Here is a 922746-nt window from a genome sequence, read left to right on the forward strand (position 1 = left end):
GCTTATAGTAAAATACTAAAAATATCTAGAACCATAGCTGACTTAAATAACTGTGATCGAATAAAAGAATTCCACATAAAAGAAGCCCTATACTATAGAAAATTTATGGATAAGGATTTTCTATAAGTAAAATTTATTGTAGCCTATAAAAATTTCTAAAAAAATCTTTATTTTGTTTTACAATAATTGTATAATATACGTAATAAAAGTTATTTAATACAATATTTATAAAAGCAGGGTGATTTTATGTGTTTTATATTTGTCATACTAGGACTAATACTGGGAATTGTATTATTTCTAATTGGAATAAAAACTAATAATGTTGATATTATTAGCATCGGAAGCGTACTTTCTATATTTTTTTTATTAATTTGTATAAATATATACATACCTAATTTAATACATACTTTAAATTCTAGTGTAATTAGAATAAATAATAGACTACCCCATTAAAAATTCACTGAATAAAAATAATGGGGGAATAATGCAAATTTTTATTACAAATGATATAATAATAAAAAAGTTTGGAAATGAAAGGGGAAAATTTATGCATTCTTTTAACAAGGATATAGGTTCCCTGGGCGAAGATATTGCTAAAAATTATTTGAATCAAATTGGATATACCGTACTTGAAAGAAACTTTCGATGTAAAGTAGGTGAAATAGACATTATAGGAAAAGATGGTGATTATATTTGCTTTATAGAAGTCAAGTCTCGCTATGGAAAATTATATGGAAATCCCTGCGAATCGGTAAATTATTCTAAACGTCTCAAAATCTATAAAGCAGCTAATATATATATAATGAGAAAGAAATTATTTAAATTTAATTTTAGATTTGATGTAATAGAAATTATATTTAATACTTATAATGATGTTCCATCTATAAAACTTATTAAAGATGCTTTTCAAATATAACTTTATCTGCTTTATTTTAAACTATGTTTTTTAAAAAACTTAGTCTATGTATTTTACAGGTGCCGTACTTCCTTATGGCACCAATATGTTCCTTGGTTCCATAACCCGAATTACTTTCAAAATTATATTCAGTATAAACTTTTGAATATTCTCTCATAAGTTCATCTCTATAGACTTTAGCTATAATGGAAGCTGATGCTATACTTACACTTTTTGAATCACCTTTTATTATAAATTCATTACGAATAGGTAAATTTTTAACGGCATATCCATCAGATAAAACCAACTCTACAGGTAACTTCAAACCCAGTACAGCTTTTCTTAAAACTTCATTATTACACCATGAAATTCCTCTCTTATCTATTTCTCTGTTATTTATAACCGCAATACTATAGCTTAAAGCTTTTTCTTTTATGGTCTGTGACAATTCACGTCTAGCCTTTGGAGTGAGTTTCTTAGAATCTTTTACACCTAGAATTAACTTTTTATCTTCCATATAATCTAAGTTTAGTATAACCGCAGCTGCAACTATAGGACCTGCTAAAGGCCCTCTTCCTACTTCATCTGTTCCAGCTACATATACATAATTTCCAAAATATTTATCAAAATTATACATTTGTTTTACTCTTTCAATTTCTTTTTTTTGATTTAAAAGAAATTTATAAAGACTAAAATATAAGCCATTCACATTTTTTCTCTTATCTGCCTTTAGTTTTTGTAAGATATTTATAAATATATGATAATCTTTAAAATTAAAATACTCTTTTTTTAAATTAGTAACTTCTGTTTTTATTTTTTCAAAATTAAATTCTTCTAAATTATCCCACAATGAACTCTCTATTTCTTTAGTAAATTTATTCATATTTTCACTACTTTCATACATTATCCTTACACCTTTCAATAATTATGGTTTCTCTAAAGAAATAGGCCCCAATTTTCCTCCTCTGAATTCATCTAAAAGCATAATAGACACTCTATTATAATTTATCTCCCCCCCAGATAATATAGCTCCCCTTTTTCTCGCTATATTATCCATATTTTCTAGAGGCTCCTCACTTAACCCATCCAATTTATACCTATTTATTACTCTGTTGGGATAATCTCTACATAGAATCTTCAAAAGCATTAATGCTAAATTTTCTATGTCCATAATTTCATCTTTTATAGCCCCAGTAAAAGCTAAATTTAATTGTGTCTCCTCACTTTCTAGTTTAGGCCACAATATACCTGGTGTGTCCATAAGTTCTACTCCTAATTTAGTCTTAATCCACTGCCTACTTTTTGTAACTCCAGGTCTATCCCCTGTTTTAGCTATGCTACTTCTTGCCATTTTGTTGATAAAGGAGGATTTACCTACATTTGGTATTCCTACTACCATAGCTCTATCAACTATTTTTGAAACACCTTTCTTTTTCATTCTGTTATGTTTTTCTTCTAATAATTCATTTAACATAGGTCTTATACCTTTAAGGCCCTGACCTGTATTACAATTTACTGCTAAAATCCTCACATTATCTTCAGAAAGGTAACTTATCCACTGCTTGGTTGTACCTTCTTCACTTAAATCACTTTTATTTAACAGTATTATTCTAGGCTTGCTGCCACAGATACTCTCTATATCAGGATTTTTACTAGCTTTTATTATTCTGGCATCCCTTATTTCTATAACAGCATCTACTAATTTTAAGCTCTCCTTTATTTCTCTTTTAGTCCTAGCCATATGTCCAGGAAACCAATTTATAGCCATATATTTCTTCTCCTCTAATTTACAACTGAACTTAAGCTGCCCATCCTATTAAAAGGATATATTCTAAGGGCTGCTCTTCCCACTACCATTTTATAATCTACAAATCCCACATCGGAAAATCTACTGTCTCTGCTGTTATTTCTATTATCTCCCATTACAAATACCGTGTTTTCCGGTACCGTAACTTCGTCAAAATCACCTAACATAGGTTCTAATATATAAGATTCTTTTTTCAGTACATCATTTACATAAAGATTACCATTTTCAATTTTTATCCTGTCTCCACCTACTCCAATTACTCTTTTAATGAATTTTTCTTTAGGATTTGCTGGATATTTTATTACCACTATATCTCCAGGCTTTGGTGCTCTAAAATAATAACTTACTTTTTCCACAATCAGACGATCCTTATTATTTAAAGTAGGATCCATGGAATGCCCATCTACACTTACAGTTTCAAACACAAAGGTTATAATCAAAAATGCAGCTATAATAGCTATCACTACTGATTTACCAAGTTCTATCAATTCCTTTAACAAACTTCCACACCACCTTAACATACAAAAGAGGGACTTTATAAAGCCCCTCTTTTATTTTAATATTTCTTTTACTTTAGCCGCTTTACCTACTCTATCTCTTAAATAATATAATTTGGCTCTCCTTACCTTACCTCTTCTTACTACTTGTATTTTTTCTATTATAGGAGCATTAACAGGAAATGTTCTTTCAACACCTACACCATAAGCAACTCTTCTAACTGTGAAAGTTTCCCTTACGCCACCATTTTGTCTTTTCAAAACTATACCTTCAAAAACCTGTATTCTCTGTCTACTTCCCTCTTTAATTTTTACATGAACCCTTACTGTATCCCCTATGTTAAAATTAGGCAGATCAGTTCTTATATATTCTGATTCTATTTGCTTTATTATATCTAACATTGTGCATAACCTCCTAAACAATTATTAAACGTTCTTATCTTGTAACATTTATAGACAGAGGAACGCCCGTATGACACAAAAAGAATTTTATCACAACCATATTTTTTTTTCAATATATAATTTAAATCTATATTTATAACTGGAATAATAATAGAAACTATTTAATCAGTATATCCATTTTCATATGATTTTATTAGTTCTTTATCTTCTTTGGATAGCTCTATCCTTTCAAATAAATCCGGACGTTTACTTTTAGTTAATATAAGTGACTTTGCCCTTCTCCATTTCCTTATATTTTCATGATGACCAGACATGAGAACTTCCGGTACCCTATCCCCTCTAAAAAACTCTGGTCTTGTATATTGTGGATATTCAAGTACTCCATTATAAAAAGATTCTTCAGTATAACTTTCAGTACTTGAAAGTACACCAGGTATCATTCTGCATATACTGTCCACAACAGGGATACAAGCCATTTCTCCTCCAGTCACTACAAAATCTCCAATGGATATTTCTAAGTCTATATACCTATAAACTCTTTCATCTATTCCTTCATAATGTCCGCATAAAAATATTAATTCCCTTTCTTTTGAAAGTTTTTCTGCCATAGATTGGTTGAAAATCTTACCTTTAGGTCCTAAATATATCACATTTCCCCTATTTTGAGTTTTTACATTATTTATACAATCTACAATAGGCTGGGCAGTCATTATCATTCCAGATCCACCCCCATAGGGATAGTCATCTACTTTCCTATGCTTATTTTCAGTAAAATTTCTTATATCAAAAGTATTTATACTTAAAATATTTTTTTCAATGGCCCTTCCAATTATACTATAGTTAAACACTTGAAACATCTCTGGAAAAAGAGTCAATATATCTATTTTTACATCCATGTTTCCACCGGCTTTATAATTATTTCTTGTTTTTCCACATCTACTTTTAAAACTATGTCCTCTATAGCTGGAATTAAAAGTTCCTTATCACCTTTTATCCAATAAACATCATTATGGTATGTATTTATTACCTCTGATATTTTTCCATAAAAAACTCCTTTTTCATCTATTACTCTACATCCTATTATATCAACAATAAAATATCTTCCTTCTTCCAATTTAACTGCATCTTCTCTAGCTACTTCCAAATATTTGCCCTTATACTCCAGAGCTTTTTCTATGGAATCTATACCTCCAATTTTAAGAATGACCTTTTTTGATTGTAATTTACATCCAGTTATATTTTTTAATATACCTTCTATATATACAGATTTTAGTTCTTTAAATCTCTTAATATCATCAGTTAAAGGGTATACTTTCAATTCTCCTTTTAATCCATGAGTATTTATTATTTGTCCTACAGTTATAAAATCTTTCATAGAACATACTGTCCTGCATTAGTCAAAAATATTTTATAAATAAAACAGGACAATTTCACCCCTTTTTCATTAAATATTAGAAGTCTATAAAATATTTTTCAGATTAATATAAGAGTTAGATAATCTAACTCTTATATTATCTCTACAACAACTCTCTTATTTTCCTTTATAGCTGCAGCTTTTACTACAGTTCTTATAGCCTTTGCTATTCTCCCCTGCTTTCCTATTACTTTTCCCATATCCTCCGGTGCAACTTTCAATTCAAGAATTATAGATTGCTCACCTGCAATTTCATTTACTTGAACCATATCTGGGTTATCCACTAGCGATTTAGCAATAATTTCCACTAATTCTTTCATTTAATACACCCCCAGTTAATTACTTACCAAGCTTATCTTTCAGTCCTGCCTTATCAAAAAGCTTTTTTACAATATCTGTTGGTTGAGCACCATTTTTTATCCATTTCACAGCTTTTTCTTCATCAAACTTAATAGTAGTAGGCTCAGTTGTAGGATTATAATATCCTATTTCTTCTACGAATCTACCATCCCTTGGGGATCTTGAATCTGCTACAACAATTCTATAAAACGGAGCTTTCTTAGCACCCATTCTTCTTAATCTTATTTTTACTGCCATTAATATCACCTCCTTAATAGTATCAAACAATTGTTAGGCTCAGCTGAAGTTTATTATCAGTCAAATACTCCTCCTTGGAACCTTTATTGTATTTAAAAAGGAAATTTCCCAAACAATCCCTTTTTAAATCCCTTTTTCATACCATTAAATTGTTTCATTGCTTTTTTTATCTTTTCAAAATCCTTAAGAAGTTTATTTACTGACTGTATGTTAGTACCAGACCCCATTGCTATTCTTTTTTTTCGTGAGGAAGAACCACTTACAATAGAAGGTTTTCTTCTTTCTTTTAAGGTCATAGAATTAATTATGGCTTCAACCTTTACCATTTCCTTTTCTCCCTGGGAAAAATCTACTCCTTTTAATTCTTTCGTATTTATCCCCGGAAACATCTCTATAAGTTTACTTATAGGTCCCAGTTTTTTAGTTTGATCCATTATAGCTAAAAAGTCTTCAAAATTGAACTCCTTATTCAGCATTCTGTCCCCTAACTTTTTTGCCTCTTCCTCATCAATTGATTGTTGTGCCTTTTCTATAAGTGAAAGTACATCTCCCATACCTAATATTCTGGAGGCCATTCTATCTGGATAAAATACTTCAAAATCATTCATTTTCTCTCCCATACCTATAAATTTTATAGGCTTACCCGTAATGGCTCTTATGGAAAGAGCTGCTCCTCCTCTTGTATCTCCATCTAATTTAGTAAGTACAACTCCATTTATATTAAGCTGTTCATTAAAACTAGATGCCACATTAACAGCATCCTGCCCAGTCATAGAATCCACTACCAGAAGTATTTCCTGTGGATTTATATTTTCTTTAATCTGTTTTAGCTCATCCATTAATTCTTCATCTATTTGAAGTCTACCTGCAGTATCTATTATAATTACATTTAAATTGTTATTCTTAGCGTAAGCTACTGCACCTTTACATATATCTACAGCCTCTATTTTATCCCCCATGGAGAATACAGGTATATCAATTTGCTTTCCAACTACCTGTAGTTGTTTTATTGCTGCAGGTCTATATATATCACAAGCTACTAGAAGGGGTTTTTTATTCTTTTTTCTAAGCTGCAACGCCAATTTTCCGCACATAGTGGTTTTTCCTGAACCCTGAAGTCCTACTAGCATTATTATAGTTAATCCATCAGGAGAATATTCAATAGAACTTTGACTATTACCCATTAAAGACGTAAGTTCATCATTTACTATTTTTATAACTTGCTGTGCAGGAGTAAGGCTCTTTAACACCTCTTCCCCTAAACATTTTTCACTAACACTTTTAACAAAATTCCTTACTACTTTATAGTTAACATCTGCCTCTAAAAGTGCTAGTTTTACTTCCCTCATAGCATCTTTTATATCTTTTTCAGAAAGTTTACCTTTACCTCTAAGCTTTTTTAAAGTTTCCTGAAGCTTAGATGCTAATCCTTCAAAAGCCATGCTAATCCTCCTAAACTCAAATATTATTTATTATATAATTCTTTATTTTATCTAACACTTCAGCATTTTTATCAGAGTACAGTGAATCTATAAAGTCAATAATACATTTCTTACTCTCTTCTATATTTTTTTTCTCTCTCATCAAATTCAATTTATCCTCATATTGCAATAAAAGCATATGACATCTTTTTATAATATCATGCACTGCCTGCCTGCTGGTACTAGTATGTTCAGCTATTTCTGCCAGGGACAGATCTTGATTATAATAAAGATCCATAACATTTCTCTGTTTTTCTGTTAAGAGCCTCCCATATATATCAAGTAATATGGACAGCTGTACTCTCTCTTCCATAATACCCTCTCAATTTAAAGATAATTTAAAATTTCTTAACGAGTCTTATAATATCAAAATTTTTAAAGTATGTCAAGTATTTTTACTTAACACCTAAAACAGTGCCTCTACAAATTCTCTACTTTTAAATTCCTGCAAATCATATATACCTTCTCCCACTCCTATTAATTTTACTGGTATATTTAACATATGCTTTATGGATATAACTATGCCTCCTTTAGCAGTTCCATCTAATTTAGTAAGTATTATACCATCTACAGGGCAAACTTCCATAAACTGCTTAGCCTGCTGCACTGCATTTTGTCCTGTTGTAGCATCCAGTACAAGAAAAGTTTGCCTATACGCTTCTTTATATTCTCTATCTATTACCCTATTTATTTTTGCAAGTTCTTCCATTAAATTTTTCTTGTTATGTAATCTGCCAGCTGTATCACAAACTAAAACATCTGCCTTTCTTGCTTTTGATGCCTGAATAGCATCAAAAATAACTGCAGCAGGATCCGAACCTGCCTGATGTTTTATTATATCTACTCCTGCCCTTTTACTCCATATTTCCAGTTGTTCTATTGCTGCTGCCCTGAAAGTATCTGCTGCAGCCATAATCACCTTATATCCCTCATCCTTTAATCTATAACACATCTTCCCTATGGAAGTAGTCTTTCCCACCCCATTTACACCTATTACGAGAATTATTTCCGGAGTATTCCTAGGTCTTATACTATTTTCTTCATTTCCCAATATATCCAGTATCACTTCTTTTAAACAATTACTTAAAAGAGATGGCTCCTTTATCTTTTCTTCTTTTATTTTTTTCTTTAAATTTTCTATAATGTATAATGTAGTTTCCACTCCTATATCACAGGTTATAAGTATTTCTTCTAATTCCTCATAAAGTTCTTCGTCTATGTTAACTGCCTTACTTAAAAGATCAGTTATCTTTTCCGTTAAATTATTTTTAGTTTTTTCAAGTCCACTTTTTAATTTATCAAAAAATCCTTTAAACATAATATATCTGTCCTTTCCTTATACTATAATTTTAGAGAAATTATTTTTGAAACTCCTTTTTCTTCCATAGTAACTCCATATAAGATGTCACTTACCTCCATAGTTCCTTTCCTGTGAGTTATTACAATAAATTGAGTATCTCTAGAAAACTTCCTAAGAAATTCTGCATACCGTAATACATTGGCATCATCTAATGAGGCCTCTATCTCATCCAATATGCAAAAAGGAGTAGGCTTAATTTTGAGCATAGCAAATAAAAGAGCTATGGCAGATAATCCCTTCTCTCCACCAGACATAAGATTTATATTTTGTAGTTTTTTACCGGGAGGTTGTACTGTTATATCTATGTTTCCAGTAAGTTCATCTCCTTTGGTAAGTATCAAATCTGCACTTCCCCCTTTAAATAATTCTCTAAAAGTGTCATTAAAATTTCTTCTTAACTTAATAAAATTTTCTTTAAACACTCCTTTCATTTTTTCTGTCATTGCATCTATTACTTTTTTTAATTCCCCTTTTGATTTTATTAGGTCTTCTCTTTGAAAATTTAAAAAAGTTACCTTTTCCTGCAAATTTTTATACTCTTCTATTGCACTTAAATTCACCACCCCAAGTTTAGAAATACTGTTTTTTAAATGTACTATTTTACTCTTATATTCTTCTAAATTTTCTATTTGTCCATCGTACTCCACGGTTTCATCACGAGTAATATTCATATCTTGTTTTAATTTTAAATATATATTCTCTTTTTGAGAATTTAACCTTGTAAGTTCAAGCTGCGTTTTATGAAAGGAGGCCTCTCTTTTATTTATTATAAGTGTTAAACTATCTATTTTATCATTGCTATCACTTATCTTCTGTTTTAATTCAATAATTTTTACATCGCTTTTTTCTATGTTTTTTTGCATTTCTTCCACATGTTGCTTAAAATCTTTTGATTCTTTTTCATTTGCATGTATTTCAAGTTCATTCTTATGTATAAGTGCCTTGGAAATTTTAATTTCTTCATTTATAGGCTCATTTTTAGCCTCTATAGTTTTTATTTCTTCATTTAACCTTAATAACTCTCTTTCTATACTTAAAATATTTTCACTAATCTGAGCTCTTTTAACTTTTAAATTCATAAGACTTTCTTTTAAATTTGCAATATACTCTCTACTGTCTTTTAATCCTTCTTCTACTTTTAAAATATAGTCATCATTTTTAATTTCCTCCTGGGAATAATCTTTTAATTTTTTTTCTTCTTCCTGTAATTTATTTAAGTTAATTTCTTTATTTTTATAAAGTGCCTTGATTCCTCTATTAGCTATTTCTCTACTTTCTATCAATTTTTTAGTTTCCCTATCTATAGTATCACTTTGCTGCTGTAATTTAGTTAACTCTATATTCTCTAAATATATTTTTTCCTTCAAATCTTCATTTTGCTGGTAAATTTTCTGTCTATCAGCTTTAAGTTTCTTTATATCTTCACTTAAAACCTCTAGAGTTTTTTTTGTATTTTTTATTTTAACTAAGGTTTCTTCTATTTCTCTTTTTCTGCCTATAATACTATTACTTCTCTTTTGAAAGCTCCCTCCTGTAATAGCCCCTCCTGAATTTACCACATCACCAGATAAAGTAACTATTTTAAACCTGTATTCTCCCAATCTAGCTATTTCAAAAGCATTATCTATATTTTCACATATTATTGTTCTCCCCAATATATATTCTAAAATATCTTTAAATTCCTGACTGTAACTTACTAATTCACTGGCAATTCCAATAAAACCTTTTATATTTTTAAATTTATGTAAATTTAAAATTTTTCTCCCTCTAATTGTAGAAATGGGTAAAAAAGTAGCTCTACCCATTTTATTATCTTTAAGATATTTTATAATGGTTTTAGCTATAATTTCATTTTTAGTTATTATACTGGATATACTGTTCCCCAAAGAAGTTTCTATACAGGTTTCAAATTTTTTCTCCAAACTTATTACTTCTCCTACTAAAAAACAACTCTGTGTAGGCACATCCAACTTATGATTTTTTATATTTTCCATAAGTACTTTTACAGTTCTATTATACCCTTCATACTGTTTATGAAAATTTACAAGCATTGTATAATTTGCTTCCAATGTACTAAGTATACCATTTAGTTTTTGTAAATTATCTTCTTTATCATTAAATATACTGGTTAATTTTAAATTTTCTTTATTATTTTCATCAATTTCACTTTGGTAAACTGATATATTTTCTTTAATGTCAGCAATTTTACCAAATAATTTATTTTTTTCTTCAGAATTTGTTTTAATGACTTTACTATAATTTTTACAAGAATTTTTTAATTTATCAATTTTTTCTATAATATTTTCCCTATCTTTTTTAATTGAAACAATATTATTCTTTAACTTTGAAATATTACTAAAATATTGTATTTTATCATCTTTTAACTTTTTACATATATTTTCCCTACCACAAATATGGTCTTCATTTTTTTTTATGTTATTTTCATAATCCAATATGCTAACATTAATTTCTTTCTCTTGATTTTTTAATTTTAAAATATTATGATTTTGTAAAGTTATTTCCTCAGATTTTTTAATTTTATCATTTTCCATCTGTTTTAATTCTAAATGATTTCTTTTTATATTACTTTCTAAATCCTCTATTTTTTGTTTTAAAAGTTTTATTTTATTCTCTCTCTGATGAATTAACTCTCTCCTATTATAATAATCTTTTTTACAGTCAGCAATTTCAGCTATAATATTTTCCATTTTTAAATTGTATTCATTTATGTTATTCTTTAATCCCATAAGCTCTAAATCTGATTGTTTATTACTATTAGTTATCTGCTCTATAGAGCTTTCCATTTTGTCTATTCTATGCTGTATTTTTTTCAAGGAATATATTAATATTGTTATTTCCTTATCCTTTAGCTCCTCGGATAGCCTTAAAAATTCATCAGCTTTTTTATTTTCCAGTTCAAGGGGCTTTAATCTCTCTTCATAAGTCTGCAGGATATCTTCTATCCTTATTAAATTCACTTCAGTATTTTCCAGCTTTTTCTCTGCCTCTGATCTTCTCCATCTGAATTTAACGATACCTGCAGCCTCTTCTAAAAGAAGTCTTCTATCCTCCTGTTTACCACTCAGCAGGGCATCTATCCTTCCCTGGCCTATTATGGAATACCCCTCTTTTCCTATACCTGTATCCATAAAAAGTTCATGTATATTCTTTAGCCTGCACTGCACATTATTTATATAATATTCACTTTCTCCAGACCTATAAAGCCTTCTAGAAACAGTTATATTAGAATAATCAAGAGAAAGCTTTTTATCTTCATTATCCAGAGTAAGGGAAACCTGACATAAACCTAGTGGTTTTCTAAATTGTGTACCTGCAAAAATAACATCTTCCATCTTGCCTCCCCTTAAAGTTTTTACACTCTGTTCTCCCAATACCCATCTAACTGCATCTGAAATATTACTCTTTCCACTTCCATTTGGCCCTACTATAGCTGTAATTCCTCCTGTAAATATTAGCTCTGTCTTATCAGCAAAAGACTTAAATCCTTTCATCTCAATAGTTTTCAAAAACATAGACAAGTCACCTCTTATCTATTAAAAAAGTATTGGAAGCAATCCAACTACAAACATAAATACCACTAAAACTATTATTACTTTTAACATCTTATCCCTAGTATTTTTCTTCATGATACTTATCTCCTTTTAAAAATTTTTATAATTATTTATTATATAGTCATCCAGCTCTATGTACTCGTTAAAATTTCCCCCAATTATATTCAAAGTCTCCCTGTTCATTAAAAAATCTTGTACCACTTTTATAGAACAATGAATAAATTTTTCCTTCATATGATTAAAATATTCTTTTTTATTTGCATAAAGTTTGGAAAGGTCTCTGTTATTTATTCCAATAGTTATTTCTCCTTTATAAGATAAAGGTATATTTTCTTCTATGATGTGATTATAAATTCTACCTTCCACCAGTTCTCTAAAGGCGGGGTGAAAAGGACCTGCTATAACATCTTTGCCTAAATTTATATTTTCTGTAGGCTGAAGCCCAATCCTTATTACCTTTATTTTATTAGCCCTTAAAATACAATATAGAATCTTACATATATCTACTGCTTCAGAAAGTTCATATGGTTTATATTGCTTCCTTTTATACATATCTTCCATGACAGTTCCCTTTATTACTAAAGCCGGGTATATCCTGTATATATCTGGCTTCATACTTATTGAATTCTTTACTGTTTCTATATCCTTTTCAAAAGTATCACAAGGTAATCCTACCATAATTTGATGTCCCAGTACAAATCCGTATTTTTTTATAAGATAAGATGCACGTTTTACATCTTCTTTAGAATGTCCTCTTCCTGACTTAAAAAGTACTTCCCTATCTAAAGATTGTATGCCAAGTTCTATTATATCCACAGAATACTCCTTTAAATTGTCAAGTATACAGCTATCAATATAATCTGGTCTTGTAGACAGACGAATATAATCTATATCTCTCTTATCTTTATATTCTTTAGCTACCTTTAATAACTCCCTCTGCTTATCTATGGGTATAGCAGTAAAAGTTCCTCCAAAAAAAGATACCTCCACTTTAGAAGTACTTCTTTTTATAGTTTTTAAATGATTCTCTATAGTTCTTCTTACAAAATTCACATCAACCTCTTGTTTATTTCCAGTAATTATAGTTTGATCACAAAAAATACAATTATGAGGACATCCTTCATGAGAAACAAATATAGGTATTATATAGTGCTTATTTTCCATCTATATCTATCTCCTTTTTATCACATCCATGTTCAATCTTCAATTTCTTCAAGGCATTGTGGGCTGCATTCTGTTCAGATTCTTTTTTAGTATATCCTACACCGCTTCCCAGTATATTATTATCTACACATACCTTGGTATAAAATTTTCGTCTATGGGGAGGACCTTCATACTTTATAAGTATATACTGTATATGTATATCTCCATTTTGCTGCACAATTTCCTGAAGATTAGTCTTATAGTCCAATACTATTTCATTTTTTATAGCTTTTTCTATAATATCTTTAAAATTGTCTATTATAAATCGTTTTGTTTTTTCATACCCAGAATCTATATAAATAGCCGCAATAATAGCTTCAACACAATTTGCTAATATTGAAATTCTCTCCCGTCCCCCTGTAATTTCTTCTCCTTTACTCATCTTTATATATTTACCAATATTCCATTTTTTAGCTACTTCATGTAGAGAATTTTCACAGACTATTAATGCCCTTTTTTTAGTAAGCTCTCCTTCTGACTTATTCTTATATATTAAAAACAAATATTCAGATATACAAAGCTGCAATACAGAATCTCCTAAAAACTCCATCCTTTCATTGAATTTTACTCCTTTTTTTCCATTAGCATAGGAACTATGGGTTAATGCTGTATTTATTAACTCTTTATCATTAATGGATATATTTAATGCTTTTTCTAATTCTTCCAAAAAATTTATTTTTTTCTCCATTTTATATTTCTCCCTTGAAATATATTCTTCAGTTTGTTAGAAATCCAAATATTGAATTTAATAAACAAATTCAAGAATAAATTTACTTTTATTTTAAAAAATCTAAATTTAAAGTCCCGTATGAAACGGGACCTATCTTCTGATGTTATTCTTCAGTATGAGCTTTTATGTAATCAACCACATCTCCTACTACTTTCACCTTTTCCGCTTCTTCATCTGGTATTTCTAAATCAAACTCTGTTTCTACAGCCATTATTAATTCAACTATATCAAGTGAATCTGCACCTAAATCGTCAATAAAAGATGATTCCAAGCTTATCTCCTCTGAATCTATACCTAGCTGCTCAGATATTATTTTCTGTATCTTTTCAAAAATCATAATTTTACCTCCAAAAAATTTTTATACATAAATAATATTATATAACTTATATACCGTCAACAACAACTATGTAATAAATAAACCTACTAATTATTTATTACAATATATTTTATTATATTTATAATTATTCTTGCTATAATACTACTCTTTTTCCCTATCATATATTTTTTCTATTTCAAATTTTATTTTATCTATAACTTTATTATCATAACATATTACTGCTTGCTTTATTGCATTTTTAAAAGCCTTCCCATTAGAATTCCCGTGTGCTTTTACACATATTCCTCTACAACCTAAAAAAGCAGATCCTCCATATTCTGAATAGTCTAACTTACTTTTTATCTTTTTAAAAACAGGCTTTAAAAAAATGCCTGCCAGCTTACTTGTAGTTGACTTCATAATTTCCTCTTTCACCATATGAATTAAATTTAAAGATACTCCTTCATAGGTTTTTAAAATTGTGTTCCCTACAAATCCATCACAAACTAATATATTTACATCTCCATTTGTAGCCTCTCTAGGTTCTACATTACCCACAAAATTAAAATCCATATCTTTCAAAAGTTTATAGGTGTTTTTGGTCAATTCATTGCCTTTTTCTTCTTCTGCTCCTATATTTATCAGGCCTATGGAAGGTTCTTTTATTTTAAGTACATTTTCAAAATATATTTTTCCCATAAGCGAAAACTGTAAAAGATAATGGGGCTTACAATCCACATTAGCTCCTGTATCTATAATCATAAAAGCTCCATTTTTACCTGGTATCATAGGCGCCAGTGCTACTCTTTCTATTCCTTTAATTCTTCCTATAATCAAAGTTGCACCAGCCATAAGAGCCCCGGTACTTCCTGCAGATATAGCTGCATCTGCCTTTCCCTCTTTCACAAGTTGAAGAGCCTTGACTAAACTAGAATCTTTTTTTCTCCTTACTGCCATTACTGGAGGTTCTAAAGTAGTTACAACTTCTCTAGTATCTAAAATGCGTATTTTTTCTTTTTCATATTCATATTTTTTTAATTCTGCTTCAATAAGTTCTTTTTTTCCCGTTATAATTATATTTATATCCCGTTCTTTAACTGCCTCAACTACACCTTCTACTACTGCATAAGGTGCAAAGTCTCCTCCCATGCCATCCACAGCAATTATCATAATTTTATTTCACATCCTTAAATGTTAGTAGTATAAATAATTTAATTTTCAGATATTATTTGGAACTAAAATTAAATATTAACATTATACCATAAGATAATTTTACTTGGAACATGTTAAATTATAAAAAGCCCATCAAATTGTTTTATCACAGTAAATTATAAATAAAATAAAACAACAGGATGGGATTCTTATGTAAGATTTATTAGCAGTTTTACTAATTTTCAGTTAAAACAACTTCTTTACCTTTATAATATCCGCAAATCTTGCACACTCTATGGGCAAGCTTCATTTCATGACACTGAGGGCACTCTACTAGTTGTGGCGCACTTAACTTAAAAGTTTGTGCTCTTCTTGAGTCCCTTCTTGCTCTTGAGAATTTTCTGGCTGGATTTCCCACAGTAAACACCTCCTTAATCAGTGAAGAACATATCCTCTAGCTTTGCTAATCTTGGATCAATATCATGGCTTTTACATTGGCATTTGAACTTATTTAAATTAGTGCCGCACTGTTGACATAACCCTTTACAATTCTGTTTGCAAAGCTTTTTTATTGGTAAACTCAATATAATGTTATTTTGTATTATTTGTGTAATATCTATAACATTATCCTCTATAAATATGATTTCATCATCTTCATCTTCTTTGTAAACATTTGTAAGTTTTTCAACAATTGTAATATTCAATTCATAGGGGAATTTTTCAATACACCTTGAGCAGCTAAGCTCTAATATTCCTTGGATTTCTCCCTTTAATGTAAAATCATTTTCTACTTTACTTAAAATCCCAACAAAACTTATGGGCTGTAATAATTCAATATATTCTATACCATCATAAAGCCCATTTTCTTGTATTATAAGATTGAGTTTTTTTTCAGCTTTTTTTTCTTTCAATAATTCTGATATATTTAGTTCCACAATACTCACCTCTATACATTAGCCACAACTAATTATATAAAGGTAACCTTAAAAAGTCAAGTTATTATTCTAATATTAGATAATAACAGAATAAACTAAGATTTACCCTGTTAATATCTTCATTAACTTGTTTTATTTGAACGCTGCCATTAACTGCAATTTTCTTCAAAGTGGAAGATAAGTATTGCTACACACATTTTTATAAGTTCTTCCAAGGTTCAGATGGAGAAAAGAATTCCTCATGAACAAACTCCATCCGAACCCCTGAATCACTAGATTGCCTTAAAAACCTATTATTTGGATTTTGGTGAGATTTTCTTCTCAACTAAGGATTTTGTATCTCTAGCTATTACAAGCTCTTCATTAGTAGGAATTACAAATACTTTTGTTTTTGAATCTGCAGTAGTTATTTCTGTGGCCTTTCCTCTTATATTGTTCTTCTCTTCATCTATGGTAATTCCAAGATAGGTAAGCCCTGAACATATTGCAGTTCTACCAATAGATGAATTTTCTCCTACACCTGCTGTAAATACTATGGCATCCACTCCATCTAAAACAGCTACATAAGAACCTATAAAAGATTTTACCCTGTAATAAAATACGTCTAATGCAAGCTGTGCTCTTCTATCGTGTTTAAAGCTTGCAATTTCCTCTACATCTCTAAAATCACTGCTTATCCCCGACATTCCAAGTATACCGGACTCATTGTTCATTATATTGCTTATTTCATCTATGGACATACCTATTTCGTTTATTAGAAATGGTATTATAGCTGGATCTATATCGCCACACCTAGTTCCCATGGCTAAACCTGCAAGTGGAGTAAATCCCATATTTGTATCTATTGACTTTCCTCTATCCACAGCACAAATACTAGCTCCATTTCCTAAGTGACAAGTTATTATCTTAAGTTCAGATATATCTTTTCCCATAAGCCTAGCTGCTTCCTCTGATACAAATCTGTGAGAAGTTCCATGAAATCCATATTTTCTAATTCCATATCTTTCATATAGTTCATAAGGCAATGGATAAATATATGCATATTTGGGCATGGTATGATGAAAAGCCGTATCAAATACTGCCACCATAGGGGCCTTAGGCATTAATGCCTTGCAAGCATTTATTCCTATTATATTTGGCGGATTATGCAACGGTGCCAATTTACTGCACTCCTTTAAAGATTCCATAACTTTGTCATCTATAATAACTGCATCTGAATATTGTTCACCTCCATGAACAACTCTATGTCCTACAGCAGATATTTCAGACATATCCTTTATTACACCATGTTCTTTATCTACAAGAGCCTCCAGCACTAATTTAACAGCTACTTTATGATCTTTTATAGGTTCGGTTACCACATGTTTTTTACCATTAACTTTGTGAGTTAACATGGAGCCATCTATTCCTATCCTTTCCACAAGCCCCTTAGCCAAAACTTTTTCATCTTCCATGTTTATTAGCTGATACTTTAAAGATGAGCTTCCACAATTTACTACCAATATTTTCATATACATTTTCCTCCTAATAAAATTAATCTTTATGTTTTGTTATAATAACCCTATATTAAGTTTATAGTTATTTAATAATTAGTGTTTTAATATACTTTTAAATCTCATTAAAAATATTCTAAATAATGCTTGTTTAAAAACTCAAGTTTATTCAAAATTTTATACCATAATACCTCTGTAAAATATAGTTAAAACAAACATTTTTATATTAGTAAATAAATATTATTAATAATATTTATTTACCAGTCATACACTAATATTAAAATAAAATTTTATTTATTAAAGAAACTCATAATATTTTTAATTCACTTTATCTAAATATAAAGTCTATAACATTTATTATTATAAAATCATTAACTTACGTATATACTCTTAAGTTTTTGCTATGTTTTTTAAATTCACCAAAATTATTAGTCATAGGAACATTAAATTATTACTGGACTTATAGAATTTTAAGTAAAGTGAAAGCGATACCAATATTAATAATTTAGTAAAGCAATTAATTTATCCCATAACACATAAAAATCACAACTAATTTAAAACACCAAGTATTAATATGTAAAATATATACTAATATTATTTTAACCATAAATGATAAATTATACAACTATTTATTATTTATATAATTTTAGCATATAAACCTTACTTTCATTATCTAATATTTTAACAAAATTTATCAAATCTATACAATATATAAATACAAACTATTTAAAAGTTTTTGACTTTAAATACCCTGTATTTTAATTTTCATAAAAATAAAATATGTAATTTAATTTTTTATATAACGATGTCTTGCTTCCATCATTTTTGTATAAGCTATCCTTTGTTGGATTTTAAAATATTAAACCACAAAGTGACAGCTTATTCCTATTTAAGTAATTAATCTTCTATAAAAGTTTATAACAAATTCTAACTCTGTGCTTGAACTGCAGTTACAGCCACTACCTTTACTATATCATCAACACTGCAACCTCTTGATAAATCGTTTATAGGCTTTGCAAATCCCTGGCATATAGGTCCTATAGCTTCAGCTTTCGCAAATCTTTGAACTAACTTATATCCTATATTTCCTGCTTGTATGTCAGGGAATATAAGTACATTAGCTTTTCCTGCTACTTTACTGTTAGGAGCTTTTAAGTCCGCAACTTTTTTTACTATGGCAGCATCTAATTGAAGTTCTCCATCTATATCTAAATCAGGTCTAGCTTCTTTAGCAAGCTTTGTTGCCTTTGTAACTTTATCTACCAATTCATGACTAGCACTTCCCATAGTAGAAAATGAAAGCATAGCAACTCTTGGTTCTATTTTACACAAACTTTTTGCAGTTTCCGCTGTAGTTATTGCAATTGAAGCTAACTCTTCAGCAGTAGGGTATACATTTACAGCACAATCAGCAAATAACAGGAATCCATCTTCTCCATATTCACAATCTGGTACACTCATTAAAAATATACTGGAAACTACAGAAGCACCTGGAACTGTCTTTACTATTTGAAGCCCAGGTCTTAAGAGATCTCCTGTTGTATGTATTGCACCTGAAACTAAGCCATCTGCATCTCCAAGTTTTACTATCATTGTTGCAAAGTATATAGGATCTCTAACTATTTTATCTGCCTTTTCTAGTGTAACTCCCTTATTCTTTCTGATTTCATAAAAAGCATTGGCATAGCCTGCTGTCTTACTTGAAGTCTCAGGATCTACTATCTCAGCTCCAGCTAAATTCACTCCCAATTTAGATGCATTTTCTTTTATTACATTTTCGCTTCCTACCAGAATTATGTCTGCAATACCATTTTTTATTATTTCTTCGCAAGCTTTAATGTTCCTTTGTTCTTCTCCCTCCGCCAAAACAATTTTTTTCTTATTTGACTTAGCCAAGTCAAAAATTTTTTCCATTAATTTCATGTTTTATTCTCCTTTCAAATTTTAAATTTAGATAATTAAGATTATACACTTATACTATAATCCTTTTTACCTATATTTTTCAATGGAAAATTATTTGATTTTAATATTTTATTAAAATTTTTTCTCTCTAGATACAAATATTTTATAATCATTTTTTAATATTTCATGTTTTAATATTTCATGAAAAAATAATTATAATAAACGAAATTTTACTGGTATAATATTTGTATAAATATAAATGCCAAGGAAAGGAATTTTAGTATATGAAAATAACTGGTATAATAGTCGAGTATAATCCTTTTCACAATGGTCATAAATATCATATTGAAAAAACAAAATCCATAACAAACTGTGATAGTATAATTGCAGTAATAAGTGGAAACTTTGTACAAAGAGGGGCCCCCTCTATGGTAGACAAATGGAACAAAACTAAAATGGCTCTTTTAAACGGAGTTGATTTAGTGTTAGAACTTCCAGTTCTCTATAGTTTATCTTCTGCAGAATTTTTTGCCTACGGAGCTGTAAGCCTTTTAGAAAATTTAGGAGTAGTAGAAAATTTGTGCTTTGGAAGTGAGTGTGAAGATATTAAACTATTAACTCTTATAGGAAAAATTCTATGTGAAGAACCAGAAGAATTGAGATTAACTTTAAAAGAAAAACTATACCAGGGTATGTCTTATGCTTCTGCACGAGGGTATGCCTTAAAAGAATTTTTTTGCCGTAAATATCCTCTTAAAAATAACAGTATAACAGAAATACTTCATTTACCTAACAATATACTGGCAATAGAATACTGTAAGAGCCTAGCAAGACTTAAAAGTACTATTAATCCTGTGTCCATAAAAAGAATCGGAAATTCATATAACAGTACACATATAAATCATGGTTTTTCAAGTGCTACCTCCATTCGCAATTTTTTAAAAGAAAATAATTCTCTACAGGAACTAGAAAAAGCTTTGCCTTATAATATATTATGTATTTTAAGGAATTTAAGTCACTCCAATTATAAATTTACTTTTGAAGATTCTCTAGTGCCTTACTTAAAATATAAAAATTTATTTTATGGAAAGAATATAAAATATTTACCTGACGTATCAGAGGGACTTGAAAATAGAATAGAAAAAGCTTTAAAAAATGCTTCTTCCTATGACCAAATTATAAATTATGCTAAAACCAAACGATATACCTACAGCCGCATAAGTAGAATTCTATGCCAATTTTTCTTAGGATTTGAAAATTTAGATACAAAAGCTTTAAGGAAAAATAAATGTCCTTATGGAAGAGTTTTAGGATTTAACAGTAAAGGTATGGAAATATTGAAAGAAATAAAACAAAATTCCTCTATACCTATATATACAAAACTTCCTAAAAATATAAATGATACATTAAAATTAGATATTATGGCCACAAAAGGCTATAGTCTTTTAAATAAAAATATAGCCTTCAATCAAGATTATATTTCAAGTCCACTTATAATGGATAAAATTTAGAATAAGTAGCCTGCTTAATAAATATACTTTACTAAATCATATATTATATTTATTAAAATTTTTATCTGAGCGCGGTAATTGGCTAATACTCCCATCTTCTTTAAAGTGAGAGATAAGCACGACTAACGCGCCTGAATAAGTTCTTCTAAGGTTCAGATGGAGATAAGCATTTCTCTATAGCAAACTCCACCTGAACCTTAGAATCACTTGATATTAGAAAGTAGGCGATTGACTTTGGAATTTTTACTTTATTTTTTAATATGTGCAATAATAATTCTTTTATATATTTTATTTAAGAACACAAATTTAATTGTAACCATAATCTGTTCAATTTTAATAGTACAAATTATAATGGCTCCAAAAATATGTATAGATGGAGTAATTATGGGAAGTTTTTTATTCTTTTATAAAGTGTTTCCATCCCTATTTTCATTTTTAGTTGTATGTAATATAATTCTCTGTTATGATGGAATAAATATATATTCTAAATTAATAGGAAAAATCTTGTGCAAACCACTTAAACTTCCTATAAGTTGCAGCTTTGTAGTAATAATAAGTATACTCTGTGGCTATCCTTTAGGTGCCAAATACGCCTGTGAACTATATGAAAAAAACATAATAGATTCTTTTACCTGCGAAAGACTTTTAAATATAGCGTCTAATGCAAGTCCCATATTTATATTAGGTTCTGTAGGAATATCTATGCTTAAAAACTCCTTTATAGGTTATATATTATTATTGTCCAATTTTTTATCCTGTATTGTCATGGGACTTTTACTTCCTGCCAAAAAATCCTACAAAAATTATAACTTTGAGAAAACCCATACTTATGTTTATGAAAATATAGGAATATCAATAAAAAGAAGCATAGAAAATTCTCTAACAACTTGCATATCTATAGGAGGATTTATAATTATATTTTCTGTAGTTAATAATATTTTAAAACACAATTTTTTATTTGATTCCCTCGTATATAGAATTTCAAATATAATAGGGATTTCCAAAGATATAGTAGAAGGTACTTTACTTGGAATAATAGAAATGACAAATGGGTGCAATCTTATATCATCTTCTACTGCTTCCACTACTTTAAAACTTATAATTATAAGTTTTTTATTTACTTTTAGCGGTATTTGTATTATATTTCAGGTTTACTCTTTTACCTATAAATTTAAAATATCCATAAAAAAATATATAATCAGAAAAATGTTTCAGGGAATTATATGTTCTATAATAAGTTTTTTACTTTATAATTTATCTTTTCACAAATTATCTACACAAACTTTTTTACCTAACTATAAAATTACAGGAGATTTAAGTAATGTATTTATACTTACTTTAATTTTACTCATAGTACCCTGGTTATTATTTAAATTAAAACACTTATTTCATATCTCTTAACTGCTTTATATTATCTTTTATAGATTCAGTATTTAAATTTATACTACCTTCTAAATTATCTAAAAACTCTTGAAGTTCTAACTTTAAACTTGACAACATTTCATTGCTTTTACGTAATATTTCACTATCCAATTGACTTAACATTTCATCTGCATAGTCCCTTGCACCTACTCTTATTGCTTTGGCATTTTTTTGTGCAGATGAAATAATCTCTTCAGCTCTTATATTGGCCTCTTTTGTAATATCATGATTTTCTATCTGACGTCTTAATAAATTTAAATTTTGTTTTTTTATATCATCTGCTTCTTGTACAGCTTCAGTTAAAATTCTCTCTTTTTCTTCTATTATCCACTGTGCTTTTTTTAATTCACTTGGAAGACAATTAATTATTCTGTCCAATATCTCTGATATTTCATTTTTATTCACCATAACTTTTTTACTTAAAGGAACTTTGGCAGAAGTATCTACAATCTCTTGAAGATATTCCAGTAGTTTGATAACATCCATACTCTTTCCCCCTAAGGTGTATCAACAATTTTTATAAGCTTTATCAAATTTTTTAATAATATCAATAATCACTTCTTTAGGAACCAATTCTTCTATACATCCCCCAAACATAGCTACTTGTTTTACAGAAGATGAACTTAAAAACGAATTCATAGCACTGGCCATCATAAAAACCGTATCTATATTAGGATCAAGTTTTTTATTCATAAGAGACATCTGACATTCATATTCAAAATCCGATACAGCTCTTAATCCTTTTACTATAACTTGACTTTGTTTTTCCTTCATAAAATCTATTAAAAGTCCACTAAAACTTTCAACCTTTACATTTGGCATATCTTTTACCACTCTTTTTATCAATTCTACTCTTTCTTCAACAGTAAATAATCCCTTCTTGTCAGGATTGACTAGTACTCCAACTATTAATTCATCAAATACTTTAGATGCCCTATCTATTATATCTAAATGTCCATTGGTTATAGGATCAAAACTTCCAGGATATATTGCCCTACTCATAATAATTAGTCCTCCTTGTATTTATAAAAACACACTGTAGTATTTCCGTACTTTCTATGATCTGCTAAAATTATGTTATTACTCCCTTTATATATCTCCTCACCTGTATCAATCTTAGTAACTATAATTCCACTTTTACACAATAATTTTTTACTTTCTACTATTTCTATAACCGGTGGAATCATATTTTTTTTATAGGGTGGATCAACAAATATTATATCGAATATTTCTGTTTTTCTTTTTATTTGTCTAAGAAATTCATAAGAATCCTTATTTATGGTTTCACAAATTTCACCAAAACCCAAACTTTCCACATTTTGTTTTAAAAAAGAAAATGTATCTTTATCCCTATCAACCAATAAACATTTTTTAGCCCCTCTGCTTATAGCCTCAAGGCCCAAACTTCCCGTACCTGCAAATACATCTAACACGCAAGAACCATAGATTCTATTTTGTATTATGTTAAACATAGCTTCCTTTACCCTGTCTAAAGTAGGTCTTGTAGTATCATATCCTTTAGGAGACATTAATCTTCTTCCTTTTGCAAGACCTCCAATTACTCTCATAATTTTTTCCCTACCTTCTATATTTCATATACTGCATTTTTCTATAATATTTTAACATATATGTTTCTATTATTCAAAACCATTTCAATAGGTGCTATATAAATCCTCTACATTAAATTTTTAAACTAATTAAAACTTATGATTTTAGAAGTTTTCTCTAATTTATCCATAAGTTCCTTTTTAATTTTTTCGTCCTCACTTTGTTTACTTTCTAGAAACTTCTTTGCTTCTAAATTGGCCAATCTAAATATATGTATATCTTCTGATAAATTTGAAAAAATCAATCCATTTTCACCATGCTGTTTAAATCCAAAAATTTCTCCTGTACCTCTTATTTTTAAATCTTCTTCTGCAATAAAAAATCCATCATTGCTACTTCTCATTATTTCCATTCTTCTCCTTGTGAAATCATTTTTAATGTCTGCAATTAAAATACAATAAGATTTATATTCTCCCCTTCCAACTCTTCCCCTCAACTGATGAAGCTGTGCCAGTCCAAATCTCTCTGCATTTTCTATTATCATAACTGTAGCATTTGGCACATTAACACCCACTTCTATAACTGTTGTAGATATAATAGCTTTTATATCTCCATTTTTAAATTTATTCATAGTCTCTTCTTTGGAACCAGATGGCATCTTACCATACAATATACCTATCTCTAGGTCTTTGAAATATTTTTCTTTCAATTTATTATAGATTTCTTTTACAGAACTTAAATGTAAATTATTATTTTCTTCCACTAAAGGACATACTACATATACTTGCCTACCTTTCTTTATCTCTTCTACTGCAAATTTATATACCTTATCTTTTGAATTTTTATCTGTATAATAAGTATGTATTTTTTTTCTTCCGGGAGGAAGTTCATCTATAGTAGATATATTTAAATCTCCATACAAGCATAAACTTAAAGTTCTTGGAATAGGTGTAGCTGTCATAACTAAAGTATCTACATGTTTACCTTTATTTATAAGTTTGCTCCTTTGAACCACTCCAAATCTATGTTGTTCATCTGTAACTACCATTCCTATATTTTTAAATTCGACATCATCTTCTATGAGGGCATGAGTTCCTATTATAATATCTATCTTTCCAGCTTTTAAATCTCCCTTTATTATCTTTTTATTTTTTTCAGTAATACTCCCGCAAAGTAATTGTACATTTACTCCTGTATCTTTTAAAAACTTTTTACATTCTTCATAATGCTGGTTTGCAAGTATTTCTGTAGGAGCCATAAAAACTGCCTGATATCCATTTTTTACTACATTAAAAATAGCTATAATAGCCACTATAGTTTTTCCGCTGCCTACATCTCCCTGTAACAATCTATTCATAGGTAACTCTATTTTTTCATCTAATAATATTTCTCTTATAACCTTATTTTGAGATTTAGTAAGCTCATAAGGTATTTTTTTCTTTAATTCTTTCAATTCTGGAACTATTTTAAAAGCTATACCTTCTCTATTTTTACTATGATAATTTTTTAACATTAAAATTTTCAAGGAATAGGAAAACAATTCTTGAAATTTAAGTCTTCTTTTCGCTTCTTCCAATTCTTCTATACTACTGGGTTTATGTATTGCCTTTATAGCTTTATTTAAATTACAAAATTTGTATTTTTTAATTATCCAAATGGGTAAATTTTCTTCTATATCTACTTCATTAATTACCTTAGATATAAGTTTTATAAAAATATTATTTGTAATACCCGATTTTAAAGGATAAATCGGTATTATTTTATTCTCTTTTTTATTATTTACCTCATTGTTAACCAAGGTAGGATTCATAATAGAAATACTTCCATTAAATCTTTCAATTTTACCCATTATCCTATAAACTTTATTTATCTTAAATTTGTTTTTCATATAAGGCTGGTTGAACCATTTACCTTGAAAAGTTCCACTTTCATTCTCAAATACAACTGTAGAAAGTATCTTCTTATTCTTAGTTCTTATATCTTTTTCTATAGACTTTACTCTACAGTCTATTATGACCTTTTCAGTTTCAATTTTATTTAAATTATTCAAGCTAGAGATAACTTCATAATCCCGTGGAAAATATAAAAGCAAGTCTAATATGTTAAATATACAACATCTATTTAAATTTTGAGCAGTTACATCACCTACTCCCTTTATAGATTTAACATCATCATATACATTCATATATCTCACCTACCCTTAATATATCCTATAATAAAATTCTTTTCTTCTTCAATCAAAAAATAAATAATTTGCATGAATAAAAAAGCCACAGTAGGCTTTTTTATTCAACAGAAACTATAAAATAATATAAGGGCTGTTCCCCACTATAACACTGTATATCTATATCATCATAGCTGCCTTCAAGCTTCCCTACAAAAGAATTTACTCCATCCTCATTGCAATCCTTACCATAATATATACTTATAAGTTCACTGTTTTCTTTTACCATATGACTTATAATTTTATCACATACTTGGAATATATCTTTTCCAACTTTCTCTATTTTGCCTTCTACAAGTCCCAATATATCTCCTGCCTTTATATCTTTTCCATCTATTTGAGTATCTCTTACTGCATAGGTGACAGAGCCTGTAGTCACAGTACTTATAGCCTCTTCCATAACACTTATATTTTTCTGTAGTTCCTCTTCAGGATTGAAAGCTGTTATAGCAGTAATTCCCTGGGGTACCGTTTTAGTAGGTATTACTTTCACAACTTTATCTGAAAGTTCTGCAGCCTGATTGGCGGCCATAATTATATTTTTATTATTAGGCAGTACAAATATATTTTCTGCATTTAATTTATTTATACAATTTAATATATCTTCTGTACTAGGATTCATGGTCTGACCACCTTCTATTACATAATTCACTCCTAAATCCTGAAATATTCTTTTAATACCCTCTCCTGCAGCTACTGTAATAAAAGCATATTCTTTTCCCTCAACACTTCCTTCAGAAATATATGCTTCCTCTTCACTATCATTATTTATATCCTCAAGTGGAGTTTTTTCACCATTCACATTTAAAATATTTCTATGCTGTTCTCTCATATTATCAATTTTTATCTTTGACAACTCTCCAAGTTTAATTGCCTGAGACAGTACTTCACCTGGGTCATTACTGTGAATATGAACTTTTAGAACATCTCCATCCTTTACTACTACTATGGAATCTCCTATAGTTTGTATCTTATCTTTAAAACTACTTATATCCGAATTTTTAAGATGAATAAAAAATTCAGTACAATATCCATATTTTATTTCTTCTGATTCCACACTTTTAGCCGAAGATTGAGTTACTACATCTTCAGCTTTCTTTAAATACACTTCCTCTATATCCTCTTTTAAAGCCTCATACATTCCTTGAAATATAATCAAAAGTCCCATGCCACCTGCATCTACTACTCCTGCTTTTCTAAGTACAGGGAGCATTTCAGGAGTTTTATCCAATATTTTTTTACTATAATCACACACTTCCTGTAAAAGTCCAGTTATATTTTCCTTTTTAGATTTTAAGGCACTATCCCCTGCAGCCCTTATAATAGTTAATATAGTACCTTCTGTTGGACGCATAACAGCCTTATATGCAGCCTTTGTACCTTCTTCTAAAGCTACTGCAAATTCTGATGAATTCACCTGATTTTTTCCCTGGAGTCCATTAGATATGCCTCTAAATATCTGAGAAAGTATTACTCCTGAATTTCCTCTTGCCCCCATAAGGGCTCCTTTAGCTAATTCTTTAGATACATTATCTATAGATTTACCTTTTGTATTAGATATTTCTATTACCGCATTTTTAAGAGTCATAGACATATTGGTCCCTGTATCTCCATCTGGTACAGGAAATACATTTAGAGAATTCACAAAATCTTTTTGCTCTTCTAGTTTGTTACTAGCGTTTACAACCATATTGTAAAAACGCTGTCCATCTATACTTAAGTATTCCATTTTTACGAATTACCTCCCTAGACTCTAACACCCTGAACATTTACAGTAATAGTTGAAACCTTCAGTCCTGTGTAGTTTTCTACATTATATTTTATCCTCTGTATTATATTATTTGCAATTACAGATATTTTTGTTCCATATTCTAATATTATATAAAGTTCTATCATTAATTCATTATCTTTAGAACGAATTTTTACTCCTCTGCTTAAATTTTCGCCCTTTATTAATTCCCAAAAACCATCCTTTGCATTCTTGGAAGCCATACCCACTACTCCATAGCATTCCATAGTTGATAATCCAACTATATTAGCAACTACTTCCTCTGAATAATCGATATAGCCATTTTCTCCAACAATACTACCTATCATATAAAAACCTCCTTACATTCCTATAATACCATAAACATATTTTATATTAAACAAAGTATTTATTCAACCTACAATAGTTTTAAGTAAAATTCTAGAAAAAAACCATTAATTAGAGTATACTTCTAATTAATGGTTAAAATCAATTAAATATTTAAATGTTCTATTATTTTTTTTAATATTTGTGCAGAATTTTCAAGAGCTTTAGATTCATTTTCATCTAAAGGAATTTGCAGTATGCTCTTTACTCCCGAAGAGCCAATAATACAAGGAACTCCCATAAAAACTCCTTTAATTCCATATTCTCCATTTAACAGAGTGGATGTTGTTAATATAGAATTTTCATCTCTAAATAGTGCTTCTACAATTCTCTTTACTGAAAGTGCAATAGCATAATAGGTAGAACCTTTTCTATTTATTACCTCATAGGCAGCTTTTCTCACACAGTTTAATATTTTTTCTTGATATTCTTTACTAAAATCCTTATGGATAAGCCTGTAATACTCTTCTAAAGGTATACCATTAATTGAAGTCAAACTCCATGCAGCTATTTCTGAATCTCCATGTTCACCCATTACATAACTATGGACATCTCTAATATCCACATCAAGTTCATCACTCACCATATACCTTAATCGTGAGGTATCCAGAACTGTTCCTGAGCCTATTATTCTATTTTCAGGAAATCCTGACAGTTTATAAGTTATATATGTAAGTATATCTACGGGATTTGAAACAACTAAAAGTATAGAATTAGAACTATATTTTACAATCTCAGTTATTATGGATTTAAATATAATATAGTTTTTATCAATTAATTCAAGTCTAGTTTGGCCGGATTTTTGTGCAGTTCCTGCTGTTATTATGACTATGTTGGAATCCTTAGTATCTTTATAATCCCTTGCTCTTACAGATACAGGCTTCACAAAAGACTGACCCTGTGCTAAATCCATAGCTTCACCTTCAGCTTTAGCTTTGTTTACATCCACAATTACAATCTCAGAGGCCAATCCAGACATCATAATGGCAAAGGCCGTACTTGAGCCCACAAAGCCAGCGCCAACTATTGATATCTTATTACTATTTATTCTCATTATAAACTGCACCTCCAAATTATTAATTAGTTGTGATTATATAACTAATAATTACAATTATCCACATATAAATATTAAAATTTTACTTTTAATAGTATGCCTAATACTGAAGAAAATTATATATTTACTTGCACATATTATACATTCTGTGGTAAAATAATGTGTGTTTAAGTTCAGAGACTGTTAAGGAGGTGTTTTCAAATGTCCAAGAAATGTGATATATGCGGAAAAGGCGTTGTATTTGGTGTACAGTATAGTCATTCACATCGTCAATCTAAAAGAACCTGGTCTCCAAATATAAGAAAGATTAAAGCTATAGTGAAGGGAACACCAAAAACTATACATGTTTGTACAAGATGCCTTCGTTCAGGAAAGGTTCAACGTGCTATATAAAAAACAAAAATGCAGTTGTTATGCACAATTGCATTTTTGTTTTAACTAATACTACTTTTTTTTAGTAAAAAATTTTATAATTGCAGATAGAGCACTGGGAAGCTTAAATGCAATAATTTTCATTAAACTACCTCCTTATTTATGACATTCTATCAAGTACCATCCACAATAAATTAATCCAGCTCCTGCAGCTATTATCCAACCCCATATAGGGATAATAATTGTCATTAAAAACCCAGCACCTATACACACAGCTGCCAATCCTATTTTCTTTTTAGTTCTTCTTCTAAAACTTCTTTTTTTCACGTTATTATCCCCACGAATTGCTTTATACTATTATATGCTGTTCCTCCTTATATGTTACCAATATTTTTTAATACAGGAGCTATTATATTTAAATTAAAACTACTCTCTGGACCTTATTAAAAGTAATTTTCCATCATCAAATATTATATTTACATCCTTATCTAAGAATTCATTAGATACTGTCCTCCCATCTCCTATATACAAATTATAATGATCTAGCTTATATTTTGCCCCTATTATGCTTAAATTTTTAACACAGTCACAATATGCATGAAGGGAAAAAGTTTGTCCTCGACATCCTTTTATTACCTTAGAATTATCTAATAATTCCATAATATTATTTTTATCCTTTATACATGCCTTAATATTTAAATGATTACACTTTAAAAGCATTCCTAAATTAGCAAAAACATGATCTAATCTACTTCCTGTACATCCAGTAAATATTATTTCATCTGCTCTTAAATCTACAGCCTTATTTAAGGCAATTTCAGTATCTGTAAAATTTTTGTCCCTGGGATATTTCTCTATTTTACAATTATTGCTTTTAAAAAACATCAATGCCTCTCCATCTATAGAATCAAAATCTCCTACAAGATATTCTGGTATAATTTTATAATTATAAAGACAATTTCCTCCCCCATCTGCACAAATTATCAGTGGATTATCCTTAATTTGTTCCTGAACAAGTTCTCTGGAGGGTGCAGTTCCCCCAGATACTATAAGTACTTTCATATTAAATTTCCTCTCTTAACAACTTTATATTCTCTTCTATAGTTCCTCCCTTAAATACAGATGAGCCTGCCACTATTACATTAGCCCCGCTATGCACCACTTCAGCTATATTATCTTTAGTAATACCTCCATCTACTTCTATCATTAAATTTTTATTATATTTATCTGCCAACTCTTTAACATGACCAATCTTACTGTTACAATACTCTATATATTTTTGACCTCCAAAACCAGGATTTACAGACATAATAAGTACCATATCCAATTTAGGTATTAAATACTTTATATTATCCACTAAAGTAGCGGGATTCAATGCCACTGCGGCTTTAACTCCCAGGCTTTTTATATAATCTATAGTCCTATCCAAATGTCTATCCGCTTCAAAATGTACTGTTATAATATCTGCTCCTTCATCTACAAAATCCTTTACATACCTTACAGGTTCTTCTATCATTAAATGTACATCAAAGGGGATTTTTGTAAGATGTTTTATACTTTTAATAACAGGTATTCCAAAACTTATATTTGGCACAAAACTTCCATCCATCACATCTACATGTACCAAATCTGCCCCATATTTATCTAAAGATTTTATTTCTTCTCCTAATTTTGAAAAATCTGCAGATAATATCGAAGGTGCTATTTTTATCATAGGTAATTTCTCTCCTTCTTTATACCAGTATACTTAATAATTTAGTATTTCTTTCTACTACTAATCTCATTTAAAGTTTTAACATAAAAATCATATCTTCTTTTATTTATTTTCCCATTATCAAGGGCTAACTTGATAGCACAGTCAGGTTCTTTGTAATGAACACATCCCTTAAATCTACACATGCCTATAAATTCTATAAATTCTGGAAAGCAATATTGAAGCTCCTCTTTAGTTATATGACCTATATCTAATGAAGAAAAACCTGGTGTATCCACCATAAATCCATCTTTCAATTCTATTATCTCACTATGCCTTGTGGTATGTTTTCCTCTATTTAACTTATGGCTTATTTGTCCGGTCTCCATAAGCTCCTTTCCATAGATGGCATTTAAAATAGTAGATTTCCCTACTCCTGAAGGTCCACATAAAACCGTGATATTATCTTTTAATTTTCCCTTAACCTTATCAATTCCATATCCTTCTTTAGCTTTTAAAAATATTACCTCATATCCTATATTGTTTACCATATCTATAGCATGTAATTTCTTTTTCTCATCAGCTAAATCTAATTTGTTAAAACACACCACAGGTTTTAAATTATTAAATTCACAGCTTATAAGAAATTTATTCAATAGATCTTCATTTATCTCTGGATAATTAAATGCAAATACTACCAGTGCCTGGGTTATATTAGCTACAGCAGGTCTTTTCAACTGACTTACTCTAGGATAAATTTCATCAATAACTCCTTGATTTTTTTCCAGTTCTATTTCCACTTCATCTCCTACCATAGGGGATAATCCATTATATCTGAATTTTCCCCTTGCCTTACATTCAATTATGCCATTATCAGTTCTTACATAATAGAATCCTCCTATTCCTTTCATTATAGTTCCCCGCATAATTCCTCCTAATATTTAATATATTATTCTATTCCTTTTGTGATGTACCAGAGCCACCGCCATTATTGGAACCTCCGCTGTTATTTGAGCCATCTCCGTTATTTGAGCCATCTCCATTGTTTGAGCCTCCACCGTTATTTGAGTCATCTCCATTGTTTGAGCTTTCTCCATTATTTGAGTCACTGCCGCTGCTTGAACCACTGCCACTACTTGAACCTCCTCCATTATTTGAAATTTCACCTTCAGTTTTTGGTTCAGTATACTTATAGTAGTTCAAGGTAACCGTAGTACCCTCTTTAACTTGCTGTGATGCACCTATACTTTGGCTAGTTACAATTCCATCTTGAGATTTATCCGAAGTATCTATAGGATTTCTTGCAACTTTAAGTCCTGCATTTGCCATTATAGAAGCTGCATCTTCTATACTTTTTCCATAAACATTAGGTACTGTTACATATTTAACTTCTGGTCCCTTGCTTATTACAAGATTCACTTTTGTATTATTTTCTGCTTTTGAATCCGCTTCAGGATTCTGACTTATAACTTGATTCCATGCCACTGTATTACTATATCTAGAAGATATAGTTCCTACACTAAATCCGCTGTTTGTTATGATATCTTTTGCTGTATCTAGATCTAAACCAACTACACTTGGAACCACCTGAGTAGCAGGTCCCTCACTTACAATCACCCTTACCTCTGAGTTTACTTTTACTTTTGTTCCCGGTTTAGGAAAACATTGAATTACTGTACCTTGTGGTTTATCACTTTTTTCAGTTGCACTTACCACAAAGCTTAATTTCTTACTCTGTACAAGTTTTTTGGCTTCATCCTGCTTCATACCTACTATACTTGGCACTGCAACTTCACTTGAACTGCTAGATATCTTATTATAAAAATATCCTGAAACTCCACCTATAACTATTACAAGCATAAATAAAGCTATTATAAGTATAATTTTCTTTTTCTTGGGATCCAATGCTATCTTATTTTTAAATCTATCTATTGCTCCTTCTTCATAATCATAGTAATCATCCTCATTTTTATACTCATCATTTACGTCCACAGGATCCATTATACGGGTCATATCTTTATTAAAATCATCATTTAATAAATTTAATTTTTGATTATTTTCTATCTTCTGCAAATCCAAAAGCATATCTTCCATAGTCTGATATCTTCTTATAGGTTCTTTCTCTACAGCCTTTAAAATCAATTTATTTAAACTTTCAGGTATATTGTCATTTAACTGATTAGGTGGAACTACAGGTTCCTGTATATGTTTTAACGCTATAGATACTGGACTTTCTGCATCATAGGGTACCCGACCTGTAACCATTTCGTACATAACTATGCCAAGAGAATATATATCTGTTCTAAAATCCAAAAAACTTCCTTTTGCCTGCTCAGGAGAAAAATAATGTGCAGAGCCCATTATTTTATTTGAATTAGTTATTGTAACAGAATTTGAAGCCTTTGCGATTCCAAAATCAGTTACTTTTACTATTCCATCTTCTGTTACAAGAATATTATGTGGTTTTATATCTCTATGTATAATATTGTTTTTATGAGCACATTTTAAAGCTTTAGTTATTTGAATAGCTATTTCTACAGCTCTATCTGGAAGTATCTTTCCTTCTTCTCTTATTATCTGCTTTAAAGTTCTTCCTGTAACACATTCCATAACAATATAGTTTATATCCCCCTGAGAGCCTACATCATATATATTTACTATATTATTATCTGAAAGACTGGCAGCTGCTGTAGCTTCTCTTTTAAATTTTTCCACAAATTCTCCATCACTTGAAAACTGCTCTTTAAGAATTTTCACTGCTACATTTCTATTGAGAAGATTGTCTTTAGCTTTATATACAACAGCCATACCTCCTTCTCCTATTTTTTTCAATAGCTCATATCTATTTCCCAGCACAGTCCCTATCATCTTTACACTCTCCTTCAAATACAATAACTGATATATTATCTCTCCCGCCCCTAAGGTTACTTAGCTCTATTAGCTGTCTACAGCTATTTTCATTATCATTTTTTACTATTATATCATACATCTCATTCATGCTTACCCCGTTGGATAATCCATCAGTACATAGTATTACTTTTCTTACCTCTTGAAGATTTACCTTAAAAATATCTACTTCTACAGATATATTAGTTCCAATAGCCCTTGTTATTATATTTTTATTGGGATGTATAGCTGCTTCTTCTTCAGTTATACTACCCTCATCTACCAGCTGTTGTACAAGGGAGTGATCTTTAGTTATTTTTGTAATTCCACTATAACTTATTGTATAACATCCACTATCACCTACATTAGCCACTACCATTTCACCACTTTTAACTAAACAAGCTGTGATAGTTGTCCCCATTCCACCAAATTTTTTATTAGTCCTAGACAGCTTATAAATTTTGTCATTTGCTAGATTTATGGCATTTAGCAAATCACCTTTCATATCTATTTCCTCTTTAGACTTTATATAAGAGATAGTTGTTTCTACCGCAATTTTACTTGCTACTTCTCCTGCATTATGACCTCCCATCCCATCTGCTATTACATATATCCCCAAACCTTCACTTTTATAGAAATCTGCAAAGTCTTCGTTTAATTTTCTTACTCTACCTACGTCTGACAAGAGCCCCACCATTTTCTACACCCTTTCTATAACTTTTTGATTCTAAATATCTTCTCCTTAATTGTCCGCAAGCGGCATCTATGTCTGAACCCATTTCTCTTCTTATAGTAGTTTCTATTTTATTTTCAACTAGCTTGCTGTAAAATTTCTTTATATTATTTTGAGAAGACTTTTTAAAATCATTTTCTTTAATTTCATTTACAGGTATTAAGTTAACATGACATAACAGCCCTCTTAATAATCGAATCAAACTTTCTGCAAATTCTAAACTGTCATTTACACCTTTAACTAGAGCATATTCAAAAGAAACTCTTCTCCCTGTTTTATTTATATAATATTTACAGGCATCTACTATTTCTTCTATAGAATATTTATTCGCAATAGGCATTATATCTCTTCTATTCAAATCATCTGGAGAATGAAGGGATATAGCTAGTGTTATCTGTAAATTCTCATCCGCTAACTGTATTATCTTAGGTACTATACCACAGGTGGAAAGAGTTATATGCCTCTGTCCTATATTTAAACTGTATTTGGAATTTACCATATTTAAAAATTTTAAAACATTATCATAGTTATCCAATGGCTCTCCACTACCCATTAGAACTATATTGGAAATTCTTTCATTTATTTCAATCTGAGATTTTAAAATTTGTGCTAACATTTCTCCACTGGTTAAATTTCTTACCATTCCATTTACTGTAGATGCACAAAATTTGCATCCCATCCTGCAGCCTACTTGAGTAGAAACACATATTGAATTTCCATGTTTATACTTCATAACTACCGTTTCTATAATATTTTTATCCTGAAACTTATATAAAAATTTAAAAGTATCTTGCGATTTTGATTTTTGTTTTTCTATTAATTCCGGTATACCCATATAAAAATTTTTTTTTAATTTTCCTATAACATCTTTAGAAATATTGGTCATATAATTAAAGTCATATTGATTTTTTTTATATATCCAATCCATTATTTGTGACGCTCTAAATTTACTCTCAGCATTGTTTTTCATCCAATTCTCTAATTCTTCTATATTAAAATCAAGAATATTATACATATATTGCACCTACCTCTGCTTTATAAATCTTGCAATAAAAAATCCATCCATATGGTTATCAGGCAATATAGTCATATATCCTTCCTTATGATAAATTATATTATGAAAATTTCCACAATATAATTTATCCAATTTATACCAGGGGTTTTTGGAAATAAACCAATTCATATTTTCCTCATTTTCCTTCTTATTTAAGGTACAGGTAGAATACACAAGCTTCCCACCTATTTTCACATATTCTGCAGCATTTAAAATAATCTTTCTCTGTATTTCTATTAGACTTTTCAATGAATCTTCTTTTTTATTCCACTTAATTTCAGGCTTTTTCCTTATTATTCCAAGTCCTGAACAGGGAACATCAATAAGAACTCTATCCGCTGTATCTTTAAGTTTTTCTAAATACTTTGTAGCATCTAGCTTTTTGCAAGTTATATTTTTAATACCTAGTCTTTCTGCATTATGCTTAACAAGTGATAACTTGCTTTCATATAGATCATAGCAATATACATTTCCTGTATTTTTCATTAATTCTCCTATATGACAGGACTTTCCTCCCGGGGCACTGCACAAATCTAAAACTGTCATATTTTCTTTAACATCCATAAAATAAGATACAAGCATTGAACTTTCATCCTGTACTGTAATATATCCTTTTTTAAAAAGAGGATTTAATTCTATATTACTACCTTTATTTATTATGAGGGCTTCCTTATATACATTTCCCCTTTTTACATCATATCCATTAATACTCAATTCATTCCATGCATGCTTGTAATCAGTCTTTAAAGTATTTATCCTTACTGTAACTTTTGGGACAACATTTAGTGAACTCATTATATTTTTTGTTGAATCCTCTCCATACTGATTAATAAAAAGTTTAGTCATCCATCTGGGAAAAGAATATTGAAAACATATTTTATCTACCTTATCCCCTGTATTTCCACAAGATAAATTACTCTTATTTCTCAAATAATTTCTAAGTACTCCATTTACCAATTTAGAAAGCTTAAAAGAAATGCTTTTGGAAAATTCTACAGCTTCATTTACCACTGCAAACTCAGGAATTTTATCCAGATATCTTAACTGATATATGGAAATTCTAAGCATATTTAATATATCTTTATTCATTTTCTCTAAATTGCTTTTTATAAAGTTCTTTAATATACAGTCAATAGTATATTTATACTTTAAAGTACCATATACCAACTCTGTGACTAAAGCCCTATCCTTTTTATTTAAATCAATTTTATTTAAATACTTATTTAAAACTATACTGGAATATGCATTATCACAGAGTACTTTTTTAACAATTTCCACAGCCATACTTCTAGTACTATTCATATTTTACCTCTATTTTAAAATATATATTTATTCCACAATAGACAAATTCCATAAAAATTTTAAAATGTCCTTATTAATTTCTATCTCTGCTTATATATATAAGTCTAAGTAAATTAGCCACAGCAGTTAATACTGCAGCTACATATGTCATAGCAGCAGCCCTTAAAACTGATCTTGCTCCTTCTAACTCCTGAGAATAAAGTATAGCCTTTCCTTCCAATATCTTTAGTGCTCTACTAGAAGCATTTAATTCTACTGGAAGAGTTACTATCTGAAACAAAACAACTAAAGTAAATAAAAATATTCCTATGGTAACAAGACTTCTAATTCCTAAAATAAATCCTGCTATAAGCAATATCCAGGAAGCATTAGAACCAAAATTAACTGCCGGTACAATGGAGTTTCTAATAACAAGAGGTAAATATCTATTTTTATGTTGAATGGCATGACCGGTTTCATGAGCTGCCACACCTATTGATGCTACAGAATTTCCATGATATACTTCCTGGGATAATCTCATAACTCGCTTTCCCGGATCGTAGTGATCACTTAGTTTTCCCGGTATCAATTCCACAGGCACATCATAAAGACCACTGCTGTCTAATAACATTCTAGCTACTTGTGAGCCTGTATATCCATTAAGACTTTTATATTTTGAATATTTGTTAAAAGTAGAGGATACCCTGTATTGAGCCCATGCTGCTACTAAAAGTGCAGGTATTAATATAATAAAACTGCTATCCCAATAAAGCATAGTTTACACCTCCCATGAACTATTTTTCTAGCATAATATCTTTTTCTATAGAATGACCTTTTATATATTCCTTAACTTCCATAGGTTTTCCACCTGGAAATTGTATTTTTTTTATTAACACAATTCCCTCTCCACAGGCCACTTTAATTCCTTCTTTACAAACATCTAATATATATCCAGCTTCTTTTTTTGAGGTTTCATCTAATATATCTACCTCATATATTTTCATATTTTTTTGTTTATATGGAGTATATGCAATAGGCCATGGATTTAAACCTCTTACAAAACATTTTATTTTTTTACTGCTCAAATTCCAATTTATTTTTGCCATATCTTTGCTCAGCATTTTTGCATATGCTGTAGAAGACTCTCCTTGCTTTTTTCTCTTAACTGTGCCTTCTTTTAATCCTTTTAATGTGTCTACTAGAAGGTCTGCTCCATCTTCCATCAGTATATCGTGAAGCTCTCCTGCAGTCATATTTTCTCCAATTTGAAAAGTACTACTCAGGAGAATATCTCCTGTATCCAATCCTGTATCCATAAACATAGTAGTATTCCCACTTTTTTCTTCTCCTTCTATAATACACCAGTTTATAGGTGCTGCCCCTCTATATTTAGGTAAAAGGGATGCATGTAAATTAATACATCCTATTTTAGGTATATCTAATATTTCCTTTGTAAGTAGTTGTCCATAGGCAATCACAACTATAAATTCTGGTTTTATTTTTTTTAAAGTATCTATTACCTCTCTATCATCTTTCAATTTTATAGGCTGATACACTGGTATATTATATTTTAGAGCCTCTTCTTTAACTGGAGAAAAGGCCATTTTCCTGCCTCTGCCTTTTGGTCTATCCGGTTGTGTAACTACAGCCCTAACCTGAAATTCTTCTACTAATCTCTTCAAAGAGGGTACTGAAAAATCAGGAGTGCCCATGAAAACTATATCCATATACTGATTTCCTCCCTACTTTTTTATCATTTTATCTACAAACAGTATTCCATCTAAATGATCTATCTCATGACAAAATGCCCTAGCTAGCAAATCTTCTCCTTCTATTATTACTTCTTCTCCTTTTTCATTTAAAGCTTTTACTTTTACTTTTTTGGGCCTTTTTACCTCTCCCTGGATTTCTGGTATGCTCAAGCATCCTTCCACATCCACATAACTTCCTTCAGAATATATAATTTCAGGGTTTATAAGTTTAAATATACCCTCACCTATATCTACTACTACAGCTCTTTTCAAAACCCCTACCTGTGGTGCTGCAAGCCCCACTCCACACTCTTTGTATAAAGTTTCTTCCATATCATCAAGTAGTGTAAGTATCCTATCATTTATAACATCTATTTTTCTGCTTTTTTTTCTAAGAAGCTCATCTCCATATTTTATAATATTTCTCAAAGCCATATATCTTTACCGCACAAAAATCTTTACAAAACTTTAAAAATATTCTGCGGTTTATTCAACTCCTTTCTTTTATGAATTTTTACTATATTTAATAAACCTACCCTCATAACATATTGTTTGGATTTATATCTATACTGACTCTTATATCATTATAAACATGTTTCAACAAATGATAAACTGTTTTTCTAACATTTGTTGCATCATCTCTTCCTATTTGTCCTTTTAATATTATCTGCCATCTATAAAATTCTTTTATCTTTGATATCTGGCAGGGACAAGGACCTAGTAGTGTAATTTTATCATTCTTTTCCCACATATTTTTTAAAAATATACCAACATTTTGTATATTTTTTATTAATAAATTTTCATTTTTACTACTCATATTTATAAGAAGCAAATCTACAAAAGGTGGATATTTCATATTTTTTCTTATGTTGATTTCTTCTTTGTAAAAACTCTTATAATCATTACTAGCTGCATATTTTATGCTATAATTTTCAGGATTGTAAGTTTGAACAATTACTTTCCCCAACTTTTCTCCTCTTCCAGCTCTTCCCGAAACTTGAGTTATAAGCTCATAAGTCCTCTCTGCTGCTCTAAAGTCTGGTAGATTAATAGACACATCCGCTGCTATAACACCCACAAGAGTCACATCTTTAAAGTCCAAACCCTTCGCTACCATTTGAGTACCTATTAATATATCTGCTTCTTTATTTTTAAACTTGTTGTAAATATCCTCATAAGAATTTTTACTTCTAGTGGTATCAAAATCCATTCTAAGTATACTGGCTTCTGGAAACAATTTTTTTATTTCCTGTTCTACTTTTTCCGTTCCCAGTCCAAAATACTTTACATATCTACTAAAACATTTAGGACACATTTTGGGTATATCACTTACACTTCCACAATAGTGGCACATAAGCTTTTTTTTATCATAATGATAGGTAAAGGATATATCACAATTATTACATTTAAAAACATAGCCACATTTTCTGCAGGATACAAAGGTAGAATATCCTCTTCTATTTAAAAATAATATTATCTGTTCTTTTTTTATCAGTCTATCACAAATAGCTTCATATAGAGCTCTGCTGAACATAGATCTATTATTATTTAAAAGTTCCCCTCTCATGTCTACAATTTCTACTTCAGGCATTTTTATTCCATTTACTCTATTTTCTATAGTTATAAGTTCAATTTCTCCTATTTTGCATCTATAATAAGTTTCTATGGAAGGGGTAGCTGAGCCTAATATCATTTTACATCCATATTGACTACATTTCATTTCTCCTATTTCTCTAACATTATATTTAGGATTGCTGTCTGATTTATAGCTTCCTTCATGTTCCTCATCTATTATTATAAAGCCTAAATTTTCAAAAGGGAGAAAAATTGCAGATCTTGCACCTATAGCAACCTTCACCTTTCCCTGTTTTACTCTTACCCATTCATCATACCTTTCCCCTTCTGAAAGCTTGCTGTGGACCACACTAATATCTTTTCCAAATCTACCTTTAAATCTTTCAACCATTTGAGGAGTAAGCACAATTTCAGGAACCAATACCAAAGATTCCTTATTTTCTTCCAAAGCTTTTTCCACTATATGCATGTAAATTTCAGTTTTTCCACTTCCTGTAACTCCATGAATTAAGAATAGCTTTTTATTGGAATTTATTATTTTATCTACTGCACTTTGCTGTTCTTTATTTAGTCTTTTTTTTGAATAGTTTGCATATTGAACTGTATTATATCTATTTATAATTTTTTCATCTGATAGAAGAAAACCATGTTTTATCATAGTACTTAGTGAAGACTTAGATATATTATAATTTTTACTTATAAAATTTTTAGTATATAGTCCATTATTATTTTTTATTAATTCATAAATACTTTTATAAGGCTCTTTATTAAATTTTTTTTCTAGTTCCTTCCCTACAAAAATTAAATTTTCCCTCTTATTCTTTACACCTTTAAATATCCCTGGTGGTATAAATACCTTTATACACTCCAGATAAGTACATAAATATTTTTCCCTCATATTTTCTATAAGTTCTAAATCCTTTTTAGTGAAAAGGGGAAAATCATCACAAATATCAATAATATCTTTAACTTCTATTTGTTCTTGCTCTTTACCATAAAGCCTAACTATAAATCCATCTAATCTCTTATTTCCCCGGCCAAAAGGAACTTTTACTCTAAAACCTATTTCTACTCTATCCCTTAATTTTTCTGGTATTTTATAGGTAAAAATTTTATCTAATTTTATAAAATTGTTATTTACAATCACACCTGCATATATATACACTTAACCACCCTTTTATCCTGTAATTCTCAGTTTGGATAAATAAACATCAAATAAGAGAGGTATGTTAAATCCCAATCCCTCTCAAACAATAAGTTCTATATTTTAAAATACCTAAAAAATTAAATTACCTGGACATTATTATATCAAATATTTTTCTGGCAACTTGCCTTTTATTCATTTTATTTAAATTTACTTTGTCTCCATTACTAAATAATATAGTTACTCTATTATCATCTGAAGAAAATCCAATATCAGAACCTGTTATATCATTTGCAATTATATAATCTAAATTTTTAGCTTTTAATTTCTTCTCTGCATTTTGAATCAAATCATTGCTTTCAGCTGCAAATCCTACTAAAATCTGTTTATCTTTCAACTGACCTAATTTTTTCAATATATCTATATCCTTTACTAGAGGCAATAAGAGTTCATTTTCATTCTTTTTTATCTTTTTATCTGAATAAGTTTTAGGTTTATAATCACACACAGCAGCAGCTTTTACTATTATGTGCTGTTTATCAAAATCCTTAAGCACTGCATTTAACATTTCTTCATTTGTATTTACATCTATAAAGTTAACTCCAAAAGGAACTTTTATATTCGTAGGTCCTGAAATAAGAGTTACTTCTGCACCTCTATCTCTGGCTTCCTCTGCTATGGCATATCCCATTTTTCCAGAAGATCTATTAGTTATATATCTTACAGGATCTAAATCTTCTCTTGTAGGACCTGCAGTTACCACAACCTTTTTTCCTTTCAGATCTTTTATATCATAGAGCATACTTTCAATTACTTGTACTATAGAATCTGTATTTTCAAGTTTACCTGTCCCTATATCACCGCAGGCAAGCTTTCCTGTAGAAGGTTTTATAAACTTATATCCTAATTTCATAAGTTTATTTATATTGTCCTGTACAATAGGGTTATTATACATATTAGTATTCATTGCAGGGGCAAAAACTACAGGAGCCTTAGTAGCCATAATAGTTGTCGTTAAAAGATCATCTGCTATACCATTTGAAACCTTGCCTATTATATTTGCAGTAGCTGGAATTATTGCTATCAAATCCGCTTCTTTAGCAAGAGATATATGCTGAATATCCCAAGCTTCAGGTTCTTGAAACATATCAACATTTACCAAGTTCCGACTCAAGGTTTGAAAACTGAGAGGAGTTACAAACTTTGTAGCAGCTTCTGTCATTACTACTTTTACTTGAAAATCTTTTTTCTTCAATTTACTAATAACATCTAGAGATTTATATACTGCTATTCCACCTGTTACACCTATAACTATGCTTTTTTTCTTACTTACCATCACTTAATACCTTCTTTTACAGTTTCATAAGTAATAGCTCTTTCACTTATTTCTTTAATAGCTATGGTTACAGGTTTAGTTGAGTCTATATCTACTAAAGCCTCAGAGCCTTCAATTAGCTGCCTTGCCCTTTTAGCAGTCATGGTAACTAAAGTATATCTATTCTCTACTTTTTTCAATAAATCCACAATAGATGGATTTATCATCGAGTTGTTCATAAGTAATGCCCTCCTTGGAACTTAATATTTCATCTTTAATTCTATCTACTCTGCACCTTTCAGCAGTAATTATGTTTTCTATCTTTTTAACTGCACATTCTATAGTATCGTTTATAACTGCATAATTGTATTTTGATACATAATTGATTTCCTTATAAGCTGATTTAAATCTAGTCATAAGAGACTCTGGGGTTTCACTGCCTCTTTTTATAATTCTATTTTTAAGTTCTTCCATTGAAGGTGGAAGTATAAATATAAATACTCCTTTAGGATAAGCTTCCTTTACTTTTAAGGCTCCTTGAATATCTATTTCAAGAACCACATCTTTCCCTTCATCTATAGCCTTTAAAACTTCAGATTTAGGAGTTCCATAATAATTTCCATATACTTTTGCATATTCTAAAAAATCTTTCTTCTTTACTTTAGCTTTAAAAGTTTCTTCAGTAAAAAAATGATAGTTCACCCCATCTACTTCCCCCTTTCTTGGGGATCTTGTAGTAGCTGAAACTGACATCCAAAGCTTATTTTTGCTGATCAATTCCCTGCATATTGTCCCCTTACCGGTTCCAGAAGGTCCTGATATAACAATTAAAAGCCCTTTTTTCATTGTACTTCAACCTCACTAATCTCATCCTCTTCACCTTTAGTGGACAATCTATGAGCTACTGTTTCAGGCTGAACTGCTGAAAGTATTACATGATCGCTATCTGTTATTATAACAGCTCTTGTTCTTCTGCCATAAGTAGCATCTATAAGCATTCCTCTATCTCGTGCTTCTTGAATTATTCTCTTTATAGGTGCAGATTCAGGACTAACTATAGCTATTAATCTATTGGCTGAGACAATATTCCCAAAGCCTATATTTATCAACTTTATACCCATATATTTCCTCCTAGTTCATTCCACATTTTGTATTTGTTCTCTTATTTTTTCTATTTCGTTTTTTATGTCTAATATGTTTCTAGTTATATTCAAATTTGTAGATTTTGAAGCAATAGTATTTGCTTCTCTATTCATTTCCTGTAATATAAAATCAAGTTTCCTTCCTACAGGTTCATCTGCAGCTAAAGTTTTCTGAAATTGAACCATATGGCTGTTTAATCTTACAATTTCTTCATCAACACTGGATTTATCTGCAAATAAGGCCACTTCCATTGCAACTCTATTTTCATCCACCGGATATTCTTCTAATAAATTCTTTAACCTTTGGGAAAGTTTATTTCTATAATCTTTTACCACTTCCTGAGAATTATTTTCTACTTCAAGCAGTAAATTTCCAATGTAATTACATTTTTGACATAAATCTTTTTTAAGCTTTTCTCCCTCTTTCTCTCTCATATCTACAAGCATGGAAAGCGCATCATTTAAAGCATGTGATAAATACTTCCAAGTATGCTCCATATCTTCTTCTTCTTTTTTTAGTGTTATTACTTCAGGAAATTTAGCCACAAGGCTTAGGGGTATATTTTCTTTTATGTCATATTTTTCCTTAATCCTATTAAAACATTCTATATAGCTATCCACTAAACCTTCATCTAATACAGCCTTTATACCATAACTATTATAACTCCTTTGAGTTACAATTATATCCACCTTACCCCTATTTATTCTTTGTAATATAACTTTTCTCATTTTATCTTCTAAAAGCATAAGACTTTTAGGCATCTTAATATTTAAATCACAGTATCTGTGATTTACACTTTTCATTTCTACCGTAAAACTTTGATTTTCATCTTCTAAAGTACCTCTTCCAAATCCAGTCATACTTTTCATTATAATTTCATCCTTCCACATGTATAGCCTTATAAATCCATATTAATTATACATAAATACTAATAATAATTTCAAGGTAATTCACAGTAGAAGATTTAAAAATGCCTAAATTCATATATAAATGAGATAAATTTAAAACTTTAAGACGATTATAACACAAAATACTCATAATAAAAGGATAAATTAAAAATTTATTTCTATTTTCAATAATGATCTATACCACGTGTAAAAATTTAGAACTTCAGATAATTAAACCTAAAATTATCCAAAGTCCCCAAATGAATACTGCCATAGATACTTCAAGAAATTATAGTATAATACATATTAAACCGCCATTGCCTTCATTTATAATTTTTTGAAGAGTTTTTTGTATCTTTACTTGAATATCTTCCGGCATCTTATATAATTTATTTTGAAGTCCTTCCTTTACTAAAATTTCTAAGGATTTTCCAAACATATTGCTTTGCCATATTTTAGAGGGATCGCTTTCAAATTGCTCCAGCAGAGATTTTACCATTTCCTCACTTTCCCTTTCTGTACCCATAATAGGTGAAACTTCCGTTTGAATATCTGCCCTTATAAAATGAAGGGAAGGAGCACTGGCTTTTAATTTTACTCCAAATCTATTCCCTTGTTTCACTATTTCAGGTTCTTCCAGCTTCATCTCAGAAAGCTGTGGTGCTACTAGACCATATCCTGTTTCCTTAACTTCCTTTAAAGCTCCTGATATTTTATCATATTCAACTTTAGCTGTATGCATCTTCTCAATTATACTAATTAAATCACTTTCCCCCTGAATTTCTTCTTCACAAACTTCACTAAGTACTCTATAATAAAGGCTTTTTTTAGACTTTAAGTTAATTCTGGCAGTTCCTTCTCCCATATTAATCTCCTTTATTACAGGTTCATCTATAAATTCTATGTCACGAACACCTTGAAGTGACCTATCTATATCTCTAACTTTATATATAGTGTCACACATTTCTTTTACTAAATTTATAAAATTCACCTTCAACCAATGCACAGGATCCATTTTTTCTATCCATTCTGGCATGTCAATATTTATCTCTTTAACTGGAAACTCTTTAAGTACTCTTTGAAATACACTGGTCACATCTTCTTCTTTCATATTCAATACATCCATGGTCTGCACAGGCACATCATATTTACCTTCCAATTCTTTCTTTAAGGCTATAGTATCAGGATCATAAGGATGCTGTGAATTTAGAACCGTTATAAAAGGCTTATTTATGGACTTTAATTCATTTACTACCCTTTCTTCTGCTTCCACATAATCTTCTCTATTTATATCCGTTATAGAACCATCCGTAGTAATCAAAAGTCCTATAGTAGAGTGCTCATTTATTACCTTTTTTGTTCCAATTTCTGCAGCTTCCTCAAAAGGTATCTCATAGTCATACCAAGGGGTAGTCACCATTTTTGCCTCTTCCCCATCCATATATCCCGATGCACTTTTAACTATATAGCCCACACAATCTACCATTCTTATTTTAAATTTAGCACCTCCTTCTAAATTTATCTCTATAGCTTCATTAGGTACAAATTTAGGCTCTGTAGTATGAATAGATTTTCCTGAAGAACTTTGAGGTAATTCATCTTTAGCCCGTTGTTTTTTATAGGCATTATTTATGTTAGGCAATACCATTATTTCCATAAATCTTTTTATAAAAGTTGATTTTCCTGTTCTAACAGGCCCTACTACTCCTACATATATATCTCCCTGAGTTCTTTCAGCAATATCTTTGTATATATCAAAATTTTCCAAAATATGCCCTCCAATAATCTAATATTAACAGTATATATATATTTTTATATATAACATTTTATTACTAGATCTTTTATCAGATTATTGATAATTAAAGCTGATAATCTATCTACCATAAGATTGAACTTTTGAATCCACTTCTTTATAGCTTACAATATCATCTACTATATATATGGGCCTATCTTTCACTTCATCAAAAATTCTCCCAATATACTGTCCCATTATACCCATACTTATAAATAGCAAACTTATCATAAATGAATTAATGGAAAGTACTAGTCCTATACTTAAAATATCCACTTTATTAACTATATTTTTAATAATTATAATAATTGCTGAAAGCAGGCTTGTTATTAATAAAAAAACTCCTATATAATTTATAAAAGATAAGGGCCTGTAGGATAGAGAAGTTATGCCATCTAAAGCTAACTTCACCATTTTACTTAATGGGTACTTTGTTTCTCCTGCAAATCTTTTCTGCCTTACAAATTCCACATAAGTCTGTTTAAACCCTACCCAGCTAACAAGTCCCCTTACATATCTATTTTTTTCCGGCAGTGAAGACAGAGCATCACACACTTTCTTGTCAATAAGTCTAAAATCTCCCACATCTATAGGTATATCAATATTGGTCATGGATTTTAACACCTTATAATACATTGAAGCTGTAAATTTTTTAAAAAAGCTTTCCCCCTCTCTTTTTACTCTCTTACCGTAAACTACTTCATAACCCTCTCTCCATTTTTCTATCATCTTTAGAATAACTTCTGGTGGATCCTGTAGATCTGCATCAATTACAACAATAGCATCTCCCATAGCTATATTCATCCCTGCTGTTATTGCCGCTTGATGGCCAAAGTTTCTTGAAAAATTAACTAATTTTATTCTAAAGTCCTTTTTACAAATCAGTTGTACTTTATTTTTTGTAGTATCTTTACTGCCATCATTTACAAATACAATCTCATACTCTTCTCCTGTGGAATCCATAACTTCCTTAAGTCTTTTATAACTTTCTAAAATTACAAGCTCTTCATTATATAAAGGCACTACAACACTATAGATAACTTTATCTTTAAACATTTTTACACCCCATTTAACTTGATCTTTATAAAGATTATAAATAATAATTATAGTTACAATATGTAATAGTTGTGTGAAATTTATGTGATCATAAAAAAGCAACCATCTTTATCAACGATTGCTTTTAAGTATCTGAATATAAATAACAAGTCAAAAATAGCCTACCATACTGACTAGTTATTTATTTAAAGATGCCTTAGTAGGGTACTTAATTATAAAACTTACACCTTTTTCTCTATTTACAGCTTTTATATCTCCACTATAAAAATCTATTATTTTTTTTGAAATAGCAAGACCCAGTCCGAAATTTCCTGTTTTGTCTTTATACATATTATCAAATATACGTTCTATATCTTCATTTTTAATACTATTTCCATCATTATAAATTTCAAGTATGGAAAAGCCCCCTTCATTTTTTAAACTTATTTTTATGGTAGTTCTGGCATACCTTAGTGCATTATCTAATATATTTTCTACAGAAACCTGTATTTTTTCCCTATCCCCCCAAACCAGGCTTTTATGAATATCCAATTCCCAATGAATATTATTTTTAAGTACCTTAAATCTCTCCAGCATATTATCGATAATTTGCTGCAAATCAACGCTTTCATTTTTACCATTATTTTCTAGTATATATTCCAAGGTATTAAAATATAATATTTCCTTAATTCTTTTTTCCAAGTTTACAGCTTCCTCTTTTATTATCTCAGCGGTTTTTTCCACAGAATCTATATATATTCCATCTATAATCGCCTCAGCGTGACCCATAATAACCATAACCGGTGTTTTTAAATCATGGGATATACTTTGTAGAAATAGTCTTTCATTTTCATCGGCATATTTTAACTTTTTTTGCATAACATTCATAGAATTTGCCAGGCTTCCAATTTCATCATTACTTTTAACCTTAATAGGTTCTCCCCATTGTTTATTAGATATTCTTTTAGTATAATTCTCCAATTCTTTAAGGGGCCTTGAAATATAGGAAGCCACAAGTTTTGAAGTAAAAAAGGCTATAACAATAAATATAATTCCTATGATAGCTACATTATATAGTATACTATTGTCTGCAAAATAAGGCATGTAAGTAATAAGATAAGATTTTCCGGGTTGCTGGATTTTTATTGAACTTATAATAAAAAAGAATTTCTTGTTATTATAATATTCTTTAAACTGTTTTTGCCCATTTTCTGCGTATTTAGTAAAACTAATCATCCACTCCTTCTGGCCATTTTCCTCTGGTCTGGATTTTTCTGGAGGTTTATTTATATCTATTACTTCAGCTTCATTATTATTTATGGTAACAACTAAATTTTGTATTTCTCTAAGATTTCTCAATTTATCAAACCTTAAAGGATCATTAAAATTATCACTTTTTAATAACATATTATGCGCTGCCTTTAAATCTTCAATTTTAGCCTTTTCATCAAAAGCTCTAAATACAAATACATACAAAAGGGAGATACAACATATTATCACAAGAATCATAATGGTAAATGTAATCCATATTCTTAACATTAAAGATTTTATTTTGAACTTTTTCATACTCTCACGACCAATTTATATCCATAACCATATACTGTTTCTATGGTTAACTTATCTGCTTTTTTCCTAAGCCTTCTTATAGTATCATCTACCACCCTGTCTGAACCAAAATAATCATTTCCCCATACATTCATTAAAATTTGTTCTCTGGATATTAAATTGTTTTTATTATCCGTAAGATAACTTAACAATTCAAACTCCTTGTTGGTAAGTTGCAGTTCCTCTCCTTTAAATGAAACCATTCTTTGACTTTTACTAATTAAATATTCTCCAATATTTATATCTATATTTTCAGTATTGTGCTCATTTCCATATATTCTTTCCATAAGCTTATTAGTCCTTATGACCAATTCCCTGGGTAAAAACGGCTTAGACAAATAATCATCACTTCCAAGTTCTAGTCCCACTACCCTATCCAATTCTTCATTTCTTGCAGACATAAATATAACAGGAGTATTTTTATTATTTTGTTTTATATATTTTATTAGCTCATATCCATCTATATCAGGAAGCATTATATCCAGTATCCAAAGATCTGGCATATCCTTTATTCTTTTTTTTGCACAACTGCCGTCAAAAAAAGTGGTAACATCATATCCTTCATTTTTAAGATATTTTTCAAGCAAAACATTTAGACTTCTTTCATCCTCTACCAAATATATTTTTTTAGCCAATATTATCACCTCAAATTAAATTAACTAGTGATTTTAAATACTTTAACGCCCCTATTTTATCATATCCTTAAAAAGCTGTCCATGAAGCATGAATATTTTAAACAAATAGTATAAAATATAAAAGATTCAGGTAAAAAAGCACTCCGTATAACAGAATTCCACCTGAACCTTATAAAAACTTTTATATCTACTTAAATTGTTGTTTTCTCTATAAACTATCTGTATATTCTTTTAAATCATATAGTTGTTTTTGAGAATCTCTGCCTCCCATTCCCTGTGGATTTTTCGAATTTGTGCTACTTTCTATACTATTCTCTGTATTATCTGATGATTTACTGGTAGATTCAGTGGAATTACCATATTCACTTGAAGAAACAACTTTTCCATTTTCCTTAACCCAGTTCATAATTTCACTACTGGAATTACTTCCACCTGAACCTCCTACCATTACATATCTAACTTCTCCATTTTTCACTAATTCTTTAAACTCATCCAGGGTAATTGCCTTATTGTTTCCCATAAATCCTCCAAGAGACATTACAGCTTCTCCTGTATTTAGTATTATATCAGAAGCATCATTAGAGGATGAAACTACAAGCAAATATTTTTCATTTGTCTTATTTTTAAGTAAAAATTCTATAAGTTTTGAATTGCTATTATTCATATTATCCTGTGGACTACCGCCTGAGTTTCCCTGCTGACCAGGACCTGATTGTTGGTTTGAAGATAGAAGTTCCAATCCTGCTGCTGGAAAAGAACCATTGAGCTTATTAAATAATACCTGTGAAGATCCTGTAAGCGGTGTTATCAAAAGTCCTATAATTGATACTCCTACCAGAATTTTTTTCATTCCGAGTATTTTATTTTGTTCATATGTTTTTTTGCCTTTTAAAATATTTAGTGCACCCAATATTATTGAAGGTATTATACATAAAACTGCTATTAATACCATCAATACCTTAACAATACCTGAATAGCTGCTAAAGTAACTGGCTACCAATAATTGAATACCTCCATTAACTAATAATGCCCCAGGTAAAAGCCAGCTCTTCCAACCTCTTTCTTTGTAAAATTCCCACATTGAAGTAATTCCTATTCCCGTAAGTGCGGCAACTGGCGGTGCAAGCATGGTTAAATAATAGGAATGGAATGTACCTGTATTGAAGCTGAAATATATAAAGACAGGTAAAAACCACATAAACCATAAAGCTAACCCTTGTTTTCTATTATTATCTAATCTGAATCTCAACTTTTCTTTAATTGCTGAAGCTATGAATCCAAATATGGCAAGAGGTATAAACCAGCATATTTGATCTGAAAGTGTATTTTTTGAAAATAGTCTTGTAATTCCCTGAGCAGCCTGACCTCCAAAGGTGCTGGACTGTACTCCTCCTTGAGTATTTCCACCTCCAAGGCCTTGTCCTCCTGCACCACCCTCCATATTTTTGCCATTATTAGAGTTAGATGGACTTCCACTGCCATTACCACCCGGATTTCCAGGAAATTGCCCTGAAAACTCTGTAGAATTATAATCGGATGTTTTTGAATAAGATGATGTACCTTCATCAGCTTTTGAGTTTTCTTTAAACTGCGGAGGAGTTTGTCTATTTCCTCCCAGTGCACCTCCCCCCATACCTTTACTAGATGAACTAAGGGATAATCTCTCCGTTCCATTATGACCTACTATAAGTTCCATAACCGTATTATTAGTACTGCTGTCTACATAAGGTCTATTGGCAGCAGATATGGAGTCCACAGCTAATGCCCAGGACAATGATACTGCCACAAGTACAAAGGTACTTACTACAAGATGGATTATTCTCTTTTTAACCGAAACATTTGTAGCAAGGAGATATGTTATATATAGTGCGGGAACTACCATATAGGCCTGAAGCATCTTTACATTAAATCCTAGTCCTACAAGTACCATACTTATTATGAGGTATTTAAATTTTCCCTTTTCCGCCGCTATGGAAAGTGCAAGGCATGCAAATAATAGAACCATCACAAGCACATTATCTATTGTATTGTTTCTGCTTGCAGCTACAAATACCGGGGTTACTGCAAGACATAATGCAGAAATGAGTCCTGCCATGCTGCCAAAAGCTCTCTTCACAATAACATAAATTAATATAACGGAAATTACTCCTGCCAGGGCCTGAGGCAAAATTATACTAACACCGCTAAATCCAAATATTTTAGCAAATATAGCCTGAATCCAAAAACCCAGAGGCGGTTTATCAATAGATACAAATCCTGCCGGATCAAAAGATACAAAGAAGAAATTTTTAAAACTCATAGTCATACTTTTTACAGCTGCAGCATAATAAGAATTTCCATAACCTTCTATACTTAAATTTGCAAAATTTAATATAGAAGAGAGTAGTATAATTAATATTAGTGCAATATTTTCTTTTGTAAACTTTATTTTATTCACTAATTTTACTCTGTTCATTAAATTCACTCCCTTTTTATCTACATTCACAATGTAAGATTATACTATGTAAAAAATTATAACCTTTGTTTGTTGTGTAAATATCAAAAATTTATGTGAAATTTATGTGATTGCAAATAATTTAGGAAGAGCATCTATTAATATATTTCACTTTTTTTATCTCTACTCATTAATTCATATACAATATATTTAGGATCTTTTTCCTGAAATAATATTTTATAGAGAGCATCTGTTATAGGCATCTGTACTTGTAATTTTTCTTTTAATCCATAAAAGGCATTACATGCCTTTATACCCTCTACTACCATACCTATTTGTTCCACTGCTTCTTTTACAGGCATTCCTTGACCTATAAGTATACCTGCTCTTCTATTTCTACTGTGCATACTTGTACAGGTAACTATAAGATCCCCTATACCTGTAAGCCCTGTAAAGGTTTCTCTCTTTCCCCCCAATTTTTCTCCAACTCTCATTATTTCCGCAATACCCCTTGTCATAAGTGCAGCTTTAGAATTATCTCCATATCCTATTCCATCAGAAATTCCTGCAGCTAGGGCAATTATATTCTTAACTGCTCCTCCAATTTCTACTCCTATAATATCCTCATTGGTATAGACTCTAAATTTTTTTGTCATAAACACATCTTGAATTTTTTTTGCATACTCCATATGTTTTGAAGATACCACTACTGTAGTTGGTATATCCCGTGCCACTTCTTCTGCATGACTTGGCCCTGAAAGCACTACTATTTTATTATCAGGCAGCTCTTCCTCAATAACCTGTGAAAGTCTTTTTCTACTTTCCTCTTCTATGCCTTTTGCTATATTTACAATTATTTGATCTTTTCTTATAAACTTTTTAAAATTTTTACAGACCTCCCTGATAGCCTGAGAAGGCACTGACAAAACTAAAACATCGCCTTCTTTTATAACTTGTTTTACATTATTAGATGCCTTTACTCCTTCTGGAATTACTACGCCGTGAAGATATTGTATATTTTCCCTTTTTACATTTATATCTTCCACTATGTGTGATTTTCTATCCCACAAATTTACCTTTACTCCTTTTTTTCCAAGCATTACTGAAAGGGCCGTTCCAAAACTTCCCCCTCCTAAAAAAGATACAGATAAACACATAAGTTATTCCTTCCTTTCTCTAAATTCTAATTTTATACCAGTTCCAGTAAAATCAAAACTATCCCTTAATTGATTTTCAATATATCTTCTGTAGGAAAAGTGAATACACTTGGGGTCATTTACAAAAAACACAAAAGTAGGTGGCTTTATGCCTATTTGTGTCACATAATAAATTTTCAGTCTTTTGTTGCCTATGACAGGAGGTTCTTTCATCATTACTATTTTACCTACTATATCATTTAAAATTCCCGTTTTTATCTGTTTGCAATAGTTATCATAACATTGCCTTACTACCTTGAAGATTCTATTGACCCGTTGACCCGTTTTTGCAGATATAAACAAATAAGGGGCATATGACATAAATGAAAGACTATTTCCTATACTGGTTCTATACCTATCTGCGGTTTTTGTATCCTTATCTATCAAATCCCATTTATTAATCACAACTATTATGGCTTTATTTAATTCATGGGCATACCCTATTATTTTTTCATCCTGTTCGCTTATATCATGGGCAGCATCTAACATCAGCATGCATACATCTGCCCTCTCCACTGCAGTATAAGTCCTTATAACGCTGTATTTTTCTATTTCTTCTTTAACTTTACTTTTTCTTCTAACTCCTGCAGTATCTATTAATAAAAATTTTCCTTCATCTGTTTCCAAATAACTGTCTATGGCATCTCTCGTAGTTCCAGGAATATCACTTACTATTACCCTTTCTTCTCCTATAAGTTTATTTATAAGAGAAGACTTTCCTACATTAGGTTTTCCTATAAATGCTATTTTTATATATTCGCTATCTTCATCTTCATTACCTTCATTTTTAAAATTTTCCACCAATTTATCCAGCATGTCTCCAAGTCCTAATCCTTGAGATGCAGAAATAGATATGGGTTCTCCTATCCCCAAGTTATAAAATTCATATATATAATTTTCTTGATTTGTATTATCTATTTTATTTACTACAAGCACTATAGGCTTTTTACTTTTTCTAAGCATTTGAGCCACTTCTTTATCCGCTGCAGTAAGTCCTTCTCTACCATCTACTATAAATATTATTACACTGGCAGTTTCTATGGCTACCTGTGCCTGCCTTCTCATTTTAGAAATTATTACATCATTATTTTCAGGCTCAATTCCTCCTGTATCAATTATGGTAAAATTATAATTTAGCCACTCTGCCTGGGCATATACCCTATCTCTGGTAACTCCTGGAGTATCCTCTACTATGGATATCCTCTTTCCTGCCAATTTATTAAATAACGTAGACTTTCCTACATTAGGTCTTCCTACTATAGCCACTATTGGTTTTCCCATTAGTTATTCCACCTCACTGTTTTCATTTATAGTTTGTATTAAATCTTTTCCTGTATAATCACATACCAATATTTTTCTATTTAAAGAATTTTCTAATTCTTCCAAAGTTACATCATCCAAAAATACTCTTTTATTTGATTGTGAAAGTTCATATCCTTTTCGCAGCATACACTCCGGTATGATCAAATAATCGCCTAAAGTTTCACATTCTAATTGTTTTAATATATCTTTCGAAGTAACAAGTCCTGCTATAGTTATAGTGTTGCCAAAGAAATTATTTATTATTTTTTTTACATCGATTATTATATGGGGATTTGTTTTCATTATTTTTTCAGCCGCATTTTTTATTTCCTCATAGGCTAAATCTCCGGTTATAAAGGTAAATGAACCTTTTGCTTTTAAATTTAAATTTTTAAGGCCATCTTTTATATTATCCCTAAAAATTCTTATCATTCCTACTCCATCTTCTAGTTGCTTATAATTCTCATAAAATTCAGCAGGGGGAATTTCCTTCTTTGAAACAATATAAAATTCATCAGAAAATCTTACAAAGGGAGCTCCTACTTCTTTTATATACTTTTTCTGAAGTTCTTCTGCTATTTTTAATTGCTCTCTAGCAGAATTTTTATCATATTGTTTTAAATTAAAAAGTCCCTGTCTATATTTTGTAATTCCTACAGGTACTACTGCCACATTTTCCACTCCCGGATATAATTTATAAAGATCTTCTATAGTTCTTCTCAATTCCTCACCATCATTTATGTCAGGACACAATACTATCTGACAATTTATTTTTATACGATTTCTTGTGAGTCTCTTTAGCAACTTATATATATTCCCTGCAAATCTGTTATTTATCATTTTTATTCTCAATTTGGGATTAGTAGTATGCACCGATACATTTATAGGACTTATTTTGTATTTAATTATCCTATCTATATCCTCTTCACGCATATTGGTAAGAGTAACAAAATTGCCCTGTAAAAATGCCAATCTTGAATCATCATCCTTAAAATAGAGAGTTTTTCTCATTCCTTCTGGCATTTGATCTATAAAACAAAAAATACAATTATTATGGCAACTTCTTGGTTTATCTAAAATTGCATCTTCAAATTCCACTCCTAAATCCTCATCATATTCTTTTTCTATTTCTAGGCTCCATATTTCTCCATTTTTCTTTTGGATTTCTACTTCCACATAATCATCACTTATGAGAAATTTATAGTCTATGATATCTTTAACTTCCATATTATTAATGGATATAAGATAATCTCCTACTTCCATTTCCATTTCTTGGGCAATACTTCCAGGTTTAATTGCCTTAATTCTATTTCTCATGCATATAACTCCCAGTTAAAATTTTGATTTTTTGGAAACTTCAAAATAAAATATATGTAAAAAAGACCATTTACACACTTAGAATATACTCTAATATGCCTATTTAGTCAATTATTAAAGTTTTTAAGTATATACACCAAAAAAATAAAAAATCTCTCTAAAATTTATTTATAGAAGAGATTTTTCTAAAATTAAATTAATTCTATTAAAAATATTAAAATTCCCGAAATAAAAGCACAGCCAGGTATTGTAACTATCCAGGTAAAAACTATATCTTTTACCACAGTCCACCTTACCGCTGAAAATCTTTTAGATGCACCAACTCCCATTATAGCCGTAGTTATTATATGAGTTGTACTAACCGGTGCATTAAACATAGTAGCTGTAAATATCACCGCAGAAGCTCCCATTTCTGCTGAAAAACCATTTACAGGCGCCATTTTAGCCATTTTACATCCCATAGTTTTTATTATCTTTTTTCCTCCAAGGCTTGTACCTAAAGCCATAGACAATGCACAACAAAATTTTACCCACAATGGAACAGAAAACACTTGAAGAAAACCTGCACTCACCAATGTCATAGTTATAATTCCCATGGTTTTCTGGGCATCATTTCCTCCATGATTAAGAGCTATTAGCATGGCAGAAAATATCTGGGCTTTTGAAAAAATTTTAGTTACCGTACTGGGTTTTGTATTTTTTAAAATCATATTCATAATAGTCATGAATGCAAATCCTATTATAAATCCCATTATAGGTGATAGTATAAGCCAAAGTATAACTTCAAAAAAAAGACTCCCCCAATTGATTATCAGAAAAGAACTTTTATATACAATTGCAGAACCAACTAATCCTCCTATTAATGCATGAGAAGAACTGCTTGGTATGCCAAAATACCAGGTTATTAAATTCCAGATTATAGCACCTAAAAGTGCTGCTATAATTACACTCTGAGTAATATCATTGGGGTTTACTATACCTTTTCCTACTGTTTGTGCTACCTTTACACTCATAAATGCCCCTGCAAAATTAAAAAAAGCTGACATTATTACTGCCTCTTTAAGTGTCATCACCCTAGTGGATACACAACAAGCTATAGCATTGGCGCTATCATGAAAACCATTTATTGTATCAAATATTAGGGCAATTATTACTATCACTATTGTTAAAATTAAAGTACTGCTAAGCATTTTTCATTACTACTCCTTCAATAACATTAGCTAGATCTTCACAAGCATCCAGTGTATTTTCTAGATATTGATATATTTCTCTCCACTTTATAACATCTATAACTTTCATATCTTTTCTAAATATATCTCCAATAGCTTTCCTTGAAAGAATATCTCCTTGTTCTTCTATTCTATTTACTTCTATTATTCTTTTAGCTAAATGTTTACTTGTCTTCATATTCTTCAATTCTTCCATTATGGAAATCAATTCCTTACAACAATCAACTATCATCTTGCTTAAAACACGAGCTTCCTCAGTACACTCACTTACATTAAACATAACAAACCTACTAGCTGTAGATTCTATTAGGTCAATAATATCATCTGTATCTTTTGCTATAACATATATATCCTCCCTATCAAATGGAGTAATGAATGTGCTATTTAACTGTTCTAATAATTCATGTTGTTTTTTGTCTCCTTCGTGTTCCACCTCTTTTAACTTTTTTAAATTTTCTTCTGAATTTTCAAGGTCATCCAAAAAATCTAATAAAATTTTTGAAGCTTTATAAGCAATATTTGCGGTTTGCACAAAAAACTCATAAAACTTGTCTTCCTTTGGAGTAAAAGTAAACATCATATCCCTCCCGGCATTGAAAGTATACATTTTCGACCTTATAAGTATACCATAAATTTGATAAAAATTAAATAAAAGATTTCATAACTTAACATAATATGTTTACATATAATTATTACATAAATTTCAATTATATTGTAAAATCCTGAGTTTTCATAATAATTATGTTTTATGTTTTGAAATTACATAAAAAAGGGGCTGTCACATAATTAAATTTCATATGCAACAACTTATTTTTTACTCAAATATAAATGTTTTTTAAAATTCAAGCCTTTATTGACAAAATCAACAAGTTTTGTAAAACAAATTTCAGAGAGGAATGTTAAAACTGAATTCATGCTCCTATGTTTAAAGTACGCTAAAAATTCAGCTAATATAAATTTTTTAAGCAAAAAATTTATATTACTGATTTTTTCAATATATAAAAATGGAGCACTGTAAAACTACTTTAAAAAAGTAGTTTTGCAACACCCCTAGCATCCACATAATTATTCATTTAAATCCTTCTGTTCTCCCGTAACTAAATATATAGTTCCTTCACATATATTAGTCACATGATCTGCTATTCTCTCTAAATATTTACATACAAATAGCATTTGAGTCATCTGATCTACTTTACTATTATCCGTTCTCATAACTTCTATTAATTCTTTAAATACATTCTTATACAATCTATCGATATCGTCATCCATTTCGCAGGCACTATAGGCTCCATCAACATCTCTATCTACATAAGCATCTAGAGCCTTTTTTATCATATCGTTAACTATTTTAGCTATTTCAGATATATTTATCAATTTCTTTATATATTTTTCCCCTTTTAGTTTTATAGTTATTTTGGCTATATCTACAGCATGATCTGCCATTCTTTCAAGATCTGTTATTATTCTAGCTGTTGTAAATATTGTCCTTAGATCTATGGCCAGAGGCTGTTCTTTTGCAGTGAGTTTTATACATTTATCTTCTATCTCTCTATATAGATCATCTACTAAGTCATCATTTTTTATGGTCTCTTTTGCCAAATTCTCATCCTGTTTAACTAGTGCCTCTATACACTGATGAATTTGTTTTTCTACCATACTTCCCATTCTCAATACATCATTATGCATTTCTTCCAATGCATAGTCAAATGCCTTTCTGGTCATAATAACCACCTCTTTTCAATTATTAATTATATTATGACATATATTACAATATTTAAAAAGTATTTTCAATAAAATTAGCCAAATCTTCCTGTGATATAATCCTCTGTTCTCTTATCTTTAGGTTTATAAAAAATATCTTCTGTTTTTTCGGCTTCAATAATTTCCCCATTTAAGAAAAAGGCCGTATAATCGGATATTCTCCCTGCCTGCTGCATATTATGAGTCACTATTATTATGGTATATTTCTTCTTTAACACATCCATAAGTTCTTCTATTCTTAATGTAGATATGGGATCCAGTGCTGAAGTAGGTTCATCCATTAAAAGTACATCTGGTTGTACCGCAAGAGTTCTTGCTATGCACAACCTTTGCTGTTGTCCTCCAGATAGGCCAAGTGCATTTCTGTCTAATCTGTCTTTCACCTCATCCCAAATGGCTGCGTCTCTTAAGCTATTTTCTACTAATTCGTCTAATACGCTTTTTTTCTTCATACCGTGTATTCTTGGTCCATAGGCTACATTATCATATATAGACATGGGAAATGGGTTAGGACTTTGGAATACCATTCCAACTCTTTTCCTTAAATCTATAACGTCATAATCTCTGTATATATTCTTACCTTCAAAAAATACTTCTCCTTCAATTTTAACCGAATCTATTAAATCATTCATCCTGTTTAAAGTTCTTAAAAAAGTTGATTTTCCACATCCTGAAGGTCCTATTAAAGCTGTAACAGAATTTTTTTCCACGCCTAGATTTATCTTTTTAAGAGCTTGATTAGAACCATAATATAAATCAAGGTTTTCTGTCTGTATTATATTCATCAACTCTCCCCCTTATTTCTTCCCTGTATATGATTCATATATTTTTCTGCCTAATATCCTAGCTATAAGATTAAAAAGCAGTACCATAATTACTAAAACTGCAGAAGCCTTATTTGCTATCTGGGTTGCATCAGGCACCATTCCCTCAGAATTTAATTTCCATATATATACCGCTAAAGTTTCTGCAGGTCTCATTATACTAAAAGAAGACCCCTTATCAATCAAACTCATGTAGGAAAAATTCAATTTAGGTGCACTCATACCTGCCGTATATAAAAGAGCCGCAGCTTCTCCAAATATTCTGCCTGCAGCAAGTATTATACCTGTAGATATCTGTGGTATAGCCGATGGGAGAATCACTTTGCTTATGGTCTGCCATTTGGTGGCTCCAAGACCTAAACTGGCTTCCCTTACAGGTGCAGCAGCTGCAGTTATGGCATTTTCACTTACTCTGGTTAAAGCAGGTAAATTTAATACAGATATGGCAAAGGCTCCTGATAAAAGAGTAAAACCCCAATTTGTCATGTTTACAAATATTAAAAGGCCAAACAATCCAACTACAATAGAAGGTAATGATGCCATGGTTTCTATACACAATCTTACTATATTTAAAAATATTCCTTCTTTTGCATATTGGGATAAATATATACCCGCCCCTACACCAAAAGGAACACTTATAAGCAGTGCCACTATTAACATATAAAAAGAATTAAATAACTGAGGCCCTATACCACCTCCGGATTCCCCAAATCTGGCTTCTCCAAATAAAAAAGACGGTTCTAAAAATCCCATGCCTTTAACTAGTATATATCCTATTAGAAGCACCAAAATGAGTACTATAAAAACAGTTAATCCATAAAAAACTCCAGTCCATAACCTATCTCTCATTTTAGCATTCATCTTTTAACCTCACTCCCTTTTCCAATGGCCTTTATTATTAAAATAAATACAAAAGAAATTATTAAAAGAAACAATGCCAGAGACCATAGTGCATCATTCCATGCAGTACCAGATACTGTATTTCCCATATCCATAGTTAAAATACTAGTCATAGTAGATGTAGGACTTAAGAGTCCACTCGGAAATTTTATGGTATTTCCTATTACCATTTGTACTGCCAGAGCTTCTCCAAAGGCTCTAGCGAGTCCTAATACCACTCCTGTAAGTATGCCATTTTTAGCAGAGGGAACTATTACTTTACTTATGGTCTGCCATCTGGTTGCCCCTAATCCATAAGATGCCTCCATGTAACTTCTTGGAATAGTTTTTACTGCATCTGCAGATATGCTGGATATGGTAGGTAGTATCATTACACTTAGAACCAATATACCTGCTATTAAACTAAAGCCAATTCCATGAAAGCTGTTCTTTAAAAATGGTATAAGTACGCTAAATCCTATCCATCCATATACTACAGAGGGTATGCCTATAAATAATTCCAGCGAAGGCTGCAATATTTTAGAACCTATCTTAGGAGATATGTAATGCATAAATACAGCAAGGGCTATACTTATGGGAGCACTTATTATAACCGCCCCTAAAGAAACGAAGGTAGACCCTGCAAAAAATATAAGTGCTCCAAGCTTTGGAGCATTGCCATCTGGCGCCCATTTAGAACTAAATAAAAATTCCCATAGCGGATATCCTCTTTTTACAAAAGTGGCCATACCTTTTGAAGCTATAAAAAATATTATACTTAAAGTAAGAACTATAATCATGGCTCCACAAAATGTAGCAAAAAATCTGCCTATATATTCTGTTTTTAGTTTATGCCACAATGACTTTTTTTCTATATTTGTCATCTTTGATAACCCAACTGATTTTTTTTCCATATTTACCGACCTCAAAATTTTATTTTATCAAATAATTTTTAGGCTCAGGTGAAGTTTGCTATAAAAAAATACTTATCTCCATATGAACCTTAGAAGAACCTATCCAGGCGCGTAGACCTGCTTATCTCCCATTTAAAGACTATGGGAGTATTAGCTTAATTACAGCCTTGGGATAAATAACTGGCTGTCTAAACAGCCAGCTAAAATAATTTCTATTTCATATCACTCATAGGAATATATCCAAGCTTCTTTATGGTTTCTTTATTTTCATCACTTAATACATAATCTATATATGCTTTTGTCACACCTTCAGCTTCTCCCTTTGTATACATATGTTCATGAGACCAAAATGGATATTTACCTGAAATTATATTTTCTGAAGTAGCTTCAACATCTTCTATTTTTAAAGCTTTAACATTGTCCTTAACTGAATCCGTTAAATAGGATAGTGCTAAATAGCTTATAGCTCCTTCCGTGGTCTTAATTGCATTTTCAACATTTCCATTGGAGTCCTGTGTTGTTCCAAGTCCCTCTTTTTCCTCTTTTCCACCCATTACAGTATCTTTAAATGTAGCTCTGGTGCCTGATGACTTAGTTCTATTTATAACATTTATTTTCATATCACTTCCGCCTACATCTTTCCAATTTGTAATTTCTCCCGTAAATATTTTTTGTATTTGTTCTTTAGTCAGAGAATCAACATTTACATTAGGATTTACTACTACTGCAAAACCTATAGCACAAACTTTATGATCTACCAGCTGCTTTGCTTGATCTGCATCCAGCTTAGATTCTGCAGTTACATCAGAATTTCCTATATTTGCCGTACCTTGCAATGCCAGATTTAATCCTGTACCACTTCCCCCTCCCTGGACATTAACAGTTACCTTTGGATTTTTTTCTGAAAATGTTTTACCTATTTGTTCTGCCAGTGGCTGAAGTGCAGTGGAACCTGCCAAAGTTATTGAACCGGATAATTCCTGATTATTGGCCTTATCTCCATCTTCCGTACTATTATTTCCTCCACAGCCTGTAAATATTCCCACAGTTAGTGCAATAACCATAGTTGCTGCAAAGCTTCTTAATATTCTTCTATTCATAATAATATAGACCTCCTTAAGATTTAACCTTATGTAAAAAATAACTTCAATTTCTACAGTATTTATAATATTCTACCAAGGTTAATCCTTTATTATAGCTATGTTAATTAAAATTAACATCCAATATTTTGAATGGTATCCATATTATTATTAAATCATTATATATCTCTTCTATTGTTAATATCTATGGGTATTTTAACTGTGAACTTACTACCCTTTCCAATTTCACTATTTAATTCTATAGTTCCACTAAATTTCAAAATAATATGCTTTACTATGGCAAGACCCAACCCAGTACCCCCTTGACTTCTGGATCTGGCCTTATCAACTCTATAAAATCTCTCAAATAGTCTTTCTTGGTGTTCTTCGGAGATACCCACTCCATTATCTTCCACCCATATTAAACAGTTATTGTCCTCAAGCGCTGTTCCCACCTTAACCTGTCCTCCATTATTGGTATATTTTATTGCATTATCTACTAAATTTATAATCATCTGTTTGAATCTATCTGCATCTCCCCATATGTCAGGCATTTCACAACTCATTTTCTTGATTTTTATGTGCTTTTTATCTGCAAAAGGTTCCATCATATAACATACATTATCTATTATTCCATTTATATTTATAAGTTCTATTTTATCCATTTCATTACTTTCTATATGAGAAAGTATAAGTATATCATTTATCAGTCGAGTAAGACGATCTGCTTCATCATTTATTATGTTTAAAAATTTATTTTTATTTTCTATGTCTTCCACATATTTTAAAGTTTCTGCAAATCCCTTTATAGATGTAAGAGGAGTTTTTAGTTCATGAGAAACATTAGCTACAAATTGAGACCTCATATTTTCCAATCTTTTTATATCCGTTATATCCTGAACTACCGCCACTATACCTATCTTTTCATTACCATTTATGATATAATCTGTTTTTATTCTTAAATCTCTCTCTTTAGGTCTTAATATTTTTATCTCTTTATATTCCTTCTTCACACTTTTAAATATATCTTCCAATTCAAAATCCCTTATGCTATTCATCAAATTTTCTCCTATTACATCTTTTGAAATTCCAAATATTTTTTTTGCATAGGGATTTATCATTATAATTTTATAACTGGTGTCTACTGCTATTACTCCATTATCCATACTTTTTAGTATAGCTTCTAATTTATTTCTTTTATCTATAGAATCTTTTAATGTATTTTGAAGTTCATCTGCCATATGATTAAATGTTTTACTAAGCTCTCCTATTTCATCTTTAGAATTAATTATAACCCTTTTATTTAAGTTGCCACTGGCTATGCTAAAAGTGGTACATTGAAGTTTTTTCAAAGGCTTTACTATAGATCTTGAAAGTCTTGAAGCAAAAATCAAAGACATTAATATTGAAAAAAACATTATAAATATATAATATTTGAGATAATTATTCTCAAACCCTTTAATTGTGTGCATAGTCAATGAACTACGTATTACATATCCATTTTCAAGAGCAGTAGCAAAATACAATGTTTTTTTATTTGTGGTATCACTTATTCTGATATCATATCCTGTCCCTTTTTTTCTAGCTTCTTGTACCTCTTTTCTCCAATTATGATTATTCATGGTGTACTCTACTGCTGTAGAATCTCCAAGAACCTTTCCATTTTTGTCTATAAGAGTTTCCCTCATAATTTCATTTGAAAAATTTTTTTTAAGAAAACTGCTTTTATCCTCTATTTTTTCATTTTTTATTATATTTATTATAATTTCATTATTTAATCTTAAAGTATCTTTCATATTTTTTATATATTCACGATTTTCAATCACTATAAATAATAAAGTAGTTATTATCATGCTAAATATAAGTGTAGATACCATAGATAACATCAATTTTTTTTTCATTTTATCACCGGTTACTCTTTCCAATTAAATCTATATCCAATTCCACGTATGGTTTCAATATATTTAGGTTTTTTATCGCAGCTTTCTATCTTCTGTCTTATATGCCTTATATGAACATCTACAGTTCTAGTTTCTCCTACATATTCATATCCCCATATTTTATCCAGTAGAAAATCTCTGGTCATAACTCTACCTTTATTTTTTATAAGCATCTGCAGAAGTTCAAATTCCTTAAGTGTCAATTCTACTTTTTCTCCATTTTTAAGCACTTCATGTCTGTCAAAATCTATACTTATGTCTCCAAACACATAATATTTATCTAAAGTTTTTATAGTAGTTCTTCTTAATATAGCCTTTACCCTAGCTAATAATTCTCTTACGGAAAAAGGTTTTGTAATATAATCATCTGCCCCTAGTTCCAATCCTAGAACCTTGTCAAATTCTTCTCCTCTGGCAGTTATCATTATTATGGGAGTAGAAGCTATTAACTCATCTTTCCTTATTTCTTTACATACATCATATCCATCCATTCCTGGAAGCATAACATCCAGCAAAATAAGTTTAGGTCTTTCCTCCTTTGCAATTTTTAGCGCTTCTACTCCTTCTAAGGCTACAATAGTCTTATATCCATTATTTTCAAGATTAAATTTAATAAGTTCACATATATGTTCTTCATCATCTACTATTAATATCTTTTCCTTCGACATAATCACACCCCTTTTGTATAGTTCACAATTCACAGTTTTCAATTCACAATTTATAGTTCACAATTTACAGGAGGGTTAAGATAAATAAAAGAAAAAAGTCTTCCCTGATATCTATTTTTTCTGTAAGAATATAGCTCATATTCTGTATTACAAGAAGTACAAATATCCAGAGAACTTATATTCTCATCCCGTACTCCCCTATCTTTTAGCTGGTATAAAATGCATTCTTTTAAACTCAGATTTCTTCCTTTAAATATATGTTTATCTTTATAAAAAGCTGAATTTTCAAATTCATTTATTACCTCTTCTCCCACCTCATAACAAGAGCTGCATATGTGTGGCCCTATACATGCTGATATATTCAAAGTATGACTTTTAAAATACTTTTGAAGCTTTTCTATGGTCTTTAAAACAATACAAGATAAAGTACCTCTCCATCCACTATGAACTGCCGCTACAACTTTTTCTTTCCTATCATACAAAAGCACAGGAACACAATCTGCATTAAATACTCCTACAGCTTCATAAGGTACATTTGTAATTATTCCATCTGCATCTTCTAGATTTCCCTTATAAATTATACTAGTACATCCATGAACTTGATTTAAATATCCAATATTTTTTAGATTGAACCACCCTTTTAAATTTTCAATATTTTTTTTGCCGTTGTATTCTAGTCTGTTAAAATTCAAATTATTTTTAGCCGTTGAAAATACTGCTGTTGCTCCTTGAAAATTTATCTTTATAAATTCATATCCCTCAATTAAAACTCTCTCCATATTATCCTCCATATTTTTAACTTTATAATAAAAACTCTTTAAATATATTTTAACATTGTTTATCAAACAATAGCAGTATATATATTCTTTTAACTTTTTTTAACTTTAATTTAACAAATCAAATCATTCTTAAATTGTTATAGCCTTGGGGTAAAAAAAATAAGTGGTAAACATTTATTAACCACTTTATCTATTAGAAATCAAATTTTTTATCTCTTCCATAAAAGTATTTATATCTTTAAATTGCCTATAAACAGATGCAAATCTCACATAAGATACCTCATCTACTTTTTTTAAGCTTTCCATAATCATTTCTCCTATGTCGGAAGAATTTATTTCTGTGAGAACACTGTTACTTATCTTCTTCTCTACCTCATCTGCTATTTCTTCAATCTGCTTTCTAGAAACAGGTCTCTTTTGACAGGCTTTCATAAGTCCATTTAATATTTTTGTCCTATCAAAATACTCTCTACTCATATTTTTCTTTATAACAAGCAAAGGAACATTTTCAATTTTCTCATAGGTTGTATACCTTTTATTACAGCTTAAACACTCTCTTCTTCTCCTTATAGCCATTTTATCGTCTGTAGATCTGGAATCCACCACCTTACTTTCTCCATATCCACAATAAGGGCATTTCAATTTTATTCACGTCCTTTTATAATATAGTATATATTATAATATAGTATATAAATAATTATACACTTTTTTGTTGAAAATTCCACTACCTATTCCTCTATGTGAACATTACTTTTCACTTACTATATTTTCTCCATCTATTAAAATTACATCCACCCCTATTTTTCTCACATTATCCCAGGGCACTTCCAAATCTTCATTTTTCCCAAAAAAAGATACTTTAGCTGTTTGAGAAGGTAGAATAATAGATATTATCCTATGTTCCTTGCAATTTACTTTTAAATCCTTTATAAATCCCAACTTTATTCCTGTATTTATATCTATAACCTCCATATCTCTTAAATTGGTTAAAGAAAATAAATCTTTTTGTAATTCCATATATGTAATCCCTCCATATTTTATTAATATAAACTAAACAATAAATTTAAATTCTTATACATACTTTCTCATATGCCTTAGTGCAGTTTTTTCTAATCTGGAAACTTGTGCCTGTGATATTCCTATTTCATGTGCTACTTCCATTTGAGTTCTCCCATCGAAAAATCTTAAGTTAAGTATTAATTTTTCTCTATCATTTAATTTTTTCATGGCCTCTTTTATAGATATATTTTCAAGCCAATTTTCATCAACATTTTTGGTATCACTTATTTGATCCATCACATAAATTGCATCTCCTCCATCATGGTATATAGGCTCAAATAAAGATACCGGATCCTGAATCGCATCCAGTGCAAATACTACTTCTTCCCTGGGTAATTCTAATTCTTTGGCTATTTGTGATATAGTAGGCTCTTTGTTATTTTCCCTTATTAATTTATCCCTAACCTGCAGTGCTCTATACGCAATATCTCTAAGAGAACGACTTACTCTTATTGAATTGTTATCCCTTAAGTATCTTCTTATTTCTCCTATAATCATAGGTACTGCATAAGTGGAAAATTTAACATTTTGACTCAAATCAAAATTGTCAATAGCCTTTATAAGCCCTATACATCCTACTTGAAATAGATCATCTACATTTTCTCCTCTGTTATTGAATCTCTGTATTACACTTAACACCAATCTTAAATTGCCTTTTATAAATTTTTCTCTAGCATCATTATCTCCCTGCTGCATTTTTATTAAAAGTTCTTTCATTTCTTTTTCTTTTAGAACTGGCAATTTTGATGTATTTACGCCACAAATTTCAACCTTATTAATTATCATGTAATCAGCCCCTTTAGAATATATAGCATTTTAAGTATTTACTAAGACGCTGAATTTTATACTAAAGACAAACTTATAACATTTTATTTATTTCTTTTCTTAATCTTTTTATTATTCTCTTTTCAAGTCTGGAAATATAGGATTGGGATATACCAAGTAAGTCCGCAACCTCTTTTTGAGTTTTTTCCTTTTTGCCATTTAATCCAAATCTTAAATTAACTATTTCTTTTTCTCTTTCACTTAATTTTTTCATGGCAATCATTAAAAGCTGTTTATCTACTTCATCTTCTATAAAACTATATACCACATCATTATCCGTTCCTAAAATATCAGAAAGCAATAATTCATTTCCATCCCAGTCTACATTTAAAGGCTCATAAAAAGAAATCTCTGCCTTTACTTTACTGTTCCTTCTTAAATACATTAATATTTCATTTTCTATACATCTAGAAGCATATGTAGCTAATTTTATCTTTTTTTCAGGATTAAAAGTATTTACTGCTTTTATAAGCCCTATAGTACCTACAGATACTAAATCTTCTACATTTACTCCTGTATTTTCAAATTTTCTGGCTATATAAACTACTAAACGCAAATTTCTTTCTATAAGGGTTGACCTTACTTTTTCATTTCCTGAAACTAATTTAGATACTAAATCTTCTTCCTCTTTTTTACTAAGTGGTGGAGGAAGTACATCATTTCCCCCTATATAGTATATATTTTTTATTGCAAATTTAAATTTTGTTAGTATTCTGTTTAATAATATTTTTAACCTAAGCATAATTATCCCCCACTATCAATTGTTTTTAATTATATTACCCCTCTAGATAAAAGAGCATGATAATCGCCAACCTGGCTTAGTTTATCCTGACAAAGAGCAATTATAACTTCTCTATACTTTACCTCTTTTCCAAAATTTATCTTTATTACATCCGGCTTAAATCCTAAAAGTTTTCCACTAGAACCATTTATAACTCTATAAGGTATATGAAACTTACTAAACTCCTCTAAATTCACATTCCCAAATACAGATTTTTCAACTATTACTACAGGTAAATTGGTAGCAGGTTCTCTTAGTTCATTTCCCGTATCTAAAAAAGCTTTTACTTTTTTTTCTTTATCTTTAAATATAATATCCACTTCATAAACCAAGCTAAACAAATCTCTTCTATCTTTAATATAAATTACTAATCTATCAATAGTTATATAAAATATCATAAGTGAGATAAAAAGCCACTGATATGGGAAATTAATTATCGTAGTACCATTTATATAGGAAGATCTATTATATTGAATAAATATACATATCCCTGCTAAAAGCATAGAGTATAGTATAAATATACATAAGATTTTAAAGTTAGTTATAATACCCTTATTACCAAAAGAAATATAAACCAGTGCCAGTGCCACTATCAATTTAAAATAGAAAGCAGAAAAAATGCTTAAACAAGGATAAATTAATGTAATTGTATATATACTTCCTATAAAAGCCCCTAAAAACATGCGCTTAAGATTTATCATCAATTTCAAAGTCCTACCGGTAATATATAATAGAAAAAAGTTCACTATTAAATTTACTAAAATTACTAAATCCAAAAATACAACCAATTATATGCTCACCTCCACCCATAGTTTATTAATATATATATTCTATTATATACTTATGAATTTCAAAATTTTGTCATTTTAAAATTGTGTATAATATTTTTATTTTCTATATTATGCCAAGAATTTTCCTTTTATTCTCAATAACTTCTTCCAATTTAATGATTTTTTAGTAATTGTAGATTATTATTGATTTTTATGTTTTTAAAAAATAATTTTATTTTAATTTATATAAAATGTTTAACATTTAAAGCAAATAGTAAAGCATAGAGAAAAAATAAAAAATCCACATATGGCATTTAATTGCCATATGTGGATTTTTTATTTTTTCTGCCTTCTTAAAAAAGCAGGTATTTCTAAATTATTTTCATCAAACTTTTCATATTCCATGGAAGCAGCAGCTTCACTTCTACTATTATTTATGTTATGGGATTGAGATTTTTTAACATCCTTTTTAGTTAAATCTTCTTTAATTTCATCTTTTTCAGCTTCAAAACCTGTAGCTATAACTGTAATTCTTATTTCATCTTTTATATTCTCATCTATAACAGCCCCAAATATTATATTTGCATCAGGATCTGCAGCTTCTTGAACTATTTCTGCGGCTTCATTTATTTCTAGTAACCCAAGATCTTGTCCACCAGTTATATTAAGAAGCACTCCAGTAGCCCCTACTATAGAAGTTTCAAGCAACGGGCTGGATATACCCTGTTTGGCAGCATCTTGTGCTCTATTATCTCCATTTCCTTTGCCTACACCCATATGTGCAAGACCTTTGTCTATCATAATTGTCCTTACATCTGCAAAATCTAAATTTACAAGGCCAGGTATGGTTATTAAATCTGATATGCCCTGTACACCTTGTCTTAATATATCATCTGCAAATCTAAAAGAGTCCATTAAAGTTGTTTTTTTATCCACTACAGAAAGAAGTCTTTCATTGGGTATTGTAACCAAAGTATCTACCTTATCCTTCAAATTTTTTATACCCATTTCTGCATGCAGCATCCTTTTCCTACCCTCAAAAGGGAAAGGCTTTGTAACTACTCCTACTGTAAGTATTCCCATAGATTTAGCAATTTCTGCAATTATAGGTGCTGCTCCAGTTCCAGTTCCTCCTCCCATTCCTGCTGTAATAAATACCATATCTGCCCCTTTTATAGCTTGTGTTATTTCGTCCTTATTCTCCTCAGCAGCTTTTTGTCCTATTTCAGGATTTGCTCCTGCTCCAAGTCCCTTAGTAAGTTTATCTCCTATTTGTATTTTTTGTGACGCCTGTGAAAGCATTAATGCCTGCTTGTCTGTGTTTATAGCTATAAATTCAACATTTTTTAATCCTTCTTTTATCATTCTATTTACTGCGTTATTTCCCCCGCCGCCACATCCTATTACTTTTATCTGTGCAAATTGTTGAACATCTACATCAAAATCTAACACAATACCTAAACCTCCCTTATTAAAAAAAGTCCGTAAAAAATTCTTTTATTTTTGTTACAAACCCCATATGTTTATCCTTATCATTCTTCTTTCCTGACCCCACAGTTATTTCTTCATAACTAACTGCATCTTCATTTTTATTTGCCTTAATATCTATATCTTTATATTCCATTGAATTAGAAACATCTTTTACTATGCCAACTGCCGTAACATACAGCGGACTTGAGGCTCCTATATATTTTGTAGTTCCAATTCTTACAAATTTTTCTAATTGATTTTTACTAAAATCTTCTATGCCTTTTATTGTAGCTATACCTCCTCCTACCAGAACTATACCTGAAAGCTTATCATAGTATTCAGAAATTCTTATTTCCTTATCTATTATAGAAAATAACTCTTCAACCCTAGCTTCTATAATCTGAGCTAAAATATCATAATCAACTTTAACCTTATTGTTATAGTCTGCATTAACTTCTATCTTTAAACTTTTTTTCCCGGGATCTACGCCAACACTCCCGTATTTTATTTTAAGTTTTTCTGCCTCTGAAAAAGGAAGCTTAAGGCATACTGCAATATCATTTGTTATAATGCTTCCACCTAAAGCTACAGTACTTATACTTCTTAAAATTCCCCCTTCATATATATAAATATTTATAGATTCTGAGCCTACGTCTACAAGAGCTACTCCCCTTTGAATTTCTTCTTCTTTTAATACTACTTGGGATATAGCTATAGGCTGAAATACTATTCCAAGTACCTTTATTCCTGCCTTATTTACACTTTTAAAAATATTATTTATTATAGTTGAACGAGCCAGTATTATCTGGGCATCCACTTCCAGCCTAAGTCCATTCATACCAATAGGGTCCTTTATATTATCATAACCGTCAATTATGTACTGCTCAGGTATTACTCCTATAACTTCTTTGTCGTTTGGAACAGTGATAATTTTAGCTGCTTTTAGAACTCTTCTCACGTCATTATACTTTATTTCACGATCTTCTGATGATACAGCAATTACCCCTTTATTCCAGACAAGTTCACTTATTCCTCCAGGTAAAGATATATATGCTTCAGTTATCTTAATATCTATCATTCTCTCCAGTGAACTTATGCAATTTTTTATGGATTCACAGGTATTATCTATATCTACAACTATTCCTTTTTTCACACCATTACAGCTTGAAGAAGTTATTCCTAATATTTGCATTTTCCCATCTCTGTCCACTTTTCCAGCTGCAGCACAAATATTGGATGAACCTATATCTATTCCAATTATATATCCACTCATAAAGTATGTCCCCCCCCTTTTCATAAACAGACTTTTCAGATTCAAGTGGAATTTTTACCACTTATTATTAATTTATCCGGAGACCTCTATTGTTTAATCTACAGCTTTTAAAAGTGGAGAATAAGCACTGCTACGCCTCTAGATAAGTTCTTCTAATATCCACATAGAGAAAAGTATTCCGCATAACAAACTCCATCCAAATATTAAAATTACTTGATATATCAAGAACAATAATTAATTCAAATCTGGGGATAATTTAATTTCCATATAAATTATTACCAAAAATTATTATCAGAAATTCAATTTATTGTATTTCTAATAATAAAATTATATATTATTAACTATAACTAAATTAACCACAGTGTTAAATTATCAGCTATAAAATAAAGGAAACCGTCAAAAATATATATTCAACAAAAAAACTAAATTTCCTCTTATATTTTATCACATTTTAATAAAATCTCAAATACAGTTAAATAATATAGATTGGAATTAAATTCATATTTATCCAGAATAAAGTGTTTTTTCCCCTTCAAACTTTATTTCATTTACAATTCATTAATTTTTTTAAATATAATTTCATAGTAATTTCATATAAAATATTAAATTTATTCATAGTAATGTTATTTTATTGGAATATATTTATAACATCGAACTAATTATATTATGATATATCCCAAATTAACTCCAATATACATTAAGGGAAAAAGCCTAAAGTTTTTTCCCTTCAAAATTGTATTTATAATTTTAATTAACTTTCTCTAAATCTTTTATTTTTATGCTTCGACTATGGGTAGTATGAATCCATTCTTTATCATTTTTATTCATAATACCCTGTAATGAAATAGGAAACCATGTAATTGCATAAATAGGATAGAGTATGTAGTAAAAAAATATTTTAAAATCTAATTTTTTTTCTAAAACCAGCATAAATGGAGTATATATAAATTGTAATATTGAAAATAATACGGCTGATATTGTAAGTAAATTAAAATTCACTGAATATATCACCGTATTAAAATTAGATATTAGATTGTATGTTTTCATAAAATACTGAACTCCTCCACTTATAACAGACAATCCTATAAGTACAGTTATTATAGGCTGAATGCTGTACAGTGCACAGTCAAAGAGAACAAAATTAAAAGTTTTTATTGATTTTTTTATAAGTTTAAAAAAATATCTACTTGATACATCTGCAAATCCTTGCATCCATCTCTTCCGCTGTTTCCAAGATTGAAAAAGTGTAAGAGGTTTTTCATCATATATTATGGCATTATGAGCCCACCCTATTTTATATCCATATAAAATTAATTTACAGGTAAATTCTAAATCTTCTGTAAGACAAGTTGCACCCCATCCCAATTCTTTTAAGATATCTGTATTTATACAAAAACCAGTTCCACCTAATTGAGTCGATAAACCCAAATTACTTCTAGCTAGTTGAAACATTCTATTACAGGTCCAAAATGCTATGGAATAACTTCCGGTTATCCATGTATCATAAGGATTTTTACTATCTAAATATCCTTGAACAACTTTATATCCTCTGCAAAGTTCTTTATTCATCTCTTTTAAAAAATTTTTATGTACAAGGTTATCTGCATCAAATATAGCAATTGCATCATATTTCTTTTTCATATCAAAAATTTTACGAAACATCCATTCCAGTGCATATCCTTTACCTCTTCTACTCCTGTCAACTCTTTCATATACAATAGCACCATTTTCTCTAGCTTTTATTGCCGTCTTATCCGTACAATTATCCGCAATAACAAAAATATCATATAATTCTTTAGGATATTCAAGCCTATTTAAGCTTTCTAAGATATCCTTAATTACAATTTCTTCATTATGAGCAGCCACGATTAATGCAAAACTATTCTTAGGTTCTACCTCTTGTTTATCCTTTCTCTTCCATATTCCAAAAAATGATATACACAAATAATATATTGATATTATATAAACCATGTAAGTTAAAACACGAGAGACATTAAGAATTATTTCTTTAAATATGCTCAATTTAATCCCCCCTAATTCAAGGTTATTTTAGCATAAATAAGAATTAATTACTATAGCAATGATAATAATTATGTGAATTATTTTACATAATTAAAAGAAGGGCAAAATAGCTTTATATAAAAATAGAACTTTTCAGTTCTATTTTTTGTCATAAGGTCATAGAGATATCATTCGAGTAAGTATATTGCGATCAATAGAATGGGCAAGAGCAGATTCATAAGATATATATCCTTTTCTGTAAAGTTCTGACAAAGACATATCCATTGTTTTCATTCCATATTTTATACCCGTTTGCATAGAAGATTCTATTTGATGAGTCTTGCCTTCCCTTATCATATTTTTAATAGCCTCTGTGGCAATCATAATTTCAAGTGCAGCTATTCTTCCCTTTCCATCTAACTTTGACAAAAGTTGTTGAGATACTATCCCCTTTATTACCGCTGATAATTGTATCTTTATTTGCTGCTGTTGATAAGGTGGAAATACATCTATAATTCTATCTATAGTTTGAGCTGCACCTATAGTATGTAAAGTAGAAAGTACCAAATGGCCAGTTTCAGCAGCAGTAAGTGCAATAGAAATCGTCTCTAAATCTCTCATTTCTCCAACTAAAATTACATCAGGATCTTCTCTTAATACTGCTTTTAAAGCATTAGCATAACTTAAAGAATCTTTACCTATTTCTCTTTGACTTATTAAAGACTTATTATGCTTATGCAAATACTCTATGGGATCTTCAAGGGTTATTATATGAGCTGCCCTGTTAGAATTTATTTCATTTATCATAGCTGCTAAAGTTGTACTTTTCCCACAGCCAGTGGGACCTGTTACTAAATTTAATCCTCTTTTATGACTTAATAATTCTTTTATCACTGGAGGAAAATTAAGTTCATTTAAAGTAGGTACCTTCAATCCTACAACTCTTACTGCAATAGCACTACTTCCTCTTTGTTTAAACACATTTACTCTGAATCTTCCAAGTCCTGATATAGAAAAGGATATATCAATTTCACCAATTCTCATATACTTTTCATAATCTTCTTCTAATATTTCTCTGCTAAATCTATCTGTATCCGATGGCTGTAATTTTTCCTTTCCCAATTTTTTAAGCTTTCCATTTATTCTCATAACAGGAGTCGCTCCCACTGTGAGATGTAAATCTGATGCATTTTCTTCTACAGTTTTTTCCAATAAACTTTTTAGCGATACCACTTTAGGTTCCCCTTTCACAAACATTTGCTATTTATATTTATATTATTACTATATACAATAAACTCATATCAGCTATTTTTACACTATCGAATTGATTACTTATTTAAACTATCCCTTATCTATAATCGTCCTTTATAACTAAATTTTTATATATATTTTTAATTTAAATAAAATTATTTTTTGTAAAAACTAAACAAGTATATAAATGGCAATATAAATTCCACGTATATGTTTTATTACTTTTATTATAATTTTCTAATATATAACTTAACATATACCATGGAATTTATTAAAAATATTAATTCTATTTTCATTATTTCTGCTAATATTACTTTGCACCATAATTTAGTTCTTTATATAACTTTTTTAAAGCTTTTTTTTCAATTCTGGATACATAAGATCTTGATATTCCAAGAATTTTAGCTATTTCCCTCTGAGTTTTTGGCTTACCTTCTAAAAGTCCATACCTCATTTCCACTACACTTTTTTCCCTTTGTGATAAACAGGTATTTATTTTAGAATATAATTTTTTTACTTGTATTTTTTGTTCTACTATTTCAATTATAGAATCTTCGTCGCTACTCAGTACATCCATGAGAGATATTTCATTACCTTCCTTATCTACACCTATTGGATCCTGCAAATACACTTCATTTTTAATTTTTTTATTATTCCTTATAAGCATTAATATTTCATTCTCTATGCATTTTGCCGCATATGTTGCCAGCCTGGTACCCTTACATGAATCAAAAGAATCTATTGCTTTAATTAATCCTACAGTTCCAATAGAAATCAGATCATCCACATCTTTACCAGGATATGAATATTTTTTTACAATATGTGCTACTAGCCTCAAATTTCTCTCTACTAAAATACTTTTAGCAAGTAAATCTCCTTCTTTTAATTTCTTTAAATAATACCTTTCTTCTTCATCATTTAAAGGTTGAGGAAATGAACTATTATTTGTAACATAAGCTGTCATAAACACTACATTTCCTAGAATGTCTAATAAGCAATTTGTTAAAAACACTGGCTGCTCCTCCTAATAGTGCTTATTAATATACTATGAACAGCCTTTTTAAAAAGTGCATATATAAAAAAATTTATTTGATTTTTTATATTTTATTTTAAATAAGGTTTTATCTTTAAAACTATATTTTTAAAAATTGGAGCTGCCGTATTTCCTCCACTTTCACTATCCTTATCTATATCTTGAACAAATACAACCATAGAATAATATTTCCCATAGACTTTAAAAAATCCTACAAACCATCCATCGGAATGTTCTTCTGCATTTTTATTTTGTCCTGTTAATTCTATCCTTTGAGTACTTCCAGTTTTTCCACCTACTTCCATACCATCTATATATGCAGATTTTCCAGTACCATTTTTTACTACATTTATCATTTGATTTTTCATCTCTTCTGCTGTAGATTTTTTTATTACAGAGGTACTTTCTGTACTTAATGCCTCTATAGTATTATTTTTGTCATTTACATAGGCATCCAATAGATAGGGTTTAACGTATGTTCCACCATTTATAACTGTATTTGGTATACTTATAGCCTCTATTGGCGTTATTCTGATATTCTGGCCTATAGCTGCAAGTCCTACACTACCATCACTGGAGTCAGGATTTTTTACTTCAAATAACCCTTCCTTTTCTCCGTCCAAATTTAATACTTTTTCAAATAATCCCTGAGATTTTGCATTATCATAAAAATTATTAAATCCAACCTTATTTCCTATCTGTGCAAATACATCATTAGAGGATAATGCTAAAGCTTCTCCTGATGTTAAAACATTATACTTTTTATTTTCTTCCCCATATAATCCTGTACTGGTAAATTTATCATTTGTTTTTATTATATTTTTATCAAGGCCAGCTTCTTCTACAATAACTTTAAATGTAGATCCTGGAAAAAAGCCATGATTAGTGGAAATACCTAAATTCACATTAGGTTTTGTATCATCCTTTTGTACTAAAGCTTTTATTCTACCAGTGCCAGCTTCCATTAAAATAACCCCAATTTGACCAAAATTTTTATTTTCACTACTATTTAATATTTCTTTTATGCTATTTTGTATATTTTTATCTAAAGTTAATCTTACATTCACATTATTCTCTGGCAAACTAGTTTTTTCATTTATTATTTTACCATTTGCATCTCTTTCAAATACAATTTGGAGCTTTTCATTATCTCTAGTTTTTTCATATATCTTCATCTCTAAAGAATCTTTAGATTTCATTGTATTATCTGCAGTTCTCTTGGGATTTAAAAGTAAATTTTCTATGCTCCATACTCCGGTTCTATTTAAAGGAGAATATTCATATATATAAAATCCATTTACATCATGTATATTTTTTAATTTATTATAAGTACTCAAATCAATCTGATAGTATAATTTTTGACTGGTATTCAATATTCCAACCTTAGCTAAATCATAATCCTCATTATAATTTCTAAGAGTATATATTAATGTCAACATACTTTCTGAATTTACATCTGGATTATCTTTTAAAAATATATCTGGGGATATTACAACATAATACTCTTTATTATAATTCATAATCTGTTGTCCATTACAATCATATAGTATATACTTGGCATCTGTCAAAGATTCTTTATAGGAATATTGAGAATTAGCCATTACGCTAAGCTCATCTTCTTTTAAATATTGCAGACTTATTATTTTAAAATATAGTATTAGAAATATAATATTAAAAATCAAAAATAAACTGCATTGTCTCTTTTTTATTAAATTTCTATTTATTTTTAACATAAAAAACACCTCATCTAGACTAAATTTTTGTCCAAAATAAGGTATTTTATTCATTGCTAAATAATTATTCAAATATATTTAAAATTTTTTTAATTTTATAAGCATATCTCCTTTTTCAAGCTTTTTATTTACCTTAGCTGTAAATATCATTTGGGCCACCGGTGCAGATTCTATTCCTTCACCCTCTTCATCTTTCAAATCATCTAAATTTACACAAAAACTATCTCCCTCTGGCCTTAGTACCTCTACATTATCTCTGTTAAAAACTTTATTTCTCTGCTCTATAACTGCTATACCCTTACAGTTATCATAACTTTTGACTATACCTACTATATCGTAATCTCTTATGTAAGAAGAGGTTTCATGAATCTGACTAGAAGTATCTCCAAAATAGAAGCCTGTGAAATAAACTCTATGGCTTGCTTTCATTAAATCTTCCATCCATTTATCTTGAAATACATAATTTTTAGGATCTTGAAAATAGGCATCAATAGCCCTCCTATAGGCCTTTACTACAGTAGCTACATAATAAGAACTTTTCATTCTGCCTTCTATTTTAAATGAATCTATACCACTTTTTACCAGTTCGGGAATATATTCTATCATACAGAGATCCTTTGAATTTAATATATAAGCTCCTCTATCATCTTCAAATACAGGGAAATATTCCCCAGGTCTTTTTTCTTCCATTAAATAATATTTATATCTACAGGGTTGGGCACACTGCCCTCTATTTGAATCTCTTCCTGTCATATAATTTGAAAGCACACACCTGCCTGAATAAGATATACACATGGAACCATGAACAAATGCCTCTATTTCACAGCTTTCTGGTAGATATTCTCTTATCTCTTTTATCTCTTTAAAGGACAACTCTCTTGCAAGTACTATTCTCTTCATACCCTGACTATGCCAGAAGCTGGCGGATTTCCAATTTACATTATTAGCTTGAGTGCTTAAATGCAATTCCAAGTCAGGTACAACTTCTTTTGCAGTAATTATTATTCCTGGATCTGATACAAGTATTGCATCTGCTTTTAATTCATATAAATTTTTTAAATAATCTTCCAATCCTTTTAAATCTTCATTGTGAGGAAATACATTTACAGTTATAAATACCTTTTTATTTCTACTATGGGCATACTCTATTCCTTCTTTTAGTTCTTCATCTGTAAAGTTATCTGCAAACGCCCTTAAATTCAGCCTGCTTCCTCCAAGATAAACCGCATCAGCCCCAAAATTTATGGCTGTTTTTAGTTTTTCTAAGTTTCCAGCTGGGGCTAAAAGCTCTGGTTTTTTCACATTAATTCCTCCTCACTGTAACAGCTATACCATCTCCCATAGGTATAATTGATGTAATAAATTTATTATTGTCAGATATATTATTTAAGTACTCTCTCATTCTTTTAACTATAGTTATTTTTCTTTTTATAACTAATTTATCCCATGCAACCATTCCCCTGAAAAGTACATTATCAGCCACTATTATTCCATCTTTACCTAATAATTTCAAACAATAGGGTAAAAATTGATTATAGTGTCCTTTTCCTGCATCCATAAATATAAAATCGTATTTTTCTTCTATATTTTTAAGCACTTCCAAACAATCTCCCTCAATAACCTGAATACAATCCGTAAATTTATACTTTTCTATATTTGTTCTGGCAATTTTAACCATATTCTTATCTCTTTCCACTGTAGTTATCAAACTTTTTTTTCCAGAACTTATACTCATTAAAATTGCAGAATAACCAATGGCTGTTCCAAGTTCCAAAATCTTCAAAGGTTTTTTTATATTTATCATGAGCTCTAAAAATCTCGCTACTTCTTTTTGAACTATGGGCACGGAATTCTCCTTTGCATAGTCCTCCAATTCTTTTAATGAATCATTATGTTCTTCTATTAATGACCTTATATAACACTCTATATAATCATGTGCAACATTACTCATTTTTCCCTCCCAAAAATCAATCTCCCTGGGTAGCCTTTTTTACCTGTAAAAACTTTTCGTTATCATCCGTAAAAAAATGTGTGCCATCATTATTGGAAACAAAATAAAGATAGTTTGTATTAGAAGGTTTTATAGCTGCCAGAATACATCCTTTTCCAGGATTGCATATAGGCCCCTCTGGAAGTCCCTGTACTTTATAGGTATTATACACAGAATCAACTTCCAAATCTTTATAATATAATTTATCCTTATGCACTCCCAGGGCATATAATACTGTGGCACAAGATTGAAGCTTCATTCCTTTTTGTAATCTGTTATAAAACACAGAAGCTGCTTTTCCTCTTTCTTCTGGAATTTCTACTTCTTTTTCCACTATGGAAGCCATGGTTATTATATCATCAAGATTATTACCTTTTAACTGTACACCGGTATCCTGCTCTATTTCTTCTATAACTGAAGTAAACCTATCCAGCATAATATCAATTATAGCTTTTCCGTTACTTCCCTTCAAAAGCTCATAAGTATCTGGAAACAGATATCCCTCTAAATTATATCTTTTTTTAGAATCTCCTTTTATAAAATCAGGTAATTTATAATTTTTACAGCTTTTTAAAAAATCTGTACTTGATATTATATCTTTTTTCTCTAAAATACTTCCTATATGTTCTATATCATATCCCTCAGGTATTAAAACTTTCACAGGTTCATCATCCCTAATTCCCATTTTTAAGTAGGTTTGAAATTTATCTATAGATATATTTTTTGAAAAAGAATATTTTCCCTGTTTTACTTCAATATTTCCAAAATGTCTATTTATATACCATTTTAATATGAGTGCATTTTTTACCAATTTTTCTTCCTCTAATTTATCTACAACCTGTGATAAATTTTTTTCACCATTTATATTAATACTAACTTTTTTTTCATTAGATTTAAGTGGATATTTTATATTTTCTGCTACAAAATATAAAATTCCCACTACTATAATTAAAGCCAAACTACAAAGCAAAAAAATACTTTTTAAGTTTTTTTTCACCATTAACAACCCTTCCTATTTTTTTCTCATGGCTTTCCTTCTCTGTTCTGAATTTAATATCTTCTTTCTCATTCTTATACTTTTAGGAGTTACTTCCACCAGTTCATCTGATGCTATAAACTCCAGTGACTTTTCCAGAGTCATTTCATTTAAAGGCACTAATTTTAAGGCTTCATCAGCTCCTGAAGATCTGGTATTTGACAGATGCTTTTTCTTGCATACATTTACCTCTATATCCTCCGCTCTAGAACACTCTCCAGCTATCATTCCTTCATATACTTCTACTCCTGGTCCTATAAACAATGTTCCTCTTTCCTGGGCATTATAGAGTCCATAGGTTATAGATGTTCCCGTTTCAAATACCACAAGCGATCCCCTTGTTCTTTCGGGTATGTCCCCTTTATATTCTTCATAATCATCCAATAGGTGGTTCATTATGCCATTTCCTTTAGTATCCGTCATAAATTCATTTCTAAATCCAATAAGTCCCCTTGCAGGTATTTTAAACTCCAATCTAACATAGCCATTTACTGCAGAAGTCATATTTACCATATTAGCCTTTCTAGGCCCTAATTTCTCCATAACTACTCCCATAAATTCTTCTGGCACGTCTATAATAAGATGTTCAATAGGCTCTAACTTTTTTCCATTTTTTTCTTTAAATATAACTGTAGGTTTTGAAACCTGAAACTCATAACCTTCTCTTCTCATAGTTTCTATTAATATTGAAAGATGAAGTTCTCCTCTTCCGCTTACCTTAAAGCAGTCAGGTGAATCAGTCTCTTCCACTCTAAGGGATACATTAGTTTCCAGTTCTCTCATAAGTCTGTCCCTTAGATGTCTAGAAGTTACAAAATTTCCTTCTCTCCCAGCAAAAGGAGAATCATTTACCATAAAGTTCATACTCAATGTAGGCTCATCTATGCTAACAAAAGCAATAGCTTCAGGTTTTGATATATCTGCAATAGTTTCTCCTATATTTATATCCTGAATGCCAGAAACTGCAACTATATCCCCAAGTTTAGCCTCATTTACCTCTTCCTTCTTAAGTCCGTTATAAGTATATAAATTAGATACCTTTACATTTTCTATTTTGTTTCCTTTTCTTATCAGTGCAACCTGCTGATTTTTCTTTATAGTTCCCCTAGTTATTTTCCCCACACCTATCCTGCCTACATACTCATTATGATCTATTGTGGTCACGAGCATTTGCAGGGGCATATCTATATATCCTTCAGGTGCAGGAACATTTTTTATTATAGTATCAAACAAAGGCTCCATGGTAGTTGAATCATCTTCTATTTCATACTTTGCAAAACCTGCCTTTGCAGAACAGTATACTACCTGAAAGTCAAGCTGGGAATCACTAGCACCTAATTCTACAAATAAATCAAATATTTCATCCAAAACCTCAGAAGCTCTTGCATCGGGTCTATCTATTTTATTTATCACAACTATTGGTTCTAATTTTAATTCCAGTGCCTTTTTTAAAACAAATTTTGTTTGGGGCATAGGTCCTTCATAGGCATCCACTACTAATAAAACACTATCTACCATCTCCAGTACACGCTCAACCTCTCCTCCAAAATCAGCATGTCCCGGGGTGTCTACAATATTTATTTTAACTCCTTTATGTATTACAGAAGTATTTTTTGAAAGTATAGTAATTCCTCTTTCTCTTTCAAGGTCATTGGAATCCATAACCCTTTCTTCTATCTTTTCATTTTCTCTAAATATATTACTCTGTCTTAAAAGTGCATCTACCAATGTGGTTTTACCATGGTCAACATGGGCAATTATTGCCACATTTCTTATGTCATTTCTTGTAAATAAATCCATTATTATTCCTCCAATTTGAAATTAGGTATATGTATATGAGAATAAATATATCAAAATATACACGCATACTGAAAAAATTGGATACTTTCCTGTATCCAATTAAAATTATAATACTCATTTTAATATTATAGTATTAAAATGTCAACTTTACAAATATTCTTGATAAATTAATACTATACTTCCATAATTATAGGTAATATCATGGGTTTTCTCTTTGTCTTTTCATACAAAAATAACCTAAGTACTTCTTTTACATTAGACTTTATATTTGCCCATTCAGTGATGTGTTTTTTTTCACATTCATTCAAAGCATTTCTTACCAATTCCTTTGCTTCTTCCATTAAATCCTCAGACTCTCTAACATAAACAAAACCTCTAGATATTATATCAGGTCCTGCAATAACAGTTCCACTTTCTTTCTCCATAGTAATCACTACTGTAAGTATTCCATCCTGAGACAGATGTTTTCTATCTCTTAAAACTATATTTCCTACATCTCCTACCCCAAGTCCATCTACAAATACCTGTCCAGATACTACTGTACCATTTTTTCTTATAGAATCTTTGGAAACTTCTATAACATCACCATTATCTGCTATAACTACATTATTGGGAGAAAGTCCAAGACTTACAGCTAAATCTGCATGTTGTTTTAAATGCCTGTATTCTCCATGTATCGGTATGAAAAATTTGGGTTTTACAATAGTGTGTATTAATTTCAATTCTTCCTGACAAGCATGACCGGATACATGAACATCTGCCAGAGCCTCATATATTACCTCTGCTCCTTTTTTAAACAATTGATTTATAACTCTGGAAATTAATTTTTCATTTCCAGGTATGGAATTAGCTGAAATTATTATAGTATCTCCTGGAATAATATTTACTTTTTTGTGTTCGGAAGCTGCCATTCTCGAAAGAGCTGACATAGGTTCCCCTTGACTTCCCGTAGTTATTATAGCTATTTTATTGCCATCATATTTATTTATATTATCTATACTTATAATTGTATTTTTTTTAATATCTAAATATCCCAGTTCTGTAGCCACTTCTACTATATTTTCCATGCTTCTCCCAGAAACTGCTACCTTTCTGTCATACTTTTCTGCTGCAGTAATAACCTGTTGTATTCTGTGAATATTGGAAGCAAAAGTTGCTACTATTATCCTACTTTTTGCAGAAGCAAAAAATTTTTCAAAAGCCTCTCCCACAGTTCTTTCAGACATGGTATAACCTGGTCTTTCTACATTGGTACTATCACACAGCATAACAGTTACACCTTTTTTACCAAGTTCTGCAAATCTGGCTAAATCAATTACACTTCCATCAATAGGTGTATAATCAACTTTAAAATCTCCTGTATGAAGTATAATACCTACCGAGGTGTGTATAGCAATAGCCGTTGAATCCGCTATACTGTGACTGGTTCTTATAAATTCTACCCACATACTTTCTAGCTTAATTACATCTTTCGCTTTTACATATTTAAGATCTACCGAATTAATTAAATTGTGTTCTTTTAATTTGGTTTGAACAATGCCAAGGGTTAATTTGGTACCGTACACTGGCACATTAATTTCTTTAAGAACATAAGGTAATGCCCCTATATGATCTTCATGTCCATGGGTTAAAAATATTCCTTTTACCCTGTCAACATTTTTTTTCAGGTAAGTAATATCAGGTATAACCACGTCTATACCCAACATTTCTTCATCAGGAAATTTCAAACCACAATCAATTAATATTATATCATTTTTAAATTCTATTACCGTAAGATTTTTCCCGATTTCACCTAATCCACCTAGTGGAATAATTTTTACTTTTTCTTTTTCTTTACGCAAAAAAATCTTCCCTCCTTCTCTTTGTATTTATTTATATTTATTTTGATTTTTTTGTACATTCACTGCATATACCATAAAATTTCAGACTATGATTTAGGATTTTAAAATTATATTTTTCTTCTATTTTTTTCTCCAAAGACTCCAAAAGATCATCAGTTACTTCAATTATTTTAGAACATTTGGTACATATTAGATGATGATGATGATGATTTTCTTCTCTATGAACTATTTCATATCTATTGCATCCATCATTTAAATCCAATTTGCATATGACTCCTATTTCCTCTAAAAGCTGTACAGTCCTATAAACCGTAGCCAGGCCAATTTCAGGACAGTCAATTTTTACCTGATCATATATCTGCTCTGTAGTAAGATGTTTTCCTTCATTCTTTATTATAATATCCACTACAGCCCGTCTTTGTGGTGTAAGTTTATATCCCTTTTCTTTCAAACTATTTTTTAATCTCTCTATTTCTGAAGTAGAAAGCCTCGACATTACTATACCCCGTTTCACCTTAAATTTTAAAATATTCCTAAAATAAACTATCACAGTATAAGTCTAATATAGCTTAATATGGTTGTCAATTGAAAATCAGTTAATATCAAAACTAAAAGCTATAGACCTGATTATAGCCTTTAGTTTTAACATTAACGACCTATTTTAATCATTAAACAAAGCTTCATAAACTTCTGAAACTTGGTTGAATTCATCCTCATCTTCCACTGTTACAAGCATTTCACTTCCATTTCCCTCTTCAACTATTTTTAGTACTATTGCCTCCTTGGAATCTTTATTTTCCTCTGGCACTACAATTATATACTCTTTATCTTCTATATCAAATTTAGTTACCACTTGAAATTTAACCTTATCCCCATTTTCATCTTCCAGCATTAAACTACTAATATCATTTTCCATATTAAAATTACCTCTCTTATAAAAAATTAATCTGAAAGCTACTTTTATTTTGAAATTCTATCTAAATATCCTTGTAATATATAAGTAGCTGCCATTTTATCCACTATTTTTTTTCTCTTTGCCCTAGATAAATCTGCTTCCAGCATAGCTCTATTAGCAGCCACTGTAGTAAGTCTCTCATCCCACATTTTTATAGGCAAATTTATAACTTTCTCTATGATATTGCAAAATTTTAATACCTTTTCACTTTGAGATCCCAAAGTTCCATTCATATTTTTAGGTAAGCCACAAACAATTATTTCCACCTTATATTTATCACATATGGCTTTTAGTTCCTCAATATCCTTATCTTCCCCTTTTCTCCTAATAGTAGTAATGCCCTGAGCAGTTATCCCCAAGGGATCACTTAAAGCTACTCCTATAGTTTTATTTCCTATATCTAATCCAAGTATTCTCAAATTTTTACTCTCCTAATTTTTATTATTGTTATATTTAAAATAAAAATGTCCAAAAAGGACATTTTTATTTTATACCTAAATATACTTTTAAAACTTCCTCAAGTATTTCATCTCTCTCAAGCTTCCTAACTAATGACCTTGCTCCATTATAATTTGTTATATAAGTCGGATCACCTGAAATCAAATATCCTACTAATTGATTTACAGGATTATATCCTTTTTTAATTAGCGAATCATAAACTTCAGTTAATATTTCTCTAGTCAAAGCCTTTTTACTTTCAGAAATATCAAACTGAATGGTATTGTCCTTGCTCATATATATCACCCCGCTAACAATTCTAATTAAATATATTATAAAACATATTTTATAAAATGTATACTACTTAACTATTTTTCCCATAATCATACTGCATTTTCCTATTGCTTCTTCTAATTTATTTGGAAGTTTTCCACCAGCTTGAGCCATATCAGGTCTACCGCCTCCACCTCCTCCAGTGATAGCTGCCACTTCTTTTATAATTTTACCACAATGAACTCCTTTTTCCACTGCATCTTTAGTTGCCATAGCTACTAAGTTCACTTTCCCTTCTATGCTACTCCCTAGTAAAACCATGGAATTTTGTGACTTGCTTCTAATTTTATCTGCCAATTCTCTAAGTGCATTTCCATCTACATCCTTTAATACTCCTGTAAACAGATTTATACCTTTCACAATCTTAACACTATTTAAAATACTATCTTCTGCACTACCCGCTAATTTTATTTTCAACTCTTCCAGTTCTTTTTTCACTTCTCTCAACTCATTAAATTGTAAATCTAATTTATGAACAATTTCTTTTTCAGAGCATTTAAATTTATTTGTTATTTCTTTTAGCATATCACTTTTTGAATATAAATATTCAACTGCTTCTCTTCCAGTAACAGCTTCTATTCTCCTTATGCCTGCAGCTATTCCCGATTCTGAGACTATTTTAAACATACCTATTTCTCCAGAATTACTTACATGAGTACCTCCGCAAAGTTCCCTGCTGAAATCTCCTATTGAAACAACTCTTACCTCATCTGAGTATTTACTATCGAAAATTGCTATTGCTCCACTTTTTTTTGCTTCTTCTAAACACATCAAAGTAGTATTCACGGCCTTTGCCTCTCTTATATTTTCATTTACTAAATCTTCAATTTTTCTTAGTTGTTTATCATTTAAGGCCTCAAAATGGTTAAAATCAAATCTTAATCTATGTTCATTCACATAGGAACCGGATTGATGTACATGTTCTCCCAAAACCCTTCTTAAAGATTCTCCCAAAAGATGGGTGGAAGTATGATTTCTTCTTATATCATCTCTTCTATTTTTATCTACTTTTAATAAAACAGTATCTTCTAAACTTACACTTCCTGAAAATACTTCAACAAAATGAAGTATTTTTCCTGCCACATTATTTTTGCAGTCTACTACTTTACCTTCAAAATTTTCATTGTATATAATGCCTTTATCTCCTACCTGTCCTCCCATTTCTGCATAAAACGGCGTGTTCTCCACTAATATAACACCTTTTTCTCCCTGACCTAAAAGAGAAACAAACTCTCCTTCTTTTATCATAAGTTTAACCTTTGAAGTGGACTGCAGGCTATCATAACCTTGGAATACAGTATTTATGTGTAGAGGAATCTTATTTAACACAGTATCTTCGGCTCCCATGTAATTGGTTTCTGCTCTAGCAGATCTTGCCATTTCTCTTTGATTCTGCATTTTTTTATTGAATTCTTTTAAATCTACATTCATATTTTTTTCCTGCAGTATTTCTTCAGTAAGTTCAATAGGAAAACCATATGTATCATATAATTTAAAGGCCTTTTCTCCTTCAAGCAGCAAACTATTGCTATTTTCCAATTCTTCTATAAATTCATTTAGAATCTTTATTCCACTATCTATTGTTTCATCAAATCTCTCTTCTTCCAATCTTATAATTTTTTTTATGTACTCTTCTCTCTCTTTCAATTTAGGGTAGCTCTCATAGGAATTATCTATAACAACACTGGAAAGTTTATATAAGAATCTATCATTTATACCCAGGGATTTACCATGTTTTGCGGCTCTTCTTAAGAGCCTTCTAAGCACATATCCCCGTCCTTCATTGGATGGAAGTATACCGTCACTTATCATAAAAGTAATACTTCTTATATGATCTGTTATTACTCTTATAGATATATCGTTATTTTTGTCTTCATTGTATTTTATTCCAAATATATTACATACTTCTTTTAGTATAGCATTTATAGTATCTACTTCAAATATACTATTTTCTCCCTGCATTATAGTTGCCATTCTCTCAAGTCCCATGCCTGTATCTATATTAGGATTTGAAAGTCTATTATAATTCCCATGTTCATCTTTGTCAAATTGAGTAAAAACCAAATTCCAGAATTCAACTATTTTATCATTATCAGCTGCTTCTACAAATTCCTCTACATTATTTATTTTTTCCTGTACTCTATCATAATAAATCTCCGAACAAGGACCACAAGGACCTACTCCATGCTCCCAGAAATTATCTTCTTTCCCCAGTCTAAAAATCTTTGAAGGATCCACATCTGTACTTTTTACCCATATATCATAAGCTTCATCATCATCTAAATATATTGTAACATATAATCTATCTTTAGGAAGTTTCAAAACTTCCGTAATAAATTCCCAAGCCCATGGAATTGCTTCTTCTTTAAAATAATCTCCAAAGGAAAAATTTCCCAGCATCTCAAAAAAAGTACCGTGTCTTGAAGTCTTCCCCACATTTTCAATATCCCCAGTCCTTATACACTTTTGACAGGTAGCTACTCTTTTACTAGGTGGAACCTTAAGTCCTGTAAAATAAGGCTTAAGTGGAGCCATACCTGCATTTATCAAAAGCAAACTTTTATCATTTTGAGGAACTAGAGAAAAGCTGGGTAATCTTAAATGTGCTTTTTTTTCAAAAAAGTTTAAATATATTTCTCTAATTTGATTTAATCCTAATTTTTCCACATATATCTCTCCTTTTTTCACTAATATTATATATTTAATTAATAAATGATTTTTTAAAAATAAAAAGCTCCCATCCATAAAAGGGACGAAAGTTTTTTCGCGGTACCACCCTAATTATATAGATTTAAACCTATAAAATCCATATCTCTCAAACACCATAATAGGCTCCTAGACAGCCTTCAATAAACCTTATATCAGAAGCTTCACACCACCTGCTTCCTCTCTTTCATATAAGAGTATATTTACTTCTTCTATTCACTGCCACATATCCATTTATGGTACAAATTATAATTTAAATACACTTTTATGTCAACATCAGACTCTATATTAACCATAATAAATATATAAAAATTTACAACTATAAACTATATAAGTAAGATATATTCATTCCAGGTAAATTTCACCGGAACGCTCCACAAGCTGCCGGGTGGTCTGTGCATAGCTGGAGATTACCACCAGTGGCATCTTCAGTTCGTGTGAAACGTTACCAAGAAATTCGATTTTCATACGGTTGAGACTTGCAAGTGCTTCCTTTTCCGTAGTTACTTTTTGCTCAATTTCCTTTGCTTCGGCTATCAGGAGGTTGTCCGTCAGAAACAGCGAAACTGCGCTAGCACAAAAACCATCATGGGAGCTTTCGGATACAAGTCCCCAAAAACATTGTTGTACATCAGAATATCGCTCACTGCTGCAAGGTAAAACACCGTAATTCCTTACAAAGCGGTGGCCTGCTCTTTGGTAGGGCAACGCATCTTCCAGAAAAGACCCGCAACGGCACAGACTATGCAAACCACAAACAACGTCTGATAGAAGATTAGTACTGATGTGTAAAAAATCGAATCGCCAAAAAGCAAACACGCACCACACACCATACTCAGGTATTCCAGCATAAAAGACAAGTTCCCCGCCATAAAGGAAAAATGCATCCACACCTGACTTGGAATGCACACGTGCAGCGCCGTGGCAAGGCGGACTAGATATCTTCGTCTGCAATTGCAACAGATAGATGTAGAATAGCAGCACCGCTACAATTAGAATCATAGCCAATTTATGCTTTTGGAGTATATTCTGAAAGCAACATAAATTTGAATCCCTCTACATGACCCAGTACCAGCAAACGTGCAGCTAGGGGCAAAGTAAATTATTAATAGTCATTCTGAGTGTTTTCAATGTTACACAACTGACTTTTGTAACATTAACGTTCTTTATTTAGCAGTGATTTTATCTATTTTATATGAAAAGCTTAATTTGAATGCTACTTAATATTAAGAAATTATTTTATTATGTAACATAATTTCTACTTTGACCCTGGTTACAGAGCTGCTGGTATCACCCCTGGTTATATTGTTTTTTAACCCTACTCATTTACATTTCAATACAATCATTTCCTTTATATTCCGACAATGGTATCTGTCATAAGTGCTGCTCTTTTATATCTGTTTACAATTGTCGCAATAACCTGGGCAGCACGTTTTAATTCATCCTTGTTGTGAGTTGACATCAAGGCTACACGAAGCCTTGCACACCCTTTCTTAACAGTTGGATAACGAATTGCCGAAATATAATAACCTTGTTCGAATAATTCCTTGGATATCTCCATTGCAATTTTTTCATCACCTATAAGAATAGGAATAATAGCAGTCTTAGAATCAGCCTCAATTCCCGCTTCTCTTAAACGGCTGCAGAAATATTGAATATTTTCCTGTAATGCCTGTACTCTCTGTGGCTCATCCATGATTAATTCGATGGATTTTATTGAAGCTGCCATAACAGCTGGAGACAACGACGTTGAAAATATAAAGCTGCGAGATTTATTTTTTAGATATTCAATCAATTTTTGTTTTCCACAAACAAATCCCCCCTCGCTACCAATGGCCTTACTTAAGGTACCCATTATAATGTCGGGTTTTCGTGTCATATGAAAATATTCCATTGTTCCATGGCCACTCTCTCCAATTACTCCTGTGGCATGCGCTTCATCAATCATAGAAAATAGCCCATACTTATCTGCAATTTCTACCAATTGTGGCAAATTGACAATATCTCCATCCATGCTAAATACGGCATCGCTTACTATTAAACCTTTACCACATAGATTTTGTTTGATTTTATTCTCTAAGTCATTCATATCATTATGACGATACACTACAATTTTTGCCTTACTTAAACGACATCCATCAATTATACTTGCATGATTCAACTCATCACTAAAAATAACATCATCTTTTGAATATAATGCAGAAATAATTCCTATATTTGCTGTATACCCAGTATTATAAACTAAAGCTGCCTCAGTTCCTTTAAATATTGCAATAAGCTTCTCTAATTGATTGTGTAAGTTTATCGTCCCCGTAGTTAGCCTGGAACCACCAGAACCAACCCCATATTTCTCCATAGCTTTTAGTGCATAATTTTTTACCTGCGGATCATTAGACATATCCAAATAGTTGTTAGAGGCTAGCATAATCATGTCTTTTCCTTCAAAAGTGATATGCGCACTTTGTGCCGACTTAATTTCATTCATAATTCGGTACAGATGATTATATTTTAAATTCTCCAATGTCTTATCTATAAAATGCCATTTATTTTTTGTACTTTCTTCTGTTTTATCTGGCTTATTTAATATAGAAGGTATATTTTTAACCAATACCTTCTGTTTCTCTATATAATCGATGCAATCTTGAACTTGGGAATGATCTCCTCTATAAAGAAAAATCCGTCCTCCGTCCTGACTTGCCATTCCCTTCAATTTGCTAATGCGCATGTATCCATTTTCCTTTGACGTCACATAACCTGTTACATAATCAGGATCATCAGAAATGCAGATTTCACCAATAATATTAGGGGCATGTGCCACCTTGGTAGCCAATATGATTGCTTCATTATAGTGATTCTTTATATCCTTTTTTTCTTGCATTGTAAAATTATATTCATCCATATAGGTAGCTCGAATCCCTCTATCTTTATTAGGTTCCAATCTTTCTAATGTATCTACATTCAATAGCATGGCACCACTCATAGTATAAGTGTCCTTTAATTTCTCTAAAACAGCCGAAGCATTGGTAATACCCATTTTTTCTAATATAGTTAATAACTTTTGAATACCCTCTTGGTAACTATCTACATTCACTGTAGTAACAGGTAATGCATCAAGAAATAAAATATCTTCTTGATTTACTTTTTCAATTTTTATATTTATAAAATCTGCTTTGCTTTTTGAGTGATATAATGCTCTAGTTAATAAAGCTTCAGAATATATAGAAAGGCTGTCTTCTCTTGTTATTTTTTCTGCACCTGAAATATGTTTTTCTATTCCATCTTCACTTTTACTTGCTCTCATTTTTAAACTATATAAATCCATTCAATTCACCTGATTTCTTAGCATTTAGACTTAAATATTTGATACTACAGTGGTAAACAACTATTTTTTAAGAATATAATTAGTATATATATGACCCGCTTATTTGTCAACATTTTAATACATATTAGTTTACAATCCAATCAGGAGTATGAAAGAAAATAGCAAATTCAATGTGCGCCAAGTAAATGTGTTAATGGAGCAAATTTCAAAAATATTCAAATTGGGGTCTTACGCATAGAGTCCCTTATAGTAAAGTATTTTATCATGTAATAGTAGACAAACCCCTCTCTAAAAATTTTAGAGAGGAGCGTTAACTTGTTTAGTGACCATCTCTTTAAAGAGATTTATGTCCATTTTTACCATGCAGCTATAGCATTAGCATTATTACCATATTTGTTTATTAACCAAGCACCAGTACCAGCTATAGATGTAGCTGTAAATCCAAAAGTACCTGTAAAATCAAATTAATCATAAAAATCCTCCTTTCAATTTATTTAATTAATATTGAAAAACTTACATAATTAGTTTCGAAACTCACCATTAGATATTAGTACCTATACATAATATTACATAAAAGTTAATACCAAAATATTTAATATTTTATGTTATTTATACAAGCCTACAATATTAAAAATATCACATATTTTATTCATATTCAACTATTACCATGTTATAAGTAATATTACAATACTTGAAATAATTACATATTTCTGCACGGAATTACAAAATAGAAGATTTTAGAAAGTTACTGGTTAGATTTGTAAAGTAAGATTCTTTCTATCTAGGGCTTATTAAGTTCGCGTGTGATTCTATTGCTTTTACAAAGATTAACGTTATTTAAGGATAAGCTCTTAGTAACAAACAATAAAAAAACTGAAAGTAGATTTAGAGTAGTTGAAGTTACTAATTACCATTGTAAATGAAATAGCATCACGAGTGTTGATTATCCAAAATACGTAAATAAAAAGGTATGAAAATGAGGTCATCCTATGGTAATATTAATTTGCTGAGAAAAAATACTACTGTTTAGGAGAGTGACCTCATGAGAAATAATACCACTATATTTGATATATTTCAAACACTTTTAAAAAAAGAAGAAGTAATTACAGTATGTGCGGTTTTAGGCTATAAGGATACATCAAGAAAATTCACAGTATATGATTTGTTTCAATTTTTTATAGCGACAGCAACTAATGAATACAAAAGTTTTAGAGCTGGTTCAGATTTTATGAATGAAGCTGGATTAAGAGCAGTTGATTATTCCACAATTTCGAAGAAAGCAGCAAATGTAGATTATAAAATAGCTAAGAAATTATTTGAGATTCTTATAACTAAATGCAATCGTTCAACTCGAAGAATACTTAAATTACCAAAAGATTTATTAGCAGTAGATTCCACTACTATAACTGTTGGTGAAGGCAGATTGAAATAGGCAAAGTTCAAAGGTAATAAGTCAGGAATAAAGCTGCATGTGGCTCTTAATGTAAATACTTTAATGCCTCAAAAAGTCATTGAAACTACTGCAAACAAACATGATGGTCCAATAGGTGAAAAACTTATTAATACAGATTGTATCTTGGTAGAAGATAGAGCTTATGGGAAACATAAGAGATATGATATGTTTAAATCTATAAAACAAGCATTTGTCATAAGAATCAAAGACAATATAACTCTAAGTTATCCAAAAAACATAAAAAGTTTAAGAACTGAAAATTCTAATATAATCAAGGATGTTACTTGTTATCTTGGAGAAGGCTCTTCTAAAACTGAAAATAGATTTAGAGTTGTTCAATTTAGTGACTTCTATGGAAAATCCATAAGGGTATGTACTAACTTAATGGCCATTACACCTGAAAAAATTGCAGATATCTATAAAGAAAGATGGAAAGTTGAAAGCTTTTTTAGATTTATAAAGCAAAATTTGAATGTTAAAAGATTGTTTGGAACAAGTGAAAATGCAGTTTACAATCAACTTTTTATAGCTTTAATTGCGTATGTATTACTTCATTTTTCTTATGTTAATGTGTCTCAAAATTTGAAATTTGTTAAGTTATCATTTTGTGAGTTTGTTAGAAAACTTCTTAATTCTACACTTCAAGACGAAGTTCAAGTATGCATTGACTTATTATTTAAAAATATCAATAATTATCAAATTTGTTTATGGTGAAAAATGGTTAATCAACATGTGTGAAATAGCATATTAATCCCCCATCTGAGATGGGGTGAACGAAATAAGCAGTAGCTTTGCATAGAGTAGAAAACCTCCAATAATATAATAATACTGGTTTCACAGACCGGGATTCTAAGCCTAAACCCTCGAAGTTTTGATTTGTAAATATATGTATTTTTATTTTGTTCATCTTGGGGTAGGGAGGAGACTGAGATACGTGTAAAAACCGGCAACTTAATGGAATATGCTTACATAGTTACCGGTTTTATATTTATTAACTTGATTCATATTTTTTAACTCTTCTATAGAAAGTATTACTTTTCATAGAAAAAAGCTTCATAGCTTTTACTGCTGTTATTTTACCTTCTTTCCACTGAGTATAAGTAATTTTAAAATTTTCATCGATTAGTATCTTTGTTTCTGCGAAATTTGATACTTTTTTAGTAGCAACTTTGCTACCTTCTTCTTGCCTTTCTTTTATCCTTTTATGTTCATCTTCCGCCATATAACTTAACAATTAAAGTATTAGATTAGAAATTAAATTTTCTAAACCGTTCAAGCAGTAGATCTTATAATTATCTACCTCTTTTAAATGGAAAAATTGTAAAATCAATTAAATAAAGAGTTCCTATACATTTTCAGTTTTTAAATCATCAGCACTTTTTTATTTATAATAAGTTTATGACATTATTTATATAGTTTAAGATAATAGAAGTCATTTTACTGTTATATTTTTATATAGAGGTAGCGCCAACAGTTCCGACAAAACCCACTCTAAGAAATAAATTGGATGACTATTTTATAATTCACTCCCATTAAGCCTGACGTATGGACATATATATGGTTATAACAAGTTAATCTTCTAAAAATTTCAATAAATACTTTCATAAAGTGCTGCTTAGTTCTAATTTTCATAGTATTTTCATCCTGATAATATACTGCATTAACCTTATATAGTTATATATTAATATAATTCAATATTATGGACATATAAAGGTATAGACTATTACCCTGGATTAACCGACACTATAAATATCCAAATTATTACTATAATGTTTGGTTATAATTACTTCTCATGTAGAATAAAATCAAAATTAAGCCTGTACTTTTTTCTATAATCATTGTAGCATCTCTTAAACCATTTCAAACCCGCCCTAAACAGACTGTATACCCTTATTGTCTTTTTATTCTTGTTAATCCTTACAGCTCCCAGCTCTTTATTTTTCTTATTCTTTGTGCAGATTTTTCCTAATATTATAAGCCAAGTATAGGCTATGGAAAGACATAAATATAAGTTCTTAAAATAAGTTATTCCTTTTGACCAGCTATCCTCCATATTAAATCCATTGCTCTTTAAATCTCTGAATGCTTCCTCAATATCAAATCTTTTTTGATATTCATTTATAGCTTTTTGGGGCTTCATGTTTGTTGCAATATACCATACATCATTATCTTCTGCTAAGGCAACTCCCAGATTGCATTCATATTTTTCCTCTGTTAACAGCACTTTCTCAAAGGATTTTCGCTTATTTGCTTTTATCTTTATGTCACTCAATTTTTTGATTCCAGGCTTGTTTGAAATTCTAACATTTGTAGTTGATATACATCTTATTGCATATTTCCATTTTAATTCTTCATCAATAAACTTAAACAATTCAACACTTCTAAAGCCTCTATCAGCTAAAAGAATTACATCAAAATTATAAGGGGATAAGAGTTCATGAACCACTTTTAATCCTTCATAGACATGCTCAAATTCTTTGTTTTTCTTATCTTGATACTCAAATATTTTATGCCACAATGGAATCACTCTGTTATCAACCCTTAGTGAAAATTGAAGAATAGTAAATACATCCTCTTTTGTGGTATGGTCAAAAATTATATGAACCTTTCCTGAATGATTCTTATATTTCTTCAGAAGAGTCCTTGCAAAATGGTATTGAACTATATCAGTATTTATTTTATCATTTGTTAAGAATCTGAAAATCCTTTTTACTTTACTTGCTTCAGTTGCCTCACTGAAGTCGCTCTTTAATTCTTGTGCAATTTTTGATAGCACAACTGATCCTGAGTCTATAATTCCTATTATAATTGCTACTAAAATTCTTAATCTAGGTGCTGTCAAAAAAATCATAGATTCTAGGCTTTTTTTCAGTTCTGTGATAATATATTCTTGAGTATTTAACATACTTGTTAACCGCCTTCCTATTTATATTGGTTGCAACTATATTTTATAGGGTTTTAAGGCGGTTTTCTATATAATTTTATCCTGCAAATGTTTTATACATTAATTTACATTAAACTGTCCATACGTCAGCCCATTAAGCTATAGCTAACAGTTTCATATGATATTATGATTTTAATGTTGCTAATTCCAAGCGTCTACCGACAGGATACTATAAAATCGAGGTCGTAAATATAATCCGCTCATTCTTCTTGGATCTATGGCGGACTTCATTATTAGACGCAAGCATCAGAAAAAATCATCCTGGATTTTTGCCCTGGATGATTTTTTCTGCTTTTTTGTATAGCAAATACCATGAGACATCCTTACACCAGTAGCAAAGTAAACAAGAAGCATTAATATATAAAGGTTTGTTTAACCTGTCAGCCGGACATTTACTAAAAAGCTTGATATATCAGGGCTTTAATCTAAAATAGAAAATCAGCTAAAATATGTTTAAAATATATAATACTTTAATTCGTAAGAGTAATTAAATGTGAACCCAAAGGGAGAATTTTCTCCCTTAGTTTAATTATAACATATAGAAAATAGTAAATATAGACTGTTAATTTTTGTATCCTACAGTTAAAATAGAATTATTGGTTATATCAATCAAGTTAGGAGGAATGATCATGGACGCTATAAGACCCAAAGAATGCTATAATGCCCCGTTAGCAAATAAGCTAATCGAAGAATTTGAAAAACGCAATATAGAAGGATTTTACTGTAAAACAAAAGAGGACTCAATGTAATAATAGTCGCAGGGTTAAATAAAGTAGTTCCAAATTCAGATGTGGCTATACTTCGAGTAAAAGACTATGCTGCGAAAGTGGGTGCGTCGGTATATAAACAGGACTGCTCTTCGTTTGAGGAACTTTTTAAAGCCGCCGAAAGCGGATGCAGTCAGCTTGTCATTACCAGTAAGTCGATGTTTAAAGATCGCATTAAGGTGATACTTGTGGGAGAGAGCTTAGGAATTTAATATATCAAAAAGAAATTCTTCTGAATTATTTATTATAGGGTGATTATATTATGAATAGGAGCGACTTTGGATAAAGGAGGTAGACTAATAAAAATTTTTATTTAGGAGGGCAATATGATTCCAGAGAACAAGCAATCCGATGTAAAAAATGCATTGCAAACAGCTTTTGGAGTAAACAGTTATGACGATATAAAGGCGATTACTGTAGGTCTTTCAAATGCATTCACCTTTCGTATTGTCGTAAAAAATAAACCTTATTTAATGAAAATTGCACGTACTGACCAACTAAGCAACCCTGCAAATTATTATTCATATATGAAAGTTGCTTCAAATGCAGGAATAGCACCTCATGTTTGGTATTTAAGTACGCAGGACAAAATTTCTATAACCGATTTTATAGAAGCTAAGCCGTTTCCGATAGATAAAGCAAAGGAAATGATGCCAAAGCTTATAAGTAAACTGCATAGACTTTCTCCATTTCACAAAGTAATTAATGATGCAATGGATAGAATTGTACAAAGAGTTCTAGCAGCAAAATTTCTTCCAGGTAACTTGACTGATGAAATATTAAAGAATTATACTCGTATTAAAAATATTTATCAATTTCGTTCTGAAGATTTAGTTTCAAGTCATAATGACCTAAAACCAGAAAATTATATATTTGATGGGGAACGTGCCTGGCTTGTTGATTGGGAAGCGGCCTTTTTAAATGACCGTTATTTAGATTTGGCGGTAGTGGCAAATTTTGTTGTTAATAATGATGAGGATGAGTTTAAATATCTTCAAGGTTACTTTGGTGAATCTCCTGACCAATATATACAAGCTCGCTTTTTTCTTATGCAACAGTTACTTCACATACAGTACATGTGTATTTTTATTTTCTATGCATCTAAAAGTGTACCTATTAAAATAGATAATATAAAAATGAACTTTAGAGATTTTCATAAATGCATGTGGGAAGGTAAAATTGATTTGTCTAATGATGAAAATAAACTGCAATATGCATTAGTGCACATGAGTCAATTTTTATCCAATATTAATACTAAACGTTTTGAAGATTCTTTGAATATTGTTTCTAATAATTAACTTCCTTGATATTTCGTACTTTTTTACACACTAACTAAATAAGCGTAATGATAAAACGACCATGTTAAGAACTAGTTCACACTATTCTATTTTTATTTTAGAGGAAGATTTAAAACGAATAATAAAGAAGTATTTTGAGCAAAGCAAATAAACTATGACCTTACTTCAATTTGATGTACACTAAGAATCCCTATATAATAAGAATAATGATAAGAAACTGGAGGGATTCAAAATAGAACAGAGAAAGAAATTTGATAAAGCATTTAAGGAACAAACAGTTGTAAGAATATTAGCTAATAATTATAATTTCAAGACCAGAGAAGATGCTAAAAATTTATATTCTGTTCAAACCATAAAAAATTCAAAACATATAATAATTCAAATCCTCATACATCACTTTAATTATGACCCCTAGAGGAACTGCAAGTACCATTCCAATAAAACCTGCTATTTCTCCGCCGATTATTAGGAGAAGTATTACTACCAATGGATGCATACTTATACTATCTGCAGTGACTTTGGGAGACAATATATTCCCTTCTATTTGTTGAATGGCATAAAGGCATAATGCCGTCCATAAGGCTTTCTCAGGAGATTTTATTAAAGCCATGGCTATGGCTGGAATAGCCCCAAATATAGGCCCAAAATACGGAATTATATTAAAAAATGCATTTAAAACAGAAAGTATTATAGGAAAATCTATTTTTAAAATTAAGAGTATAAAAAATGTGACTATTCCAATAAGTCCACTTAACATAAGTTGACTTATTATATATCTACCCAATATCTTATCTGCATGACAGCTTATATTTTTAATTATACTTCTACTCTTTACAGGGAATATAGAAAGTACTTTTTCATTTATGCATTCACCTTCTGATAGAAAATAATAAGTTATTACAGGAATAACTACTATGTATAGAATATTTTGTCCTATGTTCATAAAAGAATCAAATATTTTAGTAAACACAGCAGTTACTCCCCTGTCAATCTTCCCATTAAAATTATTAATTAGAGCATGCATGGTTTTATTTCCTTGAATTAATTTTAATTTTGCATAAAGATTATCTACTAGACTTTGGATATTATATATTGCATTGTTTAAACTTAAACTTTCCTTAAAAAGAGATGGAATAAGAATTGCAAATATACTTACAATCAATAATCCCAATACACCTATTAGAATAAAAGCACTAATTTTTTTACTGACTCCCTTATTCACCATGATTTGTTGTATAGGTTTCAAAGTATAGGCTATTAAAAAAGATATAACCATTAAATATATTATTTCCCTTAATACGGAAACTTTTAAAATAATTATTATTAATATTATAAAAATAATTGCAAGTATTGCATATTTAATTTTTCTCTTTTTTTCAACGGCCATATTATCATCTTCCATAATTCATATTTTATACTTTTTCCCTCTCTTTTAAGTCCAATAACTTATAAGGTGAATTAGAAAATCTTAAATTTTCACTTTCCCCTCTATATAATAAATTTTTTTCCCCTAAAATCAGATCATCTATAAGTAATATTTTTTTTCCGTCTATAAAATTATTTATAAATCCTATAGACAATATAATTGCTTTTATTGAAAAAGTACTCTTATCAAATAATATATCCTCTACTATACCAATTAAATATCCATTTCTATTTACAACATTCATACCTTTTATATCGCTAAATTGCAGTAGTTTCTTTCTATTCGTATCAGTAACAACTACTATAGATGCAAAACTTACCACATCTTCTAAAAATACATTTAAACTCTTCTTAAATAAGTTATTAGGGGTAACAACAAACCCCTGAACTATTTTATCACTAAAATTTAGTATTATATCACTTATAAATCCTAATAGACTCCCTGAAAGATTAACTACATCTTTAAGTATAAAATCCCTTGTTCTGTACAAAAATATCACCCTAATTTAAAAATATATATTCGTAGTTTGCGTAAAAAAATAAAAAATATAACTCAAAGAGTCATATTTTTTATATTAACATCTATTGTCCATGAACATGCTCATGAATGGTTTCTGAATGAGTCTGAATCTTCCAAGGTTCTAATCCCTGAGACTCCCTATAATCATTTATTGCTTTATGAATAGCTTCTTCAGCTAATACTGAACAATGCATCTTAACTGGTGGAAGTCCATCTAATGCATCTGCCACTGCCTTATTAGTAAGACTCCATGCCTCTTCTAGTGTTTTTCCCTTTATAATTTCCGTTGCCATACTAGAAGATGCTATGGCAGATCCACATCCAAAAGTTTTAAATTTTATATCTTTTATTATATTGTCTTCAACTTTTATGTACATCTTCATTATATCTCCACACTTTGGATTTCCAACTTCTCCAATTCCATTTGCATCAGAAATTTCTCCTACATTTCTTGGATTCCTAAAATGATCCATAACTTTTTCACTATACATCATAATTGTTCTACCTTCTCCCCTTTATTTTGCGATTTTATAAAGTCTTCCCAAAGTGGTGACATCGCCCTCCTTCTTGCTACTATTTCCGGAATAACCTTTAGTGCATAGTCTACATCTTCCTCTGTAGTTCCAAAGCCTAATGTAAGCCTAAGAGAGCCATGTGCCACTTCATGAGGTAATCCCAAAGATAAAAGCACATGAGAAGGATCTAAAGATCCGGATGCACAAGCACTCCCTGTAGACGCATATATACCTGCATCATTTAAATCCAAAAGTATAGTTTCTCCTTCTATTCCAATGAAGCTTAAATTAACATTCCCCGGCAATCTTTTATCACCTTTAGGTCCATTTAACTTAGTATGAGGTATATTTTTCATCAGTCCAGTTATTAGTTTATCTCTCAAATAACTTAATCTTTTAGCTTCATCCCTTAAATCATTAACAGCCAATTCTATTGCCTTTCCCATACCAACTATTCCAGGTACATTCTCCGTAGAAGCTCTTTTTCCTCTTTCCTGTCCTCCGCCATGTATCAAGTTTTCAATTTTTACTCCCTTTTTTAAATACATTGCCCCTATTCCTTTAGGGCCATAAAATTTATGTGCTGCCATAGAAAGGGCATCTATGTTCATTTTTTTTACATCAATATCAACATGGCCTATGGCCTGAACTGCATCTGTATGAAAATATATTTTTCTCCTTTTGCAAATCTCTCCTATTTCCTTTATAGGCTGTATTGTACCCACTTCATTATTGGCAAACATCACGGATACCAATATTGTAGTATCTTTAATAGCTTTTTCAAGTTCTTCCAGACTTATAAATCCATATTCATCTACATTTAAATAGGTGACTTCAAAACCATTTTGTTCTAAAAAATTACAGGCATGTATTACAGCATGATGTTCTATACCCGTAGTTATTATATGATTCCCTTTATTTTTATTTCCAAAGGCTATACCCTTTAATATCCAGTTATCACTTTCTGAACCTCCTGCAGTAAAAAATACTTCATTCTTTTCTGCATTTATGGCCTTAGCCACTTTCCCTCTAGCTTCATCCACAGCTTTTCTTGGAATATCTGACATAGAATACAAGGAAGATGGATTACCAAAATTTTCTGTAAAATAAGGTATCATCTTTTCTAGCACTTCTGGTTTAGTATAAGTAGTAGCTGCATAATCCATGTACACCTTTTTATCCATTTATTTATCCCCTTTCAGTTTGTTTTGTTTCATACTATTATAGTCATCCACCATATCTTGTAAAGTTGTGGACTTCATAATTTCATCTATTCCATCCTTTATCCTACTCCACAAAAGCCTAGTAGCACAACAATCTATATTATTACAAGAGCTTTCATTATTATCATCTACACAATCTGATATTTCTATAGGACCTTCTAGAACCCCCATTATATCCCATACAGTTATATTCCTGGGTTCTCTATTTAAAATGTATCCTCCCTGGGATCCTCTTATACTCCTAATTAAATTAGATTTTCTAAGATTAGAGAATAATTGTTCTAAATAATATTCAGATATACCCTGTCTCTCTGATATAGTTTTTATAGATAAAGGTTCATCTCCATAGTGAACGGCCAGATCTACCATAGCTTTCACTCCATATCTTCCCTTCGTGGATAGCTTCAATTAATCACTTCCTTTTAAATCACAATGCTTCCCCATCATATTATCAAATCAGAGTAAACTTGTCAACAATAAATGTATTCCCTTTCTCAAATTATATATTTAATATTCCTATAAATTATTTTTTCCTTATAATTATATATTTATATGCCGTAATACTTACTATTTACAATAAAAATGACTAAATATTACTTATATTATTTAAAACTATTATTTTTACAGTATAATAATATCAAGTGACTCTTGGTTCCAGATTTTGAATTTGTTTGTGAGGGGTGTTTTTCTCCATCTAACTCTTAAAATAACTTATCCGGGCACATAACAATGTTTATCCCCCACTTTAGAAAAACTAAAAATGTTAATGATTGTATATTTTATATAAACTAATTTAAAAAGGATAGTGAGCTTATGGATTTATTTGATATGGCTAATGAAAGAAATCATAAAGAATTAAAACCTCTGGCTGAAAGAATGAGACCAGAGACTTTAGAAGAATTTATAGGACAGGAACATATTTTAGGTAAAGATAAGATGTTATATAGAGCAATAGTTACAGATAATATTTCTTCAGTAATTTTTTATGGACCACCCGGTGTAGGCAAAACCACATTGGCAAGAATTATAGCCAATACAACAAAAGCGAATTTTTATGAATTGAGTGCTGTAAATTCCGGCACAGCAGATGTAAAAAAGATTATAAAGGAAGCAGAAAACAACTTAAAATTTTATTCTAAAAAGACAATATTATTTATTGATGAAATACACAGATTTAACAAAGCTCAACAGGATAGTGTTTTAAATGCAGTTGAAAAAGGTATAATCATATTGATAGGGGTTACCACAGAAAATCCCTATTTTGAGGTTAACAATGCACTCCTTTCTCGTTCTATGGTTTTTCAATTAGAAAACCTTTCTGAAGATAACGTAAAAAAAGCATTGAGAAATGCCATTGAAAGTCCAAAAGGTTTTGGCCATCTTAAAATAGAAGTAGACCCCGAGGTATTTGATTACTTTGCCCTACACAGCGGCGGTGATATAAGAAAGGCCTTAAATGCTTTGGATATGGCAGTTAGAACTTCATCAAAAAAAGAAGATAAAATTTTTATAACCACAAAAGATGCAAAAGAATGCATCCAGAGGAAAATTACCTTATATGATAAAGAGGGTACATCCCACTATGATACCATCAGCGCTTTTATAAAGTCACTTCGAGGCAGTTCTCCTGATGCAGCAGTATACTATCTTGGAAAAATGCTAGATGCTGGTGAAGACCCCATGTTTATAGCAAGAAGAATTGTTATTCAGGCCTCAGAAGATGTTGGAAATGCTGACCCTATAGCTTTAATAGTAGCCACAAATGCCATGAATGCAGTACATATGATAGGCATGCCAGAATGTAGATACGCATTGTCTCAAGCAGCAATATACGTAGCATCAGCACCAAAATCAAATGCTTCCTGCATTGCAATTGATTCTGCGCTGAAAGATGTTAGAAGTCGCAGAGATTCTGGAATACCCCCTTATTTAAGAGATGCCCATTATAAGGGTGCAGAAAAATCAGGATATGGCACTGATTATCTATATCCACACTCTTACGGTGGATTTGTAAACCAGCAGTATTTACCTGATTCCCATAAAAATACTGTGTATTATAAGCCAACATCCAATGGATTTGAATCTAAAATTAAAGATAGATTAACTAAGCTCTGGGGTAAAAAATAATTTAATCAAATTTGTCAATTTAGAAATTTATATATTAATTTGATGATCCAGCCTTTACAACAAACTACAATTTATCTGGGAGAAATGCAGTCATAGTTGATGCAAAATTGAAGGCTATGAAAAATGAGAACAGCCACTACACAATCTTGTTATCACATAAATCAGAATTGTTTCACATATATGCAGATAATAGAATTGATTTGGTTTTAAGTGGTCATTCTCATGGAGGACAGATACGTTTACCACTTATCGATGGTGATCAGCCGAGGCCTTGGAAACAGCCTCTTCCCTGTCCGAATCAATAATCGGCCCCAATTAGTTGTTATTACACTAATATCACAGCAGAACTTGTAAAGTTGTGTTTTAATCTCCCTTAGCTTAAATATTTTTACAATATTATGATTATTATAAATTTTAAAAAATATAAAAAAATTTGTTTTTCTATTGACAAACAGTATATATATCTGTTATCATTTTTTCAATTGAATACGGAACTTCTTATCCAGAGTGGCGAAGGGACTGGTCCTATGATGCCCAGCAACCTGAATGATTTTTCATCATTCAACGGTGCTAATTCCAGCAGGTATAAAGCCTGAAAGATGAGAAGCATGAAGGAACTCTTCTTGTAACTTATCTTACAGGAAGAGTTTTTATTTTTACTTTTTCTTAAACTATTTGGAATAAACCACAGCCTCGAAATAGGAAAGAAGTTTATACATAGTCTTAATTTATATATTATAAAGAGGAGAGATTTTTATGAATATTTTAATTGTAGGAGGGGACAGACTTGATAATATTAAAAATAAGCTGGACAAATGTGGAATTAATAAAGTTAATCACATTACAGGTAGAAAAAAAGGAGATAAGAAAATAGAAATTCCTAAAAATACGGATGTAGTATTGGTACTTACAGATTTTATAGGGCATAATATGACTGAAATAATAAAAAAACAATCTAAAAAAAATCATACTTTAATTATGTTCTCAAAACGTTCATGGGTATGTATTGAAGAAAATATAAAAAACATATTTATTGATTAAAGGTTAAGTAAAACTGAAAGAATATTCCTAGAGCTTTTTTAATCTAAAACTCGTAGATTAACATCTTATAATAAGGAGTGAATCTAAAGTGTATGAACGGATGCTTAACAAACAAATAATTCCATCATTAAATGATATATATGAAACTATTGGAAAGGAAAGTATTTTATATTTTGAAAAACTACACCAATTTATGATTGATTCTTATGAATTATCAATTAGACTTAAATTTCTAGACTTAAATTTCGTTTTGGAAGTGACCATGGATGGTGTTATAAATATTGTCATAAAAATAAACATATATGTTATATTTTCTTTGAAAAGGGTGCGTTTACTGTAATTATTCAAATTGGTGAAAATCAATTAAATAAGTTATACAATAAGTTAGATAGTTTATCTTTAGAAGGTAAAGATACATGGAAAAATCAATATCCCTATGGAAAATGTTGGCTAAATTATAGAATCTTAAGCAATAAAAATTTAGAGGATATAAAATCCATTATAGCTATAAAAATGAATTGCATTAAAAAGAAAGTTTCTTAAAATATATATGCATATATCCATTAGTCCATTACATGTTTTAATTGCACATTTATTACTTTATGCAGATAAAAACTCTATTTACTAAAAACCTTTATCATATTCCATCAATCTATTTTTAAAATACACTATTTTTAAATTGCACAACTGTGAAATTTCTCTTGCCACCATAAAATTATTTCCTATAGCTTCAACCTGATGAGCATCAGAACCCAGTGTTATGTATTTTCCACCTAGTTCATTGAATCTTTTATAGATATCTATTATATTCTTTATTGAAATATCATTATCAAGCCTTCGTGTATTTAATTCCAAACATTTACCATCTTTTATAACTTTATTTAATATTTCATCTATTATATCAGAAAATTCCCTGTAGTATATTTCCTTATCTTCAAACTTAGCATATCTTGCTATATAATCAATATGCCCTAGACTATCTATAAATTGAAATTTATCCAAATTACCCAGTATAACTTCAAAATACTTAAGATAGGCTTCTCTTTTACTTTTTCCTCTATAATAATCTTCATAATAAAGATCTAGATTTTCTACCAAATGGACTGACCCAAGTACATAGTCAAAGGAATTATTTTTTATTAAATCACTACTCTCTCTAAAACAATCTTCTTTCATGCCAAGCTCTATTCCTAAAAGTAAATCATCACCCCTATATTTAGAATATGAATTAAAATAATCATCTACATTAAAACAGAATGAATCTTTTTTGGGAAAATTAATATCCATATGTTCTGTTAATATAACTGATATATTTTTTTCTCTCATGCATTTTATTGCATCTTCTATTTGCATATTTGAATCTGTAGAAAAAATTGTATGTATGTGTGTATCAAACACTGCATAATCCTCCCTAAAACTAAGAATTAAGAGAAAGTCAAGAACATTAACTGTCAAATAACATCAACTAAATTATTATATAATTAACGCTAAGACTTTCTCTCTTTATTTTATTAAATTTATAATTTTTTATTACTTAAACAAATTCATTTACCTTTACACATTCGTCAGCACAGCGTGAAATTAAATCAGCTACTTTATCCACAGTTTCTTTATTACAATCTCTTACCACTTCAGCTCCCAATTCTCCATTTTCCCATATGAATTGGTATACGTTTAAAAGTATGTTATCTCTTATACGGCAATAAAAATATTCTCTTTCCATGAACATTACCCTTTTATTCATATTCTCTATGCAGTTATATTTTTTTACTATATTTGCGGCATCATCGCCTAAAGGTTCCCCTGATTTTAAAACTACATCTCCATCTACCACCTCTGTTTTTGAGGTATTGTCGATATCTGAGAGCATACTGCTTATTTCAATTACTGAAGGCAGTGCTGATTTTCCCACCCAGTCATATATAGCCTTTCTTTGCTTTCTCCACACTGTCATTATGTATACAATGTCAGCTTTTAATTCCAGGCTATAAGCACTAAGATCCCCAAATTCTTCACGTTTTGCTTTTAAAACATTTACTATACTTGTCTGCCAATAGCCTTTAGCATCCAATATAGGTTTTGTAGACGCTTCCACTAAGTCAGACAACAATTTGTAATTATTCATTTTTATCCCTCCTAAAAACTCATACTTATATTATAATTCATTATCTCCAAAATTTGAATGTAATTTAATTGTCAAAACTGCTTATTGTTCACTATTTATATTAATATATTTATTTGAAAGTATCATTTCACATTTTTCTAAGATAAAGCCAGCCACAAATCTATATAATATCTCTGCTAATATTATAGCAGAAATCAAGTCTAAAATTACATGTTGTTTTACAAATTGAGTAGATAATATTATAAATATACCCGTAAAATTTATACTTATTTTATTGAACTTATTTTTTACCCCTTCCATACATCCCCTTATAACTGCATAAGTTGTTAAAACATGTATACTAGGGAAACAATTAAAAGGCTTATCCCATCTATAGGTAAGCTTAATAATACTTATAAAAATATCCCTGCCATAAAGAGCAGGTCTAGGTACTGTTGTCTGAAAGAAAAAATAGGTCATATAACACAGAAGCATTCCTAAAATTATAGTAATCATAGTTTTATAATAAATATTCCTGTAGTTAAAGCAAAAATATACCAGTACTAATACCAAAAAAGGATACCATGCCCAATATATAACTATAAACTCTTTTATAAAGGGCACCTGTTTATCTAAAAAAGTGACTAAATTATAACAGCCATTGAGAGGATTGTTTAATTTTCTATAAATTATATTTATTACAGGTATTACAAACATGAGACTTAGAGGTATAATATTTAATTTTGTATTTTTCAAGCTATCATCAGCTCCTAAATAAAGTTTTCACATTTAAACATCTATAATTTTTATTATAGATATTAATTCTTAAATATTTACTATTTAAATGCTTAAATATTTGTTAACTTATATGCAACCCATAATAGCATAAAAAATTATATTTTCTCTATGGCTTTTCTGTCCAGCTTTTTATTGCATATTTTTTGCCTTCTCTTTTCAAGCTCTTTTTTTAGCTCTTCCAGAGCTATATTTTCATTTGCCATCAAAACTAAAACATGGTATATAAGATCACATATCTCACAAATTTTATCTTCTTTATTATCATTTTTACTGGCAATTATAACTTCAGAACTTTCTTCACCCACTTTTTTTAATATCTTATCTAAACCTTCTTTAAACAGATAATTGGTATAAGAACCTTCTATAGGATTTTCTTTTCTGTCTTTTATGACATTATATAATTCTTCCAATACACTTTGTAATTCCACAGATAACTACTCCTTTTAATATTTAGTTATTTAAAAAACATATCTTCTAAAGATATGCTAATATACCTCTCTATAAAAACAACTTCTATTTCCAGTATGACAGGCAGCCCCTATTTGTTCCACTTTTATTAAAAGTGTGTCATAATCGCAATCTACATTTATACTCTTTACATATTGATAATGACCGGAGGTAGACCCTTTATTCCATAACTCTTTTCTGGATCTACTCCAGAACCAGGTCTTTCCCGTTTCAATAGTTTTATTTAAAGATTCTTCATTCATGTATGCTACCATAAGCACTTCTCCATTTTCAAAATCTTGAATTACAGCAGGAATAAGCCCTTTTTTAAAATCTATATTTTTTAAAATTTCCTTTTCCATATTATCACCTATTTTAATATATTCCATAATTATATTTTTTACAAGAACTATTCCTTATAATCTTACAGGAATATCTTTCTTATGAAGATATTCTTTTACATCCTTTATTTTTAACTCTCCATAGTGAAACAAAGAGGCTGCAAGGGCTGCGTCTGCACCAGTATCTTCAAATACATCATAAAAATCCTCTAAAGAACCACATCCTCCAGAAGCTATTACAGGAATATTTACAGATTCAGCAACTGCTTTAGTAAGCTCTATATCGTATCCATTTTTAGTACCGTCTGCATCCATACTGGTAAGAAGTATTTCTCCAGCACCCAAACTCTCTACTTTTTTAACCCATTCTATGGCATCTATTCCTGTATTCTTTCTTCCACCTTCTATAAATACATCCCAACCCTGGCCATCTGATCTTTTTTTTGCATCTATGGCAACTACCACACATTGAGAGCCAAATTTATCTGCAGCCTCATATATTAAACTGGGATTTCTTATAGCCGCTGAATTTACAGATATCTTATCTGCCCCTGCCCGTAGTATAATTTTAAAATCATCTATACCTGATATTCCGCCGCCTACAGTAAGAGGAATAAATACCTTTTCTCCAGTTCTCTCCACTACCTCAATTAATGTCTTCCTCTTTTCATAGGTGGCCGTAATGTCTAAAAATACTATTTCATCTGCCCCCTGTTTATTATAATACTGTGCTATATCTACAGGATCTCCTACATCTTTTAAATTTACAAAGTTTATTCCCTTTACCACTTTTCCCATATTTACATCCAGACATGGAACTATTCTTTTAGTAAGCATTTTAATCCCTCCCTATCTCTATAGCTTCTTTTAGAGAAAGTGTTTTAGCATATATAGCCTTTCCAACTATAGCACCATATACATTCTCCTGCTTAAGTTTTTTAATATCTTCTATATCTTTTATACCTCCGGAGGCTATTACATTACATTTAACTGAATTTTTAAGTTTTAAAAGCTGTTCTAAATTAGCCCCTTTCAAAGTTCCATCCCTGCTTATATCCGTAAATATTAAAGTTTGTACTCCTATTTGCTCCATTTCTTTTCCAAAATCTACATAATTTGTTTTGCTAAAAGTGGTCCAGCCATCTGCAGCCGGTATACCATCCTTAGCATCTATCCCTACAGCAATTTTTTCACCATAATTTGCTACTGCTTTTATTACCAACTTTCTATTATTTAAGGCTGCCGTTCCAAGTATTACTCTACTAACGCCTAATTTCATAAATTCATCTATTGTTTCTATACTCCTTATACCTCCACCAACTTCTATAGGCACATCTACACTCGTTACTACTTTAGATATTATATTTAAATTTTCACCAGCTCCCCTTAAGGCTCCATCTAAATCTACCATATGTATATACTCTGCACCTTCACTTTTAAATCTTAACGCTGTATCCAAGGGATCTTTAGCCACGACCTCCTGTGAATCCATATCTCCCTGGTATAATCTAACGCATTTTCCTCCTTTTAAATCTATTGCGGGAAGTATTATCATAATAACTGCCTCCTTAAAATATCCTAATTTTGTTTATCTAAAAGTTTTACAAAATTCTCTAACATCTTAATGCCCACATCTCCACTTTTTTCAGGATGAAATTGTGTTCCATATACATTTCTCCTATTTACAACTGCCGGTACTTCCACTCCATAAAAACTACAAGCATTTAAATTTTCTTCATATTTTATAGCTGCGTAAAAAGAATGTACAAAATATACATAACTATTCTCTGGAATTGACTCTAACATAGCACATTTTCTTTTTATATTTAAACTATTCCATCCCATATGAGGTATTTTTATATTTCCATGGAGTTTAGTTATATTTCCCGGTATAAGACCTAATCCCTCACACTGTTCTATTTCTTCTCCAGTATCAAATAAAAGCTGCATCCCAAGACATATACCAAGCAGTGGTATACCTTTTGCTACAACATCTTTTATAACTACATCCAGTTTTTTGCTTCTTAGATTCCTCATAGCTTCAGGAAAAGCTCCTACTCCTGGTAGTATTACTCCTTTACTATTTTCTATATAATTTTTATCTGAAGTTATTTCCGCCTCTTCACCTATATATTTCAGTGCCTTTTTTACACTTTTTAAATTTCCCATTCCATAGTCTATAATAGAAATCAAAATTATTACCTCCTAAAATTAAATCATTCCCTTGGTGGACATGGTTCCCCTTATTTTTTCATCTATGGATACTGCTTCTCTTAAAGCATGGGCAAAGGATTTAAAAATTGATTCTATAATGTGATGAGTATTTTTTCCGTAAAAAGCTTTTATATGAAGAGTCATCCCAGCATTAAAAGCAACAGCTCTAAAAAACTCCTCTATTAGCTCAGTATCCATTTCTCCCACCTTAGAATTTTTTAACTTCCCTTGAAAAACTAAATAAGGTCTTCCGCTTAAATCTACAGATGACATAGATAAACTTTCATCCATAGGTATAAAAAAAGTTCCATATCTTTTTATACCCCTTTTATCCCCTAGTGCCTTTTTTATACATTTTCCAATGCATATTCCCACATCTTCTACAGTATGATGAAAATCCACATCCAAATCCCCTTTGGCATACACATCCATATCCATAATTCCATGCTTTGCTATCATGCAAAGCATATGATTGAAAAATCCTATACCCGTATCAATATTATATTTTCCTTTTCCGTCTAAATCTATTTTAACTTTTATATCCGTTTCATAAGTCTTTCTTGAAATTTCTCCTACTCTCAACAAATCACCTTCTTCCTTAAGATCTATTTTAGTATTTTACACAACCTTTCTATAACAGCTTCATTTTCTTCTCTACTTCCCACTGTTATTCTTAAAAAATCTTTAAGTCTTCCCTGTTTATAATTTCTCACAACTATTTTATTTTCAAGGAGATATTTATACACAAATTCTGCATCTTTAAATTTTATAAGTATAAAATTTGCACAGGTAGGATATAATTTGATTTCCTTAAAAGTGCTTAATTTATCTACCAAAAAGCTCCTTTCACTCTTTATCTTTTCCAGAGAATTATTTATATAGTCTATTTCTTCAAGTACAGCTTCACCTATAGCCTGGGTTACAGAGCTTACATTAAAAGGGGGCTTTGCTTTTTTTATCTCATTTAACATAAAGGAGTTAGTAATTAAAAATCCCAATCTTATGGCAGCTGAAGCCATAGCCTTGGAGCAAGTTCTAAGTACTATAAGATTTTCATATTCATATATGCTATCCACTATACTTTCTTCATGAAATTCAACATAGGCCTCATCTATAACTACTGCACAATTACATCCATTTAATATTTTAAAGATCTGCTCTCTCTTTAAAACTTTTCCCGTAGGATTATTGGGATTTGATAGGAATAATACCTTTACTCTCTCCTTATTTATGCTATCTATAAGTTTATCCACATCCAGATTGAATTCTTCATCCAGCTGAAAAACTAAAACCCTGCCTCCTCCTATTTCTGCATAGTTTCCATACATAGAAAAATCAGGTTCTACAGTCATTATATTTTCATTTTTATCTACCAATGCAGCTATGATAATCTGTATAAGTTCATCTGAACCATTTCCCGCCATTATATTTTCTCTGTTTATGCCAACATATTTAGAATATGCCTCACATACTTTTTCTGCCCCGGCATCGGGATATCTGTTAAAATGTACCTTATTTACTTTATCTAATATTTTCTGCATCATATAATCATCTAGTTTTAAAAAACTCTCATTGGCATCCAATTTTATCTCATAATCTAATTTAGGTACAGTATAGGGTACAAAATTTTGAAGACTTTGTTTAAATAATCTCTCTATCATAATTTCCTCTCTCCTTCTAAGCCTTATTCCTCACTATTATTGAATTTGCATGTGCCGTAAGTCCTTCTCCCTGGGCCAATTTTATAATTTTATCTCCTATTTCTAAAAGTGCTTTCTCCGAATAATGCGTAAAACTGGATTTTTTTATAAAATTATCTACAGACAAAGGTGAAAAAAATCTTGCTGTACCACTGGTAGGTAATACATGGTTAGGTCCCGCCATATAATCCCCTAAAGGTTCCGGTGAGAAATCTCCTAAGAATATGGAACCTGCATTTTTTATATCCCCCAGTACTAAAAAAGGCTCCTTTGTGCAAATTTCCAGATGTTCTGGAGCTATTTTATTGGATATGTCTACAGCTTCTTCTATACTTTTTACTAACATTATAACTCCATGATCTTTTAAGGATTTTTTTATCATACCTTTTCTTTCTAAGTGTTCTATCTGTTTTTCAAGTTCCTTTTTTACTTCTTCAGCTAAATCTTCTGAAGTAGTAATAAGTACAGAGGAAGCCATTAAATCATGTTCCGCCTGTGACATTAAGTCTGCTGCCAGATAGGGCGCCTTTGCCCCCTCATCTGCAATTATCAATATTTCACTAGGTCCTGCTATCATATCTATATCTACATAACCATATACACTTTTTTTAGCCATAGCTACAAATACATTCCCAGGGCCTACTATTTTGTCCACTTTATTAATACTCTCGGTACCAAAAGCCAGTGCACCTACAGCCTGAGCTCCTCCCACTTTATATACCTTATTTACCCCTGATATATCTGCAGCCACCAAAATATTGGGATTTATAGTTCCATCTTTCATAGGAGGCGTAACCATGATAATTTCTTCTACTCCGGCTACCTTAGCTGGAATAGTATTCATAAGTACGGAAGATGGATATGCTGCCCTTCCCCCAGGCACATATATACCTACCTTTTCCAAAGGCCTTACCTGTTGCCCAAGTATTATTCCATCTTCTTTTGTAATCATCCAGGAATTTCTTTTCTGCTTCTGGTGAAAAAACATTATATTTTCAGAAGCTGTCTTTAGTGCTTCTATAAACTCACCTTCTGCTAACCTATAAGCCTCTTCTATTTCTCTTTGAGTTACCTGTATATTTTCTTTTGTCACCTTATCACTGTCAAATTTATTAGTATATTCTATAAGTGCGGTATCTCCTTTTTTCTTAACTTGCTCAAGTATTTCATTTACTTCTAAAATTACATTGTTATGTGCTTCTTCCTCTTTGTTTCTAAGTTCATAAAAATATTTTTTCCCCTCTTTTGTGTTTGCTTTTATAATGCTTATGATTTCTTCTTTCATGGTGCTCCTCCTATCTTGCAGCTTTTTCCATTTCATTTATTTGCATTTGCACCTTATTTATTATTCTCTCTATCTCATCTTTTTTCATTTTCATGCTGGCCATATTAACTATCATCCTTGCGCTTATACTGCATATATCTTTATAGATAACAAGACCATTTTCTTTTAAGGTGCTGCCTGTTTCCACTATATCTACTATGGCATCTGCAAGCCCTAGTATAGGTGCCAGCTCCACAGAACCTTCTATTTTTATAATTTCTACATCCTGTCCTAGCTTTCTAAAATAACTCCTTGCTACATTTGGATATTTAGTAGCAATTTTTTTTCTGTTATATCCTGAATAAAAATCAGAATTCTTAAGACCAGCCAATGAAAATTTGCATTTTCCAAATCCCAAATCCAATACTTCATAAAAGTTTTTATCCTGTTCAAGTAAAGTATCTTTTCCAACTATTCCTATGTCCACTACCCCATGCTCTACATAAGTAAGCACATCAGGAGCTTTAACCAGTACAAAATCTATATTACTTTCCATATTGTGAAAAATAAGTTTTCTCCCCTTATTTATAATTTCACTGCAATCTATGCCAGCTCTCTCGAATATCTTTACAGCCTCTTTTTCTATTCTTCCTTTAGTTAGAGCTATTTTAATTTTTCTTTCACTATCCATATCAATTTCTCCATTTCTTTAAATATCTAAAAACAGACAACAAACCAGATATCAATTATTTACTTTTAAACACCTTATATCTTTAAGAACTTCATGCTTTTGTTATATGCATATTCTCTAGCCTCTTTTTCTTCATCAAAATGGGTAATTTCTGCAACTACTCCTTTCTCTCTAAGGCTTTGTGCCCTTTCATATGCCTTTTTGAAATCTTGTTTGTTGTAATAAACAAGTACTCTTTCATCATTTTTATCAGAAAACTTTCCATTTGTCTGAAGGGATTTAATTATTCCGTCTACATCTATAGCAAATCCCGTAGCTGGCTTATTTTCTCCAAATTGTGCTATCAAATTATCATATCTTCCTCCACTTAGTATATTTCCTCCAAACCCCTGAGTATACCCTCTAAATATTATCCCAGTATAATAATCTATATGGTACACCATTCCTAAATCTACCGCTAGATATTCTCCAAGTCCTATACTCTTTACAATTTCATATACCTTTTTAACATCTTCTAAAGCTTTTATAGCCCTTTTATTATCAGTAAGACAAGAAGCCTTTTCAATTATCTCTATACCTCCAAATAACTTTGGAAGTTCTTTTAAAATATTCAAAGAACTTTCTTCAAACTTATCTTTATTTTCATGAAGAATTTGATTCAACGCAGTGAAATTCTTACTATCTATGCTTTCTCTCAACTTTTCTTTCTCTTCATAATCAAGATTTGCACCTTCCAACAATGCCTTAAACATCTCTGCATGGCCAAGCTCTATTTTAAAATTTTCAAGTCCACAATTTAAAAGAGCCGTTATTCCCATTATAATCACTTCTGCATCTGCATTAATATTCTTTACTCCTATCACTTCCACCCCTGATTGAGTTATTTCACTATTCTTGCCATTTAAACTCTCATTAACTCTATATACATTTGAAGTATAACAAAGCCTTAAAGGATAAACTGCATCTTTTAACTTAGTTCCCACGATTCTTGCAATAGGGGTGGTCATGTCTGCCCTTAAAGCCAATATTCTACCTTGATTGTCAATTAATTTATATATCTTTTCCTGGGGCAAAGTTGAATTTTCTATATTAAATACATCATAGAATTCTAAAGTGGGTGACTTCACTTCTAAGAATCCACTATTTATATAAATTTCTCTCAATATATTTTCTATCTCTACTTTCTTTTTACATTCTTGAAATAAAATATCCTTCGTTCCTTCTGGTATATATTTTCTCCAATTAGCCATAGAAATCACTTCCTTGTTTTATTACTTTAATTCAATGTAGTACTAAATTAAATTATTAATGTTATTGTATCAGTTAATATTAAAAATGGCAACACATAAATTTAATATTTAAAGTTATGTATCACTAATTAAGTTAACAGCTTGACATCCCTATAAGAGCATGGTACTAGTGGCGCCACTGGCACACTGAGCCAACTGCATTTGTGTAAACTTAACAAAGGTTAGGTTCCCCCTAACCTTTGTACGGTACAATATTAATAAAAGATGTTACTTGCTATTTTGGAGAAAACTCTTCTAAAACTGAAAATAGATTTAGAGTTATTGAATTTCATGATTTCTATGGAAAATCCATAAGGGTACATACTAATTTAATGGCTATTACACCTGAAAAAATTGCAGATATTTATAAAGAAAAAGGAAAGTTGACCACTTTCTTAGATTTATAAAGCAAAATTTGAACGTTATTGCATTTTACGGAATTAATTCCTTAAATTTTATAATTTTATTTTATCTAAAACTTCATAAATTGTCCAAAATTGTTAGAGATTCAAGAGATACATTATTCTACACAACCTACAAATTACTAATAAATTTGGTTATTTGAATTTTTTCTAACTTTGTCAGTAATGTCTTATTTTCTTTACTAGTTTTATAACTTGCAATTAAATCCCTACTATCTCCATTTGGAATTAGCTTTTCCCTTACTTTTAAATATTTTTCTAAATCACTGTAATATTTAGAAAAAAATGCACTATAGTTTTCCATATTAGTCTTTATATAGATTTCCACAAACTTACCCTTACCAAAGGTAGCCCCATTTATCATATTCTGATTTATCATAAACCTGAAATCGGATGGCTGGGATTTATAAACCTTTGTAATTTGGATTTTATTAGATATGACTTCTGTAATATTAAGACAAATATTCGAGTAAAATTCTGTAATTGGACTTTGTGATTCATAAAGATAAATAGTGATTCCATTAAAAAATTTGACAAACTTCTTATATAACTTACACAACTTTACCGATACAGTATAGTGATCTTTATGTGTATCTAGCAGACACGGCATAAAAATTGTATCCGGTTTTACAAGTTTTATAACATCCTTAATATCATCCTCAATATCACTTTCATACAAATTTCCATCCTCGCCATTTAAAAAGAATAGACTATCCTTTCTAAGTCCGATTAAAGATGCTATTGTTAAAGCTTCATTTCTTCTTTCCTTTATGATATCGGTTCTACTGCTTTTACTCCCCAATCCACCACTATCTGTCAAATAACATATGCTTACATTCTTGTTTGTTGATAAATATTTTATTATAGCTCCGCCACATCCTATCATATCATCATCAATATGTGGAGCAAATATAAGAATATTTTCACCCATAAGTGTACTGCAAAGCTGATTGTTTCGTTTAAACAACTCTGCATTTTTTAGTATATAATTATAAAAATAAATACGTCCTAATATATCATAAATTTTCAAGTATGATGGTTTTAATATTAATTTTATTTTTCTGAATGACATCATGATTCCTCCGTTTAACTACGCAGTGTCAGCATCACCCCCACAAATCCTCCAAAGACTTAAATCATTAATAGATTCTAGTTTCTCATTAAATGCCTTAATTATAAAATATAACTTCACTTTTCTTTTAATAAATTTATTCTTTTTTAATATCCTTTTTAGATGTTCATTTCCTACATCCCACATTTCAATATAATCAAGACCCTTATTAGTATAATAGTTACTTATCAAGTTGAAGTATGTACTTGTTTCCTTATTCTCCTTAGAAAAATATTCTACGATTTTCCCTGATTTTCTTCCACAAATATTATCAATTCTTATAACAAAAACAGCATAGATACTTTTTTCATTCTTTATAAGTACTGTTTCATATCTGCATTCTGGTTTATCTAGGTACTTCCACTTAATATAATCTCTATTTTTATCTAGATGTATGTAATTCTTGTTAGCTTCATTTATGAAGCTCAAAATATTGCTTTGTAACAAATCAGCTTCTTCTATATTAAATTTATCACCACTATACTTAGGTAACTTTGTGTAAAAGTTTAACACTTTTCCAATAATATTTAAACCAGGTTTATCGCCCAGCTTCCCCCTAAGCATCGCTTCATAATTAAGAACCTTTACATATAGATTTATTTTATAAAGGCTATCAAATCCAAGCTTTAAAAGTCCTGGGTAAGAGTTACTGTTTGCAAATGCAAAAATCCCATTATATCCACTATTTTTTAAATCTTCTAATGCAAATCCTATACTCTTTTTAAATAAACCCTTACCCCTATATTCCTTTGATACCATTGTATCCCCAAGTTGTACTACATCATATTTATTTCCATTGTAAACAAGCTTAGTGACAAAAAAAGAACTTGCTCCAATTATTTTTTTTTCTCCATTAACCACAAGATATATTATTGGATTTTGATTTATTGACATATTCATACTATGTTTCCATCTAAAAAAATTTTTATCTATATTTTTACAATAAACAGATTTATATAAATTTTTATAATCTTCAAAATCATCATCACTATATTTTCTAAATAAAAAGCTATCATCCATAAAAAATATCCTCCATATATTGTTTTTTCTAGGTTGATATTATATAACCACACTATAAGGCTTAGATTTAATTTTCTTACATAGTGGAATAAGTCAATTAAATTAGTATCACAAATATAATGATACACTATTTTGAAACATATATGTAGATTTGTATTTTATTTTATCCCAAAAAATCGAAAAATTATCAAATTTGAGTTTGGAAGAAAATTTTATTTATAAAAAAATAGAAAAAATACATTTAATTGCCTTTTTTCAATCCTTCATAAAATTCTTCATAGCTTAAGGACTTTCCAAAACTATCTTCATAATCCTTACCCTTGAAGTTACAGATTAGACCCAAAAAAGGGATTTTCCTTTTCGTAATAAAACTACCTGACAAATCACAACTTGCATCTGTCATAATTATAGGTTTTGTCATCCACACATCTCCCCCCAGCATAATATAACCATAGGTATTTAAAATAAACAATAAATTACAATAATTTGTTTATATCAAATTCTAGCGGACAATCTATTTCCTTAATCTTCTATTATCGACTTAGATAATAATGGAATTCCCAAAACTACCTTTGCACCGCCAATTTGTTCAGAATTTGATAGTTTCATAACCCCGCCATGTAGCTTTATAAACGAACTTGTAATAAATAGTCCCATACCATAATGGTTCTTTGAAATTCTACTCTTGTCTCCCCTATAAAATTGCTCTGCTGCAAATTGCAGTTCTTCCTCTGAAAATCCATGTCCATTGTCTTCAATTGAAAACTCAAGTTCATTTTTACATCCATAAATTTTCAAAATCAATTTTCCAAACTCTGGGGAGTACTCAATTGCATTTGAAATCACATTCATAATAGCTCTATATAAAAGTTCTTCATCCCCATAAAAAAATTCAGGTGCACTTTCCACTTCACTTATAAGCTCAAGATTTTTTTCAGAAGCTAATGCACTTTCCTTATCTACAATTTTTCTAAAGAATGCTTCTGTCCTTATTTTACCCTGCTTTAAAACCAGTATATCCTCTGACTTTGTAATATCTATAAGAAGTTTCAAGTACTTTTCAATTTCATCTGCGCTTTTTAAAATATAGTCATTATATTTCATATTATCTGCTTCAATACTGATTTCCTTGATTAATTCCGCATTTCCCTTTATTATGGTAAGAGGTGTCTTTATATCATGTGCCAATGTAGAAATTTGATTTTTCTTTAATTTTTCCATATTCCACTGTTTTTCTAAGGATTCCTTTAAAGCATTTTTCATGTCATTTAAAGAATCAATTACTTCTTCAATTTCACGAATATCAGAATGTTTAGGCTCAAAATCAAGATCCTTTCTCTTTATGTTATCTGAAACTTCAATTAAAACTTTAATCTCTTTAGAGAGGTATTTTCCAAATACCACTGCCAGCAGCACAACTTCTCCTACCAATAATATCAAAAGTAAAACTACTCCTAACAATTCCACATTTGCCAAATGTTTTCTAATTAAAGGTGATTTAAATTGTGCCTTGATAGAATATTGAATAATGCAAATGTCTTTTTTTCTATGAAATACACTAAGATAACCATCTCCAAAAATAATGTTTTGATTATTCTTTATGGCAGTCCATGCTTCTTTAGCTTGTTTAGTCGTAAAATTTCCATAAAGCAACTTACCATCTTCATTATATACACCATAACTGCAGCCATAAGGTATTAAATTGGAAGTCACCTTATCTGCCTTCAAGATTGCACTTCTGTTTCCTTCAATCTTATGTTCAGAATAATTAGCAGGTAATATAATGTTATTTTCAAGCATTAAATAAAATACAAAAGCATACAAAACTATAAGTAATATCGCTGCAATACCAAAACATATAATATATCTGATAAATATGCCCCTTAAATTTTTCTTAACTTTTAAGACCATTTATATCCAATCCCCCAAACTGTTTCAATTGGAGATATGCCCACCCTTGCAAACTTCGCCCTTATATTTTTTATATGTTCAACAATAGCTGAACTGTCACTTTCACCGTCAAAACCAAATACAGCCTCATATATTTTTTCCTTTGAAAACACCTGCCCATGATTTATAGCAAGGAATTCACTTATTTCATATTCACTTTTTGTCAGAGAAACCTGTTTTTCTTCTATAAACACTTCTTTTGCTGAAACTTTAAATCTTACCCCAGATACAATAAAACTATTGTGTTTCTCCCTGTGTTCCCTTCTAAGATGTGCTGCCACCCTCCAGCGAAGTTCATTAATTCCAAATGGCTTCGTAATATAGTCATCACCACCCATGACGAGTCCTTTTACAATGTCTTCCTCCATAGTCTTTGCAGTCAGGAACAAAATAGGACAATCTACTAGGTCACGAATGTTCTTACAAAGAGTGAACCCGTCTATACCCGGCATCATAACATCCAGTAAAATCAAATCATAATCCAAACACCTTTCAACAGGGAAGGATAAAAAATCACAAATAGTGGTAACCCTGTGTCCTTCTCTTGAAAGTGCTACTTTTATAACTTCAAGAATTCCCTCTTCATCATCAATTGCCAGTATATTCGCCATACTATCACTTCCACTTAATTTTCACTTCTTCCCTCAAAATATTTATACCATAAAAAGCTTATTAAAAACAACATAATAGTTGATGTAACACAAATATATACTACAATTTGAAATTCACTTAATACTAACAGATTCTTGCCATTGTCAATCTTCAGACTGATATAAGAATCCAGTATTCTAGAGCCCCAACTGCACGGAAACCACTTTCCAAATATATCTCCAAGCCCTGTAAGCATGAGTGCTGAAATTAAGCTTTCCCCTATTCCAAGTCCTATGGAGGCTCCTGTTCCAAATATAAAACTGCATAATAGATGTAACAAGTATAAAAAAATTTCACAGAACAATAGAATGAAAATTATCTTTCCATAAAAAATAGCATCAAATGCATTTTTATGGATCAGGAACTCCAACCCAAAACCCAGAATGCCAACAGCAATAGTAAGAGATCCCACTCCCATGATAAGCAGCATAACTAACTTACTAAAAAAACTAAGAAGTTTATGTCTTGCCATCAAAAGTTCCTGAAAATTTCCTGCATCAGCTTCCTGCTCCACAACCATGGCACAGACAATACCAATTATCAATGGAAATCCCATAGTTAAAACTTGTATATACAAGCTTACCTTTGAAACATTATCTATAGTTGAAGGTGAGCTTGTATAATAACCTAAAAACAGCATTGGAATCAGTATTGGAATCACAATATGTATCCATACTATTGCAGTATGGCGTATCTTCTGGAAATCCGCCCTTACGAGTTTAAAAAGTATACCCATATTATTTTGCCTCCTGTCTTTCATACCATTTTGCAGTTAAAACTGTAAGTGTAAGAAATAAAACTACTGTAATCATAATTCCAGGTAAAATAACACTGTCTGATAATAGCTCCGGTCTAAAGGTCTGATTACCTGAAACAGCAGGAAGTCCGTTTGGAAGAACCTTTATAATGGGACACATTAACCTGGATGGAACCGCATATGGTATTATCCACAACACATCTTCAACAGCAAATATTACTCCTAGCATAAAATAGGCAATAATATTAATTAATATTGTGGGAAATATTCCTATTTTACTTCCAAGAAACAGACAAAAAGGTATTTGCCATAAAAAAGTAATAATTAAAACCAAACTTCCTAATACTACACTTGCCGCTGGAATCATTCCAAGCTTTCCAAAATGAAGAATATTGCCAATAAATAAACATCCAAATAAATGAATTATAGAAGCGAAAATTATCATCAAGCTGCACACAAGTATTTTTGATATCCAAACTTTTTTAAGGTCTACTGGTAGAGAAAGCACTGCCATGTTTTTCATCTTGTTATCTTTGACAGCAATTAATGTACATAATAAGGACACCATTCCTGGAAGAATCATTACATACCACCAATTATAGCTATCTATCTCAAAATAATGTGGTGTTAATATCAATGAAAGAATTATTGCAAAAATCGGTGCCAGAAAAATAAGTTTTCCCATAAATGTATGTTTTATCTTTAAATACTCTGATTTAAAATAAGCTTCCATATTATTCTCCCTCCCTTCTATATTTTCCGGCAACCTCTATAAACAACTTTTCAAGATCTTCTCCCTTTTTCATACCTCCCTGATATCCTAAAACTCCACCTGAAATAATTCCAATTTCATCAACTACCTGTTCAACTTCACTCAGTACATGACTTGATAGTATTACTGTAATTCCATGTTCTGGAAAAGAACGAATTAACTCACGAAGTTCTTGTATACCAAAAGGGTCCAGTCCATTAGTAGGCTCATCCAAAATTAAAAGTTTTGGATTATTTAGGATAGCTATTGCAATGCCAAGCCTTTGCTTCATTCCCATGGAAAATTGATGCGCTCTTTTCTTGCCCGTATTCTTTAAATCCACTATTTCAAGTACTTCATCGATTCTTTTGTCAGGTAATCCTAAAACTATTGTACGCACCTTTAAATTTTCCCTTGCAGTAAGATTTCCATAAAGTGGTGCACCTTCAATTAAAGCCCCCACATTTCTCAAATCATTTCTACTCCACTTATGACCTTCAAATAAAATTTCTCCACTGCTTGCTCTCAGCATTCCAGTTATTATCTTTAATGTCGTGGACTTTCCTGCTCCATTTGGTCCAAGCAATCCATAAATAGAATTTTTCTTGACCTTAAGTGATATATTATTTACTGCCATTTGTCCTTTAAAATTTTTACAGAGCTTTTTAGTTTCTAAAATAAAATTATTCATTCCTACGGTCCTCCTCATTTGATTACATAATAATTTATAATTATAAGGATTTTATAAGGAATACTAAAAAGATGAAGCTTTTTACACTTCATCTTATATATACGCTTAATATAAGGAATAATTTAAATCTTAAAATAGTTAATTCCTGCCTCAAATAACTTTTGATCCTTTTCCCCTGGAATATTTTTAAAGACATTTTCTCCTATTCTTTCTGAATGCCCCATTTTACCAAGTATTCTACCATCCGGACTGGTTATACCCTCCACTGCATAGTAGGAGCCATTTGGGTTAAATTTAACATCACAGCTAGGATTTCCCTGAAGATCTACATATTGTGTTGCTATCTGACCCTTACTTTTAAGTTTGACAATCATATCATCTCCAACCACAAATCTTCCCTCTCCATGGGAAACTGCTATGGAGTAGACATCTCCTACCCTTGCATTGTTAAACCAAGGAGATAAATTGGAGATAACCTTTGTGTTTACTATGGTGGATACATGTCTTCCTATCTTATTATAGGTAAGGGTAGGACAAAATTCATCTATATCCCTTATTTCCCCGAAAGGTACAAGTCCTAATTTTATAAGGGCTTGAAAGCCATTGCATATTCCAAGCATAAGGCCATCTCTTTTATTTAAAAACTCCATTACGGCCTCTTTTATCCTAGGATTTCTAAAGAAGGTGGCAATAAATTTACCTGAACCATCTGGTTCATCTCCTGCACTAAATCCTCCAGGAAGCATAATAATCTGGGAAGAGTTTATTCCCTTAATAATTGCATCTACTGATTCTTCTATCTGCGTTCCTGTTAAATTTTTGACTATAATAGTTTCCACTTCAGCTCCTGCTTTTTTAAATGCTCTTTCTGTATCATATTCACAATTGGTTCCTGGAAATACAGGTATAACTACTTTTGGAACCGCTGCCTTTATAGCTGGAGAAATTTTATTTTCCCTGTGGAAATATTCCACATCTATTTTCTCATTTTCTCCTGGAACATAGGTAGGAAAAATATTTTCAAGACTTTCCTCCCATGAATTTATCATATCCAAAATAGGTATATCTACTCCATTTACCTCTATAGACTGCTTTTTTTGTGTGACTCCAATAAGTTTAAAATCTATATTTTTAAGTTTTTCTTTAATATTTATCTTTGAATCTATCTCTAATATTATAGAACCGTAGTCTGGAAAAAATAATTCTTCAGTGTTTATATTATTTTCAAATTTCATCCCAATTCTATTCCCAAAACTCATTTTGCTTACTGCTTCACATATTCCCCCTCTTTTAACAGTGTGGGCGGACAACACTTCGCCTTCTCTTATCATGCTGTTTATAATACTATAATTTTCTTTAAGTTTTTTAATATTTGGAATACAAAATTCATCCCTTGAAACAGGTATAATTACCACATAATTTTCATAACCTTTGAACTCAGGTGATATAATCTTGTCAGCTTCTCCTGTACTAACTGCAAAGGAGACCAAGGTAGGTGGAACATCCATATCCTTAAAACTCCCGGACATACTGTCTTTTCCCCCTATGGCTGCTATATCAAACTCATTTTGGGCATAAAGAGCTCCAAGTAAAGCAGAAAAAGGCTTACCCCACTTTTGCGGATCTTTACCAAGCTTTTCAAAATATTCTTGAAAGGTCAATTTTATATTATTTACTGATCCTCCTGAAGCTGCAATTTTAGCTACAGACTCCACTACTGCATAAACTGCTCCATGAAAAGGGCTCCATTTAGCAATATCTGGATTATATCCAAAACTCATTACTGTAGCGGTATTGGTTTCTCCATTTAATACAGGTAATTTTGCTGCCATAGCTTCTGTAGGAGTATCCTGATATTTTCCTCCAAAAGGCATAAGTACAGTAGAAGCACCTATGCTGCTGTCAAATCTCTCTACCAGACCTTTTTGACTGCACACATTTAAATCTTTTAAAGTTTTGATCCACAGCTCTTTTATGTGATTACTTTTATCCTTTTTATTTAAAACATTTTTTTCAAAATAGCTGTTATTATCCGGGGATTTTACCTTAACCTTCACAGCTGCCCTTACTCCATTGGTATCTAAAAATTCTCTGCTTAAATCTACAATGGCATCCCCTCTCCAGAACATCTTCAGCCTGTTATCTCCTGTAACATCAGCTACCTTAGTTGCCTCTAAATTTTCTTGCCTTGCATATTCTATAAATCTATCCTGATTTTCTTTCGATACAACCACTGCCATACGTTCTTGAGATTCTGAAATGGCAAGTTCAGTTCCATCTAAACCTTCATATTTTTTAGGCACTAAATCTAAATTTATTTCAAGTCCTTCCGTAAGTTCTCCTATAGCTACAGATACTCCTCCTGCACCAAAATCATTACATCTTTTAATAAACTTACTTACCTCAGGTTTCCTAAACAATCTTTGAATTTTTCTTTCCGTAACAGGATTACCCTTTTGCACTTCCGCTCCAGATGTAAGTATAGAAGACTCTGTGTGTTTTTTAGAAGAACCTGTAGCTCCACCGCAGCCGTCTCTTCCTGTTCTTCCTCCTAAAAGTATTACCACATCAGAGGTACCAGGTTTCTCTCTCTTTACATTTTCAAAAGGAGCCGCAGCTATAACTGCACCTATTTCCATTCTTTTTGCCACATATCCTTCATCATATATTTCAGAAACCATTCCAGTAGCAAGACCTATCTGATTTCCATAGGAACTATATCCTTCTGCTGCTCCTATGGTTATTTTTTTCTGTGGAAGTTTTCCTTTTAATGTATCCTCTACCTTAATTCTAGGATCTCCACTTCCTGTAACCCTCATGGCCTGATATACATAGGATCTTCCTGATAGTGGATCACGTATTGCCCCTCCAAGACAGGTTGCAGCTCCTCCAAAAGGCTCAATCTCTGTTGGATGGTTATGAGTTTCATTTTTAAACATTACAAGCCATTTTTCGTTTTTTCCATTTATATCTGCATCTACAACTATACTACATGCATTTATTTCATCTGATTCATCTAAATCTTTTAGTTTTCCATCTTTTCTTAATTTCTTCATGGCAATGGTACCTATATCCATAAGACATTCAGGTTTCTTATTTTCAGCATATATTCTATTTCTTAATTTTAAGTAGTCTTCATAAGTATTTTTTATAGGAGTTGAGAATTTTCCATCTTCAATGGACACATCAGTTAATTCAGTCATAAAAGTAGTATGTCTGCAGTGATCGGACCAATATGTGTCTATTACTTTTATTTCTGTTATAGTAGGATCCCTCATCTCTTTTTCTTTAAAATACCTCTGGCAGAAGATCAAGTCTTCTATACTCATGGCAAGACCTTTGGTTCTTATAAATTCCTCAAGTTCTGCCTTATCTTTTTCTATAAATCCATTTAGTATTTCCACAGATTGCGGTATAACTAATTTACTCTCCAGGCTATCTAATTTATCCAAAGAAGCTTCTCTGGAATCCACAGGATTTATACAGTAATTTTTTATTTTTATAAATTCCTTCTCAGATATATCCCCATAAAGAATATATACTTTTGAGGATACAACCTGAGTTTTTTCACTTTGAGTTAATATTTGAATACATTGAGATGCAGAATCCGCTCTTTGATCATATTGGCCAGGAAGATATTCCACTGCAAAGACTTTCGTATTTTCCTCTATATCCATTTCTTCTTCATATATGTTATCTACAGTTTTTTCTGAAAATATTATATGTTTAGATTCCTCGTACTCCTTATTATTCATATTTTCTATATCATAACGATTTACTACCTTTACATTTTCTAAATGATGGATACTGAGACTTTCTCTAATATCTTTGAGAAGTCCTTGAGCTTCTATGTCAAATCCCTTCTTTTTCTCTACAAACAGTCTTTTAACACCCATTGTACTTTCTCCTTATTTTATTATTTTTTCGAACGTTTACTATATTTTCATCAAAATTATTCGCATACATTATATCATATATATATTTTTTTGTGAATAATATGTAGTATTGTCTTACCTTTTTCCTTTAATAAAAAGTATACCTTGTGTATTTTTACTATTTGCACCTAAATAACTATAGAAAAAATTATTTTCAGAAACTATTCCTTTAACTATGTGACCTGTGGTAGTAAGTATTTCTGTATATTCTCCTACTTCACAGCTTTTTAAGCAACTGCCTCTTAAAAACACATCAGCTATCTTTTTATTCTCATGATAGTGTACTATTTTTACTTCAATAAAAGTCCCTTTTTTTATCACATGGCTCAACCCCATTATATTTATTTTAATAAATTATATTCATAAATATTCTAGAATATTATTAGCTTTGTAAAAATAAATACACTCCAAACTTTAATTTAAATTGAAAAAAGTACTGCCTGCAATAAAGCAGACAGTTATAATTTATAATATACAATTTAAAAAATAATCTATTTATAGAGAGGAAAAGCTGTACATAATTCTATTACCTCTTTTTTAATATCTGACAGGTCAGATTCTCTGTTTTCCACTGCTTTATTAATAAGATAAGCTATTTTTTTCATTTCCTCTTCTTTAAATCCTCTGGTAGTTACAGCTGGAGTACCTATCCTAATTCCACTTGTGATATTGGGTCCTAATTTATCAAAAGGAATAGCATTCTTATTTACAGTTATATTTACCTTATCTAAAAGTTCTTCTGTATCCTTTCCTGTAATATTTTTATTGGTAAGATCTACTAACAAAAGATGATTGTCAGTACCTCCACTCACAAGTCTAAATCCATATTTTACCAGCTCTTCCCCTAAAACTTTAGCATTTTTTATCACTTGCTCTATATATTGTTTATATTCATCTGTTAATGCCTCTCCAAAACAAACTGCCTTAGCAGCTATGATATGCATTAAAGGACCGCCTTGTATTCCTGGAAATATGGTCTTGTCAAGGGCAGCACCATATTTTTCCTTGCATATTATTGCCCCTCCCCTAGGTCCTCTCAATGTTTTATGGGTAGTAGTAGTAACAAAATCTGCATAAGGTACTGGAGATTCATGTTTGCCTGCAGCAACCAGTCCTGCAATATGGGCTATGTCTACCATCATATAAGCTCCCACTTCATCACATATTTCTCTTATCTTCTTAAAATCTATTTTTCTTGGATATGCACTGGCACCGGAGACTATCATCTTAGGCTTGTGCTTAAGAGCCAATTCTCTCATTTCATCATAATCAATTATCTCCGTGTGGCTATTTAATCCATAGGAAACAAAATTGTATAATTTACCTGAAAAACTCACTTTACTTCCATGAGTTAAATGACCACCATGATTTAAACTCATTCCAAGAACTGTATCTCCCGGTTTTAAAACCGACATATAAACAGCCATATTTGCCTGAGAGCCAGAATGAGGCTGTACATTCACATGTTCTGCATTAAAAAGCTTTTTCATTCTATCTCTAGCTAAATCTTCTGCCTTATCTACTATGTAACATCCTCCATAATATCTCTTACCTGGATATCCTTCCGCATATTTATTCGTTAAAAAGGAACCCATGGCTTCCATTACACTTTTACTGGTAAAATTTTCAGAAGCAATAAGTTCTATACCATTTTTTTGTCTTTCCCATTCTTCTTCAATTATTCCATAGACGGCTTTGTCAGTATTTTTCAATTGGCTAAAATCCATGTACTATTCACTCCTTTGAAAATATAAGTTTTAAAATCATTCAGTTTCATTACCATATTACTTTATAACTTCAATTTACACAAGTATACTTTATAAATAACAAAGACAAATTTTATGATATAATAATTGCATTATTTATTTTGTACAGGGAGAATACCAACTATGAATATTGATAAAATAGTAAATCTGGCAGCCCATGCTGGAAAAATAATGCTGGAAAGTGGAGCTGAAATATACAGGGTAGAAGAAACCATAACCAGAATAGGAAACAGCTATAGTATATTCAGCATAGACGCCTTTGTAACTTTAAATGTAATTATAGTATCTGCCTCAAATGAATATGGTGAAACCATATCAGTAATAAAAAGAGTACGCCATAGAACATTGAATTTAGAAAAAATATCCAGGGTAAATACCCTTTCAAGAAATATAAAAGATAATAATTATTCTTTATACAAAGTAGAAATCAAACTATGTAAAATTGAATGCTCCAGCCCTTACAGCTTTAAGGCAACCTTATTATTTTCAGGAACAGCTACCGCTTTTTTTTGTCTTGCCTTTGGAGGAAATATAAAAGATTCCCTGGTATCATTCTTTATAGGGCTTTTAATAAATTTAACCTCTAGAAGTCTTAATTTTCTTCGGGCAAATGAATTCTTTATAAATATACTATGCGGCTCTATCGCTGCTCTAATAGCACTTATAAGTATTAAATACAATATAGGTTCTAACAGAGATACCATAATAATAAGTTCCATTATGCTTTTAGTTCCAGGGCTTTCCATAACGAACGCCATAAGAGATACAATTGCAGGGGATTTGATCTCCGGTATTTCTAGGGGAATAGAGGCCTTTCTGGTAGCTGTAGCCATTGCCATAGGCACAGGAGTTGTATTAAAATTATGGTTTGTTATAGGAGGAATGACTCTATGATAATAAATTCTATATATATCTTAATTGCCACTTTGTCTTTCAGCATACTTGGAAATGTAAGGGGAAAAAATTTAATATTCTCATCCTTAGGTGGAGGATTTACCTGGTTTTTTTATCTACTTTCCTCACATTATTTAATCTACTCCAGTATACTGTGTTTTTTCATAGCTTCAGTATTTGCCTCCATCTATTCAGAAATAATGGCCAGAATATTAAAAACTCCTGCAACAACTTTTATAATATATTCAATTATTCCCTTAGTTCCAGGGTGGGGAATGTATAATACCATGCTTCAATCTATACAAGGCCATATAAATGAATCACTGTCTACAGGCCTTAACACCCTGGAGATTGCAGGAACTATAGCTGTAGGTATATTTTTAGTATCTTCCATATTCAAGACCGCTGCACTTTTTAGAAGAAAACTTTTTAAAATCAATCAGCTTTAATCACTCTGTTTTTATACTGTTTACTTTAAGAACATAGTAAAAGTCTCTAAAAAAGCATCTATAATTATCATTTTTAGCTTTATTATTTTCATCTTCCACCAGGCAGGTCTTGGCATAATTTTTAAGTACCAGACCTCCTACCTTGTTTACTGCTGCTCTCACCGCTGCAATTTGTATTAAAATATCCCTGCAGCATATATCACTTTCAATCATCTTCTCAATGCCTTTTATCTGTCCTTCTATTCTTCTCAATCTAGTCTGAATCTGTTTTTTTTCTTCCAAAAATATCACTCCCAAACGTAATACATACAATAACCCTAATTCAAAACCTTAAGGTTAGTATATATTATAACCTATAAGTGACATAAAAAAAATAAATCCTCTACTCCAAGCTCTTTTTCACCTCCGAAATGAATGTACCTACCTTGTTTAATATTTCTTTTTCATCCCTGCATTTATATATAATATCAATTATGGCACTTCCTATTATTATTCCATCGCAATAAGGTTTAAATTCTCTTGCCATGTCAGGTCCTGAAATTCCAAATCCCAAAGCTTTAGGAAGTTTTGTATAACTGCCTACAAGTTCCATATATTCTTTAATATCTGTTTTGATTTGTTCCCCCACTCCAGTTACCCCATTTTTAGATACACAATATATAAAACCTGAACCTCCACCTGCTATCTCTTTAATTCTTTTTTTTGAAGTGGGTGCCACAAGAGGTATTAAATGAACTTCATATTTTCCCGCTATATCCATTATATCTCCCCTTTCTTCTATAGGAAGATCTGGTATTATAATTCCATTTATGCCTGAGGCAGAAGCTTCAGATATAAACTTTTCCAGACCATATTTAAATATAGAATTATAATACACCAGATACACTAATGGAATATCACTCTTTTCCCTTATTTTTTTTACAGTCTCCATAATATTTTTAATTTTAGCCCCTCTTTCTATTGCTCTTTGGGAAGAACTCTGTATAACAGGACCATCTGCCAGTGGATCAGAGTAAGGTACTCCAATTTCTACTATATCTGCTCCCTTTTTATCCATTTCAAGCACAATATTAACTGTAGCTTTAAGACTAGGATCTCCTGCTGTTACAAAAGGTATAAGTGCTTTTTTATTTTGTTTTTTTAATTCTTCAAATTTAAAATCAATTCTATTCATCTCTATCCTCCATATTGTATAAAATTTTACTCAAATATATTAAGCTCTGCAATAGTATTTACATCCTTATCTCCTCGTCCAGAAATATTTACCACAATTATTTCTTCCCTGGTAAGTTTAGGTGCCAATTTCATAGTATAAGCCAGTGCATGAGAGCTCTCAAGGGCTGGTATTATACCTTCATGCTTACTCAAATATGCAAAAGCTTCCAAGGCCTCCTGGTCCGTAACATAGGTATAATGTGCCCTTTCTGTATCCTTTAAATAAGCATGTTCAGGTCCTACTCCAGGATAATCCAGTCCTGCAGATATAGAATATACAGGAAGTATCTGTCCTTCATCATCTTGAATCAAATAAGTCATCATACCGTGGAGTACTCCTACAGAGCCTTTAGCCATAGAAGCAGCATGTTTGTCCGTGTCTACTCCCAGCCCAGCTGCCTCAACTCCTATAAGTTTTACGGATTCATCTTCTACAAAAGGATAAAAAATACCCATAGAATTACTTCCACCTCCCACACATGCTATTATATAATCTGGAAGTCTTCCTTCTTTTTTCAACATCTGCTCCTTAGTTTCATCCCCTATCACCCTTTGAAAATCTCTTACCATAGTTGGATAAGGATGAGGCCCTACTACAGATCCCATTACATAAAAAGTATCTTCAATATTTTCCACCCATTTTCTAAGAGCTTCATTTACTGCATCTTTTAAAGTTTTGGTACCTGACTTTACAGGAACTACTTTTGCTCCTAATATCTCCATCCTAAGCACATTTAAAGATTGCCTCCTGCAGTCCTCTTCTCCCATATAGATAACACATTCCATTTGAAACATGGCAGCTCCTGTAGCCACTGCCACTCCATGCTGTCCTGCACCAGTTTCTGCTATTACCTTTTTCTTTCCCATTCTCTTTGCCAGAAGTATCTGTCCTAATACGTTGTTTATCTTGTGTGCACCGGTATGATTTAAATCTTCTCTCTTTAAATATATCTTTGCACCGCCTAAATTTTTAGTAAGATTCTCTGCATAATAAAGTGGAGTAGGTCTTCCTGAATACTCTTGCAAATAATACATGTACTCCTTCATAAATTCACTGTCCTGTTTTGCCTCATTAAAACTTTCTTCAAGTTCCATAAGTGCAGTCATAACTGTTTCAGGTACATATTGTCCTCCAAATTTGCCAAATCTTCCTGAATTTTCATATAATTTATTCACTTAATATTCCTCACTTTCTCAATAAACATTTTTATTTTATTTGAATCCTTATATTCCTGGCTTTCAACACCGCTAGAAACATCTACTATACTTGGATTAACTATATTCACTGCAGTTTCAACATTTTCTTCATTGATGCCTCCTGCCAATATTAAGTCCTTCCTAATCTTAATATCTCTTGCAATATCCCAATCAAAGCATTTCCCACTTCCAGCTGTCTTGTTGTCTAAAACTATTCCATCTGCGTATTTATAGTTCAAATTTAAAATATCTTCTCTACACTTTACTTTTAAAGCTTTCCAAATAGTAAATTCATTAAAATACTTCATATACTCTTCATCTTCTGAGCCATGAAATTGAATTACATCCAGTTCTAAAATTTTTGATGTGTTGTATACATATTCTAAAGTTTCATCTACAAAGACTCCTACACTTTTAATACCACTATCTAAATTTGCTATAAGCATTTTAGCCTGCTCTAAATTTACCTGTCTTTTACTTTTTGAAAATATAAGTCCTACATAATCCGGTTTATATTTATTCACACATTTAATATCCTCTTCTCTTCTGAGGCCGCATATCTTTACTTTAATCAATGTGTATTCACCTCCAATTATCTATTGAAAGTTATCCATTTTTATACTGTCTATGAATTTTTTAATACTGTTTATATCATCAATTTTTTTCATGAGTCCTTCTCCAATTAATACTCCATTTATAGGAAGACTTTTTATATATTTAAAATCCATACTTGTTTTTATTCCACTTTCTGAAACTACAGCAGTATGCTCCGGTATATAATTAATTAAATTTTCTGTATTTTTTAAATCCACAGTAAAATTTTCAAGATTTCTATTGTTTATTCCAATTATCTCCGGTTCTATTTCCAGTGCAATATCCAATTCACTTTTATTATGGACCTCTACAATACATTGAAGTCCTACGGAAGAAGCTATCTTATAAAACTTACCTAAATTTTGTTTTAAAATCCTTACTATTAGAAGTATGGCATCTGCCCCTAAAAGCTTTGACTCATATATCTGATATTCATCTACAATAAAATCTTTTCTCAGCACAGGTTTTGAAATAAACTCTTTGGCCTTCTTTAAATACTCATCCTTTCCCTTGAAATAATGCTGCTCAGTGAGCACAGATATAGCGTCTATATCCAATGTTTCATATATGCTGCATATATCTTCAATCTGAAATTTATGGGCTATTATACCTTTAGATGGAGATGCCCTTTTTATCTCCCCTATAATGGATATATTGTCCTTTATCAGAGCATCTTTAAAATTTCCAATTTCAAGTTCATCTATTCTACTAATTTCATTTATAATACTTTTTAGAGGTTTACTTTCCTTTTTAAGTTCCAGTTCCTTTCTCTTTACATCCACTATATCATCTAATATCATCCCATACACCTGCCTTAATTGCTATAATTTAAAATTTCCTCATACTTGGCATAAGCTTTTCCAGAGTCTATAATTTCATTAGCTCTTAAAATTCCTTCTTTTAAATCCCCCGCCTTTTTGCCTATATAAATTGCAGCTGCACTATTTATTACCACTATATCCCTTTCAGGGCCAGTTTTTCCCTTTAATATATCCATTATTATAGCCGCATTTTCCTCAGCTGTACCTCCAGCAATATTTTTGTAGAAAGTAGTTTTTATACCAAAATCTTCAGGGGACAAAGTATATTTTTTTATTTCTCCATCTTTAACTTCACATACATAAGTTACCGTAGTAGTTGTAATTTCATCTAATCCATCCCCTCCATGAACCACCATAGCTCTTTCACAGCCTAAGTTTAAAAGAGTTTTAGCCACCGGTTCTAAAAGTTTTCTATCATAAACTCCTATAAGCTGTCCTTTTACAAATGCAGGATTGGTAAGTGGCCCCAATATATTGAATATAGTTCTAACCCCCAGTTCCTTTCTAATACTTGCCACATTTTTCATAGCACTATGGTACATTGGAGCAAATAAAAATCCCATACCCACATTATCAATGCAATCTTCAACTTTACATTTCTCCAAATTTATATTAATTCCCATCTCTTTTAGCACATCCGCACTGCCACTTTTACTGGATACAGCTTTATTTCCATGTTTAGCTACTTTTATCCCTGCAGCTGCTGCTATAATAGCTGCTGCAGTAGATATATTGAAAGTTTTTCCTCCATCACCGCCAGTACCACAGGTATCAATAGCATATTCTGATTTTAATTTTACAGGCACCGCCATGTTTCTCATGGCCTTTGCACAGCCTGTTATCTCCGAAATAGATTCTCCCTTCATTTTTAGCGCTATTAAAAAGCCAGCTATTAATGCAGAAGACTCTTGTCCTTTCATTATATTTTGCATAACCTTTTCAGATTGACTTTCAGATAAATCCTTACCTGACAAAACTTCTCTCATAGCTTCACTTAACATGACATACCTCCTGTAAAAAATTCTTTATTATACTATGACCACACTCTGTCAATATAGATTCAGGATGAAATTGAAGTCCATATACCGGATAAGAGCTGTGCTTTATACCCATTAAAACACCATCATCACTTTCTGCAATTTTAATAATATGGGTAGGAATTATGGATTCTTCATCTACTATTAAAGAATGATATCTCATAGCCCTAATAGGACTTTTAATTCCTTTAAATAATTCATTTTCTACATGCTCTACCATGGATGTTTTACCATGCTTTATTTCTTTTGCCCTTATTACATCTCCACCATATGCCTTGGCTATGGCTTGATGACCAAGGCATATTCCTAAAATAGGTATATCTTTTCCATACCTTTTTATTACCTCAATACATATACCCGAATCTTCTGGTACTCCCGGACCTGGAGATATAACTATACCCTGTAAATTTTCAAATTTCTCTATATCCTCCACTGAAATCTCATCATTTCTAATTACCTCTATATCCTTATACAATTCTCCTATATATTGATAAAGATTATAGGTAAAAGAATCATAATTATCTATCATTAATATCAACTTATACCACCTCCATCAATGCTTTTGCCTTATTTAAAGATTCCTCATATTCTAATTCAGGATCAGAATCATATACTATACCCCCTCCAGCTTGTATATAGGCATAATTGTCTTTAATAACTACTGTCCTTATGGCAATACAAGTATCCATATTTTTGTTATAAGAAAAATATCCTACCGCTCCTGCGTAGAGAAGTCTTTTTTTATCTTCAATTTCATCTATTATTTCCATAGCCCTTATTTTAGGTGCCCCAGATACTGTACCTGCAGGAAGGCAGGAAATAAAAGCATCAAAACTTGATATTCCTCTTTTCAGCTTTCCTGAGACCTCAGATACCAGATGCATAATATGGGAATACTTCTGTACTTCCATAAATTTTGTAACTTCAACAGTTCCAAATTCACTTACTTTTCCTATATCATTTCTTCCAAGGTCCACCAACATAACATGTTCTGCTCTTTCCTTTTCATCATTTATAAGCTCATTTTTTAGTTTTTCATCTTCCTCCCTGCTACTTCCTCTTTTTCTTGTACCTGCAATAGGATTAGTACTAACTCTATCTCCATGCACACTTACAAGCCTTTCCGGGGAAGAACCTACTATTTGAAAGTCTTTAAAATCCATATAAAAAAGGTAGGAGGATGGATTTTCATACCTCAGCTTTCTATAAATATCAAAGGCCCTAAGTTCAGTCCTACATTTTAATCTTTGAGAGAGCACCACCTGAAATATATCTCCATTCTTTATATATTCTTTAGCTTTTTTTACATTTCTACAAAATTCATCCTTAGTATAATTGGAGGTAAACTCTGCTACTTTTGAATTATTAGAAATATTATGAACCTCTATTTTTTCAGTGATCTGCTTGTATAATTTTTTAAAATAATTATTGATCTCTAAATAACTTACATTATCCTCCGGGAACACATTATATATTAAGATCAGCCTATGCTTTAGATGATCGTAGCATATTAAATTTTTGTAGAACATAAAATAGCTTTCAGGAATTTTCAAATCATCTTCATTATCATCTCTTATATTTTCATATTGTTTTATTACATCATATCCGGCATATCCAATAGCCCCCCCAGTAAAAGGTATCTCCAGTGAATTTGTATTATAATTTATATCCATATATTTTTTTACAAAATCCATTATTTTCCCTTTAAATTTACAGTGGGAATTTTTATCTTTTACAAATATATCATTTTTAAAACTCTTTGTTTCCATATAGGGATTACATGCTATAAAAGAATATCTTCCCTTTTGTTCATTAAATTCCACACTTTCCATTATTATTTTATTTTCACCTTCTACATTGTAAAATATATTTATAGGTGTTATTTCATCTCCATTAAATTTACAAATTACAGGAAATGCATCTTTATTATTTTTTAATAGATTAAATTCACTTTCAGTTATATTTAACATATTTTTTCACCTCCAAAGTTAATCGAGTAATTCTTAGGTTCAGATGGGGTTTGCTATAGAGAAATGCTTATCTCCAGCTGAATTTTAGAAGCACTTATCCAGATGCGTTAGCCACGCTTATCTCCTACTTTAAAGAATATGGAGTTAGCTAATTCTAGCGTTCGGATAAAAAAATACACTTCAGTCCTCAAAAGGGACGAAGTGTATTTTCCGCGGTACCACCCATATTAATCTTATACTAGATGGTAAAAATTAAAATAAAAAGCATTTCTCCCTTTTAGGAAGAAATGCTGAATTTTCTTAGCCACCCAAATAAAACTCTCTCTTTAAGGTACGGAGAAGTATTCTCGATACCCTGTCTTTTTAACGGTAGACTTACCGGATATTGCTACTACTAATTCACATCACACCTTACAGATCCATTCAGTATTAACATTAGCATCTGAATTCCACCCTCTCAGACTCTCTTATCCTAAATTATAACACTTACTACTTCTGCTCATAGGATTTACTTTTTGAAATTTGTTAATTAAGATTATAAAACTAAATTTTATAGTTGTCAATATATTTTACAATATAAATTTTTTTATAACTTCTCCCACAGCACCACTATTATTATCTGTTTCTGTAATATAATCTGCAGATTTTTTCAAAATTTCCCTGGAATTAAATACAGCTACCCCAAGGCCTGCAGTTTTAATCATGCTTTTATCATTTTCATCATTTCCTACAGCTATGCACTGCTCCATAGATATATTATAATAATCTGCCAAAAATTCCAGAGCCTTGCCTTTTGAAACACCTCTGCTGACTATTTCAATATTATACAGATCCGACTTTGTAGTTGTTATACCGGGAACTTTAGCTATTTTATTTCTCAACCTTTCCAGATATTTTACATCCTCATCAATAACTACTATTTTGGTTATATTACACTTGCAATGTTTTATAAATGTCTTTGAATTTTTTATAATTGTAATTTTCATTTTAAATTTTTCACTGTAACTATTATTAATATCATAAAATTTTTTAGTAGTATACCTAAATTGCTCACTATAAAGTCCAAAATCGTCATAAAAATGATAATAGGTATCCTTTTCTTCTCTCAATATATCTATAACTTTTAATAAGCTGTATTTATTCAAAGGAGTTGATTTAATAATACTTCTATTTTCACCTATTATCACCCCTCCATTACAGCATATTATAGGTTCACCAGGAAATACTACTTCAGAATAAAATTTTAATGCCATAGGAGGTCTTCCTGAACAAATAACAAATTTTACTCCCAATTTTATGGCCTTATATATCATATTTTTATTATATTCTGGTATCAACCTTTCGTCATCTAAAAGGGTTCCATCCATATCTACTGCAATAATTTTATAATTCATATGTACACCTCCTATTTTTATTAAATATATTATTGAATTTAAGGTATAACCTTCAAAATAAAAACATAAATTTTATTATAATACTCTATGTCAGGTGTGATATAAATTGAAAAAATTTTTATTATTATTAATACCGATTATTTTACTTGTAGTACTTAGTTATAAATTAAACAATGGTATGTTTAGCCCTCAAAAGCCAAACAATTTTTATTACACAAACCTGCTTGCTAAAAATCTATCTTTATCTTCTCCATTAAAATGTGCTATGGAAGAAAATAATTTCCACGATGAAATAAATTTAGATAAAGATAATATTAAAGATATAAAAAACCTGTTATCCTCCCTTAAAAAAAAGAATTTTATCAACAAGCCCAAAAATCTACCAGAAAAATCTGCCTATAGAATTACTTTTACTTTTGATAAAGAAAAATTATTAATAGATGTATATAATGAAAAATATCTGTGTATTTATCCCTGGGATGGAGAATATTCTATGGACTATATAGACATAAGTGATATTCCAGCCTCTTTAAATTTATATTATTTAGGTAAATACCTTTTTAAACAATATTAACAGAATTCTCTTTTACAAATCTCATATAATTGTATCACAGATATAGTTATATACATATATTATTATTGTATAAATTTATGAAAGGTGAATTACCAATGTTCATTTGTCCTTATTGTGCCCGGAATTTTTATAGGGCTCCTAAATTTAGAGCTGTATCCCACATAAGATTTTTAAATGCCAGTCCAAATTCTCCTGCAATAGATGTATATTTAAATGATAGGCTTATATTTAGAAATCTATTGTATAAATACTTTTCAGATTATGTAACTATACCTTCTGGAACATACCATATAAAGGTATTTCCTTCTGGAAATACTGTAAATCCACTTATAGATAAAAGCTTATTTATATCTCCAGAAAAAATATTTACCCTGGCTGCTATAAACGAATATCCAAATATAGACTTACTCTCTATAGAAGATATACGCCGTCCTAAAATTCCAGGTAAAACATTTATAAGATTTGGTCATCTTTCCCCTGAGGCACCTACCCTAAATATAGTTCTTCCTAATGGTAATACACTTTTTTCAAATGTATCTTATAAACAGATAACTTCATATATACCCGTGGATCCTGGAACCTATACCATAGAAGCTAGAGCTTCTAATTCCGGAGAAAGAATTCTATATGTACCTAATATACGGTTACGTGGAGATAGATTTTATACCATATATGCTGTAGGAAATCTATCTAAACCACCTGAACTTCAAGTATTAATTCCTCTTGATGGCAACAGTTACATTGGTTCTTAGTTAATCCGTATTTTTACAAAGCTAAATTTTACAATAAACATTGTAAATAAACCTCTATTATAGTAAAATCATAACTAGATCATTTGTGGCAATTTTCTATAATAAAAATACTTAAGGTGTAAAAATGAATAAAACAAAAAAATTAGTTTTTTTAAGCTTTTTAACGGGCATGGCTTTAGTTATATATATAATAGAGGCACAGATTCCAGTGTTATTTCCAGGAATAAAATTAGGGCTGTCTAATACAGTATCACTGGCCACTTTAATACTTTTAGGTTGGAGAGAAGCATTACTGGTAATGCTTTTAAGAACTCTTTTAGGTTCAATGTTCAACGGTACAATGACCGCATTTATGTTCAGCATAGCTGGTGGAATTTTAAGCAATTTAGTTATGATTATATTATATAAATATTTTAAAAATTCCATGAGTCTTTGGACTATAAGCATATGCGGCGCCATATTTCATAATATAGGTCAGTTATTAATAGCATCTATTATAATTCAGGACTTCAAAATATATATATACCTGCCTGTGCTTTTAATATCTGCCATAATAACAGGATATTTTATAGGCTGGTGTACAAAATTCCTAATGGACAATTTAAGTAAAATTCCCATATTTAAAAGTTTCCTAGATTCCTGATCAATCAAGTAATTCAGAGGTTCAGGTGGAATTAAACATGCCGCAGTTTTTTCTGCAGCATGTTTTTATCATCTAATTATGAATTTGCCGCAGCTTCTTCTTTACTTTGCTCTTGCAAATCCATAGCACTTATAATTTTTTTAATGGCTCCTGTAGGACATTTAGCAAGACAAGTAGCTTCACTGCATTTTTCAATACAGATATGGTGATCCACTACTGCTAAATTATTTTCCAGCTTAATAGCCCCATAAGAACAATTTTTTAAGCATAATCCACATCCAAGGCATCCTACCTTACAAGATTTACGTACTTCTGCTCCCTTATCTTTAGAATTACAGTTAACTGCAACCTTAGAACCTAAAGACCTTAACTGAATTACACTCTTTGGACAAACAGTTGTACAAGAACCACAACCTGTACATTTATACGTATCAACTACCGGTAAGCCTTTAGAACCCATAGTTAAGGCATCAAAAGGACAATGTTTCACACAAGTTCCAAAACCTAAACATCCATATTGACAAGCTTTAGGTCCTCCCTGAAGTAAATTTGCCGCAGTACAATCCTTTATTCCTTTATAATTATATTTTTTTACTGTATTTGACAAATCTCCTGAACATCTTACATGGGCAACTTTTGCTTCAACATCTCCCGCAGATTTACCGGTAAGTTCTGCTACAGCCTTTGCAACTTCTTCCTTTCCAGGTACACAAAGATTAGGGGGAACACTTTCATCTAACACAACTGCCTCTGCATATGCCTTACACCCTGCATATCCGCATCCTCCGCACTGTCCCTTTGGAAGCACGTCTTCCACCAATTCTATAAGTGGATTTACCTCCACTGCAAACTTTTTATCTACATAGCCCAAAATAAGTCCAAACAAAAGTCCTATAATGGTCATTACTATTAAAACCATAATTACTGTCTGCATTTCACCAGCCCCTTTCTACAGCGAAATCATGCCTGAAAAACCCATGAAGGACAAAGCCAGCATTCCTGCCAGAATAAAAGCTACTCCAAGACCCTCTAGAGGTTTAGGTACATCCGCTAATCTTAATTTTTCTCTAAGACTTGCCATTAAAACTATAGCTAGGGCAAACCCCAGACCAGAACCTATACTATTAACTACACTTTCTAAAAATCCATAATTAGATTCAGCATTTATAAGTGGCACACTTAGTACAATACAGTTTGTAGCTATCAAAAGAAGATATATTCCCCACATATTATACAGTGCAGGTGCCTGTTTTTTTATAATAATTTCTAAAAGTTGTACAAAACTTGCAATTAAAAGTACAAAAACTACAGTTTTTAAAAATACTAGATTAAAAGGTACCAATACAAAATTATAAACTACCCAAGCAAGCATGGAACTTAAAGTAATAACTGAAGTAACAGCCATACCCATACCTATTGAAGCATCTAAATTCTTAGAAACTCCGAAGAATATACAAAGTCCTAGAAACCTTGTTAAAACAAAGTTATTTACAATTACTGCACTTATAAACAAAGTTAAATAGGCAGACATTATGCTTCACCTCTACTTAATTTTTCTAATTTTTTCATTTTAATTTTCTCCACGTGTTGATTATAAACTTTTACTACAGATACTAAATATCCAATCAATATAAAAGCTCCTGGTGGAAGTATCATAATCAAAGCCGGATTATAAGAAGCCCACATTACATGTATACCAAATATAGTTCCTGCCCCAAATAATTCACGTATTATACTTATTAAAACTAAGGCTAAAGTAAATCCACATCCCATACCCAGTCCATCAAAGAAGGACGGTATTACAGGATTTTTAGAAGCAAAAGTTTCCGCACGGGCAAGTATTATAGCAAATACAACTACCAATGCCAAATATATGCCTAATTGACTGTACAATACAGGTGCGTAAGCTTGTAATACAAGTTCCACCACTGTAACTATAGTTGCTATACAGGTTATATACACCGGTACACGAACCTTAGGATTTACAAATCTTTTAATTATAGAAACCACTGTATTGTTACAAGTTATAACGAACAATACGCAAAGTCCCATAGTCAAACCATTTATAGCAGAACTAGTTGTTGCCAGCGCCGGACACAAGCTAAGTGCAAGGACAAGTATAGGATTTTCCGCAATTAATCCTTTTTTAAATATATTCCATAATCCTTTCATAGTTATTTACCCCCCGTAAATGTAGTAACCTCTTGAACTGCCTCTTTAACTCCTTTAGTTACAGCCCTTGAAGTAATTGTAGCTCCTGTCATAGCTTGAATATTCTTATTGTTGGATTTATCTTTTACAACTAATAAATCATCAGCTGTTTTCCCTTTAAACTGTGCAGTAAAAGAATCCTTTGAGGCATTAGCTCCAAGCCCTGGAGTCTCATTATGGGATACTATACTGAAACCTATTACTTTTCCATCTGGAGTAACAGCAACTAACATAGTTATAGCCCCACCATATCCTTTGCTTTCTGCAGGTACTACATACGCAACTGTATTGCTTCCCTGCTTTGCTTCATACCAATCTGTCTTGCCATTTACAGATTTAAAATCATCTGCATTTTTAACTAAGGTCTGCATAGTCTTATTCTTCAATTCAATTTGTTTTTGTGCTGCCACTGGTGCAGTTATATAATAAACTACAGCAATTATAATTCCAGCTATAAAACATGTAACTGTTAAATTTTTAGTAATCTTAAATACACTGTTCTTATTTTCCATGAGCCTACCTCCTTGTCCCAAATTTAACTGGGATTGTTAAATTTTTAGTAATCTCCAATGTGCTATTTTGGTTATTATCCATTAAGAAGTTACTTCCTGGCGCCAAATTTAACTGGCTGTATAAAACGGTCTATTAAAGGAGTAACTGCATTCATTAATAATATTGAATAACATACACCTTCAGGATATCCACCTTTTAATCTGATAAGGGAGGTAAGAGCTCCTGCACCTATAGCAAAAATAATTTGTCCTTTAACCGTCATAGGTATAGTAACCATATCCGTAGCCATAAAAAAAGCACCAAAAACCAATCCACCTGCCATCATATGGAAAATAGGATCTCCTGTGAAAAATCCTGAAGTTCCGCCAAAAGCCCAGGTGAGTATGCCTACAGTTCCAATCATTATTACAGGAACCTGCCAATTAATATAACGTTTATATATAAGATAAAGTCCGCCTAAAACAAGCAATATTGTAGAAGTTTCTCCTATACTGCCATTACGAGTACCTATAAATAATGCCTTATAAAGTGCTCCTGTTCCTCCAAATGTATCAACTAACTTTGAATACCCATCAAGTTTTAAAATTCCAAGAGGGGTAGCACTAGTTACCGTATCTACACTGGTAGTAATCTTTGTCCATGTAGTCATAGCCACAGGCCATGAAAGCATTAAAGCAGCCCTTCCTATATGAGCTGGATTAAATATATTATATCCAAGTCCTCCCATAGAATGTTTAGCTATTGCTATAGCTATAAAAGATCCTATAGCAACCATATAAGCAGGAATTCCCGGTGGGAGACACATAGCAAGTAAAAGTCCTGTCAAAAAAGCACTTCCATCTTTAATAGTTACAGGTTTCTTTCTTATTTTTTGAATTGCATATTCCGTAATCACAGCAGCTAAGATACTTACTATCATAGTTTTTAGTGCAGGAATGCCAAAGTTATATATAGCAAAAATTGCTGCCGGAGCTAATGCTAAATTAACATTCCACATTATTTTAGAAATAGATTCATCACAACGAATATGCGGTGATGATGAAACCGTGAAAATATCTTTTTTTGTTTGTGCTTCTGCCATTTTACAATCACCCCTTATATTATTTCGCAACTTTCTCTTTATTTTTTTCTGCTTCAGCTTTGTCTCTAGCTGCCTGAGCTGCATTTTCAGCCTTTAAATATTTAACATATTGTACAATATTTCGTTTGGCAGGACACACATATACACAACTGCCACATTCTACACAATCTAAAAGGTTGTAATCTTCTTTAGCTTCTCTATATAGATTATTTTGTCCAAGAATACTCAGCATACTTGGATTCAAGCTCATTGGACAGGCATTTAAACATCTACCACATCTAATACATGCAGTTTCTGTTCCCGTATTCACATCACTTTTAGACAATGAAAGTATTCCTGATACACCCTTCATTACAGGTACTTCTAAATTAGACTGTGCAAATCCCATCATAGGTCCACCCATAACTACCTTAACTGGAGTTTCTTTAAATCCACCACAAAGATCAATAGCATATCTAAAAGTGGTTCCTATCCTAAGCAATAAATTTTTAGGTTCTTTTAAAGCCCCTCCACTTAAAGTGGTAACCCTCTGTATAAGCGGAATACCTCTTTCTACAGCATCACTGACTGCAATGCATGTACCTACATTTTGAACAACTGCACCTACATCCATAGGAAGTCTGCCCGATGGGACTTCTCTTTCTGTTAAAACCTTTATAAGCATCTTTTCAGCCCCTTGAGGATATTTGGTAGGAAGGGCAACAACTTGTACACCTGTTTCTTGAAAAGCTTTTTCCATAACCTCAATAGCATCCTTTTTGTTATCTTCAATACCTACAAATCCCTGTTCTGCCTTTAAAATTTTCATAATAATTTTAACACCTGATACTATCCTATCTGTATATTCCAACATAGATCTATAATCAGATGTTAAATAAGGTTCACATTCAGCTCCATTTAATATAAAAAATTCTACTTTTTTATCTGATGGAGGTGAAAGCTTAACATGTGATGGAAAAGTAGCTCCTCCCATTCCTACAATGCCAGCTTCTCTTATTATATCCATTATCTCTTTATCATCTAAATCTTGCCAATTACGGGAAGTGGGTATTCCTTCCACCCATTCATCCTTGCCATCATTTTCGATGACTATAGTCAGACATTTTCCAAACCCGGGATGAGGATATTCAGCCACATCTACAACTTTTCCAGAAATAGAAGAATGTACATTAGCTGATACAAAAGCATCACTTTTAGCAATAAGCTGCCCTTTCTTAACCTCATCGCCTTTTTCCACTATAGGAGATGTAGGAGCACCTATATGCTGTCTAACAGGAATGAATACCTTATCAGGTATAGGTGCTACTTCTATAGGCTTATTGGCAGTGTACTTTTTGTTATCATTAGGATGTACTCCACCCAGAAAACTTTTTAACACGTTTAACACCTCTTTCGATAATAATTTTAATTATGAAAATATTAGTTTTTACAAACTAAAATTATAAAATAATTTTTATATTAGAGTATGGATATTATTATCTACACTCCAATATAAAATTACATACTTTAAATAAAATTCAACATAACAAGTTAAATTAGAATAAACACTCCTCTAATTTAACTAAAAAAACATATTTAAAATTTAAAAGGATCTGTAAAATTGATTCCAATTATAATATCTTCTTAATTACAGGTTTAGAAGCATCATCTTTAGCTGTTGCCCTATCAAATACTTTTATATATATAAGTGATATAATAAAAAACACTATTCCACCTACTACCTTAAATGTCATTTCATAATATCCCACAGCATTAAATATCCACGTTCCAACCAGAACCCCTAAAAAAATTGATATAATAGGCATTATATATACCACAAATGCTGCTCTTATCATATTCTGTTCTCTCATTTCAAGAATAACATGTTCCCCAGCTTTTGCTCCAATAGGATTTTTAGCATCTAACACCGTAGCATTATCGCCTGGACAAGCACCACAATTCTTGCAATCCCCATGTCTACTTGCTTTAACTTTAGCAAAGCCTTCTGCTGTTTCAATTACGATGCCTTCCGATTTCTTTTTCATTGATTACATCTCCTTATTTATTTGTTGACCTTTTCTAAATATACGACATTACTCCTTTATTTCTATAATTATATCATAAATTTTTATACTGTATCATAATTTTTTTATATCTGTACTAATTTAGTTTTAAATATTAATATTTTAAAACATCCTGAACTTTTCAATATATATTATACATCATTTTTTAAAATTTCATAATAGAAATGTCCACATTTTATTTTTTAATTTTTTAATTTTTGGGGGTTTTTTTGAATAGTTTTTTATATGTAATTAATATTATAGTTGATCTAGCAAATTCTCAATATTTTTCAACAATAGTCTAAATTAGTCTTTACTTGAATAATATAAATATATTATTATAATAGTATATACTAATATATATTAATAGTATATGCTATTATAACATGAGGAAACGTTACAGTATCGCATGATAAAACATTACATATAACAGTTTTTATAACTCAAATCTATTATTTTTATGGGGAGGTTAAAATTATGTTAAAAATGATTACTAAAAAGGAAATAGACTCTAATATAAGTTCATTTAGATCCGATGCAAATTCACTTAAATCTGATATAAGTTCACTTAAGATAGAGGATATTATCGATATTGATCTACTCCAAAAGTTTCAGGATAACTTTGCTGAAAGTATGGATATTGCCAGTGTAACTGTAGATATGGATGGAAATCCTGTAACTAAGCCAAGCTCTTATACTGATTTTTGTTTAAGACTCACCCAATCCACCGATATTGGTACCAGACGCTGTGCTGAATCCCATAAAATAGGAGGACTGGAAGCAACAAGAACAGGAAAACCTTACGTTTACACCTGTCATGCTGGATTGATAGATTTTGCAGCACCTATATTAGTTGCAGATCAGCAGATTGGAACAATTTTAGGTGGTCAGATTTTAACTTCTGCTCCAGAAGAATCAATATACAAAAAAAATGCAAAAGAAATAGGTATTGATGAAAATAAATATTTAGAAGCTGTAGGCAGGGTAAAAATTACTACTAAAAAAAATATAACAGCAGCAGCAGAAGTACTATATATTATTATAAATGCACTTTCAAAAATAGGATATGAAGAACTTCAATTAAAAAAAACCTCTCAGGTTCTTTCAGACAATTTAGATCAGATTTCTGCCATAATGGAAGAATTGTCAGCATCCTCAGTTAATGTTTCAAATAATCAACATTCTTTAAATAAAGAAATTATTAATATAAAAAATATATCTATGGAAATTAATTCCATACTAGACTCCATAAAAAGTATAGCTGATGAAACTAAAATGCTTGGATTAAATGCTGCTATAGAAGCTGCTAGGGCAGGAGACATGGGTAGAGGTTTCGGAGTAGTTGCTACAGAAATAAGAAAATTATCTGAAAATTCCAAAAATACTGCCATAAAAATATCCGATCTCACTAAAAAGATTGAAGAATCTGTAGATAAAACTGTAGAAACATCAAATTCTACTTTAGAAACTACAGAACAGCAAACATCTGCTATTGAAGAGACCAATGCAAATTTGCAGGAGGTTATATCAATTTCAGATAAATTAAATGATTTAGCAACTTCCAACATAGATAGATTTAAAAGACAGTAGAAAATTGAATTCAACTACAAGACAAATAAATTCTTAAATATCAATTATTTCAGTATAGAATAAATAGATTATATTATTAATAATTAATAATATAATTACTCAACAGGAGATGAATGGACATGAACAATGCGGAAAAAACATTTTTTAAAAATGTCTGTAAATACTGTATAGACAAATATATTATTTCAAATAATGGACCTTTAATAGCTTCTCTTATAAATCAATTATGTAACCATGTAAATATGGATGTACCTGCAGTTCAAGGTATAGTACGTCTACATGTAAATGATAACTATAGCAGAAGCTTTGCCCATTGTTTCAATGTATATAATGGCAATATTATAGATGCTTCAATATATCAATATGCACTTATATATAGATCTATAGAAAACCTTTTCCCTATCTACGTGGTACAAAATATTCCAGATTATATAGACTATAGGATTGATAATAAAATGAGTATAAAACATAAGGTTAAATTTAATGAGAAATTACTAGAAAATATACTTAAAAATATAAAAGACAGGGACTTACCTGAAATAAAAAGATTTAACTTAAACGAAGATTCAAAAAAGAAAAATTTATTTTACCTTTAATTTAAAACTTATTTAAGAATCACTTAACATATTGGAATTTTTATTTGAATACTAAAATTAGCCAACACTCCCATTTTCTTCAAAGTGGAAGATAAACACTTCTACGCACCTGGATAAGTTCTTCTAAGATTCAGATGGAGAAAAGCATTCCTCTATAGTAAACTCCACCTGAACCTAAGAATCGCTTGATATTTAGGTATTTGAAAATTAGTTAAAACTTCAGGGGAATTTGCATTACCCCTGAAGCCAAAAATTTTATGCATGAATCTTCTTACTTTTACATCCTTGGAAGCTATTAATGCAGTGCTGTATATTTTTTTATCATTTTCATATACACAAAGCATTCCTATTTTATCACCCTTTTTTACAGTATATCCTATTTTTTGAGGTTTTATAATTTTTGTGGTATATTTAAATCCATTTTTTATAGGTAATATAATATCACTTTCACATTGTAATTTTAGATTATTTTTACTGACCTTCAATTCTGCCGCAATATCATCTTTTGAAAATAATTTTACAAACTTGTAATTTTTATTTACATACTCATATATTTTATTTGTTTCTTCCCATCTTCTAGGTGAATTTAAAACTACTATTATTATATCATTTTTTTGAACAGTTACAGAAGTAACCAGACACTTTCCTGCCTTTCCAGTATATCCAGTTTTAACTCCATTTGCCTCTGGAATCTGCCAGAGTATTTTATTTATATTATGATAGCTTCTGGTAAATTTATTTTTTTCTCCATCTACATCTTTAGAACCTACAATTTCATTAAATAAAGGCTCTTTTTTAGCTATTGAAGTAACTAAAGCAAGATCATAAGCTGTAGAATAATGTCCTTCACTATCAAGTCCATGGGGTGTTTTAAATTGAGTATTTATTACCCCTAATTCACTAGCATATTCATTCATAAGTTCTGCGAACTCTTCCACACTTCCACTAATACCTTCTGCAATAGCTATAGCGGCATCATTACCTGACCTTAACATAAGTCCGTATAAAAGTTCTTTTAATAATATACTTTCACCTTTTTTATAACCTACTGTAGAGCCTCTTACCGAAGCAGCTTTAGGGGATATATCTAATTTTTTATTTAAATCTCCATACTTCATAGCTACTAAAGCAGTCATTATCTTAGTGGTGCTCGCCATTGGAACCAATTCATAAGCATTTTTTTCATATACTACTACTTTAGAATTACTATCTATAGCTACAGCACATCTAGCATCTATATTAGGTGCCTTAAAAGCCTTGTCTTCTCCTTCTGCAAATACATTATAGCAATATATATTATTAAATACAATAAAGAATGTTATTATATATACATAGATTTTTTCTAATCTCACAATTTTCATAAATTACTCCTTCCCTTACTACTTATAGTATTAAATATTTTTTCCTTAAATAAATATATTACTATTAAAATTATTGCTAAATAAGTATATAATTTTGTATTTAGTTAAAAATTAGTAAAAAGATATTATTAAATGGAGGGAATTATGGTCTTATTCTTTTTTTTATTTATTACATTATTTATTATCCTTTTATTTATTCCTTTTCCCGTAAAAATAAAAATAGAATATTCTAAAAAAAATTTTACCTTTAAAATATATAATTTAAATATCGCAAATAAGATTAAATCAATTAAAGATAAATATTTTTTAGATCATCTTAGAATAAAGAATAAATTATCCTTTTTTATAACTACTATAAAAAATAATTTAAATTTTATTAGGGAAATAAAATTTAAATCTACTCTCAAAATAAATATAAAAATTACCTATGGTCTTGAAGAAGCCGCTCACACAGCCTTAGTTTATGGATTTATCCCCTTAATAAATACATTAACTTTAAATATTCTATCTAAAATATTCATCATAAAACAAAAACAAATTTACATAACTCCTGACTTTAACAATTTACATTTAAAAATACAGTTAAATAGTATAATTTACATAAGTTTAGCTAAAATTATATATACAGGTATACTTTTAGCTAAATATAGACAAAAGCTTAAAAAACTAAATCCTCTTCATACATAAAATATTTATCCGAACGCGACAATTAGCTAATACTCCCATCTTCTTCAAAGGGAAATAAACACTGCTACGTGCCTGGATAAGTTCTTCTAAGATTCAGATGGAGATAAGAATTTCTCTATAGCAAACTCCACCTGAACCCAAGAATCACTTGATAAAGGAGTAAGTTATAATTTACTATTAAAAGTTCAAAGGAGGAATTTCAATGGATAATCATCCTATAGAAAACTTATTAAAAAGCACCATGGAAAATTTGAAAGATATGATAGATGTAAATACCATAGTAGGAGATGCGGTAGAATCAAAAGATGGTTCTTTTATAATACCCATTTCAAGAGTGTCTTTAGGTTTTATATCTGGAGGAAGTGAGTTCAATTCTAAAAATGAGGATACATCTAATTCAGAATATCCTTTCGGAGGAGGTTCTGGAGCTGGGGTTACAGTAAAGCCTGTGGCTTTTTTAGTTACCAAAGGTGACTCCATAAGACTTCTATCCTTAAATCAAAATAATACCTATGATAAAATAGTAGATTCTATTCCTCAGATAATAGATTTAATTAAGGGAATGGGAAGTTCCAAATGTAAAAAATCAGAAAATACACATAAAAGAGAAGAAGAAAAAGAAGAAACTGTCAAAGAAAAAAACTCATGATCAAACTCCATCTGAATCTAGAAATCATTTGATAGAGTACATCAATTAGCTGCATGTCAAGAAAAATATTTTTGACATGCTATTTCTTCTTTTATCCTAAGGCTACAATTAGCTAATACATCCAGTTTCTTCAAGGTGAAAGATGCTTATTGTTGCGCCCTTTTATAAGTTTCTCTAAGATTTACTTGTTTTATAAACTGATTCATAATTATTAATAAAATCCTCTATTCCAGGAATTTCTTTTATACTATTCAATCCAAAATACTTTAGAAATTGTTCTGTTGTAACATAAAGTATTGGTCTTCCTGGAACACTTAATCTCCCATTTTCTTCTATAAGCTTTTTTTCCATTAAAGTCATTAGTGCTCTATCACTTTTTACTCCTCTTACTTCATCTATATCTATCCTAGTTACAGGCTGCATATAAGCAATAATAGCCAAAGTTTCAAGTGCTGCTCTAGACAGAGATTGTCTTGAATTATTTCCCAATAATTTTTCTACATAACTACTGTTTTCAGATTTAGTAACCAGACTATACTTATCACCATTATTCAATATTTTTATACCTCTACGGTATTTCTTATATTCAAGAGCCATCTCATTTATTAAATCCCTGGTATATTCTATATTACATCTTATTATAGATGCAATTTGTTTTAATGTAAGAGGCTCTCCAGATACAAATAAAAGAGATTCTATTATAGAAAAACAATTATCCTTGGATAAGATATCGCCTTCATCAGTTTTATATATATTTTCACTAAAATTGTCCTCCATATTCAATTATCCTTTCTATATAAATTTCACTAAAATTTTTATATTGCATTATAGATATAGTTCTAAGTTTCACTAATTCTAAAAGTGCAACAAAAGTTATAATTCTCTCTATTTTAAAAGAACAGCTTTCTATAATAGTGGAAAATTTAATCTTTCTTCTATTTTCTAAAACTTCCATTATATATTCCATTTTATCTTCTAATTTAAATTCATCTACAGTTATATTTTTATTAACCATATCTTCTTTATTTAATTTACTTGTATACAAATCCACAAGCTTCTTATATATTCCATATAGCTCTTCAATATTTATATCCTTCAAAACTTCTTCCATATTTTCAGGTTTATTTTTTATCTCAATTATTTCCGGCATTTTCCCATACATTCTACCTATATTTAATGATCTCTCCTTAAAAAATTCAGCAGCTACTTTAAATCTCCTATACTGCAATAATTTATCTACCAGTTGTTTTCTTGGATCTTTTTCATCATCTTCAACATCTTCATCCAATTTAGGTTTAGGCAGAAGCATTTTGGACTTTATTTCTATAAGTGACGCCGCTATAACTATAAATTCTGAGGTTATCTCCAGATCCATATCCTTCATACTGTTTATGTATTGAATATACTGTTCTGTGATATCATGAATTTTTATGTCATATATATTCATCTTATTTTTTTTTATAAGATGAAGTAGTAAATCAAAAGGTCCTTGAAAATTCTCTATTTTTATATTTAAAGGCATTTATACATTTCTCCTATATTTTTTAATAAATATTCTTTTTTCCATTTTAATGCTGTATTCAATTCAACTTTCATTATGTCATTTAAAATTTTCTTTATAAATTTACCTTCTTTTATTCCAAGAGTCTTTATATCATTGCCATTTAAACTTAGTTTATAGGTACTCATGTTAGTTGTATAATTGTAAATTTTGCAATTTAATTCATCATACCAACTTAAAAATGTCAATTCATAGTCATTCATGCTTTTTAACAGATTATATAATTTATAGTTATCTAAAGTATTTTTCATGGAATCAATTATTATTTTCAGCCTTTCTGAAAAATATTTTATTGTACTCTTCAATTTTCTATTTAAAATTGAGTTTTCTATTAATATGTTAACATAAACTTCATCTCTTAGTGAATAAAATAACCTCAAAATTCTCATATCTATATTTTTGTAGATAGAAATCAAATCTTTTCCGTAAACTGAATCTTTAATTTCCAGTGCTTGTCCATCAATATTAAATATTTTTAATTCACTACACAAATAAATATTTTCTATCCAATTTATTTCACAACACAGAGAATATATTTCTTTAATTATCCTATCATTACTTATTGTATTAAAAATACCTTCCTTAATGCATTGTTCTATTTCCCATTTATCTTTTAAATGAAACCCATACCTTACACAATATTTTATAGCTCTAAATATTCTAGTAGGATCCTCTCTGTAACTATTAAAATGTATTTTTTTAATAATTTTATTTTTTATATCATCTATGCCACCATAAATATCCAATATACTATTTGTTACCATATCATATGCCAGTGAATTTATAGTAAAGTCTCTTCTATGCAAATCATCATATATATTTGAGGGTTCCACTATAGGAAGCTCTCCATCTTTTTTATAGTATTCCTTTCTACATCTTATTAAATCTATACCAATCCCATTTTCAAAAGCTAAAGTAGCTGTTTGAAAATTTTCATAATATTTATAGTATTTTATCCCTTTTAATTGCCCTGCAATACTATTTGGATTGACATTTATACATATATCAATATCTTTTATTTTATTTTTAAGTATTGCATCCCTAACAGCCCCACCTACTATATAGGCTTTTATGCCCTTTTTTATACATAAATTTCTTATTACATTCATAATTTCTACTTCATCTTTAGTAAATGATTTTAAAATATCCATGCTCATCCCTCCTCAGAACGCAAAACTTCTAAAAATACAATTAAATTGCTGGGAGGAAATTCAATTAGGCTTTCAAGTATATTAATATTTTAAACTTATAATTTAATTAAATATCTTAAAATGCAACTAGATCTGAATTTCCCGTTTGTATTATTATACTATATAACAAATATATGTATATTATACTTCCCCATTTACAATATTCTTAAGATTATCTTTAAAATTTCCTAATATACCTGGTTTTTTTACATCTCTATCGCTATATAAATCTACCTTACCTTTAAGTTCTCCATCTACATATACATCGCAATATCCAACTTTTTCACCTTTTTTATACTGTCTTTTATTTTTATTTATAACACATTTACAGGTAACTTTATTTTCCTTTCCTTTTTCCACTACTACCCTTAAATCTGAGGATGACTTTGCCATAAAAAATCTGTCTCCCCCTTTATTTAAATTAACCTTTTCTATATCATTTCCTTTTTTCAAAATATCAATAGAAGTATATTTTGAAAATCCATAATTCATAAGCATACTTGCCTCTTTATTTCTTTCTTTATAAGTAGGGGAACCCATAACTACAGCCAACATTCTAGCACCATCTCTAACTGAAGTAGCTGATATACAATATTGGGCAGAATTTGTAAATCCTGTTTTCAAGCCATCACAGCCTTTGAAAAACCTAACTAACTTATTATGATTTACTAGCTCTATAGGACTTTTTCTCCCCTCTGATATAGTTTCCATATATGTTCCTGTATATTTTAATATATTAGGGTGTTTTAAAAGTTCTCTAGACATCAGTGCTATATCATAGGCAGTAGTATAATGACCTTCTTGACTTAGTCCTGTGCAGTTTTTAAATTCTGTACTATTCATTCCAAGTTCTTTTGCCCTTTTGTTCATAAGTTGCACAAAGGCTTCTTCCGTACCTCCTAAGTATTCCGCCACAGCAACTGCAGCATCATTTCCAGAAGCTATTCCTATGCCTTTTATTAAATCCTCTACACTTCTAACTTCTCCTGTATCCAATAGCATGGAACTTCCACCCATTTTTTTTGCATTTTCACTAACAGTAACTTTGTCTGAAAGGGACATTTTCCCCGAATCCAAAGCTTCCATTGTCAAAAGCATATCCATTATCTTGGTGACAGAAGCAGGTTCTAATTTTTCGTGAGCATTTTTTTCAAATATAATTTTACCACTTACTGGCTCCATAAGTAATGCAGATTTTGCATTTATATTTAAATCCGCTTTTATAGATTTAATTTCCTGTTTATCCTCCTCAGTTAAAGCTTTTGCTTTAACTACTGTACTCCCAAATCCTATTATAAAAAACATTATTAACAACATACTGAGTAAAATAAAACTAATCTGTTTTTTTCTCATTTCATTTTTCTCCTCCCTTCAAATGTATTTTTTCCCGAAATTAATAATATTATCACATAAGAGCATAAAAAAAATACACCAATATGAAAATACCATACTGGTGTATTTAAAATGATTATTTCTAAAAACTAAATTATAAATATAAGTATATTATATATTTTTTTAAATTTTTAGTTAATAATAAGAAGGTTTACAAATAACTTCATGAATTCTGCTACTAAATACACTGCTGGCATGAGAAGGTGTAAGTATCAATGCAGTATCGGCTCCATAAGCAGAGCCTCCTATTGCAACAACTGGCTCTCCATAAGGTATCAATCCCGCATCTAAAGCCATTATTCCAATTTCCACGCAAACCTTAGTACCCTGGCCAAATAATCTCAAGGTCTGGGCAATTATTTCAACAGAGTTAACTCCACCAAAAAGCTTACTAATTCCTCTTTCGGCTCCACTTAATACATGAGTAGTAGTTAATACTTTTATTCCACTGCTTTCAAGCTCACTTCGAACCTCTGTTGGAAATTCCATTTTTCCCTGTTCAGGATAGCCATTTGCATGTGTTACAACTACTATTTGCAAATCCTTGGCATCTTCCAACAATCTAGCAGTACCTCCTTTTGAAGAAGCTACAACAATATACTTTATATTCTTTTCTCTGGCAGCTTTTAGAGCTAAATCAATAGTATCTTTAGTATTTTCTTTACCTTTTTTGCTAAAATACATAGCAACTCATACCTCTTTTCTTCATTTAAATTATACAAACATTATATAAATAATTCTGGCTCTTTTCTAGAGGCAAAATCAATTTCCAATTCATATTTATGTCTTAAATAATCCTCATCATCATAATATTTTGCACCATGGGGACATTTCTTGATACAGGCACCACATTTAATACAAATGCCATTTAATTTAGACACATCCTTAAAATCAATAGACCCCATAGGACAAACATTTACGCAAATTTTACAATCAGTACAATTATCATTGGTTTTTGGAGTAACCTTTCTAATGTCAACAGGAATTCCCTGTTTATTCTTAGGTTTATAATATTTCCTATAAGGATTATTCCCTTTTACAATTAAAGTTTTTATTTCATGTTCAGTTGTTAGTTTCCTACATATGTTGTCTACAAAATTCTCTACTATAATCATATCTTTTTCATCTGGTCTACCCTTGGCAAGAATTTTAGAAAATGAATGTTCTCCTATAAAAGCACCTGCCCCAATAACTTTGAAATCATTTAACTCAAGTATATCCTTTAATTCTATTAAAGCATCATCATAATTTCTATTGCCATAAACAACTACTGAGACAGCCAATGCTCCATTTCCTTTAATAGAGTTTAAATACTCTAATAATACATTTGGAACTCTCCCTGCGTAAACAGGAACCCCTACAATGACAATATCCTGTCCTGTAAAAGAAACAAATTGTTCTCTAATCTTTGGTAATGTAAAATCAATATTATTTATATTCATTGTTTCACTACCAATATTTTTTAAAATACCCCTTGCTATTTTACATACTACTTTTTCAGTAGTGCCTGTGGCACTAAAATATAGTGTATTAATTTTTTTATTCATAGAATATCCTCATCCTTCCCTATTTATTTCAATAAAAAACACCCATTTAATACTTTTCCAATAAACACTTCTATAAGTTCTGGATCAAACTGTATATACGCATTTTTTTGTAATTCCTTTATGGCAAGTTGTTCTGGTAAAACACTGCCGTAGCTTCTTCTACTGGTCATGGCATCATAGGCGTCTGCTATAGCTATTATTCTAGACTGAAAAGGTATTTCCTTCTGTTTTAAAGATTTAGGATATCCACTTCCATCCCATTTTTCATGATGGGCCAGTATATACTTAGATATTTCCGACATATCATTAACTGAGCTTAATATTCTATATCCTATTTCCGGATGTTCTTTTATTTTGTTCCATTCACTTTCTGTAAGTTTTCCTTTTTTATCAAGTATATTTTCTTCTATAGCTATTTTCCCTATGTCATGTAATAGTCCTAACATTTTAAGTTCTTCAATTTGGCTTTTCTGCAATCCTAAGACTTCCCCCATATTTTTACATAATTCAGAAACTTTATAGGCATGCTCTTTTTCTCTTTCATTTTTTTCGTAGAGGATATTAATGATTAAATTTATAGTTTTTTTCCTCATAATAGGACTTTCAAAAAGCTTTTTCTTATACATATTATCTTCCGCTTTTTTAAAAATTTCTTCAATTTTTTGCTCACCATTTATTTTGCATTCATATCCAAAAGAAACATCTACATGAACAGAATTCACTTTTTCTTTTAATGCAATATCTTTGATATCATTTATAATTTGTCTAGCTTTATGTAAATCTGTTCTAGGCATCAAAATCACAAATTCATCCCCACCTAATCTCACAATAACATCCTCATTTCTACATCCTTTTTTTATAGCTTCCGACACTTTTTTAAGAAGTTCATCTCCCACAGTATGTCCAAAACAATCATTAATAAGTTTTAGACCATTTACATCAGCCATAACAATAGTTAAAGGGAAATTATATTTTGCATCCATTCGATTTAACTCTTCTTCAAAAAATCTCCTATTGTATAAGGACGTTAATTGATCCCTATAACTTAAGTATCTCAACTTTTGTTCCATTTCTTTCCATGTACTGATATCTCTACACATACAATGAAAAACTTTTTTTCTATTAAGCAAAATAGTGGTCATCATAACTTCAACAGGTACTAATGTACCATCAATTCTTTCATACCACCATTCAAATTTAAGTCTAACATTTTTAATAGTCCCTCTCAGTATTTCCTCTTGTTTTCTCTTTGAAATACTTCCATCAGGCTGTCTTTCCGGAGAAAGTTCATAGAAACTTTTTCCAATTATTTTAGCTCTAAAATCATATTTTAGTAATTCTACAGCAGCTGTATTACAATCGATTATTTTATTATTTTCCAATATAATAACTGCATCGGATGAACTTTCAAAAAGCGTTCGGAAAGTATACTCACTATCCTTTAATTCTTCCTCACATCTTTTCTGTTCAGTTATGTCCTTATATATGCCGAAGACTCCTATCTGTTTATTTTCACAGAATATGGGACATGCAAGTATGCGTACATTAAATAAACTCTTATCTTTTTTCATTCTAAAAGTTTCATATTCTATAACATTTCCATTGATAACCTTTTTAGAAATATTCTCAGCCTCTTCAATTGCTTCAACATGCACAATTTTATTATTTATATAATTATTTCCTAGTTCCTCTTTAGTATATCCAAAAAGTTTTTCAAAGGCGGAATTTACATCAATAATTCTATCCTCATTATCCAGTATACATATGGCCTCAGGAGAATTTTTCAAAAATCGGCTAAAATAAAGTTTCTGCAACTGTAATTCCTCTTGTGATTTTTTCTCCTGTGCAATATCTTTATATATAATACATAATCCAATTTGACTTTTATTAATTATAAATGGAAAAGCAGCTACATTTACATCTATCAATACACCGTCTCTTCTTTTTCCTTTGCTTTCTGAACTAATAGTACCTCCCTGCATAACTATATCAGAAAATTTAAAGGTATCTTTTACATGAGGTTCTGCAATAACATCATTCCAAAATGCTCCTTTTATCTCTTCTCCCTTATATTGAAAAATTCTTTCAAAAGAATGGTTAACGTTTACAATTCTATATTCATCATCTAATATAATAATTCCCTCTTGAAAATTTTTAAATAGTTCCTCAAAATACATTTCCTGGAGTTCAAATTTTTCATTAAGTTTTAATAATTTACTTTTTCCTTTAAATACTATAAAAAGTAATATTATTACAATAACAGATAAAATAAAATTCACCAGTATAACACCTCTTTAACGGTTAATGTATTAAATATGATATATTAATAATTATATCTTAAAATATCTAACCATTCTATATATTGTAATAAATTCTCATATTATTTCTATGTAAAAAATCAGATTTGTAAAAATACACTCATAAATATTTTTAAGATTATTAAAAAATTCTTAGAAAATGAATATGGAAAGCAAAGACTTCTCTAAAATTATTCAAGAAATATCTACAAAAAGGGGTAATCCTAGGGTAACTGCGACCAACCGCAAACTCAATTCCTAGAATAATGATTTATTATTGTTGACAAAGACACAAAAATTCAATATAATATTGTTAATGCACCAACAGATAGGAGGACAGACCATGAACAAAGAAGAACAGGTCCTAATGGGTTTTTGGGACATATTTAATAAGAGAATTTGGCTTGATAGCTTTAAGATGAAAGTTAGTCTTAAAGGTTATAATCCTTCTGAAGTACATTGTATTGAATACATTGGAAGAAATGTAGATTCCAACGTGACAAAACTCGCGGAGTCCTCTTATATGACAAGAAGTGCCATAAGTAAATTAACTAAGAAGCTCATAAAAAAAGGCCTTATAGAAAGCTACCAGAAGCCGGATAACAAGAAAGAAATCTATTTTAGGCTTACTGAACAAGGGAAAGCAATTAACAAAGTCCATGAAGAATTGCACAAAGAATCTCAAAAGCGAGATAAAGCTGTATTTGAACAGGTAACCGAGGAACAATTTGACATTATGCTTAGTTTCACGGAAAAGTATAATAGGCATTTGGATGCGGAAATAAAGAAACTGGGTGTAGATATTACATCGGGATGTTGTGATAAACTATAATTGCACCATACTCCTTTTGAAGCGTATTATAGAATACGAAATTATACAAAAATGCCTAACCACAACACAATAAATTTGAATCATGAAAATGAAACCACATGCAGCCAGGCGCTATTGAGAACAGGCTGCATTTTTATTGCTATTATTTTGTTGACAAGGACACAAAAATGTGTTACAGTACTTTTGTGTCTGATGACACAAAATCCAGTTCAAAAGGAGTATTACAATTATGCAAAGAAAAGCAAGATTTTCAAAAGATTTTATGCTTGTCGCAATAGGCCAGATTATTTCCATATTCGGAAATCAAACTTTAAGATATGCTCTCCCGCTTTACCTATTAAATCAAACGGGTTCGTCCGCCCTGTTCGGGACAATTTTGGCTTGCTCTTTTATTCCTATGCTTATCCTGTACCCGATAGGAGGAATCGTTGCTGACCGTGTTAACAAAAGAAACATCATGGTGATTCTGGATTTTGGCACAGCAATACTTACTCTCCTGTTTTGCTTACTGGTGGGGAAAATAGATATTGTACCGCTTATGGCAGTCACAATGATTATTTTATATGGCATACAAGGCGCATATCAGCCGGCAGTTCAGGCAAGCATACCTATTTTGGTAGATACAGAAAACATCATGCAAGCAAATTCCTTTGTTAATCTGATCAACTCTCTGGCCAGTATGGTTGGGCCGGTAATTGGCGGTATATTATTTTCTATTGTCGGATTAGCGCCTATTCTATATGTAAGCATTGGCTGCTTTTTTGCATCTGCGATAATAATGGGAATCTTTCTCCATATTCCATTTGAAAAGAAGCAAGCAAATGGAAATATATTCGTTACTGGCATCAATGACCTTAAAGAAAGTTTTCGTTTTATGTTTAGAGAGCGGCCTGTTCTGTGGAAAATGTCTTTAATATTTGCCTCCATTGGTTTATTCTTGACTTCTTTGACTTTGATTGGAGTCCCGGTCATCATTACACAACACTTAGGATTTACCCCTGACACCGCCAATCGCTTATACGGATATGCGCAAGGTGTAATGGCTGCCGGTGCTATATTAGGTGGGCTGCTTGCAGGAGCGTTATCAAAGAAACTGAAATCAAAGGCAAATCCATTTCTCTTAATTGGATGTGCGTTGTCCATTCTTTTAGGAGGGATTGCGCTACAAACACTAAGAGGCCCGATGGAAATCTATATTATCATGGTAATTGGATGTGGCCTATTGGTGGCATTGTCAACAATATTTCAAATTCAACTGATGACATATGTTCAGATATTAACGCCCAAAGAATTAACTGGGAAAGTCATTTCATGCGTTATATGCATTTGCATGTGTACAAATCCTCTTGGACAGTTCATCTATGGTATTGTATTTGAAAAGATAGGAAGCAGCACATATCTCCCGTTTCATGTGGCCACATTGATAATGATAGGAATTAGTGTTCTTACCCACCGTATTTTCTATGGAATTGACCATTTAATAAAAGAACAAACAGAGAAACAGGTGGTTGACAGTGATTGAGGAAAAGCGGACAAGCGGAGGGTGTATTAAAGTCACCCTTTTTTGAGGACACAGCGTCAGTTTTGTTCTTATTTATAGATTATAACTTATTTTTATCTTTTTATCAAAAATAAATCACTAACATTACACATATAATGATAGTGCTTACATAACAATTGGGTTTTTATTCTATAATGTCGTAAACATACTGAGTTTTCGGAGGCTGCGTATCACCTATAGAAAAAGCATTTAGAGCTATTTTTTCTGCTTCCATACAATTATCCTTATTACTATGTAAAATACAGAGAGTATCACCTTCCAAAACCTTATCTCCCACTTTTTTAATCATCGTAATTCCAGCAGATAAGTCAATTATATCCTCTTTTGTCTTCCTACCAGCACCAAGTAACATTGCAGACCTTCCTATGGATTCAGCATGAATTTTGTATACATAGCCGCTTTTATGAGCCTTCACATCTATATGGTTTTGTGCCTGAGGAAGCAGCTGTGGATTATCAATTACGTGGGGATTTCCTCCTTGTATCTTTACTAATTCCTTGAATTTTTCTATTGCCCTGCCTGATTTGATCAGTTCCTCTAAAGTCTTATATGCTGTATTCACATCTTGAAATGCTCCACCTAATACTGACATATAAGAAGCTATCGTAAGTGCCACTAAAGTTTCGTCCTCTGCACCCTTACCATTTAATACTTCTATTGCTTCTTTGACCTCGTTAGCATTTCCTACTTCATATCCTAAAGGCTGATTCATATCCGTAACCAATGCTATAGTTTTTTTATTAAGGGATTTGCCTATTGAAACCATGGTTCTTGCCAGATTCCTAGCTTCATCTAAAGATTTCATAAATGCACCGGAACCTACTTTTACATCTAAAACTATTGCATCTGCCCCGGAAGCTATTTTCTTACTCATAATTGAACTTGCTATTAGAGGAATACTATCTACTGTGGAAGTAACATCTCTCAATGCATAGATCTTCTTATCTGCAGGAGTTAAGTTTGCAGACTGACCTACAATAGCCATTTTACATCTATTCACGTTACTTATAAAGTCATTTTTGCTTAATTGTGTGTTAAAATCCTCTATGGCCTCCAATTTATCTATGGTACCGCCAGTATGACCCAATCCTCTGCCGCTCATTTTAGCCACAGGTATACCTAGTGCGGCCACTAAAGGTACAACAATCAAACTAATTTTATCTCCTACACCTCCAGATGAATGTTTATCTACTTTTATTCCTTTAATATCTGATAAATCCATTTTATCTCCAGAATTAACAAAAGACAGGGTTAAATTTGCAGTCTCCTCTTCAGTCATACCTTTAAAGCAAACCGCCATGAGAAAAGCTGCCATCTGATAATCAGGTATTTGTTCCCTCACATAACCCTGTACCATTTCATCTATTTCTTCTGATGTTAAACTTTCACCAATTTTTTTCTTCTGAATTATATATTTCATATCCATGCTAAATTTCTCCCTCAAAATATATACCTTATCTATGATTATTGAAAAATTCTAAATAAGTGTTTGAAAGATTTTTGTGTTTCTCAGTTATTTTTTATTAGCTCTTTAAAACTAATTCCATACAAATCATTTTTTATATCTAAGAAATCTAATATAGTTTTGCCTATATCCGAATAACTACCCCTTATGCCTACATCTACACCAGCTCTTAAATTTTTTCCATATACTAAAACAGGTATATACTCTCTGGAGTGATCTGTGCTTTCGGTGGTTGGATCACAGCCATGATCTGCAGTTATCATAAGTACATCTTCCCTATTCATATAAGAAATTATTTCAGGAATCCTTTTATCCGCCTCTACAATAGCTTTGGCATATCCCTCTATATCATTTCTATGTCCATATAACATATCAAAGTCAACTAAATTTGTAAATATAATTCCTGATTTATTTTTTTTCATATAATTTAAAGTTTTGTCTATGCCATCCATATTATCTTTTATGTGAACGGCCTCTGTTATTCCTCTTTTATTGTATATATCCTCTATTTTACCCACTGCCATTACATCTAATCCCGCTTCTTTTATATAGTCCAGCATGGTTTTTCCCGGAGGATCTAGTGCAAAATCTCTTCTATTTGAAGTTCTTATATATTTCCCTTTGTCATAAATAAAAGGCCTTGCAATTACCCTTCCTACAGTTCTATCTCCCGAGAGCATTTTTCTTGCTATCTTGCACATTTTATATAGCTCCTCCAAGGGAATGACCTTTTCATGGGCAGCTATCTGGAAAACACTATCTGCTGAAGTATAAACTATAGGATACCCCGTATCTACATGTTCTTTTCCTAATTCGTTTATTATTTCTGTACCTGATGCCACTTTATTTCCAAGTACTTTTCTGCCAATTTTATATTGAAATTCCTCTATTATATCCTTGGGAAATCCCTGTGAATAAGTATTTAAAGGTGTTTTAATCACAATCCCCGCCATTTCCCAGTGTCCTGTTACAGTATCTTTTCCTTTAGATAATTCAGTACATTTCCCAAAATTCCCCATAGGTTCTTCACATCTACTTAAATTTTCAACTCCCTGTATATTTCCAATTCCCAATTTATATAAATTAGGAATTTCTAATCCGCCTATGGCTTTTGATATATTTCCCAAAGTATTACTTCCTGCATCTCCATATTCTTCTGCATCTGGTAATTCTCCTATACCCATACTGTCAAATACTATTAAAATTATTCTCTCCAAATAAAACTCACCCTCTCACTATATAAAAACTATTTAAAATATATGTTAATTATGCCCGTGGATGAGATTTTTTATATACTTCTGCAATTTTATTCTTCTTTAGTACTGAAGAATATATCTGGGTAGCAGATAAATCTTTATGTCCCAAAAGTTCCTGTACAGATTTAATGTCTGCACCGTTTTGCAGCAAATGTACTGCAAAAGAATGTCTTAAAGTAAAGGCATTTATATCTTTGTCTATCTTAGATTTTTTTGCATAGTATTTTACAATTTTCCAAAATCCCTGTCTACTCATAGCTGCACCTCTTAAGTTCAAAAACAAGGTATCTAAATTGTATATATTTAATTTAGGTCTTATATCCAAATAATTTTTTAAATATTTTACTGCTACAGATCCTATAGGCACCAATCTTTCCTTGTTCTTTAAACTCTTACATCTTATATATGAGAACTTTAGATCTATATCATATATAGTTAAAGTCAAAAGTTCCATCACCTTCATTCCTGCAGCATACATTATTTCAAGCATAGCTTTATCCCTTATTCCTTTATAAGTAGTAGAATCTGGAGAATTAAGAAGCTTGTCTACCTCATCTACAGTTAAAACTTTAGGGATATTATGTTTTACTTTAGGGATTTCATAATACAAAAGGGGGTTTTCATTTATTACTCCTTTAACCATTAAATATTTATAAAAATTTCTAAGAGAAACTATATTTCTAACTATGGATGAAATTGCCTTTCCTTCTTTTTGAAGATACTGTACATATGCCATTATAGACACTACTTCCACTTCTTCTAAGTTTCCCTTTCTTTTTTTTATAAAATTATAGAATCTACTTATATCCCTTATGTATGCATCTAATGTATTTTTGCTCATGTGCTTTTTTTCCAGTTGCTCTGCATAACCCAGTAAAAAGCTTTCCAAAATTATCACCTACTCTTCGGGAGTTAGAATTTTATAAATTCATTAAAAACAGTAATATAATTGTATATTATATCTATATTTTTACTAAATATACTGTACACAAATATACTGTTATCATAGGAATGAGACTTGACCACAAGGTTATATATTATTAAGTCTATAAATTTAGGTAAAAACATTCCAAAAAATACCAATATGAGGAAACACTTCAATACTTCTATAATAAAACTTGATTTTTGTTCATCTAAAATCATATTAATATCCTCATAAAATTTACTACAATAAGCTTAATCATATTAGGAGTTAAATAGGATTCCATAAAAAAACCTATAAACATTATAATACATACTAGCAAAAAAGACATGGAATAAGATGTAAATCTGACTAAAATATGAGATTTTAATAAAACTCTTGCCCTATCCTTAAAAAGCATAAGTGAAAATTCCATAGCAAGCACAGAAGAAAATATTATACATGGTATGTATATTATATTTTGAGGTAATACTCCCAAAATTGAAAACCACATTCCTTTAATCCCCATGCTGCTTATTACAAAACTCATAGTAAAGCCTATTGTAAATCCTTTAATTATATCTATTATAAGTATTACAGGTATTCCTATCATTGTAAGGCCCAAAAACCATACCACTAAAATTATGGGAATATTATTTTTTAAAGTCTCTAAAAATATAGATTTATAATTTACATTTCCTGAATTGACTGTTGATGTAAAATTCTTAAGATAACTTAAAAGGTCACTTTTTTCAAATCCACCCATATATCTAACACTATATATTCCAATAACTATTCCAGTAAAAAAGCATAATAAACTTATAATATACAGCCAAAAATTATTTTTTATATGTCTATTTATTAAATTTAATGTCCTATTTTCTAACATAATCTCATCCCCCTTTTGTTGATCATCTTCTTTTAATTAATTTATGACTTACAAAAGAGTTATATGACTTTATATTAGTTATATAAAAATAAATACTAGCTCACTACCTATTAAAAATATATTATATCATCATAAGGGCACAAATAGTTTTTGCGTCTATTATTTTCCCTTCTTTTATCATTTCTTTAATTCTATCTATTTTAATTTCTTTGACATTTATGAACTCATCTTCATCTCCTAAATCATCTCTTCCTTTATATAGATCTTCTGCTTTATAAATAAATATATATTCATCACAAAATCCAGGGCTTGTAACTATTCTACCTAAATATTTAAGTTCTTTGGCCCTATAACCTATCTCCTCTTCCAATTCTCTTTTGGCACATTCAAGAATGTCTTCATTTTTTTCAATTTTACCTGCTGGTACTTCGAGTAAAACCCCTTCTATGGGTTTTCTAAATTGTTCTACCATAAATAAAGTTTCACTATCTTTGTAAGCAAGTATTGCTACTCCACCTGCATGATTTATTATCTCTCTTTTACTTGTTTTCCCATTTGGTAATTCAACTGTATGAACATTTAAATCAATGATTTTTCCACTAAATATTGTTTCTTTGCTTATGGTCTTCTCAAAAAAACTCATAGTTAAACACCTCTACTTCTATTGGATTATTAAATTAACCACTTTTAAGCTTACATCTTAAATCATCTACTTAGACCTTATTCATTGTAATCAATTTTATACTTCAACATTATTCTTGTCAATTAAATGCTTATTATTATTCTTATTTCATTTTATATCTTAAAAAATCTTCCATTCATGTCCAGGAAATAAACGGAAGATCCTAAATAAATTTAACTAACTCTATTTTTTAATCTTAGTTTATCAGCGACCATAGCTATAAACTCACTATTGGTTGGCTTACCTTTATCATTATGTATGGTATATCCAAATATTTTATTTATAGTTTCTAACTGTCCTCTTGACCAAGCTACCTCAATTGCATGTCTTATTGCTCTCTCAACTCTGCTGGCAGTAGTGTTATATTTTTTAGCTATGGATGGATACAGTTCTTTGGTAACTGCAGATAATAATTCCATATTATTTACTACCATGGTTATTGCCTCTCTTAAATACATATATCCTTTTATATGTGCAGGTACACCTATTTCATGTATTATATTTGTTATTTCCTGTTCTAAATCAGTAGGATTATCTCTTGAAAATTTTATTTCCCCTGCCTCTATAAGAGATATAGTTTTCTTTACCTCATCTCCGCTACTTATGACATTATTAAACATCTGTCTAATTCTTTGAGTAAATATATCCATATCAAAAGGTTTTACTACATAGTAATCTGCACCAAGTGTTATAGCTCTTTGGGTTATTTTATCCTGTCCCACTGCAGATAGAACTATCACTCGGGGCATTGGCTCCATATTCATACTATTTAATTTCTCCAATACTCCGAGTCCGTCAAGATGAGGCATTATTATATCCAATACTACTAAATCCGGTTTTTTTTCTTCAATTAATTTAAGCGCTTCTACCCCATCTTTTGCAATACCTGTAACTATTATGTCTCTTTGATTTAAAAGATAATCATTTAGAATATTACAAAATTCTTTATTATCATCTGCAATAATTACGTTTATTTTTGATTCTTCCATACTTACCACTCCCCCTTTTTTTAACTAATTCCCATATGTTAACAAAATAATAAATTCGACACAGGAATTTTATTTCCTTCTTTTTTATATAAAAAAAATTTTTTATATATTTATTTATATGATATAAATGTAAAAGATAACATTTTAAATGCTATCTTTTACAATATTATTTTACCATATTTTCTATATTTACTCAAATCCTTTATAATTTTTATTTACATTTTTTATTTTGACAATATATTTGTATCTTTTAACATCCAATCTATATAAATTCCATAACCTACATCGGGTTTATTTATGAGCACATGGGTTACTGCTCCCACTAATTTATCATTTTGAATTATGGGACTTCCACTCATACCTTGAACTATTCCACCTGTCTTGTTTAATAATCTATTATCTGTAACTTTTATAATCATACTTTTAGGTCCTGGTAAGTCCTGCGATAACAATTTTTCTATCTGTATATCATAAAATTCAGGATTATCTCCATTGACAGTAGTTAAAATTTTGGCAGGACCTTCTTTAATCTCATTTCTAAGTCCAATTTTGATACAACTAGCTCCTTTTTTAAGTTTATTATCTCCTTTTCCAAATACCCCACATTCTGTATTTTTTTCTATATTGCCCAGTTTAACTTCCTCATTAACAAATATACCTTTTAACTCTCCTGGATTTCCCTTGGCACCCTTTTTAACTGATACAATAGAGGATTCTACTATTTCTCCTGAGTTTATATTTAATTTTGTACCTGTATCTATATCTATTATAGGATGACCCAATGCAGCAAACATACCACTTTTTTCATCATAAAAGGTTAAAGTTCCTATTCCTGCAGTAGAATCTCTTATCCATAGCCCTATTTTATAGTTATTATCATCTATACCACTAACAGCTCTCACTACCTTTTCTATCCTATTGCCATTTCTTTCTATTAATACTTTAACATCTTTACCATTCGTTTTATTTATTTCAGCTTGAGTCTGTTCAGAATTTTTTACAAGAGCATCATTTATTTTAATTATATTGTCTCCTATTTGTATTCCAGCTGTTGCAGCTGGACTGGCAACCTTACCTTTTGGAGTCTCTATATCACAAAAGGCTACCACCAAAACTCCTTTAGTATTTAATTTTACTCCTATAGGTTGACCACCCAAATATACAGTAACATCACTAGCTGCCACTGTATTAAATGTAGATTCTATTTTATTATTTTGAAACCAATGAATATTTTTGCAAATACTTTCTTTATAATAGGCAACTGATATTATAAACAGGATAGGAATTAACATCCAATATAGAGTATTTCTAATTTTTTTTGCCATGGTTTTGCCTCCTGTCTTACACTGCTTCTTTAGCTTTAAGTTGCCCTTTTAAATATGTTATTATGCTATCATATAGTTTCATTTAAAGTTAATGTATTGTTTTAAAATATAAATTTTATACAAAAAGTTAAAAGTCACCTCTTGAAGTACTCATAAAAATAATTTATCATTTTATACACTTTAGAGATAACTTATAAAATCGATACTATTTAATTTTGTCCTTTTTTAAATCCGCCATATTAATAAGTTCTCTGGCATGTTCTAAAGTAATTTTTGTAACTTCACTGCCACCTATCATTCTTGCTATTTCATATTCCTTTTCCTTTTTATTCATTTTTTTTACTTTAGTATAGGTCATATTATCAATTACCTGTTTTGAAACCCAATAGTGAATATCTGACATACATGCAATTTGAGGAAGATGGGTAACACAAAACACCTGATGCTTTTTAGATATTACATACATTTTTTCTGCTACACACTGTGCTATTCTTCCACTTATACCTGTATCTATTTCATCAAATATAACAGAGGGAATAAAATCCTTATCTATAAATACTGTCTTTAGTGCCAGCATTATTCTGGAAAGCTCTCCTCCTGATACAATTTTTTCCAGAGGTTTCAATGGTTCTCCAGGATTAGTAGCTATATAAAATTTTACATCGTCCATACCTTTTGAAGTAAATTTATCTTCCATTTTAACTTGTATTTTAAATTTACTTTTTTCAAGCCCTACAAAATCCAATTCATTTTTAATGTTTTTCTCTAAATCCTTTGCTAATTTACTTCTTATTTCATGAATTTCCTTACCTTTTAATTTAAGTGTATCTTCTAATTTTATTTTTTCCAAATTTAATTTTTCTATAACCTGAGACATATTTTTCATTTCTTCATATTTAGATTTTATTTTATCTCTATAATTTAATATATCCTTTACATTACTTCCATACTTATTTTTAAAATTATTTATCTGGTGTATTCTATTATTTATGTACTCCAGTTCATTTGCATCATAGTAAAAATTATCTTTAATACCTCTTAAATCCTCTATATTTCCCTCTATATTATAATATATATTTTCAAAGGAATTATAGATATTGTCAATTTCAGGCATAATATTTTTTATGGAATTTAATTGTTTTATAATTATTCCTAAACTATCATATATGGAAATTTTTCCTTCTTCTCCACTATATAATTTTATGTAACAATCATTAATAACAGTATTTATTTTTTCCTGATTTGAGAAGATTTTGAATTTTTCATTTAATTTTTCCTCTTCCCCTTCAATTAAATTTGCAGAATCTATTTCATCTATCTGATATTTTAAAAAATCTGTGATTTTTTCCTTATTTTCACCTTTTTGTGATACTTCACATATTTTTCTTTTAATATTGTTTAAACTTTCATACTTTTCCCTATAATCTTTTAATGGGATATGAAGAGCACTTTCTCCATAATAATCTAAATAGCTTATGTGATTTTCTTCTGCCAGTAAATTCTGGCTATCATGCTGTCCATGTATATCCAATAATGTACTGCTTATTTTCCTTAAATTAGATACTAAAATTGACTTTCCATTTACCTTTGCAATAGTTCTTCCAGATTGAAAGGATTCCCTGCTGATTATAACCATGCCTTCTTCTCCTGAAATACCTTCTTCATTTAATATTTCCAAAGTTTTAGGATTTTCTATAGTAAAAACAGCTTCCACAAAGGTTTTATTTTTACCTGTCCTTATTAAATCCTTATTAAATTTACTCCCCATCACATAATTTATAGCATCAATAAGTATGGATTTACCTGCACCTGTTTCCCCTGAAAGTATATTAAAACCTGATTCAAAAGATATAATTAATTTTTCTATAAGGGCAAAATTTTTTATATTTAATTGAAGCAGCATATTACAGCCTCCTACTGTGAAATCATTTTTTTCATCTTTTGAGTTATACTATGGGCCTTTTCTTTGTCCCTAGCCATCACAAATATAGTATTATCTCCAGCTATAGTTCCTGCTATGCCAATGAACCCTAGTGAATCTATAGCTTCTGCTGCTGCAGAAGCAGAACCTGAAATAGTCTTTATAACTACAAAATTATCTATATTTTCAACACTTATTACAGTTTGGGAAAATATATTTACAAGTTTATTGGATAAAAAACTTTCCGTATGAGATATGGTTGCATACTTATATTTCCCATTATCCGACAATACTTTTATAAGCTTTAATTCTTTTATATCTCTAGAAACAGTGGCCTGAGTTACATTCATACCACTACTTTTAAGTTTTTCTGCTAGTTCCTCCTGAGTTTCAATATTATTCGAATTAATAATTTCCAGTATTTTAGCGTGTCTAGTTACCTTCATAATATTCCACCTTCACATCCTTTTGCATTAAAAATAATTTTCTCTCTAAGTGTATTAAAATAAGCATCATCAAATTTAATAAGTCTTCTTTTATTTTTAGATTTATTTATTTTTATGGTTTGAGAGCCATTCACTGCTACCCATTTTTGACCATCTATAGATAAAAATGAATCTTCATAATTTTTTTCTATTGATATACTTATACGAGATCTGCTATCCAATACGATACTTCTAGATGCAAAAAATTGGGAATACATAGGTGTTAAACACAATACATCTAAAAATGGGTGTATTATAGGACCTCCTGCAGATAAATTATATGCTGTAGACCCTGTAGAAGTGCATATGATAATACCATCTCCACTAAAGCTATTATAAAAAGCATCATTTATATACACATCATATCTTTGTATTCTTGACTTAATCCCCCTATATAATACCACATCATTTAATCCGTCATAACTCTTTATTTTATTACCTTCATTATAACTGCACTGGATCATATCTCTTTTTTCAATTGTATACTCCCCTTTAAAAAGTTTTTTTAATGCAGCCTCTACACTGTTTATTTCTACTTGTGCCAAAAAACCTAAATGCCCTATATTAATTCCAAGTATAGGTGTCTTTGATCTAAGCACATTTCTAGAGGTGTTTAATATAGTCCCATCTCCCCCAAGCACTATAATCACATCCAGACTGTTGCTTTCATTTTCATCAAGCCCCGTACAATTCTCATATGTTTTTATAGTTACATTTCTATCTATATTTTTTATATTTTCTATTATGAAATTCAACATTCTTTTATTTGGATCTTTTATTGTATTAACATTAATTCCTATATTCTTCATAGTTCCTCTCCATTCAGTTCCCCATGTGATGATCTTACTATAGTATTTATATCTTCTTCTTTAAACAATTCACGAGCTTCTTTTTCCTTGGTAAAATATATTAAATATTCTATATTTCCTTCGGGTCCCTTTATAGGCGAATAATCAAGAGAAATTATTTTAAAATTATTTTCTTTTAAAAAAGTTACAATTCCTTTAATAACTTCTATGTGGGTAGATTGTTCTCTAACTACTCCTTTCTTCCCAACTTTTTCCCTTCCTGCTTCAAACTGGGGTTTTATAAGAGCTACTATACTACCACTTTCCTTTAACAAGTTCATAACTGCAGGTAAAACTTTTTTAAGTGATATAAAGGAAACATCTATACTGGCAAAATCAGAATATTCTCCTATATCTTTAAAAGTTACATACCTTATATTGGTTCTTTCCATACATACTACTCTTTTGTCTGTTCTAAGCTTCCAGGCAAACTGACCATAGCCTACATCTATGGAAAATACCTTTTTAGCTCCCCTTTGAAGCATGCAATCAGTAAATCCTCCTGTAGATGCTCCTATATCCAGACACACTTTATTTTTTAGATTTATATTAAATTTTTTTAAGGCTTTTTCTAATTTTAAACCTCCACGGCTTACAAAAGGAAGCTTTTCTCCTCTAAATTCTATATTAGAACTCCTTTTTATATTTTGTCCACACTTATCTACTCTCCGTCCATCTACGAATATTTCTCCTGCCATAATACTGGCCCTTGCCCTCTCTCTTGAAGAAAAAATACCTTTATCTACTAAAAGTAAATCTATTCTTTCCTTTGGTTCTGACATAACAAACTCCTTTGTCACTTTTAAAATATACCACTTAACTTCACTACTTTAAGAACTTCACCTACAATACTTTTTACGTCAAGTCCATATAATTTATATAAAATACTTGGCTTACCATGCCTCACAAATTCATCTTTAAATCCTAGGTTTATTATCTCTACTTTTTTATGCAATGTATTCACATATTCTAATATATAAGAGCCCAATCCACCTCTTATTATATTGTCTTCAATAGTTATAATAGTTACATTCTCTTCCACCAGCTGCTCTAGCATTGCTTTATCTAAAGGTTTAATGAAACAGGCACTTATAACTCTTACTGAAATTCCCATTTGCTTAAGTTTTTCCGCTGCCAGAACCGCATGTTCCACCATTCTTCCCTGGGCCACCAGCGCTATTTTCCCTTCCTTCAAAATACATTCCCATTTTCCAAATTGAAAATCTTCTAAGGGTGTAAGATATATATTATCTCCTCCCCGTGGATACCTTATAGCTATAGGACAATTTTGATTTAATGACCACTTAAGCATATACATAAGTTCATGTATACATTTAGGTGACATAATAGTCATATTGGGCATTTCAGTTAAATAGGATAAATCAAATATACCTTGATGAGTTTCTCCGTCATCTCCTACAATTCCTGCCCTATCCACAGCAAAAACTACTGGCAGTTTTTGAATACATATATCATGAAGCAGCTGATCATAACCTCTCTGAAGGAAAGTAGAATAAACTGCAAATACAGGCTTTAATCCCTCCACTGCCATTCCTCCCGCCAGAGTCACAGCATGCTGTTCTGCAATTCCTACATCAAAAAATCTTTCTGGAAACTCTTTTGCAAAATTTTGAAGTCCGGTACCATCTCTCATTGCCGCAGTTATAACTACTATTTTTTTATCTTTTCTGGCCAGATTTACCATTTCATCTCCAAAGGCTTTGGAGTATGTATTGGTAGAAGTAGCTGCTATTTCTCCATTATTACAATTGAAAGGCCCTATTCCATGAAACTTACCTGGATTTTTCTCTGCAAATTCATAACCTTTCCCTTTTTTAGTTATTACATGAATAATAACTGGATTATTTACTTTTTTTGCAGCAGTCATAACTTCTGTAAGATCCCTTATATTATGTCCATCTATAGGGCCTAAATATTTTATTCCTATATCTTCAAAAAACATCCCTGATACTACCATTTTCTTTATTCCATTTTTCAATCTTTCAAGATATTTAGCCATACCTTTCCCTATATTAGGTATTTTTTTTAATGTACTTTCCACTTCTTCTTTAAATTTATTATACTTGGGATCTACTCTCAATTTGTTTAAATATCTAGATACTCCACCTACATTTTTTCCTATAGACATCTGATTATCATTTAATATTATTATAAGTTTTGTTTTTCTGTAACCCACATCATTTAATGCCTCCAGTGCCATTCCTCCCGTTAATGCTCCATCTCCTATAACTGCCACCACATTATGCTTTTCTCCTTTTAAATCTCTTGCCCTAGCCATACCTAGTGCTGCAGATATGGAAGTACTGCTATGTCCAGTTTCAAAAAAATCATATATACTTTCACATCTTTTAGGAAAACCGCTTATTCCTCCAAATTGTCTTAAAGTATGAAATTTATCTTTTCTACCTGTAAGGAGTTTATGCACATAAGCTTGATGGCCTACATCCCATATAAGTTTATCATGATTTAAGTCAAAAATACTAAATAAACTTAAGGTAAGTTCTACAACTCCCAAATTGGAAGCCAGATGTCCTCCCGTTTTAGATACGTTTTCAATTAAAAATTCTCTAATTTCTAGAGCCAGCTGTTTTTTCTCATCCAGAGACATTTTTTTTATGTCATTTACATCTTTATAATTATCTAATAAATTAAACATTTTATCTATCCTCTTTTACACAATAATAATAGAACTTAAATACATTACTGTTTCATAATACTTTATTTTTTTCTATTTAATAAAAGCAGGGTTAACTCTTTTAAATAAGAGGTATCGCCCTCTATTTCATTTAAAATTTCCATACATTCCTCAGTAATTGTATTGCACATTTGGTCACATTTATCCAATCCATAAACAGTTACAAAGGTAGTTTTATTATTATTCAAATCGCTTTTTGTTCTCTTTCCCAAAACAGCAGCATCACCTAATACATCCAATATATCATCCTTTATTTGAAATGCCAATCCTAACTTTTCACCATAACATTTTAATTTGTTTATTTCTTCCTCACTGCAGTATGAATATATTGCTGCAGAAACTATTGAAGCTTTTATTATGGCGCCTGTTTTCCTACTATGCATATAATAAAGCTTATCTATAGGTATTTTAATATTTTCACTTAAAATATCTACTGTTTGCCCCCCTATCATTCCTTCCACTCCTGCACTTTCAGAAATAATACTACAGGCTTTTATGGCATTTTCCCCTCTTCCTATGCAATGCCTAAACATAATATTCATAGCTTCATTTAAAAGGCCATCTCCCCCAAGTATTGCAATAGCTTCTCCAAATACTTTATGATTTGTAGGTTTTCCTCTTCTTAAATCATCATTATCCATGGCAGGCAGGTCATCATGAATTAAGGAATAAGTATGTATCATTTCTATAGCTGCTGCAATATCCATAACTTCAATATAATTTTTATTATACATTTTATAAGTTAGGAGAAACAACATAGGTCTTATTCTCTTACCGCCTGCATTTAAACTATACTCCATGGAATCATATACTCTTCTATTATAACTTCCTTTACCTTGCATATATTCTCTTAAATATATATCTAGTTCTTCTCTTAGGACTTTAAATACCCCTCTAATTTCCATAATATATTCTCCATTCTATAATTTTAACATTCAATATTAAAATCTTTTTCTCCCTCTTCAGTAAGAACTTTTATTTTTTCTTCAGCGTCATTTAAAATTTTATATAATTTATTGCAGAGTTTTACTCCTTCTTCATAACTTTTTATGCTACTTTCCAAAGATAACTCACTACTATCCATAGATGCTACTATATTTTCCAATTTCAACATTATACTTTCATAGGTTTCCGCTTTCCTAGGCATGAGCTTGCAATCACCTCACTTTTTGTAATGAATAAGCCTAACTTGGGAAGTTCCGTCTTTCATTATAATCTTAATTTTATATTTTTTATTTAGTTCCTCTATGGAAGATATAAGATTTTTCTGCTCATCTTCTATTATACAATATCCCCTATTCAAAATATTTAATGGATTATGGGCAGAAAGAAGTGCATTTGTTTTCCCAAGTTTTTCTTTTTTTTCATTAATAGTTATTTTTATTTTAAAATCTAGAAACTCTTTGATTTTGTCTATATTTTCATACTCATTTGCTATATAAGTTAAAGGATTATTCATTTCTAGGGTTTTTTGCATAAAATCCAATTTACTTTTGTTACCATCTATTGTATTCTTAACATTATTATAAATCGTATTTTTATAATTTAGTATTTTTTGTAGATATTCTTGCAAACTAAAGACTCCAATTTCTGCAGCAGCAGAAGGGGTAGGTGCCCTCATATCAGATACAAAATCCACTATGGTATAGTCAATTTCATGCCCAACTCCTGTTATTATAGGCTTTTCGGAACTATATATAGCTTTTGCTAATTTTTCCTCATTAAAACACCAAAGCTCCTCTATAGAGCCTCCTCCTCTTGCTATAATTATAAGTTCCACATCTTCCATAGAATTGAAAGTTTCAATACCCTTTATAATATCATCACTAGCACTTGTTCCCTGTACCAGTGAAGGATAAATTAAAAGCTCTACTTTTCTATTTCTTCTCCTGGTCACATTTATTATATCTTTAACTGCTGCTCCTGTAAGTGATGTAATTACTCCTATTTTTTTAGCGTATACAGGTATCTTTTTCTTATGTGAAATATCAAATAATCCTTTTTTCTCTAACTCTATCTTTAATTTTTCAAAAGCCAGATATAATTCTCCCATTCCATCCGGCTTCATTTTGCTGCAATAAAGTTGATATACCCCTTCTTTTTCATATAGGGATATTCTGCCTTTAACTATAACTTTCATACCATCTTCTGGCATAAAATTTAAATTTTCTACCGAACTTTTAAACATAATGCAGTTTATTTTACTATACTTATCTTTTAAAGAAAAATACATATGTCCACTACTGTGAAGTTTAAAATTAGACACTTCTCCTTTAACAGAACAATTACCAAGTATAAAATCATTATCCAATGTTTTCTTTATGTAACGGTTAATATCAGATACCGTTAATGTTTTAATATACATACTTTACCTCTTTATTTTAAATTAAATATCTAAAAATCAAATTCTTCTTAGATTCAGATGGAGTTTGCTATAAGGAATGCTTTTCTCCCCCTGAATCTTAGAAGAATTTATCCAGGGGTATAGCAGTGCTTATCCCCCCTTTTGAGAAAACTGAGGATTCTAACACTGATAGCCTTGGAACAAATAACGAGTAAGCACATAGTAAATATACTGACTAGTTATTCCTTTGAAAATGTCTTATTATACATTACTATTTTTTTATTTTTTCATCTTTTATCATATTTCCAAGTACTCCATTTATAAATGGAGCAGATCTTTCAGATGAATATTTTTTAGCTAATTCTATAGCTTCATTTATAGACACTTTTTCAGGTATGCCATCTTCGTATAAAAATTCATATGTACAAATTTTTAAAATTGCAGAGTCTACTTTAGATAATCTATTTAATTTCCAATTTCTCAAATACTTTTCAATCTCCATATTTATCACATCTTCATTTTTCTCTATTCCCTTTAACACTCTTATTACATAATCTATATCTATGCTTTTTAAATCTCCAACATTTTCTCCATAAATCTGTGATGTACTATTTGTATGACTCATTTGTTCCATTTCAATATTTTCTTTTAAATTTGATATAATAACATCAGCTTTTTCTTTATTTATAGCCATTTGAAATAATAATTTCATGGTCAATTCTCTAGTCTTTTTTCTATTCATCTTTTCCTCCCGCCTGGATATACACTCTTTTAAAAATAATTATTGTCATTTCAGATATAATTATACTTAAACTAATATACTAGTTCAAGTGTTATATATTTATACATAACTTCAGCATATTTAATACATATATTAAACATAAACACCCTCTTAATATAGAGGGTGTTAGTATTTTACTCTTCCACAATATCATCATTTTCTTCTACCTTAGAAATCATAACATCTTGAACATGTATATTTATAGCTGAAACTTCCAATCCCGTTATAGATTCTACTGCTCTTTTTACATTTCGTTGAACCTTTAAAGCTACATCAGGAATTCTCACTCCATATTCTACTACCACATATAAATCTATAGCTGCATTATTTTCCCCCACACTTACTTTGACACCCTTGGATAAATTCTTTTTACCCGTAAGTATTTGTGTAATTCCTCCTACAAGACTGGCACTCATTCCAACTATTCCATCTATCTCTGTAGTGGCAAGCCCTGCAATTACACCTACAACTTCATCAGATATTTTTACAATACCCATGTTAACTTCATTATTCATATTTTCTTCCATAACTGCACCTCCTAGATTTCACATCATGGAAAGATTAACATTAGATATATTATATCAAATGAGTTTTTCTTTTACAATTAATTTACTTATTATTATTTTTACATATGTTATATCTATTATGTAATTATCTTTACTGCATTTAATCTTAAAACTTTAATTTTCTTTAACTTCAATCTCTACATCCTGTAATTTAGAAATACTCATAACTACATCTTTTATTTCCCGTGTATTTTTATCTGTTAATTTTTCTTTATTCTTAACTATTATTCTAACCTTATCATTTTCTATAGAACATATAGCATCCTCATACCCTTTGCTTTTTAAAGTACTTTCTATCTTCATTTCATAATTTGCATTCATAGCCAAAGCAGTATATTTTTTTTCAGCATCTGCACGATTATCTTGGGATACATTTTGGTCATCTATAAAATTTTTCAAAGTCTGAAGAGTCTCTGCATTTTTTTGATCTCTTGTAAGTCTTGTTTCCTCGAAAAATTGAGACTCACTATCTTTAGATTGTGTGGTATTGGAATCCGTACTCTTACTTTTAGTGCTGTTGGATGATACCGTACTGTTGCTAGTTCCATTATTATCCAGACCATTTACATAATTTATAGGGCTATTGAGTTTTGTAGCAACTACTCCCACACAAACTATTAACGCTAAAAGAGTTACAATTATAACTGCCTGCTTTTTATTCATTTTAATTCCCCCTCTATATAAGGCATATTTAATTTGTTATTTATCATCAGATACCTAACTCTAAAAAATTATATGCTTAAAGGTAGACTTATATACTACTTTTTCATAGGATATACATTTACTTTATCTTCAGATAACCCAAATAAATTAATTATAGCCTTTGATATTCTAAGTTCAGTTATTTTATTCTCAGCTCCTTCAGCTACAACACACACCCCTAAGACTTTTGGATTATACGTTTTTACTATAAGTGGTTCTGATTTACTGCCATCATTTGTAATGACTACCGTACTTCCATTATTTTTTTCAGTAGTATTTCTTGTTCCTCCTTCATTATCCTTCTCTTCTGTGGTATTAGTTGTATCATTTACATTTACTGCTGGCACATGTTCCTCTCCGCTTTCGAAACTAATCATAACCTCTACTCTACCTACCCCTTCTATTTGTTCTAAAGTATTCTTTAAATTTTTTTGTATTGATTCTTCATAATCGCGGGAGCTATTTTCATCTGTGGAGGTGGATTCTTCAGTGGTATCCTCTTTAGTCTCATCTGTGCTATTACTTTTATTACTATTTAAATTACTATATGTATTTTCACTGTAACCACTAAAAAAATTTATAGTTATAATTATGAGCAATCCTATTAAAAATACTATGGCCAAATTCATAATATTTTTTTTATCATTAGAATTTTTTTTATTACCTTTTTTAAGAAGTTCTCTAAGCCATTTTTTAAAATTCAAAATTACCCCTCCTCATCAAGAATTTACATGTATCACATCTTCCGATACATTTAATTCCTTGCTTAAGTAGCTCTTTATCTCATCACATTTCTCATTAAAATTACTTACAGAAGCAGTTTTACCACTCACATCTACTTTTTTCACCTTTCCAACACTACCTTTTTGAGTTTCTACATTCACATTTTTTATATATACGGTATTGTTTTCCTCATCATAGGCAGCCTCTACCGTTACCCCATAATTTCCATCTGGATATTTTTCCTTTAAAATTTTTTCACAGCTTAACTGAAGATTATTTTCAAAGGCTTCTATGGTGTCCGCTTCACTTTTTTCCTTATATTCATTAAAATCTTTTACAGATTTTTCACTGTTAATATCCCTTTCGAAACTCTCTATAGCTTTTGCAGTATAGCTATTCATATCAAAATCTTTATTAAATATCTTTATCAATGGATTGATAAACACTGTAATCAATATAAGCCCCAATACAAATTTACAATATTTTTTCATACTATTATCGGGTAAAAGCATCTCTATGGCAGTAATGAAAAATACAGCTGTACATATGCCTATTAGCCACTGTCTCAGGGATTCAATCATAATATTTCACCCCTTTCATATCATAACTTTTCCAGCTGAAGCTACAATTGATACCATTATAAAGAACATTATAGACACACATATTAAACAAGACATTATAAGTATAAGAGAATCTCCAGCAGAATTTATACAATTCACCAATCTTCCATCACTTATAGGTTCTATAAGGGCTGCTGTCAATTTATACAAAACTATCATAATTATTAATTTGATTATAGGAAATAAAAGCATTGCTATAATTACTATAAGCCCTAAACTACTCAATGCATTTTTTAATAATATGGAATATCCAGCTACGGTAGATATAGCATCTGACAGACTCTTGCCTACTATAGGTACAAAATTGTCTACTGCAAATTTAGCTGTTTTCGCTGTAACTTGATCAATGGTCTTTGAAGTAATTCCCCTTATAGTTATTATCCCTATAAATATAGTCATTATAATCCCTTGGGTCCATAATGCCCCTTGATTTAAAAGCTTGGTTAGTTTGTCTATTTTATATTCGGAAGATAAATTATTTACAAACTGCAATACAAAGGACATGGATATTACAGGAATTATAATATACATAAATAAATTTGCACTTATAGTTATAGCCCCTATTATAATGGGATCCATAACTGTGGCCTCCACAAAACCTCCTACAGAAGCTACTAAAGTTACAAGTACGGGTATCAAAGCTACCATAAAACTTGTCATTTGGTTTATAGCAGATTTAGCTATATCCACACCTATATAAAAACTTTTCGCCATTATTATAATAATAAGTGAATAACAGGCGAAATATGCTATATTAGATAATTGTTCACTGCTAAAAGCTCTTTGTAAATTAGTAAGAAGAGTACATATAATTGATATGATTACTAAAAGCATTAATAATTTTAAAGATGCTTTCACTTCTTTTATTCCATAAGACATTACCGCACTTAAAATTTTTTTAAATGATATACCCCCTTCTCCACTTTTCAAAAAATTTTTTATATAGGTTTTTACATCTATATCATTTAATATCTCATTCTCCGTCTTCATATTTGTCATATATTCATAAAATTGATTTATCTGCTCCTGATCACTTTCATTTTCCTTGTTCTTTGTAGTATCTCCTTGCGTATTTTCCACATTAATTTTACTTTGCGTACTTGTTTCTGCAGTGTTTGTATCAAAAGCTTGTACATTAAAACATATCAATAAAACTATAGCTAATACCAATACACTATTTTTCATAATTAACACCTACATAATCTTTAAAATTGACTGCAATACAGCCATAAGTATAGGAATTGCAAGTACCAAAATTAAAATTTTACCTGCAAATTCAACTTTTGCTCCTAAATTACCCTGTCCCGCATCTCTACATATTTCATTGCAAAAAGAAGCCAAATATGCAATAGCAAGTATTTTAAATACAGTGGTTAAATAAATAAAATTTATATTTGCCTTAGCTGCTAATTGCTGTATAAATTGCAGTATGGCCGTTATCTTTGTTACCATAAACAAAAATATCATAACTCCAGAAACTATGCTTATATAAACTGCTATATCATCTCTTTCATTTTTAAACAGCAATACCATAAATAATGCAACAAATGCAAATGCTACTATTTTAATTATCTCCATAATTTTCTCCTAAAGTTGGAACATAGTTCTAACTGTATTGAATAATTTATTTATCAAGTTTATTACCATCATAAGTACAATTAAAATTCCTGCTAAATTGGTTAGCACTGCATAATCTCCTTTACCACTGGCTTCTAAAACTTTATCTATAAGGACAACAATTATGCCTACCCCCGCTATCTTAAAAATTAAACTTATGTCCATCATTTGATTATCTCCCCTTTTCCTTCCCATTAACAATCCAAGAACTATTAAATTATCTAAATTAAAATTATCACTATTACAGCTCCTAATGAAAAACCTAAACTTCTGCACATTTTTAAATTTTTATTCATTAAAATTTGAGAAGTTTCTATTTGATTTTTTATATTTTCTAGTGTTAGTGAAAACATTTTTTTCTGTCCCTCTATATCTGATTCCCCAAGAGTTCTAGATAGATCTAACAAGGCAGCTATATCTTCTTTTTTTAAATTCAAAGTATCCTCCCTAGCCTTTAAGGTATGGTTAAAAGCTTCATACACACTATCAACACAATTTTTTTCTAGCATATGAGAAATATCTCTAAAAATATCCATAATAGGATTTACACTTTTACAGGCAGTATTGAAAATAGCTTCTGGCAGAGGTGTATGAGTGTATATAATTTCATTTTGAAGCTGATATATACATCTTTGTATTTCTTTTAGCTGTTTCACTCTCTTTTTAAAACTTTCTCCATATATAATGCCTATTCCTGTAGACGCAACCAGTATCATAATACATCCTAAAAATTTCACCATTTCTATGGCCTCCATATTATTGAATCATCTAAAAAATTATATATATATTCTACTGTACCAGAACCCTCTCTATTACTTAATACTATTGCCCTTTTAAATACCTTATTCTCAACTATTTCCTTAAAAACAGGCCTACTGTACAAATCTTCTGTTCCATAACCATGAATAGAAGTAATTAAACTTACCCCTGAGTTCAAAGCAGTTAAAATGCTATCCATATCCTTATAAGTTCCAATTTCATCACAAACTATAACCTCTGGAGACATGCTTCTAATGACCATAATTATACCCTGACTTTTAGGACATCCATCTAATATATCCGTTCTCATACCTACATTTAATTGAGGTATTCCATTAAAACAAGCCCCTATTTCACTTCTTTCATCTATTACACAAACTTTTTTTCCTGTAAGTCCCATATTTTTTATTCCTTGAGAAATATTTCTTGTAATATCTCTTATAAGGGTAGTTTTTCCACATTTAGGTGGAGAAATTATTATAGTATTTATTACCTCATCTTTTTTTAAAATGAACTTCATAATAGAATCAGAACATCCTATAATCTCTCTACATATCCTTATATTTATTGATGCAATATCTTTTATAGTTTTTACCTCATTCTTTTCGATAATACACCTTCCACATATGCCAACTCTATGCCCGCCTCTAATAGTTATATATCCCTGTTTAATTTCTTCTTCAAAAGCATAAATGGAATAATTACTCATTCTTTGAACTATTACCCTTAAATCTTCCAATTTAGGTATATATTGAACTACAATTTCTTTTTTACCCAGTTGTATTATTAAAGGTTTATTTGCCCTTATCCTTATTTCCTGCAAATGAGGAGATTTTATTAAATCCCCTATGGCCCTCTTCAAACTTTCTGGTATAATATTTAAAATTTCTTTAGTATCTATATTTTTCATCTCCTTTCTTTTATATTAATTTTTATTTTTACTTCGCACGAATTATTCCACATAAATAAAAAAATAAAAAATCCTGTTAAGGTCTATAAACCTTAACAGGATTTTTATACTAAAATATACTCTATTCTCCTTCATCTTTTGCGCTATCATCTTTAACGTATATATTGTTATGGCAATTTGGACATGTTAACTCTTTTCTTCTTTCTAATATATCCTTATCTACATACACCATGTCATTACAATTTGGACATTGAATTCCTGTAAAATTTTCTCCTTCATCTTTATAAGCTTCGTAATCATCATCATATAAATTATCTTGTAAATCTGCCAGATCCTTATTCATACAATCTATATAAGTCCTCATATTCTTGTGGTCTTCAGATATGTTTTCTATTTCCTCTGCCATATTTTCAAGAACATCTACAATTTCTATAATAACTTTTCCATCATTAGTATTTTTATCAATTTTTAACCCATCTACTAAACCCTTAAGATAAGATACTTTAGATATAATAGAATGCACGATACCACACCCTTAAATTTATTTTGCCATTAGTATTTCCTAAACTCTTTCCATATATTCTCCACTTCTTGTATCAACTCTTATAGTTTCTCCTTGATTTACAAATATAGGTACTGATACAACTGCTCCTGTTTCAAGGGTAGCTGGCTTTAACACATTGGTAGCAGTATTTCCCTTAACTCCTGGTTCCGTATGGGTTACCTGAAGTTCAACAAAATTTGGAGCTTCCACAGAAAATGCCTCTCCCTTATAAAATTTTATTATAGCAAACATGTTCTCTTTTAAAAATTTTATTGCCTCCTGCACTTTTGCATATTCTAATGGAATTTGCTCAAAAGTTTCTTGATCCATAAAATAATACAACTCACCATCTGAATACAAATATTGCATTTCCTTTCTTTCTATAACTGCTTCTTGTAACTTAGCACTGGGATTAAAAGTAGTATCAGTAACTGATCCCGTTATAACATTCCTAAGTTTTGTTCTTACAAATGCTGCTCCTTTACCTGGTTTTACATGAAGAAAGTCTACTACTGTATACACTTGTCCATCTTGTTCAAAAGTAGTTCCTTTTCTTAAATCTCCTGCTGATATCATTATATCCATGCCGTTATGTAAACTTAGATTATATGAATTTTAAGTTTACTTTCCCCTTCATAATGCATCGATTTCGCAATTAGCTAATTTCGGTCTGGTCTTACACTCCAAGGACATAAATTCGGATGTACATCACCCTACACAATCAACATATAAAATGTTGATACAACGGCTTTAACCCCTTTCTTATTCTTATTCGACCTTTTCAATTTTTATCTGGTTTTATGATCTATTATAATAATATAATATTATATTATATAATTACCCTATACATATTAACTCTTTTGAGGATTTTGATAGAACCTTTCCTCCTTCTTCTGTAACTACTAATAGATCTTCTATTCTAACTCCTCCAAAATCTGGTATATATATTCCTGGTTCATCTGTAACCACCATACCTACTTCTAACTTACCCTTATTCTTAAATGATATGGTAGGTGCTTCATGAATCTGTCTTCCCACTCCATGTCCTAGGCCGTGGCCAAAATACTTTCCATAACCTTCTCTTTCTATATGGCCCCTGGCTATGCTGTCTACATCTGCTGCAGGTGTTCCAGGCTTATATTCCTTTAAAGCCAATTGTTGAGCTTCCAGCACAGCATTGTATATTTTTAACATTTTTTGCGTTGGCTCGCCTATTACAACCGTTCTTGTCATATCAGAACAGTACTCATCAAATATGCATCCAAAGTCTAATGTCAAAAACTCGCCTTTATTTATAATTTTATCTGTTGCTTCCCCATGTGGGAGACTGGATCTTATTCCAGACGCAACTATAGATGGAAAAGACAACTCTTTAGCTCCTAATTTTTTCATATAAAATTCTAACTCTAAACCTATTTCCCTCTCTGTCATACCACACTTTATAAATTTTATTATATGTTCAAAAGCTTTGTCTGAAATTCTGGCTGCATTTTGTATTGATTTTATTTCAAATTCATCTTTTACCGCCCTCAACTTTTCTACAATTCCATCCATAGGAACAAATTCACACTGTAATTTATTAGTGTAAAGTATATATTGGTTGTAGGAAAGTATATTTCCCTCAAATCCTATCCTTCTAATATTTATTTTATTTAATAAATCCTTTAAAAAATCTATAAATGAAATGCCTCTACCATATTCCAATATCTCGTAATCTTTAACCTGCTGCATAGCTTGTTCTGTAAATCTTGAATCAGTTATAAAAAAAGCTTTATCAGAAGTTATAACAGAGAAACTTTCATTTCCTGTGAATCCACTCAAATAATTTCTATTTGCATCACTTATGAGTAAAACCCCATCAATACCCTTTTTATCCATGGCTTTTCTTAATTTATTAATTCTTTTTTTGAACACTTAAATTACCCCCTTTTTCTTTAACAGGGAATAACATTTTTATACATATTAAACCTTTAACTATGGGACTTTTATTACTCCCCTAAAAATTTAAAACTAATATTTGCCAAATTATAAATAATACAACAACCTACATACTACAAATTATATTAAAAATTGCAATAAACAGCTTACAATATACCCTAAACAATGTTATTTTATCAAAAGTAATGATTATTTGCAAATATATTATAAGGATATTTAAATGTATTTATTCAGTAGTATGCCATATAATATATATTACCTGTAAATTAAAAAATATTAATTATTTTTTTTAAATTTAATATCTAGTGCTACTTTTATATTATCTACTTCCCCCTGTTGAATTTTAATACTTGATATACTATAGAAATTATCAATATTTTTAATTTGTGTTAAAATACCCTTCACTTTATTTTTATCTCCTATTATTTCAGCTTGAAGAGACAAATTTTCACTATTAGAATTTGTAAAGTTTAATATATTAAGATTTTCTATATCATTTAATTTGATTAAAACTTCCGAATAACTTATTTTACAGTTCTTTTTTATTTCTTTTTTTTCTAATAATTGAAGCTTATTATTTTGGTATTTTATAAGAGAAACAACCCTATAGTTTTTTACTAAAAGTATAACACTTATAAAAATTAAAAATATTATAATAACTCTATATAAATTATTTGCCTTATTCATCATTAATATTCCACCTTAATTTAAATAAAATTACTTTAAAAGTAAATTTATTTTCCATATTTCATTTTCTTCCTTTTCATTTCCTAAAAAGTTAAAATTTTTTACCATAAATTTACTGGAATTTTCAATGTCTTTAATTAAAGAAAAACACTCTTGTTCCTTCCCCACTATATCAATTTCTATATTCCTATTTTCAATATTTATGCTTTTAAAATTTCTTTCTTTATGTATATAATCATAAAAATCCATAAAACTTTTAATAGTATTATCTCTACTATACTGTGATTTTTGCATGGATGCATAATCCTTCAATTTATTTTCTATACTACTAAGCTTATCTTTATTTATTGAATATATATTGAACAATATAATAGTAAAAATTAAAATTATTAAAATAAAAAATTTGAGATTTTTATTTTTTTTATTTTCTCTATTTTGTATATACCAGTATGGTAAAAAATATAGGTTTTTCATAATTAAAATTACCTCTCTTGAATTCAGACATATTTAAATTTTAGTGTATATTAATAGAACTTATATCTATATATTATCAAATACTAAAATTCCCCAAATCTTTGCAAGTATAGCTTTTACATAGAGTTTCTATTATGTCTTTATATAAAAAATCTACAAATACTATAGTAGAAAATTTAATTTTTGGAACCAGGATGTTTAACTTAAATTTAAACTGTTCCAAAACTCCTAAAAATTCTTCTTTAACAATTATATTTTTAAATACATTATTAAATATAATCTTATCTCCTTCACAAGCCATAAGATATAAAGTATCCTCTTTAATTAAAGTAAATATATAATTTTCCTTTCCTAATTTATTTTTATAAGTTGACCAAACGTAAAATTGAATAGGCATTATTTCTTTAATGTTACCTCCTTTATCATTACATACTTTTGCTATATTCATATTACTCCAATTCATACAGAAAACAATCAATCCTAAACTGTGCTTACCACGCTTAACTATTTCATATGAAAACATTATATTATCTATATTTTTAAATCTACTTTCCAATTCATTTTTTACAACCCTGTAAAGATTTTCACTTTTCATTTTAGGCAAATCCATGTATGTTATATATATCTCTTCCCCATGAACTAATATATACAATTTTTTATTTTTTAAATTAACTTTAATGTCCTGAAGTTTATTTGAAAAAATAATTTTTTTCTTACTTCTACTAAATAAATTTATAAAAAAATTTTTTTTACATATTTCTCTATAAATTATGTTTTTTCTACCTACTTCTAAAAATGCTTTTTGCCACATTTTTTAATCTCCTTCCACAAAGGAATAGTCTACACAACTAAATGCCACATCTTTACCTTTTATTTCATATTCAAAAATTTCCTGTTTGTAAAAATCCCCATTAATTATATATTTAATAATGAAGCAATCTATATTTCCATCATAATAAATATAGGATTCCTCAAAATATATTTTAAAATTATCTAAAGAATTCATATATTCTTTCACATTTGTTGTTTCACATAATATGGTGTCACATATATACTGATTTAATTCAGTTAGAAGATATTCCTTATATTTTTCAGCTGCATTAACTTTAAAAATTTGTTTATATCTCTCTACTCCATTAGATCTAATATACATCTCCATACTATAACATCCAAGTGAAATAAGAATACAAATACATCCTACAAACAGCACATATACTAATATGAATCCTTTCTTAACTTTTCCCTTTCTATTGCAAAACATCTCCTATAAAGATCACCTCTTTTCATCTTTATAGATATATAAAATATTTTTTCACGTCTTTCTAACTTAAAATCTTTTATATCCTTTAATATGTTATTTACATTAGATGAGTTAATGGCTCCATAAGAAATTACAATCGCAGTGCCTTTATTTTGTCTTATATAATCATACCCTTTATTATCATATCTTCTTAAAATTATCATATTGTCTTTTATATCTACATATTTTGCATTTTTCATTTCATTTTCAATTATAATAAATGCCTCATTTACATAAAAATTTTCCCTACTATAATTCATTTCTTCTCTATGTAATTTCATATATTTTGATATTGCAATTATTGGTAGATTAATTAATATGCCTGTTAATGATATAACTATAACCATTTCTATAATTGTAAAACCCTTTTTAATCTTTGTTTTATTTTTTGTAGTTTCCTTTATAGAACTCACACTCCTGAACTTTTATACTGCCATACATATTCTCATAAAATTGCAAATTTACCTTTAAAACTTCTTTTCCAGATACATCCAAAACAATGTAAGGCTCTTTTCCGGGTATCACATCTGAGAACAAATCAACTAAATTGTCATCCTTGATACTCTCAAAATTTAAATCATTACAGTTTATATATTTTTTATTCATATTATTTAAATATAGAATTTCATCATAACTACAATTGTAAATAATATTATTTTTAACATATTCCATAATTAAAATAGAATTATATAAATCTTTATTATACTTTTTTACTTTAAAAGAATTTAATTGTATAGAAATAGCTGTCATGAACAATATTGAAAAAACTGTTATACTGCATAACACTTCAATTAAAGTAAATCCTTTTTTTACTAATATTCTATCTTTTTTTAGAACATTCCCTTTAATAACTTTACCTATAATATAATTTAATATTTGAATTCCACGTAAGCTGTTCCAACACACATGGTAAGACAATGCAATTCTCCTTTTCTATCTTTAAATTTTATACTGCAGGCATCTGCGGTGATACCCCTACTATCTATTTTTATTTTATTGTCATCACTTACCTGATTTAAAGTAAACCCTTCTGGTAATTCCATTTTAGATATTTCCGTCAAACCACTATTAAAAGTTATATTTCCGTCTCTCACATTAAAATAAATGTATCCACCTTGTTTGCCTTTATCCCTACAATAAAGCTTAGAATTATTTATAAAATTTACAATCCTATTACCAGTTAAATCAACATCTATTTTATTTTTTATACTACTAAAAGCCCCCATATTAATTAAACTAAAACTTAAAAGCATGGAAAATAAACCTATTACTAAAATCAATTCTATAAGGGTAAATCCTTTTGACTTAATCTCAAGCATCATAAGTTATCTCCTTGGTACAAATTTCATCTACTTAGGATATATTTGCTTTTCTCCATCCTTCACTATACAGGAATTTTCTTCTGCATTTATTTCTAATGTATATGTATTTTTATCACTTTCATAATTTATTGTTATAAACTGAGTATCACTTAAATTCTCTTCAACCTGTAGGTTTTCTGCAGAAGTAAGTTCCGATATATAATTTTTAACATCTTCTCCATTGAAATTTCCCTCATTATCTCCATAACTAGCCATAGCAGCTGTGTGAATCTGTTTAGCTGTATTTATTGCTTTAGTAGTCTTTACCTTATTTTGGTATGATGAAAATTTAGGAATCAAAAACCCTAAAAGAATTAAGATTATTGCCACCACCAACATAAGTTCTATAAGGGTAAATCCTCTTTTTTTCTGATTCTTAAATATATTTGTTCTTCTCATATTTCACCTCTTCTCCCTTTCAACGATAAATATGTATTACAAAGTAGCATCCATTATACTAAAAATCGGCATAAGAGCCGCCATAACAAATATTCCTACAAATAAAGATAAAAATATTATTATAACAGGTTCTATAACCTTAGTTAATTTTTTAAAACACCTATTTATATCGTTTTCAAACAACTCTTCAAGCTTACAAAATATTTCTTCCATTTCACCTGTTGTCTCACCTGTTTTAATGAGAGATAAAAATATTCTGTCATTTATCTGCAATCTACTTAAAGCATTATATATACCTTCTCCCTGCTCCATACATATTACACAATTTTCTACTTTTTTAGCTAAAATTCTACTTTCTAATAATTCTCCTGTAATTCTCAAAGCTTTAACTATATTTATTCCTGATTTCATAAGTATGGACATGGAAGAACATATTTTAAAAATAATTAAACTCATGTATATTTTCCCTAAATAAGGAGCTTTTATTTTAATATTTTCTAAAATTTTTTTTACTCTGTCATTTTTATTAAGCTTATATAATAAAACCACTATTAAAATGGATGCCATACATATTTTTACATAATGATGTCTTAAAAATTCACAACTATATATGACTATTTTAGTTAAAAGAGGTACTTCACCCCCTCCAGCCACTATAATATCCACAAATTGGGGTATTATTTTAGTCATTAAAAATATCATTATAATCATACTCGTTATTAAAATTAACAGAGGATATGCAAGGGCACTCTTTACAGCAGACATTATATTATATTGTTTTTCATAATATAATGACAGTTTTTTTAATATTTCCTCTAATCTCCCTGATTCTTCTCCAATTTTAATCATCTCAATCATAAATTGTGGAAATATATTCTTAACTTTCTTCATACTTTCATGTACACTGTTTCCCTTTATAACATCTTCTTTCACAGCCTTTAAAGCCAATTTAAGCCTGCTTTTACTATGTTGAATTTCTAAAATTTCAAATGCCTTAAATAAAGGTATCCCTGTATTTAGCATAAGACTTAATTGACTGCATAAAATGCTTATATCCAATATGTTGGTTCTTTTTAATAAAAATTCTCTATATTTTTTCACAAAAGCTTGCTTATATATAAAGTAATCTTTTTCTCTTAAATCATACTTTAATTTGTTAAAATTATATTCTTCACAATATCCGTTGATTTTTTTCCCATTTTTGTTAAGTGCCCAATATTTTATTATATTTTATCACCTACTTTCACTAAAAACTTATCCTCAGAAATTCTTCATAGGTGGTAATCCCTGATCTAATAAGTTGTATACAATTCTGTCTAAGTGAAACTATATTTGATTTTCTAACCTTCTCTTCAATATTAGAAATATTACTTTTTAAACATCCTTTTTCAATATCACTACTATGAACTATTTCATAGATCACCGTTCTTCCCTTATATCCCACATAATTGCATTTTATGCACCCTTCTCCCCTATACAATACATCAGTAGAAAGTAAATTCAATTCTTTAACTTCTCTAGATGAAGGCACATATTTAGTCTTACAATGGGGACATATTTTTCTAACTAATCTCTGGGATATTATTCCTATTAATGCATCTTCAATAAAATATCCCGCTATTCCCATATCCTTGAGTCTTACTATGGATTCAAAGGCATCATTTGTATGAAGTGTGCTCATAACTAAATGCCCTGTTACTGCCGCCCTTATAGCTATATGTGCTGTTTCTTCATCTCGTATCTCTCCAAGCATTATTATATCTGGATCCTGCCTCAATATACTTCTAAGTCCCTGTGCAAAATCCAGTCCTATTTTACTGTTTACATTTACCTGATTTACATTGTCTACAGTATATTCCACAGGATCTTCTATGCTGACTATATTCTTTTCATATTTATTTATAGTATTTAGTATAGAATATAAAGTTGTAGATTTTCCAGAACCAGTAGGACCTACAGCTAAAATAAGTCCATGGCTTTTAGAAATCATATTTCTTATTTTTTTTTCATCTTCTTTTAAGAAACCCAGAGTATCCAAATGCTTTATACTTTCATCTTTATATAAGATTCTTATAACTATTTTTTCTCCATATATAGTAGGAAGTGTAGAAACTCTTAAATCATAGTTTAGTTTTTGTTTAACATACTTTATCTTGCCATCCTGAGGCATTCTCTTTTCTGCGATATTCATATCTGCCATTATTTTTATTCTGGCACATAAAAGTGGGTATACATTTAGAGGAATTTTTATATACTCTCCTATTATTCCATCTATTCTCATCCTTATAGTTACACTGCTTTGAAAGGGTTCTATATGCAGGTCACTGGCCCTTTCATCTATGGCTTTATCTATTATGTAATTAATGGCCTTTACCACTGGAGAATTTTGAAATTTATTTCTGTAAGATGTGAAGTTTACTGTCAATTCTGAAATGTTTTTATTGAACTTTATGTCTTTTAAGGCATGATCTAAATTTTGTCTACAATAATAAGTATTTATTAACTGATATATTTTCTTTTGATTTGATCTAAAAAATGATAATTCACTGCCCAATATAAATTTTAACTGTTCTATCAATGGAAAATTCAATTTCTTGCCTATGACTATCACAAATTTTTCATTAATTTTTTTTAAAGCTATCAAGCAATTATCTCTGGCTATCTCTTCTGGTATTTTTTTAACTATTTCTGTGTCTAAAACAATGTCTTCAATATTTATATATTCTAATTCCACAGAAAACATTATACCTCTCACTTTCTATTAATTTAATATGCCTAAAATTATATCCAGTATGTAACTTTTTAAACATTCATTTTAAAATTAAGTAATTCAGAGGTTCAGTTAGAGTTTGCTTATGAAAAATACTTATTTCCACTTTGAAGAAGATGGGAGTATTAGCTAATTGCCTCATGCGGATAAAAATAATAAAAAGTACAGTAAACAAATTTTTACAGTACTTTTTATTATTAGTTAAAGCTTATTTTACTCTTATTCCCATAGATATTATAATTTCCTTCATGATCCGATATAATATTTATGGATTTTTCATATATATTATACATGAATATCTCTTCACTGCTTTCTTCATTTTGAAAACCTATAAAATACACATTACCTTCTTCATCTCTAGACATTTCTGAAGAAGTTTTAATATTTTTTGGAAAATCATATGTAATTCTTTTTAATTCATTATTATTGGGTGTAAATTTATAAAGTGCAGTATCCTTTTCCCCCATGCTGGCAAAAAAGAATATAGTCCCATTTCCTTCATCTGACAAGGATTTATATATTTCTCTAAAATTATCACTTAAAAGTTTGAATTCCTTACTTTTATCTTCATAATAGTATAAATATAAACCCTCTCCTACTCTTGACAGAAATAACAAATTATTTCCTAAAGAGGTGAAATAAATACAATATCCTTTAGTATCTTCTAAATAAACTTCTTCCTTAGAGGTATTGAAATCATACATGTATATCTTATCAGAATTTTTTTTATTCTCTACACTGCCGTAATAAATTATTCTGTGATCATCAAGCCATGTATATAGATTACCTGAAACTAATACCTCAGAGTTAAGTTTCAAATATTTTTTACTTTTTAAATCATATATTTTCATTCCCTGCGCACTATCTGGGGAATTACTTTTAAAGGTTCTATAGGCAATTTTATCTCCAGAAGAGTTTAATTTTATATCCATAGCAGAAAAAAAATCCTTAATTTCACTTTTTATTCCCTTATCTATTATTACTATTTTATTATTACTAGATTGTCCTCTCTTATCCATATTAACTAAATACACATAAACAGATTTTTCTTTATCATATACTATCTGTGTTACATCATCAATTGTTCCATTCTCATATAATTGATAATTATCAACATTGTACACCTTTTTTTTATTTTCATTGCTTTCAATTATAATGGTATTAGAATAATTAGATATTTCTACTTTCTCAATTTTATCTTCATTTTTATTGCCACATCCGGTTAAAGTAACATTCATAACAAGCAGTACCATAAAAAGTATGATTTTTTTTAAATATTGCATTAAATATCATATTCCCCTTTAAAACAAACTACTGCCGCCCCTGTCATGAATACATTATTATTCTTTTTTATTTCTATTAAAAGTATTCCTCCTGGAACTGTAACTTTAACTTTTTCTTCTGTAAGTCCTATTTTATGTGCAGCTACAACACATGCACAACTTCCTGTGCCACAAGCTAAAGTAGGTCCAGCACCTCTCTCCCAAGTTTTTACTTTCACCTCTTTCTTGTTTACAATTTCACAAAAATTAACATTGGTTCCCTGAGTAAATATAGGGTACTTTTCAATGTATTTTCCCTCAGCTACATCATAATCTTTAAGCTTACCAAATATAACTGTATGAGGAACTCCCATAAATAAAGTAGTTATAATATACCTTTTACCTTTAATTTCTACTTCTTTTTCTATAACTTCTTCTTTAAATTCAACAGGTACTTTTTCTGGAACAAAAGAAGGTATTCCCATATCAATGGTAACTTCTTCTACTTTCCCATTTTTTATAGTTAAAAAAGCCTCTTTTATTCCATCTCCTGTTTCAATTTTTAAAGCCGTATCCTTTACTAAATTCTCCTCCCATACATATTTTGCAAAACATCTTATCCCATTTCCACACATAGAGGCATAAGAACCATCTGAATTTATTATTACCATTTTAATAGGCGCAATATTACTATTTCTTACTATTAATATTCCATCTGCCCCTATACTAAAATGTCTATTACAAAGCCTTAAACCAAGCTCTTCTTCTTTTCCTAAAAATCTATTTTCTCTATCGTCAATGACTATAAAGTCATTTCCTGTTCCATGCATTTTAGTAAATTTCATTCTAAGATTTCACCCTCCTATAAAAATACACTAAATATTTCAAATTAAGTTTACTACTGTATTAACCTTTTATCAACAATAATTTTGTAACTTTATTTTAAAAATTTAAAATGATATAATCAATTAGATATACAACTATATGAGAGGATGAACAATATGGCCTTAGATGGTATTTTTATACATAGCATTTTACAAGAATTAAAATTAAAGTTACTAGGAGGAAAGGTTGAAAAGGTCAATCAACCTGAAAAAGATGAAATAACATTAACTGTTAGAAATGAAAAAACAGTCCATAAATTATTGATAAGTTCCAGTTCAATATATCCTAAAATACACCTTACATATAAAAATAAAAAAAATCCAATGCAGCCTCCTATGTTTTGTATGATTTTAAGAAAATATTTGAATTCATCAAAATTAATTAACATATCTCAATTGGATACAGATAGGGTAATATTCCTAGACTTTCAAAGTTTGAATGAATTAGGTTTTGACAACATATATACTTTAGTTGTAGAAATAATGGGAAAACACAGTAATATAACTTTAATTCGTAAAAAAGACACTATGATTATGGATAGTATAAAACATATAACACCTGAAATTAATTCTATCAGATCCTTATTTCCTGGAATTAAATATATTTTTCCACCTATTTCTAATAAATTAAATCCTTTTTGCTGTAAAAGAGAAGAATTCAAACATGTAGTGCAAAACATGAAATTCCTGGATAATAAATCTTTTTCTAAAATATTTACAGGTGTAAGTACTTCTTTTTCGAAAGAATTATATCATATGCTATCTGAATTAAAATTATCTCAACTAGATATTTTTAAAGAATCAACTATAACTGTCTTACATAGCTTCTGCAACAAAATCTTTTCTCAGTTTAAAAATAATGAGTTTTATTTTGTCTATTATACTAAAGATGGAAAAATGAAAGACTTCTACTGTAGTAAATTAACTTATCTAAATGATTATGAAGAAGTACATTATTCCACTCCATCTAAGCTTATAGATGATTTTTATTACGAAAAAGATATGGCAGACAGATTAAATAGCAAAAGTTCTGATATGCAAAAGTTGATAAATATAAACTTAGAGCGCTGCAATAAAAAAATTAAAATTTTAATAGAAAATTTAAAAGATTGTAAAAATAAAGATATATACAGAATACATGGAGAATTACTTACCTCAAATATTTACAATATACATAAGGGAGACTCTCATATAAAAGTTCAAAATTATTACAGTGATACACTAGAATATATGAGCATAAAATTAGATATAAACAAGACACCTTCTGAAAATATTCAAAGCTATTTTAAAAAATATAATAAATTAAAGAAAACAGAAAAAGCAGCTGAAGAACAATTAAAAATAGCTAAAGAAGAAATTGAATACCTAAATTCTGTATTTATAAATATAAAAAATTCTGACAGTTATGATCATATTGAAGAAATAAAAAGAGAACTTATGGAAACAGGATATATTAAATTTAAAAAATCAACAAATAAGAAAAAAACTAAAGCTTTCAAACCTGCAAAGTTTATATCAAGTGACGGTATAGAAATATACGTAGGTAAAAACAACCTACAAAATGACTACCTTACTTTAAAATTTGCAGACAAAAGAGACTTATGGTTTCATACAAAAAATACTGCGGGTTCCCATGTAATAGTAAAAAATTTTGGTAAAGTTCCAGACAAAACTCTGGAAGAGGCTGCCAGTCTTGCTGCCTATTATAGCAAGGCCCGAAATTCTTCAAAAGTAGCTGTAGATTATACGGAGGTTAGAAATACGCATAGGCCAAATGGAGCTAAACCTGGAATGGTAATATATTACTCCAATAAAACTATATATATAACCCCTGAGAAACCTTCTATTGAGCAAATAGACTAAAATTCAAAAATTCATGAAAAACTTGCAATCCCCTATAAACTATCTTATAATTAATTAGAAATTTAATATCCTTTAAAGTGATCCCGTGAGGTCAATAAGGCAATTAAAATAGGTACTTTTATGCCCTCTCGTTTGGAGAAGGGCTTTTTTATTTAGTTAAAACACAATATGAGGAGGTGAAATTATTGAAATTAAAAGCACTTATACTTGATGAAAAAGCTATAAACAGAACTTTGACTAGAATATCCCATGAAATAATAGAAAAAAACAAAGGTGCAGAAGATATAGTACTTGTGGGTATAAAGAGAAGGGGATATCCTCTGGCAAAGAGACTATCAGAAAATATTTATAAAATTGAAAAACTTAAGTTAAAAGTGGAAAGTGTAGATATCAGTCTTTACAGAGATGACTTAAGCCGATTATCCAAGCAGCCTATCATAAGAGAATCACACCCAATAGATGTAGAAGATAAAAAGATAATATTAGTAGATGATGTAATTTATACTGGAAGGACTGCAAGGGCTGCAATAGATGCAATAATACATTCTGGAAGACCAAAATTAATACAGCTGGCTGTATTAATTGATAGAGGTCATAGAGAACTTCCTATAAGAGCTGACTATGTAGGTAAAAATATTCCTACATCTAGAAATGAAATAGTCTCTGTAGAAATTTCAGAAATAGATAAATATAATTCAGTAAAAATATATGAAGTTTAAAGTTTTTAAAATAATGGAGAGTGTTTGTAAATGAAAAATTATGTAGACGTAGAAGAAAAACTACCCTTAAAGATTACCCTGCCATTGAGTTTTCAACATTTGTTTGCCATGGTAGGAGCTACTATACTTGTACCAATACTTACAGGTATGAGTCCATCCATTGCTTTATTTTGCAGTGGTGTAGGAACTCTTTTGTATATACTCTGTACTAAAGCCAAGCTTCCTGCATATATAGGTTCCTCTTTTGCCTTTATAACTCCAATACTTATAGCTTCAAAAAATTATGGACCGGAAGCTATGCTTTCTGGTGTAATAGCTTCTGGATTGGTTTATATAATTGTAGCAATTATAATAAAACTTTGTGGTGTAAATTGGCTCAACAGAGCTCTTCCCCCTGTAGTTGTAGGTTCTATAGTTATAGTTATAGGATTAGGTCTTGCAGGTACAGCTATAAATTGGGCTGGATTTAATCCATCTTTTGTAAACGATCAAATGCAAAATGTTCCAAGGTGGGCCTGGATAACAGTCTCAGTAGTTACACTAGCTGTAGGAGTAATTGGAAGTATGTATTTTAGGGGTTTTCTTGCTGTAATACCTATACTGGTAGCTATGATAGTAGGTTATACACTCTCACTGGTTTTAGGTATTATACCTAAACAAGCTATAGATTCTATATTATCCAGTACTTTCTTTAAAGTACCTGCTTTTATGTTTCCTAGGTTTAATATAAATGCCATGCTGCTTATGGCTCCCATTGCCTTCGTTACTCTGGCAGAACATATAGGTCATGTCTACGTAACCAACAATGTAGTTGGCAGAGACTTTACAAAGGAGCCAGGTCTTCACAGATCTATACTGGGAGACGGTGTAGCCACAATGTTTGCAGGTTTTACAGGAGGACCTCCAAACACAACTTACGGAGAAAACATAGGTGTTATGGCTATAACTAAAGTATATAGTGTATGGATTATAGGAGGTGCTGCAATAATAGCTATAGTTTTATCCTTTATAGGACCTGTGGCCACTCTTATTGAGAATATGCCCATACCTGTAATAGGCGGAGTAAGTATATTGCTCTTTGGTATAATAGCATCTTCTGGTTTTAGAATATTTGTAGAGGATAAAATAGATTTTAGCAAAAATAGAAACCTTATATTGGCTTCTGTCATAATAGTAATAGGCATAGGGGGAGCTTCTTTAGATTTTACCTTGGGAGGTTCTCCGGTACAAATATCTGGAGTTGCACTTTCAACTATTATAGGAATAATATTAAATTTAATACTACCCGAACAAAGTGCTGCAGAATTAAAAAACTCAAATTAAAAATTTAAAGATGAAGTGTGGTGAATTTAAAAGGCATACTACCACACTTCATCTTCCTCAAGTGCTTAATATACCTGACTTTGAAGAAGATGGGAGTATTAACTAATTGCCACCTTTGGATAAAATATCTACTATTCTCTTAAAATGCTCCGGTATTTCTACCTCAAACTCCATATACATACCTGTAGTAGGATGTATAAAACCTAACTTTTGGGCATGAAGTAACTGACCTTTTAAATTAAATTTCTGTTTCTTATAGCCGTATACCGGATCTCCTACAATAGGATGTCCTAAGTAACACATATGTACCCTTATTTGATGCGTTCTTCCTGTTTCAAGTATACATTTAACTAAAGTGTAATCTTTAAATCTTTTAATTACCTTATAATGGGTAATAGCTTTTTTGCCATCTTCTGCCACTGCCATCTTTATTTTATCTTTTTTATGTCTTCCAATAGGCTTATCTAAACTTCCTTCTTCTTCTTTTACAATTCCTTCAACTAAAGCTATATACTCTCTGGTCATAGAATGATCCTTTAGTTGTTCTGATAATTTATTGTGAGATATATCATTCTTGGCAACAACAAGTATTCCAGAGGTATCCTTATCTATTCTATGTACTATCCCCGGCCTTGCAATTCCATTTATACCTGATAAATCCTCTCTACAGTGATTTAAAAGTGCATTTACCAAAGTACCCGTATGTACTCCTGCAGCTGGATGCACTATCATTCCCTGAGGCTTATTTACCACAACTACATCACTATCTTCATACAGTATATCAAGTTTTATATTTTCTGCTTTTATGTTAAGCTCTACAGCATCTGGTAAAGAGACCCTAATATTGTCTCCTATCTTAGTTCTATAATTGGATTTTTTTACCCTTTCATTTACTTCCACTAACCTATCCTCTATTAAATTTTGAATATAGGATCTAGATTTATCCTGAACATGTTTGCAAATAAATAAATCCAATCTTAAATTTTCTTCTTCATCATTTACTAAAAAATTTCTAACTTTCATATTTTTCTTCCTTTAACAAACAAAATGCCAATACTATAGTACCTGTTACCACTAAAACATCAGCTATATTAAATATAGGAAAATAGTAAATATTTTTAAAATGAAGGGCTATAAAATCAACTACATATTTATATAATATTCTATCTATCAGATTACCCAAAGCTCCACTTATTATAAGTGAAAAACTTATTTTAATTATTTTTGATTGAGGCCTGAATTTAAAAATATAATATACCATACCTATGATTACAACTATTGTGATTGTAGTAAGCAAATATAATTTATTTTGTAAAATTCCAAAGGCAGCTCCCCTATTCTTCAGATAAAAAAGAGATACCATATTATTCACCACATCTATATAAGAATTTTCAGATAAATTTTGCATAATCCACACTTTGGTAAGCCTATCTACAGCAAGTCCCAGTAGTATTATAACTATCTCCATTAATTACCTCCAGTCTTATTGTTTTACATTTACTATAAACTTTTAATTACATTTTTCAATATTTCTGTAGAATTTTTTATAGCAATAGGTGCAAATTCTTCATACTCCATACTAGCTCCATTATTTGCATTATCAGATATGGATCTTATTATAACAAAAGGTACATTGTTCAAATAAGCTACTTGAGCAATACTTCCACCCTCCATTTCACAAGCAAGAGCATTGAATTTCTTATATAAATATTTTACCTTTTCTGAACTTGAAATAAATTCATCCCCTGTAACTATTCTTCCCACAAAGCTATTTTTATTTTTCATTTTAGAACAAGTACTTTTAACTTTTTTTACAAGTCTTTCATCACATTTAAAATCATATGTATCCAATCTAGGTATTTGTCCTATTTCATATCCAAAGGCCACAGCATTAACATCATGCTGTACCAGACTATCTGCTATAACTATATCTCCAGGATATACATTTTCTGCTACTCCCCCTGCAATACCCACATTTATTATTATATCCACTTTAAAATCATCTATAAGTATTTGAGTACATACTGCTGCATTTACTTTCCCTATACCACTTCTTACCACTACTATATCTTTACCATACAATTTTCCTGAATTAAACTCCATATTAGCTTTTAATTCAGTTTTATGAAGTTTCAATTCAGATAATATTATCTTCAGTTCTTCATCCATAGCCCCAATAATTCCAATAATCATAATATAAATACACCTCTTTCGATCTTATTAAATAGCATATATAACTTATTGTAAATTGTCAACTTTTACACATATGGTAGGGATAAGTTCTTTTTAGATTCAGATGGAAAAGGGGTATTTACTATAGTAAACTCCACTTGAATCTAAGAAAAACTTGATATAAAAAAAGTCACTCTAATTTCAGAGTGGCCTTTTTTTTATCCTTTTACAAAAAAATTCTTAATTTCTTCCAATTCATCTTCTTCTGTAAAAATTTCATCTTCAATCTTACTTATTTCTTTAGTATCATACTTATCTACATCATCTTTATTTATATTATCTACGTATTCTTCCTTATTTAAATTACTTTCCTTTAAAGATGGAGAGAATTCAATACCCTTTGGTTCCACTTTTTCTATGCTCTTTACCTCAATATCCTTTTCAGGGATCTCATCCATCTCATATCCTATATTGTAGTTTTTTACAAAATCCTTTTCCATATCATCAAACATTTCCAATTGAGTTTTAACAAAACTTCTAAACTTAGTTCTGAATTTACTAAATTCCTGTTTTGACCTCTCAAATTCATCATTAATTTGAATTACATCACTGTGGGCCTTATCTATTATTTTCTGGGCAGTTTCATTGGCATTTTTCAGCATGCACTCACTTTCCCTTTTTGCATTCTCCTTAACCTGTTCAGAGGTATTTTGAGCTAATAAAAGAGTTCCTTTTATAGTATTTTCCATTTTATTATAATGATTCACTTTATCTTCCATAAGCTGAAGTTTTTCCTTTAAAAGAGAATTTTCTTTACATATGGCTTCATAAGACTCTGCTATTTTATCCAAAAATTCATCTACTTCGTCTATATTATAGCCTCTGAGCCCTTTCTTAAATTCTTTATTTGTTATTTCCCCTGCAGTTATCAACATCCTAAGCACCTCAAATCAATTAAATTTTTTTATGTGAAGTTTACATCCTCCTCTTCTGGTATAACCCAACTTTTTTACAATTTTAAACTTTCCATAACCTCTGACAATTATAACACACACAGAATCATTTATGACTTTATCTTTTTTAGTTATAGGCAAATAATCTAAAAGTACCTTGCCTTGTTTCACAAGCTCTTCTGATTTACTTCTAGATATTCTGCACATGGAACTTAGTAAACAGTCAATTCTAAGTGACGAAGTATTTATATCAAAAGTTTTAAAATCATAGTCAGGAATTTGATTTATATTAGTCTCTAAAAAGATTGTATTACATCCACATTTTCCTATACTGTTTAAATTCATCTGTATATAACCACTTATGTCTTCATGAACAGCTACATAACATTCATTATTTTCTTTTACTATTAAATCTCCAAATTTTCCTCTTTTAATTCCTAAAGCCATAAGTGCACCTAAATAATCTCTATGTTGAAGCCTGACAAATTTGGAGTTACATTTTATCTTCATAAGCCTTATAGGATAATCTGATACTTCACTTTCTGAAAACGCTAAAATCTTCCTTTCTGCATTTTCAAATATGCCATAACTATATACATTTATTCCAATTTGCTCTTTAAAATCCTCTAAGGTTTTCCAAAGATTCGGAGGATAAAACTCTGAAGTAAATACATTCTTGTGAATTTTTTTTGCTAAAATTATTTTATCATATATAGATAGTATTTCACTTTCATTATAAAAGTAAAATTTACTTAAAAAAGTATTTTTGTCCATAATTCTCCTTTAAAATTTTTCTATAGGCTATTACATAAATGCTTCAATTATTGTAAATATAATTCCTCTTATTATATCTATCATAAAAAAAGCTACTATAGGTGAAAAATCTATCATAAGTCCAGGCATAATTCTTTCTTGAAGCATTCTACCCGGTTTCATAAGAGGCTCTGTAAACACATGCAAAAGTTCCACAAAAGCATTACCTCTTCCTGGCATAATCCATGATAAAATTACATCTAATATAATAGCAGCCTCAAGAAATCTAAATAAAAGAGATATTGCAACGGCTAAAGTATTGCTTATCATTTTTTCCTCCAATTATTTTATTTATACTATTATTTCCAACCAAATATTTTTTTTGCAGATAATTCATTTTTTAAATCACTACTAACTTCTACACTAGATGGGGAAAGTATATATACTCCCTTTTCTATTTCCTCCAGATCTCCACCCAATGCATAACTTGCTCCACCCATAAAATCCAACAATCTCTGGGCTATTCTGGTTTCTAATCCTGTAGTATTTATAACTATAATCTTTCTATTTTTAAGTTCATCACATATATCCGCTGCTTCTTCATAGGTAGTTGGCTTAACTATCCTAACTTTAGCTGATATTGTAGTATGTATACTTACAACTTTATTTTGTCTTTTAGAGTTCATAATAGTCTCTACATCTGTAAAATCATCTTTTGCATTTTTTCCCTCTTCAACTTCTTCTGTATCCTCTTCCAAATCATCTTCTAACCCTAAGAATCCCATCATTTTGTTTATCATCTTGCCAGCCATAAAAAATACCTCCTATTTATTATTATAATTTCTCTTTCCAAATATACCTTCCCCAATTCTTACCAAAGTAGAGCCTTCTTCAACAGCTACACCATAATCATGAGTCATACCCATGGATAGTATATCCATGCTAATGTTTGTGAACTTCTTATTTTTTAGATCCTCAAAAATATACTTCATTTTTCGAAAATAGTTTCTACAACTTTTTTCATCTCCTATGGGAATTACAGACATAAGACCTTTAACTTTAACATTAGTACATAACTCACAGGCTTCTATTAATTCTTCTAAATTTTCTAAATATATGCCTGTCTTATTTTCTTCACGTCCTATATTTATTTGAATAAGCACATTTGCAGTCAAATCTTTAGCTTTATAGTGTTTTTCTAATTCCTGGAGGAGTTTTACACTATCTAGAGAATGGATAAGTTCTACTTTACCTACTATATATTTTACTTTATTTCTTTGAAGATGACCTATAAAATGCCATCTTATATCTTTAGGCAAATTAGGTTCTTTATTTATAAATTCCTGAACTTTATTTTCTCCAAAGTCTCTAATACCTAAATCGTAGACTTTTTGTATATCTTCAATAGATTTTGTTTTTGAAACTGCTACTAAAATAACATCATTTTCTCTTAAATCTCCTTCAATCTTACTTAAATTTTCCTTAATTGACAATAATACCGTCTCCTTATATCTTTAAACACAGTTTTTAAACACTACAAATACCTTATAAATTATTTATTCTTCACGGACATTAAAATTCCTTCAAAAATTATTTTTTTTTTATTAATTTTAAATAAATTTATATAAATTAATATATATTATAAAAAATATAACAATACTTAATTTTCCTTCTCCATAAAGTGTATTTTATATTGTCCATTATAAGCGGGTATTTGTATATTATCAGATTTTTTCACATTCACCTTTATTTTTCTAATCATCATTGTCTTTAGATAATTCTCATTTGACATCATATAATTATAAAGTACATCTTTATTTCCTATGGCATCAATTAAAAAAGGAGCTGCAATCTTTACTCCATTCACTCTTAAAAAAGGTCCACTGCAATATACTTCAGAACTGTTTACTATTCTATGTCCATTTATAGAAACTGCCTCTGCATCTGCATTTTTCAGATCATTTATTACCTGTATAATATCAGTATTATGAACAATTTTCATTTGATATTCAAGTACATCCAGTCCATCTTCCATGGTAGCATCATCTAAATATATACTTATTCCCTGTCCCTCCACAGCTACCTTTCCAAGTATTATATTAGATTTATCTATTTCTTCATTCATGGTATTTATAACCTGAGCTTCATTTTCTTCATTATCCATATATTTTTTTAATTTATTATAATTATCATTATACTGCGCTGTTAATGACAATATTTCACTATAGATCTGATTTTTATAACTATACGCGTCTTGATATTGTTTTGCACTTAAAAATACTGATTTTGTAGTTTTTCCCTTGTAAATACTAATATTCATAGATATAAGTATACCTATAATTACAGAAGCTATAAAAACAAAAACATTGGCTTCAGTAGCCTTCATTTACTTCACCTCATTGACGTAATTTGGTTTTTTCTATTAACAGCCTTCGTATAATTGCAAAATTATCAAATATTCTACCTCCAAAAACTATAACTGCCGCTAAATATATAGGTACTCCAAGCTTATCTCCTAAATAGGCAAGTGCTGCTGCTAGTACTGCATTTCCAAAAAAACCAGATATAAAAATATCTAATTGAAAATCCTTAGACAGATTAGCTCTTACAGCGCCAAACACCGAATCTAAACAAGCCAAAATTGCTACAGACATATAAGGGGAAAATTTATCTGGAATATTCACATTCCAGACTATCCCTATAATTATTCCTAGCATAAGACCAATAAACCCTATCATCTTTTATCACATCCTACTATTCTTTTACAGGCTTTGCATACTCAAATTTATATGTACCATTATATTTCTTTATATTTATGCTGTCTGATTTTTCAAATTTAACTTCACATATGGTTTTCAAATCTGTAAATACTTCCGGAAATCCCATAGCACTGTAAAGTAAATTTTTATCTCCTATAGCCTTTATTACTATTCTACTGGAGGGTGATATTTTTTCATCATTTATAAGTATATAATTACCTGCAGTCCTTATGCCTGTCCTTAAAACAATCCTTATATCATTTATAGATATAGCCTCTGCTCCTGCAAATCTAAGTTCATTTACCAAGTAAGCTAAATCCTTATCAGTTATATGATTACCAATATTATTATTACTAAAAAGCTTACTATCTGGAGTCAGATATATTATTATACCGGGCCCTTTTACATCTACTTCTCCCGTAAACATTCTACTATCCTCCAAATCTTTCAAAAGATTTTTTGTAGAATCACTTTTGCTTGCCATAGCATCCTCATAGTCTTTTATTTTATTTTGAAGTTCACTTACTTTTGCCTCCAAAGCACTTTTTTCTTTTTTATACTGCTCTATCTCTACTGTGATATCTGTACTATTTTCTCTACTTATATTGAAAGCATTTTCTTGTTTCATAAGTACTTTAAACTGGTAAGCAAGCATAAATCCAAGTATACCGCATACCAAAGCCATACTAATTTGAGAGGTTAACTTACGCATTTTATTTTTTTCCTCCTAATTTTCAGTAAAAAATACAGGATTGGTATCAAATCTTACATCTATGTATCCTCTAGCACTAACTAAATTTGCATCTAATAATACATTTACCGCCCTATTTATTTTTTTATCTATATCATCCACAGTTCCTAATTTTACACATACACTATTAAAATAGACCTTAATATCCATGGGATCACTTACATTTAAATTAGTTACTTTAAAAGATAAGTCATTGTTCTCAACCATATTTCCTAAAGCAGTTATGGCTTTAATTTTCTTAACATCCTTATTCTTTACAGTTTTACCTATATCTTCATTAGTATAATTTATACCTTCTAATTTCACCAACTGCATATTACTTATGTTACTTCTTTCCTCAAGTAAAATACCTGTTTTATCTATAACAAAATATGTTTTGTCATTCTCACAATAAAATATGGACGATCTTTCCTTAACATTTATATTTATGATATCAGGAAAAGCTCTAGTTATTGTAACTTCCTGTATATAGGGATTAGCTAATATATTGTCCCTTACACCTTTTAGATTAATATAAAATATATTATCTCCTGTATATATTTTTGAATTACGAATAATTTCGCTACTTGAAATACTTTTATTACCATATACTTTAATATGGTGTATGTCAAAGTAAGGTAATTTTAAACAGAGTATAAAAAATACTGCCATGAGAAAAATCATACCCATACATACTTTTTTTATCCTTCTTTTTCTCCTTCTTTTTAAAATCAATTGATTATCTGTTTTTTTAAAAAGCTTGCCCATATTATATCAACTCACTTTGATATCACAAATAAAATAATAAACTTAAAATACATATACATATTAACACTTAATAAAATTAATTTCATTAAAAACATCAATTAAATTTTTATATATTTTTTATTACAAAAATATTAATTATTAACATCAAGTAATTCTTAAATTCAGGTGGAGTTTGTTATAAATAATGCTTTTCAGCTAAATTTTAGAAGAACTCATAAAGGCACGTAGCAATGATTATATCCCATTTTGAATAAGATGAGACTATCAGGTAATTGCTGCCTTCGGATAAATGCAGTATATTGATAATTATAGCATTACAAATTTTGTAATGCTATATTCCTAACCATATCTACTTTGCCTCGATATATTCAGAAGTATTCCCATTGCTACCATATTTATTACAAGTGATGAACCACCATAACTTATAAAAGGCAGTGGTACTCCTGTTACTGGCATGGCCCCTGTTACAACTGCTATATTTATTATAGCCTGCACTGCAATAACTGAAGTTATTCCAGTAGCCAACAAGGTACCATAAGTATCCTTAGCCTTTATTGCAATTACAATACCTCTCCATACAAGTACCACAAATAAAGCTACCACAATTGTACATCCTATGAGCCCAAGTTCCTCTCCAATTATAGAAAATATAAAGTCATTATGAGGTTCCGGTATGTAATAACACTTCTGTCTTGATTTTCCGAGGCCCATACCCCATATTCCTCCAGAACCTAGAGCTAAAAGAGATTGTATTAACTGATATCCACTTCCTTTAGGATCTGACCAGGGATTTAAAAAACTTGTAAATCTAGCCATTCTATAAGGTTCAAATATTATACCAGCTATTCCTCCAAGTCCTACCAGTCCCACAACTCCAAGCATGTGTGTAATTTTAGCCCCTGAAACATATAAAATTATAAGGGTAACTATCATTATTACAGCTGCTATACTGAGGTTTTTTTCTGCAAATACAAGTCCTGCATAAAATCCTGATACTAAAAGATAGGGAACTACTCCATAGAGCAAAGTCTCTATTTTTCTTCCACCTTTAACTTCTATACTTTTGGCCATATATAACACTATAATATATTTTGCTAATTCTGAAGGTTGAAATCCAATAGAACCTATTCTTATCCACCTTTGAGCACCTTTGGTAGATTCAAAAGCAAATACCATAAGCAAAAATGCCACACATATTATCATAAGTACTTTTGTATATTTTTTTATTTTTTTATAATTTAGCTTAATCGTACAAAACATAAAAAATGTCCCTATTAGCGCCCATAAACCCTGTCTCTTTAAAAAATACATGCTGTCCTGTGTGCTTTTGTCAAAGAATGCCTTGTAAGAACTTGCACTATAAACCATTACTACTCCAATGGCTGTTAGCAACATTATAGTTGTAAATAATGGAAAGTCTATAGAACCCATTTTAGTATTTGATTTATCAATTTTCATAAAAATCCTCCTAGATTATTACTTTACAAGGCCTACAAAAATATGTAAAACTCTTATATATTTTATCAAAAATTTATAAGGACAAGAATCCTACAAGACATAGTATTACTGTAACTATACAAAATACAGAAACTACCTTAGTTTCGTGCCAGCCCGAAAGTTCAAAATGATGATGTATAGGAGCCATTTTAAATATTCTTTTCCCTGTAATTTTAAAAGAAAATACCTGAAGTATAACAGATAATGCTTCCACTACATATATTCCTCCAATTATTATAACCAATAATGGAAGCTTTAATATCATAGCTACTGCACCTATGGCACCTCCAAGTGCTAGTGAACCCGTATCTCCCATAAAGATTTGAGCTGGAAAAGCATTATACTTTAAAAATCCCAAAAGTGCACCGGCTAAAATTGCACAGAAGATAGCTAAAGTAATATGCCCCATTGCAAAACTTATCAATGCTAAAAAGGTCATTACAAGCAGCGTAACGGATGTGGCCAATCCATCAAGTCCATCTGTTAAATTTACTGCATTTGTAGTAGATGCAAAATATACTATTATAAAAGGAATATAAAATGCACCCAAATCCCAGGTATCCTTTTTAAATGGAATTATTATAGAAGTCCCTATATATGGATTATTGGCAGAATAATAAGCAAATATTCCAGATATAACTAACAATAATATCATTTTTTGATAAGCTCTGAGTCCTAAATTTTTTTTTCTTACTATTTTTAAAGTATCATCAATAGCTCCAATTATTCCAAAGCCTATAAAAGCGTATAACGCTATCATAGCCTCATCAGAAGGTTCCTTTACTATTATTGCCATGGTTATAAAAGTTGCCAATATAAATATTATTCCCCCCATAGTTGGAGTACCTGCTTTTTTAAGATGAGTTTTTGGACCATCTTCCCTTATACTCTGTCCAAATTTAAACTTATGTAAAAGTGGAATTAAAATAGGTCCTTCTAACATAGCTATAAAAAATGCTATTAATACAGAATAGATAAGTTTATACATATAATGCCCTAAATAAAAAGGGTCTTCACCTCCTAATAACTGCTGCTTTTCTTTAGTGTTTCTGTTATAATTTCCAATTTCATAAATCTAGAAGCCTTTACAAGTATGGTATCCCCTGTTTTAATATATTTTAAAATAGAGTTTATTAAATCTTCATATTTATCAAAACCCATAAATTTTCCTTTTTTATTAGTTAATTTAAACCCCCTTTCAAAATCCTTTTCATACTCTCCGAGGGCTATTAAAAGGTCTATGCCCTTTTCTCCTGCGTACATTCCGACTTCTTGGTGCATCTTATAGGCTTCTTCTCCTAATTCTCCCATAGTACCAAGTATAGCTATTTTTCTACTTGATTTAAATTCCTTCAAAACATCAATAGCCGCTTTCATAGATTCTGGATTTGCATTATAACAATCATTTATTATGGTAAAATTTTTTCCTCTAAGTATTTCCATTCTCATAGAAGTGAGTTTTATATTTTCAAATCCTTCTCTTATTTCATCATAGCTCATATTTAAAAGTCTTCCACAAGAAATAGCTAAAAGAGAATTTATTATATTATATTTTCCTGGCATATTTATTAAAAATTTTTCTTTGGTTTTAAAATTGTTTTCACATACCTTAAATTCAATACAGTCCTCCTTCACTACTATGTCATAAGCTGAAATATTTGTTTTTTCTCCTAGTCCTACCCTATTTAAAGTAAAATTTTTTTCCTCCAGAGTACTTAACAAATCATTGTCTGAGTTTATGATTAAAGCATTATCCTTTGAAAAGAAATCTGTTATTTCAAGTTTTGCATTTAATATATTCTTTCTACTTCCCAAATTTCCTATATGTGCTCTTAAAATATTAGTTATTACTGCTATATCAGGTCGTGCAGCCTTAACCATGTTATGTATTTCACCTCTCTGGTTCATTCCCATTTCAAGTACTGCCACCTCATAGCTGTTATCTAATTTAAATAACATATGAGGCAATCCTATCTGATTATTAAAATTTCCTTCTGTTTTAAATACCTTAAATCTAGCACCAAGTACAGCTGCAATTATGTCCTTAGTGGTGGTTTTCCCCACAGAGCCTGTAACAGCTATTATCTTTACATTGAGCTTACTTCTATAAAGTTCTGCAAGTTGAAGTAATGCTATATTTCCATTTTCCACTTGAATTATAGTAGTAAATTGATTTATTTCCTTCCTTTGAAACTTAACTTCATCTATAATACAAAGAGATGCTCCTTTTTTACTTGCACTCTCTACATATTCATTCCCATTAAATTTTTCTCCTTTTAAGGCAATGAATATATCTCCACTTTGTAATTTTCTACTATCTGTACTTATATTTTTATAACCAGTATATTTTCCTTTTAATATTATCTTGCCTGATATGGCTTCCACCATATCATCAAAACTCATATGCTCCAAGATCAGACACCCCTTTTTTTAATTAACAGTTCACAATTCACAATTGTGAATCGTGAATTGTTAATTGTTAACTGTGAATTCATTTATAATTTCTGCTACTATTTCTCTTTCATCAAAATGTATAGTTTTATCCTTTAAAACCTGATAATTCTCATGTCCTTTTCCTGCTATAACTACTACATCTCCGGTTTCAGCCATTTCCATGGCCTTTTTTATGGCCTCTCTCCTATTTTCAATCACAATATAATTGCTTTTTTTAATGCCTGCCAGTATATCTTTTATTATGGTCATGGGCTCTTCTCCTCTAGGATTATCTGAGGTCACTACTGTAAAATCAGAAAGTTCTGTAGCTATCTTTCCCATTATAGGCCTTTTAGTGCTATCTCTATCTCCACCACATCCAAATACAGAAATAAGTTTTCCTGTGGTAAATTCTCTGGCAGATTTTAATATATTTTCAAGTCCATCCGGAGTGTGAGCAAAATCTACTACAACCTCATATCCCAAATTATAGGATTTAGTAACTATTTCACATCTACCTGGAACAGAAGGCATTTCTTCTAATCCTCTTTTTACAGTATTTAAATCTACTCCTTCAGCCAGACAAACTCCTGCACTTCCTAGAGCATTCATTACATTATACTTTCCTGGTATATTTAAATTTATATGCCTTGTATTCCCTCTATATGATATATTAAAATCTACTCCCCTGGAATGAATTTTTAAATTATCTGCCATTAAATCTGCATTTTTATCTATGGCATAAGTCAATTTTCCGCCCTGCGCATCTTCATATACCCTTTCTCCATACTTATCATCTATATTTATTACAGAATTAACTGTATTTTTAAACAAAATAATTTTAGCTTTATAATATTCTTCAAAGGTTTTATGGAAATCCAAATGATCCCTAGTTAAATTCGTAAATAGAGCCTGTGAAAATTTTACTCCATACACTCTATCCAAATATAAGGAGTGAGAAGATGTTTCCATAACACAATAATCTACACCTGAATCCATCATTTCCTTAAATAATTTTTGAAGTTCTAAAGATTCCGGTGTAGTTCTATGGGAAGGCATCTTTTTATTTCCTACATAATTTGATATAGTACCTACCACTCCCACTTTATAGCCTGCAGTTTCCAATATGGATTTTATCATAAATGTAGAAGTAGTTTTACCATTTGTACCAGTTACACCTATTATTTTCATATTTTCAGCAGGATTATTATAGTAATTTGCTGACATGAGAGCCAATACCTTTCTAGTATCTTCCACCTTTATTACAGTACAATCAGGAATAGAATCAATTTCCTCATTTAATACAATTACCTCTGCTCCATTTTTATAGGCACTTTCTATATATTTGTGTCCATCGGTAACATACCCAGCAATACAAACAAATACATCTCCAGTTTTAACTTTTCTTGAATCATATTGAATTTCTCCTATATCTAAATTATCTTTTCCTTTAACAATTTTATAATCTATTCCACTTAATATATCTTTTAGATTCAAAATATCATCTCCCGATTATATAATATAGAAGTAATTATTAGATTTAGTTGGTAGCCTTCGAAATAAAATTTACACATAGCATTGGCATGCAACACTTATGTATATGTAACGGTATTGCATGCCTTAAACTAATCTTCTATTAACCCTTCCATTATTTTATTATAATTTTCTTAAAGCTTACTGTAAACAATAACTTTAATCGCCCTTCTCTGTACTAATAATTCCCGTACTATTACTTTGTGCTGTACCATTGCTTTCAGGGGTTGAGTCTCCTTTTATGGCAAGATAATTAAATATATCTGCAAAAAGCTGTTTTGCCGTAGGGGCAGCTGTTTGAGCCGCATAATAATTATAGGGATCTGGCTCATCTATGGATACTAACACTGTTATCCTTGGATCACTTGAAGGAGCCATTCCTGCAAAAGATGCTACATATTTTCCTGCCTGATATCCTCCAACTCCAGCTTTTTGTGCTGTTCCGGTCTTTCCGGCTATGTGATATCCTTCTATAAAAGCATTTTTACCTCCACCTTCTGAAACTACCCTTTCCAAATACCCCCTAAGCTGTGCAGTCTTATTCTCATCTAATATTTTGGTACTATTATTTTTAACATCATATTCTTTATCAACAACTTCTTTTCCTTTACTTTCATCATAATACTGTATTTCCTTCATAACATGAGGAGTAATTAAAGTACCTCCATTTGCCACTGCATTAAAAGCTCTTAAATACTGAACTGCAGACACGGTATTTGCCTGTCCAAAGGAAATAGTAGCTAAATCTATATCGCTTATATTCTCTGTCTTTTTTATTATTCCCTTAGCTTCTCCTGGCAAATCTATTCCCGTTTTCTGTCCAAAACCAAATTTTTGTATATAATAATTTAATTTTTCTTTTCCTATTTTCTTTCCTAATTCGGCAAATCCAACATTACAGGAATTCTTAAGTATATCTGAAAAAGTCTGTACTCCATGACCAGAAGTCTGCCAACAGTGTATAGTTCTGTTGCCTATGGTTATACTCCCGTCACAGGAAAAACTATCATTTTCTCCCACAGAATTTGTCTCCAGGGCAGTCTGTGCAGTTACCACTTTAAATATGGATCCTGGTTCAAAGGTATCACTTACCGCTCTATTTCTCCATATCTTTTGCAATTCATCATATGATTTATTTTCTACCCAAGGATTATTTGGATCATAATCTGGCTTATTGGCCATAGCAAGTATTTCTCCAGTTTTAGGATCCATAACTATTATAGAAACTGCATTGGCCTTATAATCATTTAATGCTTGCTGTGCAGTTTTTTCTGCAAAATGTTGAATCATTTCATCTATAGTAAGCACTATATCCTTTCCATCTACAGGTTTTGTAAATTCCGATATAGTGTATGGAAGCTCTTCACTTTTTCTATCTAATTCTGCCACTCTTCTGCCAGGAGTTCCTGCCAATTCCTTATTATAATAAAGTTCTACTCCAGTAAGACCAATTCCATCTGAATTAGTATGTCCTAATACCTGAGCCAGAAAATTACCATTTGGGTAATATCTTTTAGTATCTGCTGATATTAAAACTCCATTTAAATTTAGACTTGAAACTTTATCTGCTGCATCTTTTTCAACCCTTCTTTTTAAAGTCGCAGAAGCAATGGGAAGCCCTCCTGGAAGAGTCTTATTTAGTATCTTAGATACCTGACTTTTTTCCATAGAAAGGGCATTGGCAAGATCACCAGCCACCTTATCCTCTGATATGTTCTTCTCCTCCATAGTGCTTCTTAAAGTATTCATATCTAAATCTATCCTATAAACGTTTGCGCTAACTGCCAGTTCATTTCCATTTCTATCTAAAATTCTTCCCCTTTTGGCATCAATTTTTACATCACTTGTCCATTGAGCTATTGCCATAGATTTAAGTTTAGGTGAGTTATATATCATTACATAGCACATTCTAATTATCAACAAGAAAAATGCCATAAACAGGAAGCTAAAAACAATTATCATTCTCTTTCTGATAATTACCCTATCTCTATATTCCATTTTAGACAAAATTACTTACCTCCATATTAATTGCTTCAACTTATTTAAAATTCCTTTTTGTGTTTTTATTTCATCTACATCTTCTTGTGTTTTTACAGTTTTTTTATCCAGATTTACATAAACAGCATTTGCTCTATCTGGAACTATCATATGAAGTTTATTTACAGCATTGTTCTCTATATACTGTAAATTATTATATTTTACCAGGTCTACTTTTAAATTTTCATTTTCTCTATCAATTTCATTTATACTGCTTTCCACAGAATTTAATTCAGTCTGCATATTATATATCACAGAATATCTATATACTAAAACAATACCTACTATAAAAGCTAATCCTATATTTCTTATAATTTTAAGCTTCTTCTTTACCTTTACACGCCTTTTTTTATCTTTCCCTATATTTTTATTCCCATATTTTTTTTCTTCAGTTTCTATATAAGGCTTGTACTCCGGCTGTAACACGGTATTACCATTTACCATATCCTCTTCATTCATTAATATCACTTTATTCACCTCACCTAAACTTTAGAACTAAATTCTCTCTGCTACTCTCAATTTAGAACTTTTGCTTCTTGGATTTGTAAGCTTTTCTTCTTCTTTGGGAACTATTGGTTTTTTATTTACAATCTTTACAATAGGTTTTTTGCCACATACACAAATAGGAAAGTCTGCAGGACAAGTACAAGGATTCTCAAGCATTTTAAATTTGGATTTTATTATTCTATCTTCTAAAGAATGAAAGGTTATAATGACTATCCTTCCTCCTGTCTTTAAATTTGCTATGCTATCCTCCACTGCCTTATCCAGTATTTTAAGTTCTCCATTTACCTCTATACGTATAGCCTGAAAGGTTCTCTTCGCCGGATGACCTTCTTTTTGGAATTTTAAAGGTATGGCCTTTTTTATTATATCTACCAACTGTAAAGTAGTAATTATTGGAGCTTTCTCTCTTGTCTCTACTATAAACTTTGCTATTCTTTTAGAAAAATTTTCTTCCCCATAATCTCTTATAATTCTACAAAGTTGCTCCTGGCTATACTCATTTACCACCTCATAAGCAGATAAGGAACTATCTATATTCATTCTCATATCTAAAGGAGCATCCTTCATATAACTAAATCCTCGTTCTGATTGATCTAATTGATAAGAAGAAACTCCCAAATCCATAATTATCCCATCTACTTTATCTATTTCTAATCCTTTTAAAATTTGTTGTATATTATAAAAATTATTATGGACACAGATAATATTTTTAAATTTTTTTAATCTTTCGCCAGCCCGCTTAATTGCAGAGATATCTTGATCAATTCCTATTAATCTTCCTTTATCAGATAGTCTTTTTAATATTTCGTAAGAATGGCCTCCTCCACCTAAAGTACAATCCACATAGATTCCATTTTGTTTAATATTTAGACTATCTATAGTTTCTTTCAATAACACAGGTATATGTTTAAATTCCATAAAAAGTATCCTCCAATTTGCTATTTCCATGTTAAATTATCTCTGCTAATGTTATATTTATTTCATTCCATTTCATATGTAAATCACTAAAAATAAGTATTCTATATTAATATGTAAATTCCTCTTTTTTTATTATTATTTTAATATTTTTTTAAAATCTATTAAAGTGCTTTATTATTGAAATAATATTATTTGAAATAATATTATTTGTAGAGTATAATTTTAAATGAATTTTATACTAGTTTATACTAATTGAGAAGGGAATGTACACAGATGAAACTTGGAATTGTAGGTTTACCAAATGTAGGAAAAAGCACTTTATTTAATGCCATAACAAAGGCAGGGGCAGAATCTGCCAACTATCCTTTTTGTACTATAGAACCTAATGTGGGAGTAGTTAGCGTTCCAGATAAAAGATTGGATGTACTGGAAAAAATGTATAGTTCCAAAAAAAAGATACATACTGCCATTGAATTCTATGACATAGCTGGTTTAGTTAAAGGCGCCAGCAAGGGAGAAGGTCTTGGAAATAAATTTTTATCCCATATAAGAGAAGTAGAATCCATAGTTCATGTAGTAAGATGTTTTGAAGATGAAAATATAGTACATGTAGATGGAAGTATAGATCCTATAAGGGATATTGAGACTATAAATTTAGAACTTATCTTTTCAGATATGGAAGTAATGGATAGAAGAATAGAAAAGGTACATAAACTGGCCAAAAGCGGAAATAAAGATGCAAAATTTCAACAGGATACTATGTTAAAAGTAAAGCATCATTTAGAGAAAGGTATGCCCGTAAGAACTTTAGAGTTAACTAAAGAGGAAAATGAGCTTGTTAAAGATTTCTTTTTACTAACAACTAAGCCAGTACTTTATGTAGCTAATATATCTGAGGATGATTTAATTTCTGGAAATTTAGAGAATGAATTTGTTAAAAAAGTTAAAAGATATGCTGAAAAAGAGGGTTCTCAGGTAGTAGTTATCTCCGCTAAAATAGAAGAAGAACTTTCTTCTTTAGAAGAGGACGAAAAACTGGAGATGTTAAAGGAATACGGACTATGTGAAGCAGGACTTGATAAATTAATAAATGCCAGTTATAAACTACTGGGGCTTATGAGTTTTTTAACTGCTGGAACTCCAGAAGTAAGAGCTTGGACAATAAAACAGGGAACAAAAGCTCCTGAAGCTGCAGGCAAAATACACACTGATATACAAAAGGGATTTATAAGGGCAGAAATTATATCCTATGACAAACTTATAGAATGCGGCTCAGAGTCAGCTGCAAAAGAAAAGGGCTATTATAGACTTGAAGGCAAAGACTATATAATGAAAGATGGAGATGTAGTCCATTTTAGATTTAATGTTTAAAACCTATAATTGACAATGAATATCAGTACATTGTCAATTATATTGTAAATATATATTTTATCTATTTGAAGAATATTTTTTAAGTTCTCTTTTGGCTGTATGAATTACAGTATTATAATCTCTTTCCATAAGGATTTCCACTGCATCCTTCAAATTAGACATACAATAAATATGAAAATTACCTTTTTCTATTTCTTTTTCCACATGATTTTTCAAGGCCAGACTTTTAATGTTGGAGTTTGGAATAAGCACTCCCTTCCCCTTAGTACTTTCTAATATTTTGCATACTTTAAAAAAACCTTCTATTTTTTCATTTACTCCTCCTATAGGTTGAATTTCTCCAAACTGATTTATGGATCCTGTTACTGCTATATTTTGTTTTATTCCTATTTTAGTAAGTGAAGATATCATACTTATTATTTCAGCTACAGAAGCACTATCTCCATCTATTTGTCCATATACTTGTTCGAAGCTCAAATAAAAATCCACAGAAATTTTATCATAACCTCCAGTTAATCTTTTTATATAGCCTTTAAGAATATTTATAGCTTTATTGTGAATTTTACCACTTAAATCACTTTCCTTTTGTACATCTATAATATCTCCATTACCTTTTAAACAAGTACACGTTATTTTTATAGGTTTACCAAAGCTAAAATATCCTGTGTTAATAATAGACAAACCATTTATCTGTCCTATCACTTTCCCAGTTACATTTATAAATATCTGTCCTCCTCTATACATATCTATAACTCGCTTTTCTATTAATTCTTCCTCATAGGCCGTATTTATAATATCTGTTCCAGTTATAATTTTTCTTCCTTCTTTTATCACCCTATTATCTGAAATCATTAGAATTCTTTCCAATTCATAATCATCCATAAACAATTTATCTCTATTTTCAGCTTTTCTTGACAAAAATTTTGCCAGCTCTTTTATACCCTCCTCATCCACATCATGAAGTTTATTATTTCTGCATATGGAAAACAATCTTCCTAAAAAAGATATTTTTGTTTCTTTATTAATATTTAAAAGGGCATTATATTCTACCCTGATTTTAAATATCTTTTTGAAATCTTCATCGTAACTATATAATAAATCATAGGTATTATAATCTCCTATGAGTATTATTTTTTCACTAAATTTTATAGGTTCTGGTTTTAATCCACCTAAAGATAATAATTCCAAATATCCCCTATCATAGTTTAGATCAATTTTACCGCTTATAATAGATTTTTCTAAATAGTAATAAGCTGATTTATTGTTTAAAAGGCTGCTTACCCTGAGTATTAAGCAGCCTCCGTTTGCCTTTAAAAGAGACCCTGGCCTTATAAGATTTACCCCTGTAGTATAGGTTCCATTTATATTTTCATATTCCACACTTCCAAGTAAATTATTTAAATTTGGATCCTCTTCAAAAATTATAGGTGGTTCCTCATTTTCGCTATTATCCACCAGTACATTTACCGAATATTTATAAATTATCTTTGATATATTATCCTTATCATCTTCATAGCTTATAGAATATATATCCTTTATTTCATTTTCTATATTATTGCATACCTGACCTAGAAATTCTAAAGCTTCATTATCTTCTTTAAATAATTTTAAACACTCTTTTTTTATCTCTTCTGTTTCTTTTTCATAATAGCTATTTATAATAAATTTAATTTTTTCAATTTGACCAAGTTCTATATTCTTTAATTCTTCCAGTACTTCTTCTGAACTAGTTTTTAGTATATTTACCTTATTTATTATATTTTCTTTTTCTTTCATTCCTAACATTTCATATTCACTTTCGTTCATCATTTCCCCATTTTGTTTCAAAGGAATAAAATTAAAACCATTTTCACTGACCTTTAAGGTGAATCCTTCCTTTTGAGATATTTCCAAAATTTTATTTATTAATCTGCTTCTTTTTTTCTGGAGTTCCTCTACCAAGACTTCTTTTTCTGAATAAGAAGAACCATTATAAAATTCATAGGTACATTCAAAATACTTTTTTTGCACCTTTTTTAACATAAGTTTTAATTTTTTTCCTTTACCTGCAGTTAAAAATAATACTTTGGGCTTTTTTATATCTTTTACTACCACATAACATATATCTTGCAAAGGACTTTTATTTTCTATAGTACTTTTTATAAACTCCATAATATTCTCAAGTTTATCTCTGGAAAAATCATCTACAAGATATATATTGTATCCTTCTTTATTTATTTTTAATGCCATGTCAATCTTTTCATATACTTCTTTATATTCAGGTATAAACCTAAATGTTTTGTTTATATCATCTTTATTCTTATGAACAAAATCAGTATCATATAATCTAAAATTATATATAATTTTTTCTTTAGACAACTCCCTATCCATATCTCTTCCCCCTTTTTAGCTACTTAATATAATAATATTCTTAAAAACTTATTTAGGAACGAAAATGAAAAATAAGTATATATAAAACTTATGTGGAAACTATAATTAAGAATAAACAGTTATATTTCAAAAATATACATAACTATGGTATAATATAATAAAATTTTGTCTGTTATTTCTGTTGAATATTCAGCCTTAATATCAAGTTATTCTTAGATTGAACTGGATTTTTCCATAAGAGAGATACCTTTTCCATCTAAATCTTAGAAGAACTTATCCAATGGTACACCAATACCTATTCCCCACTTTGAAGAAACTGGGGCATTAAGCAGAAAGGGGTACCCTTAGGATAAAAATAAAGTAATAAAGGGGTTAATATTATATGAGTTTTAAAGAAAAGATTGCACAATACTATACAAAATCCTATTTAAAAAAATATGGGGATAGATTAACTCAGATACAAGGTACCGTAGTGTCTGTTAAGATAGCCAGAAAAACTATATTATGGATATTTAATAAACTAACAGTAACTCTTTTAGTAAGACCTGAGAGAAGTAAAAATATAGTAAAGTGTTCTTATATCAGAAAGAAATGGTTTAAAAAACCAGAATTTATACCTATAAATCAGGGGAATTTAGTCTTAGTTCAAGGTCTTAAAGGAAAAAAAGGAAAAGCAAATAGAGAAAGTTTAGACCTTATAAACATACGAAATATAACTTCTAAGAAAGATTTAATACCTATAGAAGGTAAAATGCCTAAAGTACAAAAAATAAAGAGATTTAAATAACAAATGCAGGAATTGAAAAAACAATTCCTGCATTTGTTATTTAAAATATAAATATATGCCATTAATAAATGCAATTATACCAGAAAAGAATAGAACTATAAGCCACTGTGCAATACCTAATGGGGATGTATGAAATACTCCCTGAAGAAATGGCATATAGAGTATACATAAGAGCATAAAAATAGATGTAGCTACTGCACCTAAAAGATAAATATTAGTAAATAGACTTATTTCAAATAAAGAGTGATTTTCTGATCTGCATTCAAATACATGTATAAGCTGTGATATTATAAGAGTACAAAGAGCTATAGTTCTTGAAGTTTTAAGTCCAAATCCTAAATAAAGCCCTATTACAAATGCAAGTACCGTACAAACTCCAATTAATGCTCCTCTTACAATTATCTTTTCACTAAGTCCTCTGGCAAATATGCTTTCATCTTTAGCTCTTGGTTTATCTCTCATTATATCTCCCTGTGGTGGATCTACGCCAAGAGCTATAGCAGGAAGCCCGTCTGTAGCTAAATTTACCATTAATATTTGTATAGGCAGCAGCGGAGTATCTAAATAAAACAAAGAAGTTAAAAACATAGTTAAAACTTCCCCTAGATTACAGGACAGTAGATATCTTATAAACTTTCTTATATTATTATAAATTACCCTACCCTCTTCCACAGCAGATACTATAGTTGTAAAGTTATCATCCAGCAGTATCATAGAAGATGCCTCTTTAGTTACATCTGTTCCTGAAATACCCATGCAAATTCCTATATCCGCCTCTTTCACAGCTGGAGCATCATTTACCCCGTCCCCTGTCATGGCAACAATATTGTTTTTAGATTTAAAAGCTTTAACTATTCTCAATTTATGACCTGGGTTAACTCTGGCAAATATAGATATATCATTTACTTTACCTGAAAGCTGTTTATCGCTTAGCTTGTCTAATTCTTCTCCTGTTATAACTTCCGATTGACTTTTGCATATGTTCAATTCTTTTCCTATGGCAAAAGCTGTATTTTTATGATCTCCTGTTATCATAACTGGTCTTATACCTGCCAGTTTACATTTTAATACAGCATCTTTTGCTTCACTTCTAGGAGGATCTATAATTCCAGCCACTCCTATAAAGATTAAATTATTTTCAAGAGATCTATTGGCATAAACTTCTTTATCCTTATAGGCACATGCTATACATCTAAGTGCATCAAAGGACATATTTTCTACTGACTTTAAAGCCCTATTTTTTTCAATGGATGTAAAGAGTTTTATTTGTCCCTTATCTAGTATATATTTGCATTTATTTATTACCCTCTCTGGTGCTCCTTTTACATAACATACCTTCTTTAAACCTTCCTTCACTATAACAGACATCATTTTTCTATCTGAATCAAAAGGTATGTCATAAATCCTTTTAGCCTTATCTAGAAAATCCTTTAAAGATTTACCTTCTTTAAAAAAAGCTTTTATAAGAGCCGTTTCCGTAGGATCTCCCATAAGTGCCTCTGAAATATTTTTTTTCTTAGGATCAAAATTAGAGTCATTACAATATGTAAAAGCTTTTTTCATAAGAATATTTTCCGGCAAACTACTTTTTTCTGACTTGTGTACTTTTCCATTAAAATATAAAGCTTTAACAGTCATTTTATTTTCAGTAAGAGTTCCTGTCTTGTCACTACAAATTATAGAAGTACATCCTAATGTCTCTACTGCAGGCAATTTTCTCACTAGAGCATTTCTTTTTAACATCCTGGATACTCCAAGGGCAAGTGCCACTGTGACTATAGCTGTAAGACCTTCTGGAATAGCTGCTACAGCTAAACTCACTCCTACTAAAAACATCTCATATTTATCCTGCCCTCTCCACATACCAGTTAAAGTCACCATAACACATATGACGATACATATTACAACTAGTACTTTTCCTAAAGAGGAAAGTTTTTCCTTAAGAGGTGATCTCTCTTTTTCAATATTCTGAAGCATACCTGCTATCTTTCCCATCTCTGTATCCATACCAGTTGCTATCACCTTGGCTTTAGCCTTTCCTTTAACAACTATAGTACCCATATATATAGAATTATTTTTACCTGAAATACTTTTTTCTACCCCTAAGGATTCTCCTGTCAAAATAGATTCATCTACCATAAAATTCCCTTCAGATATTAAAATACAATCTGCAGGTACTTTATCTCCTGTTTCCAACAATACTACGTCTCCTATAACCAACTCCTTGGCATTTATAACCTTTAATTTACCATTTCTAATCACTTTTGATGTAGGAGAAGCCAATTCTTTTAATGCTTCTAAGGACTTCTCTGTTTTAAATTCCTGCACAAACCCTAATATGGCATTCATAATTACAATAATAAGTATGGTTATTGCATCTGCTTTCTCTCCTATAAATCCAGATATTATAGTAGCTACTATAAGAATCCATGTTATAAAATCATTAAATTGGGAAAAAAATATTTTTATTGAGGATATTCTTTTTTTATTTTCTAGTACATTGGCACCATACTTTTTAAGTCTTCTCTCTGCTTCCCCTTGAGTTAATCCATTTTCTAATTCTCTCTCATCTACCAATTCTATCCCTCCAGGACATTCATTTTATACAACTAATATATGCCCTTTTCATCTTATATTATGACAGAATAATCTTTTATTTATCTGAAAGCTATCATACAGCCAACTTCACCTAAATCTAAAAATTATTCTATATTCAAGTCATTGTGATACACTTGATTAACATTAGATATAATAGAAGTATTTATATCATAATAGTGTAGCCTATAATTATTATATGTAGATAATTAGATGGAGTTTTGCTATAATATTATTGTTTATATATTAGGGTGTGTCTGAAAACTAAATATTGCGAAAGAAGCGAGTTTTAGGTAAAATAAGATAAAAAACTCGGAGGGTGCAAATATGTCACAGAAGCGTTATGAAATATCAGATGAACAATGGGATCAAATAAAAAACTTAATTCCAATAGCAAAAACAGGACGACCTCCAAAAGACAACCGACTTATATTTAATGCCATACTATGGATTGCAAGAAGTGGTGCAGCATGGCGTGATTTACCAGAACGCTTCGGTTCATGGAAAACTGTATACAGTCGTTTTTGTAAGTGGCGTAACGATGGTACTTTATTAACAATTTTTAAAGAGTTAACCTCAGATGCAGATTATGAAAATTTAAGCATTGATTCAACATGTATAAAAGCCCACCAGCACAGTGCTGGTGCTAAAAAGGGGCTGTAAACAGCGAAACAAAACAGCATATTGGACTGAGTCGCGGCGGACATACAACAAAAATTCATGCAGTTGTTGATGGACTTGGCAATCCAATCCATTTTCAATTATCATCTGGCAATCTACACGACAGTACACAGGCCGTAGATGTTCTTTCCAACGTTGATATAGAAGGCAGCAATATCCTGGCAGATAAGGCATATGGCACAAATGAAATTAGAGAATATATTACTTCAAAGAAATCCTCATATACTATTCCACCAAAATCAAATGTAAGAGAACCATGGAATTGTGACTGGTGGCTGTACAAGGAACGTCATTTAGTTGAATGTTTCTTTAACAAAATCAAACATTTTAGAAGAATTGCAACTCGTTATGACAAGCTTGCTGATTCTTTCCTTGCTTTTGTTTATATTGCTGCTATTTTTATTTTATCTAAGTAATTTATTGTTGCATTGTTTTCAGACACACCCTAATAAACCATATTCAGATAATATTTTATTTATTTGTTTATATTAGGAGGAAAAATTCATGAACGACATTATATACATAACGGGACATAACAATCCAGATACGGATTCTATATGCTCTTCCATAGCTTATGCAGAATTCAAAAATAAAACAGGTTTAAATGCAATCCCCATAAGATTAGGAGATATAAATAAAGAAACTCAATTTGTACTGGATTACTTCAATGTTAAACCTCAAAGGTTAATGACAAATGTTAAAGCTCAAATTTCAGATTTGGATATTGATAGTGTAAACCCTATATCCCCACAGACATCTTTAAAAACCGCCTGGTCCATGATAAGTAAAACCAGTGTAAAGACTCTTCCTGTTGTAGATGAAGAGGATAGACTAATAGGTATTGCATCTCAATCAAATGTAACTTCTTATTATATGGACATATGGAATGCCAACATAATAGAAAAAAGTGGTACCACTCTTGAAAATATATTAGATACCCTTTCAGCTAAATGTTTAAATACTTTTGATGAAAACTCCACATTTAATGGAAAGATTATAGTTGCTGCTATGCAGCCCGAAAGTATGACTGCTATGATAGAAGAAGGGGATATAGTAATATGCGGTGATAGGCAGGATGCACAGGATGAAATACTAAATTCTAAAGCTTCCCTTATGATAATAACAGGCAACCATACTGTAGGTGAAGATATAATAAAAAAAGCAGATGAAATGAAATGTACAATTATAGTCACTCCTTTTGATACCTTTACTACTTCCAGATTGATTCCCCAAAGTATTCCTGTAGGGTATGTTATGAAAAAGGATGATATATTATCTTTTAAAACTTATGACTTCATAGATAAAGTAAGAGAGGTTATGTTAAAAACCAGATACAGGAGTTATCCTGTGGTAGACTCTGAAAACAGGGTTGTAGGAAATATTTCCAGATACCATTTAATATCACAAAACAAGAAAAAAGTAATACTAGTAGATCACAATGAAAAAGCTCAGTCCGTTCAAGGACTTGAGGATGCAGAAATTCTTGAAATACTAGATCACCATAAAATAGGTGATGTAAAAACCGGTTCTCCTATATACTTTAGAAATGAACCTGTAGGCTCTACGGGAACTATAGTAGCTTCAAGATTTTTTGAAAATGGAATAAGACCTTCTCAAAAAATTGCAGGACTTCTTTGTGCTGCTATAATTTCAGACACTTTACTATTTAAATCTCCCACTTCTACAGACTTAGATAAGATGATGCTAAAAAGATTATCAGCTATAGCCAGCATAGATCCTGAAGCTTTCGCAAAAGAAATGTTTAAAGCTTCTTCTTCTCTTAAAGGAAAGACCCCACAGGAAATATTAAATGAAGATTTTAAAACTTTTAATATTTCTGATGTCAAAGTAGGAGTCGGTCAGGTTCAAATTATGGATACTGAAGAATTCAAGTGCATGAGGCAGGATGTATTAGATTTTATGGAATTAAAATCTTCCGAAGAAGAATTCGGACTTATAATACTTATGGTAACAGATATATTAAGAGAAGGTTCTGAACTCATAGCTGCAGGTGCACAAAAAGACATTGTTTCTAAAACTTTTGGAGTAAATCTAATAGATAATGGGGCTTATGTACCAGGAATTTTATCAAGGAAAAAACAAGTTATACCACCTCTCACTGCAGCAATGTCTTCCTAAAAAGAAAGAAATGTATAAAAAAAAATTTGCAGGTTGTTATAATAACCTGCATTATATTTTAATCCTGCTTTGCACCTTTTCTTATATGTTCTCTCATTATTTGAAACAGTCCTCTTATTATTTTTTCCCTACTTACTCTATCCAATTCTACAAAAGATACTCCACATATTAATTTTTTATTTTCTTTATTCTCATAAATTCTAACCAATTTTCCTTTTACATCCAATCTATCATTTACAAGAGGAAGTGTTATAATAATTTTATCTCCCAGCTTTAATTTATCTTTTAAACTGACATCTACAGCAAATTTCATTCCTCCACCACTCATATCTAAAGAGCATGCTTTAAATACCTCTACTTGATCATTTAAATTATTTAAACTTTTTTCTACAGGAATTAATGCACATAATATATCTAAAATTAAGGGTACCCTTACAAAATTTCTTCTTTGAAAAAGTTCTACTTTTTCCGGTTTTTTTAACATTATTATAAGTATTTTCTCTATTTTACGTCCAATAACCACCGTATAAAATTTATATATGTTTTTTCCCTCATAGTATATTCCCTCCACTCTATCTCCCTTCTGGAGAGACATATACTTATGGTTACATACTGGCACACTTATACCTATATGTTCTTCTGATACATCCTGAATATTACTTTTATATATTTCGCCACCATCATCTATTTCAATTCTATTGTTAATTATAAACTCAACTTTGCATTTCATCTTACCTCTTCTCCTTACAAAAATTATAAAAGAACATTAAAAATTTTTCTAATAAACTCTTTATTATTATATCACTGTACTTTAACTGTTTGTATACATTTATTTGTTATTTTTTAATTTACTATTAAAAACACAGTATAAAAATATAATTAAAAATTACATATAATAATGAATAAAAGGCCTGAAAGCAATATATACTTTTTCAGGCCTTCTATATAATTAATCTCGTATATCTGACATATCTACAGTTCTCATCTTTACATCACAATTTTCATTAGATGGAAATATATCCTCTTCTAAGTACTCTAGATCATCTGTTTCATCCTCTTCTCTTAACTTATCCTCTTTAATACCTTCTTCTAAATCTTCTTCTTCATTTAAATTCTGCCTATAATTAGGTATGGAATATCCTTCATAATAGGGATATGTTGGCGGTGACATTTGTGGCATATAATTTGCTGGACACATATATCCCATATATGGATTTGAATTCACACTACCTAAGAAAACAGGATACATTCTATAAAGAGCAGGTTCATAATACATATAAGGCATATCTATAGGGTACTGATAATCATCCTCCATGTCATCATACATATCATCATTTTCGTCCATATATTCATCTGGCTCCATATCTGGCCATCTGTACATAATATAACTCCTCCTGAAAATATTACATCTATATATTATATGTTTATGTAGTGCGTATGTTTACATAAAATTATCTTTTCATATTATTTATAAGTCCCCACATCTCATCAGCAGTGGTAAGCCCTTTTGCTCCCAAGGAGAATGCTCTTTGAGCCAATATCATATCTGTAATTTCCCTGCCCAAATCCACATTGGATTGTTCTAAATACCCTTGAAGTATATTTGCATCTTGATTTTCAGTGATTTGAACATTCTCTGCAGGCAAGTATAGATTATCACCAATGGATACCATGGAATCCTGCCCTACTGCATTATATACATTTATCTTTCCATATAATACACTGTTATCATCTATATTCACATATATTTGTCCCTTTTTATCTATTGTAAAATTATCATTATTAAGTAAAACTCCTGAACTCATCAAATTAGTTCCTTCTTCTGTAAGATTTACCTCCAGCCTGTTTCCATCTGGATCCACCAATTCTCCATTTGAATCTACATTAAAATCTCCTGCTCTCTCATAGCCTTGAGTACCGTTTTGAAGGGTTATTCTAAAAAATCCTTCTCCATCTATTGCCATATTTGCTTTTAACCCTGTTTCCTTAAGACTGCCCTGTGAAGTATCTCTAAGCCAGTTTGTAGTTCTAACTCCAGTACCATTAATAGTATTCTGCCCTTCATCATTAACTGGATATCCATTTCTATCTAAAGTTTCATATACCAGATCCTGAAAATTCACAACCTCTTTTTTATAGCCAACAGTCTCTACATTTGCCATGTTATTAGATATGCTATTGAGTTTTTCCTGTTGGGCATTCATGGCACTTGCACTATTCCATATAGCTCTAAGCATAAAAACCCCCTCCTTGAAATAAATAAAATATCTCTACCTTTAATCTATTATAAACTTTTACATACTCTATACTTTCCCTGCTTCATTTATTAATTTATCCAAAGTTCCATCTATCGACTGAACTACCTTTTGATCCGTCTCAAAAGCCCTCATAGTGGTTATTAAATCAGACATTGTATTTACTAAGTTTACATTGGACTTCTCCAGTGATTTTTGTCTCACTACTGTATTTATTTCTCTTGCATTTTCTCCAGTATATAAATTATCTCCAACCTTAGTTAAGGCATTATAGTCATTAAAATCCACTGTATATATTTTATATCTTTCATTGCCATCTATACTTATATTCCCATAGGCATCTGAAGTTATCTCTCCACTACCCACATTTATGGCACCCAGTGCTCCTGTTTGATTATCTCTTCCTATAACCGTATTTCCAGAATCATCTACCAGTATTCCCTGTGTATTTACATGAAAATGTCCATCTCTGGTATAAAACTCATTTCCATCTTCTCTCCGAACTGTAAAAAATCCTCTTCCCTCAATGGCAAAGTCTGTAGATATGTCAGTAGATTCTATAGTGCCTTGAGTAAATCCTGTATTTACTGAATCTATCTTACTTCCCAAGGTCATAGAACCTATTACATTCCTTACATTTTTTCCATTTACTATTTTGTCATAATTTTGTATAAGTACTTCATTGAATATAGTACTTTTCAAATCATCCTGCTTAAATCCAACAGTATTTACATTGGCTAAATTATTTGTTATTACATCCTGCTTTGCCTCTTGAACTATCATACCAGACACAGCTGTATAAAAACTTCTAATCATTTATTTCCCTCCCCACTATTGATAACTTTCATTTCATCTGGATATTTCATTCCCATAGAACGGGCTTTATTCTCAATTTGACTTTTACTCATTTCGTATTGAATTTTTACACCACTCATAACAAATGTAGCTATTAGAATACCTATACCTATGCCTATTAATATCTTTCTATCACTAAAAAAATCAAAAATTAATCTTATTCTGTATATAACTCTTTTATTAATAGAACCTCCCCCTTATCAATACCCGTTTTTTCAGATACTTCATCTATAGACATACCTTCTTTAAGCAATTCTCTTATTTTATGTATCTTGATGTTATTACTACTTTCTCCTTCATTCTTACCACTGATAAACTCTTCATGTTCTCCAGTTTGTTCTACAATAACATTTTCATTGTGTTCATCCTTGCTTTCATTTTCCAAAATGTTAACTGGATTATATTTTGAATTATTATCTGTCTTATTACTATTTAAATCAATATTTTCAGTAACTTTTTCGCCCCTGCCATTATAAAGCATTACTTCAGTAATTGGATTTTTTCTCTCATATCTTAAATTTTCTATTTCTTCCTGAAGTTTAAATATTGTTTCTGAAAATTCCTTTTTTATCTTAGTAATTTCAACTTTATAATCCTCCATGCTATTTTGCTTCATATCCAACTGATGTTGAAAAGATTTTTTCTCTTTAATCACTGCATTTAAATTCAATACTATAAGAAGTATTCCCGTTATAATCAGTATAATTACACTCATATTAACTCCTCTTTTAAAATCCCAATTACTATAAAAAATCTTAATTGGAAGATTCATATATATTTCAATTTCACCATAGCTTTTCTTAAATGTACCATTGCCCTACTGTGAAGTTGACATACCCTGGATTCAGATACATTTAAAATATGACCTATTTCTTTTAATGTTAACCCTTCATAATAATACAAAGTGAGTACTAAATTATCTTTTTCATTTAAAAGTTCTAAAGCTTTGGCCAAATATTCTAATCTTTCTTTCTCCTCCAAACTCTTTTCTGGACTAGGACTTTTAGTATCTTCTATGGTACCCATAATAGGAATATTATCCTCATCTGAAAATATTAAATCCTCCAAAGAAACCATAGATATATAATTTATATAATTTTCAATTTCCATCATTTCCTTTAAAGATATTCCCAGCTTATCAGCTATCTCAACACTACTGGGCTCTCTACCTAACTCTCTCTGAAGATATTCCACCGCTGCATTATACCTATTAAGCTTGTCCATAGCCCCTTTGGAAATAGGACTATTTCTTCTTAATTCATCTATCATAGAACCTTTTATTCTTATGGAAGCATAAGTGGAAAATTTCATCCCCCTATCCTTATCGAACTTATTTATTGCATCCATTAATCCTAAAGTTCCATAGCTGACCAAATCTTCATATTCAATATATCTAGTCTTTCCTATTATGACTCTAGACGCAATATATTTCACTAGAGGAAGATATTTTTTAACTAATTCTTCTTTTATATTTAATTCATTTGCCAAAGCCATAATTTTAGTCTCCCTTCATTCCTTTTATATTCCATCATAAATATATTTAAATCTTTTCTATAGGAAAATTATGAAAAAATATCGAAAATCTTATTAAATAAACTCTGAATGCTAGCTTTTATTTCAGGATTTTTAACTCCTGCCAATTTATTTGCTATAAAATTTATATCTTTTGAAGCTTCTGAATTTGGATAATTTATCAAAAGTGGAATTTGATTTCTAACAGCCTGTATAAGATTTTTATCATCTGATATACATCCTACATATTCAAGTTTAATACTCAAAAACTTATTTACTACACTGTTAAATTTGGTGAAAGTTTTTTCTCCTTCTTTAACGTCTGTAGTTCTATTTACAATTACCTTAGCCCTATCCTTTAATTTAAAATGATTCACAGCTTTTACCAGACTATAAGCATCTGTAAGGGAAGTAGGTTCCGGTGTAGTAATTATAATAAATTCCTGACAACAGGTTATAAAGCCCAATACATCTCTATTTATGCCAGCTCCTGTATCTAATACTATATAATCCACATCATTTAAAGAAGATAATTTTTTTATAAAATCATCCCGTTGAGTTTTTGTTATACCTTCAATCTTTAAAATTCCAGTTCCTCCTGGAAGCAACTTTACTCCAAAAGGCCCTCTAATAATAACATCTTCTATAGTTTTATTCCCCAAAATTACATCGTAAACATTATATTTAGGTAAAAATCCCATAAGTACATCATCGTTACCCATACCCATATCACCATCAAATATTAAAACCTTTTTGCCCATTTTTTGCAAAGCTATAGATACATTTACTACAAAATTACTTTTCCCAACCCCTCCTTTACCAGAAGCAATTGCCATTATTCTGGGTTTTGCATTAAACTCCGAGCCTACTTTTGATCGTTTATCCACCTCAGCTAATTTTCTCAATTGTTCAGCTTGATCTAGCATATAATATCCTCTCCCAATACAAGCTTTGCTAATTCTTCAGGCTCCATGATTTTTATATCTTCTGGTACATTTTGTCCTGTGGTAACAAAACTTATAGGTTTCTTAGCTGATTGTAATATATTCAATATAGAACCATAAGTAGATGTTTCATCTAGCTTAGTTATTATTATATCGCTGTAATTTAACTTCTTATATCCATTCACTATTACGTCTATATCCTTATCTTTGGTAGTACAACTTATTACTAAATGTACATTGTTAGTTTGAACCTTGTCTATAAATGCCCTTAACTCTGATATCTGCATCTCATTTCTACTACTTCTCCCTGTAGTATCTATTAAGATAGTATCGCAGCTTTTCATATTATCTATAGCTTTTGACATATCCTTCATGGAAAGTATTACCTGAAAAGGTATATTCATTATATCTGCATAAGTTCTAAGCTGCTCTACTGCTCCTATTCTATATGTATCTATGGTTATAAGACCTACTTTCTTCTTTTCAATAAGCACAAGTTTTCCCGCAAGTTTTGCAATGGTGGTAGTTTTACCTACTCCTGTAGGTCCTACTAAAACAACCACATGTTCCAACTCTTTATTATCCACTTTTATCATGTCTTTTACTACTTCCCTTAATTTTTCCTCATCTTCTCTATCGTCATCCATTGCATTTACACTATTTAATATTTTCTTTACTACACTACGGCTAAAATCACTATTTTCAAGCTTTATTTGAAGCTTACTTTTTCCAATATTTCCATAAGAACCTTGTATCACTTCATTTAACATACTTTTCATCTGCTGTACTTCTTTTATAACAGCATCATTATTTTTATCTATTATACTATTTTCGTAAAAACTCCTAGATATACCGGAATCTTTTATGCCATTATCTGATAAAGCTTTATCATCTGAACTCGTATCTTTCATTTTATTGTCTATTATTTTTTTTATAGCCTCAACACTCTGTTTCATATTATCATTATTATACTGACTTTTTTTATGCTCTTCTTTTTTATTATCTACAGCCGCAGTAACTTCTAAAATTTTCTTGGAAAAAAAGCCCATTATACCGCTTTTTCTAATCTTTCTCTGACTTATAATTATAGCTTCATTTCCCAATTCATATCTAATTCTGGTAATAGCCTCATTCATATTATTGGCTTTATATCTTTTAATGATCATTATATTGAAATCACTCCTTCAGTCTTTATCTCTACATCATTTGGTATTTCATTTAATGATAGTACATTTACGGACTGAAATACCATCTCAATTAATCTTCTAAAAGGCGCCCTTATTTTAGGTGAAACTAATATTATAGGCTGATTTTCATAGAAATAAACTGAATCCAAGACTTTTTTTATGGAATTCAATATTTTATTTGTAGTTTCAGGATCTATGGAAGGAAAAGAACCTTGCATAGATTTCTGTATATTGCTTCCTATTAAACTCTCTAATTCTTGTGATAAGGTGACTACTACTATAGCACCATTTTCATCTATGAAAGAATTACATATACTTCTTCCCAGAGAAAATCTTACATATTCTGTTAGAAGTTCAATATCCTTTGTGCTTCTGGAATTATCTGCCAGGGATTCTAATATAGTTACCATATCCTTTATGGATACCCTTTCCTTTAAAAGATTCTGAAGTACCTTTTGGACCTCACCTATTGTAAGTAAATCCGGTATAAGTTCTTCTACTACAGTAGGGTATTTTTCTTTTACAGAATCTACTATTATTTTAACTTCCTGTCTTCCAAGTAATTCATAGGAGTGATTTTTAATAGTTTCTGTTAAATGAGTTACCATAACCGTAGTAGGGTCTACTACGGTTAACCCTTTAATCTCTGCTTCTTCCCTTTGATCTTTGTTAATCCAGGTAGCCGGCAATCCAAAAGAAGGTTCCACTGTACTTATACCCTGAATAGCAACATTAGAATTAGTAGGATCCATACATAATAACATATTGGGAATAAGCTCTCCTCTTGCCATTACTGTACCTCTTATTTTTATAACATAATCGTTGGTCTTCAACTGCAAATTATCTCTAATCCTAATAGGTTGTACTATTATTCCCATTTCAATAGCGCACTGCCTTCTAACAGAAGTTATCCTTTGAAGCAAATCTCCCCCAGAACCCTCATCTGCAAGTGGTATCAAACCGTAACCTATTTCTACTTCCATAGGCTCTACAGATATAAGATTCATTACATTTTCCGGTTCCTTATTTTCTATTTCAGTCATCTCCTGATTTTGCATTTCAATTTGCTGTATACTCTGTTCCTTTTCATCTTTATATAGAAGGTAAGCTGCTATACCACAGGCTATTGCCAATATAAAAAATGCTATATGTGGAAGTCCAGGTATAACTGCTAAAAATAAAAGAACTGCCCCGGCCATTGCTATTACTTTGGGAAATCCCGTAAGCTGTTTCATAGCCAGTGTACCAAAACTTTCACTGCTTCCAGAACGGGTAACAAGTATACCTGAAGCAGTAGATATCAAAAGAGCTGGAACTTGAGTTACTAATCCATCACCTATGGTAAGCTTAGTATAAGTCTGGGCTGATGTTGCAATATCCATTCCCATTACCACGACTCCAATTATTATTCCTGCTATTATATTTATCACCATAATTATAAGTCCGGCTATAGCATCACCTTTTACAAACTTAGAGGCACCATCCATAGCTCCATAAAAATCCGCTTCCATCTGAAGTTTGGCTCTTCTAGCTCTGGCACCATTTTCATCAATTAATCCTGAATTTAAATCTGCATCAATACTCATCTGTTTACCAGGCATAGAATCCAATGTGAATCTAGCAGAAACCTCTGATACCCTGCCGGCACCATTGGTAATTACTATAAACTGTATAATTACTATAATTAAAAATATAATTATTCCAACAATATAATTTCCACCTACAACAAAATCTCCAAAGGCATTTATAACCTCTCCTGCATAGCCTTCTGATAATATAAGCCTTGTAGAAGATACATTAAGAGCTAACCTAAATAAAGTCGTAATTAAAAGTAAAGTGGGAAATACAGAAAATTGCAATACTTCTGTTGTAAACATAGTTAAAAGTATAATTATTACAGATAATGTTATATTAAAAGACATAAGAATATCTAAAAGTTTTGGGGGCATAGGTATTATGATCATCAACACTATCATAATAACTACCAAAGCCATTATTATATCTATATTGTCCTTTAATCTAAATCGTCTTTTGCTTCCTTCCAAAATATCACCTCATCTTGTAAACCAAAGCCAATATCTCTGCTACTGCTTGATACATCTCTATGGGAATCTCCTTATCAATATCTACCTCTTTGTATATAAGCCTTGCAAGAGGTGGATTTTCAATTATAGGAACATCATTATCTTTAGCCACTTTTTTTATTCTAACAGCCACTGAATCCAATCCTTTCGCCGAAACTATAGGTGCATTTTGATTTTCTTCATACTTAAGCGCTACAGCTACATGAGTAGGATTTGTTACTACTACTGTAGCCTTTGGAACTTCCTGCATCATCCTTCTCATTGCCATTTCCCTTTGCTTCTGCCTTATTTTACTTTTAATCTGTGGATCTCCTTCGTCCTGTTTATACTCCTCTTTAACTTCTTGCTTGGACATTTTTAAATCTTTATTATATTGAAAAATTTGAAATATGTAATCTATAACAGCTATAATTATCATTATCATAGCTACTCTAAAAAATATGTTTACTGTAAGCTTTGAAATAGCTTTTATTATACTTTCAAAATTCAAACTGCTTAAATTCATTATATAAAGATAATTATCTTTTACAAATTTAACCCCTATAATTCCAACTACAGTTATTATAAAAAGACTTTTCAAAAGCTCCATTACAGCTCTCATGGAAAACATTCTCTTAAATCCATTTATGGGATTTAATTTTGATAAATCCGGTTTTAATGGATGAGAAGTCACAAGTCCTCTAGTCTGGAAGAAATTTGCCAAAACGCCCATAACAAGTATAGGTACAGCCACAGGTAAAAATATAATTCCCAATCTGCATATAGTTATAAAAGTTATTTTCTGCACACTGGCATAATCTAAAGACATAACCAAATAATTATTAAAAAATGTTATCATAGTAGCTTTTACTTGAGAGCCCACATATCCCCCTAACACAAGTATAACCAGTGTAGAAGCTAGAAGAGTGAGAGCCAGAGCTATTTCTTTACTCTTTGGAATCTGTCCTTTTTTTCTAGCATCACTTTTTTTTCTAGGAGTAGCTTCCTCTGTTTTATCATCAGAAGCAAATATTATAAGTAGTGGCAGTGTATTATAAAATCCTTTTATAGAATCTGGTATGGCCTGAAAAGAATTTCTCATAATTTTTAAGAATATAGGAAGTGCAAAACAGAATGAACCCAGTCCTATTAGTATCTTAATTGGAAGTCCAAGTATCATTATATTAAGTTGTGGAACAGTTCTTGCAATAAGCGACATGGTCAAATCTGCTATTAAAATTATAAGTAGTATGGGTATTGCTATTTTTAAAGCTATAGAAAAATACATTATAAATGCTTTTATTATAATATTAATAGAACCCTGCGCTAAAAAAAAGCTGCCTAGTTTTATAGTAGAAAAACTATCTATGAGAGATCTTATCAACATATGGTGACCATCTACTGCAAGAAAAACTACCATACAAAACCAATACATGAGCCGTTCTAGTAGAGTAGTATTACTACTAGAATTCGGATCAAACATACTCATCATAGAAAGTCCTACCTGCAAATCCATATAGCTTCCTGCAATTCTAAAAGCTGTAAAGCATAGACTCACCAGAAAGCCTAAAGTCAATCCTGCTACAACCTCATTTATACAATTATATATAAAAGGTATAGTGCTGCTTATAGTATTTACAGTAGAATAATCTATTCCTGGTAAAAGTATATATGCCATAACTAAAGTCAATCCTACTTTTACTATACTTGGAGTCCCACTGGGGAAAAATATAGGAACCATTGTAAAAAAACAAAATATTCTTAATGTTACAAGTATTAAAGCTGTAAAATACAAAGTATCTATCAAATTACCCACTCCATATAATTTATAGTACAGATTTCTAGATGTAAACCTAACTTATACACGTAAATTATTAGTACTAAAGAACTATGTTTAAGTTAAGAATTAAGAGTGAAAAGTTAAAAGTAATAAATATCCACCAGCTTAGCTGGTGGTTTTTCCTAAGCCCTATAAGGGCACATTACCAGCATTATGCCTCAAGGCATCTTAAAGATCTCGCCAGCCGCAATTTATGTTACTTGCTACCCTTAAAAGGGTCCATGTATTCCTTCATACTTACTTGGTCGGCGATCATATCTTCTTTCTGTTGATTTCTTATATATTCTTCTATTGCTTTTTTATTTTTTCCAACTGTGTCTACATAGAATCCTCTGCACCAAAAGTGCCTATTTCCATATTTATATTTTAAATTTGAAAATCTCTCAAATATCATTAGACTACTTTTTCCCTTCAAGAATCCCATAAAACTTGAAACACTTGTCTTTGGTGGTATCGATAAAAGCATATGTATATGATCTTCACATGCATTCGCCTCTATTATTTCTACACCTTTCCATTCACAAAGTTTCCTTAATATTTTTCCTATCTCTTTTCTTTTTTCTCCATATATTTCTTTTCTTCTATATTTGGGTGAAAATACTACATGATATTTACATCTCCATTTAGTATGTGATAAACTATTACTGTCCATTTAGGGCAAACCTCCTTTGATTATAGATTTGGTTGACGAGACCTCTTCTATTTTATCAAAGTGAGGTTTTTTGTTCACCGCTTAAGCTATTCTGAACACACCTGCATAGCAGGTGGTTTTCATATAGACAAGGAAAATTTTTCTCCACTTTGTTATGAAAAATGTTAAATTTAATGGTGCTATATTTTAGATTTTCTGCAGTGTTAACGGAAGAAAATCATCCATAACTCTTAACTATTAACTATAAACTCTTAATTTTACTGAGTTATATGGGCTATATATGTAAAAATTCTTTCAGTAAAACTTACTATCTGATGCAGCATCCAACTTCCAGTAAGGAGTCCCACTAGTGCTATAGCCACTAATTTAGGTACAAAGGTGAGAGTCTGCTCCTGTATTTGAGTAGTTGCCTGAAATATACTTATTATAAGACCTACCAGTATGGAAATTATTAAAATAGGTGCAGAAATCAAAAGTCCTGTCTGTATTGCATCTCTTATAATACCTATCACCATATTTTCGCTCATAAAATTCACCTCATGAAAAACTTATAATTAAAGATTTTACCAGTAAATACCATCCATCTACCATTACAAATAAAAGAAGTTTAAATGGAAGTGATATCATAACCGGCGGAAGCATAAACATTCCCATAGACATAAGTACACTTCCCACCACCAGATCTATTATCATAAAGGGTATGTAAAGTAAAAATCCAATTTGAAAGGCAGTCTTCAATTCACTTATTATGTACGCAGGAATTACTACATAGAGAGGTACATTGTCTTTTGTAACCTCATAATTTAATTTGGCCTCGTCCACAAATAATTTAAGATCCTTTTGTCTGGTCTGCTTTAACATGAATTCCCTAAGGGGCTTGGCCCCCCGCTCTATAGCCTGCTCTTGAGTTATACTATTTTGCAGGTAAGGTTGTATGGCCTCAGAATTTATTTTTCCATAAACAGGCAACATAATGAATACTGTAAGGAAAAGAGCAAGTCCAACTAATACCTGATTAGGAGGAGACTGTTGAGTTCCTATGGCAGTTCTCAAAAATCCAAAAACCACTACAATTCTTACAAAACTTGTCATCATCATTATAAAGGATGGGAGTAATGTAAGTATTGTAAGCATTATAAGTAACTTTATATTACCTACATACTGTTGGGGTGTGGAAGCATTGTCTACAGAAATATCTATATTAGGTATAGGAAAATCTGTAGGTGCACCATGAACTGTATGAACTGCCAAAATAATAAAACACACAATTAAAACTGAAATAATTATACTGTTCTTATTGAATTTACCTTTCATCTTTATCTTCCTTTTTGCGCTTAAGTTTTTTAACTAAAGGATTTTCATTAGTTTTCCTTAAAATATCTTTTAATCCAATTTTATTATATAAGTCTTTTAAATTCTTATATTCATATACACTTCTCATATTTTCCATATCTGATATTTCTTTTTCATTTAACTCATATATTATTTCAACTTTGCTATTAGTGGATGAAATCACATACGCTCTGTCTCCAATTTTTACTACCAATAGACTATTTTCTTTTGAAATCTGAGTTCTTTCAAATATTTTTACATATCTGCCATTTTGAATACTTTGAAGTTTACCTCCTCCATATTTTACTGATATATATATGAGACAGAGTATAAAACCTAAAGATATAATTATTTTAAAAATCATCCACCATAATCCCAAATCCATATAAATTTCTCCATATTAAGTCAAATTATAAAAATCATCTATACATCCTACTGTGTTAATATATCGCTAAAATATACATTATTTATCTTTCCTTTTTCTAACATAGGATTTATTCTTTGAATAATTTCTATTTTTATATTATCCATATTTTTATCACTTATATCTTCTACCTTTTTAGTCCTTAAAATCTCTATAATGGCATCCCTTATAATTGGAGTTTTTTCTGTCAACTCATTAGTTAATTTTTTATCATCATAACCAAGGTATACATTTACTTTTAAATAATTCTTTCCACCTTCATCTGCTAAATTTACGGTAAACTCACTCAAATCAAAAGTTTTAGCTGAAACTACATGCTGCAGATAACTTGAATTTTCTCCACTTTGAGTCTGAGTTTGCGCTACATTTGAAGCGGCCATATTTTCACTAGAATCTGTATTTTTATTACTTAAAAATTTGCTATATCCAAAAAACGCCCCTGCTCCAACTGCCGCCACAAGAAAAAACACTATTAAAATTACCTTTACACCTACGCCATCCTTTTTTTTCTCTTTATTTTCCACTGTGTTTTCTCCTTTCAAAATATTGTGCAAAATTGTAAATTGATTTTCTATGTTGCCTAAATATATATTTTTCTCTTGTATTCTATGATCTTTTCAATTATCTCATCATTGGATTCCTTAACTATATATTTATTCCCATTTAAAAGAGTAATTACACTTTGCGGAGTTTCTACTAATTTTTCTATATGATCTGAATTTATAACAAATTCTTTGTCATCCAAGCCTGTAAGCTTTATCATAAAATGCCTCCCTAAAATATATTGAATATTTTTCAAAGCCCTTATAAATTTTAACATCCTAATACATAAGTATTCAACGTAAAATTTATGAATAAAATCATCAAAATATGTAATTTATTATAAACTCAAATATATGCATATTGTCAACAAATTATACCTGAAATTCAATTTTAAAAATATATTGACATATAAGATAATTTTTAATTTATCTTAAAGTCAATATATTTTTAACTTTATTTACTACCTTTTAAGATTTATTAAATCCTCCAATATAGTATCTCCTGTAGTTATTATTTTTCCATTTGCCTGAAAAGCCCTAGTAGCTACTATCATATCTGTAAATTGCTGTGCCAGATCCACATTTGACATTTCAAGGTATCCCTGGACTATATCACCATATCCTGCACTATTATCATTCTCAGCACCCCTTCCACTTCTTACTATGGGCTGTCCTGAATTTGAGGATGTAGTATAAAGATTCCCTCCCTGTTTTACAAGTCCTCCTTCATTTTGAAAAGATACCATAGCTATCTGACCTAAAGCAGCTGTAGTCCCATCTGCAAGCTGGGCTGTTATGTAACCATCTTTACCCACTGCAAAAGATTTAACCTTTACCAGTTGATCATCCTTAGTAACATAATTTGGAATAGACAATGGCACTAATTTATCTGTAACTGAAGTTACAGTACCATTTGCATCTACAAACTGTATGGCATTTTGGGATGTATCCTCTGTATCATTTTGCAAATAGGTTATAGTAGAAGTGTTGTTTTCATCTGTTACCAAATACCCCATAACTCTGTATCCACTTTGGTTTACCAGATTGCCCTGGGTATCTAGGTAAAATGAACCATCTCTTGTATAGTAGGGTTCCATTGCATTTTCTACCTCATTATCTCCTGCTCCTAGTATATTATTATCTTCATCAATTGGAATTCCCGTATCATCAGAAGTTTCTCCCAGCTTACCTGTACCAACTATAAAATATCCTGTATTATCTATTGCAAAATCTAAATTTCTATTTGTAGTAGCCATACTTCCTGTGGTAAAATCTGTACTTATACCTGCTACAGTAACTCCAAGACCACTTTGTTTTCCATTAACTCCACCTATACTATTGCTGGGTGCACTTGGGTCGGAAAGATTTTGACTTATCATATCCTGAAAATTCATACTTTGAGTTTTGAATGAGGTAGTTGATGCATTAGCTATATTATTTCCAATTACATTTAATTTTTGTTGATTAGCTCTAAGACCACTAATCCCTGAATACAACGATGGCAACATATATATTCCCCTCCAATTTTAAATAATTTAATAAATTTGTTCTGCTTCAATCTCTCCACAGAACCCGGCTTCCCTAAGGTCCAGCCATTTAATTCCATCTACACTATTACCATACTATCTATATTGGTAAATACATTATTATCACTTGAATTTTTATCCATAGCTGTAATTACAGTTCTGTTTTTTATGGAAGTAATAAATACTGTATCTTTATAAAGCAGTGCAGATTCCCTGCATCCTTTATCTTCTGCCCTGTTTATAGCAGAGTTTATATTTTCCATATCTTTTTCATTTAAATTTATATTTCTGCTTTTAAGTCTTTCTGCTGCATGATTTGATATGGTAAAGCTATTTGTCTTATTAAGTTGACTATTTAGGATATCTTTAAAAGATACCTTCCCAGAAGCTTTATTTATGTAACTGGGCTTATTACATATTTTAGGTAGCTCCTCTGCAAAGTGCAATTTACCATTGATAACTCTATATGCCACGGATATCACACCCACTTTTTAGGAATCTTTTACCTTTGAGATCTGATCAAAATAAAAATCTTTGGTTTCACCTTCAGAAATTTGTACTTTTACGATTATTCCACCTGTTCCCCTGGATACAGATTGAACAATTCCACTATAATAATTTCCACTGTCATCTTTTTGGCTTGTTTCAACCTGTTTACCTATAAGAGAAGTAGCACTTAAAAGCATCATATTATTAGTGGTTATATTATATGCATCTCCTAAATCATCTACCTGAATAAGATTATCCACACTAAAATTCTGAGTATCATAAGAAGTATTTCCATCAGAATCTGTTTTTGTACCCACTATTACCTTAAGTTGAACGTCATCTCCATCCTTCACCACACCAACTACTTGACCTGTAACATAATTTCCTTCAGAATCTCTATCACTTAATGTTACATATTTGTTTACAAGTGAATTTGCAGTGCTAATCCTATTTGTATTATTTAAATTCATCATCTGCTGAAGGGCAGAAAACTGTGCCAACTGACTTATATACTCCGTTGAACCTTGTGAACTGCTATCTGTAGGATCCTGATTTTCAAGTTCTGCACAGAGTATTTTTAAAAACATATTTAAATCCATATCATATCCGGTCTTCTTGTTGACTATTTTAGTTCCATTTTCTGTAGTATTTGAACTTTCATCTGATGAAATGGGATAATATTTTTGCGTATCATCAGATGTATCATTGTCATCTGAAGTTTTTTCAGTATCTTGGGTACTTGTGTTAGCTGCAAATGTCCTGAAAGCCTGACTATAGCTCTGATTTAATACATTATCCAATGTCATTGACATAATTTACCTCCTCTCTAAATTTTAACCTATGCCAGTATATTTACATTATTGTTGTAATAATAGTCATTTTGCACCTTGTTTTCATCTTCTACCAGGTTATTTAAACTTGAATTTTTATTTTGTTGACTGCTATCCTGATGTTGCTCTTTTCCACTTTCATCTCTAAAAAAAGTAGCATCTTCATTATATATATTTAAAGATAATCCCTGGACTTTTATATCATTAGTTTGAATTTTATTGGACAAATCCTGTAAATTAGCATTTAAAAGATTATATGCCTCTTTATTTGAGGCCGTTAATACTGCTTTTAATTTCCCTTCCTGCATAGTAAGGTTTATAGTAATTTCTCCTAATTCTTTAGGATTTATCTTCACAGTTAACTCTTTAACATTGTTTATGTCCATATATTTCAAAGTTTTTATCATATCTGAATTAAAAGAATTTTTATTTATAGCCATTTCTCCTAAATCCTGTATAGGATTGTTTGTATCCATATTTTTAAAATAAGTCATAAAATTAGTAACTTTAGAAATTTTATCTTCTGATCCACCTTCTATAATTTTTTGCAATATATTCTCTTCATTTTTTGCACCATTTCCCGTAGATGATTGTCCATTTTTCTCTGAAGAATTACTGGAATTATTGTTCTCAATATTGTCACTAGATATTTCTTGTGGTGATGTAGCCAAAGTAGCCTTATTTACATCTATTTTATTAGAATTATATTGATTTTGTATCTTTAATTCAGACAAATTATCAATAGTTTCTTCCTGGGGGTTACTTAAATTTAGTTCTTTTGATAATGCAGTATTAATTTCACTTTTTACCTTATCATATATACTTTCCTCCGAAGATAACTTAGCTAGAATACTGGTGTTTAATTTTTCTATCAGTTTATTATTGAATTCCTGTGATGTTCCAAATTGCTCTAAAATATCAGAAAGATCATTTACATTTTCTTTAATTACTTTTGATATCATATCATCACTTGTAAAAATTGTATTTTGTTCTTTATTACCTGCAGTAATATAGTTTAAGTTTTGTAAAATTTCACTGCTTATTTTATTACTTATTTGTTCTATAAATTCATCATTATTTCCCTGAAGATTCAAGTTGTCTGTTGAATTGTTCTCACTTTTAAACAATATATTTATTAAATACATCAAAGCATTCTGGCTTATGTTTCCCTGGGATAAATCCTTCTCCAAATTTTCTATATCTTCTTCACTAAAGCCGGCTTTCTTTAACTCACCTTTCACTTTTTCATTTAATTCAACTTTTTTGTCACTTAAATTTTTATCAACAGAGGTTTTATCTCCATCATTATCTTTTAAAGTTTCATTTTTCACTTTATCTACGGATGTGTCTTTATTTTTTACTGTACTATTATCTGAAGAAGTCTTTAATAGAGTACTGAAATCATTGGAAGTATCTTTAGAAGTTTTACTACTATTATTAACTTTAGTACTGGAAACAGTATTATTTAATTGTATACTATTTAAATCTATCATTTATTTTTCACCTCCTTTCAACGCAACTCAATAATTATTTATCTGGCTTTAAAATTTCTAATAAATCCATAAAGGGCAAATTCATCATTTAAATTTTGTTCAATTCTATTTTGTTCTCTTCTAAAATCATCTATGTACTTGTCCTTTAATACTTCTACAGTTTTTCTATCAATTTGGCGCTGCTTCAACTCTTCCCTTTTACTTTCTACAACTTTTTCTTTTTGATTTAACTCTTCAACAGTTTCACCTATATTGTAACTTAAGTTATTTATATAAATATGTCTTATCTTTTGTTCTATAACAGAGCTAGACCCCGAAAAATTATTATACTTTCTGTAATTTTCTTTCATTTCCATGAGTTTTTCTTTTGTTCTAAAGCTTTCATTTTTAGCCTGTTGAAATTCAATTTTACATTCTTCTTCTTTATCCACTCTCATATCAAGAAGCTTTTGAAGCCTAAACTTATATGCCTTCAAGTTATCTCCTCCTTATATAGGCGATAATACACTGCTTTTTAATTACTTCCTAAATTGAACATACCTGTTAGTCTGTTTATGCTATTATCAAATGAAGAATATTCATCCATACTCTGCTTTAAATAATTTATTATGCTGTCATAATAATTTATTGCCATATCAATATTAGGATTGTTTCCTCTAATGTAGGCTCCTATATTTATTAAATCTTCAGAATTTTTATATACAGATAACATATCTCTTGCAAAAGAAGCACTTTTTTTATGTGATTCTTCAGTTATTTCTGACATGAGTCTGCTTATACTGGCCAATACGTCTATGGCCGGGTAATGGTTCTTATTAGCCAGAGAACGGGACAATACTATATGTCCATCTAATATACCTCTAACCGCATCTGCAATAGGTTCATTTAAGTCATCTCCATCTACAAGAACTGTATAAAAGGCAGTAATAGACCCTTTATCCGACATACCGGATCTTTCCATAAGCCTGGGAAGTTTTGCAAACACAGAGGGAGTATATCCTTTAGTTGCAGGTGGTTCTCCTACTGCAAGTCCAATTTCCCTTTGAGCCATGGCAAACCTGGTAACCGAATCCATCATAAGTATAACTTTTTTACCTTTATCTCTAAAATACTCTGCAATAGCAGTAGCAGTAAAGGCTCCTTTCAATCTGACTAAGGCCGGTTTATCCGAAGTAGCACATACTATAATAGATTTTTTTAATCCTTCCTCTCCCAGATCCTTTTCTATAAAATCTCTGACTTCTCTTCCTCTTTCCCCTATAAGTGCTATTACATTCACATCTGCCTCTGCATACCTGGCTATCATACCAAGAGTTGTACTTTTTCCTACTCCACTTCCTGCAAATATACCAATCCTCTGGCCCTCTCCGCAGGTCAAAAATCCATCTATAGCACGTATTCCCGTAGATATCACCTGTTTAATTCTTTTCCTCTTTAAGGGATCTGGTGGATCTGCATCCAATTCATATAAAACTCCGGATGAAATTTCATTTCCCTCCAGAGGATTGCCAAGTCCATCTAAAACCTTGCCAAATAACTCCTCAGAGCATTTTACACTTAAAGGTCTTCTACCCGGCACAACCCGACACCCCGGAGAAATTCCAACAAGTTCTCCCAAAGGCATTAATATTACATCTTTTTCTTTAAATCCGACTACTTCACAGGCTATTTTCCCGTTTTCTTCAGTATATATATTGCATACCTCTCCTACAAAAGCCTTTATGCCTTCTACTTCTATAGTTAATCCTATAACTTTTTTCACAATACCTTCCTGGTAGGTAAAATTAGCAACTTTTACTTTCCTATTCAGTTCAGAAAAGTTTAAATCTATCATGTAACCCTCACCTTACATACATTTATTATTCTACACTTTTAAATATTTCTTTCATTTTTTTCATGGCTATATCTACAGAGAAAACACTTTTTCCATTATTTTTTTCTATAATTACACTGCCTTCTTCTAAGGTTTCATCCGGTATTATAAAAATATCTCCTTTAAATGGCAATCTTTCTCTCCAGATATCCACCTGTTTTTTAAACTGGTCACAATATTTTTTTCTACTTTTTATTATAAAAGTTTCAATATTTCTCACTTGTGAGAGTTCATTAAATACCATAGCATTTAAACTGTCCTCATTTTTAACTTCCTGTTTTAAAATACTTTCTATTGAATCTATTATAAATCTTTTAATTTCTTCTTCCTTTTCCCTCAAATATCTATTCTTTTCCTCTACAGAAGCTTCTAGGATGGAATCTGCTTTATTTATTATCTCTTCTCCCTGAATTCTGGCCTTTTCTATATTTTTAGTATAGCCTTCTTCATATGCCTTTTTAAAACCATCCGCATATCCTTTTTCATGTCCTTCTTTATATCCTTCTTCATTTGCACTTTTATAAGCTTCCTCTTCAATTTTTCCAGCTTCTTCATAGGCTTTAGAAAGTATTTGTTCTCTTTTTCTCTGAGCATCTTCTATCATAGCCTTCACTATTTTGGAATAACTATTTATTATTGAATTATCTTTATCCTCTTCTTCAAAGATCTTCTTTTCAAATACTGTAACTATATTTTTAGCACCTTTTCCACTTATGCTGTCACCTTTTATAATTTTATACGATGATTGCATCCTCTCCTCCTCTTGCAAGAACTATTTCCCCTGCTTCATCCAATCTTCTTATAATATTTACAATTCTCTGTTGTGCCTTTTCTACATCCATAAGTCTAACAGGTCCTAAGAACTCTATGTCCTCTTTTAAAGCTGCAGCAGCTCTCTTGGATTGATTTCTAAATATAGTTTCTGATACTTCTTCTGAACATCCTTTAAGGGCCAGTGAAAGTTCTTTTGTATCCACTTCTCTGAGTACTCTTTGAATAGATACATCATCCAGTGTAATAATATCTTCAAATACAAACATGGATTCTTTGATCTTTTCTGCCAATTCCGCATCTTGTTTTTCAAGACCTTCCGTAATATTTTTTTCTGTAGTTCTATCTACTTGATTCAATATATCTACAATTGTCTCTACGCCGCCGATTACTTTTATATCTGATTTAACTACAGAGGAGAGTTTGGTATCCAATACTTTTTCTATCTCTTTTACTACCATATGTGACGTATTACTCATTGTAGCTATTCTATATGCAACCTCAGCCTGCATGCTCTCAGGAAGCGCAGATAGTATCTGTCCGGATTTATCTGCCTGAAGGTAACAAAGTATAAGTGCTATAGTCTGAGGATGTTCATCAGCTATTATATTTAAAAGTTGCTGGGCATCTGCCTTTCGGGCTATAGCAAAAGGTCTAAACTGCTGGGTAGCCTCTATAACTTTATCTAATATTTCCATAGCTCTTTGTGTTCCAAGTGCTTTAGATAAAAGGTTTCTGGCGTACTCTACTCCCCCTTCTAACAAATAATCTTGAGCTCTATTCATCTCCATAAATTCTTGAAGTATTTCCTTTTTCTGCTCTGACTTTACTGAGTTAATATTGGCTATTTCATAAGTTATCTTTTGTATTTCAGCTTCTGGCAATCTTTTCAATATTCCTGCAGCAGCTTCCGGTCCAAGGGTTATAAACAATATGGCTGCTTTCTGTACACCAGTTAACTTTTGACTGTCCTTAGCCATTTTTATCACCTCTCATCTTCAGCTAACCATGATTTTATTATATCTGCAACTTGATCAGGTTTATCCTTTGCATATTTCTTTATTTCTCTTTCAATATAAATATCTTCTGTATCCTGTTCAAGTTCTAAAGGCTTAAATTTAAGCTTTTCACTGGCCTTAGTATCTTCATCACCTATAACTACATCTATGCCTTCCAGTTGTTCATCTTCAAATAATTCATCTTCTCCATGTTTTCTTCTCCATAATATAACTTCAATTATGGTAGCAATTATTGCTGCTGCAATACCTCCTATGATAGCAATTAGTCTATTTCTCCTTGCTGTCCTTTCTGCCTGTTCCATATCTTCCATATCCTTTTGGGCATTGTCTTTAGCAGTGGTATCAAAAGGTAATCCTTCTACACTTATGGTATCTCCTCTGTTGCCATCATATCCTATGGCTGAAACCGCTAAATTTCTTATAGCTGTTCTAGTGGCATCATCCACATCTCCATCTAAAGCTACTGATGCTGTAAGTCTTCTTACACTTCCCGGTGCCTTTACAGTTTTCTGTTCTACCTTAGGTACATTATAATTTCTTGTAGTCTCATTATAGGTTGAATTTCCTCCTGTAGTATTATTTGTAATTGTATTACTCATGTTGTTATCTACAGGACTTCCAGTTTGGTTACCTGTATCTCCCTGACTTGTTTGATCTATTACATGCTCACTTACTACAACACTGTTATTATCATAAGTTGTAGAATTCTGTTGTACGGCATCAAAATCTAAATCTGCATTTACTTTAACTTCAACTTTATCTTTTCCATATACAGCTTCCAGCATACTCAATAAGTTCTTCTCCAAATTCTTCTCATATTGCTCCTTAAGCTGCTGTTGTTTTTCAGCCGGAATAGTACTATCTTCACTATTAGCTTCATCCTCAAATAAATCTTTAGACAGTAAAGTCATATTATCATCTATAACCTGTACATTTTCTTTAGGTACATTTTTAACAGCACCAGACACTAAAGAAACCAATGCCTTTACTTGTTCTTTGCTTAATTCTTCTCCTTCTTTTAATTTCAAAGTTACAGATGCGCTTCCTGGACTTGTATCCTTCACAAATTCAGTATCATCAGGTAGTACAAGATGTACTCTTGCATTTTCTACTTCTGGAAGTGATTTTATTGTTCTTTCCAATTCTCCCTGAAGAGCCCTTTGATAATTTATTTTAATTTCTGTATCCGTACTACCCAATTTGCTCTGATCTAATAGTTCAAATCCTTCACTGCCATTAGTAATTTCAACTTCTGAAAGTACCTTCATCCTAGTTTCATCCACCTCATCTTCAGGTACTAAAATAGAGTTTCCCTCTACTTTAACATCTACTTTATCTTCCTGAAGCTGTTTATAAACAGAAGATAAATCCTTTGAATCCATATTAGAAAATAAAACCGCATATTTTGTTTTTCCAAGTGATATTCCTGCAAATACAATAGCTGCTATAATTCCTGCTATTATCACTCCAAAAGCTATCTTTTTATTTTTACTTAATTTCTTGAACTTATCTATTAAATTTTTAAAAATTTGTGACAGCTTACCCATTAATTAGCACTCCTTCTAAATCTGTGTTCTGTTTAGTTCCTGATATGCCTCCACAAATTTATTTCTAATTTGCACCGCAAGTTCTAGTGACATCTTTGCTTCCTCAGTATCCAACATAACATTATGTATATCCACTCTATCTCCTTGTATGAATTCTTCTGTACTGTTATCAGCCTGTATTTGTTTATTATTTACTTCATCTAATTCATTTTTTAGTACAGAAGCAAAATCAGATATGTAATTTTTATCTTCCTTATTATTATCACTTTCATTTATTTTATCAAAATCAAATATACTGCTATCAGGTACATACTCATTTATTTTCATTTATATATCTCCCTACTTTCCTATATCTAAAGCTTTTGAAAACATACTCTTCTCCGCGGAAATAGCACTTAAATTGGCTTCATAAGATCTAACTGCCACCATCATATCTGCCATTTCATTCAATATATTTACATTTGGCATAGACACATAGCCATCTGCATCTGCATCTGGATTAGTCGGATCATATACTCTTTTAAATTCAGAATTATCTTCAATTATACCCACGGCCTTTACTCCTTGTGATACATTTTCATATTTTCCATTTTTATTTAATTCCCTATTCAAATTTTCTTGAAATACCGCTATCTTTCTTCTATAAGGATTTCCATCAGCTCCTCTGGTGGTTTCTACATTAGCCATATTAGAAGCTATAGTATCCATTCTAAGCCTTTCTGCAGAAAGACCACTGGCACTTATTCTTAAAGTGTCAAAAGCTTGAATCATAATTTTCCCTCCCTATTTTCCACTTATTACATAACGTTCCATAGATAATCTACTACTTACTTGATTTACAAGTGCATTGTACATAAGAGCATTAGCTGCCTGATTTACTATTTCAATATCCATATCCACATTATTTCCATCTTCTCTCATACTATTGCTGTCGTCTGTCTTTGTTTCTATTTGTCCATAACTATTTCCTATTTTAATATGTTTTTCATCATCTGTTTTAAGTCCTAAATCATATACACTATTTTTCAAGGATTCCTCAAAAGTGACATATTTCCTCTTATACCCTTCAGTATTTATATTTGCTAGATTGTCGGATATAGCTTTACTTCTTTCCGAAGTAGCATCTAGTCCCTTTTTTAATAAGACATTTACCAATTCATCATTTGACACATTTCCTATATACACTACAAGCTTCTCCTTTCTATGGAAATATTAGACATTATACTGCATATAAATATTAAAATTTTAATCTTATTTTATTTTTGATTAAAACTTTATACTTGACATACTTCATTTTAACATAATTGTATGCTATATTCTACCTTAAATATACAAAAAAAAAAATAATTTGTGACAATTAAAGATTATCTAACAAATTATTAAAAAATATTCAATGGCACATGGTGTAATATTTTGAATAAAATGCATACATAACTATTTAATACAAAATAAGTCCATATTGTACTTCAATTATTTTATGTAAATATATAAAAGGATACTTATTTTTTGAAAATAAGTATCCTTCATATATTTCATCAAACAACATTATCTAATATTTCTCAATACCTCCAAAACATCCTGTGGCAATTTATTTGCTTGCACAATCATAGCAGTAGAGGATTGTACAATTATGCTTTCTTTAGAATAATTCATCATTTCCTCTGCTATATCACAATCTCGTATACTGCTGTCAGCAGAAGTCATACTATTAGTTAAAGCCTGCATATTCTCATAAGTAGTCTGAAATCTGTTTTCAAGTGCTCCATACTGACTCCTTAAAGAGAGTATAGTATTTAAAGAACTATCTATAGCCTCTAATGCAGTATTATTGTCACCACTTAATATATCTTTCCCTTGGGCTGTTTTAATTTTATATAGATCTGAAATAACACTTTCACTGCCATTAGTTAAATCTATCTGAGGTATATTAACACTTTCTCCAGAATTTGCTCCTACAGGCATACTTAAATTTTTGTTCTTCCCCAATAATTTTAGTCCATTAAATTCTATACTATTAGCCATAGAATTTATACCATCCAAAGTTTCATCTATTTCATTCTGTATTATTTTTCTATCATTTTCATCAACTACTCCTCCAGCCTGTACAGTAAGCTGTCTTACTCTCTGGATCATATTTGTAATTTCCTGCAATCCACCTTCTGCACTTTGAAGCATACTTACACCATCTTGAACATTTCTAGTAGCAGATTGAAGACCTCCTATCTGCATTCTTATGTTCTCACTTTTTACTAATGCACCAGGATTGTCTTTAGCAGTAATTACCTTATATCCACTAGATATTCTGAGCAAATTTCCACTCTGCCTATTTAAAGCCTGCCTTTGAATTAAATTTATAGTTAAAGCTGGCATATTGTAATTTAATCTCACAAAATTCACCTCCTCATACAACATTAATATATTTTTTAGAAAAACTTTATATTTAATAAATTTTTTTATTATAAGATTCCATTTTTACATATGTGTTAAATAACTCTTGAGCCTGCTGTTCAGTAAGATGTCCACTATCTAAATTACGGTACAATATATATAAGTTGGCATTCATATCCGGATCTATTCCTTTTGTTTCTTTCATTTTCTCAAGTATTCTATCCTTTAAAGGAATATCGTCTTCTTTTAACTCTTCCTTTAATAAATCCAATAATTTTTCTATGTCTTTTATTATTACTTTATTTGTCGTACTTACCTTTATACTTTTTAATCCCAAAATTATTTTATCTATGCAATCTTTACTTATAAGTATCTTTTTTTTCTCCATAAGATCAACCCTCGCCCTTCCCAACTTAATTTTAACAATTTAATGGGGCCTATGCTCAATTTTAAAATTGAAATCGCTAATTACATAATATAAGTACATTTTATCAATGTAGTTATACTTCTGTCAATAAAGGATAAAAGTAGTATTTATAACTATATTCCATAGATTTAGGTGGAATTTGGTTAAAACATAAGAATAATTAAGGCCAAACTTCCCAAGTTCCGCCTTAATTGTTTCATTTTAAATACTGTCCTTTAAGAATTATGCCAAAACTTCTTTATTATATTCTAAAAATTCGATTTTATATGCTTCTACAGTGGTAAAATACTTTTTTATTTCTTCCTTAACAGAACTTTTGATACATATTCTACCATTCACTCCTATAAGCTTACCTTTTTTCAAATATAGACATAACTTTTCTCCATGATTGCTCCAGTAAGAAATAGGAATAAAATCTGCCTCTTTTTCTCCCCTGTCATTTATAAAATCCTTATTCACTGCTAAAATAAAATTTATAACACTTCTATTGCCAGACTTCATTTCAACTATTTGTGCATCTTTAGTAAGCCTACCTATAAGATTAACATTATTCAATACCTTAACCTCCAAATTAATTTTTTTATAATTATATCCCTTTTAAATCACTTTATTCAGTAAATATTTTAATAGAAGATAGGTATTATTTATTCCTACATACTTAAGATCTCCGTCCAATATCCATCTGGATCGGCTATAAAATAAAGTCCCATTTGTTTATTTTCATAACATACACATCCCATTTTGTTATGATGTTTATATGCAGATTTAAAATCATCTGTTCTTACAGCCATATGAATTTCATTATCCCCAAGGTTATAAGGTTCTACCCTATCTCTGAGCCATGTAAGTTCTATTTTGTATTTTCCTGTTCCATCTCCCATAAATACCAGTATGAAACTACCATCATCTGCCTCTTTTCTTTTTATCTCTTTAAAATTAAGGGCATCTTCATAAAATTTTATACTTTTCTCTAAATTTAATACATTTATGTTATTATGGTCAAACACAAATCTCATAATTATCACTCCATCATATACTTTATTTACTACAATTATATCATAATACTCTCTTAATATTATTGTGATATAATAATAACAATTTAAATCACAGGAAAGGTGAAAATTTATGAAAAATTATAATATTAAAATCCATTATTTATATCATAGTAGCTTTGCAGTAGAAACTTCAAACCATTTTTTAATATTCGACTATTATAAGGATTCTTTTAATCCTTTGAACCAAACCTTAGAAAAAGGATTTATTTCAGAAGATATTATAAAGAATAAAAAAAATATAATAGTTTTCTGTTCCCATAGCCATCCTGATCATTTTAATCCAAAAATATTAAAATGGCAGGAATTAAACCTTTCTATAAAATATATACTTAGCAATGATATAGAAATTGAGAATTTTAAAAAAAATTATTATAAACTATTTCCTTATGAAAATCTAAATTTAAATGATATATACATAAAAACATATGGTTCTACAGATATAGGAGTATCCTTTTTTATTACAGTGGATGGAGTTAATATATTTCACGCCGGAGACTTGAATTTATGGTACTGGAAGGATGAATCAAAAGGAGAACAGGCTGCTGCAAAAGAAAATTTTGAAAAGGAAATACATAAATTAAAACATGAAACTGTAGATTTTGCATTTTTCCCCGTGGATCCAAGACTGGAAGAATATTATTATTTAGGAGGAGAATATTTTATAAACCAGATCAAACCTAAATTTTTTATACCAATGCATTTTTGGAATAAATATGGAATAACAAAGGATTTTGCAGATCTTACCAAAAATCTTCCTTCTAAATCTTTAATCATAACTCATAGAGGCCAACTATTTGAATTTTAATGTTGTAAAGATTTAAATTAAGAATTAAGAGTGAAGAATAATATTTTTAGCTCTTAATTCTTAATTACAAGATAGTTTGTTACATATTTCCTGTAGAACCAAAGCCCCCTTCTCCTCTTTCCGTATTCTTTAATTCTACTACTTCTTTTATTAATACTTGTTCTACAGGTTTTATAACCATCTGGGCAATTTTCATGCCTTTTTCTATCAAAAAATCTTCCTGTCCTAAATTTATCATAAGAACTTTTATTTCGCCTCTATATCCTTCGTCTATAGTTCCGGGTGAATTTAATAAAGTAATGCCATGTGCTAATGCAAGTCCACTTCTAGGTCTCACCTGTCCTTCTGTATTTGGAGGTAGCTGTATTTTTATACCTGTAGATATTAATCTTCTTTCCATAGATTTTATTAAAACTTTTTCCACAGAAAACAAATCAAGTCCCGCATCTCCCTCATGTGCATAAAATGGCAAAATAGCTTCTTCATGAATCCTTTTTACTAATAATTCCATAGATAGATCCCCCTTCAAATTTAACAAATATTATTGACTTACTTCCCATCCAATTGCCAAAACTCCTGAACTTAAACTTATTTTACTTACTATCTTTTCTATACTTTCATCATTTTTTCCAATACTCATGATTTTAGATGTAACGAATACAACTCCTAGAGTTTCCGTACTCTCACTTTCTAAATTTCTAAGAACTATTTTTTCCTCTTCTAACATATGCATTAAAAAAGTTCTTATACGAAATTCTTCATTTTCATCACACTTTATACTTACAGTATATAAATACTCTTCCTCATTCCCTTGTGATTTTACTTTATATATTCTCTTGGAAATAGGCGCAGATAGACTATTGAAAATTGCTACAACCATTGCACCTATAAATGCATAGGTAAAATTGCCCACGCTTGTTAATACTCCAATTGCTGCTGTACACCATAAGGTGGCTGCAGTGTTTAATCCTTTTATATTAAATCCATCCCTCATTATCACACCGCCGCCTAAAAAGCCTACACCAGTAACTACTTGAGCTGCAATACGTGTTTTATCTCCAGTATCTATTAAAAAAGAAGAAAATACAAATAGACAAGAGCCTACACATACCAATGCATTTGTATGAATTCCAGCCATTCTATGCCTATATTGTCTCTCAATTCCAATAATTCCGCCTAAAACAAGAGCTATGATCACTCTTAACAAAAAATCTGTTAAAGTCATTTTCATGCACCCCCATTTAGTTCTAATATATAGATTATATATTATTCTAAATTTCAATAAATATTGATTAATTTAATCAAACCACTACATTTATTAATAAAAATTGTTTAAATTATAGCATACCATAAATTATATTTAAAGTAATCAGTCTTATTCCTTTCAGTCACAGTAAAAATTTATATAGTGCAAATTCTTCTTTAATATCAGTATTTTTCCTTTTTCATCTCGGACAGAAATACTCCATTGTATTTTATAATGTATTTTAAAAATTTATTGTAATATCATTAACATAAAATCAAAAACCTGATATACTCTTTAATATTTGTTTAGTTCTTGTAACTTTGCCTTGTCCATATATTATGCTGCTTTGTATATTTTCTTTAACATCTATAAAGTCTATAATTCTGCTGTTTCTTAATATAGTCTTTAATTTTACCTTTAATTCATCAGAATGTTTAAGGCAAAGAATTTTACTCATATGGTTTGCCCCCTCTATAGACCAGGCTGTTCCGTTATCTTTCTAGATTCTTTATTTTTAATCTTACGATTTGCCTTCTGAAATATATGAAATAAATCCAACTGATATATTTTCTGGGTATCATTTTTTGTTTCATGACTAATCCAGCTGGCTCCATCGCCATTTAGAATACTATACTGGATTTTATTCTCATTGTATAGTTCTGAAATACGACTATTTATCAAATTATCAAAGTTATTGCCTTCTTCATATCCCGAAAAATATATAGTTCAAATAGTCCTGTATTTGTCACTTTCTTTTACCCATCCTTCTTCATATATTTTACCCACTTTAAGTTCATGTCTACGCTTTTTATTTTGTATTTTCAAGTAGACTCCATCTTTTTCTTCAAAGAGTACACTGACTTCTTTTTTGCCCTTAAGTTCTCCTTTTAAGTACCTTGTAATCCTATTATTTTCAACTTTTTCTATTTCATTACTCAAATATTCATACTAAAGCTCCTTTCTATATTTGTCTTCTCAACATTAATTATAAAAAGTCTCCAGTATGAATAAAAGGCCTATCAGCAAGGTAATTGCTGGTGGCCTTTCCTTTTTTCTCCCTAAGAATATTTTACTGTAATCTTTCATTTTTTTATCATTTTCATATTTATTATTTACTAAAATTAAACTTATATTGCTATAAAAATAAACCTCTACAGTAGAATATCCTGAACCTAAGAATCACTTGATAGTATCTTCTTCAATAACTTCATATTTGTTATAGGTTCTTTACAAGTAAAATTTTCACAGACATATACAGTAACTTTACCCCTAATAGCTATATATTCCTCTATAGATGGACATATATTTTTCAATTCTTTATTTAAATGAGAATACAAAACTGAAATGGTAAAGGGATTATATTTTTTATTTATTATATCCAACACTTTTTTTGCTTCATTGATATTTTCTCCTACAGATATGATAATTTGTCTAACGGGATATTTAGAGAATAATAATGCCACTAATAAGAAGGAACATGATATTGGTGATGATTCTATTTCATCTGCAAAATTTTTAAACAACTGTTTTACTTTATCTTCAAATTCATAACTTGTGGTTAAATAAGATAACCGAAGCAAATTTAATGCAGCTACAGAATTTCCACAGGGAATAGGTCCATCATATATTTCTTTAGGTCTTATTATTAGCTTCTCACTATCTTTTCCATAAAGAAAAAAACCTCCATTTTCACTATCCCAGAAAATTTCTAAAAAATTCTGATTAAGTTCTAGTGCATTTTTCAAATATTCTGGATTATAGGTTGTTTCATATAACTCTATTAATCCCCATATCAGGAATGCATAGTCATCTGCATAAGCCAAAAAAGATGAATCTCCTTCACGATATCTTGCCAATAATCGGCCATCTTTTCTAATTAAATTCTTATAAATAAAATCTACAGACTTTTTTGCCGCCAAAGTATATTTGCTATTATTTAACACTCTTCCTGCCAATGCCATAGCTGCAATCATCAAACCATTCCAGGAAGTTAAGATCTTGTCATCTTTATGTGGATGCACTCTTTTTTCTCTATACTTAAATAATTTTTCTCTGCAATTTTTTATAAATTGTACATCTTCCTCTAATATAGAATTCCCTATCAAATTAAGTATGTTTTTCCCCTTAAAATTACCCTGTGATGTTATATTGAAATAATAACAAAATTTATTTCCTTGTTCCTGTCCCAGTACATCCTTTACTTCTTCCTGAGACCACATGTAAAATTTTCCTTCTTCTCCTTCTGAATCAGCATCTTCTGCAGAATAAAATCCACCTTCTTTAGAAGTCATATCCCTTAAAACATATTCAAGTATCTCCTCTGCTACTTTGGCATATTTTTTATTTCCCGTAACCTGAAAAGTTTCTAAATAAGCCATAGCAATAAGTGCATTATCATATAACATTTTCTCAAAATGAGGTATAAGCCATTTTCTATCTACAGAATATCTGCTGAACCCATATCCTATATGATCATATATACCTCCTCTATACATAGACTCCAAAGTTTTTTCTACCATTTCCAGTGCAAAAGTATCTTTAGTTTTATAAAAATATCTTAGAAGAAAAAGTAAATTATGAGCTGAAGGAAATTTAGGATAGCCTCCAAAGCCTCCATATAAAGTATCAAAATTCTGTTTAAATTCCAAGAAAGCTTTTCTTAGAATATCCTGTGATAATTCTCCTGATAAGTTTTTATTTAAAGTATATATTATGTCCAGCACACTATCTCCTTCTTTAAGAAGCTGATCTTTGTTATCCTTCCATGCCTTTTGTATATATTCTAGGATAGATATTAGTCCTAAAGCTTCTCCCATATTATCCTTAGGAAAATACGTTCCTGCAAAAAAAGGTTTTTGTTCAGGAGTCATAATAATTGTAAGTGGCCATCCTCCGCTTCCGGTAATAGATTGGCAAACTTTCATATAAATACTGTCAACATCAGGTCTTTCCTCTCTATCCACTTTCACGGATACAAAATATTTATTTAATATTTCAGCAACTTTACTGTCTTGAAAACTTTCTTTCGCCATAACATGGCACCAATGACATGTGCGTATAAGATACAAATTCAACTATACCCAATAGATAAAAATATAGGCTTATCTTCTCTTTTAGCCTTGTCAAAAGCTTCCTGTCCCCATGGATACCAATCTACAGGATTGTTAGCATGCTGAAGTAAATATGGAGACTTTTCATTTATTAATCTATTGGGTGCACTTGTTAAATTCATGAAACCACCTCCTCTAATTAAAAATACATTCAAGTATATTCTATCCTTAAAGTGGTGTTATATGCACATTCTAAATTTTCATATTCTAAAATATTATCAATTATAATTTCTAATGTTGGCGCATCTAATTTTTGTATACCCTCTACCGCTGTTAAACATTCCAATATATGCTCTTTTTCAATTTCTCCATCATACTTCATAAATACCCTAAGTGAATATAATACTATATATTTAAAGCTTATTTATCCCATGTTATCCTTCAAGTTTTATCTTAAACCAATCTATAATCTCAGAAAATACTTCATCTAAATAATTCTGAGTACAATGTTCACCGTTCTCATAATACTTAAGAGTTTTTTCACCTTTTGCCCATCTCATCATTTTTTCTGCATGAACTTTTGGTGATGGCATCACCTCATCTTTCCCGGCATGGTAGAAAAGTAAAGGTACCTTTAAATTAGGTTGTTCTTCAATATCCCAGTCGAACTTATCTCTTACCTCTTCTAAGTTCTCACACCCAGTCATATAAGTAACTCCTCTCTGCCAAATTGGGTTTAGAGCTTTTAACCCCTTTAATCCACCTATATAAACAAGTCCACTATTTCCAACTACCGCTTTTACTCTTGAATCATATGCTGCACATATTGGTGCTAAATACCCTCCAAGACTAAAGCCCACTAGTGCAATTTTAGTTAAGTCAATCTCATACATTTTTTGTCCTTCAAACCAATCAATAATAGCCGACACTGCTTTATGATATTCCTTTGCATCAAATTTCATCCTCTGCCACATCTCTCCTTGACCGGGTCCATCAAAAGTAAAGTGATTAAACCCCTGTTGTCTAAATAATGTCCCTTGGAAATGCCCTTCTGCTTCCTTAATATTATCCATACCATTTACAAAAATTATAAGTGGTTTATTGGTAGTATCAGAAAGTCTTAAGTATCCTGGGATTTTAGTACCATTGAAGGGTATATCTATTCGTATTGGTTTTTCCTTTTCATCATATAAACTGATTGCTTTTTTATAGCTTTTTCTAGCTTTCTCTTGTGTACTTTCTTTTTGGGTACTATCAATGAAAAATATATGCTGACCTATATGATAACAGCCTACTGCCTCATGAAACAATTTTCTTGCTTTTGTTGCATATCCATTTTGTAAAGCCTCTTCTGCCATATTATATAAATGATTCCCTTCTTTAGTCCATTCATTGCACCATTGTAACCAGCTAGAAATTCTATTTACTACTCTCTTTATTCTTTCATACTCTACTCCAAAAGATAAGAATCTTCCATACCACCTGTAATAAGTTTTCTTCTCGCTAAAAATGAAGTGGAATGCGAACTTTTCCTTTAAGGTTAATTTTACCATAAAATACCTCCTTGAAATATACTAAACCTCTTGTAGTTATACATACTATAGTTATAACAACTATAGTATGTAATTTAAATGCCTATTCGGCATTTTTACATATCTTCTCTAATACATTTAGAAAAATTCCTAAATCTTCATCAGATATATCTTTCCTAAATTGCTCATTAATTGACTTAATATAAGGTATAAGGTCTTCAAACATTTTCCTTCCTGCATCCGTAAGATAAATACATGAACTTCTCCTATCATTTTCATGTTTTTCCCTTACTACATATCCATTTTTGGAAAGTACATCTAATATTCTAGTTACATTGGTTTTATCTTTGTATGTTTTTACAGCAATTTCGCTTTGAATTGAACCAGGTTCCATATATAATACATTTAGTACTGTCCATTGCTCGAAGGTAATATGGTAGCCTTTTTCTAAAAACAAGCTAAGAATTTTTCTCTTAATGCACACATCACCTTTAATTATTAAATACCCAACTAATTTGGTATAATTATATTGTGTTTCCAAGCTATCACCTACTTAAAATAAGTTGTTATAACTATAATAGCTCTATCAACTTAATTTGTCAATATACTTGTTTATTTTCATTAGAAATTATTTAATAAAAATATTTATACCTAGAAATACCCAATCAAGAGAAATATAGGTTTATCCTCATTTTTAGCCTTTTCAAATGTTTCTTCTTCCCATGTATACCAGCTTACTGGGTTACATGCATTTTGCAATAAATAACAAAACTTTTCTTTATGCATGATATTGATTAGAATACCCCTCTATTCCAAAATTTTCAAAATTTAGCACGGCAGACATAATACAATAGCTGCAAGACAAATATATTTTTTACTTCCTTGATTTTTTTCAATTTATATAATTTCCTTCATATACTCTACTTTCCTCAAGTTGCCATATTAAATATTAACACAGAAAAACGGAATAATTATGTGATTTCTGCCAAACAGTCATAAAAACCAAAAGTCACTCTCCGTCAGAGAAGAAGCACCACCAACTCATAGACGCATTTTCTATCTTATTAGATTGTTGAATAACTAAAACATGGTATAATATTAATCAAGAGAATAAAAACGTTTTTAGTTAGTCACCCTTACAATGCTTTATCTCTTTCAAAAAAGTCATTGCGATTAATTTGACAACAGAGACCATCTATAAGAAGTCAATAGATTTTATAAAAAAATTTATAATATATCTTGAAATATATAAATACTTTAGTTCGTAGAAGTAAATTGCTATGACGGAACAGTAAGATATAATTGCTAACTTGCAGAAATATATTAATTTTATAATATGTAAAATAAAATATGCCCTATATAAGGATGGATGGATATAAAATGGAAAAAAGGCCGAAATTTAAAATAGCTTATTCAATTTATGAAATAATAATGGAATCTGTTAGCATTATGGCAATATTTATAAATATTGGGTTGTTATTAAAATACTATACGCTACTTTCCAATACTATACCCACACATTTTAATGCTGCAGGTGCCCCTGATAGATATGGTAGCAAGAGTTCTATATTTGTGCTTCCTATTATAGTTTTTATAATGTACTTTTTTTTAACTCTCTTAAGTAGGTTTCCTAATATATATAATTATCCAAAGCCCATAACTAGAGAAAATGCAAAATATCAGTACAGATGTGCTAGGCAATTGATGATTATCATAAAAACAGAAATTATGATATGCTTTACCTATATAGAATGGACAATCATAAAGGTTGTTTTAGGAAACTCTAATGGTTTGGGATTATGGTTTCTTCTAATATTTTTAACAATTATTTTTGGTACATTAGCAATATATATTAGAAAAGCTTTAAGGTAATTTAACCACAGTATTCTTAAGTTATGACGAAACAGTAAATTGTTGTGACTCAATTTCTTTTTAGTATAAGACAATAACTAAAGCAATCTAAAATCTAACAAATAAATATTTACAAACTAAAAAAGTTTGACAGTTGTTTTATGAATAATATATCTGTTTTTTATCTTCTTAGCATTTTCATAATTAAATAATACAGATATATTGACAACACTCATTATCATATGTTATATATAACATATGATAATGAGTTGGAGGAAAAACTATGTCCATTAATTATGCGATTTTAGGAATTCTTAGTTATAAGTCTTTAACTGGATATGACTTAAAAAAAATAATTCAGGAATCACCTTTTATGTACTGGTCAGGTAACAATAATCAAATATATAAATCATTGGTGAGACTTCTCAATGAAGGTTTCGTTACAAACGAGGTTCATCATCAGGAAAGCTCTCCATCAAAAAAAATTTATACGATCACCAGAGAGGGATTGGCTGAATTGAAAAAATGGTTACTTTCTTCTCCTGAACCTCCTGAATTTAAAAAGATGTTTCTTATTCAATTAGCTTGGGCAAATCAACTAAGTACAGATGAGTTAAACACATTATTATCAAAATATGAAAATGAAGTCAGAATGCAATTATTATTGCATCAAGAAAAGAAGCGCAGACAAACTTTTTTACCCGATAGAACCTCTCGAGAAGTACATCTATGGGATTTGATTTATGATAATATAATCTCATCTTATGAAAATGAATTGAAATGGATTCAAAAAGTACAAAAAGAAATTTGTAGTAATATTAAGGAGACAAATAGAATGAATTATAAAGTAATCGAAAGGAATAACAAAAAGTATATTGAATGTAATTCTAGTGAGACACTACTTCGTTCAGAACAGGATGCTTTAAATCTTACTGCTGCATGTGTTGAAAATAATATTTATCTATTAATGCTCCACTCAGAAGTACTTACTGATGATTTCTTCAAACTTAGAACAGGCTTGGCAGGACAGGTGCTGCAAAAATTTATAAACTATCATGTAAAAGTGGTAGTTGTTCTAACAAGCGAGCAAAAAATTAAGGGTAAGTTTAAAGAACTGATTGCTGAATCCAATAAAGGAAATGACTTTAGAGTATTTAACAATCCTGCAGAAGCTGAAAATTGGCTTTTAAACTAAAATAAAACGTAAGAGCATATTAAAGTGGACCCTATGTCGAGGACATTTGAAAAAGACGGACTAGAAAGAGAGAAGATTTTTGAATATCCTTGTGTCATGGAGGCGATATGACACAAAGGCACTGGTATTGCATCTCCAACAGATACTTTTATCAGTACCTTTAAATTAACAGCATATCGATATAGCTTATGACTCTAACTATTAGATTCTTGAATGAAATGTTTCGCACATGGGGAGATCATATTGATAAACCACTTGAACAATACCTTTTGGCAATGTATGAGGAGGAACCATTTCCCTATGAATGGAGTGAGCAAGACTTGTATGAACAAATCCGTAAGTTAATTCTTCAATACAATCAAGGGGAACTCGATATTACTATTCCTTCTGCCGAAGAAAGGCAAAGAGTTCGCTATGAAGCTCTTAAAGATAGTTATTTAGAACTTTTACGTGAAACAAATCATCTCAAGAGTATAATTAAAAATACAAGAGCAATACTTGATAATGGCTGTAAAGCCTCATCAGATGATGAGATATTTTAAACTTTTATAGGATATTCCCCAGTTTCCAGATATCTAAAATATTGATTTGGTGATAGCTTGGCCAAATTCCATTGATAACGATCATTATTATAATAGTCCATATAATTATCAACTTCTTGCTTAAGTTCATCGAAGGTACTACACTTATCAATATGTATTTCATCTTTCATATGTCCGAAGAAGGATTCTTGAGGGGCATTATCCTAGCAGTTCCCCCTTCTGGACATAGATTGCCTAATTTCTTCTTTTAGTATAAGCTCTTGGAACTTAATGCTGGTATAATCGATTAAGAAAAAGAGATTGCTCCCTTTCCCTCATCTAAGAACCGTACGTGAGAGTTTCCCGCTCATACGGCTCAAGCATTTCTTCACCCTTTCAGGCAGCAACAAATGTATGCAGTTTTATCTTTCTTTTATCAAAATAGTCCTTGTCTAAGAAAGGTGTTTTTATGATCTGCAATTTTGGATATCTGACGATTTTAATCCGTCTCAAATTAATTAGACTGTACTCGTCCGTCTTGAAAAGCCATCTTTTCCAACCTTTTTCATGCCAGTATTTATTTAGTCTCCACCATTTGTTCTTATTTGGGTGTCTATGTTTTGCCCATTGCTGTAGTAAGTGATAAAGGGTGTTGTTAATATTTGAAAAGGCTTTACTAGCAACCACGTGTTTGTGATAATTTGTCCAGCCTCTTATGACTTGATTAAGCCTTCTTATTAAGTCAGATTGGGTGCTAGCTTTCCCCTCCTTAAGGATTATTGTGGAACATCTCCTAATTATGTTTTTAATAGAACTTTTAGAAGGTTTAACTATTAATTTCCCACTGTATTTCTTAAATGTCCAGCCAAGAAAGTCAAACCCTTTGTCGATATGTGTGATTGTAGTCTTTTCTTCTGATAGTGTTAGACCTCTTGATTGGAGGAATTGACTAACAGTAGTTTTAAGTTCTTCAGCAATTTCTTTTGAGTTTGCAGTAATAACAAAATCATCAGCATACCGAATCAAGTTCACTTTAGTTTTGGCTCTGTAATGATTTTCTATTTTACCTTTTGAATTTCTATGATATTTATCTTGAATCACTTTTTCGAGTCCATCTAATGTCATATTTGCATATATACTTGAGATTGCACCGCCTTGTGGCGACCCTGTTTCCGTTGGGAACAGCTTTTCTTCATATATATATCCCGATTTTAGGAACTGCTTCATAATAATTTTATCCATTGGTATATTGTTTTGTAACCATTCATGGTTAATGTTATCAAAGCAACCTTTAATATCGCCTTCAAGTATCCATGTCGGAGAACACTTTCTAGCTAATACACAAAATATCTGCTCACAGGCATCTTTTGCACTTCGTCCACGGCGGAATTCAAAGGAAATGGAATCACCTTTTGTTTCTGCGATTGGCTCAAGCGCTAGTGCATATAATGTTTGCATTGCTCTATCATACATTGTTGGTATACCTAATGGACGTTTCTGTTTTTTACCTTTCTTTTCGATGTATACTCGTCTTAAAGGTTTTGCTTTATAGTTTTTGTCAGTAAGTGAAAGCACAGCTTTCATCTTCGAAGCAGAGGTAGACCATAGTTTTTTGTCTACTCCAGACGTATTCTTCCCTTTATTTGTTGTTACTTTTCTTACAGCATAAGCCTTAGCTGAAAAAGAGTGGGTTAATAAGTATTGTAATCTTTTGGCTTTATTATTGTCCCCTTTTTTTTTGTTGCCTTAGCGATTCGGGTTTGTAGTCTATTAACATCGAATTCAACTTGTTTCCAGTCAATTGTTTCCCATTGAAATTCAAGTGATTTCGTGTCTTTTAGTCTCTCGGTTTTATCCGTCGTTGAATTACTAAAATTCATAAATATATACTCCTTTCCTGCTAAGAAATACCATAGGATAAGTCTGCACTCTTTCGAATTAGGGCAAATTTTGAACCCTTATCTGTTTTCATTACAAAATCAGCATTCGCTTTTTATCCTTTTCTTCTGCCCTCTATGTCATTTCGCCCCTTACGGTTAGATACCTCTCGATGGAGGAACATATAGGGTTTACCAAGTTCCACATAATACATAATTGTAAATGCCTTAGGAGTCATCTTTAAACCGGGAGTTCTTTATCCATTCGCATTGGTTTAACAGTTGGCCTTTGCTCGACTCCTTACCATTTTGGTCAAAGCGTTTCAGCCTATTTCGCTTTCTCCAGCGTAACGATTCCTACAATGATTCACTTTACGTTCTCCATAGCATTCTTACTCTAGCAGTTGTCCCAGCTTAGGCTACTCGAACTTCCACATTGTCTCGTGAGCTTTCTAACCCAAACGTTACCATTCACGCTAGTCACGATAGAGTTACCCCGAATGGATGGGGCAGTCTTACGACAATGTATTACGCGACTTCTTGTCGCACGTGGCATCCTTGATCAGAATGAATTAATGTTTCTTTTGTTAAGGAAATGCCATAGTCACGTATCAATATATATACAGTTTCTAGTACAAAGTCAACTTCTAGGGAATCGCTTAAGACATATGATAATATTTGTTTTGTAAAAGCATCCATAATGGTGGAAAGGTAAGCTTTCTGGGAATTACCATAAACCATATATGTTATATCTGTCAATAAGACCACTCTTGCTCCATGCTCCTTAAATTCACGATTTAGAAGATTTTCAGCAACATTATTTGTTTTTAAAGCCTTCGCCATTCTCCAGTAAGGGTTTGCTTTTCTTATAGGGCATTTCAAATTAAATTTATTCATAAGACAGCTTATTTTCTTCTGATTCATTCGTATACCCTTATTCAATAATCGCATATAGATTCCACGTTTACCCTTATCATAACCACGAAACTGATAGGCATCTAAAATGAGCTCAAAATCCTTCTTATCCTGCTCATCTTTTTTGTTTCCTGCTTTCTCTGATGATATCCAATTGTAATAACCAGACCTAGAAACACCAGCACATTCACACAACCAGCTTATGTTCAGCAGATTATTGTCTCTCTGCAACATTTGCTGAATTATCTTGAATTTTTCTTCTGGTTTTGCTTGTACTTCCATTGCGCCTGTCGGTCCAGAAAGTTTATTTTTTTTAAGAATTCATTTTCTTGTTTTAGATATTTAACTTGGTGCTGTAAACGTGCAATTTGTTCATCAGCGGTTAAGTCTTTTGTTAATGGACGTCCAGATGCACCTTTTCTCGTGTCACTAAATCCTTGTTCACGTTTGCTCATCTTCCTAAAGCGGCGAGAAATATTGTCAATTCTTTCTCTTCCTAAAGCACTAATATCAAAGCCAGAGTTTCTTAATATCTCGGATGGTATTTTACCAGCCTCATATTCTGATACAAAGTATGCCCTAAATTCTTCAGTGTATGTTATAGCCTTCGAGCTGGCGCTCTTTATGTATGGATTCTTTAATAAAGCTTCTAATTGTTCATCTGTAAAATATTTTTTCCCTATTATAATCAACTCCTTTAAAATAGTTTACAATAAAAAAAGACCCTGTAAAATAGAATCAGTTAAAAATAGTACTTTGTACGTTTTTTTAACTGTCTATTTTATAGGGCCTTTTTTATTGAAATAAACAGTTTTATTTTTTTACTGTCTAACGCAAGGACAGCATATCAGTTCTTAGTGCAACAGCCCTTTTTTATTTAACTTAATAAATACATTTATCATTTAAGCTTATCATTTTATAATAAATAAATTTTTATAAAAATATTGATATTACGACAATTGTCGTATATACTTTAATTAAGATAAAAAATGAAAGAAAGGTTGATTAAGAAATGAAGAAGCTTCCTAGAACAGAACTTGAAATAATGAAATTTATTTGGAGCAGAAAGGATAAAGTATCTACAAAGGAGGTAGCCAACCATATGGAAGAGGTTTTAGGATGGAAACTCAGTACTACATCTAAAACTTTATCAAGGCTTGTAAAAAAAGAATTTCTTGTTACAGAACGAATAGGGAAACAATCCTATTATACACCAATAGTAGAGGAGGATGATTACTTAAAATTTGAGACTAAAGATTTCTTTAATTATCTTCACGGAAAGTCATTAAAAAGTATAATATCCACCCTTGAGGAAAGTGATGAAATTACTAATGAAGACTTAGATGAGCTTGAAAAATGGATAAAGAATAGGTAATTGTTATGAAAGATATTTTTTTAGAAGTTTTAAGAACAAGTTTGTTAGCGGGGATATTAATATTTGGAATAATTATTATAAAAGATAATTTTTTAACTAAGTATAGTCATAAATTCAACTATTTTTTAGCTGTTATAGTAATTATAAGAATGCTTTTAATAGTCAGTATTAAACTTAGTATAAATATAAGTGATTTTACAAAAGAGAGTTACACTGATTATCATGAAGGTATATATAATTTCACTCAATCTCATTTAAACAATATAAATATAATTGGCTACATTTATATTGGAATGCTGATCTGGTTTATAGGACTAATAGTAGTTCTACTATATTATACTTATTTTCAAGGAAAATTTTATTTAAAAATTAAAAATAATATGACTTCTGTAAAGGATATAAGAATAGAAGAAATTTTAAATAACGAAAAAATAAATTTAAATATAACTAAGAATATAAGAGTGAAAATAGTAAAAGGAATTTCTTCGCCAGCTATAATAGGAATACTAAATTCTACAATAATTATACCGGAACAAGAATTTTCAAACAATGATTTAAAATGGATATTTAGACATGAGCTAGTTCATTTTAAAAGAAAAGATAATGTTATAAAACTTCTTATGATATTCTCAGTAGCATTACATTGGTTTAACCCATTAATATATATACTTAGAAAATTTTTTAATGAACAATGTGAGTTATCCTGTGATGAAGTAGTTATTAGTGACTCCGAAACAGAGGATATTAAAGAATATGCATTGCTTTTGGTGAAATCCGCTAGATATAAAAACACGCTAAAACTTTCTATAATGTCATCACAGTTAACTAATAAAAAAGTAAATATAACGAAAAGGAGAGTAAAAAACATGTTAAGTCTGAAGTCAAGAAAAAAGGGAATGGCAGCTGCTGCTATATCATTGGCTGTTATATGTGGATCTATATTTGCATTGAATATCAATAAGGTATCATCAACAGTTTCGGAAAATAATACCAATACTGTAGCTGAAAAAAAATCAAATCAAAACAATAATGATTATACAGGCAGAAGCGCAGTAGTAACTTTAGAAACATATACCTATAAAGACGCTCCGAAAGAATTAAGAAAAGAACATGAGGAAAACTGCAAATCAATTAATATAGAAGTAAAAAATTCAGATGTAATTGGTAAATTTGTTTCAGTAGTTTGGGATAAATAATCTATTAATAAAGCTATTTGTGGTTCTTAAACTCGCTATATAAAGTTGTATTTCTTTATTTATAATAATTATATTTAAGTAAATATTTGCTTGAAAAATTTAGTAAAAGATTAAACTTATTATATTAGATGAAACTTTTTTTGTTTATAATATAGTACTTTGGCTTTAATTGAGAAACAAAAAGATAAAATTACTGTTATAGGAAAAAACGACCACATAGAGTCCCTTAAAACAGCAAATGAGGTTTCAAATAAGAAATATCTCCAAAATTCCATATTGGTCATTTGCCATAATCCCGGTGTATAATACCATAATTTAACCCGTTTAGCTTAAGACATATGACTTCCACAATAGATTATAGTATTTGTACACTGGATTTTTAGTAATTGAATACATTGCATCCACAAGTTCTATATGCGTTTTATGGTACTCTATATTTATATTTGGATATTGATCTTTTTTTGTGAGATAAGCGGCATCATAAGCTGTCATATATCCTAAATCATATTTATATATAATCTTGAGAAGCGTATTATTGCAATTAATAAACATCTCATGGGCATTTTTACTATAAACACTGTCCTTTGTTTGAGATAAATCATAAATTCCAAGTATGGTATATATAAAACCATTTAAAGTATAAGATTTGGGATTAGTTATATATTCTTGAAAAAACACATTACTGCTTCCATCCAACTCTCTTGTTGTATCCTTTGTACCACCTTCATCAACTGGAATACACATGAATTCATATGCTCTATTAGCAGCATCTAAATATTTTTTATCACTTGTAACTTGATAGGCACGAACAAAAACACTTATAGCTTGTCCTTGTGCTAAAGATGACACCCAGCCTGGTTCATACGCATATTCATTAATATAATGTTTAAATCTAAAATTAAGTTTCAATACACCTGAAGAGCTCTGTAGTGATAATAACTTGTCGACTGAATCTATAAACTTATTTTTGGTACCAGTACCTTTCTTATACTTTCCAAATTGAGTTAAAGAAAATTGTGCAATTGTTACAGGATTATAATAAAAGTATCCATCTCCTCCGCTTTCTGAATCATATTTAACCATAGGTAATCCATTTTCATCAAGATGTACATAATCATTTTCATAATAACAAGTTTCCTCACTAGCATTAAAATAATCACTAGTTGTAGTATAATTGACATTATTTAAAAGTACACAACCTGCTTTTTTATACTCATCTCTCTTTGATTTACTGTATTCTAAATATTGTTTTGTCTGCATCTTCTCCAATGTATGCTTATGATTGGATAGCTCTAAATAGGCTTGAGCTGTCAGTTCTAAAGGTTTATTCGATAAAGAGTTACTTATAATAGCTTGATAGCCTTTACTTGCCTGCTCATATTCACCAATAGAATGTTCATATTTGGCATATTTTAATGTACTTTGTAGATTGCTCTTAATAATATCTACATTTCCCTCTTTGCTTTTTTTTTCTGGTTTGGTTCCTGCATTACATACAACTTTATTGTATCTTTTATCAAGAATATTTATCCATAAAGTATGTAAGCCACAAATTAATAAAACTATTATACATATTGATCTGGCCATTTTCTTTTTATTAATTTTTAAATTCTTTTTTCGTTTCCTGTAATCTTTCACTTTAATATTTGACATGATAAATCTCCCACTACTTTAGCTTTAAATTAGAAAGATACTTTATTTTTAAAGCATCTTTCTCAGTGATAACAAATAAAATTCTATTTTAATGCTTTTTCTTTGAGTTTATTAAAATTTTCTTTTGTTGGATATGCTGTATTCAAACTCAGTCCTTTATCTATGGATTTTAGGACGTCTTTTTTATTTCCAGCTTTTATCTGTAAGTCCGCTAAATAATACCAATAAAATCCAACACCCGGCATTGCCTTCTCTCCATTTCCTTCTAAATCTGCAGCTAAGACCGCATCCAGCCTGAACCCTTCTCCTGATTCATCTCAACTTTTTGTGTAGTAGGTGCAATCACATTAAATCTGCTTAAAGGAGTTTCAATTCCAACAGGAACAATTAATCTTATAATAAGCAAAAACCATATATAATATTGCCATGCGGCATTAAATCTAGTTTTAAGCAATCCTTTTATAATAAAAATTAGAATGGCTACTATGCTTCCCATAATTGATGATAAAACAATCATTTTGAAAACAGAATAAGGATTCACAAAATCACCTCTTTTTACTGTTTTTCCCTCCTCCATATTACAAATGTAGTCTGTTGTTCTATATTACTATTGTAGTCTCTATTTGTCAATTATTTTTATAATTATTTTACGATAAAAAATAAAACCATATCTTTATATAAGATATGATTTTAAAGTACTATCTCTATCTGTAAAAATTCATAGAAACAGTTTAAAACACTCACACAAATTGCTTTAATATTTATGAAAATATTATACCATATTGGGATTTCTATCTATCAGCTAAAGTTACAAACGGACTTAAAGAATTTGATCCTTTATAATGTATAATTGGCTTATTTCTGTATGGTGCACCATTGAACCTAATCTATCAAAATAGGTAAGGGACAGAATTACCATAAAGAAAAAAGTAAAATTATAATAAAGATATCAATGCAATTATTACTTCTAAACTTTTTTAGAAAATATAAATTTACTATATATTATAGATACATAGTAAATGGCCAAATCACAAGACTTGACATTCTTGACATTATAGACGGGAAACATTCAATTTGTTTAAAAATTAAATGGCACAGGAGTAATAAATTAGATTCCATTATTAAAAATCATAATTTATTAGAATTCATTTACAACAATTCAGCCAAATGACCAAAAGATTTATTAGTTAATACAAGACTTAACACAAATTTCTTGAAACTGACAAAATAAAATCATCTATCATCAGTTGAAAACTGTCTTCTGAACTTACTGGATTTTGGAAATATCCGAGAAAATTTAAAGAGATAAAGCCATGTAACAAACTCCTTAACGCTCGGCTTTTATGAACCAAATGTGTTTCATCCTCAATATAAAAATGTAAAATTTGACGAATAATACTGGTAGTTTCTTTTGCTAAACGATGTACTTCTTTATCTTGTGTACTTGGAATATTCATAATAAGCCCATAAGCAGCCTTGTTTTCAAAAGCAAAGTCTCTATAAGTGTAGGCATACTCTCTAATAGCATCTCCCCCACTTTTACCAATTAATCTTTGCATTAATTTCAAATTCAATTTATTTAAAAGGCATATCGTCATTTCTATTTTAAGATTATCCATGTTAGCAAAATGATTATATAAAGATGGGTATTTTATGTCCAACTTTTCTGCAATTTTGGGGAAAGTAATTTGATTAAGTCCAATTTCATCGGCCAATGAAAAAGCAACTTGGATAATTTTATCTTTGGTTAAATTTCGCTTTCGCATCATTCTATAACTCCTTCGTATAATTTTACTTTATAAAAATAGTTTAACATAAAGGAATATATTTATCAAACTATAATATATAGTTTACATGTTATAGTTTATAATTTATAATAATATTAAAAAGCAACACATAGTGCAACATACATTTTATTGCCGTTTAGTTGTTTGTTAATTGGCATTTTCGTTATGTATTGTAGATAGTAGCATTATTTATGTTGAGTTATAGCAAAGAGAAGAGGTATATTATGAAAATGTGGAAAAGAAATTTAATAGTTTGTTGGTTTGGAATGTTTGTAACCAGTGTAGGAATGAGTCAAATTGCTCCAGTATTACCCCTCTATATAAAACATCTTGGCATTTCTAATACAGCTTTAATTGAACAATTTTCAGGAATTGCTTTTGGTATTACCTTTATAATTTCAGCTGTTTTTTCACCAATTTGGGGACACGCTGCTGATAAATTTGGACGAAAGCCAATGCTTTTGCGAGCAAGCCTTGGTATGGCAGTAGTTATATTCAGCATGGGTTTCGCACAAAATGTACATGAACTGATAGTATTAAGAGTATTGCAGGGTATTATCACAGGTTACAGTACAGCTTGTACTACACTGATTGCAACCCAGACAGATAAGGAACATGCAGGATGGGCTTTAGGTACGCTCTCAACATCAGGTATTGCAGGAGCACTACTTGGACCAATGATTGGTGGATATATTGAAGAAAACTTTGGTTTACAAAATGTATTTTTTATAACAGGTATACTTATGCTGATTACATTCATTACAACTGCTTTATTTGTAAGAGAATCCTTTACTCATGAAGATAAAAAGGTGAGTAGTATTAAGGAGATATGGAGCATTATTCCAAACAAGAGTTTAACTATTATAATGTTCGTGACCTCTTTTATATTAACTCTAGCGCTATATTCCGTAGAACCAATCATAACAGTATATATTACTCAGTTATCCGTAATACCAATCACGTTGCTCTGTTAGCTGGAATGGCATTCTCAGCATCAGGATTAGCAAATATAATTGCGGCTCCGAGGCTAGGAAAACTTTCTGATAAAATTGGAGCACAGAAAGTTATATTAGTTGCACTTGTAGTGGCAGGAATAATTTTTATACCACAGGCCTTTGTAAAAAATCCTTGGCAGCTAATGGGTCTTCGCTTTCTATTAGGACTAGCAATGGGGGGACTTAATCCTTCTGTTAATGTTTTAGTTAAAAAAATTACGCCAGATTCTCTTACAGGTAGAATTTTTGGTTTTAATATATCCGCCCAATATTTAGGGATATTTGGAGGTTCCATTTTAGGTGGGCAAGTGGCAGCTTATTTAGGTATAAGATATATATTTTTTATTACAAGTACATTGCTACTACTAAATGCACTATGGGTTTATTTTAAAGTATATAAAAAGCTTAGCTTAAATTAATAATCATCACAATATAAAATAAAATTATGAACTATATTATATTTATAGTCTATGTACAATCGCCATGACAAGGGGCTCACAGTACCTTGTACACGATATATAAAAAGGAGATAAAGAAATGGAAGATTTAAAATCAACAGAAACTGAATTAATAAAATCAGAAAAAACAGCTCTGGTAATTATAGACTTACAAAATGGCATTGTAAACAGGGAGCTTTCACCCCATACTGGTGTAGAGGTTGTTCAGAATGCAAGCAGATTGATTAATGCATTCACAGGGGAGGGAGCCTTTGTAGTTCTTGTAAGAGTTTCCTCTATAGATGGAAAAGATATGTTAAAACCAAATGTAGATTCGAAAATTAATCCAATACAATTTCCAAAAGGCTGGGATAGTTATGTGGCTGAAATAGCAAATAGTAAAAACGCTCATACTATTGCCAAAAGACAATGGGGTGCATTTTATGGTACTGATCTTGACTTGCAGTTACGACGTCGTGGAATTGATACTATTGTACTATGCGGCATCTCTACTGGAATTGGCGTAGATACTACAGCAAGAGAAGCTTTTCAACATGGTTATAACCAAATTTTTGTGGAAGATGCAATGACAGCTTTAACAAAAGAAGAACATAATTATGTTTGTAAACACATCTTTCCTAGGATAGGTAAACTTCGAACAAGTGAAGAAATAATTTTATCATTAAGATAAAATTAGATTTGACGAAATATAAATATAACTTATTATTGTCGTTTTTTATTTTTAATTCACTAACGTTCAATGTGTACTAAGATATTTTACACATAAGACTAACTCACTTATAGAAGCTGAAAGGAAAGTAGACAGTTTTTGTTTTCCTTTATCTACCATTAGGTTCGAACAAAAAATAAGTTGACGCATAATTTAATTATGCGTCAGCCCCAACAAAAAAATTTATGAATATTACGAAGCAATTTCACTTTATTATCGTCTTTTATTCTTGCCTTTAATAAATTTTCGGGCTTCTTTCATAGCTCTCATGCTGCCAAACATTTTATTTATTTTTTCTCTTTCCAGTTCTTTTGAATTAAGCTCACTGTACCTTAACTCTCTTTGAAGTTTTTTATAGTTTTCTAAACGCTCTATATCAAGCCTACCTTCTTCTATAGCCTCTTTAACAGCACATTTAGGCTCATTTTCATGTTGACAATCTGAAAACTTGCACCTTTTAGCTATTTCTTCTATATCACTAAAAGATTTATCTAAATCTGCACTTATTATTCCTAATTCTCTCATTCCAGGGGTATCTATTACAACTCCACCATCAGGAACTAAAATTAATTCCCTATGAGTAGTCGTGTGCCTGCCTTTATCATCATTTCTTACATTATTTGTTTTTAAGAACTCCTTACCTATAAGTTTATTAATAAGAGTAGATTTACCAACACCTGATGAACCAATAAAAGCTATAGTTTTACCATTTGTAATGTATTTTTTTATAGCTAAATATCCACCTTCTAATACACTACTTGTAACTACTATATCTATGCCAATTGCAATAGACTCAACTTGTAAAATCTTACTCTCAACATCATTGCATAAATCGGATTTTGTCAATACTACTACTGGTGTTGCCATACTATCCCAAGCAATTGAAATATATCGTTCTAGCCTACGAATATTGAAATCATTATTTAGAGACATACAAATAAAAACTATATCAATATTAGCAGCAACTATCTGGCCTTCAAGCCTTGTTCCTGATACTTTTCTTTCAAAATAACTTTTTCTTGAAAGAATTCGATGAATAATTGCATTTCCACTCATATCAGTAGTTCTATCTACTAAAACCCAATCTCCAACTACTGGATAATCAATAGTTGAATTTGATGAATAGCCTAATTTACCAGAGATTTTAGCCAATATTTCTCCATTCTCAGTAATTATCTTATACATGTCTTTATACTGAGTAGACACCCTTGCAATATATAAATATTTTTCATACATTTCAGCTTCCTGAATATATCTTTCATTTAAACCCAAATTATATAAATTTATTTTGTCCAATTCTTATTCCTCCCATATTCAATAAACAAACCTATTACAGAGGGGAGGTTTTAATAACTATTCCTCATACACCTCCCCATTTGCTACAATTGCCACTTCAGAGCATTTATTTGTATTTAACACAAATATCATACCTTTCTTTTTCAAATTTTTAATCCAAATATAATTTAAATTAATGAGCATATTACTTTAAATCATATACTTAACACTATCATATGATTGCTACGTTGATATGTCAATCTGTTCCTCTTTCCACCATCATATTTAACATTAATCTGATATAATGCCCTTCAACTTGATTTCCCGTCGTATTTCAAATATACCTGGTTAGTTTTAGGATGAAAAAAGAGCCCTATTGAGAGCCCATAACATTATTCATACACTATCGTTCTTAATATTATTTCATTATATTTACACTATTTTTCTCCATTCGTTTTAATATGTTTTGTTTTAAGATACTATAAAATGAAATATTATTCTCGTTATTTTTTCCATGTTTATTTCCATGTTTATTATTGGATTCTCTATGCATTTTACTATTAGCTTTCATAATTGAATTTATTCGCATTTTATCACTCCTCTAATTATAAATACGAACTATACATTAATTTTTATGGTGTATAAAAATTATATTATTTCTGGTTCAAAGCACACTTGACCCATCTATAGCAGTCATATCTCATAAGTTTTTGATAATCAGAAAAGGAGAGGTATTCACCTCTCCAAAGGGATAATTATAAACATATTTTTTAATTTTCTCTAAGGTTATTTCCTTAGAATACTTATAATTATATACGGTATTTGTTACAACCTAATGTCATATATAATAACTATTTGTAAACAATATAAAAGTAAGCACCCTAGATGACAGGTACTTACCTTCAACAATATTATGGGAACTAATTTAATATACTATCTTCTGGCAGTTGCATTTAAGTTTAAAGTGCCCTGCAACCACAGACACTGATTTAAATCTGTATTTGAGGTGTTAGTTGATTTATATGACTATTTATTTAATGCTAAGATGTGTTTCTTTAATATGCTATTATTATACGTTGTTTTTGTTATAGCTTGATTAACTATTTGTGAACAATATAAAAAATAAGCATCCTAAATAACAATAACGGATGCCTGATTTGTAAGCATAAAGAGTTTATTTTTTTATGTTTATATTATATACAAAGATTGTTATGTAAAAATATTCCCCTCGTTAAGCCTTTGTTAAAAAGACACCCAGCTAAAAGCCAGATGTACTTCTCCATGCAAAATAAGTACCCTACATAACAGGCACCCATTTTTTATCTAAATTTTAATAACTTAGAATATTTTTACTATATATACTGATTATTACTACAATATGGATTGAATGTTAAATAACATTTATATTTTAAGTACCTTAAACATAAAAATAAGTGCCGGTTAGGTGTAACACTTATTTTTTATATTGGATTTAGAGTTAGATTTAGATAGTGGTGGGCAACCTGACGTATGGACAGTTTAATGTAAATTAATGTATAAAACATTTGCAGGATAAAATTATATAGAAAACCGCCTTAAAACCCTATAAAATATAGTTGCAACCAATATAAATAGGAAGGCGGTTAACAAGTATGTTAAATACTCAAGAATATATTATCACAGAACTGAAAAAAAGCCTAGAATCTATGATTTTTTTGACAGCACCTAGATTAAGAATTTTAGTAGCAATTATAATAGGAATTATAGACTCAGGATCAGTTGTGCTATCAAAAATTGCACAAGAATTAAAGAGCGACTTCAGTGAGGCAACTGAAGCAAGTAAAGTAAAAAGGATTTTCAGATTCTTAACAAATGATAAAATAAATACTGATATAGTTCAATACCATTTTGCAAGGACTCTTCTGAAGAAATATAAGAATCATTCAGGAAAGGTTCATATAATTTTTGACCATACCACAAAAGAGGATGTATTTACTATTCTTCAATTTTCACTAAGGGTTGATAACAGAGTGATTCCATTGTGGCATAAAATATTTGAGTATCAAGATAAGAAAAACAAAGAATTTGAGCATGTCTATGAAGGATTAAAAGTGGTTCATGAACTCTTATCCCCTTATAATTTTGATGTAATTCTTTTAGCTGATAGAGGCTTTAGAAGTGTTGAATTGTTTAAGTTTATTGATGAAGAATTAAAATGGAAATATGCAATAAGATGTATATCAACTACAAATGTTAGAATTTCAAACAAGCCTGGAATCAAAAAATTGAGTGACATAAAGATAAAAGCAAATAAGCGAAAATCCTTTGAGAAAGTGCTGTTAACAGAGGAAAAATATGAATGCAATCTGGGAGTTGCCTTAGCAGAAGATAATGATGTATGGTATATTGCAACAAACATGAAGCCCCAAAAAGCTATAAATGAATATCAAAAAAGATTTGATATTGAGGAAGCATTCAGAGATTTAAAGAGCAATGGATTTAATATGGAGGATAGCTGGTCAAAAGGAATAACTTATTTTAAGAACTTATATTTATGTCTTTCCATAGCCTATACTTGGCTTATAATATTAGGAAAAATCTGCACAAAGAATAAGAAAAATAAAGAGCTGGGAGCTGTAAGGATTAACAAGAATAAAAAGACAATAAGGGTATACAGTCTGTTTAGGGCGGGTTTGAAATGGTTTAAGAGATGCTACAATGATTATAGAAAAAAGTACAGGCTTAATTTTGATTTTATTCTACATGAGAAGTAATTATAACCAAACATTATAGTAATAATTTGGATATTTATAGTGTCGGTTAATCCAGGGTAATAGTCTATACCTTTATATGTCCATAATATTGAATTATATTAATATATAACTATATAAGGTTAATGCAGTATATTATCAGGATGAAAATACTATGAAAATTAGAACTAAGCAGCACTTTATGAAAGTATTTATTGAAATTTTTAGAAGATTAACTTGTTATAACCATATATATGTCCATACGTCAGGGTGGGCAACTATGTTTAACATGCCCTGCAACCACAGACACAGCCTTCATATCCATCACTTATCTCCCTTTTACATAAAAGAGTATATCTGAAATTTAAATATTAGTGTAAAAAGGAGATATATTAAACAGATATACCTATAACAAGTAACTATCTGGAGTTTAGTTACACTTATATTTATATATATGCTCTAATTTTAATATTTATACACCTTCTAATGATTCTTAACTCTCATTCACAAATTTGATATTTTACTCATAGTATAGCATTGTAAGCAAATTTACGGAGGTACCTATGAGTATTAATGATTCTACTAATGACAGCTCCAATGAAAAAGTTGAAAATTTTTATGACTTTGAAACTCCCATGTATTGCCCATACCATTCAATGCCTTATATCCGATTAACGGATAATGAGTATATAGACAAAGATCCTTATGATGATGAGCTTGAAGACGATGAGGATTTCAATCCTGGATATAGACAAGGAGGTCGTAGAAGACGTAGACGTAGGCGCAGACGTAGAAGACGTTTCCATCCATTCATATTCCCTATATTTATATATGGTGATGACTATGACGACTGGTATTGGTATTAAAAAATATTCTATCATCCCATAACTAATTCAGTCAGATCATAGATAAAGTAAGCACCAGTTTCCCCAGTGCTTACTTTTGATATATACGCCATTTTAAATAATATAATATTTTAAAAATTATTTAGTTCTTAATAGCATATGCACTGCAATTTATAAGATTTCATTGCAATCTGAATGTATCATACTAATATTCAATGTATTTATTCATATCAAATTCTTACCAAATTTTCATGTTTTATTACTTGTGGAGGCTGTTCAATCCATCCATTATTTTAATTTTCCCCCTAAAATCTTATTATTGATTATGTTATACCTCTCATTTATTTCCAGTATAATAAACCTAATTTTACATACCCTACTTATGTAAGACCTCTTTCGCATAAAAAATTTTTATATTTACTTTCTGAATGTAACCATTATTTTTTCATCATGCCGGGGATTATTTATCCCCGGTGTTTAGTTCTGTGAAATATCGTTTAGTATTTGAAATTCCTCAGCATTTTTGCATATTTCATTGATGTTTAAAACACTTATTCATTTTTTAATGTTAAGCATGAAATAAGAAAAATGCCAATTAATATAGAATTCCTTCTCTTACGTTAAAGGTATCTAAGGACTTTTTTACAGTATTCAACGTATTCATTGCCATAAATCCTTTTCAAAGAATCCTCCTCACGAAGAACTTGGCGATTAAAAAGCCAGAAACCTGCAATTAAGTACAATAATAATATCCAGTTTGGCAAAATTAAAAATATCCCAAACAGTATAGACCCAAAAGCAACGTAAATGGGATTGCGACTAATTGCAAAAATACCTGTTGTTATTAGAGCACCTGGTTTTTCTTCATCTATCCCAACTCTAAAGCTTTTTCCAAAGGAAATCAAGCTTAACAGGAATAATAAAAGTCCTATCATACATAACACTACACCAATCCAACTAGCAACCTCGTTACTAAACAGTTCAGTTCCTACTTTCGGCAAGTTTAGAGTACTTGAAAACAGAAGATAAAAGAATATCAAAATAAATGGAATAATAATGAAATCTTTTTTGTCTATCTCACCAAATTTTATAGCTTTAATACCCATTTTATGCAATAGAAAAACACGAAATGAAATCATTATCACAAGTAAGACTATAGTTATGATCGCAAAATATCCCTGCATAATCATCGCTCCCTTTTGTTCGCTATAATTTACTTTTTTATTTTTCTCATTAATTACATAATACACCGTATTATTCAATTTTCAAAGAATAAATTTTTACATCTCCATATTTGATTTTTCCCCTATCTAGGTGTAGAATAAGGAATCAACAAGCTAATACAGTTTAAGAAGAAAGTCCATTTTTCATAAATTTACAATAGGTAGATCATAACTTTGAAGTGCCACGTAAAAAAACACCGTAACTTTCTTATAATTATTTTTAAATTATTTTTGTGAGAAGATAATCTGCTTTAAAACACATTTGTGCCCCAAGTTTTGAATATTTTAACTCAATAATTTAGCTGTTATTTATTTAAGGCAAATTCAACAGCAGAAACAGCATGTATTTTCAATGTATCAAAAACTGGTACGTTAACATCCTCTTGTTTTATTAATAATGGTATTTCTGTACATCCTAATATTATACCTTCAGCACCATTTAAAGCTAGATTATTTATTATTTTTATATATTCCATCTTTGAAACCTTGTCTATTATACCTTTACATAGTTCATTATAAATAACCTTATGGACTATTTCTCTTTCGTTTTCATCTGGAATAATTACATCTATATCGAAATTTTCTTTCAACACTTTTTTATAGAAATCTTGTTCCATAGTAAATTTAGTTCCCAGTAATCCAACTTTTTTCATTCTGTTTTGGATTATTTTTTCACCTGTTACTTCTGCTATATGCAAAACTTTTATTCCTAGCCTATTTTCTATAGCACTTGCTATTTTATGCATTGTATTAGCACATATTACAACAAAATCAGCGCCTCCACTTTTAAGTTTTTCGGCAACATTAACCATAATGTCAGTTAGTTCTTCCCATCTATTTTCATGTTGTAATACTTCTATTTCCTGAAAATCTACTGAATACATTAGGCATTTTGCAGAATGAAAATCTCCTAATTTCACTTTTGCAGTTTCATTTATAATCCTATAATATTCAAGTGTTGATTCCCAGCTCATTCCACCTATTAATCCAATTGTTTTCAACTAATCACTCCCCTTTTTATATATTAACAAATAGCTACACACTTAAGTCATTAAAAATTACACCCACATCTCTTTCCTAAATAATCATATTACCGAATATATCCCAACACTCTACTTACTACTTATTTTTTCACCGTCTCAATAATTCCAATAGACTTCAAAGCATCTTTAAAAGCACATATATAAGCCTCTTATCAATAAAAAAAATTAATTCTTATAAAATTTATTACACTACGGCATGTTTTTAATAGCTTGAGAATTTTGAAACTTAGTAGTGTTATAATGATAATCTTTAAACTCTCATATTGACCATAATAAGGAGATTGGGAATTAATCAATTTTCAGAATATACTCGCTTTGCAACTACTTTTGCCATACTAATGAATATCTCCAAAAAAGTTCGCGTTTAACTTTTGCTGTAGGAATATGCTTTTGTGCTAATGCTTTTATCTCATCCATTGTCATATACATGTCATGTTTACCATGTCTCTCCCAAACTTCTTTTGAATGGGCATCATCTTTTTGCAACCTACCGTTTTTCATTAAGCTCATTACGATATTAGGGATAAAAGCACTGCCCCATGGGATTTCTTTGACAACATAAACGAGAGTTCACCTTTGCCACAACCTATTTCAAGACAGGTTTCAACTGTATTGGGTATAAGCTTTATGAGGTGCTCAAAATAACAGTTGTTATGATTCCATTTTGATTCATCAAGTTGTGAAATTTCATTAAAATCATTTTTTACAACATTATAATCTTCCATCTTCATATCTCACCTTCAAAAATAAATTTTACTTTGCTATAAATTACACCTACATTTGTGACACAAGTTATGAATACTGTAATACAATTTTTATTAATGATTCTTTATTTTAATCATTCCATTGCTTTTGAGAACTTTTTCTGCATCAGTGAAATAAAATTTTTTGCTGCGGTTGACAAGTATCGATCCTTTTTATAGCCTAGTATCATGGTACTGTCAGTTGAACGATCGTTGAGAGTAATAATATATGGCCTATCCCTTTGCGTTTGAGCACCAAGTACTAATTGTTCAGGCAAGAGCATATGAGGGCAGAAAGTTAAACCAATTCCCTTCACTACAAGAGCAATCAGAGTTTCCACATTCTCTGACATCATAATAATGTTAGGCTTCACACTTTTTTGCCTTAGATGCTGATCGATAATTGTGCGTATATGATTTTCGCTAGAAAGAAGAAGAAGAGGACAGTCTTTAAACAGCCTTATATCCATATCCTCACCACTGTGAGAAATTATATATTCATAACTATTATGGCAATATTTGCGTAAAATTTTATCACTTACAATAATAACTAGTTTATCAACCATAATGTCTATAGTTTCAATCTTCAATACATTTACAGGTGCTGAATCAACCATAATATCTATCTGCCCTCGGAGCAACTTTTGCTCGAGAACCTCTGAGGTTCCTTCTGCACAACGAATTTCTATTCTTGGATAACAATCATTGTATAAAGGAAGTATGTCTGGAAGAATAGCCCGTCCACGAGTATAGGAGATGCCAATGACAAGTCGTCCACAATTATCCTCACGTATGTCTTGCATTTCGTTGCTTATCTGGCGCTCCAAATCTACTATATGAGTCAATTTTTTGACAAGCTGCTCCCCTGCATAAGTCAAAGACATTGGATGTTTGCGTTGAAACAGCTCCACTCCATACTTATTTTCAAGTTTTGCAATATGCTGGCTCAACGATTGTTGAGATATAAAAAGTCTGTGCGCTGCTCTAGTAATATTCAATTCTTCAGCAGCAACCAAAAAATATTTATAGCTAAGAGTTTCCATTTTTAGCCCCTCTCGTTAAAAATAATTCACAATATTATAATAAGTTAATATAACAATATTCTAACATAAAAAAATTTATATAAGATTAGGTAAAATATTACTTTAATAATCTATCTTACTTGATTTTATATGTTAGACTAAGTGTTTTGATTTCATGTCTACTATATTTTTATCCGATCACTACCATTGCTAACACCACATCTTCTATCAAAGTGTGGGATAAGCACTGCTGCGCGCCTGGATAAGTTCTTCCCCTAAAGGATAACGTATTCTAAGTGCTAAAGACACTAAAAATACTGTTAATAAGGTCCAGCTGGAAAGAGTCATCCTTATAAGCAAACTCCACCTGAACCTAAGAATCACTTGACACAAAATGAATTTCACTTATATAATATTTGTTTAGACTTAGGAAGCTTATATCTTCCATATCTTCAGTATAATAGTATTTTAATAACAATCCAAACACGTAAATGCTTGTGAATGCAACAAGCATTTACTTGTACCTCTCTGATTTTGAATAAAAAATGGTGTCTAAATCATATACTAGTCTTTGAAGGGTTTAAAGTCTTAAACACACATGCTAGTTTACAATAAAATCATAATAATAAGGTTCACACACAAAAACCAAGCACACACAATATGCTTGGTTACTTCGTTTTTTTTGAATTATGTGACGTAAAAGTAAATTGTGGCGAATTATTCTAAATAATATCAAAGGGAGGGGATAGTAATGAGTTATTATGAAGATATTTGTTTTTTAGGAAATTGGAATTTAAATGAGGAGCAAGGAACTCTTAATATTGAAAAGACAGGAGAAACATACAAGTGTACTTGGAAAATAAATAAGGAAGATGTTCAAAATGAATATTTAGGAATTGGGATGCTTGTTGATAACCAACTCCTTATATCAAGATTTTCTAACAAAGTGCATGGAGGAGGAGTAGGTTTATATAGACCAATAGGTGACTTAAGGTCAAATTCTGCACTTTGGGCTTCTACGCAAAATTTCAATACATTAGATTCTGGAATCGCATTAAGAGAAGATACCAGTCAAGACTTAGAAAGGCAATTATAAAGTTAGATATTTCATTAAAGGAAATGAATCTCCAACTTATGATTTAAGAATTCTTAAAAATGAAAAAAATAATGTATACTCACTGAATTGGTCTGTAAATGATAAAGTAATATTGCATGGAATTGAATGATGAATAAAGGACAAATGCCTCTTGTTTATGGTGGGACAAACTTTGATTATGAATTAGTTATTTTAAGCATTGATAATAAAAATAGATTAAGTAGTAAATGTGCCTTATTAAGTAATAGTTGTATAACTGAAGAAGTTTATACAAAATATTAAATTTAAATTATCATTAATATACTACGAATTTGTATGTTGTTAATACATAAAATTCTTATATTGTTTACTAACTTTAACTAGAGTAAAAATACCCCTAGTTCTATTTTTTTGTAAAAGCACCATAAAAGAACGTTTATGGGATTAATTTTCTTAACGTGGGTTTTGTCGGTTTTGTTAGCTGCACCCCATATTGAATCAAAACATAAGCTAAATCAATTGTAAGTTCAGAAAACATAGAAACTTTTATTTTATCTGATTCAGTGTAAGATTCTGGTCTTCCATATCAATTGTGTTGTATAACATAAACAGTATTCATTAATAAATTGTGTTGCATTAAACAGTAGTACTTTAACATATACATCCACTTAGTACAATACAATTGATGTTGTGTCGCGTAAAAATTTTTATTACCATATAATTACAGCGTCGAGGGCATTTTTGTTTCTGTTACTACACAAGTCTTAAGTTTTTGGTAAATTTTAGTGTGTGTAACGGGAATTTTTGTACCGTTACTACACATACCCCAAATATCTGAATAATCTCCCTTATCTTTTATACACATCATAAAACTATTTTACAGCATTTTTTCTTATTTTTCTAGTTTTACATTTATATCTATTTTTATATTTCATATGGAAATTTTATAAATTCCTATACACTAAAAAAATGTACTTGAATCTTAAAATAATGTAAATGTTGAAATAAATAGCCTTGTAGGTTGTATTGACATCAGTTTTAAGATTCAAGATTACTTATGTTATCAAGATATAATTTAAAAAAATCTCAAATTCAATTATACAATTATATATGTATAATTTGTAAATAAATATAAAGGGACTGTCTTAAAAAAATAACATATTTTTTTAATTTGCTCTTAGTAACTACACTTTAACTATATACTAAGTAAGGGAAATTTTTGTTCAACCCTCCCTTGGATTTAATATAATAAGTGTTATACCAAGATTGTTTTAAACGTAGGACAAAAGTTCTGTAAGAGAAACTCTTATTATTCATTTAATTTTGTAAGATCTTTTGCATACCACTCTGTGAATCCACAATTTGGACAAACAAACGGAAATAATTCTGTTGGTTTCAAGTTAAATAAATGTTTACGTGGCGTTTTTGCTACAAGCATAGAAAAAGTATTGAATTCAATGTGGCATTCCACTAAGTTAGCATTACATTTTGAACATTTTTTTAGTTCTGTCATAATTAAAACATTCCTTTCATTTTCAATAAAATTATTTTAGGTATTTTTCATTTAAAAACAACTCAAAGATTATAATGATATTTTGTGGCAAGTGAAAAAATGACTTATTTTCAAATAAATTATGCAAAAAGTGTAGTGATGAAGCATAGCACAAAATATACTAGAAATTAACTATATATTACACAAGTGCTTTTCCAGTGGAGTTCTTAAACAGCTGATATATTAAGAAATAGACTGTATTGTACATGTAATTTCTTTTGTATGATATATTTATTTTTTGAAGACGATTTTTAATGTTTATAAATAGATGAGAAAATAAAAATTGCTTGTAAGCGTATCTAGAACCTTATTAATAGACATCACATCAAGTAACATATCTAGGTTATAAAGTTATTAAACGATTTGTCCATAAAATAAGAAGCTCATCAACAATTCTTTTTTCATTTTTACCATCATTTAAATTAAATTCTTGAATTAAGTCTTTTAAAGTTTTCTTTCCATCAAAATTTTTAAGTAGATAATATATCTGTTTTGAAATAGAAAAGACATATTCTCTATCAAAATTAAATGTAATATAATAATCATTACATATTTCATTAAAAGAAGAAAACTTTTTTGTCTCACAAAGTAAAATATGAGGTACTAAATTTGGGATCATATTTAAATACTTTTTGTAGTCATTTTTTTTCTTGGATATTATGTAATTATCAATAATAAGATAATTGAGTTTTGTTGTCAAGAAACATACTATAGAATCTTCCACAGAATCCACAATTGGTTCAGCATTGTTATTAAATGATGTATTAAGTAAAATGTGAACTCCTGTAAGTTTACTGAATTCATTAATTAAACTCCAATATTTTACATTGGTTGATTTTGAAACAGTTTGAACCCTAGCAGTTCCATCTATATGAGTAACTGCACCTAAAATAGGTTGCTTTTCTTCTTTCACTTTAAGAACAAAATTCATAAATGGAAATTGTTTTTGATTTGTAGGTAGGATAAAATATTGATCAATATATTCATCCAAAACAGATGGTGCAAAAGGCCTATAAGACTCACGTTTTTTTACCATCTCATTAATAATAACTTTATTTTGAGATGGTCTTGGGTCTGCAAGAATACTCCTATTTCCCAAAGCCCTAGGGCCAAACTCAGATCGACCCTGCACCCAACCTATAACAGAGCCTTCTGATAGTAATTTTGCTGTATCTTTTTCTATATTATTTGATTTTCTAAAGTTAATGAACTCATGCCATTTGTTTAAGGAATCCAGTATTTCATTAGAATCTCCGATATTTGTACCAAAATAGACATTATCTAATCTAGAAATATTGATATTTTTTTTATTGTTTTTAATTATATGTAATGCTGCACCTATTGCACCTCCAGCATCATGTGCTGCTGGTTGTACAAATATATCTTGAAATAGACCTGAGTATAATAATTTCCCATTTAATGAACAATTATGAGCAACTCCACCAGCTAGGCATAATTTTAAATGACCAGTAACCTTACTGTATTCTTTTAAAATGTGTAATACAATTTCTTCTAAAGAGTACTGCAATGTTGCTGCAATATTATCACCCATACCATCAATTACAAGGACGAGACTTTCATCAAAACCAGAAAGAGCATAGGTACTTTCTGCATGTGCAATATGATGAGGAACAAAAATTATTTTATTATCTTCTACATCCTCACCAAAGGCTTCTATAACAGCACGGTGAACATAAAATCGAGCATCATAAAATTCTTTTTGTTTTCTATCTAATAAGTACATTTCTTTCAGAACAGAATTAATATAGGTTTCATCAAAGTTTACTGCAATTGCATCAATATCTTTAAGTATTAAGTGATTACTATATAAACAGAACTTCATGGCAGATATGGGTGCTTTATTTGTATGTTTGATTCTATTAAGTCTTTCTTCCTCTATTCCAGAGATTAAAATCCCATCTTCAACTAGTACAGCGGCAGCATCATGACCAAAACCATAGGTATTTGAAATAACACTCATTTCAAATTTTAATGGGATAGACATAGTTATTCCTAAAATTCTCATTATATTTCCTCCCAATATACCATATAAAAAATTTAATAGCTTAGCGTTGAATTCTACTAAATTGTCTTAATAGAAACATATATATAAGTAGTAAAACAATAGATGTTCCTCCAATGATTAATATTTGTTCAGTTGGGAATATATTTTTTACCAAAACTTCTCTAAACCCTTTTTGTATAGGAAGATATTTATTAAAATTGCTATTTAAACTTAAAAGTTCTAAAAGCACTAATATAACCATTATTGGAGATGTAATAAGCATCATTTGTTCAATTTTTCTAAAGGGTAAGCTAATAAGTCCAGAAAAAATGCTTATAAAAAATGAAGTAATGAAAATCATGGATAATATAGCAAAAGTATTGTTATTCAATTCTTGAGTAATTAACAAAAAGGTAATCAAAGTAGAAGCAGTACAGAGAAATCCAAAAATAGTTTTACTTATTGTAAATTCAAAATATGTTAATGATGAAAGCATTAATGAAGACAAGGAGTCATTCTTATTCTCACTAAGGAAAACTATAGGACTCCCAATCAATCCTACCATTATTACAATAATAACACATAACAAAAAAGAAAATTTATCTTCATTTGGTTCATTATTTAAAATTTCTACTTTAACCTGTGTAGGATTAGATGCAGTTAACCCTTTTTTAATAGTACTTATGAGATTTATATCTTTTGTATTACAATAAATAATTTTTTCTTCTACACTTACAACAGCATCTATTTTTTTTTCGTTCAATTGTTCTAATCCATCTGAGACTGTGTTACTATATGAGATATTTGCGTTATCAAAATTTAATTTATCATTTATGTTTGAATTGGATACTACACATATTTTTACTTTGTCTACATTCTTTAATGCTGGCATATAAAATATAACTATTGGAATTACTATAAATATGAGTACAAGAATCCAATATTCTTTTATATCTTTTTGTAAAATTGTCATTATTCTCTTAAAAGAACCTTTCATATTCTTTCCCTCCTTAACTTTAGCATAAATATGTAATTTACAATCAAAATCATAATAGAAAATACTATCAATAAAATAAGCATATCCAAAACAAAAATCCAGTTATTTTCTATTGCATTGTAAAAAGCATTTGAAAGTTTGTTAAATGGTTTAGTCAAGAAGGAAGGAAATATCATAACAATAAACATAAAAGGATAGAACATAACTGAAACCTTTTTACTATCAGAAAAAATACCCATAAACATACCAAGTGATATGTAAATCAACCCGACCAAAAATAATAAGATTATTTCCTTTATAGATATTCCTTGTGACACATAAAAAAATAACGCATCAATGGAGAACAATAATATGGTACATATAGTCTTAGAAAAAATAATTTCATAATTTTTAATGGGTGAAAGGATAAGTGCTGATAAAGTTTTCTTTTCATCAACAAACATTTTATATGGCAATAAAATACATACAAAAGTTAAAATAAAAGTAAAACTATTCAGTAAATATTTGAATTTATCCATATTATTTATATCTGGTTGGTATTCTCCTATATACTTAATTTGAAAATCTGTTTTATTTAAAATTTGTTTTAGGACTGAACCTACATATTTTGAATTTGTAGTTGATTTATTTTCTACAACTTTTATTATTTTACTTTTTTCATCATAAAAAACAAAGGCATCTACATCATTTTTGTTTTCCACAATTTTATAACCATTGGCGAGATCTTCTACATAATAAGAAATTTTAAAGGCACCTTGAGTATTTTCAATATATTGACTCATCATTTTATCATTTGAAATGATGGCAACCTTGAGTACATCAGGCGAAGTATTTGCCACCTTTGCATTAAATTTAGTAAAAAACATAATAAAAATGGCAGGCATCAATACATATATGTAATATTTACGTATACTAAATTTAATATCTTTCCATAACATCTTCTTCACTCCTTCGTAAGTAATAGATAAATTTCTTCCAGTGATGGTTCTGAAGAATGAATGGATTTTAATTCTTCATGAGAAATGTTAGCTAACTGATTAATATTCTTATAATCAAACTCTTTTATACCAGACTGGGTAGTTACTATAATTTTATTTGAACCATACTTGGATTTTAGTCCTGTTATACTATCATTAGCAACAATTTTACCATTTTTAATAATTGCAATCTCATCACAAAGTTCTTCTGCCTCATGCATATAATGTGTAGTAATAAATATAGTTGTACCATTTGATTGTAATTTCTTTATTAACTTACGAATTTCAACTGCAATATTTACATCAAGACCTGATGTAGGTTCATCTAAAAAAATAATCTCAGGAGAATGTAATAAAGCTCTTGCAATTAAAACTCGTTGTTTATATCCTTTTGATAATTTTTTTATTTTATATTTTGAGTAATTAGTTAGTTCTAGATCAATTATTACTGAATTAACTCTTTCTATGTTAACGTTATACAACCTCGAAAAAATGATTAGATTTTCTTTAACTGTTAAATCTTCATAAAGGTTCATTTGTTCTGGAACTACACCTATTTTACTACATAATTTTTTTTCTTCTTTTACTGGATTACAGTTAGAAACCTTGATATTCCCAGCAGAAGGTATAAGTAACCCAGTAAGCATTTTTATCGTTGTACTTTTACCTGCACCATTTGTACCAAGAAATCCAAATATAGCACCTTTTTTAACATTGAAAGAGATATTATCTACAGCAATTTTTTCTCCAAACTTCTTTGTAAGATTTTCAACACTTATAATATAATCCATAAAATCACAACTAATCCTTTCTTACATAATCATCCCAAGGAATATCTTCTACTTATAAAATTCACCAGACTTTATTCTATTAAGCATATTTTTTGAAGTTATACAAAACTCATCCGTCATAGGACCATTCAATTGACCAGTTAATTCGTATGCTTTAGCTCTGCAACCTCCTGGACAAAATTTAAATGATTCACATGTTACACAAGAATTTATTTTATTTATTTTTAAATCTCTTAATTTCTTAAATGCTTCTGCATTTTGCCAAAAGTCACTAAGTTTATTCTCTTTAATATTTCCACCACAAAATTCTTTATATGTTTTAAATAGAGTACATGGATATACTTCACCTTTTGCACTTATAAAACAATTTGAAATTGCGGCAGTACAACTATATTCACGTATTACTTCTTCGTTACCAAATTTATTTTCATTTTCTTTATCAAAACCCATTCCAGCCCTAAAACTTTCATTTTTTGCTGACACTAAAAGGTTATAAACTCTTAATTGTTCTAGTTCTGATTGGTCTAACATTAAGTCTTTGTTTAAAGTTGCATTACCTTTATCTATTACTTCAGATAATTCAATCTCTTTTACTCCTAATTCTTTTCCAAGCTCAAGAATATCATTATATTCATGAAAATTTTTCTTGGTTATAGTGCAAGCTAAGCCAATATCTAAGCCTTTTTCTTTACATAATTTCATTGCCTTGATTGTAGTATTAAAATTTCCTACTCCTCTCAAATAATCATGGGTTTCTGCTTTTGCACCATCAATGCTAAATCGAATTAGTACATTACATTCTTTTATTTTATCTAGGAATTCTTCAGAAATTAAAGTTCCATTTGTAAATACAGTTACTCTAATATTTTTTTCTGTACATCTTTTTAAAATCTCAGAAAGGTCTTCCCTTAATAAAGGTTCTCCACCAGTTATAACTATTTTAAATACTTTAAGCATACTTAATTCATCTATAAGACTAATTATTTCCTTTGTAGATAATTCTTCTGTAGAATGAGAGCCACCTTCCCAGCAATGTTTACATTCTAGATTACATCTCTTTGTAATCTCAAAAATTGCACTATCTATTTGAGATTCTATGTCTATAAGGTTTATAAATCCTCTTTGATCATCATCTGCAGTCATAAACTCAGAATTTTCAATATCAGCAATTACAGTATTTACATCATCTAAAAGTTCCTCATAGGATTGATCTTTAAATATTGTATGAATATATTTCGCAATATAAGAAAATGGCAAAAAGATATACCCCACTAAAATGAAAGTCGTTAAGTTAATATTTAAGTATAAGATAAATTTAAAACACCCTATATTTCTTTTCTTTCACAAATAGAGCATGAAAGTAAGTATGATGAAATACCCATAATACTAATAATTACTATACCTAAAAACGGTAAAATAATTTTATTATTCATTGTTAAAAATAAAATTTTATTCAAAAATTCAGGTGTAAAAAAACTGTTCTTCTTTAATAATATTGAAGGCAATACCCATATAACAAATGCAGGTATTATGGATAATATCATAGATATAATATTACCGTTTTCCATACCTAATTTATAATATAGAGGATATTGGCAGAAACAAATTACAGCAGCTGCGAATCCTGCCAGGTATATTAATATAGTTTCTAACTGCCCCAATGCATTTGTGTTATGGAGATATATAATTAAACTTCCACTCATTATCCAAATAATAAGCATCATACTAATTAAATATAGAAATCTTCCTAAAACCATACTTGAAATTTTAGAAGGAAGCATATAATACATTTTATCATATTTTCCGTTACTTTCAGCACTAAATGGCATTGCTGCAACTAATATTAAAAAGAAAAATAAGTTACCTAAAGCCATAATAGATGACTCTTTCAATACAGCGAAAATGAATACTAATGGAACTATCAGTAAATATTTTAATGTACCCCCTACAATTTTAAAATCTAACTTTAAATAATTTATAGCTCTCACCATAGTTACCCCCTCATACCATTTATATGAAATACTACTATATCTTCAACAGAAGGTTTTTCAGTAAGTAATCCTTTTTTTATATATTTATTGTCTCTTGAATGAATTAGTCCCTCAAAACCAACACTAGATTTTTTATAGCCGATTAGCTTTTCTTTTATTTGTTCTGTTAAATCTGCAGCACCGCCTTTTACCAATAAATAACCCTCCAAAACATTATCCTTTGTATCATTAAATATAGTTTTACCTTTATCAATAAAATAAAGATAGTCTGCTATTTTCTCTAAATCACTCATGATATGAGTAGAAAATAAAACACTTCTTTTACCATCCGATATATACTCTTGAAGCAATCCTAATATTTCACTTCTAATCACAGGGTCAAGTCCACTTGTTGGTTCATCCAATAAGAGTAACTTTGTCTCTCTACAAAGTACACTGGCAAACATTAGTTTTATTTTCATTCCCTTTGAAAAATTTTTAATCTTTTTATTTTGCGGCAGCTCCCATCTATCCATATATGATTTAAATTTGAACTCATCAAATGATTTATAAAAACTTTTAAAACTATTTTTTACATCCTTTGCTGTAAAGCACCCTGGAAAATAACATTCATCTGCAATATAACCTATCATATCCTTAAACCCAATTTCATCATCAGTGTAGTTCTTGCCAAACACTGTTATTTCTCCACTGTCCCGTTTAAGCTGCTCCATAATAAGTTTAATTGTAGTAGTTTTACCTGCCCCATTCTGTCCTATATAACCTAAAATATATCCCTCAGGTAACTTTAGATTAATATTTTTAAGTTTAAAATTTCCAAAACTTTTATTTAAATCTTTTATTTCAAGTGCATACATAGATTTCACTCCTTCATCAAATTTTCTAAAATCATCACCAGTTCTTCATTTGATATACTAGCTAATTTTGCATTTTCAATGGCAGAGATAAATGCTTCTTCAATACGTTTTAAATATTCTTCTCTTACCATCTCATTATCTTTAGGAAGCACAAAACTCCCCTTTCCTTGTATAGTAGCTATGAATCCTTCAGCTTCAAGGTCAGAATAAGCCCTCGTAGTTGTAATAACACTTATGCCCAAATCCTTCGCAAGTTGACGTATAGATGGCAGAAATTCATTTTCGGCAAGATCACCGCACATTATTTGTTCCTTAATCTGTGCCTTAATTTGAGCATAGATAGGTAAATCAGATTTATTGGAGATTAGTATTTTCAATTAGTGACACCTCCTTACCCAATACTGTATATATTAAATTATATACAGTATAATGTTTATTGTCAATATTGTGTTTAAAGATCAAGTGATTCTTAGGTTCAGGTGGAGTTTACTTATGAGGAATACTTTTCTCCATTTGAACCTTATTAACAGTATTCTTAGTGTCTTTAGCACTTATAATACGTTATCCTTTAGGGGAAGAACTTATCCAGGTGCGTAGCAGTGCTTATCCCCCACTTTGAAGAAGATGGGGGTATTAGCAATGGTAGCCTTCGGATAAAAAATTTATCAAATAGCATTCAGTATCATACCCTGTAGTTTTACAGTGGACAAATAAATTACATATCTTTGTAAGGGGTCAGACTCCTTACAAAAACCGGTGCAACTTTTGTTTTCAAATGGTATAATTTGCATATACAGAAAATTGGGAGATGGGTAAAGTTGAAAAAACATTTTAAGAGTTTTATTTTAATAATTTTTTCTTTAATACTTATTATTAGCGTTGGGTGTAATAATTCAAAAGCAACTAATAATAAAAATTAGGTGAAAAATCTTAGTTTTTTAATGCTTGTAGGGCTGCAATATAAGCTATTTTTATAATTATATAAAAATAGCTTATATTTTTTACTTTTTAGTATACCTTAAAATGATACACTCTTATATAGACATTAATATTACACGATTCATCACATAAACTTCCGTCGAACTCACGTTATTAGGACCTTTTCCATCCAGGTAATCCTTAAAAATTCTCCTTTCAATAGATATGGGCTTTTAGTTATCTAAATAAAAAATTTGTGTATTAATCCTTAATAATAGTTTTATTAATCATTTTCTTATAAATATTAATTTTTTTCTCTAAGTTCACTATATTATTCTCTATATTGCTTTTTTGAGTATACAATCTGTCCATTTGCTTTTCCAATAATTTCAAACGTTCTCTCAGCGTACTGTCTCCCTCATATCTCAGCTTAGAATAATATTGAATTTCTTTAATTGGCATATTTGTTTCTTTTAATCTAAATATAAAATTTAACCATTCTATATCTTTTTCACAATACACTCGCCTATTTATTTTATCTCTATTAGGATAAATCAAACCAATTTTCTCATAATAACATTCATTCCTTTCGCTGTGCTCAAGGCACAAAAATTAATGAAAGAGTGATTAAAATTACCAATTACTGTGAATAATATAGACAAGTATACAGGTGTACTACAGAGCACGGCGGGGTGAGTGTGATTGCACTTCACTGTAATCCGTATAATAACATGTGCCGATTACTCTTTTAAGTACAAATAAGTGTGCCCTAGGGCACGTAAGTTAATCTTTGTTTAAACAAAGACCGTTTAAAAGTATGAGTATTCAGTCAACACCTGTGTACTTTATTTTTTTATTTGTAGGTGATATAAATGTTAAAAATCGTTTATTCTATTTGTTGCGGTATTGATGTTCACAAAAAATTTGTAGTTGCAACTGTAACATCAACCAATGAGAATAACATCACTACCTATGCAACCAAACAATTCAGTACTTACTCAAAGAATCTTTTCCATTTAAAAGAGTGGTTATCTGAGCATAACTGTAAAGAAGTTTGTATGGAAAGCACCGGAAAGTACTGGATACCTATCTATAACATACTTGAAGATTCCTGTAATATTACTCTGGCTAACCCAAAGTACGTTAAAAACATTCCCGGCAAAAAAACTGATGAAAAAGATTCTCTATGGCTTGCAGACTTACATAAGCATGGATTAGTTAAAGGAAGTTTTATTCCTCCAAAGGCCATAAGAGAACTACGAGACCTTATGCGCTATCGCTTTAAACTTACAAATTTCCGTTCAAGTGAGAAAAACAGATTCCAAAATTCATTAACAGTTTCAAATATCATGATTTCAAGCGTAGTATCAGATACCTTTGGTAAATCATCATCAGCTATAATTAAATATGCCATGGAGCATCCTGATAAATTAGATATAGACTATACTCAATTTCTACACAAGAGTATGTTATCTAAGGCTGACGAAATTAAGATTGCTATGCAAGGAAGCATCTCTAAAAATCAAACAGCAAAGATGTCTATATGCTTGAATCATTATGATTATATTAACAATTGTATTTCTCAACTTGATACTGCCATTTCATTAATTTCAAGTGAATTTAAGTCACAAATTGAGCTTATTGCTTCTGCCCCTGGGATAACTACACAATCTGCTACAACTATAATTTCTGAAATTGGAGTGGATATGTCAGTCTTTCCAGATGCTAAACATCTGTGCTCTTGGGCAGATCTTACACCACAAAATAATGAAAGTGCTGGCAAAAAGAAAAGTGTTCGTATAAGCCGTGCCGGAGCTTATTTAAAGCCAATACTTATTCAGTGTGCTAATGCAGCAATAAAAAACAAGTCCTGCCCATACTTTAAATATCGTTATGAAAGTATAAAGAAAAGACGTGGGCACAAAAGAGCAATTATTGCTATAGCAAGAATGCTTTTAACCTGTATTTATAATATGCTTTTAAAAAATGAAGCCTTTGATAATTCTATTCATGAAAAATATCTAAAAAGAGAAAACACTTCTCGACATTTTCAACCTAATATAGATAGAATTATTTTATTTCTTCAAGCTCAAAGCTTTGAAGTAACAAAAGTAAGTCAAGAGATATCACCGAAAATAAGTTGATTTTTAATTATGAATAATATAAGTCTCTTTTTTTGGCCTCATTTTAATAGGTCTTTTTGTCATGTTCAAAAACACCTGAATTTCTTTCAAGTTATCGTAATGTATCAATACTTAATCCAATTTTTTTAGAAAATTCTCCAATGTAATAATTCAAATATACTCACCTTCCTATTGACATGGAGTTAACTCCAGCATATAAGATAATACTATCAAATATGAGGAGGTAATTCAATTATGGAAAGTCGTTATGAACTAGGAGTACGTAAACTAAAAGAGGTTGATGGAACAGGAGGAACAGCCGTAGTAGAGTCACTGAAAAATATTGCTCCTGATTTAGGAAAATATATTATTGAATTTGCTTTTGGAGATATTTATACTAGGCCAGTACTTGATTTGAAACAAAGAGAGCTCATTACGTTATCTGCACTCACAGCATTAGGCGGATGTGAAAGACAATTGGAAGTTCATATTAATGGAGCACTAAACGTTGGAATACCAGAGAAAGAAATTGTAGAAGTCTTTTTGCAATGTATCCCTTATGTTGGTTTTCCAAAAGTATTAAATGCTGTTTCAGTTGCAAAGGATATTTTTCTAAATAACTAATAGTTAGCACTCAATAAATAAGAGCCTAAATTGTTTATTTATATAAGCATCTAGGTTCTTATTTCTGTACATTTTTAGTTAATTTATAATTATTGTACGCTTGTGGCACGAGTTAAGAAAATTACGCACAAAATACCTCATTTTTAGATCTTCTGAATAACATTTTTTCTCTTATAATTGGCATTAGTAAACTCAATTCCGAAATATGCATTCTTTTTGCTTATACCAATATAATCATTTTCCCACGCTAACCTAAGATCATCATAACAAACTCTTTGAATTTTCTCTTTTGAGTTGTCATGAATGTAAATATAGTTTTCATCATATCCCACCATTAAAATCACATGTCCTGGAATATGCATCTTATGATAAAACTTTTCTTGATATTCTAGATGATACATATCCAACCCAAATATAACTACTGGGATTTCTTTGTCAACAAGCTTTCTTGTCTCTTCTATAGTTCTTTTAAACACTTTTCCTTCATCTGCTATAATATTATATCCCATTAAGTCCTTCCAAAATTCATATTGTCTCTTGCCAATGCTGAGACTCCCTAGAAATATCATTTTAGGAGGATATGCTCTTTTTTGAGATATTAATTGAAAATTCACTGATTTTTAATATTCATTTCTCCTAACAAAGGATTCTGTCCAAAACAAAGGGGTCAATCCGCTTTGTTCCCTTTAATCTATCTATTTTGGCGATTCATTCAGTTTTTTGAATCTTAAAAGCATAACAGACAATACTACAATCCAGAACATGTATCCATAAATATTAATACGCTCCCAAATACCCATCATAGGCGTAGGCATATCTAAAGCGTATTTCGGTTGATCTGAACCGGCCAATATGCCAAAAATAACAAACAATATCATTGTAATAATTGAATAGACCCTAAATCTCCCTTTAAAGGATACCGCTCCCGCTATCATTGCCGGAAACATACATAGAAAAACCCCTGCTGCTGTTAAAATTCCATGCATCGTATCCGAAAAATTACCTTCCACTCCCCGCAGATGTATTGGAAAGAATAATGTAGCCACCAATCCAAGAATCTCTTTTGTAATAATCAGAAATGCCGCGATTTTAAGAGCTCGTTTACCGTTTGAAGAGATCATAATGCCAACACCGTAAGCGTATATCAGCAGGTCATAAATAGTAAAAAGTATAGCTACATACAGTCTGGTTGGCGCGTTGACTGCAATTAATTCACTGACAGTTTGTGACGTATGACTATAATTGCTCCACATAACGGATGCAGCTATGTCAGTGATAATATAGAGAATTGAGGATAATATACCCAAGGCAATCAGGACCGTTTGAAGCTCAGCCGATGCCTGCCATCTTTTTCTTCCAGTATTATTGTTGATTACAGGTTTCATATTTTTTCCTCCCCACTATTCTTTCAGCTCCTGTTTTAGCGCGTTTTCTAGTGCTTTCAGATGTGCTTTGGAGGTAAGCGTTGCTCCGCTGATTATATCTACTTGCAGCGACTGCAATTCAATCACCTTTTGGAACAAATCCTCCATAGTCATGCCTCCGTCATTTCCACAGGATTTCCATTACTATCCAACACACCCTTAAGTATTTTTATATCTGCAATTTCACCACCGGATATGGTTACTTCGACGATTGTATCTCTGGAACTCCCCTTAGTTCCGCTTTTCGTTATCCGCCATCTGTCCGAATTTTAGTCTCATTTTGACGATAAAAAATACTGCTCTGCTTGTGTTATTCGGAGCAGTCCATTAGGCCCTTCATAATCAGCTCCGTCATGTGTTCCAAAAGCTCCGGAAAATATTCAAGTCCAATTTCCTCCTTATGTGTATCAATGTTTATGATTGCAGCGAAAATCATCATGATCATTTTGCTGTCAATGTCTTTTCGCATTTTTCCTTGAGCTTGCCACTGTGTTACAATTTCAAGAAAGTCACCATACAAAAAATCTACCGCATCAATTCCGTTTTCTTCACGATAGACCTGCTCAAGCTTTTCAGAAACGCTTTTGTTGTACCACTCTCTCAGAATAGAGTTTGCCTTCATACCCTCAACGTTGAGTTGCAGCATTTGCTTAACCACCATTAGGGGACTTTGGTTAAAATCAAGTAACTGAAAGCAGTCTCGTTTCAGCTTTGCGTTTTCCTCCAAGAAGATATCCATAAAGAGTTTTTCTTTAGAGGGGTAGTAATTGTAAAAAGTTCCTACGGCCATTCCAGCCTTCTCTGTTATCTCTGAAATATTTGTATCCTTAAATCCCTTTGCGCTGAACAACTCCTTTGCGCAGTCGTAAATTAGTGTCTTTTTATTTTCCACAGGTATACCTCCACATCCATTCGGGTTTTTGTGAATGAATAAAATATTTTTCATTCATATTATAGTATATAGAGATAGATTTGTCAAGGCTTTTTAATGCAAATGATAGCTATTGTCTCTGGAATCCCATATGTAGGACTTTTAAAATTAACGCTTTTAAGACAATATACCACCAACAGACCTATAGCAGAATGAGGCAAAACTTTTCCGAGATAACTGATATATGAATTATTTAATTTAGTATCTTGAAATAAAATAAAAGGCAAAAACCTTGTTATAATCGTATCAATAGTTACCATGCAAATAATAATAAAAGTTTGAACAGATGTTAAAGTCATCGTACTCCCTCCTTCGGTAGTTCTTTCTCTTCTAAATATTCTTTTCGGAATACTGTCAATACTGCTAATGTAGCAATCATGGAAGGAAGAAAGTAAATTCAGTTAATACAGGGATAGTACAGGGGAAGGCGGCCTTTAATGCTCTAGTTTTTTCTTTCAAATTTTTCACCTCACTAAACTTAATCAATGGGTACGTTGACAGTTCTTTTTTCTATCCCCATAACCATACTCGTTTCAACATTGCTGATTGTAGTATTCTGCATTAATGAATCAATTATAAAGTCTCTATAGCTCTCCATATCTTTTGCTATAATTTTAAGAAGATAATCGTGGCTTCCCGTAAGTGTGTAACACTCTTGAATCTGTGGAAATCTATTTACATCCTCTAAAAATGAATGTATTGTTTGCCTATTAAGAGGTGTTATATTGACGAGAACAAATGCAAGGACTTCCATTCCCAATTTTTTCTCGTCTATAATAGTAGCGAATTTTTTGATAGTACCAGTTTCCACCAAATTCTTTGTTCTTGCCAGGCAGGCTGATGGTGAAAGTCCAATTTTTTTTGATAAATCTAAATTTGAGATTGAATCATCTTCCTGCAATTCTCTTAAGATTGCTTTATCAGTATTATCAAGAATAATTGCCATATTGTATTTTCCTTTCTACCTGTTTTTAAATACCATGCGAATCTTATTTTTTTATCTGAAAGACTAAGAGATGTCTATATAAGCATATTATGTTTTTACTACTCATTTTCGTATCTCACAACAAATTTGCTATTAGGCAGCGTAATATCATAAAAAAGTGATAACACTAACAGCATTACTATGATTATTAATATCAGATAAATTTTTTCCCTTTCCTTTAGAAATAATTTTAAGCCTATTATTACTTTGAAAATGCAAAATATCAGAAATACCAAGAGATATCCCCCCTGTATATTTGCTATATCCACTGATACTCATAAGCTCCCATTAAATAAGGAATTTCTCTCACAATAAATTTGTACTATGAATTAATCTATTTATCTTTATATATGAATATTAAAATATATTTCTTGAAGAAATAACTAAAAACACTCCAAAATTGAAAATTAAATAATGCAGTGTTCACTTAAATTATTTGATTTTCATAATTAAATTGTTGAATAAGAGAGATATGACAGAATTAAAGTTAAAATTATATTACCTCACTCTATTCATATAATAATCTATCTCTTAAACTTAAACATCTCCTTGAAACACATTTTCGTTTAGAGCTACTCTAAATGTCTGAAATTCTGAATCTACAAAACCTATAAATTCAACTTTTTTAATGGATTTATGACTAAACCCATACTACAGTTATATTTTTCATATCTTGGAAATGAGATTTATTCTACTCTCTTTGTTCTCTACATATGCTGTTATATGTTCCAAATTCAGGATATGTATCCCAATTCCCTTGAACACTAAAGTTTCCTTCCTTTTCTACTATTTCTCCTGTTATTTCATTTTTTTCGCTCATCATTGTACTACCATCCTGTAAAAAAGTAAAGTGCATAGTACTTAAAACTTTATCGCTCCCCCCTTCATATTCCCAATATGAAGATTCGATTAAGAAAAGTTTATTTTTTTCAACCTCCTTAAACGAATAATATAAATAGTTTCTTTTATTCTCATCTAAAAAATAGACACTTACCCATACTCCTGCTACATTAACTATATACTTCTCTGCATCATTTTCAATAATAACAGCAGTATAACTTTTTCTCTCGAAATGCCTTTTACGAGCATCTTCTTTACTTATATCCTTATGCATTTCTTTATAGAATAATGACCATTTTTCACAATATCTTATTTTCATTATTTATATACCTTCCCTTCAACATCTCGTATTACTATATGCAACTCTTTTGCCTTCTCTATAACTTTTATAGGAACATCACATTTTTGGACTGGAATTTCTAATATCATTTGACCTTCTAATGTTAATCCACCTAATTCTTTTGGATTAAAAGTTCCATTAATTATTTCTGTTCCTGGAGAATATTTTTTATCTAATTCATTTAGATACGATATAGCCGTTCCTTCCTTTATTTCTGCTAATTGCGTAAACTTTCTTGACACTATCTCAGAGTTTCTATTATATGAATCTACTCTAAATTCATTTCCATCTTTAGTTACTCTTACTTCATTATAATCATATCTAGGTCTGTTGTCTTTATTAAATTGGTTTCCTTTATTAAATCTTTCCTTAAGCCAATCTGGAAGTCCTTTTTTAACCTGCTCAGTTTTAGCTTCAGCCATCCCCTTGGTAAGTGAAACATAAACATTTCCTGTTGATATCTTTGGTTCATTAGTATAAACAAGCTTATATCTATTTTAAAAGAAAAGCTCGCCCTTATGTCCAAGTCATTGATTTTACTAGCTTTTATCTGTTCAAGTGATACCCAAACTATGCTCAAATGTATCCAACTTTGACCCTGAAAAAGAAAACTCCAGCAGACGCCATTTCAGCATCCATTGAAGTTTTGCCCTTAGCTTGAATCAGACACCAAAAGGAGTTTTTACTAGATACCCTATGTTTCCATAGGAGCAAGCAATGGAACTTACTTTTGATGGCTATTTCGTCTTTTTTCAGTTAGCTCATCTAAATGACTTATCTTTCTTCCTTACACAAATAGATATACTCACCAAATTCAGGATACACATCCCAATTTCTTGACACATTATCTTCTGTCTCTCGTTCCTCAATTTCTCCAGTCTTAGAATCCCTTTGTTCCATAGCAATATGACCATTTTCTTGATAACCAAAAATCATACTTTTTAATTCAGTATCAGTATCAGCTTCATACTCCCAATACATTATTGTTCTTAAAAATATCTTTTTATCCTCTTTAACTATAAAATCATAATGTAAATATTTACGAAGAAAATCATCCAAAAAACTTATTGATACCCACTTATCAGTAACATTTACTATATACTTTGGTTGCCCTCCATCACTTAATACGGCTGTATATGGCTGGCAATTTTTATGGTTAATACTTGCTACATTTTCATCCATAATATTCCAAGGTTTCTTTTTTATATTTGACCACTTATCACAATAACATATCTCCATTAGTTATACATCCTCCCAGTAATATCTCGAATAATAATACCCTTTTTAGTAGCCTCGTAAGGAGATCAGTATAATGAAAAATTTAATAAATAAACTATTAAATGCTACTAAAAAGTATACTGTTTTAGATTATAGTTTTTTAAAAATAACTTTTATTTCGTTGGGAATACTTATCGGAACATATTTCTCAAATTTTTTCTTAAATTATACTTCCTTACTTTGGATAATTTTTCTTATTTCATACATTTTTATTATATAGAACTTTTATTAAACATAGACGTTAAAGATTTATTAAACAAAAATATTGTCTTTTAATCACTTATGTTGTATTATAATTAACCCCTATATCCTTTAACTTTAAAACATCCGTACTTGAACTAATTTCCACATACCAAGCAAATCTTATCTTTTTATCCGAAATCCCAAGAGATGTCCATTGTGCTTCAGTAATTCCTTGGAGTACTGAGACAGTCATCCTTTTAGTTTTTACGTCCCACATATTTGTTATATCTAACAATATCCATCAACTTCCATCCGATGTCTTCCATGAAACTCCACTATCTGTACTTACTATGAAAAGCATAATTCCACTGCCTGCATTATCTAACTTCACTACTGCATTAACTATATCTATTATGTATGCCTCGGTAACTAAAATGTCTTCTTTCATGCTTACATTAAACAGTGAGAGTAATTGTAACGATTTTGTCTTTATCAAAATTAAATGAATTTATTATTGGAATTATTGATTTTACTGTGTTTGTAAATAAATATTAGCGAATTCACTCATTTATAGTTTTTTATTAGTATTTCAAAAAATTATCATAAAACTCAACTACCATTAATACGAGAATATCTAAAATAAATATTAAAAATTATTATAAAAGAAAGCGAATAGCATCAAGCATTATAGCCATTAAAACCCATCAATCTCCTGTAAGCCATACAAAAAACTCCTTCCATAAATATTTTCAACAAAAATTGATTCATTCCTCTCATTATCGGAAAATATATAAATATTTCGTATACAAATTATCAACAATTACTGCAAAAAATAATAGAAGACTATTCACCTTCTACAGTAGTTTATACTTTTATTAATAAACAAAATAAGAAAACTAAGAAATAACTGCGAATAAAGATTATGACCATAATCTTCTACAAGAGTTTTTTATTAAAAATTCTTATAGATAACCCTAGTGCACATAGAACAATAAACACCATTATGACAAATGAATATTTTATATCATGAAATGTGAGCATACCTTGCAATATTTTCATATTACTGTTTGCTAATTGCAAGGGATTCCATTTTATTGCTTTAGGAAACATATTAATGATAAAAAGTATTACTGTAAAACCAGCTGTAAAAAGTAAAGAACCATAGGTATTTTTAAAACTTATGGAACCCAGCATAACTATTGAAAGTAACATAATACCAAAAAAGTAAAAGCTAAAAACAGCCAAAAATAAACCTGTAGTTTTTCCCTCTGGAAAATAGTATTTGGTGTATATTAATGTAATAGAAAAACATATCCAATAACTTATTGTCCAAATTAAGATCGCTACCGTGTATTTCGCCGTAACAATCGTCTTACGTGGTAATCCTTTCGTAATCAGATTGACCAACGTTCCCTTCTCATATTCATGAGACATCATTCCACTAAAAATAATAACAGCTGCAATAGTACCCATTTGAGATACATTTTTAAAAAATTGAGTCCATGAATCTATATTAGAGGGTTCCGTTAATTGGATGGATATACCAGCAGGCATGAATTCTCTGATAATCTCCGGCATAAACTTAGCACTAAGTGGACTAATAATTCCTAAAATTGCAAATACTATTATCATGATTAATATTTTATAGTTTCTTAGATAGTCAATCCATTCTTTTTTAATGAATGCAATATATGACCTCATTTAACCACCTCCATAAAAATATCTTCAAGACGGGGTTCTACAATTTCAAGTTTTAATGGTGTAATTGATAATTTAACCAGAACTTTCATTATCCATTTCATGATTTCATGTACTTGCCTTGTTCTTATATAAATAGAGGTTTCTTTACACTGAATTTTTTTGTCCAATTTCATTATTTCCTCAGCCTTCAACAAGACATCTAAATCACTATTTGAAGAAAGTGACAGCACCACTATATTATCCTGATATCTATGTTTTATGTCATTTAAATTACCTGCTAAAACAACTTCGCCATTATTTAAGATTCCAATATGATCACAGATTGTCTCTACATCATTTAATATATGGGTTGAAAAAATTACTGTTGTATGTTTTTTCACTTTGGATAAAATATCTAATATTTCTTTTCTCCCAATAGGATCTAAAGCTGAAGTGGGCTCATCACAAATCAATAGTTTAGGATCATTTAACAATGCCTGAGCAATCCCAAGACGCTGCTTCATACCTCTTGAAAAACTTCCTATTCTTTTTTTTACATCCGTTAACCCCACGAGGTCTAATAAATCTTCACTCTTTTTTTGAATGAAATGAATTGACATTCCGGTAATTTCACCACAAAGTTTTAAATATTCTTGGGCAGTCATAAAATTATAAAATTCTGGAACATCCGGCAAATAACCAATATATTGGTTTGTTTCTGAAGACCCGAATCTAACTTTTTTATTACATATCTGTATCTCACCAGAATCCGCTTTTAATAAAGCTAATGCAATCTTCATCGTTGTTGTTTTGCCTGCACCATTCTTACCAATAAAACCATATATAGAACCTTGTGGTACACTTAAGTTCACCCCCTTCAATATCTGATGTGTACCGAAGTTTTTATGCAAATTTGAAATTGTAAGTATATCCACTACTCCTCATCCCTTCCAACTAGAAAATATAAAATTGGACCAATGATGTTTACACAAACGATGATAATAATCCAAAGAGGTTTATTTCCTCTACGTACTGTGGAATGTCTTAAAACATGAACCAATGCAGTAATCATTAAAATTAATTGCAGAATAATTAGTGGTATCAAAACTGGCAAATACTCAGAAAAAGTATTACTCATTATTTTTCACCCAACTTTCCTTTCAATTTTTTAATAAGCACATTGTACTGTTCATCTTCTCTCAACTGTGTAAATGCAGGATTTTCAGTAACCATTTTAATAAAATTTTTCTTAATTGTTATCTCATCTAACGGACTGTTTGTTCCAATACAAATATTATTCTCAAGCCATTTATCTACCTGAGTAAAATATCCATTTCCTTTTAATCTCAATGGATACTGATATCCACAGACAATGTCCACATATTCTTCTAATGCATCTATTGCCTTTTCTTTCTTCTGCTGCATCAAATACCCCTGTGCAGCGACAATATGAATTTCAAAAACTGCATTTGTCAAAATCTCTTTCATCTGAAAAGAGTTAATAATCTGAATCCCCTGAGAATATATCTGCTCAAATAAAACTGGTTCCGTCATGTGCATGGAAAGATAATTGGTTAAAAGGGTTAATGTATTTATTATATTTTGGTATAGTAATATTTGATTCACGACCTTTGCTTGAGCAATTTCTCCCAGCATTTGATATGCATTAATCAATATAACATCATCTCCACTATACGGAGTTAATTTATCGTCTAATAATCGAATAACTTCTTTGCTATTTCCCTGCATCATCTCTGCCAATGCCTCCATAGTATTTGCACTCTTTATGTTAGAAATATCCTCCGATTCCCCTTTTACTCTCTGACTTAGCAGTATACATTGGTGAAGAATTTCTTTTTTTATTTCCTCAGTTTTTGCTAAAGGCAAATAGTTTAATAATAATTGAATCATAGACAATAAAAATGGAAAACAAGAATAGTATTTCTTTATCATTTTGTTACACTGCTCCATTACTTCATCAAAAGGTTTTGTAGCAAATTCATGTGAAAGTTTATTGTAAATTTTTTTAATGTCTTCCTTTGTAAGTTGTGGAGAATATCCCAATAATTCATCCACTGAAACATTAAAATAGGTTGCAAGTTCAGGAAGAAGTAAAATATCAGGATAACTTAATCCTGATTCCCATTTGGAAACAGATGCTTTAGAAACTCCAATATAATCTGCTAACTGCTCTTGTGTTATTCCTTTCTCTTTTCTTTTTTGAATAATGCATTTACTTATATTTAGTTCTTTCATATCTATCACCTCTAATGATATTTTATGTATTAAGTCATTTCCTGTCGATGGATTTATAGTTGATTTTAATGAAATAAGTTAACTTACAGGAAACTTCCTTCAATAATTAAAGCCCTGCTTCTCTTGATTAAGCAAGGCTAATATAGATAATTTTTACTTGTAACAGCATTGAGTAAACTCTCGCCTTTCAAGTATATTTAACTTCATTTACCATATTATATATAATTACCTAAAATCTTTTATTATTCATATTTATTATTTGAATTTCTAAGTTACCTGTAACAAGTTTACTGTTCCTTACTATACCAATTTCTGATAACTAATGTACTTTCTTCACTTGGGTAATAACGTTTATCCTTATCTTGTTTGCCTATTGCGAATACAGAAAACCCCAGAAACCATGGCTCATTCTCAAATTCTCTTCTATAAGCTTCAAAGCAATTAGCTTGTTCAACATTATTTACAATGCTATTTTCATCTGGATCCCATGGATGAAATGATGCTTCATCAGTTTTAGGAAAACCAATCTCTCCAAAGAAGATAGGTTTATTCCATTTATCATAAAAATTTTTTATCTCTTGTTTTATATTTTGGTTTCTAACTTCTCCATTTACAGATATCTGTGAACTTTCTATTGCACTTACAAGATTTTCCGCAGTATTTGTAGCATTATTTGTAAGTTCGAAATAAGCTGCAATAGATATAAAATCTAGTTTTGAAAACAACTTATTATTTAGCTTGTTTTCATAGTCAGTAATACTTTTAGTATCCCATGATGCTGTATACCACCAATTAGTTCTATAGGTTACTAATCCTTTATAATAGGTTCTAACATAATCTATGGTATCACACCAATTTTTTTCTTCAGGTTCTATATTTACAAAATTACTCCCTATGTTTAGTGCATCTACATTGTATGGTACTGCAATATCATCTATTAATGTCTTTAATACATTTGCCCTCCAATTTAAAAAGAAAGTATCCATATCATCTGGATTCCAATCTGTTTCAATATCCTCTCCCCCAGCTATCCAGGGATAAGGCTCTAGTATTATATTTATATTTTTACCATTTAATTGTTTAATTAAGTTTATTGCTTTCTCTTCGCTTGATCTGTCAACTCTCATACCACTTGAAGAAAGATTATCTATTTCTATTTTTACAGGTATATTTAAGGTATTCAATTGAAACTTATCTATATCACTTAAGGCTTGTTCAATGTCATAGTCTGTAGATAGATTTCCTGATTTAATCTTCTTTCCATTTAACATTTCACCTTCATTACTTTTAATATTAAAGTTCAATGTGTATTCTTTATTCAAAGTCTTACCTTTAGTAGAATGCACCTGATTTCCGATGTTTAATATGTAACTTTCTCCTGCCGTATATCCCCCTTGAGGAGCTGTCACTGTAACTGTTTTACTATCCTGACCTAATTGTATTCCCACATTTACTTTATCACCTTTACTGTCTGTTACAGTTATTCCTTGCCTGGTTAAGTCGTCAAATTCAACATCACTTGTAAATTTGATTGTCCATGTTTTATTAGCATCTACTGTTTGATTGTCAGTAAAGCTTACTGCTTTTACATTAGGTGTAATTAATAAAAAAATACCAAAAAAAGTTGCCATTAAAATTTTGTTTTTCAATTTATCCATCCCCTTATTATTACTTATATACTTAATTATATATTTTGGGGCAACAATAATCTACATAGTACTCTTATATACCTAATAGGTTTTGCACGAAGGTATACTCATTAAAAAGAAATAAGTAATTTTTTATTTCCCAAGCTCTACTGAAAATATACCTGAAAATGATAAACATTATTTCCAATCTGCTGAAAATAAACCTGAATACTTAACCGGCATATATTTATCAAAAAATTCTTTTCTATCTTTTTCAGGATTTAAGTCCTCAAATTCACTTGGAAATAAGAATTTTGCCATTTCCTCAACACCAGCAAAATTATAAGGTCGAATATAAAGATTGTAATGAAGTGCGTAAAGCCTTCCATTTTTAATTGCATTTAAATCAGACCATCCCGCTCTTTGGGTGTAAAGGCTTAAATGCTCATTAGCACTTTGCCCAGTTGCAAAAAATCCAAGACGCATAATATTATCAGTTGGACTCCAGTTAGCTCCACCTATGATAATAATATCAGGATTTGAGGCAAGTACCTTTTCGGCATTTAATGGCTGGCCTGTGACACCAATACTAATATTATCTGCGCCGAGTTTGTCCCAAACATAACCCCAACTGGTTTTCACATCACCATCTGTCTGACCAATCTTATCTGGAGCCACATTGCCGCACTCCCAATATAATACAGGCTTTTTTATTCCGCTTGAAATAACTTTTTGAACTCTTTGCAGCACAGCATCAGTTTTCTGGTTAGCATAATCCACCATTTCATCAACTTTCGATTCTTTACCCAGCATTTTTCCTACCATTTTTATACTCTTTCCAGGTCCATAAAAAGGATCGGAATTATTATCCATAATAACAACAGGCAATCCTGTAGAAATCATTTTCTGTATGCAATTTTTATTGTAGAATTGTTTATCAACAATGATTATATCTGGATTTAAATTCACAACAGATTCAACACTTATTGCATCGTCATACACACTGCCAAGGGCAGTCATTTTATCAAGATTCTTGTATACTTTTGAAAACATATTATATCCATCAATATCGGTACTCTTGAAACTTTGGCCTACAGCCACTAATTTTGTATCTAGTTCTTTACCTAAAATTGAAGAGAGCATATATATATCCATTGTTCTCACAAGTACAATACGTTTAACATTAGTGGATAGTGTCACTTTCCTGCCAACCATATCTGTAAAAACCTTCGTTTTTGAAGCAGTTGAAGCCGGATTCGATGATGTTGAATTATTAGAACCACACCCTGAAAATGCGAAGATAAGTGCAGCTGTCAATAGCAAACCAATAATTCTAATTCCTAATTTTTTGTTTTTCATCTTGATTCCTCCTCAGCATATAATTAATTAAATTTGAGATACTATTTCATATTTTTCTCATATGCCAGACTTGATACTGTTTTCTTAGCTATATACTATTATTCATCTTTCCAGTCTTCAAAAAATACTCCAGAATAGTTAATAGGCATATATTTAGAAAAAAATTCTTTTAAATCTGCTTCTGGATCAACATCTTTAAATTGTTCCGGCCACAATTTCTTCCCAATATATTCAACAACTGCAAAATCAAAGGGATATTTGGCATAATTAAAATGAAATCCATATAATCTGCCATTTTTAATAGCTGAAAGCTCACTCCAGCCAGATCGTTTCGTATACTCTCCTAAATGTTTTTTAGCTTGTTCTTCAGTGACAAAATAACCAAATCTCATAATATTTGACGTTGGATTCCAATTTGCTCCACCTATCATAATCATATCAGGATTTGAACTTAAAACTATTTCAGGATTCAGTGATTCCGACCCGTGCCCTTCTCCTATATTTTCAGCACCTAATCTTTTAAGTAACGCTCCAAATCCAGTAGATGTCTCTCCTCTTGTGGTTCCAATTTCCTCAGGTGTTACATTCCCCAATTCAAAATAAACAGACGGCTTTTTCGAACTTTCTTTTACAGCTTTATTGGCAATCTTTAGTACATTGTCAATTCTGTCTCTAGCATATTTTACCATTTCGTCTGTCTTTTCTTTGTACCCTAACATATCACCTAACATAGACATACTGTCCAGCATACTATATAATGGATCCTTTTTAGGATTAGAGCCATCCGAATCAATAAAAACTACAGGCAATCCAACCTCAATCAATTTTTTAACGCTGCTCTTCTGCATAAAATAATAATCAACAATAATAATGTCCGGATCGAGCTCCAGCAGTTTCTCACTGCTTACTGAATCATCATATATGCTTCCACATTGTACAATTTTGTCCATGTCAAAAGTTTGTGAAAACTTTTGATACAAATCTATGTCATTGGTTTTTAAATCCTGCCCTAGAGATATTACTTTTTTGTCAAAATCCTTACCCAATATGGCCCCTAAAATATTCGTTTCCATATATCTCAGTGTGACAATTTTATTTATGTTAGTTGATAATTTTACTTTTCTGCCTGCCATGTCAGTATATGTTTTCGTTGCAGGTGTATTCTTTGCTGTTTCTTCTTTTCTTGCTGTGGTGCCACATCCAACCAAAGATATCAACATGACTGCAATGAATAACATACTCAGCAGTTTTCTCTTCATATAAATCTTTTTCATTTCAATTCCCTCCAGTTCGTATATAATTGATTTAAATATGAGATACTAATTTATATTTATTCTTATCAGTTTCAGTGGAAATGCCTACGAATTCAATAACTTGTTTACCTTGTTTATTTACATATATTTCACTATCAATTTTATATATTTCCCTTATCATTTTTTTTGTTAAGACTTCCTTAGGTGTTCCGTGAGAATAAATATTGCCATCTTTCATGACAACAATATTATCAGCATATCTTGATGTGAGATTTATATCGTGCATTACAATTATTACAATCATCTTTTTTTCATATGCTAAATTTGATACTGTATTCATTAGTGAAAATTGACGATGTATATCTAGATTATTTAATGGCTCATCTAATATGAGAATTTCTGGTTCTTTAATTATTGATTGAGCTAATGACACCATTTGAAGCTGACCGCCACTTAATTCATTAATTTTACTTTTTGCTAAGTGCTGCAATTCAAAAGCATCTAAAATATTATTTACCTTTTGTTCCTGCTTTTTACTAACTTTAAGATTTAGTGTATTTATTAGTCCTAAAAGCACAGCTTCAAAAACAGTAATTGAAGCATCATTTTGTGTTGTTTGGGGCAAGTAACCTACCTTTTGCTTAATAAATTCTTTTTTCTGTTTCTTAATGCTTTCACCTTGGTAATACATTTCACCATCACACTTATATATATTTAAAATACACTTAACTAATGTAGACTTTCCTGAACCATTTGGCCCAATAATTGCAGTTACATTATTATGAAAAGTCAAACTAATATTATTTAGAGAAAATTTAGAAGAATGTTTATAATTAATATTCTGTATTTTAAGACTCATACTCTTCTCACCTTCCTTGTTTTAAAATAAGTACCAATAAAAACGGAATACCTATAATTGAAGTAACTATTCCTAAAGGAATCTGTACCCCTGATATGGCAACCTTGCTTAGCACAGATGAAACTGATAACATAAATGCTCCAGTTAACATAGATGCCGGAATAAAAAACCTTTGTTCTTCTCCTACTAAAGACTTAGCTACATAGGGTGCAACTAGTCCAACAAAGCCTATGGTTCCAACAAAGCAAACTGCGATGGATGTTATTAATGAAGATAATATCAAAACCTTTGTTCTTAACTTTTCTACATTAATCCCTAAAGCTGCTGCAGTACTTTCCCCCATACATAATGATGTTAGCTTCCAGGATTCTCTAAAGAGAATTGGTGTCACTATTACAAGTACTACAAATACTATTGCATCCTGCTGCCATGTAGCTCCTAAGATACACCCTTGTGACCAGTTAGTTATACCTCTTAAAATTTCATCTGGTACAAAGTATGTAAGAATAAAATTTAACGCTGTAAACATAAAACTTATTGCAATCCCAGCTAAAATTATTGTTCCTCTATCCTTTTTTATCTTTCCAATGGTATAAATAAAAAAGGATGATATTAATGAAAAAGCAAAAGCAAATATAGGAGTGGCATAATTATTCATGTATTTGGGTAAGAATGCATATCCAAAAATCAAAGATATTGAGGCTCCAAAAGATGCTGCCGAAGATATTCCCAGTGTATACGGACTAGCAAGATTATTATTAAGTATAGTCTGCATTTCCATACCTGCAATTGCTAATCCTGCACCAGCTAATAGTGCCATAGTTGCTATTGGTAATCTAATTACCCTGACAATTATATTCACTTTTCTGCCCAGTGACTCAGGATTCATCAATGAAGTGATTACATCAAAAATATTCAACATTGCCGGTCCAGTTGAGAGATCAATTACAAAGCTTATTAATACAAGCAGTATTAAAATCATCAACGCTATTACTTTTCGCATAATAACTAACTTGTAATTTTGAGACTTTCCAATAGCAATTTTTTTAGAGCTTATATCCACGATTTCTCCCTCCTTCTAAACTGATTTTTATCAATATTTTGCAATAAGTTTATAAAAATAAGCCAAATTCAATATGTCCTCAACCAAAAATGACATTCCTTCAACCCCAGCATAACCACTTTTGCTAATACTAATCTTGTCAAGCACTGGATATGTATACTGCAGAAAAGGAATATCCAGTTCATTAGCTAATCCCCTCTCAAAAGACGATCCAAAAATCATTACTGAATTAGATTTAAAAACTTCATCTCTTATCTCCTCCCTGTCTTTTTTTTGTTCAGTATCAATTAACACATCTACAACTATTCCAAGTTCAGTTTCTAAAAATTTTTTTAGACCATATATTCTTGCCTTGTCTCCTAAAACAGCTACTGGCATACCCATAAAAGTATCTATAAATGAGTGAAGTTCATTTAATAATTCTAATGATAAAGTTTCCTTTTCATCGAAATTTTCATGGACTTTAATTGACAATGCTGCCAGTATTTTATTTACAAAAATTCTACTGCCCGTTATTCCATATGGATAACTGACAGTTATATAGGGAGTTCCAAATTTTTCTTTTAACATTTCTCCAACAAACTGGAACCCATCTAATACAACATTTACCACAGCTGATGGTACTTTCATAATATTCTCATAGCTATCATAGGGAAAAATAGAATTTATATATATGAAATCCTCCAGCATATTCTCTATATTAATTAAATCCGAATCAACTTTGTAATCATCAGAGAAAAAGCCTATTAAATTAATTGAATTTTTAATTATTTCTCTTGGCATCATTTCATCTATTAATAGTTTGAATGCACTTTTCATACCTCTTATACCTGCATCATTGAAACCTGGTTCATTTAATAAAAAAATATTTTCTAAATTGTTCTTCTGTTTAAACCTATTAATGACATTTAGAGCATCATCATTTAATATTTCAGGTATGCATCCAGTTATCACATATATAACTTCAGCCTCATAGAGTTTAACTATATTTTCTAAAGCTTCTTCTAAAATTTTTTCTCCTCCATTTACTATCTCTTCTTCATAAATAACTGTAGATGTCTGTCTTATATCACTTATTTTTGATGAAATATGAAATGCTAGTGTTCCCCAGTTACAACCAACTGTTGAATGAATCAAAATTACAGAATCTTTAATACTTATAACTACTCTGTATGCTCCAAACAATCTACACTCACTATCACAATTCATCTCATTTCCCTCCTCTCTGTAGCCAGAGAATATCCCACATTTTTTTACTTACCTTCTCATTGACATTCACACTATTATAATTATCTAAAAGCAAGCTCTTATCCTCACGAAATACAGTTCTATTAATCATATCTATATAATGAAGTATAAATTTTTCATAATTATTAAAATCTAATGGTATGAACGATGGTAGATTAATATGTTTAGAATTTTGAATATGTGTATACCCAATGCATAAATCTGCATTTTCTTCAAATGCAATGATTTTTTCTATATCAAAATTAATTTTCCAATTAACCTCATAATCTAATTCATTTAAACCTTCTACTATATTTTCTTTTGCCATCTCAAACAATGTATCTTTAGAAAATAAACTCATATACCCATTTTGTTTAACTGTAACAACTACATATTTTATTTTTAGTTTTAATACGCAGCCATAAAAATAAATTAATTTATATATATCTCTAAAATCTTCACAATATATAGCACAAGTGTATTTACTCATCTTAAGCAATTTTTTTTCTAGCCTCTCCTGAATATGAACTTTCCGCTCATTTAAGTACCTGCCTAATCTCTCATAAGCTCCAATTTTCTTAGCTATATCTATATAAAATTCTTCAATTCCATTTAGACCTCTGTAGCCATAATCTTCGTTTTTGACTATCATAAATTCCGTTCCATATAATTCTTTCATTTTTATTACCCATTTAACACGACTTGTTATTATATTAAGTGCTGCTCTAGGTGCTGTTTCTAGTTCTTCAACAGAACAATTTGGTATAAATGCATTTATTTTTATTCCCATCTTCTCCAATTCTTTTTTTATACCATTTACCATGGCATTTTCATGAATTCCCCAGTAAAAACCGCATATGTTTATAAGAGTATTCTCTACTTCTTGAGGTTTCATTACATTTTCAACGATTACCTCCATAGCTTCTGAAAACCCACAACTTTTTAAATTGCCATCATGAATCTTTTTCTTATCAGTGTTATTTTCACAAAAACTTTTTCTTGCATTACCTCTCTTATCAGCATGTGAAATCTTTTTTGATTTAACGAATAATAGCTTACAAGTAATTTGAGGCTGTAACTCTCTAATAACTCCTTCTATATCATCCCCAGTCATATCAACAGAGGATGCTGGAATAATGCCAATTAATGATGGATTATATTTTTTCGCCGTTTCAATAATTGCCTCCTTTAATTTTTCACTTCCCCCCATTATAATATCTTTTTCCTTTAAACCCGTACATTTTAGATTATATGCTGGCTTCCAGCTTCTTCTGCAAACATATCTGTAATGAAATCCACATCCGCTAGAACCATGTAAAATAGGAATGGCATTTTCAATTGTTGAAATTGCAAATATTGCTCCAGCAACCTTTCCACTTGGTGTAAACTCATGAATATATGGAACTCTATCATATAGATAACTATTTTTATAGAACTCTCTTAGACTTGTCTCCATTTTCCCATTTCCCACTCCTTTCTATAACAACTAGATATAGGCACTTTCAGAATTTTGTATTAGTTCACCTATGACAAATCAGCACAAAATTATGCTAAATTGTGTCAAAGGTATTATTTTGGTATTTGATTCATTATAATTTAATTTCATATTTATCACAATACTTTTTTAATATTTTATCATAAATTATATATATTTTTTAAATAATTAATTATTTTTCCGGGAATTATTATCTATTTATCAATATTGAAATCATTATCGATCTACTATATTTTATAAAATTATGTTGAATTTTAATGTTTTTAATACCATATTATTTAGTTTCTAGAAAACATTAATTTAACCATTTACGTCGTAGTTTTTTCATATCTTAAACAACCTTTTTTATAAAAAATCTTATACTTTGGCCTAACACCACCGAACGTGTTATAAGGGGCAAAATAGCTTTAATAAATTGGATAAAATAAACGACCATTTGCTTTACTATTTTTCTTTTTATATTACAAAATGTAAGTAAGCCATTTCTATAGTTAATAAACTCGGTAACTAAATCAAAGTGAAGATATTGACTTAGTTAACCATTTACTTTACTATATTTAGTATAAATTGCTATGGAAGGACGTTAAATAATGGTATTTGGGTATGTGATAAATCGGAATTTCAGGAGGTATTTTTATGATAGAAAGAGAAGAAATTTTTGCTTATGTAAAGGAAAAATTTGATACAGAGCCTGACTATCCTTGGTTTAAATATCCAGATTATGCGGTAATTAGACATGAGGGGGGTGGCAAATGGTACGGACTAGTTATGAATGTACCAAGAATTAAATTAGGCTTGACAGGAAAAGGAAGTGCTGAAATATTAGACTTGAAGTGTGACCCAGCATTAAATAGTTTATTAAGAAGCCAACAGGGGATTTTACCTGCATACCACATGAATAAAGAACACTGGATTACAATTATTTTGGATAGCCCTTTTCCTAAAGAGGAAATCTACAATTTAATTAATTTGAGTTATGATTTAACAAAATAGAAATTAATGAACAAAAATAAAATATAATTCACAAATTCTAATTTCAAAGTTTATGTCTTCAAAAAAATTATGAGTACAGGAGCTTTTTTGATATATAAAAAATTATATCAAAGTAACACTTATTCTAAAATTTACAATAACATAAATTTGTCTTACCTCAATCTCTTACACTAATTGATTTAATGCATTATTATCGTTTCTTAGCTTGATGGCCATGTGGTATTACCAGCAAGTGTGTCATGTACTAAAAAATAAATGGAATTAAATGGTATTAAGTAGAATTTTATAGTTATGAATCGGTGAAACATTGTATGTAAATGTAAGCATAATATCTTTTAATCGCTAAATAAAAACAGAGAATAGTATTATTACTCACCTCAATTCTGTCATATACTATCTCTGTATCTTACCTCTTAATATAATAAACATTATTAACTTATAATGTACTTGCAAAACGAACTGGTGACAATTTAATTCCGACTGCTGATTTTTTTATTTTAGACAAAAAAGAAAGAGTACAGACTCAATGTCCATACTATAAAAATTATTTTAATCTACTAATTTTATTCCTAGTTTTTCATAAAACTCAGAGTCTATATTATGGCTAATTGTAAGTTTATTATCTTTTCTAAATTTTATTACATACTGCTTCATCTCCTCCCCATATATGCCATCTAAATTTCCAGGATAATAACCTTTTTCTTTCATTTTTCTTTGCACCTCTAAAACATCTGCCCCTCTATCTCCAGGTTTTAGAGTTACTAATCCTTTCTCAAAAGGACCATATGGTCCAGCATATATGCATACTATCATTCCTAGGTCTACATACTCATATAACTCTTCGACATCTTTATTTTGCATTCTAATGCATCCATGAGAAGCCTCATCTCCAATTGAGCCCGGTCTATTTGTTCCATGAATTCCAAATATTCCCCAAGGTACATTTAATCCAATCCACCTTGTGCCAAAACCTCCACTCCATTTCCCCATACTAGTAACTTTCCATGTACCTACTGGAGAAGGTGTTTCCACCTTACCACTAGCTATAGTATATTTTTTTAAAATTATATTTTTCTCTGTATCTATCAAATAAAGTCTCTCTTCACTTATGTCTACTAATATAGAAATATTTTTATTTGAATTAATTTTTGAAACTGATTTTACATGATATTCACTTATATTAAATATAAAAATAATTACGACTACAAAAAGAATTTTCTCTATAAACCTTTTTCTTTTCAATATATTGCACCTCACTTTGTATAATATTCTTTCAGCTCTTTTATCAAAATATGTAAATATCACCAGATCTATTTAATAATACTGCTACATTAATGGCCTCTCTTTGCCAATATTCGACTCGCATTAACTGTCACTTTAGTGCAAAACAACAATATAGAAGTTATAATGAATATAATAATAATGTTATGTAATATAGTATTGAATTTTTTCATTTTTATCCTCCATATAATAATTCAACTCATATATAATTCTAAAATTTACATTAATAATAATTTTATTATATATTGTAATAAGAAAGCTTATACTAGGCATTTAATACCAAATGAAATACAAAGAAGCAGGGTGGTTGCACTAGATAAAGTTATTTCAAAACTCTATCTTCTCAACCTTGATAACCTGTTTCCCATAATCAAGCCTTTATATTCTGATTTAGGCCGCCCCGCCAAAAATCAGCAAGGTATAATACGATCTCTCGTATTGATGCTTGATCAACAGGCCTATTCTATCACAAATTGGGCCGCAAAGGTAGCCTCAAATCCTTTACTTTCTGATTTATGTGATTTTGATGATGCTATACATCTGCTGAAGAATATGAATGTCAAAGCGCAATGATGCGTATGCCTTTAGCCACTTTTGCAGTAATTAATATACATTTAGATGCTTGGATAAAACACACTGGATTTAGTTTTATCAACTTTTTATAAAATTTCCGTTTAATGATAAATGGTTGGCTAATTATACTCTTTTTCAGAACTTCCAGCTACTTTTCGAAAGTCTTCTAACTAAATGTAGGCACCTTCATAATTTTGGAGGCATTAATTCACCTATGACAAATCAGTACAAAATTATGCTAATTTATGTTATATATTGAATTTTAATGTTTTTAATTAGAAATCTAGGGTTCCAGGAGAATTGTATCTTTTGTGCTAATGGCTTTGCTCCTGTACTTGCACTTAAATAGGTGTAGGTTTTAACACCTTTTGCCTTCTCTGGCTCAGAAGTCCCATAGACTGTTAAATCCTCATTTAACTGGGGGCAAGTACCATATTTATTATTGCCCACAATTTATTATTTAGAAGATGAGCCTGAAGTGTCCGTGCAGCCATTGTAAGTTATATCCCACATTCCGCACGTAGAATTTAACATTTTTTAATGTTTATTTATCCATAGTATCATTATTATGGATAAAATCGTTTCTTAAATAACCAAATAATCATTATTAAAACAGGGGATATACCAGATATTAATGCGATTTAATACATTTTGTTATAATATTTACAACAAGTGTAATTGTCAGATTTTCACACATTGTATTTTATAGATTGATTTATGGAAATATATATTATATTAAGGCTTCTATTCCATAATACAGAGGAATTTCATGTGAAATGTAGGCTGAATGGTTACTGTAATTAATTATTTGGTAATTTTTACGTGCGGAATGTAGGTTATATACACACAAGCATCTATTTACAAGTTCCCCTTCTTTGAAATTTCGAACATGAAAAAAGCCTATACCGTTAGATATGGGCTTTTAGTCCTCTAATAAGAATAATGTGACTTAGTTAAAACTATTAATAATTTTTATTCTTTTAATAGGGTGTGTCTGAAAACAATGCAACAATAAATTACTTAGATAAAATAAAAATAGCAGCAATATAAACAAAAGCAAGGAAAGAATCAGCAAGCTTGTCATAACGAGTTGCAATTCTTTTAAAATGTTTGATTTTGTTAAAGAAACATTCAACTAAATGACGTTCCTTGTACAGCCACCAGTCACAATTCCATGGTTCTCTTACATTTGATTTTGGTGGAATAGTATATGAGGATTTCTTTGAAGTAATATATTCTCTAATTTCATTTGTGCCATATGCCTTATCTGCCAGGATATTGCTGCCTTCTATATCAACGTTGGAAAGAACATCTACGGCCTGTGTACTGTCGTGTAGATTGCCAGATGATAATTGAAAATGGATTGCCAAGTCCATCAATAACTGCATGAATTTTTGTTGTATGTCCGCCGCGACTCAATCCAATATGCTGTTTTGTTTCGCTGTTTACAGCCCCTTTTTAGCACCAGCACTGTGCTGGTGGGCTTTTATACATGTTGAATCAATGCTTAAATTTTCATAATCTGCATCTGAGGTTAACTCTTTAAAAATTGTTAATAAAGTACCATCGTTACGCCACTTACAAAAACGACTGTATACAGTTTTCCATGAACCGAAGCGTTCTGGTAAATCACGCCATGCTGCACCACTTCTTGCAATCCATAGTATGGCATTAAATATAAGTCGGTTGTCTTTTGGAGGTCGTCCTGTTTTTGCTATTGGAATTAAGTTTTTTATTTGATCCCATTGTTCATCTGATATTTCATAACGCTTCTGTGACATATTTGCACCCTCCGAGTTTTTTATCTTATTTTACCTAAAACTCGCTTCTTTCGCAATATTTAGTTTTTAGACACACCCTAATGTAATTTATATTTATAATTTTTGTAAAATATATTTAGTAAAGTCTTTTACTAAATTATTATCAATTTGGTTTAAAATTTTGTTTTTTAAGAATAATGATAAGATTAGCAACCCAATAAAAATACTAATATATACATCTTTTAGGTCAAATGTAAAAAAACCGTTTAATAATATGTAATCTAAACTACCATTCCAAAAAATCTTATCAATTAGTGAACACATAGCACCAGAAAATATAAAAGCATACATAATATTAATAATTTTATTGGTTCCAAATAGTTTATTTAGATATTGATAAAACAGATATATTAATATACTCATAATTACTACTGCTAAAATATGTATCCATTTATCAATACCCAATTGCAATATAGAATTAATCCATGAATAGCTCCTATTGAATGTAGGCTCAAAGTATAGCAAAGAAGACAATATAGGGAATGTTTTGTCAAGAAAATTGTTGTTAATTATTATTTTAATAACTTGGTCTATTATTACTAAAATAATCACTGCTATACGTGTCTTTTTGTTCTGAACTTTCATATTTATTTTGCACCACCTAATATAAATAATCTATGTATAAATCTACAAATGTATATTGTATTATATTTTAACTTTATTCCAAATGGAAATATTATTTAAAATTATATATAATAACAAGTGGATTTACGAAAAAGCTAGAAACAACGAGTTTGGATTGTCTAATTTATTGGGGAAAGGGCACATTGACTAAAGATTATATTAGTCAACCGCTCTCATACACCACCAAATACCTTCGTCCGTTTCCCTATATTTTTTCATTCCACATTTTTTTAACACTTTATGAGAAGCAATATTATCTTTTTCTGTTTCTGCAATGATAAGAGACACATCACGTTGACTACTAGCCCACTCACAAATGGCCTGTGCCGCCTCAGTCATATATCCTTTGTTTTGATAAATAGTATTAATACCATAGCCTATTTCAACTTGACCATTTTCATCCGGACATTTCATAAAACAAGCGCTACCAATAGTTTTATTTTTAGATTTTAAAATAATTTGCCAATTTGTGTACCACAAATAGCTACCTCTATTTTTTACAGCTTTTTTGTATAATCCTTCCATTGCTTGTTGAGTATGCTCATCTAAATGTTCATCGGAGGCACTTAAATTTAATTCCTTTTCCATTTTATCAATTCCATCAAGTAATAATCTAAACTGATAAAGCGTTAAAGGTATAATTCTTAACTGTTCTGTATTTAACTCCATTTAATTGTTCTCCTTTTCTAATGGACCATTATTTTCAATAGATCTAGTACGATCCTTAGATCCTTAACTACTATAGCTGATAAACCAACAGATACATCAATTTCACAATTAGTTAATATCTCCTTCAAATAGTTGAGGCAACACTAAGTCTACCTTTTAATTTAATATATATTAACTATTTTTATAAAAGTTCAATAACTACTTTATTATTCCTTTGTTCTTAAATAAAACAATATAATGAATAGTATAAAAGACATACTATACCCGACCTGAAAATAAAATATCTTGTTACCTTGAAAAAAAGGTAATTGAAAGAATAATGGGACTGATTGTAAAAATGCAAAAATAAAAACAACTAATTCTATAATAAAAGCATATTTTCTTTGAGCACTATTTTTTAAATATACGTTATATTTATGTAAATATTCTAAGGATTCTTTTGCCTTGGTAATTTGTTGCTTCAGAAGACTTGTCTGAATCATTTTATCAAATATGCCTTGATATCTTGTTGCAATTGTAGAATCTATTAGTTTATCAGTTTGTTGATAAATTCTTGTAAGATCCCACTCAAACTGATCTATATTTTTTGACTTATAATTTTCTTCTAATAAAAATTCACACCATGTATTTGTATAATGACTCATTACCCAGGCTAATTGAGTACGTACTTCTAACGGTACATAAATTTTTTCACTTAAAAAAGCATCATCACCTAATATAACAATATTTTCCCATGACATAAAGCAGCACACTGCATTATTTAGTGTAATTATTCATAAAACCATTTTGCACATCCACTACTATTAGGGCTGAATTATCCAATTTATAACTCATAAACATCACCTCATCTCTATTTTAGCATATTTTACACAAAATAATAAACTATATTTCTTTTATAGGTCATAGTAAAAATTTATATGGCGCAAATTCTTCTTTAATATTAATGTTTTTCATTTTTCATTTTGGACAGAGATACTCCATTGTATTTTATAATGCATTTTTTGAATTTATTGTAATATACTTAACATAAAATCAAAAACCTGATAGACTCTTTAATATTTGTCTAGTTCTTGTAATTTTGCCTTGTCCATATATTATGCTGCTTTGTATATTTTCATTATATTTTCTGGCCCTTTTCTGTTCTCTTATAAGTGCCTTTACTTCAGCATTTATAGCTCTTTTACATTCTTTTAACTGTTCCTTGATAATTTCATTAACATCTATAAAGTCTATAATTCTGCTGTTTCTTAATATAGTTCTTAATTTTACCTTTACTTTATTAGAATGTTTAAGGCAAAGAATTTTACTCATATGCTTTGCCCCCTCTATAGACCAGACTGTTCCACTATCTTTCATTCTTGAAGCTGTTACATTCCAATTCCCATTTATTTTGACCTAAGTATTAAAATATCATATTCACTCCCAATTTGAACATCAATGAATTAGTAATTATATTTACATTTATCACCAATATCCAGATATTTTTATCAAAAGCTGTTTTTATTTTTCAGTAAAGAAAATTATAATTCATAGTTATGCATGTGAAAATGTGCATGATGATTTCCTTTATGACAGTGATAATATTCATCTACTAAATTTACTTTTTTCAGTAAATCTATCTCTGCTAGCAGTTTCTCTGTTGGTAAATCAGCTGCAATACAATGATCCTCTCCAAACAGTACAGCTCTTTGGGATATTTCCTGTACTAATTCTAAATTATGTGTTGAAGTTATCAATGTCTTCCCTGTCTTATTCAATTTAACTAGAAACTCCGCAAGCCATCTCTGAGTTCTAGGATCAAGACCGTTCATAGGTTCATCAAGGACAAGAACTTCTGGATTTAAAGCTAGAACACAAGCAACAGCAACTTTTCGTTTTTCTCCACCACTTAAATGATATGGCTGCCTATGCTTGAAATCAGTAATATTTAACAATGATAGACAATCATTAACTCTTTCATCTACATCATTCTCACTCATTCCCATCTGTCTGGGTCCAAATGCAATTTCATCATAAACATCAGCACAGAACAATTGCGTATCTGAATTTTGAAATACAAAACCTATTTTCTGGTGAAAGAGTTTTGAGAATTTTGTATCTTGAAGTTTATCATGAGTTATTTCTTCATTATTAAACTTATAACATCCACTATCAGGGAAAACAATACCATTTATTAGCTTCAGCAATGTTGATTTACCACTGCCATTGGCTCCTAATAATGCCACAGCTTCTCCTTTATTTATATGAAGATTTATATTTTTTAAAGCAGGAATACCTGAATACGAATACGATACATTACTTATATCAATCATTTTAAATCCTTCCCATGTATATAAAAATAACTATTATTAGTACATTAACTATTATATATATATAGTCTATAAAATTTAATTTATTTTTATTATTAATAACTCGATATTCTCCTGTGAAGCCTCTGCACTCCATGGCAGTATACATATCTTCAGCGATTTCTTTTGACTTTATAAACATTGTTCCAGCAATTCCTGAAAGCGGTGTATATTTACTACTATTTTCACCAACTGATCTAAGCTTTAATGAATATAACATATTTAATGAAAATTCACCCAGCATAACTATGTATTTTATAGTAATATCCATGACAAAAATAAAAATATCGGGCACAAAAAATCTTTTTAATGCACTGATTATAAAGTTCCATCTTGTAGAATGAGAAAGTATATTTACACAAGTTACTGTTGCAAAGACTTTAGATGTAATCATAATGCTGCTAAATCCACTGTTCCAAAAGATTGCCGGCAAAAGTATAATAAACGTGAAAGCTGACATTATCAGACTAATTTTTAAAACTTTTATAATTTCTTCGCCATCCATCATACTCAATGTCGCTAGCAGATACACATTAATAATAATTGTAAATGTAAAACTTCTTGTAATAGAAACTAACAATATAAGTATAAATGTAAATGTAACTTTCAAGGTTACATTTATTTTAAATTTATTTTTTTTATATCCGCTTTGAGTTCTTATCTTCGAAAGAACTTCTAATATGGACAGAATACTTTTTGTAATAAAAGTGTCCTTATCTGATTTAGGAATATAATTTTCATCTTTTAACAACCACTCAGGCATATATATTACTTCTCCTCACTTTTACCAATTATGTCTCTAGTTTTATTTTTCTTCAAACTGCTTATAATCTTAAATAAAATTACTAAAATTACTACTCCTGCAACTGCTGATAAAATATACCCAGCAGTCTCTGGCAGTCCCTTAATTGCATAATCTGGCATAAAGGTATTAAAGCTAAATCCATTTTTCATTCCTTCAGGAACATAGCCAAGTGCCTTACCACCAACCGACACATTCTTTATTTCATCAGCTCCCCATTCACCCCATGCTGTTCCAGTTGCAATAAGCCCTATAGGTGTCAAACAAATTAAAGCGACAATTAATCCATAGATAACTTTTGTCTTTCTCCTGGCTCCTTCGTATATTGTGCCTGGAGAAACTTTCTTTATAAATGAAAAAACTGCCACTGTAAATATAACTTCAATTACGCCTGCAACTAGCAAATGAGGAACAAGCATGGCTGGAATTGATACAGACAATGGATACGGACTGTATAATGCTTGTCCAGCCGCATTTTTAAATAGTAGAGGCTGAATACCAAATTCTATTCCTGCCATAAAAGCTGCAAAATTGATTCCTATATAAGATCCTAATATTATTCCAACATATTCACCTTTTTCAGAATTAGTTCTATCCTTGATAAACTTATAAATGAAATAACCAAGAAAAGGCATTATGAATGCCATATTAAAGCAATTGGCTCCAAATGCCAGTATTCCACCATCTCCAAAAAGCAACGCCTGGATAAGAAGAGCCACAGTAATTGAAATACATGCTGCAAATGGTCCTAAAAGTATAGCCAGCAGCGTTCCTCCTACAGCATGTCCTGTTGTACCTCCTGGCAGCGGTACATTAAACATCATCACAAGAAAAGAAAATGCAGCACCTATACCAAGTAATGGCATTTTAACCTTAGATATTTCATTTTTTACCTTTTTAACTGATATCGCCCATATTGGAATCATAGCTGCCCCCATGACTGCACAAGTCGATGGACTTAAATAATTATCTGGAATATGCATACTTTAACACCCCTTTTTCACAAAATAACTTTAATTTCTTAATATAAAAATACTACTTAGAGTCAACCCCAAGTCAAGAAATTTTATAAACTTTTTAGTACTCCATTTATACCTTTTTCTTTGAATATTTTTTTGTAATAACTTAGTTCATCCTGAATTAATTCATCGATTACCCTCATTCCTAAAAGTTCCACTGGTGCCTTATCATCAGTCAGAAGATAATTTCCTTTTACATATATGTCCATATTATCTGCAATGTTATACATCAATGTCTTTAATTCATTGTTTCTTAATTCTCTAGTGTTTTGCTCAAAAGTTTTAGCTGCTTCCATATTCTGCGTTGCAAATAGTTCTCTGTTGGTTGAGCCATCTACATTCACTGTATATACCTCATTAAAAACATTTGCTATGGTGTCTGATAAATGCTGTGTAATATTTCCTTTTTTTTCGGTATGCATATTCATATTTACAACCATGATACCATCTTTTGCTAAATGATTTTTAACAATAGTAAAAAATTCTTTAGAAGACATCTGAAAAGGTATGGTTATATCCTGATACGCATCTACCATAATCACATCATATTTCTTATTTTCAGAATTCAAGTATGCTCGTCCATCATAAGTATTTACTTTTATAGTGTTCGGGAGCTTAAAATACTTACTAGCTAAATTGGTTATTTTCTGATCTATTTCTACACCTTCAATGGAGACATTGGGAAAATATTTTTGACACTGTTTTGCATAAGTACCTGTTCCCATGCCAAGCACTAAAATCTTTGCATTTTTTTTCTTATGAATTCCGGACATAACGGGTGCTGCAAGTGCGTAGTCATAATACATTCCCGTCAAACTGTTATCTTTTTTCATAATGGATTGAACTCCAAAAAGTACGTTGGTAGAAAGAATTACGCTATCATTTGTATCCTTCACCTGCAGATAATTATAAATGGATTCTCCTTCGTACAAGAGATTTTTCTCCCAAAATGCAAAACTATCCGAAGAGCCAAATACGCTGCAAAAGATGAACAAAATAGCACTTATAATACATTGTACTTTCTTTGCTTTTGTGTTTATAAAATAAATCATGCCAAGTATCAGAAGAATCCCCGAAAATATTAAAAATGTAACGGATGTTCCAACTGCCGGGATCGTAACAAAGGTAGGTAAAAATGTGCCAATGATGCTTCCAATTGTATTAATTGCGCCTAACATACCCACTATCTTTCCATTGTCACTCAAACTATTTACCGTATATTTCACCAGAGAAGGTGTAACTGTCCCCAGCAAGAAAAGCGGAAATACAAAAATTATCATACATGCTAAAAAGGTTGCTAAAATTAAAAAGTTATTACTTATTGTTAAAACAAGTGCTGCAGATACAGCTAAAATTATATACTTTCCCAGAAGCGGTATTGCTGCAATCCATATAGCAGCTATAATCATTCGCATATACAACTTATCCGGATTAGGATTTTTATCTGCACTTCTTCCCCCCCAGATATTGCCCAATGCCATTGCAATCATGATAGTTCCGATAATAATTGTCCACACAATTTGTGAAGAACTAAAATACGGTGCTAAAAGCCTGCTCGCTCCAAGTTCCACTGCCATTACTGACATTCCTGCAAAAAATTCTGTCATATACAAATAAAACTTATTCTTTAATATAGTCCTCGTTTCCATTCATACCCTCCTCTGATAAGAATTCATATGACAACTCCTCTCTATGTTATCTTATCATTTTAGGTAAACCCTAAGTCAAGAAATAATCAATTAAAACATTTCATCAAACTGTCTTTTCTTCTGCTAAAAGCACTTCATTCATACTACCAGTTCTGTATCCTAACATATCTAAAGTAATATAAGTAAACCCGATCTCTTTGAATTTTTTCCCTATCTTATCCATTACTTCAATATCAAAAAATTTAACTCTCTCCTCAGGAGAAACTTCAATTCTAGCTATTTCTCCATGATGTCTTACCCTTACTTGTCTTATACCCATATCAAGCAAAAACTGTTCTGCTTCCTCCACCATCTTAAGCTTTGGAATAGTAATTTTCTTTCCATAAGGAAATCTAGAAGATAAGCATGCAAAGGAAGGTTTATTCCAAGTTGGAAGTCCTAGCTCTTTTGAAAGTTCTCTTATATCTGCCTTAGTAAGATTCGCTTCCTTAAGTGGACTTATTACTTCTAATTCCTTTGCTGCTTGCATTCCTGGTCTATAATCACTAATATCGTCAAAATTTGAACCATCAAAAATACATTCGACGTCATTTTCTTTAGCTACTTCTTTTATCTTTGTAAAAAGTTCTTTTTTGCAATAGTAACATCTATTTTTAGGATTGCTAGCAAAGCCTTCAATATCTAACTCTTCTGAAGATATAATTAAATGTTTTACACTCATATCCTTAGCATACTTAATTGCTTCTTTTAGTTCTCTTTCGGGATAAGTCGATGAAGTAGCTGTAACTGCTATTAATTTATCACCTAATACTTCATGTGCAACCCTAACTAAGAAAGTACTATCCACTCCACCTGAAAAAGCAACTGCTGCACTACCTCTCTTTTTAATATTACTTTTTAATAATTTAAACTTCTCTTGTAATAACATATTTGCTGGCCTCCTAAATTTAATTTTTCTCCAATTATTTTAATTAAGCACCTTGAAAATTTAATTTCTATTCTTCCTAAAATTCGATATTCCATATCTAATCCTATCCTAACTAAAGATATCATTTCAAGTTAATTTACTCATTCATCAGTAATTATTTTCTTGTAGGGATAATACTGTTCTTTTCAAACTTTTCTACAACATCTTTCAAATATGTAGTAATTGGCAGATGTTGTGGACAAGCACGCTCACACTGTTTACATTCAATACATTCACTTGCTTTTCCATGGTTAATAGCAATATTGTTGTAATATACCATCTGACTTGAAAAACTACCGGTAGTACGCATAATGCTGTTGTACAGTGCAAAATATTTGGGAATAGCGATGTTCTTTGGACATCCATGTGTACAATATTCACAAGCAGTGCACTGTACGGCTGTATTTAGATCAATGATTTTAGTAACCTTTTGAATAATGGCATTCTCTTCTTCATTTAAAGATATAAAATTTGCCATAAATGAGGTATTATCCTCTACCTGTTCCATACTGTTCATTCCACTTAATACACGAAATACTCCCTTCTGACTGGCTGCAAAACGAAGTGCCCAGCTTGCAGTAGAAGCAGTGGAATTATAGTCTTTCATCAGTTTTTCAGCCTCTTTTGGTATATTTACAAGATTTCCACCTTTGCAAGGTTCCATGACAATTACTGGTTTATTGTACTTATTGGCAATTTCCAGGCAGCGACATGATTGAACATTTGGCTGTTCCCAGTCAATATAGTTAATCTGCAGTTGAATAAAATCCAATCCACCACCATGCTCTGATAAAATTTCCTCTAATAGCTCTGGTGTGTCATGGAAAGACATACCGACAACTTTAATTTTACCCTCTGTTTTCTTTTTCACAACAAAGTCAAAAGCACCATATTTGCAGCACTTTTGGTAAACATTAGAACCCATATTATGCAGCAGATAATAATCAAAGAAATCAACACCACAGTTTGTCAACTGTTCGTCAAAAATGCGTTCCATATCCTCATTATCTTTGAAGTCACGCAACGGTAATTTTGTAGCCAACTGAAATGAATCCCTGGGATGGCGTTCTATCAAAGCCTTACGCACAGCTTCTTCACCATGATAGCCATGATATGTATAAGCAGTATCAAAATAAGTAAATCCCTTTTCTAAATAGGTATCAAATAACTTGTTAATTAGGTCATAGTCAAAAGAAGTCTGGTCTTCCTTATTTAACAAAGGCAATCGCATGCATCCATAACCAAATTTTTTTTCTTTCATTAAATCCATAATAGAACCTCCTCATATTATTTCTATTTTCTCATCCCCAGGAAATTTTATTTATTATATATTTCAAAATATTATAGTTTGTTATAATATTCGTCTGTTACTGGTTCCAACCATTCTGCTGGGCCTGCTGATGCATCTGCTTCTATTGCTAAATGTACAAACCAGCTGTCTTTTGCTGCTCCATGCCAGTGTTTCACATTTGGAAGTATTTCTACTACATCTCCTGGATAAAGTTTGCGTGCCTCTTTTCCTTCTTCTTGATACCATCCTCTTCCGCCAGTAGCTAAAAGAATCTGTCCTCCTGGATGTTTATGCCAATTATTACGGCATCCTGGCTCAAAAGTTACATTCCCAATTGGGCACTTTAATGGACTATCAACTGGTACAACCATTTTGAGATAGCTATTACCAATAAAATACCTTGCAAATACCGATGGAGTTTTTTCGCCTCTTGGAAAAATTATACTATTACTTAAATCATTTAAATTTTTCATTGTTCTGTCTCCTTTATTTTTTAATTATAAATTTATAAATTACTTGTAAGAAGTTTTATATATTCATTCTTAATAATATAATAAAAAATTATACTTATCTCTGAAGCCAACATGATACCTCTTTTTCTGCTCCATGCACACTACTACCTCTAATTGGCAAACCCCTTAAAACATTAGATTTTGGACAAAGTTTCTTAATATCACGTTCACTTCGGCCCATTCCGCTTCCTTCATGTGTGCAGAATGGAATGATAGTTTTATCTGAAAAATCATATGATTCGAAAAATGTAAATACACCCATCGGAATCGTACCCCACCAATTAGGAAAACCAATATAAATTACATCATAGAAATCCATATTTTCTACTTTTCTTGCCAACTCTGGTCTGCTGTCAGCATCCTGCTCTTTTCTTGCAACATTAACTACATCATTATAATTTGATGGATATTTTTCTACTGTTTCAATTTTAAACAGATCACCACCTACATTCTCTTTTATCATACTTGCGATTACCTCCGTATTTCCCGAATGCGAAAAATATGCAATTAAACTTTTTACCATTTTATCCCTCCTGTTATTCTTTTTGAATAAATGTGCTGAACCTTCTATAATTCACTTTACTACTTGGAGTTAACTCTAAGTCAAGAGGTTTTATAAACTTTTTTAAACTTTTTTTGTAAAATGAAAAGGTAATTTGTTGTATATGGTGTAATATTAATCAAGAGAACAAAAATGTTTTTAGTTAGCCACCTTCCGGAATTTATCTCTTACAAAAGAGGTTGTTGCAGTTAATCTGACAGCAGAGGAGGTGACAAATTTGAGTAAAACTGTTATTGCATTAGGATTTATATGTGCTACAGCACTTGGCTTAACAGCTATGGTGATTGTAGGAACATATTTTAAAGATAAGATTGAAATTAAAGGAAGTAATTTTTACATTCCTCTCCAGGTAGCCCTTAATACCGGAATGAGAGCAGGTGAAGTATGTGGTCTTACTTGGGACTGTGTAAATTTAGAAGACAAATTTATAAAGGCCGAGAAAATATTAATTGGCAAGGGTAAATGTATATGGGAATTTGGCACACCCAAAACTTTTAGAAGGTATACTTGCCACCCAAAAATAAATTACGGTGGCAAATGGGTGGGAAAACCTATTTTTTATATTGCTTTATTCTGTATAATCATTGGTATTCCTTACTATCCTAGTTATACACTCCACATTATTTTGGCAATAAAATGATACAATTTGATGTCTGACCTCTCATAAGAGTGTTTCTAGCTTTTTTGAGGAAAAACAAAATGACAAGACCCCCTAAGAAATCATCTCTCCGGGTTTATAGCCGTCAGGCAATTCTTCTTCACTTAAAAATTTGAAATTGTCATCACGCAGTATTGGTAAAAATACTGCATATGGAATCCCAGAAAACTCACAGGCATAATTACTGGCTCCGAACCACTTACCCTCTTTGCTGCTCAAATTTAAACCTCTAGCAAATTTTGTATAGTTTGAGCAATCATGAACTACTAAATCCCACTTTTCTTCATCGGCTATTTTCATGAATTTCAGAGTTAATTCTCTACTCCAAATTGGAGATATATAGCCATGTCTGGAAATATACATGTTTTCCCCATAATAATTATCTATGTTATTCTCATTTAAATGTAATTCTGCACAATTGATAAAATCAAGTTTTGTCTCTAAGATAGCTTGCTTTTTCTTAAAAAAAGCTTCGAAAAACTCAGGGGTCATTGGAGTTTCAATACCTACATTTTTAATATATTTTTTCGCTATTCCAATATTTTCAATCACTTTGTCTGAACACTTAGAAGCACCCAGGTTGAAACGTATCTCGTTAAGACCGGCTTCACCTAATGCTTTCAATGTCTCTTCCGCAGCTAAAATGCCATTTGTATATAGATGTTGATGAATTTGAGCATCACTAAATTTCTTTATTACCGAATAGTATTTTTCAATTTCCATGAATGGCTCTAAATAAACGTAGGAAATGCCAGTGGGTTTCTGCTGGATCGAAAGAAGTAAATCAATATCTTTCTCATAAAATTTTGTACCTCCAATTTCCCACATACCTTCGCCAACTGGAGGAATATCTTCTAGTTCTCCATAATTATAACAGAACTTACACTCTATGTTACATTTGTTCGTTTTCCTAATTGCACTCAAACCAGTACCCAACAAACAAGAACGACATCCTTTTGGGAATTTACTTTCATTTCCCACAAAAAAAGTTCTATTCTCCAAAGTTTTCAAACTTTTAATTTTCGACATTAACATATCATTTCTATGATCGATCGCTGCCTCAATTTGTGCAAAGGTAGAGTAAATGATTTCTTGTTGTTTTGTCATAATTTCCTCTTCCTCAGGCAATATTGAAAAAAATTCAAACCATATCAACGCATCTTTCTTTGAAATTTTCATAATATATCCTCCTCGTATGTTTGTGGTATTTTAACTCTTAATTGACATGCTTTCAAGTTATATTTCTGAAGTTAAACTTATGAAATTTACTACGATACAATATATCCGGGTAGTTTAGATATTCTAAAGTTATTGGTATTATAATGATAATTCTTAAAATTTTCTATTAATCATAACCAAGAACATTATTGAATTACAAACTATAGCAATAAAATTTTTTATCCACATCCATAATCAGAAAATTAGCAGGCAATTCTTTCTTGTCAATTTCCTTAAATCCATTTTTTTCATAGAATCTATGAGCTGCTAAGAATTGAGGTGTTGTCCCTAAAAATATTCTAGTAAGATTTTTCTGTTTTGCCCAATCAAGTAATTTCAACAGAAGGTTGTTTGATACTCCCACGTCTTTTCCTCTATATTCCTGCTTAACAAACATTTTTCTAAGCATAGCATTTTTATTGTCGATATTCCTTATGGCAATAGTTCCTATAACTACCTGCTTATTAATATCTGCCCAAAAATTACCATTATTTTGTTGATAAAAAGTTTCTATATTTGCTAAATCCGGTTGGTCATTTGCTGTTATTGGTAAATTATATTCTTCCTGCTGAATCTTTAAAATCATTTGAGTAATTTCATCCTTATAATCATTTTTATATTCATATATTTCTATCATAAAAATCCCCCAATTTATATCCTGCTGAAATTATATTTCTAAATTTTCTTTTCAATTCTTCTGTGAAGAATGCCTGTTTTTGATGACGGAAATATTTCATTTGATACGGAAAATCCATATCTTTTAGCTATATTGGTAACGGGCAATCTTATTTCTCCCCAAAGCTCATGCACATTATTTTCTTTTGCCTTTTTAACTAATAATTCAAATAGATTCTTAGCAACAGTAATTTTTCCTCTCATATTTTCTTCTATAACAAATTGAGACAATTGTCCAATGTCATCATCTACAGTAAGTCGCATATATCCAACTACTTTATCATTTAAAACAGCAGCCAGGTGGTAGCTCCTTTTTTCAAGAGTATCAAAAACCGCACTTATTGGAGTGTTTGTTGGTTTATAAAACACTCTATATCTTAAATCAACAACTTCATTATAATATTTGGAATTTAAAGAAATAAAAATATATTTAATGTTGTATTGCTCCATACGATTCCTCCTTATAAGCAAAATATAACTTTGCCATAACTAATTCTAATATATCATAAAAAGTGATGTCTAGTTACATATTTATCATATCTTCTGATACCCATAAGCTTCCATCAAATAAGGAATTTCTCTCAAAATAATTTCAAATTATGGTAGATATCTCCCAATTATTAATAAATTATTTTTTACTTAAAACACCACACTATTTAGTTATCAAAGATTCTTATTTATATCTTTATTTATAATAGCTACGTCACTTATCACTATTCGTAATAAAATAAATCTTTTATATTCCCTTTTAAGTTGTATTATAGTTAACCCTTATCTCCTTTAATTTTAGAATATCTGTACTAGCTGTAATTTCCATATACCACGTAAATCTTATCTTCTTATCTAAAAGACCAAGAGATGTCCACTGCGCTTCAGTAACTCCTTGAAGTACTAAGATAGTCATCCCTTTAGTTTTCACATCTTCCATATTGGTTATATCAACTGATACCCATGAACTTCCATTCCACGATTTCCATGAAGTTCTACTATCTGTACTTACTATAAAAGCTATAATTCCACTACCTGTATTATCTAAACTCACTACTGTATTAACCAAGTTATTTCATCTCCAGACTTTCAATACTTATAAAATTACTGCTGTCTAAAAGTTCAAAACTGTACAGCTTTCCTGAATCTATTGCTTCCTCAACTGCTTTGTTATCAGCATAAAGAATCCTCATATGAAGTACCCAGGGACGCTTTCTCCAGTATCTCCAAAGCCTTCAGTAAATCTTATTCTCACACCATTAGCAGGCTGCAGTGAAACCTGCAATAACCAAGCACTATTCTATTAACAAAGCTGTCCCTGTCAACAATATAGTTACTAGAATCAAATATAAGCTCCTTGCCGCCTGTATCCCTGTATCATAGTACTTAATACTTTCCACACTTTGAACTGGCGAAGAGTTTTTAAATGAAATGCAGTTATCTCCTGGAAAAGAATCCATCACTAACCCCATCAGAATGCCTGTATTACTTTATATTTTTCAATTATTGCCATATTATAATACCCTCCTCGATTTTACATTATCGATATTTGAGCGTAAAAAAACTAGCTTAATATCCATCTAAGCTAGTTTCACTCTAGAATTATCATACTCCATTTCGGCATATTCTCACTTCTCCATTTAACATCCCCATTAACCAAATAAGCTATTTGCTCAATTTGCTTTGTATTATCATATATATTTATTTCATCACATACAGGCATTAATATCTTTAAATTTCCTAATGATTCATAATATCTTCTTTCTATATCATCTTCTGCAATTCCATGTCCGCCTTTTAAAACTCTAATTCTAACTCTTTCTTTGGCAATATCAGGACTATCTACTCCAATAAAGTTCATAACTACATAGAATCCCTTTTCTTTTGATTTATTTATATTTCTAACAATACTTTTACCTGAAAGAGTTGTTTCTTGATTAAACGATATATTATTTTTTATATAGTAATTTGTAAGTTTTACTGCTTCCCTTGCACACTTAATTTGAAGATTACTATCTTTCCATGAACCTATCCTTGCTACCATTTCATCTGTGTTTATTCTCTTCTCGTTTTTATTTTTCTTATAATAAACCGATTCATATATTGAAGTTTTTCCGGCACCATTAACACCCGCAAATATAGTGTATGTAGCCATATCTATTTACCTATCACCCTTTTCTGTTCTCTTTGTAATATCATATTAGACAAAGTTATATAAAAATCCTGTTCTTCCTTTGTTTTTGCCTTCTTAAATAGTTCTTTTAAATCCCAATATGAATATTTTAGAAATTGCTCATATAAGTTATTTTTCTCATTTATCTTTTCCATAGCATTTCCTCCGATAAATAATACTTTTATTATATTATAGCCTAATACATTATTTATATAAACAATTTTCTATCTATCACCTAAGGTCACAAATGGACTTAAAAAATTAGCTCCTTTATAAGGTGTAAAGGGGCATTCCAACTCCAGTTCCATTTATTATGGCATCGTCAATTTTAAAGGACATTTCATCTGCATAGGCCTGTTTTACTATTGCTTCAAGGGCTGTGGCATCCTGGAGCAGGTCATCTACAACATAGCAAAGTACCATTAATCTATTGGTATTTGCACCTATGGGAATCATCCTTATTCTATTTGCCACCTGACTTTCTGCCATCATTGCATCAAACAGTCCCTGTATAAAATCATTATACAGCATAAAGCCTCCTTCAGAAGTTACACTTTCATTTAAACCTGTGGCTAAATTCTGGTATACCAGCCTGTTATCCATTTTTCCACCGGGTGAAGATGCCGTTGCTACTGCCTGGAGAAATTCTCCCACACCTCCCTTCCATTTCTTTTCATTAGGATCTTTAGGCTTTGCATATATTGGCTCATTTACAGGTATTTGTGCCTGCTTTTGCCTTTGTTCCTCTAATGCATCGATTTCTTTTTGTGCTTCAATTTTAGCTTTATGTGCCTTAATTTCAGAAAGCTTCGCAGTGATTTCCTCGGCTGTTGCGTCCTGTTTATTTATGAGGTTTTTAGACTCTGTTTCTAAATTGGTAAGCTTTTCTAACAATTCTTTCATTGACATATTATATTACCTGCCTTTAAAATTTTACATAACAAAAGCCCTAAAGTTCACACTCTAAGGCAAGTTTTGCTTTCAATAATTTAATTTTTAATGACTTCTCGTCCTGTTTTAATTCCTTAAATCTTTTATTGTACTGCTCTATAAATTTTCTAGTGCTGCTATTTACACTATTTTGTACACTAAGCCTGCTGAATATAAAGGAGTTTTGTACAGGTTCTCCTTCACTTTCATAATAAAGAATCCCATCTGTAAAGCCTTCAGTAACTGCTTTTTTAGCATTCATCCAAGTTTTCTCATCCATCATCTGTGATATTTTTGCCCTTGATTTGCCTGTTTTAAGCCGGTAGACATTAATTATAGTTTCTTTTACTTCATCAAGCACATCCGCACCATGTCTTAAATCTTTAGCTTCACCTTGAAAATTCCCCTACGGATTGTAAAGCATCATAATTGTTATCTGAACAAGCTTTTAATATGACATTATTTTCTATTATATGATATAATTCTACATAAGATAGGTCACAACGATCCCAAAATAAAAATGAGCTTTTTTAGAAAATCACTCTGTTCACAAGTGTGAGATTCGTATTTTAATTTCATAACAAAGACCTCTTTATTTTGCTACCATCAAGCGGTATAGTAGCAATTATTACAAAATTCATAAGTGATTTTCTAGCATTTAATATATCTTGCTATTTTCGTGAAATAAGAAATATACGTACTAGCAAGATCTTAAAATGTTAATTCACCATTTAATACAGTGACAGCGGTACCACCTATTTTTATCTCATTTATTTCATTATATAGTTTTGAAATAGTTACATGTACACAACCAGGTCTGTTTACTTCCTGTCCCTCTTCACCAATTAAATTTACATTTTCATTACATTTTATCAACTTATTGTGAATGATATAGGATGCAACACATCCATTACCAGTACCACAAACAGGGTCCTCTGCTGCTCCAGCAAAGGGAGCAATAGCTCTCATATGATAACTATATTTTTCATTTAATGTCTCTAAACAAAATGGAGTGATTCCAACGATATTATATTTATCGCTTATTTCTTCAATAGTTTTTAAATCTGGCTTTGCATTTATAAGTTTATCTAAACTTTTCACACCAAATACTAGCCACCATAACCCAGTACTTACTTTCCTAGCAGGTATATCTATCAAATCATTTTCACTAAGCCCAATAAGTTTTGCAATACTACTTTTATCCATATAAAACTGTTCAAATTTAGGTGATGGTTGCGTCATCATAAATACCTTTTCACCATTAATATCTGCCAATTCAACAGGCAGCACACCAGCCTTAGTTTCTTGAAAAAATATATTTTTACTTAAATCTAACTTCTTTTCTTCATATAATGCAGAGAATATGGCAATAGTTGCGTGACCACATAAGTCTACTTCGAATTTAGGAGTAAAAAATTGTACTTTGAAGTCTGCAACTTCAGAGGGTGAAACAAATGCAGTTTCAGATAAATTCATTTCCCTAGCAATCTTTTGTTTTTCATTATTAGTTATAGAAAGAACATCAGTGACAACTCCAGCAGGATTACCACTAAAAGGGATTGTTGTAAAGGCATCAACCTGTTTAATATTAATATTTTTCATTTTCATCACTCCTATCAATTTTTTTAGAAATATATATTTCATGCTTAAATCATATTCTTATCTCTTACCAAGGCTATAATGAGAGAATAACTACCTGAAAATACTTTCTTTCAGAGAATAGCCTTTATTTTTGTAATTTTTGAGAGAACAACACCAAAAAAAATAAGTGCTGCTCCTATATAAGCTTTTACATTCAACACTTCATGCAGAAAAATGTAGGATAAAATCGCAGAAAATACTGGTTCTAGTGAAAATATAAGTCCAATCTTTTCAGGTGACGCATAGCGTTGTGCGATAGGCTGAACAATAAAACCGTATGCGCTGCAAATTAATCCAAGACAAATAATTGCCCCCCATTGTACTGGTGTTTCTGGAAGTGCAGGAGTCTCAATGCATATCATTAGCAAAACTCCTAACAAGGAAGCAACCCCTAATTGAATAATACTGATTAGAAGCGTATCCTCGTTCTTTGCGATCCTATCAAACACAATAATATAAACTGCATAAAACAGTGCTGCAATGAGGCAATACATTGAACCTTTGTCCAATGTAAAGGTATCTTTTACTATCAAAAGATATAAACCAATTACAGCAAGAAAAATACTCAACATGATAGACTTATTAGGGAGCCTGCGTCTTAAGATGCTTTCCAGAATTGGAACTATTATCACGGTGGTACTAGCCAAAAAACCTGCAGTGGAAGCTGTCGTATAATTGACACCACAAACCAGCCCGGAGAAAAGCAGAAAAAGTATTACTCCCATTAATACACCTTTTGCCAAAATGGAAACGGTAAGAGCACGGAAGCCAGGTAAAAATACAAGTGTCACGCAGATAAAAGCAGTCCCGAACCGCAGGGCAATCAAATTAAATGGGCCTATACCGTCCAGTCCTACTTTCATAAGCAGGTAGGAAGAACCCCATGCGAGGGATACGCTCGCCATGAGAAGCTCTGCCTTTTTACTATTCAGCTTCATTTACAAACCAGTCCTTGCACACGTCAACCCAACCTGAAGATGAGGAATGCGTTTCAAGCTCTTCTAAAGATAATTTCACTGTACTGTTTAAGTTGCCTCCGACCGTATATATAATGTCAAAGCGTTTGAGAGATACATCAAGAAATGTACGGACTCCTTCGTTGACAGCAAAAGGACAAATTGCGCCTGGTACATGCCAAATATAAGCTTCTACCAGTTCGCCAGGTATCATTTTTGCTTTTTGATGAAAGCAGGATTTATATTTTTTGTTGTCTATTTTAGCATAGCCTGCCATTACAATCAGAACAGCTTTTTCGTCGAGAAAAAATGCCATTGTTTTTGCAATATGTTCCGGTTTACAACCAATCGACTCTGCCGCCTGTTCCACCGTGGCACCAATCTGTTCCCGTTCCACAACACGCCGGCCTAAACCCGCTCCCTCAAAATATTCTTTAACTTTTCCAAAAGACATATTTCTTCACCTTCTCTTGTGTTCTTTATATTTTTAATATATACTGTTTTTTAGAATAAGTAAAACAAATATCTCTTATTCAAACATTAGAGAAGGTGATTCGTCAAATTATGAACCGATATATTGCACTTCAAAAAATTGTAGAGCTTAATAGTTTTACCAAGGCAGCGAAGGCCCTTGGATACACGCAATCCGCCATGAGCCAGATGATCTCATCGTTAGAAGATGAATTGTCTATTAAATTGTTATATCGTTCTCGAGTAGGAGTAAAATTGACATTAGAAGGTGAGGATTTATACCCATTTATCGAAAGAACCATTCTTCAATATCAATCCATGCAGGAAAAAGCAAACGAAATAAAAGGTCTGGAAACGGGAGTAATCCGCATAGGTACGATTTCAAGTATTACCTGTCACTGGATGCCACAGTTAATAAAAGAGTTTCAATCACTTTATCCCAATGTACAATTTATTCTTCATCAAGGAGACTATAGTTCCATACAAGAGTGGATAAAAGTTGGGGCCGTGGATTTCGGCTTTATCACTCCCGCTGCTGTAACTGGTTTACATACAATTACTATAAAAGAAGGAAGAATGTTAGCAGTTCTGCCAGAAAATCATAAATTGGCTTCCCACAGTACTGTTAACTTGCATGAAATAGTGAACGAACCATTTATTTTGTTAGAGGAAGGTCATTTTAGTGAACCTATGGAAGCATTTCATGCCTGCAATTTAGAACCAAACATAAAATTTTGTATCCACGACGATTATGCCATTATGACAATGGTAGAAGCGGGATTGGGTATCAGCATTTTGGCAGAGCTCGTGCTGCGTCGTACAAATTATAATATTGTCTTTCTGCCAATTGATCCTCCTATTACCAGAACGCTTGCTATAGGATTCAAAGATAAAAACAGCTTGCCTATTGCGAGTAAATATTTTATCGAATACCTAACCTCTAACATTGACAAGTTGCCATAATGATATAAATAATAAGAGCTAATAGCAGAAGGCCCAGCACCTTGTCTATTTTACTTTATGTAAATATTGGAAGAAAGGTCATAAAAGTTCCGACATGAAAGTGTAGGATCTTTTATGCCTTTTTATATATAGTTTTTTGAGAAGGTGAGGAATGTTTTTCAAATTCCTCAAAAGGATAATAAGATATAAAACATATACCTACTGCACAAAGTTACAATTCTATATCACAAAATCCAATGAAAACATGTAAATTATTTATATAAAACTATTTTAAAATGATTGACTTTTATTCTCATCTTTTTTCCATAATTGAATTGCATTTAATGATTCTTTTACTGCATCAAGATCGCCAAAAATTCCTATCATTATTATATGCTGTGGACAGTTTCCAATAACTTCAGAAACTCCTACATTGGATGCTTTTTCTGCTATATCAGCAGCCCTTATAATTTCAGCAACATTACCTTGTACTAATCCAACGGCCTTTACCTTCCCATTTTGTAACATTTCCCTAATATTATTATCATGTATTTTACGCATAAGTATGGATACCGTACCTTTTGAAGGATTACTAAGTACTTCAACTCTCATCATTTTTATCTCACCCACATTCTTTATATACACTTCATAAATATCATAATATATCAAATACCAATTTTCTTCATATTACAATATTCAAGTTCTTTTCCTGCCTGAATATTTATACTACATTCTATAGCTACCCCCTAAATAAGGTTTCTATACAGTGAAGACAAAATATATATAACCTGGATTCATAAGCTCAGTTTTCTCTTGCTTTATTAGACCAATTTGGATTGCAAAATGAAGCCTTGTAGATCCCACAAAATCTGTACGACCTTCTTCTATCATTTTATCTGCATAAGCCCCTCTCTAATTACTGCTGCCGATATTACAGGAATACTAATTGATTTTTTATTTCCTCTGCAAGATATAACTTCCATCCTTGAGGAAAAGATATAGCTTCTCAGGATACATTCATAGTTTCATAAATGCCAGCACTTACATCTAGGAGTGTCGCCAACAAAATCCACGCTAAGACATAAAATAAATAAAAAAATCAATTTATACTCACTTTAAAACAACAATAAGCAAATATAAGTACCATAAAGGTTATTACAATTTATTTTGATACTTTATCTTTGATAATAGTTTTGACACTTAAAAATACTTATAAATAAACTATTTTCAAATACTTCGAAGAGAACCCCAAAAGCCAACGTTTATGGGATTAATTTGCTTAACGTGGGATTTGTCGGTTTTGTTGGCTGCGCCCCTACCGGTATATTGATAGTATTTTAGCGATTAAAAATACAGGCTGTTTCAATACTGTTGAAGCAATTATTACATGAAATTAAAAATACAGATTGTTCCAGTACTATTGAAGCAATTATTACATGAAACGCACTTTGCTGGGGCAGTATCTTTTTCCCAGCGGTTAATTAAATCGCTTTCACAAATAAATGGTCTGCAAAGAGAAATATACTCAATATCAGTATTATTTAAAATTTCTGTCATGGCTTTGACATCCCGATTACCACCGACTAATATGATCGGTATTTTGATTTCTTGAGCAATTTCTACGGCATATTTTTTGTAGTAGGATTCTTGTTCAGGTGGAATTTTGCGAGCGAAACCCTCGTTCGGACGTGATGAAAAGTTGCGACCACTGATTTCAATCGCGTCTATCTCCGTATCTTCCAATTTATGGCATATATATTTACAATCCGAAAAAGTCATTCCCTGATCAAAAAAATCTTCACTGTTGATTTTTATAAACACTGGATAGTTCGAACCAACTCTGTTCCGTATTGCTTCAAAAGTTTCCAACACCATTCTCGATCGATTTTCTTGATTACCACCATATTGATCTGTTCTGCGGTTATAATAAGGTGTCAAAAATTTACTTAATAAATAGCCATGTGCTGCATGTATCTGGATACCATCGAACCCTGCTTTCTTAGCCCTATCAGCTGCATCAGCGAACGCTTTTTGCACAAGGATAATTTCCTCCTTTGTCATTTCCTTCGGCGTATTTTTATAAGCCAAGTCTTCCACCGAGCTTGGCCCCCACACTGCCTTACCACTATTTGCGTCAACCGAAACTTGTGAACCGACGCAGGCAAGTTGCATGATAATATTAGCATTATATTGGTGAACCATCTCGGTAAAATTTTGATACTCATTGATAAATGTATCATCATAGATCCCCGCCTGTCCTGGATAAACATTCTCTAAATCACTTACAAAAGTCATCCCCGTGATAATTGTGCCCACTCCCCCTTTTGCTAAATCTTCATAGATTTCGTACAGCCTTTTTGTCATATGTCCATTTTTATCAGCAAATCCATCATAGGTTGCTGAGCGGATAAACCTGTTCTTCAGTCTCATACCTGCTAATTCTGTTTTGTCAAACAAAGATTTCATTAATTTCACTCCTTTTAAAATATTTTTATATATGAATTTTTACATACAACTATTCCTCTGAAAAACCTTTGATGCAATCATAAGATCAAAGATGATAAGCTGTATAGATTGTTTTGCTGTCTCTGCGCGTAAAATTTCAGACTTTACTCTAGCTCTCATAAATTCCCCAAAGTAATCTAGCGTCTTCAAAATGATGTATGCTTATCACTAAAGGTATCATATAAACTTCTACGATGGATTTCCATATACTCTATCAAGTCATTTATAGATGTCTTTTCATAGCCTTGTTTCCAAAATAATTCCATGACTTTTTGGTGAACTACACTTTCTTCAAATTCCTTGCTTTGAGTATCTCCAGTTTCTTTTAGCAGTACGGATACTACGACCTTAAGCTTACTATAATTCTCAATATTTATATATTCTTCATTAGCCTTTGCCTTCCATAAGAGCTTTTACAATTTCTTTTGCTCCATCAGGAAGACCTTTCAACCACTCATCCTCCTGCCCATCAGGCGGGAAAACCTGTCCATATTTCAAAATACTATCTGGTTCAATACCGCACAAGTCAATCCAGATTGTGTTTATATCCCAGTTAATTGACTCGCTAACATCCTTAACCATTGTCAGCATCCACTGCCTACGCTGCTCAGCAGTTCTACCTACTCTGACATCTCCGCGTATCCACATATGTCTGTTAAAGCGATATCCGCTTACATAACGATTGCTGTCTAGGATTTCATTAAAAATAACCTGTACATAGAACTCTGGTGCTCCTGTAGAATTAGTGTGTGACTTAGTGATAGCCTGTACTACCTTCTGTTTTTGATCATCATTCAAGGTATTAGCTTTTACATATACATTATAAGTAGGCATTATATTTTTCCCTCCATACATAAAATATTTTATGTGATTTTACCACACAGACAAAATTTTGTTAATTTGTAATATCATACAATCACATACTTGCAAAGCCATCCCTGAATTGCCACTGCTTTCCCTTAAGAGTTTCGGTAGCGAACTTTGCTGCAACTGTTCCTTGAAATGGATCTATATCTTCGACCCGAACAAAAGGTGTCAGATTTTTTAATTTGGCAATTCTGATTAAATTCACGGCACTTTCAGTATCAATTGGGCTGTGTTCAGAATTAATTATTATATAGTTTATTTCTGAGTACCCAAGCATTCTGCAATTCAGATCTTCTTTCCAATATTAATTAAGTAATTTAACTGAAAAAATACGTTAACATCTTTCGTTATATCATTGGCTTATCCCTCTATAGCCCCGCCTATTTGACGCAAATGCTCTCTGAAGCCAAACTCAGGGTTTTGCACACGTTGCGCCAAGTAACTTTGAAAAGCAGCTTGTTCTCTAAAGCTGCGCCCTGAACGCATTTCACCAGCCTGGCGGCGTTCCGTTTCCCGAATGTTTTCCGCTGCCGGTATGATATCCACCAAACGCTTGTAAGACCAGCTAGTAAAAGTCAATAGTTAATTTAAAAAATTTATTTACTAAATTTAAGAGCAAAAAAGAGCATGGCAAACAAACCATAAAAAAATACGAACTATGGCAAATTTTTACTAAAACTAAATTGGAAATAATTTATCCAATTTGGACCATAATTAATTTGTCTAAGTGGTTAAGAAACTGATCTTGAAAAATTAGTAACATACATTTGGTTGTGCAGTTTTGGTTCACGAATTTCATAAGGCTTTTGATCTCTAAGAACTGCAAATATGTACTTTACAAGTTTGTGCATAATTGCACAAAGAGCAACTTTCTTCTTCTTACCATTTAAGTTTTTATTGCGATACTGGTAAAGAACACTGTTAATTGGTTTACCAGTTTTGGATTTTCTTATTGATGCAAGAGCAGCAGCATAAAGTGCTCTTCTACCAAAGCGTGTACCACGCTTGGACATTTTATTTTGGTCACTATTAAATTTCCCGGATTGACTAACTGAAGGGTCAATTCCAAAGAAAGCAACCATTTCTTTTGGATGCTTGAACCTTGTAGGATCGCCTATTTCACTCATTATGGTTACAGCTGTAATAAAGCCTATACCTTTGAAAGAAAGAAGCAATGCTATGTTGTTCTTAAATGAAGCAGGTGTTGAGTCATTTTTAACTGCTGATTCTATTTCATTTACTAGAGTTTCAATTTGTTCATTAATGATGTTTAAAAGCTTTATATTTATGCCTATAGTTACTTTAAAGGAATTATTGGTTATTCCTATTTGTACAGCACTTAGTGCAGCGTTTAAAAGTTTGTTATATGTGTTTGTACACCAGTCAATTGATTTACAAGAATTTTCCTTTAGTAAAGCAATTAAATCATCTTTTGGTGCATCAACAATTGCTTTAGGGGATGAAAATTTACTTAAAACTGCTAATGAAGTAACACCAGCTACGTCAGAAAAAACATTATGATATCCAGGAAAAAACGTTCTAAGATCAGAAGATAACTTTTTCTTGAACTGGGAACGGTTATCTATAAGGCTGTAGTAATCACGACAAAGTGATCTTACAGCAAATATTGGGATATCTAAATAATCAGACATTTTTATATTTTGAAATTTTGCTATGTTTGCAATAGTTAAGGCATCCATTTTATCATTTTTCACTTTTCTTATTCCTAAATTTTTGTTACTATTAGTAATAAGAGGATTTATAACGAAAGTTTCTAATTCGTTATTCTTTAGGAAGTGGAAAAGAGTTAAATGGTAAACACCAGTTGATTCCATGAAAAGTGATGGTTTCATGGAGAACTCTTTTTCCACTTTTCTCATTTCTTTGAGAAGATAAGAGAAACCATCAGAAGTGTGCATTATCTTGAAAGCCTTTCTATAAACTGCTCCATCAGGGGCTAGTATTGCAACCATAGAATAATCAGCAGAAACATCGATACCTACTACAGGTAAATTAAAAAATTTTGACATTGTAAATATCTCCTTTTCATATATTTTTGAAGATAGAACAGAGTATCCATACCTAACAGTGAGCTAACAACCTCGTTTGTGACACGAGTAATTCTTCCGCAAGGGAAGAAACTCAACCAGCTAAACATCTAATCTCACTGATGGAATGATACGCTTTTTCACGGGTATAGGAACTCCGAAGGAGTCCTCCCAGGAGGAATACATCTAACCTCTATTCAGAAGATATTATACAATGATTTAACTATTAATCAAGTTACCCTTGTGGAAGATACACTCTTATTATTTTTAGACTTACTAAAGGATATTGCAATTTCCAGAACGGAACTTGAGATGTACGAACAATAATTAATTTATATTTATAAATATCCGTTAGTAGAGATGATCTAATCTCTATTGATTGGTACAACTATATTATACGAGGAAGGAATATGACACCATCACCATCACCAACGGCAACATCTTCAAGAGTTACTATCCATTCACCAACACGCGCCCAGTGGAGAGCATCGGGCGAACGTTTGTCAAGGCTCAAAGGGCCTGTCGGTAACGAGCCTAGCGAAAAAAATGGAAGACCGATTTCCTGCAATTCCATGGTATCACGATGCAGACCCCAGATTACAATTCCTCCCAGTCCTCCTGTAGCCATCTCAAGTGTCACCAAATCGCCTACACACGCCTGATCAGTGCGCCCTCCGTTATCAACAACCAGTATATCTCCTTTTTCAGATATTTCCAAAGCCTCCAGGAATATATCCACACTACCTACATGGCGTGCCGGGAGAACTCTGCCAGCGCAGTGCATCTCAGGCGTCAAGGGGCGTAGTGTAGTTGGTGCACATCTCACTGTTACTCCCACTCTAAGGCATGCATCAGCAAGGTGTGGTGTACTTAACGTATTAAGGCGTTCAATTAATTCACATTTCATAACTTGTTCTCCTTTCTCCTTATAATTGATTTCGATAATATTGAACGGGTATTTTTGTCGTTTTATTCAAAACTCTTCATATTACCAGAACACATACTATCGGATATAAAGATAAAAACAGTTTGCCGATTGCGAGTAAATACTTTATAGAATACCTAACCTCTAATATTGACAAACTGCCATAATACTTTTACCTAGTTAGCTTCATTTCGCTAATCTTCATTACGTAGTTGGAAGGCATAACAAAAGCCGAGCGTTCTCGTCAGTGTCCAGGCTTTTGTATCATCAGACAACACTTGTCTGGATGTAAATCAAATAGAGTTATTTCCTGGTTTGCGTCGTGATCATTGTTGCCAACATTTTTGCGATTATATTTTCTCCGTTTTCATCTGTAACAACCGCTTCGGCTATGACTAGTGTTTTACCAGTTTTAACAACTTGTCCAGTTGCTACAATTTTATTTGAACTAGCAGGTCTAATTAGGTTTATCTTAAATTCCACTGTCAAAACTTCGGAATCTACGGGCATTGTAGTCAGCGCTGCATAGCCGCAAGCTACATCTGCTAATGATGTAACCACACCCCCATGTAACAATCCTTGTTGTTGAGTTAGAGTATCTTTGCGTTTACATGTTATAATTACTTTGCCATCTTCAACATGCTCAAGTTCGGCACCAATCAGTGACAAGAAATTTTGTTTTTTGAAACTGTTATTTATTCTATCGTAAAGTCTCTTGTTTGAATTCATTATATGCACTCCTTTTGAAAAGCTCAATAAGATAAAAGTTATAATGATATTATTTTTGTAATTCATTTCATCATACAAATAATTACAAATGTCACCTATTTCACAAAGATATTTTTTCCTACGCTTTTTTAAGTTTAGTATATACTGATCTTTAAAATAAGTAAAATAAATGTTTCTTATCTAAATATTATAAAAGCTAATTTATAAAACTGTAAGACGATAGAAATGACAGAAATACTTAGAATATTTGCGACAAATTAAAATTTATTTATCTAATTTTATATACCAATTTCTTGAATCCAGTTTGTAACTTGCTGTTTGTCAAAATTACTCATCGATGCAAATCCAGAAAGAATTGTTGATTTGGGACATTCTTTCGCAATATTACTCTCAAGTCCCTCCAATCCATATGCCAAGTATATCTTTACGACCTTTTATATCAAGTGCCATACAGATATAGTCAGCTTTACTAACGATTCTATGTTCTTCTCTTACTTTAAAATGTATAGCGTCCATATATACTATTGGATAGATCTCATCCATGGATCTATTCTGCCATACTACAGCTGTATCCATAACTTTATCAGTAATTTTAGATATCATTGAAGGGGATATATCTATACCGTAAGGTTCATCTATCTCTGATTTGATATCATCTACGGACATTCCCCTGGCATATAACCCTATAACCTTTTTATCAAGCTCATTGCAGACTGTCTCATGTTTTTTCACTATTTTAGGCTCAAATTTAGCTTTTCTATCCCTTGGTACATCTACTTTAATTCCATCTAAGCTGGTCTTAATATTTTTAGAACTATATCCGTTTCTATAATTTTTATCTCCTTCAGATAGTCTATCATATTTTTCTCTTCCTAGATGTTCTTCCATTTCTGCTTCTAAAAATTGCTGTATTATACCTCCAAATAATCTTTGCATCAACCTATCCTTTCCCACTAAATCTTCCATGCTGTTGCATTTTTTCAATTCTTTTTTAAGTCTATATCAGGTATTTCCTATACATTCGTAATTTCCTTTCTCCTCTCTAGTAATATTTCATACTTATTATTACCATTATTGCCAGCTACACATACATTAAAATAACTTACCTTGATTTGTTTTACACAAACCTAGGTACGTTCCCCGTACTGTGGGTAAATATTTGAATGGATATGTGAAGTCCACTACTAGAAACCGTAAATCTAAAATAGACTCTTTTGAGCGTATTATTAAAAAACTTCTTAGTAAACTGTCCACCATCAAACCTAACCAGTTCATCCAAAAAGTTATCATCTTTTAAATGTTGTAAATAATCAATTACTTCCAGATAAGGACGAATCACATCTGCAACATCCAATAGCGCCAGACCCATTTTGGCTAGTGCTGGCGGATGTGCTTGTACCACTACTATTGCTTACTTGAGCTATGTTATCCCCTTTTGTAGTTCCATTGATGTTTATCGCCCATAATCCCCTGTTATTCTCTCTGGCATCCGCACAGAATTTCTTAAAATATTCAGCATATTTTACATTAGCTGTACTGTCATCTGTTGCGCATAGCCATTATAAGCCAGTATCACATAATTTTCATACATAAAACTTAGTATATTTCTATTTTTCACAAATTTGGTTATTTATTGTGAAATTATAGGACAAATTACATAAGTTTCACACCGTATCGTAATACAGTTGTCATAATTATTAATTACAATTTTATTTGAAAAGGAATTTAAGTGAAAACCACTTAAAGGTACTATAATAATAAAAAATTTAGGAGGCAATAAAAATGTCAAGAACAAAGTACAAATTACTCTCAGCTGTAATGCTTGCAACACCATTGTTACTTAATACAGGGATCGCTACGACAGTTAGCGCACACCCTATCAATAATGGTGTACAACCTGTAGTTTATAGGTACAACTACACTTTTGCAAATTTCCAGACTAAATTAAATGCTTTAGTAACAGCCGGTGTTATAACTCAAAGCCAAGAAACAATAATACTAAATTTATATTATAGTGGTCAAATAACAACAAGATCAACTTTCAAGGCTCAACTAGATGCTTTAGTAGCAGCAGGTACTATAACCCAAGGCCAAGAATATTCAATATTAAATGTATTTACTGGTTGGGGTACCAATTGGGAATTACCAGCACCACCTAATGAGCCTGGACATAATGGTGGATCACCTAACGGATCTGAACATAATCATGGAAAATAGAACTCTTTAGGTGAATTAGTAAATGATTATATATCAAAAACATCAGATTAATAAAATAATGTGTATCAATTTTTAACATTAACTTTACTAATAGTCCAGTTTTATATATCTTTAGCATTAAAATATATAAAACTGGACCTAGATATTAGTCAAATTTAATAAACGATATTAAACACTTGATATAATCCAATCATATATTTAATTATAAATATATTCCCTTCAATAAACTTCTATAGCTAGATATTCCTACATATGTTTCTATATATATTTCTAATATATTCTTAAAAGTGATAAGAACTAATTATTTAAAACATATCATAATCTTCAATTCATGAATACTATAAATTATAATATCTTCTTTTTTATCTAATTTATAAAATATGGTATGATATTAATCAAGAGAATAAAAATGTTTTTAGTTAGCCACCTTCCGATTTATCTCGTACAAAAGAGATCTTTGCGGTTAATCTGACAGCAGAGAAGGTGACAAATTTGAGTGAAACTGTTATTGCATTAGGATTTATATGTGTTACATCACTTGGCTTAACGGCTATGGTGATTATAGGAACATATCTAAAAGATAGACTTGAAATTAAAGGTAAATCTTCAGTTCATAAGTTAACTGAAAATGAAATTTCCATAACTGTCGAAGATAAAAACTCAAAAAACTAAAAATAGTTAATCTTAAAAACCGTGACGGCTTCTTTCAAAAGCATTCCCAAATACGGAATACCAAAGGTGCATAGTGCACCAGGTAAGAAATACATTAAAATATGTATCCTATAAGGAAGTGTATTTACAAGTGACAAATCCTTACTTAAGGCACTTTATCTTTCTACCTTTGAGGCAATTAAAAAGTGTCACCTTCCTATTAGAAACTGGGGAAAAGCATATGGGAAGTTTTCCATAATGTATGAAGGACGACTTAAGTAGTAAAAAATAACATGTCATAAATATCCTTTTTCAAGGGTATTCTTGACATGCTTATAATTAATTATTATATTATACTAAAGAGATTAAGGTAGTTTCATATTCTTTAATGCTTTAAAATAATTATCATAGTTAGCTATTTACAGAAAAATTTCATACTCTCCACACTCTAATGCATCCATTAAATTATTTATTGAAAATAAACTGTATATAAATAGGATACAATAAAAATATTCCAAGAACTATAACAATCACTTCAAAAATACCGATACCATAACCTATCTTACCATAAGATTCTTCTTTTAGTTCTCTTCTGAATCCATCACCAGTAGATTCAGAATTCTCCTTATCAGAAAATCTATTATATATATTTATCATAACATTACCTCCATGTAATATACATTTATAGGTATTTACTATTGTTTTTGGTAAGGTAGGAATCAAACAGAACCAAACTTAAAAATCAATACAAAAATGAGAAAATCATTGCAGGTACTCTAAAAGAAATAATAAATATTCTTTTTACTGCTTCCAAATCAAGTTTTTATTTAAGTGTATTTCTTAATCTATTTAACTCATTTTTAAACATATCTGCATTTTTATTTAAATTATTTTTAAATACTTGTGGAGCCTGACGTATGGACATATATATGGTTATAACAAGTTAATCTTCTAAAAATTTCAATAAATACTTTCATAAAGTGCTGCTTAGTTCTAATTTTCATAGTATTTTCATCCTGATAATATACTGCATTAACCTTATATAGTTATATATTAATATAATTCAATATTATGGACATATAAAGGTATAGACTATTACCCTGGATTAACCGACACTATAAATATCCAAATTATTACTATAATGTTTGGTTATAATTACTTCTCATGTAGAATAAAATCAAAATTAAGCCTGTACTTTTTTCTATAATCATTGTAGCATCTCTTAAACCATTTCAAACCCGCCCTAAACAGACTGTATACCCTTATTGTCTTTTTATTCTTGTTAATCCTTACAGCTCCCAGCTCTTTATTTTTCTTATTCTTTGTGCAGATTTTTCCTAATATTATAAGCCAAGTATAGGCTATGGAAAGACATAAATATAAGTTCTTAAAATAAGTTATTCCTTTTGACCAGCTATCCTCCATATTAAATCCATTGCTCTTTAAATCTCTGAATGCTTCCTCAATATCAAATCTTTTTTGATATTCATTTATAGCTTTTTGGGGCTTCATGTTTGTTGCAATATACCATACATCATTATCTTCTGCTAAGGCAACTCCCAGATTGCATTCATATTTTTCCTCTGTTAACAGCACTTTCTCAAAGGATTTTCGCTTATTTGCTTTTATCTTTATGTCACTCAATTTTTTGATTCCAGGCTTGTTTGAAATTCTAACATTTGTAGTTGATATACATCTTATTGCATATTTCCATTTTAATTCTTCATCAATAAACTTAAACAATTCAACACTTCTAAAGCCTCTATCAGCTAAAAGAATTACATCAAAATTATAAGGGGATAAGAGTTCATGAACCACTTTTAATCCTTCATAGACATGCTCAAATTCTTTGTTTTTCTTATCTTGATACTCAAATATTTTATGCCACAATGGAATCACTCTGTTATCAACCCTTAGTGAAAATTGAAGAATAGTAAATACATCCTCTTTTGTGGTATGGTCAAAAATTATATGAACCTTTCCTGAATGATTCTTATATTTCTTCAGAAGAGTCCTTGCAAAATGGTATTGAACTATATCAGTATTTATTTTATCATTTGTTAAGAATCTGAAAATCCTTTTTACTTTACTTGCTTCAGTTGCCTCACTGAAGTCGCTCTTTAATTCTTGTGCAATTTTTGATAGCACAACTGATCCTGAGTCTATAATTCCTATTATAATTGCTACTAAAATTCTTAATCTAGGTGCTGTCAAAAAAATCATAGATTCTAGGCTTTTTTTCAGTTCTGTGATAATATATTCTTGAGTATTTAACATACTTGTTAACCGCCTTCCTATTTATATTGGTTGCAACTATATTTTATAGGGTTTTAAGGCGGTTTTCTATATAATTTTATCCTGCAAATGTTTTATACATTAATTTACATTAAACTGTCCATACGTCAGGATTTGCCCCTATCCTATACGTACTTGCAGGATCGTTGTATAATAATAAGAGGAAAATAAAGTAATCTGTATATTGGTTTAGATAGGAGGTGCATTGCATGAAGGAAAGGCCAATTTTGATTGTAGATGATGAATTAGAGCTTTTGACCATGCTTCGTTCCATTTTTGAACGGGCCGGATTTACACAGATCATTACCGCTCCGTCCGGCGAGTCAGCTCTTAACGTACTCAAACAGAAAATGCCCGATATGGCGATTCTGGATGTCATGTTGCCAGGCATGGATGGTTTTACATTGCTCAAAGAAATCCGGCAAGTGAGCAAAATTCCCGTTATTATGCTGACAGCCAAAGGAGAGGCCGAGGACAGGTTTTCCGGCTTTGAATTCGGCGCGGATGATTATGTTGTGAAGCCTTTTTTGCCCAAGGAACTCCTGCTCCGCGTTCAGGCCATCTTAAAGCGTACCTACCCGGAGGGCAGCCGTATTGTACCTCTCGCTGCCGCAGAAGTGGATTTGGACAAGGCCGAGGTACGGCGCGGTGAAATGGTGATTCCCTTAACGGCAAAGGAACACGGTATTTTTCTTAAACTCTCTGAAAATGCCGGACGTGTTGTAACCATTGGCTCATTGTGTCAGACTGCTTGCGGAGAAATCTGGCAGGGCTATGAAACAACGTTAATGACACATATCCGGCATCTTCGGGAGAAAATTGAAGAAACTCCTTCCGCTCCCGTTTCACTAATCACAGTCAAAGGTTTGGGGTATAAGCTCATTTTGAAGGAGGCGCAGCAATGAAAACAGTAAAGCATTTCTTTCGGAAATACTTTTTGTCCACCATTCTCATTTTGCTGCTGTTTTTATTGGTAAATGCCGTTTTAGTTGCCGGGCTGTTTTACGTTGCAGACAGCAGGGCAAGCAGCCCCGATTTATCTATTGAGAAATTAGCGGATATGGTTTCCGTGGAAAATGGTAAAATACAAGTTTCAGAAGAAATGGCGCCCCTTCTTCATACAAAAAATGCTTGGGCTATGCTTCTAAACGAGAACGGCATGGTATTATGGGAGGAAAACTTACCCGCAGGTCTTCCCCATAGTTATGACGCAACACAGATCGCCAAATTCAGCAAATGGTATTTAGGGGATTTTCCTGTGCTTGTGTGGGAGCATCCGGCAGGCTTGTTTGTAGTTGGATACCCGCCTGATTCTGTCGTAAAGTATAATTTCGTTTTGGACAGGAACTATGTTTCCATTAGCCTGATTGGAACCGCCCTTGTTTTTGTGGTCAATATATTGCTTATGCTATTGCTTTTTTGGCACAATACCCATCGAGTGGAAAAGGCAGTCGGCCCCATCCTTACAGGCATTGAAACGATGGCCGGAGGAAAAGAAATTCAGCTTGCCGAACAGGGTGAGCTTGCAGAAATAAACGCGGGGCTGAACAAAGCGGCCAGCCAGCTTGCGAAAAAAGATTCCGCCCGTGCTGAATGGATTAACGGTATATCCCATGACATCCGCACCCCTCTTTCCATTATGCTCGGTTACGCGGGAGAAATAGAGGATGATAACAAACTCCCTACTGATACAAGAGCGCAAGCGGAAATCATCTGCAAACAAGGCGAACGGCTGCGCAAATTGGTTGCCGATTTGAATCTTGCTTCAAAACTAGAATACTCCATGCAGCCTATGAACAGAACGTTGATCAGTCCCGTAGAGCTTACGCGGCAGGTGATGAGTGATTTTCTAAATAACGGGATAGATACTGTATTTGATATGGATTTTGAGGCATATGTAGGAACTGAAAAGATTGTGATTGAGGGAGATAGCATCCTCCTTACAAGAGCGTTGGAAAATCTGATTCACAACAGCATGATTCACAATCCCGCTGGATGCAACATCAAGATTATAATTTTCGAGTACGAAGGTAGCTGCACCATAAGCGTTGCAGATACGGGAAGCGGGATTGCAGCCTCGCTTTTGGAACGCCTGAATTCTAAAGATGTGCAACCTTTTACATGGGATGCTTCTGGCGAACCTACACATGGTTTAGGACTAAATTTGGTACAACGAATTGTAAAAGCCCATAGTGGGAAAATAACCTTTGAGAATGTCGAGCCTCATGGTTTGAAAGCCATTCTGGAATTACCAATCAAGGACAAAATATAAAAAGAGCTTTAAAAAAACAGAGCAAAGCATTGAATGAATTGAGCTTTTCTCTGTTTTTTCTCTTAAAGATAAAAGCTTCATAAATTTTTAATTATTTACAAATAAAAAAGACTTGAGTAAACTAAAAGTTTACTACAAATCTTTTTCATATTTTAACATTCACAAATTCATATTTGTAATATTAGAAATTCTTGCTCCATGATGCAAACTTCTACAATAAATATAGTAAATTCAACACCTCTTTTTTTACATTTAAATTATTACTAAATATTAAAATATAAAAACTACTTTATTCATGATAATATGACATTCGTTAGTATTTAGCCAATTATATATAGCAGGTACACAAAAACTTAATGTTAATAATGTGCCTGTTATTTTTTATTTAATAATCATCCAATTTCTATCTTTCTCCAGAGTTAAATCAAACTGTGAAATCTGTATCGCTTTTGTCTGTTGATCCAGATATTTCACGGATACTGATGCTTTCACTTTATTATCCACTTTCCGATATACCGGATTGATAAGCTCTGAAAATATATAATTTTTGCCAATCGGCTTAAGTACATCATCTTTGACATAGTAGGATAACTCCTTTTTACTTGTAGTAGGATAAAGTTTAAAGAATGTCTTTAAAAATTCGTTGATTTCCTCTGTAGTAGCTTCATCCACCGTACCATTATTTTCTGGTACTTTTGGCTCATAACCTGACTTTACAGGAATTCCACAAATGCTAGGGTTCTTTATGATTACCATGTTACTGGATTTATCTACGTAGACTGCCACTTCATAAGAGGAATCAACAACATTTTTCGTATTACTTTCCGTTATCAACTGATCAACAGAAAAAATAACTTCATATTTATTATTATCTACCTTTTTTACTTTCCAAATTTCCACGTCATTAGCTATTGAAGATGTTGGTATATCCCTACGAATTGTATCGGTGTTTAAATCTTGTAATTCCTTAGTCAAATACTTTTTCAGATTTTCTGTTCGTTTGTCTATAGAATCCTGGTTGTTTTGCCATGAGTAATAGACTTTGGCAAAGTTCTTTACGAAATTTTCTATCTGATTGGTATCTACTACCTGTTTTTCAATAACCTTTGTTTCATGAACAGTTTTTATATCTATGGCAGTAAAGTTCTTGTAAATTCCAAAGGCGACACTACCAATAAGCAGCACCCACAAAAAAATAACGGATTCCCTGTGGGTACCAACTTTCATAACATGTACCTTTTTGGGGCTAGGATGCTTTTCCTTTTTCAATATTTTCATATCTCAAATTTTCCTTTCTATTTATTTTTGATTCTACCCGCACTGGCTAGATGCTTCTGCCAGTATGAAGTAGTGAGGTCGGCATACCCTATAGGATTGCCTGCATTATACATACGATTGTTTCCAACATAGATGCCCACATGTGTAATGTAAGTGCCTGCGTTATAGGTACCATGAAAAAACACCAGATCACCCGGTTTTGCTTCCGATAGGGGTATGTGTTGCGTCATGTCATATTGCTCCTGGGCTGTCCTGGGAAGTCTAATTCCAGCCTTTCCAAAGCACCACTTAACAAGTCCACTGCAATCAAAGGAAGTGTTTGGATTGTCACCACCAAACACATATTTCCATCCATGATATTTAAGCGCTTCTGTCATAATTATCTGAACTGTGGCATCGTCAAAACGAGCAACGGTCAGATATTGTGATACCAGAGGTACATAAAACATATTGCCGTAGCTGTAGCGCCAACCACCGTTTTTCTTTACAGCAACAGGGTTTGTATAAGTAACTTTATTTCCACTGGATTTTTCTCTTGCAAAGTTCTCCGCAAGTTCAAAGGTGTACTTCTTGCCATGGCTAGCAACGTAGTCTATGAAACCTTCTCCATAGTTATAAGATTGGATGACAGTACTTATATCGCATCCTTTTTTCTTGGAATACTTAAGCAAGGTAGCAAAATATTTGCAGCCCTGCTTTATGGATTTCTCTACAGAAAAGGAATTCTGCGACACTCCTGCGGATTCAATGGACTGCATGACATCTACGCCGCGTCCGCCACTTTCCACCTGCATAATGGCAAGCAAATAACTTACATATTCTTCAATTCCATATTCCCTGGCATACTTTTCAACCATAGGCTTGTGTGCCAGGACTTCCTGTGACAAATTTGAAGCTGCAATATCAACATCGCTCCCATTTCCACTGTCTTCGTCAGAAATAAAGACAGCAACAAAAATAAGCAGAGAAAGTAGGGCAGCAAAGACAGTACCAAGGACAATCAAATGCTTTAGCTTCATTTCTCACGTCCTTTCTGCCTGCTGACTACTTGTTCCTTTATTTCTCGGCGTTGCTGTGTGTTATTCTTTAAGGTTGCAGACTTTACAGTCGGCTTTTGAGAAACAAGCCCCGATTCTTTCCTTTTTTCATAAGAGAGTTCTCTGCTAGGAACATGATTTTCTGGTTTTGGGCTTTCCATAGGCCTTGGTGTACTGGCTACAGGACGGTTCATAGCAGGCTTTTCAATACTGTTTGTTGTCGTTCTATTAGTAGATGAGTTTGCTTGATTCATGTTATCCCTGTCTATTGTAGAAATACCATTAGATGTTACAGGTCTAGTACGTATCGGAGCAGAAGTTGATGTTTTCTGTCTCTCTGGCTGTTCTGTTGTCTTTTGCTGGCGTGCCTTGTCAAACTCCATTCGGCGCTTGGCAATTGTCTCTCGGTGCAGATTTCTGTTTTCTGCTCGTTCCTGCTTTTTATCCTTTAGTGTCTGGGCCACACCACTTTTGAAGCCATCCACATTTTTTGCTACCTTATCGGATACTTGCTTTTTCCCATGGTACAGAGCATAACGGGCATTGACTGGCAAGTCCTTTGCCTGCTCTTTTATTTGGCCTGCTTTATCTGCAATATGGTCTTTCGTATCCACAAGCGCTCCAACTTTCCCACCGACACGCTCTCCAAAACTTGGCTTATTTTCGAGTGATATATCAGAGCTGCTGGCCGGACGTTTATGACTAGGCTGTGTCTTTCGGTATTTTCCAGATTTCTTAGAAACTGCTGCACCAGCCATGGCTCCAGTTGCCGCACCAGTTGTTCCAGCCACAAGGATGCGGCCGATCTTCCTTTTGAGTCTTCGTGTTCCACGGTTTAATAGCATATAAGGCTTCTTAAATATTCTGTGTTCCATTTGCTTGGAATCATTTGCCTGCAAGTTGAACATGCCCATTAGATCTCCAAGCTTCATATAAATGCCGGCAAATGTGACTATCTGCAAAAATGCAATCAGGAAAAATGGAAAACCTTCCGACAGGGTATAAAGTATTGTGGAAATGGAGAAGGCAGTAGTTACAATAAGTGTAATACCCGCCCGTGTCATAATTACATTAAAGAGCTTCATTATGGCACGCTTTGCCATATTATCAAAACCAGGTATCATGGACAGTAGAAAACTCATAGGTAAAAACATTGCATAGATTATAAAAAGTATCTGTGAAAATATCATGATACCCGTCAGTAAAAACACGAATATGGAAATCCCTATATTGAAGATAAACAGGAAAAACACCATACCAAGTCGTGTAATGGTCTTTGTTATAGTTAGATTCATATTGTTCTTGTCCTCAATTTCCTCTTTTACCACCGTTTCTCTATCTTTACCGTTGTTTTTATCCGGGTCCGCAGACAGCAGCTTTTCAACTCGCTTTTGCCTAATTTTATCTATATCAGAATTGCCATACTGCAGTAGAAGCCAAGGCTGCTGCACCTGTATGGAAAACAGGTTATCTCGTATCATGTCTACACTGTCTTTGCCTTTGCTTTCCGAATTTGGCATGACAATTTTTCCGCCAATAGACAGACTGGCACTGCTTACATCAGATGAAAAATCATTAATTTTACTGATATAGTCCGGAGCATAGGCAATAAAGGAAGCAGACAGTATAAAGACCATAACTAAATTAATAACTGCATGGACAGCTTTTGTAGTTTCTTTCTTGATAAGCCCTACATAGGCAACATATATTCCAACTATCAGAATAAAAATCAGCAAAAATCCCACATAAAAGCCGGAGCTTTGAAAGCCATTTGGCGAAATACCTGCCAAAGTCTGCATGTTCTTCCCAATAGCATCTGAAGTCTTAGAAATAAAATCCAGTGAATAGGCTTCCTGCACAAGATACCCTGTGGCATTGGAAAGATAGAGTGAAATTGTCCATATAAAATTGGTGATTGCATATAGTCCATACATAACCTGTTTGCCTATGCCATCTGTCCAATTCCAAGGCAGCCAGTCCCAGGAATTATCCACATAGAAATCAAGCTGATAATTGCCAAGAGGATATTTAGAGTAAGTATTCTTGGAACTTACCGTATCATCTACAAGACCTGATGCATGCACTACAATTCCAACAAAGGCTAAAAAAAGAAAGGATATTATAGTGATCAACAAGATAGCTATGAAGATTTTCCATATCCTTTTTATCTGTAACTTTTTAAAATGCATTTAGGTCACCTCTTTCTTAACCGGTGGGCGAGTGTCAAAGGCATGGAGAAGTTCTTCAAATACCGGATGAATCTGAATGACACCTACACGGCCATAAAGATCAGAGATTAGGCATTGACCATTTTCAAGATCACGCAATCGTTTCTGGTTATTCTCATCCTCCTTGTCCACTCCAAAGAACTCCAGTGTCTTTTTTATCTCATTGATATCCGTGGAGCGAAATGCAAATTTGAGGCCTATATTGTTCTTCATCTTTTCGTCAAGTAAATCGTCTGCATTCTGCGTTACAAAATAAACACCGGCATTCATGGCACGGCCAGCCCTTACAAGCTTGTTGGAAAGTGTCTTACCCTGTGACACCTGCAAAAAGCTCCATGCTTCATCCAAGTCCACAATTTTGAATACACTTCTGTCGGAGTGAATGAAATCAAGGGCAAAGGTGCTTATAACAATTAGAATGGCTACACTTAAAAGCTCCACAGTTGTATATTCCTTAAAATTCGTTTCTGCATCCGGAAGAACCAAGTCCGCCACTTGTATGATGTTCAGCTGTTTATCAAGGCTGATGGACTGAATAGTAGTACCGTCTGAAAATAACAGTTGACCAAGATTGCTGTCCTTAATACTGTCTATATGATCGGCAATACTGTTGGCAACAGTTGTATTTTCCTTATGCAGCTCGTCAATGACACGTAAAAGGCCTTGGCTGTCACTTTGTGTTACTCTGCGAATGGCTTTACGTGTTGATTTACACTTTGTTTTCTCCTACTTTTTTCAAACTATTTTATCCTGGCCCAATATAGATTTTCACAATAGAATATCCTTTAATCACAATAAATTAACCAACTTTTGCAAGCAAATTTAACCTATATAAGAAAAAGAGCAGATAACTGCTCTAATAAATTGTGTATTTCTTCAAAGTTTAATATATCTATTATGGAAACAAAGGTACTTTATTTACGAATTCCTCAATTAAATAAGATTTATCTCATTTTGCGCTAACATTACTGTTTCTGTATCAATAACTTTTAAGTTTTTTTGATAGCCTATCATTAAACATTTTTCAATAAGAAAATTTAGTATTCTTGTAGAACCATTACAACAAGAATTTACAGCTTCTAAAGCGTTATCGTTAAATATTTCAGTGAACACTCCACAAAGCTTTAGCCTTGAAGAAATATACTCAATAACTTCTTCTTTGGATATTCCTTCATAGTTATAGTTAATTACAATTCTTTGTTTTAAGGCTTCATGGATTTGTTTTGAAAGTATGTTGTTTAAAAGAGGTTGTCCGCAAAGTATTAGCACAGCATAATTTCTAGAGTCCATATCAAAATTTAATAGTAATTTAAGGTCATTTAAAACCTCTGTTTTCAAGTATTGTGCCTCATCTACAATAATTACAGGTGTGATTTTTTTATCCCTACATAATGAAATAATTCTTTCCTGGATTGCTTTAAACAGATCTATTTTCTTTGAATAGATTTCTACACCTAAGCCGTAGGCGAGGGATTTATAAAATTCCAATACTGTAACAGTAGATAGTGTTAGATAAATAACTTTGTATAAATTTGAGTTCAATGAATTTGTAAAACATCGTAAAGTATAGGTCTTTCCTATGCCTGACTGACCTGTAAATAGTCCTATTCCTTTAATATTTTTAAGATGCTCTAATCGTGACATTGCCTGTGAAAAATCTTGAGATTGAAAAAAGTTTTTTTCGCTTAAGCCTTTCTCAAAGGGATTAAACTCCATTCCCCAATAAGCTTTATACATTTTATTCTCCTCCATTGACTTTAGAATAATCTATAACATTTCTCTTAATCTTTGAATTATCAACCTTTTTTAATGGATAAACTGTATCGCATATATTATTGTCTTTGTCAAAAATGAATGCCTTATTTAAATCTATAGGTGAGTACCTTAAATTAATTCTTTGCCCTATATACTTTGCAGGAACTTCAAATTGAAGACAATTTAATTTAATTGTAGCGTCATTACTAACCTTTCTACTTACTCGATGTAGAAAATGGTTATCTAATTCTTCATGTGGTATAAATTTCATTTTATCCATATCTTGAATATATCTTTCTCTAGGGGTTATACTTAAAGAGGAGTGAATACAATTGATATATTTCTCATTTAAGTATTTATTGAAATCTATATTTAAGGCTTCTAACGAAGTGTAATCATTCCAATTGATGCCATTCATCCAGTTATCTTTTATAGTTCTAAAGGACCTTTCTATTTTACCTTTTGACTCTGGACTGTAAGCCTTTGTATGAATTAACTCAATTCCTAAAGAAGCACAAATTAGCTGTAACTGATCATTTTTATAGGTTCCTCCATTATCTACAAATAGTCTTTTAGGAATTCCATATTTTGAAACAGCTTTTTTAAATACAGTCTGCATATTCACCGCATTGTCTTGAAAAAAAAATTCACCATGAAGTATTAGCCGGGAGGCATCATCGATAAAGCTTATCAAGAAAGTTTTCTTCTTTTGTTGTCCAGTAACCTTAATAATAGGGCCATAGGAAGTGTCTGACTGCCAACAATCGTTTGCAAACTCCATTTCATAAGCTTTTCTATCTACAGGAGCTAATTGGCTTCTTTTCAAGTTATTTTCCCTTATGTATCTTAAAACTGTTGCTAAAGAAGTTTTACTCTCTTTAACATATCCTTCTTCAATAAGCTTTTGATAAACTAAGCTTCCTGTTATATAGGGTAATCTTTCTTTTAATTCATGAATTTTTGCAATAGCATTAGCATCAATATTTCTAGGTTGTCCTACATCGGCTCTCGCCTTAGGTATAAGTGCATCAAAACCACCATGTTTATAATTTAGAAACCACTTTTTTATGGTTCCAGAGGAAATTTTAATGTTATGTCCATTTGGTAAAGTATGTTCTTTAGACGCAATATCTCTAAAAAATTGATTTTTAGAAGCAGCTTCATAAGTTTCATTTACTAAAGGAGCTATTAAAGAGAATCTAAAAAGAGCTATGGCTTGTTTTCCTTTATCTTTCACAATGAAAAACCTCCTTAAAATATATTTGATTTGATATTACCAGGACAAGCTATCAAATTCTATTCAAGAGTTATGTGGGTTGGAAAAAGTACTCAGTAGAAGCCCCCAATATAAATTGGACGAGGTAAAACATTTTGAAACTTAAGCATTAGAAATATCCACTGAGAGTTAAAGAAATATTGGTATAAAAAGTTCCCATTCAATTGATAGTTGGCAATTGCGGGTACTATCGCATCTAGAGTAGAAGCCATGGAGGAGCTTAGGCTTCTTAAAACAGATTTACAAGAATTAAGAAATGATGAAAGTTTTGATATAAACACATAAATGACTTGAAAAGAAATAGAGAAATTCGAACTTATTTCCTTAACTTTATGCTGCTTAGAATAATATGCTGTTAGAACCTTTAAAATAAATGAAAAAGAATAAATACAATAAGGTATAATATCATTGGGCAAAATAGCGTGAGTGCTCCTACATGAAGAGCATTTAACCCTTAAAATAAGCATCTTTCTATCTTGTATATTGTCAAATTCATCAATAAGGAAGACATTTCTTTCGTAGCAGCCATGTCTAGTTAAGGAATGTTTTGCGCCACACTTTGGACAAGTATAAATAATAATTGAATAATTTTTTAAAATCCTATCATCATAATTATTGAAATTTACTGTAAAATCTATTATCATAATATTATTGGTTTGAACTATCTTTATAGTTCTATTCAGATTTGGAGAAGTAACTTTGATCGGTGGCTTCTCCATTTCTTATTTTATATCAAAAACAAAGGATAAAAGAATGTTAGATATATTTCTCATATTCTTTTATCCTTTTTTCATTCTAGTGGTTAAATTAATTTGAAATAATAACTGATATTTGAGAGCGTGTAAAATACAAATCTACAGTTACGCTGAACATGCATGTCAGAAGCAATACCACGAAAAGGATAGGCAGGATTCTTTTCAGTTTCATAAGATTACCACCTTTCAAAATTAATTTTGCATAGAAAAAAACCGCAAGACTTTGTGCCTTGCGGTCCTGTTTCTTTTCTGTTGGTTATGGTCTTACAGGCGCGATATGCCAGTCATCCCAAAGGCTTCCCCCGATAGTCACCGAATCGGTGAGGTTCATGGAGAGCATGCCAACCGGAGTCCAGCAGTCGATAAGCCATGTATACGGCGTATAACTTCCGTCCGGCATCCATATGGGAGTGAAATGCGTCCGCCGCTTGTAGGTTGAGTATTTGTTGGGCGCGAACTCAAATTTGGAGCTGTATCCGGTCTGTGTGCGTTCCAACAGCCGCCAATAGGTATTGTACTGGAATTCGGGGAAATAGGTAACCGCGTTCTGTGCGTCGGTTACCGCCGAGGATTGATTCGTACTGACGTTGGCGGTAACGGCCTGATTGATCCCATACCCGCTTCTCATCGTTTTTCCTGACGCGGTGGGATCTTTTGCGTCCGGAACAACGCTCATGGAAGCCGAAAGGCTGGCGGTATACGCAAGCCAGTCCAACTCCCACCATCCCTGGTCGGACCAGAAGCCGTCCTCATCCGTCCCAATCCATACCCAATTGGAATGCCATCGCGGGCGCCATACGCCCCATGATGCCGAGGTTTTCTGCGCTTTGTTCGGCACGGATGGCGCGGTATAGGAACTATTCCGGTCATCGGCCACCGGATTCGGAGGATCGTTGCCGGAGAGATCCACAATCTTTGCGGTAATGGTTCCCTGGCTTGCGGTGCCATGTCCGGTCACCGATACGTTAATCCGCATAGTCTGAGGTGTCGACGGAGTCTTCCAACGCACCCACACCAGCTGGCTGTCGCCTTCCGGATAATACACACCGCTTACGGTATAGGTCTGACCGCCGATTGTAAACTTCACTGTGACGGGCTGATCGGGATCTGCCTGACCGCCACTCACGGTCACCGAGGTGATTACCTCGGTATTGACCCTGTATTCATAATCAGACGCGGCTATTTCAGGCGGCTCCGGTTCCGCGTCGTTGAAACGCACAATACCGAGCCCAAGGGATGAGATAATATCCGCGTCGGACGCGGCTTTGGTTGTGGAACCACCCCAGGCGGGATAACCAAGATCCGGAGTTTCCAGAAACATCGCCAGAGGCAGGTTTTTATGACTGAGAGACACCATCTTGCTCCGCAGTCCGCCGTCCAGCTGCCGGTCAAAAAGCGCGGCTTCGGTGGCGGTCATTGCATACTTGATCCCTCCGAAAGTCATGTAGGCAATGGGTTCCAGGAGCAGCCGGTACTGCCCGTTTATTAAAACATCGAAATTCATTCCCGTGAGTCCGACGATGCTCCGGATAACCTGCTCGTCGGTGAAATAGCTTTTAATGGCTTCAATATTGCCGTTTCCGCTGGAAGTGCTGATAATTTTCGGAAGCGGCTGGGTTGGATTCGTATAGTGATATGCACCCTGTACAGGTGATAAAGATCTTCCGTTCGTGTACTGCATCTTACTGACTTTCCCGAAATGGATTATCGAACTTACGGGTGTTTTGTTGGTTAAATCAATCGGTGCTGTTACTACCGCATGGTCGCTTACCCGGATAACCGTCACCCTTACGCCCTCATCGCCGGTATTCCAGTAATCGGTGCCTGTGCCGTTACCCATCCCTCCGCCGCCTCCATCCACATTCCCGTCCCCGATACTATCAGCATGAGCAGTAACAGGAGCTAATAATGTCAGCAGCAATACAAGCGATAAAAAAACACCGAGCACTCGTTTCATGGGATTCCTCCTTTCAACGCAAAAAAGCACAGCATTTCTGCTCTGCTTCTCCTGCTTATTTTATTAGCTGTCAGTCCATGTCTCCGATTTTGTTGCCGTTTTCATACATATCATCCGCTTTAGTGCCCACATTATCTCCACTATTGTCTACCCAGCCGAATCCTGGCACCCACACCTGCCCTTTATCATTTTTGTCACCTGATTTTGGCGTTGACGAAGATGTATTGCTATCCGGCTTTGTTGCCGCCGGAGTGGATTTATCCACTTTTTCACCATCTGGCTTTTGGGAGGGGTTGGTTTTTGCTTCCTGCGACGGCTCCGGAGGCTTTGTAACCTCAGACTGAATACTCTGATCAGTCCCGGTGGAATTGCCGGTGTCCGTAGACTGATCAGGCACCTCGGATGAATCGATGGGGTTAGCGTTTACCTCCTGTGTACCGGATGAATCTGTGCCGGGAGTACCGGGACTGACCACATCCGATGCAGGTGAGGAAGGCTGAAGGGCCGCATCCCTGGGTTCCTCCGTTTTAAACTGTGAGGCTATCGCTATAACAAGAACTATGCACACCACGCCGAGGCCGGCGATGGTTAGCCGTTTCTTTGCTCTGTCGGTAAGTTTCATAAAGGGTTACCTCCTTTTCAATTGTTTCTGGTGTTGTTTTTTCAACCACACCATACTACAGAAGTTTCCGGAAGTCTATGGCCAATCCGGAAACAGTTAAAATAAAGGCATATATTTGACCTGCGCCTTGAGATTTATCCTCATGGGAGGCAGGCTTTGTCCGCAAAAGGACACCGGAACCTCCAGCTTTACGGCCGCGTCGGCCAGAAACCATTTGGAATTGTCGGGATCTGCGGGGGCGAAGGGCATGTTTTCAAGGTCGACGGAGAGATCCGACAGGCGGAACTCAATCGCATTCCCGGCATATTTCACATGGCTTCCGTTTTCCGAGCGAAGCCCCAGCACCTTATCCAGCCTCTTATATATATCGCCATAATCAAGGCTTTCGTTAAAATCATCGGCAGAGGGCTGATAGGCTCCGCTGTAGCCCTCCCGGACTCCGTGGTACACCTCGCTGTAGTTGTCGTTAACTGTCGAAATCACGGCGGACTGCACCGCGTCACGAACACCCTGGGCAATGATCATCAGGCGGATGTATTCGGAGATACCGCAGAAGATAATCAAAAGGGCAAGGGTCACCGCGACGATGAGCGGGAAGGATGTACCTCCCTTATTCCTGATTATACCATATATTTTTCTCATTTCCAGTACACCTCGCTCTTGCCGCTTGCCTGCGCCTTCAGGGTGACAGGGAAGCTCCCGAACCCCCCGAACACTCCGATATCCGCCTTTGTGCTGACTGTCACGGTAAATTCCTCATTAAGCTGAAGCCTTCCGGTCTTTGACCACGAAATGTCCGGAGCAAGGCCGGTTTCTTCGGTAAGGACCTGCGCCCTGAGGGTGGTTTCACTGCCGACGCGCCCGGCGATTTCCGCTTCCCGGCACAGCTCCGAGGCATAGGTGTCCAGCTGGTTCTTGGTCACAAACACCGGCAGGACGCTGACCGCCACCGCGATGACCATCATCACGCACAGCACAAGCACCGCCGTGTCGATATAACCCTCGCCGCGACGGGAGCGGAGCAGCTTCAGCATAGGCGCACCTCCTGCTCGGGCGGACGGAAGGCTTCGTCCAGCTCGTATATTTGCTCGGCATCCCCCTTGTCAACAATGTTCCAGAGAACATGACTCATTTCCTCGTCATGGGAAACATTCTGTTCATTCAGCCACTGATCCCGCACAACCTGCAGCGGGTTTTCAAAGCGCAGCAGGTATTCCGTGTATTCCGGATCACAGCCGTCCATGAGTTCTTCGTATACGAGCTTTGCCGCGGCGATTTCCCCGACCTGCTCGATCAGGTCGGATGCCGGTTTGGTCTGAAGCTGCTGGATATAGGAACGGTAATTTGCCTCTATCTTTTCCCGCAGCTTTTTCTCCAGTTTCTTTTGATCCATATTCATGAGAGTTCCTCCTTCTAAAACATATTGCCGAGAGAATCCAGGATCTGCACGGCAATGACAGCCAGATAGGTGAGCAGGAAGCACAGAAGCATGATAAACGAATATACCCGGATCTTCGGCGGGATCTTCTGCGCCTGACCTTTCAGCCGCTGCAATTCCAATGCTTTAAAGTCATGCGCCAGCATCTGAAAATACACGGCGCCGTTATCGCCCCGCAGGACGCCGATCAGCCCTCGGACCACATCGGAAAGCATCGGGGAATTGAGCCTCGCCTCAAACCTTGTCAGCGCCGCCTCATAGGAAGATGAGCGCATGTCCGCCGTCAGCACATCCAGTTCGCGGGCGAAGGCGGGACCGGCGTTTTTCTTGTAATTTTCGATCATCGCCAGAACGTCGCGGCTGGCCTTGAGTGTCTGTTCAACGGTAGCGACAAACCGGGGCAGTTCTCCCTCGATCTGGTCCCGCTTTTTCCGGAGCCGCTCGTCGGCTTTCCGGATCTCTTTGAAATAGGTCAGCACGGAAAGGATGATCAGCACCGGCGAGAGCAGCGGAAGCAGAATCAGGCACGGGATTACCCCCAGCATGATTGCTCCCGCTTTTGTAAGGGCATAGGCGGAATACACCTCCGGCGTCATGGAAATTCCCGCCGCCTTGAGGACGTTTGCCATCCTGCTGTGCTTGTACTCATCCATCCGGATGTATTTTGACAGCTTTACCGCTTTTGACATGAGCCAGGCGTCCACGGTCTTTGCAGCTTTTTTGTCCGCTTTTCCGGCGCCCAGCATGGCTTTGGCAGTCCTCATGGTCGGGAGCTTCAGCCTGTCCGCCAAAATGAGAAACAGGCCCAGGGCGAGAAGAATTCCTGTAAAAAACAGTTGATTCATCATCCGCGTCACCTCCTGTACTCAATGGGCCGGGTCAGTCTGATAACGCGCGCGGCTGAGATAAAGATCGCGGCCGCGCAGACCGCGAGGATAATCTGTCCCACCACGGTGTGCATCAGCGTATGGTACCAGCTCTTGTTGAGGAAATACATCACGGGGATGTTCCCGGCTACCATCATCGCCATGATGATGAATTCCTTGCGCGGCTCCGACACCAGGTATTCCAGATCCGCGTTGACAATCCGCATATCGCTGAGCTTTGAAACAATCGGCGTCAGCGTTGTCTTGAGGCTGCGGTCATACTGGCAGGCGGCAATAGCGTCGCACCACTCATGGAACACCTCGTTTTCGATTTTTGGCTTCATGACATGAAGCGCCGCCTCCACATCGGGGTTAATGAGTTTTACCTGCGTCAAAAATTCCGCAAAAACGCTCCTGACAGGCGGATTAAGGTATTGGACCTAACCTACGGACAGCTAATAACCATATAAATGGGAATTAAAATTTGTATAGAAATATTCTGAAAATAATAAAAAGCACCAATTCATAGTATAAAATTGATTTGCAGCACAATTTTACTAGAAAAGGTGGCTTATTATGATCAATGATCAAGAATATATTACTACAGAATTAAAAAAAATACTAGAAAAAATGATAATTTTATCATCATACCGTTTAAATAACTTAATAGCTATAGTTGTAGGAATAATAGTTTCACAGTCAGTTATATTATCCAAAATATCTCAAGAGCTGAAGGATTCCTATTCTTCAGGTACAGAAGAAAGTAAAATTAAAAGATTGAGAAGATTTTTAACTAACAAGGCTATTAATTGTGAGAAAATATATGAATTCTTCGCATATAGGTTACTACAAAAGTATAAAAGTCATTCAAAGAAAATATATATAATTTTTGATCACACAACTATTATAGATAAATTTGTTATATTACAGTTTTCTTTAAAAGTGGGAAGAAGGGCAGTTCCCCTGTGGTATAAGATGTTCTTATATAAAGATGAGGGAAGTAAAGATTTCAAGTATATTAAACAAGGACTTAATTTTATACATAAAATAGTAGTTCCCTATAATTTTGATGTTACAATTTTAGCAGACAGGGGATTTAAAAGTGTCGATTTGTTTAAGTTTATAGATAAGACTTTAAAATTCAAGTATTGTATCAGGTGTACAAAAAATTTAAAAATATCAATATGCGGTAAACCAAATATAAAAAAGCTGGGAAATATAATACCTTTAAAGGGAAAGACAAGACACTTTTACAATGTAAAATTAACATCTAAAAAATATATATGCAATCTGGCAGTCTGCAGGGCAGAAAGTTCTGATGATACCTGGTTCATAGCAAATAATTTAGAACAGACCTTTTCAATTAGAGAATATAAAAAAAGATTTGATATAGAAGAAATGTTTAAAGATTTTAAATCTGGTGGGTTCAATTTAGAAGGTACCTGGACACATAATATCCAGTATGCAAGAACCTTATATTTATGCATTTGTATAGCTTACTGCTGGATGATAACCCTTGGAACATCTTGTACAAAAGATAAGAAAAATAAACTTATTGGGGCTACAAAAACATTGAGAGACAAACAGGTAAGAATCTACAGCTTATTTAGGGCTGGAGTTAAATGGTTCAAAAGATGTTATTATTCTTTAAGAAATACCTATTATTTAAAAATTGCTTTTACATTATATGAATATTAGTTCCTTTTATTTACATTGACATAAAACACTGTTATAAGTATAAATTTATACTTACATTTTAATCAATTTATTCAATAATAATCAATTAGGAATATGATTAAATCCTTGAGTATAAACATCAACATCAATCATTATACTTTAATGGAATTTTATATAAATTTACTGTCCGTAGGTCAGGGTATTGGACACTTTCATCCACCGCCGTAAGGATATCCTCGTTTCTGAGGTAGGCCGAGGTAACGATGGAAAGTGCCGTCTCCAGTTCCGCGGCAACGCTGTTTTTGTAGTGCGTCGCAGTCAGGCGGACATACCAGAATGGCAGGAACATCAGGCCCACAGCCATCACAGGTACAAGAAACACATTCTCCAGCAGGATGGCGATGGCGGCTCCGACCGCGAAAAGGAGAAGGGAAGCCGCGCAGATCATGGAGAAACGGGAGCTCCTTCCGGTCAGCCTGAGTATCTCCCGCACCTCCGCGATTTCCCTGCGGAAGAAGGACAGCTTTTTCCGTTGCGCGGCTTCGTTGATTTCCGCCCGGATGCTTTTGTTTTTCCGTGTCAGAAAGCCAAACAGTCCGTCCGTGAATTCCAGCGGCGAAAGCCCAAGGATAAAAAAAGCACCGGCAATCAGGCCGATACAGGCTGTTAAAAGGATTGCGGTCATTGCCTGTCACCTCCCATCTTAAGAATTTTTTTCATGGTATCCTGCGGCATCCCATTCTCTAAAAACCGCTTTTGCAGGCTTTTTGAGATACCCTGCACCACGCAGTGCTGTCCGCTTATGATGAATTTGCCATCCTCCAGGCGGTTTTCGGTGATGTCGTACCGAAAGAGCGGGCGGAAATTCCGGCTGCCGTCCGGACGGATCTCGCATTCCATGATTTCCATGACGCGGCGCTGCTTGTTTTCGAGCTGCTTGCAGAACACGACAATGGGATACGCCTCTGTTACATAGCCCATGAGCGTTTCGTCGGACATGTCAACGGCGCGCTTGCAGAGCGAGACCATCCTGCGGTAGGTCGCTTCGCAGGAGTTGGAGTGAATGGTGGTCAGCACCGCGACGCCGGTCCGGGCCGCTTCCTGCGCGGCGTTAGCCTCAGCTCCGCGCATCTCGCCTACGACGAGGATATCGGGATTGAAGCGGAGGGACATATCCAGCAGCTCGGTCTGGTCGATGCGCTGCCGTTCATTCTCACTGTCGCGGGTCAGCGTATGGATGACGCTGTTTACGACTTTGCCGTCCTTCTGGCGTACCAGCGCGAGTTCGCGGGAACCGTTTTCGATGGTGAATATTCTTTTGTTGTCGGGAATGGTGGTCAGAAGCCAACCTGCCAGTGTGGTTTTACCGGAGCTGGTGGCTCCCGCCACGCAGATGGAGATTCCATACCGCAGGCATTCCGCTAAAAAGTCCAGCATGGGTTCCGTGGCGGTTCCGCCGTGAATGAAATCCCCCTTTTTCATAGATTGAGGGTTCACGATACGGATACTTGCCGCCACGCCCACATCTTCATCCACCAGAGGGGTTTTCAGCACGGCGATACGGATGTTTTTAGAAAGATGCCCCAAGATCGCGGGGCTGGCGTTGTCCAGCACCATCCCGGACACATGAAGCATACGGCGCACTACGTTGATGGCATGCTCCGGGCTGTCAAAGCGCTCGTCCAGCTTCTTTGTGATACCGCTGCTGTACTGAACCTCCACGTCGTTCCATGCATTGATGTCGATTTCCTCGATACCATTCCCGTAAATGTATTTGGTGAGAAACGAAAACTCCGCCATTTCGGTGTACAGGGAGTCCACAAGCTGCGGCTGTGTCATACCAGCAATGGTGATACGGTAATCCTGAACATATTTGGCGATGTAACGCTTGACCTGTGCCTTGACTTCCTCTGTGCCTCCGTCGGTGATCAGTGTGGCGTATTTGCTTGAGATATACTCCTGTACTTCATGAAGCGCCGAGCTGAATTCCCTGGTGTTCCCACCGGAGGAAAAAAACAGGCTTTGGCTGCCTGTCATGTCGATGGTATGTGATTTCTCACTCGCCTGTGCCAGAGTGTTGGCGGTATCCGGCCTGCGATTTTTCCGGTTCATACACCGAACACCTCCTTTGCGATTTTGGCGATCTCCGCGCGGAAACCCCTGCTGTCCTTGAGCGCCAGCTCTCCCAGCAGGTTCCCGGCAAGAGCCAGGTTTTCCAGTTCATCCGAGTGCGGAATATTAAACGCCACGCTGCCCAGCACTTGCTCGATGTGCTCGCCGGCTTGATTGAATTTCACATTGGACGCCACCTTGTACTGCTTATCTGCGTCCCATTTCTGGTCCTTTAAGAGCGGGAGCTGGCTGGACAGATAACTGATGGATTTCAGGTCGCAGTTGACCAGCCTCAGTACCGTGTCGGCCTCCAGCAGAGAAACCGCCGACAGGATATCATGGGCGATGGCGCTTCCGCAGTCAATGACGACATACGGCGCGATGTCCCGGAGATGGTCGATCAGCTCGGACGCCAGCTCCTGGGTGTAGGGCGGGTAGGTAAACACGTTCTCACCCTTCAGCATGCCGATCATGGTCAGGTGGCCTATCTTTTTATGGGTAATGCAATTCTGTTTGACAAGGATATCTGTGATATGGGTCGCTGCGAGAATGCTGCCGAGGGAGCGTTCGCACTCCAGTTCGGCAGGCGGACAAATACAGGGCAGCATGGGTGCGGTCATATCGCACAGCAGCAGCGCGACATTGCGTTTGTGATCGGCCAGATATTTGGCGAGCCGGACGCTGACTGTCGTTTTCCCGCTGCCGGGGCTTCCCCATACCGCCAGCACCTTAACCTCCTGTTCCGGCTCCTGCGGCACAGCCTCGGATTGTTTGCGGGAGAAGATGCTCCCTTTCATAAAGTTGAGCATCTATTTCTCCCCGCTTTCAGGTGTGGTTTTTTCAGGTTCCGTTGTACCCTCCTGCGGGGTAGATTCTGTCTTTTGCTCCGCGGGTTTCGGATACATGGTTTCGATCACCTTGTCCTGAAGTTCGGTAAATTTAGCGGCGTTTTCTTTGCTTCCGCGGTACACAAGGGACAGATGAAGCTTACCGCCCGCCTCCAGTTCCGCAAGGATTTTCGCCTGCTCCGGAGAAGCCAGCAGGGTGACCGTGGCAGGTAGTTGCTTCTCATCTTCATCCTTTACGGACGAATCGGCTCCAGCTTCGCTTTGATCGGTGTCATAGCCGGTGCTTGCGGTTACGCCGATGACCTCCACATAGGTCAGCTCGGGCGGGATCACGGTGGAGCCTTGGCCTCTATAGTCAGGGGCGATAACGCTGACGATATCGCCGGAGATCAGCTTGCCGGACAAACCTTCCGCAAAGTTTTTAATGCTGACGGAAATGGCCTGCTTTTCGCCGTTCAGGTTATACAGATAAGCGTTTTCCGAAGCCGGGTTATCCGACAGCTTTGCGGTGAGAATGTAATCGCCGGATGCCAGATCCGCCTTGGCATATTTGCCGACCGCGTTTTCACTCTGTCGGATTACATTCTCCGGCAGGTTGTAGCCGCCCACCTCCACGGTCTGTACCATATCCTTGGTGATCTGATCGCCGCTCTTGATGTCCTTTACCACCCGGACAATGGAGGTTTTCTGTGCCATGCTCTGGTTGAACAGAGGTGTCAGAGCAAAGCAAATCAGCAGAGAAAGCACGATGCAGATTACACCAAGCACCGTGCGGTTTTTCAGAAAGCTCATAGGGTGTTCCTCCTTAAATCAAAAAGTATGCTGCGAAGCAGCCGAGAGATAAAAAGGGCGCGAGGGGGTATGCCTTTAGAGAATCCCTCCCACGCGACTTTTGATAAATAAAACAGAATGCGTGAAATACCAGCATAGCCGTTAGGCCCGTGATTACGGCGGCTACGCTTTTCTGAAGTCCAAGCACCAGCCCTGTTGCCGCCATGAGCTTAATATCCCCGCCGCCCATGCCGCCGAACAAAAGGGCGGCAATTAAAAAGGGAACGGCGGCGAGAATACCGAGCAGCTTCACCGGATTAAAAGTAAAAAGCCCGGTCAAGGCGATGCAAAGACAGAGAGTGTCGGGAATAACCCGCTTCCGGATATCCCATGCCGAGACCGCCGCCAGCAGGGCAGTAAAAAAGCCGCCCTGTAAAAGAAGCGGCAGATCAGTTTCCATAGTTGAACATGTCCATGATACGCTGTTTCAGGGTGGGCAGGATCGTTTCACCGAACAGCGCGTAGAGGCCGGCGAGAATCAGGGCGCCGATAACCACAGCCATTAATATCTTAATGGCCGTATCGACAAAGCCTTCCCCGTGCTGGGAACGGAGCAGATTATGTGAGGTCACGGACAGCACGGCCAATTCGTTCTTTACTCTGCACACAATGTTCTCCAACCCATGCTTTACGCTGTTCACAAGGGACGACAGTCCGCATTTCACTTTGTTAAGGATTTTCTTCATTTTGATTTACCTCCGATATTTTTAATGTTTTTAAATAACAAGGATGGCGGGGCTTAAAGTCCCGCCATCTGCATGCCGGGATTCTGCTCCGGCGCCTGGTCAAAAGGGGGCGTTTCCGCCTTTTGCTGGTTCTGGCCCTGGCTCTGTGTGAGAGCCTGATGATAGGCGTCAATGACCGCCTGATTCAGCTGCTCACGGAATTCCCTGGTGACCGGAAAGCAGATATCCTTGTACTCGCCGTTTCCGGCCTTATAGCTGGGCATGGCAACGAACAGCCCTTTGCTGCTGTCCACCACCTTCACGTTGCGGATGGCAAAGCAGTTATTCAGATTGATAGACGCGAAGGCGCGGACGTTGCCCTCCGGACGGATGGAACCGATTTTGACGTCCAATTTCATGGGAAGCGGCTGCTCCGCGGCGGTCTGTGCGGATTCCTGCGGGCTCTTGGCGGTTACCTGTGCTTTACTCATGGTTGTTTCCTCCTTATATATTTGTGGATTAAAAAAAGCAGCCTTCCGGCTGCGGTTGACGGTGTTACAGGCTCATCTCCGGTCCCTGGTACAGTTCCTGCTCGGGCGGCTGAAAGGAAATCTCCCGGAAACCGAAGCGGTCAACATAGTGGAAGGAGCTGCCAGACTCATCGTACAGTTCCACTACGTCCGACATGGAAAGGCTGTGCCCCTCATAACCGGAGGGCTGGTCTATATTAAACTTGGTGAAGAGTTCCTCCAGATCGTTGGTTTCCACCTCGCCGTCATAGACCACGCTGTAATTGCCCGGATCAGGTTCTCCGAAACGCTCCAGCATCTCGTCATACCCGATGAATTTCATCATGATATCCGCGTCGGGCTTGAGCTGATGTACCCTGCACTTTTTCAGCACCTGCAGGTTGCCCTCCTGGTCGAGTTTTCCCTCCGCCAGACGTTCGAAGGTACCGGGCGTCCATTCCACATCAAGGCCCCTGTTGTTGGACAGATAGAATTTAAGCTCGTCGTTTTCGAACATGGGATCAACCACAGCCCTGTCCTTTTCGATATATCCCGCAGTGTTTCCATAGTAGAGAATGCGGTTGTTTTTGATTTGGATGCCGTTCATGGGGCTTCCTCCTCGTATAATAATTTTTGTAAGGTTTTGATGATACATTTTCCAGTTATAAACCTTACCTGAACTTATGCCATATACCATAAATTAACTGGAAATTTTCTTGTGTGCTTCAGAGTCATTTACGTTGTTTGGCTCATTGTACCTTGATAATTTTATTTTGCTTTTATCTAATGCCTGTGTAACAATAGCTTTAGGCCATTGAGAGCGGTTCTGCTTTCTCCTGTAGGATCTTTATGGTCGCTTCTTGTAAAGTCAGTTCCCCTGGCCTGGTGTTAGCTTTAAACCGCTGGGTGTTTGTCCGGCATCCTTTCTCCTATATGGCAGTTCAAGGAGCCGTGCATGGAGGATTCCGGAGCGTATTCTAATTGCGAGGATGTTGATGCGCCAGGTACCACGGGCATTAGTTAAATTTTAATGGCCTGCAAATTTAACAGGAAGGAGATGATTTCATTGTCAAATTCATTACTGGTCGGTATTGATGTCAGTCTCAACGACAACAAAGTCCGTATCCTCCATCCTGATGGAACCAGTCTTTCAAAGTTTGTTGTTGCAAACTCCGTTCCCGGTGCAAAAACCCTTTCCCAGAGGGTTGCTGGAATTGCGGAGAAGAACAGCTTTGATTCCATTGTAATCGGTCTTGAATCTACTTCTGTCTATGGTGATCCTCTTGTCTACTTCCTAAAGCAAGATGCCTCTGTGAATAGATTCAACACTAAAATCCATGTGCTTAATCCAACACAGGTAAACAAGTTTAAAATGATGTACCCTGACCTCCCAAAAACCGATGATATAGATGCATGGGTTATTGCAGAGCATCTACGCTTCGGGCGCATTAACAAGGAGGTTTACATGGATGACCGTTACAAAGCACTTCAAAAGCTTACAAAGGCTAGATTCCATACGGTTCAAAACCTTGCAAGGGAGAAAAACTGGTTCCTCAACAACCTTTTCCTGAAATTTTCTTCCCTTGCACAAGAGAAGATCTTCTCAGACAGGTTTGGAGCTACGTCCAGCAGCATCATTGAAGAATTCTTTTCTGTTGATGAAATCTCTTATATGCCAATTGAAGAGTTGGCCGAGTTCATCAACAAAAAGGGTAAAGGCCGTTTCGAAAACCCTGATGAAATTGCAGCTGCTGTCCAAAAGGCTGCCAGAAGTTCCTACCGTCTCCCAAAGACGGTTGCGGACTCTGTTAATCAGGTACTTGCCGTATCCATGGTTGCCATGAAAGCATACAAGGAACAGCTTAAAATCTTTGATAAGGCTATAGAGGAACAGATAAAGCTTATTCCTAATCCTTTGACCTCTATCAAAGGAATTGGCCCTGTATATTCTGCTGGAATCATAGCAGAAATTGGTGATATTCATCGTTTCAAGGATCAAGCAGCATTGGCCAAGTTTGCGGGTATTGCCTGGACCAAGCACCAATCAGGCAATTTCACGGCTGCACATACTCAATTGATTAAATTCGGCAATCGATATTTGCGTTACTACATCATGGAAGCCACTAACAAAGTGAGAATGCACGATCATGAGTTCAAACGCTTCTATGACTTAAAGTACAGCCAAACCCCCAAAACGCCACACAAACGAGCACTTGCACTAACTGCCAGAAAATTTGTCCGCCTTGTCTATGCTCTTCTGCATAGCAATCGGCTTTATACTCCGCCAAAAGGAGAGTAATTTCCAATTGGCATTCCACTTCCTACCATATCTTACAAGTAAATTGTGGTAGGTTTATTGGGGAGTTCTTTCTTTATACTTTTTGGTGCCTATACATCCTGTTTTCATAAAACTTTTTTCCATTCACCTCTTGACATTTAACCGCTGGACTTTCCCGGCGCAATCGCCGTATTACTGAAAATAGAAGGTGACGGAATGCAGAACATTCTCTGCCCATTCTGCCTGCTTCCATATTTTCAAAATGATTTGCTTAATCCTAATCGTAAAGTCAAGTGTCAGTTCATGGGAAACGGTTCGCGCGTTCGCCCAAGCCAAACCGAATTTGGCGGTAAGAGCTAGATTCCCCGACGCTCCGTTCGCGCCGAGCGTCCCCAACGGCACTTCCGACATAAGATCACCTGCGTAAACGGGTACCGCTCTGTTAATCACCGTCCAGCCTGAACCGGATGTTTCCTTGATTCTCACGCCGAGTGCGATTCCGCTTCCTGTCTGCGCCGCCGTCAGCCTGTTCCAATCCGAATAGGACGTGGGGGCGGCGTCACCGATACCGGAGGTTGCTTTCAGGCCCACGACGGAAACTTTAACAGGAAAAGTGGAATGATTGGTGATTGGAATGTCCGGCGTGGTAAACGGCATGTTACTGTTCGGGTCAATCGCGTAGCTGATACTGACCGGATGCGTCATGGATACCAACTCGTCTACAGGATAGTGGGCGACGGATGAAATGTTCCCAGCCTTGTCCACGGCGGCAACATGAATGTAGAAGCTGCTGCCGGACGGGCGGGAAAAAGTGTAACTGTCCGATGTAGCCGTAATGCTCCCGTCCGGGACAGTATTGGGTTTGCTGTCCACCACGATGGAGTAGCCTTTCATCCCGGTTTTCAAAGACGTGGAAATAACCGGGGAATCGTATTTCGCGCCGTCGTTTTGCCCTGTGGCCTCTACATAGTATTGATAGCCAGTGGCGTTGTCCTGCGAGGAATACTGAACGGTATACTGTGTTCGATTGGAATTGTGCGTAACGCCGGAAATGGTCGGTTCGTCCGGTGCGTCCAAATCCTGTCCCTTATGGTCGTTCCAGCTTGTGTCGGTCGTGATCTGGGCAAGGTAAAACAGGGTGTTGGCCGTGACGCGCTGCTCGTCCGGCGTGGCTTCCCCATTGGAGTGACCGGTCTGAATCATAGCGCAGTTTGACCAACTGGTGAGATAAAACGTATTCGTACCCTGCCCACCGGAGCCGGTTGCCGCCGTGCTGTTAGGGTATGTGTAGGGCTGTTGATATGTCATCCACACGTCCCCGAAAGCAAGTTGATTGGAATGAGATAGCGGAACATTCAGAACCGTGCCTACGTCCCCGATTTTCCACGGGTAGTTGGTGAGCAGACCCTTTTTAGCAACTTTGATCTGGGCGCTGCCGAGCACCGTGTAATGCGGGATAGTCTGAATATTGCAGTAATGGACCAGCTTAAAAAAGTTCGGCATGGAAATCTGGTCGTTGTCTACCATCGTGTCATGCCCGAACAGAACGCCCCGCCCGGTTTTGATAAAGGCGTCGGTCTTGGTTTCCGCCGCGGCGGACAAATCCTGACTTGCAAAAGCATCCCACGCGCCGAAGTATAGCACGTCGTATTTGTAACTGCCGTCCGCATTTTTCAGGTAGGCGTCCGGGCTGGCGTTGAAATCGGAAATCGAAACGGTGTCCACGGAAATAAGACCCTTGCCGTAGCCTTTGGAATCGTATTCGTTCGGCGTTTCCATCCACATTTTGAGGGACGCCGACTTCGGCAGGGTGTAGTTCTTGCCCTCCCATGTCGTAAAGGAAACGATCGGCGCGACAACGGGATAGATATTCAGAACCTTCGCGTGGTCTTTGGCGGGGATGCTCTGAAAGGTCGATTCATGCGCGGACTTGGAATAGAGCATATAGCTGTACGGCTGGCTTTTATCGCTGTTTGTCCAGTTCAGCGCCACATAGTTCCCGGACGGGTTCGACGTCGCAGTCAGCGACAGAACCGACGCGGCGGAAGCCGTGGCGCTGGGAGAAAAACCGGATAACAGAAAACTGGCGGCAAGCAGAGGTACAAGTAACAGCCGCCTGAATGATTGCCTCAAATGGAAACCCTCCTTTCGGCGTGGAAGATTGGCCAGGAAAATCCCGGCCAATTCCCACCTGTGCCTTTATGCAAGCTGGAACTGGAAAACAAGCTGATGATTGGCTGTGTACGCCCCGTCGAACGCAAGGCCGTAGTCTGCCGTCAGGGACAGCGCGCCGGAAGTGTTCGGATTCAGCGTCCCGACCTGTAACGGCGAATCGTTCACCGCCCAATGGGTAGATGTGCTATACCCGCTGTTCCAGCCGGAATTGGCCTTTGCCGCAATGCCGAGCGCGATGTACTTTTTGGAATCCGCGAGGTTGAGCGAGCGCCACGCTTTCGCGGACGGATCAACGTCAGTGAAGGTCAGAGAGCCGCCCGAAGCGGCTTTCAGGGATTCCACCGTGGCGATCACCGCGACTTTGGTGTTGTTGGTTACGGTAATGTCGGGTGCGGTAAAGGTTTCGGCGTCCGGGCTGATGGCGTAGGCCACGTTGATCGGATGGGTAACGGAAATGGTCAGCGGCGAAATAGAGCCGTTGATCGTCACGTTTCCCGTTACGCTGCCTGTGCCGGTGTCGGTCTTGTCGGCGGCGAACGCCGGAACCACCGCCGATACGCCGAGCACGGCAAAAGTGACAATGCCCGCGAGAAACTTTCTGAACCTGTTTTTCATTGAAAAACCTCCTGTATGTTTTTATTTCAACCGCAAACACGGTTGATTACGAAACGGAAAGATGAATTTTATAATCGGCCATTCCAAGGTAAGCCTTTGTATCCTTGCTGTAATACCGGATCGTTGCCGTCACGCAGTAATTTCCGGGTGAAACCTGTCGGGAAAGGGTGAGGCCGTTGATGTGCTGTCCCGGATAGATCGGTACGGATTTTGCTACAGTTTCGCCGTCCAGCACGATTTCACACTGCATAACGACGCTGTTAGAGGATGAATTCTCCACTTCCCATGTACCGGCGCTGCCTTTTGCACCGCTGGAGAAGGATGCCTGCGCACTCACTTTGTCGGTGACGGTGACTTCCTGCTTTTGAAGCCGGGACAGAATTTCCTGCCGTGACGGGGTGCTTCCGCTTCCCGGTTCCGCGCTTCCGGTATCGTCCAAAGACGGAACGGAACTGGAAGGCGGCGGATTCGGGGAGGGATGCTGATTTTCGCAGCTTCGCAACAGGAGAAGCAGAAGAAGTAGCAACAGCAGAAGAATTCCAAGGATGTACGGCCATCTGTGCTTCCGCTTTTTATCCTCCTTTCTACACCTGCTTTCGTTGATTTTTTCATTTACCATGTGATTACCTCCTTAGTGTGCCGTGTACATTGAATCCCGATATGCATCATAGCTTCAGCTCCATGCCGCCGCTCTGTTCCTGCTCTTTCCGATGCGCGTCCAGAATTTCCTGTGTCGGATAGAGGAGCTTTCCATTCTCCATCTCAAAGACGCAGAAGTCATTCCGGTCGCAGATCATGATCCGGTACTGGTAGTCCTTCTGCATGCCGATGTAGTCCCTGACCTCCTGCGGGATGCACAGTGCGACGCCGGAGGTATAGCGGCCATCCGGCAGAAAACAATAGCCGCTGTACTGCGGCTCATGGCTTTTCAAGTCCAGCGCGCCGTTCGGACGGATTTGTGAGAGCTGGAGGCGGGCCTGCTCAGAGAGGGCCTCCGGCTTTGCGATGCCAAGCACGTCGCTCCGGTTCCAGCGGACATGTTCGCCGTCCGCCAGAGAAATCGTGAAAATGGAGCGGCCGATTGGGTTGGAGTTGCTGCCGTTACCTCCGGTGCAGAAATAGAGCTGGTGCTTGGCGTTCCTGAAATTCTCCGACAGCACGGAAGGATGAAGGACGATGACCTTTCCCGCGATGGACATGTCATAGCCCGTTTGCAGGCAATCCTCCTGTGCCAGCAGTGCTTTCTCAGTCAATTTGGGTCACCTCCCGAAATATATTCATTCGTTCATTCCATACCCGCTGTGTAGGACAGACGAGCTTTCCCGCCGTGATTTCCAGAACAAAGTAACCTTCCTTGCCGCAGATCAAGACGCGGTGCTGATAGGGCATTTGCAGTTCCGCATACGCCATCGCCTCCGTTTCGCCGCACAGATCGGCGCCGCCGGCATACCGGCCGTCCGGAAAGAAACAGAGTCCTCTGTACAGCAGCTCGTGGCGGCTCAGGCTCAATGCATCGGCCGGGCGGATTTGGGAAAGCCGGGTCTTTGCGCTGTCCGGCAGCAGTTCCGGCTTCAAAACCCCAATAACTTCACCGCGTTTATGCAGGGAGAAGTCGCCAGTGCACAAGGAGATCAGAAAAAGTGCGATGCCTTTTGGCCTGGCTCCGGCACCATTCCCGCACAGGCAAAAATATAACTGATCCGGATTCCCGGGAGGCGGTCCCTTCTGCCGCAGGACAACAACCTTGCCTTTCATGGAGCAGGAGGTGCCTTCTTCGGAGCAGTCCCGTTCAGTGTATTGCTCTTTCAGTTCCATGGCTTATCCCTCCGTTTTACGCATCAGCAGTTCCGTGAGGTCGGTGATCAGGCTCAGCCGGGTATTGTCCGGCATCCATTTGATCGCGGCGCGGACAAAGGCTTCCACCGCTTCCGGAGATTGGTCGCCCACTTCGATGAGATCCACTTTTTTCACGCTGACGGTTCCCTGGTTAATGTCCAGCCTGACGATATCGCCGTAGTCCATACCGGAGGCGGCGCGGTACTCCTTTGGGATGAGGACGCGGCCCTTGCCGTCCACAATTTTATATACAGGTTTTGCTTTCATACGAAGTAACCCTCCTTCTTCATAACCTCCCGAACGGTTTCGGGATGGATGCCATACGAATGGAACAGAGCCTTGAGGCCGTCAGGCAGACGGTTCAGGATGTCCGATTCCTTGATCACGATGGCTCCGGGGACGCAGGTGACATCCAGATCGCTGTCGACCGGAATGCCCGCAGCCTGCAGAAGCTCATGGGGCAGGGAGAAATCATCCTGGGATTCATCTTCCTCCGGTTCCTCACTCTCGTCACACTCCGGGGCGAAGGTGAACATGATCGGGTTTTCCGGCGTGATGACCATCACCGGGCAGGGAAGCTCCCCGTCCTCGGGGATCGTCAGGGTGACGCTCACCTCGCCGCCCGGATGAAAGCCGGCTGTATTCACAGAATCCGCAGGGAAGATCAATCGGCCCTCCTTGTCCACGCTTGCGCGCATTTTCATCAGTTTCATATTGTTTTCCTCCAAATCATTTAAATTGTTGTTTTATACCGAAAATCCGGCGATGTCGAAAAGCCCCAGCTGGGTCGGCATGTCCCGCAGCCGTTCGCCGGTATCGTAGTTGGAAATCAGGACTTCGGCGTATTCGCAGCCGTTGTCGTAACGTTGGGCGAGGTTGTTGATACGGCTGACCGCTTCGATGTGATAACCGTCATACAGTTCACGGATGAACGCACAGTCGTTGTAGCTGACCAGCCATTTGCCCTGACAGGCCGCCAGGGTGTCCCGCAGCCTCGCGTGATCTTCTTTTCTAAATTCCACGGCATAGTGTCCTTCCGTCTGATAGTAGGGCGGGTCACAGTAGATGAACGCGTTTTCACGGTCATATTGTTTAATGAGTTCTTCAAAATCCTTGTTCTCGATGACCGTATCCTTGAGCCTCCGGCTGCCCTGCCAGAGCAGGTGAAAGGTTTTCCGGATATCGAAAGGTTGGCACCCATAGCTGGTGCATCCGCTTCCGTAGCTTAAGCGGATAAGCCGGTAAAAGGCGGCGGCTCTCTTTACGTCGTTCATCCGCGCGTTTTCCATGAGGATGGGCTCGATTTCCTCAAACTGCGGTTCCGTAAGATATCGCTGGGCGATATCCAGTTCCTCCCGCAGGTACTCGTTTGTGAATTCCTCTTTCTCCAGATATTTTTTCAGGACGTTGAATTCGTCCCGTCCGTTCAGCGGGAAGAAGTTAAGTTCCTTGAGCAGAGCGAAGGGCCGGTCGCGGACACAGCGGAAAAGATTCGCCAGGTCCGAATTGAAATCGTTATAGATCTCCATGGCGGTATCCGGCGTTCGTCCGAACAGCACCCAGCCCCCGCCGCCGAAGACTTCAATATATCGCCCATACTCTTTCGGCATCCTCTCATAGATCAGATCCCGCAGCGCTTTTTTGCCGCCCACCCAGCTGATGATGCTGTTCATTTTCATCACCTGCCTTTTCTCCTGCGGCTGATTTTCTCCACGTCGGTTTTCATGCAGGAGCCGTCCGGACTCCAGCAGATGAAACCGACGCCGGGATAAGGACAGCCAACGCAGCGGCCGGGATCTTTCGGCGAGGGCACGGTATATGTTACCGGCGGGCCGATTGCTCCCGCACCGTTTTTTACTTCTGGTGTTACGTCATGCTTCATGGTTCAGCTCCTTTCTCGGAAAAACAAAAAAGGCGTTGCCTTTTTTACAAGACAACGCCTTCTCGTTCTTTTATTTAGTTGTATAGTTCACAGCAATCTGCTGTAACAAAAAAACGCCCTTCAGCTTCATTAGAAACCAATGAGCGCTATTTGTCCGTCTACTTTTCATTCATCCCATCACCGGACCTCCGTATCCGAGATCAGGTGAGTTGTTTTTCAGCTCTTGCTCAAGCTTTTGGGAATAGTTTTCGTGATTCCAGAAGCTGACGTAGATCTCGCCATCCGGTGTTTTGATAGGGCGCTGCTCAAACCCTTCGCCATAGCCGTCTGCATTTTGCCCCTCCACAAAACTTAAGAGTTCTGCGGTTTCTTCACCGGAGAGAAGTTCCTTCAGTCCTGCAGTCATGACTCCCCACAGCTCGCCGTCGATGATTTCCACTGAGGGGTACAGGCTATACACCTTTTCTTTGAGAGCTTCGTCGTGGATATACTCGGCCAAGCCACGGTCATTTTCAAAGTGCCGGTTTTCCTTAGCGATAGCGGCAAGGATTTGATCTTCGTAAGCCACCGCCTCTCTGGGTGAGATATCCTCCCGCTCATCCTCCGAGCAGTCATACTGAGGAAAGCTAAAAATCTTCAGAGGGAAATAGATACGCATTGTTTCGTTTGCCATTTTGATTACCTCCATTCGATCAAATTTGAGTTCCTAAATAAGGGCATAAAAAATGGGGATCTTCGTTAGAAAATACTCCCTATCTTTTCCAATTAGGATTATTAATATTGAAACTCTTTACAAAATATTCTGATATAATAATTTCATAGGCATAAAACTAAAATTAAATTTAAGAGGTTTGATATGGAAGAACTGATCAAAAAAATATCTTTGTTAGATATATACCGTGATACAAGTTACTATACTATTCATCTGGCGCTACCTTTATGGCGCCATTTTAGTGGCACGGTATGGAAAGGTGTACCGTATTACATAAAAAATATCGTTAAGGAGACTCAACAGTTAATTGATGAAAGTAAAATATCGCAGGAAACTATACTACAGTCAATAGCTAATGATGAGAGAAATCCATCATATTTTTTTGTTGCACAGGCTATTCTTGTGTACGCTGTTCCTATCAAGTTAAATTACGTTGAACGATATGAGATTGCTGCTAAGCAAGCAACGTTGCCATCAGAAGTTGTAATTGACCATGAAATACTCTCCTGTGCATTAGCTTGTTTTGTTTTGGACTTAAATAGATATTGCGAATGGGATTTTAATATAGTTGTACCAGAAGAAAAGTTTTTATATAAAACCAATGATTATCATTTATCAAAAGTAACTGATGTTGATTTTCGGCAAAACGGATTCCTCTATGATAAAAAATACTATTTATACAATATTTTTATAGATCGAAAGTCTCTTAACGCTGGTGATCCAATCCCTGCAGTATTTCGACTTCTAAAAGATAACGTTGACTTTAATAAGGCAGATTTTCTTATGCGTTTAGATGAAAGATTGGCGGTCAATATTGATAATGCAATAATTACGAATTATGAATTCTCAGAGAAATTCTATGGACCTTCATTTCTTTTTTCTGAAACTAACTTTGAAAACTATAAAAACATAATTGTCCACTATGATCCTAATACATATAATAAACTTCTGATGGTAATCAAAAAGGACTTTGACCAAGAACTTAAAGAAGAGTTCTGGCATGTTGAGGTTGAACAATTACCCTATATAACTGATGATAATTTATCCAAAAATATTATTACATCATTCATTCACGGAAAATATTATCCTGTCAGAAAATCATTTAGGCACATCGATTATATTAAGAATGAATATCCAGTTGAAAAATACCTTAAAAAACATGAAGGACGTTCAAATAATGACATCTCGATTGATTACTATACCGAAACTAAGGACGAGCATTATAAAATTTGGTGTGTTGAAAACACTGATATCAGTGAAGAATTGTGGTATAAGCTTACTTTTATCTCTTTATCACCAAGTTATAGAGTATTGCTAAATGAGATTCTAGAAAAGAATAATCAAACATAATGGCATAATTATGAGTTATTATTCCTTGCTTATGAATGTTATTTTGAGCATCATCCTTAAAAATACCGAATTCATCTATAAAAACGGCAAAAAAATCGGGCCAAAAAATGCACTTTTTTGCCCCGATTTTCGCTCAATTTTCATTCAAAAACCACTACATATTGTGGTTAAACCGTCTTATTTGCCCTTCGAACCACTATTCGTCATCATTATTATCGTTTCAACGTGGGCCGAGACACTCCAACTAATGTCTTAAGTCAAAATTTTGTACCATACGTGCAAGGGAACAAGTCAACTGATTTTTAGCGTTTTCGAGGTATGTGGAAATATATCAACAGTTATTAGGTACTAGGGAACATATCAATAAATACACGGATGAGCCGAGTATGTTTCACTGATATCGACATAAACATGCTGAAAATAGAAAGAAGGCGTTATATGAATAGAGCATCCGCGATATAATACTGTATTGACGAAATGAAATTGCGTTAGCACTTCAGATTTAAATCTTCCTTTTTCTAACATCCTTACCTCATTCACAGTTTATTTATTAATCCTTCAATACATTTGTTTACCTTATCTTCATATAATCCACCATGGTAACAAATTACAGTTTGAATATCGTATGCTATAAGTTTTTCTAATGATTTCTGGTACATATTATGATCGAAATTAATCTGCTCCGGTGAAGGAACAAGATATCCATCCTCAACTCCCAGCATATCACCGGCAATAAGTGTTTTGCTCTGCTTAAGATATAAACAAATATGTCCAAGCGTATGCCCTGGGGTATGAATGACTAAGATACCACCGCAGTACGGCAATTCATCTCCATCCTTTAGTGGCATATCTACTCTTACCTTACTACTTTGAAAACCAGCTTTGAGTTTTTCATATATTGATTTCATTTCGGCAGGCAGAACCTCTAAGCTTGCTTCAAGCTGCTCAAGCTTAAGCGGACATTTATCACCCTGGATATATGGTATCTCCTCCTCATGTGCCAATATATTGATATACTCATGTGATTTTTCCTTAATATTTAAAGCACTTCCAACATGGTCTATATCATGATGGGTAAGAATAATCCTGCTGATTTTATCAAATGAGATTCCTGCCTTATTTATCGCTTTCTCTATTTGAGGAAGTTGACCAGGATATCCTGAGTCAACTAGAATTGCAGTTTCATCATCCCAAACTAATGTGGGGTAAATAACACCCGGCTTCCCCATGACATTTGCCGATATTTCAAGCATTTCTATTCCGCATTCAATCTGCATATTGATTTCCTCCAAACTATATATTCTACATTATACTGTACCTTCTAGATATTGCTTTGTTGAGCAATCCTTGCGCCCATTTCAAAGGCCTTTTGACAATCAGTTGGAAATACCTCTTTTCGTCTTCTAGCCTTTTCCTCTGCATCAAATAGTGTTGCTACATACTTTGAATAATCACTAAATTGATAAGTATCTGTAACAATTAAAGTTTCAGATGAACCAAAAATATGTCCCATGAACATCTCATTAAATTTAAAGTGCTGTTCATATCCCAATTCCGTCATTTGGCTTTCAGTAGCTCCCATAGTATAAATAAATCCTGTATTTATTCTCTTTTTTATAGGAACCGATGGGATTGCTTCATACACAATATATGGATAAAGCAATCTTTCCATAAATGCTCTCATTTCAGCTGAAGCTGTTCCAAAATACACTGGTGAGCCGAGTATAATACCATCTGCCTCCTCAATTTTTTTGAGAATGGGTGTTAACTCATCCCTGACAGCACACTTACCGTAGCTTTTCCCGCCTTTCATTTTACATGCAAAACAACTGGTACAGCCTTTGTAATTAAGATCATAAAGATGAATGAGCTCTGTTTCTGCTCCCTGTAATGCTGCCCCTTCAAGTGCTTTGTTTAATAAAATTGCTGTATTCCATTCTTTTCTTGGACTCCCGTTAAACGCTAATATCTTCAAAGTTTATCCCTCCGTATTAATATATCTTTCTAAAAACAAAATAATATTCATTATCCACATATTTCATCCCACTACTTGAATTCTTCATATATCTTAAAGGCATACTATGCTCCTGCAGTACTTTAAACATTTCTTCACCTGTACCATTTTCCATATGATATTTTTTACCCTTCCTACGAATTAGTGCCTCCAATCTGAAAGATGAATCCTTTAAAGCTTGCTGAGCATCGTTGTGATGGTTGTTCGATACAATAATTCCTCCAGGCTTTATATATTTCTTACAGGATTCTGTTATACCTCCGGCATAGATTGAGAGTAGCAAATCAAAGTTGTTTTCTCTCACTGAAAGCTTCTTAGTATAATCACTATGAATAAACTGAATATAAGCTGACTGCTTATATTTTTTATTGCTGTTTATAATACTCAATATATTTTGATCATCCTGAAAAAACTCCTTCGCTAGTTCACTAATATCGACATAAACAACATGCTGAAAATAGAAAGAAGGCGTTATATGAATAGAGCACCCGGGGTATAATACTGTGTTACAGCCGTATTCAGCTTTTATTAATTCGAATAGCCCCGCTCGCTCAAAATTCAAAGCAGAATAAAACCTATTGTATGAATCAGTAATTCCAACATTTTTCACATTAATCACCTACATAAAAATCAATTGCACTTTTTAAGAACTCAGGAAAGTTTTCTCCGTACTGCACCATATAGTTACTATATAACGGATTATCAACATACAAATTACCCAATACTTTCAAAAGATCATTATCGCATCGGATAAGATTATGATTAATAAACTCTTTAAACTTGCCTATAAGCTCCTGTATTTCAGAGTTATTTGGACTTTTATCCATTCTTATGGATATTTCATTCAAAATGCCATCCATTCTAGACATGATAATTGTCCAGTCATCCTTGGAGTACTCAGATGTTTTTATACCACATTCCTCATCTACATGAGGGAATAGATAAACCATTAAATCCTTTTTCAGTTGTTCCTTGTTTCGACTTATTTCAACTAAATCCAAAGAGGTAAAGATATTAAGATCTTTAGGATTCTCGCCTTGCTCCAAGGAAATAATTGATTTATTTATAGCACCCAATAAAGCATCTATTTTTTCTTGCTTTTTTGTTAAAATCTGTTGCTGCATTTTCAACACTTCCAACTTGTCAGCGTTTGAAGAGTATAATATTTCTTTTATCTCCTCCAGAGAAAAATCCAGTTCTTTATAAAACAATATCTGTGAGAGCTTTTTTATATCATCTGTAGTATATAATCTATATCCAGCCTGTGATACATTCTCTGGTTTAAGCAGCCCAATCTTGTCATAATAATGTAACATCCTGACGCTTACCCCTGTTAAATCAGCAATTTCTTTTATCTTGTAGTACATATTATCTCCTCCACATGTATTATAAACTATGACACCGTGTTAGGGTCAACTAAATTTTCTATTATTATAAACTTATTTTATTTATTATTTCTTTTTAACCCTACAATAGTTAAAATAGTTATGGAATTAAGCGTCAATATCCCTACAATGCATAATATAAGGAAAGCAATATCAGGAGCAAAAAGCTTAATCGTATGCCAGGGTGCTTCCATACTATAGCTTAATATTGGTATGAGACTAGCAGCCAATATAGCTGATAATATTCCGATAGAACACCATAACCTTTTGTTTATTATTGATTTCTTTTTTAACCTAATTATACAAATGATCGATAAGAACATAGTAAGTATTATGATGCCCAAAAGAATCCATTGAATCGTAAAATTCTGTTTCGGCAAATCCAAAGAGCTGGTTTTATTGACAATTGATCTTATACCTTCCATAATACGTGTCACTTGATGATCTTCCATCGTATTGTATTTATTTGTTAACAAAACTGCACTAAAATTCTGCTCAGGAATAAAAAACATTTCAGCTCTAAAATGCGGCGTTGCACCACCATGATAAGGATACCTTTGGTCATTAAATGGGTTGGAGAAGTGCCAGCCGAATCCATATGATCTATCTACTTTAGGTTCTGCTATCAATAAATCATGGTTTTCTTTACTTAGTAGATCTCCTCCATACATCATAAACTTTAGAAATTTTGCTAAATCATTTGAACTTGCAGCAATATATCCATATGGTGCTCCTGAATTATCATAAAACCCATCCACTTTTATCGGTTTACCAAACCATGATTGAAATCCTGGTAAAAGTCCTTTTTCGTCTGCATTTTTGTAGCTAGCAGCCGTATGTTTCATACCTAAAGGAGAAAAAATACGGTCATTCAAAAAATCTGCAAAAGGCTGATTCGAGGCTTTTTCAACAATAGCTCCTAAGAGTAAATAATTAGCAGAGTTATATTCATAAATTTCACCAGGCTCATGAGTTAGTTGTATACCGCTTAGTTCACTTACTGCTTGATTGATTGGGTCTTGATCAGTATACAATCGATCAGTTACTTTAAGGCCTTTGTATTCACTAATACCACTTGTTTGTTCCAAAAGATTACGAACTGTAATATCATTTAAGCTACTTGACTGATATTTAAAATTAGGAATATAAGTTTGAATTGGATCATCAAGCTTAACTTTTCCCTCTTCAACTAATATCATTGTGGCCAACGATGTAATAGGTTTACTCAACGATCCTATTAAAAAAACTGAATCCGATGTCACAGAGGTTCCGTCACTTAAGACACCCCAATTATCCTGATAATAAATATCCCCATCTTTAATAATTATCAAAGATGCTCCTGGAATGTTGTATAAATCAAGCGCATTTTTCACATAATCTTTAATCACATCTTTCTGATCCATAGTTTTAGCCATGGCTGATTGAGATGGCATTACTATTAAAATTATAATTAACAATAATATAAATTTCTTCATTTATCTTTCTCCTTCTCTTCCTAATAATTTCAAATACCAAATAAATAACAGTGCTAACATTGCTTTAAAGCTTCAGCGTTATCTACCCTATACTGATTATAAACCATGACACTGTGTCAGGGTCAACAAAAACTTATATTAAGTTAATCCATTCTCTTATTACTTCTGAAGTTCATAATATTTAAAATTACTTTATATAATAGTTTGATAAAAGGAGAGCCTGAAAAAGAATTTCCTCTATATAGGCATCTATTTAGTTAACAACGAAACCCGCAACTCTGACACAAGAGCTGCGGGTGATTTAGCATTGCTTAGTTATTCATCAATTTGAATTTCAATTCCGGACTTAAATTCAACTATGATGTGGTCGTCATAAACCGTTATCTTTTCCAGGAGAGTCCTTACATAATCTTCTTCATATTCAATCAGCTCACAAGGCAGGTCGTTAAGGAAACGCATCAACTCATCAATTCGCTTTTTCAGATCCTGTCGAGATGCCTGCTCGTTTTGAAGGGACTGCTTCTCATCGCGCAGCCTCCTAATCTCCAGACCAAGCTCATCACCGGTATTCTTAGAATTAACCGTTGCCATTAGCTCCTGCTGCATTGACTTCATCTGTTCATCAATCGCTGCAATCTGATTTGAGGTGACTTCCTCAAGGCTACTCTCGATATTCTCTCGTAATAGTGGTAGGATTGCTTCCTTTTCACGGAACGCTTCGTTTATAGCCTTGATAACTACCTCATGAAGCAGCTCCTCGTGAACAGTTCTTGCCGGGCAATCAGGGCCATCTTTTTCAACCCTGCTGACACAGCGCCAAACGGTGGACTTACACCCGCGATTGTTCCATTTAATTCTGCGGAAGATGTCGCCACAATATGCGCAGAAAACTATTCCAGATAAAGCGTAACGGCCACTATAGATTCGTTTGCGCTTTGTGGTCCCTTTGGTAAGATTGGCGCGTCTTGCGATTTCCCCCTGTACCTTTAGAAAGATATCCTTTGGAATAATAGCTTCATGGCTGTCCTCTACATAATACTTAGGAACCTGACCCTTATTAGCTTCACGCTTCTTTTCAAGAATATCCACCGTATAAGTCTTCTGAAGCAAAGCGTCTCCGATGTACTTCTCGTTTGTAAGTATCTGCTTTAAATTACTTTCATGCCATTTTTCATTACCAGCACCGTTTAGAATTCCGTCGGCTTCAAGAGACCTTTTTATCTGTAAGAAGCTTTTCCCGGAAAGGTACTCTCTATAAATGCGCTTCACGACTTCGGCCTGCTCTGGATCAATGATGAGGTGCCCCTCTTCATCTTTGGTATATCCCAGGAACCAGTTGTGATTGACCTGAACTTTTCCTTGTTGATATCGGAACTGTAAGCCCAGACGAACGTTGGCCGACAATGACTCACTTTCTTGCTGTGCAAGAGAAGCCATAATTGTCATGAGCACTTCACCCTTAGCATCAAGCGTGTTGATATTTTCCTTCTCGAAATAAACACCAATATTCTTGTTTTTAAGGGCTCTAGTGTAATTCAGGCAATCCACTGTATTCCTTGCAAATCGGCTGATGGACTTGGTAATCACCATATCAATCTTGCCGTCGTTACAGTCATTAATCATGCGCTGGAACTCATCGCGCTTCTTCGTATTCATTCCAGAGATGCCATCATCTGCATAAATTCCGGCTAGTACCCAGTCTGGATGGCTTTCAATGTATGAGGTGTAATGCTGAATCTGAGCGTCGTAGCTAGTTTCTTGTTCATCGCTGTCGGTACTGACTCGGCAGTACGCTGCGACTCTGGTTTTCTGCTTTTTGTCGGTTGCTTTTTGCGTCCCGATGGTTTTCTTTGCCGGAATAACCGTTACGTTACTTGCTAAGGAGATCATCCTTCCACCTCACTTTCAATCAGACTGTAAATGTACTCTGCCTGCTTAAATGGATCGATGAATATCTTTCCTGCTTTCGGCATTGTAAATTTAGTAGCTGGCTTACATTCCTCTACCGGCTTATCCGCAAATACTCTACCAAGCCTTCTCTGGCGTTTGATGCGTTCGGCTTCTGCTCTATCAAAAGTCTCCTGATCGATGATCGCCGGATAGTACTTATCGCCAAGGTAGCGTTTATTCTGTAGCATTTTCTTTACACCTGGATGTAGAAGCTTAAGCCCAGCAGCCTCTGCTGCAGCAACATAGGCGAGGCCGGAGAGATAACCTTTGTAAATCATCCTAACCTGCTCCGCTTGAACTTCATCTATGACCGCTTTGCCTTTTTCAATTTTGTATCCATATGGAATCGGCATAATCTCACAACCTTTCTCTTAGTGTTAATCCACACTTTAATACAAAACCTATTTCATATCTTTTGAAAACGATAATGTAATCCACATGCTCCTCAAATGCATCAGCATCAAATTCAGTAAAAATCCTTGCGCTGTTGACGTACTTAATAAGTTTATTCAAAGCCTCAACATGCTCGTACTCATGATTCACGGATGCATATAATGCTTCTTTTTCATCACTTAAACTTTTAGCCTCAGCAAGAAGACCTGAATTCTGATCGTTGAAAACGGCTGGCTCTAAATATTCCTTCGTAAATAAATTCATAAGCTGCTGCCTTTTGTTGAAATTGGCCTCAAGAGCCGCTTCCAGCTTATTAATTCGGGCAATTGCTGCCTCCTGGTTAATTGCTTTAAGACTTGCTAGTAGCGGCTGCAACAACACCTTCTTAGTAAATGCCAACTTATTAATCATGTTTAAAAAAGCCACTTCAAAGCTTTTTTCACGTATAAACTGCATGCTGCATTGGTCTTTTTTCTTAAGATGTGTGTTGCAAGCATAAGCGTAATATTTTACTTTCGATTCGCTATGAGTTCTCCTTTTCCATGTAGCACCACATTCGCCGCAAATAATTTTTCCAGAAAAAGGATAGCGGTTTTGATACTTTGCATCGCCTTGCTGGATTTTCATGTCTTTGGAGCGCTGGTCAATCATTGCCTGCGCCGCTTCAAAATCCTCAACACTTATTATCGCTTCGTGATGCTCAGTAACGTAGTACTGCGCCTTCTCACCATTATTGATATGCCTAACGAAAGTCTCATCGGTAAATGTTTTTTGAAAAAGCACATCACCTTTGTATTTTTCATTTCGAAGGATTGCATTTACTGTGCCCGGTGTCCATTCTCTTTTTCGCCTGGTTGGGATTCCTTTATCATTAAGATCTCTAGCGATTACATGACCACCTTTACCAGCTAAACATTCTGCAAAAATGTACCTTACTACATCAACCTCATCTTCATTGATCACCATCAAGCCATCTTCGTTTTTGTACCCGTAAGGCGGAGAGGCAACAATGTATGTTCCGTTTTGAAATCTCTTCTCAATGGACCATTTTTCATTCTCCGAAAGGGAAATAGACTCACTTTCTGCCAAGCTGCTAAAAATTGTAAGTAGCAACTCATTCTCCATATCGCCGGTGTTGATATTTTCTTTCTCAAAGTAAATGAACACCTTAAGCTTTATAAGCTTTCTAACCGCTTCAAGGCACTCTGTGGTATTTCTTGCAAAGCGGCTGATGGATTTTATAATAATAAAGTCAATCTTCCCAGCTTCACAATCATCAAGCATTTTGATGAGTCCATCACGCTTGGCCATACTTGTACCTGATACGCCTTCATCATAGTAAAGTCCGACGTACTCCCAGTCGGGATTGCTCTTAATGCAGGTCTCATAATGACTTCTTTGAGCATCCAAACTGACGAGTTGTTCGCGACTATCTGTTGAAACACGAGCGTAGGCAGCAACACGCAGTTTTTTAGGTGCCTTCTGAAGTTTCTCATTTGCTTCAATCTTTGTTATCCGTTTCATTGTCTCAACCTCCTTTCTTGCAGTACTATACATCACTCTAAGTGCCTTATTTATCAAGTCTTTTAGGCCATAATCTCTGCTAAAAACGGAGAGAAAGTTTCGCGGTTTTTGGCCATGATCTTGTCAAATTCACTTTGGCTAATAAGACCCTTTTCTAAGAGCTTTTTTGTAAGTTTTTCTGCCACCAAATAATCGTGCTCATTTTTAAGTGAAGCCTCTGTAGGCTTTTCTGCTTCATACTTTATGGATTCAACGGCTTCTAATTTTGTTAATTTCATTCTCTCGACCTCTTTCCGAGGGAACATATCAATCAACACCCTCTAATAGTCCCAGGACAGAAATCAGCCGAATGAACGAAAAAAGCAAAAAAAAATAATGCCTACCGAAAGACGAATCTCTCGATAGGCATTAAACTGATTGTTATTCGCTGTATTTAATAAAGGCATCGGTGAAGCCAGCTGCCTTGACCTTGCTGAGCATGGCATCTGCATTCGCCTTAACAGAAAACGATCCAAGTTGGACTCGGTAATATTTCTTCGGTGCGGTCGTCTCCACCGAAGCGGCAAAGGAAAGACCGGATTTTACATCGGCGCGGAAGGTATCCATCGACTTACCGTGTTTAGGAAACCAATGCAGTACATCACCATGATTGCTGGCGATACCTTGCTTATATCCTTCGCTATGGCAGATAATATCTTTTTCAGTGAGACCAAACTCCCTGCAAAGAAATACACAAAGTTCAACGGCCTCCAGGTACACCTTGTTGAAATAGGTGCTGTCCGAAAGACCATCCTCGCAAATCTCAAAGCCTATATGGGTATTGTTTGCAGTTCCCCCAGCGTGCCAGCCTCGATGGTTCCACGGCAAAGTCTGATATGTGGCGATTGTTCCATCTGCCAGCTTACCGATGAAGGCATGAACGCAAACCTGTCGACCACCGGGCTTTTCTTGATTCCAATGATTGTTGTATTGGTTCTTTCCGAGCAAGCCATCATCCGGGCCAACATAGCGCTTCAGCCATGGGTTATCGGCCCCGGTAGAGTGCACCATGATGCCTTTGGGAATTATCGTTTTACCTGCTTTGAAGCAGGCATTATTCGTTAATATTAACTTGCGTAAATTCATTAAAATCACCTCTAATTTACATGTTGGTTGTTGCAAGACTGACAGGGTATAGGTGGTAGGTAAACTTCAAATCGCAGAAAGCACTCGCCGATGTGCCATCACTTCCCATACTGATATACAGCCCATATCCAGAAGGCACTCGGCTTTGACGCATTTGAATATGAATATGCAACCCAGCGTTTGAACTATCAGCACCGATAGGCGTGCTGCGTGAGATTCTGGTAAAGTTCACTTCATCATTTGAGATATATAAGTCTAGTTCTTTTTCACTTGTATCCGATTGACGGCAAAGGGTAACCAAATGACAATCATAAGCCGTCGGATATAGCAATCCGCCCTGTCCACCTATAACCACACTACCAATGGGCAATAATGTGTGCAAAGGTCCTCGGACACTATTAATCCCGCCCGCACCGGTAGCATTGCCGCTCAACACATATCTCAAATAGCTTGCTCTGGTGAATGCGTTGATAGTAGCTGTTGCAGTAGAGGTAAGGGTCAATGCTGTCGTAGCATTTTCTGTTCTTTCCAGCAAAAATAGACTCTCACCAGAAGGAATAGTAACATCACCAATGGAGAAAATCTGACTCGTCCAATAGGCTGTGCAAGCCGGGTTTGATGATATTCCTGACCCATAAGCAATGTTCGCTACATCTTGGATACCCCTTATAGCTTCGGCAAGTTTCTTGACGGTATTACGGAGGGTGCCCTGGATTAACACTTGCACATTATTTGCGGCAGGGCTGCCCAAAGCCGTAACAAAGGTATATGTTACCGTCCCGATTACTACGTTGTTGCCATTCGTGATGCCATTAAATGTGATGGACGCTCTTCGGCTTATCATATCCGGTGCTGTGGCAGTTTCTATCGGATGCAAATGGTTCAGGAGAACCCCAGTCCGCATATACAGATTGTCGCGCGTATCTTCGACCAAGTCGTGTGTAGTGTTTAACAAGTTATAAGTGAGATTTAGCAGATTATTTATCTCATCAATATCCAGTTCAGCTAAGGCAGAAAGCACTTGATTGAGCCATTCCTGTGCTGGCGGCTCGGGTGGTTCTGCGATACCGTCTGCAAGGGCCTCCTCGACGATGGTCAGTATCCGAACGCTTTTTCCAACCACATCGCCATAAGTAACCCTTATCTCCAGCTGACCGACACCGACTAGCAATGTATCCGTTGCGCTGGGCGACCATGTAAGGACTCCATCGGCATAAGTTGTGATCACAGGGTATGCAATACCATCAGGTCTTTTGTATATAGCATTTAGGGCTGCTCCGGGGTAAGTGCCATCTAACAAACTGGAAACATCAAACTCAAGGTGGCGAAAGTAGTGTTCCCCTCGTCTACCGATGAACACGGTTGCTGCTTTAGTTAAATCAATCATATTCCATCACCTGACTTAGGGGGCTCATCATCACGCCCATGTAGCTGTTTTAGAACCTCCTTGAGTTTTTCAGGTATTGGTAGCCCAATATGTCCGGCATTCTCTAAAATAGACACACCTTCATTGCTCAAGTAGAAGAAAATTACTGCTGTCCTAAGGACACCACCATTGTCCCCAGCACTACCCAGTATCTGCGTATCAAGGATATGGGCTACACCCACCAATGTAAAAATAAGAACCTTTTTGAAGATACCTTTCGCGCCGATTTCACTGGACAGCTTTTTATCTACAATGGCACAGAGCACACCGGTCACATAATCTATGGCTACAAATGCTATGAGCGCATAAAGGAATCCGTCCAGTCCACCAAGAAACCACCCGAGAAAAGCACCAACAGCAGCAAAAACCAGCTGCATCCAATTCCAAATCTCTTTCATTTGAAATACCTCCATTTCATGAATTTGTGTATAGAAAAACGCTCCCGCAAATTACGAGAGCGCTATTGGTTTGTATTGTGTCTAAAGCTCCAAGATCAGGTCTTGAATTTGTTGCATCACATCCGCTTTTGGTCGCCCAGTTCCAATGGGCAGCCATGTTATGGGCGGGATATCAAAAGTAGACGAGGAATCAAAGTTGTTCACTATTGTAATAACCGACTCGATGGCTTTTCTAAGCTCTGTGATGTGGAAAGGCCAGTTTTTGATATTGCTTTTTCCAGCAACAATCTCCTCACTCCAAGTCACCTGAGACAGATTGTAATAACTACGTACTGTATTTACAGCAGTTCGTAGCATCTGGATATGAATTGCCTTTACATTCGTTTCGTTCGCGGTGATCGTCTCAAATGGCGGTGGCAATACAGTAAAAGTGCGTACAACCTCCGGACTTGACGACTCAATATCACTATCAAGGCAGCGGACGGTCACAGTATGGTTCCCTGCGGCTAGCGCTGCCGATTGAAACACCGTTTTTACACCATTACCCAGATAGCCGCTTACGGAAAACATCTCAGGGTTATCTATGCTGTTAATCCAAGTACCCGTGTCGATTTTTACTTCTACAATCTGCGTTTGACCATCCGGCTCAATACCCGTTGTAATCATGAAACGCGGTGTAGCCTTGTAACTTGAACTGCCAGATACCGGGCAGACGATTAGTGGTGCAGTCGGCGGACTATTTTTCTTTACTGTACCGCTTACTACATAGGCAGAAACTGCATCCAATGTATCGGTTACGCTGATACGGTAGCGGGTATACATTCCAGCTATCTGAGAAGCGTTCGCTATATATGTCCCAGAGGTTGAACTTGTAACGACAATTGTCAGAGCCTCATATGCCGACCAGTTAATCCCGTCCATTGAAGTTGAACGCTGAATGACATACTGCTTTATAGCGCTGGTTCCAGGTATCGCTCCGCTCCATGTAAGAGTTACGGTGCTGGATTCGTAAATGGCAGGAGCGGCGGTAAAGGAAGTCGGTGGCGTGGGCAGTGTATTTCTGTGGACCGTGTTGCTGGAAACAGTCCAATCTGAGTAGAAACTCTCGCCAGCTGCGCCACGTGTTCTTACCCTGAATCGGCGGTAATTCCCGCGTGTAGTCGGTGGACTGACGATTACACTACCACTTGTCGCTGAAGTGAACACCGTAGCTAGTGCTGTCCAGGCTCCCCATGTGCTGTTATCTATCGAATCACTATATTCTATCTCATAGGATGTGATGGAATTTCCCGCACCACCGGCTGCTCCGCTCCATGAAAGGGTTACGTTTCCTTCGGCCAACGTTGTGCTTACTGAGCAAGCGGTCGGCGCTACGCAGGCAGTAATATCGCAATAGATGCTGTTACTGACAACCTCTGAAGAGTAAACATCAAGAGTATCTATTGTCCAAATGCCGAATTGAGTATAAGTTCCTGGAATTCTTGATACATTTGGGTTGTAACTACCGCCGCTTGCCGAGAGTGTTAGAGTGGTAAGAACGTTCCATGAACTCCATGTACTGTTATCCGTGGATGTTCTGCTGGCAATCTGGTATCCCTTTATCGCACTTGTTCCACCGGAAGCTCCGCTCCATGTCAGTGTAATGGTTTCATCGCTATAGTTTGCTGGAGAAGCGACTGCAGTGGTTGCCGGACTTGGTACAGTATTTCTACGGACGGAATTCGTCGAAACCTTCCAGCCCGAATAATAGCTTGCTCCTGCAGTACCACGTGTCCGTACCTGAAACCTACGATAATTGCCTCGAGTCGAAGGCGGCGCAACAGAAGCGCTACCGCTAGTGGCTGTTGTGGTTACCGTGGTAAGTGCTGTCCATGCTCCCCATGTGACATTGTCAGCGGAATCGCTGTATTGTATCTCATAGGAGGATATTGAGTTATTTATACCGCCCGATGCACCACTCCATGACAGAGTAACATTGCCTTCCGAGAGTGTTGCATTTAACGAGCAGGAAGTCGGAGCACTGCAAGCGGTTGTACGGCTCGCCCAATTAATGGTCAGTACAATCTGACTTAAGTTGTCCCTTGCGCCAAAGCCCATGTAGTTTAAGGTGCTGGAGCCTGCATCCATGAATAGGCAGTTGCTGGCACCACTACCGATGGAATCTATGAGCGCGGTAGAAATGGCGATATCTTTTGCGCCTTGTCCGGCTGAAACGGTATAGTTATACCCAGAGGTAACCTTTGTCGGCCTACTCCCGGACACACTGGTGCTGGAACTGGGTGCTGGCATGCCGGAAGCATTTCCAGCATACAACGTCATGGTTCTGGCTGAACCCCAGTCACCCGCAGCTATCCTGACAAGGTGAATGCTGGCCGATGTGGGATAATAGTTTGCGTAAGTATTCCGGATACTGGCAAGGTCAAACAGCATAGCTCCTACGTTCTCATAATTGTTAGCATCAGGATAGACACCTTGCCGAACATAATCCGTTACACCTGCGATCCAGCTACCATTACGCCATGTACACGCATTAGTTGCCTGATATGTTGCCATAGAAATTCACCTCACTCATATACCGCCGAAACCAGCGAATTTACCAACCCACAAAGGTCGGTATTCAAACGGGTGTCAGTAATGTTATTTGCGACTATTGATGTAGCGGCTGTAGGTACAAGCACATCTGCAATACCAAGTTCATAGATGTCGCTGGTTCTTGTTAGAGCAGGTGCCACTGGTGTTGCAGCGGGAGTACCAGCAACAACAGCAAGCTGAATGCTTCGGCTGATCTGACTTAAACGGATCACAATTCGGTCAATGCGGGGATTGCTTCCGTTTGCAGTTGTCAGTGGCATATTTAAGACATCCGTATTCTCATAACGGTATCCGTTAATCCATGCACTTCCTGCTGCCACATTCACAGCTAAGCCAATTGCTGGCGATACCTGTAGGTTTGTTGCTAACATATAAAAAACACCGTTGGAGACGAGGCTTCCGAAATATGACGCAAAATCCGCAGCATCATAGACTCTGTCTCCGTCCGATGAGTTAAAAAATCCGCTTTTCTCCATACACTATTTTCCTCCTTATTAATCAGTTTTCGTATACTCTATAACCACATAACCTGTATATGTTGTCCGGTCATTACCAGGTTCGACAACGACATTGGTTGTATCAATATAAAGCCCGATTTGCGAGGCGAAGTTGTTGTAACGAGCAAGTGGCAGCGGCAAGAATACTGTCCCGTTTGTCGCAAAGCCTGTTAAACTGACAACAGTGCTGAGGTTTGTTATACCGTGAGCTACACTTTTCGGTGTGGTATTTGTAAGTGACCCAAGACTCACTTGCTTACGATAAATCGTCTTACCATCAATCCATAAACGTCCTGTGTTTTGTTCTGTCGTAGAGTAGTCAGTAAACGCAGATGAAATTTTAGTGGCAGTAATTGTACGATCTGCGATCTTTACACCGGTGACTGCGCCATTTGCAAGCCTAGTCGTGGTTATTGGTTCATTATTGATGTTGAGCCAGTTCGCCTGCCCAGATAGGTTATTGAATACGAAAACAGAAATAACATAAAACGTCATAGTGTCCCTACTGATAAAGAAGCCCATTGCTCGCTGATAGCCATAGCCCGTGTTATCTCCATTATGCTTCGTTAAAAATACGTGTCCGTTTTCACTTGGTTGGTCGCTGAACTTGTTACCACTGTACGAGGTGAAGTATAAAGTATCTCCCGGTACCATGTTGTACAAGGCATACTGACCGACCGATATGGTACCCGCGCCTACAAAAACTTCGAGTGCAGGAAGTTTCCCAAACAGGTTGTTAAAGGTATCCGCGACGTCATTACCCTGAATTTTCGGGTCCACCTGCGTCAAGTCACCCAGTGTTCCTTCCACGACGCTTAAGGCCTCGGCAACTTCGGATATGCCGGTAGGTGCCAATAGTGCTGTTTTAACCTCGCTCATGTCGGAGCGGACTTTCTGTGCTATAGTTAGCTCAGCCTTTCCAAACACTACGCTGATGCTCTGCCCATCCGCGTCATATGTTTCTTCGATCTCAGTGATTCTTGTAGTCATGGATACACCCCATGCCTTGGAGATTACTTTGACGGTCTGCCCAAGGTCGAAGTCTATCTTGTAGGTCAAGTTGCCATGCGGATTGACCGATGTATCAAACGTATATCGTATGGCCTGTTCATTCAGCTTACTCTGACCTCGAAAAGTCAGAGTATTGACGTAATCTGTCCCAAAGTCCTCAGCCCGTAAATCTTTGGCATCCACGAAGATTTCGCGGCGCGTCTCCCCAGAACCGCTTGTGATTGCGACAAATGTACGGCCTGCGCCTTCACCCTCGCCACCGATGAGTGCGGTATTGGCGTAATCCGCTACACTCTCTGTATATATCTGTTCAGTCAGATTCTCGTACTCCTTTGAGAATACCGCTTGGGAGTTGGCCCCATTATACAGCATCACTGTAAAAATACCTGTAGCTGGAGTGAACACAGTCTTAATACCAATATCCGAAGCAACGCAAAGTTCCGTCACTGAATCCATCAGATTCCGATATGATATCTGAGTACTAACAGGAGTGCCCAAGTTTGGAGATGAGAAGGATATTCCGGTAATCTTTCGCTCCGTGTCGGTAGGGTTGATGATATTATTATTTAATAGCTGCTCAACACAGACAGAAAGATCTCCGGAAAGTATCTCGGTTTGCCACAAAATACGACGGGCGAGGAAGGAAGTCGCAAAGCGACCGCTCGCCGTAATAATTTCATGCTCGGACTGAGACAATTCCAGATGCTCAATGATTCCGGCTTCCTCATCATCGTTCTTCCAAATAATGTTCCCCTCTTTTAAGAGTGCAGCGTTCTCCTGTGTTGCAATGGCTTTTAGTTCAAATGAACCACACTGGGAGTAACGCCGTGTCCAGCGCAGGTACTCAAAAGACTCCACAATACCCGTAAGCTCCCGGTTTGGATTGTAGATATATAGTTGCATATTCACACCCCCAGAAACTGCGGACGATAGTAAATGCTGACTTCTAGCAGTTCCATATTGACTGAAGCATCGTAGCGCAAAGTGTTAATGCCTGCGGCAAGCTGGAAAAATACCGAATTGGTGTCCAGCAGGGAGAAAGCATTCGTTACCACAGAGCCGTTTATGCTGACTACTCGCTTACCAGCGAAATGGGTATATACACGAAGTTCATCTCCGGCATTCATTGTAGTTAGAAGGCGGATGTATTCCCCGGTATCAATATTTAAGAGTTCTGGATTTGTTACCGTTCCCAGCGCCTGGAATACGATCTCGCATCCACAGGAAACATCACCGATGTTGTCCACCGTGATGATCTGGCTGGGCTGACGCATTCCAAACTCCATGCCGCTTTCAGGTATTTCCAGTTCAAACTCGAATAAAGGTATCCAAGATGCCAGTTCCTCACGCACTTCATTAAGCGTCTCAAAGAAGGGAGACGGGCAGAGGAGACTGACAAAAAAGTTGGGTATCCGCTGCCTGGTGGAAACGGTAAAACCCGCTTCCTCTACAACGCAGGCAATTTGCCGTTCACGATAGATGAGTGTTCCATTCAGCTTAGGGCTAAATATCTGAAGTAAGCGCTGTCGTCGCGAAAAAGCCTCGTCAGGTGTATCTGCTACGACCGTACCCTCCAGTATGATGTTTCGCATATCCAGTGTAGAGGAAATATAAAAAGCACCGTCCTGATCTGGTGCCTTGAAGGTGTTAACGGTCTGACGTATGTTGCCTGTGCCGTCTATCTTGGTAAGGAAATACGGGCGGCTTTGTTTAAGCGTAATGCTTCTGCCATCTGCATTAATATAAGTAAGTTCCATAGTCAGACCTCCTTTATAATTCAAGTGCCAGCTTACGGGAGAGGTTTTTGAACTCCCGTGCCAGTTCTTTTTCAGATAGAGCCCTTGGTGTCACCACTGAGAGATTTTGTGTGATACTTGTGCCGTTGGTGCTGCCTTGCCCGGATAATCCTCTATAATTCAAATCGAAGTTTGTAGGTACCGCATTTTGCATATCCCTTGAAACTGCTGTCATTGCATCCTCGAAGCCCACACCGATGCCTTCGCCCATATTGCGTCCAATTCCAGCAAACAGGGTTGAGGGAGAGTTGATACCGAAGAAGTTCTTAATCTTCGATACCACATTACCAAAAAATCCTGAGATCTTACTCCACAGCCATGCACCCGCGTCCGAAATACCATTCCACAATCCCTTAATCAGATTGCCACCCACTTGGGCCATTGAGCTTATATAACCGGTAAAGGCCCTGATGAGTCCTGAGATGATCTGCGGAACTGCCTTAACAACCTCCACAATTATCCTTGGCAGGTTTGCAATCAATGCCACAAAAAGCTGAACACCGGCCAGGATGATCTTATCGATATTACCTACAATAGCATTTACCAGTGAGGTTATGATCTTTGGAATCGCGGCTACAACAGTATTAATAATCTGAGGAAGTGCCTGAATTAGCGATATCAAAAGCCGGATGCCTGCATCAATAATCAGGGGAATCGACCCAATGACTGCACTGATAATACTGTCTATGATTTGTGGAATTGCTTCCACAACTGCCGTAATGATGGTAGGCAATGCTGTCACCAGTGATGTCAGTAATTGTATACCCGCATCGATAATCTCTGGAATGGATTCTATTAGAAAATCCACCAGTGCTTCGATGATGGCAGGCAAGGCAGAAACAAGCTGAGGTATCGCGTCCACCAATCCCTGCGCTAATCCTATAATCAACTGCAAAGCCGCATCCAGCAGCATTGGCAGGTTCTCAATCAAACCTTGAACAATCTTCGTAACCGCTGAAACTGCTGCGGGTATGAGCTGAGGTAAAGCTATGCCAATTCCATCAACAAGCGCTGTGACCAGTTCTATTGCTGCATTTATAAGTAACGGAAGATTATCAATCAGCGCTCCGACAATCGTCAATAGAGCACTTACCGCCGCCGGGATAAGTTCCGGTAAGAGGTTTAAAATAGCTTCCAGTACCTGCTTGAATATATTTGTTACTAATTCAAGAAGCATTGGAAGCAAGTCTGCCACTGCTGCTAAAATTGCGCCCGTCGCTGTTGGTAGTGCTGCTACGATATTCTCTAAAACCGGTACGATATTAGTGACAACTGCCTTGAACGCATCAACAAGATTCTCAGTCAGATTTGTCATATCTGCATTGGCATTGCCAAGTCCTGCTGTAAAAGAGCCAACCGCAGCTTGTAACAATCCAATCGAACCAGAAATGGTCTGAGTTGATTCTTTTGCAAAGTTGCCAGCATACTGCTCGGTGTTCTCAAAAAACATCTGCATTGCAACTTCGGCTTTTTCTGCTTGTGTTGCGGTATTCCAAGTAAAGTCCAGACCCTTTGCGAGAGCGTAGGCTTGGATGTTAGTAGCGTTCATAGCAACACCGAGGTTATCCATCATGGTGAAGTTGCCTTTTGCTGCACCTGTTACAGCCTCCATCGCCATAGACATATCAATACCCATGACGGATGCCATGTCCGCAGCACGTTGCATGGCTTTTTCGGTTAGTTCAAGGCTTTTCTGTTGCTGTATACCAGAACCTTGGAACAACGCACCCATCTTGTTGGCGGTCGCTAGATACTCGCTTTGAGAGATACCGAGGTTTTTATAGGCTTCTTCACCAGTTTTCTGAATAGACGCAGCGTATGCGCCGAAAACCGCCTCTGATCCGCCCAAGTTTTGCTCCAACTCTCCAAATTGCGTGACTACTTCTTTGCCTAACTTAATAGCAGCGGCTCCTGCGGCAACGGCAACAGCACCCATTGCTACACCGATTCCCTTGAGTACGCCACCGAGTTTATCAAACCTGCCACCAGCATCTTCTGCACTTTTACCCGAATCCTCTAATTCTGCACCGAGATTATCAGCTTCGATTGTGGACTGCTCAAGTTCACGTTCCATACCATTGAGTTCCGCTTGTGCCTTGTTCAGCTGAATCTGCCAATTCTGCGTACGGCGGTCATTTTCGCCAAAAGAGGAGGAGGCGTTATCAAGAGCAGCTTTAAGAGTAGCAATCTTATCTTTCTGTGCGTCGATCTCTTTATTCAAAACCGCATTACGGGCGGTAACCGACTGTATGGATTTATCATTTTTATCAAACTGGCTGGTTACAAGGGTCATTTCACTTCCCAGTACCTTAAAGGACTGATTGATATCGGAGAGAGCTTGCTTAAATTCACGCTCGCCCTCAACGCCAATTTTCAAACCAAAATTGTCCGCCATATCTTCACCTCCTCCTATATACCCGGCGGGATAATATCATCAATTGTCCGGGTTTTCTTCGGCTTTTCAATTCCGTGCCATTGCTTGTGACAGGTCCATAAATCAAAGAACAGTCCGATGGGCATGAGCCAGAATTCCTCTGCATCCATACCCATCTGAACTGTTCCATAATAAAGAAGCCGGGTAAAGACTTCAGCGTCCGTTACCCGACTTCCACGTTTTTTGGAGTTTCCTCCTCACTTTCTACATTGCGCTTTGTACCTTTGAACATCGCCTCGGTAATTGCATTTTTATATGCGGCCAAATCAAGCGGTGAAGTAAGAAGTTCCACCTCTTCCTCTGTAAGCAATTCTTCTGGTGAGTTCTTATTTTTAAGGTTGCGAATTAAGATTGACTGGTTTGCTAGCAGTGTGATTAGCCAAACAATCTCGTCCAGCGCCATCTCGAAGTTCTCTGATTTCATAAGTTTTTCTCCGAGGTTTTCAAGCCCGCCATAACGACCGGCAATCGCTTTTGTCGCACGTGTGGTCAGAATCAGTTCATAGTCTTTACCGCCGATGTTGATTGCTGCGCTTCTCTCATTATCCATAGCTTAATCCTCCTAAGGTTCCGGCGTGTAGACCGGTTCGTAAACTTGAGTGAACCAACCGGTGATAGTTGCAGAAGATACGCCTGCATCGCCTTCAGTGACCTCTGCTTTCCATGGATGCTTACCCATGCCATCCAGTTTGTTACGGCGCATGACCGTCCCTTCGATGGTTGGCGTAGAGAACGTGATAGAATCCGCCTTTGTCTGCAGGTTCGTTGCGGGTAGGCCGAATTTTACGCGATAAAGCCAAAAATAACGATATGTGCCGTTGGCCTTTTGCGCTCGGAAGCCCACAGCAACGGGTGTACCCACATTCTCGCTGGCGGAGATCAGCACACCGTTGTCATCGGTGGATGCTCCGGTTAGATCTGCCGCGACAGTTGGTCCAATGTCATCCACTCCAAGGGTGAGCGTACCGCTATTAAAGTCTTTTACAACTTCCGCGGCACCGTCGTCCGCATATAGAATCGCCTCGATCAGTTCCACCGAAAGCTCGGCGGTAATAGCTTTAGCAAGCACCGAAGGTACTGCATAGGTTTCTACTCCGCTAGAATCTTCGGTTATCTTTGAATAGTACAGTCTGTCAAGACCGATAGTTGCCATGTGTCATTCCTCCAATCCATAGTTTTTTGCCACATCAATGGCATAATGGTGATATCTGGTATCGTCTTCGTGTCCGATATACCGTCGTTCTGTTATAGTGAAATCCGCATTCAGCAAAGCCGTAGTAATCTGCCTTTTCCGCTCTAAGTAATTGCCTTTTGAGAAAAGTGATATCCTTACTTCCTGCACATCAAAGCCGGGGCGGTTATCCGCGTGAACTTCAAAAATGTCCGTAAGAGGAATAAAGACCAGATATTCGTCAGGAGGTACACCGCTAAACACTCCAGATTCAATAGAAATATTGAGCGGCTTCAGGACTTCGCTTAAATCAGAAAGTAGACTCATATCCTATTTACCTCCTCTTCCAGCTTTGCTTTCATCGCTTCGATGCACGGCTTTCTACTGGTGCTTTTCGCGGGCTTTAAGAATGGTTTTGCCGGTTGACCCGATTTTCCGTATTCGATGATATTCGCTATCTTTGCATTGCTGCTTCCATCACGACGTGGTTCGGAAAAGCCGACTTTAACGTTGTAGTTGCCATCTCTATCCTGTAAAGCTGGTGAAACCCCCAATGCTGCTGCAAGCTCGCCGGTGGAACGTGAAGGATACTTTGTGTCACGACCAACCGCTGAATTTAGATTAGACTTTACCTTATCAAGCACAACCTCACCGCCAGCCTCAAGCACACGAGGGATGATTTCATCTGTTTTATCGTTCAACCGGGAAACCTTCAGAAGAAAGTCCTCCGGCATTTTCATAGTTACTTTAGCCACTGGGCTTCACCTCCTTGGCGAGTACTTCAATGTACATTCCACGACCTTTGACATCCTCCACCGAGGTGATTTCAAACCGTCCGTCTTCACAAGCAATAAGCATTGCGGTCGTAACGGTGACACCGGGAATACAGCGGAAACGGAAAAGGTCGGTGGCTTCTGAAAATGCAGCTCTGTTCGCCCACATTTCGGTGCCGTGCCGACCTTCCCGATATGCTTTGAGGGAAGCAACAATATTGTCAACCTCAGTGCTGAATCCCTCCGAATCTTTTATAGTAACGGTATCAATAATATCTATAAAGGTGTTCATCTTTCCAAAGCTCATAATCTACACCTTCCAATCCCGGTCGATGCGGAGTAGCAAGTTTACCGTGTTCCAAACTTGTTGACCTGCCTGCACGCTATCGGCAAAGAAACCAGCCGTCGAGCCGTCTCTGCTTTCGTAGAAATGGCTCGACAGCATGATTACTGCCTGTTCAGTAGTGGGCGGCATATTGTTTTCAGTGTAATAACCCTCAGCGACATGTTGGTAGCTCTCCGCGTAGGAGACGGCGGCTTTGATGTAATGCAGCAGAAGGCCGTCGTCTACATCATGTGCCAGGATCAGGTTCGCTTTTACTTTAGGGAGAAGATTATCTGTTGTCATCCCATCCGCCTCCTTCCGGTCATTATTCGTCTGCCGCCATCAAACCCGCTGCTTTTAGCTTTGTAAGAAGAGCATTGAAGTCTGTGACCAGACCAGCGACGTCGGTGGCAGTGCTATTCGCTTGATTCTCTGCAGTAGGAAGCCCCGTTACCGAGGCTCCCGGCAGGACTTCTAGTGTGCCACCGATGATCCACTTTTCGCCGCCCTGTTCCATATAATTCTTTGAGTTATAACTCATAGGTCAGTCCTCCTTATGCGTGCTGCTGGAGAACCTTGATAGCCTCCGGCAGGATCAGCTTACCGTCCACACGCTGGGTAGCTACAAAGCCTACTTGCCCGGTGACTGCATAAAGCTCGTTTAACCTCTTGAACATACGTCCCTGACGGTCGGCTACCCAGTAATAGCTGAAGTCACCAAACACGATGCTCTTGGCGGTCGCAGCAATAGTTGGCACATATGCCGAGGTGTACAGAGGGCGGTTCATGATGGTATCAGGCGTACCTGCCTGAAGTGAAGGCTGCCAAAGGTACTGGCCCTGACCGTCCTTTAGCTTACGTATTGCCTTTACAGTAGCGTCGTTCATAACGAATACAGCCCTGTTACGGTAAGGCGCCTTCAGCGAGTAGAACAGGTCGAGCACCTCATCCATAGTGATTGCCGTAGCACCTGCGGTAGTTACACCGATTTGGGCACCGCCTGAAGCGGCAAGGATGCCTGTTGGTTTACCGGAGCCATCACCAGTGAAGAAGGCTTCCTCTTCTTTGTTGCCGATACGCCTTGCAAACTCTTTGGAGATATAGGCTTCGAGGTTGAACACGGAATCGTTCAGCAACTCCTCGGAGACTTTGATCAAGGTTGCCAGTTTATAGGCACTAATAGACACCTGACCGAAGCTGTCATCACTCTCTGGAATAATGCCTTCTTCATCGACCCATGAAGCAGTGCCTTTGGTAGCTACGACTGGAATTTTCCTATCACCGGAAGATGTGGTGATAACATTGGCCAGTGAACGGAAGATGTTCTCATCCTCGAGGGCCTCCACCAGCGTACGCTCAAACTCGTCAGGTACGAGATAACCACCCTCGGTGTCTGTACCTATTTGCAGTGCATTTCTTACGTTTACATCAAGTCCTTCACCTGCACGAGTACGCATAGCATTCCAGAACGCTTTCCTGTATTCGGCGGATGCACGACCAGTCTTTTCTTCAGCTCCTTTGGATGGAGCGTTTGTTATGGGATTGCTGGTAGCTTTGGAGAGTTCCAAGTCGATAGAGGCCTGACGCTCAAGGCGCTCAATTTCTTTGCCTAATGCCACAACGTCGTTTTCCATCTTCTCGTAAGTAGTGGTATCCTCTGCGGACAAAAGCCCGTCACCACCACGTTTCGTATCAAGGAACGCCTTTGCCGCGTCCCAAGCCTTAGCGCGCTTTTCGCGCAATTCAAGAATCTTACTCATTGTAATTTCCTCCTTCAAATTAGTGTGAAATTAAAGAGAGCCGCTTTTCCAGCGACTCAATCGGGGTACCTGTTTTCGGTTTTGGTTTTTTGGGCATTTTGCCAAGCAGGGAGTTGCACACAGCCGCACGGGAGAATATAAGTCCTTGCCCTGTATCAAGAGGGATACGATCTTCACCTTCCGTGAACATGATTTTGTCAGCGAAGCCAAGTTCAATGGCTTTGTTCGCGTTCATCCAAGTCTCCGCATCCATGAGGTGCGAGAGCTTTGTTCGGGATAGTCCGGATTTCAGTTCATATGCGTTGATGATGCTTTCCTTGACCTCATCCAACAGGGCTTTGGCGCGGAGCATTTCCTCGCTGTCGCCGATTGCGATGGTCGAAGGATTATGGATCATCAGCATGGAAACCGGCGACATAAATACATCGCCACCTGCCATAGCAATAACTGATGCTGCACTTGCTGCCAATCCGTCGATCTTCACGGTGACTTTTCCGGTATACTCCATTAGCATGTTATAGATCTGCGCAGCAGCGAATACATCACCACCGGGCGAGTTGATCCACACCGTAACATTGCCGGAGCCAGCCATCAATTCATCCTTGAATAGCTTTGGTGTTACTTCATCGCCCCACCAGGTCTCGTCAGAGATTTCTCCGTTGAGGTAGAGGGTGCGCTCTTCGGTGGCTTCATCTCGCACCCAGTTCCAGAATTTTCTCATTGGCCATTAGCCTCCTTTTCATAAAAATTACCCGCCTGTGAGAGCGGGAGCATATTGCCGTTCACAAGATACAAATCACCGCCTTCCTCAGCTGTGATGCGGTTCATATCCTCCAGTTCACGGATGTCATTGGCAGACATCCATCCGTTTTGCCTTCCGACTGAATAACCGTTCATGCGGCTTTGATAGTCACCTCGAAGCAATCCATCCAGGTTAAACTTAATAAACAGCGACGTTTTCTCTGAAGGCAGGATTAACGATTGCTGAAGGCTCTGCTCCCAGCGAACTACCCAAGGATCGAGGGTGTATTTTACGAACTCCAGCGATTGTTGCTCGATGTTGGAGAAGCTGGATTTCTCAAGGTCACCCACCATATGTGGCGGCACACGGAAGATACGGGCGATTTCATTAATTTGGAATTTACGTGTTTCCAGAAATTGCGCCTGCTCCGGTGGAATACCAATTGCCTGAAACTTCATGCCTTCTTCCAGTACGGCAACCCTATGAGCGTTACCACTTCCTTGATAAGCGCTGTTCCAGCTATCTTTGACTCGCTGAATATCCTTGATTACACCGGGATGTTCCAATACGCCGCCGGGATTTGCACCGTTAGCGAAGAACGCAGCACCGTATTCCTCAGTGGCAAGTGACATGCCGATGGCGTTCTTGGCCATTGCTATGGGGCTGTAGCCAATAAGTCCATCAAAACCAAGACCAGGTATGTGGAGCACCTCATCCTTGCGGAGCGTAACATAGCCGCCTTTAGGCTTTAGTCCGCTTTCGTCAACATCACGGTAATAGGTGTAAACCAGCTCGCCGTTTTGAGCACGGCCGACTTCCATCTTGTTTGGTAACAGTGGGTAAAGCGCAACAACCTGACCGCGACCGTTTCGGACAATCTGCGCGTAAGCATTGCCCCAAATTAAAAGATGACTCATCAGTGTTTCTCGAAACACGAATGAAGTCATCTCAGGGTTAGGTTCGTTATGAAGAAGATAGTACAGTGGGTGCTGTGCGATGCGTTCCTTCCCACCATCCAAGCGGTATCTGTATACATGTAAAGGCAGTCCAGCGATTGCTTCGGCCAATATTCTTACGCAGGCATAAACCGCAGTGGTCTGCATAGCCGTTCGCTCGTTTACTGTTTTGCCACTGCTGGTGCCGCCAAACAGGAATGAAAACGCGCTTCCCACACGGTTTTGGGGCTTATCCCTTGAACGGAACAGTCCTTTTAATAAATCCATAAGCGTCACCTCCTAAAAATCAAAATGGGTATTGACACCAAGGACGTAATTTGTTATCCTCGAAATACAAGGACGTTATATTACGTCTTAACATCAAAAAGGGGGAAAATTATATGACCTTTGATAGCTTTGTTAAAACACACCCTACCTGCTCGGTAGTCAAAGACAGCCAAACAGCTCGCGAAATTTATAACAACATCGTCTGGAATGAGGAAAATCGAATAAAAATGGCTGATTTATCAGCTTCCGACATTCCAGCCCTCATAGCTATCGCATCACAGATTGTTGATTTATGCGCATCACAGCCCAATTGCGATCTTGATATCACAAACGATACGGTCAAGCAGGTAATCGGAAGAATGATATCAGTGGCGCTTGCCCCGTTGGGGCTTGAGCCCGTAAAAAAGAAGCGGCTTCCGCAGTCAACGGACCAAGACATCTTTAAAAATGCGACTTCATATGCCGCAACAGGCACTCCGACTGAAAGGGTTGAAAAACACATCGTTCCTATTACAAAATAAGCAGTCCCCGCTCGTTGTACACTGATTCTCCGCCACTGCCGTTACCACATCGGATGGCGCGGTCTAGTGCCATGATGGTTGCTACCGCGCCGTCGATTTTCTCAGTCGACTTTTCCTTATCCGCCTTTATATTTCCGGCAGGATCGGTTCGGACAAAAATGTTGTCCATCATCCACCGAAGGACCGGATGACCTCCGTGAGCTATTTTCTGTTCCAAGGTCAGTTTCATCAGTTCTTTGGTCGGTGGAGACATATCTTTAAAGCCTTGGCCGAATGGAACAACCGTAAAGCCGAGGTTTTCAAGATTCTGCGTCATTTGCACAGCACCCCAACGGTCAAAGGCGATTTCTCGAATGTTATATTTTGTACCAAGCTCTTCTATAAAGCTTTCTATAAAGCCATAATGGACCACGTTGCCCTCCGTGGTTTTAAGAAACCCTTGCTTTTTCCATACATCGTAATTTACATGGTCACGGCGTACGCGCAAATCGATGTTGTCCTCCGGTATCCAGAAGAATGGCAAAACCATGTATTTATCATCCTCATCCAATGGCGGAAAGACCAGCACGAAAGCCGTAATATCGGTCGATGAGGAGAGGTCAAGCCCACCATAGCAGACGCGCCCTTTTAGAGCTTCTGTATCAACGGTAAAAGCACAAGCATCCCATTTGTCCATTGGCATCCAGCGCACGGCCTGTTTTACCCATTGATTGAGCCGAAGCTGTCGGAAGCTGTTCTCCTCAGCCGGGTTTTGCCTTGCTGATTCAAATGCTGCTTTAACCTTATCCATGCTGACGGTGATTCCCAAAGATGGATTTGCTTTCTTCCACACTTTTGGATCTGTCCAGTCATCCTCGGGGTCAGCCCCATATATAACGGGGTAGAAGGTTGGATCGTTTTTTCTGCCATTTATAATATCAAGGGCCTTCTGGTGTACCTCCCAGCAGATACTGTTCTGGTTGTCGCCAGCAGTAGTTATAAGGAAATACAGCGGCTGCATTCTTGCATCACCACTGCCCTTGGTCATAACGTCGTACAATTTTCTGTTTGGCTGGGTATGAAGCTCGTCAAACACCACACCGTGGGTGTTAAAGCCATGCTTGTTTCCAACATCAGCTGAAAGCACCTGATAAATACTGCCTGTCGGCTGATAGATGAGTCGCTTCATAGAGTCGAGGATTTTCACTCGTTTGGACAGAGCCGGACACATCCGCACCATATCTGCTGCCACGTTAAAAACGATGGATGCCTGGTTACGGTCGGCAGCGCATCCGTAAACCTCAGCGCGTTCCTCATTATCTCCGCAGGTGAGCAACAGGGCAACAGCCGCCGCTAGCTCACTTTTTCCCATCTTCTTCGGTATTTCTACATAAGCTGTGTTGAACTGCCGGTAGCCGTTCGGCTTCAGAGTTCCAAATACATCACGAATTATCCTCTCCTGCCAATCGATTAGTTCAAAAGGCTTTCCCGCCCACGTACCTTTGGTATGTGAGAGGGCTTCGATAAAGGCAACGGCATAATCGGCGGAGGCTTTATCATAGATAGAATCAGCCGACTTAAACCGGGTTGGTGTGTATTTCTTGAGTTTTCGTATATCCGCCGCCTCCTTCCGAGCATAAAAATAGACCTGCATCAAGCAAGCCTTCAAAATCTATCTGTACGAGAAACAGAGCCGTTTTTGGCACTGTTCTCTGTGTTTTAGTATTTATTTCTCTTCGCCCGTCAGAATAAAACGGGCATATGCACCAGTGTTATCCGCGAGGTAAACAAGTAACTCAGCGTATCCCTCTCTCATAGCGATTTCCTTCACCTTCGGCACATCAAACATGTTCGTTTCACCTGTTGCGCGGATGGCTAGAATCTGTTCCTTTATCTTCTTATCCATTTTCGACCTCCTTAGAATCCTCCACAGCCTGTTTTAGAATACCGATATCGAAGTCTGCAGTCTTGTAGCCATTTAAGATAACGCTGTAATAAAAGCAGCTTGGAGTGCCGAGTGGTCGACCTTCATTCATGATGTAAACCATAGTTTCTACGTTCTTTTTGCCAAGTTTGACTTTGACTGTTTCCTTTCGGTAGAGGAACGGAAAACCCTCGTAGCGATCGAGTGCCGCTTCATCAGCCGGGGTAATCTCCCACAGCAGGCATGGGACTGTCTTGCCTTTAAAAGGTTCCACGGTCGCCACAGAGCCGCCGTGTGCCCCTCGAAACAATAACTGGTAGTCCTTCAAAACTACTGGCCCGACAGGTTTTGCTGTGGGGCAACGGTGCGCCATTTGCTCAAGGTTAAGATTTGAGCCATAGGCGAGATAGAATGTTTTATTCATTGTCTTTGTCCTCCTTATTTTTGCGGGGCAACCGTTCAGGCTGCCCGAAATCGCCAAGCAGCCGAGCCGTCCAGGTGGGCGGTCAAGTGCTCCCGGCAGTTTGCGAATTCCTCGCCGATGAAACCGATGCGATTGAGGTAGGTTCGCATTGCGAACTTTTCATTTTCAGCCTGCGGTTTCTTTGCCGAGGCGCATTTCTGTGTGAGTGCCTGGTGGTTGAGAGCAAGGGCGAGAACAATGTAGCTTCTTACCTTACCTGCGTGTAGTTCGCTGTTGAAGCCTCGAAGCTCGACCGTATGGTTGCCGGTGAAAAAGCTGTGCAGGTTAAGAAAATGGTATCGGCTTGAATGGTAGTGGCGGCTGGTGCTTTCGCTGTAGCCCTCGTACCAAAGGTTCTCTATGGCTTCCATCGTTTTCGGTTTGCGTCGGTTTATTTTCTCGACCAGGAGGCTATCCATCTTTTTGCAGTAACTCATTCGTTCAGGTGCTATCTGCAAAGCCTTGTAAAAAAGGTCATTCTTACTAGCGATGATGTTCATGAAGTTCCTTATGCTCCTCGGTGTATGGTCCGAGCCGTTAAGGTGTATGTGAATTCCGCAGGAGTTGTTTGCAAATCCGCCAGCGTGACGAAGCTGCCTGACCAATTCCTGAAGTATTTCAATGTCCTCGCGGTAGGTTAATATGGGGCTTACTAGCTCAACGCTATAATCGCGGGTGGCAGCTACCTTCTGGCGGCCTTGTTTCTTTTGGCAGGAGATGCTGCCGTCGCTCATAAACTTCCAAACCCGTCCGTCCGGGGCCGTTACCTTCTTGGTATCGTAATAATCGCCGGTGTGTGTAACCGTTCCGTTTAGGAAGTCGGCTGCAACCTTGGCCGCGTCGTTTCTTGTAATGCCTGTAAACTCAATCTCAATCCCGAATCTGCTTGTAAACATGTGGTTTTCCTCCTGAATGTGTATGTTTTGCGCTTTCCGCATGTACATATATCACTCTAAAAGGTTTATATAGCAAGCGAAATCCGAGAAATAAAACACATCAAATTATGGGTGTGTTTCTACGAGGCCATACCCTTACAACTTCCGCACCGCATCTTCTCCGTACACAACACCCAGAGAGGAACCGATATCCCATGAGCAGAAAATTGTACCTGTATCGTCCACTAAGTCCACGGTTCCTTGGTCGCCGGGCCTTAGTTTCGAATAAGGGTCGTTCATGTGTACCAATTCCACTCGTGTGCCAGATGGGTATTGCTTACGGATGCGTTCCACCGTCTCCCTTGATGGAAAGTTATTCATCAGTCATTACCTCCTCAGCTTTAATCGGAGCGCCATTCTTAAAGGCGCTATTGCCTGATAGGTTCTTTAGCAGGATTTTACGTTCCATCTTGTATTCAGTGCCGACAAAACCAAGCCGGATGAGGAAACATCGAAAAGCATACTTCTCATTTTCCACTTGCTTTTCGGTAGCATTGACTCTTTGCTGTATTTTTGCCATCTCGCATAATGCAGTAACAAAATGCGTGTAGCTTTTGACCTCATCTGAAGTAAGCTCTCCTTGAAACCAAGGGAAGCTGATAGTTTCTTCACCTGTAATGATATGGGTGCAATCAGTACCGAGAGCCTTTTGGATTAGAGAGGATTTGCTTTCAACCAATCGCTTGAGGTTTTCAAGAGCCATATCGGTAAAAGCCGACCTTGGCATCTCGATGGTCAATCGGTTAGGTTCGAGCGTATCCTCTTGCTCGGATTCCCCGTATGCAGGTGGCTCCTCGTTATCGTAGTAAGGGCTGACCCTGCCACCAAGAGCGGCTTCGTAAGGAATTTGAATATCCTCTGGTACAGGTTCAGCTTCCGGGAGTGGAGCGTCGTATTCTTCTGTAATAGCTTTGAAGTCGTGCAATCCCTGAAGGTCAGCAACCAGTTCGGGATTGTCATCTCCTCTGAGTATCCCATTCTTGTCAATGTGGTAGCCGCCTACCTCGTAAGCGAAGGTTGGTGCACCGAGGTATTTTGTCGGAGCATTTAATTCCTGGCTGATTGCTCCTACCAGTGATTTTCGTTGTGCGCCTATAACATTATAATTAATCTGCATTTTTCATACCGCCTTTCTTTTTCGGTACTACATATATCACTCTGAGCGCTGTAAATAGCAAGTCGTTTCGAGCATATTTCTGTAGGGAAACTGTTTCGATTGATCGGCGGCGTTTTGTGTAGATGGAATTTAGTCGTCAGCATTTATTTCCTGCAGATCACTATACTTATACTCCGTACCATCTCTCCATAGAAATACACTATCTGCGTTCCCGGCCTGCTCAATATACCTTTTTACAATCACGTCGCAGTACTTTTCATCCAGTTCAACGGTGTAGCAGATACGATCTGTCTGATCGCATGCAATAAGAGTACTTCCCGAACCACCGAAAGGATCGAGCACGATGCAGTTGGTCAGGCTTGAGTTGAGAATCGGGTATGCTACCAGTGCCACAGGCTTCATGGTAGGATGGTCTGCATTCTTCTTCGGCTTCTCAAATTCCCAGATGGTGGTCTGCCTACGATCGGCATACCAGTTGTGCTTTCCAGACTTCTTCCAGCCGAAAAGAACAGGCTCATGCTGCCATTGGTAAGGTGATCGACCGAGAACAAGCGACTGCTTTTTCCAGATGCAAGTACCGGAAAGGTAGAAACCTGATTCAGAGAATGCCTTTCTAAAATTCAGACCTTCAGTATCTGCATGAAACACATAAATAGAAGCATCCTTCGCCATTGCCGCCTCGGTGTTCTTAAACGCCTCAAGCAGAAAATTGTAGAATGCTTCATTTCCCATATTGTCGTTTTTGATTTTGCCCGCCGAACCTTCATAGTTGACGTTGTATGGAGGGTCGGTTACCACAAGATTTGCGAGTTTCCCGTCCATCAGTAGCGTGAAAGTGTCAGCCTTAGTAGAATCACCACAGACTAGCCTGTGCTGCCCAAGCTTCCAGACATCGCCTTGCTTGGTGAGTGCAGGCTTTTGCAGTTCAGCATCCACATCGAAGTCATCATCATGAATACCGTCCTTAAGCGAATCCTTAAAAAGCGCATCAAGTTCGGCAGGCTCAAAGCCGGTGAGGGACACGTCAAAGTCCGCTCCCTGCAAATCCGCAATGAGGAGAGCCAGCTTATCCTTATCCCAATCACCGCTGATCTTATTGAGGGCGATATTGAGGGCCTTTTCTTTTTCCTCATCCATTTCAATAACCACACACTCGACTTCGGTGATGCCCATATCAAGCAGCACCTTCAAACGCTGGTGGCCACCGACAACATGAGATGTAGTCTTATTCCATATAACGGGTTCAACATAACCGAACTGCTCGATGGAGCGTTTCAGCTTTTCATATTCTGGGTCACCGGGTTTCAAATCTTTACGAGGATTGTAGTCGGCTGGAATCAATAGCTCAGTTTTCAGTTTTTCTATCTGCATATTTCTCAGCCGCCTTTCTTAAATTTGTGTACATATTTACATCCTCCCACGGGAACAGACAGGAATTGAAATGACCATAGGCCGCCGTATCGGAGTAGATTGAATTTCGCAGCCTTAGTTTTTCAATGATTGCCGCCGGTCGGAGGTTAAACACATCCTGCACAATATTGGTAAGCTGATCATCGGTGAGTTTGCCAGTACCAAAGGAAGTCACGTCAACTGCCACAGGGTTTGCCTTTCCTATAGCATAAGAAAGAGCGACCTCGCATTTCTCTGCAAGACCGCTCCATACGATGTTCTTTGCAATGTATCGCGCCATGTACGCGCCACTTCGGTCAACCTTGGTTGGGTCCTTGCCACAAAGGGCACCTCCGCCGTGAGACGCAAGACCACCATAGGTATCGACCATGATTTTTCTGCCGGTTAAACCTGTATCGGCAGCGGGACCACCTTCGACAAATCTGCCGGAGGGATTAATAAGGATTTCAGTATCATCATCAAACGGAAAATCCTCAAAACACTGCCAAAGTACATTATTGATGATATCCGTTTTCAATTCTTCTTGTGTCTTACCCTTATCATGCTGAACTGAAACTACAATGGCTTTCACACGCTTGGGCTTGCCATCCTCATATTCCACAGTAACCTGTGCTTTGCCGTCAGGCAGAATACCCTTAATGAGTTTTCCTTTGCGGCAGTTGTCAATGCGTTTTACAATGCGATGGGAAAGCACCAGTGGGAGGGGCAGGTTCTCACGTGTTTCATTGGTGGCGTAACCATAAACCGTGCCTTGGTCACCGGCTCCTACAGAACCGTATGGGTCATTGACACCATTTCGTGCTTCGAGCGCATTATCTACACTCGCCGCAATGTCTGCACTTTGCTGGTGTACAAAAACAAATACTGTGAACTTCCACGGATTGTATCCCACCTCACGAAGTACATTTTTTACGATGAAGCGTATGTCTACTTTACCGCTGCAGGTGATTTCGCCCGCCACGATAATTTTACCTTTGGTCGCCATGACCTCACAGGCCACGCGGGAAGCTTTGTCTTTACGAAGACAAGCATCCAAAATATTGTCAGCAATGAGATCACAGAGTTTATCCGGATGTCCCATGCAGACACTTTCTGCTGTTTTATAAGTAATCATATTTTCCTCCTATCTGATTTATTTTCCTCGCCTTGCCATGAGCAGACGTTCCATTACATCGTCCTGCGGGCTAGCGCCGTTGTATTCTCCTGTACAGTTTTCTTTAACGATCTGGAAGATCTCCATCCACAACCGATTGGTTTGGTTCATGTAATTCTGACCCATTGCCACATAAGGGCTTTGAATGGCATTACCCGTAGTCGGGTGTTTTGCTAAAAAGCCATATTCAGTGACAGCTTCCTCACATTGAATCCAACGAGCCACGCTCATAGCGTAGCGTTCCAATAACTGCGGCGATACGAGAACAGCACATCCACGTTCGTTTAGCCACTGCCATGTATTTCTGTAGATTTCTCCTGCAACCAGTGCTTTGCCGTCTTTTTGTATAGCTTCCAGGATTTTATTGGGCTCGGGCATTTCAAGTCCTTTTAGGTCTGCCGTATCCTTAAATTCCATCACCGTCAGTTTTCTGCCTCCTGGATTGCCTTCGGCAATTTTGTCAGTCAGGGGCTTCTTTTTCGCACCTGCACCTACACGAGCACCGCCTCGATTTGTACCGTCTTTCGCCATATTTTCACCTCACTTAGCAGGGTTGGGGCTATTCCCTCGTTTGAAACCGCGTTTTTTAACACGAAGCCCCACGCCGCTGTCCGCTAAAAATAGTTTTAGAGATTTGACCGCCCCCACCGGTCACCGCTCTCGGCAGTAATTCTAGAGTGGCAGGATTTACAAAGAGCCATGAGATTGCTCTTCTCATTGCCGCCGCCCTTGGAGAGTGGAAGGATGTGGTGTACCTCTTCGGCAGGAGTGAGCTTGCCTTGCTTCTCGCACTCCTCACAAAGAGGATGCAACTTGATGTAGCGGTCACGGATACGCTTCCAAGCACGACCATATCGCTTGTTGGAAGCAGGGTCACGTTCATACTGGTTGTACTGTTTATCCATTGCTTTTTGATGCTCGGCACAGTATTGCTCGCGTACAGCAAGCCGACCGCAGCCGGGGTAAGCACAGGGACGCTTAGGTTTGTAGGGCATTGGTTCACCTCACTTTCAGGGCATAACAAAAGCCACCGCAGATCTCTCCACGATGGCCTTTGGAATTCTATTTCTCTATTGTAATAGTAACACACGAACCACACTGACAAACAGTGACATTCACTGACTTGTTTCAGGAAGTTTAATCATTGAGGTAGCAACATCGTGCAGTCGATAGACATGGCGTACATTATATCCCAGGTCCACCGCGATTTGTTCCCACGATTTAAAACATAAGTATCGTAGCTCAAGGAGCGTCTGACACTCCAAACTGTCTACCGCTTTTATGACTCCTATTATTTCACCCTTTAAATCCACAAGGCGATCAATGTCTCTGTTGATCTCGCTCTGAAGATCAATGATTTTACAAATAGCGTCCGCCATCATAGATGTGCCATGACTCGGATTACGTGGCATCCCCGTTAACGTCGACGTGCATTTGGTTGCCAGTTCATTCAACGAAGCAATCTGCTCCAGCTTGCTGTTGATACGCTGGTCCAAACGATAGGCTTGGGACAGATATTCTTTAGCAGTCACAGGCAGGTCACCTCTAGCTTTTCTCGTATCTTGCGTATTAAGATGGCACCGTCAAGATCAGTCAACATCTGATACCAGCCGGAACAGAAGAAGCGCTCAAGAGAGTTAACCTCAACTTTGTAATCATTTTTCTCCGGGTGACGGTCCAAACGCTGTAAGGCTTCCCGGTAGTCTTTGACTGCCTGTACTATAATCGCATTCGCTAAACTTTCATATGGTTCCATATCGCACCTCCAAGTTTTTGTTTCTCGGATTGGCACGGATTGTCTTTATTTGACTCTCATTTGCAGATCAGCTTTGACAGCTTCGATAAGCGCCGACTGGCTTTTGTCCTTTAAGGAAAGAGCCCTCAAGATACGCTCATCAATAGTGCCTTTGGTAACGATGTGCTGCACCACAACCGTTTCAGCTGTTTGGCCCTGACGCCAGAGCCTAGCATTTGTCTGTTGATATAACTCTAATGACCAGGTAAGACCGAACCACACAATACAATAGCCACCAGCCTGAAGATTTAAGCCATGTCCTGCAGATGCCGGATGAATTAAACCTACTGGTATTTCCTTGTTGTTCCACCTTTGAATACTTTCAGCGGTATCCAGCTTAGAAAATGGAACCTTTATACTACGAAGCTTTTCTACGATTCTTTCGTAGTCGTGCTTATACCAATAGGCCACAAGTATTGGCTTTCCGGCAGCGGCTTCAATAATGTCCTCCAATGCATCTAATTTCTGATTATGGATGACCTGAGTTTCTCCGCTGTCGTTATAAATTGCACCATTAGCCATCTGGCAGAGCTTGTTGGAAAGTGCTGCAGCATTCCCAGCAGTAACCTCACCATCAGGAAGCGTAAGTACAAGGTCTTTTGCTAATTCGTCATAGCGTTCTGCCTCTTTTTCAGAAAGCATAACCGTGTATTCACTACTGACCAGTTCAGGCATCTTAAGATAATCAGTAGACTTCATTGAAATTGTAATATCGGAAATTTTCTTGTAGATGCATTTCTCTGCTCCGGGAAGAGGCTTGTAACTATAAATAATCTGGCCATTTCTTTTGTCCGGCATAAAGTAGTTTGTACGAAACGCAGTTATGAACCTTCCAAGTCTTACACCCATGTCAAGCAATTTGAACTCTGCCCATAAATCCATTAGTCCATTGCTGCTTGGTGTTCCTGTCATTCCAATAATGCGTTTTACTCTAGGACGCACCTTCATAAAAGACTTAAAGCGCTTGGCCTGATGATTTTTAAAGGAAGAAAGCTCATCAATTATAACTGTATCGAAATCAAAGGTCAGTCCGCTCTCATCAATGAGCCATGAAAGATTCTCACGATTGATTACGTAGATATCGGCTGCAGCTTTTAACGCTTGAACCCTTTCAGTGACGCTTCCTACTGCAACAGAAACGATAAGGTCGGATAGATGATCCCATTTTTCAATTTCAGCAGGCCAAGTGTCTCTTGCCACTCGAAGTGGTGCTACTACTAACACCTTATGGGCTTCGAAGTAATCAAACAGCAGGTCATTAATCGCAGTAAGAGCGATACTTGTTTTTCCTAAACCCATATCAAGAAGTACTGCCGACACCGGATGGGATTCAATATAATTGATAGCGAACTTCTGGTAATCATGCGGATTGTACTGCATCTAAAATCCCTCCAATCTGACTCTCGTCGTCTAGTACAAAAACTAAAAAGCCTAATGCTCTAAGCAATTTGTGCCTTGCCATCTGTAATGGGCGCGGGCGCTTACCAGGGGACTTCACTTCTACAAAGGCCATTTTTCCTTCAGGCATTAGAACGATTCTATCCGGCATACCATCAAAGCCAGGAGATACAAACTTCACCGCCAGCCCGCCACGCTTTTTTGCTTCCAAAGTTAACTTCTTTTCTATTTCTTTTTCTCTCATCGCAATATCTCCATCAAAATTGGTGACGGTCTGTGTAAGTCTCCTCATAAACCTCTTATATAAAGAATTTTTTATAAATTTTTCTCTAATGCGAAGTTCTATATATGACCGTAACTGACCGTCACCATATTAGGTCAGTGCTACTCGGTGCAACTCAACTTAGAAACTCTTCCTCCTTTAAGCGCACGCCATAAATGAAGCTACCTGTTTTGGTTTTTTTGCGTTCAAACCCAGCAGTCTCCAAAGCAGTATAGAAATCTGTTGTGCTTCTTGTGTACTCGCCGTTGCGCCCACAATGGGCACGGTATTCCTGATAAAACTCACCGGATTTTTGCTGGTAGGTTTTATCCACTTCGCAGCAATCCTCCAAAAAGGAAGCAAGCCAGTCATTATTTTCTCTGTACGCTTCAATGGCCTCCTGAACACATGCTGGAACACTGAAATGGTAGTTAGCCTCAATAGCTTTCTTTGCACCTTCGATGATCCAGCTCATGATGTACGAGCCTGCATTCTTAACAAGGTAGTCGGCGTAGTTTTTGATGTCACTTTTATTTTCAATTCTTGCATTAAACGGAATGACTATAAGACGTCTCCAAGTACCATCATCATTGGCACCGACTCTCGGAAGATGATTCGTGTAAAGCACCAGTGTATGAGAAGGCTCAAACTTGAACGGGTCCTTATACTTTTTCTCAGCTTCGATTTCATCAGTAGAGCTAAGCTGTTTCACAATTGAAGTGTTCAGGCGCATGCCCTCTTCAAGTTCGGAAGCAATGATGAGGCGTTTGCCCTTAAGCTCTGCCATTTCAGGTTTTACGTTTCTGCGACAACCAACTGTAAGTGTATCTGCTGAGATCGCACCGCTGTATGAACCGAGCACCCTTGAGATGCTGTTCCAAAAGGTGGACTTACCATTGCGGCCTCCACCATAGGCAATGATGATAGCTTCGAGGTAAACTTTACCGATTGCAGAAAGGCCAACAATCTGTTGAACGTAATCAATCAGCTTTTGATCATTACAGAAAAAAGTGTTCAGAGCATCTAACCAAATTTGCTCACCCTTATCACCCGGAGAAGCGGTTGTTTGCTTTGTAATATAATCCGCTGCCTCTGGAGCACGACCACCGGCCAGACCCTTGCGAAGGTCAAACGTAACACCCGGTGTATTAAGTAGGAACTCATCCTTGTCTAAGTCGCTCACCTTGATTTCCAGCATTGGCTTTGCAGCCTGCAATGCTGAGATGACATATTTCATATCCCTGCGCTTCATTACAAAAGTTCTATAAGCAATAGCCGACTGATACTTCTTAAATGCCTTTAATGGATCTCCTGAAAGTGAAGCTTCATACTTTTTACCGCCAGCAAGAATATCTTCTTCCTTTTCACCCAAAGCAAGTAAGGCATTAAGAGCGCTTTCCACCTCGCCAAGGGCATCTTGAAGCTGTAAATCGAGGAACTCTTCCATCGCACCAATCGACTGCTGCCTTGATTCCATCCAATACTCACCGTTAAAACGAAGATAATCTGTGGCATCGGTGTAGCAGAGCTCATTGCCATATTCACGAGTAAGCACCTTTGCCTGGCCAATATCAGAAAAGTCGGAGGGTCTCAACGAGTCAAAGTCAGAATTGTAATCATCTGGAGGAACATACCCCTCCTGACCTTGCACCTTTCTTACAAACTTGATAGCACTATTCCAGATAGCTGTAAGTTCTTCGTCATCCATAGGAGGATCACATTTCTTAGCTTCTTCCAGAAAAATCTCATGGGCCTTATCTGTGCTGCCGTATCTCTTTACAACGCGGCCAGCAAAACGAGACAGAGTATTGTTGCGTTGACCTTCAGGTATTGAATTGCTGCGACCTGTATTTGTAGGCGCAGGAACATTCTCCAGCAATTCATCAATCGTGAGCCAACCTTCATGCCAGATAACTTCACCGGTATCAGCCCCATAGATAAAACGTGCTGCATCCAGAGCGTTATCATCAAAGAAGGGGAACTGAGCATGGATAGCTCTTTTTATAGCCACATATCCTTCCGCATCTGTTAGCTCTTCTATAGAAAAGTAAACATGGAACTTGGGCCTTGCAGTTTTTCCATCCTTAGAAAGCATATTGTGACGACTGGGAGCAATCGCATATGAAATATCCGTTAAAATTTCATCCAATGCCTCTGGTGTTATCCACTCATCCGGATTTTCAGTGTGATCATTATCGCAATCCATGACGATGACATCAGACTTTAAGAAATTATCTGCACTGCGATAGTTGTTCTTATACTCCGCGCAAACGTGGTCTAGCTTTGCGGCTTCTTTTAATTCTTCGGCCGACGTGACAACGTTCCTATTTGGATAGAGGCAGTTCTTTTGATTGCCGGTGCAATTTGCAGTACAAATTGTTAGTTGCATGTTTCAACCTCCTCCATGTCCTCGGTAAAATAACGAATGGTCATGCGGCGCTTCTTTGCCTTATCAACTTCCATCTGCATGCCCTTCGTGATGTTTTCACCAAACACCCACAGCTCATTGCATTTACCTAAGAAGACTATATCCATGAAAAGTGCAAGCTCACGTTCCGCAGGATCATCATCCGAAAGATACATAGGAAAAAGTAGGTGTGGTGCAAAAGCGATAGCATTTCTTTCGATAACAGCGAAGCGGCTATAAATCTTGGCTCTTTCAGTGTTTTTTTCTACATCACCCGCATAAGGTGAGCAGATATACACGAGCGGTTTGAAGACCTTGTCTTCCTTTTTGATGTTTGTCAGCGCCTCGTATGCGGTAGGGTCGGGATAGCCTTCACCGTTTTTCTTGTCCACTCCGCCGGTACCATATTTACATCTCATCTGTTCGTTCATAAGCGAACCTCCTTATTAAGATTCGAGCGGCATAAAAGTCCCTCTACCAGTCCCAGGACAGAAAGCACCGCTTTGAACGAACTTTTGAAAATAAATTTTTCCTTCCTTATTTAAGCGACAGCAGACCTAAAAATCTGCTGTCTTTTTTCGTTCATTTTCGTTTTAAGTGTCCTGGGATTAGTGAAGGACATGAAAAATGTGTGGCCTGAAAAAATCACAAAAGATTTTTCGTTCAAACCACACAAAACTGTCCTGGGACTATTAGAGAGGGAGCACTCCTCTCGGAAAGGGAGGTAACACAATGCAGACACAGACGAATGTAGAGGCTTCAAAAGATCAGCAGTTTGATGAAGAACTTGCTGACACCCTCACAGCCATAAGCGTTGTATCCAAGAGACTGGCTCAGAAAATCAAAGCCTTGTCTGCAAAGGAACAAGAAAAGAAGGAAGGAGGTACTCCAAATGAGCAAGATGAGTGAACTTAGTCAGGTTCTTTCTGAACTTAGGGACTGCGGCAAAACTCTCATTAACATTGCTGACTCGCTTACAGAGATTTTTTCAAGTTCAGGTGACGAGCCCGAAAATGTTATGGAAGCACCCGCAATACCGACAGAGGAACCGAAACCAGAGTATTCGTTCTTAGATGTTCGCAAGAAGTTTGCAGAAATGTCCAGAGCCGGATACACAGAAGCGCTTAAGGGACTTCTGAAAAAATACGGTGCAGATAAGCTCTCCAGCGTAGACCCGTCACAGTATGCCGCATTACTTGCGGATGCGGAGGCAATTAAATGAGCGTAAAACATGCACTGCTTTCAGCCTCATCCGCACACAAGTGGATTGCTTGCCCACCATCGGCTCTACTTAGTAAGAAGTTTGAAGATGCGTCCAGCAGCTTTGCACAAGAAGGCACTGATGCCCATACACTCGCACAGTACAAGCTTGAAAAATTGCTGGGGCTTAACACAAAGGACCCGACTGAATCTTTAAGCTTCTACGATGAGGAAATGAACAGCCACGCTGAATACTATGCAGCCTTTGTACTTGAACAGCTTGAGAAAGCAAAAGAAACCTGTGATGATCCTCAGATACTTATTGAGCAGAAGCTCGATTTCTCGAAATATGTCCCGGAAGGTTATGGTCATGTTGACTGTTTGATTATTGCAGACGGCACTCTTACCGTAATTGACTACAAATACGGGCTTGGAATCAAGGTTTCAGCGGAAAGAAATCCACAAATGTTCTGCTATGCACTTGGAGGCTTGGCACTTTTCGATGGCATTTACGACATTGACAATATCCACCTGATCATCTATCAGCCGCGTAGAGAAAACATTAGCGAATACAGCATCTCAAAGGGCGAACTAATCAAGTGGGCTGAGGAAGTATTGGCTCCTACTGCACAGCTTGCTATCAAGGGCGAGGGCGAATACAAGGCTGGCGAGCACTGCCAGTTTTGTAAGGCTAAAGCAACCTGCAGGAAGCGTGCTGAATACAATCTGGAGCTCGCAAAGTATGACTTCGAAGAACCCGCTACTCTCGATAACGACGAGATCGCAGCCATCCTTACAAAAGCCGACGAGCTGGTATCTTGGGCCAATGATGTCAAGGAATATGCTCTGAAGGAAGCTCTGAACGGTACCAAGTTTGAAGGCTTTAAATTAGTCGCCGGTCGTTCCAACAGGAAGTACACCGACGAAGCTGCGGTAGCTGATGTCGTTATTGCAGCTGGTAAAGACCCTTATGAGAAGAAATTACTCGGCATTACCGCCATGACAGCACTTCTCGGCAAGAAGACATTTGAAGATATTCTCGGTGGGCTAACCTTTAAGCCGCCTGGAAAACCGGTCCTTGTTACCGCTGATGACAAGAGACCTGAATACAACTCAGCATTTGAAGATTTTGATGAAAATTAAGGAGGAAATAAATCATGACAAAGACAGTTAATCCGTTAAAAGTAGTTACTGGCCCTGATACCCGTTGGAGCTATGTGAATGCATGGGAGCCTAAATCCATAAATGGTGGCACCCCTAAGTACAGTGTATCTCTCATTATCCCTAAGTCCGACACGAAGACCATCGCTAAGATTAAAGCTGCAATAGAAGCGGCTTACCACGAAGGTGAAGGTAAGCTCAAAGGCAATGGTCGTTCGGTACCGCCTCTTGCAACCCTTAAGACTCCTCTTCGCGATGGCGATGTAGAACGTCCTGATGATCCCACTTACGCAAACGCCTACTTTATGAATGCCAACAACAGCTCAGCTCCTGGCATTGTAGATGCGGACCGTCAGCCTATCATCGAGCGCTCTGAGATTTATTCCGGTGTTTACGGTCGTGCCAGTGTTAACTTCTACGCATTCAACACCAACGGAAATAAGGGTATTGCTTGTTCCCTTAATAACCTTCAGAAGATCCGTGATGGCGAGCATCTTGGCGGCAAGTCTAACGCCGAGGATGACTTCGCTACTGAGGATGATGAAGACTTCCTTTCCTAAACGGTAACTGACAATCCGGGTGGTAGGAAAACCTGCCACCTTAGACAATCAAAGAAATGAGGTAAACATATGGAAACTATTCTTGTTATTGAACTTATTACTTTATACGGCGTGTTTATCATCGGAGCCCTATTCTGGGTCGTAACTGAAATTAATGACGCCATCAAAAAGCACAAGAAAGAAAAAGCAAAGAAAAACTTTGATCCACTTGATAAGTTTTAATTGCTTGGGCGGTGGCACTCCTGCTGCCGCCCTTATTCTTTTGAAAGGAGGATGTTATGGAAGATATAAAAACACTTTCTCTTGACCTTGAAACTTACTCGGATGTGGACCTTGGCAAGTGTGGCGTCTATCGGTATGCAGAATCTCCAAGCTTTGAAGTCCTCCTGTTTGGTTACGCAATTAATAGCGGTGAGGTACACGTTATTGACCTGGCCTTAGGTGAGAAAATTCCAGAAGAGATACTAAATGCATTAACCGATGATAACATAACAAAATGGGCCTTTAACGCTTCCTTCGAACGTGTCTGTTTATCCTATTGGCTTCGCAAGCATTACCCGGATAAGTTTAGTAGCTACAGCATACCAGAGGACACTGCCAACGTTTACCTTAATCCATCTTCTTGGCGTTGCAGTATGATATGGTCTGCTTATATGGGCTTACCACTTTCGCTTGAAGGTGTAGGGACAGTTCTTAAGCTCGGTGAACAGAAGCTGAAAGAAGGAAAAGACCTCATCAAATATTTCTGCGTTCCATGCAAACCCACCAAAGTAAACGGTGGCCGTACTCGTAACCTACCTGCACATGGTATGGAGAAATGGTTCTTATTTAAGAAATACAACGTCCGAGATGTTGAGGTGGAACAGGCAATTAAGAAACGACTAGAAAGCTATCCAGTACCTGAGTTTGTATGGGATGAATACCATCTGGATCAAGAGATTAATGACAGAGGCATCCTGCTTGATCTGGGCGTCGTTAAAAATGCTATTATCTTCGATGAGAAATCCAAAGAAGAACTTACTGCTGCAATGAAGGAACTTACCAACCTTGATAACCCAAACAGTGTCGTTCAGGTAAAACAGTGGCTTTCTGATAATGGTGTTGAGACCGAGTCTCTTGGGAAAAAGAATGTGGCTGCTCTTATAAAGACTGCGCCTGAGGAACAACGCGACGTGCTTCAACTTCGCCAGCAGCTTGCAAAAAGTAGCGTTAAAAAGTATCAGGCCATGCAGAACACTGTCTGTTTAGATGGCAGGGCTCGAGGCATGTTCCAATATTATGGCGCTTCCCGTTCTGGTCGCTGGGCAGGCAGGCATATACAATTACAGAACTTACCTCAAAATCATATCCCTGATTTGGAAGATGCAAGGTCACTTGTAAAGCTCGGAGATTATGATGCAGTGAAGCTTCTTTATGATGACGTGCCGGATACACTCTCTCAGCTTATCCGAACTGCTTTTATTCCAAGGTCAGGATACAAATTTATTGTGTGCGACTTCAGTGCTATCGAGGCAAGAGTTTTGTCTTTCTTAGCCGGGGAACAATGGCGATTAGACGTATTTGAAAACAATGGTGATATCTACTGTGCTTCTGCTTCTGCTATGTTCCATGTACCTGTTGAGAAGCATGGTGTGAATAGCCACCTTCGTCAAAAAGGAAAAATCGCAGAATTGGCACTTGGATATGGCGGCAGTGTTGGAGCACTTAAGGCTATGGGTGCATTGGAAATGGGCCTTACTGAAGACGAATTGCAGCCGCTGGTTGACTCTTGGAGGGCATCAAACCCGAAGATTACAAAGCTGTGGTGGGATATTGACAGAAATATTAAAGAGGCAGTTCGCTTAAGAACACATACCAAAACACATGGACTTAATTTCTATTACCAGAAGGGGATGCTTTTTATTGAGCTCCCTTCCGGCAGGAGGCTATCCTATGTAAAGCCTAAGATCGAACAGAACCAGTTCGGTGGTGAGTCTGTCACCTACGAAGGTACCGGCATCACTAAGAAGTGGGAACGCATCGAAAGTTACGGGCCGAAGTTTACGGAAAATGTTGTGCAGGCAATCAGCCGGGATATCCTGGCCTATGCCATGAAAACACTCAGTCATTGCTTTATCTGTGGTCACGTCCATGACGAGCTAATTATTGAGTGCAGCATGGATGTCTCCCTTAAAGCAGTTTGTGAGCAGATGGGACGAACGCCACCCTGGATAAAAGGGTTGGCTCTTAGAGCCGATGGCTATGAGACAATGTTTTATAAGAAAGATTAAATAAGGCCTCTGAGGGAACTTAATCCTTCAGAGGCCTTATTTTTCTCTATTCGCTTGTCTAATTTCTAATCTACAAATAAGTCTGGAATGTTGTATTTGATGATTGCGGCATCCTTCTTCACGCCTTCATTTGAACATTCTAACAGACTCTTTTTTAGTTTTAATTCAGGCTCAGTCTGCGCAATATAGTCTTTTCCGTGATTTAAAATATAAAGGGATGACTCACGTGAAAAACCATGTTTCTGGATATTTATTATTTTTCTATTCGTAGAACCATACTCAACAAACTCATACCAGTCATTAGGGACCTTTTCAACCTGTCTTATTTCTTTATAAGCCTTTGATACTTTCAAAAAATAATTTGATATTTTGAAAAGAATGACTTTATCAATAACACTGAGCACATCAGAAATAACGATATTTCTATGCTCACGAGTGTCATTGTAGTCAACGTAGTTATTATCGATATACAGAGCATTTTCTGGATTACGCTGCTTATAACTAATAGCCTGAAACATTATTTTGTTTAGACCGTCACCTTGTACCCACTGGCTTAAAATAACAGCATACCAGCTAAGCCTACCATGCTTCTTGGAATATTTGCCTACATGTCCTAAAGTTTCAGATTCATATATCTCCCATTTAAATATTCTGCACAGACGCTCCAGAAACGCCAGTAATTGTGCTGAATCAAAGTTACCTTGTTCATCAACCGCAGGGAACTCAAGTCCGTTTTGTAAAATTGCTTGATACAAGGACTCTGACTGGTCAACAGATATTGTTATATCATCATCCTGAATGTATTCTTCATTGGAAGCAAAAAGGGTTCTGATTTTATCTTCGTCTCCCGGATTCATCAGCTGCTGAAATTCTTGTCTAACACGACTAGTGCGGTTTTTCAAAATATCATTCAAAAGAATGATTGCAAATTTACGCATTAGATCATACGAATCTGCTGACTGCTTATCTGGATATTTCACAAGCTCCACTGTTCCGTGTAAAAGGGCTTCTATAACATTTTGCTTTTGTGGCTTTGTAAGTCCTTTTTCAATAGACAATGTCTGTGGTGCTATATCCTCCTGAAGCAGGCTTACATATTTTTCATTTGCTTTTTCACTACTCGCGACTAGAAATACATTGCCATAAAGATTGTATTCCAATCGTCCGACACGACCGATAAGGTTACGGAAATCTACAGCTTTCATATGCTTGCTTCCATTTTTAAAATCTGTAATAAATAAATTGTCCGCTGGCAGATTAACACCTTCAACAAGCGTACTTGTGCAGAATAATGCCGTTATAGAACCTGCACGGAACAAGTCTTCTATTCTCTGACGAATAGACGCCGGCAAGTAACCTATATGATATGCAACGCCCTTGGAAATAAGTTCAGCTAAATAGTAATCTCCATGTATATCGTTCTTTATGTCTTTAGCTAGTTCTATCAGCTCTTTATCATTACTCTTTTCAACACGATTAGCAGCAAAATCTCTTGCCGCTACTACTGTCTTACGGGTAGAAGGGAAGTATATAATACACTGTCTTTCTGCACCTTTATCATCCTTTTCAAAGCGAAGAAGCACATCTGTCAAGTCCGCGTCTTCAAGTGCTATAGATGTTAAAGGCACCGTTTCCTTTGTATGCTCATTATATACATCTACCTCATTGTCATCTAGATTAATTAAAAACTTAACTTGAGAAACAGGAGAAAACGCTGACGCGAGTTTTTGCTTTTTCAACTCATTTGATTCCACGCCTGCTATCAAACTTAAATATATTTCAGGATTAGGAACATTAGGAGATGCAAAAACAAAGTGCGGTCTATGCTCCCGTTCTGAAAGCATATGAACAATTTGGTAATAAAAAGGGCTTCGATTATCAGCACCAGAAAGCTTATGGGCCTCATCAATAAACAAGTAGTCAAGCTGAATATTTTGTTCATTAATAAGGAGATAGAGCAACCGTTCCGGAGTCATGATAAAAATATATCTTCGTTCACTGTTTTCTTCGGAATTTTTAATTAATACAGCATCTCCTGCAGCCGTTACAATGTGATAGTTATTCTCATGTAACATATATTGCAAGTCATCTGTTATCTTTATTCGAACCTCATTAATTAAAGCTTTCGTTGGCACAACAAGCGCAAAATTATTTTTGACACCAGAAAAAATCTGTTGCTTGATGAACATCCTCATTATGTAAGATTTACCCATAGACGTTGGGCCAGAGTAACTGTAATACTCATCGGCAAAATGGTCATACACGATTTTTTGAGCACTCATAAACTGCTTTTCGGGGTCCGCCGGGATTGTATAATATTCCTTTTTGTAACCCGCGAAAATTTTATCAAGAGTGCCAACTCCATCAAACGATGATTTAACAATATTCGTACCCTGATAATTACCAATGCTTGATAGTACAGAACCAGCTATATAAGAGACCTTCTTGTCTTCGGGGTAAATATAATGCAACATTGTGACTATTTCTTGAGCCCACATTTTTTGTGAATCGTAAAGTGTTGCATGATTGGATTTTGAAAGTAGATCTGCAAAAGCGAGAGCATCATTTATCGGTATCTCACGCTTCCGGCGTTTATTAAATCCAAAAACCTTGATAGCGTAATTGTATAATATGTCTTCATATATTTTCTTTAGATAGGCATCCTGGTTCAATTCAGCAAAGAAAACATCACCGAACTTCAAGTTCTTTTTATCTGCCATAAGAGTCACCTTCTCTCATGACAGTTTTCATAATGGCCTTCTTGTCATCTTCTGCGTTGTCAAAGGGAAGCACATACACATAGAAAGAACGATTGTTAAGGCCAAGCTTGTTAATCTTTTCTTTTATATAAGGAGCATAGTGTTTAATATCATTGTCCATCTTTTTTTCTAGTGCATCCCGATAATCTGAACTTTTATAACGTGAAGAGTCTAAACCAATTGTGTAACCGAGAAAAATGCCAAAAGCTGTATCTCGATATACATCCTTACCGGGAGCAGGTTTTATAATATCAATTAATTGAAGAGCCACTGGATCATCAGCAGGCAATTCAAAAACTGTACTATCAACGATCTGTAATTCTTCTGTTGTTCTACCAGATATCTGTTGAATGCACTCGAAGGCCTCATCTATGGCATAACCAAGATCTCCAACAACGCATGAAGTACCAAATATCATCTCATAAGACAGTGTTTTTCCTCCGGAGTTAAGTGCTCGTAAATGCATACCATCACATGCGCTTATCCCAGATTTGACTGATGAATTCAACTCTATCTTGCTGTATATCTTTGGTGCACCCAAAACCGTCTCAAGGAAGGCATACAAAAGTATTTCACCTAGCTCGTTTCCGGTACCTTTCTCATCTGCACGACCACTCTTATACATAAGGTCCAATGCCTCAATACCAACACTAAACTCATCGCCTTCGACACGGAACTGTTCAATCCTTGAACGCGAGAAAACATAATGCCCTATATTTTTACTTATGAATGTACGGAGTGAGTCCTTTGAAAACTTATTATCTATGACTTCTTTTAGCCTGAATAGACGCAGTTCTTCATTTGCAAGCAAGCCAAGACTCTCCGAATGAAGAACCTCTTTAAAGACCTGGTCAAAGCCTCTGCTATTTATGCTCTTTGTTAATGCATTGATCATAAGCTACCTCCTACAGTGCCTTCCGAGATATTTTAATCACTATATTTCTTAAAATTCTCAGCTTGCTCCATAACCTTTTCAAATACTTCTTCATCCCATTCAGGAGGATAACCATTTTTATAAAGAAGCACTGTAAGGTCCATGTTGAGTTGATTCTTTATATCATCACGCGATGACCAATCAGCAAACTGTGCTTTATCGTCAACGAGCTCTTTTATCTTTTTAGCAAGAACAAGACATTTTTCATCCTCATATGGAAACCCATGATCGTCACGAACTTTTACAAGAATATCGTAAAAAGCTTTTTCTTCATAGCTGATTCCAAGTTTCTCAAATGAAGACTTATCATCTTGCAAGTCTTTCATTATCTTGAGCAACTGTTCAGACAAATCATTAACGAAGTCCGAAACAACCTCACTTGTAAATACCAGCTTATCACGGCTGTTATAAGCATCAACAACTTCTTTCAATCGCTCATCAAACTCGATAGCCTTGACTTTATTGGTGCGCCCATAAGCTGTAATAGCTTTGCGCAAAAGCTTCAACAGTGCATTAAACTTTGTAATTGGAAGATTTACATTATCAAGCTCAGCAAGGAAATCGTCGCTGAATAGATCAACAGCTTTATGTTCATCGACAATATTTTCGATACCAGTGCAAGTAATAGCTTCGCGTACCATTTCTTCAACTACGCTATTCATAACTTCTGAATCCGGTGCATCTCCCTTAGTCTGCTTATAAATAATTGAGCGTATTGCTAAGTAGAACTGTGCCTTTGCTGTTTCTTCGTCAGTTAGTTCACCGGAAGGGAAGCAAATATGGTACGCTCCCTTTAATCTGCGAGATAAGCCCATGAAACGAGTTTGCATATCCTTACTGGCTTGAACATATTCTGCGGCAGCATTTAAGCAATTAAGTCTTTGTATCGGTGTCCCATGATGGAACATCGTAGAATCAAAACTTGAAAGAAGCTCATCTATTAACGCCAAATGGTTACGGAATATAGACAATGAAATATTAAGTTCATCAATCGGGTTTTCTTGAGGGCCACCATATTTCTTGACAGCTTCCATCATGTCATTTTTAATTCCAATGTAGTCCACAACTAAACCTTTATCCTTACCATCAAATACACGATTTACGCGGGAGATCGTCTGAATAAGGCTATGCTTTTGAAGTGGTTTGTCGATATACATGACAGCCAGGGACGGAACATCAAATCCTGTAATCCACATATCAACAACAATCGCAATTTTAAAGTTTGAGTCGTTATTCTTAAACTGTTTGTCCAACATCTTACGATGTTCTTTTGTGCCACATATGTCAAACAGTTCTTTTTCGTCATTCTGGCCTTGCGTGGCAACCATATTAATTTTAGGTAAGGCTACAAGTTTATCTAACTGATCTTTTGTTAGATCTGATTCGTTTTCAGCTTTACGTGCCACGAACCAGTCAGGGCGGATAGCTTCTACCGCCTTTAATACTTTAAAAGCTAACGGCCGATCTGCGCATACTATCATTGCCTTTTGCACAATTTCTGGCTTTTCTGCACAGAGCGATTCATAATGAGTCACCATATCAGAAGCCAACTTTTTAATCCTATCAGGATGACCGAGTATAGCTGTCATAGAACTCATAGCACGTTTGCTTTCTTCAACCTGCTCCGGATTAGAGCCTTCAGCTATGCACTGGTCATAATACTTCTGAATTTCTTTTGCCTGTTCGTCAGATACAATTACCCGCGCAAGACGTGGTTCATAAGCAATACGAACCGTTATTCCATCATCACTAGACTCTTTCATTGTATAACTGTCCACAACATTACCAAAGACAGCTATTGTTTCGTCTATCGGAGTTCCTGTGAAACCACAATATGTAGCATTAGGGAAACTGTCACGTAGGTACTTTGCAAATCCAAAAGTGGTGAATACACCTTTATCAGTTTTCTTTAACTTCGCACCAACACCAGTTTGCGTTCTATGAGCCTCATCAGAAATACAAATAATATTGCTACGGTCAGAAAGCAAGCTAGTTTTTTCACAAAACTTTTGGATGGTGGTAATGTAAATACCGCCGCTTGGTTTATCTCGCAACGTCTTCTCCATATCTTCACGGCTTTCGATGCTTCGAACATCACTTTCATGTAGATACTTTTTCGCCGTTACAAATAATTCTGAAGTTTGTGTATCCAAATCCTCACGGTCTTCGAGAATGACAATGGTAGGATTATTGAAGGCCTCATTATCTCTCAATGCAATCAAACGTGATAAAAATAACATAGTATAAGTCTTGCCGCACCCGGTAGCACCAAAATATGTACCACCTTTTCCATCACCAGTGGGGCGCATATGTGCTTTGATGTTAACAAGCATTTTCTGCGCAGCAAAGAACTGCGGATAACGGCAAACTATAGCTTCATCCTTCTTACTATCATCTGGATAGAAAATATAGTCTCTAAGAACTTTAGTAACCCGATCTTTTGCAAATGCACCTTCAATCATGGTGAGCAGAGAGCTAATACCATTTGAAACTTTATCTTGATCGTTTGCTTTATTCCACGAGTAATAAAACTTGTATGGTGTGAAAATACTTCCGAGTTTTGTATTGGCTCCATCACTAATAACAGAAAGAAAACAATACTTCATTAATTTCGGGATATCCCTTTTATAGCGGATTGTAACCTGTTCCCATGCATCATGGATGGTAGTATCTTCTTCGATCGCTGTTTTGAACTCACAAATAGCAATAGGAATACCGTTTATAAACACAAGTAGGTCAGGGCGCCGCAAACGCTCTCCCTGAACAGAATACTGATTAACTACCTTAAAAATATTATTGCTTGGTTCATCAAAGTCAATGTAGTCCACATGTAACGCGACCTGGCTAATATCATCACGTACCAAGTCAAAACCCTCGTTTACAAGTAAAAATGTCTCGCGGTTTCCGTTATAAAGTGGTGTAGAAGGAATGAGATTAAGACGATTAATAATTTTCTGAATCTCGGCTTCACTCAAACTTTCAGATGCGTAACGATCAGCTATAAATGCACGTAGGTCATCAAGAAGAAGGATATCCTCATACTTTCTATGAAGACCCTCCCCTTGGACATAAGTATAGCCTTGTTGTTCGAAAAGCGTAATTATGGCCTGTTCAAGCTCATCTTCAGTAAATTTTCCTTTTTCAAAGATATAATCCAACTTAATCCCTCCTTTTATTGTAAATATTGAATTGCTAAAGCAATTAACGACAAGCAGCGGTTAAAAAAGTAATCGTAGTGACGAATATCTGTAATATCAATTTTGTTTGTCTCATGATGACGAATTCTAAAACTATTACCAATGTCCGTTAACGCCCTAAATTCAGCATCAAAAATTGTAATAAATTCAGCTTGTCCGTTACTCATATCATTTACCACCTTAGTTGCAGAGCCCCTTTTGTCAAGATTAGTATAATAAGTTTTCAGTCGTTCCAGGGCGTCCCATATTTTTTCGACTGAATCCTGGCGGGCTGCTGGATTTGGTGTTTTATATAATGCAATTGCATCTTTCATCAATTCTCTTGTACCAATTTCAGAAATTTGCTGAGACTTTATTTCTATTTCTGCTGAAAGAGGGCTATTCTCTACCACACGTTCAATGATTTTTTCTGTGGTTAATGTAAACAGCACCCCAGACTCTTCAAATATTTCATTTATTTCATTTCGATAGTCATCGAAAACATCTGATGTATCCAAACAATTAATATACCAATAATTTTTGTAACGATCATTATTCCATCCTTCAGAAATATCCTTTATATTTACAGCAACATACTCTATAAGGTCAATTAATGAATATTGATCATAATCATCATTATCTTGTGGGGCAGCTATATGACCATACTCGTCTTTAAATATATTAGGAATTTTTATTGCCATTCTATTTTCAAATTGACTACGGTTAAATTCAATATAATCCTGGCCCACAAAAGAACAATGCTGCTGAAGCTTAAAGATATGTGTTAGATTTTTATAGTATTTTTGGCATATATTTAATAGCAAGGTGTAAACTTCTTTTGAAATTTTACTCGTACGTACGATTGGCTTTCTTAATCCATGACGTTCTGTATATAAACTCATTTTTTAACCCTCCTTTACGTATTTGCTTCTTCCAGCGAGCCTTTAATCAATATAGGGCATAAGTCTTTTATTTGTTCTTTCAACTTTTCATTTATATCACGTCGTATAAGATAGGCGTTATAAATTCCAACGATATCTTCCTGTTCTTTAATATCCGGAACAGGTACATCAATTTCGTAGAACCTATCCAAGTCCAAATTTGCTCTAATACTGCCATCACTGGCAAACCAACCATATCTATCGCTTTCGCTGCGTGAAAACCACATCATTATATACTCAGCAAGTACATCATTATTTTTAACTTGCAAAACAGAATATGCGGGTGAAACAATAATCGGTTCGTCCTCTTGCAACAGAGCAATTCGAATACATTCATCTCTACCTGTCTGCATTGAGCTGTACGCAAATTGCCCCTTTTGAACGACTTTATAATTCTGGAGACTTCCTTCTGCTACACTTGCAACTGACGGCATAAAATTCTTTGTAATGTTGATGCCTTGAACAGCTGTGATAGCACCATCAGTATTTCTAACGTCAACGTTCTCAAGCAGTTTCCCTGTTGGAATTTTTTGAGCAATATGTTTAATTTTATCTATTTCGATTTCACAAGTTATTCTCAAATCCTCAAGACCTGTTTCATAGGCTCTCTGGTTTGCAAGCATAGCATTATAAATATCAACATACTTTTGCTGAATTGGTAGCGTTGGGAGTTCAATATCAATATCACACATATCATCCCATGAAAAAGCTTCACGGGCTGACCCCCAAGAGTTAAAACGAGAATATCTGTCAAACTCAGGACGGTTAAAATACATAAATAAATAGTCTGATGACAATATGTCAGTTCTACTAACATTGAACACAACATATGAGGAAGAAACAATATAAGTATCCGTTGTATCATTATGGGCAATGCTTATCTTTTCTCCATTCCTTGATGTTATCGTTACGTAAGCAAAACTATCTGGTTTTACTAAAGAATAAGGTTTTAAAGACACTCCGGTCATATCTGCCTTTGTATCAATAAACATTTTTTTAATAGATATACCACGAACATCATCAACACCGTATTCAAGTTCGCTATTTGTTTCCGTTGACAATTGTATTAATTCTCCAAGTTTGAATTTAGTCAATCCCATAACCAATCCCCCTGAACGCTTCTTCGAGTATGGCTTGTGATTTCTTTTCAGCCTTCATTACTTGGCGCATTTCAGCCTGAATACGGGCCATCTCTTTTTCGTAATCAATTTCTAAGTCATGGTCAATGAACTCTATATATTTACTTGGGGCAAGAGAATAGTTCTTAGCGCGAATACCTTCTTTCTCATCAAGTTTTACGGATTTACAAAGTTCAGGAACATCTGAGTAAAGGCTTGTATCAGTGCTTTGCCAATTATTATATATTTTCTTTATTTCTATAATTTGATCATCAGTAAACACTGTTTTCTTCTTTTTCTTACCCTTGTCAATTACAATTTCTTCTATATTACCATCCCAGCGTCGCAAATCCATAAATAGTACTTCATTTGTACGGTCACGAAGCTGTCTGTCGCCTGATGTACAAGCTTTTTTATTCATATTAACAATCCATAAAGTGACAGAAATATCTGTGGTATAGAACATGTCACGAGGTAGAACGATAATAGCTTCAATCTTATCTCGTTCAAGCAATTCTTTTCTGATTTCATATTCAACACCATCTGCGTTTAATGCACCATTTGCAAGCAGAAAACCTGCAACACCTTTATTTACATCTAATTTTGAAATCATATGCAGAATCCATGCGTAGTTTGCATTTGCTACAGGTGGTGTTGAAAAACCTTTAAAACGAGGATCGTCAGTAAGTTGATCTTCACCACGCCAACCTTTTAAATTAAAAGGTGGATTAGCCATAATATAATCAACTTTTTTGTCTTTGTGTAAATCCTCAGTAAATGTTGAAGCATTTTTTTCACCAAGATTATGCGCAATACCACGTATAGCAAGATTCATTTTACAAAGACGCCATGTGTCGGGATTGCTCTCTTGGCCCAGAATTGAAACGTTCTGGCGATTACCATTATGACGATCTACAAACTTTAGAGATTGAACGAACATACCGCCCGAACCACAACATGGGTCATACACAGTGCCAGAATAAGGTTCAATCATTTCTGCAATCAGTTTAACTACTGAAGCAGGGGTATAAAATTCACCATCTTCCTTTGTTCCGGCAGCAGCATATACCTGAAGAAAATATTCATATACTCGGCCAATCAAATCATCTTCATGAAAGCGCTTCTCATCTATTTTATTTACTTCATCTATTAGATTTTTGATAGCCTCTTTACTTGCCCCAAGTGTTGCAAAAAGATTAAGTGGTAAAGCTCCTTTTAATGGAGTATTACTTTCTTCAATATCCGCCATTGCTTGATCTAGAATAACTGCAATATCATTAGCGCTTGCGTTTTTAACAATATAAGACCACCGTGCAGTTTCCTTCAAATAATATACATTTACAGCATTATAGAACGATACTTTTTCAAGGAAAGCTGGTATATCCCCGTATTGCTCCAATAATTCTGATCTTCGTCTTTCAAACTTGTCCCCTGCAAACTTTAAAAACACTAACCCTATTACAGCATCTCTATTCTTTTCAGTACTTCCAACCCCACGAAGGGCAACACGACAGTTCCACAAAACGGTCTCCAGTGAAACCGCAACTTCTTTTTTAGCAGCTTTTGCCATAACATTATCCTCTTTCCGGCTCGTGGCGTTCAAATACACCTTGCCATTATTATTTTATAATTTTGTCTGTCCAATAATCTGGACTCTAGTCTTTGTCAGGAGCTTCATCAGCTGCGCCGCCGGAACGAATCCATTCGTCTACTTCTGATAGCTTAAACTTCCACAGTCTGCCTACCTTGTAAGCTGGCATATTCCTTTTTGCAATCCACTGCAAAACGGTATCTCTGCCGATGCCAAGGTGTTCCATGACTTCTTTCAAGGTGGACCATTTCTCAATGTTATAATCGCTCACGTTGTTAACCTCCATGATTAGGCTTCAAAAATAGTATCAATTGCAACATTGAAAATCCATCTGTAATTAGGAAAGCAGTTATTTCCATCACAGTCTTGCATCTCCCAAATACAATCGAACTTTCCTTCAAAGCCACGGGCGTAAAAGCTCGTGGTTATTTTTATTATTTCACCCGGAGCAGTTTCCGGTATCTCTATTTCCGTTTCACTAGCACTAGGACGAACATCTGCAGCATTTACAAAGACAAGTTTTCTACTGTACCAACTTTGATGTCCAGAATTGTGAATCACCCATGTATGCTCAAAAGTTTCGTAACATTTGGCTTTGTGATTTCTACCTTTATCTTCAACCCAAACATCATCGCCATTATTCAAAGGCCCATAAAACATATTCGGCTCATCCTCAACTCCGAGCACTTGTCGTTGATATTCAGAGATTATGACATTATCAACATCATCGTCGCCACGAACAATAAACATTTGAAATTGAACTGCTAATGCTCTTGCAAGATAGTGTTTGTTCAATTCATATGATGCGGGTACACCGAATGAACTCATGCAGTCTCTAACTTTATCCGAATCAAGGTTCTTTTCAAGAAAATTTTTAAGTTCATCAACCTTTACCGGTTTTGGGAAACTCGCCTTCATTTCAGGGGTCAACACTCTGTCTTTTGCGTAATGACGCTCATTCTCTAAATATGATGTTGTTCTATGTGTTTTCGACTTTGGCAGTGTAAAGTAGCTACTTCCTCCGGCAATGAAAAAGTTGATGATAAAGACACCCTGGTTTTCTTGTTTTACAAGATATCTATACAGGTCTCTGAAAAATTCAAAACTCTTGATCGTGCTCACCTCACTTGTACCTAGCCTGTACCTACAGTACCTAATAAACACCATTTTGACCTATACGCCTGTACCTAATCGCCTTGGTATTCTTTATCTAGATGGACGAGGAAGACATGCTTACGGTGCTTATACAGATATTTCCACAAACATGGTATCACAATAGACTGCAAAAATCAATCATTTAAGGCAAAAACACATGTAAACCATCGTAGACCGACTTTAAGCATTGAGTAGCCTCTTCCATCAAACCCACCCAATAGGGCATCCCCTGATCAAGGATGATTCCAGACCTATCGGGTGAGCAACTAAATAACTGCCACCAGCCACTGGAATAGCTGGTCGCCAATTCTGAAGCGGGAGTAATCCCATTCGGACGGTCGACCATTGCCTTTTTTGGCTGGTGCACGTCATGTGAGCTCTCGCTTCGGTTTCAAGCCGAAGGAGGGCTTACATTATGACAAAGAAAGACAACAAAACATACCTCATCCCTATGGAGGTAACAAGAGAGACAATCAAAGCTTACGGTATCAAGAAAGAAGATGTGGTACCCGCAAAAATCGGGAACAAAATAGTATCAGCTATCATGATTCCTACAGATGACGAAGAACTTTATCTTACGTACATGCGTCCCATTTGGGCAGAAATGAAACGTGAAGAACGCAGCCGCCGTTGCATAGTTAGCGATGGCAAGGGAAAACTCAAGCGCTGCGAAATGGACTGTAAGGCCTGCAAGAAGATGAAGGATGGAGCTCCGCTTTCGCTTGAATCTTTCTTCGAGGAAACAGAGCTTGAATTCGAGGACCCAGCTGCTATACAGTGTGAAACAATCCTAACAGCTATGCTCTTTGAAGACCTTCTTGACAGTCTTCGCAACAAGGCTCCTGAGTTGGCACCAATATTTGAAATGCTTTATGACGGAAAATCACAACGTACAATCGCAAACCTTATTAATAAGCCTCAGTCATCGGTTAACGATATGATCAAGCGTATGAGAACAATTCTACAACAACATATTAGCCAAGATGATTTAGGAAGATAACAAAGTAGAAGGCAGTAGTTTTGTAATAGGACTACTGCCTTTTACTTCATTAATTTAACAACAGTTCCCTAGTTTCAACCCTATCCAAAAACAGTAGTTCCCTTGTCTCGCGGGATAAAAAGCAGTTCTATAGCCTCAACCCAACAATGCTCTCAAACCCGGGCTGCTTTTGAACGATAAAAAAACAAGGTTTCCAGCAATCGATTATTTCAACCGAAATTCTGAAAACCTTTGATTTCAAGCCCTTTAGAGCCTATTTATTTATCTTTGCGTGACATCAACACGACTGTCTCAACGTGGCTCGACCGTATGTTTTTAATTACAACAATAGCACATTTTCAACCTATTGGTTCGGTAGATACAGTCCACACTTTTTGCCTGTTCGGTAGATGCAGTCGACCAATAATGCCCGTCTGGTAGAACGGTCAGTGTAGGGTCTTTATTTTTCAAGGTTTCTGTCTTCATACTTGTCAGTTTGTGGAGCACATTTTGATAATAATACTATAAAGCCAACTACTATATTTGTAATTGGCGTTATAATTATTGCGACTTTAGTCTGCCTTTTAGCTCGTTTATTTTTGTTTCTATTGCAGAGATTATTTTTTTAAATTCCTCATCGCTCTTTCCTGTTGGATCATCAAGTCCCCAATCTTCTCTGTGTTTACATGGAAGGTAAGGGCATTCCACATTGCACCCCATTGTAATAACGATATCTACTTGAGGAATTTCATCAAGCAACTTTGAATGTTGAGTTTTCTCCATATCTATGTCATAAAGCTCTTTCATCAGTCGCACAGCATCCTGATTAATTTGAGGTTTTGTTTCTGTGCCAGCAGAGTAGCTTTCAAATATATCTCCCGCAAAATGTTTACCAAGTGCCTCAGCTATTTGGCTTCGACATGAATTATGAACACATATAAATGCGACCTTTGGTTTATTTTCTCTCATTATCGTATCTCCATTATTTTATCAATTCTAATAATTTACTTCCTGTTATATCCTCTGCACTCCAACTGATAACAGCAAAGTTACCCTTCGTATGAGTATCGACCTTGTTTATCCACTCAATTTCATGACTGGCCTTTGCTTTTAGCAAGCGGTTAGTGGTTTCGGTAGCGTACATTGATGAATTGATTACCCACCACTTTGTGGAAATCTCTGCACGTTTTAAATCCTCTTCTAAACGCATAGCTTCATATACAGGAGTGGTTTCTGCAAGCGTCACGATAATAACTTCAGTTTCTTTTTCGTTGCGCAAGCGAGGCAGCAACTTTTTAACATTTTCAGGAATATCTCCCTGCGTCCGTTTCACCTCACGATGATAGCTCTGCGTAGAATCAAGCAATAAAAGCGTGTGCCCTGTGGGTGCGGTATCTATGACAACAACCTCATTATCGGCCTTGTCTACCACCTCAGCGAAGGCGCGGAATACGGCAATTTCCTGTGTACAGGGTGAACGTAGATCCTCCTCAACATAGGCAACATCATCTTCTGACATGGTCTCACGCGCTTTGGAAAGCACCTCATCCTGATAGCGCTTCAATTCCGCTTCTTCGTCGATATGGCTCATGGTGATGTTTTCGGTTTCTTTGGCAACATACTTCAAATGTGCTGCTGGATCGGTAGTTGTAAGGTGTACTTTTTTGCCTTTAGAAGCCAGGGCAAATGCAATCGCTGCGGCAATAGAGGTTTTACCGACTCCGCCTTTTCCCATTGTAAAAATGACCTTTTTGTCATTCTGATACAAATCATCAATCACATTTTTCAAAGAAGGTACTGTAGTTGCATTTATAGTTTCTTCGCTGATTTCAAAACTATCCTTAGACAGAAGTGCCCGAACATTATCCATTCCTGTGATGTTATATGCCCGTAGCGGAACAGAGTACAAGTTAAGCTTTTTGATATTATTAGGTATCTCGGCTAAAGCTGCCTGCTGTTTATTATAAAGGCTTTCAGATACGCTATCATCAAAGGAAGGCATAACACCGTTTATGACAAGTATTTGATTGTTAACACCCAAATCCGCAAGCTCTCCGGAAGCTCGCTCTGCTTCTTGGAGCGGTGTTTTATCGGGTCGAGATACCAACACAAGGGTGGTAGCGGTACCGTCTGCAAGCGTATTAACTGCCTGTTTGTAGACATCTTTTCGTTCTTCAAGCCCTGAAAGCTGACCTAAGCAGGATGCACCATGTGTACTTTCGCTGATAAAATTCGACCATGCGGATGGCAGCTGCAACATCCTAAGCGTATGTCCTGTGGGTGCTGTATCAAATATGATATGGTCATACTCTCTCTCGGCTGTTTTGTCAGTTATAAAATTAGAAAACTCGTTAAACGCTGCAATCTCTACTGTGCAGGAACCGGAAAGTTGTTCTTCCATATTGTCAAGCACTGCGTCGGGCAGCTTACCTCGATAAGGAGCAATGACGCTTTCTCTATATTCCGCTGCGGCTTGAATTGGATCAAGGTTCGCAACAACAAGACCGGGGACTTCTTCAATCGGAACTCCCTTACTTGTTAGATCGGTAGAAAATACATCCTGAAGATTGGAAGCCGGATCGGTACTAATGAGTAGTACCTTTTTACCGTTATCAGCAAGGGTAACCGCAGTAGCACAGGCAATTGATGTTTTTCCAACGCCGCCTTTGCCGGTAAAAAACATATATTTGGTTAGGGGAATATTCTTTACATCAAAGTCTTTCATTAACAACAACCTCCACCGTTACAGCAGGCACCGCCGCTTGATTTTTTTTCTTCACCAAGATAAGACTTCGGAACACCAAGCAATTCTGCAATCTCGGCATTGGTCGGGTATTTCTTTGTCATAACGATTTTCCCGTCCACTACCGTTGCAGGTAGCGACTCCACACCGTCACCCATAATGAGCTTATTAATTTCTTGGTTTTTTATAAATTCCTGTGGAGCATTGTTCAAGTTATAGCGGTTGACCACTACACCGTATTTCTTTAAGTTACTGAATGCAGTGGAAATACGAAGCAGTTCAGGGTCAACGCCGACTCCGCAAACTCCGGTTTCACAGCACATAGCTGGCTCATAAATAGATATTTTTTTCATAGTAAATTCTCCATTCTTATTATTATTTTTACTTGCATAGAACTCTTTAAGATTTTCTGGCATTATATATTCTGTATTGGTAATTTCAATATTGTCGGAAAACAAGGTTTTCAAAATAGCATTTGCGAGCATTTCTTTCGGAGGAATTTCGTAGACTTCATCTTCATATCGAAAAACGCGACATTCCACGTCGCATCCAGCTATATCACTGCAACACCCGCAATCATTTTCTTCTACTGTAAGGCAGATATCCTTACTGTTTACACGAATAGTCGGGGATGATAGAAACTGATATTCAGCCGCAATCTCCGCTGTAGACATTTCTATTTTACGTCGAACGACTTTATATCCAGCCAGTTGCAATGCCGGTTCTAAAACATCTAAGACTCCGTCTAAAACTTCATCTGTTCCGACACAACGGTCGCAGGTATTTAAATCGAGATAAAGGTAATCAATAGTTATTTCTTTCATAGAAAACAACTCCTTTATGATTGATGGGGTAATTTGCTATCGATCGTTGCTTTAGGGAACCAATGCTTCGTCTTATTGACAAACTTGACAAGCAGAAGCATTACGGGAACCTCGGTTAATACCCCGACAGTGCAAACAAGAACCACTGGTGAACTCACACCAAAGAGTGCTATTGCAACTGCCACTGATAATTCAAAGAAATCAGAAGCAGCAATCAGAGAAGCAGGTGCTGCAATATCACGAGGTAATTTTGCGGCTTTGCTTACGGCATATGTCAAGGCAAATGAAATGGTATTCTGAAGAACAAGAGGTACCGCAATTAACAGTACATAGAGAGGATTATTTACAATAATATCTCCTTGGAATATAAAGATAATGATAAGGGTCAATAACAAACCGATCGTTGTCACACCATCGAACTTAGTCACAAACTTTTTATTGAAATAATCTTCACCCTTATGCTTTGTAATTAAAACTCGAGACAGAACACCTGCGACCAAAGGTATTACCACAAACAAGACGATTGACATAATAAGGATACCAATTGGTAGCACCACATTATTAATGCCAAGCAACAACTGAACGATTGGTACAAACAATACTAAAATAAGCAAATCATTGACAGAAACCTGAACGAGCGTTTGTGCGGGATTGCCTTTTGTCAAAGTACTCCAAACAAACACCATAGCGGTACAAGGCGCTGCTCCTAACAACACGGCTCCCGTTACAAAATCTGTTGCTAAATTTGCCGGAATGATGGAACTAAATATATACTGAAAAAATACCGTAGCCAATCCAAACATCAGAAAGGGCTTAATACCCCAACTTGCAAGGGTAGATATGATGACACCTTGCGGATTCTTTCCTACATTTTTTACAGACTTAAAATCAACTTTTAACATCATTGGATAAATCATAATCCACATAAGTATTGCAAGAGGAATGTTCTGACCACCTATTTGCATACTTTCTAAAATCGAACGAACCCCCGGTAAAAACTTGCCAATTAAAATTCCCACAGCCATACATAGTAAGACCCAAATTGTAAGATACTTCTCAAAGAAACTAATGCCTTGTGTTTTTTCATTGCTCATAATAATATCTCCTCAAATGCCAATATAGGCCATTAAACTTTTTTTACTTTTCGTTACTTTGTTGCTTCGGTGTGAACTTAATATTCTTAAAGCCAAATACCTCCTTAACAACATTGATTATCAGATTTTTTATTATTACACTTTTTGCAAATACAATCTTCTTCCTCGGAAGTTATGCCAGTAAAAAAAGATATGACATCATTTGTTTTTTCCTTGTTTAGCGTATACCTCATCCATGCCCCGTCGCGTACTCCATTTACAAGTCCGCTTTCTGTTAAAATTTTCATATGATAACTAAGAGTGGATTGAGAAATACTGAATTCTTCCAATATATCACATGCGCACATTTCTCCACATGATAGCATATCAATAATCTTTAACCGCGTTTCATCTGACATCGCCTTAATTGCAGGTACATATTCAGCATATGATCGCTCCATAAAATTACCTCCCTATATATTTATATGTATCAATGACATCGAAGGTTCTCAATATCCTAAAATAATAATATCAAGCATATCGATAGTTGTCAATATGTATTAATTAAAATTCATAAAAAAGTTACAGACAAAAAGCACACCCTCAAAGCATTTATTGTTCAAAGGGTGTGCCGCATTTTTTAGTTTCAATCAGATTTCTACTTCAATTCCCGACTTAAACCTCACTACCACGTTGCTTTCAAATACAGTTAACTTCTCAACTAAGAGTCTTACCAACTCTTCATCGTAATCAAGGCTCTGGTCAGCGTGGTTTTCTATAAAATCCATCATCTCTATTATTCGGTCTTTTTCGCCTTGGCTTTCCGCCTCCGCCGTAAGGATGGCTTGCTTTCTTTCGCTAAGAGCCTGTATTTCATCAGCAAGTTTTTCATAGTCCTTGCCGGAATTAGCATAGCTGATGAGTTCCATCTGTTTCTCTTCCATTTGCTTGTCAATGTTGGCAATGGCCTGTTCATTGCTCTCGCAGACCACAGATTCTATATTCTCCCGCAAAATCGCAATCATCGATTCGCCACCGCCAAGAACCTGGTTAAATGCCTCTGCTACTGCGGCATGGAGGTCTTCCTCCGAAATTGTCCTTGATGTGCAACCTTTAGGTCCCTCTTCCAATCGTGTAACGCATCTCCATACAGTAGACTTCTTGCCACGGTTGTTCCAATAAGTCCGCCTATATATGTCTCCGCAATCACTGCAAAAGGTGATGGAGGATAAGGCATACTTACTACTATATATCCTTCTCTTTCCGTCTTTGCCTTTAAACAAAAGACTTCTGCGTTTCATTTCTTCTTGTACCTGCAGGTATAGTTCCCTTGGAATGATAGCCTCGTGATTATTCTCGACATAATACTGGGGAACGATGCCTTCATTCTTAACACGCTTTTTTGTTAAGAAATCCACCGTATAGGTTTTCTGTAACAGTGCATCTCCCATGTACTTTTCGTTCTGCAGTATCTTTTGTACTGTTTCCGGTCTCCATTTCGGATTGCCCGCCGCTGTGTAAATGCCGTCTTTCATCAGACCCTTACAAATACCAGCAAGGCTCTCGCCCTCAAGGTACTCTCTGAAAATTCGCTTTACAACCTTAGCACCTTTCGGCTCAATAATAAGATTTCCATCCTCGTCCTTTGTATATCCAAGAAAGCGATTATGGTTGACCTGCACCTTGCCTTGTTGGTATCTGTACTGAAGACCCAGCTTAACATTCTGTGAAAGAGACTGGCTTTCCTGCTGTGCTAAGGATGCCATAATGGTAAGGAGTACCTCGCCCTTAGCATCCATTGTATTAATATTTTCCTTTTCAAAATAAACGGGGATGTTCTTTGCTTTTAAGTCACGGATATACTTAAGGCAATCCAAGGTATTACGGGCAAATCGGCTGATGGACTTGGTAATGATCATATCAATGTTGCCCGCCATGCATTCATCTATCATACGGTTAAACTCATCACGCTTTTTCGTGTTTGTGCCTGAGATACCATCATCAGCAAAGATGCCTGCGAATTCCCATTCGGTATTTTTCCTAATGAAATCTGTGTAATGCTCCATCTGAGCCTCATAACTTGTAGCCTGTTCCTCTGTATCTGTAGAAACACGGCAATAGGCTGCAACTCTAAGTTTTGGTATTTCTTCTTTCGCTACCGTATTGCCGACCCGTTTTCGAGCCGGAATAACGGTTATATTCTTACTTGCATTCATATTAGCCATCAGTCCACCTCGCTTTCTATTAGACCGTACATATACTCGGCTTGTGCAAAAGGATCATCAAAAAACTTTGTCTTTCTGCCCATTTTAAATCTTGTTTGCGGAGTGGGCGATAATGGCTCTTTATATTCCTTTATTCTTCCAAGAGCCAGTGCCCGTCTGCGTATTTCATTGTTTGCCTTATTAAAAACGTCACTATCAACAATGGCAGGGTAATACTCATCCCCAACATAATGCTCATTTTGTAGCATTCTCTTTGCTGAAGCGTGGTACAATTTAAGGCCTGCTTTTTCGGCAGCCACTGTAAGAGCCAACCCCGAGTTATAACCATCAAAGAGTTCTCTTACTTGACCTGCTGCCGTTTCATCTATAACTGCCTTACCGCCTTCAATGCGGTAACCATGTGGTGTATGTGTCATTATTCCACCAGCCTTTCTTTTAAGGAAAGACCGCATTTCAGTTTAAATACAATCTCCTCCCTGGAATTTACAACTGCCTCATCTACAAAATCTTCAAAAACATTATCGTTAAATTTCAATGCCATTCTGTTTCTGCTACAGAATCTTATGAGCCTTTGGACTTCATCTATCTTTGATGCATTACCGTTTACCGCAAAAAATATATGTTTTTTTTCTGTGGCAAGCCTAGCAAACTCACTTAATAGTTCCGTATTCTGCTTTGTAAACAATCCCGGATTCAAAAGTCCTTTTGACATAAGTTCCATAAGCACATTACGCTGATTTTCGTTCTTCTCAATGCTGTCCTCAATTTCAGTAATCTTCTTCAGATAGGCTTTCTCATCAATATTTCTCAACCCTTGCATAAAAGGCTTGAGCAGCATATCGCAAGAAAAAACCAGTTTGTTTAGCATTGTTACAAATGCAACCTTAATATCTTCATCTTTGATAAACTTCATTGAGCATTTAACTGTGTGTTCTATGTGCTTTGTACAACACCAAGCGATATACTCATTTTTCCCGGAATAATGGATACGTCTTTTGAAACGGGAACCGCACTCTCCGCAGGTTATTTTACCGGAGAATGCATACCGCTTTTGGTATTTGCCTTCCTTCTTTGAAACACCCTTTTCCTTGCCACGTTGTTCCATAATTAACTGTGCCTTTTCAAAATCCTCATGGCTGATAATAGCCTCATGATGCTTTTCTAAAAGGTACTGATTTTCTTCGCCGTAATTTATATGGCGGTTGAAGTTGCTATCAGTATAGGTCTTTTGGAAAATTACATCTCCGGTATATTTTTCGTTCTTAAGAACACCTTGTACTGTTGACGGATGCCAAACTGTACCTCGCTTGGATGGAATACCTCGCTTATTTAATTCCTTGGCTATGAGGAATGCCCCTTTGCCGTTAATGCACTCACTAAAAATGGTGCGAACTATTTCCGCCTCCTCAGGCACAACCTCCATCTTGCCATCAGCGTTTATGTAACCGTATGGCGGATAGGAAATTATAAAAGTGCCGTTTATAAAGCGTTTCTGAACAGACCATTTAATGTTTTGCGAAATGGAAACAGACTCGCTTTCAGCAAGGCCGCTTAATATGGAGAGCATTAACTCGCTTTCCATAGAACCTGTATTAATGTTTTCTTTCTCAAATTGAATGAACACGCCAACATCAATGAGCCTTCGTACCATTTCCAAACAGTCGGTTGTATTTCTTGCAAACCGGCTGATTGATTTTGTAAGAATTAAATCAATCTTTCCTTGCTCGGCATCCTTTATCATATCCATTAGACCGGTTCTGTTGTCTTTCTTAGTCGCACTCAAACCTTCATCATAATAAAGACCTGCAAAATCCCATTCTGGATTTAATTTAATGGAGCTTTCGTAGTGTTCTTTCTGTGCTTTTAAACTGACCAGTTGTTCATCACTGTCAGTAGAAACTCTGGCATATGCAGCAACACGTAATTTCCTCTTTGAAGTAGCTGCTGCATTGTCAACTTTGAATATCTTTTTCATCATCTCACCTCGCTTTCGGTATATGACATATTCGCTCTAAAAGCCAGTAATAGCAAGTGTTTTAGGGCATTATCTTTGCTAAAATGGGTGAGAATTTTTTGCGATTTAACTCTGTAATTTTGTCGAATTCATCCAGTGAAATTAACCCCGCAGATAAAAGCTGTTTAAGTAATTTTTGAGCCATATAGTAATCAGCCTCTTTCTGCATTTGGCTGTTAGTCATTTTTATAGTTTCACTTGGTATTGGGTTGTTGTCTGTGACTTGAAAAATATTCATAGAAAAACACCTCCTACCTGGTAGCCACGGCGGGAGGTGAAATCTGATGTTTTTTCTAATCTTTTTTATAGAAGTCGCATTCGTAGCCATCGGCATCAAGGAGCAGTCCCTTTGCCCAGGGAGGAACTCTGCCCATTTGTTCACATACGCTATCTATGGACATTCGAGGGTCAGCCTCAATGATTACTTCATCATGCACATGAGCCACGATGCTACAAGTTCGGAGTGTTTTCATGGCATACATCAAAATATCACGAGAGATTGCTTGAACAATATTTTCTACAAATTTAGGGCCATAACTTTCAATACGCTCCCATTTCTTTGTTCCTCCTACACCTTCGTAAGTCACGGACTCACCACCGAAGATATTTTCACCGATACGAGGTTTTACATAGGCAAGCTGTCTGCCGGAAGGGAGAACAATAAATAGCATTCCGCTCATGCAATGAAACTCAATGTTATTTATTTTCTGTGACTTATTTTCCTTAATGCACTTCTTAACAACACGGTCAACATCCCACCAGAACTTTACGATATTTGGATTGGATGCTCTCCAGGCATTAACAAGGGGTTTCAATTCCTCCTCTTCAAGTCCCATCTCCAACGCACCCATAGCCTTTAATGCCCCGATAGATCCGCCATATCCAAGTGCTAGTTCTGCGATTTTTCCTTTCTGCCTTAGATGAGCGTTGACACCGTGCTTTTCAACGGGAACTTTAAACATCTGTGAAGCTGATGCACAATATATGTCACCGCCTCTTGCGAATACTCCGGTTCGCCATTCTTCACCTGCAAGCCATGAAAGCACACGAGCCTCAATGGCTGAAAAGTCTGCAACAATAAACTTGTTGCCTTCATTTGGCACAAATGCTGTACGAATCAGCTGTGAGAGGGTGTCTGGTATATCTTCGTAGAGCATATCAAGTGTTTTATAATCACCGCTCTTTACTATGCCTCGTGCCTCTTTTAAATCCGGCATATGGTTTTGTGGCAGGTTCTGTAATTGCACAAGCCTTCCTGCAAAGCGACCTGTTCTGTTAGCCCCATAAAATTGGAACATACCTCTGGCACGAGAATCACTACAAACGGCATTTTCCATTGCTGTATATTTCTTTACCGATGATTTAGCCAGTTGCTGACGGAGCTTGAGAACTTCAGCCAAATGCTCCGGTGCATCCTTTAATAATTCTGCCACAGCCTTTTTGCCAAGCGTATCTGTTTCAAGACCGTTTTCGGAAAGCCAGCCTTTCATCTGCTGTACTGAGTTGGGGTTATCGAGTTCTGTCATTTCCTGCATTGCTGACATCAGTTTTTCGTGGGAAATCTCATCCATAGCAATAGCCTGTTTTACAAAACCCATATCAACTTTTATGCCACGATCATTGATTTCCTGGTCGAGATGGTATTCATCCCATATGTCTTCCGGAACAGGAAACTTTATAAGCCTTTGCTGTATCTGAATTTCCGTTTCAACATCACGCTTATTGTAAGCCTTAAACATCTGCCATTTCTTCTCATCATCGCTTGGCAGATTACGAGTTCTGCCACCATTTGATTTGGTGGGAGTACACGGAACACAAAAGTATCTTATAAGGTCTTTACCTTCGATCAGCTTTTGCTTTTCAAGGCCAAGAACAGCACCCACACCTTCCAAGGAAAGGGGAAGTCCCATATATGCCGACCAAACCATTGTACATCTCCATGATGAAGGATTTAAATAATATCCAAAGGGATAGCCAAGATAACGGGAAAGGCAGACACGCTCAAACTGAGCATTGAATGCCCATTTGGCTATATTTTCATTGGTTATGGCATCGAGTATCTTCTTCGGTATCTTTTCTCCACTCACAAGGTCAACCACCATAACCTCTCCGCCATCGACAGAATATCCAAACAGTAATATTTCAAAGTCATCTGCCTCTACATAACGGTAAACTCCGCTCTTTTGCAAATTGACAGATGAGTATGTTTCAATATCGATTTCCAAGTTCTTCATAACATGCCTCCATTCCTAAAAGAAAAAAGGTGGCAGAGGGAAAGCCTCCACCACCGCAATGTCATCGTTCCTTTTAGGCAAGGAAGTCATCATCCACAAGAGTAGTAAAGTCATCTGCTGCAGAAGTCTTGCCACCGAGAGGTTCGCCATCCTTAATCTTTTGAATATTACCAAGACCACAAGCTACACCCTTATTTCCGTTGGAGTTGAAAGCATAAAAGTTAAGAGAAACTCTACCGTAACAACCGCTGTACACTTCACTGCGATCCAAAATAGGTTTAACTCTTTTGTCTACAATCTGAGGAGCGGTTATGCTGTTGGCATTAATAAAATAATGACCCTTATATGCCTCATCGTCACGCTCTACATCGCCGTCACGGAGCGGAAGTTTAATAGTAGCTTTATTTGGTTTCTTACCACCAAACTTTGCAATGCCTTCTTCAATAGCTGCATCGATAGCAGCGTTTACTACATCTATGGTTTCCTTATCATCCTTTGGAATGAGAACGGACACACTGTATTTCTCAGCACCGCCGTTAATAGATACCGGCTCCCATCCGTGAAAGTAAGAGAGCCTTGTGTTTACACCTGTGATAACCTTAGTTTTATTAGTGTTATTTGCCATAATATTAATCCTCCATAATTTCGTTAAATTCGTTTTTTGCATCTGCTACGTTCATAGCCGGTCTTTTATCCGAGTTGGGAACAAGAGTCGGCTTGCCCGGTGGTTTATAAATGAGGTCACCGAGTATTTCCTCAAATTTGGCTTTACCCATCAGCTTCTGCATCTCTGTCATAGGGATTAGGCTCTTACGGTAAATGTCCTTAAATCCGCTTGCCACAGCTTTTTCTGCGATGGCATCTTCATCTTTGTATTTGCGAACAGAGCGACCTTCCACAACCTTAAAACCATTCCACTCTTTGCCGTGATTCACAGCGGCATCTGTGGCATAGGCTGTTATTTCATTTGCCCATTTAGTAAGGTCGGGAAGAATGAATAAAATCTCTTCTATCTCATTGTCAGTAAGTAACGGTGGCATCTTAAACTCTGTCTGTGCGAGTTTTAATTTTTCTTCGGCTCTTGCACGGCATCTGACTGCAGCCTTGCAGAAAGTACACCATTCACCCGGTATATATTCACCCTCGCCGTTATAGGCTTTTACAGCCTTTGGTTTAAGTTCCTCTTCTGCCCAGCATTTAAGTTCCTCTACCGGTACAGTCCATGTGCTGACATTTTCTCTTCTTGGTTGGAAAATCGTCATCGATACTTCGCTGATATCATAAAGGCTGTCATAGATTTCAAGGGCACCCAAGGCATACAGTTTCATCTGTGGATTGTCCACCGCATCAACAAGCACACCCATGCCATATTTGAAATCTATGATGTGAAGTCTGTCATCTGAAATGATTAAACAATCTCCAGTACCAAAGCCGTCCGGCACATAGCAGGAAAAATCAAGACGCTTTTCGATAAGAATGATAGGATCATTGCAGGACTGTTTTGCAAGCCCCACCTGTTCCATAACAAAATCAACATAGGCATCCGTACATTCTTCCATCTCATCTGAGTCATACTCTGATATAGGACGCTTGCTCCTTATATGGAGTGCTTTTTTCAGTTTGTGTTCCGAGAGTGCGTGTGCCGCTGTTCCTTCTTCTGCCGCAGTGCCGCTTGTATCTTCAAACTCAAGTTCAAGCCTTGCTGACGGTAAACAATGAAGCCATCTGTGTGAAGATGATGCAGATAATATTGCATGATTACCCATTGCCAAGAACCTCCGCATCTTTCAAGATGTCAGCATAATAAGCCTTGTCAACGGCACTTAACTTGTCGGCACCATACTTCTGAATGAGTCCTCGCACTTCGGCAGTAAATCCAAGCTGGCTCTTTTCGGCAAGCACCATACGCACTTTTTCAATTGGGATATCCGGCTCTTTTGCTGTTTCTGTCTTTGTGGCAGGCACTTCTTTGAAAGCGGAATCAGTTTCCGTCATTGCATCACAAACTGCCTGTATGCTGTCTGCAAGACTTCGCATATCATTTACCACATCAAGCAGTAACTTTACTTTGCTCAAGGTCATTTCCTCCTTTCGTAGTCTCACAGATGGAGAGTTCCTCGACACTGTCTCCTGGGATCAGAATGGTTACACGTCGTTTATCTCCAAGGAGGAAACGTAGGATGCGCTCCCTAATGGTGACATTACGGCAAGTAATGATTCCGCCTGTCTGTGGCTCTTTTGAAACACTGATTTTAAGATTGTGTTTCATGTCCTTCACCTCTTTCCAAAGGGCGATTTAATTTGTTGCCCTCTACCTGGTAGCCACGGGAGGAAAGGAAATCTGACGGTTTAGAAAAAAATAATGCCCTCGGAAGTTTTTTGACCTCCAAGGGCATCATGATTAATTAGGAATTTTCAATTTCTGTCCGGCATAGATGATATTTGTAGTTAGACCGTTGAGTGCCTTAATCTCCGTATATCTTTCACCATTGCCAAGCTTTTCTTTAGCAATCTTCCAAAGTGAGTCACCCTTAACTACGGTATATATTTCATATGTCGGAGCAGATTTTCCTGAGTATATAATTTGTCCATCCTCATCAAAGACAGAGTATCCGGAGTTGGTATCTGCACAACGCTTGGCATTTTCCAACAACTTATATGCACCCTTTTGAGATTTGGCATCATTCCAACTCTTTCTCACCCTATATAAAATATCCTCCGCTTTAGGGGATGGGTTAACGGGGTTTAGTGCATTCTTTACATCCGCTCGAAAGGTGTCCATACTCTTACCATGTTTAGGAAACCAGTGCATCACATCGGCATGATTGCTGGCAATGCCCAGCTTGTGACCCTCGCTGTGGCAGATGATGTTCTTTTCGGTTAAACCATAGAGCTTGCAAAGATGTACACAAAGTTCGACGGCCTCTCGGTACACCTTGTCAAAATAGGTGCTGTCCGAAAGACCGTCCTCGCAAATCTCAAAGCCTATATGGGTATCGTTGACCGAGCCTTTCGAGCCGGAGCCTCCATGCCAACCACGATGATTCCAAGGCAGGGTTTGATAAGTAGCGATGGTTCCATCCGCAAGCTTACCAATAAAGGCATGAACGCAAACTTGACGGCCACCTGGCTTATCTTGATTCCAGTGATTGTTGTATTGGTTCTTTCCGAGCAAGCCGTCATCCGGGCCAACATATCGCTTGAGCCATGGATTATTTGCCCCGGTGGAGTGCACCATAATTCCTTTGGGAGTTATGGTTTTACCTGCTTTAAAGCAAGCGTTATTTGTAAGTATTAATTTTCGTAATCGCATAATAAATCACCTCGCAAATTAAGGACTTGTATCTGTCGCAAGAGCGGTAGGATATAGATGATAGGTAAATTTCAAATCGCAATAAGCACTCGATGATGTTCCGTCACTTCCCATACGGACGTACAGTCCATACCCAGCAGGTATCCTAGCTTGCCGCATTTGAATATGAATGTGCAGAGATTCAGCAGATGTATTTGACCCTACAGGTGTACTCCGTGAGATTCTGGTGAAAGTCTCCTCGTCATTGGAAATATAGAAGTCAAGCTCCTTTTCGCTTGTATCGGATTGGCGGCAAAGAGTTATCAAATGACAGTCATATGTCGCCGGATAAAGCAATCCACCCTGACCTCCAATGACTACACTGTTAATGGGCAATACTGTATGCAAAGGCCCACGAACGCTGTTAGCTCCGCCCGAACCTGAAACGTTGCCAGACAAAATATATCTCAGGTAGCTTATCCTGGTAAATGGATTGATAGCTACTGTTGCGGTGGATGTCAGATTTATTGCGGATGTTGCATTTTCTACTCTTTCCAGCATGAACAGGCTTTCTCCCGGAGCTACGGTAGCGTCTCCGATGGAAAACCTCTGACTCGTCCAATAGGCGGTGCAAGTCGGATTAGGATCTGTACCTACCCCATAAGCAATGTTCGTTTCATCCTCGACGCCCCTTATGGCTTCGGCAAATTTCTTGACCGTATTGCGAAGGTTACCTTGGATTAACACCTGCACATTGTTTGCGGAAGGGCTACCCAAGGCAGTGACGAAGGTATATGTTACCGTACCGATTACTACGTTATTGCCGTTTGATACGCTACTAAATGTGATGGACGCTCTTCGGCTGGTCATGTCCGGTGCAGAAGCGGTTTCTATGGGATGTAAATGGTTGAGGAGAATACCAGTCCGCATATACAGCGTGTCACGCATATTCTCAATTAGGCCGTATGTGGTGTCCAGCAAGTTGTAGCTGTCATTCACCTGACTATTTGTTGTGTTTAGCAGTTCGTAGTTATCTCCGACCAGCCCATGGGTATCGTTTAGTTGGTTATGCGTGGTATTCAGCAATACATAATTGTCATTTAACAGGTTATAAGTGAGATTTAGCAAGTTGTTTATCTCATCAATATCCAATTCCGCTAAGGCTGAAAGCACTCGATTGAGCCATTCCTGGGCAGGAGGCTCGGGTGGCACGGCTATATCATCAACAAGAGCCTCCTCAACGATGGTTAGTATTCGGACGCTTTTTCCGACCACATCACCATGAGTAACCCTTATCTCCAACTGCCCAACACCGACAAGCAACGTATCCGTTGCGTTGGGTGACCATGTCAGAACGCCATCAGCGTAGGTTGTGACCACCGGATAAGCAATGCCATCCGGTCTTTTGTATATGGCATTTAGAGCAGTTTCGGGGTAGCTACCATCTAATAGGCTCGAAACGTCAACTTCAAGGCGGCGAAAGTTATGCTCTCCACGCCTGCCGATAAACACTGTCACAGCTTTTGCTAAATCAATCATATTCCATCACCCGACTTAGGAGGTTCCTCATCACGTCCATGTAGCTGTTTTAGAACCTCTTTTAATTTTTCTGGGATAGGCAGTCCAATATGTCCGGCATTCTCCAAAATAGAAACACCTTCATTACTTAAGTAGAAGAAGATTACTGCCGTTCGAAGTACACCACCATTTTCACCAGCACTACCCAGTATCTGCGTATCAAGAATATGGGCAACACCTACCATCACAAAGATAAGTACCTTTTTGAAAATTCCTTTAGCACCGATTTCACTGGATAGCTTTTTATCAATAATTGCACATAGAACACCTGTCAGATAATCTATAACAACAAAAGCAATCAGTGCATAAAGGAATCCATCAAGTCCACCCAGAAACCATCCAAGAAATCCGCCAACAGCTGCAAAGGCTAACTGTATCCAGTTCCACATCTCTTTCATTAAAAACACCTCCATTAAGTTGAATTTGTGTATTGAAAAGCGCCCCTGCAAATCGCAAGAGCGCTGAATTATATTTTTGACTTTTATAACACGTAAATAAGGTTGTGCATTTGTTCCATGACATCTGCCCTCGGCCGCCCCATTCCAATAGGTAGCCATGTAAAGGCCGGTATGTCGAATGTCCCGGAAGCATCAAAATCATTTATTACCAAAATAACTGAATCAATAGCTTTGCGAATTTCAGTAATATGAGATGGCCAATTCTTTATAGTGGTTTTACCCGCAATGATTTCCTCCTTCCAAGAAACAGGGGAAAGGGTGTAATAGCTACGTACTCTATTTACAGCAGTACGGAGGGTTTGAATATGCGTTGCCTTAGCATGAGTCACATTAGCAGTGATGATTTCAAAAGGCATTTCTAATACCGTGAAGGTACGAATAACTTCTGCACTTGCTGACTCAATGTCACTGTCAAGGCAACGGAAGGTAACCGTATGATTTCCTGCTAAAAGAGGTTCGGCTTGATAAACCGTCTTAACACCGTTACCCAGATAACCACTCGTGGAAAATCTCTCAGGATTATCCACGCTGTTATACCATGGACCGGAATCAATCTTGACTTCCACAATCTGTGTTTGTCCATCTGGTTCTATGCCCGTTGTAATCATGAACCGCGGTGTAGTGTTATAAGTAGAATTGCCGGACATCGGACAGGTAATTATCGGTGTGGCAGGCTGACTATTTTTCTTTACTGCATTACTGACTACAAAGGTTGAAACAGTATCAAGTATATCTGTAACGCTGATTCGATAACGAGTAAGCATACCGGCTATTTGTGAGCCATTCACCTCGATGGTGCCAGAAGTAGCACTTGAGACGATAGTAGTCAGTGCTTCATATGCCGACCAATTTACCCCGTCTGTCGATGTTGCCTGTTGAATGACATACTGCTTAATAGCACTGGTTCCTGGTATTGTTCCACTCCAAGAAATGGTTATCTTTCTAACCTCATATATAGGAGGAGTGGCAGTAAAAGTTGTCGGTGGTATCGGCAGTGTATTTCTTCGAACGGTATTACTGGAAATGGTCCAGTCGGAGTAGAAACTTTCCCCGGCTGCACCTCTTGTTCTTACCCGGAATCGGCGATAATTCCCGCGTGTAGTTGGCGAGCTGACTATTAAACTGCCGCTCGTCGCTGAAGTGAACACTACAGTTAACGCTGTCCATGTTCCCCAGGTGCTGTTATCTGCCGAATCGCTATACTGTATCTCATAGGATGTAATCGCATTTCCCGCACCTCCGGAAGCGCCGCTCCATGAGAGGGTAACATTTCCTTCGGCCAGCGTTGCGCTTACGGAGCAAGCGGTCGGAGCTACGCAGGCGGTAATATCGCAGTAAATGCTGTTACTAATCTTCTCTGAAGAGTAAACATCGAGATTATCTATTGTCCAAATGCCAAATTGAGTATATGTGCCTGGAATTCTTGATACATTTGGGTTGTAACTGCCGCCACTGGCTGGCAAAACCAGAGTGGTCAGAACATTCCATGAACTCCATGTACTGTTATCCGTGGATGTCCTGCTGGCAATCTGGTATCCCTTGATAGCACTGGTTCCACCGGAAGCTCCGCTCCAAGTCAGTGTAATGGTTTCATCGCTGTAGTTTGAAGGAGAAGCGACTGCAGTGGTGGCAGGACTTGGCACCGTATTTCTGCGGACAGAGTTTGATGATACTTTCCAGCCGGAATAATAGCTTGCTCCTGCTGTGCCGCGTGTTCGCACCTGAAACCGGCGGTAGTGACCTCGCGTTGAAGGGGGAGCAACCGACACGCTTCCGCTTGTGGCAGTAGTGGTTACCGTAGTCAGTGCTGACCATGATCCCCAGTTGATGTTATCGGCTGAATCACTGTACTGTATTTCGTAGGATGAAATTGTATTATTTATGCCGCCGGATGCGCCACTCCATGATAGTGTGACATTACCTTCCGAGAGAGTCGAATTCACTGAGCAGGAAGTAGGTGCGCTGCAGGCGGTTGTCCGGCTTGCCCAGTTTATGGTCAGCACAATTTGGCTTAAGTTGTCCCTTGCGCCAAAGCCCATGTAGTTCAATGAACTGGAGCCTGCATCCATGAATAGGCAGTTGCTGGCACCGCTACCGATAGAATCTATAAGTGCGGTGGAAATGGCGATATCTTTTGCACCTTGCCCAGCGGAAACGGTGTAATTGTATCCACCAGTGACCTTCGTTGGTCTGCTCCCGGATACACTCGTTCCTGAACTTGGAGACGGCATACCTGATGCGTTTCCAGCATATAACGTCATGGTTCTGGCGGAACCCCAGTCACCTGCGGCTATCCTGACAAGGTGAATGCTGGCTGATGTAGGATAATAGTTTGCGTAGGTATTACGAATACTGGCGAGGTCAAACAGCATAGCACCCACGTTCTCATAATTGTTAGCATCAGGATAAACCCCTTGCCGAACATAATCGGTTACGCCTGCAATCCAGCTTCCGTTACGCCATGTACAAGCATTTGTTGCCTGATAAGTTGCCATAAGAATTCACCTCACTCATAGACCGCCGAAACCAGCGAATTTACCAAACCGCAAAGGTCAGTATTTAGACGGGTATCTGTAATGTTATTTGTAACTATTGATGTAGCGGCCGTCGGTACAAGCACATCAGCGATTCCAAGTTCATAGATATCGCTGGTTCTTGTCAATTCTGGTGCCACAGGTGTAGTAGCCGGGATTCCGTCAACAACTGCAATCTTAATGCTTCGGTTGATTTGGTTTAATCGAATAACAATCCGGTCAATACGAGGATTGCTTCCGTTTGCAGTAGTAAGTGGCATGTTCAGAGCATCCGTGTTTTCATATCTATATCCATTAATCCATGCACTGCCTGCTGCAACACTCACGGCTAATCCAATTGCAGGAAAAACCTGCAGGTTTGTTGGTGTAGCATAAAAAACTCCGTTAGATACAAGACTTCCGAAATATTCGGCGAAGTCCGTTGCATCATAGACTCTATCTCCATCTGATGAGTTGAAAAATCCGCTTTTCTCCATATTGCTCTCCTCCCTTTAAGCTCTCGCATAAGAGCAAGATATCATATAAAAACCCGTAGGCAGTGTGGAACCAGCAGCGTTCGCCACCACACCGCTTGTGTTAATTGTAATCGGCATACTGGTACCACTGCCACCCACCGCAGTTGCCACAGCTCGTACCGTCGAGTAAGGGTAAAAGTTCACATTTGTCATTGATAGAATCGTGCCGCCGGAAGCGACTCCCGAAGCACCCACGTTAATCTGCATTCCGATTGAAACAACTCCCTTATTTACAAATGACATATTTGAACCTATGGTTACACCACTTCCGAGCGAATAGGTGAGTGAGGTATTAGCTTCCTGAGCCATTTTTGCGGTAGTCACAGCACCGTTTGCAATCCTTGCCGTAGTTATTGATTCATTATTGATGTTGAGCCAGTTAGCCTGACCAGCCGGGTTATTGAACACGAAAACTGAAATCACATAAAATGTCATGGTATTACGGGATACAAAGAAACCCATTGCACGCTGATAGCCGTTTCCCGTGTTGTCTCCGTTGTGCTTTACCAGAAAGACATGGCCGTCATCACTTGGCTGATCGCTGAATTTGTTACCGTTGTACGAAGTAAAGTAAAAGGCGTCTCCGGGTACCATATTATGTAGAGCATATTGACCGACCGATACAGTACCTGCACCTACGTTAATTTCAAGTGCGGGGATCTTTCCAAACAGGTTGTTAATGGTATCCGCAAAATTATCACCCTTAATTTTAGGGTTTACTACCATCAAATCCCCTAAGGTTTCCTCTACAGTACTAAGCGACCCTTCCACTTCACCTAATGTTCCCTCCACATCACCCAGTGCTTCTTCCACAATGCCCAGCGCTTCCGTCACTTCAGAAATACCAGTCGGAGCAGAAATTGCTGTTTTAACTTGGCTCATGTCCGAGCGAATTCTCTGCGCTATTGTTAGCTCAGCCTTTCCAAAGACCACGCTAATGCTTTGACCGTCAGCATCATAGGTTTCTTCAATCTCGGTAATGCGTGTTGTCATCGATACTCCCCAGGCCTTGGAAATGACTTTGACAGTCTGCCCAAGGTCGAAGTCTAGCTTGTATGTCAGATTTCCGTGAGGATTAACCGAAGTGTCGAAGGTATAACGAATTGCCTGGTCATTCAGTTTGCTCTGACCACGAAAAATCAGTGTATCAATATAATCTGCTCCGAAATCATCAGCACGCAGATCCTTTGCATCAACAAAAATTTCATGTCGTGCCTCTCCGGAGCCACTTGCAATGGCTACAAATGTCCGGTCTGCACCTTCACCTTCGCCTCCGACAAGAGCAGTGTTTGCATAGTCAGCGGCACTTATAGTATAAATTTGTTCAGTTAGGTTCTCGTACTCTTTGGAGAACACTGCTTGTGACTCTGAACCCATATAAAGCTTTACGGTAAAAATTCCTGTTGCAGGAGTGAACACAGTCTTGATGCCAACTTCTGAAGCCTCACATAATTCTGTCACCACATCCATCAGATTCCGATAAGATATCTGGGTACTAACGGGTATGCCCAAGTTTGGAGACGAGAATGATATCCCATTAATTTTCCTTGCTACATCAGAAGGATTGATAAGATTATTATTAATCAGTTGCTCCACACAAATTGAAATGTCACCGGATAGCTTTTCCGTCTGCCATAGAATACGTCGGGTAAGAAATGATGTAGCAAAGCGACCGCTTGCAGTGATGATTTCCTGCTCGGTTTGAGACAATTCCAGATGCTCAATAATACCGGCTTCCTCATCATCGTTCTTCCAAATGATATTTCCTTCTTTTAAGAGTGCAGTATTCTCCTGTGTTGCTATGGCTTTTAACTCAAAGGAACCACACTGGGAGTAACGCCGTGTCCAACGCAGGTATTCAAAAGATTCCACAATGCCCACAAGCTCTCGGTTTGAATTGTAGATAAACAGTTCCATCTTTACACCCCCAGAAACTGCGGACGAAAATAAATACTGACTTCTAACAGTTCCATATTAACTGAAGCATCGTAGCGCAGTGTGTTAAGGCCTGCGGAAAGCTGAAAGAACACTGAATCGGTGTCCAGCAAGGAGAATGCATTTGTTACCACCGTTCCATTGATGCTGACTACACGCTTACCCGAAAAATGGGTATAAACACGAAGTTCATCTCCGGCATTCATTGTAGTGAGTAGCCGAATGTATTCACCGGTGTCAATCTTTAAAAGTTCGGGGTTTGTAACAGTACCCAGAGCTCGGAACACAATTTCACATCCACAGGACACATCACCGATGTTTTCCACCGTAATGATTTGACTTGGCTGGCGCATTCCAAACTCCATACCGCTCATTGGTATCTCCAGTTCAAATTCAAGTAAAGGTATCCAAGATGCCAGTTCCTCTCTTACCTCATCCAATGTCTCGAAGAAAGGGGAGGGACAAAGCAGGCTTACAAAGAAATTCGGTATTCTTTGCCGAGTAGAAACACTAAATCCTGCTTCCTCAACAACACATGAGATTTTCCGTTCCCTATATTGAAGAGTCCCCAGTAGCTTAGGGCTGAATATTTGAAGAAACCTCTGCCTTCGTTCATAGGCATCACTAGGATTATCAGCAACAACCGTTCCTTCAATTGTTATGTTTCGCATATCCAGTGTGGACGAAATATAAAAAGCACCGTCTTGATCCGGTGCCTTGAAAGTGTTGACGGTCTGACGTATGTTGCCAGTGCCATCTATCTTGGTAAGAAAGTACGGACGGCTTTGTTTAAGCGTGATACTTTTGCCATCTGCATTTATATAAGTTAATTCCATTGGCCGTCCTCCTTTATAATTCAAGTGCCAATTTACGGGACAGATTCTTAAATTCCCGTGCCAGTTCTTTTTCTGATAGAGCCTTTGGTGTCACCACAGAAAGATTTTGCGTGATGCTTGTGCCGTTAGTGCTGCCTTGCCCGGATAATCCTTTGTAATTCAAATCAAAGTTTGTAGGTACTGCATTTTGCATATCCCTTGAAACTGCTGCCATTGCATCCTCGAAGCCCACACCGATGCCTTCACCCATGTTGTGGCCAATTCCGGCAAACAAAGCTGAGGGGGATTTGATACCGAAGAAGTTTTTAATCTTCGATACCACATTACCGAAAAACCCAGAGATTTTATTCCATAACCAAGCACCTGCGTCTGAAATACCATTCCACAAACCTTTAATCAAATTGCCACCCACTTGTGCCATTTGACCGATATAACCAGTGAAGGCTCTGACCAGTCCCGAGATGATCTGCGGAACTGCTTTAACAACCTCTACGATTATCCTTGGCAGGTTTGCAATCAATGACACAAACAGCTGAACACCGGCCAAAACAATCTTATCGATGTTCCCAATAATGGCATTGACCAGTGAAGAAACAATCTTCGGAATCGCACCTACTACAGTAGTAATAATCTGTGGGAGCGCCTGAATTAGCGATATCAAAAGCCGGATACCTGCATCAATAATCAAAGGAATCGACCCAATGACTGCACTGATTATACTGTCGATGATTTGCGGTATTGCTTCCACAACTGCCGTAATAATTGTCGGTAACGCTGTAACCAACGAAGTCAATAGCTGAATGCCCGCATCGATAATCTCCGGGATGGATTCAATCAGAAAATCCACCACGGCTTCGATGATGGCAGGCAAGGCAGAAACAAGCTGAGGTATTGCGTCAACTAAGCCCTGTGCTAATCCTATAATCAACTGCAAAGCCGCATCCAGCAGCATTGGCAGGTTCTCAATCAAGCCTTGAACAATCTTCGTAACCGCCGAAATCGCTGCTGGGATGAGCTGCGGTAAAGCTATGCCAATACCCTCCACAAGAGCAGTGACCAGTTCTATTGCCGCATTTATGAGCAGTGGAAGATTATCAATCAAAGCACCCACAATCGTCATTAAAGCACTAACTGCCGCTGGAATCAGTTCCGGTAAGAGGTTTAAAATCGTTTCTAATACTTGCGTGAAAATGCTTGTGACTAATTCAAGGAGCATTGGAAGCAGGTCGGCAACTGCCGATAAAATTGCCCCTGTCGCTGTAGGTAAAGCCGCCACGATATTTTCAAGCACTGGTACAATGTTTTCCACCACTGCCTTGAAAGCATCAACAAGATTCTCAGTCAAATTTGTCATGTCGGCATTGGCATTGCCCAGTCCTGCCGTAAAAGAGCCAAGTGCGGCTTGTAACAATCCAATGGAACCAGTAATTGTTTGCGTTGATTCACGGGCGAAGTTGCCGGCATATTGCTCCGTATTCTCAAAAAACATCTGCATGGCGATTTCGGCTTTTTCCGCTTGTGTTGCGGTATTCCAAGTAAAATCCAGACCCTTTGCGAGGGCATAGGCTTGGATATTAGTTGCATTCATGGCAACTCCAAGGTTATCCATCATGGTGAAGTTGCCTTTCGCCGCACCTGTGACTGCTTCCATCGCAGAGGACATATCAATACCCATAACAGATGCCATGTCCGCAGCACGTTGCATGGCCTTTTCAGTTAGTTCAAGACTTTTCTGTTGTTGTATACCAGAGCCTTGGAACAATGCACCCATTTTATTGGCAGTGGCGAGGTACTCACTTTGGGAGACACCGAGGTTCCTATAGGCTTCCTCACCAGTTTTCTGAATTGATGCAGCGTATGCACCGAATACAGCTTCAGAGCCACCAAGGTTTTGTTCCAGCTCTCCAAATTGCTGAACAACCTCTTTGCCTAACTTAATAGCGGCTGCTCCGGCAGCAACGGCAACTGCACCCATCGCCACACCAATGCCCTTAAGCACACCACCGAGTTTCTCAAACCTGCCACCGGCATCTTCTGCACTTTTGCCGGAATCGTCCAATTCATCGCCGAGATTATCCGCTTCGATTGTGGACTCTTCAAGTTCACGCTCCATACCGTTCAGCTCAGCTTGTGCCTTGTTCAGCTGAATCTGCCAGTTTTGGGTACGGCGGTCATTTTCGCCGAAAGAGGAGGAGGCATTATCAAGAGCAGCCTTGAGTGTGGAAATCTTCTCTTTCTGTGCATCAATTTCTTTATTCAGAACCGCATTCCGAGCGGTGACTGACTGTATGGATTTATCGTTTTTATCAAACTGGCTGGTAACAAGGGTCATTTCACTGCCCAGCACCTTAAATGATTGATTTATTTCGGAGAGAGCCTTCTTAAATTCACGCTCGCCCTCGACACCTATCTTTAAACCGAAATTGTCTGCCATGCCTTCACCTCCGCCTAAATACCCGGTGGGATAATATCGTCAATTGTCCGGGTTTTCTTCGGCTTTTCAATGCCGTGCCATTGTTTGTGGCAGGTCCATAAATCAAAAAACAGTCCGATAGGCATAAGCCAGAATTCCTCTTCGTCCATGCCCATCTGAACTGTTCCATAATAAAGAAGCCGGGTAAAGACTTCAGCGTCCGTTACCCGACTTCCACGTTTTTTGGAGTTTCTTCCTCGCTTTCAACATCGCGCTTTGTACCTTTAAACATCGCTTCGGTGATTGCGTTTTTATATGCTGCCAAGTCAAGAGGTGAAGTGAGAAGTTCTACCTCTTCCTCGGTAAGGAGTTCCTCCGGAGCATTCTTATTCTTAAGGTTGCGAATCAAAATGGATTGATTTGCCAGCAACGTAATAAGCCAAACAATCTCATCCAGTGCCATCTCGAAGTTCTCGGATTTCATCAGCTTTTCTCCGAGATTTTCAAGACCCCCATACCGACCGGCAATGCCTTTCGTCGCACGTGTGGTCAGAACCAGTTCATAATCCTTGCCGCCTATGTTGATAGTGGCGCTTCTCTCATTATCCATCTGTTTTCCTCCTATGGTTCCGGTGTATATACCGGCTCATAAACTTCAGTAAACCAACCGGTGATGGTGGTCGATGAAACACCTGCGTCACCTTCAGTGACCTCTGCTTTCCATGGGTGTTTGCCCATGCCATCCAGTTTGTTACGGCGCATAACCGTTCCTTCGATGGTTGGTGTAGAGAAGGTGATAGAATCCGCCTTTGTCTGCAGGTTGGTCGCAGGTAAGCCGAACTTCACACGATAGAGCCAAAAATAGCGATATGTTCCGTTTGCCTTTTGCGCTCTGAAGCCCACAGCAACGGGTGTACCCACATTCTCACTGGCAGAGATCAGCACACCATTGTCATCGGTTGATGCACCGGTTAAATCCGCAGCGACTGTGGGTCCAATGTCATCCACGCCGAGGGTAAGAGTACCGCTGTTAAAATCTTTTACAACTTCTGCAGCACCGTCATCCGCATATAAAATTGCTTCAACCAGTTCCACCGAAAGTTCAGCGGTGATGGCCTTAGCAAGCACCGAAGGTACAGCGTAGGTTTCTTCACCGTTGGAATCTTCGGTTATCTTTGAATAGTACAGTCTATCAAGACCGATAGTTGCCATATGTTATTCCTCCAATCTATAATTTTTTGCCACGTCGATGGCATAATGGTGATATCCTGTATCATCCTCATGACCGATATACCGACGCTCAGTCACTGTGAAATCAGCATTTAATAATGCCGTTGTGATCTGTCTTTTCCGCTCTAAGTAATTATTCTTTGAGAACAGCGATATCCGTGCCTCTTGTACATCAAAGCTGGGGCGATTATCTGCATGGACTTCAAAGATATCTGAAAGTGGGGTTATCACGGCATACTCATCCGGTGCCAAATCGGAAAAAACTCCGGTTTCCACAGGGAGCGATATAGCGGTTATGAGGGTATTCAGTTCTTCTAAAACTTTCATATCTTACTGATCTCCTCCTCCAGCTTGGCTATCATTGCATTAGTACAAGATTTCCTGGATGCAGTTCTCGCTGGTTTCAAGAAAGGTTTTGCAGGCTGACCGTGCTTTCCATATTCAATAATGCTTGCAATTTTTGCATTACTCTCTCCATCAGACCTTGGCTCCGCGAAGCCGACTTTTACATTGAAGTTACCGTCTCTATCCTGCTTTGCATCTGATAGTCCTAATGAAGATATAAGCTCACCGGTACTCCTTGATGGGTATTTCGTATCCTTACCAACTACATCTCTCAGATTTCCTTTGACTTTATCCAGTACCACCTCACCACCGGCTTCTAAAACCTTTGGAAGAATGACATCCGTCCGGTCAGCTAACCGGGATACCTTTAAAAGAAATTCCTCCGGCATCTTTACATTAACTTTTGCCATACCCATCACCTCACAGTCGATTCCAGCTTTTCTGCCAAAACCTCAATATACATTCCACGGCCTCTTACATCCTCAACACTTAAAATCTGGTATCTTCCATCTTCGCATACTATGACCATTTCGGTTGTAACCTTAAGTCCGGAGATTTTCCTAAACCGAAACAGTGATGTTGCAGTGGAAAATGAAGCCATATTTGTCCATCGTTCACTGCCGTGTCTATCTTCCTTATAGGCTCTTAAGCTTGCGAGTATGTTATCACCTTTTTTAGCGAAACCTTCCGCATCCTTGACAGGTACTGTGCTGATGATATCGATGAAAGTGTTCATTTTCCCAAAACTCATCTCACACCTTCCAATCCCGGTCAAGCCGTAGAAGTAGGTTTATCGTGTTCCATACCTGCTGACCTGCTTGCACACTATCGGCAAAGAAACCAGCCGTTGAGCCATCTCTGCTTTCATAGAAATGGCTCGCCAGCATGATTATTGCCTGTTCAGTAGTAGGTGGCATTGGGTTTTCCGTGTAATAGCCTTCAGCGACATGTTGGTAACTCTCCGCATAGGAGACAGCCGCTTTGATGTAATGTAACAGAAGGCCGTCGTCTGCATCATGCGACATAATTAAGTTTGCTTTTACTTTAGGCAGAAGATTATCCGTTGTCATACTGACTGCCTCCTTCCAGTGATTATTCGTCTGCCGCCATCAAACCAGCCGCTTTTAGCTTAGCAAGCAGAGCATTGAAATCTGTGACCAGACCTGCTACATCGGTAGCAGTGCTATCTGCTTGATTCTCTGAAATAGGAAGCCCCGTTACCGAGGCCTCCTGTTTAATCTCTAACGTTCCACCAATGACGGTTTTATCGCCGCCCTGTTCGGTGTAATTCTTTGTGTTGTAGCTCATAATGCACCTCCGTTATGCTTTCTGCTGAAGTACCTTAATGGCTTCAGGCAGAATTAGTTTTCCGTCTACACGCTGAGTAGCAACAAAGCCTACCTGGCCGGTAACGGCAAAGAGTTCATTTAGTCTCTTAAATACACGGCCTTGACGGTCGGCTACCCAGTAATAGCTGAAATCACCGAATGCGATTGTCTTCGCTCCTGCTTCAATAGCAGGCACGTAAGAAGATGTGAAAAGCGGACGGTTAAGAATGGTATCCGGAGTTCCTGCCTGTATAGATGGCTGCCATAGGTACTGACCTTGACCGTCTTTCAGCTTACGAATTGCCTTTACTGTTGAGTCGTTCATGATGAATACAGACTTATTACGATAAGGTGCTTTTAATGAATAGAACAGGTCAAGCACTTCATCGAGGGTGATAGCTGTAGCACCCGCAGTAGTTACACCGAGTTGTGCTCCTCCTGTGGCTGCAAGAATACCTGTTGGTTTACCGGAACCGTCACCTGTGAAGAAAGCTTCCTCTTCCTTGTTACCGATACGTCTTGCAAATTCCCTTGAAATATAGGGTTCAAGTTCAAATACACTATCGTTTAGAAGTTCCTCAGAAACCTTAATCATCGTACCTAGCTTATAGGCTCCAATAGATACTTGACCAAAGCTATCGTCACTTTCAGGGATTGTACCTTCCTCATCAATCCATGATGCTGTTCCCTTGGATGCAACCACCGGAATTTTTCTATCGCCGGAAGCGGTTGTGATGACTTTAGCCAGCCTACGGAAGAGATTCTCATCCTCCAATGCCTCGACAAGAGTTCTCTCAAACTCGTCAGGGACTAAGTATCCACCTTCTGAGTCTGTGCCAATCTTAAGAGCATTTTTTACGGTGGGATCAAGACCCTCACCGGCACGTGTACGCATAGCATTCCAGAATGCTTTCCTGTATTCGTCAGTTGCTCTTCCGGTTTTGCCTTCCAGTTGGGGAGTGGCAGGCTTACCTGTTAAGGGATTAGCCATAGGAGCATTAAGTTCCGCATCCAATATGGCCTGTTTTTCCAAACGGTCGATTTCCTTACCAAGAGCAATAACATCAGCTTCCATTTTGTTGTAAGTTGCCTCATCCTCAGCAGAAATCAAACCATCTGTGCCACGCTTGGTATCTAAGAACGCTTTGGTAGCGTCCCATGCTTTGGCGCGTTTCTCGCGCAGTTCTAAAATCTTGTTCATAATCTTTTCCTCCTATTAATGAATGATGTTGTTGAGCCGCTTCTCCAGTGAATCAGCGGATATACCTTTTTTGACAGGGGTTTTCTTGGGACATACCTTATCAAGTAACGAATTTGTGACAGCCCTACGGCTGAAAGCATAGGTGAAGTCATCTTGCTGAATGCGCTTTTTCTCATCCTCCAAAATGTCATCTGCAAAGCCGAGTTCTATTGCCTTATTAGCATTCAGCCAGGTTTCCGCATCCATGAGGTGAGAAAGCTTAGTCCTTGATAAGCCGGTCTTGATTTCATAGGCATTGATGATGCTTTCCTTTACCTCCGAGAGCATAGCGATGGCTTTTTGCATCTCTTCGCTGTCACCGATTGCTACGGTCAAGGGGTTATGGACCATCATCAGTGCAGTAGGTGCCATAAACACAGTTGTTCCAGCCATAGCAATTACAGAGGCGGCAGATGCAGCAATTCCGTCAATCTTGATGGTCACTTTGCCTTTATAGTCCATAAGCATGGTGTAAATCTGGCTTGCTGCAATGCAATCACCACCTGGTGAATTCAGCCAAATAACAATGTCACCCTCACCGGCAAATAAATCTGATTTAAAAGCCTTAGGGGTGACATCATCATCAAACCATGATTCCTCGGCAATCACGCCGTCGAGGTATAACGTTCGGGTGCCAGATTTCTCATCCTTTACCCAGTTCCAAAATTTCTTCATTGGGTTTCCTCCAATCTTTTTGTATTTGCAAACGCACCAGCGTCCTTTAATTTGGTCATAGCTCCATTAATGAGGTAGAGATCACCACCGAGTTCAACAGGTATTCGATCAAGGTTCTCCAACTCACGTATGTCATTTGCACTCATCCATCCATTTTGTCTGGCTGTTGCGTAGCCACTCATACGGCTTACATAGTCACCTCGAAGTAAACCGTCCACGTTAAATTTGATGAAGACAGTATTTTTTTCACTTTCCATGAGAAGAGAACGAAACATATTTTGCTCCCAGCGCACTACCCAAGGATCAAGAGTGTATTTGACAAATTCTAGTGACTGCTGCTCAATATTCGAAAAGCTACTTTTCTCAAGGTCAGCCAGCATATGAGGTGGTATTCTAAAAATACGGGCGATTTCATTAATCTGGAATTTTCGTGTCTCCAGAAACTGCGCTTGCTCGGGAGGTATACCTATCTGCTGATATTTCATACCTTCCTCCAACACTGCCACCCTGTGGGAGTTAGTTGAACCTTGATAAGCAGCGTTCCAGCTGTCTTTTACCTTTTGTGGGTCCTTGATTGTTCCCGGATGCTCCAGCACACCACCGGGTGCCGCTCCATTAGCAAAGAACTTCGCACCGTATTCTTCCGTAGCCATCGCAAGTCCAATGGCATTTTTGGCCATAGCAATCGGTGAATATCCCACTAATCCATCAAAACCCAAGCCGGGGATATGAAGCACATCAGATGGGTCGAGATAGACCAGACTGTCCTTGCCAAGGGTGGGCGCGTCCTCTATGCTTCGCTGATACAAATAAAAAAGCCGTCCGTTTTTATCTCGGTCGACTGTCATTTTATTTGGCATAAGGGGATAGAGAGCAATAACCTCACCACGTGCGTTCCTTATAATCTGTGCGTAAGCATTACCCCATAATAAAAGATGACTCATCAGCGTTTCTCGGAACGTGAAGGAAGTCATCTCAGGGTTTGGCTCATCGTGGAGCAATCTATATAACGGATGTTGTAGATATTTTTCTTTTCCACCGCTATCGTTGTATTTGTAGACATGAAGCGGAAGTCCAGCTAATGTTTCGGCCAGTATTCTCACGCATGAATAGACCGCCGTCATTTGCATTGCCGTATGTTCATTGACAGGTTTTCCGGCAGTAGTTCCTCCGAAAAAGAAACTGTAACGGCTTCCACTCAGACTATCCTTCGGCTTGTCACGAGCCTTAAATATTCCTTGTAATATTCCCATTGACATCACTCTCCTTTGCTAAAAAATAAGCAGACCACGTTCATCATAAACAGAAGAACCGGTCCCTCCGCCACAGCGAATTGCACGGTCGAGTGCCATAATCGTGGCAACTGCACCATCAATCTTCTCAGTGGACTTTTCTTTGTCTGCCTTTATGTTTCCGGCAGGATCAGTTCGTATATAGATATTATCCATCATCCAGCGAAGAATCGGATGTCCACCATGGGCAAGCTTTTGTTCTAAGGTCAGTTTCATCAGTTCTTTGGTCGGTGGAGACATATCTTTAAAGCCTTGACCGAACGGAACAACCGTAAAGCCGAGGTTTTCAAGATTCTGCGTCATTTGAACAGCACCCCACCGGTCGAAGGCTATTTCTCTAATGTTATATTTTGTTCCAAGTTCTTCAATAAAAGCCTCAATGAAACCGTAATGCACCACATTGCCTTCCGTGGTTTTAAGAAACCCTTGCTTTTCCCATACATCATAATTTACATGGTCACGTCGAACCCGCAAATCGATGTTGTCCTCCGGTATCCAAAAGAATGGCATAACAGAGTATTTATCATCCTCATCCAATGGGGGAAAGACCAGCACGAAAGCCGTGATATCCGTACTGCTCGATAGGTCAAGACCTCCGTAGCAAACTCGCCCATGCAGTGATTCTGGGTTAACGACAAATGCACAGGCATCCCATTTTTCCATAGGCATCCACCGCACTGCCTGTTTGACCCATTGATTGAGCCTAAGTTGCCTAAAACTGTTCTCTTCGGCAGGATTCTGTCTTGCTGACTCAAAGGCCGCTTTAACTTTATCCATGCTGACCGTGATTCCCAGCGAGGGATTCGCTTTCTTCCACACCTTTGGATCAGTCCAGTCATCCTCTAAAGCAGCACCATATATTACAGGATAAAAGGTAGGATCATTTTTTCTTCCATCTATGATATCCAAAGCCTTCTGATGTACCTCCCAGCAGATACTGTTCTGATTGTCCCCGGCAGTGGTTATAAGGAAATACAGCGGCTGCATTCTGGCATCACCGCTACCTTTAGTCATAACATCGAAGAGCTTTCTGTTCGGTTGGGTGTGAAGTTCGTCAAACACCACTCCGTGGGTATTAAATCCGTGCTTGTTGCTGACATCGGCTGACAGCACTTGATAAATACTGCCCGTAGGTTGATAGATGAGTCGCTTTGTTGAGTCAAGGATTTTCACTCGTTTTGCTAAAGCAGGACACATCCGCACCATATCCGCTGCAACGTTAAAAACAATGGATGCCTGGTTTCGGTCAGCAGCACAGCCGTAAACCTCGGCACGTTCCTCGTTGTCTCCGCATGTGAGCAACAGGGCAACAGCCGCCGCAAGCTCACTTTTTCCCATCTTTTTCGGTATTTCCACATAAGCAGTATTGAACTGCCGATAACCGTTCGGCTTTAAAATTCCAAACACATCACGGATAATCCGCTCTTGCCAGTCGATAAGTTCAAATGGCTTACCCGCCCATGTACCTTTGGTATGGGAGAGAGCCTCAATAAAGGCTACGGCATAATCAGCGGTGGACTTATCGTAGACAGAATCAGCCGCTTTAAATATTGTTGGTGTGTATTTCTTGAGTTTTCGTATATCCGCCGCCTCCTTTGCACATAAAAATAGACCTGCATCATGCAAGCCTTCAAATCTATTTGTACGAGAAACAGAGCCTTTTTGGGCACTGTTCTCTGGTTGGTATTTAGTTATTTATTCCTCTTCTCCGGTCAGAATGAATTGGGCATAGGCACTGGTGTTATCCAAAATGTAAGCAAGCAACTCGTCATATCCTTCTCGCAGAGCAATTTCCTGCACTTTCCGCACATCAAACATATTCGTTTCACCTGTATCGCGGATGGCAAGTATCTGTTCCTTTATCTTCTTATCCATTTTCAACCTCCTTTGAATCCTCTACAGCCTGCTTTAGAATACCGATATCGAAATCTGCACTCTTGTAACCCTCTAGGATGACGCTGTAATAATAGCAACTGGGAGTGCCAAGCGGTCTGCCATCGTTCATGATATACACCATAGTTTCCACGTTCTTTTTCCCAAGTCTCACTTTGACCATTTCCTTTCGGTAAAGGAACGGGAAACCCTCGTAGCGGTCAAGTGCCGCTTCGTCTGCCGGGGTAATCTCCCACAAAAGACATGGCACCGTCTTGCTCTTAAAAGGCTCCACAGTTGCCACAGAGCCGCCGTGTCCGCCTCGAAACAATAACTGGTAGTCCTTTAAAACAACCGGCCCAATCGGCTTTGCTGTGGGGCAACGGTGCGCCATTTGCTCAAGGTTAAGGTTTGAGCCATAGGCAAGATAAAATGTTTTATTCATAATCTTTGTCCTCCTTATTTTTACGGGGCAACCGGTCAGGCTGCCCGAAATCGCCACGCTGCCGAGCCTTCCAAGTGGGTAGTCAAGTGTTCACGGCAGTTTGCGAATTCCTCGCCAATAAAACCGATGCGGTTGAGGTAGGTCCGCATTGCGAACTTTTCATTCTCAACCTGCGGTTTCTTTGCCGAGGCACACTTTTGTGTCAGTGCCTGGCGGTTTAGTGCGAGGGAGAGAACAATGTAGCTTCTTATCTTACCTGCATGAAGTTCGCTGTTAAATCCTCTGAGTTCGATTGTATGGTTTCCGTTGAAAAAGCTATGCAGGTTAAGAAAATGGTATCGGCTTGAATGGTAATGCCTGGTTGTGCTTTCGCTGTAACCCTCATACCAAAGTCTCTCAATCTGCGCCAGTGTTTTTGGTTTCTTGCGGTTGATTTTTTCAACAAGAATCTCATCCATCTTTTTGCAGTAACCCATTCGTGAAGGTTCTATTTGCAATGCCTTGTAAAAAAGGTCGTTCTTGCTTGCGATGATGTTTACAAAGTTTCGTATACTCCTTGCTGTGTGGTCTGCTCCGTCCAAGTGGATGTGTATTCCGCAGGAGTTGTTGGTGAAAGCTCCTGCCTTGCGTAGCCTGCGTACCAATTCCTGCAATGTTTCAATATCCTCTTGGTAGGTCAGGATGGGACTTACCAGCTCTACGCTATATTCTCTTGTTGCTGCAACCTTCTGCCGTCCTTGTCTCTTCTGGCAAGAAATGCTGCCGTCGCTCATAATCTTCCAAACCCGCCCGTCAGCACTAGTAATCTTCTTGGTATCGTAATAGTCGCTTGTGTTAGTGACTGTACCGTTTAGATATTCGGCTGCGACCTTGGTAGCTTCGTTTCTTGTTATTCCTGTGAACTCAATTTCAATTCCAAAATTCTTGTTTAGCATTGATTCTTGCTCCTTTTAAAGTGTATTTGTCCCTTTCGGTATGTACATATATCACTCTAAAAGGGGTAAATAGCAAGACAATTATTCGATAAAAACAATCATTTTTTACACAATCTTACTCTGCTTTTTCAAGCGAAAAGTGTACATATTACTTTTCGATTCTCCTGCACAAATCCTCTCCGTAAACCACATTTAGAGAAGAGCCATTCTCCCAGCGAACCATAATACTACCTGTGTCATCTACTCCGATGACAATACCTTTTGTTCCGATGGGAGGTGCTTGGATATCGTCCATGCGAACAAGTTCTACTCGGCATCCCACCGGATATTGCTTGCGGATGCGTTCCACAGTTTCTCTTGAAGGAAAGTTATTCATCAGCCATTACCTCCTCAGCTTTAGTCGGAGCACCATTTTTAAAGGCACTGTTGCCGGATAGGTTCTTTAGCAGGATTTCGCGGTCTGCTTTGTATTCTGAACCAACGAAACCGAGACGGATTAGGAAACAGCGAAAAGCGTACTTTTCATTTTCTACTTGCTTTTCGGTAGCATTGACTCTCTGCTGAGTTTTTGCCGTCTCACATAGTGCTGATACAAAATGAGTGTAGGCTTTGACCTCATCCGAAGTAAGCTCTCCTTGAAACCAAGGGAAACTGATAGTTTCTTCGGTTGTCATTATAGGGATGCAATCAGTTCCTATAGCCTTTTTTATTAAAGACGCTTTGCTTTCTACCAATCGCTTGAGGTTTTCGAGAGCCACATCGTTAAAATCTGTCTTTGGCAGTTCGATGGTCAATCGGTTAGTTTTAACCCCATCACTTTGCTCAGATTCTGCATATGCTGGTGGCTCCTCATAATCGCAGTAAGGGCTGACCTCATCCCCAAGAGCCGCTTCATAAGGAATTTGAACATCCTCTGGGATAGGCTCGACTTCCGGGATTGGAGTATCATATTCTTCTGTAATTGCTTTGAAGTCATGCAGTCCCTGTAGGTCAGCAACCAAGCCGTGATTGTCCTCACCCTCAAGCATTCCATTCTTGTCGATGTGGTAGCCACCTACCTCATATGCAAAGGTGGGCGCGCCGAGGTATGTTGTCGGAGCATTTAGCTCCAGGCTGATAGCTCCTACCAGTGCTTTTCGTTTTGGACCGGTAACATTGTAATTTATCTTCATTTTTTATACCGCCTTTCATTTTTCGGTACTACATATATCACTCTGAACGCTGTAAATAGCAAGTCATTTAGAGCATTATCTGTAGAAAAGATTTAGTGATTAGTCGGCGGTATTCTGTGAAAACAACACAATGCCCGATAAAACAAAATATACACATGGAAGTGCCACTCCGTTGCCCCACATCTTATATTCCGCAGAATCGGAATGTGGATTTTTAAGCCACTTGGATATCTGTTTTAAAGTCTTAGACTTAGTTGACCTTCCCGTAACCTTGCGATGCGTTTCGAATATTTCATACCAAGTGCGTAAGTCATCCATGGTTGGATTTTTTGTTGCAAGATCACTACACCACCAGTCCGGGAAACCTTGAAGCCTTGCACATTCGGTCGGAGTTAACCTTCTGACCGTGTATAGGGTGCCGTCTGTATCGTTTATAAGCGGAGGGTCTTTATAGTCAGTAGCAACCAGTGTATTGGCAAGTTCTTCTTCAGCGGCAGTAAAAAATGATGCCTTGCTTGAAGAGTAGGTAGGAGTTGCTACAGCACTTGGCCCCTGTGCATTTAGTGTCGATGATATTCCGTCTTCTGTAATCCCAAGATTTCTGGCATAATTTTGACCGCAGTTGAAAGATTCTCTATCAATAGCGAAAACAACAGCGTGCTTATCTACAGTATTTAATGTAAAACTTATATTTTCATTAACCCCGTCACCCTGTGGCCCGTTCTTATCCTTTCTTCCAATCATGGAGCCTTGCAGAGCATAGCTTTCTACAATAGCAATACCACCTTGATTGCAGGTAGGGTTTCCTCCATTTCCATCAATAGTTCGTGAAGTATCGGCCTCATACACTCCGCTGTTGGGATTAGATGATTTCATAGCATTGCTTTCTTTAGAACAGATGCCATAAGCTTTCGGTACAAATAACGTCTGGTCATTATTGCAGGATAGGGTAGCCGATTTATTATTCTGGATAAGAGCACCTTTGCCACCGCCCTCACAACCAGATCGGATTTTGAGAGTTTTTGGTGTGTCACCGACTACAAAAGGCTGATTATTACCGCCTGTCCCATAGGTGGCTGATATTGTTGGTGCAACATCAATCGGTCCCGTAAAACGAGTATCTCTTCCGTGATTATCAAAAACGGCTGCATCCATAACACAAGGTGGATGATGTGCCTCTGCTCGAAGTGTACAAGTGACATCTTCCGTGATATCCATCCGATTGCCACCCTGGTCATTCAAAATCAAACTGCTTGTGCCTGTTTCTCTAATGCCGTTTTCAAAACAATCGGCAGTTCCTTGCCACGCGCGGAAGCTCTCCTTAGAATACCCAGACAAGCCTTCTGACTTAAATAGTATTTCTCCGGCACTCCCACCTGCAAAATCTGCGACAAGGAAGATGCGTTTTCTTCGTTGGGGAACTCCCCAGTATTGAGCATCAAGCACTCGCCAGGCAAGGGAGAAATGCTCTCCCACAATACTTCCTGCTTGCCTCCATTTATCAGCTTTAGGAACTGATAAGGTTTCATCTTTGATGTGACAGATGCTTTCAAGGACACATCTGAAGTCCTCTCCTTTGTTTGAGGAGAAAGCACCCGGCACGTTTTCCCAGACGATGTATCTTGGATATTTACCATCTGTTGCACACCTCATTTCTTTTACAATTCGAATGGCGTCATAAAAAAGACTTGAACGCTCTCCGTCCAAGCCATCACGCTTACCCGCCACAGACATATCCTGACAAGGTGAGCCAAATGTAATTATATCAACCGGTTCTATCTTGCCGCCATCCAGGCAAGAGACATCACCATAGTGTTTCATAAAAGGCAGCCTTTTGGTTGTAACCCGTAAAGGAAACGGCTCAATTTCGGATGCCCATAACGGCTCGATGTCACAGAGCAGACCGCCCAAGGGAAAACCGCCACTGCCGTCAAAAAGCGAGCCGAGGGTCAGTTTATGCTTCATCAGCACCCACCTCCGGCAGATCACTATATCGGATTTCCGAGCCATCTCTCAAAAGAAATACACCATCAGAGTTTCCGACTTGCTCTATATATCTCTTTACAATGACATCACAATATTTTTCATCCAGTTCAATGGTATAGCATATCCTATCCGTTTGCTCACAAGCGATAAGGGTAGAACCACTGCCACCAAAAGGATCAAGTACAATGCAATTAGACAAACTGCTATTTAAGATTGGATAGGCCACCAATGCCACAGGTTTCATGGTCGGATGGTCAGCATTTTTCTTTGGCTTCTCAAATTCCCATATAGTAGTTTGTTTTCTATCGGCATACCAGTTGTGCTTGCCGGACTTCTTCCAACCGAAAAGAACAGGCTCATGCTGCCATTGATAAGGCGAGCGGCCGAGAACAAGTGACTGCTTTTTCCAAATGCAAGTACCGGAAAGATAGAAACCAGCATCAGAGAATGACTTTCTGAAATTCAAACCTTCAGTATCCGCATGGAACACATAAATAGAAGCATCCTTTGCCATTGCTGCTTCGGTGTTTTGAAAAGCCGAGAGCAAGAAGGTATAAAACGCTTCATTTCCCATATTGTCATTTTTGATTTTTCCCGCCGAGCCTTCGTAGTTAACATTGTACGGAGGGTCAGTTATCACGAGGTTTGCAAGTTTGCCATCCATCAGTAGTGTGAAAGTGTCAGCCTTGGTGGAATCACCGCAGACGAGCCTGTGCTGTCCGAGTTTCCAAACATCACCTTGTTTGGTGAGTGCAGGCTTTTGCAGTTCTGCATCTACATCGAAGTCATCTTCATGAATACCATCCTTAAGCGAATCCTTAAACAACGCATCCAGTTCAGCAGGCTCAAATCCGGTGAGGGATACGTCAAAGTCAGTTCCTTGCAGATCAGCAATTAAAAGCATCAATTTGTCTTTATCCCAGTCACCGCTTATTTTATTGAGGGCGATATTGAGAGCTTTTTCTTTTTCCTCGTTCATTTCAATAACCACACACTCAACTTCGGTGATGCCCATATCAAGTAGCACCTTCAAGCGCTGATGGCCACCGACCACATGAGATGTGGTCTTATTCCATATAACGGGTTCAACATAGCCGAATTGTACGATGGAGCGTTTTAGCTTTTCATATTCTGGGTCACCCGGCTTCAAATCTTTACGAGGATTATAGTCGGCTGGAATCAATAGCTCAGTTTTCAGTTTTTCTATCTGCATATAATTCAGCCGCCTTTCTTATATTTGTGTACATATTGACATTCTCCCAGGGGAACAGACTGGAATTAAAATGTCCGTAAACCGCTGTATCGGAATAGATAGCATTTCTTAAATGTAGTTTTTCAATGATTGCGGCAGGTCTTAGGTTAAATACCTCCTGCACAATATTGGAAAGCTGATCATCGGTGATCTTACCTGTACCAAAGGAAGTCACATCAACAGCCACAGGGTTTGCCTTGCCGATTGCATAAGAAAGAGCGACCTCGCATTTTTCTGCAAGACCGCTCCAAACAATATTCTTTGCAATGTACCGTGCCATGTAGGCACCACTTCGGTCAACCTTAGTTGGGTCCTTGCCACAAAGGGCACCTCCGCCGTGGGATGCAAGGCCACCATAGGTATCAACCATGATTTTTCTGCCAGTCAATCCTGTGTCGGCAGCAGGACCACCCTCGACAAATCTTCCGGAGGGGTTAATAAGGATTTCGGTACCATCATCAAATGGAAAATCCTCAAAGCACTGCCAAAGTACATTATTTTGGATATCTGAACTCAGTTCTTCCTGGGTTTTGTCCTTATCATGCTGGACTGAAACTACAATCGTCTTAACACGTCTTGGCTTACCGTCCTTATATTCCACCGTGACCTGTGCTTTACCATCCGGTAAAATTCCTTTGATGAGTTTTCCCTTACGGCAATCATCAATACGCTTTACGATACGATGAGAAAGTACCAACGGGAGGGGAAGGTTCTTACTTGTTTCGTTTGTCGCATAACCGTAAACCGTACCTTGATCCCCGGCTCCTATAGAACCATATGGGTCAGTAATACCATTTCGCACTTCAAGTGCAGTATCTACACCCGCCGCAATGTCTGCACTTTGATGATGTACGAACACAAATACTGCGAACTTCCAGGGATTATATCCGACCTCTCGAAGTACATTTTTTACGATGAAACGGATATCCACTTTACCGCTGCAGGTGATTTCGCCCGCTACGATAATTTTTCCTTTAGTAGCCATGACCTCACAAGCCACACGAGAAGCTTTATCCTTACGCATACAAGCATCCAGAATATTATCAGCAATGAGGTCACAAAGTTTATCCGGATGCCCAGCACAAACACTTTCTGCTGTTTTATAAGTAATCATATTTTTCTCCATTCTTATTTATTTTCCTCGCCTTGCTCTGAGCAGACGTTCCATTACATCATTCTGTGGGTTAACACCTTTGTAATCTCCGGTGCAATTTTCTTTGACGATCTGATAAATCTCCATCCACAGGATCTTTGTTTGTTTTTCATAATTGTGGCCAATTGCCACATAGGGGCTTTGAATGGCGTTACCTGTTGTAGGATGCTTCGCTAAAAACCCATACTCAGTTACCGCTTCCTCACATTGAATCCAACGAGCCACGCTCATGGCGTATCGCTCTAAAAGCTGCGGCGAGACGAGAGCAGCACATCCACGCTCGTTCAGCCACGTCCATGTATTTCTGTAAATTTCTCCTGCAACCAGTGCCTTGCCGTCTTTTTGTATCGCTTCAAGCATTTTATTAGGCTCGGGCATTTCAATTCCCTTTAGGTCTGCTGTATCTTGAAATTCCATCACGGTCAGTTTCCTGCCTCCTGGATTGCCTTCGGCGATTTTGTCAGCCAGTGGTTTCTTTTTCGCGCCTGCACCGACACGAGCGCCACCTCGATTTGTACCGTCTTTTGCCATATAATCACCTCACTTGCAGGGGTGGGGCTATTCCCTCGTTTGAAACCGCATTTTTTCACACGAAGCCCCACGCCGCTGTCCGCTTTAAATAGTTTTGAAGATTTTACCGCCCCCACCGGTCACCGCTCTCGGCAGTAATCCTTGAGTGACAGGATTTACAAAGAGCCATGAGATTGCTCTTCTCATTTCCTCCGCCTTTGGATAAGGGGAGGATGTGGTGTACCTCTTCGGCGGGAGTGAGCCTGCCTTGTTTCTCGCACTCCTCACAAAGAGGATGCGACTTGATGTAGCGGTCACGGATGCGTTTCCATGCACGACCGTATTTTTTATTGGAGGCAGGATCGCGTTCATATTGGTTGTAATGTTTGTCCATTGCCTTTTTATGCTCGGCACAGTATTGCTCGCTGTCAGCAAGCCGACCGCAACCGGGATAAGAACAAGGACGCTTTGGTTTGTAAGGCATCGTTTCACCTCGCTTTTTTGGGCATAGAAAAAGCCCTGCAGGACGAACCCGCAAGGCTTGGAATCTATTCTATTTTGCTGATTATATAATAACACAGATGCAATAGTGGTATCTTGTTGCAAAGTGTTGCAGAATGTGCAAACTATATTTTAATAGGATTTTCGGGAAGGGTCACATGATTAAGTGCTGCATTATGCCACCTATAAACCGTTGTTCTGTCGGCATTGAGTTCATCACCGATTTGTTCCCAGGTGAAGTTATGAACATAACGATATCGTAGAACCATGCGTTCATCCGTGTCTGCAACCTCGTTAATAACACACCTTATCTGTTCTTTAAGTGCTACAAGGTTATCGACTTCGGCATTTATCTTTCTTTCCAAATCCATAATTCGCTCTAAACACCTTACAAACTTGGCATCTGTACTTCGTGAAGTTTGCACCTTTTCATCCCAACTTGGCGATGATACACTTGTTGCCATTTCTCTAAGGCACTCCATTTCCTCGATGTCAGATTCTATTCTTTTATCAAGCCGATACGCTTGGTGTAAATATTCCTTTACTTTCATTCTTCTCTTACCTCCGATCTTAAATTTTTGATTAGGAAATTCCCATCAACAGAGGTAAGTTCTCTATACCAATCAGAATCGAAGAACCTCTCCACCTCGGATATCATGTCCTTCGCAGGATCATATCGGGGACGTTTTTTCAGTTTCTTTAGTGCATCCCTATAATCCTTGACTGCTTGCAGGATAATGGCATTTGCAAGTTGCTCATAAGGGTCAGTCATCGCACCACCTCCAATTTTGCCTTAACAGCATCAATTAAAGAGGCTTGCGTTTTTTCTTTTCTGGTAAGTGCTACAATTACATCTTCATCTATGGTGTCTTTGGCAATAATGTGGTGAATCACAACTGTTTCATTTTGACCTTGCCTGTAAAGGCGGGCATTGGTTTGCTGATATAACTCCAAAGACCAAGTAAGTCCAAACCATATAAGAGTAGAACCGCCACTTTGAAGATTAAGACCGTGTCCTGCACTTGCCGGGTGGATAACGGCGATAGGAACACTGCCCTTATTCCAATCTTCAATATCCTTCGATGCCTTTATCTGCCTAACGGTAAATCTCTTCTGGATACGCTCCAGGTCATGCTTATACCAGTAGGCAACAAGCACCGGTTTGCCGTTTGCTCCTTCAATCAAGTCCTCCAAGGCATCTAGTTTTCTATCATGAATCAAATGCACCTTATTTTTATCATCATAGACGGCACCGTTGGCCATCTGTAAGAGTTTACCGGAAAGCACTGCCGCATTTACCGCATCGATTTCTTCGTTACCTAAATTTGCAACCATCTCATCTCGAAAATCAGAATAAATGCTCCATTCCTTTTCATTCAGATACACAGGAACTTCATTTACGAAGCATTCAGGCATTTTAAGGTAATCCGAGGACTTCATGGATATCGTAATATCAGATATTTGACTGTATATCTTTTCTTCAGCACCCAGCAGCGGCTTATATGAAAAGATAATCTCAGCATTACGTTTATCCGGCACAAAGTAGGCACTACGGTAGTGTGTTATGTACCTTCCAAGCCTTTGACCTAAATCAAGGACACGAAATTCTGCCCATAAATCCATAAGTCCGTTACTTGAAGGTGTTCCCGTAAGACCTACAATTCTTCTTACAGATGGTCTAACTTTCAGAAGGCTCTTGAACCGCTTGGCACCATAGGACTTAAAAGAAGATAGCTCATCAATGACAACCATATCGAAGTCAAATGGGATACCGCTTTTGTTGACAAGCCAGTCTACATTTTCACGGTTAATAATATAAATGGTGGCTCTTTTCATAAGGGCATTGATTCTATCTTTCTCCGTTCCTACAGCCACAGAGTAGGATAATCCTTTTAGGTGATCCCACTTTTTTATTTCCGCAGGCCATGTTTGAGATGCAACTCTTAATGGTGCAATCACAAGAACCTTTCTTATTTCAAATTTATCAAGGCATAAGTCAAACAATGCAGTAAGAGTGATTGCAGTTTTTCCTAACCTAAGCCCATATCAAGGAATATTGCAGATATTGGCTTGCTCTCGATAAAATCAATCGCATACTGCTGATAATCATGTGGTATGAACTTCATTCGGCATCACCTCCCATCGTTCGTAACACTTCATCAATCTGCTCTATGCTATCAATGCAGTAAACTGAAAAACCTAACGCTTCCAGTTGTCTTTTTCGCCTTACTTGCAGAGGACGCATCATTTTGCCCGGTGCTTTTAATTCAACAAATGCGATCCTGCCCATAGGAAGTAGCACAAGGCGGTCTGGCATACCATTAAACCCTGGACTTACAAACTTCGGGGCAATGCCTCCCATGTTTTTTACTGCTGCTACCAGTTTTTTCTCTATATGTTTTTCAGTCACTTTTACCTCCCATCTGACACAAGGACACAATTTTCACAACCTTTCCCTATATTTACTTACGCGGGTGTGCGCTCACAAGATTTAACTTTCTTATTTATAAAAAACCATTTTGAATATAAGAGAAAAAGTTGTGTTGTGTGTGTCACGCTTAAGTAGTTTTCTGGTACAAACGCTGCCTGCCGTAAATTGGCAAACGCTTGATATTAGTGGTTCGCTCCCACCCAGAAACCTGAGCCATGAGTGCGGCAATCTGATAGCTGTCCGTGGTCTTTAAGTCAGAGAGACTATGATTTAGGCATTCACACCATATCTCTGCATTGCTTACTGACGTACGTGCAATAGTTCCTATATGCTGGGTACCTCCAAACTCACTGCCGTTCAAGTAGTTACGGCGGGCAAACAAATCCATATCATCCCAGTCCGCAGGTAAAGGCGTATTAAGGTACTCTTCCACCATGCCGACACGCTCATCAGTTTCCATCGCACCCTTTTGCGCCTTTTCAGCTTCTTCTAAAATGTCACCTTCGAGATACAACTTTTCGCCGCACTTCCATATTTCTTTTGCTTCAGCCCAAAACTGCTGTCTATATTCCTCTGTAAAACTCCAAGTCTTTTTCTGTTTTTTCTGATGCACCTTAATAATCCAAAAACGGCGGTTACCTGTGATGTCGCGCAGATATCCACGCTCACCGTTAACCGTTGCAATGACGATGCACTGTCTTGGATGGCTTTCCACAACTTTGCCATAGGATGGTCGGTATTTATCATCTGAGGTTGAGAGGAATGCTTTAACCTTTTCTATATCCGCTTTTCTCATTCCGGCAAGTTCTCCGATTTCAACCACCCAGAATCCCTGCAGTTTTTCAGCACCAGACTTATCATCCATATCGGTAAGGGATAGAGTTTCAGAGTAATAATCTGCGGTTACAAGGTCTTTAACAATTGTGCTTTTACCTATACCTTGATCACCATCAAGTACGGGAACACAGTCAAATTTAATACCAGGAACATAGATGCGTGCAACAGCTGCTGCAAAGGTCTTTCTGGTGACTGTGCGAATATATTCGGTATCATCAGCCTTTAGATATTTGATAAAAACATCCTCTACACGTTTTGTTCCATCCCATGCAGGAAGGGAATCAAGGTAATCCCGTATCGGATGGAAACGTCTATCATCAGCAATTTTGGTAAATGCCACGTCATGATTACGGCTTGAAAAAGGAAGGTAACGTATATCAATAATGGACTTAAGCTGTGCTGTATCGGCATCTCGCCAGAACTTGTTACCCTCCGGTCTCTCCCAAGGAAGTGGGCCTGTGACTTGGATACGGTTTGCCAGTTCGTTATGTGCAAAACTCGCAAAATCCGGATCATTATTTAGGATAAGATTTAAGTTGTACACGCTGTTTTCAAGTAAGCTTGTCTTGGGTTGATATTTAAGTCTCGTCTTCCAGTCATAACCGTCTGCAGAAAAATCTACCTCAGCTAACGCAAGACGCTCGTTTGCAGCAAGGACTTTTACTTCATCAACCTGCATGGCATACTCACACATATCCCTAAAGGATTTCTTATCATCATCGTCACCGAACTTATGGATACGCACGATGTCAAACGCATTGCAGAGTTTAAGGTATGCCGGGTCCTTGGCATGATGGCTGTATACGAATTTGCCATCTTCTTTAATTTCGACACCTGCTATACTGCTTGATTCGATAAGGTGATACCTGTTCTCGTTTTCTGTCGGCTCATATACATCAGACAGAAACGCTTCGATTGCTTTTGATATAGGGAAATAAACCCTGTTAAAAAGTCCGACAATGCCGTCCTTCTCAAGAGGGTCTTGCACCTTCTGATTTGCTACTGTATTTGCCTTGCTCTCCCTGGATGAAGTCGGCAGCCTCGTAGGATCTGTCCATTCAGGGTGAGCATTTAATATTTCATCCGGGTTGAGCCAATTTTTATCTACTTCCTTATATACAAAACTCCCGTTTGACGGAGTGGACGGCCAGTACATCAGCTGATTCGGCTGATAGGAACATTCATCGAAATAATCAATGCCGAGCATCTGTGCAAGGTATCTTGAAACCGCTACAAACTCTTCTGGAGTCACATCCCTTGTAAGAGGAAAGATAAGACGGACTCTTGGGTTTGCATCAGTACTGCTATGCGTTGTATAAAGAACAGAGGTATAAGGTGTGCTGGTTTCATAGTTTTCAAGAAAAGTTTTATCTATCCTATCTCCATCCAGAGCAACCATAGAACGTATTTCCACAGTGTCAATTTTTCTACGACCGCCTTTGAGCGCACCTGCAACGAAACCTCCATGGTCTTTCGCATTATCTTTTTGTGCCTTGCTGAACTTGGCATATTCTTCGGCAGATTCCGTTGTTCGGATAGTAACTTTCAACCTTTCTTTCAACTCATCAAAAGAGGTGGTCTTATTGACCCATTTCTTTGCCTGCCGATTGTTCCCATAGGCAATCGCTAATTCTCGCATTTAGAACCCTCCTTTCAAACGCGGTCTTTCCCCATGCTCAAACCTTGCCTGCCTGGCAATACGGTAAGCTTTCTCTGTTGCCTTGCGATCCATATCGCAGAGGTAGTTAGAATCATCACCAAAGAGTTCGAACTTACCGTTCTTGTTGATTCCCGGATATGCAGCAAAGTGGTCACCGTCAATGGTCTCAAAATTGTAGCTATTAGGCCAATCTCCGTTGTTTGCATAAGCTTCACTTTCAATGCACCAAAGGATATCGTCAATATCCCCACCACTTGGAATATTGCCAACCACAAGGATTGCGGTCTTTGACTTTCCGTAAGCATCAGGATCTTCTTTCCCTAACTCGTAGAAACGGTTAATCTTCTTCGCATCGTCCTCGGTCATCTGACCCTTAACCTCAACATAAAGGTCACCGCCATCTCTACCATCTACACCATGAAGAAGAAAATCCGGAAGATACATCAAACCGTTTCCTAGGTCATAGCCTTCGGGTTCATACTCATATTCGACACCACAGCAATCGAAGAATACCGCCCAACGAGCCTCAAGCCTTGAACGGAAGAGGTAACCTTTATATTTGGTCTGTATTGCTTTTATTTCACTCATAGAGCCTCTACCTCCTCAAAATCTTTATTGAAATATCTAACCGGCTGTCTGCGTTTCTTTGCTTTTTCAATTTCAATACTCATACCCCTTGAAATAACATCACCTAAAACCCAGACCTCTTGGCATTTTCCCATCAAGATAATATCCATGAAAATAGCGAGGTCACGCTCTTTCTCGTTGCTGTCATCCATAAACTGAGGAAACATAAGATGGGGAGCAAGAGGGATATTTCCTTTTTCTAATGCGAAACGACAGAACTCCCGTGTCCGCTTATTATTGTTTTCTATATCGCCGCTAAAGGGAGAGCAGATATAGACAAGAGGCTTGAAGGCAGCTTTTGCTGCTGCCTTTTCCTCACGGGTTACATTGGTAAGTGCTTCATGTGGAGTCGGATCATGGTATCCTTCTGAATTAAGTTTATTTATGCTCATAATGTCTGCCTCCGGCTCTAATTTTCTTGCCACATTCATCACAAAATACTGCCGTGCCGAATAGATCGCTCTCTCCGTCACTTAAAATTTCTGCAATGTCTACTGACACCTCAGTGCCACACATAGGACAATGACAAAATACATTCTCATCTGTTATTTCAATGGATACCTCCATGGTATCGTTCAATTTTTCTTTCACATAAAACATAATAATTACCCTCCTTAATTTGCGTTTTCTTCCATCTTCAACTTGTACCATTCCAGATGACGCTTTCGCTGCTGATAGTCCGGAACAGCTACTAACAAACCCACATCCACTTTCTGCAAAGTTTCAAGCATCGTAATCTGCTCATCGGATAGGTAGGGACGGATGCTTTTACCTTTTTCGATACCGTTGGCTATTCTAAATTGCTTTGCAGACATCCCGGTAACAATGCGGTTAATCATGTCGCATTCATTACTGAAATGATATGGCTTGGGATTTTCGTGAAGCAGCTTAATGTTGTCTGTCAGCAAAGGGAACTCTTTACGGGCTGAAACAAGTGTCTTAACAAACTGCTCCATTTCATTAAAGCGTTTGATGTATAACTCTTTGAACTTCATTGCTTTTTGTCCCGTATATCCCATGACTAACATAGTGAAACCGTCACGAGTCATGGCATAAGCCTTTTGCTTTCTGTTCCAACCATCCGTGTATGAGGTCGGCTCAAAATTGAGCTGAGCAAATTCTCTGCTTAACCCAGAATTGGGGTCAGTGATTTTAGCAATATCACGCAGAACATTTTTATGCTCCTTTTCAAAGAACTCAGCAACAAACAAGCTATCTACTCTTGCCGTATCCTTGGTGTCGGCAAATACACCATATTTGTCTTTAGGTATTAATTCTCTCATCAGAATTACCTCCTTATAATTTTTGGGGGAGGTCTTGACCTCCTAACTGGTAGCCTTGGGAGAAGGTCAAATCTGATGGTTTTCTAAAAATTCTTTAAGTTTTTTTGTTGCTCGCTTTAATTTCTGTGTGATGTTGTTCTCGTCAGCACCGATAGAGCGAGCATATTCACGGATCGGTATGCCATCAATGCGTACTGCGATGAACATATCTATCCAATCTTTCTTTTTACCAAGTGCCTTATGTACCAGTTGGCAAACAGCCTCGTGTTCGTAATCTTTACTGCGTGTCTCGTCATCAGAAGTGGTACAGAGATAATCCATAATGTTAAAGGACTCATCATCTGGTTCAGCCTGGATATATCCCCTCTTACCACTTAACTTCTTCATCTTGGGATTGGAGTCAATATACCTGGTTTCCCTGCGCCAGCCGTTGTATTCCTTACTGTTCATGAGGTCGAACATTTCCTGCACGGTCTCACAACGCTTTACTTCAGCCTTCTTTTCTGGCTTTGCTTCTGCAAGACGCTGCTCATAGTCGATATCCAGCATGATGCTGTAATCTTCATCCGGAATATCAATTGTGGTGTAGAACTTGTGGCCGTTTTTGATGTTTTCTTCATACAGAACTCGAATCTTCATTAAGTATTCCTTTCCGTCCCGACATTGGGCGGCGGAATACAAAAAGAGCCTGCGGTGAAGATGACCACAGACTCCGCTTGTCCTTAAAATGGGCGCACGAAATCACGGTGGGTGCATCTTCATTCCAAACACAGTCTTTATCACTGTGTTCTGAACTCTTATGCATCCCGCCGTCCTAATGCGCACTTGGACATTGAGATTTATTGTTGAGCTTATTAAGCCCGTTCGGGTTTGTCCCTTAAAAAGGGGATAAGCAGGCTGATTAAATAAACCTGTCGCTGCCTATCATTTTGGTGAATTATTTTTTACTAGGTTTTGTTTGTGCTAAAACACTTCCTGAAACAGATTTTTCAGTTTTTCCATAGCAACTGGTCTTGATGTTTGCTTTGTATTTTTGACCAAGAACTTCACCCCGCTTTCCAACCGACCTGAAATCTTATCTTTGATGAGATCAGCTAAATGTAAAAAGATAAGCAAAAGCAATCAAACTTATTTTTCATTTCTGCGAACGCATATAAATAAGTTGTGAAAGTGTAGATTTTTTCATATTTTTCTGATATAATATGCAGTAGACCAATTCCCATAAACCCAACCACTTTCGCCAGTGTTCTTTTACTTGTTTTTACGCTTTTAATTATAGAATATTGGCTTGGTAGCCATAGGTAGGCACGGGTAGGCTTGGGTAGGCTTCGATAAAAGGGGGTGGAATAGATGAATTTTGTAGAATTCGTAAGCATGACACGACCAATAATCGGTGGAAAAAGTGGCATTCATACCTATGTAAAAACACTCTTTGATGCAATACTTACTGAAAACGGAAAAGACATACTTGATGATTATGGAGATTCAACTTTCAAAGCTTATGCCAATGGGTCAACAAGCATCAGCAAAATATCAAAAGCGATGGTTTCATATATAGACCCTGTTGAGTTTTCTTCATTTATTTTTAATACTGAAGAATCCGCTCAAATAGCTTTATGCGAGCAATTTACTGTGTTCTTGCCCAACATTACTATCAATAATGTTGGTGATGAAATAGCTGAACTCTTTGTAAATATAATAAGGACTGCTGCTCAAACCAAAAGAAAAAAGCCAGCATCCAAAAAGGACACTGGCACAGGTTCTGTTGAACTTCCTGACGAACAACATTCTGACAAAAATCCATATTCTTCTGAAGATAATGAGTTGCTTCAAGAATTTACAGCAGATTATGATGAAATCATGTTTACTATGATTGGGGAAAGCTACGGTGTTTCATTAATAGATATGTCGTTACCAAATAAAGTACAAGCCTTGTATAAAACAAAATGGAGTACAAAAGCTGACGCATTCAATAACCCCACTTTGAAATCATATGTATTTAGCTTGCTTGGAGAATTAAATCAACTCAGCAACTGTCTTTTGACCGATGGTGCTGAACCATTCTTCATCAAGCAAACAAGAACAAGAATAAGAAACTTGTATGTAAAACTTCATCCTGACTCATTTGCTGGAGCATTTCCGTATGATGCTTTCATTGATGATTGGGACGATGGAGAATTTTATTAAACAGAAAGGAGGATGTCGATGCCAACGATAGATGAGTCTATCCGAAAAATAGACAATGTAATATGTAGGCATTTAGATAATATTGAAGACTCATCTCGTGGTGCTATATCTCAAGATATTTTAGAGCAGTTAATGAAGCTCGTAAATCATATTATGCTCAAGTTTTATGCTAACAGCAGAGATATCTCCATTAGTGAAGAAAATATAGCTAAAGCAGTCGAATTTGCTCAAGTAACCAGTGAAATAAACACTTTATATAAATTTCGCAACTATCTACAAATTGTTACCACTCAATATACTTTAGATGAAGATGGCTCAGAACGCTTAATGCTGAAGTATTATCAATACCTGCTAGAAGCCAAAAATCTACTTAGCCAATATTATGGTATACAGATACTACATAATTTAGATAAGTTTCCTCTACACCTAGATGATACATTGCAGGAATACTATGCAAAAATCTCTGAAAAGATTGAACAGTACCCTGTAAGGACAGATGGTTATGAAAGCAACAAATATTATATACAGAAGACAAAGCCTCTGTTTTTAAACAGAAAAATATATTATGAAATCACATTTGCTCCTGTAGATGATAGAAAAAACAAATCTAAATCTAACAGAGTAATTGCTTTTACAAAAATACCTGTTAAAAGCAACTACGCATCCAGATTCCATCTTGTACAGGATTCAATAGAAATTCTAGGCAAGACAATGCCAATTATCATTATTGATGGTTGGGAAGTGTCAATCCGTGACTGTGAGTTTAAAAATTTTGTTTTGTTAATAAAGGGCGAGAAAAAAAGAGTACCTTACCCGGAGCAACGATTAATCTGTGACTTTCTTACTAAAAAGAAATTTACACTTAATGATCTAATGGACTTCCCGGATAAGGCGTATGATAAAATTACGCTCGAATGGAAAAACAATCTTAATTCTCCGGTATTTATTCCTATTTTAGATTACTGCAGAAATCTTATACGAAGTGGCCGCAATGGACAAAATGTGCTGCGATATCTTCTTTATAACATGAACAATGTCATCATCAAGAGCCAGTATTCATCTGGCTACTATGATAGATATCGTGAGGAGTGGGTGAATGCTGGAAATAACCTTCTTTCTGGGTTGTATTTTGCAAACGGTTGCAGGCAGTTTGATTCTCTACCATTTAATAGATCACCTCTTGGTCATAATCCCAAACTAAGTGCTGTCTTCGATTGCATTCCTTGTAAGGATAAACGCCCTGAATTGTTCGCTAGATTTATAAGAAATAATACGGAAGGTAAAGGTCAGCTATTCACCAATATTGATGAACTTAGCAATTTCCCCGATTATAAAATCCTTATAACCAAATATAACGATAGCCTTTGGTCTGGGCATAGACCAGAAAGTGATTTGATGCTTGAACATAATCAAGTGTTTATAAATGACTACAAGTTGGATACCTGCAAAATAATTGAGAAATTACAAAAGTTAGCTGAATCGGGCATTGAAAATTACTCCGATGATGTTGACATTTGGTTGCTTCTTGATGACTACAAAATTGATTGTGACGAAAAGAAAGATATCATCAACAGTATTTTCTCAGAATCAAGAGTTGGTGTAATATATGGTTCTGCTGGTGTAGGGAAATCTACACTGATAAACCATGTTTCCCACTATCTAAATGCTAAAGAAAAACTTTATTTAACACAGACAAATCCTGCAAAAGAAAACTTGATGAGAAAGATTGATGCTGATAATACAACTTTTTCAACAATTGCAAGTTTTCTGAGTCAAGGTTCTAATATCACAGAATATGAACTGTTAGTTGTAGATGAATGTAGTACTGTTAGCAATAAAGACATGGTTAAAGTGCTAGAAAAAGCAAATTTTAAAATGCTATTGTTAGTCGGAGATACTTATCAAATAGATGCTATTCAATTTGGTAACTGGTTCTCTGTATTAAAATCATTCTTACCTGAAAGTGCTGTTTTTGAACTTACACAGCCTCATCGAACTAAGGACAAGCGATTACTTGAACTTTGGGACAAGGTTAGACATATGGAGGATACAGCAAAAGAAGTTATCGAGAGAGAAAGTTACTCTTTGAAAGTTGATGAAACCCTACTCTCCTCTCTTGAAAAAGGCGAGGCTATTCTCTGCTTAAATTATGATGGCCTATACGGAATTAACAATATTAACAGATTCCTACAAGAGAGTAACCATAACCCTGCCGTCACTTGGGATATTCAACAATATAAAGTCGGAGACCCTATTCTTTTCCTCGACTCAGACAGATTCCGCCCCATTATACACAACAACATGAAAGGCATACTTCAAGGGGTAGAAATTATAGATGCAGGCACTATGGAAGAGCGTATTCAATTTGATGTTGAAATAGAAAAGGCTGTAGATGAAAGTGATGTTTTAGGTTTGGATCTCGAACTTCTTGAATGTTTCGAGGAAGAAGAAAAGTCTTTAATTAGATTTTATGTTCATAAACTAAAAAGTGCTGATGAGGATGGCGAGGATTCCAGCACAGCAGTCCCATTCCAAGTTGCTTACGCCGTATCTATCCATAAAGCACAAGGCTTGGAATATGACTCTGTTAAAATAGTAATCACTGATGAGGTCGAAGAATTAGTAACTCACAATATTTTCTACACTGCAATTACGAGAGCAAGAGAAAAATTAAAGATTTATTGGACTCCCGAGGTTGAAGAAAAGGTAATCAACCGAATCAAGCCACGAGATATAAGCAAAGATGTAGAACTCTTAAAAAACTATCTCACTGATAAACAACAAGATGATTCACTTGATTTTTTACTATGAAACAAGGAGGTGCAAAATGCGTATCAGCTATAACAAGTTATGGAAAATGTTAATTGACAAAGAAATGAATAAACAGGACTTAAAAGAGGCGGCTGGAATCAGTGCTGCTTCCATTGCTAAACTTGGCAAAGGTGCGAACATTACCACCGATGTTCTTTTGAAAATTTGCGAATCGCTTGATTGTAAGCTAGAAGATATAATTGAAACAATGGATAATTAAAGGAGGCTAAAACAATGGCTTTTACAAATGCGGACAAACAACAACACGGTCAAAGTGCTCAGGAAAGTTTAGAATCAATATTGGAACATTGTAAAGATGCAGGCTATATCAAATCCTTTATTAAAACGTATCGAATTGGAAAACCAGGTTATAACAATGATACGCAGTTCTACGCCCCTTTTTTAATTGAATTTAATGATGAAACAAAATGGGCTTTATTTACTACCACATCTATGAGAACCGACCGTATAAAAGGGCAGCAATGGGACGCTAAAAATTTAAAGGAAATTGAAGATTCAATAAAAAAGGTTTATCTCGTATATCCCGATGCGGTTCCGGGCGAAAGTGAATTTGTGCGTCAGAATATGAAATATGCTAACAATGATGAATATTCAGCTATAGATGCAGTAATTTCGCAGAATCAAGTAGCTAATTTTATAGAAGTATATGCTATCAAAGACAAAACAGATGGTCAGATTAAAGATATTCAAGGTAACAGCTTTGAAAGCAGGGTGGCTGCAATATTAAGCTATCCAGAAAATTTACGCAAGTGGAAAACGAACGCTGCAACACTAGAAGGTGTGCACTTCGGTATGTTCAAAAATATTGTAGATTGCTTTGAATTAGACTCGGATGACATATGTGAGATTAAAGCAACTTCAGATAAACGTATAATAGGTAAATTGCCAAGCGGCGGAAATCCCAAAACAGATGTCTTAGTAGAAATAACAAACAAAGAAGGTTATAAAGCTTATTACACAATTAGTTGCAAAAGGAGCAGTGATAAAAGTGTAAGCGTTCATCAATATACGGCTGACACCTTTGCAAATGTATTGGATCCCGAAAATCAAGAACTTAGAGTTCTTTTAAATGAATTTCAAAGCGCTGGCAGTCTTTCTGCTTTTGGAGAAGAGAACTGCAATCTTCTTACCGAAAGGATTAAACCTTATCTTAAGAAGCTATCTCTTTGGGTATTAGGTGGAGTAGGCGGTGGGGGCAATCCTATCACGCAATGTGCAGATTTTATACTTACATACGATAATAATGATGATACTGCAACGATACATCGTTTATCCTCTTATTATGAAATGCTTGTTGATAAAGGCGTTTCAGGAAGTTTCGGGACTCTTTTTAGTTGGACATACCCTTCAAAGAGAAGAGGTGAAAGCATTCAGCTAAAATGCAAGATACTTAAATAGCAAAGAGGGTTAGTAATCTAACATTGACTACTAACCCTCTTTTTTATATTTGTTTAGGCAAACAATCTACAAACTGTCGAGCAATTGCATACGCAAGTAAAGGTGGTATTGCATCGCCGATCTGTTCATACTTATCCTGTTCTTTAGCTCCATGAAATAGTACATATGGTCCAGCAAATTGATACCAATCTGGAAAACTCTGTAGGCGAGCCGCCTCCCTTGGAGTTATGGCTCGATTGATTGTCGGATGGATTATCTCATCGAGACAATGTGATGTAACTGTGAAACTCGGTTCATCTATTGACAGTCTTCTATTTCTGCTTCCGTATATTGTCTTCGGAAAAAGATGTCTGTACTTGTCAATTTCTCCGTTTTCCGTTAACTTGTCAAATGTGGAGCGCATACTTTCTCGTTCACCAATAAGCGCCAGCAAATCTTGTTTTCTTTTTATGTGCCCTGGCCCTTTATGGCAACTTATACTATATTCATCATATAGACCACTATCAATCAAATGTTGTGGCGAACGAGAATGTATTCCATTTCCATCATAATTACCTCGCATGATTGATACATACCATTCTTGGTTTTCATTCTGGAATGTTTTCGGATATATGTAATTCGTAGATTCTTCACCCATACCTACAATCGGCAAATCTGAAATTGCATCGCCTGATGTAACAAACGGCTTATCGCATCCAGGGCCATGAGTTTTTTCTGGGTAATGAAATTCGATATTCTTTAGATCCCTTCTAATCGCAACTAAGAATAACCTTTCTCTCGTTTGAGGGACACCATAGTCACTTGCTCTGAGCAAAATCTCATCTTGATTTCTTGATACAAGTCTGTAACTCGGAGTAACTTTTTCATCTTCAAATGAGTCACAAATATATTGAAATATTGCTCCCTTAACACCATTCTTTGACTTGGAGAACATTCCTTTCACATTCTCAAAGAGAATTGCTTTAGTATTTACTGTTCTTGCAATTCTTATGATGTTGCTGAACAAATCATCTCGTTCATCTCCAACAGTTCTTGTCCCTGCTATACTGAAACTCTCACAAGGCGCCCCTCCAGATACAATGTCCACCGTTTCATTTTCAGAATCAATCCCATATCGAGCCAATAAGAAACTTTTTATCATTTGGCTACTTACTAGGTTGATATCGCCGTGTATGAGTAAAGTTTGTGTGCTTTCATGCATAAATGATTGAAGATATGCCTCATCATTTCCGTTCTCCGTAGTGTATTTTGCAAGTTCAAATACTTCAGCATTATGGCTTATAGAATATGTTTCTGCGGTTGTATCTGTCCATTCAACAGCCAACAGTGGCAATATACCAGCCCACTTAAAGCCTGTGCAAAGCCCCCCCGGGCCTGCGAATAAGTCTATACTCACTAACTGAAACCCTTCTTCTTGCATCCTTTGTTTTAAGCTATTATTCATGATTACCTCCATCATCTGAAGCAGTCTCTGTCAACTCTAAAATATCGCTGATGTCGCATTCAAGTGCGTTACATATTTTCACAAGGATGTTCGTATTAACATTTTCATTTCGTCCAAGCTTGGCTATACAGGTTGAACTAATCCCTGCCATCTTACTCAAATCTTTCTTTTTTAAATCTCTATCTATAAGTAATTTCCAAAGTTTTTTATATGAAAGTTGCATGGTTCTACTCCTTTCTCGCAAATCCTCGTTCTTTATTATACTAATTTTAAGCGCAAAAGTCAATGCAAAAATTAAGTTATCGCATAATTTATTATTAAATTACCGGTTTTAAACCGGGTTTCGCTTAATATCAATTAATTATTGTTAGATTTTCTAGTGTGATGATAACACCTCTTTTTATATTGCATTAATATCGTCAACTCGTAACTTCTTTTACAGTAATTTTATCCACTCACCACATCTTTGACAGTAATTTTGTCAACTCACTAGCCAAAAAGTAATAACATCTACACAACCTTGTGTTTTTATGATTTTAGATATGTTCTTACAATAAAAAATTCCGTGACCTTGAACCTAGTTTAAATTTGGTTCAAAATCACGGAAATCCCTTTATATCAAGCACTATTACACTCTTATTTCTCTACCCTTGACATCAATACTACCGTCTCCACATGATACGTATGCGGAAACATATCCATAAGCTTTACTTTATCTATTTCATAACCTCCATTTATTAACACTTTTAAATCTTCAACTAAGGTCTTAGGGTTACAGGATACATAGATTATTTCATTTACATTAAAATCAATAATTTGTCTCAATGCTTTAGGATGGATTCCAGGCCTTGGTGGATCAAGTATTATTAAATCCGGTTTATCCTTTAAAGTTTTTACTACCTTTGCCACATCTCCCGCTATAAATTCACAGTTTTCTATTTTGTTTAGACAGGCATTTTCATTGGCGGATTTCACTGCTTCCTCTACAAGTTCCACTCCTATTACTTTTTTTGCATTGGAGGCTATTATCTGCGCTATAGTTCCAGTACCACAGTATAGATCAAATACTGTCTTTGAGGACACATCCCCTAAAAACTCTTTAACTATGCCATATAATTTTTCTGCTCCCTTAGAATTAGTTTGAAAGAAGGTCTTAGGCGATATTTTAAATTTTAGGCCTAAAATTTCCTCCATAATATAATCCCTGCCGTACAAAACTTCCAGTCTATCTATCTGGACTACATCCGATAGACTATCGTTTACAGTATGAACTATACCTGATAATTTACCTTTATATTCTAAATTTTTTAATATTTCAGTGATTTCGCTGAAATCAAATTCAACCTGAGAAGTAGTTACAATATTTATCAGAAGCTCTCCTGTATTTTTACCCTTTCTAAGTACCAAATTCCTTAAATATCCATTGTGGTTTCTCACTCTATAATAAGGTAATTCTATTCTCCTGAAATATTTTACAACTTTATCTAACACCACTGTAAAATCTTCATCAACTATTTTACAGTGATCCACGTTTACAATGCTAAATCCTTTTCCCTGAACATGCATTCCCAGAGTAAGCTCACCGTCTTTTTCCTCATCTCCAAAGGAAAATTCCATCTTATTTCTGTATTCGAATTCTTCCGGGCTTTTTTCTATGCCTAAAAATTTAAAATTCTCAATACCTGCAGAATGAAATAAATCTAAAACCTGCTGCTTTTTTAGCTCAATTTGTTTATCATAGGGTATAAATTGAGAAACACAGCCACCACAAAGGTAGAAGTGTGGGCATGATACTTCCTTTGCATATTTTACATTTTCAATTATTTCTGTTACTTTAGCTTCTACATAGTTTTTCTTTTTTCTACTAATTCTAGCTTTTATTTTTTGACCTGGAAGAGTATTTTTTATAAATACGGTTGTTCCATCTTTTTCTGCCACTCCTATAGCTGGAAATTTAAGCTTTTCTATATAAAATTCATATTCATTACCCTTTCTCAATTCACAATCTTCCCTTTCTTATTTTAGTATTTAACTAAATTTTTGTCCTATAGTTTGTTTGTATTTAAATTTACTCATTATAGAAGGATATAAAATCAATACTATTATAAATATCAATATATACATACCTTTCATATCTGCCACTTGATATCCCATAAGCCTTAAAATAACATCAAATAAATACAGAACTGCTAAAGAAACAATTGATGTTATAGCTGTATCTATTATAGAAGCTTTTAAAATTTTAGGCAAAAATGCTACTTTAAATTTACTGTGGGAAACTTTTTGATCCTCTTTTTGTACTTTATTTTCTAATTCAACTACACTATTTTCATTTTCATCTTCTTTTGCTTCATTTTCTGTATTGGATTCATCATTTTTATCCATATGTTCCAAATTATGTTTTAATTCATCTTTTTCCACGTCAACCACATCATGTTCACTCTCCCCTTTTTTCTCTGGCTCCACTTCTCCATCTGAACCTATATCCTCAATCTCATTTACCTGTTCACCAGCATCCTCTTTTTCTCTATCCCCATCAGCTATGTCATCTTCATCTATATTTTCCAGTTCATCTCCCGATTGATTTTTTTCCTGTTGATTTTTAAATTCTTCTAATTTTCTTTTTTCTTCCATATTTTTATTCTTAAGTTCCTCTAAAAACTGCTGTTTAGCTTGTTCATCTACTGAGAGCTGTTCTTGATTATCATTTCTTTCTGTCATCAAATATGCCCCTCCTTGTTCTTTTAACTTTCCTATAACAAATATATTATGCTACACTACAACATTTATGTAAATAGATATAAAAAATTCTTTCATTTTGTTAACATATTATTTTATAATTGCGTCTTAAAATTTTCACAGGAATATTTGGTAGGTATATATGAAATATCCTTATTATCTTTAACTTGTCATTTATTTTTAGATATCTTATTATAATTATAATAGTATATCAAGTGATTCTAAGGTTTAGGTGAAGTTTGCCCATAAGAAATGCTTTTCTCCATCTAAACATTAGAAGATCTTATTCCCCACTTCTTCGAAGAAGCTGGGGGTTAACTAATTACCGTATTCGGATAAATTTATAAAATAGGAGTAATTGCTATGAATAAATTTAACTTTTCTCTTTTAGATTTTATAGATATAATTTTTTTTATAGTTATTGTAACAATTAAAATTTTAGTATATGGAAGGCATATAGAAACCGGATACATATCTTCCGCCAAACTCTTCATTCCAGTTATTGCTTCTGTGCTAATTTTTACTTCTATAGCTTGTATTTTTAAAACCAAAGGGCGTGCCAGATTTTTATATCTATGTAATCTTATAATAAGTATTGCTATAATTAGTAATTCCATTTATTTTAGGTATTTCAAAGATCTCATATCTATACCTGTGCTAATAAGTGGATTTCAATTAAATGCAGTAAAATCCAGTGTGATTAACTTAATTGATTTTAAGGATTTTTTATACCTTTTTGATATTTTATTTATAATTCCTTTTATCAATAGATATGTATCCAAAAGCAGTCAGAAGCTTTCCTTAAACTTTAGGCTGTCAATATTTTCAATATTGCTCATATTAGGACTTTTAATAAATTACAGAAGTTTTTATAATTTATCTAAAGAGCAACCTAGACTTTTAAGTACTATGTATAATAAGGTGTATATATCAAGAAAATTAGGTATACTGAATTATCACTGTCTGGATATTTATAACACCATTTCTGCAAATATAAATAAACTTGTTCCTGTTTCTAAGGAGAAATTAGACAAAATACATAACTTTCTGGTATCAAATAAATCCAGTCATGAAAATTTAAAGGGTATTGCTAAAAATAAAAATCTAATAATGATTCAAGTAGAAGCCCTGCAGAATTTTGTTATAAATAGCTCTATTAATGGTCAGGAAATAACTCCAAATTTGAATGGGTGGATAAAAAGATCTGAATACTTCAATAACTTCTACTATCAAACAGCTACTGGCGGAACTTCTGATGCAGAGTTTATGACAAATACCTCATTGTATCCTGCTTCAGCAGGGGCAGCTTATCTTCTTTATTCTAGTAACTATTATAACGCAATGCCTGAAAATTTTAAGAGTAGGGGCTATTCTACCGCTGCCTTCCATGGATTTAGAGAAAATTTCTGGAATAGAAATATAATGTATCAAAAATTTGGTTTTGATACATTTTACGGTAAAAGCAGCTATAAACAGGATGAATCCATAGGACTTGGGTTAAGTGATAAGTCTTTTCTTACCCAGTCTTTAGATAAGCTAAACAAAATGCAATCTCCCTACTATGCCTTTTTAATAACACTTACAAGTCATTTTCCCTTCGACGATGTAAACAAGTATGGAGATTTTGATACAGGTGACTTTAAGGATACTCTTATAGGTAATTATATAAAGGCTGTACATTACACAGATGAACAGCTCGGAATGTTTCTTGATGAATTAGATAAAGAAGGCATATTGAAAAATTCTGTAGTAATATTGTATGGGGATCACCACGCAATACCCAAAGATAAACAATTGCAACTTTTTGAATACTTAAATAAGAATTCTCACTCTGATGTGGAGTGGGAGAAACTCCAAAAAGTTCCTATGTTTATCCACTTTCCTGATGAATCTGTAAAAGGTGTAAACCCTGTTTATGGAGGACAAATGGACATATATCCTACTGTATGCAATTTGTTTGATTTACCTGAGAAAGAAATGCTGGGAAAAGATTTATTCAATGCTGAAAATCAAAGTGTTATATTTAGAAATGGATCTTTTATAAATAAAAATTATTACTATTCCTCTCAAGATGATGCATATTATGATATAAATACAGACAGCAAAACCGCAAAAAATGATATACTTAAAGCAGAAAAGGAAAATGTATTAAATCAATTAGAGTACTCAGATTATATATTGAAGCATAATTTAATTAAAAAATTAGATTCCTATAAAAATAAATAATTTATACGGAGGTAAAATATGTTTGTTGATGCACATAACCATTTAGACTTTTATAAGGACAGTTTGAATTTAAATAAGGCGTTGAACATAATAGACTGTGATAATATTAAAACGCTGGGTTGTTCTATGAATCTGGAAAGTTACCTTTTCACTAAAAATTTAAGTATATCCCACAAAAACATAATCCCCTGTTTTGGAATTCACCCCTGGGAAGCTTATAAAAACTACAGAAACCTGGATACCTTTGATGAATATATAAAAGAGTGCAAGGTCATTGGTGAAATAGGTCTTGATTATCACTGGGTTTTAGAAAGTGAAAAATTTCCTTATATGAATAGAGTTTTTGAATACTTTTCAGATAAAGCTAGTAAATACAATAAAATTACCAACATACATACAAAAGGAGCTGAAAATGAGGTACTACAGACTATAAAAAAATATAACTTAAGGACACCTATTATTCATTGGTACAGCGGAGATTTGGATACATTAAAAAAATTTTTAGATTACGGCTGCTATTTTACAATAAGTATTGATATAGGTCATTCCAGCCTTACCAATGAAATAGTAAAATTACTTCCTTTAGGTAGAATTTTCACCGAAACTGATGGACCAACAGCTTTAAAAAATAATAAATATGTATATCCAGACGAGGTAAAAAACATAATAAAATGGATTTCTTTTATAAAAAATATCCCTTATGAAGAAGTTAAAGCACAAATTTGGAATAATTTCAACACACTATTTAGCAACTAATTATTATGTATGATTTAAATGAGCAAACTCTATTATAGTTTTGCTCATTTATAGTATGTATTATTTTAAACTTATTTCTTTTCTTTATTTTGATTTTTCTTGATTCTGGACTTTTTATACATAAAATCTACAGTAATAGCTAAAAGTAAAAATGCCGATAATAGTATCTCCAGATTATCTCCCACTGGTGAATAATAGTATGAAACAAATTGAACTATTAATATTACAGTGCCCAATACAATAAGAAAATTCACTTTGAAATTTACATATTTTTTATCTACACCTTCCGCATCCAATCTAAATTTTTTTCTCACTGCTTTGCTGTATTTCATTCCTAGTCCCTGAATAACACCCATAAAGCCTAAAAGGGTTAATAAATTTGTCATAGCTGACTCCATACCAAATACCTCCACATAAATTTTCATTGTCAGTAAAAACTTCTTTAAAAATTATATCATGGCAGCATTAAAATTTCAAAATCCCTATATAGTCATCTTGATTACATAATAGAATATGATATGATTAAATATATATTAATCTTATCAACAATACAAGGAAGTGTCACAAAATGAATTTAAATAAAATAAAAGGCAGTACTTATTATATAGATGCTCCCACCAACTGTGGAATATTCATTTTTAAGAATAAAAATTGCTTGATTATAGACACCGGCATAAATAACGGAGACGCTAAAAAAATAGAAACTTTACTTCTTGAAAATAATCTTCATCCCAAATATATAATAAATACTCACAGTCACATGGATCACTGCGGCGGCAATCTATATTTCAAAAAAAATTATCCTGGCTGCCTGGTATATACTTCAAAAGGTGAAAAGATATTTATGGAAAATCCAGATCTTTTTTCTTCCATACTTTCATGCTGCCATCCTTCAAAAGCATTTAATAAAAGCAGTAAACCCATAGATGTAGATTTTATTTTAGATTATGGTATTAATAAATTGAATGATGAAAAATTCAATATAATTTCACTGCCTGGACATTCTAAAGAACATATAGCCATAGTTACCCCAGAAAAAGTTTGTTTTCTTGGAGATTCCATATTTAGCAGTGAAATATTAGATAAATATTCTTTTCCCTACTTATATAATATAGAAGATAGCCTGACCTCTCTAAATACTATAAAAGAATTGGAGGCAGATTATTTTGTAATAAGTCATTCTGAAAAAATACTAACTAAAGAAGAAATAATCAATTTAGCCCAGGCTAATATTACAAATATATACAAATACAAAGATGAAATATTAGATCTTTTAGAACAGCCATTAACCCGGGAGGACATACTTGAAAATATCACTATACTAAATGAATTATCCCTGGATTTTCATCAATACCACTTAAATTTTGCAGGTATATGCGCCTTTATAAACTATTTGTACAATAATAAACTTATAGATTACTCCATAGAAGATGGTAAACTATATTATTTTAAGGTATCTGACTGAAATAAACTACTTCTTATTTTGTTGTCACTTTCACTGATTACTCCATAATCATATACAGCTATTAGATTTCCCGAATATTTTGTAACCTCACCTGTAGTAATCTCTTTCACCTGGCTATTGACAGGATCATCTATGTATATTTTACCATATCTTGTAATATGTATATTATTCTTATCAATATATTCTGACAATGCATGGATCTTCCAGTTGGTACCAGTAGATTGGAGATTTGTTACAAATATTTTATTTATCTTATTATTGTCTCCATTTCCTATATAAACATTATTTTCTTTATCCGTGTTTAATAGATAGTGCATTGCATTTTCTCCTGTAGCTATTACTCCACCTTTCCCCGTTCTTATCCTGTTATAGGTTCTGTCCTCATAGATTAGCTCATCACCATTTTTTGTATTTACAGCTTTTATATTTCCAAGTTCACAGTTTACAAAATTAACCAGGTTCATTTGATTCATAATATTTACTCTGTATATTCTACTTCTTGCCCCTTCTCTCCCCGAACTTACGTAAGTCACATTACTCGCCCCGGAAAAGGCTATATATTTAACTTCATACTCTTCATCTGGAAGCAGTATAGATAATTCTTCATTGCTCTCTTCATTTTTTAAAGTATAGGTAGCATCTTTCTTCGGATTATAGGATTCAAATTTTAAATAACTATCTCCTCCTTCAATGGACTTTTCTGCTATAAGAATATTATTGGTATCCAAAAACCAGGTATAATATGACAATTCATTGCCATCAGCTAAAGTTACTTCTTTTTTATCATTATTTGATGTATCAACTACAATTAAAGATTCACCATTATAGTAGGATATATACTCTCCACTATGAGAAATCTTTATATCTTTTGCATCCTCCGGGATTTTTACATTAATTTTGTTGGGTTCCTTCTTTGAAGATACATCTACTTTTTTTATATTAAAATTTAATTCATCATTAAAATAAAATTTATCCATAAATAAAAGAGCTGCCATCTCTATAATTATTGGAATTAAAGTCCACATCATTATTCTCTTAAGTTTTTTCATATATCACACTCTCCTCTAAGGCTTTACATATAATACCGTAGCCACGGTTCTCTCCCCATTCCAATCACAAGGGTCGTTTATTACTTCCCCATTAAAATACATAGTAGTAGAGGAACCTCCATCTAAATTGCCGGCATTAACTACCCCCTGCTGTAAGAGTATGTTTTGTATTTCTTTCAAAGAGGCACCGGTTTTGAATCCTTTTCTCCCATCTACAACCAACATTACTATAGTTCCATCTGCTTTTTGGCCTATAGCTGTTCTGGGATTTAAGCCCTCATTTTCTACAGCTACAGTCTTTCCATTTATTATTAGTGAATTTCTGAAAGAAATTGCCTCCTGTACATTTTCATCTAAAAGTTCCTGCAGGGTATGATCCCCAACTATAAGCCTGCCATCTGAAGTAAAAGCTGTAACATTTATCTTATCGGAATAGTCAACATCACTATATATAAGTTTTCCTCCAGATATTATAATTCCCTCGGGATAAGCTCCTGTTCCCACCCACATCTTACCGCTGGTGGTTTTATCTGAGAATCCTCCTCCATTTATGGCAGCTACGGCTCCATTACGCTCTGCTATTTCACTGGTTCTCTCCCCTACTTCTTTTAATTTACTTGTATATCCCACCTTTATCCTCTTTGGATCATTTATTTCAAGAATGTACCCATCAAATTTTCTATTATTTGTTATATCATACCTTTTAATATCATTATCACCTACATGACTTATATTTACATTATCAGGATTTTCCTTTTCTGCACTGGTGGTTTCGCCACTTTTACCCTGATTGAGTATTTTTGTTATTTCATCATCAGACAAAAAAATGGTAGCTATATACTGATGGCTGAGAGTTGCCATAGCCGTACCTACTATCTGACTTTTTACATTCTTAAAAGGTCCATAAAATACCAATATAGGACCTGCAATAATAAATACTATTAATTCATATATTAGAAATAAAATAAGTGACTTAAAAACACTTTTTTTCTTCTTCTTTCTTTTCTTTCTACGCCTATTTTCTAAATTACTCATAAAAGTTATACCTCCATATAATATAGGTACTATTTTACTATTATTTTTAAATTATTTCTACCGAAAAAGGTATCATGAGTAAATTTGTAACATAATATTTATAAACTTTCCCTAATAATTTAGAGGTCTAAATAAAAAAGCTAATCACCCCTTATAAAAACAGAGTGATTAACTATTTATCTAAATTATCGCCCTATATCAGTTCTAAAATACATTCCTTCAAAATTTATTCCCTTCAAACTGTTATAAGCTGATTCAATTGCTTCATTTAAATCATTTCCCAATCCATAGGCGGATAAAACTCTTCCTCCTGATGTTATAAACTCTCCATTTTTCATTTTAACTCCTGCTGCAAAAATATTATTTGACTTTTCCATACCTTCTATGCTAAAACCAGTATTATATTTTCCTGGATAGCCTTTAGATGCAGCTACTACCGAGCAGCAGGCACCCTTCTTCCACTGTAAATCAAACTTATCAAGTTTTCCTTCAAGTGAAGCCTGTATAAGCTCTACTAGATCACTTTTCATTAGAGGAAGTACTGCCTGAGTTTCAGGATCTCCCATTCTTACGTTGTATTCCAGAAGATAAATTCCTTTTTTAGTTATCATTATTCCAAAAAAAATTATGCCTATATAATCCAGGTTTTCTTGCTGTATTCCTTTTAATGTAGGATTCATTATACTTTCCTTAAAATCCTTTAATACCTTTTTGCTGCAATAAGGATTCGGCGATATGGCTCCCATACCTCCTGTATTTGGTCCCTTGCCTCCATCATAAATTTGTTTATGATCTTTTGCAGACATAAATGGGATAATACTCTTTCCATCTGTTATTGTAAGTATGGAAGCTTCCACTCCCTCTAAAAACTCTTCAATAACTATATTTTTTCCTGCCCCTTTAAATATATCTTTCACCATAAAGTCCTCTATTGTAAACTGAGCTTCTTTATAATTTTTACATATGGATACACCTTTTCCCGCTGCCAATCCATCTGCCTTTATAACTACTGGATATTCACACTCCCTGATATATTTTAGTGCCTCATCTTTATCATTGAATACACCATATTTTGCAGTTTTAATTCCATATTTTTTCATGAAATCTTTAGAATAAATTTTACTTCCCTCAAGCATTGCAGCCTTTGAAGTAGGTCCAAAAATATTCAATCCTCTGCTTCTAAATTTGTCTACTATACCTTCTATAAGTGGATTCTCCGGGCCCACTACAGTTAAATCTATTTTTGATTCTAATACAAAATTTACAAGTTCATCTATATCTGTTATATCTATGTTAGTGCATTTACTCTCTGCCTGAATTCCACCATTTCCGGAAGCACAAAATATTTTATCTACTTTAGGATTCTGTGCTATTTTCCAGCAAATAGCATGTTCCCGTCCTCCTGAACCAATTACAAGTACTTTCACTGTATACACCCCTTTTTTCAATTCACAATTCACGATTTACAATTTAGTGTTTAAAATGCCTTATTCCTGTAAATATCATTGATATTTCATTTTTATTGCATTCTTCTATGGAATCCTTATCTCTTACAGAACCTCCCGGTTGAATTATTGCCTTTATGCCATATTTTGCAGCTTCACAAACTACATCATTAAATGGGAAAAATGCATCAGATGCTAAAACTACTCCATCTCCTGCCCTGTCCAGTGCATGACAAGTAGGCCATATTCTATTTACCTGACCCCCACCAATACCTTTAGCCATAAAATCCTTAACTACTACAATGGCATTTGATTTTACATATTTACATACTTTCATTCCAAATATTAAATTATCTATTTCCTCTTTGGAAGGTTCCTTATCAGTAACTACTTTCATATCTTCTAGGAGCTTGTCATCGGCAGACTGTACAAGTATTCCTCCGTCCACCTTGGCTAATTCCATACTATTAGTTGGTTTTACACTACATTTAATTATTCTCAAATTTTTCTTTTTTGTTAATACCTTTAAAGCTTCTTCATCAAAATCCGGTGCAATAACTATTTCAACAAAAATTTTTGATATTTCCTCTGCAGTTTTTACATCCACTTTTCTATTTACAGCTATAATCCCCCCATAAATTGAAGTTGGATCACATTCATAGGTCTTAACATAGGCCTCATATAAGTCTTTTCCAAGAGCCACACCGCAAGGAGTATTGTGCTTAACTGCCACACAGCATATTTCTTCAAATTCATTTACTACCTTCCATGCTATATCCATATCTTTTATGTTATTATAAGAAAGTTGTTTACCGTTTAGCTGGGTAAAATCTTTCATAGGGGCAGTTCCTGCTGTAGCAGTATAGTAAGCGGCACTTTGATGTGGATTTTCTCCATATCTTAAATTATCCATCTTTTTATAAGAAAGACTTAAATACTCAGGATAATCTTCTTCCAGCAGAAAGTTGCTTATAGCCCCGTCATAAGCAGACATTAGATTAAACACCTTTCCCGCCAATTTTTTTCTAAAATCATAGGGTACATCTCCCTTTGAATCCATTTCTTCAATTAATTTTGAGTAGTCTCCTACATCTGTAACTACTATTACGTCCTTAAAATTTTTAGCAGCAGCCCTTATCATGGTAGGCCCGCCTATATCTATAAATTCCACTTTTTCTTCAAAGGTAATATTGTCATCTACTTTGTCAAAAAAAGGATACAAGTTTACTACTACCATATCTATGGGAAGAATACCCTTCTTAGCTATGGTATCCATGTGTTCTTTATTGTCTCTCTTAGCCAGTATGCCTGAATGTATAGCAGGATGAAGGGTCTTTACCCTGCCATCTAATATCTCATCAAAACCTGTAATCTTTGACACTTCTGTAACCTGTATATTATTTTCTTCCAAATACCTATAAGTTCCCCCTGTAGATATTAACTCCACTCCTTTGTTTCTTAAAAATTGTGCCAACTCCAATAAACCTTCTTTATTATAAACACTTATCAATGCACGATTTATCATATTTAAGCCTCCAATTATTTTATTTATAAAATTTTTACTCTTTTTCCTTCCACTATTACCTTATTTTCAGAAATCAGCTTAATCACCTTTGGAAGAGCCTTATGCTCCTCTTTTAGCACCCTTTGTTGAAGCTCCTCTGGAGTGTCTTCAAAATATACAGGTACTGCCTTTTGAAATATTATAGGTCCGCTATCTGTACCTTCATCTACAAAATGTACGGTACACCCTGATATTTTAACTCCATGTTCCAGTACTTTTTCATGAACTTTTATGCCATACATTCCATCTCCACAAAAGGAGGGTATAAGTGAAGGATGTATATTAATCATTCTGTTTTGAAATTGTGAAATCAAATCACCTTTTAGTATAGAAAGCCAGCCTGCACACACTATTAATTGAACCCTATTATGTAAAAGTTTCAGTATTTCATCGGAAATATTAGATTTATAAATTTTTCTATTCAATACGTGATATTCAATATTATTTTTTTTAGCCCTTTCCAGAACATATACTCCCGGCCTGTCACTTATTAAGATATCTATAATGCAATTTTTTAAATACCCACTATGGACAGCATCTATTATGGACTGAAAGTCAGTACCTCCCCCGGAAGCTAAAACTGCTATTTTAAACATACCCTTTTTTCCCTTCTTTTCACATGCCCAATAATATAGGCTTTTTCCCCCATTTCATTCAAATCCTTTATTATATTTGGAGCATCTTTGCTATCTACACAAAGTACAAAACCTATACCCATATTGTAAGTATTGTACATATGTTCTTCATCCACACCTAAATCCATTATATATTTAAATATCTCAGGTACCTCAAAACTATTTTTATCTATAACCGCTGTAAAATCATCTTTAAACATTCTGGGTATATTCTCATAAAAACCTCCTCCTGTTATATGAGCCATAGCTTTGATTTTAAATTTCTCCAAAAGCTTTAAAACTGGCTTTACATATATCTTTGTAGGAGTTAAAAGTATTTCACCTAAAGTGCTTCCAAAAAAATCTACCTTTAGATTATCTATGAGCCTTCTAACAAGAGAGTATCCATTACTGTGTACTCCACTTGAAGCTATCCCAACCAATACATCTCCTTCTTCTACAGTACTACCATTTATTATGCTGTCTTTTTCCACAACTCCCACGGCAAATCCTGCCATGTCATATTCTCCTTTGGAGTAAAAACCCGGCATCTCAGCTGTCTCTCCCCCAATTAGTGCACAGCCTGCATCCATGCATCCTCTTGATATTCCTTTAACTAGTTCTGCTGCTACTTCTGCTTCTAAATTAGAACAAGCCAAATAGTCCAGGAAAAACAGTGGTTTTGCACCATGGCATAAAATATCATTAACACACATGGCAACGCAATCTATTCCTACAGTATCATATATTTTCATTTCAAAAGCTATTTTAAGCTTTGTTCCAACTCCATCTGTTCCAGATACAAGTACCGGATTTTTGTACTTACCCAGTTCAAACATACCAGCAAAACTACCAAGTCCATTTAAAACTCCCGGAATAAAAGTCTGCGTGGAATATTCCTTCATAAGCTTTACAGACTTATACCCTTCTTCAATATTTACACCAGAATCCTTATATGTTATCATAGTATACCTTCCTTTACTCTAAATAATTTTTATTTTTTTCCATAGGGGCTGATATAGGATATACCCCGCTAAAACATCCAAGACAATACCCTTTATTTTCATTATCACTATACTCCAGAGCTTCTAAAGTTCCATCTATGCTTATATATCCTAAACTATCTGCTCCTATTTCTTCCCTTATTTCTTCTAATTCAGCATTGGAACCTATAAGTTCATTCCTGTAAGGAGTATCAATACCAAAATAACAGGGATATTTAACTACAGGGGAAGAAACTCTAAAATGCACTTCTGTAGCTCCTGCTCTTCTCAATATTTCCACAAGCTTTTTACTGGTAGTACCTCTAACTATTGAATCATCTACAATTACCACTCGTTTACCTTCTACATTTACTTTAAGGGGATTGAGTTTCACAGCCACTGCTTTAGACCTAAGTTCCTTGGAAGGAGAGATAAAAGTTCTTCCCACATATTTATTTTTTATAAATCCTATACCATATGGTATTCCTGATTCTTCTGAATATCCTATAGCAGCAGGTATACCAGAGTCGGGAACTCCAATTACCACATCTGCTTCTACTGGATTTTCCCTGTAAAGTATTCTTCCAGCTTTTAATCTTGATGTATATACATTTATTCCATCTATAGTGCTATCAGGTCTTGCAAAATATATATATTCAAAAGAACAGGTTTCACATTTTGTCTTTTCTGCAAAATTTATGGATTTAATTCCCTCTTTATTTATTATAACAATTTCTCCAGGCTCTACATCCCTTATAAAATTAGCACCTATGGAATCCAGGGCACAACTTTCAGAACAGAATATGTAATCTCCATTAAATTCTCCCATACAAAGTGGCCTTATTCCATTTGGATCTCTTACTCCTATAAGTTCATTTTCTGTTAAAATTACAATGGCATAGGAACCCTTAACCGCCTGTACTGCATCTACTACTGCAGTTCCTATATCTTTTTTTGATCCCCTTGCAATAAGGCTTAAAATAATTTCTGAATCCACAGAGGTTTGAAATGTATATCCTGCCTCCTCCAAAAGATCCCTTATAATGTCTGCATTTACTAGATTTCCATTATGTGCTATAGCAATAGAACCTAATTTATACTGTACTATAAGAGGTTGTGCATTATTTAAAGTACTAGATCCTGCCGTGGAATATCTCACATGTCCTATAGCACTTTTGCCTTTTAAGCCCTGTAATAATTCCCTATGAAATACATCAGAAACCAATCCCATTTCCTTATGATACTTTAATTCACTCCCATCTGAAACTACAATTCCTGCACTTTCCTGTCCTCTATGTTGAAGGGCATAAAGACCATAATAAGTTAAAGATGCTACGTCTATATTATTTTTAGAAAACACCCCAAATACTCCACACTCATCCTTAAATTTATCCTCTTCCATGTCAATATAGGAGCATTGATTAAATTGCTCATTTAAACCACTCATTAAAATTTCTCTCCTTTTTACCATAAATAGTAGAATGAAATTAGTTGTCACTTATTCTTCTTAGTATTTCTTCATAAGCTTCCTTTACATTTCCCATATCACGTCTGAATCTATCCTTATCCAATTTCTCATTGGTTACTGCATCCCATAATCTGCAGGTATCTGGAGATATCTCATCTGCAAGTATTATCTTATCTTTAAATTTTCCAAATTCTAGTTTGAAATCTATAAGTTTTATACCTAATTTTCTAAAAAACAACTCAAGTATATCATTTATAGAAGCTGTCATGCCATATATGGTTTTAAGTTCATCCCAGGTGGCAATTCCTATTGCAACTGCATGATAATCATTTATAATAGGATCTCCCAGGCTATCATCTTTATAACTTAATTCGAACACAGTGGTTTTAAGAGGTGTTCCTTCTTCAAGACCAAGTCTTTTTGCCATACTTCCTGCAGCCACATTTCTTACTATTACCTCAAGTGGTATTATATCTACTTTTTTACAGAGCTGTTCTCTATCATTTAGCTTTTTCTCAAAATGGGTTGGTATATTATTTTTTTCCAACAACTCAAATAAACTGGAAGTAATGTTATTGTTAAGTATTCCTTTATCAGAAATCTGTCCCTTTTTTTCACCATTGAAAGCTGTAGCATCATCTTTATAATAAATTATAACTTTATCCTTATCATCTGTTTCATACACTTTTTTTGCCTTTCCCTGATAAATCATTTCTCCTTTTTTCATCTTTACAACTCAACCCCTTTTCCATTTTCCATTATAAATTTTTGTTTCATATTTTTTCTATACTCAACCAATTTTTCTTTAATTTCAGGATACTTAAGTGCTAAGATTTGTACTGCCAGCATACCTCCATTATAACTGTTATTTATTCCAACCGTAGCTACAGGTATGGATTTTGGCATCTGAACTATTGAAAAGAGAGAATCAAGCCCAGAAAGTGCTGCATTCAGTGGAACTCCTATAACAGGAATAACAGTTTTAGATGCTATAACTCCTGGAAGGTGGGCTGCAAGTCCAGCACCAGCAATAATACATTCACAGTTTTCCCTTTCCAATTTTTCTATAGTCTGTAAAAGTTTTTCAGGCACCCTATGTGCCGACAAAATAAAAGCCTCATATTCGATATTAAATTCTTTCAAGGCTTCAGCAGCACCCTTCATTTTTTCTATATCAGAACTACTGCCAAATATAATTGCAACTTTCATCTGAATCCTCCTTAAAGTTTTATAGGTTTCAATGATAAATAATTAATCTGTTATTTATTTTCCCATATCTCAACCTAAAATATTTCATAAATATAAAAAAGATTTCATAAACTCATAATCTTGAATCTATATGAAACCTTAAAATCGACAAACCAATTTAAAACTCAACAAAAAATATCAAGCTTTAAAGGAATTCATCCATAGACGGGAAATTTACGGCTTCCTGTAGAAACTCCTAAACCACATTATTAGGATTATATGGATACTTTATTTATTTATGATATAATTATATTAACATATGAAATTATATAGTTCAATATATTAGACCTAACTTTCAATTCAACATTCGTATATTTTGAAATTGTATTACATTTTACAGCAATAATGTTCATACCATTACGAACATTACTATAATAATATTGAAATTAAAAAATTTTATTACAAGGAGGAAAAATATTTGCAATGAAATTAGTATGTTTAGGGGATAGTTTAACTTCTGGATACGGCGTTTTTAAAGAGGATTGTTGGGTATCTCTTATAAGAGACCTACTAAAAATTGAAGTTTTAAACAAAGGAATAAATGGAGATACCATGCCGGGAATGTTATCCCGTTCCTATAGAGATGTGGTTAAAAATTATCCAACTCATGTAATTATACTTGGAGGATCCAATGATTTTATGGCTGGCAGACGTCTAAAACTTGTAACAGATAATTTAACTGAAATAATAAAAGAATCTTTAAATGCAGGGATAATCCCCATTATAGGTACAGAACCTATTATAGATAAAACACTGGCTGAAAAAAAATGGGACGGAACTGTAGATTATGATAAAGTAAATAATTTACTGGTTCATTATAGAAATTGGATATTGGACTTTTGCACCGAAGATAATATTTATTACATAGATCTTTATACTTGCTTTCTTGAACAATTAAAAACAACGGATAACAGCTCTCTATTTATAGATGGCATACACCCCACAGCAATAGGACATAAGTTAATAGCAGAATGTATCTTAAATTTTTTCAGAACTCTTTAGAATACGTTATCCTTTAGGGGAAGGACTTATCCAGGGGCGTTAGGCTTATCCCCCCACTTTGAAGAAGATGGGGGTGCAGCTAATTCTAGCCTTCGGATAAACATTTTGGTATTAGCCTACTCTATATTGAATTCTAATGGGAAAAGTGGTATACTTAAATCGAAATATAAGTTATATAATATTTAAAATTATAATATGTGTTTTACTAAATACTTATATTATAGAGGAGGATTTATTAAAATGAATACTACTTACTGTCTTTCTGACATACCTGAAGATTTAAAGAAACAGGTAACAGATTTAATATCCAAATCTGGAATACCAGCAGAAGATTTTATAAAGGGACTAGCTGATTACTATAATGTAAAAAATGCCAACGTAGATTCAATGGTTCTTGATTATTCAAATTACTGGAATAGTTTTGTAGATTAATATAAATTAAAATTCATACCTCATGGCTAAGCTATGAGGCATATTTTTTACCATATTAATATATTCTAAAAATCTGATAAAAATGATATTTCCAAACAGCAGGTATTTCCCTGATATACCCTGTAATTTCTCTGTTCTTATACGGATATACAAATACTCCAGAATAACTTCCATCTATACCCTGACTTTCAGCCATTAAAGATGCTCTTTTTAAATGATATTTATTGGATACTATTACTGCAGTTTTAAAACCTTTATCCACCATTACCTTTTTAGAATTTGATAAATTCTCCATAGTAGATACAGATTTATCTTCCATTATTACTTTTGATGAATCCGCTCCTTTATAAACAAGATAATTCTTCATCGCTTTGGCTTCTGATATGTTTTCTCCTGGACCTTTTCCTCCAGAAACAATAATATAATCTCCATAACCTTTACGATAAAGCTCAAGACTTCTGTTTAATCTCCACATAAGAAAAGGACTTGGAGTGCTGCCATAAACTTTACATCCTAGAACAATTATACAATCTGATTTTTTCGGTTTTGCATTTTTCCCAAAATAAATTACCTGAACTTCTGTTATTAAAGTAACTACAAATACAATAATTACAAAATATAATATAAATTTAACGCTTTTTTTCATATTAAAAACCACCTAAAATTATCCTCTTTAATATCATAAATTATTGAAGATATAATTTCAATCCAATACAATTTAACAATCTATTAATAACTAGTTAAATTTTAGCATTAGATAAAAACAACTCGTTGAAAACTATTAGTTTTCAACGAGCTTTACCCTATATTTACTCAAAATTTTTTAATTAAAATATCAATATGTAAGTTCAAGTAGATTTAATATGGACTTTATGCCAACATGGCAAATCTAAATATAAATAATATCGCAAGTACATATATTATAGGATGAACTTCTTTGTATTTTCCTGTAGCAATCTTAACTATTGGATAAAATATAACTGCTGCTGCTATACCATTTGCTATACTGTAACTAAATGGCATAAATGCTATAGCAAAAAAGGCTGGAAGTGCTTCTGAAAAATCATTAAAGTCTATTTTTGTAACCGCTCCCATCATAAGCACTCCTACAATTATAAGTGCTGGAGCTGTAGCTTGTGTTGGAACTATTCCGACTAATCCTGAAAAAAACAATGACAGTATAAATAGAATCCCTACAGTACAAGAAGTAAGTCCTGTTCTACCCCCTGTAGATATTCCTGATGCAGATTCTACATATGTAGTAACAGTACTGGTTCCCAGCATTGAACCAACAGTAGTTGCTATTGAATCTGAAAAAAGAGCTTTATGCATATTCTTGAATTTTCCATTTTCATCAACCATACCTGCTTTTTCAGCCGTTCCAACTAGAGTTCCTATTGCATCAAATAAATCAACTAAAGTAAATGTAATAATTACTGTAAGTATACTGGTAATTGCTCCTATTATTCCTGCTTTCATACTAAAGAGACCCTTAAAATCAAAAGCTAAAAATGTAGGTGCAAGTGAAGGTGGAGCACTTATTATATTTACACCTGAAATATGGGTTATTCCAAAAGGTATGCCAATTATCGCCGTTAAAATTATCCCAATCAATATTGAGCCTTTAATGTTCCTTGCCATAAGTATGGCTGTAATTAGAATACCTATAATAGAAAGCAGTACTCCAGGACTAGTCAATTTCCCAAAAGCAACCAATGTAGCCGCATCCGGTATTATGATACCTGAATTCTTAAGACCTATCAAGGCTATAAAGAGTCCAATACCACCTGATATGGCAAATTTTAAATTTCGTGGGATGGCATCAACAATTTTTTCTCTTATAGAGGTTACAGTAATTATTATAAAAATTACTCCCGAAATAAAAACTGCTGCCAGAGCTTGCTGCCATGTATACCCCATACCTAAACAAACACTATAAGTAAAAAATGCATTTAACCCCATTCCTGGTGCCTGTGCAAAAGGAAGATTTGCATAGAATGCCATAACAAGAGTCCCTATTGCCGCAGCTATACAAGTGGCGGCAAATATAGAAGCCACTAAAGGATCATTACTTACAGATATGCCAGCTTTTACAGCCGCATCTCCCATAAGTCCAAGAGAATTCATTCCGGATTGCATAAGTATGCTTGGATTTACAAAAATTATATAGGCCATAGTTATAAAAGTGGTAACTCCTGCTATAATTTCTGTCTTTATACTGGTATTATTTTCTGTTAACTTAAAAAATGAGTCCAGCTTGCTTTCTTCAACATTCATATTAATACCTCCAAAAATAAAAAAATTTCTAAAATGAATTACGGGCAATCCAAATTAGAAAATAACAAAAAATATTACTTTCCCGTGATTCACTCATAGTCAAGGATTTTTGGTGCCTTGGTAGATACTCTTGAACCATATTATCAAGATTATACGAATGATTTATCGAAAAATTTAGTAAATTTACGTAATTATCTTATCATTATATACGTAATAAGTCAACATTTATGTTTTAAAAAAGTTAACAATATATTTTAATTCATAGTTATGATAAATTCAGTCTGTAGCCTGTCTACTTTTTTACAGTATATAAAATATACAATATTACAATTACTATTAAAAAGGGAAGTGAGAACATTACTTTAAGAGCCACACCAATTAGTGCCACAAATAAAGCTATAGCCATTACTATTCCTATGACTGGCAGCACTATAACTCCTATTACTGATAATACAAGGCACAAAGTTAAAATTATCATTATAATACCAATTAAAGCAATCATACATTGTCTCCTTCCTTTTTTAATCCCATCATATTTTCTATATCTTTCAATATAATACTTCTATAATTATAATTAATACTATATAACTCAAATATTATCTCATTTAACTTTTTTTCAAGCATATCATCTTGCTTTTTTTGGTGAACTAATTTACTCACCAATTTCTCTATATTTCTTGTGTATCCAGCACTAAAATTGCTTACAGGTATTCTATCCAAACTAAATTTTTTGATTTGGGGGGTAGAGTTGGCATTAGTTATTAAAAAATTTAGATAATACCACTGGATTAATTTTGAATTTAATAACCCTAGAATATAATAAGGAGAAAACCTTTCATCCAAGCATATTATACCATATAAAGACTGTTCTATTATACAGCCTTTTGTATCTAAGGCCGCTATTAAATGCTTTCCAGTTTTTCTTATAACTATTTTATTTTTAGTTGTAAGCTTCTTTATATCACTGGTTCCCCCTTTTATGTTGCAGGGAATAAAATCATAGTAATAATTATTTAATATACTAAATTTTTTTATATTTTCACCCTTTAATATTTCAGTTTGATTTTCACTTGCCCTAGAAGAACTTATTCTTTCCTTATATCCTATAAATCCTGTAAAAGTTTTGCATATCTGACCAAGTAATAGGCTGTTTTTATCAATGGAATTTTTTATATGTAAACTTTTACTATCACGATAATAAAAAAATTGGCAATTTGAATTTTTTGTATATTCATCTTGTTCTACATTGTACACGCCTTTTTTATATACATCCACTTTTATTTTATTGTGCTTACTATATCTATTTTCAGCTATTATAATCATGGTATCTGTATTTATTTCTGGAAATTTTACTTCAAATACAATATTTATTATATTATATTCTTTAAGTAACCTTTTTCTAAAATCCTTATATTGAAGATTGCTGGCCAATCTATCTGGAATTATAAATCCAAATCTTCCACCAACTTTTAAAATTTCCATGGATCTTTTTATAAAATATTCGTATAAATTAGGCAAATATGTATTGCCCTCATAATTTTTACTATAGTACTCTTTTAAATTCTCCTCTATGTCCTTTTTATGCTTTCTGCTTAAAGAAACCCATGGAGGATTTCCTAATACATAGTCATATTTTCGTGCCCAAAACTTACTTATATGTTCAAATCCATGTTCCTTATGTTCTTTCTCCCACTTTATCAGGCTGTTACAACATATAATATTATTTTTAAAATCAAAATTAATTCCACTCCTTCTGCATAAATTTATTTTGGTAAGCTCTACAGCTTTACTATCTAAATCAGCCCCATATATACATTCTTTAAGTATATGATAGCTTAGGTTAGAATACTGCCAGTATTCTAACCCACATATATTTTTCAATCCACTTTGGGTTTCAACAATATAACTTTCATCCTTAAAATTATATTGTATACTTTCTAAATTTTCATTGAATTTCTCCATTAAAATATCATATATTTTTAATAAAAAATAGCCACTACCACAGGAGGGATCCAATATTTTTACAAAAGGATTTAATTTAACATCCAAATTTGATAGAGTATTTTCCACTATATATTCTACTATAAAATAAGGGGTATAAAAACTTCCCCTTTCTTTTCTTTCAGACTTATTCATTAATTTTTCATAAGCTTCACCAAGTATAGTAGAGTCATAGCATTTCATAAAATCATATCCCTCCTCTCTTTTAAAATATTTATATCTCTCCTAGAGATACATTATTACCAGATGCATCTATTTTATCTTTAGAATTCAGTTTTTTGATTTGAACCACTAAAAATATTACTGTCAGTATGGAAGCTACTCCATCGGATACAGGTGCTGCCGCCCATACACCATTAAGCCCAAAAATATGGGGTAATAAAAAAAGCATTGGAATAAGCACTATTACCTGTCTTGAAAGTGCTAGAAACATAGAAATCTTTGCCTTTGCTATAGCTTGGAAAAAATTAGCACTTACTACCTGAAAGCCTACTATAGGAAACAATAACATATATATCTTCATTCCATTTACCGTTATATTGGTTAAATTAATATCTGATTTGTTAAAGAATGCTACTAAAACATTTGGAAAAATATGAGCACATAGTGCTCCTGCAGTAGATATTACAGTAGCTGCTATAATAGCCAACTTTAATGACCTCTTCACACGAGGATATAACTCTGCTCCGTAATTGAACCCAATCACCGGCTGAGCTCCCTGGTTAATTCCAAATATAGGCATAAGAATTACAGTGGCTATTCCATTTATTATTCCCATGGCTCCTATGGCTAGATCGCCTCCATATATTCCAAGGCTCCTGTTTAATACTATATTTACAACGCTGGCTGCAAGCTGCATGGCAAAAGGAGACATGCCTATGGAAAATATACTTATAACTGTTTTCCATTTCAATATTAAATTTTCTTTTCTTATCTTAAGCATACTATTTCCCTTCAAAAAATAGTATAACACCCATATCATATTTATGCATTGAGCGATAATAGTAGCAAAGGCAGCTCCTTTTATCCCAAAATGAAATATATATATAAATAGAAAATCTAATACTATATTTGTTATTCCTCCTATAAGCATTGTGGTCATGGCTTTTTTAGGATTTCCTTCTGATCTTATTACATTATTAAGTCCAAATCCTATTATTTGAAATATAGAACCCCACAGTATTATAGTAATAAATTCTCGGGCATAACCTATGGTATTATTACTTGCTCCAAAGGCTCTAAGCATAGGATTTACCAATATAAGGCCTGATATAGTTACTATAATAGACACTATAATAAGAAGTATTAATGCATTGCCCAATATATGTTCTGCCTCTTGCTTATTATCTTGCCCAAGTTTTATAGATATTCTGGCGGCGGCTCCTATACCTACCAACATACCAAAAGCCATCACTATAATTGCTATGGGAAAGGTCAAACTCACTCCAGATATGGCCATAGCCCCTACAACTCTTCCTATAAACATTCTATCTACTACGATATATAATGAATTCACTAGCATACCAACTATAGCTGGTATAGAAAACTCAAGCAGCAATTTACTTACCTTTTCACTTCTTAATTTAATAGAACGTTCCAAATAAAAAGCACCTCCTTCATACACTTAAGTGTAATACTTTTCTGTTTTATTGTAAAACAAATTCTATATATTAAATTATAATATATTTTCTATCATAATTATTATTTTCAAATAATTGTAACACATATTCAACAAAATTGTCATAACTCATTAACAGTTCTGCCATACAACTGTAACAAAATGCATTTATTATATAATAAAAATGGTTATATTAATATTAAGGGAGGGTCTCGTATGGATAACTTTAACAAAGATAAAAATGCTTCAAAAGCAATAGTAAAGTATGACTTTAGAGATAAATTTAAAAAAACTTCAAGATTTAAAAGACTTTTATCCTATATAGCAGTAGGATTAATATCCAGTTTGATAGGAGGAAGTGTATCAGTTGCAGCATTTTTATATTTAATACCAACTACAACTTTTTTCAAGAATACGCCGCTTTATGAAAACATTAATTCAAGTACAAATACATCTACTACCTCGCAAACCAAAGCATCTACTATATCTACTACAAGTACAAATGGTCTTACTGTAGCTGAAATAGCAAAAAAAGTAAGTCCTGCAGTAGTAGGAGTGTCTATTAAAACTGTTTCTCAGAACAATGTATTTGGCTTCTCAAATAATGGAGATACTGGTGAAGATGACGGAATGGGATCTGGAATAATAATAAGTTCTGATGGATATATACTTACCAATTACCATGTAGTACAAAGTGCTCAGAGCATAACTGTAATACTAAGCACCGAGAAGGAAGTACCTGCTAAAGTTGTAAATTATGATGCAGATCAAGACTTAGCTGTAATAAAGGTTACTCAATCCACTACCATGCCTGCTGTAGCAGAACTTGGGGATTCAGATAAAGTTCAAGTGGGTGATTCTGTAGTTGCCATCGGAAATCCTCTAGGCAAGGAACTCTTAGGTTCTGTAACAAGTGGCATCATAAGTGCTACCAAAAGAGAAATCAATACTGGAAATACCACTCAAACTTTTCTGCAGACAGATGCAGCTATAAATGCAGGAAATAGTGGAGGAGCTCTTGTGAATTCACTAGGACAGGTGATAGGTGTAAATTCCGCTAAAATAGGTGGAAATGGTGTTGAAGGTATAGGTTTTTCAATTCCTATAAATACAGTAAAATCCAAATTAACGGGCCTTTTAAAGCCAGTATTAAAAATTGGAATTGCAGGAAGGAATATAGATTCCACTTTATCTAAGCAATATAATCTTCCAGAAGGTGTATATGTGGCTGAAGTAGAAGAATTTAGTGCTGCTGAAAAAGCAGGGTTGAAAGCAGGAGATATTATACAAAAATTTGATGGTAAATCTGTTAAGTCTATAAGCGAAATAAATACTATAAAAGCTACTCATAAATCTGGAGATACTGTTTCTATAGTAGTCTATAGAAATGACTCTACCAAAAAATTAGACTTGAAATTATCAGAATAAACATTAAGGGCTGTTCATTCAGCCCTTAAATTACATTAATCAATTTTTTTACTTCTACCTTTTAAGTATATAAAAAAACTTATACTCAATACAATCCCTATAAAACTAACTAATTGGGCAACTCTAATATGTCCAATCATTAAACTATCTGTTCTTAGTCCCTCTATGAAGATCCTTCCCAGTGAATACAATCCAACATAGGCACATATTACGGAGCCTCTTTTATGTTTCTTTCTAAAAATATAAATTAAAATAATACATACTATTAAATCCCAAAGGGATTCATACAAAAATGTAGGATTATAATAATCACCATTTATGTACATTCCTCTTTGTATAAACAAAGGAAACTTACTTATAAATTCATAGCTTACAATCCCTCCATGAGCCTCCCCATTAAAAAAATTCCCCCATCTACCTATTGCCTGGCCAAGAATTATAGAAGGTGCAAAGCAGTCCCACAATTTTATAAAATCCATCTTTTTGTATCTAGAAACTATGTAAGCTGCTCCAAGTCCAAATATAAGGCCTCCATGAATAGCAAGTCCCCCCTGCCTTATATTAAATATGTCCATAAGGCTACTTCTATAATCTTGAAACTGGAAAATAACATAATAAACTCTAGCCCCTATAATTGCCAGTGGGAAAGATATCAAAAATACATCTATTAAACTATCAAAGTCATATCCTTTATATTTACAATTTAAATTAGCCAAAATAAGAGCTGCTAAAACTCCCAGGGCTATCATTATTCCATACCACCTGATTTGAAAACCACCAATAGAAAAAGCTATGGGATCCATAAGTATTACAACCTTTCTTTATGAATTAAAAATCATAGCATATTAACTGCCACTCTTGTTAGTATATACATTTTAGGTAATATTATTTTAAACACTTATAACTTTTGTAACAGTCAATACAAGTACTATTATACCTATAAATATTCTATATATGGCAAAAACTCTCATAGGTTTTCTCTTTAAAAAATTCATAAACTTTTCCACTACCACTAAAGCTACTAAAAATGAAACTATAAACCCAACAGATAGGGCAATAACCTGCATTATACTCATATCTATTTTTACTTTTATAAGAGACCATCCTGACGCAGCTATCATAGTTGGTATGGCAAGAAAAAAAGAAAACTCTGCTGCAGCTACATTGGTAAGTCCACTTATCCATCCTCCCATTATTGTAGATGCGCTTCTTGACATTCCAGGCCACAGAGCAAGACATTGAAAACATCCTATTTTAAAGGCCTGCAAAATATTCACATCTTCAATATTTTTAGTACTATTTCCCCTTCTATACTTATTCTCCATATATATCATAAGTACTCCTCCAACTACTAGTGCAGAGGCCACTGTAATTGAGTTAAACAGTTTTTCTTGAATAAAATCATTAAATATGAACCCCACCACAGCGGAAGGTAAAAATGCAATTAAAATGATAACCCAAAGTTTAAATCCCCATTTACCCGGTTTAATATTTTTAAGTGAATTAAATATTTTGTCCCAATAAAGAACCACTATAGCAAGTATAGCTCCCAGTTGAATTACAATCTCAAACATGTTTATATAAACTTTATCATAAATTGGTGCTTTAAAGTTTATCAAATCCCCCACTATTATCATATGTCCCGTAGAAGATATTGGCAAAAATTCCGTTATTCCCTCTACCACCCCAATAATAGCAGCTTTAATAATAAAGATTAATTCCATTATTTCCACTCACTCTCTATATTTTAAATTTTTACAACAATTACTATTATACTATCATTATAAGTTTGTTCACAACCACTATATTATTAATAAATTGTTACACAAAATATATAACTTAATTAGAGACAAAAGAAAACTGTTTTCTATAACAATAAAGAAAACAGTTTTCAATAAGTCTATATACAAGTAAAGCGTCTAATCTCAGGACCTGCTTTAACTATATTTTCTGAAACGCTACCAAATTTTTTAAAATTCTCATTAAATTTTTTAGCTAGTTTTTTTGCCGCAGCATCATAAGCCTCTTTATCTGTCCATGTGTTTTTAGGATCCAACATTTCTTTTGGAACTCCCGGGCATTCTTTAGGCATCATTACTTTAAATATAGGATGCTCTACAAACTCTATATTCTTAAATTTGCCATTTAAGGCTTCTCTAATCATAGCTCTCGTATAAGGAAGATTTATTCTATCTCCTTTTCCATAGCCGCCACTTAACCATCCTGTATTTACTAAATACACTTCTGTATTATGTTTGTCTATTTTTTCTCCCAACAATTTAGCATATACCGCAGGATTCATAAGCATAAATGGTTCTCCAAAGCAAGATGAAAAAGTCGCTTCTGGGTCAACTATGCCTCTTTCTGTACCTGATACTTTACTAGTGTACCCCGACATAAAATGATACATAGCCGCTTCTTTTGAAAGCTTGGATATAGGAGGCATTACACCAAAAGCATCTGCAGTTAAAAATATAATAGTCTCAGGATTTCCTCCAACTCCACTTTTCTCTATATTATCTATATAGTCAATAGGATAAGCCCCTCTTGTATTTTCTGTATATCTTCCATCATTATAATCAGGTACTCCATATTCATCTGTAACTACATTTTCAAGTACAGTACCAAATCTTATGGCATTATATATTTCATGTTCTTTTTCCTTATCAAGTCTTATGGTTTTTGCATAGCATCCCCCTTCAAAATTGAACACTCCTTTATCACACCATCCATGTTCATCATCTCCAATTAACTTTCTCTCTGAATCTGCTGATAAGGTAGTTTTCCCCGTTCCTGAAAGTCCAAAGAAGAGAGATGTCTTACCATCCTTTCCTATATTGGCAGAACAATGCATTGGAAGGACTCCTCTTTCAGGCAGCAAAAAATTCATTACAGAAAATAGTGATTTTTTTATTTCACCTAAATACTGAGTTCCTCCTATCAGTATAATTTTCTTATCAAAATTTATTAATATAAAAGCCTCTGAATTTAAACCATCTGCTTTTCCTTGGGATTTAAAGTCCGGTACTGCTATTACATTAAATCCAGGTATAAAAGATTGTAAATCTTCCACTGTTGGTCTCCTAAATAGTTGATTAGCAAATAAAGCTTCACATGCTTTTTCACATATAACTCTTATAGGAAGAGTATATTCTTTTAAAGCTCCTACAAATCCATCAAATACAAAAATATCTTTACCCTTCAAATAGTTTAAAACTTTATCATACATTCTATCAAAAATTTTTTCCTCTATAGATAAATTTACACTCCCCCAGTTTATTTTATCCTTTATACTGTCCTGATTAACTATGAATCTATCCTTAGGTGATCTACCTGTATACTTTCCTGTATTAATTATTAACGCTCCTTTGTTAGATAGGCATCCTTCTCCTCTTTTAATAGCTAACTCTACTAATTTGGCAGGTGGTAAATTTTTATACACATTTTTATATTCCTTAATATTTAAATACGATAAATCCATACTCATATTACTTCCCCCTAACATTTTATATTATATATATTACACCATTTATAGAAAAATGCAACACAAAAGATTGTTTTATTTACATTATGCAACACTTTTATTGTTATCCTTGCATTAATATAATATATATTTTAAAAAAACTCGATATAAGCTACATTTTATATATATGTGCTACATTATTTATGCAATTTCAATTTTTACATCCTTCACAGTTATTCCTTTAAATTTTAACGAACTAAATTCTAGTATATATATTTTTTAGAAATTGCTCTTCATAATATTTCCTCAAAATGTATTAGTTTTTTATATTTATAGTTAAAAAACTAATATTTATACGTGAATTGTCTGTAGAAATTGTAATGTGATTTCAATATAATTTTATGACATTTAAAATTCTATTAAAATATGAGAATTAATAGATAACTTTTACTTTTTTGATGTAAAAATTCTCATATTGTATTATAATATTTAAGAGTTACCTTAAAGTTTATATAGTTAACATATGAATAATGTGTCTGGACAAAGGGTGGTGTACAAAATTAATATAAATTCTTTTTTTAGTATTATTATTTGCAAAATTATAATAAAATTATCAAAAATTTTGTTTAAAGGCGGAAGTAATTTTCCTGGAAAAGTTGCATTAAAATTAGATAAAAATATTTTAAAAACTATATGTAATAACTATAAAATTATAATTATCACCGGTACAAATGGTAAAACTACAACTACAAGCATGATATATAACATATTAAAAGATAGTAAAAAATGTGTGATTACAAATAGTACAGGAGCTAACATGCTTACGGGGATAGTATCCTGCTTTGTAGAAAACTATTCATTTAAAAAATGCTATAGCACAAAATATGCAGTAATAGAGTGTGACGAAGCAAACATACCTCTTTTCACTAATTATGTAATACCTGAAATTATAACCGTTACCAATTTATTTAGAGATCAGCTGGACAGATATGGTGAAGTTTACTCTACCTTAAACAAAATTATCCAGGGAATTGAAAAAGTTCCTCTTTCAAATTTAGTTTTAAATGGTGATGAATCTCTACTTGGAGACTTAAATTTGCCAAATAGAACTATTTATTATGGATTTAACTGTGCTCTTACTAACAGTAAAAAAGTGTCACTTAATTCTGATGCAAAATTTTGTAAAAAATGCAAAAGCCCTTATATGTATAATTTTCTTACATATAATCATTTAGGAGATTACTATTGTCCTAACTGCGGATATAAACGTCCTGAATTAGATTATACTTTAGACGAAATAAAGGAACAGACACCAGAAGGTTCTCTTATAATCATAAATGGAAAAGAATATTATATAAATCAACCTGGTACATATAATATGTATAATGCCCTGTGTGCCTACTCTGTAGCTATGGTTTGTGATATACCTATTTCTAACATATACAACTCCCTAAAAAATCAAAAAAGTAGTTTTGGGAGACATGAAAACATAAAGATAGGGGATAAACAAGTTAAAATAATTTTAGTAAAAAATCCTGCTGGTTATGATCAGGCTATAAATACCTTAAGCCTTGATAGTAGAACTTTCAATCTGGTAGTACTTTTAAATGATAATTATGCAGACGGGAGAGATGTTTCCTGGATATGGGATGTTAATTTTGAAAAATTATCATCTTTAGATATAGATAAAATAATGATTTCCGGCATAAGACCTTATGATATGGCTGTAAGATTAAAAATCGCCGGCCTACCAGATAAGAACTTTATAATCTCCGAGACCTATGAGTCTCTTACTGAAGAAATAAAAAATTGCAAATTGAACACAGTATATGTGCTCGCTACTTACACTGCCATGATAAACTTCAGAAAATTTCTCAATTTTAAAGGTTATATTAAAAAATTTTGGTAAAAATATTTTAATAAGGAGTTATATAAAATGGAATTGAATATATGTCACCTATATCCTGATTTACTAAATGTATATGGGGATTTAGGAAATATACTTATTTTAAAATACAGGGCACAGCAAAGAGGCATAAATGTAAATATATTTAATATATCTCTAGGTGACCCCTTTGATGAATCTAAATATGATATAGCTTTTTTTGGAGGCGGACAGGATTATGAACAGTCTATAGTATCTGAGGATCTGGTAAAAAATAAAAGGGAGGGTATTTTAAATTATATTGAAAATGAAAATGTATTTTTATCAATTTGTGGAGGATACCAGCTTTTGGGAAAGTATTATTCCACTCCTCAGGGTGAAAAACTTTCCGGCCTTAATGTACTGGATATTTACACCGAAAGCGGTAATAAAAGATTTATAGGAAATACGGTAATATATAATGAACGGTTTAAGGAAACCTATGTGGGTTTTGAAAACCATTCTGGAAGAACTTATATCGGAGACTTAGAACCCCTTGGAAAAGTAATTGTAGGCTATGGAAATAATGGTGAAGATGGTTATGAAGGGTGTATATATAAAAATTGTTTTTGTACATATTTTCATGGTTCTCTTCTTTCTAAAAATCCTGAATTAGCTGATAGATTTATAAGTTTAGCCCTTGCAAAAAAATATGGTGCCATAACACTGGAACCTTTAGATGATGAATTGGAAATACATGCTAAAAACTTTATAATAGCAAGAGAAACTAGGAGAAAAGCATAACTTTATCCAGTACATTTTCATATATGAAAAAAGAGATTAGAATATTCCTAATCTCTTTTGCCTGCTATTTAATTTTTATCCAAATTAATATTAAAATCCCCATCATAACTTACTCTTATAGCACATCCATTGTATATTTCTCCCTTAATTATCTTCTTTGCAATAGACGTCTCCAGCACATTTTCTATATATCTTTTTAAAGGTCTGGCTCCATAAACTGGATCATAACCTTCCTTAACCATAATTTCCTTGGCATTATCCTCTACACTTAAAGAAATACTTTTATCTTTAAGTCTATTTTCTATATACCTTAAAAATATATCTATTATAGATTTAATTTCTTCCGTATTTAACGGTTTAAACATTATTATGTCATCTAATCTATTTAAAAACTCAGGTTTGAATTTTAATTTCATTTCATTCATTACCCTATGTTTTATTCCTTCCTCTATTCCACTCTCCTTTTTATTTTCTAACAAATAACTGCTTCCTATATTAGATGTCATAATTATAATACAATTTTTAAAGTCTACTACTTTACCCTGATTATCCGTAAGTCTTCCATCATCTAATATTTGTAAAAATACATTAAATACATCATCATGGGCCTTCTCAATTTCATCAAATAATATTACACTATATGGTTTTCTTCTTACTGCTTCTGTAAGCTGTCCTCCTTCTTCATAACCCACATATCCCGGAGGAGCACCTATAAGCCTGGAGACAGAATATTTTTCCATATATTCTGACATGTCTATTCTAATTATATTTTCTTCACTGTCAAACAATGTTCTTGCTAAAGTTTTTGCTAGCTCTGTTTTACCTACACCTGTAGGTCCCAGGAATATAAAAGAACCTATAGGTCTTCCTGGATCTTTCATTCCTGCCCTAGCCCTTATTACAGCATTGGATACTGCTCTAACCGCTTCTTCCTGTCCTATAACTCTTTTTGAAAGTTCCTCTTCTAATTTAAGAAGCTTTTTTCTTTCTCCTTCTACCAGTTTGGAAACAGGTATTCCAGTCCACTTAGACACTATCTGTGAAATTTCCTGTTCCGTCACTTCTTCTTTTAACATGGCATTCTCATTATTTTCTTTTAACTTTTCTTCTTCTTTTTCTATTTCTTTCTCCAATTTAGGAACAACTCCATATTTTAATTCTGCCATCTTATTTAAATCATATTCTCTTTCTGCTTTTTCAATCTGCCCTTTTACCTCATCTAATTGTTTCTTTAAATTTCTAACCAGAGTTATATTAGATTTTTCCATCTCATATTTTGAAGTAAGTTCATTGTCTCTATCTTTTAAATTGCTCAGTTCTTTTTCCAAATCCTTAAGTCTTTCTATAGAGGCAGTATCTTTCTCTTTAGATAAGGCTTCTTTTTCAATTTGCAGCTGAAATATTTTTCTTTTAACACTGTCCATAACAGTAGGCATACTGTCAATTTCCGTTCTTATCATGGCACAGGCCTCATCAATTAAATCTATGGCTTTATCTGGCAAGTACCTGTCTGTTATATATCTATCTGAAAGTTTAACCGCCGTTACAATAGCAGAGTCATGGATTCTTATGCCGTGGTATATTTCAAATTTTTCTTTGAGACCCCTAAGTATTGAAATAGAATCCTCCAAATTAGGTTCGTCTATTACTACAGGTTGAAATCTTCTCTCTAAAGCTTTATCCTTTTCTATATACTTTCTGTATTCATCAAAAGTAGTAGCACCAATACAGTGAAGTTCACCTCTTGCCAGCATTGGTTTGATTAGATTTCCTGCATCCATAGAGCCTTCTGTTTTCCCAGCTCCAACTATAGTGTGAATCTCATCTATAAATAATATTATTTTCCCCTGGCTTTTTTCAACTTCCTTAAGTACAGCTTTGAGTCTCTCTTCAAACTCTCCCCTAAATTTTGCTCCTGCAATTAAAGCTCCCATGTCTAGTGAAAATATTATTTTATCTTTTAAGCCTTCTGGCACATCTCCTCTTACAATTCTCTCCGCTAATCCTTCAATTATAGCAGTCTTTCCTACTCCTGGTTCTCCTATAAGTACTGGATTATTCTTAGTTCTTCTTGAAATTATTCTAACTACCCTTCTAATCTCCTCATCTCTGCCTATTACTGGATCCAATTTATGCTTCTTAGCCTCTTCCACTAAATTTCTTCCATACTTAACTAATGCTTCATAAGTCCCTTCTGGATCCTGAGTATCCACTTTTTGATTTCCTCTAATTAGAGTTAATGCCTCTAAAAATCCTTTTTTTGTTATATTGAACTTTTTCAAGATTCCTTCTACTTCTCTAGAGCCACTTTCCATAATAGCCAACATTACATGCTCTACACTTATATAAGAATCTTTGAATTTCTTAGTTATATTTTCTGCCTTTATAAAAATTTCTTCAAATCTTCTAGTAGCATAAAGTGAAGAACTCTGTGCACCTTCTCCTAATACTTTAGGCATTTTATTCAACACATCTTTAGTTGAGTTTATCAATGCTTTTACATCTACAGACATTTTTCCAAATATATTTGGAATCAAACCATCTTCCTCAAATACTAATGCTGAAAATAAATGAATAACATCTATCTGCTGATGGTTATACTTTACAGCTATACTCTGTGCATTATTTATTGCTTGTTGAACTTTAATAGTAAGCTTATCTATATCCATACCATAATTGGTTGCCTAAAACTTTTTGTAAAATTACCATTAGCTTAACTAATATTTTCAATCCTCAGCTTTTTAAAAATGAGGAATAAACACTTCTATACACATTATGAACTGTGGATTGATAATCTAGCCCGGCATAAGTTTTAATGCAACTTTCCTCCTTTCTTAAAATTTATAGATTATGGTATCTATAAAAAATCATATTTTTGTTCTAACTTTATAGCAAAATCAAAATACTTAATTGACTCTGAGACACTGCCCATTTTATAATACATTTCTCCCATCTTTATATATCTTTTATATATTTTAGTATTTGTTGCAAATTTAAGAAGAGTATCCAGTGATAGATTCATATACATTTCACCAAACTCAAAATTTCCCTGTTTTATAAGTATAACAGCTTTATAATAATAAGCTCTTTCTATACATTCTATATTATTTAAAAATATGGCATAATTTAAAACCATGTCACATATGTACTGTGCTTTATCCAAAACTTCATTTTTTATAAAAATATCTACAATCATAAGCTGAAATCTTACTAGTTCTTTTATATCATCTTTAGGATACATATCTTCTGCCTTAATCAAGTAATGTATTGCACTGTCTTTCATATCTAAAATAAACATAGCACAAGCATAATCAAATAGAGCTCTAGCTTTATTTCTCAGGTTCTTCCCATAAAATATATCTACCTTTTTTTCATATTCTTTAAATTCTCCTATATTGGTTTTAAGAGAAAGAAGTGCCATCAAATGATATATTTTTGCTTTCTTTATATCTTCCTCCACAAAGTCCATTAAATCCATAATCTTATTAGCAAGCTCATAAGATTTTTCATAGTTATCCATCTCAAAATAACACATAGCTTGATAATAAAGAGCTTTTATCAAAAGCCCTTTATTATCAATTTTCAAACTAATATCTATAGCATTATTATAATAATTTACAGCATGTAGAAATTCCCTAGACATAAGAAACCATTTAGCAATATCTATATAATACACTACTGTTCTTTCATAGGAAAAACATTTTTGTAAATAATAATAATAATTATGTACTATATGTTGTGCTTTTTCCAATTCTTCTTTATTTAAATAACAGTTAAATAAAAGGTGTAATATTTGAAAACATATGTCACTATAACAGCCATCTCTGGCAAATTTGAAGTTATACTTTAAAATTTCCTCATGATCTTTTGTATCATTACTTTTAACTATATCATTTATATTCTTTGCTAGTTGATCTTTTATATCCTGCTTTAAATATAAAAGATCAACTTCAAGTTTATTGGCTATAAATTTTAATACCCATTCCTCAGGTTTTACTTTATCATTTTCAATACAACTCATTTTAGATACCGATATTTTATTATCACATAGTTCCTTCAAGGTATACCCTTTATATATCCTCGCCCTTTTAATTTTTTCTCCAGTAGAAAGTATTTCCATAATTACTCACCCGTTTTATTTAAATCTCTTTCAATATTCCAATCTTTTTAAAAATATTAACACCTTCATTTAAATATTTAGCTGCTTCCTTATCTCTTTTATTATCTATATAAAATTTCCCCAATATTATAGAAATATCACCAATCTCCTTAACATAATCCATATTTTTCACAAAACTCAATGCACTGATAAGTGTACTTTCCGCTTCTTTTTTATTGGACTCAAGCATATCTATTCTAAATTTCAATAAATAATAATATACTAAAGTTCTATCATTACCTTCATCTATTCTTTCCATTATTTCCTGAAGAATTTTTCTAGAATTAGATACATCCTTTAATTTAATGTAATTTTCACATATATTTACAAGGGTCTCGATTATATTACTATCTTTAAGCTTTAGTCTTAATTCTTTAGCCTTATTTAAATGTATAAAAGATTCTTCAATATTATCAAATTCAAAAAAAAGTTTCCCCAAATTATTTTCAATTTTTGCAATATTAACTACATCATCTAATTTTCTATATACACTTAATGTCTTTTGGGAATATTTTATAGCATTATCTATATCTCCTCTTTTTTTATACTCTTCCGCTAATAGAAAAAGTGTTTTTGCATATTCCTTTTCATCGTCCATTTGTTTAAATTTTTCTTTTGCCAGATAAGAATAATTTATAGCCTCTGGAATATTTTCTAATTCAAAATTCACACAAGCTATATAATAATATATTTGTCCAAGTAAGAAATCATCACCTACATTATTTCCCTTATATACTGTTTCTGCTTGCTGAAAATAACTTAAAGAGGAATAATAGGCCTTTAATTTCTTAGATATTTTACCTAAATTCACAAAAGTATTTATAGTTTCTTCATATTTATTATCTTTTATAAATATAACATTTGCCGACAATAAAAATTGTTGTGCAATAGGATACTCTCCCTTGGCCATATGCACTATGCCTCTTAAATATAGATTCTTTGCTTTTTTATGTTCCAAAAAATATTTTTCAGCATAATATAAAGCTTTATCAATATATTCTTCTGATTGATTTAAATTTTCATTTATTATATAAGATTCAGCTATATTTTCAAAATAAGTACAGATTTTTTCTGCCTGAGTTTCTTCTGACTCCATTAGATATTCAATGGAGGTTTTTAGCTCAGATGCTAGATATTCCAATAAATCCATACTAGGATTTGACTTTCCGGATTCTACAAGGCTTATCTGACCTGGTGTAATTCTATCTCCTGCTAAATCTTTTAAGGTCATATTAAGTTCTTTTCTTCTTCTTTTTATTTTTTCTCCTAAAGAAAGTATTTCCATATATTCCCTCTTCCTTTACCCTTGTGTTTTTATTTTAACCATATTAAAATTTTACTTAATAACTATTTTAATTATATCATATTTTTAGGGATAAAAGAAAAAATTTTAACTATATTGACATTAATACAAACTATTTAGTATATAATAACAAAAATATAATGAAGTGTTGCAAAACTGCTTTTTTAAAGTAACTTTACAACGCTCCATTTTTATATATAGATATCCAACTTCAAAACTAAATCATCATTTAACCCTCCCAATATTTGGCTTAGCAGACAAACTGAATCATCTTCAGATATCAACATTTCGATATTAAATGGTAAAACCAGTTCATAATATCTTCTTATTTCGGTATAATTTTTATGTTAATAATTTGTTTTTTTCATAGATTAATTATACAACACTTGCGAGGCTTTCGAGCCACACATCTTCTATATTTGAGCAAAAAATAAACTGCCGCATAATTAAATTATGCGGCAGCCCTTCACATTTCAAAACATCATATTGTAAAATTTGACATTTTCCCATATATATTACCCACACTGTTTCTTAAGTATCTAGAAGTTCTTCTTATTCTTCTTCTAGTAGTTTTATCTAATTCAGGTACTATCATCATGCCTACTGCTGTTCCAATTATAGCTCCTGCTACAAATTTTCCTTTCATCTAATTCACTCCTTTCATAATTTTTCATCCAATACTTTTTTGTTGATTGAATTTCATAAATTTATTTAAGCTCTAAATTTAGATATCTAAAATAAGTAGTAAGTTATATTTTACTCTATATAGCATAGAATATGCAGTTTTAACTTTTTTAAACTATATATTTGTGTAGGCTGTACAATTATTAAAAAGTGCAACAAATCCTACTCTAAATGTCCCCTTCTGGAACATTTAGCACATACTCAAAACTTTAGCTCAGGGCATCTTCCGCCACATTATTTATTATTTTTATATAGATAAAACAAGTTTTCTATACAAAATCATAACAAATATATTTTTATATCAACTAACTCTGGGAAAAACTAAATTTTTATTGAAAAGATATGCTGTTGCTATTCATCTAGAATAGCAACAGCTCTAATAGGTGCTCCATCGGAATTATCATATTTTATTGGAAGGACACATAATGTAAATAGCTTATTACCTATTTTTTCTAAGTAAGTCAAATTTTCTATAATAATCATATCCGTTTTATGAAGAAGTTTTTTATGCACAGTTAAATTTTCATCTGAAATGGGAACAACACTTATCACATCTAACCCCACTCCCTTTTTCTTGCTGCAAATTAGATATTCACAGACTTCCTCTGTAATACAGGGATATTCTCCAAAATAAGAACTTGTACCCCATCGCTTATCCCAACCAGTATGAAATAAAATAAACTGTGCTCTGCGGGCTGTTTCTTTTACTTTCTGGATATATTTCATGGTAATTCCCTCACCCTCCTTTAGGTCACTACAATCAATCACCAACGCTTTTCCTATAAATTGTTCTACAGGAAAAGAATCTAAAGTAGTTCTTTCAGGAAATAAATGAGCTGGAGAGTCCATATGTGTTCCAGTATGGGAAGACATTGTGAGCAGGGTTTCTTTAAAACCATCTTTTTCATATATATTTCCAACTTCTAATTTGGGTGGCTCTGTGCCTGGATAAACCGGCATATTCTCTGAAATAGTATGTGTTAAATCAATTATCTTCAAAAATAAAACCTCACCCTCTTAACTAAACATCTCTTTAATTATTTCAATATTTTTGTATTGACAACAAATCCTCAATCCTGTCATTCATATACTTATAGGAATCATAAACCCCTTGATTATAAAATTCCGGTGCCAATTCTTCTATAATAAATTTTAAAATAAGACTTGAAGCCAAATCGCCTAATTCTTCTCCTCTTTCTTCCAAGAAATAATTTTTTATTGAAGAAATCATTTCATCCTTTTTCTCTTTACTTAATTTAATTGTGTTATTATTTCTCATATATACCTCCATATTATAGATATTATTCCCTCTAGTTTACAAGTGCACTCATTTGCTTTTTAAATAACATATTAACAAGAGCAATGGAACGTCCCACCCCAAGTACAGCTGTCAAAGTTCCAATACCAATTCCGATTATTTTTCCGCCAAATACTAAGCCAATAAATAAGGTAATCAAAACGCAGGATATATCTACTATGTTTTTTGCAAAGCCAAGTCCTTTGTTCATTCTATCCCCTAGTGCCTGTGTAAGGCCATCTGCTGCATTAGGAACAAACTTCATTTCAACAGAAATAGCTACCCCTATTCCAGTAAGCATAATGGCTGCCGCAAGCAAAAGTAATCTTAGCATTAAACTATTGCAATTTATAATTATCATATCATTAAATATATTAATGACTCTGCTAAATAACACACTCATAGGAATTTGCAGCAGGTCAAAATAGCGAAATTTCTTTCCAAGAAGCACTATCTGCCCCACCACACATAGTACATAGGTGCATAGAGTTGCATTTCCTAAATTTATTTTCCAAATATCGGAAGCACAATAGGGAATAGATATAATTGGTGATACACCTAAACCTGTCTTTGTATTCAATATAATTCCTAATGCAAGTATTACAAGTCCAATACAATACATCACTGCTCGACAGAATTTCTTCATATGTCTTCCTCTCTTCTTAATTCTATTTATAGATAATTACCTATAGAAAAACATCTATTTAGAGATATTCTTTATAATTTCCATTATATCAAATAATAATATAGATAAACAATCTAATTTTAAAATAAACAAAAAATTCTCCATGCAAAAATCAAACATGGAGATTAATCTTTTTATAGGGTTATAATTACTTCAATGCCATCCTTTGCTCTAACTTCCACGATTCTTAACCCCTTATATTGCTTTAAAATTCCAAGGCATTTGGAAAATTCTCTAAAATCAATCATATCAAAGTACTTTCTGTCTTTTTGCGGAATATGTGTTCTTACAAAAGATGAACTGAAAATTGATATACCAAGCTTTAAAAATATAAATGGTATAGGTATTATAAATCTCACTTTTCCTGATTTTACATACACTCTCATATACTGCTCTCCCTATTCTATTACCACCTCAACTATATCTCCATTTGCACTTTTTACATCCACTATTTTACCTAAAAGTCCATTGTCTATAGCTTCTGAAATAAGATTCAAATCAATATTTTCCATTCCTTTCACATTATCACTTAGGGGAATCTTGCCTACAGTTTTAAGCATTATCTTTATAAATTTTACTGGAAGATTTACATTTACATTATCGCCATCATTAGAATTAACTCTTATCTTTAACATTTTATCCATGATATCATTATCTGAAGAAAGTTGAACGTCTGTATTTTTATCCTTAAGCGACTCTATAAGTTCCTGGGCCTTATCTGCTGTAATCTTGCCTTCTTCCACCATCTTTAATATTTTTGCCATTTCTTCATTCATTTTTTTATCCTCCATTTTATTTATATTTATTCATTCAACATTTTAATAGCTTCATCTGCGCTTATCTGTCCTCTATCCAACATATCCACTACTTTCTTTTTATCAACTTTCACATCCTGAGCTACATCATATCCAAGGGCAGCTATGACCTCATCAAGCTTTGCTCTTACAGTAGGATAGGATATACCAAGTTCCTTTTCCACATCTTTTATATTTCCTCTGTTCTTTAGAAATACCTCTATAAATTTAAGCTGTTCCAGTGTTAAATATTCAAATTTTGACATTTCAAAATTATTTTCAATTATTGTGCTGCATTTAGGACATTTAAGTTTTGAAATTAAAAGCTTAGATTTACATATAGGACATTTACCTATTATTTTATATGCCAACCTATCATCTCCTTTCACAAATAGTATATCATGATATTTCAATATATTCAATATGTAAATTAAATATATAAAGTATATTATGGTTATTTATTAAAATAATTAATTTAGTAATTAATTATTTTAATAAATACTAGTGTTTGGTATAATAAAATAGCTTTCCATGATATTTAACTTTATCATAGAAAGCTCCATTTAATATGTTATTATACATTTTTAAAAGACTTAAAACATACTCTTAAATTGAGGATAATCTGTAATTGCAAACTGAATTGCACCCATTATCATGGCAAAAATACAAAGTACCATTACAATAAATATGGCTCCTGTATCATAGCTTAGTTTCTCCTCTTTATTTACAATATAGGCTATAATGATCTCTATTCCAATAAGAATTAATATTGCCGGCCACAATGATATTATTAGATTATAATTTATATTTCTAAATATACTATGCATTAAAAACATTACCCCAAATACAATGAGCAGTACACCAGAAGTAAATGTACCTACCCTTCTCCCCCTAATCATCCATATCTCTCTCCTTTTTCTTTCCCATGATAAGTTTTATTCCAATTACAATTATTGCTATTGCTACAATTATCTGGGGAATAATTGCTGTAAAATTGCTTATAATTTCATAGACTTTTATATTTATATATGGTCTAATGACATACCTAATATTGTCCCATATAAGGTAGATTCCCATGCACACTAAAAGTATTCCCAAAAATAATCTTTTCCTTTTAAATAAATTTTTGTCCCAATTAAGCAATTTGTTTATAGAAAATATATAATTATCTTCCATAAGTGAAAACTCCTCTTGAGATAAACTCTGTTTGTTTATACAGTCAAAAAAAGAATAGAACCAAATTAGAGGTAAAACAAATAGAAGAGGTCCTATATGAAGCCATGTTGAAAGAAATATTACAAAGAAAAATGCAGACATAATTGACAATCCCATTTTCATGAATCCCATGTACATATGACCTGCACCAGGAAGAAAAGAAAATAAAATGGTTAAAAAATTACCTTTTTTCATTTTCATTATTAAATACCTCCATATTAATTATTTTATTAGTGAAATTACCAAGCTCTATATTAATTGAATTTATTACCGTAAACTTAGGTGAAACAATTTCCAATGTTTTTATTTTAGTATTTGCCATAAAACTCAATGTACTTGAAAACACAAATATAAGGGATATACATGCGGCAATGGAGACTCTAAGAGAATAAAACAAAAACTGTCTATTTTTCTTTTTATATTTAACTATTTTATTTTTTACTTCTTCTTCAAATCCAAAAGGTACTTCCATAAGTTCACTATCATCAAAACTTTCTGTAAGATATTGAACACATTTTTCACAGCACTCAATATGCTGGAATACAACAATAAGTTCCTTATTATCCAGATCTCTCTCTTTAAACTTTTTTATACACAAATTACTTATATGCCCATCATTATCAAATAGATTATTCCTCAAACAAATTCCTCCCTCCATAAAATTTTAAGAAGTTTTTTTGATCTATATAATCTTGTTTGGAGTGTTTTTAAATTTTCTCCTGTATCTTTTGCCATATCAGAAAGTTTTATATTTTTACAAAAATAATTTACTGCCACAGTTTTGTAGGGTTCTTTTAATCTATTACACAGGTTATATATTTTTTCATCACTATACTTGCTTAGTACACTTTCTTCTGGAGAGTCCTTTGTATCCTCTATGTATTTATAATCTTCATTGGTAAGACTTTCTAACTTTCTAGAAGGACTTTTAACATGATCCTTACATTTATTTAACGCAATTTTTGTAACCCATGCTTTAAAATTTTTACCATCAAATTTATTCATATTTTCATAGGCAGTTAAAAAAGTCTGCTGTGCTATATCCTCTGCATCAAAATAATTTTTAGTAAAGGAAAAACAAATGGTAATGATTAAACGTTCATATTGTTTTATGTAACTTTCAAATTGATTTTCACAAATAATCACCACCACCTTTTTAGTCTTATAATAATATAACGATTTATAAATAAAAAATACTTCACATAGTTTAGAATTATTTCACATTTCCACAAACTCATTTTATCTTGCATTCAAATACATATTACGACATTTTTTACAAACTATGTGATAGCATATATTATATTCTTAGCATATTAGGAAATCTAAAAGCAAACTCCACCTGAACCTCTGAAGCACTTAATAAAGCTTCTAGTATACATTATTTATACATTAATAATACATACTAGAAGCTCTTGAAACTATATTCAGAATTATCCCCATCAAACAGAAGATATTTATAGCAAAAACTTCACCACTACAGAAGCAACAGCCAATACTACACCTATAATAGATATATTTCTATATATCCTTACAGATTCAACATCAGTTTTTTCTTTTTTCATATATATAATCCCTGCAATAAACATTCCTACCCCAACAATAATAAAAAGTCCAAATAAAATCCATGCCTTCATTTTAATTTCCTCCATTTCAATAATAATGATGAATTAATAATAACTGCAACAGAGCCCACATTATGTACCAGTGCTCCGACAACGGGATTTAGTATACCTGTAATGGCCAAAGCAATAGCAATAAAGTTAAGCATCATAGAAGCGGTAAGGTTTATATTAATGGTTTGCATGGTTTTTCTGGAAAGTTGTAAAAGATGTGGGATTTCTTTGATATCATCCCCCACAAGGGCAATATCTGCAGCATCAATTGCAATATCACTTCCAATTCCACCCATGGCTATTCCTACATGTGCTGTCTTTAATGCAGGGGCATCGTTAATTCCGTCACCTACCATGCAAACAAGATCACCCTTATCTTGATACTCTTTAATGGCTTTCATTTTATCCTCAGGCATACAGTTTGATTTTAAATCCGTAATTCCAGCAATTTGCGCCATATGCTTTGCTGCCTGTGGTGCATCACCAGTAATCAATACAGTTTGAATTCCTGTCTGATGGATTGCATCAATTGTTTTTGAAGCATCGGGACGAAGCGTATCTGACAAAGCAATAAGTCCAATAGCTTTCTGGTTTGCTGCAAGATAAATCACTGTACTTCCATCTGCCCTGGCTGCTTCCGCTAATTGACAAAGGGTAACTGGCAATTCAGTTCTTTGTTCAGATAACAAAGCTTCATTGCCTGCCAATATCCTGTTACCGTCTACATCAGCCAAAACCCCTCTGCCTGCAATAAGCATAAAATTATTTGGTTCCTCTGGTAATCTGCCATTCTTCTCTTTATAATAGGAAACAATTGCTTTCCCCAAAGGATGTTCTGAACACAACTCCGCAGATGCTGCAAGTGCAAGTAATGATTCTGAGTTGATATTTGGTACACAGCTTTTTACTTGAACTACTGCAGGCTTGCCGTAGGTAATAGTACCGGTTTTATCAAATGCCATTCTCTTTATTTTCGCAAGCCGTTCTAAAGCATCGCCTTCCCGGATAAGAATACCATACTTTGTAGCATTTCCAATTCCGGCCATAATCGCTGTTGGTGTTGCAAGCACTAATGCACAAGGACAAAATACAACAAGAATAGTAACTGATCGAATAATTTCATGGGTAGCAAGCCATGTGCCAACTGCCGCTGCAAGTGCTATCACTACAATCCATGTAGCCCACCTATCAGCTATTCCAACAATTTTTGCCTTCCCCGCATCTGCTGATTCAACAAGACGAATCATTCTTTGCAGTGAACTGTCCTCTCCAACTTTTTGTGCAACCATTTCAAAAGTGCCAAATTGATTGACAGTTCCACTGAAAACCTCATCGCCCTCATCTTTATCTACGGGCAAAGATTCACCGGTCATCACAGATTGATCCACAGAAGTTTGTCCTTTAATAATTATTCCATCAACAGCTATTGTTTCTCCTGCCAATACCCTCAGGATATCACCCTCTTTGATTTGATCAGCAGAAATTATAGATTCTTCGCCATTTTGTACAATCCTTGCAATTGTAGGAGTAAGATGTACCAACTTTTCAATTCCAGCACGGGCTTTGGCAACAGTACGTTCTTCTAAATAAGCTCCAATCATCATAATAAAAGCCACTTCACCAGCTGCAAAGATTTCTCCAATAGAAATTGAAGCAATCAATGCAATGGAAACTAGCACATCCGCCTTAATATCAAACTCAGTTACCAATCCCCAAATGGCCCCTTTTACAATGGGAATACCACAAAAAATAATTGCGATCCATGCCACATTGATAGGTAAATTTCCCACATTGAAAAAACTTACAGCCAAAGCTATTAGAGATAATGAAAGAAATAACAAAGTTCTTTTGTCATCATCCTTTAATAACTGTATCAATAAAACCACTCCTTTATATACCCATAGGGGTATATGTATATTGTACCCTTGTAGGTATGCCCTGTCAATAGAAAAAGCAACTGTTACTTTCAACAGTTGCCCATTAGGACATCTATGACATTCTTGAAAAATGCTCTACAGCCTTGGCAAAATCTGCTATTGTTTTATCAGCATCTCCATGTTCAATACCTTCTCTGACACAATGGTTTAAATGGCCTTCTAAAACCACCTGACCTACTTTATGCAAAGCACTCTTGGCAGCATTGATCTGAATTAAAACATCTTCACAGGGAATATCTTCATCAACCATTTTATCAATAGCTTTTATCTGTCCCATAATTTTATTCAGTCTTCTATGTAGATTGCCTGCATCCATGCATTGGCGCATTATTACACCTCCTTAATATAGTATATACTACCATCCTCCTGTTATAACGTCAACTTAATCTAAATTCTGATACTTCGAGGCATTCACCTTTTTCCACAAATTGCTTTAGAACATTTAAATTTAGAAAAATAGAGAATCAGTTTTATTTTTTGAAAAGAATAAGTCTTTATGTTTTTTGGGTAGTTCATTTTTTACAAATTTTAAATCTGCTGTCCACTTTTCATTTCTACCTACATTTTTTACTATCAGTATAGAAATGTAAAATCAATTTAAAGGTTAATCTTTAGCACATTAGGCGGTGAAGCATTTTGAAAATATATTGGTATGAAAGAAGCAAAAATGTTATAGGATCTAGAGTTAAAAAAGCTCGTCATATGTTTAGTCCTACTTTAACTCAAGAAAACTTAGCTGCAAAATTGGAACTTATGAATATCAGACTTGATAGAATATCTATCTCAAGAATTGAATCTGGTGATAGATTCGTAGCTGATTATGAGGCAATTGCAATTGCTAAGGCACTTAATGTTTCTCTTAATTGGCTTCTACTGGGTAAGTAGTTCTTATATAACCTAATATTTTTCTGAACTCTCATCCCACTCTTCAACACAAAAATAAAATACATTAGTTGAGAATTTCTACCTTCTTCTACCAACTATTTAATATCTTATCATGAAAATTATGATATAATTACCATTAGTAAAGACAAGATAGTAAAATTATAAGTAATAAAGATTATTTATATAACCTTTTGTCAGGAGGTAAATTTATGCTGATGCAAGAGCTAACACCAGAAACAGTTGAAGAATGGAAAACTATTTATGTTGAATACAAAACAAAACTGTATCCAAATAGAAAAACAGCTTTAGAAATAATCGAATATCTTAAGCAAAAATATCCTATAACAGAGGAAACAAAAGAAGAATTAAAACAGGTTGTTGTGGACAATGTGCTAGTAAATGAGTATTATTCAAATAAGTTGCCTAACAGCAAAATACCTGTTGCGAAAGTGTTTTTTATTGAAAACATGGGGTTAGGAAAGTGTCTTTATGAGAAACAGGATGATGTGTTCAAGGAAAATAAAATTATTGTAGGAGTAGAACTTGAATCAGCGTTTTTCATGGTTGAAGGAAGCAGTATGTTGTGGGATGAATTATTTGCTTTCAGAGGTTTAGATGAGGATGATTTAAATAACTTTTATTTAGTTGCAGAATATATTATTTGTTTGAAAAAATTTGATATGTTGGACAGCGTATTAGCAGGAGTAAAATGAGAATAATTTGTATTTGCAGTTAAGAGACAATATTCATATTTAACATAATAACTAAAAAAGCAAATAATTTATTCTAGCACCGTAAAATTTAAATTTGAACTGCACCCTGTCAAGTAGACAGGATAGATTTCACAGATAAACAATAACTTCTATTTATCTAAAATTCCTTTTTTCATATAATCTACAATTAATTTGTCCAGTTTCCAACTTAGATTTAATGTATCCATACTCATTGTACCTTTGTTTAGAATATCCTGTAATAATTTATTATTCAAAGTTTCTCTCACTTCTTCTATTTGATGTTTCATTTTTATATTCTTATCCATATATATCCCCCTGGAGAATCAGAAAACTTGCTCTACAAGCAAATTATAACATTATTTCTCACATATAATCAATATGAATGACTATTTTGGGGGATTATCTTAATGGGATACGCTAAAAATAAAGACAAAAATTTAATTGGTGATAGAGTAAAATATGCAAGGCTTAAAAATAAACCCAAGGTAACTCAAAATGATTTACTTGCAAGACTTGCAGTAAGAGGTATAGAGCTTGAAAAAACAACAATATCCAAAATTGAATCCAAAACAAGACCAGTCTCAGACAAGGAACTTGTTGCTATTGCTGATGCACTAGATGTAAGCATATTATGGCTTCTTGGAAAGGAATGATAATATTCTCTTTTTTGTATAATGGCTTTCCTTTAATAAATCTTGGGCTATTTCTACAGCCTTTTCTTCCTTAGCACTACTTATTTATGTCTTCCACACAGTACTCTCTCTAGCCTTATAAATTTCTTAGACAACATAAAAATATATGCAACATAATTATTAAAACTTAAATAAAAATTACATTTATTTGTTGTAAACCATTTACTTTAGCTCCATATTTCACAAAGGATATATTAATCCAGCAAGGATAAAATATTAATGAGTTAAAAATATGCACTTATAGGAGGTAATATGATGGGTCTATTTGACAATATTTTAGGCAATGACAATAATAATAAGAAAAGTGAAGATGAAGGAAGACTTACACTTCATAAGGAAGAGCTCGATATAAATAAAAATAAGGTTAAAATCGACATACATAAGCAGCCAGTGGCTTTAGAAGATGTTTCAGTTAGTAACAATCAATATAAAGAGATAAAGCATATAACTAAAACACTAAAAAAGGAAGTTCCTCATATAAGTACTAAAGGGGATGTAAAAATTGTGGATAAGGAAATTGATAAGAAATATCAAAACTAGAAATGTGGGATAATTTAATAGTTCCAAACGCTTTCTAATTCTCATTATAAAAAGATTTTATCCCTTTCCACAAATTGCTTTAGAAAATTTTATGATTTTAATTAGACTAACAGAGAAAAATATTATAATATCATTATTATAGTAAAATAATAATACAGTTTATTTATTTTTGTAAAAATATATATTAAATTATTGAATTATAGGTATTTTTTATATTATTAAGTGATTCTAAGATTTAGATGAAGTTTGCTTATGAGAAATGCTTTTCTCCACTTGAATCTTAGAAAAACTTATTCAAACGCAGGCAGTGCTTATCCCCTACTTTGAAGAGGCTGGGGGGTATTAGCTAGTTGCAGAGTTTGGATAAATCAATTGATCTATTCCGGGAGGGGATGCTTATGAAGAACATAATAAAAAATATAAAAAATAAATTTATTTTAATACCAGTTTTTACCTTTATACTGTCTTTAACTTTTTTAATATTCATAAGTTATACAAATAATTCTATAGGCTACAAATCATACACTTTATTTCAGAAAGACTTATTGGATAAAAGAATTTCAACAGTTTATATTACAGACAACCCTAAAATGAGGATAAAATTGAAAGATGGCAGTATATATGAAACAGACAACCCTAGGACACCTAATACTAAACAAATGCTATTAGAAAATAATATACTCGTATCTGAAGATTATCCCATAAATAGTAAACAAATATACCCGGCTACCTTACTACTTTTATCTTTTATATCAATTATATTTATGAGGATAAAAAATTCTGAAAAAGTTTCCAAAAAAACTTTAGCTATTGACTCTTTAGATACTGCTGCTGTAAAAGATTTTAATTATACTTTTGAAAATGTAGCAGGAAATGAGGAGGCAAAAGAAAGTGTAAAAGATATAGTAGATTTTTTAAAAAATCCTGAAAAATATGCATCCTATGGAGCAAGAATGCCAAAAGGCATAATGTTATACGGACAACCTGGAACCGGCAAAACTCTTCTGGCAAAAGCCGTTGCAGGTGAGGCAAATGTTCCTTTTTATGCAGTGTCCGGTTCAGATTTTATCCAGGTATATGTAGGTGTAGGAGCCAGCCGTATAAGACAGTTATTTAAAAAAGCTAGAAACAACAGTACAGGAAAGGCAGTTATATTTATAGATGAAATAGATGCTATTGGCAAAAAAAGAGATGGTACCAATGCTTCTGGAGGTTCTGACGAAAGAGATCAAACCTTAAATGCCCTGCTTACAGAAATGTCTGGCTTTAATGAAAAAAAAGGAATTGTAGTGATAGCTGCAACAAATAGATTGGACATGCTAGATCCTGCACTTTTAAGACCTGGAAGATTCGACAGGCATATAGAAATAACTCTTCCGGACATTTCTTCAAGGGAAAAAATTATAGCTGTTCATTTAAATAATAAACCTGTAGGTAATTTGGATTTGCATGAATGGGCTCAAAAAACTTCTTATTTTTCAGGTGCAAAAATTGAAAATTTAATAAATGAAGCTGCAATAATTGCATGTAAAGAAAATAGCAGAGTTATTGAAGATACACATATGGATAGGGCTTTTTCTATAATTTTGGCGGGATATGAAAAGAAAAATAGAGACTATATAAAAGATATGGACAAAAAAATAACTGCATATCATGAAGTAGGTCACGCTTTAGTATCTTTAAAGGTACTTCCAAATGAAAAAATATCTAAAGTAACAATTATACCAAGTACTAATGGAGTTGGAGGTTATACTTTAAGCATTCCAGAAGACAAACTTTATGAGAATAAAGATTACTTAAAAAAGAGAATAATGATACTTTTAGGAGGAAGAGCTGCAGAAGAAGTTATATTTGGTTCCAATTATATAACCACCGGTGCTCATAATGACCTGCAACGAAGTACCCACATAGCTTTCAATATGATAACTCAATATGGTATGGGAGAAACTTTGGGGCTTTTAAATATGCAAGAGCTTATGAAATTAAATATAAATCAGGATAAAATTATTGAAGAATGTAAAAAGTTAATTGACTCTATGTACTATCATACAAAAAACATTATAATCGAAAACAGACCCCATCTTAAAAAAATAACTGAATTACTTATAAAAAAAGAAACATTATATGCAAAAGACCTAAATCTAGAGTTAATATCTAAATAAATCTAAAACTCATATTCGGTATAAGCTGTCATATTTTAGCTGTTTACATACCGGAATCAAGTGATTCCTAGGTCCAGGTGGAGTTTGCACATGAGGAATGCTTTTCTCCATCTGAACCTTAGAATTACTTAGCCATGTACACAGCAGTGCTTATCTCCCTCTTTGAAGAAGATAGGAGTATTAGCTGATTACTGCGTTCGGAAAAAATTAAACTTTTTTAAGACCTATATTACTTATTACGTAAGTAATAAGTATACCTCCTATAAGCCCCCCTATATGTCCAAAATTATCTACATTAGCTACGGAAAACCCTATTATAAGGTTCATTATAATTATAGTTACTATATTCATAACAAATTCCTTAGCTACAGAATGTTTCATTTTAAGGGCAAATACCAAAGATGCACCCAAAAGTCCAAATATTGCTCCTGAGGCTCCTACAGATATGGAAGATGAGAACATATAACTAAATATGGAGGAAAACAATCCTGAAATAATATATATAACTATATATTTAAGTTTTCCATATACTTTTTCAATAAAAGTGCCCATCACATAAAGAGAATACATATTTACTCCCAAATGTACTATGCCTGCATGTAAAAACATACATGTAAATAATCTATAGTATTGTCCTTTATCTATGAGAAGATTCACCTTAGCTCCCATAAATACCAATACATTTAAATTACTATCTATTATGCTGCCGGATAAATATGAAGTTCCTATATATACTAATATATTTAAAGCTATAATTATATAGGTAACAATTATCTCTTTTATTCTTTTTCTACTGGATATATTTTTAGAATCCCTCATATAAATCATACTCTGTAATATTTGGTTTGCCAGCTCTCTTGATCCTTCTGTATAATATACTAATTGATTTGAATCAGGATTAATTAAAATTAATTCACACTGTCTATGTATTTTATAATCTAATTGATAATTATTTATATGTTCTACAGATAAGTTAGTTTTTCTATTCATAATTATTTGTGTAAACTGTAAATTCCTATTTTGAAATAACTTTTCTAAGTCTGAAATAAGAGATTCAAAATTCATATTTCTATAACTTTCATCTTTGAGGAAAAATATAACTCTTACTGCATTATTTTCTTCCCTCCATAATGCCCACTTACCATATAATCCCTGATTTTTTTCTATTTCTATAATTTTAAAATTATAAGCTTTATATAATATTTCTATTAAATTATCAATATACAAGTTCATATTCTTCTCCCTAAAAGCATAAAATAATATATATCTAATTTACACTATATAAAAATTTTTATTCTGCTTTTATTAAATCAATCCCTTTATAACCACATTAGGTGTCTGTAATAGGTCCAATTCATAACCAGGTATAGAGTTCCCTGTATCCACATCATAAAGCACTCTTATTACTGGCCTATCCGGAAATCCTTTATTTTGCTTTACAACATAACCTTTAATTCTATTTGATAATTGAACTCCACACCCTAGAGGATATATAGCAAAAGTATTCTTAAAATTATATACTAAATTTTGATCAAAATTACTACCACTTCCCGAAAGTATAAGTTCATAGGCATCATTTGGACTGAATTTTCTTCTATAACACCTATCATTGCTCACTGCGTCATATACATCACATATACAAATTAGTTTTGCATAGTTTGTTATCTGCTTGTCCTCAAGTCCATAAGGATATCCCCTGCCATCTATTCTTTCATGGTGTTGTTCAACTATTTTAATTACTGCATCTGAAATTATAACATTTTTTTTAAGAATTTTAGCCCCATATATAGGATGATTTTTTATCTCTTTAAATTCTTCATCTGTTAACTTAGTTTCCTTATTCAATATTTCTAAGGGAATCTTTGTTTTCCCTATATCATGCAAGGAAGCCCCTATGCCAATTTCTCTCAATTGCCATTTGTCATATCCTGCTGAGACACCTAGAAAAGAAGCCATAATACAAGTATCTATTGAGTGAATAAATGTATAATTATCATAGGTCTGTATATCATAAAGACTTTTATTCACATCGCCAAGTTCAATTATATAGTTTACCATATCTTCTATACCTATAAAGGATTTTCTCAATTCTTTTTCATTACAATTATATAAATTACTCATTATATTTGACATACTTTTCATTGACGCTTGCTTCAATTCCAATAACTTTTCATCTTCTATATTCACATCTTCTAATCTTTCATCTTCTACATATAAATAAAATACACCTAACTCTTTCAATTTATTTATATAATTATTGGTCAATTCTACTCCTGTTTTTAATAAAACTTGTCCATCGCATGTCAATATGCTTTTTCCAAGCACATCTTTTTCATTAACTCTATTTATGAACTCTAATCTCATTGCTTCACCTCAATAAAATTTGATATATTCAATTTCTTTTCTAACTAAAAGCATATCACATTTAAGATATAAATTAAAATATTTTAGTTAACTTACTAAAAATTAATTATGAAGGATTAATTCATTTTTAGCTAAAAATACTAAAATTTCTATTTACTTACAAATAGAAATTGGTTATTATAATTATAAAGAATATTTTTTATATTATGGAGGTATCTCATGAAAAAATTTATATTTTCCATAATAGTTACCTTGTTAACTATTGTAATAATAAAAAATATATATATATCAAAAAAATGTATGGATATCAACTATGCAGTTAAAAACTATTTTACTACAGGAATTTTTAACAAATACAGAATATATAACATGGAAGATGTAACTCTATCATTTTCCAACGGTAAAGCTGCTTTCATTAAAGTTAAAGGTATATCAGGTAAAACACCTCACCACAAAGTAGAATATACTGTATTTTTAGAAAAAAATATTAATGGTACTTGGAAAGTAAAAAAGGTATATACTAATGAAGTAACTCTACAATAATTTTCTTGTACCATGATTTAGTTGTTTATTTCTACAATCTTTACATATACCACTTATTTTAAAATCCAATTCTTCATCTACAAGTACAAAATCTGTTTTACTTTTTATTATTTCTTCTATTTGTTGCATGGGACAATCTATCTCTACTTGTTTTTCACATACCTTACATTGTAATATATGTTTATGATTTTTTCTTATTATAGCATAGCTGTGTCTTCCTTTACCTAAATCAAATTTTCTCACAATTTTTTTATTTTCAAATAACTCCAAAGTTCTATAAATTGTAGATAAATCTACATTTACATTTTTTTGTTTATACTCTTGAAATAAATCTTCTACACTCATTGCACTTTCACTTTCATATAATATATCTAAAATATTTAATCTTGCCTGTGTAACTTTTATTCCATATTTTCTTAAGGATTTTTCTATATCCATAAAACCACCCCAAATTCCACTTAAAAAAGCATCATTTTGATACCAAATATAATAAGTATTATGCCCCCAATATAGTCTGCATACTTGCTTATAGCATGTATTTTTCGAAGATACCTTGAGATAACAAAAGCAAAAGAAGTCAATATAAGGGTTACCACACCTATAAATAAAGTATGATATAGTATATCTAACACATTTCTCATATTGTTTAAAGCAGTAAATCCAATCACTAAAGCATCAATACTTACAGAAATCCCAAGTATAATAACCATTCCAGGTTTCACAAGCGTATGCTGTTTTTTACTTTGAAAACCTTCTTTAAGCATAAGTATACCTACAATTGATACTACTGCCCCTCCAACTATTTCAGGAATAGAGACAATATACTTATTAAATAAAAAACCTCCATAGGCACCCATCATAGCAAAGAAAAACTGAAAAAATGCAAAAGATATTATAAATTGAATTTTTTTATTTCTTTTTATTGAATTGTTTAGACCTATAGATATAGCAACACTAAAAGCATCTAAAGAAAGTGCCAGAGCAATTAAAAATAAGGATCGAAATGCCATATTACCTTTCCTCTCACATTGAAATTATCAAGTTCTTCTAAGGTTCAAGTGGAAGTTTGCCTATGAGAAATGCTTATCTCCATCTGAACCTTAGAAGAACTTATCCAGGCGCATAGCAGCGCTTATCTCCCACCTTGAAGAAGATGGGAGTATCAGCTAATTCTAGCGTTCGGATAAATAACATTACCTCACTATATGTATATATGGTTTATTTATATATATTCCACCTTTAAGATTCATAGGAAAAACAAGTATATATCCATTATTCTTAAGCCAATCTCTTCGACTTACATAATCAGGTATCTCATGTTCCACCAGCTTCCAATAATCTTTAGAATGATTCATATACACCAGATGACATAATTCATGTACAACTATGTATTCTATGATCCTCATAGGCGCCATTAAAAGTCTGCAGTTAAAATTTATATTTCCATTTGAATAACAACTTCCCCATATGGTTTTCTGACATCTAATAGTTATATTCTTGGGATATACATTCAGTTTTTTGCTATACACATTTACCTTATACTTAAAAATCAATTTAGCTTTTTCCCTATAAAATTTAAATATGATATCTCTCATATTTTCTTCGTCTTCCAACAAAGTTTTACTTCCATAGATTACAAAGTTATTTTTAAAAATTTTAATATAATATTTTTGTGTGTCCAATATATATTTTTTAATATTTAAAAGTTTCCCAAGCCATAGTATTTTTTTCCCCTGTTGGATATCTATTAACTTTACATTTTGCATTCTTTCTTTTACTATGTGGACATTTTTCAATATCCAGGGTATCTTATTTTTTACAACTTCCTCTATATACTTATAGCTTATATGATAGGGAGCATATATAATTACTTTTCCCTTTTCATCAATTTTGATACTTATATTTTTTTTACTTTTTCTAATTACCGTATAACTTAATGAAAGAAATTGATGAGTAGTTTCCATATTTTTACCTCTCTATTTCTTTACAACAATAGGCTTTATGACATCTTTAATCTTTATGTAATAAGTCTGTCCCTTATCTAATTTTTCTTTTGGGGTAAGAACGGCCTTACTGCCTTTTAAAATGTTTATATCAAAATCCACTCTCTTACCTGTATTACTATTTATGATCTCCATAGTTATATTACTATTTAAATCAAAATTTATTTCTTTATTAAAAGTTACAGTAAATGACTTATCTTCCGGTACTTTATTTAAAGTATCTAATAACTTATAATCAGAGTAAAAAAATTTATATATATTGTTAAAGTATTCATCAGGAGCATTTTTCCAACCATCTTTAGTTCCTATATAAACTTTAGATTTTGATGCATGTCCTATTATATACTTAAAAGTTGACCAATACTCTTCACTTTTAGCCATATTTAAATCTATATTAAATTCTCTCTCATCTAATGTAATTTTCACAAATCCACGCTTATCTATATTATTTCTACACTTTCCTGATAACAGTTGCGCTACTTTTAAAGCATCTAAATCGTCTGTATCCAAGTCAGGTTTTACACCTACTTCTTGTATTTCTTTACCCAAAGGAGAATAAAATTTTTGTGTAGTCAATTTTAACGCACTTCCATTAGAAAGTTGAAATATTTGTTGTGCTACTCCTTTTCCATAGGTAACATTGCCTATAAAAAAGGCTTTCTTATAATCCTTAACCGCAGCCGCCAATATCTCAGAAGCACTGGCTGTATTTCCATTGGTTAAAAATATAACTGGTTTATCCATTACAATTTTATGTTGCCCGGTTAAATATCCTATTTTATTCTTATTCTTGTCCTCAACTATTAAAGCCAAATTATTCCCTATAAAATTTCCAGCTATATCTACCGCAGAATACATATACCCTCCCCCATTATCTCTCAAATCTATTATATAGCTTTCCGGGTTTTTTACACTAAGCTCCTCCAATGTCTCATCTAATTTCTGAGAAGTATTTTCTCCAAAAGATGATATATAAATATATGCCGTGCTATTATCTAACATAATACCCTCTACTGTAGATAATTGTAATTCTGCCCTCTGTATACTAAAATTTAGTATTTCATTCCCCCTTTGTACTACAAGATTTACATTAGTACCTTCTTCACCACGTATATATTTCCCTATTTCATTTATATTCAAATCAATAATTGAACTTGAATCCACAGAAGTTATAATGTCTCCTTCTTTTAATCCTGCAATTTCTGCCGGAGAATTCTTGATTACAGAAACCACCTGAGCTCCAGTAGAAACTTTATTCATTTCTATGCCTATTCCACACACTTTGTTATCTATCTGATTTAAAAAATCTTCCTCTTCCTCAGCTGAAAAATATTGGCTATAAGGATCACCCAATCCAGTCAATATTTCATCTATGCTAGATTTATTTAATACACTATCGGATACATCATTAATATAGTTATCTTTAATTATATTTCTAACCTCGTTCAAAGTCTGGGAATCTTGAGCATGTACACTAACCGTAAAACCAAATATAAAAAACATTAATGAAAATATTATAAAAATATTTTTCACATTAAAATTTAGTTTTAATTTCTCAGCTGAACCTATACCCCCAAATTTAGATCTGATTTTCATACATATTCCTCCTAATTTTAAATCAATTATACACTTTTTTGAAAAATATATACCGTTTTTGAAAAATATCACATAAAAAGGATATACATTCAATATAAAGTTTAAAATATTGATCTGCACATCCTTTTTTAGTATTTCTAAATTAAGTGATTCTTAAATTCAGGTTAAATTTTCTATAAGGAAGCTTTTTCTTCATCTGAATCTTAGAAGAACTCATAAAGGAGCATATCAGTACTTATCCCACCCTAAAGAAGCTGAGGTATTAGCTAATTACCGCTTTGGAATAAATATCATATTAAAAACGTCTGTTATTTATCTGAAAATTTTAATTATTTCTTCTCACTATTAGTCGCCTCTAAAAGCTTATTATAATCTATAGAATTGGTCTCTGTGACTTCAGGTAAACTTACTTTTACATTTTTATTCATATTATAGCTTTCAATTGTAAAATTAAATCCTAATCCTAAAGTATTCTTTATATTGTCTGGTGTGATTTTTTCATTATTTTTACTTGCATTATTTATAACTGACACTAGTTTAGCAGTATCAATATTTAAATCTATAGTACCATTTTCTGCTATAATATATCCATCGCATATATTATAAGTTATATCTATCCCTTTATCTCCAATTATATTTACATATTTTACAGCATCTATAAAAGTTTTTATATTATCTGCAGTTGTTTCCGGATGTAAGTACATAAGAGAAAAAGTCTCCTCCAACTGTTTTTTTTGCATATCCTTATCCCCATCTTTGGAAAGATCTATAAATGTAATTAATAGTTGTTTTACAAAACTTATAAAATCTTTATCCTGTATGAAATTTTGTGCTGTATAGTCCAATATCGATTTAAAAGTAACATCTGTAAGTTTTAAATTATAAGTTTCAGCATACTTGGCCTCCCCTTGAGTATCCATTCTCATTAAACCCTTATAAGTTATAAAATCAAATCCTGAATTCCATCCTTCTGAATATCTTTTTAAAAAGCTTTCAAACTGAGGTTGAAAATTGTTTTCAAAATCCACCATGTCTTTAAAATCCAAACTGCTGTTATCTGTATTTTTTATTATTGCTAAAGGATCCATAATTATATATTGTTTTTCTTGAAATTCCTTTGGAAGGTAAGGTCGCAATACATCCGGTATTTTCACAACTTCCTTAATCCCTGTATTATTTTCATTGATATCTACGGCTAACCAGCCCGTAGTCTGTATATCCATACCCGCAACTTGTATTGTAACATCTTTTTCAATGTTACTGAGAATTTTCTCCTTGCTACTATTAATCTTAGTGCTTAAACCTATTTTAGGATTATTTATAATTGAAATGGTATATTTACCCTCTTCCTGATTTTCTTCAGGTAGTCCACCTCCTAACTCGGTATAAGCTGAAAGGTCACTATCCCTTCCTATGGAATTTATTTCTTGTTCATTTGTAGAAGTATTCACTATACCATTATCTATAATTTGATTTTTAGATATAGGCAATATGCTTTCCAGAGTAGAGTCACTTATAACCCCTTGTCCACCTAAAATATTTATTTTGCTTATTAAATTCAGTTTATTTCTCAGATAATCTTGAATTCTACTATCATATTTATCCTTTATCAATATTATAGGAGATGAGGTCAAAGCTGCCATTGCAGAACCTGACAACCCATCTGCTAAATCATCTTCATTCGCCAGATAAACTGTATCATAATTTACATCGTCTTGAAACTTTTCAAGTATATTTATACTCCTCTCGTATTCATCTTTTCCTAGAATTCTATCTACATTATTAAATTTACTCATGATATCATAACTTGTTAAGCTACTGTCTCCAACTAAATAAGCCTTGGATACGTATTTGCTAATATTTTCAATACTTTTTTCATAAGCATCGTCAATAATTTTAGGTACTAATATTAAAGGCATTCCCTTGGAGGCCGCAATGGAACAAATCGTAATAGAATCCGAATAATTTTCCTCATTTACCATTACTATTCCATTTTCCATACCTACCATTTCAGCTATTTTAAAGGAAGTATCATATTTATCTTTTCCATCTATTCTTGTAATTTGAATTCCTTTATCTATAAATTCACGTTCTATGTCAGATGATATAAAATTTTCTCCTCCTATTAAGAATATCTTTTTTACCTTCAATCTATAAAGTTCTCTATTTAAATTAATCCATTGCATGGGATTATCCAATTTATCTTTTGAGGTTAGTAAAATAGGTGCATTATATTTTTTAGCAAGAGGTGCTGCACATAGTGCATCTTGAAAATCTTGTCCACTAACTATCACTGCATAATCTGAACTTTCTTTCCATCCATTCTGGCAGATTAAAACAGAAGTATCATATCTGGTAAAACCACCTATACGTTCTGGTGTAATTGCAGCTTCAGCCTGGTTTAAAACTCCAAAGTTTAAACATAAAATAGCTAAAAGCAAACACCCAACCTTCTTTATATTCACTGAGTATCCCCCTTTATTGTTTTAATAGAGCTTATAGTGTCTCTAAACAATATCTTTTTCCATTATTTCTTTTAAAACCCTTAGTCCTTTTGAAATTATATCTATTTCTTCATCACTGGCAGATTTCAATATCTGTACACAATAGGATAATCCTTTATTATTTAAATCATCCAGTAATCTACGTCCTTCTTCTGTTAAATATATTAATATTTTTCTCCTATCATTTCCATCTCTTTTTCTATGTACAAAACCCTTTTGGGATAGTTTATCTATAATTACAGAGGCTGTACTATTAGGTAATCCTGACTTTTCAGTTATTTCCTTTAAAGTCTTCGGTACATCCTTTTCAACCTCATTTAATATAATAAGAGATGATATTCCTAAATTTGAAATATTTTCCTTGTTTATACAAAATAATTTCTTTTTCATAAGTTTTACTATAACTGTAAAATCCGTTATAATTTTATACTCTTTCTCTCTACCCATAAGCAGTTCCTTTCAAAGCAAAATTATATATGAAATATTAAAATCTTATTAATTAAAATTTAATAATCAATAGTTAAGTTCTTTCTATAGTACAATAATTATACCATTATTGGCTATTTTCTTCCACATATTTAACAATAAAATTTAAAATTTTGTTTACAATTATTTACTTATAATAAACAACAAGTCCAGAAATCTTCTACTTGACTTGTTGTTCATTTAAATACAAATTACTAAATAATTATGCTGTCTACTATTTCTATACCATTCATTTGCATATTGTATAGGGATATAATCTTCATTAAATCTCCGTCATGACTCTCTAAATCATAGGTCTCCACAGAGTCTGCAGGTACTATTATTCTTCTATCCATATTCTTCTGATTAAAATAAGTCTTTAGTGTAACTGCAAAATTTATTACACAAATATCCACTTCACAGCCTACTACTATATAATTTTCAATAGTATTTTCATTTTCACTCAACCAATTTTTAAATAGAGGTGCGTGAAAACCATTAGTGCTATTTTTAGGTATCATAACTATATTATTATGATCTATCAAATTTTCCTTTAGCTCTGGTATAAGTTCACATTCTTTAGTTCCCCTTTTGCAGTGAATTCCATGAGTTTTATATTCTATGGAATCCTCTTCATGTTCATCTAAAAAAAATATCTTTTTATACCCCAAGGTACTATTATTTAAATCTGCTATATTTTTTATTATACCTTTAATTCTAGGTGAAGCTAAAACTCCTTCATGTACAAAGCCATTAACCATGTCTACCACCACTAATGCAGTATTTTCTTTTTTTAAATCTCCTAAATTTAAATTTCCTCCTTTAACTTCCTTTTCCATTTCTAATATTTTTTTAACATCTAACATATTTTCTTTTTTCCTCCATTCAATCTTTCATAATCTATTTTTATTATATATCAGTTCATAATCACTTTTTCCCAGGCATTTATATATTCCTTTATACTGTTTGTAACCATTTCACTTTTACTACATGCTGAAGTATTAGGTATAAATAACATTATAAGTATTAGCCATAAAAATATTTTTAGTATCTTCAACTGCTGTATTTTGTTCATTAGCCATACTAATTGCATCTTATATTGATTCCACAGCAGCTTTTGGAAATTCACCATAAATTAAAATTAATTCATAATCTTAATATTAAAAGGCTGTAAAAATTTACAGCCTTTTAATATTATAGAATTATTTCTTTTAAAGTTTTTACCACATAAGGTATATCTTCTTTACTAACCCAGTAATTAGTTACAAATCTCATTTTTCCATTTTCTTCAGGATTTATTTTAATTCCTTTTTTATAAAATTCCTCTACTAATTTATTACTATCATATCCTGTTTCAGACATATCAAAAAAAACCATATTTATATGTATATCTTCTACATTAACTTTAATACCTGGTATTTTTGAAAGTTCTTTTCCTAAAAATAATGCATTTTCATAGTCTTCCCTTAATCTCCCAGACATATGCTTTAATGCTACAATACCAGCAGCTGCTAAGAATCCTGCTTGTCTCATTCCTCCCCCCATAAGTTTTCTTCCTTTTCTAGCTCTTTGAATGAAATATTCTGATCCTGCCAGTATGGAACCTACTGGAGCACATAATCCTTTAGATAAACAGAACATAACAGAATCACAATATTTAGTTATATCTTTTACGTCTACTTCTAAATAAGCTGCTGCATTAAATATTCTTGCACCATCAAGGTGTACTGGTAAATTATATTTTTTTGCTTCATTAAAAATTTCACTCATATTTTTTAATGAAAGTACTCTCCCATTAGAATAGGCATTTTCCATACATATAAGGCTTGTCTCTGGATAATGTATATCTTCTTTACATCTTATTGTAGACCTCACTTCATCAGGATCCATTTCGCCGCCTTTAGTCTTTAATGTTCTAAGCTGTACTCCTGCTATAATAGCTGGAGCCCCTACTTCGTGAACTACAATATGGCTGTCCTCTCCAAGTATTACTTCTGTTCCTCTTTTACAATGAGTGAATAATGCCAGTTGATTTCCAAAGGTGCCACTTGGTACAAATAGTGCCGCCTCTTTCCCCATAAGTTTTGCTGCATATTTTTCCAATTTCACTACAGTGGGATCATCTCCATATACGTCATCTCCTACTTCTGCCTTGTACATGGCATCTCTCATGGCTTGAGTAGGTTCTGTTGCTGTATCACTCCTCAGTTCTATGAACCACATAAACATACCTCCATATTTAATCATGTATTTATTACAGTTATAAAATAAATTATTTAAATATAATGATACACCATAAACCATCATATCATAAATTCTCTGTTAATATATTACTGGTTTAGGTTGAAATCATACAAAAATCACTGGATAAATTAAACTTCCATGCAGAAAAACTGCCCCGGAAGTTTAATTTTTATAAATATTATAATTTTTATTCTCTTATCTGTCCTTCGCCATATACTATATATTTTATAGTAGTTAATTCATTTAATCCCATAGGTCCTCTAGCATGAAGTTTTTGGGTGCTTATTCCTATTTCTGCACCAAAACCAAATTCCTCACCATCTGTAAACCTGGTCGATGCATTTACATACACTACAGCTGCATCCACCTCCTTTAGGAATCTTTGGGATAAAGTATAATTATTAGTTATTATAGCTTCTGAATGTTTTGTACCGTATTTATAAATATGGTCTAGAGCTTCGTCTATAGAGCTAACTACCTTTACAGCTAAAATTAAATCTAAAAATTCCTGTGCATAATCTTCTGCGGTAGCCAGACGAATATCCGGAATAAGTTTTTTAGTTTTTAAACATCCTCTTATTTCTACACCCATCTTGTTCAAAGTTTTAGCTACATGAGGTATAAACTCTGATGCCACAGCTTCATGTACAAGCAATGTTTCCATGGCATTACAAACTCCAGGCCTCTGTGTCTTTGCATTTATCACTATATTTTCTGCCATAGTTAAGTCTGCACTACTATCTACATAAACATGACAATTTCCTATTCCTGTTTCAATTACAGGCACAGTGGAGTTCTCTACAACAGACTTTATAAGCCCACTTCCTCCTCTTGGTATTAAAACATCTACATATTTATTTAACTTCATCAATATTTCTATCGCTTTTCTTTCAGTTATATTAATAAACTCTATAGTTCCAGCAGGAAGTCCTGCTTCAATGGCAGCCTTGTTTATTGTATTATATATGGCTAAATTAGAATTAATAGCTTCTTTTCCTCCCTTTAATATAACTGAATTGCCACTTTTAAGACACAATGCCGCTGCATCTACTGTAACATTTGGTCTGGCCTCATAAATTATACCTATGGTTCCCAGAGGCACTCTTACTTTTCCAATGTTTAGTCCATTAGATTTTTTCCACATCCTTGTAACTTCTCCTATAGGATCAGGAAGAGAAGCAACTTTCATGAGCCCTGCAGCCATAGACTTTATTCTATCTTCATTTAGAGTAAGCCTATCTATAAAAGCATCGGTTTTTCCACTGTTTTTAGCATTTTCTAGGTCCAACATATTAGCCTTTAAAATATTATCTTTATTCTTATTAAGTTCTTCTGCCATTTTTATAAGAGCTGCATTTTTTATATCTGTACTCATATTGGATAGTGTTCTTGCTGCCCTGTTGGCATTTTTAGCTTTTTCTAAAATACAATCATATATATCCATCTATTTTTTAATAGAAACAATACCAAGTTTCTATTAAACCTCCTTTCCTTTTCTATACATCACATCATAGTTATTATTTACTCGCAGCAAATAAAGTTCCCACCTTTTTACAAGATATTATATCTTTTATAATATTATCCTTAGATCCATTTGCTATAACCATGGATACACCTGAAGATACAGCTATCTTAGCAGCTTTAATTTTTGTACACATACCACCAGTACCTAGTTCTCCCATGGAATCACTACCACAACTTTCAATATCCTCTGTAATAGTATCCACATAACTTATCATCTCAGCATTTTTGTCCATTCTAGGATCAGAACTATAAAGTCCATCAATATCTGAAAGTAATATAAGTAAATCTGCTCCTATAGTTTTTGCAATTAAAGCAGATAATGTATCGTTGTCTCCAAATTTTATTTCTTCTACCGCCACTGCATCGTTTTCATTTATTATAGGTATTACTCCCCTTCTTAAAAGCTCATTAAAAGTATTCTGGGCGTGAATACATTTATCCCTGTCATCTAAATCATTTTTAGTAAGCAGGAGCTGGGCAATTATTTTTCCATATACCGCAAATTCCTTTTCATATATCCTAAGAAGTATTCCCTGACCAATAGCTGCAGCAGCTTGTTTCTCACAGATATTTTTAGGTTTCCTTTCAAGACCCATTTTTAAAACCCCCACTCCAATAGCCCCGGAAGTTACTAAAACCATACTTCTGCCCTGATCCTGTAAACGACACATTTCCTTTACAATCTCTCTTATTCTGTGAAAATTTACAACCCCATCTTCATCCATAAGTGTAGATGTACCCACTTTTATTACAATTTTTTTTGCATTTAATAAATACTTTTCTCTTCTATCAGCCTTTTCTTTTATATTCATTTTAAAGCTCCTATAAATATTATACTATATATTTGATTTCTATTATTTTTATTATACCTTTATATATAATTTTTTAGAATTAATTATTATTTTCTTCTTCCTTTGCTACCTCTTCCATGCGTACTTTTCCTGCTTCAATGGCCTTCATAATAGTTCCTCTAAAAGCACCCTGCTCCAACGCCCTCACCCCAGCAATGGTTGATCCTCCTGGAGAGCAAACCTTGTCTTTTAATCTACCTGGATGTTCATCTGTATTTAAAACCATTTTAGCCCCTCCCATAACAGTCTGGGCTGCTAAAGTCTGAGCCATTTCACGTGGAAGTCCCAATTCTACTCCCCCATCTGCCATGGCTTCAATCATCATATATACATAAGCAGGTCCACATCCACTTATAGCTGTTATTGAATCAATATGCTTCTCTTCTACTAAATAACTTACTCCCAAAGCTTCAAACATACCATGTACTAATTTGGCATGTTCTTTAGAAGCACTTCTTCCTGGTGCCACTCCCGAAGCACCTATGTTAACCAACATAGGAGTATTGGGTATAACCCTAACCACTGGTATTTCAGGTAAATACTTTTCTATAAATGAAGTATTTATACCTCCTATAATTGAAATTATCATATGTTTTTCTCTATTCCAGTTACAGTCCTTTATATATTCTAGAACCTCTTTTAAAACCTGTGGCTTAATACTTAAAACCACAATATCACAATTATCAACTATATAGCTGTAAGCCTTATTCTTATCACTGCTTAAATGAGTTATTTTAAAATTTTCTTTTAAATATTGAAGCCTAGAATCTAAAATATCCATAACATATATATCATCTGCTTGAAATAATTCAGCTGCCAGAAACCCTCTAAGTATAGCTTCACCCATTTGCCCCGTTCCAATAAATCCAATTTTCTTACCTAACTTACTCATATTTATCCTCCTAAATATTATGAATTTTTCACTAAAATATATATTATATAGTTGCAGCCTATAAGTATAAAGTATATATTATTTGAATAATTAATAAAAGACCTTTATTTTAATATATTAAATTTTCTCCATACTCTGCGACATTCTAGCTAAAATATCACCTAATTTACCTGCATCCTTTTCATCTGTAAGTACAGTAAGATAATCTCCTGCATAAATAACTGTATTCCCATGGGGTATTATGATTTCACATCCTCTTCTAATTTCTGTTATCAAACAAAATTCAGGCCATTTTATATCTTTTACTTGTTTTCCATCTAAATAACATCCCATACAAACTGGAATTTCTAAAATAAACTTAGATTTAGTATTTTCAATTTTAAAATTTGTATTATTAATTAAAAATTTTTCAAGCAATGAATCATAAATGGGTTTGGATCCCAATATATCTGCAGTTAAATAGGCAACTATGGATACAATACTTAATGGAAGAAAATTATTAAATCCTCCTGTCATCTCTGTAATCAATATAATCCCTGTAATTGGAGATCTCACAACTGCAGTAAAATATCCTGCCATTCCAAGAATCACAAAATTATTTATGTAGTTTGCATTAATATTCAATATATTAATAAGCAAACTTCCATACTCATATCCAATTAATGCTCCTATAGTAAGTATTGGAAGAAATATTCCTCCTGGGGTACCAGATCCATAGCATAATATAGTAAATAAGAATTTTACAATAATTAAAATTAGAACAAACTTTATGGTAAGAGAGGTACTGGATAAAGACATTATAAGTGAATTACCTCCACCTAAAACTTCTGGTAAAAAGAGAGCAAATATTGCTGAAATCAAAAGAGGAAAAACCGGATTAAATTCTTTTGGAATCCACTTTTGTCTGGAATATAATTTCTGACCCTCCAAAAGAACAATATTAAAAATTATTCCTGTAATACCTATTATAATTCCAAATAATAATAAGTAAAAATAATAATTTAAAGGAATAACATGTATATTTTTAAAATTAAATACAGGATCTATACCCAAAAGTCCACCACTTATAAAATCAGCAGATAATGCAGCTGAAAATGTAGAAATTAAAATTAGAGGTGAAAAATTTTTATGTATTTCTTCTAAAGCAAATATTGCTCCAGCCAAAGGGGCATTAAATGCTGCCGCAAGTCCTGCACTTGCCCCGCTTGTAGTTAGATACTTTTCTTCTATATTTACCCTTTTCAAAATTCTACTTAATCCCTGCCCTACAGCAGCTCCCAATTGTACTGAAGGTCCTTCCCTTCCAAGAGAAAGTCCAAATCCAATGGCAAAACTTCCTCCTATAAATTTATTTAAAATAACCCTTAGCCACCTCATCTCCAGTTTTCTCAGAATAACTCCCTTAACTTGGGGAATGCCACTTCCACTCACCGTGGGATCTTTTTTAACCATATATCCAAGTATATATCCCAAAAATACAAGTAATACTATCCATAAGGGTATAACACACCATTTGACCCAAAGTACTTCATAGATTTTTCCTACTTCTTCTCCCAATTTTTCTATAGTCATTCTGAAAAGTACTATTATAAAACCTGTAATACCCCCTATAATTATACTTTCCCCTACCAATCTTATTTTTAAATTATGCCAATAAAATAATACGCTGGGTTTATCTTTTTTATACAAATCATCCATATGAGTTTTCCCGACTTTCTATAACCAATTTAATTAAAATTATCAAGTAATTCTTAGGTTCAGGTGGAGTTTGCTCGTGAGGAATACTTTCCTCCATCTAAACCTTATTAACAGTATTCTTAGTGTCTTTAGCACTTAGAATGCGTTATCCTTTAGGGGAAGAACTTATCCAGAGTCATAACAATACCTATCCCCCACTTTGAAGAAACTTGAGGGTGTTATCAATAGTAGCCTTGGGATAAATAAAGTTGTGAACTTCAAGTCAAGGAAAGAAACCTTTCTTTAAAGTTCACAACTCAGTCCATTAATGGCTTACTTTTCTTACAAATATCTGCTTCTGATTTTCTATTTTTATTACGTCGCCTCCCATAATGGCATTTCTGTTACTGTCATATTTAGTAGTTCCAGCTACTCCTTCAAAACTGATATTCTTTAAGGCATCTTTTATTTTATCTCCTTCTGTACTGTTAGCTTCTTTAATAGCAGCTATTAATAAACTACCTGCATTATAGGAACTAGCTGAAATGGCATCTGGCGCTTTATTATATTTCTTTTCATAATTTTCTTTGAATTTTACATATGCCGGTGTTGTATCTCCAGTAGAAAAGAAATTACTAAAATAGCTTCCATTAACTGTATTTCCTGCAATTTCAAATAAAGCTGGTGAATCCCATCCATCTCCACCAATAAAAGTAGAGGTTATACCTAAATTTCTTGCTTGTTTTGCTATTAAAGCTACTGTACCATAGTAATCTGGTATAACTAGTACATCTGGATTAAGCTTTTTTATATTGGTAAGCTGGGCACTAAAATCTTGATCTCCTGCATTAAAGGTAAGTGAAGCCAATACTTTTCCACCTGATTTTTCAAAATTAGTTGTAAAAAATTCATTAAGTCCCTTATCGTAGTCATTGCCTACATCATAAAGCACAGCTGCTGTTTTAGCCTTTACATCTTGGGTTGCTATATTTGCAATAATTGTTCCTTGAAAAGTATCATTAAATGTGGATGTAAATACATATTCTCCCCCATTTTTTGTTACTTTAGGGCTTGTACTTACAGATATCATTGGAATTTTATTAGATGTAGCAATAGGTCCCATACTTATAGAACATTTGCTGGCATAGCTTCCAACTACCCCTACCACTTTATCATTATTAATTAACTTTTGTATGGCATTGGCAGAGTTAGAAGGTTTGTTTTCATCATCTTCAAAATAAAATTTCACTTTTTTGCCATTGATACCTCCACTAGCATTAGTTTCCTCTTCCAACATTTCCAGTGCATTCTTACATGCCTGCCCCATGACAGATACATCTCCTGTAAGTGGAAAAACTGCCCCTAATCTTATTTCCTCTGATTCAGATTGTTTACCACACCCTATCAGTACCACAGACCCTAGCATTAAAGCCATGGATATTGACAAAAATTTCTTTAACATGTATAAATCCCCCTTAAAAATTTTATAAATTGTATTTTTAAAATTAAAAAATAAGCCTATCACTATAATAAAAAATTATCCAAGATAGGCACTTTTTACTGATTCATTAACTAATAGCTCCCTGGCATTTCCTTCAAGAACTATTCTTCCAGTTTCTAAGATATAAGCTTTGCTGGCTACAGAAAGCGCCATATTGGCATTTTGTTCAACTAATAAAATAGTAGTACCTTTTTTATTAATCTCCTTTATTATGTTAAATATCTGCTGAACTATTATAGGTGCAAGCCCCATAGAGGGCTCATCCATAAGAAGCAGCTGAGGTTTTACCATAAGTGCTCTGGCTATGGCCAGCATTTGCTGCTCTCCTCCGCTTAAAGTACCTGCTGGCTGTTCTTTTCTCTCTTTTAATATTGGAAATATATCAAAAATAGTCTCATAATCCTTTTTTACACCTGCTTTATCTTTTCTTATATAGGCACCTAACTGCAGATTTTCAAAAACAGTTAAATTTGAAAATACCCTTCTTCCTTCCAAAACATGAGAAATCCCTCTGGAAACTATCTTATATGCGGGCACCTTATTTAAAGATTTCCCCTTAAATATAACTTCTCCTGATTTACAGGGGTTCAATCCAGATATAGCTCTTAAAATTGATGTCTTTCCTGCTCCATTAGCCCCTATCAATGTAATTATTTGCCCTTCTTCCACTTCTAAAGATATATCTTTCAGTGCATGTATTACGCCATAGTATAAATTCACATTATTGAGTTTTAACATCTACATTTTAACCTCCTCTCCTAAATAGGCACTTATAACTTTAGGATTTTTTCTTATTTCCTGAGGAGATCCTTTTGCAATCATCTGCCCGTGATCAAGCACCACAAGTCTTTCACATATTCCCATAACTAACTTCATATCATGTTCAATTAAAAGTATTGAGATCTTGAATTCATCCCTTACCCATTTAATAAGTTCCATTAAATTTAAAGTTTCCTGCGGATTCATACCTGCTGCCGGTTCATCTAAAAGAAGCACTTTAGGCTCTGTGGCAAGGGCTCTTACTATCTCAAGCTTTCTTTGTTGTCCATAGGGCAGATTCATTGCAAGTTCATCTTTTTTATCCAGCAATCCAAATATTTTCAACAATCTTTCTGCATTTTCATCCATAGATTTTTCTTCTCTGTAGTATTTTGGCATCCTTAAAATGCACTGCCAAAAATTATATTTATCAAGATATGAAAATGAAATTTTTACATTATCAAGCACAGACATATGCTTAAACAACCTTATATTTTGAAAAGTACGTGCTATATGCTTTTTAGCCAATTCATGAGGTTTTAAATTAATGACTTTCCTTCCCATAATTTCTATATATCCATCTGTAGGTTGGTATACACCTGTAAGCATATTAAAAACAGTAGTCTTTCCTGCTCCGTTTGGGCCTATCAATCCAACGATCTCATTTTCATCAATATCCAGATTAAAATCGGAAACTGCCGTTAAACCACCAAATTTTATTGTTATATCTTTAGCACTAAGCAGGGACATCATACTCTCCCTCCTTTTTATGTAATATTTTTTTCTTTACAAAATTAATAATCTTTTTGAAGGAAATTTCTCTCATGCCAAATACACCCTCCGGTCTAAATATCATTAATGCAACAAGTGCCGCCGAATATATAACCATTCTATAATTAGCTACAGGTCTTAAAATTTCTGGAAGAGAGGTCAGTATAGTTGTAGATAAAATACAACCGGATATGCTGCCCATTCCACCAAATACCACATAAGTAACTATATCAAAAGATTTCAAATAATCAAAAGATTTAGGATCTAAAAACATAAAATAATGGGCATATAAAACTCCTGCTATACCTGCAAAAAAAGAAGCTGTTACAAAAGCTATCATTTTATATTTAGTAGTATTTATTCCTATAGAACTAGAAGCCAGTTCATCTTCTCTTATAGACAACATTGCTCGTCCATAAGAAGATCTCTTTATGTTATAAGCAATTACTATAATAAACACCGTAATGAAAAATACCATTGCAAAGCTAGTTTTTTTAGGTATTCCCGCCAACCCTTCCGCTCCGCCCAGGGTATTTGAATTTACTATGGCAATTCTTATTATTTCTCCAAACCCCAGAGTTGTTATAGCTAGATAATCTCCCTTTAATCTTAATGTGGGAATACCTATGATAACTCCAAAAAAAGCTGCCATCAGTCCTCCAGCTATTAACACCAAGAAAAAGGGTGCATCTAATTTTAAGGTTAAAATAGCCGCAGTATATCCACCTATAGACATAAATCCCGCATGACCTAATGCCAGCTGACCTGTATATCCAACTATCATATTTAAACTTACTGCCAATATTATATTTATACCTATAATAATCAATATTTGGACTACGTACTCGTCTATCATCTCTAAACTTATGAGAGTTTGTACTACACCAAATACTATTAATACTGCAGCTAATATAAACAATATATTTTTCCTATGCTTCATATTAAACTCCCACCTACACTTTCTCATTAACTTTTTTACCAAGTAATCCACTAGGCTTAAATATAAGTATAATTATTAATATAATATAAGCTATACCATCTGAAAGTTTTGTAGATATAAAAGCTTTGGTAAATATTTCTGATACACCAAGTACAATTCCTCCCACCATAGCGCCGGGGATAAGTCCTATTCCTCCTACAACTGCAGCTATAAAAGCTTTAAGTCCCGGTATCATGCCCATATATGGATCTATTTTAGGATATGACATACCTATAAGAACTCCTGCAGCTGCTGCCAGTGCAGAACCTATGGCAAAAGTTAAAGATATGGTATTATTTACATTTATACCCATGAGTTCTGTAGCTTCCGTGTCAAAAGATGCAGCTCTCATGGCCCTTCCAACTTTTGTTTTATACACAATAACCTGCAGCAAAATAACCAATATAAAACAGACCAATAAAGTGGCAATTTGCAGATTATTTATCTGGAAATCTCCTATTTTATAAAGTTTTACCTTTAAAAGTTCAGGAAATGGCCTGGGATTTGGTCCGAATATAACCCTAAAACCGTTCTCAAGCAAAAGTGATATTCCCATAGAAGTAATAAATAAAGTTATTCTAGATGAATTTCTAAGGGGCTTATATGCAATTTTTTCAATTATTATTCCCAAAAGTGCACTTCCAACCATAGCAATTATTAAGGTAAGTATAAAACCTGTATTTAAATTTTTAACTGCCAGAAACCCAAAAAAAGCCCCTGCCATATATATATCTCCATGTGCAAAATTCATAAGCTTTACTATGCCATACACCATGGTATATCCAATTGCTATTAAAGCATAAACACCCCCCAGTGCTAGTCCATTAACTAATTGCTGAGCAAAATTCATAATATGCCTCCTGTATAAAAAGTTATATCTATAGTCATTAAATCAAGTGATTCTTAGGTTTAGATGGAGCTTACTATAGAGAACTTTTTTCTCCACCTGAACCTTAGAAAAACTTATCCAAGGCGTATAGCAGTGCTTATCTCCCACTTTGAAGAAGATGGAAATATTAGCAATGATAGCGTTCGAATAAATTTTTACATTTTCTATAAATAAACGATTAATTATGAACTAATTATATATTATATTTAGGGTATAATCAAGAATACTACTAAACAAAACAATATTCCTTAATAAACTGTCAACTTTCACACTGCTTTTTTGATGATAATTCAAAATACTTTCAACCTACTTGTCAGAAAAATCGACTTTTATTGTACAAAATAATAATATTTGCTAGTTTACGGTTATTATATCTAAATTTTATTTTCTAAAGTTTGTAACTAATATAATCATAATAGAATAGCATAATCTTGTAGATAAATCTTTATGGAGGCATTTTAATGATTGATAATTGCCGAGCTGGCCAAAATTATTATGATGGTCTTGAATATTTCTGCCCATGGGTAAGATATCACCCTAATGCATATTATCCCCCAAATGTAACTGCTGAAATGGCTTTAAGTGCCAGAAATCAATTTAAAGGAAGAGTTGTTAAAATAAATAAGGGAGATGTTGTAGGTCAAGTGTTAATTGACATTGGATGTGGAAACTCAATATCCTCAGTAATCACAACAGCTTCAATACGAGATCTAAGATTAAGTGTAGGTTCGCAAGTTAGAGCTATCGTTAAATCAACAAATGTTATGATAATGGATTCTTCCTCTAATATGACGCCTAATTCTAATATAATGCCTAATCCTAGTAATAAGATGCCTAATTCCAATAACATAATGCCCAACTCTAATAAACTGATGCCTAACTCTAATAAACTGATGCCTAACTCCAATGTGAAATCTGACAAAGAAAAATCTAAAATGGCACTAAGCGCTAGAAATCAGCTAAAAGGAAAAGTTACTAAAATAACTCAAGGAGATGTTGTAAGTCAGGTATTGATAGATATAGGTTGTAGAAATTCAGTATCTTCTGTAATTACAACAACTTCCTTAAAAGATCTTGGAATTAAATTAGGTTCAGAAGTTAAAGCTGTAATTAAGTCAACAGATGTTATGATAATGAAGTAACTATTCCCATAATAAGTTAAAGCTTTAATCATATCATAAAATTATAATATATTCCTTAAATATTTTACACAGTAAAAAGCTGTCTTAAAATGATGAATAAGAACATCATAAAAGACAGCTTTCTTTATAAGTACATCTCTGTTAAAATTAATAATTCATTTCATATATTCAGTAACTAAATCAGTAAAAAGTATACCTTCCAGATGATCTATTTCATGACAGAAACATTTCGCTAAATCTCTTGTACCTTTTAATATAACTTTACTTCCCTCTTCATTTAATGCTTCTATTGTGACTTTTGCAGGTCTTTTTAATTTTCCAAACACATTAGGAATACTTAAGCATCCTTCTATAACCTCTTGTTCTCCCGTACACTTAATTATTTTTGGATTGACTAATCTTATGAGTCCTTGTCCCATATCTATTACAACCAATCTCTTCAATATACCAATTTGTGGAGCTGCCAAGCCCCCGCCATTTTCTGTATCATACATGGTATCAGCCATATCATTTAAAATTTGTCTTATTTTATCATCTACTACTTTCACTTCTCTACTCTTTTTTCTTAATATATCATCACCAAAAAGTCTGATTTGTCTTAATGCCATCTAAACAACACCTCTACTTTGCTGTGCTCTTGATTTTCTTTTACTTTCTTTGAAAAGAAAAACTTCTTCTATGCAGCAATGAAATATATTACTGATATCATAAGCTAACCATATAGATGGTTCAAATTTTTCTGTCTCAATGGCATTTATTGCTTGTCTTGATACTCCTACAAGTTTTCCTAACTGTTCCTGAGTCAGTCCAAGAGATTCTCGCAATTCTTTTAATCGATTTTTCATAAATTATCACTCCTGTAATGTTAACCTTACACAGGTATTGTAACACTATTTAATTTATATATCAAGTTAACCTTACATTAATAATCTTTATAGAAAATAGTTTTAAATATTGCCCTTAATTATTGCTGTCTATTAAGTGATTCTTAGATTCAGGTGGAGTTTGCTTATGAGAAATGCTTTTCTCCATCTGAACCTTAGAAGAACTTATCCAGGCACGCAGCAATGCCTATCTCCCACTTTGAAGAAGCATTCGGATAAAAAATTAATTTTTTGCTGCCAGTTAACTCTCCACAGCTTTTTCTATTACATCTTTTTCTTGGTGTATAAATATATTCTTCATCAATATACTCTTGAATTGCTAATATGAGTTCTGATGATAATATATCTGCTGCTTTTTTATAGCCCAATTCTGTACTTCTTCTAATATGATTTTTAGGATCACGCAGAGGACATTTTATCTCATTGTGAAATAGCCCCTGCTATACACACACAATCAACGTTAACTCAAAAATTGCACTTCCTTTACTTTTAAATTTTTAGTATTAAATATGTTTGTAATTAAAAATACCAACGAAACAAGCAATAATGACTTTGTGAAGGATTTTATATTTAGGTTTCTCCCCTAATAAGCAATTTTTACTCTCATCTAAATACAATCCTTGTTAAGGTTCAACAACAGGGGGTATTATCATGTGCTATTACATACTATAAAAAAGAATAGCCATCACACTAAAAATATAGTATCCTTTTAGTTGCGAAATCAAAAAGGAGGACACCTTTAGTGGAAAGCTATCTTTGAATATTTTACCATACTCTTACACTATTGGCTACACAAAAAATGTGGAAATTACTTGAGGAAGTTTTTATAAATTTAAAAAAATGCTTTAGGAGACATGCAACCTTTCATTGGTTTGTTGTAATAGTAATTTGTTGTAATAGTAATTGGATTTATGATTCGTTCAGATTCTTTAGGAGTTACTTCTATCATACAAGATTTAAGTATTTCAACTAATTTGTATACTATAATGATGCACTTTTTTCGTTCTAATGCATGGAATTTAAACAATTTAATAGCTGTATGGACTAAAACTGTAGCTGCTACAGCGCCAGTCTACAGACAGGATGGGATGACTGTACTCATAGGTGATGGAGTTAAGCAATCAAAAGAGGCACGCAAAATGCCTGGTGTTAAAAAGCTGCACCAGGAATCCCAAAATTCTTCAAAAGGTGAATATATATTTGGACATATGTTTGGTGCAGTGGGTGTGTTAATAGGAGACATTTCTAGGATGTTTTACGTTCCACTTTCAATGAAAATTCATGATGGTGTTAAATCTATTCGTCAGTGGAATGAATCAGATAAAAACACAGGTTCTCATATTGTGCAAATGATTGAAAATAGCTTTGATGCAGCTAGAGTTATAGGGAAGTCTCTTTTGCTTTTAGATGCATATTTTCTATCATTGCCAGCACTCAAAAGACTTTCAGAACTTAATAAATGTGCAGCTAACGTACTTCATATTGTTACAAAAGCTAAGATGTCTTTTGTAGCCTATACAGAACCATGTGAGTATTCAGGAACAGGCAGACCACGTAAAAAAGGCAAAATAATTAACCTTAAAGACATATTTAATGAGAAAAAAGATGAATTCATTGAAGGCACAATGATGTTATATGGTAAAGAGGAAAAGGTAAAATATCTATGCATTGACCTGCTGTGGGGAAAAACACTTTATCAAAAATTACGTTTTGTATTGGTTACGTGTAATAGTATAAAGTCTATATTGATATCAACAAATTTAGAATTGTCACCTGTAACTATAATAAGTTTATACAGCTACCGATTTAAGATAGAGTGTACATTCAGGGCACTTAAGCAAGCTATAGGTGGATTTAAATATCAATTTTGGTCCAAAGTAATGCCAAAGCTAAATAGATATGGAAAGAAAGGAGAAATTCATCCCGCTGAAAAAATAGAATGTAAAAAAACAAAGGAGTTAATTTTATCTACTTTAAAAGCTATAGAAGGCTATGTTATGTGTAGTTGTATAGCTATTGGATTGCTTCAAATTATATCCATAAAATTCTCAACTGAAATAAATAAGACTCCTTTTCGTTTCTTAAGAACAAAATCTAAGGGTGTTGTTTCAGAAACAACAGTATCATGTTTTTTGAAAAAAAATATTTTCTCACTTATTACGAAAAACAATAAATCTACCATAAGTGAAATAATTAACGAAAAGCAGTCAGAGCCTTGCTTTAGAGATAATCGACAGGCTTGTTAAGCATATAAACTTTTGACTGTCCAGTTACATATATAGATTTAAATACAATCCTTGTTAAGGTTCAACTTTAAGGGCTTTTAATACTTTACCATCCACATATATTTAAATACAATCCTTGTTAAGGTTCAACATAAAATTAATAAAGCATAGAAGGGGGATTGCAAAATTTAAATACAATCCTTGTTAAGGTTCAACAATTTATCTCTTGCAAAAGAGGTCGTCGCGGTTAATTATTTAAATACAATTCTTGTTAAGGTTCAACAATTTATCTCTTGCAAAAGAGGTCGTCGCGGTTAATTATTTAAATACAATTCTTGTTAAGGTTCAACCAATGTAAAATAACCATTTCTTATTTCTATTATATTACTTAAAGGCGTATAAATAAAGACTTCCATTGAAATTGTTCCAACCATTTTTTATTTTTTAAAATTAATACAAAAAAACAGCCTGGACCATTGCAAAATGAACGATTCACACTGCTTTTATTTACTTATGAGGTTGGAAAAATAAAAAATTTACATTTTAACTACAGGAAAATATATTTCTGTAATAAAATCTTGTGGATTGTGCCCCTCTTCAGGCCCTTTTATATATTTTTCAAAAGGTGGTCTTGAGATTTTATATTTATTATGCTTTACCCATTCCATCATGGCTCCATAAGCCTGAGAAATCTCACTATAAGGTCCTATAAAAGTGGTATAGGCATGTAATCCTCCTTCCAATACTCTGGTGTTGATGCTGTCAGAATTAAATTCTTTATCTACAGGTATACATACTTCTACATCTGCATTATCATGATTAAAGTCTTCCTCTTCATTTTGTAGATAATAAATAGACATTATATTACCTGTAGGCTTTAATCCATTTTTATATACATTTTCATATACCTTTCCTATTAAACCTCCTATATAATCCATAGAAATATTATCTCTTATACTTAAAACATTAAGAGGTTCTTGATCCTTTAAAATGATATTAAATTTTCTATTTTCCTCCATAATATCTTCTCCTTTTACTAATTTTTCAAATTCATATTTCATTTGATTTAATATAAATTCATTATAATTAAGTTCTTCTGTTAAACTCTTGATTTTAATTTCCATAAGTCTTTTTAGTTCTTCTAAATCATTTTCAAACAAGATGCTTTTTATTTCTTCAAGAAAAAAACCATAGGATTTTAACTTATTAATAACTATAACATGTTTTATTTGCTTTAAATCATAATATCTATATCCATTGTCGGCATTTACATACTCCGGTTTTAGCAATCCAATTTTATCATAGTGTCTTAAAACTTTTGATGATAACTTTGCAATTTTGGAAAATTGTCCTATTGTGTACAACTCTCTACCTCCCTGAATATATTCAAGATTTAAATTAGGTTATTTATAAGTACTTTCAATAACTGCTTTAATTATAAACTTTTCCATAATGTCAAGGTCAATATATTTTAATAAAAAATATGAAATCATTATTAGGACTTTTTAGTTTATCCAAACATAGCAATTAGCTAACACTCTCAGCTTCTTTAAAATGGTGGATAAGCACTGATGTGCACCTGAATAAGTTCTTCTAAGATTCAAATAAAAGCATTACTTATGAACAAACTCCACCTAAGCCTAAAAATTACTTGATTAAGAATTCCATCCTGTAATTAATCCGCATATTCTTTCTAAAAAATAATTATCATAACAACATATATAATTTCAAATTTTGAGTAATATTTAAATTATTTACACACAATAAATAATAAACACTAAAAAGGGTGATTAAATCATGGAATTAGATAATAAAATTAATTCTATATTAGAATCATGTGGAAACAGTCAACAAGTTATTATTAGAAGATTTTCTATTGGAAAAGATACTCCCCTAGATGCTGCCTTAATATATAAAGACGGTTTAGTAAATCAAGATATTATAAACAGAGATATATTAAATCCCCTAATGCATAAAGTTCATGAAGATTTAAGTAAAGCACAGTCAATTAACCAAGAAATTTGTAACAAATATATCTCTATGTCCAAAATTGTTATTCAAACTGATATAAATATGGTTATAAAAGATATAAGAAGAGGTAAAACAGCTGTTCTTGTACATAAGGAAGATACTTTCATTGTTGCTGATACACAAGGAACAAAACATAGAAATATATCTGAACCTATGGATGAAATCGGAATAAGAGGTGCAAAAGAAGGTTTTATAGAGGATATTGAAATAAATTTAAGTTTAATAAAAAAGGGGTTAAAAGATAAAAATTTAATTATAGAACCTTTCGTCATAGGAAGACGCTCCCAAAAAGATGTGGCCCTAATATATATAAAGGATATTGCAGATAAAGACTTAATTGAAGATATAAGAAATAAGCTATTATCAATAGATGTGGATACTTTTACCTCTGCAGGAATGCTGGAACAGTATATTGAAAATCATCCATATTCCGTTTTTCCTCAAGCTCATGCGTCTCAAAGGCCAGATGTTGTGCAACAAAATCTTTCAGAAGGTAGAATTGCTATCTTAATTGATGGAACTCCTTTTGCATTAACTATTCCTGCCTTGTTTATGGAATTTTTTCAAGCTGTTGAAGATTACTCTCAAAGAACCCTTTTAAGTAATTTTAACAGAATTCTCCGGGTATTTGGTACCTTCATAGTTATTTTATTACCCTCTGTCTATTTAGACTTAATTAGATTTAATTCAGAGCTTATTCCAATTAAATTTGTTATACCCATAGTGCAATCTAGAAGAGGCATAGCTCTTCCTCCCCTTCTAGAAATTTTATCCATGTATGTTGTAATAGAACTTTTAAGAGAAGGAGGGCTGAGACTTCCTTCAAAAATCGGTCAGACATTAAGTGTTGTAGGAGGTTTTATTATAGGTAGTGCTGCACTTGAAGCCAAATTAGTTAGTCCTGCAACTTTAGTAGTAGGAGTTGCCACCATAGGAACTTTTATTATACCGAACTATGATATGTCAAGTTCAATAAGATTGATAGGATTTCCTTTTCTCTTCCTAACAAACTTTTTAGGTGCTGTTGGATTAATTGCAGGATGGTATTTTTTATTTATCCACCTCCTTTCTTTAGATAGTTTTGGAGTTCCATATATGCCTCTAGATAAATATGGTGATTTTAAAGATACCTTCATTAGGGTACCCCTATGGAAAATGAATAATAGACCCGAGAGTATTCCAAACAATAACCCAAAAAGACAAACCAACTTTAGAAACAAACTGTGGAGGAAGAAAAATGAATAAATTAGAAAGTAATAATATAACTCCAGGAGAGTTCACTTGTTTACTTATTGGCTCAATGATTGGTATAGGAATATTATCACTGCCTAATGATCTAGTTAATGTGGCAAAACAAGATTCATGGATATCTGTAGCTATTGGTGCTGTATATCCGTTATATATGGTTATAGTTGCTTCATTCTTATGGAAAAAGCATCCACATCAAAACATTTTATTCTTAAGCAAAAAATATTTGGGAAAATATTTGGGGAATATCTTGAATTTTATTTTTTTATTATATTTTGTTTTATTCACCACTTCTGTGGCCTCTGGAGTATCCCTAATATTAGAAACTTTAATATCTAATTTTTTAAGTACCTTAAAAATATTACTGATAATATTTTTTTTAGCTGCATATACCTCCATGAAAGGATTGAAACTTTTAGGAAGGCTAAACCAATTAATGTTCTTATATACTATATTTCTTTCTTTTATTTTAGCTGTAGCACTTCTTAGAGGAACTTATTTGAATATATGTCCTATACTGGGTTCAGGAATTCTAAATACTATAAAAGCCAGTAAAAATTCAGCTTTTGCCTATGGAGGAATTGAAGTATTATTTTTAATTTATCCCTATGTCATCGATAAGAAAAAGATTATGAAATCATCATTATTAAGTGTTATTATAACAGCCTTAATTTATTCCTGGGTTACATTTATCACCATTTATTATTTAGGCATAGATATTGTACCAAAAATCGAATGGTCTGTGAATTCAGTAACAAAAACTTTAGAAATACCAGTAATTAATAACTTTAGATTTATATTTACAATTTTATGGGCAACTATTATTTACAAGACAATATCCAATCACTATTTTATAACAGCTTTCATTTTGAGAGATTTTTTTAAAAAAGTACCTATTAAAAAAATTATTTATGCACTCTATCCCCTAATGCTTTATCTATCTCTTAGATATAAAAATTCTGCAGATAGAATAAATTTCTTGAATTACATTATTCCTAAATATACTTTATTTAATATGGTCTATGTAACACTAATAACATTAATAATTTATTTAAAGAAGGATAATTTACATGAAAAATAATAAAACAAAGTATATATCTATAATTTTACTATGTATGATAATCACAATTTTCTTCTTTATAGGATTAGATGATCAGCAGCCTGTAGAAGAATTAGATATTATTTCAGGATTAGGAGCAGATTTAATAATAAAAAATAATAAAGTAACAGAACATATCGTACCAATGTCAATATATTTATTTGAATCTGGAGATAAAATAAACAGCACCTTGAGAATCGGTGCTGCAAAAACCAAAGGAGAAACAAGACAAAATCGACAATTATCAAATGACAAACAAAATATATTAGGCCTTGAAAAAGTATTTATCATAAGTGAAGAACAGGCACATTATGGTTTGCAAGATTGGACAGATATTTTATTTAGAAATCCTTATTTAAACGATACTGCATATGTTGCAGTATGCAAGGGAAAGGCTTCAGATATTTTAAGTACAAATATAAAAGGCTACCCAAGTTCTTCAGATTTTGTAGGGGGTTTAATTAAAAATTCCATATTTTATAACTTTTTTTCAGATAAATATAGAGTTATGAATTTATTTTTATCCATTGGAAGTGAAGGATATAATCCTGTGCTACCTTATATTGAAACAACAGATAAAGGAATTACAATCACTGGAATGGCATTGTTTAATGGTAATAAAATGATTTCAAAAATTAATATTGCCGAATTAAGAGCTATGAACATAATGAGAGAAAATAATGTAAAAGGTATGCTTACAATACAAAAAAGCACTTGTAAATATACAAACTATTATGCTACATCAAAACGAAAAGTTCACTGTACTAAAGAAGGTAATAAATATAAATTTACTATAAATATTAGTTTGGAAGGAGATTTAGTAACAGATACCCTGTATAAAAATCTGCAAAACAATTCTAAAAAAGTTGAGGAATTTAACACGGAGATGTCTGAAGATATAAAAAAAGAATGTATTAGTTTTATAACTAAAATGAAACATACCTATAAAGTAGATTGTCTGGAACTTGGAAAATTTGCAGCTGCCAAATATGGCAGACATATAGAAAAAGACTGGAATTCCGTAGTATGTAATTCAGAAATTGATGTAAATGTAAAAGTAAAGATCAATAAAATCGGAAGAGGAGATTACTGATTATAATAAAGTATCTGAAAATACATTAAACTTATACAGCTTTTCTATTTTCAGATACTAAAAATACGTTAACTACATATCTTCCCAATAAAATTTTTCCTGCTCCTTATCCACTACAGTAGTTCTATCAAACAACTTTATAAACACTACAGCTACTATAAAAGCAATTATACCTCCAATAATTTGATAAGCCCTTATAGATCCTTGCACTAATTTTCCTAAATATCCTCCTAAAAATACACCCAAAAACACCAACATAATAGGAAAAATAAACAACATAAATGCAGCCATTAGCATATTTGTACTTTTCTTCTTTTCATTATGATTTTTACCCATTTAAAATATTAGCCTCCTGCTATAACTTTTTATCCGAAGGCGGCAATTAACTTCAAAGTGGGGGAATAAGCAATGCTACGCCTCTGGATAAGCTCTTCTAAGGTTCAGATGAAGAAAAGCATTCCTTATATGCAAACTCTACCTGAACCTTAGAATCACTTTATTCTTATATTATAACTCTTAAAATATTTAAAATAAATAATCACTATTTTAAAATTATTTAAACTCCTTGAAGGAATTTAACATTAAATGTTGAATTTATGGTATTAAAGGAGATGATTATTGTGTCTACCAATGTAAAAATAGCATTTATAAATAATAATATTAAAGAAAGAAATGGAGAATTTCATTTAAATGACGAGTGGATACGCATTGAAAATGTTAGCAATAGAAGAGTCAATATGTTTAATTGGGAAATTTGGCACTGGAAACCTAGTAAGCAATATTCCCTTATTTACAGATTTCCAAAGCGCATTGACAACCTTTTTTGGACATTGGATCCCGATGAAATTATAATACTGTTTACAGGTTATGGTTCAAATAAATTTATAGAAGGCACTGGCAGTCATAATTCTGAATTTCATTTCTATTGTGGAAAAAATTCTTTTATATGGAACAATGCAGGAGACATTGTCTGTTTATTCGATACTAAGTCCATGACAAGCACTCTTACAGTTCCCTAAACAATTATTTATCCAAAGGCAGTAATTAGCTAATAACCTAGCTTCTTCAAAGTAGGGACTTATAATACGTTTTTCTTTTTAATTCTTAAAATTCATATTGCACATAAAATAAGTTGCTAAACTTATTTATTTAAAATATATATTTATTATATTTGTAGTATAATTATCTTATATATAATAAAACTATGTTTATGTTATAGCTAAATATTCAGTGACTGTATACATTTAACATTTTTAGGAGGTAAAAATGACATACTCAAAAGTAAAATATGAAGGTTTAAAAGAACTATGTGATATAGTTTTTGAGAAATTCGGCTTTAGTCCAGAAGATAGTGGAACTATTACAGATGTTTTACTGCTATCAGATTTATTTGGAATTGAATCTCATGGAATTCAAAGACTGGTAAAGTATTACAGTGAAATAAAAAATGGTCTTATAAAAGTAGCTTCTAAACCAAAAATGATAAAAGAAACACCTGTATCTGCAGTTTTAGACGCCCAGGCTGGTATGGGGCAACTGGCAGGAAAAAAAGCTATGAACATGGCCATTGAAAAAGCCAAAACTTCAGGCATAGGCATGGTAGTGGTTAGAAACTCAAATCATTACGGTATTGCTGGATATTATGCTAAAATGGCTGAAGAAGAAGGACTGCTTGGAATATCTATGACTAACTCTCCTGCTGTTATAATACCTACCTTCGGAAAAGATGCCATGCTTGGTACAAATCCCATCGCTATATCTATGCCTGCAAAACCCTATCCTTTTTTAATGGATATAGCTACTAGTGTAGTTACAAGAGGAAAAATTGAAGTATATAATAAAAGGCACAAACCTCTTCCACTGGGCCTGGCACTGGATAAAAACGGAAAAGATACAGAAGATCCTTATGATATTTTATATAATCTTCCAAAAAAACTTGGAGGAGGTCTGGTTCCACTGGGAGGTTCCAAAGAGCTAACTGGAGGACATAAAGGCTATGGACTAGCTCTTTCAGTTGAAATATTTACAGCAATTTTATCTGGAGGCATCACAGGAAATTACGTTACATTGCAAGGTTCTTCCGGCTCTGGCACCTGCCATTATTTCTGTGCAATAGACTATGGTATATTTGGAGACAAAGACTCTATAGAAAATAAATTGTCAGGGTATTTAAATGAACTTAGAAACTCTAAAAAAGCTAAAGGAGCTTTAAGAATATACACCCACGGCGAAAAAGAAATTGAATCCTATAAAGATAAAATGGAAAATGGCATTCCAATGAATGAAGTCACCCTTGAAGAAATAAATGATATATGTAAATACTTTAATATAAAGACTAGCGATTACATAAAAAAATTTCCTATTGATAAGATCTAACTTAAAAATAGATTAACAAAAATTGGAGGTATTAAATTATATGATTAAAATAGGTAATAAGAAAATATTGATTAAAAAAGGAGATATAACAAAAGAAGATAGTGATGCTATAGTAAATCCTGCAAACAGTGCCCTTCAACATGGAGGAGGAGCAGCCCTGGCTATTGCAAGAGCTGGAGGTTCCAAGGTACAATCAGATAGTAATGAACTTATAAAAAAAATAGGTAGTTTACCTGTGGGAAAAGCAGTTATAACCCATGGTCACAATTTGAACTGCAAATTTGTAATACATACTGTAGGTCCTATAATGGGAGAAGGTAATGAAGATGAAAAACTAAAAAAAGCTATAAAGAGTGTACTTAATCTGGCAGAATCCTATAATCTAAACTCCATATCTATACCTGCTATAAGTTCTGGCATATTTGGATTTCCAAAAGAACGATGTGCAAAAATACTTCTTGAAACTTCTGTAGAATTTTTAAAAAGAGAAGATATAAATTTGAAGACCATTGTTATGTGCAATCATGATCAAAAGACAACAGATCTATTTTTAAAGGAAGAATCAAAATATATTTAACTTTATATTTGCCTTATTACTTGATTTTAAAATATTTAAATCTAAAAATAATTAAAATATTCTCACTGGGAATATTTTAATTATTATACACATTCAGATTTTATTACATATTATAAATAATAACATATTTTATAGAGGTGTTTTAATGTATAATATGAAACCTGAAGTTTTTAACTTTAATTCTGTTAAAGGTATTTCTTTAAGACAATTAAACGAACATTATAAATTATATGTAGGCTATGTAAATACGCTAAATGAAATCTGGAACATTGATTATATCCCCCAAAATTATACTGATAGTAATTCAACCTATTCAAAAATGCGCAGTTTAAAACTTGGTGAAACCTATGCACTAAACGGGGTAAAACTTCATAATCTTTACTTTAAAAATATCACAGGCGGCAATACCACTCCCCATGGTCCAGTGCTTAATTCTATAATAAATCAATTCTCATCTTATGATAACTTCATTTCTTATTTAACAAATGTAGGTTTATCTATGAGAGGCTGGGCAGTTCTTTCTATAGATTCACTAGATAATAAATTTCATATAATAGTAAGTGATTTGCATGATAAAGGATCTGTATGGATTTCTTATCCTATATTAGTAATGGATGTTTATGAACATGCCTATTTTATGGATTTTGGAACAAATAAAAAAGAATATATTTCTACATTTATTAAAAACATAAATTGGACTGTTTTAAATAAAAGGTTCCAAAATTATCTTCACATAATGAGAGTTATGAATATTAATTATAATAGATATCTTCCATATAAATTTTTCAACAGATAGATTTAATAATGAAAAGCAGCTCTAAAGGCTGCTATTCATTATTCCCCTGTAAATAAAGTATCGATCATATCGAACAGGAAGCTAAAAGATTCTCTTCTTTTAGATTTTATTCTTTTTAATATTGTAACTTTATCCTTTGTGTCTTCAACATCTCTTATTTTTTCACTCACATAACTCCCCCCATTCAGACAATTAAATTTTATTGTTTTTCGTATACTATAATCATATCTTTATACCCCTTGTAAGATTAAACTAAATCTATTTGTTAATATATTAACATTCTTTACATCTAATTGCAATATATATGTTAAAAAAATAACTATATACTCTAAATTTTTTAGTTCTATTATCCTTACGCTAAAAAAATTAAGATATTTTTGATAATTACTGAATAATATTAGCTCGATATTCACCTAACTATTTTTATTTAATCCAAAACTTTACTTGAAAAATTAAAAATAATTTTATTTATAACATCCTTACGTGAATTAAATATGTTATAAAAAACACTAAGTAATTGTCATAAGATTATCAATATTATTCTTATTATTTATAATAGAATTCATCTTCATTTAAAAACGAAAGTACTTAGACATATTATTTATTTTAAAATGTCTAAGTACTCTAAATATAATTATCAGATTTCATTTACCTTTGTATTTTTTCCTTTAACAAGCCCTTGTATAAGAAGCATCATTAAAGTAATGCCAATTAGAATAGTAGATACCGCAGCTATTTCCGGAGTTATACTGGTTTTCATACTTTCCCACATAGCTAAAGGGAGCGTTTTAGTTTTAGAACCTGCCAGAAACATAGTAACAGTTACTTCATCTATAGATGTGCTAAAAGCAAATACTGCCGCTGAAAACATAGAAGCTTTAATCTGAGGCAGTGTAATGTTAAAAAATACACTAATTTGTTTTGAACCCAAACCCATTGCTGCTAACTCAATATTTTTATCTACTCCTTTTAATCCTGTCATTACCGTTACAAATACCATAGGTATAGCTAACAATGTATGCCCTAAAACTATTCCAGGTATGGTATTAGTCAACCTTAAAGGTGCAAAGGAATTATATAAAGCTACACTAATTATGATTACAGGTATAACCATAGGCATAACCATAAAACCCATAAATATATTTTTAAACTTAAAGTCCATCTTGGTAACAGCAGCTGCCGCCATAGTTCCTAGAATAAGAGCAAATATTACTGTCAAGACCGCTATACCCAAACTTCTTCCAAAACATTGAGTCCACTGGCTATCATTAAAGAAAGCATGGTACCACTGGGTAGAGTAACTTGGTGGTGGAAATTTAAAATAACTTAACGAGGTAAAAGATAGTGGTATCAATACAAATACAGGAGCTATAAGAAAAAACAATATAACCATTACTATTATTGGAAGCCACATTATTCTCCCTCCTTTAACATAGGATTTCTTTTTGCCAATACTGCAAGTATAGATAAAAGCACCATGGTAATAATAAATAAAACCAGAGAAAGTGCAGACGCTAAAGGCCAATTTAAAGTAGCACTTATATTATTTTGTATAAGGGTAGATACAAGCATATTCTTTGAACCACCCAATAGTGCAGGAGTAATAAAATATCCCAGTGCTAAAACAAATACCAGTATGGATCCCGATAAAATTCCTGGAACAGATAGAGGAAAAAACACTTGCCAAAAAGCTTTTATAGGCCTAGCTCCCATGACTTGGGCAACTTCTACTAACTGTATATCAATACTTGACATAACTGAATAAATATTTAAAACCATATAAGGAAATAGCACATGAGTCATACCTATTGTTACAGAAGTAGTATTATAAAGTAAGTCCAAAGGCTGATTTATCAGTCCTATATTTTTTAAAAATGTATTTAAAATCCCTTGTTCCTGCAAAATTATAATCCATGAGAAGGTGCGAACCAATAAACTAATCCAAAAAGGTATCATAATAAGCATTAGAATAATCTTTTTTGTCCTGGAGGATTTTGTTTTAATAATAAAATAAGCTACCGGATAAGCAAGTACAATTGATATTACTGTTACAATAAATGAAGTTTTCAAAGTAAGCCATATAACTTGAAGATATATAGGTTCTGTAAAAATCTGTGCTATATATTTAAAAGTAAATCCATTTTCATCTAAAATACTTAATTTAAACAAACTTATCATAGGTACAAATGTAAATACCATAATAAAAAGTGCAGGCAATATTACCAGTATCCATTTTACACTAAGTAAATTATTTAATTTATCTTTTGTAGAATTTTTTTCAGACATCATCTCTTCTTTATTAATACTCTCATTTACCATTTCCATTCCCCCAAAAATCAATAACTATTAATCTAAAGTTCTAGCTGTATAACTAGAACTTTAGATTTAAGAATAAATTATTTAATTAACCACTGTTGGAATTTAGTATCCACAGCATCATAATTTTCTGCCCACCATTCTTCGTCGCCATGTATAAGTTTATTAGAGGTTTCGTCATCTCCTCTTCCTATTCTTTCTTTTACTTCTGTAGATAATAAATCTAATGCTTTAGAATTAGTTGGTGCGTAGTCGATATTTTTTGAGAAAGCTGCCTGTTGTTCAGCTTCACACTCAAATGCAATAAACTTCATAGCCAATTCTTTATGAGGTGCTCCTTTTGGTACTACCCAAGAATCTCCAAGAACTATAGCCTGGTTATATTCCACATCTACCGGTGAACCTTCCTTCTTTGCAGTACTTACACGTCCATTCCAAGCTGCTGCCAAAGTAACATCACCACTTGCAAGAGATTGAGGTGCCTGAGCTCCTGCAGTCCACCATATTTTTACATTACTTTTTATTTTATCTAGACTTTTAAAAGCTCTATCTACATCTAAAGGATATAACTTATCTGTCTCAACTCCATCTGCAAGAAGTGCAGCTTCTAAAGTTCCTACAGGATACTTCCACATAGTACGGGCTCCAGGAAACTTTTGTGTATCCCAAAATTCAGCCCAAGTGGTAGGGTGATTGTCTTTTGAATAACTGCTTGTATTATAGGCTATAGCTACATCAAAAGTATCTGAACCTACTCCATATTCATTGACCAATCCTTTATCAATATCTTCTGTTTTAATTACACTGTAATCCAATTTTTCAAGTAATCCCTGTTTACCTCCTCTTGGTGCAAAATCAGAGTCTACATTTACTACATCCCATTCAACGTTCTTTGACTGAACCATTGCTTTTAACTTACCATAGTCTGTTGGGTTTACTACTGTTATTTTTACGCCATACTTCTTTTCAAAAGCATCGTAATTTACTTGTCTTGCTTTGGAATAAGCTCCTCCCCAATCCACAACAACCAATTCTTTATCTTCACCGGTACTGCTTTTTTCATTAGATGAACTACCACATCCTGTAAGACCGAAAATCAATATTGCACTTAGTAAAAATAATAATTTTTTCTTCATGATTTATGCCCCCTTATGTTTTATATAATTAATTTCCTATTAAAGAACTCTTTGTAATTTCCCAATTTAATATGATCTCTTTACCTGAATTAAGCAAATTTTTATCAGAAGGTGATGCTTTTACCATCATTTCTTCATTATTTTCATTAACTACCTTTACCTTTAATGAATCTCCCACAAAAATAACTTCTTTAACTATTGCTTTCATGCTATTCTCATATTCAGGTTTCTCCAGTGTAATACATATATTTTCCGGTCTTAATGCTATAGAAACAGCTTTTCCCCTCAAATACTGGCCCTCAGTATCCATTTCTGCCTTTAAAATTTGTTTATTAAATATTTCTATGAATGCAATTTTACCTTCTGTTTGAATTATTTTACCTTTAATAATATTTATCTCCCCTATAAATTCTGCTACAAATATACTTTTAGGCCTTTCATATATGTTTTCTGGAGTATCTATTTGTTCTATTCTTCCCTTATTCATAATACATACTTTGTCAGACATAGTAAGAGCCTCTTCCTGATCATGAGTAACACTTATAGTGGTAATTCCAATTCTCTGTTGTATATGTTTAATTTCTAACTGCATTTTTTGTCTCAACTGCTTGTCTAAAGCTCCTAAAGGTTCATCTAATAATAATAATGGCGGATTAAATACTATAGCTCTTGCTAATGCAACTCTCTGTTGCTGCCCTCCGCTTAATTGCTTAGGATATCTATTTTCTACTCCTTCAAGATCCACTAATTTCAGCATCTTTGTAACTTTTTCTTTAATCTTATCTTTAGAAAATTTTCTGATTTTCAAAGGATACGCAATATTTTGAAAAATATTCATATGAGGAAACAATGCATAATTTTGAAAAAGCATTCCTATATTTCTTTCATAAGGTTTCTTTTTTTCAATATTTTCTTTATTTAAAAGAATTTCACCTGAATTTATTTTTTCAAATCCGGCAATTAACTTTAATAATGAAGTTTTTCCAGAACCACTGGGTCCCAATATAGTTAAAAATTCTCCTTTATCCACTCCAAAACTAACTTCATCCACAGCCTTAAAACTTTTATAGTATTTTACTACATTATTCATTAATAAGTTAGCTCCAATGGTACTCATTAACATTTCCCCTTTCTAAAACTATCAACATTTATTTATACTTTATTAAATGTGATAAGGTTATAAATTCACCAAACATAATAGATATAATTATTGCAATAAATCTAAATTATTTATTCATAATATAAGAATACATATTTACACTTTATATATTTTTATTAATTATACTGTCTTAATATTAACATGTCAATCTTAAATAAATGTATTTATTAATAATATGAAAATATAAAGTAACGCACTTTTATATTAATATTCATGAATTGAATGCATTATTTTTATATTATTCAATTTATGGTTTATATGTTTGTTTTACCAGTTAAAGTTTATTGAGAATCTTTTACTATATACTAATATATTTTATCATATTATTAATAATAATATGTATAATTTATCATATTATTATTAATATTCATATATATAAAAGAAACAAATATAAGCTGATGAATTTGTCTCTTAAGTACATATACTTATTATTTTTCTTACATTTCTTTAATTAATATTTTAATTTTTATAAATAGTCATAAAAAATACTATAAAATATTTTTAATAGTATCTTATATAAAAAGGAAATATAAGTATTTTATAGAATATATTAATTGCGAGGTGTTATTAACATGAATAATAGGCTTAAGGAAATAAGAATGAGAGAATATATGATGAATCCAAAAGAATTCTCAAAATTAATAGAAGTTAACCTCAAAACATACTATGCTTGGGAAAACGGAACATCAATTCCTTCCATGAAAGAAGGATTAAGAATAGCTAAAAAATTAAATAAAAAACTAGACGACATATGGTACTTAAAATAGTGCCATATATTTTGAAGACATATTCGACAAATTAAAGAAAAAGTTTATATATCTAAGAATTTTTTTATAAATTCCATCATTTGTTATGAACAAAGCCTATAAATCAAATTAGATATTTTATTATTTTTATATAATAGAAAAATCCATATCTATTTAAGAAATGATTACTTAATATTAATATATTTTTATAATACATAGGGGGTTATAAAATGAATAAATTTAAAAATGAACAACAACTAATTTGCCGATGGAGAGAATTTATTAGGGATATGAATAATGAACCCTTATTCAATTCCATCATTATAAAACCATGTGCAAAACATTCTCATTTACATACGAATAATGAACAATCAACTACATGCTTATTATCTAATGAAACTCTTGAAAAAAAGCTCTTTGAAAATTCAAAATTAATCCAATGTTCCAATCCTTTCTTAAAGCACATCTCTCTTGCCTTAAAAAAAATACCTCATGCAATTTTTCTCACTGACATTGATGGATGGATTATTAGTTTAGCAGGAATGTCACAGACATTAAATATAAAAGAAATGCCAATTTGTATAGGAAGAAATTGGTGCCAAAGAGATATCTATATGGATAATACAGAAGCAAAATTGACCAAAAAAAATTCTGTTTTTATATATGACATAGATAATTGTAACAAAGCCCATAATTGTTCCTGTATAAATGTACCTATTAGATCAAATAAAAAGATAATTGGATATATAATTCTTATTACTGTAACTGACTATGCATACCCTGCTCTGTTTAGCCCCGTTATAATTTCTGCTAATTCCATTGAAACTATACTATCAAGCTCAGAAAATAAACAAAGTGACCAACCACTATCACAAATTAACGATTTAATAGCAACTACAGTTCATGACTTAAAAAATCCATTAGCAGTAATTAGAGGTTTAGCTCAGTTAGGAAAAATAACTTCAGACAGAAATAAACTTGATGTATACCTAGATAAAATCATAAATCAAGCTGACGAATTAAATGATATTATTATAGAACTATTAAGTATATTTAAACCTTCTGAACTTTTTCCAAAGAAAGTTGTTCCAGTAATAGAAAAAGTGGTTAAATCATTTCAATTTGAGTGTAATCTGAAGAAAATTAAATTATCTTTAAAAAACAATGGAGATAATTTTATATGTATGTCTGAAAATTTATTTAAAAGATCTATACAGAATATTATAATAAATTCCATTCAATTAATGGATAATGGGGGACAAATTGAAATTGAAACAACAATAGAAGAAGACTATATTATTATTACAATTAAAGATACTGCTGGCGGAATACCAGAAGATATAAAAGATTCACTATTCCAAGCATTTACATTTAGAAGAGAACAAGGTACCGGACTTGGTCTATTTATGGTTTACCATACAATTACCAATACACATAAAGGCAAAATCTGGTTCAATAGCAAACCAGATTCAGGAACTACATTTTTTATAAAGCTTCCAATTGCTAAAAATGTAAAAAATACGCCTCTTTCAAAACATAAATTGATTTAAATATAAAGACACCTATTTAGCTAGAGAGCACGATGTGATTTCTCTAGTTATTTTTTATTAATAATTTTAACAGAAGCACTAGCACCTATTCTGGAAGCCCCCGCATTTATCATCCTTATGGCATCTTCATAGGTTCTAATTCCACCTGATGCTTTTACCTTTAAATTAGGTGAAACTGTATCATACATTAATGCTACATCCTCCGAAGTAGCCCCCGCCATGTTAAAACCTGTAGATGTTTTTACAAAATTAGCCCCTGCCTTTTCAGCAAGCTTACAAGCTATAATTTTCTCTTTATCATTGAGGAGACAGGTCTCAATAATAACTTTAACAATGGCTCTTCCATTAATCTTATGAACCAAATCTTTTATATCTTCTTCCACATAATCATAATTTCCCGATTTTAAATAGCCTACATTTATAACCATGTCAATTTCACAGGCTCCTCTATTTACAGCCTGCACTGCTTCAAAAGCTTTTGTTTCAGATGCAGCAGCACCTAAAGGAAATCCTACAACTGTACACACTTTCACATCCGATCCTTTTAATAACTGGTAGGCAGCATTAACATAGCAGGGATTTATACATACCGAAGCAAATCCATATTCCAAAGCTTCCTTACATAATTTAACTATCTGTTCATAGGTAGCCTCAGGCTTTAAAAGGGTATGATCTATCATTTTAGCCAGTTCTTTTTTATCCATTATCTTATCTCCTTTTTGCTGATGAATAATCAAGTGATTCTTAGGTTCAGGTGGAGTTTGCTTATGAGGAATGCTCTTCTCCATCTGAATCTTATTAACAGTATTCTTAGTGTCTTTAGCACTTAGAATACGTTATCTTTAGGGGAAGAACTTATCCAGACGCGTAGCAGTAGTGCTTATCCCCACTTTGAAGAAGATGGGGGTGTTATCAATGGTAGCGTTCGGATAAAAAATTATATTTTACTTCCCTATTATCCTTTTCCATATTCTAAGATAGGTAATAGGAAATGAATTTTATAGTTACAATTTTATATTACCATAGTTATATTTACTATGGAATAATTTTATATTTCATTTCCCAGCATATTGGGGATTAGGACTAAATTTATTCGTGTATATGTCTGATGCCTTTATAGCTCCCTTTTTCAATATTCCAGTTTCTTCAGACATATCCACCCATTTTTGAATGTATTGCGGATCTATATAGTCATTTTCATCATACCAAAATGGCTCCACTTGAGAAATTTTCATATTAAACTTTTTTGCTATAATTTCATTTGCCTGCTGCTGATGAGTATTAATCCATTTATGAGTTTTTACAAGCACTTTTACAAAACGCTTAACCGTATCTGGATGCTCTTTTATAAATTCATCACTGAATCCACGGGTAGAAGCTCCTCCTGCAGGTCCTTGCATTACTTCATAGCTAGTAAATAGAGAGCTGACTCCTCCATCAATTTGTGCTTTTTTAATATATGGCGGATGAAGAGCGGCTATGTCAACTAAACTCTGGCTCAATGCCTGTTCCTGCTGACTAGATGGCATAATTACGAATTCTGCATTTGACTTTGGAATATTATATTTCTTAAAATATTCAAGAGCTATTATTTCAGCACAAGAATTTCTATTTGTTACTGCAATTTTAAATTTTCTATTTTTTAAATCCTCTGGAGATTTTATAGAACTTTTACTATTTACCATATAGTTCATATGAACAAATTTTTCATTATCAATCATTCCAGTAGCTACCACTTTAATCTTTGCTCCTGCCAACTGAGCAAGGGCTACATCAATTGGATGTCCATCGAATACATCATTACTTCCTGTTAACACTGCTTGAATTGCTGTACTACCTTTAAGTACTCCAGTATATTCTAGTTGTATTCCCTCTTCTTTAAAAAATCCAAGTTCATCCGCAATATCAAATTCATTAAATCCGGTCTGAGTTGCTATTTTTATAACATCAAGCTTTTTACCATCACTGGAAGTTATGGTATTTGAATTTGTCTCACTGCTTTTTGATGAACATCCTACTACACTAAAAATTATAGCTAATGATAAACTTATCATTGTAACTTTCTTTAATAATCTATTCATACTTCTACACCTCATTTTTAAAAATTTAAATATATATTGTTCAAATCACCAACAAATATAAGAATCACTTGATAATATTTTAAATTCTATTTATACTTACAATCTTACGTTTAAAATTTCATTAATTTATTGCACTCTGAGGTATATTGTATAAATCTTTATTGGAGTCCTTTCCATCATCAGCTCTCTCCATTATTCTGACTATCCTTAAGTAATTCCCATATTCTATGTTTTAGTGTAGTAAATTCATCAGATGATTTTATGCTTCCACTTTCCCTTGGTCTTGGTATATCAATATCAATTATTTCCTTAACAGTTCCAGGATTTTTTGTCATAACAACTACTCTGTCTGACAAAAATACAGCTTCCTCTATACTGTGAGTAACAAATAATATAGTTTTATGTGTCTTTTCCCATATATGGAGCAGCTGTATATGAAGATCCTCTTTTGTTTGCTCATCTATTGCTGCAAAAGGCTCATCCATTAGCAGCACTTCCGGATCATAAGCTAATGCTCTAGCAATAGCTACCCTTTGTTTCATACCTCCTGATAATTCATAGGGATATCTGTTTTCGAAGCCCTTTAACCCTACCAACTCCAGATATTTTTTACTGATTTTCTTTCTTTTACGTTTATTGATTCTCTTAATTTCAAGTCCAAATTCTACATTTTTTTCTATACTCCTCCATGGGAAAAGTGCATATCCCTGCATGACTATACCTCTATCTAGTGCAGGTCCATGTATTTCCTTATTGTCAATGAATATTTTTCCTGTGTTTCCTTTTATAAGACCTGCTATAATATCCAAAAATGTTGATTTTCCACACCCACTAGGTCCAACTATAGATACAAATTCACCATTTTTTATTTTAATATTCATTCCATTTATAGCAAGTAAATCTTCTTTATTTTCTTTTTTTCCATTTTTGACACCATATTTATATCCAACATCCTCGGATACTATTTTATAATTTAATATATTATTGTTATTTTTTTTATCTATGCCTTCAACAACCATGAATAATTCCTCCTTCTATTTTGTATTTATACATTAGGTTCCTGTTTCCATTTCATAATATTTTTCTGCAGTAAAACAAGTAAATAATTCAACCCGAAGCCTATCAATGCTATAGTTACAATTGAAGCATACATGTCGGCAACTTTGTAAGTTTCCTGAGATTGAAATATAAGAAAACCAAGTCCCGCATTAGCTCCTATCATTTCTGCTGCAACTAAAACAATTATAGCTGTAGTAGCACTTAATCTAATACCTGTAAAAATTGATGGAAATGCTCCAGGGAAAATCACCTTGTAAAAAAGAGTTAATGGTGATGCTCCCATGGATTTTGCAGATTTGATTAAAATAGGATCTACATTTTTGACCCCTTCAATAGTACTTATAAGTATAGGCCACTGAACTCCCCAAAATATAATAGCTATTTTAGATGTTTCTCCAATACCAAATACAAGTATAAACACAGGAAATAGTGCCAGTGCTGAAGTTTGTCTGAAAATTTGCAGAAGAGGATCTATAAATCTCTCAAATTTTTTAAACCATCCGATAACAAGTCCTAGTGGAATAGCAACCAAAAGTGCCAATGCAAAACCTGCTGCTGATCTTTTAAGACTTACAAATACATTTTCAAAAAGGGAACCACTAATTATTAATTGCCACAATGCTGCAAATACTTTGGAAAATGGCGGAAGAAAAACTGGATTAGCAATACCGATCCTAGGTGCTGCTTCCCACAGTATTAAAAATATAATAATAGAAAATAAACTATATCCTACTCTACCAATTGTTCCAACAATTCTATCAATTATTTCTAATCCATACCTATTATCTTTTGATATATCTATTTCTCTTCTACTTTTGGTAGCATTCAATTTTATCACTCTCCATTTAGATTATATCTATTGAAAATCTTGAAGTATAACAGAATAAATATCTTCTATCAACCTCATTGCCCCTTCATATCCTAGATAAGAACGGCTAAGAATCATCCTGTCACTTATAGGTGTAGATGTTGAAAGCTGATATCCCTTTATTTCTTTTGAAATAGCCCTATCCCAACCACTTCCAAGTATTAATGGTTTAGTTCTAAAATTGCTATTTCTCAAATATTCATTTACTTTTCCTCCATCATCTGTAAATTCGATCTCTGGAACAATATCATTATAGAAACCTTTAAAATGTTGTTTTACTTGTTTTTCATATTCTTTGGGAACTCCTTCTGTTATAAACTGCTTTTTGGGCAGCAGCCCTAAATCATTTATTAAAAACTTAGATAAAGCTAAACAATAAGCACTGTCTGATATGGTTACGAAATGCTTTGGAAGTAATCTAGTTTCGAGGAGAACATCGGCAGCTCTTTCTAAATAATAAAAATATCTATCCTCCTGTCTTTCTATCTCACTTTCAACAACATTAGCATCTATTCCTAAAAAATTTCCTACTGTTCTTAAAAACTTTCCCGTTTCCTTTGGTCCTATGGGGAGAATAGGATATTGAAAGTATTCCGTTCCAAACTTTTCTTTTAAATGTATTACATTCTCAAGCCCTAGCCAGGGTGATATAATCAGGTTATATTGTGCCTTGGGTATATTATTTAATGTATTTATTCCCTTTCCATGTCCAAAAATAATATTAGCTTTTACTCCTATTGAATTTAAAAGTTTCTCAATAACCTCAAAGTTTCCTGCCCAGAATGTATCTTGATATGGTACAGTAGCCCACACATTAACTAATCCTTCTTCAATTTCATCCGATGGTTCTAAATATTGATCAATTATTGCATCTATTATAAGTTGGTGACCTAAAAAATTGCTGCCCTTAAATCCTCCGGTCTCGGCATATACTATAGGCTTGCCCTCTTCTCTAAATTCATCTACTATCTCTCCTACATAATCTCCTACAATATCTGAAGTACATCCAGTTAATACAACATATAAGTCTGCATCCAATACCTTAAAGGAATTTGAAATAACCTCATGCAATTTATCCGTTCCTCCAAATATCACTTCTTTTTCTCCTACATTAGTACATGGTATTGAATGACCCCCTATATAGCCGGTGCCCTGGCATCCATTCTGAAGCCCTAAAGTGGACCAGATTTTTGCTGCACACCCAGGTCCAGCATGTATTATGGGTACTGCCCTTTCTATAGCAAGTACGGATTCATATCCTCCAAGTGCACAGACATGTCTTAATTCTTCAACCACTCCACTCATTATTTCACCTCATTTTCAAGAAATTTAAATGTATCCTGCTTAAACCACCAGGAAGTATATGGAAGCCTTATCCTTTTGGATAAGCTCTCTGCTAAGCTGTTATTTTCCAAGGTATCTATTATGCTGTGACCAAAATCTATAATTCCCCTATATCCAAAGGCACTGTATTCATCTGATATCATTATAGATGGGATTCCCATCTTAGTTGGCCATATTGTAGTACCTGGGTGCCTGGCTATATAAAGATCCGGTTTCAATTTGTTCAACAAATTTAATATTTCGAAATTTTGAACATCACATATGCTTATTGGGATATCTTCATCTCTCTTGGATAGTGCAATGGATGATTCCGGTATGCCTCCATGATCGTAATGCTGATCGAAATGCCAGGAAATTCCCCATATTACCTCAATACCTAATTCACCTAATACTCTTATATAATTGTGAGAAAAACTTGGTCCCATCCCTACTATTGCTCTTTTTCCTTTCAACTTTTCTCTGATTTTTTCAAGTTCTGGTGCTATTATCTTCTTTTCATTATCTATATAATCTTTTACTTCTTTCTCTTTGCCTACAGCTTTTCCAAGTCCTCTGAGCCAATTATCCATACCTGCAATACCGTGGGGCTGAATAGACTTTACATAAGGAACACCATATTGCTGTTCTAATCCATTTCCCAAATATCCCCCTAAAGTACCACATATGCTAATAGTAGCTGCAGCCTCCGACATTCTAGATATCTGCTCTATAGTAGCAAAAGGTACTACAAATTGAGGAATAAGCCCAAGTTTTGATAGTATTTCAGTTATATAATCTCTAGCACTTCCATTAAAATTTATCATATTTACAAGTTTTGGACGTTTCTTTCTAGGTGGTTTCACTATACGTGTCAATATGGCATGAAACGCTGCATCAAAACCTGAAGCCCATATTCTTGATCTAAATCCTTCGCAGAAAACAGGTACCACAGGAATCTTTATTTCTTTTTCCATTTCATCTGTAATACTCTTAATATCGTCTCCAATAATTGCCGAAGCACAAGAAGTAGTAACAAATATAGCCTTAGGTTTAAACCTCTTATATGCTTCTTTTATACCTTCCTTTAACTTATCTCTACCGCCAAATACAGTAGAATCCTCTGTCATATTAGTGTTTATCACATTTACATCTTTCTTTTCCCAATTTCTTATATTCTGTCCCCATTTGAAAGTAGTATTTTCCCCAATTACATCTGCAGAGCATCCAATGGCACCATGATTTACAATGGCAGCATCCAATACACGTGACAAATACCCCTGGGCACATCCAGAACTACAGTTACTAGCCTGACTAAAGCACCTTTCCTCATTTTTAAGACATCCACATTGCACTTTTTTAACAAGATCCTTAACTGTTCCACTATAACCAGTAATAGAATTAAGTCTGTTTTCCCTAGTTGCCGATTCTATTACCTTAATATTAATAGACATGAAAACATCTCCTTTATAAAAATTAATTTTTACACCATTATGGAAATATATACCGAAAGATACTAAATATTCAATAATATTTAGTATCCAGTATCTCTGGTAAACCCAGCCGAATTTTCTACTGCCCTAACTATTGTAGATAATATCTTTCTGTACTAAGTGTTTATTTCTTAATTCCTTAATATAGTTATAGTAAATAATAAAAAACCAGAGGCTATTAAATAAAATTAAAATTTTATTTAAAGCCTCTGGTTTTCCAGTCAACTAAAAGTTAAGTCATATGATAAGATTTTAAAAAATAAAGTCTCCCTCAAATAATGAGGAAGACTACTGCTCTAAAATATAATTTTTAGCACGTTACCTTTCCTCATCTTTCAGAATTAAACCTGCAGGATTTAGCACCTTGCATGTAAACAAAACATACTGGTTGCTGAAACTTCATCGGGCCAGCCCCTCAGTTTCTCTTGATAAGAAAATAAATTATTGATATATAATAATTTGATTATATACCACAATAAAATCTCTGTCAACTTATTTTTACATAATTTTAAAAAATTTCTTAGTTATATATCTTTTATATTATTGATATAAATTTAGTAAAATATTAAAATACTTAGAATATGAGAATTATATATAAAGCAGGATATTCAAGTCCAGTAATTGGAACTGAAGCTATGTCTTTTAGCTCCATATATTTTTTTATCAACACCATCTTCTATCTCTAATTGTTGTAATGTAACAGGTAATTTTAATTTATTTAATACCTCAATAAGTCCTAATATTTCTCCTTTGGCCTTTCCAGCAAAAATAGAAAAACCAAAAACTTTAAATATAAATTTTATTTAAAGCCTCTGGTTTCCCAGTCAACTAAAGTTGAATAATGTCAATAAAAAATCCCCTTTCAAAAGAAATTGTATATATAATTTCTAATTACATGGTTTATTAATTTTATCTATTCTGGAATAATATTTAATTAACTTTTTTAAAGCCTCATCTATAGATTGGGTTATATCAAAAGCTTCAATTCCATTTCTATTCAAAAATATAGCAGCTTCTCTACCTATTTGGCTAACCAGAACTATCCTACACCCTGAAAGATGTTTAACAATAGACAAAATTTTATCATAGTGACTTTCTTTTCCACAGCTAAGGATGTCATCTATTTTTCTCAACTCTACAAATTCATAATCCCCGTTTTCCACTTTATATATATAAAATTGGCTTGCTTTTCTAAAATGTTCATTTACAAATTTGCCATCACTACTTGCAACTGCAACTTTATAATTCATATATACCCTCCTATAAATCAATTAAATCTTGTAAGAACTACAGAATATATATCTTCTAAGAGTTTAAGTCCACCTGAATATCCTACATAAGGACCATTTATTATAAGACTTTCAAATACAGGCCATGAAATAGTAATATAATGCGCATTTATTTCCTCTGGTATTTTATCTATATTCTCAATTCCTCTTCCATATCCGAATATAGTATTGGCAATTAATCCAAGTTCTGAAACAAGTTTTTCTAATTGTCTCAAATTACCCAACCAAAGAAGTATGAGATATCTCTCAAATACCAGATAAAAGCCTTTATAATAAAAAGCCCTGGAATCTACCAGGGCTCAGACTGTAGACAAATGGCACATTTTGAAAAATAAAAATATGCCATTTGTCTACAGTCTGAGCTGGATAAAAGAATTATTCAGCTTCTACTCCATTGATGGGATATTCTGGTTACGTTTTAATTATCCCTAATGCACAATTTTAGTTTAACTCATTATTTCTTCCAATATGCTTTTGCTTCTTCCTCAAGTAATTTTAATCTTGTATAGTAATCAGGAAACTCACTGAGGTGGGTCAGTGCAATTTTTCCAGTGGTAATAGGTTCATCTGCAGTAACTAATGGGCATGTACATAAAAATACATAAGTTTATACACGTATTCTGATTTCTATTTTTTTCATGATTTTGACTGTTTTAGATTGGTTTCAATAATATAAGCTCTTTTTACTTAGTAATTTTTATACTATTTTAACATATTCTTGGCAACATCTCTCCATCTAAAATATTTAGAATCCTCATGCCTCCAAAGGAATTTTCCATGTATACCATATGTTCTAAATCATCAGTAAAGCTCCCTATGATACTTGCATTACCACACTGCTCTAAATTATGAAGCTTATTTAATATTTCCTCGGCCATTTCACTCTTAACTACAAACACAACTCCTCCTTCACAAGCCATATATAGTGGATCCAATCCTAATATTTGATTTACGGCAGATACCTCTCTTTCAATGGGTATACTTTCTTCCAGGAGCTTTACACTTAAGCCTACTCTGTCTGAAATTTCATTTAATATTGTAACAAGCCCTCCCCTTGTAGGGTCTTTCATTATTTTTATAAAAGGATAGTATTCTTTAAGTGTGCTTATAATTCTATAAACTGGAGCACAATCACTTTTAATATTGCTTTTTATATCTATATTATACCTTTCAAGGGCTATAGTAGTACCATGTTCTCCTATATTCCCACTTACAATTATCTTATCTCCAGGTTCAACATTCTTTATTTTATAATTGTTTTCAATAATACCTACTCCGGAAGTATTTATAAACAATCCATCTATGCAGCCTTTTTCAACAACTTTAGTATCCCCGGTTACAATTTTAATCTTTGAAACTTCACACTGCAGAGCCATTTCTTTAACTATTAAATCAAGAGTTTCAATTGGAAAACCTTCTTCTATTATAAATCCTGCACTTAAATATAAGGGCTTTGCCCCTGACACGGCTAAATCATTTACAGTACCACAAACTGCAAGCTTCCCAATATTCCCTCCAGAAAAAAATAGAGGTTTTACAACAAAAGAATCTGTAGTAAATGCCATTTTGCCTTGACTTACGGGAAATATAGCTGAATCCGCCCCCAAATCTAAAATAGTGTTGTTAAAATATTTGTAAAAGATACTTTCAATTAATTCATTTGTATGTTTTCCACCATGACCGTGAACTAATTTAATAGCTTCATTCATTATTTTTTATACCTCCATATTTATAATAGATAGAACAAGACCCTTCTGAAGACACCATACAGGGCCCAACAGGAGACTCTGGAATACATTCTCCCCCAAAAAACTTACAATCATAAGGAACCTTTTTCCCTAATATAATTTCACCGCATATACAATCACTTTTATTTTTTTCTTCTATTGTCAATTTGAATTTATTTAAAGCATCAAATTCTTCATATTTTCTATTTAAATACAAACCCGATTTTTCAATTTTGCCAATACCTCTCCACATACAGCCACTTTGAAAAAAACATTCTTTAATAATCCTCCTGGCAAGTAAATTCCCATTTGACGTTACACAGGTTCTATATAAATTTTCAAACTTTTTTTCCCATCTACAATTTTGTTTGATTAAAAAATATATTGAAGATATAATATCTAAGGCCTCAAAGCCAGATACTACAGAAGCAATATTATAATTTTCCTTAATAAATTTGAAGTAGTCAGCACCTGTTATAACTGCCACATGCCCCGGACATATAATTCCTTGAATTTTACAATTTTCATCCTTTAATATCTTATGTAAAACTGGTTTCATAACTTTTAAATTGCTCAAAACAGAAAAATTACTAATATTATTTTCTTTTGCCTTTTTTATAGTGAGTCCAATTAATGGAGCAGTAGTTTCAAAACCAACTGCTAGGAAAACTACCTCAAAACTTTTATTTTCTTCTGCGATTTTAAGTGCATCTAAAGGAGAATATACTATATTGATTTTCTTTCCTTTTTCTCTTTGTTCTATCAAATTTTCTTTTGTTCCCCAAACTTTCATCAGATCGCCAAAGGTTGCCAATATAATATTACCTCTGTTTAAAAGTTCAATGGCCGCATCTATATAACCTTCTGATGTAACACAAACTGGGCATCCTGGCCCCGATACTAAATTTACCTTTGGATAAAGTAATTTCCTTATGCCCATTTTTACTATACTTTGAGTATGAGTACCACATATCTCCATTATGGTGAAGTGCTCTACATTACTGTTTTTAATTTTATTAATTAAATTAATTAGAATCTCATTTTTATTCATTATCCAGTTCCTCTTGAAATACTTTTTGTAAGTAACGAAAATATTCCCTATCAATCTTCTCTATTCCAAAACCTGCATGTATTAAAATATAATCTTTTATTTTAGGATTTTCTATAAGTTCAATATCTACATTTTTTTCTATACCCATAATATCCACTTTAGCTAAATTTCCATGAATAGATTTTATTATGCCTGGAACTGCAAGACACATTTTACATCCCCTCTTTCTTTATAATCTCATCTGCAATTACAATTTGTCCAAATGAAATTCCACCGTCGTTTATAGGTGTTTTGGAATTGAAAAAGACTTCTAATCCTGCTTTTTTAAGTTCATTGTAAATGGATTTAAGTAAATGTTCATTTTCAAACACTCCTCCACTTAAAACCACCTTATATATTTTATATAGTTTTGATAATTTAAAGACTAAATCACAGGTAAGTTTTGAAATTGTATTATGAAATTTAGAAGATATTGTACTTTTTTTAACGCTATTATTAATATCAACCAGTACCCCATGAATAATATCTTTAATTTGTACTAAAAAAACATTACCCTCATCTTTTATTTTATAGTTATAACATTCATGCACATTCTCATCCATTATATTTTCTAGAGCTATAGCAGCTTCTCCATCATATGTAATAGATCTCACAAGACCTATCAAAGCTGAAATACAATCAAAAAACCGTCCAACGCTGGAAGACTTATAACAATTTAATGATGCTTTTAAAGCTTGAACAATTATATCTAACTTATCTTTATCTACGCCACTTATAAATTCATTTATAGAATATCCAAAAAAATACAAGTAACTCACAGCGCATCTCCATGGCTGTTTTATGGATGTATCTCCTCCCTGTATACTTACATATTGAAAATGCCCTACCCTGTTAAAATTATATCCTGTTGCAACAAAAAACTCTCCGCCCCATATATTTCCGTCTAATCCAAAGCCTGTTCCATCGTATATGACTCCAATAACTTTTCCCTTAATGTTATATTCTGCCATACAGCTTGCCATATGGGCATGATGATGCTGTACTTTTATTATTTTTCGGTCTTTACTATTTCCATACTTGCTTGAAATATAAAATGGATGCATATCTTCTGCCCATATTTTAGGACTTATATCTAGCAATTCACATAAATGATTCAACACATATTCATAATTTTTATAACAATTAAAGTTCTGTAAATTACCCATATACTGACTGGTATATACGTAACCATTTTTAGAAAGTGATATACTGTTTTTTTCTTCAGGTCCTAAAGCAATAATATTATCTCCAATCTTAATATTTTCCATTGCTGGGGCATATCCTCTTCCACTTCTTATAACACATTCTTCACCATTAAATACTTTAACAACAGAATCATCAATTGGAATGTAAATTTCCCTATCATGCATTAAGAAATAATCCGCCACATCTTTAAGATTTTTAAATGCACTATTATTTTTATATTCAATTGGAGATCCACTTATATTAGCACTGGTCATTATAAGTATGTCTAACTCCTTTTCTAATATTAAGTATTGTATAGGGGTATAAGGAAGCATAACACCAAGCTTTCTCTGGCCTGGTGCTATATTATCTGGAAGATTTATATTAGATTTTTTTTTCAATAATACAATTGGCTTTTTTCTGCCAGTTAAAATCTGTTCTTCTTTTTTATTTAGTTCACAGAATTCTTTTACAGTATGAATTTCTTTCATCATAACTGCTAATGGTTTACCATGTCTTTTTTTTCTACTTCTAAGTTCACTTATGGCCTTTTTATTTCTGGCATCACATACTAAATGAAAGCCACCAATTCCCTTTATGGCAACTATTTTTCCTGATTTTATAAGTTCAATAGTTTTACCAATTACATCTCCACATTTTTCAATCTGGCTTTTACTATTTACAAGCACTAATGAAGGCCCACATTCTCTGCAGCAATTAGTTTCTGAATGAAATCTTCTATCTATGGAATTACTATATTCATCTTCACAACTACCACACATACCAAAAGACTCCATAGTAGTATTTTTCCTATCATAAGGCAGTACTTTTATTATGGAATATCTTGGGCCGCACTTAGTACAACTTGTAAAAGCATGCCTATATCGCCTTCCTGTATGGTCCATTATATCCCGGGCACAATCTTCACAAGTGTCCATATCCGGCAGTATAAATTTTACTGTATCATTTTCATTAGAACTTTCTCTAATATTAAAATCATCATAATATAAATATTCCAGAGTTCTACATTTCACTGAATTTATAACAGCTGGAGATGGAGGATTTTTAATTACTTTAAGTATAAACTTTTTAATGTTATCTAAAGTTCCAGTTATATCAATAGTAACGCAACCACCAGAATTATTTACCCAACCATAAATTTCATATTCCTTAGCCGCATTATATATAAATGGTCTAAAACCAATTCCCTGCACCACACCATATACATTTATCAAATATCTTTTTTTATAGTTATCTTTCTGCTCGTTATTCAGTTAAGTCACCTTCTATGTTCCTAATGATAGCAGTTTGATCTGGTAAGTCTCCAATTTCAATGCTTATCTGTGTACAAGTATCTATTAAATTTTCATTATAGTTTTTAAGATATTGAAGTAGATTATTATCATTAATATGGCTATCTTTATTTACAATAATAGACATTTTATTTATCTTTGAAATTTTTTCCTCCTTACAGATTTTACTTAAATTCTGTGATATTTTACTTAACAATATAGTATCATGCATAAAAAACCCTCTCTCTAATTATTTTTTTATAACCCCTATTTTAGGTAAATTTTCTAATATTCTTGTATTTTCTTTATGGCATGCAGTAAATTGACCTGTCAAGTCTTTTCCTGCATATAAGCCAAAATGGGTTCCTCCGCCCCAAGAGGGAACTAAACTTAAATCATATACTATACCATTAACAGCTACATATGCAGGGGCTCCATTGGCCCCATTATATTTTGATAATTCCTCAAGAGTAAATTGCCTTTTATTTTGTCTAAATTTACTGCTGTTAAAGGCTGTATTTACTAATTCATTTAATTTTTCTGCTTCATTTTTTATTAGACCACCGTAATAATTTTTAATATATGGACAACTTACTGCAATCATGCAAAATGCATAGTACTTAATTCTTTTGTTAATGCCATATAACTTTTGAATAGTATGAGAATCCAATTATCTATCCTCCTAAATTTCACAGGGTAACCTAGATATGATTTCTTTAAAAACATTTTTTGAAATTATATTAATATTATCCTCAATCTCTCTGCTAAGACCAAGTTTAAAACTAACCTTACCTACTTCAATACCTATAATATATCCATTAACAGTTTTATAATATGATTTTATTAAATCTATTACATTGTAACTATGCTGTGTACAATATTTTTTGTCATACTGGTATTCAGCCAGCGAATTTATTGTTAGCTCTCCTGGATTTTTACCATAGTAAGCTGCATCTATAAAAAATATGAAGTCACATTCTTCTATTAAAGAAATACAGTACTCAAAATCTGTTTCTCCAATTATGACTTCTATATTATTTTTCACAAAATTTTCTCTTAGTTTTTCTAAAACTATAATGGCAACGCCATCATCTTCCATTAAAATGTTTCCAATCGCCATAACTTTTACCTTCATACCAGCACCTTTACAGAAGCAAGTTCACATTTATTGCTTATTAAATGAGTTGCACAAGAAACACAAGGATCAAAAGATCTTAAAATTCTTCCCACTTCTATAGGTTCTTTTATATTTCTTATTTTAGTTCCGACCAATGCTTTTTCTCCAATTCCAAACCTTCCATTTTCATCTTTAGGACTTATATTCCAAACTGTTGGGGTTATAATATTGTAGTATTTTATAAGTTTATTTTCTATTTTGACCCAGTGTCCCAATGCTCCTCTTGTAGTATCAGTTAACCCTGCACCAAAACTTTCATCTGGAATACTATATACTTTCTGATTATTAGGAAGTAGTTTGATGTGTCTTGACAAGCCCCCCATAATTTCTATTATCTTTTTAGTTTCCAGTACCCTTGCAACATTTCTATCCATACAGGAGCTGCCGCCATTATATTCACCTGCCAGTATTAATCTAGCCAAAGGTCCAACTTCCATAGAGTATCCACCATAATTAGGTGATTTTATAAAACTGTATCCTTCTTTCTTAGCTAAATCAATTTCATCAATATTACCTTCTGATGGATTCTCATTCTGCTTATCACTGACATACCAACTGTGCAGTATATTTTCTGTAATTTTACTGCTATCAAAGTTTTGTTTCTTTCCATCAATTAACACACCCGGTTTCACATAACTTATTTCAGGTTCAGCGTAATGATTAAAAATACCATAACTCATAAAATTATTATAAGTTTGCCCCATTTCAAAATAGTCCGGATAATATTTAGAAATTATTTTTATATCTTCCATCATAACATTACTAATAAATTCTCTTAATTTAGCTATTATAGATTGAATTTTTACCAACTTATATGAGTCTATATTTACCGTAACCCCACCAACAAAAATACCATGGGAATGAGGTGCTTTGCCACCTAACACAGCTAAACCTTCATGGGCTAATCTACTGTATTTTATGCTCTCAATATAGTGAGCACTTAATTTTTTATTCTCAGCTTCTGAAAGTCTGTAATCATCATATTGCTCTGAATATAGTGGACTAATATTAGGCATTTTTACATAACTTGGCATAGTCAAATTATAAAATTGTCTCAAATGATTTTGTATGAATTCAAAACCATGCATTAAATCTCGTATATACATATCATTTACATTTACATTAATCTTCAATGCATCCTCTAATGCCAGTGTAGAAGCCATGGCATGTGCTGTAGAGCATATGCCGCAAATTCTTTCAGTAAAATATATGGCATCTAAGGGCTGCCTACTTTTGAGCATCTTCTCAAAACCTCTAAATAAAAGCCCGCTGGTTTCTGCATCAATAATTACATTTTGTTCAACTTCCACTTTAGTTTCTAAAAAGCCACTAATTCTTGTTATAGGATCAATTGTAATAGTTTTTTTCATAGACTCCTCCTAATATCTTACAAAAGGTTCCATTCCATCTGGAAATCTTGAATTGGCACATCCAATACATGTAGTATTATCTTCAATAGGCCAGTTTACATATGCATTCCATTTTCTTCTTGGACAATCTGTTTTAGTCACAGGTCCTCTACATCCCAATTTAAACATACAACCTTCTTCCCCAAATTTTTTTGCAAAAATACCTTTATCAAAATAACCTCTCCTTGTACATCTGTCATGGATAGTCACTCCATAAAATAAAATTGGCCTTCCTTCACCATCTAATTGGGGTTTTCCAAAAGCTTCTAAATGCGCAATAGTACCTACAACCCAATCCGGATGACAAGGGCAACCAGGTAATTTTATAACTTCACGATTTAATATATTAGATACACTTTTACTCAAAGATGGATTAGGCTTTGCAGCAGAAATGCCACCATAAGATGCACAAGTTCCTACTGCTAAAACATATTTGGCTTTTTCACCTGCCATCTTTACCGCATCTAAGGCTGTGACAGGCTTTCCCTTGTAATGAGCTATTATATTATACATGCCATTTTCTTTAGTAGACACTGCTCCGTCTATTAACAATATGAATTCAGTATTCAAAGTATCTAATAAAGCCTCAAAAGCAAATTCTCCCTCTGATGTCATCAGTGTGTTATTGTATGTTAAGTTAACTAATTCATTTAAAATATAATTGAGTCCTGGATTTACACTATTTAAAAAAGAAATAATATTCCCCGAACATCCGGTAACCTCCAGCCATATAGAATTTAACTTTTTTGCCTGTCTACTTTTAATTAGGTATATTGCTTCCTTAGCCAACCTTTTTGCACTAAGTTCTTTTTCCAAATTCATTGGACAGCTATTTTCATTCTCCATAAATAAAGCCTCTCCCAAGCTAATGATATATATTTAATATTAAAATATATTCAAGTTTATTTTGATTATGAATAATAAAGTACGTGTGATGAATATTGTACCTAGGATGCGATAAATTAAAATCTATAAAATTTACCTAGTTTGAGGATATATTCTCATTCGGGAATAAATTAAGAGCTTATCCACAAACAAATTCTCATATCATACGATAATTAAAAAAATAGAAAAGATACGTGGGATAAAAAAGATGCAAAAACACCGCAAAATTCAAAAAATTCAATTTGAATAGTACGGTGTTGCAGTGAATTATTCGATTTTTATAGTTAAATCATTAAATAAGAAAATTGCAAGTAGACTTTAGTTTATTTTATAGTATTAATGGATATTTTACTTGCATTAAACTTAGATACATTCTATATCTGACTTTTTATCAATTTTTTTATTTCATTATTTATAACATCAGGATAAGTATGGTGTATAGTATGTGTTGAACCTTTAACAACCATTTGCATACTATCTGTAGACCATTTTTTCAAGGCTTCTTGGCTATTTTCCCATTCTGTATTTAAACTATTACTTTCAGAAGTAAATATTCTAAGTGATACATTCCCTAAATGACCGTTTGCTAAAATAATTTTTGAACCAGTGCTTTCCATAATACCTTCATCAATAATGTTTTTATTATACATGGTTTTTAGAATCATTCCTAAATATAATTTTTTTAAATTATCAGGCAGAAAGTTAAGATTTTTTGAATAATAATCTGTATGGTAAAGTACTAACCTTGCTATGCCTATAGACTTTAGTAACTTATACTTAAATACTGTACTATTAGGAATTACTAAACTATTTTTAGCATGAGACTCAGGAGAAACACCATCTATTAACACTAACCTAGATACTTCATTTTCATAAGTTTGTGCAAATCTTATTACTGATAAAGATGCTAATGAATGGCCTACTAATATATATGGAGGTTTTTGTCCTGATTCTATTAATGCAGTGTGCATTTCCTTTACAATAGAATCTATATCTCTTGGCTTATCTGTTATCTCACTCCATCCATGTCCTGGCCTGTCATAAACAACTGTTTTAGTGTATTTTGAAATTTCGTTATATAGGGGGTACATATCTGCATATGCACTTGGGGTCTTCATGCCTGATAAAAAAACTACAGTAACATTACCATTACCTTTGCTGTAAACATTTATTTTATGATTATTTACAGTAACCATTTTTCCCACTGGAGGGTAGTTATTGGTATCATTATATTCACCAATCTTTTCGTATGAAAAACCAATTAATAAAATAACAACTATACAAATTAAAGCTTTAAATACATACTTTTTAAATCGTTTTATGCTTATTAGTTTGATTTTTCTTTTATCTTTTTTTGTTTCTAAGTCCATTTATAAACCTCTTTTAAAATATAGCTATTCACAAATTGATATTGTAACTTACCATTTCAACTTAATTAATTGTAAACATACCATTTACAAAGTTTCTCTTTGATTAAATTACACTTTGTTTAAAACCTACATAAAGTGTAAAGTAATTTCCATAAACTAAACAAAATGATGTTTTTATTCACTTATGCCTTATCCTATATTAGATTATAGCTTTAAGGCATTATGTAAGTAAATTCATACAGTAAATAGATCAAAGTAAAAATATTTATATAAATAAGCCTTTCATTTATACTATTAACTTTTATTTAAAAACAGTTGTAACTTAGTAGTAAACTCTCTAATATTACATATAATTTGTTCCTAATAACCATAGATACTTCTTCTACTCCATATTGACTTAAGTCCAGTTTACTATCACTACTATTAGTTGCTTAATAAATCCAATATCTCTTTATTTATCACTTCTGAATGTCCCCAATGAACGGCATGTCCTGCTCCTTTCACAATAATTTGCTTGCTATCTGCAGACCACTTTTTCAAATTACGTTGATTTTTTCCAGCTTCTTTATAACTATTTGTTTCTTCAGATGTGATTATTCTGAGAGGTATATCTTTTATATAGCCATTTGAGGCTACTTTACTAGCGTTTACCTCTTTATTCTTAGCTTCATTAACTTGATTCCTATTATTAAAGGTTTTTAGGAACATAGCAGCATCAAGCTTTTTAAAATTTTCTGGAGCAAATTGAAAATTATTTCTTGCAGTAACCAATACAGTTGAAGAATAAAAATTTGGTATTAAATTTAATAGTAATCTAGCTATGCCACTTTTATTAAATAAATAAATTGAATTATTAAATATTGATGTACGCAGAGTAACGAGTACTGATGGTTTTTCCGCATTTGAATACATATCAGGATTTGATCCATTTATCAAAACAACGCCCTTAACTTCATTTTTATATAATTGAGCAAATCTTATAACTTCAAGTGACCCTATGGAGTGTCCAACAAGTATATACGGAGCTCTTTCACCCGATTTTTTAAGCAACTCATGCATTTCCTTTGCTATAATATCAATATCTCTAGGAGTATTTGCCTCCTCACTCCATCCATATCCTGGTCTATCATACACGGCTATTCTTGTATGTTTTGATATTTCACTATATAGTGGATAAAAATCAACATATGGGCATGGTATTTTCCACCCTGATGCAAAAACTACTGTTGTATTACCTTTTCCTTCTGCAAAAATATGCATATTATGTCCATTTACATTTATAATTTTTCCTGGTGGTGGAAACCGACTACTATCCAAAAGTTCTCCGATTTGTTCATACACAATTCCAAGTATTAATACTAATAATATGCATATTAATATCTTGATTTTTCGTTTTAGAGTTTTCCTTTTGACCACTCCATTGTCCTTTATCTGTGATTTCATATTTATTCTCCTTAAAATCATACTAAACTCTTTATAGTTACTGCCATCAAATGACACTACATATTTTTATTTCATAATAAGCTCATTTTTATGTTACTAATTATGATGGATTAAGCTGCTATCTGATGACACAATCAAGTTTCTCCTTCAAACTGATAAGAACAACCCTCAAAGGAAACAAATGATAGGTTGCAATCTATATTATTAACATAATCCATTGTTATTGAAACATTTAAAATTAATTATTAAACAAACAATTATTCCAACTGACAAGTAAAATCCATAAGTGCTATTTAAGTTTAATGTTCTAAATATCATGACACTGATCTCATAATTGAAATGTCCTTTTATTGCAACAACTGTGAGAATGATTGCATGTTTCCCAAATACTAACCAAATGTAAAACCATAAGCATCGTACTCCCTACTATGAGACTTTTATTAAAATTCAGAATGTGCATCTCCTAAATTATTAATACCTTGAGTATCTATGTGTTAAATTATACATAGATACTCGAGGTATGTCAATAAAATTTAAACTTAGTTAGAAAATTCCCTAAGCAGGGATAATAAAAATTTATATAATCTATCTTGTATTAAGTAGAAAATAAGTATATATTTATACATAGATATCCGATATATATTAAACCTATATATCCCAATTGGAGGTGATAAAATGACAGTCAATAAAGAATTGATGAAAGGAAGCACAGTGATTTTAATTTTAACACTTTTAGATCATAAGCCTATGTATGGCTACGAGATGATAAAGGAGATAGAAATAAAGTCAGATGGTGTATTCACTTTCAAGGAAGGAACTTTATATCCTATACTTCATTCTTTAGAAAGAGATGGAATGGTAGAATGCCATTGGACGAAAACTGAGGATGGAAGAAAAAGAAAGTATTACAGAATCACTAAATCTGGAAGAGAGCATATGAAAGAAAAGCAAGAAGAATGGAAGGTATTCCGTTCAGCTGTAGATAAAGTTATCTGGGAGGGAATTGTATGGGGATAAGAGATTCTAAAATAGATGATTATATCAATAAAATTTGCAGTCATGTCAGATGTAAACAGGCCCATAATGAAATAAGGGAGGAACTATTAGATCATTTCCAAGAAAAAATTAAAGACATGATAGCAGATGGTATGGAAGAGAAAGAAGCAATAGAAAAATCCATTTTACAAATGGGGGATGCTGAAGTCATAGGAAAGCAATTGAATGAAAGTCATAAAGTAGCTCAAGAAGTATGGATTATACTTTTGACAATTTTACTATCACTTGTAGGGATGCTTACTATTTATTTCATTGCAACTAAAAATATATCCTCAAGCACGAGTATTTTTTATAAAAATATAATATTTAATATGTTGGGATATTGTATAATGGTAGTATTATATTTTTTCAACTATAGCGTGATAGAGCGATATACTAAGATTATTTATATTGCAATAACATTAACATTAATTCTTCAATTAGTCATAGGGTCTACTGTAAACGGCACCAAGAAATGGATTAACTTAGGAGTCTTTAGAATGGATATTACAGAATTGAGTCTATTTTTATACGCCATTGCCCTTTCTAAAATATTAGAGAAGTTAGATTGGAATAATATAAAACAGGCTATCTATGGATTTATAATGGTCTTTCTGCCATTAGTATTGTATATACTTTTAGGGACAATGATATGTTCCATAACTTACTTGGCATTATTTTTAGCTTTAATGATTTTAGTAAAATCAAAATTAAAACATATTCTAACTATTATTGGTATGGTTTTGGTAAGCAGTGTTTATTTTATTGTTTTAGAGTCATATCCAGTAAGAAGATCAATAGCCATTTTATTTCCAAATAAGGATATAATTGGAGCGGGATATTTTAATTTTCAAATAGGGAGACTTTTGAAAATAGCAGGCCTTTATGGACAGGGATTTACTTTTCCTACTAAAATTCTTCCAGAAGTTCAAAATGATTTCGTGCTTACATATATAGTTTATACCTTTGGATGGATAAGTGGAATTACTGTTATAGGATTTGCTTTTATATTTATAATACGTATGTTTTTAGCTTCAAAAAAAGTTAAGGATAGCTTTGGATGTCTCATTATACAAGGGTTTATGTGTATTTTTTTAGTAAAATTCACATGGAATGTACTTATAATATTAGGCTTTTTACCTATTATGGGAGTAAGTTTTCCATTCATAAGTTTTGGAGGAACAGCATCAATAACGCAAATGGCAGCAGTTGGGCTTATACTAAGCATTTATAAGAGAAAAAACTTACGTAATATCTCAGTGAACAGCATAAAAAGTTAGAACTTTTATTACTAAATTATTTACTTATTTTTAATTAAAACTCCTTTGTACTACTTTAGAGGGATGTAATGCAAGGGAGTTTTGATTGATAGAGAAATTTATAAAATATGTATACTATATCGTATTTTCAAAAAATAGTAATAAAAACATTTTGAATTGAATTTATATTCACATAAGGTTTAAATACTTATTACTTACCGAAAATTTACTTTAAACACTAAGAAGTAGATAAAATTTTTAAGTCTAAGGACTGCGGCTAATAAAATTAGCGTTAACTTCTAAGCTATATATAGGTATGAAAAAAGTTAACTATATAGATTTTAAAGAAATCTCGGAAGTTGATGGAAGTTTAATACAAGAAATTAAGCAAGGCAAGAGTGGGGCAAGTATTAAATTGTATGATAAGCAGAAAGCATTGGATACCCTTGCTAAATATGAAAATAATTATAGGTTCTCTATGACTCATTAGGATTACCTCCGGTTTAACTCTATTGTTACTAAAGAATCTATATGTTGCCTGTGTTCCTGCATAGCTTTTACATGTATGAGGTATTGAACTTTCGGGGTTTTCGTAGAAACAATTAGCTATTTTGATTAACCTCTTATTTAGTCTATTATCTGCAAAAGGTGCATCATTAAATTCCTCTAGTATCCAATCATTAGTATGCATATAAACCCCCTAAACTATTCAATCCTATATGCATATTAATATATTTATTTATGAATGTTCAAATGTATGTTTTGTCTCTGTATACGTTACTTATCAATTAATTCCCAAACTTATGTGTAATGTATAGCTTTAAAGAAGATGGGAGTATTAGCACTGGTAGCGTTCGGATAAATTAAAAAGGCTAGTTTTATTATAAAGTAAAACTAGCCTCTGGTATCTCTAGTGAACTAACTAATATTTTTGACATAATTTAAATTAATCTTACACTTTCTATATATTAGATTCATAATTAACCTAATAGCATAAAAAATGTAAAATCAGATGTACTTATTGTCAAATATACCACTTTTTATTACTATACTACTTGAAAAATTTTTTGTCAATATAATAATTATATAAATTTAAATTTATGTAAAAAATCACAACCTACATAGAAAATTTTTAAGCTAAAACTAAACTTTAAACTTTTGAATAATTTCATCAAGCTTTTGTGCCAAATGAGATTGTTCTTCTGCAGTTTTACTAACTTGTACAATACCTTGAGTTACATAATTTATAGAACTCCTAATTTCATTAGTACTTTCCGATGATTTTTGTGCAATTTCAGAAACACCATTTATAACATTAGTTATTTCATCTACTGTAACTTTTATTTCCTCTGTCATCGAGGCTAAATCTTTAGAAATATTATAAGTGATTTCAGAATCTTTAAAGTATTGATCTCCTGTATTTGAATAATTATCTAATTGTATATTCACATTTTTATCAATAAATTTTAATAATTCATTACTCGCATTTGAGAGATTCTTAAAAACTTCTTGAACTTTTATTACGGTATTTTGTATAGTAGAAACTATTTCAGAAGATTGTTCTGCTAGAACTTTTACTTCTTGTGCAACTACACCAAATCCTCTGCCCTGTTCTCCTGCTCTTGCAGCTTCAATGGATGCATTTAAAGCTAGTAAATTGGTTTGTTCTGCAATACTTGATATCATATCTGCCATTTCCTTTATTTCTACAACCACTTTTCCATCACCAATGGCTTTTAATATTCTTGTTTCTTGCTCTTTATAAATATTTCTACACTCCTCTATTGCACTTTTAACATTCTCTTCTATGGAAAGTGCCCTTGTTTTAGCCTCATTTGCATTTTTATTTCCATTTTCAGTTTTATTTGATAATTCATTTACATTTGCATCTATTTCCTCTATAGATGCAGTTACCTCTTCCGTAGATGATGTAACTTCCTGAGAACAAGCTACCATGTCATTTATTGAACCATCTATAATCTTAAATTTTAATGTTATTTCTTCCACCGAATTAGAAAGCTCTTCACTGGAAGAAGCTATATCCCTAGAATTATCCATTATGGTCTTTATCAGTTCTTTAACACTTTTTTGTGCAGTGTTAAGCAATTGAGCGGTTTGTCCAAATTCATCCCGCCTTCTTAGTTGTATAGGAGTACTAAAATCACAGACAGAAAGACGTTTTGCAAATGCCTGTATTCTCGAAAGAGGTTTAGTTACATATTTTGCAATAACTATTCCACATATAATAACTACTGCGATTATAATAACTAAAACTATTGAAATCGTCATTATAATTGAATTCAGCTCTCCTATATAATCACTTTCCGGAAGAACCGCTATGGATATCCACCCTGTTTCTTTAGATTGGTTGAATCCCACTATATTTAAAAGTTTTCCATCATTATATTGTAAATCTCCACTTTTTTTATCTAAAATTATTTGTGCAGATGGAATTTCTTTTTTTATATTGGTCATTAATTTATTCTTATCCTTATGTGCAATAATTGTACCATCAGACAAAGCTAATATGGAATACCCTGTTTCCCCAACTTTAGTAGATGCTATTTTATTACATAAAGTAGATATATCAATATCTATACCTACCACCGTTGTCTTTCCATTACTAGATTGTACTTTTTTTGCAGCAGTTATAACAATTTTACCTGTGACAGCATCTTTATAAGGTTTAGTTATAAATACCTTATCTGGAAAGGCTATGGCCTGTTTGTACCAATCTCTAGTGGTGGGATCATATCCAGCAGGTAATTCAGTTAAGGGGTATATTGTAAAGTTTTTTGTTTCATCTCCTACATATGACTGCATTATATCTTTATTGCTATCAGTTATACTTCTAAGTTCATTAATCATGCCATCTTCATTACTATTAATTATAGTCTCATTAATGGCCAAGGCTTGTATTGAATTTTTTATTGAATTGACATGTAAGTCTATAAATGAGGATTTTTCATTGGATATTTCCATAGTAAGCTGACTTGTTTTATTATATGCCAGCTTTGATGCCATATGAAAACTCGTAATAGATATTAATAAAAGCGGTATACAGACAATTAATATTAATATAATAATAAGCTTGTACTCTAATGATATTTTTTTAGACATATACTATATTTGACCTCCTTCTTTACATTTATATCTTTATAATTTTTGTTTATTTTTAGATACCCCATTCTTAAATTACATTATCATATGTTACCATATATGTTTTTTTAGATCTATAAATATGCATAATTCAACACAAAATTTTTATCCAAAAGGGGCGATTAGCTAGCACTTCATCTTCTTCAAAGTGGGGAGATGAGCACTGCTGCGCCCCTAGATAAATTCTTCTAGGGGTTCAGATAGAAAAAAGTATTCCTTATGAGGAAACTCCACCTGAACCTAAGAATCATTTGATTTATTCCGAAAAATAAAACCACCACTTAGCTAAATGACACTAAATGGTGGCTAAAATCCTAGCTCACATAAAAAACTCGGTTCTACTTGAATTTTTATCACCTTTCTTTTTCGGTTACTCTTTTAGTAATATTAAGCACTTCATAAAAAATTATAGTAATTTAAATATTATAAATCGGATGTCTCATAGGAACACATTCTACTAATAATTAATCTCTAACAGACTAACACTTGCATACAACAGTAACTTTTGTAAATATAAAATTCTACTTACAAATAAACTAATTGTATTTCTTACCCTAACTATCTTTTAAAGTATTTAACAATTCAACTTACATTAAATTATGAGCTAGGATTTTCAAGAAGAACTTTTTACTTTCTCCTTAGCTATATTATATCTTAAAGATCTCAATAAGTCAACTGAATATTAAAAAAATTAATAGAAATAGTAGTATGCAATTATATTTCGAAATTAATAGAATTTTTTAAATATATAGCTTTCTTTAAATCACCTATATACTTTTCTCTGTTAAAATACAAACTTTCTGCATCTTTTAAAGAAATTTCTCTAAATATAATTTTTTCACCGGGTTTCATTCTTACAATTTTCCCAATATCTACAGAAGCTATTTCTCCAATTTTAGGATATCCTCCTGTAGTCTGTCTGTCCGCTAATAGTATAATTGGATTGCCATCTAAAGGAATTTGTACTGTGCCAAAAGAAACTGCTTCAGAAATCATGTCAAAAGTTTTTCTCAATTTCAATGTAGGCCCTAACAGCCTGTATCCCATTCTATCGGACTGATGGGAAATTTTAAAAGGATCGTGAAAAAATCTCTTTAAGCTCCCTTCAGTAAAATCTTTAAAATTCCTTCCTCTAACAATTCTTATAAAACTATGTGCGGAATTTTCCTCCTTATATCCTCTTACATACCAATTGACTGTAGTAAATATTTGTGATGCGGATTTTTTCCACAACGTATTTATAATATTAACTGACTGTACTTCTGGAGGATTGAGATTAATTCTATCACCTTCTTTCAAAGCTCTACCACTATAACCCCCTATTTTGGCCTTAATATATGTACTTTTACTTCCCATAATTTCTGGTACATCAAATCCTCCTGCAACACATAAATAGCCATAACAGCCTAATCTACAATTACTAAATTTTAATATAGCATCTCTATTTAAATATACAGGTCTCCACATAGGTACAGTTTTTTCATCTATGGTTGGTAAAAAATCCCCTCCTGTTATGGAAAAAAGAGTGCCTTTTGGCATACTTAAATAAGGTCCAATTAGCGTAATTTCCAGTGCTCCTTCTCCTTCCTTATTGCCAATTAAAATATTTCCTACACGCAATGCATAGGTATCCATGGCACCACCCACTATAACTCCATACTTTTGATATCCAACCCTTCCTAAATCTTGAATGGTTGTAAGAAATCCTGATTTTAAAACACTTATGTTCACTTCTCACTCTCCCTATATTTATCATATTCATCAGGAGAAATAGGATAAAATCTCACCACATCACCTGAACGTAGAATACTGGGCGGACATTTAGAAGGAGAAAACAATACTTTCGGTGTATTTCCAATAATTCGCCATCCTCCTGGAGTACTAATTGGATAAACACCTGTTTGCATTCCTGCAATTCCAACAGAACCTTTTGAAACTGATTTACGGGGTGACTTACACCTTGGAGCAGCTATTTCCTTAGACATTCCTCCCAGATAAGGAAACCCAGGGGCAAATCCAATCATATATACAATATAATCATTATTAGAATGAAGTTCTATTACCCTATCTACAGAAATTTTATTATATTCAGCAACATAGTGGAGATCTGGTCCAAATTTTCCCCCATAACATACAGGAATTTTCACAATCCTCACTTTTTCATCTATATTTTCATTTATACATACATTAAAATTAGCAAGCATATCATTAATCAACAAAGAAACTATTTCATAGGAAGATTTTCTTCTTCCTTTATTGACTTCTCTAACTCTTACTTTCATTATATCGTAAAATATAGTAACCGTTGAAAAAGCAGGCACATATTCTATCATTCCTTTAAAAGGATGTTTATCAAGGTATTTTCCAAACATTCTAACTGTTTTGTGAATGTCTTTATTAATCTCCTTTCCAAACTCTATTAAAATTGCAGACTCACCCATAGGGAAAATATTCCACTTAAACTTATAATGAACCATAAAAATTTCTTCCTATAATAATTTTTATAAATTTATACACATAATCACCCTAACTTAAATTATTTCTATGTTACCTTCTCTATATGAATGCCTGCATTTTTAAGATATTCATTGATTTTACGTGCAAAAATCAATGATTGCGGGCTATCACTATGAATACATAAGGTATCTGCCTTTATTCTAATGTCCTTTTTCTGTTGACACATAACCAATCCATCTTTTATCATACGACAAGCCCTATTTACTGCCTCATCACTGTCTGTAATTATTGCAGTATTACCTTGGCTTCTAGGTGTAAGCGAACCATCTAATTGATAAGTCCTATCTGCAAATACTTCACTAGCTGTTTTAAGTCCTATCCTATTTCCTTCAGATACAAGCTCACTTCCTGATAATCCAAAGAGAATAAATTCAGGATTCACACTATATACTCCTTCTGCAATAGCCCTGGCAAGTTTTTTATTCTTTGCAGCCATATTATAAAGTGCACCATGAGGTTTTACATGATGCATAACACCTCCTTCAGATTTTACAAAAGCATAAAGTGCCCCTATTTGATACACCACCATATCATAAACTTCCTCAGAAGATACACTAATATTACGTCTTCCAAATCCAGCCAAATCTAAAAATCCAGTGTGGGCTCCAATTGCCACATTATTTGATAGTGCAATCTTTACAGTTTCATGCATTATTTTAGGATCTCCTGCATGAAATCCACATGCAATATTAGCAGAAGTAATATATTTTAATATTTCTTCATCATTTCCTATTTTGTAGACCCCAAAGCTTTCTCCCAAATCACAATTTAAATCCACTTTGTACATTTATCCACTCCTTTTCTAATCAAGTAACATTAGATTCAGATAGAATTTGTTATAAGAAATGCTTTTCTCTACTTGAATCTTAAAAGGATCTATACTATAACTTTTTATATTGAATCTATTGTTTAATACCTATAATTATAGCTAATATTTATAAAATCAACAATCAAGCGATTATTAGGCAGGTAAGTAAAATATTTTAGACAAAAAAATAGGAATAGAAAAAAATATAGATATAAATTTTTACTGTGATATAAATAAAAAATAATATTATTTTTTATTTATAAATATGTTAAAATGGAGTAAATATTATAAATTTTAAGATAGAGGGGAAAATATTGATAGCTATAAGAACTAATAAGGAAATAAGCTACATGGCAGCAGCTGGAAAAATACTAGCATCCTGTCATAAGGAAATCAGAAAAATAATAAAACCAGGTTTAACTACTATGGAAATAGATTCTTTTGTAGAAAAATATCTAAAAGAACATGGCGCAAAACCAGAACAGAAAGGTTATATGGGATTTCCCTATGCAACCTGTGCTTCTGTAAACAATGAAATTTGTCACGGTTTTCCCACAAATAAACCTTTAAAAGAAGGAGACATTGTGACCATTGACATGGTCGTAAACCTAAATGGATGGTTAGCTGACTCTGCATGGTCCTATTCAGTAGGAAAAATCTCAGAAGAAGCTAAAAATCTTATGGAAGTTACAAAAAAATGCCTTTATAAAGGTATAGAAAAAGCCCTTTCTGGAAATAGAATAGGGGATATAGGATACACTATACAAACTTATGCAGAATCTTTAGGATATTCTGTAGTAAGAGATTACACAGGACATGGTATCGGTAAAGTAATGCATGATGATGTGGTAGTACCCCATTATGGAAAACCTGGTAGAGGACTAAAGCTTAGAGAAGGAATGGTACTTACTATAGAACCTATGATAAATATAGGAACCTATAGGACCCTACTAGATCCTAATGACTGGACTGCACGTACTGCTGATGGCAGCTTATCAGCACAATATGAACACACTATTGCCATCACAAAAAATGAACCTATAATTCTAACAGATCAAGATAATATATAAGTATATAACATAACTAATTTCAAATAATGATTATTGCTTGAAATTAGTTATTAAAAAATTATAAAAACTATTGAATAAACAATTTTTATGGTGTATAATTTATTTAAGAAAACATTTTATATAAAAACTTATCTCACATAAAAAAAGGGGGGAAGTAACCAAATACTGCTTTTAATACACTACTTTAAATAATATGTAAATGAGAGGAGGTATTACTTACATACTAAATTTTAATATTAAATTTTAATATTATGTAAGTATATGAATTATGATTAATAATAAAGCATTTTATAAACTAAGTTACGGCTTATATGTTATAAGCTCTATCTCTGAAGGTAAGAAAAATGGACAAATTGCCAATACAGTTTTTCAAATAACATCAGATCCAGCTAGAATTGCTGTAAGTATTAATAAACAAAATCTTACTCATGAATATATACAAAAAAGCAAGTTAATAGGGGTATCTGCCCTTTCCACGGAAACTCCTTTAGAATTTGTAGGTAAGTTTGGGTTTAAATCAGGAAGAACTACTGATAAATTTTCTGGAGTATCCTTCAAAACAGGTGCAAGTGGCGTTCCAATAGTTCTTGACAATGCCGCTTCATGGATTGAATTAAAAGTTGAAAAAGAAATAGACATAGATACCCACACTATATTCGTTGGAAAAGTACTTAATTCAGAATTAATAAAAGATATAGATCCTATGACATATGCATATTACCAGGATGTAAAACGTGGTAAATCTCCACAAACCTCACCAACTCATGCAGCAAATAAAAATAATCCTGTAAAAGATGCTCCTAAATATCAATGTTCTGTATGTGGATTTATTTATGATCCCGCAGTTGGAGATCCTGACTCTGGTGTTGAACCAGGTACATTATTTGAAGATCTGCCTAAGAGCTGGGAATGTCCAGTCTGTGGCGTAGGTAAAGCTAAATTTAAACCTTTGGATTAAATAACCTAATCTGATTTTAAAATTTAAATTATAGAAATTTCTTAAAAGAAATTTCTATAATTTAAATTGGCAATTATTAAATTTTATAATAACATACAAATAAGAAATTAAAAACTTAATAATCAGTTGAAGGGGAGTAATTTTAAATTACAAAGTCAACATTTCGATCTAAATTTAAGGATCCGGTTTTGTAAGCCCTATTAAAATTAATCTTGATGACAAACTGCACTTATATTGTTCTTTAGCTGTCATTAAGATTATATCTTTTTATTAGTATCCATGTATTATTTTTCCACTGATAAAGGGATATATTATCAAAATACTCATTAAAATTACAGGTATATTTATTGACATAATCCCATATTTCTTTAAATCTATCCTTTATTCTCTTAGATACTACGGTACAATGAAAAACTTTATTTTTTCCTTCATTATGTTTGAACTTTATCCATGGTACCTTTTCTAATTCATCTATAAAATCATCGTGGACTTTTTTAGCTTGTGATGACATTTTTATATCCATATAAACTACATCTTCTCTAAATGTTCCATAACCTTCAATTTTTATTGGTGACTTATAATTACTCTTAGAAAATTTATTTAAAATATTTGTTATATCCTCAATTTTATCAGTTTCAAAAGGGGCTTTTATTGTAAAATGGGCCGGTAATTTAGTACGTTTTTTATTGAATTTATAACAGACATCATTAGTTAATTTCTCATGAAATTTTAATGCACCGCCACCTATAGCACACACTATGACATATCTTCCCATATGTTACATATTCCTTTCAATGGATTTATTATTTTTATCTTTTTCCAAAAAATCCATGAGCAGCTGGATTCTTTCATTTTGCTTTTTTTGTAAAAATTCTGGTGTCCAATTATAAAAACCTTTTCCAGTCTTGCTGCCTAAATTACCACTGTCCACCTTACTTTTTAAAAGCTTAGAAGGTTCAGTATCGTTGCAAAGATCTTTAAATAGATAGGAAGATATATTATTAAATATATCAAGTCCTCCTAAATCCGCACTACATATAGGGCCCGTAACTAGTAATCTTCTTCCATGACCATATTCTATAGCCTTATCTACCTCTTCTGCCGTTGCAAATCCCTGTTCAACTATATATAATGCCTCCCTAAGCAATGCAAGCTGGAGACGATTACCTATAAATCCAAGACATTCTTTCCTCATTTTAACCCCCTTTTTACCTATATGCTCAATCCAATCCATAGTTATACCCACGGTTTTGGAATCAGTGTGTTTTCCCGGTACCACTTCTACCAATGGTATAAACTGTGGTGGATTCCAAAAATGAGCAATAACCACTCTCTCAGGATGCTTTGTATTTATTGCTATATCTGTGGGGCTAAGTCCTGAAGTATTAGAAGCTAAGATAACTTCAGGAGCACATATTTCATCCAGCTTAGAGAATACTTTTTGTTTAAGTTCTAAATCTTCAGCTATACATTCTATTACAAAATCGACGCCTTCTACCGCTTCTTCAATAGTTTTAACACCCTTTATCCTTCTTAATGTTTCTTTTGATATATTGGCTTTTATTTTTCCCTTTTCCTCAAGGTTCTTGAGACTACTTTTTATATTTGTAAACCCTCTTTCCAAACTAGCATCAGTTCTCCCGAACATATTCACATTTAATCCACTTTCCGCACAAAGCTGAACTATTCCATTTCCCATAGTACCGGTACCAAGTACAGCTACATTTTTTATATTCATAACATCCTCCTGAATTCTATATTTATAGATTATATTATAACCCATATTCCATATTTTTTGAAATTCAGAACTTCCATTTTAATTCCATACATATATAAAAATATAATGTTCGGCAAAAACCATCTTTACCAAACATTATATCTAATACTTCTATGATGCTTCATCAGCACCTTATTTGATTAATCCCTTCTCTTTCAGGAAATCTTCTGCTATTACTTTAGGATCTTCACCATTATCAGCTCTATAATTCATTTCTCTCATATCATCATCCGTAATTTTTCCTTCTAAACTTAAGAGTAATGGTTTAATTTCAGGATACTTTTCTAACACATCTTCTCTTACCAAAGGAACTGCATAATAAGGAGGGAAAAAGTTTTTATCATCTTTTAGAAGTTTCAAATCAAATTTCTTAAGCAGCCCATCTGTAGAAAAAGCATCTGTTACCTGAGTTTCATCATTTTCAAGAGAAGAATATCTAAGCCCCCCATCTAGACCTTTTACAGTTTTAAAATTTAATCCATATAATTTTTGAAGTCCCGGATATCCATCATCTCTATTTGCAAACTCCATAGTACAACCTAAATTTATATTATTACTTATTTTTGTCAAATCCGATATGGTATTTATATTATATTTACTTGCCATCTCTTTTTTCATCGCCAGTACATAGGTATTATTAAATCCTAAGGGTTTAAGCCACTGCATACCATAGTTTTTCTTAAAATAATCTTCTACTATATCATAAACCTGATCTGCATCGCTTATAGATTCTCGTTTCATTATATTAACAAGTCCTGTACCTGTATATTCCACATATAAATCTATATTACCGGACTTCATGGCACTAAAAACCACACTGCTGCCACCCAAATTTAACTTTCTATCTACTTTATAATCCGTATTGTACTCTATTAAAGAAGAAACCATATTTCCAAGTACTATCTGTTCATTAAAGTTTTTTGAACCAACCACTATGGTTTTTCTAGTTAATCCACTATATGTCATAAATACAACAATACCCAATATCAATAAAGCTACTACTGTTAAAACAGGTTTTTTATTCTTTAATATTTTAGTAATAATTTTATTAGTTTTTTTCTTGGATTTTTTATGTGAAACTTTTATACCTTTAGGCGTTACTATATCTTCAATCTTTCCTATAATAAAATCAAAGAATATAGCCAGAAAACAAGCTGGAATTGCCCCTGCCAGAATCATGTTATTATTAACAGTCTGTACTCCTGAAAATACCAGATATCCTAGTCCTCCAGCTCCTACAAAGGCCGCAATGGTCATAAGTCCCACTGCAGTAACTGCCGATATTCTTATACCAGACATTATAACTGGCATTGCAAGAGGAAGTCTAACCTTTATTAAAATCTGACTTTTGGTAAGTCCAAGTCCCTCTGCAGCCTCAATTACAGATCCATTTATGTTAGTAAGTCCGGTAAAAGTATTTTTTATAATTGGAAGAAGGGAATATAAAACTACCATCGCAATTGCAGGTTTACTTCCTATTCCTAGTACCGGAATTAAAAAACCCAGTAAGGCCAGACTAGGTATAGATTGTATAACATTTGCAACTCCAATTACCCCGGCGGAAAGTTTCCTGTTTCTTATTATAAACATTCCCAGGGGAATTCCTATTATTACAGATATTAAAACTGCAAACATGGTCAACTGTATATGTTCTATAAAAAGATTGTATATTTGTAATCTTCTGTCTATTACAAATTGAAAAAAGTTACTTATAGTATTCACTAAACATCCACATCCTTATTAATATACTGATTACTCATTACAGATAAAAGACTACTTCTTGTAATAAGCCCTACTAAAGTTGACTTGTCATCTATAACAGGAATATATCCTTTTTTGTTATATTCCATTTTTTCTAAAGCATTTATTATAGAATCTTCAAAACTTACTGTTATTACATCTGTCTCCATAATATCCTTTAATCTCTTATTTTTATCAATATTAAGTCTGATCTTTTTCAAAGTAACAAGTCCCATTAGATTATTATTCTCATTTACTACAAGCAAACTATCTACATGATTTGATTTCATTATTTCAAGTGCCTGTACTACCGTTCTTTCACCGCTTGATTTTATTGGATTTTTTATCATGATATCCTTTGCCTTAATAAACTCCGGTTGATTCCAAATTCTGTTTTCTCCAATAAATTCCCTTACAAAATCATTAGCCGGATTTTTTAATATTTCTTCCGGTGTGTCAAATTGTAGCACAGTACCCTTTCCCATAATACATATACGGTCAGCAAGTTTTAATGCTTCATCCATATCATGCGTTACAAAAACAATGGTTTTTTTAAAATTTTGTTGAATATTAAATATTTCATCTTGAAGTTGACCTCTTGTTATTGGATCCAATGCATTAAAAGGCTCGTCCATTAATATTATATCCGGATTCATAACCAGTGCTCTTACTATTCCAACTCTTTGCTGCTGTCCTCCACTTAATTCATTGGGATACTTATGCATGTAATCCTTAGGAGACATACCTACCAGAGTCAATAGCTCTTCCATCCTTTCCTGAATTTTTTTATTGTCCATTTTTTCAATATTAGGTATTAAAGATATATTCTCAGCTACAGTCATATGCGGAAAAAGACCTGTCTGTTGTATTACATAGCCTATATTTCTCCTAAGTTTGATGGTGTCCTCCTCTTCAATTTTATTTCTATTTATAAAAATTTCACCTGAACTTGGAGTTATCAATTTATTGATCATTTTTAAAGTAGTAGTTTTTCCACAACCGCTTGGACCGATAAAAGTTACTAATTCTCCTCTATCTATATTTAAACTTATATTGTTAATAATAGGTTTATTATTTATAGTTTTACTTACATTTTTAAATTCTATCAACATAATCCCTCCTTTTAAAAAACAGTAACAACTTTAATTTATCACAAAGTTGTCACTTTGTAAAGATTTCTGCCATTTATCCAACAATATTGCAAGACTTACACAAGTAAATAATAGTAAATAAATTGTTAAAGCCTATCCATATTTTAATATAATATAACAAATTTACTATAAAACTGAAGTTTATCTGGTTTTAAAGAATCTTTTTGCATTATATATTAAAATAAAAAATTTAAGGTTTTGAAAGTTTCAAATAATGCTATCATATTCAATTATTTCTTAAATCAAAAAATTTAAATAAAAATAAAATACATTTCATATAAATCATATTATGTATACTAGTTGAGGTGAAAATAATTTACTTGAAATTATTTAAAAGATATCCTAGGATAAAATAAAAGAACATAGACTTTTATAAATAAAATCTACGTTCTTTAAATTATACGTTCAGTTAACAAATAAATTTTTTAATTCTATAATAACTAGCTTCATCACCTATGGCTATAAAGATATCATCTTCTTCAAATACAGCATAAGGTCCTGGAGAAAGTATTAAATTACCTCGCCTTCTTATACCTATTATAGTGGCAAATGTATTTTGCCAAAATTTACATTCAGATATAGTTTTTCCAATAATATTAAATCCCTTATATATTTTAAATTCAAAAGGTATAAAAGAATTAGTGCTGGTAAATCTATTAGAATAATCTATAAGTTCATTAAGTACTCCTTCAATTTTTTTCTCTAATATATTTTTTTCATCCAATAATTCAAGCATTTCCTTTTTCAAGAAATTCATAGAATCTATATCTTTAAATTTGCCTATAAATTTTAAGCAGTTATCTACAGATCTAACAATGATTCCACTGCCTTTTGTTACTTCCACAATATCCATATCATTTAAAAGAATCATTGCTCTTCTAATAGTTTCAGGAGAGACATTATAGTGGCTTGCAAGAGAGGATCTGCCATAGAGTTTATCACCTATAGAAAAATCCCCAGCTACTATTCTATTCGCTATATCTATTGCTATTTTTTGATACACAGGTTTCATAACATATTGTGATGACATTTTAGATTTACTTTAAGATCGTTCAATCCTAAAGCAATTCCCCCTTTCAAATACATTCTTTAAGCCATTAATTAGTATAGATTATTCTTAACTGTATGTAAATAATAATTTAACTAATTTATAAATAAAAATTATTGCTGCACAATATTCATAATAAAAATAAGTACAAATAAAAAAAATAAAATATAATTAGTTATTAATGACAACAAACAACTTTTATTGTATAATAAAGTTGTTGATATCATTAAATACTAATTTATATAAAGTATGGATAGTATTTTCATATGAGGCTATAAATTAAACTTTATAAGAATAAAAAGGAGGTAACCAACATGATTAAAGTAGGATTAATAGGTTTAGGTAAAACAGGACACCACATAGCCCGAGGAATTTCAGAACAAAACAATATGAAAATCGTAGCAGCAATATGCAGCCCTAAAAGTACAAAGAAAGGTATGGACTTAGGAGAATTACTTGGAACTCATAAAACAGAAATAAAAATAAGCACTTCTGACGAGCTTCAATCTATTATTTTTAAAACTAAGCCAGATGTAATTGTAGACTTTTCAAAGCCTTCATCTACTATGGAAAATGCTTTGACAATATCCAAGATGAAAGTAAACTTAGTAATAGGTACTACAGGCTTTACTAAAGATGATATCAGTAAGCTCCAAGACATGGCTTATAGATTTAATAACGGCATAGTGTACGCTCCAAATATTACTTTAGGAGTCAATGTAGTAATGCTTTTAAGCAATATTGCCGCAAGCATATTAAATGAATATGATTTTCAAATTACAGAGATTCACCACAAAAATAAAAAAGATGCGCCCTCTGGCACTGCTTTAAAACTATCTTCCGAAATAGAAAATGGGCTTGAATCTGCCGGAGTATACGACAAAGACATACCTATCAATGTTGTACGTGCTGGTGGTGTAGTAGGAAAACATCATGTTCTTATAGTAGGAGAGAATGATAAAATAGAGATAAGCCATGAATCCTTTTCAAGAAAAGCTTTTGCTGCAGGAGCCATTAGTGCAGTAAATTATATCTATAAAAAATCTGGATATTATGAAATGAAAAATGTACTGGATCTTAAAAGAATACTTTATAAATATATTGATACTATGGATAGTGCTTTATGTTAGCATAAAATTAGTTTTTTATAACTTTCAAACATTTTACCTATTAACAATTTCACATAACAATATAAATTCATTCCTTAAATTATAGTTTCACCATAAAAAATTAAAATTTAAAGGCTTATCATTATTATGATAAACCTTTAAATTTACAGAAAATTCTTAATTATATAATCTCTCATGCAAAACATATTGGTAATTTAATCATTTGAACTACTTATACCAAAAGGATTTTCAATAAGTTTTATCCATATATGATTGTTCCTGTTAAATAAATCGTCCAACGGACTTCCTCTTTGTATAATAAATTTTTGCTCACCTGTAACTTGCCCATCGTACATGGAAACCACACTCATACCGTTGAGATAAATATTACGTGGATTACCACAAGTTAACAGCTTGAATTGTTTGTTGTACAATATCCATCCCGCAAGTACTTTTCATTTTGGAATTAGAGTCTATATTTATTATCCAATCATTTGCCCTTATATACATATATTGTTGGCGTTCTCTATATGTATTTTCAATAGAATTTGAAAAATCTATCAAATCATCTATTACTATTATCAAGTCCATTTTTGTATAGGGTTCTCTATTGGTAACACAATTCTTTGCAATATCAAGAACTTTAGACATATCCTTGTTAAAAGGGGTGAGTCTCATCACTGTAATCTTTCGGTTAACTATTCTATCTTTTATCGAATTAACCTGTGTATAAGGTGGAATTTCCTCAACAATTTCATTATAATCATAATATGACATAGCTGCATGGCTTACAGGGGATTTAGTAATTAAAGCTATTAATCTCGATTCCCAGTCTGCGGTAGGTGAAAACAATAATATATCCCCCTGTTTTAAATCTCTTATTTCTATTGTTTTAACATCACTCATTTACTCTCCTCCAATCTTATATTTATTCTCAGGAATTTCAAAAGATATGCTTGTCCCATATGATAATTTACTTACAATTTTTAATTTTGACTGATAGCATTTCATTAATCTAAAGTTTACATTTTTAAGCCCTACTCCTGATATGGAACTTTTATTATGAAGCAATTGGGAAAGCACATCTTTCCCTATACCTTTTCCATTATCTGAAACAATTATTTCTAAATTATTATTCTTTTTTAAAACAATAATATTTATTGTTATTCCGCCGGATTTTAAACCATGTTTAATTGAATTTTCTACAATAGGCTGTATTAACAATTGAGGAATTGGAGTCAACATATATTCTTCTTTTATATCTATAATTAAATGAATTGAATCATTAAATCTTGCATTTTCAATTTTTACATAGGACTTTATCAAATCAATTTCCTCTCTTAACGAATAAAAGATATTCTTACGATAATCAAATTTATGTTTTACTCTGAGAAAATCACAAAAATTCAAGATTAGTTCTTTTGATTTAGGTACAGACTGATCCATAAGACAATATATATTATTTAAAGTATTGAAAAAGAAATGTGGTGCTATCTGTGCCTGTAAAAAGGCAATTTCTATATCTTTTGCTTTATTTGAACTTTCAAACGCATCCATTACATCCACAGACAATACATATATTTCACATAGTAAAAAAAACAAGAGTCCTAATATATAATTGCCTGAAGAAAAATAGATATTTACATAATTATTGACATATAAAATATCAATAATTGTAGTAAAAATCATAACAATAATTCCTGTTAATAAGAGCCATGCAAATTTACGTTTTTTAAGAATTGCCTTTACCAATGTTATTATTACTACCAGGCAATTGAACATCAGTATAGACATATAAATCATATCACTATAGCCAAATATCTTGATTGGTGTGAAAATTATCAAGCTTAAATAAACAAAATTTATTTGACTCATTAGGGTAGGTGTTTAAATTATTTTTTAATTTCAATACTATATATTGAATTATGATAATTTGCAGATATATTTTTTATTGTAAGATTATATTTCAAAGTTATTTTTTTATAATAATGTTTTTCTGGTCCTTTTGCTGTAACATTCAGATTATTACCATCAATTTCTAAATTTATACTTTCTTTTTCTATACCAGGTAATTCCATTACAATTATGATTTTATCTCCTTCATCAAATATACGGGTTATAGGGTCAACTATTTCTTTATTGTTTTTAATATCATTCACCAGAGATCTTCTATGTGATTTATGTTTATCGTTTTCAATTATATCCAAAATTATATTCATAAATCTGTCTATATTTCTACGTAAAGATTTTGAGTTATTATATTCTTTCTTTTTCATAATTAATTCTCCTCAATAATTATAATTTTTTTAATATATAAGATGAACTTATATACTATAATTATTGTATTCACTAATAGACTTTATAATCACTTAATATCATAAGCTGAACCGATAAGATCGATTCAGCTTGACTTTTTATTCTAATAAACTTTGTCAATATTTAATAATTCATCACTAATTTTTTCAGAATCCTGCCATTATAAATTTTAAACTCCCATAACTTAATATCTGTTAATCATTCTTTAAAAGTCTATTGCATCTTTAATACATAATATTAATAAATATTTATATCTGTTACAAATCTTTAGTTTTTTATATTAAATTATTCTGAATCCAATAACCATTTGATAAACAGTTAATTTATGGTATAATGTGCCTGTAAGCTTTCCTAAAAATATGTAAAATATCAAGTGATTCTTAGAATAGAATATCAAAAAGTGATTGGGGGAAAATATTTGAATAGTTCACATGATGTTTATATTAATAGATTAAAAATCTACACAGATTTAATTAAAAAACAGAACAACTCAATAAAAACTATAGAATATCTAAGGCTTCTTACTCTAATAGTAGGTATTAGTATTACAATTTATACTTTCAATGTTAATAAACATTTTGTAAGTATAGGAATTTTTATTTTCTCACTAGCTATTTTTATTTACTTAGTTAACCAGCATAACAAAGAAATAAAAAAGAGAAAATATTCCATGGCCTTAAAGGATATAAATGAATCTGCCCTGAAGAGACTAAATGGTCAATGGAAAAATTTCGAAGATGATGGAAGTGAATTTAAGCATAAAGAACATCCTTATTCAGAGGATCTGGATATATTTGGTGAGAACTCCCTATTTCAGTGGATTAATACTTGCAAAACATTTATGGGGAGAGAAGCACTAAAAAACCGACTTTTAAATCCCCTTAAAACATCTTGTGACATAAATATGACTCAAGAATCATTACAGGAGTTAGCTGTGGATTTAAAATGGCGTCAGCTATTTGAAGCTGAAGCAATGGTTATTCCTTCAGAACCCATTAGCCCTAAAGAATTATATAAATGGGGAAAAGATAGAAATGAGTTATATATAAAATCCTGGTTTGCTTTTACAATTAAATTACTGCCTTTTTTAACATTAATGTTAATGATTTTATCTTATGGTACTTCCTTGATAAGTTTTAAGTTGCCCTACATTATGCTTATCATTCAAATATCACTTTTATTTATAGATGTAAAAAAAAGAAATACTACCTTTAAAAGTCTTTATAAATACAAAAATAGTATAACTATATATTCAAAAATGTTAACTTTAATTGAGGAAAAAGATTTTAAAAGCAGTTACTTGAAACAATTAAAAAATAATCTATTTACTTCTAAAAATATATCTGCAGTAAAATCCATAAAAAAACTATCTGCTGTATATAATAAAGTATCTGATAGAAAAAATATGTTGTCTATAATCCTTAATATATTATTTCTATGGGATTATCAGTGTATAGTAGAATTTGAAAAATGGAGAGTTAAATCGGGCAATAATCTGGAAAAATGGTTTAATACCATAGGACAATTTGAAGCATTAAATAGTATTTCAAATATTATTTATGATAATCCAAATTGGGATATGCCTTTAATTTCAGATAAGACTTATGTACTCAAAGCCACTGAATTAGGTCATCCTCTTTTAGGGGATACAAGAGTATGTAATAATATTACAATAAATAATAAAAAAAATATTTTATTAATAACAGGTTCAAATATGTCTGGTAAAAGTACTTTTCTAAGAACTGTAGGTTTAAATTTAGTACTAAGTTACATTGGTGCTCCGGTATGTGCAAAAAAATTCCAATGCTCATTTATGGAAATATTCACCTGCATGAGAATAAGAGATGATTTAGAAAACAATATATCCTCCTTTTATGCAGAAATATTAAGGATAAAAATGATTGTTAAGAATGTAAAGAAAACTACAAAAGTATTTTTCCTTCTAGATGAGTTATTTAAAGGCACTAATTCTATTGATAGACATCTTGGAGCTAAGGCATTAATAAAACAATTGGGTGAACAAGGGGCATCAGGACTCATTTCCACCCATGACTTGGAACTGTGCAGTTTAGAAAAAGAATATCCTAGAATTAAAAATTATCACTTTCAAGAATACTATTTAAATAATAAATTAAAATTTGACTACAAAATTCGAGAAGGAATATCCACTACCAGAAATGCTAAATATCTCATTAAACTGGCAGGTATAGATTTTGAATAAAAAGACTTATCAATTTTTAAGATAAGTCTTTTTTAATATAATTATATATATCTCAATACCTTTATATAAACTTTTCTATTTCTTGGTCCATCAAATTCGCAAAAATAAATACCCTGCCATGTTCCCAATTTCAATTCTCTATTTTCAATAATAACATTACAGGTCGAACCCATTAATGATGCCTTTATATGAGCATGAGAATTACCTTCAATATGTAGGTATTCATTTTGCTCTGGGAATGCTTTGTTTAACCCTGCCAAAATATCACTTACAACATCAGGATCGGCATTTTCATTTATTGTAATTCCCGCAGTGGTGTGGGGAACAAAAATTACAACTATGCCATCTTTTACATTATTCTTCCTTACAGTTTCTTTCACCAGACCTGTTATGTCTATAAATTCCTGTTCCTTTTTAGTTTTTAATAAATATTCCACATTAATCACCCCACATTTTATCAAACTTTAATCCCTACAGCTCTTTTAGCCAGTAAATCAGCCATATCATTATATTTGTCTTCTCCAGAGTGGGCTTTAACCTTTTTGAATTTTATATTTATTTTTTTCATGTATTTTTGCATAAATTCTTTATAATCCCTTGTCAATATCTTATTGGCTTTCCATTCACCTTTGGCCCAACATTCAATTCCCATATAGTCATAAACTATGGTTATCTCTTTAAAGTCATTTGCAATGGCCAATTCGACGGCTTTTAATGCTCCTCTTATTTCTCCAAAAACATTTTTACTTTCATTCATCTCCATACTTCTAAATGCCCCCAGATCTTTAAAAATAACCTGATCATTTTTTACCAAAACCAGACCATAACCTGCCACTTTTTCTTTATTATTAAAAGAACCATCTACATAGGCATAAAGAGTATCACACTCCTGTTTAGTATTTTCATCCTCCATATTTTCATTGACATCATTTTTCTTATTCATAAGTCCTGCGAATATTTCAGCTTCTTCACGGTTAGTAAACTTCTTATATTTAGCACCAGAAAAACCCTTTATCTGTTCTTCACATTGAGCCCAGGTATTATAAACCCCTGGTTTCCGTCCCTGTTTAACAGCATAGAAATTTGCCACAGTACATCCTCCTAAAATAATAGTAAATTCATATTTACTTGTAAGCACAATACTGAAATAACAATTTTGTAGTAAATTAATTATAACCTAGAAAAGTATTTATTTCTATAAAAAATAATTGTTTAAAATCTACTGTTGTAATTCAAACATAACTTTTATATTTCATAGGGGACATCCCCGTATATTCTTTAAAGATTTATTTATTGTCTACAACATCCTGGCTATTAAAAACATAATTTTCATTCCTAGATTAGTAAACTTCTCCTCATACTCTGTAACTACATTCTTATCAAAATTACTATTATGCAAATCATAAGTTATATAATCTATAGTAAATCCACTTTCCACAAAATACTGCTGGGATTCCTGAAAAAGCCCCCTATCATCTGTTTTAAACCATATCTCACTTTTAGGCTTTAGAAACTTTTTATAAATATTCAAAAATCCAGTATGGGTAAGCCTCCTTTTCTTCTGCCTCTTTTTTGGCCAGGGATTACAGAAATTTATGTATATCCTTCCTACCTCATCTCTATCAAAAACATCTTCAATTTTTGATATATTCATAGGTATTATCCTTATATTTTTAGCTTCAGCTTCTACAACCTTTTTCAGTGCATAAATTAAAACTTCATCCTTTAAATCAATTCCAATGTAATTTATATGTTTATTACTTAGAGCCTGTGTACATAAAAATTTACCTCTTCCACAACCCAATTCCAAATATATTTCTCCATTATTTTTAAATTCATCCTTCCACTTTCCTTTACATTGACAAGGATTTATTACAGTCAGGTTACTAGCCTCCATCTCAGGTCTAGCCCACCATTTTTTTCTCAGCCTCATAATTTGAAAATTCCTTTCTTTTATTTAAAATTTTTTGTGTATTATTAAAGCTATTTCTACAATATACGATAATTATAAGTACTTATATTATACTAATTTATATTCAGGTTGTGAAAATTATGGAATACTTTGTAGAAGAACTTAAAAACAAAAAAATAATTGCTGCTGATGATATAAAAATTCTTAAAAACTATATTAATAAAAAGTACTCCAGAGCTGATTCTAAAGAGAAAGCAAAAATGCTTTCTAACACTATACATAATATTTTAGATTCAAATCTAAAAGAACTTCCAAAAGAATATAGACAAACTATAAAAATGGATATTTTAAGAAGTACCTTTTCTCAAAATAAGACTTCTATTTTTATGTACGATGCATTTAACTGCTGCATGAAAAATGAATATTTAAAACAAAATTTTAGAAAAGAAATCCTCAGATGGATAAATGCACACATAAAAAATAAAATCAATGAGAATGACTTAAATATATATGTAAGTAAACCACATGACACTGTCTCACAAAATATAAAAATAATTCTGCCAAAAGTTAATGCTGTTTATTCAGGTATATCCTCAAATTTAAATACACACATAACTATGCCTGGTGAATCAATTAAAATAATGAAGGATTTCCAATTAAATAAAAAAATTTTAATTTTTGCTATATTGATTGTTATATTAATTTTTGAGATAATAGGACAACCTTTTTACGGAGAAAATCTTCTAAAGACCTCTTTTTCTCTTATTTCATCCTCTGAAAAAAATAGTATATACATAAAAAATCTTATTGAAGAAGTGACTTTAGAGGATTATAGTAAAAAACATCCCAATAAATATCTTCCTGAATATTTAAAATACCAAAAAGTAGATACGCGTAAATTAAAAATCTTTTTAAGTAGTCGCAATTCACTTTTATGCAAAGAACCTTACTTTTCTACTATAATGACTACTGCAAAAGAATTCAACCTAAATCCTATTTTACTCTTTGCTATAACTGGACAAGAACAAAATTTCATACCTATAAATACCACCTATGCATACAAGGTAGCGAATAATCCTTTTAATGTATATCACAGCTGGCAGGAATATAATACCAACATAAGTGATTCATCAAAAATAGCAGCTAATACAATTATAAATTTATCTGAAAATAGGCCCGAGGAAAACAACCCCTTTATATGGATAGGAAAAAAATATGCCGAAGATACAAATTGGGGAAATGGAGTTCAATCTATCTTCGAAGAAATCAACAGTTATTTTTCAACTATTAACTAAAAATAAAACTTCCAATTCAACTTATTGGAAGTTTTATGCAGTTATTAATTAAAATATACCCTTAGCTATATTAATAAACATGTGATATAACATATTGGATGGAATACCTACCAAATATGTAGCTAACGGTGTAGCTACAAACAATACCAGTATAATCAACTGATACCTATATACCGTATCTGATATTCTATAAAATATTGAAGGAAATAAATCTTTTAATATGTGAAATCCATCCAATCCCGGTAAGGGTATTAAATTAAATACAGCCAACATGCAATTTATGTTTATAACATATAAAATAATTTTCATTATTATATTGGAAATTGAAGTAAATTCCATGGACAATAGTCCAAATCTATATATAACTACTGTTAAAATAGCCGCTAAAAAGGCTATTATTAAATTAGCCAGAGGTCCTGCAATGGAAACTTTTAAATCATCTTTACTTCTATTTCTAAAAGCACCTGGATTTATTTCAACAGGTTTAGCCCAACCAAATCCTACCAGCAATATCATTATAAATCCTATAATATCCACATGTGCAAATGGATTTAAAGTGAGCCTTCCTTGAAATTTGGGAGTTTTATCTCCCAGTCTATCTGCTACAACTGCATGTGCAAATTCATGAAAGGTAAGACCTATAAGTATAGCTGGTATAATAAGTATTTTTTCCAGTATTTTTTCATTCAAATGATTTCATCCCTTCTTTTTAACTAATTCAATAGCTTTTTTTCTAACTTTCCATTACTTATGGAGGCGATTCCCCCATCATATATTCCTATAAAATTCCCTTTATATGTATATTGTTTTCCACTTCCCACCTCTTCAACAATTCCTTCCAGAGCATTGTTTATATATATCTTTCCAGAAGGCATTACAAATACATTTTTTTTGTCTACAAATTGATTTAAATTTATATTTTGATAATCATATTTAACAGAATCTATGGTTCCACAATATATATTTGATATCTTGCCATCTTTTTCGTCTCCTATATATATTCTATCATTTTCATCTATTCCTACCCATACGGGTTTATTTTCAATTCCATGAATAGTAAGTGGCTCATCTTCATCAGTTATATATATATCATTATGTACACTATCTTCATATATTAATTTATCCTGAAGATATAAAATTCCTATCTCACCCACCATATAAGAATTTACAGGTGTTTTTTCCACACTTTTATTTATATCCAATCTGTATATAGTGGTTCTCATACCTCTGCTTTCCATTTTAATATATATTACATTAGTAAGATGCGATTCCTGTATATTATCAATTTTAGCTCCCGTGTCTGACCAGTCTAATTCTTTTATATTTTCCTTTATATCCTTATCCACTTCATAATAAGACAATTCAAATTTTGAACCTTTCTGTGAATCTTCTTTTTCAGCAATAAGTAGCCTATTTCTATCTTGAAGCCACTTATAAAAAGATACCTGAACCCCATCTTCAAATTTCAAGTTTTTCTCATCACCAGTTTTTGAATCCACTACTTTTAAAGTATTATCCTCACAGTATGATAAATATCTGCCGTCAAAGGATACCTTGATATCTTCAGCATCTTCTGGAACCTTTATTTCAACTTCTGATTTTTTAGGTTCACTTTTTACAATTTTTTTAGTTTTTAATTTTATTTCAGAAGATAAAAAGTAATTATTTATATAAAGCAGTCCTGCAAATTGTATTATCAAGGATACCGCGATCCAAATAACAGTTCTTTTAAAAATTTTCATCTTGTACTCCCCTTTTAATAGTCATATTAGTACCTTCATCTCTCTACATAGACAATGGAAGGTATTGATCTTTCACCTAAAGGATCGCAGGGATTATTTATTATTTCTCCTTCATAATACATAGTAGAAGAAGAACCTCCATCTAAATTTATAGCATTTACAGCACCATATTCAAGCATTATATTTTGGACATCCTTTAGAGAGGCCCCTATACTTTTAGTCTGCCTTCCATCTATAACAAGAAACAGCATAGAACCATCCTCTCTTTGACCTATAGCAGTTCTAGGGGCAATTCCCCATCCTCCATCCCCAGATTTTATGGTTCCTTTTCCGTTTACCACTAGTGCAGGTTCAAAAGATATAGCTTCTGTAATCCCCTTTTCTTTCATTTCATTTAAGCTGTAACTTCCCACAAGAAGCTGTCCTTTATTTGTAATTGCCATTACCTGAGTTCTTTGATCATCATCATTTATATCATTAGATATGATATTACCTTTACTCATAAGTATGCCTGTAGGTTTTCCACCAGTACCGGTCCACTCACTATCTTCAGAAGATCTATCTGTAAATCCTCCTCCATTTATGGCCGCTACAGCATTATTATCTTTTGCAATCTTGCTTGTAAGTTCTCCTGATACTTCTAACTTCTTGCTATAGCCTACCTTAACTCTAGTAGGATCATGTACTATAAGCATATATCCCTTAAATTTTTTACCACCATCTACTTCTTCTACTTCTATGCTGCTGTCATGTTCATTTTTAAACTCCAGAGTTCCCGAATCATCTTGCTGTATTTGTTCTGCTGTATTTCCACTCAATATCTTCTTTATTTCATTATCTGACAAAAATAGTTTTGCAATATACTGATGGCTTAAAGTTGTCATGGCAGCACCTACAATAGTCCTCTTTATATTATCAAAAGGACCATAAAATACTAAAAAAGGAGCTGTCACACCTGTAAATATAAATTCAAACAACAAAAAACAAATTACAAGTTTCCAAAATGACTTCTTTTTTTTACCTCCAGTTTCTCTTTTTTTCATATATTAAAACTCTTCCTTTCTAAAATTATGTACCTAAATTAAAAATATACTCTTCAATATTGTACAATAAATGATAAAAATTTTAAATAGAAATAATTTTATACCACAATGAATATTTTGTAAAAAGCACTCAAAAAAGATACTAAATTTGCATGTCCTTTAACTTTTTAGACAAACATATAATTTAGTATCTTTATAAATATATAAATACAAATTACAATTTTTTAGAAGCCTCATATGCCAGAGGAGATCTTTCACATTCATCATGCTTTAAAGTAACCTGATAACAAAGACTGCTTCCTTTCATTTTTTCTGATGCATAACATAATCCATTGGATCTGGAGTCTAAAAATGCCTGATCTATTTGTTCAGGATCTCCCACTAATAATAGTTTAGTGCCAACCCCCACTCTAGTTATAATGGCTTTCACCTGCTTAGGTGTTAAATTTTGCGCTTCATCGATTATAAGCCAATTTCTAACAATAGAACGCCCTCTTAAATACCCTACAGCTTCTGTGGTTATAATTCTTCTATCAAATAGTTCATGGATCTTGTCCTCTAATTCTTTCTCATTTTTATATCTTTCCTTTTCGTCTGAGTCCACCAGTATTTCTAAATTATCCAAAATAGGCCTCATAAAAGGGGATATCTTCTCCTGCTCTGTACCTGGAAGGAAGCCTATGTCTTCATCCATGGTAACATTGGGCCTGCAAATTAGCATTTTTCTATAATTTTCTTTATTTTCCTCTATTATATTATGAAGTCCTACTGCCAGTGAAAACAAAGTTTTTGCTGTTCCTGCAGGTCCTTTTATTATTACAAGAGGTGCTTTATTGGCATCTGTGAGCAGTGCTTCCAGCATAAATTTTTGCCCTACATTTCTGGGAGTTATACCCAAAGGTGTACTATCTTTAAAATAAAGTTGTACAATTTTTTTACCATCAAATCTTCCCAAAGCGGTTTGTTTAGGATTTTCAAGACAATGTATTATAACAAATTCATTAACATATAAGGTTGGGAAAAAATATTCCTCAGTACTCTCATCATAACAGCTAACTTTATCCAGTTCTATATATTTATCTTTATAAAAATTTGTTATATTGTCCTTCGAAGTATATACATCTATCCTGCCTGTATATTGGCTGTCATCTTCTGGCACAACTTTTTCATAAAAATCTTCCACATTTATATTTATTATATCGGCTTTAATTCTTTCAAAAATATCCTTGGTTATCAAGCAAGTATTTTCTCCTCGCTCCTTAAGACCTTTACATACTTGTATTATTCTATTATCCGGTTTGCTTCTGTCCCAAGCTGGTGGTATCTGAGTATCATAATGATTCATCTCAACCCTAAGCTTTCCACCACCTGGCAGCTCTACCCCTTTATTAAGCTTTCCTTTTTTTCTAAAGTAATCTATTAATCTAGCTGCATGTCTTGCACTAACTCCTAGATCGCTTTTATCTTTTTTAAAATCATCTAATTCTTCTAATACAACTTCAGGTATAACCACATCATTATCTCCAAAAGATAGCATAGCTCCAGGTGAATACAGAATAACATTTGTATCTAAAACATATGTCTTCTTCAAATCCATTCCTCCCCTCTTCTAATATTATAATATATTCATTTAAATATATAAATGTATTTATTTTTACAAAAAAGTTATATCAGACTAGTGAAGAAGCTAGAAATACTCATAATATATAAAGAGCATAGAATAACTTCTATGCTCTTGAAAATACTTCTGTAAGTCCCGCTATAACTCCATCTTTGACTTCTGCTTTTAATTCTACGAGCCATTCAGGAGATAAAACTAAAACAGTTCCATCTTCCTCATCAAAATTAAATTCATCTACATTATATTTCTGCAGTTCCTCTGGAATACTTAGGACATTAATAGCCTCCGTTTCCTTACCCATTAAAAATTGGTTCACTTTTTCTTTTAATTTATCATCCATAACTTACTATACCCCCTTTGTTTACTTTATTGTAAATTTTTTCCTTTTGTTTGTCAATAGTTTTTATCTTTTTTATATATATATTTTCTTAAAATAGTTGCTATAATATAAGTAATCCCATAAAAATAAATATAATTGACTTTTCAATGAAAGGATATTTAATATGATTGAATTAATTAACGTAACTAAAAGTTATAGTAAAAAAATAAAAGCTGTGGATAATCTAAATCTCACTATAAATGACGGAGAAATATTTGGCTTTTTAGGACATAATGGAGCTGGAAAGACAACCACACTAAAAATGATAACAGGTATATTACATCCTGATGAAGGTGATATAAGACTTAATGGCATAAATATAGAGGACCAGCCTATCAAAGCTAAGATGCAATTAGGATATGTCCCTGACAATCCTGACATGTTTTTAAGACTTAAAGGTATTGAATATTTAAACTTCATGTCAGATATGTATGAAGTTCCTTCAAATATAAGAAATAAAAGAATTGAAGATTTATCCAAAAAACTTGATTTATATGATACATTGGATGATAAAATTCAAAGCTATTCCCACGGAATGAGACAAAAAATCGTTTTAATAGGAGCTTTGATTCACGAGCCTCCCATTTGGATATTAGATGAACCAATGACAGGACTTGATCCAAAGGCATCCTTTGTACTTAAAGAAATGATGAGAGAACATACAAGTGCAGGAAAAACAGTATTTTTTTCTACACATATTTTAGAAGTGGCAGAAAAAATTTGTGATAAAGTGGCCATTATAAATAAAGGCAGAATTTTATTTAGTGGTACCCTGGATGAAATGAGAGAGCATTTCAAGGTTAACCAATCTCTTGAAAGTATGTTTTTGGAGCTTACAGAAAATGAATAAATATATTTCTCTTACAAAAGTATTTTTTAAGAATGGTTCCTCAAACTTTTTAAAAGATAAAAAAGGTTCTCTCTCAAAAACTATAAAACAACTGCTGCTTTACGCTGTAATAATAATTTCACTACTGCCCCTTGCCAGTACGTTTGGAGTAGCAACTACAACCTCTTATGACATTTTAAAACCACTACATCAGGAAGGTATTATCTTATCTGCTGCCATGTCAATTTCAAGTGCCGTTATATTTGCCTTTGGTATATTTTTTATAATATCCGTGTTTTATTTTTCTTCTGATGTTGACAATATTCTGGTACTACCGGTTAAACCCTGGATAATTTTAATATCAAAATTTACCATAGTTTTAATATATGAATATCTCACTGAAGCTATAATACTTATGCCTGTTATGGCAGCCTTTGGAGTAAAAAGCAGTGCAGGATTGATTTATTATATATATAGTATAATAATATTTTTAACTCTACCTATTGTGCCTCTGATAATTGCAGGATTAATTACCATATTGATTATGAGATTCTCAGGCTTTACTAAAAATAAAGACCGCTTCAAAACCATAGCTCAAATAGGCATTTTAATCTTTGTACTAGGTATAAATTTGATATTACAGAAACTAGGAAAAGGATTTTCCAGTGGTGCAGATATGGCTAAACTTCTTGCTCAAGGGAATAATTCACTATTAAAATCCTCCTCTAAACTATTTATTAACATAAGATATGCTGTAGAATCACTTATAAGTGGCAGCAGTTTGGCTGGAATATCAAATATGCTTTTATATTTACTGACTACAGCAATACTTTTAACAGTATTTATAATTTTTTCAGAAGCTTTTTATATAAAAGGTGTTATAGGAATGAATCAAATTCAAGCAAAACATAAAATACTAACTTCTTCTGAAATAACTAAAAAATCTGCTAAAAAATCCAAAGTATTAACCTATACAATTAAGGAACTGAACATTTTATTTAGAACACCTGTATATTTTATGAACTGTGTAATTATGAATTTCATATGGCCTTTATTTTTTATTATACCTTTAGTAAGTCAAAAAAATTTCATCAAAAATTTCACATATATGCACAGCTATTTTAATGTCATAATGTCAAATAATATAACATCAGGTATTTCTATATCCATAGTTTTTGGTGTATCTTTAATGCTTTCAGTAATAAATCCTATTGGATGCACTGCAATTTCAAGAGAAGGAAAAAATATTTTTGTAAATAAATACATTCCTATGGACTATAAAAATCAATTGCTGTCCAAAACACTGGCAGCTTTTATAATAAACTTTTCAGGTATTATGCTTATAATTTTATTAATTACCATTATAGCAAAACCTCCTTTATATATTTTTATTATAATATCTCTACTATCAATTATAGGAACTATATTTTCAATTTTTTTAGGTATAATTATAGATCTTAATTATCCAAAACTTAACTGGGATAGTGAACAAAGGGCAGTAAAACAAAATTTTAATGTCCTAATAAGTATGATTTTAGGTTCACTTATCACTGGAATAGTAATATTTTCTACTATACAATTTCACATACCTTTTTCTGTAATACTACCTTTAATTATTATAATATTTTCAATTGCAGATATTGTATTATATAAAATAATAACTACAAAAGGAGTTGTTCTTTATAAAAATATTGAATAAAAAACAGACACTGGTAATACCAGTGCCTATAAGGCAATAATGCGTTTTTAAGGGGTATAACATTATTTTATTTTTACTGTAAGCTTTATTCTTACATAATTACATTTTATAAACTATTTATGACAATATAGTGTCACATTAATTAACATTTTATAAAGGTAAAATTTAATTATTGCACTAAGTTTAAAAGTGCTTGATAAAAAATTGGAATAAATATGGCAGGAAGCAAATTAGCAACTTTTATTTTTACTATGCCTAACAAATTAAATCCAAGCCCTATTATTAAAAGACTTCCCACTGCAGTCATATCCGTAATCACAGATTGAATTAAAATTGTTTTTAATCCAAAGGCAGCAATAGTTATAATTCCCTGATAAATTAAAACAGAAATAGAAGAAATCATTACACCAATACCTAGAGAAGAAGAAAAAATTACTGATGTTATACCATCTAACATGGATTTTGCAAAAAGTATTTTATTATTCCCTTCAAGTCCACTTTCAAGTGATCCTACTATGGCCATTGAACCTACACAGAATAAAAGACTTGCAGTAACAAAACCCTCTGAAATTTTTACATTCTTGTTTTTAAATTTATCTTCAATTTTATTTCCAAGCCTTTCAATCCTATTATCAATATCTATGACTTCTCCTATAAATCCTCCTATAACCATAGAAGTTATAATCAATATAACATTAGAACTTTTAATAACTCCCAATATTCCTATGTAAATTATGCAAAGCGATAATCCTTGAATAACTGTATTGCTTATCTTCTCAGATATGCCCCCTTTAAATAAGAGTCCAACTAAACTGCCTCCAACAATAACTATAAAATTTACAATAGTTCCAATTAACACCCAACATTCCCCTTTTTAAATTTATTAAGAATAAATCAATCCTGAAAATTATATCATATAATCCATACTTTAGATATATATTTACAACATAAAAAAGGATAAACTCTAAGGCTTACCCCTTTTAATCAACACAACATCATTGTATTTTAAACTTTTGTACTATTTCATTGAGATTTTGTGTAATTTCCGACTGGCTCTGAGCTGTTAATGCTACTTGTTCTATTTCTCTTGTAGTCCCGTTTATCCTATCTCTTATCATTTCTATACTTTCACTGGATTTTTGAGCAGTTGATGTCATATTTTGTACTGCATCACTTACCTGATTTATTGTAGCTGCAAGTTCTTCAGACATAGATGCTATATCTTCGGACATTTTATTTACAAAATCAGAATCATTGTAATACTTATTTCCTGTATTTTCTAATTTTATAAACTGAGGATTTACACTTTCATTTATAAATTTCAATACTTGATTGCCATTTTTAGATAGATTTTTAAAAGCCTCCTGAACTTTTACAATAGTATCCTGAATACCTGTTACTGCCTGAGAAGATTGTTCCGCAAGCTTTCGCACTTCTTCTGCAACTACTGCAAAACCTCTCCCCTGTTCTCCTGCCCTGGCTGCTTCTATAGCTGCATTTAAAGCAAGTAAATTTGTCTGTTCTGCTATACCTAAAATAGTATCTGCCATAACCTTTATATCATCTACTACTTTTCCATCTTTAATCGATTGTACCATATTTTCTCTATTTTCTTTATATAGATTTCTCACTTCTTCAAGAGATGCTTTGCCATTTTTTTGAACTTCCATAGCCCTTTGTTTTGACTGACTGGCATTATTACTTCCTTCCGTGGCCTTTTCAGATAATTCATTTATACTGGAATCTACTTCCTCTACAGAAGCCGTTATCTCTTCAGAAGAAGCACTTGTTTCTTGAATTCCCCCATATATATTATTTACTTCATTATCTATATCTTTAATTTTTGTAGACACTCCTTCTATAGTTGCATAAAGCTGTTCACTGGATGCGCTCATGTCCTGGGTATTTTCCACAATAGTTCTAAGAAGATGATTCACATTTTCCTGTGCTGTATTTAATGCAACTCCTATTTCCCCAAATTCATCCTTCCTAGTTATAGAAATAGGTAAAGAAAAGTCATATATAGATAGTCTCTCTGCAAAAGATCTTATTTTTATTAAAGGCTTATTTATGTGAATTGACATAACTGATCCTAGAGCTACCGCAAGTAATAATCCTATAATAACTAATACTATCATAATTTTATTTGACCTTGCATATATCGAGTTAGTATCTAAATTAAATGCCTTTGCCTGATTAAGATTCTCATCTATAAGTTTATTCAGATTAGACATCATTAAATCTCCTGATATAACCAGACTTTGATATTGTTTATTTGCCTGTTGAAAATCCCCTTCATCTACAAGTTTTATAATGTTTTCTCTTAAAACTCTGTAGGTTTTAAGCTGAGATCTATATGTTTCCCACACTTGTTTTTGTATATTATTTATAGGAATTTTTTCATAAGCTACTATGTACTTCTCATTTTTATTAACATTAATTTGAATATCATTTTTTAGATAACTTTTTCTGGACTCATCTTTTACATAAATAAGTTCTACAATATCATTTCTGGATTGAATTAAATTTTTATTCATATCTGTTAACATATATACACCAAGCAGTTCATTATTATACATGCTCTGAGAATTTGTATTTATTGTCCTTAATGAAGTTATTTCTACTATACCAATTACACCTATTAACACAGCTACAATAATAAAAGATAAAGTCAATTTTACTCTCACTTTAATATTCCTTAAAAATCTCATTATATTTCCTCCCTGATTTACACGTTAAAATTTTACAAAAATGTTTCATATACTTGTCCATACAATTATTTTTCCGGTTTTAGCATTAACATGATCCCCCTTTTAAATTATTGTTATACTTTGTTTCAAATTTTATATATAATAGTTATTTCGTCCAAAACTACAATTTATTTCTACAATACTTTGTATTTGTCAGTAAATTTTCTAATTCTTTTTTGAAAGAGGTTTGCTAAAATAATAGCCTTGAATTATATTACAGCCTAAATTATTAGGAATATATATTTGTTCTTTAGTTTCTACTCCTTCCACAATTATTTTGCAATTTAAAGATTTTGATGAATCAATTATATTTCTAATTAAAATTTTACTTTTTTCATGTTGTATATTATCTACAAATAATTTATCTATTTTCAATGTTTTTACAGGCAGTAAAACTAAATAACTTAAGGAGGAACATCTACTTCCAAAATCATCAAGAGCAATACTTATATTACTCTCAAGAAGCTGATTAAATATTTTTATGCTATTCTCACATATTTCTAATAAAGTTCCTTCTGTTATTTCTAATTCAAGTAAAGAAGGAGAAACATCATATTTTGTACACAAGGCTAACAGCTTACTCTTAAAGTCACTCCTCTTTAATTGGATAGGAGATATATTCACAGCCACACTACTAGCTGGATTCCTTTTTCTTCCCATTTATGTATTGTACATATTACTTTATCCAAGACCCAATTTCCTATTTCAATTATATATTCATTATGTTCCATAATGGGGATAAATTCTTCTGGAGAAACACTTCCCAGTTTTTTATTATTCCATCTTAAAAGGGCTTCAATTCCTACAATTCTATTACTGAAAATATCAATTTGTCTATCAAAAAAATATATCGATTTTTTCCCTGTTTTTAGAATTATCTATTGCAAAATAACAATATTTTAATAATTCATAACTATCTGATCCATGCTTGGGAAAAATTGATACTCCTATAGTAACTGTTATATAAACTTTATAATTCATTATTTTAAAAGGATCTTTAAAATATCTATGTATTTTATTACATATTTTCTCCACATCCTTCATGGTATTAAACTCATGAACTAATATTGCAAATTCACTTCCTCCTATTCTTCCTAATTCACTATATTTATTAAGAATTCTAATGATTGATTGGGCGAACAACATTAAAATTATATCTTCCACATTATAACCAAAAATAGTATTTAAGCTTTTAAAATTATCAATATTAATATAGATAAGTGCTACCCTCTTATTATGTAGTTTGTCCATATTTAAGGAATTATCAATTTTCTTCAGGAAAAATACTCTATTGGGAATATTAGTAATTTCATTCCAATTTTTACTTAGTTTATCTTCATTGACTTCTGACATCATTTCAGAAAATAATCTACAACATCCAGATTCACCTTTTAATATTCTGCCTTTAATTAAAACCCAGGTTGAATCCTCATTTTTCAATCTAAAAGTACTCTGATAAAATAATTTATTACCATTAATATACTCATATAGATCCTTTATTGCTAATTCCTTATCTTTTTCATAAACTATATTATTAGTAAATTCATCCATATTCCATTCCCATATACCATAATCTGCACCATTTAATGCGCGCCTATAGATTTTATCACATTCCATTTTCTTGTGATAATATTTCTTAAGTTTATTCATATTGACATCCTTTTATCTTTCTTATACTAAAATATTAAGTTATGTTATATAAGCTAATCTAAATTCCCTATATTCTACATTTCCATCATTTATTAAAATATCAATTGACACAAAATAAATATTTTGTATTATTATTTTGGTTATGAATATACTTATTTCATAAAAAATACTCTATAGTAAATATTAATAATATATTTATTTATATGGATATAATTAAATATATTGAAATACATCAAACAAATTCTATGTCCAGTGATATGAACTTCAATTGGCATCCTAAAAATTATCATAAAAAACACCTTTTAGGCAAAATTCCCGGAAGATGTCATATAAAAAATGGGCGCAATAGCCGTCTATGAATACTTGTGCTTTTTTGAAATTATGTAGTATTAAAACTTCTGCCACATTTGGCTGTCACGATAAGATGGCGACCCTGACGTAAGGACAGTAAAAAGAGAAAAATTAGCAAGGAATAAAGTACCATAAAAAAGGGATAAAAAACATAGCCAAGCTCTAAAATATAAATTGAATTGGCAAAATAAAAATGGAGGGAAAAGAAGAAATAAAATATATTAGAAATATAAAAGCCCTAAAGAAAAGTGCAAAAAAGTTCAATGGGGGTTTTACTGAGTGCTGAGGAATATAAATGTAATTTAGCGGTATGCAGGGCAGAAGAAACCACGGATACCTGGCACATAGTGACCAATATGGATAGTAAAAAGGCTGTTAGAGAATATAAAAAAAGATTTATTATAGAAGAGAAGAATAAGGCAGCTAGAATATACAGTTTATTCAGAAGTGGATTAATCTGGTTCAACAGATGTTACGATTCAGAGTAATTATAAAAGGTTCCTACAGCCATCCCAGCTTTTTTTGTAATCTCAGATACATTAGTATCCTTAAAGCCTTTTTCATTGAACAATTTCTTTGCACAATCGTAAATCAGTATTTTTTTATCTTCCACAGGTATGCCTCCAGACTTTATATAAATAATTAAATGAATAAATATAATATTTTTCGTTCATATTGTAATATATAAAAAGAATTTGTCAAGGCTTTATACCATAGGGATATCAGGAATAATTTACGCCAGCACTCATGTACCATAACTTTTGATTACAGCACACACTATGTATTAAACTATTTCGGACATACCTTCAATATATTTTAGTTGTGGTTGGCAAATCCACTTTTATTTTACATTGAAGTTTTTCTTTTTTCCACTCATATATAGGCTTCTCGAAATCACAGGTAGGACCTGTATCTAAATACAAAAATAAAAGCTCTGGAATCAACCAGAGCTTTTTATCTAAAAGTTTCTCACCAGTATAAATCATACTTTATATTTCATCTTGTATACTATATTATATACTGAACTTTTATAAATAGTTACAATTTTACTATAAATTTTGAAAACAAATTTGTTTTTATTGGTTAGGCTGAGAAAATAGTAGAGCAAAATCCAATTAATGCTGGAATATGAGTTTTATAAGTAAGCCATTGTTCTATAAAAATAACTATAAATAAGGCTGTCACTGCAAAATCAATTCCCTTGGTATTAAATTTTATCAATAAGCCTGCAAATGATCCAACAATTGTACCTACTATCCAGTATATATTTGATTAAAAAAAGCAATACAAAATAAAAACCAATTACTATTAACACCTTCAGGTGTTTTTGAAGAACACAATAATGAATATGTTTCGTCTGTGAGTGAAAAAATCATATACATTTTTTTCTTTCCCAAAAATTGCCCAAAAAATTATATCCTGACTTTTCAAACAACAATCCAAATGCCATACCTACTGAAAGGTAGCCCAACATAACTGGTATTGTGGCTAAAAATGCAGATTTGATTATTTTTTTCATGTAAGCGTCTCCTTTTATCACTCCTTATTATTTTATAATATAGCGTAATTTTTATTTAAGGAGATACTCATGGAAGATATAAAATTAATAATTGGCACAAATTTAAAAAATATAAGAAAAAAAAGACAGCTTACTTTGGAAATGCTTTCAAAACTTACAAATGTAAGCACAAGTATGTTAGGAGAAATAGAACGTGGAATTACAAATCCCACCATTACAGTGCTCTGGAAAATAGCCGATGGTCTTAAGAGCCCTTTCACAGATTTAATAAATGAAGAAAAACCTCAAATTTCCGTAATTTATAATAATGATGCTAAAACTATTATTAATGAATCAGGATTCAAATTATTTTCATTATTTAATTTTGACCCTGTAAAAAAAATAGAAATATACTATAAAATTTCAGAAGTTGGTTCATCCTATGAGTTCAAAGGCCACGTTGTTGGTATAGAAGAATATATAATGATTTGTGATGGAATAATGAATTTACAAATTGGCAATAAAAACTATATCCTATCTAAAGGAGATATATATCATCGTTATAAAAATGAAGGAGATTCACCATTAAGTGCATATATGATTTTATACTATGGAGTTACTTAAATATGTCATACTGCTATTTTAACCATTCCCATTAAAACATTATATCTTCATTAAGTGATCAGTTAGCCTTCCCCCTATACTAACTTGTAACTATATTATTTATTATAATTACATATAATAAACTTATGTTGTAACAATTAAAATTAACGGAGGGCGATAAAATGTCTGATACTAGTAAAATGGTAAAACAAATTTTAAATAATCAGGAAAAATTTCAAAGAATACAGGAAAAAATTCAAGAAGACATTAATTTAATTAAAATACAACAAAAAAAATACGAAGAAATATTATTTTCTCTCAAATCTACTCCAGAATTTCATAAACCTCATGTAGATAATTTAACACATAAAAACTATTTTTACTCTATAACCCCGAAACAATGATAATTATAATAGGAGAGGTAGTGTCTCTCCTATTCTTTAACTACTAAAGCATACTATTAAAATTTTAAAAGATCTTTTGCAAACTCTTTAGCTTTTTTAAAATCATTATCATTAGGTCTGCCCTTTGCAATTCCTCCAAATAATTTAAATGGTCCAAAGGTATCATAGCCTTTACATGTAAAACTACCAATAACTTCAAAGTTTTTTTCTTTTAGTTTTTGTTCTACTAATTTATTATATTTAATTCTGCCTTGTCCACTTGTAGAAAATACAAATGCTTTTTTATGAGACATAATTTTTAAGTTATCAATAAAATTAAGAATATTTTTATGTAATTTGCCATAATATATACCTGAGCCAAACCCTATCAAGTCATATTCATTTAAAGCATTTAAATTTACATCATTTATTTTTCTTATGTCTCCATTTAATGCTTCCCCTATTATTTTACCTATTTTTTCAGTATTACCATGATGTATGGATTCATATATTATTAGAGTTTTCAAATTTGTAACCTCCTTACTATATTAATATTTAATAGGGTTTGCGAAACGCTATAACCCGCATAAATGCGGTATATTTTTTGTTGTAAAATAGAATAACTCCTCACTGATTTATGGTAAAATTGAATTGCCAAGAAACAAAATCACCATATACCTCAGAAAGGAGTTATATACTTATGATACCATATAAACAGCTTTCTTTGGCAGAAGTTTTTTCTGATTGCAAAGAAAAATTTGAAAACAACAAGCCCCAGTTTCTTTCTTTACTTGAAGATACTATTGATCTGGATGATTTAGTTCCAGTTTCTTTTATAAATCATTTTTATGCTTCTACTGGAAGACCTCGTAAATATACACTTTATGCCATGCTTCGTGCTTTGATTTTGCAGCGTATTTTTTCTATTCCTACAGATTCCCTTTTGATTATTTTTCTTAAATATTCAAAAGAGTTGAGGGATTTTTGCGGTTTCACCAAAGTTCCTGATGCTTCTAAATTCACACGCTTTAGACAAGATTTTATTTTGGACTTACAATCAATGTTCCATAATCTTGTTAATATTACTGAGCCAATATGTCAACAAATTGATAAGAACCTTGCTTCTATGACTATCTTTGATACTTCTGGTATTGAAGCTTTCGTCACTGAAAACAACCCTAAATATGCTAACCGCATCATAAAACAACTTAAAGCTTTTAAGAAGACACATGGTCTGGATGATTCTTATGACCCTTATAAAGCTGCTTACAGGGCTATGCCTTCTCATGCTGCAGCTAATCCAGCCATCCAGCAGATGTACATTAACGGTCATTTTTGTTACGCTTTTAAATTTGGCATTGTAACCAACGGCCTTGGTATTGTGAGAGATATTTCATTTTACAACCAAGATTTCCTTAAAACTCATCCAGATATCGTTGTTGAGAAAAAATCCAATTCTCCTGATGAAGATAAGTCCCTTGCTGATTCTAAAGCACTTATACCTGTCCTTAAGGATTTTTTTGAAAAACATCCTTTGATAAATCCTAAAACTTTTTTAGGTGACGCTGCTTTTGATAGTATTGAAATTTATCAATATCTTTTTCAAGAACTAAAGTTTGAAAAAGCATATATTCCACTAAAAACTAAGCTTGCACCAGAAGAATCCGATTGTCCTTTGAATGAAGATGGTATTCCATGCTGCCCTCATGATCATTCACTACCCATGAAGCAAGAAGGCAGCAAATCACACTTACGCTCAGAAATTCCAACAATGAAATTCGTTTGCCCTAAAATGAAATGGATTTATAATAAAGAAACGAAAAAGAGTAAACGAAAAACTCTTTGTGAAGATCCTTGTACTAAATCATCTTGTGGCAGAATGTTCTACATTTATCCAGAAAAAAATTTGCGTGCATACCCAGGAACAACTCGTGGTTCCCAAGATTGGAATTATACTTATAAAATTCGTTCTACTGTTGAAAAAAGCATTGGACATTTTAAAAACAGCTATTGCATTGCAAACCGTAGAACACAAAATGAAAAAACTCTTCATGCTGACTTACTTCTTTCAGGCATAACCCAGCTAATAACAGTTGTTATAGCCAATAAAATACACAAGCATGAATATATCAGAAGTCTAAAACCATTAATTGCATAAATATCAGCTATTTTTAAATTTTAGAATTAATCATGGTTCTATTTCTTGCACCCTTTTTTTCTATTTAGCCATTACAAATCAGGAAAATCACCTTTAATCTTCTAATTATCTTTTTTGAAATTCCCCCTACTCCTCAATTCATTTTTATCAGTGAGTTTCGCAATTGCCTATTAATATTTAATTTCTATATAGAACAAAAAAATCCTTCCCGTTAATATTTTAATAATAAACTACCCGCTTTATTTTATTAAAGTCTTAAGTTATAATATCAAGTAATTCTAAAGTTCAGGTGGAATTTGCTCATAAGAAATACTTTTCTCCATTTGAACCTTAGAGAACTCATCCAAGGGCGTAACAGTGCTCATTCCCCCACTTTGAAGAAGCTAGGGGTGTTAGCTAATTGCCACCTTCGGATAAAAACACATAATTTATAAATTTAAAAAAATTATTTTAAAGGAGGACAATTTATGTATAAATTCAATGAAATTAAACCTGAAGAATTAAATAAAAATGCCTTTCAACTTATAGGCAAAGATTGGATGCTTATTACTGCTGAAAAAGATGCTAAAGTAAATACTATGACTGCCGCTTGGGGAGGTTTAGGTGTTATGTTTGGTAAAAATGTAACCTATATTGTTATAAGGCCCCAACGTTATACTAAGGAGTTTGTAGATAACTCAAGTACCTTTTCTTTATCCTTTTTAGATAATAGCTTTAGAAAACAATTAAATTACCTAGGAACTACATCTGGTAGAGACGAAGATAAAATTTCAAATTCTAATTTAAGCATTAACCATGAGAATAATACCCCTTATATTGGAGAAGCAAACCTTGTAATTATATGTAGAAAATTATATGCTCAAGATTTTAGTTCTAAACATTTCATCGATACTCAATTAGATAAAAAATGTTATCCTGACAAAGATTATCATACTTTATATATCTCTGAAATAGAAAAAATTCTTATTGGCAAATAATTGTTTGATGTATTTACGACAATAAAATAGAGAGATTAATTTCTCTCTATCAAGTGATTCTTAGGCTCAGGTGGAGTTTGCTCATAAGGAATACTTTTCTCCATCTGAATCTCAGAAGAACTTATCCAGAAGCTTAACAATGCTTATCCCCGACTTTCAAAAAGTTGAGGATGCTAGCTAATTGCAAACTTCAGATAAAAATCTAAAGTAAATTATTTGCCATATTTATTAAGTAATTTTTCTAATTCTCGTGCTTCCGCTGCAGATTCCTTAGCAAATTGTTTAAATTTCTCATTGATTTCTTTATTATCTATTTTCTTTGAGTACTCTTGAAAATCCCTTACATTTTCTTGTACATCAAGAAGCTTATTTCTTATCATATCTTCTGTTGTTAAGTTCATCTCATTCCCACCTTTCCATTAATAGATTTTGTAAGTATTAATGATTTTATTCACAAATTTCATCTTTGTTATACTCTAAAAATTATTTTCTGCTGCATATTATCCTTAAATTGTCAGGTATAAATAAATATCCACCAGCTTAGCTGGTGGTTTTTCCTAAGCCCTATAAGGGCACATTACCAGCATTATGCCTCAAGGCATCTTAAAGATCTCGCCAGCCGCAATTTATGTTACTTGCTACCCTTAAAAGGGTCCATGTATTCCTTCATACTTACTTGGTCGGCGATCATATCTTCTTTCTGTTGATTTCTTATATATTCTTCTATTGCTTTTTTCACACGTGTTGATTAACCATTTTTCACCATAAACAAATTTGATAATTATTGATATTTTTAAATAATAAGTCAATGCATACTTGAACTTCGTCTTGAAGTGTAGAATTAAGAAGTTTTCTAACAAACTCACAAAATGATAACTTAACAAATTTGAAATTTTGAGACACATTAACATAAGAAAAATGAAGTAATACATACGCAATTAAAGCTATAAAAAGTTGATTGTAAACTGCATTTTCACTTGTTCCAAACAATCTTTTAACATTCAAATTTTGCTTTATAAATCTAAAAAAGCTTTCAACTTTCCATCTTTCTTTATAGATATCTGCAATTTTTTCAGGTGTAATAGCCATTAAGTTAGTACATACCCTTATGGATTTTCCATAGAAGTCACTAAATTGAACAACTCTAAATCTATTTTCAGTTTTAGAAGAGCCTTCTCCAAGATAACAAGTAACATCCTTGATTATATTAGAATTTTCAGTTCTTAAACTTTTTATGTTTTTTGGATAACTTAGAGTTATATTGTCTTTGATTCTTATGACAAATGCTTGTTTTATAGATTTAAACATATCATATCTCTTATGTTTCCCATAAGCTCTATCTTCTACCAAGATACAATCTGTATTAATAAGTTTTTCACCTATTGGACCATCATGTTTGTTTGCAGTAGTTTCAATGACTTTTTGAGGCATTAAAGTATTTACATTAAGAGCCACATGCAGCTTTATTCCTGACTTATTACCTTTGAACTTTGCCCATTTCAATCTGCCTTCACCAACAGTTATAGTAGTGGAATCTACTGCTAATAAATCTTTTGGTAATTTAAGTATTCTTCGAGTTGAACGATTGCATTTAGTTATAAGAATCTCAAATAATTTCTTAGCTATTTTATAATCTACATTTGCTGCTTTCTTCGAAATTGTGGAATAATCAACTGCTCTTAATCCAGCTTCATTCATAAAATCTGAACCAGCTCTAAAACTTTTGTATTCATTAGTTGCTGTCGCTATAAAAAATTGAAACAAATCATATACTGTGAATTTTCTTGATGTATCCTTATAGCCTAAAACCGCACATACTGTAATTACTTCTTCTTTTTTTAAAAGTGTTTGAAATATATCAAATATAGTGGTATTATTTCTCATGAGGTCACTCTCCTAAACAGTAGTATTTTTTCTCAGCAAATTAATATTACCATAGGATGACCTCATTTTCATACCTTTTTATTTACGTATTTTAGATAATCAACACTCGTGTGCTTTTTTATTTTTTCCAACTGTGTCTACATAGAATCCTCTGCACCAAAAGTGCCTATTTCCATATTTATATTTTAAATTTGAAAATCTCTCAAATATCATTAGACTACTTTTTCCCTTCAAGAATCCCATAAAACTTGAAACACTTGTCTTTGGTGGTATCGATAAAAGCATATGTATATGATCTTCACATGCATTCGCCTCTATTATTTCTACACCTTTCCATTCACAAAGTTTCCTTAATATTTTTCCTATCTCTTTTCTTTTTTCTCCATATATTTCTTTTCTTCTATATTTGGGTGAAAATACTACATGATATTTACATCTCCATTTAGTATGTGATAAACTATTACTGTCCATTTAGGGCAAACCTCCTTTGATTATAGATTTGGTTGACGAGACCTCTTCTATTTTATCAAAGTGAGGTTTTTTGTTCACCGCTTAAGCTATTCTGAACACACCTGCATAGCAGGTGGTTTTCATATAGACAATTAAAATAATTTTACACATCCTACTTATGTAAAACTTTCCTCGTATTAAAAGTCTTTGTATTAATATTTTTATCTTTCAATTTGGATAATTGATAGAATATGGGGGTACAGATCCCCCTTATTTTTAAACTTTAATATAAATTTTTCATATTATACCTTATTTTATCTAGAAGACTACAGTGACTAAAAATTGCATAAAAAAAGAAGGCACCATAAAATTACAAGTGCCCTTTCTCCTTATTAAACAGTTAATACTAAAAATACATATTGTTTACGAGAGATTGGAATTTTAATGAGCTTATTTATATGAATTATATTTTATATATTACTACTATTTAATTAATAAATCAATATGTTTTTTAATGATTTCATAAAAAAATATATGTTTTTTTAATAATAACTTATGATAGCATTATGTTGAAAAGTTACTTACTTTTTGTTCTAAATAAATAATTTTACTTATATAATATTAATAATTAATTTGACCCTAAGAAAAGATATGATTGATAAAATGTTTGGAAATGATAAAACATTTGATTTAATGAAAAAAATGTATCTTGAAGTGCAAACTGAATTTAAAACCTTAAATAAGAATATTAAAGATATAGAAATTAAAATTAACGTTCTAAAGAATTAAATGGAAAATAGTTCTATACTAGTAAAAAAATATAATAGCACTATTGAAATGTTAACTAAAGGACATAAAGATATATTAGATACAATAAATAAAAACTACGCACTCCATGATAATGCACTAAAAAATATTTCCTCTATATCAGATAAAGGTGAAAAAGCATATAACTTTATAAAAGAGCTATCCAATAATACTTTAGGATAATAAATTCTTATACTTCTTATAAAAAAATTCTTGTACCTTTACATAAGAATTGCGATATCTTTATTTATTTAATGAATCATTCTTATATTCTATTCCCTTGTTAAGATGCCAATGAAGACATTCTAAAACACTATTCATAATAATTTTAAAGCTTTATCATTAATTAAATCTGTATTTTTACATGGAAATACTACATAAGCCACATATTTTCAGGCATAGATATGCTAAAATTAGAAGAAAGACTGGAGCCTTTAGATTTAAAAAGTTCATCTATTTATTGAAAAGTTAAAGCTCCATAACTTCCAAAATTAGCTACTGTAAAAAATATATTTTAGGCTTAATTGCAGTGTTTTTTATAAAGCTTTCCATCTTTTAAATTATTACTTAGATTTTTATCTATCTTTAAAGAATTATCTGTTCCACTAAAATAATAAATATTTATCCCACTAAATAAACTCATTTTAATATGCTCTTCTAAAAATATATTATCAAATATTAAATATTAGTAAAAATCATCATAGTCCCATATACCTAATTTACCCCTTACAGGTATTGCTTTCTTAAGCATCTCTATATCCTTTAAGATCCATGCATATCTGCCTGGAGTATAATCTCCAAAATTATATTCATCATTTTGAACTATAAAATTATTTTCTAATTTAGCAGTTAATCCATCTTCATGTAAAACCTTTATACAATCCATCAAATTACACTTAGCCATAATAACCCCGGTAGGCATATCTATAAATCGTTCAAAATACTTATCCAATACTTCCTTAAATGGATGCAATAAGCAAACACTTCCATTTATAGTCTTTCCCGCATGTATCAATAATGACCCACGATATTTAGTTTTCCAGGATCTTGTTTCAATTTTCTTTTCACCAAGAACTATAAGACTTGCCCAAGGCTGCTTAATTGTTAATACTTTTATGAGATCTCCTCCCCCATTTTCTAATATAATAATTTACATATTTAGAACATATGTTAAAATATTTAGTTTTTTGATATTATGTTGTCTATATTTTATGATACACAACTTTATGTTGTGTATCAATGCTCTCTTAAACCTTTTGTTGTATAACATATGGTAATAATCTATTTGTTGTATAATTATAATAATAAGTTAGTGGTGGTGACTAATAATGCTAAGTGATCGTTTAAAAAAGCTTAGAAATGAAAACAATCTTTTACAAAAAGAAATAGCTGAAAAACTTAAGATTACAACAAGCGCATACGGATTTTATGAACAGGGGAAGAGAACTCCTGATACAGAAACATTAAATAAAATAGCTGAATTTTATAATGTTTCAATAGACTACTTGCTGGGAAGAACCAATATTCGTGATTCAGTCGATAAGATAACTAATTCTCTAAATAGCGATCCAGAAATATCAGAATTTTGGAATTCACTAATAAATAGAGAAGATTTACAATTACTTTTTAAACAAACTAAAGATTTATCCCCTAAAAATATTAACAGAATAATCAGAATCATAAAAGCCATCAAAGATGACGAAGATAAGACTAAAGGATAATATAGAATTTTATAAAATTATTTAAATATAATAATTCTATTACACAGAATTTCTTTTATTTCTTTTTTAAAATTTAATATATACAATTTTTATCATAAATAGGCTTTCAAAACAACTTTTATACTACCCCAAGTTTTTATGTGTTTATAATATTTTTGACATCTTTTAAAACTTCTTCAATGTCTCTATTGGCATCTACTACATAATCACATGAAACTACCTTAAAACTTTGTTCATCATGCAGTATTCTTTCTTTTATATCTGTATCTATATTATCCCAATTTTCAGGGCAAGAATATGATACCACATTATTTTTATTTTTCCTACACCACATTCTTATGGCTCTAGTCCATTTATCACATTTTAGATATATAACTACAATTTTAGCATCTTTTATAGTTTGCCTTAATTGCTTTACTCCCTTAGCATCTATTACATAAATTGATACTCCTTTTCCCTTATATTGTTTTTTAGTGGCAAAATAATGATTTCCTCCAAAACAAGTGGGAGCTATTATATCTTTTTTAAGTTTATCTTTTATAATAACCTGAAAATATTCTTTCCTTGTAATAAATATATGTCCTCTTTCATTTTTATATCTTCTAGGTCTATCTGTATAGCTTTGAATGTAGTTATATCCTTCATTTTCCAGTAATTCTGCAATTGTACTCTTTCCAGATCCGGATTCTCCTACTAAACATACTATTCTATCTTTCAATATTTATCTCCTCCACATAGTTGTAGTTCCATCATATCAAGTTATTCTTATATTTAATAAATTCTTATTGCTAATTAATTTTAATATTATATCATAAACTATTACAAGTGGTAAATATTGCGTTTACTTTATAAGCGCATTGAAAAACTTTAATATTTTTAACTATCAAGTGATTCTTAAGTTCAGATGTAGTTTACTCATAAGGAATACTTTTCTACATCTGAACCTTAGAATAATTTATCCTAAAGTGGTCAATAAGAGCCTTTCTTACTTAGTTATTTAAAAATACTCCCCAAGTCTCAGGTCTTAATACACCATCAGTTGGCCTTTCCCAGTTCTTCTGGAGTTCAGTTACAGCTTGAAAAGTTGCTTCGTCATACAACATTGAAGTATAGGAATTTTCCTTTAGATATCCATATTGTTCTAGTTTCTGTTGAATCCAGAGAATTACATGAGATCTATGACCCTTTACAACAATATTCTGAATTCCTTTCAATGCTGCCATAGTAGCTGGACCTACTATTCCATCTATAATTAGCTTTGCATTATAATCTATATTCAAGTTATATTGAAGTGCTTTAATTTGAGCTATAAGTGGACTTGGTTTTACTGGTTGTCTTGTACCAAAACTATTATAAAATAATTCTGCCATATAGTTTAAATCAAAATAGCCACTTATTCCTGATATTTGTCCTTTCGTTGTATACTGCCATATAACATAATCATCCCATAATACAGTACTTGGACTGCTAACCTCATAATGGGCTATCCACAGAGGATATTTTGTTATATTACTGTTTAAATATGATCTTATATAGCTTGGATTACTATAAATAAGTGCTGATGCAATAGTTGAGATTATATCTAAAAAAGCTAGACATACTTCTGTAATGTCTCCACTAACCTGTCGTTCAACATCCAAAACTACAAAATCAGGTTTATATCCCGAAACAATGGATTTAAAAAAGTTTGCTTCTTCAATTGCTTTTGTTTTATTCTGAAACCTGGCAAAATGATAAGCTCCTACAATAAGTCCCAGGTCTTTAGCTTGTTTTATATTATAACTGTAATATTTATCTACAAAGGTACTTCCTTCAGTGGCTTTTGCAATTATAAAAGAATTCCCCCGATTTTTTATTAAATTTATATTGACTAAACCATTTAAATTACTTATATCTACTCCTTTAATCATTAAAATTCCCTCCTTATCTAATATATTGCCTATATCAATTTTTGATATCTTAATTCATCGAAATAAAACACTCTTAGGATCAAGTTATTCAGAGGGTTCAAGTGAAGTTTGCACATAAGGAATGCTTTTCTCCACTTTGAATAAGATAGAAATATTAGCTAATTCTGCATTCAGATAATAGGATATGAAAACATTATTTCCATATAATTCCTATTAAAAAGAAGCTTATTGTTTATATTAGGGTTCTTTTTCACCGATTTAGCTTTATCATCTGGATTTATTCGAACGCTGAATACTGATACACATATGGATAAGCTTTTCTTTTGTTCTTATAAATTATCAACAACTTATCCACATTATCCACAATATTCCATTGTTTTATGAACAAATCAATTGTATCATATCTTTTCTATTAACACTAACTCTCATAAAGTCTCCATACTACATAAAGTTTGCATATTAATTTAGATTCTGTAGTAAACTAATTTGAATTAACTTCAACAACATTGAAACCTTCATACTTTGCTTTTTCAATTAATTCATCACAATCGATATGCATACAATATACCTTATTTCTCTTATCTTTTGAAATAGATTTGCACAATAGTTTCAGTGAAGTGTGAACATTACCTTTATATTCAGCCAAACAAGTATCTTGATAAAACTCCTCAATTACATATTCATTAATAACATTAGAAACATTACTACAATCACCACTATACCAAATTAGCTTGTCTTTTATATAAATTAAATATCCATAACAATTTAATGTTTTAATATGATTTACTTTTATTGGTTTTACATTTATAAAATTCAAGGTATTATTTATATCTGTACCTATAAGATTAAATTTATAATTCTGATTTTCTATATGACCTTGTAGTTTCAAAAAATCATATAATTCCCTAGTTGGGAAAGACACTTCAACTACTATATGTTTTATATAATAGCAATAATAAATTAAACTGCTTAAGCTTCCTATATGGTCTGAATCCATATGCGTAATTAAAACATGTATATCACTTACATTTTTTAAAATCTTTCTATTAATTATTCTCTCAAAAATATTTTCTCCACAATCTAATAATATCAATTCATTTTTAATTTTTACAAAAGCCGAGTTATTCCCTTCTTTAGTATTAAATGCTGAGCCCCTTCCTAAAAAATTTAATAACATATTTTTATTCCACCTCGTATAATATAGTTGTACCAATCAATAGAGATTAGATCATCTCTACTAACGGATATTTATAAATATAAATTAATTATTGTTCGTACATCTCAAGTTCCGTTATGGAAATTGCAATATCCTTTAGTAAGTCTAAAAATAATAAGAGTGTATCTTCCACAAGGGTAACTTGATTAATAGTTAAATCATTGTATAATATCTTCTGAATAGAGGTTAGATGTATTCCTCCTGGGAGGACTCCTTCGGAGTTCCTATACCCGTGAAAAAGCGTATCATTCCATCAGTGAGATTAGATGTTTAGCTGGTTGAGTTTCTTCCCTTGCGGAAGAATTACTCGTGTCACAAACGAGGTTGTTAGCTCACTGTTAGGTATGGATACTCTGTTCTATCTTCAAAAATATATGAAAAGGAGATATTTACAATGTCAAAATTTTTTAATTTACCTGTAGTAGGTATCGATGTTTCTGCTGATTATTCTATGGTTGCAGTACTAGCCCCTGATGGAGCAGTTTATAGAAAGGCTTTCAAGATAATGCACACTTCTGATGGTTTCTCTTATCTTCTCAAAGAAATGAGAAAAGTGGAAAAAGAGTTCTCCATGAAACCATCACTTTTCATGGAATCAACTGGTGTTTACCATTTAACTCTTTTCCACTTCCTAAAGAATAACGAATTAGAAACTTTCGTTATAAATCCTCTTATTACTAATAGTAACAAAAATTTAGGAATAAGAAAAGTGAAAAATGATAAAATGGATGCCTTAACTATTGCAAACATAGCAAAATTTCAAAATATAAAAATGTCTGATTATTTAGATATCCCAATATTTGCTGTAAGATCACTTTGTCGTGATTACTACAGCCTTATAGATAACCGTTCCCAGTTCAAGAAAAAGTTATCTTCTGATCTTAGAACGTTTTTTCCTGGATATCATAATGTTTTTTCTGACGTAGCTGGTGTTACTTCATTAGCAGTTTTAAGTAAATTTTCATCCCCTAAAGCAATTGTTGATGCACCAAAAGATGATTTAATTGCTTTACTAAAGGAAAATTCTTGTAAATCAATTGACTGGTGTACAAACACATATAACAAACTTTTAAACGCTGCACTAAGTGCTGTACAAATAGGAATAACCAATAATTCCTTTAAAGTAACTATAGGCATAAATATAAAGCTTTTAAACATCATTAATGAACAAATTGAAACTCTAGTAAATGAAATAGAATCAGCAGTTAAAAATGACTCAACACCTGCTTCATTTAAGAACAACATAGCATTGCTTCTTTCTTTCAAAGGTATAGGCTTTATTACAGCTGTAACCATAATGAGTGAAATAGGCGATCCTACAAGGTTCAAGCATCCAAAAGAAATGGTTGTTTTCTTTGGAATTGACCCTTCAGTTAGTCAATCCGGGAAATTTAATAGTGACCAAAATAAAATGTCCAAGCGTGGTACACGCTTTGGTAGAAGAGCACTTTATGCTGCTGCTCTTGCATCAATAAGAAAATCCAAAACTGGTAAACCAATTAACAGTGTTCTTTACCAGTATCGCAATAAAAACTTAAATGGTAAGAAGAAGAAAGTTGCTCTTTGTGCAATTATGCACAAACTTGTAAAGTACATATTTGCAGTTCTTAGAGATCAAAAGCCTTATGAAATTCGTGAACCAAAACTGCACAACCAAATGTATGTTACTAATTTTTCAAGATCAGTTTCTTAACCACTTAGACAAATTAATTATGGTCCAAATTGGATAAATTATTTCCAATTTAGTTTTAGTAAAAATTTGCCATAGTTCGTATTTTTTTATGGTTTGTTTGCCATGCTCTTTTTTGCTCTTAAATTTAATAAATAAATTTTTTAAATTAACTATTGACTTTTACTAGCTGGTCTTTACCTTATATCTTTTTATCATTCTGTAAATATTGAGGTTAATTCGGATAAAGAACACCTAGTTATTAACTAACTGTCTTGATAAAATTATTCTTCATTAATATTTTAATTCTTATTCACAAATTTGATATTTTACTCATAGTATGCATTGTAAATAAATTTGTGGAGGTACCTCATGAGCAATAGCGATTCCAATAAAGGCATCAATGAGGAAGTTGAAAATTCCTATGACTTTGAAGTTCCTATGTATTGTCCATACTGTTCAATGCCCTACACTAGATCAATTCAAGACGAATATGCAAACCTAGATCCTTATGATGAAAACTTTGATGATAACTTTTACCCTGGATATAGACGCAGAAGTCATAGAAGACGCAGGCGTAGAAGACACAGACGTGGATTTCCTCTTTGGCCATTAATATTTTTCTATGACGACTGGTATTGGTAGTAAATAATGTTTTACACTTCATAAACATACTTAGTTTAAGCATTATAGAAAATAAGCACCCATTTCATCAGTGCTTATTTTCACTCTATACATATATAATCCTGCTATTTCCAGCATATTAATTTCAATTATACATATCATATTTATATAAGGTTATATCAATATATCAAGCTTAATAATATCGGACATTTTGCATAAACTAAAATACTATGATTATATATATTCGATATTTTCCTTTATACCGGGGATGGATAATCCCCGGTGTTTAATTTTACTATATTTAAAAATATTTATATCATATTATAAATTATTTGTAACATTTTAAAGCAAAACTATTACGAATTCACTTGAAATATATGTCACATATACCCTTTGATATTGTTCTTTATCCTATTATTGGAGTATATATGCTGTATTTTATTAAAAATAAAAAATTGAAATCTTTCTTTATTATTTCATTTACTGCTTTATTAACTACCTTTTTAGAATTTCTAGGTGTTATAGCTGGCAGAGTTATCTATAATAAAGGATGGTCCATACATTATACCTTTTTTTCTTATATGTTCTCTTATACTACACTCTATTGTTTATACTTATATCTTAAAAAGCTTAAAATATTTAATTGATATATTAGTATTAATCTTCTTCTTCCATCTCCATTTCAATTTCAAACTTTTGGTCTAGAATTTAGCCATACCTTTAAAATCCCTGTTATTCATAAAAATTTTGTATTATAATGGGAAAACATTAGTGATTCTTTCTATCCAGAAATTTAATTTCATTCAACAATCTACATCAATATCTTCAGAATATGATTGCTGTGAATACATAAACTAATCTAGGAAGGAGATGATACTTTTGTCCAGAAAAAATAGAATATTAGTACCAGAAGCACGACAAGGTCTCGAAAAATTAAAAATTGAAGCAGCAGAAGATCTAGCTAGATATAACAAAAATCATAATTCAGAAAAACAACTTTTTTCTATTGGTGGTCAAATGGTAAAAAAAATGGTTGAAAGTTATGAAAAAAATTTAAAATAAATTTCTATAAATTTAAAATAATGCTAGGATACACACCTAGCATTTTTCATTTTCCTCTAAACCTCCAATCTAGTTTTTGCCCACTTTCTTAAAACCCAATTATATGGCCAACTACTGTTCTTGAACACAAGGATCACTTAATTGACAAATTTCTCTCTACTTTTTAGAGCATAATAAAAGCACTTACCGATTTATTTAGTAAGTGCCTATATACTTTAGTTATTTAATTGTTTTTAAATATTCAATTTCAATACAGTTATTGCCAGTAACAACTTTAACTTTTTTAAGATCTTCTTTTATTTCATTTTGGCCCTTTCTCAGTTCTTTAACATCTTTGGAGATATCGCTTAACAATGATAATATTAAATCATATTTATCTTTCATGGACTTGTTAACATCTTCAAATCCTCTTATATCTTGCTCTTTATGTGCTATTTGTACTTCTGATATTATAACAATTTTTTTCTCAATATTCTCAAGCTTGGTTAAATTCTTTTCAACTTCACTTGTGAAATTATTTTGTACCCCCTGATAAATTACCTACCCCATCATTAAGTCTATTTATTTCAACTTTAAGACTGTTTTGCCCTTCCGGAAGATTATTTACTTTGCTGCTAAGACTGTTGATTTCATCTTTAAGACCGATAATTTCACTTGTAATTTTATCCTGATCTCTTATCAATTTTGTAAGTATGTCTTTAAGTTCTTTATCCAACAACTACACCCTTTCCATATTTTACATATCCATATTTATTATATTATGCTCACACGACATTTTAAATTTTTATTTTGGGATTGAATATCTTTTTTTCAGTCTGATTAGGAAAAAGAGACACTCATTGTAATCTCCTTCTTTTCTAATACTAATCTAATATATAGCCTCTATCCTATAACTTCTCTATTATATTGGAGAACTATATTTTGTGGTACTCGAGTAAGTTTTTTCTTCTCTAAATCAAAGAAACATCCTAATTGCTTTCCCAAACAATTTATAGTTTCCCCTGAATATATCTCAAAACCCATTTCCCATCTACTTCTTCCCATACTTGTCACCCAACATTTACCTAATGGTTTATCATATATTGTAAGAGGAGCCTTGTATTCAATTTCTGTTTTTACAAGAATAGGTGATTTTTTTGATTGAATCATTTCCTCATACGGATAATACTTATCTAAGAAAGAGTGACGTAAATCCTCAAACCATCTGACATAGACTATATTACTTACAATACCTATTACATCAATGTCATATGCTTTTATCTCAATTTCCCTTTCAACTAACATGGCTCTTATTGACATTCTCATATCCTCCTTTATGTAATACCTTATTAATCATATGCTTATTTTATTATATAAATAAGTAATATTTATTTCAAATATTTAGAAAAATCATATTTCAAATACAAAAAACAAGTACCCTAAATAACAGGTACTTATTTCTAGCAATATCATTTTAAGGAGACTAATTGCAAATCGATATTACTTTATTATATTTAATATACTACATTCTGGTAGTTGCACTTAAGTTTAAAGTGCCCTGCAACTATAGACACCAGTTTGGTAATTACCATTACTTTTCTTATATATGTAAACACATATTATTTTCATTTCCTCTAAGGTTATTTCCTTAGGACATTTATAATTATATATGGTATTTGTTACAACTTAATGTCATATTAATTAACTATTTATGAATAATATGAAATATATAAAAAGACACCCAATTATCAACTAAGTGTCTTATATATCCTCCTAATATTCTAACTATAAATATTATATTACATATTGGCAATATCTCAATTTCACTTTAATTTCTAATATCTTTGTTTTACAACATACAAATACGGTGGAATTTTACAAACTTTGTAAATTAACTATAAATGAAGATTATATTCATAACACTAAAGTTTTGCTACCACTCTACAAGGCAGTCCAGTCATTTCTGCATAATTCACAGGATAAGTATTGGCTATAAGATTTATATTAGTCTGCTCATTAAGAAGTGTTTTTAGATTACAAAGATTTTCAATGACAAATACTCGTCGGTCAGCACAATATTGGTCCTTTGGTGTATGTTCATTTCCTTGTCTAATTCCTGCAAAATCCACACCAATAATAGATATTTTCTTTGCAAGCAACGCATCTATAAGTCCATTGGACAATTGCGGATGCTCTGTAAAATACTTCTTTCCCCCATAGCCTTCTGCTTCAATGAATCCAGTGTAAAAAGCAACAAACATATTCATTTCCACTCTGTCTAAATCTATATCATTTTCATCAATATCTCTATCTGTTATTCTACTCACATCAAAGACGATTCCTTTACGTTCCACATATTCTAATGGGAATTCTTTGTTCATCACATCAAAATGTGTACCCAAGTGTCCCATTAATGCTTTCTTTTCATTGCCTTGTGCGTCTTTAACCATCTTTGGTGTGATTTTAAGTGTAATATCTATAAACATTTATCTTTCTCCTTTAATAAATAATCTTATATAAAAAACTATACATTGTACATGATTATATTTTTTATCTTGTTTTTTCATTATTTAAATATTCATTTTTTAAAAGTATCACATGGTATTTAATTTCATAATATAAATCTTCGCTTTTTTCTCTAATACATTTAGCTATCTCATAACCATAAATATCTTGTTTTTCAATTATAGAAAGTATAAGAATATCGATTTTCATTATCTCTTTATTCACCATATGCACTATCTTTTAACCTTATGACACAAACTCCGCTTGAATCTAAAAATCACTTGTTAAAGCTTTCATCTATTTGCTACTTTATAGTATATTTTTAAAGCTATTAGCATATTTTTATAGAGTTATACTATTACTTATGAAAGGTGGTTATGTTATGTCTTCTAGGACTGATAAAATCGTAGATTCTGTACTGGACTCCTATGATTTTGAAAAAGTTTCTGATTTAACTAAAGAACAATTTTCTGAAATTCTTTCAAAAATATTTAATAAATCTCTAGCTGATAGCGACCATACTCAAAGAACATCAGAATCAGATCATCATCACAGACATAGACGTTAATCGGACATTAACTGTTCTTGAACTTATTATTCAAGAACAGTATTCTTTTCATTTTATCGATTTATTTTACCTTATTTTTCTCAATTAAGTTGCTCAATGCAATTATATATACATCTTGATAATATTTACTTCATCATATTCATTTTACTACAAAATATGATAAATATTAATAAGAAATACTCTAGATGATTAAATGGATATTTGGAAAATAAATATAAAAATAAGCTGAATTGGGTATAATATTAATGCTCATATAAATACCTACGTTAGTCCTTTAATATCTCACTCAATAATTTTACCATAATTCACAATGAGAGAGCTCTGGGATTTACCAGAGCTTTTTACATTTTAATTAGAGTTTGTTTTCTATCTAAAAACTAAATTAAAGTTTTCATTTTTTTAAACACTAAATATAAAATTATTTTTATATAATATTTCCACTAAAATAATATATCCCATATATTAATATCTAAAGTCACTACTCATAATACTCCTCTTATTTCCTAGTATAATTCTTGCTACGATGTATAAACTTTAATTATATTAAGTAATTAATACTATAAAAGGGGTGTTTTCTATGTCAAATAAACCATTAGTTCCAGAAGCAAAGGGAAAATTGGATAAACTTAAAATGGAAACAGCAGATCAATTAGGAATTAATTTAAACAAAAAATATATTGCAGATTTGACTTCAAAAGAAGCTGGAAAGAAAGGGGGAAGTATAGGTGGGAACATGATTAAAAAAATAGTTAAGGATTATGAGCAAAAACTATAGTAAATTAATTATAATAGACTCTTTAAATATCTTCTTTCTAGAAACAAAGATACTCCCTATAGATAAGAACTTAAGAAAATAAAGCTTAGAACAGTTTTTGCATTACTCTAAGCTTTATTTTTCCAATGAACTACATTCTCTAAAACTCCTTTCTAACATATTAATCTTATAGGGTTTGCGAAACGCTATAACCCGCATAAATGCGGTATATTTTTTGTTGTAAAATAGAATAACTCCTCACTGATTTATGGTAAAATTGAATTGCCAAGAAACAAAATCACCATATACCTCAGAAAGGAGTTATATACTTATGATACCATATAAACAGCTTTCTTTGGCAGAAGTTTTTTCTGATTGCAAAGAAAAATTTGAAAACAACAAGCCCCAGTTTCTTTCTTTACTTGAAGATACTATTGATCTGGATGATTTAGTTCCAGTTTCTTTTATAAATCATTTTTATGCTTCTACTGGAAGACCTCGTAAATATACACTTTATGCCATGCTTCGTGCTTTGATTTTGCAGCGTATTTTTTCTATTCCTACAGATTCCCTTTTGATTATTTTTCTTAAATATTCAAAAGAGTTGAGGGATTTTTGCGGTTTCACCAAAGTTCCTGATGCTTCTAAATTCACACGCTTTAGACAAGATTTTATTTTGGACTTACAATCAATGTTCCATAATCTTGTTAATATTACTGAGCCAATATGTCAACAAATTGATAAGAACCTTGCTTCTATGACTATCTTTGATACTTCTGGTATTGAAGCTTTCGTCACTGAAAACAACCCTAAATATGCTAACCGCATCATAAAACAACTTAAAGCTTTTAAGAAGACACATGGTCTGGATGATTCTTATGACCCTTATAAAGCTGCTTACAGGGCTATGCCTTCTCATGCTGCAGCTAATCCAGCCATCCAGCAGATGTACATTAACGGTCATTTTTGTTACGCTTTTAAATTTGGCATTGTAACCAACGGCCTTGGTATTGTGAGAGATATTTCATTTTACAACCAAGATTTCCTTAAAACTCATCCAGATATCGTTGTTGAGAAAAAATCCAATTCTCCTGATGAAGATAAGTCCCTTGCTGATTCTAAAGCACTTATACCTGTCCTTAAGGATTTTTTTGAAAAACATCCTTTGATAAATCCTAAAACTTTTTTAGGTGACGCTGCTTTTGATAGTATTGAAATTTATCAATATCTTTTTCAAGAACTAAAGTTTGAAAAAGCATATATTCCACTAAAAACTAAGCTTGCACCAGAAGAATCCGATTGTCCTTTGAATGAAGATGGTATTCCATGCTGCCCTCATGATCATTCACTACCCATGAAGCAAGAAGGCAGCAAATCACACTTACGCTCAGAAATTCCAACAATGAAATTCGTTTGCCCTAAAATGAAATGGATTTATAATAAAGAAACGAAAAAGAGTAAACGAAAAACTCTTTGTGAAGATCCTTGTACTAAATCATCTTGTGGCAGAATGTTCTACATTTATCCAGAAAAAAATTTGCGTGCATACCCAGGAACAACTCGTGGTTCCCAAGATTGGAATTATACTTATAAAATTCGTTCTACTGTTGAAAAAAGCATTGGACATTTTAAAAACAGCTATTGCATTGCAAACCGTAGAACACAAAATGAAAAAACTCTTCATGCTGACTTACTTCTTTCAGGCATAACCCAGCTAATAACAGTTGTTATAGCCAATAAAATACACAAGCATGAATATATCAGAAGTCTAAAACCATTAATTGCATAAATATCAGCTATTTTTAAATTTTAGAATTAATCATGGTTCTATTTCTTGCACCCTTTTTTTCTATTTAGCCATTACAAATCAGGAAAATCACCTTTAATCTTCTAATTATCTTTTTTGAAATTCCCCCTACTCCTCAATTCATTTTTATCAGTGAGTTTCGCAATTGCCTAATATTAATCTTTTACATTTAAGTCTATTATAATATCATCTTTGCCTCCATCATATAGTTAGATTATTCTCATTTTTAATCTAAATCGTTATTTCTTTAAAGATTGAAATAATGAGGAGCTTTTTTCTACCTGAATCTCAGAATAACTTATAAAGAAACGTAGCAGTGCTCATCCCCCACCTTGAAGAAGCTAAGGGTGTTAGTTAATTGCTGCATTCAGATAAATCCAGAAAAGAACAAAAGTTAAAAACAAGTCAAATTATAAGAAATTATAGTTAGAGGCTATTGGCTGTTTTTGTAGAAATGATATAATGGTGTAATGAGAGGAGATGATAGTATGGAATATGGAATTATTAAAGTAGAATATGAAAATTATAATTGTACTAAAGGTGATGCACATATTACAAAAGTTAGAGTTTGTGAAATAATAGAAGGAAAAAAATTTAGTGATAACTTCCAGGATCAACAAATAGAAGAAGTTATACAAAATATAAAAAATGGTGATAAATATATAACACTAGTTAGTACTGGTTATAACAAATGGAAAAGAGGATCAGAAATTATATTAAAGGAATTTATAACTACAAAGCCAGATACTAATCGAGGAAGCGATTTAGAAAGCTTACCGTTAATTCCATATGATATATGGGAATTATAATAAAAGTATATAGTTAATTAAAGATAGAAAATATTCTGTAACATAATCATTAGGAGCAGTAAAGTATTGATATGGAATATAAAAATATCCTTTATCTCCCCAATTTTCTCCCCAAGAATTACGCATAATAACTTGATGCTCATTATCTGACCATAGTACTATCTTCAGATTTAGAAAATACTATCTGCCAAATGCAATAGAAGATTTGTTTTATCAGTTTGTAAGACATTTAAACAAAATTGGAGAATTAAATTTTGAGAATTTATTTGTAGATGGTGCCAAAATAGAGGCTAATGCCAACCGTTATACTTTCGTCTGGAAAAAAGTTACAACTAAAAATGAGGCAAGAATTTTTTTTAAAATTCAAGCCTCTATTAACAAAATCAACGAGTTTTGTAAAATAAATTTCAGACAATTTTACTATTTACTATTTGACTGTTTTGAAATTATTTTTAGCAAATCAATGTAGTTGAATGAATTATATTCAGTTAGAGCAGGAAATGTTATAGGGTTGTACCCATTAATAGCATAGTATCTATTATTAAAATTCAAATCAATTGTATAAATTCCTGTTGGCTTCTGACTATTTTGTTGCTGTGGAGATACATTATCCTGACTTAATTTACTTAATTCAGGTAGATTAATAACAAATTCTGCATTTCCAGTTTCATTTACAACATATCCATCATGACTTACAGTATATTGAATTGTAATACCCTTATCACCAAGAATCTTTACATTATCCAATGTAGCTAATTTCTTATTTAATTGTGCAATCATCTCAGGCATTTCATCAAAAGTTTTATTAAGATCTTCTTGATTTTCTGATAATCCCATAATTGAATTAAGATTAGTCATATAATCTTTTAAGAATGCTATCGCATCTCTATTCTCCGCAAAATTATTAAGGGTATAATGTATCAAATCTTTAAACGTCTTATCATCTAACTTCACTTGATATATACTTACGGACTGAGTACTAGTTGAATCATTTATATTTTTAGTGCCTATTTTGCTTATAATATTAAATTTGGGATTAAACTGTTTAGCATAATTAGCCATAAATTGAAGAAACTTAGGTTGAAATTCTTTACTGAACTCTGCAAGCTTTTTATAATCAACCTGAGATGCCTCTTGAACATTACCCATATCATTATAATCCATAACCATATAATCTTTGCCTTTAAATTCATTTGGTAATTGCTTAGTAAGAACATCCGGCATCTTGAATATTTCACTTACTACCGGTTTATCTTTAGTAGTATCCATATTTGTCCAAAGACTCATATCAAACGACGTAGGTTCTGTAAATTTAATATCACTTTTCATCTGAGATACTGCATTGTTTTCATCTTGATTTGTATACGTCACTACACTAAGTTTAGAAGCATTAACCAACGGTATTATTGTTTGCATCACTTGTTGCTCCTGCATCGATAGATTATCTGTAGAAATATTTAATGTAATATCAGATTGTATTTTCTGGGTTTTATTAATTGCATTATATAGAGTTGTACCATTATTTGAACACCCAGTAAATACTAAAAGGGATATCATCGTTGCAAGAATTAACGCCATCAATTTTTTAATATTTTTCATAATAACTACCATTCCTTTCGCTGTGCTCAAGGCACAAAAATTAATGAAAGAGTGTTTAACATAATCATTTGATGTAAATGATCTAAATAAGTATATAGGTGTATTACAGAGCACGGCGGGGTAAGGTGATTACACTTAACTGTAATCCGCATAATAATATGTGCCGATTACTCTTTTAAGCACAAATAAGTGTGCTAATGAGCACGTAAGTTAATCTTTGTTTAAGCAAAGACCGTTTAAAAGTATGAATATTCAGTCAACATCTGTGTACTTTATTTTGATTTGTAGGTGATATAAATGTTAAAACCTGCAATATTACTCTAGCTAACCCAAAGTACGTTAAAAACATTCCCGGCAAAAAACTGATAAAAGGGGTTCTCTATGGCTTGCAGACCTACACAAGCATGTATTAGGGTGTGTCTGAAAACCAAATATTGCGAAAGAAGCGAGTTTTAGGTAAAATAAGATAAAAAACTCGGAGGGTGCAAATATGTCACAGAAGCGTTATGAAATATCAGATGAACAATGGGATCAAATAAAAAACTTAATTCCAATAGCAAAAACAGGACGACCTCCAAAAGACAACCGACTTATATTTAATGCCATACTATGGATTGCAAGAAGTGGTGCAGCATGGCGTGATTTACCAGAACGCTTCGGTTCATGGAAAACTGTATACAGTCGTTTTTGTAAGTGGCGTAACGATGGTACTTTATTAACAATTTTTAAAGAGTTAACCTCAGATGCAGATTATGAAAATTTAAGCATTGATTCAACATGTATAAAAGCCCACCAGCACAGTGCTGGTGCTAAAAAGGGGCTGTAAACAGCGAAACAAAACAGCATATTGGACTGAGTCGCGGCGGACATACAACAAAAATTCATGCAGTTGTTGATGGACTTGGCAATCCAATCCATTTTCAATTATCATCTGGCAATCTACACGACAGTACACAGGCCGTAGATGTTCTTTCCAACGTTGATATAGAAGGCAGCAATATCCTGGCAGATAAGGCATATGGCACAAATGAAATTAGAGAATATATTACTTCAAAGAAATCCTCATATACTATTCCACCAAAATCAAATGTAAGAGAACCATGGAATTGTGACTGGTGGCTGTACAAGGAACGTCATTTAGTTGAATGTTTCTTTAACAAAATCAAACATTTTAGAAGAATTGCAACTCGTTATGACAAGCTTGCTGATTCTTTCCTTGCTTTTGTTTATATTGCTGCTATTTTTATTTTATCTAAGTAATTTATTGTTGCATTGTTTTCAGACACACCCTAGTTAAAAGAAATTTTATTCCTCCAAAGGTTATAAGAGAACTACAAGACCTTATGCGCTATCACTTTAAATTTACAAATTTCCGTTCAAATGAGAAAAACAGATTTCAAAATTCATTAACAGTTTCCAATATGATGCCTATATGCTTGAATCGCCATGATTATATTAATAATTGTATTTCTCAACTTGATACTGCCATTTCATTAATTTCAAATGAAACCTTTGATAATTCTATTTATGAAGAATATCTAAAGAAACAAAACACTTCTCAACATTTTCAACCTAACATAGATAGAATTATTTTTTTCTTGACAAAATTCGCATAGAGGAAGCATCCCTAGAATTAGAACTAAAGTAAATTATATCTCATAAAAAATTTCATGCTCTAAGGCACACCTATACCACTAAACAATTTAAAAATAATATACCTTTAAAAACTGTATCAATGCTTTTAGGACATAGCAGCATCGAAATAACTGTCAATATTTATACTCATGTTTTAAAAAGAGAAAAGGAAAATCTATAGATATATTAAGCGATATAAAAAATTATGGTGTAAAAATGGCGTAAAATATTAAAAAATAAATATTGAGATAAAAAAATAGAAGACCAGATAAATTTATTAATTAAGACAGGTGAAATAAAAAGTGGAAAAGATTTTGACGACATTCCGATAGATGGAATTCAACCAAGATGTGGTATATACGTAAAAGATTTAATATGCTATCGCTATTATAAGCACAATGACAACACATGTAAATATTGTGGTCATGAAAATAATAATCTGCCTCCTGCAGCTGCTCAAGAGATAGAAGAATATATAAAGAACATAAAAGAAAAATATAAGTGTTAGTTTAATCGCTTAATATGTTTTATAAAATATAAAGAGGGGAATTTTAATATCCCCTCTTTGCTACATCTTTCTTAATTTGCGTCACAAGTGTAAATTTTTATGTCATTAGCTTACTATAACCAGTCTAGCTTGTGCTACCCAAATTATCAATCATTAAATTTATTTATCCATAGTTTGAATTTTTCTTTTAATATTGGTCATAACAAATCCACTTTCAGGAAATGTCGGTATTCTTACCAAACTATAGCTTAAATCTTGCTCTGGAACTTCAAATTCAATTCTATTGATAAGGAAATTCAGGCTGGTTTTCATAATTTCAATGGTGATACCCTCACCTGGGCATCGGTGTGTCTTGGCAGGGTCACCTCCACCTTGTGGTATAAAATCAAACAAACTACCCTTCCATTCCTTAAATCTCTCTGGGTGGAATTCATCAGGATTCTTCCATATACATGGATCGTGATTCGTACCGTATATGTCAAGCAACACAAGCATTCCCTCGTTAAATTCGTATTCATTCCAAATAAAATTTTTTCGAACTCTTGCACCAAGAAAAGGTGTAAAGGGGTAAAAGCGACGAACTTCCTGTATAAACATTTCAAAATAGTTGTTGTCATCTGAAATTAGCTTTTCTTTACACTCTGGATGCTCATGTAGTGCTAAAGCTGCAAAAGTAATGTAGGTTGAAATAGCAACAATTGGTCGCAGTATGTTAATAAGTTCTACGGCAGCCATTTGGTTGTTCATTTGACTGCCATCAAGTTCCCTGTGAAAAGCCATGGCATAAAGTGCTGAACCCTCTTCGGCCTTTATCTTACCACCTCGGACATCCTCTATAATACCTTTTATCCAATCTTCAGTCCTATTTCTTGCTCTTCTGCCTTTCCAATGTCTCAGTCCAACCGCTCCGAAAGCATCAACCATTGCACCAAAGTCCTCCGCTCTATCCTTTACTTCAGATTTCAGCAGTGGAACCCCAGCCCACTGGCATGCTGCCTGACATAAGATTTCCTTTGCTTCATCAAAGAGTACAACCTTCTCCGTATCTTCCCATTTGTCAACAGAAGCTTGCCACTTCTCCAATGTGAGTTCAGCCAGATGCCTTTGATACAGTGAGGTAGTCAGCGACTTAAAGAGATTCTTACGATGAGTGTGCGTTTCTCCGTCCATAGTCTGGATTCCATTCTCGCCAAATAATGTTTTTTGTACTCGCTTGGGCGCTGCACCATTTCGTTGAAACCGTCCTGGATCGTAAAACACCTTTGCTGCTTCTTCTCCGGTCATGCAAATTACTTTTTGTCCTAGTAAGTGAGTTTCAAACAAGTCAGACTGATACTGGTCGATCCTGTTTTTTATAAACAAATAGCCCTCTTTCAGTAGATTGAAAGTGTTGTCAAGGCCTTTATCATGTGCGATTAATTCGTTTACTGGCATGCATATATCTTCTCCTTTCTATCCCAGCTGTGAAATTAAAATATACCTTAGGTATTGGAATATACCCTTTTTAGATATAAGAATAATCCCTCTCAATAAAAATAAAAAAAGTGATATTCTTGTTCTTTATTTATTAAAGTCTCCACATTTCCAAACATTTTCTTAATATTATACTTTTCCACTATACCTAAAAATTATTCACAATATAAATACAGCAAGGTTTCCTCATTCTTTGTAGCTATAACTGAAATATTGGAATTTTGAGGAATTACATGGATCTACAGGTTGTGAAGGAATGTAGATAAATATAAAATATGGTAAATTGGGTATAATAATAATGCTCATAAGAACACTTATATTGGTTCTTTAATGTCACTCATTGTGTATTATTCATTTCTTTTATAAAAGCATCCTGGCTAGAATATATTTTCTTAATTTTATGACTGCAAGTGTGAAGCCCTATCTCGTGTCCTTCATCATATATTCTTTTTACAGTTGATTTATTTTCTTCGATTTGATTCCCTATTAAAAAAAATGTTGCCTTTACATTATTGGCTTTTAATATATCAAGAATTTTATCTGTTATTATACTTGCCCCGTCATTAAAAGTTAAATATATTACTTTTTCATCATGCTCTGTATTTGATGCTGCTTTAACACTCAATCTATTATTGTATTGAAAACCTATACAAATGGTTATCAAAAAATGTTTAAAAATATCAAACAAACTATAGAATAATGTTTTCCAATTTTCAATTTACACGCCTTCTAAAATAATTAAATTTTTATATAAGCATACATTAAATTATTGTTAACAAAAAATTTAATATAATAGCTAGCAATATATTCTTGACATAATTTTATACTAAACCTCTAACTATATATTCTATAGAAGTTTTTACGAGATATTGAACAATAAATTATTAAATCATATGATAGGAGTAGTGTTAAAATTAAAATGAATAAATCTGTTCATAGAAGCTTTTTACTAATCTTAAGCACTCTGTCTATATTTTTATATGCTTCATCAAAACCCAGCACAATTATTTTTCAAAATTACCCAAGTAAAATAAATGATATCTTGAATCTTAAGAAAATAAAGGTTATTTCTCATAGAGCTAAATGTTTTATATATCAACATGAAAATTCTATGGATGGCATTAAAGATTCTGTAAACTGTAAAGTAAATTATGCTGAAATTGATGTTCAGGAAACAAAAGATGGAGTAGTAATATTAATGCATGATAAAACTTTAAAAAGTACAACAGGCTTAAATAAAAAAATTAATCAACTAAATTATAGTGAAATTAAAAAATTAAATACAGGAGCGTTAAATCTTACAGGTCATATATCTGAAAATATTCCCACTCTAGAACAAGTAGTAAAATATAGTAAAGGAAAACTTAATCTAATCATACATATTAAGCCTTATGGTGACACTATTGGTTTAACGAATAAAGTTATTCACATTATTAAAGAAAACAATTTAATTAACCACTGTATTATTCAATCTTCAAATTATACTATTCTAACTAATATAAAAAAATTAGATCCCAATATTAATACAAGTTATATAACAACCAATCCTTGTATTAATTTATATTTAATGAATGTAAATTTTTATAGTATAAAAGAAAATTTAGTAACAAAAAATTTAGTTGAAAACATCCATAATTCTAATAAAAAAATATATGTTTGGACAGTTAACAATGAAACTTCTATGCATAAGTTAATTAATTTAGGTGTTGATGGTATAATAACTGACAATCCTAAACTACTAATAAACATAAGAAATTTTACTATACTTAAAGGTAGATATCCCCTATATTAGCTGGTGAGATAACAACAAGTTTAATGGCAACAGTCTTTATTTCATTCATCTTTCTCACCTCACCCTCCTAACAGCACCTTTGACCCTCCTATAACAATCATGTCGCATTAATCTTTCAATATCAGAAAAGGAGAGGTATCCACCTATCCTTGGTTTATCTTTATTTAATTTTTTATCTTGGTTAAGTTTTTCTTTCAGGATTTCTCTTATCTTTATATCCATCACCTATTTCTCTTTTACATAAAAAGAGTATATCTGAAATTTAAATATTAGTGTAAAAAGGAGATATGTTAAACAGATATACTCATAGCAAGTAACTATCTGGAGTTTAGTTACACTTATATTTATATATATGCTCTAACTTTAATATTTATACACCTTCTAATGATTCTTAACTCTCATTCACAGATTTGATACTTTACTCATAATATGGCATTGTAAACAAATTTACGGAGGTACCTATGAGTATCAATGATTCTAATGACAACTCCAATGAAAAAGTTGAAAATTCTTATAACTTTGAAGCTCCCATGTATTGCCCATACTGCTCAATGCCTTATACTAGACCAATTCAAGATAAATATACGGATGTAAATCCTTATGATGAAGACTTTGATGAAAATTTTGATTATGACTTCAATCCTGGATATAGACAAAGACGTCGTAGAAGACGTAGAAGACGTAGAGGGCATAGACGTGGATTCCCTCTTTGGCCATTAATATTTTTCTATGATGACTGGTATTGGTAATAAAAAATATTTTACACTTTATAAATATACTTAATCTAATTATTATAAAAAATAAGAGATACCTATTCTATTTCTCTCTGATTATACCGAGAAATATCTATAATATCATGTTCATAATATTATGATGCTACTAGCTCTGTCAATAATCTCAGATAAAAAATAAGCACCCTAAATTGATGAGTGCTTATTTTCAACAATATTATTTTAAAAGGAGATTAATTTAATATATCAGCTTCTGGCAGTTGCATTTCAATTTATCGTGCCCTGCAACTACAGACACCAGTTTGGTAATCACCATTACTTAAATGATTTTTAAATTTATTTTTAATTAACGCTTAAATGTCTGATATATATAGAAAGTTGAAATTGAATATTTGTATATCCATCAAATGTAATCAATCGAGGATCAGGTTTGGGTATTACTTCAACTTCACAGTTTCCATTTAGTCTTTTATGTTCAAATTCAATTTCTTCTATTTTACTTTCTAAATCTTCTAATTTATTTGTACTATAAACTACAGTAGCATTCGGAAAATCATACATCATACTCACCCTTTCAAATAGTTATTTTTCATTTCCTCTAAGACTATTTCCTTAGGACACTTATAATTATATATAGTATTTATTACAATTTAATGTCATATTTATTAACTATCTATAACAAATTTCATTATTTTATGAACAAAATGAAAATAGGCACTATTTTAACAGTGCCTACCTTCTGGATATATACTATAGTATAATTTTTATTTATGGTTTCCCGCATTGGAAGCCTCATTTAACCTCGAGGCTAGAGGTATAATCTTAAGGGAGAATTCGTATGAGTTACCATCAATATCAAATTTCTACCAAATTTTCATGGTTTATTGCCTGTGGAGGCTGTTCAAACCATTCATTATCAATCATGATATCTATACCATCTTTAGAATACTCCATAGCTTCATCTAGATATTTCCTGTAGGTAGCCTTCAAGTCACTTCTCATTATATTTCCCAATGCTATACCTATACTACCTATCTTTAACCTATACATTATAAAAATTTTGCTTAACATAAGTTTATCTGAAAATGGTGAAATTGTTGAGTCAGTTACATATGAATCTGAAGAACTTCCAATTGGAATACCTTCATCTATTAAGAATGAATTGAAACCATCATTTTGTTTAATTGCAAGAGTTATAACTCTTGATATATAATTAGAAACTTCTTTACTTTTACATACTTGATTGAAACCAACTAGTAAAGCTTTTCTTATCACAGTATCATTCGTGATGGAAACAATGTCAGTTATTTCACTGGTAAGCAATGGTCTCTTTTTTCCAAACTTATCTAAAATAAAACTTTTATTTTTTACATATTCAACTTCTTTAGGCACTTCTACCTGGGGTGCTTTAACAAAAATACCCTTTGATAAGCCCAGCTCTGCCGTTCTGTTATAAACTTCAGCACTTTCTTGAATACATTTTGAGAAGTAATTTCTAATATCAGAACGTGTTATACGACTTAAAATCACACTATAACTACGTACTGCTGCTCTTGCCTCATATGCTACATACTGCAAGTAGAGAGTGTCAGTAAATAAACGTGGAGCATTTACATCGACATCGCTATCTGTAAGACCTTCTGGTAAAGGTAGTTCCTCCTGATTAAATAAATCAGTTAATAATTCAATACGCTGATTAGATAAATTTAAGACATGTTGTAAAATATCACAAATTTCATCATCATCAACTCTGTTAGAAAAATATTTAATTATGTGCGCAACTAAATTTTCACCCATATAAGAGTTCCAAATACCTGATATTTCTGATGAAACTAATGGTATTTTTGTGGTGTTTCCCATTTATATAACCTCCAATATAAAATAATTATTAAAATTAATATTCCCAAATATTTTTATTAAATACTAAATTATTTCATTCTAAGCACTAGATCACAAAATAGTGTTAGGACTATAGCCATCCCTTCAGAATTGATTTCAATACTAAAAACATACAAATTACAGCAGCAGAAAGAAAAGTCCGTAACTGATAATAATTTTGTATTTACAACAGCTACTAGTAAAGTTATATACGCAAAAATCTACTTCAAATTTATAAAAGTCTTTTAAAAAAGCAAACATACCATATCGTAAATTCCATTGTTTAAGACACACTTATAATTCATGCTGCTGAAACCTCGAATAATTTATTTTAACAATAGACTTAGGGGGAATTTTAATATGGCAAGGAAAACTAATATTGAAATAAACAGTTCTCAATACTATAGAATTATGGCTGTAATTGGCCGCGATAGCAACGGTAGATTAGTAAGATAACAAGGGTATGGACACGTTCAACGATGAGCTTTTCGATCTGTTATATGAGAAGGTATTTGAGTTAGCAGCTATATATACTCCGAGCTATGATCTAAACATATATGATGAAAGAGTGAAAGAAGAAATTGCAAGACAATTTGGAAGAAAGAATATGGAATGGTTCTATGATACGTGGAAAAAGATTTGAGGGCTGTAGCTCTCTTGTTTTAGTTAAAGCCTGCACCCCTTAAGGTACAGGCTTCTCATTACTTTATTATTTTAAGTCTTTCTCATAAGCCCTAGCCATTTTATTACCATCTACTGTTTCAGCTCATAAGCCTTAGCATTTTTATTACCGCCTACTGTTCCAGCTTTTCTGGTAGTTAGCTCTCCATTATAGATTTCCTTTGAATCTATTCCAATTTCTTTATCTGGTTCTCTCTTGAACTTAGCTACTTTAGCTCCTGGTGCTACTAAATTACTATTGTTACGTGCCATAACAAACACCTCTTTCTAGAGCAATTTTTAATGCTACATTTAAAGTTTGTACAATTCTATAAAAAATACTCTAGGTAATTAAATGAATTTTTGAAAAATAAATATAAAATGTTTGGAGTTGAGTATAATGCTTAATGTCATAAGAATACTTTAAAATCACTCATTATTGTTCTAACTGGTAAAAACCCTGGCATTGCCGGAGCTTTTATTATAAAAATTTTTATTTAAAAAATACCTTGTATTTTAATTAAATTTGAGCATACTATTATTATAGTTATTCCTTTCAAATTTTTAGCTGACCTTTGGTCAGCTTTTTGTATTTTCCTTATAGGTAGTCTAAAATCTGATATGAATTTCAAAAGAAGGTGTATTAATTGAAGTTTCAATTCCTTATAGGTAGTCTAAAATTTCATCCAATTATTATTATAACAGGGTTTATGAAAATATCAATATAATTAGGAACCAAGCATAAAATATGGTAACTCGGACAATGCTTAATACCATAAAAATAATTATCTCACCAAATAGTTTTAATCTATAAAAGCCCTGGGATATGCTTTCATCTTAATTGTATACAATCCTATTTGCATAAGATTAAAAAGATGTCTAATAAATAAAAATATTTTATAACCACTGACAAAATCATTTAAAATAAATATTTGATAAAGCATGTCTATAATGTTCTTTTAATTAAATAAATTTCATTTGTTCTCCAGAAGAATCATCTTATACCTCCTATTTTTACAACATGATCCTCCGCATCTAAATTCAAATGAAAAATTCCAAGGTATTTTCTCAAGCACATTCAAATCGTTATCAAATAATGACGTTTGATTTATAATAGCTTGCTGCTTTGGGGTCCAATCTTTATTTGTAGGCTTAATAACTAGATCATATACTTTTGAAGGTCTTATCAATGCAAGTGAAACATTATCTTTTTTATACATGTTTTCAACTTCACTCATACTATTTTTAAGTAATGGTAAAATATATTTTTCCCTTTCTTCTAAATCTTTGACAGAATCCAGCTTTCTTATTATTTTTATCGTATCGCCATTCGCCTTATAGCTTTCAGCTCTTTTATCAGTTGTATTTTCCTTTACATCTACTTCAATCCAAGTATATTTTTGAAATTTTTGTTCTGGTTTTAAATATCTAAATTGAATTGGATATAACCGTATCCAATTGTATACAATACATTTTTTTCATATATTTTACACCTCCTTATTAATAATTTTATATGATATTTATTATTATTATACATTAATTTCACAAAGAGTAAAGCCTAGGAGCAATTTTACACCACGCAATATCAAGATACGCACTGTCAAAAAAATAGTATGATCATTATTCAATCATACTATTTGGAGTGTGAATCTGAAAAAAATTAAATTATATTGGTTGTAAAAAATTAATTAAGGCAATTAACCTTGTAAGTATATAATATATGATTTTATAAGACATGTAAATGGTTTCAGACATAAATATTTACATAAATCAATCGAATATATAATTAAGTACACAAATATTTAGTATTTATATTTCTATTAAAATAGCATTTTATTAACCTTAAAAAGGAGATGAATGTTTTTATGAAAAAAATCAAGTTAATACTAAAAAAATTAGAAAGACAACGAGAGTTACTTGAACAGGAAATGAATCAAAGCGAAGATTTATCTAGTCCTGAAATAATTAAGGAAAGTCAAAAGTTAGATTTAATTTTAAATGAATACGCAAGTGCCATTAGGAGTTTAAAAATATAATTATGAGTTAACAGAGCATAGATTAATTTCTATGCTCTTTTTAGTTCTATAACATACCTTTTACGTAATAACAAAAACAAGCCTACCAAAAAAATCTTCAATAGGCTTTATTTTTATACATACTATGATAATTATTAAGAAATTTAAATATGATAATTATTAAGAAATTTAAAATTGAAACCATGAACGCAAGTTTAGTTATTGTTACACTTATATAAATAAAGTCCTTCTGTAGTTGCCATTTTTTCCATTAATCCCATAGATCCTTCTTTATTAGAATACAAAGAACAATTTAGGCCATTCCCTAGCCAGCAAATGATTTCCATATCTTCAAAAACTAATATGCTATATAATTTTTCTCTCATTCCTAATTTTATTAATAACTCTAATTCATAAACATTATTTATTAATTTTGTTTCATTTTCACTATCTTTTATTGATTTAAAATATTTTATATCATCAGAATTTTTAAATAAATTTTCGCAGTTACATTCAAATACAAATGCCTTTGTTTTGTTATATAACCATATTTTTTTCAACAAATTAATAAATTTATTTTCATTTACAAGAAAACTACTTTGATTTTTATCATCAATAAGAGAATCATATACTATTTCATATTGGCTAAACTTATCTGCATCTAATATCTTCTTAGGGAATATGTCTATCAAAAAATATTCATATTTATTAATTAAACTTTCTAATTCATCTAAAAAAGGTTCTATTTCTTTATCTGTAAATATACGTTCTATTTTCATTAATAATCTCCTTATTTCCTTAAAATAGTTCCATCTTCGCCAAGGGACGCTACTCTATCTCCATTAGGCTTTTTTAGCTTCCACTTACTATCACCGTGCCCTGCTGTATCTTTTTCTATAGTCCACCCACCATCTTCTTTATATGCTGTTCTGCCTCTAACTTTTTGTTTAAATTTTCCTGAGTTTACAGTTTTACCATCTTTTTTTAACCTTTTCTCCCTCATTTCTATTATATATTTATACTTTGACTTTAATCAACCTAGGTATTTAAAGTTATTACATAAACTTGTGAAATTATAATTTCCTTTTTGCAATTTGATATCAGATTATATCATATGAGTCATAAGAAAAATGCTGAAATTTGTATCAATATTAAATAATTATCTACATTGCTTTTGGTAAATTAAATAAAAATAAACTATTCATACTGTAATATTTTATGGATTAGAGTTACTTCTACGATTTAAGGTCACTAAAATTAATTCTGTTCCTTCACCTCAATAGGCTTCAAAACCTCTGTGCCTATTTGTTTAACACCATTACACACTTCTTTATTTATGGCATCCAGTTCATTCTGTGTAAGCCCTGGTATTATTTCAAGCAGCCTTTTTCCCATTTCTGCCCTTTTGGTATCTCCTGCCTTAACTAAATCCTTAAATTCATCTTTCAAAACATAATACAACCCCTTAGCAATACTAAGAGCACGCTTGTAATTGTCTACTCCTTTTTTCGCCGCAAAAGCCTGTTTCTGTACCTCTACTACATCTAACCTTCTTTTGAAAATACTTGATTTAAATTTTCTCTTTTTTGTATTGTTGATAACTTCATTTTTTATTCCTCCATAATCTTTATAATTTAAGAAGAGAGCCTTTCAGCTCCTTAGTTATTCAAAAATATACTCCATGTCTCCATCCTTAACACACCATCCGTTGGCCTTTCCCAATTCTTCTGGAGTTCAGTTACAGTTTGAAAAGTTGCTTCATTGTAGGCCATACTGGTTAGTGCATCAAATTGATTTTGGGTAAGGGTAATCCCTTTGTTGCTCAAGTCGGTCTTTAACACAGATGCATACTTTTTATTCAGCCAATCTTCAAGCATGGATGAAGCCTGTTCCTCAGTTACACTTGACAGTCCTTTGATTTCATCCTCTGTCATGCCATACCCCAGAGTTAGAACTCCTATTTCTTCATCATGTTTTTTCAACCAAATTTCATGTTCATCTACTGTATCATTTAGCGTTTTATGCTTCTCTTCACATAATTTTCCATCATAGCATTCGCTCATATAGCACCTCCTGTAAGTAATTTTAAACACTAAAAAAGAGCCTTTTACAGCTCTTATTTCTTTAACTTTTCTGCTAATATTTCATTGTATTGATTTAATGTAGCATCTAATATTTTACTCATGCTAATTACTTCCTCGTCAATTAGATTGCTTTGTTTTTTATCAATCACATCTTCTAATTGCTTTCTTAATATTTCAATGTTTTTCAGTAGTTTTTCTATTTCAGGCATTCATACCACCTCTAAGGGTAGTATGCCCAAAATAACAAAAAGACCTAGTTACCTAAGCCTTTGTGATGTATAATCTCCCTTATCTGTTGTCAAATTCATATATTTTTCACCCTTACGTTGCTTTAATATTTTAATTGTAATTGTATAATATTTATTTTTTTATAATATACTAAATCTGTAAAATATAATTGAAAGAAGGTTTGTATATTATGAGTTCTCCTAAAATGGAAGTCAAATGTGGTGTTGATTGTTGTAATTATTGGAGGGATAATTGCTGCCATGCCAGTTCTTTAGAAGTTAACCCAATGACAGGTAAAAATAAGCCTAATACTAGTGACGATACAAGTTGTACAACATTTAAACCATCATCTAAATAGAAATATTTAGATTAACTTTAATGGAACCCCTTCTGGGTTCCATTAGGGTGTGTCTGAAAACTAAATATTGCGAAAGAACCGAGTTTTAGGTAAAATAAGATAAAAAACTTGGAGGGTGCAAATATGTCACAGAAGCGTTATGAAATATCAGATGAACAATGGGATCAAATAAAAAACTTAATTCCAATAGCAAAAACAGGACGACCTCCAAAAGACAACCGACTTATATTTAATGCCATACTATGGATTGCAAGAAGTGGTGCAGCATGGCGTGATTTACCAGAACGCTTCGGTTCATGGAAAACTGTATACAGTCGTTTTTGTAAGTGGCGTAACGATGGTACTTTATTAACAATTTTTAAAGAGTTAACCTCAGATGCAGATTATGAAAATTTAAGCATTGATTCAACATGTATAAAAGCCCACCAGCACAGTGCTGGTGCTAAAAAGGGGCTGTAAACAGCGAAACAAAACAGCATATTGGACTGAGTCGCGGCGGACATACAACAAAAATTCATGCAGTTGTTGATGGACTTGGCAATCCAATCCATTTTCAATTATCATCTGGCAATCTACACGACAGTACACAGGCCGTAGATGTTCTTTCCAACGTTGATATAGAAGGCAGCAATATCCTGGCAGATAAGGCATATGGCACAAATGAAATTAGAGAATATATTACTTCAAAGAAATCCTCATATACTATTCCACCAAAATCAAATGTAAGAGAACCATGGAATTGTGACTGGTGGCTGTACAAGGAACGTCATTTAGTTGAATGTTTCTTTAACAAAATCAAACATTTTAGAAGAATTGCAACTCGTTATGACAAGCTTGCTGATTCTTTCCTTGCTTTTGTTTATATTGCTGCTATTTTTATTTTATCTAAGTAATTTATTGTTGCATTGTTTTCAGACACACTCTAATTCGATTTCAAATATATTATTTCACATTTGTGACGTAAACTAAGAATTGAACGAATTAATATTTTTATTATGTTCAGCATATTCAATTATAGTGCCGTCTAAATGTTTTACGGTCAAATTCATTCCTGTTGGAACCTTCTTTAAATCTCTAATAATTATAGCACCACTCTTTAATAAAAATTCTCTAAATTCAACAGCAGAGTCTACTAAGAAAGTTGCCTTTGTATCCTTAAATGGTTCTAAAGCTTCATCAGTACCACTTAAAATTAATATATTTCCTATTTGTGCTAATTCCAAATTCATTTCGGCATACTCAAATCTTAAATCACAATCTTCATTTAATAGTTTTTTATAGAAATCTATAGCTGCATTTATATCATGTACATACAAACGAGTTAGTATTTTTTTTATTTTCACTAATTTACATCCCCTTTGTCACTTAAGCGCTTCGCTTTAAATTTCTTTTACTCATTAAGGAATTAAACCCGGATAATATAATCCTTTTTCCTTGGTGCAGCTGGAGCAACGCCTATCTCAGCAGCATATCCTAGAATACAATTACCGATTCCAACATGATCCTCTTGAATTCCCCATTTCTTTAACAAGGCTCTACCTTCTTCGGTTTCAAACATTTCTTTTGCTCTGTAAACAAAGCAGGAATCCACACCAATAGCATGAGCGGCATTCAACATGTTTCCTATAACAAGCGCTCCATCTTCAACATAGGTTGTTACTTTTCTATCAGCAAAGACAACAAGTAGAGTTGGTGCCCCATAAAATGGGTCAGACATGCTTCCCATAACAGCTGCATTTAATTTAGAAAGTTTTGTAATTGTTTCTTGGTCCTGTATGACTACGATAATCGGTGATTGCTTGCCCATACCCGTTGGTGCATAAGTACCAACTTCAAGAATAGCATCCAGCTCCTCCTTTTTGATCTGCTTTTGTTGATATTTTCTGCAACTTCTTCTGGTCTTTAGAACCTGTAAAGCTTCATTCATCATAGATCGACTCCTTTTATTGTTATATTTTACATATACTATGATTATAGAGTACCATATAATGAAATTCAAGCAATATTCTTTGCAGAGTAACCATCCATAATATCAATATATTAAAAAATAAAAAAAGCTATCTCTAGCTCCTATTTTGCCTTCATCATTCTAGGTTCAAATTGATTATCCAAACTATTGATTAACTTATTTCCATTATCATCAGGAATTAACAATGCATCTTTCAAATCATCTACTCCATAATCATTAAATCATCCCCCTTTCTGTACATCATCTATTGGTATTCCTAATTCTGTTAGTTGATTATCTTTGACTGAATAATATTGTTCGTTTTGATTTATTAAAAATTTACCTCGTAGTAAATTAATAATAAAAGGAGTTGATGTAGAAACTATCGATGAAAAATTTAAATCACCCAATAATTTTAATCCAACATTATCTCTATTATTCAGGTCATTTACCTTATTATAACTTGGGGAATAAAAATATGATACAGATATAGGAGTTCTTTGTCCATTATCTCCAATATCTAAGCTTGCAACTAACTTTAAATTATTTCCTGTTCCAGCAATTTTGAAATAATCTATATTCTGTACATAACTTAAATCTTTATCACCACTGGCAATTAATCTGACCTACGGACAGTAAAAAGGTGCTATTAGGATAGAAAAAGAAGATTATGCAAAAGTTAAATAAGTTACCAATGGAAAAATGTAAAAAAATATAGCCAAGCTCTAAAATATAAGCTAAATTTATAGCAACTCATAAAAAAGGAGAGCTGGCTATGATAAACAATCAAGAATATATTACATCAGAATTAGAAAAAATACTATACAAAATATTGCCCATAACTGCTAAAAGATTGAAGAATCTAGTTTATATACTCATAGGGATTATATTATCAAAATCAGTTGTAATCTCAGATATTTCTGAAAAATTAAAAGATAATTTCACAGGGGCAACTGAAGAAAGTAAAATAAAAAGAATATATAGATTTTTTACAAGTTCATCAATAGACCCAGAGTATTTATACAGCTTTTTTATTGAAGAAGTACTAAAAAAATATATCTACCGGCCAGTTTTGACCATATAGTATAGGATCATTTTTAGCTCTCTCAAAATCTATGGATTTTCCTTTGTAAAAGATATAATCCCTTCTTACTTTTCTTCTTTCAGCTATCTCATTGTCAGGCAAATTCAACAATGTATCTCTTATTGTCCTTACTTGTCTTTCTTCACTGCTTTCCACTAGAATACTGCACCTCCTCTCCTATTGTAAGGATCTTCAGATGTATTTTTAATTACACCTTTTCCTTTGTTATAAACTTTATTACTGTATTTTTTATTATTAAGGTCTAATATATCCATTTCAATGGCGTATCTGACTGCATCAATAGTGTGGTTATTTTTATCAGGATATTCACCTTTGAAATTTCCTTCCTTATCTTTTTCCAATTCATAGCCTAAAAATTCTCTAGCTGTATTAGGACATCTTCCAGAGTCTATTATTATTTCTTCTATTTCTTCACTTAAATATTTAATCCCATGTTCAATGCTGTCAGGACCTTTTATGGCACCTATTATATTTAATCCCAATTTCCTAAATTCATTTATAGTTCTAGGTTCTTCACTATCGACTGTTATCCTTATATTCAGAGGATTCTTTTCTTTTATTTCCCTAACTGCCTTACTATTACCTAACTGAACTTTATATATCTCATCAAAAATATACAGCCTTTTTTTCCCTTTATTATAATGTGTCTTTACATAAGTCAAAGGATCTGCTGTATAGCCAAAGTCCAGACCATTTCTAATCTTATCAAATATTTTTATTTCCTCATCCAATATTTTTCTTATGGTAAGATTTCTAAATACTTCCCCACCAGTTCCGGTTACAGCTCCTAAATAATCATGCTCATATTTAGTAGGATTGACTTTCTTCAAATGTTCAGCTTCTATTATAAATTGCTCTCCCAGCCACTCTTTAGGTACAGTTAAATAAGTGCTGTGGTGGATAAATTTATCTTCTCTTTCTTCCAGAACCTCCATGTTAGTCCAGTTTCTCTGACTTTCTGGCGGGTTAAAAGAATAGAACACAAAATACTTATCTCCACCCCTCATTAAAGATTGATTAATATTACGTATCTTGTCCATTCCTTCAAATTTGTCTGCTTCTTCATACCAAATATACTTAATATATCCTTTCGATACTTTTGTAGATTTTAGTTTCTTAGGTTTATCAGCACCTTTGAAAAGAATTACCTGCCCTGTAATGTCATTTGTAACTTAGATTCCGGTATATCCCAATCTTCCTGAACATTTAACATATATATAGCCCATTGCATTTGTTCGTACACAGAGCCTCTTAAGGTATCTTTAACCCTTCTTATTACAACTGCATTAGTAAACTTACCTTCCTGGGCATCTTTCATTATTCCTAAAACAATTTCTAATGATATAAAAGACAACTTAGTGCTACCTCTACCACCTTTAAACCAGTAGTGGGTATGCAATCCCCGCCTTATATCTTTATGAGCATTATAAAAACTGCTTGCAATTATGGATTTTAATTTAACCTTAATCATTTATATCATCCACTATTTGAACTGTATTAGAAGTAGCTTCCTTATTACCTTTAACCTTATCAATCTCAACCCTAAGCTTTTCCAGCCTCAACCTTTGTTCCTCTGTTGCCATATCCATGTGTTTTGATAACCAGTCAAGGGCTTTCATTGCGTCATGAAGTTTTATACTTATGCCATCCTTGCCCTGCTTAACTTCACTTATTAAGGAGCCATCTACCTGGTTGGATTCTTTAAAATCAACATAGCTGTATTGATATTCTATTTTATTGCCTTCATTGTCCAATAGAGGCTCTCCTGTTTTCTTATCTCTCATAATCAGTGTCTTTTGCCCAAAGGAAACATAATCAGTGATACAGGCAAAAGCTATATCCAAGTACCTCTGGAATATATCATCAGGGTCCAGCATTGCCCTGTTGAGCTTGTTTTGTTTCAGCCTTTGTATTTCAGCTTTTATTTCAGGTTTTTTCAATAACTCCCAACCTATAGAATAGGCCGTGTCTTCTGAATATCCTGCCTTCTTAGCTGCCTTTGTTGCATTAAAACATTTGGGATAATAAATACAAAAGAGCCTTTGCTTATCAGTAAGTTGAGGGTTATTTAAAACCTCTTTAACTTCCTCGCACATTGGCTCTTGATTTATACTTTTATTTTTGTTAGTAACGTTACTTTTCAATGGTAACGCACCTTTTAATTTCTGTTCCCATTCATCTGCACTTTTCCACTTCCGTATTTGAGCATCAGATACACCTAATTGTTTTGCTATATCTTAAGCTTAATATTCCCACCATGTTCCTTGTAAATCTCAAATGCTTTATCCCTGTTCGGGCTTCTCTGTCTCGGCATCTCTACATTGTCACCACCTGCCTCATTCGTTTTGTTTTGGATGAAACTTCAGTTAATATATTTTTTATTTCATCATATTATGTATAATTTTGGGATAACTAATTATTAGTGTTAATATAAAAGGAAGTACCAATGCGGTGGCTATAATAACCCATATTATTTTCATAGCTACTTTTTTCAATATAAATCCCCCTTCTTAAATTTATATACTATAAACTTATAATATATTGTAACTATTTATAATATATGAACTTAATGGAAATTTTTTATTATCTTTCTCACCTCACCTTCTATTCAAAACCATACTTACAAATAGTATTCTTACACCTACAGACAAATACCCTTTTCCATTCCCTATTAGGGCATTCCCCACAGTATTTTATAAACTCATCTTTACAGCTTTCTTTATCTTCTGGTGTCTTTCCACAGGTTTCACAATCCTTTGGGCATTCATGAATTGATGGATTATATACCATTCCACCTTACCCTCCTAACAGCACCCTTGACCCTCCTGTAGCAATCATGCCTCATTAATTTTTCTATATCATAAAAGGAGAGGTATTCGCCTCTCCTTAGTTTATCTTTATTTAATTTTTTATCTTGGTCAAGCTTTTCTTTCAAGGTTTCTCTTATCTTCATACCTCTCACCTGTTTTTTATTTATCCATTTTCTCTTTAATTATTTTACTATATTTATTTAACATTGAATCTAGCATTTGACTTGCAATAATTATTTCTGGATCCAATAAACTATCTTTCTGCGTGATTAGATTGTCAAGATTTCTTTTTAAAGACTCTATTTGTGATAGAATATTATCTATCTCAGACATACTAATTCACTCCTTTTTTTAATTAGTATAAAGAATGAGTGAAATCATATAAATATTAATCCACTGGTAATAAACCCATATTATTCAATTATGTACAAAATAAGCACCCTAGATGACAGGTGCCTGCTTTTAATAACATTATTTTTAAAGGAGACTATTATGTAGTATACGAACTTCTGGCGGTTGCATTTGAGTTTAATGTGTCCTGCAACCACAGACACCGGGTTAAATCTTCATATGGTAGGGAACTAATTTATAATCTGTTATAATATTTATTATATATGGTATTTGTTACAATCTAATGTCCTATGTAATAACTATTTGTAAATAATATAAAAATAGATACCCTGAATAAACAGGTACTCATTTTTCCTCTAAGTTTTAACAACTTAGGACATTTTTATTGTACATTCTAGTTATTACTATAATGTGTATTAAATTGTTAAATGATATTTACAATCATGATAAAAGACACCTAGACTTGCTAAGTGCCTTACCCTCTAATTACCACTGTATGCAATCCCCTATTAACTACACCTCTAAAATAAAAATAAGCACCCTAGACAGAGAGTGCTTATTTCCAATGTTCTTTTATTTTAAAGATGCAGTAAAAACATAACTTATAGTGGTTGCATCTATATTTAAAGTGCCCTGCAACCATGGACACAGCCTTATGTATCCTCAATGCCCAGAGGATAGTATGCAGGTCTTATTATGCATTATATACATCAATTGTTACTATATTATTTTGCACAGGTTAAATAAATATTTACATATATCAAAAGGCACTTGAACTTAATCAAGTGCTACGCACACTAATTATCATTATATAATTATACCACATCATATTCTCCAGTCTTCATATCCATTTTATACAAAAAGAGTATACCTGAAATTTAAATATTAGTGTAAAAAGGAGATATACAGATATACTCGTAGCAAGTAACTATCTGGAGTTTAGTTACACTCATATTTATATATGCTCTAACTTTAATATTTATACGCCTTCTAATGATTCTCAACTATTATTCACAGATTTGATATTTTACTCATAGTATGCATTGTAAATAAATTTTCGGAGGTACTTCATGAGTATTAGCAACTCTAGTGACAACAAAAATAACAAAACAGTTGAAAATTCCTATGACTTTAACACTCCTATATATTGTCCATACTTATCAGCACCTTATAATCGATCAATAGACGATGAATATTTAGGCTCAGATATAGATGATGATTTTGATGATGACGACTTTGACTATGATGACTTTTATAGGCAAAGAGGGCGTAGGCGTAGAAGACGTAGGAGACGTAGAAGACGTAGACGTAGAAGATGCAGACCTTACCCACCTTACCTATGCTATTACGAATGGTATTGGGATTGGTATTAAAAGAGTATTGCAAACTCCGTAAACGTACTAAGTGTAATTGGTATAAATTTTAAATAAATATCCACCAGCTTAGCTGGTGGTTTTTCCTAAGCCCTATAAGGGCACATTACCAGCATTATGCCTCAAGGCATCTTAAAGATCTCGCCAGCCGCAATTTATGTTACTTGCTACCCTTAAAAGGGTCCATGTATTCCTTCATACTTACTTGGTCGGCGATCATATCTTCTTTCTGTTGATTTCTTATATATTCTTCTATTGCTTTTTTATTTTTTCCAACTGTGTCTACATAGAATCCTCTGCACCAAAAGTGCCTATTTCCATATTTATATTTTAAATTTGAAAATCTCTCAAATATCATTAGACTACTTTTTCCCTTCAAGAATCCCATAAAACTTGAAACACTTGTCTTTGGTGGTATCGATAAAAGCATATGTATATGATCTTCACATGCATTCGCCTCTATTATTTCTACACCTTTCCATTCACAAAGTTTCCTTAATATTTTTCCTATCTCTTTTCTTTTTTCTCCATATATTTCTTTTCTTCTATATTTGGGTGAAAATACTACATGATATTTACATCTCCATTTAGTATGTGATAAACTATTACTGTCCATTTAGGGCAAACCTCCTTTGATTATAGATTTGGTTGACGAGACCTCTTCTATTTTATCAAAGTGAGGTTTTTTGTTCACCGCTTAAGCTATTCTGAACACACCTGCATAGCAGGTGGTTTTCATATAGACAATAAGAATAAGCACTAGTTCCTACCAGTGCTTATTTCTAACATATAGTATAATTTTTATTTACGGTTTCCCGCATTGGCAGCCCCATTTAACCCTGGGGCTAGAGGTATATTTTAAGGGAGAGTTTATTATATGAGTTATTGTTAATTTTCTCACTATATTTATTATATTACACTTTGACAATATTTTAATTCCGATCTAATTCCATTTTAATTCCACTTTAATTCCTGGATAATTCCTAATAATTTTATAATTGCGAACACAAAAAACACCGTAAAATTCTTGTGAATAATACGATGTTCATCATAAATTATTTAATCTTAAGTTATACATTATAAAAACATTTGTAATAATTATTTTATAACCGTACAAACTATAGATAAATCCTTCAAATCCACCCTTACCAATCTACTAAAGCTTGTATCTATGTTGGATGCAAGCTTTGGTAAAAGTATTTATCTTATTTTACTATTCTATATATAATTATGAGCATCACAATAACTAAACCTGAACCATATATAAGTTTGTTATATTTCGCCAACCATCTTGGCAGAAATATATCAAATCCAATTTCAGGATTATTAATATATTTATATCCTAAAATTGTTAAAGGGCATTTCCCTTTAAAAATTATCAAAATTACAACTTCGATAATTTCCAAACCAATTGCAATCCATAAATATAAATCTATCTTGTTATAAATCCCTGCATATAATATATAGAAAAATACAAAAACATAAAAGGTCCATATTGTTGTATGTATTAGTTTCAAGTAGAATAATTTATTATTCACATTTCTTCCTCCGTTTAAATAAATACTTACTTCTTCATAATAATTACTTTTTCGAATTAATTATATTTTACACCCTACCATTCAATTTCCAAAGAACAATTTATCTTGCCTAATTTGCATAAATTCCATTCTGAGCACTAACCCACATATCCCAATTAACTATATTTTTAATCAACCTATGCCACCTTTTAGTAACGGTCCCTTGAGACATATTAAATTTCATTCCCACCTGCCAATCTGTTTTTTTATACTTATATTTCTCTTTCAAAAACTCCTGGTCTTCAATCCTTAAATCCTTAATATTAGCTTCAATTACGGCATTGTCTGCTTCCATATTCCTTAAAGTTTCCTCTATATCTGCAACCTGTTCCTTCTTCCATAATTGTTCCTTAATTAACTTATCCGTTATACGCATTAAAGTCCTCTCGGCATAACTTTCACCTGTAGGACTTGTTTGTACCCTTTCCTCATATGTCATTGACCTAGATTCTCCGGGAAGGTCTACTGCAACATTCTTAAGCTTGTACTCTATCACATCTATCTGGTTTCTTAGAACTTCTAACTTCTTATTAAGTACACTAATTTTCTTATCCTTGTTAAAATAATTTCGGAGTTTCTCTTCCATCTCAATGAATTTTATTTCATCCATTATTTTAATTCCTCCCCTAAAATCTTATTATTGATTATGTTATACCTCTCATTTATTTCCAGTATAATAAACCTAATCTTACATATCCTATTTGTGTAAAACCTTCTTCTAATAAAAACTTTTATATTTTCTATTTACTCTCTGAATGTAACCATTGCTTTTTCATCATACCGTGGATGGATAATCCCCGGTGTTTGAGTTTATTGCAAATATAAAACACCGTAAAATTCTTTTGAATAATACAGTGTTTTATACTTTAAATTTGTTCCTTTGTTATAACCGGTTTTCCTTCCGAATCGAGCAATACAGTCAGCCCTCCAGAACTTCCATTGCTAATATATAAATAGTTTACTCCAGTTTCTCTGTCGACTATTATCCTATAGCCTTCCATGACCCCTTGGTTAAATACAGTCTCAAAACGTTTATCTTTCATAATTATCACCACTTTTCTAAATGGATAATTTTTAATTACATAATACACCGTATTACTCAATTTTCAAAGAACAATTTTACTTAATAAATCAAAATAATTCATCCATACTCGTATCAAAAGTTTTGCAATATATTTCTAATGATTCTTTTATACAAGCCTGCTTCTCCTTCATGGTTTTACTGTTAGTTGCTTTTATTAAAACATCTGATATATCATCTAATGCCTTTCTTTCAGGTCTATTTTCTAATTCTTTTTCTAACTCAAGAATTGTTTTCTCGGAACGTTCTGTATCTTTTGCCTTGTATGCCAAATTTTTAAATTCACTATAAGATAATGTCACTGTTGCAGTATCAAGCATTTTTTTCCTCCCTCCTGGCTCTTTCCTCCCATTTAGCCCTTTCCGCCTGCAGCTTGGCAACTTTCTTGAAGTTCCTCTCCAACTCCGCAGCTTTAATTTCATTTTCTACTTTTGCTATAGCCTGCCGGTAGAATTCAGTCATAAGCATTTCTCATACCTCCTACCTATCAAACATATTCATCTGAGAATCTTTTATAGGAACTTCCATATACTCTCCATCAGCATTTTTAACCAATTCTTTTTCTCATATATATTCTCCGTCTGTTTTTATCGTTAGTGTAAAGTTTTTCACACTATTTTTTAAATTTTCTCTTTATATATCAAGGGTTACAAAGTTTTTTTGAAATAAAAAACAATGACCCCCTAATTTCATGTTATAATTGAATATCCCACCAAACAAAAATCACATGAAAGGATGTCATTGTCTTGGATTCAATTATAACTTATTTATTTTTATATAATCAATATCTTTTGAAAATAATTTATCAATTACTTTTGTTTATTGCTAAATATATTCCTCTTAAGCAGTGGGCTTTTGAGGATTCACATAGTCCTAAATACCAGAAATTTAAAGTAGATAAACTGCCTAAAATTGTTCGTTTTGAGAAGGTAGACTATCAACTTCTTCTAGCTTACTATAAACATAAATATAATAAATTAATTATGCCTGTTAAAAGACGCAATGGAAAGTCTATTCCTGAAAATATTGTATGTCCCAGATGTGGTGCACCTCACCAGTATATCTACGATAATAATGGCAATAGAGGACAGTTTCAGTGTAAAATTTGTGGCCAAAATTTCAACGAAAGCAATTACGCTGCTAAACCTATAGTATTTGTCTGTGGAATGATGTTGATTTAGACAGAATGGAAATAACAATAAATAAAACTATAAAAAGAGTAAAAATTATAAATCCTGATGATACAAAAGAAAATAAGATATTGATTCAACCACCTAAGACTAAAAGTAGTAACAGAACTGTTCCTATTCCATCTGATTTGATTCCAATTTTAAAAGAACACAGTGTTAAGCAGAAGTTAGAAAAATTTAAAACTGGTGAATCATATGAAAACAATAACCTTGTTTTTGCTACTGCACTGGGTAAATTTATAGATGCTAAAAATTTATTTAGAAGCTACAAAAATTTATTAAAAGATGCTGGAATAGAGCATAAAAAATTTCATTCATTAAGGCACACTTATGCTTCAAGATTATTTGCAGACAATGTAGAACTTAAAACTGTACAGGTTTTATTAGGCCATAGTAATATAGAAACAACTGCAGATATTTATACTCATGTAATGCCTAAACAAAAAATAGATGCAGCCGAAAAATTAAATTCAATATTAACAACAGAAAATAGTTAAATTCTATTTATTACTATACGTATCAATATCTATCTATAACTAATGTGTTAAAAATGTGTTAAATGCAAAAATAAGACTGCCCTGAAACCCTTCAAAACACTCTTATACAGTCATTGGTAGTCCCTAGGAGAATCGACCTCCTGATTTCACTTTTATTATTCTGCAAATATCTAAACATATCTTAAATGTACTATTTACAACAGTTCTTGAACTGTATATGTCTAAGTATATATAAGAACAAATGTAACTATGGTGTAAAAAAGGTGTAAATTTTATAGAACAAAAATTCCTAATTATTCTAAATATATCTTACAATATTTATGCATATATTTCTCTTTCATTAAATATAAAAGAGGGGAATATTAAATTCCCCTCTTTGTTATCTTGTTTATTTTATGCAATAAATCCTCTTTATAAAGCTCCCTATTTTTTATAAATTATTTTCTTACTTACGAGAGACTACTATTTTATTCGACTTCTTCTTTAATTGTCTTTTAGACTCAATATTTCTATGATACTTCATCTACTGACTCAAGTCATGGTTATCCCTGTAATTGAAGTCATTCCAATCAGAATTATCACAATCATCAACTAACCATCTTCCATTTTCATAAATTAATGTGTAATTTTCATACTCAGGAGGATATTCTGTATTAGGGAAAACCCCCTCTTCATTATAGCAAAGTAAGGTAACATTCATTTTATTTTTATCTATAGTTTTATTTTCTAATTTGGCTTCCAATATTAACGATCTTGCACCAGGATCACAACCCAAAATGTAAAAAGTTTTATTTGAATTTATAAATAATCCCGAATTTATAAAGTAATTTGATTTTTTTTCTGAAAAATATACATTATAATATTTAAATAACTTATCATAAGTATTTACATTGTCTTTTAGTTTATAGTAAGCATTATCAGTATATATAACATTATTTTTATCATATGATGCAAGTGAATGAATTTTAACATATGTTTGATCTGCATTATATATCAATTTTTTTATTTCTTCATCACTCATAGTTGGTATAAAAACTCCACTTACAATATCACTTATTAATACATCCGAAACCACTGCAGCTCCACCTAAAACTACTACATCATTATATTTGTCATGTTGGGCCTGTACTGAAGATATTACAGAAGGATCAACAGAATTACTAACTAAAATTAAAGGTGAGTTACTTGATGCTGCCAATACACTTCCTGATAAAGCATCTGGATAATTTTCACCTGAAGCAACATAAACTTTATCATAATTAAAGTTATCTGCAAACTGTTTTAGCACAGCTGCATTTGTTTCATATCTGCTTGCTCCTGAAAGTCTTGTAACATTTTTTAATTGAGAATTTACTGTGTCACTTACAACGCCAGTTCCACCTACTATATAACTTTTGTCATAATTGATAGAACTTAAAAAGGTTTGTGTGTCAGAAGGTAAACTATCTGGTAATGTCAAAATTATAGCCATGTTTTGACTTGCAGCAATTGGTGCTATGGATAAAGCATCTGCAAACCCATAGGCGTTTGTTACAACAATTCCATTGATATCGCCTAAATTTTTAGCTACTTCTAAAGATGTCTCAAATCTATCTTTACCTGAAATTCTAGTTACTGCAATATTCATAGATTCCAATTCTGATTTTACATTATTAGATATGGAACCAGTACCTCCAATTAAAAACACATTCTTTACTCCAAGACTTTGTAATTCACTTTTAGTATTACTATCCAATGTATCCTTTCCAGTTAGAAGTATAGGTGCATTATATTTTTTTGCCAGTGGTGCTGCGCTTAATGCATCTGCAAATCCTTCCCCACTGGCTACTACAGCATAATTGGAACTTGTCCATCCTTCTTGTGCAATTTTAGTAGCAGTTTCATATCTAGTTTGCCCTGCTAATCTTTGATTAAATGATGCTGCATTAACAATTTGATTAGGTAAAATCAGTAATATGCTTAATATAAATATAGCAATAATACTTAAAAATTTCTTATACATAATTGTCCCCCTTATAGTTAACATTTTATTTATATTGTAACAAAATATTCATTTAAATTAAATATTTTTCACTATCAGAAGAGAAAAAATAGCTAATATTAGCATAATAAGAGAAACCTCATGGTATATTATAGGCATTTTGTATTAAATAGGCTTTACAAAGGTTTTAGGAAAAATATAATGGAATAAAAAGGGATCTTGTATGCCAAAGTGGTCAGAATTAAAAAAAGTTTTGCGATAAAGACGGATGGGAATTATATAAGGATATTGATCATTATTTTTATAGAAAAAAGGATGAAAAAGGAGTTATTAGAAGAGTAAAAGTTTCAAGAGGAAGTAAGCAAATAGGTTATCATTTATGGAAAGAAATTCTAAAAAAACAATTGAGGGTAAATCAGGAATATTTTAATGTTCTCATATAAGTCTTTGATAAGAGTAATCAGGGGCTTATTTTTATATAAGGAATTAAAAACAATGGGCTGATAAAGCAATTATCTGAAAGTGGGATTTCCCATCTTGAAAAATATTCGATCAAATGCAAGTATAACTTAAGAGGTAAAATTATAAAAGGATCTAAGCATTAGGTAAAACTGGTGCTTATTTTTTTAATATTTTCTATACTTTACTTATCTTATATAAGCTACTATAATATAATAAGAAGGTGATTTTGAATGGGTGTGTATTGGAAAGACAAACCTGCTCTTGAAATAGATGGAATAGAAAATAAACTAACAGTATTAAGAAAGCTTATAAAAGATTCAAAAATTGTGGGTATACGCAGAGCCCTTAATGATGTAATTAATCAGTATAAAAACGCTATAATTGAGCTTACAAGTATGTATAATACTTTAGATAAACAAATACAACATCTTAGACGTGAAAATATGAAATTACAAGTTGAAAATGAAGACTTGAAAAAAGAGTTGGATAAGTGGGATATACATAAAAGGCAAGGTGAAAAATTTAATCCTAAGCTTTTAGCTCAGAAAAACAACATACTTTATTGGAAAGTTTTAGGAATATCTAATAATGAAATAGCTAGAAGACTTAAGAAAGAAGAATATGGGAAAATCAATATAAGTGAAGGTGGTATACGATATTTTTTAAAAACTTTATCTCAACCTTAATCAGCAAGAAACAATTAATATAATGGTAGGTAACTACCATTTTCCTTATTTTAGAAGGATATTATCATTATTTGTAGAAGTTTAATAAGTAAAAAATCAAGGGGGAAATGGGGAATAATGGACATGGATGAAGAAGAGTTGAATATTGGTAAAGAGAAATTAAAACAAGAAATATTGGAGCTATTAAAAAAACATAATTATACAAATAAATTGAGTGAGTGCCCAATAACTACTTTAAAATTTCTCTTAAAAATAGATAATGCTTGTTTAGATACTTTCCTAATTTATGGTGCTTTATGTGAACTACAAGAAGAAGATAAAGTAATAAAAAGCTTTGAATTATCTGATGGTAATTTAAGTGTGAAAATTAATTCGTCAAGATGGTATTTAAAACAATAGGGAAAAGAATCTATAACTAAGAGTATAGGATTATTTCTATGCCCTTTTATTTTGCAAGAAAACAGTACATATTTTTAGCAGATTCTTTAATATTATAGAAAAGATAAAAAATAAACTTTTAGGATTAACCCGTTACGGTATCCTATGTATATTATACCACAATTACATTAATTATACATTATGTTCTCTTTTTTTAGAAATTTTAAAAAACTTTTTAAAAGTCTATTATATGCCTACGTAGGCATATAAAGAATGAAGAGATAAAGAAAGGGGATATGGAAGATGAAATTTAACAGTAAAATTATTAGAGAAGCCCATAAGCTTGCAAAGGAAACTAAAGCAGAATATCCAGAAGTTGACTACAAATTACAGTTTGGATTAAATTTGAAATATCTCCTTTCTGAAGTTAAGGAGGATAAAGGAATGGTTGAACTTATAGGAAGTGAAAACAAATTAAATGGGCTGAGGACATAAGAAAAGAAAAAAGGCAAAAATAGTTGTTGAAGGTATAGAAAAGACTATAGAAATATTAGAACAGGCTACAGATGCAGCAACTTGGATAGAGTTTCAATTCCTTATAGGTAGTCTAAAATCAAAAGTTCTTCCTCTTGTACAGGATATTCTTCTGGAGTTTCAATTCCTTATAGGTAGTCTAAAATCGTATTGTACCATCTGGATTCATTAAGTCATTTTCTATGTTTCAATTCCTTATAGGTAGTCTAAAATCATAAAGAACATGTTGATCATAATGGAGCTAATAATTGTTTCAATTCCTTATAGGTAGTCTAAAATCGGAATTAGAAGGAAGCAACCAAATGCTGAAAGAAGCAAGTTTCAATTCCTTATAGGTAGTCTAAAATCATGTTATCCCTGGTAAATATAGGATACCTCAGCCAGAGTTTCAATTCCTTATAGGTAGTCTAAAATCGGGGGTGTGAGTGCTGGCATGAAAACTTAGACATAAAAGTTTCAATTCCTTATAGGTAGTCTAAAATCTAAAATCAGCATTAAGCATATCCATTGACACTCTATGTTTCAATTCCTTATAGGTAGTCTAAAATCCCATCCAATTATTATTATAACAGGGTTTATGAAAATATCAATATGTTGATAGAATATTAATAAAAATCACAAACCCTTATGGTATCTTATTTTTTAATTTATCGGACCCCAGGGTTTTTTACACTACTGGGGGTCGACGAAAAATTTTGATCAAGTGATTCTTAAGTTTAGATGGAGTTTACACATGAGAAATGCTTTTCTCCTCAAACAACATGTTATATTTATAATAAATTATAATAAAAGAATTTATGAGTTATTTTATATAAGTTCTTAATTAATTAACCGTAAAAATTAGTTATATGTAACATGAGGTTTAAAATTGAAAAAATAAAAGACACCAAATATAATGTTATCAATAGTTTATAGGGAAAACCTGCGACCTCTGAATTAGTATTCTGTTAAAGATGACTCTAGATAATTATTATACATACATATTAATAAATGACACTTTTAACACATTTATTTCACTACAAAATATGATACATATTTATACGCATATATAACTAGTGTGTTAAAAATGTGTTAAAGAAAATTAGCACTATTTATAGATGGCACAACGGTTTTTAATACATTTCTCTTGTTAATTTTAACTTAAAATTTTCGATTAAATCCCCTTATATTTTACAATATTTATGCATATATTTCTCTTTCATTAAATACAGAGAGGGAAATATCAAACTCCCCTCTTTACTATATTTTTTAATTTGCATCATAAGTGTAATTTATTGTTTATCAAGAGGTTTTATTTATAATGTACTATCTTTTGATAGTTACTTTAAACAAGCAATGTGAGAAATATATTTAATATTATTTTCGAAAGTATTGACAATGTGTATAATAGTGAATAAATGTAGGATGGGAGAGAATGAGTAATGGAATATGAATGCATATTATTTGACCTTGATGGTACACTGACGGACTCTGCAATAGGCATAACAAATTCAGTTATATATGCTCTTAAAAAATACGATATAAAGGTAGATAACAGAAACGAATTAAATAAATTCGTTGGACCTCCTTTGAGTGATTCTTTTGAAAGTTATTATGGATTTTCAAAAGAAGAAGCGAAAACTGCTGTAGAATATTATCGTGAGTATTATAGAGAAAAGGGCATGTTTGAAAATTTAGTTTATGATGGAATTGAGGATTTACTTAAAACATTAAAATACAATAACAAGACACTTGTTGTTGCAACATCTAAACCTCAAGTATTTGCACAACAAATATTAGAGAAGTTTGATATTGCCAAATATTTTGCGTATATTGCTGGAAGTAATCTTGATGGAACAAGAGTTAAAAAAGATGAGGTTATTCAATATGCGTTAGAAAGCTGTAATATTACCAATTTACCAAAAGTAATAATGATAGGGGACAGGGAACATGACATTAATGGTGCAAAAAAGGTAGGAATAGATTCAATTGGTGTTCTGTACGGATATGGTGATAGAGATGAACTTGAGAAAGCAGGTGCAGATTTCATTGTTAATACTGTATTAGACATTAAGAAAATGTTAATCTAATAGTGGACAAAGTTTACTATTAGTTAGTTCGGAATTTTCTTTTTATACTTATCTAACAGTCATATGCTATCCTCCAATTTAAGATATAATACAGGGTAAATTTTAGTATAAAAATTGTAGGAGATACAGAGATTTTGACGAATTGGTTAGATTAGGTATAATAGAATAAAAAGGGAATGGTTATATAGTAATGTCTAATAGGGAATCATTTGCTTTAATGTGTAATAAAGTATTTGAAATTGCTAATAACTATAAATCTGATTGTATATATGATGAGAAAGTCAAGGAAGAAGTAGCAAGACAGTTCGGTAAAGAAAAAACTGATTGGCTCTACGATACGTGGAAGAAGATTTGAGAGCGTGAACTCTATTGTTTTAATTAAAGCCTGCACCCCTCAAGGTACAGGCTTCCCGTTACTTTATTATTTTAAGTCTTCTTCATAGGCTTTAATCATTTTCTTAACCATGTTTCCACCCACTGAACCAGCTTCTCTGGCAGTTAAATCTCCATTGTAGCCATCTTTTAAATTTACTCCAACCTCTTTGGCTGATTCCACCTTAAACCTGTTCAAGGCTTTTCTGGCTTCTGGGACTACTAACTTATTGTTACGTGTCATAATAAACACCTCTCTAAATAGTAATCTTTGATGCTACATTTAAAGTTTGTGCAGTTCTATAAAAAATACTCTAGGCAATTAAATGAATTTTTGAAAAATAAATATAAAATGTTTGGAGTTGGGTATAATGCTTAATGTCACAAAAATACTTTAATTTTACTAAATTAGTTTTATCATTGATAAAAGCCCTGGGGTTGGCCTAGGGCTTTTATAGGTTAAAATTTGATATATACTGTATAATTCTTTTTAAGTGAATTTTATACAGACATTTTTCCTGAATATTGCTCTAGTTCTATTGGCTCATCCAAAGACCTTCCATCAAACAGCTTGTCTTCTAGCTCTTTAACAAATAAATCTTTATTTTTGTTAGTAAAAAATTTAAAACCATATAAAATAACATTATCGTTTTCATCGATTATTTGTAAATCATCACTAGAAATAGTTTCAAGAAATTTTTCTTTCCATCTATCTTGAGTAATGAGCTGCTCTCCCTTTGGTTCAATAAAAGCTTGATAAATAAATTCTTCATCTTCTAGATACAGAAGAAAATCTGGCATGAAACCTCTTACACCATCAAATTCTACAATACTTAATTGCCTTTCATTACGAATTAGATAAACAATTTTGTATTTTTTTCGCAAAGAATTAATAAAGCCAGATATTAATTCAATCAAATTATGTTCTAATTCATCCGCAATAGCATTATCATAAACATACCAACTCTTACCTATTGTAGGTTTTGAAATAATTCTTTCTGAAATAAATTTAATATTCGTATTTTTAACAGGCACTACATAATCCTTAACATATTTAGAAATAGGAACGGGATAAAAATTTCTTGTTCCCCTTTCTTTTTTGTAATTTCTTGAAATCATCCCTCCTGCATAATTTAAAAATTTCTCAATCAAATTTAATTTATTAAATGCAGTTAAATCTTTTAAACTTTGATAGTCCGGCAAAGAAACATTTAATATAACTCCTCCCAAATATCTTTCTTCTTGAATAAATTGACTTGTACTTTTTAAAAACGGAACATACTTTTTTAAGTTATTAAAATGGAAAAATGGATTACGTTGCATTGCCTTTCTTACATAAACAGAATAATTTTTTAAATGCAATCTTTCTATATGGCGTGCTTGGCCAGACTCAATTATATTCTTATTTCCATACGTTTCTTCGGCAATAATGCTATTAAACTCTATGTCTTTTTCTTTTTCAATGCCGTAGTCTTTTAAACATTGGTAGTCTTCCAATTTAGTGGATTTTAATTGATTAATATAAAAATTGCCTCTTTTATATAGTCTACTATTTAGAAATTCTTTTTTTACCTTAGCCCTATATATTTCATATCCATCATCTGCTATTTGTAAATTAGCTGCATCCATAGATTTTCTTAAATTATCTAAGTACTTACTTTGATTTACTGTATGATAATGTAACTCTTCCAATATGGATAAACTAGATGTTAGCTTATCAAATCTTCTTACATAACTTTTTTTCCCCTTATACATGTAAGGATAATATCTTGCACCTCGTCCTATAAGTTGTGCTTCACTATCCGTTGCATTTCTGGTAGTTTGAGATTCTTTTTCTATACGAACGATATCATATAAATTTAAAACATCCCAACCTTCATTTAACTTAGCAACAGCAAAAATAGCACGGACAGGATTATCCACATCCTCCAGGCTATTCAAAAGAACTGCATTATCAACTGACAACATTGATTTTTCATTGGCATCCAAAGTTGTCTTATCTGTAAAATCATACTGTAAATCTCTTATTATCTTACTAAGATTTCTTTTAGAATAATAATTAAATATTTGATACCAAATACTTGTTTTATCTGTTACTAAATTTTTCTTTTGCTCTATATATTTACTTAAATAATCAACATTTAAATCTTGTATCATTTCTAAAAAGCTATATTTTGATTCCTGAGAAATAGCAATTTTATTAGATTTAAATAATATCACTGGTTTTATATAAATATTATTATCTAATGCAATGTATTTTCTATACTGACTAAGTAAAACAGCATCTAACATCCTATGGTTATCATCTTCATTATTTCGAAGCAAAACAACACGCTTAGAATATCCATCACTCATAAATCTCTTTAAATCATATGAATAAACAATTTTATTTTCATATTTATCAGATATATCCTCGTTAGACATATCTATTGTTGCTGTAAATTCAAATAAACGATTTCTGCTATTCAAATCTAATAAATCATTAATTGTTTTTTCCCAGCTTTTAATTTCTTCATCTTTCTTAGTAAGTTTTTTCTTTGTTAACGTATTAAAGTGGTGTGCTTCATCACCTAATAAAATTAATTTTTGTTCTTTTAATACATCAAGTGTTAAGGCATTTTCACGTGGTATTCTTAATTCATCGTGTAATTTTTGTATTGTTGTTAATTTCAAGTAAATAGTATTTTTATATGGGGTTGCCGGGAAAACATCTACTTGTTCTATAGAAATACACTGACTATCTATAACAATACCTCTGAGATTAAATAGATATTTATTAGACGATGTATTTATCAAGTTTTCAACTGTTTTTTTGATAATAGCGTCTGAATTAACAAAAAATATAAAATTCTGATATCCAAACTCCTTATACATATATAGAATAATACTAGCCATAATCATTGTTTTCCCACTGCCTGTTGCCATGTTGAATAAAAGATGATTATATGTAATATCCGCATCTAAACTTTGTTGAGTATAATTAAAATAACGTATAGATTCTTCTTGATAATATCGTAATTTATATCTTAAATTACTTTTTATGTAATCTGGCACCTCATATGTTTCATTATCTAATCTTAATTGATCTCTATCTCTCAGTTTTTCATATAATCTTTTAGACATTGTAACTTTCCGCCCCTTACTTGATAAAAACTATGATTAAACATCTTGTCCCTATCTGAAATTTGATAATCTTCATCATCTATATCAGAATAATTGATATACAATTGATTCTTGTCTAAGACACCAATCAATATTTCTTTTTGTTTATCTAAGGGCAGATCTTTAAAACTCATTTTAATATCGTACCCTTCTATTTCTACAGCTTGAGATATTAATTTTTTAATATTTACCTTAAAATCTAAATAAGCATCTCTTTTCATTTCGTTTAGTATATTTATTAATTTTTCAGAGGAATTACAATTAAGTATTTTATTAATAAAAAACTGATTTAATTGCATTAATTCTGTATATATAAAATTTCCTCCACCTTTCCAGTTAATTTCTTTAGAAACACCTCCTTGCTCGCCCTTAATCACTTGCTGGAGACGAGGAACGGATACAGTATTGATATAATCCATTTGTTCAATACCAATAAAACGACGATTCATTTTCATTGCCACAGCCTGAGTGGTTGCAGAACCTATAAAGAAGTCTAAAATAAGATCTCCTTCATTAGAACCTAATGTAATAATACGTTGCAGTAACTTTTCAGGTTTAGGCGTACTAAAAGCTTGATTACCAAATAACAATAGAGACTCTTTTCTAGCATCTTGATTATGACCAACATCTTTGTATGACCAAATAGTACCTGCAGGCATACTTTGTTTTACCTCTGATAAAAATCTCTTAATACTAGGCACATTGTTGCCATTATTACCAAACCATATACGATTATCTTTTATTAATTGAGCAAAATGCTTTTTAGAAGTACGCCATGATCTACCACTTGGTGGATTTACAATACGTCCACTTGGTGTAATAATAGGAAAATCATATTCTTTAGAATATGTTTTTACAGAGAAGTCACCCGGTTTCCATGGCCCTCTAGGATCATTATCTCGATTAGTATAACGCGCGTTCATTCCATCAGTGCGAGGTAAGCCATTTAATTGTAATGAAGATATATCTTTTCCAAAAACTAAGATATGGTCATGCATATCAGAAAAAAAACGTGCATCATTTTGTGGAGAATATTTTTTTTGCCAAATTATATTAGCAATAAAATTGCCTCTGCCAAATACCTCATCTGCTAAAACTTTCAAATAGTGTACTTCATCATCATCAATATTCATCCAAAGTGAACCATCATCAGCTAAAAGTTCTTTTGCAATTTCTAAACGATTTTTCATAAATATTAACCACGTCGAATGGTTAAAATGATTATTATATAAAAAACTATCATTTCCTGTATTATATGGCGGATCAATATAAATTAATTTTATCTTATTTTTATATCTCTCTTTAAGAGAATATAGTGCTAGTAAATTATTTCCTTTAATAATTAAATTATCTTCATCTGTAATTTCTGTTACCTCATGTATACCCTCACTATCATACATTTTTGCATTTGTAAAAACTTTTGGAGCAAGGAGAGTATCTATTTCATCCTTTGCAATTATCTCATTATAATATATTTCATCTTTACCAACATCTTCTTTAGTCATTCCACCCTCTAATATACAATCCTTGTATGGGAAATCAAGTACAACATCTGAATTATATTTAAGATATTTTCCCTCACTAGATAATCCTATTTCATTAGAATATTTTGTATAACTATTAGCCCAATATTGTTTATAACGAAACATATCAATAAACTCTTCTTGTTTAAAAATTGTAATATTATCAACTTGTAAGGTATACAATTCTTTAATCTTTTCATCCTTTAGTAATGCTGAGATTAGAGAAATATCATATTTACGTAAATCATTTATAACTAAATATCTTTGTAACTCTTGATTTTTCCAATACTCAGGAAAATCCTTTAGTATTTTTTTTGTTCGTTTTAATAAGTTTGTGTCCATAATTTATACTCCGGAAATTTTTATATAAAATTTATATCTACATTATTGATAATAATAACAATTCGACAATTGTTTTCTGAATCCTTCAATATTTAATAAAAAATAAGACCTGTCAAAAAAAATAGTATGATCATTAATCAATCATACTATTTGGAGTGTGAATTTGAAAAAAATTAAATTATATTGGTTGTAAAAAATTAATTAAGGCAATTAACCTTATAAGTATATGATATATGATTTTATAAGACATGTAAATGGTTTCAGACATAAATATTTACATAAATTAGTCGAATATATAATTAAGTACACAAATATTTAGTATTTAAATTTTTATTAAAATAGCATTTTATTAACCTTGGAAAAGGAGATGAATGTTTTTATGAAAAAAATCAAGTTAATACTAAAAAAATTAGAAAGACAACGAGGGTTACTTGAACAGGAAATGGATCAAAGCGAAGATTTATCTAGCCCTGAAATAATTAAGAAAAGCCAAAAGTTAGATTTAATTTTAAATGAATACGCAAGTGCCATTAGGAGTTTAAAAATATAATTATAAGTTAGCAGAGTATAGATTAATTTCTATGCTCTTTTTAGTTCTACACCATACCTTTTATGTAATAATAAAAATAAGCCTACCAAAAAATCTCCAGTAGGCTTATTCATATTGTAATGCTACTATCTATGGGCATTTGCTGGTGAATGTACTACTTTTGGTGCTGGTTTAGCTTGTGGTGCCTTAACTTTATGCTTGTTTACTACCTTTTGTACTGGTCTAGCAGGTGCTTTGTATTTAGATTTACAAACTACACCTGGTTTGTTATTGGCAGAACATGCGCTAACCGTCGTAGCAATTCCCGTATTAAGCAACAATGGTGTTGCGAGCATTACAGCTGAGAGTACCTTATATTTCATTTTTAACATTTTTATTACCTCCTGAATTTTTAAATTATTTATTGCAGCTGCTATATTTAATATTCTAGTTATCCTTTATGACAATTTAATGCAACACCCATGTTATTCCAATGTTATCTTAATGTTTTTCTATGTGAAATGTTAAGAGACATTGAATATTTCTTGAACTGTTACTACTCAGTTTGAGCAATAGAAGTATTTTCCGTTGCTTTATCTTCTGCATTTACAACAGCTGTAGAGATATTCGTATTCTGCACAGCACCTGCAGCACTCTGTATACTAGCAATAGTCTGCTTTAATTGAGTATTTTCAGCTTGTACAGCTGTAAGATCCTGCTGTATCTTTGCAATCTGTGTATCCTTTTCCGACTCTGTAGGAGCAGCATGTCCGAGGTCGTTCACGCCCTCCTGGATAAAATCATCGATTAACTTTTTCTGGTTATCTGTTGGATCCACGTTAATCTCCTTAAGTATTGAATATACAGTATTTTGGGCATAATTAAATTTTCCCTCATTATCCTTTAATTTACCTGCATGTCCTAACTGTTCAGCTATCTTTGCGGCGGATATAGCTTTATCTTGAATTAAATCCACCAGAGTTGCACCAGCTTTAAGGGATGGAATAGTTTTTGCCACTTGTATAAGTGGTTCCGCTGCTTCTAATACATTTCCTGTAGTATCCAATACTTTCCCGGCATCAATGCCTTTCTTCTTTAGATATGGCACTAATCCAAATATAACTCCAATTACACCAACTAAAACTCCAGCTACTGCTATGACATCATTTATATTTACCATTTTTCATTCCTCCATAATATTTATAATTTAAAAAGAGAGCCTTTCAGCTCCTTAGTTATTCAAAAATATACTCCATGTCTCTGGTTTTAAAACACCATCAGTTGGCCTTTCCCAATTCTTCTGGAGTTCAGTTATAGCCTGGAAAGTTGGTTCGTCATATAACATTGAAGTATAGGAATTTTCCTTTAGATAGCCATATTGTTCTAGTTTCTGCTGGACCCATAGAACTACATGAGATTTATGACCCTTTACAATAATATCCTGAATTCCTTTCAATGCTGCCATAGTAGCCGGACCTGCTATCCCATCCACTTCTAATTTAGCATTATAATCAATATTCAAGTTATATTGAAGTGCTTTAATTTGCTCTATGAGTGTATTTGGTTTTGCCGGCTGTTTTGTACCAAAGAGGATACTTTGTTATCCTATTGTTTAAATATGCCTTTATATAGCTTGGATTACAATAAATAAGTGCTGGTGCTATAGTAGCTACTATTTCTAAGAAAGCCAGACATGCTTCTGTCATATCCCCACTACACTGTTGCTCAAAATCCAATACTACAAAATCTGGCTTGGCTCCTGCTGCAATCTGTTTAAAAAAGTTAGCTTCCTGTATGGCCTTTGCCCTATCTTGAAATCTAGCAAAATGATAAGCCCCGGTTACAAGTCCCAGGGCTTTAGCTTTAGCAATATTAGAATTATAATATTTATCTACAAAGGTACTTCCTTCTGTGGCCTTGGCTATTAAAAAATTGTGGCCAGCATTTTTAATTGTGTCTATGCTAATTGAGCCATTAAGATTGCTTATATCTACTCCTTTAATCATACGATTTCCCTCCTACTTATTTTTTTCCTCCAGCCCATCAATTCTATGGTGTGCTGATTTCGTAGATTCTTCTACTTTTACAAGTCTTTCAGCCATATCCTCCGGCCTAACCCTAAGAGCCTTAACATCATCACGTGTTTCTTTTATATCGCCTCCTATAACATCTAATTTTGTTTCAACCCTGCTAAAATCCTTGACCGTACCTTTACCGTCTTTGCTAAATAGCCTTACTAAACTGACTGTAGCAATTAGTAGGGATAACAGAGTGATTATAGTGCCAATATCTACATTCATTTCTGGCCTCCTGATAAGTATTTTTAAACACCAAAAAAGAGCTCTGGATTTCTCCAAAACTCTTTTTGGGTTATAATTCTTTATTCTAAACCTTCTTCTTTACTAGCGATTCTACAAATTATAAATATTACTACATAAACAAATACTATAGGTATAAGGACTATAGGCAAAATTATTGACATTTCAATTCACCTCATTTATACCTAGATCATTATTTATTTAGAATATAATAATCACTCTATATAGTATTTGTTACAACTTAATATTATGGTTTAACTGAAAATTGTTTTAAGGCAAAGTAAAAAGAGCTTTAGATAAATCTAAGACTCTTTTAAATATTATTATGAAATTTTCTTTTGAAACTCATTATAGACATTTTTAAAAGTGTCACTACTCTTATCAACAAACGAGCATTCATCAGGTTCGTCCTTCATAATAACTGGACCTGATGAAGAATCAAACACGCAGTATTTAGATTTCTCATAATTTATTTTTTCACATCCACATTGCCAGCATTCATGGCTTATTTTCATATTATCATCTCCAAGTTTTTACGATCTATTATAGATGAAAACGTCTTAAATGTTAATATATTAAAGGCAAAATAAAAAAGCTATCTCTAGCTCCTATTTTGCCCCCATCATTCTAATTTCAAACTGACTGTTCAAGCTATCTATTAATTTATTTCCATTCTCGTCTGGAGTGAGCAGAGTATTTTTTAAATCATCTACTCCATAATTATTGAACCATTGTTGCTTCTGAATATCATCTGTTGGCAAACTTAGTTCTATTAATACATTATCTTTCATACTGAAATATTTGTCACTCTGTTTTATTAAGTATTTATGATATTCAACATATAAATTACATGGATAAAAATTGTTCTGTTTATATCCAGAATTAACTGCGTCTATACCAATTCCTTCTAAGCGTACACTGTTACTATCACGATAAGATAATCCTAACCTCAGGTTCCCAGAATCAGTAGCATATGTTGATATAAGATACTGATTAAAAGATATATTCTTAGAAGGCGTCCAACTTCTATTAAATCCCCATGGAGATATATTTATTTTCATATTTACTATTAGATTCATCTGATAAATTATAAATATCTTCATTTAATAAACTTGTATTTATCCACAAATTACTATTATAATAAAAATCACTATTATTTTTGTTAATTCTTAAGGCTAATTGCCAAAGCTTATTCCCATCACTATATAATCCATTTCCAAGATATTTCCCCATATATACTCCTTTCTAATAATTAATCTTAACATCACCAGAAAATTTTAAAAATACTTGTAATGCTGTATTTGAAGCATATTCTACATCATATTCACTTTCTTTAGCTTCCAACCATTTTCCTTTACCATCATATTGCAGGTCGAGATTATCTATATTTTCAATATCGTGTATAGAATCCATAGAAAGTAAATAAGCAAATCTTATTTTCTTATTTGTGTTAAGCAAATTCCAATAAGTAGAATTTATGGCGTTGAAAGTATTAATATTTATTCCTCTTGTTTTAACATCTTCTGCGGTTAAATTAACATCCTCCCAATGATCTGCATTGAAAGTTTTCCATGTTACTCCACTATCTACACTTGCAACTATTTTTAAGTTATCTCCTGCTCCTGTAATCTTAAAATAATTTATATTATCTACATAACTAAGATCTTTGTCTCCACTGGCAATTAAGAGTCTATCTAAAGGAATTGCTGTTAAATTTAAATATTCATCTACTCGATCTTGATTTTCTTGCATATCTTCTATACTTTTAAAAATGTTTGTATCTATTTCACAGCCATATTCCTTATTATCTGTCCCTATATCTCCAATATATTGCATTTGATAATCATATTCTGTTTTTAGATGCGCAGTATCATCAAAAACAATCATGTCATCAGGCTCAAAGTCGTTGGATTCTGAATTAGAAAAACTATTCAACGTTTTTATAACATCCTGTTCAGCGCTAGGCTCCCATTTTAAGACATTCACTCTTGGGACTTTGAAATCTACTGTATTAATAGGAATATCAACTTCATATGGAGAATCTGTGCTTCCCGTTATTCCCATCTTGCTTATTTGATTTAGGTTTAATCCTCCGCCTCCACCAACATCTCCTACATCTACTGTAGTAAATTTCTGCTGATTTTCAGAATATATTACAACTTGCTTATCTTTTTTATTTGCAACCACGAGTGTTGATTATCCAAAATACGTAAATAAAAAGGTATGAAAATGAGGTCATCCTATGGTAATATTAATTTGCTGAGAAAAAATACTACTGTTTAGGAGAGTGACCTCATGAGAAATAATACCACTATATTTGATATATTTCAAACACTTTTAAAAAAAGAAGAAGTAATTACAGTATGTGCGGTTTTAGGCTATAAGGATACATCAAGAAAATTCACAGTATATGATTTGTTTCAATTTTTTATAGCGACAGCAACTAATGAATACAAAAGTTTTAGAGCTGGCTCAGATTTTATGAATGAAGCTGGATTAAGAGCAGTTGATTATTCCACAATTTCGAAGAAAGCAGCAAATGTAGATTATAAAATAGCTAAGAAATTATTTGAGATTCTTATAACTAAATGCAATCGTTCAACTCGAAGAATACTTAAATTACCAAAAGATTTATTAGCAGTAGATTCCACTACTATAACTGTTGGTGAAGGCAGATTGAAATGGGCAAAGTTCAAAGGTAATAAGTCAGGAATAAAGCTGCATGTGGCTCTTAATGTAAATACTTTAATGCCTCAAAAAGTCATTGAAACTACTGCAAACAAACATGATGGTCCAATAGGTGAAAAACTTATTAATACAGATTGTATCTTGGTAGAAGATAGAGCTTATGGGAAACATAAGAGATATGATATGTTTAAATCTATAAAACAAGCATTTGTCATAAGAATCAAAGACAATATAACTCTAAGTTATCCAAAAAACATAAAAAGTTTAAGAACTGAAAATTCTAATATAATCAAGGATGTTACTTGTTATCTTGGAGAAGGCTCTTCTAAAACTGAAAATAGATTTAGAGTTGTTCAATTTAGTGACTTCTATGGAAAATCCATAAGGGTATGTACTAACTTAATGGCCATTACACCTGAAAAAATTGCAGATATCTATAAAGAAAGATGGAAAGTTGAAAGCTTTTTTAGATTTATAAAGCAAAATTTGAATGTTAAAAGATTGTTTGGAACAAGTGAAAATGCAGTTTACAATCAACTTTTTATAGCTTTAATTGCGTATGTATTACTTCATTTTTCTTATGTTAATGTGTCTCAAAATTTGAAATTTGTTAAGTTATCATTTTGTGAGTTTGTTAGAAAACTTCTTAATTCTACACTTCAAGACGAAGTTCAAGTATGCATTGACTTATTATTTAAAAATATCAATAATTATCAAATTTGTTTATGGTGAAAAATGGTTAATCAACACGTGTGATTTGCAACATTTACATCATTCAGTTCCTCAAATTTAGTTACTCTGTGCTCGATTATTTCATCCAGTATTTTTTGGCTGCTCCATCCTGTAGCTTGAGATGTCTGACTATCATCCAAAACAACATCTTTATTTAAAGTTACACTGAAAAATTCACTCATACTCTCACCTACTCGTTTATAACTAATTGGAAATCTCTCATAGAAAAATTATGATTATCTACATTTTTAATCGTTATACTTTCATCAAGATCCTTCATTATTTCTATGCTCACTGCATAAGAAGGTACTCATAATACGAATTGTTCAAAAGCTCCTGATTATAATCAAAATCCTTGTTAGGAATAATTATACTGTCTTTTGGTTCTGTGGGGTTCAGCCACCACCATCTCTTTATGATATCTATAAATTTATTGTGGTTGCCTTCTTTGTACAACTCCCTACTAGATCCAATGCCCAAACTGTAACTTTCATTTTTAAATATGTTGAGTACAGAAACATTTAATAATGATTTTTCTATTGCCTATATATGTTTATAAACTTAACATTGTTTAAATATCTATTGAAAACTTTATTTATATTAGCTGCTTTATCTCTTTTTAATACAGTAGTAGTATTGTAATAAATATCTTTTCGTATATCTCTTTTAACAAGAATGTTAGAATTATTCTTGAATATGGGAACAATATTAACCTTAGACAATAGATGGTTCATGTCTTTAAAAGCATTCCTATAATTATACCTATATGTAGATACAATCTTTATAAATTTAAATATTTTTATATTGGTTATTTTATATGCTGTTTTTCCTACTTTTATCTTATTAATCCTTTTTGAATTAAATTTACGCAGCATATTTATTTTATAACTTCTCATTATATTTTTTAAAGTATACCTATAAACTGCATGTTGCAAATCCAACATATTCATGTGTTTAGATAAATCTTTTCTAGCATATCTAGTCACAGCGATTCTATTAATAGTTATAACTCTTTCAGGTAAAATTTGCTTTCCTATTTTACTTTTAAAAAATTCCCCAATTCTTAATTTCTCAATAAAAACATTCTTGAGTAAATTTATATCTTCTACATGTTTTGTACTGCAAGTTATAGGTATATCTTTTTTATACAGTCCATTCTGCCAACTTCTCACAAGATTTATATTTTCCTCTATATCTATAATTTTATCTTCAATACCTTGTAAGTTCTTGCATCCATCTACGTATATCTCATTATACCTATCGTTTTGAATATTTTTTGGTACTTCTATATTTATAAAAATATCCGGTATCTCCAATTGCAGAGTGTTATTTTTAATAAAATTTAAATATTCAGCTTCTAAATAAACATTTAGTTTCTTATCTATTGAGATATCTTTTCTTTCCAATTCAACATACATAGATTTTATTAAATTCATGTATTCTTGTTTAAGATATATTTCATAACATTTACTTATTTCTTTATCTTTTGCTTTAAGTTCTTTTGGGTATTTTTTACTGGTTATTTCATATGGGCGTTTATACAAATATCTTTTATTGTGTTTGAATATATTGGTTGCACTTTTAAAAAGTGACTTATTCAACCTTTTTTCGATTTTAATTCTATTTAACTTTTGTCTTGAAAGCCACCGTTGCTTCATTTTTATAACCTTAACTGAAGTTTCGTATTTAAATGTAGCTCCAGAGTAAATATCCCCTGCATATTTAAAATTACACAAGGGAATTTTATGCAAGGGCATCTATACCACTCCTATTCAGATGTTTTATAACATCTTATGGTAATACAATAATTAATATTTGCACTGTTATCTAGGAAATTAAAGGGTGCGGTAATTTTAAACTTTTTATAATTCTCCTCACTATCAGTGTCCTTCATATATAACAATTTATCTCCATCAAATATACTTGAAGCATCTCCCACCAGTACATTAATCATTTTTCCCCTTTCCATATCCACAGGATGAACCAAAGTTATGTCTGAAAATTGATGTTTCTTATGGTCCCATCTACTTCCTTCCACATTACATTTGTCCATGAATGGGTTAGTTGCATAAAATGCTGGGTAATGTGGTTGATATGGCATTCCTATCTTATTTGCTATCATAGATACATCCGTTACTCCGGTAGCTGTTCTTTCTCCATATAAATCGCTATAATTAGGCTCAATGTCACTAGATGTTGTTATTCCAAAATTATATATATCATCTGTAAAGGCCGAATCTTCTACAGGTTTTACCGATCCTATATATGCATAGCCAGTTAAATAATTTTCATAGGGTGCTACATCAGCTGATGGATCTCCTCTAAGTGCAAGATTTATACTATCTTTAGTAACATTAATCCAATATTGGATCGGTAGAAAATCTTTTATTTCTGGCTGTAAATTTCTATACCAAGCTAACCTATAATTATATTTTTCTTGTATGTCAGAGGATATATTTATATCGTCTTCTGCCTGGTTAAGTTCTGTAGCCATTTGTAGCCTTACGTTATTTAAAGCCTTTCCTTTTGTCATTACACTTACGTAAGCATCATATCCACTTCCCAACGTATCTGGATTTTTCCCCGCCATTATCTCTAATACCTGAGCGTCTGTCCTGTGGCCTGTACTACCTCCTGCAATCGGATATGTATGCAGGCTTTTAAAAGTTATTAACGATTTCTTTTCTTCTGCAGTTAAATCCCCTATGATCCTATCGATTTTTACATAAAAGGACTTCCCGTAACTTGTAGTTGCTTTTATTATGCACATATCATTTTGCTTATTAACTGTATATTCTGTCCGGACTTTGTCTGTGGTGCTCCCATCTATTATTAAATTTACAGTTTCAGGTTCTAAACTAGCTCCCACACTATCTATACTGGCCGGAACTACCAAATCCCATTTATAAATTCCGGCATTTTGAGTTATTTCAGTAACAAGAGTCTTAACCAAATTCTTTACACTGGTATTACCCTCTACATAATAAAAATCTTCTGTTACCGCCATGTAACTACCTCCTATTCAAATATATTCTTTCTGGTAAGCATATCTGTTATTTTCTTGGTTTTTAAATCTATACTGCATACTCCATAGCCCAGAGGACTTTTGTTTTCAACTTGAATATTATATTCTTTTAAAAGTACTATTCCATGACTTCTCTTTTCATATATCTTTACATTTACAGGCTTCTTTAAAGATACCGAATTATAGTCATGTATATATATCTTTAAAACCTTGTTATAATGCCCTTTGACCGATATTATTTCAGGACTATTGTTAGTCATATGTTCCACATAATCCCAATTAAGATAGAAACCATCATATGTTTGTTTCCAGAAACAAACATGCATATCTCCCATAAACCCATGAAGATCCATGTCGCAAGGTGAATTTTCCTCCCACTGCATACGAACTGCTATATCCCAATCGTTTGGTATATCATTTATATCCGGTTCAGTCGGTTCTGGGTTTATTGTAATTTCTTGGCCTTCCAGGTATTCTAAATCAACTATTGTTTGTCTGCTGTTTCCACTTAAATTGTGCAAAATAAAAGAAATAGGAGCGTTGGCATTTACTTTGTAATAAATATTAAAGTATTTATGCTCTCCTATTTCTTTGGTGGTGGCACCATCTATTATTTTTTCTTTGTCTATAACTAGGCTGTATCTATCTTCCTTTTTCCACCCTGTCTGGTTTAAATGTAGACCTGTAAGAAAAATATCTTTATCAAATATAAAATCCTGCTTATAATCCGAAATTACAGCAGGAATATCCATTAAAACTCCCCGGGTCTTTTGGGTACCATCATATTTATACATTATGAATCATTCTATTCTGTTCCTTAGTCCTCTATACTTCTCATTCGGCAACAAGTCCTCTATTTCACTTAGAAGTGCCTTAATACCTTGCATATCTAATTGAGAGTATTTATCTTTCATTGCATCATCTATAAGCTGGATTAAATCCCTTCTGAGTTCATCCATCAATTCATCAAAATTTATAATATATCGTGGTAAACTCATGTTGTATCCTCCAAAATATTAAAATCCACCCATAATATTTTACTTGAACCACTGGCATTATTAAATACAAAGTCTATTTTCTGCCCTGCAGTAACAGGATAAAACACATTAAAGAATTTATTTTCTCCATATTCCTTAGTTCGGACACCAGTAAATAAAGTATCCTCTCCTACTTTTAGATCCCATGTATCCTGGAAATTCCAGGCTGATTGAGAATAAGTTATTCCAGTAATTCTCCCTGATTTGGATACAGTAAATTCTATGGTATATGTTCCTGTACTTGCAGGTATCTGTAGTATTTCTCCATATATTTTCTGTGTACCACTTATGCCTAAATTGCCGGCCAATCCATCCAATTTAACTCCCAGTGCATTTAATGCTTCTATCAAGGCATTATAGTCAACGCCCTGTATTTTATCTTTTATTTGAGATAATAAATCTTCCATTTGGTCTGTAGGTACTGTTATACTTCCAATATCTACATTTACTTCATTTTCAAGATAATTACTTATTGCATCTGCTAGTTCGTCAAAGTTTATGACATATGAAGGTAAACTCAACTCAATCACTCCCTAAACATAATCTATATTATCAACCAGATTATCTGAACCTTTATTAATTTGAACTGTCTTAGTACTGCCATCAGGGTAAGTTGTTTTTATTTGGTATACTTTTCCTTCTGTATTTCTTATAAGTTCTTCTGACCATTGCTCTGCTCCTGTTCCATATATACATTTAACTACTTTTTTAGTGGTAGAATCTCTTATTAATTTAATCGGGTATTCTACAAGTTCTCCATTGTAAGGTTGTTCTCCTGTGTCTATCGATACTCTATTCTTAAGGTCTCTTTTTCTAAGTTCTTGATTTAAAACATAAACTATAGGTTCTCTTACATTTTTAAACCCCTTATTAGACATAATTAACTCGTCCCCTTTATAACACCAGAAGCTAATAATACCGGTATCTCGTATATAGTTGTTTTATCTCTCATACCTTCTAATTGCAACGTATCGGTATAGCCATCCGCACTTACTTCTGTATCTACACCGACTACTAAGTAATACCCTGGGTTAGTATTATCCCTTAATAATTTTACTACCTGTCCCAAATCAATATTTTTATTGCCGACTACAGGCAATACGGTTAAAGGTGTGCTTTTTCTCCAATACTCAAGATATTTCCACCCTGCCACAGCCTTTCTTTTTTCCTGTGTATTTGCTAATGCATTATCTACTATTTCATACCATTTCTCGCCATTTAAATATTCAGTCATTGATGGGTCTTCAAACTTATCATACACAATTTGATTTTTATCTCCGACTTTTATATCACAAGTTATCTTCAATATATTCCTCATTAAAGAAGCATCCCTGCCAGCAATATCTGAGGAGCTATTTGAACTATCCTTATAAGTCCAATCAAAGTGATTAGCATCTCCACCACCCTCAATATATGAAGGGTACTGTTCATCAAGCACAATGGTTCCACTCTTATTACACCTAAAGGCTCTGTATAACATCTGTATATACTGTCCCCTCTACTATTTTTAAATTGGAAATATTGTAATTATCTCCACCTGCATAATGGAAACTTAACCCTGCCCTGTTTACAAGATCCGCAATTACATTTACTGCGGTTGTATTAGTATAAGTTATATCTTCATTAGTCGCATTTAAAAGCCTATAAAACATATCATGGCAGGTTAAAGTTATAGTCTTGTCGGTTTCATTATACTCATATTTCTTTATAACTCCTGTAAACTGGACTGTTGCATCAAAGTAAGTTTCAATGCTGGCAAAGTTGTCAATTATTCCGGTATTTCCACCCTCATATGATGCCAAAGGCAATTTTTCATATTCTGCAACAATAGTTGATTCTGTAACTTGGGTATCTTTACTCCTATTGGTTTTTATATTTACAAGGCTATTTTTTATGGTAAGTTTATCAGCATCCTCTGTACCGTAGCTGACATAACCTTTTTTTCTATATACAACTATACTAAAGTCCATTGTCATCACTCACCCACCCTGAAACATCATGATTACAGAGCATTTCAACAGCTATAGCATATACATCTCCCTCAATTGAAGTATCTAAGTCATATTTATTCTGGAAATACCCTTTATACGGTATGCCAAATTCATTTATTAGTGTAAATCTTTCTGTGTACCTACTAACAAATTCTAAATACTTCTGGGCATTCGCCTGTGTTTCTGCATCTGTTTCTCCTTTAATCTGAAAAGCTACAGTAAACTCAATAATACAATCACTCTTCACATTGTCTTGAAATTGACTATAGCCTGATATGGTTCTAACTGCTTTTCTAAAATAAGCAGGACGAGGCGGCTTATAATTAGTTATAACACCTCCTGTATTAACTCCATTACTATATTGCAGTTCTATAATCAAAGGCATCCAATCTTGATATATCAGCCAATTAAGCCACCTTCTAGTCTCTTATGACATCATTCATAAATAACTGTGCCATAGCATCTTTTAATGCATTCCCTGACATGGTTTTCACTTCACTTGTGAGTTTTTGCGTACCTTTCTCTCCAGTATCAGCCACAGTTACATAAAGCACAAACTTAGGATTAAAATCAAGTATTTTACTTGTACTAAGATTATCTATTCTGTTTAAAGTTTCCTTTGAAGAACCTCCATAGGCGCCACTTAAAGCAATATCATCAAGCCCTGAGAAATCTGGTCTTGTTTTTCCTAAATTCTTAATACCATTGGCTAACCCTAACAATCTTTGTTTTATTGGATTTTGCATTTTATCCATACCATTATATATCCTTGACCGGTATTTACACCAAATTCAGTAAAAATGCCTGATGGAGAATGTATATCTAAAGCTGCTTTAAATGTATCTTTTATAGAAGCTGCTATAGAAGCAACCTTATCTTTTATCTTTCCTGCCATACTACTTATGCCTTCAAATAGTCCTTCAAAAATGAATTTGCCTATAGATTTCATAACACTTCCTAGACCTGAAAATATAAGTTTCCACCCTTCAACTGCTGCCTTGATAAATTCACCAAAACCTTTGAATAGTACAATCCAGCCTTCTACTGACATTTTAAGGAGTTTACTAAATCCTTCAAAAATTAAACCCCATCCTTTAACTGCAGCACTAATAAATTCACCCACTGCTTTAAATATACTTTTTATAGCATCTCCAAAAGCAGACGCATATTTCTTAAAAGCATCCCAGTGTTTTATAACTTCATATACCACCAAGGCAAGTCCTGCTATTATTCCCACTGTAATCAATACAGGTGGGCTAATTAATCCAGGTAATGCAGTAAAAATACTGGCAGCTGACCTTAACCCACTAAATACAGTACCTAAACTCCTTACTGCAGTTCCTATTTTCCCTAATGCACCAACTACGCTTGCAGTTGAGGTTATGATTTTACCGAATATAATCATAACCGGTTCAAAAGCTGCTGCTGCGAGTCCGAGATAGACAATAAATGTCTGAATAGGCCTTGGTAAATTAGAGAATCCATCAGCAAGCTTACCTATAAAATCAGCAGCTTTTCTTATGCCAGGTGCCAAAACATCTCCTATTCTTATACCCATAGTTTCAATAGAACTCTTCATTGCTTCTATAGAACCTTTAAGATTGTTCTGCATAGTATTAGCCATTTCTTTTCCGGCACCATCACAATTTTTAAGTTCTTTTTCAAGTTCTCTGAATTTATCAGGTCCCTGATCCACTAGCGCCAACATGCCGGACATGGCCTCTCGTCCGAAAAGTGTTTCCATTGTACTTGCTTCTTGCTGTTGTGTAAGTCCAGAAGTTTTATCTTTAAGCTACTGTATAACGTCTCCAAGAGGTAACATTTTCCCTTGGGCATCAAAGAAATTCATTCCTAATTGCTCCATAAGCTGTGCTGCTGCATCAGTAGGACTTGCCAAATTAGTTAGTGCAGACCTTAATGTAGTTCCTGCCTGGCTTCCTTTTATCCCGGCATTGCTGAGCAATCCTATAGCTGCAGTTGTATCCTCGAAACTTACACCAAGAGAATGGGCAACTGACGCAATATACTTCATTGCCTCTCCAGTATCGGTTATTCCTGCATTGGTATCCGCTGCGGTTTTTGCCAATACATCTGCAACATGTGTAGCCTGGCTAGCTTCAATTCCAAAACCTCTAAGTGAACTACCTGCTATATCAGAGGCTGTGGCTATATCAACATTTCCTGCCGCTGCCAAGTTCAGCACTCCAGGCATAGCTTGTAGTATTTCATTGCTTTTAAAACCAGCAGAAGCTAAATTTTCTTGCCCTTCAGCTGCTTCTGTAGCACTAAATGTTGTATCAGCCCCAAGCTTTATGGCTTGTTCTCTTAATTTATTGAATTCATTTCCAGTAGCTCCTGAAATAGCTTGCACAGACGACATTTGGACACCAAAGTCCATAGACATTTTTGCTGCTGCAGTTCCGACTCCGACAAGAGGTATTGTGAGTGCCCTAGTGGCAGTAGACCCAACTGTATTCATTGCTCCACCTAAGCTCTGCATCCTAGTTTCTGCAGAGTTATTTGAGTTCATAAATTGTTTCATTTGCTGTCCTGCGCTACTCAATCCACTTGTAAATCGAGAAGTGTCTAATTCCATAAAAGCTACTACAGAGCCTGCATTTATTGCCAAATTCTCACCCCCTTACATTATCTTCTAAAGGTATTAACGTTATTCTGTTGAATTATCACCATGAAAGGTGGTGATTTTATGAGTAATACTTTTATAAAAAAACGTATTTCTGATTTTTGCCCTAAATATAATACGAAAATTTCAATTAGCGTAAAATACCAAGATATAAGTGATGAGCCTACAGCTCATTATCAAAAAATTGGCTATCGTTGCGATAAAAACGCTTGCGGAGGATGTAATGCTAAACCCTGTCCTGTTTATGAAAACTGTTCAGAAATTATATAACATTCTCTTGAATATTTACAGGTTTCACAGGCAAATGTGGAACCTGCTTTTTTTCTTTGTTGAATTCTTCCTGTTGTTCCACCACTCTCGCCCCTTTTTTCCAGACATAACAAAAGCACCTACCATTACGGTAAGTACTTGAATAACCTTTAAACTATTCAATTATTTTTCTTTTATTGTGCTCTAAACGAAGTCCGTGTATTGGCATCTCCAGCAGTTACATCTATATTTACCTGATATCCTGATGTAGATGTTCCTATTTTAATTGGAATAACAACTCTTCTATCAGTTCCAATTGTACCTGTGTATGTAGTATCAGTTGTCTTATAATGGCATACTGCTGTAACCTTTGCCCCAGCAGAACCAATAACAGTTAAATTTATTGTAGAATTTTTTGTAGGATTATAATTATCTAAGAACGCAGTTATTTGATTGTTTATTGATTGTCCTGTGACTACTTCTCCGGATTGAACTCTATTTTCTAAATCATCAAGATTACTTTGCAAGGTTATAAATCCATCTTTCAAATCTTGTGATATAGATGTATCAATATAATAACCATTAGTTGAATTAGCAGTTGTAGGATTTATAGGTGTTACATTCCCACTTACTCGTGGCGGTTGCCAATTTGAACCAGTAATTCTCTCAATCCGATCTTTAAAATATGCTTGTTCTGAACTATATTCCAAATATTCAGACATAAAAAACATGAAAAAACATATAGCAGCAGCCAAGCCATATATAACACCTGCTTGCCATTTCTTTTTAAATAATACCGGCTTAGCCATAGATATTATAAACAATATTAAAAAGAAAATTCCAATAGAATAGATTATCAACATAATATCATCCCTTAATTGATAAATTTGGCTATATTGTAACAAATTATTCACTGTTTGTCCATATTTAGCTAATCTTAGAGGGGTTAACTTGAAAGAAATTCAGGTGTTTTTGAACATGACAAAAAGACCTATTAAAATGAGGTCAAAAAAAGAGACTTATATTATTTATAATTAAAAATCAACTTATTTTCGGTGATATCTCTTGACTTACTTTTGTTACTTCAAAGCCTTGAGCTTGAAGAAATAAAATAATTCTATCTATATCAGGTTGAAAATGTCGAGAAGTGTTTTCTCTTTTTAGATATTTTTCATAAATAGAATTATCAAAGGCTTCATTTTTTAAAAGCATATTATAAATACAGGTTAAAAGCATTCTTGCTATAGCAATAATTGCTCTTTTGTGCCCACGTCTTTTCTTTATACTTTCATAACGATATTTAAAGTATGGGCAGGACTTGTTTTTTATTGCTGCATTAGCACACTGAATAAGTATTGGCTTTAAATAAGCTCCGGCACGGCTTATACGAACACTTTTCTTTTTGCCAGCACTTTCATTATTTTGTGGTGTAAGACCTGCCCAAGAACACAGATGTTTAGCATCTGGAAAGACTGACATATCCACTCCAATTTCAGAAATTATAGTTGTAGCAGATTGTGTAGTTATCCCAGGGGCAGAAGCAATAAGCTCAATTTGTGACTTAAATTCACTTGAAATTAATGAAATGGCAGTATCAAGTTGAGAAATACAATTGTTAATATAATCATAATGATTCAAGCATACAGACATCTTTGCTGTTTGATTTTTAGAGATGCTTCCTTGCATAGCAATCTTAATTTCGTCAGCCTTAGATAACATACTCTTGTGTAGAAATTGAGTATAGTCTATATCTAATTTATCAGGATGCTCCATGGCATATTTAATTATAGCTGATGATGATTTACCAAAGGTATCTGATACTACGCTTGAAATCATGATATTTGAAACTGTTAATGAATTTTGGAATCTGTTTTTCTCACTTGAACGGAAATTTGTAAGTTTAAAGCGATAGCGCATAAGGTCTCGTAGTTCTCTTATGGCCTTTGGAGGAATAAAACTTCCTTTAACTAATCCATGCTTATGTAAGTCTGCAAGCCATAGAGAATCTTTTTTATCAGTTTTTTTGCCGGGAATGTTTTTAACGTACTTTGGGTTAGCCAGAGTAATATTACAGGAATCTTCAAGTATGTTATAGATAGGTATCCAGTACTTTCCGGTGCTTTCCATACAAACTTCTTTACAGTTATGCTCAGATAACCACTCTTTTAAATGGAAAAGATTCTTTGAGTAAGTACTGAATTGTTTGGTTGCATAGGTAGTGATGTTATTCTCATTGGTTGATGTTACAGTTGCAACTACAAATTTTTTGTGAACATCAATACCGCAACAAATAGAATAAACGATTTTTAACATTTATATCACCTACAAATAAAAAAATAAAGTACACAGGTGTTGACTGAATACTCATACTTTTAAACGGTCTTTGTTTAAACAAAGATTAACTTACGTGCCCTAGGGCACACTTATTTGTACTTAAAAGAGTAATCGGCACATGTTATTATACGGATTACAGTGAAGTGCAATCACACTCACCCCGCCGTGCTCTGTAGTACACCTGTATACTTGTCTATATTATTCACAGTAATTGGTAATTTTAATCACTCTTTCATTAATTTTTGTGCCTTGAGCACAGCGAAAGGAATGAATGTTATTATGTTTCATTATCCATTCTATAGTTGATTTATTATCATTTACAGATTTTTTCTCCTTTATGCCTTGTTTTTCATCTTCCCATTTAGGAGTCTCAGGTTTTTCTTTAGACAATTCATATAGAATATAGTCACACGCCTCGTCAAAACAAAAAGCATCATAGCTATTTTCTATGCTTAAAATTTGGCTTGGCCTTAGTTTGTACATTCTTGCCATTGATATTACTGAGACTATCCTTTGCGATTTTACGAAAGGATTTTAACCCTTCCACCCCCTGCTGGCTATATGCCCACAACTGCATTTTTTGAGCATCTGTGAGTTCTATGCCTACTTCTTCTAATTGTTTTACGGTTGGCTCAACTAAGACATTTTCGCAGATTATATCAAATAACCCTCCCATTTCTTTCAAGTCCATACTAGGTAAATTATTAGATTTACCATAGAATAGTCCTTTTACCATTCCTAAAAATTGATTAGGTATTTGTCCTTTTCGGCAAAGCCCCAATATGGATAATCTTTTAACTCTAACATTTATAGTACCTTCACCTGAAAAATCTTCTATCTGAATTATTTGAGTAGCATTCTTCTTTAGCTCCTCAATATTTGTTACAGTTAATTCACTCATTTTAACCCTCCTTATATGGTACTAAATTCAACTGTTACTGCGGTTGTATTCCCACTGCCATCTGCTTTTCTAACTGATTCCGCAGTGGCTTCATAAGTTACTCCTGCTGCTATACTCGTCGGTACAAAAGTAATTATTTTCTTAGTTGTATCCATATAGTTACATTGCTTGAAACTGTCGTTCCGTCTGACTTTCTGGTTACTTTAAAATTAGTTGTTGTAACATCTGCATCATTAACAGCTTCTGGGAAGGTCCATGTTACTCTACAGTCAGAGCTTACAGTAACTCCTGGTGTTCCTGTAGTTTCATCAGGTTCTGTTGGGGTTGGCGGATTAGGTACCGTTGCACCAGAACCTCCACTACTTGTTTCACCATTAGGTAGGGTATCTACATATTCAATATATACAGGTTTTTCACCTTTTTTAGGTCTGCTGGTAGATTCAAACTCTGGTACATAAAACTTACCATCTTCAAATTTAAATTCTACCGGCGTACCTTTGTTATGTCTAAAACTAAATTTTACATATCGAACTGTTGAAGAGTCATAGTCCTTCTCTTCACTGTACAAATTCAAAGTATATGTAACCTTATTTACTACTTTTCCTACTTCCGCACCCTCATATCCTGTTGAAGTTGCAGTACCTCCATCTACTAATGCCATAGTTTCAGGAGAAAATGTATTATCTGTAAGTTTAATATTATAACCTATGCATATATCATCTGTTCTATTTATGGCAATTATTCTGTTTTTAACCCTAAGTATATCCTCTTTTCCCTTTGATAAATCTGGTTTAATATCTGCCTTTTCTGCTGTATCAAAAATAAAAGATTCACCTGTAATTTCATTTATAATTTCACCCAATGCAATATTCGCAATAGGCATACTTTCTATAGAAGTTACATCTGACATTCTATTTTACCTCCTTAATCTCTGGAATGTTTGGTATTCCAAGGTTTGTGTGTATCCATTTACTGTATTGTCTAAAATCACAGAAGTTATATTACCTGTAGGTCTTATATATTCTTTTAGTTCTCTTAGAAAGTCTTGTATTTGCCCTGTGAAAGGCTCTAAGTTTGAATAATTTGTCGCAGGGCAATATACCATAATATCCAACGTCTGCGATCCTATTTGGTTACTACCTTGAAATCCCATAGTTCCAGTATTTTTTACGACAACATAAGGAGATGTACATTTCCCTTGATGTTGACCTGGAGAATATACATCTATTCCTTTACTTTTTAGCAATAAAAAAACACGTTCCCATACGGTGCGTGACTTGTATGTTCCATTTATATAATTTTGTAGTACATCTCCTGTAATTGCATATTTAAAATTGACTTCTGCCATATTATCATCTATTTTAAAAGATTAGCCATTCCACTAATAAATTGTGGTGTAAACTCTCTTACCGTTTTACGCAATATACCATACTTACCTTCATTTCCTAGTTCCAGTTGTTCAAAAGAGGGAGCTACTTCCATTCCAACTCCACTATCTGAACTTGCACCCTTAGCATGTGCCAATTCGAGATATGGAGAATATTCCATATTTCCGGCTACATAAGCACTGCATTTATTATCATCTTCCCACTTAAATCCACCGTCTATTGTCTGTCTTGCATTTCCTGTCCTATCAGTCCACTTTGCATTTTTCTTCGCTTCTCCTGCCATCTTTTTTCCTGCACTATCACAATAAAATCCTGCTTTAGCTTTCATTATTCTATTAACTTCACCACTTTTAGTAAGGTTTTTCAATAAGTCAGTTGCATCAAATTTAAAACCAGACATACCCCTCACTCCTTCCTTTTCAAATAAGAATCCCAGACAATATCTTCAATGTTTCCTTTGTCTATTATTTCATACGTAACATAATCAAGTTTAAAATAGTCATGCTCTTTTATTTTCTTAACTTCATCATCAACTATGAATAAAAATCTATCCTGATAGTTCCTATTTAGGTTAGCAGCTTCCGTACTATTGTTAACTATATTAATAGAAGTACTTCCTGTATGGTAATATCCTTTTACTTTACCTACATATTGATCCTTTTCATATTCTCCGAATATATTTTTTCCTGCTCTTAGGATTATTACATCTTTCATAAATGGAGTAATCTTTTTTGTAAGCTGATTTCTTATTCTCTGCTTTCTGGCTTCATCCCATCTCATTGACCATCAGCCCTTTGCATTGATGTTATACAATTCGGTGCTGGTTTAAATTGCTTTGCAAGTGCAAGCTAGTATTCACGGTTACTAGAAAGCTTTATATCTGATAAGGTAAGTGAATCATCTGCCACAGCTTTTTTCATACAACCCTCATAGCACGCAACTTGAATATCTCCACCATTTTTGTCAAGAAGCAATTGTAAATCCTCATCATCAAAATAAGGGTATTCCTTCTCCTGGAGATTAAATTTTAAAATTTCTAAATCACTGGTCATAAACTTCACCTACTTACCAGACGGATTTTGTGTTTGCTGCTGATTCTGTACTGGAGGAGTATAACTTATATATCCTTTGCCTTGAAGTTCTTTTAGGTCTGAATCTCTTATTTTAAGTTTCTCCCCCTGCTTTCTTGATGTCATTATCATATTTAATATTAACTTTTGCAATTACTTCAACTGCAGTCTCTTTAGATGTTGCCATTTATACCACCCTTTCATAAATAAATTTGAGCATAGAGATTTCAATTTCTCTATGCCACTGTTGCAAAGAAACATTCATTTGCACGTTCAAAACTTGGCATTCCCAGTTGAGATACCTTAGTCTGTACTGTTACAGGGTCCTCTTTTCTCATAGTAGTTATTACAACTCCAGTTCTAACTATTTCACAATTGACCTGAACCAAATAACTTGTCTGCCTCTTCTGGTGTGGTTCCATAATACGTATTACCCAATATGCCATCAGGTATTAATGTAAACTTACCCACAGGCATATATGGTTGAGAACTTCCATCCTCAAGCTTATAGGTTCCTTCTTCACTTGCTAAAGTTATTCCGGTCTTATTCTGTATAAAAGCCTTAACTTCATTATCTCCCATTAAATAATTTGGGTTTTGTGGTGCAAAAGCTTTTTGAATATTCTTGTTTGCAGCTATATAAGCAAAAGTACCTGCACTTGTCACAGCTCTAGTAAGAGAATATCCTTCATTTGCCATTTGTCTTTTCCACCTTAATATATCAACTACAGGATTTGAATTTTCTATATCAGACCATTTTGCAGTACCCGCCAAAATTTCTTTATGTCCCGAAAGAACCCCAAAGTCAAATACAATATTCCCATCTTCAGAAATAATATTTATTACTCCATCCGCAAGAAGCTGCATCCTCATTCTTTCCATCTGATAATCACCAGCATTAACTAAACTTTTATAATTATCAAATATTCTTTGAGTTACTATATCAACAACAGTACTTTTCTGTGCTGCAAGTGCCATTAATAAATCCTGCCTATCTTTTTCATTGATTAGAACAGATTCTTTAAAGAATAGCATCTGTTTAGTAAGTTCATCTACTTGAGCCTTTAAAGCTCTAATTTTAACAGCTACGTCAAAAGTTGATTGTTTTAAAACCACCGGTTTTTCATTTGCACCTTTAATATATTTAAGTTCCATCCCTTGTTGTTTTGTCCTTGGAAATAAGCTCTCACCAAGCAATATTTCTGGTGGTAAGTTCTGTATATACGTTGATATTTCCTGTACGTTTATAATACCTCTCCAATCCATTAGTAAAAAACCTCCTTAAAAATTATAAAAACATCAGCATCTTCATTACTGTTTTTGCATCAGTAGGTACTGCTGCTGGTAACTTAGACTCATTTATGAATCCAAAAATGGTAATTGGTATAGTTTCGGTTCCATTAGACAGTGTAAAATCTATATCTCTATAAACCAATCCAAATGCCTTATCGTTGGTTATGGTTGTACCATCAACAATTTTTCCATCTTTGCTTACTATAGTTCCTGCTTTAAGTATCCTTTTACCAGTGGTCCCATCAAGTGCAATATCTGTTTTATTGACTTTTACCATAGTATTTTGAAACAATTCACCCGCAAATTGAAGTATTGTTTTATTCTCACCCATGTAGGTTTTAGTATTTTCAATCATTTATTTGTACCTCCTATTGAAAAAAATTTATTTTGAGCTTCTGTAGCTTTCATGGCTTCTGTTTTCTGTTTTGCAAGCCTTTCCCCTAGACTTAATTCCTTGCCCGGTTGTGGTGAACCTGGATTACCTATATTGCCAGTACCACCTGGATTGGGATTTCCACCTGGATTATTCTGACTATTATCTTCTTCAAATAAATATCCATCAGATTCTTTTACTGCTTCAACCTGTTCTCTAAGCCCGATAAAGTTACCATTATCCTCAAGAGTTAATTTGCCTAGATCCAACAATCCTTTTAAAACTTTAGGATTTCTAGCCCCTACAGTAGTTAATTTAGCATCAAGGGCAATATTAAACATCTGCTTCCGAAGTGCATAAAGCCGAAGCCGATGAATTGAATTATCAAGTTGCAGAACTGCAAGGTACAGTTAAAGATATATCTAATAAAATGGATGAAAACTTTTCCGAATTAAAAGAAACAAACAAATTTCTATTGGAGATGTATGGGTCTCACGAAGCTGAGATAAGAACATTGAGACGTAAGCCAGTTTAAAATATTTAAAAATACAAATTTATTTTAAAAAATCAATAGGAGCTAATACTCCTATATATTTTTAATTTTAACCAGAACATTAGTTTGTAATAAGGAGGGTTCAAATATGGCAATAAAAACTAATTTTGAGGTTAGCGGAAAAGAATACTACAGAATAAATTATGATATTGGTATGGATGCCAATGGAAAAAGAATTAGGAAACAATTTATTGGAAAAAGTTGAAAGGAAGCAGAGAAGAAGAAACTTGATTATATTAATAAAACCAACTACATTTGCAAGATATGAGGGTTTATATAGAAATTATATAGAAAACTCACTATAGGACCTATAAACTTAGATAAGCTAGAATCAATCCAGATACAAAGATACTATAACAAATTATTCAAGCAAGGTAAAAGCGGCAGTCAAATAAATTACATAAATAAATTTCTAAAGCAATTCTTAAATTATGCAGTTGACTGTGGATATATACTTAGAAATCCCTGCGCTGGCAAAAAGGTCGTTATACCTAAAAAGGAACTAAATCAAGCAATTGAAAAAGATATTCCTATATTTACGGATGAAGAATTAAAAAAAATCTTAAATGCTGACAATTGTAAGATGAAATACATTGCCCTATTCTCTTTGTCAACTGGAATGAGACGAGGTGAGATTATAGGTTTAAAAGAAAGTGATATAGACTATAATTTAAATGAAATTCATGTCAGAAGAACCGTAGCTACTACTACAATATTTGATAATGAAAATAATAGAAGTAAGCAAACTATTATTCAAGAACCAAAAACTAAAAATTCTAAGAGAGACATTCCTCTTCAATCATCTTTAATAGGTACAATAAAAGATTCAATTAAGCTCAAAAAACAAGAAAGACTAAAAGCAGGTAATAGTTATTCCACAGATAATTTAGATTATATATTTCTAAGTGAACAAGGGAATTTAATAAATGCTGGAAATCTGGACAAGACATGGACAAAATTTTTAAGATCTTTAAATATTCCACATAAAAAATTTCATGCTCTTAGACATACTTTTGCTACTAAACAATTCGAAAACAAGACTCCCTTAAAAACCGTTTCTATGATTTTAGTCCACAGCAGTATTGAGATAACTGCCAATATTTACACTCACGTTGTAAAGAAAGAAAAAGAAAAATCAGCAGACTTATTAAGCGATATAAAAACTATGGTGTAAAAATGGTGTAAAATATTAAAAAATAAATGCTTAAATAGAAAAGAAAGAATGCTTTATCTCTTGATATTAAGCCATTCTTTCTTTTATGGTAGTCCCTAGGAGAATCGAACTCCTGATTTCACCGTGAGAGGGTGACGTCTTAACCACTTGACCAAGGGACCTCATATCATTTTGCAATCAACATTTATTATTATATATTTCCACACTTGTTTAGTCAATACTTTTTTAAGAATCACTTAATACAATAAAAATATTTTTATATAGTTGCAAATCACTTGCAACTATGTGTATAATATATATTGATTAAATTATACTATGCATATTATTACCATATACTATGAAATAATTCTTGATTTTAGGAGGAGGCCTATCTATGATTACTATAAAGAATTTACGTTTTTCTTATAATGGAAAACCTCCTTATTTAATAGATTCTGTAAATCTAAACATTAAATATGGAAGTTATGTTTCGATAATAGGTGAAAATGGAAGTGCTAAAACTACCTTAATCAAATTAATATTGGGGCTTTTAACTCCTTTAAAAGGCCATATTCACTTATCTACTAAAAAAATCGGCTATGTTCCTCAACTAATGGAAAATTTTAATTCTCAATTTCCAATTACAGTTTCAGAAATGCTTAAATGTCATATGAAAGTTTTAAAGATAAAAGATAAAAAACTTATAGACACATATCTAAATTCTGTGGGAATGAATGATTTTAAAAATAGTCTTATAGGAAATTTGTCTGGTGGACAACGTCAAAAAATATTTATAGCAAGAGCCCTGATAGGACCCCCTGAACTTTTAATACTTGATGAACCTTCTACAGGTGTAGATATGATAAGTCAAAAAGAATTATATACTATAATAAAAAACTTAAATGCTAATTTATCTATAACAGTAATAGCCATAGAACACAATTTAGAGGCTGCATTGAAAAATTCCACTCACATATGTGTTATGAGAAATAGCAGTGCAACCATGTATACCATTGAAGAATACAAAAAATTAATGGGTTTTAAATAAATCAATTTCTTATTTTGGAGGTAATCATGTTACAATACGATTTTATGCAAAATGCAATTATGGCAGGTATATTTATATCCATATTATGTCCTGCAGTAGGTACTTTTCTTGTTTTAAAAAGATATTCTATGATGGGAGACACTTTATCTCACTCATCCTTTGCAGGAGTTGCAATAGGTATTGTATTTGGATACAATCCTATATTTACGGCTTTTATATTTACCTCTATTGCAGGACTTGTAATAGAATTTTTAAGAAATTATTACAAAAAATATGCAGAATTAATACTTGTAATTGTACTTACCCTATCAGTAGGTATAGCAATTGTGCTTATAAGCACTGGAAAAGCCAGTGGAAATGTAAATTCCTATTTATTCGGCAGTATACTTACAGTATCTAAAAATGAACTCTATACTGTATTCATACTCAGTATAATTTCTGTCATAACTCTGTCAATACTTTACAACCAGCTGCTCTACATAACTTTTGATGAAAATGGTGCTAAAGTATGTAGGATAAAGGTAAAACTTACAAACTACCTATTTATCCTTCTAGTAGGTGCTACAATTTCCGTATCTATAAGAATATTAGGTATTTTAGTAATTTCATCTATGATAGCAATGCCTGTAGCTGCATCTCTCCAGCTGCATAAAGGTTTTAGATTTACACTTATATTCTCCATAATATTTGGATTTTTAGATATAATGGGAGGATTATTGTTATCTTATTACATAAACAGCGCTCCCGGTGGTACTATTGCATTAGTTTCCGTACTCACTCTTTTAATAGTTTTAGTTTATAAAAAATTGTGGAATAAATAGCCCAATGCCAAGTACTCCTATATCTATTGTGTGTTTTTATATTTTATTCGTACAAATTACTATCACTACCTTTTATCTTTTTATTTGTTTCATGTAATCTTCTACATTCTTGTACATACTTGACCAAGAACGTCTACAGAACATAACTGCTACATCACTTCTTCTAGATCTTTCCTTTATTATTTCCGCCATATTATGGCCTACATAATCTGTAAGTACCAGCACTAAGTCTGTATTTTCTGGAATTTTAACCTTTCTATCACCTTTTTTTCTTCCTGTAACGTGTCCTATCTTATTAAAACCAGTTTCCTTTAATTTATCAGTTATATTTCCAAGCTTATCTCCTCCGATAACTAGAATACTCATAGTTTTCCTCCTCTTTCATTTTTAATCTGAAGCGATATTGATATTCATTTTCAATTATATCCTATCTTTAAAATTTTGTAAATATATAAACTCAAAAAAGTATAATAAAGTCTCAATAAATCCTCTACTATACTTTTTAAATAATACTTTCACAAATTCTCATATAATCACTTGATTTATTTTACTTTTCTAATATCTATAAGTTTACTGCCATCTACCTCTGCTTCTTGAAAAGTTCCCATATTATCCATAACATATAGAGCTGATTCTATTATTGCAAAGGCCATAGGACATCCTGATCCTTCTCCTAATCTCATATTTAGATTCAACATAGGATTCAATCCCAACTCTTTCATTACATATTTAGCTGCCGGTTCTGCTGAGAGATGAGAAGGAAATAAAAAATCTATTACTTTTTTATTTAATCTTACAGCACAAAGTGCTGCTATTGAAGATATGAAACCATCTATTACAATAGGCACCCTATTTTTAGCAGCCCCTAAAAAGCATCCACATATCCCTGCTATATCAAATCCTCCTACTTTCGTTATAACATCAATAATATCTTCTGGATTTGGATTATTTATTTTAATAGCATTTTGAACCGCTGTTTTCTTAGCTTGAAATTTATCTTCTGTAATGCCAGAGCCTTTTCCCACCGTTTCATTTACCGGTAATTTTGATATTGCACTTAACACTGCAGAACTTGTAGCAGTATTACATACTCCCATTTCGCCTGTGCCAAATAAATCATATCCTTTTTCTACAAGTTCATCTACTGTCTCGATTCCTGTCTCGATTGCCTTTATACACTGTTCTCTAGTCATAGCTGGTCCTTTTGCTATATTTTTAGTACCATAATCTATTTTTTTATTTATAATTGCATCATTTTCAAAATCATAATCAGTTCCTATATCTACTATAGTTCTGTCACATTTAAAAAAATCCCCTAAAACACATACTCCTGTTATACCTTTAACAAAATTTTTAGTAATATTTGCTGTTAATTCTTTAGGACAATTGCTTATACCTTCTTCCCATATTCCATTATCAGAACACATTATGACTATATTTTTTTTGTGTATTTTATTGTGTACTCTTCCTGTAATTCCTGCCATTTTTATAACTATCTCTTCTAATTCTCCAAGACTTCCTATAGGCTTTGCTAAACTATCCAATCTTTCTCTAGCTTTTTCCATAGCTTCTTCATTTCTTTTTTCTATTTTCTCTAAAGTATTTTCAATCAGACTCATTATAATCCTCCATACATTTCAAAATCTACTAGTTCTATATTTTCTACAATAGGCTCGAACCCTGCCTGAATTTAACAATTATTCCATTTGTAGAACATCTCAATTATAATACAGGCTTTCCCTTTTTTGTAAAAAAAATAAAAATCATCTGTACATATAAAACTCATAATAATCTTTCTATATTTCATTTCAGAAATACTATTTCTCACTTTAGAACTAAATTCCACAAAATCATCATATTTTTTAATATAGTTTATTAATTTATCTGCAATAAATACTGAGGTTACAGGAGATACGCCTTTTGTATTTACTCCTATTGAAATATTTTCAGTACTTCTATGACAGGGTATAATACAATTTCCCCCTTTAGAATCTGTGACATCCACATATATTTTACAAAGTTTTCTGCAGTGCTGTTTTATAATGGAATTAAGTTCCCTATTATTTGTAGCAATTATCACAATATGCTTATCTCTTATATATTGTATGTCATACTTCTCTTTAATTAATACAACATTTGAATAGTCTTTAATATTGTCAAAACTATCTATAAAATTTTCAGACAGTATATAAACTTGGCATCCTTTCATGGCAAAAGTTTCGGATTTTATATAAGCCGCAGCTCCTCCACCTATAAGGATCACTTTTATCTTAGAAGATAAAAGTGAAATAAGTACAGGTGAATTATTCTCTCGGATATCTTTTTTCAAATCTAAATTTCTCCTTTTATGAAATAGTTCTTAGGTTTAAATGTAATTTTAAAAATAAGTTAGAATCAATAGCATGAATATTATTACAAAAAAAATCATCATATTGATTTCAGAAAAATACATAAGTTTTATACTCTCTTTTATATGCATAAAATTCAACTCCACAGACCTGTCACCTATAGTGGGTTTATGTACTAATTCTCCAAAATATCTATTGGCACCTCCCAGCTGTATCTTCATAGCACCTGCTGCTGCCCCTTCTGGATAGGCACAATTGGGGCTCTTATGATTTTTTCTATCCCGTATCATTATTTTGAAAGCATCAACAGAATTTCCCTTTACTATGGAGGCGGATATACACATAAAAACCCCTGTAATTCTAGCTGGAATAAAATTAAATATATCATCTATCTTTGCAGGAAAAAATCCTATATATCTATATTTTTTATTCATATATCCAAGCATTGAATCCATAGTATTTATACTCTTATACAGCATTGCAAAAGGAGCGCCAAAAACTGCATAAATAAGTGGGGCTATAACTCCATCTGAAGTATTTTCCGCTACTGTTTCTACACTTGCCCTTACTATCTCCTCACTATTTAAATCAGCAGTATCTCTTCCTACTATGTGAGAGAGTTTAGTCCTTGCATCTATAATATTGTCTTTTTTCAAAGCACAATATACTTTTTTAGCTTCCATTGCCAAACATTTAGCTGAAATAGTTGTGTAAATAAGAAATATATTTACTATCTGGTATAAAATTATATTTTTTCTCAAAAACATAAGTATGATAAAAGGTATAAAAAAACTAACCATGCCCACTATTAAAACTATTATACCACCCCATATTTTAAGCTTTTTTTCATTTTTATAAATTTCTCTTCCTTTTCTCTCTAAATACGATACTAGTTTTCCTATATATATTACAGGGTGGGGAAACTTATAAGGATCTCCAATCATCCAATCTACTATAACTGCTGCAAAAATATTTATAAAGTTAATGATTAGGAATAAAGTAAACAAATTTAATCCCCCTTTGACAGTCTATACTTTAAAGCTATTAGTCCTCATGTAATCCATAAAAAACATACCATGGTGCTATAGCCACAGCTGTACCCTTTGACTGTTCCCTAAGTAAAAACTCCCTTACTTCATCTTTGTATAAAGCTACTACCTCTATATCTTCTGTTTCTTCCAACTGTTGCTTGGGATTTTTATTTTCCTCTAGATTCTCATCTATTTCCATCTTTATTACCCTGACTCTATCTGTTACAAGGGCGGGGTTTGCATAGAGCTCAGGTCCTACAGATTTTATCCTTCCATTATATCCTGTTTCTTCTTTTAGTTCTCTTACAGCACTCTCAAATAAACTCTCATTTTCTACAAGCCCCGCTGGAAATCCAATAACATATTTATCAACAGCAGGCCTATATTGTTTTATAAATATATATCTATTAGATGGCATCAATTTACTTATTATTATAACTGTGCTTGTAGTATTTGTTCTCTCTATACTCTCCCATTTTAGAAGTTCATTCTTTTTTCCCAGATAAGTGACCTCTTCCATTCTAACCCATTCGCCTTCATATAATACTTTTTTTGATACTCTTTTCACTATACATACCCTCCTAATTTTTCAATTTCTTCTCCAATTATCATAAAACCCTTTTTTATATTTTCTTCACTAACCCTTGAAAAACCTAACCTTAAAGTATCATCCCCCTTATCATCTACATAAAATACATCTCCTGGGGTGAATATAACCTTTCTTTTATAACATTTGTCTAAAAGCTCCCTGGAATTTATATTTTTTAATTTTATAAATATATGCATTCCCCCTTCTCCCAGTACTTCTCTATTTTTAATATACTGTTTTGCACATTTTAATGCAAATTCATATTTTTCCTTATACACTCTTCTAGCTTTTTTTATGTATTTATCAAAATTACCACAATTTAAATAGTCATAAAAAACCGCCTGATCAAGAGAAGAAGTATGAATATTTCTGCTTCTTTTTATGCTTTCAAGATAACCTATAAGTGTCTTATCCCCTAATATCCACCCTATCCTTATGCCTGGAAACAATATCTTTGAAAAACTTCCTATGTATATAACACTATTACCAGAACCACTAAGAGCAGCCATAGGCGATACATGTGTTCCCAAATATCGAAGCTCTTCATTAAATCCATCTTCAATTATAGGTACATCATAGTATTTAAGTATATTATATACAGAAACCCTTTTCTCCGGAGACATAACAATACCTGTAGGATTATGATAGGAAGGGACAAAATAGGAAATTTTAAATTTGTTTTTTTGTAGCTTCCCTTCAAGCATGTCCAAATTAACTCCATCCCTTTCCATATCCACTCCTGTTATATTAAGTCCATGAAGTTTCATAATCTTAACTGCAGTATTATGAGTTGGATTTTCACATATTATACCATCTCCCTCTTTTGCAATACAGGATAATACCAGATCAAATCCTTCTGTAAAGCCATTAGTTATAAGTATGTCTTTTCCCTGTATATCTACCCCTTTATTCTCCATATATTTCAATAAATATTCAATAAGAGGCTTGTATCCTTTTGCATATCCATAATTTAATACTTTTTCTCCTTCTATAGCCATTCTATTTAAAAATGCCTTTTTGAACTCATCTACATTAAATAAATTTTCATCAGGAGCTATACTTTTAAAAGATATCATTCCCTTTTTCCATTTGGCTTCATGTTTAATTATATCTAATTTTTCTGAAAGTCTGCCATAATTATTTATTTTATTCTCCCAGGACACCTTCCATTTCCCCTGAAAATCCACTTTAACATTCGAAACAAAGGTTCCTTTGCCTCTTTTCGTGTATACAAAGCCTTCATCCTGTAAAAATTCATAGGCACATATTATGGTATTTCTGCTTACATTAAACATAGACGCCATTTCTCTGGTTGAAGGAAGCTTTTCATCCCTTCTAAGCAGTCCTTTTAATATCATATCTTTAATATAATCTTTTACCTGTATATATACAACCCTATCTTTATCTATTTTAATATTAGAGAACATAATAAATTTCACCTCAAATATATTTTTACACATTTAAATAAATAAATAAAGAATAATACCCGTTCAAATACTTAAAAGGTATTATTCTTTATTCTATAAAGTGATTTGAGTTAAAATTATTCATTCAGAAAAATTTCTAAATAGCATTTGAAACTAAATCTACTTAAAATGCAGGAATTATACTCCCTTTGTAATTTTCATTTATAAATTTTCTAATTTGCTCATCATTTACAGCCTTTGCCAATGCTTTTATATAAGGTTTATCCTTATCTTCATTTCTAACTGCAATTATATTGGCATAAGGTGAATCTTTTGATTCTATGGCAATGGCATCTTTAGTTGGATTTAAATTTGCCTCCAATGCATAATTCGTATTTATAACTGCCCCATCAACATCTGCCAAAATCCTTGGAAGCTGTGGTGCATCAACCTCCTGTATATTTAAATTCTTTTTATTTTCAGTTATATCCAATTTAGATATGGTATCCCCATCTTTTACTTTTATAAGTCCTTCCTTAGCCAATAATTTTAAAGCCCTGGCTCCATTTGTAGCATCATTTGGTATGGCAATTTGTGCCCCATCTTTTAACTCACTTAAACTTTTAATTTTACTTGAGTAAAATCCCAATGGTTCAATATGCACTTTGGCAACAGAAACTAAATTTGTTTTATTCTTTTTATTAAACTCTTCCAAAAATGGCGTGTGTTGGAAAAAATTTGCATCTATTTCCCCTGACTCCAATGCCTTATTTGGAGTTACATAATCTGTGAACTCAACTATCTCAAGATCATATCCTGCTTTTTTCAGTATAGGCTTAACTTTCTCAAGTATTTCCTTGTGAGGTTGTGGAGATGCTCCTATCTTTATAGTAGTTTTATCCTCACTTTTACTTGTACTTCCTTCATTTTTCTGTGTTCCACATCCAACTAATGCAAGAATAAATATTAATGATAAAATAACTGTTAATACCCTTTTCATTCTTATTCCTCCCTTATAATATTAAATTAAAAATAAATAAAACTCGAGGATAACCTCGAGCTAAAAACCTCAAACTATCCCCTATCTTTCAGCTTACGCTGTAGGAATTAGCACCAATGTATTAAAAAAATACTGGTTGCCGGGCTTCATAAGGCCAGTCCCTCCACCACTCTTGATAAAGCTTATATTAAATTTATAACTTACAGGATAAATTATAGCACACAATAAAATAATGTCAATATTATTTCTTTAAAAACCCAGGACAAACGCATGAAAATATATAACTACATAAGTAAGATTACGAGTTAACTAAATTTCCATAATTTTACTTATATATTCATCAGGTTTACAATTGATTGAAAATCTTTTTAATTTTAAACTCATCTTTTTTCCCATATCCAATAATTTTAATATAGATAATGCCCATTTTCTTATTATATTCATATTTTTATTTGCTGTTTCTTCAACTGTTTTAATGCTATCCTCTTTAAATGTAACATCTAAATGCCAGTGCATTATTTCTATTCCCCAATGACCTCGTACAGCTTTTTCAAATAAGTTTATTTCAGGGGCCAAACTACTTATATAATAACGTATTTCTTTACTTTCTTTATCTTTCTTCTTTATAGTTTTTTCTACAATTCCTATACTTTTAAGATTCTTCCATTTTTCCCTATTAGTTAGCCACTTAATGTCCTTTGTTTGATAATATTCCCTTATCTCAATTTGGCCATGTGACTTTTCAACTGTTTTTTTATAATTCCCATCTTTAATTATTTTTTCCCTAAAGTCATCATCTTCAAAATAGGTTATTAAATCATTATGCAGTATTTCTTGGTTCCCTTTTACTGCTAACACGTAGTCAGCTTTTTTCTTTATTATTTTCTCAGCAATTTTAGTTTGTGTTCCCATTGCATCTATTGTTACTACATATCCTTTTATTTGTAATCTATCTAACAATTCAGGAATTGCTAAAATCTCATTTTCTTTTTCTTTCACTGCACTTTGTCCAAAACAAACTCCTTCTTCATCACACCAGGCTGACACTATGTGTAGTGGTTTTTTACCTTCAGTCTTACTTCCTCTCATAGTTTTTCCATCTATGTTAAGTATTTTTTTTATACTTTCACCATCATTTTTAGATATATATTCATTCCAAGTAGATTGAATCTGTTGAATTAAATTAGGTTCTATCATTCCCATCACTCTTTGGAAAGTATCATGTGATGGAACGCCATTTTCTAATTTAAAATACCTTTTTAAAAGTGTTTCATGTAATTTACAAAATACCTCTATTTCAGTCCACTCATTTCCATTTCCTAAAGATGCAATCAAAACCATTCCCACAATTTCATTTATTGGATATCTTACTTTATTAAATTGTCTTGGATCATCTATATTTTTCAGTGACTCAAAAAAATCATACATATCATAAATATTCTTCATAAATTTAAAATCTCCCTTTTTATGATTTTATCAAAAAAAGTGGAGATTTTAAATAAAATTTATTTCATGCGTTTGTCCTGCATTTTTTTAAATATATTTTATCTTAAATAAAAACTGCACTTATATTAAACAATATCATTTAATATAAGTGCAAATTTTAATAAGCATTTCTATACCTTTCCATACTTTCCTTAAATAATTCTGCAGTGGAAGGTGGAGTATAGGAAATAGCATTGGCACCTGCTTGTATTGTTTCTCTAATACTCTCATCTGTTTTGCCTCCTGTAGCTATTATAGGAAATTCTTTATAATTTTCTCTTATTTTCTTAACCAACTTAGCACTATTTTTACCGCCAGATACATTTAATATGGAAGCTCCTGATTTTATTCTCATCTCAATATCATCCCGCTCGGATACTACTGTAACTACAATAGGAATATCAATAGAGTCTCTAACTGCCCTTATAACCTCATTAGATGTAGGACTATTGACCACTACTCCCATAGCCCCTGTAAATTCAGCATTCAATGCTAAATTTACAACCCTTTTTCCCATAGTAAGTCCTCCCCCTACACCACAAAATATTGGCACATCAGAGGCTGCAACTAAGGCTTCACTTATAACTATCTGCGGAGTAAAAGGATAAACTGCTAAAATTGCATCTGCATTTATATTTTTTATAACTGCTATGTCTGTAGTAAATGCAAGAGATTTTATTCTCTTACCAAAAATATTTATTCCACTGGCTTCTCTAATTACAAGCGGCAGATTTATCATGTGATCTCTAAGTGTCCCTCTTATTTCCGGTACATATTTTACACTTTTTTGATTAGCTCCTTGGCTCATTTATTATCTCTCCAAATCAGTTTCTATATGATTTTACTTTCATAACTATTTTATATTAATTTAAAAAAATATTCTATAAAAAAATTTAATTCAATATAACTTTCACCCTATAAATTTTAAATTAAAAATACTTCTTCAGCTATTTTAACAGCTTCTCTAGCATCTTTAGCATAATAATCTGCTCCTATCATATCTGCATAATTTTGATTCAATACCGCTCCTCCTACTACAATCTTACAACTGAGGTTATTTTCTTTTATAGCTTCTATAGTTTTTTTCATACTAGCTACAGTCGTTGTCATGAGTGCACTTAATCCAACTAGTTTTATATTATTATCTCTTATAGTATTTACTATTTTATCAATCTCAACATCTCTCCCTAAATCTATAACTTCAAAGCCATAATTTTCAAGTAACACTTTAACTATATTCTTCCCTATATCATGTATATCCCCTTTTACTGTAGCCAACACAATTGTACCTTTTTCTAAATTTTTCTGTCCGTTACTTAACATATTCTCTTTTATTATTTCAAAAGATTTTTTTACAGTTTCTGCTGACTGTATAAGTTGAGGCAAAAATATATCCTGCAGTTCATACTGTTTCCCAACTTCATCTAATGCAGGAATTATATAAGAATTTACTATTTCTAAGGCTTTCTTATTTTTTAAAAGTTCAATTGTCATAGCTTCCGCTTCATCTTCAATCCCATCAATAATCAATTGTTTAAGATCCTTTAAATCTTTATTGTCACTATTGTCACTTTTAAGTGAACTATTCTCTTCTTTTTTTAGCTTTTCACCTTTAGATTTATTTCCATATTTAACTACATACTCTTTTCCTTCCTTATCTATATTGGTAAGCACTTGAAAAGCAGCTATAATCTCTTTCATAGACTCATCTGAGGGATTCATTATGGGCAGATCCAATCCTGCCTGCAGTGCCATGGTAAGAAAAGTTCTATTTAATATACTTCTATTTGGAAGTCCAAAGGATATGTTACTTACTCCCAAAACAGTTTTTACTCCAAATTTTTCTTTTACCATCTTTATAGCTTTTATTGTCTCCAATACTTCTTTTTGTTGGGCAGATACAGTTAAAGTTAGACAATCTACTATTATATCCTTTTTATTAATACCATAAGTACCGGCAGTCTCAATTATTTTTCCTGTAATTTTTACTCTTCCATCTGCAGTGTGAGGTATTCCCTTTTCATCTATGGTAAGTGCTATAACACATCCTCCATATTTTTTTACTATGGGAAATACTTCTTTCATAGATTTTTTACTTCCATTTACAGAATTTATCACGGGTTTTCCATTATACATTCTTATTCCAGTTTCTAGAACTTCAGGATCAGGACTATCTATACTAAGCGGCAATTGAACTACTTTCTGTACTGCTCTAATTGCCTTTTTCATAATCTCAACCTCATTAATTTCAGGAAGTCCCACATTTACCCCAAGTATATTTGCCCCTTCTTCTTTCTGTAAAATAGCTTCCTTTTGTATATAATTGGTATTTCCTTCCTTTAATTCCCTTTTATAAATACTTCTTCCTGTGGGATTGATTCTCTCTCCAATAATTTTTATTTTTTCACCTATTACAACTGTATCTGTAGCAGAGCATACTGCTGTATAATTTTTTTCTGCTATATTTAAAGGTACTAACCCTTCTAAAATTTTTCTACACATTCTTATAAATTCTGGAGTAGTACCACAACATCCACCTAAAACCCTAACCCCTTTTGTGGCCATAGTTAATACATTCTCTGCAAAACCTTCAGGGGATACATCATAAATTGTATTTTCCCCATCATACCTTGGAAGTCCTGCGTTAGGTTGTACCATAACCGGTATGGAAGAATATTTTAAAATTTCTTCCACAATCCCTTGAAGCTCTTTAGGTCCTAAAGAACAGTTAACTCCAAGAACATCTACCCCCAAAGCTTCCAACACAAATACCATAGTTTTAGCATCCGTACCCATAAGAGTTCTGCCATCCTCTTGAAATGTCATTGTACAAAATATAGGAAGACTACTATTTTCTTTTGCTGCAAGGATAGCTGCTTTTGCTTCATATAAATCAGTCATAGTTTCTATTAAAACTACATCTGCACCAAATTTTTCGCCTATAATGATTTGATTTTTAAATAATTTATATGCACTTTCAAAACTTAAATTCCCTGTAGGCTCCATAATTTTTCCAATAGGTCCTATATCAAGAGCCACTAATTTATCTCCTGCTTCCTTTTTCGCAAGTTTTACTCCCGCAGAAATCACATTCTCTATAGTATAATCAGAATACTCATATTTCAGTTCATTAGCTCCAAAAGTATTAGTTGTTATGATGTCTGCTCCTGCATCTAAGTACTTTCTATGTATTTCCCTTATTATTTCAGGATTTGTAATGTTAAGTATCTCCGGTAATTCTCCCAATTTAAGTCCTGATTTTTGAAGCATTGTTCCCATAGCTCCATCAAAAAAAATAAATCTATTATTGAATTTATTTACTAAATTTTTAAAATTCATTATGTCTCCTCTTTTCCCAAGTACTCTATACCTGATTAAACTATAACTTTATATTTATACATATAATACACCAATTATTTATCTATATACATTTTAATTATGTCCTCACTCTTATTTCCCATAATAAATATTTTAATATTGCTTGTCAACATTTTTACAATGTTTCTACTCTTTAAAAAATAATTTAATTATTTTTTGTTTTTCTATTGACAAGTATTATATATATCTGGTATTATCTTTTCAATTGAATACGGAACTTCTTATCCAGAGCGGCGGAGGGACTGGCCCTATGATGCCCGGCAACCTGAATGATTTTTTATTATTCAACGGTGCTAATTCCAGCAGGTTAAAACCTGGAAGATGAGAAGCATGAAGGATATCTTCTTGTAACTTATCTTACAAGAAGATTTTTTATTTTTTACTTTTCTGCGGATTACCAATAAGAAGTTTCGTGCAAGATATTAAAAACTTCAAAAAAATCACAAATAAATACTGTCAAATAAAAACTATCAAGGAGGAATATATAATGAGTGAAAAAAAATTATCATTTGAAACATTACAAGTACATGCAGGGCAAGTGCCAGATCCAACTACTGGTGCAAGGGCAGTTCCAATCTATCAGACTACATCCTTTGTTTTTAAAGATGCAGATGAAGCTGCAGACTTTTTCCAATTAAAGAGACCTGGAAACGTGTATGGTAGAATAATGAACCCTACTGAAGATGTATTTGAACAAAGAATAGCAGCCCTTGAAGGAGGCTCTGCAGCTCTTGCTACATCATCAGGAATGGCGGCAATTTTATACTCCATACTTAATGTAGCAAATTCAGGAGATGATATAGTCTCAGCCAGCACACTATATGGCGGAACTTATGAATTATTTAAGGTGACTTTAAAGAAACTTGGAATCAATGTAATATTTGTAGATCCGGATGACCCTGAAAATATTAGAAAAGCTATTACTCCTAAAACTAAAGCAGTTTATGGAGAAACAATAGGCAATCCAAGAATTAATATTTTAGATATAGAGGCTGTGGCAAATATTGCCCATGAGAATAAAATACCTCTTATTTTAGATAATACATTTGGAACACCATACCTTGTAAGACCAATAGAATACGGTGCAGATGTAGTTATTCATTCTGCAACCAAATTTATTGGAGGACATGGAGCTGCAGTTGGTGGAGTTATAGTTGACGGTGGTAAATTTGATTGGGCAGCAAGCGGCAAATTTCCTGATTTCACCACACCTGATGAAAGTTACGGTGGACTTGTATATTCAGACTTGGGTGCTGTAGCTTTTGCCACAAAGGCAAGAGTTCAACTTTTGAGAAATACAGGTGCTACAATTAGTCCTCAACATGCCTTCTATTTTATTTTAGGTTTAGAATCATTATCCTTGAGAGTTGAAAGGCACGTAGAGAACACACGAAAAATAGTAGAATTTTTAAATAATCATCCAAAAGTTTCCTGGGTAAATTATCCTGAACTAGAAAGTAGTCCATATAGAGAATTATCCAAAAAATATTTTCCAAAAGGAGCAGGTTCCATATTTACCTTTGGAATAAAAGGTGGCCTTGAAGCAGGAAAGAAATTTATAAATAGCCTTAATTTATTTTCACTACTTGCAAATGTAGCAGATGCTAAATCCCTTGTGATTCATCCATCAAGTACTACCCATTCAGAACTTAATGAGGAGCAGCAAAAAACTGCTGGAGTTACTCCAGATCTCGTAAGACTTTCCATTGGAGTTGAGGGTGTTCAAGATCTTATAGATGACTTAGAACAAGCTCTTGCCCAAGTTTAATATAATACACTGTGATTAATTATTTAAAACTCCTCCTACAAATTAAATAATTAATATCCGCTTATTTAAAAAGCCATGATCTAAATGGGCGGGGCAAATTATACTAATTCTTGTAACAAAAATAGTAATTATATGTTACATCACCTCCTAATTTATTAAATAAGATAGTCCCTAGATTTTTCTATAAATATCTAGGGACTATTATTGATAAAGTATTAATTATTTTTTTAAATTTCTTCATTTACCATATGTTTCACTATAAAAATTTTAGTTGTTACTCCTCTTCACTAAATTCAACAAACCTCCATATCTTATCATATTTCTCTGCCTATCTGTAACATCAAATAACATTTTATATTCTTCACCTTTAGTTTTATTAGTTACTATAATAATATTATTATCAATTTGTGTTAATGCATCTTTAATTTCCAATTCATCCATAGTTTCTATTCTGTCATAGTCCTCTAAATTTTCAAATACTAAAGTAATTATTCCATTGTTTATAAGATTCGCCTTGTGGATTCTAGCAAAGGATTTAGCAAGTACTCCTTTTACTCCCAGATAAAGTGGTGCTAGAGCTGCATGTTCTCTACTTGAACCCTGTCCATAATTACTTCCTCCTACTATGAATCCTCCCTGATTCTCCTTTGCTTTTTTAGGAAAATCTTCATCACAAGGAGTTAGACAATACTCAGCTAAATAAGGTATATTAGACCTATAAGGTAAGAGTTTAGCATTAGAAGGCATTATATGATCTGTAGTTATATTATCTCCTACTTTTGTAAGAACTTTGCCCTCTACATTTTCTCCTAAGGCTTTTGCTTTAGGGAAAGGCTTTATATTAGGTCCCCTTACTATTTTAATTTCTTTTCCATCTTCTGAAGGCTTAACTATCATATTATCCTCTACTAAAAATTTAGAAGGCATTTCTATATCAAAGTGTTTTCCCAAAGTTCTTGGGTCTGTAATATAACCTGTTAGTGCAGAAGCTACTGCAATCTCTGGACTTACTAAATATATTTTAGCAGATTTAGTTCCAGATCTTCCCTCAAAATTTCGATTAAAAGTTCTAAGGGAGACAGCATCAGTAGATGGCGATTGACCCATACCTATACAGGGACCGCAGGCACTTTCAAGTATTCTGGCACCAGCCGCCACCATAGAAGCTAAGGCACCATTTTCCGCTAACATAGTTAAAACCTGTTTAGACCCTGGAGATATTACTAAAGATACACTTTCACTTACAGTATTCCCTTTTAGTATATTTGCAACCTTCATCATATCTGTATAAGAAGAATTAGTACAACTCCCTATACATACTTGATTTACTTTTATATTTTTTAGTTCAGATATAGACACTACATCATCTGGGCTATGCGGACAAGCCACCATAGGCTCAAGTAAAGATAAATTTATTTCCATTTCTTCATCATATACTGCATCCTCATCCGGCTGTATAGAATAAAAATCTTCTTCTCTCCCCTGTGCCTTTAAAAATTCCCTTACTACATTATCACTAGGGAATATAGAAGTCGTAGCACCCAGTTCTGCACCCATGTTGGTTATTGTAGCTCTCTCTGGTACAGACAGAGTTTTTACTCCCTCCCCAGTATATTCAAAAATCTTTCCTACTCCACCCTTAACTGTAAGCCTTTTAAGCATCTCCAAAATTATATCCTTGGCTGTAACCCAAGGACTCAATTTTTCAGTTAAATTTACCCTTACAATAGAGGGCATATTTATATAATATTCTCCTCCTCCCATAGCTACAGCTACATCCAGTCCACCTGCACCAATGGCAAGCATTCCTATGCCTCCACCGGTAGGAGTATGACTATCTGAACCTAAAAGGGTATCTCCAGGAACTCCAAACCTTTCTAAATTCACTTGATGACATATTCCATTCCCTGGTCTTGAAAAATATATACCATGTTTTTTTGCCACAGTTTGGATATAAAGATGATCATCTGCATTTTCCGGTCCAGATTGTAGTATATTATGATCAATATAGGCTACAGAGCGTTTTGTTTTAACCCTATCTATTCCTAATGCCTCAAATTGAAGATAAGCCATAGTCCCTGTAGAATCCTGAGTAAGAGTTTGATCTATTTTTATGGCTATTTCTCTTCCAGGTATCATTTCACCTTTAACCAAATGATTTTTTATGATTTTCTGTGATGCATTTAATCCCATTCCTATCCTCCATTTCTGTAAATTAAGAGCTATACACTAGCTAGCTCTTTCTTCTGTTTTTTCAATAACTTCTGGCATTACTTTGCTCACCAATAATTCTAACTCATTATTGCCTATTACGCTAGTCCTTCCTGATATATATTGTTCATCTACCCACATTTTTATTTGATCAATCCTAGGATCATTTTTATCAATTTTATTACTATCTTTTAATCTATAATAAGTATTAATCCAAGCTGCTATCCCGGCACGGCCGGAATACTGACCTACAGCCACTACCACTGGTCTTCCTAAAATTTTATCCGTATCAAATATATTATAAATTTCTTCATCTTTCAATATACCATCTGCATGTATTCCTGCTCTTGTTACATTAAAATCATTTCCTACAAAAGGAGTTCTTACAGGTACAGAGTAATTAATTTCCTTCTCAAAATACTCTGCTAGCTCTGTTATAATGTGAAGCTTCATATTCTTAGTATCTCCTTTTATTTGGGCATATTCAACTATCATAGCTTCTAAAGGACAATTTCCTGTCCTCTCCCCTATTCCTAAAAATGAAGTATTTACAGAAGATGCTCCATATAACCATGCCGTTGTAGAATTATTTACCACTCCATAAAAATCATTGTGTCCATGCCATTCTATGCATTCTGAAGGAACTTCACAGATATTTCTAAGTCCATGTATAATTCCCTGTACACTTCTTGGAATTTCCACACCATTGTAAGGTACTCCTAATCCCAAAGTATCACAGGCCCTTATTTTTATAGGTATATTCGCTTCTTTTGACATCTTCATCAATTCATTTACAAAAGGTACTACAAATCCATAAAAATCAGCCCTTGTTATATCTTCTAGATGGCATCTAGGTCGAATTCCATTATTTAGTGCTTCCCTTGCTAAATCTAAATACATATCCATAGTTTCTTTTCTTGTCATCTTAAGTTTTTTAAATATATGATAATCTGAACAAGACATAAGCATTCCTGTTTCTTTAATTCCCATATCTTTTACTAACTTTAGATCTTCTTTATTTGCTCTTATCCAAGAAGTAACTTCTGGAAACTCATATCCTCTTTCCATGCATATCTGGGCAGCTTTCCTATCCTTCTTTGTATATAGGAAAAATTCTGTCTGTTTTATTATTCCTGAATTATTATCTAATTCATGAAGATAATCAAAAATTCTAACTATCTCCCTGGAAGTATAAGGAGGCATAGACTGCTGTCCATCCCTAAATGTAGTATCTGTAATGTATATATTATCAGGCAAATCCATAGGTAATTGTATTTTATTAAAAGCTATTTTTGGTATTTCTTCATATGGAAACATGTCTTTATAAAAATTAGGATTATTTACATTGTCCAATTTATAATTGTAGGAACATTTTTTCATATAAATCATCTCCTTATTTTAAATATTGGATCTATAACTTAAAATGAATTTTTGAATTATTTGAATAAAGTTATTTCATATATATATTTACCTTTATATGTAAAAAAATTATATTTATACTTAAAATTCAAATAGTTATTAGATATGCCCCCCTCTAATAACTATAAATAAGAATAATTATACTTATATTGTAACACTTTTATTATATTTTAGCAAATAAATTTTATCCCATTATCATACATTTGAATAAAACGTATTCATCTCTTTTAATTATATATGAAAAAGGATTTTTTCTATTATATATTGGCCCTATATATAATTTTATTTTTAAAACTATAATTTATATTTAGCAATATATACATGGATATAATTATTCATGTGATATAATGGATAATGCAATATATATTCAATAAAAATCCAATATTATGGAAAGGAAGTTTTAACTTATGTTAAGAACCATTTTATTTTACTTTATTTTTTGCCTATATATGGTATATTCACTGGGTAAAAAATTTAAATTAAATAAAATTAGGAAGACCAAAAATGAAGAAGAAACCCAAAATTACATCAATATATCTTTAAAAAAATGGGCTGACTTTATACTAAAACTTATAAATGCCAGAATAGAATTAAATGGAATAGAAAATATACCTAAGTCCACCTGTCTTTTTGTTTCAAATCATCAAGGTTTTTTAGATATACCTATAATAATTCATTCTGTAGATAGAACAGTAGGTTTTATAGCTAAAAAGGAAATAACAAGATTTAAATTAATTGCTTATTGGATGAAACAAATAAAATGTGTTTTTATAGATAGAGAAAATATACGAGAATCTATGAAATCACTAAATGAAGCAGTTCAAATATTAAAGAGTGGACACAGCATGGTAATATTTCCAGAAGGCACTAGAAGTAAAGGCCCTACAATAGGTGAATTTAAAAAAGGAAGTTTAAAACTAGCCCTGAAGGCAAAGGTTCCTATAGTTCCTATAGCCATAGATGGAAGCTATAAATTAAGAGAAGGTAACAAACATAGTATAGTAAAATCAGCAAAAGTAAAAGTAACTATATGTGAGCCTATATATACAGATAGGCTCTCAAAAGAAGAATTATCAGACATATCAAATATTGTAAAACAACAAATACTTAAACACACATATATTAAAAAATAATACAAAATAATTATTACGACAGGGTGGTTGAATTTTATGAATTATACAAAAAAATATTTTAATATACTAGTTCTAATAATATTAATAACTTTTTTAATATCTGGCTGTGTAGATCTAGAAAATAGCAGAACAACTAATTCTTCTAATAAATCCTTAGAATTTACAGTACATTATATAGATATTGGCCAAGGCGATAGTGAACTTATTCAAGTAAATGGTAAAAATCTATTAATAGATGCAGGTCCAACTAAAAATACTGATAAGCTTTTATCCTATTTGGATAGTATAGATATTAAAAAATTAGATTATGTAATTGCCACCCATCCTGATGAAGATCACATAGGTGGCATGAGTACTGTAATAAATACATACCCCATAAATAAATTTTATGCTCCTAAAAAAACAGTTACCACCAAGACATTCGAGAATATGATAACTGAACTAAAATCTAAAAATATGAAAATAGATGTTCCCAAGCCAGGTATGCAACTAGATCTAGGTGAAAATACTAAGGCAGAAATATTAGCTCCCAACAGCAATAAATATGAGGATACCAACAACTATTCTATAGTTTTAAAAATATCCTACGGAAATACTAAATTTCTCTTTACAGGAGATGCTGAAAAATTAAGTGAAAGAGAAATTTTAGATAAAAACTATGATATATCCGCAGATGTATTAAAGATCGGTCATCATGGCAGTTCTACTTCTACTTCAGATGAATTTTGGGATAAAGTATCTCCTGATATAGCAGTTATAAGCTGTGCTGCAGACAACAAGTATGGACATCCTCATAAAGAAACTTTAAGAAAATTGAAAAAAAGAAATATACGTATTTATAGAACTGATATCGATGGAAGCATAGTGATTATAAGTGATGGAAAAGATATAGTTAAAAAATCAAATGATTCTTAGATTTAGCTAGGATTCGCTTATAAGAAATACAATCTTCTCCACCTGAACCTCAGAAAAACTTATCCAAGGGCGTAGTAGTGTTTATCTTCCACTTTAAATAATATGGAAGTATTAGCGTTGCCGCCTTCGGGATAAATCAAAAAATAAAAAATGGCTCCGTGGAGAGGATTCGAACCTCCAACCCTTCGGTTAACAGCCGAATGCTCCACCATTGAGCTACCACGGAACAACTTTATCCGGCAGCGACCTGCTCTCCCACAGGGCCTCCCCTGCAGTACCATGGGCACTGTGGAACTTAACCTTCCTGTTCGAAATGGTAAGGGGTGTTGCCTCCACGTTATTGCCACCAGATTTTTATCATTTTTCTCACTACAGTTTTATATTATACTGTCATAACTGCTACCTGTCAATACTTTTCTTCAGAAAACTTATATCCTCTGAAAATTGCACAGTAAATATATTTTGGTCAAGCCCTCGACCTATTAGTATCAGTCAGCTTAACACGTTGCCATGCTTACACCCCTGACCTATCTCCTCCTCTTCTCGGAGGGGTCTTACTGGCTTTCGCCATGGGAAATCTCGTCTTGGGGTGGGCTTCACACTTAGATGCTTTCAGCGTTTATCCCTTCCCGACTTAGCTACCCAGCTGTGCTCCTGGCGGAACAACTGGTTCACCAGCGGTCAGTCCATCCCGGTCCTCTCGTACTAGGGACAGCTCCCCTCAAATTTCCTACGCCCGCGACGGATAGGGACCGAACTGTCTCACGACGTTCTGAACCCAGCTCGCGTGCCGCTTTAATGGGCGAACAGCCCAACCCTTGGGACCTACTCCAGCCCCAGGATGCGACGAGCCGACATCGAGGTGCCAAACCTCCCCGTCGATGTGAACTCTTGGGGGAGATCAGCCTGTTATCCCCGAGGTAGCTTTTATCCGTTGAGCGATGGCCCTCCCACGAGGTACCACCGGATCACTAAGCCCGACTTTCGTCCCTGCTCCACCTGTTTGTGTCGCAGTCAAGCTCCCTTTTGCCTTTGCACTCTCCGAAGAATTTCCAACCCTTCTGAGGGAACCTTTGTACGCCTCCGTTACTCTTTTGGAGGCGACCGCCCCAGTCAAACTGCCCGCCTATCATTGTCCCGTGTCCAGTTTCATGCACTCCGGTTAGAATTTCAGTACTGCCAGGGTGGTATCCCAACGTTGGCTCCACAAATGCTGGCGCACTTCTTTCCCTGCCTCCCACCTATCCTGTACAGGCAATACCAAAATTCAGTGATAAACTGCAGTAAAGCTCTACGGGGTCTTTCCGTCCAATCGCGGGTAGCAAGCATCTTCACTTGCACTTCAATTTCGCCAGATTTGTTGTTGAGACAGTGCCCAAATCATTACGCCATTCGTGCGGGTCGGAACTTACCCGACAAGGAATTTCGCTACCTTAGGACCGTTATAGTTACGGCCGCCGTTTACTGGGGCTTAAGTTCTTGCCTTCGCTTTCGCTGAGCAGTCCCCTTAACCTTCCAGCACCGGGCAGGCGTCAGCCCCTATACTTCAGCTTTCGCTTTAGCAGAGACCTGTGTTTTTGATAAACAGTTGCTTGGGCCTTTTCTCTGCGGCCACTTCCGTGGCACTCCTTTTCCCTAAGTTACGGAGTCAATTTGCCGAGTTCCTTAACAACAATTCTTCCGATGGTCTTAGGATTCTCTCCTCACCTACCTGTGTCGGTTTGCGGTACGGGCACACTCTTGCTCCATAGAGACTTTTCTTGGCAGTGTGAAATCAGATACTCGCCCTTGCGGACTCCCCTTCAAAGCTCAGGATTACCGGACATATGGTTTTTCCTCTATCTCCTCCCTCACTCCTTGGACACACATCCATTCGTGTGCACATCCTATCCTTCTGCGTCATCCCTTCTGTTCTTTTTCGCAAAAATGTGGTACCGGAATTTCAACCGGTTGTCCATCGCCTACGCCTCTCGGCCTCGGCTTAGGTCCCGACTTACCCCGGGCGGACGAACCTTCCCCGGGAACCCTTAGGTTTTCGACCAATAAGATTCTCGCTTATTTCTCGCTACTTATGCCAGCATTCTCTCTCCTGCACCGTCCACCACTCCTTCCGGTATGGCTTCTGCCTGTGCAGCATGCTCCCCTACCGCCCTTTCAGGCCCATAGCTTCGGTGGTAAGTTTTAGCCCCGGACATCTTCGGCGCATGACCTCTTGACTAGTGAGCTATTACGCACTCTTTAAATGTATGGCTGCTTCTAAGCCAACATCCTAGTTGTCTTCGATATCACACATCCTTTTCCACTTAACTTACACTTCGGGACCTTAGCTGGTGGTCTGGGCTTTTTCCCTTTTGACTACGGATCTTATCATTCGCAGTCTGACTGCCGGGATTCAAGTATATGGCATTCGGAGTTTGATAAGGTTCGGTAACTGTTGTCAGCCCCTACCCCATTCAGTGCTCTACCTCCATTACTCACTCCCGACGCTAGCCCTAAAGCTATTTCGGGGAGAACCAGCTATCTCCGAGTTCGATTGGAATTTCTCCGCTATCCACAGCTCATCCCATGGTTTTTCAACACCAACGTGGTTCGGTCCTCCACGGAATTTTACTTCCGCTTCAACCTGGCCATGGATAGGTCACCCGGTTTCGGGTCTACAGCATACAACTCCCCGCCCTTTTCAGACTCGGTTTCCCTTCGGCTCCATACCTTAAGTATTTAACCTTGCTGCATGCTGTAACTCGCTGGCTCGTTCTACAAAAAGCACGCCGTCGTACTTTAACGTACTTCGACTGTTTGTGGACACACGGTTTCAGGTTCTCTTTCACTCCCCTCCCGGGGTTCTTTTCACCTTTCCCTCACGGTACTCCTCCTCTATCGGTCACCAGGTAGTATTTAGCCTTGGGAGGTGGTCCTCCCTGCTTCCCACAAGGTTTCTCGTGTCTCGTGGTACTCCGGTACAGGTTATTTCGTTTCTGCTTTTCACTTACAGGGCTTTTACCTTCTGCGGCTCATCTTTCCAGTTGTATTCAGTTAAGCTTCCACAATTTTTTTTACCTGACCTCTACCCCGGAAACAAGTTTCCGGTTTGGGCTCTTTCCCTTTCGCTCGCCGCTACTTAGAAAATCGATTTTTCTTTCTCTTCCTCCGGGTACTTAGATGTTTCAGTTCCCCGGGTTTCCCTCTGCAGACCTATATATTCACCCTGCAGTACCTATTGTTTTTTAGGTGGGTTTCCCCATTCGGATATCTCTGGTTCTCTGGCTATTTGCGCCTACCCAGAGCTTTTCGCAGCTTATCACGTCCTTCTTCGGCTCCTGGTGCCAAGGCATCCTCCATGCGCCCTTTGTAGCTTGACCTGATAATTTAGTCCAAATCTTTGATTTGGTTCCTAAATTGCACTCCTCAGCCTTAGCTGAGTGAGTTTCATTAAAAAATTGCTATTAACTTCGCACAGCTGCATCAAATGCCTCACTGCGGTGCTCATTTACATAAGTAAACTCTGCTCCTAATTCGGCCTTTTCCTTGCCGTACTCGTTATTACCAATTTTTTATCCTTAGTTATTTATTACAATGCAAGCATAACTTTAATTATACTTACTACTACAAAGGTTATTTCTAACCTTAGCTTTACTTCTTTTATTTACTGTGCAATTTTCAAAGGACAAAATTCTTTCAATTCACAGTGCACAATTTACTATTACTGCTTACACCGTACAATTGGAATGAGAATCTAACTGTCAATTGTCAACTCTTAATTGTCAACTGACTATGATCCCTCAAAATTAAACAGAATAAATGGTAACTTACTTATCTATATTCCCCAGCTTTTAAGGCAAGCTTCCCTGCCTTTCGACTCCTTAGAAAGGAGGTGATCCAGCCGCAGGTTCTCCTACGGCTACCTTGTTACGACTTCACCCCAATCACTAACCCCACCTTCGGCCGCGTCCTCCTTGGTTAGACTACGGACTTCGGGTGTTGCCAGCTCTCATGGTGTGACGGGCGGTGTGTACAAGACCCGGGAACGTATTCACCGCGACATGCTGATTCGCGATTACTAGCAACTCCAACTTCATGCAGGCGGGTTTCAGCCTGCAATCCGAACTGGGAGCAGTTTTTGAGATTTGCTCCTCCTCGCGGTATTGCTTCTCTCTGTTCTGCCCATTGTAGCACGTGTGTCGCCCTGGACATCAGGGGCATGATGATTTGACGTCATCCCCACCTTCCTCCACGTTAACCGCGGCAGTCTTGTTAGAGTGCCCACCTTTCTGTGATGGCAACTAACAACAGGGGTTGCGCTCGTTGCAGGACTTAACCTAACATCTCACGACACGAGCTGACGACAACCATGCACCACCTGTCTCCCTGCCCCAAAGGGCTTCCTCCATTACAAGTTATTCAGGGGATGTCAAGTCCAGGTAAGGTTCTTCGCGTTGCTTCGAATTAAACCACATGCTCCGCTGCTTGTGCGGGTCCCCGTCAATTCCTTTGAGTTTTAATCTTGCGATCGTACTTCCCAGGCGGAGTACTTATTGTGTTTACTGCGGCACAGGAGGGGTCGATACCCCCTTACACCTAGTACTCATCGTTTACGGCGTGGACTACCAGGGTATCTAATCCTGTTTGCTACCCACGCTTTCGTGCCTCAGCGTCAGTTACAGTCCAGAGAACCGCCTTCGCCACTGGTGTTCTTCCTAATCTCTACGCATTTCACCGCTACACTAGGAATTCCGTTCTCCTCTCCTGCACTCTAGATATCCAGTTTGAAATGCACTGCCCGGGTTAAGCCCGGGTCTTTCACATCTCACTTAAATATCCGCCTGCACACCCTTTACGCCCAGTAATTCCGGACAACGCTCGCCACCTACGTATTACCGCGGCTGCTGGCACGTAGTTAGCCGTGGCTTCCTCTTCCGGTACCGTCATTATCGTCCCGGATGACAGAGCTTTACGATCCGAAAACCTTCTTCACTCACGCGGCGTTGCTGCATCAGGCTTTCGCCCATTGTGCAATATTCCCCACTGCTGCCTCCCGTAGGAGTTTGGACCGTTTCTCAGTTCCAATGTGGCCGTTCACCCTCTCAGGTCGGCTACGCATCGTCGCCTTGGGGGGCTTTTATCCCTCCAACTAGCTAATGCGACGCGGACCCATCTCAAAGCGGATTTCTCCTTTAAGGTATCCTCCATGCGGTTTTTACCTTCTATGCGGTATTAATCTCCCTTTCGGGAGGCTATCCCCCTCTTTGAGGCAGGTTACCCACGTGTTACTCACCCGTCCGCCGCTATTCTACCCCCGAAAGGGCTTCCTCGCTCGACTTGCATGTGTTAGGCACGCCGCCAGCGTTCGTCCTGAGCCAGGATCAAACTCTTATTTTAAAAGTTTTATTGACTCTGTTAAAAATTAATACTAACTTCATATTTCTGCGTCAAGCCTTTCGCTGCGGTACTCATTTACCTAAAGTAAACTCTGTTCCTCACTCAAGTCTTTCCTTGAACTATTCGTCATTATTAATTTTTTGAAAATTACTATTAGCTTCGCCCAGCTTCGTCAAATGCCTCATTCCGGTGCTCAATTACACAAGTAAGTTCCGCTCCTCATTCAGCCTTTTCCTCGCTGTACTCGCTACTAGTAATTTTAGTATATCTCTTTCAGCAAAATACTGCTTAAATATACTTAATTACGAAATTACTTCCTCTACTGCTCTCGCAGCTCAAAAGAATTGCTGGTTTATTCTTTAATAAATAAGTTTACCTATGTTCTTCATTCTGTTTAATTTTCAAGGATCATATCTAATCTTTACTGCCGCCTGTTTTCCCAGACAGCTTTTATAGTATATCATCTCATTTTCCCTTTGTCAACATCTTTTTACTATTTTTTTGTTATTGATGAAATTTGTTGACTTATTTGTTTTTAAGTATTTTCAAGATAACGGATATCATTATATCATGTGTATTCTATCAGATCTTAATTGTACATATAATAAAACTGATTTATGCCCATATATCTAGATTTTATTATATATTTCAAAGTATTTCTACTATAGATACTCCAGGATATGTTTGTCTATTATAATTCCTCTTTTATCGATAATTTATTCATTAAATCTAAATACCAATATTAAAATTACATATGCTATAATTTACACTAAAGAATTAATTACAAGAAATGAGGTTTACACAAATGAATGTGTCTAAAATATTGATTGTAGAGGACGACGAAGAAATAAACAACTTAATTTGTGATACTTTAAAAAAAGAAAATTATAATACAATACAAGTTTTTAATGGAAAAGAGGCAATAAATAAATATGATAATACTTTTCAATTAGTTATTCTTGACTTAATGTTGCCATACATTGACGGTATAGAAGTTTTGAGAAAAATACGGGAGACCAGCACAGTGCCCATTATAATCTTATCTGCCAAAGATGAAGAAACAGACAGAATTGTAGGCCTTAGTATGGGTGCAGACGACTACATTGTAAAACCTTTTTCTATCAGAAAACTAACTGCAAGAATTAAATCTCAACTTAGAAGATATATAAGCTATAATAAAGGTCATCCTAAAAATTTAGTTTTGCAGTATGCGGATCTTAAATTGAACACTTTAAATTACAAGGTATTTAAAAAAAATACAGAATTGGATTTAACCCCAAAAGAATTTCAACTTTTAAAACTTTTTCTTGAAAATCCAGACAGAGTATTTACAAAAGCCCAAATATTCAATAATGTATGGAAAAACAAGTATATACATGATGACAACACTGTCATGGTACATATAAAAAGATTACGAAATAAAATTGAAGACAATCCAAATAGCCCCAAATACATATCCACTGTTTGGGGCATAGGATATAAGCTTGGTGAATAATATGCTCATATTTATTTACATTCTTATATTTATAATAATTTTTCTTTCAATATTATTGACATGTTTTTATAAAAATATAAATCATATATGTAAATATATTGATGATATATTTAATGGAAATTTAAATCAAAGGATAAGACTTCAAACCCACATAAAATGTTTTAGTAAGTTAACTATAAAAATAAATAACCTTATAGAAAAGCTTCAAGCTATCGAAAAGAAAAATATTCTAAGTGAAGAATCCAGAAAAAAAATAATCTCAAATATATCACATGATTTGAGGACACCACTTACTTCAATTCTTGGATACATGGAACTTATATTGAATGACTATGATTTAAGTCCAGATGAAAAAAAACGTTATATAAAAATAGCTTATAATAAGGGAAATTATCTCTATGATATATTGGAGGAGTTTTTTCAAATTTCAAAGATGGATTCAAAAGACTTTAAACTGAAAATAAAATCAATTGATATATGTGAAATTATAAGACAACAGCTTGTTTTCTTTTTTAATGAATTTAAAAAGTCAGGTATAGAACCTGAATTAAACTTTCAAAAAGATAATGTATATGTTAATGCAGACGAAAAGGCTTTAAATAGAATTTTAAATAATCTTATAAGTAATGCCTTAAAACATGGAAAAACCAGTACAAAAATATGCATTAACCTATCCTATACCCAAAATACAGTTTTTATATCAATATGGGATAATGGTTTAGGAATACCTAAAGACGAAATAAATTATATATTTGATAGATTATACACCGTTGAAAAATCTAGAAAATCAAATTCAAGAAGTAGTGGTCTTGGCCTCAGTATAGTTAAAAAATTGGTGGAATCTCTAGATGGTACAATTTCCGTATCCAGTGTCCCATATAAAAAAACAGAATTTAAATTTACACTTCCCAAAGATGTAAGAAAATTGTAAGAACTGTGTAAATAGCATGTACGGATTATGTTGTATTATAAACATAATCCTTTTTATATAAAATTATTAAATAGACGAACCAGAAATAATACGGAGGTAACTAAATGGATAGCATTCTGAAAACTTATGATTTAACTAAAAAATTTAAAAATTCTTATGCAGTTCATAGTTTAAATATGACTATAGAAACAGGTGATATATATGGTTTTCTTGGTGAAAATGGTGCAGGCAAAACTACTACCATAAGAATGATAATGGGACTTATAAAATCAACCTGTGGAGAAATAGAATTATTTTCACAGAAAACATCAAGTAAAAATAAAAATCTTCTTCAAAGAATAGGATCTATAATAGAATATCCTGGATTTTACCCAAATCTCACCGCAAAGGAAAATTTAGAAATACATAGACGCATGATGGGCATTCAAGAAAAAACCTCCATAAAGCATTCTTTAAAAATAGTAGGTATAGAAGATGTGGAAAATAAAAAAGTAAAAGAATTCTCACTTGGCATGAAGCAAAGACTTGGAATTGCCAGAGCCCTTTTGCATCACCCTGAATTTTTAATATTAGATGAACCCACAAATGGTCTTGATCCTCTGGGAATAAAAGAAATAAGAGAATTAATTATAGATTTAGCCCATAAGCAAAATATTACATTTTTAATATCCAGTCATATATTAAGCGAAATTCAACAAATGGCTACAAAAATTGGAATAATTCATAAAGGTGTACTTTTAGAAGAAATACCCTATGATGAGCTTCAAAAAAGAAACAGACATTATATAAGTATCAAAGTAAATAATGATAAAAGAGCTTGTTTTATTTTAGAGGAAAAACTCAATATAAAAGATTATGTCATATGGGAAAAAAATAATTTAAGGGTTTATGAAAAACTTCAGGAGGCTTCAAATATAAATAAAGTTCTTGTTTCAAATGATATATTTGTAAATGAACTATGCTTAAAAATAGATAGCCTGGAAGATTATTTTTTAAAACTTACAGGGGGAGATTAAATGTTTAATATAATATATTCAGAACTTTTAAAACTAAAAAAAACTTATATTATACCTATAGTTTTTATTTGCGGAACACTTATGACAATATTTATGTTCCTGGCAAGATTAATAACTGAACATGATATGCCTTTTGAAAAATATGCTTATAATATAGAACAGATAAATTTTTTAATGTTATATACAGTTGTATTTTCAACAATAGCAGCTTACATTTTTTCAAGAGAATTTACAGATATAACTGCCAATATATTGTACACTTATCCCATAAGCAGGTTAAGGATTTTTATATCAAAATTAATAACCCTGTATATAATTATTTTTTTTACATATGCCATTGAAACTATATCTATTCCTCTAAGCTATTATTTTCTAAATGGCATTTTTCCACAAGGAAGTTTAGTAATGAAAGATATAAAAGCCAATACGTACTCTTTATTTTTTCAATTTTTACTAATGCCTATTCCTGTATTGGTCGGAAATATAAGCAAAAATCTTATAGTACCCTCTTCATATGGGATATTATCCTTTATCTTAAGCAATCTTTTAGTGCATAATGACCTAGGAAATTTAAAATACCTTCCATTAACATCACCTTATCTTTCATCTGCATATTTTTATAACTTAAAGGATATCAAATTAAACTATATTATAATTTGTGGTATTTTATGTTTTATTTTATTTCTGTCTATTGCTATGTACCAATTCTGTAAAGATGAGATAAATTGAAATTTGTGTTAACTAAAAAGGAGTTTAATAATGAATAAATTTATAAAAATTAATTTCTGTTTTCTATTAATTTCTCTCAACACACTTTCTGCTGGTTGTCAATCTCAATATCTAGGTGGAGATAGAAATGCAAAATGGAAAAAAGATTTAAATTATATGGAAAAAGCTCTTCCTAAAAAACATGTGGATCTATTTTTTAAAATTAATGAAGAACAGTTCAATACTGAAGTGAATACATTAAAAAATTCTGTAGATAAACTAAATAATGACCAAATACTAGTGAGTATTCATAAAATAATAGCTAGTGTGGGAGACACCCATACATCCCTCTATAAAGAAGCTTCAACTATGTACCCAGTACAATTTTATTACTTTAAAGAAGGTATATATGTTATAAATACTATACCTGAATATAAAAAAGCCCTTTACACAAGACTTGTAAAAATAAATGGAGTAAATATAGAAAAAGTTCAAAAAACTATTTTACCATTAATGGTTAATGAAAATAGAGCTGTAATAAAAAAATATATTCCTAAATACCTTATAAATGCTGAAATTCTTCATGGTTTAAATATTACATCTAATATAAAAAATACCCTTTTTACCTTTGAAAATAGCAAGGGACAAGCTTTTAATTTAAATATAAATTCTATAAACAGTGAAAACTTCAAGGGAAAGTTTATTATAAAAGGTAATTTTGATATTTCATACCCTTTATATATGCAGCAAAATAACTTAAATTACTGGTATAAATATATATACAATGAAAAAACCTTATATTTTAAATACAACAAATGTCAAGAAGATGACGATTGCAAGACAATAGAAGATTTTACAACTGAAATGATTAAATTCATGGATACCCATGCCATTGACAAATTTGTAATTGACATAAGAGATAATTCAGGTGGCAGCGATAAATATATAAATCCTATTATAGATTGGATAAAAGACAAAAAACTAAACAATAAAAATCATCTTTTTGTTATAGTAGGAAGGAATACCTTTTCATCAGCTATAATTAATGCTGTTACATTGAAAAAAGAAACTAATGCAACTTTTGTAGGTGAAGAGACAAGTGGTAAACCAAATCATTATGGTTCTGTGAAGAGTTTTATCCTTCCTAATTCACGAATACAAATACAATACTCCACACAATTTAATAAAACTTCCACAGATAATAGCAGTACTTTTACACCAGATAAAATAATTGAAATATCCATAGTAGACTATTTAAATAAAAAAGATCCTGTTCTCAATTACATTTTAAAAAATTAAAATTATATAAAAAGTTTAGAATTTTTAAAAATTGAATTTAAAAATCCTAAACTTTTTATAGTGTTTCTGTTTTTTCCAGCTCTCTTGTCAAATCTATAATTCTTGTATTTAAAAGTGGGTGAACAACATAAGGTGCGATATCACATAAAGGCTTAAGTACAAATAATCTTTCCTGCATTTTAGGATGTGGTATAATAATTTCTTCTTCACAGGTTACTATGTTATCATATAAAATTATATCTAAATCTATAGTTCGTGGTCCCCACTTTATAGTTCTTTCTCTTTTTAATGTTTTTTCTATTTCTAGTAAAAACTCCATTAATTTCTTAGGAGCCATTAAGGTCTTTATTTCTAAAGCTCCATTTAAAAAATCTTCTTGTTCTACATATCCTACAGGTTTAGTATTATACAATTTAGATATTTTAGTCACTTTATTATAGGATGAACAATCTATGTTGTATATTGCATCCTTTATATTCTTTTCTCTATTTCCCATATTTGAACCAATAGCAATATAGGCCTTATGCCAACATCTATCTATTTCTACTGCCACCCACTCTAAAGGTTTACCTATAGGTGCCCAAGGTTTTTTTACTTTAACCACTACCCGTTCCACTATCTCATATTTTTTCAATATGAAATCTGCCAATGCCTGAGCCGATCTTTCAATAAGATTATATCTCTTCTTCTTAAATTCCTTTTCTATTTCAAAACACAATTTACTATAATTTACAGTTTTGTTTAAATCATCTTTATCTATTGCTTCACTTAAATCCAAAAATATTTTTAAAGATATTAGAAACCTCTGTCCTAAATCTTTTTCAGCTTGATTTACCCCATGATATGCATACACTTCTAAATCTTTAATATGAATAATATCCATACACCATCATCTCCTAACTAAGTCCCATTAATATTTAATATTATAATTTTTCTTTTTCTCTGGCCAATTACATTTGGAAATAGCCTTACATCTAAAACAATTTCTAGATATTTTATCACTTGAATAAAATATGCTGTTTATTAAATTATTAGTATCTTTTTTCCTGTGATTTAGTATTATATTCAGGATCTGTAGTATTTCATCTTCCATAAAACCACATTCAATTAAAATATCCTCAGCCAATTTAGCACTAGCTAATTCATGGGCTACACCCTTCTCATATTGCACCCATTTTCTTATGTCATGCAGCAAGGCAGCTACATATATAGTTTCTTTTTTAATTTGAATATTATTTTCCAATACCATTATATAGGCTATTCTGGCTACATCTAACAAATGACACATATCATGTTTACAAAACTCTCTACGCTTTTCTATTTGAGAAATTTTTTGTAAATATTTACAAAATTTCTGATTGTTTAAAATAGTGTTTATTCTATTCAAAAACTTACCTACCTTCTATTTCATTTTTATCATTTCATAAACTTCATTTCTAAATTTAGTTTCACTTTTAAATATTCCTCTAGTAACAACTGTAACGGTTTTACTTCCTGGCTTTTTTATCCCTCTCATGGTCATACACATATGTTCTGCTTCAATAACAACCATGACTCCTTTTACTTCCAAATAATTCATTATTGAATCTGCAATTTGAGCAGTCATTCTTTCTTGAAGTTGAAGCCTTCTTGCAAATACCTCAACGGTTCTTGCCAGTTTACTTAATCCAACAACTTTGTCATTAGGTATATATGCTACATGTGCTTTCCCATAAAAGGGCATAAAATGATGTTCACACATAGAATAAAATTGAATGTCTTTTTCTAATACAATATCGTCACTATTTACAGTAAACACTTTTTTTAAATGTTCTCCTGGCTCTTGCTTCAGTCCTGAAAATATTTCAGTATACATTCTAGCAATTCTATCAGGAGTTTCTAAAAGTCCTTCCCTTTCTGGATCTTCTCCTATAGCTTCTATAATCATTTTTATAGCTTCTTTAATTTTATTTTCATCCATAATACAAATATATTGAGCATAAAAAAGATACTCAATATTTACCTCCTCAAAATACGTCAAATCATCTATTTTTAAAAACAACTAATTTATCTAAACACTGAAATTAGTTTCGATATCCCCAGCTTCTTGAAAGTGGGGATAAGCACCACAATACGCTCCTTTATAAATTTTTCTAATGAATTATGTTACCTAACTATAGCATCTGACATTATAGCAGCTCTCTTATTTTCTTTAACATCATGAACTCTTACAAAATCACATTTTTTCATTATTCCTATAACTGTAGTAGCTATAGTACCTTCTAATCGCTCATGTACTTTAAGGTTTAGTGTATTTCCTATAATTGATTTTCTAGAGGTTCCTAAAAGTACAGGATATCCCAGTTCAGAAAATCTTTCTAAATTGCGCATAACACTTAAATTCTGTTCATAATCTTTACCAAACCCAATTCCAGGATCTAATATTATATTTTTATCCTCTACTCCAGCTTTTAAAGCAATGTTTATACTTTCTTTTAAATCATTTAATATATCCTCTATTAAGGCATTATAATTTGTATTATCCCTATTATGCATCAAACAACACGGAACTTTATAATGGGCGGTCACAAATGCCATACGAGGATCTTTTTTAAATCCCCATACATCATTTATAAAAGATGCACCGGCATTTAATGCTTGTTCTGCAACCTTTGATTTATATGTATCCACTGAAATAGGTATTTTTATATGTTTTGCTAATATTCCTATTACAGGAATGATTCTTTCTAATTCTTCCTGTTGAGTTATGGTTTCATAACCTGGTCTTGTGGATTCCCCGCCTATATCTATTATATCAGCTCCTTCTGCCTCCATTTGCTTAGCATGTTCTAAAGCTAATTCTATATTATTAAATTTTCCCCCATCTGAAAAAGAATCCGGCGTAACATTAAGTATACCCATTATATAAGTTCTCTTACCTATTTCAAAATCTTTTTTACCTATTCTCATTATTCTACTCATTATGCCACCTTCAGTCATTATTTTTTATTAAATACCATAATTATTTTTACATATTATTTATTTTAACAAAATATTGGGGAATATACAAATATCCTCCCTCTTACATTCTTATTGCATATGAAAAAAACTTCAGATAAAAACCTGAAGTTTTGGTGGCCAGACCAGGAATCGAACCAGGGACACGAGGATTTTCAGTCCTCTGCTCTACCGACTGAGCTATCTGGCCATATTAGTTATCCGGCAGCGACCTGCTCTCCCACAGGGCCTCCCCTGCAGTACCATGGGCACTGTGGAACTTAACCTTCCTGTTCGAAATGGTAAGGGGTGTTGCCTCCACGTTATTGCCACCAGATTTCTATTCTTTTGTTCAGGAGTTTTATCCCCTCAAAATTGCACAGTAAATATTATTTGGTCAAGCCCTCGACCTATTAGTATCAGTCAGCTTAACATGTTGCCATGCTTACACCCCTGACCTATCTCCTCCTCTTCTCGGAGGGGTCTTACTGGCTTTCGCCATGGGAAATCTCGTCTTGGGGTGGGCTTCACACTTAGATGCTTTCAGCGTTTATCCCTTCCCGACTTAGCTACCCAGCTGTGCTCCTGGCGGAACAACTGGTTCACCAGCGGTCAGTCCATCCCGGTCCTCTCGTACTAGGGACAGCTCCCCTCAAATTTCCTACGCCCGCGACGGATAGGGACCGAACTGTCTCACGACGTTCTGAACCCAGCTCGCGTGCCGCTTTAATGGGCGAACAGCCCAACCCTTGGGACCTACTCCAGCCCCAGGATGCGACGAGCCGACATCGAGGTGCCAAACCTCCCCGTCGATGTGAACTCTTGGGGGAGATCAACCTGTTATCCCCGAGGTAGCTTTTATCCGTTGAGCGATGGCCCTCCCACGAGGTACCACCGGATCACTAAGCCCGACTTTCGTCCCTGCTCCACCTGTTTGTGTCGCAGTCAAGCTCCCTTTTGCCTTTGCACTCTCCGAAGAATTTCCAACCCTTCTGAGGGAACCTTTGTACGCCTCCGTTACTCTTTTGGAGGCGACCGCCCCAGTCAAACTGCCCGCCTATCATTGTCCCGTGTCCAGTTTCATGCACTCCGGTTAGAATTTCAGTACTGCCAGGGTGGTATCCCAACGTTGGCTCCACAAATGCTGGCGCACTTCTTTCCCTGCCTCCCACCTATCCTGTACAGGCAATACCAAAATTCAGTGATAAACTGCAGTAAAGCTCTACGGGGTCTTTCCGTCCAATCGCGGGTAGCAAGCATCTTCACTTTCAACCTGGCCATGGATAGGTCACCCGGTTTCGGGTCTACAGCATACAACTCCCCGCCCTTTTCAGACTCGGTTTCCCTTCGGCTCCATACCTTAAGTATTTAACCTTGCTGCATGCTGTAACTCGCTGGCTCGTTCTACAAAAAGCACGCCGTCGTACTTTAACGTACTTCGACTGTTTGTGGACACACGGTTTCAGGTTCTCTTTCACTCCCCTCCCGGGGTTCTTTTCACCTTTCCCTCACGGTACTCCTCCTCTATCGGTCACCAGGTAGTATTTAGCCTTGGGAGGTGGTCCTCCCTGCTTCCCACAAGGTTTCTCGTGTCTCGTGGTACTCCGGTACAGGTTATTTCGTTTCTGCTTTTCACTTACAGGGCTTTTACCTTCTGCGGCTCATCTTTCCAGTTGTATTCAATTAAGCTTCCACAATTTTTTTTACCTGACCTCTACCCCGGAAACAAGTTTCCGGTTTGGGCTCTTTCCCTTTCGCTCGCCGCTACTTAGAAAATCGATTTTTCTTTCTCTTCCTCCGGGTACTTAGATGTTTCAGTTCCCCGGGTTTCCCTCTGCAGACCTATATATTCACCCTGCAGTACCTATTGTTTTTTAGGTGGGTTTCCCCATTCGGATATCTCTGGTTCTCTGGCTATTTGCGCCTACCCAGAGCTTTTCGCAGCTTATCACGTCCTTCTTCGGCTCCTGGTGCCAAGGCATCCTCCATGCGCCCTTTGTAGCTTGACCTGATAATTTAGTCCAAATCTTTGATTTGGTTCCTAAATTGCACTCCTCAGCCTTAGCTGAGTGAGTTTCATTAAAAAATTGCTATTAACTTCGCACAGCTGCATCAAATGCCTCACTGCGGTGCTCATTTACATAAGTAAACTCTGCTCCTAATTCGGCCTTTTCCTTGCTGTACTCGTTATTACCAATTTTTTATCCTTAGTTATTTATTACAATGCAAGCATAACTTTAATTATACTTACTACTACAAAGGTTATTTCTAACCTTAGCTTTACTTCTTTTATTTACTGTGCAATTTTCAAAGGACAAAATTCTTTCAATTCACAGTGCACAATTTACAATGTGAATTATAAATATTTTTTTCTTGTACTTGGTGGGCTTAAATGGACTCGAACCATCGACCTCACGCTTATCAGGCGTGCGCTCTAACCAGCTGAGCTATAAGCCCATAACATGGTGGAGATAAAGAGATTCGAACTCTTGACCCCCTGCGTGCAAGGCAGGTGCTCTCCCAGCTGAGCTATACCCCCAAATTAACTAGAAGGATATGATCCCTCAAAATTAAACAGAATAAATGGTAACTTACTTATCTATATTCCCCAGCTTTTAAGGCAAGCTTTCCCTGCCTTTCGACTCCTTAGAAAGGAGGTGATCCAGCCGCAGGTTCTCCTACGGCTACCTTGTTACGACTTCACCCCAATCACTAACCCCACCTTCGGCCGCGTCCTCCTTGGTTAGACTACGGACTTCGGGTGTTGCCAGCTCTCATGGTGTGACGGGCGGTGTGTACAAGACCCGGGAACGTATTCACCGCGACATGCTGATTCGCGATTACTAGCAACTCCAACTTCATGCAGGCGGGTTTCAGCCTGCAATCCGAACTGGGAGCAGTTTTTGAGATTTGCTCCTCCTCGCGGTATTGCTTCTCTCTGTTCTGCCCATTGTAGCACGTGTGTCGCCCTGGACATTAGGGGCATGATGATTTGACGTCATCCCCACCTTCCTCCACGTTAACCGCGGCAGTCTTGTTAGAGTGCCCACCTTCCTGTGATGGCAACTAACAACAGGGGTTGCGCTCGTTGCAGGACTTAACCTAACATCTCACGACACGAGCTGACGACAACCATGCACCACCTGTCTCCCTGCCCCAAAGGGCTTCCTCCATTACAAGTTATTCAGGGGATGTCAAGTCCAGGTAAGGTTCTTCGCGTTGCTTCGAATTAAACCACATGCTCCGCTGCTTGTGCGGGTCCCCGTCAATTCCTTTGAGTTTTAATCTTGCGATCGTACTTCCCAGGCGGAGTACTTATTGTGTTTACTGCGGCACAGGAGGGGTCGATACCCCCTACACCTAGTACTCATCGTTTACGGCGTGGACTACCAGGGTATCTAATCCTGTTTGCTACCCACGCTTTCGTGCCTCAGCGTCAGTTACAGTCCAGAGAACCGCCTTCGCCACTGGTGTTCTTCCTAATCTCTACGCATTTCACCGCTACACTAGGAATTCCGTTCTCCTCTCCTGCACTCTAGATATCCAGTTTGAAATGCACTGCCCGGGTTAAGCCCGGGTCTTTCACATCTCACTTAAATATCCGCCTGCACACCCTTTACGCCCAGTAATTCCGGACAACGCTCGCCACCTACGTATTACCGCGGCTGCTGGCACGTAGTTAGCCGTGGCTTCCTCTTCCGGTACCGTCATTATCGTCCCGGATGACAGAGCTTTACGATCCGAAAACCTTCTTCACTCACGCGGCGTTGCTGCATCAGGCTTTCGCCCATTGTGCAATATTCCCCACTGCTGCCTCCCGTAGGAGTCTGGACCGTTTCTCAGTTCCAATGTGGCCGTTCACCCTCTCAGGTCGGCTACGCATCGTCGCCTTGGGGGGCTTTTATCCCTCCAACTAGCTAATGCGACGCGGGCCCATCTCAAAGCGGATTTCTCCTTTAAGGTATCCTCCATGCGGTTTTTACCTTCTATGCGGTATTAATCTCCCTTTCGGGAGGCTATCCCCCTCTTTGAGGCAGGTTACCCACGTGTTACTCACCCGTCCGCCGCTATTCCACCCCCGAAAGGGCTTCCTCGCTCGACTTGCATGTGTTAGGCACGCCGCCAGCGTTCGTCCTGAGCCAGGATCAAACTCTTATTTTAAAAGTTTTATTGACTCTGTTAAAAATTAATACTAACTTCATATTTCTGCGTCAAGCCTTTCGCTGCGGTACTCATTTACCCAAAGTAAACTCTGTTCCTCACTCAAGTCTTTCCTTGAACTATTCGTCATTATTAATTTTTTGAAAATTACTATTAGCTTCGCCCAGCTTCGTCAAATGCCTCATTCCGGTGCTCAATTACACAAGTAAGTTCCGCTCCTCATTCAGCCTTTTCCTCGCTGTACTCGCTACTAGTAATTTTAGTATATCTCTTTCAGCAAAATACTGCTTAAATATACTTAATTACGAAATTACTTCCTCTACTGCTCTCGCAGCTCAAAAGAATTGCTGGTTTATTCTTTAATAAATAAGTTTACCTATGTTCTTCATTCTGTTTAATTTTCAAGGATCATATCTAATCTTTACTGCCGCCTGTTTTCCCAGACAGCTTTTATAGTATATCATCTCATTTTCCCTTTGTCAATATCTTTTAAACACCTTTTTTATATTTATTTATTTTTCACTAATTTATTGCAAACTACCACCACTTATAGAAGTTGGATGGCTCATTGGTCAATATTCTTACCAGAACAAGTTTACTCAAACTCTAAAGGTCGAACCAAGCTTAGAGTAACCAAGATTCACATAAAGAAAAGCATCCCTCCTGCACAAACTTCACTTAAACCTATAAACCACTTAACATTATTACTTAATCGTCAGTGCTATAATGATAGTTTAACAAAAATACTAATGGGGGATAGGATAATCCCACCATTTTAGTCAAATTTAATCAGGTACATCTATAATATTTATCTTCATAGAAGATATTATTAGTATTGTATATATTAATAATACTAATAATATTATAATGATACAATACTTGCATAACATATTAAATATGATAATATACTATAATTATATAAAAAAACTATTTCTTAACTTCACTAAACATAATTATTTAAAAATTTTCTTTATAATAAGTTAAAATGTATTGACTTTCTTTAATATTTATTATGCAATAAGTATATGAAAACCTGAAAGGAGAAATAATTATGAAAATTAAAATATCAGATGAAGAGCATACTTTTGAGTATGACAATAACACTAAAAGCATATCTATAAAACAAGATAAGCATTCTACAAATTATTGTAAACTTTGGGGAATCAAAAAATTTATAAATCCTGTTACCCAAAATATAAAATATATTTTGGAAAGTGAGGAAAATGTGCCTATGTACGGGGATACCACAATACATAGACTAGCTGAATTTTTTATTAGAGAGCAAAAAGTAGATTTAGATAGCATATATGTAGAAGAAAATCTTAAAGTAGATATTGAAAATAAAGAACTATAAAGCCTAAAATATAATTAACTTATTGATTCATACTTAAAAATATCGAAAAATATATAATCTTTCTACTTTTATGAATAACAAAATTTATTATGCAAATAAATAAAAGAGCATCTTTGCTCTTTTATTATTTGCATAATTTGTTATGTTCTATTCACTAAATTTAAATTCTTAAGTATACATTATATAATTAAACTTAAATTATTCTCAGACTTAGATGAAATTTTATATTCCGCTAAATCTTTTAAATCTCTCCATCCTTTAATACATCTTCTGCACTGGTCGGTGTTGTTTCCACACTATCTAATATTTGAGCACCTATTTGTTCAACACTATTACATACCTCTTTATTTATAGAATCTAATTCATTTTGTGTAAGCCCCGGTATTACCTGTAATAGTCTTTTTTCCATTTCATCCTTTTTCTTCTTTCCTGCTTTTTTTACGGAACTAAATTCCTCTTCTAATACATAATACATGCCTTTTGCAATGCTAAGAGCATGATTATAATTATATGCTCCTTTTTTTGCTATAGTTGATTGCTTTTGTAGTTCCAAAGCATCCGAAATTTTCTTAAGCACATATGCTGCTATTATTCCAACTACACCTAAAATAAATTGAACCAATATACTTAGCAATTGTTCTCTCATAAATTCCATCCTCCTTAAACTTTATAAATATAAAAATACTTTTAATAAAATATATGCTAGAATTAACTCTTTATTAAAAATTTTTTATTCTATTATGTAACAATTTCAAAACTACCAGCATACATTATTATTAAAGTTAGCTTTAGGAAACAAAATTAGCCACATGCAACAAAATCAAATACACACCAAATTTCATGGCTATTAAATTCAAAAAATCTTCAATTAATTTCAAATAATACATTAAACTTAATTTTTAGGAGGATATTTTATGCTGAAACTTAATAATGTACCCATAGGAAGTTATGTTACAATTGATAATTTATTATCTACTGGAATGTTAAGAGAAAGAATGCTTGCATTGGGTTTAACTAAAGGTGCAACGATAGAAGTAGTAAGAAAAGGTCCCTCTGGCGATCCTACCGTTTATAACATTAGAGGTGCAATGATAGCGCTTAGAAATGAAGAGTCATCCTTGATTTTAGTAAATTCAAGGACAAATTCATACGAAAACAGATTATCTTCTAAAATCAGGACAAATATTATATAGGGAGGTCTATAATGGGTCTAACATTTCAATCTACCCAAAATAATTCCTTATCAGACTTATTCAAAATTGAAAAAAAGGAAGGTCAATATGTTATTGCTCTTGCTGGCAACCCCAATACCGGTAAAAGTACAGTTTTTAATGCACTTACAGGACTCCATCAACATACTGGCAACTGGCCAGGAAAAACAGTTGTAAATGCAAGAGGAGAATTTACACATAACGGTAAAGAGAATATATTAGTAGATCTTCCTGGAACCTATTCACTTTTTGCATCTTCTACAGAGGAAGAAGTAGCGAGAGATTTTATATGCTTTGGTAATTCTGATGCAGTAATAGTAGTTACAGATGCAACCTGTCTTGAAAGAAACCTAAATCTTGTTTATCAAATAATGGAAATTACTGATAATGTAGTTCTGTGCATTAACCTTATCGACGAAGCAAAAAAGAAAAATATTATTATTGATGCTAAAGGAATAGAACAGGAATTAGGTATTCCTGTAGTTTTATGTGCTGCTAGAAGCGGTATAGGTATAGAAGAATTAAAAGAAACAGTTTATAAAGTTATTACATGTAAGATTACACCAATACCTAAAATAATAATATATGAAGATTATATTGAAGAAAAGATTAAATCTATACAACCTTTAATTGAGAACAACATAAGTTATACAAACTCAAGATGGCTTGCCTTAAGATTTATCGATGGTGATACAAAATTAGCAGACTTTATCTCTAATAATATAAATAGCAAATCTTTAAAAGAACTATTAGAAAAAGTAAATTCGTCTACTACATATGATGATAAGATAACTATAAGAGATGATATTTCAAATGATATCTACAAAAAAGCAGAGGAAATAAGTTATAAATATATAAAAGAAAATAAAGCTAAAATCAATAAAGATCGGTTGATTGATAACTACATTACCTCAAAAATTTTTGGTATTCCACTAATGCTTTTAACTTTAGCAATAGTATTTTGGATTACTATTGCTGGAGCTAATATACCTTCTTCTATAATAGCAGACATACTCTTTAGCATACAAGATAAACTTACCTTGTGGTTTAACAATATAAACGCTCCCCAATGGCTCCATGGAATTCTAATACTTGGACTTTACCGAACTCTAGCCTGGGTTATATCTGTAATGCTTCCTCCAATGGCAATATTCTTTCCTTTATTTACAATACTCGAAGATTTAGGATATCTGCCGCGAGTAGCCTTTAATCTTGATCATCTATTTAAAAAAGCTTGTGCTCATGGTAAACAATGTTTAACAATGTGTATGGGATTTGGATGCAATGCAGCAGGTATAATATCCTGTAGAATAATAGAATCTCCAAGGGAACGTCTTATAGCAATTTTAACTAACAACTTAGTTCCATGTAATGGAAGATTTCCTACTTTAATAGCTATATCTAGTATATTCCTTGTTGCTAAAAACAGTAATAGTACAAGTTTTTTACCCGCAGTGGCTATAACAGCATTAGTTGTTATCGGTATACTTATAACTCTATTAGTATCTTATATGCTGTCTAAAACTATACTAAAAGGAGTTCCTTCTAGTTTTACTTTGGAACTTCCGCCTTATAGAATACCTCAAATAGGCAGAGTTTTATACACTTCCATAATTGACAGAACTATATTTGTACTCTGGAGAGCCATAGTAATTGCTGCTCCAGCCGGTGCTATAATTTGGATACTTAGTAATATATATATTGGTGACCTAAACGTGATAAGTCATATTGCTACTTTTCTAGATCCCTTTTCTAAGCTTATTGGCCTTGATGGATTTATATTGATGGCATTTATATTAGGATTACCTGCCAATGAAATAGTTCTGCCAGTATTATTAATGTGCTATTTATCCACAGGTTCTCTCATTGAATTTGAAAGTATAGAATCTTTAAAAAAAATATTACTAGCTCACGGTTGGACTTATCTTACTGCACTTAATACTATGTTGTTTAGTTTACTGCACTGGCCCTGTGCTACCACACTTTTAACTATAAAAAAAGAGACAGGAAGTTTAAAATGGACAGCACTGGCAGCACTTATCCCAACTAGTATAGCAGTTATTGTGTGTTTTATAACAACTACAATATTTAAAGTTTTAAATTTAAGTTAAACTCAAACAAATTCAAATGACAATAATTACCTTGAGCAGGAAAGAGGATGCCTACCCACGAAAACTAGCATCCTTTTTTCTTATAATGATTTTTTTAAAAACTTTATTTATTAAACAATTATGTTAAATTTATTTTTATCTAATTATTTTCATATATTTTTGTGATTTCAATATAACATCGTTTTCAATATAACTCAACTTTACATTTTTCATTTTTATTATACTTCCGCTATACCCATCTAATTGTATAGATACATCTTCATGAGAAATTTTATCTTTAACTTTATCTGCAATATCAAAAATTGTCATAGTATACATACCTTTATCTTTTTTTAACCCACCCCCACATGTATTAAGTATTAACTTTGTATCCACAAATACATTTTTTATGTCAACCTGTGAATTAGTTTCATTTTCTAATATATTTAGATTTTTATATTGTTCCATTACATTTATCCCCCTTATATAGCCTATAGTGTACCTTTACATTGAATTTAATTATTTCTTGCACATGCATCATGAAATGTACCTAAACACTATGTCTTTAATCAGTACATTAAAATAAAAACACCAAGCCACAAGCCTAGTGTTTTCAATGGGTAAGTAAGTCTATAAGCCGAGTTCTGTATTATATTCATGTAGTAAAAATACGTAAAATTAAATACAAATAAATCTCGGCTAATCCTTGATGTATCTAGGTTTGTAGTAATATGTGTTTTATAAAATAAAAATGTGTAAACATACGGTTTTTTATTTTAGTATGGCAATAGTATGGCAAATTTATTCTTTACCATACTATTTAATTATCTGAATTCCTACATTAATATACGCTATTTATCTTACTGTATTGTAGCAAATTATTTACAAACTGTCTACTTTAAAATAAAAACTCCAACTAAAATAAAGTTGGAGTTCCTACATTATTGTATGTATTCATTTAAAGCCTGCCAGGTAATTCCTTGGTAGGCTTTAAATGAATTTACTATTTAGAGTGTAAATTGGGAAGAATTAAGCTTATGTTAGGTTGTAAAAAATTACTTTAGGAATATTATCCTCATAAATATATAATATACTACTTTACATATATTGTAAATAGCTTTTATTTTGTTTTAAATATAATAAATTGGGTATAATGACTAATATCATGAAAATATTCATGTTATCTCCTTAATATTGTTTTAATATGTTTCTATAATAAAAACTCTGGTGCTGCCAGGGCTTTTATTATAAAGGTTTTTTAAAAAAATATCTTGTATTTTAATTAAATTTAAGCATACTATTATTATAGTTATTTCTTTCAAATTTTTTAGCTGGCCTTTGGTCAGCTTTTTTTGTATATAGAAATAATTTCTATATATGCTATAATATCATTAAGAGAATGGATATGTTTTTAGTTAGTCACCCTCCAGTGTTTCATCTCTTTCAAAGAGGTCGTTACGGTTAATTAGCAACAGAGGGGGTGACAATATGAGTGATTCTGTGATTATAGTAATATCTATATGTATTACATCATCATGCATAACAGCCATGCTTATTGCGGGAACATATTTAAAAGATAGATTAATAATCAAAGGCAAGTCTTCAATTGGTAAATTGACTGAAAATGAAATATCTATAACTGCTGAAGATAAAAACTCAAAAAACTAAAAATGCACCCATTGGACTAAGTGCATTTTTAGTTAACTAAAAATTTTATGTTATAAAAACCGTAACGGCTTCTTATACATATATTATATCATAATGTCTATTATTTTAAACAAGTAAATAAAAATATGTATATGATATTACACAAAAAAATAAGAACGTGTATGATATCTTATACAAACAAATAAAAATATGTGTACGATATTGCACAAAAAATAAAGCCTAGAATAGCTTTTTGTACTACTCTAGGCTTGAAATCATTACTACGCTGTTTTGTTTACCACATCTGCGCTATCCATATTAGGATTAAATGCAGGAGCCAATATGTTAGCATCCTTAACTTCTGTATTAATTTTACCACAAATGGCTTCCCTGAAATGATTCAACTCTTCTTGAGATATTCCTGGAATTTTCTCTACCAAAAGCTTGTCGAACTCTTTTCTCTTCTGTTCCCCTGCTGCTGGGATGAATTTAAACTGCTGTTCCACTATATAGTAAATATCCTTTGCAAGTTTATAATTTTCATTATATTTATCTATACCTAATTGGGTTATTAATGCTTCCTTTTTCTTCTTGAGATAAGTAACCCCAACTGCAATAAAATAAGAGGCCAACGCCCCTAAAATACTTAAAATTCCACTCGTAATTATATTTGCTAATTCTTTTCCTAACATGTTATATACCTCCTAAAATTAAAATAATCTCTTAGATCCGCCAGCTCCCTGGTTGTTATTCCAATGTACCTCTGGTGCTCCACCCTTCCTTAATGTTAAATAATTTCCTCTATCCAAATGAATAGCCATATCTCCATCTGCTCTTTGTTCAATATAGAAGTTCATACCAGGTATTTGCCAAATATTTGACCCAACAGGTACAGTTTCCTCATATGTTGGAGCTGTTTGCACTATTGGTTCAGTAGTTTGTGCAGATGTATCTATTCCAGTAATCCCTTTTACTATCGCTGTTGCCAGTTTTTCAGCATTATATTTGTCACAGTCTGCCTTGGTGTCACAGAATAAAGGTTCAACCAAAATCGCAACCATGTTTGTATATTTCAATACATACAGACCTGGTTGACTTTTAGCTCCTCTGTTAGTTAATCCCAAAGCTGTAGAAATTTCAGATGACACTCTATCTGCATAAGCCTGTCCTGCGCCACTGGCATATTCTACTTCACATCCTGTAGCTTTGTCAGTCTGGAAAGCATTAACGTGCATACACAAGTGTAATTGAGAGCCTATAGAATTAGCCTTATTTACCCTATAGGCAAGGCTCTGTCCTAAAGTTAAGGCTGGACTAGATGCTGGTATACAATCATAACAAGTATGTCCTAGAGACTGTAATTTCTTTATGGCCAATGCTCCATATTCCCTGCAATCTTTCTCCTCATTCCTATAACCAGATGCGCCCCTGTCTTGCCCGGTGCCATGACCAAAATTGTAAGTGATTATCATGTTATTACTCCCTTTCATTTTTATTTACCAGTGAAATACCTTAAATGCTTGCGATAAAAAGCAGCTATAACCGTAACGGCTACGCCACTTGCTATTCCTTTTATAAAATTATTTTTAGAGTCTTTAATTTTGTCAACGCTACTTTCTATCTTTTGTAAGGACTTAAATATTGTAATAACCTTCTCTTCTGCTTTGCCCTGACTTATCTTTATTTCAGACATATCCTTTTCAACCCCTTCCATTGTATTTTCTAGTTTATCTACCCTATCATCTAAGTTTTTGATATAAGGGCAATCTTTGCAGTTTTCATCCATGCCTAGCCTCCTTGATTTTTCGTATTAAAAAAGAGCTTTGGATTTCTCCAAAACTCTTAATGTGTTATGTTGTATTAGTTTTCTGTTGCATACTAAATATTAACTAAGTTCATTTTTATTTTAACCGTAATAATTCCTAGTAGTATACCAATCATATTTGAAATCATATCTATTACTGATTCTAATAGAGGGTCCATTATGATTACAATATCACGTATCTCTTTAAGTAAACCAGTTATAAATACAATAATACAAATTTTCAATAATCCTACTCGTTTCTGAAATATAGGAATAATAATTATTGGTAATATAAGATGTAATAGTTTGTGCCACTGAAATATTATTTGTAAATCCAAAGTTTTCGCCCCCTAATACTTTTGTATTTTAACTTATTAGTGGACATTTATCAAAAAAAATTGTATTGATTTTTTTGAAATTTTTATATTTTTAAAAGCAATACCATAATCTCTATTCTTTAAAGTGTTTAATTCATTGAGTTGTTCGTTAATACGAATCTATTCATATTATGGATTAACTTTGATAAGGCATTATAGATAATAGACTTTCAATTGCAACCCTGCTAATTGCTTTTTTACCTAAGTCAGTGTTAAAATGCACTGAATCGGTTGAATAATTAGCCCTATTAAATACATTAGCTTGGCATTTTCCGTAAAAATCTACAAATTCAACGCCCCAGTATTCAGCAGTTTCTTTCATCCAGTTTGCATAATCCCTCTCAGTAAATCCTAAGGCATTTACTACTGTAGCAGTTAAATTTGGATAAGAACCATCCACATTTGAGCCTCTAGCGTTAGGCATAGTGCCTAAGACAATTACAGCATTGGGGTATAATTTTTGAATTTTAATAATCACAGAAGATAAAGCACCTTTGAATGTTGTTAAACCAAAATCCCCTGCATTTCCGTCTGAAATCCATTCTTCATCAGTAGTATTTGCTGTACTCCATGTAAAATCTCCTTCTGGAGCATCAACACCATTAAGCGAAAAACTATTTGACCCACCCATAATAAAAATTAAATCAGGAGCAGCCATAGTCATTTGCGCCTTTATCCTTTCCCACGAGCACCATCCCGCAGGGTGTTGTATATCATTCCACCCGAAAGTAGTATCTGTCCATTGGACAGGTGAACCTCCAACACCGCAACCTAAATGTTCCGCGAATCCAAAATAATCATGTACTTGTTGTTGCCATGTACCTGTCGCTAAGTTATTACCAGAACTTACATGAGAATCACCATAGGATATCCATTTTTTATCTTTCCAATCGGAAAATTTTGTTGGATTGGTTTCAAGTAATTTTATTCTTTTCTCTATATCAGAAACGCCACAATATATATGAAATTGTGAAATATCGTATGATGAGTTCATCTTGAAACGGTACAAATACCCAACTTCTAATGTAACTTTTAATGGTGTTCCAGCATCACCATACACATAGGCGTTTGTTGCCATGCCAACAAATACCTTTGATGTTGTATATTTCAATATTTTTACAACTGTTTTTACATTGTAAGTCATCATAAGTTCAACGAACGGAAATGATAAAAAGTCGGTGCATATATTTGCGTCGTCTGTTACTTCCGCTCCGGTATCTTCATACAAACCTTTTGCTTTCCATATAGGTTTTATTTCAGCTTTATAACCTATATTTAAAACCGCATCAAGTTCTATTGTATTAGCTGAGTTAGTTCTTATTATATCCCCTACTTTTGTATAAGTATTACCTAATGTATCTTTTCTTGAGTCCAATAATTCTCCGTTAATACCATTTGTAATCTGAGATTGTATACCTGAGATTAAAGCGTTAATATCATCAAAAATCGTGCTTTTTCCGGAATACAATTTTACTGCCGCTGTATTTAAATCAATAGAACCAGTTATAATATAATATCCTGGTGTTATTGTCCGTACTGTTTTTCCTGTTATACTTGAGTCACTCGCTCCATCACTTGTTAGATAAAAACCACTATTACCTTGATATTCTGCGGCGTTACAATTTATATTAGGGTACTTATGAAAATATATACTACGCAATACACTTTCAGAACTGAGTACAAAACAATCGGTATATGGTATATATATCGGTTCTGAACGAACATTTGAAGCAGAAGTTGTAATTGCGCCAGTTGTGCCACTTACCGTCTGTCCACTAATCCATTTTAGCGGAATCCTTTTTCTATAGCCATATTCTATAGCCGAACCAGTGAATTCTATTCTTTCGCCCGTTTCAATCTTTGTAATTCTGTCATTCATTGTATCCTCATTATTTCTTGCCTGTACAATCTCTGCATAGCTTTCACTTTCTGAACCAGCGGCTAATACTAAAGTATTCAATTGCACTTGTAATGAATCAACTTGCGTCTGAGGAGCTTTAGATTCAACTGCTGCATTAGTTGAATCCAGATCTGTTTTTTCAACTTTATTATTATTTAACTCATTAATAGCACCTGTCACAGTCTTATCTGTTGTAGTTCTATTATCGTCACTATCTTGCGCTTTATCTGCCATTTGTGAATTAACATTATCTATGTCCTGCTTATTAGGAAGCTCTGCATTTGTTCCGTCACCATTACCTATCACAAGTCGTTGTTCATCTTCAATATACCCAGGCATACCTACAGGTAAAGGACTTACCGCATTTCTTAATCCTCTTCTAAATTGGATACTATCTGCCATTAAAAACTATCTCCATCCATACTTAATATCCAGTTTCCAGGGTCTCCAAATGAGCCACCGTCAAATAGGTAAGGAACCCTATTAATCTGCTGAGCAATATTAACAAAATCCCTAAAATCATTGTATACAGTTTGGCGGATTCCTTCATTTGTCTGCCTTATAATTTCATTACTTATCCTGTTATTTTCATTTGTTCCTCTGTTGGATTCATTTGCATCCATATTTTGTTTGTAAACACTCCATTGATTATTTATATTACCTTCAAAATTATTTACATCATTTGCTATATCCTCAATTCCACCTGCCAAATTTTCTCTTACATCCTTACCATATACCGCATGTCTAATTTGGTTTGTCCTTTGGCTTATATCAACCGCCATTATACTCCACCTCCTGTACTTGGCATATGATCAGCTACATAATCTTTTACCCAGTCTCTTGTTGCTATTGCTTCATAATTTACCATGCCGCCCTGAGAGGACAAATAGGATATAAGCCCCCCAGATTCATCCCATATATATGTTCCTGGTCCAAAAAGAGCAGGCATATCTCCATATATACCTGCTCTTACCCTGTTTGCATCATGCAAATTTATTGCCCCATAGTCCCCATCTTTCACTATCCCAAGGTCAACTCTTTGCTTAGAAACATCATCATTGTAGAGGTTTATTGTACCCCCTGTATTATCAGCGCTTCCGCTTTCAGAACCAGCAGACACATTCAAATTGCCATTATTGTCAAAGATCTCAAATAATCCACCTTTATTGTTAAAGGTATTTGTTATTATCATTTTGCCATTTTTAGTTATCTTCTGTACTCCATCCATAACTAGATTACCGTCAGTGTCTAGGTAAAACTTCTATATACTGTCTTTGGTTATCAAAATACCTTCCTGCCCGTTTAGAAGTATTTCCACAGACTTGTCATGAGAAACCACTCTAATTCCATATTTATATCCTAATTGAACACCACCATAAGTAGCCATCCGGTTTATGCTATTAGACTGTATATCCCCTATAGTATCCGTCAGGCTTGCAGGTTTATTACTTATAGTTAGTTTAGGGTCCCAGGGTTTAGTTAAATCAGCATCTAGCTCTACCACCTTATAAGTATCATCCACACCTAAAATCGGGCATTTAATGTGAACTGATGTTGCAGTATCTATACTATCAACAGAAGTATTTGTAAGTGTGCTTAAATCAAGTGCGGATATGTCAAGAGCTCCCGCGGGTTGTGTGTATTGGCTTAAATCCGCTTCACATTCTGTTTTTAATTGTTCGTCATCATCAATATCTGAGTAGTCTGCTTTTTTATAGATTATCCCGTATTTTGCAACTGCGGCAGAATCCTCAATATAGTTCTTGCCATTATTTATTCTCTCTATCGTAAGGCCATTTGCGCCCACAGGGACTATCCTTGTACCAAACACCTGGCTGTCATCTATGGTTAGGCTCTTTAGATTTTCACCAAGGGAGATATCGGCAATTTTATCCTGTGGAGGGTTGGCCATATAATCCAGATAATTCATTCCATTCTCAGCCCTAAATCTCAAAAAACCTTTATTTTCATCAACACAATATTTCTGTATAGCCTCCAGAGTTGTTTCAAAGTCTGTAGTAAAGAACAGCCAGTCCTCTACATCTATAATCCCAGGTTGAACCTTCTTATAGTCTTCAACTTGTACATTGTGGTCATTTAAGAAAGTAGTTATAACTTCTTCTGGAGTTTTGTCTTCATATATAGCGCTCTGCACAATAGTATCATGGAGATAATTCATTTTCCCTTCACATACAATGTCTTTCTTAAATTCTTCATTTTCTGTCATACTTGGTTTAGTACTAAAGACTCTGCCACTAAATATTTCTTTATCATCCCTTAAGTCCACACATCTTACCTTAGTTACAAATCTGGTTGTTAAATTGTATCCTGGATTATTCCAGGGAAGAGAAAAAGCCAAGCTACCAGCAAGACTTCTTTTTAAATTTAAATGTGGATCTAGAACTTTTGGGGCTTCCGGGTCCGGATAATGTACTATAGTTTCTAAACCATTATTTATTAAAGTTATCTTATACACTATAGCACCTCCCATCTAAATATTATTTTTGCTATACCATTACCATTAAATACTAGATCATTCCTACCGTTTTGGAGTTTCAACCCCCAGACTTTATTATCTCCGGCATTTAGATTATAGGTATTACCATTACAGGTTAAAGTCATGGCCGAGCTACAATTTATTGTAGGAGTTATAGGTCTACCATTGTTATACATGGTTACTGTAGTAGAACCATTAATAGTAAATTCATTTGTGTATTGTGTATAATCAGTAAGGAAACAGAATGTATCCCATATATCATCACCCATATAAGAGGTACTAACTTTAAATGGCTGCGCTATAAAATTTATTGTTAGATTACCCATCCTTATAGTTTCCTCAAATTCTGGAGCCTCTTCAACTTCTGCAATAAAATAAAAGCCAGGTATGTTATCAAACATTAATTCCTGTCTTCCTGTATCTTCTAACCATTCAAGTAAAAGTTGGTATACTATATATAATTCTTCCTTACTTTTAGTGGGTAGCCCTATTTTAACTTGTATTTTTCTTTCCCCGTATACTTGATCTCCATCACTCCCAACAGTACTAAAATCATAAGTTCCATTCATAAAAGGTATAGTCTTTTTTATTTTTACTTTGGCCGGAGGCTGAATTTTTTTCTCCTGGAGCCATACATTAAAATCTTTATAGGAATGTTTCCCATTAAATGTCATTTCATCTCTTACACTCATATTACAACCCCCTTTGTGCCAGCGCCAAATTATACCCTTGGTTTATATTGTCATATTTTGTGGTGCCCTCCGATAGTTGTTTGCCATCTAATATAGTTTTGTTTACCAACACTATGGATTGAACAGCCTGCTGTGTAGCCTGTTTTATAGCATCCAATGAAATATTATTTGTCTGCACAGAATTATTCGTATTAACAATGGTTGGGCTTATTGAAGATAAATTTATATCTGTATTCAAGCTGTTAATTTGCTCTTTTAAATTGCTTATTATATTTGGGATTACACTTAATGAATTTTCAAGTCCTGCTACAAGCCTATCACCCAAAGAAGAACCCGCCAATTCATAATCTTTGCCATAACTTTTAAGTAAATTTATTATTTCACTTTGGTTATTATTTACTATCATTTTTTGTGCCTCTGCATCTATATTCGCATCCTTGAGTTTATCAGCATAGAATTCTTCTATATTTTTAATCATCTGGTCGCTATTTTCTTTAATCTGGTCAATCTGTTTTTGCAAATCATCTTTCTGCTGGTCAAGAGCTTCTTTTTGCTTACGTCTCTCTCTGGTTTTTATAAGTTCATCAAGTTCCTCCTGGAGCTCTTTTTTCTTTTCAGCCCCATAATGCATATTTAACTGTCGTCTTAATTCGGCTTCCTTATCAGCATCATCTTCATCCTGGTATTGTATATCAAGTGCATTTTCCTGTTTATCCAGGGCATCTATTTTCGCCTGTAATATTTTAGTCTGGGTATCTGTAGCAAGGTTAATCTGCTTTTCTGCGGCATCCTGTTCATCCTGGTACCTCTGCTTTAATGCATCTTTAATTTTATCACTAACCTCATTAATATCATCTATGGTACTTTTCTTTAGATTATCAACTAAATCCAGAATATCCTTACCAGTCTTTTGGTATGCATCTCTTACATCTTGTATTTTTTTAAGCATATCAAGGGCTTTATCTGAATTGTAGCCGTATTGATTGCCAAGCTTATTGTATTCAGCTGTAAGAATATTTATTTCTGTGCTCTGGTCAGTCATAACACCTAATAAATTCCTTGTATCTGTTTCAAAATCACCTGTAGAGGTTTGGAGGTTTTTTATGTCAACATCCAGCCTGGTAATAGCTGCATCAGCAGTAATAGCACCTTTATTATAATCTTCAAAATATTTACTTCTTGCATTTCTTTCATTCATAACAGAATTAGCAAGTGCGGTATTGAGTTTAACTACACTGTTATTTATATACACCTCATTGTCATTCAAAGCTTTAGCAAGTTCATTTTTAAACTCATCCCAGGCATCATATTTCTTAAGTGAATTTCCAAAAGCATCACTTATAGCTTTACCTAGATTAGACATTGCATTACTTATTAGACTAACCTTACTCTTTATCCCATCTGCCATACCTTCAACCAATGAAGCTCCTATGGTTTTGCCAGCATCACCCGATGAACCAATACTTAAAATCTTTGATGTATCATTGGCATTTAAAATAGTTTCTCCACCAGCGGCAGAGTACTCAAGTTCAGGTCCATTTTCGCCGACAATTCTCCAGCCAGCTATGGCGTTGGTTGTGCCTGATGCATAACCAATATAATTACCACTGAACAAATTAGGAATGTTCATTACATTCCCATATCTTTTTTTAATGTATCTTATGGCACTGGCTGCATTTGCTATTGGATTTAATATATCGTTTAAACCGGGCATCATATTTTCTGTAAAAGTACTTCTGAGCATCTGCATAAGCCCAGTCGCATGTTCTCCTCCAACACTTATACTGTTATAGGCAAGTGGATTGCTACCGGATTCTCTTTTAACTAATTGTATTAATCCTGGAAGCCAACTCATGGGAGTCCCGGTAATGCCAAGCGCAGCAGTCAGCCATTGAGATATTTGTCCACTAGCACCCTGGGCATAATCAATCATAGCCCCAATTTTATTTTGGAAGAAAGTGAGAACATCTTTTGACGACATACCGTTTATAAAACCCTGTATTACATTTTCACCTATTGGAAATGTTACTTTAGAAGGTGAATGTATATCAAAGCCTTCCGGCCCGGTAAACGCCTCAATAACCTTTTGGGTAAGTTCATGAGCAATGCTAACTGCGTTATCCTCGGCAGATTTCATACCAGCTGAAAGACCATTGGTGACATCCTGTCCTATGGGATTGGCAGATGCGGCAAGAGCATTTAAAACAGCTTTATTGTCTGAAGATACTTTATTTGTTGCTGTTAGCACATTTGAAGCACCATTATTTATTCCAGCAGTTAAATTATTCATAGACGAGGCACCATAGGTTGTATGAAGCTGTACATAATTACTTAGTATAGCTTTATTGTCTGTAGTTACTTTGGTATTGGCATTTGTAACTACGCTTTCATTACCAGTTATAGCATTATCTAAGTTATCCATAGATTCAGTGCCATAATCGGTATGAGCCCTAGAATAATCGTCTAAAATATTCTCATTATCAGTTGTTACTTTAGTATTGGCATTTGTTACAATATTTTCATTTCCGGTTATACCAGCTCCTAAATTATTCATAGAGTTTTGGCCATGAGTATTAAATGATTGTGAAAAGCTTATAGCTAAATTTCCTATGTTAGAATTTAAAGCTTTTATAGAATTTATAACAGAAGCTGAACTTCCTTCTATACCTAGTCCAAAATTCTTATTACCCTGCTGTCCATAATCAAGATATTTTTGTATTAAGGAAGTCATTAAGGTATTTATGTTAGATTCTAGTGTATTTAATGGTTTTGATATTGAAGATACACTATTTTCCATTCCTCTGGCAAAATATTTATTTAGATTTGCCCCATATTCTTCTGTGGATTTTAATTGCTCTCCAGTATCATTTCCGGATGGATTATTACTTTTATTTACTTGTTTTAATATATTGTCTGTAGAATTTGCGTCTATGACAGTTTCACCACCAGCAAAATAATAAAGTTCGGGTCCTTCTTCACCGACTATATGCCAACCAGGAGAGGCGTTGTTAGTACCAGAAGCATACCCTTCTTCAGGAATATAGCCACCTACAACCGTACCAATCTTTTCATCACTTGAACCACTACCCCGTAATGAACTTAACCACTTTTTAAAATCTGTCCACTTCTTTTTAATTCCTTCGACTAAATTTTTCCATTTTTCGCTAAGACTTTTTATAAATTTATCATATCTACCTAAAGCATCACCTGTAGTTGTATCTATTTCAGAAGATACATTTTTATTCATATCAGTGAGATGGCCTACAACTTGATCCCTCTGGTCTTTAGCCGCCTGAATACTTTGGTCTCTTTGCCTTCCTGCATCTGCAATTAATTTATCAGCTTGATCAGCTGTAAGGGAATGAGTAACGTCTCTCTGATATATAAAGCCGGCAACAGTCTTATCATATTGGTCGTTAGCTGCTGCTATAGCCCCATGACGTTGTTTGTTGGCACTTTTTATTACACCCTGTGCCTGCTGTTCCGTAATACTGGTACCATAGCTTTTCATTCTTTCAAGTATAACTTTGCTTTCAATTTCATTATCTGAAAGACTTTGAACCGCATTGGTTCTCATCTTATCCTGAAGAGAATTTACCTCCTGTTGTTCCTGCTCTGTTAAATCCCTATGATTATTTGATGCCCTCTGATATATAGCTGTTATTTGTGCTTGATATTCAGTTATTTTTTGCTTTTTATTATTATTATAAGCCTGCATATTTTGTAGTATTTTTTGTTCATCCTGAGCATTTAAGGCACTACTTTTATCAAAGAAGCTTTTCATCTTTGTGTATCTATCATTATTTTGCTTATCCATAGCGGTTTTAATTTTAGTTCCCATTGCCGTGATTTGTTGAACTATACTATTGACCTGTTGCTGTGTTATACCCACAGACTGAGTTAAAGTATCCCTAAAATTTTTAATCATAGTATTTTTTTGTTGTGTACTTAATCCAGATACTTTATTTACCATTTGTGTATATTGAGCAATAATTTTTTCCACATTTTCTTTGCTAAGATTCCCTGTTTGTGTTACTAATTGTTTAAACTGGTTGATTGAATCTGTTTTCATACCTGCACTTAAATCTTTAGCGCCATTGACCATTTCGGTGTATTGACTTATAACAGACTGTTTAGTTTGGTTACTAAATTTATCAGCATCTATATATATATCCATCATAGTCTTCTTAAAACTATCATCCATTTTCATATAAGAACTAACAGCTTCTTTAGTACTCTTCGATATCTTTATCGTCCGTTCTTGAAACGACACAGCTGTCTGCCCTTCTGCAAGTTGAACACGCTTTGATGTTTGTTCAACCTTATCTGCAAATAAGTCTACCTGTGGTATTGTCTGGTCTGTAGCTGCTTTATATGCTCTGTATACCCCATATCCTGCAGCCGCAACTCTAGCAATGGCAAGTACATATGGTCCTGCTGCCAATGCTGCACTTCCTAAGCTTGCTATAAATCCACCACTAGCAGCTGTCGCACCTGCCGTTGCAGCTCCGGTTTCTGCGGCAGCAATGCCTGCTTTCTTTATACCTTCTTCCGCAACTTTGGATGCGGTCCCCATCTCTGCAGATTTTTTTACGTATTTACTCCAAAAATCTAAAATATTACCTCCACTTTTAGCTAAACCACCAAATACTTTTAAAGTAGCACCAGCTGCAACAGTAACGCCAGTAAAATCAACAATTAATTTCTGTGTTCCAGGGCTTAAATTCCCAAATGCATCTGCCAATTTTCCTACTGTGTCAGCAATACTTTTTATTGTTGGCGCAAAATTTTCCTCTAGCTTTATAGCTGTAGCTTCAAGGGAACCCTTCATTTGTTCGATAGCCTTTTGAGTTTCGCCCATCTGAGTATTAGCAAGTCTTGATGCGGATGTCTGATCATTAGTTGCTTTAGTATACTTCTGTATACCTTCCGCGCCATTGCTCATTAAGATACTTGCGGCACGTGTCGCATCAGAACCAAAGATTATACTCATTGCGGATTGGCTTGAAGAATCAGATAGCTTTCCCATATGAGTTTGTAACTCTTGAGCAATACCGGCAGCATCTTTCATATGGCCACTACCATCCCATACATTTATACCTAATTCTTTCATTTTTGCCGCTGCTTCATCTGTTGGGGCTCCTAACCTTTGAAGTGCAGTTTTTAAAGAAGTACCTGCATCTGATCCAACAACCCCTCTATCGGCAAAAGCTCCTAATGCTGCCGTAGTGTCTTGAATAGACCAACCTGCCAGATTAGCTTGTGCCGAGCACTGAGCCAATCCTTCTGTTAAGGGTTCTACATCTGTTGAAGATGCTGCAGCAGCTCCTGCAAGTGCATTTGCCGCCTCACTCGCTTGCCCTGCAGATAATCCAAAGGCACCCATAGCTTGAACTATTGTATTGGCTGCATCACCAAGCTGCATACCGGATGAGGCTGCTAATTTCATTGTTGCATCAAGTGCACCAGTTTTAATTTGGGCTTCTGTGAGCCCTCCTTTAGCAAGCTCTGTTATAGCATTTCCCGCCTCTGTCGCTGAAAACTGGGTATCTGCCCCCGTTTTTAAAGCAAGTTCTCTTAGACTTCCCATTTGACTAATAGGTTTATTTAAGGCTCCAGAAGCTTGGCTCATAGAAGTTTCAAAATCTATCCCAACCTTACCGGCTGCTACGCCAATACCAACTAATGGAGCAGACAGCATTAACAAAGTGTCCCCCATTCTTCCAGCAGTATCTCCAACAGTTTTAAATCTTTCTCCACTTTCTTTCAAGGAGGCGCTTAGAGACGTTAATTTAAAGTTAGCAATTTTTCTATTTGTACTATCCAATTGGCTTTCAAAATTTTTCAGTCTTCCTTGTGCATTGTTAAGTTGAATAGTATAGCCTTGAATAGTTTTATTGTTATTCAGGACAGTTCTCTCGTTATTTTTATATTTGTCAGTAAGATCATTAAGATTTTTTTCTAGTTTTTTGTCTCTTCATTTTCTGCACCTAAGACAGCCTTACTTTCTTCATATGCAGTTTTTGCAGCATCAACCTTACTTTTTAAGTCCATCATTTTTTTAGAGTTTTCTTCAAGAGTCTTTTTAGATTTTTCCAATTGCTCTGAATAACTTTGAACTATTTTACGTTGAACTTCTATTTTATCTCCTAAAGATTGGGCATTGTCTTTTAAGCCATCAAGATTTTTGCCCCAGTCCTTAACACCGGCAACACTAGCTTTAAATTCACTATCAATTGTTCCTAAATTTCTTTTTAAATTTTGAATTCCCTTACTAAAGTTGGAATCATCTAACGCCACTCTTACCGCTAGGGAGCTAATTTCTTCTTCCATTACATACTCACCTCCTCCCGATTCTTACCAAAATAAAAAAGCCTTGGAATAAGGCTTTCAAAATATCTCTTTTTATTCTGCAATAGTTTCCTTAGACGCTTTGATTGCAAATATACCAGAAATTAAAAATAAAACAAATACTATAAGGCATGATATAAAGGTTATAGGACTATCTCCTATTGTGGAAAAGAAAGCAGCAATAAAATCAAATATTCCAGCCACTATCATAACCTTTCCAGCCGTTTTAGTTTTACTTTCAACCATCAAGGCATATACAAGCCCAATTATTTGAAAAATAATCCCAATGGAAGCTGCAATTATAACATCATTTGCATTCTTATCAGTAGCTGGTGAATTTAATCCCACATATAATAATCCACCACAACTAATTATACCAACAACTCCAGCAATTATACCTAAAATAAAAGCAGTTTTTTTCATGCAAAAATCCCCCTTCTAATACCTCTATAATATCAAAAAGAAGAATATATTTCCACTATCAGTATTAAATCAAATTCTCAATAGTGGTTCTATTAATTTCTTTATCTTCATCTTTATTTGCTTTATATGCAAGTAAATCAAGATAATAAAAAAAATCCATATTATCTATGGATTCTAAGGATTCGCCTGCCATTAACCTATCTAAATATATATCTTTTATAAAATCCTCCAGAGTTACTTTTCCTTTTTCTCTGGAGTTTCCTTGTTTGGGAATCTATCTAAATGTAACCCTAAGTTACTTATTATTGCACTTATACATTCATCAAATTTAGGGTTTATTTCTTCGGCATTTAAGCCGTCGTATACATCATCTGGTTCAAACTGTTTACCGAATACATCGCATATATATCCTACAATTGTATCTAAATCTTCCGGCTTCACATTTGCATAATTTATTTTAGAATCATTTATAAATTTAAGCGTATCCCTTACAACTCTTGCCTTTGGGTGGGGCATGGTATATTCATTGTCATTTAATTTTATCGTTACATTTTCCATATATAAATTCCTCCTATTAGATTTTTACTACACTGTAAAATTAACCACAATATTATTTGCAAGTTTAGACCCTTGAGAAGTTTTAACTGCTTTTGTTGCTATAGCAATATAACTTCCAGCTTCTAATGCATTTTTAGGGGTTAATGTTACAGTTTTGGCATCCGTACTAATAACTATAGTGGAATCCACTGGCGTACCATCTGCTTTAAGCAAGAATACGGATGAATCATCTACAGTATACTGATTTATTACTTTATTAAATACAAAATTTACTCCACTATTAGCAGCTACTCCCGTAGCTTCATCTGCTGGTGTAGTAATTGCTGTAAGAGGTGCCGTATCAATATTAGGTTGATATACTACATCAAACCAATGTGTCATTGCGTCTGCATCCATACCATTATTTTCATCAGCAACAAATTTCCAATTATCATCATCCCTTGTAACAAATGTAGCCTTAAGACTTGGAGTAGCAAAATCTACTTTATCAGACTTAGTTTTGTATTCTTCTGTTATTTCTTCAAATTTTCCTTTTAATAACCATACAAACCTATAAGTATTATCTCCTTTTAAAGATTTAAACCCTATAGCCACATATGGGGCATTATCATTTCCACTGTGGACTAATACCCCATTATCGTCTATAGTATGCCCTAGTAAATCGGCTTGGGATTGCAGAGGCACATCTTGAGTTTGCAATTCAACATCTATCTCTCCAAGGGTAGTAGAATTTTCGACTGATTTATCATCTGCATACTGCGTAGCAGTATTAGTTTTTGGTGTTATTTTAGCCTGTATTGCAGGACTTAATAGTTTAGGTGCATCATAGCTTATCCCATCATCATGCATTATTGCATATACTAAATTTTTTAATCCTACCTGTCCACTATGTTTTGCCATTATTTATTCCTCCTTAAATCTTCTAAAATAAAAAAGAACACTTCTATAAATGCTCTTCTGCCTGTTGAAATCTTATTATTTTGTGATTAAGTTTTGTATCAGGTTCATAGTCCTCTGTTGCATAGGTTCGATACCAACCTGTGGCAATCATTAAATTTAGAACCTGTATATATAAATCTTCAAAGCTACCTTTCGTAAAAATATTTATCTGAACTGAATATGTTGTAGCTATTTCCTTATCTTCTGCAAAAGCTTCTCCGTACTCATTATAAAACTGATATGTTATATAGGGATCTGCTCGGCCTTCATAAAACAGATGCTTGACTGGAACCCCTATAGGTTTTAAAATATTTTCTATATCATTCATTATAAAGCCCTCCGAATTTCTTCTTTTATTATTTCTGCAACTTCCCTTTTATGTCTTTCATAGGCGGGTTGTATAAATGGGCGAGCTGGCATTTTAGAAGTTCCAAACTCAATGAATTTGCCATAATAAGCTTTGCTTATATCTCCTTGTGATACACCGATTTTGATAGATTTAACTCCATTTTTAGTATTTATTTTTCCAACTGCCAAGGCTTTTCTTAAATCTCCAGTATCATCTTTAAATGCAGTAGTATTTTTCATATCATCAAGAATAGGTTGTGCGCCTGCTTTAAGCGCCCTATTTTCAACACTACTAAATTTAGCGTTTGTAACTTGAAGTTTTTCGATAAGTTCAGACATTCCGGTAAATTCAATATCAACTCCCAATTTTATCACCTCAATTGCAATGTCAAATCTATACTCGGCGGATTGGTATCATATTTATCCTGAATTATCATAATGTCATAATCCGTCTCACCAATAGTTACATGGTCATAAGTATCTATATTATCAAGCTGTGGTATTCTTATAACTTTATCTACTTTCATTTGATTAGCGTCAGCCTGAAAAAACCTTGTAAGCCCCAAGACACGTTTAGAAAATCCCAGGTTCTCATATTTGTTATTTTTCTGTCCGTCATCATCTTCGGTGTAGATAGTGCATACACCATCAGAGAAAGAAATAAATTCAGTCGGCGTCTTGATTCTCATATTATCACCCCACTACCACAGTGGCTTTTCCTGCTCTAATTGCCTTGCTATCCGCGTCTACCTCGACCACCAATATTTCACTACCTGCCGTTGCGCCTATGTCGGAAATTCCATCCCAGGAAGTATAACCTCCAATGCTGTCACAGATATCAAAATAACCAGGGAGGAGGAATCCTGTACCAAGCTTATACACATAGCTGTCACCATCATCAAGCCCGGGGGATACCTTTATTTTTGTATGCCCTGCTGTACCCACAATAGACACAACTAATAGTTTTTGTGGTTCTTTAAACTGGTATTGTAAATGCAGGTCCAAGAGTTCACTTGCAAAATTCTTTTCAAACATCTCAAGCGCCTGGCTGTTTGCATATCTGCAATAATCCAGAAGTAAAGCCTTGGGCTGGTCGTCTGCCATAAAATCCAGAGAAGGCACACCTGCAATATCTGTAAGGCGTGCCATCCCTCTTGCTATATAACCTCTTACATTATTATCCGTATTTTCATCCTGCCAGGTTATATGAAGATTAGATTTAACTTCCGACAATAGCTGTTCTACAATCGTATTGGCCATTTAAACCACCTCAATTAAGCCTGTTCTTTGGTCTTTACGACATTAGTAACCTGTACTTCAAAATCTGCCGGAACAACACCACTTATATCCAAAAGAATAAATGCGTTATCATCAAGTGCCCTGCCATTACCATACATTCTTACGGTATACACTCTTTCATCATCAAGGAATTTGAACTCATCAGAGTACTCAATTTTACCGCCAGAGGTACCACCACCAATACCCATAAAGTATCTTCTCGCAAGCCCTACCACAGCTTGACCTACTGGTATAGCCGGAGACTGGATAACAGTAGTTGGAAATGGAAAAACATTAGTTGCATAGGTCCCGTTTGTCGTTCTTAAAGTTGTCGCCGGGAAAACCTTAGTGAAGTAATCAGATGGATTAACAATTAGAACAACGCCTGGCACTGGTCTTCTTTTACCATTAGGTGCTTGAGAAATTATATCAAGTATTGTCCCATAAGACACAGGGTCAAATGCAGTTAAAGTAACAGGAGTTTTCTTTGGATACACACCACCAGTTACAGTTACATTATCTGCTACAGATCTATCCATGCCTATAGGTTCATTGTTACCAGTACCGTCTACAATTGCAGTTTCAAGCGCAAGCGCCAGGGCTTCACTCAAAGTTCCCCTTACATATGCATCCACCCATGTAGGTCCTATATTTAACATATCTTTACTAATAGGCATATAAGCAGTAAGTTTACAGATAGTTAAATCAATCTTGCCTATAACTCCCTGCAACTCTTTAGTTATTCCAGAATTTAACTCACCCCACTCAGCAAGTTGTGACCCCTGCTTATTTACAAGCATTTTAGTAAGTATAGTTGTATTGGTAAAAGTTATAGCATCAAGCAGCGGATGCGCTGTCTTTATATCTTCCAGCACATTGTCAATTATAGTTTCCGGAAAAGCTATATCTATATCAGTTATTGCCTGTTTCGGATTGCTCGACTTCATGGCTTCAATCAGCTTTCCATAATACTTCTGCTCTGCGGATGTAAGCTGGTGCATACCTCTCTTAGCTAGTATGTTTGAATCCTGTGTTTTCTGGTATGCATTATATTCTTCAAGTACGTTTTGCTGTACAGATTCAGCAAAATCAGTAAAAGCCTGTGTTATACCATCCGGATTGTCAGACTTAAAGGCATCTACCAATTTTTGCTTTAGTTCTTGTTGAATTAAATCTTTACTCTTCATTGTCATTATTATCATCCTCCATTTTCTTTTTAAATATTTCCATCAATTTTTCAGCATTGGTCTGCTGTTGTTTAGGCTCTTTAGGTGTCTTGGACTCCTTTTGTATTTGCAAAATTTGTTCCCTAATGAGCTGTTTAAGTTCCTGCTGTACCTTTGCATTATTACTGTCCTTAGCCTTAGATTTTTGGACTTTATCTTTCAGGCACTCAGGAAGATTTTTGTACATAGAAAAAAACTGGCTATCTGCATATGCCGCAATAGTCAAGCCTTCTCCAACTTCAACATTAAAGTATTTCGCCGCATCTTCGCCAGTCATCCAGGTGGAATCATCTACCATTTGTTTTATAGTGTCGGCTTTGACACCTTCTTTTACATTTTCCATATATACATTTAGAATTGATTCGTCACATTTATCTAAATCATCAGCATACTTTCTCATATCATTGGCGTTACCTATACAAATGCCCCACGCTTTGTGTATCATGAATTGCGCTGTTTTAGGAATTATTACTTTGTCCCCAGCCAGGGCAATCACGGATGCGGCACTTGCTGCTACTCCGTCTACGTGTACAGTTTTGTTGGCTGGATTTCTTTTTAATGTGTTGTATATGGCTAATCCTGCAAAGGCATCACCGCCGCCGCTGTTGATATAGATATTCACATCCTTATTACCCTCAAGCTGATTTAAAAAGTCTGTTACATCCTGTGGACATTTATCTTCATCCTGCCATTTGTCCCATGTCGAGCCGCAAATATCGCCATAAAAATAAAGCTCCGAGGAGCTTTCAGTTTGGTTTTTTATTTCCATCTTCCCATTCACTTTTTCTTTGCCAGATTTATCTTTACTTTTAAATTCCAGAATCTTGGCCATTTCCTTCACCTCCATTCATCAATTTTTGGTAAAATAAAAACACCTACCTTTCAGTAAGTGCTATCTGCTAATTTTTCATCAAAACCATAGCCTAAAAAGTCAAGTATTTTATTTTCCCTTTCTTCTGAATAATATTTATACTCAGGATACCATTCAAAAAAATCTTTATCACTTTTACTAGCATTGCAAGCTCTACATGCTGGGATTATATTGCCCATGCTATATCCTCCGCCTTTAGAAAGTGGTATAAAATGCTCTTGCTCTAATGGCACTTTCTTACCGCAATATGCACATCTATTGTTAAAGTACTCTTTGGTTTTGTCCCATTGACTGCTTGTAAAATTATGCGGCAGTTTTCTTTTTCTGGCTCTCCTGCGATTAGTTCTAATATTACTAAGCTCCTTATTATTTTTTTGCCAAATTTTTTGCCTCCTTCTTTCACGTTCTTTATTCTTTTCTCTGTATATACTGTATTTTTCTGATATGCGTTTTTTGTTATTTTTTACATATATTTTTGCATATTCTTTATGCTTTTTGCAAAGAGTTTCTTTGTTCCTCTCGTAATATTGTTTCTGGACTTCTTTGATTCTTTTTTTATTTTTTTCTCTATATTTTTTATCATAATCTTTTTTATCCAACTTATGTTCCTTTGCATATTGCTTTAATTTTTTAGAAATGCGCTCTTTATTAGATTCATAATACTTTTTCTTGTACTTTTTTACACATTCCTTACACCAATAATTTAAACCATCTTTATTATTTTTATTTTTATTAAAGTAATTGAGGTTCAATTCTCTGCCACATTTAGTACATATTTTTGTTTTCATTCCCATCACTCCTTATCTATATTATACCACTACGATACCACCTTGACAACATTTTAATATCATGGTAATGTGTGTTTAAAAGGAGTGATTCATATGACTGTAAGTGATAAAAATACCAGAACTAACATAACTTTTTCTAAAGAATTAAAAAAACGTCTTGAAGAATTAGCAAAGCAAGAAAATAGAAGTTTTAATAATATGGTTATTACTATATTAGAAAACTACATGAAGTCTATTAAGAAATAAATTTAAACATTATTTTCGTTGTTTCCAATTGCATTTATTTCTTGATAATTTTTAGTTATCCAATGCTTTTGGCTCCACCCAGTGTTTAATGCAGTATCGCCTATCTTGACCCTTAATTCATCTATACTATAGCCACCGCTAGCAATAAGCTTATCAAATGCCTCAGATACATCAAAAACATTTATATGTCGAATTGACGTTGTATCAATTTTTACATATGAGCCCTTTAAGAAATCCCGTTTCCCATATCTTTTACGGGTTGCTTCTTCTCCAATTATTGTCGTTATAGGATCTATACAGAAACTTAAAAAGTTATCTGTTATTTTCCCTATATCTGCTATATCACCCCGGAGCAAAGATGGTGGTATCCTAAAGGCTTGTGCTATCCTATCAAAAGCCTCAGCCGTTATACCTTTTATGTCAGCAATCTCCGACGTACTTTTTTTGGCGGATGTGTCCTGTTGTTCCTCATATTCAACACCCTTAGGTAGATGCACAACAGCATTTTCGGCTTCAAAATATTTCCCAAATTGGTTGTTGAATAGTTCATCCAGTTTTTTCTTAAATTCCTTATCCCCTGTGGCTCCTGCATTCAGCTTCACAATTCCTTTTCTGCCTTGGGCACGCTTATATTTGCCCTCGGCCATGGCCGTCAAGTCTTCGTATTGGTTAACCAATTCGGCCAGAAGTACCCGAACATTAGTATCGTTTAATCTAAAATACATTACCTCAGACATTTTAAAAGTCCTGTTAAAATTCATTGTTTTGACGGACACATCTGTAAAATAATTCTCAATAACTGCATACTCAACCTGATTAAAACTATCTGCCACAAGCAACTGCCCATTCACATCAATTACCAAAGCTTCACCATAAAAAAGTAGATGAGTTATAAGCTTCTGTGAAAACTGCGTGGAGCTCTCATTTAAGTTTGGTTCTATATTCCATAGGTAATATTCATCACCTTTTACTTCTTTGCCATTGAAAAATGTTTTAAACTCGCATTTGCTTATGGCATTTGCAATAAAATTAATGGCCATTACTATGCCGAATTTTTCAATACTAAGTTTATTTTTCTTGTCTTCTATGGCCTTTTGGGTCACATATATTTCGCTCTTGTCTGCTCCAAAAAAATGCCTTGTCCAATCCCAAAATCCCAAAAATTCTCACCTTCTTTCAAGGTTAATAAGTATATACTCCTATATCCAAATCTATTTCCTCACTGTAGATTTGTATTTTACACGCTCTCAAATATCAGTTATTATTTCAAATTAATTTAACCACTAGAATGAAAAAAGGATAAAAGAATATGAGAAATATATCTAACATTCTTTTATCCTTTGTTTTTGATATAAAATAAGAAATGGAGAAGCCACCGATCAAAGTTACTTCTCCAAATCTGAATAGAACTATAAAGATAGTTCAAACCAATAATATTATGATAATAGATTTTACAGTAAATTTCAATAATTATGATGATAGGATTTTAAAAAATTATTCAATTATTATTTATACTTGTCCAAAGTGTGGCGCAAAACATTCCTTAACTAGACATGGCTGCTACGAAAGAAATGTCTTCCTTATTGATGAATTTGACAATATACAAGATAGAAAGATGCTTATTTTAAGGGTTAAATGCTCTTCATGTAGGAGCACTCACGCTATTTTGCCCAATGATATTATACCTTATTGTATTTATTCTTTTTCATTTATTTTAAAGGTTCTAACAGCATATTATTCTAAGCAGCATAAAGTTAAGGAAATAAGTTCGAATTTCTCTATTTCTTTTCAAGTCATTTATGTGTTTATATCAAAACTTTCATCATTTCTTAATTCTTGTAAATCTGTTTTAAGAAGCCTAAGCTCCTCCATGGCTTCTACTCTAGATGCGATAGTACCCGCAATTGCCAACTATCAATTGAATGGGAACTTTTTATACCAATATTTCTTTAACTCTCAGTGGATATTTCTAATGCTTAAGTTTCAAAATGTTTTACCTCGTCCAATTTATATTGGGGGCTTCTACTGAGTACTTTTTCCAACCCACATAACTCTTGAATAGAATTTGATAGCTTGTCCTGGTAATATCAAATCAAATATATTTTAAGGAGGTTTTTCATTGTGAAAGATAAAGGAAAACAAGCCATAGCTCTTTTTAGATTCTCTTTAATAGCTCCTTTAGTAAATGAAACTTATGAAGCTGCTTCTAAAAATCAATTTTTTAGAGATATTGCGTCTAAAGAACATACTTTACCAAATGGACATAACATTAAAATTTCCTCTGGAACCATAAAAAAGTGGTTTCTAAATTATAAACATGGTGGTTTTGATGCACTTATACCTAAGGCGAGAGCCGATGTAGGACAACCTAGAAATATTGATGCTAATGCTATTGCAAAAATTCATGAATTAAAAGAAAGATTACCCTATATAACAGGAAGCTTAGTTTATCAAAAGCTTATTGAAGAAGGATATGTTAAAGAGAGTAAAACTTCTTTAGCAACAGTTTTAAGATACATAAGGGAAAATAACTTGAAAAGAAGCCAATTAGCTCCTGTAGATAGAAAAGCTTATGAAATGGAGTTTGCAAACGATTGTTGGCAGTCAGACACTTCCTATGGCCCTATTATTAAGGTTACTGGACAACAAAAGAAGAAAACTTTCTTGATAAGCTTTATCGATGATGCCTCCCGGCTAATACTTCATGGTGAATTTTTTTTTCAAGACAATGCGGTGAATATGCAGACTGTATTTAAAAAAGCTGTTTCAAAATATGGAATTCCTAAAAGACTATTTGTAGATAATGGAGGAACCTATAAAAATGATCAGTTACAGCTAATTTGTGCTTCTTTAGGAATTGAGTTAATTCATACAAAGGCTTACAGTCCAGAGTCAAAAGGTAAAATAGAAAGGTCCTTTAGAACTATAAAAGATAACTGGATGAATGGCATCAATTGGAATGATTACACTTCGTTAGAAGCCTTAAATATAGATTTCAATAAATACTTAAATGAGAAATATATCAATTGTATTCACTCCTCTTTAAGTATAACCCCTAGAGAAAGATATATTCAAGATATGGATAAAATGAAATTTATACCACATGAAGAATTAGATAACCATTTTCTACATCGAGTAAGTAGAAAGGTTAGTAATGACGCTACAATTAAATTAAATTGTCTTCAATTTGAAGTTCCTGCAAAGTATATAGGGCAAAGAATTAATTTAAGGTACTCACCTATAGATTTAAATAAGGCATTCATTTTTGACAAAGACAATAATATATGCGATACAGTTTATCCATTAAAAAAGGTTGATAATTCAAAGATTAAGAGAAATGTTATAGATTATTCTAAAGTCAATGGAGGAGAATAAAATGTATAAAGCTTATTGGGGAATGGAGTTTAATCCCTTTGAGAAAGGCTTAAGCGAAAAAAACTTTTTTCAATCTCAAGATTTTTCACAGGCAATGTCACGATTAGAGCATCTTAAAAATATTAAAGGAATAGGACTATTTACAGGTCAGTCAGGCATAGGAAAGACCTATACTTTACGATGTTTTACAAATTCATTGAACTCAAATTTATACAAAGTTATTTATCTAACACTATCTACTGTTACAGTATTGGAATTTTATAAATCCCTCGCCTACGGCTTAGGTGTAGAAATCTATTCAAAGAAAATAGATCTGTTTAAAGCAATCCAGGAAAGAATTATTTCATTATGTAGGGATAAAAAAATCACACCTGTAATTATTGTAGATGAGGCACAATACTTGAAAACAGAGGTTTTAAATGACCTTAAATTACTATTAAATTTTGATATGGACTCTAGAAATTATGCTGTGCTAATACTTTGCGGACAACCTCTTTTAAACAACATACTTTCAAAACAAATCCATGAAGCCTTAAAACAAAGAATTGTAATTAACTATAACTATGAAGGAATATCCAAAGAAGAAGTTATTGAGTATATTTCTTCAAGGCTAAAGCTTTGTGGAGTGTTCACTGAAATATTTAACGATAACGCTTTAGAAGCTGTAAATTCTTGTTGTAATGGTTCTACAAGAATACTAAATTTTCTTATTGAAAAATGTTTAATGATAGGCTATCAAAAAAACTTAAAAGTTATTGATACAGAAACAGTAATGTTAGCGCAAAATGAGATAAATCTTATTTAATTGAGGAATTCGTAAATAAAGTACCTTTGTTTCCATAATAGATATATTAAACTTTGAAGAAATACACAATTTATTAGAGCAGTTATCTGCTCTTTTTCTTATATAGGTTAAATTTGCTTGCAAAAGTTGGTTAATTTATTGTGATTAAAGGATATTCTATTGTGAAAATCTATATTGGGCCAGGATAAAATAGTTTGAAAAAAGTAGGAGAAAACAAAGTGTAAATCAACACCTCACCACTGTCCTCAAGCTCAACTCCACCACTACAAAACGCTGCTATCATAGCCATAAAACCATCTGTTTTTCTACTTTTAGGTTCTATTTTACCATAGGTCATATTGTCATATTTCTCTGCACATCTACAGGCGTTATTCGTATACCAGCGCATTAAAGGACTATTTCCATATACAATATTATGATTTACAAACAAACTGTTTATAGTTGGAGCGACAAGCATCTGGTCGGATGGTCTTGTAAGTTTTACATTATTTACTCCCTGCTTGTCTGTATCAAAACCTTCTTCCCTAAGAGCTTTGGCAAGCAACGTGTGCCTATATTTATCTATCCCAAGAGTAGTTATATTATACTTTTGCCCTTGTTCAGCTAACCAGCGGGCAGGAATATATGGAAATACTTCCACATCATCAACAAAGGTCAATAGCTTGCCGCCTTTTTCACTCGCCCATTCTTCAAGTGGTGCTTTAATTCTTCCTAAATCTTTACAATTTCTACATACCCATGTATGACTTATCCAATAATATTTACCTTTATATTTGAAGAGTAATCCGGCCACGACAAAGTCTGTTGTACTTGCATAGTCAATTCCAGCCATACAAGTACAGCCCGTTAAATCCGGTATGGATTGATTAGTTGCAAGTATATTGTCCCAGGAGGTAACTTCAACATCTTTATTCCCCATAGGAATATTCATCCTCTTAGTCATAAAAGCAGAGTTACTTACAGGGTCTTCTTTATAGTCAATATACTCTTTCTGTATCTCTCTAAAAAGTTCTTCATTGTATTGTAAAGAAGGATTGGCTTTATGCCACATTTTAGGATTATCTGCTTCTTTTTCATTATCAAGGCGGCAGATAAAAGGCAGCATCCCGTTGTCGCCGCCCTGCTCATTTAATATCCTAAGCCCCCTGGCTTTAATACTATCAAGTGGTCCGCCCCTAACATCCCCATCTGTTGTGGTTATTGTGGTGCGGGGGTTCTTCTTTTTACCAAGGCCAGTCTTAAATACATTTATAAGCTTATAGTCTTCATATTGATGGTATTCATCAAAATCTATTTTACCCGGCCTACCTCCATCTTTGGATTTTGCATTGCTGGTCCTAAACCTTAACTTAGACTTGGTTTTAAGATTTTCAATAAGTTCTTTATTCCAACTAAAATGTTTTTTAAGCTTCTGTTCATTTTCCTCCAAGACATTATACACATCTTCAAAAGAAGTCTTGGCCTGGTCTTCTGCATTGGCACATATGTCTATATCATAATGTTTTATTTTGTTATATTCGGATATCAGACAAAAATCTTCAAAACTTAAATAGCCATTCTTTCCCGTACCTCTTCCGACATACATAAATAAATCTGGCCATCTTAAAATGCCAGGTTTGGAATAAGTACAATTATGGAGGGTAAAACAAAAAATCTCCCATTCATATAAATCAAAGGGGAAATATTTTTGGAGACTTAAATATTTACGGAGCAGCTCTTCATCAACAAATAGATTTTCTTCTCTAAAACACTTTTCAACATAATCACATAACATGAATTGCTCTTTGCATATTTCTATGGTTCCACTACGAACTAAATCAATATAGTTTTGTATTTCAGGTATCAGCTTAGAGCTCGTCATCATCATCATAACCTACATTATCAGTCGTCAACTCCAATTGTTTTAAAATGGCTAACTTTTGCTTATTATACACTACCGCGTTTTTTACAGAGGGATTCTCTTTTTCAATTGGATATCCGGATGCAGACAATGCCTTATATGTTCGTCCTCTTTCCTTTATGTCCTTTTGCATCTCTTTTTCTTCTTTAAAATACCAGATATAATCATCAATTAAACCCAAAAAATGTTCAACATTTGCACTTTTATTTTCAAGCTGCTTAATTAAAGATTCCTTGATTTTTCTTGCGTTAGCCATATTTTCATCCCTCCTTTCACACTATTTTTTCTCACACGCGCGAGATTTCTGTTTTGTCTTCCCTGCTACCCGTTCTCCCAATATGATAGAATTTTCTCATTTTTTAGGTGGGGGGTATATAAATTATCCTGTAAAGCTATATTCACCATGATAATATTCTGAGGCCTTACAATAAGCTAGATGCGCTTCAAATGCTGTATTAAAATGACCTAGTTCTATCCTTTTACCTCCTACGCTTATTCTCGCCCTCCATCTTCCTACCCTTCTATGGAACTCTACACCTTTGTAGCCACTCGTATTACTGCTCTGTATCGGCATATTATAGCTATTTTCAAGACGGCTACATATCCTTAGATTACGCTTGCGATTATCATATCTTTTATGGTTGATGTGATCTACTTCTTTATTGCCTTTATAATTTAAAAGATATCTATGCAACCTTACTTCATTCTTATTTACATATCCTGTTACATATCTGTGTAATTATACCGCCCAATAAAAATCTTTTATTCTGTCATAATCTTCTAAATCAAAATAAAATATATTTCCCTTCGCATCATATCCTATACCATATTCTCCAGTTAAATCATAAGTATTATATTTGTATTTCATTTTTAACCTTACCCTCCTTATTATTCTGCATAATAAAAAGAGTAGGATTTATTACTGTCTCACGACATGTACCTACTCTTAATGGTATCACCACCTTTCAATATTCAACTGCGGCTTATTCTCTGCTCTATGGTGCATTGCATAATGACACTCCTTACACAAGCACATCAAATTGCTTTTAGTTAAAGCTAATTCTGGATGCTGCCTTAAAAACTTAATATGATGTACCGCCTCTGCAGGAGAATACATACCCTTAGACTTGCACATCTGACATTCATAATGTTGTTCTTCTAATACTTCTAGTCTCACATGTTCCCACAACGCAGAATTATAAAAAGCTTTTATATTATGATGTCTTATTAAATTACTAATCCATTGTACTAATTGCTGAGTGTTTAATATACCCATCTCCTTTAAAATATAAGAAAATAAGACCTTTAAAATTACTAAGTATCTTATTTGTAGTATAATTTGTACATACATAATAAAATTTTTAATCTAAGAGGTGTTAAAATTGCTAAATAAACATAAGAAAAACCCCAAAACCAGACAATACCACGTACAAATTACCAATTTCCCTAAAAATAAATTTGCATTGATAGCCTCCATAATATCTGCAATAGTATCTCTAACTTCACTTGCATTTTCAATTGGACAATACTATCAAAATTACCAGATTACTAAAGAACAAGCCTTAAAATCACAGGCTCAAACTATATCGGCTTGGATTAAAGAAGATCAAGATAATCAAGATAACAACACTGTAGCATTAAATAACTTATCAAATGAACCGGTATATGATGTCGTAGTTACTGTAGTAACTATAGGGAATAGTGGTTCATATGCAGAAAATGGATTACAACTTAGAAAATACCCTAACGAAACTGAGGAACAATTATCTACTAATAGAAATGGCGTAGCTCTTAGTATACTTCCACCTGGTAAATATAAAGCTAAAATGCCTTATATTTCTCATGGTATGTCACGTAAGTTTGGAGTAGAAGTTGCATTTAGAGATTTTCAAAACAATTGCTGGGTTATATCTGGAAATGGTCATTTATCACAAATTAGTAAAGATCCTTTTAAATATTACGATCTTCCATCTCCAATTGATTTTGGAAGTATACAAAATCAATAAGATATTCTTCACAAAATGCTTTCTGTTTTGGTGTAAGCTTAGCCATTAATGCCACCTCGCTTTCTTTAAATTTATGGTACGAAAAAAGAGCCCTAATTATAAGGCTCTATCTACTTAACTTATACATTGCATATTGATTTAATGATACTCCCTCTCTCTGTGCTTCAATAGCTAATTGCCTATGCAAACTCTTTGGCACTCTAAGAACAAACTTACCACTGTAATTTTCATCTCCTGTTGGTTCAGGAATAGGATCTCCATATTGTAATTTTACTTCAAGCCATCCCTTCATAGCTTCCCTTAGACTTTTATATGCTTCCTCAAAAGTTTCTCCTGTACTTTGGCATCCATCAAGTTCCAATACTTTACCATAATAATAGCTACCACTTTCATCTGTAACCTGCTGTATTAAATAGTTATAAGGTAAACTCATGTAATAATTAATATCTTTTTTATCCATATCTAAAAGGTAGGAGCCATTACACTTGGAAGATTTAAGGAGGATTATCTCCCTATTCTTCTAAGTACATCTTTAACATACACAGCCTTCAAAGGGTTTTCTTCTTTTATAGTTATCACATCCCCTTCTTTATTTCTAAAGTGTCTATGTGAACCGTTCTTCCTTACTAATTCATATCCATACTCATTTAATACCTTCGTTATTTCAGTAAACTTTATTCCATTCGGCTGCCTTTCCATTTTACTTATTATCTTTTCGACCCCCACCTTGTACTCACCTCCTATAATTATAGTACCATATATAGTACTATAAGTCAAGAGTATATTTACATTTTTAAAAAATTTACCCAACTAAAAATATTTATTAAAATAAGACACCTATAAACTAGATGCCTCTCTAAATATTTCCCATATTGATTAAACTTTTCTTCATACCTCTTATTTCCCCTGACTTATTATTTTATGCACTATTTCTACAAATTATCCACAAGTTATCCACAATATTCAAATAATTCGACTTTTCCCAACAAAAATAAGCGCTCTAAATGACGGGTGCTTATTTTCATACAATATTATTTTTAAAGGAGTCTAAACTTATACTATCCTGTGGCGGTTGCATTTAAGTTTAGGGTGCCCTGCAACCACAGACACTGGGTTAAATTTATATGTCTTTGGTGTTATTATGAATGGTATTTGAACATTATTATATTCACTAATTGTTATGATGGCATTATGCTTGTGTTAAAAAATATAAAAATAAGCACCCTAAATAACGGGTACTTATTTCTTTTATTGTTATATTGGATTTAGAGTGGTGGTTGCATCCATATTTAAAGTGCCCTGCAACCACAGACACTGGCTTAAATTTATATGTCGTGGGATACTAATTTATAATCTGTTATAACACTTATTATATACGGTACTTGTTACAATCTAATGTCCTATGTAATAACTATTTGTAAATAATATAAAATAAGCACTCTAGATGACGAGTGCTTATTTTTAACAATATTATTTTGAGAAGGGCTGCAATTTTAATATACTAGCTCCTGGCGGTTGCATTTTAAGTTTTAAGTGCCCTGCAACCACAGATACCGGGTTAAATCTTCATACAATAGGGAACTAATTTATAATCTGTTATAACATTTATTATATATGGGTACTTGTTACAATCCAATGTCCTATATAACAACTATTTGTAAACAATATAAAAATAGGCACCGATTTAACAGCACCTATTTTCAGATATACACGCAATATCAATTTTTATAATTTTACTCAATACCATATTATACTATTATAAAAGGTACGTCAATGCCATGTAAAAGGACACTATTTTAAAGCTATATTTAATAGATTTTAGCCTTATAACTAACATTGACGCTATCTTGACAAGGACATATTTTCACAGTTTTATTCCATCTATCCCGAAAAATAATATACTTAAATCTTCAATACCTTGTCTAATATCTCTACCTACAGTTCTAACATTAAGATCAAAATGTTCTGCTGTCTCCTCATAGGTTGGTATTATATTGTCTTTAGTCGGCTCCAAATACATGTATTTAATAATGTCATATCTTCTTTTCTTGACATTACCATCCTTCTCACATATAGCTTTATAATACTCCATGGATTTATTTATATGTGCTACTATAATTGAAGTTCTTATTTTAGTTCTACTTATAGCCTGTATATATTGTTCTTCATCATTAATTGGATCAATATCATCTAAAATATCTATTGCATTATTTTCATATATCCTACTGCTTGATTTACCGGCAAGTTTATCATGCACCTGTAAATTCCTGTAATGTTTAAGAAGCAACCTTGTATTTCTTAATCTTCTGTCATATCTTTTCTTTGTCTTATAATATTCCTGCTCCTTAATATATTTTATACCTTCTCTTACTCCTATTTTTACAGCTTCTTCATAATCTATATTTCTTTTAGCCACGACTTCAATACCTCCTCTAGCCAAGCAGTTTTAAAAGTTTATCCTTTTCAGATAACAATTTATGGACTTTATACTTGTCCTTTCTTTTACCTTTTCGGAACTCTTTTTTTAAGTCTATTTCTATTTGTTGAATTCTACCTTTATTAATTTCATCTATATTAAATTTCAAATTATCCCCTCACTACTTCCATTTTTTAGGGGTGACAGCTTTTTAAAAGATGACAACTTTAATTTAAAACCTGTCATCACTCTAAACCATTAGTATATCTACGTTTCGCTATTTAGGGTGACAGAAATGACAACTTTTATCTATATTGTTATATATACATATTTATATATTCTATTTTTTTATTTTTCTATACGTATAGTATATAAAATTCTTGTCATTCCTGTCATCATTATTAATAAATATAGTCATATCAACGCTTTAAGGTATGACAACTTTTAAAAATTCCTGTCATCTTCTTGTCATCTTTTTTTAATTCCTGTCACCTTTCTGTAAAATTATTACTTACTTGAATTAAGTTAGCAATAAATTTGTATTGTGACGTAAAAAAATACCGTAAAATTCATTCCATGAATAATACGGTATTTAATGTATTTATTTTTCATTTTTATGATCAATTGGTCTTCTGATGAACCCTCCACACAATTCAATAAATGTTGCTAAGTCAAAGGTAACTTTTTCAAGATAACCATTTCTATTAATTTCAGTTATTCTATTTGAATTTGGATCAACTTTTAAAAAGTCTATTGTTTTCGAAAGGGTATCTTTAAAATATTTACCACCTTTATCTTGATGTAGAAGTTCACCATCATAATGCACTAGACAGTTTCTTAAACTTCCTAATTCAAGAACTAATGGTGATAAGTATGATGGATATTTTATTTTGTATCTTTCCTGGATAACAAATACTGAATATCTTATATTCATAAATGATTTTGAAGTATTAATAGGCTCATTATGGTTTGTACAATATCCATCCCATATTTTTCTTTCTGTTTCTAAATATGTTTCCCAAAATCTTTTTTGGTTCATTTGTGATTCATTTAAACCGTCCTTTTCTCCTATAAAATCATGCATAAATGATTCAAACAAATTTACTAAATAAACTATTTCCATCCTATGGGCTGAACGTTCTGCTTGTTCATTCAATTCTATAACGCCAAATACTGATACTGGATCTGAGGCTATAATGCGAGACTGAAAAGCTTTAATTCCTTCTTGAACAATTTGTTCTAACCACCCTACTTCATTTCCTATTCTCTTTGAATAATTAGCACATGTTGCTGAATTTATAGCCACCCTTTTACTCATCCCCTTGTTAACATTTTATTGTGCTTATATCACAATATATTATAATTTCAACTTACTATTTATGAAAATTATAGCACAATTTACATTAAATTTTCTTTTTTAGGGTAGCAAGTAATTATATTTTTATACCGCATTATTCAATTTTCAAAGAGCATTTTAGTTACTATTAATCAATTAGTATATATTTTATTTACTATCAAACGGGAGTATATTGTCATGCACCTCCGTAAATTCTTCTTGATGTTCAGTATCTACAATTCCAATACCTTGCCAATATCTACCGTGTTTATTTCTCTCTTTTTTAAATCCTTTTTCTACCAGCCTTTTACTCAATTTAATAGTTGACAATACATATTCCTTATTCTCATGGCTCCAATCAGTGTAACAAGTATAGAGCTCTGATATTTTAACTTTACAGGTTTCACTAACAATGCACTCATCATCAATGAACCTCTGCACAGGGTCCATTTCATTTTTATAATCATCAATAGCATATTTTACATCATCAGGTACCTTCATACCCTCCTTTTGCCATTTCAAGCAGCCTTCAAGTGCCCAGTTCAAAATCCCACTCATTTCAGGCATTAATTTATTTTCAAAGAAATGTTCATCCTTCTCCGGATCATTTTCAAAGTTATATTCAAAGGGTATTTTCCTCACCCTTCGCCATATACCATTATCGGTTCCTTTAATCCTCGGCAGCTTATTTGTAGTCATCCATAGTTTAAAAGTTGGATGTAGATCAAATTCTTCCTCGTACATTCTACGTACAGGAACGACCTCATCAGCCCCAGAGGTCAAGCTCTTTACTAAAGCTTCATCAAAACATTTTCTTTCTTCCAGTTCATTTACACATACAAAATATTTTCCTTCTAGTTTAGCCAAGTCTCCCCTGGCCCCTTCATCACCGATTTTCTCCATAAGGGAATTACCCTTCAATGTGGCTGAATAATCTCCTAATATTGTCATAACAGCTTTCATAAAAGTACCTTTACCATTGGAACCTTGTCCATGAAGAATATAAAAACATTGCAGGTTTGCATCTCCTGTCATAGAGTAACCAATAGATTTCTGAATATATTCAATTAACTCTTTATTACCCATGAAAATTTTATCTACAAACTCTACCCAATTAGGGCATGTAGCTCCTGGCTTAAAATCCACATTTACAAGCCTGGTTATATAATCTTTTCTATTGTGTTCCTGCAGCTCTCCAGTTTTTAAATTTAAGGTTCCATTTCTAAGATTTAATAAATATACATCCTTATTCATTTCACTTAAAACAATATTATGTTCTGTCCTTGCCTGATTTATCATTGCCCTTATATGATTGTCATTTTCGGACCTTAATACAAATTTTGACACTTGTTTTTTAATATCTTCCGTACTTTGGGGTAGTTCTTTTCCCTGTTGCTGCAGAGATTTAATTACACTTCGTGCCAATACTTCTATTTTGCCTACACAATCAGGCTGCCAGTATTTCCCTGACCATATAAACCACCATGATCTTTTTAGCCCTGGCTTATATCTAATTATCTTGTTATACATGGTAATTAATCTTTCAGCATTACCAACATCAGAGAAGTTAAAATTGATTAAATTTACATTTTCCGGCTCTAGTGCCGGATTCCATTTTTCAGCACTTTCAACAAGTTCCAGAAGTTCATCCCTGGTACCTCCAAAATCAAGCCAGTCGCTCACATCTTCTTTTATTTCAATTCCAGGTAAATTTATGATCTTAATATCTTCTGTAATGGCCGATAACTTTTGTGCTATAAATTTCATATGTGCCCTTCCCGGGTTGTCATTATCCGGAAGCAAAATCCCCCTGGCACCTTCAAAGTATTTATTATAGCTATCTCTCCATTTTTGATTTTGTTTTGATTTACTGGCACCGTCAAAACTGGTCGTTGCCGCAAGACCTATTCTTATTAAGTTATCTGAATCCTTCTCACCCTCTACGATAAATACTGGCTCATTATTTTTCACAGCTTCAATAACACCTGGTAGATTATATACAACTGGTTCTATTCCTTCAAATTTTTTACTTTTTACATTTTTCCTCTCCTTCATGCTCCATGCATTACTGCTATGAAAAGTCTCATAATAAATGCCTTCTTCAAGTCCCCATACTGTAGCACCATCAATAATTCTTCTCTGACTGAACTTTTTACCTTTAAACCTCACTTTTTCAAATAATACTCTCCCTGATTCATCTGTATATTTATACACTGCTTCAATGCTCATTTTCCCACTATCTTTATCCATAGGTTTGTCAAATAAATCACTCATTTCAAGACCTGCAGCTTTTACAATTTCCTTTGTTTCACAACCTGCATGACACTTTAATATGGTTTTGCCCTGTACTCTATCATATTTAATGCTTAAACTTGCCTCCTTATCTGGATGAGATGGGCAGATGGCTTTACACGCATCTCCATGTTCCTGTTTTATCGTGAAATATGTTTTTATGTCTTTGTAATTCATCACCTCTCAGCCCCTTTAATTTGCCCCTGCTGCTTTTATATCTTGAGTTTCAATAAATCCTCTATGGACTAATATATTTCTTACCCCATATCTTAAAGTATTATATATTTCGCTCCCCATAACTTCCTCACTGCATGGCCTTATGATTGTATGAAATTCTCTCTCAAGACCTTTGAGTCTTGCATATAAAGTTTTGGGGTCATACTGTGCTCTATAATTCCCATATCTAATATTTCTATCAAAGTTTTCATCTTCCAAGAAAATATAAAATTCAATATTATATCTGTTCATATTTGCAAACTCATATTTAAGCCTGTTATAATCAGTTTTTAACACTTTGGCTAAATACTCTTTTCCAAGCAAATCAATTGTTTCTTTCTTGATTTCATTTAAATTAGTCTTATTATCCTTAAGATTCATAGCCAATTCATCAATACAAAATTTTCTCTCTATAACCAATTCATCAGTAAACAGGATATCTCTTTGCTGCCCTTTAAAACTTCCTGCTGGAAGAAAGCAGCTGTAATCCCCATAATCAAGTTTTTGTACTTTGAAAGACTTCTTGTGTTTATCAAACCATTCTAAAATATGCGAATTAGCTTGTTCTCTTGAATCAATGAGTATTATTATTTTGTTTAATAATTCATTCACTTCTTTATCAGTAAATTTATAACGCAACTCTAGTCACCTGCCTTTATAATTAAACTTCCTGTATAATAAATCCAATTTTGCACATCCTATTTATATAAGAGTTTGTATGTTAATGTCTCCTGAATTAATATATTAATTATTTTTGTTTATACTGGGGATGGTAAATCTCCGGTATTTACTTTTATCCAAAGTATTCATTTTTCGCCCTTTTATTACGCAGCTTGACTAACTGCTAAGTTAAAAGGGATATCACCATCATCTTCTACTTCTATATAATCAGCATTGTCATTATTATCTCGTTGCTGCTGTTGTTTCTTGTCGCCCCACTCTAAAAACTGAACTTCATCTGCTACTACCTCAGTAATATATCTCCTGGTACCGTCCTTAGCTTCATAACTCCTGGTCTGGATTCTCCCAGCAACACCTGCAAGCTTACCCCTGCTTAAATAATTGGCAGAACTCTCTGCTATCTTATTCCAAACCACAATAGGTATAAAATCGGCTTCCTGCTGTCCATCCCTTGAAAATCTCCTATCTACTGCCAATGTAAATTTTGTTACTGCTTTTCCACTACCAGGCAAAAACTGCAAGTCAGGGTCTTTGGTTAACCGGCCAATTAAAACAACTTTGTTCATTATGCCTCACCTACCTTGCTGATTTCTTGAAGCTCTTTTATAAGGTCCTGAACTTCCGAGAACTCCATTGGCATAACTGTTGTTCCGTTAGGTCTTTTCATATTGAAGCCATTGCCATTATCATAGAGGTTGTAGCACATTATTTTTCCTCTTAACTCCATGGCCTGGAGAATTCCATTCTTGGGCTTGAAGTCCTTGACTTTTTCATACGTTGTTTTCTTGGCTGAATTTATATTATTAACATTATTTTCTTTCGGTCTTACTTTTGGCATATCTTCATTCCCCATATATTTAGACTTCCACGCATAATAATAATTTTCTGCTGTACCTTCCGTGCATCCATATTTTTTTACAACATCTTTTATCAATTCAGTTTTATTTTTAATATCATTTTCAGAAAAATATTTAAAACATTCTTCTCTAGTATTGTTTTTAACATTCACATTTAATACCCCACTTTCATAATATTTCTTCAACTTCTTTAAAGAGGATTCTATCAACCTACTCACATAAGACTGACTTAGATTAAGCCTTTGCCCTATTTCCTTATGTGTAAGTCCATCTATAAATCTATATCTTATAATCATTTCCTCTCCTGGCTTCAAGCACTTAAGTAACGTGATTAATTCTAATTTATTAACATTCTGAATTGCCACTTCTTCATAATCATTATCATCTGATATAAGATCCATTATTGTAAGTGAATTTCCGTTCTTATCTTCCTTAATGGTGCAATCCAAACTTCTGACACCTATATGTTTTTTATTTTTCCTGTTATACATTCTTATTTCATTGCTTACTATAGTAGCCAGATAGGTCATAAATAATATTCCTTTACCAATATCATAGGTGTTATAAGCCTTTGTAAGACCTATACCGGCTACTTGAATTAAATCATCAATATTATATTGGCCTGACCATTTATGTGCCATTTTGTAGAGAAAGTTTTTGAATTGGATAAATACTTCACTGCAGGTCATTTCCTTTGTGATGCCATTACTTAGTCTGATTAGTTTTTTACATTCCATAATTACAAACCAACCATTAAAGATCCATATAAAATAAAACCTTGTCTAATTTTTTCGTAGCTCTACAATAATCACATTCTTCGCACCTTACGGGCTCCTCTTTACCTTTCCAAACTGCTTTTATATGGTCAATTAGTATTTCAACTTCTAACAGCTTGTCTCTTATAAAATCTGTTCCTAAGAATATCACTGCTTTATCTGGAATGTCTTCTCTCGAAACAGCTATGATATGTGGTTGAAAATAGTCCTCTGCTTTACGATTTATCCTATCTATTTCGCAGTAAACAGCCATCTGTAATAAGTAATCATAATGTGTTATAAAGTTTTCATTGCCACTGAATTTGGAATGTATGTTTCTTGTGGTCTTAATATCCACAATGGCTTTCCTATCTGGATTATATATATCAAACATAACTTTCCACGGCACTCCAAATAATTCTGCTGTCTGTATAACCTCTTTTTGTCCTTCTCTAGCTTCTTGTACCAGCTTGTCATCTTTTAAAGTAGTAATCATTTTATCTGCAATTTGAAATGCAGCCTTTAACTGCCCTTTGGTAGCCCCTCTAGTAGAATACATTTCTGGATGATCTTTTTTAAATTCCTCTAATATTCCCTCACTCCATGCATGAACATAACTGCCTAGGAGAAATGCATCTTTATTCTCCTCTTCCCATTCTCCGTTAAGTTTAGCCATTGTTTTTGCTTCACATTTTATAAAGGATTTAAACAAACTAACTGACATATACTCTTTGTCAGTTTCAAGTGCAAAATAATTTTCCTTCGTTACTGTCATTGTTTATTCACTCTCCTTAAAAGCATATTCCCTATTATCTTCCTTAACCTCTGTCTCTGTGTCAGCTTCAACTATTTTATCCTCATCAATACTGCCCTTATCAAAATTTGAAATCTCTTTATTAGGTTCATGTTCAAACTGAAAATCAGAAGCTTCATCGTAAGTCTTTTTGCTCTCAATGCTGTTAAAATCCAATTCTATGAACTTACAAAGCCTTCTTAAAACTGTCTTTTTGTACATCTCTCCTGGAGTTTTAACCCACGCAGGACTATTTTTAGCCTTTGAAAAATTGTTCCGTATATCTTCAATTTCTTGCTTTGTCATGGTTTCATATATCATGCTACCATCTTGAAATAAACATACTGCAAAAGCACCAATTATTTCATCATTATTAAACGGTAATGGTTTGAAATTTACAGTCTGATGACCATTAACAATACTTTCTTGGAATTCGTCACCTTTGCGAACAACTTTTGCATAAATATCCTTTATAGGATTAATACTGTATTTTTTAGCAAGTTTGATTTCTCCCTTATAATCTGTTTGAAATTGCAGATTGCCGTTATAAGGTATTGCATAACACTCTCTATTAAAGAAATCCAAACCTAGAAATGCACCTTTTAGCATTGTCCTTGCCACACTTATAGGCTGGCATTTATCTATATCCTTAGTATCCTGCAAAATCGTCATACAATTTTGTAAGAATCGTGATTTGTTAAAATCCTTCGGTAATGCTTCTTTTTTTGTTTCCAGTAATTTATTTAACGCTTTGTGGCTTTCACTCAACACCACCATTTTTTTATCTGGCATTATTTGTCCTCCTCAAAAATAAATTTAAATCTATAATCTCTACCTTATAAAAAATTTTTTATATACTACTTAGGATTATCCGTATCATAAATTTTATACTCTGTAATATTCAATATTTTCAGTTGGTTATCAATACCAATTTTTATATTTTAAAAAATTAATTATTCGTCTTCTTCAGCTCCTCTTTCTCTACTTCATATCCCTCTGTATTGAATCTTAATTCTTTATCAAAAATTTCAATTTCTATGCTTATTTTAGCTGGACAATCCCCATCTGTTTCGGGCAATCGATTTCTTATAATATCCGTTAAATTCTCACCATTCACATAAGTTCCGTAGCTTTTGTTATTTATAAAGCAGTTATCCGATTTTATACTTAACTTTTTCATTTTTTACCTCCACATTTGACTTATTTTCAATCTTGTATTAAGATTGAAGTGACTAATTTTGCTTTTGGACCCTCTGCAAAGGGTTCTTTTTTATTCGATTATCAACACTCCTAAAGGGTTTATATAAACACCTGGTTCAATATCTACATGAATATTTTTCCCATCAGTCGCAGTTAAAGTAATTCCGAATTTTCTGTTAAAACTTATACATTCATCTAGCGTCAGATTTTCAGCAGCACCTTCTATCAACTTTCTTCCTCCTCTCCTTCTCTTTCCTTATTGCACTAATCTTGGCTGTTACCTTCTGTCCTTCCAGCTGCCTTTTTCTAAAGACACCCAGTAAGCTCCTAAGTTGAAATAAATCTGCACCCTTCAAACCTGTTTTAAATTCTTTAGAGCTTACAGAGTGGTTGTACCAATCATTCACTTTGTATCCCTCCCTATAGTAAAAATCTCAATATCGCTAGCAGTGATATTATTGCCACCCAAAATTCTCCCTTGTTCTGGTCTGCTTTTTCTTTGGTGGACATGTTATAAACTTTCTTATAATTCATCTAACCACCTTTTCTCCGGCCAATCTTCCTCTGACTCACATAATAGAATTGGGCGGCCAATTTCTTTTCTGAATTTCTTTTTAGCAGCTTCTTCACTCTCTGCTGTTATATATGTCTCCCTAAATATGCCAGTTATACTATCTTCATATACAATTACATATTCATTCACTTTGTATCACCTACTTAAAATTCTCAATATCTTTAATGGATAGCTGACCAGACAGTACTTGCTTTCTTAAAGCTACTTTCTTTTTGGAGGCATTCAGCCCCTTATATTTCTTATTTAACTGACTTTCTATGTCCTCAAGAGCTTTCAAATTTTTAGTTTTATCCACATTTACATACTTGGAAACTCCATTATCTTTATAATTAAAGCAAGTTCTTATACCTTTATCATCCTTGTATCTTCGCATCAAACTGTTTGCTGTACGTCTAAGTGCTTGATTTCTAAGTTTACGAATATCAAAAATATAATGTGGTCTTATGAGTTCCATTACGGCATCTGTAGTAATTTCTCCGAGTTCATCCATTTGTTGCAATATGGTTTCTCTTGCTTCCTTTTCAAGGTTGCTATAATTACCCATCTTTTTTTACCCCCTTAAAGTAATTTTGAATCTTTATTAAATTCTTGATAGCAAGACTTATATCTGATAATTCCATATCAATAATTTCTGCTGTATCTGATACACAGTTCCATGCCCTCAATGAATCATTATCCGTATTTAGTAGTACAACTTTGGATATAGCATCCTCATATTTTTTTGAATGTTTTATACAGCTATTAAGCTGTTCTTCAGTTAGATTGTTAAAATCAGTTATTCCGAAAATATGAGTTTCTTTTGGCTTCCTGAATTTATCAATGAGAACTGCATTTTCAGGTAATGTCTTTTCAAGCTCCTCCTGTTTTTTCTTTTCCTCTTGTTCCTGCTTTTCTTTCTTGAGTTCTTCCTGATACTTTTTTTCTAACTGCTCATTTTTCTTTTTAGTTTCTACAGCTGACTTTGTGAGAACATAAGCATTATTGATTGTCAAATCTCCTGCCTTTACTTGCCTTTTAATATCCTCCGGAGCTTGATTCTCTATAACTTCAACTTTGTGAATTGTGTCGTGGCTTACCCCTGCTATTTTAGCCAGTTCCTTTTTAGTATCTATAGGTTCTGTAGCCTCGGTTTCAACATTTGTCAGATTTCTGACAGAAGTTAAATCATTCCTTTTACCCTGATTTCTCTTTGCCTTTTCCTCTATTACAGGCTTGAATTTCAAGGCTACCTGTGCTAGTTCATATTTGTTCAAGTTTCTTCTGTTCTTCTGATTACTCCAAATCCATTGCATAGCCTCCAACTTATCTTTAAAATGCATTTCTGTTAGGTCAAATGGTATATTGTTTTTAGTGCAAATATCATATCTGTGGTGACCATCAATTAAAATGTTGTTCCATACTGCCAAAGGAGTTAGACAACCATTTTTTATAATGTCTTTTTCAAGCTCTGTTTTCTGCTCCTCTGTTAGTGGCGGTAATAAATGTTTAAATTCAGATTCAATTTTTATATCACTCAATTTTATTTATCTCACCTTCCTTACATATTTTTCTAAAGGTATTTACAGTATTTTGTTGAACTTATATCACCATAAAAGGTAGGTGATAAATTATGCAAAAAGATTTTAATGATTTTCTAAAAACTTTAGATCAGGATGAATTAACTAAAATGACAGACAATGTCAATAGTCGAAACATGGAAGTACATTTTTCATTAACTCCAGAAGGCATTAATGATCTTATGACTAAGTCAGCTTCGGCTAATTTACTTCTTACTCTTCAAGTACTTCAGAAGTATCATGATTGGTTACAATCCGGGCAATAACTTTACCATCTATTAAAACTTTAATTACTTTTTGGGGTTGTTCATGAACTGGTACTTCTTGAGCAACTTTCTTTTTATTTTTACTCATTTATATTCCTCCCTCCTATTTCCTAAAAGCTTTCTTGTATTCTTCAACTACCATAGTCTTTAACTTCCTAGCATACTTTTCAGCATCCGCGTGCGACATACTAAAAGAATTAGCTATAGTCCGAGTAAGTTCGTACATTGCATTGTACTGTTGCATCTTTAACACCTGCCTTGTAAATTGCTATGTAGACACCTCCTTAAAATCAATTTCCTTGATGTTATCCAAATCGCTTAAATCCATGCCCTGATATACTTTTACGAAACGATTTATTTCTGAATTGCTTATTTTAAAGCTCCTTATTTTTAAGGCTTTTAATAACCCTCTTTTTATAAGCTCATACACCGTAGCTTTATCCGTTTTTAGTCTTTTAACTGCATCTGATACAGACATTAAGTAATCGTCCACTTATTTCAGCCTCCTTTCTTGTTTTATTTCTCCCTTTCATGGTAAAATTTTGTTGAAAAGGGAGGTGATTAATTATGTCAAATTTTTTTAAAATTAATATTCTGTCAATATTTGCATTATTAATTTCATTAATCAGCATAACTATTTCAATCAAAGTCTATCTAAGGTCAAAAATAGATTTGAAAATATCTTCAAATTCTGAGGATAATTTTTCCATCGGATTTAATTTGTACAAAGAATATAAATTAATAATCTTATATTTATCCATAAGCAATAACTCAACTAGCGCTGTAGATATAAGCCAAATTAGATTAGTACATAGCAATAAATTTTATTTAGCAAGTAAGATAGAATTAGCTGACTATTATAACTCAAATGGTATAACATTAATTAATAGCAATAGCTCTGAGCATATGCTTTTTGATATAACAACCGATAACATCTTAAACAATCCAAGAATACAATCGTATGGAACTATACATGGTTTTGCAGTATTTGAGAACGTCAATTTAATTCAGCATCCACAAAAATTCAAACTTATAGTAGATACTCCATCAAAATCTTTTAGAACTCTTGTTACAGTTAACCCATGTCCAGACAACTTTCATCCAATTAACCCTTTAAAATCATAGCTACTACAGAAAGAACTACTCCCGCTAATCCTAATATTATTGAAATTAGTAGTTCTTTTTGAGTCTTTTTATCCATTTTCAGTCCTCCTTTCTAAGTTTTTAGCTTATTATTTGTCGCATTTCGTGCGACAAACTGGTTAAAAAAAATTGCATTAGCTTCTTCTACAGATAAATCTAATCTATCAATTATTCCAACTGCCTCTTTAATAGAAATATTTTCACCATTATTTTTTAGTTTTCTATACAAAGTAGACTTATTTATACCTAAAGACATTGCTAAATCACTAATGTTTATACCCTTTTCAACTATTTTGCCTTTCAACTTATTAATGTTAGGCATGTTTTCACCTCTTATCCTTTGTCGCATTTCGTGCGATTTATTAATTAAATAATAACCCACATTTTATTAATAGTCAATACTTTTTTTGCATATAAAGCGATTTTTTTATTTTTTATTATATTTGTTATTGCATATTTGCGAAAACCATGTATAATATATAATATAAATACAAAGAAAGGAAAAATAAAATGAACATAGGTGAAAGAATAAAACAAAGAAGAAAAGAACTTAATTTGTCAGTGGATGATGTCGCTGATAAATTAAATAAAAATAGAGCTACTATATATAGATATGAAAGTAATGATATAGAAAATCTTCCAATAACTATACTAGAACCTTTGGCTCAAATTTTACAAACAACTCCTATATATTTGCTAGGATTAGAAGATAAGAAAGATGGTTCTATAAAAGTTAAATTATCAAATGAGGAATCTACAATAATAAATAAATACAGAAGCTTAGATGGTAAAGGTAAACATACGGTAAATACTGTTTTAGATATGGAATATAGTAGATGCCATAATGTGTTATTAGCAGCGCATGAAAAAGAAAATATTGACAAAAATAGTCCTACATATGAAGAAGACTATAAACACGACTTAGACATAATGATGGATGATGATGAGTGGAAGTAGTAAAGTAAGGAGGATGGTCATGTGAGCTATGAGGACTTACTCAAAGAAGCTGAAAACTTAAATGTAATTATAAAAGAAAAAAAGCTAAAGTTAGGGGCTGGGTTATGCCGTGGTAATAGAATCGCAATTAACAAAGATCTTGAAACACTTAGAGAAAAAAACGGAGTGCTAGCTGAAGAATTAGGTCATTACTATACATCAAACGGTAATATACTAGACCAATCAGATATAAGTAATAGAAAGCAGGAAAAACGTGCTAGAAATTGGGCTTATGAGAAATTAGCAGGAATAATTTCGATTGTGAATGCATTTGAAAAAGGTATTAAAAACAGGCATGACTTAGCTGAATACTTAAACATAACAGAAGATTTTTTAGAAGAGGCTATCCAACACTATAGAGAAAAATATGGCGTGTACTACGAAATAGATACATATGTTATATATTTTGAGCCTAATTTTGGAATCGTTAAAAAGTTTTAAAGGAGGTGGTACATATGTGAAGTACTATAGATAATCAATTTAAAATAGGTTATTGTAAATATTAAAGGAGGATTTACTATGAGCAATGAAGAAAAAATATTAAAAATTCTTGAATCAATGCAATCTCAAATGAATGAAATTCAATCTCAAACGAATGGGCTTCAATCTGAAATTAACGGGCTTCAATCCCAAACATCTGAAAATACCCAAATTCTTAAAGCCCTTGAACACAACTCGCAGATGCATAAAGCCGAAATTGATAAATTAAATCACCAGGTTGCAGAGCTACAAGGTACAATGAAAAATATATCTAACAAAATGGATGAAAACTTTTCCGAATTAAAAGAAACAAACAAATCTCTATTGGAGATGTATGGGTCTCACGAAGCCGAAATAAGAACCTTAAGACGTAAACCAATTTAAAATATTTAAGAGAGCAAAGATGATAGTTCTCTTATATATTTTTTGACCAAATAATAGAACATAAGTTCTGAAAGAAGGAGGAATAACTTGAAAGAAATTCAGGTGTTTTTGAACATGACAAAAAGACCTATTAAAATGAGGTCAAAAAAAGAGACTTATATTATTTATAATTAAAAATCAACTTATTTTCGGTGATATCTCTTGACTTACTTTTGTTACTTCAAAGCCTTGAGCTTGAAGAAATAAAATAATTCTATCTATATCAGGTTGAAAATGTCGAGAAGTGTTTTCTCTTTTTAGATATTTTTCATAAATAGAATTATCAAAGGCTTCATTTTTTAAAAGCATATTATAAATACAGGTTAAAAGCATTCTTGCTATAGCAATAATTGCTCTTTTGTGCCCACGTCTTTTCTTTATACTTTCATAACGATATTTAAAGTATGGGCAGGACTTGTTTTTTATTGCTGCATTAGCACACTGAATAAGTATTGGCTTTAAATAAGCTCCGGCACGGCTTATACGAACACTTTTCTTTTTGCCAGCACTTTCATTATTTTGTGGTGTAAGACCTGCCCAAGAACACAGATGTTTAGCATCTGGAAAGACTGACATATCCACTCCAATTTCAGAAATTATAGTTGTAGCAGATTGTGTAGTTATCCCAGGGGCAGAAGCAATAAGCTCAATTTGTGACTTAAATTCACTTGAAATTAATGAAATGGCAGTATCAAGTTGAGAAATACAATTGTTAATATAATCATAATGATTCAAGCATACAGACATCTTTGCTGTTTGATTTTTAGAGATGCTTCCTTGCATAGCAATCTTAATTTCGTCAGCCTTAGATAACATACTCTTGTGTAGAAATTGAGTATAGTCTATATCTAATTTATCAGGATGCTCCATGGCATATTTAATTATAGCTGATGATGATTTACCAAAGGTATCTGATACTACGCTTGAAATCATGATATTTGAAACTGTTAATGAATTTTGGAATCTGTTTTTCTCACTTGAACGGAAATTTGTAAGTTTAAAGCGATAGCGCATAAGGTCTCGTAGTTCTCTTATGGCCTTTGGAGGAATAAAACTTCCTTTAACTAATCCATGCTTATGTAAGTCTGCAAGCCATAGAGAATCTTTTTTATCAGTTTTTTTGCCGGGAATGTTTTTAACGTACTTTGGGTTAGCCAGAGTAATATTACAGGAATCTTCAAGTATGTTATAGATAGGTATCCAGTACTTTCCGGTGCTTTCCATACAAACTTCTTTACAGTTATGCTCAGATAACCACTCTTTTAAATGGAAAAGATTCTTTGAGTAAGTACTGAATTGTTTGGTTGCATAGGTAGTGATGTTATTCTCATTGGTTGATGTTACAGTTGCAACTACAAATTTTTTGTGAACATCAATACCGCAACAAATAGAATAAACGATTTTTAACATTTATATCACCTACAAATAAAAAAATAAAGTACACAGGTGTTGACTGAATACTCATACTTTTAAACGGTCTTTGTTTAAACAAAGATTAACTTACGTGCCCTAGGGCACACTTATTTGTACTTAAAAGAGTAATCGGCACATGTTATTATACGGATTACAGTGAAGTGCAATCACACTCACCCCGCCGTGCTCTGTAGTACACCTGTATACTTGTCTATATTATTCACAGTAATTGGTAATTTTAATCACTCTTTCATTAATTTTTGTGCCTTGAGCACAGCGAAAGGAATGAATGTTATTATGAAAGGCGGGGTTAGAAAGCGTGGAAAAACATGGAACTATTATTTCTACGTTGGAGAAATAAACGGAAAAAAGAAGATGAAAGAAAAAAGTGGCTTTAAGAGTAAGCCAATAGCGGAAAAAGCAATGCGTGATGCTCTATATGAATACGAACATGGGAACTATATTGAACCTAAGAAGATTATACTTACTCAATTCGCCCTAGAATGGCTAGATGGGTATGTTAAACCCCTTCGGAAGATAACAACATATAATAATAAAGAACTAATAAATAAGTATTTATCCCCTTCTATAGGGCATATAAATATAGTCGATATCCAACCTATTCATATTGAAAAAATGTTACTTGATATAAAAAAGGAAAATAGTATCGGTAATTCTACTCTACAGTCTATTTACACAATAACCAATACAATAATGAATAGGGCATTAAAATTAAAGCTTATAAGGGACAACCCTTGTAAATATATAGAACGTCCTAAAAGGTCAAATTACAGAGCTGAAATTTTGGATGCAGACGAAATTCCAAAATTATATAATGCCTTAGACCTTAATAATATGTATGACTATATGTTTAATATAGCTTTAAGATTGACACTGGAGCTTGGTCTTAGACGTGGGGAACTCGGAGGTCTTGAATGGAAAGATATAAATTTCAAAGATAATTTAATCACAGTAAGAAATAATTTGATTTATACTGAAGGGCATGTTTATATGATTGACCCTAAAACAGACGAAAGTAACAGAGCTGTTTACATTTCAAATGAGGCATTGCATTTGTTAAAAGAACTCCATAAGAAGCAAGCGAAAAATAAGCTTAAATATGGTCAATTTTATACAGATAAAAACATATTTAAGGATAACGATAATAAATATGATCTTGTAATGGTGTGGCAGGATGGTAAATATATTCACCCCATGTATTACCTAAACAAATTGAAAAAAGTTCTAAAGAAAGCCAACATAAATAAAAATGTAACATTTCACAATTTAAGACATACTAATGCAACTCTTTTGCTTCAAGAAGGAAATGACTTAAAAGTTATCCAGGAACGTCTTGGACATAAAGACATTTCTACTACTGCGAATATATATTCCCATATAAATAAAAAAATGCAGAAACAAGCTACTGATAGCATTTCAAATTTGATAAACGGTAATTAGTATGGCAAGAGTATGGCAAAAATAAAAACACCAAGCCACAAGCCTAGTGTTTTCAATGGGTAAGTAAGTCTATAAGCCGAGTTCTGTATTAGACAATCATCTATCTAGGCCTATTGTTACCAATAGGCTCCAGCGATACTACCCGAAAGCAAAGCGGGCCACTTTTCAATGCTTTCCTATTCGATCTTGCTTCAGGTGGGGTTTACATAGCCGCAAAGTCACCTATGCGCTGGTGAGCTCTTACCTCGCCTTTCCATCCTTACTAAAGCAATAAATTTTTATTGCTTCAGCGGTATATTTCTGTTGCACTTTCCTTCAGGTTACCCTGACTGGGTATTACCCAGCACCCTGCCCTATGAAGCTCGGACTTTCCTCTCCTATAATTCTACAGCAGCGATTGTCTGGCTTACTTACGACTTACATAATATCATAATTAATAATATATTACAATAAAAATCTGAAATAAATATCAGGTTAAATTAAATAATAATTCAAAATATCTATTGATTTTGAGATATTTTATTATAACTTATTATTCTTCCACAATTATCACAGCAAACTATACCTCTATGATTTTTTACATTATCTATAGTCATAGCAGCTACTTTCATTTTACAACCCAAACATACTCCCTGTGATAATCTGGCAGCCCCTGTTCCTTTAATAGAAGATAGTCTATTAAATTTATCTAATAATTCTTTTGGCACACGCTTCTCACAATTTAAAATATTTTGTTCTGCTTTTTCTATATTTTGTTTGATTTTAATTATTTTTTCATTACTGTTTTTTTTAATCTTATGGAAATCAGCTTTAATAGTAATTAGCTTTTTTCCACTGCACTCCTTTTGTTGTGATAACTCTTCCTCCTCATATAAAAGTTTCAAATTTTCTTCCTCTAATTCTTTCATTTTGCTTACTTTTGATTCAATAGACTTTTCCAATGAATTAATTAATTTTAAATCATATTTTAAATTTTTATATAATTTATTTTCTTCAGAAATTATCTCTTGCTTAATAGTATTCAGTTTATTTTCAATATTTTCTATTTCTATTTGATTTTTTTTCAGTTTAATATCTATAGATTTATATTTTTCCTTTTCCTGTTCAAACTCATCTTTTATTTTTTTCATGGAATAAATACCTGAATGAGTTTTTAATTCTCTTTTACATTTTTTTATTATTTCTTTATTATCTTGAATTTCAATAAGCAAATCCAACATCATATAATACTACCCTCCCTATTAAACTTAACTTCAAACATATAAAATCATTAATAAATTAAAAAAGCAGAAATGAAGTCAACTCTCATTCCTACTTATATTTATACGGACTTCTATTTACTTTTGATAAAATTACAGTATTACAAAATCCATTGGATTTTATCTCATGCATTAAAATTTCTGCTATTTTTTCCATAGCAGGCCATTCCGTTTCAAAGTGACCAGCATCAATTACAGCTATTCCCTCCTCTTGAAAATCACTTACATAATGATAGGTAGTATCTCCAGTAATTATACAATCTACACCTAATAACTTTGCAGAATTAAAATAGCTTTCTCCACTTCCATTTATAACTGCTATTTTATTTATAATTTTGGATTCACTTCCTGAATATCTTAACATGGAAATATTTAAATTACTCTTTACTTTATTGCAGAGTTCTCCCAGTGTAATAGGAACTTTAAGTTCACTAATCCTTCCTATACCACAGTGATCTCCTCTATAATTTTCAACTTCTGAAGGATCAATAATATGGCAACAAGTTAACTCAAGTAAATTCATAATAATATCATTAATTCCTCCTTTTACAGAATCAAGATTAGTATGGGAAGAATATAAATTTATATTATTTTTTATTAACTCTATTATCTTCTTACCAATTAAAGTGCCTGTAGTTATACTATCCGGCCTTCTAAACAACAAGGGGTGATGGGTAAGTATAAGATTACACTTGTTTTGTTTTGCCTCTTCTATTACTTCTAAAGTACAATCTAAGGCCATTAATATAGAAGTTACTTCACTCTTCATGTCCCCTACCATAAGCCCTACATTATCATAACTTTCTTTAAGTATAGAAGGAGTATATTTTTCCATTATATTGTGTATATCTTCTACTCTTAAATACATTCTATCAACTCCTGTAATTTTTCTATTTTAATCTGCAAATCTATCTTTCTTTTTTTAGCTAGTTCCGTATCTTTATTTATATTTAAAATTATCTTATTGTAATTGTGAATTTTATTCTTTAAAAACTTTAAAATAAGACTGTGTTTCTTTTTTATTAATACTTCTCCCACCTCATAAAATATACTATCTACATGTTTAATATTTTCATCATATTTTACTTTTATTATCTCATAAAATTTATTTTCGTCAATACATAGTTCTTCATCTAATATTTTAAATCCATTGGTATATATATACTTTCTCAATACCTGTGAATGCTGCATAGGTTGAAGTATTAAGGATTTCGCTCCCTTAAACACTTCCAAATCTTCTTCTATTATATCCTTTATAAGATTTCCTCCCATACCTGCAATTACTATTTCCTCAGCTTCTCCCGGACTTATAGTTGAAAGCCCTCTACCTAATCTACAATCTATTTCATGTTCCAATTTATGAAGTTTTATATTAAACTCTGCCTTTTTTATAGGTCCTCTATTTATATCAGAAGCTATAGCTCTCCTACAAATTCTATTCTTTACCAGATAAATGGGCACATACCCATGATCTGTTCCTATATCAGCTATGCATTGGCAGTTATCCACCATATTTAATAAAGTTTTAAGTCTTAAACTAATCTCCATATAATTCTCCATTCTAAAGTGCTTCTATTAAAGATCAAGTGATTATAAAATTTATTTAAATGTATAAATTACTTTCATTTGCATAACTAAAAAAATTAGTGAAACTATTAATGCTATATATAAAAACCTATAAGAATACTTCTCATCATATTTAGAATAAATATATCCTGCATAATACATACAAAATAGTACTCCCATATTCAAAAGTCCATAACTCATCTGTTTAAATGCAAACTGCCTACCTGTCCCAAATTCTACAACCGTAAAATTTGGTCGGAAGCTAAGTGGCATTTTATCAGGCAAATTTCCATTAAGATACAATATAATTGGATTTAAAGTAAGTATAATTACAATTATAGCTGTAATTATAAGTGGCATAAAGAATTTTTGTTTTCTATTTAGATTAACAATTTTACTTAATTTATTCTCCCATTCTGAATAAAATATATTTCTTTTATTCAACTCCATTTCAAATTCATAAAAATTTTCTGGAGATAGAGCATAACTTACATTACCTGCTTTCAGGTATATAACATTTTCAGTTGAAGTAACAAACATTTGCGTATTTCCGATTTTATGAATAAAAGATTTACCTATGGCAAATTTATTTCTACCACATCCTGATACCTTTACCCCCTTGATTCTCCCCTTTGACTTTTGATACATTTGAATATCATCAAAAGAAATTCTTTCATTTTTAAGTTTTAACATACTAGTTATGTATAAATTTTCTTCATCCGTAAAATATTTTAGTGTTCCACAGACTATAATATAATATAACTGATATAGATTAATGGCTATTAAAGTGAATTTCAAAAGAATGGATATCTCATAAGAATCTACATAACATATTAAAAATATTAATAGACTATTATATAGAATAGATACACCCAATATAAGATATATACCTATCCCCTTTGCAGATTTATAAGTTTTCACACTATTCACCACCTTTTTAATAACCATTATAACATAACCATACTTTACACTAAAATATTGACCAATTATATATTAAAGCACCCTAAAAATGGTGCTTTAATCTAGGTAATCTTTCAATTTTTTACTTCTACTTGGATGTCTCAACTTTCTAAGTGCCTTTGCTTCTATCTGTCTTATTCTTTCTCTAGTTACATTAAACTCTTTTCCTACTTCTTCTAAAGTTCTGGCCCTTCCATCATCTAATCCAAATCTTAACCTTAAGACCTTTTCTTCCCTTGGAGTTAAAGTATCCAGTACATTTATAAGCTGTTCCTTAAGCATAGTAAAAGCTGCTGCTTCCGCTGGAGCAGGAGCCTCATCGTCAGGTATAAAATCTCCCAGATGACTATCTTCTTCTTCTCCAATTGGAGTTTCTAAAGATACTGGTTCCTGTGCTATTTTCATAATTTCCCTAACCTTATCTACAGGCATCTCCATTATTTTAGCTACTTCCTCTGCATGGGGTTCCCTTCCAAGTTCCTGAAGTAACTGTCTTGAAACTCTTATAAGCTTATTTATAGTTTCCACCATATGAACTGGTATTCTTATAGTTCTCGCCTGATCCGCTATTGCCCTTGTAATTGCCTGCCTTATCCACCAAGTGGCATAAGTACTAAATTTATATCCTTTTCTATAATCAAATTTTTCTACTGCCTTTATAAGACCTAAATTTCCTTCCTGAATTAAGTCTAAAAAAAGCATTCCTCTTCCTACATATCTTTTTGCTATACTTACTACTAATCTTAAGTTAGCTTCTGCTAATTTTTTCTTGGCAACTTGATTTCCTTCTTCTATTTTTTTTGCAAGGGACACCTCTTCTTCTGGTAAAAGCAGGGGTACTTTACCTATTTCCTTCAAATACATTCTTACTGGATCATCTATAGCAATGCCTTCTGGAACTGACAAATCTAAATTTTTTTCATTTAACTCCATATCGTGCATATCTCCATTTACTTCTATTCCCATAGATTCAAGTACCTCATATATTTTTTCTATTTGCTGTGGACTTAAATCTACTTCCTCCAATTCATCCATTATTTCTTTATAGGTTAAAGTGCCGTTTTTTTTACCTTTTTCTATGAGCTTCTTAACTAATTTTACTTTTGCACTTTTATCTTTCATTTACTTGCCTCCCTTGACCATTACTGTATTTCACCAATTCTTTTTTGTATTTCAATCAACTGTTGTGCAAACTCTAGAGATTCTTCCAAATTTCCTTTAGATTCACATTCCCTTATTTTTCCAATAATATTTTTTTTATATTCTTCCAATTTATATTTTTTTATTCTATTTATAAAATTATGCAACATATTTATCCATTCTTCATCATTATATTGAACTTCTGTTTCCATAATATTTATCCATTCTTTAGATGTATCTATATCTATACATTTTAATTCTATATACCTTTTTCTTTTTTCTACATCACCATATTTCATATTTTCAGCTATATATTGATATATTTTTTTATGACTTTCTAGTATAAGTTCATCATCTTTTATTTTATTCAAACTATATATAAAAGCTTCATCATTTTCTAATATAAGCTTTAAAAAAGCTCTCTCTGCCTTTAAATATGCGGGTTCTAAATATAATTTTTGTCCAAAACCCATATCTATATTCACATTCACATCTTTTTTTACATTTTTTTGTATATTTAACATGTCATAGAGTGTCTGTTCCTTTATACCTGTGTCCTCCCATAATTTTTTTATGTATATTTCTCTTTCTATGGGATCTAACTCAACTAATATTTTTAATACTTTTTCCGTATACCTTACGATATCCTGAGGATTGTTGAAATCTATATCCTTTTTTATATTTTTAATTCTGTAATCTATTAAATCATCAGCTTTTTGTATAAGCATTAAAAATGCCTCTCTGCCATTGTTTCTAATAAACTCATCTGGATCCTTTCCCTGAGGTATAGATAGAACCTTCACCTCCAAGCCTACACTTTTTAGTATACTCATACTTCTTAATGTAGCTATTTCGCCTGCCCTATCTGCATCATAGGATAATATTACTTTATCTGCATATCTTGCCATAAGCTTTGCCTGATTTATAGTAAGAGCTGTTCCTAAAGAAGCTACAACATTTTTTATACCATATTGATGAAGGGCTATACAATCCATGTACCCTTCTACAATTATAAGAGTCCTAGATGTATTATTTTTTATAGCAAAATTTAACCCGTAGAGATTTACACCCTTTTTAAATAAAGGGGTTTCTGGTGAATTTAAGTATTTTGGCTTTGAATGGTCTAATACCCTACCTCCAAATCCTATTATTTTTCCCCTATAATCAAATACTGGAAACATTATTCTATTTCTAAATCTATCATAATAATTTCCTTTTTCACTCTTAATTATAAGTCCATTTGAAACCATATCTAACTCAGTAAATCCTTTATTTTTTAGGAAACTTAACATATGATTCCAGCTGTCAATAGAATATCCAAGGCCAAACTTTATTATGGTATGCTCCGTTATTCCTCGGTTTAATAGATATGATTTAGCTGATTTATTCTTATTTAGAGAATAAAAAAAATATCTAGCTGCCTCTACATTTAACTTATATAAATTTTCAAATGTACTTTTTTTATTATTTTTATTTTTACTTAAGTCTATATCTATATTTACTCTATCTGCTAACAATTCTACTGCTTCTAGAAAGTTTAAATTTTGTGACTTCATTATAAAAGTTATTACATTGCCTGCCTCTCCACATCCAAAACATTTATATATTTGCTTATCTCTAGATACACTAAAAGAGGGAGTTTTTTCATTATGAAAGGGACATAGTCCCAAATAGTTTTTACCTGATCTTTTTAACTTTACTTTTTCAGATATTATATCTACTATGTCATTTTCCTCTTTAATCTTTTGAATGACATCTTCCGATATCACTAAATACCCCCCTATCTTAAATTATTATACTCAAGAATAAATATATTCGACATAAATTACTATATTCCTTCCTTAAAAATAAATATTTTTCTTTTTTTAATAAGAATATATTATATATAATATATTCTTTATAAAAATCAAATATCCTTCCATGAATATAAATAATTAATTTAATATTAAACTAATTATTTATATTCGTATTTTGCCCATATAATAGCAAAAATTATTCCTCAATATATAACAAATTTAGGCATATATATATTATTAAACTGCATAATACAATAATCATCACTCATACCAGCTATATAATCCGATACTCCCCTATAAAGTCCCTCATTTTCAACAATACTTATATAAAATTCAGGCATTTTATCTGGATTTTTTAAAAAATAATTAAATACCTGCTCCAGTACAAATTTGGCTTTATTTCTCTCATCTTTAAGTATATTGCCTCTATAGATTTTTTTAAACATAAATTCTCTTAATATGCTTAGAGCTTTAAATACTTCCTCACTTAGAGATACTTCCCTCACTCCTTTTTCAATGTTTTCTATAGTAGTATAAATACAGTCTTTTACCAGTGTATCTATTCTTTCACTATTAGTATTTCCTAATATTTTTACTGAATATGAAGGTATCTCTTCAGTCTTTAACAGTCCTGCTCTTATGGAATCATCTATATCGTGATTTATATAAGCTATTTTATCACTGTACCTAACTACCTGCCCTTCTAATGTTGAAGCTTTTGATTTACTTGAAAAGCCACTGTGATTTAATATTCCGTCTAAAACTTCTTCAGTTAAGTTTAACCCTGACCCTAGTTTTTCTATTTTGGTAAGTACCCGTACACTATTTTCATTATGCTTAAATCCTTTAGGTAAAAGCTTATCTAATACTTCTTCTCCACTATGGGCAAAAGCTACATGACCTATATCATGTCCCATTGCTATAGCTTCTATTAAATCTTCATTTAATCCTATCCCTTTACCTATGCTCTTACCTATTTGATCTACTTCCAATGTATGAGTAAGTCTGGTCCTATAATGATCCCCTGGAATTTTTATATATACTTGAGTTTTATGCTTAAGTCTCCTAAAAGACTTGCTATGTATTATTCTATCTCTATCTATCATATAATCAGTTCTAATATCGTCTTTTCCTTCATTTATATTTCTCCCCCTTGTGTTAGCAGAAAAAGAAGCTTCATTTATTAACATCAGTTTTTCTTTATTTTCTATTTTTTGTCTTACATTCATATGAATCATCTCCTAAACTTTATTATTTAAGATTGCTTTTTTAACAAGAAATGTATATTGTAAAAAACTTTCTAATATTATTATAAAGAAAGAACTTTTTAAGGAGTTTTTATATGGATTTATTGTCTGAGGAAAATGTAAAAGAACATGTACTTCCTGAATACAATATGGCAAGTGCAGATATAACTAGAATTAAATTTAAAGATACAAACAAACAAAGAGCAGTATATAAAATATCCCATTTAAATAAAAATTATTGTTTAAAAAAAGTATACTTTGATGAAGGAAATTTACTCTTTGTATACTCTGCAATAGAATGGTTATTTAGAAATAACATAAATGTTCCAAGAATATTACCTACAATTCATAATGAACGCTTTGTAAAATACAATAATATGTTTTTCATATTAACACCATGGATAGATGGTATAAAATGTGACTATGACAACAGTTCCCATTTGTTTAGTACTACTTTAAATCTAGCAAAAATGCACAATAGATCTAAAAATTTTATTCCAATAGAGAAAAGTTATAAAAGGACTAATTTTCAAAATATATATATATCCTTTGAAAAACATTTTAGACAACTTCTAAATTGTTCAAATTTATCTTTTAGATATCAAGACAAATTCTCTAAACTATTTTTAAAGAATTTTGAAGTCAACTCCACCTTAGCAGAAATAGCCCTTAAAGTATCTTCTGCTATAAACTATGATAATTTAACTACTTCCCTCTGTCACTTAGATTATGTAAATAAAAATATAATATTCGATAACAATAGTAAAGTTTGGGTAATAGATTTTGATAAATGCAGCATAGATTATTGTTCTCATGATTTGTCTTACTTCTTAAGAAGATTTCTAAAGAGAACTAATAGTAATTGGAATTTAAATACAGCTATAAAATGCTTGACTCTTTACGAAAAAGTCTCTACTTTAACTTTGGATGATTATAAGTATATCATTTCTTATCTATCTTTTCCCCAAAAATTTTGGAAAATATCTAGAGATTATTACAATAATATAACGAAATGCAATACGAGTTCTTTTTTTTATTTATTAAAAAAAGCTTCTAATAATAATATTAATCAATTAGAATTTATAGTAGGACTAGGAAAATATACAGAAAAAAAATTTGATACCTTAATTACTTAATTAATTATTATGAAATAACTAAACCGGCCTCCTCATATTTATGAAGAGGTCGATATTATCAAATAATTTTTAATAGACTTAAAGTATACTTTTTATAATTTATTTTCTACAAAATACTTTTCTATACTCTGGAAGCATTTATTTACCATAAATTTTATTTCCTCTTCATTAATAATGTATGGAGGAATAAAATAAAGAACATTTCCAATAGGTCTTAATAATAACCCTTTACTAAGTGCAATCTTATAAATCTCATACCCTACTCTCATTTGCCAAGGATAGTCTTTTTTAGTCAACTTATCTTTTACTATTTCAATAGCTGTTATCATGCCTATGTTTCTAACTTCACCTATATGCTTTGATACTTTTGCTCTTTCCAATGTAAGTTTTTTTATCAGTTTACCTTTTTTTCGATTGTTCTCAATAATATTATCCTCTTCGAATATTTTTAAACTTTCTAAAGCAATGGCACAACTCATGGCATTACCTGCATAGGTATGGCTGTGAAGAAATGCTTTTTGTTCATTATAATCACCATAGAAACAATCATATATTTCACCCGTTGTCATAACTACGGACATAGGCATATATCCTGCAGAAATTCCTTTTGAGAGGCACATAAAGTCTGGGCTTATCTGGGCATGATTACAAGCAAACATCTCTCCAGTTCTACCAAAACCGACTGCAATCTCATCTGCAATAAGATGTACATCATATTTATCACAGATTTTACGCAGCTTCTCTAGATAATTAGATGAATATATCTTCATACCTGCAGCTCCTTGAACCATTGGTTCAACTATTACAGCACTTATTTCATCATGTTTCTCTTCCATACACTTCTCCATATTTGCAAAGCACTCTGCGTTACAATTATCTCTAGTACAACCATATTTACACCTATAACAATCTGGCCCCTCTACTCTTATAGTATCTAAAAGAAGAGGGTTGTATATCTTATTGTACTCATCAATATCACAAACAGACAGAGCACCTAAAGTTTCTCCATGGTATGCATCACTCAAAGCTGCAAATCTTTTCTTTTTAGTGTTTCCCTTCTGCATATGATAATGAAAACTCATCTTTAAAGCTATTTCTACCGCTGAAGAGCCATTATCAGAAAAAAATACTTTTGTTAACCTATCTGGCGTTATATTTACCAGCTTTTCTGATAAATCTATTGCAGGCTTATTCGAAAAATTTGCAAATATAACGTGTTCAATATTATCTATCTGTTCTTTTATAGTCTCGTTAATTCTTTTATTGCTGTGACCCAAGGTGTTTGTCCACCAAGACGATACACAGTCTAAATATTTATTTCCCTCAATATCATAAAGCCAAACCCCTTCTCCCTTTTCTATAACTATTGGATTAAACTCCTCATAATCCTTCATTTGTCCACAAGGATGCCATATGTATTTTAAATCTCTTTTTACATAGTCATTCATAGCCGCACCTCAATTTTTATTATAATTCTTCCATATGCTCTATTATATTCTCAGCACTAAAAGCTTTTTCAGAATTTATTCTTATAGTTTTTATCTCGTTATTATTAATATCCTTTATGTTTTCAAGCTTTCCTATAATAGGTAGTTTAGTGATTTTTTCTATCATCTTAATATTATCATCATAAAATAAATCCTTTTCATATTTGTTTATTATAATGCCTTTGATTTTAATCCCTAAGTTTTCTATGTATTTTGCTGTAAGCACCGTATGATTTATTGTTCCAAGCCCAGCACTTGCCACAATAATAACGCTCATATTTAAATCCTTAATAAGATTTCCAATGGTATATACTCCTCTTTCATCATCTATCAATGGACACACTATTCCACCACTGCCCTCAGCAATTATGAAATCATACTTTTCCTTTAAATAAACATATTTTTCTTTTACTACATCTAAATCTATGGGGTTGTTTTCTAACTTCGCTGCAAGGTGAGGAGATACTCCATTCCTATAAACATAGGGCGTAATATTTTCATAGGGTTCTTCTAATTTACTCACGTCACTTACAAGTTTAGTATCACCTGGAATAAGTTCATTGTCTATTTCTAAAGCACCACTTAGGGCTGCTTTAAAGTAAGCAGCATTATAACCCTTACTCTTCAGAACATACATAAGTCCAGCAGTTACAACAGTTTTACCAATATCAGTATCTGTTCCAACTATAAATATACCCTTAGCCATTTTTTCTAGCCTCCAATTCTAATTTACATATCTCTTTTACTTAAGGAACTTTTTCATATGTTAATATATCCATTTTTCCTCAATGCAGGTAATATTTTTATTGAAATATAGGCTGTAAATATCGTTAGTACCAAATCTCCAGCTATACAAACTACAAAACCATAAAAAAATGCAAAATAAAAGGAAATGTTTTTCCCTAAGTACAAATTATAACTAATATATAAATATACCACTCCAAACAGGTATATAAAAAACAAACCTGAAAGCAGCATAAATATTGCCTTGATAAAAGTTAGTTCTTTAATATTTTCTCTTATTTTACCTATGACATAAGCCGCTATAATAAAACCTATAAGATACCCAAAAGTAGGTTTAAATATATAATTAAATCCACCACCTTCAGTAAACACAGGTATACCAATAAGTCCAATAACAATATAAACTATTTGTGATAAAGCACCCAGTTTTGAGCCTAAAATAACAGCTGCTAAAGCACAAAATAGATATTGCAGAGTAAAAGGTACATATGGTATTGGTATCTTAATAAATGCTCCAATTGCTGTTAAAGCTGCAAACATAGCCACTAAAATTAAATTCCTTGTATTTCTCATGAAACATTCTCCCCACTCCAATATTTGCTTGTACGTATCAATAATACTAAATGATCTCCTTATAGTCAACCCTTATTTTAAATTTGGTTTACAATTTACTTGCAGCTAAATATTTTCACCTATCAGACCATAAAAACCTAAAACTTATTATAAAAACATAAAGAAAGTCAACAAAAAAAGGTATTGCACTTAAAACCAATAATAATTTTAAATCGCAATACCTTATACTTTTTGTAGTTTGAATAGCTTGAAATACTCATTGTATAAGCTTTTTTAAGTTATGCTTGTATTATCTCGTTTCATCATTTACTATATTTCAGATTTTTTACCTGTTCTTGTGCAGCAGCCATCTTAATAGGCCAAATACTGTTTTTCACTATGTAGAGTTTATAAATCCATATATGGAAGGTTAAATGAAAAAGTAAATCCATCTTTTCACTCAGCCGTTGATAATGCAGAACTTACGTCAGATTTTTTCTAATTACCAGAGCTGGAACTGGCAGTATAATAAGTAAAAGATGTCTGTTTCTATGAGTGCAAACATGGCAAACAGACATCTAAAATAGTGTGTAAAACTAAATTCCACTAACACCACCAAAATTGGACTTCAGATTTCATTTAAGGAGGGCATTGTAGCAAATATCGTGTAAGACTAAAATCACGAAACACGAATTAAGTAGTGCAAACAACAAATTACCTTTTCATTTTACAAAAAAAGTTTATAAAACCTCTTGACTTAGAGTTAACTCCAAGTGGTAAAGTATAAATAGTTATATTTTTTTATAAATCTTATAAAAAAGAATAGGAGGATTTAAAGATGTCAAAAAGTCTTATTGCATTTTTTTCATATTCGGGAAACACAGAGGTTATTGCAAATATCATAAAAGAAAATGTTGGTGGTGAACTTTTACAAATAAAAACAGTTAAATCTTATCCAACTAATTATGATGGAGTTGTGGATAAGGCTAGACAGGAACAAAATACCGAATATAGACCGGAACTAACAGTAAAAGTCACTGATATGGATTCTTATGATATAATTTACATTGGTTATCCTAATTGGTGTAGTACAATACCAATGGCAGTATTTACATTCTTTGAGTCATATGATTTTTCTAGAAAAACAATCATACCATTCTGCACACATGGTGGAGGTGGTATGGGCAGAAGCACAACAGATATCAAAAAACTTTGTCCAAATTCAAATGTCTTAGAAGGCTTAGCAATCAGAGGAAGTAGTGTTAATAAAGCAAGAAAAGATGTGTCAGCATGGTTGAGTAAAATTGGTGTTATTTAAGAACGCTAAGTCAAACCTTTGAAAACTTTTCTATAGGACCTCTTAACTTGGAGTTAACTCCAAATAGTAAGACTTGGATATCAAAATTGAATTTATTAAATCAATATTTTTTAAAACAGGAGTGATTAGATATGGAAAAATCAAAAGTTTATTTTACAGATTTTCGTACGAAACTTGGAGAGGGTCTACCTACCAAACTAAAAAGGCTGATTAAAGATGCAGGTATCGGACAAATCGATATGGATAATAAGTTCGTTGCCATCAAGATGCACTTTGGTGAACTCGGCAACTTAGGTTATCTTCGTCCAAATTATGCTAAAGCTGTAGCCGACATGGTGAAAGAACTGGGGGGTAAACCCTTTCTAACAGACTGCAACACTCTATACCCTGGCAGTCGTAAGAATGCCCTTGAGCATCTAGAATGTGCATGGGAAAATGGATTCACCCCCCTTACAGTAGGATGCCCTGTTATTATTGGAGATGGATTAAAGGGGACTGATGACATCGCGGTACCTGTAATAGGTGGCGAATATATAAAAGAGGCTAAAATTGGCCATGCAATCATGGATGCTGATGTGTTTATCAGCTTAACTCACTTCAAAGGCCATGAAATGGCTGGTTTTGGTGGTACCATTAAGAACATTGGAATGGGCTGCGGTTCCCGTGCTGGAAAAAAAGATCAGCATATTAATGGCAAACCTCATATCATAGAGGAACAATGCCGAGGATGCCAAAGATGCCAGCGTGAATGTGCTAATAATGGTCTATTTTTTGATGATGTAAAAAAGAAAATGACTATCAACACAGAAAATTGTGTTGGTTGCGGTCGTTGCCTAGGTGCATGTAATTTTGATGCAATCGAGTTTGCAAACTGGTCAGCCAGTGAAGAGCTGAACTGCCGTATGGCAGAATACACCAAAGCAGTAGTAGATGGTCGACCTTGCTTCCACATTTCTCTTGTGGTAGATGTTTCACCTAACTGTGACTGCCACAGCGAAAATGATGCTCCGATACTTCCCAATTTAGGTATGTTCGCTTCATTCGATCCTTTGGCACTGGATCAGGCATGTGTGGATGCCTGTATGGAGGCTACCCCTCTAACTAATAGCCAACTGTCCGATAACATAGCAAAATCCGATTTTATTGATCATCATGACCACTTCACTAATTCTACACCGGAATCAGAGTGGCGTACTTGTCTTGACCATGCAGAAAAAATAGGACTCGGTACTCGTGAATATGAACTGATTGTTGTTAAATAAGCCAAGATGTACACAGAGATTACTGCAATCTTGAAAAGCAACAAATACTAAAAGCTAATAAACGACAATCAACAAAATAGCCCCAAATAATTTGTGGGCTATTTTGTTGATAAAGTCCATGCCTCGAATAAACAGTTTATAAAAATCTAAAGAACAAAAAAAGAGCATTTCTGCTCTTAATGTTATACAATATAAGAATATTCTGACTTAACTTTGCTTCAGATTGGATATATTAATGTCAACAATTATAAAATTGATGACACTAATATATCCAAACTTAGTCATCAAAGCTATGCTTCCATCCTTATTTACAGTTATCAGCAGCTCCCAATCAATTTTCTACAATAAATAGTAGTTTTTGATATCTAATGAATTAAATATTCATTTCCTTAACTTCCTATTATAAACACACTCAATTTATCAAGTGATTCTTAGGTTCAGGTGGGAGTTTGCTGTAGAGAATTGCTTATCTCCATCTGAACCTTATTAACAGTATTCTTAGTGTCTTTGGCACTTAGAATACGTTATCCTTTAGGGGAAGAACTTATCCAGGCGCGTAGCAGTGCTTATCTTCCTTTGGAGAAGATGGGAGTATTAGCAATGATAGCGTTCGAATAAATGATAGGAAGATAAAAATTCCACCACCTACTTTATACAATAAGCTAACCATCTAAAAAATCTTCCTACATTTTTAAAAGAAACTATATTGCATAATAATTCTGTCAGCTTTCCGAACTTCCTATAAAATAAATTAAATGCCAGAAATGGAATCCATTGCTTTTTAGATTTTGGCAGTCTTTTCATTATATTTTTAAACGTGTAAACTTCTTTGTATATCCATAGATAGCCATTATATAATTCTTCTGCTGTCATATTTTTGGGTTTATATACGACATGTGCAGTATTGTAATTTGACAAATTAAAATCTACAATTCTATTTTCCTCCATTAATGATGAGTATAACTTTGTACCAGGATATGGTGTAAGGATATGTGAGGTTACCGTTTCTATCTTATTTTTAACTATCCATTCTAACGTATTCTTAAATACAGATACATCATCTTCATCTAATCCGAAAACAAAACTTGCATTTATCATTATTCCCCTTTTATGAATTTCATCTGCAAGTTTCTCATATCTGTTTACACTATTTTGCACCTTATGGACACTATCTATTGACTTGCTATTTATACTTTCAAAACCTATAAATAGACTTTGACAGCCGGCCTCCTTCATTTCATCTAAATAGACTTTGACAGCCGGCCTCCTTCATTTCATCTAATAATTCAGGCATGTCCACTATATTAGAAGTAACCGCTGCGTTCCACTTTAGTTTAAGAGGTTTTATTTCCTCTAATAATTTTTTTGTCCATTTGGGATTTCCAATAAAATTATCATCAATAAACATTATATGTCTTGTTTTTAGTGCATTTATATCTTTAATCACATCGTCTATTGGTCTATTAATATAAGTTTTAAGTACATTTTTACAACTGTTATAGCAGAAATCACATTCAAAAGGGCATCCCCTGCTTGTACTAATTATATTAGTATATAAATACTTTTTACTATCAATAATGTAATAATTAGGTGACACTATTTCTTTCCCGGCAATATTTCCCATATCATAATATATCTTCTGAAGTGAATTATTTTCTTTATCCTTAAGGATTTTTGCCCAAACTCTTTCGGCCATTCCCACACATATTGCATCAAAACTATTAAGAGCACCTTCTGGATCTGCTGTAATATGTATACCCCCTGCAATTACTGTAACGTTGCGATTTTGGAACTCCTTTGATATTTCCACTGCTCTATTCATAACATCTACAGTGACAGTTATTGCTACCAGATCTACAGATTCATCAAAATCTATCTTTTCAACATTTTCATTCTCAATAATAACTTCATGCTCTTTCGGCGTAAGATTTGCTATTGTGAGTAATGCTAATGAAGGAGACATTCTTGTTTTTAACTTTGTATCCATAGGTCTTGACAGCATTGCAGGTTGAATTAATTTAATCTTCATACATTACCTCCTCAAATAAACTTTACTCAACATTTAATTAGGGTGTGTCTGAAAACTAAATATTGCGAAAGAACCGAGTTTTAGGTAAAATAAGATAAAAAACTTGGAGGGTGCAAATATGTCACAGAAGCGTTATGAAATATCAGATGAACAATGGGATCAAATAAAAAACTTAATTCCAATAGCAAAAACAGGACGACCTCCAAAAGACAACCGACTTATATTTAATGCCATACTATGGATTGCAAGAAGTGGTGCAGCATGGCGTGATTTACCAGAACGCTTCGGTTCATGGAAAACTGTATACAGTCGTTTTTGTAAGTGGCGTAACGATGGTACTTTATTAACAATTTTTAAAGAGTTAACCTCAGATGCAGATTATGAAAATTTAAGCATTGATTCAACATGTATAAAAGCCCACCAGCACAGTGCTGGTGCTAAAAAGGGGCTGTAAACAGCGAAACAAAACAGCATATTGGACTGAGTCGCGGCGGACATACAACAAAAATTCATGCAGTTGTTGATGGACTTGGCAATCCAATCTATTTTCAATTATCATCTGGCAATCTACACGACAGTACACAGGCCGTAGATGTTCTTTCCAACGTTGATATAGAAGGCAGCAATATCCTGGCAGATAAGGCATATGGCACAAATGAAATTAGAGAATATATTACTTCAAAGAAATCCTCATATACTATTCCACCAAAATCAAATGTAAGAGAACCATGGAATTGTGACTGGTGGCTGTACAAGGAACGTCATTTAGTTGAATGTTTCTTTAACAAAATCAAACATTTTAGAAGAATTGCAACTCGTTATGACAAGCTTGCTGATTCTTTCCTTGCTTTTGTTTATATTGCTGCTATTTTTATTTTATCTAAGTAATTTATTGTTGCATTGTTTTCAGACACACTCTAATCTACTTACAGTATTCAACTTCCCATTTATGTATCATTTCTGTATTCTAAAATATCACCTGGTTGGCATTCCAAAGCTTTGCATATTGCCTCTAAAGTTGAAAATCTAATAGCTTTTGCCTTTCCATTCTTTAGTATAGAGATGTTTGCCATGGTTATTCCAACCTTCTCTGTAAGTTCTGTTACACTCATTTTCCTTTTAGCCAGCATCACATCAATATTGATTATAATTGCCATGTTATTCACCTCATATCGTTAAATCATTTTCTGATTTTATATCAATAGCATCTTGTAAAAGCCTTTGAAGAACAGCAGCAAAGACTCCAACCACAATTGAGGCAAAAATAAAAATAACTGGGAATCCCATGAAGCCTGGAGCGTCGTCTGCATCCGCTATAGGAACTACGAATGGTATGAGTACTGCATATATAATACTGATTGTGATTGCACAGTATTTTATATTCTTTAAAGCCTTTATAGATAATTCCGAGAAAGCTTTGTTCTTGTCAATATAGCTTAAAAGCTTTAAAGCCTGATATAGAGCAAAGAAAAATGTTATTGCCGATGCATACACACCTATTAAAATGGGATAGTGCAAATAATCTGCAACTAAAGGCAACCAAAATATACACAAAGCAAGAACCGGAATTCCAATAAGAAAAACAGCTATCCTTAAGAAAATTGTTGAACATCGTTTCATAAAAAGCACCTCACTTTTAATTTATGTATAGGATAACATATTTTTTACTGTTTATCAATAAATATTTATTGATTTTTATATAGAGTTAAAGGGTTGCAATCCGATTTACAATTGAGCTTCAAGAAAAAAACAGTCAGGTTCCATCTTAATGTACTCAAAACACTAATTTATATATAAAAAGATATTACATTTAAAATTAATAATAATTTTAAATGTAATATCTTATACTTTTTGTGGTTTCAATAGCCTCAAATACCCTTGTATAATCTTTTTTAAGCTATGATTATATTATCTTGTTTTATTATTTACTTGGTCTTGGATGTTTTACCTGAGCCTGAGCTGCCGCTAATCTTGCTACCGGAACTCTAAAAGGAGAACAAGATACATAATCAAGCCCTACATTGTGGAAAAATTCTACTGAAGAAGGATCTCCGCCATGTTCTCCACATATTCCAAGATGTATATCTGGCCTTGTTTTTTTACCTAACTGTACAGACATTTCAACCAGCTTTCCTACTCCAACCTGATCTAATTTTTCAAATGGATCAAATTCATACACTTTTTTTTCATAATAATCATTTAGGAATTTACCTGCATCATCTCTTGAGAATCCAAAAGTCATTTGAGTTAAGTCATTAGTACCAAAGGAAAAAAATTCTGCTTCTTTGGCTATTTCATCTGCTGTAATGGCAGCCCTTGGAATTTCTATCATAGTTCCAATTTTATACTTTAAATCTACTTTTTCTTTTTGTATTATTTCATCTGCTATTTTTACAACTATATCCTTAACATATTTTAACTCTTTTATTTCTCCTACAAGAGGTATCATTATCTCAGGCACTATATTATACCCTTTTCTTTTCTTAACATCTATAGCCGCTTCAATAATAGCCCTAGTCTGCATCTCTGCTATTTCAGGATATGAAACAGTCAATCTACAGCCTCTATGTCCCATCATAGGATTAAATTCATGCAGTGATTCTATAGTATCCTTTAATTCCTGAAAACTTATATCCATATCCTCAGCTAAATTTTTTATATCCTCAGTTTCACTTGGAAGAAACTCATGTAACGGCGGATCTAAAAATCTAATTGTCACAGGTTTATCTTCCATGGCTTCATATATCCCAATAAAGTCTCCCTTCTGTCTTGGAAGCAATTTATTTAACGCTTTTCTTCTTTGTTCTTCCGTTTTTGACACTATCATTTCTCTTACTTCCGATATTCTGTCTTCATCAAAAAACATATGCTCTGTCCTACAAAGCCCTATTCCCTGCGCTCCAAATTCAATAGCCTGCTTAGCATCTTTTGGTGTATCCGCATTTGTCCTAACCTTTAAATATCTTATATTATCTGCCCAATCCATAAAAATTTCAAAATATCCCGATATCTCAGGTGACACTGTTTTTATAGCTTCTCCATATACATTGCCGGTACTTCCGTCTAATGATATGTAGTCTCCCTCTTTATAAGTTTTATTTAAACTGCGGAGACTTTTGGTACTTTCATCTATGATTAAGCCACCACATCCAGCTACACAACAAGTTCCCATACCTCTAGCTACAACAGCAGCATGGGATGTCATTCCTCCTCTAATAGTAAGTATTCCTTCTGAAGCTGCCATTCCTTCAATATCCTCTGGAGATGTCTCAAGTCTTACAAGTATTACTTTTTCACCTTCATCATGGTGTCTTTTAGCATCTTCCGCTGTAAAATATATTTTACCACAAGCAGCTCCTGGAGATGCTGGAAGCCCTTTAGCTATTACAGTTGCTTTTTTTAATTCCTCACTATGAAAATTAGGATGAAGCAAGGTATCTAATTGTTTAGGCTCTACTTTAAGTATAGCTTCCTTTTTAGTAATAAGCCCTTCTTCCACCATATCCACTGCTATTTTAAGAGCAGCTTGAGCTGTTCTTTTCCCATTTCTAGTCTGAAGAAAATACAAAGTACCCTGCTCTATAGTAAACTCCATATCTTGCATATCCTTATAGTGACTCTCTAATTTTTGAGCTATATCCATAAATTCAGAGTAACACTCTGGAAGATCCTCTTTTAACTTAGTTATAGGTTCCGGTGTTCTTATACCTGCAACTACATCTTCTCCTTGTGCATTTATAAGATACTCGCCAAATATAGATTTTTCTCCTGTAGCAGGATTCCTGGTAAAAGCAACTCCTGTACCTGAAGTTTCTCCCATATTTCCAAATACCATAGATTGAACATTTACTGCAGTTCCCCATTTACCTGAAATATCATTAAGTCTTCTATAAACTACAGCCCTTGGATTTTCCCAAGAGTTAAAGACAGCTGTAACAGATTGAATCAGTTGTTCCTGTGGTTCTTGTGGAAAATCTTTTCCTATTTCATTTTTATAAAGATCTTTAAACTTTTTAATTATATTAATTAAATCAGATGAATCTAAATCCTTATCAAATTCAACACCTTTTGCATCCTTGGTACTTTCTAGTATATCTTCAAATTTCCTCTTTTCAATGCCCTTAACTACATCGGAAAACATCTGAATAAATCTTCTATAGGAATCATAAGCGAATCTTTCATTACCTGTTAATTTAGCCAGTCCTTTTACAGTATCATCATTCAGTCCTAAATTCAATATAGTATCCATCATTCCAGGCATAGAAACTCTGGCCCCTGATCTTACTGAAACTAAAAGCGGATTTTCTATACTTCCAAATTTTTTACCTGTAGTCTCCTCTATACCTTTTAATGAAGCATAAATTTGATCTATAATATATGATGATATTACTTTTCCATCTTCATAGTATTTAATACATGCTTCTGTAGATATAGTAAATCCAGCTGGAACAGGTATTCCCAAATTTGTCATTTCAGCTAAATTAGCCCCTTTGCCCCCTAACAAATTTTTCATGCTAGCATTTCCTTCATTAAAGAGATACACATACTTTTTATTTTCCATAGGACATATTCTCCTTTATTTACAATATTTTACATATAATTTTATACATATGAGCAGATAATTAAACTGCTCACTGGCTCTATTTATTTTCCCCTATTTTTACAAAAAGTCTTGTTATATTTGTCTTTGAAACTTTTCCTATAATTTTAAGAATTTCATTATTTGATTCGTCATAAGATCTTTCTACCACGGGAAGACTATCTACCTCATGTTCCATTATCTTCTGAGCTGCCAAATATGCAGCATCTTCTTTTTCTACAAACACTATGTTGGGCATTCTAGTCATTATTATACCCACTGGTATTTTATGCATATCACTACTTCCTATAGCTATCTTTAAGAAATCCTTTCTTGAAACAGCTCCTGTAAGAATCCCTTTATTCTCTATAAACAAAGTTCCTACATCATTTAAAAACAAATATACTATGGCATCATACACTGTAGTATTCTCATCCAACATTACAGGTTTTGACATTATATCCTTTACTTTTATATTCATAATATAATCATATACTAAACTGTATGAAGGTTTTTTAGAATATATATATCCTACCTTAGGTTTTGCCTCTAATATACCTGTCATAGTAAGTATAGCTAAATCCGGTCTGAGTGCCGCCCTTGTAACATTTAATTTATTTGCAAGCTGTTCACTAGTTATAGGCGCATGTTCCTTTACCAATTCTATTATTTTCTCTTGCCTTGATGATAGTTTAATGATGTCCACCCTCTCTCTCTATAGTAAATTAAATAATTGTGCAAGCATTTACTAAGAGGAATTTAGTATAAGTTTCCAAAGTTATATTCCCTATAAGTTATTATACCATATATATGTGGGTGAATAGTATATGATTTCATTCTTTACTGAAAATTGTCATTATAATTAAAACTATTACTATCCATATTTACACAAACAATAGTCTTTAATACAGCTGTCTTTGATATATATTATAAATATAATATTTACTCTTTGTGTTCCTTATTATCCCTGCCATACTCTTTTTCTTCCTCATCTATATCATCAAACTTTACAGTATATTTATATGTGTTCTTATCCTCTTCTTTTTCTTTATTGGAGAATTTATCCTTAACTGAAGAGGCTGCATCATATACCTTATCTTTCATGTCATTTACTGTATTTCTAACCCCATTTTTTATTATCTTATTCACTACTTCTACTGTCCCATCATCTTTCGTTATTTCTATAGTTACTTTAGTAATTACAGCGGTCAATATACCTATAGCTATCAGTGGTGGCCATATGAGAGCTGTTAAAGTTGCTGCAATGCCTGCATTTACAGGAATATCTACTACTACTCTGTCATCTTTTTTTATTTTTATCCTATTTACATTTCCCTTATTCACTAAATCTTTTAGCCATTGTAGAAATTCATCCTTTGTTGTATACAAATTATCTTTATAAGATTTTTTATTCTGTTCTATATATATAAGTGCATCAACTACATTGGCATCACAAAATTCCAATGCCTCTTTTGCCTCGGAATAGGTTACTCCAGTTCTTTCTCTTATAATATCAATTTTTTCTAATGTTACTTCACTCATATTTTTCTCTCCTTTTTTAGACTTTATTCTTTTCAAAACTTATAAGATTCCTTAAAATATTTAAACTTTTAGGTTTCCTAAAATAATTTTGAGAAATAATAAGTGTCAAAACTTTATATAATTCTTCTTTCACTTCTTTAGTTAAAACAACCCTATACACATTTTCCATAGAAATATTAGACAGGTACTTTAATGCACTACAGGTAGGATAACTTATATGCATGCTGTTTTTTTTATCACATTCCCTACAAATCCCTCCTAAATACTGAAGATGTAGATATTCAAAAGATGTAATTTTTTTTCTGCATAAAGCACAATAATCAAAATTAAGTCCATATCCTGTAGTTTTTAAAATTTTCAACTCAAAAGTTCTTGCTAAAGTTTCAATATCTACTGCGTGACTCCTTATAAGATAAAAAGAAGTAGCTAAATACCTAAAAAGTTCCCTGCTACTCTCCCCATCATCCATTGCTATATCTGTAAGTTCACAAAAATAAGAAGCATAAGTTAAGTCAGTTAAATCATTCAATAAATCTTGAAATGAATCTATTAAACTGCTCTCATTTATCACATACAAACTTTTTCCTTTATAAACCACATAATCTCCATAACAAAATTGAAGAGTAGTAGAAAATAGCGGACTTCTGGTCTTTTTAGAACCTTTAGCTATAGTAGATATTTTACCAAGTTTTTCAGTAAAAAGCCATACTAACTTATCTGATTCTTTTATATCCTGTGTCTTTATAATTATAGCTCTAGTTTTAAATATAGCCAGAAAATCATCCCCCATTTTAATTTAGTATATCCTTTATTTAAAAATAAATTTCTATATTAACTTATTTATATCCTAACTCTTTTAACAACCTATCACTGTCTCTCCATTCTTTTTTAACCTTAACCCAAACCTCTAAATAAACCTTTGAATCCAAAAATTTTTCAATATCTTCTCTGGCATAAGTAGATATTTTTTTTAACATAGTTCCTTTTTTTCCTATTATTATTCCCTTATGAGATTCTTTTTCACAAAGTATAGTAGCCTCTATATTATACAATCCCTTAGAATTTTTTTTCATAGAGAGTATATCTACAGCTATACCATGAGGCACTTCTTTTGAAAGAAGTCTAAGCGCTTTTTCTCTTATAATCTCGCTTACTACAAATTTTTCCTGTTTATCTGTAATCATATCATCCGGATAATATTTAGGTCCCTCCGGCATATACTTTACCATAAGTTCTACAAGTTCCTTCACATTTTTTTGTTTTAATGCAGATATTGGTATAATTTCAGCAAAATCAAAAATCTCTGAATAATTTTTTAAAGTCTCAGCTACTTTTTCCTGTGGATTTTCGTCTATCTTATTTACCACTAAAAATACAGGTATATTTTCTTTTTTAAGTTGTTCTAAAATATATCTGTCTCCTTTTCCAACTTCTACATCAGGAGTTATTAAAAAGAGTATTAAATCCACATCCTTAACAGAATTTTCCGCAATTTTCACCATATAATTTCCAAGCTTATGTTTAGGTTTATGTATACCTGGCGTATCTACAAAAATCAGCTGAAAATCATCTCTAGTCAAAATAGTCTGTATACTATTTCTGGTAGTCTGTGGTTTACAAGATACAATAGATAGTTTTTCTCCCATAATACTGTTTAACAATGTAGATTTTCCTACATTAGGTCTTCCTACGATTGTAATAAATCCTGATTTAATCATAAACTTTCTCCCTATTTTCCAAATGTTTTTTTATAAATGCATATGGTAAAATTTCTTCTAACTTTTTTACTATATACTCATTCTCATTCTTCACCAATATAATTTCCATATCTTTCTGCGCGAACTCTGAAATTACTTGTCTGCATATGCCACAGGGATAAGTATAGTCTTTATTCGATCCTACTATTGCAATAGCCTTTAAATCCCCATGTCCTTCCGAAATAGCCTTAAATATAGCAGTTCTCTCTGCACAATTAGTAGCTCCATAAGAGGCATTTTCTATATTGCAACCCGTATATAAACTTCCATCTCCCGTTAGTACAGCTGCTCCAACTTTAAATTTAGAATAAGGAGCATAGGCAAGTTTTTTCGCAGCAACAGCTTCAGAAATCAACTTCTTATAATCCATATTATTCCTCCCTGAAAATATAGACTTTACACTTAAATAAACCTTCCTATCCAAATATCCTAAAAAGAAAGACCGTTATTAAAGTTCCAAATATTCCTCCATAAATCACCTCCATTACAGAATGGGCTTCCGAATCTACTCTGCTCTGTGCTACTATAAAAGCTAAAAGGTAACTTAAAATAACTACTGCTAATTGTCCTGTTATTAAAGCTATGATAGTAGCTATGGAAAAAGCTAGGGCACTGTGTCCACTTGGCATGCCTCCTTTAAGGGGAGTACCCTCTCCAAAGACAGCTTTTACACCTATAGTAGCTATACATACCACTGTCAATATTATAAATATAGTATAAGGACTTGTACTTTTAACTTTTTTCATAACTATAAAATTGATATACTCTAATTTATCTCCAAATACTATATATCCTACAGCTATAGCATTTGCCGCAGTAATCAGTACTGCTCCTGCCGCTACATTTTTTGCAATTTTCACCAGTGGGTGATAATAATTGGTAGTAGCATCTATTGCAAATTCTACCGCTGTATTAAAAAGTTCAGCTGTAATAACCATACTTATAGTTATTATTATGGCTAGTATTTCTGATTTACTTAGGTCATAAAAAAAACATATAATCAACACTAAAAGAGCTACTGTCATGTGTATTCTCATATTTCTCTGGGTTCTAACAGAATATATTATACCCTCAATAGCATAGTTAAAACTATCCAATAACTTTTTTACCTTCATGACTACTCCTCATTTTATCAAATTAAAATTTACATAGTGCTACATAATCATAATTTAACCTTCTTTAGAATGTATTCTTCCCTTTGCCTCATAATTTTTTTATCAATATGCTCTATATGATCATATCCTAAAAGATGAAGCACTGAATGCACTATTAAATAACAAGTCTCTCTAAAAAATGAATGTCTAAATTCTTTACTTTGTTCTTCACATTTTTCAAGGGATATAACAATATCTCCCAGTACTAAATTTCCATCATTCATATCATATTCAGGAAATTTATGATTTAAGTAAACCTCTTTAAATACTTTGCCTTCTGGATATTCCAACATAGGAAAGGACAAAACATCAGTTATTTTATCTATACTTCTATTTTCTCTATTTATATTTTTTATATTCTCATTATCTACAAATACAACACTTATTTCACAGGGAAGATTCACTTTCTCTTCCTTTAAAGCACATTCTATACTACTTGTAACAATCTTTTCAAGCTCTTCCGTCACTTCTATTTTATCCTGTCTGTTATCTAAAAAAATCATTTTTTTCCTCCCTGTCTTAATACGTTAAATTTTTGTAATTGTGCCACATGTTTTTTAGAAAACTTATCCTCCGGGTATTCTATTCTATGGTGATATATACCAATTAGCACTGTCAAAAAAGCTTTTTTTATTCTACTTATATCTCTTAAAGTAAGGTCACAATCATCAAGCTGTCCCTCATTTAACCTATCCTTAAATATATTATCTATCATCTGTGTAATTTTAGCCTCATCAGGTTCATTTATAGATCTTACCGCCGCTTCCACTCCATCAGCTAACATTATTATACCTGATTCTTTTGTTTTAGGGATAGGTCCTGAATATTTAAAATCCTCTTCATTTATATTTTCAATTTCTTTGCTTGAATTTTTCATAGTTAAATAAAAATACTTTACAATAGACGTACCATGATGTTCTTCTATAATATCTTTTATTATCTTAGGTAGTTTATACTCTTTGGCCATCTCAGAACCATCTTTCACATGAGATATTATTATTAAAGTACTCAGATTAGGTGTTAATTTATCATGTGGATTATCTTTGCCTAATTGGTTTTCCTTGAAAAAATAGGGCCTTTTTATTTTACCTATATCATGATAATAAGCTGCCACTCTAGCTAAAAGAGAATTACCCCCTACTTCTTCTGCAACCACTTCTGCTAAATTCCCTACCATTATACTGTGATGATAAGTTCCAGGTGCCTCCATGAGCAATCTTTTTAAAAGCGGTGCATTAGGATTTGAAAGTTCTAGAAGTTTTATAGTGGTTACTATATCAAATGCACTTTCAAATAAAGGTAAAAATCCTATAACTAAAATTCCAGAAACTATACTTGCACTTCCAGTATATATACCTTTTTGAACCACATCCAGTATATTACTACTAAGCAAAAATCCCATGGAAAAAGTAAGTGTAATATTTATAATAAATACATACAAAGAAGCAATTAATATATCATTTCTCTGCTGCATTTTCTTAAGTATAATAGAACCTACTACTGAATTCACAATAGCTAGCATAGTTATATCTAAATTGAAGCCTAATGCCACATTTATCAAAACACAATTCAATACACTTAAGGTTAAAGATATTCTATGATTAACTAATAACGCCATTATCATGGGTATAAAGGTAATAGGCATCAAAAATGGAGAAATCATTACTACAATTCTAGATAATAATATAGCTATACAATTTAACATATTTATCATGATAATCATTTTTACATCTTCAAAAACTTTTTTATGATATTTATAAATATAAATCCACTGTAATAATAGCACCAATACTACCAATACCGCTAATGATAAATATATATGCCACTGGAAATAAGGGCTATTGTTTAAAAGGCCTAAATCTTTCAATATTTGTATTTGATGTTCTGTTACCGGTTCTCCTTCTTTTACTATGCTCTGATCTTTTTTTATCATAACATAAGAAACTTTTTTTTCAGCTTCTTTTCTTAATTCTTCGGTTTTTTCCTTGTCATAAAAAAAATTAGGTGAGATCTGAGAATATCCTATATCAGTAGCCAACGTTCTTAAATCTTTAGACAAGTCAGAAGTGGTTACCTTTAACAATATGTTCTCCTGGGCTTTTTTAATATCTTCCTGGTTATCACTTTGCGTATTATCACTTATATTGCTATTATCATATATATCGCTTAGGGTTTTCTGCAGGAAATCCTGAAGTTTTTTCATATCATCTTTATCAAGTGCTATTACAGCTTTATAGGTATCATCTGTTACATTCATACTATATTCACTCTTTAGTTTTTCTAATTTATCCTTGTCTTCTAACTGTGAATCTTTTAATTGACTTGCTTTTGTAAAAAACCCACTTAGATTGTTCAATATGCTAGTCTTCACTTCAGGATTTTTATTATATTGAATAGGTACAGAATCAATAGTTTGCTGCAATTTAGTCTCTGTGGATAATTCATCCTTTACTTCCCTTGGAGCTTTTATATCAACTTTTGGAATATCCCCTACCTTCAAATTATATCTTTTTGCTGTAAGTCCAGTGACAAGTAAAGAATAAATAAATATAAAGCTTACTATAAAAACAATTATCTTATTAATATTTTTACCTAAAAAAAATCTTTTCAATGATAATTTTTTCAATGAAAATCACCCTTTGTTTTCTATATTTATCTTCTAAATGTTAGTTTTATTCTTTATCCGTATCTTCAATCTTATCCTGAACTGCTATATTTTCTTCTGCTATAACCTGGACTTTAACTTTACAGGAATCTCCTTGCTCATAAGTAACTATTTTATCTAAAATATTTATAGATTTATCTAAATTAGAACATATTTTCTTATACAACTTATCTCCAGTATCTTTCACTATTTTTTGTGAGTCACCTTTTACCGTAATTTCTTTAACTTCAAAATAAGTTTCTTTCCTTAACATGAATTTACTTTCCTCTATTTTATCATAATTATTAAATTTGTTATCATTTTTTTTTAAATACAGTTTTTTATTCCCCAGACTAATATAATAATTTTGTATTTTCTTACCTGTTCTTTGTTTCTTTATACTATTTATATTTACTGTTTCTGTATCTTCATATAGGGTTCTACATATGACATATCCTCCCGCAGCAACGCTATAAGTGGCGGATTCTTGTCCTTGTTCTCCTTTTACAAGTATCTGTCCTTTTTTTACATCATCTCCTATTTTTACAACTGGAGTACCTAGTGTAGTATATATTCTTAATACCTTTCCATCCTTCTTAGCCACTAAATTACATGGGTTGTCTTCTTTAATTATATTAGGTGGAGATTTTCTTTCTACCGCTTTTACACTTAATTTAGAACCCTCTATCCTTACTTTTACCCACATTATACTATCATTATTTTTCATAAGCTCTTCTTCTATTTTATATACATCTACTTTATTCTTATTAATTCCAGGTTTTACTCCATAATTCTTAAGTTGGTGCCTTATTATGTAAGGTGGAAGGCCTTTATCAGAAGTAATTTTTATACTCCATATGAATGTAGACAAATAATATATTATTGCTATAAATAGAATTGCTCCTGTTACCAAGGTTATTCTTTTCTTAAGCTTAATTATTAGAAACACAATCCCTCTTCTTTTAATAATTTTCACTTTAGTGCTCGTTTTTTGGGCTATATCCTCTATATCATAGTAATCTTTTAAATTTATTTCCATAGTCATAGTAGTAATACTTTTCTTTTTTATATTTTTTATATAAATATTATTTTTCCACATAAGGTTAATAAACTTTTCAGGTATTAGTGATTGTATCTCAATTAAAACAATTCCTTTTCTACAGTACCTTAGACTAAATTTACTAATTTCCCTCATAAACTATAGAATTAAACCTCCCTCCTATGGTTATAGTACTTCCCCCCATAAAAAGTACTTCAAATCTACTACCATATATAGATATTAAACCTACACCTGAATTAATTTTTATTTGATTTTCATCGAATAATATAATGCCTCTATGATTTTCTATTATTATTTCACTATTTCCCGTAACTTTAATTTGAGGCATATTTAAAATTATATCCCTTGGCAAATCTAACTTATCTGCAATATTCCGCTTTGTATTGTACATTTTGTCTCCCATAGTATCACCTCTAAAAATTTATCTATATTAAATACATAGTCTCTACTAATTTATGAAATATATATATAATAAATTCCTTAAAGGTTAAACTACATTTAAGAAGTACACTGATTTATTTTCTCTTTAATCATGTAAATTTCAGATAAATAAAAAAAGCTGAGAATAAACTCCCAGCTTCTTATATTTATTTAAATATTTTTTACTATTTGACTCACAAGCCTACCATCTCATAGCTTTAGTTCTTAAGTACAACAATTGCCATAATATTTTTCACTTTTTATGCTTTCTGCACCCACTTTGTCAACTGCTTTCCTAAAAATTTCGGAAAGTTTTTTCTCACTTAACTGCTGAGGAAGGTAATTCAACAAAATCCCTATTTCAGATCTCATCTTACGAATCAAATCCCATTTTTCGCCTTTTTTAAATTTAAGCATACATTTGCATCTTTCCTTAACTTGTCTTAATAACACATCTGCAACTTTTTTATCATCAAGTTTTCTTCCATTAGCTTTTTCCACTAATAAAATAATCAATTTAGCCATACTCATAATATCTAATTTAAGCTTATCTATCAATTTAAAATCATATTTCTGGCATTTTTGTTTAAGGGACATATTGTTTAATACCCTCTTTCAAAAAATTCTACTTAAACTTTCTCTTTCTTGCAGCTTCTGATTTTTTCTTTCTTTTTACACTTGGTTTTTCATAATGTTCTCTTTTTCTGACTTCTGAAAGAACACCAGCTCTTGCACATTTTCTTTTAAATCTTCTCAATGCACTCTCTATAGTTTCATTTTCTCCAACTTTTATTTCTGACATATTATATCCCTCCCTCCGCTAGCTCAATTTAATTTAAAAAATTAAATACAGTTAACATGGGTCAAATAGCACATAGCCATTATACAATAAATCTTTAGACACTGTCAACAATTTCATAGTGGTTATATTAAACATAATTGTACTCTCAACTTTTTTATAATGAATATTAACCTGGAGGCCATTTCAAAGTTCTTCCTCCCAGCATATGGAAATGAACATGTGATACTGTCTGTCCCCCTTCTTTTCCACAGTTAGTTACAATTCTATATCCTTTATTTGATATACCCAATTTAACTGCAATTTGTTTTGCAATTAAATATATATAAGCAATGAGTTTAGCATCCTCTTCAGTAATGTCATTTATACTATCTATATGCTTTTTAGGTATCATAAGTACATGTACTGGTGCACCTGGCTCTATATCCTTAAAACATAATACCTTGTCATCTTCATATACTTTTTCAGAAGGTATGTCACCCTTTATTATCTTACAAAAAATACAATCTTCCATAAATTTCACCTCCTTTAACTGTATAATATTCAATAGTTTATAATCAATATCCTTCTAAAATCACATAAAACTTTTGATCTTCCCCGAAATATATCCCTCTTTTAAACTTTCAAGTTTTGTACTTAAAATTTTTCCCTCCAAATTTTCGCCCTTTACAGTTTCTGCAATTATCTTTATATAATTGGGTGTATACCCTTCATAGCATATCTTTTCCCCTGGAACTTTCTGTTCATACAATACATTCATATTATTGCCTAAAAATCTATTCATAAATTTATTTTCCAGTTTTTCATTTAACTTTATAATCCTAATGCTTCTTTCATCTTTTATCTTGCCATCTATTTGATCTTCCATATTTGCAGCTTTGGTACCTTCTCTTCTGCTATATTTAAACACGTGAATTTTTGAAAGTGCTATCTTATTTAAAAAATTATAAGTTTCACAAAATTCTTCCTCTGTTTCACCAGGAAAACCAACTATAATATCAGTGGTTATAGATACATTTTTTATACTCTCTCGAAGTTTATATACTATTTCTTCATATTCTGAAGTAGTATACTTTCTATTCATTCTTTTTAAAGTAGAGTTACATCCACTTTGAAGTGAAAGATGAAAATGAGGACATAATTTTGTTAAATTTGCCATCCTATTTATAATATCTTCTGTAAAAAACTTAGGATCTATAGAACCTATTCTAACTCTATCAATACCTTTTATTTTATCTATCTCTTCCAATATTCTAATCAAGTTCCAATTTTCATTAATATCTAAACCATAGGAGGCAATATGTATGCCTGAAAGTACTATTTCTTTAAAATTATTAATTTCAAGTTTTTTAACTTCTTCTATAATTTTATCAGGTTCTTTACTGCATACAGGTCCTCTAGCAAAGGGTATCAAACAATAAGAGCAGAATCTATTGCATCCATCTTGAATTTTTAAAAAGGCTCTTGTTCTATTTTGATATTCACTTATATTTAAATCTTCAAATGTTCTATTTTTTAAGATATCATTGACTTCTACTATTTTTTCTTCATCTCTAAAGGCTCTATTCACCCAGTGCAATATATCACCCTTATTTTTAGTTCCTAGAACCACATCTACTCCTTCTATTTTAGATACTTCATCTGGAGCAATTTGAGAATAACATCCTACTACAGCAATTATGGCGCTGGAATTTCTTCTTTTAGCACGATGTATCATCTGTCTAGACTTTTTATCCCCCATATTTGTTACCGTACAAGTATTTATTACATACACATCCGCATATTGTCTAAAATTCACAAGTTCATACTCTTCCCCAATAAATTTTTCAGCCATAGCTTCAGTTTCATATTGATTTACTCTACATCCAAGAGTAGCTATAGCCACTTTTTTCTTCCTACCATATAAATGAAAAAATTCCTCACCTGAAAGTGTTAAATCCACTTTATTTGCATTAACTGGTTCCACCTAACAAAAACCTCCTAAATCTCCTAATTCATACATAAGAAGTGCTACACAGACAAATCCCGCCGTTTCCGTTCTAAATATTCTAGGGCCAAGAGTTACTATTTTGGAATTAATATCCTTAAGTTTTTCTATTTCCTCTTTTTCAAATCCTCCCTCTGGACCAATTACAATGGCTACTTTATTTATAGCCTCTCTACATTCTATAGAATTTATTACTTTCTTTATTCCAATAGATTTTTCCATTTCATAAGGAACTACAATTAAGTCCACATTAGATAAACATTTTAAAAGTTCTTCAAAGTAAATAGGAGTATTCACAGGAGGTATTATACTTCTTTTACACTGTTTACAGGCTTCCAATGCAATTTTATTCCATCTATCCACTCTCTTGAGTTCTTTAAAATCACCTTTTATTACCACTCTATTAGTAATTATAGGGGTTATCTCCGAAACTCCAAGTTCAGTAGCCTTTTGTACAATTAAATCCATTTTACTGGATTTAGGCAATCCTTGGAATAAATATAATTTAAGGGTACTTTCATTATATACTTTAAGTTCTTCTACAATATTTATTGTAACTTTTTCCCTGTCTATATTGTCTATTAATCCTAAAAATTCTTTTCCATGGCAGTTGTTTACATTTACTTTGTCTCCTATCTTTAACCTAAGCACTTTATTTATGTGTTTTAAGTCATCCCCTGTAATATACACTGTATTAAAATTTATATCCGCCTGGGGTACAAAAAATTTATTCATATTAAATCACCTTTTTTATCCAAAGGCGGCAATTAGTTAATGCCCCCAGTTTTTTTAAATGAGTTCTTCTAAGATTAAGATGGAGAAAAGCACTCCTTATGAGAAAGCTCCATCCAAAGCTAAAAGTTACTTGATAGTTGATACTATACATACCCATTCTCCATCTTCATTTATTTCTTTTATTTTGAATCCGTTATTTTCCAAATTTTCAACCACTTCCTCTTTTCTATCTATTATTATACCCGAAGATATAAAAACTCCTTCTGGAACTAAAAATTCTTTAACTTCTTCTGTTAAAGACATTATCACATCTGCAATTATATTTATAACCAAAATATCTGCCTTTCCATGAATTTCTTCCATAAGATTTCCATGAACTACCTTTATATTTTTTATGTTATTATATCCTATATTTTTCAAAGCGGATTCTATAGCTACAGGATCTAAATCCACCGCAGTAACTTTTTTTGCTCCAAGCTTTGAGGAAGTTATAGCTAGTATTCCTGAACCTGTACCTATATCAAATACATTTGATTCGGGCTTAACATATTTCTCCAGTGCCTTTATACACATTTTTGTAGTTTCATGAGTGCCAGTACCAAAGGCCATACCTGGATCAATTTCTACTACTATATCATGTTTTTTATTTTCATACTTTTCCCAAAGTGGCTTTATTACTATTTTCTCTCCAGCCCTATAGGGCTTATAGTACTTTTTCCAATCATTCTCCCAATCCTGTTCATTTACTTTATTTACTACAACCAAACCTTTTCCTTTATCTATACCGAAATTTTCTAAATTATTTATATTATGTTTTATGTATTCTAGATAACTGTCAAAGTTTTCATTTTCTCTATAGTATGCTTTAATTACTGCTCCCTCTTTCACTTTCAATAGACTTTCATCAAAATAATCCCAGTCTCCAGAATGTTTTTTCTTGAATTCTATATCCTTTGTATCTTCTATGGATATACCTTCAACTTCCGTATTATATAATATTCCTGAAACAGCTTCTACCGCTTCACTACTTACAATTATGGAGACCTCTATCCATTCTTTACTCATATGCTTCCTCCTATATAAGTAAATATACTGACAGCTATAATATGAAAACTGTCAGTATATTTACTTATTATAATTTTGAAGATTCTATTTGGAATCATTTTTAAAAATTTTATCGATAAATGATTTTTTTTCTACATCTCTTGGTTGAATTTCTCCACTAGCTTCCATGAACATTATAACAGCTTCTTTTTGTTTTTCATTTAAACTTTTAGGTATATCTACAATTATATTCACGTATTGATCTCCTCTACCTCTTCCATCAACTTTAGGAACACCTTTTCCTTTTAATCTAAATACAGTTCCCGGCTGAGTTCCAGGTGGAATATCATATTTAACATCTCCATCTATAGATGGAACTTTTAAACTAGTTCCAAGTGCTGCTTTTCCAAAACTAATATGAGCATCTAGATAAATGTCAAATCCCTTCCTTTTAAATTTACTATGAGGAGAAACCCTCAAATTTACATAAAGATCTCCTGGAGGTCCTCCATTTTTACCATGTTCTCCTTGTCCTTTTATAGGTATTATATTGCCATTATCCACTCCCATAGGAATTTTCACTTTTATTTTTCTATGCTTCCTTACTGTACCCTTACCTCTACATTCTTCACATTGATTTCTTATTATAGTACCTTTACCGCCACATTTATCACAGGTAGTCATGGTAACGAAATTTCCAAGTGGAGTACTTCTCTGATGTCTAACCTGACCTGTACCACCGCATTTATCACAGGTGTGAGGATGACTTCCTTTTTTTGCACCTGTCCCATTACAAACTTCACATCTTTCATCTCTAGTTACAGGTATTTCCTTTTCCACACCAAAAACTGCTTCTTCAAAGGTCAAACTCAATGTATATTCAAGATCAGAACCTCTTTCTGGTCCATTTTTTCTTTTTCCAGAAGAAAATCCACCTCCAAAGAAAGAGTCAAATATATCTCCAAACCCCCCCAGATCCGAAAAATCAAATCCTCCAAAACCACCTTGAAATCCTCCACCATTAAAATCAGTGGTACCAAACTGATCATACTGGGTTTTTTTCTGAGGATCTGTAAGTACTTGATATGCTTCATTTATCTCCTTAAATTTCTCTTCTGCTTTCTTATCATTTGGATTTCTATCTGGGTGGTATTTTAATGCTAATTTTCTAAAAGCCTTTTTTATATCCTGATCACTGGCTCCTTTCTCCAGTCCCAAGATTTCATAATAATCTTTTTTTGCCATTTTTATGTTTTTCACCACCTAAAACAAAAGTATAAATTACAATTTCTACTTAAATTAAGGGAAGAGCCAGAAACTCATCCCTTAACTATTATTATTATACACATTTATTATATAATCGTGAAGAGAAAATATTATTTATCATCATCTACTTTATAATCTGCATCAACTACATTGTCATCTTTAGAATCTGTATTTCCTGTTGTTCCCCCTGGGTTTGCTCCTGCATCCGGTCCAGGCTGGGCATTTTGACTATATATTTTTGATGTAATTCCATAGAAAGTCTGTGTTAAATCTTCTGTAGCCTTCTTAATTGCTTCAAGATCATCTCCATCTTTCACTTTCTTAACAGCTTCAACTTTTTCTTCTATAGCTTTTTTATCTTCACTTGAAACCTTATCTCCTAAATCTTTCAAAGTCTTCTCTGTCTGATATACCACCTGATCTGCATTATTCTTTATCTCTATGGATTCTTTTCTCTTCTTGTCTTGCTCTTCAAACTTTTCAGCTTCCTTTACAGCCTTATCTATTTCATCATTACTTAAATTAGTAGAAGCTGTAATTGTAATATTAGCTTCCTTGCCAGTTCCCTTATCCTTGGCAGATACATTTACTATGCCATTTGCATCTATATCAAAAGTAACTTCAATTTGCGGCACTCCTCTTGGAGCTGGAGCTATACCTGACAGAGTAAATCTTCCAAGGGTCTTATTATCTGCAGCCATTTGTCTTTCTCCTTGAACTACATGGATTTCCACAGAAGTCTGACCATCTGCTGCAGTTGAAAATACTTGACTCTTCTTAGTAGGTATTGTAGTATTTCTCTCAATTAAAGGAGTAGCAACTCCTCCTAAAGTTTCAATTCCAAGAGTAAGCGGAGTTACATCAAGAAGCAATACATCTTTTACATCCCCAGTTAAAACTCCTGCCTGGATAGCTGCACCCATAGCCACACATTCATCAGGGTTAACCCCTTTAGATGGTTCTTTACCTGTAAAACTTTTTACTGCTTCTTGAACAGCAGGTATTCTTGTAGATCCACCTACCAATATAACTTTATTTATATCATTTATTGTAAGCCCTGCATCATTTAATGCTTTTCTCATAGGTTCTATTGTTCTGTCAACCAAGTCCTGTGTAAGTTCATTAAATTTTGCTCTTGTTAAACTCATATCTATATGTTTTGGTCCTGTAGCATCTGCTGTAATAAACGGTAAGTTTATATTGGTTTGAGTTGAAGATGATAACTCAATTTTAGCTTTTTCGGCACCTTCCTTTAATCTTTGAAGTGCCATTTTATCATTTTTTAAATCTATGCCATTATCAGCTTTAAAAGTATCTGCTATATAATCTATTATTTTTTTATCGAAATCATCTCCGCCTAAATGGGTATCTCCATTTGTAGCCTTAACTTCAAATACGCCATCTCCAAGTTCCAATATGGATACATCAAAGGTACCTCCCCCTAAGTCATATACAAATATTCTCTGATTTGTATCCATTTTATCCATTCCATAGGCAAGAGCTGCAGCCGTAGGTTCATTTATTATCCTAAGCACTTCAAGTCCTGCAATTTTTCCTGCATCTTTAGTTGCCTGTCTCTGACTATCATTAAAATATGCAGGTACTGTTATAACTGCCTGTGTAACAGTTTCTCCTAAATAAGCCTCTGCATCTGCTTTTATTTTCTGAAGCACCATTGCAGATATCTCCTGTGGTGTGTATTGTTTTCCATCTATATTAACTTTATGATTTGTTCCCATTTCCCTCTTTATTGAAATTATTGTTTTATCAGGATTTGTTATTGACTGTCTTTTAGCAACCTGACCTACCAATCTCTCTCCGTTTGCCTGAAAAGATACTACAGAGGGAGTTGTTCTTGCACCTTCTGAGTTTGCTATTACTACCGGGTCTCCACCTTCCATAACTGCAACACAGGAATTTGTTGTTCCTAAATCAATACCTATTACTTTTGACATGTTAATTTACCTCCTAAATTTAACTCAGTTGAGATTTATCTTGTATACCTCTTATTTATTCGAAGACGGCAATTGGCTAATGACCCAGCCTTTTCAAAGTGAGAAATTAAGCACTGTTGCGCCCTCTGGATAAGTTCTCCTAAGGTTCAGATGGCGAAAAGTATTATTTATTAACAAACTTCATTTGAACCTAAGAGTCACTTGATATAATTTAGCTTTATACATTAAAAACTTAATTAGCCACTTTAACCATACTATACCTTATTACTTTATCTTCCCTTTTATATCCTTTTTGAAACACCTCTACAATAGAATTTTTATCATATTTATCATCTTCTATGTGCATAACTGCATTATGAATATTAGGATCAAACTCCCCTTCTGTAGAGATTTCTTCTACATTTAATTTTTCAAATGCAGTTTTAAATTGTTTAATTGTCATTTCCACGCCTTTTTTTAAGTCATCTATATTCCCTTCTACTTCCACTGCTCTTTCCAGATTATCTAGAACAGGTAATATATCCTTTAATATATCTTTACAGGCATCAGAATAAATAGCTTCTTTCTCTTTAGCTGTTCTTTTTCTAAAATTGTCATATTCTGCTGCAGTTCTTGCTAGTCTATCTTGTAAAGTTTTAAATTCATTGTGTATTTTTTCATTTTCAGATTTCAATTTAATATTTTCACTTTTCAACTCTTCTTCTGGATTTGACTCTAAAGTTTCATCCTCTTCTATATTTTCTGCTTCTTCCTTTTCTTCATCTACTTCTGTTTCTAAATCAGTGTCTTTATCATTTTCTAAATCCTCATTACTCTTAAAGTCCATATTTTCTTTTTCCTGTTCTACATCACCATGAAAATCTGATGTATTTTTATCTTCTTCCTTTAACATTTTAGAAATTTCCTCCAATCTAATATTTTATCACCACTTACACAACTAGTTTATACTACTATGCTAGGCAGTTTAAAACCCTATTAGAAATCAAAAGGTTAATCACTTTTCTACTTTTCCTCTGAATAAATATGACTTAATATATAATTCATTTCCCTCACTACATTTTCTAATATTGATATAACTTTTGAATAAGGCATCCTAGTAGGTCCTATTACACCAATTTCACCTATAGGTCTTTCATTGAGACTATAGACTGCACAAACTACACTGCAATTTTCTGCACCCTCTATATAGTTCTCTTCACCTATCTTCACTGAAATATTTGAAGCACTGTTTAATAGTCCATTTACCTTATCCTTGTTATCCAGCATAGATAAAAATCCTTTTGCTTTTTCTATATCTTTATACTCTGGATAATTAAATATATTAGTAGTACCCTGCATATATATTTGGGAATTATCTACACTGTTTAGACTATCATATAAAGCAGATATTATATTATTAAATATATCTTCATAGCCTTTTAAATCTATCCTCAAGTTATTTATAACTTTTAAATTTATTTGCTCTGCAGTTAGATTTTTCAGTCTGGCATTTAATATATTGCTTAACTTATTAAGCACATCATCTGAAATAGCTTTTCCTACCTTTATCAAATTGTTTTTTATAATTCCACTGTCAACTATTACCACTAATAATATATTTTTACTGGATTCAATATTTATTAGTTGCACATGTCTTATATACCCCTTTTTAATGGATGGTGCCTTTACTATGGAAGTAAGTTTTGTCAACTGTGACAAAAGATTGATAGCTTGCTTTATTATCTTATCAACTTCAAATAAAGTGACATCTATTATCTGGCTTTTTATTATATAAAGTTCTTCAGGAGTTAAATTGGGTATTTGCATTAATTCATCTACATATAGTCTATAACCTTTATTTGAAGGTATTCTCCCTGAAGAGCTGTGAAGCTGTTCCAAATACCCCATATCTTCCAGATCAGACATTTCATTCCGTATAGTAGCTGAACTTACACCTAAATTATATTTTTTAGCTATGGTTCTAGATCCTACAGGCTCTGCCGTATTTATATAATCATTTACTATGGCCTGAAGTATTTTTATTTTTCTCTCATCTATTTCCATAATATCACCTCTTTATTAGCACTCGTTAGCATTGAGTGCTAATTACCATGATTAAAAAATATCACTCATAATTTTTTTTGTCAACATCATATAAATTATATTATTTAAGTAAATAGTTTAGTTTACCCGGTTTAAAACTGAATTCATAATCTTTTCTCATGTTTTCTCAAAATATCTAATACAATTGATATTAGTTTAGTATAAATTCACACATTATACTGTTAGATACCTCCATTCCTCTATTACTTAGGTATAGTCTATTATCCTTTAATATTAACATTTCGTTATTTACATATTTAGTTATTACCTTTCCATATACTGAATAAATATTTTTATTAAATCTATTATTAAAATCAATTATAGAAATTCCTTTCACTTTTCTAAGACCCATAAACATAAATTCTTCCATATCGTTACAAATGGAATTTTTATGCCTATCCAATTTTAGAATTTTTCCCCTGGTGCCTTCTAAAATATATTGTTCTATATTTTCTGTGTTTCTATACCTGTATCCCCCTGCATAGGAATGTGCACCTGCGCCACAACCTACATACTCATTTAAATCCCAGTATACCAGATTATGCCTGCACATATTATCCTCTCTGCAAAAATTAGATATTTCATATTGTTTGTAACCTTTTTTCAAGAGAAATTCCAAGGTAAAATCATACATTGCTCTCTCTTCTTTTTCCGAGGGAAGATTTAATTTGTTTTCTCCATATAGATTATAAAAAGGTGTACCTTTTTCCAGGATAAGACTATAACAGGATATGTGCTCTGGTGAAATTTTAACCACATTTTCCAGGCAATCTTTCCATATCCCTAAAGTTTGTTCTGGAAGTCCAAATATAAGATCTACATTTATATTTGAAAATCCAAAATTTCTCGCCATTTTGTATCCTTCTAAAAAATCCTCTAAGGTATGGATTCTCCCTAAATTTTTAAGTATATCATTTTGCCAGGCTTGAAGTCCTATGCTTAATCTATTAACTCCCATATTCTTTAGGAATATAAGTTTTTCTTTTGTAAATGTACCTGGATTCCCCTCTACTGTGAATTCTAAATCTTCAGTGGTATTTAATTTTTGTATAGACTTATATATATTATACCACGCATCTAAAGATAAATAGGTGGGAGTTCCCCCACCTATAAATATAGTGTTTATTTTTCTACTTCCTATAGTTTCTATATCTTTAGCCAATATTTTTGAATAATCTATCATAAGCTTTTCTTTTCCACTATAAGAAGGAAAATCACAATAGAAGCACTTTTTCTTGCAAAATGGAATATGTATATATAAAGATAGGGGCTTATTATCATTTACTTCTTTATTATCATACATATAATATACCTCTTATTCTTCAGTTTTCAGTATAGCCATAAATGCTTCCTGTGGAATTTCTACCGTTCCTACCTGTCTCATTCTCTTTTTTCCCTCTTTTTGTTTCTCAAGTAATTTTCTCTTTCTTGATATATCTCCTCCATAACATTTTGCAAGTACATCTTTTCTCATAGCTTTAACTGTTTCTCGTGCTATAATTTTTCCACCTACAGCAGCTTGTATAGGTATTTCAAAAAGCTGTCTTGGAATTATACCTTTTAACTTTTCAGCTATACCTCTTCCCCTCTCATAGGCTCTTTCTTCTGGAACAATCATAGACAATGCATCTACCATATCTCCATTTAAAAGCACATCCAGCCTTACTAATTTAGCTGGCTTATATCCTTTTAATTCATAATCTAAAGATGCATAACCTCTAGTTCTGGATTTTAAAACATCAAAAAAGTTATATATTATCTCATTTAAGGGTATATCGTAGTTTAACGATACTCTTGCAGTTTCAATATACTGCATATCCTTAAAAATTCCCCTGCGATTTTGTGCAAGCTCCATAACTGCTCCTACATATTCAGAAGGAGTTATTATAGACGCTTTCACTATAGGTTCCTTCATATATTCTATTTCTGAAATAGGAGGCATATTGGTAGGATTTGTAAGTTCCACTACTGTACCATCTGTTTTTCCTATTTTATATATAACAGAGGGGGCTGTAGTTATTATGTTCAAATTAAATTCTCGCTCTACTCTTTCCTGTATAACATCCATATGTAATAGCCCTAAAAAACCACATCTAAATCCAAAACCTAATGCCACAGAGGTTTCCGGCTCAAAATTTAAAGCTGCATCATTTACCTGCAGTTTCTCCAATGCCTCTTTTAACTCTCCATATTTTGCTCCATCAACAGGATATATACCACTGTATACCATAGAAATTACAGGTCTATACCCTTTTAAAGGTTCTTTTGCCTGATTCTTAGCTCCAGTTACAGTATCACCTACCCGGGCATCTCTTACATTTTTAATAGATGCAGTAAAATACCCTACATCTCCAGCCCTTAATTCAGCCCTTGGCATAAAATTGGGAACAAATATGCCCGTTTCTGTAACTTCATATATCTTTCCAGTAGCCATAAGTTTTATTTCATCTCCAGGTTTAATAGTACCTTCTTTTACTCTTATATGACAAACTACTCCTTTATAACTATCATAATTTGAATCAAATATAAGTGCTTTTAAGGGAGCATTTTCTTCTCCCTGTGGAGGTGGTATTTTATCCACTATTGCTTCCAGCACCTGCTCTATATTAAGGCCTGTCTTTGCAGAAACAAGAGGAGCTTCAGAAGTTTCTATTCCTATAACATCTTCTATTTCTTCCTTTACTTCCTCAGCCCTAGCGCTTGGAAGATCTATTTTATTTATCACAGGCAGTATCTCCAAATCGTGCTCCATTGCCAAATAGCAATTTGCCAAAGTTTGAGCTTGAATTCCCTGTGTGGCATCTACTACTAAAATTGCTCCTTCACAAGCTGCCAAACTTCTTGAAACTTCATAATTAAAATCCACATGTCCCGGTGTATCTATAAGATTTAATACATATTCTTCTCCATTATCCCTTTTATATACAAGCCTTATAGCCTGAGATTTTATAGTTATACCTCTCTCTTTTTCTAGTTCCATATTGTCAAGTACTTGAGAATCCATTTCTCTTTCAGTAAGTGTTCCTGTCTTTTCAATTAATCTATCTGCCAATGTAGATTTACCGTGATCTATGTGAGCTACTATGGAAAAATTTCTTATATGTTTTTGTCTTTCGGTCTGCATACTATTTTCCTCCAATATTACTAACTATATGGATAGCTACAGTAAATTATATCATAACGCATATATAGTGAAAAGCCTATTATTTAGTAAATTTGTCTTCTATGTTTTCAAATATGTGTTCAGTTTTGTTTGTGACTTTAGAAATCCCAGAATGGACCCCTTCTCCTATTGAGTTTACAAGCTTTTTTGTACCATTTTTAAAATTATAACCTATTTTATTATTTATGTATAAAGAATATTCTCCCATATCTACTCTGAAGTCAAAAGGTGAAAGGGAACAATCTATTTTAAAGTTTGAATCATCTTTTATAAATTCCGGCAACCTTGCGGTAACAATTGTAAAACCCGCAAAGATTATTATAGTAAAAATTATTATCACAGCTATAACTCCTTTTTTACTCACAAAAATCACCCCTATAACAAACATTGTTTACATTATAAGGATGATCCTTTTTACAGATTTTATACAAATTTTATTTATTAAGTATTTCCGCTATTATTCTAGCCACATATTTACCTGTAGCCTTAGATTCATCAGATGTATTTATATCCGCTCCTATTTCCATAAGCACAGCATTATTACTCTTATCCTGATTAAAATATCTAGTTCCATAATTATAATAACAAATACCTTTTGCAAGCCCAGGAAATAAATTATTAGAAGTTTCTATTATTTTATTTGCCATAATCATATTTTTATCAAAGTGGGGATTTTTTCTAGCCATCACCAGCATGAATTTAGCTACATTTTCTCCATTCAATCTAGCGGTTACTGCTTTTTTATCCTCTACTGAATCCCTGTGAAGATCTATTATAAGCTTAAAATCTCCATGTTTTTTTAAATAATTATCTAAAGTTACAGAGGATCTTGCATAACTTTGAGTATATGCCTCTGCATCATGAACTGTCTTGTCATTTATGGCACATATTCCATAATTATTTTGAAGTTCATTAACTATTACGTCTCCTACGGCACAAACATTTTGTGTATTATCAAAACTATTTGCCTCTCCTGGTTTATAGCTTTCTGTAGTATGAGTATGATATATAAGTACTTCCGGTGTGCTAGTATCCAAAGTTTTTTTAAGACTTGAATCATATAAAGTTACAGTTTTATTTTCTAAATTTAAATCATTCTGGCTGTTGGAACTTGATGTATCACTACTTTTTTCAATTTCTTTATCTTCTAAATTAAATTCATTAAAACTTACATTCTTTGAACCATCTAAATCCAAAAAAGCCATTTCTCTTCCCAAAAGCGACAACACATCACTGGTATTTAATCCTATCATCTTTAAAGCTGTATCTCTTATAGAAAAAGTATTTTCTGCCATATCATCTTCTGAAAAAGAAGTAACTTTCACAGTAGATAGGGTGTAATTTAAAACTTGAACATAAAACATATTTCTCTTTTTATCACTGCTATATGAGTTAGCTTTTACCATACAAGGCAAAATAATAACTAGTATTATAGTCACTACTAGCATACATATTTCTAACTTGGACCTATATTTAAAACTATTTCTTCTGTAATTCAATGTTTTCTGCTTTAAATTCTTCAAAGCAGTTTTCCCCCCTCCCGTAAACATATTACTGTTAATTTATATGAGAGGTATATTAAATTTATTACTTAATTTAAAATAAGGAATGTACCTACTCCTTATCCACTGCCAGTATAAATCAAAAATTTAATTTAAAAAAGTATTTATATCATTTAAATCCAAAGCAGGCTGTAGGGCTATATTTATTCCATTGGCAATAATCTTTGAAATTGAATCTATAACTAAATCCACATCTTTAGGTGTCACCACGATATTTTCTCCATAGGGTTCTAATATTTCTTTTATCATTTTTTGCTTTTCATCTTTATCTACAGCTTTTAGTGCCTTGTAAAATTCTCCTCCCTTTTTACTCTGATTTATCATTTCATCTAAAACCAAATCAATAGTATCATTTGCCATAGTAGCTGCATCTACCACTGTAGGCACTCCTATAGCTATTACAGGAACCCCTAAAGTTTTTTCGCTTAATTCCATTCTTTTATTACCTATTCCAGAGCCGGGAGATATCCCTGTATTGCCTATCTGTATTGTAGTATTTACCCTATCCATCTTTCTGGAAGCCAGAGCATCTATACATACTATAAGATTAGGCTTTATTTTGTCTACAACTCCTTTTATAATTTCACCGGTTTCAATGCCAGTAATACCTAAAACTCCTGGTGAAATAACACATACCGGCCTTATTCCTTCATCTATTTTATCTGGAACTAACTCCTTTAAATGTCTAGTCACCATTAATTTGGAGGCTACTTTAGGCCCCAGGGCATCCGGGGTTATATTCCAATTTCCAAGGCCAACCACCATTGCTGTCATACTGTCCTCTATACTTATCATGCCTGACAATACTTTTCCCATTGCCATACTCACCTTATCTCTCATTTCTCCATCATAGTGAGTAAATTGTGGCATATCTATAGTTATGTAGGAGCCTTTAGGTTTTCCCATGAACTTTTCTCCAACATCTTCTAATATCTTTACATAAGTTACTTTTATATTGTCTTCCATTTTTTCTTCTATCTCTACTCCTGGAATTTTACTACCTATTTTTTTCTCGCAGATTTCCTTAGCTTCTACTGCTAAATCCGTTCTTATATTAAACATTTATGTACCACTCTCCATTTACAATTTAATATTAAAATTCAATTATTAATCATATTGAATGATTCTCAGATTTAAGTGAAGTTTGCCACAAGTAATGCTTTTCTCCACATATATCTACACATTATTATTAGTTATTTTCCTTTGCAATATACTATTATATAAAGTGAAGAATATATTTAAGTAATTCTTATTATTGCTGCTAGTAATGGTAGTATTCAGATAAAACTAGAGCTATTAAAATTTCCCTTGAAGTGGTTAAAATTTAATGTTATAATAGCATTTGTTAAATATAATGAACTCATTGGTAAATTTCCCCAAGGCTGTTGAGATCTAATAATTAATAAGGGGGTGAAAGCATGGCAAACATAAAGTCTGCAAAGAAGAGAATAAAGGTTATAAAAACCAAAACGCTCAGAAATAAAATTATAAAATCTTCATTAAAAACTACTATAAAGAAATTTTTAGCTGCAGTTGAAAGTGGAAATGTGGAAGAAGCTAAAGTTAGCTTTACTGCAACTGTAAAAGCTTTGGATATGGCCGCATCAAAAGGTGTAATTCACAAAAATAAAGCATCTAGAAATAAGTCTAAGTTAGCTTTGAAATTAAATAAATTGACAGCATAATAAATAAACCGGTACCTGCCGGTTATTTATTATGCTGTAGTATTTATTATCAAAAGTTCCATTTCAATTTTTTCATCTGTAGATAGACTCTTTAATTTTTCTTCTGTATTTAAACATAATTCCACAGCTCTTTTTAGTTGGTTTAAAGTAAACTTTTTACTCTGATTTAACATAACACTGTATCCATATTCTGATTTAATATTTAATTTTTCCATAACTTCTTTTTTGGCACTTCCACATTTTAAATACAACTTTATTTTTAATAAAATATTAAACTGTCTTTCTATCATGGATAAAATATAGCTTATTTTAATGCCACCATAAATAAGTTCATTTAATATGTAAAGGGCATCTTTTATCTTTTTATTGGATATGGCATTTACCAAATCAAATATATCCTCTTCACTACTTTTTAAAAATACTTTTTTAATATCTTCTCTTTCTATATCTCTGCCATAAGTATAACAACACAACTTTTCAACTTCATTTTCTATCATATTCAAATTGTTATCATTCATAAGACTGCAAAATATTCTAAGATCTACTTTTTTTATATTTTTCCCTCTTTCATAAAAAAACTCTTGAACCTTATTTTCCAGTTGGTACCCTTTCATTTTATCAGTTCTTACTATACACAAGTGCTTATCCAGACTATATATCTTTTTACCTATTTTATCCCTTTTATTCTTAAATAAATAATACAATATTAAAATACAATGCTCAGGTACATTTTTCAAATAATCTCGTATACTATTAAATTCAGAAGAAAGTTTACTTCTATTATCTTGTTCTTCACCTATAAAGGTGGCCCTATATACAAGTACAACCTTCTTATCACTCATGAAAGGTAATGTTTCACAGGCATTTATTACAGGATCAAAACTTTCAAGAGAACTTCCATCAAATTTTATATAGTTAAACTCTGCAAAATCAGGTTTTATAGTTTTCTGAACCAATTTTGTTATATTCTCTTTTATAATAAATTCATCTATTCCACAAAATAAATAACAATTTTCTATATGTGCTTTTTTTAAATTTTTCTCAAAAGTAAATACATCTATCAATTATAATCACTTCCATTTTATTTAAATAGAGCAAATATTATTTGATTCTAAAAAGCCTATTTAGTATTATATCATATCCCACGCTTTCTTCATTATTTGATAAATACTTTTTGTAATCTTTATTAACATCTTTATTAAGCAATTTCATTTTGGGTATATATATACAATTATCTTTTTTAAAAACCTCTATATGGTCTTTGTAATACTTGGTCAATAAAAAATTAAATTCTTTATCCTCATTATAAAATTTGATTTTCATGGAGGTATCTAAATTATCGCATACTTTCAAATACATATGTTCATCCAGTCTATATACAAAATTTTTTTCGGGATTGGTCACTATCTTTTCTATTTGTTCATTATCCTTTATATTCCTTATCCACTGAGTATTAATATAGTCATAATTGCATATAAAAAACCTGTCGAAACCTTTTTTCATAATCACAGCCTCCCCATTACTATTATTCATAAAAGTTATAGTAGGAAAAAAGTTATAACTTTGAAAAAAAATTAAGACTGCACAAATTGCAGGAACATATTTAAACTTTTTATATCCATATCTACACATGAGGAAACTTATATATATTATAATTATAATTACTCCATCTATATATTTTAAATAAATTATATTAGGGCAAAACTTTAAAATAGCTATATTAATAACTTCTTCTAAAATAAAAACAAGATTTATAATCCAGGAAATAACTTTAAATACAGGTTCAATAAAGTATAAACATAGTGCTGAATTTCCTAAAATTACTATTATTGAAAATAAAGGAATGAGGAATAAATTTCCCGCCATAAATCCCAAACTGAAATTTTGAATTGTAAAAGCTATATAGGGCATAGAAAATATTTGAGAACTTAAACTGAGACTTATATTGCTGGCTATTTTGGAATGAAGTTTAAATAACTTTCTATAAATTCTTTCATTATATAATATTATTCCAAGGGTTGATAAAAAAGAAAGTCCAAATCCAATATTTACTATATAATAAGGTTTTACAGCCATTAAGATCAAAGCTGATAAGCTCAAAGAAGATACACTGTCATATTCTTTCAAAAACATTTTAGATAGCTTAAATATTAATATCATTATAAAAGATCTCATGGTGGCAGCACCCATACCTGTAAAAATCACATATAAAACAGATATGCCTACAGCTATTTTAAGGCCAAATATACATTCCAGTGTCTTATATATTATGGCCATATGAAATCCCGATACACTTACAGCATGGATTATTCCCAATTTTTGAAATTCCTCCATTTGATTCTCACTCATGTAAGCAGTTTCTCCATAGCAAAGGGACATAACCATAGCTGCTCTACTTTCTCCTATTGACTTTTTAAATCTTTCATATATATTCTTTTTAAATTTATAAATATTAAATATGATGTCATCCTTACAAGCTTTATATTCTTCTAAAGCATAGTTACCAATTATCCCCTCCTCTATATAGGCATTTCTCTTGAAATTCCCCCGTACTTTTATTCTTTGTCCCTCTTTCAACCCTTTTGTTTTACCGTTTAATATAATTTTTCTGCCCTTGAAATCTCCTATAAAATAGTAATCTTTCCTTTCCACTACTCTAATTTCAATAATCTCTTTAACCTCTACATAAAAATACACATTAAAGGACGCTACTCCGAAAATAAAAAATAGCATATTGAAAATACAAAACTTAATTTCTAAAGTTAATAATACTATAATAAAAAAAGAAACAGCTAATGCTGCTACCATAAAAATGCTATCTAGAAATATTATAGCTGATATACACCCTGCTGCCAGTGAAATGGAATAAAATACCAGTGGCCTTTTTATACTATATTTACTATACAAAAAAACCACCTCCTATTACTATTTTATCCTAAAAATAATAGGTTAAACAAATTCTTCTCTTTGAAATTTATAAAATACACAAAAAATAATCCATATCAAAATACATATTAAAAATATTTTTAAATAAATGCTATTATATAGAATCACAAAATTGCTTATAATCGCTGTTATTACAAATTGAATAAAAGCACTTGTAATTATAATTAAGTTGGACACCTTGTTATGGAAAAACTTTTTATTGGAAAAACTATAGGTAAATATTACTGCACAGGTATTTAAAATCCATAGAGAAGTTAAAAGATCAAATTGAATTTTATATAAATTACCTATGTAAAAACCTATAAAAGCTATAATTCCCATTAAAAATCCGCCAGTTATAATAAATGTAAAATTATCTGTAACTATGCTTTTATCAATAGAAAAGTATGTATAGTCACCTTCTTCATCCTTATACTGATATATAAGAGCCAGAATAGATAAAAACATAAGTATGCTATTAAACCAAAAAGATTCTATAATAATATTGTTGACAATATGAAAATCAAACAAAAAACTTCCCATTAAAAATATTAAAAGAGCAAAATTACAACTTATAATATAGACAATTATTTTTTTAAACACTTTCATTATTTTTCTTGAATCCTCTATGGTACCTAAAATATTCATAAAATCTATATTATCAGTAAATATATCACATAATCTCTTTACTATTTTGCTTTTTGTATTGGTTATTCCCACATTAGATATTTTAAGAGCAGGTAAATCAGTAAGCTTCCATCCTGTTATGGCAGATACATATCCATAACCTTTTAATGCTTTTACTATCTGAACTTTATGTTTGGAATTTATTCTACAAAAAATATTAACTTTTTCTCCAATACGTTTAAATTCACTCTCTGTCATATTATCTATTTCCACTCCAGATAATATTTGCTGAAGTCTGGATACAATTTTCAATTTTTTTCCTATAGCCAAAGCTGTAAGTTTATTATCCTCTGTAATTATAATAGGTTTAATAGAAAGAGACAATGCCTTCTTAATAGAATCCACTGCATTTTCCTTTAACATATTGTCAAAGCCAATTAATCCCACGAACACCAGATTACTTTCAATATTCTCTTTAATACTAGGCTCATAATTAAAATTCCTATAGGCAAATCCTACCACATATAAGCATTCATTAGACATGCTAATATTCCAATCTTTTATAGCTTTTATATCTTCATCTGTTATCTCAACTTCTACACCATTTTTTAATATATGGGTACATCTGGCTATAATAGAATCCGGTGCCCCTTTTACATTAGCCCTATACTTTTTACTCATTTTATTTACAGTTGTCATTATACGCCTTTCACTGTCAAATAAAATTTGAAATATTCTATTATTGTCTTTATCCAATTCTCTTTTATAAATACCATTTTGTTGTCCGAACCTTACTAAAGCTAACTCTACTAAATTTTCTCTGGAATTTTCCACATCTGCTTTTACAGATCTAATATCATTACACAATATGCCTATATTTAACATTCTGTATAAACTTTTTCCCATATTTTCTTTTAAGATTTCCTCATTTACATCAATGAATCCATTACTGTCGTAAGCCTTTACAACTTCCATCTTATTTTTAGAAAAAGATCCTACTTTGTCTGTACAAATAGCTGAAACTCTTGAAAGCTTTTCTAAACTAGACAAATCCTTAAAAAAGACTTTCTTTTTTGCTAGCTTCTTAAATAATATAGTACCTGAAAATAAAATTATTATAATCATTACTTGAGGAATGGAACTTAAAAATATAATGGACAATTCTTCTAAATTACTATAAAAATTCTGTTTAAATATAAGAGTTAATATTAATTGAATGATAGAAAGAACTCCTATAGAAATTATAGTGAATATATTTAAAATTTTATGAAGTCTAAAGCCAAAAGATTTTTTTTCCTTTCCTTCTTCAATTAAAAGCTTTACCATATTGGCCACTTCTGTATCCATACCCACTGACACAACTATTCCTGTACCATCTCCTGAAACTACTGAAGAAGATTTAAACAATATATTTTTCATATCTGATAAGAGTAATTCTTTATCATCTATTTTAGATTCATACTTTTCAGAGATAAAATTCTCCCCTGTAACAGAGCATTCATCAACCTTTAAATCATTACTTTCTATAATCCTTATATCTGCAGGTATTCCCTCTCTTTGACCTACAATAACTATATCCCCTACCACCAGTTCTTCCGAAGGTACCTTTATCGTTCTTCCATTTCTTATTACTCTTGCCATGCCTGAATTTAATTTTCGTAATTCTTTAATGTTTTTCTCTTCTTTATACCTTTCAAGTGCTACACATAACATATTAAAAAACATAATAGCCAAAGATACAACTGCATATATAAACATATCCAAATATATAAATACAACTATACTTAAAATTAAAAATACAATCCAAATTTCTTTAAATTGTATAAACATAAAATAAAATAGCCCTTTGGTAGAAGGCATAATAATTTTATTTTTCCCATATTTTTCTCTGCGGAGCTCTACCTGATCATCATCCAGCCCATAATATACATTACTGTTTAATTCTCTTACTACTTCACTCCAAGAATGTCTATACCAATCAACCATACCTCAACACCTTCCCATATCAAGTGATTCTTAGGTTCATGTGAAATTTGCTTATAAAAAATGCTATTCTCCACCTAAATCTTAGAAGAACTTATCAAGTGGCGCAAGCAGTGCTTATCCCCCTTTTAAGAAGTTAGGGGTGTTAGCTAATTGCTGCATCCGGATAAACAAAATACTATTAAAAACATAAATCTAACTTATTTTCCTTTATTTCCAAATATTATTTATTACCTTATATAATAATCGATTTATAATATAATATACTTTAATGTATACCTAAAATAAACTGAACTTTTTAAATATATCGATGTAAATTTTGCATTGTATTTTAAATTCTCATAAACAAAATTTAATTATTAAAGGTATTGTAACCATAGAAAAAAGTGTAGACAAGGAAACTATAAATACGGAATATTGCCTTCCCTTATTAAAATTCTCTGCAAAAATTGAAGTTGTTGCACCTGCCGGCATAGCTTGCATTAAAATAAAAGTTTTCATAACCATAGAGTTTTCTTTAAAAAAAATTGAAACTATATACAAAACCACAGGTATAAATAAAAGCTTAATAAAAACCCCATAATACATACTTACATCATTAATAAGATTTTTAAAATTGGACTTTGATAATAAACTCCCTATTATAAGCATGGATATGGGAGTAGTTAGACCACCTACTGCTTTCATGGTATCCTGGATTACTGAAGGCACTTTTATAGAAAATATCATAATCAAAATTCCAATTAAAGCAGAGATTATTCCTGGATTTTTTAATATTTTGCCAAATTCCCGAATAGTCTTTATTTCACTAAACAACATTATTCCATAAGTCCATACAAAGATATTAAAAACCATATTGAATATAGATGCATATATAATTCCCTCATTTCCAAAAATACTTTGGGTTATAGGGAATCCCATAAAACCACAATTTGAAAATACCATGGCAAATTGAAGAACATCTCTCTTTTCCTTTTCAATTTTCATCAATAGAGGTTTTACTATTAAAGGAGTTATGGCAAATATAAGAATTGAATAAATAAATGCTTTTACTATATTACTTATTATATCCCTTTCATAAGTAAAACTAAAAGAAGATATAATTAAAAGAGGAAGTGTTACCTCTAATAATAATTTAGATAGTTGATTTGAAAAAGTTTCATCAATAATATCCTTTTTTCCACAATAAAAACCTATTACTGAAATTATAAATAAAGATGCTATTTGTTTAATTACTGTATTTAGTACCATACAATCCCCTTATGATAAATCATAATTTAAAATTTATTGCTTGAAAATATTATTTTTTATAATCCTCCGCCAATTTTTTAAATACCGGCAGTGCATTTACAATTTGCTGTGTCTCTACACAATAAGAAATTCTAACATGGCCAGGACATCCAAAATCATCTCCAGGTACCATTAAAAGATCATATTTTCTAGCCTTTTTACAGAATAAATTTGCATCAGTTTCTAAGGATTGAGGAAATAAATAAAATGCCCCTTGTGGTTCTACACATTTGTAGCCCATTTCTATTAATCCCTTATACAGTAGATTTTTATTTGTTTCATAGATTGAAATATCTGAAGTCTGACCCACACACTTCGCAACAACTTTTTGGAATAAACTAGGTGCATTAACATAGCCAAGTATTCTACCTGCACCACAAACAGCAGCATAAGTATCTTTAAAATTATCCATTTCACTAGGTACAACTATGTATCCTATTCTTTCTCCTGGCAGTGATAATGACTTACTATAGGAATAACAAACAAAAGTATTTTTATAATATTTAGTAATATAAGGCACTTCAACTCCTGCATATACAATTTCCCTATAGGGTTCATCAGATATTAAATAGATTGCATGTCCATATTCTTTAGATTTAACCTCTAAAATAGATACCAGCTTTAATATAGTATCTTCTGAATAAACAGCTCCTGATGGATTATTAGGCGAATTAACAATAACAGCTTTTGTTTTACTGTTAATTTTCTTTTCAAATTCTAAAAAATTAACTTGAAAATTTTCTGTGTTAGCAGGTACAACAATAAGCTTTCCTCCTGAACCCTGTTCTACAAAGCACTTATATTCTGGGAAAAATGGTGCAAAGGTAATAAATTCATCTCCTGGGTTGGTTAAAGCTTTAAAGCATATGCTTATAGATGCTGCAGCTCCTACAGTCATATATAAATTATCTTTAGTAAAATTTGTACCAAATCTTTTATTTATAGATTCAGCAATTACATCTCTTACATTATCATCTCCCTGTGCACTTGTGTATCCATGTACAGCGGTTGATTTTTCATGTTCCAATATATCTAAAATTGCACTTTTTACTGAATCCGGTGATGGAACATTAGGATTTCCAAGGCTAAAATCATATACCTTATCTCTCCCAACTATAGCTGCTCTTTTTTTACCAAATTCAAATATTTCTCTAATAGTAGATCTTTTATTTCCTAATTCCACCATATCTTTTGATAACATATTTTCTCCTCCATATACTATAAATAAAATTTTTATTCAACCTAAATATTTTAAGACAAATCATACCTCCAATTACCTTATATCTACCTTATCTTTTATTTTTTCTAAAGTTTTATCTCCTATTCTATCTATATTTTTTAAATCCTCCACAGATGAAAAACTTCCATTTTGTTCTCTATAATCTATAATTTTTTGTGCCATTACATCCCCTATGCCGGGTATGGTTTTTAATTCTTCTTTAGTAGCACTATTTATATTTATTTTAACATTTTCTGTTGTTTCTCCCTGCATTCCATTTTGTAATTGCAAATTTTCATTATCTAACTTTTTATCTACATATATATAATCTTCATCTTTTAACTTTTTAGCCAAATTCAGTTTATAACTATTAGCTTCATTTGTAAAGCCCCCACATGCTTTTATTAAATCTCCCACTCTACTGTCCTGTTCTAATTTATATACCCCAGGACTTTTAACCTCTCCATTTATATAAACAATTATATTATTGGAAGACTGTTCTACGACACTATCATTAGATTGTTCTTTAAATATATCTTCTTTACTACTAGATATATCATTTACTGATTTTGAATTAACATAAAATATTATTAAAAATAAACTAAGTATTATTAAAATCACAGCAGAACCTATAATCTTCTTCTTATACTTCATTATTTTCCTCCCATAATTTCATATTTCACATATTAATTCAAAATATGTGAAAATTAAATAATTTTATACAAAATCATGTAAATTTCATTATATTATAAGTTGAAATGGTTATAATTTAGGAATATATTGAACTTTACATACTTTGTAATTTTTAATAAAGTATATATTAATATATACAATTTATATTTAAATTATTGACAACTTTAAAAAAATTTGTCGCATATATATTATTTTTTTGATATAATATTTAATGATTATCTTAAAGGAGGAAAAAATGAAAAAAATAATCACATTTATATTATTTTTTCTAATTATCTGTTATACTAATCCCTATAACATTTATGCCAGTGAAACACTTCCTTCTGTTTCAGCTGATAGTGCAGTACTTTTAGATGCCACAACAGGTAAAGTTTTATATGCTAAAAATCCTGATTCCGCCTATCCCCCGGCATCCACTACTAAAATAATGACTGCACTTTTAACCTTTGAAAATGCAAATTTAAATGATAAAGTAATAGTTGGTAAAAATCCAACTCTTGTAGAGGGAACTAGAATAGGTCTTTATGAGGGTGAAGAATTAACTGTAAAAGATTTATTGTACGGTCTTTTGCTAGCCTCGGCTAATGATTGTGCAGAGGCATTAGCGGAATACATAGGAGATGGTTCCTCAAAGAAATTTGCCGTTGAAATGAACAAAAAGGCACATGAACTGGGCGCTTATAATACAAACTTTGTAAATCCCAGTGGACTATTTGATGAGAAACACAAAACTTCTGCAAAGGATTTAGCTCTTATAATGAGAGAATTATGTAAAAATCCTGAATACTCAAAAATCGCTACTACACCATATTATACCATCCCTCCTACCAATAAATCTCCTCGGGAAAGAGGTGTATGGAATGAGAATAGATTAATACAAACAAACTCCACTTATTATTACAGCGGTTGTGAAGGTGGTAAAACAGGATATACAACACAGTCTCTACACTCTTATGTATCTGCAGCTACAAGAAATGGTCAGCGTCTTATTGTAGCCCTGGTACACGACAAAAATAAAACTTTTTTCCCTGATTCCATATCTTTATTTAATTTTGGATTTGATAATTTCAGCCTTGTAAAATTATATTCAAAGGGAGATTTAGTTACAACTTATAATAAAAATAATCTCTCTGTACCACTGATTGCAGCTTCTGATTTTTACTATGTTAAAAATAAAAAGGACACAACTGTTCCCAGTTTCACTCTTAAAAATTCAAATTTATCAGTTAAGTTTTTTAATGCAGGAGAAGTGGTTGAAGAGGCTACCATATCTTTTAAAGGAAAAAATATAGGAAAATTAAATCTTTTAAGTAACTCTAGTCATTATGAAAAACAGACAATAGCTTCCACTCATGTAGAAAATATTATAAAAAATAAATACATATTTTTTATATCAATTATGGTTATATTAACTCTTATAATTTCTTTTACCATAAAAAAAATTATAGTTTCTAAATAAACTAATTTTATCCGAATGCTAGAATTAGCTAATACCCCCATCTTCTTCAAAGTGGGAGATAAGCACAGATAACGCATCTGGATAAGTTCTTCCCCTAAAGGATAACGTATTCTAAGTGCTAAAGACACTAAGAATACTGTTAATAAGGTTCAGATGGAAAAAAGCATTCCTCTATAACAAACTCTACCTGAACCTAAGAATCACTTGATCTACAATAAGGCATCCAAACTTAAAATACAAAGAGATGCCTTATTTTATTTGTTTTATTAAATTTAAAATATCCTCTGGAATATCAGCCTCTAATTCCAATACTTTATCTCCTCTAGGATGAGGAAACTTAAGTCTATAGGCATGAAGAGCCTGTCTATTTATATACCTGTTATCCTCTTCTATTCCATAAAGGGTATCTCCATATAGTGGATGGCCTAAATAACTTAAATGAACTCTAATCTGATGTGTCCTTCCAGTTTTCAACGTGAGCTTTAATATCTGATCAAATTTAAATTCTTCTATAACCTTATAATGCGTAACACTTCTTTGACCTCTTTTATCCACAATTCTTCTTATATCATCTCCTTCAGGTCTGTATATAGGCAAATCTATAATACCCTGTTTTTGTTTCATCTTTCCATGAATTACAGCAATATAGCTTTTTTCAAAATTTTCACTTTTCATATCTCTTGACAGACACATATGGGCAAACTGATTTTTTCCAACTATTATAAGTCCAGAGGTATCCATATCCAGCCTACTTACCAATCTAACTATACAATTTTCTCCATTTTTTTGAAAATAATAAATAAGCCCATTAGCTAAAGTTCCACTAGGATAGCTTCTTGTGGGATGGACTACCATTCCCGGTTTTTTATTTACTACTATTATATCCTTATCTTCATATACCACTTTTATATCCATTTTTTCTGCATCTATATTCTGAGACTCTTCTTTTACTAAATTAAAAGATATAATATCCCCTGATTTTAATACATGATTAAGCTTTACTATTTTATTATCTATTTCTATTCTGCCACTTAAGGCTGCTCCTCTTATGAGTCTTCCTGAAAATCTTTGAATTTTTTTTAAATATTCTTTCAGTTTTAATCCTTGTTCTTCTTCTTTAACTTTAAATACTATTTTATTTTCTTCCATTTAATTTCTCTCCCATTAAATATCATACATAGCTTCAAAAGAGTGAACTCTTTTGAAGCTCACTCCTTTAAATATATTTTTTAATTAATCTACTAATGCTATTACTTCTATCTCAACCAAAGCATCCTTAGGAAGTTTTACTTCTACACAAGACCTTGCAGGCATATCTTTTTGAAAATATCTTGCATACACTTCATTCACATCTGCAAAATCTGACATATTTTTTACATACACAGTAGTCTTAATTACATTTTCAAAACCCGTCCCCGCTTCCTCAAGTAATGCTTTTATATTGGCAAGACACCTTTCGGTAGCTTTTTTTATATCTCCTGAAATTAATTTTCCCGTTTCTGGAACTAAGGGGATTTGACCTGATGTAAATAAAAAATTCCCCACTTTTACAGCTTGTGAATAAGGACCTACAGCTCCAGGAGCTTTTTTTGTATTTATTATTTCTTTTTTCATTATGAAGACCTCCTAAACCTAATTCATAAAATATATGGCATATGTTAATATATATCCCCACTTTGAAGAAGATGGGGTAATAGCTGATTGCCGCATCTTGATAAATTAATTTACAAACAAACAATTTACTTTTTTCCGTTACAGAATACTAAATGATTCCTTCCTTCTATGGTATTTAAATGTAAAAGTTGACCTCTATTTATCACAACTTTAATAGTATTATTAAAAGCATCCAATATTGCACCATTTAAATCTACAAAAGCCTTTTTCCTAAGCTCTTCTACTCCCGGAAAATCTCTACCGGGTTCTATATAGTCTGCAATATATATTATTTTTTCTAGTAAATTCATATCCTTTTTCCCAGTAGTATGACAAGCTATAGCGCTCAATACATCTTCATCAAAAATTCCCATAATTTTTTTTGCAACCACCACAGCCACATTACCATGGAGAAGCTTGGGATTTAATCGGCTCACCTCATCTATAGAAATTCCATTTTTTTCTGCCAAATTCAAAATTTCATTATCCGACATATATTTTGCACAATCATGTATAAGTCCCGCCAGTGCTGCCTTGTTAACATCTCCGTTATAAGCTTCAGCTAATTTTATCGCTGTGCTTTTTACATCCAAACTATGTTTATATCTTTTTTCTGATAATCTCTCCTTTAAATATTCTTTTATCTCCTCTTCACTCCACATCCTATATCACTCCAAAATAAAAAATTATTGAATCTTATTTATAAAGATTTAACTGATTTATAATATTACAAACACTTTCAGGCAAAAAATAGTTCACATTTTTGCCTTCCTTGACACTGTTCCTTATAACTGTAGAAGAAATATCAAATAACGGAGCATCTAAATATATTATATTAGTAGAGTACTTTTCTTCTATTTTTTTTTTCTGAGCCTCTATACTTTCTGAAGTAAATGCTGGAAATCCAGGTCTGTTAAATACTATAAACTTGCATAATCTGAATATACTATCTACCCTACTCCACTTTTCTATATCCATTAAACAATCCGCTCCGGTAAGAAAATGCCATTCAGTTTTTGATTCCAGTTTGTTAAAATGTTCTAAGGTACTATAGGTGTAACTTAAGGTAGGTTTATTCACTTCATAGTTACTTACCGTAAATTTGCTTTCTGATCTTATAGCCACTTTTACCATTTCATATCTTAAAAAAGCATCTGTTATGCTCTTTTTTGCTTTATGTGGTGGATTACCTGTGGGCATAAATACAATTTCATCCAATCCCAATCTATATATTGCCTCATAAGCTATATGTATATGTCCATTATGTATTGGATCAAATGTTCCACCAAAAATAGCTTTTTTAACCATCTATTTTCTCTCCATTATAATATATAATCAAATTCAAAATCATTAAGTCTAACTACATCTCCGTCTTTAATTCCCATATCTACCAATCGCTGCATGACTCCTTTATTTTTAAGTACTTTATGAAAATATCTCAGTTCATTCGCATCGTTTACATTAATACTTGCCAGTAATCTGTCAACAAAACTTCCTTTAACTATATACACATTTCCCTGTTTTTCTATTTCATAGGTGAATTTCTTTTCTTCAGGTATAAATTTATCCTCTTCACTTATATACATATCTGTTACAGGTATGTTGCTAAGCATTGTTGCAGCTTCTTTCATAAGAGCCTCTACTCCCTGCCTTGTAGCTGCAGATATTTTAAAAACCTTATTATACCCCAACTTTCCTACTTTATTCTTAAAACTCTCAAATATACTATCATCATATAACATATCCGCTTTATTGGCAGCAATTATCTGAGGTCTATCCCAAAGCTTCACATCATATTTTTTCAATTCTTCATTTATCTTAATAAAATCTTCAAAAGGCTCTCTTCCTTCTAACCCTGATATATCTACCACATGTATTAAAAGTCTAGTCCTTTCAATATGCCTTAAAAAATCTATTCCAAGGCCTATTCCTTCTGCTGCTCCCTCAATTATACCAGGTATATCCGCTATCACAAAACTTTGTATTCCTGGAATATTCACCATTCCCAAGTTAGGAAACAACGTTGTAAAGTGATAGTTTGCAATTTTAGGGGTTGCTTTAGTAACTACAGATAAAAGAGTTGATTTACCTACATTGGGGAAACCTAAAAGTCCCACATCTGCTAAAATCTTAAGTTCCAATGATATATATCTTTCTTCTCCAGGCATTCCCGGTTCAGCAAAATCTGGTGCCTGCCTTACAGCAGTGGTAAACCTTACATTACCTCTTCCACCTTTTCCACCCTTTGCTACTATATATTTATCTCCAATATGGGAAAGATCTGCCATTATTTTATCTGTATTTACATCTTTTATAACTGTCCCCAAAGGCACCCTTATATATAAATTTTCTCCATTTTTCCCAAAACACTTAGAACCAGAACCATTCTCACCTTTTTCTGCAATATACTTTTTTTTATATGAAAAATCCAATAAAGTAGTAATTTCTGGATCTACTATTAATATAACATCTCCACCTTTTCCTCCATCACCTCCATCAGGGCCTCCACGAGGTACATATTTTTCTCGTCTAAAGGAAATAGCACCATTACCTCCACTGCCTGATTTTACAAATACTTCCGCCCTATCTACAAACATACTAATCACTTCCTTATAAAAAGTTATCAAGTAACTCTTAGGTTCAGTAAAGCTTGCTCCTAAACACTGCTTTTCTTCATCTGAACCTTATTAACAGTATTCTTAGTGTCTTTAGCACTTAGAATACGTTATCCTTTAGGGGAAGAACTTATCCAGATGCGTTATCTGTGCTTATCTCCCACTTTAAAAGAGCTTGGGAATATTAGTTAATCGCTGCTTTCGGATAAATCGTGTTTTCAAAAAAGCACCCTTTTCTCAGGGTGCCTTAATAACAACTATTCAGCTACTAATTCTTCTACCTCTAAAGGATATACACTGGCTTTCTTTTTTGTCTTTCCCATTCTTTCATATCTAACTATGCCATCTATTTTGGAAAATAAAGTGTCGTCAGAGCCTTTTCCTACATTTTTTCCAGGATGAATTTTAGTTCCCCTCTGTCTAACTAATATATTTCCAGCTAAAACAAATTGTCCATCGGCAGACTTAGTTCCAAGTCTCTTGGATTCACTATCTCTACCATTTTTTGAACTACCCATACCTTTTTTATGAGCAAATATCTGAAGATTCATAATAATCATAAATTACACCTCCTCCATTTCCTTTACACTTATATATTCACTAAAACTAATTTCAATACTCTGTAATCCAAGTAACATAGTTTTCATAAGCACCTGGCACTTTGACACATCATTTTCATTTATATTGTCCAATGAAAAACTTAAAAAGCCATCCTCTAAGGAGTATTTTACATTTAATTTTAAAACTTCTGTTATTCCAATTAAAATACTTTGGGATATAGCAGAAACAGCACTGCATACCATATCATATCCCTGTTCTGCTGATTCTGCATGGCCTTTAATTACAACTGAAATCAAATTACCAGATTTTTTATTAAATACTGCCTTAATCATAATTAAGCATCAATTTTTTCAATCTGTAACTTGGTATATGGCTGTCTATGTCCCTGTTTCTTTCTGTAATCTTTTTTAGGCTTATATTTAAATACTATAATCTTCTTAGCTTTTCCTTGACTTAGTACCTTAGCCTTTACTTTAGCTCCTTCAACTACAGGTTTTCCAATCACTAATCCTTCATCCTTATTTACCATAAGTACCTTGTCAAGTTCAATTGTAGAATCAACTTCAGCCTCCAATTTTTCAACGTATATTATGTCTCCTTCTGAAACTTTATACTGTTTTCCTCCAGTAGCTACAACTGCATACATAAAAACACCTCCTCAATCCAGTCTCGCCTAAAAGGTATATTAGAAAAAACTTTCTCAATAATTTATGTAACCTTTCTTGAGCGGTCTACAGCTGTCATTTTAACATATATGCTTCCCTTTGTAAAGTTCTTTCAATTTACTCTGAAATTTTTAAAATTTTCTATATCACTGTCAAATAAAAGTGGTTCTACCTTATAAGATACTTTTTTTCCATAGGTAATATATACCCTTTTATTTTCAGCTTCTATATCTTTTATGAAATCTTTCATATTTTTTTTTATATGATTTTCATAGGACACATCCATCTTAATATGAATATCTTCTACATTCTTTTCATAACACATATTTGAGATTTCATTTTTGATAAGTAAAATCATATAGGATAACTTTATTTTCTTGCCTGTTCCCTCACAACATCTACACTCTTCTTCTATATAATCATTTATGGATCTTCCCATTCTTTTTCTGGCTATTTGTACTAAATTCAACTCTGTGAAAGGATATATTACAGTTTTATTTTTATCCATCAAAAATCCATCTTTCAATTTATCCATAACTTTTTTCTTGTTTTTATTATTATCCATATCTATAAAATCTATAAGTATTATACCATTTAAATTTCTAAGTATTATTTGTGCTGCAATTTCTTCTGCAGCTTGTAGATTAGTAATAAACACAGTCTTGTCCATAGTACTGCTCTTTATATTTTTACCTGAATTAACATCTATTACGAACATAGCTTCTGTTTTATTTATAACTATATATCCACCACATTTTAATTCTATTTTATTATTTCTTAAATTTAATATCTTATTTTCTAGTTCATAATAGGAAAATAGATTCTTATTTCCCGTGTATAATTGCAAATTTACACGTGCATTATGTAATCCTTTTAAAAAATCTTCTACATATTTATAATCCCTCTGGTTATTTACATATATTATAAAATCATCATCAATAAGTTTATCTCTAAGCACTTCTCCCAGTATTCCACCATTATCAAATAATAACCTTGGTTTTTGTAAATATGCAGCTGATTTTATTACCTGACTATATACTCTATATAATCTTTCCATTTCATTATGTAATATCTCAATAGGAATATTTTCACTTTCAGTTCTTATCATCAGTCCAATTCCCTCAGGTAGTTTTAATGATTTCAATATATCTTTTTTAAAAGATTCATTATGTATTTTTTTGGAAAATTGTATTTCATTACCAGAACTATTTAAAACACAATATTTACCAGGTATGCTTATATTTTTTACAATTTTAGCTCCTTTTTTTCCCTGATCTTCCTTTAAAATTTCTCCTAAAACAATATCTCCTTTTTTCAAGTTAAGATTTTTAAATTTTTTATCCATATACATATAAGCATTTCTTCTGCATCCTATATCTACAAAAGCACACTTTATAGCAGGAACTATATTTTTAACTATACCCATATATATTTCTCCTGGATAGGCATTTCCATCTTGCTCTCTTATAAAACATTCTTTAATTATTTTTTCCTGTCTTATAATTATCCTTAAAACTTTTGTTGCTCTTTCAACAAATATTTCTTTCAAATATAATTCACCTCTTCTTAAAACCAACTATCTATAGGAAATAAATTTTAATGTATTTTATCTACATATTCATATAATGGAATTAACTTATTTCTTATTTCTCCATACATTTCTTTTCTCATTATATTAATAAAAGAATTTTTATCAGAACCTTCAATGGTATTTTGTATATAATTTGACAAAAGTTTCGGTGATAAGTTATCAAGACTTCCACAGCAAATAGTAGTATCTAGAACCAATTTATTATCACAAATAAAATAATGTATACACTTTACTAGCTTTTTTATATCCGTTTCTTTTTCACCTTTTTTGGTTCTTTTCAAGGTAGTCCAAACTGACATATTCATTAAATCTTTCATATGTTCTTCTATCTCACTAGTATCTATATAAGGTATTTGTATACTATATTTAGCTGCTCTAATTGCTGCCATAGATTTAAATATCTTTTTATTTTCTACATTGTAAACTTTATTTGCTCTTGATATTTTTATCCCTAAAGGAGCACTCTTATTTAATTTTTCTATAATTTCTTCTTCAGACGTTTCACTTTCAAAATATACATCCATGTATTCTCCACAAGAATATATTCCTACTGCCAGAGGCTGTGCTATAGACATATTTATATGAGGATTAAATCCTTTGGAATATTCCACTGGGAGAGCTGATCTCTTTATCATTCTCTGTATAGTTCTCATCAGATCTAAATGACCTATAAATTTTATGCTATCCTTTTTACTGAATTTTATTAAATACTGCTCCTTCAAAGCATTTACCTCCTAAATTAACATTCACCCCACAATTTTTACATCCTATTCTACAGTCAGGAGTTACTAAAGCTTTTTTAGCTTTTTCATTTTCTTCTATTAAAAACTCCTTATCCACTCCTATATCTATAAAATCCCATGGAAGTATTTCATCATAACTTCTGTTTCTGTAGATATAAAAATCTGAATCTACTTTACATTCTCGAAAAGCCTCCATCCATAATTCAAAATTAAAATATTCCGACCATCCATCGAATTTAGCCCCTTTTTCATAAGCTCTAACTAATACATCACATATTTTCCTATCTCCCCGGGCAAAAGCAGCCTCTAAATAACTTACTGGTGTTTCATGCCAGTTATATACTATATTTTTGCTTTTTATGGAAGATCTTAAGACTTTAATCTTATCTCTGATTTCTTCCATTTTTGCCTGAGGTGACCATTGAAAAGCGGTAAAAGGTTTAGGTACAAATATAGAAGTACTAACTGTTACCTTCAATCCTTTTTTTCTTATATTTTTCGGAATGCCAAAATACTCATCCACTACTTTTTGAGATAAATCTGCTATACCTTTTACATCTTCTGTGGTCTCATAGGGAAGTCCTATCATAAAATACAATTTTATAGTAGACCATCCTGATAAAAATGCACTTTTTACAGAATTCATTAAATCCTCTTCTGTAACACCCTTGTTTATCACATCTCTCATCCTCTGGCTGCCGGCCTCCGGAGCAAAAGTAAGACCTGTTTTTCTTACTTTTTGAATTTCATTTATAAGCTCTACAGAAAAAGAATCTATTCTAAGAGAAGGAAGAGATACTCCTACTTTATCTTTCTCATATTTTTCAATAAAATTATACACTAAATTTTTTAAATCAGAATAATCACATATACTTAATGAAGTTAACGATACTTCTGAGTAGCCAGTACTCTTTATTAGTTTATCTACCTGTTCTAATAATTTTGATGTACTTTTTTCTCTTACAGGCCTATATATTATACCTGCCTGACAAAATCTACAACCTCTTGTACATCCTCTAAAAGTCTCAAGAACTATTCTATCATGTACTATGTCGGTATAGGGTACTATAAGCTTATCGGGATAAGCTATATCATTAAAATTTTTAATTATTCTTTTAATAATTTTTTTAGGTACGTCCTTATAAAGAGGTTTAAACTCTTTAATAGTGCCATCTTCATTATAATATACATCATAAAGTGAAGGTACATATATACCTTCTATGTGGCATACATTTCTTAAAAATTTTTTTTTATTTCCCTTATGAATTTTATATAAATCCATAACTTCATTTATTTGTTCTTCTCCTTCTCCTATTGCAAACAAATCCGCTATATCCCATAGAGGTTCAGGATTATATGCACAGGGTCCTCCACACATAATTATAGGAGCCTCTTCCCCTCTTTCTGATGCTCTAACAGGTAATCCTGCCAAATTTAACATATTCAAAATATTAGTATAACTCATTTCGTATTGAAGCGTAAAACCTATAAAGTCAAAATTCACTATTGGTTCTTTACTTTCAAGTCCATATAATAATATATGATTTTCTCTCATAAGTTCTTCCATATCTGGCCAGGGTGCAAATACCCTCTCACAATAAGTATCTTCTCGTTCGTTTAATATGTAATACAATATTTTCATGCCTAAATGGGACATACCTACTTCATACACATCTGGAAAACAAAATGCATAATGAATATCTATTTTTTCTTTATCTTTTATGTAACAATTCATTTCACCGCCAATATAACGGGCAGGTTTTTCTACTTTAAATAATATATCATCAGAAATTCTATTCATTAAAATCCTCCTCTTAGGTATTCATCATTATATTTTAGCATACCCCTAAACAATTTGAAATGCAAAAATCAAGTTATATATTGTTAGACATAATATTACTTAAATTATAAAAAGTACAGATACACCAGTAGTGCACTGTACTTTATCTATTTACCTTCATAAACTCTTCTACAGTTATATTTCCATATAACTTTAAAGCATCAATTATTTCCTCTTCATATATCAAATCCATTACATTCATTTCATCATCTAATACTGTAAATATATTATATTTCCCTTTGTCAAACAACCCCATAGCTGTAAGAAGATTTTGTTTATAATGTATAGATAAATTTCTATTTTCAATATAACCTCTCTTTATAAATTTATACTTCTTTTTAATAATATCTCCCATAATTATATAAGATGTCCTTTCATTTTCTCTCAATGATGTAGTCATTATAAATGTCGCTATTACTCCTATACTGAAATTATTATGTCCATTAAAAAATAGAAATACATAAACTAACATAAGCATTATTCCAATAATTATGCTTATTACTATGGTGATCTTATTTGCCTTCCTATATGGTATCTTAAAATTCAAAATACTTCTAAGTATTCTTCCTCCATCTAGGGGAAAGGCAGGTATCAGATTGAATAATCCTATGGCTAGATTTATAGAAAAAAGCATATAACAAAAATCCAAGTATGAAATTTTATATATAAAATAAAAAAATCCACTAAATATCAAATTAAATGCTGGACCAGAAATTGAAATTATTAAATCCTCTTTAGGAAATGCTTCATCTAAATCCTTAAGTTTTATAACGGCTCCCACTGCTATAAATTCTATGTCAAACCCAGAAAATTTATAATATCTAGAAAATAAATAATGAATAACTTCATGAAAAAAAACTACCACAGCTGTATAAATAAGCTGCCCTTTATAACCTATGACAATCAAAAGTATTATATAGGGAATAAAATATTTATTTATTTTAATCACAAAAATACCTCTTAAAATTTATTTTTCCCCATTAATCCTAAGTTCCTTAACTGTATTTTTTATTCTATCTTCAATATAGTTTATATTGATACTATTTAATTGAGTTTTTAATTTACTATAGTTATAATTTTGATTTATTATGCTCTTAGAATAATTATATACACTTTTAGCCTGAGGATTTGAAGCTACTTTACATAATATAATAAATATAAATAATACCAATACTCCTATTAGATCTCTTATGATTCTTCTAACTAAATAGTTTCCTTTTTTATTGAAATAATTCTCTTTATTGGATACTCTTTCTCTATAATAAGGTGAATAATTAAGTTTTCTCCTTAATGAACCATAATATTTTTCATATTCTGAATCATAATATCCCACAACATCCTCCTTTTTAAATAACGTGCTACTTAATATATATTTAAATGTTACTATATTTATGACTAGAAATTATGGGTAGGTATATCAATGAAACCTTAATATAAATTAATACAAAAGACTTTATAACATACATAACTACTATCTTTTAAACATTATTTATTTTAACTTTTAAATATCTTAAAAATTAATCTTCTTTCTTCTCATACCTATATTCAAAATTAACGATATACTTATAAAAGCTGCCAAAATAGAACTTCCCCCATAACTCATAAAAGGTAATGTAATGCCTGTTATAGGTAATAAACCTATGGTCATGCCTACATTTTGAAAGATAGAAAATAACATAGAAGATACAATACCTACACACACCATAGAACCAAATATATCCTTAGATTCTCTGGCTATATTTATAGAACGATATATTACAATTCCATAAAATGCTATCAGTGAAAATGCTCCTATAAGTCCCCATTCCTCTCCAACTACAGAAAAAATAAAATCTGTATGAGATTCTGGAACATATCCTCCGGATATTTGAGTTCCTTTTAAAAATCCTTTTCCTAAAATTCCTCCTGAGCCAATTCCTATTTTTGACTGTGTAAGCTGAAGTGCATAAGTCAACTGGTATTTATCAGCATTGAACAGAGCTATAATCCTCATCTTTTGATAGTACGGTATAAGTGTGGACTGCCAGGCCACAGCCACCACCAATGTTAATCCTAATATTCCCCCAAGTATCACCTTCAGATCCAATCCTGAAACAAAATATATTCCAAGCACAGTAAAAAAACAAATCATAGTCATTCCCATATCAGGCTGCTTTACAATCAAAGCCATAGGAATAACTGCATATATTGTAAGCTTTAAAAAATTTTTCAAGTTATTAATATTTCCTTCCATATCATCTAATTGTTTTGCCAGCATAAGTATAATTCCTACTTTGGCAAATTCAGAAGGCTGCATGGTAAATCCTCCAATTTTAATCCAGGAAGAAGCTCCATTGACCGTATATTTAAATATAGGAATACAGTTTATAATAAGTAAGAATACTCCAACCCAGTATATTATACTGGCATAACTTTTTATTAAAGAATAATCTATTAAAAGTATAAAATAGATTAATATAAATCCCATAACTATCCAAACAAGCTGAGACTTCAAATACTGATTGCCATAACTCAGATGAGAAGCACTATATATGTTTAAGCTTCCAAATACACATATAATTAATATTGTAATAAGTATAGGAAAATCAAACTCTCTTAAGAATCTTTTATTAATAGTAAATTTTTCAAGAAACATTTATATCCCTCCAATATAACTATAATGATTATACCACAGCAAAATAAAAAAGCTATGTAAATACATAGCTATTTATTATATTTAACTTTTTTTACAGGTATATTGGCAACAAGTGCTACCGGATCTTCTTCAACTTCCTCAGTAACTGTCATCCTAACATCTATTTCAGAGTAATTTATTTCCATATATTTTGAAAGTACTTTAAGTATATCTTCTTTTATATCCTCTAATACTTCCTGTGGCATACTACATCTGTCATTTATAAGTATTAACCTCAACCTCTCTTTAGCTACGTCTTTGGAAGATGGCTTGGAAAACACTCTAAATAAATCCATTGCCTTACCCCCCTTATTTAATACCAAATATTTTTTTTATAGATGAAAATAATCCTTCTTGCCCACTACTTAAATCTATAAGAGGTACCTCTTCTCCTATTATTCTTTTTGCTATGTTTCTAAAAGCCTGTCCTGAAATAGCACTTTTATCTAATACTATTGGTTCTCCTTTATTAGTTGAAACAGTTATACTTCTGTCATCTGGTACTACCCCTATAAGTTCTATAGCTAAACTATCCAATATATCATTTACATCTAACATCTCTCCATTTTTAGTCATTTTATAATTTATTCTATTTATTATAAGTTGGTGATTTTCAAGACCTTTAGCATCAAGTTTGCCAATAACCCTATCAGAATCCCTAACAGAAGTAACTTCAGGATTTACTACTATTAATGCCCTATCTGCACCTACTACAGCATTTTCAAATCCCTGTTCAATTCCTGCCGGACAATCTATTATTACGTAATCATAGTCTACCTTTAATTCTTCTACCAAATTCATCATCTGCTCTGAACTTATATCTTCCTTATCTCTTGTTTGTGCTGTAGGTAAAAGATATAGATTAGGTAATCTCTTATCTTTTATAAGAGCCTGTTTAAGTCTGCATTTATTTTCTAATACATCTAATAAAGTAAATACAATTCTATTCTCAAGTCCCATAAGAATATCTAGATTTCTAAGTCCAGTATCCCCATCTACTACTACTACATTTTTATTTAAAGCAGCTAATCCTGTACCTATATTAGCTGTAGTAGTAGTTTTTCCAACTCCCCCCTTGCCTGATGTTACTACAATTGCTTCTCCCATTTACACTACCTCCCTTAAATAAATTTATTAGGCAAATATGGTTCTACTATTATTATGTTTCCTCTAATTTTAGCTACTTCTGGATATTGGGGCTTCATGTTATCTTCTGGCGATCTAGTTACTAAATTAGCAATTTGAAGCATTTCTGGCTGCAGGGAAATTGAAGCAACTATTGCTTTGGAATTTCCACCAAAACCAGCATGAGCATACCCTCTTAGAGTTCCAAAGACTATTATATTACCCCCTGCATATATTTCTGAACCAGCATTTACATCTCCTATTATAACTATGTTACCTGTATAATTTACAACTTGTCCTCCTCTTATTGTTCTTCTTAAAAATTTAGTTCTGCCCTCATAAATACCCGAAAATATTTTACTAGGTTTTTCATTGCTATCTTCAAATATACAATCCTTTATTAAAAATTTTTCAAATAATACATGTTTCAATCTTATAAATTGCTTTTCATTTATATTTTTTAAGTCTGTAATTATTTTTAAATTACATCCCTTATAAAACATCTTACCTACTGAAAGTCTTTTTATTAAAGCTTCTAGCATTTCCTCAAAATCTTTAAATTTATTTATATTTATAACTATATTTATACCCTCTTTATTACCTTTAACTAATATATTATTATCTATCATAAATTAGCCTCCAATAAGTTACCTCATAATAATATTTCAACATTATTCATATAAATCCTCCTTATATTTTAACTTTATTTATCAAAAATTCTTATATTTTTAAAGTTCCTAGTATTTTTGAGAATATCTTATCTAAGCTAACCCGTATTTAAATACATAATATTACATTTTAATTATTATACATAAATTTGCGAATAGAATATCCTATTCGCAAATTTATGAATTAATTACTATTCACTAGCAGCTGAATTTTCTTTATCATTATTATCTTGATTTAAATTAAAATATGCAGAATAAATATCTCTGGCTATGTAAGCAGAACCAGCACCCATACCTCCGTCAAATACTACTACACATACAGCTATTTCAGGATTATCTAGTGGTGCATAACCTACATACTCTGCATAATCAGTTCTTCCAATCTCATCCTGATTTCCTAAACTTGCAGTACCTGTTTTTCCTGCAGTCTTTATAGGAAAATTTGCAAAAGCCTGAGATGCAGTACCCTTTTCATTAACTGCCTCCATTCCTGCTTTAACAGCCTCTATATTTTCAGCCTTAACCTCCGTATTTTCAAGAACCTCCGGTTTAACTTCTTCAATAACGTTACCGTCAGAATCTAAAAATTTGTCTACTAGATGAAGCTTGTATCTGGTTCCTCCATTTGCCAGGGTGGCAATATAATTTGCCATTTGAAGTGGGGTAAACTGATTTAGCCCCTGTCCTATAGCCGCATTTTCTATATTGGCAGGTACATCCAGCTGGGCATTGGCATCTGAAACAGTTATATAGTATATAGCCTGAATCAAATTATCCATATCTTCATCACTGATATTTTTTTTGTTATTTGGATCTTCTAATGTCAGCTCTGAAAATAATTGCTTGTATTTTTCCTTGTCAAAAGACTTGCTTCCACCCTTTATGGAATTCTGTATTAAAGTTTTTATTTCCTTTTTCAATGATTTAACTTTATCAGAATCACTATCATTATCGTACAAATCTATTTTAACTATACTGTTTCCCTTGTCATCCAGTCCGCTCTTAAGTGATGACATGGTCTTCCAAAGATAGGTATTGGCATAGGTATTTTCATTAGACTGAGTATTATATACCTGTCCAAATTTTTCCGGAATTTCTATACCTGTAGCAGGTTTTTCTTCACTACCTGTGGGTACTCCAAGTCCAAACTTCCATGCATATTTAGCCAGAGTATCATCCCCAAAAGCTTTTCTAATCAGTCTTGCTACCTCCATAAAATAAGGGTTACTGGACTTTTGTATGGCAGTTGTAAGATTCACCAGTCCATTTGGTCCATCCAATTTAAATTCTACAAGTCTCCCGCCTTGATTATAAGTACCATTATCATAAAAACTAAAATAAGGTGTTATAACTCCACTTTCCAGCCCTGCAATGGCAGTCATGGGTTTAAAGGTGGACCCTGGAGGTATTAGAGACTGAGTGGCATAATTATAAAAAGGCTTTGGGTATATGTCATATAGATCCTGTCTTATGGTAGTATTATCTTTAATACTTTTATCAATAGGGAAAAGTATATCCAATACTTCATCCTCACTTTTTCCAGGATAATTAGCTGTAATATTTCTTTTCCTTATATAATCTCTTCCGAATTCTTCTAAATTAGGATTGAAATATTTGTTATATTGCTCTGTAGAAAGTTTTCCAGGGATTGAAAAATCATTTGGATCATATCCCGGTCTGCTGGCCAGGGCTATTATAGCCCCCGTATTTACATTAATTACCACAGCTGCCCCTCTGGTTGCATTTGTGGTATCAGCTCTCTCATAGGAATAAGGGTTCGTTCTTAATTCTTCCATTCTCTCATCCAGTGCCTTTTCTGCAGCTGCCTGTACATCCTTGTCTATGGTAAGCTGAACAGTTTGTCCTGGATAGGAATCCCTGCTGCCCAATTCTTCAAGTATTCTGCCATTTTTATTAAGTTTTACTATTCTGCCGCCTTTAGAACCCTTTAATCTATCTTCAAAGGCTGCCTCAATTCCCGCCTGACCTACATAATCACTGCTTATATCATAGCCATTGTCTTCATATTTTTCATAATTGGAGGCTATTTTTGATATATATCCCAGAAAAGCAGAACCTAGCTCTCCATTTGGGTATGACCTTATAGGCTGGGTATTTACATCTATGCCTGGAAGTTCATTTAGCATTTGTAAAAACTTAAAAGCAGTATCCTTGCTTATACTTGCTATCGTTACTGGTTTATAGCCTGAAAAGCTCTGCATTTTTAAAGTATCTCTTATAATCATAAATCTTCTTTGCTCTTCCAGTGAATATCCACTGGGAATTTTATATTCCTTTAAAAGTGCTTTAAAGGTGTCCTCTGCAGATATCTTTAAAAGTTCTTTGTTAACCTGGCTCTCCAAATCATCCTCTGAAATATTCTCATTTTTACTTTTGATTTTTTTTTCTATTGAATTATTTAATCCCCTGTCTCTTTTAAATCTTATCTCAAGGTTGTTCCGGGTATTTTCATCATCACTTCTAAATTCAAATCTAAAGGGATTTACCTTAAGTTCAAAGTCGTCCTGCTGAGTTTCACCGCTTTCATCCAATATTTTAAATACTTTGTCCATGGCAGAAAAAAATGTACTGTCACTTTTATTCGTATCATCAGTTTCATCCGGCTGATTATATACCAACACATAACCTAGTGTACTTTTAGCCAATTTATTTCCATTACAGTCTAAAATATCTCCCCTAGGAGCAACATCAGGTATTTCTCTTATAGACTTATTGTTTGACTGTTCCTTATATTCCTTACCCTGTACCACCTGCAGGAAAAACAGTCTCATAGCCATAGTTATAAAAAGAAATAACATAATTATTATAACAGCAGTATACCTTGTAATATTAGTATGCTTCTTACTTCTCACAAAATATCACCTCCAAATTATAAAATGCCCCATTTTGGCTTTTAAAATTTCCATTTAACTTGCATATATTCTTTACTACAAAGATTATATATAGGCTTATACATGAAAATACATAATACCATATCATAAATACTTATAAAAAATACTTTATTTATATTCACATATATACCATATAAATATAACAACCCAAACATTAAAATACCTTTAAATAAAGCTAGTAGGAAACAAGAGATAACCGGAATAAGTCTTTTTTCTTTGAATATGCTATCCCCTACAGCTCCTGCTATGACACATATTATCATATTTGTAAATCCATTTATTCCAAAGCCTCGTGAGAAATATACATCCTGTAATAGTCCCACAAATACTCCAAGCCATAATCCTTCCCACTTTCCATTTACAATAGAATAACAGATTATAAAAATCAAAAGAAGACTTGGATAAAAAGTTTTTATGGCAAAGAAAGGCATTAATATATTGTCTAATACAAACAACACTATAGATAAGAGACTTAATACTAATATTTTTTTCATTTTTCATCACCCTAGTATTTTATATCTATTTTATTTTTAGGGATTACTATAAGCAATTGTTGAATTTTATCAAAGTTCACATAAGGTTTTATCAGGGCATTCTTCATTACTTTTCCTTTATCCGTTTCTACATCTATTACACTTCCAATTCTAATTCCACTTGGATAAGAATTATCAATTCCTGAAGTTAAAATTATATCTCCTTCTTTTACAGTAGATTCCTGTGGAAGATAATAAAGCTTAGCCAAAAACTTGCTTTCCTCACTTTTATAACCTTTTACAATACCACTATTTATTACTCCACCTTCATCTCCTGTCTTATCAACAGTTCCCCCTACTGCCATATTCTCATTAGTTAAACATTGAACTATAGACCAATTCTTTTCCACATGGACGACTTGTCCTACCAAGCCATCTGCAGTAACAGCTACCATTTGTTTTTCTATCCCATCTTTACTTCCCCTATTTATAGCAACTTCATCTAAAATTCCACTGCTGCTTTTTCCTATTATGTCACAGCCTATGTAATTATATTCTTCTATTTCACTTTTAAAATTCAACTCTTTTCGCAAATTAGAATTCTCACTTTTTAAAGAATTGTATTCTACAAGTTTATTTTCTAAAGAGCTATTTTTTTTCTTCAATTGCTCATTTTCTTTTTTAACGTCAGAAAAATTTAAAATAAAACTTATAGACTCTTTTATTTTATTATTAATTTTGTATAATCCTCCTTGCAGAGAATTAAAAGTAATACCTACACCATCTCTTATAACTGAATTACCATCACTCTTGAAACTAAAAGAAATTAATATCAAAAAAATAATTGAGAGTATTATTACTGTCATTACAAGTTTATTTTTCAAAAATCGCATAACATATCACTCATAACTATTTTCTACTAGCTACTATTTTATCAATAGTATCTAATGCTTTTCCTGCACCTAGGGCAACACAGTCAAGAGGTGATTCAGCTATATGCACTGGCATATGTGTCTCTATATTTATTAATTGATCTAATCCCTTAAGCATTGCTCCTCCACCTGCCAGCATAATTCCTTTATCCATTAGGTCTGATGCAAGCTCTGGCGGTGTTTTTTCAAGAGTTGTCTTTATGGCATCAGTTATGGACAGTATAGGTTCCTTTAAAGCATCTCTAACTTCACTTTCAGTTATATTTATAACTTTAGGTAACCCTGATATTAAATCTCTTCCTCTTATTTCCATAGAATCTTCTTCTCCCGTGTCATATGCGGAACCTAATTGAATTTTTACATTTTCTGCTGTTCTCTCACCTATCATCAAATTATACTCTTTTTTTATGTAACTTATTATAGCTTGATCCCATTCATCTCCAGCAATTCTAAGTGACTTACTTGTGACAATTCCTCCAAGGGATACCACAGCAACTTCTGTAGTTCCTCCACCTATGTCTACAATCATACTTCCCGTAGGTTCATGTACTGGAAGCCCCGCTCCAATTGCAGCTGCCATAGGTTCTTCCATAAGAAGCACATCCCTAGCTCCTGCCTGTTTTGTCGCCTCTTCTATTGCCCTTTTCTCTACCTCAGTAACTCCTGAAGGAAAGCATACAAATATTCTAGGGCTTGTAAATGCTGACTTAGGACTTACCTTCTCTATAAATTTTCTAAGCATAGTATGAGTTATATCAAAATCAGCAATAACTCCATCCTTTAATGGTCTTATGGCTACTATATTGCCTGGAGTTCTACCTATCATATCCTTTGCCTCATTACCTATAGCCATTACCTTTTTAACATCTTTATTTATAGCCACCACAGAAGGTTCTCTGAGTACTATTCCTTTTCCTTTAACATATATCAATGTATTAGCTGTTCCTAAATCAATTCCCATATCTTTAGACATTCCAAAAAAACCCATTTAAATTTCTCCTTTCAATCTCACAAAATTCCTTTTTCTTTTAAACTAATAAATATTCCATTTCCTATTATTAAATGATCAACTAATTGTATTCCTAAAAGCTCACCACACTTTTTTAATCTAAAAGTTACGTTTACATCTTCATTACTAGGAGACGGATCTCCAGAAGGATGATTATGGCATAAAATTATAGAAGCACTGTTCTTTTTTATAGCATAAAAAAATATTTCTCTTGGATGCACTATAGATGAATTTAAACTTCCAATAAACACATTTTTAATTCCTATAACCATATTTTTTGTATTTAACAGGATAACCTTAAGGTGTTCTTGCTTCATCCCCCTCATTTCTTCCATAACAAGTACTGCGGCATCTTTAGGACTGCATATCCTATAGTTATCCCCATCTCTGTAGGACTTAAACCGCTTTGACAGTTCCACCATAGCCACTATTTTAGCTGCCTTAGCCTTTCCAACTCCTGAAATACTCATAAAATCTTCTAAATCCGAATTAAAGACCCCATTTAATCCCCCATTATTTTTTATTATCCTGTTACTTAAAGATACTATATTCTCACCTTTAATACCAGTTCCAAGTATTACTGCTAGAAGTTCCGGATTGGATAAAGCTTCCGAACCATATCTAAATAACCTTTCTCTTGGTCTTTCATTTTTGGGCAAATCCATAATCTTCAAAGTATTCTTCATTTTAAATCTCCCTACTACAAATTTACCCCCATCCCACTTAACATATTATACAACTTATTTAAAGGTAATCCCACTACATTATAATAACATCCATGAATTTCTTCTACAAAAACCCCTCCATAGCCTTGAATGCCATAGGCTCCTGCTTTATCTTTATATTCCTCTTTTTTTAAATAATTTTTTATACATTTATCATCTATTTCAGAAAATTTTACAGTAGTACATACAAAATCTTTAACTGTTTTATGTGAAAACTTATCTATGATTGCTATACCCGAATACACCTCATGTTCATTTCCACTTAATGCTTTCAACATACAAAATGCCTCTTGTATATCTCTTGGCTTTCCCATCACTTTTCCTTTTAAAAACACTGTGGTGTCACACCCTATAATTATTAAACTTTCATCTGGCAGTTTTCCACATACATCTTTTGCCTTACCTTCAGCCAGTTCCATAACATAGGATTCACACTTTCCTTGAAACAATACAGAGTTTTCATCAAAATCACTTGCTACTACTTGAAAATTTTCTATTAATCTATTTAAAAGTTCTCTCCTTCTACTAGAGGCCGAAGCCAATACAACTTTCATGTCACCACTTCCTAATATTTTCTATATAATATTATGGCCATAATTATGCCTATTATAGTTACAATATTTATACTGAAATTTATACCTAAAGTTAGTACCATAACTTTAAGATTTAACACGATTGGCTCAGTCATCCCTATTGAATAAAAATTTTTTAAGAAACTTAAAAAAGTAAAATTATTTCCAATAGCATCTCCTACAAGACTGCCACATATGGCCCCTAAAAATATAAAAAACCATATAAAACTTCTGCTTTTTCCGACCCCTTTCACATAAAATCCCCTACCTTAATAATATATCTTATATAGTTTATCATTTAATAAAACCATAAACAAGTAAATATATTATTGTTCAAAAAAATTTTTAAATTATATATAAAAATGGCAAGTATTGGTATAAATTCCCTATACTAGCCACATTTTTCAAGTTTATTTATAAGCAATATTTAATTAACTAGAACTTATTTTTTTTAATATATTAAATATGTAAATATAATTTTGTTCCCCATCTGTTTTTTTAATTTCTTCTGGAAGTTTATTTATATATTCTTTTAGTTCTTTTAAAATTAATTTACTATTGTTATCACTGCCCTTTACATCTTTTAAAGAAGCACACCATTTTTTTAATTCATCTGTTTTTATAGATTTTACATCACTTTCTGAGAGCTTGTTTAATATCTTAAGATTGGCATTTATTATTTCTGTTAATTCTACATTGTACAAGTCATTTTGGTGTACAGTAAATACTATTTTTGTATTATCTATATTCTTTTTCGTAAGAGAATCCATAATGCCTTTGGCATTTTTATCAGTATAAATACCCATGCAAACTCTCGTCTTATCTGAATCTGTTACAGAAAAGGGAACTCCATAGTTAGACAGTAAATTTTTTTGTGTATCTGCATTATTCTTGTCCTTATAGACTCCACCTTGAATAGCTACAAATTTCACATACTTATTACTAGAATCAGAAATTTTTATATCATTTGGACTAAAACCAGCTGTATTTTTTACAATTACTTTAAATACAAAAGTTCCAATTACAAAAGCAAGAAAAAATATCATTAGTAATGAAACTATAAAAACCTTAAATCCATTTTCTCTTTTCAAATCATATCGTGTGTATCTCATCTTTTCACCCCTACTTATAGTATCCCTATATATTATTATTACAGAGAGAGAAAAAATATTACTGTGATACACCAATCTTTTTCATAAGCATCATATCTATATATTTTCCATTGACATTATAAAAATTTTTTACCATTCTTGCAAGGCTAAATCCTATATCCTTCCAAAAATTCACATTGTCTGCTTCATCTTTAATTACTCTGGCAAAGAAAATATTTACTCCATATATCTTATTAAAATAATTCATTAAATATTTTATTACAACACTACGTAAGTCCTCACTATTACATATGTTATCTAAATAAAAAAACCATATCCAAAGTTCATTTTGTTTTTTAAATTCAACTCTACCTTTTAAAATACCTACTAGCTTTTCACTCTTTTCTATTTTGAAAAAGAATTCACATTCACTTATATAACTTTCTAAAAATCTATTTTTTAACTCTTCCAGAGCAGATTCTTCCTTTAGAAAAGCATTATTGGTTTCCATCCATTTTTGTATTCCAATCAAATCTTTTTCTTCCACACTTGAGATCCTTATGTCTTTAAGATTTATCTCAACATCTAACATAATCTCACCTCTTTATATTTATCTATTAATTTTAAATTCTACACAAATAATTAAATCCCTTTATTTTAGGTATATGGAAATAAATCATAAATAAAAATGTTTTTTCAATATTATCAGCGTAAAAAGTAATATACTAAAGAGGTGTTCTACTCATATCGTTCCAAAAGCTACAACTGCTAATACCCCATCTTCAAAGTGGAGATAAATACTGCTCGCCCCTTTATAAGTTCTTCTAAGATTTATCTGATATTAGATTAACAGTTCTAACTCCTTCCAAATCCGGCTCAAGTAAAATTACATTCCATTTATCTTTAAGTCCACTTAAATACTTTTTCATAGATATGACAAATTCATCTTCATTTTTATCCAATACGGCCATAAGTGTAGAGCCTGAGCCACTTATAAACTCACCTATAGAACCAAATTCCTTTGCTCTTTTAAAAATATCATCAGAATTTCTTATTAAATTTTTTCTATAAGGCTGATGAATTTTATCTTGAAAACATGTTCTAAGTTTATCAAATTCCCCATTATAAAGAGCACTTACAAGCATAGCACATCTCGATATATTAAATATACATTCTTCTTTCAAATAGGACTTAGGTAAAACTTTTCTAGAAAGAGCTGTATTCACCTGAAAAGGAGGTATCATAGCCACAAATTTTAACTGCTTAGGTAAATCTATCTTAGAATATTTTATATCCTCTCCCACTCTTAAAGATACTACCATACCACCTACTATTGCAGGCACTACATTATCTGGGTGACCTTCTATTTTAGTAGCTAAGGCAATTATATCTTTTAGGTTCAATTTATTTCTCATAATCTCATTTGCTATTTTTATGCCTCCAACTATACAAGCAGAACTACTTCCAAGTCCTCTAGAAATAGGCACATCACACTTGACTACATTTATTTTAAATCCTTTATAAGGATATTTTTCTTTATTCATGGTTTCTATTATACTTTTATATATAAGATTATTTCCAAAATCCTCCTCAGATTTTAGCCCATTATTATATATTTCTGTTTCTCCAGTTATTTCTTCTACTTCAATTTCATTATATAACTTTAAAGCCATACCCAAAGTATCAAATCCCGGTCCCATATTTGCAGTAGTAGCCGGTATTCTAACTTTCACTTTAGCCATATTCAACTTCCTCCCAATTGATAAAAATATTTTTTATAAAGATACCTTGGAAAACAAATTCTGCTAATAATCATTACATTAACGAATACTATGTAACTAAACTAGTAATACGCCAGCTATTCATTTGGATGTACTTCTCAGTGTAGAACTAACAATTTTTTAACATCGCAGGCTTCTCCTTTTGATTTGACTTTTTCAATATAATTATCTATACAGATCTCATTATCTGCATTGACAAAAGCTACTACTTCTTCTTTATTTTCAGAAAAAGTACTAGATAAAATATAACAGCTTTTAAAACTTGAGGATATGCCTTGTATAATTTTTACTCTATTTTGTGTTTTTACTCTAAGAAGCCATTTTCCCTTTAATCTCCAACTCTTATCTACGTCTGCCTTTTCACTGCTAAAAGTAATACATTTTTCCCTCTTTTGTTCAATTATATCTGCTATATCTGCAAACACTGCACTGGCAGTAGGAAACATTCCTGCACCCTTTCCTGAAAACATAACGTCTCCCACAGCATCCCCTTCTACCAAAATAGCATTATATTCATCCTCAATTTTTCCAAGAACAGAATCTTCTTTTACCATAACAGGCATAACTGTAGCATAAATATGTTTATCGCTTAGTTTACTAATTCCCATTAATTTTATACTGCATTTTTCCATTTTAGCATATTTAAAATCATATTCATCAATTTCTGTAATTCCCTCTATATTTATGTCCTTCCAGTTTACCCTCTTATTGTACGCAATGGTAGATAAAATTGAAAGTTTCCTAGCTGCATCATATCCTTTAACATCTGATTCTGGATTGGCTTCTGCAAATCCTAATTTTTGTGCAAGTTCCAGTGCTTCTTCATAGTTCATGCCATTATGATTCATTTTAGACAATATAAAATTAGTGGTACCATTTAATATGGATTTTATACTCTTTATTTTATTCCCTATAAGACATTCATTTATTGACTTAAGTATAGGTATTCCTCCTCCTACACTGGCTTCAAAATGAATGGTAACTCCATTTTTCTTTGCTATCTGTAAAAGTTCATAACCATATTCCGCAATTAAATCTTTATTAGCTGTAACTACATGTTTTTTCATATTTAAAGCCCTTTTTACATATTCATAGGATGGATCAAGCCCCCCCATAGCTTCAACTATAATGTCCACTTTTTCTTTGAAAATATCATCTATATCTTCTGTTAGGAGTTCTTTGTTCTTATTGTTTGTGTGCTTACTAATGTTTCTAACCAAAATTTTTGATAATATCAATTCTTCATTTAATTCATTTTTGAATTTATCCTTATTTCTAAATATAAGTTCAGCCACCCCACTGCCTACTACACCATATCCAAGCATTGCTATATTAGCCATATTATTGCCCTCCTTCTTATTTAACACTTTTAAATAAATAATTAATTCCCTTGTCATGAAAATAAAAAACTCTTCCCACATGGGACGAGTTTTATCGCGATTCCACCCAAATTAACAGTAATATTTAACAATATTTAATTAAAATTATTTTATACACATACCCCAAATTATGTGTATTAATAGATAATGCTATCCTTATTACAATTTTCCTACTGTTATCTCCATATCCATAACGCAGATCCGCGGAAATACTTAATTAAAATTTCAGTATACGACTCAAAGGTGGTTTTCAATAATTCTTCCTTAAGGAACATTTCAGCCGTTGAATTCCTCTCTCTTTAAAGTAGTGTATTATTTACTCTTCCTCTTCACAGTTTTATTTATATATAATTTCATACAACTAAACTATCACAGGTATTTAAAATAACTACATGGATGGATATATTACTAAACATCTTTTTTACTCTACTGCAACTAAATTTACTTTTATTACACCTTTTAAGATTTTTATATCTTCCATCAATTCATTAACTTCAACTTCCAACTGAGAAGCATCGAAGGTTATAGATACATTAGCAGCATTATTAATAGGTATATCTTGATTTATAGTAAGAATATTTCCTTTCTTCTGTGCTATACTATCAAGTATTTTTGATAATGTCCCTGCTTTATGCGCTAAAGTTAATCCCAGAGTTATTTTATGCCCTGCCATACCTTCAGACAAGGTAAAAACTGAATCTCTATATTTATAATAAGTACTTCTACTTATACCTACTTGCTTTACTCCTTCTGATATATCCTTCACATCACCAGTCCTAAGAAGTTCCTTTACCTTTACCACTTTGTCAAATACATCAGGAAGTATATTAGTATCAATTATAAGAAATTTATTTTTCATAAGCTCACACCTTGTCCGCAATTGAAAAACATGTGTTTTTCAATTGAATATATGAATTATATTATCATATGTAAAATAAATATTCAATAACTTTATGAAAAAACTTACTATAAAATTAAATTCCAGTAAAATAAATTGTTCATTTTACTGGAATTTAATATAAAATACTTTCTGTTCTAGTTTTTATAGTTATTAAAATTCACTTTACTTTTATGCTACATTATAACAAATGTGGCAATAAATCTTTATTTGGTCCGGATATAACTTCACTATTTACAAGCATTCCAGTTTCAAGTGAAACATTGACCCCGGCTTCTATTGCATTCTTAACTGCACTTACATCTCCTGTAAGAGTTACAAAAGATTTTCCGCCCATTCCCATTCCTAATCTAACTTCTATAAGCTGTACATCTGCTGCTTTAGCTGCCGCATCTGCTGCAACAATACCTGTTGCCACACTAAAGAATTCCATAACTCCTAAATCCTTTAATTTTACAACACCTGTAGCCTCATTTATTGCAGGAATTACCTGTTCATGAACATTTGGAAGTAATAACTTGTCTACTACATGTTTTCCTCCTATGCTCACTGCTGCTTCTATTGAAGCTGTAACAGCCCCTACATTTCCTGTAATCAATACAATGTATTTACCAGGACAAATAGTCTTTGCCAGAAGTAATTCAACTTCTGCTGCCTTTATCATAGCATCTGCTGTCTTTATTCCCCTGGCTATACTGTTTAATTCTATCATTCCTATAGTTCTTATCATGGTTATCACCTCAACCCTTAAATAGCTTTTATGACTACATTTTCATTTACTTCAACAACAGTTCCATCGATGCTGGCATGTACATTTGTTCCCATTTTTCCTTCATCTATTGCCCCTATCTTCTGGCCTTTCTTAACCACATCTCCTACTTTAACAACTGCTGTAGATGGCGCACCTATACCCTGTTTCAAAGGAATACTTACCTGTGCTGGTACCAACTCTTCATTTTCTTTATATGGTTGTCCTTTGTATTTATTCATTCCCAGTCTTGTTATTAACATACCTGTAGGAACTTTTCTGTATTCTCTTTGAGGGTCTCCTTCAAATACATCTGTAGTGTTCTTCCATTTTATACCTTTAGCTCCTAGTTGAGCTTTAACATATCCATTTATACGTCTAGGAGATAACCCATTTGGACATGCATACATTTCACATACTCCACACTGGCAGCACATTATTGCTTCCTTAAGAACCTCTTCATCGTTTCTCCCTAATGCCATAGTTCTCATTATTTTATGTGGGTGTAGTGGATGTCCAATCTGATATCTAGGACATAGTTCTGTACAATAACGACATTGTTCACAGGCTGCTTTTGCTCTGTGTACCATCTCATCTATAGTAAGTCTTTCTCTTTCAGCTACATAATGATCCTTTGGAATTACTATAATTCCTCCGTTAGTTTTTGTAATAACTGTGTTTTGTGCTTCCTCTTTTGAGATTTTCTTTCCCATCATAGGTCCGCCCATTATTACTACGTAATCGCCTACAGTGGCTCCTCCGCATTTTTCTATACATTCTGTAACTTTTGTACCTATAGGAACTTTAACTATTGCAGGACTTGCAACTTCTCCTATAACAGTTACATATTTGTATGTAACGGGCTCATCCTTAAGAGCTTCAAATACATTAAATACTGTACCTACATTTGATACCACTGCTCCTACACTTGAAGGTATTGCTCCTGGTGGTATTGTCTTTCCTGTTACTTCATAAACCAGTATCTGTTCATCCCCTGCAGGATAAAAAGTTCTGTTTAAAAACAGTTCTACTGAAGAATTTAACTTTTTTATAGACTTTGTAAGTGCATCTATTTCATCATAATAAACTTCTTTTAAACCTATTACAATTTTTTCTGCCCCTAATGATTTTCCTATTATCTCTGTTGCACCTACTATTTCATCACTGTGATTTCTCATTAAATATTTATCTGACTGTAATAGTGGTTCACACTCTAAACCATTTACTATGAAATATTTAACTTTGGTATTAAGCTTTACATGAGTAGGAAATCCTGCTCCTCCAGCTCCTATAATACCTGCATCTTTAATCTTTTTTAGTAAATCCATCATTACACCTCTCTTACCCCTAAAGGTTGTAATATTTATACTACCGTATTTACATTGTTGTAAATGTTATATGTCATATCCTCCAAAGCCCATTTCTGCATAAGAAGGTGCATTCTTAACAAATATAGTAGTATCTATTTTTTCTATTTTTAGCTAACTCTATAATACTAAATTATATTACATCCCTATAAATTATCTTGTTTAATATAATCTTATATATCTTACAATAAATATTGTAATAAATCTTTACTTGGTCCGGATATAACTTCACTATTTACAAGCATTCCAGTTTCAAGTGAAATATTAACTCCAGCTTCTACTGCATTCTTAACTGCACTTACATCTCCTGTAAGAGTTACAAAGGACTTTCCTCCTACTCCTACTCCCATTCTAACTTCTATAAGCTGTACATCTGCTGCTTTAGCTGCCGCATCTGCTGCAACTATACCTGTTGCTATACTGAAGAATTCCATAACTCCTAAATCTTTTAATTGTGAAACACCTGTTGCTTCATTTATTGCAGGAATTACCTGTTCATGTACATTTGGAAGCAATAGTTTGTCTACTACATGCTGTCCTCCTATTTGTACTCCTGCTTCTATTGAAGCTGTAACAGCTCCTACATTTCCTGTAATTAATACAATGTATTTTCCTGGACAAACAGTCTTTGATAAAAGCAACTTTACTTCTGCAGCTTTTACCATGGCATCTGCTGTCTTCATTCCTCTTGCTATACTATTTAACTCTATCATTCCTATAGTTCTTACCATGATATCACCTCAACTTTTTATATAGCCTTTATGACTACATTTTCATTTACTTCTATAACTTCGCCCTTAATGCTGGCATGTACATTTGTTCCCATTTTCCCTTCGTCTATTGCACCTACCATCTGTCCTACTTCTACTGTATCTCCTACAGAAACTATTGCTGTAGATGGTGCACCTATACCTTGTTTCAATGGAATACTTACCTGTCCTGGAACTAATTCTTCTCCCTCTTTAATTGCCTGTCCCTTATATTTATCCATCTTTAATCTTGCAATTAATCTACCTGTCGGGATTCTCTTTTCTTCTCTCATTATTCTGCCTTCAAAATGGTCTGTTTCATTCTTCCATTTTATACCCTTTGCCATCATCTGTGCTTTAACATATGCATTCATTCTCCTTGGGGATAATCCCATAGGACATGCAAACATTTCACACACTCCACATTGACAACATATTATTGCTTCTTTTAGTGCTTCATTTCCTTCACTTAAAGCTATACCTCTCATTATCTTATGTGGATGCATAGGATGTCCAATTAAAAATCTTGGACACATATCTGTACAATAATGACATTGTATACAGGATGATTTTGCCTTATTTATCATATGGTCTATTGATATTGTTTCTTTTTGTGCTATAAGATGATTGCTTGGAATTACTATAATTCCTCCGTTAGTTTTTGTAATAACAGTGTCTTCTGCTTCCTCTTTTGAAAGCTTCTTTCCCATCATAGGTCCACCCATTACTACTATATAATCATCTACTGTAGTACCTCCACACTTGTCTATACATTCCATAACTTTTGTACCTATTGGAACTTTTATAATAGCAGGGCTTCCTACTTCTCCTATAACAGTTACATACTTGTATGTAACCGGTTTATCATTAATAGCATCAGCAATATTGACTACTGTACCTACATTTGATACCACTGCCCCTACGCTTGAAGGTATTGCTCCTGGTGGTATTGTCCTTCCTGTTACTTCATAAACCAATACTTGCTCATCGCCTGCAGGATAAAAAGCTTCACTTAAAAATAACTCTACTGTTGAATTTAATTTGTCTATGGACTTTTTAAGTGCTTCTATTTCAGTATGATAAGCTGATTTTAAGCCTATTACAGCATGTTCTGCTCCAATTGTTTCCCCTATTTTTTGTACAGTCTCTACTATCTGGTCACTATAGTTTCTCATCAAATATTTATCTGACTGCAGTAATGGTTCACATTCCAAACCATTTACTATGAAATATTCAACTTTGGTATTCAATTTTACATGAGTCGGAAATCCTGCTCCTCCAGCTCCTATAATACCTGCATCTTTAATCTTTTTTAGTAAATCCATCATTACACCTCTCTTACCCCTAAAGTGTTGTAATACTATACTACTCTACTTATATTATTCTTACATATTCTATAACAAATGTGGCAATAAATCTTTATTTGGTCCGGATATAACTTCACTATTTACAAGCATTCCAGTTTCAAGTGAAACATTGACCCCGGCTTCTATTGCATTCTTAACTGCACTTACATCTCCTGTAAGAGTTACAAAAGATTTTCCGCCCATTCCCATTCCTAATCTAACTTCTATAAGCTGTACATCTGCTGCTTTAGCTGCCGCATCTGCTGCAACAATACCTGTTGCCACACTAAAGAATTCCATAACTCCTAAATCCTTTAATTTTACAACACCTGTAGCCTCATTTATTGCAGGAATTACCTGTTCATGAACATTTGGAAGTAATAACTTGTCTACTACATGTTTTCCTCCTATGCTCACTGCTGCTTCTATTGAAGCTGTAACAGCCCCTACATTTCCTGTAATCAATACAATGTATTTACCAGGACAAATAGTCTTTGCCAGAAGTAATTCAACTTCTGCTGCCTTTATCATAGCATCTGCTGTCTTTATTCCCCTGGCTATACTGTTTAATTCTATCATTCCTATAGTTCTTATCATGGTTATCACCTCAACCCTTAAATAGCTTTTATGACTACATTTTCATTTACTTCAACAACAGTTCCATCGATGCTGGCATGTACATTTGTTCCCATTTTTCCTTCATCTATTGCCCCTATCTTCTGGCCTTTCTTAACCACATCTCCTACTTTAACAACTGCTGTAGATGGCGCACCTATACCCTGTTTCAAAGGAATACTTACCTGTGCTGGTACCAACTCTTCATTTTCTTTATATGGTTGTCCTTTGTATTTATTCATTCCCAGTCTTGTTATTAACATACCTGTAGGAACTTTTCTGTATTCTCTTTGAGGGTCTCCTTCAAATACATCTGTAGTGTTCTTCCATTTTATACCTTTAGCTCCTAGTTGAGCTTTAACATATCCATTTATACGTCTAGGAGATAACCCATTTGGACATGCATACATTTCACATACTCCACACTGGCAGCACATTATTGCTTCCTTAAGAACCTCTTCATCGTTTCTCCCTAATGCCATAGTTCTCATTATTTTATGTGGGTGTAGTGGATGTCCAATCTGATATCTAGGACATAGTTCTGTACAATAACGACATTGTTCACAGGCTGCTTTTGCTCTGTGTACCATCTCATCTATAGTAAGTCTTTCTCTTTCAGCTACATAATGATCCTTTGGAATTACTATAATTCCTCCGTTAGTTTTTGTAATAACTGTGTTTTGTGCTTCCTCTTTTGAGATTTTCTTTCCCATCATAGGTCCGCCCATTATTACTACGTAATCGCCTACAGTGGCTCCTCCGCATTTTTCTATACATTCTGTAACTTTTGTACCTATAGGAACTTTAACTATTGCAGGACTTGCAACTTCTCCTATAACAGTTACATATTTGTATGTAACGGGCTCATCCTTAAGAGCTTCAAATACATTAAATACTGTACCTACATTTGATACCACTGCTCCTACACTTGAAGGTATTGCTCCTGGTGGTATTGTCTTTCCTGTTACTTCATAAACCAGTATCTGTTCATCCCCTGCAGGATAAAAAGTTCTGTTTAAAAACAGTTCTACTGAAGAATTTAACTTTTTTATAGACTTTGTAAGTGCATCTATTTCATCATAATAAACTTCTTTTAAACCTATTACAATTTTTTCTGCCCCTAATGATTTTCCTATTATCTCTGTTGCACCTACTATTTCATCACTGTGATTTCTCATTAAATATTTATCTGACTGTAATAGTGGTTCACACTCTAAACCATTTACTATGAAATATTTAACTTTGGTATTAAGCTTTACATGAGTAGGAAATCCTGCTCCTCCAGCTCCTATAATACCTGCATCTTTAATCTTTTTTAGTAAATCCATCATTACACCTCTCTTCCCCCTGAAATGTCGTAATATTTATATTACTTTTACTATTAATTATATACTTCCCTTCAAAGCATGTCTGCATAAGAAGGTGCATTCATAACAAATTTAAATATTACAATAAATATTGTAATAAATCTTTACTTGGTCCGGATATAACTTCACTATTTACAAGCATTCCAGTTTCAAGTGAAATATTAACTCCAGCTTCTACTGCATTCTTAACTGCACTTACATCTCCTGTAAGAGTTACGAAGGACTTTCCTCCTACTCCTACTCCCATTCTAACTTCTATAAGCTGTACATCTGCTGCTTTAGCTGCCGCATCTGCTGCAACTATACCTGTTGCTATACTGAAGAATTCCATAACTCCTAAATCTTTTAATTGTGAAACACCTGTTGCTTCATTTATTGCAGGAATTACCTGTTCATGTACATTTGGAAGCAATAGTTTGTCTACTACATGCTGTCCTCCTATTTGTACTCCTGCTTCTATTGAAGCTGTAACAGCTCCTACATTTCCTGTAATTAATACAATGTATTTTCCTGGACAAACAGTCTTTGATAAAAGCAACTTTACTTCTGCAGCTTTTACCATGGCATCTGCTGTCTTCATTCCTCTTGCTATACTATTTAACTCTATCATTCCTATAGTTCTTACCATGATATCACCTCAACTTTTTATATAGCCTTTATGACTACATTTTCATTTACTTCTATAACTTCGCCCTTAATGCTGGCATGTACATTTGTTCCCATTTTCCCTTCGTCTATTGCACCTACCATCTGTCCTACTTCTACTGTATCTCCTACAGAAACTATTGCTGTAGATGGTGCACCTATACCTTGTTTCAATGGAATACTTACCTGTCCTGGAACTAATTCTTCTCCCTCTTTAATTGCCTGTCCCTTATATTTATCCATCTTTAATCTTGCAATTAATCTACCTGTCGGGATTCTCTTTTCTTCTCTCATTATTCTGCCTTCAAAATGGTCTGTTTCATTCTTCCATTTTATACCCTTTGCCATCATCTGTGCTTTAACATATGCATTCATTCTCCTTGGGGATAATCCCATAGGACATGCAAACATTTCACACACTCCACATTGACAACATATTATTGCTTCTTTTAGTGCTTCATTTCCTTCACTTAAAGCTATACCTCTCATTATCTTATGTGGATGCATAGGATGTCCAATTAAAAATCTTGGACACATATCTGTACAATAATGACATTGTATACAGGATGATTTTGCCTTATTTATCATATGGTCTATTGATATTGTTTCTTTTTGTGCTATAAGATGATTGCTTGGAATTACTATAATTCCTCCGTTAGTTTTTGTAATAACAGTGTCTTCTGCTTCCTCTTTTGAAAGCTTCTTTCCCATCATAGGTCCACCCATTACTACTATATAATCATCTACTGTAGTACCTCCACACTTGTCTATACATTCCATAACTTTTGTACCTATTGGAACTTTTATAATAGCAGGGCTTCCTACTTCTCCTATAACAGTTACATACTTGTATGTAACCGGTTTATCATTAATAGCATCAGCAATATTGACTACTGTACCTACATTTGATACCACTGCCCCTACGCTTGAAGGTATTGCTCCTGGTGGTATTGTCCTTCCTGTTACTTCATAAACCAATACTTGCTCATCGCCTGCAGGATAAAAAGCTTCACTTAAAAATAACTCTACTGTTGAATTTAATTTGTCTATGGACTTTTTAAGTGCTTCTATTTCAGTATGATAAGCTGATTTTAAGCCTATTACAGCATGTTCTGCTCCAATTGTTTCCCCTATTTTTTGTACAGTCTCTACTATCTGGTCACTATAGTTTCTCATCAAATATTTATCTGACTGCAGTAATGGTTCACATTCCAAACCATTTACTATGAAATATTCAACTTTGGTATTCAATTTTACATGAGTCGGAAATCCTGCTCCTCCAGCTCCTATAATACCTGCATCTTTAATCTTTTTTAGTAAATCCATCATTACACCTCTCTTCCCTCTAAAGTGTTGTAATATTTATATTACTATCTATGACATTATACTCCATTTTCTAAGCTCAGTAAAGAAATTTACAACTGTTAATCCTTTACTTATATTAGTGTCATAATATTATAAATATCATATAAACCTTCACTTGCAAATACAATGGGTACATACAACAAAGAACCCTCTTAAAAAATAAATAACAACATATATTCTAATCATAAACAACATTATTTAAGAATATATTCACTAAAACCAACTAAAGGAACTTGTACAAATCTTCATATTCCATATAAATCTTTGCCAAATCAATTTTAGAATTTCTACAATAATATTTTCGTAAACTGATAATTTTGATTCAATATTTGCTTTTTCTCACTTAACCAATTAAATTTGTACTTCTACTATCACCAATTTTAGTGCATACTTCATTTTTATTATCACATAAAATATTATTTTGAAAAGGATGCATTAAATTAAACTTTCGTTCCACTCAACGGAATCTACAATTCCTACAATTGAAGCATCTGTTGGTATATCTATAGTATTACTTGCTTTTCTTGCTCCACTTCCTGTAACAACAATAACAATTTCGTTAATGCCGGCACCTACTGTATCTATAGCAACCATAGGTTCAGTTTGTATTATATTTTCTTTTTCATCTAGTTTTTTAACTATTAGAAGTTTATTTCCTATGAGCTTTTCATGCTTCTGAGTAGAAACAACGTTTCCCACTACTTTAGCTAAAAACATACTTACTCTCCTTTTCTTAAAGTTTTTCAGTTTCTAACAATACTTTACAGTTATACCGTTATTATCTATATAATCTTTTGCTAAAGGAGTTATTAAAGCACCTTGCTTTACATTAATTTCCTTACATCCGTGAGCATTTTTCGTAATATCTTTCATTGTTATAATCCCTGATAACATTCTTTTGTCTTCAATTGTTTTCAGTTCATTTGAACTCGAATCTGAAGATACTTTTGGAATCTCACAAACTGTCGGTGTGTCTTTTACTCTTTCTACAGTATTACTTGCTTGTTCTTGTACAGTATTGTTTACTGGCTTTGTATTTCCTAATCTACTATTTATTTGTTTCTCTACTATAGCACTGATTAGATCTTCCATGCTTTCTTTATTCACAGGCTTACTCTTCTCGCTGCCATGTACAGTCCTGTGATTTATAAGAACACATTTTTCTTCTATTGCTTTCTTCAAGTTATTTCCTTCTACAAAATCAATTCCTAAACTACTCAAACTATCCTTGTAATTCAATATAAATTTATTATATGCCTTATTTTTACTAAGTCCTAAAGACACATTTGTAGGATTTTCAGGATCAAAACTATCTGTTACTGCAATTATTTCTTTACCCATCATAAGAGCTTCCGCTATACCTGTAGTAACCAAGTTATCTTGTATTCCAACTGCACATTTAGACAATGTATTCCTAGTCATTACAGGTATTACTACTAAATCATCTGCTTTTGTAGCATTAGTCAATTCTTCTTTAGATTCTATCACCTTTCCCTTTAAACTACTAATGTAAACTTCTGGAATAATGTTTTTGGCATTTTCTGTCATAACTATATCGTATTTTATAATGCCCATGGAAGAAAGAGATTCAAATATCTCTTTTAAGTTAACTTCTCCTCCAGATATAAACAAAAGTGCTCTTTTATTTAACATATTTACAATTTGAGTAACTATAGGTCTCAGTAAATCTTGAATATCCATTTACTCACCTCACTTATTTTTAAGTCATCTAACCCCTAGTCGCACTTTATAGAATACTTTCTAACTAAATTTAGTGTCATTCATAGCAATTCCCATAGGTGTTACTAAAAGGGGATCGTGTGGTTTAATAGTTTTTATACCTGTATACTTTTCAAATACCTTTTCTATATCTTTTAGACAACAGGTTCCTCCAACCAAATAAATTTCATTTACATTAAATCCCTTAATATGCTGAACAACTATATCTGCCATTTTTTCTACCACTGGCCTTACTAATGTAAACACTCTATTATAATTTTTCATATCAACTTTGTATTTCTCTGCCGATTCATAATCCATTTGAAGTGCTCCAGCTACAACTAAACTTAAATGATGTCCTCCAGTAGGTTCATCCGCTGAATACACTACTTCTCCATCTTGTAATATGGATATTCCTGTAGTTCCGCCACCTACGTCTACCACTGCACCATTTTTTATTTTTAAGACTTCAGAAGCTGCAGTTGGTTCATCTACTACATTACTTACTTGAAATTCTGCTGCTTCTACCACATTTTGAATAACCTTTGTATTCCCTGCACTTATTCCTGGTGGTATAGCCGTAGCAGCATATAATAATTCTCTGTTTAAAGTACCCTCCAATTTACCCTTTAACTTTCTAAGTATAGTTACGGCATTCAGATATTCAACAACTATACCATCTCTAACTACATTTGCAGAAAACAACTCTCCTGCCACTGGTCTATTATTTTCATCTAATACTGCTACAACAATATTAGAAGTACCTAAATCTACTCCAACTTTCAATTTATCATCTTTACCTACTGCCCTAGGATTTTTCATAACTTTCTCCATATCCATTATGAATGCATTAGCATCATCTAATATACTTTTTTTAACTGGTTTTTTAGGTACATTTTCTTTTACATCTTCTTTTTCAACTTCTTTTACATTTTCATTTGCAGCTTCTTTTTCTTTTGGAGTTTCTTTAGGCACATCACGTTTTAAAGATTTTTTAGGTGGATCATTCACTCCTAATAAAATTTTTGAAAGCTTTCTTGCCATATCATCACCTGCTTATTTTAATATTCTAATTAAAGCATTATTTTTTATCTCACACGCATTAGCTTCATCTGTGTCTATATGGAACTCTAAAGCGGATGTATCAGTTACTCTAACTAAAACATTCTTAAAAATGACCCCTTTATCTCCCATAGTTTCTACCTTTACTAAATCTCCATCTTTCACTCCGTAAACTTTTGCCTGCTCCGGTAACATATGAACGTGTCTATTAGCACATATAACTCCATTCTTAAGAATTATTGATCCCTTAGGCCCAATAACAGAAAGAGTCTCTGAACCTTTTAAATCTCCTGAATTTCTAACTGGTGCTTTTATACCAAGAGTACGTGAATCTGTTCTAGAAAGTTCAATTTGGCTGTAGCTTCTTATAGGTCCTAAAATTCTTACTTTAGGAAAGATAGCTTTTGCTCCTGCAATAGCAACAGTTTCATTTGCTGCGAACTGTCCTGGTTGCTTTACTGGACCTTTAACTGTTAATTCATATCCTTCACCAAATAAACATTCCAAATGCTCTTTAGTTAAATGGATGTGCCTATTAGATATACCTACAGGTATAGAAAATCCATCCTTATCAATTTCAGCTTTAGGTTCAGGCTTAGTTCCGGTTACAATTTTAGCTACTATATCTTGTATTAATTTTTCATTTATTTCTACCATAATTCATCACTTTCCCATCTTTTTATAATGAAGGCATAAATGCCTTGGCTGTCCTTTTCTCCTAGGGCATGCAGGATCACGACATATATTACATACTTCATTATCTTTAGCATTCTTTTTTGAAGAAACATGATTTTCTGCTTTAGCTTTATCTTTTTTAGTAGTTACTTCTGCATCTTTTTCCTTTGCTTCTTCATTAGAATTATTATTATTTGGCTCCATGCTTTCTTTAAGAGTCAAACTTTCTTCTGTGTTCTCAACTTTTTCTTTATCTGACTCTACATCTTTTTCAGGAGTTAAATCTTTTTCCAATTCTATATCTTTCTCAAGAGCTAAATCTTCTGGCTCTTTAGTTTCTTTTGGAGTTGAGTCCTCTTTTGATTCTTCAGCTTCTTCTGGAGCCGAACCTTCTTCTGATTTTTCAGTTTCCTCTGGAGCTGAATTCTCTTTTGATTCTTCAGCTTTTTCTGGAGCCGAACCTTCTTCTGATTTTTCAGTTTCTTCTGAAACTGAATCTTCTTCTAATTTTTCAGTTTCCTCTGGAGCTGAATTCTCTTTTGGTTCTTCAGCTTCTTCTGGAATCAAATCCTTTTCTGATTCTAAATTTTTTTCAGAAACTAAAGTTTCTTGTGCTTCTTTATCACAAATTAAATTTTCCTCTGGTTCTGTATTTTTAATTCCTACTGTTGAATTAGATTCTATAATCTTGTGTAAATTCTGTGCAGGTCTTGGTATAACAAGAGTTCCAACTACGGTACCTATTCTTTCTGCACTTACTTTTCCTGCATCAATGGCAGCTTTAACCGCTCCTACGTCACCTTCTATTTTAATTGCTACAAGTCCACCTGTTGTCAACTCATAACCTATAAGGGTTACATTAGCCGATTTCACACAACTATCTGCAGCTTCTACTGCTGCAGTCATTCCAATAGTTTCAATAACACCAATAGCTTCTCCATTCATCAAAATCCCCCCCTTGCTACATTATGGAGTTAATGCATAAATTTTAGAGAATAATTAAACTTCTTAAAAATATAAA

The 922746-nt window shown here is 32.8% G+C and carries 970 protein-coding genes, 5 tRNA genes, 5 rRNA genes, 1 other RNA gene, 33 pseudogenes, 2 CRISPR repeat arrays, 6 riboswitches and 4 other annotated features (1 of these 1026 cut by a window edge); of the genes and pseudogenes, 174 read left to right on the forward strand and 840 right to left on the reverse strand.

The genetic code is table 11. From position 1 onward, the window contains the following. A protein-coding gene (locus AB3K27_RS11980) for a YifB family Mg chelatase-like AAA ATPase (RefSeq protein WP_368487660.1) crosses the window boundary here: on the forward strand, positions 1 to 126 show its end. 1392 nt of this gene lie to the left of the window's left edge; the window shows 126 of its 1518 coding nt (coding positions 1393-1518); the start codon falls outside the window, past its left edge; it ends in the stop codon at positions 124 to 126. 421 nt (positions 127 to 547) lie between these two features. After that, the gene (locus AB3K27_RS11985; RefSeq protein ID WP_368491227.1) at positions 548 to 916 is read left to right on the forward strand and encodes a YraN family protein; all 369 of its coding nucleotides are present in this window, start codon (positions 548 to 550) and stop codon (positions 914 to 916) included. Between the two features lie 16 nt (positions 917 to 932). Here the strand turns inward: AB3K27_RS11985 and AB3K27_RS11990 are convergent, their stop codons facing one another. From AB3K27_RS11990 to pta, 21 genes are all read right to left on the reverse strand, one after another. Then, positions 933 to 1799, reverse strand: a complete 867-nt coding sequence (locus tag AB3K27_RS11990; protein ID WP_368487661.1) for a ribonuclease HII — start codon at positions 1797 to 1799, stop codon at positions 933 to 935. A gap of 21 nt (positions 1800 to 1820) precedes the next feature. After that, positions 1821 to 2663 carry a ribosome biogenesis GTPase YlqF gene (gene ylqF, locus AB3K27_RS11995; protein WP_368487662.1) on the reverse strand — a complete coding sequence of 281 codons (843 nt, stop codon included), beginning with the start codon at positions 2661 to 2663 and terminating at the stop codon, positions 1821 to 1823. A gap of 14 nt (positions 2664 to 2677) precedes the next feature. Next, positions 2678 to 3202: a signal peptidase I gene (gene lepB / locus AB3K27_RS12000; protein ID WP_368487663.1), complete on the reverse strand. Its 525-nt coding sequence runs from the start codon at positions 3200 to 3202 to the stop codon at positions 2678 to 2680. A gap of 51 nt (positions 3203 to 3253) precedes the next feature. Next, positions 3254 to 3601: a 50S ribosomal protein L19 gene (gene rplS / locus AB3K27_RS12005; protein ID WP_368487664.1), complete on the reverse strand. Its 348-nt coding sequence runs from the start codon at positions 3599 to 3601 to the stop codon at positions 3254 to 3256. A gap of 161 nt (positions 3602 to 3762) precedes the next feature. Next, positions 3763 to 4497 carry a tRNA (guanosine(37)-N1)-methyltransferase TrmD gene (gene trmD, locus AB3K27_RS12010; RefSeq protein WP_368487665.1) on the reverse strand — a complete coding sequence of 245 codons (735 nt, stop codon included), beginning with the start codon at positions 4495 to 4497 and terminating at the stop codon, positions 3763 to 3765. Next, positions 4488 to 4976 carry a ribosome maturation factor RimM gene (gene rimM / locus AB3K27_RS12015; protein ID WP_368487666.1) on the reverse strand — a complete coding sequence of 163 codons (489 nt, stop codon included), beginning with the start codon at positions 4974 to 4976 and terminating at the stop codon, positions 4488 to 4490. Before rimM ends, trmD begins: the two co-directional genes overlap by 10 nt. 131 nt (positions 4977 to 5107) lie before the next feature. Beyond that, positions 5108 to 5335 (reverse strand): KH domain-containing protein, encoded by a 228-nt coding sequence (locus AB3K27_RS12020; RefSeq protein ID WP_261671555.1) that lies wholly within the window; start codon positions 5333 to 5335, stop codon positions 5108 to 5110. Between the two features lie 19 nt (positions 5336 to 5354). Further along, positions 5355 to 5612, reverse strand: coding sequence for a 30S ribosomal protein S16 (gene rpsP / locus AB3K27_RS12025; RefSeq protein WP_368487667.1), 258 nt, complete (start codon positions 5610 to 5612; stop codon positions 5355 to 5357). A gap of 92 nt (positions 5613 to 5704) precedes the next feature. Further along, positions 5705 to 7054, reverse strand: coding sequence for a signal recognition particle protein (ffh, locus tag AB3K27_RS12030; RefSeq protein WP_368487668.1), 1350 nt, complete (start codon positions 7052 to 7054; stop codon positions 5705 to 5707). Positions 7055 to 7070: 16 nt separating this feature from the next. Further along, the gene (locus tag AB3K27_RS12035) at positions 7071 to 7406 is read right to left on the reverse strand and encodes a putative DNA-binding protein (protein WP_368487669.1); all 336 of its coding nucleotides are present in this window, start codon (positions 7404 to 7406) and stop codon (positions 7071 to 7073) included. A 93-nt stretch (positions 7407 to 7499) separates the two neighbouring features. Continuing rightward, positions 7500 to 8411: a signal recognition particle-docking protein FtsY gene (gene ftsY / locus AB3K27_RS12040; RefSeq protein ID WP_368487670.1), complete on the reverse strand. Its 912-nt coding sequence runs from the start codon at positions 8409 to 8411 to the stop codon at positions 7500 to 7502. Positions 8412 to 8434: 23 nt separating this feature from the next. Then, positions 8435 to 11986 (reverse strand): chromosome segregation protein SMC, encoded by a 3552-nt coding sequence (smc, locus tag AB3K27_RS12045; RefSeq protein WP_368487671.1) that lies wholly within the window; start codon positions 11984 to 11986, stop codon positions 8435 to 8437. Positions 11987 to 12007: 21 nt separating this feature from the next. Next, entirely contained in the window at positions 12008 to 12100 is a 93-nt protein-coding gene (locus AB3K27_RS12050) for a DUF4044 domain-containing protein (RefSeq protein ID WP_368487672.1), read from the reverse strand. 15 nt (positions 12101 to 12115) lie between these two features. Continuing rightward, positions 12116 to 13189, reverse strand: coding sequence for an elongator complex protein 3 (locus AB3K27_RS12055; protein ID WP_368487673.1), 1074 nt, complete (start codon positions 13187 to 13189; stop codon positions 12116 to 12118). Then, positions 13179 to 13916, reverse strand: coding sequence for a ribonuclease III (gene rnc / locus AB3K27_RS12060; protein ID WP_368487674.1), 738 nt, complete (start codon positions 13914 to 13916; stop codon positions 13179 to 13181). Before rnc ends, AB3K27_RS12055 begins: the two co-directional genes overlap by 11 nt. Before the next feature lie 145 nt (positions 13917 to 14061). Then, a complete protein-coding gene (gene acpP, locus AB3K27_RS12065; RefSeq protein WP_368487675.1) occupies positions 14062 to 14295 on the reverse strand; it encodes an acyl carrier protein in 234 nt (77 codons plus the stop codon). A 141-nt stretch (positions 14296 to 14436) separates the two neighbouring features. Further along, complete coding sequence (plsX, locus tag AB3K27_RS12070; RefSeq protein ID WP_368487676.1) at positions 14437 to 15444, reverse strand: phosphate acyltransferase PlsX; 1008 nt, start codon at positions 15442 to 15444, stop codon at positions 14437 to 14439. Between the two features lie 217 nt (positions 15445 to 15661). Continuing rightward, the gene (rpmF, locus tag AB3K27_RS12075) at positions 15662 to 15844 is read right to left on the reverse strand and encodes a 50S ribosomal protein L32 (RefSeq protein ID WP_012101782.1); all 183 of its coding nucleotides are present in this window, start codon (positions 15842 to 15844) and stop codon (positions 15662 to 15664) included. Positions 15845 to 15857: 13 nt separating this feature from the next. After that, entirely contained in the window at positions 15858 to 16361 is a 504-nt protein-coding gene (locus AB3K27_RS12080) for a DUF177 domain-containing protein (RefSeq protein WP_368487677.1), read from the reverse strand. Positions 16362 to 16654: 293 nt separating this feature from the next. Further along, entirely contained in the window at positions 16655 to 17872 is a 1218-nt protein-coding gene (locus AB3K27_RS12085; protein WP_368487678.1) for an acetate/propionate family kinase, read from the reverse strand. A gap of 909 nt (positions 17873 to 18781) precedes the next feature. Further along, the gene (pta, locus tag AB3K27_RS12090) at positions 18782 to 19777 is read right to left on the reverse strand and encodes a phosphate acetyltransferase (protein WP_368487679.1); all 996 of its coding nucleotides are present in this window, start codon (positions 19775 to 19777) and stop codon (positions 18782 to 18784) included. 263 nt (positions 19778 to 20040) lie between these two features. Between pta and AB3K27_RS12095 the strand changes: the two genes are divergently transcribed. Next, positions 20041 to 21267 carry a nucleotidyltransferase gene (locus AB3K27_RS12095; protein WP_368487680.1) on the forward strand — a complete coding sequence of 409 codons (1227 nt, stop codon included), beginning with the start codon at positions 20041 to 20043 and terminating at the stop codon, positions 21265 to 21267. A gap of 234 nt (positions 21268 to 21501) precedes the next feature. Continuing rightward, the gene (gene ylbJ / locus AB3K27_RS12100) at positions 21502 to 22668 is read left to right on the forward strand and encodes a sporulation integral membrane protein YlbJ (protein ID WP_368487681.1); all 1167 of its coding nucleotides are present in this window, start codon (positions 21502 to 21504) and stop codon (positions 22666 to 22668) included. On the opposite strand, the gene AB3K27_RS12105 is transcribed toward ylbJ, so the two are convergent. The 7 genes from AB3K27_RS12105 to AB3K27_RS12135 all read right to left on the reverse strand — a co-directional run bounded on the left by AB3K27_RS12105 (position 22651) and on the right by AB3K27_RS12135 (position 29649). Further along, complete coding sequence (locus AB3K27_RS12105; RefSeq protein ID WP_368487682.1) at positions 22651 to 23175, reverse strand: ATPase; 525 nt, start codon at positions 23173 to 23175, stop codon at positions 22651 to 22653. The genes ylbJ and AB3K27_RS12105 overlap by 18 nt on opposite strands. A gap of 21 nt (positions 23176 to 23196) precedes the next feature. Continuing rightward, a complete protein-coding gene (coaD, locus tag AB3K27_RS12110; RefSeq protein WP_368487683.1) occupies positions 23197 to 23691 on the reverse strand; it encodes a pantetheine-phosphate adenylyltransferase in 495 nt (164 codons plus the stop codon). A gap of 5 nt (positions 23692 to 23696) precedes the next feature. Further along, positions 23697 to 24257, reverse strand: coding sequence for a 16S rRNA (guanine(966)-N(2))-methyltransferase RsmD (gene rsmD / locus AB3K27_RS12115; protein ID WP_368487684.1), 561 nt, complete (start codon positions 24255 to 24257; stop codon positions 23697 to 23699). A gap of 125 nt (positions 24258 to 24382) precedes the next feature. Then, positions 24383 to 26422, reverse strand: coding sequence for an ATP-dependent DNA helicase RecG (recG, locus tag AB3K27_RS12120; protein ID WP_368487685.1), 2040 nt, complete (start codon positions 26420 to 26422; stop codon positions 24383 to 24385). A gap of 100 nt (positions 26423 to 26522) precedes the next feature. Then, entirely contained in the window at positions 26523 to 28190 is a 1668-nt protein-coding gene (locus AB3K27_RS12125) for a DAK2 domain-containing protein (protein ID WP_368487686.1), read from the reverse strand. Between the two features lie 17 nt (positions 28191 to 28207). Further along, the gene (locus AB3K27_RS12130) at positions 28208 to 28558 is read right to left on the reverse strand and encodes an Asp23/Gls24 family envelope stress response protein (RefSeq protein WP_368487687.1); all 351 of its coding nucleotides are present in this window, start codon (positions 28556 to 28558) and stop codon (positions 28208 to 28210) included. A 143-nt stretch (positions 28559 to 28701) separates the two neighbouring features. After that, positions 28702 to 29649, reverse strand: a complete 948-nt coding sequence (locus AB3K27_RS12135; protein WP_368487689.1) for an L-lactate dehydrogenase — start codon at positions 29647 to 29649, stop codon at positions 28702 to 28704. A 201-nt stretch (positions 29650 to 29850) separates the two neighbouring features. Here AB3K27_RS12135 and rpmB point away from each other — a divergent pair, with 201 nt between their 5' ends. Next, complete coding sequence (rpmB, locus tag AB3K27_RS12140; RefSeq protein ID WP_368487690.1) at positions 29851 to 30042, forward strand: 50S ribosomal protein L28; 192 nt, start codon at positions 29851 to 29853, stop codon at positions 30040 to 30042. Between the two features lie 135 nt (positions 30043 to 30177). Here rpmB and AB3K27_RS12145 read toward each other — a convergent pair whose 3' ends face one another. From AB3K27_RS12145 to bioF, 58 genes are all read right to left on the reverse strand, one after another. Next, positions 30178 to 30348, reverse strand: a complete 171-nt coding sequence (locus AB3K27_RS12145) for a hypothetical protein (RefSeq protein WP_368487691.1) — start codon at positions 30346 to 30348, stop codon at positions 30178 to 30180. A gap of 99 nt (positions 30349 to 30447) precedes the next feature. After that, positions 30448 to 31083: a thiamine diphosphokinase gene (locus AB3K27_RS12150; protein WP_368487692.1), complete on the reverse strand. Its 636-nt coding sequence runs from the start codon at positions 31081 to 31083 to the stop codon at positions 30448 to 30450. 1 nt (position 31084) lies between these two features. Beyond that, positions 31085 to 31735 (reverse strand): ribulose-phosphate 3-epimerase, encoded by a 651-nt coding sequence (rpe, locus tag AB3K27_RS12155; RefSeq protein WP_368487693.1) that lies wholly within the window; start codon positions 31733 to 31735, stop codon positions 31085 to 31087. 41 nt (positions 31736 to 31776) lie between these two features. Beyond that, positions 31777 to 32640: a ribosome small subunit-dependent GTPase A gene (gene rsgA / locus AB3K27_RS12160; protein ID WP_368487694.1), complete on the reverse strand. Its 864-nt coding sequence runs from the start codon at positions 32638 to 32640 to the stop codon at positions 31777 to 31779. A gap of 28 nt (positions 32641 to 32668) precedes the next feature. Beyond that, positions 32669 to 34582: a Stk1 family PASTA domain-containing Ser/Thr kinase gene (pknB, locus tag AB3K27_RS12165; protein ID WP_368487695.1), complete on the reverse strand. Its 1914-nt coding sequence runs from the start codon at positions 34580 to 34582 to the stop codon at positions 32669 to 32671. Further along, positions 34557 to 35297 carry a Stp1/IreP family PP2C-type Ser/Thr phosphatase gene (locus AB3K27_RS12170; protein WP_368487696.1) on the reverse strand — a complete coding sequence of 247 codons (741 nt, stop codon included), beginning with the start codon at positions 35295 to 35297 and terminating at the stop codon, positions 34557 to 34559. Before AB3K27_RS12170 ends, pknB begins: the two co-directional genes overlap by 26 nt. Continuing rightward, positions 35269 to 36348, reverse strand: coding sequence for a 23S rRNA (adenine(2503)-C(2))-methyltransferase RlmN (gene rlmN / locus AB3K27_RS12175; RefSeq protein WP_368487697.1), 1080 nt, complete (start codon positions 36346 to 36348; stop codon positions 35269 to 35271). The genes AB3K27_RS12170 and rlmN overlap by 29 nt, the downstream gene beginning before the upstream one ends. A gap of 9 nt (positions 36349 to 36357) precedes the next feature. Then, positions 36358 to 37689, reverse strand: coding sequence for a 16S rRNA (cytosine(967)-C(5))-methyltransferase RsmB (rsmB, locus tag AB3K27_RS12180; RefSeq protein WP_368487698.1), 1332 nt, complete (start codon positions 37687 to 37689; stop codon positions 36358 to 36360). Between the two features lie 73 nt (positions 37690 to 37762). Continuing rightward, positions 37763 to 38443, reverse strand: a complete 681-nt coding sequence (locus AB3K27_RS12185) for a zinc metallopeptidase (protein ID WP_368487699.1) — start codon at positions 38441 to 38443, stop codon at positions 37763 to 37765. A 19-nt stretch (positions 38444 to 38462) separates the two neighbouring features. Next, the gene (fmt, locus tag AB3K27_RS12190) at positions 38463 to 39395 is read right to left on the reverse strand and encodes a methionyl-tRNA formyltransferase (RefSeq protein WP_368487700.1); all 933 of its coding nucleotides are present in this window, start codon (positions 39393 to 39395) and stop codon (positions 38463 to 38465) included. A 15-nt stretch (positions 39396 to 39410) separates the two neighbouring features. Continuing rightward, complete coding sequence (def, locus tag AB3K27_RS12195; protein WP_368487701.1) at positions 39411 to 39854, reverse strand: peptide deformylase; 444 nt, start codon at positions 39852 to 39854, stop codon at positions 39411 to 39413. Between the two features lie 103 nt (positions 39855 to 39957). After that, entirely contained in the window at positions 39958 to 42159 is a 2202-nt protein-coding gene (gene priA / locus AB3K27_RS12200; RefSeq protein ID WP_368487702.1) for a primosomal protein N', read from the reverse strand. Between the two features lie 124 nt (positions 42160 to 42283). Then, positions 42284 to 43474, reverse strand: coding sequence for a bifunctional phosphopantothenoylcysteine decarboxylase/phosphopantothenate--cysteine ligase CoaBC (gene coaBC, locus AB3K27_RS12205; RefSeq protein WP_368487703.1), 1191 nt, complete (start codon positions 43472 to 43474; stop codon positions 42284 to 42286). Continuing rightward, positions 43474 to 43692, reverse strand: coding sequence for a DNA-directed RNA polymerase subunit omega (rpoZ, locus tag AB3K27_RS12210; RefSeq protein ID WP_368487704.1), 219 nt, complete (start codon positions 43690 to 43692; stop codon positions 43474 to 43476). Before rpoZ ends, coaBC begins: the two co-directional genes overlap by 1 nt. Further along, the gene (gene gmk / locus AB3K27_RS12215) at positions 43634 to 44299 is read right to left on the reverse strand and encodes a guanylate kinase (RefSeq protein WP_368487706.1); all 666 of its coding nucleotides are present in this window, start codon (positions 44297 to 44299) and stop codon (positions 43634 to 43636) included. Before gmk ends, rpoZ begins: the two co-directional genes overlap by 59 nt. Beyond that, a complete protein-coding gene (gene remA / locus AB3K27_RS12220; protein ID WP_368487707.1) occupies positions 44296 to 44574 on the reverse strand; it encodes an extracellular matrix/biofilm regulator RemA in 279 nt (92 codons plus the stop codon). Before remA ends, gmk begins: the two co-directional genes overlap by 4 nt. 15 nt (positions 44575 to 44589) lie before the next feature. Then, positions 44590 to 45468 (reverse strand): YicC/YloC family endoribonuclease, encoded by an 879-nt coding sequence (locus AB3K27_RS12225; protein ID WP_368491228.1) that lies wholly within the window; start codon positions 45466 to 45468, stop codon positions 44590 to 44592. A 304-nt stretch (positions 45469 to 45772) separates the two neighbouring features. Continuing rightward, entirely contained in the window at positions 45773 to 47251 is a 1479-nt protein-coding gene (gene spoIVA, locus AB3K27_RS12230) for a stage IV sporulation protein A (protein ID WP_368487708.1), read from the reverse strand. Positions 47252 to 47356: 105 nt separating this feature from the next. Further along, positions 47357 to 48331, reverse strand: a complete 975-nt coding sequence (locus AB3K27_RS12235; RefSeq protein ID WP_368487709.1) for a glycosyltransferase family 2 protein — start codon at positions 48329 to 48331, stop codon at positions 47357 to 47359. 177 nt (positions 48332 to 48508) lie between these two features. After that, positions 48509 to 49876 carry an ATP-binding protein gene (locus AB3K27_RS12240; RefSeq protein ID WP_368487710.1) on the reverse strand — a complete coding sequence of 456 codons (1368 nt, stop codon included), beginning with the start codon at positions 49874 to 49876 and terminating at the stop codon, positions 48509 to 48511. Beyond that, entirely contained in the window at positions 49873 to 50550 is a 678-nt protein-coding gene (locus AB3K27_RS12245) for a response regulator transcription factor (RefSeq protein ID WP_368487711.1), read from the reverse strand. Before AB3K27_RS12245 ends, AB3K27_RS12240 begins: the two co-directional genes overlap by 4 nt. Positions 50551 to 50758: 208 nt before the next feature. Continuing rightward, positions 50759 to 53005 carry a glycosyltransferase family 39 protein gene (locus AB3K27_RS12250; RefSeq protein ID WP_368487712.1) on the reverse strand — a complete coding sequence of 749 codons (2247 nt, stop codon included), beginning with the start codon at positions 53003 to 53005 and terminating at the stop codon, positions 50759 to 50761. Between the two features lie 137 nt (positions 53006 to 53142). Continuing rightward, positions 53143 to 54141, reverse strand: a complete 999-nt coding sequence (locus AB3K27_RS12255) for an NAD(P)H-dependent glycerol-3-phosphate dehydrogenase (RefSeq protein ID WP_368487713.1) — start codon at positions 54139 to 54141, stop codon at positions 53143 to 53145. A 3-nt stretch (positions 54142 to 54144) separates the two neighbouring features. Beyond that, positions 54145 to 55461: a ribosome biogenesis GTPase Der gene (gene der, locus AB3K27_RS12260; RefSeq protein WP_368487714.1), complete on the reverse strand. Its 1317-nt coding sequence runs from the start codon at positions 55459 to 55461 to the stop codon at positions 54145 to 54147. A 3-nt stretch (positions 55462 to 55464) separates the two neighbouring features. Then, positions 55465 to 56799, reverse strand: a complete 1335-nt coding sequence (locus AB3K27_RS12265) for a DUF512 domain-containing protein (protein WP_368487715.1) — start codon at positions 56797 to 56799, stop codon at positions 55465 to 55467. Between the two features lie 191 nt (positions 56800 to 56990). After that, positions 56991 to 57989 (reverse strand): anion permease, encoded by a 999-nt coding sequence (locus AB3K27_RS12270; RefSeq protein ID WP_368487716.1) that lies wholly within the window; start codon positions 57987 to 57989, stop codon positions 56991 to 56993. After that, entirely contained in the window at positions 57982 to 58605 is a 624-nt protein-coding gene (locus AB3K27_RS12275; RefSeq protein ID WP_368487717.1) for a DUF47 domain-containing protein, read from the reverse strand. The genes AB3K27_RS12270 and AB3K27_RS12275 overlap by 8 nt, the downstream gene beginning before the upstream one ends. Positions 58606 to 59093: 488 nt before the next feature. Beyond that, the gene (gene phoU, locus AB3K27_RS12280; RefSeq protein ID WP_368487718.1) at positions 59094 to 59750 is read right to left on the reverse strand and encodes a phosphate signaling complex protein PhoU; all 657 of its coding nucleotides are present in this window, start codon (positions 59748 to 59750) and stop codon (positions 59094 to 59096) included. A 74-nt stretch (positions 59751 to 59824) separates the two neighbouring features. Next, a complete protein-coding gene (gene pstB / locus AB3K27_RS12285) occupies positions 59825 to 60574 on the reverse strand; it encodes a phosphate ABC transporter ATP-binding protein PstB (RefSeq protein ID WP_368487719.1) in 750 nt (249 codons plus the stop codon). A gap of 12 nt (positions 60575 to 60586) precedes the next feature. Beyond that, positions 60587 to 61474, reverse strand: a complete 888-nt coding sequence (pstA, locus tag AB3K27_RS12290) for a phosphate ABC transporter permease PstA (RefSeq protein ID WP_368487720.1) — start codon at positions 61472 to 61474, stop codon at positions 60587 to 60589. After that, the gene (gene pstC / locus AB3K27_RS12295; protein WP_368491229.1) at positions 61471 to 62376 is read right to left on the reverse strand and encodes a phosphate ABC transporter permease subunit PstC; all 906 of its coding nucleotides are present in this window, start codon (positions 62374 to 62376) and stop codon (positions 61471 to 61473) included. The genes pstA and pstC overlap by 4 nt, the downstream gene beginning before the upstream one ends. 242 nt (positions 62377 to 62618) lie before the next feature. Continuing rightward, complete coding sequence (locus tag AB3K27_RS12300; RefSeq protein ID WP_368487721.1) at positions 62619 to 63506, reverse strand: phosphate ABC transporter substrate-binding protein; 888 nt, start codon at positions 63504 to 63506, stop codon at positions 62619 to 62621. Positions 63507 to 63664: 158 nt separating this feature from the next. After that, a complete protein-coding gene (gene pnpS, locus AB3K27_RS12305) occupies positions 63665 to 65386 on the reverse strand; it encodes a two-component system histidine kinase PnpS (protein ID WP_368487722.1) in 1722 nt (573 codons plus the stop codon). An 11-nt stretch (positions 65387 to 65397) separates the two neighbouring features. Further along, positions 65398 to 66093, reverse strand: a complete 696-nt coding sequence (locus AB3K27_RS12310) for a response regulator transcription factor (protein WP_368487723.1) — start codon at positions 66091 to 66093, stop codon at positions 65398 to 65400. Positions 66094 to 66143: 50 nt separating this feature from the next. Continuing rightward, complete coding sequence (pgeF, locus tag AB3K27_RS12315) at positions 66144 to 66872, reverse strand: peptidoglycan editing factor PgeF (protein ID WP_368487724.1); 729 nt, start codon at positions 66870 to 66872, stop codon at positions 66144 to 66146. A gap of 186 nt (positions 66873 to 67058) precedes the next feature. Beyond that, positions 67059 to 67514: a transcriptional regulator NrdR gene (gene nrdR / locus AB3K27_RS12320; RefSeq protein ID WP_368487725.1), complete on the reverse strand. Its 456-nt coding sequence runs from the start codon at positions 67512 to 67514 to the stop codon at positions 67059 to 67061. Positions 67515 to 67619: 105 nt separating this feature from the next. Then, positions 67620 to 67889: a YlmC/YmxH family sporulation protein gene (locus AB3K27_RS12325; RefSeq protein ID WP_368487726.1), complete on the reverse strand. Its 270-nt coding sequence runs from the start codon at positions 67887 to 67889 to the stop codon at positions 67620 to 67622. Between the two features lie 54 nt (positions 67890 to 67943). Then, positions 67944 to 68717: an RNA polymerase sporulation sigma factor SigG gene (gene sigG, locus AB3K27_RS12330; RefSeq protein WP_368487727.1), complete on the reverse strand. Its 774-nt coding sequence runs from the start codon at positions 68715 to 68717 to the stop codon at positions 67944 to 67946. A gap of 73 nt (positions 68718 to 68790) precedes the next feature. Next, complete coding sequence (gene sigE / locus AB3K27_RS12335) at positions 68791 to 69498, reverse strand: RNA polymerase sporulation sigma factor SigE (RefSeq protein WP_368487728.1); 708 nt, start codon at positions 69496 to 69498, stop codon at positions 68791 to 68793. Positions 69499 to 69527: 29 nt separating this feature from the next. Further along, positions 69528 to 70325 (reverse strand): sigma-E processing peptidase SpoIIGA, encoded by a 798-nt coding sequence (gene spoIIGA, locus AB3K27_RS12340; protein WP_368487729.1) that lies wholly within the window; start codon positions 70323 to 70325, stop codon positions 69528 to 69530. 318 nt (positions 70326 to 70643) lie between these two features. Next, positions 70644 to 71759 carry a cell division protein FtsZ gene (ftsZ, locus tag AB3K27_RS12345; RefSeq protein ID WP_368487730.1) on the reverse strand — a complete coding sequence of 372 codons (1116 nt, stop codon included), beginning with the start codon at positions 71757 to 71759 and terminating at the stop codon, positions 70644 to 70646. Positions 71760 to 71778: 19 nt separating this feature from the next. Further along, a complete protein-coding gene (ftsA, locus tag AB3K27_RS12350; RefSeq protein ID WP_368487731.1) occupies positions 71779 to 73050 on the reverse strand; it encodes a cell division protein FtsA in 1272 nt (423 codons plus the stop codon). A gap of 747 nt (positions 73051 to 73797) precedes the next feature. After that, positions 73798 to 75072 carry a glycosyltransferase family 2 protein gene (locus tag AB3K27_RS12355; protein ID WP_368487732.1) on the reverse strand — a complete coding sequence of 425 codons (1275 nt, stop codon included), beginning with the start codon at positions 75070 to 75072 and terminating at the stop codon, positions 73798 to 73800. Positions 75073 to 75228: 156 nt separating this feature from the next. Then, positions 75229 to 76284: a type IV pilus twitching motility protein PilT gene (locus AB3K27_RS12360; protein WP_368487733.1), complete on the reverse strand. Its 1056-nt coding sequence runs from the start codon at positions 76282 to 76284 to the stop codon at positions 75229 to 75231. 328 nt (positions 76285 to 76612) lie between these two features. Continuing rightward, a complete protein-coding gene (gene sigK / locus AB3K27_RS12365) occupies positions 76613 to 77314 on the reverse strand; it encodes an RNA polymerase sporulation sigma factor SigK (protein WP_368487734.1) in 702 nt (233 codons plus the stop codon). Between the two features lie 92 nt (positions 77315 to 77406). Next, complete coding sequence (locus tag AB3K27_RS12370; protein WP_368487735.1) at positions 77407 to 79140, reverse strand: penicillin-binding transpeptidase domain-containing protein; 1734 nt, start codon at positions 79138 to 79140, stop codon at positions 77407 to 77409. A gap of 6 nt (positions 79141 to 79146) precedes the next feature. Further along, complete coding sequence (locus AB3K27_RS12375; RefSeq protein ID WP_368487736.1) at positions 79147 to 80370, reverse strand: U32 family peptidase; 1224 nt, start codon at positions 80368 to 80370, stop codon at positions 79147 to 79149. A gap of 1 nt (position 80371) precedes the next feature. Continuing rightward, entirely contained in the window at positions 80372 to 81019 is a 648-nt protein-coding gene (locus AB3K27_RS12380) for an O-methyltransferase (protein ID WP_368487737.1), read from the reverse strand. Positions 81020 to 81035: 16 nt separating this feature from the next. Beyond that, entirely contained in the window at positions 81036 to 82058 is a 1023-nt protein-coding gene (gene mltG, locus AB3K27_RS12385) for an endolytic transglycosylase MltG (RefSeq protein ID WP_368487738.1), read from the reverse strand. A gap of 12 nt (positions 82059 to 82070) precedes the next feature. Then, entirely contained in the window at positions 82071 to 83894 is a 1824-nt protein-coding gene (gene typA / locus AB3K27_RS12390) for a translational GTPase TypA (RefSeq protein ID WP_368487739.1), read from the reverse strand. Between the two features lie 173 nt (positions 83895 to 84067). Next, positions 84068 to 85735 (reverse strand): ribonuclease J, encoded by a 1668-nt coding sequence (locus AB3K27_RS12395; protein WP_368487740.1) that lies wholly within the window; start codon positions 85733 to 85735, stop codon positions 84068 to 84070. Positions 85736 to 85772: 37 nt separating this feature from the next. Then, entirely contained in the window at positions 85773 to 86231 is a 459-nt protein-coding gene (locus tag AB3K27_RS12400; protein ID WP_368487741.1) for a Fur family transcriptional regulator, read from the reverse strand. A gap of 165 nt (positions 86232 to 86396) precedes the next feature. After that, positions 86397 to 86651: a DUF1292 domain-containing protein gene (locus AB3K27_RS12405; protein ID WP_368487742.1), complete on the reverse strand. Its 255-nt coding sequence runs from the start codon at positions 86649 to 86651 to the stop codon at positions 86397 to 86399. Between the two features lie 44 nt (positions 86652 to 86695). Then, positions 86696 to 87109 carry a Holliday junction resolvase RuvX gene (gene ruvX / locus AB3K27_RS12410; protein ID WP_368487743.1) on the reverse strand — a complete coding sequence of 138 codons (414 nt, stop codon included), beginning with the start codon at positions 87107 to 87109 and terminating at the stop codon, positions 86696 to 86698. 64 nt (positions 87110 to 87173) lie between these two features. Then, positions 87174 to 87425 (reverse strand): IreB family regulatory phosphoprotein, encoded by a 252-nt coding sequence (locus AB3K27_RS12415; protein ID WP_368487744.1) that lies wholly within the window; start codon positions 87423 to 87425, stop codon positions 87174 to 87176. Positions 87426 to 87488: 63 nt separating this feature from the next. After that, positions 87489 to 90128: an alanine--tRNA ligase gene (gene alaS / locus AB3K27_RS12420; RefSeq protein WP_368487745.1), complete on the reverse strand. Its 2640-nt coding sequence runs from the start codon at positions 90126 to 90128 to the stop codon at positions 87489 to 87491. A 78-nt stretch (positions 90129 to 90206) separates the two neighbouring features. Next, positions 90207 to 90396, reverse strand: a binding site (T-box leader). Between the two features lie 116 nt (positions 90397 to 90512). Further along, entirely contained in the window at positions 90513 to 91169 is a 657-nt protein-coding gene (locus AB3K27_RS12425) for a hypothetical protein (RefSeq protein ID WP_368487746.1), read from the reverse strand. 349 nt (positions 91170 to 91518) lie between these two features. Further along, a complete protein-coding gene (gene bioF / locus AB3K27_RS12430) occupies positions 91519 to 93489 on the reverse strand; it encodes an 8-amino-7-oxononanoate synthase (RefSeq protein ID WP_368487747.1) in 1971 nt (656 codons plus the stop codon). Between the two features lie 315 nt (positions 93490 to 93804). Between bioF and AB3K27_RS12435 the strand changes: the two genes are divergently transcribed. The 3 genes and pseudogenes from AB3K27_RS12435 to AB3K27_RS12445 all read left to right on the forward strand — a co-directional run. After that, a complete protein-coding gene (locus AB3K27_RS12435) occupies positions 93805 to 93957 on the forward strand; it encodes a hypothetical protein (RefSeq protein WP_368487748.1) in 153 nt (50 codons plus the stop codon). Positions 93958 to 94531: 574 nt separating this feature from the next. Next, positions 94532 to 94921: a hypothetical protein gene (locus AB3K27_RS12440; RefSeq protein WP_368487749.1), complete on the forward strand. Its 390-nt coding sequence runs from the start codon at positions 94532 to 94534 to the stop codon at positions 94919 to 94921. A gap of 15 nt (positions 94922 to 94936) precedes the next feature. Then, a pseudogene (locus tag AB3K27_RS12445) lies at positions 94937 to 95656 on the forward strand (IS4 family transposase); the annotation flags it as partial. Positions 95657 to 95933: 277 nt separating this feature from the next. Here the strand turns inward: AB3K27_RS12445 and AB3K27_RS12450 are convergent. Further along, positions 95934 to 96176 (reverse strand): hypothetical protein, encoded by a 243-nt coding sequence (locus AB3K27_RS12450; protein WP_368487750.1) that lies wholly within the window; start codon positions 96174 to 96176, stop codon positions 95934 to 95936. Between the two features lie 549 nt (positions 96177 to 96725). Continuing rightward, positions 96726 to 97847, reverse strand: coding sequence for an IS4 family transposase (locus AB3K27_RS12455; RefSeq protein WP_368487505.1), 1122 nt, complete (start codon positions 97845 to 97847; stop codon positions 96726 to 96728). A gap of 829 nt (positions 97848 to 98676) precedes the next feature. Between AB3K27_RS12455 and AB3K27_RS12460 the strand changes: the two genes are divergently transcribed. Further along, a complete protein-coding gene (locus AB3K27_RS12460; protein ID WP_368487751.1) occupies positions 98677 to 98865 on the forward strand; it encodes a hypothetical protein in 189 nt (62 codons plus the stop codon). Between the two features lie 114 nt (positions 98866 to 98979). Beyond that, complete coding sequence (locus tag AB3K27_RS12465; RefSeq protein WP_368487752.1) at positions 98980 to 99951, forward strand: phosphotransferase; 972 nt, start codon at positions 98980 to 98982, stop codon at positions 99949 to 99951. Between the two features lie 361 nt (positions 99952 to 100312). Here AB3K27_RS12465 and AB3K27_RS12470 read toward each other — a convergent pair whose 3' ends face one another. From AB3K27_RS12470 to AB3K27_RS12490, 5 genes are all read right to left on the reverse strand, one after another. Further along, the gene (locus tag AB3K27_RS12470) at positions 100313 to 101353 is read right to left on the reverse strand and encodes an AI-2E family transporter (RefSeq protein ID WP_368487753.1); all 1041 of its coding nucleotides are present in this window, start codon (positions 101351 to 101353) and stop codon (positions 100313 to 100315) included. Between the two features lie 10 nt (positions 101354 to 101363). Next, positions 101364 to 101867 (reverse strand): PRC-barrel domain-containing protein, encoded by a 504-nt coding sequence (locus AB3K27_RS12475; RefSeq protein WP_368487754.1) that lies wholly within the window; start codon positions 101865 to 101867, stop codon positions 101364 to 101366. A gap of 91 nt (positions 101868 to 101958) precedes the next feature. Next, a complete protein-coding gene (nifU, locus tag AB3K27_RS12480) occupies positions 101959 to 102387 on the reverse strand; it encodes a Fe-S cluster assembly scaffold protein NifU (RefSeq protein WP_368491230.1) in 429 nt (142 codons plus the stop codon). Further along, complete coding sequence (nifS, locus tag AB3K27_RS12485) at positions 102387 to 103595, reverse strand: cysteine desulfurase NifS (protein ID WP_368487755.1); 1209 nt, start codon at positions 103593 to 103595, stop codon at positions 102387 to 102389. Before nifS ends, nifU begins: the two co-directional genes overlap by 1 nt. Beyond that, on the reverse strand, positions 103596 to 104042 hold the full coding sequence (locus AB3K27_RS12490) for an Rrf2 family transcriptional regulator (protein ID WP_368487756.1): 447 nt from the start codon (positions 104040 to 104042) through the stop codon (positions 103596 to 103598). Between the two features lie 405 nt (positions 104043 to 104447). Here AB3K27_RS12490 and AB3K27_RS12495 point away from each other — a divergent pair, with 405 nt between their 5' ends. From AB3K27_RS12495 to AB3K27_RS12510, 4 genes are all read left to right on the forward strand, one after another. Continuing rightward, positions 104448 to 105761, forward strand: coding sequence for a replication-associated recombination protein A (locus AB3K27_RS12495; protein WP_368487757.1), 1314 nt, complete (start codon positions 104448 to 104450; stop codon positions 105759 to 105761). A 495-nt stretch (positions 105762 to 106256) separates the two neighbouring features. Next, positions 106257 to 106367, forward strand: a riboswitch (SAM riboswitch). Positions 106368 to 106517: 150 nt separating this feature from the next. Then, positions 106518 to 106802, forward strand: coding sequence for a DUF2325 domain-containing protein (locus AB3K27_RS12500; RefSeq protein ID WP_368487758.1), 285 nt, complete (start codon positions 106518 to 106520; stop codon positions 106800 to 106802). 100 nt (positions 106803 to 106902) lie between these two features. After that, the gene (locus AB3K27_RS12505) at positions 106903 to 107142 is read left to right on the forward strand and encodes a hypothetical protein (protein WP_368487759.1); all 240 of its coding nucleotides are present in this window, start codon (positions 106903 to 106905) and stop codon (positions 107140 to 107142) included. Next, positions 107031 to 107345, forward strand: a complete 315-nt coding sequence (locus tag AB3K27_RS12510; RefSeq protein ID WP_368491231.1) for a DUF3788 family protein — start codon at positions 107031 to 107033, stop codon at positions 107343 to 107345. Before AB3K27_RS12505 ends, AB3K27_RS12510 begins: the two co-directional genes overlap by 112 nt. An 81-nt stretch (positions 107346 to 107426) precedes the next feature. Here AB3K27_RS12510 and AB3K27_RS12515 read toward each other — a convergent pair whose 3' ends face one another. The 13 genes from AB3K27_RS12515 to AB3K27_RS12575 form a co-directional block, all read right to left on the reverse strand. Beyond that, positions 107427 to 108200, reverse strand: a complete 774-nt coding sequence (locus tag AB3K27_RS12515) for a histidinol phosphate phosphatase (RefSeq protein WP_368487760.1) — start codon at positions 108198 to 108200, stop codon at positions 107427 to 107429. Positions 108201 to 108336: 136 nt separating this feature from the next. After that, on the reverse strand, positions 108337 to 108927 hold the full coding sequence (locus AB3K27_RS12520; RefSeq protein WP_368487761.1) for a hypothetical protein: 591 nt from the start codon (positions 108925 to 108927) through the stop codon (positions 108337 to 108339). Positions 108928 to 109008: 81 nt separating this feature from the next. Then, positions 109009 to 109662 carry a phosphatase PAP2 family protein gene (locus AB3K27_RS12525; RefSeq protein ID WP_368487762.1) on the reverse strand — a complete coding sequence of 218 codons (654 nt, stop codon included), beginning with the start codon at positions 109660 to 109662 and terminating at the stop codon, positions 109009 to 109011. A gap of 137 nt (positions 109663 to 109799) precedes the next feature. Beyond that, positions 109800 to 110132: a phosphoribosyl-ATP diphosphatase gene (hisE, locus tag AB3K27_RS12530; RefSeq protein WP_368487763.1), complete on the reverse strand. Its 333-nt coding sequence runs from the start codon at positions 110130 to 110132 to the stop codon at positions 109800 to 109802. Positions 110133 to 110189: 57 nt separating this feature from the next. After that, positions 110190 to 110513, reverse strand: coding sequence for a phosphoribosyl-AMP cyclohydrolase (gene hisI, locus AB3K27_RS12535; protein ID WP_368491232.1), 324 nt, complete (start codon positions 110511 to 110513; stop codon positions 110190 to 110192). Positions 110514 to 110567: 54 nt separating this feature from the next. Next, positions 110568 to 111329, reverse strand: coding sequence for an imidazole glycerol phosphate synthase subunit HisF (gene hisF, locus AB3K27_RS12540; RefSeq protein ID WP_368487764.1), 762 nt, complete (start codon positions 111327 to 111329; stop codon positions 110568 to 110570). Position 111330: 1 nt separating this feature from the next. Further along, on the reverse strand, positions 111331 to 112047 hold the full coding sequence (gene hisA / locus AB3K27_RS12545; protein WP_368487765.1) for a 1-(5-phosphoribosyl)-5-[(5-phosphoribosylamino)methylideneamino]imidazole-4-carboxamide isomerase: 717 nt from the start codon (positions 112045 to 112047) through the stop codon (positions 111331 to 111333). 23 nt (positions 112048 to 112070) lie between these two features. After that, a complete protein-coding gene (gene hisH / locus AB3K27_RS12550; protein ID WP_368487766.1) occupies positions 112071 to 112685 on the reverse strand; it encodes an imidazole glycerol phosphate synthase subunit HisH in 615 nt (204 codons plus the stop codon). Between the two features lie 18 nt (positions 112686 to 112703). Beyond that, positions 112704 to 113288 carry an imidazoleglycerol-phosphate dehydratase HisB gene (gene hisB / locus AB3K27_RS12555; RefSeq protein WP_368491233.1) on the reverse strand — a complete coding sequence of 195 codons (585 nt, stop codon included), beginning with the start codon at positions 113286 to 113288 and terminating at the stop codon, positions 112704 to 112706. Positions 113289 to 113311: 23 nt separating this feature from the next. Then, positions 113312 to 114367 (reverse strand): histidinol-phosphate transaminase, encoded by a 1056-nt coding sequence (gene hisC / locus AB3K27_RS12560; protein ID WP_368487767.1) that lies wholly within the window; start codon positions 114365 to 114367, stop codon positions 113312 to 113314. A gap of 16 nt (positions 114368 to 114383) precedes the next feature. Next, positions 114384 to 115691: a histidinol dehydrogenase gene (gene hisD / locus AB3K27_RS12565; protein WP_368487768.1), complete on the reverse strand. Its 1308-nt coding sequence runs from the start codon at positions 115689 to 115691 to the stop codon at positions 114384 to 114386. A 10-nt stretch (positions 115692 to 115701) separates the two neighbouring features. Continuing rightward, entirely contained in the window at positions 115702 to 116361 is a 660-nt protein-coding gene (hisG, locus tag AB3K27_RS12570) for an ATP phosphoribosyltransferase (RefSeq protein ID WP_368487769.1), read from the reverse strand. 74 nt (positions 116362 to 116435) lie between these two features. Next, complete coding sequence (locus AB3K27_RS12575) at positions 116436 to 117611, reverse strand: ATP phosphoribosyltransferase regulatory subunit (protein WP_368487770.1); 1176 nt, start codon at positions 117609 to 117611, stop codon at positions 116436 to 116438. A 239-nt stretch (positions 117612 to 117850) separates the two neighbouring features. On the opposite strand from AB3K27_RS12575, the gene AB3K27_RS12580 reads away from it, so the two are divergent. Then, positions 117851 to 118057, forward strand: coding sequence for a hypothetical protein (locus tag AB3K27_RS12580; RefSeq protein WP_368487771.1), 207 nt, complete (start codon positions 117851 to 117853; stop codon positions 118055 to 118057). A 127-nt stretch (positions 118058 to 118184) separates the two neighbouring features. On the opposite strand, the gene AB3K27_RS12585 is transcribed toward AB3K27_RS12580, so the two are convergent. The 11 genes and pseudogenes from AB3K27_RS12585 to glyA all read right to left on the reverse strand — a co-directional run bounded on the left by AB3K27_RS12585 (position 118185) and on the right by glyA (position 130665). Beyond that, positions 118185 to 119147 (reverse strand): PIG-L deacetylase family protein, encoded by a 963-nt coding sequence (locus AB3K27_RS12585; protein WP_368487772.1) that lies wholly within the window; start codon positions 119145 to 119147, stop codon positions 118185 to 118187. A gap of 15 nt (positions 119148 to 119162) precedes the next feature. Further along, the gene (locus AB3K27_RS12590; protein WP_368487773.1) at positions 119163 to 120203 is read right to left on the reverse strand and encodes a GNAT family N-acetyltransferase; all 1041 of its coding nucleotides are present in this window, start codon (positions 120201 to 120203) and stop codon (positions 119163 to 119165) included. A gap of 247 nt (positions 120204 to 120450) precedes the next feature. After that, positions 120451 to 120624: pseudogene (locus tag AB3K27_RS12595) on the reverse strand (DegV family protein); the annotation flags it as partial. A gap of 101 nt (positions 120625 to 120725) precedes the next feature. After that, a complete protein-coding gene (locus AB3K27_RS12600; RefSeq protein WP_368487774.1) occupies positions 120726 to 122114 on the reverse strand; it encodes an ATP-binding protein in 1389 nt (462 codons plus the stop codon). Continuing rightward, on the reverse strand, positions 122105 to 122764 hold the full coding sequence (locus AB3K27_RS12605) for a response regulator transcription factor (protein WP_368487775.1): 660 nt from the start codon (positions 122762 to 122764) through the stop codon (positions 122105 to 122107). Before AB3K27_RS12605 ends, AB3K27_RS12600 begins: the two co-directional genes overlap by 10 nt. A 14-nt stretch (positions 122765 to 122778) precedes the next feature. Beyond that, a complete protein-coding gene (locus AB3K27_RS12610; protein ID WP_368487776.1) occupies positions 122779 to 123540 on the reverse strand; it encodes a lantibiotic immunity ABC transporter MutG family permease subunit in 762 nt (253 codons plus the stop codon). 1 nt (position 123541) lies between these two features. Beyond that, on the reverse strand, positions 123542 to 124294 hold the full coding sequence (locus tag AB3K27_RS12615; RefSeq protein ID WP_368487777.1) for a lantibiotic immunity ABC transporter MutE/EpiE family permease subunit: 753 nt from the start codon (positions 124292 to 124294) through the stop codon (positions 123542 to 123544). Position 124295: 1 nt separating this feature from the next. After that, the gene (locus AB3K27_RS12620) at positions 124296 to 125003 is read right to left on the reverse strand and encodes a lantibiotic protection ABC transporter ATP-binding protein (protein WP_368487778.1); all 708 of its coding nucleotides are present in this window, start codon (positions 125001 to 125003) and stop codon (positions 124296 to 124298) included. Between the two features lie 122 nt (positions 125004 to 125125). Further along, on the reverse strand, positions 125126 to 128899 hold the full coding sequence (locus AB3K27_RS12625; protein ID WP_368487779.1) for a phosphoribosylformylglycinamidine synthase: 3774 nt from the start codon (positions 128897 to 128899) through the stop codon (positions 125126 to 125128). A gap of 114 nt (positions 128900 to 129013) precedes the next feature. After that, positions 129014 to 129259: a hypothetical protein gene (locus AB3K27_RS12630; RefSeq protein WP_368487780.1), complete on the reverse strand. Its 246-nt coding sequence runs from the start codon at positions 129257 to 129259 to the stop codon at positions 129014 to 129016. A 170-nt stretch (positions 129260 to 129429) separates the two neighbouring features. Beyond that, positions 129430 to 130665 carry a serine hydroxymethyltransferase gene (glyA, locus tag AB3K27_RS12635; RefSeq protein WP_368487781.1) on the reverse strand — a complete coding sequence of 412 codons (1236 nt, stop codon included), beginning with the start codon at positions 130663 to 130665 and terminating at the stop codon, positions 129430 to 129432. Positions 130666 to 130827: 162 nt separating this feature from the next. Here glyA and AB3K27_RS12640 point away from each other — a divergent pair, with 162 nt between their 5' ends. Continuing rightward, complete coding sequence (locus AB3K27_RS12640; RefSeq protein WP_368487782.1) at positions 130828 to 131598, forward strand: threonine/serine exporter family protein; 771 nt, start codon at positions 130828 to 130830, stop codon at positions 131596 to 131598. After that, positions 131595 to 132047: a threonine/serine exporter family protein gene (locus AB3K27_RS12645; protein WP_368487783.1), complete on the forward strand. Its 453-nt coding sequence runs from the start codon at positions 131595 to 131597 to the stop codon at positions 132045 to 132047. The genes AB3K27_RS12640 and AB3K27_RS12645 overlap by 4 nt, the downstream gene beginning before the upstream one ends. Before the next feature lie 20 nt (positions 132048 to 132067). On the opposite strand, the pseudogene AB3K27_RS12650 reads toward AB3K27_RS12645, so the two are convergent. The 9 genes and pseudogenes from AB3K27_RS12650 to AB3K27_RS12690 all read right to left on the reverse strand — a co-directional run bounded on the left by AB3K27_RS12650 (position 132068) and on the right by AB3K27_RS12690 (position 140275). Then, positions 132068 to 132344: pseudogene (locus AB3K27_RS12650) on the reverse strand (metal-sensitive transcriptional regulator). Between the two features lie 85 nt (positions 132345 to 132429). Further along, complete coding sequence (gene trpA, locus AB3K27_RS12655) at positions 132430 to 133221, reverse strand: tryptophan synthase subunit alpha (protein WP_368487784.1); 792 nt, start codon at positions 133219 to 133221, stop codon at positions 132430 to 132432. Between the two features lie 26 nt (positions 133222 to 133247). Next, entirely contained in the window at positions 133248 to 134438 is a 1191-nt protein-coding gene (gene trpB / locus AB3K27_RS12660; protein WP_368487785.1) for a tryptophan synthase subunit beta, read from the reverse strand. Further along, positions 134435 to 135034, reverse strand: coding sequence for a phosphoribosylanthranilate isomerase (locus tag AB3K27_RS12665; RefSeq protein ID WP_368487786.1), 600 nt, complete (start codon positions 135032 to 135034; stop codon positions 134435 to 134437). The genes trpB and AB3K27_RS12665 overlap by 4 nt, the downstream gene beginning before the upstream one ends. 21 nt (positions 135035 to 135055) lie before the next feature. Further along, positions 135056 to 135853, reverse strand: a complete 798-nt coding sequence (gene trpC / locus AB3K27_RS12670) for an indole-3-glycerol phosphate synthase TrpC (RefSeq protein WP_368487787.1) — start codon at positions 135851 to 135853, stop codon at positions 135056 to 135058. Positions 135854 to 135867: 14 nt separating this feature from the next. Continuing rightward, positions 135868 to 136875: an anthranilate phosphoribosyltransferase gene (trpD, locus tag AB3K27_RS12675; protein ID WP_368487788.1), complete on the reverse strand. Its 1008-nt coding sequence runs from the start codon at positions 136873 to 136875 to the stop codon at positions 135868 to 135870. After that, a complete protein-coding gene (locus AB3K27_RS12680) occupies positions 136865 to 137449 on the reverse strand; it encodes an aminodeoxychorismate/anthranilate synthase component II (RefSeq protein ID WP_368487789.1) in 585 nt (194 codons plus the stop codon). Before AB3K27_RS12680 ends, trpD begins: the two co-directional genes overlap by 11 nt. Before the next feature lies 1 nt (position 137450). Beyond that, on the reverse strand, positions 137451 to 138881 hold the full coding sequence (gene trpE, locus AB3K27_RS12685) for an anthranilate synthase component I (RefSeq protein WP_368487790.1): 1431 nt from the start codon (positions 138879 to 138881) through the stop codon (positions 137451 to 137453). 189 nt (positions 138882 to 139070) lie between these two features. Then, positions 139071 to 139393 (reverse strand) — a binding site (T-box leader). A 57-nt stretch (positions 139394 to 139450) separates the two neighbouring features. Continuing rightward, positions 139451 to 140275 (reverse strand): Cof-type HAD-IIB family hydrolase, encoded by an 825-nt coding sequence (locus AB3K27_RS12690; RefSeq protein ID WP_368487791.1) that lies wholly within the window; start codon positions 140273 to 140275, stop codon positions 139451 to 139453. Positions 140276 to 140381: 106 nt separating this feature from the next. On the opposite strand from AB3K27_RS12690, the gene AB3K27_RS12695 reads away from it, so the two are divergent. The 3 genes from AB3K27_RS12695 to AB3K27_RS12705 all read left to right on the forward strand — a co-directional run bounded on the left by AB3K27_RS12695 (position 140382) and on the right by AB3K27_RS12705 (position 142244). Further along, the gene (locus AB3K27_RS12695) at positions 140382 to 140849 is read left to right on the forward strand and encodes a DUF4883 family protein (protein WP_368487792.1); all 468 of its coding nucleotides are present in this window, start codon (positions 140382 to 140384) and stop codon (positions 140847 to 140849) included. A 95-nt stretch (positions 140850 to 140944) separates the two neighbouring features. After that, positions 140945 to 141601 (forward strand): DUF4397 domain-containing protein, encoded by a 657-nt coding sequence (locus AB3K27_RS12700; protein ID WP_368491234.1) that lies wholly within the window; start codon positions 140945 to 140947, stop codon positions 141599 to 141601. A gap of 124 nt (positions 141602 to 141725) precedes the next feature. Next, positions 141726 to 142244, forward strand: coding sequence for a Gx transporter family protein (locus tag AB3K27_RS12705; protein ID WP_368487793.1), 519 nt, complete (start codon positions 141726 to 141728; stop codon positions 142242 to 142244). 76 nt (positions 142245 to 142320) lie between these two features. Here AB3K27_RS12705 and rnfB read toward each other — a convergent pair whose 3' ends face one another. From rnfB to AB3K27_RS12740, 7 genes are all read right to left on the reverse strand, one after another. Continuing rightward, the gene (rnfB, locus tag AB3K27_RS12710; RefSeq protein WP_368487794.1) at positions 142321 to 143178 is read right to left on the reverse strand and encodes an RnfABCDGE type electron transport complex subunit B; all 858 of its coding nucleotides are present in this window, start codon (positions 143176 to 143178) and stop codon (positions 142321 to 142323) included. 15 nt (positions 143179 to 143193) lie between these two features. Beyond that, positions 143194 to 143775 carry an electron transport complex protein RnfA gene (locus tag AB3K27_RS12715; RefSeq protein WP_368487795.1) on the reverse strand — a complete coding sequence of 194 codons (582 nt, stop codon included), beginning with the start codon at positions 143773 to 143775 and terminating at the stop codon, positions 143194 to 143196. Beyond that, positions 143775 to 144416 carry an electron transport complex subunit RsxE gene (gene rsxE, locus AB3K27_RS12720; protein ID WP_368487796.1) on the reverse strand — a complete coding sequence of 214 codons (642 nt, stop codon included), beginning with the start codon at positions 144414 to 144416 and terminating at the stop codon, positions 143775 to 143777. Before rsxE ends, AB3K27_RS12715 begins: the two co-directional genes overlap by 1 nt. Before the next feature lie 2 nt (positions 144417 to 144418). Next, a complete protein-coding gene (locus AB3K27_RS12725; protein WP_368487797.1) occupies positions 144419 to 144967 on the reverse strand; it encodes an RnfABCDGE type electron transport complex subunit G in 549 nt (182 codons plus the stop codon). Between the two features lie 89 nt (positions 144968 to 145056). Further along, complete coding sequence (locus AB3K27_RS12730; RefSeq protein WP_368487798.1) at positions 145057 to 146049, reverse strand: RnfABCDGE type electron transport complex subunit D; 993 nt, start codon at positions 146047 to 146049, stop codon at positions 145057 to 145059. Between the two features lie 19 nt (positions 146050 to 146068). Next, positions 146069 to 147427 (reverse strand): electron transport complex subunit RsxC, encoded by a 1359-nt coding sequence (rsxC, locus tag AB3K27_RS12735; protein WP_368487799.1) that lies wholly within the window; start codon positions 147425 to 147427, stop codon positions 146069 to 146071. A 232-nt stretch (positions 147428 to 147659) separates the two neighbouring features. Further along, on the reverse strand, positions 147660 to 148073 hold the full coding sequence (locus tag AB3K27_RS12740; RefSeq protein WP_368487800.1) for a SoxR reducing system RseC family protein: 414 nt from the start codon (positions 148071 to 148073) through the stop codon (positions 147660 to 147662). Positions 148074 to 148577: 504 nt separating this feature from the next. Here AB3K27_RS12740 and AB3K27_RS12745 point away from each other — a divergent pair. Continuing rightward, positions 148578 to 149681, forward strand: a complete 1104-nt coding sequence (locus AB3K27_RS12745) for a PocR ligand-binding domain-containing protein (protein ID WP_368491235.1) — start codon at positions 148578 to 148580, stop codon at positions 149679 to 149681. Positions 149682 to 149800: 119 nt separating this feature from the next. Further along, the gene (locus AB3K27_RS12750; protein WP_368487801.1) at positions 149801 to 150277 is read left to right on the forward strand and encodes a hypothetical protein; all 477 of its coding nucleotides are present in this window, start codon (positions 149801 to 149803) and stop codon (positions 150275 to 150277) included. A gap of 152 nt (positions 150278 to 150429) precedes the next feature. On the opposite strand, the gene AB3K27_RS12755 is transcribed toward AB3K27_RS12750, so the two are convergent. Beyond that, positions 150430 to 151638, reverse strand: coding sequence for a D-alanyl-D-alanine carboxypeptidase family protein (locus tag AB3K27_RS12755; protein ID WP_368487802.1), 1209 nt, complete (start codon positions 151636 to 151638; stop codon positions 150430 to 150432). 144 nt (positions 151639 to 151782) lie between these two features. Here AB3K27_RS12755 and AB3K27_RS12760 point away from each other — a divergent pair, with 144 nt between their 5' ends. Together AB3K27_RS12760 and ytfJ are read left to right on the forward strand one after the other, a co-directional pair. Continuing rightward, a complete protein-coding gene (locus AB3K27_RS12760; RefSeq protein ID WP_368487803.1) occupies positions 151783 to 152325 on the forward strand; it encodes a DUF2953 domain-containing protein in 543 nt (180 codons plus the stop codon). 202 nt (positions 152326 to 152527) lie between these two features. After that, complete coding sequence (ytfJ, locus tag AB3K27_RS12765) at positions 152528 to 152974, forward strand: GerW family sporulation protein (RefSeq protein WP_368487804.1); 447 nt, start codon at positions 152528 to 152530, stop codon at positions 152972 to 152974. A 174-nt stretch (positions 152975 to 153148) separates the two neighbouring features. Here ytfJ and scpB read toward each other — a convergent pair whose 3' ends face one another. The 7 genes from scpB to AB3K27_RS12800 form a co-directional block, all read right to left on the reverse strand. Then, a complete protein-coding gene (gene scpB / locus AB3K27_RS12770) occupies positions 153149 to 153751 on the reverse strand; it encodes an SMC-Scp complex subunit ScpB (RefSeq protein ID WP_368487805.1) in 603 nt (200 codons plus the stop codon). Continuing rightward, positions 153735 to 154496, reverse strand: coding sequence for a segregation/condensation protein A (locus AB3K27_RS12775; RefSeq protein WP_368487806.1), 762 nt, complete (start codon positions 154494 to 154496; stop codon positions 153735 to 153737). Before AB3K27_RS12775 ends, scpB begins: the two co-directional genes overlap by 17 nt. Continuing rightward, a complete protein-coding gene (locus AB3K27_RS12780) occupies positions 154487 to 155686 on the reverse strand; it encodes a CCA tRNA nucleotidyltransferase (RefSeq protein WP_368487807.1) in 1200 nt (399 codons plus the stop codon). The genes AB3K27_RS12775 and AB3K27_RS12780 overlap by 10 nt, the downstream gene beginning before the upstream one ends. Before the next feature lie 180 nt (positions 155687 to 155866). Further along, positions 155867 to 157042 carry a D-alanyl-D-alanine carboxypeptidase family protein gene (locus AB3K27_RS12785; RefSeq protein ID WP_368491236.1) on the reverse strand — a complete coding sequence of 392 codons (1176 nt, stop codon included), beginning with the start codon at positions 157040 to 157042 and terminating at the stop codon, positions 155867 to 155869. Between the two features lie 210 nt (positions 157043 to 157252). Beyond that, a complete protein-coding gene (locus AB3K27_RS12790; protein WP_368487808.1) occupies positions 157253 to 157801 on the reverse strand; it encodes a pyruvate kinase alpha/beta domain-containing protein in 549 nt (182 codons plus the stop codon). 41 nt (positions 157802 to 157842) lie between these two features. Next, entirely contained in the window at positions 157843 to 158664 is an 822-nt protein-coding gene (locus tag AB3K27_RS12795) for an EFR1 family ferrodoxin (protein ID WP_368487809.1), read from the reverse strand. A 23-nt stretch (positions 158665 to 158687) separates the two neighbouring features. Then, positions 158688 to 160943 carry a PAS domain S-box protein gene (locus AB3K27_RS12800; protein WP_368487810.1) on the reverse strand — a complete coding sequence of 752 codons (2256 nt, stop codon included), beginning with the start codon at positions 160941 to 160943 and terminating at the stop codon, positions 158688 to 158690. 361 nt (positions 160944 to 161304) lie between these two features. On the opposite strand from AB3K27_RS12800, the gene AB3K27_RS12805 reads away from it, so the two are divergent. Both AB3K27_RS12805 and AB3K27_RS12810 read left to right on the forward strand, forming a co-directional pair. Further along, a complete protein-coding gene (locus tag AB3K27_RS12805; protein ID WP_368487811.1) occupies positions 161305 to 161793 on the forward strand; it encodes a MarR family transcriptional regulator in 489 nt (162 codons plus the stop codon). Positions 161794 to 162022: 229 nt separating this feature from the next. Beyond that, positions 162023 to 163315, forward strand: a complete 1293-nt coding sequence (locus tag AB3K27_RS12810; protein WP_368487812.1) for an MFS transporter — start codon at positions 162023 to 162025, stop codon at positions 163313 to 163315. A 163-nt stretch (positions 163316 to 163478) separates the two neighbouring features. Here the strand turns inward: AB3K27_RS12810 and AB3K27_RS12815 are convergent, their stop codons facing one another. The 41 genes from AB3K27_RS12815 to dapF form a co-directional block, all read right to left on the reverse strand. After that, positions 163479 to 164780 carry a pyrimidine-nucleoside phosphorylase gene (locus AB3K27_RS12815; RefSeq protein WP_368487813.1) on the reverse strand — a complete coding sequence of 434 codons (1302 nt, stop codon included), beginning with the start codon at positions 164778 to 164780 and terminating at the stop codon, positions 163479 to 163481. 83 nt (positions 164781 to 164863) lie between these two features. After that, positions 164864 to 166036 (reverse strand): phosphopentomutase, encoded by a 1173-nt coding sequence (locus AB3K27_RS12820; protein ID WP_368487814.1) that lies wholly within the window; start codon positions 166034 to 166036, stop codon positions 164864 to 164866. Positions 166037 to 166085: 49 nt separating this feature from the next. Next, entirely contained in the window at positions 166086 to 166964 is an 879-nt protein-coding gene (xerD, locus tag AB3K27_RS12825; RefSeq protein ID WP_368487815.1) for a site-specific tyrosine recombinase XerD, read from the reverse strand. A gap of 23 nt (positions 166965 to 166987) precedes the next feature. Then, the gene (locus AB3K27_RS12830) at positions 166988 to 167218 is read right to left on the reverse strand and encodes an endonuclease III (protein ID WP_368487816.1); all 231 of its coding nucleotides are present in this window, start codon (positions 167216 to 167218) and stop codon (positions 166988 to 166990) included. Next, positions 167215 to 167865: a stage II sporulation protein M gene (gene spoIIM, locus AB3K27_RS12835; RefSeq protein ID WP_368487817.1), complete on the reverse strand. Its 651-nt coding sequence runs from the start codon at positions 167863 to 167865 to the stop codon at positions 167215 to 167217. Before spoIIM ends, AB3K27_RS12830 begins: the two co-directional genes overlap by 4 nt. A gap of 121 nt (positions 167866 to 167986) precedes the next feature. Continuing rightward, positions 167987 to 168508: an NUDIX hydrolase gene (locus AB3K27_RS12840; RefSeq protein WP_368487818.1), complete on the reverse strand. Its 522-nt coding sequence runs from the start codon at positions 168506 to 168508 to the stop codon at positions 167987 to 167989. A 212-nt stretch (positions 168509 to 168720) separates the two neighbouring features. Then, complete coding sequence (gene spo0A, locus AB3K27_RS12845) at positions 168721 to 169536, reverse strand: sporulation transcription factor Spo0A (protein ID WP_368487819.1); 816 nt, start codon at positions 169534 to 169536, stop codon at positions 168721 to 168723. A 224-nt stretch (positions 169537 to 169760) separates the two neighbouring features. After that, complete coding sequence (spoIVB, locus tag AB3K27_RS12850; protein WP_368487820.1) at positions 169761 to 170861, reverse strand: SpoIVB peptidase; 1101 nt, start codon at positions 170859 to 170861, stop codon at positions 169761 to 169763. A gap of 205 nt (positions 170862 to 171066) precedes the next feature. Next, positions 171067 to 172764 carry a DNA repair protein RecN gene (recN, locus tag AB3K27_RS12855; RefSeq protein ID WP_368487821.1) on the reverse strand — a complete coding sequence of 566 codons (1698 nt, stop codon included), beginning with the start codon at positions 172762 to 172764 and terminating at the stop codon, positions 171067 to 171069. Positions 172765 to 172775: 11 nt separating this feature from the next. Continuing rightward, positions 172776 to 173228 carry an arginine repressor gene (locus AB3K27_RS12860; RefSeq protein ID WP_368487822.1) on the reverse strand — a complete coding sequence of 151 codons (453 nt, stop codon included), beginning with the start codon at positions 173226 to 173228 and terminating at the stop codon, positions 172776 to 172778. Next, on the reverse strand, positions 173225 to 174076 hold the full coding sequence (locus tag AB3K27_RS12865) for an NAD(+)/NADH kinase (protein WP_368487823.1): 852 nt from the start codon (positions 174074 to 174076) through the stop codon (positions 173225 to 173227). Before AB3K27_RS12865 ends, AB3K27_RS12860 begins: the two co-directional genes overlap by 4 nt. Further along, on the reverse strand, positions 174073 to 174897 hold the full coding sequence (locus AB3K27_RS12870; RefSeq protein WP_368487824.1) for a TlyA family RNA methyltransferase: 825 nt from the start codon (positions 174895 to 174897) through the stop codon (positions 174073 to 174075). Before AB3K27_RS12870 ends, AB3K27_RS12865 begins: the two co-directional genes overlap by 4 nt. Positions 174898 to 174917: 20 nt before the next feature. Beyond that, positions 174918 to 176792 carry a 1-deoxy-D-xylulose-5-phosphate synthase gene (gene dxs, locus AB3K27_RS12875; protein WP_368487825.1) on the reverse strand — a complete coding sequence of 625 codons (1875 nt, stop codon included), beginning with the start codon at positions 176790 to 176792 and terminating at the stop codon, positions 174918 to 174920. 62 nt (positions 176793 to 176854) lie between these two features. Beyond that, positions 176855 to 177736: a polyprenyl synthetase family protein gene (locus AB3K27_RS12880; protein ID WP_368487826.1), complete on the reverse strand. Its 882-nt coding sequence runs from the start codon at positions 177734 to 177736 to the stop codon at positions 176855 to 176857. 23 nt (positions 177737 to 177759) lie between these two features. Continuing rightward, entirely contained in the window at positions 177760 to 177978 is a 219-nt protein-coding gene (locus tag AB3K27_RS12885; protein ID WP_368487827.1) for an exodeoxyribonuclease VII small subunit, read from the reverse strand. A gap of 15 nt (positions 177979 to 177993) precedes the next feature. Next, positions 177994 to 179196, reverse strand: a complete 1203-nt coding sequence (gene xseA / locus AB3K27_RS12890; protein ID WP_368487828.1) for an exodeoxyribonuclease VII large subunit — start codon at positions 179194 to 179196, stop codon at positions 177994 to 177996. A 250-nt stretch (positions 179197 to 179446) separates the two neighbouring features. Beyond that, positions 179447 to 179917: a transcription antitermination factor NusB gene (nusB, locus tag AB3K27_RS12895; RefSeq protein ID WP_368487829.1), complete on the reverse strand. Its 471-nt coding sequence runs from the start codon at positions 179915 to 179917 to the stop codon at positions 179447 to 179449. 173 nt (positions 179918 to 180090) lie between these two features. Then, on the reverse strand, positions 180091 to 180483 hold the full coding sequence (locus AB3K27_RS12900; protein ID WP_368487830.1) for an Asp23/Gls24 family envelope stress response protein: 393 nt from the start codon (positions 180481 to 180483) through the stop codon (positions 180091 to 180093). A gap of 153 nt (positions 180484 to 180636) precedes the next feature. Then, the gene (locus AB3K27_RS12905; protein ID WP_368487831.1) at positions 180637 to 181185 is read right to left on the reverse strand and encodes a SpoIIIAH-like family protein; all 549 of its coding nucleotides are present in this window, start codon (positions 181183 to 181185) and stop codon (positions 180637 to 180639) included. Between the two features lie 95 nt (positions 181186 to 181280). Beyond that, positions 181281 to 181928, reverse strand: coding sequence for a stage III sporulation protein AG (spoIIIAG, locus tag AB3K27_RS12910; protein ID WP_368487832.1), 648 nt, complete (start codon positions 181926 to 181928; stop codon positions 181281 to 181283). A gap of 15 nt (positions 181929 to 181943) precedes the next feature. After that, entirely contained in the window at positions 181944 to 182528 is a 585-nt protein-coding gene (spoIIIAF, locus tag AB3K27_RS12915) for a stage III sporulation protein AF (RefSeq protein WP_368487833.1), read from the reverse strand. Positions 182529 to 182543: 15 nt separating this feature from the next. Beyond that, positions 182544 to 183752, reverse strand: coding sequence for a stage III sporulation protein AE (gene spoIIIAE / locus AB3K27_RS12920; RefSeq protein WP_368487834.1), 1209 nt, complete (start codon positions 183750 to 183752; stop codon positions 182544 to 182546). 9 nt (positions 183753 to 183761) lie between these two features. Then, complete coding sequence (spoIIIAD, locus tag AB3K27_RS12925; RefSeq protein ID WP_368487835.1) at positions 183762 to 184145, reverse strand: stage III sporulation protein AD; 384 nt, start codon at positions 184143 to 184145, stop codon at positions 183762 to 183764. 9 nt (positions 184146 to 184154) lie between these two features. After that, entirely contained in the window at positions 184155 to 184352 is a 198-nt protein-coding gene (spoIIIAC, locus tag AB3K27_RS12930) for a stage III sporulation protein AC (RefSeq protein ID WP_368487836.1), read from the reverse strand. Positions 184353 to 184405: 53 nt separating this feature from the next. Then, positions 184406 to 184924, reverse strand: coding sequence for a stage III sporulation protein SpoIIIAB (gene spoIIIAB, locus AB3K27_RS12935; RefSeq protein WP_368487837.1), 519 nt, complete (start codon positions 184922 to 184924; stop codon positions 184406 to 184408). Positions 184925 to 184926: 2 nt separating this feature from the next. After that, complete coding sequence (gene spoIIIAA, locus AB3K27_RS12940) at positions 184927 to 185853, reverse strand: stage III sporulation protein AA (RefSeq protein WP_368487838.1); 927 nt, start codon at positions 185851 to 185853, stop codon at positions 184927 to 184929. Positions 185854 to 185974: 121 nt separating this feature from the next. Beyond that, the gene (locus tag AB3K27_RS12945; protein ID WP_368487839.1) at positions 185975 to 186376 is read right to left on the reverse strand and encodes a CD1247 N-terminal domain-containing protein; all 402 of its coding nucleotides are present in this window, start codon (positions 186374 to 186376) and stop codon (positions 185975 to 185977) included. Positions 186377 to 186415: 39 nt separating this feature from the next. Beyond that, positions 186416 to 186973 carry an elongation factor P gene (gene efp / locus AB3K27_RS12950; RefSeq protein WP_012101597.1) on the reverse strand — a complete coding sequence of 186 codons (558 nt, stop codon included), beginning with the start codon at positions 186971 to 186973 and terminating at the stop codon, positions 186416 to 186418. A 261-nt stretch (positions 186974 to 187234) separates the two neighbouring features. Beyond that, on the reverse strand, positions 187235 to 188311 hold the full coding sequence (locus tag AB3K27_RS12955) for a M24 family metallopeptidase (protein ID WP_368487840.1): 1077 nt from the start codon (positions 188309 to 188311) through the stop codon (positions 187235 to 187237). A gap of 300 nt (positions 188312 to 188611) precedes the next feature. Continuing rightward, the gene (locus AB3K27_RS12960; RefSeq protein WP_368487841.1) at positions 188612 to 189025 is read right to left on the reverse strand and encodes a hypothetical protein; all 414 of its coding nucleotides are present in this window, start codon (positions 189023 to 189025) and stop codon (positions 188612 to 188614) included. Between the two features lie 27 nt (positions 189026 to 189052). Continuing rightward, positions 189053 to 189496 carry a hypothetical protein gene (locus AB3K27_RS12965; protein WP_368487842.1) on the reverse strand — a complete coding sequence of 148 codons (444 nt, stop codon included), beginning with the start codon at positions 189494 to 189496 and terminating at the stop codon, positions 189053 to 189055. A gap of 76 nt (positions 189497 to 189572) precedes the next feature. Continuing rightward, positions 189573 to 190307 (reverse strand): hypothetical protein, encoded by a 735-nt coding sequence (locus AB3K27_RS12970; RefSeq protein WP_368487843.1) that lies wholly within the window; start codon positions 190305 to 190307, stop codon positions 189573 to 189575. 3 nt (positions 190308 to 190310) lie between these two features. Further along, positions 190311 to 190757: a hypothetical protein gene (locus AB3K27_RS12975; RefSeq protein ID WP_368487844.1), complete on the reverse strand. Its 447-nt coding sequence runs from the start codon at positions 190755 to 190757 to the stop codon at positions 190311 to 190313. Then, complete coding sequence (locus tag AB3K27_RS12980) at positions 190712 to 191209, reverse strand: competence type IV pilus minor pilin ComGF (RefSeq protein WP_368487845.1); 498 nt, start codon at positions 191207 to 191209, stop codon at positions 190712 to 190714. The genes AB3K27_RS12975 and AB3K27_RS12980 overlap by 46 nt, the downstream gene beginning before the upstream one ends. Continuing rightward, positions 191178 to 191714, reverse strand: a complete 537-nt coding sequence (locus tag AB3K27_RS12985; RefSeq protein ID WP_368487846.1) for a prepilin-type N-terminal cleavage/methylation domain-containing protein — start codon at positions 191712 to 191714, stop codon at positions 191178 to 191180. Before AB3K27_RS12985 ends, AB3K27_RS12980 begins: the two co-directional genes overlap by 32 nt. Next, positions 191666 to 192118 carry a type II secretion system protein gene (locus AB3K27_RS12990; protein ID WP_368487847.1) on the reverse strand — a complete coding sequence of 151 codons (453 nt, stop codon included), beginning with the start codon at positions 192116 to 192118 and terminating at the stop codon, positions 191666 to 191668. Before AB3K27_RS12990 ends, AB3K27_RS12985 begins: the two co-directional genes overlap by 49 nt. Positions 192119 to 192145: 27 nt before the next feature. Beyond that, on the reverse strand, positions 192146 to 192556 hold the full coding sequence (locus AB3K27_RS12995; protein ID WP_368487848.1) for a type II secretion system protein: 411 nt from the start codon (positions 192554 to 192556) through the stop codon (positions 192146 to 192148). 36 nt (positions 192557 to 192592) lie between these two features. Beyond that, positions 192593 to 193657, reverse strand: coding sequence for a type II secretion system F family protein (locus tag AB3K27_RS13000; RefSeq protein WP_368487849.1), 1065 nt, complete (start codon positions 193655 to 193657; stop codon positions 192593 to 192595). Positions 193658 to 193802: 145 nt separating this feature from the next. After that, positions 193803 to 195299: a GspE/PulE family protein gene (locus tag AB3K27_RS13005; protein WP_368487850.1), complete on the reverse strand. Its 1497-nt coding sequence runs from the start codon at positions 195297 to 195299 to the stop codon at positions 193803 to 193805. A 224-nt stretch (positions 195300 to 195523) separates the two neighbouring features. Next, positions 195524 to 196609 (reverse strand): hypothetical protein, encoded by a 1086-nt coding sequence (locus AB3K27_RS13010; protein WP_368487851.1) that lies wholly within the window; start codon positions 196607 to 196609, stop codon positions 195524 to 195526. After that, the gene (gene dapF / locus AB3K27_RS13015; RefSeq protein WP_368487852.1) at positions 196609 to 197433 is read right to left on the reverse strand and encodes a diaminopimelate epimerase; all 825 of its coding nucleotides are present in this window, start codon (positions 197431 to 197433) and stop codon (positions 196609 to 196611) included. Before dapF ends, AB3K27_RS13010 begins: the two co-directional genes overlap by 1 nt. Positions 197434 to 197589: 156 nt before the next feature. Between dapF and AB3K27_RS13020 the strand changes: the two genes are divergently transcribed. From AB3K27_RS13020 to uraA, 3 genes are all read left to right on the forward strand, one after another. Next, complete coding sequence (locus AB3K27_RS13020; RefSeq protein WP_368487853.1) at positions 197590 to 199335, forward strand: NFACT family protein; 1746 nt, start codon at positions 197590 to 197592, stop codon at positions 199333 to 199335. A gap of 185 nt (positions 199336 to 199520) precedes the next feature. Next, entirely contained in the window at positions 199521 to 200054 is a 534-nt protein-coding gene (pyrR, locus tag AB3K27_RS13025) for a bifunctional pyr operon transcriptional regulator/uracil phosphoribosyltransferase PyrR (RefSeq protein ID WP_368487854.1), read from the forward strand. Between the two features lie 30 nt (positions 200055 to 200084). Continuing rightward, positions 200085 to 201377 (forward strand): uracil permease, encoded by a 1293-nt coding sequence (uraA, locus tag AB3K27_RS13030; RefSeq protein WP_368487855.1) that lies wholly within the window; start codon positions 200085 to 200087, stop codon positions 201375 to 201377. A gap of 102 nt (positions 201378 to 201479) precedes the next feature. On the opposite strand, the gene AB3K27_RS13035 is transcribed toward uraA, so the two are convergent. The 19 genes from AB3K27_RS13035 to rsmH form a co-directional block, all read right to left on the reverse strand. Next, positions 201480 to 202400, reverse strand: coding sequence for an RluA family pseudouridine synthase (locus tag AB3K27_RS13035; RefSeq protein WP_368487856.1), 921 nt, complete (start codon positions 202398 to 202400; stop codon positions 201480 to 201482). Then, complete coding sequence (gene lspA, locus AB3K27_RS13040) at positions 202390 to 202845, reverse strand: signal peptidase II (protein WP_368487857.1); 456 nt, start codon at positions 202843 to 202845, stop codon at positions 202390 to 202392. Before lspA ends, AB3K27_RS13035 begins: the two co-directional genes overlap by 11 nt. A gap of 32 nt (positions 202846 to 202877) precedes the next feature. Then, positions 202878 to 203570 carry a 5'-methylthioadenosine/adenosylhomocysteine nucleosidase gene (locus AB3K27_RS13045; RefSeq protein ID WP_368487858.1) on the reverse strand — a complete coding sequence of 231 codons (693 nt, stop codon included), beginning with the start codon at positions 203568 to 203570 and terminating at the stop codon, positions 202878 to 202880. 197 nt (positions 203571 to 203767) lie between these two features. After that, complete coding sequence (locus AB3K27_RS13050; RefSeq protein WP_368487859.1) at positions 203768 to 204484, reverse strand: DivIVA domain-containing protein; 717 nt, start codon at positions 204482 to 204484, stop codon at positions 203768 to 203770. 15 nt (positions 204485 to 204499) lie between these two features. Further along, on the reverse strand, positions 204500 to 205276 hold the full coding sequence (locus AB3K27_RS13055) for an RNA-binding protein (RefSeq protein WP_368487860.1): 777 nt from the start codon (positions 205274 to 205276) through the stop codon (positions 204500 to 204502). A gap of 30 nt (positions 205277 to 205306) precedes the next feature. After that, the gene (locus AB3K27_RS13060; RefSeq protein ID WP_368487861.1) at positions 205307 to 205585 is read right to left on the reverse strand and encodes a YggT family protein; all 279 of its coding nucleotides are present in this window, start codon (positions 205583 to 205585) and stop codon (positions 205307 to 205309) included. Positions 205586 to 205614: 29 nt separating this feature from the next. Continuing rightward, complete coding sequence (locus AB3K27_RS13065) at positions 205615 to 206067, reverse strand: cell division protein SepF (RefSeq protein WP_368487862.1); 453 nt, start codon at positions 206065 to 206067, stop codon at positions 205615 to 205617. A 12-nt stretch (positions 206068 to 206079) separates the two neighbouring features. Continuing rightward, positions 206080 to 206748: a YggS family pyridoxal phosphate-dependent enzyme gene (locus AB3K27_RS13070; protein ID WP_368487863.1), complete on the reverse strand. Its 669-nt coding sequence runs from the start codon at positions 206746 to 206748 to the stop codon at positions 206080 to 206082. A gap of 167 nt (positions 206749 to 206915) precedes the next feature. Continuing rightward, positions 206916 to 207641 (reverse strand): DUF881 domain-containing protein, encoded by a 726-nt coding sequence (locus AB3K27_RS13075; RefSeq protein ID WP_368487864.1) that lies wholly within the window; start codon positions 207639 to 207641, stop codon positions 206916 to 206918. A 10-nt stretch (positions 207642 to 207651) separates the two neighbouring features. After that, positions 207652 to 207993: a small basic family protein gene (locus AB3K27_RS13080; RefSeq protein WP_368487865.1), complete on the reverse strand. Its 342-nt coding sequence runs from the start codon at positions 207991 to 207993 to the stop codon at positions 207652 to 207654. A gap of 16 nt (positions 207994 to 208009) precedes the next feature. Beyond that, the gene (locus AB3K27_RS13085) at positions 208010 to 208726 is read right to left on the reverse strand and encodes a DUF881 domain-containing protein (protein WP_368487866.1); all 717 of its coding nucleotides are present in this window, start codon (positions 208724 to 208726) and stop codon (positions 208010 to 208012) included. A gap of 15 nt (positions 208727 to 208741) precedes the next feature. Then, entirely contained in the window at positions 208742 to 209512 is a 771-nt protein-coding gene (locus AB3K27_RS13090; protein ID WP_368487867.1) for a cell division protein FtsQ/DivIB, read from the reverse strand. A 339-nt stretch (positions 209513 to 209851) separates the two neighbouring features. Beyond that, entirely contained in the window at positions 209852 to 210964 is a 1113-nt protein-coding gene (gene spoVE, locus AB3K27_RS13095) for a stage V sporulation protein E (protein WP_368491237.1), read from the reverse strand. A gap of 79 nt (positions 210965 to 211043) precedes the next feature. After that, positions 211044 to 211997, reverse strand: a complete 954-nt coding sequence (gene mraY / locus AB3K27_RS13100) for a phospho-N-acetylmuramoyl-pentapeptide-transferase (RefSeq protein ID WP_368487868.1) — start codon at positions 211995 to 211997, stop codon at positions 211044 to 211046. Between the two features lie 32 nt (positions 211998 to 212029). Then, a complete protein-coding gene (murF, locus tag AB3K27_RS13105) occupies positions 212030 to 213421 on the reverse strand; it encodes a UDP-N-acetylmuramoyl-tripeptide--D-alanyl-D-alanine ligase (RefSeq protein ID WP_368487869.1) in 1392 nt (463 codons plus the stop codon). Positions 213422 to 213481: 60 nt separating this feature from the next. Further along, on the reverse strand, positions 213482 to 214939 hold the full coding sequence (locus AB3K27_RS13110) for a UDP-N-acetylmuramoyl-L-alanyl-D-glutamate--2,6-diaminopimelate ligase (protein ID WP_368487870.1): 1458 nt from the start codon (positions 214937 to 214939) through the stop codon (positions 213482 to 213484). Between the two features lie 195 nt (positions 214940 to 215134). Further along, the gene (locus AB3K27_RS13115; protein ID WP_368487871.1) at positions 215135 to 216982 is read right to left on the reverse strand and encodes a stage V sporulation protein D; all 1848 of its coding nucleotides are present in this window, start codon (positions 216980 to 216982) and stop codon (positions 215135 to 215137) included. Between the two features lie 6 nt (positions 216983 to 216988). Then, entirely contained in the window at positions 216989 to 217489 is a 501-nt protein-coding gene (locus AB3K27_RS13120; protein WP_368487872.1) for a hypothetical protein, read from the reverse strand. A gap of 18 nt (positions 217490 to 217507) precedes the next feature. After that, positions 217508 to 218437 carry a 16S rRNA (cytosine(1402)-N(4))-methyltransferase RsmH gene (gene rsmH, locus AB3K27_RS13125; protein WP_368487873.1) on the reverse strand — a complete coding sequence of 310 codons (930 nt, stop codon included), beginning with the start codon at positions 218435 to 218437 and terminating at the stop codon, positions 217508 to 217510. Positions 218438 to 218710: 273 nt separating this feature from the next. Between rsmH and ychF the strand changes: the two genes are divergently transcribed. Then, positions 218711 to 219808 carry a redox-regulated ATPase YchF gene (ychF, locus tag AB3K27_RS13130; protein WP_368487874.1) on the forward strand — a complete coding sequence of 366 codons (1098 nt, stop codon included), beginning with the start codon at positions 218711 to 218713 and terminating at the stop codon, positions 219806 to 219808. Between the two features lie 57 nt (positions 219809 to 219865). Here ychF and AB3K27_RS13135 read toward each other — a convergent pair whose 3' ends face one another. Beyond that, on the reverse strand, positions 219866 to 222178 hold the full coding sequence (locus AB3K27_RS13135; RefSeq protein ID WP_368487875.1) for an AAA family ATPase: 2313 nt from the start codon (positions 222176 to 222178) through the stop codon (positions 219866 to 219868). Between the two features lie 382 nt (positions 222179 to 222560). Between AB3K27_RS13135 and AB3K27_RS13140 the strand changes: the two genes are divergently transcribed. Then, the gene (locus AB3K27_RS13140; RefSeq protein WP_368487876.1) at positions 222561 to 222965 is read left to right on the forward strand and encodes a hypothetical protein; all 405 of its coding nucleotides are present in this window, start codon (positions 222561 to 222563) and stop codon (positions 222963 to 222965) included. Positions 222966 to 223001: 36 nt separating this feature from the next. On the opposite strand, the gene AB3K27_RS13145 is transcribed toward AB3K27_RS13140, so the two are convergent. Continuing rightward, positions 223002 to 225542: a calcium-translocating P-type ATPase, PMCA-type gene (locus tag AB3K27_RS13145; protein ID WP_368487877.1), complete on the reverse strand. Its 2541-nt coding sequence runs from the start codon at positions 225540 to 225542 to the stop codon at positions 223002 to 223004. Between the two features lie 345 nt (positions 225543 to 225887). Between AB3K27_RS13145 and AB3K27_RS13150 the strand changes: the two are divergent. Both AB3K27_RS13150 and AB3K27_RS13155 read left to right on the forward strand, forming a co-directional pair. Then, positions 225888 to 226657 (forward strand): annotated as a pseudogene (locus tag AB3K27_RS13150) (IS5 family transposase). An 88-nt stretch (positions 226658 to 226745) separates the two neighbouring features. Further along, complete coding sequence (locus tag AB3K27_RS13155) at positions 226746 to 228380, forward strand: putative manganese-dependent inorganic diphosphatase (RefSeq protein WP_368487878.1); 1635 nt, start codon at positions 226746 to 226748, stop codon at positions 228378 to 228380. Between the two features lie 58 nt (positions 228381 to 228438). On the opposite strand, the gene AB3K27_RS13160 is transcribed toward AB3K27_RS13155, so the two are convergent. From AB3K27_RS13160 to AB3K27_RS13320, 33 genes are all read right to left on the reverse strand, one after another. Next, on the reverse strand, positions 228439 to 229110 hold the full coding sequence (locus tag AB3K27_RS13160; RefSeq protein ID WP_368487879.1) for a flagellar brake protein: 672 nt from the start codon (positions 229108 to 229110) through the stop codon (positions 228439 to 228441). Between the two features lie 219 nt (positions 229111 to 229329). Then, the gene (locus AB3K27_RS13165; RefSeq protein WP_368487880.1) at positions 229330 to 229761 is read right to left on the reverse strand and encodes a hypothetical protein; all 432 of its coding nucleotides are present in this window, start codon (positions 229759 to 229761) and stop codon (positions 229330 to 229332) included. Between the two features lie 70 nt (positions 229762 to 229831). Then, on the reverse strand, positions 229832 to 230617 hold the full coding sequence (locus AB3K27_RS13170) for a flagellar basal-body rod protein FlgG (RefSeq protein WP_368487881.1): 786 nt from the start codon (positions 230615 to 230617) through the stop codon (positions 229832 to 229834). Positions 230618 to 230683: 66 nt separating this feature from the next. Beyond that, positions 230684 to 231451 (reverse strand): flagellar basal-body rod protein FlgG, encoded by a 768-nt coding sequence (locus AB3K27_RS13175; protein WP_368487882.1) that lies wholly within the window; start codon positions 231449 to 231451, stop codon positions 230684 to 230686. Then, a complete protein-coding gene (locus tag AB3K27_RS13180) occupies positions 231448 to 231570 on the reverse strand; it encodes a hypothetical protein (RefSeq protein WP_368487883.1) in 123 nt (40 codons plus the stop codon). The genes AB3K27_RS13175 and AB3K27_RS13180 overlap by 4 nt, the downstream gene beginning before the upstream one ends. Positions 231571 to 231647: 77 nt before the next feature. After that, complete coding sequence (locus AB3K27_RS13185; RefSeq protein ID WP_368487884.1) at positions 231648 to 232205, reverse strand: hypothetical protein; 558 nt, start codon at positions 232203 to 232205, stop codon at positions 231648 to 231650. Positions 232206 to 232258: 53 nt separating this feature from the next. After that, positions 232259 to 232984: a FliA/WhiG family RNA polymerase sigma factor gene (locus tag AB3K27_RS13190; RefSeq protein WP_368487885.1), complete on the reverse strand. Its 726-nt coding sequence runs from the start codon at positions 232982 to 232984 to the stop codon at positions 232259 to 232261. A gap of 68 nt (positions 232985 to 233052) precedes the next feature. Beyond that, positions 233053 to 233928 carry a MinD/ParA family protein gene (locus tag AB3K27_RS13195; protein WP_368487886.1) on the reverse strand — a complete coding sequence of 292 codons (876 nt, stop codon included), beginning with the start codon at positions 233926 to 233928 and terminating at the stop codon, positions 233053 to 233055. Then, entirely contained in the window at positions 233922 to 235112 is a 1191-nt protein-coding gene (gene flhF / locus AB3K27_RS13200) for a flagellar biosynthesis protein FlhF (RefSeq protein ID WP_368487887.1), read from the reverse strand. The genes AB3K27_RS13195 and flhF overlap by 7 nt, the downstream gene beginning before the upstream one ends. Beyond that, the gene (gene flhA, locus AB3K27_RS13205) at positions 235112 to 237178 is read right to left on the reverse strand and encodes a flagellar biosynthesis protein FlhA (protein ID WP_368487888.1); all 2067 of its coding nucleotides are present in this window, start codon (positions 237176 to 237178) and stop codon (positions 235112 to 235114) included. The genes flhF and flhA overlap by 1 nt, the downstream gene beginning before the upstream one ends. Positions 237179 to 237182: 4 nt before the next feature. Next, positions 237183 to 239003, reverse strand: coding sequence for a fused FliR family export protein/FlhB family type III secretion system protein (locus AB3K27_RS13210; protein ID WP_368487889.1), 1821 nt, complete (start codon positions 239001 to 239003; stop codon positions 237183 to 237185). 229 nt (positions 239004 to 239232) lie between these two features. Continuing rightward, entirely contained in the window at positions 239233 to 239688 is a 456-nt protein-coding gene (gene tnpA / locus AB3K27_RS13215; protein ID WP_368487531.1) for an IS200/IS605 family transposase, read from the reverse strand. Between the two features lie 257 nt (positions 239689 to 239945). Then, positions 239946 to 240215: a flagellar biosynthesis protein FliQ gene (fliQ, locus tag AB3K27_RS13220; RefSeq protein ID WP_368487890.1), complete on the reverse strand. Its 270-nt coding sequence runs from the start codon at positions 240213 to 240215 to the stop codon at positions 239946 to 239948. A gap of 10 nt (positions 240216 to 240225) precedes the next feature. After that, the gene (gene fliP, locus AB3K27_RS13225; RefSeq protein WP_368487891.1) at positions 240226 to 241002 is read right to left on the reverse strand and encodes a flagellar type III secretion system pore protein FliP; all 777 of its coding nucleotides are present in this window, start codon (positions 241000 to 241002) and stop codon (positions 240226 to 240228) included. Next, positions 240992 to 241405, reverse strand: coding sequence for a flagellar biosynthetic protein FliO (gene fliO / locus AB3K27_RS13230; protein ID WP_368487892.1), 414 nt, complete (start codon positions 241403 to 241405; stop codon positions 240992 to 240994). Before fliO ends, fliP begins: the two co-directional genes overlap by 11 nt. Positions 241406 to 241452: 47 nt before the next feature. Next, on the reverse strand, positions 241453 to 241968 hold the full coding sequence (gene fliL / locus AB3K27_RS13235) for a flagellar basal body-associated protein FliL (protein WP_368487893.1): 516 nt from the start codon (positions 241966 to 241968) through the stop codon (positions 241453 to 241455). Positions 241969 to 242024: 56 nt separating this feature from the next. Then, on the reverse strand, positions 242025 to 242207 hold the full coding sequence (locus tag AB3K27_RS13240; RefSeq protein ID WP_368487894.1) for a flagellar FlbD family protein: 183 nt from the start codon (positions 242205 to 242207) through the stop codon (positions 242025 to 242027). 240 nt (positions 242208 to 242447) lie between these two features. Further along, positions 242448 to 243494, reverse strand: a complete 1047-nt coding sequence (locus tag AB3K27_RS13245; protein ID WP_368487895.1) for a flagellar hook-basal body complex protein — start codon at positions 243492 to 243494, stop codon at positions 242448 to 242450. Positions 243495 to 243592: 98 nt separating this feature from the next. After that, complete coding sequence (locus AB3K27_RS13250; protein ID WP_368487896.1) at positions 243593 to 243985, reverse strand: TIGR02530 family flagellar biosynthesis protein; 393 nt, start codon at positions 243983 to 243985, stop codon at positions 243593 to 243595. Between the two features lie 18 nt (positions 243986 to 244003). Next, on the reverse strand, positions 244004 to 244813 hold the full coding sequence (locus tag AB3K27_RS13255) for a flagellar hook assembly protein FlgD (RefSeq protein WP_368487897.1): 810 nt from the start codon (positions 244811 to 244813) through the stop codon (positions 244004 to 244006). A 26-nt stretch (positions 244814 to 244839) separates the two neighbouring features. Next, the gene (locus AB3K27_RS13260) at positions 244840 to 246324 is read right to left on the reverse strand and encodes a flagellar hook-length control protein FliK (RefSeq protein ID WP_368487898.1); all 1485 of its coding nucleotides are present in this window, start codon (positions 246322 to 246324) and stop codon (positions 244840 to 244842) included. Between the two features lie 38 nt (positions 246325 to 246362). Then, positions 246363 to 246800, reverse strand: a complete 438-nt coding sequence (fliJ, locus tag AB3K27_RS13265) for a flagellar export protein FliJ (protein WP_368487899.1) — start codon at positions 246798 to 246800, stop codon at positions 246363 to 246365. Positions 246801 to 246838: 38 nt separating this feature from the next. Beyond that, positions 246839 to 248158: a flagellar protein export ATPase FliI gene (fliI, locus tag AB3K27_RS13270; protein ID WP_368487900.1), complete on the reverse strand. Its 1320-nt coding sequence runs from the start codon at positions 248156 to 248158 to the stop codon at positions 246839 to 246841. A gap of 25 nt (positions 248159 to 248183) precedes the next feature. Beyond that, entirely contained in the window at positions 248184 to 248948 is a 765-nt protein-coding gene (locus tag AB3K27_RS13275; protein WP_368487901.1) for a flagellar assembly protein FliH, read from the reverse strand. Continuing rightward, positions 248932 to 249948 carry a flagellar motor switch protein FliG gene (gene fliG / locus AB3K27_RS13280; RefSeq protein WP_368487902.1) on the reverse strand — a complete coding sequence of 339 codons (1017 nt, stop codon included), beginning with the start codon at positions 249946 to 249948 and terminating at the stop codon, positions 248932 to 248934. Before fliG ends, AB3K27_RS13275 begins: the two co-directional genes overlap by 17 nt. A 5-nt stretch (positions 249949 to 249953) precedes the next feature. Then, on the reverse strand, positions 249954 to 251534 hold the full coding sequence (gene fliF / locus AB3K27_RS13285) for a flagellar basal-body MS-ring/collar protein FliF (protein ID WP_368487903.1): 1581 nt from the start codon (positions 251532 to 251534) through the stop codon (positions 249954 to 249956). A 15-nt stretch (positions 251535 to 251549) separates the two neighbouring features. Further along, complete coding sequence (fliE, locus tag AB3K27_RS13290) at positions 251550 to 251861, reverse strand: flagellar hook-basal body complex protein FliE (RefSeq protein ID WP_368487904.1); 312 nt, start codon at positions 251859 to 251861, stop codon at positions 251550 to 251552. A 12-nt stretch (positions 251862 to 251873) separates the two neighbouring features. Beyond that, complete coding sequence (flgC, locus tag AB3K27_RS13295) at positions 251874 to 252305, reverse strand: flagellar basal body rod protein FlgC (RefSeq protein ID WP_368487905.1); 432 nt, start codon at positions 252303 to 252305, stop codon at positions 251874 to 251876. A gap of 12 nt (positions 252306 to 252317) precedes the next feature. Next, on the reverse strand, positions 252318 to 252719 hold the full coding sequence (gene flgB / locus AB3K27_RS13300) for a flagellar basal body rod protein FlgB (RefSeq protein WP_368487906.1): 402 nt from the start codon (positions 252717 to 252719) through the stop codon (positions 252318 to 252320). A gap of 360 nt (positions 252720 to 253079) precedes the next feature. Beyond that, the gene (locus AB3K27_RS13305; protein WP_368487907.1) at positions 253080 to 253922 is read right to left on the reverse strand and encodes a flagellin; all 843 of its coding nucleotides are present in this window, start codon (positions 253920 to 253922) and stop codon (positions 253080 to 253082) included. A 52-nt stretch (positions 253923 to 253974) separates the two neighbouring features. After that, positions 253975 to 254310, reverse strand: coding sequence for a hypothetical protein (locus AB3K27_RS13310; RefSeq protein WP_368487908.1), 336 nt, complete (start codon positions 254308 to 254310; stop codon positions 253975 to 253977). 261 nt (positions 254311 to 254571) lie between these two features. Next, positions 254572 to 254904, reverse strand: coding sequence for a single-stranded DNA-binding protein (locus AB3K27_RS13315; RefSeq protein ID WP_368487909.1), 333 nt, complete (start codon positions 254902 to 254904; stop codon positions 254572 to 254574). 95 nt (positions 254905 to 254999) lie between these two features. Beyond that, positions 255000 to 255365, reverse strand: coding sequence for a VOC family protein (locus AB3K27_RS13320; protein WP_368487910.1), 366 nt, complete (start codon positions 255363 to 255365; stop codon positions 255000 to 255002). A 109-nt stretch (positions 255366 to 255474) separates the two neighbouring features. Here AB3K27_RS13320 and AB3K27_RS13325 point away from each other — a divergent pair, with 109 nt between their 5' ends. Then, positions 255475 to 256209, forward strand: coding sequence for an MBL fold metallo-hydrolase (locus tag AB3K27_RS13325; RefSeq protein ID WP_368487911.1), 735 nt, complete (start codon positions 255475 to 255477; stop codon positions 256207 to 256209). 79 nt (positions 256210 to 256288) lie between these two features. On the opposite strand, the gene dut is transcribed toward AB3K27_RS13325, so the two are convergent. From dut to AB3K27_RS13375, 10 genes and pseudogenes are all read right to left on the reverse strand, one after another. Next, positions 256289 to 256720 carry a dUTP diphosphatase gene (gene dut, locus AB3K27_RS13330; RefSeq protein WP_368487912.1) on the reverse strand — a complete coding sequence of 144 codons (432 nt, stop codon included), beginning with the start codon at positions 256718 to 256720 and terminating at the stop codon, positions 256289 to 256291. A gap of 30 nt (positions 256721 to 256750) precedes the next feature. Beyond that, positions 256751 to 257434, reverse strand: coding sequence for an MgtC/SapB family protein (locus AB3K27_RS13335; RefSeq protein WP_368487913.1), 684 nt, complete (start codon positions 257432 to 257434; stop codon positions 256751 to 256753). A gap of 295 nt (positions 257435 to 257729) precedes the next feature. Further along, positions 257730 to 257912: a hypothetical protein gene (locus tag AB3K27_RS13340; protein ID WP_368487914.1), complete on the reverse strand. Its 183-nt coding sequence runs from the start codon at positions 257910 to 257912 to the stop codon at positions 257730 to 257732. Positions 257913 to 257926: 14 nt separating this feature from the next. After that, on the reverse strand, positions 257927 to 258136 hold the full coding sequence (locus tag AB3K27_RS13345; protein WP_368487915.1) for a UPF0236 family transposase-like protein: 210 nt from the start codon (positions 258134 to 258136) through the stop codon (positions 257927 to 257929). Between the two features lie 45 nt (positions 258137 to 258181). After that, the gene (locus tag AB3K27_RS13350) at positions 258182 to 258394 is read right to left on the reverse strand and encodes a hypothetical protein (protein ID WP_368487916.1); all 213 of its coding nucleotides are present in this window, start codon (positions 258392 to 258394) and stop codon (positions 258182 to 258184) included. 233 nt (positions 258395 to 258627) lie between these two features. Next, positions 258628 to 260687, reverse strand: a pseudogene (locus AB3K27_RS13355) (thioredoxin domain-containing protein). A gap of 29 nt (positions 260688 to 260716) precedes the next feature. Further along, a complete protein-coding gene (locus AB3K27_RS13360) occupies positions 260717 to 260887 on the reverse strand; it encodes a hypothetical protein (protein ID WP_368487917.1) in 171 nt (56 codons plus the stop codon). 52 nt (positions 260888 to 260939) lie between these two features. Then, the gene (locus AB3K27_RS13365) at positions 260940 to 262058 is read right to left on the reverse strand and encodes an alpha/beta hydrolase family protein (RefSeq protein WP_368487918.1); all 1119 of its coding nucleotides are present in this window, start codon (positions 262056 to 262058) and stop codon (positions 260940 to 260942) included. An 82-nt stretch (positions 262059 to 262140) separates the two neighbouring features. After that, positions 262141 to 262578 carry a MarR family winged helix-turn-helix transcriptional regulator gene (locus tag AB3K27_RS13370; RefSeq protein WP_368487919.1) on the reverse strand — a complete coding sequence of 146 codons (438 nt, stop codon included), beginning with the start codon at positions 262576 to 262578 and terminating at the stop codon, positions 262141 to 262143. Between the two features lie 110 nt (positions 262579 to 262688). Beyond that, the gene (locus AB3K27_RS13375) at positions 262689 to 262823 is read right to left on the reverse strand and encodes a DUF255 domain-containing protein (protein ID WP_368487920.1); all 135 of its coding nucleotides are present in this window, start codon (positions 262821 to 262823) and stop codon (positions 262689 to 262691) included. A 594-nt stretch (positions 262824 to 263417) separates the two neighbouring features. On the opposite strand from AB3K27_RS13375, the gene AB3K27_RS13380 reads away from it, so the two are divergent. The 3 genes from AB3K27_RS13380 to AB3K27_RS13390 all read left to right on the forward strand — a co-directional run bounded on the left by AB3K27_RS13380 (position 263418) and on the right by AB3K27_RS13390 (position 265625). Beyond that, positions 263418 to 263909 (forward strand): DUF1648 domain-containing protein, encoded by a 492-nt coding sequence (locus AB3K27_RS13380; RefSeq protein WP_368487921.1) that lies wholly within the window; start codon positions 263418 to 263420, stop codon positions 263907 to 263909. Between the two features lie 262 nt (positions 263910 to 264171). Next, positions 264172 to 265083, forward strand: coding sequence for a DUF4180 domain-containing protein (locus AB3K27_RS13385; protein WP_368487922.1), 912 nt, complete (start codon positions 264172 to 264174; stop codon positions 265081 to 265083). A 218-nt stretch (positions 265084 to 265301) separates the two neighbouring features. After that, positions 265302 to 265625, forward strand: a complete 324-nt coding sequence (locus AB3K27_RS13390) for a hypothetical protein (RefSeq protein WP_368487923.1) — start codon at positions 265302 to 265304, stop codon at positions 265623 to 265625. Here AB3K27_RS13390 and AB3K27_RS13395 read toward each other — a convergent pair. The 5 genes and pseudogenes from AB3K27_RS13395 to AB3K27_RS13415 form a co-directional block, all read right to left on the reverse strand. Next, positions 265622 to 265906, reverse strand: a pseudogene (locus AB3K27_RS13395) (IS3 family transposase); the annotation flags it as partial. The gene AB3K27_RS13390 and the pseudogene AB3K27_RS13395 overlap by 4 nt on opposite strands. A 94-nt stretch (positions 265907 to 266000) precedes the next feature. Continuing rightward, positions 266001 to 267272, reverse strand: a pseudogene (gene ltrA / locus AB3K27_RS13400) (group II intron reverse transcriptase/maturase); the annotation flags it as partial. A gap of 23 nt (positions 267273 to 267295) precedes the next feature. Beyond that, positions 267296 to 267484: a reverse transcriptase N-terminal domain-containing protein gene (locus AB3K27_RS13405; RefSeq protein ID WP_368487924.1), complete on the reverse strand. Its 189-nt coding sequence runs from the start codon at positions 267482 to 267484 to the stop codon at positions 267296 to 267298. Between the two features lie 525 nt (positions 267485 to 268009). Further along, positions 268010 to 268678 (reverse strand): IS3 family transposase, encoded by a 669-nt coding sequence (locus tag AB3K27_RS13410; protein ID WP_368487925.1) that lies wholly within the window; start codon positions 268676 to 268678, stop codon positions 268010 to 268012. Next, positions 268639 to 269088, reverse strand: coding sequence for an HTH domain-containing protein (locus AB3K27_RS13415; RefSeq protein WP_368487926.1), 450 nt, complete (start codon positions 269086 to 269088; stop codon positions 268639 to 268641). The genes AB3K27_RS13410 and AB3K27_RS13415 overlap by 40 nt, the downstream gene beginning before the upstream one ends. A 320-nt stretch (positions 269089 to 269408) precedes the next feature. Between AB3K27_RS13415 and AB3K27_RS13420 the strand changes: the two genes are divergently transcribed. Together AB3K27_RS13420 and AB3K27_RS13425 are read left to right on the forward strand one after the other, a co-directional pair. Then, the gene (locus AB3K27_RS13420) at positions 269409 to 269771 is read left to right on the forward strand and encodes a BlaI/MecI/CopY family transcriptional regulator (RefSeq protein ID WP_368487927.1); all 363 of its coding nucleotides are present in this window, start codon (positions 269409 to 269411) and stop codon (positions 269769 to 269771) included. A gap of 5 nt (positions 269772 to 269776) precedes the next feature. After that, complete coding sequence (locus tag AB3K27_RS13425; protein WP_368487928.1) at positions 269777 to 270967, forward strand: M56 family metallopeptidase; 1191 nt, start codon at positions 269777 to 269779, stop codon at positions 270965 to 270967. A gap of 324 nt (positions 270968 to 271291) precedes the next feature. Here AB3K27_RS13425 and AB3K27_RS13430 read toward each other — a convergent pair whose 3' ends face one another. The 4 genes from AB3K27_RS13430 to AB3K27_RS13445 all read right to left on the reverse strand — a co-directional run bounded on the left by AB3K27_RS13430 (position 271292) and on the right by AB3K27_RS13445 (position 274386). Then, positions 271292 to 272620 carry a D-glucuronyl C5-epimerase family protein gene (locus tag AB3K27_RS13430; protein WP_368487929.1) on the reverse strand — a complete coding sequence of 443 codons (1329 nt, stop codon included), beginning with the start codon at positions 272618 to 272620 and terminating at the stop codon, positions 271292 to 271294. 83 nt (positions 272621 to 272703) lie between these two features. Then, positions 272704 to 272865, reverse strand: coding sequence for a hypothetical protein (locus AB3K27_RS13435; RefSeq protein WP_368487930.1), 162 nt, complete (start codon positions 272863 to 272865; stop codon positions 272704 to 272706). A gap of 32 nt (positions 272866 to 272897) precedes the next feature. After that, entirely contained in the window at positions 272898 to 273197 is a 300-nt protein-coding gene (locus AB3K27_RS13440; RefSeq protein WP_368487931.1) for a M56 family metallopeptidase, read from the reverse strand. 622 nt (positions 273198 to 273819) lie between these two features. Then, complete coding sequence (locus AB3K27_RS13445) at positions 273820 to 274386, reverse strand: TetR/AcrR family transcriptional regulator (protein WP_368491238.1); 567 nt, start codon at positions 274384 to 274386, stop codon at positions 273820 to 273822. A 245-nt stretch (positions 274387 to 274631) separates the two neighbouring features. Here AB3K27_RS13445 and AB3K27_RS13450 point away from each other — a divergent pair, with 245 nt between their 5' ends. The 3 genes from AB3K27_RS13450 to AB3K27_RS13460 all read left to right on the forward strand — a co-directional run bounded on the left by AB3K27_RS13450 (position 274632) and on the right by AB3K27_RS13460 (position 276530). Beyond that, complete coding sequence (locus AB3K27_RS13450) at positions 274632 to 275381, forward strand: MFS transporter (protein ID WP_368487932.1); 750 nt, start codon at positions 274632 to 274634, stop codon at positions 275379 to 275381. Continuing rightward, positions 275336 to 275821 (forward strand): MFS transporter, encoded by a 486-nt coding sequence (locus AB3K27_RS13455; RefSeq protein ID WP_368491239.1) that lies wholly within the window; start codon positions 275336 to 275338, stop codon positions 275819 to 275821. Before AB3K27_RS13450 ends, AB3K27_RS13455 begins: the two co-directional genes overlap by 46 nt. 118 nt (positions 275822 to 275939) lie before the next feature. Beyond that, entirely contained in the window at positions 275940 to 276530 is a 591-nt protein-coding gene (locus AB3K27_RS13460) for a hydrolase (RefSeq protein WP_368487933.1), read from the forward strand. Positions 276531 to 276782: 252 nt separating this feature from the next. Here AB3K27_RS13460 and rsgA (AB3K27_RS13465) read toward each other — a convergent pair whose 3' ends face one another. Both rsgA (AB3K27_RS13465) and AB3K27_RS13470 read right to left on the reverse strand, forming a co-directional pair. After that, positions 276783 to 277865: a ribosome small subunit-dependent GTPase A gene (gene rsgA, locus AB3K27_RS13465; protein ID WP_368487934.1), complete on the reverse strand. Its 1083-nt coding sequence runs from the start codon at positions 277863 to 277865 to the stop codon at positions 276783 to 276785. Positions 277866 to 278262: 397 nt separating this feature from the next. Continuing rightward, positions 278263 to 278433, reverse strand: a complete 171-nt coding sequence (locus AB3K27_RS13470; protein WP_368487935.1) for a hypothetical protein — start codon at positions 278431 to 278433, stop codon at positions 278263 to 278265. A gap of 1042 nt (positions 278434 to 279475) precedes the next feature. Here AB3K27_RS13470 and AB3K27_RS13475 point away from each other — a divergent pair. Next, positions 279476 to 280597: an IS4 family transposase gene (locus tag AB3K27_RS13475; RefSeq protein ID WP_368487505.1), complete on the forward strand. Its 1122-nt coding sequence runs from the start codon at positions 279476 to 279478 to the stop codon at positions 280595 to 280597. Positions 280598 to 281136: 539 nt separating this feature from the next. Continuing rightward, on the forward strand, positions 281137 to 281439 hold the full coding sequence (locus AB3K27_RS13480; RefSeq protein WP_368487936.1) for a hypothetical protein: 303 nt from the start codon (positions 281137 to 281139) through the stop codon (positions 281437 to 281439). Between the two features lie 599 nt (positions 281440 to 282038). Here AB3K27_RS13480 and AB3K27_RS13485 read toward each other — a convergent pair. From AB3K27_RS13485 to AB3K27_RS13505, 5 genes are all read right to left on the reverse strand, one after another. After that, positions 282039 to 282680: an isoprenylcysteine carboxylmethyltransferase family protein gene (locus tag AB3K27_RS13485; RefSeq protein ID WP_368487937.1), complete on the reverse strand. Its 642-nt coding sequence runs from the start codon at positions 282678 to 282680 to the stop codon at positions 282039 to 282041. Positions 282681 to 282946: 266 nt separating this feature from the next. After that, the gene (locus tag AB3K27_RS13490) at positions 282947 to 283642 is read right to left on the reverse strand and encodes an aspartate/glutamate racemase family protein (RefSeq protein ID WP_368487938.1); all 696 of its coding nucleotides are present in this window, start codon (positions 283640 to 283642) and stop codon (positions 282947 to 282949) included. 363 nt (positions 283643 to 284005) lie between these two features. After that, a complete protein-coding gene (locus AB3K27_RS13495) occupies positions 284006 to 284185 on the reverse strand; it encodes a hypothetical protein (protein ID WP_368487939.1) in 180 nt (59 codons plus the stop codon). A gap of 8 nt (positions 284186 to 284193) precedes the next feature. Continuing rightward, entirely contained in the window at positions 284194 to 284409 is a 216-nt protein-coding gene (locus tag AB3K27_RS13500) for a hypothetical protein (protein WP_368487940.1), read from the reverse strand. Positions 284410 to 284522: 113 nt separating this feature from the next. Further along, positions 284523 to 285470, reverse strand: a complete 948-nt coding sequence (locus AB3K27_RS13505) for a LysR family transcriptional regulator (RefSeq protein ID WP_368487941.1) — start codon at positions 285468 to 285470, stop codon at positions 284523 to 284525. Between the two features lie 730 nt (positions 285471 to 286200). Here AB3K27_RS13505 and AB3K27_RS13510 point away from each other — a divergent pair. Together AB3K27_RS13510 and AB3K27_RS13515 are read left to right on the forward strand one after the other, a co-directional pair. Continuing rightward, complete coding sequence (locus AB3K27_RS13510) at positions 286201 to 286545, forward strand: hypothetical protein (protein WP_368487942.1); 345 nt, start codon at positions 286201 to 286203, stop codon at positions 286543 to 286545. A gap of 126 nt (positions 286546 to 286671) precedes the next feature. Further along, positions 286672 to 286827 carry a hypothetical protein gene (locus AB3K27_RS13515; protein ID WP_368487943.1) on the forward strand — a complete coding sequence of 52 codons (156 nt, stop codon included), beginning with the start codon at positions 286672 to 286674 and terminating at the stop codon, positions 286825 to 286827. Positions 286828 to 287833: 1006 nt separating this feature from the next. On the opposite strand, the gene AB3K27_RS13520 is transcribed toward AB3K27_RS13515, so the two are convergent. The 10 genes from AB3K27_RS13520 to AB3K27_RS13565 all read right to left on the reverse strand — a co-directional run bounded on the left by AB3K27_RS13520 (position 287834) and on the right by AB3K27_RS13565 (position 297221). Further along, entirely contained in the window at positions 287834 to 288037 is a 204-nt protein-coding gene (locus AB3K27_RS13520; protein ID WP_368487944.1) for a hypothetical protein, read from the reverse strand. A gap of 382 nt (positions 288038 to 288419) precedes the next feature. Continuing rightward, complete coding sequence (locus AB3K27_RS13525) at positions 288420 to 290102, reverse strand: carbamoyltransferase (protein WP_368487945.1); 1683 nt, start codon at positions 290100 to 290102, stop codon at positions 288420 to 288422. Between the two features lie 40 nt (positions 290103 to 290142). After that, the gene (locus tag AB3K27_RS13530) at positions 290143 to 291078 is read right to left on the reverse strand and encodes an ABC transporter permease (protein ID WP_368487946.1); all 936 of its coding nucleotides are present in this window, start codon (positions 291076 to 291078) and stop codon (positions 290143 to 290145) included. Further along, positions 291075 to 292016, reverse strand: a complete 942-nt coding sequence (locus AB3K27_RS13535) for an ABC transporter permease (protein WP_368487947.1) — start codon at positions 292014 to 292016, stop codon at positions 291075 to 291077. Before AB3K27_RS13535 ends, AB3K27_RS13530 begins: the two co-directional genes overlap by 4 nt. A gap of 5 nt (positions 292017 to 292021) precedes the next feature. Next, positions 292022 to 292846 (reverse strand): ABC transporter ATP-binding protein, encoded by an 825-nt coding sequence (locus AB3K27_RS13540; RefSeq protein WP_368487948.1) that lies wholly within the window; start codon positions 292844 to 292846, stop codon positions 292022 to 292024. A gap of 48 nt (positions 292847 to 292894) precedes the next feature. Further along, positions 292895 to 294103: a radical SAM protein gene (locus AB3K27_RS13545; RefSeq protein ID WP_368487949.1), complete on the reverse strand. Its 1209-nt coding sequence runs from the start codon at positions 294101 to 294103 to the stop codon at positions 292895 to 292897. 68 nt (positions 294104 to 294171) lie between these two features. Next, positions 294172 to 294837: an ABC-2 transporter permease gene (locus AB3K27_RS13550; RefSeq protein WP_368487950.1), complete on the reverse strand. Its 666-nt coding sequence runs from the start codon at positions 294835 to 294837 to the stop codon at positions 294172 to 294174. 2 nt (positions 294838 to 294839) lie between these two features. Next, on the reverse strand, positions 294840 to 295694 hold the full coding sequence (locus AB3K27_RS13555; RefSeq protein WP_368487951.1) for an ABC transporter ATP-binding protein: 855 nt from the start codon (positions 295692 to 295694) through the stop codon (positions 294840 to 294842). A 5-nt stretch (positions 295695 to 295699) separates the two neighbouring features. After that, positions 295700 to 296071, reverse strand: coding sequence for a GntR family transcriptional regulator (locus tag AB3K27_RS13560; protein ID WP_368487952.1), 372 nt, complete (start codon positions 296069 to 296071; stop codon positions 295700 to 295702). 802 nt (positions 296072 to 296873) lie between these two features. Further along, the gene (locus AB3K27_RS13565) at positions 296874 to 297221 is read right to left on the reverse strand and encodes a MerR family transcriptional regulator (RefSeq protein WP_368487953.1); all 348 of its coding nucleotides are present in this window, start codon (positions 297219 to 297221) and stop codon (positions 296874 to 296876) included. Between the two features lie 263 nt (positions 297222 to 297484). Here AB3K27_RS13565 and AB3K27_RS13570 point away from each other — a divergent pair, with 263 nt between their 5' ends. Further along, complete coding sequence (locus AB3K27_RS13570; RefSeq protein ID WP_368487954.1) at positions 297485 to 298756, forward strand: IS110 family transposase; 1272 nt, start codon at positions 297485 to 297487, stop codon at positions 298754 to 298756. A gap of 234 nt (positions 298757 to 298990) precedes the next feature. Continuing rightward, entirely contained in the window at positions 298991 to 299359 is a 369-nt protein-coding gene (locus AB3K27_RS13575) for a carboxymuconolactone decarboxylase family protein (protein WP_368487955.1), read from the forward strand. Positions 299360 to 299502: 143 nt separating this feature from the next. Here the strand turns inward: AB3K27_RS13575 and AB3K27_RS13580 are convergent, their stop codons facing one another. The 22 genes from AB3K27_RS13580 to AB3K27_RS13685 all read right to left on the reverse strand — a co-directional run bounded on the left by AB3K27_RS13580 (position 299503) and on the right by AB3K27_RS13685 (position 318121). After that, positions 299503 to 299973: a BtrH N-terminal domain-containing protein gene (locus AB3K27_RS13580; RefSeq protein WP_368487956.1), complete on the reverse strand. Its 471-nt coding sequence runs from the start codon at positions 299971 to 299973 to the stop codon at positions 299503 to 299505. A gap of 81 nt (positions 299974 to 300054) precedes the next feature. Continuing rightward, a complete protein-coding gene (locus tag AB3K27_RS13585; protein ID WP_368487957.1) occupies positions 300055 to 300744 on the reverse strand; it encodes a DUF998 domain-containing protein in 690 nt (229 codons plus the stop codon). A gap of 15 nt (positions 300745 to 300759) precedes the next feature. Next, positions 300760 to 300891, reverse strand: a complete 132-nt coding sequence (locus AB3K27_RS13590) for an FMN-binding protein (protein WP_368487958.1) — start codon at positions 300889 to 300891, stop codon at positions 300760 to 300762. 202 nt (positions 300892 to 301093) lie between these two features. Next, positions 301094 to 301675, reverse strand: a complete 582-nt coding sequence (locus tag AB3K27_RS13595; protein WP_368487959.1) for a TetR/AcrR family transcriptional regulator — start codon at positions 301673 to 301675, stop codon at positions 301094 to 301096. 83 nt (positions 301676 to 301758) lie between these two features. Further along, positions 301759 to 302013, reverse strand: a complete 255-nt coding sequence (locus AB3K27_RS13600; RefSeq protein WP_368487960.1) for a branched-chain amino acid transporter permease — start codon at positions 302011 to 302013, stop codon at positions 301759 to 301761. Positions 302014 to 302192: 179 nt separating this feature from the next. Continuing rightward, positions 302193 to 302660 (reverse strand): Lrp/AsnC family transcriptional regulator, encoded by a 468-nt coding sequence (locus tag AB3K27_RS13605; RefSeq protein ID WP_368487961.1) that lies wholly within the window; start codon positions 302658 to 302660, stop codon positions 302193 to 302195. A gap of 730 nt (positions 302661 to 303390) precedes the next feature. Then, positions 303391 to 303858, reverse strand: coding sequence for a hypothetical protein (locus tag AB3K27_RS13610; protein ID WP_368487962.1), 468 nt, complete (start codon positions 303856 to 303858; stop codon positions 303391 to 303393). Next, positions 303858 to 304301, reverse strand: coding sequence for a hypothetical protein (locus tag AB3K27_RS13615; RefSeq protein WP_368487963.1), 444 nt, complete (start codon positions 304299 to 304301; stop codon positions 303858 to 303860). Before AB3K27_RS13615 ends, AB3K27_RS13610 begins: the two co-directional genes overlap by 1 nt. Before the next feature lie 352 nt (positions 304302 to 304653). Next, positions 304654 to 305118, reverse strand: coding sequence for a hypothetical protein (locus AB3K27_RS13620; RefSeq protein WP_368487964.1), 465 nt, complete (start codon positions 305116 to 305118; stop codon positions 304654 to 304656). Positions 305119 to 305437: 319 nt separating this feature from the next. Then, positions 305438 to 305617 carry a hypothetical protein gene (locus tag AB3K27_RS13625; RefSeq protein ID WP_368487965.1) on the reverse strand — a complete coding sequence of 60 codons (180 nt, stop codon included), beginning with the start codon at positions 305615 to 305617 and terminating at the stop codon, positions 305438 to 305440. 24 nt (positions 305618 to 305641) lie between these two features. Then, on the reverse strand, positions 305642 to 305836 hold the full coding sequence (locus AB3K27_RS13630; RefSeq protein WP_368487966.1) for a hypothetical protein: 195 nt from the start codon (positions 305834 to 305836) through the stop codon (positions 305642 to 305644). A gap of 440 nt (positions 305837 to 306276) precedes the next feature. Beyond that, positions 306277 to 307041 carry an ABC transporter permease gene (locus AB3K27_RS13635; protein WP_368487967.1) on the reverse strand — a complete coding sequence of 255 codons (765 nt, stop codon included), beginning with the start codon at positions 307039 to 307041 and terminating at the stop codon, positions 306277 to 306279. Then, on the reverse strand, positions 307038 to 307955 hold the full coding sequence (locus tag AB3K27_RS13640) for an ATP-binding cassette domain-containing protein (protein ID WP_368487968.1): 918 nt from the start codon (positions 307953 to 307955) through the stop codon (positions 307038 to 307040). Before AB3K27_RS13640 ends, AB3K27_RS13635 begins: the two co-directional genes overlap by 4 nt. Further along, positions 307955 to 308158, reverse strand: a complete 204-nt coding sequence (locus AB3K27_RS13645; RefSeq protein ID WP_368487969.1) for a PLDc N-terminal domain-containing protein — start codon at positions 308156 to 308158, stop codon at positions 307955 to 307957. The genes AB3K27_RS13640 and AB3K27_RS13645 overlap by 1 nt, the downstream gene beginning before the upstream one ends. Continuing rightward, entirely contained in the window at positions 308158 to 309276 is a 1119-nt protein-coding gene (locus AB3K27_RS13650; protein WP_368487970.1) for a helix-turn-helix domain-containing protein, read from the reverse strand. Before AB3K27_RS13650 ends, AB3K27_RS13645 begins: the two co-directional genes overlap by 1 nt. 287 nt (positions 309277 to 309563) lie before the next feature. Then, positions 309564 to 310925 (reverse strand): Ig-like domain-containing protein, encoded by a 1362-nt coding sequence (locus tag AB3K27_RS13655; RefSeq protein WP_368487971.1) that lies wholly within the window; start codon positions 310923 to 310925, stop codon positions 309564 to 309566. Positions 310926 to 311102: 177 nt separating this feature from the next. Next, on the reverse strand, positions 311103 to 312263 hold the full coding sequence (locus AB3K27_RS13660) for an ABC transporter substrate-binding protein (protein ID WP_368487972.1): 1161 nt from the start codon (positions 312261 to 312263) through the stop codon (positions 311103 to 311105). Positions 312264 to 312361: 98 nt separating this feature from the next. Beyond that, positions 312362 to 313537, reverse strand: coding sequence for an ABC transporter substrate-binding protein (locus AB3K27_RS13665; RefSeq protein WP_368487973.1), 1176 nt, complete (start codon positions 313535 to 313537; stop codon positions 312362 to 312364). 31 nt (positions 313538 to 313568) lie between these two features. Then, positions 313569 to 314375 carry an ABC transporter ATP-binding protein gene (locus AB3K27_RS13670; RefSeq protein WP_368487974.1) on the reverse strand — a complete coding sequence of 269 codons (807 nt, stop codon included), beginning with the start codon at positions 314373 to 314375 and terminating at the stop codon, positions 313569 to 313571. A 7-nt stretch (positions 314376 to 314382) separates the two neighbouring features. Then, positions 314383 to 315438 carry a FecCD family ABC transporter permease gene (locus AB3K27_RS13675; protein WP_368487975.1) on the reverse strand — a complete coding sequence of 352 codons (1056 nt, stop codon included), beginning with the start codon at positions 315436 to 315438 and terminating at the stop codon, positions 314383 to 314385. Positions 315439 to 315468: 30 nt separating this feature from the next. Further along, complete coding sequence (locus tag AB3K27_RS13680; RefSeq protein WP_368487976.1) at positions 315469 to 316647, reverse strand: nitrogenase component 1; 1179 nt, start codon at positions 316645 to 316647, stop codon at positions 315469 to 315471. A gap of 1 nt (position 316648) precedes the next feature. After that, a complete protein-coding gene (locus AB3K27_RS13685) occupies positions 316649 to 318121 on the reverse strand; it encodes a nitrogenase component 1 (protein ID WP_368487977.1) in 1473 nt (490 codons plus the stop codon). 675 nt (positions 318122 to 318796) lie between these two features. Here AB3K27_RS13685 and AB3K27_RS13690 point away from each other — a divergent pair. Next, on the forward strand, positions 318797 to 319153 hold the full coding sequence (locus AB3K27_RS13690; protein ID WP_368487978.1) for an MmcQ/YjbR family DNA-binding protein: 357 nt from the start codon (positions 318797 to 318799) through the stop codon (positions 319151 to 319153). Positions 319154 to 319702: 549 nt separating this feature from the next. On the opposite strand, the gene AB3K27_RS13695 is transcribed toward AB3K27_RS13690, so the two are convergent. From AB3K27_RS13695 to AB3K27_RS13765, 15 genes and pseudogenes are all read right to left on the reverse strand, one after another. Continuing rightward, entirely contained in the window at positions 319703 to 320395 is a 693-nt protein-coding gene (locus AB3K27_RS13695) for a L,D-transpeptidase family protein (protein ID WP_368487979.1), read from the reverse strand. A gap of 855 nt (positions 320396 to 321250) precedes the next feature. Beyond that, positions 321251 to 321457, reverse strand: coding sequence for a hypothetical protein (locus tag AB3K27_RS13700; protein ID WP_368487980.1), 207 nt, complete (start codon positions 321455 to 321457; stop codon positions 321251 to 321253). Between the two features lie 566 nt (positions 321458 to 322023). After that, a pseudogene (locus tag AB3K27_RS13705) lies at positions 322024 to 322788 on the reverse strand (IS5 family transposase). Between the two features lie 93 nt (positions 322789 to 322881). After that, the gene (locus AB3K27_RS13710) at positions 322882 to 323412 is read right to left on the reverse strand and encodes a signal peptidase II (RefSeq protein WP_368487981.1); all 531 of its coding nucleotides are present in this window, start codon (positions 323410 to 323412) and stop codon (positions 322882 to 322884) included. A 198-nt stretch (positions 323413 to 323610) separates the two neighbouring features. Then, positions 323611 to 324120, reverse strand: a complete 510-nt coding sequence (locus AB3K27_RS13715; RefSeq protein ID WP_368487982.1) for a GNAT family N-acetyltransferase — start codon at positions 324118 to 324120, stop codon at positions 323611 to 323613. 206 nt (positions 324121 to 324326) lie between these two features. Next, a complete protein-coding gene (locus AB3K27_RS13720) occupies positions 324327 to 324860 on the reverse strand; it encodes a hypothetical protein (protein WP_368487983.1) in 534 nt (177 codons plus the stop codon). Between the two features lie 292 nt (positions 324861 to 325152). Continuing rightward, complete coding sequence (locus AB3K27_RS13725) at positions 325153 to 325431, reverse strand: hypothetical protein (RefSeq protein WP_368487984.1); 279 nt, start codon at positions 325429 to 325431, stop codon at positions 325153 to 325155. Positions 325432 to 325640: 209 nt separating this feature from the next. After that, a complete protein-coding gene (locus AB3K27_RS13730; protein WP_368487985.1) occupies positions 325641 to 326432 on the reverse strand; it encodes an energy-coupling factor ABC transporter ATP-binding protein in 792 nt (263 codons plus the stop codon). A gap of 1 nt (position 326433) precedes the next feature. Continuing rightward, positions 326434 to 327231, reverse strand: a complete 798-nt coding sequence (locus AB3K27_RS13735) for an energy-coupling factor transporter transmembrane component T (protein ID WP_368487986.1) — start codon at positions 327229 to 327231, stop codon at positions 326434 to 326436. A 5-nt stretch (positions 327232 to 327236) separates the two neighbouring features. Then, on the reverse strand, positions 327237 to 328253 hold the full coding sequence (cbiM, locus tag AB3K27_RS13740; protein WP_368487987.1) for a cobalt transporter CbiM: 1017 nt from the start codon (positions 328251 to 328253) through the stop codon (positions 327237 to 327239). 83 nt (positions 328254 to 328336) lie between these two features. Continuing rightward, positions 328337 to 329938, reverse strand: coding sequence for a spermidine synthase (locus AB3K27_RS13745; RefSeq protein WP_368487988.1), 1602 nt, complete (start codon positions 329936 to 329938; stop codon positions 328337 to 328339). A gap of 103 nt (positions 329939 to 330041) precedes the next feature. Then, positions 330042 to 330866 (reverse strand): ATP-dependent sacrificial sulfur transferase LarE, encoded by an 825-nt coding sequence (gene larE, locus AB3K27_RS13750; RefSeq protein ID WP_368487989.1) that lies wholly within the window; start codon positions 330864 to 330866, stop codon positions 330042 to 330044. Between the two features lie 154 nt (positions 330867 to 331020). Then, positions 331021 to 332175 (reverse strand): aldo/keto reductase, encoded by a 1155-nt coding sequence (locus tag AB3K27_RS13755; RefSeq protein ID WP_368487990.1) that lies wholly within the window; start codon positions 332173 to 332175, stop codon positions 331021 to 331023. 71 nt (positions 332176 to 332246) lie between these two features. Then, positions 332247 to 332669 (reverse strand): cupin domain-containing protein, encoded by a 423-nt coding sequence (locus AB3K27_RS13760; RefSeq protein ID WP_368487991.1) that lies wholly within the window; start codon positions 332667 to 332669, stop codon positions 332247 to 332249. Between the two features lie 94 nt (positions 332670 to 332763). Beyond that, the gene (locus tag AB3K27_RS13765; RefSeq protein ID WP_368487992.1) at positions 332764 to 333231 is read right to left on the reverse strand and encodes a flavodoxin; all 468 of its coding nucleotides are present in this window, start codon (positions 333229 to 333231) and stop codon (positions 332764 to 332766) included. A gap of 256 nt (positions 333232 to 333487) precedes the next feature. Here AB3K27_RS13765 and AB3K27_RS13770 point away from each other — a divergent pair, with 256 nt between their 5' ends. Then, positions 333488 to 333910 (forward strand): tyrosine-type recombinase/integrase, encoded by a 423-nt coding sequence (locus AB3K27_RS13770; protein WP_368487993.1) that lies wholly within the window; start codon positions 333488 to 333490, stop codon positions 333908 to 333910. Between the two features lie 72 nt (positions 333911 to 333982). Here AB3K27_RS13770 and AB3K27_RS13775 read toward each other — a convergent pair whose 3' ends face one another. From AB3K27_RS13775 to AB3K27_RS13835, 13 genes and pseudogenes are all read right to left on the reverse strand, one after another. Beyond that, positions 333983 to 335107: a radical SAM protein gene (locus AB3K27_RS13775; protein ID WP_368487994.1), complete on the reverse strand. Its 1125-nt coding sequence runs from the start codon at positions 335105 to 335107 to the stop codon at positions 333983 to 333985. Between the two features lie 193 nt (positions 335108 to 335300). After that, on the reverse strand, positions 335301 to 335783 hold the full coding sequence (locus tag AB3K27_RS13780; RefSeq protein WP_368487995.1) for a GNAT family N-acetyltransferase: 483 nt from the start codon (positions 335781 to 335783) through the stop codon (positions 335301 to 335303). A 38-nt stretch (positions 335784 to 335821) separates the two neighbouring features. Beyond that, positions 335822 to 336271 (reverse strand): GNAT family N-acetyltransferase, encoded by a 450-nt coding sequence (locus AB3K27_RS13785; protein ID WP_368487996.1) that lies wholly within the window; start codon positions 336269 to 336271, stop codon positions 335822 to 335824. A 298-nt stretch (positions 336272 to 336569) separates the two neighbouring features. Next, complete coding sequence (locus tag AB3K27_RS13790; protein WP_368487997.1) at positions 336570 to 336878, reverse strand: hypothetical protein; 309 nt, start codon at positions 336876 to 336878, stop codon at positions 336570 to 336572. A 1-nt stretch (position 336879) separates the two neighbouring features. After that, the gene (locus AB3K27_RS13795; RefSeq protein ID WP_368487998.1) at positions 336880 to 337002 is read right to left on the reverse strand and encodes a hypothetical protein; all 123 of its coding nucleotides are present in this window, start codon (positions 337000 to 337002) and stop codon (positions 336880 to 336882) included. A gap of 102 nt (positions 337003 to 337104) precedes the next feature. After that, positions 337105 to 337281: a hypothetical protein gene (locus AB3K27_RS13800; RefSeq protein ID WP_368487999.1), complete on the reverse strand. Its 177-nt coding sequence runs from the start codon at positions 337279 to 337281 to the stop codon at positions 337105 to 337107. Positions 337282 to 337400: 119 nt separating this feature from the next. After that, positions 337401 to 337964 (reverse strand): zeta toxin family protein, encoded by a 564-nt coding sequence (locus tag AB3K27_RS13805; RefSeq protein WP_368488000.1) that lies wholly within the window; start codon positions 337962 to 337964, stop codon positions 337401 to 337403. A 2-nt stretch (positions 337965 to 337966) separates the two neighbouring features. Beyond that, a complete protein-coding gene (locus AB3K27_RS13810; RefSeq protein ID WP_368488001.1) occupies positions 337967 to 338137 on the reverse strand; it encodes a hypothetical protein in 171 nt (56 codons plus the stop codon). Between the two features lie 115 nt (positions 338138 to 338252). Continuing rightward, a complete protein-coding gene (locus tag AB3K27_RS13815) occupies positions 338253 to 338891 on the reverse strand; it encodes a phage major capsid protein (RefSeq protein WP_368488002.1) in 639 nt (212 codons plus the stop codon). Between the two features lie 40 nt (positions 338892 to 338931). Next, positions 338932 to 339306, reverse strand: a pseudogene (locus tag AB3K27_RS13820) (ATP-dependent Clp protease proteolytic subunit); the annotation flags it as partial. Positions 339307 to 339623: 317 nt separating this feature from the next. Next, positions 339624 to 340514 carry a PhzF family phenazine biosynthesis protein gene (locus AB3K27_RS13825; protein WP_368488003.1) on the reverse strand — a complete coding sequence of 297 codons (891 nt, stop codon included), beginning with the start codon at positions 340512 to 340514 and terminating at the stop codon, positions 339624 to 339626. 110 nt (positions 340515 to 340624) lie between these two features. Next, entirely contained in the window at positions 340625 to 341491 is an 867-nt protein-coding gene (locus AB3K27_RS13830) for a DMT family transporter (protein ID WP_368488004.1), read from the reverse strand. Next, on the reverse strand, positions 341478 to 341963 hold the full coding sequence (locus AB3K27_RS13835) for a YbaK/EbsC family protein (RefSeq protein WP_368488005.1): 486 nt from the start codon (positions 341961 to 341963) through the stop codon (positions 341478 to 341480). The genes AB3K27_RS13830 and AB3K27_RS13835 overlap by 14 nt, the downstream gene beginning before the upstream one ends. A 110-nt stretch (positions 341964 to 342073) precedes the next feature. On the opposite strand from AB3K27_RS13835, the gene AB3K27_RS13840 reads away from it, so the two are divergent. Beyond that, positions 342074 to 342943 (forward strand): LysR family transcriptional regulator, encoded by an 870-nt coding sequence (locus tag AB3K27_RS13840; protein ID WP_368488006.1) that lies wholly within the window; start codon positions 342074 to 342076, stop codon positions 342941 to 342943. 270 nt (positions 342944 to 343213) lie between these two features. Here the strand turns inward: AB3K27_RS13840 and AB3K27_RS13845 are convergent, their stop codons facing one another. From AB3K27_RS13845 to AB3K27_RS13890, 10 genes and pseudogenes are all read right to left on the reverse strand, one after another. After that, entirely contained in the window at positions 343214 to 343537 is a 324-nt protein-coding gene (locus tag AB3K27_RS13845; protein ID WP_368488007.1) for a BMC domain-containing protein, read from the reverse strand. A gap of 768 nt (positions 343538 to 344305) precedes the next feature. Beyond that, a complete protein-coding gene (locus tag AB3K27_RS13850; protein WP_368488008.1) occupies positions 344306 to 345388 on the reverse strand; it encodes an NADH:flavin oxidoreductase in 1083 nt (360 codons plus the stop codon). A 185-nt stretch (positions 345389 to 345573) separates the two neighbouring features. Then, positions 345574 to 345693 (reverse strand): TetR/AcrR family transcriptional regulator, encoded by a 120-nt coding sequence (locus tag AB3K27_RS13855; RefSeq protein ID WP_368488009.1) that lies wholly within the window; start codon positions 345691 to 345693, stop codon positions 345574 to 345576. 121 nt (positions 345694 to 345814) lie between these two features. Further along, positions 345815 to 346261, reverse strand: coding sequence for a tautomerase family protein (locus AB3K27_RS13860; RefSeq protein WP_368488010.1), 447 nt, complete (start codon positions 346259 to 346261; stop codon positions 345815 to 345817). Between the two features lie 82 nt (positions 346262 to 346343). Continuing rightward, complete coding sequence (locus AB3K27_RS13865) at positions 346344 to 346499, reverse strand: hypothetical protein (RefSeq protein WP_368488011.1); 156 nt, start codon at positions 346497 to 346499, stop codon at positions 346344 to 346346. Positions 346500 to 347025: 526 nt separating this feature from the next. After that, a complete protein-coding gene (locus AB3K27_RS13870; RefSeq protein ID WP_368487541.1) occupies positions 347026 to 348324 on the reverse strand; it encodes an IS110 family transposase in 1299 nt (432 codons plus the stop codon). A 406-nt stretch (positions 348325 to 348730) separates the two neighbouring features. Then, positions 348731 to 349249 (reverse strand): RraA family protein, encoded by a 519-nt coding sequence (locus tag AB3K27_RS13875; RefSeq protein ID WP_368488012.1) that lies wholly within the window; start codon positions 349247 to 349249, stop codon positions 348731 to 348733. A 321-nt stretch (positions 349250 to 349570) separates the two neighbouring features. Then, positions 349571 to 349996, reverse strand: a complete 426-nt coding sequence (locus tag AB3K27_RS13880; RefSeq protein ID WP_368488013.1) for a PaaI family thioesterase — start codon at positions 349994 to 349996, stop codon at positions 349571 to 349573. A 399-nt stretch (positions 349997 to 350395) separates the two neighbouring features. Further along, positions 350396 to 350962 (reverse strand): annotated as a pseudogene (locus AB3K27_RS13885) (transposase); the annotation flags it as partial. Between the two features lie 151 nt (positions 350963 to 351113). Further along, positions 351114 to 351365 (reverse strand): hypothetical protein, encoded by a 252-nt coding sequence (locus AB3K27_RS13890; protein WP_368488014.1) that lies wholly within the window; start codon positions 351363 to 351365, stop codon positions 351114 to 351116. Between the two features lie 413 nt (positions 351366 to 351778). Here AB3K27_RS13890 and AB3K27_RS13895 point away from each other — a divergent pair, with 413 nt between their 5' ends. The 3 genes and pseudogenes from AB3K27_RS13895 to AB3K27_RS13905 form a co-directional block, all read left to right on the forward strand. Beyond that, a complete protein-coding gene (locus AB3K27_RS13895; RefSeq protein WP_368488015.1) occupies positions 351779 to 352213 on the forward strand; it encodes a hypothetical protein in 435 nt (144 codons plus the stop codon). 483 nt (positions 352214 to 352696) lie between these two features. After that, positions 352697 to 352885: a hypothetical protein gene (locus AB3K27_RS13900; RefSeq protein ID WP_368488016.1), complete on the forward strand. Its 189-nt coding sequence runs from the start codon at positions 352697 to 352699 to the stop codon at positions 352883 to 352885. 31 nt (positions 352886 to 352916) lie between these two features. Further along, positions 352917 to 353003: pseudogene (locus tag AB3K27_RS13905) on the forward strand (transposase); the annotation flags it as partial. A gap of 326 nt (positions 353004 to 353329) precedes the next feature. Here AB3K27_RS13905 and AB3K27_RS13910 read toward each other — a convergent pair. Next, positions 353330 to 353521, reverse strand: a complete 192-nt coding sequence (locus AB3K27_RS13910) for a hypothetical protein (protein WP_368488017.1) — start codon at positions 353519 to 353521, stop codon at positions 353330 to 353332. Between the two features lie 498 nt (positions 353522 to 354019). Next, a complete protein-coding gene (locus AB3K27_RS13915) occupies positions 354020 to 355141 on the reverse strand; it encodes an IS4 family transposase (protein ID WP_368487505.1) in 1122 nt (373 codons plus the stop codon). Positions 355142 to 355368: 227 nt separating this feature from the next. Here AB3K27_RS13915 and AB3K27_RS13920 point away from each other — a divergent pair, with 227 nt between their 5' ends. Beyond that, entirely contained in the window at positions 355369 to 356064 is a 696-nt protein-coding gene (locus AB3K27_RS13920; RefSeq protein WP_334196127.1) for a response regulator transcription factor, read from the forward strand. Then, the gene (locus AB3K27_RS13925) at positions 356061 to 357431 is read left to right on the forward strand and encodes a sensor histidine kinase (protein ID WP_368488018.1); all 1371 of its coding nucleotides are present in this window, start codon (positions 356061 to 356063) and stop codon (positions 357429 to 357431) included. Before AB3K27_RS13920 ends, AB3K27_RS13925 begins: the two co-directional genes overlap by 4 nt. 381 nt (positions 357432 to 357812) lie before the next feature. On the opposite strand, the gene AB3K27_RS13930 is transcribed toward AB3K27_RS13925, so the two are convergent. The 14 genes and pseudogenes from AB3K27_RS13930 to AB3K27_RS13995 all read right to left on the reverse strand — a co-directional run. Further along, the gene (locus tag AB3K27_RS13930) at positions 357813 to 358709 is read right to left on the reverse strand and encodes a conjugal transfer protein (RefSeq protein ID WP_334196130.1); all 897 of its coding nucleotides are present in this window, start codon (positions 358707 to 358709) and stop codon (positions 357813 to 357815) included. Between the two features lie 17 nt (positions 358710 to 358726). Beyond that, positions 358727 to 359728, reverse strand: a complete 1002-nt coding sequence (locus AB3K27_RS13935) for a bifunctional lysozyme/C40 family peptidase (protein ID WP_334196131.1) — start codon at positions 359726 to 359728, stop codon at positions 358727 to 358729. Next, complete coding sequence (locus AB3K27_RS13940; RefSeq protein WP_368488019.1) at positions 359725 to 361935, reverse strand: CD3337/EF1877 family mobilome membrane protein; 2211 nt, start codon at positions 361933 to 361935, stop codon at positions 359725 to 359727. Before AB3K27_RS13940 ends, AB3K27_RS13935 begins: the two co-directional genes overlap by 4 nt. Further along, positions 361936 to 362679 (reverse strand): annotated as a pseudogene (locus AB3K27_RS13945) (ATP-binding protein); the annotation flags it as partial. A 228-nt stretch (positions 362680 to 362907) separates the two neighbouring features. Continuing rightward, on the reverse strand, positions 362908 to 363711 hold the full coding sequence (locus tag AB3K27_RS13950) for an ExeA family protein (RefSeq protein WP_368488020.1): 804 nt from the start codon (positions 363709 to 363711) through the stop codon (positions 362908 to 362910). 1 nt (position 363712) lies between these two features. Further along, on the reverse strand, positions 363713 to 364966 hold the full coding sequence (locus AB3K27_RS13955; RefSeq protein ID WP_368488021.1) for a DDE-type integrase/transposase/recombinase: 1254 nt from the start codon (positions 364964 to 364966) through the stop codon (positions 363713 to 363715). A gap of 386 nt (positions 364967 to 365352) precedes the next feature. Next, a pseudogene (locus AB3K27_RS13960) lies at positions 365353 to 365724 on the reverse strand (DUF6431 domain-containing protein); the annotation flags it as partial. A gap of 292 nt (positions 365725 to 366016) precedes the next feature. After that, a complete protein-coding gene (locus AB3K27_RS13965) occupies positions 366017 to 367717 on the reverse strand; it encodes a hypothetical protein (protein WP_368488022.1) in 1701 nt (566 codons plus the stop codon). A 70-nt stretch (positions 367718 to 367787) separates the two neighbouring features. After that, positions 367788 to 368339, reverse strand: coding sequence for a DUF6550 family protein (locus AB3K27_RS13970; RefSeq protein WP_368488023.1), 552 nt, complete (start codon positions 368337 to 368339; stop codon positions 367788 to 367790). A 96-nt stretch (positions 368340 to 368435) separates the two neighbouring features. Further along, the gene (locus tag AB3K27_RS13975; RefSeq protein ID WP_368488024.1) at positions 368436 to 368981 is read right to left on the reverse strand and encodes a hypothetical protein; all 546 of its coding nucleotides are present in this window, start codon (positions 368979 to 368981) and stop codon (positions 368436 to 368438) included. After that, positions 368978 to 369373: a DUF4320 family protein gene (locus tag AB3K27_RS13980; RefSeq protein ID WP_368488025.1), complete on the reverse strand. Its 396-nt coding sequence runs from the start codon at positions 369371 to 369373 to the stop codon at positions 368978 to 368980. The genes AB3K27_RS13975 and AB3K27_RS13980 overlap by 4 nt, the downstream gene beginning before the upstream one ends. Beyond that, positions 369367 to 369738 (reverse strand): DUF3848 domain-containing protein, encoded by a 372-nt coding sequence (locus AB3K27_RS13985; protein ID WP_368488026.1) that lies wholly within the window; start codon positions 369736 to 369738, stop codon positions 369367 to 369369. The genes AB3K27_RS13980 and AB3K27_RS13985 overlap by 7 nt, the downstream gene beginning before the upstream one ends. A 14-nt stretch (positions 369739 to 369752) precedes the next feature. After that, a complete protein-coding gene (locus AB3K27_RS13990; protein ID WP_368491240.1) occupies positions 369753 to 370622 on the reverse strand; it encodes a secretion protein F in 870 nt (289 codons plus the stop codon). A gap of 8 nt (positions 370623 to 370630) precedes the next feature. Continuing rightward, a pseudogene (locus AB3K27_RS13995) lies at positions 370631 to 371083 on the reverse strand (type II secretion system F family protein); the annotation flags it as partial. A 136-nt stretch (positions 371084 to 371219) separates the two neighbouring features. On the opposite strand from AB3K27_RS13995, the gene AB3K27_RS14000 reads away from it, so the two are divergent. Then, positions 371220 to 372341 carry a transposase gene (locus AB3K27_RS14000; RefSeq protein ID WP_368488027.1) on the forward strand — a complete coding sequence of 374 codons (1122 nt, stop codon included), beginning with the start codon at positions 371220 to 371222 and terminating at the stop codon, positions 372339 to 372341. Between the two features lie 160 nt (positions 372342 to 372501). Here the strand turns inward: AB3K27_RS14000 and AB3K27_RS14005 are convergent. From AB3K27_RS14005 to AB3K27_RS14040, 8 genes and pseudogenes are all read right to left on the reverse strand, one after another. Beyond that, positions 372502 to 373005, reverse strand: a pseudogene (locus AB3K27_RS14005) (hypothetical protein); the annotation flags it as partial. After that, complete coding sequence (locus AB3K27_RS14010; RefSeq protein ID WP_368488028.1) at positions 373002 to 374432, reverse strand: ATPase, T2SS/T4P/T4SS family; 1431 nt, start codon at positions 374430 to 374432, stop codon at positions 373002 to 373004. The gene AB3K27_RS14010 and the pseudogene AB3K27_RS14005, both read right to left, overlap by 4 nt. Continuing rightward, the gene (locus AB3K27_RS14015; protein ID WP_368488029.1) at positions 374429 to 375241 is read right to left on the reverse strand and encodes an AAA family ATPase; all 813 of its coding nucleotides are present in this window, start codon (positions 375239 to 375241) and stop codon (positions 374429 to 374431) included. The genes AB3K27_RS14010 and AB3K27_RS14015 overlap by 4 nt, the downstream gene beginning before the upstream one ends. After that, a complete protein-coding gene (cpaB, locus tag AB3K27_RS14020) occupies positions 375242 to 376072 on the reverse strand; it encodes a Flp pilus assembly protein CpaB (RefSeq protein WP_368488030.1) in 831 nt (276 codons plus the stop codon). It lies immediately after the preceding gene. 13 nt (positions 376073 to 376085) lie between these two features. After that, a complete protein-coding gene (locus tag AB3K27_RS14025; RefSeq protein WP_368488031.1) occupies positions 376086 to 376511 on the reverse strand; it encodes a prepilin peptidase in 426 nt (141 codons plus the stop codon). Beyond that, on the reverse strand, positions 376501 to 376722 hold the full coding sequence (locus AB3K27_RS14030; protein WP_368491241.1) for a DUF6133 family protein: 222 nt from the start codon (positions 376720 to 376722) through the stop codon (positions 376501 to 376503). Before AB3K27_RS14030 ends, AB3K27_RS14025 begins: the two co-directional genes overlap by 11 nt. A gap of 128 nt (positions 376723 to 376850) precedes the next feature. Beyond that, positions 376851 to 377267 (reverse strand): septation protein SpoVG family protein, encoded by a 417-nt coding sequence (locus tag AB3K27_RS14035; RefSeq protein ID WP_368488032.1) that lies wholly within the window; start codon positions 377265 to 377267, stop codon positions 376851 to 376853. Positions 377268 to 377331: 64 nt separating this feature from the next. After that, positions 377332 to 377892, reverse strand: coding sequence for a YodL domain-containing protein (locus tag AB3K27_RS14040; protein ID WP_368488033.1), 561 nt, complete (start codon positions 377890 to 377892; stop codon positions 377332 to 377334). Between the two features lie 450 nt (positions 377893 to 378342). On the opposite strand from AB3K27_RS14040, the gene AB3K27_RS14045 reads away from it, so the two are divergent. Continuing rightward, entirely contained in the window at positions 378343 to 379584 is a 1242-nt protein-coding gene (locus tag AB3K27_RS14045) for an IS110 family transposase (protein ID WP_368491242.1), read from the forward strand. 171 nt (positions 379585 to 379755) lie between these two features. Here the strand turns inward: AB3K27_RS14045 and AB3K27_RS14050 are convergent, their stop codons facing one another. The 10 genes from AB3K27_RS14050 to AB3K27_RS14095 form a co-directional block, all read right to left on the reverse strand. Then, positions 379756 to 381696: a DUF5057 domain-containing protein gene (locus AB3K27_RS14050; protein ID WP_368488034.1), complete on the reverse strand. Its 1941-nt coding sequence runs from the start codon at positions 381694 to 381696 to the stop codon at positions 379756 to 379758. Positions 381697 to 381762: 66 nt separating this feature from the next. Then, positions 381763 to 382353 (reverse strand): hypothetical protein, encoded by a 591-nt coding sequence (locus AB3K27_RS14055; protein WP_368488035.1) that lies wholly within the window; start codon positions 382351 to 382353, stop codon positions 381763 to 381765. A 46-nt stretch (positions 382354 to 382399) separates the two neighbouring features. Next, on the reverse strand, positions 382400 to 382972 hold the full coding sequence (locus tag AB3K27_RS14060) for a hypothetical protein (RefSeq protein ID WP_368488036.1): 573 nt from the start codon (positions 382970 to 382972) through the stop codon (positions 382400 to 382402). Between the two features lie 46 nt (positions 382973 to 383018). Next, positions 383019 to 383606: a hypothetical protein gene (locus AB3K27_RS14065; protein ID WP_368488037.1), complete on the reverse strand. Its 588-nt coding sequence runs from the start codon at positions 383604 to 383606 to the stop codon at positions 383019 to 383021. Then, on the reverse strand, positions 383599 to 384168 hold the full coding sequence (locus AB3K27_RS14070) for a hypothetical protein (RefSeq protein ID WP_368488038.1): 570 nt from the start codon (positions 384166 to 384168) through the stop codon (positions 383599 to 383601). The genes AB3K27_RS14065 and AB3K27_RS14070 overlap by 8 nt, the downstream gene beginning before the upstream one ends. A 3-nt stretch (positions 384169 to 384171) precedes the next feature. After that, on the reverse strand, positions 384172 to 384456 hold the full coding sequence (locus AB3K27_RS14075) for an AbrB family transcriptional regulator (protein ID WP_368488039.1): 285 nt from the start codon (positions 384454 to 384456) through the stop codon (positions 384172 to 384174). After that, the gene (locus tag AB3K27_RS14080) at positions 384453 to 384902 is read right to left on the reverse strand and encodes a hypothetical protein (RefSeq protein WP_368488040.1); all 450 of its coding nucleotides are present in this window, start codon (positions 384900 to 384902) and stop codon (positions 384453 to 384455) included. The genes AB3K27_RS14075 and AB3K27_RS14080 overlap by 4 nt, the downstream gene beginning before the upstream one ends. 33 nt (positions 384903 to 384935) lie before the next feature. Continuing rightward, positions 384936 to 385862 (reverse strand): DNA adenine methylase, encoded by a 927-nt coding sequence (locus AB3K27_RS14085; protein ID WP_368491243.1) that lies wholly within the window; start codon positions 385860 to 385862, stop codon positions 384936 to 384938. Positions 385863 to 385867: 5 nt separating this feature from the next. Next, positions 385868 to 386071 carry a hypothetical protein gene (locus AB3K27_RS14090; RefSeq protein WP_368488041.1) on the reverse strand — a complete coding sequence of 68 codons (204 nt, stop codon included), beginning with the start codon at positions 386069 to 386071 and terminating at the stop codon, positions 385868 to 385870. A 169-nt stretch (positions 386072 to 386240) separates the two neighbouring features. Beyond that, entirely contained in the window at positions 386241 to 386744 is a 504-nt protein-coding gene (locus tag AB3K27_RS14095) for a hypothetical protein (protein ID WP_368488042.1), read from the reverse strand. A 183-nt stretch (positions 386745 to 386927) separates the two neighbouring features. Between AB3K27_RS14095 and AB3K27_RS14100 the strand changes: the two genes are divergently transcribed. Continuing rightward, positions 386928 to 388133 carry a hypothetical protein gene (locus tag AB3K27_RS14100; protein ID WP_368488043.1) on the forward strand — a complete coding sequence of 402 codons (1206 nt, stop codon included), beginning with the start codon at positions 386928 to 386930 and terminating at the stop codon, positions 388131 to 388133. Positions 388134 to 388669: 536 nt separating this feature from the next. On the opposite strand, the gene AB3K27_RS14105 is transcribed toward AB3K27_RS14100, so the two are convergent. The 27 genes from AB3K27_RS14105 to AB3K27_RS14235 form a co-directional block, all read right to left on the reverse strand. Beyond that, positions 388670 to 389410, reverse strand: a complete 741-nt coding sequence (locus AB3K27_RS14105) for an MBL fold metallo-hydrolase (protein ID WP_368488044.1) — start codon at positions 389408 to 389410, stop codon at positions 388670 to 388672. Positions 389411 to 389454: 44 nt separating this feature from the next. Next, positions 389455 to 390108, reverse strand: a complete 654-nt coding sequence (locus tag AB3K27_RS14110; RefSeq protein WP_368488045.1) for a flavodoxin family protein — start codon at positions 390106 to 390108, stop codon at positions 389455 to 389457. A gap of 16 nt (positions 390109 to 390124) precedes the next feature. Continuing rightward, positions 390125 to 390709: a class I SAM-dependent methyltransferase gene (locus tag AB3K27_RS14115; RefSeq protein ID WP_368488046.1), complete on the reverse strand. Its 585-nt coding sequence runs from the start codon at positions 390707 to 390709 to the stop codon at positions 390125 to 390127. 49 nt (positions 390710 to 390758) lie between these two features. Continuing rightward, positions 390759 to 391514, reverse strand: coding sequence for a MerR family transcriptional regulator (locus AB3K27_RS14120; RefSeq protein WP_368488047.1), 756 nt, complete (start codon positions 391512 to 391514; stop codon positions 390759 to 390761). Between the two features lie 77 nt (positions 391515 to 391591). Then, positions 391592 to 393007 carry a serine hydrolase domain-containing protein gene (locus AB3K27_RS14125; RefSeq protein WP_368488048.1) on the reverse strand — a complete coding sequence of 472 codons (1416 nt, stop codon included), beginning with the start codon at positions 393005 to 393007 and terminating at the stop codon, positions 391592 to 391594. 315 nt (positions 393008 to 393322) lie between these two features. Continuing rightward, positions 393323 to 394897 carry a recombinase family protein gene (locus AB3K27_RS14130; RefSeq protein WP_368488049.1) on the reverse strand — a complete coding sequence of 525 codons (1575 nt, stop codon included), beginning with the start codon at positions 394895 to 394897 and terminating at the stop codon, positions 393323 to 393325. Beyond that, positions 394894 to 395313 carry a recombinase gene (locus AB3K27_RS14135; protein ID WP_175561981.1) on the reverse strand — a complete coding sequence of 140 codons (420 nt, stop codon included), beginning with the start codon at positions 395311 to 395313 and terminating at the stop codon, positions 394894 to 394896. Before AB3K27_RS14135 ends, AB3K27_RS14130 begins: the two co-directional genes overlap by 4 nt. A gap of 1 nt (position 395314) precedes the next feature. Next, on the reverse strand, positions 395315 to 396874 hold the full coding sequence (locus AB3K27_RS14140) for a recombinase family protein (protein ID WP_368488050.1): 1560 nt from the start codon (positions 396872 to 396874) through the stop codon (positions 395315 to 395317). Positions 396875 to 396936: 62 nt separating this feature from the next. Beyond that, positions 396937 to 397152 carry an SHOCT domain-containing protein gene (locus AB3K27_RS14145; RefSeq protein WP_368488051.1) on the reverse strand — a complete coding sequence of 72 codons (216 nt, stop codon included), beginning with the start codon at positions 397150 to 397152 and terminating at the stop codon, positions 396937 to 396939. Between the two features lie 142 nt (positions 397153 to 397294). Further along, a complete protein-coding gene (locus AB3K27_RS14150; RefSeq protein WP_368488052.1) occupies positions 397295 to 397999 on the reverse strand; it encodes an N-acetylmuramoyl-L-alanine amidase in 705 nt (234 codons plus the stop codon). A 16-nt stretch (positions 398000 to 398015) separates the two neighbouring features. After that, positions 398016 to 399386, reverse strand: a complete 1371-nt coding sequence (locus tag AB3K27_RS14155; RefSeq protein WP_368488053.1) for a hypothetical protein — start codon at positions 399384 to 399386, stop codon at positions 398016 to 398018. After that, positions 399383 to 399823, reverse strand: a complete 441-nt coding sequence (locus AB3K27_RS14160; RefSeq protein WP_368488054.1) for a holin family protein — start codon at positions 399821 to 399823, stop codon at positions 399383 to 399385. The genes AB3K27_RS14155 and AB3K27_RS14160 overlap by 4 nt, the downstream gene beginning before the upstream one ends. A gap of 81 nt (positions 399824 to 399904) precedes the next feature. Then, complete coding sequence (locus tag AB3K27_RS14165) at positions 399905 to 402376, reverse strand: hypothetical protein (protein WP_368488055.1); 2472 nt, start codon at positions 402374 to 402376, stop codon at positions 399905 to 399907. Between the two features lie 11 nt (positions 402377 to 402387). Then, positions 402388 to 402891 (reverse strand): hypothetical protein, encoded by a 504-nt coding sequence (locus tag AB3K27_RS14170; protein ID WP_368488056.1) that lies wholly within the window; start codon positions 402889 to 402891, stop codon positions 402388 to 402390. A gap of 18 nt (positions 402892 to 402909) precedes the next feature. Continuing rightward, a complete protein-coding gene (locus AB3K27_RS14175) occupies positions 402910 to 404826 on the reverse strand; it encodes a siphovirus ReqiPepy6 Gp37-like family protein (RefSeq protein WP_368488057.1) in 1917 nt (638 codons plus the stop codon). A 2-nt stretch (positions 404827 to 404828) separates the two neighbouring features. Beyond that, positions 404829 to 405680 carry a phage tail family protein gene (locus AB3K27_RS14180; RefSeq protein WP_368488058.1) on the reverse strand — a complete coding sequence of 284 codons (852 nt, stop codon included), beginning with the start codon at positions 405678 to 405680 and terminating at the stop codon, positions 404829 to 404831. Between the two features lie 13 nt (positions 405681 to 405693). Then, positions 405694 to 408114, reverse strand: a complete 2421-nt coding sequence (locus AB3K27_RS14185) for a phage tail protein (protein WP_368488059.1) — start codon at positions 408112 to 408114, stop codon at positions 405694 to 405696. Positions 408115 to 408316: 202 nt separating this feature from the next. Then, entirely contained in the window at positions 408317 to 408703 is a 387-nt protein-coding gene (locus AB3K27_RS14190; protein ID WP_368488060.1) for a hypothetical protein, read from the reverse strand. A 12-nt stretch (positions 408704 to 408715) separates the two neighbouring features. Next, positions 408716 to 409306, reverse strand: a complete 591-nt coding sequence (locus AB3K27_RS14195; RefSeq protein WP_277444835.1) for a major tail protein — start codon at positions 409304 to 409306, stop codon at positions 408716 to 408718. A gap of 3 nt (positions 409307 to 409309) precedes the next feature. Next, complete coding sequence (locus tag AB3K27_RS14200; RefSeq protein ID WP_368488061.1) at positions 409310 to 409651, reverse strand: hypothetical protein; 342 nt, start codon at positions 409649 to 409651, stop codon at positions 409310 to 409312. Beyond that, positions 409648 to 410079 (reverse strand): HK97 gp10 family phage protein, encoded by a 432-nt coding sequence (locus AB3K27_RS14205; RefSeq protein ID WP_368488062.1) that lies wholly within the window; start codon positions 410077 to 410079, stop codon positions 409648 to 409650. Before AB3K27_RS14205 ends, AB3K27_RS14200 begins: the two co-directional genes overlap by 4 nt. Next, entirely contained in the window at positions 410072 to 410404 is a 333-nt protein-coding gene (locus tag AB3K27_RS14210; protein ID WP_368488063.1) for a head-tail adaptor protein, read from the reverse strand. Before AB3K27_RS14210 ends, AB3K27_RS14205 begins: the two co-directional genes overlap by 8 nt. Before the next feature lie 3 nt (positions 410405 to 410407). Next, the gene (locus AB3K27_RS14215; protein WP_368488064.1) at positions 410408 to 410725 is read right to left on the reverse strand and encodes a head-tail connector protein; all 318 of its coding nucleotides are present in this window, start codon (positions 410723 to 410725) and stop codon (positions 410408 to 410410) included. A 22-nt stretch (positions 410726 to 410747) separates the two neighbouring features. Next, positions 410748 to 410963: a head fiber protein gene (locus AB3K27_RS14220; protein ID WP_368488065.1), complete on the reverse strand. Its 216-nt coding sequence runs from the start codon at positions 410961 to 410963 to the stop codon at positions 410748 to 410750. A 13-nt stretch (positions 410964 to 410976) separates the two neighbouring features. Next, positions 410977 to 412182, reverse strand: a complete 1206-nt coding sequence (locus AB3K27_RS14225) for a phage major capsid protein (protein WP_073587024.1) — start codon at positions 412180 to 412182, stop codon at positions 410977 to 410979. Positions 412183 to 412201: 19 nt separating this feature from the next. Next, positions 412202 to 412903, reverse strand: coding sequence for a head maturation protease, ClpP-related (locus tag AB3K27_RS14230; RefSeq protein WP_368488066.1), 702 nt, complete (start codon positions 412901 to 412903; stop codon positions 412202 to 412204). Beyond that, positions 412900 to 414147 carry a phage portal protein gene (locus tag AB3K27_RS14235; protein WP_368488067.1) on the reverse strand — a complete coding sequence of 416 codons (1248 nt, stop codon included), beginning with the start codon at positions 414145 to 414147 and terminating at the stop codon, positions 412900 to 412902. The genes AB3K27_RS14230 and AB3K27_RS14235 overlap by 4 nt, the downstream gene beginning before the upstream one ends. Before the next feature lie 113 nt (positions 414148 to 414260). Between AB3K27_RS14235 and AB3K27_RS14240 the strand changes: the two genes are divergently transcribed. Then, on the forward strand, positions 414261 to 414668 hold the full coding sequence (locus tag AB3K27_RS14240) for a hypothetical protein (protein WP_368488068.1): 408 nt from the start codon (positions 414261 to 414263) through the stop codon (positions 414666 to 414668). On the opposite strand, the gene AB3K27_RS14245 is transcribed toward AB3K27_RS14240, so the two are convergent. From AB3K27_RS14245 to AB3K27_RS14320, 16 genes are all read right to left on the reverse strand, one after another. Beyond that, entirely contained in the window at positions 414658 to 416301 is a 1644-nt protein-coding gene (locus tag AB3K27_RS14245; protein ID WP_368488069.1) for a terminase large subunit, read from the reverse strand. The two genes, AB3K27_RS14240 and AB3K27_RS14245, sit on opposite strands and share 11 nt — an antisense overlap. A gap of 72 nt (positions 416302 to 416373) precedes the next feature. After that, positions 416374 to 416553, reverse strand: a complete 180-nt coding sequence (locus AB3K27_RS14250) for a DUF5049 domain-containing protein (protein WP_073587021.1) — start codon at positions 416551 to 416553, stop codon at positions 416374 to 416376. Continuing rightward, a complete protein-coding gene (locus AB3K27_RS14255) occupies positions 416546 to 416995 on the reverse strand; it encodes a gamma-glutamylcyclotransferase family protein (RefSeq protein WP_368488070.1) in 450 nt (149 codons plus the stop codon). The genes AB3K27_RS14250 and AB3K27_RS14255 overlap by 8 nt, the downstream gene beginning before the upstream one ends. A 35-nt stretch (positions 416996 to 417030) precedes the next feature. Then, positions 417031 to 417930, reverse strand: coding sequence for an amidoligase family protein (locus AB3K27_RS14260; RefSeq protein WP_368488071.1), 900 nt, complete (start codon positions 417928 to 417930; stop codon positions 417031 to 417033). Positions 417931 to 418065: 135 nt separating this feature from the next. Then, entirely contained in the window at positions 418066 to 418290 is a 225-nt protein-coding gene (locus tag AB3K27_RS14265) for a DUF4314 domain-containing protein (RefSeq protein ID WP_368488072.1), read from the reverse strand. Further along, positions 418283 to 419086, reverse strand: a complete 804-nt coding sequence (locus AB3K27_RS14270; protein ID WP_368488073.1) for a virulence protein — start codon at positions 419084 to 419086, stop codon at positions 418283 to 418285. The genes AB3K27_RS14265 and AB3K27_RS14270 overlap by 8 nt, the downstream gene beginning before the upstream one ends. Before the next feature lie 129 nt (positions 419087 to 419215). Next, positions 419216 to 420457: a site-specific DNA-methyltransferase gene (locus AB3K27_RS14275; RefSeq protein ID WP_368488074.1), complete on the reverse strand. Its 1242-nt coding sequence runs from the start codon at positions 420455 to 420457 to the stop codon at positions 419216 to 419218. Then, positions 420432 to 421610 (reverse strand): methionine adenosyltransferase, encoded by a 1179-nt coding sequence (metK, locus tag AB3K27_RS14280; RefSeq protein ID WP_368488075.1) that lies wholly within the window; start codon positions 421608 to 421610, stop codon positions 420432 to 420434. The genes AB3K27_RS14275 and metK (AB3K27_RS14280) overlap by 26 nt, the downstream gene beginning before the upstream one ends. Before the next feature lie 18 nt (positions 421611 to 421628). Beyond that, the gene (locus AB3K27_RS14285; protein WP_368488076.1) at positions 421629 to 422180 is read right to left on the reverse strand and encodes a P27 family phage terminase small subunit; all 552 of its coding nucleotides are present in this window, start codon (positions 422178 to 422180) and stop codon (positions 421629 to 421631) included. Between the two features lie 95 nt (positions 422181 to 422275). Beyond that, the gene (locus AB3K27_RS14290; RefSeq protein ID WP_368488077.1) at positions 422276 to 422644 is read right to left on the reverse strand and encodes an HNH endonuclease; all 369 of its coding nucleotides are present in this window, start codon (positions 422642 to 422644) and stop codon (positions 422276 to 422278) included. A gap of 120 nt (positions 422645 to 422764) precedes the next feature. Continuing rightward, the gene (locus AB3K27_RS14295) at positions 422765 to 423181 is read right to left on the reverse strand and encodes a hypothetical protein (protein ID WP_368488078.1); all 417 of its coding nucleotides are present in this window, start codon (positions 423179 to 423181) and stop codon (positions 422765 to 422767) included. Further along, positions 423178 to 423405 (reverse strand): hypothetical protein, encoded by a 228-nt coding sequence (locus tag AB3K27_RS14300; protein WP_368488079.1) that lies wholly within the window; start codon positions 423403 to 423405, stop codon positions 423178 to 423180. Before AB3K27_RS14300 ends, AB3K27_RS14295 begins: the two co-directional genes overlap by 4 nt. A gap of 45 nt (positions 423406 to 423450) precedes the next feature. Then, the gene (locus AB3K27_RS14305) at positions 423451 to 424824 is read right to left on the reverse strand and encodes an SNF2-related protein (RefSeq protein WP_368488080.1); all 1374 of its coding nucleotides are present in this window, start codon (positions 424822 to 424824) and stop codon (positions 423451 to 423453) included. Next, positions 424805 to 425086, reverse strand: coding sequence for a VRR-NUC domain-containing protein (locus tag AB3K27_RS14310; protein ID WP_368488081.1), 282 nt, complete (start codon positions 425084 to 425086; stop codon positions 424805 to 424807). The genes AB3K27_RS14305 and AB3K27_RS14310 overlap by 20 nt, the downstream gene beginning before the upstream one ends. Positions 425087 to 425240: 154 nt before the next feature. Beyond that, positions 425241 to 427493 carry a phage/plasmid primase, P4 family gene (locus tag AB3K27_RS14315; protein ID WP_368488082.1) on the reverse strand — a complete coding sequence of 751 codons (2253 nt, stop codon included), beginning with the start codon at positions 427491 to 427493 and terminating at the stop codon, positions 425241 to 425243. After that, a complete protein-coding gene (locus AB3K27_RS14320) occupies positions 427484 to 427942 on the reverse strand; it encodes a DUF4406 domain-containing protein (RefSeq protein ID WP_368488083.1) in 459 nt (152 codons plus the stop codon). Before AB3K27_RS14320 ends, AB3K27_RS14315 begins: the two co-directional genes overlap by 10 nt. A 301-nt stretch (positions 427943 to 428243) precedes the next feature. Here AB3K27_RS14320 and AB3K27_RS14325 point away from each other — a divergent pair, with 301 nt between their 5' ends. The 6 genes from AB3K27_RS14325 (at position 428244) to AB3K27_RS14350 (ending at position 432702) form a co-directional block, all read left to right on the forward strand. Beyond that, positions 428244 to 428420 (forward strand): hypothetical protein, encoded by a 177-nt coding sequence (locus AB3K27_RS14325; RefSeq protein ID WP_177214809.1) that lies wholly within the window; start codon positions 428244 to 428246, stop codon positions 428418 to 428420. Next, the gene (locus AB3K27_RS14330; RefSeq protein WP_277444855.1) at positions 428404 to 428733 is read left to right on the forward strand and encodes a DNA ligase; all 330 of its coding nucleotides are present in this window, start codon (positions 428404 to 428406) and stop codon (positions 428731 to 428733) included. Before AB3K27_RS14325 ends, AB3K27_RS14330 begins: the two co-directional genes overlap by 17 nt. Beyond that, positions 428730 to 429854 carry a DUF2800 domain-containing protein gene (locus tag AB3K27_RS14335; protein ID WP_368488084.1) on the forward strand — a complete coding sequence of 375 codons (1125 nt, stop codon included), beginning with the start codon at positions 428730 to 428732 and terminating at the stop codon, positions 429852 to 429854. The genes AB3K27_RS14330 and AB3K27_RS14335 overlap by 4 nt, the downstream gene beginning before the upstream one ends. 14 nt (positions 429855 to 429868) lie before the next feature. Beyond that, the gene (locus tag AB3K27_RS14340) at positions 429869 to 430432 is read left to right on the forward strand and encodes a DUF2815 family protein (protein WP_368488085.1); all 564 of its coding nucleotides are present in this window, start codon (positions 429869 to 429871) and stop codon (positions 430430 to 430432) included. 69 nt (positions 430433 to 430501) lie between these two features. Continuing rightward, positions 430502 to 430654, forward strand: a complete 153-nt coding sequence (locus AB3K27_RS14345) for a hypothetical protein (protein ID WP_175561963.1) — start codon at positions 430502 to 430504, stop codon at positions 430652 to 430654. Between the two features lie 65 nt (positions 430655 to 430719). After that, positions 430720 to 432702: a DNA polymerase gene (locus AB3K27_RS14350; RefSeq protein ID WP_368491244.1), complete on the forward strand. Its 1983-nt coding sequence runs from the start codon at positions 430720 to 430722 to the stop codon at positions 432700 to 432702. A 65-nt stretch (positions 432703 to 432767) separates the two neighbouring features. Here AB3K27_RS14350 and AB3K27_RS14355 read toward each other — a convergent pair whose 3' ends face one another. From AB3K27_RS14355 to AB3K27_RS14390, 8 genes are all read right to left on the reverse strand, one after another. Further along, a complete protein-coding gene (locus AB3K27_RS14355) occupies positions 432768 to 435422 on the reverse strand; it encodes a DEAD/DEAH box helicase (RefSeq protein WP_368488086.1) in 2655 nt (884 codons plus the stop codon). Then, on the reverse strand, positions 435412 to 436356 hold the full coding sequence (locus AB3K27_RS14360) for a DUF1837 domain-containing protein (RefSeq protein WP_368488087.1): 945 nt from the start codon (positions 436354 to 436356) through the stop codon (positions 435412 to 435414). The genes AB3K27_RS14355 and AB3K27_RS14360 overlap by 11 nt, the downstream gene beginning before the upstream one ends. A gap of 32 nt (positions 436357 to 436388) precedes the next feature. After that, positions 436389 to 439553: a type I restriction endonuclease subunit R gene (locus AB3K27_RS14365; protein ID WP_368488088.1), complete on the reverse strand. Its 3165-nt coding sequence runs from the start codon at positions 439551 to 439553 to the stop codon at positions 436389 to 436391. Positions 439554 to 439567: 14 nt separating this feature from the next. Beyond that, a complete protein-coding gene (locus AB3K27_RS14370) occupies positions 439568 to 440473 on the reverse strand; it encodes an AbiJ-NTD4 domain-containing protein (RefSeq protein WP_368488089.1) in 906 nt (301 codons plus the stop codon). 14 nt (positions 440474 to 440487) lie between these two features. Further along, the gene (locus AB3K27_RS14375; RefSeq protein ID WP_368488090.1) at positions 440488 to 441612 is read right to left on the reverse strand and encodes a restriction endonuclease subunit S; all 1125 of its coding nucleotides are present in this window, start codon (positions 441610 to 441612) and stop codon (positions 440488 to 440490) included. Beyond that, positions 441599 to 443200 carry an N-6 DNA methylase gene (locus AB3K27_RS14380; RefSeq protein WP_368488091.1) on the reverse strand — a complete coding sequence of 534 codons (1602 nt, stop codon included), beginning with the start codon at positions 443198 to 443200 and terminating at the stop codon, positions 441599 to 441601. The genes AB3K27_RS14375 and AB3K27_RS14380 overlap by 14 nt, the downstream gene beginning before the upstream one ends. Positions 443201 to 443285: 85 nt before the next feature. Continuing rightward, the gene (locus AB3K27_RS14385) at positions 443286 to 443507 is read right to left on the reverse strand and encodes a helix-turn-helix domain-containing protein (RefSeq protein ID WP_368488092.1); all 222 of its coding nucleotides are present in this window, start codon (positions 443505 to 443507) and stop codon (positions 443286 to 443288) included. Positions 443508 to 443509: 2 nt separating this feature from the next. Further along, on the reverse strand, positions 443510 to 444343 hold the full coding sequence (locus AB3K27_RS14390; RefSeq protein WP_368488093.1) for an NBR1-Ig-like domain-containing protein: 834 nt from the start codon (positions 444341 to 444343) through the stop codon (positions 443510 to 443512). 448 nt (positions 444344 to 444791) lie between these two features. On the opposite strand from AB3K27_RS14390, the gene AB3K27_RS14395 reads away from it, so the two are divergent. Then, positions 444792 to 445376 carry a sigma-70 family RNA polymerase sigma factor gene (locus AB3K27_RS14395; RefSeq protein WP_368488094.1) on the forward strand — a complete coding sequence of 195 codons (585 nt, stop codon included), beginning with the start codon at positions 444792 to 444794 and terminating at the stop codon, positions 445374 to 445376. A gap of 540 nt (positions 445377 to 445916) precedes the next feature. Here the strand turns inward: AB3K27_RS14395 and AB3K27_RS14400 are convergent. From AB3K27_RS14400 to AB3K27_RS14660, 53 genes and pseudogenes are all read right to left on the reverse strand, one after another. Continuing rightward, positions 445917 to 446324, reverse strand: a complete 408-nt coding sequence (locus AB3K27_RS14400) for an arsenate reductase ArsC (RefSeq protein WP_368488095.1) — start codon at positions 446322 to 446324, stop codon at positions 445917 to 445919. Between the two features lie 13 nt (positions 446325 to 446337). Continuing rightward, entirely contained in the window at positions 446338 to 448080 is a 1743-nt protein-coding gene (gene arsA / locus AB3K27_RS14405; RefSeq protein ID WP_368488096.1) for an arsenical pump-driving ATPase, read from the reverse strand. After that, positions 448080 to 448922, reverse strand: a complete 843-nt coding sequence (gene arsD, locus AB3K27_RS14410; protein WP_368488097.1) for an arsenite efflux transporter metallochaperone ArsD — start codon at positions 448920 to 448922, stop codon at positions 448080 to 448082. The genes arsA and arsD overlap by 1 nt, the downstream gene beginning before the upstream one ends. Positions 448923 to 448936: 14 nt before the next feature. After that, a complete protein-coding gene (arsB, locus tag AB3K27_RS14415) occupies positions 448937 to 450016 on the reverse strand; it encodes an ACR3 family arsenite efflux transporter (protein WP_368488098.1) in 1080 nt (359 codons plus the stop codon). Positions 450017 to 450120: 104 nt separating this feature from the next. Continuing rightward, positions 450121 to 450456 (reverse strand): ArsR/SmtB family transcription factor, encoded by a 336-nt coding sequence (locus AB3K27_RS14420; RefSeq protein WP_368488099.1) that lies wholly within the window; start codon positions 450454 to 450456, stop codon positions 450121 to 450123. Between the two features lie 189 nt (positions 450457 to 450645). Beyond that, entirely contained in the window at positions 450646 to 452211 is a 1566-nt protein-coding gene (locus AB3K27_RS14425; protein WP_368491245.1) for a recombinase family protein, read from the reverse strand. Between the two features lie 8 nt (positions 452212 to 452219). Beyond that, positions 452220 to 452636, reverse strand: a complete 417-nt coding sequence (locus tag AB3K27_RS14430) for a recombinase (protein WP_368488100.1) — start codon at positions 452634 to 452636, stop codon at positions 452220 to 452222. Next, a complete protein-coding gene (locus tag AB3K27_RS14435) occupies positions 452636 to 454195 on the reverse strand; it encodes a recombinase family protein (RefSeq protein ID WP_368491246.1) in 1560 nt (519 codons plus the stop codon). The genes AB3K27_RS14430 and AB3K27_RS14435 overlap by 1 nt, the downstream gene beginning before the upstream one ends. 61 nt (positions 454196 to 454256) lie before the next feature. Further along, the gene (locus tag AB3K27_RS14440) at positions 454257 to 454472 is read right to left on the reverse strand and encodes an SHOCT domain-containing protein (RefSeq protein WP_368488101.1); all 216 of its coding nucleotides are present in this window, start codon (positions 454470 to 454472) and stop codon (positions 454257 to 454259) included. Between the two features lie 55 nt (positions 454473 to 454527). Beyond that, complete coding sequence (locus AB3K27_RS14445) at positions 454528 to 456468, reverse strand: DNA polymerase (RefSeq protein WP_368488102.1); 1941 nt, start codon at positions 456466 to 456468, stop codon at positions 454528 to 454530. Between the two features lie 73 nt (positions 456469 to 456541). After that, complete coding sequence (locus tag AB3K27_RS14450) at positions 456542 to 457093, reverse strand: DUF2815 family protein (protein WP_368488103.1); 552 nt, start codon at positions 457091 to 457093, stop codon at positions 456542 to 456544. A 4-nt stretch (positions 457094 to 457097) separates the two neighbouring features. Then, positions 457098 to 458234 (reverse strand): DUF2800 domain-containing protein, encoded by a 1137-nt coding sequence (locus tag AB3K27_RS14455; RefSeq protein ID WP_368488104.1) that lies wholly within the window; start codon positions 458232 to 458234, stop codon positions 457098 to 457100. Beyond that, positions 458227 to 458544: an rRNA biogenesis protein rrp5 gene (locus AB3K27_RS14460; RefSeq protein WP_368488105.1), complete on the reverse strand. Its 318-nt coding sequence runs from the start codon at positions 458542 to 458544 to the stop codon at positions 458227 to 458229. The genes AB3K27_RS14455 and AB3K27_RS14460 overlap by 8 nt, the downstream gene beginning before the upstream one ends. Further along, on the reverse strand, positions 458519 to 458737 hold the full coding sequence (locus tag AB3K27_RS14465; protein ID WP_368488106.1) for a hypothetical protein: 219 nt from the start codon (positions 458735 to 458737) through the stop codon (positions 458519 to 458521). The genes AB3K27_RS14460 and AB3K27_RS14465 overlap by 26 nt, the downstream gene beginning before the upstream one ends. A gap of 132 nt (positions 458738 to 458869) precedes the next feature. Then, the gene (locus tag AB3K27_RS14470; RefSeq protein ID WP_368488107.1) at positions 458870 to 459781 is read right to left on the reverse strand and encodes an N-acetylmuramoyl-L-alanine amidase; all 912 of its coding nucleotides are present in this window, start codon (positions 459779 to 459781) and stop codon (positions 458870 to 458872) included. 18 nt (positions 459782 to 459799) lie between these two features. Further along, positions 459800 to 461299: a hypothetical protein gene (locus tag AB3K27_RS14475; protein ID WP_368488108.1), complete on the reverse strand. Its 1500-nt coding sequence runs from the start codon at positions 461297 to 461299 to the stop codon at positions 459800 to 459802. Next, complete coding sequence (locus AB3K27_RS14480; protein WP_368488109.1) at positions 461296 to 461736, reverse strand: holin family protein; 441 nt, start codon at positions 461734 to 461736, stop codon at positions 461296 to 461298. The genes AB3K27_RS14475 and AB3K27_RS14480 overlap by 4 nt, the downstream gene beginning before the upstream one ends. An 83-nt stretch (positions 461737 to 461819) precedes the next feature. Next, on the reverse strand, positions 461820 to 464291 hold the full coding sequence (locus tag AB3K27_RS14485; protein WP_368488110.1) for a hypothetical protein: 2472 nt from the start codon (positions 464289 to 464291) through the stop codon (positions 461820 to 461822). An 11-nt stretch (positions 464292 to 464302) separates the two neighbouring features. Beyond that, positions 464303 to 464806: a hypothetical protein gene (locus AB3K27_RS14490; protein WP_368488111.1), complete on the reverse strand. Its 504-nt coding sequence runs from the start codon at positions 464804 to 464806 to the stop codon at positions 464303 to 464305. Between the two features lie 15 nt (positions 464807 to 464821). Next, the gene (locus tag AB3K27_RS14495) at positions 464822 to 466762 is read right to left on the reverse strand and encodes a siphovirus ReqiPepy6 Gp37-like family protein (protein WP_368488112.1); all 1941 of its coding nucleotides are present in this window, start codon (positions 466760 to 466762) and stop codon (positions 464822 to 464824) included. Positions 466763 to 466764: 2 nt separating this feature from the next. Continuing rightward, positions 466765 to 467616 carry a phage tail family protein gene (locus AB3K27_RS14500; protein WP_368488113.1) on the reverse strand — a complete coding sequence of 284 codons (852 nt, stop codon included), beginning with the start codon at positions 467614 to 467616 and terminating at the stop codon, positions 466765 to 466767. 13 nt (positions 467617 to 467629) lie between these two features. Beyond that, entirely contained in the window at positions 467630 to 470050 is a 2421-nt protein-coding gene (locus AB3K27_RS14505; protein WP_368488114.1) for a phage tail protein, read from the reverse strand. Positions 470051 to 470252: 202 nt separating this feature from the next. Beyond that, positions 470253 to 470639: a hypothetical protein gene (locus AB3K27_RS14510; protein WP_368488115.1), complete on the reverse strand. Its 387-nt coding sequence runs from the start codon at positions 470637 to 470639 to the stop codon at positions 470253 to 470255. A gap of 11 nt (positions 470640 to 470650) precedes the next feature. Further along, complete coding sequence (locus AB3K27_RS14515; RefSeq protein WP_035193308.1) at positions 470651 to 471241, reverse strand: major tail protein; 591 nt, start codon at positions 471239 to 471241, stop codon at positions 470651 to 470653. A 3-nt stretch (positions 471242 to 471244) separates the two neighbouring features. Further along, complete coding sequence (locus AB3K27_RS14520) at positions 471245 to 471586, reverse strand: hypothetical protein (protein WP_368488116.1); 342 nt, start codon at positions 471584 to 471586, stop codon at positions 471245 to 471247. Next, on the reverse strand, positions 471583 to 472014 hold the full coding sequence (locus AB3K27_RS14525; RefSeq protein ID WP_368488117.1) for an HK97 gp10 family phage protein: 432 nt from the start codon (positions 472012 to 472014) through the stop codon (positions 471583 to 471585). The genes AB3K27_RS14520 and AB3K27_RS14525 overlap by 4 nt, the downstream gene beginning before the upstream one ends. Positions 472015 to 472019: 5 nt before the next feature. Continuing rightward, positions 472020 to 472355: a head-tail adaptor protein gene (locus tag AB3K27_RS14530; RefSeq protein ID WP_368488118.1), complete on the reverse strand. Its 336-nt coding sequence runs from the start codon at positions 472353 to 472355 to the stop codon at positions 472020 to 472022. A gap of 1 nt (position 472356) precedes the next feature. Further along, entirely contained in the window at positions 472357 to 472674 is a 318-nt protein-coding gene (locus AB3K27_RS14535) for a head-tail connector protein (protein ID WP_368488119.1), read from the reverse strand. A gap of 22 nt (positions 472675 to 472696) precedes the next feature. Next, on the reverse strand, positions 472697 to 472912 hold the full coding sequence (locus AB3K27_RS14540) for a head fiber protein (protein ID WP_368488120.1): 216 nt from the start codon (positions 472910 to 472912) through the stop codon (positions 472697 to 472699). A gap of 12 nt (positions 472913 to 472924) precedes the next feature. Continuing rightward, complete coding sequence (locus AB3K27_RS14545; protein ID WP_368488121.1) at positions 472925 to 474133, reverse strand: phage major capsid protein; 1209 nt, start codon at positions 474131 to 474133, stop codon at positions 472925 to 472927. A gap of 15 nt (positions 474134 to 474148) precedes the next feature. After that, complete coding sequence (locus AB3K27_RS14550; protein WP_368488122.1) at positions 474149 to 474847, reverse strand: head maturation protease, ClpP-related; 699 nt, start codon at positions 474845 to 474847, stop codon at positions 474149 to 474151. After that, complete coding sequence (locus AB3K27_RS14555; protein ID WP_368488123.1) at positions 474844 to 476100, reverse strand: phage portal protein; 1257 nt, start codon at positions 476098 to 476100, stop codon at positions 474844 to 474846. Before AB3K27_RS14555 ends, AB3K27_RS14550 begins: the two co-directional genes overlap by 4 nt. A gap of 18 nt (positions 476101 to 476118) precedes the next feature. Next, a complete protein-coding gene (locus AB3K27_RS14560; RefSeq protein ID WP_368491247.1) occupies positions 476119 to 477720 on the reverse strand; it encodes a terminase large subunit in 1602 nt (533 codons plus the stop codon). 114 nt (positions 477721 to 477834) lie between these two features. Continuing rightward, positions 477835 to 478014: a DUF5049 domain-containing protein gene (locus tag AB3K27_RS14565; RefSeq protein ID WP_368488124.1), complete on the reverse strand. Its 180-nt coding sequence runs from the start codon at positions 478012 to 478014 to the stop codon at positions 477835 to 477837. Continuing rightward, positions 478007 to 478456, reverse strand: coding sequence for a gamma-glutamylcyclotransferase family protein (locus AB3K27_RS14570; protein ID WP_368488125.1), 450 nt, complete (start codon positions 478454 to 478456; stop codon positions 478007 to 478009). Before AB3K27_RS14570 ends, AB3K27_RS14565 begins: the two co-directional genes overlap by 8 nt. Before the next feature lie 35 nt (positions 478457 to 478491). Continuing rightward, a complete protein-coding gene (locus AB3K27_RS14575; protein WP_368488126.1) occupies positions 478492 to 479391 on the reverse strand; it encodes an amidoligase family protein in 900 nt (299 codons plus the stop codon). A 148-nt stretch (positions 479392 to 479539) separates the two neighbouring features. After that, complete coding sequence (locus AB3K27_RS14580; protein ID WP_368488127.1) at positions 479540 to 479767, reverse strand: DUF4314 domain-containing protein; 228 nt, start codon at positions 479765 to 479767, stop codon at positions 479540 to 479542. Beyond that, positions 479760 to 480563 (reverse strand): virulence protein, encoded by an 804-nt coding sequence (locus tag AB3K27_RS14585; RefSeq protein ID WP_368488128.1) that lies wholly within the window; start codon positions 480561 to 480563, stop codon positions 479760 to 479762. Before AB3K27_RS14585 ends, AB3K27_RS14580 begins: the two co-directional genes overlap by 8 nt. Before the next feature lie 99 nt (positions 480564 to 480662). Next, positions 480663 to 482528: a DNA cytosine methyltransferase gene (locus tag AB3K27_RS14590; RefSeq protein ID WP_368488129.1), complete on the reverse strand. Its 1866-nt coding sequence runs from the start codon at positions 482526 to 482528 to the stop codon at positions 480663 to 480665. Then, positions 482518 to 483762, reverse strand: coding sequence for a site-specific DNA-methyltransferase (locus tag AB3K27_RS14595; RefSeq protein WP_368488130.1), 1245 nt, complete (start codon positions 483760 to 483762; stop codon positions 482518 to 482520). Before AB3K27_RS14595 ends, AB3K27_RS14590 begins: the two co-directional genes overlap by 11 nt. Beyond that, on the reverse strand, positions 483737 to 484927 hold the full coding sequence (metK, locus tag AB3K27_RS14600; RefSeq protein ID WP_368488131.1) for a methionine adenosyltransferase: 1191 nt from the start codon (positions 484925 to 484927) through the stop codon (positions 483737 to 483739). Before metK (AB3K27_RS14600) ends, AB3K27_RS14595 begins: the two co-directional genes overlap by 26 nt. Positions 484928 to 484933: 6 nt before the next feature. After that, a complete protein-coding gene (locus AB3K27_RS14605) occupies positions 484934 to 485485 on the reverse strand; it encodes a P27 family phage terminase small subunit (RefSeq protein WP_368488132.1) in 552 nt (183 codons plus the stop codon). A gap of 103 nt (positions 485486 to 485588) precedes the next feature. Then, on the reverse strand, positions 485589 to 485948 hold the full coding sequence (locus AB3K27_RS14610; RefSeq protein WP_368488133.1) for an HNH endonuclease: 360 nt from the start codon (positions 485946 to 485948) through the stop codon (positions 485589 to 485591). A 142-nt stretch (positions 485949 to 486090) separates the two neighbouring features. Next, a complete protein-coding gene (locus tag AB3K27_RS14615; RefSeq protein ID WP_368488134.1) occupies positions 486091 to 486516 on the reverse strand; it encodes a DUF1492 domain-containing protein in 426 nt (141 codons plus the stop codon). Next, positions 486513 to 486737, reverse strand: coding sequence for a hypothetical protein (locus AB3K27_RS14620; RefSeq protein ID WP_368488135.1), 225 nt, complete (start codon positions 486735 to 486737; stop codon positions 486513 to 486515). The genes AB3K27_RS14615 and AB3K27_RS14620 overlap by 4 nt, the downstream gene beginning before the upstream one ends. Next, positions 486734 to 488091, reverse strand: a pseudogene (locus tag AB3K27_RS14625) (SNF2-related protein). The gene AB3K27_RS14620 and the pseudogene AB3K27_RS14625 overlap by 4 nt, the downstream one beginning before the upstream one ends. Further along, entirely contained in the window at positions 488088 to 488375 is a 288-nt protein-coding gene (locus AB3K27_RS14630; protein ID WP_368488136.1) for a VRR-NUC domain-containing protein, read from the reverse strand. Before AB3K27_RS14630 ends, AB3K27_RS14625 begins: the two are co-directional and overlap by 4 nt. A gap of 148 nt (positions 488376 to 488523) precedes the next feature. Next, positions 488524 to 490872 (reverse strand): VapE domain-containing protein, encoded by a 2349-nt coding sequence (locus AB3K27_RS14635; RefSeq protein WP_368488137.1) that lies wholly within the window; start codon positions 490870 to 490872, stop codon positions 488524 to 488526. After that, complete coding sequence (locus AB3K27_RS14640; protein WP_368488138.1) at positions 490873 to 491481, reverse strand: hypothetical protein; 609 nt, start codon at positions 491479 to 491481, stop codon at positions 490873 to 490875. Further along, positions 491478 to 491912, reverse strand: coding sequence for a DUF4406 domain-containing protein (locus AB3K27_RS14645; RefSeq protein ID WP_368488139.1), 435 nt, complete (start codon positions 491910 to 491912; stop codon positions 491478 to 491480). Before AB3K27_RS14645 ends, AB3K27_RS14640 begins: the two co-directional genes overlap by 4 nt. After that, the gene (locus AB3K27_RS14650; RefSeq protein ID WP_368488140.1) at positions 491899 to 492120 is read right to left on the reverse strand and encodes a hypothetical protein; all 222 of its coding nucleotides are present in this window, start codon (positions 492118 to 492120) and stop codon (positions 491899 to 491901) included. Before AB3K27_RS14650 ends, AB3K27_RS14645 begins: the two co-directional genes overlap by 14 nt. Positions 492121 to 492134: 14 nt before the next feature. Next, positions 492135 to 492803: a Rha family transcriptional regulator gene (locus AB3K27_RS14655; protein ID WP_368488141.1), complete on the reverse strand. Its 669-nt coding sequence runs from the start codon at positions 492801 to 492803 to the stop codon at positions 492135 to 492137. Positions 492804 to 492869: 66 nt separating this feature from the next. Beyond that, positions 492870 to 493442, reverse strand: coding sequence for a sigma-70 family RNA polymerase sigma factor (locus AB3K27_RS14660; protein WP_368488142.1), 573 nt, complete (start codon positions 493440 to 493442; stop codon positions 492870 to 492872). Positions 493443 to 494153: 711 nt separating this feature from the next. Here AB3K27_RS14660 and AB3K27_RS14665 point away from each other — a divergent pair. From AB3K27_RS14665 to AB3K27_RS14680, 4 genes are read left to right on the forward strand one after another with little or no spacing between them, the layout of a single operon-like run. Further along, positions 494154 to 494990 (forward strand): hypothetical protein, encoded by an 837-nt coding sequence (locus AB3K27_RS14665; protein WP_368488143.1) that lies wholly within the window; start codon positions 494154 to 494156, stop codon positions 494988 to 494990. 18 nt (positions 494991 to 495008) lie between these two features. After that, positions 495009 to 497801, forward strand: coding sequence for an ATP-dependent RecD-like DNA helicase (locus AB3K27_RS14670; protein WP_368488144.1), 2793 nt, complete (start codon positions 495009 to 495011; stop codon positions 497799 to 497801). A gap of 16 nt (positions 497802 to 497817) precedes the next feature. After that, positions 497818 to 498021 (forward strand): helix-turn-helix domain-containing protein, encoded by a 204-nt coding sequence (locus AB3K27_RS14675; protein ID WP_368488145.1) that lies wholly within the window; start codon positions 497818 to 497820, stop codon positions 498019 to 498021. Positions 498022 to 498035: 14 nt separating this feature from the next. Beyond that, positions 498036 to 499220 carry an MspI family type II restriction endonuclease gene (locus tag AB3K27_RS14680; protein WP_368488146.1) on the forward strand — a complete coding sequence of 395 codons (1185 nt, stop codon included), beginning with the start codon at positions 498036 to 498038 and terminating at the stop codon, positions 499218 to 499220. Positions 499221 to 499263: 43 nt separating this feature from the next. Here the strand turns inward: AB3K27_RS14680 and AB3K27_RS14685 are convergent, their stop codons facing one another. The 4 genes from AB3K27_RS14685 to AB3K27_RS14700 all read right to left on the reverse strand — a co-directional run bounded on the left by AB3K27_RS14685 (position 499264) and on the right by AB3K27_RS14700 (position 503385). Next, positions 499264 to 500664, reverse strand: a complete 1401-nt coding sequence (locus AB3K27_RS14685) for a DNA cytosine methyltransferase (RefSeq protein WP_368488147.1) — start codon at positions 500662 to 500664, stop codon at positions 499264 to 499266. Next, positions 500657 to 500887 carry a helix-turn-helix domain-containing protein gene (locus AB3K27_RS14690; RefSeq protein ID WP_368488148.1) on the reverse strand — a complete coding sequence of 77 codons (231 nt, stop codon included), beginning with the start codon at positions 500885 to 500887 and terminating at the stop codon, positions 500657 to 500659. Before AB3K27_RS14690 ends, AB3K27_RS14685 begins: the two co-directional genes overlap by 8 nt. A 413-nt stretch (positions 500888 to 501300) precedes the next feature. Further along, complete coding sequence (gene rlmD / locus AB3K27_RS14695; protein ID WP_368488149.1) at positions 501301 to 502662, reverse strand: 23S rRNA (uracil(1939)-C(5))-methyltransferase RlmD; 1362 nt, start codon at positions 502660 to 502662, stop codon at positions 501301 to 501303. 30 nt (positions 502663 to 502692) lie between these two features. After that, entirely contained in the window at positions 502693 to 503385 is a 693-nt protein-coding gene (locus AB3K27_RS14700) for a hypothetical protein (protein ID WP_368488150.1), read from the reverse strand. Between the two features lie 381 nt (positions 503386 to 503766). On the opposite strand from AB3K27_RS14700, the gene AB3K27_RS14705 reads away from it, so the two are divergent. Then, on the forward strand, positions 503767 to 505629 hold the full coding sequence (locus AB3K27_RS14705; protein ID WP_368488151.1) for an LTA synthase family protein: 1863 nt from the start codon (positions 503767 to 503769) through the stop codon (positions 505627 to 505629). Between the two features lie 18 nt (positions 505630 to 505647). Then, on the forward strand, positions 505648 to 506385 hold the full coding sequence (locus AB3K27_RS14710) for a TatD family hydrolase (RefSeq protein ID WP_368488152.1): 738 nt from the start codon (positions 505648 to 505650) through the stop codon (positions 506383 to 506385). Between the two features lie 71 nt (positions 506386 to 506456). On the opposite strand, the gene AB3K27_RS14715 is transcribed toward AB3K27_RS14710, so the two are convergent. Beyond that, complete coding sequence (locus AB3K27_RS14715; RefSeq protein WP_368488153.1) at positions 506457 to 506783, reverse strand: hypothetical protein; 327 nt, start codon at positions 506781 to 506783, stop codon at positions 506457 to 506459. Between the two features lie 170 nt (positions 506784 to 506953). On the opposite strand from AB3K27_RS14715, the gene AB3K27_RS14720 reads away from it, so the two are divergent. Then, positions 506954 to 507850 (forward strand): MBL fold metallo-hydrolase, encoded by an 897-nt coding sequence (locus tag AB3K27_RS14720; protein WP_368488154.1) that lies wholly within the window; start codon positions 506954 to 506956, stop codon positions 507848 to 507850. On the opposite strand, the gene AB3K27_RS14725 is transcribed toward AB3K27_RS14720, so the two are convergent. From AB3K27_RS14725 to purE, 9 genes are all read right to left on the reverse strand, one after another. After that, entirely contained in the window at positions 507829 to 508899 is a 1071-nt protein-coding gene (locus tag AB3K27_RS14725) for a hypothetical protein (protein WP_368488155.1), read from the reverse strand. The genes AB3K27_RS14720 and AB3K27_RS14725 overlap by 22 nt on opposite strands. Before the next feature lie 15 nt (positions 508900 to 508914). After that, positions 508915 to 509934, reverse strand: a complete 1020-nt coding sequence (locus tag AB3K27_RS14730) for a phosphodiester glycosidase family protein (RefSeq protein ID WP_368488156.1) — start codon at positions 509932 to 509934, stop codon at positions 508915 to 508917. A gap of 185 nt (positions 509935 to 510119) precedes the next feature. Continuing rightward, on the reverse strand, positions 510120 to 511361 hold the full coding sequence (gene purD, locus AB3K27_RS14735; protein ID WP_368488157.1) for a phosphoribosylamine--glycine ligase: 1242 nt from the start codon (positions 511359 to 511361) through the stop codon (positions 510120 to 510122). 43 nt (positions 511362 to 511404) lie between these two features. Beyond that, entirely contained in the window at positions 511405 to 512904 is a 1500-nt protein-coding gene (gene purH / locus AB3K27_RS14740) for a bifunctional phosphoribosylaminoimidazolecarboxamide formyltransferase/IMP cyclohydrolase (protein ID WP_368488158.1), read from the reverse strand. A 23-nt stretch (positions 512905 to 512927) separates the two neighbouring features. Next, positions 512928 to 513539: a phosphoribosylglycinamide formyltransferase gene (purN, locus tag AB3K27_RS14745; protein WP_368488159.1), complete on the reverse strand. Its 612-nt coding sequence runs from the start codon at positions 513537 to 513539 to the stop codon at positions 512928 to 512930. Continuing rightward, a complete protein-coding gene (purM, locus tag AB3K27_RS14750) occupies positions 513527 to 514522 on the reverse strand; it encodes a phosphoribosylformylglycinamidine cyclo-ligase (RefSeq protein WP_368488160.1) in 996 nt (331 codons plus the stop codon). The genes purN and purM overlap by 13 nt, the downstream gene beginning before the upstream one ends. Positions 514523 to 514535: 13 nt before the next feature. Next, positions 514536 to 515987: an amidophosphoribosyltransferase gene (gene purF, locus AB3K27_RS14755; protein WP_368488161.1), complete on the reverse strand. Its 1452-nt coding sequence runs from the start codon at positions 515985 to 515987 to the stop codon at positions 514536 to 514538. A 40-nt stretch (positions 515988 to 516027) separates the two neighbouring features. Next, positions 516028 to 516735 (reverse strand): phosphoribosylaminoimidazolesuccinocarboxamide synthase, encoded by a 708-nt coding sequence (purC, locus tag AB3K27_RS14760; RefSeq protein ID WP_368488162.1) that lies wholly within the window; start codon positions 516733 to 516735, stop codon positions 516028 to 516030. 2 nt (positions 516736 to 516737) lie between these two features. Beyond that, positions 516738 to 517217, reverse strand: coding sequence for a 5-(carboxyamino)imidazole ribonucleotide mutase (gene purE, locus AB3K27_RS14765; protein ID WP_368488163.1), 480 nt, complete (start codon positions 517215 to 517217; stop codon positions 516738 to 516740). A 181-nt stretch (positions 517218 to 517398) separates the two neighbouring features. Further along, positions 517399 to 517499: riboswitch (purine riboswitch) on the reverse strand. Between the two features lie 180 nt (positions 517500 to 517679). Here purE and AB3K27_RS14770 point away from each other — a divergent pair. Together AB3K27_RS14770 and AB3K27_RS14775 are read left to right on the forward strand one after the other, a co-directional pair. Beyond that, positions 517680 to 518258 (forward strand): GDSL-type esterase/lipase family protein, encoded by a 579-nt coding sequence (locus AB3K27_RS14770; protein ID WP_368488164.1) that lies wholly within the window; start codon positions 517680 to 517682, stop codon positions 518256 to 518258. Positions 518259 to 518498: 240 nt separating this feature from the next. Beyond that, positions 518499 to 518690, forward strand: coding sequence for a hydrolase (locus AB3K27_RS14775; RefSeq protein WP_368488165.1), 192 nt, complete (start codon positions 518499 to 518501; stop codon positions 518688 to 518690). Between the two features lie 55 nt (positions 518691 to 518745). Here the strand turns inward: AB3K27_RS14775 and AB3K27_RS14780 are convergent, their stop codons facing one another. From AB3K27_RS14780 to AB3K27_RS14800, 5 genes are all read right to left on the reverse strand, one after another. After that, positions 518746 to 519336, reverse strand: coding sequence for a YdcF family protein (locus AB3K27_RS14780; protein ID WP_368488166.1), 591 nt, complete (start codon positions 519334 to 519336; stop codon positions 518746 to 518748). 224 nt (positions 519337 to 519560) lie between these two features. Next, positions 519561 to 520967: an NCS2 family permease gene (locus tag AB3K27_RS14785; RefSeq protein WP_368488167.1), complete on the reverse strand. Its 1407-nt coding sequence runs from the start codon at positions 520965 to 520967 to the stop codon at positions 519561 to 519563. Between the two features lie 76 nt (positions 520968 to 521043). Then, positions 521044 to 521144, reverse strand: a riboswitch (purine riboswitch). A 115-nt stretch (positions 521145 to 521259) separates the two neighbouring features. Next, positions 521260 to 521469, reverse strand: coding sequence for a hypothetical protein (locus AB3K27_RS14790; RefSeq protein WP_368488168.1), 210 nt, complete (start codon positions 521467 to 521469; stop codon positions 521260 to 521262). Continuing rightward, on the reverse strand, positions 521466 to 523151 hold the full coding sequence (locus AB3K27_RS14795) for a TaqI-like C-terminal specificity domain-containing protein (RefSeq protein ID WP_368488169.1): 1686 nt from the start codon (positions 523149 to 523151) through the stop codon (positions 521466 to 521468). The genes AB3K27_RS14790 and AB3K27_RS14795 overlap by 4 nt, the downstream gene beginning before the upstream one ends. A gap of 31 nt (positions 523152 to 523182) precedes the next feature. Continuing rightward, positions 523183 to 524568 (reverse strand): MATE family efflux transporter, encoded by a 1386-nt coding sequence (locus AB3K27_RS14800; RefSeq protein ID WP_368488170.1) that lies wholly within the window; start codon positions 524566 to 524568, stop codon positions 523183 to 523185. Between the two features lie 234 nt (positions 524569 to 524802). Here AB3K27_RS14800 and AB3K27_RS14805 point away from each other — a divergent pair, with 234 nt between their 5' ends. Beyond that, positions 524803 to 526014 (forward strand): S1C family serine protease, encoded by a 1212-nt coding sequence (locus AB3K27_RS14805; protein ID WP_368488171.1) that lies wholly within the window; start codon positions 524803 to 524805, stop codon positions 526012 to 526014. Between the two features lie 35 nt (positions 526015 to 526049). Here AB3K27_RS14805 and lgt read toward each other — a convergent pair whose 3' ends face one another. The 3 genes from lgt to pckA all read right to left on the reverse strand — a co-directional run bounded on the left by lgt (position 526050) and on the right by pckA (position 529501). Then, positions 526050 to 526817 (reverse strand): prolipoprotein diacylglyceryl transferase, encoded by a 768-nt coding sequence (gene lgt / locus AB3K27_RS14810; protein WP_368488172.1) that lies wholly within the window; start codon positions 526815 to 526817, stop codon positions 526050 to 526052. 87 nt (positions 526818 to 526904) lie between these two features. After that, entirely contained in the window at positions 526905 to 527738 is an 834-nt protein-coding gene (locus tag AB3K27_RS14815) for an undecaprenyl-diphosphate phosphatase (protein WP_368488173.1), read from the reverse strand. A gap of 176 nt (positions 527739 to 527914) precedes the next feature. Then, complete coding sequence (pckA, locus tag AB3K27_RS14820) at positions 527915 to 529501, reverse strand: phosphoenolpyruvate carboxykinase (ATP) (protein WP_368488174.1); 1587 nt, start codon at positions 529499 to 529501, stop codon at positions 527915 to 527917. Positions 529502 to 530027: 526 nt separating this feature from the next. On the opposite strand from pckA, the gene AB3K27_RS14825 reads away from it, so the two are divergent. Together AB3K27_RS14825 and AB3K27_RS14830 are read left to right on the forward strand one after the other, a co-directional pair. Further along, positions 530028 to 531386, forward strand: a complete 1359-nt coding sequence (locus AB3K27_RS14825; RefSeq protein WP_368491248.1) for a MurT ligase domain-containing protein — start codon at positions 530028 to 530030, stop codon at positions 531384 to 531386. Positions 531387 to 531413: 27 nt separating this feature from the next. Then, positions 531414 to 532145, forward strand: coding sequence for a type 1 glutamine amidotransferase (locus tag AB3K27_RS14830; RefSeq protein ID WP_368488175.1), 732 nt, complete (start codon positions 531414 to 531416; stop codon positions 532143 to 532145). Positions 532146 to 532213: 68 nt separating this feature from the next. Here the strand turns inward: AB3K27_RS14830 and clpB are convergent, their stop codons facing one another. From clpB to AB3K27_RS14915, 17 genes are all read right to left on the reverse strand, one after another. Next, complete coding sequence (clpB, locus tag AB3K27_RS14835) at positions 532214 to 534814, reverse strand: ATP-dependent chaperone ClpB (protein WP_368488176.1); 2601 nt, start codon at positions 534812 to 534814, stop codon at positions 532214 to 532216. A 188-nt stretch (positions 534815 to 535002) separates the two neighbouring features. Next, positions 535003 to 536265 carry a helix-turn-helix domain-containing protein gene (locus AB3K27_RS14840; RefSeq protein ID WP_368488177.1) on the reverse strand — a complete coding sequence of 421 codons (1263 nt, stop codon included), beginning with the start codon at positions 536263 to 536265 and terminating at the stop codon, positions 535003 to 535005. Between the two features lie 19 nt (positions 536266 to 536284). After that, positions 536285 to 537589, reverse strand: a complete 1305-nt coding sequence (locus AB3K27_RS14845; protein WP_368488178.1) for a tetratricopeptide repeat protein — start codon at positions 537587 to 537589, stop codon at positions 536285 to 536287. A gap of 499 nt (positions 537590 to 538088) precedes the next feature. Beyond that, the gene (locus AB3K27_RS14850) at positions 538089 to 538253 is read right to left on the reverse strand and encodes a YtxH domain-containing protein (protein ID WP_368488179.1); all 165 of its coding nucleotides are present in this window, start codon (positions 538251 to 538253) and stop codon (positions 538089 to 538091) included. A gap of 389 nt (positions 538254 to 538642) precedes the next feature. Beyond that, positions 538643 to 539290 carry a cyclase family protein gene (locus AB3K27_RS14855; RefSeq protein WP_368488180.1) on the reverse strand — a complete coding sequence of 216 codons (648 nt, stop codon included), beginning with the start codon at positions 539288 to 539290 and terminating at the stop codon, positions 538643 to 538645. A gap of 43 nt (positions 539291 to 539333) precedes the next feature. Beyond that, positions 539334 to 539570: a DUF2164 domain-containing protein gene (locus tag AB3K27_RS14860; protein ID WP_368488181.1), complete on the reverse strand. Its 237-nt coding sequence runs from the start codon at positions 539568 to 539570 to the stop codon at positions 539334 to 539336. Positions 539571 to 539601: 31 nt separating this feature from the next. Continuing rightward, positions 539602 to 540234: a DUF6198 family protein gene (locus tag AB3K27_RS14865; protein WP_368488182.1), complete on the reverse strand. Its 633-nt coding sequence runs from the start codon at positions 540232 to 540234 to the stop codon at positions 539602 to 539604. A 173-nt stretch (positions 540235 to 540407) separates the two neighbouring features. Continuing rightward, entirely contained in the window at positions 540408 to 540659 is a 252-nt protein-coding gene (locus AB3K27_RS14870; RefSeq protein WP_368488183.1) for a hypothetical protein, read from the reverse strand. A gap of 12 nt (positions 540660 to 540671) precedes the next feature. Beyond that, positions 540672 to 541049, reverse strand: a complete 378-nt coding sequence (locus tag AB3K27_RS14875; protein ID WP_368488184.1) for a hypothetical protein — start codon at positions 541047 to 541049, stop codon at positions 540672 to 540674. Between the two features lie 26 nt (positions 541050 to 541075). After that, positions 541076 to 541438, reverse strand: coding sequence for a DUF2089 domain-containing protein (locus AB3K27_RS14880; RefSeq protein ID WP_368488185.1), 363 nt, complete (start codon positions 541436 to 541438; stop codon positions 541076 to 541078). Between the two features lie 222 nt (positions 541439 to 541660). Continuing rightward, positions 541661 to 541966 (reverse strand): DUF5668 domain-containing protein, encoded by a 306-nt coding sequence (locus AB3K27_RS14885; RefSeq protein ID WP_368488186.1) that lies wholly within the window; start codon positions 541964 to 541966, stop codon positions 541661 to 541663. Further along, positions 541959 to 542483 (reverse strand): hypothetical protein, encoded by a 525-nt coding sequence (locus AB3K27_RS14890; protein ID WP_368488187.1) that lies wholly within the window; start codon positions 542481 to 542483, stop codon positions 541959 to 541961. The genes AB3K27_RS14885 and AB3K27_RS14890 overlap by 8 nt, the downstream gene beginning before the upstream one ends. After that, the gene (locus AB3K27_RS14895; RefSeq protein ID WP_368488188.1) at positions 542464 to 542922 is read right to left on the reverse strand and encodes a hypothetical protein; all 459 of its coding nucleotides are present in this window, start codon (positions 542920 to 542922) and stop codon (positions 542464 to 542466) included. The genes AB3K27_RS14890 and AB3K27_RS14895 overlap by 20 nt, the downstream gene beginning before the upstream one ends. After that, positions 542919 to 543431, reverse strand: coding sequence for a sigma-70 family RNA polymerase sigma factor (locus tag AB3K27_RS14900; protein WP_368491249.1), 513 nt, complete (start codon positions 543429 to 543431; stop codon positions 542919 to 542921). The genes AB3K27_RS14895 and AB3K27_RS14900 overlap by 4 nt, the downstream gene beginning before the upstream one ends. 305 nt (positions 543432 to 543736) lie before the next feature. Beyond that, positions 543737 to 543916 carry a hypothetical protein gene (locus AB3K27_RS14905; protein WP_368488189.1) on the reverse strand — a complete coding sequence of 60 codons (180 nt, stop codon included), beginning with the start codon at positions 543914 to 543916 and terminating at the stop codon, positions 543737 to 543739. After that, the gene (locus AB3K27_RS14910) at positions 543913 to 545772 is read right to left on the reverse strand and encodes a heavy metal translocating P-type ATPase (RefSeq protein WP_368488190.1); all 1860 of its coding nucleotides are present in this window, start codon (positions 545770 to 545772) and stop codon (positions 543913 to 543915) included. Before AB3K27_RS14910 ends, AB3K27_RS14905 begins: the two co-directional genes overlap by 4 nt. A 112-nt stretch (positions 545773 to 545884) precedes the next feature. Continuing rightward, positions 545885 to 546160, reverse strand: coding sequence for a metal-sensing transcriptional repressor (locus AB3K27_RS14915; protein ID WP_368488191.1), 276 nt, complete (start codon positions 546158 to 546160; stop codon positions 545885 to 545887). Between the two features lie 374 nt (positions 546161 to 546534). Here AB3K27_RS14915 and AB3K27_RS14920 point away from each other — a divergent pair, with 374 nt between their 5' ends. Both AB3K27_RS14920 and AB3K27_RS14925 read left to right on the forward strand, forming a co-directional pair. Further along, positions 546535 to 546717, forward strand: a complete 183-nt coding sequence (locus tag AB3K27_RS14920) for a helix-turn-helix domain-containing protein (protein WP_368488192.1) — start codon at positions 546535 to 546537, stop codon at positions 546715 to 546717. A 209-nt stretch (positions 546718 to 546926) separates the two neighbouring features. Next, on the forward strand, positions 546927 to 547430 hold the full coding sequence (locus AB3K27_RS14925) for a hypothetical protein (RefSeq protein WP_368488193.1): 504 nt from the start codon (positions 546927 to 546929) through the stop codon (positions 547428 to 547430). A 149-nt stretch (positions 547431 to 547579) separates the two neighbouring features. Here the strand turns inward: AB3K27_RS14925 and AB3K27_RS14930 are convergent, their stop codons facing one another. After that, positions 547580 to 547756: an aspartyl-phosphate phosphatase Spo0E family protein gene (locus tag AB3K27_RS14930; RefSeq protein WP_368488194.1), complete on the reverse strand. Its 177-nt coding sequence runs from the start codon at positions 547754 to 547756 to the stop codon at positions 547580 to 547582. Positions 547757 to 547858: 102 nt separating this feature from the next. Here AB3K27_RS14930 and AB3K27_RS14935 point away from each other — a divergent pair, with 102 nt between their 5' ends. From AB3K27_RS14935 to AB3K27_RS14945, 3 genes are all read left to right on the forward strand, one after another. Beyond that, positions 547859 to 548104 (forward strand): helix-turn-helix domain-containing protein, encoded by a 246-nt coding sequence (locus AB3K27_RS14935; protein ID WP_368488195.1) that lies wholly within the window; start codon positions 547859 to 547861, stop codon positions 548102 to 548104. A gap of 294 nt (positions 548105 to 548398) precedes the next feature. Then, the gene (locus tag AB3K27_RS14940) at positions 548399 to 548683 is read left to right on the forward strand and encodes a DUF2382 domain-containing protein (RefSeq protein ID WP_368491250.1); all 285 of its coding nucleotides are present in this window, start codon (positions 548399 to 548401) and stop codon (positions 548681 to 548683) included. Positions 548684 to 549093: 410 nt separating this feature from the next. Further along, positions 549094 to 550845: an ATP-dependent metallopeptidase FtsH/Yme1/Tma family protein gene (locus AB3K27_RS14945; RefSeq protein WP_368491251.1), complete on the forward strand. Its 1752-nt coding sequence runs from the start codon at positions 549094 to 549096 to the stop codon at positions 550843 to 550845. A gap of 207 nt (positions 550846 to 551052) precedes the next feature. Here the strand turns inward: AB3K27_RS14945 and AB3K27_RS14950 are convergent, their stop codons facing one another. Next, positions 551053 to 552078: a rhomboid family intramembrane serine protease gene (locus AB3K27_RS14950; protein WP_368488196.1), complete on the reverse strand. Its 1026-nt coding sequence runs from the start codon at positions 552076 to 552078 to the stop codon at positions 551053 to 551055. A 72-nt stretch (positions 552079 to 552150) separates the two neighbouring features. Then, positions 552151 to 553209, reverse strand: coding sequence for an HD-GYP domain-containing protein (locus tag AB3K27_RS14955; protein ID WP_368488197.1), 1059 nt, complete (start codon positions 553207 to 553209; stop codon positions 552151 to 552153). Between the two features lie 219 nt (positions 553210 to 553428). Here AB3K27_RS14955 and AB3K27_RS14960 point away from each other — a divergent pair, with 219 nt between their 5' ends. After that, the gene (locus AB3K27_RS14960; RefSeq protein ID WP_368488198.1) at positions 553429 to 553752 is read left to right on the forward strand and encodes a hypothetical protein; all 324 of its coding nucleotides are present in this window, start codon (positions 553429 to 553431) and stop codon (positions 553750 to 553752) included. On the opposite strand, the gene AB3K27_RS14965 is transcribed toward AB3K27_RS14960, so the two are convergent. From AB3K27_RS14965 to AB3K27_RS15050, 18 genes are all read right to left on the reverse strand, one after another. After that, positions 553744 to 554190, reverse strand: a complete 447-nt coding sequence (locus tag AB3K27_RS14965) for a Fur family transcriptional regulator (RefSeq protein ID WP_368488199.1) — start codon at positions 554188 to 554190, stop codon at positions 553744 to 553746. The genes AB3K27_RS14960 and AB3K27_RS14965 overlap by 9 nt on opposite strands. A gap of 20 nt (positions 554191 to 554210) precedes the next feature. Beyond that, on the reverse strand, positions 554211 to 554762 hold the full coding sequence (locus AB3K27_RS14970) for a manganese efflux pump MntP family protein (RefSeq protein ID WP_368488200.1): 552 nt from the start codon (positions 554760 to 554762) through the stop codon (positions 554211 to 554213). A gap of 183 nt (positions 554763 to 554945) precedes the next feature. After that, positions 554946 to 555716 (reverse strand): M48 family metallopeptidase, encoded by a 771-nt coding sequence (locus AB3K27_RS14975; RefSeq protein WP_368488201.1) that lies wholly within the window; start codon positions 555714 to 555716, stop codon positions 554946 to 554948. A 12-nt stretch (positions 555717 to 555728) separates the two neighbouring features. Continuing rightward, the gene (locus AB3K27_RS14980) at positions 555729 to 557351 is read right to left on the reverse strand and encodes a S41 family peptidase (RefSeq protein WP_368488202.1); all 1623 of its coding nucleotides are present in this window, start codon (positions 557349 to 557351) and stop codon (positions 555729 to 555731) included. Between the two features lie 329 nt (positions 557352 to 557680). Further along, positions 557681 to 559816 carry a cell wall-binding repeat-containing protein gene (locus AB3K27_RS14985; protein WP_368488203.1) on the reverse strand — a complete coding sequence of 712 codons (2136 nt, stop codon included), beginning with the start codon at positions 559814 to 559816 and terminating at the stop codon, positions 557681 to 557683. A 42-nt stretch (positions 559817 to 559858) separates the two neighbouring features. Beyond that, on the reverse strand, positions 559859 to 560302 hold the full coding sequence (locus tag AB3K27_RS14990; RefSeq protein ID WP_368488204.1) for a MarR family winged helix-turn-helix transcriptional regulator: 444 nt from the start codon (positions 560300 to 560302) through the stop codon (positions 559859 to 559861). Between the two features lie 233 nt (positions 560303 to 560535). Beyond that, on the reverse strand, positions 560536 to 561186 hold the full coding sequence (locus AB3K27_RS14995) for an isochorismatase family cysteine hydrolase (RefSeq protein WP_368488205.1): 651 nt from the start codon (positions 561184 to 561186) through the stop codon (positions 560536 to 560538). Between the two features lie 50 nt (positions 561187 to 561236). Then, complete coding sequence (locus AB3K27_RS15000) at positions 561237 to 561395, reverse strand: hypothetical protein (protein ID WP_368488206.1); 159 nt, start codon at positions 561393 to 561395, stop codon at positions 561237 to 561239. Between the two features lie 119 nt (positions 561396 to 561514). Then, entirely contained in the window at positions 561515 to 562543 is a 1029-nt protein-coding gene (gene ltaE, locus AB3K27_RS15005) for a low-specificity L-threonine aldolase (protein WP_368488207.1), read from the reverse strand. A gap of 208 nt (positions 562544 to 562751) precedes the next feature. Further along, a complete protein-coding gene (locus tag AB3K27_RS15010; RefSeq protein WP_368488208.1) occupies positions 562752 to 564008 on the reverse strand; it encodes a glutamate-5-semialdehyde dehydrogenase in 1257 nt (418 codons plus the stop codon). Positions 564009 to 564081: 73 nt separating this feature from the next. Continuing rightward, the gene (gene proB / locus AB3K27_RS15015; RefSeq protein ID WP_368488209.1) at positions 564082 to 564900 is read right to left on the reverse strand and encodes a glutamate 5-kinase; all 819 of its coding nucleotides are present in this window, start codon (positions 564898 to 564900) and stop codon (positions 564082 to 564084) included. Positions 564901 to 564979: 79 nt separating this feature from the next. Continuing rightward, positions 564980 to 565831, reverse strand: a complete 852-nt coding sequence (proC, locus tag AB3K27_RS15020) for a pyrroline-5-carboxylate reductase (protein ID WP_368488210.1) — start codon at positions 565829 to 565831, stop codon at positions 564980 to 564982. Positions 565832 to 565948: 117 nt separating this feature from the next. After that, complete coding sequence (locus AB3K27_RS15025) at positions 565949 to 567529, reverse strand: ClC family H(+)/Cl(-) exchange transporter (RefSeq protein WP_368488211.1); 1581 nt, start codon at positions 567527 to 567529, stop codon at positions 565949 to 565951. 304 nt (positions 567530 to 567833) lie between these two features. Next, entirely contained in the window at positions 567834 to 568970 is a 1137-nt protein-coding gene (locus AB3K27_RS15030; protein WP_368488212.1) for an ABC transporter substrate-binding protein, read from the reverse strand. A 75-nt stretch (positions 568971 to 569045) separates the two neighbouring features. Beyond that, the gene (locus AB3K27_RS15035; protein ID WP_368488213.1) at positions 569046 to 569747 is read right to left on the reverse strand and encodes an ABC transporter ATP-binding protein; all 702 of its coding nucleotides are present in this window, start codon (positions 569745 to 569747) and stop codon (positions 569046 to 569048) included. After that, complete coding sequence (locus AB3K27_RS15040; RefSeq protein WP_368491252.1) at positions 569748 to 570518, reverse strand: ABC transporter ATP-binding protein; 771 nt, start codon at positions 570516 to 570518, stop codon at positions 569748 to 569750. Continuing rightward, positions 570505 to 571479, reverse strand: coding sequence for a branched-chain amino acid ABC transporter permease (locus AB3K27_RS15045; RefSeq protein WP_368488214.1), 975 nt, complete (start codon positions 571477 to 571479; stop codon positions 570505 to 570507). The genes AB3K27_RS15040 and AB3K27_RS15045 overlap by 14 nt, the downstream gene beginning before the upstream one ends. A 13-nt stretch (positions 571480 to 571492) precedes the next feature. Beyond that, on the reverse strand, positions 571493 to 572368 hold the full coding sequence (locus tag AB3K27_RS15050; protein ID WP_368488215.1) for a branched-chain amino acid ABC transporter permease: 876 nt from the start codon (positions 572366 to 572368) through the stop codon (positions 571493 to 571495). 500 nt (positions 572369 to 572868) lie between these two features. On the opposite strand from AB3K27_RS15050, the gene AB3K27_RS15055 reads away from it, so the two are divergent. Further along, positions 572869 to 573549 carry a molybdopterin-binding protein gene (locus tag AB3K27_RS15055; RefSeq protein WP_368488216.1) on the forward strand — a complete coding sequence of 227 codons (681 nt, stop codon included), beginning with the start codon at positions 572869 to 572871 and terminating at the stop codon, positions 573547 to 573549. A 155-nt stretch (positions 573550 to 573704) separates the two neighbouring features. Here AB3K27_RS15055 and def (AB3K27_RS15060) read toward each other — a convergent pair whose 3' ends face one another. From def (AB3K27_RS15060) to AB3K27_RS15070, 3 genes are all read right to left on the reverse strand, one after another. Continuing rightward, positions 573705 to 574157: a peptide deformylase gene (gene def, locus AB3K27_RS15060; protein ID WP_368488217.1), complete on the reverse strand. Its 453-nt coding sequence runs from the start codon at positions 574155 to 574157 to the stop codon at positions 573705 to 573707. Beyond that, positions 574158 to 574394 carry a helix-turn-helix transcriptional regulator gene (locus AB3K27_RS15065; RefSeq protein ID WP_368488218.1) on the reverse strand — a complete coding sequence of 79 codons (237 nt, stop codon included), beginning with the start codon at positions 574392 to 574394 and terminating at the stop codon, positions 574158 to 574160. Positions 574395 to 574588: 194 nt separating this feature from the next. Continuing rightward, positions 574589 to 574801 carry a hypothetical protein gene (locus AB3K27_RS15070; protein ID WP_368488219.1) on the reverse strand — a complete coding sequence of 71 codons (213 nt, stop codon included), beginning with the start codon at positions 574799 to 574801 and terminating at the stop codon, positions 574589 to 574591. Between the two features lie 543 nt (positions 574802 to 575344). On the opposite strand from AB3K27_RS15070, the gene AB3K27_RS15075 reads away from it, so the two are divergent. Next, positions 575345 to 576679 (forward strand): transposase, encoded by a 1335-nt coding sequence (locus AB3K27_RS15075; protein ID WP_368488220.1) that lies wholly within the window; start codon positions 575345 to 575347, stop codon positions 576677 to 576679. Between the two features lie 36 nt (positions 576680 to 576715). After that, positions 576716 to 577008: a CRISPR direct-repeat array (repeat unit 30 nt; unit sequence ATTTAAATACAATCCTTGTTAAGGTTCAAC). 186 nt (positions 577009 to 577194) lie between these two features. Here AB3K27_RS15075 and AB3K27_RS15080 read toward each other — a convergent pair. Continuing rightward, positions 577195 to 578022, reverse strand: coding sequence for a GyrI-like domain-containing protein (locus AB3K27_RS15080; protein WP_368488221.1), 828 nt, complete (start codon positions 578020 to 578022; stop codon positions 577195 to 577197). Between the two features lie 433 nt (positions 578023 to 578455). Between AB3K27_RS15080 and AB3K27_RS15085 the strand changes: the two genes are divergently transcribed. From AB3K27_RS15085 to AB3K27_RS15095, 3 genes are read left to right on the forward strand one after another with little or no spacing between them, the layout of a single operon-like run. Then, complete coding sequence (locus AB3K27_RS15085) at positions 578456 to 579934, forward strand: spore germination protein (protein WP_368488222.1); 1479 nt, start codon at positions 578456 to 578458, stop codon at positions 579932 to 579934. Next, positions 579927 to 581018 (forward strand): GerAB/ArcD/ProY family transporter, encoded by a 1092-nt coding sequence (locus AB3K27_RS15090; protein ID WP_368488223.1) that lies wholly within the window; start codon positions 579927 to 579929, stop codon positions 581016 to 581018. Before AB3K27_RS15085 ends, AB3K27_RS15090 begins: the two co-directional genes overlap by 8 nt. Further along, on the forward strand, positions 581008 to 582129 hold the full coding sequence (locus AB3K27_RS15095) for a Ger(x)C family spore germination protein (RefSeq protein WP_368488224.1): 1122 nt from the start codon (positions 581008 to 581010) through the stop codon (positions 582127 to 582129). The genes AB3K27_RS15090 and AB3K27_RS15095 overlap by 11 nt, the downstream gene beginning before the upstream one ends. Positions 582130 to 582201: 72 nt before the next feature. Here the strand turns inward: AB3K27_RS15095 and AB3K27_RS15100 are convergent, their stop codons facing one another. Next, positions 582202 to 582465 carry a SoxR reducing system RseC family protein gene (locus tag AB3K27_RS15100; protein WP_368488225.1) on the reverse strand — a complete coding sequence of 88 codons (264 nt, stop codon included), beginning with the start codon at positions 582463 to 582465 and terminating at the stop codon, positions 582202 to 582204. 275 nt (positions 582466 to 582740) lie between these two features. On the opposite strand from AB3K27_RS15100, the gene AB3K27_RS15105 reads away from it, so the two are divergent. The 4 genes from AB3K27_RS15105 (at position 582741) to AB3K27_RS15120 (ending at position 585878) form a co-directional block, all read left to right on the forward strand. After that, positions 582741 to 583148, forward strand: coding sequence for a lamin tail domain-containing protein (locus tag AB3K27_RS15105; RefSeq protein ID WP_368491253.1), 408 nt, complete (start codon positions 582741 to 582743; stop codon positions 583146 to 583148). Positions 583149 to 583395: 247 nt separating this feature from the next. Further along, a complete protein-coding gene (locus AB3K27_RS15110) occupies positions 583396 to 584505 on the forward strand; it encodes an Ldh family oxidoreductase (RefSeq protein WP_368488226.1) in 1110 nt (369 codons plus the stop codon). Positions 584506 to 584545: 40 nt separating this feature from the next. Further along, positions 584546 to 585082, forward strand: a complete 537-nt coding sequence (locus AB3K27_RS15115) for a macro domain-containing protein (protein ID WP_368488227.1) — start codon at positions 584546 to 584548, stop codon at positions 585080 to 585082. Between the two features lie 145 nt (positions 585083 to 585227). Further along, complete coding sequence (locus tag AB3K27_RS15120) at positions 585228 to 585878, forward strand: superoxide dismutase (RefSeq protein ID WP_368488228.1); 651 nt, start codon at positions 585228 to 585230, stop codon at positions 585876 to 585878. A 38-nt stretch (positions 585879 to 585916) separates the two neighbouring features. On the opposite strand, the gene AB3K27_RS15125 is transcribed toward AB3K27_RS15120, so the two are convergent. From AB3K27_RS15125 to AB3K27_RS15145, 5 genes are all read right to left on the reverse strand, one after another. Then, positions 585917 to 586048 (reverse strand): hypothetical protein, encoded by a 132-nt coding sequence (locus tag AB3K27_RS15125; RefSeq protein WP_368488229.1) that lies wholly within the window; start codon positions 586046 to 586048, stop codon positions 585917 to 585919. A gap of 467 nt (positions 586049 to 586515) precedes the next feature. Continuing rightward, a complete protein-coding gene (locus AB3K27_RS15130) occupies positions 586516 to 587292 on the reverse strand; it encodes an ABC transporter permease (protein ID WP_368488230.1) in 777 nt (258 codons plus the stop codon). Next, positions 587292 to 588197 carry an ABC transporter permease gene (locus AB3K27_RS15135; RefSeq protein ID WP_368488231.1) on the reverse strand — a complete coding sequence of 302 codons (906 nt, stop codon included), beginning with the start codon at positions 588195 to 588197 and terminating at the stop codon, positions 587292 to 587294. The genes AB3K27_RS15130 and AB3K27_RS15135 overlap by 1 nt, the downstream gene beginning before the upstream one ends. Before the next feature lie 77 nt (positions 588198 to 588274). Beyond that, on the reverse strand, positions 588275 to 589330 hold the full coding sequence (locus AB3K27_RS15140) for an extracellular solute-binding protein (RefSeq protein WP_368488232.1): 1056 nt from the start codon (positions 589328 to 589330) through the stop codon (positions 588275 to 588277). A 28-nt stretch (positions 589331 to 589358) separates the two neighbouring features. Next, the gene (locus tag AB3K27_RS15145) at positions 589359 to 590447 is read right to left on the reverse strand and encodes an ABC transporter ATP-binding protein (protein ID WP_368488233.1); all 1089 of its coding nucleotides are present in this window, start codon (positions 590445 to 590447) and stop codon (positions 589359 to 589361) included. 614 nt (positions 590448 to 591061) lie between these two features. Here AB3K27_RS15145 and AB3K27_RS15150 point away from each other — a divergent pair. After that, the gene (locus AB3K27_RS15150; protein WP_368488234.1) at positions 591062 to 591256 is read left to right on the forward strand and encodes a helix-turn-helix transcriptional regulator; all 195 of its coding nucleotides are present in this window, start codon (positions 591062 to 591064) and stop codon (positions 591254 to 591256) included. A 209-nt stretch (positions 591257 to 591465) separates the two neighbouring features. Then, positions 591466 to 592785 carry a sensor histidine kinase gene (locus tag AB3K27_RS15155; protein WP_368488235.1) on the forward strand — a complete coding sequence of 440 codons (1320 nt, stop codon included), beginning with the start codon at positions 591466 to 591468 and terminating at the stop codon, positions 592783 to 592785. A gap of 47 nt (positions 592786 to 592832) precedes the next feature. On the opposite strand, the gene deoC is transcribed toward AB3K27_RS15155, so the two are convergent. From deoC to AB3K27_RS15255, 20 genes are all read right to left on the reverse strand, one after another. Further along, positions 592833 to 593489 carry a deoxyribose-phosphate aldolase gene (gene deoC / locus AB3K27_RS15160; protein ID WP_368491254.1) on the reverse strand — a complete coding sequence of 219 codons (657 nt, stop codon included), beginning with the start codon at positions 593487 to 593489 and terminating at the stop codon, positions 592833 to 592835. 351 nt (positions 593490 to 593840) lie between these two features. After that, positions 593841 to 594866 carry an ABC transporter substrate-binding protein gene (locus tag AB3K27_RS15165; protein WP_368488236.1) on the reverse strand — a complete coding sequence of 342 codons (1026 nt, stop codon included), beginning with the start codon at positions 594864 to 594866 and terminating at the stop codon, positions 593841 to 593843. Between the two features lie 179 nt (positions 594867 to 595045). Continuing rightward, positions 595046 to 595885, reverse strand: coding sequence for an ABC transporter ATP-binding protein (locus AB3K27_RS15170; RefSeq protein ID WP_368488237.1), 840 nt, complete (start codon positions 595883 to 595885; stop codon positions 595046 to 595048). 26 nt (positions 595886 to 595911) lie between these two features. Continuing rightward, complete coding sequence (locus AB3K27_RS15175; RefSeq protein WP_368488238.1) at positions 595912 to 596754, reverse strand: ABC transporter permease; 843 nt, start codon at positions 596752 to 596754, stop codon at positions 595912 to 595914. Between the two features lie 27 nt (positions 596755 to 596781). Beyond that, positions 596782 to 598098: a nitrogenase component 1 gene (locus AB3K27_RS15180; protein ID WP_368488239.1), complete on the reverse strand. Its 1317-nt coding sequence runs from the start codon at positions 598096 to 598098 to the stop codon at positions 596782 to 596784. Then, positions 598098 to 599567 carry a nitrogenase component 1 gene (locus AB3K27_RS15185; RefSeq protein WP_368488240.1) on the reverse strand — a complete coding sequence of 490 codons (1470 nt, stop codon included), beginning with the start codon at positions 599565 to 599567 and terminating at the stop codon, positions 598098 to 598100. The genes AB3K27_RS15180 and AB3K27_RS15185 overlap by 1 nt, the downstream gene beginning before the upstream one ends. Before the next feature lie 364 nt (positions 599568 to 599931). Next, positions 599932 to 600041: riboswitch (SAM riboswitch) on the reverse strand. Between the two features lie 452 nt (positions 600042 to 600493). Further along, positions 600494 to 600856, reverse strand: a complete 363-nt coding sequence (locus tag AB3K27_RS15190; protein ID WP_368488241.1) for a NifB/NifX family molybdenum-iron cluster-binding protein — start codon at positions 600854 to 600856, stop codon at positions 600494 to 600496. 17 nt (positions 600857 to 600873) lie between these two features. Next, a complete protein-coding gene (locus AB3K27_RS15195; RefSeq protein ID WP_368488242.1) occupies positions 600874 to 601110 on the reverse strand; it encodes a hypothetical protein in 237 nt (78 codons plus the stop codon). 239 nt (positions 601111 to 601349) lie between these two features. Then, entirely contained in the window at positions 601350 to 601454 is a 105-nt protein-coding gene (locus AB3K27_RS15200) for a DUF5661 family protein (RefSeq protein WP_368491255.1), read from the reverse strand. A 148-nt stretch (positions 601455 to 601602) separates the two neighbouring features. Further along, on the reverse strand, positions 601603 to 602604 hold the full coding sequence (hypE, locus tag AB3K27_RS15205) for a hydrogenase expression/formation protein HypE (protein ID WP_368488243.1): 1002 nt from the start codon (positions 602602 to 602604) through the stop codon (positions 601603 to 601605). Further along, entirely contained in the window at positions 602597 to 603673 is a 1077-nt protein-coding gene (hypD, locus tag AB3K27_RS15210; RefSeq protein ID WP_368488244.1) for a hydrogenase formation protein HypD, read from the reverse strand. The genes hypE and hypD overlap by 8 nt, the downstream gene beginning before the upstream one ends. Further along, the gene (locus AB3K27_RS15215; protein WP_368488245.1) at positions 603666 to 603884 is read right to left on the reverse strand and encodes a HypC/HybG/HupF family hydrogenase formation chaperone; all 219 of its coding nucleotides are present in this window, start codon (positions 603882 to 603884) and stop codon (positions 603666 to 603668) included. The genes hypD and AB3K27_RS15215 overlap by 8 nt, the downstream gene beginning before the upstream one ends. Before the next feature lies 1 nt (position 603885). Then, a complete protein-coding gene (hypF, locus tag AB3K27_RS15220) occupies positions 603886 to 606132 on the reverse strand; it encodes a carbamoyltransferase HypF (RefSeq protein WP_368488246.1) in 2247 nt (748 codons plus the stop codon). Between the two features lie 31 nt (positions 606133 to 606163). Beyond that, on the reverse strand, positions 606164 to 606421 hold the full coding sequence (locus tag AB3K27_RS15225) for a hypothetical protein (protein ID WP_368488247.1): 258 nt from the start codon (positions 606419 to 606421) through the stop codon (positions 606164 to 606166). 18 nt (positions 606422 to 606439) lie between these two features. Next, the gene (locus AB3K27_RS15230) at positions 606440 to 606859 is read right to left on the reverse strand and encodes a cytochrome b5 domain-containing protein (RefSeq protein WP_368488248.1); all 420 of its coding nucleotides are present in this window, start codon (positions 606857 to 606859) and stop codon (positions 606440 to 606442) included. 12 nt (positions 606860 to 606871) lie between these two features. Continuing rightward, positions 606872 to 607324 (reverse strand): hydrogenase maturation protease, encoded by a 453-nt coding sequence (locus AB3K27_RS15235; RefSeq protein WP_368488249.1) that lies wholly within the window; start codon positions 607322 to 607324, stop codon positions 606872 to 606874. Continuing rightward, a complete protein-coding gene (locus AB3K27_RS15240; protein ID WP_368488250.1) occupies positions 607321 to 608736 on the reverse strand; it encodes a nickel-dependent hydrogenase large subunit in 1416 nt (471 codons plus the stop codon). Before AB3K27_RS15240 ends, AB3K27_RS15235 begins: the two co-directional genes overlap by 4 nt. A gap of 9 nt (positions 608737 to 608745) precedes the next feature. Continuing rightward, on the reverse strand, positions 608746 to 609621 hold the full coding sequence (locus AB3K27_RS15245; protein ID WP_368488251.1) for a hydrogenase small subunit: 876 nt from the start codon (positions 609619 to 609621) through the stop codon (positions 608746 to 608748). Between the two features lie 413 nt (positions 609622 to 610034). Next, positions 610035 to 611030, reverse strand: a complete 996-nt coding sequence (locus AB3K27_RS15250) for an alpha/beta fold hydrolase (RefSeq protein ID WP_368488252.1) — start codon at positions 611028 to 611030, stop codon at positions 610035 to 610037. A 423-nt stretch (positions 611031 to 611453) separates the two neighbouring features. Then, positions 611454 to 612473, reverse strand: coding sequence for an alpha/beta fold hydrolase (locus tag AB3K27_RS15255; protein ID WP_368488253.1), 1020 nt, complete (start codon positions 612471 to 612473; stop codon positions 611454 to 611456). A 675-nt stretch (positions 612474 to 613148) separates the two neighbouring features. Here AB3K27_RS15255 and AB3K27_RS15260 point away from each other — a divergent pair. The 3 genes from AB3K27_RS15260 (at position 613149) to AB3K27_RS15270 (ending at position 615257) form a co-directional block, all read left to right on the forward strand. Beyond that, positions 613149 to 613490 carry a PadR family transcriptional regulator gene (locus AB3K27_RS15260; RefSeq protein ID WP_368488254.1) on the forward strand — a complete coding sequence of 114 codons (342 nt, stop codon included), beginning with the start codon at positions 613149 to 613151 and terminating at the stop codon, positions 613488 to 613490. Next, the gene (locus AB3K27_RS15265; RefSeq protein WP_368488255.1) at positions 613481 to 614788 is read left to right on the forward strand and encodes an FtsW/RodA/SpoVE family cell cycle protein; all 1308 of its coding nucleotides are present in this window, start codon (positions 613481 to 613483) and stop codon (positions 614786 to 614788) included. The genes AB3K27_RS15260 and AB3K27_RS15265 overlap by 10 nt, the downstream gene beginning before the upstream one ends. 295 nt (positions 614789 to 615083) lie before the next feature. Further along, positions 615084 to 615257 carry a terminase small subunit gene (locus tag AB3K27_RS15270; protein ID WP_368488256.1) on the forward strand — a complete coding sequence of 58 codons (174 nt, stop codon included), beginning with the start codon at positions 615084 to 615086 and terminating at the stop codon, positions 615255 to 615257. A 27-nt stretch (positions 615258 to 615284) separates the two neighbouring features. Here the strand turns inward: AB3K27_RS15270 and AB3K27_RS15275 are convergent. The 5 genes and pseudogenes from AB3K27_RS15275 to AB3K27_RS15295 form a co-directional block, all read right to left on the reverse strand. After that, positions 615285 to 615458, reverse strand: a pseudogene (locus AB3K27_RS15275) (transposase); the annotation flags it as partial. Between the two features lie 452 nt (positions 615459 to 615910). Next, entirely contained in the window at positions 615911 to 617887 is a 1977-nt protein-coding gene (locus AB3K27_RS15280; RefSeq protein WP_368488257.1) for a methyl-accepting chemotaxis protein, read from the reverse strand. A gap of 753 nt (positions 617888 to 618640) precedes the next feature. After that, positions 618641 to 619657, reverse strand: coding sequence for a biotin-dependent carboxyltransferase family protein (locus tag AB3K27_RS15285; protein ID WP_368488258.1), 1017 nt, complete (start codon positions 619655 to 619657; stop codon positions 618641 to 618643). After that, positions 619654 to 620403 (reverse strand): 5-oxoprolinase subunit PxpB, encoded by a 750-nt coding sequence (gene pxpB, locus AB3K27_RS15290; RefSeq protein ID WP_368488259.1) that lies wholly within the window; start codon positions 620401 to 620403, stop codon positions 619654 to 619656. Before pxpB ends, AB3K27_RS15285 begins: the two co-directional genes overlap by 4 nt. 65 nt (positions 620404 to 620468) lie before the next feature. Beyond that, positions 620469 to 621230, reverse strand: a complete 762-nt coding sequence (locus AB3K27_RS15295) for a LamB/YcsF family protein (RefSeq protein WP_368488260.1) — start codon at positions 621228 to 621230, stop codon at positions 620469 to 620471. Positions 621231 to 621565: 335 nt separating this feature from the next. On the opposite strand from AB3K27_RS15295, the gene map reads away from it, so the two are divergent. Both map and AB3K27_RS15305 read left to right on the forward strand, forming a co-directional pair. Then, the gene (gene map, locus AB3K27_RS15300; RefSeq protein WP_368488261.1) at positions 621566 to 622321 is read left to right on the forward strand and encodes a type I methionyl aminopeptidase; all 756 of its coding nucleotides are present in this window, start codon (positions 621566 to 621568) and stop codon (positions 622319 to 622321) included. A gap of 268 nt (positions 622322 to 622589) precedes the next feature. After that, positions 622590 to 623279 carry a flavin reductase gene (locus tag AB3K27_RS15305; protein WP_368488262.1) on the forward strand — a complete coding sequence of 230 codons (690 nt, stop codon included), beginning with the start codon at positions 622590 to 622592 and terminating at the stop codon, positions 623277 to 623279. Between the two features lie 241 nt (positions 623280 to 623520). Here AB3K27_RS15305 and AB3K27_RS15310 read toward each other — a convergent pair whose 3' ends face one another. The 5 genes from AB3K27_RS15310 to AB3K27_RS15330 all read right to left on the reverse strand — a co-directional run bounded on the left by AB3K27_RS15310 (position 623521) and on the right by AB3K27_RS15330 (position 628977). Further along, complete coding sequence (locus tag AB3K27_RS15310) at positions 623521 to 624054, reverse strand: 2'-5' RNA ligase family protein (protein WP_368488263.1); 534 nt, start codon at positions 624052 to 624054, stop codon at positions 623521 to 623523. A 3-nt stretch (positions 624055 to 624057) separates the two neighbouring features. After that, positions 624058 to 625017, reverse strand: a complete 960-nt coding sequence (locus tag AB3K27_RS15315) for a 3-hydroxyacyl-CoA dehydrogenase family protein (protein WP_368488264.1) — start codon at positions 625015 to 625017, stop codon at positions 624058 to 624060. A 171-nt stretch (positions 625018 to 625188) separates the two neighbouring features. Continuing rightward, on the reverse strand, positions 625189 to 626778 hold the full coding sequence (locus AB3K27_RS15320; RefSeq protein WP_368488265.1) for a glycine betaine ABC transporter substrate-binding protein: 1590 nt from the start codon (positions 626776 to 626778) through the stop codon (positions 625189 to 625191). Beyond that, complete coding sequence (locus tag AB3K27_RS15325) at positions 626778 to 627905, reverse strand: betaine/proline/choline family ABC transporter ATP-binding protein (protein ID WP_368491256.1); 1128 nt, start codon at positions 627903 to 627905, stop codon at positions 626778 to 626780. Before AB3K27_RS15325 ends, AB3K27_RS15320 begins: the two co-directional genes overlap by 1 nt. Positions 627906 to 628356: 451 nt before the next feature. Beyond that, positions 628357 to 628977, reverse strand: coding sequence for a TrkA C-terminal domain-containing protein (locus AB3K27_RS15330; RefSeq protein ID WP_368488266.1), 621 nt, complete (start codon positions 628975 to 628977; stop codon positions 628357 to 628359). A 332-nt stretch (positions 628978 to 629309) separates the two neighbouring features. Here AB3K27_RS15330 and dapB point away from each other — a divergent pair, with 332 nt between their 5' ends. Continuing rightward, positions 629310 to 630125, forward strand: a complete 816-nt coding sequence (gene dapB, locus AB3K27_RS15335; protein WP_368488267.1) for a 4-hydroxy-tetrahydrodipicolinate reductase — start codon at positions 629310 to 629312, stop codon at positions 630123 to 630125. Positions 630126 to 630319: 194 nt separating this feature from the next. Here dapB and AB3K27_RS15340 read toward each other — a convergent pair whose 3' ends face one another. From AB3K27_RS15340 to AB3K27_RS15355, 4 genes are read right to left on the reverse strand one after another with little or no spacing between them, the layout of a single operon-like run. Next, positions 630320 to 630475, reverse strand: coding sequence for a hypothetical protein (locus AB3K27_RS15340; RefSeq protein WP_368488268.1), 156 nt, complete (start codon positions 630473 to 630475; stop codon positions 630320 to 630322). 25 nt (positions 630476 to 630500) lie between these two features. Next, positions 630501 to 631010, reverse strand: a complete 510-nt coding sequence (locus AB3K27_RS15345) for a hypothetical protein (RefSeq protein ID WP_368488269.1) — start codon at positions 631008 to 631010, stop codon at positions 630501 to 630503. Beyond that, positions 631011 to 631979: a sensor histidine kinase gene (locus tag AB3K27_RS15350; RefSeq protein ID WP_368488270.1), complete on the reverse strand. Its 969-nt coding sequence runs from the start codon at positions 631977 to 631979 to the stop codon at positions 631011 to 631013. Between the two features lie 17 nt (positions 631980 to 631996). Beyond that, positions 631997 to 632380, reverse strand: coding sequence for an Hsp20/alpha crystallin family protein (locus AB3K27_RS15355; RefSeq protein WP_368488271.1), 384 nt, complete (start codon positions 632378 to 632380; stop codon positions 631997 to 631999). Positions 632381 to 632838: 458 nt separating this feature from the next. On the opposite strand from AB3K27_RS15355, the gene AB3K27_RS15360 reads away from it, so the two are divergent. Next, entirely contained in the window at positions 632839 to 634641 is a 1803-nt protein-coding gene (locus AB3K27_RS15360; RefSeq protein ID WP_368488272.1) for a MutS family DNA mismatch repair protein, read from the forward strand. 41 nt (positions 634642 to 634682) lie between these two features. On the opposite strand, the gene AB3K27_RS15365 is transcribed toward AB3K27_RS15360, so the two are convergent. The 3 genes from AB3K27_RS15365 to trmB all read right to left on the reverse strand — a co-directional run bounded on the left by AB3K27_RS15365 (position 634683) and on the right by trmB (position 636574). Then, positions 634683 to 635078, reverse strand: a complete 396-nt coding sequence (locus AB3K27_RS15365; protein ID WP_368488273.1) for a secondary thiamine-phosphate synthase enzyme YjbQ — start codon at positions 635076 to 635078, stop codon at positions 634683 to 634685. 20 nt (positions 635079 to 635098) lie between these two features. Further along, positions 635099 to 635731, reverse strand: coding sequence for a viroplasmin family protein (locus tag AB3K27_RS15370; RefSeq protein WP_368488274.1), 633 nt, complete (start codon positions 635729 to 635731; stop codon positions 635099 to 635101). 207 nt (positions 635732 to 635938) lie between these two features. Then, positions 635939 to 636574, reverse strand: a complete 636-nt coding sequence (trmB, locus tag AB3K27_RS15375; protein WP_368488275.1) for a tRNA (guanosine(46)-N7)-methyltransferase TrmB — start codon at positions 636572 to 636574, stop codon at positions 635939 to 635941. Between the two features lie 119 nt (positions 636575 to 636693). Between trmB and AB3K27_RS15380 the strand changes: the two genes are divergently transcribed. After that, positions 636694 to 637848, forward strand: a complete 1155-nt coding sequence (locus AB3K27_RS15380; RefSeq protein WP_368488276.1) for a hypothetical protein — start codon at positions 636694 to 636696, stop codon at positions 637846 to 637848. Between the two features lie 48 nt (positions 637849 to 637896). Here the strand turns inward: AB3K27_RS15380 and AB3K27_RS15385 are convergent, their stop codons facing one another. The 5 genes from AB3K27_RS15385 to AB3K27_RS15405 form a co-directional block, all read right to left on the reverse strand. Next, on the reverse strand, positions 637897 to 638538 hold the full coding sequence (locus AB3K27_RS15385) for a site-2 protease family protein (protein WP_368488277.1): 642 nt from the start codon (positions 638536 to 638538) through the stop codon (positions 637897 to 637899). A 23-nt stretch (positions 638539 to 638561) separates the two neighbouring features. After that, the gene (locus AB3K27_RS15390; protein ID WP_368488278.1) at positions 638562 to 639590 is read right to left on the reverse strand and encodes a hypothetical protein; all 1029 of its coding nucleotides are present in this window, start codon (positions 639588 to 639590) and stop codon (positions 638562 to 638564) included. 35 nt (positions 639591 to 639625) lie between these two features. After that, positions 639626 to 640633 (reverse strand): phosphodiester glycosidase family protein, encoded by a 1008-nt coding sequence (locus AB3K27_RS15395; RefSeq protein WP_368488279.1) that lies wholly within the window; start codon positions 640631 to 640633, stop codon positions 639626 to 639628. 214 nt (positions 640634 to 640847) lie between these two features. Next, positions 640848 to 642224 (reverse strand): PhoH family protein, encoded by a 1377-nt coding sequence (locus AB3K27_RS15400; RefSeq protein ID WP_368488280.1) that lies wholly within the window; start codon positions 642222 to 642224, stop codon positions 640848 to 640850. A gap of 136 nt (positions 642225 to 642360) precedes the next feature. After that, positions 642361 to 642594, reverse strand: a complete 234-nt coding sequence (locus AB3K27_RS15405; protein ID WP_368488281.1) for a hypothetical protein — start codon at positions 642592 to 642594, stop codon at positions 642361 to 642363. Between the two features lie 163 nt (positions 642595 to 642757). Here AB3K27_RS15405 and AB3K27_RS15410 point away from each other — a divergent pair, with 163 nt between their 5' ends. After that, a complete protein-coding gene (locus AB3K27_RS15410) occupies positions 642758 to 643483 on the forward strand; it encodes an ABC transporter ATP-binding protein (protein ID WP_368488282.1) in 726 nt (241 codons plus the stop codon). Further along, positions 643476 to 645161: a transporter gene (locus tag AB3K27_RS15415; RefSeq protein WP_368488283.1), complete on the forward strand. Its 1686-nt coding sequence runs from the start codon at positions 643476 to 643478 to the stop codon at positions 645159 to 645161. Before AB3K27_RS15410 ends, AB3K27_RS15415 begins: the two co-directional genes overlap by 8 nt. A gap of 169 nt (positions 645162 to 645330) precedes the next feature. Here the strand turns inward: AB3K27_RS15415 and AB3K27_RS15420 are convergent, their stop codons facing one another. The 5 genes from AB3K27_RS15420 to AB3K27_RS15440 all read right to left on the reverse strand — a co-directional run bounded on the left by AB3K27_RS15420 (position 645331) and on the right by AB3K27_RS15440 (position 649561). Beyond that, positions 645331 to 646020 (reverse strand): DUF554 domain-containing protein, encoded by a 690-nt coding sequence (locus AB3K27_RS15420; RefSeq protein ID WP_368488284.1) that lies wholly within the window; start codon positions 646018 to 646020, stop codon positions 645331 to 645333. A gap of 136 nt (positions 646021 to 646156) precedes the next feature. Beyond that, positions 646157 to 647872, reverse strand: a complete 1716-nt coding sequence (locus AB3K27_RS15425) for a methyl-accepting chemotaxis protein (protein WP_368488285.1) — start codon at positions 647870 to 647872, stop codon at positions 646157 to 646159. Between the two features lie 204 nt (positions 647873 to 648076). Beyond that, on the reverse strand, positions 648077 to 648571 hold the full coding sequence (locus AB3K27_RS15430; protein ID WP_368488286.1) for an EAL domain-containing protein: 495 nt from the start codon (positions 648569 to 648571) through the stop codon (positions 648077 to 648079). Further along, positions 648532 to 648789 carry an EAL domain-containing protein gene (locus tag AB3K27_RS15435; protein ID WP_368491257.1) on the reverse strand — a complete coding sequence of 86 codons (258 nt, stop codon included), beginning with the start codon at positions 648787 to 648789 and terminating at the stop codon, positions 648532 to 648534. The genes AB3K27_RS15430 and AB3K27_RS15435 overlap by 40 nt, the downstream gene beginning before the upstream one ends. Then, positions 648749 to 649561: a diguanylate cyclase gene (locus tag AB3K27_RS15440; protein WP_368488287.1), complete on the reverse strand. Its 813-nt coding sequence runs from the start codon at positions 649559 to 649561 to the stop codon at positions 648749 to 648751. The genes AB3K27_RS15435 and AB3K27_RS15440 overlap by 41 nt, the downstream gene beginning before the upstream one ends. Positions 649562 to 650175: 614 nt before the next feature. Between AB3K27_RS15440 and AB3K27_RS15445 the strand changes: the two genes are divergently transcribed. After that, complete coding sequence (locus AB3K27_RS15445) at positions 650176 to 650400, forward strand: hypothetical protein (protein WP_368488288.1); 225 nt, start codon at positions 650176 to 650178, stop codon at positions 650398 to 650400. Here AB3K27_RS15445 and AB3K27_RS15450 read toward each other — a convergent pair. The 3 genes from AB3K27_RS15450 to AB3K27_RS15460 all read right to left on the reverse strand — a co-directional run bounded on the left by AB3K27_RS15450 (position 650385) and on the right by AB3K27_RS15460 (position 651431). Continuing rightward, a complete protein-coding gene (locus AB3K27_RS15450) occupies positions 650385 to 650525 on the reverse strand; it encodes a TetR/AcrR family transcriptional regulator (protein ID WP_368488289.1) in 141 nt (46 codons plus the stop codon). The two genes, AB3K27_RS15445 and AB3K27_RS15450, sit on opposite strands and share 16 nt — an antisense overlap. Positions 650526 to 650718: 193 nt before the next feature. Beyond that, positions 650719 to 650898, reverse strand: coding sequence for a hypothetical protein (locus AB3K27_RS15455; RefSeq protein ID WP_368488290.1), 180 nt, complete (start codon positions 650896 to 650898; stop codon positions 650719 to 650721). Positions 650899 to 651284: 386 nt separating this feature from the next. Beyond that, complete coding sequence (locus AB3K27_RS15460; protein ID WP_368488291.1) at positions 651285 to 651431, reverse strand: hypothetical protein; 147 nt, start codon at positions 651429 to 651431, stop codon at positions 651285 to 651287. A 69-nt stretch (positions 651432 to 651500) separates the two neighbouring features. On the opposite strand from AB3K27_RS15460, the gene AB3K27_RS15465 reads away from it, so the two are divergent. Then, the gene (locus tag AB3K27_RS15465) at positions 651501 to 652034 is read left to right on the forward strand and encodes a helix-turn-helix domain-containing protein (protein ID WP_368488292.1); all 534 of its coding nucleotides are present in this window, start codon (positions 651501 to 651503) and stop codon (positions 652032 to 652034) included. Between the two features lie 161 nt (positions 652035 to 652195). Further along, entirely contained in the window at positions 652196 to 652417 is a 222-nt protein-coding gene (locus AB3K27_RS15470; RefSeq protein WP_368488293.1) for a hypothetical protein, read from the forward strand. 56 nt (positions 652418 to 652473) lie between these two features. Here the strand turns inward: AB3K27_RS15470 and AB3K27_RS15475 are convergent, their stop codons facing one another. After that, on the reverse strand, positions 652474 to 652923 hold the full coding sequence (locus AB3K27_RS15475) for a flavodoxin family protein (RefSeq protein WP_368488294.1): 450 nt from the start codon (positions 652921 to 652923) through the stop codon (positions 652474 to 652476). A 173-nt stretch (positions 652924 to 653096) separates the two neighbouring features. Here AB3K27_RS15475 and AB3K27_RS15480 point away from each other — a divergent pair. Both AB3K27_RS15480 and AB3K27_RS15485 read left to right on the forward strand, forming a co-directional pair. After that, positions 653097 to 654474, forward strand: a pseudogene (locus AB3K27_RS15480) (transposase). Positions 654475 to 655021: 547 nt separating this feature from the next. Beyond that, the gene (locus tag AB3K27_RS15485; RefSeq protein ID WP_368488295.1) at positions 655022 to 655531 is read left to right on the forward strand and encodes a flavin reductase; all 510 of its coding nucleotides are present in this window, start codon (positions 655022 to 655024) and stop codon (positions 655529 to 655531) included. 212 nt (positions 655532 to 655743) lie between these two features. Here the strand turns inward: AB3K27_RS15485 and AB3K27_RS15490 are convergent, their stop codons facing one another. The 4 genes and pseudogenes from AB3K27_RS15490 to tnpA (AB3K27_RS15505) form a co-directional block, all read right to left on the reverse strand. Beyond that, entirely contained in the window at positions 655744 to 655932 is a 189-nt protein-coding gene (locus AB3K27_RS15490) for a hypothetical protein (RefSeq protein WP_368488296.1), read from the reverse strand. Positions 655933 to 656162: 230 nt separating this feature from the next. After that, positions 656163 to 656264, reverse strand: a pseudogene (locus AB3K27_RS15495) (IS200/IS605 family transposase); the annotation flags it as partial. A 26-nt stretch (positions 656265 to 656290) separates the two neighbouring features. After that, on the reverse strand, positions 656291 to 657415 hold the full coding sequence (locus tag AB3K27_RS15500; protein WP_368488297.1) for an IS4 family transposase: 1125 nt from the start codon (positions 657413 to 657415) through the stop codon (positions 656291 to 656293). Positions 657416 to 657529: 114 nt separating this feature from the next. Then, positions 657530 to 657886 (reverse strand): annotated as a pseudogene (tnpA, locus tag AB3K27_RS15505) (IS200/IS605 family transposase); the annotation flags it as partial. A gap of 768 nt (positions 657887 to 658654) precedes the next feature. On the opposite strand from tnpA (AB3K27_RS15505), the gene AB3K27_RS15510 reads away from it, so the two are divergent. Then, positions 658655 to 658855: a hypothetical protein gene (locus AB3K27_RS15510; RefSeq protein ID WP_368488298.1), complete on the forward strand. Its 201-nt coding sequence runs from the start codon at positions 658655 to 658657 to the stop codon at positions 658853 to 658855. A gap of 337 nt (positions 658856 to 659192) precedes the next feature. Here AB3K27_RS15510 and AB3K27_RS15515 read toward each other — a convergent pair whose 3' ends face one another. Together AB3K27_RS15515 and AB3K27_RS15520 are read right to left on the reverse strand one after the other, a co-directional pair. Continuing rightward, positions 659193 to 659315, reverse strand: a complete 123-nt coding sequence (locus AB3K27_RS15515) for a hypothetical protein (protein WP_368488299.1) — start codon at positions 659313 to 659315, stop codon at positions 659193 to 659195. A 42-nt stretch (positions 659316 to 659357) separates the two neighbouring features. Continuing rightward, the gene (locus AB3K27_RS15520; protein ID WP_368491258.1) at positions 659358 to 659822 is read right to left on the reverse strand and encodes an ASCH domain-containing protein; all 465 of its coding nucleotides are present in this window, start codon (positions 659820 to 659822) and stop codon (positions 659358 to 659360) included. Between the two features lie 178 nt (positions 659823 to 660000). On the opposite strand from AB3K27_RS15520, the gene AB3K27_RS15525 reads away from it, so the two are divergent. Continuing rightward, the gene (locus tag AB3K27_RS15525; protein ID WP_368488300.1) at positions 660001 to 660393 is read left to right on the forward strand and encodes a helix-turn-helix domain-containing protein; all 393 of its coding nucleotides are present in this window, start codon (positions 660001 to 660003) and stop codon (positions 660391 to 660393) included. Positions 660394 to 660529: 136 nt separating this feature from the next. Here AB3K27_RS15525 and AB3K27_RS15530 read toward each other — a convergent pair whose 3' ends face one another. The 3 genes from AB3K27_RS15530 to AB3K27_RS15540 form a co-directional block, all read right to left on the reverse strand. Further along, positions 660530 to 661111, reverse strand: a complete 582-nt coding sequence (locus tag AB3K27_RS15530) for a guanylate kinase (protein ID WP_368488301.1) — start codon at positions 661109 to 661111, stop codon at positions 660530 to 660532. Positions 661112 to 661382: 271 nt separating this feature from the next. Further along, the gene (locus AB3K27_RS15535) at positions 661383 to 662303 is read right to left on the reverse strand and encodes a GH25 family lysozyme (protein WP_368488302.1); all 921 of its coding nucleotides are present in this window, start codon (positions 662301 to 662303) and stop codon (positions 661383 to 661385) included. A gap of 481 nt (positions 662304 to 662784) precedes the next feature. Further along, positions 662785 to 663480 (reverse strand): MBL fold metallo-hydrolase, encoded by a 696-nt coding sequence (locus tag AB3K27_RS15540; protein ID WP_368488303.1) that lies wholly within the window; start codon positions 663478 to 663480, stop codon positions 662785 to 662787. 433 nt (positions 663481 to 663913) lie between these two features. Between AB3K27_RS15540 and AB3K27_RS15545 the strand changes: the two genes are divergently transcribed. From AB3K27_RS15545 to AB3K27_RS15560, 4 genes are all read left to right on the forward strand, one after another. Then, positions 663914 to 665212, forward strand: a complete 1299-nt coding sequence (locus tag AB3K27_RS15545) for an IS110 family transposase (RefSeq protein ID WP_368488304.1) — start codon at positions 663914 to 663916, stop codon at positions 665210 to 665212. Positions 665213 to 665560: 348 nt separating this feature from the next. Beyond that, on the forward strand, positions 665561 to 665833 hold the full coding sequence (locus tag AB3K27_RS15550; RefSeq protein WP_368488305.1) for a hypothetical protein: 273 nt from the start codon (positions 665561 to 665563) through the stop codon (positions 665831 to 665833). A 356-nt stretch (positions 665834 to 666189) separates the two neighbouring features. Next, positions 666190 to 666459 carry a CBO0543 family protein gene (locus AB3K27_RS15555; protein WP_368488306.1) on the forward strand — a complete coding sequence of 90 codons (270 nt, stop codon included), beginning with the start codon at positions 666190 to 666192 and terminating at the stop codon, positions 666457 to 666459. 232 nt (positions 666460 to 666691) lie between these two features. After that, positions 666692 to 666874, forward strand: a complete 183-nt coding sequence (locus AB3K27_RS15560) for an alpha/beta-type small acid-soluble spore protein (RefSeq protein ID WP_368488307.1) — start codon at positions 666692 to 666694, stop codon at positions 666872 to 666874. Positions 666875 to 667093: 219 nt separating this feature from the next. On the opposite strand, the gene AB3K27_RS15565 is transcribed toward AB3K27_RS15560, so the two are convergent. The 5 genes from AB3K27_RS15565 to AB3K27_RS15585 form a co-directional block, all read right to left on the reverse strand. Further along, entirely contained in the window at positions 667094 to 667258 is a 165-nt protein-coding gene (locus AB3K27_RS15565; RefSeq protein WP_368488308.1) for a hypothetical protein, read from the reverse strand. 130 nt (positions 667259 to 667388) lie between these two features. Beyond that, the gene (locus tag AB3K27_RS15570; RefSeq protein WP_368488309.1) at positions 667389 to 667589 is read right to left on the reverse strand and encodes a hypothetical protein; all 201 of its coding nucleotides are present in this window, start codon (positions 667587 to 667589) and stop codon (positions 667389 to 667391) included. Between the two features lie 167 nt (positions 667590 to 667756). After that, positions 667757 to 668173, reverse strand: coding sequence for an acyl-CoA thioesterase (locus AB3K27_RS15575; RefSeq protein ID WP_368488310.1), 417 nt, complete (start codon positions 668171 to 668173; stop codon positions 667757 to 667759). A gap of 602 nt (positions 668174 to 668775) precedes the next feature. Next, positions 668776 to 669339 (reverse strand): cyclase family protein, encoded by a 564-nt coding sequence (locus tag AB3K27_RS15580; protein ID WP_368488311.1) that lies wholly within the window; start codon positions 669337 to 669339, stop codon positions 668776 to 668778. Between the two features lie 64 nt (positions 669340 to 669403). Beyond that, complete coding sequence (locus tag AB3K27_RS15585; protein ID WP_368488312.1) at positions 669404 to 669568, reverse strand: hypothetical protein; 165 nt, start codon at positions 669566 to 669568, stop codon at positions 669404 to 669406. 172 nt (positions 669569 to 669740) lie between these two features. Between AB3K27_RS15585 and AB3K27_RS15590 the strand changes: the two genes are divergently transcribed. From AB3K27_RS15590 to AB3K27_RS15605, 4 genes and pseudogenes are all read left to right on the forward strand, one after another. Then, positions 669741 to 669926: a hypothetical protein gene (locus AB3K27_RS15590; protein ID WP_368488313.1), complete on the forward strand. Its 186-nt coding sequence runs from the start codon at positions 669741 to 669743 to the stop codon at positions 669924 to 669926. 577 nt (positions 669927 to 670503) lie between these two features. Continuing rightward, positions 670504 to 670701: a small, acid-soluble spore protein, alpha/beta type gene (locus AB3K27_RS15595; protein WP_368488314.1), complete on the forward strand. Its 198-nt coding sequence runs from the start codon at positions 670504 to 670506 to the stop codon at positions 670699 to 670701. Positions 670702 to 671011: 310 nt separating this feature from the next. Next, positions 671012 to 672389, forward strand: a pseudogene (locus AB3K27_RS15600) (transposase). A 586-nt stretch (positions 672390 to 672975) separates the two neighbouring features. Next, on the forward strand, positions 672976 to 673296 hold the full coding sequence (locus tag AB3K27_RS15605) for a DUF3892 domain-containing protein (protein WP_368488315.1): 321 nt from the start codon (positions 672976 to 672978) through the stop codon (positions 673294 to 673296). Here the strand turns inward: AB3K27_RS15605 and AB3K27_RS15610 are convergent. Both AB3K27_RS15610 and AB3K27_RS15615 read right to left on the reverse strand, forming a co-directional pair. After that, complete coding sequence (locus AB3K27_RS15610) at positions 673291 to 673464, reverse strand: C1 family peptidase (RefSeq protein ID WP_368491259.1); 174 nt, start codon at positions 673462 to 673464, stop codon at positions 673291 to 673293. The two genes, AB3K27_RS15605 and AB3K27_RS15610, sit on opposite strands and share 6 nt — an antisense overlap. Before the next feature lie 252 nt (positions 673465 to 673716). Further along, positions 673717 to 674925, reverse strand: coding sequence for a hypothetical protein (locus tag AB3K27_RS15615; RefSeq protein WP_368488316.1), 1209 nt, complete (start codon positions 674923 to 674925; stop codon positions 673717 to 673719). 460 nt (positions 674926 to 675385) lie between these two features. Here AB3K27_RS15615 and AB3K27_RS15620 point away from each other — a divergent pair. The 3 genes and pseudogenes from AB3K27_RS15620 to AB3K27_RS15630 all read left to right on the forward strand — a co-directional run bounded on the left by AB3K27_RS15620 (position 675386) and on the right by AB3K27_RS15630 (position 676711). After that, positions 675386 to 676155 (forward strand): annotated as a pseudogene (locus AB3K27_RS15620) (IS5 family transposase). Positions 676156 to 676238: 83 nt separating this feature from the next. Then, entirely contained in the window at positions 676239 to 676511 is a 273-nt protein-coding gene (locus AB3K27_RS15625; RefSeq protein WP_368488317.1) for a hypothetical protein, read from the forward strand. Between the two features lie 98 nt (positions 676512 to 676609). Beyond that, entirely contained in the window at positions 676610 to 676711 is a 102-nt protein-coding gene (locus AB3K27_RS15630) for a hypothetical protein (RefSeq protein ID WP_368491260.1), read from the forward strand. A gap of 486 nt (positions 676712 to 677197) precedes the next feature. Here AB3K27_RS15630 and AB3K27_RS15635 read toward each other — a convergent pair whose 3' ends face one another. Beyond that, entirely contained in the window at positions 677198 to 678472 is a 1275-nt protein-coding gene (locus AB3K27_RS15635; protein ID WP_368488318.1) for a cytochrome P450, read from the reverse strand. Between the two features lie 391 nt (positions 678473 to 678863). Next, positions 678864 to 679160, reverse strand: a pseudogene (locus AB3K27_RS15640) (polysaccharide deacetylase family protein); the annotation flags it as partial. Between the two features lie 270 nt (positions 679161 to 679430). Here AB3K27_RS15640 and AB3K27_RS15645 point away from each other — a divergent pair. Beyond that, positions 679431 to 680303, forward strand: coding sequence for a glycerophosphodiester phosphodiesterase family protein (locus tag AB3K27_RS15645; protein WP_368488319.1), 873 nt, complete (start codon positions 679431 to 679433; stop codon positions 680301 to 680303). A gap of 54 nt (positions 680304 to 680357) precedes the next feature. Here the strand turns inward: AB3K27_RS15645 and AB3K27_RS15650 are convergent, their stop codons facing one another. Continuing rightward, the gene (locus AB3K27_RS15650; RefSeq protein WP_368488320.1) at positions 680358 to 680525 is read right to left on the reverse strand and encodes a hypothetical protein; all 168 of its coding nucleotides are present in this window, start codon (positions 680523 to 680525) and stop codon (positions 680358 to 680360) included. A 239-nt stretch (positions 680526 to 680764) separates the two neighbouring features. Here AB3K27_RS15650 and AB3K27_RS15655 point away from each other — a divergent pair, with 239 nt between their 5' ends. Beyond that, positions 680765 to 681052, forward strand: a complete 288-nt coding sequence (locus tag AB3K27_RS15655) for a hypothetical protein (RefSeq protein ID WP_368488321.1) — start codon at positions 680765 to 680767, stop codon at positions 681050 to 681052. A 324-nt stretch (positions 681053 to 681376) separates the two neighbouring features. Here AB3K27_RS15655 and AB3K27_RS15660 read toward each other — a convergent pair whose 3' ends face one another. Beyond that, positions 681377 to 681598, reverse strand: coding sequence for a hypothetical protein (locus AB3K27_RS15660; RefSeq protein ID WP_368488322.1), 222 nt, complete (start codon positions 681596 to 681598; stop codon positions 681377 to 681379). Positions 681599 to 681889: 291 nt separating this feature from the next. After that, positions 681890 to 682894 (reverse strand): DUF3231 family protein, encoded by a 1005-nt coding sequence (locus tag AB3K27_RS15665; RefSeq protein ID WP_368488323.1) that lies wholly within the window; start codon positions 682892 to 682894, stop codon positions 681890 to 681892. A 481-nt stretch (positions 682895 to 683375) separates the two neighbouring features. Between AB3K27_RS15665 and AB3K27_RS15670 the strand changes: the two genes are divergently transcribed. After that, the gene (locus AB3K27_RS15670; protein ID WP_368488324.1) at positions 683376 to 683555 is read left to right on the forward strand and encodes a hypothetical protein; all 180 of its coding nucleotides are present in this window, start codon (positions 683376 to 683378) and stop codon (positions 683553 to 683555) included. A gap of 110 nt (positions 683556 to 683665) precedes the next feature. Here AB3K27_RS15670 and AB3K27_RS15675 read toward each other — a convergent pair whose 3' ends face one another. Together AB3K27_RS15675 and AB3K27_RS15680 are read right to left on the reverse strand one after the other, a co-directional pair. Further along, entirely contained in the window at positions 683666 to 683845 is a 180-nt protein-coding gene (locus AB3K27_RS15675; protein WP_368488325.1) for a small, acid-soluble spore protein, alpha/beta type, read from the reverse strand. A gap of 701 nt (positions 683846 to 684546) precedes the next feature. Next, a complete protein-coding gene (locus AB3K27_RS15680) occupies positions 684547 to 684810 on the reverse strand; it encodes a hypothetical protein (RefSeq protein WP_368488326.1) in 264 nt (87 codons plus the stop codon). A 627-nt stretch (positions 684811 to 685437) separates the two neighbouring features. Between AB3K27_RS15680 and AB3K27_RS15685 the strand changes: the two genes are divergently transcribed. Continuing rightward, a complete protein-coding gene (locus tag AB3K27_RS15685; RefSeq protein ID WP_368488327.1) occupies positions 685438 to 685608 on the forward strand; it encodes a Spo0E family sporulation regulatory protein-aspartic acid phosphatase in 171 nt (56 codons plus the stop codon). Between the two features lie 194 nt (positions 685609 to 685802). On the opposite strand, the gene AB3K27_RS15690 is transcribed toward AB3K27_RS15685, so the two are convergent. From AB3K27_RS15690 to AB3K27_RS15710, 5 genes and pseudogenes are all read right to left on the reverse strand, one after another. Continuing rightward, positions 685803 to 686366 (reverse strand): hypothetical protein, encoded by a 564-nt coding sequence (locus AB3K27_RS15690; protein ID WP_368488328.1) that lies wholly within the window; start codon positions 686364 to 686366, stop codon positions 685803 to 685805. 11 nt (positions 686367 to 686377) lie between these two features. Further along, the gene (locus tag AB3K27_RS15695) at positions 686378 to 686590 is read right to left on the reverse strand and encodes a hypothetical protein (protein WP_368488329.1); all 213 of its coding nucleotides are present in this window, start codon (positions 686588 to 686590) and stop codon (positions 686378 to 686380) included. A 254-nt stretch (positions 686591 to 686844) separates the two neighbouring features. Beyond that, the gene (locus AB3K27_RS15700) at positions 686845 to 687036 is read right to left on the reverse strand and encodes a hypothetical protein (protein WP_368488330.1); all 192 of its coding nucleotides are present in this window, start codon (positions 687034 to 687036) and stop codon (positions 686845 to 686847) included. Between the two features lie 209 nt (positions 687037 to 687245). After that, positions 687246 to 687560, reverse strand: a pseudogene (locus AB3K27_RS15705) (glycoside hydrolase family protein); the annotation flags it as partial. A 143-nt stretch (positions 687561 to 687703) separates the two neighbouring features. Next, the gene (locus tag AB3K27_RS15710) at positions 687704 to 687880 is read right to left on the reverse strand and encodes a Spo0E family sporulation regulatory protein-aspartic acid phosphatase (protein ID WP_368488331.1); all 177 of its coding nucleotides are present in this window, start codon (positions 687878 to 687880) and stop codon (positions 687704 to 687706) included. 209 nt (positions 687881 to 688089) lie between these two features. Between AB3K27_RS15710 and AB3K27_RS15715 the strand changes: the two genes are divergently transcribed. Both AB3K27_RS15715 and AB3K27_RS15720 read left to right on the forward strand, forming a co-directional pair. After that, positions 688090 to 688257 carry a DUF1540 domain-containing protein gene (locus tag AB3K27_RS15715; RefSeq protein ID WP_368488332.1) on the forward strand — a complete coding sequence of 56 codons (168 nt, stop codon included), beginning with the start codon at positions 688090 to 688092 and terminating at the stop codon, positions 688255 to 688257. 123 nt (positions 688258 to 688380) lie between these two features. Continuing rightward, positions 688381 to 689150: pseudogene (locus tag AB3K27_RS15720) on the forward strand (IS5 family transposase). 72 nt (positions 689151 to 689222) lie between these two features. Here AB3K27_RS15720 and AB3K27_RS15725 read toward each other — a convergent pair. Both AB3K27_RS15725 and AB3K27_RS15730 read right to left on the reverse strand, forming a co-directional pair. Next, positions 689223 to 689600 carry a VOC family protein gene (locus AB3K27_RS15725; RefSeq protein WP_368488333.1) on the reverse strand — a complete coding sequence of 126 codons (378 nt, stop codon included), beginning with the start codon at positions 689598 to 689600 and terminating at the stop codon, positions 689223 to 689225. Between the two features lie 62 nt (positions 689601 to 689662). Continuing rightward, the gene (locus tag AB3K27_RS15730; protein ID WP_368488334.1) at positions 689663 to 690187 is read right to left on the reverse strand and encodes a nitroreductase family protein; all 525 of its coding nucleotides are present in this window, start codon (positions 690185 to 690187) and stop codon (positions 689663 to 689665) included. Positions 690188 to 690980: 793 nt separating this feature from the next. Here AB3K27_RS15730 and AB3K27_RS15735 point away from each other — a divergent pair. Then, complete coding sequence (locus tag AB3K27_RS15735) at positions 690981 to 691289, forward strand: hypothetical protein (protein WP_368488335.1); 309 nt, start codon at positions 690981 to 690983, stop codon at positions 691287 to 691289. Here the strand turns inward: AB3K27_RS15735 and AB3K27_RS15740 are convergent. The 8 genes and pseudogenes from AB3K27_RS15740 to AB3K27_RS15775 form a co-directional block, all read right to left on the reverse strand. Continuing rightward, positions 691263 to 691445: pseudogene (locus tag AB3K27_RS15740) on the reverse strand (hypothetical protein); the annotation flags it as partial. The gene AB3K27_RS15735 and the pseudogene AB3K27_RS15740 overlap by 27 nt on opposite strands. Further along, the gene (locus AB3K27_RS15745; protein WP_368491261.1) at positions 691445 to 692140 is read right to left on the reverse strand and encodes a PBSX family phage terminase large subunit; all 696 of its coding nucleotides are present in this window, start codon (positions 692138 to 692140) and stop codon (positions 691445 to 691447) included. The gene AB3K27_RS15745 and the pseudogene AB3K27_RS15740, both read right to left, overlap by 1 nt. A gap of 15 nt (positions 692141 to 692155) precedes the next feature. Continuing rightward, positions 692156 to 692781, reverse strand: a pseudogene (locus tag AB3K27_RS15750) (phage terminase large subunit); the annotation flags it as partial. After that, complete coding sequence (locus AB3K27_RS15755) at positions 692774 to 693454, reverse strand: terminase small subunit (protein ID WP_368491262.1); 681 nt, start codon at positions 693452 to 693454, stop codon at positions 692774 to 692776. The pseudogene AB3K27_RS15750 and the gene AB3K27_RS15755, both read right to left, overlap by 8 nt. Before the next feature lie 66 nt (positions 693455 to 693520). Continuing rightward, positions 693521 to 693624 (reverse strand): annotated as a pseudogene (locus AB3K27_RS15760) (phage terminase small subunit-related protein); the annotation flags it as partial. 290 nt (positions 693625 to 693914) lie between these two features. After that, positions 693915 to 694100 carry a hypothetical protein gene (locus tag AB3K27_RS15765; RefSeq protein WP_368488336.1) on the reverse strand — a complete coding sequence of 62 codons (186 nt, stop codon included), beginning with the start codon at positions 694098 to 694100 and terminating at the stop codon, positions 693915 to 693917. Then, complete coding sequence (locus tag AB3K27_RS15770) at positions 694090 to 694263, reverse strand: hypothetical protein (protein ID WP_368488337.1); 174 nt, start codon at positions 694261 to 694263, stop codon at positions 694090 to 694092. Before AB3K27_RS15770 ends, AB3K27_RS15765 begins: the two co-directional genes overlap by 11 nt. A 16-nt stretch (positions 694264 to 694279) precedes the next feature. Further along, positions 694280 to 694453, reverse strand: a complete 174-nt coding sequence (locus tag AB3K27_RS15775) for an aspartyl-phosphate phosphatase Spo0E family protein (RefSeq protein WP_368488338.1) — start codon at positions 694451 to 694453, stop codon at positions 694280 to 694282. Positions 694454 to 695541: 1088 nt separating this feature from the next. Here AB3K27_RS15775 and AB3K27_RS15780 point away from each other — a divergent pair. Continuing rightward, entirely contained in the window at positions 695542 to 695844 is a 303-nt protein-coding gene (locus tag AB3K27_RS15780; protein WP_368488339.1) for a hypothetical protein, read from the forward strand. Between the two features lie 160 nt (positions 695845 to 696004). On the opposite strand, the gene tnpA (AB3K27_RS15785) is transcribed toward AB3K27_RS15780, so the two are convergent. The 6 genes from tnpA (AB3K27_RS15785) to AB3K27_RS15810 all read right to left on the reverse strand — a co-directional run bounded on the left by tnpA (AB3K27_RS15785) (position 696005) and on the right by AB3K27_RS15810 (position 698970). Then, the gene (gene tnpA, locus AB3K27_RS15785; RefSeq protein ID WP_368487531.1) at positions 696005 to 696460 is read right to left on the reverse strand and encodes an IS200/IS605 family transposase; all 456 of its coding nucleotides are present in this window, start codon (positions 696458 to 696460) and stop codon (positions 696005 to 696007) included. Positions 696461 to 697049: 589 nt separating this feature from the next. Continuing rightward, on the reverse strand, positions 697050 to 697382 hold the full coding sequence (locus AB3K27_RS15790) for a hypothetical protein (RefSeq protein WP_368488340.1): 333 nt from the start codon (positions 697380 to 697382) through the stop codon (positions 697050 to 697052). Between the two features lie 109 nt (positions 697383 to 697491). Then, positions 697492 to 698031 carry a hypothetical protein gene (locus AB3K27_RS15795; RefSeq protein WP_368488341.1) on the reverse strand — a complete coding sequence of 180 codons (540 nt, stop codon included), beginning with the start codon at positions 698029 to 698031 and terminating at the stop codon, positions 697492 to 697494. A gap of 256 nt (positions 698032 to 698287) precedes the next feature. After that, positions 698288 to 698464, reverse strand: coding sequence for a DUF6440 family protein (locus AB3K27_RS15800; protein ID WP_368488342.1), 177 nt, complete (start codon positions 698462 to 698464; stop codon positions 698288 to 698290). An 88-nt stretch (positions 698465 to 698552) separates the two neighbouring features. Continuing rightward, positions 698553 to 698822, reverse strand: coding sequence for a hypothetical protein (locus AB3K27_RS15805; RefSeq protein WP_368488343.1), 270 nt, complete (start codon positions 698820 to 698822; stop codon positions 698553 to 698555). Then, complete coding sequence (locus tag AB3K27_RS15810; protein WP_368488344.1) at positions 698815 to 698970, reverse strand: hypothetical protein; 156 nt, start codon at positions 698968 to 698970, stop codon at positions 698815 to 698817. Before AB3K27_RS15810 ends, AB3K27_RS15805 begins: the two co-directional genes overlap by 8 nt. A 278-nt stretch (positions 698971 to 699248) precedes the next feature. Here AB3K27_RS15810 and AB3K27_RS15815 point away from each other — a divergent pair, with 278 nt between their 5' ends. Further along, positions 699249 to 699683 (forward strand): hypothetical protein, encoded by a 435-nt coding sequence (locus AB3K27_RS15815; protein WP_368488345.1) that lies wholly within the window; start codon positions 699249 to 699251, stop codon positions 699681 to 699683. A 5-nt stretch (positions 699684 to 699688) separates the two neighbouring features. Then, positions 699689 to 700189 (forward strand): tyrosine-type recombinase/integrase, encoded by a 501-nt coding sequence (locus tag AB3K27_RS15820; protein WP_368488346.1) that lies wholly within the window; start codon positions 699689 to 699691, stop codon positions 700187 to 700189. Between the two features lie 523 nt (positions 700190 to 700712). Here the strand turns inward: AB3K27_RS15820 and AB3K27_RS15825 are convergent. Further along, positions 700713 to 702191 carry a cell wall-binding repeat-containing protein gene (locus tag AB3K27_RS15825; RefSeq protein ID WP_368488347.1) on the reverse strand — a complete coding sequence of 493 codons (1479 nt, stop codon included), beginning with the start codon at positions 702189 to 702191 and terminating at the stop codon, positions 700713 to 700715. Positions 702192 to 702862: 671 nt separating this feature from the next. On the opposite strand from AB3K27_RS15825, the gene AB3K27_RS15830 reads away from it, so the two are divergent. From AB3K27_RS15830 to AB3K27_RS15850, 5 genes are all read left to right on the forward strand, one after another. Further along, complete coding sequence (locus AB3K27_RS15830; protein WP_368488348.1) at positions 702863 to 703318, forward strand: hypothetical protein; 456 nt, start codon at positions 702863 to 702865, stop codon at positions 703316 to 703318. A 117-nt stretch (positions 703319 to 703435) separates the two neighbouring features. Beyond that, positions 703436 to 703717 (forward strand): hypothetical protein, encoded by a 282-nt coding sequence (locus AB3K27_RS15835; protein ID WP_368488349.1) that lies wholly within the window; start codon positions 703436 to 703438, stop codon positions 703715 to 703717. A 282-nt stretch (positions 703718 to 703999) separates the two neighbouring features. Beyond that, complete coding sequence (locus tag AB3K27_RS15840) at positions 704000 to 704191, forward strand: hypothetical protein (protein ID WP_368488350.1); 192 nt, start codon at positions 704000 to 704002, stop codon at positions 704189 to 704191. Between the two features lie 90 nt (positions 704192 to 704281). Further along, a CRISPR array of direct repeats spans positions 704282 to 704779; the repeat unit is 30 nt; unit sequence GTTTCAATTCCTTATAGGTAGTCTAAAATC. 872 nt (positions 704780 to 705651) lie between these two features. Beyond that, positions 705652 to 706299, forward strand: coding sequence for an HAD family hydrolase (locus AB3K27_RS15845; RefSeq protein ID WP_368488351.1), 648 nt, complete (start codon positions 705652 to 705654; stop codon positions 706297 to 706299). Between the two features lie 190 nt (positions 706300 to 706489). Continuing rightward, positions 706490 to 706654 (forward strand): hypothetical protein, encoded by a 165-nt coding sequence (locus tag AB3K27_RS15850; RefSeq protein ID WP_368488352.1) that lies wholly within the window; start codon positions 706490 to 706492, stop codon positions 706652 to 706654. 66 nt (positions 706655 to 706720) lie between these two features. Here the strand turns inward: AB3K27_RS15850 and AB3K27_RS15855 are convergent, their stop codons facing one another. The 3 genes from AB3K27_RS15855 to AB3K27_RS15865 all read right to left on the reverse strand — a co-directional run bounded on the left by AB3K27_RS15855 (position 706721) and on the right by AB3K27_RS15865 (position 711698). After that, on the reverse strand, positions 706721 to 706915 hold the full coding sequence (locus AB3K27_RS15855) for a small, acid-soluble spore protein, alpha/beta type (RefSeq protein ID WP_368488353.1): 195 nt from the start codon (positions 706913 to 706915) through the stop codon (positions 706721 to 706723). A 257-nt stretch (positions 706916 to 707172) separates the two neighbouring features. Next, entirely contained in the window at positions 707173 to 709794 is a 2622-nt protein-coding gene (locus AB3K27_RS15860; RefSeq protein ID WP_368488354.1) for a DEAD/DEAH box helicase family protein, read from the reverse strand. Next, positions 709767 to 711698, reverse strand: a complete 1932-nt coding sequence (locus tag AB3K27_RS15865) for a DNA methyltransferase (protein WP_368488355.1) — start codon at positions 711696 to 711698, stop codon at positions 709767 to 709769. Before AB3K27_RS15865 ends, AB3K27_RS15860 begins: the two co-directional genes overlap by 28 nt. A gap of 379 nt (positions 711699 to 712077) precedes the next feature. Between AB3K27_RS15865 and AB3K27_RS15870 the strand changes: the two genes are divergently transcribed. Then, entirely contained in the window at positions 712078 to 712248 is a 171-nt protein-coding gene (locus AB3K27_RS15870) for a Spo0E family sporulation regulatory protein-aspartic acid phosphatase (RefSeq protein ID WP_368488356.1), read from the forward strand. Between the two features lie 125 nt (positions 712249 to 712373). On the opposite strand, the gene AB3K27_RS15875 is transcribed toward AB3K27_RS15870, so the two are convergent. From AB3K27_RS15875 to AB3K27_RS15915, 9 genes are all read right to left on the reverse strand, one after another. Further along, positions 712374 to 712619 carry a hypothetical protein gene (locus tag AB3K27_RS15875; RefSeq protein WP_368488357.1) on the reverse strand — a complete coding sequence of 82 codons (246 nt, stop codon included), beginning with the start codon at positions 712617 to 712619 and terminating at the stop codon, positions 712374 to 712376. Between the two features lie 164 nt (positions 712620 to 712783). After that, a complete protein-coding gene (locus AB3K27_RS15880) occupies positions 712784 to 713407 on the reverse strand; it encodes a hypothetical protein (protein WP_368488358.1) in 624 nt (207 codons plus the stop codon). A 51-nt stretch (positions 713408 to 713458) separates the two neighbouring features. After that, complete coding sequence (locus AB3K27_RS15885; RefSeq protein ID WP_368488359.1) at positions 713459 to 713749, reverse strand: peptidoglycan-binding protein; 291 nt, start codon at positions 713747 to 713749, stop codon at positions 713459 to 713461. Between the two features lie 16 nt (positions 713750 to 713765). Then, complete coding sequence (locus tag AB3K27_RS15890) at positions 713766 to 714233, reverse strand: glycoside hydrolase family 25 protein (RefSeq protein WP_368488360.1); 468 nt, start codon at positions 714231 to 714233, stop codon at positions 713766 to 713768. A 12-nt stretch (positions 714234 to 714245) separates the two neighbouring features. Beyond that, positions 714246 to 714584 (reverse strand): hypothetical protein, encoded by a 339-nt coding sequence (locus AB3K27_RS15895; protein ID WP_368488361.1) that lies wholly within the window; start codon positions 714582 to 714584, stop codon positions 714246 to 714248. Positions 714585 to 714868: 284 nt separating this feature from the next. Next, positions 714869 to 715060: a hypothetical protein gene (locus AB3K27_RS15900; RefSeq protein WP_368488362.1), complete on the reverse strand. Its 192-nt coding sequence runs from the start codon at positions 715058 to 715060 to the stop codon at positions 714869 to 714871. A gap of 93 nt (positions 715061 to 715153) precedes the next feature. Next, positions 715154 to 715624: a hypothetical protein gene (locus AB3K27_RS15905; protein WP_368488363.1), complete on the reverse strand. Its 471-nt coding sequence runs from the start codon at positions 715622 to 715624 to the stop codon at positions 715154 to 715156. Next, positions 715575 to 715778 carry a hypothetical protein gene (locus AB3K27_RS15910; RefSeq protein ID WP_368488364.1) on the reverse strand — a complete coding sequence of 68 codons (204 nt, stop codon included), beginning with the start codon at positions 715776 to 715778 and terminating at the stop codon, positions 715575 to 715577. The genes AB3K27_RS15905 and AB3K27_RS15910 overlap by 50 nt, the downstream gene beginning before the upstream one ends. A 12-nt stretch (positions 715779 to 715790) precedes the next feature. Continuing rightward, a complete protein-coding gene (locus AB3K27_RS15915) occupies positions 715791 to 716732 on the reverse strand; it encodes a signal peptidase II (protein ID WP_368488365.1) in 942 nt (313 codons plus the stop codon). 108 nt (positions 716733 to 716840) lie between these two features. Between AB3K27_RS15915 and AB3K27_RS15920 the strand changes: the two genes are divergently transcribed. Then, positions 716841 to 717965: an IS4 family transposase gene (locus AB3K27_RS15920; RefSeq protein WP_368488366.1), complete on the forward strand. Its 1125-nt coding sequence runs from the start codon at positions 716841 to 716843 to the stop codon at positions 717963 to 717965. A gap of 11 nt (positions 717966 to 717976) precedes the next feature. Here AB3K27_RS15920 and AB3K27_RS15925 read toward each other — a convergent pair whose 3' ends face one another. From AB3K27_RS15925 to AB3K27_RS15980, 12 genes and pseudogenes are all read right to left on the reverse strand, one after another. Continuing rightward, positions 717977 to 718147 (reverse strand): hypothetical protein, encoded by a 171-nt coding sequence (locus tag AB3K27_RS15925; protein ID WP_368488367.1) that lies wholly within the window; start codon positions 718145 to 718147, stop codon positions 717977 to 717979. A 354-nt stretch (positions 718148 to 718501) separates the two neighbouring features. Then, positions 718502 to 719722, reverse strand: a complete 1221-nt coding sequence (locus AB3K27_RS15930; protein WP_368488368.1) for a hypothetical protein — start codon at positions 719720 to 719722, stop codon at positions 718502 to 718504. An 11-nt stretch (positions 719723 to 719733) separates the two neighbouring features. After that, the gene (locus tag AB3K27_RS15935; protein ID WP_368488369.1) at positions 719734 to 720972 is read right to left on the reverse strand and encodes a hypothetical protein; all 1239 of its coding nucleotides are present in this window, start codon (positions 720970 to 720972) and stop codon (positions 719734 to 719736) included. An 11-nt stretch (positions 720973 to 720983) separates the two neighbouring features. Then, complete coding sequence (locus AB3K27_RS15940) at positions 720984 to 721784, reverse strand: hypothetical protein (protein WP_368488370.1); 801 nt, start codon at positions 721782 to 721784, stop codon at positions 720984 to 720986. 6 nt (positions 721785 to 721790) lie between these two features. Continuing rightward, complete coding sequence (locus AB3K27_RS15945; protein WP_368488371.1) at positions 721791 to 721988, reverse strand: hypothetical protein; 198 nt, start codon at positions 721986 to 721988, stop codon at positions 721791 to 721793. Continuing rightward, positions 721985 to 722548 carry a hypothetical protein gene (locus AB3K27_RS15950; RefSeq protein ID WP_368488372.1) on the reverse strand — a complete coding sequence of 188 codons (564 nt, stop codon included), beginning with the start codon at positions 722546 to 722548 and terminating at the stop codon, positions 721985 to 721987. Before AB3K27_RS15950 ends, AB3K27_RS15945 begins: the two co-directional genes overlap by 4 nt. A gap of 12 nt (positions 722549 to 722560) precedes the next feature. Then, positions 722561 to 722905: a hypothetical protein gene (locus AB3K27_RS15955; RefSeq protein ID WP_368488373.1), complete on the reverse strand. Its 345-nt coding sequence runs from the start codon at positions 722903 to 722905 to the stop codon at positions 722561 to 722563. Positions 722906 to 722907: 2 nt separating this feature from the next. Continuing rightward, on the reverse strand, positions 722908 to 723507 hold the full coding sequence (locus AB3K27_RS15960) for a hypothetical protein (protein WP_368488374.1): 600 nt from the start codon (positions 723505 to 723507) through the stop codon (positions 722908 to 722910). Continuing rightward, positions 723488 to 724003 (reverse strand): hypothetical protein, encoded by a 516-nt coding sequence (locus AB3K27_RS15965; RefSeq protein ID WP_368488375.1) that lies wholly within the window; start codon positions 724001 to 724003, stop codon positions 723488 to 723490. Before AB3K27_RS15965 ends, AB3K27_RS15960 begins: the two co-directional genes overlap by 20 nt. Next, positions 723987 to 724403: a hypothetical protein gene (locus AB3K27_RS15970; protein ID WP_368488376.1), complete on the reverse strand. Its 417-nt coding sequence runs from the start codon at positions 724401 to 724403 to the stop codon at positions 723987 to 723989. Before AB3K27_RS15970 ends, AB3K27_RS15965 begins: the two co-directional genes overlap by 17 nt. A gap of 34 nt (positions 724404 to 724437) precedes the next feature. Then, a complete protein-coding gene (locus AB3K27_RS15975) occupies positions 724438 to 724773 on the reverse strand; it encodes a hypothetical protein (RefSeq protein ID WP_368488377.1) in 336 nt (111 codons plus the stop codon). Further along, positions 724749 to 726614, reverse strand: a pseudogene (locus AB3K27_RS15980) (phage tail tape measure protein). Before AB3K27_RS15980 ends, AB3K27_RS15975 begins: the two are co-directional and overlap by 25 nt. 111 nt (positions 726615 to 726725) lie before the next feature. Here AB3K27_RS15980 and AB3K27_RS15985 point away from each other — a divergent pair. Then, on the forward strand, positions 726726 to 726932 hold the full coding sequence (locus AB3K27_RS15985) for a hypothetical protein (RefSeq protein ID WP_368488378.1): 207 nt from the start codon (positions 726726 to 726728) through the stop codon (positions 726930 to 726932). 173 nt (positions 726933 to 727105) lie between these two features. Here the strand turns inward: AB3K27_RS15985 and AB3K27_RS15990 are convergent, their stop codons facing one another. The 14 genes and pseudogenes from AB3K27_RS15990 to AB3K27_RS16055 form a co-directional block, all read right to left on the reverse strand. Continuing rightward, on the reverse strand, positions 727106 to 727774 hold the full coding sequence (locus tag AB3K27_RS15990) for a hypothetical protein (RefSeq protein WP_368488379.1): 669 nt from the start codon (positions 727772 to 727774) through the stop codon (positions 727106 to 727108). Positions 727775 to 727952: 178 nt separating this feature from the next. Then, positions 727953 to 729224 carry an IS110 family transposase gene (locus AB3K27_RS15995; RefSeq protein ID WP_368488380.1) on the reverse strand — a complete coding sequence of 424 codons (1272 nt, stop codon included), beginning with the start codon at positions 729222 to 729224 and terminating at the stop codon, positions 727953 to 727955. Between the two features lie 219 nt (positions 729225 to 729443). Further along, positions 729444 to 729728, reverse strand: a complete 285-nt coding sequence (locus AB3K27_RS16000) for a hypothetical protein (protein WP_368488381.1) — start codon at positions 729726 to 729728, stop codon at positions 729444 to 729446. Next, on the reverse strand, positions 729685 to 730146 hold the full coding sequence (locus AB3K27_RS16005) for a hypothetical protein (protein WP_368488382.1): 462 nt from the start codon (positions 730144 to 730146) through the stop codon (positions 729685 to 729687). Before AB3K27_RS16005 ends, AB3K27_RS16000 begins: the two co-directional genes overlap by 44 nt. An 11-nt stretch (positions 730147 to 730157) precedes the next feature. After that, entirely contained in the window at positions 730158 to 730301 is a 144-nt protein-coding gene (locus AB3K27_RS16010; RefSeq protein ID WP_368488383.1) for a hypothetical protein, read from the reverse strand. Next, positions 730280 to 731056 (reverse strand): hypothetical protein, encoded by a 777-nt coding sequence (locus tag AB3K27_RS16015; protein WP_368488384.1) that lies wholly within the window; start codon positions 731054 to 731056, stop codon positions 730280 to 730282. Before AB3K27_RS16015 ends, AB3K27_RS16010 begins: the two co-directional genes overlap by 22 nt. Positions 731057 to 731062: 6 nt before the next feature. Then, positions 731063 to 731494 carry a hypothetical protein gene (locus AB3K27_RS16020; RefSeq protein ID WP_368488385.1) on the reverse strand — a complete coding sequence of 144 codons (432 nt, stop codon included), beginning with the start codon at positions 731492 to 731494 and terminating at the stop codon, positions 731063 to 731065. An 8-nt stretch (positions 731495 to 731502) separates the two neighbouring features. Then, complete coding sequence (locus AB3K27_RS16025) at positions 731503 to 731934, reverse strand: hypothetical protein (RefSeq protein ID WP_368488386.1); 432 nt, start codon at positions 731932 to 731934, stop codon at positions 731503 to 731505. 5 nt (positions 731935 to 731939) lie between these two features. Then, complete coding sequence (locus AB3K27_RS16030) at positions 731940 to 732314, reverse strand: hypothetical protein (RefSeq protein ID WP_368488387.1); 375 nt, start codon at positions 732312 to 732314, stop codon at positions 731940 to 731942. A gap of 71 nt (positions 732315 to 732385) precedes the next feature. Continuing rightward, positions 732386 to 732586 (reverse strand): annotated as a pseudogene (locus tag AB3K27_RS16035) (hypothetical protein); the annotation flags it as partial. 254 nt (positions 732587 to 732840) lie between these two features. Then, on the reverse strand, positions 732841 to 732993 hold the full coding sequence (locus AB3K27_RS16040; protein WP_368488388.1) for a hypothetical protein: 153 nt from the start codon (positions 732991 to 732993) through the stop codon (positions 732841 to 732843). Beyond that, a complete protein-coding gene (locus tag AB3K27_RS16045) occupies positions 732974 to 733870 on the reverse strand; it encodes a major capsid protein (protein WP_368488389.1) in 897 nt (298 codons plus the stop codon). Before AB3K27_RS16045 ends, AB3K27_RS16040 begins: the two co-directional genes overlap by 20 nt. Before the next feature lie 22 nt (positions 733871 to 733892). Continuing rightward, positions 733893 to 734252 (reverse strand): hypothetical protein, encoded by a 360-nt coding sequence (locus AB3K27_RS16050; protein WP_368488390.1) that lies wholly within the window; start codon positions 734250 to 734252, stop codon positions 733893 to 733895. Further along, positions 734249 to 734611 carry a phage scaffolding protein gene (locus AB3K27_RS16055; RefSeq protein WP_368488391.1) on the reverse strand — a complete coding sequence of 121 codons (363 nt, stop codon included), beginning with the start codon at positions 734609 to 734611 and terminating at the stop codon, positions 734249 to 734251. Before AB3K27_RS16055 ends, AB3K27_RS16050 begins: the two co-directional genes overlap by 4 nt. An 11-nt stretch (positions 734612 to 734622) precedes the next feature. Between AB3K27_RS16055 and AB3K27_RS16060 the strand changes: the two genes are divergently transcribed. Together AB3K27_RS16060 and AB3K27_RS16065 are read left to right on the forward strand one after the other, a co-directional pair. Then, the gene (locus AB3K27_RS16060) at positions 734623 to 734805 is read left to right on the forward strand and encodes a hypothetical protein (RefSeq protein ID WP_368488392.1); all 183 of its coding nucleotides are present in this window, start codon (positions 734623 to 734625) and stop codon (positions 734803 to 734805) included. Positions 734806 to 735355: 550 nt separating this feature from the next. Then, complete coding sequence (locus tag AB3K27_RS16065; RefSeq protein ID WP_368491263.1) at positions 735356 to 735997, forward strand: site-specific integrase; 642 nt, start codon at positions 735356 to 735358, stop codon at positions 735995 to 735997. Between the two features lie 86 nt (positions 735998 to 736083). Here the strand turns inward: AB3K27_RS16065 and AB3K27_RS16070 are convergent. Continuing rightward, a tRNA-Glu gene (locus tag AB3K27_RS16070) sits at positions 736084 to 736158 on the reverse strand. A 212-nt stretch (positions 736159 to 736370) separates the two neighbouring features. Here AB3K27_RS16070 and AB3K27_RS16075 point away from each other — a divergent pair. Continuing rightward, positions 736371 to 737024 (forward strand): metal ABC transporter ATP-binding protein, encoded by a 654-nt coding sequence (locus AB3K27_RS16075; RefSeq protein ID WP_368488393.1) that lies wholly within the window; start codon positions 736371 to 736373, stop codon positions 737022 to 737024. Between the two features lie 26 nt (positions 737025 to 737050). Further along, complete coding sequence (locus AB3K27_RS16080; protein WP_368488394.1) at positions 737051 to 737845, forward strand: metal ABC transporter permease; 795 nt, start codon at positions 737051 to 737053, stop codon at positions 737843 to 737845. Positions 737846 to 737917: 72 nt separating this feature from the next. On the opposite strand, the gene AB3K27_RS16085 is transcribed toward AB3K27_RS16080, so the two are convergent. From AB3K27_RS16085 to AB3K27_RS16130, 10 genes are all read right to left on the reverse strand, one after another. Next, positions 737918 to 738211 (reverse strand): DUF2325 domain-containing protein, encoded by a 294-nt coding sequence (locus tag AB3K27_RS16085; protein ID WP_368488395.1) that lies wholly within the window; start codon positions 738209 to 738211, stop codon positions 737918 to 737920. Positions 738212 to 738387: 176 nt separating this feature from the next. Then, positions 738388 to 739464 (reverse strand): nicotinate-nucleotide--dimethylbenzimidazole phosphoribosyltransferase, encoded by a 1077-nt coding sequence (cobT, locus tag AB3K27_RS16090; protein ID WP_368488396.1) that lies wholly within the window; start codon positions 739462 to 739464, stop codon positions 738388 to 738390. 71 nt (positions 739465 to 739535) lie between these two features. Next, positions 739536 to 740174 carry an NAD(P)-dependent oxidoreductase gene (locus AB3K27_RS16095; protein WP_368488397.1) on the reverse strand — a complete coding sequence of 213 codons (639 nt, stop codon included), beginning with the start codon at positions 740172 to 740174 and terminating at the stop codon, positions 739536 to 739538. Positions 740175 to 740222: 48 nt separating this feature from the next. Then, on the reverse strand, positions 740223 to 741200 hold the full coding sequence (gene cbiB, locus AB3K27_RS16100) for an adenosylcobinamide-phosphate synthase CbiB (protein ID WP_368488398.1): 978 nt from the start codon (positions 741198 to 741200) through the stop codon (positions 740223 to 740225). Positions 741201 to 741237: 37 nt separating this feature from the next. Continuing rightward, the gene (locus tag AB3K27_RS16105) at positions 741238 to 741792 is read right to left on the reverse strand and encodes an NUDIX domain-containing protein (protein WP_368488399.1); all 555 of its coding nucleotides are present in this window, start codon (positions 741790 to 741792) and stop codon (positions 741238 to 741240) included. Then, on the reverse strand, positions 741792 to 743240 hold the full coding sequence (locus AB3K27_RS16110; RefSeq protein WP_368488400.1) for a PLP-dependent aminotransferase family protein: 1449 nt from the start codon (positions 743238 to 743240) through the stop codon (positions 741792 to 741794). Before AB3K27_RS16110 ends, AB3K27_RS16105 begins: the two co-directional genes overlap by 1 nt. 163 nt (positions 743241 to 743403) lie before the next feature. Further along, entirely contained in the window at positions 743404 to 744219 is an 816-nt protein-coding gene (locus AB3K27_RS16115; protein ID WP_368488401.1) for a MetQ/NlpA family ABC transporter substrate-binding protein, read from the reverse strand. Positions 744220 to 744297: 78 nt separating this feature from the next. Further along, a riboswitch (SAM riboswitch) is annotated at positions 744298 to 744401 on the reverse strand. A 127-nt stretch (positions 744402 to 744528) separates the two neighbouring features. After that, on the reverse strand, positions 744529 to 745665 hold the full coding sequence (locus tag AB3K27_RS16120) for an ISAs1 family transposase (RefSeq protein ID WP_368488402.1): 1137 nt from the start codon (positions 745663 to 745665) through the stop codon (positions 744529 to 744531). Between the two features lie 157 nt (positions 745666 to 745822). Further along, positions 745823 to 746512: a hydrolase gene (locus AB3K27_RS16125; RefSeq protein ID WP_368488403.1), complete on the reverse strand. Its 690-nt coding sequence runs from the start codon at positions 746510 to 746512 to the stop codon at positions 745823 to 745825. A gap of 116 nt (positions 746513 to 746628) precedes the next feature. Further along, positions 746629 to 749043 carry a homocysteine S-methyltransferase family protein gene (locus tag AB3K27_RS16130; protein ID WP_368488404.1) on the reverse strand — a complete coding sequence of 805 codons (2415 nt, stop codon included), beginning with the start codon at positions 749041 to 749043 and terminating at the stop codon, positions 746629 to 746631. Between the two features lie 257 nt (positions 749044 to 749300). Further along, positions 749301 to 749410, forward strand: a riboswitch (SAM riboswitch). Between the two features lie 159 nt (positions 749411 to 749569). On the opposite strand from AB3K27_RS16130, the gene AB3K27_RS16135 reads away from it, so the two are divergent. Then, positions 749570 to 750850: an O-acetylhomoserine aminocarboxypropyltransferase/cysteine synthase family protein gene (locus tag AB3K27_RS16135; RefSeq protein WP_368488405.1), complete on the forward strand. Its 1281-nt coding sequence runs from the start codon at positions 749570 to 749572 to the stop codon at positions 750848 to 750850. A 267-nt stretch (positions 750851 to 751117) separates the two neighbouring features. Here the strand turns inward: AB3K27_RS16135 and AB3K27_RS16140 are convergent, their stop codons facing one another. Then, positions 751118 to 753043, reverse strand: a complete 1926-nt coding sequence (locus AB3K27_RS16140; protein WP_368488406.1) for an aconitate hydratase — start codon at positions 753041 to 753043, stop codon at positions 751118 to 751120. A 36-nt stretch (positions 753044 to 753079) separates the two neighbouring features. Beyond that, positions 753080 to 754450, reverse strand: a complete 1371-nt coding sequence (locus AB3K27_RS16145) for a 2-isopropylmalate synthase (protein WP_368488407.1) — start codon at positions 754448 to 754450, stop codon at positions 753080 to 753082. 437 nt (positions 754451 to 754887) lie between these two features. Between AB3K27_RS16145 and AB3K27_RS16150 the strand changes: the two genes are divergently transcribed. After that, the gene (locus tag AB3K27_RS16150; protein ID WP_368488408.1) at positions 754888 to 755613 is read left to right on the forward strand and encodes a lysophospholipid acyltransferase family protein; all 726 of its coding nucleotides are present in this window, start codon (positions 754888 to 754890) and stop codon (positions 755611 to 755613) included. Positions 755614 to 755649: 36 nt separating this feature from the next. Continuing rightward, the gene (locus AB3K27_RS16155; protein ID WP_368488409.1) at positions 755650 to 756528 is read left to right on the forward strand and encodes a ComEC/Rec2 family competence protein; all 879 of its coding nucleotides are present in this window, start codon (positions 755650 to 755652) and stop codon (positions 756526 to 756528) included. Between the two features lie 151 nt (positions 756529 to 756679). Here the strand turns inward: AB3K27_RS16155 and AB3K27_RS16160 are convergent. From AB3K27_RS16160 to AB3K27_RS16175, 4 genes are all read right to left on the reverse strand, one after another. Continuing rightward, positions 756680 to 756754 (reverse strand) — tRNA-Asn (locus AB3K27_RS16160). A gap of 8 nt (positions 756755 to 756762) precedes the next feature. Next, positions 756763 to 756879, reverse strand: a 5S ribosomal RNA gene (gene rrf / locus AB3K27_RS16165). Between the two features lie 111 nt (positions 756880 to 756990). Beyond that, positions 756991 to 759887, reverse strand: a 23S ribosomal RNA gene (locus AB3K27_RS16170). Positions 759888 to 760392: 505 nt separating this feature from the next. Beyond that, positions 760393 to 761904, reverse strand: a 16S ribosomal RNA gene (locus AB3K27_RS16175). The 16S, 23S and 5S rRNA genes sit together here with 1 tRNA gene alongside, the layout of an rRNA operon. A gap of 805 nt (positions 761905 to 762709) precedes the next feature. On the opposite strand from AB3K27_RS16175, the gene AB3K27_RS16180 reads away from it, so the two are divergent. The 5 genes from AB3K27_RS16180 to AB3K27_RS16200 all read left to right on the forward strand — a co-directional run bounded on the left by AB3K27_RS16180 (position 762710) and on the right by AB3K27_RS16200 (position 767353). Further along, positions 762710 to 763399, forward strand: coding sequence for a response regulator transcription factor (locus tag AB3K27_RS16180; protein ID WP_368488410.1), 690 nt, complete (start codon positions 762710 to 762712; stop codon positions 763397 to 763399). Between the two features lie 55 nt (positions 763400 to 763454). Further along, on the forward strand, positions 763455 to 764330 hold the full coding sequence (locus AB3K27_RS16185; protein ID WP_368488411.1) for a sensor histidine kinase: 876 nt from the start codon (positions 763455 to 763457) through the stop codon (positions 764328 to 764330). Between the two features lie 104 nt (positions 764331 to 764434). Continuing rightward, on the forward strand, positions 764435 to 765346 hold the full coding sequence (locus AB3K27_RS16190) for an ABC transporter ATP-binding protein (RefSeq protein ID WP_368488412.1): 912 nt from the start codon (positions 764435 to 764437) through the stop codon (positions 765344 to 765346). Beyond that, positions 765347 to 766075 (forward strand): ABC transporter permease, encoded by a 729-nt coding sequence (locus AB3K27_RS16195; RefSeq protein ID WP_368488413.1) that lies wholly within the window; start codon positions 765347 to 765349, stop codon positions 766073 to 766075. A gap of 30 nt (positions 766076 to 766105) precedes the next feature. Then, positions 766106 to 767353, forward strand: coding sequence for a peptidase S41 (locus AB3K27_RS16200; RefSeq protein ID WP_368488414.1), 1248 nt, complete (start codon positions 766106 to 766108; stop codon positions 767351 to 767353). Positions 767354 to 767408: 55 nt separating this feature from the next. On the opposite strand, the gene folK is transcribed toward AB3K27_RS16200, so the two are convergent. The 9 genes from folK to AB3K27_RS16245 form a co-directional block, all read right to left on the reverse strand. After that, a complete protein-coding gene (folK, locus tag AB3K27_RS16205; RefSeq protein WP_368488415.1) occupies positions 767409 to 768236 on the reverse strand; it encodes a 2-amino-4-hydroxy-6-hydroxymethyldihydropteridine diphosphokinase in 828 nt (275 codons plus the stop codon). 27 nt (positions 768237 to 768263) lie between these two features. Beyond that, positions 768264 to 768740, reverse strand: coding sequence for an HD domain-containing protein (locus AB3K27_RS16210; protein WP_368488416.1), 477 nt, complete (start codon positions 768738 to 768740; stop codon positions 768264 to 768266). A 15-nt stretch (positions 768741 to 768755) separates the two neighbouring features. Beyond that, the gene (gene folE / locus AB3K27_RS16215) at positions 768756 to 769313 is read right to left on the reverse strand and encodes a GTP cyclohydrolase I FolE (protein ID WP_368491264.1); all 558 of its coding nucleotides are present in this window, start codon (positions 769311 to 769313) and stop codon (positions 768756 to 768758) included. 185 nt (positions 769314 to 769498) lie between these two features. After that, entirely contained in the window at positions 769499 to 770314 is an 816-nt protein-coding gene (folP, locus tag AB3K27_RS16220) for a dihydropteroate synthase (RefSeq protein ID WP_368488417.1), read from the reverse strand. Between the two features lie 150 nt (positions 770315 to 770464). Next, positions 770465 to 770540 (reverse strand) — tRNA-Phe (locus AB3K27_RS16225). Positions 770541 to 770549: 9 nt separating this feature from the next. Continuing rightward, a 5S ribosomal RNA gene (gene rrf / locus AB3K27_RS16230) occupies positions 770550 to 770666 on the reverse strand. A gap of 56 nt (positions 770667 to 770722) precedes the next feature. Beyond that, positions 770723 to 772338, reverse strand: a sequence feature (23S ribosomal RNA rRNA prediction is too short). A 371-nt stretch (positions 772339 to 772709) separates the two neighbouring features. Continuing rightward, positions 772710 to 772786: transfer RNA gene (locus AB3K27_RS16235), tRNA-Ile, on the reverse strand. Positions 772787 to 772792: 6 nt separating this feature from the next. Next, positions 772793 to 772868 (reverse strand) — tRNA-Ala (locus AB3K27_RS16240). 111 nt (positions 772869 to 772979) lie between these two features. Further along, positions 772980 to 774490 (reverse strand): 16S ribosomal RNA (locus tag AB3K27_RS16245). A gap of 1051 nt (positions 774491 to 775541) precedes the next feature. On the opposite strand from AB3K27_RS16245, the gene AB3K27_RS16250 reads away from it, so the two are divergent. Next, positions 775542 to 775844, forward strand: coding sequence for a hypothetical protein (locus tag AB3K27_RS16250; protein WP_368488418.1), 303 nt, complete (start codon positions 775542 to 775544; stop codon positions 775842 to 775844). Positions 775845 to 776085: 241 nt separating this feature from the next. On the opposite strand, the gene AB3K27_RS16255 is transcribed toward AB3K27_RS16250, so the two are convergent. Next, entirely contained in the window at positions 776086 to 776490 is a 405-nt protein-coding gene (locus AB3K27_RS16255; protein ID WP_368488419.1) for a hypothetical protein, read from the reverse strand. Between the two features lie 268 nt (positions 776491 to 776758). Between AB3K27_RS16255 and AB3K27_RS16260 the strand changes: the two genes are divergently transcribed. Further along, a complete protein-coding gene (locus AB3K27_RS16260) occupies positions 776759 to 777037 on the forward strand; it encodes a ferrous iron transport protein A (RefSeq protein ID WP_368488420.1) in 279 nt (92 codons plus the stop codon). 11 nt (positions 777038 to 777048) lie between these two features. Then, the gene (feoB, locus tag AB3K27_RS16265; RefSeq protein WP_368488421.1) at positions 777049 to 779166 is read left to right on the forward strand and encodes a ferrous iron transport protein B; all 2118 of its coding nucleotides are present in this window, start codon (positions 777049 to 777051) and stop codon (positions 779164 to 779166) included. A gap of 135 nt (positions 779167 to 779301) precedes the next feature. On the opposite strand, the gene AB3K27_RS16270 is transcribed toward feoB, so the two are convergent. Continuing rightward, on the reverse strand, positions 779302 to 779613 hold the full coding sequence (locus AB3K27_RS16270) for a hypothetical protein (protein ID WP_368488422.1): 312 nt from the start codon (positions 779611 to 779613) through the stop codon (positions 779302 to 779304). Between the two features lie 1020 nt (positions 779614 to 780633). Here AB3K27_RS16270 and AB3K27_RS16275 point away from each other — a divergent pair. Then, positions 780634 to 780813 carry a hypothetical protein gene (locus AB3K27_RS16275; RefSeq protein ID WP_368488423.1) on the forward strand — a complete coding sequence of 60 codons (180 nt, stop codon included), beginning with the start codon at positions 780634 to 780636 and terminating at the stop codon, positions 780811 to 780813. A 260-nt stretch (positions 780814 to 781073) separates the two neighbouring features. Here AB3K27_RS16275 and AB3K27_RS16280 read toward each other — a convergent pair whose 3' ends face one another. From AB3K27_RS16280 to AB3K27_RS16385, 22 genes are all read right to left on the reverse strand, one after another. Further along, the gene (locus AB3K27_RS16280) at positions 781074 to 781484 is read right to left on the reverse strand and encodes a hypothetical protein (RefSeq protein ID WP_368488424.1); all 411 of its coding nucleotides are present in this window, start codon (positions 781482 to 781484) and stop codon (positions 781074 to 781076) included. An 18-nt stretch (positions 781485 to 781502) separates the two neighbouring features. Then, positions 781503 to 782264, reverse strand: a complete 762-nt coding sequence (locus AB3K27_RS16285; protein WP_368488425.1) for an N-acetylmuramoyl-L-alanine amidase — start codon at positions 782262 to 782264, stop codon at positions 781503 to 781505. 20 nt (positions 782265 to 782284) lie between these two features. Further along, on the reverse strand, positions 782285 to 782578 hold the full coding sequence (locus AB3K27_RS16290) for a hypothetical protein (protein WP_368488426.1): 294 nt from the start codon (positions 782576 to 782578) through the stop codon (positions 782285 to 782287). 92 nt (positions 782579 to 782670) lie between these two features. Continuing rightward, complete coding sequence (locus AB3K27_RS16295; protein WP_368488427.1) at positions 782671 to 782934, reverse strand: hypothetical protein; 264 nt, start codon at positions 782932 to 782934, stop codon at positions 782671 to 782673. Between the two features lie 175 nt (positions 782935 to 783109). Further along, entirely contained in the window at positions 783110 to 785275 is a 2166-nt protein-coding gene (locus tag AB3K27_RS16300; protein ID WP_368488428.1) for an SGNH/GDSL hydrolase family protein, read from the reverse strand. Further along, positions 785275 to 785655 carry a hypothetical protein gene (locus tag AB3K27_RS16305; protein WP_368488429.1) on the reverse strand — a complete coding sequence of 127 codons (381 nt, stop codon included), beginning with the start codon at positions 785653 to 785655 and terminating at the stop codon, positions 785275 to 785277. Before AB3K27_RS16305 ends, AB3K27_RS16300 begins: the two co-directional genes overlap by 1 nt. Next, complete coding sequence (locus AB3K27_RS16310) at positions 785655 to 786101, reverse strand: hypothetical protein (protein WP_368488430.1); 447 nt, start codon at positions 786099 to 786101, stop codon at positions 785655 to 785657. The genes AB3K27_RS16305 and AB3K27_RS16310 overlap by 1 nt, the downstream gene beginning before the upstream one ends. Before the next feature lie 33 nt (positions 786102 to 786134). Further along, positions 786135 to 787349 carry a phage tail spike protein gene (locus tag AB3K27_RS16315; RefSeq protein ID WP_368488431.1) on the reverse strand — a complete coding sequence of 405 codons (1215 nt, stop codon included), beginning with the start codon at positions 787347 to 787349 and terminating at the stop codon, positions 786135 to 786137. After that, positions 787349 to 788062: a distal tail protein Dit gene (locus AB3K27_RS16320; protein WP_368488432.1), complete on the reverse strand. Its 714-nt coding sequence runs from the start codon at positions 788060 to 788062 to the stop codon at positions 787349 to 787351. Before AB3K27_RS16320 ends, AB3K27_RS16315 begins: the two co-directional genes overlap by 1 nt. A gap of 1 nt (position 788063) precedes the next feature. After that, positions 788064 to 793889 carry a phage tail tape measure protein gene (locus AB3K27_RS16325; protein ID WP_368488433.1) on the reverse strand — a complete coding sequence of 1942 codons (5826 nt, stop codon included), beginning with the start codon at positions 793887 to 793889 and terminating at the stop codon, positions 788064 to 788066. Positions 793890 to 794023: 134 nt separating this feature from the next. Continuing rightward, positions 794024 to 794395: a hypothetical protein gene (locus tag AB3K27_RS16330; RefSeq protein ID WP_368488434.1), complete on the reverse strand. Its 372-nt coding sequence runs from the start codon at positions 794393 to 794395 to the stop codon at positions 794024 to 794026. A gap of 72 nt (positions 794396 to 794467) precedes the next feature. After that, the gene (locus tag AB3K27_RS16335) at positions 794468 to 794836 is read right to left on the reverse strand and encodes a DUF4064 domain-containing protein (protein WP_368488435.1); all 369 of its coding nucleotides are present in this window, start codon (positions 794834 to 794836) and stop codon (positions 794468 to 794470) included. 64 nt (positions 794837 to 794900) lie between these two features. Continuing rightward, positions 794901 to 795029: a hypothetical protein gene (locus AB3K27_RS16340; RefSeq protein ID WP_368488436.1), complete on the reverse strand. Its 129-nt coding sequence runs from the start codon at positions 795027 to 795029 to the stop codon at positions 794901 to 794903. A gap of 41 nt (positions 795030 to 795070) precedes the next feature. Further along, positions 795071 to 795394, reverse strand: coding sequence for a phage tail assembly chaperone G (gpG, locus tag AB3K27_RS16345; RefSeq protein WP_368488437.1), 324 nt, complete (start codon positions 795392 to 795394; stop codon positions 795071 to 795073). 27 nt (positions 795395 to 795421) lie between these two features. Then, the gene (locus AB3K27_RS16350; protein ID WP_368488438.1) at positions 795422 to 796294 is read right to left on the reverse strand and encodes a major tail protein; all 873 of its coding nucleotides are present in this window, start codon (positions 796292 to 796294) and stop codon (positions 795422 to 795424) included. A gap of 43 nt (positions 796295 to 796337) precedes the next feature. Further along, positions 796338 to 796661, reverse strand: coding sequence for a hypothetical protein (locus AB3K27_RS16355; protein ID WP_368488439.1), 324 nt, complete (start codon positions 796659 to 796661; stop codon positions 796338 to 796340). Next, positions 796661 to 797047 carry an HK97-gp10 family putative phage morphogenesis protein gene (locus AB3K27_RS16360; protein ID WP_368488440.1) on the reverse strand — a complete coding sequence of 129 codons (387 nt, stop codon included), beginning with the start codon at positions 797045 to 797047 and terminating at the stop codon, positions 796661 to 796663. The genes AB3K27_RS16355 and AB3K27_RS16360 overlap by 1 nt, the downstream gene beginning before the upstream one ends. A gap of 5 nt (positions 797048 to 797052) precedes the next feature. Then, positions 797053 to 797370: a phage head closure protein gene (locus AB3K27_RS16365; RefSeq protein WP_368488441.1), complete on the reverse strand. Its 318-nt coding sequence runs from the start codon at positions 797368 to 797370 to the stop codon at positions 797053 to 797055. A 4-nt stretch (positions 797371 to 797374) separates the two neighbouring features. Further along, the gene (locus tag AB3K27_RS16370) at positions 797375 to 797941 is read right to left on the reverse strand and encodes a hypothetical protein (RefSeq protein ID WP_368488442.1); all 567 of its coding nucleotides are present in this window, start codon (positions 797939 to 797941) and stop codon (positions 797375 to 797377) included. Between the two features lie 14 nt (positions 797942 to 797955). Then, entirely contained in the window at positions 797956 to 799152 is a 1197-nt protein-coding gene (locus AB3K27_RS16375) for a phage major capsid protein (RefSeq protein ID WP_368488443.1), read from the reverse strand. After that, a complete protein-coding gene (locus AB3K27_RS16380; RefSeq protein ID WP_368488444.1) occupies positions 799136 to 800017 on the reverse strand; it encodes a head maturation protease, ClpP-related in 882 nt (293 codons plus the stop codon). Before AB3K27_RS16380 ends, AB3K27_RS16375 begins: the two co-directional genes overlap by 17 nt. 50 nt (positions 800018 to 800067) lie before the next feature. Beyond that, positions 800068 to 800844 (reverse strand): HNH endonuclease, encoded by a 777-nt coding sequence (locus tag AB3K27_RS16385; RefSeq protein WP_368488445.1) that lies wholly within the window; start codon positions 800842 to 800844, stop codon positions 800068 to 800070. A gap of 93 nt (positions 800845 to 800937) precedes the next feature. Here AB3K27_RS16385 and AB3K27_RS16390 point away from each other — a divergent pair, with 93 nt between their 5' ends. Continuing rightward, complete coding sequence (locus AB3K27_RS16390; RefSeq protein ID WP_368488446.1) at positions 800938 to 801090, forward strand: DNA-binding protein; 153 nt, start codon at positions 800938 to 800940, stop codon at positions 801088 to 801090. A 2-nt stretch (positions 801091 to 801092) separates the two neighbouring features. Here the strand turns inward: AB3K27_RS16390 and AB3K27_RS16395 are convergent, their stop codons facing one another. Beyond that, entirely contained in the window at positions 801093 to 802250 is a 1158-nt protein-coding gene (locus AB3K27_RS16395; RefSeq protein ID WP_368488447.1) for a phage portal protein, read from the reverse strand. 278 nt (positions 802251 to 802528) lie between these two features. Here AB3K27_RS16395 and AB3K27_RS16400 point away from each other — a divergent pair. The 3 genes and pseudogenes from AB3K27_RS16400 to AB3K27_RS16410 form a co-directional block, all read left to right on the forward strand. After that, positions 802529 to 802825: pseudogene (locus AB3K27_RS16400) on the forward strand (DUF6431 domain-containing protein); the annotation flags it as partial. A gap of 386 nt (positions 802826 to 803211) precedes the next feature. Then, positions 803212 to 804465, forward strand: coding sequence for a DDE-type integrase/transposase/recombinase (locus AB3K27_RS16405; protein ID WP_368488021.1), 1254 nt, complete (start codon positions 803212 to 803214; stop codon positions 804463 to 804465). Position 804466: 1 nt separating this feature from the next. Next, entirely contained in the window at positions 804467 to 805270 is an 804-nt protein-coding gene (locus tag AB3K27_RS16410) for an ExeA family protein (RefSeq protein WP_368488020.1), read from the forward strand. A 169-nt stretch (positions 805271 to 805439) separates the two neighbouring features. Here the strand turns inward: AB3K27_RS16410 and AB3K27_RS16415 are convergent, their stop codons facing one another. The 5 genes from AB3K27_RS16415 to AB3K27_RS16435 all read right to left on the reverse strand — a co-directional run bounded on the left by AB3K27_RS16415 (position 805440) and on the right by AB3K27_RS16435 (position 808446). Further along, positions 805440 to 807140, reverse strand: coding sequence for a terminase TerL endonuclease subunit (locus AB3K27_RS16415; RefSeq protein WP_368488448.1), 1701 nt, complete (start codon positions 807138 to 807140; stop codon positions 805440 to 805442). Continuing rightward, complete coding sequence (locus AB3K27_RS16420; protein ID WP_368488449.1) at positions 807118 to 807426, reverse strand: P27 family phage terminase small subunit; 309 nt, start codon at positions 807424 to 807426, stop codon at positions 807118 to 807120. Before AB3K27_RS16420 ends, AB3K27_RS16415 begins: the two co-directional genes overlap by 23 nt. A gap of 123 nt (positions 807427 to 807549) precedes the next feature. After that, complete coding sequence (locus AB3K27_RS16425; RefSeq protein WP_368488450.1) at positions 807550 to 807864, reverse strand: AP2 domain-containing protein; 315 nt, start codon at positions 807862 to 807864, stop codon at positions 807550 to 807552. A gap of 45 nt (positions 807865 to 807909) precedes the next feature. Beyond that, on the reverse strand, positions 807910 to 808038 hold the full coding sequence (locus AB3K27_RS16430; protein ID WP_368488451.1) for a hypothetical protein: 129 nt from the start codon (positions 808036 to 808038) through the stop codon (positions 807910 to 807912). A gap of 87 nt (positions 808039 to 808125) precedes the next feature. Beyond that, on the reverse strand, positions 808126 to 808446 hold the full coding sequence (locus AB3K27_RS16435; RefSeq protein WP_368488452.1) for an HNH endonuclease: 321 nt from the start codon (positions 808444 to 808446) through the stop codon (positions 808126 to 808128). Between the two features lie 106 nt (positions 808447 to 808552). Between AB3K27_RS16435 and AB3K27_RS16440 the strand changes: the two genes are divergently transcribed. Continuing rightward, positions 808553 to 809176 (forward strand): hypothetical protein, encoded by a 624-nt coding sequence (locus AB3K27_RS16440; protein ID WP_368488453.1) that lies wholly within the window; start codon positions 808553 to 808555, stop codon positions 809174 to 809176. Between the two features lie 106 nt (positions 809177 to 809282). Here AB3K27_RS16440 and AB3K27_RS16445 read toward each other — a convergent pair whose 3' ends face one another. The 20 genes from AB3K27_RS16445 to AB3K27_RS16540 all read right to left on the reverse strand — a co-directional run bounded on the left by AB3K27_RS16445 (position 809283) and on the right by AB3K27_RS16540 (position 822611). Then, a complete protein-coding gene (locus AB3K27_RS16445; protein ID WP_368488454.1) occupies positions 809283 to 809636 on the reverse strand; it encodes a type II toxin-antitoxin system HicB family antitoxin in 354 nt (117 codons plus the stop codon). 44 nt (positions 809637 to 809680) lie between these two features. Beyond that, positions 809681 to 809902, reverse strand: a complete 222-nt coding sequence (locus AB3K27_RS16450; protein ID WP_368488455.1) for a type II toxin-antitoxin system HicA family toxin — start codon at positions 809900 to 809902, stop codon at positions 809681 to 809683. A 1138-nt stretch (positions 809903 to 811040) separates the two neighbouring features. Then, the gene (locus AB3K27_RS16455; RefSeq protein WP_368488456.1) at positions 811041 to 811592 is read right to left on the reverse strand and encodes a hypothetical protein; all 552 of its coding nucleotides are present in this window, start codon (positions 811590 to 811592) and stop codon (positions 811041 to 811043) included. 16 nt (positions 811593 to 811608) lie between these two features. Further along, on the reverse strand, positions 811609 to 811761 hold the full coding sequence (locus AB3K27_RS16460) for a hypothetical protein (protein WP_368488457.1): 153 nt from the start codon (positions 811759 to 811761) through the stop codon (positions 811609 to 811611). A 432-nt stretch (positions 811762 to 812193) separates the two neighbouring features. Continuing rightward, positions 812194 to 812898, reverse strand: coding sequence for a hypothetical protein (locus tag AB3K27_RS16465; RefSeq protein ID WP_368488458.1), 705 nt, complete (start codon positions 812896 to 812898; stop codon positions 812194 to 812196). Between the two features lie 198 nt (positions 812899 to 813096). Further along, positions 813097 to 815397: a phage/plasmid primase, P4 family gene (locus AB3K27_RS16470; protein ID WP_368488459.1), complete on the reverse strand. Its 2301-nt coding sequence runs from the start codon at positions 815395 to 815397 to the stop codon at positions 813097 to 813099. 15 nt (positions 815398 to 815412) lie between these two features. Beyond that, the gene (locus tag AB3K27_RS16475; RefSeq protein WP_368488460.1) at positions 815413 to 816075 is read right to left on the reverse strand and encodes an ERCC4 domain-containing protein; all 663 of its coding nucleotides are present in this window, start codon (positions 816073 to 816075) and stop codon (positions 815413 to 815415) included. A 185-nt stretch (positions 816076 to 816260) separates the two neighbouring features. Then, the gene (locus AB3K27_RS16480; RefSeq protein WP_368488461.1) at positions 816261 to 816683 is read right to left on the reverse strand and encodes a single-stranded DNA-binding protein; all 423 of its coding nucleotides are present in this window, start codon (positions 816681 to 816683) and stop codon (positions 816261 to 816263) included. Then, complete coding sequence (locus AB3K27_RS16485; protein WP_368488462.1) at positions 816683 to 817711, reverse strand: sigma-70 family RNA polymerase sigma factor; 1029 nt, start codon at positions 817709 to 817711, stop codon at positions 816683 to 816685. The genes AB3K27_RS16480 and AB3K27_RS16485 overlap by 1 nt, the downstream gene beginning before the upstream one ends. A 16-nt stretch (positions 817712 to 817727) precedes the next feature. Next, the gene (locus AB3K27_RS16490; protein ID WP_368488463.1) at positions 817728 to 818504 is read right to left on the reverse strand and encodes a PD-(D/E)XK nuclease-like domain-containing protein; all 777 of its coding nucleotides are present in this window, start codon (positions 818502 to 818504) and stop codon (positions 817728 to 817730) included. 3 nt (positions 818505 to 818507) lie between these two features. Further along, the gene (locus tag AB3K27_RS16495) at positions 818508 to 819314 is read right to left on the reverse strand and encodes a recombinase RecT (RefSeq protein WP_368488464.1); all 807 of its coding nucleotides are present in this window, start codon (positions 819312 to 819314) and stop codon (positions 818508 to 818510) included. 157 nt (positions 819315 to 819471) lie between these two features. Next, complete coding sequence (locus tag AB3K27_RS16500) at positions 819472 to 819702, reverse strand: hypothetical protein (RefSeq protein WP_368488465.1); 231 nt, start codon at positions 819700 to 819702, stop codon at positions 819472 to 819474. 90 nt (positions 819703 to 819792) lie between these two features. Then, a complete protein-coding gene (locus AB3K27_RS16505) occupies positions 819793 to 819951 on the reverse strand; it encodes a hypothetical protein (RefSeq protein ID WP_368488466.1) in 159 nt (52 codons plus the stop codon). Then, complete coding sequence (locus AB3K27_RS16510; RefSeq protein WP_368488467.1) at positions 819932 to 820129, reverse strand: hypothetical protein; 198 nt, start codon at positions 820127 to 820129, stop codon at positions 819932 to 819934. The genes AB3K27_RS16505 and AB3K27_RS16510 overlap by 20 nt, the downstream gene beginning before the upstream one ends. A gap of 116 nt (positions 820130 to 820245) precedes the next feature. Beyond that, complete coding sequence (locus tag AB3K27_RS16515) at positions 820246 to 820425, reverse strand: hypothetical protein (RefSeq protein WP_368488468.1); 180 nt, start codon at positions 820423 to 820425, stop codon at positions 820246 to 820248. Between the two features lie 10 nt (positions 820426 to 820435). Next, entirely contained in the window at positions 820436 to 820840 is a 405-nt protein-coding gene (locus AB3K27_RS16520) for a hypothetical protein (RefSeq protein ID WP_368488469.1), read from the reverse strand. Next, a complete protein-coding gene (locus AB3K27_RS16525; RefSeq protein ID WP_368488470.1) occupies positions 820833 to 821813 on the reverse strand; it encodes a hypothetical protein in 981 nt (326 codons plus the stop codon). The genes AB3K27_RS16520 and AB3K27_RS16525 overlap by 8 nt, the downstream gene beginning before the upstream one ends. A gap of 252 nt (positions 821814 to 822065) precedes the next feature. Beyond that, complete coding sequence (locus tag AB3K27_RS16530) at positions 822066 to 822206, reverse strand: hypothetical protein (protein WP_368488471.1); 141 nt, start codon at positions 822204 to 822206, stop codon at positions 822066 to 822068. A 15-nt stretch (positions 822207 to 822221) separates the two neighbouring features. Continuing rightward, positions 822222 to 822362, reverse strand: a complete 141-nt coding sequence (locus AB3K27_RS16535) for a hypothetical protein (RefSeq protein ID WP_368488472.1) — start codon at positions 822360 to 822362, stop codon at positions 822222 to 822224. A gap of 24 nt (positions 822363 to 822386) precedes the next feature. After that, complete coding sequence (locus AB3K27_RS16540) at positions 822387 to 822611, reverse strand: helix-turn-helix domain-containing protein (protein ID WP_368488473.1); 225 nt, start codon at positions 822609 to 822611, stop codon at positions 822387 to 822389. Between the two features lie 74 nt (positions 822612 to 822685). Here AB3K27_RS16540 and AB3K27_RS16545 point away from each other — a divergent pair, with 74 nt between their 5' ends. Next, on the forward strand, positions 822686 to 823243 hold the full coding sequence (locus tag AB3K27_RS16545) for a hypothetical protein (protein WP_368488474.1): 558 nt from the start codon (positions 822686 to 822688) through the stop codon (positions 823241 to 823243). Positions 823244 to 823334: 91 nt separating this feature from the next. Here the strand turns inward: AB3K27_RS16545 and AB3K27_RS16550 are convergent, their stop codons facing one another. Then, the gene (locus tag AB3K27_RS16550; RefSeq protein ID WP_368488475.1) at positions 823335 to 823583 is read right to left on the reverse strand and encodes a helix-turn-helix domain-containing protein; all 249 of its coding nucleotides are present in this window, start codon (positions 823581 to 823583) and stop codon (positions 823335 to 823337) included. A 188-nt stretch (positions 823584 to 823771) separates the two neighbouring features. Here AB3K27_RS16550 and AB3K27_RS16555 point away from each other — a divergent pair, with 188 nt between their 5' ends. From AB3K27_RS16555 to AB3K27_RS16565, 3 genes are all read left to right on the forward strand, one after another. Then, positions 823772 to 824218 carry a helix-turn-helix domain-containing protein gene (locus tag AB3K27_RS16555; protein WP_368488476.1) on the forward strand — a complete coding sequence of 149 codons (447 nt, stop codon included), beginning with the start codon at positions 823772 to 823774 and terminating at the stop codon, positions 824216 to 824218. 21 nt (positions 824219 to 824239) lie between these two features. Then, the gene (locus tag AB3K27_RS16560; protein WP_368488477.1) at positions 824240 to 824698 is read left to right on the forward strand and encodes an ImmA/IrrE family metallo-endopeptidase; all 459 of its coding nucleotides are present in this window, start codon (positions 824240 to 824242) and stop codon (positions 824696 to 824698) included. A gap of 78 nt (positions 824699 to 824776) precedes the next feature. Continuing rightward, positions 824777 to 825121: a hypothetical protein gene (locus tag AB3K27_RS16565; RefSeq protein WP_368488478.1), complete on the forward strand. Its 345-nt coding sequence runs from the start codon at positions 824777 to 824779 to the stop codon at positions 825119 to 825121. A gap of 177 nt (positions 825122 to 825298) precedes the next feature. Here the strand turns inward: AB3K27_RS16565 and AB3K27_RS16570 are convergent, their stop codons facing one another. Continuing rightward, positions 825299 to 826570, reverse strand: coding sequence for an IS110 family transposase (locus AB3K27_RS16570; protein WP_368488380.1), 1272 nt, complete (start codon positions 826568 to 826570; stop codon positions 825299 to 825301). A gap of 270 nt (positions 826571 to 826840) precedes the next feature. Between AB3K27_RS16570 and AB3K27_RS16575 the strand changes: the two genes are divergently transcribed. Beyond that, positions 826841 to 828034: a tyrosine-type recombinase/integrase gene (locus AB3K27_RS16575; RefSeq protein WP_368488479.1), complete on the forward strand. Its 1194-nt coding sequence runs from the start codon at positions 826841 to 826843 to the stop codon at positions 828032 to 828034. A 56-nt stretch (positions 828035 to 828090) separates the two neighbouring features. Here AB3K27_RS16575 and rnpB read toward each other — a convergent pair. The 8 genes from rnpB to AB3K27_RS16615 form a co-directional block, all read right to left on the reverse strand. Then, an RNA gene (rnpB, locus tag AB3K27_RS16580) (RNase P RNA component class A) lies at positions 828091 to 828447 on the reverse strand. An 87-nt stretch (positions 828448 to 828534) separates the two neighbouring features. Then, positions 828535 to 829257, reverse strand: coding sequence for a zinc ribbon domain-containing protein (locus tag AB3K27_RS16585; protein ID WP_368488480.1), 723 nt, complete (start codon positions 829255 to 829257; stop codon positions 828535 to 828537). 88 nt (positions 829258 to 829345) lie between these two features. Beyond that, a complete protein-coding gene (locus tag AB3K27_RS16590) occupies positions 829346 to 830161 on the reverse strand; it encodes a Nif3-like dinuclear metal center hexameric protein (protein ID WP_368488481.1) in 816 nt (271 codons plus the stop codon). Further along, a complete protein-coding gene (locus tag AB3K27_RS16595; protein WP_368488482.1) occupies positions 830152 to 830841 on the reverse strand; it encodes a tRNA (adenine(22)-N(1))-methyltransferase TrmK in 690 nt (229 codons plus the stop codon). The genes AB3K27_RS16590 and AB3K27_RS16595 overlap by 10 nt, the downstream gene beginning before the upstream one ends. Before the next feature lie 51 nt (positions 830842 to 830892). Beyond that, the gene (locus tag AB3K27_RS16600) at positions 830893 to 831780 is read right to left on the reverse strand and encodes a PH domain-containing protein (protein ID WP_368488483.1); all 888 of its coding nucleotides are present in this window, start codon (positions 831778 to 831780) and stop codon (positions 830893 to 830895) included. 96 nt (positions 831781 to 831876) lie between these two features. Then, positions 831877 to 832941: an RNA polymerase sigma factor RpoD gene (gene rpoD / locus AB3K27_RS16605; protein WP_368488484.1), complete on the reverse strand. Its 1065-nt coding sequence runs from the start codon at positions 832939 to 832941 to the stop codon at positions 831877 to 831879. Positions 832942 to 832961: 20 nt separating this feature from the next. Then, positions 832962 to 834728: a DNA primase gene (gene dnaG, locus AB3K27_RS16610; protein WP_368488485.1), complete on the reverse strand. Its 1767-nt coding sequence runs from the start codon at positions 834726 to 834728 to the stop codon at positions 832962 to 832964. A gap of 230 nt (positions 834729 to 834958) precedes the next feature. Beyond that, positions 834959 to 835984, reverse strand: coding sequence for a deoxyguanosinetriphosphate triphosphohydrolase (locus AB3K27_RS16615; protein ID WP_368488486.1), 1026 nt, complete (start codon positions 835982 to 835984; stop codon positions 834959 to 834961). A 113-nt stretch (positions 835985 to 836097) separates the two neighbouring features. Between AB3K27_RS16615 and AB3K27_RS16620 the strand changes: the two genes are divergently transcribed. Next, positions 836098 to 837138, forward strand: coding sequence for a CotS family spore coat protein (locus tag AB3K27_RS16620; RefSeq protein WP_368488487.1), 1041 nt, complete (start codon positions 836098 to 836100; stop codon positions 837136 to 837138). Positions 837139 to 837230: 92 nt separating this feature from the next. On the opposite strand, the gene bioA is transcribed toward AB3K27_RS16620, so the two are convergent. The 3 genes from bioA to AB3K27_RS16635 are packed head-to-tail and all read right to left on the reverse strand — an operon-like array spanning position 837231 to position 839942. Next, positions 837231 to 838586 (reverse strand): adenosylmethionine--8-amino-7-oxononanoate transaminase, encoded by a 1356-nt coding sequence (gene bioA / locus AB3K27_RS16625; RefSeq protein WP_368488488.1) that lies wholly within the window; start codon positions 838584 to 838586, stop codon positions 837231 to 837233. A gap of 19 nt (positions 838587 to 838605) precedes the next feature. Further along, positions 838606 to 839331 (reverse strand): dethiobiotin synthase, encoded by a 726-nt coding sequence (gene bioD / locus AB3K27_RS16630; protein WP_368488489.1) that lies wholly within the window; start codon positions 839329 to 839331, stop codon positions 838606 to 838608. Positions 839332 to 839384: 53 nt separating this feature from the next. Continuing rightward, the gene (locus AB3K27_RS16635; RefSeq protein WP_368488490.1) at positions 839385 to 839942 is read right to left on the reverse strand and encodes a biotin transporter BioY; all 558 of its coding nucleotides are present in this window, start codon (positions 839940 to 839942) and stop codon (positions 839385 to 839387) included. 817 nt (positions 839943 to 840759) lie between these two features. Between AB3K27_RS16635 and AB3K27_RS16640 the strand changes: the two genes are divergently transcribed. Then, the gene (locus AB3K27_RS16640) at positions 840760 to 841239 is read left to right on the forward strand and encodes a flavodoxin (RefSeq protein WP_368488491.1); all 480 of its coding nucleotides are present in this window, start codon (positions 840760 to 840762) and stop codon (positions 841237 to 841239) included. A 131-nt stretch (positions 841240 to 841370) separates the two neighbouring features. After that, complete coding sequence (locus AB3K27_RS16645) at positions 841371 to 842501, forward strand: DUF362 domain-containing protein (protein WP_368488492.1); 1131 nt, start codon at positions 841371 to 841373, stop codon at positions 842499 to 842501. 645 nt (positions 842502 to 843146) lie between these two features. Here the strand turns inward: AB3K27_RS16645 and AB3K27_RS16650 are convergent. Continuing rightward, positions 843147 to 844530: pseudogene (locus AB3K27_RS16650) on the reverse strand (radical SAM protein). Between the two features lie 118 nt (positions 844531 to 844648). Here AB3K27_RS16650 and AB3K27_RS16655 point away from each other — a divergent pair. Next, positions 844649 to 845418: pseudogene (locus tag AB3K27_RS16655) on the forward strand (IS5 family transposase). A 59-nt stretch (positions 845419 to 845477) separates the two neighbouring features. Here the strand turns inward: AB3K27_RS16655 and AB3K27_RS16660 are convergent. From AB3K27_RS16660 to gpr, 28 genes are all read right to left on the reverse strand, one after another. Beyond that, positions 845478 to 845687, reverse strand: a complete 210-nt coding sequence (locus tag AB3K27_RS16660; RefSeq protein ID WP_368488493.1) for a helix-turn-helix domain-containing protein — start codon at positions 845685 to 845687, stop codon at positions 845478 to 845480. Between the two features lie 10 nt (positions 845688 to 845697). After that, positions 845698 to 846150, reverse strand: coding sequence for a DUF2975 domain-containing protein (locus tag AB3K27_RS16665; protein ID WP_368488494.1), 453 nt, complete (start codon positions 846148 to 846150; stop codon positions 845698 to 845700). A 301-nt stretch (positions 846151 to 846451) separates the two neighbouring features. Further along, the gene (gene ppdK, locus AB3K27_RS16670; protein ID WP_368488495.1) at positions 846452 to 849091 is read right to left on the reverse strand and encodes a pyruvate, phosphate dikinase; all 2640 of its coding nucleotides are present in this window, start codon (positions 849089 to 849091) and stop codon (positions 846452 to 846454) included. Between the two features lie 79 nt (positions 849092 to 849170). Beyond that, positions 849171 to 849815, reverse strand: coding sequence for a helix-turn-helix transcriptional regulator (locus AB3K27_RS16675; protein ID WP_368488496.1), 645 nt, complete (start codon positions 849813 to 849815; stop codon positions 849171 to 849173). A gap of 236 nt (positions 849816 to 850051) precedes the next feature. Next, a complete protein-coding gene (locus AB3K27_RS16680) occupies positions 850052 to 850651 on the reverse strand; it encodes a DUF4342 domain-containing protein (RefSeq protein WP_368488497.1) in 600 nt (199 codons plus the stop codon). Between the two features lie 16 nt (positions 850652 to 850667). Continuing rightward, the gene (recO, locus tag AB3K27_RS16685) at positions 850668 to 851441 is read right to left on the reverse strand and encodes a DNA repair protein RecO (protein WP_368488498.1); all 774 of its coding nucleotides are present in this window, start codon (positions 851439 to 851441) and stop codon (positions 850668 to 850670) included. A 46-nt stretch (positions 851442 to 851487) separates the two neighbouring features. Next, positions 851488 to 852369, reverse strand: coding sequence for a GTPase Era (gene era, locus AB3K27_RS16690; protein ID WP_368488499.1), 882 nt, complete (start codon positions 852367 to 852369; stop codon positions 851488 to 851490). Continuing rightward, entirely contained in the window at positions 852362 to 852778 is a 417-nt protein-coding gene (locus tag AB3K27_RS16695) for a cytidine deaminase (protein WP_368488500.1), read from the reverse strand. Before AB3K27_RS16695 ends, era begins: the two co-directional genes overlap by 8 nt. Before the next feature lie 46 nt (positions 852779 to 852824). Further along, positions 852825 to 853523 (reverse strand): diacylglycerol kinase, encoded by a 699-nt coding sequence (locus AB3K27_RS16700; protein ID WP_368488501.1) that lies wholly within the window; start codon positions 853521 to 853523, stop codon positions 852825 to 852827. Between the two features lie 47 nt (positions 853524 to 853570). Continuing rightward, positions 853571 to 854065, reverse strand: a complete 495-nt coding sequence (gene ybeY, locus AB3K27_RS16705; RefSeq protein WP_368488502.1) for an rRNA maturation RNase YbeY — start codon at positions 854063 to 854065, stop codon at positions 853571 to 853573. After that, positions 854062 to 856188 (reverse strand): HD family phosphohydrolase, encoded by a 2127-nt coding sequence (locus tag AB3K27_RS16710; protein WP_368488503.1) that lies wholly within the window; start codon positions 856186 to 856188, stop codon positions 854062 to 854064. Before AB3K27_RS16710 ends, ybeY begins: the two co-directional genes overlap by 4 nt. A 46-nt stretch (positions 856189 to 856234) precedes the next feature. Next, positions 856235 to 857401, reverse strand: coding sequence for a sporulation protein YqfD (gene yqfD, locus AB3K27_RS16715; RefSeq protein ID WP_368488504.1), 1167 nt, complete (start codon positions 857399 to 857401; stop codon positions 856235 to 856237). Then, on the reverse strand, positions 857388 to 857669 hold the full coding sequence (yqfC, locus tag AB3K27_RS16720; RefSeq protein ID WP_368488505.1) for a sporulation protein YqfC: 282 nt from the start codon (positions 857667 to 857669) through the stop codon (positions 857388 to 857390). The genes yqfD and yqfC overlap by 14 nt, the downstream gene beginning before the upstream one ends. 242 nt (positions 857670 to 857911) lie before the next feature. Beyond that, entirely contained in the window at positions 857912 to 858283 is a 372-nt protein-coding gene (locus AB3K27_RS16725) for a GatB/YqeY domain-containing protein (protein ID WP_368488506.1), read from the reverse strand. A 28-nt stretch (positions 858284 to 858311) separates the two neighbouring features. Next, the gene (rpsU, locus tag AB3K27_RS16730; protein WP_007061146.1) at positions 858312 to 858488 is read right to left on the reverse strand and encodes a 30S ribosomal protein S21; all 177 of its coding nucleotides are present in this window, start codon (positions 858486 to 858488) and stop codon (positions 858312 to 858314) included. Positions 858489 to 858654: 166 nt separating this feature from the next. Beyond that, positions 858655 to 858999: a histidine triad nucleotide-binding protein gene (locus tag AB3K27_RS16735; RefSeq protein WP_368488507.1), complete on the reverse strand. Its 345-nt coding sequence runs from the start codon at positions 858997 to 858999 to the stop codon at positions 858655 to 858657. 60 nt (positions 859000 to 859059) lie between these two features. Beyond that, positions 859060 to 860427 (reverse strand): tRNA (N(6)-L-threonylcarbamoyladenosine(37)-C(2))-methylthiotransferase MtaB, encoded by a 1368-nt coding sequence (gene mtaB / locus AB3K27_RS16740; RefSeq protein WP_368491265.1) that lies wholly within the window; start codon positions 860425 to 860427, stop codon positions 859060 to 859062. A 24-nt stretch (positions 860428 to 860451) separates the two neighbouring features. Beyond that, the gene (locus AB3K27_RS16745) at positions 860452 to 861207 is read right to left on the reverse strand and encodes a 16S rRNA (uracil(1498)-N(3))-methyltransferase (protein WP_368488508.1); all 756 of its coding nucleotides are present in this window, start codon (positions 861205 to 861207) and stop codon (positions 860452 to 860454) included. Between the two features lie 126 nt (positions 861208 to 861333). After that, positions 861334 to 862272 (reverse strand): 50S ribosomal protein L11 methyltransferase, encoded by a 939-nt coding sequence (gene prmA / locus AB3K27_RS16750; protein ID WP_368488509.1) that lies wholly within the window; start codon positions 862270 to 862272, stop codon positions 861334 to 861336. An 84-nt stretch (positions 862273 to 862356) separates the two neighbouring features. Further along, positions 862357 to 863496 (reverse strand): molecular chaperone DnaJ, encoded by a 1140-nt coding sequence (gene dnaJ, locus AB3K27_RS16755; RefSeq protein WP_368488510.1) that lies wholly within the window; start codon positions 863494 to 863496, stop codon positions 862357 to 862359. A gap of 131 nt (positions 863497 to 863627) precedes the next feature. Further along, positions 863628 to 865472 (reverse strand): molecular chaperone DnaK, encoded by a 1845-nt coding sequence (gene dnaK / locus AB3K27_RS16760; protein ID WP_368488511.1) that lies wholly within the window; start codon positions 865470 to 865472, stop codon positions 863628 to 863630. Positions 865473 to 865704: 232 nt separating this feature from the next. Then, positions 865705 to 866364: a nucleotide exchange factor GrpE gene (grpE, locus tag AB3K27_RS16765; RefSeq protein WP_368488512.1), complete on the reverse strand. Its 660-nt coding sequence runs from the start codon at positions 866362 to 866364 to the stop codon at positions 865705 to 865707. 110 nt (positions 866365 to 866474) lie between these two features. After that, a complete protein-coding gene (hrcA, locus tag AB3K27_RS16770) occupies positions 866475 to 867515 on the reverse strand; it encodes a heat-inducible transcriptional repressor HrcA (protein ID WP_368488513.1) in 1041 nt (346 codons plus the stop codon). A 190-nt stretch (positions 867516 to 867705) separates the two neighbouring features. Further along, positions 867706 to 868857, reverse strand: coding sequence for a radical SAM family heme chaperone HemW (gene hemW, locus AB3K27_RS16775; protein ID WP_368488514.1), 1152 nt, complete (start codon positions 868855 to 868857; stop codon positions 867706 to 867708). A gap of 12 nt (positions 868858 to 868869) precedes the next feature. Then, entirely contained in the window at positions 868870 to 870678 is a 1809-nt protein-coding gene (lepA, locus tag AB3K27_RS16780; RefSeq protein WP_368488515.1) for a translation elongation factor 4, read from the reverse strand. Between the two features lie 79 nt (positions 870679 to 870757). Then, positions 870758 to 871081 (reverse strand): hypothetical protein, encoded by a 324-nt coding sequence (locus AB3K27_RS16785; RefSeq protein WP_368488516.1) that lies wholly within the window; start codon positions 871079 to 871081, stop codon positions 870758 to 870760. Positions 871082 to 871151: 70 nt separating this feature from the next. Continuing rightward, a complete protein-coding gene (locus tag AB3K27_RS16790) occupies positions 871152 to 872165 on the reverse strand; it encodes a stage II sporulation protein P (RefSeq protein ID WP_368491266.1) in 1014 nt (337 codons plus the stop codon). A 201-nt stretch (positions 872166 to 872366) separates the two neighbouring features. Further along, complete coding sequence (gene gpr, locus AB3K27_RS16795) at positions 872367 to 873341, reverse strand: GPR endopeptidase (RefSeq protein ID WP_368488517.1); 975 nt, start codon at positions 873339 to 873341, stop codon at positions 872367 to 872369. A 356-nt stretch (positions 873342 to 873697) separates the two neighbouring features. Between gpr and rpsT the strand changes: the two genes are divergently transcribed. Further along, positions 873698 to 873964: a 30S ribosomal protein S20 gene (rpsT, locus tag AB3K27_RS16800; RefSeq protein ID WP_012101274.1), complete on the forward strand. Its 267-nt coding sequence runs from the start codon at positions 873698 to 873700 to the stop codon at positions 873962 to 873964. A gap of 29 nt (positions 873965 to 873993) precedes the next feature. Here the strand turns inward: rpsT and holA are convergent, their stop codons facing one another. The 6 genes from holA to AB3K27_RS16830 all read right to left on the reverse strand — a co-directional run bounded on the left by holA (position 873994) and on the right by AB3K27_RS16830 (position 882662). Beyond that, complete coding sequence (holA, locus tag AB3K27_RS16805) at positions 873994 to 875028, reverse strand: DNA polymerase III subunit delta (protein WP_368488518.1); 1035 nt, start codon at positions 875026 to 875028, stop codon at positions 873994 to 873996. A gap of 37 nt (positions 875029 to 875065) precedes the next feature. Further along, entirely contained in the window at positions 875066 to 876871 is a 1806-nt protein-coding gene (locus AB3K27_RS16810; protein ID WP_368488519.1) for a ComEC/Rec2 family competence protein, read from the reverse strand. A gap of 42 nt (positions 876872 to 876913) precedes the next feature. Continuing rightward, positions 876914 to 879502: a cation-translocating P-type ATPase gene (locus tag AB3K27_RS16815; RefSeq protein WP_368488520.1), complete on the reverse strand. Its 2589-nt coding sequence runs from the start codon at positions 879500 to 879502 to the stop codon at positions 876914 to 876916. Positions 879503 to 879838: 336 nt separating this feature from the next. Further along, entirely contained in the window at positions 879839 to 880750 is a 912-nt protein-coding gene (locus tag AB3K27_RS16820) for an AEC family transporter (RefSeq protein WP_368488521.1), read from the reverse strand. Between the two features lie 49 nt (positions 880751 to 880799). Next, complete coding sequence (locus AB3K27_RS16825) at positions 880800 to 881990, reverse strand: pyridoxal phosphate-dependent aminotransferase (protein WP_368488522.1); 1191 nt, start codon at positions 881988 to 881990, stop codon at positions 880800 to 880802. Positions 881991 to 882062: 72 nt separating this feature from the next. Beyond that, on the reverse strand, positions 882063 to 882662 hold the full coding sequence (locus tag AB3K27_RS16830; RefSeq protein ID WP_368488523.1) for a helix-hairpin-helix domain-containing protein: 600 nt from the start codon (positions 882660 to 882662) through the stop codon (positions 882063 to 882065). Between the two features lie 274 nt (positions 882663 to 882936). On the opposite strand from AB3K27_RS16830, the gene AB3K27_RS16835 reads away from it, so the two are divergent. After that, positions 882937 to 884160, forward strand: a complete 1224-nt coding sequence (locus AB3K27_RS16835; RefSeq protein WP_368488524.1) for a serine hydrolase — start codon at positions 882937 to 882939, stop codon at positions 884158 to 884160. A 249-nt stretch (positions 884161 to 884409) separates the two neighbouring features. On the opposite strand, the gene AB3K27_RS16840 is transcribed toward AB3K27_RS16835, so the two are convergent. From AB3K27_RS16840 to AB3K27_RS17045, 42 genes are all read right to left on the reverse strand, one after another. Beyond that, on the reverse strand, positions 884410 to 885309 hold the full coding sequence (locus AB3K27_RS16840) for an RluA family pseudouridine synthase (RefSeq protein ID WP_368488525.1): 900 nt from the start codon (positions 885307 to 885309) through the stop codon (positions 884410 to 884412). Between the two features lie 84 nt (positions 885310 to 885393). Further along, positions 885394 to 885774, reverse strand: a complete 381-nt coding sequence (locus AB3K27_RS16845; protein ID WP_368488526.1) for a RidA family protein — start codon at positions 885772 to 885774, stop codon at positions 885394 to 885396. 125 nt (positions 885775 to 885899) lie between these two features. Further along, complete coding sequence (gene yqeK, locus AB3K27_RS16850) at positions 885900 to 886475, reverse strand: bis(5'-nucleosyl)-tetraphosphatase (symmetrical) YqeK (RefSeq protein WP_368488527.1); 576 nt, start codon at positions 886473 to 886475, stop codon at positions 885900 to 885902. A 34-nt stretch (positions 886476 to 886509) separates the two neighbouring features. After that, complete coding sequence (nadD, locus tag AB3K27_RS16855; protein WP_368488528.1) at positions 886510 to 887121, reverse strand: nicotinate-nucleotide adenylyltransferase; 612 nt, start codon at positions 887119 to 887121, stop codon at positions 886510 to 886512. Between the two features lie 14 nt (positions 887122 to 887135). Next, positions 887136 to 888410: a GTPase ObgE gene (obgE, locus tag AB3K27_RS16860; protein WP_368488529.1), complete on the reverse strand. Its 1275-nt coding sequence runs from the start codon at positions 888408 to 888410 to the stop codon at positions 887136 to 887138. A 275-nt stretch (positions 888411 to 888685) separates the two neighbouring features. Next, positions 888686 to 888988 carry a 50S ribosomal protein L27 gene (gene rpmA, locus AB3K27_RS16865; protein ID WP_368488530.1) on the reverse strand — a complete coding sequence of 101 codons (303 nt, stop codon included), beginning with the start codon at positions 888986 to 888988 and terminating at the stop codon, positions 888686 to 888688. 3 nt (positions 888989 to 888991) lie between these two features. After that, complete coding sequence (locus AB3K27_RS16870; protein WP_368488531.1) at positions 888992 to 889321, reverse strand: ribosomal-processing cysteine protease Prp; 330 nt, start codon at positions 889319 to 889321, stop codon at positions 888992 to 888994. Between the two features lie 2 nt (positions 889322 to 889323). Further along, positions 889324 to 889635 carry a 50S ribosomal protein L21 gene (gene rplU, locus AB3K27_RS16875; protein ID WP_368488532.1) on the reverse strand — a complete coding sequence of 104 codons (312 nt, stop codon included), beginning with the start codon at positions 889633 to 889635 and terminating at the stop codon, positions 889324 to 889326. Positions 889636 to 889766: 131 nt separating this feature from the next. Then, a complete protein-coding gene (locus tag AB3K27_RS16880) occupies positions 889767 to 891203 on the reverse strand; it encodes a ribonuclease E/G (protein ID WP_368488533.1) in 1437 nt (478 codons plus the stop codon). Between the two features lie 47 nt (positions 891204 to 891250). Then, entirely contained in the window at positions 891251 to 891967 is a 717-nt protein-coding gene (locus AB3K27_RS16885) for a TIGR03936 family radical SAM-associated protein (protein ID WP_368488534.1), read from the reverse strand. Next, positions 891936 to 893789, reverse strand: a complete 1854-nt coding sequence (locus tag AB3K27_RS16890) for a TIGR03960 family B12-binding radical SAM protein (protein ID WP_368488535.1) — start codon at positions 893787 to 893789, stop codon at positions 891936 to 891938. The genes AB3K27_RS16885 and AB3K27_RS16890 overlap by 32 nt, the downstream gene beginning before the upstream one ends. 142 nt (positions 893790 to 893931) lie before the next feature. Then, complete coding sequence (locus AB3K27_RS16895; protein WP_368488536.1) at positions 893932 to 894777, reverse strand: M50 family metallopeptidase; 846 nt, start codon at positions 894775 to 894777, stop codon at positions 893932 to 893934. 18 nt (positions 894778 to 894795) lie between these two features. Next, complete coding sequence (locus AB3K27_RS16900) at positions 894796 to 895161, reverse strand: endopeptidase (RefSeq protein ID WP_368488537.1); 366 nt, start codon at positions 895159 to 895161, stop codon at positions 894796 to 894798. A 177-nt stretch (positions 895162 to 895338) separates the two neighbouring features. After that, positions 895339 to 896463, reverse strand: coding sequence for a rod shape-determining protein RodA (gene rodA / locus AB3K27_RS16905; RefSeq protein WP_368488538.1), 1125 nt, complete (start codon positions 896461 to 896463; stop codon positions 895339 to 895341). A 68-nt stretch (positions 896464 to 896531) separates the two neighbouring features. After that, complete coding sequence (gene minE / locus AB3K27_RS16910; RefSeq protein WP_368488539.1) at positions 896532 to 896798, reverse strand: cell division topological specificity factor MinE; 267 nt, start codon at positions 896796 to 896798, stop codon at positions 896532 to 896534. A 13-nt stretch (positions 896799 to 896811) separates the two neighbouring features. Beyond that, a complete protein-coding gene (gene minD, locus AB3K27_RS16915; protein ID WP_368488540.1) occupies positions 896812 to 897609 on the reverse strand; it encodes a septum site-determining protein MinD in 798 nt (265 codons plus the stop codon). Positions 897610 to 897623: 14 nt separating this feature from the next. Then, complete coding sequence (gene minC / locus AB3K27_RS16920; RefSeq protein WP_368488541.1) at positions 897624 to 898256, reverse strand: septum site-determining protein MinC; 633 nt, start codon at positions 898254 to 898256, stop codon at positions 897624 to 897626. A 230-nt stretch (positions 898257 to 898486) separates the two neighbouring features. Further along, complete coding sequence (locus tag AB3K27_RS16925) at positions 898487 to 901168, reverse strand: penicillin-binding transpeptidase domain-containing protein (RefSeq protein WP_368488542.1); 2682 nt, start codon at positions 901166 to 901168, stop codon at positions 898487 to 898489. 41 nt (positions 901169 to 901209) lie between these two features. Next, positions 901210 to 901701: a rod shape-determining protein MreD gene (gene mreD / locus AB3K27_RS16930; RefSeq protein ID WP_368488543.1), complete on the reverse strand. Its 492-nt coding sequence runs from the start codon at positions 901699 to 901701 to the stop codon at positions 901210 to 901212. A gap of 11 nt (positions 901702 to 901712) precedes the next feature. Then, positions 901713 to 902573, reverse strand: coding sequence for a rod shape-determining protein MreC (mreC, locus tag AB3K27_RS16935; protein ID WP_368488544.1), 861 nt, complete (start codon positions 902571 to 902573; stop codon positions 901713 to 901715). Between the two features lie 16 nt (positions 902574 to 902589). Next, positions 902590 to 903600, reverse strand: a complete 1011-nt coding sequence (locus tag AB3K27_RS16940; RefSeq protein WP_368488545.1) for a rod shape-determining protein — start codon at positions 903598 to 903600, stop codon at positions 902590 to 902592. Between the two features lie 20 nt (positions 903601 to 903620). Then, entirely contained in the window at positions 903621 to 904307 is a 687-nt protein-coding gene (radC, locus tag AB3K27_RS16945) for a DNA repair protein RadC (protein WP_368488546.1), read from the reverse strand. A gap of 14 nt (positions 904308 to 904321) precedes the next feature. Further along, positions 904322 to 904900 (reverse strand): Maf-like protein, encoded by a 579-nt coding sequence (locus AB3K27_RS16950; RefSeq protein ID WP_368488547.1) that lies wholly within the window; start codon positions 904898 to 904900, stop codon positions 904322 to 904324. Between the two features lie 11 nt (positions 904901 to 904911). Then, entirely contained in the window at positions 904912 to 905172 is a 261-nt protein-coding gene (locus AB3K27_RS16955; protein ID WP_368488548.1) for a DUF4321 domain-containing protein, read from the reverse strand. 177 nt (positions 905173 to 905349) lie between these two features. Then, positions 905350 to 906030: a hypothetical protein gene (locus tag AB3K27_RS16960; RefSeq protein WP_368488549.1), complete on the reverse strand. Its 681-nt coding sequence runs from the start codon at positions 906028 to 906030 to the stop codon at positions 905350 to 905352. 58 nt (positions 906031 to 906088) lie between these two features. After that, a complete protein-coding gene (locus AB3K27_RS16965; protein ID WP_368488550.1) occupies positions 906089 to 906601 on the reverse strand; it encodes a GNAT family N-acetyltransferase in 513 nt (170 codons plus the stop codon). Between the two features lie 232 nt (positions 906602 to 906833). Next, positions 906834 to 907751: a homoserine kinase gene (thrB, locus tag AB3K27_RS16970; RefSeq protein ID WP_368488551.1), complete on the reverse strand. Its 918-nt coding sequence runs from the start codon at positions 907749 to 907751 to the stop codon at positions 906834 to 906836. Positions 907752 to 907888: 137 nt separating this feature from the next. Next, the gene (locus AB3K27_RS16975; protein ID WP_368488552.1) at positions 907889 to 909130 is read right to left on the reverse strand and encodes a homoserine dehydrogenase; all 1242 of its coding nucleotides are present in this window, start codon (positions 909128 to 909130) and stop codon (positions 907889 to 907891) included. Positions 909131 to 909207: 77 nt separating this feature from the next. Then, positions 909208 to 909511 (reverse strand) — a binding site (T-box leader). Between the two features lie 79 nt (positions 909512 to 909590). Continuing rightward, positions 909591 to 910028: an ACT domain-containing protein gene (locus tag AB3K27_RS16980; protein WP_368488553.1), complete on the reverse strand. Its 438-nt coding sequence runs from the start codon at positions 910026 to 910028 to the stop codon at positions 909591 to 909593. 220 nt (positions 910029 to 910248) lie between these two features. Continuing rightward, the gene (locus AB3K27_RS16985) at positions 910249 to 910797 is read right to left on the reverse strand and encodes a BMC domain-containing protein (protein WP_368488554.1); all 549 of its coding nucleotides are present in this window, start codon (positions 910795 to 910797) and stop codon (positions 910249 to 910251) included. Positions 910798 to 910814: 17 nt separating this feature from the next. Further along, positions 910815 to 912143, reverse strand: a complete 1329-nt coding sequence (locus tag AB3K27_RS16990) for a 4Fe-4S dicluster domain-containing protein (protein WP_368491267.1) — start codon at positions 912141 to 912143, stop codon at positions 910815 to 910817. A gap of 221 nt (positions 912144 to 912364) precedes the next feature. Continuing rightward, positions 912365 to 912913, reverse strand: a complete 549-nt coding sequence (locus AB3K27_RS16995) for a BMC domain-containing protein (protein ID WP_368488555.1) — start codon at positions 912911 to 912913, stop codon at positions 912365 to 912367. Positions 912914 to 912930: 17 nt separating this feature from the next. Continuing rightward, entirely contained in the window at positions 912931 to 914256 is a 1326-nt protein-coding gene (locus tag AB3K27_RS17000) for a 4Fe-4S dicluster domain-containing protein (protein WP_368491268.1), read from the reverse strand. Between the two features lie 69 nt (positions 914257 to 914325). Beyond that, positions 914326 to 914874: a BMC domain-containing protein gene (locus AB3K27_RS17005; protein WP_368488554.1), complete on the reverse strand. Its 549-nt coding sequence runs from the start codon at positions 914872 to 914874 to the stop codon at positions 914326 to 914328. Between the two features lie 17 nt (positions 914875 to 914891). After that, a complete protein-coding gene (locus AB3K27_RS17010) occupies positions 914892 to 916220 on the reverse strand; it encodes a 4Fe-4S dicluster domain-containing protein (RefSeq protein WP_368491267.1) in 1329 nt (442 codons plus the stop codon). Between the two features lie 118 nt (positions 916221 to 916338). Continuing rightward, positions 916339 to 916887 carry a BMC domain-containing protein gene (locus tag AB3K27_RS17015; RefSeq protein WP_368488555.1) on the reverse strand — a complete coding sequence of 183 codons (549 nt, stop codon included), beginning with the start codon at positions 916885 to 916887 and terminating at the stop codon, positions 916339 to 916341. Positions 916888 to 916904: 17 nt separating this feature from the next. Beyond that, positions 916905 to 918230, reverse strand: coding sequence for a 4Fe-4S dicluster domain-containing protein (locus AB3K27_RS17020; protein ID WP_368491268.1), 1326 nt, complete (start codon positions 918228 to 918230; stop codon positions 916905 to 916907). A gap of 474 nt (positions 918231 to 918704) precedes the next feature. Further along, entirely contained in the window at positions 918705 to 918986 is a 282-nt protein-coding gene (locus AB3K27_RS17025; RefSeq protein WP_011989415.1) for a EutN/CcmL family microcompartment protein, read from the reverse strand. A 33-nt stretch (positions 918987 to 919019) separates the two neighbouring features. Then, positions 919020 to 919970 carry a flavoprotein gene (locus tag AB3K27_RS17030; RefSeq protein WP_368488556.1) on the reverse strand — a complete coding sequence of 317 codons (951 nt, stop codon included), beginning with the start codon at positions 919968 to 919970 and terminating at the stop codon, positions 919020 to 919022. 60 nt (positions 919971 to 920030) lie between these two features. After that, positions 920031 to 921032 (reverse strand): ethanolamine utilization protein EutJ, encoded by a 1002-nt coding sequence (gene eutJ, locus AB3K27_RS17035; RefSeq protein ID WP_368488557.1) that lies wholly within the window; start codon positions 921030 to 921032, stop codon positions 920031 to 920033. A gap of 12 nt (positions 921033 to 921044) precedes the next feature. Further along, positions 921045 to 921707, reverse strand: a complete 663-nt coding sequence (locus AB3K27_RS17040; protein WP_368488558.1) for a phosphate propanoyltransferase — start codon at positions 921705 to 921707, stop codon at positions 921045 to 921047. A gap of 6 nt (positions 921708 to 921713) precedes the next feature. Next, positions 921714 to 922670 carry a BMC domain-containing protein gene (locus AB3K27_RS17045; RefSeq protein ID WP_368488559.1) on the reverse strand — a complete coding sequence of 319 codons (957 nt, stop codon included), beginning with the start codon at positions 922668 to 922670 and terminating at the stop codon, positions 921714 to 921716. Between the last annotated feature and the right edge of the window lie 76 nt (positions 922671 to 922746).

It is taken from the genome of Clostridium sp. BJN0013, from assembly GCF_040939125.1.
Classification (GTDB): domain Bacteria; phylum Bacillota; class Clostridia; order Clostridiales; family Clostridiaceae; genus Clostridium_B.

What these genes read in the sequence shown, in the direction of transcription:
- AB3K27_RS11985 (WP_368491227.1), top strand. Translation starts at nt 548, where the DNA reads ATGCATTCTTTTAACAAGGATATAGGTTCCCTGGGCGAAGATATTGCT.
- AB3K27_RS11990 (WP_368487661.1), bottom strand. Translation starts at nt 1,799, where the DNA reads ATGTATGAAAGTAGTGAAAATATGAATAAATTTACTAAAGAAATAGAG.
- ylqF (WP_368487662.1), bottom strand. Translation starts at nt 2,663, where the DNA reads ATGGCTATAAATTGGTTTCCTGGACATATGGCTAGGACTAAAAGAGAA.
- rplS (WP_368487664.1), bottom strand. Translation starts at nt 3,601, where the DNA reads ATGTTAGATATAATAAAGCAAATAGAATCAGAATATATAAGAACTGAT.
- trmD (WP_368487665.1), bottom strand. Translation starts at nt 4,497, where the DNA reads ATGGATGTAAAAATAGATATATTGACTCTTTTTCCAGAGATGTTTCAA.
- rimM (WP_368487666.1), bottom strand. Translation starts at nt 4,976, where the DNA reads ATGAAAGATTTTATAACTGTAGGACAAATAATAAATACTCATGGATTA.
- AB3K27_RS12020 (WP_261671555.1), bottom strand. Translation starts at nt 5,335, where the DNA reads ATGAAAGAATTAGTGGAAATTATTGCTAAATCGCTAGTGGATAACCCA.
- rpsP (WP_368487667.1), bottom strand. Translation starts at nt 5,612, where the DNA reads ATGGCAGTAAAAATAAGATTAAGAAGAATGGGTGCTAAGAAAGCTCCG.
- ffh (WP_368487668.1), bottom strand. Translation starts at nt 7,054, where the DNA reads ATGGCTTTTGAAGGATTAGCATCTAAGCTTCAGGAAACTTTAAAAAAG.
- AB3K27_RS12035 (WP_368487669.1), bottom strand. Translation starts at nt 7,406, where the DNA reads ATGGAAGAGAGAGTACAGCTGTCCATATTACTTGATATATATGGGAGG.
- ftsY (WP_368487670.1), bottom strand. Translation starts at nt 8,411, where the DNA reads ATGTTTAAAGGATTTTTTGATAAATTAAAAAGTGGACTTGAAAAAACT.
- smc (WP_368487671.1), bottom strand. Translation starts at nt 11,986, where the DNA reads ATGTTTTTGAAAACTATTGAGATGAAAGGATTTAAGTCTTTTGCTGAT.
- AB3K27_RS12050 (WP_368487672.1), bottom strand. Translation starts at nt 12,100, where the DNA reads ATGAAGAAAAATACTAGGGATAAGATGTTAAAAGTAATAATAGTTTTA.
- AB3K27_RS12055 (WP_368487673.1), bottom strand. Translation starts at nt 13,189, where the DNA reads ATGGAAAATAAGCACTATATAATACCTATATTTGTTTCTCATGAAGGA.
- rnc (WP_368487674.1), bottom strand. Translation starts at nt 13,916, where the DNA reads ATGGAGAAAAAAATAAATTTTTTGGAAGAATTAGAAAAAGCATTAAAT.
- acpP (WP_368487675.1), bottom strand. Translation starts at nt 14,295, where the DNA reads ATGATTTTTGAAAAGATACAGAAAATAATATCTGAGCAGCTAGGTATA.
- plsX (WP_368487676.1), bottom strand. Translation starts at nt 15,444, where the DNA reads ATGATAATTGCTGTGGATGGCATGGGAGGAGACTTTGCACCTTATGCA.
- AB3K27_RS12085 (WP_368487678.1), bottom strand. Translation starts at nt 17,872, where the DNA reads ATGAAAATATTGGTAGTAAATTGTGGAAGCTCATCTTTAAAGTATCAG.
- pta (WP_368487679.1), bottom strand. Translation starts at nt 19,777, where the DNA reads ATGAAATTAATGGAAAAAATTTTTGACTTGGCTAAGTCAAATAAGAAA.
- AB3K27_RS12095 (WP_368487680.1), top strand. Translation starts at nt 20,041, where the DNA reads ATGAAAATAACTGGTATAATAGTCGAGTATAATCCTTTTCACAATGGT.
- AB3K27_RS12105 (WP_368487682.1), bottom strand. Translation starts at nt 23,175, where the DNA reads ATGGATGTTATCAAACTACTGGAATATCTTCAAGAGATTGTAGATACT.
- coaD (WP_368487683.1), bottom strand. Translation starts at nt 23,691, where the DNA reads ATGAGTAGGGCAATATATCCTGGAAGTTTTGATCCTATAACCAATGGA.
- rsmD (WP_368487684.1), bottom strand. Translation starts at nt 24,257, where the DNA reads ATGAGAGTAATTGGAGGTCTTGCAAAAGGAAGAAGATTAATGTCTCCT.
- recG (WP_368487685.1), bottom strand. Translation starts at nt 26,422, where the DNA reads ATGAATGTATATGATGATGTTAAATCTATAAAGGGAGTAGGTGATGTA.
- AB3K27_RS12125 (WP_368487686.1), bottom strand. Translation starts at nt 28,190, where the DNA reads ATGGAATACTTAAGTATAGATGGACAGCGTTTTTACAATATGGTTGTA.
- AB3K27_RS12130 (WP_368487687.1), bottom strand. Translation starts at nt 28,558, where the DNA reads ATGATAGGTAGTATTGTTGGAGAAAATGGCTATATCGATTATTCAGAG.
- AB3K27_RS12135 (WP_368487689.1), bottom strand. Translation starts at nt 29,649, where the DNA reads ATGAGAATAAATAGTAATAAGATATCAATAGTTGGCGCTGGCTTTGTG.
- rpmB (WP_368487690.1), top strand. Translation starts at nt 29,851, where the DNA reads ATGTCCAAGAAATGTGATATATGCGGAAAAGGCGTTGTATTTGGTGTA.
- AB3K27_RS12150 (WP_368487692.1), bottom strand. Translation starts at nt 31,083, where the DNA reads ATGAAAGTACTTATAGTATCTGGGGGAACTGCACCCTCCAGAGAACTT.
- rpe (WP_368487693.1), bottom strand. Translation starts at nt 31,735, where the DNA reads ATGATAAAAATAGCACCTTCGATATTATCTGCAGATTTTTCAAAATTA.
- rsgA (WP_368487694.1), bottom strand. Translation starts at nt 32,640, where the DNA reads ATGCGGGGAACTATAATGAAAGGAATAGGAGGATTCTATTATGTAAGA.
- pknB (WP_368487695.1), bottom strand. Translation starts at nt 34,582, where the DNA reads ATGATAGGGACTGTGCTGGGAAATAGATATGAGCTATTGAAAAAAATA.
- AB3K27_RS12170 (WP_368487696.1), bottom strand. Translation starts at nt 35,297, where the DNA reads ATGGTGGGGCTCTTGTCAGACGTAGGTAGAGTAAGAAAATTAAACGAA.
- rlmN (WP_368487697.1), bottom strand. Translation starts at nt 36,348, where the DNA reads ATGTATAATATTCTTGATTTTAATATAGAAGAATTAGAGAATTGGATG.
- rsmB (WP_368487698.1), bottom strand. Translation starts at nt 37,689, where the DNA reads ATGAATAGTACTAGAAGTATGGCTGTGGAAATTGTTAAAAAAGTACTC.
- AB3K27_RS12185 (WP_368487699.1), bottom strand. Translation starts at nt 38,443, where the DNA reads ATGCTTTATTGGGATAGCAGTTTTATTATATTAATACCTGCACTTTTA.
- fmt (WP_368487700.1), bottom strand. Translation starts at nt 39,395, where the DNA reads ATGGATATAGTTTTCATGGGCACTCCTGATTTTTCAGTACCCTCTTTG.
- def (WP_368487701.1), bottom strand. Translation starts at nt 39,854, where the DNA reads ATGGCTTTGAGAAATATTATAAAATATGGAGATGAGCTTCTTAGAAAA.
- coaBC (WP_368487703.1), bottom strand. Translation starts at nt 43,474, where the DNA reads ATGGTAAGTAAGAAAAAAAGCATAGTTATAGGTGTAACAGGTGGAATA.
- rpoZ (WP_368487704.1), bottom strand. Translation starts at nt 43,692, where the DNA reads ATGAACAACTCGATGATAAATCCATCTATTGTGGATTTATTGAAAAAA.
- gmk (WP_368487706.1), bottom strand. Translation starts at nt 44,299, where the DNA reads ATGAAAAAAGGGCTTTTAATTGTTATATCAGGACCTTCTGGAACCGGT.
- remA (WP_368487707.1), bottom strand. Translation starts at nt 44,574, where the DNA reads ATGGGTATAAAGTTGATAAATATAGGCTTTGGGAATATTGTCTCAGCC.
- AB3K27_RS12235 (WP_368487709.1), bottom strand. Translation starts at nt 48,331, where the DNA reads ATGTTTAAAGATAAAGTTATCTATAGTGTTGTAGTGCCTTTATATAAT.
- AB3K27_RS12240 (WP_368487710.1), bottom strand. Translation starts at nt 49,876, where the DNA reads ATGAAAAAGTTCAAAATAAAATCTTTAATGTTAAGAATATGGATTACA.
- AB3K27_RS12250 (WP_368487712.1), bottom strand. Translation starts at nt 53,005, where the DNA reads ATGAACAGAGTAAAATTAGTGAATAAAATAAAGTTTACAAAAGAAAAT.
- AB3K27_RS12255 (WP_368487713.1), bottom strand. Translation starts at nt 54,141, where the DNA reads ATGTGTTTATCTGTATCTTTTTTAGGAGGGGGAAGTTTTGGAACGGCC.
- der (WP_368487714.1), bottom strand. Translation starts at nt 55,461, where the DNA reads ATGGGAAAACCAATAGTGGCTATAGTAGGAAGACCTAATGTAGGAAAG.
- AB3K27_RS12265 (WP_368487715.1), bottom strand. Translation starts at nt 56,799, where the DNA reads ATGAGAAATAGAATTAAGGCAATTAAACCTGGAAGTATTGCCCAAGAA.
- AB3K27_RS12270 (WP_368487716.1), bottom strand. Translation starts at nt 57,989, where the DNA reads ATGCTTAGCAGTACTTTAATTTTAACAATAGTGATAGTAATAATTGCC.
- AB3K27_RS12275 (WP_368487717.1), bottom strand. Translation starts at nt 58,605, where the DNA reads ATGTTTACTTTTACTCCAAAGGAAGACAAGTTTTATGAGTTTTTTGTG.
- phoU (WP_368487718.1), bottom strand. Translation starts at nt 59,750, where the DNA reads ATGACCAGAAAGGCATTTGACTATGCATTGGAAGAAATGCATAATGAT.
- pstB (WP_368487719.1), bottom strand. Translation starts at nt 60,574, where the DNA reads ATGAATATAATACAGACAGAAAACCTTGATTTATATTATGGTTCTAAT.
- pstA (WP_368487720.1), bottom strand. Translation starts at nt 61,474, where the DNA reads ATGAATGCTAAAATGAGAGATAGGTTATGGACTGGAGTTTTTTATGGA.
- pstC (WP_368491229.1), bottom strand. Translation starts at nt 62,376, where the DNA reads ATGACAAATATAGAAAAAAAGTCATTGTGGCATAAACTAAAAACAGAA.
- AB3K27_RS12300 (WP_368487721.1), bottom strand. Translation starts at nt 63,506, where the DNA reads ATGAATAGAAGAATATTAAGAAGCTTTGCAGCAACTATGGTTATTGCA.
- pnpS (WP_368487722.1), bottom strand. Translation starts at nt 65,386, where the DNA reads ATGAAAAAAAAATTGATGTTATCTATGGTATCTACACTTATATTTAGC.
- AB3K27_RS12310 (WP_368487723.1), bottom strand. Translation starts at nt 66,093, where the DNA reads ATGTCGAAGGAAAAGATATTAATAGTAGATGATGAAGAACATATATGT.
- pgeF (WP_368487724.1), bottom strand. Translation starts at nt 66,872, where the DNA reads ATGGAGAGAGTTTTAATTGAGGGATATGAATTTATAAAGATAAATTTT.
- AB3K27_RS12325 (WP_368487726.1), bottom strand. Translation starts at nt 67,889, where the DNA reads ATGGAATTACAAAAAGATTTATTTTCTTTAACCAATTTAAGAGATATG.
- sigG (WP_368487727.1), bottom strand. Translation starts at nt 68,717, where the DNA reads ATGATAATTAATAAGGTTGAAATTTGTGGCGTAAATACATCAAAATTG.
- sigE (WP_368487728.1), bottom strand. Translation starts at nt 69,498, where the DNA reads ATGCTTAGGTTAAAAATATTATTAAACAGAATACTAACAAAATTTAAA.
- ftsA (WP_368487731.1), bottom strand. Translation starts at nt 73,050, where the DNA reads ATGAGTGGATATATAATTGGAATAGATATAGGTTCATCCAATATTTGT.
- AB3K27_RS12380 (WP_368487737.1), bottom strand. Translation starts at nt 81,019, where the DNA reads ATGAGTAATGTTGCACATGATTATATAGAGTGTTATATAAGGTCATTA.
- mltG (WP_368487738.1), bottom strand. Translation starts at nt 82,058, where the DNA reads ATGGTGAAAAAAAACTTAAAAAGTATTTTTTTGCTTTGTAGTTTGGCT.
- typA (WP_368487739.1), bottom strand. Translation starts at nt 83,894, where the DNA reads ATGGATTTATTTACAAGAAATGACATAAGAAATGTGGCAATAATTGCC.
- AB3K27_RS12400 (WP_368487741.1), bottom strand. Translation starts at nt 86,231, where the DNA reads ATGTCGAGGCTTTCTACTTCAGAAATAGAGAGATTAAAAAATAGTTTG.
- AB3K27_RS12405 (WP_368487742.1), bottom strand. Translation starts at nt 86,651, where the DNA reads ATGGAAAATGATATTAGTAGTTTAATGCTGGAAGATGAAAATGGGGAT.
- AB3K27_RS12415 (WP_368487744.1), bottom strand. Translation starts at nt 87,425, where the DNA reads ATGAGCAAGGACAATACCATTCAGTTTGATATTTCTGAAAGTAAAAAG.
- AB3K27_RS12425 (WP_368487746.1), bottom strand. Translation starts at nt 91,169, where the DNA reads ATGATTCTAATTGTAGCGGTGCTGCTATTCTACATCTATCTGTTGCAA.
- bioF (WP_368487747.1), bottom strand. Translation starts at nt 93,489, where the DNA reads ATGGATTTATATAGTTTAAAAATGAGAGCAAGTAAAAGTGAAGATGGA.
- AB3K27_RS12440 (WP_368487749.1), top strand. Translation starts at nt 94,532, where the DNA reads ATGAGAAATAATACCACTATATTTGATATATTTCAAACACTTTTAAAA.
- AB3K27_RS12455 (WP_368487505.1), bottom strand. Translation starts at nt 97,847, where the DNA reads ATGTTAAATACTCAAGAATATATTATCACAGAACTGAAAAAAAGCCTA.
- AB3K27_RS12465 (WP_368487752.1), top strand. Translation starts at nt 98,980, where the DNA reads ATGATTCCAGAGAACAAGCAATCCGATGTAAAAAATGCATTGCAAACA.
- AB3K27_RS12470 (WP_368487753.1), bottom strand. Translation starts at nt 101,353, where the DNA reads ATGGAAGATGATAATATGGCCGTTGAAAAAAAGAGAAAAATTAAATAT.
- nifU (WP_368491230.1), bottom strand. Translation starts at nt 102,387, where the DNA reads ATGTATAGTGAAAAAGTTATGGATCATTTTAGGAATCCAAGAAATGTA.
- nifS (WP_368487755.1), bottom strand. Translation starts at nt 103,595, where the DNA reads ATGGATAAAAAGGTGTACATGGATTATGCAGCTACTACTTATACTAAA.
- AB3K27_RS12495 (WP_368487757.1), top strand. Translation starts at nt 104,448, where the DNA reads ATGGATTTATTTGATATGGCTAATGAAAGAAATCATAAAGAATTAAAA.
- AB3K27_RS12500 (WP_368487758.1), top strand. Translation starts at nt 106,518, where the DNA reads ATGAATATTTTAATTGTAGGAGGGGACAGACTTGATAATATTAAAAAT.
- AB3K27_RS12505 (WP_368487759.1), top strand. Translation starts at nt 106,903, where the DNA reads ATGCTTAACAAACAAATAATTCCATCATTAAATGATATATATGAAACT.
- AB3K27_RS12520 (WP_368487761.1), bottom strand. Translation starts at nt 108,927, where the DNA reads ATGAATAATTACAAATTGTTGTCTGACTTAGTGGAAGCGTCTACAAAA.
- hisI (WP_368491232.1), bottom strand. Translation starts at nt 110,513, where the DNA reads ATGGAAAAGGAAATTTTAAAAAATATAGATTTTAAAAAAGGGCTTATT.
- hisF (WP_368487764.1), bottom strand. Translation starts at nt 111,329, where the DNA reads ATGCTTACTAAAAGAATAGTTCCATGTCTGGATGTAAATATGGGAAAA.
- hisA (WP_368487765.1), bottom strand. Translation starts at nt 112,047, where the DNA reads ATGATAATACTTCCCGCAATAGATTTAAAAGGAGGAAAATGCGTTAGA.
- hisC (WP_368487767.1), bottom strand. Translation starts at nt 114,367, where the DNA reads ATGATAGAGAGATTATTTAAACAAAGTCTTCAAAATTTTGTACCCTAT.
- hisD (WP_368487768.1), bottom strand. Translation starts at nt 115,691, where the DNA reads ATGAAAGAAGAAATCATAAGCATTATAAAAGCAAACACAAAAGAGGGG.
- hisG (WP_368487769.1), bottom strand. Translation starts at nt 116,361, where the DNA reads ATGGATAGTGAAAGAAAAATTAAAATAGCTCTAACTAAAGGAAGAATA.
- AB3K27_RS12575 (WP_368487770.1), bottom strand. Translation starts at nt 117,611, where the DNA reads ATGGCTAATTGGAGAAAATATATACCAGAAGGAACGAAGGATATTTTA.
- AB3K27_RS12585 (WP_368487772.1), bottom strand. Translation starts at nt 119,147, where the DNA reads ATGATGTCATTCAGAAAAATAAAATTAATATTAAAACCATCATACTTG.
- AB3K27_RS12590 (WP_368487773.1), bottom strand. Translation starts at nt 120,203, where the DNA reads ATGGATGATAGCTTTTTATTTAGAAAATATAGTGATGATGATTTTGAA.
- AB3K27_RS12600 (WP_368487774.1), bottom strand. Translation starts at nt 122,114, where the DNA reads ATGGTCTTAAAAGTTAAGAAAAATTTAAGGGGCATATTTATCAGATAT.
- AB3K27_RS12605 (WP_368487775.1), bottom strand. Translation starts at nt 122,764, where the DNA reads ATGGCGAATATACTGGCAATTGATGATGAAGAGGGAATTCTTGAAGTT.
- AB3K27_RS12610 (WP_368487776.1), bottom strand. Translation starts at nt 123,540, where the DNA reads ATGGGTATACTTTTTAAACTCGTAAGGGCGGATTTCCAGAAGATACGC.
- AB3K27_RS12615 (WP_368487777.1), bottom strand. Translation starts at nt 124,294, where the DNA reads ATGGAAGCTTATTTTAAATCAGAGTATTTAAAGATAAAACATACATTT.
- AB3K27_RS12620 (WP_368487778.1), bottom strand. Translation starts at nt 125,003, where the DNA reads ATGAATAATTTTATTTTAGAAACTAAAAAGCTCTGTAAAAATTTTAAA.
- AB3K27_RS12625 (WP_368487779.1), bottom strand. Translation starts at nt 128,899, where the DNA reads ATGGGTGTTAAAAGACTGTTTGTAGAGAAAAAGAAGGGATTTGACATA.
- glyA (WP_368487781.1), bottom strand. Translation starts at nt 130,665, where the DNA reads ATGGATTTTAGCCAATTGAAAAATACTGACAAAGCCGTCTATGGAATA.
- AB3K27_RS12640 (WP_368487782.1), top strand. Translation starts at nt 130,828, where the DNA reads ATGAATATTGATAAAATAGTAAATCTGGCAGCCCATGCTGGAAAAATA.
- AB3K27_RS12645 (WP_368487783.1), top strand. Translation starts at nt 131,595, where the DNA reads ATGATAATAAATTCTATATATATCTTAATTGCCACTTTGTCTTTCAGC.
- trpA (WP_368487784.1), bottom strand. Translation starts at nt 133,221, where the DNA reads ATGAATAGAATTGATTTTAAATTTGAAGAATTAAAAAAACAAAATAAA.
- trpC (WP_368487787.1), bottom strand. Translation starts at nt 135,853, where the DNA reads ATGATATTAGATGATATAGTGGATGTAAAGAGAAAGGAACTGGAACTT.
- trpD (WP_368487788.1), bottom strand. Translation starts at nt 136,875, where the DNA reads ATGTTAAGTGAAGCTATGAGAGAAGTTTTGTCAGGTAAGGATTTATCT.
- trpE (WP_368487790.1), bottom strand. Translation starts at nt 138,881, where the DNA reads ATGTTAAATATAACTGAAAGTGAATTTAATCTATTAAAAAATAATAAA.
- AB3K27_RS12690 (WP_368487791.1), bottom strand. Translation starts at nt 140,275, where the DNA reads ATGAATTATAAAATTATTGCAGTAGATATGGATGGAACCCTTTTAGAT.
- AB3K27_RS12700 (WP_368491234.1), top strand. Translation starts at nt 140,945, where the DNA reads ATGTTCATTTGTCCTTATTGTGCCCGGAATTTTTATAGGGCTCCTAAA.
- AB3K27_RS12705 (WP_368487793.1), top strand. Translation starts at nt 141,726, where the DNA reads ATGAATAAAACAAAAAAATTAGTTTTTTTAAGCTTTTTAACGGGCATG.
- rnfB (WP_368487794.1), bottom strand. Translation starts at nt 143,178, where the DNA reads ATGCAGACAGTAATTATGGTTTTAATAGTAATGACCATTATAGGACTT.
- AB3K27_RS12715 (WP_368487795.1), bottom strand. Translation starts at nt 143,775, where the DNA reads ATGTCTGCCTATTTAACTTTGTTTATAAGTGCAGTAATTGTAAATAAC.
- rsxE (WP_368487796.1), bottom strand. Translation starts at nt 144,416, where the DNA reads ATGAAAGGATTATGGAATATATTTAAAAAAGGATTAATTGCGGAAAAT.
- AB3K27_RS12725 (WP_368487797.1), bottom strand. Translation starts at nt 144,967, where the DNA reads ATGGAAAATAAGAACAGTGTATTTAAGATTACTAAAAATTTAACAGTT.
- AB3K27_RS12730 (WP_368487798.1), bottom strand. Translation starts at nt 146,049, where the DNA reads ATGGCAGAAGCACAAACAAAAAAAGATATTTTCACGGTTTCATCATCA.
- AB3K27_RS12740 (WP_368487800.1), bottom strand. Translation starts at nt 148,073, where the DNA reads ATGAAAAAGAAATCGGAAGGCATCGTAATTGAAACAGCAGAAGGCTTT.
- AB3K27_RS12745 (WP_368491235.1), top strand. Translation starts at nt 148,578, where the DNA reads ATGATTACTAAAAAGGAAATAGACTCTAATATAAGTTCATTTAGATCC.
- AB3K27_RS12750 (WP_368487801.1), top strand. Translation starts at nt 149,801, where the DNA reads ATGAACAATGCGGAAAAAACATTTTTTAAAAATGTCTGTAAATACTGT.
- AB3K27_RS12755 (WP_368487802.1), bottom strand. Translation starts at nt 151,638, where the DNA reads ATGAAAATTGTGAGATTAGAAAAAATCTATGTATATATAATAACATTC.
- AB3K27_RS12760 (WP_368487803.1), top strand. Translation starts at nt 151,783, where the DNA reads ATGGTCTTATTCTTTTTTTTATTTATTACATTATTTATTATCCTTTTA.
- ytfJ (WP_368487804.1), top strand. Translation starts at nt 152,528, where the DNA reads ATGGATAATCATCCTATAGAAAACTTATTAAAAAGCACCATGGAAAAT.
- scpB (WP_368487805.1), bottom strand. Translation starts at nt 153,751, where the DNA reads ATGGAGGACAATTTTAGTGAAAATATATATAAAACTGATGAAGGCGAT.
- AB3K27_RS12775 (WP_368487806.1), bottom strand. Translation starts at nt 154,496, where the DNA reads ATGCCTTTAAATATAAAAATAGAGAATTTTCAAGGACCTTTTGATTTA.
- AB3K27_RS12780 (WP_368487807.1), bottom strand. Translation starts at nt 155,686, where the DNA reads ATGGATATTTTAAAATCATTTACTAAAGATGAAGTAGAAATTATGAAT.
- AB3K27_RS12785 (WP_368491236.1), bottom strand. Translation starts at nt 157,042, where the DNA reads ATGTTGTTAATAATGTTTTTTATAATAGGATTTGGGAGTACAGTAGTT.
- AB3K27_RS12790 (WP_368487808.1), bottom strand. Translation starts at nt 157,801, where the DNA reads ATGTATTTTAGCAAAAAAGGTAAAGAAAATACTAAAGATACTATTGAT.
- AB3K27_RS12795 (WP_368487809.1), bottom strand. Translation starts at nt 158,664, where the DNA reads ATGAATAAAAAAATTAATACACTATATTTTAGTGCCACAGGCACTACT.
- AB3K27_RS12805 (WP_368487811.1), top strand. Translation starts at nt 161,305, where the DNA reads ATGAACAAAGAAGAACAGGTCCTAATGGGTTTTTGGGACATATTTAAT.
- AB3K27_RS12810 (WP_368487812.1), top strand. Translation starts at nt 162,023, where the DNA reads ATGCAAAGAAAAGCAAGATTTTCAAAAGATTTTATGCTTGTCGCAATA.
- AB3K27_RS12815 (WP_368487813.1), bottom strand. Translation starts at nt 164,780, where the DNA reads ATGGATATGAAATATATAATTCAGAAGAAAAAAATTGGTGAAAGTTTA.
- AB3K27_RS12830 (WP_368487816.1), bottom strand. Translation starts at nt 167,218, where the DNA reads ATGATTTTAGATGAACAAAAATCAAGTTTTATTATAGAAGTATTGAAG.
- spoIIM (WP_368487817.1), bottom strand. Translation starts at nt 167,865, where the DNA reads ATGTTAGAAAATAGGACATTAAATTTAATAAATAGACATATAAAAAAT.
- AB3K27_RS12840 (WP_368487818.1), bottom strand. Translation starts at nt 168,508, where the DNA reads ATGAGTTTTTTTGAGAAGACCATAAGCAAAGAAACAATATTTAGTGGA.
- spo0A (WP_368487819.1), bottom strand. Translation starts at nt 169,536, where the DNA reads ATGGAAGAATCAAAAATAAACGTAATTATTGCAGATGATAATAAAGAA.
- spoIVB (WP_368487820.1), bottom strand. Translation starts at nt 170,861, where the DNA reads ATGGCAAAAAAAATTAGAAATACTCTATATTGGATGTTAATTCCTATC.
- recN (WP_368487821.1), bottom strand. Translation starts at nt 172,764, where the DNA reads ATGCTGCTTCAATTAAATATAAAAAATTTTGCCCTTATAGAAAAATTA.
- AB3K27_RS12860 (WP_368487822.1), bottom strand. Translation starts at nt 173,228, where the DNA reads ATGAAGGTAACTAGACACGCTAAAATACTGGAAATTATTAATTCGAAT.
- AB3K27_RS12865 (WP_368487823.1), bottom strand. Translation starts at nt 174,076, where the DNA reads ATGAAGAATATAGGAATTAATGTTAATACAATAAAAGATCCAAATAAA.
- AB3K27_RS12870 (WP_368487824.1), bottom strand. Translation starts at nt 174,897, where the DNA reads ATGTCAGAACCAAAGGAAAGAATAGATTTACTTTTAGTAGATAAAGGT.
- dxs (WP_368487825.1), bottom strand. Translation starts at nt 176,792, where the DNA reads ATGTTTAATTTATTAGATAATTATAAAGATGTAAATGACATAAAAAAA.
- AB3K27_RS12880 (WP_368487826.1), bottom strand. Translation starts at nt 177,736, where the DNA reads ATGGAAATTAGAGGGGTATTTAAAGTCCTAAGAGAAGAACTAGATATA.
- AB3K27_RS12885 (WP_368487827.1), bottom strand. Translation starts at nt 177,978, where the DNA reads ATGCCTAGGAAAGCGGAAACCTATGAAAGTATAATGTTGAAATTGGAA.
- xseA (WP_368487828.1), bottom strand. Translation starts at nt 179,196, where the DNA reads ATGTATATTAAAACATTAACGGTATCTGATATTAACCGTTACATAAAG.
- nusB (WP_368487829.1), bottom strand. Translation starts at nt 179,917, where the DNA reads ATGAATAGAAAAAAGACTAGAGAATTGACCATGAAATTATTATTTCAA.
- AB3K27_RS12900 (WP_368487830.1), bottom strand. Translation starts at nt 180,483, where the DNA reads ATGGAAGAAAATATGAATAATGAAGTTAACATGGGTATTGTAAAAATA.
- AB3K27_RS12905 (WP_368487831.1), bottom strand. Translation starts at nt 181,185, where the DNA reads ATGAATAAAAAGCAGGCAGTTATAATTGTAACTCTTTTAGCGTTAATA.
- spoIIIAF (WP_368487833.1), bottom strand. Translation starts at nt 182,528, where the DNA reads ATGATTGAATCCCTGAGACAGTGGCTAATAGGCATATGTACAGCTGTA.
- spoIIIAE (WP_368487834.1), bottom strand. Translation starts at nt 183,752, where the DNA reads ATGAAAAATAGTGTATTGGTATTAGCTATAGTTTTATTGATATGTTTT.
- spoIIIAD (WP_368487835.1), bottom strand. Translation starts at nt 184,145, where the DNA reads ATGGAGATAATTAAAATAGTAGCATTTGCATTTGTTGCATTATTTATG.
- spoIIIAC (WP_368487836.1), bottom strand. Translation starts at nt 184,352, where the DNA reads ATGATGGACATAAGTTTAATTTTTAAGATAGCGGGGGTAGGCATAATT.
- spoIIIAB (WP_368487837.1), bottom strand. Translation starts at nt 184,924, where the DNA reads ATGGTGAAATTTTTAGGATGTATTATGATACTGGTTGCGTCTACAGGA.
- spoIIIAA (WP_368487838.1), bottom strand. Translation starts at nt 185,853, where the DNA reads ATGAAAAATATAGATACTAAAGAAATTTTAAATATTATACCAGAAAGT.
- efp (WP_012101597.1), bottom strand. Translation starts at nt 186,973, where the DNA reads ATGATATCAGCAGGAGATTTAAGAAAAGGAACTACTTTTGAACAAGAT.
- AB3K27_RS12960 (WP_368487841.1), bottom strand. Translation starts at nt 189,025, where the DNA reads ATGATGAATAAGGCAAATAATTTATATAGAGTTATTATAATATTTTTA.
- AB3K27_RS12965 (WP_368487842.1), bottom strand. Translation starts at nt 189,496, where the DNA reads ATGAAAAACCTATATTTTTTACCATACTGGTATATACAAAATAGAGAA.
- AB3K27_RS12970 (WP_368487843.1), bottom strand. Translation starts at nt 190,307, where the DNA reads ATGTGGCAAAAAGCATTTTTAGAAGTAGGTAGAAAAAACATAATTTAT.
- AB3K27_RS12975 (WP_368487844.1), bottom strand. Translation starts at nt 190,757, where the DNA reads ATGTTTTGCAATAGAAAGGGAAAAGTTAAGAAAGGATTCATATTAGTA.
- AB3K27_RS12990 (WP_368487847.1), bottom strand. Translation starts at nt 192,118, where the DNA reads ATGATGCTTGAGATTAAGTCAAAAGGATTTACCCTTATAGAATTGATT.
- AB3K27_RS12995 (WP_368487848.1), bottom strand. Translation starts at nt 192,556, where the DNA reads ATGAGAAGAACAAATATATTTAAGAATCAGAAAAAAAGAGGATTTACC.
- AB3K27_RS13005 (WP_368487850.1), bottom strand. Translation starts at nt 195,299, where the DNA reads ATGTTTTCTGTGGAATTAGAATATATAAATATTGAAGACATTGTTTTA.
- AB3K27_RS13010 (WP_368487851.1), bottom strand. Translation starts at nt 196,609, where the DNA reads ATGCAATATTTAAAAAAAATCATACTTTTTATGGTACTGCTTGTTATG.
- dapF (WP_368487852.1), bottom strand. Translation starts at nt 197,433, where the DNA reads ATGAAATTTACTAAAATGCATGGAACAGGAAATGACTTTATAGTCATT.
- AB3K27_RS13020 (WP_368487853.1), top strand. Translation starts at nt 197,590, where the DNA reads ATGGCCTTAGATGGTATTTTTATACATAGCATTTTACAAGAATTAAAA.
- uraA (WP_368487855.1), top strand. Translation starts at nt 200,085, where the DNA reads ATGAAAAATTATGTAGACGTAGAAGAAAAACTACCCTTAAAGATTACC.
- AB3K27_RS13035 (WP_368487856.1), bottom strand. Translation starts at nt 202,400, where the DNA reads ATGAAAGTTAGAAATTTTTTAGTAAATGATGAAGAAGAAAATTTAAGA.
- lspA (WP_368487857.1), bottom strand. Translation starts at nt 202,845, where the DNA reads ATGGAGATAGTTATAATACTACTGGGACTTGCTGTAGATAGGCTTACC.
- AB3K27_RS13045 (WP_368487858.1), bottom strand. Translation starts at nt 203,570, where the DNA reads ATGATTATTGGAATTATTGGGGCTATGGATGAAGAACTGAAGATAATA.
- AB3K27_RS13050 (WP_368487859.1), bottom strand. Translation starts at nt 204,484, where the DNA reads ATGTTGATAACTGCAGGGGAAATAACAAATAAAGAATTTAAGAAAGGG.
- AB3K27_RS13055 (WP_368487860.1), bottom strand. Translation starts at nt 205,276, where the DNA reads ATGGACAAAAATACTTTTTTAAGTAAATTTTACTTTTATAATGAAAGT.
- AB3K27_RS13060 (WP_368487861.1), bottom strand. Translation starts at nt 205,585, where the DNA reads ATGATAAGCAATACTTTAGCCGTTGCAATATCTCTTTTATTTAGATTT.
- AB3K27_RS13065 (WP_368487862.1), bottom strand. Translation starts at nt 206,067, where the DNA reads ATGGCTGGCAAGATGATAAACAAAATGATGGGATTCTTAGGGTTAGAA.
- AB3K27_RS13075 (WP_368487864.1), bottom strand. Translation starts at nt 207,641, where the DNA reads ATGAAGGCTACTGAAGCCAATGTTTTTGTTTTTATAGCTTCTGTAATT.
- AB3K27_RS13080 (WP_368487865.1), bottom strand. Translation starts at nt 207,993, where the DNA reads ATGATAGGGTTTATTGGTCTTATGCTAGGAATAATTATAGGGATAGTC.
- AB3K27_RS13085 (WP_368487866.1), bottom strand. Translation starts at nt 208,726, where the DNA reads ATGCGTAAGTTAACCTCTCAAATTAGTATGGCTTTGGTATGCGGTATA.
- AB3K27_RS13090 (WP_368487867.1), bottom strand. Translation starts at nt 209,512, where the DNA reads ATGGGCAAGCTTTTTAAAAAAACAGATAATCAATTGATTTTAAAAAGA.
- mraY (WP_368487868.1), bottom strand. Translation starts at nt 211,997, where the DNA reads ATGTATAAACTTATCTATTCTGTATTAATAGCATTTTTTATAGCTATG.
- rsmH (WP_368487873.1), bottom strand. Translation starts at nt 218,437, where the DNA reads ATGGAATTTAAACATATACCTGTGTTATTGAAAGAAACTATAGATAGT.
- ychF (WP_368487874.1), top strand. Translation starts at nt 218,711, where the DNA reads ATGAAACTTGGAATTGTAGGTTTACCAAATGTAGGAAAAAGCACTTTA.
- AB3K27_RS13135 (WP_368487875.1), bottom strand. Translation starts at nt 222,178, where the DNA reads ATGGATAGGGAGTTGTCTAAAGAAAAAATTATATATAATTTTAGATTA.
- AB3K27_RS13140 (WP_368487876.1), top strand. Translation starts at nt 222,561, where the DNA reads ATGAGTTTTAAAGAAAAGATTGCACAATACTATACAAAATCCTATTTA.
- AB3K27_RS13155 (WP_368487878.1), top strand. Translation starts at nt 226,746, where the DNA reads ATGAACGACATTATATACATAACGGGACATAACAATCCAGATACGGAT.
- AB3K27_RS13160 (WP_368487879.1), bottom strand. Translation starts at nt 229,110, where the DNA reads ATGAAATGCAAAGTTGAGTTTATAATTAACAATAGAATTGAAATAGAT.
- AB3K27_RS13165 (WP_368487880.1), bottom strand. Translation starts at nt 229,761, where the DNA reads ATGTACAGATGGCCAGATATGGAGCCAGATGAATATATGGACGAAAAT.
- AB3K27_RS13170 (WP_368487881.1), bottom strand. Translation starts at nt 230,617, where the DNA reads ATGCTTAGAGCTATATGGAATAGTGCAAGTGCCATGAATGCCCAACAG.
- AB3K27_RS13175 (WP_368487882.1), bottom strand. Translation starts at nt 231,451, where the DNA reads ATGATTAGAAGTTTTTATACAGCTGTGTCTGGTATGATAGTTCAAGAG.
- AB3K27_RS13180 (WP_368487883.1), bottom strand. Translation starts at nt 231,570, where the DNA reads ATGAGTGGTGTAAAAATTCAATACGAAATGAGTAAAAGTCAAATTGAG.
- AB3K27_RS13185 (WP_368487884.1), bottom strand. Translation starts at nt 232,205, where the DNA reads ATGAGTGTAATTATACTGATTATAACGGGAATACTTCTTATAGTATTG.
- AB3K27_RS13190 (WP_368487885.1), bottom strand. Translation starts at nt 232,984, where the DNA reads ATGGCTTTGGCAAATGAATTAAATATAAAAGAAGAATTAGTTAAAAAA.
- AB3K27_RS13195 (WP_368487886.1), bottom strand. Translation starts at nt 233,928, where the DNA reads ATGCTAGATCAAGCTGAACAATTGAGAAAATTAGCTGAGGTGGATAAA.
- flhF (WP_368487887.1), bottom strand. Translation starts at nt 235,112, where the DNA reads ATGATCATTAAAAGATATAAAGCCAATAATATGAATGAGGCTATTACC.
- tnpA (WP_368487531.1), bottom strand. Translation starts at nt 239,688, where the DNA reads ATGGACAGTAATAGTTTATCACATACTAAATGGAGATGTAAATATCAT.
- fliQ (WP_368487890.1), bottom strand. Translation starts at nt 240,215, where the DNA reads ATGAGCGAAAATATGGTGATAGGTATTATAAGAGATGCAATACAGACA.
- fliP (WP_368487891.1), bottom strand. Translation starts at nt 241,002, where the DNA reads ATGAAAGGTAAATTCAATAAGAACAGTATAATTATTTCAGTTTTAATT.
- fliO (WP_368487892.1), bottom strand. Translation starts at nt 241,405, where the DNA reads ATGGATTTGGGATTATGGTGGATGATTTTTAAAATAATTATATCTTTA.
- AB3K27_RS13240 (WP_368487894.1), bottom strand. Translation starts at nt 242,207, where the DNA reads ATGATAAAGCTTACAGGCTTGGATGACAAAGAATTTGTTATAAATTCA.
- AB3K27_RS13245 (WP_368487895.1), bottom strand. Translation starts at nt 243,494, where the DNA reads ATGTTGCCATCGTTGTATTCAGGGATTAGTGGTCTTAGAGCTAATCAA.
- AB3K27_RS13255 (WP_368487897.1), bottom strand. Translation starts at nt 244,813, where the DNA reads ATGTCAATGACATTGGATAATGTATTAAATCAGAGCTATAGTCAGGCT.
- AB3K27_RS13260 (WP_368487898.1), bottom strand. Translation starts at nt 246,324, where the DNA reads ATGATAGATTTAAATAGTATACAATTAAATAATACTGTTTCCAGTACT.
- fliI (WP_368487900.1), bottom strand. Translation starts at nt 248,158, where the DNA reads ATGATAGATTTAAACTTTTCTGAACTGAATAGGAAAGTAAAAGTTGCT.
- AB3K27_RS13275 (WP_368487901.1), bottom strand. Translation starts at nt 248,948, where the DNA reads ATGCAATCATCGTATAAAATTATAAAAGGTGACAGCATAAGTGGAAAA.
- fliG (WP_368487902.1), bottom strand. Translation starts at nt 249,948, where the DNA reads ATGGCTAAGGACAGTCAAAAGTTAACTGGTGTACAGAAAGCAGCCATA.
- fliF (WP_368487903.1), bottom strand. Translation starts at nt 251,534, where the DNA reads ATGGGTAAGCTGTCACAAATTTTTAAAAATTTAATAGATAAGTTCAAG.
- fliE (WP_368487904.1), bottom strand. Translation starts at nt 251,861, where the DNA reads ATGAAAATAAATGAGTATGTACCTGATAGCAGTATATTTGATTTTGAT.
- flgC (WP_368487905.1), bottom strand. Translation starts at nt 252,305, where the DNA reads ATGATTCAAGCTTTTGACACTTTAAGAATAAGTGCCAGTGGTCTTTCT.
- AB3K27_RS13310 (WP_368487908.1), bottom strand. Translation starts at nt 254,310, where the DNA reads ATGGAGAAAAAAAAGATACTTATAAGTAAAGATTGCATAGATAAAATA.
- AB3K27_RS13320 (WP_368487910.1), bottom strand. Translation starts at nt 255,365, where the DNA reads ATGAGATTTGTGTTTGACCATAATAACATAAATGTATTAAATTTAGAG.
- AB3K27_RS13325 (WP_368487911.1), top strand. Translation starts at nt 255,475, where the DNA reads ATGAAAAATTATAATATTAAAATCCATTATTTATATCATAGTAGCTTT.
- dut (WP_368487912.1), bottom strand. Translation starts at nt 256,720, where the DNA reads ATGGAATTATTAGTAAAAAGGATTCATGAAGAAGCTATTTTGCCATTT.
- AB3K27_RS13335 (WP_368487913.1), bottom strand. Translation starts at nt 257,434, where the DNA reads ATGACTTTAACAGATTTTTTGTTAAGAGTGATCATAGCTCTTGTTTTA.
- AB3K27_RS13340 (WP_368487914.1), bottom strand. Translation starts at nt 257,912, where the DNA reads ATGAGTAAAATTCTTTGCCTTAAACATTCTGATGAATTAAAGGTAAAA.
- AB3K27_RS13360 (WP_368487917.1), bottom strand. Translation starts at nt 260,887, where the DNA reads ATGAAGTATGATGGAGAAATTGAAAAAGAGCATATATTGGAATGTTTA.
- AB3K27_RS13365 (WP_368487918.1), bottom strand. Translation starts at nt 262,058, where the DNA reads ATGGTAAAATTAACCTTAAAGGAAAAGTTCGCATTCCACTTCATTTTT.
- AB3K27_RS13375 (WP_368487920.1), bottom strand. Translation starts at nt 262,823, where the DNA reads ATGCATAAAGAAAAGTTTTGTTATTTATTGCAAAATGCATGTAACCCA.
- AB3K27_RS13380 (WP_368487921.1), top strand. Translation starts at nt 263,418, where the DNA reads ATGGAAAAAAGGCCGAAATTTAAAATAGCTTATTCAATTTATGAAATA.
- AB3K27_RS13385 (WP_368487922.1), top strand. Translation starts at nt 264,172, where the DNA reads ATGTCCATTAATTATGCGATTTTAGGAATTCTTAGTTATAAGTCTTTA.
- AB3K27_RS13390 (WP_368487923.1), top strand. Translation starts at nt 265,302, where the DNA reads ATGTTTCGCACATGGGGAGATCATATTGATAAACCACTTGAACAATAC.
- AB3K27_RS13405 (WP_368487924.1), bottom strand. Translation starts at nt 267,484, where the DNA reads ATGAATTTTAGTAATTCAACGACGGATAAAACCGAGAGACTAAAAGAC.
- AB3K27_RS13410 (WP_368487925.1), bottom strand. Translation starts at nt 268,678, where the DNA reads ATGGAAGTACAAGCAAAACCAGAAGAAAAATTCAAGATAATTCAGCAA.
- AB3K27_RS13420 (WP_368487927.1), top strand. Translation starts at nt 269,409, where the DNA reads ATGAAGAAGCTTCCTAGAACAGAACTTGAAATAATGAAATTTATTTGG.
- AB3K27_RS13425 (WP_368487928.1), top strand. Translation starts at nt 269,777, where the DNA reads ATGAAAGATATTTTTTTAGAAGTTTTAAGAACAAGTTTGTTAGCGGGG.
- AB3K27_RS13430 (WP_368487929.1), bottom strand. Translation starts at nt 272,620, where the DNA reads ATGTCAAATATTAAAGTGAAAGATTACAGGAAACGAAAAAAGAATTTA.
- AB3K27_RS13435 (WP_368487930.1), bottom strand. Translation starts at nt 272,865, where the DNA reads ATGCCGGGTGTTGGATTTTATTGGTATTATTTAGCGGACTTACAGATA.
- AB3K27_RS13440 (WP_368487931.1), bottom strand. Translation starts at nt 273,197, where the DNA reads ATGGAGGAGGGAAAAACAGTAAAAAGAGGTGATTTTGTGAATCCTTAT.
- AB3K27_RS13445 (WP_368491238.1), bottom strand. Translation starts at nt 274,386, where the DNA reads ATGCGAAAGCGAAATTTAACCAAAGATAAAATTATCCAAGTTGCTTTT.
- AB3K27_RS13450 (WP_368487932.1), top strand. Translation starts at nt 274,632, where the DNA reads ATGAAAATGTGGAAAAGAAATTTAATAGTTTGTTGGTTTGGAATGTTT.
- AB3K27_RS13460 (WP_368487933.1), top strand. Translation starts at nt 275,940, where the DNA reads ATGGAAGATTTAAAATCAACAGAAACTGAATTAATAAAATCAGAAAAA.
- AB3K27_RS13470 (WP_368487935.1), bottom strand. Translation starts at nt 278,433, where the DNA reads ATGCGAATAAATTCAATTATGAAAGCTAATAGTAAAATGCATAGAGAA.
- AB3K27_RS13475 (WP_368487505.1), top strand. Translation starts at nt 279,476, where the DNA reads ATGTTAAATACTCAAGAATATATTATCACAGAACTGAAAAAAAGCCTA.
- AB3K27_RS13480 (WP_368487936.1), top strand. Translation starts at nt 281,137, where the DNA reads ATGAGTATTAATGATTCTACTAATGACAGCTCCAATGAAAAAGTTGAA.
- AB3K27_RS13495 (WP_368487939.1), bottom strand. Translation starts at nt 284,185, where the DNA reads ATGAAAAACGGTAGGTTGCAAAAAGATGATGCCCATTCAAAAGAAGTT.
- AB3K27_RS13500 (WP_368487940.1), bottom strand. Translation starts at nt 284,409, where the DNA reads ATGGAAGATTATAATGTTGTAAAAAATGATTTTAATGAAATTTCACAA.
- AB3K27_RS13505 (WP_368487941.1), bottom strand. Translation starts at nt 285,470, where the DNA reads ATGGAAACTCTTAGCTATAAATATTTTTTGGTTGCTGCTGAAGAATTG.
- AB3K27_RS13510 (WP_368487942.1), top strand. Translation starts at nt 286,201, where the DNA reads ATGAGTTATTATGAAGATATTTGTTTTTTAGGAAATTGGAATTTAAAT.
- AB3K27_RS13515 (WP_368487943.1), top strand. Translation starts at nt 286,672, where the DNA reads ATGATGAATAAAGGACAAATGCCTCTTGTTTATGGTGGGACAAACTTT.
- AB3K27_RS13520 (WP_368487944.1), bottom strand. Translation starts at nt 288,037, where the DNA reads ATGACAGAACTAAAAAAATGTTCAAAATGTAATGCTAACTTAGTGGAA.
- AB3K27_RS13525 (WP_368487945.1), bottom strand. Translation starts at nt 290,102, where the DNA reads ATGAGAATTTTAGGAATAACTATGTCTATCCCATTAAAATTTGAAATG.
- AB3K27_RS13530 (WP_368487946.1), bottom strand. Translation starts at nt 291,078, where the DNA reads ATGAAAGGTTCTTTTAAGAGAATAATGACAATTTTACAAAAAGATATA.
- AB3K27_RS13535 (WP_368487947.1), bottom strand. Translation starts at nt 292,016, where the DNA reads ATGTTATGGAAAGATATTAAATTTAGTATACGTAAATATTACATATAT.
- AB3K27_RS13540 (WP_368487948.1), bottom strand. Translation starts at nt 292,846, where the DNA reads ATGGATTATATTATAAGTGTTGAAAATCTTACAAAGAAGTTTGGAGAA.
- AB3K27_RS13550 (WP_368487950.1), bottom strand. Translation starts at nt 294,837, where the DNA reads ATGGTGAGAGCTATAAATTATTTAAAGTTAGATTTTAAAATTGTAGGG.
- AB3K27_RS13555 (WP_368487951.1), bottom strand. Translation starts at nt 295,694, where the DNA reads ATGTATGCACTTGAAATAAAAGATTTAAATAAAAGTTTTGGAAATTTT.
- AB3K27_RS13570 (WP_368487954.1), top strand. Translation starts at nt 297,485, where the DNA reads ATGTTAAAAATCGTTTATTCTATTTGTTGCGGTATTGATGTTCACAAA.
- AB3K27_RS13575 (WP_368487955.1), top strand. Translation starts at nt 298,991, where the DNA reads ATGGAAAGTCGTTATGAACTAGGAGTACGTAAACTAAAAGAGGTTGAT.
- AB3K27_RS13585 (WP_368487957.1), bottom strand. Translation starts at nt 300,744, where the DNA reads ATGAAACCTGTAATCAACAATAATACTGGAAGAAAAAGATGGCAGGCA.
- AB3K27_RS13590 (WP_368487958.1), bottom strand. Translation starts at nt 300,891, where the DNA reads ATGGAGGATTTGTTCCAAAAGGTGATTGAATTGCAGTCGCTGCAAGTA.
- AB3K27_RS13600 (WP_368487960.1), bottom strand. Translation starts at nt 302,013, where the DNA reads ATGACTTTAACATCTGTTCAAACTTTTATTATTATTTGCATGGTAACT.
- AB3K27_RS13605 (WP_368487961.1), bottom strand. Translation starts at nt 302,660, where the DNA reads ATGGCAATTATTCTTGATAATACTGATAAAGCAATCTTAAGAGAATTG.
- AB3K27_RS13610 (WP_368487962.1), bottom strand. Translation starts at nt 303,858, where the DNA reads ATGAAAATAAGATATTGTGAAAAATGGTCATTATTCTATAAAGAAATG.
- AB3K27_RS13615 (WP_368487963.1), bottom strand. Translation starts at nt 304,301, where the DNA reads ATGGCTGAAGCTAAAACTGAGCAGGTTAAAAAAGGACTTCCAGATTGG.
- AB3K27_RS13620 (WP_368487964.1), bottom strand. Translation starts at nt 305,118, where the DNA reads ATGGAGATATGTTATTGTGATAAGTGGTCAAATATAAAAAAGAAACCT.
- AB3K27_RS13625 (WP_368487965.1), bottom strand. Translation starts at nt 305,617, where the DNA reads ATGTGGGACGTAAAAACTAAAAGGATGACTGTCTCAGTACTCCAAGGA.
- AB3K27_RS13635 (WP_368487967.1), bottom strand. Translation starts at nt 307,041, where the DNA reads ATGAGGTCATATATTGCATTCATTAAAAAAGAATGGATTGACTATCTA.
- AB3K27_RS13645 (WP_368487969.1), bottom strand. Translation starts at nt 308,158, where the DNA reads ATGAGTAATACTTTTTCTGAGTATTTGCCAGTTTTGATACCACTAATT.
- AB3K27_RS13650 (WP_368487970.1), bottom strand. Translation starts at nt 309,276, where the DNA reads ATGAAAGAACTAAATATAAGTAAATGCATTATTCAAAAAAGAAAAGAG.
- AB3K27_RS13660 (WP_368487972.1), bottom strand. Translation starts at nt 312,263, where the DNA reads ATGAAAAACAAAAAATTAGGAATTAGAATTATTGGTTTGCTATTGACA.
- AB3K27_RS13665 (WP_368487973.1), bottom strand. Translation starts at nt 313,537, where the DNA reads ATGAAAAAGATTTATATGAAGAGAAAACTGCTGAGTATGTTATTCATT.
- AB3K27_RS13670 (WP_368487974.1), bottom strand. Translation starts at nt 314,375, where the DNA reads ATGAGTCTTAAAATACAGAATATTAATTATAAACATTCTTCTAAATTT.
- AB3K27_RS13680 (WP_368487976.1), bottom strand. Translation starts at nt 316,647, where the DNA reads ATGAATTGTGATAGTGAGTGTAGATTGTTTGGAGCATACAGAGTAGTT.
- AB3K27_RS13685 (WP_368487977.1), bottom strand. Translation starts at nt 318,121, where the DNA reads ATGGAGACAAGTCTAAGAGAGTTCTATAAAAATAGTTATCTATATGAT.
- AB3K27_RS13690 (WP_368487978.1), top strand. Translation starts at nt 318,797, where the DNA reads ATGATAGAAAGAGAAGAAATTTTTGCTTATGTAAAGGAAAAATTTGAT.
- AB3K27_RS13710 (WP_368487981.1), bottom strand. Translation starts at nt 323,412, where the DNA reads ATGAAAGTTCAGAACAAAAAGACACGTATAGCAGTGATTATTTTAGTA.
- AB3K27_RS13715 (WP_368487982.1), bottom strand. Translation starts at nt 324,120, where the DNA reads ATGGAGTTAAATACAGAACAGTTAAGAATTATACCTTTAACGCTTTAT.
- AB3K27_RS13720 (WP_368487983.1), bottom strand. Translation starts at nt 324,860, where the DNA reads ATGTCATGGGAAAATATTGTTATATTAGGTGATGATGCTTTTTTAAGT.
- AB3K27_RS13725 (WP_368487984.1), bottom strand. Translation starts at nt 325,431, where the DNA reads ATGAGTAAAATTCTTTGCCTTAAACATTCTAATAAAGTAAAGGTAAAA.
- AB3K27_RS13730 (WP_368487985.1), bottom strand. Translation starts at nt 326,432, where the DNA reads ATGATTGATATAAGTAATGTATCGTATTCGTATTCAGGTATTCCTGCT.
- AB3K27_RS13735 (WP_368487986.1), bottom strand. Translation starts at nt 327,231, where the DNA reads ATGCCTGAGTGGTTGTTAAAAGATGAAAATTATATTCCTAAATCAGAT.
- cbiM (WP_368487987.1), bottom strand. Translation starts at nt 328,253, where the DNA reads ATGCATATTCCAGATAATTATTTAAGTCCATCGACTTGTGCAGTCATG.
- AB3K27_RS13745 (WP_368487988.1), bottom strand. Translation starts at nt 329,938, where the DNA reads ATGGAAACGAGGACTATATTAAAGAATAAGTTTTATTTGTATATGACA.
- larE (WP_368487989.1), bottom strand. Translation starts at nt 330,866, where the DNA reads ATGTTATTACAAGAGAAGTTTAAATTATTAAAAAGTAATATTAAAAAG.
- AB3K27_RS13755 (WP_368487990.1), bottom strand. Translation starts at nt 332,175, where the DNA reads ATGGATTTAATGAAAGAAAAAAAATTTGGTTATGGATGCATGCGATTG.
- AB3K27_RS13760 (WP_368487991.1), bottom strand. Translation starts at nt 332,669, where the DNA reads ATGAAAAATTTAAATGATTTAAGTAATAGTATAATTTTTCCAAGAGGC.
- AB3K27_RS13765 (WP_368487992.1), bottom strand. Translation starts at nt 333,231, where the DNA reads ATGGTAAAAAGTTTAATTGCATATTTTTCGCATTCGGGAAATACGGAG.
- AB3K27_RS13775 (WP_368487994.1), bottom strand. Translation starts at nt 335,107, where the DNA reads ATGAAAATTTCAAAGAAAGATGCGTTGATATGGTTTGAATTTTTTTCA.
- AB3K27_RS13780 (WP_368487995.1), bottom strand. Translation starts at nt 335,783, where the DNA reads ATGATAGAAATATATGAATATAAAAATGATTATAAGGATGAAATTACT.
- AB3K27_RS13785 (WP_368487996.1), bottom strand. Translation starts at nt 336,271, where the DNA reads ATGGAGCAATACAACATTAAATATATTTTTATTTCTTTAAATTCCAAA.
- AB3K27_RS13795 (WP_368487998.1), bottom strand. Translation starts at nt 337,002, where the DNA reads ATGAGGATTCTTTATGCTGATAACAAAGCAGTTGAGGAAGCAATAGAT.
- AB3K27_RS13800 (WP_368487999.1), bottom strand. Translation starts at nt 337,281, where the DNA reads ATGGGGTTAGTGATGGATTCTTTTCCAGGAGATAACTGCATTTCATTT.
- AB3K27_RS13805 (WP_368488000.1), bottom strand. Translation starts at nt 337,964, where the DNA reads ATGGCTACATACACTATATTTGCGGGTGTTAATGGTGCCGGAAAAACT.
- AB3K27_RS13810 (WP_368488001.1), bottom strand. Translation starts at nt 338,137, where the DNA reads ATGGAAAAGATAAATGAGAAAAATAACTTATATGAGCAATTTCTAAAA.
- AB3K27_RS13815 (WP_368488002.1), bottom strand. Translation starts at nt 338,891, where the DNA reads ATGTCAATGAAAGAATTGTTAGAAAAGCTTACCAATTTAGAAACAGAG.
- AB3K27_RS13825 (WP_368488003.1), bottom strand. Translation starts at nt 340,514, where the DNA reads ATGAAAAATATTAATATTAAACAGGTTGATGCCTTTACAACAATCCCT.
- AB3K27_RS13830 (WP_368488004.1), bottom strand. Translation starts at nt 341,491, where the DNA reads ATGAAGCTGAATAGTAAAAAGGCAGAGCTTCTCATGGCGAGCGTATCC.
- AB3K27_RS13835 (WP_368488005.1), bottom strand. Translation starts at nt 341,963, where the DNA reads ATGTCTTTTGGAAAAGTTAAAGAATATTTTGAGGGAGCGGGTTTAGGC.
- AB3K27_RS13840 (WP_368488006.1), top strand. Translation starts at nt 342,074, where the DNA reads ATGAACCGATATATTGCACTTCAAAAAATTGTAGAGCTTAATAGTTTT.
- AB3K27_RS13845 (WP_368488007.1), bottom strand. Translation starts at nt 343,537, where the DNA reads ATGATGAGAGTTGAAGTACTTAGTAATCCTTCAAAAGGTACGGTATCC.
- AB3K27_RS13850 (WP_368488008.1), bottom strand. Translation starts at nt 345,388, where the DNA reads ATGAAATCTTTGTTTGACAAAACAGAATTAGCAGGTATGAGACTGAAG.
- AB3K27_RS13855 (WP_368488009.1), bottom strand. Translation starts at nt 345,693, where the DNA reads ATGGAATTATTTTGGAAACAAGGCTATGAAAAGACATCTATAAATGAC.
- AB3K27_RS13860 (WP_368488010.1), bottom strand. Translation starts at nt 346,261, where the DNA reads ATGCCTACTTATAATGTATATGTAAAAGCTAATACCTTGAATGATGAT.
- AB3K27_RS13870 (WP_368487541.1), bottom strand. Translation starts at nt 348,324, where the DNA reads ATGTCAAAATTTTTTAATTTACCTGTAGTAGGTATCGATGTTTCTGCT.
- AB3K27_RS13875 (WP_368488012.1), bottom strand. Translation starts at nt 349,249, where the DNA reads ATGAAATGTGAATTAATTGAACGCCTTAATACGTTAAGTACACCACAC.
- AB3K27_RS13880 (WP_368488013.1), bottom strand. Translation starts at nt 349,996, where the DNA reads ATGAATTCAAACAAGAGACTTTACGATAGAATAAATAACAGTTTCAAA.
- AB3K27_RS13890 (WP_368488014.1), bottom strand. Translation starts at nt 351,365, where the DNA reads ATGGGTCTGGCGCTATTGGATGTTGCAGATGTGATTCGTCCTTATCTG.
- AB3K27_RS13895 (WP_368488015.1), top strand. Translation starts at nt 351,779, where the DNA reads ATGTCAAGAACAAAGTACAAATTACTCTCAGCTGTAATGCTTGCAACA.
- AB3K27_RS13910 (WP_368488017.1), bottom strand. Translation starts at nt 353,521, where the DNA reads ATGATAAATATATATAATAGATTTTCTGATAAGGAGAATTCTGAATCT.
- AB3K27_RS13915 (WP_368487505.1), bottom strand. Translation starts at nt 355,141, where the DNA reads ATGTTAAATACTCAAGAATATATTATCACAGAACTGAAAAAAAGCCTA.
- AB3K27_RS13920 (WP_334196127.1), top strand. Translation starts at nt 355,369, where the DNA reads ATGAAGGAAAGGCCAATTTTGATTGTAGATGATGAATTAGAGCTTTTG.
- AB3K27_RS13925 (WP_368488018.1), top strand. Translation starts at nt 356,061, where the DNA reads ATGAAAACAGTAAAGCATTTCTTTCGGAAATACTTTTTGTCCACCATT.
- AB3K27_RS13930 (WP_334196130.1), bottom strand. Translation starts at nt 358,709, where the DNA reads ATGAAAATATTGAAAAAGGAAAAGCATCCTAGCCCCAAAAAGGTACAT.
- AB3K27_RS13935 (WP_334196131.1), bottom strand. Translation starts at nt 359,728, where the DNA reads ATGAAGCTAAAGCATTTGATTGTCCTTGGTACTGTCTTTGCTGCCCTA.
- AB3K27_RS13940 (WP_368488019.1), bottom strand. Translation starts at nt 361,935, where the DNA reads ATGCATTTTAAAAAGTTACAGATAAAAAGGATATGGAAAATCTTCATA.
- AB3K27_RS13950 (WP_368488020.1), bottom strand. Translation starts at nt 363,711, where the DNA reads ATGTATAAAGCTTATTGGGGAATGGAGTTTAATCCCTTTGAGAAAGGC.
- AB3K27_RS13965 (WP_368488022.1), bottom strand. Translation starts at nt 367,717, where the DNA reads ATGAAACGAGTGCTCGGTGTTTTTTTATCGCTTGTATTGCTGCTGACA.
- AB3K27_RS13970 (WP_368488023.1), bottom strand. Translation starts at nt 368,339, where the DNA reads ATGAAACTTACCGACAGAGCAAAGAAACGGCTAACCATCGCCGGCCTC.
- AB3K27_RS13975 (WP_368488024.1), bottom strand. Translation starts at nt 368,981, where the DNA reads ATGAGAAAAATATATGGTATAATCAGGAATAAGGGAGGTACATCCTTC.
- AB3K27_RS13980 (WP_368488025.1), bottom strand. Translation starts at nt 369,373, where the DNA reads ATGCTGAAGCTGCTCCGCTCCCGTCGCGGCGAGGGTTATATCGACACG.
- AB3K27_RS13985 (WP_368488026.1), bottom strand. Translation starts at nt 369,738, where the DNA reads ATGAATATGGATCAAAAGAAACTGGAGAAAAAGCTGCGGGAAAAGATA.
- AB3K27_RS13990 (WP_368491240.1), bottom strand. Translation starts at nt 370,622, where the DNA reads ATGAATCAACTGTTTTTTACAGGAATTCTTCTCGCCCTGGGCCTGTTT.
- AB3K27_RS14000 (WP_368488027.1), top strand. Translation starts at nt 371,220, where the DNA reads ATGATCAATGATCAAGAATATATTACTACAGAATTAAAAAAAATACTA.
- AB3K27_RS14010 (WP_368488028.1), bottom strand. Translation starts at nt 374,432, where the DNA reads ATGAACCGGAAAAATCGCAGGCCGGATACCGCCAACACTCTGGCACAG.
- AB3K27_RS14015 (WP_368488029.1), bottom strand. Translation starts at nt 375,241, where the DNA reads ATGCTCAACTTTATGAAAGGGAGCATCTTCTCCCGCAAACAATCCGAG.
- cpaB (WP_368488030.1), bottom strand. Translation starts at nt 376,072, where the DNA reads ATGAGCTTTCTGAAAAACCGCACGGTGCTTGGTGTAATCTGCATCGTG.
- AB3K27_RS14025 (WP_368488031.1), bottom strand. Translation starts at nt 376,511, where the DNA reads ATGGAAACTGATCTGCCGCTTCTTTTACAGGGCGGCTTTTTTACTGCC.
- AB3K27_RS14035 (WP_368488032.1), bottom strand. Translation starts at nt 377,267, where the DNA reads ATGAGTAAAGCACAGGTAACCGCCAAGAGCCCGCAGGAATCCGCACAG.
- AB3K27_RS14040 (WP_368488033.1), bottom strand. Translation starts at nt 377,892, where the DNA reads ATGAACGGCATCCAAATCAAAAACAACCGCATTCTCTACTATGGAAAC.
- AB3K27_RS14045 (WP_368491242.1), top strand. Translation starts at nt 378,343, where the DNA reads ATGATTTCATTGTCAAATTCATTACTGGTCGGTATTGATGTCAGTCTC.
- AB3K27_RS14055 (WP_368488035.1), bottom strand. Translation starts at nt 382,353, where the DNA reads ATGAAAAACAGGTTCAGAAAGTTTCTCGCGGGCATTGTCACTTTTGCC.
- AB3K27_RS14060 (WP_368488036.1), bottom strand. Translation starts at nt 382,972, where the DNA reads ATGGTAAATGAAAAAATCAACGAAAGCAGGTGTAGAAAGGAGGATAAA.
- AB3K27_RS14070 (WP_368488038.1), bottom strand. Translation starts at nt 384,168, where the DNA reads ATGGAACTGAAAGAGCAATACACTGAACGGGACTGCTCCGAAGAAGGC.
- AB3K27_RS14075 (WP_368488039.1), bottom strand. Translation starts at nt 384,456, where the DNA reads ATGAAAGCAAAACCTGTATATAAAATTGTGGACGGCAAGGGCCGCGTC.
- AB3K27_RS14080 (WP_368488040.1), bottom strand. Translation starts at nt 384,902, where the DNA reads ATGAAACTGATGAAAATGCGCGCAAGCGTGGACAAGGAGGGCCGATTG.
- AB3K27_RS14085 (WP_368491243.1), bottom strand. Translation starts at nt 385,862, where the DNA reads ATGAACAGCATCATCAGCTGGGTGGGCGGCAAAAAAGCGCTGCGGGAT.
- AB3K27_RS14090 (WP_368488041.1), bottom strand. Translation starts at nt 386,071, where the DNA reads ATGAAGCATGACGTAACACCAGAAGTAAAAAACGGTGCGGGAGCAATC.
- AB3K27_RS14095 (WP_368488042.1), bottom strand. Translation starts at nt 386,744, where the DNA reads ATGGCAAACGAAACAATGCGTATCTATTTCCCTCTGAAGATTTTTAGC.
- AB3K27_RS14100 (WP_368488043.1), top strand. Translation starts at nt 386,928, where the DNA reads ATGGAAGAACTGATCAAAAAAATATCTTTGTTAGATATATACCGTGAT.
- AB3K27_RS14105 (WP_368488044.1), bottom strand. Translation starts at nt 389,410, where the DNA reads ATGCAGATTGAATGCGGAATAGAAATGCTTGAAATATCGGCAAATGTC.
- AB3K27_RS14120 (WP_368488047.1), bottom strand. Translation starts at nt 391,514, where the DNA reads ATGTACTACAAGATAAAAGAAATTGCTGATTTAACAGGGGTAAGCGTC.
- AB3K27_RS14125 (WP_368488048.1), bottom strand. Translation starts at nt 393,007, where the DNA reads ATGAAGAAATTTATATTATTGTTAATTATAATTTTAATAGTAATGCCA.
- AB3K27_RS14130 (WP_368488049.1), bottom strand. Translation starts at nt 394,897, where the DNA reads ATGATCTCCTTAGCAAGTAACGTAACGGTTATTCCGGCAAAGAAAACC.
- AB3K27_RS14140 (WP_368488050.1), bottom strand. Translation starts at nt 396,874, where the DNA reads ATGAAACGGATAACAAAGATTGAAGCAAATGAGAAACTTCAGAAGGCA.
- AB3K27_RS14145 (WP_368488051.1), bottom strand. Translation starts at nt 397,152, where the DNA reads ATGAAATTAACAAAATTAGAAGCCGTTGAATCCATAAAGTATGAAGCA.
- AB3K27_RS14150 (WP_368488052.1), bottom strand. Translation starts at nt 397,999, where the DNA reads ATGAATTTACGCAAGTTAATATTAACGAATAATGCCTGCTTCAAAGCA.
- AB3K27_RS14155 (WP_368488053.1), bottom strand. Translation starts at nt 399,386, where the DNA reads ATGATTGATTTAACTAAAGCAGCAACCGTGTTCATCGGTAGACGAGGG.
- AB3K27_RS14160 (WP_368488054.1), bottom strand. Translation starts at nt 399,823, where the DNA reads ATGAAAGAGATTTGGAATTGGATGCAGCTGGTTTTTGCTGCTGTTGGT.
- AB3K27_RS14165 (WP_368488055.1), bottom strand. Translation starts at nt 402,376, where the DNA reads ATGGCAACATATCAGGCAACTAATGCGTGTACATGGCGTAATGGTAGC.
- AB3K27_RS14170 (WP_368488056.1), bottom strand. Translation starts at nt 402,891, where the DNA reads ATGGAGAAAAGCGGATTTTTTAACTCATCGGACGGAGACAGAGTCTAT.
- AB3K27_RS14175 (WP_368488057.1), bottom strand. Translation starts at nt 404,826, where the DNA reads ATGCAACTATATATCTACAATCCAAACCGGGAGCTTACGGGTATTGTG.
- AB3K27_RS14180 (WP_368488058.1), bottom strand. Translation starts at nt 405,680, where the DNA reads ATGGAACTTACTTATATTAATGCAGATGGCAGAAGCATTACGCTTAAA.
- AB3K27_RS14185 (WP_368488059.1), bottom strand. Translation starts at nt 408,114, where the DNA reads ATGGCGGACAATTTTGGTTTGAAAATTGGCGTTGAGGGCGAGCGTGAA.
- AB3K27_RS14190 (WP_368488060.1), bottom strand. Translation starts at nt 408,703, where the DNA reads ATGGATAATGAGAGAAGCGCAGCAATCAACATCGGCGGTAAAGACTAT.
- AB3K27_RS14195 (WP_277444835.1), bottom strand. Translation starts at nt 409,306, where the DNA reads ATGGCAACTATCGGTCTTGACAGACTGTACTATTCAAAGATAACCGAA.
- AB3K27_RS14200 (WP_368488061.1), bottom strand. Translation starts at nt 409,651, where the DNA reads ATGAGTCTACTTTCTGATTTAAGCGAAGTCCTGAAGCCGCTCAATATT.
- AB3K27_RS14210 (WP_368488063.1), bottom strand. Translation starts at nt 410,404, where the DNA reads ATGAGCTTTGGAAAGATGAACACCTTTATAGATATTATTGATACCGTT.
- AB3K27_RS14215 (WP_368488064.1), bottom strand. Translation starts at nt 410,725, where the DNA reads ATGACAACAGATAATCTTCTCCCTAAAGTAAAAGCGAACCTGATCCTG.
- AB3K27_RS14220 (WP_368488065.1), bottom strand. Translation starts at nt 410,963, where the DNA reads ATGAGTTATAACTCAAAGAATTATATGGAACAGGGCGGCGAAAAGTGG.
- AB3K27_RS14225 (WP_073587024.1), bottom strand. Translation starts at nt 412,182, where the DNA reads ATGAGTAAGATTCTTGAATTGCGCGAAAAGCGCGCTAAGGCTTGGGAC.
- AB3K27_RS14230 (WP_368488066.1), bottom strand. Translation starts at nt 412,903, where the DNA reads ATGAGAAAATTCTGGAACTGGGTGCGAGATGAAGCCACCGAAGAGCGC.
- AB3K27_RS14235 (WP_368488067.1), bottom strand. Translation starts at nt 414,147, where the DNA reads ATGGATTTATTAAAAGGACTGTTCCGTTCAAGGGATAAGCCCCAAAAC.
- AB3K27_RS14240 (WP_368488068.1), top strand. Translation starts at nt 414,261, where the DNA reads ATGACCTTTGATAGCTTTGTTAAAACACACCCTACCTGCTCGGTAGTC.
- AB3K27_RS14245 (WP_368488069.1), bottom strand. Translation starts at nt 416,301, where the DNA reads ATGCAGGTCTATTTTTATGCTCGGAAGGAGGCGGCGGATATACGAAAA.
- AB3K27_RS14250 (WP_073587021.1), bottom strand. Translation starts at nt 416,553, where the DNA reads ATGGATAAGAAGATAAAGGAACAGATTCTAGCCATCCGCGCAACAGGT.
- AB3K27_RS14255 (WP_368488070.1), bottom strand. Translation starts at nt 416,995, where the DNA reads ATGAATAAAACATTCTATCTCGCCTATGGCTCAAATCTTAACCTTGAG.
- AB3K27_RS14260 (WP_368488071.1), bottom strand. Translation starts at nt 417,930, where the DNA reads ATGTTTACAAGCAGATTCGGGATTGAGATTGAGTTTACAGGCATTACA.
- AB3K27_RS14265 (WP_368488072.1), bottom strand. Translation starts at nt 418,290, where the DNA reads ATGAATAACTTTCCATCAAGGGAGACGGTGGAACGCATCCGTAAGCAA.
- AB3K27_RS14270 (WP_368488073.1), bottom strand. Translation starts at nt 419,086, where the DNA reads ATGCAGATTAATTATAATGTTATAGGCGCACAACGAAAATCACTGGTA.
- AB3K27_RS14275 (WP_368488074.1), bottom strand. Translation starts at nt 420,457, where the DNA reads ATGCAGATAGAAAAACTGAAAACTGAGCTATTGATTCCAGCCGACTAC.
- metK (WP_368488075.1), bottom strand. Translation starts at nt 421,610, where the DNA reads ATGATTACTTATAAAACAGCAGAAAGTGTCTGCATGGGACATCCGGAT.
- AB3K27_RS14285 (WP_368488076.1), bottom strand. Translation starts at nt 422,180, where the DNA reads ATGGCGAAAGACGGTACAAATCGAGGCGGTGCTCGTGTAGGTGCAGGT.
- AB3K27_RS14290 (WP_368488077.1), bottom strand. Translation starts at nt 422,644, where the DNA reads ATGCCCTACAAACCTAAGCGTCCCTGTGCTTACCCCGGCTGCGGTCGG.
- AB3K27_RS14300 (WP_368488079.1), bottom strand. Translation starts at nt 423,405, where the DNA reads ATGGAACCATATGAAAGTTTAGCGAATGCGATTATAGTACAGGCAGTC.
- AB3K27_RS14305 (WP_368488080.1), bottom strand. Translation starts at nt 424,824, where the DNA reads ATGCAGTACAATCCGCATGATTACCAGAAGTTCGCTATCAATTATATT.
- AB3K27_RS14310 (WP_368488081.1), bottom strand. Translation starts at nt 425,086, where the DNA reads ATGAGAGAAAAAGAAATAGAAAAGAAGTTAACTTTGGAAGCAAAAAAG.
- AB3K27_RS14315 (WP_368488082.1), bottom strand. Translation starts at nt 427,493, where the DNA reads ATGCAACTAACAATTTGTACTGCAAATTGCACCGGCAATCAAAAGAAC.
- AB3K27_RS14320 (WP_368488083.1), bottom strand. Translation starts at nt 427,942, where the DNA reads ATGAACGAACAGATGAGATGTAAATATGGTACCGGCGGAGTGGACAAG.
- AB3K27_RS14325 (WP_177214809.1), top strand. Translation starts at nt 428,244, where the DNA reads ATGCAGACACAGACGAATGTAGAGGCTTCAAAAGATCAGCAGTTTGAT.
- AB3K27_RS14330 (WP_277444855.1), top strand. Translation starts at nt 428,404, where the DNA reads ATGAGCAAGATGAGTGAACTTAGTCAGGTTCTTTCTGAACTTAGGGAC.
- AB3K27_RS14335 (WP_368488084.1), top strand. Translation starts at nt 428,730, where the DNA reads ATGAGCGTAAAACATGCACTGCTTTCAGCCTCATCCGCACACAAGTGG.
- AB3K27_RS14340 (WP_368488085.1), top strand. Translation starts at nt 429,869, where the DNA reads ATGACAAAGACAGTTAATCCGTTAAAAGTAGTTACTGGCCCTGATACC.
- AB3K27_RS14345 (WP_175561963.1), top strand. Translation starts at nt 430,502, where the DNA reads ATGGAAACTATTCTTGTTATTGAACTTATTACTTTATACGGCGTGTTT.
- AB3K27_RS14355 (WP_368488086.1), bottom strand. Translation starts at nt 435,422, where the DNA reads ATGGCAGATAAAAAGAACTTGAAGTTCGGTGATGTTTTCTTTGCTGAA.
- AB3K27_RS14360 (WP_368488087.1), bottom strand. Translation starts at nt 436,356, where the DNA reads ATGATCAATGCATTAACAAAGAGCATAAATAGCAGAGGCTTTGACCAG.
- AB3K27_RS14370 (WP_368488089.1), bottom strand. Translation starts at nt 440,473, where the DNA reads ATGAGTTTATATACAGAACGTCATGGATTAAGAAAGCCAATCGTACGT.
- AB3K27_RS14375 (WP_368488090.1), bottom strand. Translation starts at nt 441,612, where the DNA reads ATGGGATTGACTAAATTCAAACTTGGAGAATTAATACAATTGTCAACG.
- AB3K27_RS14380 (WP_368488091.1), bottom strand. Translation starts at nt 443,200, where the DNA reads ATGGCAAAAGCTGCTAAAAAAGAAGTTGCGGTTTCACTGGAGACCGTT.
- AB3K27_RS14385 (WP_368488092.1), bottom strand. Translation starts at nt 443,507, where the DNA reads ATGGAGGTTAACAACGTGAGCGATTATAACATTGAGAAATGGTCCACC.
- AB3K27_RS14395 (WP_368488094.1), top strand. Translation starts at nt 444,792, where the DNA reads ATGACAAAGAAAGACAACAAAACATACCTCATCCCTATGGAGGTAACA.
- AB3K27_RS14400 (WP_368488095.1), bottom strand. Translation starts at nt 446,324, where the DNA reads ATGAGAGAAAATAAACCAAAGGTCGCATTTATATGTGTTCATAATTCA.
- arsA (WP_368488096.1), bottom strand. Translation starts at nt 448,080, where the DNA reads ATGAAAGACTTTGATGTAAAGAATATTCCCCTAACCAAATATATGTTT.
- arsD (WP_368488097.1), bottom strand. Translation starts at nt 448,922, where the DNA reads ATGAAAGAAATAACTATTGATTACCTTTATCTCGATTTAAATACCTGC.
- arsB (WP_368488098.1), bottom strand. Translation starts at nt 450,016, where the DNA reads ATGAGCAATGAAAAAACACAAGGCATTAGTTTCTTTGAGAAGTATCTT.
- AB3K27_RS14420 (WP_368488099.1), bottom strand. Translation starts at nt 450,456, where the DNA reads ATGGAGCGATCATATGCTGAATATGTACCTGCAATTAAGGCGATGTCA.
- AB3K27_RS14425 (WP_368491245.1), bottom strand. Translation starts at nt 452,211, where the DNA reads ATGAATGCAAGTAAGAATATAACCGTTATTCCGGCTCGAAAACGGGTC.
- AB3K27_RS14430 (WP_368488100.1), bottom strand. Translation starts at nt 452,636, where the DNA reads ATGACACATACACCACATGGTTACCGCATTGAAGGCGGTAAGGCAGTT.
- AB3K27_RS14435 (WP_368491246.1), bottom strand. Translation starts at nt 454,195, where the DNA reads ATGAAAAAGATATTCAAAGTTGACAATGCAGCAGCTACTTCAAAGAGG.
- AB3K27_RS14440 (WP_368488101.1), bottom strand. Translation starts at nt 454,472, where the DNA reads ATGAATATTTTTCAAGTCACAGACAACAACCCAATACCAAGTGAAACT.
- AB3K27_RS14445 (WP_368488102.1), bottom strand. Translation starts at nt 456,468, where the DNA reads ATGAAGAACTTGGAAATCGATATTGAAACATACTCATCTGTCAATTTG.
- AB3K27_RS14450 (WP_368488103.1), bottom strand. Translation starts at nt 457,093, where the DNA reads ATGGCAAATAACACTAATAAAACTAAGGTTATCACAGGTGTAAACACA.
- AB3K27_RS14455 (WP_368488104.1), bottom strand. Translation starts at nt 458,234, where the DNA reads ATGGGTAATCATGCAATATTATCTGCATCATCTTCACACAGATGGCTT.
- AB3K27_RS14465 (WP_368488106.1), bottom strand. Translation starts at nt 458,737, where the DNA reads ATGAAACACAATCTTAAAATCAGTGTTTCAAAAGAGCCACAGACAGGC.
- AB3K27_RS14470 (WP_368488107.1), bottom strand. Translation starts at nt 459,781, where the DNA reads ATGCGATTACGAAAATTAATACTTACAAATAACGCTTGCTTTAAAGCA.
- AB3K27_RS14475 (WP_368488108.1), bottom strand. Translation starts at nt 461,299, where the DNA reads ATGATTGATTTAGCAAAAGCTGTGACAGTGTTTATCGGCAGGCGTGGA.
- AB3K27_RS14480 (WP_368488109.1), bottom strand. Translation starts at nt 461,736, where the DNA reads ATGAAAGAGATGTGGAACTGGATACAGTTAGCCTTTGCAGCTGTTGGC.
- AB3K27_RS14485 (WP_368488110.1), bottom strand. Translation starts at nt 464,291, where the DNA reads ATGGCAACTTATCAGGCAACAAATGCTTGTACATGGCGTAACGGAAGC.
- AB3K27_RS14490 (WP_368488111.1), bottom strand. Translation starts at nt 464,806, where the DNA reads ATGGAGAAAAGCGGATTTTTCAACTCATCAGATGGAGATAGAGTCTAT.
- AB3K27_RS14495 (WP_368488112.1), bottom strand. Translation starts at nt 466,762, where the DNA reads ATGGAACTGTTTATCTACAATTCAAACCGAGAGCTTGTGGGCATTGTG.
- AB3K27_RS14500 (WP_368488113.1), bottom strand. Translation starts at nt 467,616, where the DNA reads ATGGAATTAACTTATATAAATGCAGATGGCAAAAGTATCACGCTTAAA.
- AB3K27_RS14505 (WP_368488114.1), bottom strand. Translation starts at nt 470,050, where the DNA reads ATGGCAGACAATTTCGGTTTAAAGATAGGTGTCGAGGGCGAGCGTGAA.
- AB3K27_RS14510 (WP_368488115.1), bottom strand. Translation starts at nt 470,639, where the DNA reads ATGGATAATGAGAGAAGCGCCACTATCAACATAGGCGGCAAGGATTAT.
- AB3K27_RS14515 (WP_035193308.1), bottom strand. Translation starts at nt 471,241, where the DNA reads ATGGCAACTATCGGTCTTGATAGACTGTACTATTCAAAGATAACCGAA.
- AB3K27_RS14520 (WP_368488116.1), bottom strand. Translation starts at nt 471,586, where the DNA reads ATGAAAGTTTTAGAAGAACTGAATACCCTCATAACCGCTATATCGCTC.
- AB3K27_RS14525 (WP_368488117.1), bottom strand. Translation starts at nt 472,014, where the DNA reads ATGGCAAAAGTTAATGTAAAGATGCCGGAGGAATTTCTTTTAAAGGTA.
- AB3K27_RS14530 (WP_368488118.1), bottom strand. Translation starts at nt 472,355, where the DNA reads ATGAGTTTTGGGAAAATGAACACTTTCATCGATATCATCAGCACAGTA.
- AB3K27_RS14535 (WP_368488119.1), bottom strand. Translation starts at nt 472,674, where the DNA reads ATGACAACGGATAATCTTCTGCCTAAAGTAAAAGCAAACTTAATTATG.
- AB3K27_RS14540 (WP_368488120.1), bottom strand. Translation starts at nt 472,912, where the DNA reads ATGAGCTACAACACAAAGAATTACACCGAACAGGGCGGCGATAAAACC.
- AB3K27_RS14545 (WP_368488121.1), bottom strand. Translation starts at nt 474,133, where the DNA reads ATGAACAAGATTTTAGAACTGCGCGAGAAACGCGCCAAAGCATGGGAC.
- AB3K27_RS14550 (WP_368488122.1), bottom strand. Translation starts at nt 474,847, where the DNA reads ATGAAGAAATTTTGGAACTGGGTAAAGGATGAGAAATCTGGCACCCGA.
- AB3K27_RS14555 (WP_368488123.1), bottom strand. Translation starts at nt 476,100, where the DNA reads ATGGGAATATTACAAGGAATATTTAAGGCTCGTGACAAGCCGAAGGAT.
- AB3K27_RS14565 (WP_368488124.1), bottom strand. Translation starts at nt 478,014, where the DNA reads ATGGATAAGAAGATAAAGGAACAGATACTTGCCATCCGCGATACAGGT.
- AB3K27_RS14570 (WP_368488125.1), bottom strand. Translation starts at nt 478,456, where the DNA reads ATGAATAAAACATTTTATCTTGCCTATGGCTCAAACCTTAACCTTGAG.
- AB3K27_RS14575 (WP_368488126.1), bottom strand. Translation starts at nt 479,391, where the DNA reads ATGCTAAACAAGAATTTTGGAATTGAAATTGAGTTCACAGGAATAACA.
- AB3K27_RS14580 (WP_368488127.1), bottom strand. Translation starts at nt 479,767, where the DNA reads ATGAATAACTTTCCTTCAAGAGAAACTGTGGAACGCATCCGCAAGCAA.
- AB3K27_RS14585 (WP_368488128.1), bottom strand. Translation starts at nt 480,563, where the DNA reads ATGAAGATAAATTACAATGTTACCGGTCCAAAACGAAAAGCACTGGTA.
- AB3K27_RS14590 (WP_368488129.1), bottom strand. Translation starts at nt 482,528, where the DNA reads ATGAAGCATAAACTGACCCTCGGCTCGCTTTTTGACGGCAGTGGCGGT.
- AB3K27_RS14595 (WP_368488130.1), bottom strand. Translation starts at nt 483,762, where the DNA reads ATGCAGATAGAAAAACTGAAAACTGAGCTATTGATTCCAGCCGACTAT.
- metK (WP_368488131.1), bottom strand. Translation starts at nt 484,927, where the DNA reads ATGGAGAAAAATATGATTACTTATAAAACAGCAGAAAGTGTTTGTGCT.
- AB3K27_RS14605 (WP_368488132.1), bottom strand. Translation starts at nt 485,485, where the DNA reads ATGGCAAAAGACGGTACAAATCGAGGTGGCGCTCGTGTCGGTGCAGGC.
- AB3K27_RS14610 (WP_368488133.1), bottom strand. Translation starts at nt 485,948, where the DNA reads ATGCCTTACAAACCAAAGCGTCCTTGTTCTTATCCCGGTTGCGGTCGG.
- AB3K27_RS14615 (WP_368488134.1), bottom strand. Translation starts at nt 486,516, where the DNA reads ATGAAAGTAAAGGAATATTTACACCAAGCGTATCGGCTTGATAAAAGA.
- AB3K27_RS14620 (WP_368488135.1), bottom strand. Translation starts at nt 486,737, where the DNA reads ATGACTGACCCTTATGAGCAACTTGCAAATGCCATTATCCTGCAAGCA.
- AB3K27_RS14635 (WP_368488137.1), bottom strand. Translation starts at nt 490,872, where the DNA reads ATGCGAGAATTAGCGATTGCCTATGGGAACAATCGGCAGGCAAAGAAA.
- AB3K27_RS14640 (WP_368488138.1), bottom strand. Translation starts at nt 491,481, where the DNA reads ATGAGTGAAATAAAAGCAATACAGACCAAATATAAAGGTTACCTCTTC.
- AB3K27_RS14645 (WP_368488139.1), bottom strand. Translation starts at nt 491,912, where the DNA reads ATGAGCATAAATAAACTTAATTCAGAAGGATACCATGATCCGACTCCA.
- AB3K27_RS14650 (WP_368488140.1), bottom strand. Translation starts at nt 492,120, where the DNA reads ATGTTTTATGTGAAAGAAAAATTGAACGATACCATGGAGGTATCCATT.
- AB3K27_RS14655 (WP_368488141.1), bottom strand. Translation starts at nt 492,803, where the DNA reads ATGAGAGAATTAATACCTAAAGACAAATATGGTGTATTTGCCGACACC.
- AB3K27_RS14660 (WP_368488142.1), bottom strand. Translation starts at nt 493,442, where the DNA reads ATGAAGATTCGAGTTCTGTATGAAGAAAACATCAAAAACGGCCACAAG.
- AB3K27_RS14665 (WP_368488143.1), top strand. Translation starts at nt 494,154, where the DNA reads ATGAATTTTGTAGAATTCGTAAGCATGACACGACCAATAATCGGTGGA.
- AB3K27_RS14670 (WP_368488144.1), top strand. Translation starts at nt 495,009, where the DNA reads ATGCCAACGATAGATGAGTCTATCCGAAAAATAGACAATGTAATATGT.
- AB3K27_RS14675 (WP_368488145.1), top strand. Translation starts at nt 497,818, where the DNA reads ATGCGTATCAGCTATAACAAGTTATGGAAAATGTTAATTGACAAAGAA.
- AB3K27_RS14680 (WP_368488146.1), top strand. Translation starts at nt 498,036, where the DNA reads ATGGCTTTTACAAATGCGGACAAACAACAACACGGTCAAAGTGCTCAG.
- AB3K27_RS14685 (WP_368488147.1), bottom strand. Translation starts at nt 500,664, where the DNA reads ATGAATAATAGCTTAAAACAAAGGATGCAAGAAGAAGGGTTTCAGTTA.
- AB3K27_RS14690 (WP_368488148.1), bottom strand. Translation starts at nt 500,887, where the DNA reads ATGCAACTTTCATATAAAAAACTTTGGAAATTACTTATAGATAGAGAT.
- AB3K27_RS14700 (WP_368488150.1), bottom strand. Translation starts at nt 503,385, where the DNA reads ATGACAGAAAGAAATGATAATCAAGAACAGCTCTCAGTAGATGAACAA.
- AB3K27_RS14705 (WP_368488151.1), top strand. Translation starts at nt 503,767, where the DNA reads ATGAATAAATTTAACTTTTCTCTTTTAGATTTTATAGATATAATTTTT.
- AB3K27_RS14710 (WP_368488152.1), top strand. Translation starts at nt 505,648, where the DNA reads ATGTTTGTTGATGCACATAACCATTTAGACTTTTATAAGGACAGTTTG.
- AB3K27_RS14715 (WP_368488153.1), bottom strand. Translation starts at nt 506,783, where the DNA reads ATGGAGTCAGCTATGACAAATTTATTAACCCTTTTAGGCTTTATGGGT.
- AB3K27_RS14720 (WP_368488154.1), top strand. Translation starts at nt 506,954, where the DNA reads ATGAATTTAAATAAAATAAAAGGCAGTACTTATTATATAGATGCTCCC.
- AB3K27_RS14725 (WP_368488155.1), bottom strand. Translation starts at nt 508,899, where the DNA reads ATGAAAAAACTTAAGAGAATAATGATGTGGACTTTAATTCCAATAATT.
- AB3K27_RS14730 (WP_368488156.1), bottom strand. Translation starts at nt 509,934, where the DNA reads ATGAGTAATTTAGAAAATAGGCGTAGAAAGAAAAGAAAGAAGAAGAAA.
- purH (WP_368488158.1), bottom strand. Translation starts at nt 512,904, where the DNA reads ATGATAAATCGTGCATTGATAAGTGTTTATAATAAAGAAGGTTTATTG.
- purN (WP_368488159.1), bottom strand. Translation starts at nt 513,539, where the DNA reads ATGTTTAAAATAGCAGTTTTAGCTTCCGGGGGAGGTACTGACTTTCAG.
- purM (WP_368488160.1), bottom strand. Translation starts at nt 514,522, where the DNA reads ATGATAACATATAAGGATTCTGGTGTAAATATTGAAGAAGGGTATAAG.
- purF (WP_368488161.1), bottom strand. Translation starts at nt 515,987, where the DNA reads ATGAGTGGTTTAAATGAGCAATTTAATCAATGCTCCTATATTGACATG.
- purC (WP_368488162.1), bottom strand. Translation starts at nt 516,735, where the DNA reads ATGAAAAAAGGAGAAATGATTTATCAGGGAAAGGCAAAAAAAGTGTAT.
- purE (WP_368488163.1), bottom strand. Translation starts at nt 517,217, where the DNA reads ATGAAAGTTGCAATTATATTTGGCAGTAGTTCTGATATAGAAAAAATG.
- AB3K27_RS14770 (WP_368488164.1), top strand. Translation starts at nt 517,680, where the DNA reads ATGAAATTAGTATGTTTAGGGGATAGTTTAACTTCTGGATACGGCGTT.
- AB3K27_RS14775 (WP_368488165.1), top strand. Translation starts at nt 518,499, where the DNA reads ATGAATACTACTTACTGTCTTTCTGACATACCTGAAGATTTAAAGAAA.
- AB3K27_RS14780 (WP_368488166.1), bottom strand. Translation starts at nt 519,336, where the DNA reads ATGAAAAAAAGCGTTAAATTTATATTATATTTTGTAATTATTGTATTT.
- AB3K27_RS14785 (WP_368488167.1), bottom strand. Translation starts at nt 520,967, where the DNA reads ATGAATGTTGAAGAAAGCAAGCTGGACTCATTTTTTAAGTTAACAGAA.
- AB3K27_RS14790 (WP_368488168.1), bottom strand. Translation starts at nt 521,469, where the DNA reads ATGATTGCTTTAATTGGTATTATAATGATAATTTTAACTTTGTGCCTT.
- AB3K27_RS14795 (WP_368488169.1), bottom strand. Translation starts at nt 523,151, where the DNA reads ATGAAATGCTATGACTCTACTATACTTGGTGAAGCTTATGAAAAATTA.
- AB3K27_RS14805 (WP_368488171.1), top strand. Translation starts at nt 524,803, where the DNA reads ATGGATAACTTTAACAAAGATAAAAATGCTTCAAAAGCAATAGTAAAG.
- lgt (WP_368488172.1), bottom strand. Translation starts at nt 526,817, where the DNA reads ATGGATCCCATAGCTTTTTCTATTGGTGGTTTTCAAATCAGGTGGTAT.
- AB3K27_RS14815 (WP_368488173.1), bottom strand. Translation starts at nt 527,738, where the DNA reads ATGGAATTAATCTTTATTATTAAAGCTGCTATTATTGGGGTGGTAGAG.
- pckA (WP_368488174.1), bottom strand. Translation starts at nt 529,501, where the DNA reads ATGAGTATGGATTTATCGTATTTAAATATTAAGGAATATAAAAATGTG.
- AB3K27_RS14830 (WP_368488175.1), top strand. Translation starts at nt 531,414, where the DNA reads ATGGAATTGAATATATGTCACCTATATCCTGATTTACTAAATGTATAT.
- clpB (WP_368488176.1), bottom strand. Translation starts at nt 534,814, where the DNA reads ATGGATATAGATAAGCTTACTATTAAAGTTCAACAAGCAATAAATAAT.
- AB3K27_RS14840 (WP_368488177.1), bottom strand. Translation starts at nt 536,265, where the DNA reads ATGGAAATACTTTCTACTGGAGAAAAAATTAAAAGGGCGAGGATATAT.
- AB3K27_RS14845 (WP_368488178.1), bottom strand. Translation starts at nt 537,589, where the DNA reads ATGGAAATACTTTCTTTAGGAGAAAAAATAAAAAGAAGAAGAAAAGAA.
- AB3K27_RS14850 (WP_368488179.1), bottom strand. Translation starts at nt 538,253, where the DNA reads ATGAAAGGAAAATTTGTAGCAGGAGCTATAATTGGAACAGCAGTAGGC.
- AB3K27_RS14860 (WP_368488181.1), bottom strand. Translation starts at nt 539,570, where the DNA reads ATGAGAAATAATAACACAATTAAATTAAGTAAAGAGAAAAAGGATGAA.
- AB3K27_RS14865 (WP_368488182.1), bottom strand. Translation starts at nt 540,234, where the DNA reads ATGAAGAAATTCTGTCGAGCAGTGATGTATTGTATTGGACTTGTAATA.
- AB3K27_RS14870 (WP_368488183.1), bottom strand. Translation starts at nt 540,659, where the DNA reads ATGAGAGTGTATGTAAAATCAGGAAAAGTGAGATTTATAATACCTATA.
- AB3K27_RS14875 (WP_368488184.1), bottom strand. Translation starts at nt 541,049, where the DNA reads ATGAATGAAGAAATGGCAAAAATATTAAAGATGGTGGAAGAAGGCAAG.
- AB3K27_RS14885 (WP_368488186.1), bottom strand. Translation starts at nt 541,966, where the DNA reads ATGATTAGGGGGAGAAGGGTAGGTACATTTACTTCTGGTGTACTGCTC.
- AB3K27_RS14890 (WP_368488187.1), bottom strand. Translation starts at nt 542,483, where the DNA reads ATGAAAATGAAAAAAGGTAATTTTTTAACCATTTTATTTTCTTTTCTT.
- AB3K27_RS14905 (WP_368488189.1), bottom strand. Translation starts at nt 543,916, where the DNA reads ATGAAGGCATGGATTTTATTTGGACTTTTTATTATTGTTGGGGTAGGA.
- AB3K27_RS14915 (WP_368488191.1), bottom strand. Translation starts at nt 546,160, where the DNA reads ATGCGCCAATGCATGGATGCAGGCAATCTACATAGAAGACTGAATAAA.
- AB3K27_RS14920 (WP_368488192.1), top strand. Translation starts at nt 546,535, where the DNA reads ATGTTTAGTCCTACTTTAACTCAAGAAAACTTAGCTGCAAAATTGGAA.
- AB3K27_RS14925 (WP_368488193.1), top strand. Translation starts at nt 546,927, where the DNA reads ATGCTGATGCAAGAGCTAACACCAGAAACAGTTGAAGAATGGAAAACT.
- AB3K27_RS14930 (WP_368488194.1), bottom strand. Translation starts at nt 547,756, where the DNA reads ATGGATAAGAATATAAAAATGAAACATCAAATAGAAGAAGTGAGAGAA.
- AB3K27_RS14935 (WP_368488195.1), top strand. Translation starts at nt 547,859, where the DNA reads ATGGGATACGCTAAAAATAAAGACAAAAATTTAATTGGTGATAGAGTA.
- AB3K27_RS14940 (WP_368491250.1), top strand. Translation starts at nt 548,399, where the DNA reads ATGGGTCTATTTGACAATATTTTAGGCAATGACAATAATAATAAGAAA.
- AB3K27_RS14950 (WP_368488196.1), bottom strand. Translation starts at nt 552,078, where the DNA reads ATGAACTTGTATATTGATAATTTAATAGAAATATTATATAAAGCTTAT.
- AB3K27_RS14955 (WP_368488197.1), bottom strand. Translation starts at nt 553,209, where the DNA reads ATGAGATTAGAGTTCATAAATAGAGTTAATGAAAAAGATGTGCTTGGA.
- AB3K27_RS14960 (WP_368488198.1), top strand. Translation starts at nt 553,429, where the DNA reads ATGAAAAAATTTATATTTTCCATAATAGTTACCTTGTTAACTATTGTA.
- AB3K27_RS14965 (WP_368488199.1), bottom strand. Translation starts at nt 554,190, where the DNA reads ATGGATATAGAAAAATCCTTAAGAAAATATGGAATAAAAGTTACACAG.
- AB3K27_RS14970 (WP_368488200.1), bottom strand. Translation starts at nt 554,762, where the DNA reads ATGGCATTTCGATCCTTATTTTTAATTGCTCTGGCACTTTCTTTAGAT.
- AB3K27_RS14975 (WP_368488201.1), bottom strand. Translation starts at nt 555,716, where the DNA reads ATGGAAACTACTCATCAATTTCTTTCATTAAGTTATACGGTAATTAGA.
- AB3K27_RS14980 (WP_368488202.1), bottom strand. Translation starts at nt 557,351, where the DNA reads ATGAAAATCAGATCTAAATTTGGGGGTATAGGTTCAGCTGAGAAATTA.
- AB3K27_RS14990 (WP_368488204.1), bottom strand. Translation starts at nt 560,302, where the DNA reads ATGGGTAGAGAGAAAGAGTATAAAATTATAACGGATTTTACAGTTATA.
- AB3K27_RS14995 (WP_368488205.1), bottom strand. Translation starts at nt 561,186, where the DNA reads ATGTTAGATGTTAAAAAAATATTAGAAATGGAAAAGGAAGTTAAAGGA.
- AB3K27_RS15000 (WP_368488206.1), bottom strand. Translation starts at nt 561,395, where the DNA reads ATGAACAAAATACAGCAGTTGAAGATACTAAAAATATTTTTATGGCTA.
- ltaE (WP_368488207.1), bottom strand. Translation starts at nt 562,543, where the DNA reads ATGTGGTTCATAGAACTGAGGAGTGATACAGCAACAGAACCTACTCAA.
- AB3K27_RS15010 (WP_368488208.1), bottom strand. Translation starts at nt 564,008, where the DNA reads ATGGATATATATGATTGTATTTTAGAAAAAGCTAAAAATGCCAACAGG.
- proB (WP_368488209.1), bottom strand. Translation starts at nt 564,900, where the DNA reads ATGAATATAAAAGAAAAGGCTGATAGAAGAGAAAAGTATTTATTAAAT.
- proC (WP_368488210.1), bottom strand. Translation starts at nt 565,831, where the DNA reads ATGAGTAAGTTAGGTAAGAAAATTGGATTTATTGGAACGGGGCAAATG.
- AB3K27_RS15025 (WP_368488211.1), bottom strand. Translation starts at nt 567,529, where the DNA reads ATGGATGATTTGTATAAAAAAGATAAACCCAGCGTATTATTTTATTGG.
- AB3K27_RS15030 (WP_368488212.1), bottom strand. Translation starts at nt 568,970, where the DNA reads ATGTTAAAGAAATTTTTGTCAATATCCATGGCTTTAATGCTAGGGTCT.
- AB3K27_RS15035 (WP_368488213.1), bottom strand. Translation starts at nt 569,747, where the DNA reads ATGTTAAAACTCAATAATGTGAATTTATACTATGGCGTAATACATGCA.
- AB3K27_RS15040 (WP_368491252.1), bottom strand. Translation starts at nt 570,518, where the DNA reads ATGTCCCTGCTTAGTGCTAAAGATATAACAATAAAATTTGGTGGTTTA.
- AB3K27_RS15045 (WP_368488214.1), bottom strand. Translation starts at nt 571,479, where the DNA reads ATGAAGCATAGGAAAAATATATTGTTTATATTAGCTGCAGTATTAATA.
- AB3K27_RS15050 (WP_368488215.1), bottom strand. Translation starts at nt 572,368, where the DNA reads ATGAATTTTGCTCAGCAATTAGTTAATGGACTAGCACTGGGGGGTGTT.
- AB3K27_RS15055 (WP_368488216.1), top strand. Translation starts at nt 572,869, where the DNA reads ATGATTGATAATTGCCGAGCTGGCCAAAATTATTATGATGGTCTTGAA.
- def (WP_368488217.1), bottom strand. Translation starts at nt 574,157, where the DNA reads ATGGCATTAAGACAAATCAGACTTTTTGGTGATGATATATTAAGAAAA.
- AB3K27_RS15065 (WP_368488218.1), bottom strand. Translation starts at nt 574,394, where the DNA reads ATGAAAAATCGATTAAAAGAATTGCGAGAATCTCTTGGACTGACTCAG.
- AB3K27_RS15075 (WP_368488220.1), top strand. Translation starts at nt 575,345, where the DNA reads ATGATTCGTTCAGATTCTTTAGGAGTTACTTCTATCATACAAGATTTA.
- AB3K27_RS15085 (WP_368488222.1), top strand. Translation starts at nt 578,456, where the DNA reads ATGGAATTAGATAATAAAATTAATTCTATATTAGAATCATGTGGAAAC.
- AB3K27_RS15090 (WP_368488223.1), top strand. Translation starts at nt 579,927, where the DNA reads ATGAATAAATTAGAAAGTAATAATATAACTCCAGGAGAGTTCACTTGT.
- AB3K27_RS15095 (WP_368488224.1), top strand. Translation starts at nt 581,008, where the DNA reads ATGAAAAATAATAAAACAAAGTATATATCTATAATTTTACTATGTATG.
- AB3K27_RS15100 (WP_368488225.1), bottom strand. Translation starts at nt 582,465, where the DNA reads ATGGGTAAAAATCATAATGAAAAGAAGAAAAGTACAAATATGCTAATG.
- AB3K27_RS15105 (WP_368491253.1), top strand. Translation starts at nt 582,741, where the DNA reads ATGATTATTGTGTCTACCAATGTAAAAATAGCATTTATAAATAATAAT.
- AB3K27_RS15110 (WP_368488226.1), top strand. Translation starts at nt 583,396, where the DNA reads ATGACATACTCAAAAGTAAAATATGAAGGTTTAAAAGAACTATGTGAT.
- AB3K27_RS15115 (WP_368488227.1), top strand. Translation starts at nt 584,546, where the DNA reads ATGATTAAAATAGGTAATAAGAAAATATTGATTAAAAAAGGAGATATA.
- AB3K27_RS15120 (WP_368488228.1), top strand. Translation starts at nt 585,228, where the DNA reads ATGTATAATATGAAACCTGAAGTTTTTAACTTTAATTCTGTTAAAGGT.
- AB3K27_RS15130 (WP_368488230.1), bottom strand. Translation starts at nt 587,292, where the DNA reads ATGTGGCTTCCAATAATAGTAATGGTTATATTGTTTTTTCTTATAGCT.
- AB3K27_RS15135 (WP_368488231.1), bottom strand. Translation starts at nt 588,197, where the DNA reads ATGGTAAATGAGAGTATTAATAAAGAAGAGATGATGTCTGAAAAAAAT.
- AB3K27_RS15140 (WP_368488232.1), bottom strand. Translation starts at nt 589,330, where the DNA reads ATGAAGAAAAAATTATTATTTTTACTAAGTGCAATATTGATTTTCGGT.
- AB3K27_RS15145 (WP_368488233.1), bottom strand. Translation starts at nt 590,447, where the DNA reads ATGAGTACCATTGGAGCTAACTTATTAATGAATAATGTAGTAAAATAC.
- AB3K27_RS15150 (WP_368488234.1), top strand. Translation starts at nt 591,062, where the DNA reads ATGAATAATAGGCTTAAGGAAATAAGAATGAGAGAATATATGATGAAT.
- AB3K27_RS15155 (WP_368488235.1), top strand. Translation starts at nt 591,466, where the DNA reads ATGAATAAATTTAAAAATGAACAACAACTAATTTGCCGATGGAGAGAA.
- deoC (WP_368491254.1), bottom strand. Translation starts at nt 593,489, where the DNA reads ATGGATAAAAAAGAACTGGCTAAAATGATAGATCATACCCTTTTAAAG.
- AB3K27_RS15165 (WP_368488236.1), bottom strand. Translation starts at nt 594,866, where the DNA reads ATGAATAGATTATTAAAGAAAGTTACAATGATAAGTTTATCATTAGCT.
- AB3K27_RS15170 (WP_368488237.1), bottom strand. Translation starts at nt 595,885, where the DNA reads ATGGTTGTTGAAGGCATAGATAAAAAAAATAACAATAATATATTAAAT.
- AB3K27_RS15180 (WP_368488239.1), bottom strand. Translation starts at nt 598,098, where the DNA reads ATGAGTGGAGTGGTTGAAGAATTAAGACATGTCTGTGCACTTGGAGGA.
- AB3K27_RS15185 (WP_368488240.1), bottom strand. Translation starts at nt 599,567, where the DNA reads ATGTCTATTAATATTAAGGTAATAGAATCGGCAACTAGGGAAAACAGA.
- AB3K27_RS15190 (WP_368488241.1), bottom strand. Translation starts at nt 600,856, where the DNA reads ATGAATTATAAAGTTGCAGTTGCAAGTAGTGATGGCAAATTTGTAAAT.
- hypE (WP_368488243.1), bottom strand. Translation starts at nt 602,604, where the DNA reads ATGAATGAAGCTATTAAATTAGTTCACGGTCATGGTGGAAAACATACA.
- hypD (WP_368488244.1), bottom strand. Translation starts at nt 603,673, where the DNA reads ATGAATAAAAATGAGATTCTAATTAATTTAATTAATAAAATTAAAAAC.
- AB3K27_RS15215 (WP_368488245.1), bottom strand. Translation starts at nt 603,884, where the DNA reads ATGTGTCTTGCAGTTCCAGGCATAATAAAATCTATTCATGGAAATTTA.
- AB3K27_RS15225 (WP_368488247.1), bottom strand. Translation starts at nt 606,421, where the DNA reads ATGCATGATACTATATTGTTAAGTAAAATATCACAGAATTTAAGTAAA.
- AB3K27_RS15235 (WP_368488249.1), bottom strand. Translation starts at nt 607,324, where the DNA reads ATGAAGGTAAAAGTTATGGCGATTGGAAACATTTTAATGGAAGATGAT.
- AB3K27_RS15240 (WP_368488250.1), bottom strand. Translation starts at nt 608,736, where the DNA reads ATGAAAAAAACTATTACAATTGATCCTATAACAAGAATTAGTGGCTTT.
- AB3K27_RS15245 (WP_368488251.1), bottom strand. Translation starts at nt 609,621, where the DNA reads ATGGAGAATGAAAATAGCTGTCCAATGAATTTGGAAAAAGAACTTAGT.
- AB3K27_RS15250 (WP_368488252.1), bottom strand. Translation starts at nt 611,030, where the DNA reads ATGGACTTAGAAACAAAAAAAGATAAAAGAAAAATCAAACTAATAAGC.
- AB3K27_RS15255 (WP_368488253.1), bottom strand. Translation starts at nt 612,473, where the DNA reads ATGAAATCACAGATAAAGGACAATGGAGTGGTCAAAAGGAAAACTCTA.
- AB3K27_RS15260 (WP_368488254.1), top strand. Translation starts at nt 613,149, where the DNA reads ATGACAGTCAATAAAGAATTGATGAAAGGAAGCACAGTGATTTTAATT.
- AB3K27_RS15265 (WP_368488255.1), top strand. Translation starts at nt 613,481, where the DNA reads ATGGGGATAAGAGATTCTAAAATAGATGATTATATCAATAAAATTTGC.
- AB3K27_RS15270 (WP_368488256.1), top strand. Translation starts at nt 615,084, where the DNA reads ATGAAAAAAGTTAACTATATAGATTTTAAAGAAATCTCGGAAGTTGAT.
- AB3K27_RS15280 (WP_368488257.1), bottom strand. Translation starts at nt 617,887, where the DNA reads ATGTCTAAAAAAATATCATTAGAGTACAAGCTTATTATTATATTAATA.
- pxpB (WP_368488259.1), bottom strand. Translation starts at nt 620,403, where the DNA reads ATGGTTCATTATAAGTTTAAGTGGAATATTTTCCCTATGGGTGAGTCT.
- AB3K27_RS15295 (WP_368488260.1), bottom strand. Translation starts at nt 621,230, where the DNA reads ATGTACAAAGTGGATTTAAATTGTGATTTGGGAGAAAGCTTTGGGGTC.
- AB3K27_RS15305 (WP_368488262.1), top strand. Translation starts at nt 622,590, where the DNA reads ATGATTAATAATAAAGCATTTTATAAACTAAGTTACGGCTTATATGTT.
- AB3K27_RS15310 (WP_368488263.1), bottom strand. Translation starts at nt 624,054, where the DNA reads ATGGGAAGATATGTCATAGTGTGTGCTATAGGTGGCGGTGCATTAAAA.
- AB3K27_RS15315 (WP_368488264.1), bottom strand. Translation starts at nt 625,017, where the DNA reads ATGAATATAAAAAATGTAGCTGTACTTGGTACCGGTACTATGGGAAAT.
- AB3K27_RS15330 (WP_368488266.1), bottom strand. Translation starts at nt 628,977, where the DNA reads ATGTCATCACAATATGTTATGAAACCTGTGTATCAAAAAATAGCAATA.
- dapB (WP_368488267.1), top strand. Translation starts at nt 629,310, where the DNA reads ATGATTAAAGTAGGATTAATAGGTTTAGGTAAAACAGGACACCACATA.
- AB3K27_RS15340 (WP_368488268.1), bottom strand. Translation starts at nt 630,475, where the DNA reads ATGAGTGTGGTTTCCATGTACGATGGGCAAGTTACAGGTGAGCAAAAA.
- AB3K27_RS15345 (WP_368488269.1), bottom strand. Translation starts at nt 631,010, where the DNA reads ATGAGTGATGTTAAAACAATAGAAATAAGAGATTTAAAACAGGGGGAT.
- AB3K27_RS15350 (WP_368488270.1), bottom strand. Translation starts at nt 631,979, where the DNA reads ATGAGTCAAATAAATTTTGTTTATTTAAGCTTGATAATTTTCACACCA.
- AB3K27_RS15355 (WP_368488271.1), bottom strand. Translation starts at nt 632,380, where the DNA reads ATGAAAAAGAAAGAATATAATAACTCAAAATCTTTACGTAGAAATATA.
- trmB (WP_368488275.1), bottom strand. Translation starts at nt 636,574, where the DNA reads ATGAGGCTGAGAAAAAAATGGTGGGCTAGACCTGAGATGGAGGCTAGT.
- AB3K27_RS15380 (WP_368488276.1), top strand. Translation starts at nt 636,694, where the DNA reads ATGGAATACTTTGTAGAAGAACTTAAAAACAAAAAAATAATTGCTGCT.
- AB3K27_RS15390 (WP_368488278.1), bottom strand. Translation starts at nt 639,590, where the DNA reads ATGAAAATTTTTAAAAGAACTGTTATTTGGATCGCGGTATCCTTGATA.
- AB3K27_RS15395 (WP_368488279.1), bottom strand. Translation starts at nt 640,633, where the DNA reads ATGAAAAAAAGAGAAACTGGAGGTAAAAAAAAGAAGTCATTTTGGAAA.
- AB3K27_RS15405 (WP_368488281.1), bottom strand. Translation starts at nt 642,594, where the DNA reads ATGGATGATAAATTAAAAGAAAAAGTGAACCAATTTTTAATGGGTAAG.
- AB3K27_RS15410 (WP_368488282.1), top strand. Translation starts at nt 642,758, where the DNA reads ATGATTGAATTAATTAACGTAACTAAAAGTTATAGTAAAAAAATAAAA.
- AB3K27_RS15415 (WP_368488283.1), top strand. Translation starts at nt 643,476, where the DNA reads ATGAATAAATATATTTCTCTTACAAAAGTATTTTTTAAGAATGGTTCC.
- AB3K27_RS15425 (WP_368488285.1), bottom strand. Translation starts at nt 647,872, where the DNA reads ATGAGATTTTTAAGGAATATTAAAGTGAGAGTAAAATTGACTTTATCT.
- AB3K27_RS15430 (WP_368488286.1), bottom strand. Translation starts at nt 648,571, where the DNA reads ATGGGAAGAAAAAGGAATCCAGCTAGTAGTGTGGCTGTGAATATATCT.
- AB3K27_RS15440 (WP_368488287.1), bottom strand. Translation starts at nt 649,561, where the DNA reads ATGAATAAACTTAAGAAATATTATCACAAGAAAATGGAATGTGATAAA.
- AB3K27_RS15445 (WP_368488288.1), top strand. Translation starts at nt 650,176, where the DNA reads ATGGGGGTTTTACTGAGTGCTGAGGAATATAAATGTAATTTAGCGGTA.
- AB3K27_RS15455 (WP_368488290.1), bottom strand. Translation starts at nt 650,898, where the DNA reads ATGATTTATACTGGTGAGAAACTTTTAGATAAAAAGCTCTGGTTGATT.
- AB3K27_RS15460 (WP_368488291.1), bottom strand. Translation starts at nt 651,431, where the DNA reads ATGAAAAAAATAATCAAATCTGCATTTTTAGCCACAATACCAGTTATG.
- AB3K27_RS15465 (WP_368488292.1), top strand. Translation starts at nt 651,501, where the DNA reads ATGGAAGATATAAAATTAATAATTGGCACAAATTTAAAAAATATAAGA.
- AB3K27_RS15470 (WP_368488293.1), top strand. Translation starts at nt 652,196, where the DNA reads ATGTCTGATACTAGTAAAATGGTAAAACAAATTTTAAATAATCAGGAA.
- AB3K27_RS15485 (WP_368488295.1), top strand. Translation starts at nt 655,022, where the DNA reads ATGTATAAATTCAATGAAATTAAACCTGAAGAATTAAATAAAAATGCC.
- AB3K27_RS15490 (WP_368488296.1), bottom strand. Translation starts at nt 655,932, where the DNA reads ATGAACTTAACAACAGAAGATATGATAAGAAATAAGCTTCTTGATGTA.
- AB3K27_RS15500 (WP_368488297.1), bottom strand. Translation starts at nt 657,415, where the DNA reads ATGAGAAATAATACCACTATATTTGATATATTTCAAACACTTTTAAAA.
- AB3K27_RS15510 (WP_368488298.1), top strand. Translation starts at nt 658,655, where the DNA reads ATGGAAAATAGTTCTATACTAGTAAAAAAATATAATAGCACTATTGAA.
- AB3K27_RS15515 (WP_368488299.1), bottom strand. Translation starts at nt 659,315, where the DNA reads ATGAGTTTATTTAGTGGGATAAATATTTATTATTTTAGTGGAACAGAT.
- AB3K27_RS15525 (WP_368488300.1), top strand. Translation starts at nt 660,001, where the DNA reads ATGCTAAGTGATCGTTTAAAAAAGCTTAGAAATGAAAACAATCTTTTA.
- AB3K27_RS15535 (WP_368488302.1), bottom strand. Translation starts at nt 662,303, where the DNA reads ATGATTAAAGGAGTAGATATAAGTAATTTAAATGGTTTAGTCAATATA.
- AB3K27_RS15540 (WP_368488303.1), bottom strand. Translation starts at nt 663,480, where the DNA reads ATGTTATTAAATTTTTTAGGAAGGGGCTCAGCATTTAATACTAAAGAA.
- AB3K27_RS15545 (WP_368488304.1), top strand. Translation starts at nt 663,914, where the DNA reads ATGTCAAAATTTTTTAATTTACCTGTAGTAGGTATCGATGTTTCTGCT.
- AB3K27_RS15550 (WP_368488305.1), top strand. Translation starts at nt 665,561, where the DNA reads ATGAGCAATAGCGATTCCAATAAAGGCATCAATGAGGAAGTTGAAAAT.
- AB3K27_RS15555 (WP_368488306.1), top strand. Translation starts at nt 666,190, where the DNA reads ATGTCACATATACCCTTTGATATTGTTCTTTATCCTATTATTGGAGTA.
- AB3K27_RS15565 (WP_368488308.1), bottom strand. Translation starts at nt 667,258, where the DNA reads ATGAAAGATAAATATGATTTAATATTATCATTGTTAAGCGATATCTCC.
- AB3K27_RS15575 (WP_368488310.1), bottom strand. Translation starts at nt 668,173, where the DNA reads ATGTCAATAAGAGCCATGTTAGTTGAAAGGGAAATTGAGATAAAAGCA.
- AB3K27_RS15580 (WP_368488311.1), bottom strand. Translation starts at nt 669,339, where the DNA reads ATGTTTATAGATATTACACTTAAAATCACACCAAAGATGGTTAAAGAC.
- AB3K27_RS15585 (WP_368488312.1), bottom strand. Translation starts at nt 669,568, where the DNA reads ATGAAAATCGATATTCTTATACTTTCTATAATTGAAAAACAAGATATT.
- AB3K27_RS15590 (WP_368488313.1), top strand. Translation starts at nt 669,741, where the DNA reads ATGTCTTCTAGGACTGATAAAATCGTAGATTCTGTACTGGACTCCTAT.
- AB3K27_RS15595 (WP_368488314.1), top strand. Translation starts at nt 670,504, where the DNA reads ATGTCAAATAAACCATTAGTTCCAGAAGCAAAGGGAAAATTGGATAAA.
- AB3K27_RS15605 (WP_368488315.1), top strand. Translation starts at nt 672,976, where the DNA reads ATGGAATATGGAATTATTAAAGTAGAATATGAAAATTATAATTGTACT.
- AB3K27_RS15625 (WP_368488317.1), top strand. Translation starts at nt 676,239, where the DNA reads ATGCGCTATCACTTTAAATTTACAAATTTCCGTTCAAATGAGAAAAAC.
- AB3K27_RS15635 (WP_368488318.1), bottom strand. Translation starts at nt 678,472, where the DNA reads ATGCCAGTAAACGAATTAATCGCACATGATAAAGGCCTTGACAACACT.
- AB3K27_RS15645 (WP_368488319.1), top strand. Translation starts at nt 679,431, where the DNA reads ATGAATAAATCTGTTCATAGAAGCTTTTTACTAATCTTAAGCACTCTG.
- AB3K27_RS15650 (WP_368488320.1), bottom strand. Translation starts at nt 680,525, where the DNA reads ATGGATATAAAGATAAGAGAAATCCTGAAAGAAAAACTTAACCAAGAT.
- AB3K27_RS15655 (WP_368488321.1), top strand. Translation starts at nt 680,765, where the DNA reads ATGAGTATCAATGATTCTAATGACAACTCCAATGAAAAAGTTGAAAAT.
- AB3K27_RS15660 (WP_368488322.1), bottom strand. Translation starts at nt 681,598, where the DNA reads ATGATGTATGATTTTCCGAATGCTACTGTAGTTTATAGTACAAATAAA.
- AB3K27_RS15665 (WP_368488323.1), bottom strand. Translation starts at nt 682,894, where the DNA reads ATGGGAAACACCACAAAAATACCATTAGTTTCATCAGAAATATCAGGT.
- AB3K27_RS15670 (WP_368488324.1), top strand. Translation starts at nt 683,376, where the DNA reads ATGGACACGTTCAACGATGAGCTTTTCGATCTGTTATATGAGAAGGTA.
- AB3K27_RS15675 (WP_368488325.1), bottom strand. Translation starts at nt 683,845, where the DNA reads ATGGCACGTAACAATAGTAATTTAGTAGCACCAGGAGCTAAAGTAGCT.
- AB3K27_RS15680 (WP_368488326.1), bottom strand. Translation starts at nt 684,810, where the DNA reads ATGAGTGAAGTTGAAAACATGTATAAAAAAGATAATGTTTCACTTGCA.
- AB3K27_RS15685 (WP_368488327.1), top strand. Translation starts at nt 685,438, where the DNA reads ATGAAAAAAATCAAGTTAATACTAAAAAAATTAGAAAGACAACGAGAG.
- AB3K27_RS15690 (WP_368488328.1), bottom strand. Translation starts at nt 686,366, where the DNA reads ATGAAAATAGAACGTATATTTACAGATAAAGAAATAGAACCTTTTTTA.
- AB3K27_RS15695 (WP_368488329.1), bottom strand. Translation starts at nt 686,590, where the DNA reads ATGAGGGAGAAAAGGTTAAAAAAAGATGGTAAAACTGTAAACTCAGGA.
- AB3K27_RS15710 (WP_368488331.1), bottom strand. Translation starts at nt 687,880, where the DNA reads ATGCCTGAAATAGAAAAACTACTGAAAAACATTGAAATATTAAGAAAG.
- AB3K27_RS15715 (WP_368488332.1), top strand. Translation starts at nt 688,090, where the DNA reads ATGAGTTCTCCTAAAATGGAAGTCAAATGTGGTGTTGATTGTTGTAAT.
- AB3K27_RS15730 (WP_368488334.1), bottom strand. Translation starts at nt 690,187, where the DNA reads ATGATGAATGAAGCTTTACAGGTTCTAAAGACCAGAAGAAGTTGCAGA.
- AB3K27_RS15735 (WP_368488335.1), top strand. Translation starts at nt 690,981, where the DNA reads ATGATAAACAATCAAGAATATATTACATCAGAATTAGAAAAAATACTA.
- AB3K27_RS15765 (WP_368488336.1), bottom strand. Translation starts at nt 694,100, where the DNA reads ATGGTATATAATCCATCAATTCATGAATGCCCAAAGGATTGTGAAACC.
- AB3K27_RS15770 (WP_368488337.1), bottom strand. Translation starts at nt 694,263, where the DNA reads ATGAAGATAAGAGAAACCTTGAAAGAAAAGCTTGACCAAGATAAAAAA.
- AB3K27_RS15775 (WP_368488338.1), bottom strand. Translation starts at nt 694,453, where the DNA reads ATGTCTGAGATAGATAATATTCTATCACAAATAGAGTCTTTAAAAAGA.
- AB3K27_RS15780 (WP_368488339.1), top strand. Translation starts at nt 695,542, where the DNA reads ATGAGTATTAGCAACTCTAGTGACAACAAAAATAACAAAACAGTTGAA.
- tnpA (WP_368487531.1), bottom strand. Translation starts at nt 696,460, where the DNA reads ATGGACAGTAATAGTTTATCACATACTAAATGGAGATGTAAATATCAT.
- AB3K27_RS15795 (WP_368488341.1), bottom strand. Translation starts at nt 698,031, where the DNA reads ATGGATGAAATAAAATTCATTGAGATGGAAGAGAAACTCCGAAATTAT.
- AB3K27_RS15800 (WP_368488342.1), bottom strand. Translation starts at nt 698,464, where the DNA reads ATGAAAGATAAACGTTTTGAGACTGTATTTAACCAAGGGGTCATGGAA.
- AB3K27_RS15805 (WP_368488343.1), bottom strand. Translation starts at nt 698,822, where the DNA reads ATGCTTGATACTGCAACAGTGACATTATCTTATAGTGAATTTAAAAAT.
- AB3K27_RS15810 (WP_368488344.1), bottom strand. Translation starts at nt 698,970, where the DNA reads ATGCTTATGACTGAATTCTACCGGCAGGCTATAGCAAAAGTAGAAAAT.
- AB3K27_RS15820 (WP_368488346.1), top strand. Translation starts at nt 699,689, where the DNA reads ATGGAAATAACAATAAATAAAACTATAAAAAGAGTAAAAATTATAAAT.
- AB3K27_RS15825 (WP_368488347.1), bottom strand. Translation starts at nt 702,191, where the DNA reads ATGTATAAGAAATTTTTAAGTATTATTGCTATATTTATATTAAGCATA.
- AB3K27_RS15830 (WP_368488348.1), top strand. Translation starts at nt 702,863, where the DNA reads ATGGGTGTGTATTGGAAAGACAAACCTGCTCTTGAAATAGATGGAATA.
- AB3K27_RS15835 (WP_368488349.1), top strand. Translation starts at nt 703,436, where the DNA reads ATGGACATGGATGAAGAAGAGTTGAATATTGGTAAAGAGAAATTAAAA.
- AB3K27_RS15840 (WP_368488350.1), top strand. Translation starts at nt 704,000, where the DNA reads ATGAAATTTAACAGTAAAATTATTAGAGAAGCCCATAAGCTTGCAAAG.
- AB3K27_RS15845 (WP_368488351.1), top strand. Translation starts at nt 705,652, where the DNA reads ATGGAATATGAATGCATATTATTTGACCTTGATGGTACACTGACGGAC.
- AB3K27_RS15850 (WP_368488352.1), top strand. Translation starts at nt 706,490, where the DNA reads ATGTCTAATAGGGAATCATTTGCTTTAATGTGTAATAAAGTATTTGAA.
- AB3K27_RS15855 (WP_368488353.1), bottom strand. Translation starts at nt 706,915, where the DNA reads ATGACACGTAACAATAAGTTAGTAGTCCCAGAAGCCAGAAAAGCCTTG.
- AB3K27_RS15860 (WP_368488354.1), bottom strand. Translation starts at nt 709,794, where the DNA reads ATGTCTAAAAGATTATATGAAAAACTGAGAGATAGAGATCAATTAAGA.
- AB3K27_RS15865 (WP_368488355.1), bottom strand. Translation starts at nt 711,698, where the DNA reads ATGGACACAAACTTATTAAAACGAACAAAAAAAATACTAAAGGATTTT.
- AB3K27_RS15870 (WP_368488356.1), top strand. Translation starts at nt 712,078, where the DNA reads ATGAAAAAAATCAAGTTAATACTAAAAAAATTAGAAAGACAACGAGGG.
- AB3K27_RS15875 (WP_368488357.1), bottom strand. Translation starts at nt 712,619, where the DNA reads ATGTTAAAAATGAAATATAAGGTACTCTCAGCTGTAATGCTCGCAACA.
- AB3K27_RS15880 (WP_368488358.1), bottom strand. Translation starts at nt 713,407, where the DNA reads ATGGTAAATATAAATGATGTCATAGCAGTAGCTGGAGTTTTAGTTGGT.
- AB3K27_RS15890 (WP_368488360.1), bottom strand. Translation starts at nt 714,233, where the DNA reads ATGATTAAAGGAGTAGATATAAGCAATCTTAATGGCTCAATTAGCATA.
- AB3K27_RS15900 (WP_368488362.1), bottom strand. Translation starts at nt 715,060, where the DNA reads ATGAAAATAAGCCATGAATGCTGGCAATGTGGATGTGAAAAAATAAAT.
- AB3K27_RS15905 (WP_368488363.1), bottom strand. Translation starts at nt 715,624, where the DNA reads ATGAATCTAATAGTAAATATGAAAATAAATATATCTCCATGGGGATTT.
- AB3K27_RS15910 (WP_368488364.1), bottom strand. Translation starts at nt 715,778, where the DNA reads ATGGGGAAATATCTTGGAAATGGATTATATAGTGATGGGAATAAGCTT.
- AB3K27_RS15920 (WP_368488366.1), top strand. Translation starts at nt 716,841, where the DNA reads ATGAGAAATAATACCACTATATTTGATATATTTCAAACACTTTTAAAA.
- AB3K27_RS15925 (WP_368488367.1), bottom strand. Translation starts at nt 718,147, where the DNA reads ATGAGTGAATTTTTCAGTGTAACTTTAAATAAAGATGTTGTTTTGGAT.
- AB3K27_RS15930 (WP_368488368.1), bottom strand. Translation starts at nt 719,722, where the DNA reads ATGCCCTTGCATAAAATTCCCTTGTGTAATTTTAAATATGCAGGGGAT.
- AB3K27_RS15935 (WP_368488369.1), bottom strand. Translation starts at nt 720,972, where the DNA reads ATGGCGGTAACAGAAGATTTTTATTATGTAGAGGGTAATACCAGTGTA.
- AB3K27_RS15940 (WP_368488370.1), bottom strand. Translation starts at nt 721,784, where the DNA reads ATGTATAAATATGATGGTACCCAAAAGACCCGGGGAGTTTTAATGGAT.
- AB3K27_RS15945 (WP_368488371.1), bottom strand. Translation starts at nt 721,988, where the DNA reads ATGAGTTTACCACGATATATTATAAATTTTGATGAATTGATGGATGAA.
- AB3K27_RS15955 (WP_368488373.1), bottom strand. Translation starts at nt 722,905, where the DNA reads ATGTCTAATAAGGGGTTTAAAAATGTAAGAGAACCTATAGTTTATGTT.
- AB3K27_RS15960 (WP_368488374.1), bottom strand. Translation starts at nt 723,507, where the DNA reads ATGTTATACAGAGCCTTTAGGTGTAATAAGAGTGGAACCATTGTGCTT.
- AB3K27_RS15965 (WP_368488375.1), bottom strand. Translation starts at nt 724,003, where the DNA reads ATGACAATGGACTTTAGTATAGTTGTATATAGAAAAAAAGGTTATGTC.
- AB3K27_RS15970 (WP_368488376.1), bottom strand. Translation starts at nt 724,403, where the DNA reads ATGCCTTTGATTATAGAACTGCAATATAGTAATGGAGTTAATACAGGA.
- AB3K27_RS15975 (WP_368488377.1), bottom strand. Translation starts at nt 724,773, where the DNA reads ATGGATAAAATGCAAAATCCAATAAAACAAAGATTGTTAGGGTTAGCC.
- AB3K27_RS15985 (WP_368488378.1), top strand. Translation starts at nt 726,726, where the DNA reads ATGAGTAATACTTTTATAAAAAAACGTATTTCTGATTTTTGCCCTAAA.
- AB3K27_RS15990 (WP_368488379.1), bottom strand. Translation starts at nt 727,774, where the DNA reads ATGTTGATAATCTATTCTATTGGAATTTTCTTTTTAATATTGTTTATA.
- AB3K27_RS15995 (WP_368488380.1), bottom strand. Translation starts at nt 729,224, where the DNA reads ATGTTAAAAATCGTTTATTCTATTTGTTGCGGTATTGATGTTCACAAA.
- AB3K27_RS16000 (WP_368488381.1), bottom strand. Translation starts at nt 729,728, where the DNA reads ATGTACAAACTAAGGCCAAGCCAAATTTTAAGCATAGAAAATAGCTAT.
- AB3K27_RS16005 (WP_368488382.1), bottom strand. Translation starts at nt 730,146, where the DNA reads ATGAGTGAATTAACTGTAACAAATATTGAGGAGCTAAAGAAGAATGCT.
- AB3K27_RS16010 (WP_368488383.1), bottom strand. Translation starts at nt 730,301, where the DNA reads ATGGATACAACTAAGAAAATAATTACTTTTGTACCGACGAGTATAGCA.
- AB3K27_RS16015 (WP_368488384.1), bottom strand. Translation starts at nt 731,056, where the DNA reads ATGTCAGATGTAACTTCTATAGAAAGTATGCCTATTGCGAATATTGCA.
- AB3K27_RS16020 (WP_368488385.1), bottom strand. Translation starts at nt 731,494, where the DNA reads ATGGCAGAAGTCAATTTTAAATATGCAATTACAGGAGATGTACTACAA.
- AB3K27_RS16025 (WP_368488386.1), bottom strand. Translation starts at nt 731,934, where the DNA reads ATGTCTGGTTTTAAATTTGATGCAACTGACTTATTGAAAAACCTTACT.
- AB3K27_RS16030 (WP_368488387.1), bottom strand. Translation starts at nt 732,314, where the DNA reads ATGAGATGGGATGAAGCCAGAAAGCAGAGAATAAGAAATCAGCTTACA.
- AB3K27_RS16045 (WP_368488389.1), bottom strand. Translation starts at nt 733,870, where the DNA reads ATGGATTGGAGAGGTATTATAAACGTACAGGAAATATCAACGTATATA.
- AB3K27_RS16050 (WP_368488390.1), bottom strand. Translation starts at nt 734,252, where the DNA reads ATGATTGAAAATACTAAAACCTACATGGGTGAGAATAAAACAATACTT.
- AB3K27_RS16055 (WP_368488391.1), bottom strand. Translation starts at nt 734,611, where the DNA reads ATGTTTAATATTGCCCTTGATGCTAAATTAACTACTGTAGGGGCTAGA.
- AB3K27_RS16075 (WP_368488393.1), top strand. Translation starts at nt 736,371, where the DNA reads ATGATTACTATAAAGAATTTACGTTTTTCTTATAATGGAAAACCTCCT.
- AB3K27_RS16080 (WP_368488394.1), top strand. Translation starts at nt 737,051, where the DNA reads ATGTTACAATACGATTTTATGCAAAATGCAATTATGGCAGGTATATTT.
- AB3K27_RS16085 (WP_368488395.1), bottom strand. Translation starts at nt 738,211, where the DNA reads ATGAGTATTCTAGTTATCGGAGGAGATAAGCTTGGAAATATAACTGAT.
- cobT (WP_368488396.1), bottom strand. Translation starts at nt 739,464, where the DNA reads ATGAGTCTGATTGAAAATACTTTAGAGAAAATAGAAAAAAGAAATGAA.
- AB3K27_RS16110 (WP_368488400.1), bottom strand. Translation starts at nt 743,240, where the DNA reads ATGTTCTCTAATATTAAAATAGATAAAGATAGGGTTGTATATATACAG.
- AB3K27_RS16115 (WP_368488401.1), bottom strand. Translation starts at nt 744,219, where the DNA reads ATGAAAAGGGTATTAACAGTTATTTTATCATTAATATTTATTCTTGCA.
- AB3K27_RS16120 (WP_368488402.1), bottom strand. Translation starts at nt 745,665, where the DNA reads ATGAAGAATATTTATGATATGTATGATTTTTTTGAGTCACTGAAAAAT.
- AB3K27_RS16125 (WP_368488403.1), bottom strand. Translation starts at nt 746,512, where the DNA reads ATGAGCCAAGGAGCTAATCAAAAAAGTGTAAAATATGTACCGGAAATA.
- AB3K27_RS16130 (WP_368488404.1), bottom strand. Translation starts at nt 749,043, where the DNA reads ATGAATTTTAAAAATTTAGTAAATAAATTCAATAATAGATTTATTTTT.
- AB3K27_RS16135 (WP_368488405.1), top strand. Translation starts at nt 749,570, where the DNA reads ATGAGTGAAAAAAAATTATCATTTGAAACATTACAAGTACATGCAGGG.
- AB3K27_RS16140 (WP_368488406.1), bottom strand. Translation starts at nt 753,043, where the DNA reads ATGGGATTAAATGCATCACAGAAAATCATAAAAAATCATTTGGTTAAA.
- AB3K27_RS16145 (WP_368488407.1), bottom strand. Translation starts at nt 754,450, where the DNA reads ATGATTTATATGAAAAAATGTTCCTACAATTATAAATTGGACAATGTA.
- AB3K27_RS16150 (WP_368488408.1), top strand. Translation starts at nt 754,888, where the DNA reads ATGTTAAGAACCATTTTATTTTACTTTATTTTTTGCCTATATATGGTA.
- AB3K27_RS16155 (WP_368488409.1), top strand. Translation starts at nt 755,650, where the DNA reads ATGAATTATACAAAAAAATATTTTAATATACTAGTTCTAATAATATTA.
- AB3K27_RS16180 (WP_368488410.1), top strand. Translation starts at nt 762,710, where the DNA reads ATGAATGTGTCTAAAATATTGATTGTAGAGGACGACGAAGAAATAAAC.
- AB3K27_RS16190 (WP_368488412.1), top strand. Translation starts at nt 764,435, where the DNA reads ATGGATAGCATTCTGAAAACTTATGATTTAACTAAAAAATTTAAAAAT.
- AB3K27_RS16195 (WP_368488413.1), top strand. Translation starts at nt 765,347, where the DNA reads ATGTTTAATATAATATATTCAGAACTTTTAAAACTAAAAAAAACTTAT.
- AB3K27_RS16200 (WP_368488414.1), top strand. Translation starts at nt 766,106, where the DNA reads ATGAATAAATTTATAAAAATTAATTTCTGTTTTCTATTAATTTCTCTC.
- folK (WP_368488415.1), bottom strand. Translation starts at nt 768,236, where the DNA reads ATGGATATTATTCATATTAAAGATTTAGAAGTGTATGCATATCATGGG.
- folE (WP_368491264.1), bottom strand. Translation starts at nt 769,313, where the DNA reads ATGGATGAAAATAAAATTAAAGAAGCTATAAAAATGATTATAGAAGCT.
- folP (WP_368488417.1), bottom strand. Translation starts at nt 770,314, where the DNA reads ATGAGTAGAATAATGAGAATAGGTAAAAAAGATTTTGAAATAGGTAAG.
- AB3K27_RS16250 (WP_368488418.1), top strand. Translation starts at nt 775,542, where the DNA reads ATGAAAATTAAAATATCAGATGAAGAGCATACTTTTGAGTATGACAAT.
- AB3K27_RS16255 (WP_368488419.1), bottom strand. Translation starts at nt 776,490, where the DNA reads ATGAGAGAACAATTGCTAAGTATATTGGTTCAATTTATTTTAGGTGTA.
- AB3K27_RS16260 (WP_368488420.1), top strand. Translation starts at nt 776,759, where the DNA reads ATGCTGAAACTTAATAATGTACCCATAGGAAGTTATGTTACAATTGAT.
- feoB (WP_368488421.1), top strand. Translation starts at nt 777,049, where the DNA reads ATGGGTCTAACATTTCAATCTACCCAAAATAATTCCTTATCAGACTTA.
- AB3K27_RS16270 (WP_368488422.1), bottom strand. Translation starts at nt 779,613, where the DNA reads ATGGAACAATATAAAAATCTAAATATATTAGAAAATGAAACTAATTCA.
- AB3K27_RS16275 (WP_368488423.1), top strand. Translation starts at nt 780,634, where the DNA reads ATGAGTGATTCTGTGATTATAGTAATATCTATATGTATTACATCATCA.
- AB3K27_RS16280 (WP_368488424.1), bottom strand. Translation starts at nt 781,484, where the DNA reads ATGTTAGGAAAAGAATTAGCAAATATAATTACGAGTGGAATTTTAAGT.
- AB3K27_RS16285 (WP_368488425.1), bottom strand. Translation starts at nt 782,264, where the DNA reads ATGATAATCACTTACAATTTTGGTCATGGCACCGGGCAAGACAGGGGC.
- AB3K27_RS16290 (WP_368488426.1), bottom strand. Translation starts at nt 782,578, where the DNA reads ATGGATGAAAACTGCAAAGATTGCCCTTATATCAAAAACTTAGATGAT.
- AB3K27_RS16300 (WP_368488428.1), bottom strand. Translation starts at nt 785,275, where the DNA reads ATGGCAGATAGTATCCAATTTAGAAGAGGATTAAGAAATGCGGTAAGT.
- AB3K27_RS16305 (WP_368488429.1), bottom strand. Translation starts at nt 785,655, where the DNA reads ATGGCGGTTGATATAAGCCAAAGGACAAACCAAATTAGACATGCGGTA.
- AB3K27_RS16310 (WP_368488430.1), bottom strand. Translation starts at nt 786,101, where the DNA reads ATGGATGGAGTACAGAAGATAACTAAAAATGGCAAAATGATAATAACA.
- AB3K27_RS16320 (WP_368488432.1), bottom strand. Translation starts at nt 788,062, where the DNA reads ATGAGTGTAAGAGATGAAATGACATTTAATGGGAAACATTCCTATAAA.
- AB3K27_RS16330 (WP_368488434.1), bottom strand. Translation starts at nt 794,395, where the DNA reads ATGGAAGAAGAAATTAGCTCCCTAGCGGTAAGAGTGGCGTTAGATGAT.
- AB3K27_RS16335 (WP_368488435.1), bottom strand. Translation starts at nt 794,836, where the DNA reads ATGAAAAAAACTGCTTTTATTTTAGGTATAATTGCTGGAGTTGTTGGT.
- AB3K27_RS16340 (WP_368488436.1), bottom strand. Translation starts at nt 795,029, where the DNA reads ATGGCAGGCGAATCCTTAGAATCCATAGATAATATGGATTTTTTTTAT.
- gpG (WP_368488437.1), bottom strand. Translation starts at nt 795,394, where the DNA reads ATGGAAAATGTAACGATAAAATTAAATGACAATGAATATACCATGCCC.
- AB3K27_RS16350 (WP_368488438.1), bottom strand. Translation starts at nt 796,294, where the DNA reads ATGGCAAAACATAGTGGACAGGTAGGATTAAAAAATTTAGTATATGCA.
- AB3K27_RS16355 (WP_368488439.1), bottom strand. Translation starts at nt 796,661, where the DNA reads ATGAATGATATAGAAAATATTTTAAAACCTATAGGGGTTCCAGTCAAG.
- AB3K27_RS16365 (WP_368488441.1), bottom strand. Translation starts at nt 797,370, where the DNA reads ATGAGAATCAAGACGCCGACTGAATTTATTTCTTTCTCTGATGGTGTA.
- AB3K27_RS16370 (WP_368488442.1), bottom strand. Translation starts at nt 797,941, where the DNA reads ATGGCCAATACGATTGTAGAACAGCTATTGTCGGAAGTTAAATCTAAT.
- AB3K27_RS16375 (WP_368488443.1), bottom strand. Translation starts at nt 799,152, where the DNA reads ATGACAATGAAGAGTAAAGATTTAATTCAACAAGAACTAAAGCAAAAA.
- AB3K27_RS16380 (WP_368488444.1), bottom strand. Translation starts at nt 800,017, where the DNA reads ATGGCCAAGATTCTGGAATTTAAAAGTAAAGATAAATCTGGCAAAGAA.
- AB3K27_RS16385 (WP_368488445.1), bottom strand. Translation starts at nt 800,844, where the DNA reads ATGAAAACAAAAATATGTACTAAATGTGGCAGAGAATTGAACCTCAAT.
- AB3K27_RS16390 (WP_368488446.1), top strand. Translation starts at nt 800,938, where the DNA reads ATGACTGTAAGTGATAAAAATACCAGAACTAACATAACTTTTTCTAAA.
- AB3K27_RS16410 (WP_368488020.1), top strand. Translation starts at nt 804,467, where the DNA reads ATGTATAAAGCTTATTGGGGAATGGAGTTTAATCCCTTTGAGAAAGGC.
- AB3K27_RS16415 (WP_368488448.1), bottom strand. Translation starts at nt 807,140, where the DNA reads ATGATGATGATGACGAGCTCTAAGCTGATACCTGAAATACAAAACTAT.
- AB3K27_RS16420 (WP_368488449.1), bottom strand. Translation starts at nt 807,426, where the DNA reads ATGGCTAACGCAAGAAAAATCAAGGAATCTTTAATTAAGCAGCTTGAA.
- AB3K27_RS16430 (WP_368488451.1), bottom strand. Translation starts at nt 808,038, where the DNA reads ATGAAATACAAATATAATACTTATGATTTAACTGGAGAATATGGTATA.
- AB3K27_RS16435 (WP_368488452.1), bottom strand. Translation starts at nt 808,446, where the DNA reads ATGGGTATATTAAACACTCAGCAATTAGTACAATGGATTAGTAATTTA.
- AB3K27_RS16445 (WP_368488454.1), bottom strand. Translation starts at nt 809,636, where the DNA reads ATGGATAAAAAAGATATTAATTATTACATGAGTTTACCTTATAACTAT.
- AB3K27_RS16470 (WP_368488459.1), bottom strand. Translation starts at nt 815,397, where the DNA reads ATGAATTACAAAGACATAAAAACATATTTCACGATAAAACAGGAACAT.
- AB3K27_RS16480 (WP_368488461.1), bottom strand. Translation starts at nt 816,683, where the DNA reads ATGAACAAAGTTGTTTTAATTGGCCGGTTAACCAAAGACCCTGACTTG.
- AB3K27_RS16485 (WP_368488462.1), bottom strand. Translation starts at nt 817,711, where the DNA reads ATGGAATGTAAAAAACTAATCAGACTAAGTAATGGCATCACAAAGGAA.
- AB3K27_RS16490 (WP_368488463.1), bottom strand. Translation starts at nt 818,504, where the DNA reads ATGACAGTAACGAAGGAAAATTATTTTGCACTTGAAACTGACAAAGAG.
- AB3K27_RS16495 (WP_368488464.1), bottom strand. Translation starts at nt 819,314, where the DNA reads ATGCCAGATAAAAAAATGGTGGTGTTGAGTGAAAGCCACAAAGCGTTA.
- AB3K27_RS16500 (WP_368488465.1), bottom strand. Translation starts at nt 819,702, where the DNA reads ATGAAAAAGTTAAGTATAAAATCGGATAACTGCTTTATAAATAACAAA.
- AB3K27_RS16520 (WP_368488469.1), bottom strand. Translation starts at nt 820,840, where the DNA reads ATGGGTAATTATAGCAACCTTGAAAAGGAAGCAAGAGAAACCATATTG.
- AB3K27_RS16530 (WP_368488471.1), bottom strand. Translation starts at nt 822,206, where the DNA reads ATGAGTAAAAATAAAAAGAAAGTTGCTCAAGAAGTACCAGTTCATGAA.
- AB3K27_RS16535 (WP_368488472.1), bottom strand. Translation starts at nt 822,362, where the DNA reads ATGCAACAGTACAATGCAATGTACGAACTTACTCGGACTATAGCTAAT.
- AB3K27_RS16545 (WP_368488474.1), top strand. Translation starts at nt 822,686, where the DNA reads ATGTCAAATTTTTTTAAAATTAATATTCTGTCAATATTTGCATTATTA.
- AB3K27_RS16550 (WP_368488475.1), bottom strand. Translation starts at nt 823,583, where the DNA reads ATGCCTAACATTAATAAGTTGAAAGGCAAAATAGTTGAAAAGGGTATA.
- AB3K27_RS16555 (WP_368488476.1), top strand. Translation starts at nt 823,772, where the DNA reads ATGAACATAGGTGAAAGAATAAAACAAAGAAGAAAAGAACTTAATTTG.
- AB3K27_RS16565 (WP_368488478.1), top strand. Translation starts at nt 824,777, where the DNA reads ATGAGCAATGAAGAAAAAATATTAAAAATTCTTGAATCAATGCAATCT.
- AB3K27_RS16570 (WP_368488380.1), bottom strand. Translation starts at nt 826,570, where the DNA reads ATGTTAAAAATCGTTTATTCTATTTGTTGCGGTATTGATGTTCACAAA.
- AB3K27_RS16585 (WP_368488480.1), bottom strand. Translation starts at nt 829,257, where the DNA reads ATGATGTTGGATTTGCTTATTGAAATTCAAGATAATAAAGAAATAATA.
- AB3K27_RS16590 (WP_368488481.1), bottom strand. Translation starts at nt 830,161, where the DNA reads ATGTATTTAAGAGTAGAAGATATACACAATATAATGGAAAAATATACT.
- AB3K27_RS16595 (WP_368488482.1), bottom strand. Translation starts at nt 830,841, where the DNA reads ATGGAGATTAGTTTAAGACTTAAAACTTTATTAAATATGGTGGATAAC.
- rpoD (WP_368488484.1), bottom strand. Translation starts at nt 832,941, where the DNA reads ATGAAAGATAAAAGTGCAAAAGTAAAATTAGTTAAGAAGCTCATAGAA.
- AB3K27_RS16615 (WP_368488486.1), bottom strand. Translation starts at nt 835,984, where the DNA reads ATGAATGTAAGACAAAAAATAGAAAATAAAGAAAAACTGATGTTAATA.
- AB3K27_RS16620 (WP_368488487.1), top strand. Translation starts at nt 836,098, where the DNA reads ATGGATTTATTGTCTGAGGAAAATGTAAAAGAACATGTACTTCCTGAA.
- bioA (WP_368488488.1), bottom strand. Translation starts at nt 838,586, where the DNA reads ATGAATGACTATGTAAAAAGAGATTTAAAATACATATGGCATCCTTGT.
- bioD (WP_368488489.1), bottom strand. Translation starts at nt 839,331, where the DNA reads ATGGCTAAGGGTATATTTATAGTTGGAACAGATACTGATATTGGTAAA.
- AB3K27_RS16635 (WP_368488490.1), bottom strand. Translation starts at nt 839,942, where the DNA reads ATGAGAAATACAAGGAATTTAATTTTAGTGGCTATGTTTGCAGCTTTA.
- AB3K27_RS16640 (WP_368488491.1), top strand. Translation starts at nt 840,760, where the DNA reads ATGTCAAAAAGTCTTATTGCATTTTTTTCATATTCGGGAAACACAGAG.
- AB3K27_RS16645 (WP_368488492.1), top strand. Translation starts at nt 841,371, where the DNA reads ATGGAAAAATCAAAAGTTTATTTTACAGATTTTCGTACGAAACTTGGA.
- AB3K27_RS16660 (WP_368488493.1), bottom strand. Translation starts at nt 845,687, where the DNA reads ATGGCAATTATAATCAATATTGATGTGATGCTGGCTAAAAGGAAAATG.
- AB3K27_RS16665 (WP_368488494.1), bottom strand. Translation starts at nt 846,150, where the DNA reads ATGAAACGATGTTCAACAATTTTCTTAAGGATAGCTGTTTTTCTTATT.
- ppdK (WP_368488495.1), bottom strand. Translation starts at nt 849,091, where the DNA reads ATGGAAAATAAAAAGTATGTGTATCTCTTTAATGAAGGAAATGCTAGC.
- AB3K27_RS16680 (WP_368488497.1), bottom strand. Translation starts at nt 850,651, where the DNA reads ATGAGTGAAGTAACATTAGAAAAAATTGATATTATAAGAGAAAGAACT.
- recO (WP_368488498.1), bottom strand. Translation starts at nt 851,441, where the DNA reads ATGGGGGATGATTTTCTGGCTATATTTAAAACTAGAGCTATAATTATA.
- era (WP_368488499.1), bottom strand. Translation starts at nt 852,369, where the DNA reads ATGATTAAATCAGGATTTATTACAATCGTAGGAAGACCTAATGTAGGA.
- AB3K27_RS16695 (WP_368488500.1), bottom strand. Translation starts at nt 852,778, where the DNA reads ATGGATTATAAGAAGTTGATTTCTGAAGCTGTTGCTGCGAAAAAACTT.
- AB3K27_RS16700 (WP_368488501.1), bottom strand. Translation starts at nt 853,523, where the DNA reads ATGAAGGTAAAAAAGTTATTGGATAGTTTTAACTATGCTATTGAGGGT.
- ybeY (WP_368488502.1), bottom strand. Translation starts at nt 854,065, where the DNA reads ATGATTTTTTTAGATAACAGACAGGATAAAATAGAAGTGACGGAAGAG.
- yqfD (WP_368488504.1), bottom strand. Translation starts at nt 857,401, where the DNA reads ATGAGGGAAATTAGTAAATTTAGTCTAAGGTACTGTAGAAAAGGAATT.
- yqfC (WP_368488505.1), bottom strand. Translation starts at nt 857,669, where the DNA reads ATGGGAGACAAAATGTACAATACAAAGCGGAATATTGCAGATAAGTTA.
- AB3K27_RS16725 (WP_368488506.1), bottom strand. Translation starts at nt 858,283, where the DNA reads ATGTCCCTTAAACAAAAATGCCAGAAATATGATTTTAAATTGATAGAT.
- rpsU (WP_007061146.1), bottom strand. Translation starts at nt 858,488, where the DNA reads ATGTCAGAAATAAAAGTTGGAGAAAATGAAACTATAGAGAGTGCATTG.
- AB3K27_RS16735 (WP_368488507.1), bottom strand. Translation starts at nt 858,999, where the DNA reads ATGGAAGATTGTATTTTTTGTAAGATAATAAAGGGTGACATACCTTCT.
- AB3K27_RS16745 (WP_368488508.1), bottom strand. Translation starts at nt 861,207, where the DNA reads ATGAATAAATTTTTTGTACCCCAGGCGGATATAAATTTTAATACAGTG.
- prmA (WP_368488509.1), bottom strand. Translation starts at nt 862,272, where the DNA reads ATGAGTAAAGAATGGATAGAGGTCTCCATAATTGTAAGTAGTGAAGCG.
- dnaJ (WP_368488510.1), bottom strand. Translation starts at nt 863,496, where the DNA reads ATGGCAAAAAAAGATTATTATGAAATCTTGGGACTGGAGAAAGGAGCC.
- dnaK (WP_368488511.1), bottom strand. Translation starts at nt 865,472, where the DNA reads ATGTCAAAAGTAATAGGTATTGATTTAGGAACAACAAATTCCTGTGTT.
- grpE (WP_368488512.1), bottom strand. Translation starts at nt 866,364, where the DNA reads ATGTTAAAGGAAGAAGATAAAAATACATCAGATTTTCATGGTGATGTA.
- hrcA (WP_368488513.1), bottom strand. Translation starts at nt 867,515, where the DNA reads ATGGAAATAGATGAGAGAAAAATAAAAATACTTCAGGCCATAGTAAAT.
- hemW (WP_368488514.1), bottom strand. Translation starts at nt 868,857, where the DNA reads ATGTATGATAATAAAGAAGTAAATGATAATAAGCCCCTATCTTTATAT.
- lepA (WP_368488515.1), bottom strand. Translation starts at nt 870,678, where the DNA reads ATGCAGACCGAAAGACAAAAACATATAAGAAATTTTTCCATAGTAGCT.
- AB3K27_RS16790 (WP_368491266.1), bottom strand. Translation starts at nt 872,165, where the DNA reads ATGCTAGTAGTGACTATAATACTAGTTATTATTTTGCCTTGTATGGTA.
- gpr (WP_368488517.1), bottom strand. Translation starts at nt 873,341, where the DNA reads ATGTTTAATATAAGAACGGATTTAGCAGTAGAAGCTAAGGAAATCTGC.
- rpsT (WP_012101274.1), top strand. Translation starts at nt 873,698, where the DNA reads ATGGCAAACATAAAGTCTGCAAAGAAGAGAATAAAGGTTATAAAAACC.
- AB3K27_RS16815 (WP_368488520.1), bottom strand. Translation starts at nt 879,502, where the DNA reads ATGGTTGATTGGTATAGACATTCTTGGAGTGAAGTAGTAAGAGAATTA.
- AB3K27_RS16820 (WP_368488521.1), bottom strand. Translation starts at nt 880,750, where the DNA reads ATGGTACTAAATACAGTAATTAAACAAATAGCATCTTTATTTATAATT.
- AB3K27_RS16825 (WP_368488522.1), bottom strand. Translation starts at nt 881,990, where the DNA reads ATGTTATCAAAAGATATGGTGGAATTAGGAAATAAAAGATCTACTATT.
- AB3K27_RS16830 (WP_368488523.1), bottom strand. Translation starts at nt 882,662, where the DNA reads ATGAAGTATAAGAAGAAGATTATAGGTTCTGCTGTGATTTTAATAATA.
- AB3K27_RS16835 (WP_368488524.1), top strand. Translation starts at nt 882,937, where the DNA reads ATGAAAAAAATAATCACATTTATATTATTTTTTCTAATTATCTGTTAT.
- AB3K27_RS16840 (WP_368488525.1), bottom strand. Translation starts at nt 885,309, where the DNA reads ATGGAAGAAAATAAAATAGTATTTAAAGTTAAAGAAGAAGAACAAGGA.
- AB3K27_RS16845 (WP_368488526.1), bottom strand. Translation starts at nt 885,774, where the DNA reads ATGAAAAAAGAAATAATAAATACAAAAAAAGCTCCTGGAGCTGTAGGT.
- yqeK (WP_368488527.1), bottom strand. Translation starts at nt 886,475, where the DNA reads ATGTGGAGTGAAGAGGAGATAAAAGAATATTTAAAGGAGAGATTATCA.
- nadD (WP_368488528.1), bottom strand. Translation starts at nt 887,121, where the DNA reads ATGGTTAAAAAAGCTATTTTTGGTGGAACATTTGATCCAATACATAAT.
- obgE (WP_368488529.1), bottom strand. Translation starts at nt 888,410, where the DNA reads ATGTTTGTAGATAGGGCGGAAGTATTTGTAAAATCAGGCAGTGGAGGT.
- rpmA (WP_368488530.1), bottom strand. Translation starts at nt 888,988, where the DNA reads ATGATTATTATGAATCTTCAGATATTTGCTCATAAAAAAGGTATGGGT.
- AB3K27_RS16870 (WP_368488531.1), bottom strand. Translation starts at nt 889,321, where the DNA reads ATGATTAAGGCAGTATTTAATAAAAAATCTGGTAATTTGATTTCAGTT.
- rplU (WP_368488532.1), bottom strand. Translation starts at nt 889,635, where the DNA reads ATGTATGCAGTTGTAGCTACTGGAGGAAAACAGTATAAAGTTTCAGAA.
- AB3K27_RS16890 (WP_368488535.1), bottom strand. Translation starts at nt 893,789, where the DNA reads ATGAATAGAATTTCTGATGATATATTATTTAAAGTAGAAAAACCTGCC.
- rodA (WP_368488538.1), bottom strand. Translation starts at nt 896,463, where the DNA reads ATGTTTCTTGAAAAATTTACTATTAATAAAAGATTCTTAAGAGAGTTT.
- minE (WP_368488539.1), bottom strand. Translation starts at nt 896,798, where the DNA reads ATGGATTTATTTAGAGTGTTTTCCAAGCCATCTTCCAAAGACGTAGCT.
- minD (WP_368488540.1), bottom strand. Translation starts at nt 897,609, where the DNA reads ATGGGAGAAGCAATTGTAGTAACATCAGGCAAGGGGGGAGTTGGAAAA.
- minC (WP_368488541.1), bottom strand. Translation starts at nt 898,256, where the DNA reads ATGATAGATAATAATATATTAGTTAAAGGTAATAAAGAGGGTATAAAT.
- mreD (WP_368488543.1), bottom strand. Translation starts at nt 901,701, where the DNA reads ATGAAAAAAATATTAGTATTAAGTCTCTTATCTATAGTGTTGTTTGTA.
- mreC (WP_368488544.1), bottom strand. Translation starts at nt 902,573, where the DNA reads ATGCGATTTTTGAAAAATAAACTTGTAATGACAGTAATAATACTCTCA.
- AB3K27_RS16940 (WP_368488545.1), bottom strand. Translation starts at nt 903,600, where the DNA reads ATGGGTTTTTTTGGAATGTCTAAAGATATGGGAATTGATTTAGGAACA.
- radC (WP_368488546.1), bottom strand. Translation starts at nt 904,307, where the DNA reads ATGAAGAATACTTTGAAGATTATGGATTTGCCCAAAAATGAAAGACCA.
- AB3K27_RS16950 (WP_368488547.1), bottom strand. Translation starts at nt 904,900, where the DNA reads ATGAAAGTTGTATTGGCTTCGGCCTCTAGTAGAAGGAGAGAACTTTTA.
- AB3K27_RS16960 (WP_368488549.1), bottom strand. Translation starts at nt 906,030, where the DNA reads ATGAGATACACACGATATGATTTGAAAAGAGAAAATGGATTTAAGGTT.
- AB3K27_RS16965 (WP_368488550.1), bottom strand. Translation starts at nt 906,601, where the DNA reads ATGTTAGATGTTGAGATAAATCTTAAAGACATAAGGATCTCAAGTGTG.
- thrB (WP_368488551.1), bottom strand. Translation starts at nt 907,751, where the DNA reads ATGGCTAAAGTGAAAGTTAGAATACCGGCTACTACTGCAAATATGGGA.
- AB3K27_RS16975 (WP_368488552.1), bottom strand. Translation starts at nt 909,130, where the DNA reads ATGGCTAATATAGCAATGCTTGGATATGGTGTAGTAGGCAGTGGGGTG.
- AB3K27_RS16980 (WP_368488553.1), bottom strand. Translation starts at nt 910,028, where the DNA reads ATGAAAAATAAATTTCTTATAATTGATACTAATATACTTCCTGATGTA.
- AB3K27_RS16985 (WP_368488554.1), bottom strand. Translation starts at nt 910,797, where the DNA reads ATGATAAGAACTATAGGAATGATAGAATTAAACAGTATAGCCAGGGGA.
- AB3K27_RS16990 (WP_368491267.1), bottom strand. Translation starts at nt 912,143, where the DNA reads ATGGATTTACTAAAAAAGATTAAAGATGCAGGTATTATAGGAGCTGGA.
- AB3K27_RS16995 (WP_368488555.1), bottom strand. Translation starts at nt 912,913, where the DNA reads ATGGTAAGAACTATAGGAATGATAGAGTTAAATAGTATAGCAAGAGGA.
- AB3K27_RS17000 (WP_368491268.1), bottom strand. Translation starts at nt 914,256, where the DNA reads ATGGATTTACTAAAAAAGATTAAAGATGCAGGTATTATAGGAGCTGGA.
- AB3K27_RS17005 (WP_368488554.1), bottom strand. Translation starts at nt 914,874, where the DNA reads ATGATAAGAACTATAGGAATGATAGAATTAAACAGTATAGCCAGGGGA.
- AB3K27_RS17010 (WP_368491267.1), bottom strand. Translation starts at nt 916,220, where the DNA reads ATGGATTTACTAAAAAAGATTAAAGATGCAGGTATTATAGGAGCTGGA.
- AB3K27_RS17015 (WP_368488555.1), bottom strand. Translation starts at nt 916,887, where the DNA reads ATGGTAAGAACTATAGGAATGATAGAGTTAAATAGTATAGCAAGAGGA.
- AB3K27_RS17020 (WP_368491268.1), bottom strand. Translation starts at nt 918,230, where the DNA reads ATGGATTTACTAAAAAAGATTAAAGATGCAGGTATTATAGGAGCTGGA.
- AB3K27_RS17025 (WP_011989415.1), bottom strand. Translation starts at nt 918,986, where the DNA reads ATGTTTTTAGCTAAAGTAGTGGGAAACGTTGTTTCTACTCAGAAGCAT.
- AB3K27_RS17030 (WP_368488556.1), bottom strand. Translation starts at nt 919,970, where the DNA reads ATGGATATTCAAGATTTACTGAGACCTATAGTTACTCAAATTGTAAAT.
- eutJ (WP_368488557.1), bottom strand. Translation starts at nt 921,032, where the DNA reads ATGGCAAGAAAGCTTTCAAAAATTTTATTAGGAGTGAATGATCCACCT.
- AB3K27_RS17040 (WP_368488558.1), bottom strand. Translation starts at nt 921,707, where the DNA reads ATGGTAGAAATAAATGAAAAATTAATACAAGATATAGTAGCTAAAATT.
- AB3K27_RS17045 (WP_368488559.1), bottom strand. Translation starts at nt 922,670, where the DNA reads ATGAATGGAGAAGCTATTGGTGTTATTGAAACTATTGGAATGACTGCA.